Here is a 922746-nt window from a genome sequence, read left to right on the forward strand (position 1 = left end):
TTCCGGCAATATTGGAAGGGAAAGACGTCATGGCAGCAGCACAGACTGGTACAGGTAAAACAGCAGGCTTTACGCTGCCAATCCTGGAGCGTTTGTCCAATGGACCTCGCGTTCGTAGTAACCATATTCGCGCTTTAATCCTGACCCCTACCCGTGAGCTTGCGGCTCAGGTACAGGAAAACGTCTTCATGTACAGCCGTCACTTGCCGCTTACGAGCGCCGTGGTATTTGGTGGTGTAAAAATCAATCCGCAAATGCTGCGCCTGCGTAAAGGTGCGGATGTACTGGTCGCGACTCCAGGTCGTCTAATGGACCTTTACAGCCAGAACGCAATTAAGTTCGACCAACTGGAAGTACTGGTGCTGGACGAAGCGGACCGTATGTTAGATATGGGCTTCATTCGCGATATTCGTAAGATTCTCGATTTACTACCTAAGCAGCGTCAGAACCTACTGTTCTCTGCGACGTTCTCAAATGAGATACGCGACCTTGCGAAAGGTTTGGTGAACAACCCTGTCGAGATCTCAGTTAACCCAGCAAACTCTACAGCACGAACCGTTGAACAAAGTATTTACCCATCAGACGTGAAGAAAAAAGCGCCGATGCTGGTGAAGCTGATTAATGATGGTGACTGGCGACAAGTACTGGTATTCATGCGTACAAAACATGGCGCAAACCGCTTGGCTAAGTTCCTGGTAGAGCAAAATCTACCAGCGGCAGCGATTCACGGTAATAAAAGCCAAGGTGCACGTACCAAAGCACTGGCTGATTTTAAATCGGGTGAAATTCGTGTGCTGGTTGCGACTGACATCGCCGCTCGCGGTATTGATATTCCTCAGTTGCCACAAGTTGTGAACTTTGAATTGCCAAAAGTGGCAGAAGATTACGTTCACCGCATTGGTCGTACTGGTCGTGCGGGCGAAGTGGGCAAAGCGATCTCTCTGGTTTGTGCGATTGAAGCGCCAGAATTATTTGCGATCGAGCGTTTGATCCAAGAAGTTTTACCACGTAAAGAGCTTGATGGTTTCGCACCAACGAATGTCGTGCCAGAGTCAAAACTGGATACGCGTCCGATTAAGCCGAAAAAACCAAAGAAACCTAAAAAGCCAAAAGCACCTCAAGCGGAAGGCAGCAACGCGCAACCTGCCGATAAAAAAGCCTCTAACGTTGCTGGTAAACCTAAGCGCCGTTTCAATGGTAACGGCAAGGGTAATAACAGCGGCAACAAAAATGGCGCTAACCAAGCCGGAGCGGGTAAACCAAAAGGTAACCGTGAAGGCCAAGGGCGTTCAAACACCCAATCAAATGGCAACAAGCCAAATGGAAATAAAAGTGGTAATGGCGGGAAGCCAGCAGGTAGTCGCAAGCCACAAGGCGCTAAACCAGCCGGCAATAAACCATCGGGTCAGCGTCGCAAGGCTCGTCCACAACCAGCAAACTAACTCTGCCTCTGGCACATTAACCTGATTGAAAACCACAAAGCCGCTCATCACATGAGCGGCTTTGTTTTTATGCCAAGCGAGTCAATTATTTCAAAGGAGTAATACGAATATCCGCAATTTGGGCTTCATTCAGCTCACCTTCAATGCCACCCGCGTAGATGTAGGTTTCATTCGACTTGAGATAGCTCATATTGAAATGATCCTTCAGCGCAATCTGATAAGTCATACCTTGTTCAAGCGCGATTTCAACCTGAGTTGAGTAACGCATGCCCTGGTTTTCACCAATATGCCCCATCTGCAAGTAACCTTGGCCAACGACGGTGCCTGACTCATTGGTCACTTCTAGTAGCTTAACGGCGTTAGTGATCCCCGTATTAAGCTGGCCCAAATTATTGTTGTACCAAGCATCAAACTGGTAAGTACCACTTGATGGTACTGAGAACGACTCCAGCCCATTCACTGCGCCACTATCTTTGTTTACAGTGACAACGGAGACATCCTCTTTCAGAGGCTGATAATCCCCTTCCAGTTTGATACGAATCTCCTCACCAATACAAACAGGCTGACTTGGATTCGAACGGAACCCCTGATCATTGATGCTTTCCGCTATGTAGCAAGCAAAACCTTCTGGCACATCTGTGTATGTCTGTGCAGCCACGTTAGACTGAATTAAATCGCCATTGCGGTACAAGTTCACGTTGTATTTGCTCTCTACAGCAATGTTGACTGAATTGTCTGCAGATGTCGCGACCAAGGTAGGTTCTTGCGGCGAGTAAACACGGCTATCTTCGCTGGCGTATGGTGCAACGCCCGAGACCAGTTTTACTTCACTCTCAACATTGACCAATCCACCTAATGTCACGCGGTAGCTTCCATCTTCATCCAGAGTGACATTTTCTACCGGATAGTAGCCGGCTTCATCTTCGCTGACTTCAGGCAACTCAATCGTCACCGAGTAAGTTTTCCCTTTGAATGCAAAGTTTTCCAGCGTGATTTCATCAGACTGAGCGAGTAAGTGATTGCGCACCCAACTGGTAATAAACGGTTTTATCTCAAGCTGACCCGTTTCGGTATGGATGCCAAAAATAGTTTCCACCACCATATTCAGGTAACCACCCACAGACCACAGCTGACGCTGAGAGTTAATGACTGGACCATCAAGACTTGGGTCTTCACCATGATCACTGTGAATAATGAAAGATTTGCCCGATAACCACTCTAGGTTTTCCATGTTCGACAAGTTGGTTGCTGTTCCACGGACCAGAGAATGAATCGCATTGTTCGCCGCTGCAACATTTTGAGTTTGATGAGCCGCGCGCAAGCTATAGGCTGTCACAAATGGCCAGATTGCTCGGTTATGATAAACGGGAACATCTGGTTGTTGCGGGAAATAAACAGGTACACCAAACTCACTGTGTGGGTAATTCGACATGATTTGCTTAGCTTGTGTGTCTGTCGCGATGCCACTGATGATCGCAAGCGCCTCACCCAGCATGTCGTATTTATCGATAGCGATGTCTTTGCCGTTGTCAAACAGGTAACTCACATACATGCCGCGCTCTGCATTCCAGAATTGAGCATTAATGTCAGACTTCAATTGCTCTGCCCATTCACTGTATTTCACCGCATTAGTCGAGTCGTATTGCTCGGCCAATTGCGCGGCAAGTTTTAACGCGCGGTAGTGGACCACGTTAGTCGACAGCGCTTTGCTACTGCCGATGGCATTCACGTCATCAGGCGTCCATTTGGAATAAGTTTGTTCACGCCAGTCAAGGAAGGACTGTTCACCGGTATAAAGTCCTGATTTAGCATCAAAAGCAGCAAGTCGATCGGCCTCTAACGTGTTGCTGATCGCTTTATAAGCGCGTTCAGCAAACTGGCTGTATTCTTCTCCATCCAGCGCCGAAAGTAATCGTTCAGCACCGAGAGCCCAAGTGGTTCTGTCGGTACTGATGGGCCAACTTCCGCCTGTACCAGTATCCTGTACAATTTGCTCACCATCGTACTGTTGTTCTGTCGTTTCGCGGAAAGCAGACAGTTTAAAGTTCAGACCATTTTGAACGCGAGTTGGGTTCATAAGAGCAAGAGAAAGATCCGCAGCATAGGCGAGATCTCGCGTCCAGACATAGTGCCATTTCGCGCCCGTCTCAAAAACTTCGGCTTCAATTGGGTTGTTGTAGTTGTAATTGCCGTCTTGGATTTGTGAGACCGCAAGTTGATCCAGCTCTTTCATCGTCAATGCAAACAGCGCATCGAACGCCACATCACCCGACAAAACTCTTGGGCCCGCTTGCTCATTAACAACCACGCCCTGATCCAGAGCATCTCTTAGCTCGGTGGTGGTTGAAATACCAAACTCACGCATCTCTGCAGCAGGGTCTTTCACAGAGAAAGTAACGGTGTCGCTAGAGTCATCATAGTTGGCGAACAGTTTCACCTCTTTACTCTGATGCCCCTCGTGAACCATTGCGGGATCTAAGATCGCATCAGAGTAGTATTTTTCTGCTTCTTCTTGGGTTGCTTTTGTCACTGTCATGGTCGCGCGACTTTCATCAGCAAAGCTTACAGAAAACTTGTAGTAGCCTTTATCTGCAAACGTGATCTCCGAGTTACAATCATCGTTCATACACGCTTCATTGCTATCGGGTTTTGGCAAGTAATCCTGAGCTTCATCAAACGCCGCAGGCTCCTCAAAATAGGTGTATTGGATCTGCCACCCCGGATCAGCAATCTTAAACTGATTACTACCTCGAGCGACGCGCAGTACGGTTTCGTACTCATTGTTACCCAGATAGTTTAGCTTGGCATGGTCAGCCGTGCCCCAATCCCCGTTTAATCCTCGCAAATATAAATCTGCTGAAATAATAGGTTTGTCGACAGGTTCAATCACCTCTGACGAATCAGAGCCACATCCAGCCAGACCAATACAAGACGCGACAGCAAGCGCAATAAAGCTCGGTTTCATGTTCATTCCTTAGATTGTTATTTTGGGCGTTAGTCTAAAGAACGCATTCTTAGGAGAAAAATAGGTATAAAACGCTTAGCTATAGATGGCATCTATACCTCTACCCTCCAACGGTGATTTAGATCTATGAATCTCAGATTTTTCCTACAAATTTGAATGCCAAGTTTGTGATTCGTCCATGAAAGTGTGCAAAATACCCCGCGCTTAAAAAGGGGTAAGTAGAAATGGATAAATCTCTGCAGCAATTTTTACTGGTTGCTCGCTGTCAAAGCATCAGTGCCGCAGCAAAATTGGCGGGGCTTAGTCAACCGACCGTGACCAGTAATTTGAAGAAACTTGAAGAGAATCTTGGCGTAACACTGTTCGAACGTCGTCCCAATGGCATGGTTTTAACTGAATATGGCCGAATCCTTTATCGACACAGCAATGCGATGCAACACGAATACAACCAAATGATGCAGAGCATTGAAGAAAGAAGGCAATATCAAGTCGGCAAGATAAAGATGGGAACGGGCGATGCGTGGTGGCCGTTGTTTGTAAAACAAGCGCTTAATGATCACCTTTCTAAATTGCCATCCGCATCTACACATGTTGAGTTTGGTAATCACCTCGGGCTAATGGATTCTTTGATCAACGAACAAATCGAGTTTTTTATCGGTCATGAAATCGTCGGGTTGTCTTCTAAGTGTGATGTCACTTTTATTCCTTTATTTCAAACCGTGGATGCGTATTTCGTTTCTCCCGATCATCCTCTGTTAGGAAAAGTCGTCACAGACGAAATGCTGCATGAGTACCCTGCTCTCTCTGTCACTTATGATGCGAAAAAATTTAATCACGTTATCGATAATCCCATTCCAAAGCAGAATGAGCGCGAAAGACAACAATTGGACGACAGGCCAACCTACGAAGTGGATTCGTTACTTGCCAGTATTGATATGTTGAAAGAGAGTGTCGCGGTCATGTCATATACCCGTCATTTGCAACCCTATCTCGAATCCTTTGGATTGCAATGTCTAAGAATGGAAAACGAACCAAAACCGGGAACGGTAGGAATTTATCGTCATCGGCGCGAAACATCCGAGCCACACCTTGATTTAATCTCAGGTATTACTCAGCGAGCTAAATTACTTAGATAAAAAAGCCCCAACACAAGTGTATGTTGGGGCGTGAGTAAGGTAAAAACCCTTATGCAATCAACTTAAATTAAACGACTTGTAACTCGCCATTTCGCCAAGGTTCAATGACAACTTTGATGTGGTCGTTTGGTGTCATAAGTTGCTTAAATGCACCTTCAACGCCATCCATACCCACTTTCGCCGTCAGCATTTTCTGCCATGGCACTTTGCCTTCCGCAATGGCTTGAAGACATTGCTCAAACTCATGTGGCTGATAATAGTAAGAGAATCGTAGATCAAGCTCTTTTACTGTAGCGTAAGCATAGTTGACGCTCGTAGGTGTGGTATGAATACCAGTCACTACAATGCGAGCGCCTGCTGGAGCACGGCGGATAAAGTCATCAATCAAGGTGTGTTTGCCCACACACTCAAAGATAACCAGACGCGAACCTGCTGCAACTTCGGCACCGACGACAACTTCGTCTTCTTTGGTCGGATTTACCGTACGCGTTGCACCAAACTCTTTCGCAAGTTCCAGCTTCTCATCTTGAATATCGACCGCCAGAATATTGGTAACACCACGCAGTTTAAGCGCCGTGATAGCCGCAAGACCAATAGGACCACAACCCACAACCAATGCCACTTCATCGTTCTGAATGTCACTGCGGTTCACCGCATGCAAACCAACCGCCAGAGGTTCTGTTAGCGCGGCAGCTTCTGAAGGTACATTCTCAGGAACAGGCAGAAGCAGTGCTTCATCAAGCAAGAAATATTCAGAGTAAGCACCATGAATACCCGGAGTCACACCAACACCAGCGCCATTTTGGCTCATGAGGATCGGCACAGAAGTCACGCGGCTACCAACTGGCAAAGCTTGCTGTGTATCATCACCGTATTCGACGATTTCCGCACAAAACTCGTGCCCTAGCATGACTTGTGTATGGTCATCCATGCTTTCTGACATCACACCAAGCTCGCGGTAAACATCAAATACTTCGTCCGTATGACGTGCGATGTGTAAATCTGAACCACAAATACCACACGCTAAGCTACGAACAAGTACTTGGCCCGGTGCTGGTTTAGGCACATCCACCTGCTGCAGGTGAACGCCGCCATCCTGCATTACGATACTGTTCATTGTTGTCATGGAATTACTCTCCAAGCTCGTCGCTTAAAGCTGCAATTGCACCTGGCTTGATGTAACGCGGTGTGATGCCCTGAGCTTTAGCCGTTGCGATAACCACTTGCTCGATCCAACCCGCGTCCATGATGTTCATGAAGTTGCCGTCTTGGTCAAAGTTAATGTTCGCACCTTGGATGACCATAAAGCCATCTGCACCGCCTGACTCTTCTGGACAGTGGAATGTATGGATAGAACCGCCTGGCTCGTACAGGTAGCTGCCAGCCGTTTGTTTTTGATCTGGGTATTCGGTGTAGTGCCACATACCGCTTAGCGTGTAGAAATGCACCACGCCTGTGTGGAAGTGCTTAGGTAGTGTAATTCCTGGCTTAAACTTCGCTCGAATTACCCAAGTGCCGTTTTCTGGGTCAAGAAACAGCGGGTAAACATCGACACCCGGTAGTGCATCTTTGATGATTGACTCTTCATTTGTGTTTAGAGTTAACAGAAAATCCTGATGCTGAATAACTTCTGGTAATGACATAACTTGCTTCCTCGCTTTTGTTGTAATTAGACTTCCACGTCTTAGCCCAGTAGTGGGTATTTAAAATTCTCGAAACCGTCTGATGCACTGACTGTGCAACCGTTAATGCAGTTCGCTTTTTCGCTGACCAAAAATGCAACCACGTTTGCGATTTCTTCTGTCTGAGTAAAGGTATCGCGCATCTGCTCTTTGCGGATGTGGTCCCAAAGGCCAATCGCTTCATATTGGCGCAACATTGGTGTATCCACGCGACCCGGTGCGATGGCGCAAACACGAACACCCAACGGTGCCAGCTCCAAAGCTGCGCATTTTGTCATCATGTCGACCGCGGCTTTGCTCACGTTGTAAGTGAACGTCATTTCCGCCGCCATTTGCGCATAAACAGAAGAGGTATTAAGGATGACTCCAGGTGTGCCTTGTGCCTGGAACTGACGTCCTGCCGCCAAAATGCCGTAGTAAACCCCGTTTTGGTTGACCTTAGAAACGGGTTCAAAATCAGCGACCGGATCATGCTCTAGCAGCGGTTTGGCTAAACCAATGCCAGCGTTATTAATCATGATATCCAGCTTGCCAAACTCCGCGACAGCGTAGTTGACCATGGCTTCCACTTGCTGAAAATCCGTCACATCCGCCGAAAAGGTTTTTAATGATTTCGGGTCAGCGTCTTTATAAACGTCAAGCGACTGATCTGAAATATCGACAGCCAGCACGTTCGCTCCCTGCTCACGTAGCTTGCCTACGATGGCCTGACCAATTCCACCAGCGGCACCAGTGACGATCGCAGTTTTGTTCATCAATTCCATTTAGCTTCCCTTCTACGATATGTTATGAAAATGTAACTTAGATCAACTCATTGACACTCACTTGACCTTTTGCGAATAAAATTTGATATATTGCGATTTACAAACCATTAACATTTCAAAATCGAGATATGTATATCGTTAGAAGCGGTGCAGCAGACAAATTTGATAGTTTAGTTTCTGAACACGGACAGAATCCGATAGAAATAATGAAACAGGCAGGGCTTTCTGCTGCCCAGTTCCGCGATCCCGATACTTACATCGCCAATTCGAGGCTGGCCGAACTGCTGGAAGTCGCAGCGCTACGTTGTCAGGAACCGATGTTTGGTGTCTTATTGGCTCAACGGCAAAGCTTTAATGCCTTAGGTGACTTACCTATGCTGGTCGCTCGCGCTGAAACGGTCAGAGAGGCATTATTACGTGCTAATGATTACCTCTATTTGCAATCTTCCGGTGTTAAATTCTCGATGACACCACAAGATGATTGGATGAAACTTGCTTTAACTATCGATACCTACAGTGAACAGGTGACAACGCAACTGATGCAAATGAGTGTCATGCAGATGGCTAGGTTTATGGCGAACTTACTCAATATTGATATGAATAGTTTCACCCTGTACCTGACTCAATTTGGCAGCTTGGAAAACCGAAACGACAACTCAGCCCCGCTTCCCAAGATTCGATTTGGTGAGAAATTTAACGGCATTATGCTCAAGGCGAGCCTGCTTGATACTCGAAACCATCAAGATGAAGACGCGTTAGATCGACACTTTCAGGAGCATCTTAAATACCTGCAAAATCGCTATCCGGATAATCTAAGCGATCAAGCCAGAGATATGATTGGGCGATTATTGCCGACAGGAGAGTGTAGCGTTGAACAGGTTGCCAGAGCATTAGACATGCACCCGAGAATGCTACAAATCCGATTAAAAGAGCGGGGGAAAAATTATAGCCGGCTCTTGAGACAAGTGAGGCAGAGTCTGGCCGAACGTCGCCTTAATGAAAATATTCAAAGTATTACCGATATCGCCCTACAACTTGGCTATGCCGAAACGGCGGTATTCAGTCGTCACTTTCGTCAATGGACGGGTAAGTCACCGAGTCAGTGGCGAAAAGATCATAAATTAGAAAAAGTAAAAGAGCGCTAATAGCAGCACTCTTTTACTTTCAGTTGGTTGATTTACTTGAACGACTTAAGTAAACGTTAAAGCTCTGTACCATTTGAAGCGATGACTTTCTTGTACCAGTCGAAAGAGGCTTTCTTTTTACGATCTAAGGTACCTTCACCCTTGTTGTCTTTATCGACATAAATAAAGCCGTAACGTTTTTCCATCTCACCAGTGGATGCGCTCACCAAGTCGATACAACCCCAAGGTGTGTAACCCCACAATTCAACACCGTCTTTTACTGCCTCACCCATTTGCTCAATATGCGCTTTCAGGTAATCAATACGGTAGCTATCGTTGATTGAGCCATCTTCTTCGACTTTATCGAATGCACCCAAACCGTTTTCAACCACCATCAAAGGAACCTCATAACGAGCGTAGATTTCATTCAGTGTGTAACGCAGACCAATTGGGTCAATTTGCCATCCCCAGTCTGATGCTTGCAAATATGGGTTCTTAACACCGCCCATCAGGTTACCAGAAGTCGTTTCCTTACTTGAATCCGCGGAAACACAGTTCGACATATAGTAGCTTAGTGTGTAGTAGTCGACGGTTCCTTCAGAAAGAATCTCTGCATCGCCCGCTTCCATTTTCACTTCGATGTTATTTTCTTCAAAGTAGCGTTTTGCGTAGTACGGATATTGACCGCGCACCTGAATATCACCGCAGAAGTAGTTGTGCATTTTCATGTGTTCTTGAGCAAGTACAATATCTTCAGGGTTACACGTGAACGGGTAAGTGGTCAGGAAGCAGATCATACAACCAACCTTATTCTCAGGATTGATCTCATGAGCCAGTTTTACCGCTTTTGCACTGGCGACAAACTGGTGATGCAGAGCCTGAAAACGTAGCTGCGGGTAGTCAACCTGACTAATAAAGTCTTCGGTACCTTCGTTAAGGATGCCCAAGCCTAAGTAGTTTCCGATAGGCATCGTACCGATGTTGATTTCGTTGAAAGTTAACCAGTATTTCACTTTGCCATTGAAGCGCTTAAACAGTGTTTCCGCGTAACGCGTATAGCAATCGACAACTTCTCTTCCGGCCCAGCCGTTATATTCTTGAGTTAGGCCAAATGGCAGTTCGTAATGTGAAATCGTAACTAATGGCTCAATATCGTATTTTTTAAGCTCGTCAATAACGTCTTCATAGAACTTCAAACCCGCTTCATTTGGCTCCAGCTCCATACCGGTAGGGAAAATTCGGGTCCAGTTAATTGAAAAACGGAAAGTTTTAAAGCCCATTTCAGCGAACAAGGCAATGTCTTCTCTGAAGCGATGATAAAAGTCGATGGCTTCATGTGAAGGATAGTGAACACCTTCTTCAATAGTACGAGTGATTCGGCGAGCAACGGTATGAGTCCCACCACTAAACATATCACTTGTACTTGGTCCTTTACCGTCTACGTTCCATGCCCCTTCAAATTGGTTTGCTGCGGTTGCACCACCCCACATAAAATCTTCTGGAAAAACGTTATTGCTCATTTATTTCACCATTATTCAATAAGTTAATATATTTAATGCTCAACTCAAACCTAAGTTCACTTCAGTTCCGAGATGTATTTCTATACAATACAACACAAAATGAAACCGGTTACAATGATACATAAAAATATTTTTTAAGGCTGATTGATGACGAAAATGAACCCAACTCCAACGTTTGGCATCATCATTTTCGGTTGTTTTTTACCCTAAATGCCGCGCTTGAATGTGTTCTTAACGCCAGAAAAAGAGATCCGTATAGCGTTTTTAAATCGTCTGGCGATTGTTTCTGTGATCCAATTCTTTATTGCTTTTTATCCCTATTGATGTAAAAAGCGCTTTAGAACTATTCTGAAACCGGTTCCAAAAGCTTAGCTGTAAGTGAATATAATAAAGGGAAAGGTGAATATTATGGCTGCGGTAAGAGATTATGCTCAGCTTGCGAAAGACATTCTTGAGCAAGTTGGCGGACAAGAAAATATCACGAGATTTTCACGCTGTGCGACCCGTCTGCGCTTGGTGTTAAAGGAAACGCCTGATGGTGCTGCTGACAAAATTAAAGAAATGCCAGGCGTTATTACGGTTGTCATGAGTGGCGGGCAGTTTCAGGTTGTTATCGGTACTCACGTACAAGATGTTTATGCCGCAATGTCATCGTTAGTTGATACGTCATTGATGTCCGAAAGTACTGAAAAAGTGCGACTCATGGACGCTATTATTGCGTCGATGTCATCCATCTTCGCTCCTTTTGTTTATATTCTTGCTGCTGCTGGTATCTTGCAGGGCGCTTTGATTTTCGTCCACTATCTGGCTCCAAGCGTTGCCGGAACTGGCGCATTTGAAGTTCTGAACTTCATGTCCTGGACACCGTTTGTCTTTCTTCCTGTTTTTATCGCCATCACCGCATCCAAACATTTTAACTGTAACCCTCTTATTGCGATTCTTTGCTCATGTGCACTCATCAATCCATCTTGGGCAGACATGGCGTCGCGAATCGCTGATGGTGAATTAATAACCTTTTTAGGTTTACCGCTGGCGAAAACCGTTTATACCGCATCGGTGCTACCACCTATTTTCATGGTTTGGGCATTGAGCTATGTAGAAAGATACATTAAACGCGTCCTACCTGATGTCGTTCGTGAACTGTTCACGCCCCTACTTTGCATGTTAATCATGGTTCCTGCGACACTGGTATTAATAGGCCCTGCAACCAGCTTCGTGGCAAGCCTGATTGCAACTGGCTACAACACACTGTACGACGTTGCACCCGTCGTCGCAGCAGCTGTTATTGGTGGTATTTGGCAAGTATTGGTTATCTTTGGCGTACATTGGGGCACCACTCCGATCGTCTTGGCAAACTATGAAAACTTTGGCTACGACTCAATTCAGGCCTTCTGTGGTATCGCCGTTGTGGCACAAATGGCTGCCGCTTTCGCTGTCGCATTAAAGTCTCGTAATACTCGCATGAAAACGACCGCCTATTCAGCAGGCATCACAGGCTTCTTCGGCATTACCGAACCTGCAATTTACGGTGTGACATTAAGACTGAAAAAACCATTTATCTGCGGCTGTATCGGCGGCGCAATTGGTGCAGCGGTCGCGAGCCTGTTCAACACGTACTACTATGCTTATGCAGGGCTGACAGGCATTCTGACCGTAGTTAACGCGATTAACCCAGATAACCCAAGTTCATTTACTGGTGCACTGCTGGGCACAGGCATCACCATCGTTGTTACCATCGCTCTGGTTTATTTTGTCGGCTTTGAAGATCCAGTAGAAGCAGAAGACAAGCAAAAAAATGATTTAAACGTAACGCCAGAATTATCGCCTGTAATGAAAAAGACAGCGACGTTAGTTAGCCCATTAAAAGGCGAGATTATTCCTCTTGAAAGCGTTAACGATGAAAGCTTTTCACAAAAGTTATTGGGTGATGGTGTCGCTATCCGACCAGCAGAAGGAATTGTGAGAGCCCCATGTGACGCTGTGATTTCATCGGTTATTGGGACTAAGCATGCCGTCGGAATGACATCCACCAATGGTGCTGAAGTACTGATTCACGTCGGACTCGATACCGTAGAACTAAAAGGTCAATTCTTTGAATGTTTGGTCGAACTTGACCAACAAGTTAAAGCGGGTGACCCACTGATCAAATTTGATCTGCAAAGCATTGCTAACGCGGGTTATGACACAACCACACCGTTTATCGTAATGAACAGTGATGAGTACGAATTTGAACTGATCGAGCAAGATCAAGAAGACAAACAAATTGAAATTGGACAGCCTGTTATTCAAATGGCTTAAGGGTAAGTAAAGATGAGTAGTATTTTTCCGGAAAACTTTTTATGGGGCGGCGCAGTCGCAGCTCACCAGGTTGAAGGTGGATGGGACCGAGATGGTAAAGGTCCGAGTATCGTAGATGTGTTGTCCGGTGGTGATGTAAGCACTCAACGTAAAATTACCGATGGTGTGTTAGAAGGTTACCACTACCCAAACCATGAAGCGACCGCGTTCTACGATCACTACAAAGGTGATGTTGCACTGCTGGCCGAGATGGGCTTTAAATGTTTCCGTACGTCGATCTACTGGCCACGTATTTTCCCTAAAGGTGACGAGTTAGTACCAAACGAAGCGGGCTTGCAGTACTACGATGACCTGTTCGATGAGCTATTAAAACACGGTATTGAACCAGTCATTACCCTATCCCACTTTGAAATGCCGCTGCATTTATCGAAGGAGTACGGGGGCTTTAAAGATCGCCGCGTGGTCGACTTCTTTGTTCGCTACGCAGAAACGGTTATGCGTCGTTACAAGAACAAAGTGAAATACTGGATGACGTTCAACGAAATCAATAACCAACGCGATTTGCATTTACCTCTGTGGGGCTACTCAAACTCAGGCGTGGATTACACGGTTGAGGAAAAGCCTGAAGAGTGCATGTACCAGGTGGTTCACCATGAAATGGTAGCCAGTGCAAAAGTGGTCAAGTTGGGTCATGAGATCAACCCGGACTTCCAAATTGGCTGTATGGTTGCATGGGTACCTATTTATCCATATTCGTGTAATCCGGATGACGTCATGCTAGCTCAAGAAGCGATGCGTAACCGCTTCTTCTTCAGCGATGTCCATATGCGCGGCGAATATCCGGCATACACACTGAAAGATTGGGAACGCAAAGGCTACAACATCAAGATGGAACCCGGCGATCTGGAGATCTTAAAAGAAGGCGTTTGCGACTATATTGGCTTTAGTTACTACATGTCTGTCGCGGTAAAAGCTGATGCGGAACAAACTACAGAAGGATCAATGAGCGGCTTTACCGGCAGCGTTAGGAACCCATACGTTCAAGCCTCTGAATGGGGTTGGCAGATTGACCCTGTCGGTTTGCGCTACTCGCTCTGCGAACTGTATGAGCGCTACAACAAGCCATTATTCATTGTAGAAAATGGTTTTGGTGCGATTGACAAAGTGGAAGAAAACGGCGAAATCAACGATGACTACCGAATCGATTACCTGAAAGCGCATATTGAAGAAATGCAGAAAGCGGTTAACTACGACGGTGTTGATTTAATGGGCTATACCCCTTGGGGTTGCATCGACTGCGTGTCTTACGGTACGGGTGAATACCGTAAACGTTATGGCTTTATTTATGTCGATCGTCACGACGATGGCACAGGAACCATGGGCCGTAGCCGTAAGAAGAGCTTCTACTGGTACAAAGACGTCATCAACAGCAACGGTGAAAAACTGTAAAGCACCAGCGAGAAACTATAGATAGAACAATGCACCCTAAGCCCCGGCGAAGGGTGCATTTTTTTGTCCTGAAGTTCGCTCATAAACCACGACCGCAGATCACAGATTTAAGTCAAAGCAGATATTTTAGGAACAACAAAGGGCTTCTCCAGATCCTAGGGGAAGCCCTTTTATTTAACCTAAATTGCAGCGAATGCCGTCAGCCAATCCCTAATCCGTATAAGATTAAGCAATTGATTTACCAAGAAGTTTCACCACCTCTTTGGACGTAGAAAAGTCTTCAAGAGAGGTCAGCTTGATATCTGCAATGCCAAAGCGTGGATTCATTTCCTGCCCCGGTTCAGGTACACAAATGGCGGTCATACCTGCGGCTTTCGCTGCAATCAAACCGTTAACTGAGTCTTCAATAGCCAAGCAGTTATGAGGCTCTGTGTTCAACTTCACTGCCGCGTCCATGTACACCTGAGGGTGAGGTTTTCCATACGGCAGATGCTCTGCGGAGACATAGATTGAGAAATACTTACCGATTTCAAATGTTTCCAGCACCGCTTCGATTAGGCGTAAAGGTGAAGATGAAGCCAAGCCAATTTTCAAACCCGTTTTGGCCAGTATATCCAAAGATTCTTTCACGCCCGGGAGAAGTTGACCGTGCGTCTTAATTTGTCCGATCACTTCCGTCAAAATAGCATCTGCAAGATCAGGGGCACATTTCGGATCTAAATTACAGTAGCGTATCCAATAATTGGCGATTTCATCGATGCGAAGACCGGTACTCTGATAAGCAAGTTGCTCGGTGATTTGCCCCCCAAAACGTGCAACCGCGTTGACTTTCGCCTTGCGCCAGAACGGCTCAGAATCAACCAGCACGCCGTCCATATCAAAAATAATTGTTTCTATCAAAATGGTTTCCTGTTCCTTAATTATGAAAAGTGTTATCAAAATGACTTTAAGATGCAGGATTCGAACTAGGTTGTTTTGACAGGGAAATCCTGTAGGAGTCATTACCGTCAGATCACTGAATAGCAAAGCATAAATGTACTTATACTTATCAAGAGACTTCTGTTGCTCATAACTAGCATACACCAACAATTGAAACCGGTTACAGTTAGAGTAATATAATTCTCAGAAAACTGTGAGGACAAGCAAAACCAGACAATTTTTTGCTCTTATGCCTCGTGATGAATCTGTGTGTATTGGACTTACGTCTAAAATAAGACAACGGTTTACCTTCGCTCAGACAAATAGTGTAAACTGTCAAACCAAAGTATTTGGGAATAAAAAAATGGCGACAATCAAAGACGTATGTAAAGCTGCAGGTGTTTCAAAGGCAACCGTATCCAGAGTTATAAATGGAAGCGAATATGTGAAAGATCAGACTCGTGAGTCTGTGTTAGCGGCTATGAAATCTTTAGGCTATCAACCTAATGCTTTTGCGCGTGCTTTGGCAACAAACAGCTACAATACGTTCGGTTTAGTTCTCCCTCATTTTGATAGTCACTATTTTGGTTCCATGCTGACAGAAGCTGCGATGGACATGCAAAAAGCTGACAAGAAATTGTTTGTGATGAACAGCAGCGACAATGTAGAGGGCGAAGAGGAAGCAGTGCGCTCCCTTAACGCTCATAACTGCGATGCTATTCTGATTTACAGCCGTCATTTGTCTGAGCAGCAACTTTCTACTCTGCAGCAGGAAATGAAAACCCAACTTATCGTCATCAATCGCGCTCTAGACGATGAAAAGCTATTCAGCTTTTATTTCGATCAAGAGCAAGTGGCACGTGTCGCAACTCAATACCTTTTAGATCTTGGCCATAAACAGATTGCTTGTATCACTACTCCAATGTCTAGTAGCACAGGACAAAAGCGTCTTTCGGCTTATAAAGAAACCTTGATCAAACATGACATTGAAGTAAATGACGGACTGGTTTATGAAGGCCAGAGCAATCCTGAAAGTGGATACGATGCAACAATCAAACTGATTGATAGCGGCATACCTTTTAGCGCTATTTTTTCGTGTACTGACTCCATGGCCATCGGTGCAATTCGTGCACTGCATGACAAAGGACTAAAAGTTCCTGAAGATGTTTCAGTCATTGGTATCGATGGTGACCCAACAGCGAGTTTTATGGTACCGCGAATTTCAACCGTGGAACTGCCTATTTTAGAACTCACGCGCGATGCTATCACTACCGCACTGACGCTGAATAAAGAACAGCAGACCGTTCAAAAACACTTCCAATATCAGGGCTCGCTGCAAGTAAGAGAATCTACTCAAAAATTGAATTGATCGCTCTCTGACACCTAAAAATTGACTAACCCGCGCGTTGCTTTCCTTTATCGGCGCGGGCTAGATAAGGCAAAAATACTTCCTACTCGTCCCTAATCCTATCTCCAACTCGCTCAATATCTCCCGTTTACTCAGAGGTGATTAGTTCACAGTCTTCCCTCAAAAATTTACGAAAATACAGAATCTTATTAGTTCCAATTCTGATAACACTCCTTTGTCTCAAAACCTTTGACAGTGTTTTTTACATTAAAAAATGCAGCACTGAGTACAAATCTCAACCACAATTGTCTTTATTGATAAGTATCAAGAATAACGAGGAATTTATAAATGCACCGATATTTTTAACCATCGATTCCAAGCCATGGTTAAAGATTGCGACAGATCCAAGCGATCTGAATAGGAGAACAGAGACCTCATTTCCGAGGGCCAAGAGCATCGGATTTTCAACAAGGAGAGTGTATGAGAGGCATTACTATGCATTTTACGTTGGAGGAATTCCAAGAACGTTTATCCAAAGTTCGACAATCGATGCTCGAACGAGAATTGGATGTACTCATTATCCATGACCCATCCAATATGTCTTGGCTAACTGGCTATGATGGTTGGTCTTTCTATGTACCACAATGTGTGATTGTAGGGCCTGAAGGTGAACCAATATGGTTCGGGCGTTGCCAAGACGCGAATGGCGCTTACAGAACCGCGTATATGTCGGCAGAAAACATTGCCTCCTACCCCGACCATTACGTCATGAATCCACCTCTGCACCCGATGGATTATCTGGTTGAAGCTGTATTGACGCCACGTTGCTGGGATCGCGGTCGTATCGGCGTAGAAAAAGACAACTATTACTTTAGTGCAACCGCCTATGAGTCATTGATTGATCACTTGCCGAACGCACAGTTGCTCGATGCAACGGGTCTGGTTAACTGGTGCCGTGCCGTAAAGTCGGACCAAGAGTTGTCCTACATGTACCGCGCTGCGCGTATTGTCGAGAACATGCATCGTGTCGCGTTTGATATGATCGAACCAGGCTTGCCTAAACATCATCTGGTTGCAGAGATTAACCGTCAGGCGGTCCTTGGTCATGAGGATCATTTTGGTGATTACACCGCGATTGTTCCGCTATTGCCCTCGGGTGCTGATGCTTCCGCGCCTCACTTAACCTGGGACGACAGGCCGTTCAAAAAAGGGGAAGGGACCTTCTTTGAAATCGCTGGTGCACATCGGCGTTACCACTGCCCTCTATCCCGCACTATTTTCTTAGGCGAACCTGATGACAAGTTTAAACGTGCCGACGAAGCGCTCACAAGAGGTCTTGAAGCAGGTTTAGAAGTCGCTAAACCCGGCAACACGTGTGCTGATATCGCCAACGCTTTGAATAAAGTCCTCGATAAAGCAGGCTTTTCCCGTGAAGGCGCTCGTTGCGGTTATCCCATTGGCCTGAGTTATCCACCCGATTGGGGCGAACGGACCATGAGTCTTCGCGACACCGACAAAACCGTTTTGAAAGAGGGCATGACGTTCCATTTTATGCCCGGCCTATGGTTTAAAGACTGGGGCCTAGAGACCACAGAAAGCATTGTTATTACCCGCCTTGGCGCAAAAACATTATGTGATTTTCCCCGCCACTTGTTTGTTAAACACTGATTAGAAAGGGTTGAAACGAAGAACTTAGCAAAGAAAAAGGAGTTTGCATGCAAAACAGCTCGATCACAGCCACCGTAGACTTTGACCGAGAAGGTACCCAACATGGTTTTCTGACCCTGCCTTACTCCCATGACGATTCCGCATGGGGAAGCATAATGATCCCGATAACCGTGATAAAAAATGGCCCGGGTCCAACATCACTTTTAACCGGGGGAAATCATGGCGACGAATATGAAGGGATCACCAGCCTGTTAAAGCTGGCGAGTTCATTACAGCCTGAGCAGATACAAGGGCGCGTGATTATTGTCCCAATGATGAATTTGCCCGCGGTCCAGAATGCTTCCCGCACTTCCCCTATCGATAAAGGTAACTTAAACCGCAGCTTTCCCGGCAACCCGTCGGGAACAGTCACAGAGAAAATCGCCGACTACTTCACCCGCTATCTGGTGCCATTGTGCGATTTCGCTCTGGATATTCACTCAGGGGGAAAAACGTTAGACATCGTCCCTTTTGCCGCCGCACATCGCTTAGATAATCCAGAACAGGAAGAAGCCTGCATATTGGGAGCGAAAATGTTTGGTGCACCTTACACCATGATTATGCTCGAAATGGATGCCACCAGTCTGTATGACACCGCGGTTGAATCTCAGGATAAAGTCTTTGTAACCACGGAACTGCGCGGAGGCGGTACCAGCACACCACAAACTATTCAATATGCCGATCGCGGTATCCGTAATTTCCTGCGTTTTGCTGGCAACCTTTCTGGCGATTATGAAAAGCCCAATCAACCAATCCAGTTACTCGACATGCCAGATGCAGACTGTTATGTCCAAAGCCAGCACAGAGGCATAGCGGAATACCGGTTTGAACTTGGTGATGCCATCAAACAAGGTGATGTCATTGTAAGAATCTATTCAACAGAACGAACTGGCGAAGTGCCAGTAGAATATCGCGCCGAGAGAGATGGCATTTTCGCTGCACGCCGTTTTCCTGCTATGGTGAATATTGGTGACACTCTCGCCGTCATCGCGAAGGATTGCGGAGTATTAACTTAAACGGCTAGCTAAACAGCATCAGCATTTCGTCCCAACCAAGAGGAGACCAACCATGCGCCTCGATCGCTACGACGTCAAAATTCTACAGATTCTGCATGACAATGGCCGCATCACCAAATCTCATCTTGCAGAAGAAATTAACCTGTCCGTCAGCCCGTGCTGGGAACGTGTGAAAAAACTTGAAGAAGCCGGCATCATCGAAGGTTATGGTGCCAGAGTGAATACCGATGTGCTGTTTAAACGAACGTCCGTCATGGTGGAAGTCTCACTCAAAGAGCACAACGCACAGGCGTTCAGACGTTTTGAGCAATTGGTAAAGCATACTCCTGAAGTGACCGATTGCTACGCCACAGGCGGCGGCGTTGATTATATCCTCAAGGTTCAATCCGAAGATATCGACCAATACCAGAGGCTGATCGACAACTGGCTGGATTCAGAAGTCGGCATTGAACGCTACTTCACCTACATCGTCACTAAAACCATCAAACGCGATTCTGGTAACTTAGAGATCAAGCAAAACGTTCTGTTCTGAAAGGAAAAGTGAAATCTGATCTCAGCAGAAAAAAACGCTACTTTCTGTCTTTATAAAGAAAAACCTCGCGGTTCTGCCTTTCGCATCAGAAATAATTTAACCCCCTCCTCGATTACAGTTTAACTATGGATAACGATGTTCGAGAGGGACTTATGGCAGCACTTCATAACTTTCATGGCGACGAAGTTAAAGCGTCGCATGACATGATGGCAATCATGGAAGACGTACGCTTGGTGAGAGGACTCGCCTACATTAATGGCAAGTGGACAAGTGGCGATAGTTTCCATCCCGTTCATAATCCTGCCGACGGCAGCATCATCGGATATACCACCCGACTGTCCCAGCAGCAACTCTACCAAACGATTGATGATGCTGAGCGTGCCTTTCGTCAGTGGCGAAAAATGCAGGCAGAACAACGTGCTGAAGTCTTGATGCGTTGGCACGATCTGATACTGCAATCCAAACAAGATCTCGCCCGTTTAATGGTGATGGAGCAAGGCAAAACCATAGGCGATGCACTTGGTGAAATTGACTACGGCGCGTCTTTTATTCGCTGGTTTGCAGAAGAAGCACGCCGCAGCTACGGTGAAACCATTCCCAGCCATATACCTAATGCCCAGCTTTCGACAATTCGCGAGCCTATTGGGGTTGCAGCATTAATCACGCCATGGAATTTCCCTAATGCGATGGTGACGAGAAAAGCTGCGGCCGCATTAGCGATTGGTTGCCCTGTGATAATCAAGCCTGCGAGCGAAACACCATTTTCATCGTTAGCCTTGGCAGAGCTCGCCGATCGAGCTGGGTTTCCGGCGGGTGTTTTTAATGTGGTCACCGGTGACGCTGCCATGATCTCTAAGACGCTGTGTCACTCCGATAAAGTAAAAGCCCTGTCGTTCACAGGCTCAACCCGAGTAGGAAAATTGCTCCTGCGTGACGCGGCACAAACGGTAAAGAAATGCAGTATGGAATTAGGTGGGAACGCACCTTTTATCGTCCTGCCCGATATGGAAGTCGAAGCCGCAGCCAAAGCAGCCGTAGAGGCTAAATTCCAAACCGCCGGACAAGACTGTTTGGCCGCAAACCGAATTTTCGTTCCGCAGGATAAATACGAGCCGTTCTTAGAAGCCTTTGCTAAACACATGAGCATGATTGTGTTGGGTAACGGCTTAGACGACAAGACCAATATGGGACCTCTGATCAATCGTGCCGCGGTGGACAAAGCTCACGATTTAGTTCGTGACGCACTTGAAAAAGGCGCGAGATTGGTTGCGGGTTATCACGACTCAGTACCGGGTGAAAACTTCTTTGCGCCAACCCTGCTTGCCGATGTGATGCCCGAAATGGCCGTCTACCGCGAAGAAAACTTTTGTCCCGTCGCTGGCGTGCTGCCCTATCAAGATTTAGACACCGTGATAGACATGAGTAACGACACCGAATATGGCCTCGCCGCCTACGTTTATGGACATGACATCCACCAGATCTGGCGATGTATGCGTGGTTTGGAATTTGGCATGGTGAGCGTCAACTCAGTCAAGATGACTGGCCACCCTATCCCATTTGGCGGCGTAAAACAGTCAGGATTGGGACGCGAGGGAAGTCATCATGGCTTTGAAGAATTCAGCGAAATTAAATATTGCTGCTTAGGCAACCTGCCTAGCGTGAGTGGCTGTTGAGACAAGAAAGTTGGAGATAAACAGGAGAAGGACTATGAACAATAAAACACAACAACTACTGGAGATCGATCGTCAACGTGTTTTTCATGCCTCAACCCACCTCAAGCAATACTCGGCTGGTGAGCTTCCGGGCAGAATCATATCAAGCGGACAAGGCATTCGAATCACCGACTCAGAAGGCACTGAGCTTATCGACGGATTTGCTGGCTTGTATTGCGTAAACATTGGTTATGGCAGAAAAGAGATGGCGGAAGCGATATACGAGCAAGCGAAAGAGTTGGCTTATTACCATACCTATGTTGGGCACACCAATGAAGCCTTGGTTAAACTCTCAGACCGCATTATCAAAATGGCACCGGACGGAATGAGCAAAGTTTACTACGGTATGTCCGGTAGTGATGCGAATGAAACCCAGCTCAAATTAGTCTGGTACTACAATAATGTCCGTGGCCTCCCTGACAAGAAAAAGATCATCTCACGAGATCGCGCTTACCATGGTTCAAGTATCGCTTCAGGTTCGATGACTGGTTTACCACTGTTCCACGCCCACTTTGATCTACCGCTGGAACGCATCAATCACACCATGGCCCCCTACTATTACCGCCGTGAAGATGATTCACTATCAGAGCTAGAATTTTCGCAATACTGTGCGGATCAGCTTGAGTCAATGATCCTCGCCGAAGGGCCTGACACCGTCGCAGCAATGATTGCCGAACCAGTGCTTGGAACTGGTGGTATCGTCCCTCCGCCACAAGGCTATTGGCAAGCAATCCGTAAAGTTCTCGATAAATACGATGTTCTGTTGATCGCCGATGAAGTAGTGTGTGGCTTTGGTCGTTTGGGCTCTGATTTTGGCTCACTCCACTATGACATGAAGCCAGACCTTATTACAGTTGCAAAAGGCTTAACATCGGCATACCAGCCTCTTTCAGGCGTGATTGTCGGCGAACAAGTTTGGAATGTTCTGGAAAACGGTACCGACCTATGGGGCGCAATCGGCCATGGATATACCTATTCAGGGCATCCAATGGGGGCAGCGGCGGCGAACTGCAACTTAGATATCATTGAGCGAGAAGGCTTAGTTCAAAACGCAGCAGATGTGGGCGCTTATTTGCAACAACGTATGACGGAAACCTTCCAAGATCATCCTCTCGTCGGCGATTCTCGAGGTATCGGTTTACTGCATGCACTGGAGTTCTCGCCAGACAAACTGCGTCGCGCGCACTTTGATCCCAATTTAAAAGTGGGTCCGCAAGTCTCGGCCGCCTGCCTGGAAGTCGGCCTGATCGCAAGGGCTATGCCTCATGGTGATATTCTGGGCTTTGCCCCAGCGCTTATCACCAGTCGTAACGATGTCGACACTATCGTGGCTAAAGCGCACCGAGCGGTTAACAAAGTGATGGATAACCTCGTCACCTCTAAGACTTGGAACGCGAAGTAAACACCTTAAACGTGACACATACTGAGCATGACACGCCGGCTTTTACCTCAAAAGCCGGCATTTTATTAGGATATTCGCCCCACTTCCCTTCCTCACTCTTTTATTGCTGATCAGGACTGGTTAAAATAGCCAAAATTGCGTATTAACTGGATTAAACATGGCAAAACTAACCCTTCAAGAACAAATGCTAAAAGCTGGCTTGGTTAACGAGAAAAAACTCAAGAAAGCGAAAAAAGGCTCTAAAAAATCCCGCGTTCAGGCACGCGAAGTCAAAGCGGCCGTTGAAGAGAGCAAACGCCAGCAGTTAGAACGAGATAAAGCGTTGAGCGAACAACAGAATGCTGAACGTTTGAGTAAAGAGATCAAAGCGCAAATCAATCAACTGATCGAAATGAACAAAGTTGATTTGAAAGATGGCGACATCAAATACAACTTTACCGACGGCACTCTGGTGAAATCACTCTACGTTGATTCTCTGATTCGTGAACAGTTGATCAAAGGTATTCTGGCTATTGCGATTGTAGGCGAGAGCTATGTGGTTATCCCTCGTGGCGTGGCAAACAAAATTGCGCAGCGTGACGAATCTGTGATTATCGATCAAAAAGAACCTGAAGCCGACATTCCTGCAGAAGATGACCCATATGCAGAGTTCGTCGTTCCTGATGATTTGATGTGGTAATTCACCAACACCTAAAAACGAAAGGCAGCGAAATTCGCTGCCTTTTTTTGTTTCTTTCTATTGTTATCTTGCTTTCAAGTTAATTAGAAACACAAGTTTTCGATAATGTCGTCATCAACTTGGTTCGCTAACGTCACCTTAAGCTTCGGTGTTCTTTCCATTTCACGTTGAATCGCAAAATTAGCTTCTTTGTTACGTGCCCAGCTACGACGTGCGATACCGTTGTTAACATCGAACAAAAGCATAGACTTCAATCGGCGCTCAGCGCTGTCACTGCCGTCAAGCAACATACCAAAGCCACCGTTGATCACTTCACCCCAGCCTACACCGCCGCCGTTATGGATAGAAACCCAAGTCGCGCCACGGAAACCATCCCCGATTACGTTGTGAATCGCCATGTCAGCAGTAAAGCGGCTGCCATCGTAGATGTTCGACGTTTCACGAAACGGTGAGTCAGTACCACTTACATCGTGGTGGTCACGACCAAGAACCACAGGACCGATTTCGCCGCGATTGATCGCATCGTTAAACGCTTTCGCGATTTCCATACGACCTTGCGCATCCGCGTAAAGAATACGGGCTTGTGAGCCTACAACCAGTTTGTTCTGTTTCGCATCTTTGATCCAAGTAATGTTGTCTTGCATCTGTTGCTGAATTTCTTCTGGTGACTCTTCCATGATCTTGCTTAGCACTTCCGCAGCAATTTCATCGGTTCTGTCCAGATCTTCTGGTTTACCTGAAGTACAAACCCAACGGAATGGACCAAAACCGTAGTCAAAACACATAGGACCAAGAATGTCCTGCACGTATGATGGGTATTTAAAGTCGATGCCGTTTTCAGCCATCACATCGCCACCAGCGCGAGAAGCTTCAAGCAAGAAGGCATTACCGTAGTCAAAGAAGTAAGTACCACGAGCTGTGTGTTTGTTTACCGCATCAGCATGACGCTTGAGAGTCTCTTGTACTTTTACCTTGAACACTTCAGGCTCTTCACGGATTAGACGGTTAGACTCTTCGTAGCTGATATCAACCGGGTAGTAACCGCCTGACCAAGGGTTGTGTAGTGACGTCTGGTCCGAACCCAGATGTACAAAGATTTCCTTCTCGTAGAAAGCTTCCCATACATCAACCACGTTACCGATAAAGGCAATCGACACCACTTCTTCATTAGCCTGAGCTTTGCGAACACGCTCAACCAGTGCGTCCATGTTATCAACTAGCTCATCAACCCAACCTTGTTCGTGACGCTTAATCGCCGCTTTCGGGTTCACTTCTGCACACACAGTAATACAGTTTGCGATGTTACCTGCTTTAGGCTGCGCACCGCTCATACCGCCAAGACCAGCAGTCAGGAAGATCTTACCTTGTGGGCTTTGACCTTTTTCCAAAACCTTACGGAACGCGTTCATTACCGTGATTGTGGTGCCATGTACGATACCTTGTGGACCGATGTACATGAACGAGCCAGCCGTCATCTGACCGTATTGAGTCACGCCTAATGCGTTGAATTTTTCCCAGTCATCTGGCTTCGAGTAGTTCGGGATCATCATGCCGTTAGTCACAACAACGCGCGGTGCCTCTTCAGACGACGGGAACAGCCCCATAGGGTGACCAGAGTACAAGTGCAACGTCTGGTCGCTTTCCATCTCACTTAGGTATTTCATGGTCAGCAGATATTGCGCCCAGTTCTGGAATACCGCGCCGTTACCACCGTAAGTGATAAGCTCTTCTGGGTGCTGTGCTACTGCAGGATCTAAGTTGTTGTCGATCATCAGCATGATGGCCGCTGCCTGCTCACACTTGGCTGGATAATCTGAAATAGAGCGCGCTTTCATGTTGTAGCTTGGCTTGAAGCGGTACATGTAAATACGACCGAAATCTTTCAGCTCTTGAGCAAACTCCGCTGCCAGTTCCTGATGCCACTCTTTCGGGAAGTAACGCAATGCATTACGAATAGCGAGCTGCTTTTCTTCTGGGCTCAGAATGTCTTTACGCTTTGGCGCGCGGTTTACGCCTTCCGGATAAGGCTTTGCTTCCGGCAGTGTACTAGGGATACCTTGCTTAATCTGGTCTTGAAAATTTAATACTGTTTCCATTTTGTGAGTCTCCCTTAGTTCACGTTAAATGCTTGTGTTTTAACCAGTGTGATCATCGCATCGATATCAGGCTTAAGCAGGCGGTCTTCTTCTAGCTTGGCAACTTTCTCACGAATAATCTGGAAGTTTTCTTCAATCAGATCTGAACATTTGTGCGGACGTCTGAACTCTATCGCCTGTGCAGCGTACATCAGCTCAATGCCAAAAATCTTTTCCAAATTACCTAAGATTTGGTTCAGTTTTCGACCCGAAATACTACCCATAGAAACGTGATCTTCCTGACCCATTGAAGTCGGCACGCTGTCAGCAGACGGTGGGAAACAGAGTGATTTGTTTTCAGTAACCAGTGCAGCTGTCGCGTATTGCGGAATCATCATGCCCGAGTTAAGACCACCAGATGAGGTCAACAGACGCGGCAGACCGTGCAAGCCCTCAAGAAGCAGGTAACAACGACGGTCTGCAATATTGCCCAGCTCCGCAGCTGCGATTGAAGCGTAATCCAATACCATCGCCAGAGGTTGACCATGGAAGCTACCACCTGAAATTGCTTCTTCAGAACTGATAACGATCGGGTTATCAGTCACAGAGTTCATTTCGATTTCAGCCAGCTCTTTTAAGTGGTTAAAGGCGTTGCGAGAAGCACCGTGTACCTGTGGAATACAACGCAATGAATATGGGTCTTGCACGCGAACACAATCAGCATGAGAAGCCATGTTCTCAGAACCTTCGAAGAAACGGCGCATACGCGCTGCCACTTCAATGTTACCTGCGAACGCACGCGTTAGGTGAAGCTCTTCTCTGAATGGCGAGCCACTGCCTTGCATGCCCTCAATGCTCATCGCGCCAGCCAAATCAGCCAGATCCAGCAGATAACGCATTTTTGTTAGCGCGGTAATCGCATGTGACAAGATGAACTGTGTGCCGTTGATCAGTGCCAAACCTTCTTTAGCATGCAGCTCAAGAGGCTCTAGGCCGTTTTCACGAAGCGCTTCCGCTGCAGGAACAATGCGGTCTCCCTGCCAGAATTCGCCTTCACCAATCAATGGTAAAAACAGGTGAGAAAGAGGCGCTAAGTCGCCTGATGCGCCAACTGAGCCTTGCTCCGGTACAACTGGGATAAGGTCTAGTTCGATAAACGCCAACATACGCTGAACCACTTCTAGGCGAATGCCCGAGTAGCCCTGACTTAACGCATGTACCTTAGTAATCAGCATCAGTTTTGAGATTGGTTTAGCAATTGGCTCACCAACACCAACCGCATGAGTAATCAGGAGGTTTTTTTGTAGTAGATGCGTTTCTTCAGGTGAGATTTGCGTATCACATAGAGGACCGAAACCAGTATTGATGCCGTACACCGCCTTATCAGATGCAGCGATGATGTCTACATTACGACGACTTGCATTGATCTTATCCAGCGCTTCTTCACACAGTTCCGCTTTGATGCTGCCGTCAGCAATTCCATTTACGATATCTAGGTTTAGTCGGTCTACACCATATCTAAACGTCATTTTGTTCTCCTAACATACGATATTTTGCTATCACGTTACTTATGGACCTATGCTAGCTTGCTCTGGATGTTTTATAAAAGCATAATGTTCGTAGTTCATTCCGATTTTATCGAACTAACAAGCCAACATAAAAAGAGGTCACTCCATGCAGGTTCAAGATGTCGATTTACGTATGCTGAGGATATTCGTCGCTATCGTCGAATGCGGTGGTTTATCAGCTGCAGAATCCCGCCTAAACATTGGGCGTTCAACCATTAGCTCACATTTGTCTGATTTGGAGTTGCGTCTTGGACTTAAGCTGTGTAAACGTGGCCGAAGCGGTTTTGAGGTGACAGAGGCGGGGCATGTGACTTATCAGGCATCGCTGGAGTTACTTCAGCAGTGTGAAGCTTTTGCTGCGACCGTCGCAAGTTCGAAAAACGAACTCTCGGGTCGAGCAACGATTGCCATGATTGACACCTTAGTCAACGATCCGCGCTGCCGCGTGTCAGAGGTAGTGTCGTCATTAAAAAGCCGAAGCAACAACTTACAGTTCGACATTAACGTCTGTGAAGCACGCGAAGTTGAAACGTCCGTAGCCAATGGCCGCTCGCTGGTCGGGATCGGCGTCAGTCGCCACCAATTAAGGGGACTGGATTACTATCCGCTGCACAATGAAACCAACTATTTGTATTGCGGTAAAGGCCACCCGCTGTTCGACTGTAAGCCTTCTGAAATCAAGATTCTTTTACAACAAGCAGAAGTGATCACCAGTAACTATATGCGAGATAAGGAAACTCGCAACGATGCACTGAATTACCAAAACAGCGCTACCGCCTATCACGATGAGGGAATTGCTCATCTCATTTTATCCGGCGCGTTTATCGGTTACCTGCCCGAGCACTACGCCAGCAATTGGGTCGACAAGGGGTTGTTCAAGCCTATCCTGCCGGAAAAGTACACCTATCAAATTCCGGTCATGCTGATCACGTTAAAAAACAACTCGGCTTCACCATTGGCTAAAGCGCTGATTTCAGAAATAAAGCGCTGTCACGGCGCTAACTGATAATCAGGCATAGATAGGCTAAAAAGCGATTAGAGGTTACGAATATGTCCATCCTCGCGAACCATATGCTCTAAATCACATATTTATTACTATAATTGAAGCAATTTGATTAGCGAGCTCTTAGTTATCATGTCAGATAAAATTACGGTTTGGATTGGCGTATGCTCGTCAATCATCACCATTATTCTTAGCGTCATGAATTTCAATCTAAATGCTGAAATGCAAGAAATTGACGCCTATGTCAAAAAGGTGGAAGCAGACTTAAAACAAAAGACCTTTGAGCTAGAGAAATCCAAAGAAAATACATCGCGGTATGAATTTATTAATAAACTCATGCCTGATTTACTGGTTGATGATGAAAAGCATGTTGTTCTTACCACTAATCTGATTGCTTTGGTTCTCGATGAATCCGAAACCGAGCAGCTGTTTAACGGCCTCGCGAGTTCAACAGAAGAGAATGTAAGCAGTGTAGGTAAAATTGGCATCGCAACCATCACAAGCGTCCAGAAAAACAAATCGAAATATCAATCGGCAATTGAATATGAGGCAAAAGCTTTTGACGCTTTAGTGAGTGAAGACTTTGCAAATGCAATAAACTACCTCGATTTGGCCGAAGAGGTGTATCCCTCTTTTCATCAAGTCTATGAAATTAAAACACTCCTACAGGAAAACGTAGCAAATTTGCATGACGAAAATACAAAAGCAGCGGTTCTGAAAAAAATCGTGTTCGAACTCAGCTGGAAAGCCCCTCAACCACAGCTCAGTCAACTAAAGGAAATGGTAGAGTGAATAGTGGAATAAATCAGTATATTCGACTCACAAGCGACTCTGTCTCATGCCCCTTAAAATCAATTCAACCAAGAACGCCTAAGCGTTTTCAAAGCCTTCTATTGATTGATAAATAGCCCGCCTTCGTTCATCAAGCTTTTGGTATCAAAGTCGCTTTAAAACTGAAGGCTCTCCAAACCCTAAAATAACCGGTGCAGTCATTCAATGAGAGAAAGCACCCCAAGAGCTATCATGGTTTGATGATGACGATCTTATTTACTTGTAAATAAAACGTTAAAAAGTAATTGTGACTTCAAGGTGTTTTCTTATATAAACGGTTAATACAACCTAAGTGTCATTACGCTGAATCATGCAATTCTTTCGTTTTGGGCAAGGAGACCACGAATGCTTTGGATTGTTATAAAGTACCTTACCACCGCGGCTGTTGTCGTTTTGATTTCTGAAGTCGCAAAACGAAGCGATAAATTAGGTGCTTTAGTTGCGGCTTTACCGACAGTCACAATCTTAGCTTTGATCTGGATGTACATTGAGGGACAGGGAAGCCACAAACTCTCTAATCATGCGTTTTATACTTTCTGGTATGTACTACCAACGTTACCCATGTTTCTGCTCTTTCCTTACTTGTTGGCTAAATACTCTTTTTGGGTCACATTGCTAATAAGCTGCTTAGTATCCATTGTTTGCTTTGGCCTTACTCATATGTTGGTAAAGCAGTTTGGGATCAACTTGTTGTAAAGCTTGAGCAAAACAGCGTGACTCATACCATCCGAAACACTAGGCAGTAAAAAGCCCACCGAAGTGGGCTAAATATCTAATGCCAAACTGTTTACTGAGATAAAAGCTCTTCAATCAGCTGACATGTATATTGCAAGTTTCCTTGCTCAACGACATTAGCGAGCCCTTTTCTCGGCTCATCAACAGTGCCTGGACCATGACCATCACCCGAAGGATCCGCTGAATGACCTCCCTGATCAAAATTTTGCTCTTTGATCATTTCCATGGTCAAGGTTCCCCAGTTGCATTCTATGGTCATAGATTGGATCGGTGGGCCCGCATAAGTAAACGATGCAAATAGGGTTGCGAGTCCAGCAAAAAGCACAGGTATACATACTTTAGATATTTTCATAATCTCCTCCGTTATTTTTACCTGTCTAGATGGCACGTGTACCGCCTTTCACCATCGTTTTATACTGTAGCCCACATCTCTGATACGTTCCTGAATAGCCCTTTTTTGAACCAAAAACTGACAAACAAAAGATATTCGCCATGCGTTTGAACTACACTTTTCATGGAGCAAAACTAGTCGATAGATTGCGACAAAAGCACATGGTTTAACGTTGGGCATAAGGTTCGAAGAAGGAGATAAATAACATGGCACAATACAAAGTTGGCTACTTCGTCGGTAGTTTGTCTTCAAACTCAATTAACAGAATGTTAGCCAAAGCACTGGCGCGTTTGGCACCGCCGGAACTTGAATTAGTAGAGATCCCAATCAAAGATTTGCCCCTTTATAGTCCCGATTATGATGCCGACTTTCCTCAAGTAGCACGAGATTTCAAGCAAGCTATCGCCGATGTCGATGGTGTTCTGTTTGTGACTCCAGAGTATAACCGTTCAATACCAGGGGCGTTGAAAAACGCTATAGACTGGGCGAGTCGTCCATGGGGACACAACTCATTTACAGCCAAACCTTCAGGTGTAATCGGTACGTCTCCCGGTTCGATCGGGACTGCCTTAGCGCAACAAAGTCTGCGCAGCGTATTGTGTTTTTGTAACTCCCCGCTGATGAATACGGTCGAAGCTTACGTGCAATTTAAGCCGGGACTCATTACTGAAGATGGCGTGGTGACCGATGAGAGTACAGCAGAATTCCTGAGTAACTACATGGTTGAGTTACATGCCTTCATCGTCCGTGTACTCACGGTACTTCCAAGAAAATCGTAAAAGACATAGCTGCACTCAATCTTTGGGGATAGCTAACACAGAGCAGAATAAAAAATGGCGGCGCTGATACTATATATGAAATAACTCAGTACGCTGCCATTTTTACGCGAATGCGACCACGACTACCCTGTCACTCTGAGGCCCCTTAACACCATATCAACGACAAACTCCTGCGCTTTTTCAAATTCTTCTGTCGACAGGGGGCCACCTTTAATCAGCCTGATTTCGGTATCAAAGTCGGCGTAAAATTGGGTCGCTCCCCAGATCAAAAACAACAAGTGCAAAGGCTCGACCGGACGAATCAATCCCTTATCGATCCAGGATTGAATAATCGTTGCTTTGCCTGCCGCCCAGTTCACCATTGGGAACTGAATGGAATCCGCAATAATCGGCGCACCTTGAATGATCTCTTGTGCGAAGATTTTCGATTCTTTTGGGTGTGTGCGGCTGTATTGCATCTTACCGACGATGTAATTTCTTAGCACTACCTCTGGCGGTAGCATGGCGGCTTGTTCCGAAAAACCGTCATTCCATAGCGTGAGAATGTCTTTCAATAACGCCTTATAGATGCCAGTTTTTGACTTGAAGTAGTACAGCAGGTTCGCTTTTGGTAGGTTCACTCTGTCTGCAATAGCCTGAACAGAGGTGCCTTTGTAGCCATGCTTAACGAACTCATCTGCCGCAGCTTGTAAGATTAGCTCTTCATTACGCCGTCTGATCTCACCGACATTCGCTCGTTTCGTTTGCCCTGCTTCTACCGTCAAGTTGACTCCTTATCTTTCGACTTTTTGCCTTCACCAATCGTAGTAAATCGCTGTTCAGCATCGCTGGCTAAAATACTCATTGGCCTCTTTACACTCATAAACCTATCTACAAAGTTCTTTACAAAATACGCGCCAACCCAGAGAGCGCTCAGCGAACCGCTGATATCGGGGTTACGAATTACTCAGCAAACAAGACCTGCATCAAATGAGTGCAATGTATACAAGAGTTAGCACCAAAATTGTACACAATCCAGTCGCCTCATCAGTTCCCCCCAAATTATTGGGGTTTTCTGGCACGCATATTATGCTTGATATATAAGCCTTCAAGCTAAAAGTGGAAAGTTATTTTTAAAAATACGACCAATTGGTCAGGTTTTTGCTTTAGTACTCATACCAACTGGCTAATACCAACCAGTCGGCCAGTTATGCAAAGACGAAACAAATAACAGATTCATCCTTAGCTTGTGCTTTCGCCAAGACTGCGCGAGCTATTTGGGGCTCTTGAGTTGACCACATGGACAGGTTTTTAACAATAATGAATAGAGGAAGTTATGTTAGAGCTCATGATTAATAATGATGTCGTCAAAGTGGCATCAGCAAAAGCAGACACCATGCTTTTGAACTACTTGCGTGAACAAAAACACATGACAGGCTCTAAAGAAGGGTGTGCCAGTGGTGATTGTGGCGCTTGTACGGTAGTCGTTGTTGATACTGATGACGCAGATAAACTGAGTTATCGACAAATCAACGCCTGCATCACGCCGATTCATGCTCTGCACGGTAAACAGATCATTACCGTCGAGCACCTAAAACAAAACAACCAACTTCATCCTGTGCAGCAAGCGGTTGTCGATCATCACGGCTCTCAATGTGGCTTTTGTACGCCGGGAATTGTGATGTCTCTCTATGCGCTGTCAAAGCAAGAAGTCGCGCCTCACAACCCAACCCATTATCTCTCTGGCAACCTGTGCCGATGCACGGGTTACGGTCCATTGATTGAAGCCGCAAACTCGATTGCGGCATGCCATATAGATGATCCGCTTAGCGTTCATGAAGCTAACGTAAAAACATGGATGGCCTCAGTTGCAGACACAAATGAGCCGAACTATGCGCGACCAAAGAACCGTCAGCAACTCGCTCAGGCAATCAAAGAGATGCCAGAGGCAAAAATGATCGCAGGCGGCACGGATTTATCATTAGAGGTGACTCAGCAACACAAACCTCTGGCGCAACTGATCGACTTATCCCACGTCGATGACTTACTGACAATCACAGAAACTTCGGCAGGCTGGCGCATTGGTGCGGCAGTTCCGATGACGCAGGTTCATGAATTCATTAAACAGCATTTCCCAACCGCTGATGAAGTGATTGAGCGCTTGGGTAGTTTGACTATTCGCCACAGAGCAACGCTTGGAGGCAGTCTCGGCCACGCTTCACCAATTGGCGATATTGCCCCACTACTTATCAGCTTGCATGGTCTGATTGAATTAGATGATGGCGAAGACAAAGTGTTACTGGCGCCGGAAGAATACATTACGGGTTACCGTCAGACAGCGCTTCAGCCTAACCAGTGGATCAGCGCGATTCACTTACCACAGCTGGCTAAAAACGAACGCCACGCTATCTATAAGGTCAGCAAACGCTACGAAGATGACATCGCGACAGTCACATTGGGACTGAACATGGCGTTTGCCGCTAACCAATGCGTCACCAACTGTATCATCTCGGCTGGCGGAGTAGCCGCAAAATCGGTACGCCTTAGCCAGTTAGAAGCGCTATTTATTGGTAAGCCATTGTCGCTTTCTGTCGTTCAGCAAGCTCAGGAAATGGTACCTCAGGTGATTCAGCCACTGAGTGATGTGCGAGGCAGTAATACTTATCGAGTCAAGTTGGTTCAGAACCTGCTTAAACGTTTTTATTTGGAGTCTCAGAGCATTGAGACAAGGTTGGTGCAAGATGCGTAAGTTAACTCAGGTTGAATCGGGGCAAACCATACTCCCTGAATCCCAACAAGTCGTAGGGAAATCTTACAAGCACGAAAGTGCCGATAAGCAGGTCAGCGGTGAAGCGCTCTATGTTGATGATTACGCTACTCCCGCTGGATGCGTACATGCGGCTGTTGTGACCAGCACCATCGCCAAAGGTCAGATTACTCAGCTCGACTTATCGGAGGTTGAGCGCGCTGAAGGTGTCGTTAAAGTACTGACAGAGACCTCGATTCCCGGAGAAAAGGACATTGGTACCATTTTCAAAGGCGATCCCTTACTGGCGATAAATAACGAGATTAAGTACTTCGGACAGCCTATTGCCCTCATTCTGGCGACCACACATGAGCTAGCATGGAAAGCCGCAAACCTGGCGAAAGTGGAGTACACCGAAACGGGCGATCTGGCGCTGACGTATCCAAAAGCCGCATCACAAGATCCCCTCTTGCCTACTCACCAGATGGGTAAAAAAGTCGAACAACAAGTTTTTGACCAAGCGCCGGTTTATATTCACGGCGATATCCATGTCGGTGGTCAGGAACACTTCTATTTGGAAGGTCAGGTAAGTCTTGCAGAATTAACCGAAGATGGTGGCATATTCTTGCGTTCTTCTACTCAAAACCCGTCTGAAGTTCAGAAGTTGGTCGCTGAAGTATTAGACATTGATTTTAACCGAGTCACAGTTGATATGCGTCGTATGGGCGGAGGCTTTGGTGGTAAAGAAAGTCAGGCGGCTCAATGGGCGTGTCTGGCAGCGCTTGGGGCACACCATACAAAACGAGCAGTAAAAATGCGTCTTCCTCGCTCACTCGATATGACGGTCACTGGTAAGCGTCATCCTTTCTACAACCGTTACCAGCTTGCGGCAGACGCTCAAGGCCAAATCATCGCCGCAAACATCGAAGTAAACGGTTTATGTGGTCACTCGCCTGACCTCTCCGACGCAATTGTCGATCGTGCCATGTTCCATGCCGATAACGCTTACTCACTCGGCCAGGCATGTGTGGTTGGCAACAGGCTCAAAACCGATATGGTTTCCCACACTGCATTCCGTGGTTTTGGTGGACCTCAGGGCATGATCGTGATTGAAAAAGCGATGCAGGATTTAGCGCTTCAAGTCGGCCAGGATGCGCTCGACGTTCGCTACAAAAATCTATATCGCGATGGAGCACAAATCACACCGTATGGTATGGAAGTCGAACAGCATGACGCAATGTTGGATATCATGCGACAGCTTGAGAAGCAAAGTGACTACCGCGCTCGCCGCGAGGCAATTAGTCAGTGGAACCAAAGTAACCCAGTGCTGAAAAAAGGTCTGGCTTTAACTCCGCTTAAATTTGGGATTGCGTTTACGGCAACACACCTTAACCAAGCGGGTGCTCTGATCCATGTTTACACCGATGGGACACTTCAGGTATCACACGGCGGGACAGAAATGGGCCAAGGACTGCATACGAAGATTCAGCAGATTGTTGCTCAGTCTTTCGGTATTGATATTAACAAGGTGCTTGTCACATCAACCCGCACAGATAAAGTGCCAAATACCTCGCCAACAGCGGCGTCTTCTGGTGCCGATCTTAACGGTATGGCGGCGCACAATGCAGCGATGGAAATCAAACAACGCTTACTTGATTTCGCTTGTGAACATTATCAAGTCGAAGAGGCAGACATTGTCAACGGTGAGCTTGTCGGTATTGAATCATCACCGAAATACCAACAACCCGTCAGTTGGGCAGAGTTAGTTCAGTTGGCGTATATGAACCGTATTTCGCTCTCTGCAAGCGGATTCTACCAAACACCAAAAATTGGTTATGACCGAAGTACCGCAACGGGTCGTCCGTTCTTTTATTTTGCCCTTGGAGCCTCGTGTTCAGAAGTCACGATCGACACTCTAACTGGCGAAATGCGCGTTGAAAAAGTCGACATTCTTCATGATGTGGGTAACAGCCTGAATCCGGCGATTGATAAAGGACAAATTGAAGGTGCATTCATTCAGGGCATGGGCTGGCTAACCACAGAGGAATTGGTTTGGGGTGAGAATGGTCACCTGCTAAGCAACAGCCCGATGAATTACAAGATCCCGACCATCGGTGACTACCCGAAACAAATGCATGTTGATCTGTACGATCAGGCCAATCCGGAATACAGCATTTACCGTTCCAAAGCCGTTGGTGAGCCGCCATTCATGCACGCGAACAGTGTCTGGTGCGCAATTTACGATGCAGTAGCCTCAATCAGTCAACATCAATGCGCTCCAGCACTACACGCGCCAGCAACAGGTGAAGAAATCCTTAACGCTTGCGAGCATCAGCAACAGTGGCTTGAAGAGCAATCAATGCAGGAGGAATCCTATGTCGTCGAACAATGATGCCTACCTGTCGAACCCGGGCATGAACTGGTTAGCCGCCTGCCAGCAACTTGAGCAACAAGGTCAGGCTTACTGTATTGCAACGGTTCTGGCTTATGTTGGATCAGTGCCGCGATCCAGTGGCGCGAAGATGGTTATCTCTGCTCAAGGCCAATTCGACACGCTCGGCGGCGGCAACCTCGAATACCAGGTGATCGCCAAAGCGCGTGAAAACCTAGAGCTTCAACACGCTGAACCAATTATCGAACGCTTTGCCCTGTCTGCGGATCTTGGACAATGCTGTGGCGGAGCGGTGCAAGTGATGTTCGAGTTTTTCCAGACACAAACGCCACAGGTTGCAATATTTGGTGCCGGACATGTTTGTCAGGCACTCACTAGCATCCTCAGTGGATTACCTTGTCATGTAAAAGTCATCGACAGTCGCCCTGAATGGCTGTCGCCTTTATCGCAAAAAGGAATAGAGACGTCGCTACATGCCAATCCGGTCGATGCGATTGAAACACTAAAAGACAACACATTTGTGTTGATCATGACGCAAGACCACGCGCTTGATTTTGAGCTGACTCAGCAAGCGCTAGAAAGCAAGCGCTTTGCGTATGTGGGCTTAATTGGCTCACAAGGTAAAAGCCAACGTTTCAGGTTCCGCCTTAAAGAACAGCTGAGCAACGTCAACTTGCTCGATCAGCTCACCTGCCCGATTGGGAATCCAGACATCACGGGCAAATTACCAATGGAAGTGGCGGTCTCAGTATCAGCCCAATTGATGGAACGGTTTAAGCAACATCAAGCTAACAAACAACATAATGAAATGCAGCCCGATGTAAAACAACAGAACGAAGAACAATGGCAACAAGCCAATCTCGCACGCAAAAATATCAGGGAAAATCATCAATGAGTACAGTAAACCTTGCCTTGAGCTTAAGTGATGAACAGCTGGAAAGAATTTGCACCAGCCAACGTTGGCAGCAAGAAATGAAAATCCGCATGCCGTTTGACTCAATAGATTCTTTACTTCGTAGCGCAGAGATTGCCTTTACCAAGTTAAAAGAAAACGACTGGCTGGAAGCATTTGCAGGTCACCCGATGATTGGTGATCTCAATAGCCTGAAAAAGAAGTACTCACAAGGCAAAGACCTCAGCGAAAAAGAGCAAAAGAACGTTAAACAGGCTTCTACCGATGTGTTGCAAGAACTGCTTACGCTCAATCGAAAATACCACGACAAATTTGGATTCATTTTTATCGTGTGTGCCACCAACAAGACTGCAGAAGAGATGCTCAGCCTACTCAAAGGCAGAATCAATCGTTCGAGGGATGAAGAGCTACATCAAGCAGCACTAGAACAACAAAAAATCAGCAAAATCAGAATGGAAGCCTTGTTATGAAACAACTCAGTTGCCACGTGTTAGATACCGCAAACGGAAAGCCCGCAGCTGGTATTCAAGTTCAGTTATTTAGCCTCAACGACCAAATGTGTCTCGCGGAGGCCACCACCGATCAAGATGGTCGCGCCAAGTTCCCAGAGCTAATCTTGGAAAAACAGGGTTATACGCTACGCTTTCTTGTCGCACCTTATTGTGATGCGCAGTTTGGTAGCGCTTTCTTTCCTCTTATAGACGTAAATTTCAACGTCTATGACGAGGGTAACTACCACATTCCTCTTCTCCTATCCCCATTCTCTTATTCGAGCTACCGAGGAAGTTAGAGGGCAACGCCCCAAAGAGAAGAGATGATTGTTCTTCAGTGAGGCAGTTGGGCAAATCCCCCTCTCAAAGAACAATCTTTAACGAACGCATGTTCAAGGAATCAAAATTTAAAAAGGAATATTACGATGTGGCCGCAACTGTATGAATGGCTAGCGCTGTTTATCAAATGGTTTCATGTGATCTGTGGCGTCGCATGGATTGGAGCAAGCTTTTACTTCACATGGCTGGATAATAACTTAGAGACACCGCCAAAATGGAAAAAAGATAAAGGCATCAAAGGCGACCTATGGGCAGTACATGGTGGTGGATTTTACGAAGTCGCCAAGTATCAGGTAGGTCCGGAAAAAATCCCGGAAAAACTGCACTGGTTTAAATGGGAAGCCTACGCCACCTGGTTAACTGGCTCTGCGTTGATGATTTGGATGTACTACTTCAACGCCCAAGCGTATCTGATTGACCCTCGTGTCATGGAGCTAACTTCTCTGCAAGCAGTCGGGGTTGGCGTTGGTGGCATTCTACTGGGCGTGGTGGTTTATGAAGCATTAATGCGTTCACCTTTGAGCCGTAACACTGCGCTGTTCAGTACGGCACTACTCGCGTTTGGTGCGCTGTTTTTCTACGGCTTTACCCAACTGTTCAGCGGAAGAGGTGCGTTTATTCATATGGGTGCGCTCATTGGCTCGATTATGGTCAATAACGTCTTCCACAAAATCATTCCTGGCCAACGTAAAATGGTGGCGCAAGTTACCGCAGGGGAAACCGTGGACCCCGCTCCAGGCTTAGAAGGAAAGCGCCGCTCTATTCACAACAACTACTTCACTCTGCCAGTAATCTTCTTGATGATCAGCAATCACTATCCAATGATCTATCAACATCCACTCAACTGGCTGATTGGCTTTTTCGTTATGGTCATCAGCGCGTATATTCGCCATTACTTTAACCTCAAACATATCGGGCAAAATAGACCAAGCGTTCTGTTAAGCGGAGCCTGTGCCATGATGGTTCTGGCAGTGTTAGTGAGCTGGCAGTCGACTTCTCGCAACGCGACACAACCTACCGTCGCCAATGCAGACAGCCCACATGCAGCAGTAGCGACTGAGGTATCATTGACTGAAGAACAGAAGATCGCAAAACAGATCATCAGTGAGCGCTGTAGCCAGTGTCATAGCTCTACACCAACGGATGATGTATTCAAGGTCGCGCCAAGCGGTGCCGTTTTTGATAGCTGGCAAGATATCGAACGCTGGAAAGCAAGAATTCTGGTTCGCTCGGTTGAAAGTGCTGATATGCCATTTTTGAATAAAACCAAGATGACTGACGAAGAGCGACAACGCCTGAAAGAAGTGTTGAATTAACCTCTCTGCTCACTCGCTATTGAAGCCACCTGAAATCCAGGTGGTTTTTTTTATGGTAAATTTTTTAAGGTAATTTCAATCGATTAAGTGTGTGTAAAACAAAAAAGTGACGGGTTGTACATGCACTAAATTGAGCATTATTGCACCAATACGAAACAATATTCTCGGTCAACTTAACAAGGTTTTCTCCTAACCCACTGGAATAACTTGACTAACCAGTCAGGAAGTTTGTGGCACAAAGATTGCTCAGATGTATTCATAAAATAGTACACAATAATGAATACAAGGAAGTCAGTATGTCTCAACAGGAAACCCACGACCTCATATATGGGTTAGAAGACAAGCCCAAAGCCGGCGCAGCACTTTACGCAGGGCTACAACATGTACTTGCGAGTTTTGTCGGTATCATTACTCCAACTCTCATCATCGGCGGCGTGCTTGGACTCGGCGAGCACGTTCCTTATCTCATCAGTATGGCGTTAATCGTGTCAGGGATTGGCACCTTTATACAGGCGCGCCGTATCGGCCCAATTGGCGCGGGGTTAGTCTGCGTTCAGGGCACCAGTTTCGCGTTTCTGAGTTCTGTCTTGGCGGCAGGCTTCATCGTTAAATCACAAGGTGGTGGCCCAGAAGATATTCTGGCAATGATCTTCGGGGTGTGTTTTGTCGGTGCCTTCGTCGAAATCATCCTTTCTCAGTTTATCAGCAAACTTAAACGTATTATCACACCTGTCGTGGCGGGTATCGTGGTAACAACGATAGGTATATCTTTGATTAAAGTCGGAATGACCGACCTTGCGGGCGGGTTCAACGCGCCTGATTTTGGTTCGTGGAACAACCTTGTTTTGGGGACAGTGGTTTTAACCACCATCATCGTCTTAAATCGCTCTAAAAACCTAATGGTAAGATTGTCGTCCATCTTGATCGGTATGGTTATTGGCTATGTTCTGGCAGCCTTTATGGGCATGGTCAACTTAGAAGGGGCGTTTAATCAGCCTTTAGTCAGCGTCCCTGTTCCATTCAAATTCGGGTTTGATTTTGATTGGTTTGCATTTGTCCCAATCGCTGTTATTTACGCCATCACTGCCATCGAGTCAGCAGGCGATATTACGGCGAACTGCATTATCACCAAGCAACCAGTATCTGGCCCACAATACCTTAAACGAATTAAAGCTGGGATACTTGGCGATGGCGTAAACTCGCTGATTGCTGCGGTATTTAATACGTTCCCGAACACCACCTTCAGCCAGAACAACAGTGTTATTCATCTGACTGGGATTGCAAGCCGCTATGTGGGCTACTTTATCGCACTTATTTTGGTGGCTCTCGGATTGTTTCCTCTCATCGGTGCCATTCTGACTACCATCCCTAAACCGGTTATCGGCGGCGCAACTTTAGTCATGTTTGGTACCGTTGCAGCAGCAGGTATTAAGATCATTGCGAATGAAGAGTTAGATCGCCGAAACCTAATGATACTCGCCGTTTCATTTGGTATTGGTTTTGGCGTAATGCTTGTTCCTGAAATTCTGGAAGGTATGCCAAAAATCATGCAGAGCGTTTTCGGCTCTCCAGTAACTACCAGCGGTATTGCAGCGATTGTAATGACGTTAGTGTTACCCGAAGCATCAAACGAAGGTGCGCAGGAGGCAAACCCAAAAAAATCGCAAAAAACGCTTTCTAAACCAGCATTGGAAAAGTAACAAGGCTCAAGCCAACCAAAGACTAAACCACAACGGCCACTCCGATGATAACTCACGGGGTGGCCTTTTATGATCTTACTGAGCTATTTGGCTATTTGGCTATTTGAAACATAATCCATTACAACATTTCCGCATCAAAACGCGCCGTGCGAGCTTGAGCGATTGTACAATTGGTTTCTGCCATTAACTCAGCCAGAGTGACGTTAGGGTTCTCCACCACTAAACGAATCAACTTGGCTTCCAACGGCTCTAATTTATCCTGATGAGCCTCGAGTCCGACTTCCATCTTGTTGATCACAAAACACAGCGCCTCTGACTCTTCTGCTTTGAGATGATCAAGAAAGGTTTTCAAATCCAATGCCTCACCAGAAACCTGCCAGTTTCTGGAACGTCGGACACGCTTCAACTCACACCCCTTCTCCATCGCAATCATTTTGGCCCGCTTAGCGTGCTCGCCACCAATACGGTGAATCAGCGAAGGCAATGGGATGGTGAGCTTGTTTGAATGCATAGAAGGCGTCATATCATCAGAAATAGACACACATTTTAAACTTAGCTTGCTGATTTTTCATCTTTTCGCCACACAGAGAATGAAATGTCGTTAACGCATTGAGTTAATAAAAAGGCCTACCTTGCTAAACAAAGTAGGCCTTGTTGATTTGATGGAATGAATCTATCAGTAATTAAAGCTCTTCGCCGTAGATGTCGAAGGAGAAGTATTTCGCAGCAATCTTGTCGTAAGTACCATTTGCACGAATGGTTTTGATCGCTTGGTTAAACTTCTCAGCCAATTCTTTATCATTCTTACGCAGTGCTAGTGCCGTACCTTCACCAATGTAGGCTTTATCCGTTACAGCTTCGCCAACAAACTCATGACCTTTGCCAATGTCTTTGTCTAAAAACGCCAGCGCAAGTTGGTCTGAGTTACCAAAAGTCGCATCCAAACGGCCATTTGCCATATCCAGATACACTTCGTCCTGACCTGAATAACGTTTGATGGTCGCAACCGAGCCAAATTTATCCGTCACGTACATATCGTGAATCGTACCGCTTTGAACGCCAATTACTTTATCTTTTAAACCAGCTTCACTGATCTCAATGTTGTTGTCTGCTTTAGCAACAAAGCGAGCTGGCGTTTGGTAATACTTGTCGGTAAACAGTACGCGTTTTTTACGATCGTCAGTAATACGCATTGAAGCCATGATCACGTCTGATTTTCGCGCAAGCAGGCTCGGGATCAGAGAATCCCATCCTTGTGACACCCAAGTACACTCAAGCTTCGCTTCTGCACACAAGGCGTCTGCGATTTCGATATCAAAACCAACCGGCGTACCACTAGCATCCTTGTAATTGAATGGTGGGTACGTAAAGTCAGAAGCCAGACGAACTTCCTTTGCCATCAAAGGAGTCGATAGTAGTGCGGCGGTGCAAGCTAACGCGCTCAGAATTTTTTTCATGTGTAATGTCCTTATTATATTTCGATTGATGGTGTCACTAGATTGGTGTAGTTACAAATAGTTTCCGCCACTTCCTGCATGCTCTTTTCCGAACCGATCGTGATTCGAACACAGTTTTGCAGACTAGGCTCATGAGTCTGGTTACGCGTTACGATGCCTTGCTCTCGTAAGTATTCAAAAAGATTCATATCCGGCTTAGTGCGAATCAATACAAAGTTAGTCGCCGACGGGTAAATTGTTTCAATCCAGTCAAGACCTTCAATACGTGCAATAAAACGTTGACGAGATTCAATCAGGGTATGGGTATGAGCCGCTACTTTCTCTAGCCCTTCAGCACTTAACGCTTGGAGAACGATTTCTGCTGAGCTGTCTGGCATCGGGTACGGGGGAATCAGCTTGTAGACAAAATCCATAACCGACTGCTGAGCGATAATAAACCCGCATCTTACCGCGGCCAAACCGAAAGCTTTAGACAAAGTGCGAATCACAACCAGGTTTGGATAACGGTCAATTAGCTCAACGACACTTTGGTCAAGTTCAAATTCGATATAAGCCTCATCAACAACCACAATGGCGCTTTGCTGTGTCTGCTCTAACACGTCAACAATCTTTTGGGAGCTCAACAACTGACCCGTAGGGTTGTTTGGGGAGCATAAGAATACCAGATTCGCCTTCTCTGCTGCTTGAACCACACTCTCAACGTCGAGATCAAAGTTCGGCAAAAGCAGTGGAGAGTCGATAACATCAATCGCCAATGATTCAGCACAAAACTCGTACATCGCATAAGTCGGACTGCATATCGCGATGCTGTCTTTACCTGGCTGACAGAAGGTACGAATGAGCAAATCAATTGCTTCGTCCGCACCACGTACTGCCAGTGTTGGCTGTGACGTTGAGCAGTAAGCCTGGTATGCAGATGCAATATCATGAGGCAAAAAATCCGGATAGCGATGCAGTGGAGACTGGTGCTCTTTGTACAGCAGCGGCTCTTCCAACTCGTTCGCATTAAGCCACAATCTCCCAGCACCGCCAATGCGTCTTGCAGACTGATATGGTATTAACTTTTTTATGCTCTCAGGAGCTAACTTCTCAGCTAATGACATTATATTTATCACCCCAATGTGAATACTTAATCAATATTTGGCATTCAATCTGTATTTAATTTCTTTATTGGTAATAAATTAGTCAAGAATCGCTTTCGGTTAAATCGAATTAAAGGCATACTAGCCATGCAAAAAAATCATGGATAGATGACATGCAAACTAGACTCCCTTCGACAAAAAACCTGCAAGCGTTTTTAGCCACAGCGCAACATCTGAATTTCACTCACGCTGCAGAAGCGCTTAACATGACTCAAGGCGCGATCAGCCGCCAAATCCAGTCAATCGAGAGTCTGATGGGTGTTGCATTGTTTTATCGTCAGGCACGAGGACTGGCCCTGACTCCAGAAGGCGCAAAGTTTATCCCTCTCGCAGAAGAAATCATTCATCGCTTACAAATGTCGATTCGTGAAGTGGTGGATAGTGCAAACCGAATCAAGTTGAACGCACCAAGCTGTATTACCACATGGCTTTTAGGTCACATCGCCAATTTTCAGCAAGCTTATCCTGATGTGAATGTCGAACTGACCTCAACCACAAAGCATCAGGCGATACCCAACTTCGATAGTTTTGACTTAGTCATCTCGTACGGAAAACCCATCCGCAATAAGACCATTGAACAAGTACTATTGTTCGACGAGCTTCTGGCTCCAGTATGTGCGCCACAGTTGTGGGAAAAGATGGCATTGTCTGTTTCAGAAGAAACAATAGATGAGCTAAACCTGCTCAAACGTTGTACTTGGCTTCATGCGAATACGGAGCAGTCAGACTGGTCGATGTGGCTGGCGTCGCGAGGATATCGCAATGTTCAGGGCAAAGGTAACCAGACTTTTGCCACACTTGATCAGGCGGTAAATGCAGCCCAACAAGGCTTTGGCATGGCGATTGGTGACATTACTCTGGCAGAGCAAGACTTAAAATCAAAGCGCTTAATACAGCCGTTCGACAGCTATGTCGCTTCTGGAAATGGTTATCACCTGCTCAATCCAAAACACGAACGCAATTCGATGGTAGGCAAACTGGTCAGTTGGTTGGCGGAGCAAAGCGAAAGTAATCGTGACCAAAACTAGCTAGTGTCAAATTAAGACAGCCATTTTGTAGGGGAGTTTGGTTGGTAATAAACATGAATATATAAGGGATGTGATAATGATGCGGAAGCCGGTGATACTTACGCACCACAATCACCATAAGAACTCGATTTAGTTCTTTATAATATTACTGATTCTGTTTAAAGAAACGTTCAGCACTGGCAAAAAGAGATTCGCAGAGGTTTTTCTGCTTGTTGTACTCATCAGAACCTGCGTCCATTGATTCTAGGACTTCTTGGGCACTATGGTATTCTTTAACCATTTGCTCAAACTTCGCTTCATAGCCGCTTTTCTTATATTTTCTTGGCGATTTATCTTGTCTTTTTCGCATTCTTGTTCCTGTTTGAACATATTTATCAAAAGTATATTAAACATGCAGTCTATATTTTATATATCCGCTTGCATTGGCTTAAATAAACCTGGTTCAACATACTACTTTAGTACTCATTAACGATGAGAAATAAGCATTTCAAGCAATGAAAAGTTATCTAAACGATCATAACATTTGGGGCTGAAAGACCTTTCAGGTCATGTTCATTTCTGAATGCTAGTTTGTGATCTTCTGATAGATACTTAAACATTCTGACGCTATTTTTTAACCCTCGTTAATAGTTGAAAGCAAAACTGAGACTATTTAATGGAAGATAAAGAATAAGTTGCTATGGGAGTTGTATAACGATATGACTCGAAAGAAAACTGAGAAGAGACTCGAACTATATGTTTCATCAATAGCTCACGTTTCGGAGCTGTACTCACTATACACTCATTACAATAAATAGATAGATATTTTCCATTTTCCTCAGTAGAACAGAGGCTGTCTCTACGCCTCTTATGGTTTTGCAAGAAGGAAGTAACACTGAAATATCATTAAAAATCATATATTTATAAAACAAATTACGCACCTAATTTAAAATCACAGCCTATGACTACTTTACTGGTGCTCCTGCAATGAAGCCTGCACAAACTATAGCTTGACCACTGTATTGCATTTTCTATTGCAAAAAACGAAAGCTTGAAGAACAAGGAAAAATTAAAAAGCTAGCCTTTATCAATTTTATCGGTATACTGCACGTCAGCTCTTAAGAAAAGAGCTATTTAATTATTTTAAGATCAAATTTCTCTCAGTTCCTCATCGATTTCCTCGTTTACGTTCCTGCGACAAAGTATTTATCTCTAAATCATCTAATAGCACTTATTAGCTAATAAACTTAATATTAAAACTATACAAATATAGAGGTATCTATGTCTAATCAATCAACTGGTTCAGTAAAGTGGTTCAACGAAACTAAAGGCTTTGGTTTTATTTCTCCTGAAAATGGTGGTGAAGACTTGTTTGTTCATTTTCAATCAATTGTCTCAACTGGTTTCAAAACACTATCTGAAGGCCAAAAAGTCTCGTATGTTGTCGAGCAAGGCAAAAAAGGCCTACAAGCTGGCGAAGTTACTGTAATGTAATTCGTTATATGGCATCGATGTTCATCGGTGCCTCTTCTCTCCTCTTTATATCATCGCAAGTCTTTCACCCAAGTCTATATACCCAAATAACTTGAACTTAAACATTAAAATTCAGTTTGCAACGCAAACCAACCTTTCTAATAAGTCATTTCAGTATAAATCTTTGGCAAAAGGCCAAAAACAATCCCCTATAATAACTAATGTGATTCATATCTGAATCATTTCGCCTAGTGCTTTACTCATATAAATAGGTTTATATAAAAAGCGATTGGCGAATAAAAGAGAATTAAATGAAAATAAATATATCCGCTCAATCAATAAACCACACTAAATATGACGACATTATTCCTAGCCGAGATTTTATTCTTAGCTTGTTCGACAAAGTCAAAAGCTATTTAAGCCATGAACAGATCTCTCACTCTGCGGGCTTGGATGAAAAACCACAAAAAGACGCCTTGAAAAAGCGCTTACGTGCAATGGAGCGAGACGGGCAGTTGATTTTTACTCATCGTAGAGGTTACAAAAAAGTCGATCAGGCTTTTTTAGTTACAGGGAAAATAAGTACTCACGCTGACGGCTTTGGCTTTGTTACATACGACAGCAATGAAAAAGACCTTTTCTTACCTAAACATCAACTGACTCATGTTTTCGATGGCGATATCGTGCTGGTTCTGAAAGGCAATGCTCAACAGCAAGGTCGTTCAAACCACCGCTTGATTGAGATCGTTGAACGTAAAACAACTCATATTGTTGGCTTGTTAAAGAAAAAAGGCTCTAACTTCTATTTAGTGCCAGAAAGCACAAAACTAACTCAAACCATCCATGTCACCCCAAATGAACTCATCGCCAAAAATGTCGGTAAACTCGTTCATTGTAAAGTCACTGCATACCCGGATCACAGACAATCAACCACGGTTGAAGTCGCAGAAGTTTTGGGTCGTGCGGGAGAGGCTGGAATCGAAGTAAAATTGGCATTGCGTCGCCATGGCATCAATGACAAATGGGATAAGGAAGTACTCCATGCAGCTTCCGTATTTGGCTCTCAAGTCGACGAAAAAGACAAAACATCTCGCGTGGATTACCGAGATTTACCTTTCGTCACTATCGACGGTGATGATGCCAAAGACTTTGATGATGCGGTTTATGGGTATCAAATGGACAATGGTCAATGGAAGCTGTTCGTCGCAATCGCTGACGTATCTCATTATGTCCAACCAAACGACCACTTAGACCTTGAAGCACAGTCGCGTGCAACATCCGTTTACTTCCCTGGGTGTGTCGTGCCAATGCTACCAGAGTCATTATCTAACGGTTTGTGTTCACTAAATCCTAATGAAGATAGATTAGTGATGGTATGTGAGATGACCTTTGATAACGAAGGGAACATGCTAGATTCGGAGTTTTCTGAAGGGATCATTCACTCACATGCCAGGCTGACGTACAACGAAGCTAACCGCATTGTTATGCAGTCTCCCGCGAGAACAAAATACCAAAGCAACAATCCCAAAAATAATATCTCTCAGCATTTGGTGAATCTTCATCGCTTGTATCTGAACTTATCTGGTCAGCGTAAAATCCGTGGAGCCATTGATTTTGACACTCAAGAGCTCGCTTTTACGTTAAATAACAAAAAGAAGATTGCTTCAATCGTTCCAGTTGTTCGAAATGACGCCCACCGAATGATCGAAGAGTTTATGCTCTGCGCTAACGTTGCTACAGCACAGTTTTTAGAGCGACATAAAATATCGAGCCTATATCGAGTGCACTCCGGCCCTCAAATGAAAAAGCTATCTTCATTGAGAATGTTACTTGCAGACAGAGGGCTAACGTTAGCAGGCGGTGATAAGCCAACCTCTCACGATTACAACTCGTTATTGGAACAAGTTCGAGAATTGGATGAGTGCGACATAATACGCACCTTACTCTTGCGCTCTCAAAGCCAAGCTGAATATTCGCCAAAAAACATGGGCCACTTTGGTTTAGCTTATGACGCTTACGCGCACTTTACCTCGCCAATTCGTCGTTACCCTGACTTACTCGTTCACCGCGCTATTCGAGCCAAACTAAGAGAACAAAGTAATGGCAAGCTACGTAGTCTGTTATTGAAGTTCAACCCTATACGCAAACTAGCCGGCATAGAGAATAACTACCCTTACGATACGAAAACGATTGAGCAGCTCAGCGTGCATTGTTCACATCAATCTCGCCAAGCTGATGAAGTAAGTCGTGAGGTTGAGTCGGCGCTAAAATGTCATTATATGAAACCATTCATTGGACAAAGCTTCATGGGGACCGTTTCTGGTGTTACACACTTCGGTGTTTTTGTGGAGTTAGAGGAAAACCGAATTGAAGGCCTCATACCATTATCAAGTTTCCAAAACGGGGAGTTTGAATTTGATGCGATCAAACAAAAAATTGCCAGCCCAACCACTACCTTCACGTTAGGTGCTCAAGTCAAAGTGACCGTGAAAGAAATCGATTCTAAACAAAGAAAAATTATATTTAACTTCGCGGACTCTAGTGAATCGTCACTAAAACAGTAGACTCTTTGCCGTACAAGAACCACCGTTTTCATAGCTGACGACATCGCGCAAATGCGGTGACACTCGGTAAACACTTCCTTCTCACGACCTTCCATAACTTCGTTCGCACGGGTGTGCTCTTTGTTCGAGTGTTCTACGACATAATCAGGGTACATATAGTATTTCAGGTACGTGTTTGGAATATACACGCATTGTTTCCAAGCCAGAAACGATGTCTTACAAACATTACCTCAAACGCGGTAAATAACCGACCAGCCTCTTCAGTGAAATGCAACGATCCCAGCATTTTCGTTAAAAACGGCTCTAATATTGGGGTTACCCTCCCTATTTCAGACAACATCAAAGACTAAAGACGCCATACAAGAGAGGCGTCTTTGGTCAAGATGAAGTAGAAGAATGAAACCAATTAAAGCAAAGCATAGATTGCTGTTACATCCCGTAGCGAAATGCCTTTCCCAGAGCGACCATATCACGATGAACTGGAGCCAATGCCCGCGCATAACTAGCGAGTAACGTCATTGTATACTGATTACGCTGATGCATCGCTTGGTCGGTACATTGGTGGTCAGTCGTGATCAATTCCTCTACATTGCGAAAGATTAAATGATCCGGTAGAAAGCACGCGTGGTTGTTCTTGTTTCCCGTCATGCGCAGTTCACTGATCGGATACACGCCATTTACACTAGCTGACACGCTGACTAAAAGTACTGGCTTGTGTGCCAATTCTTCATCGGTAGACAACAGCAAAAAGTTCTTGAGCGCTGGCGTCGCCATTCCATGCCACTCTGGGGTAATAAGAATCACAGCATCTGAGTGTTTAAGTGTCTCGGAAATGGGTGTCCATTGCTGCCACTCTTCAGTTTGTTGCCAAACACCTTCGTTCCAAAATGGAAGGTTAAGTTGATGCAAATCCAAAATGTCCGCGGTATCGAAATGCTCTAAAGAAAGTGACTTTAAATAGCGCGCGACTGACAGACTTTGCGAGTTTGCGCGTTGGCTACCAGATACAATGGTAATCTTCATATTAGTTCCTTTTTAAAGCTTGGAGAAAGTAAGTCATTAGGTTTATTAGATGACGCAGCCACGCGAGGAGCCGCCAGAACGATAGCCATTAGGACAAACATCGCCCCTAACAGCTGAAGCCAAGTAAGGGTTTGATCGAGCACGAGATAGCCCAACACACATGCAGATACGCTGCTGAGAAAACCGAGAAAAGAAACCGTAATCGGTGGCAGCTTCTCGATTCCTCGAAACCATAGGGAGTAGCCTAAAATCGCGCCAATCACACTCAGATACAGATACCCAATGTAATTTGGCAAGCTTAAGGATTCAGGTAGCCCTTCAACACATAAAGCCACTGGCAGCAACATGAATCCACCAAAAAGCAGTTGCCAGCCCGTAAAGCCCAATAAGGTCATGCCTTGGGGTCTTTGCCACTTTTTCGTTAATACAACACCTGTCGCCATACTTAATGTGCCGACAGAAGCCACCGCCACCCCCGTCAAATTGATCTGTACAGCACTGTTGATGACTAATAAAACAATGCCCAATATTCCGACCGCACTCGCCAACATTTGACGCGATGATAGCTCTGATTCAAGCCACTTCCAGCTAAGTAGGATCACAACCATAGGCTGGATAGACATCACTATCGCCGCCATCCCCCCTGGTAAATAAGTAGCAGCGAAGAATAGACAGTAGAAAAACAAACCGATATTTAAAAAACCAAGTACCGCAAGACGCAACAGCCATTTGCGATCAGGTAACGTCTTGCTAATTAAGACTAAAAACAGACCTGCCGGCAAAGCTCGAATCGTCGATGCAAGCAATGGGCTTTCCGGTGGCAATAACTCCGTTGTCACAATATAAGTACTTCCCCACACGATCGGTGCTATTGCAGTCAAACCGATTGTCTTAATCTGATGTAATCCTTGCATACTGACGCCTCCAACATTCTTTATAAAAAGTATCTTTTGTAAAAGATACTTTTTATAAAGTAATAGATGTTTACTTTACGATCAAGTATCTTTTTGGAAAGATATTTACACAGGAGATAAAAATGTCATTGGATAGTGTCGATTCCATTCTGGCTCAATGGAAAAGCGTCAGACCAGATCTGGACTGCTCTTCTATGGGGGTTATTGGACGTTTGCGCCGAACCAGTAATGCTTGGAAAAGTAAGATGGATAAGGTGTTCAAAGAACATGGCTTAAGCAGCATCGAGTTCGACATCTTAGCAACGATGCGTCGCAGCGATCCTTCTGGTATCACACCCACAGAGTTATATAAGACACTCATGCTTTCTTCAGGTGCTGTCAGTACACGATTGGAGCAGTTGGTAAAAGAAGGGTTGGTAGAGCGTATTTCTAGTGAACAAGACCGACGAAGCTGCAAAGTCACCTTGACCTCAAAAGGTGTTGAGCTGGTTGATACTGCATTAAACGCGCATGTTGAAAACATGGATAACATGCTGAATGCATTAACAAAAAAAGAGCAAGATCAGCTAGCCGGCTTACTGCGTAAAGTATTGATTTGTGAAGAAAACGAAAAATGATAGCGAAGTAAAAAACGCTTCGATTGAGAATCAATAAATCATTTTATAGTGACAATTTGGGCTGAATAAAGTCTATAAATGCCGAGATTCGCTTAGAAACAGAAGACGACTTGTAATAAACAGCATTAACTTGCTCTCGTCCAATATCAGGAAATCGTTCAGACTCTAAAAGTGACACGAGTCGTCCTTCTTCAATATCTTTTTTCACCATAAAACCCGATAAACACGCGATACCATTACCCGCTAAGACCAGTTGCCGAACCGTTTCACCATTGCTTGAGGTAAAAGTTGGTTTTAACACGTCAAACCCTTTTAGTGGCCAGTTGTTTAGCGTCTTTGGGGTGGAAAAGCCAATAGTATCGTGTTGGGCTAAGTCAGCAGTGAGCTTTGGAATCCCGCGACGAGAAATATAGTCTGGAGAAGCAACAATATAGAGCGAACTCTTTCCCAACGGACGGGCATGTAATGTCGAATCAGTTAGTTTGCCGATACGAATAGCAAGATCAGTTCTTTTCTCGATCAGATCAACAAAACCTTCGTTTGATGTGAGCTCCAGATGGATATCGGGATAGGATTCCTTAAATGCCTGTGCAAGCGGGACCAGCTGGTGAAACACGAATGGGCTAGCTGCATCGACGCGTAAATTACCACTAGGCAATTCTCCACGTGATATGATCTCTTCCTCAGCCTTTTGGAGTTGAGCCAATCCGCCTCGAACTAAATCCACAAACTGCCGACCTTCATCGGTGAGTTCTACACGACGAGTGGTACGATTTAATATCGATACTCCGAGTTGCCTTTCTACCTTGCTTACTGCACGAGATACCCTGGCTAATTGGATATCTAAAACTTCTGCCGCTGCCGAAAAGCCACCACTATCAACAACCGCTAATAAAATTTCCAAGTCATCAGAACGTGTCAGCATCACCTTCCCCACACTAGTAAAACACCAAGTAAATTATTGCATATATAACAAATATAATTTGCTTTAAACAATGTTTTTAACAACAAACCATTTACGCATAATCCTGCTCTCTAAACAACAAGATATGACTCAACGAGTAGGGAGATAAATATGCCTTTAGCACTTCTTGCATTGACGCTCAGCGCCTTTGCTATTGGAACGACCGAATTTGTCATTGTTGGGCTTATCCCAACGATGGCCTCAGACTTACAAGTGTCACTGCCCTCTGCAGGACTCTTAGTGAGTTTATATGCCCTTGGTGTTGCCGTTGGCGCACCAGTGTTAACCGCTTTAACAGGTAAGTGGAATAGAAAACATGTTTTGCTCGCCGTCATGTCACTATTTGTCGCAGGCAATGTAATGGCATGGCAAGCGCCGGGTTATAACACTCTTATTTTAGCTCGCATCCTTACAGGGCTCGCTCATGGCGTATTCTTCTCAATCGGTTCTACGATTGCTACAGGGCTGGTTTCAAAAGAAAAAGCAGCGAGTGCTATCGCGATCATGTTTACAGGCTTAACAGTCGCGCTGGTAACAGGGGTGCCGCTAGGTACTTACATCGGACAATCTTTGGGTTGGCAGGCGACCTTCTTGATCGTCGCTGTACTAGGTTTGGTTGCGTTAATTGGAAGCGCCCTTTTAGTACCAAGTAACCTCAAACAACCACCTGCAACTAAGCTAACTTCACAACTAAAAGTATTGACACAGCCTCGCTTGCTACTGGTCTATGCAATTACTGCTTTAGGCTATGGTGGCACATTTACCGCCTTTACGTTTTTAGCCCCGATTCTTGAACAAGTATCCGGCTTTGGTTCTAGTGCGATTGGCTTAATTATGCTGGTGTACGGTGTTTCTGTCGCGGTGGGTAACATCTGGGGTGGAAAAATGGCGGATAAAATGGGGCCAATTAAAGCACTCAAAGTCATTTTTTTCGGGCTTGCAACTGTTCTAATCGTGTTTAATTTCAGTGCGGTCAACCCTATCGCGGCCGTTGCCACAATTTTAGTTTGGGGAGCATTTGCGTTCGGTAATGTCCCTGGTTTGCAGGTCTATGTGGTGCAGTTGGCAGAAAAATACACACCTGACGCTGTCGATGTCGCTTCAGGTCTGAACATTGCGGCGTTTAACGTCGGTATCGCTCTAGGCTCTTGGGGAGGTGGTTTGGTCGTTTCGAACGCTGGCCTAATGCACACGCCATGGATAGGTGCAGTTATCGTGGGCATCGCTTTGGCTCTCACTTGCCTGAGCGGGAGAATCGACAATCAGGAAAAAGAGAAGCCTGATTTCGCGAGTTTAACGTCGAATGTGTAGTGACAACGCAGATACTCTGAAATAGTTTTACGTTACACGAGCAACTGAGCCACACCGACTTTTAGGATTTATTTTCTTAGAGTACTTAGCCTCATGGTCATACCATGAGGCTAAAAATGCATGCGATACAAATAGCTACATTACGTTGCCAGTCATTTTTTATTTGCACGTAAGTCGAGAGGATCAACCACTCCCGCTACAATCGCCATACCGACTAATTCGGGTAAGTTGTTGGCTTCAAGACGTTTCATAATTCGAGAACGGTATAAATCGACCGTTTTGATGCTAATTTCCAGCTGTTCGGCTATCTCTCGGCTTGTATAGCCTTGAATTAAAGGCAAAAAAATATCCTGCTCGCGAGGGGTAAGCGAAGCAAGCTTTTCCTCTATCAATTGCTGGGCATTACTTCTGATCACACTCGGCTCGCTTTGAAGTGAATCCTGAACACTGTCTAGTAATAACTGATCGTTGTAAGGTTTTTCGATGAAATCGACCGCACCGGATTTAAATGCACGCACAACAATAGGTACATCCGCGTGACCACTAACAAAAATGACGGGCAGTTTAATGCCTCGACGACGCATTTCTTCCTGTATGTGCAGCCCCCCCATCCCGGGCATGCGGATATCCAGTAAAACGCACGCATTGGCCTCGGGATCACATGATGACAAGAAATCTTGTCCGGAAGAAAACGGCACCGCTTTTAGCCCTACCGATTCAAACAACCAAACCGTTGAATCGAGCATTCCCTGATCATCATCAACCACATATACAATCTGTTCACTCTGCATGTCATACTCCTAACAAGCGTTGCTGCGGGGACCACTGATCTCCCCTGATCTATCTTTATTGCTACGCAGTGGCAATGAGCAACAAAACGTTAATCCTCTGCGATCAGAAGGCTCAACATCAAGACTGCCGCCAAAACCTTCCACGATTGTTCGACTCATCGATAACCCAAGCCCAAGTCCATCCGGTTTGCTGGTATAAAACGGTGTAAAAAGCTTGTCACTTTCGTCCGGCTTGAGCCCTGGCCCCTGATCCTTAACACGAATAAGCAACCATTGCGCATTAGTGCTCACGTTAATATCTACCATTGAGTCTTGATTAGGATGCACACTCCAGTTGGCATCAATGGCATTTCGCAGCAGATTAATCAGTACCTGCTCCAACAAAACAGCATCGCCATATACAAGCGATCGTTTCTCATGTTCTGCATTGCAATAATTGATGGTGACTTTATATCGACTGGCTTCACTCGCACAAAGCCCCACTGCTTCCCACACCACCATATCGATGTCTAACGGTTGAATATTTCGCGGGCTCTTGCGCAAAAAATTTCGTAGACGATTAATGACGGCTGATGCATGGCTAGCCTGACCACAAATCAATTGCAGCCCTTCTGCAACGCGCGCAGCATTTTGAGGAGTTTGAGGAAGGGTTTCTAAATAACGCTGGCTGGCGCTCGCATAGTTGATCACGGCAGCCAGAGGCTGATTCAGCTCATGAGCAATACCGGATGCCAATTCACCCATCGTAACTAGGCGAGCAGTATGCGCTAACTCATCCTGATGACGCCTCTGTTCTGCCTCTCGTAACTCTCGCTCAGTCATGTCCCGTGCAACCAGCGAGGCGTAATACTGCCCTCCTGCACCTTTGTGAGCGAGTAATACTAACGATGCGACAAAACCTGTTTTGTACTTCAGCGGAGTTAATTTCACTTCTGTGGTCCACGCTCCCTGTCGTATGGCCTCCTCCCAACCTTCCTCTCGAAGCCTGTCAAAATCCTGAGGGCTCAGGAAATCAGCCAGATTCGGCAGTTCACCTTCTTCGCATATCCCCAACGCGGTGCGAGCAGAAGGGTTCATCTTGGTCAATTGCCAGTGCGAATCCGTAAACAGTACCAAGTCCGTGTTGGCTCTGACGACTTCCGCCAGTCGTCTATTTTCCTCTTCTGCCCTTACTCTGGCAGTGATATCCCTCGATATGCCGACAATTTCCACCACATCGCCGGTATACGTTTCCCGAATGCCACGAAACGCAGTTTCGAACCACAAGTAGTGTCCATCACGATGGCGAATACGATAAGTTAAAGTCAGGTAGCCATCTCGCTCCAAGGGTTCAACCATTTGCAAAAGGAGCAAATCTCGGTCGCTAGGGTGGACCATCTCTCTAACTTGCATGCCACGTAACTCTTCAGGCCAATATCCCAGTAGAGTCCAAGAGGCAGCCGAAGCATCCAAAAAACCACCATCGGGACGATGACGAGAGATCAAGTCAGTCGTGTTTTCTGTGATCAGGCGATAAAGCCTAGAGGCGGTTTCTGCCTCTCTTTTATTCAGGATTTCTTGCGTTGCGTCTCGACAGCGAACGATCACAGACCCCATTGAAGGCTCAGGGAAAAACTGCCACAGAAAGTAGCGTTCATCTAATTTAGATTCCACTTCTGCTATGACTCTTTCCTGCTTCAAACAAGAGGCAATTAATTGAACGTAGTTAACTGGCAACAGATCTTGTAGAGACAGATCATCTCGACAAGACAGGAGGTTCTGCATGGAAATATTGATCGCCTTGGGCTTGGCTTGCTTATCAAAACGTACCGTGGGTAACGGATCACTTTGCAGTAAGCCTTCAGGTGGTTGCGCAGAGATATTTGCCAGCAGTGTTTTTAGTAAGGTTCCCATGGCGGTCAGAGATGAGACATGACTAGGCTGCTCTGTTGAGATAACCAGTATCCCTTCCCCTTCAGATGTTCGCCCCTTTGGCATCAGAGAAATCATCCCGCCATGAGCTAACCCCGCACGACGTAAACGTCCTGCCAGCCAAGAGTCCCCAGGGCGAATATTCGGCAAGGGAATACAAATCTGGCTTTGCAATTGTTCGCGTATTCCATCATCACTGGCATTCAGCGGATTACCGTGTCCAGACGGAAGTGCAGGGCCATCTTCATCATTGGTATAAACCTGCTCAGAGGGTTGCCAAGGGAGCCAAAAGACCTGTTGAACACCCGGCCAAGTTGAGACATAACGACGCAAAGCGGAAGCCTGCTCCGGGGCTGAACCCTGACTCAATAAACTTAGCCATAAATTGAGGTAAAGCTGTGCACGTTCGCTTTCCATGCCGTCTTCCAAAGATATGGTTATCAAAACATTCTTCCCTTACGCCTTCCACTCTGACACCCAGCATAGAGGAATATAGGATAAATACTATAAGACTATAGGCTATTACTATAACTCATACGGGTATGCTATAAATTAGCACATGTTAATAAAACATTAAATTTAAAGAACACGCTTGTTAACAAAAAGTATCTGATAACGGAATCACCAATAGCTAAAAAAAGGATCTTAAATGTCAATCTATGATAACGATCTTACGCATTGCGCAGTGAATCACATTGCTCTCACTCCACTGAGTTTTTTGGAGCGCACTGCAACCGTCTACCCTGAGTACCCTGCTGTCATTCATGGCAGTATTCGTCGCAACTGGTCAGAAACCTATCAACGCTGCCGTCAACTTGCTTCGGCTTTATCCGGCCGTGGTATTGGTGAAGGTGATACCGTATCAGTGATGCTGCCGAATATACCAGCAATGCTAGAAGCGCATTTCGGTGTCCCTATGATAGGGGCGGTTCTCAACACTCTGAACGTTCGACTTGATGCCGAAACCATCGCTTTCATGCTGAAACATAGCGAAGCCAAAGTACTCGTCTGTGACCGCGAATTTCATGCTGTGATTACGGAAGCACTGACTTTAATTGATAATCCGCCACTGATTATTGACGTCAACGATCCAGAATACGGCGGAGAAGAAGCGACCAGCGATCTCGATTATGAAGCCTTTCTGGCTGAAGGCGATCCTAACTATGATTGGCAATGGCCAGAAGACGAATGGCAGGCGATTTCTCTCAACTACACATCAGGCACGACCGGTAACCCGAAAGGCGTGGTTTACCATCATCGTGGGGCTTACCTGAATTCACTCGGCAACCAAATGACCTGGTCAATGGGCCATCACCCTGTCTACCTCTGGACCCTGCCAATGTTCCACTGTAACGGCTGGTGTTACCCATGGACCATTACGGCTTTGGCTGGGGTACATGTGTTCCTTCGCCGAGTTGACCCGCAAAAAGTCCTCACTCTGATCCGAGAGCATAAAGTTAGCCACTTATGTGGGGCTCCAATTGTTCTAAACGCTCTGGTTAACATGCCCGAAGAAGCCAAAGCAGCAATCGATCACCCGGTTAACGCGATGGTTGCTGGCGCAGCGCCACCAGCAAAAGTGATTGGCGATGTGGAAAAAATGGGCATCAACATTACCCATGTCTATGGATTAACCGAAGTCTACGGTCCAGTCACTGTCTGCGCATGGCACGAAAGCTGGGATGAGTTCAGCCTTGAAGAACGTGCGACGCTAAAATCACGTCAGGGTGTCCGTTATCCAACCCTTGAAGGAGTAATGGTAGCCGACACGCAAACGCTCAAACCAGTCGCCAAAGACGGTAAAACGATCGGTGAGGTTTTCATGCGAGGTAACACCGTAATGAAAGGCTACCTGAAAAATCCAAGCGCTACGGCAGAAGCCTTTGAGGGTGGTTGGTTCCACACCGGCGACTTAGGTGTATGCCACCCTAACGGCTACATAGAGATCAAAGACCGCCTTAAAGACATTATCATCTCAGGTGGAGAAAACATTTCTACCATTGAGCTGGAAGACGTTCTCTACAAACATCCCGATATTCTTGAAGTTTCCGTCGTCGCCAAACCAGATGAGCGCTGGGGCGAGTCGCCATGCGCATTTATCACTCTTAAGCAAAACAGATTCACGAGTGAAAATGAAATTCTCGACTACTGCCGTGAGCACTTAGCTGGCTTTAAAATTCCAAAGACCATTGTCTTCACCAACTTACCCAAAACGTCCACAGGGAAAGTGCAAAAGTACATTCTTCGCGACTGGGCAAAAGAAATCTAAGTAAATAATAAATCTAAATAAATAAGTAAAAGATCGGGAGGCATTGCTTCCCCATCTTTTACTGCAACACAGCAAAGTAATACTCCCCCGATAACGTCAACAAGGAAGACGCCATGCAAGTTTATAAACGACAGCAGGGAACCGAACAACCATACTGGCCACTGGGGCCTTTTAAAATTCGACTGCCTTTCATTCACTACCGCTGGGAATTTGCGGAAATGCTGCAAGCGTTAATTATGTTTGTAGTGAGCTTAGCGATGATCCCCCTTTTAGAGAAATATCTCGGACTACCTTATGACATCGCTCTGGCCTACGTAGTGGTATGCGGAATTGGCTTTATGATTCCAGCGATGTTAGGTGTGCCGTTTGTGCCAGGCTGGATCACTCCGGGTATTCCGGTGGTTTTACTCTTTCTTGGCGACTTCAAGCCGGGGCCAGAAGCGATACAAGCGCTGTTCGCTCTTCAACTACTGGTATTTATCATCTTCTTAGTCCTGGGCGTGACTCGTTTGGGCTCCGCGATGGTTAAATTGGTACCGAACTCGCTCAAAGCAGGGATCATCATCGGTGCCGGGATCGCGGCAATAATGGGCGAGATCTCCAGCGGCGGACGCCTGGCTGCCACTCCAATCTCTCTGAGCATTGGTAGTTTGGTCTGCTTGTATTTGATGTTCTCAGTTTCTTTCAAAGGATTGATTGATAGAGTGCCACTGGCGAAAAAAATCGTTAATTACGGTATGGTTCCTGGCATGCTTATCGCCATTTCAGTGGGCATTTTGGTCGGTGAATACCCAATGCCTGATATCCAATGGGGAATTACTCAACCAGACTTTGTCGGAATGTGGCATTACTTACCATTCAATATTGGTTTCCCCGATTTAGATGTATTCCTGATGGCCATTCCAACCGCAGTCATTGCTTACATTATTGCCTTCGGGGACATCATTGTGGGTCAATCATTAATGCAACGAGCGGATGAACTACGTACCGATGAAGTCATTGAAAACAATATCGACCGTGTTCATTTAGTCACCGCGATTCGTAACGCCTTACACGCTTTCTTCGCACCATACCCAGGCCTAGCCGGACCATTATGGACCGCAGTTGCTGCAACAATGGCAGAGCGTTACAAGCATGGGCGCGAAGCAATGGACTCTATCTACAGCGGCGCGGGTACATTCTGGATCACCGGTTTTATTGCTCTTTTCGCGCTTCCACTGGTTAGTTTCTTCCAACCTGTGCTGCCGATAGCGCTGTCGTTAACTCTGCTATTAACGGGTTACATCTGCCTGATGGTAGGACTAGAGCAGCTAAACAATAACACTGAGCGTGGTATTGCCGGGATGATGGGCGTGGTTCTTGCTGTCTATGGCGCAAGCTGGGGGCTAGTAACTGGGGTTGTACTTTATGTTCTGATCGAGCGTACTCACATACTGCGTTTTCAGGTCAATAAGAAAGACAGCGAAACCGTCAGCGATAGCTGATAGCTGAATTAACTCAATAAACGCAACAGGCTGTTTTCACCTGTTGCGTTCTAACATCTGCGTTTCTAACATCACCTTCCAACCCAGTTCAACTTACCACTGAGACATTCTCTCCAACCCAGGTCAGCAATTGCTTAGCCGCTTTAGATAACACCTGATTCTGGCGAACGATGTAACCAAAGTCTGTGTTGGGGAAGCTTGGCAACGGTATCACCTCTCTGGTTAACTTCAGCCTTGGGTCAATTGAAAAGTCCGGAACAATCGCTGTGCCAAAACCGGCTTCCGCCCAATCGATTTGCGCTTCCACACTGCCTACTTCCATCACTCTATGCTTTGGCAGCTTCAGTTCCGGTAAAGAAGCATCGATCAGTTCTCGCGTACGAGTATCGTGCCCAAGCAGAATAAGCGTCTGGCTTTCCTTTTTGTTTTCCTGCCACTCAAAGATATTGTCGCCAAAAGCACACCAGTGAATCTGGGTCAGGGGGGTAAAGTGAAGCGGTTGACTCTCTTTCTGAGCGATAACAAAACCGATGTCTGCTCGGGCACGTTTCACTAAGTCCACCGCTTGAGATGACGTGGTGTTGAATAGCGCTAAATCGATGCCCGGATACTCGTTTTTGAATTTTTGAAATGGTTTGATAAGTAACAAGCGCGAAACAATATCGCTGGCAGCAATCGAAAGCGTTCCCTGAGTAAGATCATTAATCGCATTAAGATCCGACTGACAGATCTGCAGCTCGTTCAGCATGTGTTGCGCAGTATTCAACAAGCGCTTTCCAGCCTGAGTCAGTTGCACAGGATTTCGTTCAATCAATTTCGTCCGTGTTGCTTGCTCAAGCTGCTTAATGTGCAAGCTGACATTCGGCTGAGTCATATGCAGCTCTGTAGCCGTTTTGCCGAAATGTTTCACTTCCGCCAACGTGACAAATGTCCTCAGCCAATTCAAATCCAACATTGCCCACTCCGATATGAATTTCTTATCAAGCTGATGAGTATAATTAATTTCTCTTATTAAGGCGAACAACATAAGATTTTTCGGTCTGTTATTGGAGTACAAATTATGTCGTCTATCGTTGTTGTGGGTGCAAACTGGGGTGATGAAGGCAAAGGCCGCATCGTTGACTTTTTGGCAGAGCAAGCTTCTGCGAGTATTCGTTTCCAAGGTGGTAACAACGCAGGTCACACCGTGGTTAACGACCTGGGCACGTTTAAGCTACACCAGCTTCCAAGTGGCGTATTCAACCCAGACTGTTTGGCAGTTTTAGGTCCGGGTATGGTTATCAGCCCTGCGTTGCTGTCTCAGGAGATTGCGGAAGTCGAAGAAGCGGGCGTTAAAGTGAATATGCGCATTTCTGATCGCGCAACACTGTGTCTACCTCTACATGCACTTGAAGATACGCTAGAAGAACAGCGTTTAGGCGACAAAGCATATGGTTCAACTCGTCAAGGTATTGCACCTGCGTACGGTGACCGTGTGATGAAAAAAGGCATTCTTGTTGGTTGGTTAAAGCAACCTGAAGTGCTAGTTGAACGTCTTCAATTTATGATGGATTGGAAACTACCTCAACTACGTGCGCTTTACCCTACATTTGAGTTTGAACAGTCGGCAGAAGAGTTAGCGAACTGGTTACTAGAAGTATCTGCACCTTGGCGTGATGCTATCTGTAACGTAACGCTTCCTCTTAAAGAGCTGCAAGCAGAAGACAAGACATTGCTATTCGAAGCGCAACTTGGTGCAGGCCGTGACCTGGTTTACGGTGAATACCCATGGACAACGTCTTCAAATGTTGTCTCTATGTATGCAGGTATCGGTAGTGGCCTACCAGCTCTTCGTCCAGAGCGCGTAATTGCTGTAGCGAAAGCATTCAGTTCATCAGTAGGTACAGGCACGCTGATCACTGCAATGGAAGAGCAAGATGCATTCCGTGAACTTGCAGGTGAGTTCGGCGCAACAACAGGCCGTCCACGCGACATGGGTTACTTTGATGCAGTAGCAACCAAAAACGGGGTTGAGCTACAAGCAGCGACAGAAATCGCGCTAACCAAAGTAGACTGTCTGACGGGTCTTAACGATCTTAAAATCTGTGTTGGCTACGAAGGCGATCACAGCGAAAACCCAATCTGGCCTCAAACAGCAGCACTAGCACCAATCTACGAGAAAATGGAAAGCTGGAGCGAAGACATCACAGGATGTCGTCAGTTTGAAGAGCTACCAGTAGCGGCACAGAAATACGTACTGCGTATTGAAGAACTTATGGGCGTACCAGTAAAAATGGTTTCTGTGGGTCCTGGTCGTGAACAAATGATTATGCGTTAAGGTGTGAGGGATACCAACCATCGTTGGTAAACCACATCTTTTGGCAGCGGCTTCCATCTGTTCCGGGGTGAAGCCGCTTTTTTTTATTTTTGAAACCTGACTGAACGCCGTTTCGGTCTAGAACGGTTTCCCGTTAAAACAATCTGCGCTTCATTCCCGCCTTTTCCAAAATTCGAGTCGAAATTTCCTCAACAGAAAGCGACGAGGTATTGATATAAGGAATCGCTTCTCTTCGGAACAGCGCTTCAACCGTATTCAACTCCAATTTACATTGTTCTTCACTGGCGTAATCACTGCCCGATAAACGATTCTCGCGAATTTCATTCAATCGTTCAGGGGTAATGGTCAATCCAAACAACTTATGACGATGTATCTCAAACTCAGGCAACAAGCGCAGCATCTTTACGTCTTCCGCAATAAACGGGTAGTTCACCACGCGCAGACCAAACTGCATTGCCATATATAAGCTGGTTGGGGTTTTGCCACTGCGCGATACACCCAGAAGAATGATATCTGCCTGCTCCAAGCCTTTTAGCGTAATGCCATCATCATGGGCGAGCGTATATTCGATTGCAGCAATGCGGTCAAAGTAAGTATCGGAGTCTTTACCCACACTTCGGGAGCGCTGCAACTTTGGCGTGGGTGCCATCTGAATGTCGTCCTGAACTTTTTGCACAATGCTTTCAAGCACATCGTAGCTGAAAGCGGGAGCCGCAAGCAGCATTTCCCGCACCTCTGGCACAACTATTGAGAAAAACACCAGAGGCTTAACACCATTTCGGCGGTAAGAAGCTTCTATTTCTTTGACGACATCCAATCCTTTGTCTGGAGTTTCCACAAAAGGAAAGGTTTTTTCATTAGGAATGAATGAAAATTGACCTAGAACAACATGGGCTAATGTCTCACATGTTATCGCCGTACCGTCAGAAACATAGAATACATCACGACTTTGGGTATTTGTTTGCATTTTTGTTTAATATTTCAAAATCTTTTGAGTAGGATGGTCAACATAATATTAATAAATCAGTTTGGCTTTCAGTTAGGTTCCCCACAGCTTTGAAAATTCGTTGAGTTTTTTTTAGCTAGAACGTAATCGATTGCCTTTGATATCAACCTGAACAAGTGAATGGTCGAAAATTGTTCAGAAAAAGTCGCTCATAGTGAATTATAAATTTCAGTAGCTTATTACTCTGGTTACACAATTTATAAAAACACCCTCTGTGATTTTAACTGACAATAACGAGTAAGCATTTGTTTAGATTGACTTAAGTCCCCCTACAAAAGCTGCAATGTTTCTGGAGAAAGACATGCAAAAGAACACCCTCTGGTTCAATGGCCTATCCATGAATGATGTCGACAAAGTCGGCGGTAAGAACGCTTCGCTTGGTGAAATGGTTTCTAACCTAGCTAACGTTGGCGTTTCTGTTCCAAATGGTTTTGCGACAACCTCATATGCGTTCAATAAATTCCTTGACCATGAAGGTTTGGATGATCGTATTCACCAACTACTCGATGAACTGGATGTTGAGGATGTAGACGCTCTGCGTAAGACAGGCGCGACCATCCGTCAATGGGTTTTAGACGCCCCTTTCCCAGCAGATCTTGAACAAGATATCCGTGAAAACTATCAAGAACTGGTTGAAGGTAACCCTGAACTTTCAGTTGCAGTTCGCTCTTCTGCAACAGCGGAAGACTTACCTGATGCATCTTTTGCTGGTCAGCAAGAGACTTTCCTAAACGTCAAAGGTATTGACGCTGTAATGGAAGCAACGAAGCACGTTTACGCTTCTCTATTTAACGACCGCGCTATCTCTTACCGTGTACACCAGGGTTTTGACCACCGTGGTATCTCACTGTCAGCAGGTATCCAGCGCATGGTGCGTTCTGACAAAGCTTCTTCAGGCGTAATGTTTACTCTGGACACAGAATCAGGCTTCGACCAAGTGGTATTCATCACTTCGTCTTGGGGTCTGGGTGAAATGGTCGTTCAGGGCGCAGTTAACCCGGATGAGTTTTACGTTCACAAGCCAATGTTGGAAGCGGGTGCTCACCCAATCGTGAAGAAAACATTCGGTTCTAAACAGATCAAAATGATCTACTCAAACAGCCAAGAAATCGGCAAACAAGTAGACATCATTGATACGTCGGATGAAGAGCGCAACACTTTCTCTCTAAACGACGAAGAAATTAAAGAGCTTGCAAAACAAGCGATGATCATCGAGAAGCACTACCAGCGTCCAATGGACATTGAGTGGGCGAAAGACGGTATCGACGGTAAGCTTTACATCGTTCAGGCTCGCCCAGAGACCGTATGTTCTCAAAGCGAAAAGAACGTTATCGAGCGTTACGAGCTAAACAACAAAGCAGACGTTTTAGTTGAAGGTCGTGCAATCGGTCAACGTATCGGTAAAGGTGCGGTACGTTTAGTTGATTCACTAGACCAAATGTCACTGGTTCAAGACGGCGACGTACTGGTAACTGACATGACTGACCCAGATTGGGAACCAGTAATGAAGAAAGCGTCAGCTATCGTAACCAACCGTGGCGGCCGTACTTGTCACGCAGCGATCATCGCTCGTGAACTTGGTATCCCAGCTATCGTTGGTTGTGGTGATGCAACCAGCAAACTGTCTGACGGTATCGAAGTGACGGTATCTTGTGCAGAAGGCGAAACAGGTTACGTTTACCAAGGCGATCTTGATTTTGAAGTAAAGCGTTCTTCTGTCGATGAGCTACCATTGCTACCGACTAAAGTAATGATGAACGTGGGTAACCCAGATCGCGCATTCGACTTCGCTCAAATTCCAAACGAAGGTGTTGGTCTTGCGCGTCTTGAATTCATCATCAACAAGATGATCGGTATTCACCCGAAAGCGCTACTGAACTTTGATGCTCAAAGCGATGAGCTAAAAGCAGAAATCACGCAGCGTATCCGTGGTTACAAAGATCCTATCGACTTCTACGTAAGTAAACTGACAGAAGGCATCGCGACTATCGCTTCTGCATTCTGGCCAAAACGCGTTATCGTTCGTATGTCTGACTTTAAGTCTAACGAATACAGCAACTTGGTTGGTGGTAAATCTTACGAGCCGCATGAAGAAAACCCAATGCTGGGCTTCCGTGGTGCATCTCGTTACATTTCACCAGTGTTTGAAGACTGTTTCGAGCTAGAAACTCAAGCAATCAAACGTGTTCGTAACGAAATGGGCTTGAAGAACATCGAGATCATGATCCCGTTCGTTCGTACTCCAAGCGAAGCAGCGTCGGTTATCGACCTGTTGGCTAAGTTCGACCTACGCCGTGGTGACCAGGGTCTGAAAGTTATCATGATGTGTGAACTGCCTTCAAACGCAGTACTGGCAGATGAGTTCTTGAAGTACTTCGACGGCTTCTCTATCGGTTCAAACGACATGACTCAGCTAACACTTGGTCTGGACCGTGACTCTGGCGACGTGGCTCACCTATTTGATGAGCGTAACGCTGCGGTTAAAGTAATGCTGAAAATGGCAATCGACGCAGCAACGAAAGCTGGTAAATACGTAGGTATTTGTGGCCAAGGCCCTTCTGACCATGAAGATTTAGCGGAATGGTTGATGGAGCAAGGCATCAGCTCTGTATCACTTAACCCAGATACGGTTATCGATACTTGGTTGCAGCTAGGTAAAGTTAGCAAGTAATTCGCGTTAGAATTCTCTAATCTAAAGCCCTCAAACTTCGGTTTGGGGGCTTTTTGCATTCTGTAGCAAGACCTTATGTCAATATTGCGTGAGTTCGTGACAATATTCGCAGCCTAGCGTCATGCGTAATTTTCCCTCTGCAGATTTTCACCTAGAATGAAAGAAACCCATTTCGCAAGAGATTGAAGTCGATGAAAAAACCGATCGTTATCTTAACAACGCTAATGTTACTTGCCTCTCCGGCCCATGCAGACTGGGATAAAATCTCCGAAAAGATGTCTGAGCTGGGTGATGCGGTTGCGGAAGGTGCACAAGAGGCATGGGACAGTACGAAAACGTATTCCAAACAAGCTTGGCAAGATTTTATGAACTGGTCAGAAGAAGCGATGAACACGGCTGGTGAATGGACAGATGCGAGCATTGAAAAAAGCAAAGAGTGGATTGATATCGCGGATAAAAAGATTGATGAGCTGATGGAAGGCGATACGCCAGAAGAAGCACGACAAGCGGTCGATTTGATGGCTGACAGCACCATGTTCAAACTCTTCAATGAAAAACCGGAAGCGAAGGCACTCTACGACCAAGCATATGGCTACGCGGTATTTGACTCTCGCAAGTTATCTTTACTGTTCCACACCAACTCTGGCTCTGGCGTTGCGGTAAATAAAGAGACAGAAAAACGCACTTACATGAACATGTTCGGAATGGGCTTGGCACTCGGCGCTGGCGGCAAGTTTTATCAACAAGTGGTGCTGTTTGAAAACCAAAAAGATTTCGACACTTTCGTTAATGAAGGCTGGGAAGCGTCCAGCGAAGCAACGGCTCTTGCAGGCGATGAAGGTGAGGAACTCAGCACACACTTTAACAGTGGTGTCGCGGTGTACCAGTTGAACTCAAAAGGTCTGTTAGTCGATGTCAATGTGTCTGGTTCTAAATACTGGGTCAACGAGGAGCTAACCAACTCTCAGTAAGTGAAAGACTCAAGAACAAATAGAAGCCAAGGGGAGAACCGCCGAAGCAAAAGGTGACGCTCCCCTTTCTCGTTGAGTCGGTTTTGGTTATGCTTACATGAAACCACTTCAATTCAACTTCGCATGTCTGACACTCACTTTAATACGCTCCTCGCAGAGGCCATCTCTGCCTTAAATACGCCTAATTTCACGCCGAAATTGATGCGGGTGATCAGCGCTTTATTCGATTTTGATTGCGCGGTGATACTGGGATATCGTGAAAACAAACACCCTATTTATCTTTATGATTCGATTCAAAATGAGCGTGATTTGCTCTTTCAACGCTATCTCACCAATTCGTTTCAAAATGATCCCTTTTTCCAGCAGTTAAACGACAGCAAACAACAAGGGGTTTTTACGCTAAAAGATGTGGTTCGTAAGGGCGTAGATTACCAAGACTATTGCGACCAATTTTATCGCCAGACTGGCTGGAAAGATGAACTCAGTATGCTGATCCAAGTCGAAGCTCATTCCTGGGTAATGTTCTATTTCGGCTACCTGGAAGAAGGTAAACGCTTCTCAAAGCAGCAAATAAACCGATTACAACCTTACTTTTCGATACTTCAATCGCTGTGTCAGCAACACTGGAAACAAGCTGAGTTTTCAATGTCTGAGCCCGTTTTTAATCCCGAGACATATTCTGGCAATCTGAGAGAAGTAATAGAACACGCCCTGACAACATTTGGCACCGATACGTTAACCCGACGAGAGCAAGAAGTCGCCCAACTGCTAGTACAAGGGTTTGATACCAAAGAAATTTCGACTCGACTGGAACTGGTGCAAGGCACGGTCAAAAATCATCGCAAACGGATATACTCACAGTTGAAAGTCTCTTCACTTGGCGAGCTATTTCAGCTGTTTTTAAATCATCTGATTACCCGCGTGAGATAACAAACTGTCCCTTTAGGGATATGTCGATCAGCACTGTCGCGCTTTAGTCTGAATGAAACAATAACTCAGGCAGATAAGACAATGACATTGATTGAAGATTTACAAGCGAGAGGACTCATCGCGCAAGCCAGTGATTTAGAGCTGATTCAAACGCTTTTATCAGAGCCACAAACCGTCTACTGCGGTTTCGATCCCACCGCTGGCAGCCTGCATATCGGACACCTCGTGCCTTTAATTATGCTTAAGCGCTTTCAGGATGCAGGTCATCAAGCCATCGCTCTGATTGGCGGAGCAACAGGTATGATTGGCGACCCAAGTTTTAAAGCTACCGAGCGCAACCTTAACTCGCAAGAAACGGTGACTGGTTGGGTGAATGATCTGTCCAAACAAATCCAGCAACTGATGAACCCTCAACTGGCGACCCCAATGCAGCTGGTTAACAATGCCGACTGGATGCAGAAAATCAATGTGATCGATTTTTTCCGCGATGTCGGTAAGCACTTTTCAATCAACACTATGATCAACCGCGAATCGGTGAAACAGCGCTTGCAGCGACCTGATCAAGGGATCTCGTTTACCGAATTTAGCTACGCGCTTTTACAGTCCTACGATTTTGCCGAACTCAACCGACAACATGGTTGCCGCTTACAGATCGGCGGAAATGACCAATGGGGTAACATTGTCAGTGGGATAGACTTAACACGCCGTCAAAATAGTGAGCAAGTGTTTGGCTTAACATTGCCGCTTATTACCAAGTCTGATGGCACCAAATTTGGTAAAACGGAAGGCGGTGCAGTTTGGCTAGATCCAACCAAAACCTCACCTTACGCGTTTTACCAGTTTTGGCTGGCAGCAGAAGACGCCGATGTATACCACTTTTTGCGTTACTACACGTTCTTGAGCTGTGAAGAGATTACAGCAATCGAAACACAAGATATTTCAAGCAAAGGAAAGCCACAGGCGCAGCGTATTCTTGCTGAAGAAATGACACGCTTCGTTCACGGTGAGGCGGGCTTAGCGAGTGCCGAGCGCATCACTCAGGCGCTGTTCAGTGGTGATGTTCAACAATTGAGCTTAAGTGAATTAAAGCAGCTCGAATTGGATGGCTTGCCTTGCATTCACAGTACTCAACAAGACTTAGTGACGCTGCTTATTGAATCTGGTTTAGCAAGTTCAAAACGCATTGCCAGAGAACTGATAGATAATAATGCCATTAGTGTTAATGGCGAAAAAGTCTCCAGCGAGAAACCGAGTCTGAGCTTCCCACTTTTCGACCAATACTGGCTACTTCAGCGCGGCAAGAAGCATTTCTGTTTGGTGACGCGAGCAGTTTAGCCGATAAAAAAAGACCCCTCATCACATCAATGATGAGGGGTGTTCAGAGTATTGAACTAAGTTATTTCAAGATAGCGCTATCGCGCCTGTTATCGTTATTGAGTTCTTAAGTTCTGCCAATATTTCTCATAAATCGCTAAAGTTTCAGCGCCAACATCGTTAATGAACTCGCCTTTTTCCAAGTCGTCTTCCGCTGGGAAAATGGTCGCATTATTTTTCAGTTCATCCGGCAACAGATTACGTCCAGCATTCGTTGCAGAGGCGTAGCCTAAGCTATTAACGATTTCTGCTTGGTTTTTCGGCTGGTACATAAAATTAATGAATTTATGAGCCAACTCTTTATTTTCGCTACCTGATGGAATGGTGAAATTATCCATCCACAACACCGCGCCTTCTGCTGGCATCACGAACTTCAGCTCTGGCATTTCTACCTGACCCTGGTAAGCGTTACCATTCCATTGCATACCAACCGAGGTTTCTCCCGACACATACGGAACCTGTGGTGCATCTGAGTTATAAAGCAGCACATTGTTTTTCAACGCCACCAGCGATTCGTAAGCTTGTTTGATTTCCGCTTCATTTTTGCTGTTCACACTGTGGCCGTTCATTTTTAAAGCCATACCGAACACGTCGCGAATATCATCAATCAGCATCACTTGTTGCTCATAATGCTCATCCCATAAGTCTGCCCATTTTGTCACAGGTTGTTCTACCATCGATTCGTTGTAACTGATCCCAGTGACGCCCCAAATATACGGCAGCGAGTAGTCATTGTTAGGATCGTGCGCTTGTCCTAGCAAACCTTGCATTGTGTCTTGCATGTTTGGTACCTGCTCATGGTCGATCTTGGCTAACAGCCCTTCTCTTCCCATTTTTTCAATGAAATACGCAGATGCAAACACAACGTCATAACCGGTGCCCTTGAGTAATTTCAGCTTGGTATACATTGACTCATTATTCTCAAAGGTCGAATAGTTAACCGTCACACCTTCTTGTTTTTCAAATGCTTTTAGTGACGCTTCCGGCAAATAGCCGCCCCACGCATAAACGTTCAGTGTTTTCGTTTCTGCATGAGCAAACATACTGAGAACAAGTGCGCTCAGCCCCAATCCTTTGATAATAAGTTTCATGGTATGCAATCCAACCAGTCCAGCGACGCGCTGGGATTCGGGTGCATAATTAGTTAATAATTAACCAATTAAAAGAAAAATAAATTAATCTTTAAAAGCAAAAATATTTATTGATTATCCTCACTTTGGAAACGCCCAAACGACGGGCATCTTGAAGTCGTTTGGATATAAATGTTTAAATTGACGTTTAAAAAACTGGAGTACTCTGATGAGAGTTGATGATTTAAAACTGTTCACGAAAGTGGTTGAACTCGGTAGCTTTACAGCTGCTGCACATGCTCTCGATCTTCCACGCGCCAATGTCAGTCGACGCATTGGCGAACTTGAACGCCATCTTGGTACTCAACTGTTTCACCGCACCACGCGAAGCTTGTCACTCACTAACAAAGGAGATGTGTATTATCAGGATCTGCAAAAAGCACTGACATTACTCGACTCCGCTAATGAACAAGCCACTAGTGAAAGCGTAGAAGTACGAGGTAAGGTGAAACTAGGTCTGTTGCCAGAAACCTACGAGTTGATTCAACCCATATTGTTTGATTTTCAGGATCAATATCCGCAAGTCGAGTTGGATGTGCGCAACATTACTAATGGCTTTATCGATATGTTCCAACAGGGGCTGGACATTGCTGTTCATGGTGGCGCATTGTTTGATTCTGATATCGTCGCGCGTAAAATTTTGACCTTAGATCGCTGTGTGGTTGCGTCGCCGAAATACCTCGAGAAACATGGCACGCCAACAACTCTGGAAGAGTTAAGTGAACACCAATCGATTTGTTTTCGTTGGCCAAGCGGCGCTGTAGATAATAATTGGCACTTCCAAGAACAGAATATTATGGTTAGTCCCAAGCTTATCTCCAACAATATTGGCTTCATTAAAAGCTCGACACTTCTTGATCGAGGCATCAGCTACATCGCCAAGGTATTGGTCGAAAAAGAGCTCGAATCAGGGGATTTAGTACAAGTATTGTCTCACTACTCTGTCACTAAAGAGACCGGCTGGCTTCTTTACCCTCAACCTAAGACATTGAATCAGGCGAGCCGATTACTTATCGAGCATTTGTGCAACAAAATACCAAAACATCTGTAGCACGCTTTTATTGTCACGATTTTCGTGACATTGATTCATGCTCACACGTGATTATCTAATCACCTTTCACCGATAAGATGGCGCCGAACTTATGGAGCTATCTTATGAATCACGTAATCAAAACAGCAGCACTGAGTAGTGTTGCTCTTGCTTTGTTTGGCTGTAACCAAACTCAACAACCTCTTCAGGAATCCTTTTCATCAAGACCAATCCAGGTGATTGAGGTATCTGGCGACAATGCAACGCTGGAAAAATCATTCAGTGGGATTGTTGAAGCCAAAGAAATAGCGGCGCTCTCTTTCCGAGTTCCGGGCACGCTATCCAGCGTATTGGTAAAAAAAGGCGATCATGTCGAGAAAGGACAAGTGATCGCTCGCCTTGACCCTCATGATTACCAAGTGTCGCTGGATGAACTTGAAGCTCGTATGTTAGAAGCAAAATCGGCTCATAAGTTAGCGAAAGCAGAGTTAAAGCGTGTTCGACAAGCTACATCAGAAGATGCCATTGCAAGCGTGAACCTTGACCGTGCGGTAAGCAGTTATGAACGCAGTGTGTCATCGGTGAAAGTGGTTGAGAAGAACATTCAACGTGCCAAAGACGCGCTAGGTTACACCGAGTTGCGCGCTCCGTTCTCTGGCATCATTGGCGAAGTCAACGTGGAGCAATTTGAGCAAACCAGCCCGGGATTATCCGTTGTGACGCTACAACAAGATGGAAACTGGGAAGTCGATATCGATGTGCCAGAGAACATGATTCAGGATTTCTCCTTAGGTCAGGATGCAGAGTTAACCTGGTATGACACAGAGCAATCCTATCGCGCCGTTGTCAGTGAAATTGCCCCTAAGAAGCACATGCTGAAACAAACTTATACTGTGACGTTAGATGTCGACTCGGCATCTAACGACTTGTTTACCGGCAAAGCGGTGACGGTAAATACTCACTTCACCCAACAGGCATCCAGCCACTGCTTCCCTTACTCTGCCGTATTGGGAGAAAAAGCCAGCCTGCACGTTAATGTCGTGCGTGACCAAGTTGTACACGAAGAACCCGTAAACCTGGAATCAATCGATGCCTATCAGGCATGTGTCACTGGCAATTTTGCCCAAGGTGACTACGTCGTCATCAGCGGCAGCCACTACCTGAGCGAGGGTGACGTCACCCCAACCCTAACCATCAAGACTCTATAGGTACGAATCCATGATCAATTTAGCTGAATTCGCTATTCGTCAGCGCAAATTCGTACTCTTTTTCATCGTATTAAGTGTGATTGCGGGCATCTATTCCTATTTTGACTTAGGCAAGTTGGAAGATCCGAGCTTTACCGTAAAAACAGCCGTTGTTGTCACGCTCTATCCGGGCGCTTCAGCAGAAGAAGTTGAGCAACAAGTCACTGATACCATCGAAACCAAATTGCAGGAAATGGCTGAGCTCGATAAGTTACGTTCTCTCTCACGTCCTGGTCTTTCGATGGTATTTGTCGACCTCAACGAGAGCCTCAATTCCAAAGCACTCCCTCAGCAGTGGGATTTACTGAGACGAAAAGTCGAGGACGTGAAACTCCAACTGCCATCTTCAGCGCAAATTAGCATTGTGCAAGATGAGTTCTCGGAAGTGTATGGCATGCTTTTCTCTATCCACAGTAAAGATGCTGCTCCAGAAGAGCTACGTCGTTACGCTGAAGAGCTACAACGTCAAATCAAAGCCGTTGACGGGATCAAAAAAATCGAACTGCATGGCGTACAGCCGCGTGTAGTTAACATTGATATGCCTGACGAACGTCTGGCGCAGTACGGCCTGTCTATTGCTCAGGTTTGGAATCAGCTTAACTCGCAAAACACCACCTTTGAAGCGGGCAAATTTGATGCGGGCACTGAACGTATTCGCATCGCGCAAACCAGCGAGTTTCAGTCTCTGGAAGACATTCGCAATTTGGTGATCAATGGCGGCACCGGTGACCTTGGCTCTGGCTTAATCCGATTAGGCGATATCGCCGATGTTACCATGGGCTACCAAACTCCTGCCTTGTCAGAGAATCGCTACAACGGTGAACCAGCCGTGACACTGGCAGTTAGTCCCGTTGAGGGCATCAACGTGGTCTCTCTTGGCGATACGATTCAAAACATCATTGCGAATTACCAAGCTTCACTTCCACTGGGAGTCGATATTTCAACGGTCGCCTATCAGCCAGAAGAAGTACAAAAATCAATTGATGACTTCGTGGGTAATTTACTTGAAAGTGTACTGATTGTTTTTGTGGTACTGCTCGTCTTTATGGGCTTTAAAAGTGCAACCATTGTTGGCGCGAGCTTACTACTGACAATTTTGCTGACGTTGAGCTACATGAACATTGCAGGCATTGACTTGCACCGAGTTTCGCTGGGTACGTTTATCCTGGCTCTGGGTATGCTGGTTGATAACGCCATTGTTATCACCGATATGATGATCGTGAAACTCAACAAAGGCATTGAACGCACTCGCGCAGCCATTGATTCAGTCAAAGAAACCGCGATACCACTATTAGGCGCAACGGTAATTGCGATAATGGGCGCCAGTCCGGTTCTATTCTCAAAGACAGATTCTGCGGAATTCGCCAGCTCGGTATTTTACATTATGGCGTCTTCACTGCTGCTTTCATGGATTGTGGCGATGACCTTCACCGTGCTGATGGTTTGGATGTTCGTGAAACCAAAAGCGGTAAAAGAAGAATCCAAACCAAGCCGTTATAAGCAACTGGTCTTTTGGACAGTCGACAACCCAGTTAAAGCATTATCAGCGTTAGTTCCACTGATCGTTGCGACGGCATTAGCGGTCCCTTATGTTGCAGTAAACTTCATTCCGCAATCCGATCGCTCAATTGTGTTCTTAGATTACTGGTTGCCAAATGGTGCGAAGATCGAACAAACCTCAGCAGATATGCGCAAGGTCGAGAAGTGGCTGGTCGAACAGCCAGAAGTCGAAAGTATCTCAAGCTATATCGGAACAAGTGCTCCACGTTTCTCTGTAACGGTAGAGCCAGAACCACTTGACCCGGCATATGGCCAGGTGCTGATTAATACCAAAGACTATCCAAGCATCAGCCGCTTAGTTGCTCGCGGTGATGAATGGCTTAAAAATGAGTTTCCGGATGCAGAACCTCGTTTCCGCGCCCTTAAACTCGCAACAAAAGACAAGTTTGCTGTAGAAGCCCGCTTTTCTGGCCCTGATGAGAACGTGTTGCATCAATTAGCCGCAAAAGCGAAGACCATTTTTGCCTCTCACCCAGACGCAAAATACATCCGCGACGATTGGCGACAAGAGAGCAAAGTGCTCAAGCCAATCCTGAATCAGGACAAGATGCGTCATGCTGGCATCAATCGCACAGACGTAGCATTCGCATTGAAACGCGCTTCTGACGGTATGCCATTGGGTCAGATGAACCTGAATGACGAGCTTATCCCAATCCAATTACGTGGAACTTCGCAGACGATGGCTTCGCTAGAAACGTTGCCAGTGCGTTCTCTGATTGGGTTCAACAGCGTTCCACTTGGTCAGATCGTCGATGGTTTTGAGCTCGTTACCGAAGAGAGCATGATCTGGCGTCGTGATCGCGTGAAAACCATAACGGTTCAGGCCGGTGTTAGCCGAGAGTCAACACCAGCCAACGTTAGAAACGCGATTAAAGATCAAATTGAAGCGATTGAACTGCCTTCTGGCTACAGCATGGAATGGGGCGGCGAATATTATGACGAAAACAAATCCGTCACGGACATCATGAAACAGCAACCGAAAGCCATGCTGATCATGGTGATCATTCTGGTGGCAATGTTTAACGGCTTCAAGCAGCCAATCATCATCTTGGCGACTCTGCCATTGGCAGCGTCAGGGGCGGCTTTTGCTCTGCTCGGTTTTGATAAACCATTTGGTTTTATGGCGATCATCGGTGCGATTACGCTGACGGGGATGATCATTAAAAACGGCATTGTATTAATGGATCAAATAGAACTGGAACGAGCAAACGGTATGAACCTGTCAGACGCGATTAAAGAAGCGACCGTGAACCGAACCATGGCGATCTCGATGGGCGCACTAACAACCGCGCTAGGCATGATTCCGCTACTTTCGGATCTGCTGTTTGACCAAATGGCAGCAACCATCATCGGTGGTTTAGCAGCGGCAACAGTCTTGTCTTTGTTCGTAATGCCTGCACTTTATCGCCTTGCGTACAAGGACAAAGAGCCAATAACCCAAACCAACACTAAGCCACAGGAGGCGTCATCATGAAAAAATTCATCCTTGCGCCAATTGTTCTGGCACTGAGTTTGACCGGTTGTGCGGTGGGTCCCGATTATCAGGGGCCAACCACCAGCATTGCAGAGACTTACCTTAACAGCCAAGACTCGGGGCTAAGCACCGAGTCACAAACTAATGAGTTTTGGTGGACGGAGTTTAATGACCCAATCTTAAATCAACTGGTTCAAGATATGCAGAGTCAAAGTATTCCGCTTAAAGTTGCCGCAGAGCGTGTAAAAATGGCCAACAGCTATAAGACGATGGTGGAATCGTTTAAGGTGCCGACCATCAGTCTCAGCGCGGGCTATATGAATTATCAGTTCAGTAAGAATGACTCGTCACTGGGCCCGATTTTAAACCCGTTAAGTGATTCGGTATCCGGCTTACCGCCACAAGTTGGCAATGTCACCTTGATGGATAATCAACACGATGGTGTCTTTGCCGGAGCGAATATCTCGTGGGAGATGGATTTATTTGGACGAATTGACCGTCAAGCGAATGCAGCGCAAATTCGTCTGGAGCAAGCTGAAATTTATCAAAGTGGCTTAACCACAGTGATTACGGCGGATTTAATTCATAACTACCTTCAGTACCAAGGTGCGAGCGAACGCCTTGACCTGGCGAAGTCAAACTTGGACGATCAGAAACGCACCATGAACCTGGTCGAGAAAGTGGTGCAAAGCGGCTATGGTTCTGACCTTGATTTAGCACAAGCGAAAGCAACGCTCGCGGCTATGGAAGCGATTGTTCCTCAGCTGGAAATTGCTCAACAAACGCATAAACATCGGATTGCGGTGCTCCTTGGAGAACCTCTGACAAAGGTTGAAACCCGTTTGGCACAAAGCCACGGTGTGCCGAGCATGCAGAATATGGTGCCCGTCGGTTTACCCTCGGATTTATTGAAGCGCCGCACCGATATTCGTCTGGCTGAGCGTGAAATGGCAGCATTGAATGAAGAACTCGCGGCTAGTATTGCCGATCAATACCCTAAGTTTTTCTTAACGGGCGCTCCGGGCTTATCCGCATCGAGCTTTGATGATCTGTTCAGTAGTGACTCTTTCGGCTGGATGGGTGCTGCAGGCGTAAGTTGGAACTTGTTTGACGGCGGGCGCGGGGAGGCAATTGAAGCCATGAACCAAGCACGATTTGATTCGGCGACATTGTCTTATCAGCATACGGTGGATGCAGCATTGGCAGAAACGGAATCAACTCTATTTGCTTATGGCAGAAGCCAGGAGAACCAGCGTCGAGTTAATGATGCCCTCAAAGCGACGGATAACGCAGTGAGCAAGGCGAAGTCACTTTACCGCGCTGGTCTGATTGACCATTTATCGGTGTTAGATGCTCAGCGTCAGCAACGAATGATGCAAGACCAACGTGTCGCGGCAAAACTGCAAACAGCGCAAGCAACGATTGCACTTTACAAATCACTTGGCGGGGACTGGACACTCAATCCGCCAAACAACTCAGGAAGTTGATTATCTGCCAACCTTGATTCTTGGTATTAACTGGAATCATACTCCATTCGTTCATAAAGAGGCTGCTTCGGTGGCCTCTCTATCTATCCCTACAAATTTATGTTCTCTCAGATAACTAGCCAAATAACCACGCATCTTGAGGTCATTTGGGTATATAATACTTTCCCTGAAATATTTTGTTACGTTACTTAGGTAACACTTGAGAATAAACATGAACAACAGCAGATGGTTCGGCTTATTGGGCGGCGTGCTCTTTTTAATCAGCACAATGCTGCTTTTTGGGTCCTCGGTCCATGGTGCTTGGTATAACTTTCCTGCGGAAGCGGTCAACGGCATAGCGTTTACCTTTGCTTTTGGCATCGGACTTAACCGAGCTCTCGCCTATAGCGCAGCGTTAATTACACTCGCGGCCCTGTTCTACATCGGTTATGTCGTAGGCTATCGCGTTCATCAAAAGCTAAGAGAATCCTGTTAACTTCAGCTTCTTCCCATCCCAAAAATCAGTGTCTTGGCTGATGCTCCAACAATGAACTTAAATCTACGGTTAAATTCATAATCTTGACGTGCTAGTATTTGCGGCTTTTTGAAGTCCCTCACACTTTTCATCGACTGGATGTGAGGGGAAATACACGGCTTCCAAGCCCAAAAAAGCGAAGTACTTATGTCAAATATGACGAATACCGCCTCCCACGCTCCTGTTCAGGAAGCAGACTATGCCGCGATCCACCCTCCTTCCCTAGTTAAGCGACTCGAACTCACTAACCCTGTATTTTGGTTAAGTGGTAGCTTTCTTACTCTGTTCGTTCTGCTCGCTCTGACGAATACTGATTCTCTAACCGCAATGGTTAACAGTGGCTTTGGTTTTGCCACAAAATATTTCGGAGCTTACTGGCAAGTATTGCTTCTTCTCAATTTCTTAATTGGTTTGGCTCTCGCTTTTGGACGTACTGGTGATGTACGTTTAGGAAGTTTAGCGGAACCAGAAATCGATAATTTCAAATGGCTATCGATTGTACTCTGCACCCTACTCGCTGGTGGCGGTGTTTTTTGGGCAGCGGCAGAGCCTATCGCCCATTTCGTTACTGCTCCACCACTCTATGGTGATGCCTCTCCGAAAAGTGCCGCAATCAACGCGTTATCTCAGTCCTTTATGCATTGGGGTTTCTTAGCCTGGGCAATCCTTGGTGGCCTTTCCTCTATTGTTTTGATGCATCTCCACTACGACAAGGGTCTACCACTAAAACCTCGTACTCTGCTGTACCCTGTTTTAGGTGATAAAGCCATCAACGGCTGGATTGGTAACCTCGCGGATGCGTGCAGTATTATCGCGGTAGCCGCTGGCACGATTGGTCCTATTGGTTTTCTTGGCCTGCAAATCAGTTACGCACTGAATTCTCTGTTTGGATTGCCAGATACTTTCTTTACGCAAAGCATGGTGATCATTGCTGCCATTCTGATGTACACCCTTTCCGCGCTAAGTGGCGTCAGTAAAGGCATTCAAATTGTTAGTCGTTACAATATCATCTTATCCGTTGTTTTGATTGGGTATATTTTGTTCGTTGGTCCAACTACGTTTATTGTCGACGGCTATGTTCAAGGTATAGGCCGTTTGGTAGATAACTTCTTTCCAATGGCACTCTACCGTGGTGACGCTGACTGGTTAAGCTGGTGGACCGTTTTCTTCTGGGGCTGGTTTATTGGTTATGGCCCAATGATGGCGATCTTTATTGCGCGTATCTCTCGCGGTCGCACAATCCGTCAGTTGATCATGGCAATTAGCATTGCTGCACCGCTCATTACCTGCTTCTGGTTCAGTATTGTTGGTGGTAGTGGTCTGGCATTTGAGCTAGAGAATCCAGGTGTAATTTCATCTGCTTTCGAAGGTTTCAATCTTCCTGCTGTATTGCTGGCAATTACATCAGAACTGCCATTCCCGATGCTCATTTCGGTGCTGTTCCTAATTTTAACCACGACCTTCATTGTCACCACTGGTGACTCAATGACGTACACCATCAGCGTTGTAATGACAGGCTCCACTGAACCTAACGCGGTCATTCGTGCGTTCTGGGGCTTGATTATGGGCTTAGTCGCCATTGCTCTGATCTCAATGGGCTCCGGTGGCATCTCGGCGTTGCAGTCCTTCATCGTAATTACCGCAGTGCCAGTGTCTTTGATCATATTGCCAAGCATTTGGAAAGCACCAGGTATTGCGAAGCAGATGGCGAAAGAGCAAGGTTTAACGTAATCGCTTAAGTGATGATTCCCGGTAACGCTTTACACATTATCGGGAATCTATTACTCACTCCACACTGTCAATGCGGATTCTCACCGCATCCGGGCGCCAGTACTCCAGTTCGCAGTCCATCAACTCCCCATTCTGGTTGTAGTTCACCCGACAGATCTTAAGAACAGGCTGCCCTTCCGCCAGATTTAGTGGTTTTGCAACATGAGCAGGCGCTGACGTCGGAATCACATCAAATCGGGAGCGTTTCGTTTCGAATCCATACTTTTCTCGATAGATGCCCGTCAGTGACATGGTCAGGTTTTCCGATAAGATTCCCTCAAACAATTCCGCTTTCAGGACATTTTCTACAAACAGTACCGCGCGGCCATCAATATGGCGCAGTCGCTCGATAATATAAGTTGGCGTGATCTGCTCGACTTCTAATACCTTGGCATATTCACCAGACGCCATCTCACTCCGGACGTTGATTAATTTAGTTTCAGCAATCCGATTCTGTTCACGTACCATTTGATGAAAGTGAGAACGAGACAAGGGGTTATAACAGACTCTCGGTGGAGAAACATACCAGCCTCGTCGCTCCTCCCGATAGATGATGCCCTCCGTTTCTAACGAAACTAAAGCGTCCTTAATGGTGATTCTGGTCGTCGAAAAAAGCTCACTCAACTCACGTTCCGACGGTAACTTTTGCCCTTGTACGATAACGCCTGAATGAATTTGTTCACGAAGCGTCGCTTTGATTTTTCCCAGTTGCGTACCTGACTGTTTCCCCGAGTAAGCAGAGCCCAAAATGTTCATTCTCTGATCTAGTCCATAGATTGTTTGATGAACAAGATAGGTCAGTTGGATAACAGAAATATGACAACTAACAACTGGTTAACTTGTGTTCAGATGAAATATAACTGCCACAGAAATTCAGCATAACTGTCAAATTATCTGCGCGAAATCGTCACATTCCACCCATAGGATAACAATCGAACTTACTGACCTAGTCCAGAAGGATGGAGACAATGAAAACTTTGCTTAGCCGTTCCGCTGTAGCATCAGCCACTCTGATTGCAGCAACACTATCTACCTCTGCGTTTTCCGCAACACAAGAAAAAGACGCCAACCTAGACACATTGGTAAAAGCTGCTCAAAAAGAAGGCGCAGTTTACAGTGTGGGTATGCCTGGTAGTTGGGCAAACTGGAAAGACACATGGACGGACTTGCAATCAAACTACGGTTTGAAGCACCAGGATACGGACATGAGCTCTGCTCAGGAGATCGCTAAATTCGAAGCTGAGAAGAAAAATGCGACCGCAGACATTGGTGATGTGGGTTTTGCCTTTGCGCGAGTAGCAGTGAAAAAAGGGGTAACGCAGCCATATAAGCCAACCACTTGGAACGACATCCCTGATTGGGCAAAAGATAAAGATGGTCACTGGGCACTGGCTTACACAGGCACAATTTCTTTCATCTCAAACAATAATCTGGTGAAAAACGCGCCAAAAACTTGGGATGACCTGCTAAAAGGCGACTACAAAGTAACGGTTGGCGATGTCGGTGTGGCAGCGCAAGCTAACAATGCGATACTTGCGGCAGCCTTTGCGCATGGTGGTGACGAGTCAAACTTAACACCAGCTATCGAGTATTTTGCAAAATTAGCCAAGCAAGGTCGTTTGTCGTTTACGGATCCAAGCATCGCAAACCTTGAAAAAGGTGAAGTCGAAGTGGCTATCCTGTGGGATTTCAACGCACTGAACTACCGTGATCAGATTGACCGCGACCAGTTTAGTGTCAACATTCCTCAAGACGGCTCTGTGATTTCGGGCTACACAACCATCATCAACAAGTACGCGAAAAACCCAAATGCAGCGAAGCTAGCACGTGAATACATCTTTAGTGACCAAGGCCAGATCAACCTTGCAGAAGGTTATGCACGTCCGATTCGCAGCAACATCACTCTACCAAAGTCCATTCAGGACAAGTTGATCTCGAACGACCAGTACACGAATGCTAAACCAGTTACGGACTTCTCTGCATGGGAAAAATCGGCACGTAAACTGCCACGTCAATGGCAAGAGAACGTACTGATTCATCAGCAATAGTACTAAGCAACCCCCTCTCCTAAGAAGTAACGAGAAAATATCATGAGCAATAAGGTTATCCTTGTTGTTCTAGATGGACTGAACTATCAGGTAGCCCGTGATTGTATGGGCTACCTAAACGGTCTGTTAGAGCAACAACGTGCAACACTATACCCGGTTCAATGTGAACTGCCTTCGATGTCCCGCCCACTTTATGAATGTATCCTAACCGGTGTCCGTCCGGTTGATAGCGGCATCGTCAACAACAATATCGTTCGTTTGTCGAATCAGGATTCAATCTTCAGTTTGGCAAAGTCTCAGGGAAAAGTGACCGCAGCAGCGGCATATCACTGGGTAAGCGAACTTTATAATCGCGCCCCGTATAACGCTGTGCGCGACCGCTTCACCAATGATGAAACACTGAATATCCAACATGGCTGTTTTTATCACTGGGACCAGTACCCTGATGAAGCACTGTTTCTGGATGCCGAGCATTTACGCCGTGAACATCAGCCGGATTTCTTGCTGATTCACCCAATGAACATTGATGATATAGGCCATAAATTCGGCTTAGATTCTCGTCAATACCGCAATTGTGCGCGTGGCGCAGACATCATTCTTTCCAACTATATCGATCAGTGGCTTGCCGATGGCTACCAGATTATTGTGACCAGTGATCATGGCATGAATAACGATTTATCTCATGGCGGCATCCTGCCAGAAGAAAGAGAAGTACCACTGTTTGTGATTGGCAATATGTTCACCCACCAAGAGTGTCACGTTAAGCAAACTGAGATTTGTGGCTCGGTTTGCCAGCTTCTCAACCTTGATCACTCAAAACCTTACACTCAGGAATTGTTAGTACTATGAGCAGTTCTGCCATCGCATCAACATCAAACAACGTAAGCGCGAAACAGCGTCGAATAAGTTGTTGGTTAAAAAGGAGTAAGCCTGCATTGTGGCTTGCCCCTTTCGCTCTGTTTTTCTACCTTTTTCAGCTTGCACCAATTGTTTGGGTGCTGATTAACAGCTTTATTTACGACCAAGAGTTCGCGTTCGACAATTATCTGGAAGTGTTTGATTCAACCTTCATGATGCAAGCCTTCGGCAACAGCCTGTGGCTCTCATTTTGGTCGAGTATTGCTGGTTTACTAGTGGCAACCGTACTGGTTTCTTCGTTACGTCGTGTCGATTCAAAAATCCGCGACGGTGTGATTGCCTTCACCAACATGAGCAGCAACTTTGCAGGCGTCCCTCTGGCGTTCGCGTTCATCATCATTTTGGGCACTAATGGTGCGGTCACTTTATTGCTTAAGCAATACGGCCTGCTCGGCGATTTCGACCTTTATGGTAAATGGGGATTGATGGCGATTTACATCTACTTCCAGATCCCGTTGGCAGTACTGCTGCTCTACCCTGCATTCGATGCCTTAAGTGACGATTGGCAAGCGGCCGCCGCACTACTTGGGGCAAAGACATCACAATACTGGATACGCATCGCATTACCCGTACTTTCTCCTGCTCTGTTGGGCACGTTTATCATCCTGATCGCAAATGCCATTGGTGCTTATGCCAGTGTGTATGCGTTAACTTCCGGTAACTACAACCTCATTACTATTCGCATTGCGAGCTTAGTCTCGGGCGATCTGTTCCTTGAGCCCAATCTCGCCGCCGCAATCTCGGTTATTTTGATGACGATGCTGGCCTTTATCACTGTGATTAACCAATGGCTGATTACTAAGAGCTACGCAGGTAGAAGCTAATGCAAAACATTAATACGCGCTTCCACAAAACGGTGGTGTACTCCATTGTTGGTATTATGTTGGTACCAATCATTGCGACCTTCGTTTATTCGCTCTCATCCCGCTGGGGAGCGACCATTCTACCGGACGGATTTACTCTGGATTGGTACATCAAACTGTTGACTGACCCGCGCTTCCTGCAAGCATTTGGTCGTTCTCTGTTTATTTGTATTTCTGCTCTGGCATTGAGCGTTGTTCTGATTCTGCCTGCGATTTTTGTGGTGTTTTACTACTTCCCAAAACTCGACAAGCTGATGAACATTCTAATCTTGCTTCCGTTTGCTGTACCGCCGGTGGTGTCGTCGGTTGGCCTTCTGCAACTTTATGCCAACAGCGATATTTCCTTAATTGGCACTCCGTGGATTCTGATTGGCACTTATTTCACGATCGCTTTACCTTTCATGTATCGAGCGATTTCAAACAGCTTTGAGGCCATCAATTTGCATGACTTGATGGACGCAGCGCATTTACTTGGCGCAAGCACAACCAAAGCGTTTTTGCTGATCATTTTGCCAAACTTGAAGAAAGGCTTAATGGCGTCGCTGTTTCTCTCTTTCTCCTTTCTGCTCGGTGAGTTTGTATTTGCCAATATTCTTGTTGGCACACGCTATGAAACCCTGCAAATCTATTTGTACAACATGCGTCAGACAAGCGGACACTTTACATCTGCGCTGGTCATGACCTATTTCCTGTTTATTTTCTTACTGACTTGGCTGGCAAGTCGTTTCAGTCGAGGCACTAAATCATGAGCTACGTAACCGCAAAAAACCTGACCAAACGCTTTGGTGACAATACGGTCTTTGAAGACATCCAATTCAGCATTGAACAGGGCGAGTTTATTACTCTGCTTGGCCCTAGTGGTTGTGGCAAATCCACTCTTCTTCGCAGCCTGGCAGGGCTTAACCCTGTTGAAGGTGGCACCATTTCGGTTAACGGAGAGGACATCACCCACCAAGTACCGCAGGAGCGTGGCATTGGCATGGTGTTTCAGTCTTATGCTCTGTTTCCCAATATGACGGTGGAAGGTAACATTGCGTTTGGCCTGAAAATGAAAAGACTAGACGCTGACATCATTCAGCGTGAAGTGGCGAAAGTGATTGAGCTGGTTGACCTGAAAGGCAAAGAAAAACAGTACCCGCATCAACTTTCCGGTGGGCAACGTCAGCGTGTCGCACTAGCACGCGCCTTGGTGGTGAAGCCGCGAATTTTACTCCTCGACGAACCTTTGTCAGCTCTGGATGCCAAAATCCGTAAGCACCTTCGTCAGCAAATTCGCGACATCCAGAAAGAAATGAACCTAACCACGATTTTCGTCACCCATGACCAAGAAGAAGCCATGATCATGTCTGATCGTATCTTTCTGATGAATAAAGGGGAAATCGTTCAGGCTGGTACACCTGAAGAGATTTACACGCAACCAGCCAACGAGTTTGTTGCCGGTTTTATGGGACACTACAATCTGGTGGAATCCGACCACGCCAAACAGCTTTTTAATATCGATACGCAAAGCAAAGTGGCTATTCGCCCTGAATCTATATATGTCAGAGAGCAAGGCCGTCAGTATGGTAACCACATTTCCGCACCACAAAGCGGTATCATCAAAAATCACCAGTTGCTGGGTAATGTGATTCGCTATCAGGTGGAGGTTAACGAGTGCGAACTCACCGTTGATTTACTCAACCGTTCATCTGAGCGACTATTAGCAAATGGCAGCCAGTTAGAACTACTCTTTAATCTAAACGAAATTCAACCAGTGAGAGCTTAAGATGTCCAAACCTTTGTATGTTTTTGATATGGACGAAACCTTAATCAACGCAGACTGTGCAATGATTTGGAACGCGTTTTTGGTCGAGAAGGGCATCGCGACTGAGCCCAACTTTATCGAAGAAGATCAACGCCTCATGAAGCTCTACGCTGAGGGGAAAATGGACATGGAAGACTACCTTGAGTTTTGCATGGCACCACTTTCCGACATGCCTATTGAACAAGTGAAAATGTTAGTTGCAGAGTGCGTGGACAAACAGATTCTACCCAAGCAGTTTAAGCAGTCCAAAACGTTGATCGAACAGCTTTCCCGAGATGGCATTGATATGGTGATCATTTCCGCGAGCGTGACTTTCTTAGTCGAAGCGGTAGGCCAACGTCTTGGAATCCCAACATCATTGGGGATCGACTTGATTGAACAAAAAGGCACTTACAGCGCTGCAATTTCGGGCATACCTAGCTATCGAGAAGGCAAAGTCACCAGATTGCAACAATGGCTAGAAGCACAGCCAGAATTGTACTCAGAAATTCATTTTTATACGGATTCAATCAACGATTTGCCGCTTTGTCAGCACGCTGACTACGCTTATCTGGTCAATCCATGCCCTCGCCTGCGAGAGCATGCGAATCAGCCAAACTGGACGGTATTAAGTTGGGATTAGATAAGCATATTTGGACGATCTATCACTTCTGACCCAATCAAAAAGAGCAGCAGGAAAAGCTGCTCATTTTGTTCACGCAAAATAGCCTAAGCATCCACTGGATGAATGCGTCATGAATTAAAACATGTCGTTAACAAAAGCAAGCGATTTATGCGGCTTTGCGCAGGAGAATTACCACCCATCATCATACACAACTGTGCTCACATAGATGAAAAACACAAACAACATACCGTTTATAAATCGAAATGTTATCAGAAACTTAGTTTTGGCACACACCAAATACAGAACAACAACATATTCGCAATTATAAGTAACGATAATGAAATCATTGATTGAGGAATTAACATTTTAACAATCATTACAACAATGTTAACTTTAGCGCAGTTGGTCGCACTGGTGGTAAGCCTCTCACCAAGCTATTGTCAGTTTGATAAGGATGTTCGACCATCTCCATAATGAATAGACACCGAATTTGGTGCCCTTTTTCGCCCGCAAAGACGGTTCTTTGCGGGCTTTTTTCTGTCTGCGATTTATCAATAGACATAAAAAAGCCAGCTTTTATAAGCTGGCAAGAGAGCAACAAGATCAGCGCCTACTGCTATCTAGCGCTGAACGTGTATTAGGAGTCATTCTTTATTTTGACAAGGGCCATTCAGAAACTATGACTTACTCGCTTCTGATTTTTGGCACGCAACCTTTACCAATTGTGCTTGCTCTTCTTTAATACGTTTAACGATTCGTGCATCTCGAGCATCAATATCGTCCATATTCATTTGCTGAACCTCTGCTATCGCTTCGTGCTTCATTGCAGAGAAGTCTTGACGCAAATCAGAGCTCCACTCCTCCTTGTCTAAAGTGTTAGCAGCAGCGATTGGTGATGACATTACAGCAATAAGACCAAGAGTAGAAAAAAATACGCTTTTCATAGCGAGCTCCTTGAGGATTAGCAGTTTATTTTAGGTACGCTCTATACATTGCACGTACGATGCCAACTTTTTAACCCTTAAATTTCAGCAACTTATTTTAAATCACATTTCATCACCGAAACCATCATGGTAAATTTCGCACACTGAGTGTTAAATTAACCATGACTATATTTTCTTTTTATTCTATTCATTAAAGCTATAGCACAAATGGCGGTATCTCGTACTTTCATCACGATTGCATTTGAGACAAATAAAAAGAGCAGCCCGAAAGCTGCCCTTGAGTTACGAAGAGATAAGTACTTTAGTTAGAAGCTTTAACGTGAGCTTCTGACGTATCATCCTGCTTTTTGAAACGAGCGAACAGACGCGAGAAAAAACGCTTAATCGCTCTGAATATATTCTTGATATCTTCAAGCATCAGATACAAACAAGGCACCAATACTAACGTCAATATCGTCGCATAAAGGACTGCGAAGCCTAACGCGACCGCCATAGGAATGACGAAGCGCGCCTGTAAACTGGTCTCGAACATAATCGGCAGAACACCAGCAAACGTCGTGATTGAAGTTAGAGTAATCGCGCGAAAACGTGCACACCCAGCCTCAACAACCGCTTGTTTAATATTCATCCCTTTTTCTCGAACTTGGTTTACGTAGTCCGTCATGACGAGAGAGTCATTGATGACCACACCTGCTGCGGCAATAAGACCAAAGGTGGACATCATACTGATGTCTAACCCAAGCCAGAAATGCCCCCAAATCGCGCCCGTCAAACTGAAAGGGATCACCGACATCACAATCAGCGGCTGCGTGTAACTCTTCAGTGGCACCGCAAGTAGGATGTAAACGATGATCATCCCGGCAATAAAGAAGAGAATCTGCTCGTTACGCTGTGCAGCTTGCTCCTCGATGTCTCCACCTAGCTCAGTTTTAACGCTTGGGTACTGGTTTTTCATATCGGGCATGATGCTTTCATCGATGATTTTCACCACTTCTTCTGGCTCAACCAACTCTTCATCAATGGAGCCATAGACGTAAACCGTCTGATAACCACCCTCACGACGAATAGTACTCACGCCCGGTTGCTCATTGATCTGCACCACATCCCCCAGCATGACCTTTTTGCCTGCAGGCGTTGTGATCACGGCATAGCGTAGCGATGAGAAAGCTTCACGCGTTAATTGCGGATAACGAACCATCACTTTGATTTCTTCGCCGTCACGGATTAATCGCTGTGCTTCACCACCATAGAAACTGCCACCCACTTGCTGAGCAATCATGGTGAGATCCAAACCGAGATCGTAGGCAACAGGTGCTAGCGAAAGCAGCACTTCTTTACTGCCTGAATCAATCGAAGAAGAAATATCGTATAGACCTTCTTGCTGCTGCAAGCGGTCAATTAAGTAACGCCCCGCTTCATTTAGCTCATTGATATTCGAGCCAAACAACAGATACCCGAATTCGTCTCGATCACCACCTCCTGCGCTCTGTTCACGAATCTTGATACTCTTCATTCCCGGAATGGTTGGCATCGCTTCACGCCAACGACGCGCAAGTTCGAACGTATTGAAAGGACGCAAATCCTCGTCAACAAGCGGAACCAAAACTCGGCCTTCGGTACGGCTTCTGTTATAAGAAAGTACATCTCGAATCATTCCCTGACCGTGCTCTTCAATGGTCTGAGTTTCGACCTCCTGCATAACACGCTCAATGGTTTTAAGTGCATCAATGGTTTGCTCACTTGATACGGTATCATTCATTTCAATCGTGATCGCCGGATAATCGGTCGGTACTTTAGGGTTAGGAATGACGCGTACGTAATTTGAGTTTACTAGCGCTGCACTGATTGCCAGTAAGCCACAAAATATGGCGAAAACACTCCAACGCCAGTGAGTACAAAGGGTGACAAAACGGCGATAAGTGCCATTAACAAAACCGAAGAAGCGCGTATTAAAGCGATCTCGCCATCCGCCAACCTTTATAGGTTTGAAATTGGTGTGCGCAAGGTGGGCAGGTAAGATCAACTTAGATTCAATCAGGCTGAAGACTAAACATAAGATAACCACACCCGCGATGCCGTAGAAAAATGCACTATCGATTCCGCTAGAAAGCAAGAAAGGAGCAAATACAGCGATGGTCGTCAGAACGCCAAATGTCGCTGGCGTCGCAACGCGTTTAACACCACGGACTACGTTTTCGACACCTCCGCCCTTTTCCTCAATTTCACTGTAGGCGCTTTCCCCCATCACAATCGCATCATCGACGACGATCCCCAAAACCATGATGAAGGCAAACAGAGAGACGATATTCACTGTAATACCCAAGGCAGGCATTAACATCACCGCGCCCAGGAAACAGACAGGTAAACCGATCATCACCCACATAGCTAAGCGGAAGCGCAAGAAAATACTCAGCATAATGGCGACCAAAGCGGCACCCTGAAGCAAGTTTTTCAGCATCATGTCGAGACGCCCATTGAGGTAATAAGTCATGTCGACCAGTACCTTAAGCTGAACGTCACTTGGCAGTGTTTTGTTTTTCGCCTCGATGTATTTATGAACCGACTCAGCGACGGGAATAATATTCTGGTCGCGCGTCGCTTCTACGGACATGTAAATCGCGTTTTGTCCCGAATATTCAAAGTAACGCTCTTCTTCAGTAAAGCCATCTTTGATTGTCGCAATATCCTGCAGCAGAACTTTCGCCCCGTTAGCGCCTAACTTTACCGGAATATTTCTGAATTCATCACCGTGGTAATACTGGTTTTCAATACGTACTGCGATCATCCCAGAGTTGGTTTTGACTTCACCCGCTGAAAAGTTGGCAGAGTAACGTCGAATCGCGTCACTCACATCACTCAACGTGAGGTCGTACTTACGCAGCACAAGCGGATCGACTTCAATCGCGATCTCTTCTTCAGGCGCACTCACATACACCAACATGACGTTTTTCAGTTGCAGAAGCTCATCTTCAATTTGCTTGGCGATGGGCTTTAACTCTTCGAGTGGCCTATCACCAACGAGCCCCATCTCAATCACGTCCTGACGCCACTCAACTTGATAGACATTAATTGGCTCCATACCCGCAGGTAAATTGGACAAGGTATCAATCCGTTGATTCACATCATCAAGCACGCGTTTGATGTCAGCATTTACATCCACTTCAATAGAGACATAAGCACTGCCTCGACTCGCTCGGGATACGACTTTCTTAATGCCCGTAACGTCTTTTATCGACTCTTCTACTTTGACTAGAATGCTCTCCTCTATTTCCTGAGGAGAGGCGCCAGGATAGGTTGCGCGCACATCAATGTAGTTAACTTCGATGTTAGGGAACATCTGTCTCTGAATGAATAGATAGCTCACGATGCCCATGACAATGATAAACACCATCAGCAGGTTCGCGGCCACAGGGTTATTGGCAAAATAGGCAATTATGCCCTTTTGATTGGTCTCTTCCATGACAACTCCTACTTATTGTACGACGGTTTCGGAGTCGTCATTCTTTTTTGCGATTTGCACCGCCATGCCTTTTTGCGGGTACTCAGGCAGAGTTAACACCAGCTTATCGCTCTGTTCCAGACCGTCACCGACCAACATAAACTCGCCTTCCGCTCTCAGTACGGTAACAGTTCGAGGCTGGAGTTGGCTGTCATCATTGACAACCCAGACGGTGCGGTTTTTAACCAATTCTTGAGGTAAGCGATAAATGTGTTTGAGTTCTTTACCGGTAAAGCTGACTTCAACATAAGAACCAAATTTGATTGGTGGTTGCTTATTATCAATCCCGTATGGGTCCTCAACCTGAATCACCATATTGATCATTCGGGTTGCGCTGTCGATCATACCTAGGTCACGAACCACTTTGCCTTCACGCGTCGTCGATAAAATACCTTGCTGAGTGACGGTGGCACGAAGTTCATTGATAGATTCTGGTAAGAATGCACTGTCAAATCCAGCAATCGGCACATGTATTTCTGCTACTTCAATATTGTTGAGCGTAGCAATACGAGATCCAGATGTAACGAACTGGCCGACGCCGATATCTCGCTCAACCACTAGCGCATCGTAGGGTGCAATGACTTTGCAGTTTTCCAGATCACGCTTAGCACGTTTCAAAGACGCTTGTGCCGATTTCACCTGCGCCTCTGCGCTTAGTACATGCGGTTTACGTAAATATAAGTCCGTTACTTGTTTATCACTCAGTTGCTTAGCCTGACGCTTGGCGACTTCTGCTTTCGCCTTCTCCTCGATCAATGTTGCACGAGCACTGGCCAGAGCCGCCTCAGCTTGAAGCACTGCCGCCTCGTAGTTATCGCTTTCAATCGTGAACAAGATTTCACCGCGCTTTACGATACCGCCAGTGACAAAGTTAGGGTGCCAACTGATGACTTCACCGCTCACTTGAGCAGAGAGGTGAGTTTTCTCAAACGGCACCAATTCGCCATGGCTGGTAATCACCACTTTGTGGTCGGTAGGAAAAAGTGAAGATGCCTGAACCGTCGGCTCAGCAATGGCTTCTTTCGTCGACTCTTTTTCTGGAGCCGTTGCGGCTATTGCGGCATAACCTGCGTACGAGCCACCAGCAACAACGAAGGGTAAAAGCCAACGCAACATGGGTTTTGATAACATCCAAAAAATCCTTTTTTATTGTTTTTGTCACCGTTTAGCGCTTGATACGACCTACAGGTGTCACATACTGCCAGCCAACTCAAGTTCCTATGAGTAAACGGTGAGGTAGTTGTACCAATCTAAATAACGATTTGATCATCTCGCTATTCGGATTAGTTTTGCATCTGAAATAGACTATTCTGTTCATCTCCAAGTAAAGGTAAGCCCTGAAGAACCACCGAAACCTGGACTTCATAAGAGAACAACACTCACAAAGGCTTGAGACCGTAATCCACGGCAAATTATCCTTTAAAAGCTCATAAAATTAACAAAATTTTAACTCACTTCGCAAGTTGTGTATCCCTACTCACACATCCCATACGCAAGCTGCATGCCAGATATATAACCATTAAAAATCAATCAGTTACTAATATTCGTGCAATAATCCTAGTCATGTATAGGTGAGAAATACCAGATATTAGTGAATCCAACCAATTAGAGTAAAAACATTAATTAAATAAATGATTTTGTGCGTCTAAAAAAGCGAGCCAACACAAACTTCTGAGAGAAAAAATCAACTCAAGTCACAACCTAAGCGAGACATTTAGCGCCAGCAGCTAAAATTCTCCTGTCTAATGTGCGTGATTGTGTATTCAGCCCTGCACGTTGAAACCATTTGCGTATATACTCAGCTTAAGTAACGTTTTGTATTACAAGGATATGTTCATTGTCTCATATGTTTACTAAGCTCATTTTCACCTGCATGTTTACTTTTCTGTCGGCCTGTTCTGCAATTGAGTACAGAGACCCTAGTGAAAAGTCCACTACGTTTCAGTACGGTTACCAATCGGATTCAGCATTGGCGCACTACTTTGAGGCTTACGAAAAGGATCCGAAAACGGAGACTGGTTTTTATCCTCTTAACCAAGGTCACGATGCGCTTCTTGCACGTATCTCGCTGATTGAATCGGCTCAGAAAAGCCTGGATCTTCAGTACTATATCTATCGAGGAGATGAGACCAGTAATTTCATTACATGGCGACTGTACGAAGCAGCAAAACGAGGGGTTCGAATTCGCTTGCTGCTTGATGACATGCAAAAGCGGAACGATAAAATGATGGCCGCTATGAACGCCCATCCAAACATCGAAATCCGATTGTTTAATCCTCACCAATATCGCTCGGCAAGGCTATTCGGGTTTGCGACAGACTTCGATCGCCTGAACCGCCGAATGCACAATAAATCGCTTGTCGCTGACAGTGTTGCGGCGGTAGTAGGTGGTCGAAATATCGGCAATGAATATTTCTCGTTCGAATCTGAAGTCTCATTCGGTGACTTCGACTTGCTGCTTTACGGAGAAGCAGTTCAACAAACGGCAGACCAATTTGATCTCTACTGGAACAGTGTTTATTCCATGCCGATGGAGTGGGTTTTCCCTGGGTCTGAACAAATCACCGAGGCTGCTATCCAAACACAAGTCGAAAAGCTGCAACTGACTGATAAATTTACAAAAGGTCGTTATAACTTCAATATGCTCGACATGTATCAAGAGCTGAAGAAAGGCCAACTAACACTTTATTGGGGTGAAGGAGACATCTGGTTTGACTTACCAGATAAAGTGGCGACGCATGAAAGCCAGCTGGTTGGAAACTTATCCGAGCTACTCAAAAGTGTGGACCACTCGTTCGTGCTTATCTCCCCATATTTTGTGCCAACCGAAGCAGGAACAAAAGCGCTGACCAACGCCGCGAAACGAGGGGTGGATATTACGATCGTCACCAACAGCCTAGCTTCTAACGATGTCTTTGCAGTGCATGGCTGGTATTCAAAGTACCGAGAAGATCTGCTCGCTTCAGGTATCAAACTCTGGGAAGTAAAATCCAGTGCCAAACTTAAGAGCAAATGGAGCTTAACGGGTAGTAGCCGCGCGAGTTTGCATGCCAAAGCGATGCTAATCGATAAAGAGACGCTTTTTGTCGGCTCTATGAACTGGGATCCACGCTCGGCAAAACTCAACACCGAGATGGCTGCTGTGATTAAGCAACCAGAATATGTTCAAGACTTTCTGGCAACCTTACCTGAAATACTCAATAACAACGCTTACCGAGTGACGCTCCGCGACGGTGATATTGTCTGGACTGATAATAAAACAGGGCAGGAATATAACTCAGAACCTGAAGCAAGTATGTGGCGAAGAATGGGCTCTTGGTTCTCCGGTATTTTACCTATCGAAGATCAACTTTAACCTGCTTCGATCTTAAAACAGCGCCCTTAGTCGGCGCTGTTTTATTATTTAATCCAAAGGATAGACGACTTTAAACCGCTCTAAAACCAACAGCCTTTGCTCATGCCATTCAATACCTAACTCATCGCATTCGGCTTGGAAGAAGCGGGCATGAGCCTCTCGCCACCATTGTAGTGTTCTATCCCCTTCACCTTCTGCTCTCGCAAAGTCATCTCCTACCTCGCTGTATGGGCTGGTAGAAACTTCGGTAATTTCAATCACACAAACGGGTTCACCATCCCAATTCGTCACAACCTGAAGGTGCCCAACTTGAGGCATGGCTTCTCCGTGTTCGCTATACCAAAGCTCCATGCTGCAAGACGCTGTTTTTTGCCCTGTTCGAACCAGCTCCGCGCATAGGTTCGCGTTGTATTCATCAGCACAGTAATAATCTGCACTCATTGACGGAATGGCTTCTCGTTGCCGAGAATTAAGTAATACTAAGTACTGATCGAGGTAACTTTTAGCTTTGACGTCCATAACAAATGCCCTAACAATCAATAAGGTGGAAGAAGCTTAATGGCTCATAGAGCAAAGAACAATATTCTAGAATCTAAAAGATGATCTGTGCTCTGCTGTCAAAGAGTACAGTTGAACTGCAAAGGCAACGGAAAGTAAGGTAAATATTTCTTTTGTGAGAATTTTGCTAAACGTTTGTGCTATTTGCTATTGTTGCATGGTCTATCTGTATCCCTAACGCAAAAGGACGTTTTATGCGCTTATTCATCGGTATTTTTTTCACACTGATTCTGTCACTGCCAACCATGGCATCTGAAGAAAAATATTCAGAATCTGACTTGTTAGATAGACCGCTTATGGAGCGCTATATTTTAGACGAGCTTAAATCGCTACGTCAGGACTTCCAAAACTTGGAAAAACGCACGATTACTGAAATCACCGACCGTGAACTTAGCGTCGCTGATAAATCGTTAAACTACGCCAATGTCACCGTGACGTACTTCTTTTACATCATCGCAGGTGTTGCATCGCTGATCGCTTTCGTCGGTTGGCAGTCGCTGCGTGAATTTAAACACAACACCAAAGAGATGGCCGATAAGCGATTGGATAAGATCGCAAGCGAATATGAGAAAAAGTTTGTCGCACTGGAAAGAGACTTAAAACGCAAGACTCGCATCATCAGTGAGAACAACAAAGAAATCGAGAAAATCAACGAAATCCATAACTTATGGCTGCGCGCACAAAGCTCTCAAACACCTGAGCAGCGAATTGAAATTTATGATGAAATTCTGGTTATTCGCCCTGGTGATTTGGAAGCACTCACTTACAAGGCAGACGCCGCAATGGAAATTAATGAATACCATTGGGCACTGAGCATTTGTAATCGCGTTTTAGAAGTGGACTACACGAATGGCCCAGCACTTTATCAACGCGCTTGTGCCTATTCTCGATTAGGTGTTGAAGAACAAGCGATTGAAGATTTAGAGCGTGCCATTGAGTACAGCCCTTCGATTCGTGACCTGTTAGCTGAAGAGCGCGATCTTGAATTGCTACACGGCAACGAACGATTTGAGAAGCTGTTGCAGCTCCATCACGAGTAACGGAATAAACGACATGAGCCGTCACTTTAACCTAGAAGATGCCAGCCAGGTATTGGTTGGCGCTTTTGCTCTTGCAGTACCGATTTCTTTTTCCGAAGAAGCATGGCGCTTGGGTGAAAGCTTGCCGATGGCAAACCTGCTCATGTTGTTAAGCCTCTCAGTTATTTTTCTGAGTTTTTTCGCGTATCAGAGTGTATTCCAAAGCCGAATTCGCCATCGCGTATCCATCTTTATTTTCCGCGTTATCATCGCTTACACCATTGCGGCAGTTGTGGTTGCACTGGTATTGCTTTGTCTCGATAAACTTCCGCTCCTGACAGAGCCTTTGGTGGCGATAAAACGTATTATCGTCATCACGATGCCAGCATCTATGGGCGCGATTGTCGTCGACAGCTTCGATAAAGAGTAAGCCTAACTTCATTCATCCAACGTAAGGTTAGAGCCTGAATGATCTTTTCCTAACACATCTTCTGGGTTACGTAAGGCGCACGTTTCAAGCGATAGACAACCACATCCAATACAACCACCCAAATCATTCTGTAGTGCTTTCAACTGCTGAATTTTTTGCTCTAACTGCTCATGCCATTGGCTCGCCATTCTCTCCCATTGCGCTTTGTTCGGCGCTTGATGTTTTGGCAGGTTATCCAGCGCTTGTTTGATTTCTTCTAAAGACAAGCCTACCTGCTGCGCAGCCTTAATCACGGCAACACGGCGTAACACACTTCGATGATAGCGGCGTTGATTTCCCTGATTTCGCCAGCTCGAAATTAATCCTTTTTGTTCATAATAATGCAGTGCCGACACTTTCACTCCAGAACGTTTCGCTACTTCACCTACGCTGATTTCCATCCCTGACTCCCATTCCAATGATTTTGCAAAAAACACTTTACCTCAAGTTTACTTGAGGTTTTAGAGTGAGACCAAATCAATTATCGAGGCACAAATATGAAAAACAAAACTCAGCCTTATTTAATCGGAAGGTTCTTCGACAGCATATCGTCAGGCTTATTTATGATGGCACTTCCCTGGGTCATGCTGGCTTCGCCAGGAATGGGAACATTTGTCGCGTTAGTATCGCTTACCTGTACCGCAGTCTCTTTCTTGGTCACACCGTTCTTTTCCACTTTGACTGACCGCCATTCACGTAAAACATTGCTGATTGTGAATCAATGGGTACAAGCGGGAATGGCTCTGGTGGTATTCGCCGCATACGGGCTTGAGCTAGAGTCCCACTGGCTATTGGCTTTTGCGCAGTTGGTGTACTGGGTTTCCAGTAATGTTGCCTGGGCAACCAACAACGCATTTACTCAAGAAAACTATCAGCAACATGAGTACGCCAAGATTTCTGGTCAGCAGGAAATCGTTATGCAGTCCACGACTCTCGGCGCAGGTGCACTTGGCGTGCTGTTACTAGAAAAGTGGGGAATGATGGAGTTCGCTCTATTTGCGGCAACGGCGTCATCGTTGGCTGCCATTTTCTATATACTAACGCCTTACACTCGCCGATTGCGTGAATCACACTCAGTTTCTTTCATGAACCAACTAAAAGAGAGTAAGCACATCTTTAGCCGTGAGCCTTACTTTTTCGGGTTCATTCTACTTTCTTGCCTCTCTTATCCGGTGTTGACGTACTTAAGCAAATTAGTCCCGATTTGGTTCTCAGAGCAGGACATTACTGGTGATTGGTTTGCAGGCTTTAACATCAGCTTTGGCTTGGGATCCCTATTTACCGGGTTGATTGTTACGAAGGTACTTAACCGCCTTCCACACGCCCATATTATCTTCGTATCAATGACGATTCTTTCTCTTACCCTGATTGGCATGAGTTTCTCATTACATCCAATGGGTATATTGATGCTGATAGCCCTATTTGGTGTATTTAACGCATTAAACCGAATTGCGAGAATTAACTGGATGCATCACACGGTATCCATTCATCAGCGTGGCCGAGTGGATGGAGGAATCAGCATGTTCAGTACTACGGTGCAATCACTCAGCTATGTCGTCATTGCCATGCTGAGTCACTATGACATGACACGCTACGGCTTTATCTTCGCTGCCGTTGTCATGATGGTGGCAGTGGGAGCGATGTGGGCACTGCAAAAGAATATTGATGACAACAACGATTTAGCCCTCCAAACGGTAATGAAATGATCCGCACTAAAATTGGAAAATAAAAAAGGATGGCAGCCAACACTGTCATCCTTTTTGCTGTTAACGCTTAAACTAGCAAAACCTTAGAACCAAGTTTCCATCTGCAAAGCAAATATGGTTTCACCGCCTCGTCCCATAGTGCTTGCACTGTCATCCACGCTCACAGAGTAATTATTAAGATCATCACTCCAGTCAACATAGCTCACCGCAAAACGTAATTCTGGACGGTCGAAGAAACCGGCTGCTGTTGCCAGCTTCAACGTTGGTGCTACTGTCGCTTTGTAGAATCCGCCACTCGCTTGTACAACACTGTTGTCTAGGTCCATGTACTGGTAGGTTCCCTCGTAAACCATTTCAAAGTTTTCTGTTAACTCTTGAGCCAAACGAACGTTCAACGAAGCCCACATAAACTCATCATTGGTTTTCACACGATCCTGGCTGTACTCCGCCATCAGCGCTGGCGCCATTCTCCAGTTATCAGCAAAGCGAGTCACGCCATATGAAAACGCTCGAACCGCTTGTGCATCGTCATTCAAGTCACCATTTGAACCAATACCTTTTAGCTCTGCACCTAACCCCTGACCAATCGAAAAGCCTGTTTTAGAAAAGCCATCATTCACACCGTAAAAACTGTCGGCATGGTAAGCAAACAGAGCATGAATACCACTTTCTGCACGCTTAGTTGGTGACGTGTTGCTAGATGTTCTATCTTCGTTGTCAGACGACACCATACCACTCAACATCACCTGGATATTGCCAATGCGGTTATTGGTAGTCGCAATGTAGTTCTCGATATCAGTACTTGAGCTGTCGATTTCACCGAAGTCACGACCATAAATAGAGAAGTTCGATTTCCACTCATCCGTGATCTGAACATCGTAAACACCTGCACCAGTACCGGCTAGAAATACGATATCTGAATCGAAAAAGTGAATATCAAAGTTATCACGGTCGAATCGCTTACCCGCCCAAACTGTTGCATTATCAAATGCGCCGCTGAAAGAAGGTAAGTTTTTCAGCTCTGCATACACCTGACGAACATTCAACTTACTGTCGTCAGCCGTCCAATCATTGCTGCTTTCAACACTGTCCGCCAACATGATATGGAATCGAGCACTCGAACCATCATCCATATAACGGTTGTGGATCAAGTTTGCTTCTAAGTAGTTATCATCCTCCAAGCCTAATCGACCAACCGGAGCACCTATCGCGCCAGCCGCAGTCATGTAAGGTCCTGTTCCCGTTGCACCGTTAAGATCATCATTGATCAAAATACCTGCACGCGCATACCCATGGAACTCGAATTGCGATGCTGTGTTGTCGGCTTTGTTCGCAACTTGCTCCGTTTGCTCTAATCTGGATTCCAACTCGCTAATTCGAGCTTCCAAGGCATCCATATCTTCATTTGCATAGGCAAATGTTGTAGGTAGCAGAGCGGTTGCGATACTTAGTGCCAATACATTCGCTTTCATTATTTATTTCTCCAACATTAAATTGATTATTTCGAGACTTGGCAAACGTTCCCGACAAAATCGATTAAATGTGGAATTAAACCCAATAATAAAGACTAATATCCTGTTATCCGTTAGCCTAATTATTAGTCAACGCCATAAATAACTCGTAAATCACTATATAAAACAAATCGGGAACGATCCCGATAATTGATAGAAAACATTAACGCCATCACGATTTATTGAGTAAGCACTTGGTACTGATCACAGATTTGGCCACTGCGAGGTTCTGTTTATCTATGTCTGTCCAGCTCTGTTCGAACCAGCATGTTTACAACAACTTTCAAGTTTATGATCTCGATTAAAAAGCAATCAGTCCCAGCATGAAATAAGTCACATAAAAATCAAGGCTTTTGAGTCATGCTATATAAAGCCAAGTGAATTGTTTTTGTATGAATGGGCTGACTTCTGCCAACAAGATACTTTAAAAATGGTCAGCAACTTCTAATATCGTAATAACCTCTTAATCTGCTTCCCTCAGTAAGGCGGTTGTATGCATAAAGTCATCCGGAAAATGACATGGAAGACGAATAGGCGGTAAACCCGCCCTACTCCAATGCAGTTCGTGACCTAATAACAGGTTTATCTGGAAACTGTGGTTTCCGCACGTCAGCAAGGAGGCTTTATGCCTATCAATTACATCCGCAACATCGCTTTTGTTGGTCAGACAGGAACCGGCAAAACGACCCTCGTCGAAAAGCTGCTCTTCACCTGTGACGCGACGCATCACTTAGGAAGCGTAGAAAAAGGCGATACCGTTACCGACTTCGACCCCCAATCTATTCAATATCAACATAGTATCGAAGCAACTCCTGTCGCGTTACGCTGGAATAATCATCGCCTGAATATTATCGACACTCCGGGACAGAGTGAATTACTCGGCAGAACGCTCAGTGTTTTTCCGGCCGTTGAAACCTCTGCACTTATTGTCGACCCACAAACACCACTCAACCAAACCTCTGATCGCTTATTTACCTTTGCTCAAGAGCAACAGAAGTGTCAGATGATCATCATTAACAAGCTCGATAACCAAGGTAACCAGCTACAAATATTGATGGATAATATCGTTGAGCATTTTGGCGATAAATGTTTACCGATAAACCTGCCTTCTGCCGATGGCCAGTCCGTTATCGATTGTTACTTTGAGCCTGAACTGGAGCGAGAAACCCAGTTGGCTAAAGTGACAGAAGCGCATGAAACCTTAATTGACCAGGTTATCGAAGTTGATGAAGAGTTAATGGAACTCTATTTGGAACAAGGCTCAGAACTCACTGCAGAACAACTGCATGACCCATTTGAAGAGGCACTGAGAACTGGTCACGTGATCCCTATCTGCTTTGTTTCTGCACAGACGGGAGCGGGTGTCGAGCTACTACTTCGCACCCTGGCTGAAATTATGCCGATGCCAAACGAAGGTAATCCGCCACTGCTTGAAAAAAACGGCAAGAAAATCAAAGTTAATTGTGAGTCTCTGGAACATACCGTGGCGCATGTTTATAAGGTGAGTGTCGACCCATATATGGGCAAACTGGCTTATCTTCGCGTTTACCAAGGTGAAATTAACGCTGGCAGTCAGCTTTACATCGGTGAGAGTAATAAAGCGTTCAAGGTTGGGCACTTGTACCAACTGCAAGGCAAAGAGCGGACAGAGATTCCACGTGCGATTGCGGGTGACTTCTGTGTATTAGCTAAAGTCGATGATCTTGAATTTGACTCTATCGTTCATGACTCCCATGACGAAGACGGCGTTGAGCTAAAAACACTCAATTTCCCAGACTCCATGTACTCTCTTTGCTTAAAACCACTAAAACGCGGAGACGAACAAAAACTGGGCGACGTACTTAACAAAATCGCCAGTGAAGATCCTTCATTACGCATCGAACATCGAGCAAGAACCAACGAGACTATCATCAGTGGACAGGGCGAATTCCATCTCAAAGTTGCGCTGGAGAAAATGGCTAACGTATACAAGCTAGATGTCGAAACATGCCAACCAAGTGTCGAGTACTTCGAGACCATTACCAAACCAGCTGAAGGCCACTATAGACATAAGAAACAAAGTGGAGGCGCAGGTCAGTTTGGTGAAGTGCAGTTAAGAGTTCGTCCTCTGGAGCGTGGAGCTGGGTTCAAGTTCATCAATAAAGTGGTTGGTGGCGCGATTCCTACTGCCCTTATTCCTGCCGTAGAAAAAGGAATACTGCAAGCGCTCGAGGAAGGTGCTATCTCCGGTAACCCGATCAAAGATCTTGAAGTGACCGTCTATGATGGCAAATACCATTCTGTTGATTCTAAAGAGATAGCCTTTGTCATTGCGGGTAAAAAGGCGTTTTTGGATGCAGTTAATAATGCCGACCCGATTGTTCTTGAGCCAATCATTCAGATGGAATTACACATTCCTACCATTAACGTTGGGGATGTATCAGGTGATTTGTCTGGTAACCGAGGATTAATTGAAGGCACTGAGCCTGTGGATAATAACTTCACTCTGATCAGAGCGAAATCTCCAGTGAATGAGCTGCAAGACTACGCCCGAAGATTACGTGCGATTACCGGAGGTGAAGGCAGTTTCAGCATGACGTTGAGTCACTACGAACCCGCGCCACCAGCGGTGCAGAAACAAGTCTGTCAAAGCAGTACCCAGCAGAACTAATTGCTCAGTAAAAAGCCGTAAATAAAAGCGCCCTCATGTCGAGGGCGCATTTTTTATTTGTATTCGGAGCTATTTATCGAGCGACAATCCAATTTGACTGATTTTACTTTCGAACTCTTCGACACTTTCCGCTTTGTAAGTCGGTGAACCGTTAAAGTAACGTGGTTTCTCTGGCAGCATCGCATTTTTCAGCTCTATTTCTTGATTAAGATTGTCATGATAAACCGTCACGCGATGTGGAATATCCTGCTTCATTACAGCCATATTGGTTCTCCTTTATTAACACGAATTTTAAGCGTAGACCGAAATCCACAGACCAACAAAACCCTAGAGCAAAATTTAGACAACCACGACAACTTTTATGCAATTAAATGCATTAATATAACTCAGCATTAGAAGAGGAACAGACAAGTTTAAACTCGCTTTACCCGATTGGATTTTTGTTTTAATGCTCCGATGACGAGTGCGGCTCTGAAATTTGATACAAGCGACGTTGAGATTCAGAACACGAGGTTTCACAGTTACACACTTTATCGACACCAACATTATTCAGGCCACCACAGCTGCCTTGAATGCGCTTGTTGTGGAAAATCACACCAAGAGACATCAATAAAATAATTAGGAGAAAACCAACAAAGGTAAATACCCAGACCATGCTAACCAACCTTGTTATCTGAAGCCTTTAAACTAAGTATAGCGGGGCTGGATTTCAGTGCTAACAACTCGCGAGTCGGTTTCGGGCGGCTCAAGATTGACGGTTTGGATTGTTTACCACCACAACCACATGATCCACAACCATCTTTTTTGTTGTGATTGGCCGAAGGTCGACCTTGAGACACGTCGGTCAGCGGTGTTCTGGCAACGCCCAAAACGTCTTCTATAGAGCTACGAGTAGACAACCGAAATACCTGCTTTCCATTACGCAGTAATTTTTCCAGTGCTCGTTCACCAATATTACGAACCAGCACTGCATCGACGTTGTACTGATCCAATGACTGGATCATCTGAGATTTTGCTTTACAGCCAGACTGTGGCATCGCAGCAATATTAGCTAAATTTTGCAGCATTCCGTCTTCATCGGAATAAATAGCGATATAGGGCGCTTTGACAAAGTGGTTGGCTACGCGCTCACCATCATTAGGAACAGCATAAATCATAAGTTCGACTCCTCATTGGGAAAAACCAGTGCATGACCTTCAACTAAACTTTTTGCGACTTTAAATCGTGCTCTTTTTACCGTGTTGCCAAAAGTTTGTCTCGAAATACCCATTTGATCGGCGGCTTGCTGTTGACTTAACCCTTCTAAATCAGCGAGACGCAGTGCTTCGAGTTCTTCGGGCAGTATGTTGACTTGTTCCAATTGCTGAAACGGCACACCATTTGGCTTGAAACAGTGATGGGCAGCTCGCCCGCATATTTTCCGTTCTATTTTTGGCCTAGCCATCGCCATTCCTCTTAATTATCAACAAACCCAATAACTCCAAGAAACAGGTTATTGGCATACACGTTACGCCCGTTTATGGCATACGCCAACAACATTATTGGCATATGCCATAAAGCTAAGTTTGCAAAAATCGTAGTTAGAGAGAAAACAGGAAGCGTCTTATAAGGATAAACAGTCTAAATTAGTGACACTTTTGATACTTGTGCAAAATAAATACGCAATAAACCCGTAAGGCACAATAGCTTTACACTGCTCTGATTGTTCTGACATTTTCATGCCAGTAACTGATTCTTATTGACACAACGATATCATTCCCTTGCTTTGTTATGACGTAAATTTCATAAGTGGGGCTAACATTAACGGCATACATAATCTTTATTGAAAGAGGGATAAAATGAAAAAGACAATGTTGGCAGTAACGAGTGCGGTTATTATTCTTGCGGGCTGTCAAGACGAAAAACCAGCAGAAATGACTGCGGTAGAAACGCCTCAAGTAGAAGAAGTGCAAGTCGCTGAAGCAACTGACGCAATGCCAGCGCCAGAAGAGCAAGCAGTGGAAGAACAAGGCATTTCAGCAGAAACATTTGTCGACACTCAACACAATGCAAGCAACGCTCTTGATTGGAATGGCACTTACCAAGGTACACTTCCATGTGCAGACTGCTCTGGTATTGATATCACTATCACTCTAAATCAAGACGGTACTTACCTGCTTGAGCAAAGCTACCAAGGCAAAGAAGATGGCCAATTCAAGTCAGAAGGTCAATTCAGCTGGGATGAAAGTGGCAGCACGGTAACGTTGACCAACGAAGACGCACCGAACCAGTACTTTGTCGGCGAGAACGTATTAATGAAGCTAGACATGAACGGTGAAAAAGTAACAGGCGAACTTGCTAATAATTACAACCTAATCAAACAGCAATAAGCGCTATTATGTTGTGAAAAAGTACTCAAACCGAGCAGACTGCTGCTCGGTTTTTTCATATCAGCTCAAGCAAAATGCCCCGCGATCCGCTTAAATTGTAGGTTGGAATAAAAAGTCTCTCTGTATCTACATGCACTGCTGCTTCAACCAGTTGGTTAACTTTATGATCTCGGCTTGCTTAGCGCGGCTTTTCTTATGAACAAAGTAAAAGCTATCACCAGTATCTAAACCGTGAGATGGGATATAAACCAAGTCATGTGCGATATCTCGTTCGTTAAGCATAAAGTCGTTTGCAAATGCGATACCTTGGTCATAACGCGCAGCCTCTATCGCTAATAGCATATGGCTAAAATGCTGCATATCGACATTACCTGGCAAAGTAAATCCGCCCGCCTTACACCACTCAGACCAATCCTTTCCACGCTCGCGATAGACAGAGTCGGTAGAGAGAAGTGGATACTGCCAAAACGCTTCCGGCATCGGCATTTCTTGCATCTCTTTCCATAATTTATGGCTACAAACCGGATATAAAATGTCCTTATATAAGTGAACAGAGACATAATTTCGCTTTGGTTTTTGCACCGTGATGAAACAATCTCCAACACTCTCGGTTTGCTCTGGGTCTCCCGCCATCATGTTAAGCGTAAGTTCAATCTCGGGATGCAAGCGTTTAAAATCAGACAAACGTGGAATCAGCCATTTTACCGCTAGCGAGCTATAAATCGCCAAACGAATGCTGCCCTTCTCACCTTCACGAACCTTCTGGCTCGCCATCGCGATGGCAGTAATTGCAGGGCTGATGTCTTCCAGATATTGCGTGCCAGTATCAGACAAAGAGAGCTTCCTGCCTTGGCGAATGAACAACGACTCCCCGAGATAATCCTCGAGTAAACGGATCTGGTGACTCACAGCACTTTGCGTCACATTGAGCTCTTCGGCGGCAAGCGAAAAGCTTAAATTTCGCGCCACAGATTCGAAGCAGTGAACCGCTCTAAGCGGGGGTAATTTCATTATCTAAAAATCTCATACTTAAACTAATAAATATCACTTCACTTCATCCTATGACATCACCTACTCTTGCGCAAAGAATGAGGAGATAAAAAAGTGAAAGTTACATCTGTCGGAGCAGCAATGCTGCTATTAATTGTTGGAAACCTTATTGCGGTAATTTCAGACGCTTTGATTAAAAGTGTCGGTAATGATGTGCCCGTTTTTCAGTTTGTGCTATTCCGACAAGTTTCCGCTGTACTGTTTCTGCTGCCTTTTTGTTTACTGAGTCGACCAACTCATTTTATGGAAGGGTTTAAATGGCATGCTATTCGTGCACATGTATGGTTACTGGGCGCGATATTCATGGTCTTTGCAATTTCATCTTTGCCGCTGGCGACCGCAAACGCGATTTTCTATGCCGCTCCATTAATGATGTTGCCTATTGCCGCACTGTTTTTCAAAGAGCAGCTTTCGAAACAATCTGTCGCTGCTGCCATCATGGGCTTTTTAGGCGTGTTAGTCATCATTCGCCCGGATCAAATCGATTGGGCGGCGATTTCAGCATTTGTTGTAGCGATGAGTATTGCGGTCAATAACTTATTGATTCGAAAAATACCTAGAGAACAGTCCGTGATGCACACTTTGCTTATGACGAATTTAGCGGGTATTCCTGTTGCACTGTTGCTTGTTTTTATTGAAGGGAAACCTTGGGATTGGAGTGCTTTCCCAGTCGCCGCAGGTTCCAGCTTATTTATCATGATATATGCAGCGACATGTGTACTCGCGTATCGTTCAATAGAAAGCAATAAGATTGCCAGTGCGGAATACAGTGGCTTGATTGGCGCAGCCGTTATTGGCTTTATTTGGTTTGATGAATTGCCGGACATATTCATGGCTATTGGCACGGTCATGATAATAGTACCGTTGATTTGGCTGTCGAAGCGCGAGCGTCGTATTCGAAAACAACAAGCTCAAATTCAAGTCAATCAGGAGCAACAGGCGCAGGTTACCTGATACCAGATAGACAAAAACCCCGTTGTCCGAAAGACAAAGGGGTTTTTATTTATGTGTTGCCTAATGCCCAATTACTGTGGCAGAACGACATTACCGTCTTGGATTGGGAAACTTTTCGTCGCTGGCTTACTTGCTAGACGAACCGTTGTTGGTGCACCTGCGACTTCATAGGTGACATCATAACCAACCACTTTTTCTGACGTGGTATATTCGGTGTGACATTGCTGCTTCGTCGTCGTTACCACATCGCCCTTTTGCACATTTTCTTGGATCTTACGACCTGTTAGTGCACCAGCAATTGTCCCTGCTGCCGTAGCAATGATCTTACCAGAACCACCACCAATCTGGTTGCCAAGAGCAGCACCAGCCGCAGCGCCACCAACAGTACCAAGAATTTTATTGTCATCTGTCGGTGCAACTTGCTGTGTTACCACCACATCTTTACACACTTGATGAGGGTTCTTGACTGTTTCTGTCACTGCTTCAATCAAAGTGATGTTAGCTTGAGTCGGAGCTGGCGGCGTTTTCTCCTTACAGCCTGCTAATACAGCAACAACCACGGCCGCAATTGCAATAGATTTAGTATTCATGGTTTACATCCCAGCATAGTTTATTCTATGTCCGGTATAGTAAGTCGGAAGCACAAATACACATCAAGCGAACATGAGCGCCCTGTCATTAGAACGTTAAAAAACAGCGTTTTTTAAAAATGGCGTTAAGAAATAACTAACGGCATGTCAATTGAGCCGACATTGCATCAACGACACCTATCACTGATGCAATCTCATTAAGCGAAACTGATTGATACTGAGGCTCAGGCTAAACTGAGGAACAGTTCATCGTCTGATAAGTATTTATGCCGGTGACTCATGCTACGCACGTGCATAAACATAAAATCGGGAAATCCCGGGGCAATAATGTTGTTTGGTTCCCAACACAAACCACCAACAAAAATGTAGCGGCCTTGTTTTTCATCATCATGGAGCGGGTTATTGATAGGCGAAGACAGCTCTGCACGGCAACCTTCAACTACGCACACGATTTGCCCTTTGAACAAGCCGATTACCCGTCTCACCAAGTTGGCTTTGATCCCACATTTCCAAGCCTGACGAGTTGCCATTTCATAGCCGTATTTTCTTATTGCTTTCTTCTGCAAATGTACAACTAAATTCATTTTTTACTCCTGATTCAAGCTATTACGTTGAAGCCCAAAGTCATCAAGAAGCAGTTAGACACACAGTTAAGCGAACTCGCTGTGGGTAACGTTGGGTAAAGATACTATAACGAAATCACCCTCCACGTTAGCCTAACTAATTTTTGTCGACACGATAGAGGGCAGTTATCAAGGGAGATATAGAATGGCGATCAGGCATCAATCAAATAGTTTTGCCCTTCATTCTCTAGGCGATCAATGAGATCACGGCACTCATCTAAATCTAAAGGCTGTTCAAAGCGGCGCTTTAGATTCATCAAAAAGAAAATGTCTTCACACATCGCTTTCTCTGGTTCATCACTAATTTTCGCGACAGGCGAATCGTTGCAGGAGACCATTTTAATTACCATGGATAAAGGCTTATAAGCCGTGCCTTTATCATTAATATATTCGCCCATGTCGTTTGCCAGGAAAGTACCAATACCGAAGCTAACCTGAACTCGACCCTGAAAGTGCTCACAAATGTCTAACGCTTGTTCAAAATTCAATCCATCGGTAAATACCAGAGTCTTGGTCATAGGGTCGATATTCAACGATTCATAATGCTGAATCATTTTTTCGCCCCAAGCGAATGGGCAACCACTGTCATGACGCACACCAAAGTAGGCATTACTGAGCTCTTCATCAAAGTCTTTAAGGAAAGCATCAATACCGATAGTATCCGTCAGTGCAATGCCTAACGCACCGTTAAACATCTCCTGCCAACGTTGCAACGCTATTTTCTGCGAGTCACGGACATTCACTAACGCCTGATGCCCCATGAACCACTCATGAGCCACAGTGCCAATCGGGGTGAGATCCATTTCACGCGCTAAATGGTAGTTGCTGGTCCCCGTGAGACAATCGGGTAACTCCTGGCACAAATACTCAAGCATGATTCGCTGTGCCTGGAAGGAGAAACGACGTCGAGTCGACATATCGGAAAATTTGAAACTCGAGATATTACGACGCTTCATCTCCGACTTAAGGTAACTAACTTTATCTTGCAATACAGTCTGGAACTGCTGTAACGGAATATCAGACCAACGCAGACGACTGCGAACTTCAGAAACGATACTCATGATGATGGTTTCGTACAAAATGGTCTCTTTCCACAACCCAGTGATCGTGATGCGTAATTGGTTGGAACCATCTGGCATCGTTTTATTGTGCAGCGACACATCATTTTGTGGATTAAAGCGGAAGTGGCGTAATGCATCGACAAACTCGGGCTTGAGATACGGAGCGACACTTTTCATGTAGTTGATTTCATCGTCTGTAAAACGAAGGTCTTGAAGCTTAAGGATTTCTGCTTCTACCTCAGGCAATAAATCCGACAGATCTTCTTCACTACGAACGATAAATTTGTATGACACCATCGCATCAGGGTACAGAGCGGCAACAGCGCTCATCATGTTCACTTTGTAGACATCAAAGTCCAAAGCACTTTGGATGATGCGAGAAGAAAATAGATTGGTTGTCATTCGGTGCCCTTCCACATACCCTTCCCTGAGTATATAACTTTTTGTTACTAACTAATTTGCGTAAACAATAAACACCCATCATTAGTTTGTCAACTTTTGTTACTAACCACTCTTTTTAATAAGGTTTTTATCTTTAAAAAACGGATACCAGTTGTGAATAACTCAAAAATATCGTTAATCTCATACCCAAACTGAGCCCTCAACAAAGCAAAAATGGTTACGAACAAATCGTTACTTACCCATTGAATGAACACTTATTATGCGCTAGATTACTTACAACTTATTATTAGGACCCAACCATGATCGTAACTGTCGACATCATTCCATTCAGACTTTCTGGCTGTGCCAATAAAGGATTGGAAGTGTTGCTGATTAAACGTTCAAATCCGAACCGACCATACCATGGCGTATGGGCATTGCCGGGTGGATTTGTCTTTGATAAAGATTTGACCCATGAAGGCGGGCGTCCAGCGGATGAAAATTTCGAAGCGGCTCGTCGCCGTATTTGCCGAGAAAAAATCCATACTTACCCTCGTCATTTCAGTGAAGCGTTTATTGATGGTGATCCGAAGCGAGATCCAGACGACTGGAGTTTAAACATCACCCACTATGCCTTAGTGGATCGAAATAATGTTGAGCAAATCAACAACGCTGGCGTTCCAGAATGTCATCTAAAGTGGTTCCCGCTGCAGGCCATCCTAGATGGTGAGGAAACTCTGGCTTTTGACCATCAAAATACCATCGAAAAAGCCTGGCAAAAGTTGCGCGCTTCTATCGAATACACGTCCGTACTTCTGTTCGCGTTAGACAAAGAGTTTTTGGTTGCCGACATCATTTCTGCTTATCAGGAGTTTGGGATCGACATCAGCCGCATGACCATCAAACGCCGTTTGATCGACTCAGGCGTACTGAAACCAACCAACAAAGTCGCTTCCACCAACAAAGGTAAAGGTGGTAAACCAGCCATGGTGTACACACTAACTAGCGACGAAGTCACTTTTTTCCAAAACTGTTTGCGTGGATAAGCGCAGACAATCAGACAGACAAGGAGTCTGCCATGACTGTTCGAGTTAACTATCAAACCACTGCGGTATTCGATGTGGATCCTGAGAAAGGGTTCAGTGAGCTTTGCCCTGACGAACTACCCGTAGCAGGCGCCCTTGAAATAGTACCGGAACTACTTAAAAACCACGCAAAAGGTCGTTTAAAACTGGTGAGTCGCGACTTACACCCGCCCAAAGCAGCGTGGGACGCAGAAACGCCAACCAATATGTTAGAACCCGTTGGTTTGCCAAACGTCGACGTAAAATGGAATCGTCACTGCGTACTCGGCACGACCGGTGTTGAACTGTTAGACGGATTGCCGCCTGTTCTGGAGTATGATTTCCAAGTCAATAAAGGCATGGATCCAGACGCGCATCCATACGGCGTTTTCTTTCATGACGTTGCTGATACTAAAACGACTGGTGCGAATGAGTTCCTGAAATGTAACGACATCGATACGCTTGTTGTCGGTGGCTTAGCCCTCGATTTCTGCGTAAAAAAATCGGTGATGCAGGCATTAGATCTCGGGTTTAAAGTCGTTGTGAATCTTGCTTCGACACGCGCAGTATTGCCAGATACCCTTGATGATGTGATTGCTGAAATGAAACAAAACGGCGCGTTATTTGTTGACTGTGCTGATGACATCATTGTCGAGCAGTTTGCATAACATCATCACGATAAGGAAATCACCATGCACCAACACGAAAAATTAAACTACGTAGAATTTGGCAGTACAGATTTGAGTGCGACAAAGCAGTTCTTTGAGCAAGTTTTTGGCTGGTCATTTGTCGATTACGGTCCGGATTACAGCGCATTTTCTGGACAAGGACTAGACGGTGGATTCTTCAAGTCTGAGCTTGTCAGTCACACCTCAAATGGCGCAGCACTGTTGGTCTTTTATAGTTCGGACATTCAGGCGACATTGTCCAAGGTGGAACAACATGGTGGGCATATTTTGCGCCCAATCTTTGAGTTTCCCGGAGGTTGTCGATTCCACTTTACTGAACCAAGTGGCAATGAGTTTGCTGTTTGGTCAGAAAGTCACTAATTCGACCGCCAGAAACATGCTCTTGTGGTCTGATTAGCAAGTCGCGCCTTGCACTTGACTGTGATGCCACGACATAATGCGCCAAACTTTTAAGTGAACAGATTTATGCAAGAGATTTACTTTGCGGGCGGCTGCCTGTGGGGCGTACAGGAATTTATGCGCCACCTTCCCGGCGTGATTGCTACCGAAGCGGGTCGCGCGAACGGCACGACAAATTCCACTGCCACGGATTACGACGGTTATGCGGAATGCGTACGCACTCAATTCGACCCTTCGCAAGTATCTATCGAAGATTTGATGGGTTACTTCTTCGAAATCATCGACCCTTACAGCGTCAATAAACAAGGTGAGGACGTCGGTGAAAAATACCGAACGGGTGTGTATAGCCAAAACCCGCAACACCTCGACAGAGTAAAAAGCTACATCGCAAATAGAGAAGATGCCGCCAAGATAGTGGTCGAAGTACGTGAGTTAACCAACTACGTACCAAGTGATGACGAACACCAAGACAGGCTAACTCGCTTCCCGGATGATTACTGCCATATTCCTCTGGACTTATTACACAAGTATAAGAACCGCTAACAGCCAGTATTCGCTGAATATTTTTCAGACGGATTTAAAAACAACAAAGGGAGCACAAGGCTCCCTTTTAGTTATTTACAATCGTATCTACTGAGAAGAACTTAACGAGCGCCTTCTGCTTCCAATTCCTGTTCCGCCACTGACAGCATCGCAAACTCTTCTTCTGCTGAAGTCGCAACCAGTTTGTTGCGGCTGTAGAGTCCGTAATACGCTCCACCGATAACGAACAGTCCCATGGTCATAAAGAACGCTGAAGGATCAAATGCATAAACGCCAGTCATCGCGATTAAAGAAAGCACCAACGAGATACTTGAAGTAACAATACCACCCGGTGTTTTGTATGGGCGATGTAGCTCAGGTTGCTTGATGCGTAGCAAGATGTGGCTTAGTGACATCAAAGCGTACGATACGGTTGCGCCAACAACAGCCATTGCCAAAATCAAATCACCTTCACCTGTCAGCGAGACTAAGAAGCCAAATACACCCGGAACAAATAGTGCACGAGTCGGCACTTTCTTATCACTTGTTAGTGACAAGCTTTGTGGCAGGTAACCAGCACGAGAAAGCGCGAATACCAAACGGCTGTAGCCGTAAATGATTGAGAAGAACGACGCAATCAAGCCAGCCAGACCAAGTACGTTAACGGCAGTAGCAATAGTCAGGTTACCTGTCAGCTTCAGTGCATCAACCAATGGTACCGCACTATCACCAATAACTTGTGAACCTACTGCACCAGCTAAAAGCACAACCACAAGAGTCGCTGTTAGTAGAAGGAACAACATTGCACCGATAATGCCTTTTGGCACGTCTTTCGCCGGGTTTTTCGCTTCTTCTGCCGCTAAAGGAACCCCTTCAACCGCGAGGAATAACCACATCGCAAATGGCAGTGCAGCCCATACACCATACCAGCCAAATGGTAACGCTTCTGTTGCCTGAGCAGTTGCTGGAGCAATATCAAACAGGTTGTTGATGTCGAAGTCACCTATCAGTACACCTGCGGTCGCCAAAATGGCCAACACCGCTAATCCACTAATAACCATCATGACCTTTAGCGCTTCACCAACACCAGCCATGTGAATTCCGATAAAGACGGCATAAAAAAGTGCGTAGACAACAGGGCCATCAATACCAATCAATTCATTCACCGCTGAGCCAATGAATATTACAATCGCAGCAGGTGCAAGCGCATATTCAATAAGTACAGATAAACCGGTAAAAAAGCCGCCCGTCGGTCCCATTGCCTGACGCGCAAAGCTATAGCCGCCACCAGCAGCCGGAATCGCCGCCGACATTTCCGCCAAAGATAAAACCAACGTTAGGTACATCACCGCCATCGCAATCGCTGCGATAAGGAAACCACCCCAGCCTGCCTGAGCGATACCAAAGTTCCATCCGGCAAAGTCCCCGGAAATAACATACGATACGCCCAGCCCCGCAAGCAGAATCCAGCCTGCGGTCCCTCTTTTTAACTGTCTTTTAGCCAGATATTCCTGATGATTAGACATAGTAAATCCCTCTACATTTTAGAAATTAAGAAATTGTTGTTGTGCTTATCTTCGAGATCGCCACCACTCTCTTCGTCAATGGCAGAACGGTCCTTTAAGTTCACGCCTGAGAGTTGGAGTCTTCGAGCCTCTTTAAGCAAATAGAATGCGCGCTGACAGGCATCGTCATAATTGAGCCCTTGCGGTCGCACGTTAGAAATACAGTTTCGGTCGGAATCCTTCGAGCCGCGTTTCGCTCCCCAAGTCAGGTACATGCCCATACTGTCTGGCGATGTCAGTCCTGGTCTTTCGCCGATAAGAACCAACACGGCCTTGGCATTAAAGCACTCGCCGACATCATCACCGACCGCGACTCGCCCCTGCTTCACAATAGCGATAGGCGCTAAATTCCATTGGTGTTCTTCATCACCACTCATTAGTGAAACTAAGCGGCTGATAACGGGTAAGGCATGGTTCTGGATCGCGACAGAAGAAAGACCATCGGCGATAACGATCGCTAAATCGAGCTCGGTATTGTGTTCCTTGCCAATGGCTTCAAGCGTGTTCCAGGACGCTTCATCAAGCTGGCGGCCTAGATCTGGTCGCTGCAAATACATGAATCGATCGGTGACTTTGCTTGTCACCACGACAGGTGGCTCAAGTGTTTGTTTGAGAATCGAGTACGAGTCGGACAGCTGGGCGACCAGAGAGTCTACATTCAGAGTACAATGCACTGCGTCCATCGCCTGGGCGTGATCGAGCTGAAAAGAGAGCAATTCATCCGTCGGAACACTATTTCCACTGCGACCCAGAGCGATACGCGCAGAAGTAAACTCACGTAATTTATCCCAAGGATTACGTGTCACGACTTTTGCTGTCGCGCCGTCTGAGATTGAAACCACTTTACCCATGAGCACGCCCCTTATTCAGCTGTGAAATTGCGCCGGCAAACGAATTAGAAATGCGGTCGTTTAAACGCACCTCGTGTACGTCTTCGAAAATTTGCATGTCGGTAAGCCACTGTTCGAACTCAGGCGCAGGCTTTAATCCCAGCACTTTTCTCGCGTATAACGCGTCGTGGAATGAAGTGGTTTGATAGTTGAGCATGATGTCATCAGAACCAGGAATGCCCATGATGAAAGAACATTCGGCTACGCCCAACAGTGTAAGAAGGTTGTCCATGTCATTTTGATCAGCATAAGCATGATTGGTGTAGCAGATATCGCAGCCCATCGGCAGCCCAAGAAGCTTGCCACAGAAGTGATCTTCCAGACCGGCACGAATGATCTGTTTGCCATCAAACAAGTATTCAGGCCCGATAAAACCAACCACAGTGTTTACCAACAAAGGATCAAACTGCCTTGCTACGGCATACGCACGAGTTTCACAGGTTTGCTGATCGACACCGTGAAAAGCGTTTGCTGACAAAGCCGTGCCCTGTCCGGTCTCGAAATACATCACGTTGTTACCAACCGTTCCTCGGTTAAGTGAAAGCGCTGCTTCGTGCGCTTCTTTTAATACAGCCAGGTTGATACCAAACGTGTCGTTAGTGCCTTGTGTACCACCGATTGACTGGAAAACCAGATCGACAGGTGCACCCATCTCGATAGCCTCGATGGTGTTGGTCACGTGGGTCAGAACACAAGATTGGGTAGGAATTTGATAGTGCTGAATAACCTCGTCCATCAATTTCATCAACTTGACGGCTTGAGGTACGTTGTCAGTTGCCGGGTTGATGCCAATTACCGCATCACCGTTGCCGTACATCAGGCCATCAAAGATCGTCGCGGCTATGCCATTAAGAGAGTCGGTCGGATGATTAGGCTGCAAACGGGTGGATAAGCGGCTTGGTAAACCAATCGTATTACGGAAAGCCGTCACTACCTGGCACTTTTTCGCGACCAGAATCAGGTCTTGATTGCGCATGATCTTGCTTACCGCCGCCACCATTTCAGGCGTTAGACCGGGACGAATTTTGGCTAACGTGACACTGTCCGCTTGTTCGCTCAACAACCAGTTGCGAAAGTCACCTACCGTCAGGTGTTCGATCGGTTGAAAGGCTTCACGGTCGTGAGTATCAATAATTAAGCGCGTGATTTCATCGCTTTCATACGGGATCACGACTTCGTTTAGAAAGGTTTTTAGAGGCAGCTCGGATAAGGTCATTTGCGCCACGACGCGCTCTGCGGCTGACTCGGCACATACTCCGGCCAGCGCATCGCCAGATCGCTCCGGGGTAGCTTTTGCCATCAAGTCTGCCAATGACTCAAAGGTATACACCTTACTTCCTTGTTGCCGACGATAAGTTGCGGTCATGATTCTTCCCCTTCAACTACATGGTTCAGTTTTTGCAATTTTTCTGCTGATAGTTCTATAAGTTTCTATAGGGATTAAAGCGAAATGCATTCCCGATGATTATCAAAAATCGGCAATGTTAAAAAAGGGTTTTTAAACAGTATGTTAACTATGTTTTGCCCTACTTTGATTCACTAAACAGGCATCGGAAGTAAATATGATGAATGATGAACAGATCTCTGCCGCACCAACTTTGTGCACAAATCCCACAAAAGATGCAAACCAACAAGCAGCAAGCCTTGTCAATTGGCAGCAGGAATATGACCAAATCAGCAATGGGCGCTTCCTAGGGCAAATCAGAGAGCGACGATTCAACACTGTGCATGTATTTCGTGAAGACAGTAACCGTGCACTGAGACAGCAATGCCGTGTCGAGGAAGGTGGGGTTTGGCTGGGGATAAGCGTTGAAGATAAAGCGTTGCATATCAACCATTCACAACTTGATGCTGACAAACTTTTACTTCGCCAAGGGGGAGTAGACTTCGAGTTAATTACGCCAGAAGCCTTTTCGATTTATGGCATGGTGCTAAAGCAAGGTTTTGTTCAGCAGCTTAAAGAGCAACTCGAGCTTGACGATGTTAAAGGGCAAGAGCTCTACTTGTCTGGCTTAAGCGAGCGTCACATTCAACAACTCAAATATTACTTGGGCATATTACTTGATCCCAACCAGGCACGATGGTCGTGCGAAACGCATCAAACGGTCGTCAAAGATGTCCTGATGGAACTGTTTTCGTTAAGTTCGCAGCAAGAAGCCGCGCCAAAAGCATCCTCTCAGCGACAAGTTGTGATGAACCGCATTCGACAATATTTGGAAAATCAGGATTACAGAACCCCAATTACCGTAAGTGAACTGTGTGAGGCTGTACATGTGAGCCGTCGAACGTTGCAATATACATTTGAAGCGTGCTGCGATACTTCTCCGAAACAATTTATTCATCGAATGCGACTGAATCAGATACGCCGTATACTGCAAAATCCTCAAGAAACTCGTAACATCGCAGAGATAGCCTTTGACTTTGGCTTTTTCCATCTCGGACAGTTCGGCCAAAGTTACAAACAACTGTTTGGTGAAATGCCCTCGGAAACAAGGCAATGCATCTGATGAAATGAGATTTTTCAGAAGTAAGTAATCACTTCCTCTCAAGTGCTTTCGAACTATACACGCTTGTAAGGCTTAGATATTCTGAGCAATACGCCACAACGCGCCACTTGGGTCAAACAGACAGCATTCACGCATCCCCCAGGGCTGATCGACCAAATCAGTAAGACGGGAACCAAACTTATCATGATTCAATTGTGACAGATGCTGGTGCCAGCTTTGGACGTCCTCCACCAGCAAATGCATCATGAAGTTATGACAATGTTCCGGCTCATAAAAGTTTTGTAAAAGGAAAGCATGCTTCCCTCGGAAGAAGTACGCCACGTCACCAAAATCGGACGCCATCTCAAAACCAGCTTCCTGATAAAACTGCTTTGAAAGCTCATAATCCTTGGCTGGTATAAACGACTTTATTTCTACAATATTCAGGTTTTCCATTTCCTAGATCCAAATTCAGTAACACTGACTTATCAATCAACTTTAATCAACGCGAGAGCATCTCACCAGCTAGCTCCTTGATTTCTTATTACGATGGTACGCATTCTGCTATTTGTTCCTGCAACCAATCCACAAACTTCCGTTCTAATTGAGTTAGAGCCTTATCTTGATGAAGTAAAACATAATCATAGCCTGATAACGTGAAGCCAAAAGGTGCAATGAGATTACCACGCTCAAGATCATCCATCACCAAAGGGTAAGATCCTAACGCAGCACCTAAACCATCTATCGCGGCTTGGATACAAAAGTAGAAATGGTTAAAAGTCTGCTGCGCATTCTCACGCATTTCTGGATGCTCAGCGCTTGCCATCCATTCTTGCCAAGCGTCCGGCCTGGTTTTGCTGTGTAATAACTTAACTTTGCACACGTCTTGTTTAACTTGCTGCCAATAATTTGGAGAGAAAACAGGACCCACCCACTCTTCAACTAATAGCGTTTTTGGGTATTCGTGCAGTGGCTCAAAATCGTCTCGACGAATCGCCATAGAGAGCCCAGTTGAACCTAGTGCTACTGTCCCCCCAGCCGTGGACAAACGAACGTCAGCTCCGCATCCTTCATTAAAATCAGACAGCCGCGGCATCAACCAACGCATGGTCAAGGTTGGTTCACACGACACCTCTAAGCATTGATGCTTTTGTTGCTGTAATTTGCTCACGCCGTTTTCCAAAGCCTGAAAAGCTTGCTGCGTATAACCTTTCAATATTTCCCCTTCTTTCGTGAGAAAGACATTTCGACCTTGCTTGTAAAACAGAGGCTGTTCGAGATAGCTCTCTAGCACTTTTATCTGCTTACTCACTGCACCATGAGTAATGCTCAGCTTATCTGCCGCTTCTGTAAAACTGGATGAAGACGCCGCAACGTGAAAAACTTGAAAGGATTTTAGGTGCCTCATAGGTGAATTATTCTCACAGGTTTTGGAATTTGTTTCGATTATAGTCTTCGAGTTGTCAGCCTACAATTCGTGTGTCCATAACAACAAATAAACAGGAGTCATCATGGAGTTGTTCAGCCTTGCGTTACTAGGCATACTTATTGTTATTAGCCCTGGAGCCGATTTTGTGTTGGTATTAAAAAATAGTCTTAACCAAGGCAGACGCGCGGGCATTTGGAGCGCAGTCGGAATCAGCCTCGCTATCTCAATACATATCTCCTACTCTTTATTCGGGATCAGTTACTTAATTTCACAAAATGAATGGCTGTTTAGTATGATTCGTTACTTAGGTGCGGCCTATTTGGTTTACCTCGGATTAAAAGGCCTTTTTGCTTCACCATCACAGCAAGCTGAAGGGCAAGCCGCACACGAGTGTGCTCCTGATTGGCAGTTCTTTTTTCAGGGCTTTCTGTGTAACGTCCTCAACCCAAAAACGATGTTGTTTTTCTTAAGTATCTTTAGTCAAGTAATCAACCCTGAAGCGGACAACCAAAACAGCGCTCTGATCTATGGGGCGTACATGATTGCGTTGCATGGCATTTGGTTCTCGATGGTAGCGGTACTGTTTACCTCGCCATATCTACAAACGCTATTGCTCAAGCTGAAACATCGACTCAATCAAGCATGTGGAGCGGGCCTGATCCTGTTCGGCGCTATGCTTGGATTGAAATAATTAGAAAAAAGCGGACTCATCTGAGCCCGCTTTAACTTTGCAATGTTATGGCTGTATAACAATGACTTAATCACTAACGATTCACTTCGTTAGATATCAAGCTCTTTGTCATCTACGTGGTTAGTGATCATCGCTTCTGTGCTGATCATCAAACCAGCAACAGACGCTGCGAATTGAAGCGCAGAACGTGTTACTTTCGCTGGGTCGAGGATGCCCATTTCGATCATGTTGCCGTATTCACCCGTAGCTGCGTTGTAACCGTAATCTGCGTCACCCGCTTTTACAGCATTCGCAACCACGGATGCTTCATCACCAGCGTTGGCTGCGATTTGGCGAAGAGGTTCTTCCATTGCACGGAGTGCAACACGGATACCAACATTTTGATCATCGTTTTCACCTTTTAGAGCCGCCAATTCTTTCGCGATCTTAATTAGGGCCACACCACCACCAGCGACAATACCTTCTTCAACCGCGGCACGAGTTGCATGTAGCGCATCGTCCACGCGATCTTTCTTCTCTTTCATCTCAACTTCGGTTGCCGCACCGATTTTGATCACGGCTACGCCACCAGAAAGCTTCGCAATACGTTGCTGTAGCTTGTCTTTGTCATATTGAGATGTCGTGGTTTCCATTTGTTTTTCAATCGACGCGACGCGATCAGCAATCGCTTCGGCTTTGGCACTACCACCTACGATTGTGGTTGTATCTTTGTTGATAGTAACTTTCTTCGCACTACCCAGTTGCTCTATCGTTGCCTTTTCTAGCTCTAGACCGATTTCTTCAGAAATAACGGTACCCGCGGTTAGTACCGCAATGTCTTCCATCATCGCTTTGCGGTTGTCACCAAACCCAGGTGCTTTCACGGCCGCTGCGCGTACGATACCACGCATGTTGTTCACGACCAGTGTCGCCAGCGCTTCGCCTTCGATGTCTTCAGCAATGATCAATAGTGATCGAGAAGATTTTGCCACCGCTTCCAGCACTGGCAATAGCTCACGGATACTGCTGACTTTTTTGTCCACCAAAAGAATGTATGGATTATCTAGCTCTACGCTGCCATTTTCTTGGTTTGTGATGAAGTATGGCGACAAGTAACCGCGGTCGAATTGCATACCTTCAACCACAGACAATTCGTTGTCCAGGCCTTGACCTTCTTCAACGGTAATCACACCATTGCGACCTACTTTTTCCATCGCTTCTGCAATGATTTCGCCGATCGCACGATCGCTGTTTGCAGAAATGCTACCAACTTGAGTAATGGATTCTTTGTCACTGCATGGTTTGGACATTTCACGTAGTTTCTCAACTGCCGCTTCGGTGGCTTTGTCGATACCGCGTTTTAGGTCCATTGGGTTCATGCCCGAAGCCACCGCTTTAAGACCTTCGTTGATGAAAGATTGTGCCAACACCGTTGCGGTTGTTGTACCGTCACCCGCTTCATCGTTCGCTTTGGACGCAACTTGCTTCACCATTTGTGCGCCCATATTTTCGAATTTGTCTTTGAGCTCGATTTCTTTCGCAACAGACACCCCATCTTTCGTGATGGTTGGCGCACCGTAAGATTTATCTAAAACAACATTGCGACCTTTTGGACCGAGTGTCACTTTTACTGCATCCGCAAGTAAGTTCACACCTTTCAGCATTTTTTGACGCGCGTCATTAGCAAATAACACATCTTTTGCAGCCATGGTTATCTCCTTAAAAACTACTACAAAAACAATTACTCAACGATTGCTAACACATCAGACTCGGACAGAATCAAATATTCTGCGCCATCAATTTTTTCGGTTTTCACACCGTAGCCGTCATTGAAAATGATCTGGTCGCCCACTTTGACTTCCATCGCTGCGCGATCGCCATTTTCCAGACGCTTACCTAAACCAACTGCAATGACCTTACCTCGGTTGGACTTTTTAACCGATTGAGAAGTTAGAACGATTCCCCCTTCTGATGTATTTTCCACTTCTTGTCTTTCAACAAGCAGCTTGTCATTTAAAGGACGAATTTTCATTTGGAGTGCCTCCTACTCAATACAAAAAATAAAAGACAAAAATTGAACATAAAGATGAAGTTGCGAGTCGTATGCTCGCTTACGCTGAAAATAATAAGGTCGAAAAATTGGAGTTCAAGGGGAAAATTCATAAAAATTTTTTATTGGTTTGAACAACGCCCTTTATTGGAAATTCTCATTCACCATCACTCTTATTGGATCTATGATGGTGGGCATAGTACGCAGTGGCACACTTGGTTTGATAAGGATAACGAAAGTATGAAAAAGGTAATTTCTCTGGTTCTTGCAACGCTGAGCTTAGGTTTGCTTGCTCCGAACGTCGCGGCTTCTGAGCGCGCAGAGCAAGGTTGGCTGTTGATAGAGCAAGGCGCAATGATCGTCGATGTGCGTACTCCGCAAGAATTCTCTGAGGGGCATTTAGATAATGCGGTGAACTTCCCTTTGTCTGAACTGGATAAGCATTTTAAAGACGTTAATAAAGATCAATTGATCGTTCTGTACTGCCGCAGCGGAAACCGTTCAGCGCAAGCCTATCAGTATCTCCAATCTCAAGGTTTCACGAATCTGCATAACGCAGGTGGGTTTGAAGAGTTACAAAGCGCTAAATAGCGCCTTGATTTGCTCTTGTCGATAAAAAAGCAGAGCGCGTTGCCGATTTATCACAACGCGCTCTGTTGGTTCCCCTAGTTTAAAAAACGCTTAAGTCCTTTTAAGCGAGTGCCCCCTATTCTTCGTAAAATCACACACTAAAAATCAAGGTGATAGTTGTTATTGGTGTTGTTTAGCGCAATAGACCAATTTTGCTCAGACTCCTTGGCACTCATCGGTACCCATTGAGCGTAAAGGTGCGTCCAGTTTCCGTTCACTTCTAGCTCTACGACTTCCGTCTCCGTTGGATAAACAGTCGTCACACGAGAGATTGGGTCGGCAATCACTGTGCCATTCTCTGTGGTATACGCCGCTTTTGAGTACAGGTGCAAAGCTCCCTCAGTCGAGCCAGTATAGTTAACAGAGAGAGTAATTTTTTCACCGATATCAAATGAGAAATCGCGTTCCGCCACGATATCCGCCGTATTGTCGCTCACCTCAGCTACTGCTGGCGTAGGAGGAGTGCTTGAACCACCACCTCCACCGCCGCCTCCACAAGCCATGGTTAGTGCCGAAATCAATGAAGTGATAAGTAATTTTGTTGAATGTTTCATGTCAGGCTCCTTACTGCTGAGTCGCAGGAATTACTTTGTTCGCAGTTGAGGCTTGATACCACTTAGTGTCTGACTCGCCACTGCTGGTTACCCAAGTTGGAAAAGCTTTATACGCTTTACTGATGTCGACGTTTTCGACCGGATGATCCCACTCATCACGAATGTTGATTGCCCATGGCATGTTGTTGTCCGTCAAAAATGATTCAGAGCCACCGGAATTATCGTCGTGCTGATTGAAGAAGGTATTATTCATCTCACTCGTTCCCGCGAAGGATTTGAAGTGTGTTTGCCAACTCATACCTGGAGGGGTTGCAGTAAAATCGCCATGGTACAAATCTTTAGAAGCAAAGATGAAAGAATCATACGGCGGATACCCTACCTGCTCACGTGATACAGGGTTCGATAACTCAACCATGAGTTGATAATTAAGAACATCAGATGTTTGTTGGCCAATACACGCGTTTTGAGTGCGATAGAAAGTGCAGCTGCTGTCTAACTCACCCAATATTTCTAAGTCTTTGCGCAAATTTTCCGAGACCACAAGCACCGCCTCTCCACCGGATTGCACCACTTGATGAGTAACGAGTTCGCCATTTCGTGTCAGTTCTGTCGACGCAAGATTGGTTGGGTCTACATTTGGCAGATGAATAGCAAAACCGTTAGAGAACCCTGCTCCCATCGCCTGCAGTGTGAAATCAAAAGTGATGTTTTTGATTTCACGCTGACCATTTAGCAACTCGGTGACACGATAACGCCACACCACATCATTGAAGTCGTAATCGCCCATCAGTGGCCAGCGATCTTCAAACGCCATCGTCGCGTAGGTATCTGAGCTTGGATACACCGAGGTCACCGTGACTTCTGGGTTGTTTTCCTGCACTAGTGGCTCGTACTTCGAATCTGTGGAGCCATCGGTGTTGACGCCATCAATGGCAGTGAATGGGCTGACTTCGACAGTAAACAGCAAATCGTTGAAGTCGTTGTCGCCATCTGGACGAAAAATATCTTCAAAACCCAGCACGAGAAACTCATTTTGCGTGTCGATAAATGCCACATTGTGACGACGATTTTCTGAAGTCGACTCTGGGTTCAGATTCGAGAAGCTATAAAACGGCGTGCCCCAACTGCCAAGGCTGGCGATGTTGTTATACGAACCAGACCACCCCCAGCCATTCGGAATAATAAAGAATGCGAGAGTTTGACCTGCGGTGAGCTGCACATTTAAATCGATCGTGTCACCTTCTTGCATCTCCCCATCTGGTGCTTTAGATGTGTTAGGAAAAATGATCACGTGCGCTTCGATTTCATCTTTATTGACGGGTGGATTGTTCGTATCAAAAACGAAATAACCGAGCGTATTTCGATACCCTGCTCCCTCATTCAAAAAGGTGACTTTTGCTGTTGCGAACTCCGCACCATTCAGTTCGTCATCAATATCAATGCTGGAATAACGTTCTGGCGCAATAAAGGCACTGTTGACGAGCGTGCCTTCTGGCAGCATAGAGTAAACGTTGCTAAGCACATCTTGTGGTAAAGATTCTGCAACCGAATAGGTATTAACGGGTTTACCTTTTGCTGAATAATTTGAACTGTCACTACCAGATTCAAAAGTAAAATCACTGGTCGTGAGCGCATTCGCTGAAAGTGATAAGCAGCAGCCAGAAAGCGCAAGTAGTTTCCCTGTTCTCATAATGTTCCCCTTCTTAAACCGGACGTTGGTCATATGCAAGAAAGAGCAATTATGGTGCCTAAAAAAATCAAATACTTAACAACTAGTTATGTTGACAATTCTATTTTTTCTCATTTTGAGAATGAACATGACAAGCGAAATAGAAGCCTTGGGAGCGTAGAAAGCGTGCTCGTGCACACTTAGGTTTAATGCGCGAGGCGTTGGTATTCGCCTCACGATAGTGAAGGATTTGGCCTAAAACTTTGGTCCCGCCTCAAACTGAGTCAGATTGTCGGTTATCTCTAACCACGGCGCTTTTGAGCCAACAAAAATGTGAAAGCTTGGCTTGTGTGAAGGCGCATCATCCAAAACGCCCAGACGAATGTTTACGATCCCGTTATTCTTTTTCGAATACAAACTCGAACCACAATGACGGCAAAAGCACAGCTCGGTATTTTCACTCTTTTTATAGGCTTGAATGTTGTCTTGACCTTCCGTTATCAGCAGTTTATCCAGCGCAACGCCACCAGCCGAAGAATAGTCAGAGCCCGTAAACTTACGGCATTCAGAGCAATGGCAATTTCCCATGTATTTGAATTCATCCGCCACTTCTAATTTTACTTTGCCACACAAGCATGAGCCTTTAAGTAGTTTCATGAACGTCCCTTTCTTAGTCGTGAGTACATAAGCTTGATTTAGAGATAAACATGCCATTGGTATAAGACAAATAAAAGAAGGGAAATGCAGGTTTTCAAAAATGAAATGAAAAGGTAATAAAAGCTTGCTGATATAAGAAAGCCAAGCAGTGAGCTTGGCTTTGGGAGATAAACATTGAGCGTTTCAGCTCAATTAGAAAATACAGTGTTTAGTGTAGCTAGACGCTTCATTCGCAGTCCAGTCGCCTTTTGGCTTCTCTTTCAGGTCCTTACACCACTGTTCACTGCCCACGCCATCTTGAAGGACGCAATGCTTAGCAAAATCCATGGCACTTTCTGTTGTCCACTCAGTTTTTGGTTTGTCTCGCATGTCGTTACACCAACTCTCGGTGCCAACTTCGTCGCTACAAGCAGTTAAAGCCGCAGACGCCAACAGTAACATTACCAATTTTTTCATAAGATTTAGGTTCCAGTGTCAAAGAATGTTCTAGACAAGTAACGCCCAGATGAGGCAATCAAACATGACTGTCGAACACAACATCTTGAAGCGACTTTTGTATAAACTATAACTAAATTATCAGTCTACGTGTTAAGACATCGACAATTTATCTAAAATCATTGGACTAGCGCACACATCGTCCTGCGACTATAAACGCTTCGCTGTAGGCAAAGAAAATAGATTCGCCGATCCGGTACCGAAACACGCCAAACGTAATTCCAGTGCCATTTGTTCGAAATGTTCAACAACGTTTTGAGTACTTATTGTCGCGGCTTTCAGCACAGCCCCCGCCTGGCCAACCAAGTTGGCGCCCAAGTGGATCGCTTTGGCAGCTTCTAACCCGTTGTGAACACCGCCAGATGCGATTAAAGGTAACGCAGGGTACTGAGCGCGAATTTGTTCAAGACAGGTAGCCGTTGGTATTCCCCAGTCACGAAACAGCTCCGCTGCACGCTTCATACGGGCATTCTCCTGGCAAAAACCTTCGACCGCACTCCAGCTAGTGCCGCCAGCTCCCGCCACGTCAATGGCTTTAACACCTGCGTCGACCAGTTTTTCAGCCATAGAGCCGCTAATACCAAACCCGACTTCCTTGACGATGATCGGAACATCCACTCGTGATTCCAGTTTTTCAATCGCATGAATCACACCAATCCAGTTGTGATCACCATTTGCCTGAAAAGCTTCTTGCATCGGGTTCACATGCACGATCAGAGCATCGGCTTGAATGGCGTCTACGGCTCGTTGAGCATTGTCCAAATTTTCTTTATCACGCAGTTGAGCTGCACCTAAATTGGAATACAACGGCACACCTTTAGCCAGAGCCCGAATCGTTCGGCCTAAACCTGAGTTCAGACTCTGTTCCAGACTAATGCGTTGAGAGCCGACTCCCATCGCAATACCTAATTCACTTGCCGCTTCAGCCAAACGGCAATTGATTGCTTCCGCGTCTTTGGCTCCACCTGTCATCGAACTGATTAAAAATGGCAGAGCCAGTCTTCGACCTAAGAACTCGGTAGACAGGTCGATGGCGTTAAAGTCACATTCTGGCAGCGCACAGTGCTCAAATTCGACAGACTCGAAGCCCGCCGTTTTATGCTTCATGCTCATGTCATGATGTAAAACAGCGTCTAGGTGTAAATCTTTTCGATTAGTTTGCGGAGCCATAATGTCACCCTAAAGTAAAACAGTCGCGCAGTATTGCGATCCTTGTCAGTAACGTCAATGCGAAATTTCTGAAATATCCGCCGTACTTCCTTTAAACCTGCCAAGACCATTGATTTACTTTGCTTTTTACCTCACAAGTTTAACGCATGTGAGGCTAGCAGCTTTTATAAGCTTGGATAACAAATCGGCAAGATGCCAACTCAATAGATTCTATAACGGCTGTTGATTGCTTTCAGGCATAATCAAAGACACCACCGTGCTGGTCGTGTTTGGTGCAAACTGTTCGGGATCGTCACAGAAGTGAATTTTGCCCTTTTCTTCCACATAAAACAGTGGAGTGAGCAAATTGCTATTGTGATGCGCCAAATAATCCTGATAGGTGAAACTGTCACTGAGCTTAGTATGTTTTATTTCCGCTCCACGGCTCAATAAACTCGCCAGTTGGCTGTAACTGACATTACCGCCCATCAGCAGCCTGCCATGATATTCCTGAGCGACGGTGTGCTTTTCACTGCCATTACCGTTTGTTTTGGTTTTTTGCAGACAATGCACTTTATCTTCGCCGAACTCATCGACAAACTGCATACAAGCCATAATGTTGAAATGTTGATCCGGCGTCAGGGCGACAACCTGACCAATACCAATTAAATTGAGGTTATCGTCTGCGTGGCTGGATATCGGGTTCCCATAGTAATAATCCAGACCGAGCATGCGAACTTGACTGATGTATTCCCAGTTTGAGTCCGTCATGAGAACACGTCTGTCATAACGCGCTAATGCCTGACCTATTTCTCTGGCAACTCGGTTCGCACCAATCAATAAGAAACCTCTCGGCGCAGGCTCTGCGACCCCTAAGGCAACCGCGACAGGGCGAGCCGTCGCACTTTGTAGCACAACGGTTCCAATAATTACCATGAAGGTCATTGGTACAAGCAGGCTAGCACCACTGACACCGTATTCGATTAGCTTAATAGCAAAAAGAGACGAAATAGAGGCCGCAACAATACCACGCGGTGCAACCCATGACAGAAACAGTTTTTCCTTGAGACCTAAATTACTGCGTATCGTAGCGAGGAATATTGATAACGGACGCGAGACCAACTGCATGAAGACAAATAGCATCAAGGCGCCAGATCCCAGAGCAGTAAAGTCATCCAAGCTTATGCGAGCGGCTAAAAAGATAAACAAGCCGGTAATAAGCAAAATGGTCAAGTGCTCTTTGAAGTGCAATATCTGCTGAATGTTGATCTCTTTTGCATTGGCGAGCCACATCCCCATAACGGTGACAGTAAGCAGCCCTGCTTCAGATTCTAAATGATTGGAAACCGAGAAGACGCCAAGTACCACCATCAACACGGCAAACGGCTGTAAATATTCTGGTAACCATGCCCGACGCAACGCTGCTGACACCGCCGCGCCAGATGCAACGCCAAGAATGACACCAACGGCGATGATCTTGGCAAAGACTTCGGCGCTATTGACCGCGCTGTGTGACACGATAAACTCGTAAACCATGACCACAAATAGCGCACCAAGCGGATCAATCAGAATCCCTTCCCAACGCAGAATATTAGCCAGAGTGCTGTTTGGTCTCACAGTTCTTAGCAGCGGGACAATCACGGTAGGCCCCGTTACGACGGTCAAGCTGCCAAACAACATTGCCAGCTCCCATGAAAAACCCAAGAAATAATGTGTCGCCACACTCGTCACGGCCCAAGAGATAATCGCGCCAAAAGAGACAATACTCCACACTGAGCCACTCACTCCGCGAATCTCTTTAAAATTTAGCGTTAGGCTTCCTTCAAACAGAATAACGGCCACTGCCAGCGAGACCAACGGAAAGAGTAAGTTTCCTAATATTTCATCCGGTTTCAGCCACTGCATTAATGGCCCGACAACAAGGCCAGCCAACAGCAAAAACAGTATCGCTGGCAAACGAAGTCGCCAAGCTAACCACTGACACCCTAAACCAATCACCCCAACCGCTGATAGCACCAGCGCTTCATTACCAACTTGCATCTATGTCACCTATTCTTATCGTTGTTTTAGCGTAAACACGCAAGAGACAATCTTATTGCTTGAAATTACTAATATAGTTGAGTTCACGTTTACTCCACCGTTCAACGCACGAAAAATTACCAAAAAGAGAAACATAAGCCCCAAATCATCGCGCAAGTCTAAGAATTTACTGCATTTCCCGTTAAGGAGACTTACCGACTCACATTCGACATGTAGAATGTTCTTTTAGCGTTTCTAAAAATTTTAGGCGGAACCTAGCATCCCAACGCTCACAGGTATAGACCGTGAACTAAGCTTTAACTTGGGTGCTCAAAGTTAAGAATCCTCATGAGGCCGTTGAAAAGACCAGGATAGGGAGAAAAGCACTTGTTGACTTTATTCGCGGTGATTATGGCGTTTTTCGCCTTGCTAATTACATTGAAAGCAGTAAAACGAATTTCAAATCTGGAAGACGAGATAACGCAGCTCCGCAAAGAGCTGTCGGATTTCCGCTCACGATGGTTAGATCAACAAAGCCAACCAGAAACAAGTGAATCGTCTTCCGCTCCTGCTTCTGAACCCACTACTGCGACTTCAAGCCAAACGAATGTTCACGACGCAGGTCCTTCGCAACCTAAAGCAGAGCCTGATGATGCTCTAGAGTCACCAACCGTGCCGTTCTTCGCGCAGCAGACTGCTCAGGAAGATATTCAGATTGCGGGCTTCGCCGAGAACGACAACAGTCATTGGGAAAACAAAACCGAAAAGTTACTCTCCAGCCTCCAAGAAAACTGGCTCGTCTGGGTGGGAGCGTTGGCGATGCTTATTGGTGGCGGCTACTTGGTGCAAGTGATTGGCAGCCATATTGAGTTTTCACCCTTCGTACGTGTCGCTTTTGCCTTTACCTTATCTTTTGCCATGATCGCTGCGGGCGAGTGGTTTCACCGAAAAGAACAGCGCGATCCAGAACGAGCACAACGAGCCCAAGGGTTCACTTATGTTCCAGCCGCCATTACCGGAACTGGCCTGACCGGCGTTTACTGTACGGTTATTTTTGCGTTTGTTGTCTACCAGATGCTGACACCAAGCATCTCATTGCTGATCTTAGCTGTCGCCGCATTTTCCAGCCTCGCTTTGTCATTAAGGCAGGGGCCATTAATGGCCGTGTTGGGATTAATCGGCGGCTACACTGCGCCCTTATGGATAAGCGGCGCTGAACCTGATTATTTCCTGTTGGCGGGTTACATCAGCGCAATATCCATTGCGGCCACTTTGCTTATGCAGAAGGTACGCAGGGCTTGGATCTCACCGAGTAGTACCATACCGCATGCGCTTTGGATGCTCATTCTGATAGAAAGTATTCCGACAGAGAGTTTATTCTCCTGGTCTTATATTTACTTGTCGCTCACGTTGTATCTGGTTTATGCCTTGCCAAGATTAGGGTGGACACTCAACCCTCGTTATCGCCATTGCCAGAATAAATGGACAAACCCTCCTGTCATCACGTCTCTTGCAATCGTATTGCTGACCTTTTCTGCAATAACAAGAATGCCCGAACTTAACGTCTTTCAAATGGCGTATTGCTATATTTTACTTGTTGCAGCTATCTGGCTACCCGCGTTACGTAAGGGTTGGTCAACGCGAGTTTTCCTGCCTTCGGTTCTGGTATCAGCAACCGCTATATTGGTTGTTTCGGTCGCATTTGACACGCTCTACATGTCACAGAGTGAGAGCAGTATTCTGCTCGCATTAGCATTGAGTATCGTGTTTATTGCGCTAAGGAACTATATACAAGGGCTCAATGATCGCTCTTCCATACCCAGTGTCTTGTTGCTCGCCCTTGCACCTTCAATGACGCTAATCGTTCTGTTTTATGCACACGAGTTTATGTACAGCTATGCCTGGTATTGGACGTTCTTTACGGCTTTAGTTGCAGTCTGCTACGTTTATTTGGGCATGCGTTTAACACGACTCGCCTACGAATGTTCCGCAGTCGTTCATGCTATCGTTGCTGGCTGTTCCTTTGTTTGGCTTAGCGATACGTGGCTAACTACTGCGATTTCGGCACAAGTGGCTGTGATGGCATTACAAATACAAGCAGGTTATTTTCGCCCTGCCAGTTGGGCAGTCAAAATAATGATGGGTGCTTTGGTTGTTCGCCTGACGCTTCTGCCATTTATTCCTCAGTGGCAGCCAGTTGAAACAGGGCACTGGGCGTGGGTACTACTCAGTTATCTACCTGCACTCGTTATTCTTGCGTATGCTCGATCCGTGCTAACCAGAGCAGACGTTGATCTCGCCAATTGGTTTGAAGGTGCATTTCTGCACGTCTTTTTAATCGCATTGTTCACACAAACAAACTACTGGTTAACGGGACAATATGGCTACCTTGGACACATCGACTTTACCAGTGCCATTGTCTTCGCGAACCAGGCTTTAGTCATGGGCTTCGTATACAGTTACCGCAGCCAGTTCGCACAGCAACTCACTTACGTCTACCAAGCATACAGTTACTTGCTTTGGAGCATATTTGCTTTAATGACTTTATTACTCAATACGATTGAATCGCCATTAAACGTTGATAACGTATCCGCTCAAGCCATTCCTCTTTTCAATATGTTGAGTTTAGGCTGGCTGCTACCGGCATGTATTCTAACTGCTGCGGTATTTAGGAAGTGGAACACATTACGAATTCACCGTCATGTTATCTCAGGAATCGGGTTTACACTTGCAGCTATCTGGCTGGGTATGTCTATCCGACAGTTCTGGCAAACAAATTCTATGACTTTATATCAATCGACCAGCATGGCCGAGCTATTCAGTTATTCGGTCGCAGGATTGCTTGTTGGAGGATTACTAACATGGGCTGGTGTGATTCGAAAATCAATGAACATGCAACGTATTGGTCTCATCATCCTGGCTTGCGTTGCGTTAAAAGTGTTCCTGTGGGATGTACGTTCTCTGGATGGCTTCTGGCGTGCTATTAGCTTCCTGGGCTTGGGCGCATCTTTAATTACGCTTGGGTGGTTGTTCCAGAAATTTCACCGTTCCGTCTCGGAACCTTCCAAAACTTGATTCAAATCCGAGATTCCCGACGTGCTAAAAGCAAGCCGTCCGGAATCTCTTTTTGTATTTTTCCAAGAGACATATCAACGTTCTCAGCGATTAAACGACTTAAGCCGACTTACTTCATGGACTAACCGGAACTAAAAATTACGCCCTGAGAAATGTCAGGGAAAAGTTAAAATTATAAAACCTAGGCAGTCTAAATTAATAACTCGTGATCTTGATGCAAGCGTGTTTACCAAAGTTAAGGTATTGTATCTCAAAGATAAGAAAGAGCAGTGGTTTACTGATAGTTACCCAAATTACAACTGTAATTGGATGGATATACTTCTCATCAGTGATTAAAAAAAGCCGTTAGACTAAATAACCATTTACACATCAAATATAAAACGGCTATTGTTCTATTACCGCGGTAACAAGTTCTAACGCGATAACAGATTCGAACATCGAGATGACGCTTCGCTTGCGCGTCTGGAATAGGTCCGAGTTCCGGGGGGGAGCTCGGACTTTTTTATTGGGCTAACGTTATAAAGTCGCACCGACATTGCGCTGCGCAAGCGTATGGATAGTTAAAGCAGCTCTTTGGCGATCAGTTGCAGTAAAAAGGTTTCCCTCTCAATACTCATGCCCTTTTTCGGGCTCTCAGCCATCGTTTGCTCGTTGTGTGCAATCGCCTCATGGATGTTCATCCACACAGGACGCATACCGTTCTTGACCTCGTAATCCTCATAAGCCGTCTCGCCTAACTCACGATCAATTTTGCAGGTATAGCAGTAAGAGATCATATGCATCACATCGGCGTCATCTTTGTACCAAGGTCGAAACTCTTCAAAAAGACCAAATGGCTTAATGCTGTGTATGTTATTTGCCCCAGTTTCTTCCTCTAACTCTCGAACCAATCCGGCAATGATATCTTCACCATCATCAATTCCACCACCAGGTAACGTGTAATCATGGTAGCGCTCCGTGTAGAGCAGTAATACATTCTCACCATCAAGCACGATTGCCCGTGCAGCATTACGCTTAAAAATGATTTTATCGTCGAGATGATCAATATCTGGATGAACCGTTGATTTTAAGTGTCTCATTGAGGATTCCGTAGTGAATGCTTTTGCGCGCATACTACCTAAATTGTCTTACTTTCCCAAGTTACAATTCCGAGCGTCTATCTGACTCTAATTTAAAGTTCCTCATAACCTAGGGAAGTAGATCAAGATCTTATTTGAATCTCTCAACCTGCCTCGCCTTCATACTTTTAACATCGTTAGGACATGAACTGACGAAAGTTGCCTATAATCAATACAATACTCGTCCATCCCATGCGGAGATCAATAATGAATAAGACAAGTTTACTAATAACTATGGCAGTAGCTGCTGGGCTCTCTGGTTGTTCCACTTACGATAACGCAACACGCTCGACTGAATACACATCCGTAGCAAATCCGGCATCTGTATATTGTGTTCAACAAGGTGGAGAACTGGACACCGTTACAGAGAACGGTGAACGTGTAACCTATTGTGTCTTTTCAGATGATGAACGCGCTGAACAATGGGAATATTATCGGGAAAATCATCAAGAGGGTGAGGACTACTAACCTTCAACGAGTTTATCGTAAACGAAATTCAGTAATAAGGAGCCACATGGCTCCTTTTTTATTTGTGCTACTGAAACTAGTTTGTCCATTTTGTACGGACCCTCTGACATTCCTGACAATCTCATGACATAACTTTCCAACCGGACAATAAAATTCGAGACAAATATCACATAAATTCACGGTTTTTCCACATTTCTGGAGTGGGTGGTCAAAATGAAAGCACAAATAGTTAAAGAGACCGAAGCAGCACAAACCAACGTCATCACTGATGAATCAAAGCGCACCATTTATCGCGCATGCTTGAGTGCATTGATGATTGTTGCAATCAGCATTGTTGTTAATCTAAGTATTCGCCTCGATTACGTTGTATTAGATTCAAGTCTGGGTGAGTTATCGATTACGGAATCACTTCAGTTAGTCATGCTGGCAATTGCATCATGGTCATTTTTCAGCTTATCGAAACATACTCCTGAGTTGAAACACGCTGCAATCCTGATTTCTGGCTTTTTTGCTGTACTCATGATTCGTGAAATGGATTACTGGATGGATATGATTCATCACGGTTCTTGGGTATTTCCTGCGCTAACTGTTACTGCTTTAGCCTGTGCGAAAGCCTATCAAGGCGGCAAAGGCAGCGTGAATGAGATGGCGAGAATCCTAAAAAACCCACACATGAAGCTATTAATCGGCTCAGTTGTGCTATTGCTTGTTTTTTCACGTCTTTACGGAATGGGCAGCTTTTGGCGCCATGTGATGGATGAAAGCTACGTTCGCGACGTGAAAAATATCTCTGAAGAAGGGATTGAGCTACTGTGCTACAGCTTGATTGCCCTGAGCGCATTCCGCACCCGTGGTGAAATTAAAGCGCAGACTCAGGATCGATAGTTCGGTTCATTGCGGTTAAGAGCGGGTGTATGATATCTAAAGCTTGCTGAACCACGTCTAAATTATCATCAAAGGCTGTCATTGCGACGGCCTTTTTTATTTCCTGAATATTCTGCAAGGATTCATGGTCTAGAGGGAGCATCTCTAGTTTTTCTATCGCGGTTTGAGCAATATGCAACGGCTTCGCTCTTACAGCAGCTAAGCCTCGGCTAAACACTCCGCGAATCGCGCCTTCTAAATAAACTCGGTAGGTTGTCAGCTCATCAAGCAGTAAAAACGCTTGGGCTGATGCTCCATGATGCGGGTATGGCACGCTAATGTGCTTATCAATATCTAAAGCAATACTAAGCTCCAGCCCCATTGAAGCGCTCTGTGTTTTAAGCACCCTCAATAACCCCTGTTCATCCATTAAGGTTTGAATTTCTATAATTCGTTCCAGATGATAGTCGTTAGAAACAAGGGTCACTTTAATCGGGAATTGATGATACTCAGCAGCCTGAAATAAGCCGCTATGACACAACTCTTCCGCCGCATACCTCATGTTCTGAAAGGTATTTAAAGAACGATTTTCAATTAGAATCTGACTTTTCGGGAATGGCTGTGAGAGTGAATGATTGAGTGTCTGGAAATAACTGAACATCGCATCCGCCTCTGCGATATCTTGCCCTTGAGTTTTGCCGCCACAAAATAAGATTGCCGTATTTTCTACAGACAATGAGCCAAGGGAACTGACGAGCGCTTGCACTCTTGAAATCCCTTCCGGGCTTAGTTTGTTCTTGACGAGACGCTTACCGAGAACAATAACCACATTGTCTAATTTCATACTACGATCTCTATTAATTTCTCGGCTGCTTAGCGCCTGAGTTGGCAATAATATAAAAATCTTCTTTGCCAACTGCCTCCTAGGGATTAACATCCGATTAACAGTCATACTCTAGAGACCTATGAAAGGTCCACTGCTAAAGGAAGTCAATAATGCTGTCGATTTTCGATATTTTTAAAGTTGGTGTCGGACCTTCAAGTTCCCACACTAACGGTCCAATGCTCGCCGGGTTCAACTTTACTCAGTTACTTCAAGACTCTATGGCGAAAGTGCATAGGGTTCAAGTAGACTTGTATGGTTCGTTATCACTAACCGGCAGAGGTCACCATACTGACAGAGCCACTGTACTGGGCTTAATGGGTAATAAACCCGATAACATCAAAATGACCAGTGCGAAAAGCGCACTTCAACATACCATCGAAACCAATACTTTATTGCTAGCCGGAACTCGCGAAATTACCTTTAGCTACGATCATGACATCGTATTTCATAGCGAAAACCTCCCTTTGCATGAAAACGGCATGACAATCACTGCATTAGATGAATCTGGCGAACAACTTGCGTTCGAGATTTATTACTCCATTGGTGGTGGATTTATTGCAACCGCAGACGAGCTGGAAAATGGTGCGCAGCAAGCTGAGGTTGAAGTCCCATTCCCATTTAAATCAGCCGATGAGATGCTCGAGAAAGCGGAAGCAAACGGCTTTAGTTTAGGTGGAATGATTCTTCAGAATGAATTGGCGTTTCGTGACGAAGAAGAGGTCAACCAAAGAGCGGAACAGATCTGGAAAGTGATGTCTCTGTGTATGCAGCGTGGTTTTGATACTGAAGGTATTCTGGAAGGCGGACTCAATGTCACACGTCGAGCTCCGAACCTATTGAAGAAACTGGAAGCAAACGCAGCGGTTGAAAATGATCCAATGGAGATCATGGACTGGATTAACTTGTTTGCTTTCGCAGTGAGTGAAGAAAATGCCGCAGGTGGACAAGTCGTCACTTCTCCTACGAACGGCGCAGCGGGCGTTATTCCTGCCGTGTTAATGTATTACCACCGCTTTATCAAAGAGCTAGACATCAAACAGCTCAAGGACTTCCTCGCCGTCGCAGGTGCAATTGGCATTTTGTACAAAACCAATGCTTCTATTTCCGGTGCCGAAGTAGGTTGTCAGGGTGAAGTAGGTGTCTCTTCGTCTATGGCAGCAGCAGGCTTAACGGCTCTGCGAGGCGGTAGCAACGAACAAATTTGTATTGCTGCAGAGATTGCAATGGAACACTCTCTCGGCATGACTTGCGACCCTATTGGTGGGCTGGTTCAGGTACCTTGTATTGAACGAAATGCAATGGGTGCAATGAAAGCGATTAACGCATCCCGAATGGCATTAAAGAGAACAAGCAAGTGCCTAATTTCTCTGGATAAAGTTATCGAAACCATGTACCAAACGGGCAAGGACATGAACAAGAAATATCGCGAGACTTCTTTGGGTGGTTTAGCGGTAATCCATATGGCACCACCATGTGAATAAGCGCAGCGTCGCAGCTTAAGCAGAAACAAAAAATACCGCGTTAATCGCGGTATTTTTCTATTTAGATATCTAGCAAAAACCTGGGATAGGACAATTAATCCGTTACCGTTTCCCGAATACTGGTTAGATACTCTGACGTAACCACTGGGTAAAGGCTTGTACATGTGGTTTGTCTGTCCCTCTGACAATCATCCGATGAGCACCTTCGCTAGGCATGCTCCAGGAGCCTATCTGTATTAATGTACCTTGAGCGAGCTCATCCTCGACCAGAAAGTCTCTGACCAAAAGCACACCGAAGTGATTAATCGCCGCCTGAATCGCAAGCAGTGAGTGCTCAAACTCTGCAACGGGATTAGTGAACTTTGCTTGGTGACCTTGATATTTCATCCAAACTTGCCACGACTCATGATAACCACTGGTGGAAATTTTAGGTGCCTTCGCAAGATCAGCTAGCTCGATAATTGGGTTCAGGTGCAAGAAACCCGGGCTCGCAACAACAATCCAATGTTCTTCTGTCAGTTGAATCGAGTCCTGTGACAACCAATCCCCATAACCATTAATGATCTCAACATCAGAAACAGCACTGGCGTTAGGCACAATATTGGCTGTTGTCGATATTTTTAGAGACACTTCGGGGTGCTGACGATGAAAGTCAGCCAACCTTGGTATTAACCATTGTGAACAAAAGCTATGAGCGACATGTAAGTTAAGCTGCGCGGTGTTCTGACGAGAAAACAAATGCTGAGTAGTCACAGAAAGCGTTTGAAAAACATGACTTACCACAGGGAGATACTCTTTTGCGGCTTGTGTAAGTACCAATTGAGAGCCTTTACGCTCGAATAACGTCGCATTAAGCAGAAGCTCCAGAGATTTTACCTGTTGGCTGACCGCGGCTCGGGTAACACTCAGCTCTTGTGCAGCTTTAGTAAAACTCAGTTGCCTCGCCGTTGCTTCGAATGCTTTAAGGGAATTGAGCGGCGGCAGGTTTTGCATAGCATTCTCCAATTACGCTGAGTGAAAGATGCTATGAAACAACGATGACAATTTGATGAAAGGGTTGCTATTTTATCCAGTTGCTACTTCCAGAATCAAAAAAGCCAGCGACATGCGCTGGCTTTGAAGATACGTTGACTAAAACAGCAAATTATTCTGCTTGTTCAGTCGTTTCGTATTTGAATTCTGGAACAACGACTTCTACACGACGGTTCATTTCACGGCCAGGACGTGTATCGTTGCTAGCAACTGGGTTTGCTTCACCCATGCCTTTCACAGTCATACGTTCTGCAGTAATACCCTGAGCTTGGAACTCGTTAGCAACCGCTTGAGCACGTTTTTCTGTAAGCTGTTGGTTGTACTCAGCAGTACCTGTTGTATCACTGTAACCCGTAATCTCTACTTGAGCTTGTGGGTAAGTGTTCATTACATTAATTGTCTCAGATAATGCTGAAGTATCTTTCACTTCTGCACTTTCAAGACCAAATTGTACTGTTGTAGTTTGTGCTGGGTATACATGCTCAACAATGTTTGTTGCCGGACGAGTTTCTACCACTTCTTCCTGAACCACTGGCTCAGAACCGAATTTGTAGTTAAAACCAATACCGTAGTAGTCTGCATCCATGTCATCAATGATGTCGTCAGACATATCTTGGTAACGTTGGTATTCAGCACGTAGGCTCCAGTTGTAGTTGATTTGGTATTCAGCACCTAGAGAGCCTGTAGGAACGAAGTCTTTTTCGTCACCAGCCATCATGTATGCAGCACCTACTTTCGCAAACAGGTTCCAAGAATCCGTCAACGGAAGGTTGAATTTAGGCGCTAGAGTCAATGCCCAAAGCTCGCCATCAACGGTGTTTTTGCCTGCTTTGTTGAAGTTTGCTTTGAAATCACCTAAGTAATCAACACCGTACTCTGCATCAATGTAGTCATTGAAGCTGTAGCCAAGATGCATTGACGCTGCAAAGCTATCATCATCACATGAGGTATCCAGGTAACACGCGTCGTTAAGAGCGTTGTAACCTAGCTTACCGCCGATGTAAGTGTCTGCAAGCGCAACGTTAGAGATAACACCACCAGCAAGTACAGTAGCCACTGCAAAAGCAATTTTTTTCATTCTTTTTTCCTATTTGTTGTATACCGAGCCACACATCAAACGCGAAGGAGTGCGTTATCAATATGAGGCAGCAACTTTCTCTTTATTATTTGAGACAACCTAGCTAAATAACACCGGAATAAAGTAAATGTGGTGTTCATCACCAATGCCAAAAAACATGTCATCATTCATATTCACGCATGTGTTCTAACCACTTGCATGAGAAAAAATAATGCATCTGCATTGATATAGCCATAATCAACTCAGTGCGCAGAATATCATATCTTTTCCTTAAATGTGTGACAAAATTCACATTAATTTGTAAATTTCTTATTATTAAGATTCTATTTATAAGGCATTGATCGAATGGAAATATTTACCAATTGACAAGTAGATACAAACAAAAAAGCAGCTCATCTAGGATGAACTGCTTATGTGTTCGATTGATTTTAGGGAACTAAACCAATTAAATATTGTCAACAACCGCTAACGTTGCTGCCAACACATCTTGGCCAAATAGCACACTACGTTCAGGTGACCAACCATACAGCGGATCAGGGTGGTTATTGTTGTCTTTAAATGGCATCTCTATGGTGTAAGACAAACATTTAAATTGCTCTGCAACCCAATTTGATCCAACAGTTAAGTTTGCTTTACCAGGTTCGTCTTTATCGTAACCCACTTCATCTTGAAACTCTGGCGTAATGGTGAGCAGCGCTTGCTTAAACGAATGCTCCAGAGCCGCCAAACTTTCATCATAAGATGGAATGCCTTCAGAACCCGCGACAAAGTTGTATGGCAGTGCTTCGTCTCCATGAATATCCAGGAACATATCGACACCAGTTTCCAGCATTCGCTGGCGGACTAAAAAGACTTCTGGGCTCTTTTCCATTGAAGGAGTTTGCCACTCACGGTTTAGGTTTACACCGACCGCATTCGTACGCAGATGGCCACGAATACCGCCATCAGGGTTCATGTTTGGTACAACGTAAAGTACCGCTTTCTCAAGAAGAGCTCGCGCGACTGTATCGTTGTCATCCAGCAAACGCTGAATCATGCCTTCCATGAACCACTCTGCCATCGTTTCGCCTGGATGCTGACGTGCGATCATCCAAATTTTCTTTTTGCCCTCGTCTGGCTCGCCAAAAGTCAGCAGGCTCATGTCATTGCCATCCACCGTGTGACCTAGAGTCTCCAGCTGACAATGATGTGCGCTTTGTGCCATGTGTAATAAATCAAGATGACGGTCGTAAGTGTAAGGCGCGAAATAAGCAAAGTAGATTGAGCCACGTTCTGGAATAACCGTAAATGTGAGCGTATCGCCATCAAAGTCCGCAGGTACACGGAACCACTCTTCACGATCATAAGATGCCACGACATCGTAGCCTTGCCATCCTTCTGGGTAAGCAGATTTCGCCAAGTCTAACAACTTAATGGTATGTGACTGTTCAGCTTCAGTCTCTAAACGGAAGTGGAACCATTGGTAGAATTCCGACATGTTATCGTTGGGGATCTTAAGTTGGATGTCGTTTTTATCATCCGCTTTCACTACGTGAATGCTACCGCTATCGAAGTTGCTGAATATTTTCATTCTATTACTCACCTTTTGAATCTGAGCTTGAAAGACAGAGGCTAACACAGGGCTAAAGTGTCCCCCTATTATTTTCACTTCAAAGTTTATTGTTTGTGGCTGAAGTCATCAGTTTAGTCGAGCTTATCGGCTTTGCCTGCTGGTCCTGCGAGTTTTGCCAGCCATTTATCCCAAACTCTAACTTTCTCTTCGTTATCTTCTGCTGCTTCTTTTCGGCGAACGGCATTACGAACAGTCATGGCTCCAATCCAGCGAAGTGGCTCTGGTGGGAAGTGGCCCAACGGACCTTTAGCCAAACCACTGCGAGCCCAGTCGTTATCTAACCCAAGCACCAAAGACGAGAGAATTTTGCCTCCCATCCGGGTTTGCGCCACACCATTGCCAGAGTAACCAAATCCATAAAAAATATTAGTCTGGTTATCCAGTTGGCCAAAAAACGGAAAACCCGTTGTGGAACGGTCTGAGCCCCCCGTCCAGGAATAGTCAAAATCGCTCGCTTTCAAATCAGGAAAGAGCTTATCAAACGACTTTCTAAGCAGGTTTTGATACTGAGTTGGCTTACCAAACATGGTGTCGACTCGGTTGTTAAAGGAGAACTGGTTCCCCCCTTTTCCAAGCATCAGACGGCCATCCGGTGTATCTCGATAATAATGAACAAAAATACGAGAATCCAAAACGCTGGAACCTGCTCTCCATCCACTTTGAGATAGCTCATCACCCAACGGTTTCGTGATGACCATATCAGAGGAGACCACAACGATGCTGTTCCGGAACTGTTTAAACTGTTCAACCATCCAAGCATTAAGCGCTAACACTACCTGCTTAGCTTTGATGGTTGCTTGTGGCGTGCGAATGATCGCTGGCTGACCATATTCCAGTTGAACCATCGGTGTGTTTTCGTAAATTTCTATCCCCATGTCTATCGCCACCCGACGCAGCCCTCTGGCAAGCAATGCAGGCTGTACGCTCGCAGCAACAGGTGAGTGATACCCTTCGAGATGAGCCGAGGAGCCAGTGTTCGCTTGCAGTTCATCCTCATTGCATTTTCGCCAGCTACTTACTCCAAGACGCGTTAATTCATCTACTACTGGCTTCATTCCACCAGCTTGTGCTGAGTTAGTCGCGGTGTAATACACACCTTTTAACGACAACTGAGCATCAATCGCATAACGTCGGCAAAACTCGTCAATTTCAAGCACGACCCGCTCTGACTCTTGTACCAACCAGGTGGCGTGTTGTTCGCCAAAAAGACGCTTCAGGGTTGGGTATTTGGTTGACCAGGTCAGCATGCACCCGCCATTCGCTCCAGAAGCCCCACTCCCGCAGAGACTTTTATCGATAACAGTAATGCGTTTTTCCGGAGCTTGCTCCTTAAGCATTATCGCTGTCCACATCCCAGTGAAGCCTCCACCAACGATGAGTACATCAGTTTCAAGATCGTCAGCTAGTGCAACAGCAGGTTGAGGGTTTTCGATTTCGAGCGCTTGCTTAAACCAGTAAGAAGGGTGAGTCATACGTATCCTCATTTAAAATTCAAAGTCGAAAAGTGAAAGTCATCAGTCATGTTTAGATATGACTTCACTTTACAAACGATGCGTATTTTCAACGAGCTAGAAAATCTATCGCTCAGCGATAGAAAAAGTTGCGCGGTGTGGCAAGTAAAAATAGTGAACGCGTCATTTATGACCAAGGCATATAAGCCATCGTTTCAATAGAAAGTCAAAACCAGACCACAAAGTATCAGTACCACACCAACCCCTCGGGAGAGATACCACCGCTCAGCAAGCAGCCAAACGCCCATCAGCAAACCAAAGACGATACTGATTTGGCGCAGAGCCACAACTAAGCTCACGTTGTCAGTCATCGTCATCGCAAACAGCACTAATCCGTAAGTCGATGCCATCATAATACCAGCCATGCTCGCACTTTTTCGAATTTGCCATGCCTTGAGTAACTCTGACAGATTGCCAGTGATCAGACACCAAAGCACAACAGGTAAGCCCATAGCCCAGAACTGCGCGCCAAGATAGAAAATCGCACTATATTGATCATGAATAACAGCCGAAACTTGCTGAGTGAGTAGGTTCAAAGCTTCCTTATCCATCAAAGAGTAACCCGTCGTGCCAATTGCAGCGATCAGCGCCCAGAACACACCAACACTAAGATAAGAAGCCAAAGTGACCTGGCGAATATGCGTCAACGGTACCAAGATGCAGCCAAAGGTGATCAACACAAACCCAAGCCATTGTTGAGACGAAAGCGCATGGCCGAGTGCAACACTGAATGCACCAACCATCATGACTGGCAAAGCGCGGGCAATCGGATAAATCACACCAACATCGGCATGTTTGTAAGCAATGATCAAACCGACCAAGTAAACAATTTGCGCCAGCCCGCTAAAGGTCAACATTCCCCAGAATTCTGCGGGCAGTGAAGCCCAACCGATCGTCGTCAAATACCAAATCAAATAAGGAGTAAGAACGCCACACGCAGACAGGCTTGCGGCCATCGTAAATGCCAAGCCTGACCCAGAACTGCTTTTGCCCAGAATATTCCAGCCCGCATGCAAAACTGCTGAAAACACAACGAGCACGATTGCCAAGAAATCCATTTAAGTTTCCTGTTGAGATAAAACAAAGGCTCCGAGATGGAGCCTTTGAAAATGAGATAAGCGGAGGTTAGTGATTGAGCTCTGCAATGGACTCAATACTGATGGCGTCATGGCGCCAATACTCAATATCGCAGTCGATCAACTCGCCATGCTGGTTGTAATTAGTACGCTCAACAACCATAGCTGGAGTACCTGATGTCGCTCTTAACGCTTGCGCGACTTCACCAAGAAGTGTGCTGGTAGAAATTCGATAACGCGTTTTTTGATACACCACACCAAAGTGCTCACGATAAATATCGGTAAGTGAGTTGGTAAGGTCGAAACTCAATAAATTGGGAAAGATCTCTGGGCGAATGTAGTTAGTCACATACACCACTGGCCTGTCTTCCAAATATCGAACGCGGTCGACTCGATAGACATCAGAAAACGGCTGCAACTGTAACAATCGCGCAGATTGCTTATTGGCCAGAGTGCCTTTTGCCGCAATCAGCTCGGTTTTAGGCACGCGATTTTGCGCTTTCGCCATGTTTGGGAAATTAAGTGTTTGGGTTGGATCGTAGCGTAGTGGCTCAGGTGAAATAAACCAGCCTCTACGATCTTCGCGATAAATTCGCCCTTCGGCTTCCAATAACGACAACGCTTCTCGTAACGTAACTCGTGTTGTGTCGAACGACTCCGCCAGCTTGCGTTCCGCAGGCAGTTTTTGACGAGGCGAAAGCATGCCCGCTTCAATCTGTTCAACAATCGAATCTTTAATTTTTACGTACTGCACGAGGTGTCCTTATCTTTTACGCCAAGCCTGTGTGCGATTTTCTAACAACTTACCCAACGTCATCTGCACGATCTTCGCGATTGCGGCTGACATCATGATCATCACCGCCATCGCGGCGGCAGCGCCTGTTTGGCCCGCGTCATCCATATTCAGAATCGATACCGAAGCAGGGATCGTATCCGTTGAGTATAGGAATACTACCGCAGAAGTGGTGGTCAATGCATTAACAAACAAGTACGTAGCAATGTCCAGCACGGCAGGCATACAAACTGGCAACGTCACTTTGAAAAACAACTTGTACTGAGGCAGTTTTACCGACGCAGCCGTCGCTTCTATTTCTGAAGGCAGTTGCTTGAGAGCGGTTAAGGCTGTCATGTGACCAACCGTGTAATAATGCACCACGGTATTAATAACCAGGAATGCCATCGTGCCGTAAAGCACATTCAACGGGTTGTTCACATCGTTAAAGTAAAAGATGTAGCCCAAACCCAGAACCATTCCCGGCACCGCCATCGGCACGACGCTCAGCATCTGCATCGCCTGACGGACGGTACCAAAAGCACGTCCTTTCTCAATGCTGTAAGCACCGACAAAAATGACTGCTGTACCAATCACCGCTGTCCAACCCGCCAAAGTGAGAGAGTTAAAGAACGGGCTCCAGCCATAAGTGCTCATCTCGGCAAAGTTGTAGTTATTCAGCGTTAGCGCTTTGTTCCACGGCCAAAACGTTACTAAGGAACCGTAAACCGCCATACCAAGCACGGCGAGTACAGCAACAGAAATCAGAGAGCAATATAAAAAACACAGACCATCGCGCGTTTTGTTTGGCTCCGGTTGATAGGGCACAGAACGCGTATCAAACAAGCTTTTTTGCTTTTTCTGCACCCAGCGATCCGCGCCAAATGCCAATACCGCAGGGAACAACAGCATAATGCTGGTTACTGCCCCCATGGCGAAATTCTGCTGGCCCACCACTTGTTTGAAGATATCCGTCGCCAGAACGTTGTAACTTCCCCCTATCACTTTCGGCACACCAAAATCGGTAATAACTAAAGTAAATACAACAATCAGGGTACTGATCAAACCGTATTTCGCCGCAGGTAGCGTCACCATAAAAAAGGTTTTCATTGGTGAGGTTTTCAGAGCGCGAGCCGCTTCATACAGACGTGCATCCGAAGTGCGCAGAGATGTGGTCAGAATCATCAAAGCATGAGGGAACGTCCAGAAGATCAAGCCCATTGAGATACCAATAACACCATATATTGAGTGGCCACCAAGTAGCTCTTTCGCAATACCTTGATTACCAAAAAGAAAGATCAAGCTGATCGCTGGTAAAAGCGACGGCGCAAGAATCGGCGCGGTACCTAATATTTGAAACAAACCTTTTAACGGCATGCATGAGCGAGTCAGTGCGTAAGCATAACCAAACGCCAGTAAGCCAACCACCGCTGTCACAACCAGACCTAACGTAAAAGTGTTACCAACGGAAACCCACAGGCTTGAGGAAGAAAAGTAACTCGCAAAGTTAGCTAACCCAACGAATTCCCCATCGCTGTTTTGCACACTTTTAGTCAACATCGCCCACAGCGGCATCAAGATGAACAAGATCATCATCGTCGAGGTAGCCGCTAACAATCCAAACAACACGAGATTGTCACGGCTAATACGTCCCACCAATGATTTCGCTTTGTCTTGAGTAGTCAGGCTATTCATTGTCATTGTCTTTGCATCCATGTTGCACCTACGCCGCCAACGCTTTTTTGAAGGCTTTACCCTTGGAAGGAATGGCATAGGCGTGTAAGCCGGTTTCCGAGAACTGGATATAACGAACATCACCGATACGAATATTGAGGTTTTGCACGGTTTCCACTGGTACATCAACAACGATAGGCTTCGCCTGGCCATCGTTCTGCAGTTCGCAATCTACTCGGAAAAACGCCCCCAAAAACTCGCTTGCTGTAATGCGAACCGGAAGCGAATTACGGTAGTTTTCAACAAACTTGATATTCTCAGGACGCACAGCCAGATCAAAACGGTCACCGCGTTTAATCTCGTAATTCGTTAAATTTGGTAGTGGTAACAAAGTCTCTGCAATACGTACCTGAGACTCAGTAACGACGGATGTCTCAATGAAGTTCATGCTGCCGACAAACTCGGCCACAAAACGCGTCGCTGGCATTTGATAAATCTCTTGCGGCGTCCCTACCTGCTCAATCACACCATGATTCATCACGACAATTCGGTCTGCCATCGACAACGCTTCGTCCTGATCATGGGTCACCATAATGGTGGTAATTCCCAGTTTGCGTTGCAGCTTACAAATTTCATCACGTAAGTGAACACGCACTTTCGCATCCAACGCAGATAAAGGCTCATCAAGCAGCAGCAGACCGGGAGATAAAGCGAGTGCACGCGCTAAAGCAACACGCTGCTGCTGACCGCCCGACAATTGGTTAGGGAATTTCTGGCCCGAAGTGGGTAATCCTATTGTCTGAAGCCACTGATCAACTTTCTCCAGGGCGTCTTTGGTCGACATGCCTTGGTTCTTCAAACCCATCGCAATGTTTTCTTGAACAGTCAGATTAGGGAACAGCGCGTAAGACTGAAATACGATGCCAAAGTCACGCTTTTCTGGTGGTAGAAATGTCGTCTCTTGACCGTTTTGAAAGATCGCACCAGACGTTGGCAAATCTAAACCCGCAATTGCGCGTAACAAGGTTGTTTTACCGCAGCCTGACGGGCCTAAGAAACAGACGAACTCGCCCTTTTTGATCGCCAGCGAGATTTGCTTTAATGCAGTGAACTGTCCAAATTGTTTCACTACATTTTCAATGTTCAGATAAGGTTGGTTAGTTGACATAACACACTCTCCAAATGGTATATACCAATTTTAGATTTGGAGTGTTACGTTCCAATGACAAATTTATAGCCAGAAGATGACAAACTGATGAAAGCCCTCAATTTACACGCTTAAATCCAGACTCATCTTGAAATACGGGATGTCGGATTTATAAAAGCGTTCACCCTCTTTCTGTAATCCAAACTTCTGATAAATCCCTAGCGCAGACTCACGAGCGTCGCACCAAAATATTTCTGCGTTTAGCACTTTGGCATCCGCGATCATGGTCTCCAACATCAATGAGCCTAATCCCCTCCCTTGCAGACTTGGGGATACAGCAAATTTCCTTAACCTTGCCGAACCTTCACTAAAAAATACGGAAGCGACACCCACCAAATACCCATCAACATACCCGCCGTAATGATAGCCAGATTCATCCTCTGCCACCTTGCAAAAATCAATGCTTTGAGTTGGCCATAGAACCTGTTGCCGAAGCTGGAGTGTCTGCTCCGCATTAATTCGTTGGATTTCCATTCGCTTCCTCTTTTCTATGCGTGTATCCGGCCATTAATGTGCCTTTACTTTGCACAAGATGCAAAAAGGGAGAGCAATCGCTCTCCCCAGTAAAATCCTGTATGCGCAGAATATTACGATTTTGGCTCTGATTTCGCGTCAAATTTCTCAGACCATGCCGCTAGAATTTCTGCACGCTTACTGCCCATTTGTGCAAAGTCCATCTTCGCCATGTTTTCTTGAACATTCGGGAAATTAGATACCGTCGCTTTCACGTCTTTGTGAGCGACAACAGGGTACATTTCTACGTATAGCTCATTCGCTGCTTTCGAAATGGACCAGTCAACCACGCGCTTCGCCGCATCTGACTCTTTAACCAGACCTACCGCTTCTGATTCCCAGCCGATGCCTTTCGGAGTAATCACTGACAAAGGTGCGCCCTGAGTTTTCAGCTTCGCACCACGGCTTGCCATAGAGATACCGATAGCCACTTCGCCCATACCCGCCTGAACACATGGCTTAGAACCAGAGTGTGTGTAGTGAGCAATGTTTTTGTCTAGGTCACGCATGTAGTTCCATGCCTGATCTTCACCCATATTTTGTAGCCAAGCAGAAACCTGCATGTAACCTGTGCCAGAAGATGCAGGGTTCGGCATGGCAATGTGACCTTTATAAATTGGCTTAGTGAGGTCTTCCCAAGACGTTGGCTTAGGCAGGTTAAGTTGTTTGGCAACCGCTTCGTTGAAACAAACTGCGTTAAAGAACGCATCGTTACCGAACCACGCTTGATTGGATTGTGGGTCATTAAGGTTCGCATGAAGATCCGCCAAGCCTGCAGGCTGGTAAGCCTTTAACAGGCCTTCTTCTTTCAGTAGTGCCATTGACGATCCAGCAAGACCCCACACGACTTCTGCCTGAGGATTATTCTTTTCTGCCAGCAATTTCGCCGTCATGATACCTGTTGAGTCGCGAACCCACTTAATCTTGATATCTGGGTTGTCTTTCTCAAACGCAGACTTGTATTTAGCAAGAATGTCTGTTTCGAAAGCGGTGTAAACCGTCACTTCCTGTGCAGCCATTGCATTCGTAGCTAGCAGAGATACAAGCGCAGCCAGCGATCCTTTCATCAAACGGTTTTTCATCATTTTCTCCAGTTAATTTGGCTAAGTATTCATTTTGGTCTGTACCAGTTGACGTTCATTACCCTACTGACCCAATGTGACGAATTCATGATCGTTAAATGGCAGTTTTACGAAAACTTTCTTCAAATCGCCCTTCTTTTAACCATTAACTTTGGCATATTAAAGTTTTATGAAATTCATCGTTCAACTATTTACGTGCCTTTTTCTCACCTGCTAAAGTTAATTTCATATTTTGGTGTAGACCAGTAAGTTAATTCTGACGGAAAGAGAAATGAAAAACGAATACCTGCTACTGACCCCTGGCCCTTTATCTACCTCTGAAGGCGTGCGTGAAGCAATGTTGAAAGACTGGTGCACATGGGACGATGACTACAATAAAGATATCGTAGAAGTGATCCGCACGAAGCTCGTCAAGCTGGCAACAAAAAAAGACGGCTACACCAGCGTATTAATGCAAGGTAGTGGCACTGCATCGGTAGAAGCAACCATTGGTAGCGCGATTGGTAAAGATGGCAAACTGCTTGTCGTCGACAATGGTGCCTATGGTGCTCGCATCGCTCAAATCGCCGAATATCTGAATATTCCATGCCATGTGGTTTCCCCTGGCGAAACATCACAGCCACACTTGAACGAAGTGGAAACTGCATTGGCATCGGATCCTACTATCACGCACGTGGCGATTGTTCACTGCGAGACAACCACTGGCATGCTCAACCCTATCGCCGATTTTGCATCGGTCGCGAAAGCGCACGGTAAAGTCGTCATTCTCGATGCCATGTCGAGCTTTGGTGGCATTCCAATGGATATCGCCGATCTTGGTATCGACTTTATGATCAGCTCAGCGAACAAGTGCATTCAAGGCGTTCCGGGCTTCGGTTTTGTGATTGCAAAGCAGAGCGAGCTTGAAAAATGCAAAGGCCAGGCACGTTCACTCAGCCTCGACCTTTATGACCAATGGCACTGCATGGAAGTCAACCACGGGAAATGGCGTTTTACTTCTCCGACTCACACTGTGCGAGCTTTCTATCAAGCATTACTAGAATTAGAACAAGAAGGCGGCGTAGAAGCCCGCCATCAGCGATACCAAACCAACCAGAAAACGCTGGTAGCGGGTATGCGTTCACTTGGTTTCGAACCACTACTCAATGACGAGCTACATTCACCAGTCATCACTTCGTTCTACTCGCCAACACACAGCGATTATCAGTTCAAAACGTTCTACATGCGTTTGAAAGAGCAAGGCTTCGTAATTTATCCAGGCAAAGTATCAAACGCAGATTGCTTCCGCATTGGCAACATTGGTGAAGTGTATCCGGTAGATATTGAGCGTCTGATCGGGGCGGTAAAAAACGCGATGTACTGGCAAAACCAACCAGATCAAAAGTTGGCGAGCTGAGATAAATAACGATGAGTCAGAATGTAAAGCCAACGCATTTCCGTAGCGAAGGCGACGTCAATACAACGCCCGCTCGCCAAGTGTGGAATGAATCAATGGACGACGAACGCACGCAAACTCTATTGAAGCGGGACTCCGACGTATTTCTGCATCAAGCCATGTCGACGCCGTGTCTCGATACATTAGAGGCAGCAGAAGGCATCTACATCCAAGATGCTAACGGCAAAAAGTATATGGACTTTCATGGGAACAACGTTCACCAGCTTGGTTATGGACACCCGCATGTTATTGAACGGGTGCAGGAACAAATCGCTAAGTTGCCGTTTTCGCCTCGCCGTTTTACCAACGAAACCGCAATTAAGTGCGCAGAAAAACTGACGCAAATCTGTGGTGGAGAGTTAAACCGCGTTTTGTTTGCTCCGGGTGGAACATCAACAATAGGTATGGCACTTAAACTGGCTCGTCACATCACGGGTAACTATAAAGTGGTGTCACTGTGGGATTCTTTCCATGGTGCATCTTTAGATGCGATTTCAGTTGGTGGTGAAGCCTGTTTTCGTCACGGTATGGGGCCATTAATGGCTGGCGTGGAGCGAATTCCACCAGCGGTTTCTTACCGGGGAGCCCTTCCCTCACCAGATGGTCATGATGTGCATTACGCCGACTACCTTGAGTACGTGATCGAGAAAGAAGGTGGCGTTGGCGCGTTCATTGCTGAAGCGGTGAGAAATACCGATGTTCAAGTGCCAAGTAAAGCCTACTGGAAACGCATTCGGGAAATTTGTGACAAACACAATGTCATGCTGATCATTGATGACATTCCCAACGGCATGGGTCGCAGTGGCGAATGGTTTACTTATCAGGCTTACGATATCGAGCCAGATATTCTGTGTATCGGTAAAGGTTTAGGCGGTGGTTTAGTGCCAATCGCAGCCATGGTCACCAAAGATAAATACAACACGGCTGAGCAAATCTCGATGGGTCACTACACCCATGAGAAAAGCCCTATCGGTTGTGCCGCAGCACTGGCAACCATGGAAGTCATTGAACAAGAAAACCTGCTTGATAAAGCGAAAGCCGACGGCCAATTCATGCGCGAAAAGTTACTCGAGATGAAAGCTAAGTACCCGGTAATTGGCGACGTTCGCGGCATCGGCATGCTGTGGGGGGTAGAACTGGTTACGGACCATGAAACTAAACAGCGCGCATTTGATGAAGCAGAAGCTGTGTTGTACCAATGCCTCAACGATGGCATGAGCTTTAAGGTCTCACAAGGCAATGTGATTCAACTTAGCCCACCACTGGTCATCACTCGCGAACAATTAACGCAGGCGATGGCAATATTTGAAGAAGCCATCGCCAAAGTAAGTAAAGATTTTAACTACCTGTAAGGTCTTCTGACCTTTACGAAACCTACGTTATCCAAAGCGCCAGAGCGCACTTTGACAAGCAATAAAAGGATTGACCATGAGCAACTCACCAATTCAAGCAGTCATCTTTGACTGGGCAGGCACTATCGTCGACTTCGGTTCCTTTGCACCTACCAGCATCTTCGTCGAAGCGTTTAAGCAAGGCTTTGATTTTGATATTAACCTTGAAGAAGCGCGCGAACCAATGGGGCTGGGGAAATGGGACCACATCCAGGCGGTTGGCCGTATTCCTGCGGTTGATAAGCGCTGGAACGAGAAGTTCGGTCGCTCGATGACCAGCGAAGACATCGACGCAATTTACGCGGCATTTATGCCTCTTCAAAAAGCGAAAGTTGCGGACCACGCTGCGCCTATCCTCAACGCAATTGACGTGGTCAACAACCTAAAAGCCAAGGGCATTAAAATCGGCTCTTGCTCTGGTTACCCGCGTGAAGTGATGGACGTGCTTATTCCTGTTGCCGCAGATTACGGTTACCAGCCTGACTACGTAGTCGCAACCGATGACCTGCCACAGGGAGGACGCCCTGCACCATTTATGGCACTGAAAAACGTTATAGAGCTTGGCGTGACAGACGTAAATGCGTGCATCAAAGTGGACGACTCTGCACCGGGTATCTTTGAGGGGCATAACGCTGGCATGTGGACGGTGGGCCTTCTACTTTCGGGGAACGAGGCAGGTCTTACATTTGAAGAGTATCAAGCGGCAGACAAAGAAACGCTAGATGCTGCCCGTGAGAAAGCACGCGCAAAACTTATCAAAAGTTCACCTCATTACTTGGTTGACACTATCGCAGATCTACCAGAAGTGATTGCAGATATCGAGCGTCGTTTGGAAGCTGGTGAGCGTCCTTAATTCGTCTAATAAGCAGAAAAAACGCCCCTCTTTTTAGCGGGGCGTTTCTCTTATTGAGGCTATATTATTGAGACAATAGCTTTCGCGTTGGTTCTTGCTCAGTGTATTCAACCGATTCGTTACCAGATAGCTTATCGACGTCTGCTTGTTCGCCGCTCACTACTAGTACCTGTTGCTTCACCAAAGCATCGACCACTTCAAGGTTATGCTGACGAAGAAGTGCTCTCACTTCGCTTTCTTTCCCCTTGTGATACTTTACAAAGTAACGCGCAGGTTGTTGCTCAGCTTGTTCAAAACGTTCATCCACGAGCGGAAATCCTTGATTGTTCGCCAAGCTGGCCGAACTCAGTCCGATTGCCAATAGTGCGGTAGCACCCACCGCAGACAGAGAAAGTAAGGTCGACTTCTTCATGGCCACTCCTTATTGAAAAGTCAGAGTCCAGCTGTTGATTGTGCCTGTGTCTCTTCTGGCACTGTCTACGGCTTTTAGTTCCCACGAGCCTTGTGATTCAAAACCAGAGAAATCCGCTTGGAAAGTGGTTTTGATATCGTTAGCACTTCCGCCTGTATTGTCATGCAGCACAACTTGTCCACCCGTTGGTGAAGTCAGCGTCACTCGCAGGTCGCCGATGTAAGTATGGCTAATATCAACGTCAATACTCACCGTACCTGAATCACCAGAGCGATCGACATCGAGCGCGCTGATTGCCCCTGATGCTTTGTTATCAGGAATCGCCACAGGATCCGTGTTTGAGTAGCTTGAATCCGAAGCGCTACCTCCGCCATCAGGGCCGTTACAGCCTGCATCCAGGAACAGCTTCGCCGCTTCTGCATTGACTAAGCCGTGGCCAGTACGGTTGTCTCGACCTGCCACATCGATATCTGTCGCGGTTTGAACGAGAGCATTACGCACTTGTGCCGCAGTACACGTTGGGTGGTAGCTCCATACCAAGCCCGCCACGCCAGTCACGTGAGGTGTCGCCATCGATGTACCATTGTAGTACTCGTAGTCTTCACCTGTCGTTGTGGACACAGTGATCTCCTGCCCTACGTAGCCAAGCAGCTCTTGACCAAATGATCGATCAACAGTCACTGATACCATGCGATATGCATTATTCTGGTCAACTAAAAACGGATTTTGTAAACCAGGTAATTCCGTATTACTGTACACAATTGCAGCACTAGCACCTGCATTGTAACAAGCTTGCACAGCGTCCACTTCTGGGTAATTACCTGAAGATTGGTTACCAATACGCTCAGCCAGACAGATTTTTCCTGACATATCACCGCAATTAAAATTACCACCAGAGACATCACAACTTTCTAAGGTAGCCGTCACGGAGCCCGCCACAGGATCCGGTACATAAGACGTGCCGTTATTAATCAAACGATTGTGAGGAACGATACCGCGATCAAACTGGCTTACACCATTAAGAGTGATGTCCGACAGTTTACCCTCACCGACGGTAACGGTAGAAAGGATAGCAACACCCGGTCCGGCGACTTCAACCTGATCCGTCGCTTGAGAAAACGCAGCATGATCATTTTGATTATCAACGGCCGCAATCGACATGACCGAATCGTAAGATGCCGGGTAACTGTGTGCCGTATTGCCATCATTGCCCGCAGCTGCAATAAGAAGAACACCTTGGTCATAAATATCTTGCAGTGCATTTTGCTCGGTTCGGCTAGATTGGCTACCACCGAGGCTCATATTCACCACGTTTGCGCCATTATCTGCACACGTTTGAATCGCTTTGACTAAACCAGAAGAGTAACCCCAGCCAGATTCGTTAAACACTTTCACAATGTGTAGATTGACGTTTTGATTTGGCATGACTCCCTTAACGCCCTCAGTATTTGCAATTGCCGCGATCGTACCTGCAACGTGAGTGCCGTGAGCGTTATTATTCCCTGGGTCACTCCATGAACCCGTACCGCTGTCGTTTGTGCCTGCTACGCGGTTGCCGCTAAGATCGTTATGTGAAAGATCGTATCCAGAGTCGATGATACACACGGTACGATTGCCTGCGTTAAAGTCATCCAACTGCTGAGCATTGACTGCGTTATAGCCCCATGGTGTCGTTTCACTGAGCAAGTAACGCGGAGGATCGACTTCCACATATTCTACATCGCTGCGGTTGCGAAGTTGCGTGAGTTCATCAGCATCGATTTCCACGCTGTAGATAGCACGGTTACCCAGCTTCTCAACTTTTCGTGCTTTTACCTGTTTTAAAACAGATTCTTGTGCTATTCGCGGTCCCCAAAATGCGTTGCCTTGCATGGAAGAACCACCAGCCTCGTCCTCAGTAAACTTGACGATATATTTCTTCGGTAACTTGGATTCATCAAATCCCATCGGTGGTGCCGAATACGCCGACAAAGAAGTCGTTAGCGCAACGGCCAAGGCAGACAATGATAATAAGCCCTGTTTTTTAGTTGTTGTGTAATGCATTTGCTCTATTCCTTATATGAGCTGATTTTTTATTCACTATATCCTCATGAAAAATCACCAACTCGGTGTTCACATGAGAGACTCAGCTATAGCCCATCACCTGAAAATGCCAAATAATTCGGTTCATGAATGTAATTTTTTGTACAAAAGATCATTCAATAAACATTTTCAGTTAGCATTACAAACACAAACAAACACTTATAAAGCAAAGACTTATATAAACAAAAAGTGAATGTTAAATTAATGTTATTAAGTAATTATTCTATATTTTGGTTGCCTTTATCATTTCCATACTGAATGCGTTTTTTGACCATGGTGCCAAAAGGAAAATATTGAATATTCAGATGTTGACTATGTAGAGTTTTTACTCAAGGTTATACATTGTAGTGAGAAAAGTTCTCATTTGATTGCTTTTATAACCCGGTATTTTTCCAATTGCTTGGAACAATAACCAAAACGAGAAGAGTGAAAGATGAAACGAACAATCACACTGTTAACCGCGTTGCTCCCGTTTGCTTCTGCAATCGCTGAACAGCCAGCGTTATCTCCAGAAAAAGTTTCGGCGTCCGAAGTGATCAGTGCGCAAGAAAACCAAACTTACACTTACGTCCGCTGTTGGTATCGCACGAGTTATTCTAAAGATGACGTTGCCACTGATTGGGAATGGGCAAAAAATGAAGATGGGAGTTATTTCACTATTGACGGCTATTGGTGGAGTGCAGTTTCGTTTAAAAACATGTTTTATACCAACACGACTCAAAATGTCATCCGCCAACGATGTGAGTCTACGCTGGATTTAGCTAACGAAAACGCTGATATCACATTCTTTGCCGCTGATAATCGCTTCTCATACAACCATACCATTTGGAGCAACGATGCGGCGATGCAACCGGACCAAATCAATAAGGTGGTTGCTCTGGGGGACAGTTTATCTGACACAGGTAACATCTTTAATGCTTCACAATGGCGCTTTCCTAATCCAAATAGCTGGTTTCTGGGCCACTTTTCAAATGGCTTTGTATGGACGGAATACATCGCGAAAGCCAAAAATCTCCCCCTTTACAACTGGGCTGTCGGTGGCGCTGCGGGTGAAAATCAGTACATCGCACTCACAGGTGTTGGCGAGCAAGTCTCTTCTTATTTAACTTATGCGAAGCTGGCCAAAAACTACAATCCAGCCAATACCTTATTCACATTAGAGTTTGGGTTGAATGATTTCATGAATTACGACCGTAGCGTAGCAGAAGTGAAATCGGACTACGCTGAAGCATTGATTCGCCTGACGGATGCAGGAGCGAACAACTTTTTGTTAATGACGCTGCCAGATGCAACGAAAGCGCCTCAGTTCAAATACTCTACGCCGGAAGAAATCGAAAAGATTCGCGCAAAAGTGTTAGCGATGAATGAGTTCATCAAAGAGCAGGAGAAATATTACAAAGCGCAGGGTTACAACATCACACTGTTTGATACATATGCGCTGTTTGAGGCCCTGACTTCAGCGCCCGAAGATCATGGCTTTGTAAATGCAACAGAGCCTTGTTTGGACATCAACCGCTCCTCTTCAATGGATTACCTCTACTCACATGCGTTACGCTCCGAGTGTGCAAGCTCTGGCGCTGAGAAGTTCGTTTTCTGGGACGTCACTCACCCAACAACCGCAACACACCGCTATGTAGCGGAGAAAATGCTCGAGAGTAGCAATAACTTAGAACAACACCATTTCTAAGCTTTGATAAAAATGGCCACGCTAAAACGTGGCCATTTTATGTTTCTACTTTTACGCGGGGAGTTACAACGGCGCTATGTCCGTACCACCTAATGATTGATATAGCGTTACCTGAGTAATGAATTGATTGTATCGATTCTCAAGCAAAGACGCTTCTGCGTTTCTGGTGTTTTCCTGAGCATCTAAATAGTCCATGATCGAAGTAGAACCGTACTGGTATCGCGCAGCATAAATCTTCTCAGCGGCACTGGCCGCATCATATTGCTCTTGCAAACGATCAGATTGATACATCAACTTTTCGCGTGCTGACAGTGCGTTCTCCACATCCTGGAATGCGGTGTACAACACTTGGCGGTAATTGACGATAGCCGTTTTGTACTCGACATCCGCAATAGCCTTGTTGTTCTCCATTTCGTTCCATTGCAGAAATGGCAATGTGATGTCTGCTCCTAACGTGCCTACGGGGTTAGAAAGCAAGTCTTTTAATGCCTCTGAAGAACCACCTAGCGCTCCCGTTAACGTCAGCTCAGGTAGGTAATCCAGATCAGCGGCATCTTTGTTTGCCAGAGCAGATTTCACGTCATAAATCGCAGCTTTGACATCAGGCCGACGAATCAACAGATCGGCAGGAACACCTACATTGAGCGACGGAACGCTTTCATCCGGTAACATGCGAATAGTGTCACTCATACTCTGAGGAGGCTGATTGAACAAGATGGCAAAGGCGTTATTCGCCTCTAACAAGCTCTGTTCGAACTCACTCTGCTGCGCTTGCAAACTTGCCAGTGAACTTTTCGCTTCCAGCACATCAAGCTGATCAACCGCACCCAGCTCATACTGCCTTTGAATCAGATTCAGGGTTTGCTGTGCATCATCAATGTTATTTTGGCCAAGTTGCAATCGCTGCTTAAGATAACCAATTTGCCAGTAAAGTGAAGCGGTGGTCGCCACCAAACTTTGAGCTGTGGCTTCGCGATCTTCTTTGCTCGCCATTGCCGCCCATTTTGCGGCATCGATATCAGCAGAGACCTTACCCCACAAATCCAACTCGTAACCGACAGTTAAATTCGTGCTGTAACTGTCACCCGATTCGCCACTATCTAGCCACTTTTCGACCTGAGCAGAGGTCGATGAGCTGAATGTCGGAAACAGATCATCTTTTGCTAATCCTAACTGTAAACGTGCTTTTTTCAGTGTTAGCGTCGCGACTTCCAGATCGTTATTTTCCTGAAGTACTTTATTGATGTAACTGTTGAGGTTTGGGTCATTAAACGCCAGCCACCATGGGTCGATACTGACATCACCAGCGACATGCACCTGCTGCCAGTTTGTCGGCACCTGAACTTCAGGTGCCTGATAGTCAGAACGCATCATCGAGCCACACCCAGCAAGCAAGGCTGCGCCTAATGCGACGGCAAGAAAGCGAGTTATAAATTTTGTTGTATTCGTCATGCTAGTCTCTCGCTAGTGCTTCAATTGGATCGAGTTTTGCGGCGTTACGCGCAGGTAAGAAACCAAACGCAATACCAATCAGAGTCGAACAGATAAATGCCGCAATGATAGAGTTCATCGAATAGATCATTTGGAAACTGCTGCCTGATGAGCTAAACGCGAAGCCAATCAAAAACGCTAAACCAATCCCCGTTATACCGCCGCACAAACAGACCAGTACGGCTTCAATCAAGAATTGCCTGAGAATATCTGCCTGCCTTGCGCCAACCGCCATTCGTACACCAATCTCTTTGGTCCGTTCGGTGACTGATACCAACATGATATTCATCACTCCAATTCCCCCAACGATAAGAGAAATCACCGCAATCGCAGAAATGAGCAGCGTCATCGTGGCCGTCGTCTTCTCGATATTTTGACGAATTGTGTCTGTGTTGATGGTAAAGAAATCTTCCGTGCCATGGCGCATTTTCAGCAAGCTGATGATGCTTTGCTCGGCGGCGCTGCTAGAGGCATTTTCATCAATCCTGACAGTAATGCCATTTAGGTAGCGTTGTCCCATCATACGACCAGACATCGTGGTGTATGGCACCCAGATTTTCAGTGCTTCACTATTACCAAATGCATCATCTTTCTTTTGCGTAACGCCAACAATTCGCACTGGCAGTGAGCCAAGGAATATCACTTCACCAATAGGGCTTCGATCAGCGAACATCTCTTTTCTGGTGTTGTCATCAATTACCGCTTCTTGTGCGAGTGAACTGACACTATCTTCATCCCAAAACTGACCCTGAGCAATCTCATAGCCACGAACGCGGAAATAATCTTCACCCACACCCTCGATGGTTGCCGACGCATCTTGGTTGGCGTATCGAACGGTTAAGCTGTTCGAAATTGAAGGCGTCACACTATCCACAAATGGCAGGCTCTTTAGTGATTCAGCGTCAGCCGCGGTCAGAGTCCGAATTCTTCCTGAGCGTCTGTCACCAAAACCGGTTCCGGGCCTGATATCAATGGTGTTGGTGCCCATAGAAGCAATATTCGACAAAATCTGTTGCTGAGTACCGTTACCGAGAGCGACCACCGATACGACGGATGCAATGCCAATGATGATCCCTAGCATGGTCAAAAACGTGCGCATTCGATGACTGGACATAGCAAGCAGCGCCATTTTTAATGCATCAACGAAACTATCCCACTTCCACCATTTACTGGCATCCTGCTGCGATTGTTTCTTCACTTCTGCCTGAGCATTTTTGGCTTCACTGACGTTTTGTTTATCGGAGATGATCTCCCCATCTTTGATTTCGATAATTCGGTCAGCAAAATTCGCCACATTCATATCATGAGTGACGAGAATGATAGTGTGCCCAAGCTGGTGTAGCTCTTTGAGCAGAGCCATCATCTCTTCACCACTGTGGCTGTCCAGCGCTCCCGTCGGTTCATCCGCCAAAATAACTTCACCGCCATTCATCAGCGCACGCGCGACACTCACGCGCTGCTGTTGGCCACCACTTAATTGGCTCGGTTTGTGAGTCAGGCGCTCTCCAAGCCCCAGCCGTGTCAGCAATGATTTGGCACGCTCTTCTCGTTGACGATGAGGAACACCCGCATACACGGCAGGAACTTCCACGTTACCCACGGCCGTTAAATCGCCAAGCAAATGATATCTTTGAAAGATAAAGCCAAAATATTCACGTCTTAGCTCAGCCAGCTCATCAGACTCCAGCGTCGAAACGTCTTGACCGTTAATGAAATAGCGGCCGCTTGTGGGTTGATCCAGACAGCCCAGTACGTTCATCAGCGTGGACTTACCAGAACCAGAGGCACCAACGATAGCCACCATCTCGCCGCGCTTAATCTCTAAATTGATGTGATTAAGTACGGTAAGTGATTCATCACCGGACACAAAACTCCGGCTTAAGTCCTCTACTTTTAATAGAACTTGGCTCATCTTATAACCCCATTGGAGGTCCAGGACGTCTGCTACTTGACGAACCACCTGCCGTTGCTGTGCCCAATACCACTTGATCGCCTTCCTGCAGGCCAGAAAGAATTTCAACATTCACTTTATTATTGATACCGACTTTAACCGGCTTTTGCACCACTTGGCCGTTTTCCAGAACCGGAACCGTGTAAGCGTTTTTGCCACCCGATTTTTGCAGTACTTGTGCCGGGATAACGAGTGTATCTTGAGATTCTTCCAGAACAATCGAGACTTGAGCCGTCATACCAATGCGCAGAACACCTTGCGGATTATCAACATCAAAAACGGCGTTGTAGTAAATGGCATCACTGTCAGAGATCGTCAAATCGCTGTCATCGCCATCCATAATCGTTGGCCCGGGTTCGATGGCACGTAAGACTCCCTGATATTGCTGATTAGGTTGACCAAGAATTGTGAACACCGCCGTTTGACCGGGATGAACGAAGATAACATCAGCTTCCGAGATTTCAGCTTTTACCGTCATGGTATCCAGCTTGGCAAGTTCGATAATGGTTGGAGTGGTCTGATTGGCGTTGACGGTTTGCCCTTCTTCGACAGAGGTGTAAACCACGGTGCCATCCATCGGAGCGTTAATCGTCGTGTACCCAAGATCGACGTTGGCACTGTCGACATTGATCTTGGCTTTCTCGATTTCCGCGTCGAGCTGTGCTAATTCTGCTTTATAAATTGCCAATGACGCTTCGGCATTTTCAAAATCAGCTCTTGAGCTCGCTTTTGCCGCTAGCATGCCTTTTTGACGCACATACTCGTAGTTTGCCTGTTTGATTTCAGCCTGCTTTGCCTTGTATTGCGCGTTGAGACTGTTCAGAGATGCTTGCGCCTCTTTGAGGCTATTTTGTTGAGTCAGGCTGTCAATTTGGGCAATAAGATCGCCTTGTTTTATCTCGTCACCGAGACTGACCGCCAAACTTTGAATCTGTCCTGAGACCTGAGCACCAACATTAACCAGCTTCGATGCCTGCAACATTCCATTCGCCAAAACGGCTTTTTCAATGTTCCCTTTGCGTACCGTTTCTGTGGCATAAGAAGAGAGTTCTTCCGGAGGTTGTAAAAAGTACACTCCAGCCGCACCAGCGAGAAGAACACCACACAATGCGAGCCATTTTTTCTTGAGTTTCATAAAAGATGTGAAGTAAGTAATCGTTATTATTTTATACTGCGATTTAATCAAGACGTATAGGCAGGTAGTCGTAAAGATAAGTAAAGTATCGTCAAGATTCTTCTCCTCGAAATCTAGATAACCTAGCTAAATTAAGTCGTGAGATGTCCATTCCTGAACTACACTAAGCGATGGATTTACAATAAGAAAATCGGCTTAAGCTGCCCAAGTAAAAACTGGTCTTGTCTTTAAGACAACAGCAGTTTTTGACAGGAAAAGAGCACAGTACCCATCGAATTGAATTAAAAACGTCTAAGTTTATTGCGAGGAAAAGATATGAAACTACTGAAAACCATTTCACTCTGCCTTTTAGCGGCCTGTGCGTCATTTCAATCGGTCGCGAGTGATAGTGATTGGGACAAAATTGCGGAGAAAACCGTAAGCTTTAAATCAGAGACAGACACTGTAAACCCTCTATCTCCGTTTGCGAATGCTCGTTTTAGTCACATAAAGATCAAATGTACGCAAGGTACCGTGAATCTAAAGAGCATTAAAGTCATCATGAAGGACGGCAAAGAAAAAACATTCGACAGTTTGGGTGTTCTCACCAGTGGCATGTCATCACGCAGCCTGAGCCTTCCAACAAAAGATGACGCTAAACTAGATAAGATCGAATTGAATTACGAATCTGTTGGCAATACTGCGCTACAAGTCACTGGTGTGACTAAAAAAGCACATGTGGAAATATTAGGTAAGAAAGTCGACGAATAAACGACATCTCATGTCTGATACAGCGGCACCATGCCGCTGTAAAAATTCAAAAGCAACCAATAGTCGTGTGGAATTAAATGAATTTCTTGAGTTTCGCTAAACCATAAGCGGCAATCGTCACACTGTCTTTGATTCCCCCTTCTATCATCATCTGCTCGAATTCTTCTACAGAGAATGCCAGGGAAATAAGATCTTCTTCTTCACTATCAAGCTTATTGCCCACTTCAGTAAGATCGCTTGCAAAGTAAACGTGGCAAGTCTGATTCAGAAAACCGTAAGCAATAAACTGAGGACCCACGTACTCCATTGCTCCCGCTAACATGCCGGTTTCTTCCCGAAGTTCGCCTTTTGCGAGTTCCAGCGGATCAACATCCGGGCTGGATTCCCAGGCACCTTGCGGGATCTCCCAGCAACGCTGTCCTACGGTATACCGAAACTGTTGAACCAAGTGAATCATTCCATTATCGATAGCAAGTATCGCCGCACAGTCTGGTTTGTCGACAACACCGTAGATGCCTTCCGCGCCACTTGGACGCAAAATTTTGTCTTCACGAACCGTCATCCACTTATTTTGATAGACAATTTTACTGTCGAGCTGCTTGATATCTGACATGGTTATTCCTTGTTTATAAAAGCCTATTTATTGACTCTCTACGCAATCAAAATGTTCTTTAGTTCACTCAATGATTCTACGGTGTAGCTAGGTGCGATACGTTTGTCAACACTTGCGCCGGTGGTGTTCAACCAACAGGTTTCAATGCCAAAATTATTACCGCCCAAAATATCTGAGTGCAGATTATCACCTACCATCAATACACGCGTTTTACATGGGTGACCCATTTGCTGCATGGCGTATTCAAAAATGCCTAAGTCCGGTTTTGCGACACCAACTTGCTCGGAGATCACGATTTGCTCAAAGTAGTCGGTCATCCCGGTACGTTCAAGACGGATAGCCTGCAACTCAGTAAAGCCATTGGTGATGATGCCCATTTTAGCTTTACCTTGTAGCGCTTCCATCAGTTCTTTCGCCCCTGGCAGCAGGCTACAAATGTCAGCCATGGCTTCTAAAAACGCGCTGTTTAACTCTGCGGTAGTCGTGTTGAGCTTTTCTGCCCATTCGGTAAACCGTTTGTGTTTAAGCTCATCCGCTGACACTTTTCCATCTTGATAGTCAACCCATAGTGGCTTGTTTACCGTTTGGTAGTGAGCAAAATCTTGCTCCGTAAAATCTACGCCTTTACGAGAAAACATCAGTTGCAAACCTTTGAAAGCGTCAAAGTGAAACAAGGTCTCGTCAGCGTCAAACAGAATCCAATCGTACTTCATTTTTTCATCCCAAAATTCAAGGTCGTCGATAATCTTATGGGTACATAGTCTAGATTGTTTTCTTCTGGAAGATAATCACTATAATTGGAAATTAATTGTATCCTTTGAATCAACAATGTAAGGAGATTGATGTGAATGCGATAGCCTCCCTGCCGGTATTTGTGGCGGTGGTAGAGTGCGGCAGCTTTTCGCTTGCAGCCAAACAACTTAACCTGACAAAATCTGCCGTCAGTAAGCGCATCAATCAACTGGAAGACGATCTCGGCATTCGTTTACTTAACCGCACCACAAGAAAATTAAGCCTGACCGAAGCGGGCAGACGCTACTTTGAATATGCGTCTCAAGCGGTCAATCTTGCTCAACAAGGTGTCGATGCGGTTTCCGAGTTACAAGGCTCTCCGCAAGGACGGCTTAAAATCACTGTGCCTATGTCATTTGGGGTGCTGCATATCGCGCCTCTAATCAGTGAGTTTCTCTCTCGTTACCCTAAGATCGAAGTGGACTTGAACCTTGAAGATAAGATGGTCGACTTGATCAAAGACGGTTTTGATTTGGGTATCCGCATTGGAGAATTAGCCTCTTCTAACTTAGTTGCCAAGCGTCTCGCACCTTGTAAAAGTGTGCTTTGCGCATCACCCGATTACCTTGCTGAGTTCGGTACTCCGAAAAAGCCAAGTGATCTGGTTGCCCATAACTGTCTGCTGTATTCGTATTTTCGAGGTGGCGTAGAGTGGATGTTCATTAACAACGGCAGTGAGTACCGCGTTTTGCCAAAAGGTAACTTTGTTGTGAATAACAGCGAAGCCATTCGGCAACTTCTGCTGAGAGGTTCTGGCGTTGCGCAGCTACCCACTTTTATCGCATCAAGAGACATCGCTGCTGGTAACCTCAAAGTAGTCATGGAAGATTACGCGCTACCAGAGCACGCCATTTACGCCGTTTTTCCAGAACGTAAACATATGCCGTTAAAAGTGAGGGTATTTATCGACTATATCAGCGAAAAGCTGGGGACTGATTTACCCTACTGGGATCGCTAACTAAGGTTTACGCTAACCTATTCATCAGCACTGAAGTTTCAAATCTGGTGCGCTGTTCTGATATAGTAGGAGCAAAGCTCAGAAGTTAGAAAAAGCGTTAAGAATTAAAGATAAGGCAGAGACTAAAAACAGCTGAAGTTGAGTTTAGTATTTGAAAAATGGGGTGATAAAAATATGGTTACGTCGCGCTCTAAAGCTTCGACTCATAAACAACAAGAAGTACAACGCATTATGGGTTCCTTGTCCAAAGCTATTGCCCAACACAAGCTTAAGCCCGGCCAACGTCTTGTTGAGGCTCAAATCGTTGCAGCATTGGATGCAAACCGAAACCATGTTCAGACTGCGCTACAACGTCTGGCGCTACAGCACATCGTGACCATAGAGCCAAATCGAGGGGCTTGGGTTTCACAGCCAAGTGAAGAAGAAGCCAGGGAAGTATTCGCAGCAAGGCGAGTGATTGAAAGAGGTATTGTTGAGGGCATTTCACCTCAAATCATTGAAGATCGCTGGTCTGAGATTGAAGCGCATATGGTCGCAGAACGAGAAGCGATTAATACCAATGACCGCCGCGCCATTATCAGTGCATTAACCAAGTTCCATAGAATGCTCGCAGATATGTGTGGAAATCAAATATTGATCGAGATGTTCGACAACTTAATGGTGCGCAGTTCACTGATCGTCGCCCTGTATCAGCGTAACGATGTACCATCTTGCCAGCATGACGAACACCAATCCCTTATTGACGCACTAAAGTGCGGTGATGCGCAGCAAGCAACGTCGGTAATGATCGCTCATTTAGATCACTTAGAAGCGGAGCTGGTACTGAGTAGCAGCAAAGATCAAGAACTGGAGCTAAACGAAGCACTTCGCGGATAATCTAAACAGAAAAAGGGAAGTGAACCCTTCCCTTTTTCTGTTTAGCTCGAGATCAAGCCATTACTCGTTCACTACCGTATCTGCAACGGTAGACTGAGGGGGCTTTAACATCGTCTTCTGCCGAGTAAAAGTAACCGCTCCGCTCTTAAGCCCCATACTTGGAGGTTGAATAGTCGCCACCACTTCCGCTTGAGAATTGGCGTCAAAAAACACCACATCCGCAACCTTTCCCACACCAATGCCGTAGTCAGCTAAACGCATGATCTTTGCCGACTCACCGGAAATCCATTCAAAGCACTGACGAAGCTCATTCGGGGTGCCCAACTGCGCTATATTTGCGTACAAATTTGCTTGCCTAACCTGAGACGCATCGCCGTAAGGGGTAAATGGGTTCTCAATATTATTACTTGAAACAGAACAACAGACACCATGAGCACTCAATGGCAAAAGCGGTGCAACCCCTCTTGGCACTAAATGATCATACTCTCTTCCATTTAAAAACAAGTCGGTGCTCGGCAGAGCCGTTAACCGCACACCCGCACTAACCATTTGCTTTGCTATTTCCGCCAGATAATCCGGTTTAAGAGCAGAGAGTTTGGTTACATGCCCAACCGTTACACGGTCTTGATATTCGAACTCTCGAGTCATTTCCAATACATGGGGTAAAGACATGCTGGAACTGTCCAAATCAAAGTCAAGGTGAAAATCCAAATCCACATCGTGCTCGACAGCCAGAGCAAATAACGTTCGTATCTGCTGCTCGGGATCGCTATCGGTATACGGACATCCTCCCAGTACATCTGCACCCTGCTCTAACGCAGACACTAACAGGTCGTGGGTACCAGGGTTATTGTGTAGCCCTTCCTGAGGGAAAACACATAGCTCTAGCGTGATCGCCCAGGCATAGTCTTGTTTTAACTGCTTAATCGCATCAAAACTGGTCAATCCGATCACCGGATCAATTTCTACATGCGTTCGCATGTAGCTAGTGCCTTGAGTGATCGCTTTTTCCAGTACTCGCTTTCCTCTCTGATAAACATCATCGTAAGTGAATGCATGCTTCAGAGCCGCTGTCTGTTCAATCGCTTCCTGGAGTGTTCCTTGCTGTAGCTGACAACGTGAGACGGTACACGCTTTATCAAGATGAACATGAGTTTCTATTAAGCCCGGAAGCATCAGTTGTCCTTTCGCATCAATCACGTTATCCACTTCCAAACCAGAAACGTCGACTTCATTTTGAGACAGAAACTGAACAAAATATCCCTGCTTTATCAGTGCAACCTGGAAAGCATCTTGTCCTTCTAAACGGAAGTTAATCACTGCGGTATCGGCTTTCATTAACTTGCTCCCATGTACGCTTTTTCTAACTCAGAATCGGACAATAGCTGTTCTGCAGTGCCAGATTGCACCACTTTTCCTGTTTCGAGAACGTAGGCACGATCGGCAATCTGTAACGCCAAGTTAGCCATTTGATCAACTAATAAAATGGTTACCCCGTCGTCACGAAGCTGCGCCAGTGCATCATACAGTTCACCGATCATCGAAGGGGCCAGACCAAGTGACGGTTCATCCAACAGCAGTACTCTCGGCTTGGCCATCAAGGCACGACCGACAGCAACCATCTGTTGTTCCCCACCAGAAAGCAATCCGGCAGGACTGTCGATTCTGTCCCGTAAGCGAGGAAAGCGTTGTAAAATGGCTTCGATTTCAGACTCAGGATCGACAGTGTCCTGTCTCGAGTAAGACCCCATCAGTAAGTTGTCTTTCACGGACAATTCACCGAATAATTGACGACCTTCGGGTACCAATGCTAAGCCCCGTTTGGCGATTTGATTAGCATTAAGCTCATGGATATAGCTATCGTCCAAACCGATTGTTCCAGCCCCTGCTTTTTTCAGCCCAGCCATCGCTTGTAAGATACTGCTTTTACCTGCGCCATTCGCACCTAGAATCGCAACACACTCCCCCGGATTGACTTCAACATCGACATCTTCAACCACAGGTGATGCGCCATAATCTATGGTTAGGCCTTTAGTAAATAGTACTGACTCTCTGGTGGCTCGCCATTTTTCAGTTCGTTGTGGCGCTTCATAGTTGGTCGCGCCAAGATAGGCTGCAATGACCTTCTCATTGTTCTGAATCTGTTTTGGTTCTCCCAACGCGATCGGTTTACCAGCATCTAACACCAGAATTTGGTCACTGACTCCCATCACTAACTTCATGTCATGCTCAACCAGAATGACGGCGATACCAAATCTGGCAATGGACTTGATAAGCCCAGCCAGCTGATCCGTATCTTCACGGCTTAATCCTGCGGCAGGTTCATCCAACAGCAGAACCCAAGGACATGTTGCTAATGAACGAGCAATTTCAACCAAACGTCGGTCGACATGAGGTAAATCTTGAGCTGGAGTATTAATCGAACCTCGATAACCAACCAGAGCTAGCAGGTTTAAAGCAAGATCACGCTGCCCTGCTTGTTCCGCATAGAATGGGTGTCCGATACTACCTTGCTGCATTGCCGCGAGGAGATTTTCCAACACAGACATACTGTCAAACAGCTGGCTGGTTTGGTAAGTACGAGAAATACCACAACGAGCGATTCGATGAGCACTCATACCAGCCAACTCTTCATTGAGCTTGACGCTGCCATTATCCGGATTGTAAAAGCCGCTGATCATGTTGAGTACCGTCGTCTTACCGGCACCATTTGGACCGATAATACTGGTTACTTTGCCCAGAGGAGCTTCAAAGCTGACGCCTTGAGCGGCCGCAACACCACCAAAGCTGATACTAATGTCATCAACACGCAATCCATTGAGTCCATTGTCAGCTCGGTCATAAAACGTACCAATCAGGTGACGATTGACCGATTTGGGTGGTAGTTGTATTGAAGTACGACGAAACTTAACGCTGATTTCGCCAAGAAGTCCCCGAGGCGCCCCCCAAAGAACGGCAAGTAAAAGTGCTGCGAAAATAAGCAGACGGTACTCTGCCAACGGAGCAAGAAGTTCTGGCAACAAAACGACAATCGCCGCACCAATGACGGGCCCCCACAATGTGCCAACCCCACCAAGAATCACCACTAATACAAACAAGATCGACTGAGTAAAGGGGAAGGTACTAGGACTGATATACATCATCAGTGGGGGGATCATAGCGCCAGCCAAACCCGCGAACAGCGCTGAGATGGCAAACGCCAGTGTTTGTGTCTGCAGCGGATTAAAGCCTAGCGAACGTGCTGCGATCGGGCTAGATTTTACCGCTCGCATCGCTTTTCCCCATCCACTCGAATAGAGATGTTGGTAGACGAGTAATGACGATCCTAAAATAATCACGCCGATCAACGCCAGTAATCGCTCTGCTTCCAAATCACCGAGCTCAGGCATAGGAATGCCCATTAAGCCGTTTGCGCCCCCGGTGACATCACGCCATTCCATCAAGCCATGATGAACAACAAAAGCAAAAGCGATAGTGACCATGGCCAAATAAGGCCCGCTCACGCGCATAGCCGGTATCGCTAACAAAGCGCCGATACCACCACATACCAAAGCGGCAGACAGCACGGCTAATCCAAACGGTACATCATTTAACAGTAGAAGCGCACTGATGTAAGCACCTATTGCGTAAAAGGCAATATGTCCAAAGCTTATCTGTCCACTCATACCCATTAAAATGTTCAGTCCAACCCCCACTAAAGCAGTGATAACACATAAGGTAAACACCAATAGCGAGTAACTATCGAGTAGGAAACACAAAAGCGAACCTACCAACGTGGCGACTGCGACTAGTAACCACGATTTTGTTCCTGTCAAACTCATACTTTGATCTCCTGACCTCTGACAAACAGTCCATTAGGTTTCACTGCTAGGGCAAAAATAACGAGTGTAAAGGTGATGATCTGTGTAAATGCAGAGCCCAGATAAACGGTTACGATTGCTTCTACCAAGCCAAAAATGATGCCAGCGGTAAACACACCAGATGCACTGGTAATGCCTCCCAAAATAGCAACCGCAAATGCTTTCAGACCGAACAAGGTGCCCATATCCGAATGAACGGCAAATAATGGGGCAATCAAAATCCCAGCAATCGCGGCCAGCACGGTAGACACCGCAAAGCTCGCTGCGACCACGCGCCCAACGTTAATCCCCATCAGTTGCGCTGAATTCGGGTTTTGCACACAAGCCTGAAGTACTTTTCCAAGACGGGTATGACGCACAGCATAGGCAAGCAGCAAAGCGATAATGACGCCAACGATAGGAATGATGATTTGTAAGGCGTAAACACCACTCCCAAACAAATCAATACTGGTCGTCGCAAATGCGTTGCTGAACTGGCGAGGTTCTTTGCCAAATGTAAACAAGACGGCGTTATCAATCAGAATGCCTCCCGCCACCGTCGCCATTAGCCAGGCGTCGGATCCTTTCATAGCAAACGGACGGACGAGAAACCTCTCAATAACTAAACCGTATAGTGCACTCAGCATTAAGGTGATACAAAACGCCATCCAGTAAGGCATTCCCCAAGTAATACACAAGGTATAAGCCAGTACCGCTCCGAGCATCATAGCGCTGCCCTGAGAAAAGTTTACGGTCTTACTAACGATGTAAGTGATATGAAACCCGAGAGCAAGGAGAGCATACATGCTCCCCAGACCTAGCCCGGTAATGATTGCAGCAGTTAACATTGCTTCACGCTCTCCTAACGTTGACCTAGTGACTAACTATTCTTATTGCACAGGAACAATTTGATCGTTTACGAAGTGAGTGAATACATAATCTTTCGCGCCAATCGCATCATGTTGTGTTTCACTGAATGGGCGTTTGAAATCCTTGATTAGCCCCTTGTAGTCATCGATACGATAGTAACCAGAACGAATGTCACTGCCTTTTGTCGAACCGGCATTTTCAATCGCCAGCGCCGTTAGGTGCATCGCATCATAGGCGTTGGCGATCCCCACAGCTGGCGTCACGTCAGCAACTGTTTTTATTTCCGGGAATTTAGCCTGCAACTTGGCAAATACGTCACCACCTTTTCCAGACTGAGTATCGGTAAACGTAAAGGTTTGAATAAAGTGCACGCGATCAGCAGTTGGTCCGGCAAGTTCACCAAAGCGACCACCAGCAGGCCCCCAGTGTGAAACCACAGGAACATCCCAGCCCATACGCTCAAGTGACTTCACTACCTGAGCCGACGGTGCTACGTTAGCGACCATCAACAAAGTGTCGGTGCCTTTCTCTTTCAGTCGAGTGAGTTGCGGAACCAGATCTACGTCACCAGACTCAATTCGTTCGATGCCGGTGTAATCCATACCACGAGCTTCTAGCGCGAGTCGAAACCCTTTCTCATTGGATTCGCCCCATGGGTTATTAATCAGTAGCATACCTGGCTTTTTCATTTCGTATTTATCAATGGCGTACTGCACTAAAGCTTCGTCAACGACTTCATCAACAGCAGAAACACGGAAAACATAGTTCTCTTTGGCACCATTTTTCGTAATCGGTGTCCCAGCAGCCCACACACCCATGAAAGGCATTTTCATTTTGTTTGCCACAGGAACAATGGCCAATGAGACTGGCGTATCCAGCCCGCCAAACAGTACAGAAACATCTTCCTTCTGAATCAATTCGCGGGCGGCCAGTAAACCTTTAGACGGATTACTTTCATCGTCACGACGCACTAGCTCTAGCGGACGTCCAAGTACGCCACCAGCCGCGTTAATTTCATCAATGGCAACTTCTAAGCCTCGTGTTATCGCCTCGCCTGATTTTGCAGACTGCCCAGAAAGTGCTGCGACTAGCCCCACTTTGATCGGTTCAACGGCATAAGCAGAAATAGCGCTTAACGAAAGCACCGTACCAACCCCAACCTTCAATCCTTTATTCACCAATTTCTTCATTGTTAAACGCTTCATAAAATCCCTCTCTTATTGATTGCTAGCTATTGCACAATTATTGCTAGCAATTAAGATGCCAGACGAAAAGCCCTGATTTTCGGTGAATTAACGTAAAAATGTGCACAAAAATGATCCGATTTGGATAAGTTTGCACCAAATGTATACAACAAGGAAAAAGATATGACAGAAGTAGATAAAGCAGTAGAAATCGTGAGTAAGTTTTTAGAGGCGTCAATGATTCCAGATCCAGATACTGCCGCTACCTACATGGATAACGAAGTAAAGATCACGTTTACTGGACGCCGAGAGATGGAAAATGCCCAAGCTATCACAGCATTTAACCAGCAGCGCTATCAGTGGGTAAAAAAGAATATCGTCCAGTATGATGCGATGCAGAAAGAAGATCATTGTGTGGTTTACTCCATCGGCTACTTGTATGGGCAATGGAAAGATGGTCGTCACTTTGACGGTAACCGCTACACCGACCGTTTTGAGGTGCGTAATGGGAAAATCACCAAAATGGATGTACTTAATGACAGCGCTGAGTGGATCCTAACGCCAGAAATAAATCGCGAAAAGGCATAACTCCCCCCTTTCTCAACCACTTAACTAGCCTGCGTTCAGGTTAACTACAATAAAAAAGCCTGCAAATTAAGTAATTGCAGGCTTTTAGCGATAGTTAAAATCATATTTTATAATTAGTGCCAGTTTAAAGCTTAAGAGGTACTAACCCGAGATTAAAATCAAATCCAGTGTTCGGAAAATGCCAAGATTTATTCAAAGAAAGTTATACCGAATTGCATAGTTCAGCAAGAATGGCTTGGCAAAAACTCTCTATTCCGCTGGTTATTTTCCTTGAACTCGAGCCAGTGACAACGCTCTGAATTCAGCATCTTAAAGTCATTTGGTTATATTAAGCGAAGGCTTCACCTGCCTCTTTCGGATCTGAGCCGTACTCATTCCTGCCTCTGTTACCTTCAGTCGCAGCAAAAATAATCAGTACGATCAAACCAAGCAAAGGAATCAAGCCAATCAATACCCACCAACCTGTACGTCCTATGTCGTGTAATCGACGTACGGTAACAGCAATACTAGGAATCAACACAGCGAGCCCGTAAACAGCGCCAATCAAAGCCGTACCTAAAAGGCCATCAATAATTTCTAAAACAATCGTAATCAGAAGGTTGAACAAAAAGAACATCCAATACTCTTTTCTTCTTGCTCTTCCGTTAAACACTGCATATTTCTTTAATACTGCTAAGTACCAATCCATCTCTTTTCTCCCGACTTGGTAAGTTTGCTAACACTAACTATATAGTGCATAACTCATACTTACCTCGACAAATGCAACTTTTTGCACTTAGTCGCAATTTTCAACCATATCTTACTCGGTTGATGGAAGATCGTTTTGAAACTAGTCCTTTTCGTCCAGACGACGAATCAATTTCGCTGGCGTCCCGCCATAAAGGCAATCGGGCGGAACATCACTGTTTACAACTGAGTTTGCGGCAATGACGGATCGAGCACCAATCGTCACCCCTTGATTGATGACGGAGTTACCGCCAATCCATACATCGTCTTCGACAACGATCGGTTTACAAAAGGTTTCCCAGCGTCGGCGACTGCGATAATCCAATGAATGTGAAGCGGTATAAAACTGGGCATTTGGGCCAATCAGGACGTTATTTCCAATGGTAATTTTTGCACCGTCAAGCATAACCACATTCATGTTGATAAAGGTCTCTTCACCAATTTCAATGGTTTTACCAAACTCGCAGTGAAACGGAGCTTGAACAATACACAACCCAGCTTTACCAAACAGTTGCTTTTGCAACGCGTCACGCTGACTTTCATCGGTATTGTTGTTAAACGCGCGCAATGCATGAGTGGCGTGCGTCCTAATGGCATCGATTGATTCATCCATACCATTAAACACTTGGCCAGACATCATTTTCTCTAATTCTGTCATTGGAAAACCCTACTACTTAAAACACCACTCACCGTACGTGATTTCAGAAATAAAAAAAGAGAAAAGACGACGCTTTTCTCCTTCCTGTTTTCTGATTTTTGGCGTTATGCGGGGTTAAACAATTTCCCAGCTATGGGTCATCTCAACGCCTTCTCCAAGCATCAAACAAACTGAGCAATATTTTTCGAGGGAATCTGCCGCAACTTGAGCAACAACTTCTGGATTAAGATCTTTGCCAGACACTTCAAAGTGGATATTCACTTTGGTAAAAATACGCGGTGCCGTTTCGCGACGCTCTGTGGTTAACTTCGCGTTGACCGACTCAACCTTTTGCTCTGCAGATTTTAAGCCATCTACAACGTCGACAGAGCTACAACCGCCCGCCGCCATTAGTACCATTTCCATTGGGCTTGGAGCCGTAGCGCCACCATTCCCGTCCATCACGACAGAATGGCCAAACTGAGACTGACCTAGGAATTTAAAATCTTCGACCCATTTAACTTCTGCTTGCATGGTTTACCTCATATTGCATCGTTCGTTAACACCCTCGTATCAAAGAGCAGGTATGTTTCGTGCCGATACTCTATCTTTGTTAGAAAAAAGGACAACGTAATTTTCAAGATTCGTGCAATTTTTTCGCTCTGTTACCTTTCTATTTACGTAACAGTTGAGAAATTAATTATAGAGGATGCTATGAAGACGTTATCTAAGTTAATAATCGGATTCTCTTTCGGGCTGCCAGTCTTGTTCCTACTACTCAGTACGGTAAGCAGCGCGGATACGATGAGCAAAACGAACACATCGGAAAAAGTAGAGGTTGCGACACTTGCGGGCGGCTGCTTTTGGTGTACAGAGTCAGATTTAGAGCAACTAACCGGTGTGTTGGACGTGGTTTCTGGTTATTCGGGTGGTCACGTTAAAAACCCAACCTACAAACAAGTGTCTTCGGGTAAGAGCGGGCACATTGAAGTGGTCGAGGTGAAATACGATCCAAGCGTGGTGAGCTACGAGCAAGTTCTGGACTACTTTTTCAGACACATCGATCCGACCGACGATAAAGGTTCGTTTGTTGATCGCGGTCCTCAATATCGCCCAGCGATTTTTTATCACAATGCGCAGCAAAAGCAGATTGCTGAAGACTTCATGATGGAAATCGACAAAGCGATGATTTACCCAAAACCGCTGAAAACTGAGTTAATCAAATTTGAGAAGTTTTATCCTGCCGAGACGTACCATCAGGACTATTACAAAAAGAGCAGGTTGAAATACAAGTACTACCGTTACGCTTCGGGACGAGATCAGTACCTGGATGACGTGTTCGGCGATGATCGTAAAGAACGTCCGAAAACCCTTCGCCAACTTATCGAAGAAAAAAAGCTGTTGTCGAAGGTCAAAGCTTACAACAAACCTACCCAAGCTAAAATCAAGTCTACACTGACGGAATTACAATATTACGTCACACAAGAAGAAGGGACAGAAAAGCCGTTTGATAACGAGTATTGGGATAACAAAAAAGCGGGTATTTACGTGGATATTGTCACAGGTGAACCGCTATTTTCTTCAACCGACAAATACAAGTCCGGCACCGGTTGGCCAAGCTTTACTAAACCAATCAATCCCGGATACATCGTGGAAAAAACCGATTACAAGCTGTTGTATCCGAGAACAGAGGTGCGCAGTAAATTCGGAGACTCACACCTTGGTCATGTGTTTGAGGACGGACCAAAACCAACCGGCCTGCGTTACTGCATGAACTCTGCTGCGATGAAATTTGTTCCTGTAAATAAAATGGCGCAGCAAGGTTACGGCGATTACTTGTATCTTTTCAAATAGTGGGAAAAGTATGAAGGGGTTTAAAGCGCATTTACCGACGAAAACCTGCCCTATCTGTAAACGGCCGTTTTCCTGGCGCAAAAAATGGCAACGAAATTGGGCAGAAGTGGTTTATTGCTCAGAGCGCTGTCGCCGTAGTAAGTCCTCACTAACGGCGTCGTAGTAAAAAGATGTTACCAAGGTAAACTCTCCCCATCATACGCCCAAAACGCCCCGCTCTCTTGCGGGGCTGCTTTTTCTATCAACCGAATCAAATCAGACGCGACTCGCTGTGGAGTAAAAAGCTTATTTGAAGGCACATTCGCCTGAAAAGGTGCAGATAGAGGCGTATCCGTCGTACCGGGGTGAAGCGCTAAAACCACGCCATGCTTTACCGTGCGACGCCACTCAATCGACATGGTTTTAAGAAACATATTGAGCGCGGCCTTGGAAGCTCGGTAGCTGTACCAGCCGCCAAGTTGATTGTCACTGATGCTGCCAACCTTTGCCGATATTGAAGCAAATTTTGGCGAGTGGCTGCGTTTTAAGGCAGGAGTGAAATACCTTGCCAACAGCATAGTTGGCAAGGTATTAACCGCGACCGATTGAAGAAAAAACTCGGCGTCGAGAGAACTCAAATTCTTTTCTGGCCCTTTGTCCTTGATATGCAGCATGCCAATGCAGTTAATCACCCAATCGACCTCGCAGACAGACTCACTCAAGCTTCTTATTTGAGATTCATCGCTGACATCTACTTGATGCCAAATCACTCCACTTTGATGAACGTCTGGCTTTTGTCGACGATAGGTAGCATGAACCTCCGCAGTCGGAAATCGTCTTCCTATTTCTTGCACTATCGCCCACCCGATTCCACCATTTCCACCAGCAACCAGAATTTTCATTACAAGTTCTCCAAGTCTGATATGTATTGCTCAGCAGTATCCAGAATGGCTTGACGTTGCGACTCTTCCATATTGTCCCACGAACGGAAAATCATCCCGATTCGCGGATTGCTGGCTAAGCGCTTCTCGTGTTTGTGCATAAAGCGCCAGTACAAACTGTTAAATGGGCATGAGCCTTCTCCGCTGCGAGCTTTGTTGTTGTAATGGCAGTTTTTGCAATAGTCACTCATTTTATTAATGTAGGAGCCACTGGCGGCGTAGGGCTTAGTGCCAACAATGCCACCATCGGCGAACAAGGCCATCCCCCGGGTGTTGGGCATTTCCACCCATTCAATCGCATCGACGTATATACCAAGGTACCATTCATCCACTTGGTCTGGATCTATCTCTGTCAGCAAACAAAAATTACCCGTGATCATCAAACGCTGGATGTGGTGTGCGTAGGCGTAATCAAGTGACTGTCCAATCGCATTACGCATACAAGCCATTTTCGTTTCACCACTCCAAAAGTAGCCGGGCAGTTGGCGTGACGCCCCAAGCTCATTTTTCTGCGGATACTGTGGCATATTCGCCCAATAAATGGCGCGTATGTACTCTCGCCAGCCTAAAACTTGACGAATAAAGCCTTCGACCTGAGAAATATCGATATTGGGGTTCGCCTCAAAGGCACGAAGCGCAGCATCAATCACTTCCTTCGGATGCAGTAATTTACTGTTCATCGAAAAAGACAATCGACTGTGGTAAAGGCTCCACTTCGCATCATGCTCGCCCGTCATGGCGTCCTGAAACCGTCCAAACAAAGGGAGGCAGACCTGACAGAAATGCGCCAGAAGAGATAAGCTCTGAGTACGGTTAACTGGCCACAACAGAGTTGCGTCGAGTTTGCCTATCGTCTGGATATCGTGTCGTTTTAAGCGCGCAATAATCTCATCCACATTTAAGCTGAACATCAGCGGATTAGGCAGTTGTTCGATGTCTTTTGCTTTGAGTTTATTGCGATTGTTGGCGTCGTAATTCCACTTTCCACCCCAAGGTTTGCCGTCTTGCATCAAAATATTGAAACGCTTACGCATGCGGCGATAAAAGTGTTCCATCGTGACGTGCTTCCCTTTCGGAAACTGCGGCTCTATTTCCTCAAATGGCAGTAAAAAGTGCTCAGTATCGACAAAACGCGTAACCACGCCTTCTAGTTTTACATTCGCTAACTGTTCCAATAGCCGGTATTCATCCGGTCTTTGATACTCAAACTTAATCGCACCCACTTCTTTAACGTAGTGCTTTAACAATTGCTCTAGGTTCTCAAAAGGCTGGGTGTCATCTAAAGTCAAATACAATACATGATGGCCTTCACTCTGTTTTTCTTTCGCAAACTGCGCCATCGCAGAGAAAAATGCACATACTTTTTGTATATGATGCGTCACATAAGTATTTTCCTGCTTCAGTTCAGCTATCAGAAAAAGTACGTTGTCATCCACTTGCTGAAACCATGAATGCTCACTATTGAGCTGATCACCCAGTATCAGTCTAACTGTCTCATATCGCATCTATCATTCCTTATGCGAATAATTATTGCTTCTAGTCATTGGTTTGGGTTTTCTGCCTTTTAAATTATCAATAATTACCCTAATCACTCATTTTTGTATAAAGCATTCAAATATTTAAAGCGATACTTTCCATTTTCCGCTACTCTAAGACTAATTCCATTTTGTTACTTTCATCTCAGAAATGACTGACGAGTTTAAGAAATCAACCGCTAACTTAAAAAAAGCGGTGCCACTAATGATCAAAAACTACGTAGCAGCAACTCCAGCTAACTACGCGCTTTGGTATACCTACGTGGATAACGCCATTCCAGATCTCAATCTAGAGATGGATACGGTGTTAAAAAGCTACGATGTTTGTCCGCCAGCTGCCACGAAGAATCTCTATAAGCGTTATGTGGCAAATAAAGCGGAAACCAGTCTTGACGATCTAAGAAACAATATAGAAGTGTTGTTGAACGAAATATCAAGTTCAATGGATGATACGATTTCAGATACCTCCACATTTTCAGACATGGTAGACAAGAGCGTCAACAAGCTAGAAAAAGTTCAAGATAACAATGTGAGCATTGAGGAAGTCATGAACGCCGTCCATCAGTTCGTAGAGGATGCGCATGAGATTCGTCATTCAACTAAGTTTTTAAATAGTCAGCTCACCAACGCCAGTGAAGAGATTTCTCGCCTCAAAACCCAACTGGCAGAAGTACAGAAAGACGCCTTATTTGATGGGCTATCCAACCTCTACAACCGTCGCGCTTTTGATTCAGATCTCGCCGCGTTAGTCGATGCAAATCAGTCGATGAGTCTGATAATGCTTGATATCGACCATTTCAAAGAATTTAACGATTGTTATGGCCACCTTTTCGGTGACAGCGTTCTTAAATCGATTGCTCGACGACTGCAACAGAGCTGTCGTGATGGAAGTTGTGCTTATCGTTTTGGCGGTGAAGAGTTTGCGTTAATTGTACCGAACAAATCGCTGCGTATTGCACGTCAATATGCTGATACGCTGCGCCGTATGATTGAAAAACTACGAGTAAAAGATAAACGCACGGGCACTCAGGTTCACAGCATAACAGCGTCGTTTGGTGTGGCAGAATTTGAACCCGGAGAGACAGCGGAATCTCTGGTTTCCAAAGCAGATAAGCAACTTTATGATGCCAAGATGTTAGGTCGAAATCGAGTCATGCCTATCTAGCATCAAAGCGTGCAACAAATGTGCGACGGCTTTACCTTGCTCGCTTTAAAAACAACAAACCCTGCATATTGTGCAGGGTTTTGTTTATCTGGCTTATTCAGAAGATTAGTCTACGTTGTAGCAGTAGCTCAGAACGTAATCTTCACCATTTTTAGCCGTGTATTCTTTGTCTTCACTGCAAGCCATCGGCTTACCTTTCTTGTCACCTTTAACCAGGCTAATCCAGTGACGCATTGCCGTTGGCGCATTACCAGTCAGTTCAGGGTTAAACGTGATGCGGGTTTCTAACTGAATGTCATCAATGTCCATCAGTTCAACACATCCCGTACCTTTGTGACAACCGAACATTACTTCAACATGGTTACCTGACTCATCTTTAAGCAAAATCGATTTAGGATCTTCTTTCTCACCAGTGTACGCCACAAAATGTTTCGGACTTGCCAGACCGCTGTGAGAGCCGTCTTTGAAGTAAGCTAGTACATGACGGTAATCAATTACGTAGCTTGATACGTCTTGGTGTGACCCGTTCTCCAAAGGGAACATACGGTCTAGTAGTTGCTTAGCTTTTACTTGTTTTTCGCTCTGTTGCTCAGCACTTACCGCTTCGACGGCAAATACAGCTTCAGCGATAAATGGGCGTTGTTGTTGTTGCATTTCTTTATTATCGAAGTTCAGCATATTCATCGTCATATCCTCGCACTAAAAACTCGTCCTAGAGTACTTACTTAATTCTGTTGTTTAAGTTTCAGACAATTCTGTGAAGTTGATGGTTAATTTCCTTGTCTGCTTAGTATGTAGACTAGCGAATAATTTACTACAATTTCACAACAAAAATTTTACAGTGTGAATTTTACAAAAATGTCTGTGTCAAAAAGCTTAATTCGTCAGTCTCATTTTCTCGGAACGAAAATACGTAACCTGAGAAAAAACAACCATTTAACCATGGAAGATTTGTCTGCTCGCTGTGTAAGGATCAATCCAGAGTACGCGCCTTCGGTTTCTTACCTTTCTATGATTGAACGTGGAAAACGTGTCCCGAGCATCGATATGCTGGAAGTGATCGCGGAAGTTTTCCAAAAAGATCCCGCTTGGTTTTTAGATGATGAACCGGAACTCGAAGCTATTACCCCGAATAAAGGTAACCGTGGTGGTATTAGTGGCATGGCGCTGGAGCCAAGTTTCCTGTTTTCTAATGATATTCTTCAGATTGCGATTCCTGAAATGCTCTCCCAAACAGGAATTACAGGACGCCAGTTTGCTCACTTACTGATTCGAGCTCACCAAGAGAATCATCAGAACCACTTTCCTGATCTAGAGCGAGCGGCTGAAGAAGTCGGTCTTAAACGCTTGAACCTTTCGGTCGAAGACTTGATCGATATTGCCAAGAGCATGGGGCTCGACATCCGATGGGTAGACCGAGCACCTCAAGATGTGATCGATGAGCTTGGCGTGAGTGCTAAACAGTTGATCACCTCGTTTATGGAAGCGCCAGGGACGATTTATCTCAACAAGCGAATGCGCGATTACCCGACCAGACTGAAATATGATCTGGCGGTCTACATTGGTCACCGAGTTCTGCACAGTAGTGATGCGATGAACAACGTACTCACCATTGGGCATCAGAACAACTGGGAGCAAATGGACAGCCCAATGTCCAACTCGGAACTGAATTCACAAGATATTCTGCAGGCTTGGCGTGATTTTGAATCGAGCTTCTTTGCGGGTGCGCTGCTGTGCCCTAAAGTACCGTTTCGTCAATTGCTCGACCGCTCTGGATACGAAATCGACGTACACAAAAAAGCCGGGGTTTCTCCTTCTGTGGCCATGCGCCGAATGACGGTGGTTTCACCTTACCCGCATTGGCATTATTTTGATGCCTACGGCCCAGGAAAGCTCAAAGCGGTATATCGAGGGAATGGTATTCCTTTACCGTGGGGCAACATGCGCAAAGTAAACGATCCTTGCCAACATTGGGCGGTGTTCCGCCGTTTAGCGCAGCCACTGGATACCAGCTCGGCTCAAATCTCGATTCTTAATGTCGGTGATGAACCACGCATTTACTGCTGTGAGTCAGTCAATGTATTTGATCCGGCAGGGAACAACCGCGTGTTATGCGCTGGTATCGATTTAAATCCAGCGATCACTGCGCAAGGTGGCGATGCCGTTTCTATCGCAGAAGAGTTGAAGTCCCTGTGTGTGGCGTCAGGTGGCAGTAGTGTTATTCCGACACACATCAAAAAGGATTTAACGACCATCGCCAAAATTTTAAATATTAACTGGATAGAGCGTGGAATACAGACTCAGGCAAGACTGATCTGCTCGAGAGGTGCGGTTTGTCCAAGACAGCCAAGTTGTTACAGCAAGTGTGGTGAAGCAGATCAAACAGGAGATGAGGTGAACATTCTCAACCTCTAGAAAGAAAAAACGCCAATCACAATAATCGTGATTGGCGGTATATACTTGTGAACAAATTGCATTCACTAACAACGTCAGTTGGCTAGGTGACCCTCGGCTTAATAAGGGTCACTTATATACAAGCACGATGCGTGCCAACTTTTAAATCCCGTATTTTAAACGATCCAGATGCATATCGTTGTTTTATTAACCAGGATTTTTGCAAATTGCAATTGCAAAACGCAACGCAATGCAAATATGCTACCAACCGCATTGCTACTAATTACTTTCTCAAAAAGAACACCGCCCAACCAAGCAGCGAAACCACAGTGATCGCCAGGTCTTAAAACGAGAACGGCTTCCGATTAGCCTAATTTAGCTTTAGCCGCTTGATGCTTACCATGCTTGTGTTGATACATTCTTTCGTCGGCAATTTTCAACATTTGTTCTGGCGAGGTCATTCCAGGTTCAAACATCGCGTAACCCATACTCACATGCAGTTTAATGAATTCCTGCCCGTAAATGACCGGAGCCGTGCAAATCGCTGATTCGATTTTCTGTAGTAAAGCCAACAAGCTCTGCTCTGATTTTGGGTTATAAACGACAACTAAAAATTCATCTCCCCCCATGCGAGCAACCATATCAGAACGACGTAAACTGCCTTTAATGCGTTCCGCTGTCTCTCGTAAAACGGTATCGCCAGCATCATGACCATGCGTGTCATTGATGTGCTTGAAGTGGTCGAGGTCGATGTTCACCAAAGCAAAGTGGTATCGTTTTTTATAGCGCTTAGCGAGCTCAAACTGCTGCTTATAGGACTGCATGAAATAACGACGATTTGGCAATTTTGTCAGCTCATCATGTAAGGCACGAGTGTCGGCGATGATATACAGACGATAAATAACAATAAACGTAACGCTCAAAGCCAACAAAGCCGAATAGCCAAGAATTCTAACCACATGGAATTCGTACCACGGCAGTTGCTGTTCCAATGTATCACTTGAGAATACGGATAAACTCCAGCTTCCAAAAGGGAAGTAAACCGTCTCTGTCGCGTACCTTGTCTTTGATAAATTCGGCACCCCAAAAAAGATATCGCCAGATGCACCACTACTGTCATAGCCTCTTATCGTCAAAGGATAACGATGAGAAAACTCGAGAATGCCTGTTTCTTTCAGCAAACTATCAAAATCGATAACCGCGCTGATAACGCCCCAATAATCACTATTTGTTGGCGGATCTCGAAATACAGGAACTCGAACAATCAACCCTCGCCCACCCTGCACCAGCGTAACGGGCCCCGCGATGAATATCTCTTGAATCTCTCTGGCTTTTTTCACTTGCGCCCATTGCTCCGGAACTGTTCTATAATCCAGCCCGAGCGCACTCTCATTACCTTTGAGTGGGAACATATGATTTATAACGTCATTTTTTGCGATACCGATGGCATCAATATTCTTACTTTTATTCAGAATACGTTCTGCGGCAATACCTAACTCGCGCGCACCACTTTCAGGTAGCAATGTCACTAACGTACCTAAAGTGCTGGCTTGGTAAATGTCGGCCATAAGGCCTGCCTCCAGGTTGGATCGGAGGATAGAAAGTTGATCTTTGGCTTCAGCGAGTAATTGCTCTCGGTTATGTTCTTTTTGGTTTTGATGTAATAGTTCAACAACTCCGACAAACAAAACGAAAAAAATCAGGAAGAATAAGGCAAAGTAATACTGTTTCTTGGGAAAGTGGCGCATTGGCTCCCCACTATCTCGCATACCGCTGCGAGACGCTTTCATTTATTGTTAAAATTCTTATTTAATCAAATAATACTCAATAGCTATCATAAAGGTAACAATAATCTAAAAAATTTATACGTAGAGCGGTAAAAAATGCAACAAGATGACTTATTTAGCAGCTCATTCTGGCAAGAAGTGCAGCAAGGTAAACTCTATTATCATCCAAATTTTCTTGAAGCTGCCGAGGCCGACAACTTTTTTGCTATCCTCAGGAAAACATTACCATGGCAGCAAGAACGAATTAACATCTTTGGCAAGTCAGTCCTGCAACCTCGGCTGCAAGCTTGGCATGGCGACGCCGCTTACACCTATTCAGGGCTGACAATGACCCCTTATCCGTGGACACCCGAACTGCTTACTCTCAAAGCGCGTTGTGAAGCCATCGCTGAAGTAACTTTCAACTCGGTATTGGCCAATTTATACCGCGATGGTCAGGATTCTATGGGTTGGCATCAAGATAACGAGCCCGAGCTAGGCCGAAATCCGGTGATCGCTTCGCTAAATTTAGGTGACAGTCGACGATTTTTGCTAAGGAATTTACATTGTAAAACCCAGATTGAATACGATCTTTCTCATGGTGCTTTATTGATCATGACCGGAGAGCTTCAACACCACTGGCGCCACTGCGTTCCCAAAACCTCAAAGCCCAAAGGTGAGCGCATCAACCTGACTTTTCGACATATTTTGTAGTATTGACCAACCTTTTACACTTCATGTAAGTATTGGTGATAACTTTAGAAAAGATTTTCATGGAATGAAATTATGCGTATCAAGCCTATTAGTTTAGCGTTTTTACTATCATGCTCTCTCATTTTTCAAACTCAAGCCAACGAGGTTGAATCTCCTCCCTTAAGCTACGCTCAATCAGCGCAAGTAATTCGGGATACTTATGAACGGGAACTTTTCACTCTTCCTCCATTTAAAGAGGGGCATTTTGGTCTGCGTATGTACAGACAGACGCAGGACCCAAAATACCTACCCGCTGTTTGGACAGATATGGCGCAAGTCGCGAGCCGGTTAAATAAACTGTCCTCCGAAGTCATCCAGCCCGAAGAGATCATTTTGTATGCGTCACAACGATTGACAAGCTATCAAAATAAAGACGATGAGCGAGGCCAGCTGCGGTATACGGTGACAAAGCACCACCCAGAGTACTTATACCTTGGCATTGATTTGCTCGGCGCAATGGCAAGAGCAGACGAATACGGTTTGAAACACAAAAACGATACCACTCTCAGAGAAGTGTTGCGCAGGTATGATTTTACTCGATACGCCACTGACCAAGAGATGATCGAAGCTTGGGCGGCGCAGCTAGCCAATCAAGTGTATTGGCTAAAACAGCTCGGAGAGCAAGATGTGGTTGAAGCGTTTACACAAGCGTTTCAAGCAACCTATCCCGACGAAAAAGATAAGAAGCTATCGACTCAACAGTATGCGAACAAAATTTACGGCATGACGCACATTATTTTTGCCGATTCTCAGTACTACCAAAAACAAGTAAGTGAACAACAGCATCAGTGGATTTTCGACTACTTGCGCAAAAACATCGATACCATACTGCTTCGATGCAAAGAAGATGTCATTGCGGAAGTTGGCATTTCTTTCCTTCTAGCAGGGCTAACGCATGACCCTGTGGTAGAAAAGACACGAAATGCGATACGAGCAGCTCTGGATAAAGAGCAAGGGTTGATCCCGTCTGTCGAAGGGAGTTTTGATCTTAAATTTGGTGAGCATCGAAACGTGTTAGCCATCATGCTGCTGGACTGGAAAGGCGTGAGCCAAGGGCCGAGTTACCAATCATTTCCCAAATCGTTTCAATCGATACCCTATGGTTTGGTACCGAAAGAGCAAAAATAACAAAACCCGCCATAACGGCGGGTTTTTCGTACTAAATGAAGCGAGAGTTTTACAGAGAGATAAAGATACCCGCTAAGCACGCGCTCATCAGGTTAGCTAACGTACCCGCCGCAACCGCTCTGAGTCCCATATTCGCAACATCTTTACGACGTTCAGGAGCCATAACTCCGATGGAACCCAGCTGAATCGCTATCGAGCCAATATTTGCAAAGCCACACAAAGCGAAGGTAATGATAACTTGAGTATGCTCAGACAACGCCGCTTTGTGCTGTACAAAATCAATAAATGCAACGAACTCGTTCATCACAACTTTTTGGCCAATATACGAACCAGCCGCAAGAATTTCATGAGTTGGGACGCCAATTAACCAAGCCAAAGGCGAGAACATATAGCCAAAAATAGCTTGCAACGTCACGCCCGAGAAGCCAAACGCGCTACCTAAGTTTTCAAGGCCGGTATTCACCATAGCAATGACACTGACGAATGCAATCAGCATGGTGCCTACTGCAACCGCAACTTTCATACCGCCCATTGCGCCACTTGCTAGCGCATCAATGACATTGCTTTCGTCCGCTTTATCCAATTCGATATTGCTGTAATCGCTCGGCTGTTCGCGCTCAGGTACGATGATTTTAGCCATCATCAAGCTGCCTGGTGCAGCCATGAAGCTCGCTGCGATCAGATACTTCAGCTCGACCCCTAATCCTGCGTAACCACCTAAGACGCTGCCCGCGACAGATGCCATGCCGCCGGCCATAACCGCAAACAGCTCAGATCGTGTCATTCTGGATAAGAATGGACGAATCAAAAGCGGTGATTCACCTTGAGACAAAAAGATATTACCCGTTGCAACCAAAGACTCAGCTTTGCTAGTACCAAGAAACTTTTGGATAGCACCGCCAATAAACTGAATAACTTTTTGCATAATGCCCAAATAGTAAAGGGCGGAGATAAGCGCACTGAAGAAGATGATGATAGGCAGGACACGGATAGCGAAGATAAAGCCAGTAGAAGCTAAGTCACCAAACAGGAACTTAATGCCCTCGTCTGCAAAGCTCAACAGACCGGCAACACCGCTACTCAAACTCGCAAGTGCCGCCTGCCCCATCGGGAAGTAAAGCACTAACGCCGCAAAAGCCATTTGTAACAGTAATGCACGGCGTACCGTTTTCCAGTTAATAGATGAACGACTCTCGGAAAGAAGAACAGCACAACCAATGAGTGCAGCGATACCAAATAAACTAAATAGGATACTCATGACTCGGCCTACACTACGTGAACGAAAAGAGAAGCACCAAAGAGCTTGGTGAAAGAATGACTCAACGTATTAAGTGATGGCACACTCAGCGAATGTGAATATAGACAGAGCGAATAGTTCGACATCTTATTTTTACCTTATACAAGCAATTAAAGGGAGCTGGTCCGGTCCGTGGGGTCATTCACTGCTGGCGAGTTGATTACTCTGCCTGCTCCATGTGACGGCTTGTATGGGTAAGGGCCTTGAACAACGAAACCCTAAATCCCGTTTAAACGGGACGACAGTATAGTCAATAAAAAGAGATATTCATCACATTTATAAAAGCAAACGTTCAAGCGTTCATATTTCATGCAATCCAGACATTTTTCGTTAATGTCCATATCTAAATCAGGGCTATAAGTAAAATTCCTTTGGCTAAAAAAGCGGAAAACGGCCAATAAATGCGCAATCAAACTAGAATGGCCAAAAATGCTTAACTTTACACTCGCCAAGAGATGGAATTTGGTTATACAATTTGAATCGCTTCTTTCCGAAGCCTCTGTAACTACAGAGCATCATGATGCCGAGATGGTGAAATTGGTAGACACGCTAGCATGAGGTGCTAGTGCCTTTGGTGTGAGGGTTCGAGTCCCTCTCTCGGCACCATTATCCTTCTTCTTTTGATTTCGTTTGAGAGTAATGCAAAGTTCTAAGCAGGCAAGACCATCCACAGATGCAAACCAACTTCTGAGCGAACTTGCTGTGCATGCTTTACTGCATCTACACTTTAAAATTCATGCTTCTTCTCGCCCTATCGCTTTAAAAGAACGTAATGATCTGCTGCAAAAATGGCTTAAACCAAAGCTGAAAAGCAATCGCTACAAGCTGATTAAAAAGCCATTAAAATCGCTGACTCAGCAAGCTAAAGGGGAAAGCGGTAATCTAGAAGTATTGCTGGAACGCTGTGTGGGAGCAGACAAGCCAAGTAACCCTCAGCCACATTTAGATAGCTACCTGCTACTTATTAACGAAATCGAAAAGAAATTAGGCACTACCGTATTGCTCTCTCGTCCGGAGGATGTCGATCTGTCGCATGATCAACATGGCTGTCTGCTATGCGTCCTCTCTGAGAACTTAAATCAGCATTTCGACGACAATAACGCCCTGATCGCACCTATTTCGATGCTTTTCCGTGGCCCTATGAGTCAGCGTTCACTATTCCTTGGTAGTATTTACGCCAACAACACGTTTAATTACGCTGTTCAATATCAAGATGAGCAGTTCGTACGTATTGCTCTCGAGCTTGCGTAACCCGAGAGCCTCTTACAAACATCTCATCAATAGCGCTCTTCGCCTATATCGACTTTCGCTTTTATCTTCGCATCGATTTTATCGCAAATGTATTCTCCGATAGGTATTGCTGACGTTGCGGCTGGTGACGGCGCATTACACACATGCAGGCTACGAGCAGTCTCTGCAAACAGGAAGTCATGCACTAATGTGCCATCGGATAACACAGCCTGAGCCCGAATACCTGCTGGGTGAGGTTTAAGATCTTCAACTTGGATAATGGGGCAGTATTTGTTGACCAGCTGTAAGTAGCCAGACTTCCACCAAGAGTTTTTCAACTCTTCTAAACCCGTTTTCAGATGTTTTCGCGTAACTTTCCAAAAGCCGGAAAAGCGCAGCATTCTCCATGTATCTCGAAAACTGAAGTTCAATTTAGCGTATCCTTCCCGCTTCCAGCCTTGAACCGCATTCGGCCCCACAGTAACAGAGCCATCTATCATGCGAGTCAGATGAACGCCTAAGAACGGTAAGTCAGGATTGGGAATGGGGTAAATAAGATGATTCACAACATGATTGTGTTTGCTGTCCAGACGATAATATTCACCACGATACGGGATGATTTGAAAATCGGTCTTAATCTTCATCATTTTAGTCATGCGATCAGCCATCAGCCCGCTGCAAGTCATCAACATCTTGCAGTTCAGTTGCATCGACTGGCCGTCAGAAACACAAGTAAGCTGCACCTCTTGATCTTTTTCTTCAATCGCAACCACTTGAGTACGCAAGCTAACTTGCCCACCGAGCTTTTGGAACGCTTTCGCCATGTGTTTCGTCACTAATCGATAGTCAACAATACTTGTGTCTTTGACATAAATCGCGCCTAACCCCGTGATGTTTGGCTCCGCCAGCTTTAACTGCGCTTGATCAAGTAGCTCAACTTCGATGCCATTGATGTGGCAACGTTCATAGAGCGCATTCATTCGCTCGACTTCCTGCTCACTGGTCGCCACTAAAAGTTTGCCACAGTTCTCAACCGGAATGCCGTGCTCGGTGCAGAATGCGATGGTAGCCTCAACGCCTCGTTTACAAAATTCGGCTTTCAGGCTGCCCGGAGCATAGTAAACACCAGCGTGAATCACGCCACTATTATGTCCGGTCTGATGCATTGCGAAACCAGACTCTTTCTCCACCAGCAAAATGGAACGATCAGGATGACGCTGTTGTAATTGCCAAGCGGTAGACACGCCAACGATACCACCGCCGACGACAATGTAGTCATAAACTGATTTCATACGACCTCAAATAAAAACCCAGAGTTAAGACTGCTGCAACTTAAATTACCGCCACTGTAAACAAAATTGACAGGGAATACCGCGTAGCCTGCCACACGAAACAACATTGGTTTATCCGACATAAGAAATTGTCACGGCTCTCCAGGGTCACTATGAAAAATACACCCAAACTACACTTTCATTAAAATTGTGCAGAAAAAATGTCTTCATCGTGAAGCAGAGATTAGGACAATGGTAATCTGCTTACCTTTTGAACAATTTGTTGTAGCGAAAAAATCCAAATGAAGAGCAGAAAGCCATAAACTAAAATACCAAGCCAAAACACAGCAGTTATATATTCCATTTTATCTCTTAAAATCCAGTTTATAATGCCAACCTAAAAACAAACCTTAACCGTATCAACTTATTTTCCTCTGTAGGGTTGTGCCGAGGTCGTAATGTTCGTTAGTGTAGCGATGAGCCAAGGCAAACGTGTCCCTTGGCATTTTTCACTATATAAGGATTTCTCATGTCAGCGACCATGCAATCAACATTTGCATTAAAACGCCCTTCAGGTGTTGCTGCTGCGATCCTCCTGCTCTCTCTGAGACTGATTCAGGGCTGACAGGCAATACCACACTTTCTGTCAGCTTGATAAGAAGCTGACGGGTCACTACACACTCCCCATTCCTTTCAGTTTCTTTCAAGCGAAACACAAGAGGAATAACAATGTTAAGCGCACGCAATATCGCTGCTTTAGGCTTTATGACTTTCGCCATGTATTTAGGCGCGGGTAATCTTATCTTCCCTCCATTCTTGGGGTATCAGGCTGGCGAAAACTTTCTCAGCGGTATGGCAGGCTTTCTTTTGACCGGAGTGGGATTACCTGCAATGGCATTGGTGATCGTCGCGATTGTTAATGGCTCAGATAAATTAACCGCTGCTTTACCCAAACCATTAGCCACCAGCTTTTGGGTAATGGTTTTCATCGTCATTGGTCCGGCATTCGTAATTCCACGCGCTATTACCGTGGCTTATCAATTTAGCTTTGCGCCGATGCTTGGTGATGCAGCATTAATCCCCTTCACCGCCGTGTTCTGCGTAGTTACCATTTTGTTTGCTCTATATCCCGGTAAGTTGATAGACAATCTCGGAAAAGTTCTGACACCCGCTTTAATGGCAATCTTAATTGTCTTGTCAGTGACGGCACTGGTCTACCCTGCCGGTGATTCCACTCACGCAACGGGACCATACCTAGGAGGTGCTTTTGCAGAAGGCCTGACTCAGGGATACATGACGATGGATGCACTGGGATCAATTGGCTTTGGTTGGATCATCTTCCGCGCAATTAGAAGCATGGGAATAAACTGCCGAAAAGCAACGGCAAAATACACTTTAATCGCCGCTCTTATGTATGCCGTTGCCATGGCGTTTGTGTATATTTCTTTGGCTTACATTGGCTCGACGAGTACTTACCTGGGCAATGAATTCAGTAACGGTGGTGAGATTCTAACAGCGTTTACTTTCAGTCATTTTGGCGCTTTTGGCTCGCTTTTATTAGGCGCAGTCATGGTCTTAGCCTGTTTGACAACGGCTATTGGTGTCACCACGGCAGGAAGCGAGTTCTATGACAAGACCTTTAATAAAGTAAGCTACAAAGGCAGTGTCATCACAACAATGGTATTGGCAGGATTGATTGCCAATGTTGGACTAGAACAACTTCTGGCAATTACCTTACCGGTAGTGGTTGCCCTGCATCCAGTCGCGATTGCCTTAATGATGATGGCTCCACTGCGTAATAAAATGTCCCAACTAATGGTGGTATTCACAGCGTTCACCGCACTACTATTTGGTTGTGTCGATGCAATGCATATTCTGGGTAATATGCCTGAATCCATTGATCAATGGATGAGCGCTCACCTGCCTCTCTACAATGAATTTGCCAGTTGGATTGTACCGAGCGTCGTCATTGCTGGGCTCGGCCTGTTGTTTAAACCAAACGAAAACAAAGGGGAGACTCTGGCGTTGGTCAAAGAATAGCGGTCACACATAAGACAACTATCTATAATTACGTTAATATATTAGGGGCTTATTTGTTAAACTCAGGTAAAGGAGTTACCTGAGTGATAACTCATTACGGAGCGCCTATGGACAATCACTATTTAGATGTAAGAACACTTAACTTTATTGTTATTTTGTTTTCTTGCATCTGTTCTATTAGCCTCCTATGTTACCAATACACACAGAATAAAATAAAAGGATTGAGCACTTTTTCTGTCTCTTTGTTGTTTATTGGTCTCGGACCATTTTTGCTTGGACTCAGAGATTCCGCTCCCGACTGGGTCACCATTATCGTGGCCAATACGCTTATTTTAATAGGCTTCTTACTCACGCTTTATAGTGTGAGCATTTTCCGTTCTTTTCCACTTAAACTCGCCCACACTATGGCGTGTTTTATCCCCTTGATTAGCGCCTCATTTTATTACTTCACTTTTTACGAACCTTCGGTCAAAAGTCGCGTTATCTACCTGAGTGTTTATCTGTGTTTGGTGACATTATGCAGTGGCATTGCGATGCTCAAAGGTAAAGAAAATGATCTAAACCTTCCTGTAAAAACCATGGCCTATTCTTTCTTTTGTTATAGCGCTTTTATGGGAGCAAGAGCCCTTTGGAGTATATTCGCACCAGAGATGGCTAGCTTTATGAATGCAGGCGTTATCCATCAACTTACTTTCTTATTTAGTATCTGTCTGATCGTTGCTTTAAGTTTTAACATTTTGTGGTTAATTAATGCCCGCCTTGTTGCATCGATTAATGACTTATCTCTACGCGATGCGTTAACCGGTCTTTATAATCGTAGAGCATTGGAAGATATCGTTCCGTGCCTGCTCAAAGACGCGAGTAAACATAACCTTCCTGTTAGTGTCGTGATGGCCGATATTGATCGATTTAAAGCAATTAACGACCAATTTGGCCATAATGCCGGCGATCAGGTGATGGAAAAGATAGCCAACATACTTAAAAAACAGTTGCCTGAATCCGCATGTGTCGTTCGTGTGGGCGGTGATGAGTTCTTGATGATTATTTTAGACAAATTGGATCAAGCAAAAAATTTTTCAGAGCAGATTAGAACGGCGATAGAAAATGAAGCATCCCTTCAGTCATTTGAGTTCAAAATTACGATGAGTTTTGGGGTCAGTGAACTCGTACAAAGCAGTACGATGGACAGGGCACTGACTCAAGCCGATGTCGCGCTATACCACTCTAAGCATTCTGGCCGTAATCAAGTTACGCTTTTTGGTCAATATCATGACCTCCCAGAGGCTCCTATGCACACGATCACCAGCACACTTTCTCTTTCTAAGTAGATTTCTGCATTGATTACAAAACAAAAAGCCCTGCACAAGCAGGGCTTTTTAAAACCGTTTACTGGCGGCAGTTATACTGCGATTTCACCACCGTCTTCACGGCGAATCACAACTGTCGATGCACGAGGACGAACCGTTGTACCATCAGGTGTTTCTTCTGCTGCATCATCGCTGTATGGCCAGTTACCCGGGTGCTGGATATTTACAAACAATGATTTGTAATCTGGGCTAATGGTAAAGCCAGTCACTTCACAACCGTTTGGACCAACAAAGAAGCGTTTCAGTTCGGCTTGGTTATCCGCACCAATCGTCGCTTGGTCGCCATTTTCATCAGTCAGTTTCGATGGTACGACTGCCAACATTTGGTCGTTGGTGTAAGAGGTCACTTCGTCTGCACCGTTATCCGTTTGAATCCAAAGGATGCCACGGCCATCGAAAGACAAACCATCCGGGCTTGCGAACTGGTTTAACTCCGTTAGGCTTGAGCGGTTAGTGTCAGCATCACCATTTGCTGGTGAACCAAACACAAAGATATCCCAGCTAAACTCGGTAGCAGAATCGCCTTCATCCCAGCGAATCACGTGACCAAATTTATTGTTTAAGCGTGGGTTTGCCGCATTGGTATCTTCTGTACGACGAGTATTGTTAGTCAGTGTCAGATAAACCGTGCCAGTGAATGGGTCAACTGTACACCACTCAGGACGGTCCATCGGCGTTGCACCAACACTGTCAGCCGCACCCGCTGTGTTGAGAATGATTTCTGCTAATGAGTCGAACTCGTCAGCCAGCGTACCGCCATCAGTGGTGACGCTATCTAGCGTTAGTGGCAGCCATGTACCTGTACTGTCTTCATTGAAGCGCGCAACATAAAGCGTGCCTTCATCCATGTACTTATCACCTGTTGCCAGGCGATTCGCTGGGTTTGCATCAGCAGGGTCCCAGGCAGCAGCTGATTCAAATTTGTAAAGATATTCAAAGCGAGAGTCGTGACCAGAGTAGAATACAACCGGCTTACCTTCTTCCAGCTTACCGAATGCACAGCCTTCGTGACGGAAACGACCTAGCGCAGTACGTTTTTTCGCACGAGAGTTTTGCGTGTATGGGTCAATTTCAACAATATAGCCATGGCCATTAGCTTCGTTGCGGTAATCGTCACTTGAGCTTGCGCCTGTCGGTGCTAAGTTAAAACGAGTGAACTCATCCAATCGCTCTTCAGCGTTACCAGCTAGAGTTTCCCATAAGTAGCGAGTGCTTCCTGACTCGATGCCAATACGATCTTGCTCTTCTGTACGAGTACCCGCGTTAACGAAATAGCCTGGCCAGTTCTCTTCACAAGTTAGGTAAGTTCCCCAAGGTGTGTAGCCGTTACCACAGTTATTCAGCGTACCGCGAGCTTGGCTACCGTCAGGAGAAAAGCGTGTTACTGTCAATTCAGTGTGCGCAACTGGACCAGATAGATCCATCACTGTCGCACCCGTGTAGCGGCGGTTAAGTGGATCAGCATCAACCAGCTTCCACATGTTGTCTTCAAGTTGGATACGAACCACAGATACGCCGTGAGCATTGATTTCTTTACGAACTTCGTCAACGATGGTGCGAACATTGTTCTCAACCGTTGGGCCATTCGGATGCAGCGCTGTTGTATCGATGTATTCATGGTTGATACATAGCAAGCCATCTGTCGTGCTGTCATTCAATGGGAAGAAATGCATACCGTCGTGATGCATGCCTAATGCGTTAAGCTGGTCAGAACTGGTGTTTGAACCGTCATTTTTCCATGCGTTACCCTGAGCATTTAGAGGTGTCCCCCACGGAACCAATACCTGCGCGGTGTAACCTGATGGAATAGAAACTGCGTCCGTTAACGAACCAGGAATCGATTCAAAGTTGAGTACTGCTTTTGATACTCCAGACGCAGCACTTGTCGAAGTACCTGAGCTAGATGAATTACACCCAGCCAAGCCAAAAGCACCAAACGCAGTCATCGCACTGATGCCCAAGCCGCCTTTCAAAATGCTACGACGAGATAGACTCGCTTCTAATACTTCTTCAAAAGGTTTGTTATTGCTGTGGTTAAAGCGCGTTGCGTTGAACGTTTCCTTACTCATGATCTCACTTTCCCAATATTTGATTTAATTTTAAATTAGATTTTATAAGTAGTTGAACGAGGGGAAGTTTGGAGAAACATTGTGACAATAATAATTAAGATAAATGAAGGTTATGTTGCTGAATTATTTCTTCACCAAATCGACTCTAGCGCGGTTAAACACCCTATCAACACAGAAGAACACGAGACACCGCTTGCACAAAGAACAACCAAACATGTCGTATTAATAGAATTTTACTTGGGATATGATTCTATAGAAGGTATAACGTGTGCGTAATAAGATCATCTACGAGAGATAGTTATGAAATTAGAAAAAATCGATAACAAAAGCCGTCGTATCCGTAAAAAACTGTTCTTAGGCGAATTCGCAATCCTAGGGTTCGAAATCAGCTGTGAAACAGACATCAATGACTTCGACCGCTACGATGTATTCGTTGATGACTTTGTTGACTACATTGACAGTTTGGGTCTGTGCTTTGGCGGTGGTGGTCTGGAACTGTTTGAAGGCTTCCTGTGCTCAACTGAGCGCTACGGCAATGCAACTGAAGAGCAAAAAGCACAAGTTCTGGCTTGGCTGGAAGCACGCCCTGAAGTAAAAACTGCAAAAGCTGGCGAATTGGTAGATGCCAACTACTTGTAATTCCAGACAGGGAAACTGAGCTAGGAAATTATACAAAGGCTGATCTTCGGATCGGCTTTTTTATTTTTTGTCTGAAGGAAAGTAACACTAGGAGGGTATTTTAGAGCTGGCAATTGCTGGGAATATTGTATTCCACTGCCAGCCCATTGACGTCAAAAGTAGTTAACTATGATTTTTTAGCTGTCTCATCTTTCGTATCTTTCCAATACTGGATACGAACACGATGTAACTGAGCTCTTCTCATCTTTTTCATAGTAATCTCCCTTATTTATATAAGTAACGCTCACGTTGAGCTTATTGTCTAAGGTTTGCAATTCCGTTAAATCTATATAGGAATCAACCAATTAACCGTGACCAAATTCACAACATAATGACAATAATGGTCTTTTTACTATCGATAATATTTGAGCAAATCAAATATTATCTTCCTTACACGGTCAACCTACTCACCTGATATGACAGAAAAATGGCAATCAAGTTCCTTCTTTTTACTGTCACCAAATCTTAATAAGAATTTCCGAGGTGGAATATAATCAATTACCACACTCTTAACGCAAAAGTCTAGCACTCAGAGATAAAAACCTGCGATACAACAAAGTCTTCCATCGAACTCATTTATTACTTCTCTTAGAATAATGAAAACTTTGTTCAGCAGAGAATATTGATCTCCCAGGATATATAGACCGGTTTGTGATCGAGAGCAAATCAGCCAGTTCATCCAAAACCCTCACATTTAAGATATTAGCCCAACAACTTGTGCGAGATCTCTTACATAGCGTGTAAGCAAATGGATTAATGCACACTAAGATTAAAGCCAGAAAACAACATTAACTTATTGTTTATAAATAAAAACAATTTCATTCATGCAATCGATTTCAAAAATAATTGCAAATAGAGGATTGAGTCAAAACCACAAACCATGAATACTGAATGTGTCGACAGGATGTTGGCAGGAACAGGAAAAAGCCTAAAGGATTAGGTATCTTCAGGATGAAGATTTGATAGCTTAGGATGAGTTGTCAGCAAGGATGTAGTTAAGCTCTAGGATAGAGTTCGCCCGTCAGGATGACAGGCTAGAATGGACACCGCTAGGAAGGCGATGAACAGGGAACTCGGTTAAAGGACTTAGCCATTATCAAGGATAGATGCAGGGAGCACCTATTTAGTAGCCGGATTGCTGCGAAAAAGAATAAGCCCCGTCTGGGAAACCAGGCGGGGTTTTATCATTTTTACCACCCATCATCGTTGCTCTTTGCTAGAGATTACCCATCGTAATTCGCTTCAGTTCGATAAAAAATATTTGTCGTCACGACGAGTTTTTTTCGTTTTCATCTGCCAGCGAAAAAATCTAATGTGCACACCCTCAACGACGTGGTTGTCCAACCACCATTCTAACTCGTTGAAGTATGTAGGTTATGTCATATCAATATCATCAGCCTGCTGCATTCTATACTCTATACTTATATTTTTAACCTGGTACTGACTTACAAAGGAACAGCCATGCGTATTGCTATTCTCTCTCGTAATGAGAATTTATATTCAACCATGCGCCTAAAGCAAGCAGGCGAAGAACGTGGACATCAAATTGATGTTATCGACACTCTGCACTGCTACATGGACATTACGAGTAACAACCCTAAGATTCGTTATATGGGTGAAGAATTGCCACAATACGACGCGGTTATTCCACGTATCGGCGCTTCAATCACTTTCTACGGCACAGCTGTCGTACGCCAATTCGAAATGATGGGTACATTTTGTGTCAATGAATCGGTAGCGATCAGCCGTTCACGTGACAAGCTACGTTCTTTGCAGCTTTTATCTCGCAAAGGCATCGGCTTACCACGTACTGGTTTTGCTCACCACCCTGACAACATTCAGGACGTGATCAAAAACGTTGGCGGTGCTCCTCTTGTCATTAAGCTACTTGAAGGTACTCAAGGTATTGGTGTTGTTCTTGCTGAAACCAATAAAGCAGCAGAAAGTGTGATTGAAGCCTTTATGGGCTTAAAAGCGAACATCATGGTTCAAGAGTTCATCGAAGAAGCTAAAGGCGCTGACATTCGCTGTTTCGTTGTGGGCAATAAGGTGATTGCAGCAATGAAGCGTCAGGCAAAAGAAGGTGAGTTCCGCTCGAACCTTCACCGCGGTGGTTCTGCTCAACTTGTCAGATTGAGCAAAGAAGAACGTGCAACGGCGGTTAATGCAGCAAGAGTAATGGGCTTAAACCTATGTGGCGTAGACATCCTGCAATCGAAAAACGGTCCTGTAGTGATGGAAGTGAACTCCTCACCAGGTCTTGAAGGCATCGAGTTAGCAACAAATAAAGACATTGCAGGGATGATTTTCGACTTTATCGAAAAAAACGCAAAACCAAATTCAAACCGTACTCGCGGTAAAGGTTGATCACTATCCAAACAGTATAAAGAGGTGACTTCGCCTCTTTATGCGACCCGTCGCTAGGATGACACTATGAATCAGAAAATTGTCATTGGGAATGCCGAAGCAATCTGCTTACCAGAGTTAGGAATTCCCCATCTTGAAGCTCGTATTGATACTGGGGCGCAAACTTCTTCTCTTCACGTCGATAATATCGAGTGCTTTGAGAAAAACGGCCGTTCGTACGTAGAGTTCGATCTTCACCCGGATGTTTATCACTTAGAACAGGTCGTTCGTTGTACAGCGCCATTAAAAGCGAACCGTAAAGTGAAATCCTCAAACGGGACGTTCGAGCACCGCTGTGTGATCACCACAATGCTACGCATGAACGATCAACAGTGGCCAATAGACATTACGTTGACTAACCGCGAAAACATGACGTACATGATGCTGCTAGGCCGTCAGGCAATGGCAGATAAAGTGTTAGTTGACCCAAGCCAGTCACACTTGTTAGCGCCATAACGCTATCGTATAGATGAGTGACCCTTTTACAAAATGTCACTCATCTCTTGTTTCTCCGCAACAACACACTCAACAGCCCTTTCGCTTTTATTTTCGTCGCTCGCCAATGGGTATGCGGCTTGGTCGGCGCTGTATCCAGAATATGCCGATAGGCGTTTTCATCCAAAACCACTTCCCCTCCATGCGCAAGCAACAAACAGCTTGGTTGCAGTTCAAAAACCCGTTTAACGGAAAGACGATATTGATTGGGGTGAAAGATAGGAAACGGTGCAATTAAGTGCTTCTTCACTTTTACTATCAGATCCGCGACGTACAACACACTCTGCTCCGCATGATAGACCGATAAATCTCTGTCGGTATGCCCCAGCGTTTCCAATACCTGCCAATCTTCAAAACCAGGAATAGTTTCACCGTCCACCAGCTCAATATCTGGATTCAGTTTCCTTGAATACCACAGGTTGCGTTTGGGTTTGTGCATTCGATTTGCCATCCACCTAGCCAACGCCAAGTCCGTCAAATGCATCAACCAGCCATCAATACCGCTGTACCACTGAACATCACGTTTGGCCGCTAAGATTTTGCACCCTGTCAGAGCTCTAAGCTTATGCGCCGCTCCCGCATGATCCGGGTGCATGTGGGTTACGACCACCAGCTTGAGATCGGTAAATGGTCGCTTAAGTTGATACTCAATAAAATCTTTAAGATGAGGGATATCAGCTCGGCTTGCACCATCAAGCAACATGAGTTTATCGGCGTACTCGGCCAGGTACATGGTCTGTATGTACCCCTGAATTCTATGTAGCTGCAAAATCTATCCTTATACTGTTTTAAGACCACATCCTTGCTGGTCAGACCAACTATAACAGTAGAAACATTAAATTGTTAAATATATGTTGTCCAAGTTAATTTGACACCAGTAACAGCACTCTGAATCCCCCCTCAAGAAGTAAACTGGGTATAAATATTTACACCAATCTTCGACAACAAAGCCTAATCGATAAGATAGATTTTAATCATTAGACTCTAAACAAATTTTGTCCGTTAATGCGCGCACACGGAGTTCGTGTCAGGGTATGAGGTGATACCAATCGTAGCAAATAACTGGTCATTCTAGCTGGTTAAAATGTTCGATAACTGCGTTACAATTTTTGACTGTAGAGTAACTACTTATGAAAAAGTTGTGCCTTGTTATCATGCATTTTTCCTGCGCTATTTCTGATCACTTACTCACTGTGATTGGTATTAATGCCTCATGAATTGCTTTTTGGTACTTTCCTTCTAATAAATTAAAGGGTTAAGTACATTTTTGTGAGAATTGAGTTGGAAAAAGCAACGAAATTAGACCGCATTCGCGCGGACTACAACGTTCACTACTGGAGCCAAGGCTTCTACGGTATCGATAACCAAGGCGAGGTATACGTCTCTCCTCGAAGTGACCGTGCACATCAAATCCCTTTCAGTGCCATTGTAAAAGAGCTAGAAGCGAAGCAGCTGAACTTGCCTGTTCTCGTTCGCTTCCCACAGATCGTGCATCAACGTGTGCATGGTCTTTGTGATGCTTTCAACCAAGCGATTGAAGATTATCAGTATCCGAATAAATACTTGTTGGTATACCCAATTAAGGTAAACCAGCAACGTGAAGTGGTTGATGAAATACTCGCCAGCCAGGCAGAGCTCGAGACGAAACAACTCGGCCTCGAAGCTGGCAGTAAACCGGAACTATTAGCCGTACTGGCCCTGGCTCAACAAGCTAGCTCCGTGATTGTCTGTAATGGCTATAAAGATCGTGAATACGTGCGCCTTGCGCTGATTGGCGAAAAGCTCGGACATAAAGTGTTTATCGTCTTAGAGAAGCTATCAGAGCTTGATCTGGTACTGCAAGAAGCAGAAAGCTTGGGCGTACAGCCTCGATTGGGTCTGCGTATTCGCCTTGCTTCTCAGGGAGCCGGTAAGTGGCAATCAAGTGGTGGCGAAAAGTCCAAGTTTGGTCTGTCTGCATCACAGGTGCTGAGTGTGATTAACCGCCTGAAGAACAGTGGTAACCTCGATGCTTTGCAATTGGTGCACTTCCATCTTGGGTCACAAATGGCGAACATTCGTGATGTACGCAACGGTGTGAATGAGTCTGCACGTTTTTACTGCGAGCTGCGCGCAATGGGTGCCGGCATTGATTACTTCGATGTGGGTGGCGGCTTAGCTGTAGATTATGACGGAACACGTAGCCAATCATCCAACTCGATGAACTATGGCCTTGCTGAATACGCACGAAATATCGTCAATACGGTTGGCGATGTATGTCAGCAATATGAGCAGCCGATGCCGGTGATTATTTCTGAGTCCGGTCGCTCTTTGACGGCGCATCATGCCGTGTTGGTATCCAATGTAATTGGCACAGAAGCTTACCAACCTGAAGACGTGTTTGCTCCAGCCGATGATGCCCCTTTGTTGCTGCAAAACATGTGGCGTAATTGGGAAAACTTGCAAAACGGCACTGACGCTCGAGCACTGATTGAGATTTACAACGACACGCAAAGTGACTTGGCAGAAGCACATTCTAATTTTGCAACTGGCGTAATTAACCTTGAGCAGCGTGCCTGGGCAGAACAACTGTCACTGCGCATTTACTTCGAATTGAGTCGTAAGATGAGCACGAAGAACCGCTTCCACCGTCCTATTCTGGATGAGTTGAGCGAACGTCTCGCAGACAAGTTCTTTGTTAACTTCTCGCTCTTTCAGTCTCTGCCAGACGCATGGGGGATCGATCAGGTATTCCCTGTATTGCCGCTTTCTGGCTTAGGCGACGCCGAAGAACGTCGAGCGGTCATGTTGGACATCACTTGTGACTCTGATGGTGCGATTGATCTTTACGTTGATGGTCAAGGTATAGAAAGTACGTTACCAGTTCCTGCATGGACCAAAGATAAGCCATACCTGCTGGGCTTCTTCCTAGTCGGCGCATACCAGGAAATTCTTGGTGACATGCACAACTTATTTGGTGACACCCACAGTGTGGTTGTTAACGTAGAAGAGAACGGTGAGTTTGAAATTAGCTACATCAACGAAGGTGATAGCGTAGAAGACATGATGCGTTATGTTCATATCGACGTTGAAGCGATTCGAGATAATTACAAGCAACTGGTTTCGGAACGAGTTGAAGCCGGTGAACAAACACAAATCCTTGCTGAACTGGAACAAGGTTTGGTGGGATACACCTATTTAGAGGATTTCTGATATGAATGATTTGTTTACTAAAACTGATTATTCGCTTTACTCCAACTCAATGTCGTTTCTGCGTCTTCCGTACATTAAAAATCCGGTGACTGCAGAGGCAGACGTTGTGGTACTCGGCGTTCCTCTCGACATGGCAACATCTGGTCGTTCAGGGGCTCGCATGGGTCCGGATGCTATCCGTCGCGCTTCGGTGAATTTAGCCTGGGAAGGTAAAAAATTCCCTTGGGATTTCAACGTATTTGATAAGTTAACCGTCATTGATTCCGGAGACTTGGTCTTCGATTGCGGTGACGCAGAAGACTTCACTTACCGTTTGGAAGCGGCGACAAGCGAGATCTTAAAAAGCGAGAAAACAATGCTTGCACTGGGGGGGGATCATTTCATCACCCTTCCGATTCTGCGTGCTTATGCGAAACATTATGGCGAAATGGCGCTAGTTCATTTCGATGCTCATACAGACACATATGCGAACGGCAGCTCATACGACCACGGTACGATGTTCTACCATGCACCGAAAGAAGGGCTAATTTCTGCGAAGAACTCAGTACAAATTGGTATTCGTACTGAATACAAACAGCAAGATCACGGCTTCAACGTTATTAATGCGATGCAAGCCAATGACATGTCTGTGAATGAGATTCTAGACGAGATTCGTCGTACCGTTGCTGATAAGCCAGTATACGTTACCTTTGATATAGACTGCTTAGATCCAGCATTTGCTCCGGGAACGGGAACGCCGGTTTGCGGCGGTTTAAATACTGACAAGGTGCTTAAAATCATTCGTGGTTTGGCTGGCATGAATATCGTAGGCATGGACGTGGTAGAAGTATCACCACCTTATGACCAAAGTGATGTCACCGCATTAGCAGGCGCGACCATTGCTCTAGAACTGCTGTACGCTTACGCATCAGGTCGAGAACAAGCATAAATTTTTCAAAGGGAGCATTCGCTCCCTTTTTTGTCTTTTCGCACACCAAACTTTCGGATTATTTTTTCTAATCCAAATCATAGATTTTAATCTTGCTTGACGACAAAAGTTTAGATTGCCAAGCACAGATTCAAGCACTAATATCTCGCACGAATCATCCCCTAATATAACAAATTACATTAGCACTCTTTATGGAGAGCTAAGGCTTCTTACACCTTAAATTTATTGGAGATACACGTAAATGCCGGCTTCGTTTCCATTAGTGAAACTTACGTTTTTAATCGCAATATTGACTGCCGTAGGTCAGATGACCCAAACGATGTACGTGCCTTCAATCGGTCATATGGCGAGTGAATTTTTGGTTTCTGCGTCTTCACTTCAAGCCGTTATGGCCTGTTACTTGATCCCATATGGCTTGTCACAGTTTGTGTATGGTCCGTTGTCCGATCGCCTTGGACGTAAACCAATTATTATTGCTGGCTTGCTCATTTACATCGTGGGGACGTTAGTCGCTCTATTTACCCACCAGTTTGAATGGTTCTTAGTCGGTAGCTTTATTCAGGGCTTGGGCATTGGCTGTGGTGGCGCGATGGCACGTATCTTAACTCGTGACTGTTTTGAAGGTGCAGAATTACACCGTGCGAATAGCTTGATCAGCATGTGTATCCTCTTCTCACCTTTGATGGCACCATTACTGGGTGGCTATTTAACAGAAGCGTTCAGTTGGCGTTCTAGCTACCTATTTCTCGCGCTATTTGGTATTGCTGTGGTCATTACCATGATGACGAGCATGATGGAGACTCTTCCTGTCGAAAAGCGCAAAAATGAGCCAGTGACTAAGAGCTATCAATACGTTTTATCCGATAAACGCTTCCAAGGTTTTTTGATCTGCCTTGTGGCCACATTCGCGGGTGTGGGCGTCATTGAAGCAGCTGCAGGTGTGCTACTAGGCGGCGTGTTGGGATTACCAGCGACAACCGTCAGCTTGCTGTTTATTATTCCGATCCCGGGATACCTGATTGGTTCAGGCTTATCGAGCTACATCGCTCAGCGCCGTTCAATGCGCCGAGCCCTGAATGTTGGTCTGGTTGCCATTTTTATCGGTTCAGCCGTCGTGTTGATCCCAGGCCTGTTTGGCTTAACGACCGCGTTAACCTTGATTGGCGGCGCTACTATTTACTTTTTGGGTGCAGGTATACTCTTTCCGGCAGCCACAACGGGGGCGATTTCTCCGTTCCCATACCATGCAGGTACTGCGGGTGCGACGTTGGGCGGTATGCAAAACTTGGGCGCGGGTATCGCAACCTTACTTGCGTCACTATTCCCCGCTCAGAACCAAATGCCTCTGGGTATTTTGATGATGGCGATGTCAGTTATCGCAATGCTCGGGCTACGCTGGGTTAACCGCACGCCGGATCATTCCAACCAAGTACCACAGGTTATATAACCAAACTCAATATGCATTTTCTTAGGGACATACTATGTAGTATGTCCCTTTTTTGTACTCACATTCCAAAAGACTGTTTGCTTTGTATAACAACTGCTTACACAATGAAGTTTCATATCGATCACTGGAAGATCAAAAACATCGGTAACAAACCTGAAAGCACGCTCAAGCCATATACAATTAGATTCCATTAAAAACGATGACTTGGGTATAAAATACAAGGATAAACAGATGCGTTTTACTCTTACGACGTTGGCCGTATCAGTCGCAATTTTGGCCGGATGCAGTAATCAAGGAACTTCAACTATGAACCATTATTCTCAGTCACAGCTCATTGCCCAGCAAACACAAGCGCCTGTCGCAAAGAAAGTGCCGCATGCCATGACGATTCATGGCGACACCCGTATCGATAACTACTACTGGATGCGAGACGACGAGCGCAAAGATTCGGAGGTATTGCAGCATCTTGAAGCAGAGAATAAATATACCGAAACCGTTCTCAAGCATACCGAAACGCTTCAGCAAACACTGTTTGAAGAAATCAAGGGCAGAATAGCCAAAGACGACAACTCCGTTCCGGTTCGTAAGGGCAATTACTTTTATTCCAGTGAAGTCTCTGGAGACAACGAATATGAAGTTCATCTGCGCGCCAAAGACTTTTCCGGCACCGATAAATCAGTGATTTTAGATGTCAACGAACTGGCCAAAGGTCATGAATTCTTTAATGTTAGCGGATTACATGTCAGCCCTGATGAAACGCTTTTGGCTTATGGCGAAGACACGTTAAGTCGCCGTATTTACACCATCAAAATCAAGAATCTGGAGACGGGTAAATACCTTGAGGACAAAATCGAAGGCGCTTCTAGTGCCATTGCCTGGCAAAACGATAACCAAGCGTTCTATTACATAAAAAAGGACCCACAAACACTGTTAGGCTACCAAGTCTATCGCCATGTACTGGGAACCCCGCAAAGTACAGACAAGCTGATTTACGAAGAAACAGATAGTGAATACTACACCTACATCAGCAAGAGTAAGGATGGAGAAGAGGTCTACATTTGGCACTCCAGTACCGAAACGAGCGGTGTGTCTGTGCTCGATGCAAACAATCCAAATGCGAAAGCTGAACCCTTTTTTCCGCGCGAAACCGGTATCGAGTACAGCATCGCAAAACTTGGCGACTGGTACTACATCTACACGAACTATGAGGCAATTAACTTCCGTTTGATGAAAGTGCACAAAGACAACATGCACGACCGTTCTCATTGGCAAGATGTTATTCCGGCAGACGATGATACTCAGCTGGTCGATTTTGAGTTGTTCGATGACCATCTGGTTTATGAGCAACGCGCAAATGGCTTATCAACGGTCACTGTGCGTGAACTATCCAGCGGTAACGAATTCCCCCTCCAATTTCACGATAGCGCATTTGCAGCGTACCTAACTGGAAACTACGAGTTAGATAACAATAAAGTACGCATTTACTACAGTAGCTTAACCACGCCGGGTACTTACTATGATTTCGATCTGAAAACGGGTGAATCTGAGGTCATGAAACAAACCCCAGTCCTGGGTGACTTTAACGCTGATAATTACCAGTCTGAACGAATTATGATCAAAGCTCGTGATGGCAAGTCAGTGCCTGTTTCGCTGGTTTATCGCAAAGATCGCTTTAACAAAGATGGTACCAATCCTATTTATCAATACGGTTACGGTTCTTATGGCGCGACAATAGAGCCAACCTTCAGCTCAACGCGTTTAAGTTTGCTGGATCGTGGTTTCGTTTTCGCCATCGCCCATATTCGCGGTTCTGAAATGCTAGGCCGCCCTTGGTATGAAGATGGTAAAAAGCTGACAAAGCAAAACACCTTTAACGATTTTGTCGATGTAACGAAAGGCTTAGTCGAGAAGAACTACGGTGCAAAAGATAAAGTGTTCGCGGTGGGCGGTTCGGCAGGAGGCCTGTTAATGGGCGCTGTTATTAACCAAGCGCCTGAGTTATACCGCGGCATTGGTGCGCATGTACCTTTTGTCGATGTTGTGACGACGATGTTGGATGAATCGATTCCATTAACCACGAATGAATACGATGAGTGGGGTAACCCGAACAACAAAACCTATTACGACTACATGTTGAGTTATTCGCCTTACGACAATATTGAAGCACAGGATTACCCAAACATGCTCGTCACCACGGGTTTGCATGACTCTCAGGTTCAGTACTTTGAGCCAATGAAGTGGATAGCTAAGTTGCGCGAAATGAAGACTGATAACAACGTGCTGGTGTTTAAGACCGATATGGAGGCAGGACATGGTGGCGCTTCCGGTCGATTTAAACGCCTAAAAGAAGATGCACTGGAATATGCTTTCTTCCTGGACCTGCTAGAAACAAAGTAACAGAAAAACAATGCCCGCACTTGCGGGCATTGTTACGATCAGCGTCAGCACAATAATCGGCCGGAAATAAAAACGCCTACTCCCTTAATCCTTTTTACAAAGCAAGAAGTAGGCGCTAACACAATAACTGTGTTTAGGCAGTAGATACTGTCCTATTGATTAGAAGTAGTAACGAGCACCGATAGTCCAGTAGTCGTTCTCATCTTCATCAATGTCGTTACCTAGATCAATTTGGTAACCTGCGAATGTATAGAATGAAGGAGTAACAGCGTACTCTGCTTGTAGTGCCATTTCGCTGTAAAGAGTGTCTAGATCATCGTCTTCCACGCCTTCGTAGTTCACGCTGAAAGTCCAATCGTTAACACCGTACGCTAAAAGTGCTTCTAGCTGAGTAGTGTCTTCTAGACCTTCAAAGAAGTATTCGTTCATACCGTATACAACTGCCGCATAAAGGCCTGAACCGTAAGAGCCGTAGTATGCTGACAAAATATGTGAACTTGCGTTTTCTTTACCAGTTTGACCACCAAATTCAACATCACCACCGCTGTATGCGTAGCCAAGACCGAAGCCTGCTAACTCAGTGCTGATAGAAACTTGGCCACGGTCATCGTAATCACCGTTTTGACCTTGCCAACCTAGACCTAGATTGAACGCAAAGCCTTCACCGAATTGGAAACCTTTACGGTAGCTAACCATTTTTTCACCACGAGCAGAACCAAGCTCGTAGTAGTTTGAATATAGGAAGTCGTTCGCAAACGCGATTGGCAAATCAGCAACACCACCTACATCGTAGTATGGAGTCCACTGCGTACCTACAACCAGACGACCAAGTTGCTCATGCGTTGCGCCAATGTAGCCAAGACGAGTTGAAAAAGACTGATCGCCACCGTTTAGGTAGTTAAGTGCCCACTCACCTTTAGCATCAACAGTCACACCATTGCCGATGTCTTTTTTGCCAGCCACGTTGATACGAGGAGATACTTGGTGAACCTTTACGTCCTCGTCATAATACTCACCCACGCCCACAGATACATGACCGCCGATTGATAGAGATGTACCATCGCTGTTGTAAACTTCTGCTGCGAATGCCTGTGTACCACATGCTAGTGCCGCCACTGCTACGGCTAGAGCTTTCATTTTCATTGTTAACATCCATATAGTTGTTTGTGCCGATTCGTTCAAAAACAGAATAACCCTGCATCATTTGCAACGAACAGATAACAAGGTAGTAATGAAATTTAAATAAAACAAACAACTTATTATGCAACCAATCCACTCATTGATTAATATATGAACAATGTCACATAAAAATAGTGAACTTTTCATTCATATGCATAAAATTTGTGCTTTTTGCGTGCTACTTCTCTCAATGTACCGATATCTATTAATTTTAATTCTATCAATAGAAAAATATTGGCTGATACCTTTGCAGTATGATGTGTTATTAAGTAAAAATCAGTGAGTTTGGATTAATGATCTTTGTCTAACCAATACAGAGCTTTGTATCGAAATCAGCCTAGTTTGTTAGATAAATTCGCTGATTTTTACTGATCTGACACAGGCTCCTCAGTCTAAATCTCTTGCATAAATGCTGTAGATTATTGGAAATATGGAGGGTTAAAATGCAAAAAAGCCCGAGTGTTACCTCGAGCTTTTTGAGTGTTCTTGACAGCTATCTAAGAATTTAAACTGGATTCTGCTTTACGAAGTTGAGACAAATAAGTCACCCAACTTTTTGCCTGATCGGATGGCTTCATTTCATAAGATCGTTTCGCGTTTGCGAGCGCATCATCAATTCGCTTCAACTTGTAATAAACCCGAGCTTTGATAAGCGCGACGTCAGATGGTCTGCCAGAAACGTCATCCAAAACGGCCAATGCCTGTTGGTACTGCCCTTCCTGTACGAGTAGCTGAGAGTAGTTCCAGTTGTACTGTGAGTCGAGTTTCGCGGCTATACGCCAGCTATCTATCGACTTATCCCACTCTTTGGCCATTTGCCAGTACGTCGCTTGCTGAGCTTTCAATTTACTGTCTGAATTAATCTCATTGAGCTCATCCAAGACCAACGCAGCACGTTCTGGAATTCCTCGATTTGCATACAGCTGCGCTAACAGCTTCAAATCATCCTGGCTGAGTTCGACACCTTGAAGCTTAGCAAGAGCCAAAGAATCTAAAGCACGCTTATTATCATTAATGCGGAGATGTAAAGCGACCAGTTGACGCCACCATTCCACACGTGCAGGTTCAATCGCAATCAAACGCTTTATTGTGCCAATCGCTGGCTTCCACTTTTTGAGTTCCAGCTCAGCAGAAAGCTTGATCGAAAGCGGGCCTGTCTTGTCTGGCTGCCCAAACTGCTCATAGCGCCCCATGGCTGAAATCACTTTATTCCACTCTCTTTGTTGGTAATGCGACTGTGCTATACGCAACCAAACATCATGGGCTTTCTGGTTTTTTGGCACGGTCTTACTTAACGCATAATAGTGCGGTAACGCCTTGGAAAACTGTTGTTCGTTAAGCAGCATATCAGCCAGCATCTTACGGGTTTGCCACGCCTGTTCATCCTGCAACAAACCACTGTTCACTGCATACTCAAGTTGTTTAATTGCAGGCTTAATTTGCTGATTTTGCCAATAGAAAATACCCAACATACGAGCGACAAAAGCCTGATCATAGCCACGAGAAAGATCTAATCCTTCAAGTGTAGAAATGGCCTCTTTGAGGTTATCTTCCTGCGCCATAGCATGCGCCCGCTGGACACGGGAAGCCGTGTACTGACTTAACTCGTTAGCGGTGGTCGTAAAAGCGCTTAAGCATAAGACGGCACCAATTAGGAATTTCTTCATCATTTCGGTAACTTGAACTCCAGTCTTACGGTCTGCCCAAACTGCTCGATTGACACACCATTCTCAACTTTTGGCTGATATTTCCAATTTCTAAGCGCACGTATCGACTCACGCTCAAACATGCGGCTTGGCTCAGCTTCAACCACTTCAATATCTTTTGGACGGCCAGTCGCGTCAATAGTAAAGCGCAACACCACGTAACCTTCTACCTTACGTTTCTGAGCTTTGCTCGGATAGCGAGGTTCCACGCGATAAAGAGGTAGCGCTTGTTGGTTACCCATCGTGCCTTTTAGATTTGGCGCACTAATCGCAATACCATCCAACGCCGTATTGAGCCCCAAAGCGCTGGTCGGTGTGACTTGGCTCATCGGCTCAACTTGCGTGTTCGCTTGAGACAAATCCATCGGCTCTGGTGCTTTCGGCGGCTCAGGCGGCTCTGGAACCGAGCGTTGACGACGCTGTATGTCTGCATCGTTTTCCACCATCACCATGTCAAAGCGAACCGCTTCAGAAGCTTTGGGCGCACGCTGGTTGCCATTGTCTACCATCCACGCCATAAAGCTAAACAAGCTGACTGAAATCAACAAAGACAAAGGTAATGCAAGTAACAGCCTACCCATTAAGGTGTCTCCGCTGCCAATGCAATGTTCTTAACGCCTGCGCCTTTTGCTGCGTCCATTACTTTTACAACCGTACCATTATAAGCATGCTCATCCGCTTGGATGACAAGTGATGCATCAGGCTGATCAAGCAGCAAATGCTCGATAGACGCTTCTACACGCTCGATATCGACCAAACGCTTGTCAATATACACATCGTTTGCTGCCGTTACCGCTATGAAAATACCAGCATCTTTCTGGCTCACCACGTTTGAAGCCTGCGGGCGATTGACTTCTACCCCTGACTCACGAACAAATGAGCTAGTAACAATAAAGAAAATCAACATGATGAACACGATATCAAGCATGGATGTTAAATCGACTTGAGCTTCGTCTTGTTGATTAGGTCTGCGTCCGAGTCTCACTTCTGACTCCTTAAAGATTGTTCTAATTGGATGGCTCTGCGTTCACACACTTTGCTTAATCGTGCATGAATAAACATCCCCGCCAACGCCGCTACCATTCCAGCCATAGTCGGTAAAGTGGCAAGCGAGATACCTGAAGCCATCAATTTGGGATTGCTGCTGCCCTGTGAAGCCATCACATCAAACACGGTAATCATGCCCGTCACCGTGCCTAACAAGCCAAGCATTGGGCAAATAGCCACAAGCAATTTGATCGTTGATAAGTTCTGACGCAATTCAATCTGCGCCTTTGCAATCCATCCTTCGCGGATTTGATGCGCGTACCAAGAGTGATGTTCTGACCTTGCCAGCCACTGATCACGAAGCTCTGCTTTTACTTTAGGAAAAACCGTAGTCAGGTAAATGACCCGCTCCATGACCAATAACCAGCACACCGCAACCACGGCAGCCAGCCACCATAAGATTTGGCCACCTTGCTGCATAAAGCTCATCAAGGTTGTGGCCCAATCTTCACTGATCAAACCCAATGTGTTGAGTAAGATCTGCTCCATTACGCTGCATTCTCCGCGACAGTGTTCACTTTATTCATTCCTTTCGGCATATCGCGCTCGGCCTGTTCTGCGACTAAGCCGATGCCTTGCTTCTCAAGAATATTGCGAATATTTTCTGCTTGTGAACTCAACACATTGTGAGCCAGAAGCAGAGGCATTGCAGCAACCAGACCAAGTACTGTCGTTACCAGCGCCATTGAAATACCACCAGCCATGACTTTTGGATCACCGTTACCAAACTGAGTGATCACCTGAAAGGTTTCGATCATGCCTGTTACGGTTCCAAGCAGACCAAGCATAGGAGCCAGTGCCGCCAGTAGTTTCAGCATCGACAAGCCTTTTTCCAGATGCGTCTGTTCATCAACCACCGCTTCAAGAAGACGCAATTCTAATGCTTCCACACTGCGGTGTTTGTCTTTCTGATACACCGCAAGGACACGGCCTAACGGATTATCTTGTGGCTGAGCAGGGCTCTTCAGTTGCTGTGCGATCTTCTGACGTGCAATCATTAGTGATACACCACGAACGAGCGCAATGATCAAACCAATCGCAAGTAGACCGAGGATGATCTTACCCACGACACCACCAGCGCTGAGGCGATCTTGCAGGGTTGGCGAGTTCGCAAGTTGCTCCAAAAGGATACCGCGTGATGGATCAATAACGATGCTTTCTAGTTCGCCCGAAGTGAGTGTGCTTGCTGTCGGACCATTTTCAGGCTGACGAAGGTAGTTAACCGCATCGCCACGCTGACCATTCCAGTTCACATAACCGTTGTCATCCAGTAACGCCATCGCGCCCAGGCGAGCGCCCGAAATCGTCTGCTCACGACCTTCACCATCCAGCAATGTGAACGAAACATTCGCGAGTTCACCACTTGCCTTCACCTGCTCTTCCATGCTGCGCCACATGGCCTGAAGCTGTGACAAAGTAGGCAAAGAGGTCGCAGCAACAATCGCCTCGATGTCTTTCTGGTAAGTGTTGCGGTCAACACCCGTTACGGAATGTTTAAGCTCAGATTCAAGTTCTTTTGCATTCTGACGTACAACACCGAATAGCTCGCCAAGGCTGCCTGTCTCTAAACGAAGTTTCTCTTCAAGTTGTGCCAATTCAGCTTCATTTTCACTGAACGTCGCGCTTAAAGCGTCTGCTTCAGCTTGCAAAGCTGCACGCTCTGCAGCCAGTTGATTTTTAAGCGACTGCAACTGTTGTTCTGATTGTTTAAAACCGGCTTCACGCGTTACGTTGTGTGATTGCTGTTGACGATTTTCCTGCTGCGCTTTTTGCATCAAAGTGTCGCTGGCAAATGTGGTGTGAGGCATCAACGCAGCGCCTGAGATTAATGCAACCGATAACCATTTTTTGATCATTTATTTGCCCTCCGCAACGGTCAGCGACACTGGCAACGTTAACATGCTCGGTGCGATTTGTTTGTTTGCCATGGCAAACGCTTTGTCCAATTCTGTTTTTTGGTCAGAACCAAGTGGCTGCCAGGCTTTTTGCTGTTGCGACCAACTCCAGAACGTTTCTCCGGATAAGCTACGTGCGATCAACGATATTCGACCTAAATAAAGGACGTCAGCCTCGACTTTTTCGTTTGCAGATAAATCAATCTTGCCTTGGTAAACGCCAAGTCGAGTGCCGTAATCCATTTCGATTTGGTACGCTTCCAGGATTCGGCGAAACTTTTCTGCATCGGCAACATCCGCACGAGTCATCATCGAATCAAGCTTCGCAATACGCTCTTCGCGTTGTGCTTTACGAATCGGCTTATCGTTCGCCACGATCTCTTTTAACCCGTCAAGCATGTGATACATCAACGGCACAACACCTTGGCGAGTGTGCGCAATCTGCTCAATTTGATCATTCAAGTTGTCTACTTCTTGATTCTGACTATTCACAAGACTGGTAAGGTGATCGCGATAAATCTTTAAATTGCTGACTTCTTCTTGCAACTGTTCGATTTCTGCCTCCAAGGTCAACGCCTTTTCCGCACTGGTATCAATGCGTTTTTGACTAGCCGCGGATGCTTGATTGGTTTTACTTTGCACTGCTTGTGCACCGCTGAGATTTTCCGCGTGAACGGGAATCAAAACCGATGAAATCAACAGAGCGATACTTGATTTAATTAGATTCATACGAGTTTAAATGCTATTTCCTAAAACGACTAAAGGGGAATACGACCCTTCCCCTTTATTAATCAGATTGTTATCAGTACTTAAACTGGATTGTCGCCATGTAGTTTCGGCCTTCACCAACCACTACACCGTTCGCTCCTTCATACTCTAGAGGGTCGGTACTACCACCACCTGCTAAGTACTCAGTATCAAATAGGTTTTCTACATTGAATCGAGCAATAATATCCAAGTTTTCGTCGTACTTATGCTTGTATGACACACCCATATCAATGCGTGCATACCCATCTTTTTCGAAGGTATTCGCTGCATCTCCGTAGCGATCACCTTCATAAATCAAACCTAGGTTTAGGTTAGTGTTGTCTTGCACTTTATAGCTAGACCAAACACTCGCCGAAAACTCAGGTACATCTGCCGGACGATTACCTTTGTAACTTTTACTTTGTGTAATCTCTGCATCTAAATACATTGCAGAAGCCGTAAGCGACAACTTATCCGTCACAAAGCCCTGCGCTAGGATTTCTGCTCCACGGTGAACTTGCTCACCATCTTGCGTAATCGTCTCTTTGCCCGGATTATTTGGCGCATCAACCGTTAGCTTTACGTTCTCTAAGGTGATATCAAATAAAGCGCCTGTTAAGTAAAGACGTTGATCAAACAACTCCCACTTAGTACCAACTTCGTAAGAAATGCCGCGTTCTGCGTCTAGTTCTTCACCATCGTTAGTATAATCCTCACCATTTACCTGCCCTTGTGGCATAAAACTTTCAGAGTATTGCACATAAATAGAGCCATTCGATGTTGGGTGGAAAGTCACACCAAACTTCGGAGATATTTGACTCTCTGTTAACTCATCACTGCGTTTTTCATCATAACGAACACCCGCAAGTACCTGCCAGTAATCGTTAATGGTCATCATATTTTGCGCGTAGATTCCCCAAGTATCGTATTCATTCGTTGGCCATTTTCTAGAACTGCGATAGTCAGGCTTTGGCACCGTTTCTCCCGGAGCAATCTGAGCTTCATTATGAAACGCCATAAAGCGATCGTAACTGTAATCTAAGTAGTTAGCGCCGACTAACAGTGTGTTTTCCGTACCAAATAGATCAAAGCCCGTCGTGACGTCCAAATAAGCGGTATCGAACACCCAGTTATCTGAACGATCGTTGCCACGGTGAACAATGACGTTACCTGCATCGTATTCATTGAACTTCGGGTACGACTCTACGTCAAAACGCTCAAAGTCCTGGCGGTTGTATCCCGCTTTGACATTAACGTTCTCAACTACTTGAGCGTTAATGTCGATGCCATAGTTTTCGACGTCGTTATCGATCTTCGACCACTGCGCATCCCAAATGTATTTGTCACCACGCACAGGCTTACCATTCACAACGTAAGCACCTGAGTCTACGCTACCTTCATCTTTTGTACGGTCATAGTGCGCTGACACCATAACGTTTTCGGTAATGTCATACTCAGCAACTAAACCACCAACAAAACGGTCAGTTTGAGGCTTTGTACCATCACCGTATGTTCGCCAAGAACTGTAGTTCTCCTTCGCCAAAATCGCACGAGCACGCAGCGTCTCGGCTTCGTTTAAAGAGCCACTTACATCAAGCACTGTACGTGAATGCTCGTTTGAACCGATGTCCTGGCTCAGGCTTACTTGTGTTTTGGCTGTTGGCTTCTTGGAAACCATGTTTACTAAACCACCCGGCTCAGACTTACCGTAAAGCAGACCAGACGGACCTTTTAAAACTTCAACACGCTCTAAAAGCTCAATTGGCTGACGGTAATGTGACCAGTGTTGGCGACCATCTTTTAGAAAACCATCAGAACTACTTAGTTCAAATCCACGAAGCGAGAAACGTTCACGGTTACGACTAGTGCCGCCAGCGCTTACACTCGCGTCATTACGCAGTACTTCACCCAGCGTACTCGCTCGTTGCTCATCAATCACGGTTTCGTCAATGACGGCAACTTGTCCCGGAGTTTCTAGCTGCGTCATTTCCATACGCATCGCTGTACTGTTGGTATCCGCTTTGTAGCCGAACTCGCGTCCTTCAACAACTAGATGCTCATCCGTTTGAATTTCTGCCACTGCTGGTGCTGCTAACACCGCACCGATCACTAATGCCAAATGGCTCTTAGTAAACATATACTTTCACTCCGATTGTGTTTCGGGTCGCACATACAATGAATGTGATTCCCTCTTATTTATATCGCGAGTGAATATAAGTGATAAGTATTACCATTTGCATTAAATTTACATTCTTTGCATTTGCAGGATTTTGTAAAGAACTATTGGATGACGAATTATTCATACGAGATCTAGATCACAAAAAGCTTGGCCGCATCATGTCGTATTATTGTCTGAACATCAAACTTACGTTTAACCCACCTTGCGGACGGCTTTCTGCTTTAACGCTTCCTCCCATTATTCGCATCGATTCTTTGACAATCGCCAGCCCGAGACCATACCCACCGACGTTTTTATCTCTCGATGCATCAAGGCGTGTAAAAGGATTAAAGATTTCGGACAACTTGTTCTCTGCAATTCTGGGCCCATCATCAGATACCGACATAACGAGATAACGCTCGCCATTGACTTCTTTGTGGCTCAGAGCCACTTCTATCTGGGCACGTTCGCCTGCGTATTTGATTGCATTGCCAACAAGATTATTAAGACAACGCACCACCAATGTTTCTTCACAATATGCGCTCGGCTCAGTCGCAAGAGAAACAAATGACAAGCTTTGTTCTTGTTTAAGATCGATTTGGCAGCGCTCTACTTGTGGTGCCAAAAGCACTTCTAAATCATTACGTTTAGTCGTTTTATCGTAACGGGCATTCTCAAGACGGCTAAATTCTAAGATGCCGCTGATCAGGTGGTTTAGCTCTTTAGTCTCTTCTTCGAGCCTGGTAACCAGAGCCTGTTCATCTTCTCCCACGCGCTTGCGCAAGAGGTGTAGCACAAGATTTTGCCTGGCTAGTGGCGTTCTGAGCTCATGAGAAACATCACGAATCAAAAGACGTTGTTTTTCCGCTAGTGAGTGGATCTCTCTGGTCATGTGGTCAAAGTCCTCCGCGAGCTCATTAAACTCTCGGGTGGTAGACTTTAATTCCTGCACAACACTGACGTCGAAATCCCCGTTAGAAAGCTTCTTACTCGCCTCTCTGAGACGAGCGAGTGGCTGCTGTAATTTGCGCGCCATTAAAAGTGAGAATAAAGACAAAATTACCGCGGCAATCACGACCTTGATGATAGAAAAATAAAGGATAAAGTCATTCGCAGGGTGCAAACGATGCGGGAGTTCAATCACTAAATTGTGTTCATTAACCAGAGGAATATTGATAAGGGGTTGATTAACTTTGTCTTCCAATTGAGAGTCAAGACTGCGTTTGAACTGAAGCTTAAACTCAAAGTGTGGATGCATTAAACGATGTGTGATGGGTTGGAGCTGCTCATTCAATACAAACAGGTAAAATTGCTGTGCGTTGGCCCAATCTGCCAATTCATCCATATCACCGTATTCAATCAGTTCATTTGCTTGGTGGGCAAGTTCTAGCATCTCTGATTTGACACTATCAGGGACTTTTAGCATGGCTTTGACCAAAGCTCGTTCGGTTAAGTCCTGAACAAGCAATATGCTGATGACTATTGCCGTCATGTAGCTAAACAGCTTAAACGCAAGGCTGTCTTTACGTTTTACTATGTAAGATGGGCAGACAATCTTCATTACATGCTCACAGCTTCTAAATAGCTATAGCCTTTACCACGAAACGTTTTGATGTGCTGCTTTGAAAGACCCGCCTCAACCAGTTTCCGGCGGATGTTACTGATATGCATATCAAGATTACGATCAAACGGACTGAGCTCTTTTTGCAGAACTTCTGTTTGCAGCTCCGCTTTAGAGATCACTACTCCCTGATTTTTAACCAGATGGCTTAAAAGTTCAGCCTCAGTGCTGGTCAGCGGCAAGCTCGTTAGTTGATCACTTATATTCTGAACGGTATTACAAATGGTTTGTCGTTGGCGCTCCAAACCTACTCGACGAAGGATAGCTTTAATGCGCATCAGTAACTCTTCGACATTGAATGGCTTACCGATATATTGGTCAGCTCCGGCTTGATAGCCATCAAGCATCGAGTTCTCATCATTCAAAGCCGTGAGCATAAGAATGGGAGTAGCGAATCTCTGACAAACACGACGCGCAACTTGCATTCCGTTTAAATTCGGCAACATAACATCGAGTAAAACCAAATCGACAGGTGTTTTTTCCATGTATTGCAGAGCACTCTCACCACAATGCACAGAAGATACGGTATACCCTTCGTCTTGTAACACTGCCGCTAAGAGTTCACACAGAGGAACGTCGTCATCAACGATTAAAACTCGAGACATACCTAACCTATTATTCAAATAAAAATAGTTCTCATTATATTCCTCACCTGTAAGTTAAACAACTGAGCAATAGAGGCTTATCTGTACCAAAAATACGAAAGCCTGCTTTAAAGCAGGCTTTGTGAAATTAAGCGAGGGTTTCCGTTTTAAACTCGCTAACACTCTAAACTGGTTGACGATGCAACGTTCTTTACGATTGAACGTAAGTTCTCACTGATGGCTCTTAACGTTTTTAGCTCTTCACCACTAAATGGATGAGTAAGAACCGAGTCTGCGCCATTTTTACCCACAACCGTTGGCAAACTGAGTACGACTTTATTCACGCCATATTGCCCTTTTATCATCGTTCCGACAGGCAACACCGAGCGCTCGTTAATGATAACTGCCTGCACTATCCGAAATACACTCGCGGCAATGCCGTGTACGGTATTGTTCTTGCGACGAAATATTTCATAGCCGGCTTGTTTCACCGCCTCCAACAGCTCATCCGCATCAATTCGTTTGATATTGTGTGTATCACAGTAGTAATCCGCCGGTTGGCCTGCGATAGAAATTAAACTCTTCGGCGTAAAACAATGACTACCATGCTCGCCTAATACGTAACCAAAGATATTCTTAGGATCGAGATCCACACGGTTGGCGACAATACTCATCAATCGGGCAGTATCTATAACACAGCCACTGCTGATCACCTTATTCGCTTCAAACCCAGTATTAGCAACAATAAAATGGGTAACAATGTCACATGGGTTAGTGACAACAATAAGAATGGCATTTGGTGCCACACGCTCTATATTACGTGCGATATCCACCCCAATCTTGGCGTTGATTTCTGCGATATCCAGACGAGTCTGCCCATGTTTGATTTGTGCGCCAGCAGTGATGATGACAATGTCAGCTTCTAATAAATCCAGATAGTCATTCGAAGGAATAATACGAGTGTTTTTAGAAAACGTTAACGCCGTTGTGTGACGGAAGTCGAACACTTCTCCTTCGGCTCTTTCCAGATTTTGATCTAATAAAACTAGCTCGCTGAAACTACCCATTGTGAGTAAGTAGTTACAAACACCAACACCAACCGCTCCAGCGCCAATGACACCGATCTTCATTTTTCTCTCCCTGATAATTCTAAAAAATCACTGCAAAATACAGGATTCAAGTCCATCCAATCATCAAATTTTTCGACATGCATAAAGGCTTATGCTCAGCTCAACTCCGTGCGTTTCTGGGTATTGTTCTGCGCTTGCAAGATTAGTCGTTACTTTAAAAATGAGCTGCGATAGAGTAAAAGTCCAACATATTTGTATTCCTGTGAATACCGCTGTAAATGAAGGTGTTGCATCGACCTCGCTTGATGCCCACTAAACCAAACCACTTAAAATCGATTAGTATCGGGTTCAACCCAAACGAGAAGAACGACAACATGGATACATTGTTAATTGGTCACCGAGGTGTGGCGGGGTCTTACCCAGAAAACACAAAGATAAGCGTTCTGGCTGCAATAAACCTTGATTTGAAATGGGTAGAAGTCGATGTTCAGCCGACGAAAGACAACATTTTGGTGGTATGCCATGACCACACGGTCAACCGCTGTAGTAACGGACAAGGGCGAATAGATGAACTGACTTTGGATGAACTCAAAAGCTTAGACTTTGGTAGCTGGTTTAGTGATGAGTTTAAGGGTGAAACCATCATGACGTTGGAAGAGCTTCTTGAACTGGCCGCAGAGCACAACCTCAATTTAAACATCGAAGTTAAAGTTGATCGTCATCCCGCAGAGCCAGTTGCAAAGTTATTAGCGAAAGTGCTTTCTGGTAGCCCTCTGCCCTCAGAGAGTATTTTACTTTCTAGTTTTAGTCATGATGTGATTAGAGCGCTCTTTGAGCACTGCAGAGGCTACCGTTTAGGTGTATTGAGTGAGTTTCTCACCAGAAAAGACCAATTGCTGCTTGAAGAAGTCAACGCTTACAGCTGTAACTTAAACATCAATTGGGTGCGCTCCCGTCAGATTAAAAAACTCCAACAACATGGCTATAAAGTGATGTGCTATACCGTCAACAACCCACATAAACTCAAACATCTGCCACCTCTAGATGGCATCTTCAGTGATTACCCTACACGGTTTCTTCGGTAAAAGACTGTTTTAGATCATGAGGGGGATATACTGCTACCACTCAATGGTAATAGGTGTGCCCCTTCTAACCAATTGAATAAACTCATCCATCTCTTCGTTAGTAATCGCGATACACCCATTGGTCCAATCAAAACTTTGTATAAAGCTTGGATCTTGGGTTTCTCCATTTTTTAAGCCATGGATTTTAATGTTGCCACCAGGGTAGACACCGCGACGATGGGCCTCAAGCGTATCAATAGGATCGGGGTAGCTGATATGTACGGAACGGTAAAAAGCCGAGTCATAGATCACGTAATCCAGAGTATAATCACCTTCTGGTGTGCGATTGTCTCCTTCTTCTTGTTTATGACCTTTGGGGTTAGCACCCAGCGCAATTCGATACTCCTTTATCACAGCGCCTTCTTCCATCAAGTACATTCGACGCTTCGACTTGTCGACTTTAACAAGATCGACAGCACCCTGCGCTTCGAACACGAACGCACAACATACAAGTAAAGAACACCATTTTACTGACATCGCCAGAACGCCTAATAAATAAAGAAGCCAACAAGGAAAGAAGAGAAGGGATATGCTAGTCAGTTGATGATGACAAAGCAATCTGATTATAACGTGGGGACGTAAAAAACCTATGTTAATGGCATTTTGGTATGACAGAGCCCGTATTGCAGATTTATCTATTCATTGTACCTAAGTTGCATTACGGTATTAGAGAACACAATGATTTCGAGAGAGAACCATGATTAACATTGCTTTTTTTAGCGCCAAATCCTACGACGAAGCTTCTTTTAACAAAGTAAAAAATCAACAGGATTTAGAGTTTCATTATCACGATTTTCGGTTGACCACGAAGACGGCGAAAATGGCTCACGGCTGCGAAGTCGTCTGTGCATTTGTTAACGATGATCTGTCAGAACCCGTTTTAAAACAGCTATCTCAGGGCGGGACTAAGCTTATAGCGATGCGTTGTGCGGGATTTGATAAGGTCGACCAACAAGCGGCTAAGAAGCTAGGCTTGCAAGTAGTACGTGTGCCCGCCTATTCACCTGAAGCGGTTGCCGAACATACGGTTGGTATGATGATGTGTCTAAACCGTCGACTACACAAAGCCTATCAGCGAACCCGGGATGCGAATTTCTCTCTGGAAGGTTTAGTTGGCTTCAACTTTTTTGGTAAGACTGTCGGGGTAATAGGTACGGGGAAAATCGGCATTGCTGCGATGAGAATTTTTAAGGGATTAGGCATGGAAATTCTTTGCCATGATCCTTACGAAAACCCACTGGCAATAGAGATGGGCGCACGTTACAGCTCTCTTGAAGATATATACGCCAATGCGGATATTATTACTTTGCATTGCCCGATGAGTAAAGAAAACTACCACCTCCTCAATGCTGACTCATTTTCGAAAATGAAAGATGGGGTGATGATCATTAATACGAGTCGTGGAGAGCTATTGGATTCTGTAGCAGCAATCGAAGCGCTAAAACAAGGCAGAATCGGCTCACTAGGCTTGGATGTGTACGACAATGAAAAAGAGTTGTTCTTCCAGGATAAATCAAACGACATTATCGTAGACGATGTTTTCCGCCGACTGTCGGCATGCCATAACGTGCTGTTCACGGGTCATCAAGCTTTCTTAACTCACGAAGCGCTCAACAACATCGCGTCGGTGACACTAAATAACGTAGAAGCCTTCTTCTCTGGGCAAGTTTCAGGCAATGAACTGATCAACTAAATAAGGAATCGAGGAGGATAGTAGAGCGTAGAATTTTAGCTATGCTATACTCCTCGGCCATTGAAAATTAGAGTCTAACTACCATGAGCATTAAAACTGATATTCAAAAGCTGCATAACCGCGTAGATAACTGCCAACGTAAGCTCGATGCAGCGCGTTCTCGTGGTGATCACGAAATGATTTCTAAGTTTACCGACGAAGTTGAGCAATTAACCAAAAAGCTAAATCAGCTTAAACACAAACAGAGTTATGAGCTTAACAAAGAGCGTAAGAGCTTGCTAGATATGCCATTTTCTCGTGAAATCACCAAAGCTGAGCAAGCGGACATTGGCAAACTAAAAAAACGCGTGCGCGGACTTGTGATCGTTCACCCTATGACCAAAATCGGTAAAGAGCTACGTTTGGATGTAATGACTGGCTTTGCACCAAAAGAGTTTTAATTCGCGTTAGTGCAACGTTTATATTGAGCCTGAGTCCAAAAACTCGGGCTTTTTATTTTCTACCAATCGAATAGGTTAGTGGCCTAGTTCTTACTTAGGGAAAATGCTCGCTAATAAGAATGTAATTAGCACATGAAAGGAAAACCTCGCTATTTCTAACGAGGCTTTGCAATAGAGATTAAGTCAATTGCTGAAGCTTATGTTCAACTAAAGGATCACCAGGAACCAATTGTTGAGCAACCTCTAGAAGCTGCACCGTATCTTGTGGATTGTCATGCTCATGCTTAAGCGCAATGTCTACCAGTGGCTGAATATCAATCTGCGCCTGATGCTCTTTCACATGCTCTTTCTTCTCATCAATTAACACATTATGAGCAGTACTCAGTAAGTTCAAACGATGTTGTGAGCTTGCGTTCGCCTTGTTTAGGCAATGGTAGTAATCCTCTTTTAAGCGCAGTGTTTTGGTTTGATGGCGAAACTGGGCAATGTCTATCTGTTGATGGCGGATAAAGTCAGCGGCCACTTGTTTGTAAAAACCAAATTTATTCATATACGTAGCATGAGTTCCATGTCCCATGCCGTAAACACGAAGATGCGTCAGCTCTGGATAGCGCTTAGCATGAAGTCGGTCAATATCATTCGTCGGGTCATAAATGATATAGCCTCTTGCATCTCCCAGATCCAGATCGTGGTAATCACCATCCCAATCAAACTGTTGCGCTATTTCAGTACTGGATCTGTTATCCCAAGGCACCAGTGCTTGGTTTTTGGTACTAACCGGATGAAACAGCAGAACTTGGTCGAGCTTAAGCAAATTGGCGAATGCCCCTATCGCGAAACCTCCCCGACTCAGTCCATAACCTAAACGGCACTCGAAAGGCGCCAGCAGCGTTGACAGTTGCTCAAGGAAGAAAATCAAGTTACGGCTGCGAAACCAATTACTTTTACCTAGATGCTGGAAAGAAATAATATTTACTTTTTGTTTTTGGGCTAGACGATAGCCCCAAGGCGCGAAATCGGGATGTAAGTCCTGTACTTGCAAGTTAGTACCTGCAGGAGAAAAGGTGAACAATAGTGGTTTGTTAAGATCAACAAACTCATGCTTAACAAAGACATCATCAAGCAAGTCCTCCCCGGATATTGGTAGTCTGGTTTCCTGCTCTTTACGAGAAAGAGTCAGCCATTCCTCCAACCAGTACAGTAACTTCATTAATCCTCCATCTAAATTGCGCCTAGCAATTGTATTAAAAATTTAATTTTTAGTGCGTGATCATTCCCCCTATCGCAGGGGGCTCTGATATCAGTCCTCTTTTAAAAACAAAGTCTTGGTTTGCTCATTAAATTGGGCAATATCTATCTGTTGATGGCGGATAAATTCTTCCGCCACTGAATTAAAAAATTCTAATTTATCCAATTGGTTGGATTGGGTTCCGTGCCCCATTCCAACAACTTTTAAGTGCGTGAGTTCCGGGTAACGTTCTGCATGCAGACGATCGATGCAATTGGTAGGGTCATAAATAACGTAACCTTTGGCATCACCCAACTCTCGATCATGGTAGCCACTCTCCCAGTCAAACTGCTGCGCTAAATCAGTGCTAGGTCTGTCATCCCATGGAACAATAGTCTTATTCTTCGTACTAACAGGATAAAACAGCAGGACATGGTCCAACTTTAGCAACTCTGAAAATGCACCAACAGCAAAGCCACCTCGGCTCTGACCATAACCCAAACGACACATAAAGGGCGCTAATAGCTCGGATAACTGCTCAAGAAAGAAAATCAAATTACGACTTCGGAACCAATTACTTTTACCCAAATGCTGGAAAGCAATAATGTTCACTTCTTGCTGTTCTGCGAGCTGATAACCCCAAGGTTTAAAATTCGGGTTTAAATCCTGAACCTGAACATCAGTACCAGAAGGAGAAAAGGTAAACAGTAAAGGCTTATTCGGGTCGACTAACTCATACCTAACATACACATCGTCAAGTAAATCAAACCCGGAAATCGGTAGTTTAGACCGCTGTTCAATACGGGTATACGTTCGCCATTCATCTAACCAGTACAGTAACTTCATTCATCCTCCAAATAAGTAACACACTTTATCTCTCTGTTAAGTTTACCAAAATGCTATTAAGGACCCTATAAAGCACCGCTTCACAGAAATCTTACTAGCCAATGAAGAAACTATTGCACGGAAAAGAATCGACGCGAACTTAACTTGAAAGCAAATGTACAGAAAGAGGTTCGAGAAAGGTAAATTTTAGAAGAAGTACTTACTTGATAAGCAAGACGTTACAGAACTTTTATTTGCAAGGCTGTTTAAAAACAACAGATACAAAAAAACCGCTGTAAGAACAGCGGTTTTTTCTTAAAAGTGGCGGAGAGATAGGGATTTGAACCCTAGATACGCTATTAACGTATGCCGGTTTTCAAGACCGGTGCTTTCAACCACTCAGCCATCTCTCCACAAATTGTTACTAAAACTTAGTCTTATTTAATGATGCCAAATTTTAGTTTTGCTTTCAGATATACCTTCTATCAAAGGCTATACCTGAAAACGATATTTAAAGCCTGGCGATGTCCTACTCTCACATGGGGAAACCCCACACTACCATCGGCGCTATTTCGTTTCACTTCTGAGTTCGGAATGGAAGTCAGGTGGGTCCAAAACGCTATGGTCGCCAAGCAAATTCTTACTCTCTATTTCTAGAGAAAACTTGGAAAGCTGTTTTTTAATTCTCGTTATTACACATTCAACGTTCTTACTTTGAGTCCATCAAAACCCCTTGGGTGTTGTATGGTTAAGCCTCACGGGCAATTAGTACAGGTTAGCTCAACGCCTCACAACGCTTACACACCCTGCCTATCAACGTCGTAGTCTACGACAACCCTTTAGGATACTTAAAGTATCAGGGAGAACTCATCTCAAGGCTCGCTTCCCGCTTAGATGCTTTCAGCGGTTATCGATCCCGAACTTAGCTACCGGGCAATGCGTCTGGCGACACAACCCGAACACCAGAGGTTCGTCCACTCCGGTCCTCTCGTACTAGGAGCAGCCCCTTTCAATTCTCCAACGCCCACGGCAGATAGGGACCGAACTGTCTCACGACGTTCTAAACCCAGCTCGCGTACCACTTTAAATGGCGAACAGCCATACCCTTGGGACCGACTTCAGCCCCAGGATGTGATGAGCCGACATCGAGGTGCCAAACACCGCCGTCGATATGAACTCTTGGGCGGTATCAGCCTGTTATCCCCGGAGTACCTTTTATCCGTTGAGCGATGGCCCTTCCATTCAGAACCACCGGATCACTATGACCTGCTTTCGCACCTGCTCGAATTGTCATTCTCGCAGTCAAGCGGGCTTATGCCATTGCACTAACCTCACGATGTCCAACCGTGATTAGCCCACCTTCGTGCTCCTCCGTTACGCTTTGGGAGGAGACCGCCCCAGTCAAACTACCCACCAGGCACTGTCCGCAACCCCGATAAGGGGTCAACGTTAGAACATCAACACTACAAGGGTGGTATTTCAAGGACGGCTCCACGAATACTGGCGTACTCGTTTCAAAGCCTCCCACCTATCCTACACATGTAGGGTCAATGTTCAGTGCCAAGCTGTAGTAAAGGTTCACGGGGTCTTTCCGTCTAGCCGCGGGTACACTGCATCTTCACAGCGATTTCAATTTCACTGAGTCTCGGGTGGAGACAGCGTGGCCATCATTACGCCATTCGTGCAGGTCGGAACTTACCCGACAAGGAATTTCGCTACCTTAGGACCGTTATAGTTACGGCCGCCGTTTACCGGGGCTTCGATCAAGAGCTTCGACCGAAGTCTAACCCCATCAATTAACCTTCCGGCACCGGGCAGGCGTCACACCGTATACGTCATCTTACGATTTTGCACAGTGCTGTGTTTTTAATAAACAGTTGCAGCCACCTGGTATCTGCGACTCTCAATAGCTCCATCCGCGAGGGACTTCACCGTCGAGAGCGTACCTTCTCCCGAAGTTACGGTACCATTTTGCCTAGTTCCTTCACCCGAGTTCTCTCAAGCGCCTTGGTATTCTCTACCCGACCACCTGTGTCGGTTTGGGGTACGATTCCTTACAATCTGAAGCTTAGAGGCTTTTCCTGGAAGCATGGCATCAATGACTTCACACCCGTAGGTGCTCGACATCGTGTCTCAGCCTTAGAGAGAGCCGGATTTACCTAACTCTCAAGCCTACGCACTTGAACCTGGACAACCGTCGCCAGGCCCACCTAGCCTTCTCCGTCCCCCCATCGCAATTGTAAGAAGTACGGGAATATTAACCCGTTTCCCATCGACTACGCCTTTCGGCCTCGCCTTAGGAGTCGACTTACCCTGCCCCGATTAACGTTGGACAGGAACCCTTGGTCTTCCGGCGAGGAGGTTTTTCACCCCCTTTATCGTTACTCATGTCAGCATTCGCACTTCTGATACGTCCAGCATGCGTTACCACACACCTTCAACCGCTTACAGAACGCTCCCCTACCCAATACTCAAAGAGTATTGCCGCAGCTTCGGTTTACTACTTAGCCCCGTTACATCTTCCGCGCAGGCCGACTCGACCAGTGAGCTATTACGCTTTCTTTAAATGATGGCTGCTTCTAAGCCAACATCCTGGCTGTCTGAGCCTTCCCACATCGTTTCCCACTTAGTAGTAATTTGGGACCTTAGCTGGCGGTCTGGGTTGTTTCCCTCTCCACGACGGACGTTAGCACCCGCCGTGTGTCTCCCGGATAGTACTTACTGGTATTCGGAGTTTGCAAAGGGTTGGTAAGTCGGGATGACCCCCTAGCCTTAACAGTGCTCTACCCCCAGTAGTATTCGTCCGAGGCGCTACCTAAATAGCTTTCGGGGAGAACCAGCTATCTCCAGGTTTGATTGGCCTTTCACCCCTAGCCACAAGTCATCCGCTAATTTTTCAACATTAGTCGGTTCGGTCCTCCAGTTGATGTTACTCAACCTTCAACCTGCCCATGGCTAGATCACCTGGTTTCGGGTCTATATCCAGAGACTGAACGCCCAGTTAAGACTCGGTTTCCCTACGGCTCCCCTAGATGGTTAACCTTGCCACTGAATATAAGTCGCTGACCCATTATACAAAAGGTACGCAGTCACAGGACAAAGCCTGCTCCTACTGCTTGTACGTACACGGTTTCAGGTTCTATTTCACTCCCCTCACAGGGGTTCTTTTCGCCTTTCCCTCACGGTACTGGTTCACTATCGGTCAGTCAGTAGTATTTAGCCTTGGAGGATGGTCCCCCCATATTCAGACAGGATATCACGTGTCCCGCCCTACTCGATTTCACTGAACACACATCGTCAACTACGGGACTATCACCCTGTATCGTCGGCCTTTCCAGACCGTTCGTCTAACGTGTGTAAAGCTTAAGGGCTAGTCCAATTTCGCTCGCCGCTACTTTCGGAATCTCGGTTGATTTCTTTTCCTCGGGGTACTTAGATGTTTCAGTTCCCCCGGTTCGCCTCCTGTTGCTATGTATTCACAACAGGATACTTACTTATGTAAGTGGGTTTCCCCATTCGGAAATCCCAGACTCAAGTGGCTTTTACTGCCTAATCTGGGCTTATCGCAAGTTAATACGTCCTTCATCGCCTCTGACTGCCAAGGCATCCACCGTGTACGCTTAGTCACTTAACCATACAACCCGAAGGAGTTTCGAATTGATGTTAAACAACCAAAGTTGCTGTCTCATTATTTGAATGAGCGAGACAGCTTTCGATTTTGCCGGACTCAAATATGAATAATCCTAAGATTATTCCCAAGAACACTTGAATGTGTTTTTAGTTGTATTCAAATACATGAATACTTTGAGAACTTTACAAGTAATCTTAAAGATTACTTTGTCAGCTTTCCAAATTGTTAAAGAGCTAGATTCATTTAAGAACCATTTTTAAGAACACTTAAGACTTTCTGTTTCAAAAGAAATGCGCTTAAAGATGGTGGGCGATACCGGGCTCGAACCAGTGACCCCCTGCTTGTAAGGCAGGTGCTCTCCCAACTGAGCTAATCGCCCATAGAATCAAGAATGGTGGAGCTAAGCAGGATCGAACTGCTGACCTCCTGCGTGCAAGGCAGGCGCTCTCCCAGCTGAGCTATAGCCCCATATCTTGAGATAATGGTGGGTCGTGCAGGATTCGAACCTGCGACCAATTGATTAAAAGTCAACTGCTCTACCAACTGAGCTAACGACCCAATGGTATCCCGTAGGGGAGTCGAACCCCTGTTACCGCCGTGAAAGGGCGGTGTCCTAGGCCTCTAGACGAACGGGACACTAAGTTGAACATCTTGGGGGATGTTCTATCTCTTAAACTTCATAAACCATATCAATCTGTGTGGACACTCATCGTGAGTAATCATCGTATAAGGAGGTGATCCAGCGCCAGGTTCCCCTAGCGCTACCTTGTTACGACTTCACCCCAGTCATGAACCACAAAGTGGTAAGCGTCCCCCCGAAGGTTAAACTACCTACTTCTTTTGCAGCCCACTCCCATGGTGTGACGGGCGGTGTGTACAAGGCCCGGGAACGTATTCACCGTGGCATTCTGATCCACGATTACTAGCGATTCCGACTTCATGGAGTCGAGTTGCAGACTCCAATCCGGACTACGACGCACTTTTTGGGATTCGCTCACTTTCGCAAGTTGGCCGCCCTCTGTATGCGCCATTGTAGCACGTGTGTAGCCCTACTCGTAAGGGCCATGATGACTTGACGTCGTCCCCACCTTCCTCCGGTTTATCACCGGCAGTCTCCCTGGAGTTCCCGACATTACTCGCTGGCAAACAAGGATAAGGGTTGCGCTCGTTGCGGGACTTAACCCAACATTTCACAACACGAGCTGACGACAGCCATGCAGCACCTGTCTCAGAGTTCCCGAAGGCACCAATTCATCTCTGAAAAGTTCTCTGGATGTCAAGAGTAGGTAAGGTTCTTCGCGTTGCATCGAATTAAACCACATGCTCCACCGCTTGTGCGGGCCCCCGTCAATTCATTTGAGTTTTAATCTTGCGACCGTACTCCCCAGGCGGTCTACTTAACGCGTTAGCTCCGAAAGCCACGGCTCAAGGCCACAACCTCCAAGTAGACATCGTTTACGGCGTGGACTACCAGGGTATCTAATCCTGTTTGCTCCCCACGCTTTCGCATCTGAGTGTCAGTATCTGTCCAGGGGGCCGCCTTCGCCACCGGTATTCCTTCAGATCTCTACGCATTTCACCGCTACACCTGAAATTCTACCCCCCTCTACAGTACTCTAGTCTGCCAGTTTCAAATGCTATTCCGAGGTTGAGCCCCGGGCTTTCACATCTGACTTAACAAACCACCTGCATGCGCTTTACGCCCAGTAATTCCGATTAACGCTCGCACCCTCCGTATTACCGCGGCTGCTGGCACGGAGTTAGCCGGTGCTTCTTCTGTCGCTAACGTCAAATCTATACGCTATTAACGCATAAACCTTCCTCACGACTGAAAGTGCTTTACAACCCGAAGGCCTTCTTCACACACGCGGCATGGCTGCATCAGGCTTGCGCCCATTGTGCAATATTCCCCACTGCTGCCTCCCGTAGGAGTCTGGACCGTGTCTCAGTTCCAGTGTGGCTGATCATCCTCTCAGACCAGCTAGGGATCGTCGCCTTGGTGAGCCCTTACCTCACCAACTAGCTAATCCCACCTAGGCATATCCTGACGCGAGAGGCCCGAAGGTCCCCCTCTTTGGCCCGTAGGCATCATGCGGTATTAGCCATCGTTTCCAATGGTTATCCCCCACATCAGGGCAATTTCCTAGGCATTACTCACCCGTCCGCCGCTCGACGCCGTTAACGTCCCCCGAAGGTTCAGTTAACTCGTTTCCGCTCGACTTGCATGTGTTAGGCCTGCCGCCAGCGTTCAATCTGAGCCATGATCAAACTCTTCAATTTAAGATTTTGTTCGGCTCAATGAATACTGAACATTACATAAAGTAATGTTTGAATTGACTGTGCTCTTATTGGTTTTCACTTTTGAAAAAGTAAAACAAAACAGCTCAAGGCTGCTTCCCAATTCGAATGGTCACTTCGTATCATTGAAACCTAATTTGAAACCGAAGTTTCTAATTGGATTATCATCAACGAGTGCCCACACAGATTGATAGGTCTATATTGTTAAAGAGCTTGCTTTTCGAGAAACTTTTCTCTCAAAGCGGAGGCGTATTCTAATGAACTAATTCTTGGTGTCAAACACTTTTTAAATTAATTTTTAGAAGCTTTTAATTCGCCTTGTTGCCAACTGCTTTTGCGTTTCCGCTTTGCCCTGACAACGGAGGCGCATTATAGGGAGATGATTTTTCTTGGCAACCCTTTTTGAAGAAAAAATTCAAAAAAAAGCGCCGAGTGATGAAATCTCACTCAAACGCTTATTTTTAGCACTCATTTGTTAATGCCAGGTAGCAAATAGGCAATCAGAATGTATCCAACCAAGACTCTTCAAAGCTTGTAATATCAAGTGAAAGCGATTTGCTCACTTCGATCTCTTCTATGGTTTCTAATTCTTTAGTTACGCTACTCATGGTGAGCGTGTTGTTGTCTAACTCGAATACTTGTCTTTGCGTGGTGTAGTAGAACTTGAGAATGGTCAGCGCTTTCAAATCATCCGTACTTGCAGCAGCTTTGATATTTTTTAGCTTACGGTAAATCTTGTTGTGTATTTGCTTAAGCTTCCAAACGTACAGAACTTCTCGCATGTAAGGGTGAGTTTTAAATTGGTTTAGCAAAGAGAGGGACGTCGCGAGAGACAGAAGTACGCCAATCAAATTCCAATGAAAGTTTCCTGTAGATTGTTCCGGTTGAATGTTGGTATTGCCAAAAAGACTAATGAGTAGCGTACTGAAGGCTAACGAAGAGACAGCAAGCAATACAACAAAGCCGCCAATCACCAGGTTTACTTTCTTTTTATAGACTTCTTTATTGATTTTTTTAATTTCCATATACCACTCCTAAAGGGTTACCCCTATTGTAGCGGCGAGAATCGGCACCACAATCGTAGCTTTGTAAGTAAGTTCATAATTCTCGCATCAAAGCGTCGTCTGGGTATATACTCCGCGCATTCACTCTTCATATATAGAGGCTAAATTCATGCGCTCTTTTGTTTTACGAGCTCGTGCTGCACCAACCACCAGCAAAGCACTACTCGAAGGTGTCGGTCAGGAAGCACATACCGAGATCCTTGCTCACACTATGATGAATACTATGTTTGTTGCACAGTCACATCGTGAAGACGTAGTTGTGTACCTGGTTCTTGAGAGCACCAAAGATTACTCCCGCACGATTACGATTCGATCGAATGATATTACTAATATTGGTGGATTCCACGAGTCGACGTTGATCGCTGCCGTGGCGCGTGCTTTGGATGCATCGGTTGGTATGGGCAAAGAACAGCTGCGTGACGTTGAGCCAGGTATTACGGTTCGTACCATTAGTTTTGAGCGTTTGGTTCAAGAACTGGCTGAGGACCATCAGCTATATATGTTGGATAAGAAAGGCGATTTCGTTCGTGATGCAGAAATTGGGGCCAACCCTTGTTTCTTGCTAACTGATCACATTCCAATGCCGAAGAAGTCATTCAACAGTTTGAAACGCCTTGGGACAGAAAAGATCAGCCTTGGTCCTAAGATGTTGTTTGCTTCTCAGTGTGTAGTACTGATTCACAATGAATTGGACATTCGCGAATTCTAGTTCTTCGCTTACGAATAGTGTCACTGACAGATGGTTAAAGAACGAAAGAGGACTCCATGGAGTCCTCTTTTTGTTTCTCAATTTCTGGTGGTGGCCTTATTTACCGCCAATGCTCAAACGTGCAAAACGCACATCTGGTGCAAAGAAAGTTCGGCTGTCATTGATTAGCTGAGTATCTCCAACCGCGTCCACTTCTTGCAGCATTTTGTAGAAGTTACCCGCAACAGTAATACCACGTACAGGCTGAACTCGTTGACCATCTCGGCATAAGAACCCGCTAGCACCAAACGAGAAATCACCGCTGACAGCATCGGCACCAGAATGAACACCCTGCAGTTCTACTAGTTCAAGGTACTCACCCGCTTTAACTTCCGCAATACTGCTCTTGCCCGTAGCAATCACTTTGTGGTTAGCAGCAACATCTAGGCTTGATTTCGCTCCTCGAGCAGCACTCGCGGTTGAAACGGCACCTAAGTAGCTTGCAGTGTGACTGTTGTGCAATAACGTATTGAGCTGACCATTCTCAATTAACACGTTGTCCTGCGTTGCAAAGCCTTCACTATCGAAACCACAAATCGCCATACCATTTGCCATGTATGCGGTGTCAGTCAGGGTGATCAATTCACTTGCAACGCTTTGACCAAGCTTGTTACCCAATGGTGTAATCCCTTTCACTGCGCTTACACCAGAGAAAGCACTGCCGAATGCACCAAACAAACTGCTTAGTGCATCGATATGGAAGATAGCTGGATAGTTGCCAGTTTTAACCGGACCGCCATCAAGCAAGTCACGGGCTAAGTTGTAACCCTCTTCAATACAGAAAGCCGAGTTCAACTCGTCGAAACGACGCCCTACCGACATCTTACCCGCCATCGACTGCTTACCGTCTTTTTCAAAAAGCGTGTAGGCGTAACAGTTGAAAGAGCGCTCGAAGTGCTGACACAGAGTACCTTGCGTATTAGCAATGATCAGTTGAGTTTCACCATCGCTATAGCCGTTGTATGGCGAGCTTGAAGCATGAGGTAAGCTGACCACACCTTGCTCAAGCGCAAGAGAAAGCTCGATTTTTTCATCAACAGACGTGGTGTCTTCCTGCGCAATTTCCGCAACATCCGTCGTGATCTGGCTGTCTACACAGCTGATCGTTTGATGTTCATCTTGCTTGGAGAAGCGAGCACTCTGCAACGCATTAGTCAGCATCAAATCTAGGCTTGGCTGTTCTAATGACTCAGAATAACTGGTCGCTACTCGTGCGTCTTTTACCACTCGAACACCGAGTACCTGGCTCGAGCTTACTTTGTATTCATCCAGCTTGCCTTGGTTCGCTTTCAAAGAGAAGCTGCTGTTGCGGTTAACAATCACATCCGCTTCTGCGCCTTGGCGTTTAGCTTCTGACAGGACGTAATCAACGGCATTAAGAAGTTGTTGTTCTTGGCTCATTAGTTACCACCTCCTACCAGAATATTGTCGACTTTCAGCGAAGGCTGACCGACGGTTGTTGGTACAGCGCCACTCACAGAACCACACATACCCGGAGCAAGCGCCATGTCCTTGCCCACCATGCTGATTTCTTTCAGAACTTTAGGGCCAGTACTGATCAGCGTTGCCGCTTTGAGTGGTTTAGTGATTTTGCCGTTTTCGATCAGATAAGCTTCACGTACTGCAAAGTTGAACTCGCCCGTACCTGGCTGAACAGAGCCGCCGCCCATTTTCTTGGCGTAAATACCACGCTCAACACCTGCCAGCATATCGTCCAGTGAATGTTCACCTTCTTCAATAAAGGTGTTACGCATACGCGAAGTTGGAGCGAACTTATAGTTTTGGCGACGGCCTGAACCGGTTGGCTCATAACCCGTTTTCATGCCGCCCATTTTGTCGACCATAAAGCTAGTTAACTTACCGTCTTTGATAAGTTGAGTGCGCTGAGTAGGCAACCCTTCGTCATCGACATGAATTGAGCCCCATTCGTTGGTCATGGTGCCATCATCGACTGCGTTCACGGCCGTGTGAGCAATCATTTCGCCCATCTTGTCATGGAATACGGATGCTTTCTTCGCGACCGATGTTGTTTCAAGCAAGTGACCACAGGCTTCGTGGAAGATAACACCACCAAAACCATTGCCGATAACCACTGGCATTTCACCTGATGGACAGGCATCCGCTCCAAGCTTAACCAAAGCTTGTTGAGCGATAGTCTGACCCAGTTCCTTGGCATCTAAATGCTCACTGAACTCCCAGCCAGCCAGTGCACCAGGACCTTCCATGCCAGAAGACTGCTCATTGCCTTTTTGAGCAACGGTGTTACCTGCGACGCGAATGTAATGACGCGTATCATCAACGTGTAAACCTTCCGAGTTGAAGATAGATACCTGCTGCTCTCGCTGTAGCACACTACCAATAAACTGGCTGATGTATTCACTTTCCGCTCGTGCCGCTTGATCAACTTTTAAAAGAAACGCGATTTTAGAATCCAGATTGGCGTCTTTACTCAGAGGCAAACGGCATCCGTGCTGAACTGGGTAGCGATTCAAATTAAGAGAACCCGCAGATGCGATTTGCTCACGTTTGTCTTTCGCAGCCAGCAACGAGGTGACGCGTTTGAGTTCTGCTTCGTCTGTGCTGTTGGTGTACCCATAAAGCACTTTGTGACCGAAGAAGAGGCGAATACCGATACCAAAATCGATACCGGAATTGACCTTATCCACCTCACCAGATGCGATCTGGACGGTGTTAGTTTGATGATGTTCAACGAATAGCTCAGCGAAATCAGCTCCTAGAAAAAGAGCATGATCGATCACTGACTTCGCTGTTACAGAATTAAGCATGAAGTCTCCTTGCTTGATGATCGTCTTAGCCTTCCTAAATAACTTACTGTTAATTCAGTAAAGTTAAATTGGCAACACGTTAAATTTTAACAGTTTATTAACCTTGTTTTGTGCTAATCCTTGCTAAGTGAGACCACGATTGTTTATTAAATATTCCAGTTTCTGCACATAAACCAGAGAGTTGCACTGGTCAATTCCGCGCTACAAAACATATAAAGGCTACTCTATCACTCACAACACACAAATGAACACTTAAAAAACGTATCCCTTAAGTAAGTGTCCTGCTATCATCAAAACGAAATAGTCGGGGGGCCACGTATTACGCGTTGGCTGAGATCGAAATTCGAGACCCGTTGAACCTGATTCAGTTAGCACTGACGTAGGGAACTATGAGCACTTTGCCTTTCGCCTAACATACTAGGCACGTTGCAGCGGATACGAAAATCGATCTGCCTACCGTGGTCAAAGTCAGTTCCTATACGTCTTGTAATAGGAGCGACCATGACGCAGCAATCACAGCCTAATTCCCACAAGACGCCATCTGCAACAACCCCAATCGTTTTGACGATCGCTGGATCAGATAGCGGTGGCGGCGCTGGTATTCAGGCAGACATTAAAGCCATGTCTGCAACGGGCAGTTTTGCATGCTCTGTCATTACTGCAATTACCTCGCAAAATACTCAAGGCGTCTCAGCCATTTTTCCTATTCCACTTGAGCACGTTGAAAGCCAACTCGATGCGGTATTTACTGACCTTAATATCGTGGCCGTTAAAGTCGGCATGCTGGCCGATGCCAACATCATCAAAGTGGTGGCTAACAAAATTAAACAATACCAACCGAAACATCTGGTCATTGACCCGGTAATGGTCGCCACCAGCGGTGATTTATTGCTGGAGCACTCTGCGATAAGCACGTTAAAAGAAGAACTCATCCCTCTCGCAGACATCATCACCCCAAATCTTCCTGAGGGCGCAGCGTTAACCGGAAAAGCAGCACCGCAATCCGAAGCTGAAATGAATGAGATGATTGCGGATCTCCGTGAACTCGGCGCAAAAGCAGTCTTGTTGAAAGGCGGTCACTTGGAGAAAGGTGAAAACAGTAGCGACCTACTGATCATGCAAGACTCTTCAGAACTCATTAGCGCGAAACGCTTCCCAACCAAGAATACGCACGGTACGGGATGTACGCTTTCTTCTGCTATTGCGTCTTACCTTGGACAAGGCAATAACCTACACAAAGCCGTGCATTTAGGTAAACAGTACATCTCTCAAGCTATCGCCCATGCCGATGAGCTGGAAGTCGGTAAAGGTCACGGTCCGGTCCACCACTTCTTCGCAGGCCACACGTATGTTCGCTAACGCGATTGGTATTCAGTTTAGTCACGCTAGTCTGCAATACAACGACAGCCAGGCACCCACTCTGGCAGGAGTGAACATGACCATTCCTGCAGGTCAGTGGACGGTTTTACTGGGGCGAAGCGGCTGCGGTAAAACCACCATTTTGCGCTATCTCGCCGGCTTACTTGATGAACAGGTGAAATGGCAAGGTGAACTGACGACCACTGACGGAATAGCTTTGCACGAGCGTATCGCTTACATGGCTCAACAGGATTTGTTACTGCCGTGGCTCAACGTGCTGGACAACGTTTGTTTGAGTTCTCGCTTTTCTCACGCTAACTCAAATTCAACCGATGAGAAACAGCGAGCGATTCAATTGCTCGAACAAGTTGGATTAGCTGACTACGCCTACGCTAAGCCAACGCAACTTTCCGGAGGTATGCGCCAGCGTGTTGCCCTTGCTCGTACACTGATGCAGGACAAACCTCTGGTCTTAATGGACGAGCCTTTCTCTGCACTCGATGCCGTTACTCGTCATAAGCTGCAAACCTTATCGGCCACGCTGCTCAAAGGAAAAACAGCCGTGCTGATTACTCACGATCCGCAAGAAGCCGTTCGTCTTGCCAATCAGTTGTATGTACTGCAAGGCACACCTGCACAAGCTAAACATCTGCTGGTGCCAGATACGATGCCTCCTCGCGTGCTTGATGGCGAATGTGCCTCCTTGCAACAAGCGATCTTGGATCAGCTGGAGAAAGATTATGAGTGATATGACTCAATACAACTCCGTCTCAGAACGTATCAGCAAAAAAGAACGAGTCACCCATCCAGCTCTGCGCTTGGTGATCAGCACTGCGGTCATTTTAGGCCTGTGGCAACTGATTGTCGTGGCGTTCAATATGCCCAGCTTCATTTTGCCTGCGCCTGTTGATGTGCTGAATAGATTGATCTCCCGCTATGACGTGTTGCTCGCACACACCTGGGTCACCGCACAGGAAATCCTACTTGGTCTTGGACTCGGCTTGTCGATGGGTTTGCTGTTTGCGCTGCAAATGTTGCTGTTCGAACCACTAAAACGCTGGCTGCTACCGATTCTGATTGCTAGCCAGGCGATTCCGGTATTTGCCATTGCACCCGTTCTGATGCTTTGGCTTGGCTACGGCATCGCTTCAAAAGTCGTGATGGCAGCGATCATCATCTTTTTCCCTGTTACGACGTGTTGTTACGACGGTTTACGCAATACCCCAACCGGATACCTGGATTTGGCGAAAACGATGGGCGCTTCGAAATGGCAACTTCTGCGTCACATTCAGTTGCCCGCGGCACTGCCAACATTGGCTTCAGGCATTCGTGTCGCAGTCGTTATCGCCCCAATTGGAGCGGTCGTCGGTGAGTGGGTCGGTTCAAGTGAAGGCTTGGGTTATCTGATGCTACAAGCCAACGCACGCATGATCATCGACGAGATGTTTGCCGCACTGTTTATCCTCGCCGTGCTGTCCATCGCACTCTACTTCATCACTGACAAATTATTGAAAAAAGCCATCCCTTGGGAAAGCAAATAGATAAAACAAATAGAGATCACCAAAAGGAAGATTACCCGTGAATAAAAACAAACTTATTAGCGCTGCAGCTCTGCTTGCTTCAATTGTTTCAACTAACGCACTGGCGGCCGAAAAAGAGCTGACTTTGATGTTGGATTGGTTCGTGAATCCGAACCACGGCCCTATCGTTATTGCGAAAGAACGTGGTTACTTTAAAGAGCAAGGCTTGAAGATCAACATTCAAGAGCCTGCCGACCCAAGCACGCCACCTAAACTGGTTGCCGCTGGCAAAGTGGATATGGCGATTTCATACCAACCAAGTTTGACGATTGATGTTGCCGCAGGCCTGCCGCTTATCCGCTCTGCAACATTAATCGCAACACCACTGAATACCATGATGGTGCTGGACAACGGTAAAAACGACAGCCTTGCCGATCTAAAAGGCAAGAAGATCGGTATTGCTATCGCGGGTAATGAAGAAGCAACCATCGGCACAATGTTGGCACAAGAGAATGTAAAGTTTTCTGACGTACAAATCATCAACGTTGGCTGGGCGCTATCTTCCTCTCTGGCATCAGGCAAAGTGGATGCAATTTGGGGTGGACTACGTAACTTCGAAACTAACCAGCTTGCGTTAGAGGGTTACCAAGCTAAAGCCTTCTTCCCGGAAGAACACGGCGTGCCAGCATATGACGAACTTGTGTTTGTCGCGAATGCAAATACATACGACAAAGAGGCCATCAAAGCCTTCAACAAAGCGCTTGAGCAAGCCACTACTTACATCGTGAACCATCCAAAACAATCTTGGAAAGAGTTTGTTGCTTACTCACCAGACACGCTGAACAACGAACTGAACCAACGCGCCTGGAATGACACTTTGACTCGTTTCGCGCTTCGCCCATCCGCAGTTGATCTAAAACGCTACGACGATTACGCCGAGTTCATGTACTCACAAAAAATCATCGAAACGCTACCAAAAGCGAAAGATTACGTGCCTAGCTTTGACTAATTCTGAGGTTATCCCATTATGAAATACCAAGATTTGATCGACGCTTGCCGTCAAGACTGGCAGGAATACACCGAGCACCTTTTCGTTCAGCAACTGGCGAACGGTACGCTTGCTCAACCTTGTTTTCTGCATTATTTGAAACAGGACTTTTTATTTCTCAAGCAATACGCGCGCGCTTACGCATTAGCGATTTATAAAGCACGTACTTTGTATGACATGCGTCGCGCACTACCGAGTGTTCATGCGTTGTTGGATTCAGAAATCGCTCATCATGTGACTTACTGTGGTCAATGGGGTTTAACTGAATCCGATCTGGAAAACGAACCGGAAGATTTCGGCACCGTAGCCTACACACGCTATGTGTTAGATGCAGGTATGACGGGTGATTTGGTTGACCTGTATGCGGCATTAGCGCCTTGCTCTATCGGCTACGCGGTTATTGGCAAAATGTTGATGGAAGATGAAAACACCATCATTGAAGGTAACCCGTACGCTAGCTGGATCACCCTCTATGGCGGTGAAGAATTCCAGTCAGGTGTTGCGGAGGGCGCAGCGCACTTTAACGAGCTATTGGCTGAAATCGATATCAATAGCCAGCGCGGCCAGAACCTGATTCAGGTATTCAAAACGGCAACGCGTATGGAAGTCGCTTTCTGGCAACAAGGCTTAAATGCTCAGCAAGATTAATTGGAGACGCCCATGTTAATTGAAAATATCACTCAAGCATTAACCGCTGTACGTCAACAAAAGCCGTTGGTTGTGAACATCACTAACTACGTTGTAATGAACAACACGGCGAACGCTCTGCTGGCAATTGGTGCCTCTCCAATCATGGCGCACTCAAAACAAGAGATGGCAGAAATGATGTCATTTGCTGGCGCGCTGGTGATCAACATTGGCACGCTCGACAGCGAGTGGATACCTCGTATGATCTTTGCGGTAGAGCAAGCCAATGCCAATGGTAAAGTTGTCGTCCTCGATCCTGTAGGCTGCGGCGCAAGCACACTGCGAACAGAAACATCTCGTCAGATAGCGCGTCTTGCAGACAAACTTATCATTCGTGGTAACGCGTCAGAAATCATTGCTCTGGCTGGTGAACAAGCTCAGAGCAAAGGGGTCGATTCTCTGGATAGCAGCGATGCAGCATTAGGCGCTGCGCAGTTCCTCGTTGCAGAGTATGGCGCAAACGTGGTGATTTCTGGCGAGACGGATTACATCGTGACGAAATCGCAGACCGTAACACTCGGCAATGGCCACGAAATGATGCCATACGTAACGGGAATGGGTTGTACGTTATCTGCACTCACTGGCGCATTTGCCGCGGTGGGTGATGAAACCGGTTTGGCCGCCGCTGCCGTACTTGGCGTAGCGGGTGAAATCGCCGCCGAACAAGCGCGCGGTCCGGGTAGCTTACAATTAACCTTGCTTGACGAGTTGTATCAGCTTGATGAACAAACACTGGCAAAACGACTCAAGCTTACCGTCATTAAAGACTGACAACTTAACATCGATGCCTCCGGCTCATAACGAAGAGTTGGAGGCATAAAGGAAACAAAATGAACGCCTATCGTTTGTATTTGGTCACCGATGACCAACAAGATCTTGCCACGCTCAAGCATGTGGTCAGTAAAGCAGTGGAAGGTGGCGTGACCATGGTGCAAGTTCGTGAGAAACATGGTGACGTACGTGCTTTCATCGAACGGGCTCAAGCGGTAAAAGATATCCTCAAAAATACTAACGTACCTTTGATAATCAATGACCGAGTTGATGTTGCACTTGCAGTCGATGCTGACGGCGTGCACCTCGGTCAATCGGACATGCCTGCTCATATCGCACGCGAACTGATTGGTCCAAATAAAATCCTCGGTTTATCCATTGAGGATGAGCAACAACTCGCGGAAGTCGACATCCTACCCATCGATTACATAGGCTTAAGTGCCATCTATGCGACACCGACCAAAACCAACACCCAAAAACACTGGGGTATAGATGGTTTAAAAATGGCACTCAATACTACATCTCTGCCGATCGTCGCGATTGGCGGCATTAACGAATCGACTATCCCAGCGCTAAGCGCAACGGGTGTACACGGTTTGGCTCTGGTATCGGCTATCTGTCACGCCGACGACCCTAAACTGGCTTGCGAGTACTTACTTAGCCTAATGGCCTGATATACCAAGAACAAATGAAGTAATGAGTTTCTTCAAACCAATTTCACTCTACTTTTGCGATTTGACACATCTTTGATAAGTTTTTCACGCCCAGTGGCGTAAGATAACTGTCTATATTCCCGGTTGTAAAAGTTCTTAATGAAAACAAAAAATTACGGATTGATGATGCTCGCCTTGTTTGTTCTTGGCATCATCCCATTGTCACTCTCCTCTTCATATCAGAATCTCTCCTCTCCAGTATCGGACGGACTCGGTATCACCTTCACTTTATTGACAGACTCCGCTGGCAGTAAGGGGTTTCTTATCACTCTTATCTTGTTGATTCTGTCTCTCTATCGATTTAAACCCAGCTATAAAGAGTGGATGCAGAAGCTGTCTATGCTTGGCTTACTGTTAGTGATTGGTTTTGTCTGTAAAGCAGGCTTAAAACTGATGACAGAAAGCCCACGCCCATATACCGAACTTCTGGTTGCCGAACAGCTTATAGACACACCAGAGTCTTTTTATCAGCTAACAACAGAACAACAATCGAGCGCGATTGAACACGTCTCAAACCAAGTCAGCGATTGGAGAACCCGCCATTGGCAAGGAGAAAAAGACTACTCTTTTCCTTCTGGACACACGATTTTCGTCGCAATTTGTCTGGCATTCTTTGGTGGCTTAATGCTGCAACAGCAATGTTACTTTTCCGCTTTTGCTCTTTGGTTTTGGGGAGTCAGTGTAGCATACAGCCGTTTGTGGTTAGGCATGCATCGCCCTGAAGATTTGATAGGCTCAGTGGTATTTGTCGCCGTGATATTTACGCTTCTGCCCACATTTCAGGTCACTAAAAAGATGCCGTTTGTTGCTTTGGCGCAGCGCTAATACGAACGAATTTGAGATAAAAAAGAAGCCAGCGAATTGCTGGCTTCTTGCTGTCAAATACTACTTGTTGCTACCCATTTTTAGGTGGTTCAAACGCGGTGAGTTCTAACTCAGGGCCGGTATATTTTTCGATACGGACCAGTGCCGAGTTTGCCGCGCAGCCATTGCCGAGTCTGGAGGTCGGAATATCCAGAGTCAGCACATTGCAACCACCGTTCTTACATATCCCGGTATTTGGATCCAGATCTGGCCAGCCACCTTCGTGAATACAAACCGAACCTTGCTTGATGCGATCCGTCACTTCTGCGCCGACTAACACCTGACCTCGGCCATTAAAAGCTCGAACAAGATCACCCGTTTTTATGCCGCGGGATTTCGCATCTTCAGGGTGAATCCAAATCGGTTCACGGTTCGCAATCGCGTACTCTTCGCGGATTTTCGCGTAGTTAAACTGACTGTGAAGACGATGGGCTGCGTGTGCCGTCATGAGCTGCAACTCTCCATCTTGCGCATTACCCGTATATTCTGTTGGTTCGAACCAAGCAGGGTGCGGCAAACAATCTTCTAGCTGATAACCTTCAATCGTCTTCGAGTAGATTTCAATTTTGCCACTAGGCGTACCAAGAGGGTTCAAAACAGGATCTTCACGAAAATCAGCATAACGGACAAACTGAGCGTTTTTCTCGTTCCATTTCATCTCGATCAGCTGGTTGTCTTCCCAGAATTTACTGAAGTTCGGCATTGCTACGCGAGAGCCACGACCACCTTGTTGCGCCACTTTGTAGAACCCGTAAAGCCATTCCATTTCCGTTTTGCCTTCGGTGTACACATCTCGTCCACCCGGAGCGATCATCTCCGCCATGTCGGCAAAAACATCGAAGTCGTTACGCGCTTCTCCCTGAGGCTCTACCACCTGCTTCATTGGAACCAAGTGCTGGTTACTGTAGTCACCCGTCATGGTCATATCGTTACGTTCAAACGACGTGGTGATTGGCAGAACGATATCGGCATGCTTCGCAGCAGCTGTCCAGTAAGGTTCTGAAATCACGATCAGTTCAGGTTTTTGCCATGCTCTGATAAGACGATTGGTATCTTGGTGATGAGTAAAGTTCGCGCCACCAGCCCACCAAATCATTTTGATATCAGGGAACGTCAGCTCGTGACCATTGTGATGATAAGCTTTGCCTGGGTTTTCCAGCGCTTCCACAATTCGCGCCACAGGGAAACTTTGTACAGCCCCCGACACCGCCCAGTCATTACCCGCAGATGAACCGCCACCTAACGATGCTGAAATTGCAGGAAGTACACCCGCATCTCGGGCAGGGTTACCACCATTAGAGTAGTGGTACGAGAGACCGAAACCGCCGCCCGGCAAGCCAATCTGACCCAGCATAGATGCCAGCGTAACCAGCATCCAGTGACGTTGCTCACCGTACTGTTGACGCTGCATGCCCCAGCCAGACATTAACATGGTGCGGTTTTTACTGAAGATATCTGCCAACAGCTCTAGCTGCTTAACAGGCACACCACAGATACTTGACGCCCATTCGGCTGATTTCTCTACCCCGTCTTCTTCGCCAAATAAGTACGCTTCGAATTTATCGTAACCCGTGGAGTACTTCTCGAGGAAAGCTTTGTCATGCTTACCTTGTTTGACTAAAGTGTGCGCAATACCCATCATCATCGCTACGTCAGTCATTGGATGCGGCGCGATCCACTCGGCATTATCACCAAAGAATTCGATGGTTTCAGAACGAATCGGGTCAATCGCAATCACCGTCTTGCCCGATTTTTTCAGTTGATGGAAAAACTCAAGACCCGCGCAGTCAGTTGAGCTCCACGCAATTTTTAGGGTGTTGATTGGGTTTAACCCCCAAAGAACCACCACGTCACTGTGCTCAAGAACAACAGGGTAAGTGGTTTGTTGCTCATAGACTTCAATCGAACCGACAACGTGCGGCATGATGATCTGTGCGGCCCCCGTAGAGTAATCGCCTAGGTGACCAGAATAACCGCCCGCCATACTCATATAGCGTTGTAGCAGGGTCTGCGCTTTGTGCAGCACGCCGCTAGAACGCCAACCATACGAGCCAGCGAAAACAGAAGCTGGACCATAGGTTTTACGAATACGCATGTGTTGCTCATGGATCAGCTTGTAAGCCTCATCCCAGGACACGCGTTCAAATTCATCACTGCCTCGAATGCCTTCGGGTGAGGATGGGTTTGCCAGGTAGCCTTTTCGCACCATTGGGTATTTAACACGAGCCTTAGTATGCACTTGGTCTGGCCCAGTGCTTTGCAGGCTGTTTGGTACCGTCTGAGGCAGCGCATTCGTTGTAGAAATCAGTTTGCCATCTTTCACTTCACACAGCATCGGGCCCATGCGACCAGCCGTTAAGATGCCTTTACCACGCGCATCCGAAGAGGCAACGGACAACCGTGAAAATGAAGTGAATGCCATCGCACCGGCCGCCATACCAGTGCCTTTCAGAAATCCGCGGCGGGTCATATTAGTCATAATCGTTTCCTTCTATTTATCGTTAGTGACCAACCACATCTTTCGCGTGGTGCTGGAAGAACTTAGTCAGAATTTCTAGGTTTTCGGCGGTAATATCCGTGCGATCACCCATACTCTTCGCGACTGGTCCCCATGCGTTCACCGTGAAGTGATTTGAAGGAATCTTCGCATGACAAGTTGCACAGTAAACATTGTCCAACTCTTCTGCGTATGACCATACTGGCTCTAGCGTATCTACGACTGGAGAATCAATCGTGCCAGTTAAAGAAACAGAGCGCCATTCGTTACCGTATACATCAGCAGCAAACTCACCACCTTCAAGCGCTTGCTGACCTTGCTCTGTCAGTGTGGCGACAATTGCACGTTGACCTTCACCCATGTAGAGCACTTGTTCAGCGCCTTTCATTTGGTAAGCGTTCAGTTTAACCGTGCGAGCATCACCTTCCGTACTGACAACGTCTAACTTCGTTGTTGGATTAATAGTACCCAACTCACCCATATCGATGGCTGTGACTGGGTAAACCACTTCTGCTCCAGGAGAGGTTTGAGTGGTAAAGCTCATGAGTGTTTCAAACGCTTTACTGTCGAGTTCGGCCTCTGGTGCGAAGTGAGCCACACCTTTGTGACAATCAATACAGGTCTGATTGTTTGCAATTCCGTACTCGTGCATTTTCACAGCATCACGTGATTGCTCAAACGGTTCCATCGCATCAAAGTCGTGACACGAACGACAGGTTGCAGAATCATTTTCGCGGAACTGCTCCCAAACCATTTCAGCCAATTCTTTCCGGTGCGCTTCGTATTTTTCAGGCGTATCTATTTTGCCTGTGATGAACTCGTGGTAAATATCCTTCGATGCACGAATTTTCGTAATCAAATAGTCGACAGGTTCATGAGGGATGTGACAGTCAGAACATTCTGCGCGAATGCCTTTTGCGTTACTAAAGTGAACAGACCCTTGATACTCTTTATAAGGTGTTTCCATGGTATGGCACGAGACACAAAACTCCGTAGATGAAGTGTAATGCATCACCGCAGCCGATCCCCCGAGGGTTAACCAACCAACCCCTATCCCAACCGCTAATAACAAAATAATAGTTCGTTTTTTCATTGTAATAACTCGCAACACTTGCTCACAAATTGTAATTGTAGGTTGTAAACTAATACTTTGTGGGTAGGTGGCACATGATCCACGTCATACGCTACTGATTTCTGTATCTCAAGAATGAAATATCGCCACATTGATCCCATAAATAAAGTTTCAGCATTAATAATTTGAATAATTCGTCACTTACAAAATAAATGCCTTTTATAAATGCAACCAATTGAACAATGTATAAAAAAGGTGAGAAACTGTCTGTTGAGACTCATGCAGATAGGAAGCGTATGTCGATTCAACTATCCACTCCCAGAACAATAATGACACCTATCGGGGAAAACGACTGGGCATTATTTCATCGTCTTCATACTGAAAGGGATATCATCTCTCTCTGTTTCGATGCACCCAACGAAGAACAGTTAAGAGAAAAGTTCGCATCGCGCTTATCAACCTGGACACCGAAGAGCAAACACTGGCTTTGCTTGGTGATAAAAGATTCCTTAACCGAACAACCGATAGGTATCACCGGGTTTGTTGCTCATAACGGAGCTGCAGAAGTCGGCTATTTGCTTCTGCCAGAGTTTCATGGCAAGCAATTAGGTACCGAAACTCTCGAAACCGTAATAAGCTGGGCACATACGCAACATCAGATCAATGTATTTTCTGCCACGGTAACTGAGGGGAATATCGCCTCTGAACGTGTGTTGGAAAAATGCGGCTTTGGCTTAGTGAAAGTCATCCCAGAGGCTTATGAAATAGGTGGTATTCGTTTCGCAGACAAAATCTACGCTCTGGAAATATAAGAACGTTAAAAGAGTGAAAGAGGGAAAATTCAAACATGATTTATCTATTCGATTGGGGCAACACATTAATGGTCGACTTCCCTCACGCAAAGGGGAAAATGTGTGACTGGAACACTGTCGAAGCGATCCCTCAGGCCAAAGAGGTTTTGGCAGCGCTCTCGCAAAATCATCAGATTTACATCGCGACCAGTGCGTCAGATTCAGTAATGGAAGATGTCCAGCGGGCGTTCCAGCGAGTTGATTTAGACCAGTACATCAACGGTTATTTTTGCTTTGCCAATGTCGGCATTAAAAAGAATCGTGCCGAATTTTACCAAGCGGTGGCGAAAATCCTGGGTGCTAAAGAAAAAGAGTTGACCATGATTGGTGACATACCGACCAAAGATATCTACCCAGCGATCGAAGCGGGATTAAATGCTATATGGTTTAACGCTGCTGGTGATCCCGCTCCAGGTCAACCCATTGAGCAGCAAATCCGCTTTTTGTCAGAGCTGGTTTCAGACTAAGTACCATCGTTCACCATATCAACAAAAAACTCCACATGACGTGGAGTTTTATCTTTTTGTCTCAGACAGATCTAAATCATTTCTTTGTCCATAACCGTGCGACGTTCTCGGCCAAATTAGCCACGTTAGTTTCCGCTTCTGTCATCGCATCCGCTAAACTCATGGCTCTTGGCACACAAGGAAATACCGCATCAATACCGCATTGATAAACGGCTTGATAGTTGTCGCCCACACAGCCAGCCAACGCTATTACTGGTAGGTTAAATTGCTTCGCCACTTTCGCGACCCCCATCGGAGTTTTCCCGTGAGCCGTTTGATGGTCAATTCTTCCTTCTCCGGTAAAAACAATATCAGCATCGGCAACATGATCCGCTAGTTTGACCGTCTCTAATACAATTTCAATGCCCGGTTGTAAACGAGCAGGTGTGTAACCTAGCAGTGCAGCCCCCATGCCACCCGCAGCACCTGCACCTTCTCGGGTGAGTACATGCTTACCTGTGACTTGTTCTGTCAACTCACCAAATTTACGCAATGCATTATCCAGCACAGAGATATCAGTGGTTGTCGCTCCTTTCTGTGGCCCAAAAGTTGCCGAAGCACCTTTTTCACCACAAAGAGGGTTATCCACGTCACACGCTACGAGTATTTCACATTGTGCTAAACGGACGTCGAGGCCTGACGTATCGATGGAAGCGAGATTAATTAAGCCACCACCGTTTGTGGCAATTGCATTCCCCGATTCATCAAGAAATTTAACACCCAACGCAGACAACATACCGACACCACCGTCATTGGTTGCACTCCCGCCCAAACCAATGATTAAACGTTGCATACCACGATCTAAAGCATGTTTAATCAACTGACCAGTACCAAAACTGCTGGTCAGTTTAGGATCACGATCTTCCGCAGGAACAAGATGCAAGCCACTGGCTTCTGCCATCTCAATCACAGCAGTTTCACCATCGCCGAGAATGCCGTAAAACGCCTGAACCTCTTTATTTAAAGGGTCAAAAACAGTAGTGAATACTTGCTGACCTTGAGTTGCATCAATCAAGGACTGGACAGTACCTTCGCCACCATCGGCAACGGGGACCGTAACAAACTCGGCATCATGCCAAACACGAGCAAGACCTGCCTTTATCGATTCGCTAACTTGCTTGGCGGTTAAGCTTTCTTTAAATGAATCAGGTGCAATTACCACTTTCATATCTATTTCCAGAGACTTATAAGAGAACGAGACTCAAAATGTATACCAACGCCATCGCAGTAACACCTTGAATTAGGGTTGCCATGGTTTGCGCTCGATAAGCCAAACCCACTGACATTCGGCTAAACTGAGAAACAACCCAGAAGAAACTATCGTTTGCATGTGAAACCGTCATCGCACCCGCACCAATTGCCATTACAGTCAGCACGCGGCCCATTTCTGAATCCAAACCAAGCTGCGTAAGCATTGGCGCTACCAAAGCAGAGGTCGTCACCAAAGCAACGGTTGAAGAACCTTGCGCTGACTTTAAAGCTGCGGCAACAATAAACGGCATAAAGATACCAACACCTAACGCTGATAATGTCGTGCCAAGGTAATCACCAAGTGGCGTCGCTTTTAGCACTGCACCAAATGCACCACCAGCACCAGTAATCAATAGAATAGGCGCTGCCGCCGTGATGCCTTGGCTAATGCGCTCACCAAACTCTTCAATCTTACGGTCTGATTTTAATAGGCGAACAGAAAGGAACAAGCCAATGACCAATGCCGTCAAAGGTTGACCTAGGAAAGTCAGTACATCAAACAGTATACCCTCACCTAACGGCAAGCTTGGGAATTTTGCAATGGAGCCAAAACAGATCAGTAAGATTGGAACAAAAATTGGAGCAAATGCCTGGCTTGCGGTCGGAAGTTTTCCGTAAGAGGCTTTCAGAGCTTTCCAATCATGTTGAATTTCTTCTGCTTCAAGGCCATCAGGCTCAACATGTTTGAATCGGTTTGCCCATAACATACCTGCTAACGCTGCGACCGCCGCTACAAAGATACCCACGCCAATAACCAAACCAAGGTTAGATTCCAAACCAAGGTTACCTGCTGCTGCAATAGGGCCCGGAGTTGGCGGTACAAAGGTGTGTGTCGCGTATAAACCTGTTGCTAGTGCCACACTCATCGCCACACTTGACGTTTTGAGTCGCTTGGCCAGTGACTCTTTCAAAGAATTAAGAATAACGAAGCCAGAATCACAGAATACTGGCACAGAAACGATGTAACCGATAATACTCATCGTGAGGGTTGGAAAACGCTCACCCAGCACTTTAATCACAGTATCCGCCATGGTTATCGCTGCGCCACTTTTTTCCAGGATAACACCGATGATGGTACCTAGGACGATAACTAAACCGATGTATCCAAGGATACCGCCAAAGCCAGAAGCGATGGTTTTAGCAATGCTATCGGCAGGTAAGCCATATGCAAACGCAGCAAGAAACGCCGCGATTATTAAAGCGAGGAAGGGATGTAACTTAAATTTGGTGGTGGTAAGCACGATAAACGCGATCACCCCGAGCAGGATTAATATAAGGTTCATGATAACTCCATTTATTTTTATTGTATCGAGCTGAGTCAAACGACTCGCTCACTCAATATGTAGGGACATTAGAATTATCAATTGATTGCGATCAAATTCCTTTAGGCCGAGTGACAAATGATCGGAATAGAAAATTAGCTGTTATTGGGCCAATGCACAATATTAGGTCATTTTTGAGAGCCGGGTCGCAATATATAGCTCAGCTAAACCCACAAAATCTGTAGTGGATAAACCGGTGATTTCCGTGATCTTATCCAAACGATACCTAAGTGTATTTCTATGAATAAACATAGCATTAGCGCACTCTTTCACGTTCCCGTCGCATTCGAATAATACATCCAGTGTTTTCAGTAACTGACCAGATTTATCTTTGCCCTTCAACAGGTTCACACTATCAATAATTTGTTCACCCTGCCAAATATCCGCCAAAGGAGCCAACAACACCGGCAAGCGTAAATCATCAAATAAGTATTTACGTCGCTCTGGGTAAAACTGCTTCCCAACGGCTAATACTTGCTTAGCACTTTGATACGATAACGCCACATCTTTGGGCTCGCTAAATACCTGACCAAGAGCAATATGAAAGGTATGTGAGTCATGGTCACTTAAGCGAGACATCAATTTATCAATCCGTTCGCTTTCTATTTGGCTGTTCCACTGTTTGATACTTTGACACGGCTTAAGAACGACAATTTCGTTTACAGAGACAATGGCGACAAGGTTATTTCGTTCTGGATATTCCAACAGCTCAACAATATTTCGCACACTTTTCATGCTTTTCGAGGCTGATGAAGTCGAAACTTCAATTACCGTAGCGACTCTGGGCTGAGTAATATCAATCGACAGTCGCATTGCCCAATCTTTAAGCTCTTCGTCGGTTAAACTGCCCTTGATCCAAGACAGAATAAACTCCTCTCGATGACGCCTATCCCACTGAAACTTTTCGACCAATGCGGCTTGTTCAATGGTGAGCTCAGCCGTCATTTTAACCAAACTCGCAAAATCGCGTATGGTGTCTGGCTCTCCAGTAACACCAACCGTGCCTACCACTTCACCATGAAGTTTGAGCAGCATATTGATACCCGGTTTCACGCCCTGCAAAGTGGAACATTGCTGTTGAGTTAATTCTAAGGATTCCCCGTGACTTATCGCAAGCACCGCCCCGTCATGCACCTGCCCAATTCGCTTGGCGTCACCGCTGCCTATAATGATGCCAGATGAGTTCATCACATTAACATTGTGACCAATAATAGACATGGTTCTGTCGACGATCTCCTGTGCGAGCACATGATCCAGAATCACCATAACGTTTCCTTCCTAAACAATGAACAATCCAATAAATCACAAACTGTCCAATATCACCATGACGTTAATACAAATTAGACGAGTAGCTCTTACCAGCGCTTTATTAGACTTATTAAAAATAGGGTTTTATACGTCATTATCACGTCTGGCATATATACTTAAACCAAAGGCACTTCGATGTACTTGGAGCAGCACGTTGAAGTCACTTGGCGAAAAACGGAAGTAAGGGAGAACAACCATGGAATTACACAATAAGGCTGGCGAAGTTGCAAAAATCGCTGACAACCTAACATTGAAAGAAATTACCGAAATGGGCTATACCGTTGACTTATGTGATGAAGCGTTTGACCCAGGTGAGCATTGGAAAGCAGAAGGTAAAACTCAAGGCATGGGTGAATACCCTGAAGAGTAATCACACAACCCATTGTGGTTCTTAACTCCTGCTGAATAACAGACACAAAACCGAGCGGCCTACGCTCGGTTTATTTTGTCACTTCTTCGATAAACATCGTCATCTCTTCGAGATAGTTACCATTCGCGCATCCCCAATCGGTCACCTCAATCAACTCCGTCATTAATTGTCTGGTTTCATCCGATTGCACAGACTGGATAAACGCATTGAATCGGTTACCGTCAGCCTGATTGTGTAACGCATGTATTGCGTACTCCTGCAGCAAGTCATTGTAGACCGCCCAGCGCTGATCCTCGGACATATGGCTACTGAGAATAAGTGCACATTTCTCTTGGATACTATTCACGGAATCCTTTTGTGGCGATGTAACCGACGAGCACCCTGTCAACATCAAACCTAGTGTCAGTAACGTTGTAATTGTTTTCTTTGTCATTTTAATTTTTATCGTTGCTGAAAGAGAATGCATAAACTATATATGCAAAAACTATCTGTGTATGGCTTTGATGATAAATGCCGTGATCAACGACGAGACTGAGGCAAACAATCGCCTACGCTTTAACCAACCAGGTTTAATTTGCAGGCTCGCTTAGAAACAAATCAGCCACTAACCCATTAAAATGTAAACGAATAGTAAAACCACGTTTACGAACAGCAAAAGCAGTAAATAAGGCGCAAACTCCTTTCTTGCTCCCAAGCGTGCCATAATCAACCGTCTACATAACGCAACCATTTGAAGGATCAAAATGACCGCAACGCATTACCTCAACGACCTCAATCAGCGCTACCTCGCGATTCACCGCACCAAGGAAGATTTCTTTTGGGAAACTTACATGGGGATCAGCGATGACCATGACGGTTCGACGCAAGCACAAACAGCATGGACAAGCTTTTTGAGCAACGCGGAACAAATTACCGCAATCAAACAACAACTTGAAGCCGCTGACTCCATTTCTGACCCGCAAGAAAAGCAGCAAACCATCACGGGTTTGTCAGGCTGGCTGGCGATGTTTGAGTCACATGCTATCGAAGGCGAAAAAGCGCAAGCATTAAAAAATCAATTGATTGCCTTTGAAGCTGAGCTTTTTGAAAAAAAACAGAACCACGTCCAAACGTTTACCGATGAAAATGGCAAACAAACCGAAGGTTCGCTTCCGGTATTGAGCTCAACCATTCGAACCAATAATCATGAAGAAGTGCGCCAATCTGCGCATCAGGCGCTGCTAAACCTTGAGCAATGGTTGCTGGAAAATGGCTTTATTGAGTTGATTAAACTGCGTAATCAATTTGCTCGTTCATTGGGCTATGCAACTTTCTTTGATTACTCAGTACAAAAAACCGAGAAGATGACCTCTGAGCAGCTGTTCGAGATTCTGGAAGATTTCGAACAGCGTACTCGAGATGCGCACCTGAATAGTTTAGAAAACCTGGCGAAAGAGAAAGGTCAAAGTGCGCTGACAGGCCACAACTTTATCTATTCATTCGCAGGTGACGTCATGCGTGACCTAGACCCATACGTACCGTTCTCGAAATCTCTGCGACGCTGGGTAGAGTCGTTTGGCCGTCTGAACATTGATTACTCAGGCGCAACACTGACTCTGGATTTACTGGATCGCAAAGGTAAATACCCGAACGGATTCTGCCACGGCCCTATTCCTTCTTTTTACAACCAAGGTGAATGGGTTGCTGCGCAGGTCAACTTCACCAGTAATGCCAAACCAGACCAAGTAGGCAGCGGCTACGATGGCATTAATACGTTATTCCATGAAGGCGGCCACGCCGCGCACTTTGCCAACGTTAAAATGAATGCTCCTTGTTTTTCACAGGAGTTTGCACCGACGTCCATGGCGTATGCAGAAACGCAATCGATGTTCTGTGACAGCCTGCTGACCGATGCGGATTGGCTAAAACAGTACGCTCTGGACGAAGAAGGTAACCCCGTTCCTGATGAGATCATTCAAGCGATGATCAACAGCCGTCAGCCATTCAAAGCCTACGAAGAGCGCAGTATCTTAGTTGTGCCATATTTTGAGCGCGCGCTATATCAACTCAGCGATGAAGAGTTAACGCCAGAGCGCATCACCAAGCTTGCACGTGATTGTGAGAAGCAGATTCTTGGGTTGGAATGCAGCCCTCGCCCACTCATGGCCATTCCGCACCTGCTCTCTGACGAAGCCGCTTGTGCTTATCAAGGTTATCTGCTCGCACATATGGCGGTGTATCAGACCCGAGCTTACTTCCTGGATAAATTTGGTTACCTAACCGACAACCCAGAAATCGGTCCACTACTAGCGCAGCATTACTGGCATGCAGGCAACAATTTGTCGCACAACGAAACGATTGTTAGCCTGACAGGTGAAGGATTCAACGCCAAGTATCTTGCCGACGTATGTAATCTGTCACCAGAGCAAGCGTGGGAAGTGCAGCAGCAGAAAATCAACTCACTTACCACGCGTGAACGAGCTCCCGTAGCATCGCTGAACGCGACAATTAAAGTCGTCGACGGCAGTAAGGAACTCGCAAGCAATACCACGTCCGACGAGCAAATGTGTGACGATTTTGAACGTTACATCGTAGAAACGTACGGTCGATAGTAAAAAGAGGAGCCAGAATCTGCGTTCTGGCTCTTTGCTACTGACACATGGTTACAAAAGGAAGCGCTATGCATCAGTCAATCATCAAGTTCTGGTTTGAAGAACTGACCCCACAAAATTGGTTCGAAAGTAATCCTGAACTGGATAAACTCATTGAAATTCGGTTTTCCTCAGTGCTAGAACAAGCGGCTCGCTGCGAACTGTTTACTTGGCGCGACAGTGCACAAGGTCGATTAGCCGAAATCATTGTACTCGACCAGTTTTCGCGTAACGTGTACCGCAATACGCCAAAAGCGTTTGCACAAGATCCACTCGCGCTCTCGTTAGCACAAGAGGCCATTCGACTTGGTCTGCATAAAGCGCTGAATCGCGATCAACGTAGTTTTTTGTACATGCCGTTTATGCATAGTGAATCTCGTGTCATCCATGTGGAAGCAGAAAAATTATTTCGAGCTCCGGGGCTTGAAAACAACTACGATTTTGAGCTAAAACACAAAGCCATCATCGACCAATTTGGGCGTTATCCACATCGTAATGCGATATTAGGAAGAACGAGTACGCCAGAGGAAGTTGAGTTTTTGAAAACACCAAATTCTGGCTTTTAACGTCAGTAAACAACAAGGCAATAGAATGACGCTAAACACCGTAATGTGGCCGTGCTTATTGAAGCTAGAGGGCGATGACGAACTCATCTATCTGCAATCCCACTCAGAGTTACAAACAGAGTGTCAGGCACTCATTTGGGGACAAGAAGATTACGTGATTGATTCAAACGGTCAAACTTTCGGCTTGCAGCATGATAATGCCAATCACATAACCCTGAACCCAAATAACAAAACCCTGTCTGTCGAAGAAGTCACTACGCTGATTCAATCTCATGAATTTAGTCAGGCTCAAAGATGCATCATTAAAATCCATTTCAGTAGTGTTCAGCAGGCCGTTTCTGCGTTAGCTGATTAAGATTACAAACTCTTCTATCAGACATAAGTTCCTAATCTTGATTTAAGTGCTGCTGGCCACCCTCACAGATGACCAAGCACTCTTCAACCATATGCTATTCTCAATAGCAAACAGGAGGAGGAACACATGCCTAGTCAGAACCCCATCGAAATAAAAGCACTCGATCACATTGTTTTGCGAACAACTAATCTCAATGCCATGTTGTACTTTTATCGAGACATACTAGGTTGCCCGGTCGAAAGGGAGCTCGCTGAATTGGGGTTAACTCAGCTCAGAGCCGGTACAGCATTGATTGATATCGTCACAGTAGAGAGTGAACTGGGCAAACTGGGCGGAAAACCTCCTGTCCAAAATGGTAGGAACGTCGATCACTTTTGTTTGCAACTTACGCCGTTTGAAGAAGCTGAACTCATCCAATATCTGAACACCCACGATATTCAGACTGAGGATTTTGCCGAGCGTTATGGCGCGCAAGGTTTTGGACGCTCGCTCTATATTAATGATCCCGAGGGGAATGTTGTCGAGCTCAAACCTCAGGTGATAATCGAGTAAGTTTCAGCTATCTCAACATGATTTCGATAAGGCAAACAGAATGAACGCTATCTCACTGATTAAGGGAGACATCACCACAGCAAAAGTCGATGCTATCGTTAATGCCGCCAATCCAAGCATGCTCGGTGGAGGAGGCGTCGATGGTGCGATTCACCATGTCGCTGGCCGCGAGCTGTATGTTGCTTGCTTAGCAGTGAAAGAAATCGATGGTATTCGCTGCCCTTTTGGCTACGCGCGCATTACTTCCGCTGGAAAGTTAAACGCACGTTACGTTATTCATGCCGTTGGGCCGATCTACGATAAATTTCACGACCCTCGAGCGGTGTTAGAATCGGCCTATAAAAACGCACTCGATCTGGCGTTGGAAAGCGGCTGTAAAACTGTCGCGCTACCCGCCATCTCATGCGGGGTTTATGGTTATCCACCACATGAAGCTGCCGAAGTGGCACTCTCAGTCTGTCAGCGCCCGAAATACCACTCGCTGCAGATGCACTTTTACCTGTTTAGCGATGAGATGCTTAGAATTTGGCAACAAGCTCTCGCGGCCTATCAATAAACCCAATAGACCAGAGAACAAGAGAACCAGAGAAGAATAGGCTAAAGACTTAACCACACTGAGGCGTCAATAAGCATAAGATGTAACAACAGCTTACACCTCAACCCCTCTTACGAGTTCTTCACTGAATTCCTTCTGCCACCAAGTTCGGTTTTTGTATTCGTTCTGAACAAGAAAACTCTCTCCCGGCATAGGCGTGAGTAACGTTACGCTTTCGCTTTGGCAATGGCGAATCAAATCTTCAATTGGCTCATCCCATTTATGCGTGAACAACTCATAAGTTGCCCAGTGGACAGGCAATAGCTTTTTCGCCTGTAAGTCCTTGAATGCCTGAACCGTATGGTGTGCTTGCATGTGGCCCCAGTTTTCTACTGGATAGCCCTGATTGTTTTTTACATCCGCCGCTACTTCCAAACAGGCAATGTCGATAGGTCCGCACCGCTGTGCGATGTCGGCAAAATGCTGGTCGTAAGCACTGTCTCCACTAAAGTACAGTGTCTCACTTCGCCCTTTAATGACCCATGAAGCCCACAATGTGGTGTTTTTATCGAGATAAGTTCGCCCTGAGTTATGGTTAGCCGGCGTACAAATAAGCTCGACATTGGCATACTGTATGCTCTCCCACCAGTCGAACTCAACAATATCATCAGCACACACTCCCCATTTGATAAGGTGTTTACCAACGCCAAGCGGCACGTAAAAGGTGACTGATTTATCTGCATAAAAACGGATACTCGAAGCCTCTAGGTGATCATAATGATCGTGCGAGATCACGATAACATCTGGGATAGGCAAACTCTCTCGAGCGTGTGTATTAGGGATGTTACGCTCGAACCAAGCCTTCGCGATTAACGGTGAAGCATAGTCAAATACCGGATCGGTCAGAATACGAACCCCATTCACTTCCACCAGCATGGTTGAGTGCCCAAGCCAGGTCACTCGCATAGAATCACTGCGGTGTAAAAACTGATCTTGAACGATTGGGGAATAAGGTAAATGTCCATTGGGACACAGTGGCGCACGGCCTCCCAAATAGCTCCAGCAAACCTGCCAGAGCGACTGATGACTTGGCACGTTCGGCATGGCATTTTTGACCCGGCCATTTTCGAACTGGGGAGAGTGATGAATACGATGTGCGAGTTGCGCGGTATAAGCTTGCGGCTTAATCGGTGAGCCTAATTTACGCTTAGGGCTCAAAAAATTGCTCTTCAGGGTCGTTTCAGACATTTCTTAGCTTCGTTTGCTCGACGATAGGTTTAGTAAAGCCCGCTTTCATGTCTGTTTTATGACCAACCAGAGGCGTAAAATGAAGATTAGGTTTCAGTGGAAACGATTCCCCTCGAGTGGAATCTCAAACCAAACATTTTGTACTGGGTATACTTAAAGCAAATAGATTTGGTACAAAGGGAGAACAACGATGGTGACCTGCAATCAATACGATTTTATTGAAATAGCCTGTATGTTTCAGTTACCTGTTGAAATTACTCTGAAGAATGGTGAAAGCCATCAGGGGAGAGCGTTTGATACCGGCTTTGATATGCAGCGACAAGAATGTTTGTTTCTTGATGTTGACGGCGAACATGTGGCCTTTCCGACTGAACAACTGCTCATGATGCGAGCGCTAAAAGCCAACCCACATTTTAGTGAAGTAACGTTTGATTAGTGCATTATGGTTTAAAGATGAGAGCAAAAAAGAGGGGCAGTGCCCGAATACCGCCCCTAAAGTCATGCCAAACCTGTCATACGCTGGGCCTTTAGCCTTGCGCGTTATAAAAATTGCTAGCGGTCAAAAGACCTGAAAACTACTGGTTATTGTTTAAAACTTGTAACCACCGCTGATCATAAATACCCAAGGGTTAATTTCTACGTCAGTCTTTTGCTTCACGCCACCTGCTTTGTAGGTTGCTTCTGTTTCAATGTTAGCGTACCAAGCAGATGCGTTTAGGAACCATTGATCGTTGATCATGTAGTCCACACCAACGTTTGCCGCTAAACCAAATGAATCGTCCAGTTTCAGATCCGACAGGCCATTCACTTTACCTTTGTTATTAAAGCCTTCATCAAAGAAAATGGTGTAGTTCAGACCCGCACCAACGTATGGACGGAACTTACTTTGTGGCTCGCCAAAGTAGTACTGAACCATAAACGTTGGTGGCAGGTGTTTGGTATTCGCAATATCACTACCAACTAGATCCGTAGAAATATCGTGACTAAACGGTGTTGCCGCTAGCACTTCAAAGCTGATGTTGTCCGTAAACATGTAGCCAAATGTCAGACCAAGCTGAGTGTTAGAATCCACTTCCAATTCATCTTGGGAACCAAGAATTTTATCGCTGCTATCATTAGGGACAACAGACGCTGCACCCACGCGAAGAACGAAGTCACCTTGTTTATGAGCGAAAACACTTGGTGACACGAGCGCAGCAACCACTGCCAAACTGCAGATTGTTTTTTTCATTTTTATTTCCTTTTATAGGGCTTCGTTTTTGTACCCGTCACTGGTTCATGAAACTCTGCAATATCCAATGGAAAGTCAGAGTGTTAACGAACCCGGGTATTTATATTTGTTAACTGCGCGCAATCTAGCACATAAAAACCTTACTATTTTGACGGAAATCAATTTGTAAAAAATATAGCGAGTCTGTGTTAGAAAGCGCCAAATTGATCAACAAATTATGCAAATGATACACAACCTTGTAATGCAAAATGTGCGTGTGAGAAGCTCTTGCCCCTTTAGAGGCATTAGCTCAAGCAGGCTGAACGACGATAAATCACTTATCATCAGATGAGTGAGACACTTTTCAAGCTCAGGAAACGCGATGAACCTGTTTAAAGACTTACCTCATGATGTTAATGAAGAAATATTTGAAGATCTGCTGTGTTACGACAAGTTGCGTATTGAACGTATTGTTTCTTACGGGCAGACTTCTCCCGAAACTGGTTGGTACGATCAAGAAGAAAATGAGTGGGTGCTGGTATTAACAGGAGCGGGAGAGCTCACTTTTGAGAATGATATAGTCAAACGTCTAGAAGCAGGCGATTACATTAATATCCCGGCACATACTAAACACAAAGTCAGTTGGACCGCCCCCGATACGGAAACAATTTGGTTGGCGGTATTTTACCAATAATTCAAAATCAAGTTACCTTGATAAAAGCGAAAACAAGTAGGCATTCATAGTGAGCGATGTGAAAAAGCCGTCATTGGCACTGTTTGATTTTGATGGCACCATCACCAACCAGGATATGTACAGCCTGTTCTTGCACTATTCCGCATCAGGCAAGCGAAAGAGCGTCGGCAAGTTCGTACTCACGCCATTCTACTTGTTGTACAAAATTGGAATATTACCTGCGCACATTATGCGTCCAATTGCGAGCTTTATTGCCTTTGCGGGAAAAGAGACACAGCACGTTAACGCCATCGGTACTCAATTCGCTAACGATATTATCCCCCAATACCTCAGACCAGAAGCCGCAGATAAACTGGATTGGCATCAACAAAATGGCGATACCATTGTCGTGGTATCAGCTTCCCTAAATGCGTATTTACGGCCGTGGTGTGAAGCAAACGGATACCATCTACTGTGCAGTGAACTGCTGATCAACACGCCCACAATCAGCGGACGATATCTGCAAGGCGATTGCAGTTTGGAAAGAAAAGTAAGACGAGTACACGAATCATTTAACTTGAATGATTTTGCCTCCGTCTATGCCTACGGTGATACTCATGAAGATATCCCGATGCTCAAACTTGCCGATCACGCCATGCTGAACTGGAAAAAGTGGGAAACCACGTAGACACCGCCAAAAGCAGCAGTGGTAAGGCTATCATCGCTCATCTTTAGGCGTGTCCATCACCACCATGGTTGTAATCCCCTGAACGTGCTCACACTCCCCAAGAACGCCAGCATGAAACGCTTTGTAGGCGGCTAAGTCCCGCGTTTCTACTCGCAACAAATATTCATTCGCGCCAGTGATGTTATGACACTCAACGACTTCTTTCACAAAACGTACGTGATCCTCAAACGCGTGCTGCGCCTGTTTAGAGTGAGAAGCTAACCCTATCGAAACATACGCGACAAAACCGACACCCAGTTGCTGACTGTCGAGCACCGCACGATAGCCTTTGATCACGCCTTGACGCTCCAATTCTTGCACACGGCGCAACGTCGCAGAAGGTGACAAACCAACTCTCTCAGACAGCTCAACATTGGAGATTCTTCCGTCCAACTTAAGCTCTTGCAATATTCTTTCGTCAAATTTATCCATAGTGATTTTTTATTGCTTAATTAATCCATTCAAGGTCAATAAAAGCACAATATTGATGACGTTTCTACTTATAGTTGTTTGAAAGATGACGTCCACTCAGGACAGTTTTGATGTAAGGAAAAAACTATGGAATACCATCAATTAGGCGCTCTGGCATTGTTTGCTTTTGTATCGACTTTTACTCCGGGCCCGAACAATATCATGCTGATGACATCAGGCGCGAATGTCGGGTTTAAACGCACCATTCCACACATGTTAGGTATTACTTTTGGCTTTGGTGCAATGCTAATTCTGGTTGGTATTGGCTTAATGGGGTTATTTCACGCGTATCCGGTTACCCATACAATATTAAAAGCACTCAGCTTAAGTTACTTGCTGTATCTGACTTATAAAATCGCCACCAGTGGTAAAGCAGAAACAAAAAATGATTTTAAGCCAATGTCCTTTATCGGTGCGGCGGCATTTCAGTGGGTGAATCCAAAAGGCTGGTCAATGGCGCTCACGGCTGTCACGGTATACAGCTCGGGTGCCGCATGGTTAGAGCTGACATTTATTGCAGGTATCTTCTGCTTGGCTAACCTACCCTCAGTCACTTTTTGGACCGCTGCCGGGATACAGCTACAGCGCTGGTTAACCACATCTAAACGTGTCAAAGGGTTTAATTACGGCATGGCGGCATTACTGCTTTTATCGACGATTCCAATGATATAACTGAATCCCAATCAAAACCTCTACGGAGGTTTTTTTAATGTTTGAGGGATAATCATCGAACAAGCGAACATTCTCGCTTAGGTTTGAGTTTCAGTTTCAATTCACAGTGTAAATTTGTTTAAAGACACTACTCTCTCAAGAGAGATATTGATATTCTTAAATGAGAAAGAGAATAATTATCGAGAAAAGTAAAGATGAAAAAGAAACCTGAACCTAAAGAACTTGTCGTTACGCACACAGAAACGATTACCCCAAACATGCAGCGCCTTACTTTGCAAGGAGACGCCCTCAGCCAATTCCCGGCAGACTGTGAGGGTAGCTACATTAAGCTGCTTTTTAATCAAGATGGTGGAACCACTTTAGAAGCGATGTCTGAAGATAATCGCCCGTTGATGCGTACTTATACCATTCGCCGTTACCATCCAGAGAAATGCAGCATTGAAGTCGATTTTGTTCGACATATCACACAAGATCTGCAATGTGGATTCGCCGCTCGCTGGGCGATGTCAGCACAGAAAGGAGACACCATCAACATCGTTGGTCCGGGTAGTATTTCTAACCTCAATACCGACGCAGATTGGTTTTTCATGGCCGCCGATATGACTGCCCTCCCTGCTCTGTCCGCCAAAATCCGAACGTTGTCTGAAGAAGCAAAGGGCTATGCGGTAATTAGCGTCATCTCCGCCGCAGACATTCAACCACTGCACGCGCCGGCGGGTATGGAACTGATTTGGCTGACTGAAGGACAAAATCTGGCAGACGCCGTTCGCGAATTGGAATGGTTGGAAGGGAATGCCGCCGTTTGGTGTGCTTGTGAGTTTGATTCTATGCGCGCATTACGCCAGTACTTCCGCAATGAAAAAGAAGTCGAGCGTGAAAATATCTACATCAGCAGCTACTGGAAACAAGGCGTGGCAGAAGATGGGCACAAAGTGATTAAGCGTGAAGATGCCGAATCCAATCAATAGCAATTCACGATAAAAAATACGCCCGGTGGAGCCGGGCGTCGGCAAAATGCCTAATAGCTTTTTTGACTATCAACGATAGTTTTCAGGCTTAGCAGGGTATAAATCATTCAATAATTGTTGCAACTTCACGAATCAACAACGCCAGTTCGTCCCATTGCTCGTTGTCAATCAAATCGCCAGGCACCATCCAGGTTCCACCACACGCCAATACAGAAGAAATGGCCAAGTAATCTTTTACGTTACTAGGACTTACCCCACCTGTTGGCATGAATTTAACTGGGTATACCGCTGAAAGTGCTTTAAGCATTGCGGTGCCACCCGATGGCTCCGCAGGGAAAAACTTAAGGGTACGAAGGCCCATTTCCATCGCTTGTTCAACCAGGCTTGGATTATTTACACCAGGTACGATAGCGATGTTTCTCTGCTGACAATATTTAACGGTGGTTGGGTTAAAGCCCGGGCTAACAATAAAATCGACACCAGCTTCAATCGCTTCATCCACCTGAGCACTGGTTAGGACAGTGCCCGCGCCAATTAACATCTCTGGGTACGCGTCGCGCATATTCTTGATCGCGCGTGCCGCATCTTCAGTACGAAACGTGACTTCAGCACAAGGTAGGCCGTTTTCAACCAATACCTGAGCCAATTTTACAGCCTTGCTTGCATCTTTAATTGCAATAACAGGGACTACTTTAATTTCAGAAAGTTGTTGATTTAGGTCTTTCATTTCATCGTTCCTTAAATAGTCGGCATCGATTCGCTTGGAATGATTGCACCGCGATGTTGGATAACAGAACCAGCCACTTTGTGCCCAGCCAGCGCAGACTCAGCAACGTCTCCGCCTAGAATGCGTTTTGCAAGGTAACCTGCACTGAAAGAGTCGCCAGCTGCCGTCGTATCGACCACAGCGTCTACTTTCAATGCCGCAACGGAGTGCTGTTGGTCTTGTGTCACAACAAAACAGTCGTCCGCGCCGCGCTTAACAATGATCTCTTTCACTCCAAAGCCTTTGCTACGATTAATGGCTTCAGATTCCTCTTTGTCACCCCATAGCATGACCTCATCATCAAAAGTCAAAAATGCCATGTCAGTAACACTGAGAATTTGCGAGTAGAAACGACGAGCCAACTCTATACTTGGCCAAAGTTTTGGCCGGAAATTGTTATCAAACGCTATCGTAACGCCCTCCTTACGGCAGGCAGCCAACAGGTCGATCAGCGTTTGACGATGCTCTTCAGCGATAATAGCTAAACTGATACCGCTCAGATAAATCATTTGATGTTGGCAAAGATCTTTAACCAAAGATTCAAAGTTTTGCTCGCGTAGCCAATATTTTGCTGCAGCGTCTTCACGCCAGTAAAAGAAACTTCGTTCACCATCGTCCGCGGTTTCAATCGCATAAATGCCCGGCAATTTATCTTCAGAGAAGTAGACCATGTCGGTGTTGATGCCTTCGTCCTGCCAAGCTGTCAGCATTTCGCGGCTAAACGGATCGAGTCCCAGCCCAGTCACATAGGATGTTTCGACGCCATGTTGTTGGGTTAAACGAGACAGGTAAACAGCAGTATTGAGGGTATCACCACCAAAACCTTGCTGTAGCACGCCATGATGTTTCCTTAGCTCCACCATACATTCACCGATGATAGCGACGCGACTGATTGGGTTCATGGGAGCCTCCTTAGTGGTACAAAAAATAAGCCAGCACAATGGCTGGCTTGTACTTAATTCCCGATAAATTAAGTAATTAGTCCAGTAGAGACTTCACGTATTCTGCGATCTCAGGCACTTGGCAATGTGCGAAGAAGCACTCTTGGAATTGCGCACTACCAACAGCCGTTTTCACTAGCTCTTGATCGATGGCACGTAAGCCTTCAACCACATCTTTAGAGACTGCGGCTTTTACGTCGTTCAAGATCGCAGCGTTAGCTTGCTGAGGCGCTGCTCGCTCGATAGGGTAACCTTCACCACGATTTCCAGTGAACGCTTTTTCGAAGATGTAACGCACGTTCAGTTCACCAGCCCAACCAAAACCTTTAGCGAAGGCTAGAGAGATAGCGTTGCCGTTGTTGATTTGGTTGAACAGGAATGCATCAGATGGCTCCAGGCAGTAGCCACAAACCACACCCGGGTGTAGGTTGCTTGACATCAGCGCGCCTTGGCCAGTTCCACAACCCGTTACCACGAAATCTACTGCTTTTGAGTTCACTAGGATATTCGCCATGATACCTAAGTGGACGTACGTTAGATGATGATCATTTTCATCAGTCATACCAACGTTAAATACTTCGTGGCCAAGACCACCCGCTACAGTGTTTAATTCACCAGCCACCATTGCATTTTTCGCGGCTTGGCTGTTTTCCATCATTAGTGCAATTTTCATCTGTTACTCCTGCGGTACAAACCGCATTCAAAAAGTTTCTTAAACAAAATTCTTAGAATCTATGACCTTTCAAGCTGATTTTGATCAGTTTGTAGCGTCTTCACACAAGGCGGAAGCTTTGGCTCCAGTCGCTGGCGATATAAACGGTAAATTGTCATTGAATTCATAACGATCACGGTCATTTCCAGCAGTGTCCCCCCAATAGAACCCACCAGAATATTGTTGGTCAGCCAACAACAAGCACCAATCAAAAAGCCCACGCGCATCTGAATTCCCGACAAGCAGAATACAGAGTAGGTCCCGATAATCGTTCCCAAAATAGGCCAAATGTCACGCCACTGCTCAGCAGCCCAATAACCACTAACTAAACTGATAACAATAAATGCAGCAGCAATTCGCTTCGACGAAACAAATATTGCTGTGGTCGTTCTGATTGTCGACAGGAACGCCCCAAGCGCTGAGGTCATTGAACCAAGCAATAAAAAATGGAGAAGATGATTGAGATTAAATATCAGCATCAAGATTTTTAGGCGTTTATCATTTTTTTGGTAAAAGACGGAGAATCCCAATCCAAAACTAATAAACCCTACTACTTGCGCTAATGTTGCAGTATCCACAATCAACTTCTCACAAATCGATTAGCGAGCTAACCAGCCACCATCAACCGCGATCGTGTAACCATTGATATAGTCAGCCGCTTTTGACGCCAAAAATACACAAGGGCCAGCTAAATCTTCAGGCAAGCCCCAGCGTTCAGCAGGGATACGTTCAAGGATGGCAGCGTTACGCTCTTCGTCAGCACGTAAAGCAGCGGTGTTGTTTGTTGCCATGTAACCTGGTGCAATCGCGTTCACGTTAATGTCGTGACTTGCCCATTCGTTCGCCATTAGGCGCGTAACACCCATCACGCCGCTCTTAGAGGCAGTGTATGAAGGAACGCGGATACCGCCTTGGAAAGACAGCATAGATGCGACGTTGATGATCTTGCCACCTTCACCTTGAGCGATGAACTGCTTTGCAACGGCTTGAGACATAAAGAACACCGATTTGATGTTAATGTTCATTACGTCATCCCAATCTTGCTCAGAAAACTCGATCGCATCTTCGCGACGGATGATACCTGCATTGTTTACCAGAATATCAATGCGGCCCAGCTCTGTGACTGCGCGATCAACGATTGAAGGGATGTCATCCAGCGTCATTAGGTTAGCGCGAACATCAACAAATTTACGGCCTTCGGCTTCAATTTTCTCAATAGTTTCTGTCGGTTCAATGATGTTTACGCCCACGATATCACAACCGGCTTTTGCTAAACCAAGCGCCATACCTTGGCCAAGACCAGTGTCACAACCCGTAACAATGGCTACTTTGCCTTCAAGGTTAAATGAATCAAGAATCATGTCTTTTTCCTCAATAATTAGATAATTCGTGATTTGGCGACTGGCCATGTCACTTTCTACACACATATACTGAATAAAAAAGAAATTAGTTTCAATTATTTTTGAAAAGACGTTTCAAAAAATAGATTACGATCCAATTTTTCTGCACCGAACCCCAATTTAATTCCAAATTATTGAAAAGGTATTTTATAAATACTAGTGCTACAGATTTTATAAGATATAATGAAGCAAACAAAAAATTCACAAGGACATCAATGAAAACCTCAAATCAACCTGAAGCAGTTTCATCAGTACTGAAAGTGTTTCACATTCTTCAAGCACTAGGGGAGCAAAAATCCATCGGTGTATCCGATCTTTCCCAACGACTAATGATGTCGAAAGCAACAACATACCGTTTTCTACAAACAATGAAGTCACTAGGCTACGTATCGCAAGAAGGTGAAGACGATAAGTACTCACTAACACTCAAGCTGTTTGAGTTGGGATCAAAATCGCTCGAGTATGTTGATCTGATTGAACTGGCCGACAAAGAAATGCGTCATATTTCAGAACAAACCAATGAAGCCTTGCACCTGGGTGCTCTGGATGACAATGCCATCATTTACATCCACAAAATCGATTCTGGCTACAACCTACGCATGCAATCGCGCATTGGTCGCCGTAACCCTCTTTACAGTACTGCTATTGGTAAAGTTCTACTTTCTGAGCGCGATGAAAGCTTCGTCCGTGAGGTGTTAAGCGGTGTAGAATTTATTAAGCACACTGAAAAAACGCTAGAAAACACGGAACAAGTGCTAGAAGAATTGGCAAAAGTGCGCGCTCAACACTTTGCAGAAGATAACGAAGAGCAAGAACCTGGCCTTCGCTGTATCGCAGCGCCGGTTTATAACCGCTTTGGTCAAATCATTGCTGCTCTGTCTATCTCATTCCCTGTTATTCGCTTTGAAGAAGAACGAATGGAAGAGTATGTTGGCTTATTGCATCAAGCAGGCAAAAATATTTCCGAGCACTTGGGATATCATAACTACCCCGCATAGTCTGGAAAGCAGCTAGACGGCTGCTTTATTGCCTACTTTATAAATCTTTATTGCCTACTTTATAAATGTTGAGAGGGCGATTAAATTTCGCAATTTACCTTATGTAACGCTTCGGCAGCTGATGCGCTGATCACGCCAACTCTTTCGCTAAAAAGTCGATGAGTAATCTAACTTTAGGCGATAGTTTATGACTTGGTGGATACAGCGCCCAAATACCTTCACGATCGTCCCGGTAATCACTGAGCACTTCGACGAGTTCACCGCAATCTAACGCCTCTTGAACGTAATAATCCGGTAACTGCACTAAACCAAGCCCACGCTTTGCCGCATCCACTAAAGCGAAACCACTGTTGCATTTGATCCGTCCAGAGACGCGCAACGACTTCTCTCGGTTCTGCTCTTTGAAATGCCAGTAATCGACAGAACCCACCAAACACTGATGACGCCCTAACTCTGATAGTGTATGGGGTTCGCCAAATCGTTCCAGATAATTAGGGCTCGCACAGACATACATTTGGCGTGAAGAAAGGCGCTTAGCAATCATACTTGAGTCTTGTAATCGCCCCAGGCGTATGGCCACATCCACCCCTTTCTCTATCAAGTCGAGTCGCTGGTTGGTCAGAATCAAGTCGAGATTCACCTGAGGATGCCTCTCTAAGAACTGATGCAATAATGGCGCAAGGTTCATTTCTCCATAGGTAACCGGAGCCGTCACCCGCAGTATGCCTTTTGGCTCTGCCTGCATTTGAGTCACGGCAAGCTCGGCTAACTCTAGTCCTTCTAACAGGTGCTTACACTGCTGATAATACAGCTGACCTGCCTCAGAAAGAGAAACTTTACGCGTGGTACGATGCAGCAATTTCACCGCTAAACGTTGCTCTAGCGCGGAAACTCGACGACTGATCTGTGCAACCGATGTTTTAAGTTTATTTGCAGCGCCAGTGAAACTGTTTGTCTCTGCAACGGCTACAAACTCAGTAACACCTTCCCAATTCGCCATTTCTCTGTTCCCGTCAAATCATTTAACGACAACATTGTCACACAAACTCTGACCGGGAGAAACTTCCCTTTATCTATACCCCTCAATACAAAAAGTTAATTAAATGTAAACGATTTAACATTGAGCAAACATGAGCTGTGTTTTTATAGCGTCTGAATCCACAAGTAGGACAGAAGAATGACCAAGCACAATACCCCATTAGCTGGTTTTACTCATATGGAACATGGCACAGCACAAGACTGGAAGATCATCGCGGAACAATTTGTTGATTATGCGGGAGAATTACCAGACAGAATCATCAAACACCTTTTATTGCTTGATGGTGATTTTGGTGGCTTTCAGGTTGATCGGCTCACACACAGCCTCCAATGTGCAACACTCGCCTATCGAGATGGTAAGGATGACGAGTACGTAGTGTGTGCGCTACTGCATGATATTGGCGATACGTTGGGTTCGTACAACCACCCAGATATCGCCGCCACAATCCTCGAGCCTTTCGTCAGTGAAGAGAATCACTGGATGATCAAACATCATGGTATTTTCCAGGGATATTACTTCTTCCATCACTTGAATATGGACAGAGAGATGCACAAAGCGTACATCGATCATCCTTGTTACCAACGCACCCTGGAGTTTGTGCGTAAATATGACGCGCCAGCCTTTGATCCTGAATTAGACACCCTACCGCTAGAATTCTTTGAGCCGATGATCCGCAAGGTATTTGAGCGTCCCGTTCGTTCGATTTACAAACAAGCTCAAGACAAAATAGCAGCAGAATAGGGAGAGGCGATCATGAATTCATCAATGAGAAATCAAGTTAGCGAACAAGAATGGCAGTTACGTGTGGAATTAGCCGCATGCTACAGACTGGTCGCAGAATTCGGCTGGGACGACTTAATCTTTACCCATATAAGTGTACGAATTCCAGGCCCTGAGCATCATTTTCTGATCAATCCTTACGGGATGATGTTTGATGAAATTACCGCCTCTGACCTTATCAAAATCGATCAGGATGGTAATAAGCTGCAAGACACACCTCACTCCGTCAATCACGCTGGATTTATCATCCACAGCTGTATCCATGAGGCGCGTCATGATGTGGGTTGTATTATTCATACACATACGCGAGCTGGTGTCGCGGTCAGCGCGCAGAAAAATGGCATCTTGCCAATCAGTCAACAGTCAACTTATGTGCTGTCGTCATTGGCTTATCACGACTATGAAGGCGTCGCAGTAAGAGAAGATGAACAACCTCGTTTGCAGCAAGATCTGGGAGAGGCAACTTTCCTTGTGCTGCGCAATCATGGGCTATTAACGGTAGGCAAAACCGTAGCGGATGCATTTTTGTCTATGTATGCCTTGGAAACCACCTGCCAAATCCAATTAGCCGCACAATCGGGAGGCAGTGAGCTCATTCACATTGAATCCAAGATTGTCAGCTCGATAACTGAAGCGGTGAAAACACAAGGCGTGAATGGTTCCATCGTATGGCCAGCGTTACTGCGCAAACTGGACCGAATCGACCCACGCTACAAAGACTGATCAATAAAGAAAAAGGCGCTGAATCATAAACATGATAAGCGCTTTTTTTGTTTGCCCCAAAGCACACCTGTCGTCATCAAAAATCCTTTTGTCTTCTATCCGGTTTAACACTCTTATTATTACTTATATGTAAAAATCATTTTCATAAACGACGGATTATCATTTTTAATGAAATAGATAAAATGAGCATAAATAAAACTACAGGCGAAAAGCGAAAGCTCAGCTACGCTTAACTACTACGCCTACCTATTGATTAGATAAGGGAAATCCAATGGCACTTGAAATCAAACCAGGTCAAACATCGATCAAATCTAAAGCGGCTGTCGCATGGGCGGCAGGCGAGCCATTAAAAATGGAAGAAGTGGATGTACAACTGCCTAAAAAAGGTGAAGTTTTAGTCCGTATCGTGGCAACTGGCGTTTGTCATACGGACGCATTCACGCTATCTGGTGACGATCCAGAAGGCATCTTCCCTGCGATTCTTGGTCACGAAGGTGGCGGTATCGTTGAAATGGTAGGCGAAGGCGTGACTAGTGTTGAAGTTGGTGATCACGTTATTCCTCTTTACACAGCAGAATGTGGCGAGTGTAAGTTCTGTAAGTCAGGCAAAACGAACCTTTGTCAGGCTGTACGTGAGACGCAAGGTAAAGGCCTAATGCCAGATGGCACAAGCCGCTTCTCAATCAATGGCGAAACAATTTTCCATTACATGGGCTGTTCGACGTTTTCTGAGTACACTGTACTACCAGAAATTTCACTAGCGAAAGTAAACAAAGAAGCACCTCTGGAAGAAGTATGTCTACTTGGCTGTGGTGTGACTACCGGTATGGGCGCAGTACTGAATACAGCAAAAGTTCAGGAAGGCGACACAGTAGCCATCTTTGGCCTAGGCGGCATCGGTCTGTCTGCAATCATTGGTGCACGTATGGCTGGCGCTAGCCGCATCATCGGTATCGATATCAATGAGAGTAAATTCGATCTTGCGAAACAGCTTGGCGCAACCGATGTGATTAACCCTCAGAAATTCGACAAGCCAATTCAGGAAGTCATTGTTGAAATGACAGATGGCGGCGTTGATTTCTCGTTTGAATGTATCGGTAACGTCAACGTGATGCGTCAGGCTCTTGAATGCTGTCACAAAGGCTGGGGTGAGTCAGTCATCATCGGTGTAGCTGGTGCAGGTCAAGAGATCTCTACCCGCCCATTCCAACTGGTAACTGGCCGCGTATGGCGAGGCAGTGCGTTCGGTGGCGTAAAAGGCCGATCTGAGCTTCCAGAAATTGTAGAAAAATACATGGCAGGTGAATTCGGTCTACAAGAATTCATTACTCACACTATGGGACTTGAAGACGTCAACGAGGCGTTCGACCTGATGCATGAAGGTAAGAGTATCCGTAGCGTGATTCACATGGACAAATAATGTCTCTGCAGGCTCTCCCTAGGGAGAGCCTTATTGTATTAACGGTGTCCTGCCGTTGAATCTAATTTCTGCTTCTTAAGAGTTTATTCATGATGATAGAAAACGTAAGTCAGGCCAAAGTTTTTGGTGGCTGGCACAAACAATACACTCACGAATCTAGTTCACTGAATTGCCAAATGCGATTCGCTATTTTCCTGCCGCCAAACGCGACAAAGTCCCACCCAGTACCAGTGCTTTACTGGCTATCGGGTCTCACTTGTAGCGATGAAAACTTCATGCAGAAAGCTGGCGCATTTCGTATGGCTGCCGAACTTGGCATCGCCATTGTTGCCCCAGACACCAGCCCTCGTGGCGAAGGTGTGGCAGATGATGAAAATTACGACCTCGGTCAGGGTGCTGGTTTTTATCTTAATGCAACTCAGGCACCTTGGTCACAGCACTACTTCATGTATGACTACATCACGAAAGAACTACCAGCAATCATCGAAAACAATTTCCCGGTTTCTGATGTGAAGTCTATTTCTGGCCACAGCATGGGCGGGCATGGTGCACTGACTATCGGCTTAAAAAATGCCGATCAGTATCGCTCAATTTCAGCATTTAGCCCTATCAGTAACCCTATTCAGTGTCCTTGGGGCCAAAAAGCGTTTACCGCTTATTTAGGTACCGATATCGAAAACTGGAAACAATATGATGCGAGTGAGTTGCTGAAACAAGGTCCATCACCATTGGCTATTCTGGTTGATCAGGGCGACGCAGACGGGTTCCTGAGTGAACAACTTAAACCTGAACTTCTCGTTGCGGCGGCGAATAAGCATGGTTCAGAACTAACGCTTCGAATGCAGCCAGGTTATGATCACAGTTATTACTTCATCTCGAGCTTTATTGATGACCATTTGAACTTTCATGCCAAGTATTTGTTCGAGTAAGTTGTTAATAAGTAACATAATAATAAGCCACCCCAAAAAGGTGGCTTTATTCTTTTTTGAATATCTATTCGTTATTCAGAAATATTATTAATTTTAAAATTGAATTGAAAATGTTAATTTTCTTCTAATATTTATTAATTGATAATTATATCGATTTTTATTGAATAGTACTTAAAATACGCTAAGAGTCCTAATATTCCTCTAATCCCTGCATTTCATCGTTCATTTATTTAAGAAGTCACGTAATAGCCTTGACGTAAAGTAAGCGTAAGGTTACTTTTCAAACAAGATATATTTTTGCAACCTTATCCATTTATTCAAATCATCGAAACCTTAAATAAATCACGGCTAGCGTCGCTTTCTCTAGCTCAGTAAAAGCATAAAACTCCAAAATGAATAGAATGAAAAAGATACTCGTATTAGGCTTGCTGTGTTTTGCCCCTTTTATTTCTGCACATACCGTTTCATTTAGTAACGGTCCGCAAAAGTCCAGTGTGGCATTGGAATTAGAAGACATTCAATCGTTGCCAGAAACCACTTACACCACCGAGTTACCTTGGAGTAAAGGGGAGTCTGAGTTTACTGGAGTAAAGCTGAGTGACTTACTCACTTACGTATATGGTGATATTCCAGCGCAAATCGATATCAGTGGTTTAAACAATTACCACGCGACCGTAACGCGACCAGATATCGTTAGATATGAGCCGATTTTGGCCTATCAAAAAGATAAACATTACATAAAAATCAGGGACAAAGGCCCATATTGGGTTGTATATCCGCTGAACCTTTACCCAGAGCTAAATCGATCCGCATATCATGCCCAAATGGTCTGGCAGGTGAATGAAATTAAATTGATAAAGAAATAATGAAATTATCAGATACCTATCCACTCAAGCCCCAAAAGTGGCGATACACAACACTCAGCAAACTGCTGCTGTTCGTCTTTGCTACCTCTTTATTACTCGCGAATGTCGTGCTACTTCAACAAACGCGTGCATTAGCGCAAAACTTTACTAACGAGCAAAAACAAGCCACGTGGTTTTTGTTTCAGCTGTCTAAAGAGCTGTCGGAACTAGTTGGAGAAGCTCGTCGGCTTGATGAAGACATACAGGACATAAATGGCGCAGAGCTACAGTATGAGCTCGCCTGGAGCCGCTTTGACTTACTCATCAACAGCGATGATGCGTACACTTTCTTTTCTCGCAACAATATTCAGCAGTATTTTTTAGAACTCTTCGAACAATTCAAGGACCTTGAGCCTTTTCTTGTCGAGGCGAGCAACGGAGATCGTCAGGCGGCAGCCCAGTTTTATCGCTCAACCCAGACGCTGTACTTAGACTTAGTGGATTTTGTGAATCAAAACTTCCGACTCACCAGCAAAGTATATGAAGCACAAAAAGGTGAAACACAGCGACTGGTACAAGCGCAATATATGTTGTTTGCGACTTTTGTGTTGTCGACACTTTCTCTTATTTATTTCTTTTACCGCGAATCAAGTTTCCACCGAAAACTAGCACTCAGCGATCCGCTGACAAGACTTGGCAACAGAAGCGCGCTGTTTGTGACGCTTAGAAAAAACATGCAACAAAAAAACACGTTTTATCTCTGTATCCTGGACTTAAACGGGTTTAAAAAAATTAATGATACTCACGGACACCAAGCTGGCGACAAAGTTTTACGAGCTATCGCTAACCGGCTAAAGTCGATGGAGATCAATAATTTTACCACTTACCGAATGGGTGGTGATGAGTTTGCCATCGTCGTTCAGGACAAAGCCATCAGCGAAGAAGAAATACAGCGTCATATTAATGCCGTGTTTGATGACCCGGTACTAAAAACAGAAAACGATCATCAACTTTCGACCAGTATTGGTATCGCGCGGTATCCGATGGATAGCGATAATATCGACTTCCTTATCAATATCGCAGATAAACGCATGTACAAGATGAAATTCCAAAGATAGAACAGAGTGACATCTCAAACATACAAAAGCCCCGCTCTTCAACAAGCGGGGCTTTTCATTACAACTGAGGGTGAGTCTGCGCGACTAGTTGTTCAGAAATTTTTCTTTCAGCACAGTGAGGACACCAGATTCCTGATTGCTTGGCGCAGAAAAACGGGCGATTTTCTTAATCTCTTCATGAGCATTGGCCACCGCATAAGAGTGCTCGCTCACTTGCAGCATTTCCAAATCATTTAGGTAATCACCAAATGTCATCGTCTCTGCAGGTGTGAAATTCATGGTTTGTTGAAGATACTGAATTGCCGCCCCTTTAGAAGCTTTTGCGTTCATCACATCTAGCCAGATTTTGGCACTAACAACGACTTTATGTGAGTCACCAAACTGGCCGTTCATCGTCGGGAAGACTAACTCTTCTGAACCGTCAAAATGGCAGATCGCAACTTTAATGAACTCATCGTCAACCTGAAGCAAATCGTCGACGTTTTCACAGCGATGGTAGTACTTTTGAAACTCTTCCAACGTTTTTTGATCCTGAATTTCGATATAAGCCGAACGCTTACCACACAGAACAATGTGTGCCCCATCTATGCCGCGCGCCGCTTTGATTATCTCTGCTACTTCAGGTTTCGGAATGGTACAGCTATAGAGTTCTTTATCTTTGTGTATCACCAAAGTGCCATTTTCTGCCACGTACAGAATGCGATCCTGAATCGGAGCGAAAGTGTCACGCAAGCTATAATATTGACGACCAGAGGCAGCCGAAAACAAAATACCTTGTTCCTCTAATCGTAAAAAGACATCGAAGAATTCTGGGTCTAAACGACCGTACTGATCGAGTAGCGTGCCATCCATATCGGAGGCGATAAATTTAATGCTAGCTTGTGACATGAACTAAAACTCTAATTAGGGAAGGAAAACAGCGATAGCGTTTAAGGTACAGGATCGTGAGTGAATCTCAAGTATAGTTGTTAATATAGTAATCCTGATTCAAACAGGTACAATCCTCGCTCAAATTTTTACTCGCGCGGATACACATCATGCACTCGCCTGGACATTGCTTTACTCGTTTTACTGCTGATATTTCTGGTTATGAGTTACCAGAGCAGTTTACGTTTCCGTTCTATTACACACCGCATCCTCTATGCGTATTAGCCGCTGAACAACTGCAACTGCACTTAATCACGCAAAATGACTTTGAGCATGACTTTGGGTTAGAGGATAAGCAAGCGGGACGAGGGAAAATGTTCGGCGTGCTTTTGGTACAAAATCAACAAGGTGAGCTAGGGTATCTCAGTGCTTTCTCCGGCAAGATCGCCGATCAAAACTTGTTGCCTGGGTTTGTACCACCAGTGTATGACATGCTGACAGATGAAGGTTTTTTCCGCGCTGAAACCGACGCCATCAATGCAATCAATGCCGAATACAAGCAGTGTGCAGATAACCCCGAATTAATTGAGCTCAAAGCAGAGATTCAAGCCGATCGCGCTTCATACCAGCAAGAAGAACAGGCGCAACGCCAAATCATGATAGACGGCCGCGCGAATCGAAAACTGCAGCGTAAACAGGGTGAGCAAACACTAGGTCCCGATGAACTAAAGACGTTGTTAGACGACTTGGGTAAGCAAAGTGTGGCCGAGAAAAATGCGCTCAAATACCTCAAGATGGCGTGGGATGAAAAACTGGCAGTGAAAGAGCAGCGTTTAGCCACTTTAAAACATGAACTTTCAGAACTTAAAGAGCGCCGAAAAACACTGTCTAACGCGTTACAGCATAAACTGCACAGACAGTACCGGTTTCTTAACGACTTAGGCGAAGAACGCGATTTAGTGGATATTTTTGCCAATACCACGAATCCGGTGCCACCAGCAGGCGCAGGTGAATGTGCTGCCCCGAAACTGCTTCAGTACGCGTTTAAACATGGCTTTAAACCGCTGGCGCTTGCCGAGTTCTGGTGGGGGGAATCACCAAAGTCAGAAGTGCGCCAGCACAAGAAGTTTTACCCATCGTGCAACAGTAAGTGCCAACCGATACTAGGCCACATGCTGCAAGGTATGAACGTCGAACCCAACCCGCTGGCAGAAAACTGGGCAGAAGACAAAGAACTGGAAATTCTCTATCAGGACGAAGCCATGGTTGTAGTAAACAAGCCATCAGGTTTGCTGTCTGTTCCGGGCAAAACCATCAAAGACTCGGCGTACACAAGGCTACAGGCAATGTTCCCTGACGTTGAAGGGCCTTTTGTCATCCATCGCTTAGATATGGCGACATCAGGCATTTTGGTGTTTGCACTGACCAAACGCGCGAATAAAAGCTTACAGAAGCAGTTCATGGCTCGTGGCGTACAAAAACGCTACATGGCTCTGCTGGAAGGTGAACTTAGTGATGCCGAGGGTGATATCTCATTACCTATGCGTGGTGACCCAGAAGATCGCCCGCGCCAATTGGTTTGCTTTGAGCATGGTAAACCAGCGGAGACGCACTGGCAGTTGATTGAAGTTAAAAATGGCCGTAGCAAGGTGTATATGTACCCTAAAACTGGCCGTACCCACCAACTGCGTGTCCATAGCGCTCATCACATGGGGTTAAATATGCCAATGGTCGGCGATGGCCTGTATGGCGAAAAGGCGAATCGCTTACACCTGCATGCAGAAATGCTGGAACTGGATCATCCATACAGCAAAGAGCGCATGAGCTTCCATGCCGATTGTGAGTTTTGAACTTACCAAGCTATTGATTGATAATATGATTCATTTTTGCAACAAGTTCATTATAGTGATGAGAAATTACTCTAGTAGTGAATAACAGCTACTACCTTTTTATATACCAAAAAATAATTTTTTTGAGTTTTTTATCAGCGCCCTAAATAAATAAAAATTAACAATAAATCAACTTAAAATTACATTTTGTTACAATTTTTAATATTAAGCAACATTGAGCTCAAAAAATATGCAGCTAGGATCGAAGGTAATATCCCGTTGCCAGCTTGAAAGTGCTGTCTATTTCATTGGTAGGTTGGTAGTTCGCTAATCAACAAAAAATATGAATTAACACAAACACGTTGTGTTAATTCATATAAACCTATCGGAGAAGCAGCATGAACAGCAGCTCCCGCACCATTCTTATAGCAATCATTTTCTTGTGTTTCGTAGCCTCGGGTTGTAAGGACTCATCTTCATCAGCAGATGAAGCCTCCTCAGTAGAACCACAAACTCTTCTGAGTGCTGAAGCACTAAGCAATCATTACGTCGCACTTGCGTTTGAAGGGCCCCCTTCTGCCAATCTTGAGGATCCGAGCAATTACGAGATCGTCGATGAGTTTGGTACAACACTGCAAGTTACCGACGGTTTTATTGACGAAAGTGGTTCACAGATAATTTTAACGACCACAGCTCAGCAAGAGAATAACTATACGCTAACTCTGAAATCCGAGGATTCTAAGTTAGCTTCTCAATCTGTTTCGGCGTTTTTTGTTTCATACGCCAATGCTGCGGCTAACAACTCTGTCCAGTTCAAGGGTTCTCTTCGCCCAGAGCCTGCACTATTAACAGCTATCTCACTCTCAAACACACAAGTGCTTCTGACCTTTAGTGATGATATGTCTACTTCAGTAGAAACTATTGAATTTTACCGAATTGTCGCAGCCGATGACAGCACACCAGAAGTCGATGTCGGAGGGCTAACTGTGTTACAAGCCACTTTAGGCTCTGACACTTCAACGGTTATTCTCACAACAAGCTCTCAGGACAATATTCAATATCGGGTCAAAGTAACTAATGTTTGGTCCTCACCAGAAAAAAAGAGAATAGATCCGAACTACACAATTCAGAATTTCTTTGGCATTGACCCGATTGATACAACTCCTCCAGTAGTAAAAGGAGTTGAAACGACCGGGCCTACGACAATTGTACTCACCTTCAATGAAGCGGTTTCTGACAACGCTGGAGACCCAAGCAATTACACCGTTTACTACTGCCAAGTTGCGGAAAGCCCATGCCAGGAGCAAAATCGCGTTCAGCTCGCCATTACTGATGCCGTATTGAATCAGTACAACACGCAGGTGCTTTTGACGACGTTACCGCAAGAAGTGGGAGTTGAATATTTCGTTGTCGTAGAAGGTGTACAAGATCCTAAAGGCAATGTCGTTGATACAACTAACACCGCTAATACCGTAACAACAATCTACGCGGGTGAATCGGATCCAGCGACAGTATTGGAGTTACCTCGTTTAATCGGTGCTAATTCAACCAGCAATACAACTGTGGTTGTAAGCTTTAGCAAACCCATGTCATCAAGTGTCGAAGACCCTGGTAACTATTTTATCGTACAAGAAAATGTCAATAGTGAAGCAGGTACACTAAGCATTGTCAGCGCTAAATATCTGTCCAACGATCGAAATTCAGTTTTACTTCAAACGCGTTCTCAAAATGAACTGACGTATCGTATTACCGCAGTAAACGTAAAAGATACCTATGGTCAGGAGCTGGATAACTCATTTACTGCCGGAGGTTTTCTAAGTGCCAACACAGCGTTATTCGCAGGTACGCCCACAGACAATCAGTCTTTGTTAGATTCAGATAGTGATGGGCTTACTGATAACGACGAGCTCTCCGGTTATGAAGTGGAATATATTACGTTAACTGGAGATAAAGTACGCAAACAGGTGACAAGTAGCCCTGATCTGTTCGATACCGACGGTGATGGAATTAGCGACTTTGAAGAAAGGAGCTATGGTTCAGACCCTCGAAATAGAGACACCGATTACGATGACCTAAGTGACTATCAAGAACTCAACGAAATTTACACTGACCCATTTAATCAAGATTCAGATGGTGACGGATTAACGGATGGAGTGGAATTCAACAGCTTCAGCACTTCTCCATTATTCGCTGATACTGATGGCGATCAGTTGGATGATTTCTATGAAATCACAGTAAATAGAAACCCTCGCATTTCCGACCTCCCACAACTGGATATCGAAGTCGGTAATATAAACCTTCAGCTTGATTATCGTTTCGATGTAACCAAAGAAGGTAGTACCACTAGGGGCGAAACAGAGTCCGTCAGCACGACTCTAACCCAAACACGATCAAGTGAATACAGTAAGTCTGACAGTAGCTCACATAGCTTCGATGTTAAGCTGGGCTTCCAACAAGAGCTAGGATTTAAAGCGACATCCCTTGTACCTGAATGGAAGCTCAGTCTAAGCCAAGAATTAAGTACAAACAACAGTTGGACTTCTAGCGTTTCTCGAACCTCAAGTGAGGCATCAACGCGCGAATATGCCAAGTCATTGGAAACTAACCAAGAAGTTGTACGCGGAGAGACAGTGACACGCGTCGTAGAAAGTGCAAGCATATCCGTACCGATTTATATCAAATCAACGAATGATATTGCCTTTACAGTGACCAACATCATTGTTACGGCATTAGTACCGAACGAGGGGGATCCAGCAGTACTGATTCCAATTGCAACCCTAGTCCCAGCCGCCGATGCCTCACTTTCTTTCTCTTTAGGCCCACTGATTCCTGCAAGAGGCCCTATAGAATTTAAAGAAGACACAATATACCCAAGCGTTGTTGAAAGCCTAATGGCGAACCCACGCGGAGTGATCTTCAAAGTAGCCAACTACGAAATTCAGGATGAGAATGGCCGTCGATATGCGTTTACTTCTCAAGAAGTCGCCGAACGAACTGCACCTTTAATTTTCGACTTTGGCGGTGTCGACTTGGATGGAGATGGTCTATCAGATAACCCTGAGCGCTATCGAGTTGCAGTGAATTACGGGTTTGATGTCACGCAAGATAAACGAGTTATTTTTGATTCCGAAGGCAAAATGCTCGGAGCTAGTTTCTCTGACGTGCTAAACAATGTACTTGGTTTAGTTCAATATGACGAGGATACGAATCCATCAGAGTCACTAACAGCAGATGAACTGTTTAATAGCTATGCAACAAAACTCTGTAGCTACGGGACCATCATGTACCGCATTCGAGGCACAAAAGCCATTTCTGCATCTGGAGATAAATGTGATGTAGCAAAAGGCTGGGGGGTTATCCAGCCAGATGGTTCAGTACTACCCCGAGGCGATTTATTCCCTTCAGATCTAGTTCTGAAATCGAATCGCGGCGTACGCTTAGCCTACTATGCCGATGAAGATAAAGATGGTCTGCCAAATCGGGCTGAATATTTATATGGCTGTTCTGCAGTTGATCCTGCTACCGACCAAGATACAGACAACGACTTATTAGATGACAGGTTTGAAGTCCTTGGAGTCAGACGCAACTCTGATGGAATAGCAATTGATGCTAGTGGAGAACCTTTGCTCGGTGATGAAGTCTGGATGGTGCAACTAAAAACTGGTGATAGTTATGAAGCACGATCGCGCTGCGATGCCTTGGATTCTGACTACGACGGTTTAAGTGATTACGAAGAATATGAGCGTAAGCTGTTTAAACGTGATGAACTCACTGGTGAATTCGAGTTGGACTCGGACGGCAACCTTAAACTAGAACGCGATTTTGCCGATTTACTGGAAGTCAACCGTGATAGCGAAGGAAATGTCATCGGTGGTGGTCGAACCGATCCACTGAAACAGGATACAGATGGGGATGGTATCTCGGACTCTGAAGAGGTGCGCGGTTATTATGTTGAGTTGAGATTCCCAATCTCTCAAACTACTACAGAAGAAAAAGAGCCAAGTTCATGTACTATTCCAACCAATGGTAATGAGTACTACGTGTTATGTACTTCTAACCCACTTTCTGCTGACACCGATGGAGATACATTGAATGATGGTGACGAAATTCGTTTAGCTGGAGATCCAACGGTACGTGACAACGATGATATTGGAGACCAAGACTTTGATGGTGTTGCTAATCTCGAAGAGGCACAAGGCGTTGAAGTAAATTGGGAACTGGTTAGTACTGCACTTGGCTTTCCAGGCATTCAGCAAAGTAAGCAAGCAATTTCATCTCCAACATCACCAGATACCGATGGCGATGGATTGTCTGATGCACAAGAGTACTATAGCAATCCTTCAACTCATCCAGGGAAATCAGATACCGATGGAGACACTGTTTCTGATTATGATGAGGTAATGGGTAGCCCAGCGAACCCAATGGCGGCAGGCGGCAATGATGTTGCTTCAGAGGACAGCGAAGCGCCGGGATTATACGTTACTAATCCAAATGATGCTGATTCAGATGATGATGGCTTATCTGATGGGGATGAGCTTAAAGGTTGGTCTGTACGAATCGTAAACCAAAGCCGAACCAACATTTACACTTCTGATCCAAATGCTTTTGATTCAGATTTAGACAGCCTCCCAGATTCATTGGAAAAACAATTTGCGACTAATCCCATAGATCCAAATACCGATGGGGACATATTTGAGCTGTCTGATAACGATGAAATACTATTGGGAACAGATCCACTCGATCCTCAAGATATTTGTGTCAAGTTTACTTATGTTGAGACCGTAGTCGCTTCAGATGGATTAGATGTCGACAATAAAGGTAAATTAAAAGGTAACTTAAACTTAAGCTTAACCACCATAGTGAATGGTCAACCACAAGAAGAAAAGTGGGTAATTAGCGAACGAGTAGTCGGACACGATAGCCGTTGGTATGAGACAGGTAAGCCTGTTGCTCAAGGCTTTTCAGCAGTACGTTTAATGAAGTACGGCTCATATGCACGAGCTTGGCATAATGCTTTTAGTTACTTTGAAACAGCCTCTTACACCAACTTACCTAATGATAAAGACTTTACTATGAATACCGAGGATTTTACGGCCGAGAAGCAGATTCTGACAGGCACCGTATCCAGTAGTTATAAAGAGATAAAAGTCAATTCTAAGGTAACGGCAGCCATTCTAAATAATACAGATATCGACGAAAATAACCTCGAAGGGTTCTGTAGGCCTAAAAATGTGACAGTTCCAGACGTAACGAACTTGGATTTTACAACCGCAGTTTCAATACTTCGAGAGAGCCAATTTAGATTAGGTGAGGTGAGCCGAGAATTGAGTACTACCGTGCCATCCGGCAGTGTGATAAGCCAGTCCCCTGACGCTGGTACGAAAAAAGCGACGCAAACAAGCGTGGATCTTGTTATCTCGGATGGCGCTGTCACAGTACCGGATTTAACGGGGCTCACCTATTTTGACGCGTCGAATCTACTCGCTGATTCGGGACTAGAATTTGGTGATGTATCACCTGAGGACGCAGCTGATCAGGTCGCTGCTCGGGTATCATCTCAAACTCCAGCGGCTGGTGAGACAATAAGCGACGGTGGTTCTATTAACGTAACGTTCACTCTGGCGACCACCGATGTTCCGAACTTAGTTGGTTTGAGTTATAACGAGGCAATCACTGCAATTGAAAACGCTCAATTAGAATTGGGGACAATTAGCCCAACTAACGCAGATACCCTAGCCAATGCTACTGTTACAAACCAAAGTCCAACTGCGTCCTCTGAAGCAATTTTAGGGTCTGCCGTAAATTTGTTTTTTCAAACAAACTAGGTTGAGTATGGATAAAGGTTGGGCTATAGAAAGAATGAACGCTCTATAACGCCCTTATATTTGCTAGCCCGTTGATATTGAATACTCTTGGCAGAGAAACAGCAAAAAGGCACTGAATTCAGTGCCTTTTTTTGAATTCCAGACCAAGCATATTCCGACTCAGTCTTTGCCACTATCGGCTATGACGCATTTAACTGACTTTAAATTTCGTCCACACTTGTGAACGCCAGCGTCTTGCCATGATGATGCCTCGAACCCATTCATCCAAAGCGATTGCCATCCAGGCTCCCACTACACCGTAGCCCATGTGAATACCAAGCACGTAAGAGAACAACACGCCTAAACCCCACATACTTACGATACCCATTTGCACCGGGAATTTAATGTCGCCCGCACCTTTTAAACCAGCAATGAAGATCAGGTTAAACACACGTCCGGCTTCTAACAGGATCGACCCCAGAACCAATGAGCCAGCAAGAGCAAGAATTTCAGGCTGATCAGTGAACACGCGGAGAATGTCTTCTCGGAATAAGTAAATCACGGTCGTGGCAACGGTAGAAGCAACAAAGCCCACCAAGAAATAAATCTGAATACGCTTCAGGATGCTGGTCACCCAGCCCTTACCAATGTAATAACCGGTTTGAATCTGCGCTGCCTGACCAATCGCCAGTGCAAAAGCAAAAGAAAAACGCGCAATATTCTGCGCATAGGTAAATGCCGCCAACGAAGCCGTGCCCATCTGTACCACAAAGTACACAATACAGATTTGCGCAATGTTGTAAGACAACACCTCACCCGCATTCATGCCGCCAATCTTCAAAATCTTTTTATAGATGTCCGCCGGCACTTTTTTCATGGTCGACATGGGTAACTGGATGCTCGAACGCGCCACAACCACCAACAACATCAATGTACCTACGACTTGGCTCACGACGGTCGCAACGGCAACGCCCTCTACGCCATAAACGGGTAAACCAAACGGCTGATACAACGCGATGTAGTTACCTGCAATGTTAAGCACGCCACTGAGCAGGTTAACCACCATTGGTGAGCGCGAAAAACCGTGACTACGCAGAATCGTGGTTAGCACGATGCCAATGGTGACATTGAATGTCAGCGAGCCACTGATCAACAAGTAATTGCGCGCGTATTCTTCCACTTGGGCTTCAAGGCCGTAATATGGCAAAAAGAATATCGCACCAAGTACCGCTATCACGCTGAGGAAAATACCTACAATCACCGACAGCACAACACTCGCGACACCAACATCAACCGAGTCTTTCTCACGGTCAGCGCCATTGTATTGTGCAATTAAGATGCCCGTTCCACTACTCACAAATGTTGAAACAATGATCAGAAAAAACGTCAACTGGGTAATAACCCCAACCGCTGATACCGCTTTGTCTGAGTAACCACTCAGCATAAATACATCACTGGTTCCTAAAGCCGTCCTTAGCAAAATTTCCACGAGTATCGGCCAAGCGAGTGTCACGATGGACATGCGCTGGTTGATGTTCTGGCTTTTAGGCATAGTTGTAAACCTTCACACAATGAAAAACTGCTTCACAGGAAACTGTGAAGCAGTTTAAGAAAATAGCCATTCATACTTGAAATGGGCGAAAAGTTGATATGCGCAAATTTTATTCGCATCCCGGTCACAACAGCAACAAAATTTCGTCGAAATGAGTAATATTTTTCTTATCTCACGGTCACTCATTGACGATATGAAAGGCACTTTCTCGACGTATACAAAAAACAATAGCTGAAGAGCGTATGACCAACGTGAAACATCATCATCGCCTCGAAAATCTACTTTTAATTCAATTACTCATCGCCATATTCAAAATGATTTACTTCACAGTTAGCCGAACTTTTATTCTATCTATCGCTCAGTTAACAACTAGAATAGAGTTAAAACTATAAAGTTAGGGATACAAGATGTCGACATTGGCAGGGGCACGCTTAGAAGAGATGGCGGATATCCGCGCAACGAGAAAAAAGAAGATTGTTTTTATATGTTCAAGCATCGCCGCCACTTGTCTAGTCTATGGTGCGATTGTTCAAGCATTTGAGAAGCACTGGGGGCTGTGTTTGCTCCATGCTTTATCTGCGCTTGCCTGCTTTGCAATTTGCTACATGATAAAAGTACAAAAACATCACCAGTATGCCGATCTACTTTTAAGCGCAGTACTCATGCTAGAAGGTTTGCTGTTACTACTGTTTAATGATGCGCCTTCAGGAAAAATTTTGTGGCTGTATCCAATTGTCGCAACCCTCATTCTTATCAACGAGTTTAAAGTTGGGCTTCTCTTTAGCTGTACCTACATACTCTTTATTTTTTTCGGCATCGCATTTCTGGATAGATTGCCAACCGCCACTCCTATGATTGAACGTCGGTTTATGTTGACATTGATTGCGATTAGCTTTGTTTGTCATACATTTTCTTATTACTACGCCAAGGTTCTGAATTACATTCAAGTCCTCTATCGAGAAGGCATTGAAGAACTGGCCTATTTTGACCAATTGACCAGTTTGGCCAATCGCTGGAGCTTTGAAACTTGGGCACGACAAAAACTGAGCGAAGTCGATCGCTATCAAACCAAAGGTTTGACCGCCGTTATCTTCCTCGATCTCGACAACTTTAAACTCATCAATGACAACTATGGCCATGACGTTGGTGATCACGTTCTAAAGACATTTGCATCTCGATTGAAAGAGAGTGCTCGCTTAGCTGGCCACACTCCCCCGAAGAATGATTATTCTATCGCTCGGTTTGCCGGTGATGAATTTGTCCTGCTACTACACGATGTGCCTGACAAAGAAAGTTTGGACGAAGTGTTAAAACGCATTGTTAATGTATTCTCAAACCGCTCTCTAGATTACGACCTCATTAATGAAATCACGATGAGTGTCGGGGCGGCGATTTATAAACAAGATGCAAACGACTTATCGGAACTGATTCGATGTGCAGATAAAGCCATGTATGTAGCAAAACACACCGGTAAAAATCAGTACGCCTACTATGAAGATTGTGTGCAGTTGGAAGAATTGAGCACCCAACAGTTGCGCCAACCAGAAATCGGAGAGGTTTATTAGCTCGTCGAGCGAACGTTTACAGAATACTAATAAGCGAACCAATACGTCGCCCATAAACCAACAAGCAGGATAACCACTAACCAGATGACTTGGCTTGCGCGTCTGGTTTTTCCTTGATGTGGAGCCTCGTTAGGTTTGCAGGTTTGTTGACTCAATTTACCCACCAGCTCGTTATCTAATACTCGTTTATACAAATCTCGCCGCTTTTGCGCAGCATTCGCCACTGCAGTGAATCGTCGCCTTTGCTCTGTAGTAAAATCATTAACATCGTAACGAGGAGGGAGATCAGTGTGTTTGCGTTGTACTGACATCATTTCCTCCTTGGATTGATGAGTACTCTCTAAGTATACACACAAAAAAACCACCCGAAGGTGGCTTCTATTCACGGTTCAAGACGGTGTTTTATAGATATTCACACAAGTACGCTGTCGCATCTTTAACTTGTAGTTCAAACGATGAGTTGCCTTCAACGTCAAAAGACTCACCGCTGTTGTATGTTGTCCAGTCAGTTTCACCTACACGTTTAACAATAAGGGCACCTTTCACTACTGTCATGCGTTCTGGAGCTTGTGTACCAAACGTGTACTCTCCTGGAAGCATCACTCCGACACTCACTTCTTGCTCGTGTTGACTAAAACCTAGTGACTTCACACCGCCTGCAAAATAGCTGTTTTCCTTGATACTCATTATCAGTTCCCTCATTAAAAATCTGACCTTTTTTACCCTGTTTTTCTCCACGACTCAAGCCCATAAAGCCTTCTAATTAAACATTAGTGACAAATAGGTTCATAACTAGGTTTTCTTATCATGCATAGCACATCAAAACCGGTGATTATTTAGGCATAACAAATAGACAATGTGGCACCTGAGCCCTCACTCTCCTAGCGCCTTTAGTTGTAAGAATTCCCAAGATATTCAGACAAATAAATACGCTTCATTTTGATTTTTCTTTAAGTGCGTAAACGATAAATACTGCTTCTGCAGAATATTTTTAGATTATTGACTCAAGATTGTATTTCACGTGCAACAGCGTACGATTTTTATTTAACTTCTCTCAAGTGACTCGAAAAACGCTTTGATTTTTTTTGACGAAAAAAAACTCTCTGAAATGCTAAACGTGATGCTTTTGCAGGTGGTGCCGGACTTTGGCGTAAGAGCAGATTGTGTTTGTGATAGAACATGAATCTAAGGATAGAGAGAAGTTATGATTCGATTTAACCTATGTGCCGCAGGCGTTGCTTTGGCATTATCCGGAGCGACTGTCGCTGCTCCAACTGCACCAAGTATTGATCTGTACGGTTCCAACAACCTTCAGTTTTCTAAAATTGAATTGGCCATGGAAACCACATCCGGTTACCACAATATGGTGACCTACCATGACCAAGCAAAGATTGCGGTGACATTCAACCAGTGGAGCGGCTCGACGGGCGACACATACAACATCTACTTTGATGGTACCCAAGTAGCCACTGGCGCCATTACCAGCAGCCAAACCACCGCCAACTTCGAATATGGTCAAGGCGGTTTGTATCAAATGGAGATCGAAGCGTGTGATGAAACAGGTTGTGCGAGAAGTGCCCCGGCTGAAATTACCATCGCTGACACTGATGGCTCGCACTTAAAACCGCTTACGATGAATGTGGATCCAAACAACAAATCTTACAGCACAGACCCTAGCGTGGTGATGGGGACTTACTTTGTTGAGTGGGGCATTTATGGCCGTAACTACACCGTAGACAATATTCCGGCAGACAACCTAACCCACATCCTTTACGGCTTCATCCCAATTTGTGGCCCTAATGAATCCGTTAAATCCGTTGGCGGGAATAGCTTTAACGCGTTGCAAACCGCCTGTAACGGCGTACCTGATTATGAAGTCGTTATCCATGACCCATGGGCAGCGTACCAAAAGAGCTTCCCACAAGCCGGTCATGAATACAGCACTCCGATCAAGGGCAACTACGCAATGCTGATGGCCTTGAAACAACGTAACCCTGAGCTGAAAATCATCCCATCGATTGGTGGCTGGACTCTGTCTGATCCATTCTTTGATTTCGTCGATAAAGCCAATCGAGATACCTTTGTGGCTTCCGTTAAAAAATTCCTCAACACATGGAAGTTTTACGATGGCGTCGATATTGACTGGGAATTCCCTGGCGGCGGCGGTGCAGCGACAGACCGAGGCGACCCCGTCAACGATGGCCCCGCATATGTTGCTTTAATGCGTGAACTGCGTGCAATGTTGGATGAGTTAGAGGCAGAGACAGGCCGAACATACGAACTCACTTCAGCCATTGGTGTGGGTTACGACAAGATCGAAGACGTTGACTACGCGGACGCGGTCCAATACATGGATTACATTTTCGCGATGACCTACGACTTCTACGGTGGTTGGAACAACGTACCGGGGCATCAGACCGCCCTTTACTGCGGTTCGTTCATGCGCCCTGGTCAGTGTGATGGCAGTGGTGTTGATGAAAACGGCGAACCGTTCAAAGGGCCAGCCTATACTGCAGACAACGGTATCCAGCTTCTTCTCGCCCAAGGCGTCCCTGCCAACAAGCTCGTACTCGGTACTGCTATGTACGGTCGTGGCTGGGAAGGGGTAACACCGGACACCCTAACCGATCCAAATGATCCAATGACAGGTACTGCAACTGGCAAGCTAAAAGGCAGTACTGCACAAGGTGTCTGGGAAGCTGGCGTTATCGATTACAAAGGCATTAAGTCATTCATGCTTGGAGCGAATAGCACTGGGATCAACGGCTTTGAATACGGTTACGATGATCTGGCAGAAGCGCCGTGGGTATGGAACCGCTCAACGGGCGAGCTGATTACTTTTGATGACCACCGTTCCGTGCTAGCAAAAGGCAACTACGCTAAAACGCTTGGGCTTGCGGGTCTGTTCTCTTGGGAAATTGATGCAGATAACGGCGATATCCTCAATGCTATGCACGAAGGTATGTCAGGTGCGGTTATTGAGCTGCCAAACCGCGCTCCAACAGCAACCGCTGGCGCAGATCAATCCGTAGCTGGTCCTGCAACCGTGACGCTAGATGGCAGCCAGTCCACCGATTCTGACGGTACTATCGCCAGCTACGCTTGGGAGCAAACATCTGGTACAGCAGTAACCCTGACCGGAGCAAATAGTGCGAACGCAAGCTTCGATGTGGCTGAAGTAACCGCAGAAGAACAACTGACGTTCAAACTCACAGTAACAGATAACGAAGGTGCAACCGCTTCTGATCTTGTTGTGGTCACCGTGAAGCCAGCAGGCGTTATCGAACCACCTCAAAACACAGTGCCAGTTGCACAAATCACCGCTCCAGCAACAGCGAATGCAGGTGAGGTTGTGGTCATAGACGCGTCGGGATCTAGCGACGCAGACAACGACACACTCACGTTTATCTGGACGCTACCACAAGGTTTAAACGCGACCGTTGAAGGTGCAAAAGTGACCTTTACTGCTGCTGAGTACTCCGAGGATACCAGCCTAAACTTCGCGGTGAGTGTGAGTGACGGTGAAGCATCCGCGACAGCAAGTACAACCATAGTCGTTGCACAATACACCACAGATCCGAATACGGGCACATGTGATAACGCTTGGGATTCAGATGCGGTTTACACAGGGGGTGATCAGGTGACGCATGCTGGCAGTACTTGGGAGGCGAAGTGGTGGACTCGCGGCGAGGACCCAACAACGACAGGTGAATGGGGTGTTTGGAAACAAGTAGGCACAGCGAGCTGCAACTAAGCCGCACTAACCAAGCTACTTTCTACAAAGCTAAAGCATAACCATGATGTTTAAAGGACAAGGGCAGCACTCGCTTCCTTGTCCTTTATTTTTATAAAACCACTACGCTTTAGATTCGATTAAGCGGTCAAAACTTTGAAATACTTGCTCGCACTTCATGACTCGGCCATGGCCTTGACCTTGCGTGGTGACTAACTCAACATTGGCGATGTCCTCCGCCGCTTTTGCTGAGATACTGTGTTTAGTGAACTTGTCTTGCTCATCGTGAACAATAATCGTCACTGACTCACGCTCAGAAAGGCGTTTTAGCGGGTCAATTGACTGTAACGGGTAATCAAACTGCGCTTCCACTTCTGATACCACTGCATGAAACAGCTTCATGGAATAGCCTGAGCGCGCAATACTACCAAACAGGTTTTCTACATAGTTTAGAACAGGCGCGATGAGCAAAAATGGCTTGTTCTCCAGTTTGCTGTGACGACATTCCAGTGCAGAAGCGGTACCCATGCTGTGACCAATTACTCCCGCAATGTCATCAACCGAATCCAACACATCTTCAAGACCACGAATAAAACCGGGGATGTGACCATACTGACCTTCACTCTCACCGTGAGCAGGATGGTCGTAAGCCAGTGCGGTAAAGCCTTTCGCGGCGATATGTTCCATCAGAGGAAAAAACTGGCTCGCGGTTCCCGACCAACCGTGAGTCAGAACCCAAATAGGGCCAGCTCCAAGTGAGTAGGTTTTAATCACACCATCAAACCCTTGGATCTCCCCTTTGACCAAACCTTGAGGCTCTGCATTTTTCGGTTTAGTACGCACCGGCGTCAAAAGGAGCTTTCTTGCAGTACTTTTGGCGTGTGACGGTGCCAGAGTGTGATGTAGACGGGTACTGATATTAACCAAGCTACGTTTAACGCTAAAACGCTGCGAAGTATTAAAGTAAATTTTGTCGCTCATGATCTTTCCCTTAACTAGCAGCACAAAATAGAACGGTCGTGCTTTTTGTGCTGATAAGAAAGAGCGAACTCTGTCGCTCTATCTAATATATTGAATGCGTTTATGTTTTAACTGACTCGAAACCGGATATTTACGCCTTCCAACGAGCAAACAAGTTATCTATCCCTTGCCAGAACAGTCTCTGACTCTCTGCCTCGCCTTTAATCGAATAAAACACATGCGCGCTTAGATACTGTCCGTACAGATCAAAGGTTGCCTGCTTGGTGTCTAAATCACTTGAGAACTCACGATTATCTTTTCCTTTCGCGATTTGTATTTCTAAGTAGTTCAACCATGTATTAATCGACTTTCTCAACGCCACTTGTAATGGACAATCATCCTCTGCAGTATCGTTCCAGGCATCAAGAAACATACAACTACCCTGAAAAGAGTGGTTCCAAGTCATCCATGAATCTAACAACCCACGAATTTTTCTCTCTATGTGATCATCCCCTAGCTCCCGAACAGGCTCGATCACCCGAGAGGTAAAGACTTGATTCGCGTGCTCGAGCACCGAAAGCTGCAAGTTCAGCTTAGAGTTAAAATGAGCAAACAGGCCACTTTTCGACATCCCACACAGCTTTGCCAGTTCACCAATGGTAAGGCTTTCCAGCCCCTCTTCACTGGCAATCTCAAAGGCTCGTTGCAGAATAAACTCTTTCGTTACTTTTCCTTTTTTCATAATAGTATTTTTAGCACGGTCGTTCTTTTATGCAAGGTTTAGTGTTCTGGTCTAACCATTCATTGGCAAGAACAATTGCAACGATCGGTATATTGAGTTCCGTGATAGGTATATAAATGAGAAGCTTGAACCACGTCTGAATTTAAAACATTACCTGTCACCAAGAGAGCATGAGTTGATTTCTTCACGTACACCGTTATTCGGGAACTGTTACTTTCGCTGAATAGTTTTATGTTCAGGTAAGTAATTTATGACAACCAAAAAGAAGATCGCCAGTTTAGAATTTGCCCGAATCATCGCCATGTTAGCGATAATTGGTCTTCACTGTCAGATGGCTCTCTCGTACTGGCAATGGGGCGAGGTGCCCTGGGTCGGTTACATTATTAACCAGATGTCACGTTTTGCGGTTCCTTTGTTTTTCCTTATTTCTGGCTATTTGATTCAGCCCAAACTCAGTACCAATCCAATTAAAACACTAAAGAGCTACGCCAAACCGTTAATCAGGATCTGGGTGGTGTGGAGTGTGATTTGCCTAGTCGTACCGTTCCGATGGCAGACTGTCTATGAAGTGGGTTACTTAGCAGAGCGACAAGGTTACTGGGATTATCTGATGCAATCCCCGATTAACTCATTGCTAGAAGGGGGCTTGGTTCATTTGTGGTTCCTGCCGGCACTCCTGATAGCCGTGACACTTATCGCTTTTCTGGTCAAAGCTGGGCAGTCTCGACTCCTACTTCCTATCGCTTTATTGTTTTACGTGTATGGAGTTTTAGCAGGAAGTTACTCTACATTAACTGAACTGCCAGCTCCGTTTTTCACTCGCAATGGCCCTTTCTTTAGTACATTACTGGTTGTACTGGGTTATCTGGCCAGAGAGAAACAATGGCAATGGTCTGGCAGCAAAGCCTTGCTTCTGATGGTGATCGGTTTGGGGCTTCACTTTGCAGAAGCCAATCGACTGATGCAACACAACGTTATGTTTAACACTCATGATTTCTTATTTGGGACCGTTATTTGGTCACTTGGTATTTTCATGTGGCTACTTGCTAACCCCAATTTTGGCAATATGTCATGGGTGCACAAGTGGTCACCGAGCGTCTTAGGAATCTACGTTAGCCACCTACTGGTGGTAATTATCATGATGAATGTAGCTGGCATTCTCCTATTACAAGGTTTAGTTAATGATGTTTTCATTTACTCAACCACCATTGTCGCCACATTGCTTTTAGTCAAAAGTATTGAGGCTTCACCACTAAGAAAACTATTACTTAGATAAATCAATAAAATGCGAGTCATAGCTTGCTCTGACACGTTCGTTGGAGCAAGCCAAACAAAAATGAGAGTGAGCTCTCACTGGCTAAAATTTTAGCGCTATGAGCCTCAATAATTTTGTCGATACTCACAAAAAACATTGAGCATTTCCTTTAGATTTACCCAATAAATAAAACACTGCTCATTTAACGGAGGCTGTATGTGGGCACCTCAAGGAGTCACTCCTTTTTTAGAAATAAGCCATTGGCTGACTTACGGTTTGTATGCCGCAGCGATTTTATGTTGCGTAGCGGGTATCGTGTCACTAAGAAAATAGTGGCATAACGCCCTGTTCCTACCGTTAATTCGAGCTTTCTCACAACTAACCTCTTAATTTATGGCTACTATTTCTCCAACAAGACAAGGGAGAAATGTCTATGCCAATTTACCCAATTGTGGCTTTCTGCTGTTTGTTATTCTCAAGCTCCAGCATGGCTGCGGTCACCAGCGAGCTCAACCTAATTAATTCTACCGTTGGCTATACCGCTCTGGTTCTGTTTTCTATTGCTTACGCTCTGGTTATGCTGGAAGAGTATCTCAAGATGAGAAAATCCAAGCCTGTACTGCTTGCAGCAGGGTTAATTTGGATTCTGATCGGGTACACCTTTACTCAACACAACCAACAGGATGTTGCTAAAGCTGCGTTAGAGCACAACTTGCTTGAATACGCAGAATTGCTGCTATTTCTATTAGTGGCGATGACTTACATCAACGCCATGGAAGAGCGAAGACTCTTTGACTCTTTACAAGCGTGGATGGTGGGTAAGGGTTTCGGCTTTAAAAAGCTGTTTTGGCTGACAGGTTTCCTCGCATTCATTATTTCACCCATCGCGGATAACTTAACGACGGCACTGTTGATGTGTGCTGTAGTAATGAAAGTCTCTGGCGACAACCCAAAATTCGTCAATCTGGCTTGTATCAATATCGTCGTCGCCGCCAACGCGGGCGGTGCATTCAGCCCTTTTGGTGATATTACAACGTTAATGGTCTGGCAAGCGGGTCACGTCAGATTTTCTGAATTTCTTCCTCTGTTTATCCCTTCTTTGGTCAACTATTTAGTCCCTGCCTTTTTGATGTCGCTGTTTGTACCAAACACCAAACCCAATACCAAACATGAGCACGTGGAGCTGAAACGCGGAGCAAGACGCATTGTTCTGTTATTCATTCTGACCATCGCTACCGCCGTCTCTTTCCATGCCGTGCTGCACTTCCCTCCTGTGATAGGCATGATGATGGGCTTGGCTTACCTGCAATTTTTTGGCTATTTCCTACGTCGGACACTCAAGCAGTCTTTAGCGAAAAAAACGGCAATCGCGATTGCGAATGGCGACGAGCAGGCTCTGAAACGTATCGGTTCCGTCGTGCCGTTTGATGTGTTCCATCGTGTGTCACGTGCGGAGTGGGATACCTTACTCTTCTTCTACGGAGTCGTAATGTGCGTTGGTGGGCTTAGCTTGCTTGGTTATTTAGAGCTGGTTTCTCATGTGATGTACACCGAATGGAATCCAATGTGGGCGAACGTAATGGTTGGCATACTTTCAGCCATCGTGGATAACATTCCAGTGATGTTTGCCGTATTAACCATGCAGCCTGATATGTCTGTCGGCAACTGGCTGCTGGTCACACTCACTGCGGGTGTCGGTGGTAGTTTACTCTCGATTGGTTCGGCCGCTGGCGTCGCGTTAATGGGCGCAGCACGTGGTCAATACACTTTCTTTGGCCACTTAAAGTGGACACCGGTGATTGCTCTGGGTTACGCCACCAGCATCGCTGCACATGTCTGGATGAATGGTGGCTTGTTTCAGTAACGCTATCTGTCCGATGGATGGTTCACGCCATCCATCACTTCAATATCACCTAGATCGTATGGATTTACACCATCAAGACACCCGACATTGTAACCATATTCAGTAGGGTCTGAGCGACGCTGGTGATGGGTATAAATACCGCATTCGCTACAGAAGTAATGTTTTGCGGTAAAGGTATTGAACTGATAAAGCTTAAGCTTTTCTTCTCCTTTAACAATTCGAATGCCACTTAGGGGGACAGAAGCCACAATAGCGCCACGACGACGGCACATAGAGCAATCACATCGTCTTGGTTTTTCAATGCCATTAGGTAGTGAAAGCTCTAGCTCCACTGCTCCACAATGACAACTCAGCCTATGCAAAGCGTTAATTTCAGTTGGTCCAACTCGCTTTATCATGATTTTCCTTTCTTTTTCTAGCTCAACTTTACAACGTGTACATTATGTTAAACAGGCTAACAAAAATTCAATGTTTGTTGAAAACTCGACATTGGTCACTTTTCAAGACATTTTATGCGCAAGTAACCCAGACTTAAGCGGTTTCAGTGACAATTGGGAGGCTAACGATGGCGTGTTTTTCTGAAGTATTGCCAACCTCCCTAGCTCACGCAGCAGCATAACGTCATCAGGTTATATCAATACTATTGCAAATATTTTGGTGGCCACTTTGGCGACCGCATCCCCGACTCCAGCTGCCAATGTGGCTGGAAGGGTTTAAACCAAGGAAAAACTTTTATGGATAAAGATCATAGCTTTAGAGAGAACCTCTTGGCTCTGACGCTTGGCAGTGCGTTGGTGTCTTTGGGGGTTATTATTTTCAGCAAAGTTGGACTACTGACTGGCGGCACGGCAGGTTTAGCGATATTCCTCACCAAAGTGAGTGATTTCAGTTTTGGTCAAATCTTTTTCGCACTCAACCTCCCGTTCTACATTCTTTCTGTAACACGTATGGGCTGGCGATTTTCCATCAATACCTTTATTGCGGTGACGATTGTCTCTTTCGCGGTAGACCATCTGCATCAAGTGATTGAAATTTCGAGAATAAATATGGTGTATGCGGCACTTCTGGGTGGTGGACTGATCGGTATCGGAATGTTGGTTATCTTTCGCCATAAAATGAGCCTTGGTGGCTTTAACATTCTGGCGCTGTATCTACAGGAACGCTTCGGAATCCGGGCGGGTAAAGTACAGATGGCGTTGGATTGTGCCATTGTCATCATGTCTCTGTTTATCGTGGATGTTTACATCATCGCTCTATCTGTAATGGGGGCTGTGATTATCAACTTGATTCTTGCCATGAATCATAAACCTGGCCGTTACCAACCCAAACCTCAGGAAGCATAATCGCCTGACAATGCCTGAAGAAATAGAAAAAGCCCCGAGCCAACGTCTCGGGGCTTTTTTATACTCAATAAAAGTAAGTAAGCTTAGTTCGGTTCAGTCTGAGAACGCTCTCATCTCAATCAAAGAGGCTTGCCCTGCTCCAAAGCCAGTAACCTCTGCTTACGCTCAACGCCACCCGCATAGCCCGTCAATTTCCCACTCTTACCAATGACACGATGACAGGGAACGACGATAGAAATTGGATTTTTCCCGTTGGCCAACCCTACGGCACGCACGGCCTTAGGATTGCCTATTGCATCCGCAAGCTGTTGATAGCTCCAGGTTTCTCCGTATGGAATGGTTGTTAGTGCATGCCAGACCTGGTTTTGAAAATCCGTCCCCGAGGCCGCCAAGGGAAGATCAAACTCGTTCCTTAACCCAGAAAAGTATTCCCCTAACTGAACAACGGCCTGATGCAAGATTGGCTGGCGATCATCGCGCTCACCCAAATCATCCGGTTTTGTTGTACAGGTTTCAAACCAAATACCAAGTAAGCCGTCAGAGTTAGCTTGTATCGTCACGGTGCCTAACGGGCTGGGCATTTCGGTATAGATTGTTTTCATGATTGATTCCATAAATGAAAAGTTGCGTAACTTCCCCAAGGTGACGCGGTATGGCTATTGAGAGACGGGAAGCGCTGCATTGCCTTTTTTACGACTAAGTCGTTATGCAAAAAACAGTCAGGGTTAGACTCTCCCCGAAGCTCGGCATAACTCACCGTCCAGGGCCCAATACCTTTAAGTTTTAACCATTGCTGTGGTTCCGCTTGTGGATTATCCAACATATATTGTGCAAAGGTCACCAACGTATTCTTTCGACTCTGAGGCATGCGTAAAAAACTCACGTCCGCATTCACGATGTCAATTGGCTCAGGAAAATAACGCGCTTCTCCTTCTGCACTGAGTTTATCTACCAGCAGATTCAACTGGCCAATCGCCGCTTTAACCGAAACTTGCTGGCCTAAAATTGCCCGAACGCCCGCTTCCCATGTACTCCACACGCCAGGAATCCGAATACCACTACTCTTTACAACCCCAGGGGCAACATAACTGAGATGCCGCTCTATCGTGCAAATATCAGCGTCAAGATCAAACATTCGGCGAACACTGGTCACCAAATTCTGCAATTTAGCGACGTCTTCAATTTCAAAATCCAGTTCGAGATGGCTTTCACCTTTCGTCGCTTTAAACCACGCTTTGCTTCCTGTGATACAAACCGTACGGCTGTAACTGTTTTCCGTCAGTACTTCCACGCCTTCTATCGCCCTTAAACGATAAAAGTCCAACATATGTTGCCAATTAAATTCGCCGCGAAACGGTAACACGATCCGATTCGTTTCCATTTTTTCAAACTCATTACGCCTAACCTGAGACGGTGTCAATTTGAGAAACTTTTGAAAAGCATCATTAAACCGGCGCGTGCTGTTAAAACCTGCGGCAAAGCCCACTTCGGTAACAGACATCGAACTCGAATGCAGTAACTGTTTAGCAAACATCAATTGTTGATATTGAGCATATTGCTTGGGCGACATACCTAGGTACTGTTCGAACAACATTCTCAAATAACGATCAGATATTCCTACACGCTCTGCTAGTTCACACACCGAATGATGATGCAACTCCCCCTTATCAATCATAGAGATAGCGCGTTGAAACGTGGTTTCTACGCCTCTCCAGGCCCACGAACCAGGCGCACTATCAGGTCGGCAGCGCAAACACGGGCGATAACCTGCCTTAATAGCCTGAGTTTTGTCCGTAAAATATTCGACATTCTCTTCTTTCGGTAAGTTAGCTGGACATATTGGTCGGCAGAAAATACCGGTTGTTTTAACACCAATATAAAATCGACCATCAAAACGGCTATCACGTGACATACGCGCTTTCTGACACTGCTCAAACGTCAATGACGTGTAGGGGTGTATAAGCATGATGCTGTCCTTGCTTGCACAATCTTAACGAGCAGTTCATCTGCTCAATGGGCTATATGCTCATTGTAGAACGAGGTGTTTACTGAGGTTAGCCATTTTCGGAACTCAATATTGAGAATAGTTGGCATTAGCGTATTTCTACACTAAAGTTAAGACCAGAACATCACAACAACGTCGGCTAAAAGGGAATTGGTATGGACTTACACACATGCGTAATTGTGCTTAGAAACCAAAAGGTTATTACGAGTAAATCCGTTGATCATTCTATCGGAATAATTGAGCGAGACTCAAATAACGAGATTTCAGAAATTCAAATCAATACTACCGATGGGGGTAATATTAGGACTTATCACTACAACAATGTAGAGGAGTCGCTTGAAAGTTTGATGAATCTCTAATTCTTGTTCCCGAGGAAGCCTCCTCCCTCATTAATATCGAAAAAATAGAGCACACGCCCCCGTGCTCTATTTTTTTGGCCTAGTTTCATAGATTTATCACCAGAGTTAATCCCCCCTCTCTTTCGAAAAAAATGACATAGTGATTAAGAAACCTCGATTTTTTCAGGAAAAACAAACACCAAATAAAATCTTAATAATATGATTTAAAAGGTAAAAAACTACTAGTTCGAATTTATTGAACTAGAGCATCAAATAACCCCAATTTTTTATCGTATAAACCCGACCTAAACTGTACTCAACAGCAAGGGAGAATGGACTCCCGCTCAAAAAACATCGTATGAGGACAGAATCATGAAAGCACTTCTACAAAAAATTACCGCATCAAACGCAGGTTTCAGCACGCTGGCACTTCGCATTCCTATCGGCATCATCTTTATGGCACACGGCTCTCAGAAGCTATTTGGCTGGTTTGGTGGCTACGGACTGGAAGGCACTGGTCAGTGGATGGCATCCATTGGCTTAGGTCCTGGTGTTTTAATGGCTTTCTTAGCAGGTAGTGGTGAGTTCTTTGGTGGTTTGTTTATTCTATTAGGCTTACTGACTCGACCAGCAGCGACCGTACTTTCTTTTACCATGCTTATCGCTATTTTCTCGGTTCACTTCGAGAACGGTCTGTTCCTGGCAAACAACGGTTATGAGTTTGGATTAGCACTATTAGCAGCGAGCGTTTCTCTGATTTTCTCAGGTGCTGGTAAAGCTGGTCTGGACAACCTTTTAAACAAGAAGCTTTCTTAATTTCCCTTTTTAGAAGTACGGTTCAGAGTGCAGTTCCACTCTGAACCCCATATCTGAACACGAATACTGAGGAAACACAGATGATCACAGTGCGACACGCAAAAGATCGAGGAAGAGCTGATTTTGGCTGGCTGGACAGTAAGCATACTTTTTCTTTTGGCAGCTACTACGATCCTCAACACATGGGCTTTTCGGATCTCCGTGTGATCAACGACGACATAGTCCAACCAGACGCTGGCTTTGACACTCATGGTCATCGAGACATGGAGATCATCAGCTATGTACTTGAGGGCGTAATTGCTCACAAAGACAGTGAAGGTAATGTGCAGAAATTACCCTCGGGTGAATTTCAATTAATGTCGGCAGGTAAGGGGATCTACCACAGCGAATTTAACGCTTCGGACACCGACCCTCTGCGTTTTCTTCAAATCTGGATACAGCCAAACTCATTTGGAAACAAACCGGGTTATCAACAAAAGAATTTTGGCCAGCACAGCGGACTCACGCCCATTGCGACGCCAACAGGTGAAAATGGTACCCTACACATCAAACAGGATGCGCGTTTATACCAATTGATTTTAGACCCAAACCAAGAACTGACGTTTAGTGTTGAGCAAAACAGAAACCTTTATGTTCATCAGGTGCGAAGCACGCTTGATGTCGACAGCACAACATTGGCTGAAGGAGATGGTGCGAAGATTGAGCAGCAAAACAGCGTCACATTTCGTAATCACTCCACGGCACAGACTCTCGCACTGGTGTTTGACTTAGCGTAATCCCAGTTTTGATAAAAAAGCCCCTGATATCAAATCAGGGGCTTTTACTTTGTGTTCATTTCACAGCAAATGATGGCTTATTCGTCAGACGCACCTGATCCAATTTGCTGCAAGCTGTATGCGGTAAGGGGATCAACCTGCTTCACTATCTCTTCAACCTGCTTAATCGCCTCTACAGACGAGCTGGCTTTGCGATAGCTCAAGTAAATAGGGCGATGCCAGTCTTCCACTCCAGACACCTTGTAGAGCTGCCCATTAGCAATAAATGGCTCAACAAGAGATATCGGTAGGTAGGCAGCCCCACCCTTTTCTAGAATAAAGTCCAGTGCAATACGCGCAGTTGAGGTCCGTAAGAACGGCGCCGGGATTTTCGGGTGGCGCTCGGAATGCTCTGAAGCAAAACGGGTGCCCCAGTCAACGTATACGTATTTTTTATCAAATACCGTATCTAGCGAATCTTGTTCGGTCGATACCAGAACAAGCACAACATCAGCCACTTTTTTACAGTTCAGCTCATCCGCTTTTATCTGGTCAAAGGCAAATGCCATGTCCAGAGTACGCTCTAAAAGACTACGGCTGAGCATTTCGCGCCCCATGACTTCCGCCATAAAGCCATAGCCGCCGAAAGAATCGGTGACCACACTCAAACAGTTCTGTAGATACGCATCCCAAATATTCGGGGTGCCACCTAAGGTAAGTTGCAGCGCTTTACCATCATCGAGTGACAGTTCCAGCTTGGCTTGCTGCAATGTGGTGACCATCACCTCAGCGTAACTAATTAATCGCTCACCCGCAGACGTTAGCTTTATGTTATTGCGATCACGAATAAACAATTGAGTATCGAAATAACTTTCCAGTTGCTTGATGCGAGCGCTGACCGCTGCTTGGGTAATATACAAGTTCTCAGCAGCACGTCCAAAGTGACGAACCCTTGCCAGCTCTAAAAATGTTCGAAAGACCTTTACATCCATAAACCATCTCCTGGTTAATATCAAACCAGATTAACAACTATTTAAAATCATGACGATAAAAAAAATTTGTTTTTCTTTTGTTAGGTTTGCGCCTAATTTTCGCCTTAGTTCATTACATTCATCAATAACGGTTACAGAGGCTGTTGACATGTCTGACACTGAATTCCGTCATGGCAAAAAACGATTTTACGATAACGTAAAATTCCCACGCGGATTTGCAAAGTCTGGTGATTTTACTCTTGCAGAAGAGGAAATTCTAACAATTTATGGGGATACAATGCTTGGTCTGGAAACAGGCGAGTTAACACCGGAAAACAGCGAAGAGAAACACTTCGTTAAGGTGTTAGAGCACCCAGGCAAAGCAAAAACCAAAATTGAGCGTACGTGGTTAAAATACACGCAACTCGCTCGTGGTCGCAAGCGCTTCCATACGCTAAACGGACGCAACAAGCCGGATGCAACGGAAGACTACACGGAAGAGAGTTTGGTTGAAGACGATTAATTAACCAGTATAACTATCTAATAGATAGTTAAGTCGAAGACTTAGACAAGCGTTCATTCGCCTTAAGAGTGAACGTTTGTGATTTGTTTCTTCTCCTAAAGCCCAAGGTCGCGTTCTCCCGAGGGCTTTATTTGATCATAAAACCGTGTTGGTTTACTTGGCAAGCATGGCAATCTTTTTCAAAAAACTCTCCTTCAAGTGTTCCTGATCGTATTCAAGATTGTAGGTATTGTGGAAACCAATCTTTAACTCCACACCGTTGCCTCTCAAAAATACGTTGTAGCCATCATAGTCAGAAAACGCCTCAACCCCTTCATAGATCTTCCCAAACTCAGTTGGGGTACCATTGTTCATAACATTTTCGTATGCCGATAATACTTTGCTTGGATCTAATTCGTTTTTCATAGCGAGTTCCTCACCAATACACACGCCTTAATTATGGATAAGGAACTGACACCTTGCCATTATCGGGCTTATCTGAAATCAAAACATTCTCATATCTACCGATGCTTGTGACTTTTCTGCGTCACGACCGTATTTCCACACGATGAAAAACTTAATTTCAGCCATGAAATTTACCTCAATACACTCTAAGCTAATAAGAAGTAAAAAACGGCATACTGGTCCTTTTTAGTGTTTTTTGATGGCTCATTTGTTGATAAAAACAACAACGCTCAAAGAAAAAGCAAATTTTTGACCTAAAACAATAGCAGTTGCCGATAACTTATTTTATAATGCGAATTAATGTTTCAGAACATCTTAAATTCAATTACTAGGGGCACAAAATGAGACTTATCCCGTTAACTCAAGCAGCACAAGTAGGTAAGTGGGCAGCAGCACACATCGCAAAACGCATCAACGATTTCCAACCTACTGCTGAACGTCCATTCGTTCTGGGTCTACCTACTGGTGGCACTCCTCTAGCAACTTACAACGCATTGATTGAACTGCACAAAGCGGGTGAAGTCAGCTTTAAGCACGTTGTGACTTTCAACATGGATGAATACATCGGTATCCCAGCCGATCACCCTGAATCATACCGTTCATTCATGTACAGCAACTTCTTCAACCACATTGATATCCAAGAAGAAAATATCAACTTGCTGAACGGCAATACTGACGACCACGATGCTGAATGCAAACGCTATGAAGATAAGATCAAATCTTACGGTAAGATTAATTTGTTCATGGGCGGTGTGGGTAACGACGGTCACATTGCGTTCAATGAGCCAGCATCTTCGCTTTCTTCTCGCACTCGAATCAAAACTCTGACGGAAGACACTCGTATCGCGAACTCTCGTTTCTTTGACGGCGACATCAACCAAGTTCCAAAATACGCTCTGACTATCGGCGTTGGCACACTTCTGGATTCTGAAGAAGTAATGATTCTGGTAACAGGCCACAACAAAGCACTTGCTCTTGAAGCTGCGGTAGAAGGCTGCGTTAACCACCTATGGACAGTCTCAGCACTTCAACTGCATCCGAAAGCCGTGATCGTATGTGACGAGCCTTCTCAGCAAGAGCTAAAAGTGAAGACAGTAAAATACTTCTCTGAACTAGAAGCAGAAAACATCAAAGGCTTCTAATCGCAGCACAATTTTTAGTCCACGCTAGAAATACAAAACCCGTGATCACTCACGGGTTTTTTTGTTTATCGTTTAATACGCTTTGATACCAAACTGGCGTAACCGTTGGGGTAACACCTCATCGAGCTTTTCAAGCTCACTTGGATCGACTTCAATCAAGTTGAGCTGATGTTGCTCATAAACCTCTCGAATCGTCTCTCGGTCAGCTTTGCAGATTTCTCCACTATCACTTCCCCAAAACTGCAAATAGACTTTGCCAGTTGGCAAGTAGAAATCACTGGTGACATCCTGCTCAATCGGCAGTTGGCGTTCGTAAGCATGTACCACTCCAGCCAAATAGAGCCAGTTATCAATTAACAGCTCACCTTTCGAGCGCACATAATGTCCGTCTAAAGTGCGGTGTTTGGCTTCAAATTTTTGACGAAAACTAGAAAAAGATTTGTCCGTCGAGTGAGACTCCGCATCATGACCTAAAAACTCGACCACAGACTGTTTCAAGCGCTTGTTTTTCAGAACGACTTCGTGCCAAACAACAAAAGAATGTTGAGATTCCTTGTCAATTCTCTGCTGTCCTCCGGCTCGAACCCCCGTGGCAGTCACGTTCCAGCCTGTCTCTGATTTATTGATCCAACCCAGTTCGCTCAATAGTTGATTAATGCGCTTCGGATTTAAGTTGAGCTTATCCCCTAGTTGCGTCGCACTGAATGTTTTACCAGTCGTTGAAGAGAGTTCAATATGCAGTGTGGTTGGCCACACGATGAATTGACCAAATTTGGCATGTTCGACATATTCTCCGCCGAATTTAGCCCCCTCTTCCGTCAACAGCCATTTGTCGTCTTGACGTGTGATATAACCCGCTCGCTGAAGATCGGCGAACAATAGCTTGGCTTCTACATTACGCATTTTTGCTAATGCTGACGTCGATACTTTTTCAGACATGTTTTACCTCTGGCTGCTGGTCAATTAGTTAAATATTAACTTATTGATTTTATTACTTGAAGTGACACCTATGACAAACCTCTTCGGCAATCAATAAAACCATGACTCTCACTCATCTTCTTGCAGACCTTTCTATATAAACGCCAAGGTGTTATACCTATATATAACACTAACTTGGCCAAAGGGTTTCATCATGAAACATTGGCATGATCGCCAGCCAATTTTTCGTCAGTTGGCGGACCTGCTCACTCAGCAAATCCTGCAAGGAACTTGGAAGGAGGGCGAGGCTTTGCCTTCTGTTCGTAGTGTCGCTGCTGATATGAAAATTAACCACCTTACTGTCATGAAAGGCTACCAACTCTTGGTTGAACAAGGCGTCGTAGAAAAGAAACTCGGTCAGGGTATGTTTGTCTCATCTGGCGCAAAACAACGATTACTCGCCACAGAAAAAAAACGCTTCCTTAATGAGCAAATCCCTCAGATAGCCGACACGTTAAAGCATCTGGATATGTCTCTCGATGAACTTATCCTGCAACTCAAATTACAAATTAAAGGTGACCAATGAACGCAACCGTCAGTGTAAAGCACCTCTCCAAACACTATAGCCAACAAGGAGAAACACTACACGATATCAGTTTTGACTTGCATCCTGGTCAGGTGCTCGGCTTACTCGGTCACAATGGCGCTGGTAAATCAACGTTAATTAACGCGCTGCTCGGCGCTCATGAATATAAAGGCACGATTCGCATCAACGGCTATGAGCCCGTCATGCAACGCCACAAAATCATGCAGCACTTGTCGTATATCTCAGATGTGAATGTGTTACCAGACTGGATGACAGTCGAACAGCTGCTGGCCTATACCGAGGGGGTTCACCCAGGTTTTGATCGCCATAAAGCCGATGCCATACTTCACCAAACTGATATCAAAGCAAAGTCTCGCATTCGAGCGTTGTCAAAAGGGATGAAAGTACAGTTGCATCTGGCGATAGTCATCGCGACTAATACGCAAATTCTGATCCTTGATGAGCCAACTCTCGGTTTAGACTTAGTTTATCGAGATACATTTTATCGTCATCTACTGGAATGGTTTCACGATGGTGAACGCATATTGATCATCGCCAGCCATGAAGTGGCCGAAATCGAACACCTGTTAACGGATGTCCTGATCCTCAAGCATGGTCATTCTGTTTTGCAAACCTCGATGGATAAAATCCATGAAGACTACTTCATTCTTGATGCACAAGATCAATACCATCGACAAATTGAAGCGATGCATCCTCTCTCTTCCCAAAAAGGGCTTGGTACAACGAAGTGGTTACTCCCTTCAAGGTACGCCGCACAAGTCGATGGCTTAGGTGACATCCACGGTGTCACGCTTGCTGATCTGTTTCTCGCGTTGCAAAAAGGGGTAGCTTAATGCGTTCTATTATGACGATGTTAAATAAAGAATGGCTAGAAAACCCACTCGTGTCTCGGGTGCCATTTTTTATGTTTGTCTGTGGGACCTTGTTGTTTATCGGTTTAATGAGCAACTCGAACCTTCAGCAAAATTTCTTCTTCCAAATGAGTGTCGGCGGTGATGCCAACGGTATCCAAAAACAACTAGGGGAAGAGTTAAGTTCTCTCATTGCGGGAGGTGCAGGCTTACTTTCCATTCTACTCGGTACCCAATATTTTCCAAGAACGCTACGCAAAGAGCGTTCAGAAGGCAGTATCATGTTCTGGCGAAGTATGCCGATCAGCGATGTTCAGACGCACGTCGTCAAGCTCGTCTTTGGACTGTTAGTGATACCTTTAGTGTGTTCTGCCTTGGTGATCATTGCCGATTTTATGTTGTGGTCACTCAACGTATCCACCAATCATCAAATCGGTTTCTTGTATCGCTACTCATCAGTAGGCTATGTCTTACTGCATTGGAGTGAGTTTCTGTTAAGGATGGGGTTGGCTGGTTTTCTGCTGCTACCTTTGGCTTTAACCACCATGGTTATCTCACAGAAAGTAAACTCACCGCTGGTGATCTTATTTATCGCCATTTATGCGCTGCGCTGGATGCCGATCGCTTTGTTTGGTTATTACGGAGTGGATCAGTTCTTTTCTGAGATATTCACCCTGCCTTTCCACGCGATCATCGCGCCAAATCCACTGGATGCAGTAGCTGAAGTTGGAAAAACTAATCTCGGAATTTATGTCTTTATTGGCTTATTAGCCTGGGCAGCATGCCTGAGAGTCAGCCGAACCATTCAATAACGGTCGAAGTTCAACGCTGAACTCAAAAACAAAAAATGGTCACAACTTTCGTTGTGACCATTTTTTTCACTTCTCTTTTCTCTTAGCCAAGAAACGAGATATATCCTTGCAGGATGACTAAGTTGACGATATCGATAAAGAAAGCCCCCACAATCGGCACGACCATAAATGCCTGAGGTGACGGACCATAACGGTTAACGATAGAGCCCATATTCATGACCGCTGTTGGCGTGGCACCCAAGCCAAAACCACAGTGTCCACCAGCAATGACGGCAGCATCGTAATTACGCCCCATGACTTTAAACGTCACATAGTAGGTAAAGATTGCCAGTACCGCAGACTGCACAGCCAAAATCACCAAAAATGGAATCGCCAAATCGAAGATATTCCACAGTTTCAGACTCATTAATGCCATCGCCAGGAACAGGGATAGCGACACCGTTCCGAGCATATCGACCGTTTCTGCATCCAACTTGCGAATTTTGGTCACTTCAAGGAAGTTGGTCACAATCACGCCAATAAACAGGGCATACACAAAATCAGGAATCATCAGCCACGAGATTTCAAACGTACTTACCCATTGCTCTAAGTATTTAGCGCCAGTGACACAAATCAGTAAAAAGAACAGCTTCTCAACCACTTTTTTAGCGGTCACTTTGTCTTCTTCGTACTCGTTGTAGGTGACTAATTCTGGGAATTTTTCATGTGTTTTTGCGCTGCGACCATATTCTGACTCAATACCATGCTTATCCACCAAACGCTCAGCCATCGGACTGCCGATAATACCGCCGATGATCAAACCAAATGTGGCCGACGCCATCGCGATTTCCAAAACGTTATTTAATCCATATACGTCCTGAAAAGTTTGAGACCATGCTGCGCCGGTTCCATGTCCGCCAGAAAGCGTGATAGAGCCAGCAATCAGCCCCATTAGTGGATCTAAGCCCAGTGCTGCTGCGAGTGAGACGCCCACACCATTTTGGATGATGATGTAGAATGAAGCCACAGCCAGGAAGATGAAAACCTTAGCGCCACCTTTCATCAGTTGGGTGTAATTTGCCGCTAAGCCGACGGTTGAAAAAAACATCAGCATAAACGTATTTTGTAATGGAAGATCGAACTCTAAATCGATGCCGTAGAAATGAAGTGTCGTAAGAATGCAGGCTACGATAAGACCGCCTACAATCGGCTCCGGTATGTTGAACTTACTTAAAACTGGCAATCTGGCATTCACGAAATGCCCTAGAAATAGCACACTGATCGCAACCATGAAGGACTCCAGAGCCCCGATAGATATTATATGATTCATATCACCTCTTATTGTTGTCCTCTTCATCCTCCATAATGATTGAGTGTTAATTTAACCGTATTCCAATAGCAAATATTCTCACTGATGTGTTCAAAAATATTCTAAAGATCATGCAAATGCGCGATAGACTCTATGAGAGCGCATTAAAATGTAAGCAGAAGGGGGACTTGTTATCGAGTAGTTTACTTACTCTGACTCATGGATATTTAAATGAGCCGAATCCAGAGAAACTCTCAAGCAACAACAAAAATGTTCGCTATAACGGAGACAGATTATAGCATATCAGCAAAAACTGTCTTTATTTCAATAACATTCATGTACCCTATGATTTACAACCAAACCTATTCACCATGCACGATTGCTCTATCGAAAATATAAAATGGAATAGGCTAGAATCAACATCGCTGACACAACGTATAAAAAAGTGTAGTCAAAACGGTATTCTAAGCAGAAACGTAAGGAGCAGCTATGGCAAAACTCACCATATTTTATGATGGTACCTGTCCGCTTTGTGCCAAAGAGATGAGAGCGTTGACCAAGCGCGATACGCATCAACATATCCGTATCGTCGATATTTATAGTGAAGCATTCTCTGCTTACCCACAAATCGATGTCGCCAAAGCAAATACCATACTCCACGCTTTGGACGACTGCGGTAATTTACTGCTTGGTTTGGACGTCACCTATCGAGCCTGGCAGCTGGTAGGTAGAGGTTGGCTGTACGCACCATTACGTTGGCCCTTGATTAGACCGGTTGCCGACTGGCTGTATATAAAATTCGCCAACAACCGATACCGCATCTCTTACTGGCTCACGGGCACATCGCGCTGTGGCACCGATCAATGCTCAAGATAATACGAACATGTTATCGCTTGGGCTATAATGCCTGCCCCAAACACCACTAGAGAACCACTCATGATCATTATGACAACCAATTTCGGTGATATAGAAATTGAACTGAATACCGAAAAAGCCCCCGTAAGCTCAAGAAACTTTAAAAGATATTGTGAAGAGGGCTTTTATAACGGTACGATTTTTCATCGTGTCATTAAGGGATTTATGATCCAAGGTGGTGGCCATACTGAAGACATGACAGAGAAGCCCACCCGAGCACCTATTGCAAATGAAGCAAATCGCGGCTTAAAAAATACTATTGGTACTATTGCAATGGCTCGCACCGATGCACCACATTCCGCCACGGCACAGTTTTTCATTAACTTGGAAGATAACGACTTCCTCGACCACACCGCAACGACAAATCTCGGTTGGGGCTACGCAGTATTTGGCAAAGTTTCCGCCGGTATGGATGTAGTCAATCGCATCGCAGATGTGAAGACAACCTCTAAACTCGGTCATGATGACGTTCCTTGCGATCCGATTATTATCGAGAAAGTGACCGTCAGGGACTAAACCTCCGTGAACACTAATACGCCACAATTTCACAAAAGTTGGTATATATACTGTTAATGGATTAAGAGCGTAGTTTACAGTGTAAAGAACAAAGCGCCTTGCAAAGTCACGGTCACATACCTTTGAATAAACTTTGTGAGGCTCGACTTACCGCCAATTTCGTATCACCAATATGGACAAGCATTCGTCCTGAAAAGTCTTTGTTAACTTTATTGATTTTACAAACCTGAACGACAGTTGAACGGTGAACTTGCCAAAACTGGTCAGGATTAAGTTGTTGGATCAGTTCTTTTAACGATGTTCGAATCAGGTATTCCACAACCCTCCCCTGCCCTTGCTGTGCATAGACCGAGACGTACTTCTCTTCTGCCTTGAAATAGAGCACATCAGAGGTAGCGATCAAATGAATGTCTTCCCCCTGAGTGGCTTTAATCCATTGCAGATATTGGGGGGTTTGGGGCGCTGACATTTGCTGAAGCTGCGCTAACAAGCTATTCATCTGCATGTTGCCGTTGTCTTGCACGCGATTAGCAAGGCGCGCTTGAACACGTTCACAAGTGGTTTGCAGCCGATCATCCGAGATAGGTTTGAGTAGGTAATCTGCCGCATTTTGTTCAAACGCTTTAATCGCGTAATCGTCGTATGCGGTAACAAAAATAATCAAAGGTGGATTCACCATACGATTAATTTTTCGCGCTAAACTCACCCCGTCTAAAACGGGCATGCGAATATCAAGAAAGGCGATGTCGGGTTGGTTATTTTGAATGGAACTCCAAGCCTGCTCACCGTCCGCGACTTTTGCGACCACTTCCAGTTCTGGCCATACTTCAGCCAGGCTTTTGTCCAAATGATGCCTCAGCAACGGCTCATCGTCGGCAATAATTGCAGTGATTCCAGTCTTCATTTCCCCATATCCTTGTTTATGATTACCACTCAATTGGCCAGCTTAAACGGACACTGACACCACCCTCGGCAAGCTCACTGATTAACACCTGCCCTTCTCCGGAAAATAGAGCATCAATTCGCTGCTTTAAGTTGCTAAGCCCAATCCCCGATCCACAATGTTGACTGACGTGATTCAGCCCGACACCCGAGTCTCGGACTTCAATTTCAAGTAACCGGTTGTCACGTTTGATCCGCAGACTCACTTCTCCCCCTTCTCGCTTCGGTTCAATGCCGTGAATAATGGCGTTTTCAACCAGCGGTTGTAGCATCATTGGTGGCAGCTCGAGTTGCCCAGTTCCTTCCTCTACTTCAATGGAGTATCGCAAGCGATCACCTAAGCGAATTTGTTGGATCGCGAGATACGCCTCAATCAATGCGGTTTCATTGTCGATGGTCGTTTTTTGTTCACGTGAGCTTTTTAATGTTGCACGCAATAATGCGGTGAGCTGATCAAGCATCTTTCTGGCTTTATCCACGTCTTGTGACATTAGCGCACTGATGTTCGCCAATGTATTAAACAAAAAATGCGGCTCAATTTGGCTTTGCATCTGTTTCAATTGACTGAGTAATAAGGCGCGCTCTTTTTCCGCTTTCTCGAGCTTGATGGTTTCCAATTCACGCTGTGCGATGGCTTGCTTCTCTCGCGAGTGAAAATAGAAAAAACACATGGCACTGAACAACAATCCCATCAAACCGATGGGCAACATGCCAGAGATCCCGAAGTATTCGCCAAGCCAAAACTGCGCATTTACCACCCCAAACAGCAAACATGCGGTGAGAGAAATGGTAATTTCCATTACACGCGGGATGGTGGGAAAGAGTTTGTCGATCAACCACGAGAAAAAAATGGCCGAGTAGCCAAAGCCAAAACTGACCAGTAAATGAATATATAACGGGCCGCCCCATACAAAGAGCGTCATTACAGCAATAAATAGGCAGAATAAAGAGGTCTCCACCAAACTTCTTCGCCATCCACCTTCTTTCATTGACTTCCCTGAGAACATTTAGAATTTCCCTTTTATATTAAAGACAATCATATATTTATCATTGATCTGCGCATACGCGGATTGCTTATCTCCAGATAAAAATCGTGCAGCAGCTTCCAGTTCCACACTTTGCTCACCAGTATCAATCCATTGGTAACTCACCCATTGAGTCACAATCGCACCGCCGTCTTGTGGAGAAATCAACACATCGAGCGTTGGTGTGACGTCACTTAACCAACCCATATTCTCTGTCATAAACGTCGCGCCACTCCATGCCGCCCAGGCTTCTATGTCCCAACTCCAATGCAGCATCACGTTATGTTGCACAATATTGGCATGCTGAAAACCTTGCGCGTAACTGCTCGCAAGCAACCAAGTTGAGGGGAATGAAGAGAGTAAGTCACCACGGCTTATCGCCTTCTCCCATTCGCTCGTTGACCAGGCACGGCTGTCATACCAATATTCTGCGATTACGTTATGCCCAGCTTGGTTAGCCCAGTTAAGTCCAACCAAAGCTTGAAATGCACTGCCTTGGTTATCAACAGACACAGGCTGTTCAAGCTGATCAGAAATCTCATAACTGACACTCTGCTTTTGCCACAGAAGAGAACTGTGCATGGCAATCGACTCGTCCCAAACGGTAATCACGCTGGCGCCAAGTAAGCCGCGGCGAACATCATCGTAATAACCAATCCATTGGAATTCTGTGTCATCCACCAGCATATAACGACGTACACCAACACCTTGCTGCTCGGTCGCTTGATCCAATGCACTTTGATCTTGTTGCCCCCAACTTGAGTCTGTGGCAATCAAAGTCCATTCACCAGCTAAATCGTAATGAGAAACAGAAAAAACGCCCGCCCCTTCTTCTGCCACTAAACCAACTGGATTTTGTCGGTAGGGTTTGAACAAATCCAAGACACGGTAGCCATACCCCACGCCCCAATCGACACGTAATTTACCCACACTGATATCGAGAATAGCATCACCGATTTGCCATTCGTCCTGCCAGACAAGTTCTCGTATTAAGAGTTGGTTGTCTGATTCGCTCCCCCATCCTTTTCGGTCATGTTGATTCAGATACAAGCCTTGGCTAAAGAACGTAAATAAGCCACTGATGTTTTGGTAGTTCATTTGCACATCAAGCAGCGCATTGAGCGAGTCACAAGAGTCTCCTTGCGCTGGAATGAAATGAGTATCGCGTTGCTTAACGGTCTCGTAGCTCAACGCCCAATCCCATTCGAGACTCAGTTCGTTACCCGCCAATACAGGGGAAGCGAAAGCTCCCATCAAAAGACTTACGATATAAGCAGTACAAAATCGCATATTGGTCCCCTACCGCAGCCTACAATTGCGAGGTGTTCGCTTTTGGCAAATAGCTGGGATTGTAGAACTTGTCGTCCAGTTGCCATGGCAAGATCGCCTGATACTCGATCACCGTTTTTTTGCTTGGCTGGATGCTGTCCAACAAGGTCATCTCACTGACGTAATCTCGCGTCTCTTTCGTTGCTCGGCGGTAGTGCGCTTGCTTAGCGAGTTTGCCTGAACGTAGATAAAGATCAGCTTTGATTGGAAACGCATCCTGCTTTGCCAGCCATAGATCGATTTTCTGATAACTCGCGCCTGCAGTTTTAGCGGTCAGGACAAGATGGTAAGTGGCAATGCTCTTGCCGCTCACTGAGGTGGTTTCTGTCGCTTTCCACTCTCCCTGATAATCTTGGCTCCAGGTGAGTGTAGATATATCTCCGATCGATGCTTCGCCCAGTAACTTTTGCATTGGTGTAATGCGAATCGGTCGACGGCTTTTAGGCATTTGGAGCCAGTAGTTATCGCCCATCATCAGCATTTTTTGACCAGCCTCGACTGCCGATTTAAACACCACGAGTGACTCTCGATTGGGACGAGTATAAACATGGTACAAACGGGTCTTATCCAATTCTTGATCTTGGTACAAGCGCACCAACGATACGACTTTAGATGATTGATCCTGTAAGCGGTAGCCATCGGCTTTTTTCATCAATTGCGCCACTTGCTGTGTATCCAGCGCTTGCACATTTGCGGAGACTGCGCCGCAGATTACTAACACCGCCAGTGGCATGGTTCGTTTGAAATTAAACATAAATCAGTGCCTCCGTAATAGGCTTGTTCACCCCTTTGCGTGCCGAGAAAAACGCCGCAACCAGACAAATCAGCAGTACTGCAAATCCGGCAACCGCAACGAGCTCCCAAGAGAAGTAAATAGTGAGAGGATATCCTTCTGTGCGTCCCGGCGGTGGGGGCATCTGCACGTCTACCACCATCAACAAAACCGTTACGACGGCGGTCAGCAGCGCGCCAATCAAGCTGCCAATCACGGCAAGCAACCCCGCTTCTCTTAAGAACCCGGCTATAATTTCACGCGGATAACTTCCCAGCGCAGACAACGTACCTATCTCACGCGTTCGCTCCGTGACGGACATGGTCATGGTGTTAAACAACGCGACAAACACCACCAGCGCCATGACCGCTCCCATGATGCCGAAGATCCGGTCGTACAACCCCTTCACTTTGAGATAAAAGAACGCTCTTTCCTGCCAAGGGGTGATTTCAACCCCTTGATTACCGAAGCTTTGTTTTTGATTCGACAGAATTGTTGCCACATCTTGTCTGACCTTGTCTGTCAGATTGGTATCGAATAAGAAAACCGATAAGGTACTGACTTTGTCCGAACCGAGCAAAGACTGCGCGCTATGGATGTGTACATACAACTGACGTTTATCCAGCTCTGGAACGCCCGTTGAATAGATGCCGCGGACTTTAAAGTCGTACGCATTGAGCGCGCCGTCCGTCGTCGTAGCCAGTAGCGTGATCCAGTCGCCTACGTTTACGTTTAGATTGCTGGCGAGATCCACACCTAACATGACTTCCGGTTCAGCTGGGTCATAACGTGAAGCGTGGATATTGGACAGCGTCTGCCCTGCTCTCACATCCAAAAATGGCCCTTTCATATCGAACTCCCGATCATTCACACCTATACCGATGAAAATGGATGACTTACTGCCGTTGGAAACCAGCCCGTTGAACTCCACACGCGGCTGCACGCCTCGTACTTGATCAATACCGATAAGTTGCTTGGTAAAAGCATCAACATGGCTTAGACCATTGCTTAGAGGCATTTCCTCCTCTTTCGTGAAGTATCCAGGTGTTGTTAGGGTTAAATGCCCGGTATCGCGCGCGGTTGCCTCTTTTAAACTGTCATAGGTATATAAGCCGAAACCGCCTGCACTGGTCAGGGCAAATACAGCAATGGCGATAATCAGCATCGAAAGTAGGCTACGGCGGCGGTTACGCTGTAGGTTGAGCCACGCAAGACGAACTGAATCTGGGATTAACTTGCCCATGAAACCTCCTCAGCCCCAAGAGGCGTGTGAGTCATGTTTCCGTCCACCAGCTCAAGAGTACAATCGCAGCGTGAAGCCATTCGCATATCGTGAGTCGCAATAATGAAAGTGGTGCCCCTTTCGTGCCCCAGTTTTTTCATGATGTCGATAACCTTATTGGCACTTTGGCTGTCCAGACTGGCAGTGGGTTCATCAGCAATCACCAATGCCGGCTTATGGACCAAAGCTCGTGCAATAGCGACGCGCTGCTGCTGCCCTCCCGACAAATTATCTGGCATATGGTGAACAAACTCCCCAAGGCCCACAAGGTCGAGCATTTCGTGAGCGAGTCTGGTTTGTTCGGCTTTGGAAAAACCGTTGAGATGCAGCGGATAAGCAACGTTCTCTAAAGCCGTCATCACGGGCACTAAATTGAATTTCTGGAATACAAAACCGAGCTTTTCTCGGCGCATTTTAGCGGCTTGTATTTGCCCGGTTGGGTATGGGCTTCCTTTAAAGGTCAATTGCCCGTGATAATGCGTATCCAGCATGCCTAGAATATTGAGGAGCGTACTTTTTCCCGAACCAGAAGGACCACACAGCGCCACCATCTCTCCGGCAAACACTTCTCCCGACACGTTTCGCAGCGCATGAACCGTCTGACTTCCTAAGACATAATCACGACTGAGTTGATTGAAAGTGATCATAGTGGCTCCTTACCGCTTCGCGAGCAGTGCCTTGGCGTTTTGCGTTTCAATGTTGTCATAACCTAAGCGCTCCATCTCATCCAACCAAGCTTGGGCTTGTGTCTGATCGTCAGCGCGTAAAGCGGCCTCAATGGCGTAACGGTAAACCCATGCGGTAGCGGAAAAAGGCTGTTGCTGGAAACTTGGATCATTGATCAAGGCAAGATACAGCTCATAGCCTCGCTCAAAGTGATTGAACATATCAGGAAGGGCTGAGTATGTTGTAGCCGCCATCGCAGTCGCTAACAGATATTCTGGTAAGCCTTGCAATCGTTGCTGCTCTTGAACCGGTATCGGCTGGCTAGCCATTAAATCTAAACCCTTTTGTATCGTCGCCAGACCTGACTCGGTAAACTTCATCTTATTCCAAGGCATAAATGCTTCGCGACCTTGCAGAGTTTGAGTGCAGCCGAGGTACACCAAAGTCAAAGGCGTAGCGCCGTGCTGCTCGATAAGAACCACTAGTTCGTCATGAACGCTGTCGACCAAAGCTGAATTTCCTTGTTCAGCTTGATTAAATCGGTGAAGTAACGACTCCGTAGGATTGGCAAATGCGAAACTACTGCTCAGTACGAGAACGGGAAATAAGGCGATGAATAATTGAAATCCCGATCGGAAGTACGAATTGAAAACCATCATAGTAATTGTCCTTTATTAATATTGATTTGATGGTTTCAGATTAAGGAAAGGTGCTCTCCCCTGCTTAGGGATGCGACCAATGGTGTTTTTGCGGAGTGAATGGGGTTCAGCACGGATGAATGGTTGTATCGGCCTCCCAATCAGAAAGATTAAAGACTCGCCCAGCACGATCAAAAAAGGCTTCCCGAAGGAAGCCTTTCAATCGAATTCGCGAACGAATTACAGCTCAGCGTTATGGTAAACCTGCTGAACATCATCACAGTCATCAAGAAGGTCTAGGAACTTCTGGAATTTCTCAGCATCTTCACCTGCGATTGGCGTTTGAGTTTGAGGAACGAAAGTGATTTCTTCCACATCAATCGTTAGATCTGGGAATGCGCCGTTCAAAGCTGTTTTCGTTTTGAAGAACTCAGTATGAGGTGCAAATACTGTGATCACACCGTCTTCTAGTTCAACGTCAGTGACATCAACATCTTCCATCATTAGCGTTTCCAGAATGATTTCATCATCATCGCCTTTGAACTGGAATACCGCCTGGTGATCGAACATGTGAGATACCGAACCTTCAACACCAATTTTCGCGCCTGTTTTTACAAAACACTGGCGAACATCTTGGAAAGTACGGTTGCCGTTATCTGTTAGACAATCAACGATGACACTTGTGCCACCAGGGCCAAAGCCTTCGTAACGCGCAGGAGCGTAATCTTCACCGCCACCGCCACTCGCTTTATCAATCGCTTTGTCGATAACGTGTGCAGGAACTTGGTCTTTTTTCGCTTTCGCGATCAGGTGCTTAAGAGACAAGTTCATGTCTGGGTCTGCACCGCCATTTTTCGCACACATGTAAATTTCTTTACCGTATTTGGAATAAACTTTAATTTTTGCGCCTGCAGTTTTCGCCATAGAGGCTTTGCGCACTTCAAAACTTCTTCCCATCGGGATGTTCTCTCTAAATTCAAATTTAATGCGAAGGATTTTAGCAAAAAGCGAAACGTTTTCAATTTTCGCTCTGCTGAGGAATGGGGGAAGTTACCTCATTCGCCGCGTTGATTCCTATCAAGGCCACGATTCGCTTTACGCGACGCCCATTACTCGCTTGTACTTTTCAACCGATTGCTGGAAAAATGCTTTTTCATCAGCATCGTTAATCTTAGATAATTGCTCTTCTATTGCTTCAGGGCCAGATTTGGCCTCTCTGAGTTTCCAAACCAAAAACGAAGCTTGCTTATCCAGTTCGATTTTGTTTTTTTCATCAGGCGGCAACAGGGATAGATTAAACGACATTCACAGCCTCAAGGTACTTTAAATACTAGCCGCGCACTATAGCATACCGACTATAGGTTGGAGAATAGAAACGCACTTATCTTGATCAATTTCAAGTTACCGATGTGACTATCCCATCGAATTTCAACGCTTTTGGCGACGAATTAAAATTCTATCGACGCGCGGCACGGCTATCCCCAGCTTAAAAATCTTATTTACACTGTAAAACAGCGAGTGATAACCATAGGCCAGCGAGCATGGTATCCAGCAAAGTCTGTCATTGTGTGACTATAGTTTTACAACTAGGAAAGTTGACAAAAACATTAACCATTGAAGTTGGTGCGATGAGTCATAAAATGAAAAAGGGTAGCAATGAGCTACCCTTTGAATTGTTTGTTGATGACAAAGATGAATCAGTGGATCAAACCCAGTTCTTTGGCTTCTTCAATCGTCAAACCACTTTCACGGATTTCACGAAGTGCCTCAATGCGTCTTCTGGCTTCTGCCGATTTCACGGTTTTGTCAGGCTGCACAACGGATTCTTCTTCAGGTAATTCCCATTTGTGAGCGATGTTACTCATTTCTTCATGGTCGATAGAATTAATGGACATATTTCCTCCGAACACACCATGTTTTCGATGAGTAATCTATAGCAAACCCCATCAGGTGTGGTAAGCAAAACAGTAGGGAAATGTGAACCCTCCCGACCTTTCGCTAACTCATTAATAGTTTCATCATTTAAGTTTTGCCAAAGTAACAAATTAGGATTAAATTTGAATGATTACCCCTAAGAAAAGTGTGCTGATCCAGCTCTCATTTTCGTCCTCTCAGACATTTTTAACGTACACCGTAAACCTGTTTTTATTTCACTTAACTTTCGAGTCACTTCACCGATTCTCTATCTGTCACTTTCTAAAAACCGTCCCAACATGCTAATGATAATAATTATCTTTTAGATTGGTAAGGTGTTTATATGAGTGGTATTAACTTAAATCATGCATACCACAATGATCCGGTCATCCAGATCAGAGAGTTGTGTGTCGATTACATCACAGATAATGGTGATTTTAACGCAGTGAAATCCGTCAGTTTTGATATCGGCAAAGGGGAGATATTTGGTCTTGCTGGTGAATCAGGGTGTGGGAAAAGCACCATCGCATTCTCCGTGAATCGTCTCCATAAGCCACCTGCATTCATTTCTGGCGGCAAAATACTGTTTGAGGGAAAAGATATCCTTAGCCTCTCTGATTCTGAGCTAACGGCTTTACGATGGAGTGAAATCGCGATGGTGTTTCAAAGTGCGATGAACTCACTTAACCCTGTCTTAACGATTCAAGAGCAATTTGCCGATGTATTGCGGCACCATCAAGGCTTAACCAATGCTCAAGCTCAGGATCGAGCCGAGAAGTTGATGGACTTGGTCAACATTCCTCGACAGCGACTAAGCGAATACCCCCATCAGTTTTCTGGCGGGATGCGTCAGCGCTTGGTCATTGCCATCGCCCTGTCTCTTAATCCGAAACTGATCATTATGGACGAGCCAACGACAGCTTTAGATGTCGTTGTACAACGAGAAATTTTGCAGCAAATCTATCAGCTTAGAGATGAATTCGGGTTCTCGATACTTTTTATCACCCATGACTTGGCACTAATGAGCCAATTGTGCGACAGAATCGCCATCATGCGCCATGGAGAAATAGTTGAAGTTAACCAAGCTTACGACATTCGCAATCATCCTCAACATCCCTACACACAGAAGCTTTGGGCTTCTTTCCCCAATATCCACGATGTCCACAAACAACCTGAGACACTAGGAGCCTAATCATGAACCAGCCTATTATCCAAATGAAAGATGTGATTAAAGAGTTCAAAGTCGGCGGCGGTCTTGAGAAAGAAGAAACCTTTCGCGCTCTGCAAGGCGTTAGTTTTGATCTTTATGCCGGGAAAACACTGGCTTTGGTCGGTGAATCAGGGTGCGGTAAAAGCACCTGTGCGCGCTTGATCACGAAAGTCTATCCGGCAACTGAGGGCAAGATCCTGTTTAATGGTACCGACATCAATGAGATCACGACTCGATCTGATATCCGAGAGTATCGCAGTAAAGTACAAATGGTCTTTCAAGATCCTTTTGGCTCACTCAATCCAACGCATACTATTCGCCATCACCTCACGCGTCCTATCAAAATTCATAAGCAAGTCAAAACTGATCGTGACATATCTGCCCGCTTGCTGGAGCTGTTGAAGCTGGTGGAACTTCCAGAGGAAACGTTAAATAAGTTCCCACACGAGCTAAGTGGTGGCCAGCGCCAACGGGTTAATTTAGCGCGTGCTCTCGCCGTTGGATCACAGATAATTCTCGCGGATGAACCGACATCAATGCTTGATGTATCGATTCGCTTGGGCGTCTTGAATTTAATGCAGCGAATGAAGCAAGAGCTTGGCATTGGCTTTTTGTATATAACTCATGATCTGGCAACCGCACACTACATCGCAGAAGAAACCGCGGTGATGTACAAGGGGCAAATCGTTGAATGGGGTGATACTCACTCAATACTCAAGAACCCGCAGCACCCTTATACTAAGCTGTTGATTTCTGCCGTGCCCGATCCAGACCTCCCCTTTGGTAACTTAGTGAAAAATGAGCCAAACTATTCAGTAGACGCCGATGAGATTCGTAGTCGAAGCAGTATCATTGTCGACGAATTTGATCAAATAGGGCCAAATCACTTTGTAAAACAATGGACTGAGGCAGCGTAATGGAATTGAGTACTTGGCAAGATCAGATCTCGATGTGGTATGAACATCGGAAGCATGATCAAGTTGGTAAATTGGAAACGATCTTATACCAGGCACCAGATGAGGTCTTTGGGCCTAAGCTGTGCGAGCGACAAAGTAAAGCGATTGCTTGTTGGCTTGACGGTTGTTTACGAGTATTCCAACACGCCAGGTATCATAACCATCAAAAAGCCTACCAAACCTTGCTCTACGCAAGTGCAAAACTGGAACAAGCTGCGTGTCAGGTATCAACCGATATTGAGATTAAGGACTGGTGTTTGAAACGTTTGCAACATCTCACGGTGCTCGCTTTAGAGTTTTGTAATCAGCAGTGCGATCAAAGTGAGTGGCAACAACAAGCTCACAGCTTGATCGAGTCACATGTGGCGTTGATGCGATCTTTAAATTGGAATGAAACCGGGAAGCATGATCAAGGTCTACGTCATTAACCCGGAAAGATGATCAAGGTTTTCCCCGAATTTGAGACAAAAAAAAGCGAGTTTCCTAAGCAGAAACTCGCGAAGTCTATTCAGAATGAATGTAACAATATATGAGCCTATCTATTAATCATCAGAAAGGACAAAAGGTTGTCTATTCGAGATCAAGCTTAGTCTCGACTCCGAACCGCTATGTCATGATTTTGTTAGAGTTAGGTCTGTTTTCTATTATCGAAATATATATTTACATTTAAAATCAATCAGTCACATTAATCGGTTTCAATTCATAAAGCTGAATGATGTTAAATCGCCATTTCATCAAGAGCTCGATACACCATCTCATCCATATGGCCATCATAAATTTGTCTGCAGACCTTGCGACGAACAGCTAAACCGGCAATCAGACGCTCAATAGTAAGATGTTTGAGATCATTTTGCGTATTGAACAGCTCAACGGTCTTACTCAGAGTCTCATAAGGTAATGGGTCATCTCCAACTCTTAACCAATCAAGCTTCTCAATGTACTCAGAGCACTCTTCCTTAATCGAGGCGTATGAGTGCCCTGTCATTGCTGATAACGCCGTTATGCTGCGTTCCAGAGCCTCTGGTGAGGTATATTTGGATAGAGTAATGGTAATTTCATCTGCATTAATCTCAACCAGATGTTTTCTTTGCTTGATCCTACGCCCTAAATTACCACGAGGAGACGGTGCTTTGCGCTGAATAGGCTCAAATTCGCCGTCAATGATGCCTGAGAGCTCTTCTAGCTGTTGTTTGGATACCATCTCATTACGAAGTGGGTTTGGCAGCGTAGGAGCCATGTTACGCTTTCCTGCGTTTGTGGTACGAGCACGTGAATAACGCAAGACTTCCTCAACATCACACTTGATATCGATCTGGTAATCCATGATTTTGCCTTTCTCGATCATGGTTTCGATCGTCAGGTGGTAGCCCCATAAGTTAACAACAAAAAGATCTTCCGTCCCTTTTCCATCAGATAATCGTTTCAGTTCCCGGATAAGATCCATGGAGAATCGACGCCACTCGATGTTACGCGCTAACTTCTGATTCAGTTCACTAAGCAACATACAATCCGTATGGCGACGAACCATCCGGCTACGGAAAAAGGAATATAACTGGAACACCAAAGTATGTTGTTTCAGAATCTCTGGCGGAAACAGGAAGAAGTAATCACGAGTCAGTAATTCCTCGTAAAACGACGGCTCCCAAACCAATATGTACAAATTAGGTTTGATTCGGATCTCACCGTCGCTGCCCTCAACTGGCGCTTCTTCTGATGCGGTGATCGTTCGCGCTAGAAAGCGGAATCGATCACTTTTAAAACCTTCCGGCATGTTTTCACTTAACCAGCGGCCTGTAAGCTCATGTAACTGGAAGTCGGTGAATTCGATTCTATCGATACTGTCACGAATGGAATCACGAGCAGGTCCACTGTCCTTTTTGCCACGCAATGACAGGATGTCGGTGATATACAGCGGTGTTTTATTCGGTACATGAGCTGCATCAAGATGGTACTGATCTTTGTGATGATCATGGTATTGCACGGTCAGGGTAAACAGCGCAAACAAGGTCATCAGATCATCGACTGTCATGATATTTTTTGACGATCGAGTTTCTATTACCGCTTTCGTACCAGAGATCGACACCATCGACTTCTGATAACTCTTACGAGTACGTGGTGGCGCCAAAGCTTGGTCAATGATCCCTGCCCAATTAGTTGGAGAGACGACGAATTGATCCGCTTCATCTTTCATCGTCGGCGGCGTGTTTAAGCCATGTTCTGTCAGCAAGCGTTTGTTTACTTGCGTCTGAGCTAGTGCTTTTGAGCGTTTTTGTTTTTCATTCTGGCGGACTTTTTCAGTAACTAAGCTCGTTGCACCCAAAGCGGAAATGAGCTTATTGGGATTAACAAACGTGTGAAGCATGGTTTTACCTGCCAGTCCTTCTTCAAAGCGAACTGGAGTTTGCGTAAATAAACCAATGTTCACCGCTGCTCGTAATCGTTGTTGTAACGCAGCACGAGTCAGTTGACCATCTGTTGCTTCAACGATTTCAGTGGTTGATACAAGTCCATCTTTGCTGCTGAAACCTCTCAACGAGATCAGATTAAGCAATTCTAAGATGCTTTTGGTCACCCCTTTGAAGTGTTGGTATTGTTCTACCCAATCTGCAGAAGATTCGTGCACTTCAAAAAGATGCCCGTCTTTGTGGCTTCTTGGTGCTTTAATCAGAATTTTTTCATCAGCCATCATTTTAGATCCAGATCACACTAGCCGTAGTTGTGCTATGGTTCCGAAGAATAAAGAAAAACAGATCATAAATAAAGAAAAAATCTTGTTTTTTAAATAACTGATCTTTTTGATTATTCTGATCTTAATTGATTATATGATCTATTGATCTGGCAATTTTTATCATTTTAAGTTGTTGTTATAAAAAGGAATTATTGAAATCCCTTTCGGAACCATGATCATGAATATAACGAAACGATGATCAACAATATCTTGAAAGCATGATCATATCCTCTCGTAAGCATGATCATTAAGTTTCTGAAAAGATGATCAAAATGGTCTTGAAACGATGATCATGACATTTGTACAGGTTATCCACAGAAATGCGGGTTTGCTTGATCAACAAAGGTGTAAACACCATGGATTTTATCGCCTCCTTGGTTCCGGATCGATGATCAAGAGTAGCGTTAATGCCAAGTTAAAGTCTCATTTCGGCGGTAATTTATTCATGTGCTGAAAATATCATCAGATATCAGTACTAAGCGTGTAAATCCTATATCTGTTCTAAATTTAGGAAGCATGATCATGATAGCCGTACTTATCAAATACCATGTTTTTATTTCATCGTTCCGAGGTTTGTTTACGCTTGATTCTCTGAATGCCCCAGTATATCTGCATTCGTCCGTAAAATGGCGAGTAAAAAGCATGCTTCCGAGAAACCTATTCACTTGATCATTTTTCCGATGGTTTGATCGCATAGAATAACGTCCATCTACTCATGCACTCCCCTACTTTTGCCATGATCATGCTTTCGTAAGTAGGATATAACACGGAAAGATGATCAAGTAACTCTCTTGATCATCTTTCCGGTCCATCTATTAAAAAAACGGCCTCAAATGCTTTGGAAGCATGATCAAGAGGGTATCCGTGAATGAATCTTGTCCCCGTTTCTGCATTTTTTGTTGTAAACATGTTGATTTTACATAATCCGTAATTTAGCCGGTCAATATAATCGTTCCGTATAATTTTTAATTTACAATGTAAATGTGTGACGCTGTAACACTTTTAATTTATAGAGTTAGCAAAGCGTTTGTGCGAACTTGTTTGATTATATTTTGATATATTTTTTACCATAATTCATAAAAGAGTCGATTTTATTGTTTTTATATGTGATTGTTATTCAAAATGTTTGTGCACCTTTTTGTTGTTATTGGTGTTCACTGCTGTACAATTGCAATCAGATATCCTTTCAACGGAAATTGGCATGAAAAGAGAAAAAACGATTGAAAATCTTCATGAGTTAGCAGAACTCACACAACAAGTTCAAGCTGACCGTATTGAGATTGTTTTGGAAGAGCGAAGTGACAACTACTTCCCTCCAATGTCTAAGGCAATGATGGAAACCCGATCGGGTTTGACTCGTCGAAAACTCGATGACGCGATTGGTAAAATGGAAGCCGCTGGCCATCAATTTACAAAGAATAACGCCAATCATTATTCCATTACGTTAGAAGAAGCACATATGCTGATGGATGCGGCTGAGGTGCCTAAATTCCACGAGCGTAAAAAAAACAATGGCAATAAGCCGTGGATTATCAACGTACAAAACCAAAAGGGTGGTACGGGTAAATCGATGTCGGCGGTGCATTTAGCGGCTTGTTTAGCGCTTAACTTAGATAAACGCTACCGTATTTGTTTGATTGACTTAGATCCACAAGGCTCATTACGTCTATTCCTAAACCCACAAATCAGTGTCGCTGAACACGATAATATCTATTCTGCCGTTGATATTATGTTAGGTAACGTACCAGACGGTGTTGAGATTGATAGTGAGTTTTTGCATAAGAATGTATTGCTACCTACGCAATATCCAAACTTGAAGTCAATCTCTGCTTTCCCAGAAGACGCGATGTTTAATGCCGAAGCGTGGCAAACCTTATCTGAAGACCCATCTTTAGATATCGTGCGTTTGTTAAAAGAGCAGCTTATCGACATTATTGCAGATGATTTCGATATCATCATGATTGATACCGGCCCGCACGTGGATCCGCTAGTTTGGAATGCAATGTATGCTTCTAACGCATTGCTGATTCCATGTGCTGCCAAACGTCTTGACTGGGCTTCAACGGTAAACTTTTTCCAACACTTACCGACAGTGTATGAAATGTTCCCAGAAGATTGGAATGGCCTTGAGTTTGTGCGCTTAATGCCAACCATGTTTGAGGACGACAATAAGAAGCAAGTTTCTGTTTTAACTGAAATGAACTATCTTCTAGGTGACCAAGTTATGATGGCTACCATTCCGCGTAGTCGAGCGTTTGAAACCTGTGCTGACACCTACAGTACGGTATTTGATCTCACTGTGAGTGATTTTGAAGGTGGTAAGAAAACGCTCGCAACCGCTCAAGACGCCGTTCATAAGAGCGCACTTGAACTAGAGCGTGTATTGCACTCTAATTGGCCGTCATTGAATCAGGGGTAATAAGTAAATGGCTTTGAAAACGTCTGAATTAAACGCAAAATTATTTGGCAAAACTAATAAACGCCGCGTGGCTACGCCTCAAGAAGCGCAAACCGCTGCAAAAGAAAAAACGCAAACCATTGAGTTAGCGGTCGCTGGTGAGAATACCGTTCAATTCGAGTTGGTTCGTATTCCTGCTGACAAGGTTGAGTCTGAAACGACAGTCTTTGTTGATAACGCACGCGAACAATCTTTCTTGAATGAGCATGCTTTATCCGATGTATTGGTTACGTTAAAAGAGCGTGGTCAGCAGTATCCGGCCGTCGGCCGTCGCACTGAAGATGGCAAGATTGAGGTATTAGACGGTAGTCGTCGTCGTAAATCTTGTATTCTGGCTGAGCAAGATTTTCTGGTTTATGTTGGCGACAACATTAACTCTAATCATGCTAAGTTCCTGTCTGATGTGGCAAACGCTCACAAGCCTCTCTCTCTTTATGAAAAAGGCAAGGAGATGCAAGCCAAGTTAGACAGCGGTGAAGCAGAAGACCAGAAAGCGCTGGCGAAAATGTTCCAATGCAGTGAGGCATTGGTAAGTGGAGCGTTAAAAGCGGCTTCTTTACCACTAGAGTTGCTTCAAGCGTATCCAAATGTTGGCGACCTTGGTCGCCCAACCATTGTTAAATTGCACAAGCAGTTTACGAATCTAAGCCCTGAACATCAGCAAGGGTTGTTAGATAAATGCCGTACAACAGACGGATACTTGTGGCAGCGTAGCACAGCGCAAGGTGTTGCTCGTCTAACAAAAGAAGTCACAGAAAGCCTAGAAAGTTGGATTACTGAATTATCACCAGCCAAACCATCGCCAAAGGTAGACAAAGTCGATTTGATAAAAGGTCGCGCGAGTTACAGCCGCAAAGGCAGTAATCTGGCACTGAACCTTAAAAAAGTAGATGATAGTTTGATGGAAGAAATTCTTGCTTTTGTTCACAGCAAATTGCAATAACGTTAATCAAAACTTCAACCGCCTTCGGGCGGTTTTTTTATGCCAGTTGTTTTTGCTTGCCGATCAGTAGCCTGTTTAAGTTGTGGTAATATGGCGTTGATTAAACCTTGGGTATACAGCATGCACACACAAACTGAGTTTCTCGCTTTACTTCAACAAAAGGCATTTCAGTCTTTCCAACGCGTAGGCGTGGCTATCCAGGGTGATGGCGACTGGCAAAACGAACTTATCACTTCGTTCTATAAAGCTCATCAAGAATTACGTTGGTTTTGTGTCGGTGAATGGTCGTTAGGCGACGCCTTTTCAGTATCTAGCAAACAAGGGCATATGTTGCTAGGAAGAGAATGTGATGTGCTCGTTTATGATGCGCGTAAAAACTTTGATGCGAACAGCTTCTCTGCAGCGTTGGGCTCACTAGTTGGTGGCGGAATTCTGATTGTGGCTACCGATAATGTTGAGCCATCAAACTGCGCTCAACAGTGGATGGCGTCTCAGTGGCAGAAGTTATTTGTCTTAGAGCAACATCAACCTGTGCCTGAGTTACCAAGTTTTGAACCCTCCAGTAAAGCCCAAAGATATACGCAACAAGAGCAGGCAGTTGCTGCTATTGAAAAAGTGGTAACAGGCCATCGAAAACGCCCTTTAGTGTTAACCGCAGACCGTGGCCGTGGGAAAAGCAGTGCCCTTGGGATCGCGTGTGCGAACTTATTACAAACTAAGCCGTTGCGAGTGTTAGTGACAGCACCATCTATTAAAGCGGTAGAACCGGTTTTCTTACACGCAGAACGAATATTGCCAAGCGGCCAGCGTATCAGAAAAGACAGATTTGAAGCCGGGCAGGGGAGCATACAATTTATCGCGCCGGACGAGTTACTCGTGTCGCTACCCGAATGTGACTTACTACTTGTCGACGAAGCCGCTGCAATTCCAGTTCCTATGCTGCAGCAGATGACGGCTCATTTCCATCGCCTTGTATTTTCTAGCACCATTCACGGTTACGAGGGTTGTGGACGCGGGTTTACGCTTAAGTTTGTTGACTGGCTGAGAAAGAAAAGAGCCGGAATGAAAACCTGTCATCTTAAGCAACCAATCCGCTGGAGCGAAGGTGATATTCTTGAGTCCTGGCTATATCAAGCATTTGTATTGGATGCAGAACTGATGGCCCCTCCATCCGTGGTTGCGCAAGAATTCCTACTTAAAAAAATTGCAAAGCATGAATTGGTTTCCAATCCTAGATTATTACCTGACTGTTTTGCTCTTTTGGTGAATGCGCACTATCAAACTTCTCCGAATGATTTGCTGCACTTACTTCAAGATGAATGTAGTTCTATTTATGTAGCAACGAGTGAAAAGAAAATAGTCGGCGTTATCATGACGGTTGAAGAGGGCAGTTTAGATGAGACGATTATTTCTGATATTCAACTCGGGAGGCGTCGTCCACCAGGTCATCTAGCCCCTGTTACTATTATCAATCAACTCGGCATGCCTGATGTGGGTCGGCTATCAACGCTCCGTATTATGCGTATCGCGGTGCATCCTGAGTTACAAAACAGAGGGCTCGGGAAGCGGATGCTTACTCAACTTGAGCAGTCTCTACCTTCTCATGTCAATTATCTTTCCACCAGCTTTGGTTTGACAGATGAACTGTTGCGCTTTTGGAATAGTGTCGGTTATCAACCGATTCGACTTGGAACAATGCGCGATGCCGCAAGTGGTTGTTACTCTTTATTGATGGTCAGACAGTTGGCCAATAAACCGCAGAAATGGATTGATGAATCTGAGCTACTTTTATGTGAGTTTATGTCGATGAACGCCAATCTGGTTTACTCGAAGTTAGAGCCTAGCTTATATCGAAGTTTACTCAGTGCGCCAAGAATGGAGATCGTACTCCATCCTTGCCAACTTACGCTTATTCGCAATTACGCTCTAGGTGGTGGTAGTTACGAATCTGTGTTTGTGTGGTTAAAACAGTGGCTATTGAAAAATGGCTTAGTATCAGTTTCCGATTTAATGATCTGCAAGTTATTCCTTAACCATGATTGGGAGAGCTGTGCGAAACAGTTCAATCTAACTGGACGTAAGCAAGTTGAACAAGAAATTCGGCGTGAAGTGCAGTTGCTTCTGAAACAATTTACACTGTAAAGCAGACCTTAATTAGATTTACACTGTAAATTAAAATAACGAAGAAGAGGGGTTTACACTGTAAATCGCCTCTTTTTTTATTTGTCCTATTTGAGCTGGTTTAGATTATATTCACGATACTATTCACTGACTTGGCGGAATTGACATTTATCTCACTATTAGTGATATAAGCTTGATTATTAAGACTGCACAGTTTGTCGAGAAAATATTTTTAGTTAGACTGATGGTGTTGATGTTCAGCAAAGTGGTATCGCTATGTGGAAGCTGTGTCTTGAGTGGTCTGAGGACAGAACAAGGATAATCGCTCGTCTGTCACCAGATGTGGATTTGGAAAGTGAGTTCGATAGAAAAGAGTTACTTGCGCAACTTACGTTAATGAATGCCGATTCGTTATTTGTTGAAGATGACGCGGTCAGCCGATTTATTGAATGCGTGAGAGTTCGAGACGCACTAGCTTATAAAGGCGTAGTGGTCGCTCAGAAGAAAGACGCTGAGATTTCTGTGGAGTTGTCCAATAACGATATGCTTGCAAGTATTACCGTAACCGGCGCTTATGGCGGACGCGGATTACGTGGAGCAGAAATTGTCAGGGCACTAGCACAAGCAAAGGTTACCAAGGGAATCAACAAACTCGCCTTAAAGAAAGTAATGCTGGTCAGTAGTCAACTTAAGTCTGGAGCAACGTTCACCCAACCTGTTGCTGTTGGTAAACAGCCAATCAAAGGTAGAGACTCTATTTTTACGCCTCTGGTAAAAGACATCACAAAACGTATTCTCAAGCCAAAACAGGGACAATCGAGTAGCGACAAAATAGACTTGAGAAATCTTGGCGAAACAATCTCTGTCAATGTTGGTGATGAAGTCATGCGCCGCACTCCTGCTACTAAAGGGATCCCCGGCTTCACTGTCCAAGGCCGACTTATACCTGCGCATGTGGGCAAAGATACCGCTCTCAAACCGGGCAAAGGTAGTGAAGTTTGTCCAAGTGATCCAAATCTTCTCATTGCTTCAATTTCAGGTACGCCACTAATAAAGAACAATACGATTGAAGTCGACAACGCACTGTGCCTCAACAATGTTGGCGTTAATACTGGCCACGTTAAATTTAAAGGAAACGTGATTATTGGTGGCAACATTGAATCTGGCATGATTGTTCAGGCGACAGGCTCGATTACGGTAGGTGGATTTATTGAGTCCGCTGATGTTCAAGCGCGTGATGACATTCTGGTCGGTAAAGGAATTATTGGTCATACCGTTAGTGATGGCCAACCTAGAAGTTGTCGTGTGAAAACCAAAGGTTCTATTCGGGCTAGTTACGCGCAGTATAGCGAACTATCTGCAGGTAAAGACATTGAGCTCGCAGTCCATAGCATGAATAACGAAATCACTTGCGGTAAGACCCTGACAGTTCTGGATGCGATTGGAAAAAATGGCACACTGAGTGGTGGCCACGCTAAAGTCGCCAAAAATGTGTTGTGTTTGCAACTGGGCGTAGAAGGAGATACAGCAACCAGGGTCGAAGCGTTCTCAGGCTATTCATTGTATAAGGAGCATATTGGCAACTTAAAGGAACAGTATAAAAACGCACAAGCTGAAACGATGGATATTATCCGCAAAGAGTTAGAATTCAAAAAGCGTCCCAAAGCAGAACGTAATCAAGAAGAAGGTGTGGAAATAGAAACGTTAAAATCCCAAAATAATCGCCTAGTGGAAGAGTTAAAGCTGAAACTTGATCAGACCGAAATCGCCTTTGAACTTGCGCTAAAAGAAAATACGGTGGTAGCGAAAGAACACGTTTTTTCTCGGGTAACCGTTCAGTTTAGTAACGAGCAAGTAACAACTAAACGCACCCACGGCGGTTGCACATTCCGATTTAATCAATACGAAATCAATGTGTCGGCAAATCTCGAGCAAGAATCCATCATCGCGTAGACGGCCAATTTTTGTTTCTAAATCCTTTAGCGTATAGGAATCACAATCAGGCTTTATCGACGCTTGTACTAAACTGAGTCTTCAATCGTTGGGTAGGGTGATTCTCTATCTACAAAAATAGGCCTCTTCAAATACGATACTTGTTTGACTCGACTTACATAACGGCGTTTTACACTGTAAATCGCATACCTATGTCTTTCTTTTTCAAAGCATATATGAAATGCTTTTTTCTATCGTAAAACCTTAATTAACAGGCTCATACTGAAGCAGTGCAATAATCGCGGGTAGGTACTGCTCTATCGTTAAATCAGAGGACACGGCTGGTAATTCCAGAGTGACACACGGCAGTTCTCGTTCACTACACCAAGTGCTAAATGACCCGGGAGTTTCGTAATCCACGTCTTCGACCAATGGTAGATCGAATTGGCTACCGAGCCATTTTGCTAAGGCAGAAAATTTTGGGTCATCCACAAAGGCCAGCGGTTCATGGAATGAGACCACAAACGTTGGTCGTCTTTCTTCGATAAGATTGATCAGCGCGGCCACCTCTGGCTCAAGTTGATTTGCATTACCCGTTTTTACTTTTACATCGCGTACCGGAGTATGAGAACTCCAACGATACACAGTGCCATGCTCAGTCCAGTTTTGAGTTGGAAAGGCACGATTAAGATCAACTTGATTGGCGTTTGCTCTGGTACCGAGTTGGTTACCATCCGGGTTCATCGATAACACCACATCATGATGTAAGCCGTTTACTGGCAAACTTCTTAGCGCGCATGATAAACCTGTTATAGAAGCTGTCTCATCTCCGTGTGTTCCCGCTAATATCAAACCACGTGATGTGCTTTCTACCTGAGCAGGAAAGTAAAGCAAAGGCGCACCTAAAACGGATTTTCCGTAGGTTTTGGGCTTAATTAAAAATGCAGCTCTTTCCGTTCTTGGAATTAGATTCACCATAATCTCCAACCAGATGAAGTAATATTAATTTTAATTACTTAGATAAACCGAACTGTTAAATTTCGTCAATGGTTGTATTGTTAATTGTGGTGTTGGCTTCAAAAGACGAGTTAGGAGAACTAAAAACGATATGGATATTAAAAAATTCTCAAAGACATTGCTTATTTCCTCTCTTTTTACCCCTGTCGTAACGATTTCTGCGTTTGCAGATGTCATACCTGAAGATGTTCAACTTGCCGCTGAGCAAGTTTTAGTGCGAGCGAATGATGCTGAAGCGGCCACTCTCGATCCGGCAAAAGCCGAAGGGATGCCAGAAATGCATATATTGCGAGACTTATTTGAAGGGTTGGTGATTCAAGATCGTGATGGCAATATTGTTCCTGGCGTCGCCCAGTCGTGGGAAACGAAAGACAACCAAACGTTTGTCTTCCATTTACGCAAAGACGCAAAATGGTCCAATGGTGATCCAGTAACGGCAGACGATTTTGTGTATGCGTTAAGAAGGGCGGTTGATCCTCAATTGGCGTCACCAAATGTTTGGTATCTTGAAATGACAAGCATCAAGAACATTGTGGATGTCGCTGAAGGTAAGCTGCCAGTTGAAGAGTTAGGTGTTAAGGCTCTAGATAAATACACACTTCGTTTCGAGCTAGAAAGTAAAGTTCCGTACTTTGTGGCAATGACAGGTCACACATCAATGATGCCTGTTCATAAATCGACAGTGGAGCAGGGTGGGAAACCATGGAGCGATCCGAAACAGTTTGTCGGTAATGGCGCATTTGTCCTTGATAAATGGGTAGTCAATGAACGCATTGAACTGAAGAAAAATCCTAATTATTGGGATGCAGACAATACGCATCTCACCAACGTAACTTACATCCCGTTTGAGAATCAAAATGCCTCGATTAATCGCTATGTGGTTGGCGAAGTAGACATCACTTCTGATGTACCAACACATATGGCACAGAAGCTAGAACAAGAATATCAGGATGCGTATACAGTGGTGCCATTATTGTGTACGTATTATTACGCGTTCAATACAACCCGTCCTCCGTTTGATGATGTGAGAGTCCGTCAGGCTGTGTCTTATTCAATCATGCGCGACGTCATTACCAATGGCGTTACCCAGGTTGGTAACTTACCCGCATACACGTTTGCTCACCAATATACGGCTGGTTTTGATGCGACTCAACCGGACTACAGCAACTGGACACAGCAACAACGTGACGAAAAGGCTCGTCAGTTATTAGAAGAAGCGGGTTATGGAAAAGATAAGCCGCTCGATTTTAAACTTCTTTACAACACCAGTGAGTCGAATAAAGCCATTGCTGTGGCTATTGCCTCTATGCTCAGTGATAACTTAGACGCGAAGGTAGAGTTGGAAAACCAAGAATGGAAATCTTATTTAGTGGCGCGCAAGCAAGGTAATTTTGATGTAATGCGTGCCTCATGGTGTGGAGATTACAATGAAGCATCGACATTCCTGAGTTTGTTAAGATCGGATTCCTCAGGGAACTTTGCGCGTTACCAAAGCCCTGAATACGACCAGGCGATGGACAACGCACTCGCGACCACAGACGATAAAAAACGTCAGGCGTACTACGATGAAGCCGAAAAATTGATTGCGGCAGATGTTCCTATCGCCCCAATTTACTATTACATGCAGGCGAGATTAGTGCGTCCCAACGTTGGTGGCTTTGCTAAAAACAACGTAGAAGGCCGAATTTACTCTAAAGACCTGTACATTAAGAAGTAAAAATAAAGCCCCGTAGAGCGAACTCTCGGGGCTTTAATTTTTATCACACTATTTTTCGTCGCAGACTGACTATCTGCTTCCCACGTCTAAAACCAACTTACTCGAGCACAGGGTTACTTTCTTCGGGTGTAAATTCGGGACTTGGCTTTAGCCGCGACAGGCTTGTTTCTGGCCAGTTTTAACACCGCTTTCTGTAATATTTGGTTGTTTGGATAAGTGATAAGGTTGCCGTTTTCGTGTTTGATCAACACATGAAACATGCTGATCTCTTGAATCTCACCGCTGATGTCTTCATCTTTATCGACGACTTTGATCCGATCCCCGACGCGATATGGAAATACGAAGAAGATCAAAAAGCTTGCGGTGATATTACTCAGTATCGACCATTGGGCAATAAACGCGACCCCCAGGACTGCAAATATGGAGGATAGGAACAGCGATACATCACCGTATCCAATGCCAGTGACAATCGCAAAAGTGGATGCGGTCAGAAACAACAGTGCCACGTTAAAGCAACGCTGAATAAAGCTTAAGCGTGCCTTCTTTACCCCTTTCGATGAGGCTAGGTTTATGATGGCTCGGTTGGCAACTCTTTTCAGGATCCGATAAGTGATCAAGACAATGATGCCCATTAACACTTTATATCCAAGAGAGCCTTCGTTGAAATACTGGTTCACTTGATCTAATTGGATCCAATCATTCATTTCTTCAACTCGCCTTTCTTCAACTCGATGGTACTAACAAACGGCTGTTATAGCTGATTTTTTACTGTAAGTAATCACAATTTTTATCTTAGCTGGTCAACTTTGTCTCGTACTTGAATATGACTTGATTTATCTCGCATATCTCAAATTGATGTGCCTATTGCGCACACTGAGAACCGGAATTCGCGCTTTTCTACTGCTAATCTAATAAGGTCAACAGACCCTAGTTATGACAGCAAGTTATCTCACTTGATTAACGAAGCGAGGGTGCTTAGATCTGCGAGGTGGAATAAGATGAGGCATATGGAAGAAGATGAAAAAGCGATTATGATGTTGGCTGTTATTGTTGGCTTCGTGCTTATCTGGGTATTCTTGGAAGAGGTGAACTATTTCGGGTTCAGATAGAGCGAGCCCCGTAAACAGTCGGTGTTTAAGGGGCGATATTGGCACGTTAACTTACTGCACGCACTTTACCTTGTTTCAAATCGCTCAGTACCTGAGCTTTTGGACCATCTGCAATAATGCTGCCTTTTTCTAAAACGATAACCCTATCAACGATATCAAGCATTGCGGTCTTGTGAGTGATAAAAATCAACGTCTCATTCTCTTTCAACTGGGCTAACTGATGCTTTATGTGCATTTCAGAGCGGTTATCCATGGCGCTTGTCGGTTCATCCATCAGTAAGACCGGAGGATGCCCTAACAGAGCCCTGGCGATGGTAACGGCCTGACGTTGCCCACCTGATAGCATTGCACCACCTTCACCTACCTGACGCTCCAGACCGGCCGGATCCGACTGAGTAAATGCAGTCACTCCAGCACGATTAGCGGCATCCATAACATCACGGTCATCGGTGAGAGGGCGTCCGAGCGTAATGTTATCGCGTATTGAACCGAAGAATAGAGTTGGATCTTGTGGTACGCAGCCGATATTGCGCCTTATATCGACGTGATGAAGCTGAGCAATATCGGTGTCATCAATGCGCACATGTCCCTCTGTAGGCTGATATAGCCCCATGATAAGACGTTCTAATGTTGTTTTTCCTGAGCCTATACGCCCGATGATCGCGACTTTCTCACCAGGGTTGATGGTCAGGCTCAAATCACGAATCGATGCGACAGGCGAGTTAGGGTAGTAGAAGGTGACACGTTCAAGTTCAATTTTACCCTGAACAATAGGGCGGTGAATGTAACGCTTTCCTTCTTCTTGCTCATCCGGCATCTCCATGACCTGATTAATGATGGTCATTGAAGACTTCGCTTGATTGTAGCGTGTCGACAGCAAAGAAAGCTGAATCATCGGGCTGATGGCGCGTCCACTCAGCATCGTCGCAGCGATTAAGCCCCCCATGGTTAACTCTCCTTCTGCAATCAGGTAAACGCCGAGAATGACCATACCGACATTACTACTTTGCTGCACAAAGCTTGCTGAGTTTTGAATGCTGTCCGTGATACGGCGGCTTTTAATATTCCAGTTTGCCATGTGTGCTACGGCTTCTTCCCAACGATATTGGAATTGGCTTTGCGCACTGAGCATTTTTACGGTTTCGATACCGGAGAGGCTTTCAATTAAGTTGGCGTATTTTTGCGAAGCGAGTCGCGACCCTTCTTCTATCGAGCGTCTCAACGGCTTTTGAATTATCAGCGAGTGAATAACCAAAATAATGACACCGACCAAAGGGACGAATACGAGGTTACCTGTCATTAACCAAATGATGACTAAGAACAGAATTGCGAAAGGTAAGTCGATGAGGGCGCTAACGGTTGCTGATGTGAAGAATTCACGAATAGATTCAAATTCCTGTAGATGGCGAGCAAAAGCGCCAACCGAAGGAGGTTTGGATTCCATTCGAATTCCCATCACTTTGCTAAACAGTTTCGAGGAAATCAGAATGTCAGATTTTTTACCCGCGACATCGATGAAGTAGTTACGTAATGTCTTGAGAATAAAATCAAATAAGAAGACAACAAATACACCACTTGCCAGTACCCATAGGGTTTCAAAGGCAAGGTTAGGGATCACTTTGTCGTACACCAAGCGCGTAAACATTGGTGCAGCGATGGCAAAAATATTGATCAGTAGCGAGGCAATAAATACATCACGGTAAATGCGTTTTGATTGCCATAAAGTCGACCAAAACCAGTGTCCTTGATTGGTTTTGAGTACCTCTGGCGAGCGTTCATCAAAACGGAACTGTTTTTTGACCAGGAAGTAGCGCCCGGCGTATTGCTGAAGTAAGTCTGGTAGTGAAATGGAGATAGGCACCATTCCACTTTCTAAGGTGGTGATTTCCGCTTCTTGTGTCTCTGGGTTAAGACTATTTAAAACACAAGAATCACCACCTTTCAGAACTAATATTGCTGGCAGTATCAAGCTGGAGATATTCTCCAGCTCTCCACGGTTTTCTTTGGCGACCAACCCGGCTCTCTCTGCTGCTCTGGGAAGCAGAAACGGAGTCAGCCTGCCTTCAGAGAGCGGCAATCCGTTAACAAGTGCTTCCGGCGAGTTAGCTAATCCATAGTAACGGCTAACGTAGATCAGCGAATTCAGCAAAGGGTCTTTCATCGTAGTTGAACCTTCTATTCTTTGTCGACAATAAATCCTTGGAATACTTCAACAAAATGTTCAGCAAGGAAATCCAACTGGATTTGAGTCTCGATACGCGACGCAATGGTCGTGATACCTAAGTTGTGCGCGGTACGAGAGATCGAAGTCAGCGTAAATTTCTGTTTTTCATCGTGCAGATTATGCGTAAACAAGTAATCGAGTTTCACGTAATTTGGACGGAACTCCTGAATGTACTCCAGAGACTGGAAATTTCGACCGTAATTATCCACACCGAATATTGCCCCCGCTTGACGAATAGCATTACACAACAGGGCGGTATGGTGAGGATTCTCAATAAAGCACTCTTCTGGAATCTCAAAGTGTAGCTTAGGCGCGACTTCAGGGTGTTTTTCCAGCATGCTCGTTGTCCAGCGAATAAACGAAGGCTGAGATAAACTACTTTGCGCAATGTTGATCGCGACAGGATCGGTGATGTCTCCACGCTCTAGCATGTTGATCATTGACTCGATCACGTACTGATCGAAAATGTTGGTCGCTTCTAGCTGCTCAAGCGCGAATAAGTATTGGTTCGCACGGAACGTTTCGCCATCTTTTTCAATACTTGAAAAGACTTCACTGTGGAATACTTTACCCCATGTATTTTTAGCAGCCTGAAAACGGAATTGGATCCAGTCACTGTGAATCGCTTCTTCAACCAAAGCTTTCCACTGCTGTTTACCCATCAGGTTAGATGGGGAATCGCTGCCGATAAATCCGTAAGGCTTATCTGGCTGAGCTTTTGCCTTGGACAGGGCATTATCGACCATTGATAGAATTTCAGAGTGGGTTTTATGCTCTTTACTATGGGCAACACCAAGTGCTGCTTTCGGTTTAGCAAGACCCGTTGGGTCGGTGTTTAACCCATTCACACAGTTAACGATGCTGTCGGCCATAAGACGAAGTTCACTTTCATCCATATGAGGGAAGAGAAGACCGAATTCGTCACTCGATAGGCGAGCAATCGTCGCTCCCGAAACATCGATGGTATTTTTAAGGCGTTGAGAAAGCTCTTTTACGTGCGCATCAGCGCGTTGGTAATCTTTCGTTTCGTAAATATCGCCAATATATTCGGCATGGAGTAGCGCGATACCACCTTGTGTTTCTTCTGCTAGCCATTGATCAACCTGGTTCATATAAAACGAGCGGTTCCCCAACTTGGATATTGGATCGAGGTAAGCCTGAGCGCGCAAACGCTGTGCTTCTTTCGCCTGTTCTTTAAAAGACAGCTCAATTTGAGCCGACATGGTGTTGATACCATCAACGACAGCAATCAGGTCTTTGGTTTTAGGGCGGGTAAGCGGTTCTCCAAACTGATTATTCGCGATGTCATGCATTTTCTGTACGATTGCCGCCAACGGTCTGAGTGAACGTCGTAAAATGTAGGAGATAGCAATCAAACCTGCCAGAAAGAGAAGACTGAATGCAGATAACAGACCAATGAATCCTTTCCATAGTTGTTCATAGGCAGCGCCAGGGTGGCTGATAATCTCAACTTCGGCAAGCTGCATCCAACCGCTGGTCACCACACGTTTATCATGAATCGCTTTAAAGAGATTTAAGTTGATAAACCATTGTGGCACTGAGCTTGGTTTGATTGGGTAAGAACGTACGATCTGGTAATCTGAGTCAAGCGATGTCAGACGAACAACGGAATAGGTGCTGCCATCAAATAGCGCATTAATGACCGACTCAACGGCAACCTTATCTTTGTCTTTTAGGTAAGGAGCTAATGCCAAACCGACAGTATTGATGGTGTTGTTGACCTCTGAACGCTGCTGTTGCTCCAGACTGGTTCGAGTAGTATTGAATTCGATTACGAGTACTGATGCCATCAAGAGTACAAAGACCGTAACCATTCCCACTACTAGCTTCTTATATAGGGTCATGTTTTTCACTCGTCATATTTAATTTTAGGTTTTTTTAACTGCAACTTACGTTCGCGCGAGCGTAAGTCATTCCAAAGGCTCAAACGTGAGGCTTTCCCTGCCAGTTCTCCGTTTCCAGCAGAAGATTTTATTAACCACAGGTTTGTACCATTAAAGCTGTAAATCGGTAGCAAGTCGCGGCGCTTAGAGGCTCTGACAATTTCTGCATTTAGGTTGTCGAGAATAAGCGGCTCTGCACTGGCCGTCGGGTAATAGGCCAACACCATATGAAACTGATTTAGTTCTATGGCTTTAACGTACACCAAACGCATCTTAGAGTCAGGCACACCCAGTTCAAGTAATGAGAAATACTTCGCAATGGTAAAATCTTCACAGTCTCCAGCATTACTTCCTAAGAATTCGAGGGGCGTTGCCCAGTAATCCGACGTACCCCAAAGCTTTTTGTCATCAACGAAATACAATTGATTAAAAAAGCGGTTAACACCTGCGAGTTTCTCTCGGGTATCCACATGGCTTAGTTCAGTCAGTGTGTTTCTCCACGTACTGACACGCACTCCGGCTCGTTGGCCGTACACTGCCGTGACTCTATCGACCCATTGTTGCTCTTCTTTGTTTAACGCACCTGTTTGGAGCGAAAGACAACTTAAGCTAAATAGTAATGTGACTTTACGTGTAAAAATGGGTTGCATATTAGATTTACGTCACAAGTGTACTCTTATAATGAGTTCGTCTGTGAGAAATAATTACTTTTTATTTAACAACTTACAAACTCATCGTTGCAAATTCAGTATGAAGTCAGAGTGCCACGTGTCGTCTACTCCTTTAACGCATTGGTTTTGGCTTTCAAAATAGGCTCAAGCAAATATTCCAAAACGGTTCTCTTGCCGGTAATGATATCGACGGATGCGGTCATGCCGGGAATAATCGGTAAATCGGCACCCTGGCCAAAGTTAGTTTTGTCTGTGCGTACCCGGACAATATAAAAGCTGTTGCCTTCGTCATCCTGGGTAGTATCTGCGCTGATATGCTCGAGCTCGCCTTCCAAACCACCGTACTTGGTAAAGTCATAAGCGGTAAATTTTACAATGGCATGCAGGTCCGGGCGCAGAAATGCGATGTCTTTCGGGGCAATTTTGGCTTCAACCAAAAGGGTATCTTCAGTTGGAACAATCTCGACGATATCCATTCCTGGCTGAATAACACCGCCAACGGTATTAACGTAAAGGGTTTTTATTTTTCCTGTCACTGGCGAGTTGACCACGGTGCGATTGACTCGATCTTCCAAGCCAACGGCTGATTCAACTAACTCTGAAAGTTGGTCTTGTGCATTATTGAGTTTTTCTTGTTGCTCTGAGCGGAACTGTAATGCGACATCGATACGTTTGAGCATGGCTTCTCTCAACGCGGACTTGAGTACCGGAATTTTCAGTTCGCTAGACGTCATTTCACGGCGAGTATCATTAACCTGACGCTGTAGTTTAAGTAGTTCAATACGCGGTACCACCCCTTCGTCGGCTAAAGGTTTGGTGATATCGAGCTCTTTACGCACATATTGATAGCTTTGACGTAAGTTTCTCACGCGGGCTTCTATCTCGACGAGATCTTGCTGCTTTTGCTGGACTTGTTGATCGATAACTGACAGTTGGTTACGCAGGTTATCTAAGTTTTCACGGTATTCCGCTTTTTGACGCTGTGCCAATTGTGGTTGTTTTTCTTCTAATAGGGGGGGAAAGGTGAGTTTGCCATAATCCAGAACGACACTCTGTTTCCAGTTGTCCGTATCGAAATCTCGATTGACTTCCACACTGCTGATCGAGGCTGAAAGCTGAAGAACGGAAGCCGTTAAGTTCGCGACCTGCTGTTCTCGTTCACGAAAATCAGAGCGAAATCGGGTGTCGTCAATTAACAGGAGTTGTTGACCTTTTTCGACCAGCTGACCTTCTTTCACCAAAATTTCTTTGACCAAGCCGCCCTCTAGGTTTTGGACGACCTGAATTTGAGAAGAAGGAATGACCTTGCCCTGGCCAACGGTCACTTTATCTATTTTTGCCCAAGAGGCCCATCCAATAGCGGCAATGAAAAAAAACATCATCACCCAAAGCATCAAGCGTGCGCTACTGGGGGTATTAAGAAGCAAAGCTGCGGTTTTATCGTCGACAAAATCCAGTTCATCAGTGCTGAGTTTGCTGTAGTTGTTTTGGCCCATCACATTCCCTGATCACAATGGCTCATTATATTTTTGATCTAATTACTGTTCAGTCTTATGCGTTTGTTCTCGTTTTGCTTCGACTGAATCAATGTGTAGGGATTGTCTCCCCCTGTTAATCACCCAACGTTATACCGTTCTCCGTGTGGCACGGGCGCTGCTTCCGTCTTTACAGCGCCTTGAACTTTGTTTTGTCCAACTGATGTTTTTTTAGTTTGTCGTACAAGGTCTTGCGTGATACCTGTAATTCTAGTTGAACCTCTTTAAGTCTGCCTCTGTGCCGCTGTAAAGCATCAATTAATAGACAATATTCAAAGTGTTCTGTGCGTTGGGTCATACTCTGAATTTCGATGCTTTTGTCGCTATTCCAATCTTCGATGCGAAAGGTATCAGGCTTAAGTGCACGCAATTCTGCAAAGCGACGCAGTTGTTTGATGTTTTCAGGCCATGACAATTCCGTGATGTATTTGACTTCATCAAGGCTGATGTGTGGTGGTTGCAGTTGATAACGGCTGGCAGCATGGCGTACGAAGTGTTTGTACAGCGGGCCGATATCTTCTTTTCGCTCATCCAAGGTGGGTAAGTGAATCAGCGTTGCTATGTTTTTGATGTCTTTTTCTAGGTGTGTCGCAGCACCAAAGACACGTTCGAGTTTCGGATGGTTAAATAGGCTCTGCCACTGCTCCAAAGAAAGGTTTTCTGCATTGTATAGATATAAGCTGCAATGGCTTTTCCCTTCGGTTAAATGTTGAATGGTTTTATCTAACGAATCGACAGAAAGCTCTGGTAAGTCTTCTCCGGAGACCGCGATTAATTCACTGTCGGCGGTAGCGTGTATATCATGAGCAAACTGTGTGGCAAGCCTGCGACCTGTGCCGTCTTCACCAATGAATATCAAAGGTTGGCTCGTCGGTACGCTAATCAGTAACCGGCGAATATTTACCATGGCTTTACTGTGTCCGATCATTTTAGGACCCACATGCGTTTGCATGTCGAGCTCTTTTTTCAGCCAGATGTTTTCTTGCAGTAGATTGAGTTTATCGTCGGCATTATTGAGCGATTTCATTAACTGATCAGTTGAAAAAGGTTTTTCCAGAAAGTCGTACGCGCCACTTTTCATGGCTTCAACTGCAGTTTTGACATCTCCGTGACCGGTTAACACGATAAACTGAAAGTGTTTGTTTTTGCTCAGCAAGGTTCGCATGAACTCCAGACCATCCATCACTGGCATGTGAATGTCGGTAATGATGACGGCAGGGGAGTTTGGATCGATCACGCGTAACGCTTCGACGGCATTTGGCAGACAAGTGACGTCTATACCTTCGATAAGTAGGGCCTGAGAAACCGCATCTCGAATATGAGGTTCATCGTCTACGAAGAAAACAGGGTTATGCATGATCGTTTTCCATTAATTGAGTGGTTGTGTATGGCTTGGTCATCGGAATGTTGACCACAAAGGTCATGCCGCCGCGCTGCTCTGTTGTAGCGCTGTTATGATTAAAGGCGCTGAGCGAACCCTGATAGCTTTCTAAAATACGTTTAGAAATGGTCAAACCGAGTCCTAACCCCTCAGGTTTGGTGGTAAAAAATGGGTCGAAGACTTTCGCTAATGCCTCGTCGGACATACCAGGACCATTATCAGAAATCAGAATGTCACAGCTCGAGTCATCGCATTGAACGGCAATCGAAATTTGCGGATCGATACAATAGCCATCCATTGCCTGCGCTGCGTTGTGAAAGATATTGATCAAGACTTGCTCCAATTCAACACTGTGAATGGCTAAACGCAAACTGCTATCGATCTCGGGTACTTTCAGCGTGACGCCCTGTTTAATCAGTTTGTTACTTAAGATGCTGGTGGCGTTGTGTACAGCATCATGCAGTATCGATACTTCACTGAAAGAGTTTTGATCGGTTTTACGGGTAAAGACTTTGAGGCGAGCAATGACTTCGGAAATGGTGTCATTCAAAGTCAGCATCTTCTCCAAGTTGTCTGCGACCATCGGATAGCGTTCCATTGCCAGCAGACGTTGGGAGTTCTCAGTGTAAGTTCTCAATGCGGCTAAAGGCTGGTTTATTTCATGATTAATGCTGGCAGAAAGCTCTCCCAATAACGCCAGTTTCGCCGCTTGGGTCAACTCCTGCTGTGTTTGTTTAAGCTCTTGCTGGCTCTGTTCATATTGGCGGATGGTCTGTTGCAGTTTTTGATTCGCTTCGCTTAACACAACCGTTCGTTGAACGACTTTTTCTTCCAAACTGACATTGAGATTGGCCAGATGGGCTTTGTTGACCAGCATTTGAAACCAGGCAAGTGCAATCAAAGCGATGAGAGCGTAAAGGATCAGATAAACGGCATCCGCCTGTAGAACAGCAGCAAGAACGGTATCTTGATTTATCAGTGCGATAACTCGAAAACCTTTGTCTAACAGCTCGGTCGCATAAGCGAGATAATTTGGCGACAACAAAAGCTGGTTGCCTGAGAAGTCGTCGGCATTGCTTTGCGCAGTAAGTGCCCCGTTATACTTTGGCAGGGTATCACCATACTGTCGGGTTTGAGTCAGCGCATCAATCGCTTCTGGGGTCAAAGGGTACAGTGCTTTGTAGCGCCACTCGGGCAAGTTACTCATGAAGACAACATTATGTTTATCTGCAATCAAAACATCGGTGCCGTTTTGAGCGAGTCGCTTTTCCAACTGTTCCAGATTCACTTTAACGGTAATTACGCCAGCGACGTGGTCATCGACCCAAAGTGGTGACGAGAAAAAGTAACCGCGTTTATTCGAGCGAACGCCCAAACCGACATATTGAGCCGTTTGTCCGCGTCGCGCATTTTGAAAATAGGGGCGATAACTGAAACTGGAACCGACAAACGAATCCGATTGCTGATAGTTGCTTGATGCAATGACCAACCCTGTGCTGTCGTGCACATAAATCGTGTCTGCTAAGCTTTGTTTTAACCAGTTTTCCAGTAAGACATTAAGCTCATCAGACGCGGTGCCTTGCTGTACCGCTTTGAGCAACCTTGGATCGTGGCTTAACAGATTAGGAATTTGCTCAAATTTAGCCAGCTCGTAGTCGACTTCTTGCGATACCAGAGAGGCTTGGTTTTCGAGTTTATGCTGCCATTGATCATGTTGATACTGAGTTGCGTAATGATGAGTAAGAGCAAGCCCTGTGAGACCAACAGCAAACAGGAGTAATAAAAAGTGGCGAAGTGCTTTGGGATTGAGTAAGTTCACGTTTGGCTCACCAGTTATAACGCTATCCCTAATTGGGGCGGCGAGAGTTTTTGGGTTCAGACGCGGGATTAATGAATCAATCATAATTGATTCTGATAGTCTCGATATATTCCCTGCATCTTAAAGTTATTAAGGTAAATAAGTCACTTGAGGCCTAGTTTATCAGAAGGTATCTGATGATGCTGTGAGGCGCAGCGATTACGAGACATAACTATTGATGTCCTTGTATTTCCTTATTATCGAGAGCACAATCGACAAAAAATAGTGAAGGAGTAAAGATGGAACTTGCTGATATTCGTCGTGAATACACGAAAGGTGGTCTGCGTCGTAAAGATTTGGCGGCGGATCCTATTGATCAATTCAACCTGTGGCTGCAGCAAGCGGTTGAAGCGGGGTTAACTGATCCTACCGCAATGACGGTGGCAACGGTTGATGAGAATGGCATGCCGTTTCAGCGTATTGTGCTGCTGAAAAATGTCGATCAAAATGGCTTTGTGTTTTACACCAACCTGGGTAGCCGTAAGGCTCAACAACTTGAGCATAACAGCAACATCAGTCTGCATTTTCCTTGGCACCCTCTTGAACGACAAGTTCACATCACTGGCGTTGCCGAAAAGCTCACCGCGATGGAAAACATGAAATACTTCACTTCTCGCCCCAAAGAAAGTCAACTTGCTGCCATTGCCAGTAAGCAGAGCAGTCGTATTTCGGCTCGTGGCGTACTAGAAGGTAAGTTCCTTGAGCTAAAACAAAAGTTTGCCAAAGGCGAAATTCCAGTGCCGTCATTTTGGGGTGGCTTCCGAGTGAAACCGCAAAGCATTGAGTTTTGGCAAGGTGGGGAGCATCGACTGCATGACCGTTTCTTGTTTTCGCAGCATGACGGTAAATGGGACATCGATCGCTTAGCGCCATAGTCCACGACATCAGGCTATTTGACTGAAAGACACCGCCACCTCGGCGGTGTTTTGCTATCTGCTACTTTTATCTGTCACCATTGAGAACAACAGAAAGCTGATGCTTCAGTAAGGTCTTCGGTACCACAGAGCCGTATCCAGCTTCCATCGCTTTATCAATCAACTCATTTTTGCTGTTCGCATCAAATTTGTTGCGCAGGCGAGCGACGTGACCTTCAACCGTTTTGGTCGAAATCCCCATTACTTGGGAAATGAACTGCGGCTTCTTGCCGTAAAGTAACAAGAAAAGCGTTTCTTGCTCACGCTTGGTGAGTGTCACGGCCTTGGAGTCTAGATTCGAGAAACGGAATATGGATTGCTGATTCGGATCGGTTTCGACCGCTCGGCAAACCCAATAGCCCACTTCGATAACTGCCGTGTCGGTCAATTCTCTTCCATAAAAGATGGTACCCAAGGTATTTCCCTGTTCATCTCGCCAAGGCGTTTTAGTAAAAATGTGGGCGCGCCAGTGTCCGTCTGGGTAGGGATGAATATCAAGAATTTTCAGCGACTCACCAGTCTCCATAACGTATTTATCCTGACGTTGAAACTCTTCTGCACACTCAGTGGTTGGGCTTAGCATGTCGAAGTCAGTCTTACCAATACAATGTTCGGGGCTGGTATGGCCTATTAGCTCGGCATACTCCTGATTAACGTAACGGAACACGGAATCTTTATCTTTGCACCCCCAACAACCGGGAAGTTGTCGAAGGAGTGACTGTTCTATGCTATTGACTGGGATATTCACAACAGGACTCACTACTCTCTGACTGAGTAATTTCAGGTTAATAAGCTCGCGTCTCGGTTTTTACCGATTTACATAAAGAGTGTCCCTTGATCATGCTTTCGTCGTGTCGCTAAAACGGGTTGGCGCTGGGACGGGCGTGATTAAGATTTCTCAAAATGATAGTTAACGAGAGGATACAGTTAGATGGTCAATATGATATCAGCTTATGCTATTGTTTTCATTCATATAAAAAAAGCCAGCCTGAAGACGGGCTGGCAACACAAGATATTAATCTTATTGACTTGTAGAAGAGGTTCTAATTTACGTAGCGAGGGCCTGCTAGGTAAATTAGAGGTATCAACGAGATACCTAGATCTTAAGGGGGATGTTCCCTAAAGTTCTCGGTCTAATGTATTGAATCGGTAGAATATAAGTAAGGGGGGAATTCCCTCTATGAGCAATGATTTAAGAGAATCTTCATCATCGATTATTCGCTCAGTAGATTGAGTCTACATAAGCGTCCGATCGCAAGTGAGGATCTTTACTAATAATGGTGGTTACATTCAACAGTGCTCGCTATCTATCCGTTTTTACTATCAAAATTGGTTTGTCGTTAACCGTAGTTTGAACCAACATGATCATCGTTCCGGAACGATGATCATGTAATTCATGTTGATCATCGTGTTTTGATCTTGTCCGATTAATGTGTGGAAGATTTGCAAGCTTCCCTAGAAGGTATATCATGCGTGATTGTAAGCCTCACGCTTAAGATGACTGTGTGAAATGACTGATTCAGATAACCCGAAAGCCCCGCTATATAAAGATATTATGCTGCCTCGCCCTGCAGAACTGATCACGCTTCCATCTTATATGGAATGCCATGATCATTCTTATACTCAGATTGTCATTGGGTTGAAAGGACAAGCTGAATTTGAAGTGCGCGGGAAGGGAAATCTCGTCGGGCCGGGTCAGGGATGCGTGGTAACCGCTTGCTCTGATCATGCTTTCGGAGGGGTGATAAATCAGTCAGATATTTTGGTACTCAATATGCCAAAACCGACCAATGACGATCCGGAAATGTTGGATAAACTCAACAATTTGGAGCGTTCGCATCTGTACTTCAAGCTAGATAGTCAAATTCAGAAGCTGATACAGATGCTGGTTCAGGAGATGCGCAGTCACCCAGAAGATCTGTTATTGAGCCGTGCTTGTAACGATACGGTCATCGCACTGATGCAGCGCCATATCTCCGCTTTTGAAACCAGCCGCAAAGAGTCCCGTTTTGATCTGGAAGCGATCGACCGCTACATCGAGCAGCATTTAAGCCATAAGATCAGTGTTGCTCAACTCGCTGGTCGAGTGTTTTTAGGTGAAAGTCAGTTCCACTGCTTATTCAAAGAGCAAATGGGAATTACACCGCATCAGTATGTTTTGGGTAAACGCATTGATATGGCGCGAGAGTTAATCAATCAAGGACAGCTATCGCTGGGGCAAATTGCAGAGTTCACAGGTTTCTCTAACCAAAGTACGTTCACCCATACTTTCACTCGTCTTCAGGGATTATCGCCTTCACAATATAAGAAACAGATTGGATAAATTCCAAAGATTTTTACTCAAGACCATGCTTTTAGCATGGTTTTTTGTTTTTTATTAGTGTGATTTAGATCTCTTTTCTCTTCATTTTTCATCAAGTTGTACGTTAAAGCAGCATTCTGTCCTGAGTTATTCCGTTAGGACCGCGGGCTTACGAACAATATTATTGATATCGTTGGTTTTTTGTTGTTAATAAGCCAGAAAAATTAAAATTTCCGATACAAAATATTACCTATTTGAGCGTGATTGTGTGGATGTTTTGTTATAAAAGCGAGTTTTTAGCAAAAATACCGTAGTTTTTGACAAGTATTCTTGTCGGCCTCAAAATACACTGCCAGCCATTGATGATCCTCGAAGCGGTTTTCGAGGAGTGAGATTGAGGAACACACATGTTTACAGCTACAAACGTGTTGACACCGGAGTTTATCGAGCAGCCGCTTGATAAGTTGTGGTCACTGATCTCGCCATTGTATATGGTGGACGAGTCTCAATGGCTAGAGCAATTATTGCCGCTAGCGACGCCGACAGAGGAAGAAAAATCGGCGATCACTATCCAAACGACCCAACTTATCGAAGCCATTCGTGCCGATAAGAAGTCAATCCAGATGATTGATGCCCTGCTGCTGGAATACAGCTTAGATACACAAGAAGGTATCTTGTTGATGTGTCTTGCAGAAGCATTAATGCGTATCCCTGATTCTGCGACTGCTGATGCGTTGATCAAAGACAAGCTAAGTGTTGCGGACTGGAAATCTCACCTGAAAAATTCAGACTCTGTTTTCGTTAACGCGTCAACATGGGGTCTTATGCTGACGGGTAAAGTGGTTGGTCTTGGTGAAAAAGGCAGCCAGAGCCCAAGTCAGGCTGTAAACCGTCTGGTGAACAAATTCTCTGAACCTGTGATTCGTAAAGCCATGTATCAGGCGATGAAGATCATGGGTCATCAGTTTGTTCGTGGCCGCACAATCGAAGAAGCGCAAAAAAATGGTCGCCCGATGCGCGACAAAGGTTTCACTTACTCATTTGATATGTTGGGTGAAGCGGCGCTGACCACAGCTGACGCGAATAAATACTTCAAAGATTACCTAATGGCTATCGAAGCGGTTGGTCGAGAGACTTACGGCAGCGATACCAGCCCAGCACCTTCTATTTCTATAAAGCTTTCTGCATTGCACCCACGCTATGAAGTTGCAAATGAAGAGCGTGTCATGACCGAGTTGTACGACTCGTTAATGCAGTTGCTAAAACGTGCGATTGAAGTAGATGTAGCGATTACGATTGATGCAGAAGAAGCCGATCGTCTTGAGCTTTCTTTAAAACTATTTGAGAAAGTCTACCGCAGCGACCTAGTGAAAGGCTGGGGCAAGTTTGGCCTGGTAATTCAGGCGTACTCGAAGCGTGCTCTTCCTGTCTTAGTATGGATAAATGCGCTAGCGAAAGAGCAGGGCGATCTTATCCCACTGCGTTTGGTTAAAGGTGCTTACTGGGACAGCGAAATTAAATGGTCTCAGCAAGCTGGCTACGACAACTACCCAGTTTACACTCGTAAAGAAGCGACGGACGTTGCCTACCTAGCTTGTGCTCGATTCCTATTGAGTGACGGCGTACGTGGCAATATCTTCCCGCAGTTTGCGAGTCACAACGCGCACACTGTGACGGCAATTGCAGTCATGGCGCAGCACAAAGATTATGAGTTCCAGCGCCTGCACGGCATGGGTGACTCACTTTACAACCATGTGATGGCTAAATACGGCCAGCCAGTGCGTATCTACGCGCCAGTTGGTAGCCATGCTGACCTGCTTCCTTATCTGGTTCGCCGTCTGTTAGAAAACGGTGCAAACAGCTCGTTTGTACACCGTTTGGTCGACGCTCGTTGCCCTATCTACGAGTTAACGCATCACCCTGTGGATGTGCTGACTGGTTTTGATACGTTGAACAACGACAAGATTCCATTGCCATCGGGTATTTTCCCAGAGCGCAAGAACTCTTATGGCGTAAACGTTGATATCGAAAGTGAAGCTAAACCATTTGAGACCCAAGTTGAAAGCTTCCTGAACAACACATGGACAGCTGGTCCTGTGATCAATGGTGAGTCTTTCGCTGAAAGCATGATCAAGGATAACGCTGCAGAGATCGTTACTGCGCCATACGATCGTCGTATCGAAGCAGGTAAAGTCGCTTTTGCTACGCTCGATCATGTGTCCTCTGCAATTCAAGCGGCTCAAAGTGCTTTCCCTGCGTGGAAAGATACGGCGATTGAGCAGAAAGCACAGTGCTTAGACTCACTTGCTGATTTGATGGAAGAGAATCTTGCTGAGTTGGTGGCGATTTGTCACAAGGAAGCAGGTAAGACGATTCACGATAGCATCGACGAAGTGCGCGAAGCGGTGGATTTCTGTCGTTACTACGCGAAGCAAGCTCAAAATCTAAAACCATTCGAGCTAGAAGGCTTTGACGGCGTTAAACGTATTTCGAGCCGTGAAGGTTTGGGTGTGTTTGTTTGTATCAGCCCATGGAACTTCCCTCTGGCGATTTTCCTTGGTCAGGTCACAGCAGCACTTGTTGCTGGTAACACAGTGGTAGCGAAACCGGCTGAACAAACCAGCTTGATTGCAGCTCGTGCAATTGAACTGATGCTGGAAGCTGGCTTCCCTGCAGGTGTTATTCAATTGCTTCCTGGTCGCGGTGGTGAAATCGGTCATGCACTGACTTCTCACGATGCGATTGCTGGTGTGGCATTTACCGGTTCGACAGCAACTGCACAGCGTATCAACGTGACATTGGCAGAGCGCACAGCGAAACCTGTTCCGTTTATCGCAGAAACAGGCGGTCAGAACGCGATGATCGTAGACAGTACAGCGCTGCCAGAACAGGTTGTACGTGATGTTATTCGTTCTGCGTTTGCATCAGCTGGTCAACGTTGTTCTGCACTACGTGTACTGTTTGTGCAGGAAGACGTTGCGGATCGAATCATCACGCTCATCCAAGGTGCGATGAATGAGCTAAAAGTTGGCTTACCGTATCTGCATGAAACCGATGTTGGTCCGGTTATCGACCAAAATGCGAAGCAAAAACTTCAGGCTCACATTGAGCAAATGAGCAAAACTCAGAAGAAAGTGGCTGAGTTGAACCTTAACGAAGCGTGTCAGTACGGTGATTTTGTATCACCAAGTGCGTTTGAAATCTCAGGCATTGATGTGCTGAAAGAAGAGCAATTTGGCCCAATTCTACACATTGTTCGCTTTAAAGCGTCTGAATTACCAAACGTTGTTGAGCAAATCAACCAAACGGGTTTTGGTCTGACCATGGGTATCCATAGTCGTAACGAAACCACTTACCGTTGGATTGAAAAACACGCTCGTGTTGGTAACTGCTACATCAACCGAGATCAAGTTGGTGCCGTAGTAGGTGTTCAACCTTTTGGTGGTCAAGGCTTGTCTGGTACTGGCCCTAAAGCTGGTGGTCCTCACTACTTGTACCGCTTTACTCAACCTGTTCTTGCTCAACAAATAGTTGCTCAAGCAGAGAACGCATAAGGAGTCGCATTATGGTTCATCAGATCACATATTTTAAAGATGCATTTTCTGCGTGGGAACAGTGGAATCTGACCGATTTTGATTACAAATGCGAGCACGCGCTGGCATTTAAATCTGCACTAGAAGGGCACAATGCCACAGTAGCAAAAGTGGTTTCATACCACTTGCAACAGGCGTCAGCACTTCTTGCAGAAACTCATCAGTTAGTAGGGCCTACTGGTGAAACTAACGAGCTGTATGCTGCAGGTCGTGGCGTAGCTTTGGTGATTTGTGAAAACAACACCGAAAATACGACTAACGCGTTATACAGTGCATTTGCAATGATCACCTGTGCCTTAATTGCTGGTAACAGTGTTGTGATTTGCAGCGACAATATCGAACTAAACCAACTGGTGACAAAAGCGGTATCGTCGACGAACCTCCCATCTAACTTAGTCCAGGTAGTTGCGTATGACGCCTCAGCACCGTTGCTTGAGAGTGATGTACGTAGTGTGGGTTATGTTGGGCATTCTAAGGTTGAGCACGCGCTCAATCTTCAACTGGCTAAGCGCGATGGTGCCATCGTCGGCTTAGTTTCTGAAACGGATTTAGAGTCACCGAAATTGGCTCATGATCCTCATCTGTCGTTACGCTTTATTACTGAGCGTACTCGAACGATAAATATTACCGCGGTGGGTGGTAACGCAACTCTACTCGAGCTGGGGAACGAAACTCACTAACCTGACTTGTGACACCAATTTGGAATAGCTCCCCTGAGAACCGTTTCAGGTTGGTGTCTCTTGCTTTGTTGTATTGCTGAGATGGCAAAATATCAAAGAAGACAAGGAAGGAAATAATTATAACGAGGACTATCTAATGATAGAAAATAGCATTGCTATCACGTCCACTTTTGTGGCGTATTTATTAATCATGGTTGCCATTGGCGTTATTGCGTATAAGAGGACTGCTAACTCATCTGATTACTTCCTAGGTGGCCGTAGCCTAGGTCCGTGGCCTGCTGCGTTATCTGCAGGTGCTTCAGACATGAGTGGCTGGCTGCTACTTGGTCTACCAGGTTACGCTTATGCTGCGGGTATCGAGGCATTTTGGCTAGCAGGTGGTCTGCTGGTTGGTACATGGGCGAACTGGTTAATCAGTGCAAAACGTCTACGTACTTACAGTATCCAGACTGACGCGCTGACATTGCCAGAGTTCCTGTCACGTCGTTTCAACGACAAATCAAAACTGATCCAGACAATCTCTGCGTTTTTCATTCTTCTATTTTTCCTTTTCTACACCAGCTCTGGCTTGGTAGCAGGGGGCAAACTGTTTGAAACAGTATTTGGTCTAGATTACACCTATGCGGTTATTATTGGCACGGTGTGTGTGGTTTCTTACACACTATTCGGTGGCTTCCTAGCCGTATCTTGGACAGACTTGGTGCAAGGCCTGCTAATGGCTGCAGCACTGATGATCGTGCCTGTTGCAGTGATGGACGGTGGATTAGGCCAGCTTTCATCAGATATGCATAACATCAACCCTGAACTACTGACGCTTTGGCGTGATGTGAAAGGTGAGCCACTATCGGCTATCGCGATCATCTCTCTGGCAGCTTGGGGTCTGGGTTACTTCGGTCAGCCTCACATCCTGGCGCGTTTTAAAGCGACTCGTTCAAACAAAGATTTGACGACTGCACGCCGTATCGCAGTGGGTTGGACAGCACTTTCAATGGCGGGTGCAATGCTTGTAGGTCTTGTTGGCCTTGTATGGGTTGGTGATCACTCTGGTGTTCAACTAGAAGATGGAGAGAAAATCTTCATGCTACTGGTTAACACGGTATTCCACCCAGTTATCGCAGGTATCCTGCTTGCAGCGATTCTTGCAGCGGTAATGAGTACAGCAGACTCTCAGCTTCTTGTTTCTTCTTCAGCTCTAGCAGAAGATTTCTACAAGCAAGTATTTAAACCAGGCGCATCTTCAGAAGAAATCGTAATGGTTGGCCGTGTAGGCGTGATCGTGATTTCTCTGCTTGCTCTGTTCTTGGCAATGACACCAGACAGTTCAGTACTAGGACTTGTATCTTACGCTTGGGCAGGCTTTGGTGCCGCATTTGGCCCAGCAGTAGTACTTAGCCTTTACTGGAGCGGTATGAACCGTAACGGCGCTCTGGCAGGTATTCTGGTTGGTGGTGTGACTATCGTTCTATGGAAACAGCTATCAGGCGGTTGGTTCGATGTTTACGAAATCGTACCGGGAATCATCTTCTCTACATTGGCTATCTTTGTAGTAAGTAAAATGACTGGTGGTGCTGCGCACGACGTATTGGAGCAACACAAGTCATACAAACAGAAATTGATTGATTTGGACTAATTTCTAGTCACAGATGAAACCAATAAAGCTCGCTTCAAAGCGGGCTTTATTTTTGCCTGAATTTTGCAACTGTACACCCAGACATTCTCACCGTACTTTTACTCTTCCTTCCTTTTATGTTTTGAGAACTCCTCCTCAAACGGCAACCGTAGTTTTCCTTTTCTAGGGCATTCGCTGACATCTTGATAGTAATTTAGGACGCAGCATAAAGGCTCTATATCATTGAATAAAAAGTGAAAGTTAGTACTAAATATGTAGTTAACCGCGTGAATTTTCCACTTAAAGTAGCGTTAATTGGGGGATTTCTAACAGTTAGCTTTAGGAATGGTTTTAAAAATAGTGATATTCAACAATTGGTTATGTGTGTTTCATCAAGTTCTGACAGTAATTGGCATTAAATTTCACAAAATAACAACAAAAATTGACATCTGAGCAATGTCTCAATTTTATAAATACATTACCCTGTTTTTTGGAGGTAGGACACAAAACTCAAAAGGGTATTTTTTAATGTGGAATTATTTTGAACAAAATATGTCAATTATCAGTAGCACAGGAAAAATTGGGAGAAAAAGAAATGCCGGATATTTATTGCTCAGCTTGTAGAAAGTCGACTCAACATAAGGTCATCATGAGACGTTGTGAGTCGCAGCCAGTTGAAACCTTGACTGGCAAAGTTCTGAGCTTTACACAGTTGATGGCGAAGTTCGTTTCGGGTGAACATTATTATGAGATGGAACCTCAGTATTTTTGTCGTCGTTGTAATCACCGCGCGATTGGCGAAGTGGTGTCACATCCGACAAGACAAACGTCTGCAATTATGTAGTTGAGTCGATGGTTTTTCGTTAAAGTGCGCTGACCCTAAATGCGAGTCGAACAGTAATAGCGAGTACATTTAGGTGCTAGAGTTTTGTGACTTTGTTAAACGGTGATGTAGAGCTCTTGGCTCGCTCAAACGGTTTAAATAAGTTGTAGCCTCTATCTCTCTGTTGTTTCTTTGAATCTGGCTCAATACGTGTGTTTCAAAGCCATGTTCCTTTGTTTTATGCATCGACAAATCGTGCGCAATTCGTGTTGCTCTCCCAAGCATGAACCACAATGTCTCTCATCCATCTTCAGGCTTTTTCTTCGTTTTTTTCCCCTGCGCTATTTTTAGTTAACCTGAGCTAAAATGAGAGATTCACCGTGATTGGTATCAATGACGGTGGGCTGGTGGGCATTGGCGTCTGCTTTTTATGCGTATCCAATACAAAAACAAAGCTGGTTTCACACGTTAGTCATTTGCCAGTTTGCAAATGCCTTACTAACGATTATGGTGAGCCTCCATATGATATGACTAGGGTGTGGTTGATGAGTTATCAATTGGACAGGATTGACCTGCATATTTTGAGAGTGCTTCATTCACGAGGCCGAATTCCAGTTGTTGAACTAGCAAAGCAGATAAATCTAACGACGTCGCCTTGTTCTGATCGGGTTAAAAGACTAGAAAAAGAAGGCTATATCAATGGCTATCATGCGGAGCTGAATGCAGAAAAATTGGGTCTGGACGTGCAAGTGTTCATTCACATTCGTCTAGATCAAACCAGCTTCTCGATATTTGAGAAATTTGCCAAGGCGGTTGAGTTGATGCCTGAAATCGAGGAGTGTTATTCGCTCTCCGGGGATTTCGATACCATGATTAAAGTTCGCGTCAAAAGCATGAAAGCGTATCAGGAATTTATGTCGAGCAAGCTTGGCACCCTGCCGGGAGTAATTCAGACACGCAGTGAAGTGGTGATAGAAGAACATAAAACCGGATTTGGTGTGAACCCTGAGCTGTTGGGTTAAGCTTAATCTGATGCAATCAAAAAAGGAGCCATTTGGCTCCTTTGTCAATTGTGCTCAGAATATTAGCTGATTAGAAGCTGATGAAGGTCGTAATCACACCAATTACGCCGCCAAAAACACCACCCCAAACAACAAGCCAGCCCAAGTGCTCTTTAATCATTTTCTGCACCATCTCTTTCACTAAGGCTGGTGTTAGTTCGCTGAGGCGCTGATTGATAATGCTTTCGATGTTTTGTTTGATTTCATCCATCATAGCAGGTGATTCAAACTGTTCTTTCAGCGCCTCTTTTACTGAGTCGCTTTGGCTTAGCTCAACTAAGGATTCTTGCATCTTCTCTACAAAGGGTTGTTTCATTGGCTGAAGCGCTTCTGAACCGCCAAACATCGCCAGCATTCCACCAAACTGAGAGCCTTCGATCACCTCCACCAAAGAATCAAAAGCAGGATTGAAATCCACCTTATTAATCACAGGTTGCAGGTTGATGCTCGCACCGCCCGCCATCTCTTTATTCAAGAATCGGTCAATATTAGCTTCAGTAAAGAACTGCTCCATCATCAGGTTCTTGATGGCGAGTTTGAATTCTTCAAATCGTGCCGGAATAACACCAGAACCGTATAACCCGGGTACTTTTTCAAACAGCATATGGATGGCTAACCAGTTGGTGATAGCTCCAGAAAAGGCAAATAAACCTGCATACCAAAGATAGTTGTTTTGAAGTTGATGGCCAGCACCCATCAATATGATTGCGAGGACATTCGTTAACAAACTTTTGTTCATAGTGACCAGTTATGTAAGAAATTAGCAGTGAATTAAGTGGCGTGATTTTATACCTAAATTACCTCGAGATGCTAGATTCAGCGGGGAGGACTTGATTCTAGGATGTGGAAATGATTTGAAGATTTATTAGAGAGATAAAAAAATAAAACCCGACAATCATTGTCGGGTCACTGCTTTTTCTTAGAAAATCTAAGTGTCATTTTTGTATTTTTAGATGCGGTAGATCTTACAACAAAGTTGGCATTTCCATCTTTCTGAGTAGCCAAATAGCTTGTCAGTCCAACTCGGTTTAAGTTGTACGATCTGCATTGAACCACATTTACACATAAGCCAATTACCTTATTATCAGTTTAATCACCTGCGACCACTTATCGTGGTTTGGGTAGAACCAGCCGTCTGTTGAGTATAGCTGGTTATCAAAACGTAGCTTGATAAATGATCCAGTCAGAGACTCTGTAAGGTGTTCATCGCTGTGGATACGCAATGAGCCAAGATAGTAGCAGAATAGTACGGCCTTTATCGTGTCATGTTGTTTCATATCCGAGAATCTATACGCTCTCTATGATTATCCTTACTCTAGATAATAAGAAAACCACAGCTGCCTTTGGCTCTTTTGGCATCATTCCTGTCTCCATATCTTCAATTTGTGGTGATCGGTCTTTTCTTTGAAAATATCTTGTTTCGCCATTTTATTTGCTGAATTTATATTCACATTTTAAGGTTTTTTATTTTGCACTGTCTGTTTGTGATTTCTGATGTTTAAAGCAATTTTGATAATGAATCTTGCATATCTTTAAGCTAACTCTGTGTAATTGGCTATAATTTGAGTTCGTAACACTGATTTTTTCGATTTGTAACCCGTGTAACACAAAAAATTAAGCCTGTAAGGTGGCAATTATTTTTTCTGGTCTTTTGGGGTTTAGCAGTAAATTTTCCTTTTTGATGGAGAAAATAATCGTGAAAACAGTAAAACCTTACTTAACAATGTATTTACAATCTCCTCATTCTAGTGAGAAGGAATGTATCGGATGCTATTACACGAATCAGTACCCCAATTTGCAAATGGGAACGAAGAAAGCACACAAAGTGCTCTGCGCCATACCGCAAACTGCGTAGTGATGGTGCCACCTAAAGAATTTCGCTTTAACGAAGAAACTGCGAGAGACAACGAGTTTCAGAATCAGGTGTCACTCAGCCAGAAAGAAGTTTCTCAAAAAACCATGGCTGAATTTGCTGCGATGGTAGCAACCTTGCGCCAGGAAGGCGTTCAGGTGGTGGAGTTTGATTATCCTCTGTCAGAAGTTGCGACGCCAGATGCGGTATTCCCGAATAACTGGTTTAGTACAACGTGTGATGGGACCTTATATACGTTCCCGATGGCGTGTGAAAACCGTCAGAAAGAAGTTCGTCCAGACGCTCTTGTCGCCGCGTTAGCGAAAGCGGGACGAGAGGTATCACAGCAAGCTAGCTTAACCGAATACGTTAACGATCAGGCGTATCTGGAAAGTACTGGTGTGATGATTTTTGATCATTTTAACAAGACAGTTTATGCGGCACTTTCTCAGCGCTGTGACCGTTTAGTTCTGGAAGATTATGCAAATCGTATTGGCTACGATCGCGTGATTTCATTCCAAACACGTTTGCCTTCTGGCTCACCGATTTACCATACCAATGTAATGATGGCGGTAGGTGAACAGTTCTGTGTTATCTGTGACGAAGTAATCCCTGAGTTCGAGCGTCGCTTTGTGCTGAAATCACTGGCGAAAGACAAGCAAGTGATCTCGATTTCGATTGAGCAGATGAATCAGTTTTGCGGCAACATCCTTCAACTGGAAACCGTGAATGGTGACAAGGTGATTGCGATGTCTCAATCGGCATACGATGCGTTTTCACCAGCACAAAGAAACCAGTTAGCGACGCACGGTAAGTTACTGCCGTTTGATGTGACGACAATCGAATCTATCGGTGGTGGTTCTGTTCGCTGTATGTTGGGTGAAGTCTTCTTGCCAAGCCGTCAAGCTATGCTGTAAGTACTTACTAACTAATTTAGCTCTAAACGTTTCGCCAATCCTTTTGAAGGGTTGGCGAAACTGTTTCTGTCTGCCACATATTCTTTGGTGTACAGGTTAATTTGGTACTAAAAAAGGGCGAACAGGAAATAGTTCGCCCTTTGCATTGATATTCAGAGAATGTTATTGCTGCGAAGCGCTCATTGCATCTTCTATCACTTTAGACATATCAAAAGTCGTACCGCCTTGTGTCGGAGGATAGTCCACTAAGCTTTGGACATGTTCTGCCATCATTTCACTTACAGGTGCAAGCATCCAAGAGACTTTCTGAGCTAAGTGACCGTTTGAGTCTACTGAATCATAACTTTCGAATGGGTCGGCACGTAAGTTGTACACTTTAGGTTTAGCTAAAGGTAATAAGTTGTCATAGTAGTGTTCGGCAATGGCAAAGTGGAACTTCCAAGGACCAAGGCGAATCGCTGACAGCTGACTTTCAAAATAGTAAAAAATCGAGTTGCGGGCCGATTTGTCTGACTCACCCTTCCAGTACGCTAAGTTATCAATACCATCGATGTACTGTTTTTTCTCTTTGATCATTTTCTCTTTAACATCTTTAACCCCCGCGGCAGAGGCTAAAGTAGTAAAGAGATCCTGGTGTCCTTGAATACCATTCAGTACTTGCCCTGGAGGAATAACGCCAGGCCATTTGACCATGGTCGGTACTCTAACCCCACCTTCATAGGTGGTCATTTTTTCACCGCGGAATGGTGTCGTACCACCATGAGGCCACGATGAGTGCTCTGGGCCATTATCTGTTGAGTAGACGATGATGGTGTTCTCTGTTAAGCCTCTTTTTTTAAGTTCTTCCAGTAAAAAACCAATGTCATCATCGTGCTGCATCATGCCGCTGCCGTAGACATCATATTCACTGGTAAGATGCTCTGCTGCGTAGCGCCATTTTTCATCTAAGCGTGTGTACAAGTGCATTCGGCTGGTGTTTATCCAAGTAAAGAACGGCTTGTTGTCTTTTATGGATTTATCGATAAAGTTGACCGCCGCCGGCAGCATTTCTTCACGGTCAAAGTTCTTCATACGCTCCTGACCCAGAGGGCCTGTGTCGGTACATTTTTGTTTACCAACAGCCCCAAACCTAGGCTCAACCGTTTTGTCTTCGGTTTCTGTAGCGAAGCAATGTAACACGCCACGAGTACCAAATTTTTTCTCGTACTCTTCAACTGAGCCTGAATATTCCTTGGCGAAGTTTTGGAAATCTCTCTGTTCGTGTTCTTCTTGGGTGTTTAAGTGGTATAAGTTGCCGAAGAACTCATCAAAACCATGGACAGTTGGCAGGGAAAAGTTTTGGTCACCCAGATGGTTTTTACCAAATTGTCCGGTCGCATAGCCTGCTTCTTTTAATACCTCAGCCAGGGAAGGCGATCCTTTTTGAATCCCTAGAGTACCGCCGGGCATCTGCACAGTAGTCATCCCCGAACGAATCGGGTATTGCCCGGTAATAAATGCTGCACGGCCTGCAGTAGAGCTAGGTTGGGCATAGTGATCGGTAAACATGATGCCTTCATTGGCGATACTGTCGATGTTCGGTGTTTTGTATCCCATCGTACCCATGCCATACGCACTGACGTTTTGCCAACCAATATCATCGCCGAAAATTACCACAATATTTGGCTTTTCAGCGGCCAGAGCCGTTACTGGTAAAGCTGCTCCTATCATTGCTGCAATTGATTTGATTTTCATAGATTAATTTCCATATGCTACTGACTGTCCAAATCAGTATAGTGCAAGGATTTTATTCGGTTTGAGTTTGAATATCTTTTTGGGATTTTTGCAGGCGAGGCACGTTAGAGTCGCAAATATTTTCAACGAGTCGTGTTTTTAAGACAGAGGTAACGTGAAGGCAGCATGACGATTTTAGATATTTTGAAGAATCTGATTATTTTATGATGTAAGTACTTACTATTTCTTTAGGCACAAAAAAAGCCAGCAGATAGAGGTCTGCTGGCAAAGTCTTTGGGCTTCTTTTCTTTTTATTGTTCCAGAAGTTCTGGAGATTAACCTTGCTTACGAATCAGGTAGTCAAACGCGCCTAAGCTTGCTTTTGCACCTTCACCCATCGCAATGATGATCTGTTTGTAAGGAACCGTTGTTGCGTCACCCGCAGCAAATACACCTTCTAGGCTGGTTTCACCGTGACTGCCTACTTCAATTTCACCGCGTGGAGACAAGTTCACATCTGAATCTTTCAGCCACTCTGTGTTAGGAACAAGACCGATTTGAACGAAGATACCCGATAGCTCAAGTTCTTTGATTTCATCTGTGTTGCGGTCTTTGTATTTCAGGCCAGTCACGCGCTTGCCGTCACCTACAACTTCCGTTGTTTGTGCCATGGTAATGATGTCAACGTTTGGTAGCGAGTTCGCTTTGTTGATCAGTACTTGGTCAGCACGTAAAACATCAGCAAATTCAAGAACCGTTACATGCTCCACAATACCTGCAAGGTCGATTGCCGCTTCGATACCTGAGTTACCGCCACCGATAACAGCCGTCTTTTTACCTTTGAATAGCGGTCCATCACAGTGTGGGCAGTATGCAACGCCTTTATTACGGTACTCTTGCTCACCAGGAACATTCATTTCACGCCAGCGAGCACCTGGGCTCAAAATAACACTTTGACTCTTAAGCGTTGCGCCACTTTCTAACTGAATGTGGATAAGACCATCTTCAGTATGTGCTGCGCCCATTAGCTTTTTAGCTTGTTGCTCTGTCACAACGTCAACGTCGTACTCTTTCAAATGCTCGCCTAGATCAGCCGCCAGCTTAGGGCCTTCAGTGCGTTTCACCGAAACAAAGTTTTCGATCGCCATGGTGTCCATAACCTGACCACCAAAACGTTTAGCCACAACACCAGTGCGGATGCCTTTACGTGCTGCGTAAAGCGCTGCTGCACTACCACCAGGGCCGCCACCTACAACGAGTACGTCGTACGGTTCTTTTTCATCCAGTGCTTTGGCTGCTTTCTCGCTTGCGCTGTCGTCGACTTTGTTCAGAATTTCTGTAAGTGACATGCGGCCTTGGCCGAACAGCTCACCGTTAACGAATACACTTGGTACTGCCATGATATCGCGCTGTTTCACTTCGTCTTGGAACAAAGCACCGTCGATCATGGTTGCTTTCACTTTCGGGTTAATCGCTGCCATCATGTTAAACGCCTGAACAACATCAGGACAGTTCTGACAAGACAGAGAAATAAAGATTTCTACATCCAGTTCTCTATCTAGCGCAGCGATTTGTTCAATCACTTCTGGCTCTAGCTTGATTGGGTGACCGCCAGAGTGAAGCAGAGCAAGGACTAGTGACGTAAATTCATGGCCCATAGGCAGGCCAGCAAAGCTAAGTGCTGTTCCTTTAGTCGGGTTGGTTACCGCCATTACTGGTTTACGGTCACTGGCTGCGTCGTCACGAACAACAGAAATATGCTCGCTCATTTCTGCGATTTGATTAGCGAGAGACAAAATATCATTTGCCGCTTTGCTTTCATCTAGGCTAACCACTAGACGTACGTCTTCTTTTACATTAGCCAGATATTGTTTGAGTTGTTGTTGGATCGCTTGGTCTAACATAGTTGTTATTACCTTTTAATAAACAGAAGAGTGGTTACTCTGGATAAAAACATGAGGAGAGAGCAAACCGGGAAGAAGGTCGTCAAGGTATCTAACCCGGATTGCTCTCTTTAATTAGGTTTTGATTCTTAGATTGAACCAGCGTTGGCTAATCTAGAATTAGATTTTGCCTACTAGGTCTAGAGAAGGTGCTAGCGTTTCTTCGCCTTCTTTCCATTTAGCTGGGCAAACTTCGCCTGGGTGTGCAGCTACGTACTGAGCCGCTTTCACTTTGCGTAGTAGGTCTTCTGCGTCACGGCCGATGCCTTCTGCAGTGATTTCCATTGCCTGGATAGTACCTTCTGGGTCGATTAGGAACGTTGCACGGTCTGCAAGACCTTGACCTTCACGCATCACGCCGAAGTTGTTTGTGATGTTGCCAGTTTGGTCGCCAAGCATGTAGTAGTTGATTTTGCCGATAGTCTCAGAGCTGTCGTGCCATGCTTTGTGAGTGAAGTGAGTGTCAGTTGATACTGAGTAAACTTCAACGCCACGGCTTTGTAGCTCTGCGTAGTGGTCTGCTAAGTCACCTAGCTCGGTCGGACAAACGAACGTAAAGTCAGCTGGGTAGAAGAAGAATACCGCCCACTTACCTAGAACATCTTGTTCTGTTACTTGTACGAATTCGCCTTCTTTAAACGCTGTAGCTGTAAATGGTTTGATTTTAGTATTGATCATTACTTTACTTTCCTTTCGGTTATTTTGGATTAGCAAATCTTGCTGTCGGAAAGTATATTCGCATCTGAGTTAGGTTAAATAAAATTGCTTTTAACTATCTTATTGATAGCTGATTCCTATTTTCCTAAATAGAAAAAACCTATTACGCCTAATTTGTACTGACTATTAATAGGTTTTTGTTTTTCACTCTGCGATGACCATGTTGCGCCTGGATAGAAGCTTCACAAGCCAATAGTTTTAGGTTTATTTATTGTTATTATAGTGTTAAATAAATGTAAATTACGCAAGTGTATCCAACAGCTTGTTGCACAAATTCTTTAAAGTAATCAGTTCATCCAGTTCTAATGTTATTTTGCAGGCTATGGCATTAGGAACGGATTTAGCGCGTGTTTTTAACTGTTTTCCTTCGCTGGTCAGGTTCAAAACTCTCACACGCTCATCGCTTTCGCTTCTCGCCCTAGTAACGAACCCTTTTGCTTCTAGTCGTTTCAACAGAGGCGTCAGTGTGCCTGAGTCCAAGTGAAGACGTGAGCCTAATTCTTTGACACTTGCGCCGTCTTTTTCCCAAAGAACCATCATGACCAGATACTGAGAGTAGGTAAGTTCCAGTTCATCCAGTAGAGGACGATAAGCGCGAATGACGGCGTTAGCTGCACTATAGAGCGGGAAACACACTTGATTTTCCAGCAAAATTTTCTCATCGTCGTTCAACGGGTTTTCTGTGTAGCACTGACTCATGGGCTTGGCCTATCTGTTCACTATGGAGGTTATAAAAATAAATTGTGCACAATATAGTTGCAAGTGAAGTTTGTTTCGATATAAGATTGTAGGCAATTAAATTGTACGCAACTTAAATTGAAAGGGGATATTCGTATGACGACGTTATACAAAACTCAAGCAACTGCTCTTGCTGGTCGTAATGGCCAAGTGAAAATTGACGATGGTCTATTGTCTCTCGACTTAGCATACCCGAAAGAAATGGGTGGCACAGGTGCAGCAACAAACCCTGAGCAACTGTTTGCTGCGGGTTACTCGGCGTGTTTTTCTAATGCTATTTTACACGTAGCACGTGAAGCTAAAGTGAATCTCAAACATGCGCCAGTAACGGCAGAAGTCGGTATTGGTCAGAACGGCAACGGCGGTTTTGCTTTGACAGTGAGCCTGGCGGTTGAGCTGGATTTACCACAAGAACAGGCGCTTGAACTGACTCGTACTTCGCATCAGGTTTGCCCATACTCCACTGCGGTACGCGGTAATATCGACGTTGCAGTAACGGTGAATGGTGAAGCGATTTAATTGAGTTGGAATGCTTAATCAGATAAAAAAGCCTGCATAATCGCAGGCTTTTCGGCTATTTGATGGCAGTGCAGAAACTGACATCTGCATGGTGAGTTTGTGGGTCAAAGCTATGGTAAAGCTCGAAGCAAGGACGATCATCGCTTTCAATGCCAGACTCAATCACTTTACTCATCAAATCATCCCATGCTTTTGAGTATTGGCCGTTTTCCGTGATGCGTTGACGCATGACTGCGTATTGACCACCAGGAAAGTCTTGCAGCTCAATGCCACTTGGAACTTCGGTGTCTTCAGGCACCATCAAACAGATGTCAGTTCGACATTTCTCGTTCGGCGTGATTTCTGGGTTGTCGTGGTAAATAAAGATGCAGGTGTTGCCCGCCAGACCTTTCACGCCAGCCCATTGGTATATATGACCTGCTGGCTCTTCATAGCCTTCTCCGTAAGGGCCATTCACGCGAATGTACGCCAGTTTGGTTGCGTCAAAGTGTTGTGTTTCCATAATAATGCTCCATGTTGTGAGTTCAGAGCCAGTATATGAATCGCTGGGATTTTCTTCGTTTCCGTTCTTGCGCAATGTGTGTCCAATCTTGCTGTTTCGCGCTAATTCAGAAAACTGTTGGTAGTTTTCACAATCGCGAAAGGCCGTTGGCGTCACCCCATAATGTTGTTTGAACGCTTTGGCTAAGCTTTGTGAGCTAGAAAAACTGTACTCTAAAGCAATGTTGAGCACCGGTTGTTTGGATTTGAACAGGTCATCCGCTGCGGCTTCTAGTCTTAAACGTCGGATAAAATCGGCTAAGGTCTCGCCCTGCACGGCTTTGAAAGTACGATGAAAGTGATAGGGGGATAAGTTCGCTAACGCCGCCACTTCGAGTAGATTGAGTGGTTCGTTAAAGTGCTGTTCCAGATAGCGAATAACAGGAACGAGTCGTTTTTGATAATCGACGCGCATTATTGGTTCATCCTTGTTTGATTTGCTCAAAGCGTATCGTAACAAGGCAAGCTTTCAAGGCTGCTATTGGATAAATGCGTCGCGGTCGGTTGTTTTCAATAAAGATATTGTTGTTCAACAATAGGTTAAGCCTCACACTGGTAAGCGAAGCACACAATAAAGTGCTCAATACCCTGTCAGCTCCATATAGCCGGTGCCTGAATGAGACCCGTCGATGGTCACCGGACCCTCCCAATAGGTTACCGACAGGGGCATTTGTGCGTTAGGATTGAGTGCAGTAATCGTGATTTCAATTTGCTGATTGGGGATCGAAAGCTGCCACTCAGTTGGATAGTCACGACCTTGAATAGTCGTTTTTCGGGAAGCTTTTAAGCGGATCTCGTTTTGTTGAATCGCAGTTGCGGTACCATCTTGGTTCATCAGCTGCGCATGCGAGTAACTGGATTGTCCGGTCTTTGCATCGCGAAGCTGGAACACGACCAAACTCGTTTCATCACTCAGCCGTAGCGCAAACCAATCCCAACCTTGCTGTGACTCGTGTAAGTACTGTGAGCTCCACTCTCTGTCGATCCAACCTTTACCCGACACTTGATGAGTTTCACCATCAATGGTGACTTCTCCCTCTACATCAATAAACGGCTGACTGTAGTAATACGATGCGGCCTGACCATCGGCACTTTTTGTGCTGTAGCCTTGCTCACCTTGTTTTTGGTAAGGCGCATTACTGGTTAGTTTGAGTGAGTATCCAAATTGCCTAGCGTTGGTATTGAGCGCAGCGGGAAACAAATCATCAGTCGACGATGTCCACTGCCAGTCATCCAGATAAACACGAAATGGTGAGGTTTCCACTCCGGCAAGCTCGCTGTGATCCCGTGACCATTTTTCATCGGCGTAATGTTTGTCTTTGGTGGTGACGGCACTGTGCGCCATGTAAATTTGATGGCTTTGCCATACGGCCTTTGTTTCTTCTGGTGTGTCTTTCTGTGGTACCGCAGCGAAGCGAAATTGTGTCCATTGCACACCGAGAGGGTTGCCCTTTTCATCGGTTAAGTTTGCCGTTAAATACCACCATTCATGACGAAAATCGAGGTGCGCTTGATGATCGGCAGGGAAGGTGATCTCAACACCTTTCATCACTGGAGTGAACGACTCGGCCTCCGCTGGTACTTCACTTCCTCCTAATAGCATCCCTACATTTTGTAGCTTGGATTCTTCACAGCCGATAAGAGATAAACAACCAAGTACTAGTGCGACATGTTTTATGATTTGATTCATCACAGTACCTCACTTTGTAAGCTGGATACCACAGGTTTGCTCACCAAGCGCCACATTGGGAGCAGGGTAGCCATCACCGCGACTAAAATGGTAATGACGGAGATACTGAGTGCATCACTCCAGCTCCATAGGTAGTTCAGGCTCCAGCCGAAAGCGCGTAAGGTTACTACGTCAGTCAGTATATAGCCGACCATTGCGCCAAGTGGTATGGCAACAACCAACGTAAAGCTGACCAAAGCGACGATTTGCCCAACCACCATCGCCATCAATTTTCGACGACTCACGCCAAGCGCATACAACCTTGCAATGGCGGCTTTGCGCGCATCGAGTAACATAAAGCAAGCGCTGAACAAACCGATCACAGCCACCATTAAGGTGACGCCATTTAGTGTGCGTGTGATGGCAAAGGTTTGTGAAAAGATATCTAACGCGACTGATTTGACGTGAGCCTGATCGTAGAGCTGACTCGGATTCAGAGCCAACTGTTGTTGTAATTGGTCATACATGGATTTTTTGTCGCCAGAGATTTTTATCCCAAGGCTAATCGGCAAGTCTGTAAAACCGCGCTCTTGCCACAATTGAGGGGCAAGTAATACTTCGCCATTGGGTGCACCGTAGTCGTGAAAAATGGCTCCGACAGTCAGAGTCTCGTCTTTCAACGCATCGAGCTTCAGGTCACTACCAAGCGATAAGCCAAGTTTCACTGCGGTAGGTTCACTAATCGCAACGACCTCTCCTTGATAAAAGCGCGGCCAGAACTCATCAACACGGGACTTAAATACCATGGTTTGTTCTAAAGTATCTTTATCTTTGGTGCCAAGTCGGATAGGTAAGCCCTGCAAGTTCGCATCGACATAATACTGTTTATAGACCTTTTCTACGTTGTCGAAGTGTTCCAGAGCATGCTCAACATTCGCCATTTCACCCTGCGATGGACTGACGTAAATATCCGCATGTAGTCTTTGTTCAAGCCATTGCTTTAAGGTGGATTCAAAGCTTCCGACCAAATTGTTCATACCGATATTGGCAGTCACGGCAAGAAGCAGTGCCATCATCGCAAGAGAAAGTGGAGAAATCAGCTCACGCAGTTCAGCAAACAGATATTGCACCAAGCCAGGTGTGGTTCGCTGCTCGCTCCAATACGCTAATATGCTGAGCGTTTTCGGTAGATATAAAGGAATTGAAACCACTAACACACCAAGCCATGCCATGGTCAGGCGATGATGGTCACTCAACCATAAACCTGTCAGAGATAGCGTGGTGAGCACCAAGCCGATAAGGAACAGTTGATTCTGGTTGGATGTTTCTGGTGCTTGATAAAGACCACTATGTGAAGAAAGCGGCTGATGGACTCGCTGTTTAAAGTGCTGCCAACAAGCGAGCAAAGCCGCCGCTAACGTCAGAAACAGCGCCTGTGCCCACCATTGCCACCGCCAAGTGCCGGGAAGTAACGTAGCGCCGTACAGTTGTTCAAGCGTAAGGGCAACCGTTGGATGTAACCAATGACTTAATTGCATACCGAGGACAAAGCCAAGTGACGCGCCGAACGCCACCAAAATCATCAATTCAACTAATAGCGCAGAGAACACATTTATCGGTGCGATGCCAGCCTGCTGAATTTGTACCAACAGGCGATTACGTTTGAGTAAGCTGTACTTCACGCCGTTATAGGCGATAAACAGGCCGACTAAAAACGCCAACAAACTCATCGCAGTAAGATTAAGGTGGAAGCTGTCCGTTAGTGAGCCAAGATCGGTGCTTTGTGTGTTGGGTACCCATTGTCCTTGTTCTCCGACTAAGCTTTGCCATTTCTCGAGATTATTGCCTTCAGTATTGAAAACCGCGATATAGCTCAGTTGTCCGGGTTTATTGAGTAACTGCTGAGCGAAGCCAATATCCATCAACATCCGGCTTCCCAGTTGCCAGTCATCCGGCAGAACAACGACTTTCGTTTTGACCTCATCCAGAATCATGAAATCTGTGCCACCTAGATTGTGATGTTGGGATTGACTCATCATCACTATCGGTTCACCAGCCAATAGCTGAGTCAGGGGGAGTGCGCTGTCAAACAGGGAAATATCTTGTTCGTTACTAGAATCTGAGGCGTAGCGTGTTCCAGAGGTGATCGCCGCAATAAGGTCACTTCCCTGCACTGACCACCGACGACCTTGTTCATCCCTGACCCGACCTTCAATCACCGGCAGTGAGGCGCCCAACCCCTTTTGCCTAAGTGAAAAGTAGAGCGATTCGGGCAAATAGCGTTGACCAGCTGGTGGGATAATCAGGTTTTGTGCTTGAGCACTCAGCTGCTCTGTAGATTCTGCGTAGCTGCGTTTGGCGTTGAGATTGATGGCTTGCACGGCGACAAACAACGTAACGGCGAGTACGATACCAATTAGAATTGCTGCGGCTTGCAGCGGTGCTTGCCGATAATGAGCGGTAAACAGGTAAAGTGCGAGTTTGGTGTGCGCAAACCTGGATTTTTTCATAGCGCGGCTCGGAGGTTGTCCTGCTTACGGACAAGGTGACCGTTTTTCAAGCGCAGTTGAGTTTGCATGAATTCGGCACATTCAGTGCTATGCGTCACCAATATCACTGCGGTTTTACCTTGCGTGGTAATGTCACTCAGCAGCTTCATGACCTCTAAACCGGCTTTTTGGTCAAGGTTACCAGTAGGTTCGTCAGCGAGTAAGAGTTTGGGTTTGTGGGCTAAGGATCTGGCTATGGCGACACGTTGTTGCTGACCACCAGAAAGGGTAGAGACATGTCTGTTTAGTAAATCACTAATAGCCAGAGTCTCCACTAAATAGTCACACCATTCGTTCCAATTTAGCTGGTTCAAATTTAGTGGAAAGGCAATGTTTTGTTTAACGTTTAGTGGCGTTAACAGGTTGAATTGTTGAAAGATGACGCCAAGCTTTTGATGTCGAAAATGGCTCCATTGTGGGTCTTTCCAAGCTGTGGTGTTTTCTCCATCTAACCATAGTTCGCCACTTGATAGAGGTTCGAAACCCGCAATGATATTGAGTAGGGTACTTTTACCGCTACCACTTGCCCCTGTTAGTGCCACGCTTGCGCCGTTTGCCAGAGCGAAGTCGACATTTTCCAGCACACGGTGGTTCTCGTTGCCATCAACAAAGCTTTTGCTGGCACTTTTAAGTGTGACAAGCGGATTTCCCATTTTCTCTCCCTGTAATCCAACAACTTGAGCCGTTTCTTTCGGCGGTTGTATATCTATAAGATTTTAGACAACAAACTGAAAACGATAGCGATTAACGTCGACTTCCTGACAACTTGTACTCAAAAGAGAAGGGAATGGATGAGTGGTTCGGGGAGATGGTAGTTTGGGTTTACGATCTCAACCACCTACTTGAGTAGGCGGTTGTTATTTAGAGCGTTTCGTTTTTTCTCATTCTTCAGCAGGTTTTAATAGTAGGTGCCTTCACAATTTTGAAGTTGTCCCAAGCTTGGCTAGTTGGCATCACTTCTAAGCTGTTAATGTTGATGTGGCTTGGCTGCTCTGCTATCCACAGCATGATGTCAGCGATGTCTTCTGGCTGCAGTGGGTTAGTGCCATCGTATATTTGATTGTACTTGTCCTGATCCCCATTAAAGCGCACTAAACTGAACTCACTTTCAGACAAGCCCGGCTCTAAACTGGTGATACGGAGCCCCGTGCCTGCGAAATCCGAACGTAAATTACGTGAAAATTGAGCCACAAATGCTTTGCTGGCACCGTAGACGTGTGCGCCCGGATAACACCAGTTGGAGGCAATACTGGCTAAATTGATAATGGTCGCTTTTGGTTGCTCTAGCAGGATTGGCAACAGTGCGTGCGTGACGTTAACCAGGCCTGTGACATTGGTATCGATCATGGTGTGCCAATCATCGAGTGATGCTTCATTTGCGGGGCTTGCTCCTAATGCCAGGCCAGCGTTGTTAATCAAAATTTCGATGTTCTTGAATTGTTCTGGTAATTGTTCAATCACCGCTTTCACATCTTCAGCATCTCGTACATCTATTGTCGCAATATGGATGTCACAGTCTTGAGATAATTCATCCGCGAGCGCGTTCAAACGTTCTTTACGCCTGCCAGTTAACACTAATTGGTAGCCTTCGTGACCAAAACATCTTGCTGCCGCTTGGCCAAAGCCCGATGTTGCGCCAGTGATAAACACAGTAGGTAGATTCATAGCCAATGTCCTTTTTCCGTTAGAGCATCCAAATTGCTCGGAGCAGCGCCAGAGCTGATAGTATTAACATCAGATAGAATGCCGCTTGATGAATGATGTTTAAGTTCTTGTATTTAAAAGCCAGTTTTCCTGCCATCAATGCCGTCATTGAAATTAGTGCATAACCTAATGGGTGATCGGGCATGAAGTACCACTGTTTGGTCATCACATAGCTACTGCCGACAACAAAACAGGTAGTAAGAAAGAAGTAGCTGATTAAGCTATTGCGCTGCACGTCAATGGGCATCTTGCTATAGCGCATGTAAATCACAACGGGTGCGCCCCCTGCGGACACAGCACTGGTTGTCCAGCCTGACATAAACCCACACAACAACGGTGACCGTGATAGCTGTAATGTCAGGGCATGCTTGCTGTGACTGAGTGCAGCAAGGGCTAGTATCGCGCCCGGAACGATCACTTTAAGCAGACTATCTGGCAGGTAGAGCAAGAGTAGGTAACCAAAAGGTACACCAAGACCCGTAGCCCACAGCAGTGGGGTCAGTGTTTTGAAATCGGTTTTGTTCCACGCCGAAGCGACCAAAGGCAAGCAAACTAGCAAGTCTAATAGCAGTACCGCAGGCACCATTTCGGCAACAGGGTACATAGAAGAAAGGACTAGGATAACCAAGGCTGAGAAACCGAAGCCGGTATAGCCTCTGATGAAACCTGCAACAATCAAGGTAGAAATAATGATAAATTCTGACACGGCGACCTTCCTTTCTAATCAACCAACCGTAATGCTTAATGTTAATTTACTTGGATTAGGAAGGATTCCTTAGTACCAGTTGAGGTTATTTATGGGTACAGGTAAGGCTATGAAAAATAATAAAAAACCCATCACGAGTTAAGTTCGTAATGTATGGTTATTGGTTCGGTAAAACTCTTGCTTTCGGGCGGATTTACAATAGTGAGGCGAGTTTTTGGATCCCGGCGTCTATCTTGCCTTTGTCTATCGCGGAGAAGCCGAGTCTTATGTATCGACGGCTATCTAGATGGAAACGGGCGAAGTGAATGGTTCCAGGTTCTACCAACACTCCGGCATCCTGAGCTTTTTTGGCGAAAGCTTCACAGTCTATAGGTCGAGGCAATTTCAGCCAGAATGAGCTGCCCCCCATCGTTTCTGTTGTCACACATTGCGGCAGGTGCTTTTCTATTGAAGTGCGCATTTCAGTCCAGCGTTCTTGGTAGCAATTTTTAAGCTTACGCAGGTAGGCGTCGTAATGACCAAGCGAAATAAACAGTGCACAGGTGCGTTGGTTGTTCGCTGGTGGATGGCGGAACATCAAGCGTCGAAGTGAACGTGTTGCTTGAATCAAAGGTCTTTCAGTGACCATATAGCCTAATCTCAGCCCCGGGGATAGTGATTTGGATAAGCTACCGATGTAAATGACTCGGCCATGTGTATCCAAACTTTTGAGTGATGGGCTCGCCTGACTTAGCACATTGACTTCACTCTCATAATCATCTTCTATGATCACAAAGTCATATTTTTCAGCGGCATCCAGCAGTGCTTGTCGCCTTTGCATCGACATGGTGACATTGGTGGGCACTTGATGGCTCGGGGTGACGTAGACATAGTCACACTGCTTTAACTCGTCGCTGATTTCAATCCCTTGGCAATCTATGCCAATAGGTACGATATGCGCGCCACGAGAAGCAAAAATATTACGCACGTCTGGGTAGCCCGGCTCTTCAATACCAATGGCCGTTCCTTGATTTGCCAACAGCTCTGCCAATAGATACAACGAATTTTGTGTACCTATCGTGATAAGAATTTCTTCCTGATGGGCTTTTATACCGCGTTTGGTGAGCACGTTATTTTGTAGCTGTTTGATAAGTGCCGGGTCATCACTGTCGATTGAGTCTGATATCCAGTCTTTTACTACACCGGAACGCTGTGATAAGCGGCAGCATTCGCGCCAATGGTTTAGAGGGAATATCGAGTGGTCAGGTTGTCCGAACAAAAACGGATAAGGGTAATCTTGCCAGTTTTTGGCCTTGGATATATTGCGTTGATTACGCAGATCTTTCTTAATTCGGTTGGTCCAAAAATGGGCAGGTTTTGCACCAAGAATGACTTCATCACGCGATGTTGATGTGTCGTCGATATTTAAATCTTCGTGTAATGCTTCTGTATTTGGGTAGTAGCCACTGCGCTCCTGCGACTTCAAATACCCTTCATCAACCAGTTTGTCATAGACGAGAACAACGGTATTTCGAGAAACTCTGAGCATTGATGCCAGCTTGCGGCACGAAGGTAACGCTTTATCTTCAAAGACGCCATTACGCATTGCGTCGAGTAAGTGTTCCCTAATTTGTTCTTGCAAGCTTCTCTCTGGAGAGAATTGTATGTGCATCAAATATTCACTTTTCATAACTCGCCTATAACGGTGCTGTTTTATTCTACTAACAATCGCTAAGCATCAACCGTACCAACTTCCCTTTTACTTAATAGTTACTGCAATGTGTGTTGACCCCATAAAAAGCTACAACTGGATCTATATGCCAGACAGGGAGCTTGTCTAAGGTGAAAGAAAACCGAAGGAGAGCGTTTATGGATTACGGACAAACACATTTGGCACAGCAGCCAGCCCAGCGCGATGTTGAACAGGTCGAAGCGTGGGATAAAGCGCATGTTTGGCATCACTTAACACAACATGCCGCATTTGAAAGCCAGTCACCGCTTATCATGTCCCATGGTAAAGACGAGTATGTTTGGGATATTAAAGGCAATCGCTATTTGGACGCGAGCTCAGGTGGTGTGTGGTGTGTCAATGTCGGCTATGGACGCGAGCGAATTGCCGAGGTGATAAAAAACCAAGCGTTGCAATTGAACTACTTTGCAGGTTCCGCTGGATCTCCAGTGATGGCGGAGTTTGCCAGTAAACTCATCGAAAAAATGCCGGGTATGAGCCGTGTTTATTTTTCTAACTCGGGTTCTGAAGCGAATGAAAAAGCGTACAAAATCGTACGCCAGATTGCGCACAAAAAGTATGGTGGTAAAAAGCATAAGATCCTTTACCGAGAGCGAGACTATCACGGCACAACCATCACTTGCTTGAGTTCCACCGGGCAAGAAGAACGCAGAGCACAGTACGGCCCGTTTACCCCAGGCTTTGTTGAATTTCCACATTGCTGTGAGTATCGCTCTCAGTTTGGCAGTGTCGATGACTACGGCATCAAAGCAGCACAACAATTAGAAGAGGTGATTTTACGTGAAGGGCCAGAAACCGTAGGTGCGATTGTCGTTGAGCCGATCACTGCGGGTGGTGGCGTGATCACCCCGCCGAAAGGCTACTACGAAGAGATCCAACGTATCTGTAAAAAGTACGATATTTTAATTCACGTTGACGAAGTGGTGTGTGGTGTGGGTCGCACCGGCAAATGGTTCGGTTACCAACATTATGGTATCAAGCCAGACATCGTGACGATGGCGAAAGGGGTTGCATCGGCTTACGCTGCTATCTCTTGTACCGTGACAACAGAGGAAGTTTTCCAACAGTTCAAAGACGATCCTTCGGATAAATACAGCTACTTCCGAGACATCAGTACTTTCGGCGGCTGCACTATTGGCCCTGCCGCCGCATTAGAGAACTTAAAAATCATTGAAGAAGAAAACCTGATCAATAACGCCGCTCACGTTGGTGACTATTTGATGGCGCAGCTTCAGCGCTTGAAATCGAAATATGAAATGGTCGGTGATGTGCGAGGCAAAGGGTTATTTCTTGGTATTGAATTGGTAGAAGACAAAACAAGCAAAGAACCTGTCAAGGAAGCCGTTGCTGCCGATATTGTGGCTAAGTGTATGAAGCGAGGTGTGCTTATCGGGCGTACCAATCGATCATTTGAACGACTCAACAACACTTTGTGTCTAAGTCCACCATTGACTCTCACCCTAGAGCAAGCCGATGAAATCGTGAATGTTATTGACGTGGCCATTGCCGAAAAAGTCGCAGAACCTGTGGTTTAACGTCTATTTAAAACCAATAAAAATCAACAGCGCCTTGGTGATCCTTCGTGTATTGCCAAGGCGCTTTTTCTCGTTATTAAACCCGATAATAAATGCACTAAGATGGCGCACTGAATTGGTGCGTAACTGGACCAATAAAGAAATGCTCTGGTACTACCTAACCACAACAGCAACTCGTAATGTGAAGATGTCATACAGCACATAAGGACGTGGATATGAAGACACTGATGAATAAATCACTGAAAAACAAGTTGGCGAGCAAAACGGTACTACTGGGGACTTTGCTTTGTTCAATGAATACCTGGGCAGCGAAAGAAGTGACGATCGGCTACCAGGGAATGTTCAACCCGATGAAGTATGCCATTGATCAGAAGCTGGTTGAAAAAGAAACGGGTTACGACATCAAGTGGCGTAAGTTTGATTCTGGCGCAAAAGCAATTACAGCTATGGCGGCTGGTGCCGTCGATATGACCGTTGCTGGCTCCAGCCCAATTGCGAGCGCGGCAAGTAATGGCGTTGAGATGGAACTGGTATGGGTGATGGAAAACATCGCAGACGCAGAAGCCTTGGTAGTCAAAAACGGCAGTGGTATTAACTCGCCAGCCGATCTCAAAGGTAAACGTATCGCGGTTCCATTTGTTTCTACTACCCACTTTCACATGCTATTTGCTCTAGAACAATTTGGATTGAGCGAGAAAGACGTCAAGCTCATCAACATGCAGCCGAATGCGATCATGGCGGCTTGGCAGCGTGGTGATATTGACGGCGCATTTATCTGGGATCCTGCTTTGGGCAAGATCAAGCAAGACGGCAGCGTGCTTATTAGCTCAAAACAACTTAGCGCGTGGGGCAAGCCGACATTCGATGGAATGATTGCGAACAAGCAGTTTGCAGCTGAAAACGGTGAGTTCGTTTCGAAATTTATCACTGTAGTTGCGAGTGTTGATCAGCAATACCGTGCTGGAAAAGAAACCTTCAGCGCTAAAGACCCAATGGCGGTTTCAGTCGCGAAACTGGCTGGTGGTGAACCAGAAGGCGCAGTTGACGCGATGAGTCTATATGAATTTCTGGATGTGGATACTCAGTTGTCATGTCAATGGCTGGGTTGTGGTAAAGAGGGCGGCGCGAGCAAGGCGCTTGAAGCAACGTCTGCTTTTCTGTTGAAAGAGAAGAAGATATCGGCACTGATGCCGGATTACAGCGTATTTGTTAACCCAAGTTACGCCGAAGCAGCGAAAGCTCAGTAATCACATCTACAAATACAAGGAAGTATCGTATGTCTACAGAGAAAACACTGAAAATAGAAGACGTGTCGGTCGTGTATGAAGATCGTCAGGGAGGAGAACCCGTCCTTGCTCTATCAGGGGTTAATTTAGAGATAGAACAAGGGGATCTGGTCGTTGCACTCGGAGCTTCGGGTTGTGGCAAAACGACGCTATTGAACTTAATGGCAGGCTTTATCACTCCAACAGAAGGGTATTTAACCTTGGGCAACTCATCGGTGGAAGGCTTACCTCGTGTGGCCTTAGGGCGTGATATTGGCGACCAAATTGTGGGCCCGAGCGCTGACCGAGGCGTGGTGTTTCAAAAACATGCGTTATTTCCTTGGCTTAACGTCATCGAAAACACAGCATTTGGTTTAAAGCTTAGAGGCGTGAGCAAAGAAGAACGCCTGGAACGCGCAGCCAAATACCTGAAATTAGTTGGTTTGGAAGATTTTCATCAGCACAAGGTGTATCAACTTTCTGGCGGTATGCAGCAGCGTGTTGGGATAGCCCGAGCTCTGACGAACGACCCGAGCATTCTGTTACTGGATGAGCCGTTAGGTGCACTTGATGCGCTTACCCGCGAGACCTTACAAGAGCTGCTTCTCGATGCGTGGCAGACCACCAACAAAATGATGTTCTTTATCACTCATAGTGTCGAAGAAGCTCTGTTTATGGCATCTCGCCTCATCGTGATGTCGCCAAGACCGGGGCGTATTACCCATAGCTTTGACCTGGACTTCAACAAACGCTTTTTGGAATGTCGGGATGCACGAGCCGTTAAGTCGATGCCTGATTTTATCGAGATGCGAGAAAAGATCCTTTCTATCATTCACCAAGATGAAGTACCGGAGGTGGCGTAATGACTCAAGCAGCTATGGTTACAGGAACAGGTGCGGTTACAGAAACATCCGCAGAAACGGAAATGAAACAAGATCGCGTACAGGACAAAACCAAACAAGTGACGGTTGAAGAACGCAAGCAAGATAGTGTGATTCACAAAACGCCCCCTTTTTATGCGCTTATCAAAGCAATAAAGAAGAAGACTTTAGTGCCGGGCAACTATTATGGCGAGCCGGGGCAGGGCGACTCTCGATTAGTGTCGTTTATTGCGAGTATTTTCTTTATCGCACTATGGGCACTGGTCACCGAAATGGGCTGGGTAAAACCGCTATTTTTGCCCGCTCCGAGTGCAGTTATAGAGCGTTTTGGTGACTTGGTGGTCAATGGTTTTTCTGGCGTGTCACTCACGGAGCATCTGGCGGCAAGTTTAGGGCGCGTATTTGGGGCGTTTATCCTCGCCGTTGTTACCGCTGTGCCAATTGGTATTCTTATCGGCTCTAATGTGTGGATTCGCGGCATCTTCGACCCCTTGATTGAGTTTTACCGCCCTTTACCTCCACTTGCTTACCTGCCTTTGGTGATCATCTGGCTTGGCATCGATGAAACCAGTAAAGTGACGTTGATTTATTTGGCGATGTTCGCGCCAATCGCATTGAGTGCCCGAGCGGGTGTGAATTCAGCGCGTAGTGAACAGATTCAGGCGGCGTATTCCATGGGGGCTTCCAAAGCTCAGGTGCTTTATCACGTCATCATCAAAAGTGCGATGCCTGAAATTCTGACGGGTCTGCGTATCGGTATTGGCTTTGGCTGGACCACGCTGGTGGCGAGTGAAATGGTGGCAGCAGAAGCGGGGATTGGCTTTATGGTGCTCAATGCCGCAGAGTTCCTTGTCACAGACGTTGTGATCGCAGGCATTATTATTATCGGTGTGATTGCTTACGCATTTGATTTGTTTATGCGTTATCTGGAGAAAAAGCTGGTGCCTTGGAAGGGTTATTAAGCGCCGAGTGGATGAGTTTTGTCGAAGAGGTCAGCTATCAAAGCTGGCCTTTTTTATGTCCTAAACTTTTCTATTTCCCAAATAACATAGAAACACAGATAAGTGGTTCTAGAAACAATAAAGCCTGGATAAACCAGGCTTTATTAGCAGAAAGGAAGGCTTACACGTAGTACGCTTCAACTTCGCCTTTCAGTTTGATCAGCATTGGGTTACCGAAACGGTCTTTTGCTTTTGGAGACGCGATTTTTACCCAGCCTTCGCTCACGCAGTATTCTTCAACGTCAGTACGTTCTTTGCCGTTGAAACGAATACCGATTTGGTGGTCGAAGCACTCTTTCACGAAGAATGGGCTACGAGGGTTACCTGCAAGGCGATCTGGTAGAGCTGGTTTAGTAGTGTCGTTCATTTTATGACCTGGATTCCGTAAAGAAAGTGCGCCATTGTAGTCAGTGTCCGCGTCGTGTTCAAGATAACCTTACTCCAACCTGTGACTGATTGTCTTTTATAAGTTTGTACTGCCGTAGTTATCGTAATTTATTCGTCCTGACGTCTTGATTCGCATCCTGTCACATAAACAGATTGGCTGAAGGCATGCACAAAACCGCTATCACCATGTATCTATGAGATTCCTAACAGCCAGACCTCTGATTCCTAAGTAGTATCCCTGTCATCGTGAAAACAATGGATTCGTCCCTATGTATAAATATAAATTACCTGTCCTTGAGAAAATCGGTTTCGGAGCCGGTGACATGGCGGTCAACGTGGTGATTTCATCAATGATGTTAATCATTACCTTCTTCTATACGGATATTTTTGGTATTAAACCCGAAGACTTAGCGATGCTATTTATCGTAGTTCGATTAATCGACGCAGTGACCGACCCGGTGATGGGTATGATTACTGATAAGTTTACCTCTCGTTGGGGACGCTACCGCCAGTATCTGCTCTTTCTAGCCATTCCTTTCGGAATCTCGGTTTACCTAGCTTTCAGCACGCCAGATGGCGATTACAACACCAAGCTAGTTTACGCTTACGCGACGTACATCTTTGTCACTGTCATGTTTACCGCGGTGACCATTCCGTACATTTCCCTCATCAGTGTGATGACCGATGACCCGAAAGAGCGATTGTCTGCGAACGGTTATCGCTTATTCTTCGCTAAAATCGCGGCGTTTCTGGTCACCATTATCGTACCGCAGCTATCAGCAGCTTGGGGTCAAGACAACATTCAATTGGGTTACCAATACTCGATGGGGCTTATGGGACTGATGGGCACACTGCTGTTCTTGTTCTGTTTCGCGACCACCAAAGAACGTATTGAACACGTGGTCGACAAAAAGTCATTTAAAGACCAAGTTAAGTTGTTGATGCAAAACGACCAATGGCTGGTGCTTTGCGCGGTATGTGTCACGGGCACTATCGGCTACGTGATTCGTGGTTCGGTTGCAGCGTATTACGCTAAGTACTACCTCGGTGGTGATGCAGGCACAATTTCAGCCTTCCTTGCAACGGGTGTCGGCGCGGCGATTCTGGCGATGGTGGCATCAACTTGGATTACTAAAAAGTACTGTAAAATTAAACTGTTCCGTTACAGCCAGGTCGCGGTACTGTTACTGAGCGCGATGCTGTACGTTTTCGTTGGTCGTGATGACTTAGCACTGGCATTCGTGTTGTACTTCTTGGTTTCTTTCGTGGTGGATTTACACGCACCGGTGTTCTGGTCAGCCATTGCGGAAGCGGTCGACTACGGCGCTTACAAAACCGGTCAACGTGTGTCTGGCCTTGCGTTTGGCGGTATCTCATTTAGCCAAAAACTAGGTATGGGTATCGGCGGCGCAGTGGTTGGTTGGCTGCTGACATTCTTTAACTACGTACCAAATGAAGCGCAATCGGATTACGCACTGACTGGTATTGCACTGATGCTGACGGTGATCCCTGGTTTCTTCCACTTCTTAATGGGTTCGCTGATGTTCAAATACAAAGTGACCGATAAGTACTACCAGTCGATGACGGCAACGAACATCCTGGAAGAAGAGAAAAACCTAAGTGACGTTCAATCTTCAAAACCACAATCAAATTACGCAAATTAAGGTAAGCAGTATGACTGATTTCGTAAACCCTATTATCGAGCAGCGTGCCGATCCGCACATCTACAAACACACGGATGGCTACTATTATTTCACCGCTTCGGTACCGGAATACGATCGCATTGAGATTCGTCGAGCAAAGACCATCGCGGAGCTCGACACGACCAGCGAACTGATCAACGCATGGTACAAGCCTGATACAGGCCCATACAGTGATTTAATCTGGGCGCCAGAGCTGCACTTTATCGATAACGCTTGGTATGTCTACTTTGCTGCCGCACCGTCTAGAGAAATCATCGATGGCTTGTTCCAGCACCGTATGTACGCGATATCGAATTCGAACCCGAATCCGATCACACCGGAATGGACGTTCGAAGGGCAAATCGACACTGGTATGGATACCTTCTGCTTAGACGCGACCTCGTTCAGCCACAACGGCGTTAACTACTACGTGTGGGCGCAAAAGGACAACAACATCGGCGGTAACTCAAACTTGTACATTGCTGAGTTGGAAACGCCAACCAAGCTGCGTACCGCGCCACAGTGCCTGACAATTCCAGAGTTTGAGTGGGAGCAAATCGGCTTTTGGGTTAACGAAGGGCCATCGGTAATTCACCGCCATGGTAAATTCTGGATGACTTACTCCGCCAGTGCGACCGACGAAAACTATTGCATGGGATTGCTCTATGCAGATGAAAATAGTGACCTGCTAGACCCGAAAAGCTGGGTGAAAGCCAAACAACCAGTGTTTAAAACCAACTGGGAGAAAAAGATTTACGGGCCAGGTCACAACAGCTTTACCGTTGATGAAGAAGGCCACGACCTATTGGTTTATCATGCGCGTGATTACACCGAAATTGAAGGCGACCCACTTTGGGACCCTAACCGCCATACGCGTATCAAACGCCTCATTTGGAAAGATGGTTTCCCACTCTTCGGCGAAGCGATTTAATCCTGTTATATCAGTACCTGCGATTTGCAGGTACTGTGTTTTTGAAAGGAGCCTCTATGCCCAACAGCATTATCCCACCCGACTCGATCAAGGCTGCGATTGAGCACGATCTTTTCACCGATGGTAAGCCTGCGACGGTTCATATATTACGTAATCATCACGGCATGACAGCCACCTTTATGGACATTGGTGCCACATGGCTAAGTTGTCAGCTTCCGACTTCCTCTGGGCCAAGAGAAGTTCTGCTCGGCATGACCTCGCTGCACGATTATCAGTCTCATTCTGCTTTTTTAGGTGCGACCATTGGCCGGTTCGCCAACCGCATTGCTAAGGGGCAGTTCAACTTAAACGGACAAACCTATTCCATTACTCGCAACAATAATGGCAATAGCCTACATGGCGGTATTGAAGGTTTTGATAAACGCCGCTGGCTAGTGAAAGATAAAAGCGATTCACACATTACTTACTGTTTGATGTCTCCCGATGGTGACCAAGGCTTCCCGGGGAACCTTACTGCTGAAGTGGCTTATACGCTGACGGAAAACAATCAGCTATGCATCGAATACTCGGCGATTTGTGACCAAGACTGTCCAATAAACCTGACCAACCACGCCTACTTTAATTTAGACGGCGCGGAATCTGGCAAAACCATTCTTGATCATGATCTGCAACTACTGGCGAACGAGTATCTACCTACAGATGACCAGCTCATCCCGACTGGTGAGCTGAAAGCAGTACAAGGGAGCAGTTTTGACTTTGGTAGCTCTCAGGTAATCAGAGCGCGCTTGTTAGAGGATGAAGACCAGAAGCTAGCCAAAGGCTATGACCACGCTTTTACCTTACCCGAAGAGTTAACGGATGGCGTTAGCACTATCGCTCGCCTGACTAGCTCAGACAAGCTGGTGGAGATGTCAGTGTTTACCGATAAACCTGCGATTCAGTTTTACAGCGGTAACTTCTTGGCAGGTACGCCTTCTCGCAATGGTGAGTATCGCGATTATCAAGGCCTGGCGCTTGAGACCCAATTCTTACCGGATTGCCCAAACCATCCAGAATGGCCAGAGGCGAACAAACGCTTTATTACTCAAAAGTCGTTCTATCAGCATCAAACCAGTTACCAGTTCAACTTTCAATAATCATAAATAATTCGGGCAGGAGAGATTCCTGCCCGACATGTATACTCAGCGTCTTAAGGTTACTTACATCACTTTCTCACGATAGAGTTTCGGGCTTAGCCCGGCTTTGTTCTTAAACACGCGCGAAAAATAGAGTGGGTCCGAATAGCCAATCAAGCGAGAAATTTGGTTGATGGAATAGTTCGATGTCACCAGTAACTGTTTCGCTCGGCTAATTCGTTGGTCATCACGCCACTGGATGATAGTCATCCCAACTTCGTCGCGGAATAAATGCCCCAATCTGGAGGGCGACAAACACACAAGATCGGCTAATTTTTCGTTGCTGAAATCTTCATTGAGGTGTTTGGCCATGTAATTCAACACGTTGGTGATTCTTGGATCAACGAGTTTCTTGATCAGGTTCGGCTGGTTCATTTTACAGCGTATCAATAGCTGCTCTAGCAAATTGAGCGTCAACTCATCGCTGTAGGGCTCGTCCTTCTTACTCAGGTCTTCAATCTGCTTAAACAGCTGCTCGAGCTTTTCCTTAGCGTCAATGTGCACACCTTTAGTGATAAACACACCGTTGATGCAGCTTTCCCACTTGAGACGGTTTATCCAGTAGGCGCGAGGGCGAAAATAGATCCAGCGATGATGCCAGTCTTCTGCCTCTTCTGAGCGGTGGTAGTAGTGCGGTACACCCGTTGGAAAGAGTAGTAAATCGCCTTCATTAACCGTAAAGGATTCGTCACCGTGAAATACGGTGCCCTGACCTTTTACCGTCAAATTGATGATAAAGCCCTTCATCCCATGAGGACGGTCAATAACAAAGTCTAGATCGTTGCCTTTTGAGATTGGCGTTAAACCCGCAACTAAATGAGCATTGAAGTCATATCCAGGTTTCAAGGGATCGTTTTGCATTCTATTTTCCGTATAACAGCATTAAAACTTGCCGCAAAATCGCGCGGCAAAAAAGTAAACCAGAGTGGGAGGCGTTGTTTAAGTCGTTGTTTTAACGCTTCACCATAATTATCGGTTGCAGCCATTATGTTGTTGCGATGGCAGGCACCCAGTTCGCATATCACATCGCTACGCCACAACCTGTCATGCTAAGCATGGATTTATCAGTATAGTTGTCACAGACCGCACTGCTATCCTTGTTCGTTTGGCATACGCATAACCCACAAATTCTACTCGATTACTTTGCGCAGTAAAAAAATAGGTAACGAAAACGAGAGGTAGGGAATTGTTCAAGCTAATAGGGAGGGTGGCATGATGTGCGGGAAGTTGGAAGTTCAAAATATAGCGAAACACCTACTCGACTGACCCCCTCAGCCGAATAGGTGCATGCGTGTTTTTAGATACCGCTGCTAAAACGGTAGAACAGACTGTTGTGTTTCAGCTCTGTTTTGAAGTCACGGATGGTGGTGTTCTTGTCAATCACAACCAGCTCGATACCAGCAAACTCAGCGAAGTCTTCTAGCATATCTAAAGTGACGTTTTGCGTGTATACGCTGTGGTGCGCGCCACCCGCATGAATCCATGAAGCCGCAGATACTTCCAGGTTAGGCTGAGGTTCCCAAAGCGCGTGTGCCACTGGCAAGTTCGGTAGATCTGATGGTGGTGTTACGGTATCAATTTCATTCACCAACAAGCGGAAGCGGTTACCCAAATCAATCAGGGTTGCCACTAATGCAGGGCCAGATTTCGCGCTGAAGATCGCACGTGCGACATCGTCAGTTTTACCGATAGTATGGCGATGAATCTCAATTGATGGCTTGTCAGCGGCGATAGTCGGGCACACTTCCAACATGTGAGCGCCTAGTACCTGTCCTTCACCTGTTAGGTTGTAGGTGTAGTCTTCCATGAACGACGTGCCGCCAGGTAGACCTTGACCCATGGTTTTGATGATGCGTGTCAGCGCGGCCGTTTTCCAGTCGCCTTCGCCGCCGTAACCATAGCCTTTTTCCATTAGGCGCTGTGTTGCCAAACCAGGTAGGTTAGTCAAACCAGTCAGGTTTTCAAACGTGTTCACAAACGCCATACAGCCGCGCTCTTGCAGGAAGGTTTCCATGCCTAGTTCAAGGCGAGCTTCATTCTTAAGAATTTCCAACTGTTCTGGCGTTTCAAAAATTTCCGGAGCGATTCGGTACGTTGAGCGGTACTCTTCCAGCAGGGCATTGATTGCGCTGTCTTCGACTTTGTTCACGACTTCAGTCAGTTCACCCAAACCGTAGGCGTGTACTTCAAAGCCAAATTCGATTTGTGCGCTAACCTTGTTACCTTCAGTTACCGCTACCTGGCGCATGTTATCGCCAAAACGAGCGACACGCAGAGTGTGGCTCTCGTGCCAACCAATTGCCGCGCGACACCAGTGGTCGAGCTGCTTACGTACAGAAGGCTTCTGCCAGTGACCAACGATAACGCGGCGGTCCAAGCCAAGACGCGTACCAATGAAGCCAAATTCGCGGTCACCGTGCGCACTTTGGTTCAGGTTCATGTAGTTCATGTCGATGCTTTCCCAAGGCAGCGCTTCGCTGAACTGGGTGTGGAGATGAACAAACGGTTTATTCAGTTGCTTAAGACCTGAAATCCACATTTTTGCTGGGGAGAAAGTGTGCATCCATAGCACTACACCCAGACAGTTTTCATCGTTGTTTGCTTGCTGGCATACGTTGAGAATTTCTTCTGGCGACTTCACTGTTTCTTTACATACAACAGGCACGCACACATCGTCGCTCTGGTTGAAACCAGCCACGATCTCTTCGCTGTTCTTTGCCACTTGCTCCAATACTTTAGGACCGTATAGGTGCTGTGAACCGGTGATAAACCATACAGATTTGTTTGTTAAATCTTTCATAAGTGCCTCTGTTATTCTGTGTCGCATTGGTCGCCTCGCTACTTGCCAGGTGACAATTGTTAGTTATTTTTGTCCGTAGTACGCGTCTTTACCGTGCTTGCGTAAGTAGTGCTTATCCAGCAAGGTCTGTGGAATCGGTAACGTACTCGGGTTGATAGAGAGTGTGCGGAACGCCATTTTTGCCACTTCTTCCACCACCACGGCGTTATGTACGGCGTTATGTGGGTCGGTTCCCCAGGTAAATGGCGCGTGCTCGCGAACCAAAATTCCGGGAATCGCCATTGGATCAGTTGCGCCAATCGTTTCAACGATGACTTTGCCGGTATTCAACTCGTAGTCGCTTTCAATCTCTTGTTGAGTCAAAGCGCGGGCACAAGGAATATGACCGTAGAAGTAGTCCGCGTGCGTGGTGCCAAAGGCTGGAATCGCTGCGCCCGCTTGCGCCCATGACGTCGCATAAGACGAGTGGGTATGCACGATGCCGCCGATTGACGGGAACTGGCGGTATAGCTCTAGGTGCGTCGCGGTATCAGAAGAAGGTTTAAGATTGCCTTCAATGATTTCGCCTTGCAGATCCACAACCACCATGTTTTCCGCACTGAGTTCGCTGTATTCGACGCCACTTGGCTTAATCACCACTAAACCGGATTCGCGATCGATGCCTGAAACATTGCCCCAGGTGAAGGTCACGAGGTTATGTCGCTGAAGATCCATGTTCGCCTGCCACACCTGATGGCGAAGTGTTTTCATGCGTTCAGCGAATGAGTCGACGTCATTCCATGTTGTTTGTTCAGACATCTTCACGCTCCTGAGATTGATGGAACTCTGCCATTTGTTCCATGTGTTGACCGAGTTGACGGTAAGTTGCGTAGCGCTCTGCTCGCAGTGCTTGCACTTGCGGGTTTGGTGAGTATGTTTGACGAACAGGGCTTGCCATGACGTCTTGCGCTGCTTTGGTGTCTGGGTAAACGCCAGCCGCGACTGCCGCAAATATCGCTGCCCCTAAAGCACAGCATTGATCCGACTCAACCACGATGATTTCTCGACCAATCACATCCGCACACATCTGCATCACGAACGGGGATTTCTGCGCAATACCACCGATGGCAATCACGCGTTCAACCTTGACGTCTTGCTCGATGAAGCAATCCACAATCGCTTTGGCACCGTGAGCCGTTGATTCAACCAATGCAGAGAAGATGGCTGGTGAAGCACTGCCAAGGTTCAAATCACTGATAGCACCTTTTAGTCGTTGGTTGGCGTATGGTGTGCGTCGGCCATTGAGCCAGTCCATCGCGACAGGAGTGTATTTGTCGATACCCTGCTGCTCGGCGGCTTGCGAAAGCATTGGCAATAAATCAGACGCAATTTCGTCAGCGGTTTTTGCAAAGTCTGGATTGCGCTCAGCGTAAGCCTGCAATGGCCACATCAGAACGTTCTTAAACCAAGCGTACATATCACCAAATGCAGATTGTCCTGCTTCTAGCGCCAGTAACTCTGGCATCGCACTGCCTTCAACCTGGCCACAAATGCCGTGAATGGTGCGATCGCCAACCTGATCGGCTTCAACCATCAAAATGTCACAGGTTGAAGTACCAATCACTTTAACTAAATCATTGGCACCGGCACCGGCACCCACCGCGCCCATGTGACAGTCAAATTCGCCAATTGCAATCGCAATGCCTTCTCGCAAGCCCAGTTTTTCTGCCCATGCTTTTGACAAGTAACCAGCGGCTTGGTCCGAAGTGAATACTTCTGTGAACATACGATCGCGTATGCCATCCAGTGTTGGAGAAATCGCGCTCAAAAACGCTTGGTCAGGCAGGCCGCCCCAGCTGTCGTGCCACATGGCTTTATGTCCGGCAGCACAGATACCGCGACGCAGTTTTTGCGGATGTTGAGTGTCGGCGAGAATCGCTGGAATCCAGTCACAAAGTTCTACCCAGCTGTAGGCGCTTTTAGCAACTTGTTCGTCTTGTTCGCTGACCCAAGCGGCTTTAGCCCAGAACCATTCCGATGAATAAATACCACCGATGTAACGGGTGTAATCGGTGAAATCACCTGAGTGGGCAAGCTCGTTGATCAGATCCGCCTTGGTTACCGACGTGTGATCTTTCCAAAGGACAAACATTGCATTTGGGTTGTTCTCGAACTCTGGTAGCAATGCCAGGATGTTGCCGTTTTCATCAATTGGGGCTGGTGTTGATCCTGTGGTATCGACACCGATACCAACGATGGAAGAGGCGAGTTCAGGTGAAACCGTGGTCAATACTTCTTGGATCGCACTGGTCATTGCATCCAGATAGTCTTGAGGGTGATGTCTGAATTGAGATTGAGCAGGCTGACAATATAGCCCTTTCATCCATCGCGGGTAATAGACGACAGACGAAGATACTTCACTGCCAGTTTGTGCATTTACGATAAGGGCACGTACGGAGTCTGAACCGAAGTCCAAACCAATGACATGCTGTTGTTGTGTGTTTAATGTGTCCATGACTGCTCCAGCTTTTGGTCAGCAAACTAAATCTACTTGTTGTTATAGCTAGAGGAGGGATGTTATCCCATAAAGAGGTCTGCTAACTTTATGGACAAAAACGTCATGGACGATTTTTTGTGTTCTTTTTAACACCTTCTTCTGTCAGGTCGGAAAAGCAAGAAACCAGCGAATTCAACGTTTGCATTAGGCTGGTATTGGGTTGCTTACTGAGAATTTGGATCATTGGTCGCATAATTGAGATCTGTGTCATAGCCACACTGGCTAAATGAATGGACAAATTCGCTACATTTTTCCGCTGTGATTTTTGTCACTAACAAATGTCCCTAAATCCACAAATATGTATAGCGAACACTCACCTCTACCAGTGGATGGATAACAATGAAACTAAAAAAACTACTCACAATCGCTGCCCTATCTGGCGTAACTATGCTTAGTGCTTCGGCCAACGCATTTTTCGGTTCAAATGATGACACCCGACTAGGCTACCTAGTTAAGCAACCTGAAGAGCCATGGTTCCAAACGGAATGGTCATTTGCTGAAAAAGCCGGTAAAGATTTAGGCTTTGAAGTAGTAAAAATGGCGGTGCCAGATGGCGAAAAAACCCTGAATGCTATCGACACTCTAGCGGCGCAAGGCGCGAAAGGCTTCGTTATCTGTACTCCTGACCCTAAATTAGGTCCTGCAATCATGGCGAAAGCGAAAAGCTATGATCTAAAAGTGATCACTGTTGATGACCAGTTCCTAAACGCGAAAGGCGAGCCAATGACAGACGTACCATTGGTTATGATGGCAGCGACTGCTATCGGTGAACGTCAAGGTACAGAGCTGTACAAAGAAATGCAGAAGCGTAGCTGGGATGCTTCGACAACTGGCGTTATGGCAATCACTGCGGACGAACTTGATACGGCACGTCGCCGCGTAGACGGTGCTATCTCGGCTCTGGAGCAATCTGGATTCCCAGCTAATCAAATTTACCGCGTACCAACCAAAACCAATGATATTCCAGGAGCACTGGACGCTGCTAACTCTCTACTTGTTCAATACCCAACTGTTAAGCAATGGCTCATTGTTGGTATGAACGACAACACAGTATTAGGCGGCGTACGTGCAACGGAAGGTCAGGGCTTTGGTTCAGACAACGTAATCGGCATTGGTATCAACGGTGTGGATGCGGTTAACGAACTTGCGAAATCTCAACCAACCGGTTTCTACGGTTCACTACTACCTAGCCCGGACGTACACGGCTACAAGAGTATCGAGTCTCTATACAAGTGGGTAAAAGAAGACGTTCAACCTGAGAAGTTTGTTGAAGTTACGGACGTTGTTCTTATCACTCGTGACAACTTCAAAGACGAACTGGCGAAAAAAGGGCTGTAAGCTCACTTTCGGTGACGGCTGGCTTGGTCGTCACCAACTGATTTAACGGAGAGAATGTCATGGCGAAGTCCCCCTCTTACATAGAGTTTCGAAACATCTCGAAGCACTTCCCAGGTGTTAAGGCATTGAACAACGTGAGCTTCCGCGCCGATGCGGGCAGTGTTCATGCTTTGATGGGTGAAAATGGTGCTGGTAAATCAACGTTACTCAAAACCTTAAGTGGTTTTCATAAGCCTACGGAAGGTCACATCGCTATTGATGGTAAAGAAGTGGCGCTGAATTCAACCAATGATGCGCTTGAGCACGGTATTGCCATTATTTATCAAGAGCTCAACTTGGTCCCTGAGTTGACGGTTGCGGAAAATATTTATCTTGGTCAACTACCGACCAAGGGTGGCCGAGTGGATACAGAAACCCTCAACAAGAACGCACGAGTTCAGTTGGAGCGTTTAGGTGAAACATTCGACCCATCATGCCAGCTAAAAGAGTTGTCTATTGGCCAATGGCAGATGGTTGAAATCGCCAAAGCACTGAGCCGAAACGCACAAATTATCGCATTTGATGAGCCAACCAGTAGTTTGTCACAGCGCGAAATTCAAAACTTATTCAAGGTTATCCGAGAACTGCGTGATGCGGGCAAAATCATTATGTACGTATCGCACCGTATGGAAGAGATCTTCGACCTGTGTGATGCATTAACTATCTTCAAAGATGGCCAGCACGTGCAGTCATTTACTGACCTTTCTCAGCTGACTAACGATCGTCTAGTTGAACTGATGGTTGGCCGTGAAATTAGTGACATCTTCAACTACCGCCCGCGTGAACATGGTAAGAGTGGTTTACGCATTGAAAACTTCGAAGGCCCAGGGTTAACCGCACCGGTGTCACTGGATGTCAAACAAGGTGAAGTTCTTGGTTTGTTTGGATTGGTTGGCGCAGGTCGTACTGAGCTTACTCGCCTTATTTTCGGTGCAGACAAAAAGACAGGCGGCGATCTTTACTTACACGATGTCAAAATTGGCGTCAAAAACCCGCAAGATGCGATTCGTTACGGCATTACGCTTTGTTCGGAAGACCGCAAAGCAGACGGCATCGTTCCTATCATGTCGGTACAAGAGAACACCAACATCAGTGCTCGCCCTTGGCATTTAAAATTCAAGAGCTTGATTGATTTCGACTGGGAAAAGAAGAATGCCTCGAAGCAAAAAGAAGCGCTGAATGTCAAAGCTTCTTCTCTGGAGCAGCCAATTGGCAAGCTTTCAGGCGGTAACCAGCAGAAAGTGATTCTTGGTCGTTGGTTGTCAACGGCAATGAGCGTCATCTTACTGGATGAACCTACTCGTGGTATCGATGTGGGCGCAAAATCGGAAATTTACGAACTCATTTTTAAGCTGGCAGAAAACGGAGTAACGGTACTCGTTGTTTCCAGCGATTTACCAGAAGTGTTGGGTATCTCTGACCGTGTACTTGTTATGAAAGACGGCGCGGTAACCGGTGAACTACAACGCGACGAATTTAATGAACAAACCGCGCTTCGTCTAGCCATGCTAGATAAAGAAGAGTCGGCAGCCGCTTAAAATTAAGGAATATCATTATGTCTACTTCTAACCCTACAAAAGCGATAGAGTCAGCTCCAAAAACTGGCAGCTTTAGCTTCGGTAAAATCTGGGATAAATTCGGAATGCTAATGGTGTTTGCAGGTCTGTTTATACTCTGCTGCCTTTTCGTTCCCTACTTTGCAACCTTCATCAACATGAAAGGCTTAGGCCTGGCAATCTCAATGAGTGGTATGGTGGCATGTGCCATGCTGTTCTGTCTTGCTTGTGGTGACCTTGACCTTTCTGTTGCTTCAGTAATCGCATGTTCAGGTGTTGTCACCGCTGTGGCTATCAACGCGACCAGCAGCGTCGTTCTGGGTGTGGGTGCTGGCCTACTTTCTGGTGTGGCATTTGGCCTGTTAAACGGCTTTGTTATCGCCAAACTGCAAATCAACGCACTGATCACGACGCTCGCAACCATGCAGATCGCTCGTGGTCTAGGCTACATCATATCTGACGGTAAAGCGGTAGGTATCACAGAAGAGAGCTTCTTCGCGTTAGGTAATTCTTCTTTCATCGGTATTCCGACACCAATTTGGCTAACACTGATTACATTCGCTGTCTTCACATTCTTACTGAACCGTACCGTTTATGGCCGTAATACACTGGCGATTGGTGGCAACGAAGAAGCTGCACGTCTGGCAGGTGTAAACGTGGTTAAGACCAAGATGATGATCTACACCATCTCTGGTTTCATGGCTGCACTAGCGGGTGTTATTCTGGCTGCACGTATGACTTCTGGTCAGCCAATGACTTCGGTTGGTTTTGAACTGGTGGTTATCTCTGCTTGTGTTCTGGGTGGTGTTTCGCTTAAAGGTGGTATCGGTAAAGTCTCTTACGTTATCGCTGGTGTACTTATTCTGGGTACTGTAGAAAACGCGATGAACCTACTGAACATGTCTCCGTTTTCTCAATACGTTGTTCGTGGTTTAATTCTACTAGCAGCGGTTATCTTTGACCGCTACAAACAGACAGCAAAAGCATAAATGAATTGCTGACCTAAGAACGCTACAAATCACTAGAAAGAGTCCCTTCAGAAATGAGGGGACTTTTTTATTTTGTCTATCTTAAAACCCTTTGACCTACTGAGTATTGCGGGTTGGTTGAATCTGCAAAGCTTACGAACTCATCATAACATCCCACCCCTCAGAAACCTGGAACACAGCATTTATACGCGCAAGCACTCGAGCATCATGCTGGATATAGGGCTCTTGTCTGCTGTTTAGCCAGCGTCTCATTCATGTGAAAATCATAATCCTCAAAGATGCGAAATCAATTATCTTCAATGTTCAGAGATATATTTATATATCCAATCCCGCCCTTAGCATTTTTAAAATAATAAAGAATATATCTATAAATAGAATTGCGATTCATATCTAATTTTTATTTTTATTATTTCACAATTTTATCATCACTGTATTGTTTGTTTTTAAAACATATTTATATATCAAACCCCGCCACCTCAATAATGATTGATCTTGTGTTTGATCTTAATCAATAAAATACGCCGTAAACTAGTAATTTAAATGCATGAAACTGCATATCGTGACTTTGCAAATATGGGTTTAATTATGATCTTGATCTTGTTTATTAAAATTAAAATAATATTTCAATTTTAAATTTAATTTATTTCGATAATATTATCCCAGAAGCACATTCAGCATAAGAATGTAATCTCTTAGCCTATAAATACTTTTAATACAATTAGTTGCGATGAAATTATGCAACACATGGAGTACGATATGAACATCAAACCTTTAGCTATTGCAATTTCTGTTCTATTTACTGGTGCAGCAGCAGCTGGCGAAATTTACAAATCAGACGAAAATACAGTTGAAATGTCAGGTTGGGCAAAAGGTATCGCAATCTACGTTAATGCTGATGATAAAAAGAAAGAACCACACGTATTTACCGATGCACACCTAAAAGTTAAAGGTACGCATCAATTGAATGAAGATGCGAAACTAATCGGTTCTTTCGCAATTAATGCTGGCGACAGTGTGACAAAAGAAAACCGTAATGCAGAATTCGCTGATATTAAATTAGAATTTGACCACACTACTTACGGTAACTTCTCTTTCGGTGATACAGGTAACTCATTCGGTGCAGTTGAAAAAGCGAAACAAGGAGAAGGTTCTAACCTATACATCATCGGTCAAGGTGGTGTAGATGGCCAAGGTATCCGTTACAAGAAAACAATCAACGATCTTGAGTTTTCAGCAAACTACGAAACGGACAGTGACTCAGACAACGAAGCAAACTTTGCTACATCTCTAAACTACAAAGTAGACGATTTTTCTGCAGCGGTAGCTTATGGTTCTGACGGTGACAAAGCTAACTCTGTCGGTTTAGCAGGTGACGTAACGCTGGGTGATTTCAAATTTGGCGCGGCATTCATTTCTTTCGAAAACGCAGCGAGCTTGAAAGCAAGCGACAGTGTTGAGCTTACTCTTGAATCTCCAAACGACGGTGAAACTTACTCTGTAGCAGCAGCGTACACATTTGACTGTTTCAAAGTTTACGGTTCACTTCAATACGCAGACGGTGACCTACAAGGTACGGCTGTAGAAGCGCAAACTGCATACCTAGGTCTTGGCTACGATGTAACAGATTCATTCAAAACAGACTTTGTCGTTCAAACTGGTTCTGTAGAACAGGAAGGCGAAGAGAAGAAAGACGGTTACGGCCTTAAGTTTGTAGCGAAATACTCGTTCTAATTTCCAGTTCTATTAATAATCCACTGCTTTACCTTACTTAAAGCCACCCGCATTCCGGTTTGAATGCGGGTTTTTTGTTTTTGAAGAGAGGATGTTGCGTTAGTTTTTTGTTGTCGTCTGTGTTTTTAAGGTAAACAAAAAATGTTTTTCAAGTTAATGTTGAAAACATAATTAATATTTGTTCTCATTCGTATTTGTATGTCATATATAATGAAACGGAATGAACGAATGAACAAAATGTTGACCATGCATCCTTTGGCTATTGCGATAGTGTCCTCGCTAGCTTCAACAACGATGGTATCTCAGGCAAGTGCTTCACCTTCTGAAGTCAATACGACAGCAATGGAAACCGTTGTTGTTACGGGTAGCGTGATAGGTAATTCTGAAATTGAAGATGTTAAAGAATATCCAGGCGCACGAACCATCATCACCAGTGATCAAATCAAAAAAACGGCGGCAAGTTCGATTGATGGCGCGCTGCAAAGTGTTCCTGGTATCAAAGTTCAGGATGAAACCGGAACGGGAGTCCTACCCAACATTTCAGTGCGTGGTTTAAATGCGAGTCGCAGTGGTCATGCTCAAATGCTCATGGATGGTGTTCCCCTAACCCTCGCACCATATGGCCATACTGGTCAGTCTATTTTCCCAGCGACGTTGTCCATGGTTGAACGAATTGACATTGTTCGCGGCGGAGCGGCGGTTCAGTACGGACCAAACAACGTAGGTGGCGTGATCAACTTAGTCACCAAACCGATTCCCCACACTTGGCAGACGGAGATCAGTAATCGTCTGACAGTATTTGAAGGCGGAGATACACCGCTCAACGATTTCTACCTGAGAACTGGGGGGTGGTTAAGTGATACTTTCGCTTTGCAATTGGAAGGTAACTTTTTAAAAGGTGAGAGCTTCCGTGAACATTCAGATACGGATGTGAAAAATTTCCAAGCCAAAGTTCAGTGGTTACTTAGTGATACGCAAGAGCTTCAGGCATTTATTCAACGTTATGAAGCAGACACTCAAATGCCGGGTGCACTTTCTCCTGAAGATTATCAGCAAGACCGTGAGCAGTCGAAACGCCAATACGATGAGTATCAGGGTGAATCGACGCGTTGGAGCGTAAAATACATTCACGATTTAGCCTTTGCAGACAGTGCTGAACTTGAGTTACTCACCTTTGGTCATCAATCTGAGCGTTTTTTCCAGTGGGGCTTTAATAGTGCTGGTGGGCACTGGGCTGATCCCGCTTTGCCGTCCACTGATATTCGTACCTCACCTCGCGAATTTACTGTGTATGGTATCGAGCCGAAATTAGCAATGTATTTTGGTGAAGGTCAGTCCGTTACTCAAAACTGGATTATTGGTGCTCGTTACGTAAACGAAGATATCGACTACAAACTTACGCAAACGCCTCTCTCTGGAGGTAACACCAATGTTCCGCGTGACTGGCACTTAGATACCGACGCGTTTGCGGGTTACATCAGCAATGAAATTGGTCTATTCAACGATACACTCAAAATCACGCCTGGATTGCGTTTTGAATCGGTTGATATGAGCTTTGACGATCTTGGAAAAGAGCAAAGTGCAGATAATAAAGTGACGGAGTGGTTACCCGGTTTGACGCTGGCTTATAGTCTCAATGAACAGTGGGTCACGTACGCAAATGCGCAAAAATCTCTGCGTGCACCTCAGATTGCTTACATTCGAGGCTTGGGTGAAGAGGGCAGTGAGTTGGCGTGGAACTACGAAGTGGGCGCGCGTTTTACTCAGAACGAGACAAGTTTCAACGCTGCGATTTACCGCATTGATTTCGAGGATCAACTGCAATGGCAAAGCGCGACGCAAACTTTTGACAACATTGGTAAAACGCTGCATCAGGGTATTGAACTGTCAGCTCGATATGTTCCCGAGTCATTACCGTTACTCAGCCTGGGTGCAAGCTACAACTACTTAGATGCCACACTCGAAGAAGACGGTGAGAACAAAGGGAATCAGCTAGCGTTCTCTTCCAAGCACCAACTTGGCTGGGATGCGACTTATGTCTTCTCTGGCGTAGATACCACTTTATCTGGTTTCTATTTCAGCGATGCGTACACCGATAACGCCAACACTAGCTCTGAAGATAGTACGGGAGCGACTGGTAAAGTACCGTCTTATATGGTCTGGAACTTTAACTTAGGTACGGACTTATACAAGGATGAAAAAGGTAAGCTGCGCATGAATGTCGCCGTGAACAATCTGTTTGATGAAGATTATTACTTCCGCGGAATCGATACTAGCCCTGTTGGTCGCTACCCAGCACCTGGACGCTCATACACGCTTGATCTGAACTACCAGTTTTAGCGCCTTGAACTTGATTTACTGATCTAGAAAAAGTCGTCAGCTTAAGTTGGCGACTTTGCCGATCATAGTATTGGAGAATATTGTTATGGAAAATAAAGCTCGATTGGCGACTGACCGTTTTTTGGTGTGTTCATTGATGTTGCTTATGCTTGTCATTGCTTCATCTTCAGCCATGGCTCAGATGCGCACCGTTCAAGATGAGCAGGGCACATTCGAGATAGAAACGATTCCAGAGCGTGTCGTTGTTTTAGAGTTTTCTTTTGTGGATGCCTTAGCCGCAGTAGATGTGTCGCCAGTTGGTGTTGCCGATGATAAAGACCCAACACGCGTCATTGCCGCCGTTAGAGAGAAAGTTGAGCCTTGGCAGTCTGTTGGTGCTAGATCACAGCCTAGCCTAGAAGTGATAGCGCAACTCAAGCCGGATCTCATCATTGCTGACGCGGAACGTCATCTTACTATCTATGAAGATTTGCAGCGAATAGCGCCAACATTGTTGCTAAAAAGTCGTGGAGAGACGTACCAAGAGAACCTGGAGTCTGCATTAAAAATTGGTGTCGCGATTGGAAAGCAAGATCAAATGATGCAGCGAGTCGAGCAGCATCATCAAACGATGGCGCAGTTCAAACAGCACTTTGCTACTCAAGAGACCATACAGTTTGGCGTCGTTTCCGATAAAGGTATGTGGCTACATAGTCCGGTGTCTTACGCTGGTGGAGTGTTGACGACTCTGGGGCTAAACAGTCCTCTGGACGACAAAACGCAAACGGCTTATTTGCCGACAAGTTTTGAGTTTCTTCTCAAAACTAACCCAGATTGGTTACTGATTGGGCTGTATTCCACCCCCAATGTTGTCGATGAATGGCGCAAAAATCCATTGTTCAAATTGCTGACTTCAGTCAAAAAGCAGCAAGTTATCGAGGTTTCACCGCAACTGTGGTCACTCAACCGCGGTATGCTGGCGGCTGAAGAGATCGCCCATAATCTTAAAGCGCTTTTGGAACGCTCTTAATTCGTCACTGGTCAAAAACCTGAGATTGAGGAAAAACGAAAAAGCCAACCTCACATGGAGGTTGGCAAATCTTACCCAGATGGGGGAGGTAAGATCAGGAGGTCGCAAGTACGCTGTGCACTTCTGACTTAATTGAGTCAGACTGCGTACCAAAAATCGCTTGTAAACTGTCTCCAATCACCAGTGCATCTAAGAGACGCGATTAACGAGTGCGTGGTGCTTTAATACTCTTTTCAAGCAGAGCTGCTAACTCTTCAACTTTTTCGGGATACTGCTCGGCGAGATTAACGACTTGGCCAATATCATCCTGTAAATCAAATAGCTGAGCGCTGGAGAGGTTACCTTTTTCATTCCCCGTATATTGGCAGATAAAATCGTCATCGTGTGGCGGAATATAAGCGTAACGCTGGTCTCTGAATACCTTTTTGTATTGCATCCCTTCAAGCACCATATTGTCTCGGCCTTGAGGTTCCTTACCCAGTAACGTGTCCAGCAGCGGTTGGCTGTCTGGCGCTTCTTCCTCTTGCAGTTCAGAGCCGGTTAGCTGAGCAAAACAGTGATAAAGGTCGACTTGGTTGAACAAGGCTTCTGTTTCTCCTCGGGTAGCGCCGTTTGGCCAGCGGACAATAAATGGCACTCGCGTACCACCTTCAAACAGGCTGTACTTTCCGCCGCGCAGTGGGCCAGCCATTCGATGTTCGCCGTTGAACTCAACCGCTTGATCTTTATAGCCATCATTTAGTACAGGGCCGTTGTCGCTGGAGAAGATCAAGATCGTATTATCAGCCAGTTGCAGCTCTTCCAATTTATCGAGGACCTGCCCAATGCACCAATCCATTTCGACGATTACATCGCCGCGAACTCCGTGGGGTGTCACGCCTTTAAAGCGAGGGTTCGGAATACGCGGTACGTGCGGTTGATGCAAGGCGTAGTAAAGGAAAAACGGCTGATCTTGGTTTTGCTCGATAAACTCAATGGCTTTGTCAGCAAAGACTTCGCCCATGGTTTCATCATCCCAGATTGCGGATTGACCGCCGCGCATGTGACCGATACGGCTAACGCCATTGATGATCGTGCCGTCGTGGCCATGATCGTACATGACATCCAGAAGCTCTGGGTTGTGGCGGCCTGTAGGTACGTCATCAAAGGCTTGATCCCAATCGTAGGTCACTTCAATCGGGTCTGAAGGATCGAGGTTATCAACATGGCGATTGTCGATGTAGACACATGGAACACGGTCATTGGTCGCAGCCATAATGTAGGAATCGTCAAAACCGACATCGTTTGGTGTTCCCTGAATTTCTTGATTGAAATCGAGTTCACCATTGCCGAGCCCTAAATGCCATTTACCGACGATGCCGGTGCGATAGCCAGCCTTTTGGAACATTTTTGGCATCGTAAAATCAGAGATGGTGATGATCTGCGGGGCATCGCCAGGTAAAACAGCTGCGTTAGGGTTACGCCAAGGATAAGACCCTGTCAGTAAACTATAGCGCGAAGGCGTACACGTCGCCGCCGTGGCATAACCTTGATGGAATTTAAGCCCTTCTTCAGCCAGTTTATCCAGATTAGGCGTTGGAATGTCGTTGGCACCGTAACAGCTCAAATCGCCGAAACCGAGATCATCGGCATACATAATAATTACATTAGGGAGTGTATCGTTACTCATGAGAATTCCTTATCGGTTCCACTGTGAATGAACAAGTCATATGGAAGCAGGTGATCAAGCACTCGGCCGTCAGCCCATGGATCGTCGGTTCGAACCAATTCTTCTGCCATGGCGCGTAATAGGCGACGAAGGTCCGCTTGTTCAGGGTCGAAAGCTAGGTTATTGGTTTGGTACGGATCTTGGATGTTGTCGAAAAATTGGGTTTTTTCGACTTGGCCGAAATCATCAATATGTAGTGCTAAGGAGTAGCGCTCAGTCTTAATGCCTCGAACTGAAGCGAAATAGCCACGGATTTTACCGTCTGCACCTGGCGCGGTATTCATGTTCTTCAGATAGAGAGCGTAAGTTGGGCTGGTATCCATCGAACCTGAGCGGAAAATCTCATCGAGATTGCGACCATGAATATTGGTTGGGCAAGATGATGAAAGCCCCATCAATCCCAATACGGTTGGCATAATATCAGCACTGCTCAAAAAGGCTGGGTGTTGATTTGCCTGACTCTGATCGGCAGCTTTTACGATGAAAGGTACTGAAAATGCCTCGTTATAGATGCAGTTTTTGGCATCATTTACGCTTTGGCTGCACAAGGTTTCTCCGTGGTCGCTGGTAAATACCACGATGGTATTGTCCCATTCACCCATCGCTTTCAGTGTCTCAACCAGACGGCCGAACTCACTGTCGGTGCCTGTAACATTGGCAAAGTAATAAGGCGCGCTATTGGCTTTTTCGAGGCTCGTATCAGCGTTTTCGCGCAATAAAAGCTCATCAACAGGCGTGTCTTTGTAACGTAACCAATCTTCTATACGGCAATCGTCAAGGCTGTCGTATGGGCTGTGTGGCGGGTTCATCGACATAAACAGCGCAAAAGGTTTGTTTGCGTCGCGCTGGCCTTGTTCGTTCTTCAGATACTCAATCGCCTTGTCGGTTTCATGTTCTGCCGACCATACCTTTGGTTCGTGACGGCGGCCATCGGTGTCGTAGTAGTGGGGATTGTTGTGTTCATCAAACGTGCCGTATCCATACCAATAATCGATTCCATGGCGGCGCTGTGGTTCGGTGTACGAGTCCCAGGCAGGTACATTCGGGTCAACGTAATGACCAGGCTGCACTGGATCATTTGGTGTTGGTACATCCAAATGCCATTTGCCGATATAACCGACGTGATAGCCTGACATTGACAGGACATCAGTGAAACAAATCGCGGTTTCTGGCAACTCGGAATCAACGCGGTCTGAGTTACAGTTCAGCGGTACACCACTGCGAGACGGGAATTGCCCGGTCATCAAGCTACCGCGGTGTGGGCTACAAACTGGGCAGTTACTTACGGCGTTGTTCAGCAACGTTGATTGTTGGATAAACGCATCAAGGTTGGGTGTATGGACAGGGTCCCCCACACCGGGAATTAAGTCACGATAGTAAGGATTTTGCCAGATACCCAGCGACATCAGGCGAAATTGATCGGGGAATACATAGAGTAAATTGGGTTTTTTCATGATTCACAATAGTAGAGGGTTTGAAATATTATATTGAAACATTGTTTTATAAATGTTGTTTGCGATCACGGATTGATGATAAATTAAAATGGCGTTTTAAAATAATTCGTCAACTAATAACAAGGTGTGGTTACGGTGTCACTTATTATTCCCATCAGTAAAGCGAAAGCAAAGCGTCCGTTTCATATTTTGTCCAAACCGATTGGACCTTTGTGCAATTTAGATTGCGACTATTGCTTCTATCTCGACAAAACCGACTATTACCCGCAAACCAAGCAGTTTGATATGGGGGACACGACACTTGAGGCACACGTAAAAAGCTACATAGAGAGCCAGCCTGCTGGTTGTCCGGAAGTGACGTTTGGTTGGCAGGGTGGGGAGCCGACATTAAGAGGGTTGGCGTTTTTTCGCCAGGCAGTAGCGCTGCAAAAAAAATATGCCCGTCCGGGAATGAAGATCATCAATACGCTGCAAACCAATGGTGTGCTGATTAACGACAGTTGGGCCGAGTTTCTTAAACAGCATGAGTTTTTGGTTGGGATCAGTATTGATGGTGATGAAGAATTGCATGACTACTACCGCAAAACACGCAGTGGGAAGGGCTCTTATCGTCAGGTGATCCAAGGTTTGCAGACGCTACAAAAGTATCAGGTCGATACCAATGTGCTGACTGTGATTCAAAACCACAACGGCAATCATGGTAAACGAGTATATCGGCACCTGACACAACTTGGGGTGACATTTATTCAGTTCATTCCGATTGTCGAACCGGAAAAAGGCAAAGGTGTTTCGGAGAGAAGTGTATCTCCAGAGCAGTTTGGTCAGTTTATGGTGGATGTGTTTGAAGAGTGGCGCAAAGGTGACATTGGTAAGGTGTACGTCAGCCATTTTGATAATGCGCTCGGCATGCATTTGGGTATGCCGTCTTCTATTTGTGTACACGCCCCTCAGTGTGGGGAGAATCTTGTGATTGAGCACAATGGTGATGCCTATAGCTGTGACCATTTTGTTTATCCAGAATTCAAAGTGGGGAATATCAACCAGCGAGATTACCCTGACTTGATAGAAACACCGATCCAGCAACAATTTGCTACCCGCAAGCCGACTGGTAGCCAAATCCATTGCCAGCGATGTGACCAACGTTCGCTTTGTCATGGCGCTTGCCCTGCGCAGCGGATCGATGCAAACGGGGAGTTATCTATATCGGCAAAGCATTATCTGTGTGACGGGTATTATCAGTTTTTCTCTCATCTTCGCCCTTACCTTGATGCGATGGGGCGATGTTTGCAACGTGGCTTGCCACCTCTCTATTACGCTCGATTTATGCGCCACCCCTAGGCAGGTGTGCGCATCCATCCTTTGAGCAATTCTGCTGGCATTGTTAAAGAGCACGCTGTCATAGGCTAATTTTTCTATTTCAGCGTGCTTACAATTCCGTAGTCCTATCAGCCCAGCACATCAGAACCCGTTTAATCTATGCTAAGAAAGCAAATTATTAATAAATGAAACATCGTTTTAATTTTATTGTTTTTGGTAGTTCAATTTTGTGAGCCAGGTGGGCATTGAACTAAAAAAATAAAACGTAGTTTTGATCTTTATATCAAAAATATAAAAAAGCGTTTCAATAATTATAGGTTATGAGTTTTAATTCATTCATTGATGATTTTGTTGTTAAGCGAGTAACCCGTGGCAATAAGTTTGAATTGTTTGGCAAATACGGCGCAAGGATGCACGGGCCGTTCTGAAACGCTGAAAATGCTAAAAGCGATTGTAGAGCGCCAAATGGATGTTGTTCGTGGAACAACACAAGACGTGCCGCACTTTAATAGCGCGGCGCACTATACAGAAAGCGTAGCGGGTATCGAACATGTTTGTCGTTTGATGTGGGGCGCAGTGCCAGCTGGAGAAGCGCTGAAAGATGAGCATGCCGAGTTGCGCCAGTTGATCGCCAACGGTACCAATCCCATGCACCAAGACTTTTGGCAGTTTCCACGCAATTATGACCAACGTGTTGTGGAGATGTCATCGATTGCAGTCGCGTTGATCGATGCTAACGAATTTTACTGGCAGCCGTTAGATCGCGAGCAGCGCACTAACCTTGTGACTTGGTTAAATTCTGTCTCCGATTTAGAGTTGCCGCCTAATAACTGGCGCTGGTTTAGGGTTCTGATCTTAAAAGCACTATCGTTGTTGGGTGTGGAAATTCAGCAACAGGTGCTTGAACAAGACCTCGCTTTTATTGATGAAATGCATTTAACAAACGGGTGGTATCAAGACGGTCTCACAGGTGTCGTGGACTATTACAACCCGTTTGCTTTCCAACTTTACGCATTGGTGTACGCCCGCTGGGACAATTATCAGAGTGTTGGCAGTCAGCTTTTGCTTGACCGTGCAATAGAGTTTTCTCATCGCTATCAATATTGGTTTGGCGAAGATGGTCAGCCTCTGTGCTACGGCCGCTCGTTGAATTATCGCTTTGCTGGTGCTGCTTTTTGGGCGGAATTGGCGCGTACTGAACATCCTGATATTGATATCGCAACGGCAAAAAGCTACTGGATGCAAACCATGCGCTGGTGGGCGAATCAGCCAATCTGGGATCAACAGGCACAGTTGTTACCGGGCTTTGCTTACCCTAACTTGCTCGTGAGTGAATTCTATACCAGTTACGCGTCACCGATGTTGGCACTTAAAGCCTTTAACGCCCTCTACCTGCCTGAACAGCATCCATTTTGGACGGTAGAAGAACAACCATTATCGAGCAATATGCCCGCCACGTGGATTGGTGATCGCCACCTGATTACCCGCCGTCAGGGTAGTTATCTGTTGACCAATAGCGCACCTGCAAACGAGCTGCGTAATTGTAATGACAAATACAGCAAGTTTGCCTATAGCTCCGCGCACGGGCTGTGTGTTGAATCAACTAATTGGTTGGATCAGGGTTGGGCGGGAGACAATATTTTTGCTTTTGCTCATCCACAGACTCGTCAATGGTTTAGTCGCACCCGAAATATCAATAGCTATCGCGAAGGCGATGCACTGGTCTCTTTATGGCAGCCGTTTGAAGGTTGTGTGGTGAAAACGCGCCAAAAATTTACTGAGCAGGGTGAACTTCGCAGCCATGAAATCACCACAGACTTTGCTTTGGAATTTGTGATGACAGGGTATGCCGTAGATGGCTGGTCAGCTTGGTTTAGCCATCAGGTGATTCAGCCTGCACGAGTGGAGTCTGAGCGGCTCTTTAGTGAACTGATTTTATTGCAAGGTGAGGGGAAAACCCGAGTCTACCCATGCGCACCCAACACCAATTTACTTTATCCCCAAGCTAGTGTTCCTGCCATTACTGGTCGTATCGAACCCGGTACACACCAGTATATTGTCGCCGTGAACGCTGGCAATGTGCCTCGCTGAGTTAAATGGCTACGCGAAGTACGAAAGAATTAATCTTTACATTTGTATACAAATCAGGGAGTTACTGATGAGTTATAAGAATAGCTTACCTCTACTTGGCAAAGTCGCTATCGCGGTTGCAGCCTCTGTCTCTTTTTCTGCTTTGGCGGATACGTACAACGAAGCCCCACAGCTAAAAGAGTTGGTGGCAGCTGGGCAACTCGCCCCTGTTGCTGAGCGTTTGCCTGAAAACCCACTTGTTGTTGAGCCGATTGAATCTATCGGTCAATACGGTGGTGAATTGCGTCTGCTTGGTTTAAAAGCGGACCGTGGTCACCGTATGCGTATGCTTAAGTACGACAACTTATTTAACTTTAACCGTCACTACACGGGTATTGAGCCAAATCTAGCGACTAGCTACACAGTAAACCCAGAGCTTACAGAGTACACGATCAGCTTGCGCAAAGGCGTTAAATGGTCTGACGGAACAGAGTTTACAGCGGAAGACATCAAGTTCTACCTAGATTTAATTAACCGTGAAGACTGGTCTGGCAACAAACCACTCTATGCTCGTCAATCAGGTGATGCAGTCGGTACCGTTGTCGACAAACACACAATCAAAATCACGCTAAAAAATGCCGATGGTATGTTCATTCGTAAATTGGCGAACACTGATGGTTCTAACATCGTTCAGTTCCCGAAACATTACTGTGAGCAATTTTTGCCTGAAGTAAACGCTAAAGTGACTGAAGAAGCAAAAGCCGCTGGCTTTGATAGCTGGCAGCAATACTTCCAAACTAAGTGTCGTGCGATTTACTTCCAAGAAAGTTACCAAAACCCAGACCGCCCTACAGTAAACGCCTGGAAAGTAAAAGTCGCTCCAGGTCCGCAAACGCAATATGCAATTTGGGAACGCAATCCATACTATTGGCAAGTCGATACGGCGGGTAACCAATTACCTTACCTAGATACGGTTTACTTCTCTTACTCTGAGAATAAAGAAGAGATGGTTCTTCGCGCTGCCGCTGGTGAGACAGACTTCCAAACTCGTCATATTGGCGTAGCTAAGTACCGTCCAATGCTCATCGAAAACGAGAAGAAGGGTGACTACACTTACGCGACTCGTCCAAGTACTAGCATGAACGCGCAGATCCTTGGCTTAAACCAAACGCACAAAGATCCAGTTAAGCGTGAACTATTTTCTAACAAAGATTTCCGTGTAGCACTTTCTCACGCAATTGATCGTGAAGGTATTAGTGAGACTATTTTCTCTGGTGTCGTTGCGCCTTACCAAGCAGCGCCTTCAGAGGGTAGTGCATTCTACGATGAGGAATTTGCAACTCAATACACAGAGTTCAACCCAGAACTTGCCAACCAACTGTTAGACAAAGTCGGTCTGAATAAGAAAGACGACGATGGCTACCGCCTGGATAAAAATGGCAACCGCCTGCGTATTGAAGCGTTGGTTAACCAACAGCACGTTGGTGAAACCACAGACATTCTTGAGCTTGTGAAAAACGATTGGAAAGACGTGGGCGTATTCCTGGATATCCGTATCGTTGAAGGTTCTTACCTGCAAACTCAACGTTTGGCGAATGAATATGATTTAGCGCCAGCGAAAGGTGATGGTGGTATCGGTGTGTTGGATACTTTCCGCAGCTATGCACCTCAAAACCCAGAGTCTACCTGGGGCTTAGGCTACTACTACTGGATGACAGATACTTCACACGCTAATGCTGTTGAGCCACCTGCGCACATTAAGAAGCAAATTGAGCTTTACCAAGCTATGGGTAAAACATCTTCTCATGAAGAACAGTCTAAGCTGATGCAGCAAATTATTGATATTGCGAAAGAAAACTTCTATGTAATTGGTACGGTTCAACCACTGGATGAAGGTGTGATCATTCGTAAAGGCGTTCGCAACGCTGATACTGAGGTTCCAAACTCATACAGTATCGCTTCGCCAGGTCCAATGCGTACCGCTCAACTTTGGAAGGAATCAAAGTAATTTCGTTGAACTAGGTATGGTTAAACCAGACCTGTTAGCCGCAGTCACTAGCAGCTGCGGCTAACGAACCTTTTGTTTTAACTGTTTGCGAAGTTGCAAATGTAGGAATAATTATGAGCAGTTTTTTTCTGTATATAGGACAAAGATTAGCGGCGGTATTTACCACTTTGCTGGTCGTGTCTATTTTAGTTTTTGTCGTTATTGATTTACCACCAGGTGATTTTGCTTCTGCAAAAATCGCAGAAATGGCCGCTATGGGTCAAGATGTCGACCCAGAGCAGATACTTGTTTTGCGTGAAATGTTTGGTTTGGATAAACCGTTGCATGAGCGTTACATAAGTTGGATGGGAGGTCTACTTACAGGTGATCTCGGGCTTTCTCTGGTTAACAATAAACCAGTTTGGGATAACATTCAGCCTACACTGTTACCTACCATTCTTTTAGCCTGTGCCGTACTGGTTTTCAAATTTACGTTGGCTATTCCAATCGGTGTTTACTCTGCTCTGCGTCAATACTCATTTGGCGATTACATCGCAACCATATTTGGCTTCATTGGTATGGCAACGCCTAACTTTGTTATTGCGATTGTTGCCTTGCTAATTGGTTATCACTCTTTTGACGTGATGCTGTCTGGCCTTTACTCGCCAGAGTATATCTCTCAACCTATGAGTTTCGACAAATTCATGGACGGTGTTAGTCGTAGCTGGTTGTATATTCTCGTTGCGGGTACCGCAGGTATGGCGGGTATCATTCGTATTATGCGTGCCAACTTGCTCGATGAATTAACAAAGCCTTATGTAAAAACCGCACGAGCGAAAGGCCAAAAAGAATTTACGCTCTTAGTTAAATACCCTATTCGTGTCGCGTGTCTACCACTTGCTGCGACGATTGGTTGGCAGTTACCACTTCTTATCAGTGCAGACGTGATTGTAAGCCAGGTGTTGAACATCCCGACAATGGGACCAACCATGCTTAGCGCATTGCGTAACCAAGATATGTACCTGGCTGGCGACATTCTATTGCTGATGTCTACCTTAACCATTATCGGCACCATCATTTCTGACCTCATCATGTATTGGGTAGACCCTCGCGTACGCGCTGGTCTTTAACCGAGGAGTAATCATCATGACAGCTAATATTCAAACTGCTCCTGCCAATAGCATATTTGCTCGAGTATGGAAGCGAAAGAAAAAACAGATTGACCTAACGGAAGCAACCGCCTGGCAATTGATTGGTCTTAAATTAAGACGTCACAAACTGGCTTGGTACAGTATGTGGTTCTTAGCTCTAATCTATTTTGTCGCTGCATTCGCAGAGTTTTTTGCACCGTTTAACTCAAGTGACAACTGGCGTCGATATACTTACGCGCCGCCGCAACAGGTAAATCTGTTTGAGAAAACCAGCGAAGGTTGGGATTGGGCGCCACATTTAATCGGCTACACCGTGAAAACCGACCCTCGTTCGCTAAAACGTCATTACACCGAGAATCCAGAGAAGAAAGTTTATTTTGAATTTTTTGGTGAGGTAGAACCGTACACGCTAGCGGGCTTCATTCCGATGAAGTACAAGTTACTTGTACCTAAGAATAAACGTGATCCTTTCTTCATCCTCGGTTCTGACCGAATGGGACGCGATATGTTATCGCGACTAATTCATGGTGCGCGTATCTCACTGTCGGTTGGTCTGATTGGTGTATTTTTTACCTTTTTCATCGGTATTTTGGTGGGTGGTATCTCCGGTTACTTTGGTGGCAGAGTGGATAACTTCATCCAGCGCACCATGGAAATTGTTAAATCGGTACCAACGCTTCCACTTTGGATGGCGCTAGGTGCGTCATTACCTAATGACTGGAGCTCGTTGCAGCGTTACTTCCTGATCACCATTATCTTAGGTTTGGTTGCATGGCCTGATATGGCTCGTGTTGTCCGCAGCCGCTTCATGTCATTGAAGAGCGAAGAGTATGTTGCAGCGGCATGGTTAGATGGCAACTCGCCATTTGAAATTATCCGCCGTTACATGGTGCCAAACTTCCTGAGTCATATCATCGCAGTGGTTACGCTAGCCATTCCGAGCATGATTTTGGGCGAAACGGCGCTTAGCTTCTTAGGTCTGGGCCTTCAACCACCTATGGTGAGTTGGGGTGTATTGTTACAAGAAGCCCAAAACATCCGTGCACTAGCGGATGCAATCTGGCTGTTAATTCCAGCAGCAAGTGTGGTTATTGCCATTCTAGCGATGAACTTTGTAGGTGACGGTTTACGTGACGCCTGCGACCCTTACCATGAACAAGGTGCAAAATAAGGTATTTAAAATGGCGGATAAAATTCTTGAAGTTAAAGATCTGAACGTCAGCTTCCCGACAACGATGGAAACCTTCCACGCTGTTAAAAACGTATCGTTTCATTTAAATCGTGGGGAAACCTTGTCAGTCATCGGTGAATCGGGTTCTGGTAAGTCTGTGACAACCAGCGCGATTCTTCAACTGCTGGACAAACCAGGACGCATTGATTCAGGGGAAATTCTTTATTATACAGATGGATCCAAGGTGGATATCACCACGTTGCATCCGCGTAGTGAAGAAATGCGTAATTTGCGTCGCTTTAACTTCTCATTGGTATCGCAAGAGCCAATGGCAGCACTGAGCCCTGTTCATACGGTTGGCGATCAAATTAAAGAAGTGCTTTGTCTTGTTGACCCAGGCATCACGAAACAAGTGGCTCATGAACGTGCAATTGAACTTTTGACTCAGGTACAAATGCCTGAGCCGGAAAGTTTGATTAACAAGTACTCGTTCCAGTTATCTGGTGGTCAGCGTCAACGAGTTGTCATCGCGATGGCGATTGCCAGTCGTCCGGATGTATTAATTGCCGACGAGCCAACAACGGCGTTAGATGTGACCACTCAGGCTGAAATTTTGGAGTTGTTTGCCAAACTGCAGCAAGAGATAGGCATGGCTATTTTGTTCATTACTCATGATTTAGGGGTAGTGGCACAAATCTCGGACCGTGTCGTCGTTATGGAAAAAGGTGTGGTTGTCGAGCAAGGTGATGTGCGCCAAATCTTCGAGCGACCTGAGCACCCATATACGATTAAGCTGATGAATGCGACGCGTGCGCTTGAGCTACCTTCTGAGGTGAAAAAACCGTTTGTTTACACAGGGCAAACGCCACTTTTAGATGTACACAACGTCACTAAAGTGTTTGAAAAACCGGGCAAGATGTTCGAGAAAAAACAATTTATGACGGCGGTTAACAACGCGACGTTAACGCTGCACCCAGGTGAGTCTTTGGGAATTGTTGGTGAGTCCGGTTCTGGCAAGAGTACCTTAGGTCGAGCGATTTTAGGTATGCAGCCAGCAACGTCAGGTAACATTCGTTACGTAGACGAAAGTAGTGACGTCGAGCTTGAGCTTGCTGACTACAAGCGTGTGAAACGCGATCCTTTGTTTGCCGATCTACGTTTGATTTTCCAGGACCCATGGTCTTCTTTAAATCCACGTATGACGGTTGCGGATATCATTGAAGAGCCGCTGAAACTGCTTCGTACAGAGATGAGCGCGCAAGAACGTAAAGATCGCGTACGCAATATGATGCGTCGAGTGGGTTTGCCTGCGGAGTTCTCAAGCCGCTATCCACACGCATTCTCTGGCGGGCAGCGCCAGCGAATTGTTATTGCTCGCGCGCTGGTGACGATCCCTAAACTCATCATTGCAGATGAGGCGACGGCAGCATTGGACGTATCATTGCGTGCACAGGTTTTGGACCTATTGATTGAATTCCAAAACGAATTTGGCACATCGTTCATCTTAATCACCCATGATATTGCAACCGTGAAGTACTTCTGTGATCGAGTGATCGTACTGCAACACGGCACGATAATGGAGCAGGGTACCATCGAGCAGGTAATTCATAACCCACAAGAACCATACACTCAAAAATTGATTGCAGCGGTTCCTGTTGCCGAACTACCTAAAGAAGTGGCGTAAAGTTCACTGGTTACTCTAACTCAGGGTGACTTTAAGTTGTCTTTAAAAGGCCGCGTTATGCGGCCTTTTTTATTTTCACAATTCGTAAATTATAAAAATATTAAAAGGTTCCTATGAAGTTTTGGCAAGATCTGTCCATTGTTAGACGTATCTACATTGGCTTTACCTTGTTGTTGCTGGCGATGATTTCGATTGCGGGCGTGAGTTTGCTCCAGGGTAACTTGCAGTCTGAGCGTACCCATATCGTGACAGAAGTGATTTCTCCTTATATGGTTGAGTTGAATCGAGTGACAGTGCATCTGCTCACTAGCCAAGCCTTGGCTAACTCTTATTTCACGCCGTTGGATGCCGACATATATACAACAATCGAATCTCAGTTTTTAAAAAACCATGAGCGCTATGATGAAAAATTGTTGGAGTTGGATGCGTTGTTCACCCAACTCAACGAACATCAAATTGATTTGTTAAAAACTCCACGTGACATCGCCCTATTTTCTCAAACACACGATTTGTTCAAACGGTATCAACAAGTTGTCGACACAGAGCAATGGGTAGAGGGTCGGACTAGGCAGTTTGTTTTAGACAGCACCAAAATGAAACGTGCCGCTTATAGCTTGTCTGGCTCGGTTGATGATATGAATGCCAGCTTTATGGCAAACAATCTAGCAGCCACTATTGATTCACTTATTTTTAATACCAACCAAGGCTTAAATTCGAATTCGGCAGACGTTATCGATGGACTGATTAAAAAGAATCGCGCCGTCGCCGAGCGGATTATTAAAACCAGCCAGTCTCTCGCGGAAAAAACACGCAGTTATACAACGCGCGATCAAAAACTCCTGAAGACTGTGATCGATCATGCGACGGACGAGCAAGGCGTGTTGGTCAAACATTATCACGCCATGTTGGAACAGGCCGAAGTTTTCGAACTCCTCGCTGGGGTTCAGTCAGATACGGCACAGTTAATCGATCTGTTTGTCCATCAGTCTGAACAGCTTCGACAACTGTCTGAACAGCAAGTTACTGAAGTCAATGTGATGCAAGCGAGAGGAGAAAAACTTATCATTTTGGTTACGTTATTCTCTTTCTTAATCGTGTCAATGGTTGCTGTGACACTAAGCCGGACGATTCGTAACGCGTTATACATGCTTAAAGCGTCGTTAAATCGTATAGAAAATGGCGATCTGACGTTAACTACCGGCATTAAAAGCAAGAATGAGTTTGGCGAATTGTCTAACTCGATAGATCAAATGATCAATACACTCAAGCACTTGGTGGCATTGGTACAGTCGGTATCCCATCAGCAAAACCAGCTTGCTAATCACAATCAAGTTACAGCCTCTAAAAGTCAAAAATCGCTGGAGTCACAGCGCATCGAAACCGAAAGTGTCGCAGCGGCGATGAGCGAAATGGAAAGCTCGGTCGCGGAGGTCTCCCAAGCCACACGTACCAGCCAAACTCAGTTAAACGAAATTGAGCGTTCGGTCGTGAAAGGACAACAACAAACCACTGACAACCTCGAAGCTCAACATCAGCTTTCACAAGCTCTCAAAGAGTCCGCAGATGCCATATCGCGAGTGAGTGATGTAAGCACAGAGATAGGCCGGGTGCTCGAAGTGATTCAAGCCATAGCGGATCAAACCAATTTGCTCGCGCTTAATGCCGCCATCGAGGCCGCGAGAGCTGGAAGCATGGGGCGCGGCTTTGCTGTGGTTGCGGACGAAGTTAGGGAACTCGCTGGTCGTACAGGTCGTTCAACCCAAGAGATCCATACAATGACTCAATTGTTGCATAAATCGGTTGAGCAGGCGGTCCAGCAAGTGGAGCAATGCCATTTTTATATGCAGCACTCGCGCGAATCATCCAATCAAACCAGCATGGTAATGCAAGGTATTCAAGCTTCAATTTCTGAACTTGCTCAGTTGGGAGCACATATCGCTTCGGCGACAGAACAGCAACAAAACACCGCGATAGACATAGCAAAAAACATCAGTCGAATCTCAGACATCGCGTCATCGAATTCAAAAGGCGCTGTGGAAGTGGCAGCAAACGGACAGAAGTTGCAAGAGCTGTCGATAGAGCAACTTAAATTGATTGAGCACTATAAGCTGGGGTGAGTGATGGAGATGCGTCAAGGATTAGGTTTATCCAATAAAGCGATTCGAGTTCACAACAAGCGTTCCATCTTAACGCATTTGGCGAAAAGTGGTCCCTTGAGTAAATCAGAGTTGGCGTCCCGCACTCAGCTTTCGATACCTGCTGTGAGCAAGATACTGTCGGATTTGGATGCTGAATCAAAAATCATGCTTTTCCCCGGACCTGTTCAACGCCGTGGTAACAGAGCGGGGATCTATGCACTTAGTAATAAACTCAGCCCCATTCTTTGTTTAAATGTATCACCAAACAAAATCGCGGCACTCGTTGTTACTGCAGACCTGGAGTTGCTACTCGAAGCCTCAGAGACCGAGATCAATGTCGAAACACCAGAAGCGTTAATTGACGCGGTCTGTGACGTATATGATAACGCACGAAACGCCAGTAAACAGCGCAAACTACGTGTCGCTATCGGCTTGCACGGTCAAGTATCCAGGCACAGTGGGGCATCTTTACATATGCCTCTTGCCAAGTGGAAAGGCGGCTTTGAATGTCGATATTTGTTAGCGCAACGGCTTGATACAGAGGTCATTGTTGAAAACGATTGTGTCGGATTGGCATTGGCAGAAAAGTGGCAAAGTGAACGCCCTGAGCACTTTTGTGTAGTGAATTTAGACTATGGAATTGGCTCGGCTTTTATCATCGATGAGCAAGTCTTTTTTAGTCGTTCTCATGCGAATGGCGAAATTGGACACACTTTGGTGGATATTCATGGCAAGCAGTGTGGCTGTGGCCAGAGAGGATGCCTGGAGACGGTTGCCTCGTTATCGGCATTACAAAGTGAGTGGGATAAGGTTTTACAGAAAGGGTGTATAGGGAATGCACATTTTATTGATGCGGTATTAGCGAATCATCCAAGTGCCATACGTTTGAGTGAAAATGCAGTCAATGTGATTGGCCGAACGTTAAGTAATTGCTTAAATTTAGTCGGCATTGAGCAAATTTTACTGTATGGCCCTTTATGTGAGTTGGGTGACGCTTGGTTAAGCAGTATTCGCGAAGCAATTGCCTCACACCCATTCAATGACAACGACGAGCTGACTCAGCATCAAACTCAAGTTATTTTTGGTGAATTATCAACTTCTCAACAGCTTAAGGGGTTAGCGTATCTATTTATTGAGAAAAGCTTAAATTAGCCTGAGCATTATTGATTATCACCTAGGCATTTAGAGTCGGGGTAAGTTTAGTACCCAAGATTTTTGGCTGAGAAAAATGCGCCAACTGAGTTGGCGCGTTAGATTAGAAATGAAATTCGCCACAATCTGATTGTTGCAATTCAACACCTCGATGTTTGGCTCTTATATAGGCGTTGCGAGCGATTCTATTATCAACTTCCTCAACAAAAGAGTGTTTAATTTCGGCTAATCGCGCAATGCTATCGGATGATTGAGTTGGTGGCTCCGATTGCAGAATAGGAAGCGTATTAGGCTTGGTATCTAACTCCAAAATAGCGGGTACAAGCGTATTCATCCCTTCATTTACCGGACGGGCAATCACCAGTATCTTGCCGGCCGTTTGCGTGGTGCGAATCAACGCTGGTGCGCTCCCCCATTCCGTTGCCCTTGGGTTCGCAAAAATGTTGTCGGCTTCGATTAGGCTCGCTTCACCATAAACCTCAAACTTTATGTGATGTCGGGCCAAGCGTTTTACATTTCCATCTTCATCAGTGACTTCAGCAACGATGGTACCAATATCAGAACCATTGGCGATGAGCGATGAGTTGTCGATACTAAGGCGCAGACGTGTTGGTCGTTTTGCCGGATACTTGATTTCGGTGATCACACATTCGTCACCCACAAAGCCTTTGGCAATAATGCAGGCTTCGGTGAACCTTTCTTCGCGGTGCAGGTGCTTAAAGTCCATAAAATTAAAAGCGCCTTTGAATATAGCAGGCAAAAACGGAATGCCTTTTCTCGGATTTTTGACAACTTGTGTACCGAAATATTGACCCGCGACACTCAGTTCAACTCTATCCACATTGCTCACCACCACGATATCTGAACCAGAAATAGGCGTGGCTTCGTGGAGTATTTTCAAATGGTAACCCGATTGGCAAATAGGATGGGTTTTGTTTGGGTTACGCTGCGCCATGAATACATGGTAGCTGTATTTATCTTGGCGAAACGCATCCATAATACCACCCCAAAACTGCTCAGGATGATAACCGCGTTGGTGATCAAAACCATGCCATAAAGTGCCGCCAATATGCTGCCGTGGTGTTTGATGTAATACGTTGAGATTGGTGGCATATTCATGGCCGGAACTATCGGAGCCTGTAGCGTAGTGCAGCGCTTGAATGATTTGTGCTTGTTCACCCCAGCTACGATGAACTCGGCTGTTAGAGTTGTGAGAATTCCAGTCGTCGACGTTATCTCCCCATTCGCGCGTAAATACGGGAACGTCAAATTCCGCAGGATAAGTCAATTGCCCTTCATCCGCTTCACCTTCTTTGACTTGGTTAGGATGCGCATACATCACTTCTCTTGCTTCAGGACAATCAATATAGCTGTCGAGTGGAACCCAAGTCGCTTCATCCATTTCTTGATGAACAATTTGGTGTAACTCTTTTAAAAACCAGTGCGGCTGATGGGTTTCATTTAGAGCGGGTTCAAACATCCAAATGCATGCGTGGTTGCGATCGCGACGAATTTTTTCGCGTACGTTTTGCTTGGCTTGTTCAACAAACTGAGTCTCTTCATTCCAGAATTGCCAACCAATAGAAGGCTGAATAATTAATACTCCCAATTGATCAGCGGCATCAAGAAAGGCAGGGTCTTGCGGGTAATGAGCGGTGCGGATCACCGACAAGCCAGCATCTTTGAGTTTCTTTACATCATTCCAATGCTGGCTATTGCTCAATGCAGTGCCGATGTGTGCGTAGTACTGATGGCGGTTAACACCGATTAGCTTTTCTTCGTAGGCTTTGCCGTTAATGTAAAGGCCATCTTTGCCTTTTAGTTCAAGAGTGCGAATGCCATTTCTCAATCGCACGCTATCAATCTGTTCGCCAGAATTGTCGAAGAGTCGGCAGTCTAGCCAGTACAAATTAGGTGAGTCGGGGTGCCAAAGTTCTGGCTGCTCTACTTGCATTTTACAGCTGATATGCTGATCACTAGATTCTATCGAAACATTCAACGACTGCTTGGTAGTAACGTGTCCAGTTTGGCAAGAGCTCAGTTGGCACTCAATAGTGACTGGCTGCGTATTATTCGTTTGATTAATGATCTGCATGCCAAGATCAATGGTGGCACTTTGTTCTGAAACGTTGCGATAGCGAACTCTTAATCCAGAATGTTTGGTATTAGGGGTTGGAGTGTTAGCGATTCCTTCATGGCCAAAATGCATCATCTTTTGTGTGGAATAGAGCCACACATCGCGATAAATACCGCCAACGTAAGTAAAATCAAGCTCGTATTGATTTTTTCCTGCTGGGAAGCTTGAGTCATCGCTATTATCTGCTTTGACCGCAATAATATTGGTTGAATCAAAGTTCAGGAATGACGTTATATCAATAACAAGCGGTAGAAATTCTTCTTTACGCGAGGCAATCAGCTCTCCGTTAATCCACACTTCTGATTTACCTTGAATAGCTTCAAAATCAATGATGATTCTTTGATCTTTTAAATTCTCCGGGATAAGAAAGTGCTTCCGGTACCAAACGACGCCTTGGTAATTAATGGTGCCACTGGCATCTTCAGGTAACAATTCCACACAATGTGGGAGAGAAACTGATACCCAGTTTTTATCATCGCAAATAAGTTGATTGGCGTTTAGAGGATCACCCTTGTAGAACAGCCAGCCCCCATTGAAATCAAAAACGTGACGTGACGGATCCGGCATAGAGAAAAATCCAGAATGAGAAAAATCACGCTGACAATTAAGCGAGTGAATTGGCTTGTGGTGAATGAGTTGTGACAGGCAACGAGTCTGTTCTATCTGTGATGCCATGTGTTGTTCCTAATGCTGTTACTTAGACCGTGGTAGTATATCAACGCCTTAAAATTCAATTTGGAACAGTTTTGAATCCAAAATCACACTACAAAGTTAACCAAGTTTACTATTGTTCCATTTAATCGCGTGATTGTTGGTATTTACGATTGTGTAAACTGAATTGTCGCTTTATTTATTAATAAACAAGGTCGAAAAAATAAAGGCATATTATTTTTTCTTATATTTTCATTGGGACGGAATGGGTTGTTAATAGAAAGTGTAAGTGGTGATGAATAAGTTAATTGTTTGATTTTGTTTATTTAAAAAGAAAGAGCCCATAAGGGCTCTTTTAGTATGCAAACAATATCTTAGGAAATATAAAGCTATATCTTATTTCAACCAGTAACTACTTTCGTAGGGCCAATACCAGTTAAAACTTACTTTGAGCTATCAAAGACTTTAAGTTTCAAATGCTGCTAACTTAACCTCATTAAAACCATCGTATTTTAAATGACTCATATTCAATATCTTTGGATTAAAATATTAATCTGATAGTGAAGAAATATTTCATAAAATAAGAACAGCTAGTAGCTAACTAGCGTTCACAGCTAAATAGTATCACTATGGAGTGATAAATCAATTTTGAAACGATGTTTTATAATCTGTGTCACATAATTGAAATTGATAAAAATTAAAAATGAAATGATGTTTCATTTAATGTTGATTGCATCGGGGCGATTGTTTATAGTTTTTGTGCTCATTTTGCTTCTGTATGAATTTTTAGTTTCTGGGTGAGTACAGGAAAGCGAGGTGATCATCTTCCCGTCATAAATCGACTGTTGTTAGAGGAATCGTGATGCGCGCTGTTGAACATCGCAAGTTGTCCCTTCTGTTTCCGTTTTTAAGCTGGTCTTCCAAGGTAAACTCTCAAACTCTTAAAGCGGATATCTTAGCCGGACTTACAGGAGCAATTATCGTGCTCCCCCAAGGTATTGCTTATGCCATGATTGCAGGTTTGCCGCCTGAGTTTGGTCTGTATACGGCAATTATTCCCGCTATTTTGGCATCACTGTTTGGCTCATCGCATCATTTGATTTCGGGCCCGACAGCGGCTCTTTCGGTGATTGTCTTTACCACCATAAGTCAATTCGCTGATCCGGGAACGCCTCTTTACATCCAACTGTGTTTTACGTTGACCCTGTGTGCCGGGATTATTCAACTGCTTTTCGGACTGTTGCGTTTTGGCGTTGTGGTCAATTTTGTGTCTCACTCTGTGGTGCTTGGGTTCACTTTAGGTGCGGCGATTGTTATCGGGGTCAGCCAGCTTAAACATGTATTCGGTTTGCAATACGACTCAGGCGAAACGGCGGTTGAAAATATCATACTGCTAGTCAGTAATATCAATGCATTAAATAGTAAAGAGCTATTAGTGGGCATTGTTACCATCGCAGTTTGTGTGTTGTGTAAACGCATTTGGCCAAAACTACCCCACATGTTATTCGCGACCTTGGTGGCGATGGGGTTTGCGACTTGGATGAATCATGCCGGTAACGAAGTTTTGATGGTGAGCCAAGTAAGCAGTAACTATTTAAGCCTGTCTTCTCCTTTTGTTGGTTTTAGCCATATATCTACCATGCTTGACGGTATTTTCGCGGTTGCGATGTTGGGTCTGGTTGAAGCGATTTCAATTAGCCGCTCAGTTGCGATGAAATCTCGCCAACAGCTTGATAGTAATCAAGAGTTTATCGGCCAGGGAATTTCAAACATGGTTGGCTCGTTCTTCTCTTGTTATGTCTCCTCGGGCTCTTTCACCCGCAGCGGCGTGAATTACAGTAGCGGCGCACAAACCCCACTAGCCGCCGTGTTTGCAGGCGTGTTCTTATTAATCATCATGGTGCTGTTTGCTCCGTACGCAGCCTATATACCGATTGCAGGTATGGGTGGTTTGTTGCTGGTTGTTGCCTGGAATCTGGTGGATGTTCATCACATTAAAGTGATTGCAAAACATGATGGTAAAGAAATCTTTATTTTGGCAGTGACCAGCCTAGCCGCGATTTTTCTTCACCTTGAACTTTCTATCTATGTTGGCGTTGCAGCTTCTCTCTTTTTTTACTTGCGCAGAACGTCGCGTCCTACCATTGAATTATTAAATTGCGACGAGCTGAATATTGATGAACAGCAAGATATCGCGGTTATCCGCATCAATGGTTCGATTTTCTTTGGTTGCGTTCAATACCTCCACCAAGAGTTGCAGAAGATCAGTTCTAAGCAACTGATTATTTTGGGAAGAGGGATCAACTTCATTGACCATCTTGGTGTACAGATGCTCGATGACTACGTGTCAACCAGCGGGCGGAGCGTCTATTTCTGTCGCTTTAAAGCGAACGCCAAAGCATCACTATTAAATGGTGCAACGTCGGTACGAGAAGAACATTTTTCCGATCGATTGACGCCATTGTTAAAGCTCATTTGTAAGAGGTAATTCATGAAAGTATTAGTGACGGGTGGCTGCGGCTATATCGGTAGTCACGCCTGTGTTGCATTGGCAGCTGCAGGACATGAACCGATTGTGCTGGATAACTTCAGCAACAGTAATCCTAAGGCCGTGGGTCGTATTGAGAAGTTGATTGGGCGTTCATTGGTTGTATATCAGGGGGACATTCGCGACCGACTCGTGCTTGATTGCATTTTCGAACAGCACAGAATCGGTGCCGTGATGCATTTCGCCGGGTTAAAAGCAGTAGGCGAATCAGTGGCCAAACCCCTCGAATACTATGATAACAACCTCTCAGGCACGCTGAATTTACTGGCAGCGATGAGAGCTGCACATGTTTACCGTTTGATCTTCAGTTCATCGGCGACGGTCTATGGCGATCCTCTAACGGTTCCTATTTCTGAAACTGCCCAAACCGGCGCAACGACCAACCCATATGGTACGAGTAAACATATGGTCGAAAGTTGTTTGAGAGATTTCTCTGCTGCCAACCCGGACTGGAGCATCACGCTGTTACGTTATTTCAACCCGATCGGGGCTCATCCTAGCGGTTTAATTGGTGAAGATCCAACCGGTATCCCCAATAACCTGATGCCGTTTATTACTCAAGTGGCGATTGGACGACGCGACACGCTCTCTATTTTCGGTAACGACTACCCAACGCATGATGGCACTGGCGTACGTGACTACATTCATGTTCAAGATCTCGTCGAAGGCCATGTGGCGGCACTGGAAGAGCGAGGCAATGTCAGTGGGCTGCATGTCTACAACCTTGGGACGGGTAATGGCGTCAGCGTATTAGATATGGTTGCGGCGATGAATAAGGTACTCGGCCGAGAGTTACCAGTGCGCATCGAGCCACGAAGAGCTGGTGATATTGCGCAGTGTTTTGCCGAAGTGGATAAGGCTGAGAAAGAGCTCGGTTGGAGCGCGAATCACGATTTAATGGATATGGTTGAGCACAGTTGGAACTGGCAGCAGCGCAATCCGAATGGTTACCAATCTTAATTCTTTAAGGAAACATAATGTCTCAATCATTTGATGTAGCAGAGCATCCTCACCGTCGTTTTAATCCTCTCACGGGTGAGTGGGTGCTGGTGTCGCCTCATCGCGCGAAAAGACCGTGGCAAGGGCAACAAGAAACCCTCAATATTGAAAGCCTGCCGAATTATGATGACTCATGCTTTTTGTGCCCAACAAATACTAGAATCAGCGGTGATGTGAATCCGAATTATCAAGGTACGTTCGTGTTTAAGAACGACTTTGCCGCCCTTACAGAGCAAACCCCTGATTCACCAGTGAGCGATGATCCTCTTTTTCAACTTCATAGTGCCAAAGGGGAAAGCCGAGTGATCTGCTTCTCGCCTGATCACAGCCGCACTTTGCCAGAGTTGAGCGTGGAAGAAATTGGACATGTGATTACTACTTGGATAGAACAAACGGAAGAACTGAGCCAGCGTTATCCTTGGGTGCAGGTGTTTGAAAACAAGGGTGAAAGTATGGGCTGCTCTCAACCTCACCCGCATGGTCAAATTTGGGCAAACAGTTTTGTGCCTACCTTGGTAGCCAAAAAAGACCAACAGCAGCAGCGCTATTTTGCGCAGTACCATAGTCCTCTGTTACTGGATTATGTTCAGCGTGAAGTGGCGTCTGGCGAGCGTATTGTTGTCGAAAGTGATTATTGGGTGGCCTTGGTTCCTTACTGGGCAGCTTGGCCATTCGAAACTTTGGTATTGCCAAAAATTAAGCTAAGTCGACTGACGGAAATGACTCAAGAGATCCAGGCTGATCTCGCCAAGACGATTAAGTTGTTAACCACTAAGTACGATAACCTTTTTCAGTGCTCTTTCCCTTACTCAATGGGCTGGCATGGAGCACCGTTTATCGGCGGAAATCCCGACGCTTATTGGCAAGTACATGCGAGCTTTTTACCACCATTACTGCGCAGTGCCACAGTACGTAAGTTCATGGTTGGGTATGAAATGCTAGCAGAGAGCCAGCGTGACCTAACGCCTGAGCAAGCGGCAGAGCGTCTACGCAACGCTTCAGAGACGCACTACAAGCAGCAAGACTAGTTTTGCGACGTTCGGAGAAGAAACGCTTCTCCGAACCGCTGAATCATAAAGGTAGTTGGCGGTTGGCGAGTTTGACCATTCGCTGTAATAGAAAGCTGAAAATCAGCTTTTTTTTGAAATTAATATTTAAAATGAAATGATGTTTTAAAAATGTGAGCGAGTTATGCGTTTATAGAAAAGTATCACTGTAAACTATAGATATATCATCGAGCATAACCCTGAGTTTGCATTACAAAGGTTTTAAGAGAATTTCGGTATGAGTGAAACGATTACTTTGCGTCCGTTGCCAGGCACACTGGACGAAACAAAAGTGGTGAACCATCTAACCACGGTAGTAGAAGCGATTAAGCGTAATATTCCTAAAATTGGTGAGCGTAATCCAAAAATTGGTACTTCGGATCACCAATGGGATTACTGTGACCAGTTTGATTGGGTTTCGTCATTTTGGACAGGCGAGTTATGGCTCTGCTACCAAATGACGGCTGATCAGCAGTTTAAAAACAGTGCCAAGTTGCGCAAACAATATTTTGCCGACATGCTGCTTGACCCATTCTGGTTAGATCACGACTTAGGTTTCCAATACAGCTTAAGCTGCGTGGCCGATTACAAATTGACGGGCGATGAAGAGTCAAAAATGATGGCAATTCGCGCCGCTGATCACCTTATCCATCGTTTCAGAAAGATCGGTGGTTATATCGTTGCGTGGAATGACACGCATCCTCTTGGCCCTGAAATTACGCAAGGCAAATCGATCATCGATTCTCTGCAAAATACTGCGTTACTATTTTGGGCGTCAAAAGTGACAGGTTCTCCTGTTTATGCGCAAGCCGCAACTCGACACAGCGAGACGCTAGCGAAGCATATTGTGCGTGAGGATTACTCAACGTATCACTCATTTAACTTCCATCCGGTCACTCAGGAGCCGATCAAAGGTGAGACGTTCCAAGGTTACGCGGATGATTCCTGTTGGGCTCGCGGACAGTCATGGGCAATCCACGGTTTCGCTCAAACTTATCTGTACACTCAAGACGAGAAATTCCTAACGCTGGCGAAGAAATTAGCCCGCTACGCTGTAGAGCAAATCACAGACGATGGCGTTCCTGTTTGGGATTACTCGCTACCAAGTGACGAAATTCAGTACAAAGACAGTTCAGCAGGCGCGATTACTGCTGCGGGCTTACTGTTGATTTCGCAGTGTATTCAAGATCCAGAAGAAGCGAAGCAGTACCGAGATTGGGGTAACTTCCTGTTGCAAGGTCTGATGAACAGCTGTGATTTAACGGGCGATGAATCTGCGCTTGGCTTGCTTGCGCACGGTGCTTCGTTTGTCAAAGTTGGTCTGTGCGACAACATGTTGCCGTACGGTGATTACTACTATCTAGAAGCTTTGATGCGCGCAAACGGTTATCAGAAGTTCTTCTGGTAAGCACACTCGAATATCCATTCAGGGGGATAAAAGCCCCCTGTCTCTCCCAACTTTTTGGAGCCTATCATGACCCAATTTGCCTCTCGTAAAGGTCATATGACCCTGCCTGTCGAAGAAGGGCAGGAAGAAGTAGTACTGGATTTATATCAGCGTTGGCAAGCGGATGCACTTCGCGACAGCGATGGTACAACTATGCCAGATTCATTAGCTGAGCAAGACAGCGACATCTATTCAGTGATGTGCCTTGTTCGTGCCGATCAGGAATACGCGAACCAACATCCGGAGTACTTACATCGTAAATATTTGATGTCGTTCCCTGTGACGGCGATGAGTGATCGCGTTGAGATTTACCCACTCAATGGTTACAGCAAAGACAAATATGAACTGGATGATGACAGTGAGCCGAAGCTTTGGTGGGAAGTTAGAAACCGTACCTTGAACGAAGTGATTCCGGCTGACAAGTGGGAATTTGATGCGGAACATCAACGTATTGAAATCTTTGATGCGATCCCTTATCACGAGTACACCATTACCTTTATGGCGCGCCAGGTTTGGGATAGTGTCTCGATGTACAACGCGCTGACTAACGATTGGAAAGGCCCTCGTATTAAGAGTCTTGACCCATACCATCCGGAATGTCGTGCACATTTGTTAAACCATTTTGCACACTGGTTAGAAACGCATCCAAATACCACAGTAGTTCGATTCACCACCTTTGCGTTTTTGTTTGTTATCGATACGGGTGAAAAGAACCAAGACATTTACCGCGATTGGACAGGCTACGGCGAAACCGTGAGCCCACGAGCGCTGGAAGATTTTGAAAAGCGTTTTGGCTACAAGTTGTCTCCAGAAGATTTTGTTGATGCCGGTTACTACAACGGTACCTATAAAGTGCCTTCTAAGCAGTACCAAGATTGGATGACCTTTGTCCAGGAATTCGTTGTGGAGTTTGCCGCAGAGCTGGTCAACATGGCTCATCAAGCAGGCAAAAAGACCGCGATGTTCCAGGGTGATCACTGGATCGGGACGGAACCTTTCCTTGAGAGCTACCAAAAGATTGGCATCGATATCAATGTCGGCGCGGTAGAAGATGGCGTAGCTCTGCGTCGTTTAACGGATTCGGGCGGTGATCAGATTCGTGAAGCGCGTTTTTATCCTTACTTCTTCCCGGATGTATTCCGCGAGGGGAATGATCCTGTGGTTGAGTCTATGTCTAACTGGACCAAGATTCGCCGTGCGATGTTGCAAAAACCGTTGGACCGCATTGGCTATGGCGGCTACTTGTCACTCGCGAACCAGTTCCCGCACTTTATTGACCATGTGACGGAAATCTCAAGTCAGTTCGGTGACTACCTTGAGTTCACACAACGCAGTGAATCGAAGAAAGTAGCAGGAACAGTTGCCGTGTTAAGCGCATGGGGCGCGGCACGTAGCTGGCTGCAAAACCAGGCTCGAGACCAGCGTTTCTACGTTCCGCCTCGCCCTGATGTGATGGAACTGGTAGGTAACAACATCCTTGAGTGTCTGTCTGGTTTGCCGTTTGACGTTGAGTTCATCAGCTTTGATGACATTGCAGAAAAAGGTATCGATCCAGAGATCAAAGTTATCATCAACACGGGTGATGCGAACTCTGCATGGAGTGGTGGTGAGTGTTGGAACGATCCAAAAGTCATCGTTGCACTGCGTCAGTTTGTTGCTGAAGGCGGTGGCTTACTGGGTGTGTCTGAGCCTTCTGCATGGCAGAAAAATGGCCGTTACTTCCAGCTTGGCGATGTATTTGGTTTAGAGAAAGAAACCTCCCTGACGATGGGACGTGTAGCGATGCCACTGCAAATCGCAGAAAACCATTACTTAAGTCAGTTCATTAAGGGTGACGAAGACTTCGGTAACCCAAGCTATGTGTACCCACAAGCGGATGACTTGACGGTATTGGCAGCACAGGGACAACATTTGGCGTTAACCGCGCGTGGATACGGTGCCGGTCGAGCTGTGTATCTGGGTAACTTGCCATTCAGTATGGAAAACGCGCGTTTGCTACAACACATTCTGTTGTGGCTGACCCAGCAGGAAGCCGTTTCTCACGCATGGTTGTCTAACAACCCGTACGTCGATGTTGCTTTTTATCCTGAGACCAACAAAGCCACGGCCGTGAACTTCACGGATCAAGCTCAGCAGGTCACGGTATTCAATACACAAGGTGAACCACAACAATTGGCATTACAGCCATATGAGTGGAGTTGGTTCGATAACTAATCAAGTCAAAGAAGGTGTGAGAGCACCTTCTTTTTTTATTTTCTGACAGTGAACAAGGTTGACTGTTGCATCCCCCTTTCTGGCTGAATTAAGGAGTTACTCGCATCGTGTATTCACAACATTTGATGCAGATTCGACATAAGGTGTCACAAACAATTGTTGATCAGCAATTGTCTCTTCAAACACAACAAGTCTGGCAACGGAAAGTAGCGCAGTGGCAAGCCACTTTTTCTCCTCATTCTGGTTGGCCCGATCTCCAGTTGGCAGACGCTGTGCAGGATGGACAAATCATCCATGCTTATTTACAGCGTGTGCTGGTTCTCGCTTGCCAATTTAAACGTCAGCGCTGTATAAACGCGCATACTATTGCTGAACAGGCCATGGCGTATTGGTATCAAATAAATCCAACTAACTGGAACTGGTGGTGGAACCAAATCGGTAAGCAACGACTGATGGGGCCAATCGCTCTGTTGCTCAGTGAAGAGCTTAGTGAAGCGTTAATCAAGCAGTTGATAGAAGATCTGCCCAATAACGCGTCAATGACAGGCGCCAATCGTGTCGATCTTGCCAATGGAATAGCCTATCGTGGGTTGTTAGAAAGCGATGAATCTCTTTTTGCACAGGCGATGGAAGCGATAGCAGAAACGATTGCCATCACTCAGGAAGAGGGCATACAGGCTGATTTCTCCTATCAACAGCACGGTCCGCAATTGCAAAATGGTGGCTATGGTGAATCGTTTATCAATGTTGCGCTTCCCTGGGCTTATGTTTGCGCGCAGACTCGATTCCGTTTTTCATCACAGCAACAACGTTTGTTATTGACTTACTATCTCCAAGGCTCGGTATGGATGACTCGGACCGGGCGCTGGGACTACAACGCTTGTGGCCGGGCTATCGCCAAACCTGATTTGGAAAAACCGCATTGTCGAACCATGCTGACAACTCAAGCGAAGATGTTGTTGGCTTTGTTCCCTGATTATCGCCTTCAGTTGCAAAGATATCTCGAACACCTTCAGGGGCATGACTACCCTTTTTCTGGGTTTAAACACTTCTGGCGTTCTGATTACGCGGTTATGGCTAATAATAAATACGCTGTGTCTGTGAAAGCCAATTCTTGTCGAATCACGCCGATTGAAACTGGTAATCAGGAAAATCTGACGGGTTTTTGGTTGGGTTTTGGCAGTATGAATATTGGGGTGACGGGTAACGAGTACCACGATATTTATCCTTATTGGGATTGGGCTAAGATTCCGGGTGTGACGTGTCCACAAATTGTAATGCCAGCCCACGAATGGGGAAGAATAGAACAACAAACCGACTGGACGGGCGGCGTCAGCAATCGCCGTTGGGGCATCACCAGTTTCGAGCTGGATGTGATGCAAACCCAGGGGCTAAAATCTTGGTTCTTTTGTGAGGGGGTTATTATCGCTCTTGGTGCGGGGATAAGTTCGACGCACCCTGAACCGGTAATGACCACGATTAACCAGTGCCACTATGATTTCCCTGCGTGTGTAAATGATGCATACCATAATGGGGAGTCTACGTTGGTTAAAGCCAAAAGTTGGTTGCATCATGCAATTGTGGGTTACGTTCTAGGTAATGTGAATGCTCACTTACATAGTCACATACAACAAGGCAGTTGGCAGCGAATTAATGCCCACTTGAGTGCAGACAAAGTGAGTGGCAGGGTGTTTAAATTGTCAATTGACCATGGTGTTCAACCTAAAAATGCCTGTTATGAATACACGCTGTTACCTGGGTCTTCATTAGCAGAGACGAAACGTTATGCCGCTCAACCTTATGTTAAGGTATTGGAGAATACGCCTGCGCTTCAGGCGGTGGTTTATCAAGGCCATATTGGTTGTGTTTTTCGTCATCCGGGGCGTATTGAAATACCTGAGTCTGATACGCAAGAAGGTGTAACTTTAGAGGTCGATAAGCCGTGTTTATTGCTTTGTGAGAAAACACAGACAGGTTTTCAGTTTGCCGTATCAACGCCTGGAAGAGGGGATAGAGTCAACTTAGATCTTCACTCTAAAGGGGATAGTCATCGATTTTTTGTCGAGACTTCCGACAAGCTTGATCGACTCGGAGAGAGTGTTCGTTTTGACCTACACTTGCATTAGTTTTCTTTAACTTGAGCTGGTGGCTACGCTTTGAGTCTTGCACCTGGACTTCAATTGGATATAAGCCATCGCTAAAGCGGGGTCTGGAGTATGGATTTAAGCCGAAGACCCCATCACTTATATTAAGGCTATGCGACTAGAAAGGGTTTGAATTGCATGGTCATCATCTCGGATCATTGCTATGCGCTATAGTTTGTTAGCCTCGACCTTAATATTGTCGGGCTGTGTTGTTACCCCTAACTCGACAAAGATTCAGGCTGACACCAACTGGTATGTTAATCAGTTACCGAATGGTTTGAAATATCATATTTACCCGACACAAGACCAAGAGATCTCTGTGCGTATGGTGATGAACATTGGTTCGTTCCAAGAGCAAACAAGCCAAAAAGGTTATGCGCATTTTGTTGAGCACATGGCATTTAATGGCAGTACGCACTTTTCTGGTAATGAGGCGATAAGATTATTCGAGCAGTCCGGAGGGAGTTTTGGCGCGGACATCAATGCTTTCACGACCTATCAGCAGACGGGATATAAACTGGAGCTCGCGGACTCAAGTCAATTGCAAGACGCACTAATCTGGATGCGCGATATTGGCGACGGGCTGACGTTTTCACCAACCCAAGTGGAAAAAGAAAAAGGCGTGATATTAGGTGAGTGGCGTCGTGCGAACCCGGATGATAAGCCTTTTGCTTTAAATGCGTATCAAGCTTCGGTGGAGGGGACACTTTATGGCGAGCATGATCCTATTGGTACTCGAGTTTCGATAGAAAAGGCTACGCCAGTTACGCTGAAAAGCTTTTATCAACAGTGGTATCAGCCGCAGTACGCCGAGCTTATCGTAACCGGCAATGTTAATGTCGACGCTCTTGCGGAAGACATTAACAAGACCTTTTCCAGCTGGAAAAGCACGTCAGATGTGGTGATTAAAAAACGCCGCGATATTCGCGTTAACATCAATAATGAAATCCTGCCAAGTAATTCCATTGAGTCACCCAGCCTGCATCTTGTTGTTGAACGAGGCGCGATAGGACGCCAAACCGTCGAACAACAGCATCAAGAATGGCTGGATGAAGTCGCTGGACAATTGATCCAGCAGAGGCTGATCACGGATCTCAATGATGCTGCCGTTCCTTTCCAGTATGCGTACGCTCAACCTTACTATTCTAACTACCACCGGATGATGTCTGCCGGTATTGCGTTTGCGCCAGAGCGCCGCGAAAAAATGCACCGCCTGTTTATCAGCACGCTAACTTCGCTTCGGAGTTATGGCGTCACCCAAGCAGAATTAGACAGTGTTATGGCTAACTGGCAAGGTGAACTCACCAATCTGGATTCTGACTGGAGCAAGCGTAAACCCAATAGCTACGCAGATGCGCGTGTATTCCAGTTAGAGCAAAACAGCGTCAGCCAGTCCAAATCAAGTTATGCTCATAGTCTGGCAACGTTTCTCGACAACGCCACGTTAGCCAGTGTGAATGCTCACATTACAGAGCTGTTATCTTTGCCGCCGAGCTTTTCTATCGGGATGAGCAAAAACGAAACGCGCGCGAAGTTTCCCGATGTATTTTCATCTCTGAATACGGCTTATTTCCAACCCGGAAAAAAACCATTGTCGATGGAAGCGAGAGCGGGAGGTTTCCTTCAGCCAGTTAAGGAAGGCAGCATTATCAGTGCTCGCAAAGAGGCGGGAGGGTTTGAGGTATACACACTCTCTAATGGCGTCGATGTATGGTTCCAAAAGGACGAAAAAGCGGGTGGGCGCGCTTACATTTACTTTGCAAGCCAAGGCGGTAAAGCGGCAGTAGATAAGTCGCTTTACCCAGCTTATGAGATCGCCACCATGGCAGCGGTAAGAAGCGGGCTCGGGTACTTTTCAGGTTCGGAGTTAGACAGTTACTTGCGTAGCAACAATACATCTATTGTTCCGATGTTAGATACCACCAGTCACGGCGTAAAAGTCACCACGCAAAAAGCACAGTTAGAAAGTGCATTGAATGCAATTTACAACCTGAGCACAGAAATTAAGGTCGATGAGCGCCAACTGACAGCGGTAAAGCAAGAATTTAAACAGCAGCGTCGCGCGTTTTTTGAATCACCAATGGGAAAGCTGGTTCAGGAAGCCAATCAAAATGCTTATCTGCCGGAAAGTCGCCATCGTATTTTGGATAGCGATGGTGTAGAGAACGTTACCGCAGAACAGATACTTGCGGTACACAAGCGTTTATTTAAGTTCAATAACGGCTTCAAAATGGTGGTGGTTGCGGACATAGAACCAGAGCAACTTGAACCCCTGTTGACCAAGTTTGTTGCTTCTATCGAAATGACACCAGGTGAGCCTATTGATTACCACGTGGCATTGAATCCGCAGGCATCTGGTCGCTCTGTGATGACGGATGGTCATGAGCCGTCTTCACTTTATTTGCAGCGTTTGACCAACGCCAATGATGTTACCCAAAGCGCGAGAGACACGATGGTTGTGGATATCTTACAGCGCATCAGTGCCGGACGCGTAATGGCTCAATTACGTGAAGATCTGAGTCTGGACTACAGTCCGAGTATTTACCCGATGATACAGGATCGTGAGCAAGTCTCGGATTGGATCTTTGAATCGCAAGTCGACCCAAAAGATGTGGCGATCATGGACAGTCAGTTAAATAAAATTTTTGATGATCTGGCGAAAAACATTACCCAGAAAGAGGTCGATATCGCAGCGAAACAATTGGTGGTCGCCATGCAGGGAGTGGAGGACAGACCTAGCCAGCGAGCATGGGCATATGGCCGTTATCTGGTGCATGATTATGGGCTGGATCTGTTGCTGAATGTGGAACAAACGGCTAAAAGCATCACTTTGGAAGAGGTTAAGTTGCGTGCGCGGTCAGTATTTGGAGCGAAAGCAAAACGCACAACGATCATTCTTAATCCGATTAAGAAGTAGCACAATCGTCACTTAGCCCAAGTGAGAAGATGGACATTTTACTTGGGCTATTCAGTGGTTACTGGTGGTTTTTACTGAGCTGATATTCCTTCACCAAAGCAAGTTTGTCGCGGTAGGAGTCCATAAGTTCTAGCTTTGATTTCCCTTCATTTTGGTAGAACAGTGCACCTTGTTCGCGGAGGAAATCATAATGCTCGTTTACCATCTCAAGAACCGCATTGACGCGCTTTAGCGTTGTTGCAGTACAACTTTTCCCATCAATATCATCTTCGATATCCAAAACATGCGAGCGAAACATCTCAACAATGAATAAGTCCTCTAAGGCTTTTTCATTCTGAAGGGCGGTTTGGTATTTGGTCACTTGCGCTTCTTTGTGGTTTAAAACGGCTGAACTGGCGTGGTTAAGACGTAGCCACTTGCATTGCTCTAGTAAGACGCTAAGTGCCTCATGTTTAACGTTTTTGAACAGGGCTAATGATTCTTGGTGAGAATAATGTTGCTGCACAAGCCAGCCCGAAAGGAATCGAGTTTCAAAGCGCTCACAAAACTGAAAGATAGGCGCATTAAGGCCGTCACTGTTGAGCTCGGTTAGCGGGTCGAAGGGGTACATGTAACCGAAGTCGAACAGCCAGAGCTTATGGTCGTCATCTACGAGCAGATTGCCACTACACAAGTCCCACTCGAACAGGCCAATTTTTTCACACGCAGATAAGGTTGAGAATAGCTGGTAAAGCAATGAGGAAGATACATCGCTGATGGGTTTCCCTTCTATCCACTCAGAAAGAATGATGCCTAAGCGATAATCAGCGTAGACGGTCGGCACGATGCATTCGAAGTCCACGGAGGTGTGCGTAGAATCTTTCCGCTTTTGCAAATCAGAACGACGCTGCACTTCATTCAGGAACGACAGTTGTCCATTAAGATTTTGCACCTTGGCTTCAGGGCGCTTCTTTTTCAGAGTGTAGTCTTTTCCGCCAAACCGTACCCGAAACACTTCAGCCGTTAATCCACTTTGAAAAGCTTCCACCACATAAGGAGAAGCCTCCGTCGTCCGAGCCAATTGTTCCGGAGATATCGGACAATCGTCAATATTGCCAACGATGAGGTTTTCTCCGCTCTTTTCAAATTGCATCTGCTGCTTTTGACGTTTGTCCATGTGAATGCCCATCTTCCTATTGATTCTGATTATTTTATCAAGAGTGTCAGTTTGTAAATCCTCCTTACTTCATAAACTAAGAGGCTGAGTTTTGAGGCGCATATCGGGAACTGAAGTTTTGTGAGGATGATCTGTATGCGTGTGTCATACCTTTCTGACCAATTTGTCATACAGTTCTTAAACCATGATTAAGGAGGTAAGTGTTTGAAAATTCGCCTAGAGCTTATGCTAGCTTAGCGATAAATGAGATTCACTTACAAAAAGATATTTATCTCTTTAAGGAAAACTTTATGAGTAAAAATAGCCATTCAACAGGAAAATGCCCGGTGATGCATGGCGGTATGACATCTACGGGGTCTACTGTTATGGATTGGTGGCCGAATGCCCTAAACCTAGATATTCTTCATCAGCACGATAAAAAGACCAACCCTCTGGGTGACAGTTTTAGCTATCGTGAAGCTTTGAAAACGCTGGATGTTGAAGCGCTGAAACATGATCTAAAAGATCTGATGACAGATAGCCAAGATTGGTGGCCTGCGGATTGGGGTCATTACGGTGGTTTGATGATCCGCATGGCGTGGCACTCAGCAGGTAGTTATCGTACTGCTGATGGTCGAGGCGGTGCATCTACCGGTAACCTGCGCTTTGCGCCACTAAACTCTTGGCCAGATAACGGCAACCTGGATAAAGCTCGTCGTTTGCTGTGGCCAATCAAGAAAAAATACGGCAATAAAATCAGCTGGGCTGACCTAATGATTCTGGCGGGTAACATGGCGTACGAATCAATGGGTCTTAAAACCTTTGGCTTTGCATTCGGTCGTGAAGATATCTGGCACCCAGAAAAAGATACCTACTGGGGTTCGGAGAAAGAGTGGTTAGCGCCTTCGGGTGGTGAAGGGAGTCGTTATTCTGGCGAGCGAGACCTAGAAAACCCTCTAGCAGCTGTAATGATGGGTTTGATTTACGTGAACCCAGAAGGTGTCGATGGCAATCCGGACCCGTTAAAAACGGCAGCTGATATGCGCGTGACCTTCGCTCGCATGGCGATGAATGATGAAGAGACGGTAGCACTAACTGCTGGTGGCCATACGGTGGGTAAAGCGCACGGTAATGGTGATGCTGCGGAATTGGGGCCAGAGCCTGAAGCCGCAGATATTGAAGAGCAAGGCCTTGGCTGGAACAACCATACATCGCGTGGCATCGGCCGTGATACGGTGACCAGCGGTATTGAGGGCGCGTGGACCACTCATCCTACACAATGGGATAACGGTTTCTTCAAAATGCTGCTTGAGCACGAATGGAAGCTGACAAAAAGCCCGGCAGGTGCTTGGCAATATGAACCAGTAGAAATTGCCGAAGAAGATAAACCAGTCGATGTGGAAGACTCCTCAATCCGTTACAACCCTATGATGACGGACGCCGACATGGCGCTTAAAGTCGATCCTGACTACCGTAAGATTTCAGAGCGTTTCTACCAAGATCCAGCTTATTTCAATGAAGTCTTCGCTCGTGCTTGGTTCAAACTGACTCACCGTGATTTAGGCCCTAAAGCTCGTTACGTTGGCCCAGATGTGCCGGCTGAAGACTTAATCTGGCAAGACCCAATTCCAGCTGGTAACACTCAATACGATATAGAAGCGGTTAAAGCGAAGATTGCCGCAACTGGCCTGAGTGTTTCTGATTTGGTTGCTACAGCATGGGATAGCGCTCGCACATTCCGTCGTTCGGATCTTCGTGGTGGAGCAAATGGTGCGCGAATCCGCTTGGCCCCGCAAAATGCTTGGCAAGGTAACGAACCAGAACGTCTGGCGAGAGTGCTGGGAGAGTTAACGCAAGTGGCGGAAGAATTTGGTATCAGTGTTGCAGACGCGATTGTTCTTGCGGGTAACGTCGGTATTGAACAAGCGGTGAAAGCAGCAGGATTTGACTTTGACGTGCCATTTTCGGCTGGCCGTGGTGATGCGACAGCAGAGCAAACTGACGCAGAGTCATTCGATGTTCTGGAGCCTCTGGCAGATGCTTTCCGTAACTGGCAGAAGACGCACTACACGGTTACTCCAGAAGAGATGATGCTAGACCGCGCACAACTACTTGGTTTAACCGCGTCAGAAATGACAGTCCTGATTGGTGGTATGCGTGTACTTGGTACAAACCATGGTGGTAGCAAGCATGGGGTATTCACTGACCGCGTTGGTGTATTAACGAATGACTTCTTCGTCAACCTAACTGATATGGGATACAGCTGGAAACCAACAGGCCGCAACTCTTATGACATTTGTGATCGCAAAACGGGTGAAGTGAAATTCACTGCAACTCGCGCGGATCTTGTGTTTGGTTCAAACTCTATCTTGCGCTCTTACGCTGAGGTTTATGCGCAGGACGATAATCAAGAGAAGTTTGTCAAAGACTTCATCGCTGTCTGGACGAAAGTGATGAATGCTGACAGGTTCGATTTGGTTTAACGAACTAATTCTGTCAAATACAGACTGAGTAATCAGTGTTCGTGTTTAAAAGCCAGCAGTATCTCTGCTGGCTTTTTGCGTATCCATGCCAGACATTTTTATTTGCATAACGTTGCTTGAATGAAAATTGTAACGGCAGATATGTATCGCTTTATCTTACCCAAATACACTTTTTGAATAATTGGTAACGTTCCCTTTTTATTCTGAGTTAAACCAATGTGAGTTCGTTGTTGCGTATGAAATTTGATCGATATTTGAATTACTAAAATTATTGTCATAAAAATGACAGTTTTTAGTTAATAAATCAGTTGTTTATGAAGGGGGCGTTAATGTATCTAAACAATTTTATTGTAACCGGATCCAAGTCAGTTTCATTAAGGGTTTGTTAGGTACGCGTATTCATATATAAAGGCATTAGGATGTCTGGCTATTGTCAGAGTTTTATATCCTTAATCTTATTGATCTTGAATTGTCATTTTTCGTTGTTATGCTTTTTCGCGTGGTTAGCAAAGGCTTACCCACACTCAGTTCATCATCTCTTCTCTTGTAGGATGCATGACTGAAAAGGCAAAACCTCCGAAAGGGGGTGACGCAAAGTCTCCGATCTAACGGACATTTCCTATGATAGCGGGACCGCCAGTTTTGTATTTCGACTTATTAAATTCGTTCGATTTTTAGTATCAAACTCTTTGGTCTGATATTTACATTCACGGATGCATTCAGTCATTTGTTGATTCTGTTTGCTGTGAATGGCTAAGTTTTACCTAATTTCGGGAACGTTACCTAAATTGGTGTGATTTTTAGATGATTTCGAATGGGTTATGCCGTTGATAGTTTGTGACATTTCTGAGGGTTAACCACTTCTGGAAAATTGAATATTTTGAGAATTTTATTAACAGAGGTAAGTAAAATGCATTCGACAAAAATGAAAGCGGGAGTCCCTATTTTAGGGATTTTAATGGGAACAGCGGCAAGTCAGTTAGCTTTTGCAGCACAGCTTCAACCTGGTCCAGAGCCAACGGTACACACTCAAGAAGCTTACGCTCCTGAGAGTAATTTTACGGCTAAATGGACCCGTGCTGATGCTCGTCAGCTCAAGCGTATGTCTGATCCAATGGCTGGGTCACGTGAGAACTCTATGCCACAAGAGTACACGATGCCGAGCGTCCCTCAGGATTTTCCTGACATGTCCAATGAGCAGGTATGGGTATGGGATTCATGGCCACTGACTGATGCGGATGCCAACCAATATAGCGTGAACGGACAGGAGATTATTTTCTCACTTGTTGCGGATCGGAGCCTAGGTTTTGATGAACGACACCAGTATGCGAAGATCGGCTACTTCTATCGTCCAGCGGGTATTCCAGCAGAGGAACGCCCAGAAAACGGTGGCTGGACTTATGGTGGCCTTGTTTTTGACGAAGGTGTCACCGGACAAATCTTTGAGGATCAGTCATACAGTCATCAGACACAATGGTCTGGTTCTGCCCGAATTTTCCCGGGTGGTGAAGTGAAACTTTTCTTTACCGATGTTGCGTTCTATCGTGACTCAAACGGCAATGACATCAAGCCATATGACCCACGCATTGCACTCAGCGTCGGTAAGATACACGCGAATAAAAATGGCGTGAAATTCACCGGATTCGATAAGGTGATTAATCTTCTGGAAGCTGACGGTACCTACTACCAAACGGCTGAACAAAACCCTTACTTTAACTTCCGTGACCCGTTTACGTTCGAAGATCCTGCTCATCCAGGCGAAACCTTCATGGTCTTTGAAGGTAACTCAGCAATGGAAAGGGGCTCGGCGAAGTGTACCGAGGAAGATCTAGGTTATCAGGATGGTGACCCGTACGCTGAAACAGTCAGAGATGTGAATGCATCGGGTGCGACATTCCAGATTGGTAACGTTGGTTTAGCGCGAGCGACGAATGATGACCTTACCGAGTGGGAGTTTTTACCACCGATCCTTTCGGCGAACTGTGTTACTGACCAGACCGAACGCCCTCAGATCTATCAAAAAGATGGTAAATACTACCTATTCACTATCAGCCATAGCACGACGTTTGCAAGTGGTATCACTGGTCCGGAAGGGGTGTATGGCTTTGTAGGTGATGGTATCCGTAGTGATTACCAACCACTGAACCAAGGTTCAGGTCTTGTACTTGGTAACCCAACCAACCTGAACTTCTACCCAGGAACGCCTTACGACCCAGATTACAACCAGCCAGCAGGTCACTTCCAGTCTTACTCACACTATGTGATGCCTGATGGACTGATTCAATCCTTTATCGATACTATCGGCGTTAAAGAAAACTTCCGACGTGGTGGTACTTTGGCACCAACAGTGAAAGTCCTGATTGATGGTGACACTACTGAAGTCGATTACTCTTACGGGACGAGTGGGCTAGGTGGCTGGGCAGATATCCCTGCAAATATAAACGTTAATCCAAGCGGTGTGATTCAGAAAACGCTTAAATAGAATTCCTGAAGTTGTACATGTCATAAATCAGAGGGGCGGGCATTCCGCCCCTCTATGATAATAAGAAGGATTATGCGCTTTAAACTTAACTCACTGACGGGCATAACACTTGTCACTGTTGCCTGTGCTTCATTTGCATTGTTTACTGCCAGTCTCTCACTTTCTGGCGTTGAATTAGCGTCTGCGAGCTCGTCTCAATTTACTCGCCCTTCAGAATGGTCCCCTTATCGGCCAGCTATACATATTACTCCCAACAGACATTGGATGAATGATCCTCAGCGTCCTTTCTTTATCGATGGTGTCTGGCATTTCTACTATCTCTACAACGCTGATTACCCAAATGGGAATGGGACGGCGTGGTATCACATGACATCAAAAGACCTCGTCCATTGGCAGGAACATGGTGTAGCTATTCACAAATATAAAAATGGACTTGGCGATATTCAAACGGGGAGCGCCGTCGTTGATACCAACAATACGGCGGGCTTTGGTGCCGGAGCGATTATTGCTATTGCGACTCAGCAACATGACGGTGTACAGCGTCAGTCACTCTTTGTCTCAACCGATGGTGGCTATCACTTTAAAGAGTATGACGATAACCCAATTATGGATAATCCCGGGGCTGAACATTGGCGTGATCCCAAGGTCATTTGGGATGAGGAGAACCGACAATGGGTAATGGCGCTTGCGGAAGGGCACAAAATTGGCTTCTATACCTCTTCAGATCTTAAACACTGGACATATCAATCCGATTTCCAGCGTGACGATCTTGGTCTTCTCGAGTGTCCTGATCTGTTTCAACTCTCGCTTGATGGTGATCCTAATAATATTCGCTGGGTGCTTGCATCCGGAGCGAATGGTTTCAGAACAGGAAAAACGACGGGCACAGCTTACTGGATTGGAAGCTGGGATGGAAAGCGCTTTATACCAGAAAGTGAAGAACCACAGTGGCTGGACGCAGGAGCTGATTTTTATGCGATGGTGTCGTGGCAAGATTCCAATTTAGGTGCTGACCAGCGTCTTGAATCTCGCTACGCGATTGGCTGGCTTAACAATTGGGGTTATGCCAACGAGTTGCCCACTAAAGCATGGCATGGAGCCGCGAGTTCTATTGTTCGTCAAATAAAACTGCGTACTGTAGATGGAACCCCAGTCCTATTCTCCCAGCCGATTGAGGCAATAGCAGGGCTTGAAGGCGATGCTTATACTCGCTCGGCCGTTGAAGTATTAGAATCATCGAACACAAGTTTCCCTAAGCCGATATCTGACGCTTACCGCCTTAAAGTCGATCTTGACGCACACTCAAACGCTAGTGAGTTCCAGTTACAACTCAAAGGAAAGGACGGTCATTTTGCCATTGTAGGGTATGACTTCGAACACGAAACGGTGTTTATCAGACGCGATAGGGACGCAATAGCAAGCTCAATGCCTGATGTATATCGTGACGAACGTAAAACGGTAGTTCGTGCCCATAACGGTATCGTAAAACTAGACATCATTGTCGATACATTCACCATCGAGGTCTTTGTTAACGATGGTGAGATGTCGCTGTCTAATCTGATATTTGGAACTCAGGACGCCAATGATCTTACGGCGGTATCTGTTGGAGGCACCACCGTACTCCGTAACCTAGAACTTACGCCACTGAAGGTTACTCCGATTCAGCGTTACTCTGGTGAGGGAGCGAAGAAATAAGAGTTTAATTTGGCAAGCTAAAAGGGCGTGATGGCTTGCCATAATTTGTTCATATTTACCCCTGAGAGTCGCTAAACAGACTAACTAAAACATTCCGGCAATTAAGGCTAACGCAAAAATAACAGCCAGCATAACCAGAAAAAACTTCATCATTAATCCAAGATCATTACTACCACCACGTGGGGGTTTATTACAGCAGCTCATGGTTGGTCCTTTATTCCTGAGAAATGTCGATCTGATGATAATGGTTACCCTTGGGGGAAGGTAAAGGAGAGCTCTCATGTAAGTCTACTTTTAAGGAATTATTAGAGGGCTAGGAAAGTACTTTTCTGAGTCCGATTCTGCTGTGACCTTTGGCGCAATCCTCAGCTTTACCTAATCGTCTAGAGACTAATGAACATCGACACTGATATCGCTCAGTAGACATTCCTGATGATGTGGCCCGCCGATAAACTCTGCCTGTCCCCGAATTTGGCTGCCGACCGTTAGCTCGTCGACGTTGTCAAAAGTGAAACAGTCTAAATGGGAGCCAGGCTCTGTAAAGCAAGGGCCAAACTGACGATCGACCTGCTCGATGAGTAAACGTACCCGATGCTTACCATTTTCATTCTGGCTAATTGCCAGCACCTGGCCTGTTAGGGTGGATTGATTGGGGGCTGCCGAAACTCCGCTCATAGTTGGCTCCGTAAAAAATAACAAGATGCACACCAGCAGTGTAGAAGGTGTGCATCGGCTTGTTAAGTACCCGTTCAATTCTACTTCTTCGCTCGGGTGGATTTTTTCTTCTCAGCGACCGGTTGCTCTTTTGGTTCGGGGATGGCGTCACTGGTCAACTCCGCATCCATGAACTCGTCAGGCATGGGTACATGCTCATCGAGCGAATCGGAAAATGCCATTTCAACCATATCCGGTTGCGGAGCCACACTTAGGTCGCTTATTTCTTCGTGAAAGAAGTCTTCAGGACCTGGTGCGGGCACGTCGTCAAACGCAGCCGCTTCGTTGAACTCAGCAGAACCGTTGGGTGCCGGTGCACTCAGCTCATCGTGACTCTCTGCAACTTCTTCAACGCCTGTAGGGGGAGGACCGTCGTCTGTGACGAATGCCTGAGCCGATGTCTGAACATCAGGTTGTGACTCAGTAATATTGATATTAATAGTCTGTGCCATAGCAGCCCCCTAGAAATAAAGGATGGTGATTTGACTGGTACTGTCTTCAATGGTGCCGGATACAGTTTTACCGCTGCCTTTTGCGGCATTGAGCATCATAAACATATTAGTTGAGCTATCGGTATTGCTAGGCTTAATTTTCCGCCAGCCGATGGTATCGATATACCCCCAGACATTTTTTGAGTGTGGAGTCGAATAGGTACGAAGAATTTTTTTGTTAGAAAAGTTCATGAGTATTTCTCCTAATTCATGTATGCGGCATAAATTTTACTACCGTCGATTTGTACCGAGACGGGTCTATCGAAGGCTCGCGCGTTTACCAATAGATTGAATACATTACTGACGCCATCATTGCTGATACCATCTATTTTCCGCCAGCCGATTCCGGCGAGGTAGGCCCAGCAATTGTTCGTATGAACGGTGGCATACGTGCGTGAAACCGCGACGTTGTGCTTCCATTCTTTCGCCGCTGCACCGCCGACATTGACGTTAGCCGTGATATTGTTGCTCACGCGAGTAATATCGCTGACGGTTACCTTGGAGTCGGCACCGCTGTAGCTTTTGCTGTTGGGTGTCGAGGTATTGGAGAAGCGATTATTGCTGCCCGATGGATACGGGTCGTTACTGTCGCCTGAGTTAGCGTTGGTATTGAGATGGCGTTGCCCATCAGCTTGCTCAATATCGACCAGATAATGGCTTTCGTCGGTGTTGTTTGTTTTGTTTTCATCGACATGCTCGATGATCATCCCCTCTCCGGGTAAGTATTGATCGTAACCGCTTTTTTGACGGTTGCTGAGCAGGAAGTACTCCTTGCTGTTGACACTACCAATCGGAAGCTTGTAAACCTGTGCGTTGTCGCTGTAGGGGGTGAGATTAATAGCCTGAGCACTGTTGAAGATCACCCCAGGTGTGACCCACCCAGCTTGTACCTTACACCAAGCGGTCGGGTGCGCTGGGGTATTACCGCCATTGTTCCAGCTGCCGCCCGCCATTAAATCCCAGCTACCAGTACCGCGACTTGAATAGTCGGTGTCGTATAGATCTGGCCATCCCATTAGCAGATGCCCTAATTCGTGCGACATGACGCCGACCCGGCCATTTTCTGGTGCCATAAAATAACGATCGACCACTACACCATCTACGTTCTTGGGTGAGATGCTCCATTTATGTGACCATATGTCATCTTTATCACCAGATTGTTCGCCGCCGATGCCCGCACAAATGATCACCAGAGCTTCAACCTTCCCGTTGCCACTGTTGTCGTAGTTGGCGAAGTTGACATGAGGTGCAGCCAGATCAATCACATCCTCTGCCAGTTTTTGAGCATTGCGAGGGTAGCTACCAAAGCCAAAATCGTTGTTGGTGTAATAACTTTTTGGCTGCGGCGCTCGATACCATCCGGCTGTTGGACCGCTGCCGGATACTTGGCCCTGCACATCTAACTTGTTGTAGGACACTTCGCGATAGTATTCACGCATACTGTTGCCACCGAGTGAAAACAGCAGGTTATTAAAGTGACTCTGTGGTTGCGTGGCGGTTTTATCTGAAAAGTCGACGAGCAACACCAGCGCCCGTCGCACTCCGGTTACCGGAGCCGACTCAAGAGTGTGGTTATGAGAGCGGGTTTTTGCCGGGCGTCCGGTGATCAGCGTATAAGTACGCATATCAAGCAAGTCGACCTGATCGACCTGGTCCAGTAGGCTACCGTGTAAAAAAGCATCCTTGGACTTGTCTATCTTGTTATGCAGCTCCGGGTCCGGAGGCATAATACATAAGTCTCTACACATAATATAAATTCCTTTTGCCATTATATTACGTTCGATTTCTGGTTATCTTTTAACTGCTTGGCCAGAACGATAGCACGTGCTTACAAGGGCAAGCTCGTTACCAAATGAAGCAGCTGATTCAGTCTTAAATAAGAACATGTCTTGTAAGATTCACGTTACTACTCCACCTGCCCCTGCATTGGCAGAGATGTCTCAAACTCTTCTTATTTACACTTTACTCAACTGCGTGCATAAAACTTTAGTCAAGACAATCGGCAAGTCAAATACAGCAAGGGCTACAGCCTAGTTTGGCAAGACAGAAGAGGCGTTGAAAACAAGCTAAAATGAGCGGTTAAGAACGATAATATTGATTAAGTATGTAAATACTCACTAACAATGAGGCGGCGTAAAAATAAAAGATGTTTTTTAAGTAATTGCTAGGTGTTAAAAGGAGAGCTTTTAAATGCGCAATGTTGCATATTGGTGAATGTGTAGAGGTTTGTTTAACTTTTTGCGTGATTCCAGACTGCTCGCATCTAATATAAAAATAGTATCACTATCGTGATTAATTTTCTGTTTGCTCAGATTGTTATAATACGAAAAAATTTATCTGATTTTTTTGTTGAAAGCAGGTGATTATTCGAGTGTGTTCGGGGGAATGGATTTCTCAACTATACGCTATTTTCTAGCTAAGTAGAGGCAGTCCTGATTACACTGCCAGCGTCTAAGAATCGCGTTGTAAAAAGGTGGACCGATGCTCCACCTTATTCAAAATAGCCTGAATAGATCGAAACAAACTTAGTCTTGGGAGCTTGGTTTTGCATTGAGCTCAGCATAAGTGTGCAGGAGCTCTGTCAGCGTCTTAACCCACACAAATACATCCGTCGGGGTGTTTTCAAGCAGCTTTTCTACTTGCTCACAATGGGTTTCAAGTGTGATAGCTTCTTCCAAACGAAATGAGATCGCATAGAAATGCCAAAGGATCAGGCGTGTCATTCTCTCGCTGTTTTGCTTCGCGTTCTCGGAGTCATCAAAAGCTTGTTGGACTTCACTCAGCGCAATAGCCGTCATACGCAGCATCGCATCAAGGCGGGCAGACAACATACGGTCTTCACTATCCACTTCTTCTTGATCAAAAGTAAACAGCTCATTCATCACGTCTTCTGGCACCATTTTGCTGATCATGCGAGCACTAAACTCTTCCAACTCATGACGAGGCATGGTTACAAGGCAATCGAAGGTGTAATCACGAAGCATAAAATCACTCTAGTTTGGTAATAGGTTTCAGTCCTTGCATTCTAAGTGCTGAGATTTCGATTACCACTGTTTATTCTCGTTTGGGAGTGACTTTTATTGTGAGTAAAAGAACGCAGAAGTGTACAAATTTAGAGCAAAGCGCACCATTAAAGTGCTTTTAGTAGCAATGAATTCGCTCCAGGTAAGTCTTTTCTTTTACTCTGTTTTGATACTCGAGCGGGGTAACATTCACCAGCTTCTTAAACTCTCGCAGGAAGTGGGGTTGGTCGCTGAAACCTAAATCTGTCGCTAGATTAGAAAACGTGAGATTGCTGCTGTGATTGATATCGTAAACGGCTGATTGGCAACGAATAGCGCGGCTAAATCCTTTCGGCGTCAGTCCAATATCATTTTTAAACATACGCTGCAAAGTCCGGCAGGTATATCCTGAAAACCTCTCCAGTTCCTGAACTTGGATATTCCCTTTGTGCTGGCAAATTTTGGCGACGATTTGTCGGGTCACGTTCGTCGAATCTCGCGGGCTTTTCCTAGTGAGAAACTGACTTACTGCGTCAACTTGCTTCGAAAAATCTTTTGCTGCTAAGACGTAATCAATGAGTTCATTGGAGTGAGGCATAACATCTTGTAAGCAATATTCTTTGTTCGTGAGTTCGCCTGCTGAGGCCTGTAAAAAATCGGGCTTAACTCCTGGATTAAAGCGGACACCGAAATAGCGATGGCCCCGTTCAAATAGCACCGACGAAGCCTCTAATCTCGTACCGCAGACTAATGCGCCAGATGTGTCTGCATCGCAGTCAAAGACGATATCGATACACCCATCTGGAATGGCAGTCGTTGAGGATTCTGAACTTCCGGCTTTAAAGCTGTAGAAGTGAGACACTTCGGGGTTGCTGGTTGATAGACGCGTAAGAAACTGCTCTGAACTCAAAACAAACCAAGGCTGTTTTGAGTGAATCCCCGAAATATTGAACATCATTGATGAAGCCACCATTCACCTCTCCCCACTGCTCAGCGATAAGCCGCCAAAGTAAGCAAGTAAAGCAAGCAAGGTGCCATATTTTTCCGAGAAGCCCCGTGTTCCCCAATGTCGCAAAAATTCAATACGCCAAGAACATTGCTCAATAGTATCGAAAGCAATGGCTCAAGACGGAAACTGCCTGATTCACATATAACGGATTTCTTGAGCACATTGATGAATGCATGAAGCAGCAAACAAAAAACTATATGGATATAGGTGGCGTTATGTCAGACAGCACAAAAATTGATTTTATCTACCTTTCAGAGCAGGACATGATTAAAGCGGGTGTAACGGATATGCCTGCATGTGTCGACACAATGGAAGAGATGTTCTCACTGCTCCAAAAAGGTGACTACCGAATGGCAGGTGCGAACAACGATTCGCACGGCGCAATGGTGACATTTCCTGATGAGTCCCCATTCCCGAACATGCCTAAACCCACCGCTGACCGACGTTTGATGGCGATGCCTGCATACCTTGGCGGTGATTTCCAGACTTGCGGCGTGAAGTGGTATGGCTCGAACATCGCCAACCGAGAGAAAGGCCTGCCGCGTTCAATCCTGATGTTCATCCTCAACGATATTGAAACCAGTGCTCCACTTGCCTATATGTCTGCAAATTTGCTTTCTGCGTATCGCACAGGTGCAGTACCCGGAGTGGGCGCGCGCCACCTTGCGAGAAAAGATGCCAAAGTGATTGGTTTGCTTGGCCCTGGTGTAATGGGCAAAACCACCGTCGCCGCATTTATCGCGGCCTGCCCGCAGGTCGATACCATCAAAATTAAAGGTCGTGGCAAAAAGAGCCTGGACAGCTTTATGACTTGGCTCGCCGCTTCTTACCCTCAAATCACCAATGTACAGATTGTCGATACCGTAGAAGAGGCGGTTCGAGATTCCGATCTGGTGACTTACTGCAATTCAGGAGAGACCGGTGATCCGTCTACTTATCCGGAAGTGAAACGCGAGTGGGTAAAACCGGGGGCATTTCTTGCGATGCCAGCCAGCTGTCGTCTCGATGAAGGGATGGAACAGTCTGATGTTCGCAAAGTAATGGATAACAAAGGGCTGTATGAGGCGTGGTTTGAAGAGGTACCCAAGCCGACTCACAACATCATCCCTCTGGTTGGAATGCGCTTTATGGACATGATCGACGCTGAAAAAATGTCTGCAAGTGAACTGGAAGATCTGGGTGAGATTGTCGCAGGTGTTACTCCGGGGCGCAAAAACGACGAAGAAATCATCGTGATGTCAGTGGGTGGCATGCCAGTCGAAGATGTGGCTTGGGCAACCAAAATTTACCGCAACGCTGTTGAGAAAGGCATTGGTGTTTCGCTGAATTTATGGGATGAGCCAGTACTTAGCTAAATCGAGTGGCATAACAGAACTAAGGAAATGTAGAGATGGCAAAAATAATCAAGGTAAAAACCGGCTCCCGATTCGAAGAGATTGCGAGTTACTCACGTGTCGTGACTGTCGATAACTGGATATTTGTCTCCAACACTGCGGGAAGAAACCCGGAAACTAACGAAATGCCAGACGATGTGTTCGAGCAAACTGATCAGGTGTTTCTCAACATTGAGCGGGCTCTTGCGGCTGTAGACGCGAGCTTGGGCGATGTCGTGACGTCAAAAGTGTTCATTCAAAATCCAGACGACGTCGGCGCTGTAATGGAACACATCGGCAGCAAGTTTAAAGGGATCGATCCTACGACCACGGTCACGTGTCCTCCTTTGGGCTCAAGTATTTACAAAGTTGAGTTGGAAGTGACGGCTTACCGAGGCGCTTCTAAGAGCGATACCGAACATCGGATTATCGGCTAACAATGTAGATTCTTATCATTTTAACCTGAGCTTGGAACAAGCAAATCGCTGAGTTTTTGATGGTTCGAGTTCAGGTTACTAAAGGGATGCAGACATGATAAAAACACTCGAATTTGTAGAGACACCAAACGAGCTACCAGCATCGACCAGCGTCGTGATTATTGGTGGCGGCATTGTTGGTATTAATGCGGCACTGACATTAGCTGAGAGAAACATTCCAGTGGTTGTGATTGAAAAAGGCTTTGTTGGCGCGGAGCAATCTTCACGCAACCTGGGTTGGATACGTAAAACCAATCGTCATGCGGACGATGTTCCTTTGGCACTCGCTTCTGACCAGCTATGGGCGGGTATGTCAGAAAGAATCAACCGTGATGTGGATTACAAGCAAAGCGGCATTATGTTCCTGGCTGATAACGAAAAGCAGATGGGCGCTTATGAGTCGTGGCTTGAATCGGTTAAGTCGCTTTCTCTGGACTCCAAGCTTCTGAGTGCGGAAGAAATCAAAGCGATGGTGCCAGGCGGTGAAGGCAAATGGCTGGGTGGAATCTATACCGCCTCGGACGGCAGAGCTGAACCTTCCATCGCCACCGGTGCGATGGCGAGAGCTGCGATTGAGAAAGGTGCGGTCATTATTCAGAACTGTGCGGTGCGCAATTTGTCTTTGTCAGGAGGGAAAGTCAGCGGGGTGGTTACAGAAAAGGGTGAGATTCGTTGTGAGCAAGTACTGCTGGCTGGCGGGGCGTGGTCTAAAGCTTTCTTGAGTCACCACGGTGTATCTTTGCCTTCGTTGCCTTTGATTTGTTCCGTGATGCGTTCTAAGCCGATGAACGGCCCGACGGACATCGCCGTTGCGGGACCAGATTTTTCATTTCGTAAACACTTGGATGGCGGCTTTGTCATCATGCAGCGCGGCGCGATAGAAGCGCGCCTGACACTCGATCACTTCCTGATTGGACACCGTTATTTAGGGCAGCTGAAACAGCAACGCGATGCGCTGAGAATTTCGGTCGGGAGACATTTCATTGAAGATCTTAAAGCTTCAAAACGCTGGTCACGCAACAAATCTTCCATGTTCGAACAGATTCGCGTAATGAATCCGGATCATAACTCTGGATTAAACCAAGAAGCACTGAGAAATCTGCGCAAAGCATGGCCTGACTTTGAGCAAGCTGAAATTGCTGAAGAGTGGGGGGGGCTGATTGATATTACGCCAGATTCCAAACCCGTTATCGACACTCTGGACGCGATACCTGGGTTGACTATTGCTACCGGGTTTTCGGGTCATGGGTTTGGTACAGGGCCAGCCGCAGGGATGCTCGCGGCCGACCTGATAAGTGGCACGACACCACTTATTAATCCCGAGCCATACCGATTTGACCGATTGTAGTTGGTTATCTTGATTTAACGAATCTAAGGAATAGAAATATGAACGAAGTAGTCAACACTAACAACATTCATATAGCTGAAGGATCAGCGACTAAGAATCAAAAGTTAAAGATTGGGCTTGGAACAATGATGGCGATTTGTATCGGCCTGGTTATTGTTCAGGGTGCCATGATCTCGGCGACTCAGGGCATTGGCCTCGGTGGTATGGCGTTTGTTGCCGCTATGTTCGCCGCCTTTATCCTCGCCCAGTTTAATGCGATGAGCTTTGCGGAACTGTCTTTGATGTTTCCGCAGGAGGGGTCGCTTGCGACCTACACACAAAAAGCCATCGGCCACTTTCCTGCTATTGTCGCGGTATTTGCTGGCTATGTCGTGGTGTCCGTGCTGGCACTGCCGGTTGAGTTGTTCTTAGTCGACGCCATGCTAAGTGAGCTATTGCCCGGTATGCTACCTGAAAAAGTGGTGCCTTTAGGTATCCTTGTTTTGCTCAGTGTTACAAACATGGTTGGCGCGGATGTCTTTGCTCGAGTTCAAAACCTGCTGGCATTTATTCTGGTCGCAGCGCTTATTCTTGTCGGATTGTGTGCGATCACCGGATTAAGTGAACCGCATCCCGAGTTATCAGGCACAACGGTGGATTGGAGCTTTGGTGGTGTCATTGATGGTAGTTTTGTCGGCTTGATTGCACTTGCAATGTGGCTGATGGTCGGCGTCGAGTTTATTTGCCCGATGATCAAAGAGGTGAAAAATCCTGTTAAGAATATCCCCCGTTCTATGCACCTTTCTTTGTTGTTGATCTTCCTAATATTTCTCGCCTTTGCCTACGGAGCCAGCCTTTATCTCAACGTGGATACGTTAGTGAGCTCACCAATCCCATATCTTGATTACATCAATGCTGTCTTCGGGCAAGCTGGTTTAGTGATTGCAACAGTGATGGCGCTGGCCGCAACCTGCAGCACGGTAAATACTATTTTAGCCTCTATCCCTAGAATGCTGCACGGAATGGCGATGCAAGATCAGGCATTCCCGCAGTTTAAAGCGCTTAATCGCTTTGATGTGCCTTGGGTAGGCATCGTGGTGATGGCTGGTTGTACCTCCATTCCGTTCTTGTTCCTCGATATCGATTCACTGATTGTGTTGGTGATTGCGGCAACCACAAGCTGGTTACTGGCTTACATGGTGGCTCACATCAATGTCATCGTATTGCGTAAACGTATGCCGGAACACAAGCGTCCGTACAAAACGCCTTTCTACCCGCTGCCGCAGATCTTAGGGATTATCGGGATGGGTTATGTCGCGCTGAATAACTCACCTTCACCGGAGATGACATCGTTGGTTTACACCATTACTGGAGGCATTTTGGCTTTAGTGATAGCGATAAGTGTTGTTTGGGTGAAGTTTTACATGAAACGTAAATTGTTTGAACCAGACATGAAGTAGCGAAATCTAGCGTTTAAACGTTAAGTGTATAAAAGTGAATTAAGAATAGAAGGGCGCAAGTAATGCGTCCTTTTGGTTATTTAAAGAAACTTTTACAAATTACGTAGAAATTTCATCTTAACTATATTTTATGAGACTAAACAACAATGATGATGGCTGACTAACCGACTGAGATTAGCTTTTCATCAACATAATTAAAAACATCAATCTTATTAAAACCATTAATGGATGAATTTCTCAGGAAAAGAAAAGGGTTGTGAATTTTCATCAGATCTAACGTATAAAACTCACTGTTAAAATACATACGGATGAATAATAATCTTCGATTTATCGGTTTTGTAAGAACTATCTGAAAAACATGTAGTTACAAGTATGGAATTTATAATTCCAAAAATGAGGTGTTCTCTTTCTATAGAGAGGTAATTTGTTAATTTAGTTTGATTTTTGAGCGAAATGGTATGCTTTTATCCATCTCGTGAATTAATGATGTTGAAATTAATTAGCAAGTGTAATGTGACTGGATTCTATAAATGTCATTTATGACAGAGATAACTTTGAGTTGTTAATTAAAAACCTGCATTCATATACCATGTAATTTCATTCTTATTACTAGTTGTTCCTTGTTTTAATTAAATTACACATTATTAACTCAGTTAATTGATTATTTTATTTCGATAACTATCGATTTTAATTTTATATCGAATAATTGAATAAAGGCAGAAAAATATATGAAACTAAAAGTAGCAACGCTAGCAATTATTGTGGCTGGTGGTATTTCGGCAGCAAATGCAGCGGACTTAGATCAAAATATCGATAAATCTGGATTTTGGCTGGGTGCAGCAGCTGGTATGGGTCTATCTGATACTGACGCTGGAGAAAGCGAAGTACTGAGCCCTAAACTTGAAATGGGTTATGATTTCGGCAAGCATTTTGGTCTTTACGGTAGCTACGATTACATGCATAACCTAAGCGATGCAGAACTGCACCTTGGCACATTAGGCGTGAAAGGAAATCTGTACTTCACTGACAACTTGTCGATGTTCGGTAAGCTTGGTGCAACGTACATCTTTGCTGATGGCAGCGAATTAAAAACTGACAGCTTTAGTGGTACTGCAGGTGTGGGTCTTGAATACCAACTGACTAATGCTGTAACGACAAAAATCGGTTACGACTACTACAACAACCTTGAAGCGAAAAATGGCCATGACCTTGACCTAAGCCAAGTGTACTGGGGCATGACGTACAAATTTGGTCAGCCAGATACACCTCTCGTTGTTGAAGAGCAAGTTGAAGTGCCAGTAGAAGTCGTAAAAGAAGTGACGCAGACTTCTCGCTCTACTTACACATTGCCTTACCAGGTGGGTCAGGTTGATGTAAATGACTACGGTCGTTACAACCTTGATGAAGTGATCACGACAATGCGCAGCAACCTTGAGTTGACTGCTGAAATCGTAGGCCGTACGGATGCGACTGGTTCTGCTGCTACCAATGAACGTGTTTCAACGCAGCGTGCAGAGCATGTTGCCCAATACATGATCGATCAAGGTATTGAAGCTGAGCGCATCCACACTTCTGGTGTTGCAGATCAACAGCCTTTAACGAATGGTAGTAACGCACAACTTGAGCGTTCTGTTCAGATCACGTTGAACTAACACAAATTCCTACAGCTCTAAGAGGCGAGTCGTGTACTCGCCTCTTTGTTATACAGGAAAGAGTAATCCGTCTTTTTTTGGGACGGTTTATACGTTCTGGGACTGGGAGTTTTGTAAATTGATCCACTGTGTGGTCGGAGTCTTCCTGTAATAAAAAACTACCTTCGTCTGAAGGTAGTTTTCTAGAGACTCAAAAGCAGCCTTATTGCTTTACTTGAACTGCAATGATGTCTCGCTTTCTTTACCGTCGTTTTTGGCTGACAACAACGTTGATACAACAATCACGAGTGTGGACATCAGGAATCCTGGCACGACACCAAAGATATCAAAAATACCTCCGTCCAAAATTTCCCAAACTAATGCAATGGCTGCACCTGTTATCATTCCGAAAATAGCGGCCGCTTTGGTCATCGCTGGCCAGAACAAGCTCAGTAAGATGACAGGACCAAAGGCTGCACCAAATCCACCCCAAGCGAAGGCAACCATGCTTAATAGTGTTTGATCCGCTTTGTTGAATGCCAGCGCAAGGCCAATTAGTGCGACGGCAATGACACCAAGGCGTGCAACCAGTAACACTTCTTTGTCAGATGCATTTTTGCGCAAATAGGTTTTGTATAAGTCTTCAGAGATAGTGGTTGAACACACAAGTAGTTGCGAGTCTATGGTGCTCATAATTGCTGCCAGCACACCCGCAATAATCAGTCCGGCAACCAGTGGATGATAAAATGCCTGTGCCAATGCAATAAATACCGTTTCAGCATTATCAAGCTTTGGCTCAAAATAGTATGACCCGAGCACGCCAACAACGACTGCAGACATCATGGTTATGGTTGACCAGACCATGGCAATTCGGCGAGAAACTTTCACGTCTTCTACGCTGCGTACGCTCATAAAACGGACGAGCACGTGAGGTTGACCTAAGTAACCAATACACCAGCCACTGAGAGATAAAAGACCCAAGAACCAGCCATTAGATGGTTTTAAGCTTTCCAGTGAAATCTCACTCATGATTTGGCTGTAGCTTACGCCTTGCTCTGGTGCACTAAACAGGAAGAACAAACTTAAAGCGGTAATGAACAGCGATAGCGCCATCATTAACCCTTGGAAAAAGTCCGTCCAGCATACCGCAAGGTAACCTCCCATGAAGGTGTAAGAGACGATAACAATTGATCCAATAATTAGGGCTGATTCGTAACTTAAGCCGAACGTACTTTCAAAGAGAACCGCTCCGCCACTGAGTCCTGCTGCTACGTAAAGGGTAAAAAATAGCAAAGTGACGAGCGAGGACGTAAGTTGAAGAACATTGGTATTGTCTTTAAAGCGGTTGTGTAAATATTCTGGAATCGTCTGAGCATCGTTTAGTTTTTCCGTCTCTAAACGCAGCCTAGGTGCGATCAGCTTCCAGTTGAGATAAACACCCATCAGGGTAAATACAATAATCCATACGGATCCGAGGCCGCCGGCATAAAGCGCCCCCGGTAAACCCATCAACGCCCAACCACTCAGATCAGAAGCCCCTGAGCTTAATGCCGCAACACTTGGTGGTAGATTACGAGAACCTAATATGTAATCGGATACCGTATTCGTTTTTCTGTAGAAGTAGTACCCAATGGCCAGCATTCCCAGTAAATAGAGAATGAAGGCTGTATATAGATAACCCATAGACATTCCTCCCTGAATGTAGTTGTTTGTTATTTAAGGGGCGCTGAGATTAGTAGCTTGATGAGCCATCTCCAGAAAGGTTGTGTCTTTCTGTGCCTTTTAGTGGTGGGTTAAACACAGAGACTAGAATCATGTCGTTTTTCTCTGAAGCTCGCAGGTAGTGCTTGTCATGCTTATCCAAAACATAAATATCGCCTTGAGAGATTTTGTAGACATTGCCTTCCATGTCTTCAACTTCGCCATCGCCAGCAATGCAGTAACATGCTTCTAGATGGTTTTTGTATTCAAGGATTGACTCTGAACCTTGTGCAACAACGGTGTGGCATACGGTAAAGCCCATGCCATCTTGCTCAGTAAGCAGTCGGTGGCTCGTACCATTACCCCAATCAACAAAGTAATCACTCGTCGCTACGTCTTTTAAACTTCTTACAAACATGTGTTTTCCTTATGAAATTAATTCACCAATCCTGTTGGCTTTGGCTAGTTTTTGCTACGAAAACAATGCTATCACTTGAGTTTTTTGTAAACAAATGATGAAATCTAGATTAAATGATGAGAAAAAGTTGACTATTGATGAGTAAGAATAAAGGGTTTTTAGTACCTCCTCTTAATGCTCTAAAAGCATTTAATTGTGCAGCAAAATATGAGAATTTTTCTAAAGCCGCCGAGGAGTTACACGTCACGAGTACGGCTATCAGCCATCAGATATCAAACCTTGAAGAGTGGTTTGGAGTTGAGTTATTCAAGAAGAAGGGCAGGAGCGTGATGCTGACCCAAACCGGACATGAGCTTAAGCATAGAACCGGGCGTGTTTTTGATGAGCTCGCGGATATAGCGACGGATTTTAAAGTCAGAGGCAGGAAAAGTTCGTTAGTCGTCGGGTGTATTCCTTCGATTGCAACTCGGTGGCTGGTTCCAAACCTGAAAAGTTTTACCAAGCTCTACCCAGACGTTGAAGTGCAGGTTCTATACGTGGATATGCGGGATCAACTGGCGGGAAGTACCTATGATGTACTCATCACCTACATCGAGCAGGAATCGGATGATGTGATTGAAATTCCATTCATCTCAAGGAACACCTACGCAGTCTGTAGCCCGAAGTTTTTGGAAGAATATGGCCCGTTTGATGAACCCAAAGACTTACTCCGTTCCGAGGTGATTCACGATGAAAACAAAGATGGTTGGACAGAGTGGTTCAAATTGGCGGGAGTCGATGTGGAGGGAGGGCTTCCAGGTAACACTTATGCCGATTTTAACTTACTCGTGATTTCCGCTATCGCAGGCCATGGCGTCGCACTTTGCCCTATTGATGCCTTCCGGGAAGAAATCAAAAGAGGCGATTTAGTTACTCTTTTTGATATCGCGAGTAATACCGATAAGTTTTACAACATCTGCAAAAGGAAAGATGCATCCAAAGACGTGATGTCTTTTGTCGAGTGGTTTGTCGATGTGTGTAAGTAACATGCGCTAGGGTGATATCGGAGCATTTAGATGTTGCTTGTGGCGAAGGATTAATTTGCTGTTTTATCAAAGAAAAAAGCTCCCAGGGTTGAGAGCTTTTGTGTTCTATCTCTATTTGCTTTTAATTAACCAAACAGACGTTCGCTGCGCTCATCACGCTCGTTAATCACAATCGTTTGAGCACGTTTGAAGAAGTTAAAATCCGTTGCTGTAGCGCTGGTGTAAGCGCCCATCATACGGCCAATGATCAAGTCGCCGTTTTCTAGTTTTGGTAGCATTACGTTTTCTGCGATCACATCAATGCTGTCGCAAGTTGGGCCAGACAACACACTTGGTAAGTACTCGCCTTCGTGCTTCAATGTTACCAACGGGTATTGTGCGTCATCAAACATCAAACCGCTGAATGAGCCGTAGATACCATCATCCAGGTAGTACCACATTTGACCGTCACGCTCTGCTTGACCCATTACTGATGCCACGCTGGTTACTGACTCTGCAACAATAAAGCGACCTGGTTCTGCAATAACCTGTACTGTTTCTGGTAACTCGTTTAACGCTTCGTTAATCGGTACGCAGAATTCATCAATTGGCATCACTTTTTCTGAGTAAGAAACCGGGAAGCCACCACCAATATCCAGTGTGCTCAATGCAGGTAAACCGCGAGCCACAACTTCGTCCATCACTTGCTTACAAGTACGGATTGCATCAACGTATTTCTGTGGGTTCATCGTTTGTGAACCAACATGGAACGACAGTCCCTTAATACGAATATTCCACTCTTTCGCCGTTTCGATGATGTTGAGTGCCTGTTCTGGCGTACAACCGAATTTTTTCGATAAGTCGGCAAACACGTCTGAGTTACGGAAGCTCAAACGCACAAGTAGTTCTACTTTGTGGCTGTACGCTTTGAACTTTTCTAGCTCGTTCAAGTTATCAACAACAAACACATTGCAGCCATACGCTAATGCATCACGAATATCACGGTCACGTTTAATAGGGTGAGTATGAATCGTACGATCTGCAGGCACACCTTGCTGTTTAACCAGGTCAACTTCACCTGATGTTGCCAAATCGAAACTTGCGCCTTCTTCCAATAGGGTTTTAACCACTGTTGGATGAGGCAATGGCTTCAATGCAAAGTGCAGAGTAACATTCGGTAATGCTTGGCTTAGTGCTCTGTAATTTTTACGAATCATATCGCAGTCGAGCATTAACAATGGCGCGCCAAATTGTTCAACAGATGTTTGAATAAGATCGACCGTCTCCGCTGGTAAAGCCGGAGAAGAAAAAGATTGAAAACCTAGTACAGACGCAGAATGAGCCATAGCAAACCTCCAAAGTTAAGTAGACACTTTTCATGTGCATTGTGATGAAAAGTGGAGCGTCAATAAGAGCGGGGTTACCGCCGTCAAAGAAACTCTTGGATAGTTGCTCTATCGCCTTGCCACAAAACTGCTGTGATGTACTCGGATTGGCTATCATCAAGAAGCAGCGCGATATTAAGGTCATAAGTTTTCACGCGCAATAAAAAATACAGCAAATAAAGAACAAGTTTTTTATCGTCAGGATAACATTTATTAATTAATGTTTACTCTATGATTTCTAAGAACTTATCTAGTATTTGGTTGTGTTTTAACCCGCTTCTGGTCACCAAGGATATGTCAGAACTGAAGTGAAACGTATCGGGAAACAACGGTCGCATTTTCCCGGTATTACTCCAATAATCGGCGTAATGCTGCGGTAGAAACCCGATGTAAGTCCCTGTCAATATAAGGAAAGCGATACCTTCGTGATCGGACGCCGTCGCCGAGCATTTTAGCTTTTGATACAGATCGGTGACTTCGGGAGACATTCGGTGTCTTGTGATGACCGAATTGGTCTGTTTAAGGCGCTCTATATTCTGATCACTTTCCATAAACAATGGGTGCTCATTGCTGCAGTAGAGGAAATAATTTTCGTTGTACAAAGTGCGGTAATCAAAGTTGTTACTTTTGTTATTGGCAGGGAATGCGCCGACATGAAACCGTCCGTCGATTAAGCCTTTTTCGATATCTGCTGGGGTCGACATCGTGATGTTGATATTAATTTTTTCACTCATCTTCCGAATATGCTTTAGCGCGCGAGTTATCTTCATGTGTGGCTGAGTGACTAAATTATTGACTAGCGCGATATTAAGTTCGCCGCGCAGTTCATTATTGATTTGGTTTACGTCATTGCGAAACTGCTCAATCGAAGCCAGCAGAATATCGGCGGATTCTAACACCGCTTCGCCTTCGTCAGTCAGGGTAATACCACCTCGCCCGCGATGACAAAGCTTCATATTTAGCCGTTTTTCAAGATCACTCATTTGTAACGATATGGCTGATTTTGTAATGCCAAGAACGGGTTCTGCTGCGGTATAGCTGCCGCACTCGACAACGGTTTTAAACAGGCGGATTAGTTTGATATCAAAGTCGGTGATCTGATTAATGATGCTTCGGTTTTTATTGTTGAGCTTTTTCATAACTAACGTAAAGTAAATTTATAATCTACTTAACATACTCATGTGCTAAAAATAAATCTAGTCACTACAAGGATGATATAGCGATGAGTAACTACAAATTTGCACAAGACGGAATCGATACAGATCTTTCTGCTCATTGGATGGCATTTACTTCCAATCGCAGCTTTCACCAAAATCCCCGCATCATCACTCAAGCTCAAGGCGCCTGGCTCAAAGATGCCAATGGTCGTGATATCTATGACTCGCTGTCTGGGCTTTGGACGTGTGGCGCTGGCCATGGTCGTCAGGAGATTCAAAAAGCGGTAGCAGAGCAGTTAGGGACTCTCGATTACTCTCCTGCGTTTCAATTTGGTCACGAGCTCTCCTTTAAACTGGCAGATAAAATCGTCGAGAAGATGCCAGAAGGGCTCGATCATGTGCTGTTTACTGGCTCTGGTTCGGAATGTGCTGACACCTCACTTAAGTTGGCAAGAGCTTATTGGCGTGTCAAAGGCAAAGCGTCGAAAACCAAGCTGATTGGTCGCGCCCGTGGCTACCATGGCGTTAACGTTGGCGGCACCAGCCTGGGTGGCATTGGCGGCAATAGAAAGACGTTCGGTCAGCTGTTTGATGCCGACCATATTCCTCACACCCTGCAACCCGAATTAGCCTTTACAAAAGGTTGCGCGGAAACGGGTGGTGTGGAACTTGCGAATGAGTTTTTGAAGCTCATTGAACTTCATGACGCATCCAATATTGCCGCAATTATTGTAGAGCCAATGTCGGGCTCTGCGGGCGTGATTGTGCCGCCGAAAGGTTACCTACAGCGTCTGCGCGAAATCTGTGACCAGCATGACATCTTACTGATCTTCGATGAAGTCATTACGGCATACGGGCGCATGGGATGCTGGACTGGTGCTGAGTATTTTGGCGTGACGCCAGATATTATGAACACCGCGAAGCAGCTTACCAATGGCGCAATCCCAATGGGCGCAGTGATTACGTCTCATGAAATCTATCAGGCATTTATGGAGCAGGACTTACCTCCTCATATGATCGAGTTTGCTCACGGCTATACTTATTCCGCTCATCCCGTCGCGTGTGCCGCAGGGTTGGCAACATTAGACCTGTTGGAAAAAGACGCGTTAATCCAACAGTCGAGCGAGCTGGCACCGATTTTTGAAAATAAACTGCATGCGATAAAAGGTGCAAACCACGTTCTCGACATCAGAAACTGCGGCTTAGCCGGAGCGATTCAGATCGCACCGAGAGACAATGATCCAACGATTAGGCCGTTCGAATGTACATTAGACCTGTGGGAAAAAGGATTCTATGTACGGTCTGGTGGCGACACGATTCAATTCGGTCCAAATTTTAATGCCAAAGCTGAAGATCTAGAGCGCTTATTCGACGCGGTTTACGAGACATTGAATCAACTAAATTAAAAAAATTAAGGAAGGAAGTCAGATCATGGAAGTTATTTCTCACTTTATTGACGGAGACAAGTTCTCACACTCAGGTTCGACGATTGATGTTTACAACCCGGCGACAGGTGAGCCGATTCGCCAAGTAGAAATGGGTACGTCTGAAACCGTGAATCAGGCAATAGAATCAGCGAAACGTGCCTATCCAGCTTGGAGTAAAACGCCTCCGCTAAAACGAGCGCGTATCATGTTTGCGTTCAAGGATCTTTTGGAAGCGAATCAAGATCAGATTGCGCGTTTGATCAGTGAAGAGCATGGTAAAACGATAGAAGATTCTCTCGGCGAACTGCAGCGTGGTATCGAGAATGTGGAATACGCTTGTGGTGCACCAGAGTTATTAAAAGGCGAATACACCCGAGGAACCGGACCGGGCATTAATGCATGGAGTGATCACAAACCTGTCGGCATCGTCGCTGGTATTACACCATTTAACTTCCCTGCAATGGTGCCGCTTTGGATGTATCCACTTGCGGTTGTTTGCGGTAACTGTTTTATCCTCAAGCCGTCAGAGAAGGTACCGGCTTCTACCTTATTTATTGTTGAGTTATTGCATAAGGCAGGGTTGCCAAATGGCGTATTAAGCGTGGTAAATGGCGGCAAAGAGGTTGTTGACGCGTTGATCGAAGCTCCGGAAGTGAAAGCGATGAGCTTCGTTGGCTCGACGCCTGTTGCGGAATATATTTATTCGGAAGGCACTAAGCGCGGTAAACGAGTACAGGCACTTGGTGGCGCGAAGAACCATGCGATCATTATGCCGGATGCCGAAGTATCGAGCACCATCAACTCACTGATGGGTGCGGCATTTGGCTCTTGTGGTGAACGCTGTATGGCGATTTCAGTTGCGGTGTGTGTGGGTGATGAAGTCGCAGATAACTTGGTGAAAGAATTGACCCCGCTTATCCAAGAATTGCGAGTCGGAGCCTTTACTCAGAACTCGGTGGACATGGGACCAGTGATTGCGAAAGAGCATTTAGAGAAGATTTCCGGTTATATTGAAAGCGGTGCTGAGGCTGGTGCTGAATTAGTTGTGGATGGCCGAGGGCTTTCGGTTCCTGATTTCTCGGCTGGCTACTTTATCGGTGGCAGCTTGTTCGATAGAGTGACACCAGACATGAAGATTTACACTGATGAAATCTTTGGCCCTGTGTTGTGTGTGGTCCGTGTTAAGTCCCTTGAAGAGGGGATTGAGCTTATTAACCAGCATGAGTTTGGTAACGGGACTTGCATCTTTACACGCGATGGTGAAACGGCTGAGATATTCTGCGACGAAGTGGAAGCTGGCATGGTTGGTGTCAATGTACCGCTTCCTGTCCCGGTGGCTTACCATAGCTTTGGTGGCTGGAAACGTTCGTTGTTTGGCGATCTCCATGCGTATGGCCCTGATGGCGTGCGCTTCTACACTCGCCGTAAATCCATTACTCAGAAATGGCCAAAGCCGCAAACTAACGAAGCGGCGCAATTTGCATTTCCAAGTAACAAGTAATAAATAGCGTTAATTTTCTTGGTTATTTACCTATCCCCTGGCTTTTTATCAGGGGATAGGTGATAAGCAGGCTAGATCGGCTCACCCGCTTCATCTTCTTCGACGATGTCCGTTTCAAGGCTGGCTTCCGTTAGCCAACGCTGCATGGTGTCGCTATTCAGGACTTTCTGCTGATATTGGGTTGCCTTTTCTGACAGTTTGATGCCGTAAGTAAGCGTGCGCAGTACCACAGGTGCATACATCGCATCTGCAATTGACCACTCTCCAAATAGCCAACCATCCGGGTATTGTTCCATTTGCAGTGACCAGATTTGGTCAATACGCTCGATGTCTTTAAGCGCGTCTTTGCTCAAAGTTACCGTTCTCTTAGCGCGACAGTTCATTGGCATCTCGTTACGTAGTGCCATAAATCCTGAATGCATTTCAGCTGATATAGCTCTTGCTTTGGCTCGCTCAGTAAGAGATTGTGGCCACGCCTTACCGTCTAAGAAAGCTTCGTTTACGTACTCGAGAATCGCCAGTGAGTCCCACACGGTAACATCATTGCAAACCAAAGTAGGCACCTTGGCGGTTGGTGTAATGTCCTCCAGTGTGTTGTAAAATTCGTCCGTAAACAGTTTGATTTTCTCGATCTCAACGTCGATGTCGTATTGCATGAAGATAAGCCATGCTCTGAGAGACCAGCTCGAGTAGTTTTGATTGCCGATATAAAGTTTCATCCATGCTTCCTTATTTCTGAGTGATGGTTTGGAACATTTACGGTAATAGATTGTTTTATCGAAAACTAACGGATAGTTTTGATGGGACACATTAATAAAACCGATAGATAAGCTTAGTATGGATATTGATGCTTTAAGAAGCCTTCTGGCATTTGCAGAAACAGGCAGTTTTACGCGAGCAGCGAAGCAGATTAATCGAACCCAGTCGGCATTCAGTGCTCAGATGCGTAAATTGGAAGATGAACTGAATATTCGCCTGTTTGAAAAAGAAGGACGTAATCTGGTGCTCAGCGAAGCTGGCCTTGCGTTACGAGCTCATGCTGAGCAACTGGTCGCTTTACACAACAAAGCGGTGACCCAGGTACGCCGTTATCACGATAAGCTGCCACTGAGGTTAGGCTGTCCGGAAGACTACAACGATGCCATTTTGCCGAAAGTCATCTCGATTCTAAAAAAGGCGGAACCAACCTGTTCTATTCAAGTGTTTAGCCAACCCAGCGTCACACTGAGAGAATGGCTGGATGAAGGAAAATTAGACGCCGCTATACTCACGCGCTCCGCTAAAAGTGAAGAAGGGCATTGGCTTGCTCACGATAAAGGGGTGTGGATTGCCAGTCAGGATTACCAAACGGATAAGACTAAGCCTTTACCATTGGCACTTTTCCAGCCGGATTGTAAATACCACGCTGCTGCAATCGATGGTCTAACTAAAAGAGGTATCTCTTACCAGCTGTTAGCGTGTTGTAATACCGCGTCAGCGCAAAGGGCAATAGTTCGAGAGGGGCTGGCTATTGGTGCAATGGGACGATTAAGTGTCACCAGCGACCTACAGATTCTCGATGATATGCCACCGTTGCCTGCAGTCGACATTGTGTTAGTTTCTGGAGTAACGCCGCACCCACTGCTCAGCTCGTTCGACCTGACTATCGCTGACTTTTCTTTGATTGAGTAAAGAACTTTGTTTGAAGAAAAAACGCTATTTGATGTTTAGATAAGCATTAACGCTTGCTATATAAGGCTGCGTTAATGCTTTTTCTCATTAGTGACCAAGCTTCAACATGACCACGCCAGACAAAATCAGCATGATGCCGATGTAGCGAACCATGGAAGTCGGGTCTCCGTAGAAATAAACGCCGACAAGAAATGTTCCGGCTGCGCCAATGCCTGTCCAAACTGCGTATGCGGTACCCATCGGGATCGCTCGCTGCGCTGCAAATAGCAACGCGCCGCTTATCGCCATGAATACCACTGCCATCGTTATCCCTAACACCTTGTGCCCAGATTGAGCAACTTTCAATCCAACCGGCCATCCAATTTCCGTAAGACCAGCTAAAACTAAATATAACCAGCTCATAATTTCCACCTAATTAGATAAAGGAAAAACATTTGCAGGCTATGGTATCGATTATTATGATGGATAAAAGTTAATAACTATCGATTTTTTTCATATGTTGAGTTTGGAACAAGTTAGGATGTTGGTACTCTCTGCGGAGCTAGGGTCATTTTCTGCCTGTGCAAGGAAAATGGGCAAGGTTCAATCTGCGGTTAGCCATGGTATCAGTACCTTAGAGATTGATTTAGGCATCGAATTGTTTGACCGTTCAGCCAGAAGCCCCAAGTTAACCCCCGCGGGTGAACGTTTGATACGCAGTGCGAAAAACTTGTTGGCGCAGGCAGACGAATTCGAAAAAATTGCTCAATCCATTGAACGATCGGAAGAAAGCCAGCTGACGATAGCCATTGACGACGGCGTTTATAATCCAAAGTTCGCCGATTTGTTTAAGCGTTTGGACAATCACTTTCCTACGATTCAAATCGATGTGCTGAGTTTAGCGTCTGGCGATATTTCTGCTGAAGTTGCAAATGGTGATGTTGATATCGGAGTGATGTTCACCGAGTTTGAACAGTTAAAGCAAGTCGACTTCTGTTATGTTGGAAGCATTGATTACCTTCCTGTTTGTCATCCGAATTATCCGCTTGCAGAAATTGATGTCGAGCTGCAATCTGATCTGGCACCGTTTCGACAACTGGCGATCCGAGGAAAATCAAAAGTAGAATCGCAGGCTTTGATCAGCATTGCACCTAAAGTTTGGTGGAGTTCAAGCCATTACAGCGCTTTAGAGCTCGTTAAACAACAGGTTGGCTGGGCTTATTTGCCATCATTTTTAGTCAACGACTCAATAAAGTCCGGTGAACTACATAAAATTAAAGTGGCATTCGACCACAAGCCCTGGAATGCACCTGTCGATTTAGTCTTTAAAAAGGGAAGAATGCATGGGCCAGTATTTCAGTGGTTATTTGACGAACTCAAACAGATATTCACACCGACTACTTAAGTCCTCCTCAACGACACGTTTTCATACCCCAATGTGCTGGTGGCCTAATTGATTTATGTCAATGATGTTGTTCGGAAAAATTGATGAAGTCAGTTAATCTTTTAAGCTGATAATCGCCTTTCCAGACCTCTATAGTGTTAATTATTAGACATAAAAAGGGCAGTGGTTATGGGTGAACTATTAAATTTTATCGATAGAATATTGGCAAAACCCGATCTGGGTAAATTGGTGTTACGTGTCAGTTTTGCTTTCCTATTTTTATTGCACGGCATCCATAAAGTGATTGGCGGAACCGAGTTTATACAAGGCTTGTTGGTCGACCATGGTCTGCCTGCATTTGTAGCCTACGGGGTTTACTTAGGTGAAGTGGTTGCCCCAATCCTAATGATTATTGGCTTATACACTCGCTTGGCTTCTGTTGTTGTCGCTGGCACTTGTTTAATGGTTATCTATCTCTTAAACATGGGAGATTTGTTCGCTTTAAATAAGTTTGGCGCATGGGCGGTTGAAGGCATTGGTGTTTATTTGTTTGCTTCAATTGCAATTATGTTTCTTGGTTCAGGCAAGTACGCATTAAAGCCTGACGCACAGTAATTATTTACTCCTAATACTCTTGATAAAGCTGGGAAATACCCGGCTTTATTTTTATTAGTCTCATCTGTTTAGTCCTTGGCATTATAACAATGACGGCGTAATTTGAGTCTGTCTCTTTCTTAGCTTCATACCTTTCACCGCGTATCTTTAGCTCAAAATATTTATCCCCCGTTTTAATCAGGCTACTACACTGTATAAAAGTAAATTCTTGTACTCCCGTTTAATAGTGTTTGAGGCAATATTATGGCGACTAAACGATCGAGAAGATTAAGAAAAAAGCTGTATGTCGACGAGTTTAAAGTGTTGGGGTTTTCATTTTTTTGTCATTTGAACTTAACGAATGAAGAGGAGTGCGATCTTCTTATCAATGATTTCTTGTCGTTTTTAGAGGGGCGAGGTTTAGTCATGGGTGGTGGTGCTGATCTCTCTAGCTTTGATGGTTTTGTGGTTCCTGAGCGTAGGTATGATTCAGCTTCAGAAGATGACCGTGTCGCCGTTGAACAATGGTTAACAGCACACAATGCATGCTCTGAAGTCGAGGTTAGCCCTTTAGTTGATGCCAATCAACCCGAATAAACGAGCCGTGAGTAAAGCTTCATGAGTAATGACATCGTCTTAATTAGAGGGCTTTTTCGTGGTCAGTACCATTGGGGCGAGTTTTCACTGCTGCTGAGTGAACTCCTTCCAAACCAGAGAGTTATCGCTGTAGATATTCCCGGTACTGGTGCTCTGTCGGATGAGAAATCACCATGCTCAATAGAGGAAATGGTTGAGAGTATACGTTTTCAGCTGGCAACCAATGCTCAGGTTGATATCGTCGCGATTTCAATGGGAGGAATGATTGCGCTGAAGTGGGCAGAGCTGTATCCCAATCAGGTGAGGCGGGTTGTTTGTATTAATACCAGCAGCCGGGGATTTAGTCCTTTTTATCAGCGATTAAAGCCCGTGAACTATCTCAAAATCATGAAAGCGTTGTTTTCGCGCCCAGAGCAAAAAGAGTCGATCATTTACTCCATGGTATCGAATAAGCCGATAAGCGAAACGGTAATCGATGATTGGGTTATGTTGAATCGACTCTACCCAACCACGGCGTCGAACTTTTTTCGGCAATTACTCGCAGCCATGACGTTCAGGGCGAACAAACCGGTAAACGAAATCCTATTTATCTCGTCTCTCGAAGATAATCTCGTCAGTCATACCGCGACAGAAGCCCCTGCTAAGGCTTGGAACATGCCTATTATCTACAACCATAGTGACGGGCACGATATTCCTTTGGATAATCCTGAATGGTTGGCTTACAAAGTGATTCGGTATTTAAAACTGGATGAAGAAGGACAAACGCCACCTTAGAATAGGTGGCGTTGAAATGTCTTGCTAAGTACTAACTAAGCATTTACAGACTATTGAGCGGCCGTCACGGACATTTCTACCAGAATAACATCTCTTGCCATGCGAGCTTCAACACATGCGCGCGCAGGTTTTTCTCCGTTCGCAACCCATGCATCCCACACTTTGTTCATCTCGGCGAAGTCTTTCATATCGCGAAGGTAGATGGTAACGGATAGGAGCTTATCGCGATGGCTGCCTGCTGTTTCTAGTAAGGCATCAATCTTAGCGAGGCAGCGCTCTGTTTGCTCGGTAATATCCCAAGCCGCATCACCAGCTGTCTGGCCACAAAGATAAATAGTACCGTTGTGTTTAACAATACGGCTCATACGCTCTGTGGATTCTATTCTTTCAATTGTCATTGTTTTCCTTTTTACTGCTTTTTTAGGATTTAGTGATAGTTATGATTTACCAACCTAACATCGTGACTTAATAAGCCAATTTAATTAGGTTGGTGTAGTCGTCAGCTTCGACTCAACATGAATATTAACAAAATCAGCCTTTCGTAACAGTGATCGTTTCTTGTTGACCAATCATTTCGAACTTTTCTTATGTTTTTGCTGACGTTCCTATAAGCATACCCTGATTGTCGAGCCGTAAGTCATGACATCTAGCCAGAATACGTCGGCAGTATTCCCATCATGTTCATAAAATGGAAGGCGGCAGTCACGACACCAAAGAAGATGACGCCCATGAGCATTGGTTGCCCACCAGGAGCTCTAAACCCGTCTTTCGTGCCGGATGTTTTGCGCGCTTTTCTCACTAACAGTGCTGGAATAATACAGGTCCATACGGTTGCAGCGGCTCCGGCATAACCAATGGCGCTAACAAATCCAAATGGAAACAGCACGGATAAAACCAGAGGTGGGACAAAAGTTACGGCCCATGTTTTCGCTCGACCTGTGCGGTTGTCTTCAAATTTAAATAGGTCAGCCAGGAAATCAAACACGCCTAAACCCACACCAATAAAAGAAGAAAGAATCGCGGCCATTGAAAAGCTGTTAATCGCCTGCCTCACTTTTTCTGATTCAATCACAGAGCCAAGTGAACTTAGCAGCACATCTACGTTACCCCCTTGTTCAATGACCGGGCCAAAATCAACGCGAGGCAAATTACCAAAGATGCTTGTCAGCCATAATAAATACAGAACAGAAGCGATCACTGTACCGCCCAAAATTGCATTTTTAGCTTTGTTTTCTTCACCGTAGTAGGCACGCATAGAAGCAACGGAGTGGTGGTAACCAAATGACGTCAGAGCCACAGGTAAAATTGCCATTGCGTAGGGTGCGTACTGTGATTCCTGACTGATGGTGTCTAGCAGAATAGAGGTGTCTATATTGGCTGCCAGCCCCGAAACACCAAACACGAAGCTAAGTATCATGAACAGAATCAACAGAACTGAGATTCGGTCTACCGCTCTTGTTGAATGCCATACGAAAGCAGAAAATACGGCCACAAAAATAACAGAAGCGCTTTTGCTATCGATATTGAGCAAGTTCTGAATAATTAACCCAGAAGACGTAATATAGGCATAAAGTAAAATACCACCGACAAAATAGACGGTCAGGTTATTAATAAAGTTAACTTTTTTACCCAGTAGCTCTTTGGTTACGGTATTAAAGGAAACTTTTAAATCATATTCTTTAAACGCTTCCAACAACATCCATCCCGATATTGTCATCACGACCATGGTCAATAAAATCGCGAGAATGGACCACACTGTCCAGGCACCTGCACTGGCACTTGGCAAACCAAGCATACCTGCACCAACACAGACACTGGCAATAATGCAGGAGCCACCGACTAAAGATGGGTTTTTATTCATGATGCTATTCCTTTATCAAAATAAATAAAAAGCGCAACCTTCCACGCTGCGCTTTAATTTGTAGTTTTTATACTGTTTCTGCTGTCGTGATGGATGGAGCTTGAGTCTCTGACTCAACCTCTTTTAGACGCGCGGTGAAGTGACGTAAAACTTCCGGTTCATAAGTAAAGTCCAGACCTTTTACATTGGCTGCATTTTCTTTTACCGCCTGGAATGCTTCGACAATGAAATCCATATGCGTTTGTGTGTAGGTAGCGCGAGGAATGGTAAGGCGAAGCAGTTCAGCCGGACACGGGTGTTGTTTACCTGTCGCAGGATCTCGGCCCAATAGAAGGGAGCCTATTTCTACCGCTCGAATACCAGCGACTTTATAAAGCTCGCACGCCAGTGCATGTGCCGGGAATTGCTCTGCAGGAATGTGAGGCAGGAGTTTGCTTGCGTCAACGAAGGCAGCATGGCCACCCGCTTGCTGACAAACGATGCCAATCGCTTCCAGCTTATCAACCAGGTACTGAACCTGACCGATTCGGTATGCCAGCCAGTCCTGACGCATGCCATCATAAAGGCCTACGGCAAGACGCTCCATAGCGCCACCTTCCAGACCACCATAGGTCGGAAAGCCTTCCTGAACAACACACAGCGTGCGGCATTCCGTGTACACGTCCATTAACGAATCGTCTTTAAAGCAAAGTAAGCCGCCCATTTGAACCATGGCATCTTTCTTTGCCGACATCGCCAGACCATCCGCGTATTTGTAGCTCTCTTTGGTGATTGCTTCGATTGACCAGTCAGCGTAGCCAGCTTCACGTTGTTGAATGAAGTAAGCATTCTCGGCAAAACGAGCCGAATCCATGATCACTGGAATATCGTATTTCTGACCAATTTCATAAACCGCTTTTAGGTTAGCAAGCGATACTGGCTGGCCGCCGGCAGAGTTACATGTGATGGTGCTGACAATATAAGGTACATTTGCTGCGCCAGCTTCTAGGATTGCCTGTTCTAGTTTCTCCAGATCAAAGTTACCTTTAAAGTCTGCTTCGATTGAAGTGTCGAATGCTTCTTCGGTATAAACGTTTTTCGCAACACAGCAGTTTAACTGTGTATGGCCTTGTGTGGTGTCAAAAAAGTAATTCGACAGCGCAACCATCTTGCTTCTATCTAGTTCTTTCTCTTTCTCACGTTTTTTAATCAGAACCGGAATGTAAATTTGCTCTGCACCACGTCCTTGGTGAGTTGGAATGGTGTATTGGTAGCCAAAGATATCCTCAACGGCCTGTTGAAGTGCATGGTAGCTTCGGCTGCCGCTGTATGCTTCATCGCCGCGCAACATGGCTGCTTGCATCTCTTGCGTAATAGCGCCTGTACCACTATCGGTAAGAAGGTCGATAAACACATCTTCGCTATCCAGAAGAAAAGGGTTCATACCCGCTTTTAGAATCGCTTCTTCTCTATATTCACGTGTAGTGCGTTTTACTGGTTCAATAACGCGAATACGAAACGGCTCAGGTAAGTGTTTAAAGTTTTCCATTTTATTTTCCCTAAAAGATCATTTTTTGAATATTTTTAAGGCATACAGATGGGTTGGAATAAAACAGTGCCTTCCCAAATCTAAAATTCAGAAATAAACGCACTGCGGCAAATACCTGACTTATTGCTTGATCAACACCAGAGGTGAGTTATCGAACAAAATAAGTCTCTGATTTACCGTTCTGTATGCTTGATATTTGGTTTGGGCTAATCGAGTGGTATTGCTTGTTTAAACGAATAGCAGTACAGAGCACATTGCTGTGCGCCCAATAAGAAGTGTTATTGCGCAGGGAAAAAGAAGGCGATTTTAAAATCGAGGGTTATCCAATTAGCGATATGGTTTGTAGACAACATACTAAGTCACCTTGATAGAACTAAGTAAACAAAACAATCTAACTAAGCAACCTAAAACAACGCGAACGTTTTTAAGTTGCTGATGGTTGATGCATCTATATCGAAGCATCGATTCGATATTCGTTTAGCAAAATACAGACCAACTTATATCACATTGTTTTGTAAAGAAATAACCTTTAGTTCCTTCTGGTGATGTAGAGGTGGTGCACCATTGTGAAACGTACTTGTTCTTTTTTGAGGCATTACAAACGAGGCATTACAAACAGTTTGATTGAAAAGAGTTGAGTTGCTGACACGGCCTCCAGTGTTCAATCTGCTTAAACTGGAGCAACCACACATTAATATCTACTCCAATTATCAAACAAGCTGCGTGGCGCTCCAAATTTCCCCAGAAGATCGTTCAACTCATCTCCTTAGATCCTCACTTTTCAAAATGATCAAAAGTTACTTTACTAAAACTGTACCGTACAGTACAGTTTGTGCGAATCATTAGTTGAGGTGTTCAGTATGAAAAAGAAAGCCATCGCATTACTGCTTGTTTTTGGATCATTATTCGGCGTTGGTTACAGCTTGTATCAGCCGAACATAGTTAAGACGGACAACGCGTACGTCCATTCTGACGTGACAGCAGTGTCACCAGAAGTCGCTGGACAAGTTAGCCAGCTATTCGTCAAAGACAACCAATGGGTGAGCAAAGGTACGCCTTTGTTTTCAATTGACGACGAGGATTTCATCGCAAATCTGGAGATCGCAGAATCGGCGTTAGACGTCGCCAACGCAGCAATCACAGCGAACCAGACCAAAACGGAAATGCAATTAGTCAAAATTGAACAGGCGAAGCAAAGCATTACGAGCGCAAGAGCTAATTCCGATCATCAGGCTGCGGAGTTAGAGCGCTTGTCACGTCTGGTACAAAAGCAATCAGTCAGTAAGAACCAATTTGAAGCGCAAAGAACGCGAGCCATTGAATCGCGCAGTCATTTAGAAACGGTTAAATTGGCGTTAAGCGCAGAGAAAAAGCAATTTGAGACATTAAAAACCGAGAAAAAACAGCTGATTGCACAACAGAAACGGGCTCAGGCAAATCTGAAGCTTGCTAAAATCGCGCTAGAGAGAGCGGTGGTAAAAGCGCCATTTGATGGTTTTATTGCAGACAGACAAGTACAGGTTGGTAAGTTTGTTCAGCCTGGTATGGGGCTCATCGTGATGGTTCCGGACTATGTTTGGGTAGAAGCCAATTTTAAAGAAACTCAGTTAGAAAACGTGATTGAAGGACAGAACGTTGAAGTCGTTTTGGACATGTTCCCTGACAAGCCACTGCATGGCAGAGTTGCCTCGATTACACCTGCAACGGGTGCGCAGTTCAGTTTGCTCCCGCCACAAAATGCGACGGGTAACTTTGTCAAAGTCGTTCAGCGCGTGCCAGTGCGAATTGAGTTAGATATTCCCCAAGAGCTGAGACAGCGTATCTATCCGGGCCTGTCTGTCGAGGTAGCGATTAAAACCGAAAAACAAGGTTAAGTTGCCATGAAGTCACGTATCCGTTTATTGACTTGGGTGTTATTCGCGCTTGCGGCATTTGGTATTAACTCCGTGATGTTTAGTGAGCTTTCGTATGAAATGGCGGCGACTATAGGTTTGTCTCTTGATGAAACAGAGCTGGTTAAAATCGGATTTATGATTGCCCAAGTGTTGGGCTTTATCTGGGCACCGAAGTTGGTTCGTCACTGGTGTGCTTACCGGATTTTGATCACTGCTCTGCTCATAGAGATAACGGCAAGTATGATCTTATACTGGCAACTGCCGAGCCCATGGTTATTCAAACTGACTTGGCTGTTCGTTGGCTTTTTCATGAGTGTATTGCTGGTGGTGGTTAATCTCTTTTTGCTCGATGTGTTTGAGCAACGTTGGTTGCCCGTAATCATTGCTTTGACTTTAGTCTTCTCGACGTTGGTGCCGATGGGTTTGTATCCTTGGTTAATGGCACATGTATTGGAGCGATTTGACTGGTCGCTATTTTGTGTTCTATCGGCATGGTTGTACTTTTCAGCGCTTATTCTTGTGAGTATTTACAAACCTGAACCAGTTAACATTGTCGAAAAGCATAAATCGCATGTTGGTGTTTATACTATTGCAGCGTTAGCGACAGGTTTGGTCGTTTATCTGTTAATGCGAGGCCGTTACTATAACTGGTTAGATTCAGAGGCGTTTATTCAACTTACGCTGATCACGACCACATTAGGGCTAAGCCTGATTTACCTCTTAGTTAAAAGACGGCGTTTAAATACCGCGTCATCGCAATTGCATAATACGCTGAAAACCAATGTCTTTATGTATAACGCCTTTTTGGCGGGTTTTGCGGTAATGGCGAGTTCTGCACTGTTTGGAAATTTCCTTAAAATGGCGTTGAACTACAATCATTTGAACGCTGGTTATGCGCAGTTGCCATTCTTCTATGCGATGATTGTGGGCATGCTGCTGAGTGTGATGGTGTTTTACCTAAGACGAACGCTGGTTGATGCGGTTGTGCCATTAGGTGTTTTAATGATCTTGCTCTCTGTATATCGTTTTAGTCTTCTACCAAGTGAGGCCGGGCCAGAATCGTTGCTTTTACCTATGCTTTTGCGTGGCTTTGGGGTAGGGATGCTGAACGTGTCGGTAACCATTGCAGTGTTAACCTATTTTAAAAATCATGAGCGCCTTGAGGGGATTTGTAACTTCTACTTGTTCCGAACCATGGGCAGTGTTATCGGCGGTGGATTTTTTTCTGGCGCAATACACACTCATAGTGCGCAAGCATCGGGTGAAATAGGGCGAACGTTAGAGCAATCGAGCCATGCCTTTTCTGCTTATGAACAGGCACTTACCAGTACGATTCTCACTCATGGACATTTGCCTAATTCCTCCATGGGGGCGGGCCAAGTTGTTGCTGTCGTCAAAGAGCAAGCCACGACTTTGGCATTAAGCAATTCATTGATTATGTTTATTTTCTCGATTTTGGCGTTGGCTCCAGTGCTCCTTATCGGCAAGAAACTGGTAGCAAAGCGAGAAGCGAGTCCAAACTAGGATTCTTTTAAGTTGAGGCATAAGCCGACTTCCATGTTCGAAGGCGGCTTTTGTCTTTAATAAAGAGTTACGCTGACTGTTGCTGGTAGAGTGAGAGAAAAGCTGTGACGGCTTTACGAGCATGAGTATTCAACTCTGCATCACTGGGTAACTCAAACCCCAATAGCGCCTTGGTCTGATAATCGAGTTTGATTAGAGCGAGGAGTTGCCCGCACGCGAGATCTGGATCGTCGATGTCTAATTGTTGGCTGACGACGTCTGTCTTTAAAAACTCAATTAAGTGTTGATGAATCCGCATCGGACTCGTTTGCCAAAACTGCTTTGGTATTGAGTCGTGCTGATAAAAATCGGCAGAAATAATTCGGTAAAGTGACAGAACAGGGTTGGAACAAATTCCGCGTAGATACTTCTTGGCGAAGTCTTCTAACGTTTGTTGTAGCGACTCATTTTGTTGAGCAGAAAGCTGGAAAGCCGACTCTAAACTGGTTTGAGTGTTGTGCGCCAACACTTCTGTAAATAGCCCTTCTTTATTGGAAAAATATCGGTATAAGGTTTGCTTTGAACCACCACAAATGGCAACTATTTGGTCCAATGACGTTTCTTTGTAACCTTGCGTAATAAAAAGCTCAGTGGCTACTTCGATGATGCGAATTCTTTTTTGTTGAGTGGACGCGCGCATAACAAAACCTAGCTTAAATCAGACTGTTCAGTACAGTACCACTATTGGCAAGGAGAGACACATCTTTTTGTCTTGCGGTACAAAAATGGCGACCTGATGTCGCCATTTCGTAAAGTGCTATTTTAACGTCGATAGTACAAAGAAATACGATTTCCATCGATTTCTTGAACGACAAAACGAATCTCATAAATATCGCTTAGTACCGCTTCGTCAATGACTTCTTCTACCGTTCCAGCTTTAATAACTTCGCCCAGCTTCATTGCGACGATATGGTCGGAATAACAGGAAGCAAAGTTTATATCGTGAATTACGATCACCACGGCTTTGTTCTTCAGTTTAGCTAACTTGTGCAGTGTGCTCATGATATCGACGGAGTGCTTGATATCGAGGTTATTGAGTGGCTCATCAAGAAAAATGTAATCAGTGTCTTGTGCGACGACCATCGCAATAAACGCCATTTGTCTCTGACCACCAGACAGCTGGTCAATAAAGCGATCTTGCAAATGGTCGATTTCCAGGTGCTGCATAGACTCTTCAATGATGCGATGGTCTTGTTCTGTTAAGCGCCCCTGAGAGTATGGGAAGCGCCCGAACGCGACTAAATCACGCACAGTAAAACGCATATTGATATTGTTGGACTGACGCAGCACGGAAAGGCGCTTGGCCAAATCTTCCGTGTTCCATTGGTCGAGCGGTTTGTCACCGATCACGACGGTACCTGCATCGCTTTCTGTCAGGCGACTTGCCATGGAAAGCAGGGTACTTTTACCTGCGCCATTTGGGCCAATAATACTGGTCACTTTACCAAGTGGGAAAAGGGCATCAGCATTTTTTACCACGTATTTTTCATTATATTTTTTACTTAAACCTTGAATACGGATCATGTGATGTACCTTTAATCGAATTTATTTTTCATAAGTAGAACTAGGAAGTAACCGCCGCCAAAAAAGTTGATGATGACACTGATGGTGGTATCGAAATCGAATAGGTTTTCGACGACCCACTGGCCACCAGACAGCAATACAACAGACAGTACAGAACTGGCGACGATCAGCAGGCGATGCTGGTAACCAGTGAAAATTTGACGCGTCAGCGCGACAACAATTAATCCAAAGAACAGGATTGGACCAATCAACGCGGTGGAGATCGAAACCATCAGTGTGATGATGAACATCACCTGCATCGTCAGTTTGTGTGTGTCGATACCCAAACTCTTGGCGTTGTCCACACCCAGCCACATCACATCCAACTTATGTGAGATACGAATTAAATAAGCGCCGCAAAGCAACATCGGAGCGACACACCAGTAAACCAGTTCACCGTTGATGTTGTTAAAGCTGGCAAACATGGAACCCTGTATTAAGTTAAACTCATCTGGGTCCGTCACCATAGTGAAGAAGCCAGTGATGCTACTGAACAAGCTGCTGAGCACGATACCAATTAATAACAGCGTGAAGATGTTTCGCTGACGGCCTCTAAAGTAGAAGCTGAATAGGGTCATGGCACACACAATCATGATGCCTGTAGACAGGACGAAATTGAGTTTACTGTTGATGACCCAAACACTCAGGCCACCAAACATTACCACCAATACCACCTGAATCATCACGTACAGGGAGTCAAAACCGAGAATCGACGGGGTCAGAATTCGGTTATTAGTGATGGTCTGGAAAATCAATGACGAGGAGGCAATGGCAATTGCTGCCAATACAATCGCCAGAACTTTAGGCACACGACGAGACAAGAAAAATTGGTAGTTGTCCGGAGTTAAACCTTTGCCGATAAATACGGCGCATATCAGTACTGCGACAGCCGCGAGTACGATGACTTTAATGGAATCACGCATTCGCTTTGTCTCTCAATACCAGGTAAATGAAAACAGAACCGCCTAAGATGCTGATGATCATCGAAATAGGGATTTCATAAGGGAAGATAATCAAACGCCCTAAAATGTCACAGGTCAGTACCAGAATCACGCCTGCATAAGCAGTCCAAGGTAAGTTGCGACGCATGTTATCGCCGATAAATATCGACACAAGGTTTGGCACGATGAGACCAAGGAACGGAATCATCCCCACAATCATCACGACAGACGATGACAATACCGCGACCAAGATAACGCCAATAAGTACGATGCGCTGGTAGTTTAAGCCGATGTTTTTCGCGAAACTCTCACCAACACTGGCAGCACTAAATCGGTTGGCATAAGCGTAAGCCAGCACCGATACAGGGAGCGCCAAATATAAAAACTCGTAGTTACCCTGTAAAACAGAAGCGAAGTTCGCGACCGTCCAGGAGCCAAGTGTCTGCACTAGATCATATTTATACGCGACAAAGGTCGTCATAGAAGAGACCACATTGCCATACATGATGCCTATCAGTGGTACTAAAACTGTGTTTTTGAACTTCAAACGCTGTAGAAAGCGAACAAAAATCACCGTACCAAGCACAGAAAAAGCGAAGATGGTAATGAGGTGAACCCAGCTGCTCATATCGGCAAAGAAGATCAAAGCGATGATGTAACCGAACATTGCCCAGTCCACAGTGCCAGTTGTTGACGGCGCAGCGAAGCGGTTCTGAACAATTTGTTGCATGATCAATCCAGCAATACTCAAACCTGCGCCGGCTAAAACAATGGCAATTAATCGCGGCAGTCGACTGACCAACAAGATGTTCAAACTGTGACTGTCACCAGCCAAAATTTGCGAGAGAGATACGTTTGCTACCCCGACTAGCAAAGAGATGCCAGCGAGGATGATGAGCAAAGCAAACGCCAAAATATGATGTAATTTCATAGTGAAGATTTAGGTTTATAAATACGACAATGACCTTTCACGCCATAAGCGGAAAGGTCATCTTTTATAGGGTGATTAACGTGGGCTTATTAGTTAACAACGACTTGGTTTAGCTCTTTAATCATGGTTTGAGTTGAGTGGTAACCGCCAGCAGTCAAGTACCAGGCCGCCGGGTCAATAAACATCACGCGACCATTTTTCGCTGCTGGTGTTGATTTGACGAGGTCGTTATCAAACAATGCTTTCGCTTTACCGTTGCTCTGGCCAATTGCCTGCTCACGGTCTAAAACCAACAGAACTTCTGGTTGTGCATCGGCAATGTATTCAAATGAGATCAGGTTGCCGTGATTACCAGAGACGGATTCTACGTTTTGAGACGTTGATGGCGCGAAACCAGCTTCATCATATACAAATGAGAAACGGCTCTTTTCGCCAAACATAGCTAGGCTATTGCCGCTGTTCGAAACAGTTAAAGCGCGAGGAGGATGTTGTGCCACTTTACTGTGAAGCGTATCTATTTGACCTTGAACGTCTTTGATCAATTGATCCGCTCTATCGCTCTTTTCGAAGATTTCGCCTAGTGTACGCCAGTGTTTTTGTGTGGTTTTCCAGTAGTCTTTGGTATCAATCTCGAACATGTACGTTGGTGCGATGTCTTTTAGATCTTTATAGATGGTCGCCATGCGCGCTTCTGCAATGATCAGATCAGGTTTCAACGTAAACAAGGTTTCGAAATTCACTTCTTTCACGCTGCCTGTGTTTTCCACAGAGTCGCCTTTGTACTTTTCCAGTGTGGTTGGAAGTAGTGTCTTTGGTACGCCAATTGGTGTAACACCCAGAGCATCGACGTAATCAAGGCTGCCGTAGCCGAGAACGACTACGCGTTTCGGTACTTCATTAATTTCTACCGAGCCCATGCTGTGTTGGTAGGTTTTTGCGAATGCCCCGATAGGCGCTAATGCCAGTAGTAGCGCACTTGTTGCTACACGAAGAGAAGTTTTACCAAACATAATGATTCCCAAAAAGGTCTATAAGTCAGTCATCTAACTGGAAAGCGTTTAAAAAAGAAAACAGAGCAAAAGATGATCTGAAAGTACTGAAACTTAAGTTGATTAAAATCAAATAAGAATGATTATTGATTGCAGACACGTTATCAGATAGGTTATAACCAGCAACTGAATTGTCAGAATAGTGAGTATTCAAAAAGTGAATTTAGCCCAGGTAGAATTAAACTTACTGTTTATTCTCAAGAGCTTACTTGAAGAGAAGCACGTATCCAATACCGCAGTTTTGCTGAATATGAGCCAGCCCTCCGTCAGTCGGTCTTTACAAAAGCTGAGAAATTTGTTTAACGACGAGCTACTTGTGAGAACCGCTCATGGCTATGAGTTGACTCCCAAAGCCGAAGTCATCAAACAAGATCTAACCACTGTGCTAACGGGTTTAGAGAAGTTAATGCATGGTCAGTCTTTTGTTCCGGAGAAGAGTAAAGGTACGATACGCTTCTATGGTTTAGTCCCTCAAGTGACCATGTTGTTGCCTAGTGTAATTTCACGCATTCGCCAAGAAGCACCCAATATGATTGTCGATGTCGACTCTATTCCTAAAAGGCATTTTGATGGTTTGATCACGGGTGACGTGCATTTTGTGCTTTCTACCGCTTCGCCCCCAAGCTCTGAGCAAAACTTGTATCGCATGAAAGTTGCAAGCCGCGACTATCGATTCTTGATGAGCGAGTCTCATCCGTTAGCGGATGTTGAAGATTTGACGATAGACATGTTACTTGAATGCAACTTTGGCCAGATTTCTCTTCAGGGCGGCAAAACGCTGTCTATTTACCATCGGTTTGCCGAACTTGGTGTAGTGGATAAGAGCCGAAGTTTGTCGATACCCATACAGCTTTCCAATTTTAATGCAGCGCCAGCCATTGCTGAAGAGACGGATGTGATATTCCATTTGCCGACCCCATTTGCGGAAGGGGCATGTGTTGGACGTAAGCTGATCACGAAAACGGTACCCGAAGAAATTCGTCTTGATAGTGAATCGGTTTATCTCTATTGGCATAAGCGCTACCACAATGATCCGATGTGTAACTGGGTTAAGTCCTTGTTTAAAGAAATATACGGGTCCATCGAAGGTGAATGATTAAATTTTTAGTTATTCATTTTTTGCATAGTGGTAATTTACTGCCTGTATACGGGGAGACTTGTTTTAGCAAAATAAAACCTATTTAATGCGAACCATTATCATTATAACTTTCAATAATAATAACAGGTTTTAATATGTCTAAAACTACTCTGGTAGCACCAAAACCATTAGCAGTGGCGATCGGTGCACTATGCGCCTCAATGTCAGTTTTTGCTGATACAACCCCAACTAAAGTCGATGAACAAATGGTTGTGACGGCAACACGTACGCAGATGGAGCTGAAAAGCGCACCTGCGTCTATGTCCGTGATTACGGCAGAAGACATCGAGAATGATCCGGGTATTACGTTAGCGGATATCGTTGCGAACCAAACCAGTGTGGAAGCTGATTACGACAGTACGCGAGCTGGGCGTCAGCAGATTTCTATTCGTGGTATGGATTCAAAATACACCCTCATTATGGTGAATGGGCGTCGTATGAGTTCTGCGAGTGCGATTGTCCGTGGTAACGATTTCGATCTCTCTGCGATTCCAATGGACTCAATTGAACGTGTTGAAATCATCCGTGGTCCTATGTCTGCACTTTACGGTTCAGATGGCATGGGTGGTACGATCAACATCATCACTAAGTCGCCGGAAAATGACTGGAGTTCTCAGTTAAGTCTGGATAACGCGACACCAAATGACGGCAACGGCGGGCAGAAATATACGGTTGGTTTAACCACATCAGGTGCCTTAATTGATGACACATTGTTCGCGCGTTTTTCCGTTTCTCAAACCAGTCGTGATGCGTGGCAGCCATATTCAGGCACTAAGACTGCGCGAGGCGTTGAATATGATCGTTCGGATATCACGGCTTTAGAAGGGCGCGATACGTTAGCGATGTTTGGTACATTGTCATGGCACTTATCCGACACTCAGTTTATTGATTTAGACTTAGGTTATAGCAATGACGAGCGTGACACGGTTGCTGAAAGCGCAACGACGGTCTTGTCTTCAAACTCTCGAGTTCGACGTGATAGCCAGGCAATTTCACATACTGGCTTATGGTCTTGGGGTGACACACAAGTACGTTACTCACGCGAAAACGTAGAGAATATCGATGCGGCAAATGATGGTGTGGATTCCATCGAAGAACTGACACAAATTGTGGAAGCATCGGCAACAACGTATTTTGGCGATAGTCATACGTTCACGTTTGGTATGGACTACCAAAACAGTGAGCTGACTAACCCAGAAAACCTCGTGGGCAACAAAGCAGAAGCTTACCAAGGCGCTGTGTTTGCTCAGGATCAGTGGGAAATGACGGATACTTTAACCGCAACCATTGGTGGCCGTTTGGACAAGCATGAGCAATTCGGTGAAGAGTTCAGCCCGCGTGTTTACCTGGTACACCAAACCACAGATTCACTGGTTCTAAAAGGTGGAGTAGGCAAAGCATTTAAAGCGCCAACCATGACACAAAATAACCCAGACTTTAAGTTGATCAGCTGTAAAGGTAACTGTGACATTCAGGGTAATGAAGACCTGGAAGCAGAGACCAGCATCAACTATGAGCTTTCTGCACTGTACAGTGCTCGTAACTGGGATATTGAAACGGCGTTATTCCGTAACGAGGTTGAAAACCTGATTGAGCAAACCGATGTGTTCTGTGAAACAGGAACGTGGTCAAGCTCTGTTATGAGTTGTATCGACGAGAATGGTGACCCAATTGATCGTGAGCTTTCTAACCCATACAAGTCATTTAAAAACGTCTCAAAAGCCGTTATCCAAGGGGTTGAGCTGTCAGGCAACATTCAGCTTTCTGATCAGTGGGCAATGTCGGGTAACTACACGTACCTGGATACAGAAGACAAGTCGACCGGTGAAGAGCTGAATGAGCGCTACAAGCACTCGGCATTTGCTCGCCTGAACTGGTACCCAACCAAAGACTTGGATCTGTTTGCGAGCGCTCGTTACCGTGGTGAACGTAAGATTGACTCTGAGCTGACTCAAGACTCTTACACAACGTTAGATATGGGTACGGTATATCATGTGAACGATTCACTGCGCATTCGCGCGGGTATCACCAATCTAACTGATGAGAGTGTCTCGAAAGAGCTTGAAGACATTGGTTATGTTGAAGCGCCACGTACTTACTATGTTGGTATGACAGCAGATTTCTAACCAGAAACTCAAATGATAAAGGGGCGTCGCAGTTTGCACTGTGACGCCCCTTTTCTTTTCCTATTCAGATATTAACTAGCCTGAGTTACTTCATCGGCTATGTGCTCTGTAGGTAGGGATGAACTGAATCCTCGCAGGATATTCATCAATGTAATTGCAGTAAACAGTGCGATGACCAGTGACAGGTGCCACGCCTCACTCAAACCGAACTGGACTAACGTCAAACTCACCAGAGAAGAAGCGATCATTTGGCCACCACCGGACATTGCTGCGGCCGTTCCTGCTTGTTCCTTATAAGGTTGCATGACCAAAGCCTGAGCACACGGCAAAGCAATACCGTTACCCAATATCATCAGTAGTTGCCCCAGCATCAAATACAACGGCTCTACCGGACAGAAGAACAACCATATCGCCGCACTGATATGCAACACCGGCGTACATAGCAGCATCTTTTTGTTGCCAATGATCGGGCGGGCGCGGTTACAAATGGTTGTTCCGCCCAGCATACCCAGAGCGGGAATAAGTGCCCACATCGCGTATTCATCGGAAGTCATACCGATTTGATCCTGCATAATAAACGGCATGACAGACACGGTTGTGATCATCAAACTGAAGTTAAGCCAACTTATGCTAGCAAAGCTCATGAAGTAACGTGAGGTGAGTAGATTTCGGTACTGGCGTAACATCGTCTTAGGTGACGGAATGGAAGAACGCTTTGAAATTGTCTCGGTGAAGCGAAATGCAATGATTACCCAGGCGATCGACACATAACCTAACAACGAAATAAACACCATACTCCAGCCGAAATGGAAGTTGATAAAACCACCAATAACGGGTGCCATCAGAGGTGTGATAGAAGCTGCCATCGCAATGTAAGACATCGCGACCGGAAGTTCGCTACCGCTAAAGCGATCACGGGTAGAAGCTCGGGCTAATACAGCGCAGCAGCCAGTACCTAATCCTTGCAGAAAACGCCCCATGACCATGCCAGTAAAAGTCTGGCTCATAAATATGATCATCAGTAGCCCTGACATGGCAATCAGCAGTCCGGTTAACAAGACTTTTTTTCTGCCTAAAGCATCGGATATGGGGCCATAGATAAACTGGGACGGGCCAAAACCAAGTAAGTAAATACTTACTAATAGCTGAGCTTGGTCGAGTGAAATCGAGAAGTCTTTTGCTATCCATGGCAAAGATGGCATCACCAATCCCATACTCAGCTGACCGACACTGATAATCAGGCAGGCGAGTAAAATGGAACGAAAGTTAATGGCATTCTTCATGATGATTCACCATTTGAAAGACCAGATCTTCCACGTGTTCTCATTCCGCCCTCATCGTCAAACTCATTCAGTTTGGCTTTGACGCGTTTTACTGTCGATAAGCTGACATCACACTGCTGAGCAACACTGTGTAGCGTGTTACCTTCAAGCAGTAGTGTTGCGATTTGTTGATGCTTGGCTTTGTCTGCAGGGCGACCGCGAAATTTTTGTTTCCATCTATCGGGCTCACCTTTAATCGCACGTCGACCTTGCTCTGCGGCAAACAAGCGATGCTGGGTTTGTACTTTTCCGTAACCAGACAGCAAGGTGGTCAAGGTCTTGGTTTCAACCGATCCTGGCTCGAAACAAAGTGGCTCGCACACCGTTTTCAGTGTCACGTTTTTATTTAGTAATAGCTCGATGGTATTGAGTGACTGACTGAAATCACGTCCAAAAGTCGTTAGCCACCAAATGATGATGGTATCGCCAGGTTTGATGATTTCGAGTAATTGTTGGAATGACTCACGCTCGGTCGGTGGTATGCAGCCACGCGCTTTGTCTTCAAAATGTTGCGCGTCAGGAGCCGCCGCTTTCAAAATTGATAGGTTCTCGCTGTAAGCACGATTTCGAGGCGAATAGCGAGAATAGAGGTAGGTTGTCATGATGGTTTGCCTCGTAAAGAATTTGGTTCATATAATGTAATGGTTCATAAATATACGCTGGTTCATTAATACTTACAACACCAAATGAACCAAAGATAAGGAAACCAGCAGAAATAAAAAAAGCCAGTCAAAAAATTTTTGACTGGCTTGGTATTAAAACCTAATGGCAGGGGGGGCCGTATTTCATCTTATCTATCTCCTCATTTCTCTGGGGCGAGAAATGAGATAGGGCAGTGGTTAACTAAGAGACGAAACGTTTAAGCGGTTGCTTGCTTATTCTGTTTTGCCTTTTCACGCATGCCCAATACGACGGTCAGGGCAAATGCGGTGATGAAAGAGATAATCATGCCAATGATGTAGTAGCTTATTTTGTCTGGTGAGATAGAGATAATGCCAGGTAAGCCTGCTGCACCAAGTGCTTGCGCTTTCACGTTAAATAGGGTGATAAACGCACTCGCAACGGCTGAGCCTACGATTGCTGCTAAGAACGGGTAGCGAAGCTTCAGGTTCACACCGAACATTGCTGGCTCGGTAATACCCAATAACCCAGTGATACCAGATGGGACAGCGATGCCTTTCATTTTCGTATCGCGCGTTGTGAAACCTACCGCTAATGCAGCTGCGCCTTGAGCGACATTCGACATGGCAGCAATAGGGAAAATAAATGTACCGCCGGTGGTTGCGATGTCTGCCAATAGCTGAGTTTCAATTGCGATGAAGCTGTGGTGCATACCGGTAATAACAAATGGAGCGTAGATAAAGCCAAACAGAGCGCCACCAACAAAACCAGCCGAATCGTATAGCCAGTTCAGACCATCACCCAGCATAAAGCCAAGGTCACGAGTAAACGGACCGACCAAAGTGAACGTCACAAAGCCAGTAATAAAGATAGCCAGCATTGGGGTTAGCAAGTTATCCAATACGGACGGGATAATTTTACGCAGGCCAAGTTCGACTTTTGCCAGAATAAACGCAGACACCAAAACAGGGAGTACTGAGCCTTGGTAGCCGACTTTTTGGATCTCCAAGCCCAGAATATTCCAAGTTGGGACCGTGCCCGAAACCGATGCACTGCCGAAGCCCCAGCCATTCAGTAAGTCTGGGTGAACCATCAGCATGCCAAGTGCAGCACCCAAGAATGGGTTACCACCAAATTTCTTCGAAGCAGAAAACGCCAATAAAACAGGTAAATAAACAAAAGGCGCGTTGGCGAATGTGTTGATCATGCTCGCTAGGTCTGCCAGGCCTGGGTACGCTTCGATGATCGACTGACCTTCAATAAACAAACCTTGTGCGGTAAGCAGATTGAAAAGACCCATAAGCAGACCGCCGGCAACGATCGCGGGGATGATTGGAACAAAAATATCCGACAGTCCTTTCACTGCACGTTGAACGATATTTTGTTTCTGAGCACCTGCTGACGCGACGTCGTTGGTAGACATTTCGGCCAGGCCAGTCTGTTTCGCCATTTCGGCGTAAACCTGGTTTACAATGCCAGAGCCGAAAATAATCTGATACTGACCAGCAACTTTGAACTGACCTTTAACCCCGTCTAATTCGCCTATGGCTTCTTCATTGACTTTTTCTTCGTCTTTTAGCGCTAAGCGTAGACGCGTAGCGCAGTGAGCAAGGGCTTGTAGGTTATCTTTACCGCCTAAGTGCTCTAGTAATTGTTTTGCTATGACTGGATAGTTCATTGCACACCCCGATTGGTATTACTGAAATTTAAAATGTATCCAAGTGCTATCGCCAATATTACAGATTGATTATTGTTACTGAATCACCTGTTTTACCACTCGTTCTCGAGGGGATGTTTGACTTTATAATACTCAAGCCCACTTGTGTTTGTGGTCTGAGTACCTATCAGCACCTGATTTATCGTTTTTGTATTTTTGGGAACGTTTGCAAAATGGATTTTTGATGATTATTCACAAGTGGTCAAAACAAAAGACTGAAATGTGTGAGTGTGATCCCCATATTCGTCAACAAAATTCCGCTTAACGAGGGTAAAATCACGTTAATTGACTAGGGATACAGAGCGCTTTCTGCAAACAATCCCAATAAATAAGTGGAATAGGGGCAATATGGCAAGTTTGCACGACGTTGCGCGTTTGGCTGGTGTGTCGAAATCCACCGTATCTCGCGTGATAAACAACGAGTATGGGGTAAAAGAAGCCACCAAAGTGAAAGTACGTAAAGCGGTGGAAGAATGTGGTTACGTAGTGAATCAGGTTGCTAAGGATCTCAAATCGCAGAAGACAAACCTTATTGGTGTGATCGTACCGCGCGTGTCTTCTCACGCTATTTCTCAGGGTGTTGATGGGTTGACTGCTGTTATTGAACGGTCCGGAAAACACGTCTTGTTAGCCAATACACATCAGATTTATGAAAAAGAAGTTGAGTATATTCAGATCTTTAATCAAAAAAGGGTCGAAGGAATCATACTCTATGCAACGCACCTAGATGCGAAACTAGTGAAAGCAATTCAACAGTCTAATGTACCTGTTGTTCTGGTGGGGCAAGATGGCTCTCTGCATAATGTACCAAGTGTTGTCCATGACGATGTACGTGTTGGTTTTGAAGCGGGTAACCGCCTGATTGCAGCAGGTTGCCAGCATGTCGCTTTCATTGGTGTTCAGGGCGATGACATCGCGGTTGATGCACAGCGTTCGCAGGGACTTGAGCAGGCTTTAGCCTTTCATCAACAATCATTGCTCGTCCATGCCAGAGGCGACTTCACCATAGAGTCAGGCTATCAGCAAGCGCAAGAGTTGATCAGAACCTATCCAGAAGTCGATGGACTGTTTTGTGCGACTGACCGTATCGCCGTTGGTGCTGTTAAGGCACTGCGTGAAATGGGTATAAAGGTCGGTGAACAAGTACGTGTATTGGGTGTTGGTAATGATGAACTGTCGAGCATCAGTATTCCGAGTTTATCTACTTTCAACTATGCCTTTGATAAGGCGGGGGAAAATGCCGCGAAAATGTTGCTTGAACGTATTGAAGGCCGTGGTGAAGAGATGAGCAAAGTGGTGCTGACGTTCCAAAACATCGAACGTGAAACGTGCTAGATGGAAACACCCTTTTAGGGAACGTTCCCCTAAGCTGAAAATAAAAAAACCGATGCCATTCAATACATCGGTTTTTTTATTGTTATTTCATCCAAACAAACGCTTATTCTGCTGAAGGTTTAGCTTTCGAGTTCGGCTGGTAATGTAATATCACCATTGACGTCGGTGAAAGCAGTACTTCGCCTTCAGCGTGGCCTGGATTTAAGTTGCGTACATTGGTATCACAAATCGTTATCCAGTTTTGCTTGCGATCATTTGGCAACTTAAAGCGCGCAGTCGCATTGGTTTGGTTGATTAAGTACACCAACTCTTGCCCGTCTTTGCCGATCCCAAGGTGAAGTGCCACAGAGCTAAGACGGTTCCAGTCATCATGCTCCATTAAGTGGCCATCAGTTCTTCGCCAGAAAATACGATTGTTATTGCGGCTGTCACCACTGAACGAACGAATAAATGGCACCATGTATTTCTTACGATTGGCAACCATTTGCGACATCCAGACTTTGAAATGTTGTTTACGCTCTGTTTGGCTCCAGTTTAACCAACTGGTTTCGTTGTCCTGACAGTAGGCATTGTTATTGCCTCCCTGTGTATGAGACAGCACATCAGCGGTTAGGATGTGAGGAATGCCGAATGAAAACAACAAGCTCGCGACCAGATTACGTTTCTGCTTTTCGCGAGTCGCAATGATCATCAAGTTTTCCGTCTCACCTTCTACACCGTAGTTTTCTGAGCGGTTATCACCGTGTCCATCTCGGTTCTCTTCGCCATTGGCTTCATTGTGCTTGTGTTTGTACGACACCAGGTCTTGCAGAGTGAAGCCATCATGGTAAGTGATGTAGTTGACGGTCAGCTTGTAAGGCCAATTTGCAGCGCTATAGATATCTCGCGAACCCATCAGGCGAGTCGCGAACTCTTTCAAGTAGCCTTGATCGCCGCGCCAGAAGCTACGAGAGATGTCACGCAGCTTATCGTTACATTCATTCCAGCCAAAGGGGAAGTTACCCACTTGGTAGCCGTTAGGGCCGATATCCCAAGGCTCTGCGATTAACTTGGTTTCACGAAGAATAGGATCCTGTGCCACTGCTTTGAAAAATGCCGCTTCAGGGTTGTAATTGTCTCCCTGACGGCCAAGTGTGGCGGCCAAATCGAAGCGGAAACCATCCACTTTGAATTCACTAACCCAGTAACGAAGCGTATCCATCACTAAGTTTAGAGCCGGTTGATAAGTGAGATCGACGGTATTGCCACAGCCAGTATAGTTCGCAAAGTGGGTGCCATGCTTAATGTAAAAACGTGAATCCAAGGCTTTGAGGTTGAAAATTGTTGGGCCTTCGCCGCCTTCAGCAGTGTGGTTATAGACCACATCAAGAATGACTTCGATCCCGTTTTTATGAAGCTCACGAATGGTTGTTTTTAGCTCTGTAACCGCGTCCTTTTTCGCATAGCGGGGATCGGGGGTCATGAACAGGTAGGGATTATAGCCCCAGTAGTTCGCTTTCTTCATTTCGAGTAAATGGGGCTCGTGCATACACGCGGCGATAGGTAGCAACTGCAACGTGTTAATGTTCTGCTGCTTATAGAAAGCCAACATCTCTGGTGTAGACAAGCCGAGATAATGTCCTTTCTTGGCGGCATCAACTTTGGGGTGAAGTTGAGTGAGACCTTTTACGTGGGTCTCGAATAGCACCATTTCTTCTCTTGGGATTCGCGGGTGTTCCGTTTTCTGCCAGTCAAAATCATCTTTGATAACCACACACTTTGGCATATCAAAGCTTTTCTTTGCAGAGTAAGGAGGTTGGTAATGGAGCGCCTTATCGATTGACTTCGCGTAAGGGTCCGAGATGAGCAGCGGTTCATCATTATGGGAGACGATGTAGCCGTACTTCTGACCAGCCTTAACTTTTGGAATAAAGGTGTGCCGTATACCGGCGTATTCGCCTGGTAGGTCGTGCAGCGTGTACTTGTCGTCGTCGGAAAACAACGCCAGTTTTATGTCTTTATTCTCGGGCGAGTGAATAGAGAAGTTACAGCCTTCTTTATTCAATGTTGCACCCAAGGGGTATGGGCGAGATCGAAATTGCGTCATCTGAGATTCTTTATTTAATAATTATTGCTACCTATAGGAAACTATAAGTTAAAAACTTTGTCTTACTAAGGTCAACAGCCTTAATTACAAAACAAGATAAAATATTCATGTAATTTAATTACTTTAAATATTCACTTTTGTGTTTAAAATTTGATCCTCCTATCATTTTGTACGAGTCCATAAATAAAAATACTTACGGACTACGCCCTATATCCGTGATATAGCTAGATGAAACGACATACGGTATATTTTCTACGCCTTTCTCATCCCCCTTAATTTAGTTTAGGGCGGAGGAAGTCATCCTTGTACGCCTCGGGTAATCTCGATTCTGTTGAAACAAACGGGGACTTGTTCCCATCTTACCTCTCTTTCTCTAGGTGAAGTTAAACTGCCTTTTATTCATCTTTAGAGCGAGCAGGGAAGACAGAATTATAAATACCCTTAATGGAGTTAAGAATGAAAAAAGTAAGTGTAATTGCTGCAGCAGTGGCTGCTTCTTTAGCTGCTGGCTCTGCATTCGCAGTGGATTTTCATGGTTACATGCGTGCTGGTGTTGGCGTGAGTGGTGACGGTGGCCAACAAGTAACATTTGAAAAGAACAAAATTGGTCGTCTTGGTAACGAAGGCGATATCTACGGTGAAGTACAACTAGGCCAAGAAGTTTACAACAACAACGGTAAAACGTTCTACGTAGACTCTATGGTTGCAATGACTTCTAACGGCTCTAATGACTGGGAAAGTACTTCTACTAACTGTGGTTTAAACGACGCTGGCGACGCAGTTGAGTGTGTTGATGATGCACAGTTCGCTCTACGTCAGTTCAACGTACAAGCGAAAGGCCTGCTAAACTTCGCTCCTGAAGCAACACTTTGGGCAGGTAAGCGCTTCTACCAACGTCACGACGTTCATATCTCTGACTTCTACTACTGGAACATCTCTGGCGCTGGCGCGGGTATCGAAGGTATCGAAGCTGGCCCTGGTAAACTATCTTTCGCATGGGTTCGTAACGACCGTTCAGACATCACTGATGAAGGTAACGACGGCGATGCAGCAAACGTTAACACGCTAGACCTTCGCTACGCAGGCCTTTCTCTATGGTCAAATGCGTCTCTAGAAATGGGTCTGGATTACGCAATCGTAAACGAAACTGAAGATGCGTCTAACAGCACTAAAGATGCGAAAAACGGCGTTATGGTTACTGCTGAGTTGACTCAAGGTCTAGACTCTGGCTTTAACAAAACAGTATTCCAATACGGTACTGAAGGTTACTCTAAAGCATTCGCATTCTACGGCGATGGTAGCTGGTACGGTGCAGAAGCTAACGACGGTGCAGACGGCTACCGTATCATCAACTGGGGTGTAATTGGCCTAGGCGACAACTGGGAACTTGGTCACCAGTTAGTGTACGGTGTTGGTAACGACATGTGGGATGGTCAAGACAAGTGGGAAACATTCTCTGTAGTTGCTCGCCCAATGTTCAAATGGGATGAAAACAACAAGACTATCTTCGAAGCGGGTTACGCAATCGACGATAACGATGGTTTCGAAAGCACTTACGGTAAGATGACTGTTGCTCAAGCTTGGTCTGCTGGCTCTAGCTTCTGGGCTCGTCCAGAAATCCGTCTATACGCGACTTACCTAACAGCTGACGACGACAACGATACGCAAAAATTTGACGGCGGTCGTTCAGACGATACATTCCAATTTGGTGTACAAGCTGAAGCTTGGTGGTAATCATCTAGCCACTAAGTCCTAAATTGTCCTAGAATGATACAGCCAGAACCTATCTGGCTGTATTTATTTCAAAAACAATAAAAAAGTCGAGGTAGACAGTAATGAGAAAATGGCTTGCTCCCGTACTGCTGGGCATGTTGGCGTCTGGCTGTGCGTCTGTAGAACAAGTAGAGATGACTTCTAATGACCAGCAACAGGTGATCACCCAGTCTGGTGATATTCAATGGGTACCGCTTGATGTACCTGTGGTTACTGATTTTGCTTTGACTGATAAAAGCCAAATGCTACTGGATGGTAACAGCGCAGGCGCTATCGCCGCGTTTGCACTTCCGGGAAACCGTGGCAGTCTCGATTTACAACTAGAGACATTCGTTAGCACTGATCTTCAATTTTACGCTCCAAATGTAATCGTGGTTAATGCGGACGGAAAAACCGTTTATTCAGCAGATTTTTCAAAGTTTGAGTACGTACCTGCAAAAATGTTGGATAACGACAAATTCGTACTCGATCTCAATGTTATTCCTGACATGAGTGGTAATGACCTTCATGTGTTGATTTACACCACTTCCGAAGATTTGAAAGGAAGTACTCAGATTCTGCATCCGGCGAAAGCCTATGCTAAAGCGCGTCATACTCAGCCGCCAGATATTGCTGATCCATTTGCAAAGCACAGCCCTCTTGGTCAGTTCCGTCTATCGGTAACTGCAAATGATATCGTTACGACTAAGATTGTCGCGAAAAACGATAATATTCCAGAAGGTGCGGAATTAACCGGTTACTACCACCGTGCAATTGAAAGAGCAGTAGCCGAAGACAATATTCCTAAAGCCTTAACCTTGCTCGATGAAGCGAAAGAGTTAGGTATAGAAGGCGCGCAAGATGTATTTGTTAAAGCGGTAAATAGCAAATAATCGAATTTAAAAGGCCAGTGCAATGCTGGCCTTTTAAATAATAAATTAACGTTTAAATATTTACCCCTACATACAGTTACCTCATTCACATATTTATTTTTATCATTTTGTTTTTAATACTAATTAGAGTAATAATTAAACAATATTCCTAACCTGACTTTATGCTCGGGGGAATATACCTATCCAAGTAAATAAGCTCAGCAGGATAAAGTTTTATTACCTCATGCATGAGGGAATCTCAATATTAAACTTTCTCTGTTCTAACGAGCTTTACTAATTAAAAAGGAATGACGTGAATATGAAGATGATGAAGACTTCTCTTGCTGCTGCCTTACTTGTTGCTTTAGTTGGTTGTCAATCTACCTCTGAGTCTGAAACGGCTGCGCAGCCTGTTATGAATATGTCTGATGCGGAAGCGATTGCATTCATGCAGGCTTGTGATAACCCAGATAGTGCAGATAAAGGACCAATTAAGAAACCGTTATTTGTCGTTGGTACATTTGCAGATTCTGACTGGAAACATGTGCCTCAGCGTCAATATAATTACAAAGGAAATAATATCTACCAAGCTGTGACTCAAGAAAAATCAGGCTCATTTAAAATGCAGTATGCAACAGAGTTATGGTTCCCTCAGTTTACGGCTAAAGGCAATCGAATGAATGTTGGCGAATTAACGCCATTAACATTTGGTGGTTACGGTACAGATACTTCAGTTGATATTAAAGAAGACGGGAAATATGTCTGGAGCCTTCAGTTTGAAGGGGAAGGTAAACCTCTTCATGTCATGGTAAATAAGTGCCAGTAATATTCTATTAAGTTAGTTTAATTTTGATTTTTATTTAATTAGCCCCGGCATGTGAAAAATGCTGGGGCTAATTTTTTGGGAGATTATACGTGAATAAACGACTATATCGGTCTTTACTGGCCTTAGCCGTAACAGGCGCTCTATCGGGCTGCAATTCATCTGATGGTGATAACGGAGCACCTTTACCCGAAGTCAGTAACTATGCTTGCCAGACAAATGTATTGAAGCAAAGTAATCAGCTTCGGACTTATCAGATCATGGTTGAAAGCTTTGTTGATGGTGATACGAGTATTGGTTATTCCACGGGATATGGCACCAGTCATCACAATGGTGATCTGCAAGGTATTATTGATTCACTGGACTACATTCAAAGCTTGGGGATGAATGCAATTTGGCTAACGCCGATTTTTGAGTCTGAAGCCATTGATGGGCAAGATGACTGGGCTGATCGTCTGGATGCCACTGGGTACTATGCAACGGATTACTTTACGATAGATCCACACTTTGGTGATTTAGAAACCGCAAGAACGCTGGTGGAAGAAGCACACAGACGAGGCTTGTATGTCTTTTTTGATGGTGTGTTTGGTCACCATAAAGCGGGGTTAATTAAACCTTCTCCATCCGGCTTGCTACCATCAGGATCAAATAACCCTGTTGATTATCCACAGAGCCTTGAATTTTATAAAGAAGTGGCGACTTATTGGATCAACGAGCTCAAGATAGACGGATGGCGTTTAGATCAGGCGTATCAGGTCCCGACCGACGCCTGGACACAACTGCGTAAAGCGGTGGATCAAGCCTCGCAAAACGTGACATACACCAACAGTGACGGTGAACAGGTGAACCCTCTTGGCTACATGGTGGCGGAAATCTGGAAAGGGGAATCAGATATAGCAGATGAAGCCTATGGCACAGAAAGTGATCCTGCCTTGTGTTCTGCTTTTGATTTTCCGATGCGTTACCGTATTGTCGAAACGTTAGCCGTAAACGAAAGTGGTGTGGGCGGCAGAGGCGTCGACTGGCTGGATAATGGTTACCTTACGCATCAACAGTACCCAAGCCATGCACAACCTAACTTAATGATAGGCAACCATGATTTAGTGCGTTTTGGTGATCTATTGCAACGGGGTGGGATTGCGGATGTAAACGATGCGGAATATTGGTTACGCCATAAAGCGGCATTTGCTTTCCAGGCGGCTTACTCGGGACCAATCACTTTGTATTACGGAGACGAAATTGGCGACCAAGTCGATGGTTTTGCTGCAAAAGAAGACATCAATACTTGTGCTTTGGCGGGATTATGTGATGACCACGTTGCCAGAAGCAGCGCGAAAATTGAAGGTATTACCGCAACTTTAGATGCTAATCAGTCTGATCTTAAAAGTTATGTTCAATCTCTGATGACAATTCGTGCTGCGCACCCTGCGTTATATGAAGGTTCACGCGCTAACCTGTTGTCGAGTAACGGCAGCTATGTCGACTTAAAGACAGCTGGTACCGATCAGGTATTGTTTGCGTTGAACACGCTAGAAAGTGCAAAAAACGTAATACTGAGTGAGGAATCGGTAGGGAGTAATAGTGCTCTAGTGGATCTGTTAACCAACGAGACCATCACGTCAAGCAATGGACAGTATCTAATCCCGATGTCGCCGTTACAAGCTCGATTCTTTACCGTCTCTGAATAAAACTTCTGGACCCTTTTCTCTGAAGCCAAGTGCGATTGCCTATCTGAAAAGGCACCCTTGGCTTTTTAATTGACTGCTCACGTGGGAATCCCAGCCAAATAAACAATGGGTTATATGGGCTTATAAAAACACAAAAAAAGGGGAAGCATGGCTTCCCCTTTTTGTATCGTAAATGACTTAGTTTTGCGTCACTGTCACGATTGGTGCTGTTGTATCAGCGGCATTGAAGTGGAAGTTATAGCTTCCGTCGGCTGGTACCGTGATACTGATGTTACCGCCACCAGACTCCATCGTTAATGGTGTACCGAATTCAATTGCGCCCTGACCACCAAAGTTAGTGGCGTCAGCCCAATCTGAACTTGCGATCTTCATTTCGAACGAGCCCGCAGTCAGGTTGATGTCTAATGAGTAAACATCGTTTGCGACATAGCTGAACTTCGCGCTTTCAATCGCAGCCCAGTTAGCGTCTGTCACATCACCGCGTAGGTAAAGTGCAGTTTCGCCAAACGTTGGTGCGTCTGCTGATTTTGTTACCGAAACAACTGGTTTTTCTACGCTGTCATCTTGAACGTTAAGTGCATTAAGGATGAAGGTGTATTTACCTGTTTCAGTCACAGTCAGTGCACAGTTGTCACCTGTTCCCAAGTCAAGGGAATCACTTGCCTGATCCGCTGCGCTACAACCAATATTTGGGTTCGACCAACCAGTGTCTGCAAATTTGAACTCATGGTCACCAGCTTCCAGTACACCTGTTACAGAGTACATACCGTTACCAATGAAGGTCATTGCCCAGTCTGAGCTATCTGCCCAACCGTTCATTGTTCCTTTCACGTAAACAACCGTTTCACCGTAAGGAGGGATGCTTGATACGTCTTTGTTTGACGTATTCACAGGCAGACCCGCACCTTGCGCGCCAGCTTGAGGCTGTACAAATACTGCCGTCGTCAGCGCTGGTACAGTGAAGGTTTCTCCAGAGAAACTTGCTCCTTGAACAACAGTATCCGCAGAGTTTTGCTGCACGGTATGAAGTTCGAAACCGCTCGCGCCAGCGATGGTAAACGATTGTGCCTCAGATGATGAGTTAACTACTGCGACAATTGCGTCGTTGTTTGGATCCAGATCCTGACCTGCAGAGACACCGTCATCAATAGACATAACAATCAGACCAGCAACTTGATCTTGACCAACGTTGCGGAAGTCGACACGATTCATCACTTCTTGAGCGGTATCCAGACGGAACAGTTCACTTGAACTACGGATTTTTAGTAGCTCGAGGAATTGCTGCTTGGTTAGCTCAATGTCAGTTGTATCAGGTTTCGCTGTGCTGTCACTGATGATCGTTTTGATAAGATCCCAGTTATCGCCATCTTTGTCTTCACGAGGCAGACCGACGTTCCAGTTGTTGTCGCTACCGTCAAAGAATACACGGTTGAACCAGTCGCCAGAATCGTAAGAGTCGCGCTGCATTGATTTTGAACGAAGGAGTTCAGAGCCCATGTGAATGAACGGAATACCTTGTCCTAGCATCACGGTTGAAAGTGATACGCTTTGCATACGAGCACGATTAGCCGAGCTGATGCCTGTCGCAATCTTGTACGCGTTGTTATCCCAAAGCGTTTGGTTATCGTGCTTAGAAACGTAAGAGATGTTCTCTGAAGGCATCTTAGTATAGCCAGCAGGCGCGCCGTTGTAGTCTACGTTCTTACCAAGCTTGGTTTCGCCGGTGTAATCGACAAGGATGTAATCTGCCAAGTTACCTGCCATACCCAGACGAACGATATCTTGGTTGTGCAGACGACCATTTACTGCGTCAGTATCTGTTTTGGTTTCTTCGTTTGCGTATGCCGCGTTACCAAAACCCTGATTGTAACGAAGTGAGTGTTTACCATCTGAATCGACACCACCATCAAATGGGCCACCTCCACGAACTGCATCACGTAGGCGATCTGAGAAGGTACCGATCTCTGTACCAGCCATGTTTAGCTGAGTCGCTTGATCGAAGCGTGCGTCGTTAGCCACCTCACCAAAGTCCCAACCTTCGCCGTAGAATAGTGTGTTCGGGTCAATCTCACGGATTTGCTCTAAAGCGTAAACCATTACATCTTTTGGCTGGTGACCCATCAAGTCAAAACGGAAGCCGTCAACTTTGTAGTCTTTCGCCCAAACCTTCAGTGAGTCAACCATCAGTTTACCCATCATCAGGTTTTCAGTTGCGGTGTTGTCACAACAGGTAGAGTTTTCTACGCCACCAGTATTCACGTTTAGACGGTGGTAGTATCCCGGAACGATTTTATCCAGAACAGATTTGTCATTGATGCCAGATGCGTTGGTATGGTTGTAAACCACGTCCATCACCAACTTAAGTTCCATCTTATGCGTTGCCTGAACCATCTCACGGAATTCCAGAATACGCTGTGTTCCATTCGGGTTCGTTGCGTAGCTGCCTTCCGGTACAGTGTAATGGAATGGGTCGTAACCCCAGTTGAAGCTGTCTAGCATACGCAGATCGTTCATCAGTTTCTGTGCAGACCCAGATGCAGGATCGTAACCGTTCAGAACATCTTCAATGATTTTCGCATCATCTTCTGATTCACAGACAGAAGCGTCAGGTTTAATGCCACATAGTTTGCCAACGGTATCGTTGATGTCGACACGGTTGTCTACGTTCTCATCGACGGTAGCGATATCAAATGCAGGTAGAATGTGTAGCGTTGTTAAACCTGCATCTTTCAGCGCTTGTAGGTGAGAAACAGACTCACGTTCAGGCTCTGTTAGCGCTAAGTATTTGCCGTTATATGCTGGTGTGCCTTGGCTGTCATTGAAACTGAAATCACGCAAATGTGATTCGTACAATACGTGATCTTCGTCTTTTTCAACGGTTGGACGGTCGTAATTGTTCCAGTCTTGTGGCATTAAGCTAGCGTCGTTCAGGTCGACAACTTGTGAGTAAAGAGAGTTTAGAGACAAGCTTAATGAGTATGGGTCAGTGACCATACGCGTTTCCACAACACCTGTGGTTGGATGGTAAACCTTCACCTGATAGCGGTAGAACTTGTTTACTACGTTACTTTGTGGCTCGGAAATCCAAATACCCGTTACGCTGTCTTCCGTCATTGTAACGGTTGATTCTTCTTGCAGATTCTCATCGTAGATAATCAGAGAAACGTCTTGAGCCGTTGGAGCCCATAACTTGAAGGTTGCAGCGCCGCCTTCAACAATCGCGCCCAGTTCCTGACCGATCGCGTTACCAGCATCGGCATCTGCGAATACCGCATCCAGTACGCCTGGTTTTTGCACTTCAGTTGCAGAAATGACATCACCATCAGCGTTGTAAGCCACCATTACGATTTGTGATTTTAGAATCGTACGCAGTGTAGCGTCATCCACATCAATGCCAGCAGCTTGCAGGCTAGATAAGTGACGGAAGCGAGATTTCAGATCATCAGACAAATCACCTGTTTTGCTTAGTTCTATCGCTGTGCCACCAGTGATCTGTTTGTCTTCATCCATTTGGATGTCGTTAGTCAGGCTGTAGTAAAGCTTCATTGAGTCAGCATTTGCTGCCGCTTCCCAAGCAATAGTGTTTGCATCTAACCAATGTGCTTTCTGGCCATCAACGTCAACTGGTCGCTCTTCGATTGGTTCGTAGAACAGCTCGCTACTGCCGTGGAAGCCAAATACCCCTTTAGATTCGCCAATCTTAGTCAGCTCAACTTTCGAGTTTGCACTGCCGAAAGCTTTGTCATCACCATTGTGTAAGATGAAGTTCATACATTCGTATGGGTCAGCGGCGTCAGGATCGACTTTAAGTACGTAGTACGCACCGTAGGTTTCGCTGATACCGTCATATTCGCGAGGCGATGCCCAATCAGTACCACCGCTTGTAATGCCCATGGCATCTAAATCAGTACTGGTACAGCCTTCGCCGTTCCATAGGTGCAGACCCCAGCCCTCGTAGCCGCTTGCTGAAGATGCTGAGGCAACATCACGTTTATAGTAAACAACAACTTCATTCTCTCCCGCAGGGTACAGTCCTGCACTCGGGCTGGTGGTATTGTCGTCGGTGCTGTCACTACCACAACCGCTGATCACCGCGACGGAGATCAAAGGCAGTACGGTTTTGGCAATTATTGATAATTTAAATGTTTTTTTGTCCACGTTTACAAATCCATTTTTATTGAATTGATATAAAGAACGCGTCAGTTCTTCGGCTCAAAGAACGGAAGAACCATACGTCCTATCTGGTGCAAATGCCGAAAGGAAATGTTCAAAGAAATGCTAATACACTGACTCATCAGCAAAATGTGAGAACGGACTGTTTAGTTTTTTACAAATGAAAATTTTCTTACACAGTGGATTTGGTTCACAAATTAACTAATAAAACGGACGCATAGTGAGAGGAGTGACACACACTCAAAATGTTAATTTTGATAGGAGTAGGAAGGGGGGATGACAGGGGAGGAGAATGTCTCAGCCCCAAAAGCGTGACTACCTTCTATAAAAAACCAATCAATAATTTTCGATAAAAAATAAGTTAAGGCGTCTGAGTTTTAATCACGTCATTCTTTACTTCTCAACTTCAGATTTTCATCGGGTAGCCGATATAAAGTCCAAGTGCTGAAACTATTCAGACAAAAGCAATTTAAGGGTTTCCCTATGGGGGAACGTCAATTTATATCATGGAGAACAAGAGGCGGTTTATGAGTAGCATGGGTATTGCCATTGCGGCAACTGGCCTTTCACTTGTCCTGATATTTGTGTGGATGATCTCGCTGTCGATGCGAAAACAACGTCTGGAAGTAGAGCGGCAGGCTCGTGAGGCGGCATATCGCAAGGCAATGAAAAAAGCTCGTGAGCAAGAGCTTAAAGAGCGGGAATTTAAGGCTGAAACCGGGCACATACCGACGATTTTATTTCTGGCGAAAGAAGCGGAAAGAAACAATATCAAGCAGGCTTTGTATTGGTACGATAAAGCGGCGAAGCTAGACAACATCAGTGGCATGTACGGCATTGTTCGCATGAGTGAGCGTATGCGTGAAGATGTGGTTCTAAAAGAGCAGGCAAACTTTTGGCGCACCGCGATCGCTGGCGTAGAAGGTGATCTGGAAGCGAAATTTATCACCGGAAAAGCGCTGGTTTTTGGCCGAGGTGTGGAACAAAACGTCGCCAAAGGACATGAACTGATCGAAGAAGCGGCCGACGAGGGTTGTGTCGATGCGATGCTGTATATGGGTGAGTGGCAGTTATCCCCGGAAAATACGTCGGGTCACAATGCCGACGCACTTTATTGGTTTATGAAGGCCGCAGAGAAAGACAGTATCGCTGGGAAAATTCAGGTAGGACTGTGTTACACCAAAGGTATTGGTACTGAAAAAAGCATGCTGAAAGGCCGTTATTGGCTGGAAAGTGCTGCAGAGCTCGGCAGTGCAGAAGCCATGTATTATGCAGGGGAGGCTTGGAAAGATTCGGGCAAAACTGGCAACGCTATTGCCTACATTTGGTTGTTTCTCTCTGCAAGCATGGGGTTCGAAGCAGCTCGAATATTACGGGATAAAGTCGCGGGTAATATCGGCGTTGATGTGGTGGTGGGCTTACAGGTGATTGCCAAACCGCTGCAAAGAATGCTGGCATCCGGTGTGGTAAAAAAGCACTCTATCATTCGTGCGTTAAACAAGGTTTATAAACGTGAGGCGTACTTCCCTAATGAAGATGAGCTAAAAGATGTCATCGCTGATGAGCCTAATCCAGAGCAAGACCAGTCAATCGAAGGATACACGACCAACTCTTGTCATGCGTCAATAACAGATGAGGTGGATACAACACCAAAATCATCGTTCTCCTCTCAGCCTTCCAAAGCTGCGCTCGACTTTACCCAGAACTTCCTCCAGCCGTAATGATTGAATAAGCCTCACACTTGAGGCTTTTACTTTAACAGCCTGCAAACTCTTATTTATACAACACGGTTAAGCCTGCACAAGGTTCTGAAGGCCAAATACGGGCATCGGTAAGGGATGGTTAAGAATTGAGTTAAACAATCTTTGCTAGTCGGATACACTAGCGGCTTCGCAAAACTGGCGCTTGCCGCAGTCTTTGAACTATCGATAACAAAAATAAAAGGACAGGTACAATGCAGGGTATCCTCTCTATACAATCACACGTTTCTTTTGGTCATGCCGGTAACAGCAGCGCTGTCTTTCCGATGCAGCGTATGGGTTTTGAAGTGTGGCCTATTCATACCGTGCAGTTTTCCAATCACACCCAATATGCAGAGGGTTGGACAGGTCGAGCGTTCTCAGCCGATGACATCAGTGAGCTTGTTCGTGGTTTAGGTAACATTGGCGCTCTGGAAAAATGCCAGGCGGTATTAACTGGTTACCAAGGAAGTGCAGAACAGTGCCTCGCAGTGGAACAGACGGTCACTCAAGTTAAGAGTAAGAATCCAGACGCACTTTATGTATGTGACCCAGTGATGGGCGCGCCTGATAAAGGCTGTATCGTTGCTCCGGGGATTGCTGAAAACCTGTTAACGCGTCTGATGCCAATGGCTGATGTGATTGTGCCAAATCAGTTCGAACTCAGCCAGTTTGCAGAAATGGAAATTCATACGTTGGAAGAGGCTATTACCGCCTGTCAGCGAGCGTTAGCGAAAGGCCCGAAAGTGGTATTGGTCAAACACCTTTACTGTCTGGATAACGGCAGCTTCAACATGCTACTGGCTACGCAAGATGGTATTTATCTGGCAAAACGCCCGCATTTTGAATTTGCCAAACAACCAGTTGGTGTGGGTGATCTTATCTCAGCGATTTTTACTGCTGGGCTACTCAAGGGCTGGAGCCCGAAACAGGCTTTCCAGCACTGTCATGATGCATGTTATGGCGTACTAAGTGCAACTTTCCATGCTGGTGAGTGGGAATTACAAACTATCGCCGCTCAGCAAGAGTTTGTCGAGCCAGCTAAACATTTCTCAATTGAAGAAGTGGCCTTAGCCACTGTGTAAGCAAAGTTGATATAAAAAATGGGGAGCCAATCGGCTCCCCATTTTATTTGTCTATTGAATCGTAATTCGATTATTGCTGTTCTTTTTGGTGCTCTGAACGGCAAACTGCGGCAGTGAAGACAACGTCTGTAGAACTGTTTAGAGCAGTTTCCGCTGAGTCTTGAATAACGCCGATGATAAAGCCGACCGCTACCACCTGCATTGCTACGTCATTCGAGATACCGAATAGGCCACAAGCAAGAGGGATAAGTAGTAGAGAACCACCTGCAACACCAGAAGCGCCACATGCAGATACCGCTGCGACGATACTCAGAAGCAATGCAGTCAATAGGTCAATTTCAATACCCATAGTGTGAACTGCAGCCAACGTTAGTGTTGTGATAGTGATAGCAGCACCCGCCATGTTGATGGTTGCGCCTAGAGGGATAGAAACTGAGTAAGTGTCTTCATCCAGTTTTAGCTTCTCACACAACGCCATGTTCACAGGGATGTTTGCCGCACTTGAACGAGTGAAGAATGCTGTTACACCACTTTCACGCAGACATTGGAAAACCAATGGGTATGGGTTTTGTTTGGTTTTGAAGTAAACGATCGCTGGGTTTACTACCAATGCGATGATAAACATTGCACCTAACAGTACTGCTAGCAGGTGAGCGTAGCTCGCTAGCGCGCTGAAACCTGTTGTTGCGAACGTTGAAGCTACCAAGCCGAAGATACCAAATGGTGCTAGACGAATAATAAAGCGTACGATGTGAGACACACTATGGCTTAGATCTTCGAAAACCGCTTTAGTAGTAGCTGAAGCGTGATGCAGCGCCAGACCAAGGCCAACACCCCAAGCAAGAATACCGATGTAGTTTGCTTCTACTAGCGCGTTTACTGGGTTATCTACCACTTTAAATAGTAGTGTGTGTAGAACTTCTGCAATACCTTGTGGTGGGGTAGCACCCTCAGCGCCGGTTACAAGCGTTAAAGTGGTTGGGAAAAGGAAGCTTAGAACCACGGCAGATAGCGCTGCGAAGAAGGTGCCCAATAGGTAAAGCACAACGATCGGACGCATATAAGTGTGTTGGTTTTTCTTTTGGTTTGCGATAGACGCAGCAACCAAAATAAATACTAGGATTGGAGCAATCGCTTTAAGCGCTCCAACAAAAAGGCTACCAATCATTCCAGCGCTTTGAGCGTGACTTGGTGAAACTGTTGCAAGTAAAACACCAAAGACAATACCGACAAGGATCTGGAGAACGAGGTTACCACGAGCATATCGGGCAACGAGGCTGTTATGTTGCATACATCATTCCTGCAATGTTATGCCTAAGTGATTGAATAATAACTACACATTACACGGCGATAATGCCCTTATTAAATAAGGGGTGAGCATTGCTTCTGGTCACTAAGACACATGATTATCAATTATCCTGTTTTTATATAGTCAGTCATTCTCTGACTGAACCGCCCATATCTTAACTTGGTAATATTTTGTGTCTAGTTTTAGTTTGTTTTTGGATTAAATGTTTGCTGAATGTTATTAAATTAAGTTGTTTGTGTTGCAATAATTTGGTGGTTATGAATGATGCTTTTTAACAAAGTTATTAAAAAGGAGACAAATGTCTCCTTAAATTGAATTGACCAACGAAAGCCAAAGCGTTAGTAATCTTGATAGCGTTTACGCTTCTCACTCATCGTATTGCGAACCAGTTTTCCAAACTGTCTGTTTCTAGCTCTTTGCTCGGCTAGAGTCGCTCCGTTATTTCTTTGTTCCCTCAATAGCTTTTGGTAGTTTTTTAAGCGACGTTGTTCCAATGTCCCATTTTCGATGGCGGCTTGAACGGCGCAGCCCGGTTCTGAATCGTGGTGACAATCGCCAAAGCGACAATGTTCAGCTAGCTGGGTGATGTCAGAAAATGTTTCACTGACCCCTGCTTCGCAATCTGCCAACTGAAGTTCACGCATTCCAGGGGTATCAATTAAAATACCACCAGATGGCAAAAGGTGTATTGAGCGAGACGTTGTGGTGTGTCGGCCTTTACTGTCATCTTCACGGATATGACTGGTTGCTTGCTCCTCCTGCCCAAGCAATGCATTTACGAGCGTCGATTTGCCAACGCCAGACGATCCAATAAACGCGACTGTTTGTCCTTCATTACACCAGTTCATTAGCTTAGCAACACTGTCAGTGTCTAAACCGTTTACGGCCTCGATAGCTAAAAGGTGATCCAATTTCTGTACTTGGCTTGTTATCTCATCAAGGTTATCGCATAGGTCCTTTTTAGTCAGAACGATGACCGGTTCTACCATGGCTTCATGTGCTAGCGCCAAATACCTTTCAATACGGCTTAAGTTGAAGTCGTCATTCAGTGAACAAACAATAAATACCGTATCAACGTTCGCGGCGATAAGTTGCTCTGCCACTTTGTCACCTGCCGCTTTACGACTGAACAGGCTGCGTCGTTCAAGTAAGCGAACAAACTGTTGGTTCTGATCTAAGACGACCCAGTCACCAACCGTCATGCTGGGTAACGATGAGTGAGCATTGAGATGGATGTTACCGTCCTCGCTGGCCAATAAGTAGCCACTGCGATGATGTGCAATCACTCGCGAAAATTGCGTGTTTTCATAATCGTCTAAAGTTAGCTGCTGCTGAAAGAACGGTTTCCAACCTAAACGCTTGAGTGGGTTGCTGGTTGAAGTCAGTGTTGCAAAAAAAGTGTGTGTTTTATTCATTGTTGAATTATCCCAGACGCAACAAAGCGCCTTAATACAAATTGCATTAGGGTCTAATTCGGATAGATTTGACCCCGGAGAAAACCGGGCAGAGAAGGGAGGTTGTGGCTAAGCCACCAATTGAAATTTTGGACGTTTACCCTTGCGATGCCCAGTGTGTGTTTTGCATTACAATCATTTTGTGTCCTCTTTAGTTGGTTGATAATTGGGTTCGTTAATAAGACGGGGAGAGTATAGCCGCTCTCATTCGTTTGCGGTAGAGAAACTCATGCTGCCAGAGCTAACTTTGGCTGCTCATTCGCTCTTCCATTATCTGTGAATAGCTATTGGCCTTCAGCCCGTAGATGATTTGGATATGTTTATCATCTAAAACCACTACGCCGTGAGCGCCATGTTGTTTCAACGCTTTTTGATCAACGACTGCCGTCGATTTCAGAGTCAATCTCAAACGTGTGGCGCAAGCGCCTGTTTCAACGACATTCTCGATACCACCAATCGCGGCAATAATCGTGTCGACATCCTGATCCATGTTTGGATTTACCTGGGTCAGGAACTTTAAAATACGTTTGAAACCTTTCAGCATGTTGTTGTCTACCTCTGGAACTTGGAGACTAATGTATAGCGTAAATACACCTATACATTTGAGGGGTAAAGCACAGAATTATATTTTGAAACAAATAGCCAGTAAGAATAGAGCGAATTAAATGAGGCTCCTATTGAGGAGCCTCTATCGCTTAATCGTTGCAGTGCTGCGTCGTTACCAGGAGTTCTGTGACTTGACTAGCTTTTCGTTGACGAATCGTTTGAGGTGAGTTGTGAGATTGCCTCTACGATCGGTGCAGGCGTCAGTGTGTGAGGAACTTTGGTGATCAAGGTTCCGTCAGGTTTCAAGAAGTAGAAGTAGGAGCTGTGGTCCAGTGTGTATTTCAGCTCAGAGCCTACTAATTCTGTTTTGCGGAAAATAACGCCATAGCTGTGTGCCAGCGGAGTCGTGATGTCTAGCGGCGCAGATAACCCCTCAATCATAGGGTGGAAGTAGTGTGCGTATTTTGCCGATGCATCCGCTTCATCGCGCTCAGGATCGAGAGAGATAAACATTGGGCGTAGCTGGGCCTTTTGTGATTCGTCAATTTGGTTGAGTGCGCCTGCTAGCATGGCCAGCGAGGTTGGACAAACGTCAGGACAGCGTGTGAAACCGAAGTAAACAATACGAATACGAGGGTCATTAACGTCGAAAATGTTAACTGGCTGGTCATTTTCGCCAAATAACACCGTCTGCTCTGACTTAGCTGGCTCAGTTTGTTCGGTTGGGATCGCTTCTTGGCTGTCCAAATAGCTTTTAGCGCCAAATCCGAGTACGAAAGCGACCACGAGAAATAGGGACCAGTTGCGGCTCATAATGATTCCTTACCTTTGCATTTTGATGGCGGGATAAATGGTGTCTTGTCCGTCGGAGAGCTCTCCCACCCAAGTCATTGACTCTTGAGTACAGACCGGCAAGACCACTTCACCCATGTATTTTCCTGGAGACACTTTGTTTAATAAAAACTTAGGCTCACCCATTTCCATTTCTCGTCCTGACAAGCTCAATACGAGTTGTTCCGCTTCGCTGTCAGACCATTCTACGGTCAGCAGTGCAGGGACTAAGGGCTGAGTGTTATCTACATTGAGTGTCATGGTTACGTCTTGTTGGACGCAAGCCGCCGTAGATAGAAAACAATATTCATCAAGCGGTTTGAGTTCAGAGGAGGTCGACAAATTTTTAAGTAGCGTCGGGGCGTAAAACCCCGCGACCAGTGCCACAGCGACACCAGTGATATTCAACAGTTTCATTAAGGTTCAGCAGTTATGACTTAATAAGAACTGCATCGTAGCACACCTGGGCGATGCTCAACGAGACAAGTTCCGAGAAAATGTATTTACCTTAGTAGATTAGAAAAAAAACGGAGCCATCGGCTCCGTAATGAAATTAAGACATTTATTTACTTGAATCTGCGAACTTTTCCAAGCTAAGTACTAGCGCTATCGCGGCCAGCATCATGACAATGGCGATAACCAGTTGTGATGGCTGAGAAGTTATGTGTTCATACTCAAACGGCGTCAAGTTGTGCTGAAGTAACGGAACTTGTTCACCTTTTGAGTTTGTGCGCCAGGTTAATGTTTCTTTCCATGGCCAGATTTTAGGCAGTGTGCCAATCATCAACCCGGTTAGGAACATCAATGTTGCGTCTCTAAAGTGGCGCAATAACCAAGAAAGCAAATGTGAGAACGTCAGTAAGCCGATAACACAACCTGCTAAAAACAGCGCCAAAATGTCTACTTGGAAGCCTTTTACTGCCGCTAATACGGGAGTGTACATGCCGATGAGCAGCAAAATGAAGCTGCCTGAAATGCCCGGCAGAATCATGGCACAAATAGCGATAGAGCCAGCTATCAGCGTATTCACCATTGTCGGTTCCATATGCAGTGGCTTAAGCACCGTAATGCTGTAAGCAAATGCAACGCCAACTAATAAGGTGATGAAGCGAATAGCGTCGCGTTTTTCTACCTGACGCACGATGTGGTAAACCGAAACCAAAATCAGCCCAAAAAAGAATGACCAGATTGGAATAGGGTGCGTGTTCAAAAGCCAGGTGATCAGTTTCGCGAGGGTTGCAATGCTAACGAAAATACCTGAAAACAGCGCGATAAGGAAAAAACCATTGATATGGTTAAACGCCGCTTTCGTTCCCTCTCTTTTCCAGATGGATAAAAGCCTTGGGTTGATGCGTCGAATGCTCTCTAGCAAGGTATCGTAAATGCCTGTAATAAAAGCGATAGTGCCGCCAGAGACGCCGGGAACCACATCGGCTGCACCCATTGCCATTCCTTTAAAGAAAGTAATTAGATAGTTCATTTTCATACTGTTGATTTCTGATGATGGGGCAGAGTATACAAACATTACCGGTAAAAAAGTATGAAATAGTATTGTTATTACGAGATAAATCCCTCTCTAACCGGTTGATTATTGTTCTAAGTTTAGATGTTTTGTTTAGGTATTAAGGTATCACTCAATAATTGTGTTTGGAGTGTGTTATTTGCAAATTGCATTTGCTAAATGCAACGACGTTTTTCGTTTTGCTACAGATAATGTTTTAGAACGCTTTCATATGAGATATTGAGCCAAAAATAAAGCTTTTAATTTTGGCATGGTTTATGCATAATACGCCGCGACCCTTCTTAAGCCGAGGGTCACCTAGCCAACTGACGTTGTTAGTGAATACAGATTGTTCACATTAAATATCAGCCAATCGCGATTATTGCGATTGGCTATTTTTTTGTCTGAATAAAAGGCTATTTCTGCTCAACCGCAGCTCAGGCTACTAAGTGCAATGCTGAAAGCACAAGCTAAATAAAAAGGGCTGACGCTTTCACGCCAACCCTTCGTTTTAAGCTACTCAGTGGTTTATCTCTTCTAGTAACCCATCAATTGCAGTAAGTTTTCTGCCGTGATAATCGCTTCCTTACGGTTCGCAATGTTCAGTTTCTGATACAGGTTACGGATATGGGTTTTAATGGTTGTTCCAGCGACATCAAGCTCCTGAGCAATTTGTTCATTACTGAAGCCCGAGTAAATCAATCCAAGCACCTGCCACTCACGTTGAGTAAGCGGGCTAGTGCGCACTAACTCTGGTACGTTCGGGTGGTTCACCAAGTTCTCAATGAAGTCTTCATCGAAGTGAATTGAACGGCTGCGCTGATTTGATGAAATGTCTTTCATCAGTTGCTGTGCGCGGTGACGTTCTAAATCGCCCAACTCGTGGCGCAGGCTAAGCTTCTCTAACAAACCGCCAATGGTTGCGCCATCAATCAAGAAGTTTCCAACCATACCTGTCTGGTTGGTCATTACTAATGCTTCTTTAAGTAAGGCTTTCGCTTGTTCTTCATCTTTCTGACGCGCGGCTAATACCGCTTCAACAACTAAGTTGCGGTTCGTGTCAGTGACTAAGTTACTGCGATGCGCTTCGCTTTGTAGAAAATTCAATGCTTGGCGAGCTTCGTCATATTGACCAAGATTAATGTGCGCACGAACAATATTACGCCACTGCAATTGACAGAAGTGGTTACACGCAGATTCTGGACGAACTGCACTGTTGAGCCACTCTTGTATTGCATCCATATTGCCGCGAGCTTGCCAAAATAAGATGAGGGACAATGATGCGTTCGCCGTCCAATCAACGTGGTAAGTTGATTGCTTCATCAAATGCTGAATATGCTCTATAAACTTACCTGCTTTGTCGAGCTCTCCACGTCCAACAGCAATACGTGCAAGCATAGAATAGCTATGTAAGTGCTTGCTTGGCGAATGGCTTTCTAAGATCTGTAATCCCTTATAAGCACACTCTTCGGCTTCATCCAGACGATTCCAGCACCAAAGCACTTGCGCACGAATACGCAGTAAAAACTCATGTAGAGGCACGTGCTGAAGCTGGTGCTCTTCTATCAGACGGAAGCCCGAATCTTGCAATTCAAAGGCAGCCTGAACATAGCCTTGGGCAATCAATATTTCACTTTGTTGTAGAATCGCCCATAACGCCTGATGGTAAACTTGATACTGGCGAGCCAGTTTTTCGGTTTGCTGCATCATCGGTAATGCACGATCGAGCTTACCCAGTACGTGATTGACTTCACCAACGACTGAGGTCGCCACGATTCGGCTGCGATAGATGGTGTGATCAAGCTCACTGAGTGCGAGCTCTGCTAACTCGAGTGCTTTTTCTGGCTGGTTACTGTTAATCGCAACCTGAGCAAGTAGCGCATTGGCCTGACCTTGATAGTGGACATCCAGCTCAATATCGCGCTTTTGGTGCTCCGCTTCTGCTTCTTCAAGTAACTGACCAACCTGATTGTAACGGTGCTGACTTTGAGCCAGCCATGCGCGTAACATCGTCAGTTTTGGGTGACTAAACAGCAATTCTGAATCCAGCTGATGAATCGCATTTTCCAAGGTGCTTAGCTCGCCTTGGTTAAACATTTTCCAGCCAAATTCGTTAAGAATTTCAACCACTAAATCTTTATCGTCAGATTTCTGAGCGTGGTGAATTGCTTGGTGAGGTGATTTTTGTTGTAACCAAGCTAAGGCAGCATTGCGGTGTAGATCTTTTTCTTGCTGAGGAATGCGAGCCTGACGTTCATGAGACAAAAACTCGCCAAACAGGTTGTGGAATCGGAACCAGTTATGTTCACCCTCGAGAGGGTAAATAAACAACCCGTAGCGATTCAGGGATTCAATCATACCGAGTGCATCTTCACGCTGAGTTAACGCGAATACCAACTCGTCGTTGAAATGATCCAGAACCGAAACCTGCATCAGGAATTGGCGAGTTTCATGATCGAGCAGATCAAATACTTCCTCTACAAGGTAATCCCAAAGATGTGCGTGGTTGAACTGAGAAACAGACTCTACCGTCTGCGCCAAGGTACGGTTTTGATGCTGCGCCTGAAGAGCGATAAGTTGTAATGCAGAGGGCCAGCCTTCAACATAAGTTCTGAGGCTATTGGCCATGTCTTCATCAATACCGTCAGCGATGCGCTGGTTAAAGAAGCGGGTCGTTTCTTCTGTGTCGAAGGCCAACATGTCGTTGCCGATTTCGATCATCAAGTCACGCACACGCAGGTTTGCAGTACCTAATGGCGGTGTCGCACGGCTTGTGACGACGACGGTTAAGTTGTCTGGCATGTGCTTTAAAAAGAAGCGCATCGATTCATGAATTTCATCATTGGTGATTAAGTGATAGTCATCGAGTACCACGTAACATTCCTGATGAAAGTCAGCCATTTCGGCAAACAGCTCGCTATACAATGAGCGTAAAGAGGATATTTGGCGTTTTTCCGCCAGTTTCTGTGCATTAGAACAACTGAAGTTTGTTGCTTTGTTTAATGCCTGCAACAGGTAATTGACAAAACGGAAGCCGTCATTATCGCTGTCATCAATACTGTACCAACCAACATTAGGCTTATCCGACAGCCACTGCGCTGCCATTGTTGTTTTACCGTAACCGGCAGGTGAGCGAAACAAAACCAATTTGTAATAAGGCGCTTGTTGCAGTAAGTCCAGCACTCTTGGACGCACAATGGCGTTATGTAACCGGCCTGGGCGAGTGAGCTTAGATGGAATCCACATTATTCGTTATGTCCTTAATTTATGTAAGCTAGCGAAATCTGAAAACGGTTTTCGTCACCAAATTTTAATCTGTTTAAAAAGTAAACAAAAATATAAATCGAGTGGGATGTTACGACATCGCTATTACACCTTACTTTGATCCACTTCCTAATTCTCACGAGATGAGCTAAATGGCACCAACTACGCCCTTTATTTGTGAGTTTGATCACTTTTTTAGGCTGGTTTGTTATTCCTTGTAGGAATTATTGCACGATGAATATGTAATTTTTGTGTTTGTGAACAAGGGGAGTGTGATCGCTAAGACAAAATTTACATCATGCTTCGACAGTGTCTTAAAAACTTTATGAGTAAATTTTAGCCTTTTCTCATATTCGCCTGTGATCGAAATCACTAAGAAGCGGAGCGTAAAAAGCTTTGTTGCGATTCAGATCACTAACTGATCGGTTGTACCCCCCTCTACGCCCTCATTCCTCCTCCTTCAAAGGAGGAGAAACAGGAGGATGTTTATTCACACCGGTAAATGCACGATATATGGCAGATGAATTACTAAAAGACGTGAGAATTTCTTAATGAAACCTACACAACAGAAAAAATTTGATAAAAAGTCGTTCCAAGACAGCGTAAAGAAACACCTATCAGTGACTTACGCACATACTGTTGAAAACGCAGATAGCCGCGCATGGTACCTAGCAATGGGTCGTGCTCTAGCGGAGATCACTACTTTTGATTTGCTTGCTACTGAAGAAGATCCTCGAATCAAAGGTGCTAAGAGCGTTAACTACCTTTCTCTAGAATTCCTAATTGGCCGTTTAACGGGCAATAACTTAATCAGCATGGGTCTGTACGAGCAAGTAACAGAAGCAATGGCTGAATTGGGTCATAGCGTAACGGACCTTCTTGAAGAAGAACGCGATCCTTCATTGGGTAACGGCGGTCTTGGCCGTCTGGCAGCTTGTTTCATGGATTCATGTGCCGCGCAAGAATACCCAACAGTGGGTTACGGCCTACACTACGAATACGGTCTATTTAAGCAATCTTTCAAAGATGGCCGTCAACAAGAAGCGCCAGATGCATGGTGTGGCGTAGAAGGTTACCCTTGGGAAGTGGCTCGTCCAGAGCTTGCTCAAGAAATCGGCTTCTACGGTCATGTTGAAGTGGTCAACGAGAACGGTAAAGAAGTTCGTAAATGGGTTCCAGGCATGACAGTAAAAGCGATGCCTTGGGATCTACCAATCGTAGGCTACGAATCAGAAACAGTTTACCCACTGCGTCTTTGGGAATGTCAGGCAATTGCTCCATTCTCACTGGCTAGCTTTAACAATGGTAACTACTTCGAAGCTCAGCATGCGCTGATCGACGCAGGCAACATCACTAAAGTGCTTTACCCGAATGACAACCACGAGAAAGGTAAAACACTTCGTCTAATGCAACAGTACTTCCACTCTGCAGCGTCAGTACGCGATATTCTTCGCCGCCACGAAGCAGCAGGCTACTCACTAGAAGAACTGCCAAAGCAAGAGACTATCCAGCTTAACGATACGCACCCAACTATCGCTATTCCTGAGTTAATGCGCATCCTTGTTGATGAGAAAGGTCTGTCTTGGGAAGCGGCGTGGGAAATCTGTTCGCACACATTCGCGTACACAAACCACACATTACTTCCAGAAGCACTAGAGACATGGCCAGAGTCGCTCATTCAGCACTTGCTTCCACGTCACATGGAAATCATTTACGAAATCAACCACCGCTTCCTGCAAGAAGTTCGTGCTAAGTGGCCTGGTGATGTTGCGAAACAGCAAAAACTGTCAATCATCGAAGACGGTTTCCACCGCATGGTACGTATGGCTAACCTGAGTGTAATCGGTTCATACGCGGTTAATGGTGTAGCAGCACTTCACTCTGAATTGGTTAAGAAAGACCTATTCCCTGAGTTCCATGAGCTGTACCCGACTCGTCTACACAATGTGACGAACGGTATTACTCCGCGTCGTTGGTTGAAGTTCTGTAACCCAGGTCTGTCTCAGTTAATTACTGACAAGATCGGTGGCGAATGGCCAGCGAAACTGGAGTTGTTGGAAGGCATCGCGAAATACGCTACTGACGAGAATTTCCAAAAAGAATTCATGGCAGTGAAGAAAGAGAACAAAGAACGCCTGGCTCACTGGGTGAAAGAAAACATGGGTATCGAGCTGGATACCAATGCGATCTTCGATGTTCAAATCAAGCGTCTACACGAGTACAAGCGTCAGCACCTAGATTTGCTACATGTGTTGTCTCTGTACCATCGCATCCTTAACGAGCCTGGATTTGATTGTGTACCACGTGTTGTATTCTTCGCAGCGAAAGCAGCACCGGGTTACCACCTAGCGAAAGAAATCATCTTCGCAATCAACAAAATTGCAGAGAAGATCAACAGCGACCCTCGCATCGGTAACAAGCTTAAAGTGGTATTCATTCCTGACTACCGCGTGAGCATGGCAGAAATCATCATTCCTGCGGCGGACGTATCACAACAAATCTCTCTAGCAGGTAAAGAAGCGTCAGGTACTGGTAACATGAAGATGGCGCTAAACGGTGCTCTTACTATCGGTACAATGGATGGTGCGAACGTTGAGATTCGTGAAGAAGTGGGTGACGAGAACATCTACATCTTCGGTCTGGATGTTGAAGGTGTGAAAGCGCTGAAAGCTCAAGGCTACAACCCGTTTGATTACTACAATGCGGACCATCTACTAAAAGCGTCAATGGATCTTCTTGTCGGTGAAGAATTTACACCAGGTCAGCCGGGTCTATTGCGTGCAACGTACGACAGCCTGCTTGATGGCGGTGACCCGTACCTATGTCTTGCAGACTTCGCGTCGTACGTGAAAGCGCATGAAGATATGGGCGAGCAATACAAAGACCAGGCTGGTTGGGCTAAGAAAGCCATCCTTAATACCGCCCTCGTTGGCAAGTTCACGTCAGATCGCTCAATTCGAGACTATGTGAACAACATCTGGAAACTAGAACCGGTTCACCGTTAATAAGACAAGTAAAAACCAAGGTAGCCCTGCGCTACCTTTGGTTATTTTCAAATATAAGTTATTGATAACAATAAAACCCTACATGGAAGGTGTTTGCATTACCTTCGGAGAAAGCGATGAAAGAACTAACAGCATTAAAGAAAGTCGCGGAAATGGCGAGATTGGCTGACAGTTACGTCAGTGCATGGGGAGATGAGGCTAAAGTGTCTGATGAGACTCTGCGCCGTTTGCTCGCTTCACTTGGCTACGATACTAGCAGCGATGAAAAACTATTGGCTTCTGCTGAGAAGAAGCATAAGAAAGACGTACTAGCCCCTGTTCTTGTTTTACGCGACGGCGAGCCTGTCGAAGTGGAACTAAACCTAGGTACGAGTGCTCGTGAGAGTGAATTCAGCTGGCGTTTAGAAACAGAGCAAGGAGAGGTACTTGAAGGCTATCTTCAGTCTCAAATTGTTCGTGATGAACGTGCTGAGGGTGGCCCTCTAGTGTTTGCATTGCCAAAGAACTTGGCATGGGGTTATCACAAACTGATCATCAGTCGTAAGCGTCGTAAAACGCCTTATGAAATGTCGCTGATCATCACTCCAAAAGCTTGTTACAAACAAGATGCGCTTAACGAACACAAAAAGCTTTGGGGCCCGAGTATTCAGCTTTACACACTGCGTACTCAGCATAACTGGGGTATCGGTGATTTCGGTGATCTAAAGCAACTGGTTAGTGACATTGCTTCGCGTGGCGGGGACTTCATTGGCCTGAACCCAATTCACTCGTTGTTCCCGGCAAACCCAGAAGGTGCGAGCCCATACAGCCCGTCTTCTCGCCGCTGGTTGAACATCATGTATATTGATGTGGTATCCGTACCGGAATTTGCTCTGAGTGCAGAAGCTCAGCAACAAGTTGGCAGTGCTGAATTCCAGCAGCGCCTGCAAAAAGCTCGTGATTCTCATTGGGTTAATTACACAGAAGTTTCTGCGCTTAAGATGAGCGTGTTACCGCTTCTGTTCAGCGAGTTCAAAGCACGTCATCTGGACAAGAATACTGACCGTGCACGTGCATTCTTAGAATTCGTAGAGAAAGGCGGCGACAGCTTATTACATCAAGCGGCATTTGATGCAATCCATGCCGATCTGCACGCTGAAGACTCAAATATGTGGGGTTGGCCAGCGTTCCCTGAAAAATACCGTACATTTGAGTCGGCAGGAACGCAGAAATACATTAAAGATCAAAAAGACCGCGTTCACCTGTACATGTACTTGCAGTGGATCGCTGATGATCAAATCAAAGAAGCTCAAGTACTTGCAGAAGAAAAAGGCATGTCTGTAGGTCTGTACCGTGACCTTGCAGTAGGCGTAGCGGATTCTGGCAGTGAAACTTGGGCTGACGAAGGCAACCTTGTTCTGGACGCAAGTATTGGTGCGCCACCAGATGTACTGGGCCCACTAGGTCAAAACTGGGGGCTGCCTCCACTAAACCCACAAGTGCTTGAAGCAACGGGTTACGACGCTTACATCCAACTGCTGCGTGCCAACATGAAGCATTGTGGTTCGCTACGTATTGACCATGTACTTGGTTTGCTGCGTCTGTGGTGGATTCCAAAAGGCGAAAAGGCAACAGAAGGGGCTTACCTGTACTACCCAGTAGAAGACATGCTGGCAATCTTAGCGCTTGAGTCACATCGTCATCAATGTTCAGTGATTGGTGAAGACTTAGGTACGGTGCCAGATGAAATCGTTGATATTCTTCGCGATGCTGGTGTGCACTCATACAAAGTGTTTTTCTTTGAAACCTCAAAAGACGACGGCGGCTTCATTTCTCCTAAGCATTATGCTGAGCAATCTATGGCGGCACTGTGTACGCACGATATGCCAACGCTACGCGGTTTCTGGCACTGTGATGACTTGAAAATGGGTCGTGAGATTGGTCTGTACCCAGACGAAGAGCAATTAGAAGGTCTGTTTGCTGATCGCCTGAAGTGCAAGCAAGGCATTCTGGATAGCGTTCGCTGGCATGGTTATCTGCCTGAAGGCATTGGTCATGATGCGCAGTTTGTTCCAATGGATTCGTACTTAAGCGAAGCGCTTCAACTGCATGTTGCAGCAGGTGATTCTGCACTGCTTAGTGTTCAGCTGGAAGACTGGCTAGAGATGGATCAACCGGTCAATATCCCTGGTACTGTTGATGAGTATCCAAACTGGCGTCGTAAGCTGTCGATGAACCTTGATGAAATTTTCAGTCGTGAAGATGTGAATCGAATTGCAAAACGTTTAACGGAAGTCCGCGCTCAGGCAAGCAAGTAAGGACGAATAGAATGAGTGAGAAAGCGAACTGATTATAAATTTGTTTGCTCTTAGGTAAGAAATTTCCATCTACGTCACTCATTCTATAAAAACAATCCGTTAGGATGGAGTACTGTTATTATGCCCGCAATAATAGCGGGCATTTTCGTTTTTTGATGCTGCTTGCAAACATTGACGTTCGAAGCAGTGCTTTTTAGTAAGTTTACAATGTTGGCTGTGCAAGCCAATATTTTCTTAAACTCGGTGTGTTTAAGGTGGATATTGGTTTTAGGGAGAAAGGTTTGAAAAACACGAAAACAAATAAAATAAAGAGAACAAAGAAAAAGTATGAACGTGCCTATGAACTGCTAGCTCAGGCTTCTTACTCGGATCCGTTTGCGACGCTGGGGCCATTTATTGATGATGGTGAAGGTTCCCTAAGAGTCTGGATGCCAGGCGCAGATAAAGTTGAATTATTGGTTGAAGGGGAGCCAAGAGTTGCCCTTGAACGCGAAGGTGAAAGCGGATTTATTCTCAAAGAAAAACGCGATTTACACCTTACACATTACCGCTTAGCTGTAGATTGGAATGGCGTTGAACAAATCATTGACGACCCGTACCAATACCACAATATTTACCAAGAGTACGAACACCTGCACACACCGAAAGACATGTATCACTACATGGGTTCGCACTTTGTCACTCTAGAACGTGGAGGTAAACATATCTCTGGCGTTCGTTTCCTAGTTTATGCACCACATGCGTCAGCCGTGAGTTTGATCGGCGGATTTAACCAGTGGGATGGCCGTCGTCAGCCAATGCAACGCCTCGATTACGGTATTTGGGGCTTGTTCGTTCCTGGCTTAGAAGAAGGCGTACAATACAAATACGAACTAAAAGGTCCACATGGAGAAGGGTTGCCTCATAAGCAAGACCCATGGGGCTTTTATTCAGAGCAGTACCCGTCATTCGCATCCATCACTTACGACCACAACCGTTACCAATGGCAGGATACGCAATGGCAAAGTCGTCCAGTAACGGAAAAGCGCAGTGAAGCGTTGTCTTTCTATGAGCTACACGCTGGCTCCTGGAAACGCAATGAGCAGGGTGAGTTTCTTAACTACCGTGAACTGGCTGAACACTTAGTGCCATATTTGGTCGACATGGAGTACACCCACGTTGAACTGATGCCAGTTTCTGAACATCCATTCTACGGTTCTTGGGGTTACCAGCCAGTGGGGCTGTTTGCTCCAACCAGCCGTTATGGATCGCCAGATGACTTCAAATACTTTGTTGATGCTTGTCACCAGGCGGGTATTGGCGTGGTTCTCGATTGGGTACCAGCGCACTTCCCATCCGATGACCATGGTCTGGCAAACTTCGATGGCACACCTCTGTTCCACGATCCAGACCCACGTCGCGGCTGGCACCAAGACTGGAACTCGTATATCTATGATGTCGGCCGCGAGCACGTCCGTCGCTTCCTAGTCGCGAATGCCTTGTACTGGTTCGAACAATTCCATATCGATGGTATTCGAGTCGATGCTGTTGCGTCCATGATCTACCTTGACTACTCACGCAGTCATGATCAGTGGATTCCGAATGTCGATGGTGGCAACGAAAACTATGAAGCGATTGCGACACTAAAATGGATGAACGAGGAGGTGTACAAACACTTCCCGAATGCTATGACGATTGCTGAAGAGTCGACGGCATTCCCAGGTGTGTCTGCGCCAACATTCATGGGCGGATTGGGCTTCGGATTCAAGTGGAATATGGGTTGGATGCACGACAGTCTTTCTTACATGAAAGAAGATCCTGTTCATCGCAAATACCACCACAATACCATCACGTTCCCGCTTATTTACGCACACAGTGAGAACTATGTATTGTCACTGTCGCACGATGAAGTGGTGTATGGCAAAGCCTCTATCCACAACAAAATGCCTGGTGATGAATGGCAACAAACCGCTAACTTGCGTGCTTACTACGGCCATATGTACGGCCAGCCAGGTAAAAAGCTTAACTTTATGGGCGCAGAATTAGGTCAGACAGCGGAATGGAACCATGATGATCAACTGCAGTGGTTCTTATTGGAGTTTGAACGTCACAAAGGGGTTCAAGATCTGACTCGTGACTTAAACCATCTATACCGAACTGAACCAGCTATGCACGATCAGGATTGTATTCCTGCTGGTTTCGAATGGCGTCTTCAAGATGAAGCGGATGCGAGTATTCTGGCTCATGAGCGTATTAGTGAGGACGGTGAGCGTATTTTGGTTATCACCAACTTTACGCCAGTACCACATGAGAAGTTCCGCTTAGGCGTTCCGTATGAAGGCCGATACGATCTTCTGCTTAACACCGATGACAGCAAATACGGTGGCAGTGGCTTCAAGGTTCACAAGAGTGTTGAAACTGAAGCGATCGAAAGCGAGTCGCTCTCACAATCTCTTGGATTGCGCATCCCACCTTTATCAACGGTGTTCTACAAGCTTGATAAATAAGCGCCACTGAAAACATCAAGCCCGCTTTACAATGTAAATCGGGCTTTTTTTGACCAAACTTTAACCTCAGAAACTTGTTGTTCTTTGCAGAATACGGCAATCTTGCTCGCTTGCTTTTAAAGCGGAGCGTTGTCGGGATACTGAGAATGATCAAAAGGCTAAAGTCATTTCTAATTAAAGTCGTGTTGGTACTGTTGCTTGCCCCTATTGTTATGGTCGGGGCGGTAAAGTTTATCGATCCTCCAATTTGGGGTTGGAAACTCAGTCGCCTTGTCTCACCTCCAACAAACTATCCTGACCACAGTCAGCATGAATGGGTGCCTTTGTCGCAAATCTCCAAAAACATGCAGCTTGCTGTGATTGCAACAGAAGACCAAAAATTCCCGACGCACTATGGCGTCGATTTTGAGTCTCTGTTTAATGTGATAGCGAATGCGGACGAAAATGGCCCATCCCGCGGAGCAAGCACGATTACCCAACAAACCGCCAAGAATGTGTTTTTGTTTCCTGCCCACTCTTATGTGCGTAAGGCCTATGAGCTTTACTTTGCACTGCTGATGGAAGCGATGTGGAGCAAAGAGCGCATTCTGGAAGTCTACCTAAATGTGGTTGAGTTTGGCCCGGGTATCTATGGTACAGAAGCGGCTGCTCAGAACTACTTTGGCGTAAGCTCAGATAGATTGTCGAAGTGGCAAGCGGCGCAATTAGCCGTGGTGTTGCCTAATCCTTATCGTATAAAAGTTTACCCACAAAGCGACTATACACAGCGCCGCACCAGATGGGCGATGAATCAAATGCGAAATCTAGGCAGCGTTCATTTGTAGAAATTTCAAACTACGCCCTGATAAAGCAAAAATGTGAGTTAATCCAAGCTTTAGGGCGTAGTCTATTAGAATGATGTGCTCAAATTTTCATCCATTTACTATTAGTGTGAATAAAACTAATAAATTTGCGTAGGTTACATACGCAATCAATGGATAGAACGATGAAACTGAATCTGATCACGACGACATTATTACTCGCCTCGGCAAGTGCTATTGCTGAACCCAATATCACCATATCTACCACAACGAACAGCCGCGATTTTCCACTCAGTGCCGAGCAACCTTTAGTCGTGCCGCTTACCAAAGACGGCTACACACTAAAAATAACCGGTATTGATGGAAGTTGTACCGCGCCCGACGGACAAAACGTAAAGTTCAATACACCCATTTCACTGAACTGTGGAGAGCCGACAGAACTTGCGCTGAAAATACGTTTTACCGGGGACTACTCGTTTGCCTATGATGAGCAGGCAAAAACGCTTCTGTTTAAGCGAGAACCAAAGAAAGCGGCGAAGACTGAGTTCAAACGCCCGATCCCAAAAGTCCAGTGTGAAGTTTATCAAGGTGGCGAAGTGTCCATTGCATTGGGGGATAGTTTCCCCGATGGAACCAAATTGCGGGATGCTTACTCAGGGCAGGTAGTCGAAGTGAAAAATCAACAAGTCTCTTTGGTGCCAGACCAAGCGTCAGGTGGAATCGTACTTCTTGAGCCGATGAAGAAAACCAAGCAAGCAATACCGTTTGACTACCGAAATGCCAATATCTACTTTGTGATGGTTGATAGATTCAACAACGCAGACAGCAGCAATGACGCTAGCTATGGGCGTAAAAAGGACGGAAAAGAAGAAATCGGTACCTTCCATGGTGGCGACCTCAAAGGAGTGATTGATAAGCTGGACTACATCAAAAGCTTGGGGACAGATGCCATTTGGTTATCGCCGATTGTTGAGCAGGTGCACGGTTTTGTTGGCGGTGGCGACAGTGGCTCGTTCCCATTTTATGCTTATCACGGTTACTGGACGCGTGACTTTACTAAGATCGACGAAAACTTCGGCAGTGAAGCTGACTTAAAGACGCTGGTGGAAGAAGCGCACAAACGCGGGCTAAAAGTGCTGATGGATGCCGTCATCAACCACACCGGTTACTCCACACTTGCCGATTTACAGTTTGATGGTATCGAAGTGCTCAAACCGGGTGCTGATTTGCCAGAAAAATGGGCGAACTGGCAACCAAAGAGTGGTGAAAACTGGCACAGCTACCACCATTATATTGATTACCAAAGTCCGAACTGGGCTAACTGGTGGGGTGGTGATTGGGTAAGAGCAGGTTTACCGGGCTATCCTGAGCCGGGCAGCAGCGATATCACTATGTCGCTCGCTGGGTTGCCGGACTTTGTCACCGAATCTGATAAAGCGGTAACACCACCTAAGTGGCTGCTAGACAATCCGGGTACGCGTGTTAAGGCGCGAGACAATTTCACCGTGTCGGATTATTTAATTGAATGGCAAACGGATTGGGTGAAGCGCTTTGGCATTGATGGATATCGCGTCGACACCGTAAAACACGTCGAAGGTGACGTTTGGAAACGCCTGAAGCAAGAAGCCTCTCAAAGCTTAGAACAGTGGCGTAAAGAAAACGGTAAATCAGGTCAACCGTTTTGGATGATGGGCGAAGTATGGGGACACACCGCATATCGCAGCCCTTACTTTGACGATGGTTTCGATGCGCTGATCAACTTTGATATGCAGAAGAAACTTGATAAAGGCGCAGCCTGTTTTAGCCAAATGGCTGAAACCTACCAAAGCTATGCCGATACCATCGCTAACGAGAAAGACTTTAACCCGGTCAGCTATATGTCCTCTCACGACACCGAGCTATTCTTCTCACGCTTTAAAGACTACGCCATGCAGCGTAACGCAGCGAATGCGCTGTTGTTAAGCCCTGGCGCTGTACAGGTCTATTATGGCGATGAAGTGGGGCGTAACATTGGCCCATATGCAGACGACTTCCACCAAGGGACTCGTTCTGACATGGTCTGGAAGCTGACTGACGAGAAACAATCGTTGCTGAAACATTGGCAGACTCTAGGACAGTTCCGAAAAGCACACCCTGCGATTGGAGCGGGTAAGCATCACGTAATCGCTCAGGAAGGAGCGTATGTCTTCTCTCGAACTCTTGCTGGTGACAAGGTAGTGGTTGCGTTTGTCGGTCGAGATAGGTAATTCACAAGCGATCAATAAATAGTTAAAAGCCCTTCTTTGCAAAGAAGGGCTTTTTATTTCAAATTCTGGATCTAATTTACCAATAAGTTAATGCCAAATTAAAAACTGCAAAACTCATCGTCATGTATTTTAAAGTTTAAATTGTAATCAAATATTAAAATAAAATATGGTTAATTAATATTTAATCAGCTCGTTACTCTTATTGATATTAATCATATTTATCACTCATTGTTCAGGTAAACATATGTATCAAATTCCACATGTTTAGGTAACGTTATGAAAACCCCTGTTCAAACTGAGCGAAAGGTGACGCTTGGGTGCTATCTTGCACTCGCGTTTGCTATCGTATTTTTCTCTGGTATGTTGAAATCAAACCAATGGTATGGCGTGTTTGACTTCACCACATTAAATGGCTCTTTCGGTAAGGTGGCGTCTGGTGTCACTGAAACGGCCGACGGTGTAAAAGTTACGACAACAACGCTTCGCGGTTCAGGCGGTAGCGGTGCTCGAGATGGCTTTATTTTTGCGCTTACTCTTATCCCAACGGTGATGTTTGCTTTAGGCATGATCAATGTTCTTGAGCATTGCGGTGCACTAGATGCGGCGCGCAAACTGCTGACTCCTCTACTACGCCCAATGGTAGGCATTCCGGGCAACTCTGGTCTAGCCCTTATTGCTTCACTTCAAAGTACCGATGCTGGCGCAGCGATGACGCGTCAACTTAAAGATGAAGGTCATCTTACCAAACGTGAAACCGATGTCTTTACTATGTTCCAGTTCACTGCAGGTGCAACCATCGTTAACTTCTTCTCATCAGGTGCCGTGCTATTTACTTTGACCATGGCCGATGGCTCTTTGGCTGTAACGTCTTCTATCGGCTTGGCGGTTGTGGTCATGTTTGCGTTTAAGATTATTGGCGCAAACTTATTCCGCATCTACTTAAACATCACAGAAGGTAAAGAAGACAAACAAGAGCAAAACAAAACTGAGAACTTGAAAGAGGAGATCGCGTAATGGGTGACGTAAAAGCAAGCAAGCCTATGGTGACAGATATTTTCGTTGAAGGTGCAAAGAAAGGTTGGGTGATCGCGACGACTTCGACGGTACCAAACGTTCTTATGGCATTTGTAATTATCAAAGCACTTCAGATCACCGGCGCACTGGATCTCATGGGTACTGTCTTCTCTCCGGTGATGGCGATATTTGGTTTGCCAGGTGAAGCGGCTGCCGTACTTATTGGCGCTTGGATGTCAATGGGTGGCGCTGTGGGTGTGGTTATCACGCTGTTTGACCAAGGGATTCTTAATGGCACCCACATCGCGATTCTTGCGCCTGCAATCTACCTGATGGGCTCGCAGGTTCAATACATGGGACGGATTATGGGTCCTATTGGCACTGAAGGTCGTTACATTCCAATCATGATTGCTATCTCAGTGATGAACGCATTTGGCGCAATGTTGGTCATGAACCTGTTTGTTTAGGAGTAAAACATGCAGTTTTCTCTCAATGAATACCTTGAAGAGTTACGCCCATTAATTAACGTCGATTGCGGAACTTACACTACCGATGGTATTGAATTTGTTGCTTCTCAGTTTGAAGCAAAGTTTCATGCGATGTTGGGTTGGAGTGTTAAGCGAGTTGATTGCGGCAGAGCAGGGATAGGGTTAGAAATTCGTAACATGCCTGAGGCAGAACAGATCGATGTGATGCTGATTGGCCATTTAGATACGGTTTTTCCTGTAGGGACGGCAGAGCAGCGTCCGATGTCTGTGGATGAAGATAAAGCGTACGGTCCGGGTGTGTCGGACATGAAGTCTGGTTTGCTAAACATCGTTTATGCAATGCGAAATCTGGATACAGCGGTATTAGAAAAGCTGTCGATTTGTATTTGCATGAATCCGGATGAAGAGACGGGCTCACTTTATTCAGTCGATTGGATTCAGTCAGTAGCAAAAAGTGCCAAGAATGTGCTGGTCGCAGAAGCTGCACGTGCAGACGGTGGTTTGGTGAAAGCACGCAAAGGTATGGCGCGTTACAAAATATCCTTCAATGGTGTAGCTGCTCACGCGGGTAACGAGCCAGAGAATGGCCGTAGTGCGATTACCGAAATGGCCAATTGGATTCTTGCAGTTAACGGCATGACCAACTTTATCTCGGGCACGACGTTAAATGTGGGTATTGTGTCGGGTGGTAACGGGGCAAATATAGTACCTGCTCAGGCTGAAGCGATCGTCGATGTACGCTTCTGGAGCAACGTAGAGTACGATGATGTCGATACCAAGCTGCTCTGTTTAGCTAAAACTCCGTTTGTTGATGGGGTGAGCATTCAGTTAGATCGAGAAGCGTATAAACCGTCGATGTTACCGAATGTACAAACCGAAGGTTTAATGGCATTGGTTGAAGAGGCTGCCAGTGAGGTTGCAATTGATATCAATTGGAAAGAAGTAGGTGGTGGCTCTGATGCGAACAATACCGCTATTCTGGGCGTTCCGACATTAGATGGTCTTGGCCCCGTCGGAGCTGGCTTCCACGGAGAGCAGGAATATTTACTTCTAGAGTCTGTCGAGCCACGCATCAAGATGCTGATGCGTGTACTAGAGAAGATAGCTAAATAAAACGTTCGTTCTCGGCCAAATAGCTTTCAATCCCCAAACCAAAGTTTGGGGATTTTTTATTTTCCTTTAAACCGGTTACTTACGATGATCTCTGTTGTTAATCCTGTGTTCAGGTTCTGGCTCTTAGTATTAGCGCCAGAGTCACAACTACCGGAGGCAACGATGACTACAGCCATGTCTTTAAAGTCGGCGCCTAATGACGCCGTTGAAGAAACACTAAAAGCGCCAGATGAGAAAACGTTTTGGCGCAAGATGAAAAACTCGGTCAGAAAAGCGGGTGAAGAGCTTGCTGTGATGGGAATTAAATCCTGGCTCGCGATGACAGACGCCAATACCTCTGTTCGCCATAAAGCGATTCTAGGTGGGGCATTAGCGTATTTCGTTCTCCCAACGGATATGGTGCCCGATGTGCTGGCTGGTGTTGGATTCACTGATGATATGGCAGCGCTTACATTGGCGGCGAATACGGTTGGCAACGCTATTACGCCAGAGCATGAAGAACAAGCCAGAGCGAAACTGAATTCAATGGCTACTGACTAAAAGCCTTTAAGATTGCTTAATAAACCTTTCTCAATGAACAAAGCCCCGATGTTTCCATCGGGGCTTTGTTTTAGACAGGATAACCGTAAACGGTTTAAGCGTCAGCGCGTTTAAGATGCACTTCTTCTTCGGCTGCGCCGGCCATCGGATCGTTGAAGCGAGCTTCATCCAATGCACCTTCTGATTTAGCAACAATAACCGTTACTGCGCTATCACCAGTAATGTTTACTGCGGTACGAATCATATCCAGTAGACGGTCAACCCCCATAATCAGAGCGATACCTTCCAGAGGCAAGCCTACTTGGTTTAGTACCATCGCTAGCATGACAAGGCCAACACCAGGAACACCAGCAGTACCGATAGATGCCAGAGTAGCCGTCATGATAACCATCAGGTAGTCACCCATGGTTAAATCAATGTTGAATGCCTGTGCGATAAACGCGGTAGCGACACCTTGCATGATCGCCGTTCCGTCCATGTTCACGGTTGCACCAAGTGGTACAGTGAACGAAGACACACGGTTTTCTACGCCCATGCGGTGTTTTGCTGTTTCCATAGTAACCGGAATGGTTGCGTTTGATGATGCAGTAGAGAACGCAAACATCACAGCATCTTCCATTTTACGCAGGAAGGTAATTGGGCTAAGACCAGTAAACCCTTTTAACATTAGGCTGTACGTTACCAGACCGTGTAGCAGCAGTGTGCCAGCTAGAACGATAAAGTACTCGGCAAGGTTTAGGATTGCACCCAAGCCCAAACCAGTAAACAGCTTCGCCATCAGGAAGAACACACCAAATGGTGCCAGGTTCATCAAAATAGCAACTAGCTTCATGATCACTTCATTCAAGTCTGAGAAGAATGCAGCGATACGCTCGCCTGGTTTACCAGCAGCACTGATCGCGATACCAAATAAAACGGCAAACACGATAACTTGAAGTGTTTTACCTTCAGCCATTGCACTGATTGGATTAGTCGGGAACATATCAATGATCACCTGACCCAAAGACGGTGCTTCTGCTGACTTAAATGAGCTTACCGCAGTAAGATCAGCGCCAGCGCCTGGCTGGAACACGGTGCCCATAGTCAGAGCAAGTGTGATAGCGACAGCCGTTGTTGCAATGTATAAAGCTAGGGTTTTACCACCCATGCGACCTAAAGTAGATAGGTCTTTAAGAGAGCTAGTACCACAAACGAGTGATACAAATACCAAAGGTACTACTAGCATCTTCAAGCTGGCGACAAAGATCTGTCCACCAACTTCAAATAGTCCATTAACAATGTATGCGTCGACAAATCCGTTGTCAGCAAAAAGTGTGCGAATTGCAAATCCTGTCAAGATACCCGCCACCATACCGAAAATAACACGGCTGGTAAGCGACATCGGTTTCTTGGTATTCATGAGAACACTCCTTATAGTTATGCACTCTGAGTTCACTTCAAAGTGGCGTGCAGGTTAGCAGCGGAGTGAAAAAACACGAAAGAAAAAACCTAATCTTGGTCGGTAGATGTGACCACGGTCACCATAAAAAATATTATTTTAACAGTTATTTAACTTTAATGCTGGTTGTAATGGCTGTTTTTTAACACTTTTATCGAGTATAAAACTAATGTTCACCTATTGTTACACTTTGGTGTTCTATGTTTTGGTTGCATATTGAACTCGTGATTATTCACCCCTGGTTAATGTGGGACTAAATATGCAACTGAAACTTGCTTATATAATGCGCATTAGTAGTCGATAATTAGAGCAATACATTTATCTCACTATTCGCATCGCTCTGTTATCTTTAGCCACTAAGTTGGTAAATTCAGCGCCGTATCAACATTGAACATGGGACAGGCTAGATAGCTGCAGATGATCCCACTCCCAACGGCTTTTGTTGTTGTTTGGAATTCCACCAACCCAATATTGTTGCTCAAATTTAACATTACCGTTTAAGCACTGTATTCCATGCTCGGTTATACACACTTGTTGCTCCCACCAGTTTTTTTCTAACGAGTCTACTGTTATCAGTGGTTTCCCATTGGTTGCTAAAGGAAGGACCAGTGCGTAGAACATCACATCACCCAGGTAGGGCAAAGGTTCGCTCTGCTGATAAAGCTGAAACCACTTACTCACTGAAATCGCGTTGTTTTGTTCCTTTAGTGCATCGAGTGCGAGACGCTGAGTGAAGCTCAACCCTGATATTGAATGGGGGAGCTCGCGCAAATGCCGTATAAGAACCGCACTCATATTTGGCAAGCAATCCAACTCATGTTGTTCTAATAGAGAGACAATAGAATCTGGCGTTTCTTCTGTGAGAGCTTGCCAACACCGACTGGCCTGGCTCATTAATCTTGCGTTTATCGGCTTGCGATCATGCCAGCATGAACGAATCGCCTCTGCGGGTAATTGTCCAAAACCGATAAAACGTTCTGTACCGGGGAATTGGTTCAATTCAATGATCTCAATGACTTTAGCTTTTACGTTCTCAAGATAAGTCAGGCAACGGATCAACATAAGTTGATCATAGCTATCATGCTCCACCCAAAATACGATGCGCTCAAACTTATCGTCTAGCAGAGTCTCTACGTTACGCTGCTCTTGCTGAGCGATGTTTTGAACAGATTCTTTATGCCCCATAACGGGCAGCAGCGTATCAACAACGAACTGAGCGCGTATGGCTAAAAATGATTGCTCAGCTTTAGGAATAGGGCCCATGCATAGTGGATCAATCATTGGGAGAAACTGGCCTTCAAAGCCGCTCTCTTTAAGTTTTTCCTGAATATCATGCCCACAACGAACATGGAGCGTACTCAGGCCACTGTCTAACGCTTTTTCTCGTTTAGCGATAGCGTTCTTATGCGATTCTAAACGTTCCACGTGAGCTTTTAGTTTGTTCCAACTCGCTAAGCCGAGCTCTCTTGCTAAAGCATGTTGAACATCAGCAAGCTGAATAGATTCAAAAGATAGAGTGTCGGGTTGGGAGTGAAACTGTTTAACGAGATCAAGCGTATTGAAGTCACGTTGACGAATTGCCTTTAAACGCTTTTTAGCAATGATTTTTTGCTGATTGAGATTAATTGAGAAGCTGTTGTGAGGTTGCATTTTTCACCTTTCTTATTCTCTTCCACACTCGCCTGAACAGAAGCTTTAAGAAGGTAAAAACAGAGTGTACCTGCTGGAAATGCAGGGAAGCCAAATTGCCGTGAACCGAGTTCTTTCCGCGAGTGTTGGGTGCTTTAGGCGTGAGCTCGTTTATCATAGGCGACGGCTGAATGACTGGCAACCGAAAATCAGGGTTCAGAGAAGGAATAGTTAATAAAAACAAAGCCCCACCTCGATTGGCAGGGCTATCCTGGGCTATCGTTCAATACTATCTAGCGCTTTGCTAATCCTTTGCCATTTAAATAAGGTAGAATATGCGGGCGAGACTCTCCGGCTAATTTTGTTGTCACTTCCTCAGACCAGGTGCTTTGCTTTTGATTACTTGAACGTGTGGCGTAGTAATCGTGCATGGTTTGGTCGTAAGCTTTTATGTCTTCAATATTTAAAGCTTGGTACTGATTTTCGTGTACGATCACTTTTGCTGGTAAGCGAGGTTTAACTTCTGGGTCTTGCTCTGGATGGCCAAGACACATACCAAACAAAATGGCAGTATTGGCAGGTAAGCCGAGCAACTCATCAACACCTTGGGCATTATTTCTCAAGCCACCAATGTATACGCCACCCAATCCCATCGATTCTGCTGCCAACAGACAGTTTTGCGCCATGATGCCGGAATCAACGGCACCAATGAGTGTTAACTCGGTAAAATCTGCTTGTACTTGAGGATTGATAGCCGAGTGACGCTGATAATCAATGCAGAACACTAAAAACTCTGCCGCACTCGCAACGTAAGCTTGGTTACCTGCGTATTGCGCTAATTGAGCGCGTTTTTCTGGATCAGTGACTCGGATGATGGAAACGACTTGCAGCATACTGGAAGAAGACGCGGCTAGGCCAGCTTGAATAATCGTGTCCAGTTGAGTTTTATCTATTGGTTGCGGGCTGAATTTTCTAATCGAGCGGTGGCTCATTATAGTTTCAATCGTACTGTTCATGATGCTTTAACATCCTTTGTTATTGTTTTCATATTTCGTGGAACTCACCTTATCGGCATTTGGTGGCTGGGTAAACTTTCTCCAAAGAAAAAAGCTAAAAAGAAAAGCTCAAACGAAAAAAGTGTGCCTTAAACCATAAGTTTTACTAGAGAAAGCCAGTAATCAGGCACGCTCTAAGATATGAGTATATACTGTCTTAAAATCAATGAATTACATGCGGTAAAAAGATGAAAGAACTGATCGTTCACACAGTAACGGTATTTATGGGTTTCTTCGCCATCATGAACCCTATCGCGAATATTCCCATATTCTTGAGCTTAACTGCGGATGAAGATAAAGAGACGGTTCGCTCCATAGCACTGCGTTCGGTGTTTATTGCTTTTATCATCGTTGCGGTGTTTTCAATTGCCGGAAAACTGATTTTCGATTTATTTGGGATTACGCTTTATGCGCTGCGTATTACTGGCGGCATTCTGGTCTTTTTGATTGGTTACAACATGCTACAAGGTGATACTACTCACCAAAAGACCAAGGAAAAGGCTTACTCACCTGCCCAGCAACAAGCGGCGTTAAGTATCGCGGTTTCCCCTCTCGCGATGCCAATATTGGCTGGCCCTGGCACTATCGCAACGGCGATGAACTTTGCGACCGCTGGTGGGTTTGATCAAACAATCATTACCATCGTTTCTTTTGCTGTGCTCTGTATTATCACGTACATCTTGTTTTTATTTGGCGATAGATTAGTGAAAGCCGTTGGTCCTAGTGCGCTCAATGTTGTGACCAAAATGATGGGGCTGATATTGGCGGTCATCGGCACTCAAATGCTCATTGATGGGGCTGCTGAAGCGTATAAGAACGTTTTCTCTTAATCCTACTAGGCTTATGTAAGGTGTAGGCATGGTCACAGGTTGTACTCTGTAGCGAAATCTTACTTGAGTATAGGAATCACCTATCTAAATAATAAGAATAACCAATTGTTTCTATTGCCTTACTTTCAATACTATTTTTAAACACAGTATTGGGGAGGAAACATGGTAAAAAAAGCAATTGTGGTTGAAGGTGGTGCGATGCGAGGCGTCTTCGCTAGTGGCGTGCTAGATGCGTTCATGGAGCAAAATTATAAGCCGTTTGATTTTGCAATTGGTGTGTCAGCAGGTGCATCGAATTTGATTGGTTACTTAACTGATTACCCACATCGCAGCATTAATATCATCACCAAGCTTGCAACCTGTAAACGTTTCTTCGATCCAACCCGCTTTATAAAGGGCGGTGACCTTATTGACGTTAAATGGTTATTTGAAGAATCTAACCGTTTATATCCAGTCGATGAAAAGAAGTTGTTTGATGGTATTCCATTTTTTGCGACCACAACCAATGTTGATACAGGTAAGGCAGACTATTATCGAGTCAATCGCGATAACTTCCATCACGCGCTAGAAGCGACGACTGCTTTGCCTATCGCATACAAACATACCCCTTGCTTTTCTGGTGGCTGTTACACCGATGGAGGCGTGGCGGATTCAATTCCGGTTCGCGAAGCCTACCGAAGAGGCGCGAGAGACATTACTGTGGTGTTATCCCACCCGTTGAATTACTCGAAGAAGCCAGCCAAAACAACCTGGCTCACTAAGAAGCTGTTTGCCGAGCATCCTAAAATGGTCGAAGCAATGTTGCACCGAACAGAGAACTATAACGAATCGTTGGCGTTTATTCGTAACCCGCCGGAAGACGCGCGTATCCGCGTTATTGCTCCGCCTGATAATTTTCATGTACAGCGTTTATCAATGCGTCAGTCTGTGTTGCTTGAAGGTTATGAGATGGGGCTTGCAGAGGGCAGAGCACACCTGAAAAATCTTGCTGGTGCTCATGGTCTAGATCGAGAGAATTGTCACTTCTGTATTTAGCGCAGCGACGCTTAACCTTTCGTCACTCGTTAATATGTAAATCGGCGAACCATGGTATATGGTTCGCCAATAAGCGTTAGGCTTGTTTACGCTGTGCTTCTTTTTGAGCAATCTTAGCCGCACGTCGCTCTTCACGTTGCTTCGCGCTTTCACCGCCAACGTGCTGTTCACCACGTTGATCCGCTAAAGAAATCTGCTTTTCACGTTCGCGGAATCGAGCAATCTGCTCTTCTGAATGCGTACCGTGACATTTAGGGCAGCTTACGCCTTGCTCGTAAAGGTCTGACTGTTTGTCTTCTTCTGTGATTGGCAGGCGACAAGCATTACATAAGTCGTAGTCCGCTTTCTCTAGCTGGTGGTTTACAGCAACACGACCATCGAATACGTAGCAATCACCTTCCCACATGCTCTCTTCTTGTGGCACTTCTTCCAGATATTTTAGGATGCCGCCTTCAAGGTGATAAACTTCGTCAAAGCCTTGCTCTTTCATGTACGCTGTTGATTTCTCACAACGGATACCACCAGTACAGAACATTGCCACTTTCTTATGCTTGGCCGGATCCATATTTTCTTTCACGTAGTCTGGAAATTCACGGAAAGTTTCAGTGTTCGGGTTTACCGCACCTTTAAAAGTACCGATTTCGATTTCGTAATCATTACGCGTATCAACAACAAACACTTCTGGATCCGCAATAAGATCGTTCCAGTCTTTTGGTTTCACATAAGTGCCAACCACATGACGAGGATCGATACCTTCTACACCTAAAGTTACGATCTCTTTCTTGAGTTTTACTTTAGTGCGGTTAAAAGGCTGTGTTTCAGCAAGCGACTCTTTATAAACAGTGCCCGCAAGACGTGGCTCTGTATTTAGCCATTCAAGCAGGGTATCAATACCCGCGCGGTCCGCAGCAACGGTACCGTTGATACCTTCACTTGCCAGCAGAAGGGTGCCACGAATCTGGTGCTTTTCCATCAGTGCAAGCAATGGTTCGCGTAGCTCTTGATAGTTACCTAGTTCCACAAACTTGTACAGCGCACAGACAACATACTGACTCATGAGATTTCCTTTAAAAAAACAGGCTTTAATAAAACAAGTGGTCGACGACCATTAAATTATAACGGCCCGGAGTATACCCGACTAAAACGGTCAGGTATACAGGTAAACCCGTCGGACATGAAACATGAATGTCGATTGGTTAGTGACAAAATGAGGATGCAGAATGGATAGCTACTTCCCCGCAAACCTTGTAGGTCTTCAAACTATCAACAAAAATCTAAGTGAATTGACGAGGTTAACCTCGACAGGTTTGTGTGAAATTTGTACGTTTAATTGGTTGAGTGCTCGTTACTCGTAAATGCACTCAGCTCAGTACAGCAAGATAAAAACAAAAATTAATTCAACGGAATGGTTAGTAAGACATGCAGCAGTTTCATATCAGGCGACTCAGAGAAGAGGATATCCCGCTTCTCAAACTTCTTTTAGTTGAGCTCGATACTTCTCACTATCAAGCTGAGCCCGACTTTTATCGTTCACCACAAGAAATGGCTGAGATTAGGGATAGCCGTAATATCTTTGAAAAATACTTCGATGGCAGTATCACTGCATTTATAGCTTGTTCAAATCGAAACATTGTGGGGTTTATTTCGGGAACCACTCGTGAAGTTAACTCCATCATTTCACCAGAGAAATACGTTGGCTTTATAAACGAGCTTGTTGTTGCGGAAAGCCATCGAAACTTGGGAATAGGCTTATCGTTAATGGATAGAATTGAAAGTGCGCTTTGCAGCTTGGGCGTAGAGGAAATCGGATTGTCCGTTGGTTCTTTTAACCACGAAGGCGAAGATTTTTATCATAAGATGGGCTATCGAGTGATCACTAAGTCCATGATAAAAAGGATCAAAGATTAATCGACTGGCGTGATACTCGGTATTGGATAGCAAAACGCCTTTTCATGGTGAAAAGGCGTTGGTATGCAGAAGTGGTGTCTTATTAAACCAAAGTCGCCGCAGTCTGGTTACCCATCGCAATTAAGGTATCCAGAATGCGTTCGCCGTCAGCACGCAGACCATTGTGTTCATATTCGTTGGTGATCCACGCTTTTGAATTCGGCATAGACGCTAATGTTTCTCGGCTGATGTCCATTTCCACAAACATATCGTCGGCGTAAACCGCGCAGCTTACCGGAACTTTGTTCAACGCCAGTTGGTTTTGGTCATAAAGGGGTGACCAGTCCTCTTTGCTTGCCAGCATTTCAGCTGCTTCTTTCAGTGGCTTTAGGTTGGTGTATTGGTCAAACATCCATGGGAAAACCATTTCCCCGGTAAAGTAGAAAGGTTGGCCTTTTTCATAGTTAAACGCCGGGTTTGACTGACGTACTCGGTGTGCACTCCAATTTGAAGCAAAGCCCTGGCAGTATATAGACTCGTGCAAAATGGCGTAAATAGGGTTGGTTTGGAAGTTTTGCTGAGCCAGCATGTCACTTAAAAACTCGTAACGAAGCTGCGTTTTTCCGTTTACTTCTATGAGTGCGCTTTCCAGCCAGTAATACGTTGGCAAGAAGGTATCGCTGACCCCAAAATTAATCCCAATCTGTTGGAATTGCTCAACGGTAAAGCGTTGCCCGTTTGGCAGAAACTCTTCATTTTCTAACAGGTGATCAGCAATGGTCTGGCAAAGTTGCTGCGCTTTAGGAAATTGCTGGAAGAACGCCTGATTCTTATCCATTGTACGTTTAAACGTTGCTTTATACACATCGTCGGGATGACGTGAAACAGACGGCACGCCACCAGTAATGTAGCTTCGGGTCAGGCTTTCAGGGAACAACGACAAATACGTCAGAGAGCAAAAACCACCGAAGCTTTGGCCTAAAATCGCCCACTTTTCTACACCAAATTGCTGACGTATAAATTCAGCATCGCGAACAATATTGTCTGCTCGGAAATGGCTCAGGTATTCTGCCTGCTGAAGTGGCGTCATGTGCGTCAGCGTTTGGTGGTTGATCACCGAACTGTTTCCGGTGCCGCGCTGGTCGAGCAGTAATACTCGGTACTCTTGAAGTGCTCGTTTTATCCAGCCGTTATGGCCATTTTGACGTGGAGAAGGGAAGCCAGGACCACCTTGAAAGTACACAAGCCATGGTTTGGTTGAGTCTTCGTCTCCCACTAAACATACCGAACGGGCAAAGACTTCAATAGTGCCTTTGCTCTCTTCCTGATAATTCAAAGGGACATTAAATGTGTGGGGAGTGTAGTGCAATCCTGCGTCGATAAATGATAGAGCATTCATTGTTTTATTTATATCCTTGTTGGGTTCGGCATCTAGTAGACCTTACGCTCGCTACTTTACTTCGAAATCAGGGTTTAACCAAGAATCCGAAGTAGAGCAAGTCACATCTAAGCCGTTTAATCTCTTTTGTAAAATCAACGTAAGTTCAAGAAAATGAAACGATTAGCGACTGGTGCAACTGGTTGAATGAGCTATGCTCATTAGAGCGACGACAAAGTGAGTGTGAATTGTGGAGGATGTTGAATGAAAGTGTCACTGGCTCAATGGATTATCGTGACTTGTTTAGTTAGCGTGCCCGCTTTTGCGGTGGTCACGCCAAGCCCACCTGAGTTACAGGCGAAAGGGTACGTGTTAATGGACTTTCAGTCGGGAGCCATTATCGCAGAACAGAACGGGAGAGCCGGATTAGCCCCTGCCAGTTTAACCAAACTCATGACGGCTTATGTCGTGGGTCAGGAAATCAAAGCAGGTCGATTAAATTGGGATGATTTAGTGACTGTCAGCGAAAATGCGTGGTCAGAAAAATTCCCCGGTTCCTCCAAAATGTTCATCAAACCGAAAGATGAAATCAGCGTTGCGAACTTGATGCGCGGTGTCATTATCCAATCGGGAAATGATGCATGTGTCGCTCTGGCGGAACATGTGGCAGGCAGTGAACATGGATTTGTGGCGTTGATGAATGGCTGGGCCGAAAAGCTCGGGCTTCAAGACACTTACTTTGTGAACTCTCATGGGCTGGATAGTGAAGGCATCCAAACTTCTCCTTTGGATATGGCGACGTTGATGAAATCGATCATCAATGACGTACCTGATGTGTATGCGCTGTACAACGAAAAGGTGTTTAAGTGGAACGATATTACCCAATACAACCGTAATAAGTTGTTGTGGGATAAGTCTATTAAAGTGGACGGTGGCAAAACAGGTTACACCAGCAATGCGGGATATAGTCTCGTCAGTTCAGCGACTGAAGGTAAAATGCGTCTGATATCTGTCGTGATGGGAACACCTAGCGCGCAAGCACGCATCAGTCAGTCTAAAAACTTGCTCAGCTATGGTTTCCGTTTTTATGACACTAAGAAGGTGGCTACACAGGGACAGGTGGAATCAAAGGTTAAGGTCTGGAAAGGCAAGGTGAGTGAAATAGAAGCGAGCTTCCCGCAAGATGCCTATTTGACCCTACCTCGCAGTATGACAGCTGGCTTAGATAAGAGTGTCGAAATGAAAGAACCTTTAATGGCACCGATTGAGCAAGGGGAAGTGGTTGGTAAAGTCGTGTGGAAAAATGACGATGAAACCGTCGCCAGCTATCCTCTGGTCAGCAATCAAGCGGTTGAACCCGCGTCATGGATTGGCCAAATCTGGGACAGCATCGTTTTATGGGTGAAATCGTTTTTTTAACCCCGACTCAGGTTAACTGACTAAACGATGAATCGAATAACAGCCCGTTTACCTTCGGGCTGTTTTTATTCTGATGTAAATAACAGTTGGGAATCAGGTTTGTTTCAGTTAGATTAGCCCGCCAAATCGCCCTATAAATTGTTGGATTGAAATCATGAGCAACGAACAACCGAATAACCCTCTGCACGGGTTGAGTTTAGAAAAAATCGTCACCCGTTTGGTTGAGCACTTTGGGTGGAATGGTATGTATGAACGTGTTCGTGTTAACTGTTTTAAAAAAGACCCGTCTATTAAATCGTCGTTAAAGTTTCTTCGTAAGACGCAATGGGCACGAGATAAAGTTGAAGCGCTGTACATCGAAACTTTCTGTTAAGTTGTTGAAAAAGCAATTATTCCCGAAAGCACGACTGTGTGCCGCCGGGAATTTAAACTCGACAATTATTCTAGGTGGTGAGTGCTGCCCACAGTCGCTTCCAGTTCCAGAATCGACTTGCGGACGTTGTCTGGAATCTCAGTCTTAGTGTTATTTTTAAAATCAAACATCACACCTGTTGCCGTCGCGACGGTGACCACTTTTCCCCACTTTTTGCTAAATACCTGATATTCCATTGTCATGCGATCGCCTTGCATGTCGATCACTCGAGCGCCAATAAGAAGCGTGTCCGGGTAAGTCACCGGCAATTTATAACGACACTGAGTCTCACTCAGAACAGGGCTAATTTGCGAGGTTTGCAGGTCGACGAGCAAATTAATCGCTTCAAAATAGTCCAGACGTGCGGTTTCGAAGTAACGAAAGTAGACGACGTTGTTGACGTGTTGCAAGGCATCCATTTCTCCCCAAGCTACTCTGATCTCAGTAACGACGGGGAAGTCTTTTAGTAGTGTGTCCATTTTCTCTGTTCCTTTTTCATCAACGTTGCCACAAATTGTGAAGCCACTTATTAATCTGAGTATTTATTCTAGATGTAATTATTTAGAATGTAATAAAATTGTTCCTGAAGTGTGAAATAAACTGGTTGTTTATGTAAAGTTTAATCTTTACATAGTAACGTTGTAAGCGTAAGTTTATTTGAGAGTGGCTAAAAGGGAGATGTCTCATGGCAGAACTGAAAAATTTCAATCTCGCCAGAGTTGAGAAGCGAATAGACTGGACAGGCGAGCTGTTCAGCTTAAGAGTATCTGGCGCTCCACTTTCCTTTAAAGCTGGTCAATTTACCAAACTCGCGTTGTTAGACGAAAATGGCAATCCAATCAGCCGCGCCTATTCCGTGGTGAATGCTCCGAGCGAACAGTTTGACTGGCTGGAGTTTTTGATTGTTGCGGACCCTCAGGGACAATTGTCGCCAAAACTGCAAAAGTTAAAGACTGGTGACAGTATCTATGTTGGTGAAACGGCACACGGAGATTTGATCCATGATTCGATTCCCAAACAAGCACATGACCTTTGGTTGCTTTCAACTGGTACGGGTATCGGGCCATTTTTGTCATTGTTAGATGACATTAATCTGCTTCCTCATAACGAAAAGATTGTTTTGGTTCATGGTGTTCGCTATGAAAAAGACCTGGTATATAAATACTTAATTGAGCACTTAGAGCAGCGCTATGAAGGCCGATTAAAGTACGTGCCTATTGTTAGCCGAGAAGCAGTGGAAGGTAAGTTACAAGGCCGCATTCCCGACTTTATTGCCTCAGGAGAGCTGTCTAATCGAGCGGATGTGCAGTTCTCACCTTGCAGTAGCTTTGTGATGTTGTGTGGCAATCCAGCAATGATTAAAGACACGTTGCCAGTATTGCAAGAACGCGGTTTAGAGAAGTTTCGAGTCAATACTGGTGGTAACATCATTTACGAGCGTTACTGGTAAATCGGAACCATTAAAGCTCAGCAGTTGTTGAGGTTATTACAGTACGAAAAAAGCCACATTAAATGTGGCTTTTAAACTCAGAAAGACCAAACTTATTGTTGGTTGATGTACGCTTTAAAGCGAGCTTTGGTTTCAGCATCCGCTTTTTGGTACCAGAAGTGCAGCATTTCTTCTGCGGTTGAATCTGCTTTTACTGCCGCACGTGCTTGCTTCATATCTTCAGGGATTTCAGCGGGTAACGTCATTGGCTGAACCATCGCTCCTGCAACAGCAATTGCTGCCACGCCGCCAGTTCGATTGTAATCTTCTACTTCGCGAACATAGTCACGGCCAATCTGCATACCTTCTTTGATAAGCTTGTCTTGCTTAACGGCAATCGCGTTGCCAGATGCATCAACCAGTTTCCAGTCTAAGTCTTTGATATTGTCTTCTGCATCGTTCAAGTTACGGTACTCTGGAAGCTGAAGCGCCAGTTTAGAATCTGAAGACGTAAAGCTGGTGACAATCACGTCGCTTTCAACACTGACACGGTCATTGCCTTTGTTGAAAAACGGAGTAAATCGGAATACGACCTGGTTAACGCCATCAGGTAACGTTAGTGTTCTTTCTGAGGCAAAGAAGCCGCCATCCAGCTTCACTTTTTCACCGTTTGCTGCGAGTACCGAAACGTCGTCAGGAACACTAACCGTTACGTCAGCGAATGCCATGCTACTCATTGCCAGAGCGAGCGCGCAAGTTAAAGGCTTGATCAATTTCATTGTTTTTATCCTAAGCACTATTTATTAGTGAGCATCGAGAGTGCATCGTTATGCGTTTGATTGCAACAATCAAGTGTCATTAGTTTGAAAATTTAACATTAGTTTCATTTTTCATCGTTATTGAGATGAAAATGTGACACCAATAAAAACAAACCGCTGCAATGCAACGGTTTGAAAGATTGTGAGTATCGGATTAAGGCTTGGTGAGCTTAAATACCTGCACCGTTTTCAGATTCACTTTGGTCTTTTGCTTCCTCCAGCAAGTCGCCCAATTCCTCTTGCTGTTGGGCTTTCTCAATGCTTAGCCACCAAACGAATAGCTCATACCAAATTGAAAGAATAACCGCGCCAAGGAAGAGGCCTACGATACCGTAGACAAGCATACCGCCGATGGCACCAATCAAAATAATTGGCATCGGAGTGTCCACGCCTCGACCCATCAGCATTGGTTTGAGCAAGTTTTCAGAAAGCGCACCAACGACCGCCCATACGGTAAACAAGGTTGCAGTCGTGCTGTCTTGAGTCATGTACATGTAGCCAATCACAGGTAGCACTGCAAGAAGAGCCGGTAACTGAGCGATACACAAAATCATCAGTATTAGAGTAAGCAAGCCAGCGGCAGGCACGCCAAATACGAAGAAACCCGCACCAATCAGCAACGCTTGAATCGCAGCGACACCGACAACGCCAAGTAAAACGCTTTTAATGGTTGCTGCAATGAGCGTCGCCCAGCTTTTTGCATTGTCACCTGCGGTACGAATGGCAATGGTGGTTAGGCCAGATGCCAATGATTCTGAGTAAGTCATAAAACCAGCGGCAATCGCCAAAGACAGAATAGAAAGCAATACACTACCCAGAGCGCCACCCATCATGCCAAGCAGGGAAGTCAATGCTGACTTTATCTGAGGCATAAAGGTTTGAATTGCTTGTTCTAAATTCGTCGAGAAAAGTGTCCAGGTGTCGTAGAGCTTACCACCGACAAGTGGCCAGTCTGCAACCGATGGCTTCGGCCCAGGTATTTTGACATCACCGCTTTGGAGTACTTGCAGTGCGTGGGTTGCACCGTCGTAAATGGAACCAGAAACCATCACAAGCGGTGTCACTAACAGCGCGATACCAAGCAAAGCGATGGTGGTTGCTGCCAAACCACGCCTGCCACCATAAGCTCGCTGAAGCCTTTTAGTGACGGGTAAAAGTGCCACTGCAATGATCGCCCCCCAAATAACGGGAAGGATGAAAGGCCTGATGATGTCGTAAGTAAACATAAACAATACGAAGATCAAGCCAATTCGTATTGACGATTCCACCATATTACTGATGAAAATCTTACTTTCATTTCTTTCCGATGATTTATCCATTTTTATTTACCTGATGATCAATGTTGGAACTGACGAGGCTAGAAACCACAATAGCCATATAAAACACACCTGTAATGGCCTCTAAATAAACGATGACTTGAGCCAACGGAGTCAGAGGACTGATATCGCCATAACCAAGAGTGGTCAGGGTGACGAAACTGAAATATGCCGCATTGGAGAAGTTTTGCCCCCAGGATATCGCCTCCATACCGGTGAAAGCCTGTGGTGAAAACTCCAGTAAAATGAGGTAGGCGATGGCCCACATCAAACCCAGCAACAGGAATAAGGCAACAGACCCAATGACTTTGTTACTGTTGACGTGACCAGTAAACAGGATTTGTCTTGCAATAGATTTAAAGGTGCCAAAGAAAAACGCAAAGGTTAACGCGAGCATCACGACGTTCATTTCTTTGATATGAAAAATCGTTTTTATCACGATGACCAACACCCATACTGCGAAAAGGGTGTAAAGGAACCGAGACCAGGTTTTATCGAATCGTAGACTAGCAAAACACACGATGAACGTGATTATCGTAAACGCCTGTAAAATATGCTCGATTGCCCCTTCATCCACCACCTGAGCAGATGCTCCGCCAATCAACAAAACGATGAGTGACAGTGTGAGATAGAAGAAGTTATTTTCTTCATTAATGTTTTTGAGTTTTTTTCCAATGACCATAGTTGTTCTCTCACTTAGTAACTATTCATTGTTTTCTGATGAGTCTTTCATCACCATGATGGAAGCGGAAAGGCCAAATCGAAGCTCGATATCTTCTGGCAGTTCTTTAATGGCAATGCGCACAGGAATGCGCTGTGCCAGACGAATCCACTGGAAGACAGGGTTAACATTTGGCAGCAGGTTATAACCGACGGTACCGTCTCGTGGCGCGATACCCCAGCCGATAGAATCGACGGTTGCGTCAATAGGTGTCTCTGGATGAGACATCAGCGTCACTTGTGCTTTGCTGCCAGGCTCGATTTGCTGTAACTGGTTCTCACGGAAGAAACCAAATACCCAAAAGCTGTGTTTGTCGATAAGCGCAAGCAGAGGCTGGTTGGCAACCGCTTGAGTACCGTTGCGGATATCCAGGTTAGAAACAAAACCGTCGACGGTCGCATAAACCTTGGTATAGCTAAGATTCAATTTCGCAGACTTTAACTGCTCTTCTGCCGCCTTGATTTGTAGTAGCGATTCTTCATACGCAATCTCACGGCGAATAAGATCTTTGTGGGATACTGCGCCGCGATCTTTCGCTCGGATATCCGTTAAACGGTCGTACTCGATTTTCTTACCGCGAGAGCTGACGATGGACTTTTCCAGTCCCACTTCTGCTTGCGATAATGCAACCTCGTAGGTGGTTGGGTCGATCTCAAACAATAAATCGCCAGTTTTGACTTCTTGGTTGTCTTGTATAGCAACGTTCACAATCGGACCGGATACACGAGGCGCAACTTTGATGACATTGGCACGTACCTGACCATCTCGCGTCCAGGGATTATTGAAATACTCTTCATACTTTTGATAGCCGAGCCAAGCTGCGCCACCAAGAATGACAAGATTGAGTGCAATTACGAATAGTTTTTTCATCTTGTTTGGCACCTAAAATTGAATATAAAAGCTGTCTATCGCCACCACATAACAGACCATGATGGCGATGAAAGTCAGCGACGGAAAAGCGATAAAACGAGATAAGCGAGTCTTGTTTAACAGGATGACGGTTATCCACGTTGCGGTGACCGCAAGAAACAGCACCAGCAGTAACGGGGAAAAGTACACATCACCCCAAGAGAGTTCATAAGGCATTATGGCTCCTCCCCTTTAGGCGGTTTGTCACCAGCCCGTTCAATAGGAAGTGGCGGTAGAACTCGGTTTTCTTGGTCTAAATACCCGTCCCAGTCGGTGCGTTCGACCATCTGTTTCGCAATCTCGTCAGATAAAAACGGCTTACCGGTTTGTGCTTGCCAACCCCCACCAAGGGACTTGTAAAGAGCGACGACCTGGTTGGCAACATTGCCTTTGATAGAGGCGTAGTTATCTTCTGCTCGCGTCATTTTCTCTACTGAGTTCAGTAGACGCTCAAAGGAGATTTGGCCGTTTTCGTATTGAGTCATCGAAATGTTGAAGGCACGAATCGAAGAGTTTACCGACTGCAAACGTAGCGATTTTTGTTCTAAATACAGGTCGTAAGCTTCTAACGCGTTGGTGACTTCATTGACCGCCTGCAGTACTTTTTTGTTGTAGTTGGTTAAGGTTTCCTGAAAGCTGGCATCTTCGTAGCGAATGTTATTTTTCACACGGCCATATTGGAAAATGTTCCAACTAAACGCTGGGCCTGCGACCATCGTGAGTGAGTCACTGAAACTAAAGCTACTGCCATCTGGTACGGTACTGTCGATACCAATCGAACCAAACAGAGAAAAACTTGGATACAAGGCCGCTTCTGCCACACCAATTTGGGCGCTTTGCGCGCGAGCTTGCATCTCAGACACTTGCAAGTCTGGTCGGCGCATGACCAAGTTGGCGTCGATTTGTGTCTCTAAAAGTGGTGGACGCGGGACAATCGAGTTTTCGTCATTGCCAGATAACGCCGTTTTTCTGCCTGTTGATTTAAATTGTGCTTCGTATTCGGCGATACGCTTGGATAGACCATTTGATGCCAGAATGGTGTCGACTTCTTCTGGCAACACGCCTAACAGAAGCGCAATCGCGGAACGTGACTGCTTCATCGCAATTTCAAGGCTGGGCTGGGCGGCTCTTGTGGTGTACAACTGGTTTTGTGCTTGTTGAACGTCGAGCTCGGTCACGTTACCTGAGTCGAATTGGACTTGAGTAATATTGACCACGCGCTCTTGGATCTCGATGTTTCGTTTAGAGAGCAGAATACGTTCTTGGTAGGTTCGATAGTTGATGTAATTGCGCACCACTTCTGACGTGATGGTTACCATAATATCGTGGTAAGACGCGATCGTTGCATAGTAACCCGCTTCTACCGATTCAATCCCGCGAGCATATTTACCCCAAATATCCATCTCCCAAGCTGCATCAAATGAGAGCGCAGCATTGTTGAACCCTTGATCGTTGACGTAAGCACGTGCCAAATTACCGGATACGGTTTGTACCTGTGGATACTGCAAGCCTGATGCAACGCCAACTAAGGCACGGGCTTGGACAATACGCAACCCAGCGGCTTCTAAATCAAGGTTTTGCTGGCTCGCCAACTCAACCAGTTGATTCAGTGTTGGGTCATTAAATTGTTGCCACCACTGCTGTACCTTTTGCTCAGATTGCTCGGTATCCTGTACTGCGTTTTGCAATGACCAATCACTTGGTAAAGCAGATTGCTGGGGATGGACATAGTCTGGCCCCACAGTGGTACACGCACTGAGCCCAATCAGAGTCATTATGGCGAGGCTTGGTTTCGTTAATTTTTGAAGCATCATACCCCTACCTTTAAAACCGCTTCTGTTGTAAGTTCACCCAATCGATATCCTCGTAGGTTTGCTTGCAATGTTTAATTGCTTCGAACACGTTCCGTTTTAAATTCAGCAAGATATAAAAACCCGCTATCTCTGAATAAGCGTAGTCAGATAAATCCAATTCATTAAAAAAATCTTCCAGCTTATCTTCGAAGGATTGGTAATCCTGACTGTATTGATTAAATACGGAGTCGAGTTCTTCTGTTACCTGGTGGCTGGCTAATGCACCCGCCATCAAAGGAATGATGGAGTCACGATGTTGTTGACGGAGCTTGTTTATCAAAGGGTTAGACAACAATTTTTTCTCTGCAACCATGAGCACGTTTATGTGGCTGCATAGCACGTCACAAGCTTTGCTGAATGCACCGATCGCCTCTGGTGTCGTTTGGTCAAAATGTTTGTGATTGATTTTGGAACCCCACACTTTGAGTTTTTTCGCAGACACGTTCAATGTGACTATGTGCAAAGCGCGCTTAAGTGGCGTGAAAAAGGATTCAGACTGTTTTTGATAGGTGACAAACAAAGCTCGTGTATGCCGGAAATAGCGTTCTTTTATGGTTAAGAATAGGTGCTCGGGTCTTGAACTGAACGGAAAGTAATGAGCAAAAATAATCATGAATACGACCAAGTAAAACAGTGTCATGATCGTCATTAAGATCCCGAAGTGGTAGAACATATTGTTGTCTAGCCCAAGTACAAACAGGCCGACCATGTAGAAAATTGTTATCGGTCCGTTGAACAGGTAAAAACCAATAAATGTGTAGATAAAGATAAACAGGCCTAGCTCCAGCCCGAGATCCAGTTGCGGCAAAATGAATAGATAAGATGGCACCGCAAACAGGAAACCAAAGGTGAATAACACCAATAGTAAAATTGGATGCACAGGAACAAAAGACAACAAAGACATGAACATGGTCGAGAAAATCACAAATGAGTAGCCACCCGGAGGGTTAAAATAGATCCAGATGAGCCCTGCAACCCAGTAGGTTACGAAGGTTTTGACTGCTGTTTTGAAGTTTTCTGCATCCCACCACAAGAACTTGCCTTTCGATTCTGGCAGTTCAATGTTGAACGAGACATTGTTCGTCACCGAGTCAATACAGCTAATGCTTTCAGCCAGGCGTGAGAGGTTCTGATGCATGGATTCCAGCAGAAACCCTAAAGTGATTGCCGAGCCTTTAGTCAGGTGTGGTACCGAATCTAGCAACTCTTGATTGTATTCAACCTTAAATTCTTTAGTGCGGTAAACGTGTTCATTGTCTTCCCAAACCTGCTGACAGGTATGGAATAACTGTTCTATTTCCGCGATCGTTTCGTCAAAGTTAGTGATGCACTGACGATCTTCTTCAAGGCTAAAATGGCTATGCACGGCAACCGATAATTGCTGAGTAATTTGTTTGCTCAGGTGAACCGCCAAGCGCCACTCTTTTAAATACGCGGAGACGTCACTGCACTCAACACTCACAGTTGCAAATCGTTGCTCCAGACTATTTTGCGCAGCAAACATTTCTTCGGTGAGCTTGTCGATATTGAGTTGTGAGGCTCTGTGTTCTGATTCCTCTGGTGATTCTGAACCATCGACAGAGTCAGGGTGTGATTCATGACTTTGCTCAAAACTATGCACAATCGTAGCGAATAACGCTTGTTGAGTTTGATTTAACTGCTCAATAAGCTGACGCAAATTTTGTTCGGTTTTGACTGGAAATAGAAAAGTACCGACCAATGTATAGATCACCACGCCAAAAACAGTCATGTAGGCGCGATCAACACCGTAAAGAAAAGCGCCGTCCGCATCACCACCATTGGACATCATTAACGTCATCACCCCGGTAAGCATCAGCAGCGTAGGGTCTTTTTGGTAAGCGTTACGAAAATAAAAGATGAATGAAACGACGAGCGACACGCTCAGCATATACAGCAGGCGATCTTGTGCGAATAGTCCAACCAGCAACAAGCCGACAACTGCCCCGACTAGGGTACCGAGAACGCGCAATGTGCCTTTTGCGAGAGACTCTCGACGACTGCCTGTTGTGGCAATCAGCATCACCGTTGTCGCTGCGGTAGACGCCTGCGGCCACCCCATAGCAAAGGGGATCAGATAAGCCAGGGTGAGGCTAAGCGATACTTTTATAGCAAATTTAATTTTGTCGTTCATAGTCAAAGTTTGCTCAGGCTTATCGTTTCAAGTTGATGAATTTGTTAATAAAAAGTTGGTTTAGGGTTGCAGTTCCAACTATATTTTGGTTGGCGGAATATAGCGAGCAAAAAGGAGCAGATTGTAAATCTTGTGTCAAAACTAAATGCATATAAAGCGATCAATTTACCTGTATCCCTTGTCATTACTAGGGGCATTGGGTAAACGCTCAAAACCACTACTTTTACGTGGTCTTATTTATGAAACAGATTTACTGGTTTTTCCTAGCCAAGATTTCTTTAAATCTATAAATCGCCTGATACTAAATAGGGGGCATTTGTTTGGTGTCATCTATGCCACACCTTTAAAAAGCATAGATGATGAATGGGATTTTGAGAGGAAAAGTTTTATTTTTTATTAAGTTGTAGAGGTTTTACTATTCTTTATTTGCATTTTGGGAGCGAGATAAAAAAACCAGCGCGATGCCACCTAAAATGATGGTGCTAGTGAGGACGGAATGAATTGAAAGGGATTCACCAAGCAGAATAGACCCAAGTACTAGGGCAATTACGGGTACCGAAAGCTGGCTTACCGCAGCTTGCAGTAGAGTCAGTTTCTGGATTACGTGATACCACAGTAAATAACCAATCCCTGATGCAAGCACACCGGAGGTGATCGCGAGTGAGATGCCTTCAATGGTGAGATTGACCGAAGAGAGAAGAAAAGGGGAGACCAGTAAACTGATTACCGAGGCTGCAATAAAACCCCATGCGATTCCGCTACTTGGTGAAGGAGCATGCTTACCAAGTGCAGTAAAGAGCGCCCAGCAAACGCCAGATATCACGATAAGAAGTGTCGACCAAATATCCGGACGAGTCGCCGATGGAAGCATTAACCAAGCGAAACCCAGAATGGAGACGGCGATACCAATCACTTCTAAAGTTTTAAATCGTTCGCCTTGCCACCAATGCAAAGTCAGAAGCGTCAACTGTACTGCCCCAAATAAGAGTAGTGCACCTGTTCCTGCATCCATATTCAAATACGCGTAAGAAATAAGTACCGCATAGCCAAACAATGTCACACCTGCGAGAACTTTAAAGCGACTTGTTGGTTTTTCAGAGTGCCAAGTTCCGGTGATAAGGAGAAAAAACACCAGCGTCGCCGCCCCGGAGATCAACCGGATTATCGTGAAGCTTCCCGCATCGCTCAGTCCATCTACCAACGCTGCTCGACATAACAGTGAGTTGGCGGCAAAGGCGAGCATCACAACAACGGTCAGCAAAAAAGTAAACATCTTCAATCCTTAAATTGGGCGCATAGAATGAGTGTAGCGGCAAAGTGATTTATTCAATTAGTTGATTAAGTGATTAGTTATACCAGTTGTCTTTTGCAGCCTGGGGAGCTAGCTGATGACCATTCGACTAATGATAAAATTATCACTCAATAATTTAATTTTACAAATTGTAGGGCTTTTGTTAAATATTTGAATAGAAAGGAATAGTCCGTAATTTCTTTCACTCTGTTAGGATTTTTCCTACACCTATCTAGTGATACTTCTTGCTATCTTTTTCGAAGGCTGGAACACAATCAATATAAACACGTGTTCTTAACGTCAGGCTATAACGAAAAAGAAAGACTACAATGAATGAATTTGTTTTGCGATTGATGAAATGCGCGCGTGCTTATGAAAGTTTCATCGGTAATAAACTGCTGAGTAAACAAAGCATTAATACTGAAGAATTGAAAAATATACGAAAAGAAGCACTAATGCGATTCCCGGAGTTAAAAACGCAGCACCTCAACCAAGTCAAAGAAACGGTGGAGTTCGAGTTATTTAACAAAGTACTGCACAATACCATGTTAAAAGTGGGCTTTCGTATTCCTGAAGGCAAAGCCGCCGGTACAACCGCGATTTACATTCGTCGTTAGAAGAAAAACAGCCGTCCAATGACTTATTGAGTGTCTTGGAGGCTGTTTTCTTATCGTAAGACACAGCGGGTGAGCCGCTATAGCCTGAGCTGTTTCTAACTCAACTCACATTTGTCGTTAGAATGGCGTCTGCGTATCCAACCCAGCCATCCCGCAATCATCAACAAGCCAGTCCCAACAGCGCCACCACTACCACCACTGTCACCACTGCCTCCATCATCACTGCTGTCTTCAAAGATCCGAGAGTCACCTTCACTATGGTAATCTTCCGTTGCGGCTAACTCAGCGTCATAACTGGTTTTTACGCCAGCGCTGGTTTGCAGTTCTATCCAAGTGGTGTAGTTCAGAACTTCGGTAAACACACTCGGTATGGCGGCAGATTCACAAATGGATGAACCATAACTGACAATACCAATCTGTTGATACATGCCGTTGCTGTCTACGTAGGTGAGCGGGCCGCCGGAATCGCCACGGCATATACCCGTATAATCTCTGCCCTCAAAGCCATTTGCACATAAACTTTCTTCAGAGTTGAAGCCTGTCACTAACGAAGCACACTCTGCGTCAGTCAGTGGGTCGACTTCTGCCCAGCGCAAATAATTTGGCACTGAAGTGTCAGTGGTTGAGGTCTGCCCCAAGCCAAATATTTGATAAGCCGAGGCGTCACTGTAATCTCCGAAATCTTGTGGCAAAGTAATGGATTGCACGTTATCAGTGATTGGTCGGGCAAGTTCTAGCACTGCCAGATCATTAATCCATAAGTTGTAGGGCGCATAGCCTGGGTGAATCGTAATTCTACGAACATCTTTAAATTCGGAGGTATAAACGTCATCCATGGTCGGGTTTTTCACTAACACACGTAAATCATCAGTGTTCCATCCGTTTGTGAATACCTCTGACTCCACACAGTGTGCGGCGGTTAAAATGTAGCGATCATTCACGATAGAACCACCGCAAAGGTTAGCGAATTCACTAGACCCAGTCTTGTGTAGTATAAGACGAGCAAAAAATGGTAATTGATTCAAAGTGGTAGGCTCACCACCAATGATAGCAACAGATATATCTTGTGGTGATAGATTGGTATCTGTATCCGCTAAAGTCGTTATAGGCAAAATGAGGAAAGTCCCGAGCAAAGCATGATGTAACCTCATAACCTTATCCTTATTGTTAGATTTGTTATTACATTTACTTTAGTCAAGACTCCAACAAGTACAACATTGCTTCTATCCAGTCTCATTATTCATACTCGATGAAGGGGCTTGGTCAGGAAAAGAGGCATGCTGGCAAGTGTGGATAGGGGGAATTGAGGTTTTATGTCCTGCATCCTGACAACGTTTGGGTATACAATGGCTGAAAACCTGCAAACCAAAGAGAGTAAATGATGGAATTTAAGGTTGATACCCACACACATACGTACGCCAGCGGTCACGCTTACAGTACGTTGATTGAAAACGCTCAGTCGGCAAAAGAGAACGGGCTCGAAATGTTCTGCACCACCGATCACGCAGAATCAATGCCGGGTGCACCTCATTATTGGTTTTTCTCCAACCAAAAGATTCTGCCTCGTTACCTCAACGGTGTTGCCATCATTCGTGGCGTTGAAGCCAACATTCTTAATATCGAGGGCGATATTGATATCCCTTTGAGCGTTGACCGGAACCTTGATTGGGTCATTGCCAGTTTTCATGAGCCAGTCTTTGTTCCATCCAATAAAGAAACCCATACCGAAGCACTACTTAATGTGATCCAAAGTGGTCGTGTTGATGCACTCGGGCATCTGGGTAACCCTAATTATGACTTTGATTTCGAGACGGTTTTAAAATGTGCGCAACAACATAACGTTGCTATTGAGATAAACAATACAACCCTGAAAGGCAACAGCCGAGTGGGTAGTGTTGAACGTTGTCATGACATCGCTCAAATAGGTAAACAAGTGGGCGTTTTCTTTACCACAGGCAGTGATGCTCATTTTTGCCATGATGTCGGTAATCTCGATCTGGTGGGTGAACTGATGGACAGAGTCGGTATTAAGAGTGAGAACGTCATTACTCACTCGGCTGAGCAGTTTTTGTCGTTCCTTGAGCTTCGTGGACGAGAGCCAATTGCAGAATATGACGAAATGCTTAACGCATAAACTTGATTACATTTTGGGAATGCACCCTAAGCGCGTTTCCTTTACACTGCGAAGCTCAACTATCCGAATCATCCTTAATGAGGGGTGATCGTGATAAACAAAGCCGACAAAGAATTCGGCACTAAAAATGGAGAAGTGAAGATGTTACGTCCTTTAGTTTTAGGGTGTGCGATTGCGTTGGGCTCAAGCTACGCAATGGCAGAAGCTGTCGATCTAAAACAGAACATGAAACAAATGAAGATGGATTTCAAACAAGCGGCCGAAGCGTCGGATGTTGAAACCATGAAAACGGCCATTGATAGCTTACAAGCTATCGTGGAGCAATCTAAGCGTGGTAACTACCCACCAGAAAAGTTTGATACGTTTCTTGAAGGCTTCAACAAGTTGTCAGTGACACTAGACAGCATCGAAGCGGACTTAGATGCGGGTAATCTTACCGAAGCGAAAGCGCAACTGCGCGAAATCGATAGTCTTCGTGAAGAATACCACGACAAACGTAACCCAAGCATCTGGAGCAAGCTGTTTGGCTGATTTGGGATGGATAAGAACAACCCCCAACGATTTCAAGACCCGCAACTCTGCGGGTCTTTTGTTTCTGATGGAAAATAGAACTACGCCTGAAATCCTTTATTGAGCTTGTACTTAGAATTGGTTACGCTGTATGAAATTTGTTAAGTCACCGTTATGCGTAGATTAATTCCTTTTTATCGCTCCATGCTGCTTGTTAGTGCCCTAAGTTGGGCGCTGGTAACACTGATGCCTGTTATTAATGCTCATGGTAACAGCATGGGCGTGTGGGCAACGCTTTGTACGCTTAATGGTTTTGAACTGGTACAGGTTGAAGAGGGAGACAATGCGGTAACACATAAGGGGAAACCCTGCCCATTCAGTTACTTTTCACCCTTTCATCACGACTCACTTCCAACTACACCTTTACTTTTACGACTGAGCTCGGTTATTTCTGACAGCTACACTTTTTTGGCTCTAAGTGTGCGATTTGAAACACCAGTTCCTAGGGCGCCGCCAGCCATTGCCTAATCAAACACTTAACGTTTTCTGAATCCCTTTACCTTCCAACCGAGCACCTCAAATACCCCCACGTTTTCCATCTTCACGGTTTACTTCTGATATAACTCCAAAGGCAGCCGATCCGGATCCTGAAAGAAAGTGAACGCTTTACCAGTGAATTCATCAATTCGAATAGGTTCAACTGCGATGTTCTTCGATTCAAGGTAGGTTTTTACTTCCTCAATATCATCAACTTGAAACGCCAGGTGTCGTAAGCCCTGGGCTTCCGGAAAGCTTGGGCGCTCAGGTACATCTGGAAAACTGAATAATTCAATCTGGCTGCCATCAGGAAGCGCGAGGTCGAGCTTATAAGAATCACGCGCTGCACGGTAATTTTCTGCAATAACGGACAGGCCTAATATTTCCGTATAAAAATGCTTTGACGTTGGGTAATCACTACAAATGATGGCGACGTGATGAATCGCATTAAACATGATTAGGTTCCTTTGAGATCAAGTGTTCATTGACGAAATCGATAAACACACGCAAGCGCGCGGGCATGTACTTCGTTTGGGGATACTGCATGGCTATTGCACCATGGTAGTTGCTCTTGATCATCCAATCTGCAAGCACTTCAACGACTTCCCCTGTTTCTAGCGCTTCTTTGACGACAAAGTCGTGAAAGATTCCAATACCTAGCCCTGCTTTAACACCATTTAAGCGCATTTGTGAGTGGTTTACCGCGTAGCGACCATTTACGGCAACAGAGTGAAAGGCTTCTTCTTTAAAAAATGACCAAATGTTGTCTTTATCGTTTTCTGCCAGATAAATACAGTCATGCTGTTCAAGCTGAGTTGGGTGGTCTGGCGTGCCCTGCTTAGCGAGGTAGTCCGGTGACGCACACAACACCAGGTTGGTTTTACTTATCTCTTTTAATACCAAATTCTCGTCGGGCTTGTCAGTCAATTTGAAAGCGACGTCTATGCCTTGACGAAACAAATCGATTTCTCCATCTGCAGCGCGCAGCTTTAACTGAATCTTTGGGTAGCGCTGTAAGAAGGGTAAAACAAAAGGCTGAAGTACCGAGTTTAAAAACGCCTCTGGTGCTGCAACGGTAAGCGCACCTTTTGGCTCAGTATGATCTTCTGCTGAGAGTTCGACAGCTTGCTGCGCAGCGTTAACCATCGCAATGCTTTGGTCATATACCTTTTGACCAGCTTGAGTGATGAGCAGCTTACGAGTGGTGCGTTCGAATAATTTCACCGAAAGCGCATGCTCCAATCTCGTGATCAGTTTGCTCAAAGCTGAAGGTGTAACCCCGAGTTTTTTCGCTGCGGCAGTAAAACTCCCTTCATTTACTACCAAGATAAACGAGGCAAGATCAGGAAGGAGGGCGATAAGTTTAGTATTAACCATAGGTTTTGGTTCTGTAGCGCGTAATGACGGTATTCTCTGGCACGACATGGCTGAGTTCAAGTGTATCAGTCTCGCTTTCACGATATTTTCGTCAGAAAGCATGTGTCGCTTGTTTTGTTCAGTAATCAGAGTGCGCTCAACCGATTAGAAGAGGGCCATTTCTACGTGTCATGAACCGAACCAGAAGTTGTGAGAATTTTATGAGAATTTGATGAAGTTGCCGATAGATCTACCCGCCATGCTTAGAAGCAGAACGAAAGGCGTTCGATCGTAACTTTACCCAGGCAGCCGTAAGACGATGAGTTAACGGGCTTGGATACCACTCTCATTAAAGGATGGACTCACAATGAAAAAACGTACCCAACTTAGTCTCGCCATGGCTTCTGTCGCTCTGACGTTTGGCGGAGCATCGGTGAGCGCAGCAGAATTAGAAATTACCGTAACCAACGCTACCAAAGGCATCTATTTTACTCCGCTCATTGTGGCCGCACATGGCGCTAATTTGCATATGTTCAGAGTGGGTGAAGCCGCGACGTCGGAGTTAGAAGCGATGGCTGAACAAGGCGACATTTCCGGTTTATCCAGCGTGATTGGTAACGCCGGAGGCACTGTATTAGAAAATCCGGCAGGTGGCTTCCTTAATCCGGGGACTGCAACCACGTTTACCTTTGACAGTGGCGATCATGGTTATCTTTCTCTCAGCGCAATGCTGTTGCCGACCAATGATGGATTTGTTGGTTTAGATAGCTGGGAAATTCCTACGGCAGCAGGTACTTATAAAGCAGCATTGAACAGCTACGATGCAGGCACCGAAGCCAATGACGAGTTAGTGGCAAGCATACCCAATCCGCCTTTTATTACTTTCGGAAGTGGCGGGACGGGTGTTGAAACTGTGGTCTCAAATGACAAAGTTCATGTACATCCGGGGAATTTGGGTGACAGTGATTCGCTCGGTGGTATGAGCGACCTAGACAGCAGCAGTCACCGTTGGTTAAACCCCGTAGCTACCATCACCATCGTAGTGAAGTAAGGGGGACGTATGAAATACAGAATCTTACTAGTGGCTGCGTCAGTCGCTCTACTCGCAGGTTGTAATAATGATGACAACGACGAGGTGACATCATTCCGATATACGGTAAATGTGGTGAACCTCACTGCAAATCAGCCTATGTCTCCACTGGCGGTACTTACTCATAATAGTGACTTCCGCTTATTTGAAATTGGTCAAAGTGCTTCGGTCGCCTTAGAACACTTAGCTGAAGGTGGCAGTAATGCCGAGTTGCTTGCGATGATGAACAGCGACAGCAATGTTTATCAGGGGGTATCGGGGAATGGATTGTTACTTCCGGGGGCTTCTGACGAAGTGACGATTACCCTTAACCCACATCGCTATGGTTTTTTGTCGGTGGCATCTATGTTGGTAAACACTAACGATGCCTTTGTTGGCGAGACCGGCTTGTCACTTAAATCGCTCGCGGTTGGGGACAGCTACGAAATGAACATGAACGTGTGGGATTCCGGAACCGAGCTCAATGATGAACTCGCTGCGACGATTCCAGGCCCAGCTGGTGGCGGAGAAGGTTTCAATGCAGAGCGCAATGACAACGCTGACATGGTCGCTTTCCATGCTGGCGTTATTAGCCACGATGATGGGCTGACGAATTCTACCTTGGCTGCGAATCACCGATTTCTAAACCCTGGCGCGAAGGTGACGATCACGCGAATAGAGTAAACAGAGCTTCCGGCGGCTAAGCTTAATTCTCTTTCTTTCTGCCGCCGGAGCCTTTTATTGAAAGAAAGCGTGCTTTGATCCGGTCATGTGCAGAATGAGGCTTCTCAAATAGGGAAAGTCATTCGCAGGGAAAGGATCATGGCGCAGCAATCTATTAACCCAGCAATCAATTTGGCAGCGAACATTTTGCTGATAGAAGACGATAATGATTTAGCCGAACTGGTTCAAATGCACCTTAAGTTTCAAGGGCATCATGTCACGCGAGTCGTTAGCATCGAAAAGGGTAAAGCTGAGTATCAGCGACAGACTTTTGAACTGGTGATCCTCGACAGGGGGCTACCAGATGGTGATGGTTTAGAACTTTGCCATTACTTGCGTCAGCAGCAAGATTGGACGCCAGTTTTGGTGCTGACTGCGAGAGACAGTGAAATGGACAAAGTCGATGGCTTAGAGGCAGATGTTGACGACTACATAACGAAACCCTTTAGTGTGCTGGAGTTTCAAGCTCGAGTGAGGAATGTATTACGCCGAGCAAATCAAACGACAGATAACAAGGCCAGAGAGACAGAGACCGAAGACGCTTTGAATTTTGGCGCGTTAAAGATTGTTCCGGCGTTGCATCAGGTTTCGCTCAACAATAAAGATGTTTCGCTGACGGCGATGGAATTCTCGTTGTTACAGTTTCTCGCGACGCGCCCCGGCAGGGTCTATAGCAAAGATGAACTGCTCGATCATGTCTGGAATACCAATCACGCCGGATATCATCACACGGTTTGTAGCACCATTAATCGCTTGCGCTCTAAGTTGATGATCTCGGATTCTGAGCATCATTTTATCCAGACAGTTTGGGGTGTGGGTTACAAATTTCAGTCGCACCAATGAGCCAGTTAGGAGGCGAAAGGATGAGCTTCAAATCTCGTTTGGTCGTATTTACCACGGTATGGTTTTGTTTGGCTGCGGCTGCCATTGCGCTGACTTATAACTGGCAGAAAGAGACCATCGAACTTCGCACTCAGCAGAGCTTACACAAAGAACTCGCCAGTCATATGCGCGATGATAATCCGTTAATGATTGGGACAGATTACAACCCAAAAGCACTAAAATCGATCTTCCATACTTTAATGTTGATTGGGCCCGACTTCGAAATCTATTTTCTTGATAGTCAGGGGAATATCACCACACATGCCGCTCCGGATGGGGCAAAGCTGTTGGAGTCGGTGGATCTTGCTCCGATCAAACAGTTTTTACGCGGTGATGCTTTCCCGATTTTAGGCGATGATCCGCGAAATAGTGAGCAACATAAAGTGTTTTCCGTCGCGGCGATTGAAGAGCTTGGCTCAACGGTAGGTTATCTTTATGTTGTGATCGGCAGCTCCCGTCACACAGCGATTGCTAACGCGCAAGTTGATACGCCTTATCTCGCACTCGCTGGGCTGGTATTACTCTCCATATTAGGCTTCGCTTTCGGTGCTTATATGTTGGTGAAGCACAGTCTTCTTAATCCTATCGAGCGAGTGACCGATCAATTGCAACAGCAGGCGGAACATGATTTTCGTCTGCATCCAGAGTTTACTCGTCAGGTTCCTGAGCTAATACCCGTGGCTCATTCTTACCAATTGATGGCAAAGCACATCCAGCAGCAATTCTTACACCTCGAATATCAATCTTCTCAACGTCGTCAAAGTCTTGTGCAATTAAGTCACGATTTAAAGACGCCGCTTTCAAGTGTATTGGGGTATTTAGAAACGTGGCGATTACAACATCCTGAATCGGACCCTTTGATTGATGTGGCTTTTCGAAATGGAGAAAAACTTTCCAGACAACTGCATGCATTACTCGAAGAGGCCAAAAAAGAAGCCACGCTACCGAGCTACGAATATCTTCCCGTAGATTTGGCTGAGTTGGTGACAGAGTGTGCTGAAACGATGCAAGGTCAATTTCAGAACAAGGAAGTGACGCTGAGTGTAGAGATGGAAGAGCAAATACAGGCCATTGGCGATAAAGGGCTGCTGGAAAGGATGCTGCTTAACTTGTTGGAAAACGCGTTACGCCATAGCCCGTCAGGGTCGACCGTCGTTTGTCGAATCAATCTCAGTGATGACAAAACAAGTGCCCATTTTACGCTTTCCAACCACATTGCGTCAGAGTCTCACCAAGGTTCATTAGGTATCGGAACGAAAATTGTGCAGTCCATCTTAATGTTGCATCACAGCTACTTAGAAACTGCTATGACAGCGTCACGATTTACCCAACGATTCACACTTCCCGCGGTATGAGAGAAGTGTGAATGAGTCAAGGGTTTGACTCGTTACTCAATTACTCCACAAACAATGCGGGCCCCACCACCACCGAGTTTCGCCGGTTGATCGGAATGGTTATCTCCACCTGCATGTATCATCAGGGCTCGGCCTTTCAAATCGGACAGCTTTAGGCGTGGTGCAACGACGGGTGAAACGGCATTCCCTTCCATATCCGCATACAAGGGAGGAAGGTCGCCAAGGTGGTTATCGTCTGTCCACGGATACCCATGTTTTCCGGTATTTTGTGGATCATAATGGCCGCCAGCTGCACCGCCTAAAACGGTTTTTCCGTCTTTTTCTGCACTTTCACAAGATGGGTTTACATGCACGTGAAAGCCATGCAGCCCTGCAGGGATACTGGTCAATTGAGGCGAAAATACAACGCCGTATTGACTTTCTGATAGCTCAACCGTACCAACGCTTTTGTTGGTATTGAGATCAGTCATGGTGATCGATTGAGCAATAGCGGCAGGTGCGATCATTCCAATCAATGTTACGGGTGCAGAAATCCGCAGTAATCCTTTTAACATGGTTTGCCCTTCCATATAACTATTCGGATGGTAGTAAGTTCAATGTGCGAGTGTCGGAAAGAGACACGCGTAGCGTCATGCTCTTCAAACAACTTTTGACGTGAACTGGGGAAAGTTCTAAAGCCAGAACCGTATATTCTGACCCTAATAAAATGTAGCACATCAGACATATTTGACATAAGAATCACCGTGATAAGCGGAGAGTCAACGTCAAACTTGTTCGAAACCATGAAGAAAAACAGATGTGTAGAACTAAATGCGAATGAACGAATCGGTTTTACTCGAGCGAATAAATTAAATTTTCCCTACTAAATCGCTCTAATTTAACTACTATTTTAATATGAGTTTGGGTGAATATAAATGGTAGTTTGGGTGTCTAATATGTCATCATTTTGTTAGAAAAATGGAATAAAGATCACTTAACAACGTTGAAAAAAATTCAAGTTTGGTTTGAATAAGTAATAATGTTTTAGTAACAAATAGTTACGTGTATTTAATTAACAATAAGATGGCTAATTTCGACAAGGAATGAAAAAGATGAGCAACAAGGAATCTACTCAGACTGATCGCAGCCGCCGTAATTTTCTGAAAGGAGCAACGGGTGCCGTTGTTGCCAGTGTGAGTGCATCTGCCTTCTCAGGCCTTGCACAAGCAGGTGAGCAGAAAATTAATTGGGGCAGCCAAGGTCTAGGTAGTAAAAACGATAGACAATTTTGGCGTAAAGTTCAAAAGCAGTTTGTTCTAGACAAAAAAACGACGTACATGAACATTGGCACGACAGGTTCTATGCCTAAGCATGTACTGGAAAACTACGCAGACAATAACAAGCTAGTAGCAACATACCCATGGGATATGCAAGGCAAGTTTGGTTCTTGGCCACAAGTTACCAATATGGCCGCGGAAATTGCTGCGGGCTTTGGTGCAGATGCGGAAGAGATCATTCTTAGTCGTAACACCACTGATGGCTTATGTACAATCATCAACGGACTGGATTTCGAAGAGGGTGACGTTATCCTCACAACGCACCATGAACATGCAGCAGCTCTTTCGCCTCTTCACGTGGCAGCAGAGCGTTTTAAAGCTGAGGTGATTCAAATTCAACTTCCGGTGTTTACTGGTACCGAAGAGGTCTCTGAAGAAGCTTATGTCGACGTGTTCAGTAAGGCGATTGAAGATAATCTCAACGCTGGTAAGAATGTCCGACTGATCGTTTTCTCTCATATCACTTACAAAACAGGTACGGCACTTCCAGCCAAGGCGATTTGTAAACTTGCGAATGAGAACAGCATCCCTACGATGATCGACGGTGCTCACACCATTGGTATGTTAAATCTCGACTTCCATGACATAGACTGTGACTTTTATGCAGGTTCTGGTCATAAATGGCAGTGTGGTGCTGGCGCGACTGGTATTTTATACGTAAGGAAAGGTGATCGTTTAAGCGAGTACTGGGAGCGGGAACTTGAAAACCCGCTTTGGTTGATTAACTCATCACTTGCTCATACTGGTATGTCCCAACAGACTCAGTTTCAGTACATTGGTAACGATAACTTCCCAGCGAAACAAGCGTTAACTGACAGCTGTAAAATGTGGGATGAGATTGGCCGAGATCGAATTGAAGAGCGTGTCCTTGGCTTAGGTAGTCTGTGTAAAGAGTTGCTTGCTGAAGCTTTACCACAAGCAAAGATCTTCTCACCAAACGTAGAGGGTTTAACCAGTGGTATCACGACGTTTAACCCACTTGCAGATGAGACGGACGGTGAAGCTCTCACGCTGTTCCGGGATCGCTTGCGCGAGGAGTATGGCTATATCATCCGTACAACGGATTTCAAGTTGAAGAAAGATGATTCACACAATACGTATGCGCTGCGTATCTCTACACACTTGTTCCATGATGAGCAAGATGTAGAAGGGTTAGTTCAAGCAATTACAGACTTGTACTACTCATTCTAAGATTGTTATTGATCACGTAAGCGTCCAGTTTTGGGCGCTTTGTGAAAAAGGTTAAGCACTATGTCAGTCAAGATACTTAAACGAACCATAGCCGCGATGGGGATAATAACGGCCACCGTTATGTCTTCTTCAGTTTGGTCAAGTGATCTCCAAGAGATCCGCGAGAGTGGAGTCCTGCGCCATATCGGTGTTCCTTATGCCAATTTTGTTTCTTATATCGAACAAGGTGAAATGGAAACACTCACCGGGTTTGATGTCGACATAGTGAGAGGATTTGCTCAGTCTTTGGGCGTGCGTTATGAATACGTGCCTGCTCAGTGGAGCAATATGATCGGCAAGCTCATTGGCCAACATGTTCATTACCAAGATAAACGAGCCGTTTTGGGTGAAACAACACCTATTGAAGGCGACTTGATTGCAAATGGTGTGACCATCCTCGACTGGAGAACTGAGGTTGTTGATTTTTCGAAGGACTACTTTCCTTCTGGTGTTTGGTTAGTATCCAGAACGGATTCGTCGCTGTCTCCAATTAAGCCAACTGGCTCCATTGATGAAGACATCGGCATAGTGAAAGATCTCATAGATGGTCGAGAGGTACTAGCCTTGGAACACTCATGTCTTGACCCCAATCTTTATGACTTGTATGACACTGGAGCAAAAGTGATTCTTCCTGATGGTCACCGCCTTCTCAACGAGATGGTGCCAGCAATTATGAAGAATGATGCGGAAAGCACTTTGTTAGATGTTGCAGATACTCTCATCGCGCTTGAAAAATGGCCTGGTGAAATAAAAGTGATCGGTCCAATATCAGAAAATCAAAAGATGGCGGTAGCATTCCGAAAAAATTCACCAGAATTACGCGAAGCCTTTGATCGTTATTTGGACGCGATTAAGGAAGATGGAACGTACGAAATGCTAGTGAAGAAATATTATCCATCGATCTACTACTTTTACAATGATTACTTCATAGAAGAAAGTAAGAAAAATTAATGAAAAAGGCTGTTAAAAAAATATCCAGCAGAAAAATAATAACAATAAGCGCAATATTAGTGTCGGTTTATTTGGCGATGCTTATTGTTGTTACCAGTCTCGGCCAAAATAAATTAAAAGAATCACAACATAGAGAGCTAGACTTAAAAGTAAAAAGTTATGCAAGTACACTTGATAACTTATTTACGATTGCAAGTGAAGACATTGAAAATTTATCCAGTGATAAGACCGTCCAAACATTTTTTGCCAATTTGGCGTCTGGTATGTCTATGGAGTATGGACTGGGTGCGAGCCTGATCAATCTGAAGCATCGTTTTGACAGTAAAATCGCCAGTAAAAAAATAAATAACAGCCATATTTATGACAAGTTAACGCTGGTGGGCGGTGATGGAACGATTATCATCTCTACAAATCCTCAGAAGTTACAGTCGGTTGATGTTCATAAACTGATGATCGATCATAATCATACAGAGGAAGTCTACGCGTCTGATGAGGGTGATGGCACACTCATTCAAGTGGTCAAAAAAGTACAGTTTTCAGGAAAACAAGTCGCTTTTATTGTTGCAGACATCAACACAAGTGTCGTGATTGAGCAATTAACCAATCAAGAGCACGAAGATAGCTATAGCCGAATGGTTCTCAATGTTAAAAACGTTGAGATGGTTGTTTGGGATTCAATAACAAAGAATTCTATAGATAATCAACACGAGAGTTCCGTAGAACCTAAAGAACTGACAAGTAAAATATATTTTGAAGTGCCAGTTGAACGCTATCACTTTAAATTGAGAGCCTGGTTTGAGCCTTTAAGTGAAAGTGATGTTCTTACCTCACGATTATTTATTATTGGCCTGAGTATTCTTGCTGTAATGATTGTTAGCGGTCTTTGTTACGCTTTCATCGCGAATAATAATAGAATTGAATTAAAAATAAAGCTTGAAGAAGAAAAAAAGCGTAAGGATATTCTTTCTAAACAAAACCAAAAGCTTACTAATGAAATAGAGCGTCGTATTGCTTCAGAAAAAGAGCTCGAATTCCAAGCGAAATATGACACCTTAACCAACTTGCCAAATCGTAGTTACGGTTCAGAGCGATTGGCGTTGGAATTGATCCGCGCTGCTCGTAGTGGCTCTAAAGTGTTGGTTATGTTTATCGATTTGGATCATTTTAAACAGATCAATGATTCCATGGGCCACTTTGTTGGTGATGAAATCCTTAAGCTTAGTGCGCAACGTTTACACGGTGTCGCGAGAAAAACCGACTTACTAGCCAGAATAGGCGGTGACGAATTTTTATTAGTGGTGCCTGACTTACCTGATGCTGACACGGCTAAACGTGTCGCATCTAGTGTACTCACTGCTTTTGATGCGCCGTTGATATGGAACAACCATGAGTTTTTCCTCACCAGTAGTATTGGGATGTCAGTGTTCCCTGATGATGGTGAAACTGCGGAGCAGTTATTGGCAAGTGCTGATATGGCAATGTATCGCGTTAAGCAAGATGGCCGAGATGCTTTCTGTTTTTATGACCAGAACATGAACCAGGATCTGCAACGCTATCTTGATTTGGAAAGCCGATTGCGCCACGCAATTTCTAATCAACTATTGGAATTGTATTACCAGCCTATTGTTGAGCTGAAAACAGGCGAGATTGTCGGTGCAGAAGCATTAATGCGCTGGAAAGATGAAAAATACGGATTTGTTAATCCTGAAGAGTTTATCTCCATCGCTGAGAAAAATGGATTGATTCACCAAGTGGGTGAGTTTGCCATCCAGCAAGCCTGTCTGCGAGCTGCGCAGTGGCAATCAATTACGCCTTTATTTATGTCGGTCAACTTCTCTAGTGTTCAGTTCCGTTATTGTGAAAAATTACTTGATTTGATAACTCAAAACTTAAGTGAATCGGGGCTCCCAGCCGATAAGTTTGATGTCGAAGTGACGGAAAGTTTACTGTTCAACCATGACCAAGAGTTATTGGACATGCTGAACAACTTGCGTTCATTGGGAACCAAACTGACCATTGATGATTTTGGTACGGGCTATTCGGCACTGAGTTACTTGCAGAAATTCCCATTTGATCGTCTGAAAATCGATCGAGCTTTCATGCAAAACGTGTTTGAAAATGAGTCGGATCAAGAACTGGTCAATGTAATTGTCGCGATGGCAAAAGCACTCAATCTCAAAATTGTTGCTGAAGGAATCGAAGAGCGCCGACATGTCGATTATCTCAACAACCTAAACTGTGAGTTTGGACAAGGTTTCTACTATAGCCGCCCAGTACCCGCAGAGGAGTTCGAAGCCTTACTAAAGCAACCAAGCTGGTTGTAAATCCTTTCAATACAATGTTATAGCTAAGCATTGATGATATTTGTGCCTCAAGTTCATCAATGCTTTTCCACCTCAAGGGATAATCCCTCTTCCTGCTTTGAATTACACTACAATTAATTGATAAGTGATCGCCGGTGACGCCCGTCACACAAAGGCTAAACCAAATTCAAAACGAGTGAAAACTCGCCAACGTAATCAAGAAGGAATTGCGAATGTCTTCTGCATTTTACCAACAGATTCAACAGCAAATTGAAGAAGTGAAGGCTGAAGGTCTTTACAAAGCAGAACGTATTATTACGTCTCAACAGCAAGCTGCTGTGAAAATCTCAACCGGTGAAGAAGTACTGAACTTCTGTGCAAATAACTACTTAGGCCTTGCTAACCACCCTGCACTGATTGAAGCAGGTAAAGTGGGTATGGATGAGCATGGTTTTGGTATGGCGTCAGTACGCTTCATTTGTGGTACTCAAGACATCCACAAAGAGCTAGAGCAGAAACTGTCTAAGTTCCTGGGTAAAGAAGACACGATTCTTTACACCTCTTGCTTTGACGCAAACGCAGGCCTATTTGAAACCATTCTTGGTAAAGAAGATGCCATCATTTCTGATGCACTAAACCATGCTTCTATCATTGATGGTGTTCGCCTGTGTAAAGCAATGCGCTTCCGTTACTCAAACAACAACATGGAAGAGCTAGAGCAACAACTGATTGCGGCAAAAGAAGCGGGTGCTCGCCACATTCTTATCGTAACGGATGGTGTGTTCTCGATGGACGGCGTGGTTGCGAACCTTCCAGCTATCTGTGACCTGGCGGAAAAATACGGCGCATTGACCATGGTTGATGACTCTCACGCGGTTGGCTTTATGGGTAAAACCGGTGCAGGCACGCACGAGCACCACAACGTGGTTGACCGTATCGACATCATCACTGGTACGCTTGGTAAAGCAATGGGCGGCGCTTCAGGCGGCTATACATCAGGTAAAGCAGAAGTGATCGACTGGCTACGTCAGCGTTCTCGTCCGTACCTATTCTCAAACTCGGTTGCACCAGCAATCGTAAATGCCTCTATCCGAGTTCTAGACCTGCTAGAAGAAAGTGGCGACCTACGTGACCGCCTGTGGGAAAACGCAGCGCATTTCCGTGCACGTATGGAAGCGGCTGGCTTCACGATGGGTGGTGCTGATCACGCAATCATCCCAATCATGCTTGGTGACGCGAAAGTTGCGGCTGAGTTCGCTGAGCGTGCACTAGAAAAAGGCATCTACGTAATCGGCTTCTCATTCCCTGTTGTACCAAAAGGTCAGGCGCGTATCCGCACTCAAATGTCAGCGGCGCACTCTCGCGAGCAATTGGATCGTGCGATCGACGCGTTCATCCAGGTTGGTAAGGACATGGGCATTATTTAAGTTTTAGTATCTCTCGTGTTTCACGTGGGTTTATGACAAAGGCTTGCCCAAATCTCCGTTGGAGAAGGCTCATTGGGTTAAGCCTTTTCACCCACGCTGTTGAGTGATAATGAAAGTTATAGAGAATTTTTTGTTGCGCACTGAGCGGAGCAATATTTGGTGAATACTATGAAAATTAAAGCATTATCAAAGCTAAAGCCTGAAGAAGGCATCTGGATGACTGAGGTGGAAAAACCTGAGGTTGGCCATAACGACATTCTGATCAAAATTAAGAAAACGGCTATCTGTGGTACAGACGTACACATCTACAACTGGGATGAATGGTCACAAAAAACCATTCCAGTACCTATGGTTGTGGGCCACGAGTACGTGGGTGAAGTTGTTGCGATTGGTCAGGAAGTTCGTGGCTTTGAAATTGGTGATCGCGTATCTGGCGAAGGTCACATTACTTGTGGTCACTGTCGTAACTGTCGTGGTGGTCGTACACACCTTTGTCGCAATACCATCGGTGTAGGTGTAAACCGTGAAGGTGCATTTGCAGAATACTTGGTTATCCCAGCGTTCAACGCGTTTAAGATCCCAGATGAGATTTCTGACGATCTAGCATCGATCTTCGACCCGTTTGGTAACGCAGTACACACCGCACTTTCTTTCGACCTAGTTGGTGAAGATGTGCTGATCACGGGTGCTGGTCCAATCGGCATCATGGCAGCTGCAGTTGCAAAACACGTTGGTGCGCGTCACGTAGTCATCACAGACGTCAACGAGTACCGTCTGGAACTTGCTCGTAAGATGGGTGTCACTCGCGCAGTAAACGTAGCAGAAGAGAAGCTAGAAGATGTAATGGCAGAGTTGAACATGACAGAAGGCTTCGATGTTGGCCTTGAAATGTCTGGCAACCCTGCTGCGTTCAACTCAATGCTGACAACCATGAACCACGGCGGTCGTATTGCTCTGCTAGGTATTCCACCATCAGACATGGGTATCGACTGGAACCAAGTGATCTTCAAAGGTCTGGTTATCAAAGGTATCTACGGACGTGAGATGTTCGAAACTTGGTACAAGATGGCAAGCCTGATCCAATCGGGTCTGGATCTGTCGCCAATCATCACACACCACTACAAGATTGATGACTTCCAAGAAGGCTTCGACGTTATGCGTAGCGGTCAGTCTGGCAAAGTTATCCTTGATTGGGAATAACCATTCTAAGTAAGAAAAACGCTCCGAAAGGGGCGTTTTTTGTTTTAGGGAACATGAATAACCAGTAAACGTCTGGAATTAATCCCCCAAAGTCCTAACTAAGTAGAGTTTTGCTTAGCAGATCGAACGACAGGTTACCTCCAATGCTTTTCTTCTAGCTCTTTTTGAGCTTTGTCTAGCAAAGCCATTAGCCTGTCCGCATCTTTGTATTTCCCTGCGATGATGGCACTACGTAATTCGACCTGTAGAGCCTTTAATTTATCTAAGCCAGTTGGAGATTTCACAAGACGACGTAAACCTTCAGCTTGATCCATAGAACTGATGTTATTGTTCATTTAAGCTCCCACTTCGATGGAGAACTATATCTCCTTGAGTTTGATGAGAAAAAACCTCTGCTGAACAATTTATACACTCATATTTGAAGTATTTTTTCCGGAATACTTTTTCTATGAATGTCCGGCGTATTCGATTAAACACCGTACTCTTCTTACACGAAGGGCACATCCCATAAAGTTGCATATAAATTAGCCTACTGACGAACGGACAAAAAATTTATTCATACCCACCTGGGTATGAAACTTAGTTATATGCATGAGATTACTTCGAGTTTTTGTTTTTTGGTGTGATGTGCACCCCATAATTCAATGTTAAATAGGTGGTTAGATAAAGTTGGCAGCGGTAGGTTGATGGTGGATTTCTGCTGGATTTTTACACAGGTTAGCCTAAATATTTTCTGCAATTTCTTGTCTATTGCCTATATTGAGCTAATGGTTACTTATAGTTTTATTTGTTTTTATTAATTGGCTTACTTTTAATTCAATATAAAACTTTAAAACAAAATGGCTCTTGTAATGGTGATAACAAGTAAGTCATCCATAGTTCACCAAAGATGAAGATTGAGAATATGAGTACAGGAATAGTTAAGTGGTTCAATGGAGATAAAGGATTTGGCTTTATTACACCGGATGATGGCAGTAAAGATTTATTCGTCCACCATTCGGAAATTAAAATGAGTGGTTATAAGTCGCTGGCGGATGGCCAGAAAGTAGAATACGAAGTAGGGCAAGGGCAAAAAGGTCCGTGTGCGACTAATGTTAAGCCTCTATAACTGAGTATTGAAGAGTAAGCAGGCTCATTAAGTGTCGCTATGAGTCTGCTTTTAGTGTTTTTTAAGCATAAGTCAGGTTAAAACCCTCGGCTTTTCCAGAACTGTCCTTCGTCACGAGCAACAACGTTGAATGTTTTTTCAGCGATTGTCTTACCTTGCATTTCTAGCGTCATTCGCCATTCACCTAAGTTGCTTTCTAATCCGTTAATCGGACACAGTAGCTGAATGGTATCGCCAAGATAGAAGTGCCAATCATTACTTCGTACATACACTTCTCCATCAAAAGGCGCGAGTACTTTACCCTTTTTATTGATAATGCCCGGATGATGGATGCAAAACTGTAAAAGCTGTCCTTTCGCTTTCTTAATATTGACGGTAAAGCCAAATTCAACCCCTTCATCGGCAGTAACCGTTTGGGTGAACGCTTTAATTTGAGGCAACTCTTTGGCTTTTGCATCCCAGAGGGAATAAATACCGTAGGATGTCATTTCTATAACTGGAGTACGTTTTGCCACTCATTGGTTCTCGCTCATGAATAATGCCGCGATTCTACCAAATACCTGCAGGGCTTCAAGCAAGGGCCTGTATCCCCACAAAAACAGACCACAATATGGTGAGGTTGTGTCTGAATTACTCGACGTCATTCTAAGCCTGATGTGATGGATGAGAAGACATCGATGCTTGTCTTTTTGTGACTTTCTGTGAAACAGAAGCTGGTGGGAGAACTATCAATTACATAACAAGAGGTCTTGCTCCCAAAGTTTATTTGCAATCATAGTTTTCGGACTATTCCGACAGGATCTTCTGAGATTAGTATAGCGAGGTTAAAAATACTTCGCTTGATGGAATAAGGTAAAACTATGAATAAGTCACTTACAGCGCTAGGTTTATCTCTAGCATTAGTTGGTACAGCGCATGCTGCAAATTGGGGATATGAGGGTAATCATGGCCCGGAGCATTGGGGGGAATTTGCTTCTGAATGTGCTCAGGGTAAAAACCAGAGCCCAATTGATATTCAGTCTACGGTTCAGGCGGAATTGGCCAAGCTGGAATTAGATTACAATGGTAAAGCTATTTCACTGACAAACAATGGCCATACGCTACAAACGAGTCTAGAAGGCGACAACAACCTGCTTGTTGACGGTAAATCATTTAACCTCAAGCAATTCCACTTCCATACGCCATCAGAAAACCATGTAGACGGTAAATCCTATCCGTTAGAGGCGCATTATGTTCACGCAGATGAGCAAGGTAATCTTGCGGTAGTCGCGGTATTCTTCGAAGAAGGTGAAGCAAACCCAGCGTTGACTAAGCTATTAGATAAAGTCCCAGCAAAAGACAGTAACGTGACGATCAGTGCGCCATTTGATGCCAGTGCCCTGATCCCGAGTGAGAAAGATTACTATCGATTTAATGGCTCTTTGACCACGCCTCCATGCTCGGAAGGGGTGCGTTGGCTAGTGCTTAAAGATCCTCAGACGATTTCAGCAGAACAAATCGCGACATTTGAACAAGCCATGGGTGAAAATAATCGTCCAGTACAGCCATTGAATGCGCGTCTGATTTTAACCAAGCAATAACGGCTGCTAAACCATTATGAAAAAGCCCACTCAATTGAGTGGGCTTCGCTTTATGTAATGTTAAAAGCCATTTTCGTCTTGTTCTGTCTGATTGGCCATTTGAATCGGATCCAACTTAAGCGTTTGAGTTGGAAAGGCAATGTCTGCGTTGTGCTCTTTAATGATAGTGATCACTTGCAGTAAGACATCCTGCTTTACCTCATGGTAGCGCACCCAGTTGACCGTCTTTGTGAAGGTATAGATAAAGAAGTTCAACGACGATGGTCCGAAAGAATCGAAGTTCACGATGAGCGTTTGACGAGCGTCAATGTCTTTGTGAGCCTTCAGCATTTCCTTTATCGCATTGATGAGCTCCGGCACTTTTTCTGCGTCATCATAGCGAAGGCCAATTTTTTCATAAATGCGTCGGTTGAGCATTCGAGACGGGTTTTCCACCACAATGCTACTAAAAACCGAGTTGGGAACGTAAAGCGGGCGTTTATCAAACGTGCGAATAATCGTCATGCGCCACCCGATGCGTTCAACTGTGCCTTCGATCTCTCTGTCGGGAGAGCGAACCCAGTCGCCAACTTTGAAGGGACGGTCGAAATAGATCATCAAACCACCAAAGAAGTTAGACAACAAATCTTTCGCGGCTAAACCCACAATCAAACCACCCACACCACCAAAGGTGAGCAGACCTGACAGAGAAAGGCCAAACGCCTGCATGATCGTCAGAACGCCCAATGTGGCGAAGAACAAGCGAGCCACTTTCGCGATAGCCTGCACCGTCGTTTCGTCGCGTTTTTGGTGTTCGAGTACGTATTCTTCTACATTGGTGATTAGCCTCATCAAGGTCCAGACCAAGATGCTGATGATCAAAATGAGCTTGAGTGTGCTCAGCCAATCTATCTTATCGTTTAGCTCGCTTTCTAAAATAATGCCGAGTGATACGGTGGCGGGCCAACACCAGATGAGTGTACTCACTGGCGCTTTGAGAGCCTCAAGCAACATGTCATCCCAATGGAATGGTGTTTTCTCTACCAGGATGGCTAAACGTGAGCGAATTAATCGCCAAGCGATCCATGCAATAAAACTGGCGAGAGTGATAAATAGAACACTGCTGTTCCATTCTTCACCGTTGGTAAGAATATAGTTTTGAAGATCGATAAACCACTGTGACATAAGTAACTTTATTTCGAATGAGTCTTGGTGAGAAAGGTAGCAGATATTAAACGCTCACCCCAGAAATTTAACAAATATTGTATAGCACCGGCGTTATTGTCAGTAGAGTAAGTAACATTACCTTACAGGGCTTGAACGTTTAATTATAAGTTCTTTGACTTATCGCTAACATTAAGCGGTGGCAAGTGTGAGAGGGTATTGCCACTTAAAATTAGCGGAGGCAGATATGGAATTTAAAGAGCAGGATAGAATTGCGCTCTATAACACTTGGATGTCACAAAAGGCCAAAATGCACATCACTCAAATGGATATGGCGAAGCGCCTCGGTGTGAGCTTACATGAGTTTTCTGGCCTATTACGTGGTAGTTCACCCCTGACATTGGGTTTTGTAAAACAGCTATGCGAGCAGCTACATGTGCGCCCTAGTCAAGTGATTCCGACTCTAAATGAGCGAGAAATGTCTGCTATAGGTTCTGTACAACTGCAAAGCCGAGTAACGGTGGATGGCGATATTAGTAACGTATTTATCGAAGGCAACCAGGTGGTGATCGAATACGTGCATCAAGTGAGCTAGTTTTCGCAGCCCGGTCTCAATCACTATTTGAACGACGACTACGCTCTCCAGCCCTTAGCTAATTAGCTATAAAAAACGAGCCTTTGATGGCTCGTTTTTTATTGATGTATCGGATTAGCTCGGGATTTTCACTAATGAGTCTTGTGAAAGGTCGGCAATCGTTTTAGCACCGGTTAACGTCATCGCTACACGCATTTCTTTGTCGTAAAGGTCAAGCAGGTTCTCTACACCAGTACCACCTTGTGCAGCCAGTGCGTAGACAAAAGAACGACCCAGAAGCGTACAGTCCGCGCCAAGAGCAAGCATGCGAACCACATCCAATCCAGTACGAATACCAGAGTCAGCAAAAATCTTCAGGTCACCTTTAACCGCGTCTGCGATACTTGGCAGCGCTTTAGCGGTAGAAAGCACACCGTCCAGCTGACGACCACCGTGGTTAGATACGACGATACCATCGGCACCAAAGCGTACCGCGTCTTTTGCGTCTTCTTCATCCAGAATGCCTTTAATTACCATTGGGCCATCCCAAAAGTCACGAATCCACTCTAGATCTTTCCAAGAAATTGAAGGGTCAAAGTTTGCGCCTAGCCAACCAATGTAATCTTCTAACTTCGTTGGTTCACCACGGTAAGTGGAAATGTTACCCAGATCGTGAGGTTTACCCAGCATGCCTACATCCAGTGCCCAGCTCGGGTGACGCATCGCCTGAAATACGCGGCGCATTGCAGCATTAGGACCACTCATACCTGAGTGCATGTCGCGGTAGCGTGCGCCTGGTACTGGCATATCTACGGTAAACACAAGCGTCGTCACGCCAGCCGCTTTTGCACGCTCGAGAACGTTTTTCATAAAGCCGCGGTCTTTTAGCACGTATAGCTGGAACCACATTGGGCGTTCAATGGCCGGAGCGACTTCTTCAATCGGACAAACGGAAACCGTAGACATTGTGAAAGGAATGCCTTTTTTCTCTGCTGCTTTTGCTGCCTGCACTTCGCCACGGCGTGCGTACATGCCCGTCAAACCAACAGGAGCAAGTGCGATAGGCATGGCGAGTTTCTCACCAAAGATCTCGGTTTCCAGGCTTAAATCAGCCATATCACGTAGGACGCGTTGACGAAGAGCGACATCACCTAAATCGTCAGTATTGCGCTTCAGAGTACGTTCATCGTAAGAGCCGCCATCAATATAGTGGAATAAAAATGGAGGTAGCTTGGCTTTAGCGGCTGCGCGGTAATCGGTAGAAGCAGATATAATCATAATTGTGTCCTAGCGTTTATTCTAAGCAAAGTTGTGGAGCGTTGTTTCTCATCGCTACGGAGTAGCTGACGACATCAGAATACGGGTTAACAAAGAAGTACAACTATCAGATAGAGTAATTCTAGTAACCAATTTACATAATTGATTGAACAATCAGTCCAATTATTCAATCAGTTATATAAAGTGATTGAAGGTGACACAGCTACTGGGGGAGACTTGCAGGTCAAATAACCTATGCAGGTAGTGTTGCTAATAGCTGTGTCAAAACCGTGCAGGGCGGGAACACCCTGCGCTTTTGTTTACTTCATCAAAGCATCTGTCATGTTGAATCCGTATATCAGTACCAAGCCGATAATGCCCGTCATAACAAGGTAGTAGAACGTTGGGATAACGGTTTTACGTAGCGTTGCACCTTCACGCCCCAGCAGACCTACTGTTGCTGATGCTGCTACTACGTTGTGAATCGCAATCATGTTACCCGCTGCTGCACCTACCGCTTGAAGTGAAACGACAATCACACTTGAGATAGATAGCGTTTGAGCGACTTCAAACTGGAATTGGCTGAACATCATGTTCGATACCGTGTTCGAACCCGCGATGAACGCGCCCAGTGCACCAACCGTTGCACTCAATGCCGGGAATGCAGAGCCAACAAGGTCTGAGGCAAAGTTCGCGGTTGTTACTGGCATACTCGCAAGGTCTGCACCATTAACACCTGAGTTAATGAAGATACGTACCATTGGAATGGTGAATACCAGTACGAAGCCAGCACCAATCAGTGTTTTGCTTGATTCGCCGAATGCTTCACGAAGTGGTTTCGCGCTGCCGCTTTGCAGTAGTGCCGCAAGTAGCGCAACAAACACCAGGATGCCACCAGGCAGGTATAGCGGTTGGATTGCTGCACTAACGCCCGCTTCTCCAAGAATATTGCTGAAAGACAAGCTGATGCTTTGCAGGAAGCTCTTGAATTCCGCGCTTACACGGCTAGCAACAAGAATCACAGCTAACAATACGTAAGGAACCCAAGCCATTACCAGGCTCATTGGCTTACCAGATTTCTCTTGAATGTTGATTTTCAGAGAACCTAACCACTCTGTAGGCCATTTGTCTTCGCTTTCAAAGTCCCATTTAGTTTTTGGTACCAGGAAGCCTTTTTTCGCTGCGGTCACCACAATTGCTAGACCAACAAGGCCACCAATCAGAGACGGGAACTCAGCACCTAAGAATACGCCAGTTAATGCGTAAGGAACCGTAAATGCGATACCAGCAAACAGAGCGAATGGCAGGATATCGAGACCTTCTGTCCAGCTTCTGTTTTTACCGAAGAATCGTGTTAACATCACAGCCATTAACACTGGAATCATAGTACCAACAACCGCGTGGATAACCGCTACGTGAGCAGTAATGTCCTGTAGGTATGCTTCCCATGAAGAACCTTGTGTTACCAATGTCTCGGTAATGTTATGTGAATCCAGTCCTTTATTGACACCGACAATGATCGGCGTGCCTACAGCACCAAATGACACAGGTGTAGACTGAATCATCATGCCCATTAGCACCGCTGCCATTGCAGGGAAGCCAATCGCAACGAGTAGCGGCGCAGCAATCGCAGCAGGCGTACCGAAACCAGATGCCCCTTCGATGAACGAGCCAAAACACCATGCAATGATGATAGTTTGAACACGACGGTCGGCAGAGATATCGGTAAAGCCGTTACGGATAGTTGTGATCGCTCCAGTGTGTTTTAAAGTGTTGAGCAAGAAGATGGCGCCAAACACAATCCAGAGAACAGATACGGTAATTCCTAGGCCCTGGAATACGGATGCCAGTACGCGAGTAGCTGACATATCCCAAAACATTAGGGCGATAGCGACGGTAAGACCGAACGCAACAGGCATAGCTTTTTTAGCAGGCCAGTTGAGACCAACCAATAAAATGGCGGCCACAACAATTGGCGAAAACGCCACGAGGGCAAGTAGGGTTTCACTCATTTGTACATCCTTCGTTCGCAGACTTTTTTGAACGGTATGTTTCCGTTGTAGAGGCGACTTTTTGTTGTAATGGTTTTGTTAATTTGGCGTGAATCTACTCCTTTATTTTTTTTAGATATAGGGAAATAATGAAAATAATTAATTCCAAAAGTGACATAATCAAATGAGAGCAGACGACTTAATCCTATTTTCTCAGGTAATGGAACTGGGTAGTTTTAGTAAGGTTGCAGAAGCAAATAACCTTACAAATTCGGTAGTTAGTAAAAGAATCGCCAGATTGGAAGAAGAAATCGGCGCGCAGCTATTATATCGAACAACACGTAAATTGACCCTGACGGAAGCGGGGAAGGTGTTATTACATAGTGCTAAAAATGTGAAGCAAGCCACTCAGGAGGCTATGGATGCAGTTGCAGGGTTTGGAGAGAATGTAAGCGGACATATTAAGATGTCTGTGCCATCTATTTCTGGAGACTTGATTCTTGCTGATGCAGTAGCCGAATTTTGTAACCTTCATCCGGGCTTAACCGTCGACATGTCGCTCGATAATCGCTTCGTTGACCTTGTGGCTGATGGTTATGATCTCGTGATTCGAACGGGGTATCTTGAAGACTCCAGCTTAATTGCAAGGCATATTCTCGACTCTCAATGGGTGGTGTGTGCTTCTCCTTCTTATATAGCCAAAAATGGCAAACCAGTAGAACCGATTGATTTGACGCGTCATAACTGTTTTCAATATGCCTATCAAACCACAGGTGCTTCCGATTGGGAGTTTAAGAGTGATGAAGGCAATTACATTGTTAAAGTGTCGGGCAGTTTTTCTACTGATAACGCCACCGCGCTTCGCAAAGCGGCGCTGGGTGGCCATGGTATCGCCTACGTACCAAGGTGCTTGGTGTATCACGATATTCGTAATGGCCAGCTGGTGGATATTTTTCCTGAATTGGTTGGCAAAAAACTGGGCATTTATGCGGTGTATCCATTTACTCGCCAGCCACCGAATAAAGTAAAATTATTAATTGAGCACATCCGTGATCGCTACTTAACGATTTCACACTATTTTTAGCGGCTTGGACTTCATGCCGTCTTCGATGCAAATTGCGTGTTAAGTATCAATTTAATAAATGTTTCAATCTTTTAGTTGAAATCAAACGTTAGCGCCCTAAGGTATGTGTTGAGAATTAGTCTCAATTAAAACTAAAACAAAATTAAAGTGGAGTAACACGGACGTTATGCATTACCCAAAAACTCGCAAAGATTCTGTCGTGGACAGCTACTTCGGACACGATATCGCCGATCCTTATCGCTGGTTAGAAGATGATCGTAGTGAAGAAACGGCAAACTGGGTCTCAAGCCAAAACGCAGTGACTTTTGATTTACTGGGTCAGATCCCTTATCGCCAGAAAATTCGCGATCTGGTCGCTAGCAGCCAAAACTATGAGAAATACTCACAGCCATTTGTGCGCGGTGATTACACCTATTTTTATAAAAATGATGGTTTGCAAAACCAAAGCGTACTTTACCGTCGCAAAGGAGAGGGTGAGGCAGAAGTATTTTTAGATCCTAATACTTTTTCTGAAGAGGGGACCACTTCTCTTGGTGAAGTGAGCTTTTCAAAAGACAACCGTTTAGTCGCGTATTCTATCTCTGAAGGTGGCAGTGACTGGCGTAAGATCTTTGTTATTGATGCGGAATCCAAAGCACAGTTGGAGCCTGAAATTGTCGACGCGAAATTTACCTCCATTTCCTGGTTGGGCAGCAAAGGTTTCTACTATTCCAGCTACGATAAGCCAGAAGGCAGCGAACTATCAGCGCGTACTGAGCAGCATAAACTTTACTATCATGAGCTAGGGACTTCACAATCTGAAGATAAAGTCGTGTTTGGCGCATTGGACTCTCAGACACATCGCTATGTATTCGCTACGACGACAACGGATGATCGCTACTTAATTATCTCTGGCGCGGAATCAACCTCTGGCAACCGCTTGTTTTATATCGACCTGAACTCAGCAGCACAAGAGATTGTGACGTTACGCGAAACTACACAAGGCGATACGCACCTTATTGATAATCAAGATGCAACTCTGCTGTTTTACACCAACCTTGATGCGCCAAATGGCAAAGTCGTCAGTTACAACACGCAAACCTCACAATGGGTAGAGGTTATTGCAGAGCAAGAGCAGCCGTTAGAAGTGGGTAAAGGCGGTGGCTATCTGTTTGCTACTTACATGGTTGATGTTCTGTCGAAAGTACAGCAGTACAACTACCAAGGTGAATGGATTCGTGATGTTGAATTACCGAGCGAAGGCACGGCATATGGTTTAGCAGGGAAGAAAGAAGAAACTACGCTTTACTACACTTTCACCAATTACGTCACTCCGCCGACGATTTTCTCTTTTGATGTGGAAACTGGTGAATCACAGCTTTATCAAGAATCTAAAGCGCCATTTGATCGCAATGACTATGAGTCGAAGCAGGTTTTCTACACCTCAAAAGACGGTACACAAGTACCGATGATCATCTCCTATAAAAAAGGCACCAAGTTCGACGGTACTGCGCCGACCATGCTTTACGGTTATGGTGGTTTTAATATCAGCCTGACGCCAATGTTCTCTGGTAATGTAGCCAACTGGCTCGAGTTAGGGGGCATTTATGCCGTAGCGAATATGCGAGGCGGTGGTGAATATGGAAAGGCATGGCACAATGCCGGAACCCAGTTGCAAAAGCAGAACGTGTTTGACGACTTTATCGCTGCAGCTGAATATTTGATCGAGAACGACTACACAAGTTCAGAACGCTTGGTGATTCGTGGTGGTTCGAATGGCGGGTTGTTGGTCGGTGCGTGTATGACTCAACGTCCAGAGCTGTTCAAAGTGGCACTGCCTGCTGTGGGAGTGCTTGATATGCTTCGATACCATACATTCACTTCTGGAGAAGGCTGGAAGTACGACTTTGGTACGTCTGCACAAAGTGAAGAGATGTTCCAGTATCTGCTTGGTTACTCGCCTGTACATAATGTGAAAGAGGGCGTGCAATACCCTGCAACGCTGGTGACCACTGCCGATCATGATGATCGTGTGGTGCCTGCTCACTCCTACAAATTCATTGCCGAGCTGCAAGATAAACATCAGGGCGAAAATCCGGTATTGATTCGAATCGATGTGAATGCAGGACATGGTGCGGGCATGCCGCTCAGTAAACAAATCGATCTTACAACCGATATCTATGCGTTCACCCTATACAATATGGGCATTGAGTCTGTGTAACGACCGATGAGTTAGAAGAATAAAAAATGCCGCGACAGAATCGCGGCATTTTTCATGGTTGGGGGAACTCAAGTCATACTGTTAACAGTATATTGAATCAGATTGACTAAGTCTGACTCGTTGAACCAACCAGTCTCGGCGGCCAAACCGAAAGGCAGCTATGCCCATTTTCAGTAATTCAAAAGTTTTCTTGCCAATTTAGCATCGCTTCAGAATCAGGGGGCTGAGGCTTAATTATAGAGACGCATATTGGCTGATTCGCCAGATATCATTGCCTGCAAATGCAAAAATTGTTCGTGTGCATGAGTCACGTGTTGTAATTCAATCATCCATTCCGCGTTACGTTGCGCGGTACAAAATGCTGCCATGTGTGCAAGTAAGTCTTCACTTTGCTGCGCAAGCAGGTGACTTAAGCGCTCAATCAGATCATGGCTTTCCAATTGTAAGAACTGAAATAATGCATAAGTTTGGTTGAGTGCTGAAAAAGCTGCACGTTGCGAACCGAGTCTATTGAGAATCTCTGACTGTGCCACGCTAGCATCACGTAGTCCGCTAATAAGACAAATAAATTGGCAGGGTTTGGTTTGTTCGTTTTCTAACGCTGAGTGGATGTGATTGGGTAAATGATTGAGTACATCTTCATATAAACGATGCGCTTCAGGCCAGTGACCCTGTTGTATTAATTGCCCAGCTTTCATGTAGCGCATCCAGCATTGCTCGATATCCATGTCCAACTCCCCAAATTAGATTGAATATGATATTAAATGAAAATGGTTATCAATTGCAAGTGTGTATTGTTGTCATTTTTTGTGGTTTAGTTGCTCATAAAGTGTTCGGTTAGACCGCGATGTAATGTAAATCACTTAAAATTAAACAAATAATCTCTACACTCAATTGAACACAATAAGAAAAAGGAAGCGGATATGGCAATACTAAGGCTAGAACCTAAGCAGTTGTATTCTGTAGCTGATCTAGAGAATATGCCATGTAAGTCTACCAAGGAATTACCTCCTATTGATGAAATCGTGGGGCAGGAGCGCGCTCAAAAGGCAGTTGAGTTTGCGATGTCAATCAAGGAGAAAGGGTACAATATTTACGCAATCGGTCAGAATGGTCTGGGTAAACGTACCATGATTTTGCGTTACTTAAATCGTCATCAACACGATGTAGAAGCGTTATTTGATTGGTGTTATGTCGCGAATTTTGAAGACACTCGCACACCTAAAGTATTGAAATTGCCTTGTGGTATCGGTAATAAGTTACGAGTTGATATTGAAGCCTTAATGGGCAAGCTGCTCAATGCATTACCATTGGCATTTGATAACGAAATGTACTTTAGCCGCGCTGATCGTTTAAAAAACCAACTAGCTAACAAGCAACAAAATGAGTTGGATCGTATTAGCAAAGAAGCGAAAGATAAAGGCATTAGCCTGACGATCACAACACAAGGTGACTACCAGTTCGTCGCGATGGATGGTGATGAGCTGCATACCGAAGAGTCGTTTGATGCACTGAGCAAAAAAGAGCAAGAACAATTCAGCGATGCCATTGATGAGTTGGAAGTGGCTTTGCGCTCTATGGTACGTGAACTCACCGAGTGGGAAGAAACGTTTAGTGATAAAATCAAAAAGCTCAATGATGAAGTGACACTGGATGTGATTACTCACTTCATTAAAACGCTTAAGGTTGATTACTCTGAATATCCAGAGATCAAAACTTATCTTACAGAGCTACAAAAAGACATTGTCGAGAACGCCGATATCTTTCTTGACCAAAGTGGTGAACAAGGCGAAATAGCGACCGCGTCTTTAGATAAGAAGTTACCTCGTCGCTACAAAGTGAATGTACTGGTCAGTCGTTGTAACAGTGATTTCCCAATTGTGGTCGAAGAGAACCCTAATTATCACTCGCTATTTGGTTCAATTGAAACGGCAACGTTTAAAGGCACCGTGTTTACCGATTTCTCGCTCATCCGGGCAGGTAGTTTGCACAAAGCCAATGGCGGCGTCCTTTTGATGGATGCACAGAAAGTGCTGGAGCAGCCTTATGTATGGGATGGCCTAAAGCGTGCGATTCGATCGCGTCAGTTAAGCTTTACCTCACTAGAGAAAGAAGTAACGTTAACCGGTGCGGTTTCACTCGATCCAGAGCCGATTCCGTTAGATATCAAAATAATCCTGTTTGGTGATTACCGAACTTATCAGTTGTTACAGCACTACGATCCAGAATTTAGCGAGCTATTTCGGGTTACGGCCGATTTTGAAGATGAAATGAGCCGAACGCCTGAGTCTGAGCTGCACTATGCACGCTTTATTTCTAGTGTCGTCCACGATAACAACATGCTGCACTGCGACAAGAAAGCCATTGCCCGTATTATCGAATACAGCTCACGTTTGTCTGGGGACCAGTCCAAGCTGTCGCTGCATTCTGCCAACATTGCTAACTTGCTCCGAGAATCAAACTACGTTGCTCGTCAGGCCAACTCCAACATGATTCGAACCGGGCATGTACAAGAAGCGCTGAAGAATCAAGAAATGCGTGTGAGCCGTTTGCGTGACAGTGTGATGGAGTCCTATGTCAATGGTACCACGCTGATACGCACTGAAGGTTCAGCAGTCGGGCAAGTTAATGCATTGTCGGTGTTGAGTACCAGCGATTATATGTTTGGTGCACCAAACCGCATTACCGCGACCACTTGCTATGGTGACGGTGAGGTGATTGATATTGAACGCAGTGTTGATCTCGGTGGTAGCATTCACTCCAAAGGGGTCATGATTTTATCGGCGTATTTGTCGTCTGTGTTTGGTAAAAATGCACGTGTTCCGCTTACGACTACGATTACCTTTGAGCAGTCTTACGGCGGGGTCGATGGAGACAGTGCCAGTATGGCCGAGCTGTGTGCGGTTGCTTCTGCGTTTTCAAAACAGCCAAACCGTCAGGATATCGCCATCACAGGCTCGATGAACCAGTTTGGTGAAGCGCAACCTATTGGCGGTGTAAACGAAAAGATTGAAGGCTTTTATGACGTGTGTGTCATTAAAGGTCGTCATAGCGGTCAAGGGGTAATCATTCCGGCGTCGAATGCTCATAACCTGATGTTGCGATCCGATATCGTCACAGCGGTAGAAAAAGGCGAGTTTCATATTTGGGCGATAGACCATGTCACCGAAGCGATTGAACTGTTTACCGGAAAAGTGGCCGGAGAACCAACAGAAGAAGGCTCTTATCCGATCGATACGATTTTTGGTATCGCTCAAGCTAAGCTTAATGCATTGAGAAAGTAGACCAAATCTCGCGGAAAAGAGATTCAGTATCTGACTGAATTAAAAAACAAAAAGGCACATTCAGTGCCTTTTTCTATTCTTGTGTTGTAAGAAAAACGATGAGACAAATGCTGAACTACTTTAATTTCAGTTTGGTTCCGTCAAATTTGAGATTGCTCAGTAAGCGCTTTGCATTGGATTTGCCTACGTCATCAAATTCCACGCCGTAACGGGAGTAATGAGTCGATTTTTGCAGGTTACAAATGCGGCCATTGAGTGGGGCTAGCATGCGGCTATCCTCCGGCATATTTACATCTAACGAAATGAGGTCACCAATCTGCAGCGGACGACTGATCGGAGACGTCACGAAACGGCAGCCGCTTCGGGAAATGTCTCTTATCTCACACTCGTTGCGATGTGTTTCGAAGCGTACATGAGCTTTCAAATTGACTTCGTAACGAACTTCTTTCCTAAGCTGATACACTTGCATCGTATTTGGCAGGTTGAGAACCAATAATGGATAAGGTTCACCCAAGCGATGCTGGATTTGCGCTCTAAAAGGAATAATGGCGCCTTCACCACGCTGAGAGTACGCTTTAATGTTGATCCAGAACCCTTCTTGAAAGTAGAACTTGAGATCTTCTTCCGAAATATTTGGTAGCTCTACCAACGCAGTATGGTTGGAGTGACAGCCAATAAAGGTGCTGGTGGTTATAAACTTAGTTCCTACGGGCGTCGTCACGTTTAAAGAAACTTCGCTTCCGTGTTCCACCATTGCCATTGCATCGGTGCTGTTGAGTATTGTCGCCTGACGTTCTGGTTCCCTCTTACTTTGAGAAGGTCGTTTGCCATCTCCGGCACTAATTATCATATTTCTCATTATTATGGTCGAACCTGAAAAGGGACTGATATGAAATGACTGGGCTTCCTAGCGTGGTATTGATTTTATTCAGTGATATAGTTCGATTCAATAAGTTAACCGAAAATAAGGAAGTAAGTTATGCAAAAAGTGACGCACGACAGTGAAAGTGGCATCTTTTGGGTTGAACTTGAGCAAGGCTTTAGCGCTAAAGTTGTGTATCAACTGCAAGATGGCGCAATGCATATCACGTCGACCGTGGTTCCTGAAGAACTAAGAGGTAAGGGTTGCGGAAAGGTGATGATGGAAGCCGTACTGCCAGAAATTGAATCATTGGGCTACAAAATCGTCCCGGTTTGTCCTTATGTCGGGCACTATATTGATAAAAATAAGCAGTGGGCACATCTTTTGGCGTAGGGGGACAAATGATCAACCCTCTCTATGTGAACATTGGCAATGAGCTAGATCTGGGTAATCTTGCTTCAGTCGAAGTGATTCAGTCACTTTGGGGAGGTTACGGTGAACTGGTGCGAGTGAAGTTCTCTAAGCGCTCAATCATTGTAAAACATGTGACACTTCCTAAACCATCTGAGCACCCAAGAGGCTGGAATACCGATCGCTCCCATCAACGTAAACTGCACTCTTATCAGGTTGAGGTCAGTTGGTATGAACACTTTAGCCAATCTGTCGACGAACATTGTCGGATACCCAAAGGGTTAAAATGCTTTCAAACGGACAATGAATGGTTGATCGTTATGGAAGATCTCGCCGAAGCGGGGTTCACCAAAGTGATGGCTCAAGCGTCCAAAAAACATTTACGGGCTTGTCTTTCTTGGTTGGCGCATTTTCATGCCCGCTATATCGGGGTTTACCACCATCAGCTATGGGATATTGGAACGTATTGGCATTTGGCAACGAGGCCAGATGAACTGGACGCGTTAGAAGATAAAGCGTTAAAACAAGTTGCTTCGTTAATTGATAGCACACTTACCTGCGCAAAATATCAAACTATTGTTCATGGCGATGCTAAATTAGCCAACTTTTGTTTTGATGACACAGAGTCATTGGTCGCCGCAGTTGATTTTCAATATGTTGGCCATGGCTGTGCGATGAAGGACGTGGCGCTGTTTATGAGCAGTGCGGTCGAGCCAGATGCGTGTTCAGAAATGGAAAGGTGGGTTCTTGATATCTACTTCGCAGAACTTAGGCATGCTCTTCAAATCTACCAGCCGCAGCTTGATGCAAAAGCGGTCGAGCGAGAGTGGCGTCCGTTGTTTCCTGTCGCCTGGGCTGACTTTCAGCGTTTTGTAAAAGGCTGGAGCCCAAAGCATTGGAAAATTAATCCCTACACTGAAGCGCTGACCGCGAGAGCGATTGCTTATCTGAAAGGCCAATCTGAATGAAAAAGCCTCCATGTGGAGGCTGAATTCTAATTCTTACTGGGTCTTATGCGTGCCATGTAATAGGTATTGATGAACTCACCATCGCGGAAGGAACCATCAATTGCTTCGCCTTCGATCTCGAAGCCATGCTCTTTGTAGAGGCCGATGGCTGCGTCGTTGTCGGCGTTCACCTCTATTTGAATGCGTCTCACATTGAGCCAGTTATCGGCTAACTCTGTCACTGTCTCAATCAACTTACTGCCGACACCAAGGCCGTGAAAACGGTCATGAACACCAATACCAAAAGAAGCCGTATGTGACGTTCTTGGACGTTGTGAGTGATGAAAGCCGATATTGCCGACCACTTTGCCATCAACTTCAGCGACATAGCTGTAAACGCCAGCAGGCATGTTAGATAACCTTTCCACCCACATGGCAACAGACGGGTTAGGGAGCTGCAGGGTTTCACGTTGCGCTTTAGGCTGGGAATAGATTTCAACGAGCGCTGCTGCGTCTTCAACCATGGTTGGACGTACGATTATTTCCATGCTTCTCTCCTATGTATTTGTTTTACCTTAATCTAACCACTGTTTTGGTTTTTGAATAGCATTTTTTAGAATTTAGTGAATTTATACGTTTAAAATTAGTGGCTTATGTTAGTGGTGTTTTGAGTTTATATAGTGTTTTAGGGCAGAAAATACCGACAAGATTGAAAATGTGTTGGATTTTTATACTGAAACTTTACGCGTTTATAGGCAATTGTGGTGAATTCGTTTTTAGTGGAGAAAGAGGGTTTTCAAACTGTGAAGTGGGTAGCCGCCTAGAGTTGATTTGAATCAAGAGAGGTTGGAGTTACCTCTTATGTGGTATGGGGAAGACGTACGTTTCGGGCTATTTATGCTTAACTTGATAAAGGAGCTTCTTTGAGGAAACGTGATGAAATCTTTCCCGTCAAAAATGTCCCAAAGTCGTCGCCGATTTTTGCGTGATACTGCTCGAACAGCAATGGGCGTTGGTGCTGCAGCCTGTGTATTGGGGCTACAGTCTTTGCAAAGTCAAGCTCGCGAAACCAAAGGGGTCCCAATCCGGCCACCGGGTGCTCTGCCAGAGGGCGACTTTGAATCTGCCTGCATACGTTGTGGGTTGTGCGTACAAGCATGCCCATACGATACGTTAAAGCTTGCCACGTTACTGTCTCCAGTCGCTACTGGCTCACCGTATTTTACTGCACGCGACATACCCTGCGAAATGTGTGATGACATTCCGTGTGTGGTCGCGTGTCCGAGTGGGGCTCTCGATCCTGAATTAACCAACATTGATGATGCCCGCATGGGAACCGCCATCCTCATCGATCACGAAACGTGCCTTAATTGGCAAGGCTTACGTTGTGATGTTTGCTATCGAGTCTGTCCTCTTATTGACGAGGCGATTACTCTAGAAAAAATTCACAACGACCGCACAGGCTACCACGCTAAGCTGATCCCAACCGTTAATTCTGAGGTCTGTACAGGTTGTGGTAAATGTGAGCAGGCATGTGTACTGGATGTTTCTGCAATTAAGGTTGTGCCTACGGACTTAGCTAAAGGTAAAGTGGGCAGCCATTACAACTTCGGTTGGCAGGAAATAGATAAACCTTTAGAGAACGTGCTTCCAGAAGAGAACCCTGTACCGACAGGTGCACTTGAGTCTCTAAAAGGAGGTAAGTAATGGCTAAAAACTTAGCTCAAGATGCAGGCAAAGAGGCAATAGAAAAGTTTGGCTGGTGGCGAGCACACCGATTCCTAATCTTACGCAGGCTTTGCCAACTTACCATTATTGCGCTGTTTATGGCTGGGCCAACGCTAGGCGTTTTTTCGGGTAATCTTTCCTCTAGCATGTTGCTCGATACGGTTCCCATGAGCGATCCGCTGATCGTATTGCAGGCATTGGCTACTGGGCATGTACCGGAGTTTAAGGTCTTGTTAGGGGTAGCCATCGTTATTGTGTTTTATGCGATTCTTGCGCCACGAGCATTTTGCGCATGGGTTTGTCCTTTGAATGTGGTGACAGACTTCGCTGCTTGGCTGCGGCGAAAACTGAATATTAAAGCGAGTTATCGCTGGTCTCCATCACTGCGCTACTGGTTAATTCCAGTTTTGATGTTAGGCAGTGCATTATCAGGTACGATTCTCTGGACATGGATAGACCCGGTGGCCGCTTTGCACCGAGGGCTTGTGTTTGGCATGGGAGCGGGTTGGGTTTTAGTTGGGCTCGTTTTTGTTCTGGATCTACTGCTGGTAGAACATGGGTGGTGTGGTCACCTGTGTCCTTTAGGAGCAACCTACGGTGTCATCGGCAGAAAGAGTATTCTCAGAGTTACCGCTGTACGACGAGAAGCTTGCACCAAATGCATGGATTGTTTTTACGTCTGCCCAGAACCAGAGGTTTTGAGGTTACCGTTAAAAGAAGGAGATCGCCGGGTGATGGATCAAAACTGCATCAGCTGCGGACGTTGTTTGGATGTGTGCCCAGAACACGTCTTTGAATTTAAAAATCGCCTGAGCGTAAAGAATATCGATTAAGCGTTATTTTACTTTTGCGTCAAATTAGAATGATATTGCGAATTTGTTACATTTAGGGCTATGATGATGCCTTCATATCTAAAGGATGCATCATGAATACCTCTTCTCAAGGCTGGAGAACACCGCAAAACTTCTTATTGCTTATCTCCATTATTGTGCCTATCGCCTTTTCAACTTGGATGGCGCTGCTCAACAATTTCGTTATTGAAAAAGCAAACTTTGATGGCTCAGACATCGGTTTGTTACAAAGTGTACGTGAAGTGCCGGGCTTTTTGTCGTTTACCGCCGTATTTGTGCTGCTGTTTATTCGCGAGCAACGCTTCATGCTGGTCTCTCTGGCCATGCTGACATTAGGCACGGCAATAACAGGTTATTTTCCCACTCTGTACGGTTTACTTTTTACGACCTTGTTAATGTCCACTGGATTCCATTATTTCGAAACGTTGAAACAGTCTCTCTCGTTACAGTGGTTGTCTAAAGACGAAGCCCCAGAAATGCTTGGTAAGTTCATTTCGGTAGGTGCTCTTGCCTCTCTGGTTACCTATGGCGCGTTGTGGGTGATGCTAGAGCAACTTAAACTGGATTTTCAAACGGTTTATATGGTGATGGGTGGGATAGGCTTTGTGCTTATCTTGGTGATGGCATTTACTTTCCCTCAGTTTAAATCTACAGTACCGCAGAACAAGAAGTTGGTATTGCGTAAACGCTATTGGCTCTACTACGCGCTGACGTTTATGAGTGGGGCTCGTCGCCAGATCTTCACCGTTTTTGCAGGGTTCTTAATGGTGGAGAAGTTCGGTTATTCAGCGGCGGATATCACCTTACTGTTCTTGATTAACTACTTATTTAACTTCCTGTTTGCTAAACGAATTGGTCGGTTTATTGGTGTTGTCGGAGAGCGTAAGGCGTTGATGTTTGAATACGTCGGTTTGATCTTTGTGTTTGTTGGCTACGGATTAGTTCAAACTGCGGAATGGGCAGCAGCGCTATACGTGGTTGATCATCTGTTCTTCGCTTTGGCACTAGCGATTAAAACGTACTTCCAAAAGATAGCTGATCCGGCGGATATGGCATCGACGGCGGGCGTAGCATTCACCATCAACCATATTGCTGCGGTTGTCATTCCAGTTACGTTTGGTGTTATCTGGCTGGTTTCACCTTCAAGTGTTTTCTACATTGGTGCTGGTATGGCGGCAGTGAGTTTGTTGTTTTCGCTCAACATTCCTGCCAAGCCAGAAGAAGGCAATGAAACTCGTGTGCTGAGATGGAGTTAAGATTTATTAAGTCATCTGCTCACGATGATCTGATTTAACAATGGGATGCACTGGCATCCCATTTTTGTGTCCGAATAGAACGATATAAAGCTTAGTGCTAGTGTGATTAAGTCTCTGTTAGCTTGTCGCTGCCCTTATTGCGTTTAGCTATAGTTCGGATGATGAAGTAGCCAATAATAGAAATAAGTACCGTGTTGCCTGTGGCGATGATGAGCATCTGCGTTAGGACTTTATTAAAAGGTTCAGCATAAAAGATGGTGTCAAGATAGGCTGAGCAGCCATAGCCCAGAATATTACCAATCAGTGCGAGTACCACGAAAAGTATAACGTCTTGCCTGTCGAAGCCTCCGTCGTCTAAGCGGTGACGAGTCAGGTAGGGGAAGAGCCCCATAATCAGACCGACAACGCCAGAACCCGCCACCCAAGTTAACCATAAGCCCCAACCCGCGAACTGATCCGTGATCCAGTGGCCGATAATGCCCACCAAAAAACCGACAATGGGGCCGAATAACACCGAGTACACGGCTAATATCGCCATGGCTGGTTTTAGGGTTGTGTTAGCAAAGACAGGGACGCCAAACATAGGAAGGCCGCCGATACCGTAGAGTAAAGCGCCGCTAGCGATAACGATGAGAGTTTTGCCGAAAAGATTCATAGATAGCCTCTGCTTAATAGTCAGCGTTGAATATCGTTCACTTACATTACTTTGAATTATCGATAATTTTGCTGTTTATTACAGCTTAGCAGTAACCCAATTGATTGGGCTTTGGACGAGGTCGGTTTGAAAACAGTGTGTGATAAAACTCACGTATACGAAGGGTGCAGAAATAAAAAAGGAGCGGATATCCGCCCCTTTGTGAGTATGTAGCAAAGTCCATGTATTAATGGTCTAAGTACAGATAGTTTTGCCAGCTCTTCATGCGGATAAGTACTTTACGCATGATAGAAACGTGGTGGAAGCTGTCTGAATAAACCGCGACTTCAACAGCTGTACCCATCGGAAGATGGAACTCACTCAAGTCATCGGTAATTTTGAGTTTGACAAACACTCGTCCACTCGTACGAAGTGCGTCTGTGCCTAATAGAGACCCACGTGCCTGGAATTGGCTTTCACCGATTGCTGGGATAACTTCAACCACTTCACCACGGAATACTCGGCCTGGGATCGCACGGAACATGAATTCAGCTTCAAAGCCAGGCTCTAGTCGTTGTAGCGAGTTTTGTCGGAAGGCCGCTGTGTAAAACTGGGTGGCTTCTGTATGAACAAAGGTCATTGCCGGAGCCAGTGGTAGAGGTACCGCCATCACGCCAGGACGTAAAGCAAGTTGGGTCACGTAGCCGTCGGTCGGAGCGCGAACCACCGTTTGATCTAAATTGAACTCGGCTTTGCGTAATTCGGCAAGCAATTGAGCAACTTGGGTATTCTCTCCGCCTACTTCTGAATCTAGCGCAATTTGGGCTTGTTCTCTTTGTTGCAATGCGACTTCTAGCGTGGCTTCTGCCGCTTTATAAGCCTGACGACGAGTATCTAGGTCTTGTTCGGTAAATGCGCCGCGATCAAACCCTCGTTGGTAGCGGTCGAACTCTCGCTTCGCTTTATCTCGCTCTGCTTGCGCCTTGATAATGCCTGCCTGTGCCTCTTGAACCCCAGATTCTAAACCTAAAGCCCCTTGGCTCGCTTCTTTTACTTTTGCTTCAAGACGCGCAACTTCGGCCTCAAAAGGTGTCGGATCGATTCTAAATAGTATATCGCCCGTCTTTAATGGTTCGTTTGGTTGTACCGGCACTTCGATTACACGGCCACGAACACCAGAAACGATAGGTGTGGTTGGGTAGATCTGATTACCTATCTGTGTAAAGGGATGGTTGTAGTTCATAAGAAGCACGAGCGTGCCTATCAGTACAACGCCACCAAGGACAGCGGTTGGAACCGACCATTTGTTAAGAGGGATCTTAAAAATTTTGAAAATCGCGATACAAAAGGCTGTGTAAGTCAGGATCAACAATAAATCCATTATTTTTCCTCTTTACTTAGGTCAGCGGTAGGATTTTGCTGAGTTTGTTTCTTTAATACTGATACTTCATTTTTTAGCTCGTTTACTTCGTCAATGAGCTCTTCAAGACGATGATGAATATCGTGTGTTTCTTGTTCCAGTTGTTTAAAGCCCCAGCCTCGCTCTTTGCGCCATAATGTTGCCCAAATCCACAGGAAAGGCCACAAAGCGTGAAGTGTGAACAAACTTACCCAGCCAGCGTAATGAATCGCATCTTGATGTGGGTGTTCACGTTCTTTAGCAATTTCATAGGGAATATCGTGAATGACGATGATTCCGTAGAAAATAACCAAAGCAACGAAAATGAGTATCCCAAGTGCAAAATAGTCTAGAAACATCTTATTTACCCGTGCTTGTTGCTATATGAAAAAAGTTACGTAAATGAGTTGCTTAAGTATTTGATACAATTATAAATGAATCAAGTATTTTTGACGGTTATGCTCCGCTACTTCCAAGATGCTTTGTTCTGTCTCAAATAGTGCACATTGAGAGACAAAGTAGTTTAAAGTTTTGTCCCATTACATAGGGATTGCAATCATCAATTGTCTGGAAGAATTACAGCCTTTTGATACGGCGGCTGTTTAAAACAACTTGGCCCCTTAATAGTTAAGTAATAGACCTATATGGGAAGGAATGGAAACGAATTGCAGTACTTAGGAGAAGCCGCAGAGAAAATTACTGCTGCTATGCTGGCGATTACTTAAACGTTAACCGTTCTGTCGCTCAAAAGCTTGGGATCATTTATAACTCGGTACAAACTTGGTTGCGGCCATTGGCTTTCGCGCGGTAAAGCGCTTTATCGGCACGGTAAAAAGTACGCTGTGTATTTTCACCCTCTCGGTGAACAGTAATACCGATAGAAACCGTGAGGCCGCGCTCACCTAAAATATCACGCCAGTTGTAGTGATAAATTTGCTCCCGGTAATGGTCTGCGTGGATCTCGGCATGTTCTAGTTTGTCGTTTTCAAGTATGACGAGAAACTCTTCACCACCAAAGCGGATGCATGAAGCGCCTGAAAAGTTAAAGTAGTTGGATAAATGTGTTGAAACGCTCTGGATTGCTTTGTCACCGACTAAATGGCTCAGTTCATCATTGATGGATTTGAAGTGGTCAATATCAATCACCATGAGAGCAAAAGCTGTATCGCGAAGCAGCAAGTCTTTCAGTTTCACTTCTAACCAGCGGCGATTGTGTAACGACGTTAATGGGTCGGTAAAAACATCCTGCTGCAATTGAGCAACGGTATTCTTGTGTTGTTTTGTTGTCTCTTTGAGCTCTTTGTTTTCGATCTCTGACAAGATAAGTTTGAGCTGTAATTCAAAGCGATCCAGACGATGTAACTGAGCAGAACCTAGCTCACTTATAGGTATTTGCCTAACCAGTTCAGACTCAATATTAAATGCATGTTTTTCGCAATCAAGTGCGAGCTCAAACTGACCTTGAGAAGCACTAATGTTACTCATCATATTATAAAATGTGCGGGCAAGCATCGCGGAAGAGTGTTTCTTTATACGCTTTTCCACTGAACCCATAATTAGGTTTGCTAACGCCGTATTACCTTTTCCATTGAGACAGCAAGCTGTCTCCATTTTGACCATCGCAGACAACCAAAACGTTGTGGAGCTGCCCGAAGTATACTGGACACTAGAAAGTGCAAGTAAAGCGTTTGAATAGTCATGGTTCAATTGATGCAGTTTGGCTCGGTAAAGGTGAATTTGACCAGCGAGGTTTTTATCGCTGACCAGAATACTGAGCTCTTCACATTCAGTGAGTAGCTCCATAGCATCATCTGTGTATTTTAGACTGATGTAACACGCGAGCATGTATAGCTTGTAGCGTAAACGCAAGGAACGGCTGCTGATCGCATGGTCTATTGCCTCGATTTTTTTATAAAAACGCAGCGCACGTTCGTGATCCCCATAGGCATCACACAAGTTACCCATACCGACTATCGCTAATACATACTCGTCTATAAAACCGTAATCAACCGCGATATTGGTTGATTTAATATACTCGATCATCGCTGAATCATAATCACCGACATCAACCAGATGTTCACATAAACTCGACTTTACCGACAAAATATCTTCAGCATTCTCAGGTAGGGTGAGATGTTCCAAGGCTTGTCTGAGCTCGGCAATACTGTCGCTTAGCTGTCTTATCTCTTGGCGATACTCTGCACTGATAATATAACAATGTGCTTTTTCGAGAGGGTTTTCGGCGATGTGATCTCGAATATGTTTCCACAGTGCTATCGCATCTTCACCAGTCACCGATGAAGGGTCAATGCCAGCCTGAGTCACTTTATTAAGCAATTGTTCCATTTTTCATTACCTCTATGTGGCTTTCTTCCAATTGCTCTAATGTGAACGGGAAAGTCAGAATATCTTGTAAATATAGGGTGGGCGTTGGTCCTTTCAGACCTCGTCTCTCCCATGGGTAAATGTTCATCATGGACTGGACCGTTTTATATAGCGATTCGGCGGCCTGACCTTTGTCCGCTATTAACATGGCGAGCCTGTCAGTAGAAAGCCGGGATACTAAATCGGTTGGTGCTGTTAAAGAGTGAACGAGTTCAGTACAGGCATCCAAAAAAGCCGGATTGGCGTGATGAATCATGATAATCGCGTGATTCGACTGTGTAAGTTCACTTTTGAACAGAACGAGTTGCTCCCACCAGTAGGTTTCAGAGACAACGTTAGAAAGATTCTTTTCAGGATCGTATTCATGTTGAGAACGAATATGATTGATCAGTTTACGAGCGCGCTGTTCAAGTTTGCGCTTGGAGCTGTGCGCTTTATCCTGACTGAGTTGATGCCTTTGATCTTTTATCGTTTGAAGCGAGTGTTTCCGGTATTTTTGGAAAGCGTGGAATGCGGCTTCAAACTGACCTTGTTCTTCTGCAACGAGTGATTGCTGGTAGCAAATCTGACTAAGTAACTCACCCTTATCAAAATGCCGGGCGGACTCTTCGGCGGCAATTAACAATCTTGTCGCATTTTCGGTATTGTTATGCAGAAGTTCCAGACGAGCTCTGCTAATGGACGAATGGGCTTTCATCCAGGTCAGATCATGCTCCATAGCTATCTGATGCGCTTTTTTCGTTGCAACTTCTGCGGCGTCTAATCTCTCTAACCCAAGTAAAGCCAGCCCTTTGAAGTCCCATATTTCTGCATGCCAAGTCGAGTCTTGATGATCTTTTAGCACTTCGGCTGCGCCATCAAGCACAGTTAACATCTTGACGTAATCCTTCTGCAGGTAGTAATCCCATGCTAGTAAGATACGGGCTTTTCCTTCCAGGCTGGAGATACGGACATTGTTCGCCACTTTTACGGCTAGCTCATGCGTTGATGTGGCAAGTTTGTGTTGATTGGTGATACGCCAAACGTTACCGAGCCCAATCAGAGATTCAAGTTGGACTTCGATGTTATTGTTCAGGACGGACTGTTCGAGTGCGTTAATCCAGTATTTCTGAGCTGAGAAATATTTGGCTTGCCCCCAGTACTGAAGCGCAAAGGTGTGAAGAATCTCTGGAAGGTGGTCGTCGTTTTCAAGCCGGCTCTGCTTATCGTAAGCGGTCTTTATAAGCTTAAGCCCTTGACGATAATCCATAGCACACCAGCAACAGTGTGACATGATAAGTAAGGCTTGGATTTCGCCTTCGCTAAACAGCATTTGTTCTGCGGTAACACGAAATTGCTCAGCTTTACGCAGAGTGGATTTGGGTTGAGAACTAACTTGCTCTTTAAGCAGTGCTAGCTCACATGCTAGCTGAGTTTTGCTTCTATCCAACGTTTACATCCATGACCATCGAGCAGGAATTTACACCTTAACTTTATCGCTAGGTGCGCATTTCATTACGAGAGCAGATCAAGTACTACTTCATAAATCATCAGGAGATCTCATTGATATCGTAAGCACTCCTAATGATTTAGATGGTTAGGATAGGAGCTGTTTAATCGTCAAAGGTGCGTCAGTAACTTCGAGCCTTTGCGCCGCTGTGAGACCTTCTTTATCTTGATAGCACAAATTATGCCAAGCTCTGAAGATGTCTAAAAGAGGTAATAGACCTCCAGGTCTTAATTTGCGACGCGGCTCGTTGATGAAGCTTTCAAAAAGTAGCTGGAATCGATTTTGGTAGAATTGCACTTGTCGTGTTGTTGCAACATTGAACCATTTTTCAGGCTCATTATGATCACCTGCGAGGTAACAAATGCCCTTGCTGTTATCTCCTTGGTTAGAGATAGCCCAACGGTCTCGCCACCAACTCATATAAGCAATATCAATTTTACCGAATGGTAATCGCATGTCCCATGCCGGATCTTCGTCGACGTACATTAAATCAATATTTTTTTCTTTAATACGAGACAAACAGACGCTCAATGCCGCAGAGCGAAGCAGCGGATCCTGAGGCATGTAGATAGACACGCGTTTGCTCGGGCTGCACATATCGAGGACATGTAAATAATGCGCGTACGAAGTATAAGGTGGTCGAATAATCGCGCCTTTTGATGGGTAATGAAATACGGCCAGATTCCCCAGCGGATCTTCCACATTACCGCGAGCCAAAATGGTCTGGTATTTCTGGTCGATGCGTTCACGAAGTTTGCTTGAGGGCGCCGCTGGTGGCTCGCTGGCTTCTGCCGTGTACTCTTGTGAGACAAAACGAGATACCTGATCGTACGGGTTATGATCAACGCTACCCGTTGGCTCTTCATCAGAAGCGTAGTTAACGTGTTGGCAGAGAATATAACCGGAATGCGCTTCACCGGAGACGATCCAGTATACGCCGTTGTTACTCTTCGGCTGTAAAGCGATGTAATTTGACGCTAACTCGTAGCGATTTGCATGGTTTACCCAGCGAGCATCAATCGTCGCTAATTTACGGCGACAGCGACTCGCAATATGATCTACATGATCATAAAACGTTTTCGGGTTGATACTGAGTTTGCGGCAGATCTCGCGGACAGAGTAACCCGTGAATAGCAGCGCCATCAGGTTCTCTTGGAACTGTAGCTTCTTGTTCGCACCGGACCACTTATCGACGAAGGTACTTTGGCACGCTTTACAACGGTAACGCTGGCGATCGCCACTGTAACCGAACGCGTGGTAGAGGTGTTTATGAGTATGGACTGAGAGCCCGAAGTTATCGCAGTCATTATTGCGACAAGCAGGTAGGCCGTCACTATGAACGTGCCGCAGACGATGAAGTTCGTTCACGACATCGCGATTGTTAAGTAAGGGGGGGAAAGCTCCACATTCACGGCATACCATCGCCGGACGCTTGGGGTTAGCATGTTGCAGAACGTAACGTTTTGCATCACTCAATCCAAAGTTGTCACACGCCAATGTTTTACAAAAGTTGAGTTGTAACCCATCTGCATCTTTTGGCAGTTCGCCGTTAGACACGATCGCCCCCTCTGGGTAATTCGGGCAGCCAGTCAGGCACTGGCTGCAAATAACAAATGACTTAGATGTTGATTGCGGTTTCTAGTGCAACTTTCATCATGTCGTTGAATGACTTTTGACGCTCTTCAGAGCTTAGTTTTTCGCCACGGATGATGTGGTCAGAAACCGTTAGGATAGTCAGTGCTTTAGCACCTAAATCAGCAGCTACGCCGTAGATACCTGCCGCTTCCATATCTACACCTAGGATACCCAGTTTTTCCATCTTCTCGAAGATGTCTGCTTCTGGTGTGTAGAACAGGTCAGCAGAGAACACGTTACCCACTTTAACTGGTACTTCTTGCTGGCGAGCTTGTTTTACTGCTTCTTCTAGCAGACCGTAGTCAGCAATTGCCGCGAAGTCGTGGTTGTTAAAACGGATACGGTTAACTTTTGAGTCTGTAGAAGCACCCATACCGATAACAACGTCCATCAGGTTTACATCGTCACGGACAGCACCACAGCTACCAACACGGATAACGTTTTTCACGCCGTACTCAGCGATCAACTCGTGTACGTAGATGCAGCATGATGGGATACCCATACCGTGGCCCATAACTGATACTTTTTTGCCTTTGTAAGTGCCAGTGAAGCCGAACATGTTTCGAACGTCACAAACTTGCTTCACATCTTCCAGGAACGTTTCTGCAATGTATTTAGCTCGCAAAGGATCGCCAGGCATTAGAACTGTTTCAGCGAAATCACCTGGTTGTGCGTTGATGTGTGGGGTTGCCATAAGTGCTCTCCAAAGTTTTGTTTGATAAAACAGACCCTAGTATAGATGCCTGTTACCAATTCTGTTGAATTCGTTCGTTTTCGTTGAGGCAATAATATCGGGGAGTACACCTTACCCTTGAGAGGTTGGTCACAAAAAGCGCCCTTATGGAAGCTAGCACTAATCATTATAACTAAATCTGTTGAAAGCAAAAAGGCAATCGATTTGCTTGACGCAGGTTTGTTGACGGCGCACACAGAATTGCTGGTTTGAGCGGAAATTCTTTTTTGATTATCGGTGATCGAAATTCAAATTAGCTAAGTAAAACGATTAAATTGTACAATTTATTTTCTTGTACAATGAAAACTAACTTGCTATAAGTTATACAACAAAACCTTTTGTATAGGGATGGCGTTACTATGGAATCTTCAATCAAAGTTGGTATCAGTTCTTGTGTACTTGGTGAGCGTGTTCGTTTTGATTCTGGCCATAAGGTCAGCAACTTTGTGACTAAAGAGCTCAGCAATTACTTCGATTTCGTTTCTGTTTGTCCAGAGGTTGGCGTTGGCATGCCTGTACCTCGACCTACTATTCGTCTGATTTCTGATGCAGAGCGAGTCGCGTTGGTTGAAACAAAAAATCCTGAGAATGATCACACTGACAACATGCTGGCGTACTCGGCTAATAAAGTAGATGAGTTACAGGAGCAGCAGCTATGTGGCTACATTGTGTGTGCCAAGTCGCCTACTTGTGGTATGGAACGGGTTAAAGTTTACAGCAAGAATAATGCTTCTAAAGAAGGGGTGGGGCTGTACACGCAAACGCTAATGCAAAAGATGCCATGGTTGCCAGTTGAAGAAGATGGCCGCTTAAATGATCCTGTGCTTAAAGAGAATTTCATCACTCGCGTTTACTGCCTGAATGACTTTTATCAATCCATGGCCGGTGAGCCGACCCGTGGCAAAATTATTGATTTCCACTCTCGTTATAAGTTAACGCTAATGGCCCATCACCCAGAATCATACCGAGCGTTGGGCCGTTTAGTGGCAGAAGTTGCCAACTACGAGATTGAAGATTTTTATGCAGAGTATCGTTTGGGGCTAATGAAGGCACTTTCGAACCGTGCCAGTCGAAAAAATAACACCAATGTATTGATGCACCTTCAGGGTTACTTTAAACGTGCCTTAACTAAAGACGAAAAAGAAGAGTTAGCGACGGTTATTCACGATTATCGCACGGGCCTATTGCCTTTGCTCGCACCGCTAACACTGATTAAACACTATCTAAATACTTACCCAGACGAGTATTTACAGAAACAAAAATTTTTAGAGCCGCACCCGCAGGAGATGAGATTACGTTATGGTTTGTAGTTCAGAAGGAAAACTGTACGCAATTAGAGATGTTGCAGAGATAACCGGAGTAAAGCCCGTCACTTTGCGAGCTTGGCAAAGGCGATACAGTTTGATTCAGCCGCAGCGGACAGATAAAGGGCATCGTTTGTATCGCCAGCAGGATATTGACACGATTAAAGAGATACAAAGTTGGCTGGCGAAAGGCATCGCAATTGGCAAGGTAAAAGGCCTACTGGGAAAAGCCGATGAGTTAGACATGAGCGCTGAGCCTGCGACTTTAGAAGAAGTGGAAACGTTGCTGTCTGCATTATCTGATCTGAATCATGCCAAGACGGAGAGTGTACTGTCATCGGTAATGAAGGAGTATCCTCTCAATTTAGTCGTTGAGCAGTTTATTGAGCCGGTATTTGAAGCGCTAGATCTCGTGAAAGGATCGCTGCGCTCAATACAGATGGGGTTGTTCCAGACATGCCTGATCAAACGGTTGGCCCTTATCGTTGACTCTGAAAACAAGGCATCTTCAAAAGGAAAGTGTTTGCTGGTTTGCTTTGAACAAACCCGAGAAGCAGAGAGTTGGATTCAAGCCGCAATACGTTGTGAGCAAGGTTATCACACAACCTTAATTGCTAACGTTAATGACATTTCAGGCTTGGCAGAGCATCAGGTTGTCGATCGTTATCAACGTATATTTTTGTTTTCTAATAAAGCACTACCAGCCAAACAGGTTGAGGTGTTAAAAGCGATGCGAACGCAATTCCCCAACCAGATTCAATGTTCAGAAGTCATAGAGAAGCTTCATTTTGAACAGGCAGAGAATAGCTAAGGAGACATCATGATTCTGGTATGGTTTCGACGTGATTTAAGAACGTTAGACCACACGGCTTTGCAAGCGGCCCTGGACTCTGGGCAGCCTGTTGTCGCCTGTTTTATCGCGACGCCTCAGCAGTGGCAATCGCACGATATGGCTCCGATGCAGGCGGATTTGATTGCTCGTCGCTTAGAGCACCTGAATCAAGAGCTAGCAGAGCTTAACATTCCGTTTTTGTATGCAGAAGTCGACAATTTCTCCGGTTGCAGCGCCGTCATCGGCCGTTGGGTGAAAGCCCTAAATGCCACGAGCGTCATGGCAAATATCCATTATGAAGTGAACGAGCAGGAGCTTGATCGAGAAGTCTCTGATGCATTAAACCAATCAGGTGTGCGCTTTGAGTTGTTCCATGATAAGTGCGTTCATGCACCAACGACGGTTTTGAACAAGCAGGGCGACTACTTTAAGGTGTTTAGTCCCTTCAAACGAGCCTGGTTGCAGAAGTTTCAATTACCAAGAGTTGCAAAACCCTATCCCCAGTCACCGCTTTCACCGCAAGTATTGAAAGAGATAGAGGGTGAGTGTTTTGATGATAATTTTACGTTCAATTACCCACGTGAACCTAGCGAGCATTGGTTGGCTTCAACGAGTGACATACTGAATCAGTTAAGAACGTTTGCTCGTGAGCGAAGTGATGAATACCGCGAGCAGCGTGACTTCCCGGCCATTGATGGTACCAGTCAACTCTCTCCTTATTTGGCCATTGGCGCTTTATCTCCGAGACAATGTATTGCCAGATTGTTTGCTGAGAATGAGCAATCGGATTTAACGGAAGGCAAAGCAACATGGTTAAGTGAAATTATTTGGCGTGAGTTCTACCAACACTTGTTGGTGTTTGAACCAAAGCTTGTCAAAGGCAAAGGGTTTATTGAATGGGAAGACAAGATTCAGTGGTCTTACGACGAGAAGGCGTTTGAGCGCTGGAAGACCGGCACTACAGGTTACCCAATTGTAGACGCCGCAATGCGTCAGTTGAACCAAACTGGCTGGATGCACAATCGCTTACGCATGATAGTCGCGAGTTTCCTGACCAAAGATCTTCACATTGATTGGCGCTGGGGTGAAAAGTACTTTATGAGTCAGCTTGTCGATGGTGATTTTGCAGCCAATAATGGAGGGTGGCAATGGTCTGCGTCGACCGGTTGTGATGGTCAGCCTTATTTCCGAATTTTTAATCCTGTTAGTCAGGGAGAAAAGTTCGATGCTGATGGATGCTTTGTGCGTCATTGGGTGCCAGAAATAAAGAGCGTACCGAACAAGTTCCTCCATAAACCATGGACTTGGGAAGGCTTTTCTTTACTGGATTATCACACTCCGATGGTTGATCATAAAGCAGAAAGAGAGATAACCTTACGGCTCTTTAAAAGTGCCAAGGAATAGAGTGAAATGCTTAGCAAGAAGCGGTCGATGAGTATCGCGAAACGAACCCTGTTATCAGTCTCATTGTCATTAGTGAGTGGATTGTCATTCGCTAAGATGTACGAGTTACCTTCAGACAGCAGTCGTCTTATTGGTCGTATTGAAAACCACGTTGTGCAAAACGGGGAAACCATGGCCAATATTGCTAAGTTATATGACGTCGGTATGCTGGGTTTAATGGCCGCGAATAAAGGCGTAGACCCTTTTCTTCCTCAAGAAGGGCATGTTCTGACGGTTCCTACCCAACTCATTCTTCCGGACGTTGCTCACCAGGGCATCGTTATCAATCTGGCCGAGTTACGCCTGTACTATTTCCCGGCTAACGAGAACGTCGTGCACGTATTCCCCGTTGGGATTGGACGTATAGGGCGTGACACTCCGGTGATGTCAACCAGTGTCAGTCAGAAGCGTCCTAATCCGACGTGGACACCACCAGCTTCTATTCGTGCTGAATACAAAGCAAAAGGCATTAACTTACCCGCGGTAGTCCCTTCTGGCCCTGATAACCCGTTGGGTATGTTCGCATTGCGTTTAGCTTACGGGAACGGCGAGTACCTTATTCATGGTACCAACAAAGATTTTGGTATTGGTATGCGTGTCAGCGCAGGTTGTATCCGTATGGAGCCAAGCGACATTGAATGGCTATTTGAACAAGTACGTCGAGGCGAAAAAGTCACGGTTATTAACCAACCGGTTAAAGTGGCGTTAGAACCAGACAGAAGTGTCTTTATTGAAGCTCACGAACCATTAACTCGCAGCAACGGTAAGAAAGATGAATTGGAATTACCGAAAGAGTTAGGCTGGTGGTTAAGTGAATTTGGTATGAAGGATGTGAAGGCAAAAGCAGTGATTGCCGCGCAGAATGGAGTACCAGTAGAAATAACCGCGCCGTGAGGCGCGGCATAACACTATAACTTACTTAGTGTAAGATTGAGCGATGTTGTCGATACGCTCATTAGCACGTGCAGCTTCTTCTTGAGCAGACATTGCTGCGTCTTTAGACATTTGAACGTCAGATTGAAGAGTTTGTACGTCTTGGCTTAGCATGCTAACTTGATTGCTTAGTTCGTCTAGTTTAGCTGTAGTTGCGTCATCAGAAGAAGCACAACCTGCTAGTAGAAGTACTGAAGTTGCTGCAGCTGCGATCAACGTTTTGTTCATATAAGAACTCCTTGCTTATAGTGAAAGTCTCGCTCCATAGTTTTTGTTAGAGGCGAGGTTAAATGTGGATACATTGTATCAGTACATGATGTAGCAAAAGTCAAAAAAATCCAAGAATTTCATGGAGTACCTGACGTTAACTTTTACCTGAGCCTAACAAAAGGCAGTATTCAACCCTTCATTGACTCCAACAACAGTCTTCATGGCAGGTATTTTTGCCACGTTCCTGATATCAATAATTTAGACGATATTGACGCAAATGAAAGCTTCTCTCCGCAAATAAACGCAATATGCATGGATAAGCCTTAATAATCCGCGTATTCGCCATGACAGCCGTATATTGATGAACATAAGTTTAGGGCATAGATTGAAGCTGTGCCGCCCGAACTTGTATGAGTCTCAAAAGTAACTCTATTTTTTCTTCAATAATTAGTTTGTGTGATCTCTATCTATACTCCTATGATTTGCGGTATTATAGCGGGCTTTTATTTATTGCTACGTTAGAGCGGAATGACATTACAGAGCGCTCATATTGACTGATTTATTGGAGAATACTTTGCAATTTAAAGATCTAGGCCTAGACAACCGATTGTTGAAGAACCTAAAACACTACGATTTCAAAAAAGCGACTGAGATCCAACAGCAAGCAATTCCTGTTGCGATTGCAGGCAAGGATCTATTGGCATCTTCGAAAACGGGTTCGGGCAAGACTTTGGCGTTTGTATTGCCGATGCTTCACAAGTCACTTAAGACAAAATCATTTTCTGCTAAAGACCCTCGAGCTGTCATTCTGGCGCCAACGCGTGAATTGGCTAAACAAGTATATGGTGAGCTTCGCTCGATGCTTGCCGGCTTGTCCTACGAAGCAGCCTTAATTCTTGGTGGCGAAAACTTTAACGATCAGGTGAAAGCGCTGCGTCGTTACCCTAAATTCATCGTGGCAACACCAGGGCGTTTAGCTGACCACTTAGAGCACCGTTCTTTATACCTTGAAGGTTTAGAAACCCTGATTCTGGATGAAGCGGACCGTATGTTGGATCTGGGCTTCGCACCAGAGCTTCGCCGTATTCATAATGCCGCTAAACACCGCCGTCGTCAGACTTTGATGTTCTCGGCTACGCTCGATCACGCGGAAGTAAACAGCATTGCCTCTGAGATGCTGAATGCACCAAAACGTATTTCTATCGGTGTTTCTAACGAAGAGCACAAAGATATCACTCAGAAATTCTACTTGTGTGATCACCTAGATCACAAAGAAGCGATTCTTGAACGTGTCCTTGCAGAAGCCGAATACCGTCAGGTCATCATCTTTACCGCAACACGAGATGATACTGAGCGCCTTACAGCGAAGCTGAACGAGAAAAAACTCAAGGCAGTAGCTCTGAGCGGCAACTTAAATCAGACTCAACGTAATACCATTATGAGCCAGTTTGAGCGCGCGGTGTTTAAGATTCTTGTCACCACTGATGTAGCCTCTCGTGGTTTGGATATTGCGACAGTGACGCACGTTATTAACTTTGATATGCCGAAGCACACGGAAGAATACGTTCACCGTGTTGGCCGTACTGGGCGTGCAGGTAATAAAGGTGATGCGATTTCTCTTGTTGGTCCAAAAGACTGGGATAGCTTTAAACGTGTTGAAGCATACCTGCAGCAAGATTTGTCGTTCTCCGTTTTCGAAGACTTAAAAGGCAAGTTCAAAGGTCTGAAGCCACGCAAGCCGGATATGCGTAATAAGAAAGGCGCGACGAAAAAAGCACGTCCTCAAGCTAAGAAAGTTGCGAAGAAGCCAGTTAAGCGCGACAAGACCTTCTACAAAACTGTGTCTGTTGGTGATGATGTTTTCATCCCTAAAAAGAAGCCAGCAGAACCGAAAGCAGAAGATTAATTTCTAGATTCTTAATGCTGTTTTAAGCAAGAAAAAGCTCCGCAATCGCGGAGCTTTTTGATATTTCTGAGTCAGAAAAACCAGCTACTAAATCTGGAATTGCTTCAGTTCCTGCTGCTGTTTTTCTGCTAAGCCAGACAGCTCTTGCGCCGCTGCCGCTGACTGAGTAATGCCTGTGACGTTCTCGCTGACCAGCTGATAGATGTTTGACAGGTTATTGTTGATGTCTGTTGTGACCTGTTTCTGTTCTTCTGAGGCTGTCGCTACGTGCGTGTTAATGGTGTTCAGTTCAGAGATAGACTGACTGATGTTATTTAATGAAAGGCTGACTTCTTCAGCGATAGCTTGGTTGTCTTTTAACATAGCCAGGCTAGAGTGCATGCTTTCGTTTGCTGTCCCGGATTGTTGTTGAAGCTCCTCAATGATGACCTGGATTTCTTTGGTGGATTCTTGAGTTCTGGCCGCGAGCATGCGCACTTCATCCGCGACAACTGCAAAGCCACGTCCACTTGCCCCTGCACGAGCGGCTTCTATTGCGGCATTTAGTGCCAGTAAATTCGTTTGCTCAGAAATGCCTTCTATTACCTCTATAACGCGTCCAATTTGCTCTGACTGTTCTTTTAACGAAGTGACAACTACTGCTGCAGCATTGAGTTGTTCAGCCATTTTTGCGCTTGCACGCGTGCTCTCTTCGAACATGTTTAAGCTTTCTGTGGCAAGCTGTCGAGCTTCTGTTGACGCGGTGTCAGCCGACTGGGCATTGTTGGATACTTCAGTCGCAGCCGATTCCAATTGGTTAATCGCTGAGGCCACTTGTTCGACTTCCTGCTTTTCATGATCGGAATTGACACTGCTTTGTGTCATGACTGTGGCTAACTCGGTAGATGCGGAAGCGACATCTTCGCTGATACGCACTAGTGATCTGACCGTGTTACGCAGCTGTTCGATAGTCTGATTCACATCTTGAGCAAGCTGGGATACTTCGTTGTTGCCAATTTCCTCAGCGTTTACGAGCAGGTTGCCTTTTGCTACTTCGCGCATGGTGTTTTGCAAGTTACGAATTGGGGTCACAATATAGTTGGCCAAGATCCAGCTAATAATTGATGCAACTAACAGTATCAATGCGATGGTAATAGCACTTTGAGTTAAGGTGTCAGAATGGACCTTTCCGTTGGCTTGGACGTCGCTGATTACGGTCTGATTGAGCTTTTCTGAAAGGTTGTCGATGGCGTTGATCATCTCTTCACCCGCTACTCGATATTGCTCCATAGCTGTTTCGAACGTTCGATTGAAGTCTGTCGTGGTGTATTGGCTCGCGTGCTTTTGGGTAAGTAATGGCGTCATAGTGAGGCGTGTGAAATCCACATAATGGTTCATGGCTTCGCGCATGGCGTTCACTTCTGACTGCACTCCCGGCAGATCATTAATGGAATCTAAGAATTCACGGCTTTCAGCCTGTCGCTGCGACAACTCTTGATTAAGGGATTGCACATCTTCTGCACGAAACAGGCTGTAAATGGCTTTAATGCGCATTGCATAGGTGTTATCGACAATGGCACTCAGGTCATCTTTATGAACGACAAGAGAGTGTGTGGACGTCGAAACCTTATTAAATGCTTGATCTAGCTTATTTATCCCGACAGTGAGTCCTATAACAAGTAAAACAACAGTAAATAAAACAGGTAAAAATACCTGTAACTTAATAGATAGCGTGCTTAGAAATTGACGCATAATTACCCTCAATCTGAATGAATTATTATGTTTTTTATTATTAGATTTGGATTCTAATTGCTATCTTTTTGAAATCAATAGGTTAGTGGTTTTTATCTATGCCTTAATGCTATAAGAAAAGTTTAAGTTAGAAATAATTATTCAATTGGTAATTAAAATGTAGGTAATTGGTAAAGATGAATCAGAGGTGCATGTAAGCGCCAGATTAATCGTTCATTTCCCCTACGAAATGGATAATCTGTCATAGAGGCTTCAATTAAGTGAAACACAACTGTCACATTTGAGTTCTAAAGTGAGCACCGTTCAAGTGAAACACAACGGCAATAAAGCCACTTTAAGGAAATTGTGATGAAAAAGACAGTAATCGGTGCAATCGCACTTCTAGGCGCAATGGCAGTGACTCCTGTTTCTGCTAAAGAAACTATCTCTGCAGTGGGTTCTAGCAGCGTAACTCCACTGATGGAAGTTTTCTCTGAAACATACATGAAGACGAACCCTGAAGTATTTATCGAAGTTCAGGGCCCTGGTTCTTCTGCTGGTGTTAAAGCAGCAAAAAATGGTTCGGCTGACCTAGGTATGTCTTCTCGTAACCTAAAAGACTCAGAAAAAGAACCAACTCTTATCGAAGAAGTTGTTGCTCGTGACGGTATCGCGGTTGTTGTTAACCCACAAAACAAGCTAGCAGGTCTAACTGCTGAGCAAGTAACTGCAATCTACAAAGGCGAAGTATCAAACTGGAAAGAAGTTGGTGGCGAAGACAAGCCAATCGTTGCAATCACTCGTGATACAGCTTCTGGTACTCGTGGTGCATTCGAAGACATCATGTCTCTAAAAATGAAAGTTTCTGGTAAGAAAGTTTCTGCTATCTCTCAACGTGCTCAAGTTGCTAACGGTAACGGCGCACTAAAAACTATGGTTGCTTCTAACCCATACGCAATCGGCTACATCTCACTAGGTACTGTAGACAACACAGTTCACGCACTAGCAATCGACAGTGTAGATGCAACAGTTGCTAACGTTAAAAACGGTTCTTACAAAGTAGCTCGCCCATTCCTTGTTCTTTACAAAGAAGGCAAACCATCTGCTGAAACGCAAAAATTCCTAGATTGGATGCTAACTGAAGATGCTCAAAAGCTAGTTGACCAAAACGGTTACATCTCAGTTCACTAATCTTATCGTGACACTTAAGTTTGCTCAGCCCACTGTTTAGGGCTGAGCCTTTTCATCCATAGCGTTCATTGGCTAACAACCAGAACCGTGAGATTTTTAAATGACCATCGCAACAAATAGTGAAAAGCTTATGAATACTGACGCTAAAGCTATCAGCAAGCCAGGCCTGCGCGAGAAACGTCGTGTAGACTGGAAAGAGCGTATCTTCCACGGCTTGTTCCTCACCAGTGCCGTTATCGGCATCGTATCATTGGCAGTAATTGCTTACTTTATTGTTCGAGAGAGTATTCCTGCATTTCAAGAAGTTGGGGTCTCGGGCATTGTTTTAGGTCAAAACTGGCTACCACCTGCACTTTACGGTGTTGCAACCATGATTGTTGCTTCCGTTGTTTCGACAGCTGGCGCAGTAATGGTTGGTGTTCCGGTTGGTGTTTTGACTGCAATCTTTATCGCTGAAATCGCGCCTAAGCGTTTAGCTGACGTCATTCGTCCGGCTGTAGAGCTGTTGGCGGGTATCCCTTCGGTGGTATATGGTTTCTTTGGTTTGGTTATCATCGTACCTTTGATCCAAAACATCTTTAACGTACCAGCAGGTAACACGATTCTTGCGGGTATCATCGTTCTTGGTGTTATGATTCTACCAACGGTAATTACCGTATCTGAAACGTCTATCCGTGCTGTACCTCGTGCTTACAAAGAGGGCTCACTGGCTCTAGGCGCATCTAAAATCTACACGATTTTCAAATTGCTCGTTCCTGCGGCTCGTTCAGGGATTATGACCGGTGTGATTCTTGGTATCGGTCGTGCTTTGGGTGAGACGATGGCAATCATCATGGTTATGGGTAACGCACCGGCAATGCCAGAAGGCATTCTGGACTCTGCACGTACGCTAACCGCGAACATTGCTATTGAGATGTCTTACGCAAGTGGTGTCCACGCGAACGCACTTTACGCTACTGGTGTAGTACTGCTGGTCTTCATCATGTCGTTGAACGCTGTACTTCTTTACCTAAACCGAGAAAAAGCGAAGTAATCGCTCGTTAAAGGTGACAATTATGGATCGCGCAAAACTAAAACAAGCTCGCCAGTTCAAAGATAACGTCTTTAACGCTTTCGTTTGGATCTCGGCAGGATTAACGGTAGGTTTTTTGTTCTGGATTATCTGGTACATCCTATCAAACGGTCTGCAACACGTAGATTGGAAATTCATTACTGATAACTACACTCGTACAGGTGATGAACACGGTATCTTCCCGATGATCGTGTCAACTATCTATATGGTTATCGCATCTATCGCTGTGGCTGCGCCACTCGGTATCATGACGGCAATCTATCTGACTGAATACGCAAAAGTCGGTAGCCGTTTAGTGAAAGTGATTCGATTCTGTACTGAATCCCTGGCAGGTATCCCGTCGATCATCTTCGGTCTGTTCGGTATGACTTTCTTCGTGGCAATTCTTGGTCTTGGTTTCTCGATTCTATCGGGTGCACTGACACTAAGTATTCTGATTCTGCCAGTTATCATCCGTACCACGGAAGAAGCACTAATGGCAGTGCCACAAACGTATCGTGAAGGCTCGTACGGCCTTGGCGCTTCTAAAATTTACACTATCTGGCGTTTGATTCTTCCGAGCGCAATGCCAGGTATCTTAACCTCGGTCATTCTTAGTATTGGTCGTGTCATTGGTGAGTCTGCTCCAGTATTCCTGACAGCAGGTATGGTGGCTCGTATTCCTGATTCTTTACTCGATTCAGGTCGTACGCTAACCGTTCACCTTTACAAACTCACTACCGAACTGTTTACCGTTGAGGAATGGAATCAGGCTTACGGTACGGCAACGGTGCTTATTGTGGTTGTTCTTTTGATCAACATGGTGACTAAACTGATTGCAAGACGTTTTAACACTGCAACTTACTAACAAAACAAATTAAGAACGCACGTTAAAAGACACGAATTTAAGATTTAAGAGATTAAGAACATGAACAAGTTTGATATTGAAAACCTAGACCTTTTTTACGGTGAAAACCAAGCACTGAAATCAATCAACCTGCCTATTCCAGTTCGTCAGGTAACGGCACTAATCGGCCCGTCAGGTTGTGGTAAGTCAACACTTCTGCGTTGTTTGAACCGTATGAACGACCTGATTGAAGGCGTAACCATTACTGGTAAGCTGGCGATGGATGGTGAAGACATCTACGGCAATATTGATGTCGCGGATCTTCGTATTAAAGTCGGTATGGTATTCCAGAAGCCAAACCCATTCCCAATGAGCATTTACGAGAATGTGGCTTATGGCTTACGTGCTCAAGGTGTTAAAGACAAAAAGTACATTGATGAAGTGGTTGAGCGTTCACTACGTGGCGCAGCACTTTGGGATGAAGTGAAAGATCGTCTTAAGTCACACGCTTTTGGTCTTTCTGGTGGTCAGCAGCAGCGTCTGTGTATTGCACGCACAATCGCTATGGAACCTGATGTGATCCTTATGGACGAGCCAACGTCGGCGCTTGACCCAATTGCAACGCACAAAATCGAAGAATTGATGGAAGAGCTGAAGAAGAACTACACCATCGTTATCGTGACTCACTCAATGCAACAGGCGCGTCGTATTTCTGACCGCACTGCGTTCTTCCTGATGGGAGAACTGGTTGAGCACAACGATACGCAAGTGATCTTCAGTAGCCCACAAGATGACCGAACTCAAGGTTACGTAAACGGTGACTTCGGTTAATCAACAATATTTATTGGCATAAATACATAACTATAAGCGATGGTAACTTTGCCCCTCTATATGAGGGGCTTTTTTTATAGCTTTTCAAGCTCAGGGCTAGATTGAGTTTTTTTCGCCTTTGACAGCTTATTAATATTGTCGAGTAAAGAATCTGAATTCCAAGGTTGCTGCTCGGCACTGAAGCGGGCTTGATTCATCACTTCTAGATCGTGCTTCACCGCTTCCACGACTTCTGAATTCAACGATTCACGGTTTGCATCTAAATATTCGTTAATGGCTCTTTCGATTTTGGCGGCATCGCCTTGCTTGATAACAGCCTTGAGCCCGTCAACGTTCAGAGGAGCTTGCGAATTTATCTCTTGATTTTTACTTTCGTGAGGACGCTTTTTCCAAACCACAACCGTGATGATAGATGTTATTACCCACAGTCCTGCGAAGACAAAAGTGAGCACTCGCCATAGTTCACTGACGCCACCTTGAGCAGGAGGAGTCACTGTCGTTGCTGGCGTTTGTGGCAGAGTTGTTTCTGGCAGGGTAATCAAGCCCATATCACTTTGCTCTACATCCAGTTCAATGGCCTCTATCGTCGCCTTTTTGGCTTCGTCCTGAATGCTGTTCCACCAGTTTAGTGTATAACCGGGCAGGGAATAAGTGCCTACTTCCGTTGGTATGATCACTTGTTTCACCGTCATGACCAGAGTGCCATCTCGCGTCGTTGCAAACTGCGGTTGTTCTGGATACACACGCAGTGACGTTGGGTAATCCATATCAATTCGAGGTAAGAACTCTGCTTGGGTTCCACGCGCCTTGATTTGAATAGTGCGAGTGATGGAAGAGCCTTGCTTTACTTTATTCAGTTCATTTGGCGATAACTTGTTACCCTGGTCGTCTTGCCAACTTTGCGTCATCTCTAACGCTGAGGCTGGCAACCATTTCCCCTGAAACTCCGCAGGAATGGCTTTGACCGTAATCGGCATTTGTTCAATGTTGGTTTTGATTGGCATGACCTTGGTCGAACCCGTCAGGCTATCACCGTAAATGTACGAACCTGTCAGCTGTGGACCATTTAACGTGTAAGTGCCGGCAGTATCCGCGGTCAAACGAAAAGATTGCTCTACAACCGTCACTTCAAGCCCATCCATGACTTGCTGACCTTGTTGCATTTCTCCAACGGGTTCGAGTTTCATCCCGTCAATGCTAGGTGGAATGATCTTAGGGTTGTCCAAGCGACGAGTATCCGCTTTGATAATGAGCCGCATACGTAAGTTTGCCGATTGCTGCGGGTATAAAGTATGGTTGTCGACGCTCATTGAGAAGCTGAACAGATCGTCGAGATCAGGTTCCGTTTGACTCGCGGTTACTCGCAATTTAATTGGCTCAGTACTCATTCCGTCCACGGCAAAGCTAGGAATGGTTAACACTCCTTCTTTCATCGGAGCGATAGAGATGCTCCACTCGGTACGTAAATATTTACGACCATTAATATTATTGCTGGAGCGGCCGTAGCGAGGTTGCCCTAAGAAAAAGTCTTTATCTAATACACTGAAATCGATCGCGTCGGAACTCAACTCCGTGTCAGCCATGATTCTCAGGTTGATGACTTCGTTTTTCACGGCTTGAGTTTTGTTGACACTCGCTTCGAGACTTTGAGCCATTGCCGAAATACTCGATAACACGCTGGTCAAAAAAATAAAAACCAGCATTACGCCTTTTTTCATCACAGGCTTACCACTCCTTTTGCGATTGTTGCGGACGTTGTTTTTGCTGCGCTTGCAGCTGCATTTGTGCACGAATCAGAAAGCTTGGATCGCGCGCGCTTTCTACTGCCTCCAGGCGGCGGAATTCAGGATCATCCTGCTGTGATTGGTCTGGTTGAGCCTGAACCTTCATCGGTTGACCGTCTTGCTCAGACGTATTGTCGTCTTTTTGATGGTTGCTTTTTGACTCTTTTTGTTGGTTTTCCTTTTTATTTTCAATGTCTTGACGATTTTGTGACTGTTGTCCTTGCTCCTGAACCTGATCATTTTGAGACTGTTGCTGCTGTTGCTGCTGTTGCTGCTGTTGCTGCTGTTGCTGCTGTTGCTGCTGTTGCTGCTGTTGCTGCTGTTGCTGCTGTTGCTGCTGTTGCTGCTGTTGCTGCTGTTGCTGCTGTTGCTGCTGTTGCTGCTGTTGCTGCTGTTGCTGCTGTTGCTGCTGTTGCTGCTGTTGCTGCTGTTGCTGCTGTTGCTGCTGTTGCTGCTGTTGCTGCTGTTGCTGCTGTTGCTGCTGTTGCTGCTGTTGCTGCTGTTGCTTCAATTTCTCCTCTACTACCGAGAGGTTTTTCTTCGCTGAGTCGAAATCGGGTTTTTCTTTGATCAATTCTTTGTATAGGTCCGCAGCTTCTTCGAGCTGACCATTTTGCGCCAGAGCATTCGCGAGGTTATAACGCCCTTCAAATGATGGATTGTCAGAAAACGCTTTGATTGCCATTTCATAATCTCCGCTTTGGTAACTCGCTGCACCTTTCCAATTTGGATCGGTAAACACGCTTTTGGCCTTCTCAAATTCGCCTTTTTGATAGAGCTCGGCACCTTGCTGGTTTTCATTTAAGAATGGGTTTGCTTCAACCTTAGCAGTCCAGGTCAATGGCGTAAGTCCGGCGATAAATAGCCAAATGACACCGCGACGGAAAAGCAAAGCAGCAGGAAGTAACAGCAACGGTAATAACCAAAAACCATTATTCATTCTCGATCCAGTTTGCACTTCTTCGTTTTGTTTCGCGGCAAAGCTATTGCCCATTTGATTGGTAAAATCTGCAATAGTTTCGACATCCCGGTTGTTATATTGAATCGGAATAAATAGTCCGCCAGTTTTATTGGCGAGCGTCTGCAGGTTTTTTAAATTTGTTTTCGCGACTACCGTTGTCCCTTGGCTATTCTTGAGCAGGGAGCCATTTGGCAGCGCAATTGGTGCACCATTTGCTGTGCCTATTGCAAGGACAGATACACGGAATTTTTTACCTTTTAGCAGGTTAAGTGAGTTGGTTAGTTCAGCATCGTCAAGATCGTCGGCTAATACAATAATGTCACCTTGATTGGTTCCTGCTTGAGAAAACTGATTTAACGCCAACTGAATTGCAGATGGCAGGTTAGCCCCTTGAAAAGGCATCAAGTCAGGGGATAAGTTCTCGATAATGCCAGCTAACGTGTTTGAGTCGGTTGTGAGCGGGCTCAAGCTGTACGCATCACCAGCGTAGGCGACAAGCCCTGTTGCACCTTCTTTCCAGTTAGGCAGCAAGTCTAGAGCTTTATAGCGAGTTTGCGCTAATCGGTCTGGTTTGATATCCGTTGCATACATGGATCGCGACATATCGAGAACCAAAATGCGGTTTTGACTCAATTTAAAGCTTGGGCGTTCATTCGATTGCCAACTTGGGCCTGCCAGTGCAATACAAGCTAAGGCCCAGGTGACTCCCCAAACGGTAAAGGTGTGCTTTGATTGCACAGTGTTTCCCAACACTTTCGCTAAATGAGGAGCAATAAGCGTTGTTCTTTTGTCCGTCAATTTTTTATTTAGCGTGAGCGCGATGGGGATCGCGATCAGTCCAGTCAGCCAAAGTGGGTGGAGGAAAATAAACTCAGACATGTTTTCTCCTTAGGAAGAATAACAACACAGATACTCCCAATGCTGCGCTCAGTGGGTAGCGGAACCATTCGGATTGAGGACGCCACGTTTGTGTGTCGTTGGAGACAGGTTCTAATTGATTAATGGTTTCGTAGATGTTTTCAAGCTGCTCGGCATCTCTTGCGCGGAAGTATTGACCACCCGTGACTTCAGCAATTTGGGTCAGGGTCTTTTCATCGAGATCGGCTGCGGTATCGACTTTTCGCGTCATAAAAAACTCTTTGACCATCATTTCACCCGCACCCACGCCCACGGTATAAATCGTCGCGTTGTATTTCTTGGCGATTTCCGCTGCCTCAATAGGGTCCAATACGCCTGCGGTATTTCCGCCGTCACTGAGCAAAACCATCACTCGCTGAGGTGCGTTACTATCGACAAATGTTTTGGTCCCTAAACCAATGCCGTCACCCATTGCGGTGCTTTGCCCAACTAAGCCAATAACGGTTTGGTTGATTTGTTGTATGACTGCTTGTCGATCTGCGGTAAGGGGTGTTTGTAAATAGGCATGATCGCCAAACAATACAACACCTAAGCGATCGCCTTTACGCTTCGCGACGAAATCAGATAAGACTTTTTTTACAGCGGTAAGCCGGTCGGTAAACTCACCGTCCAAATTCATGTCTTCTTTTTGCATTGAACCTGAAAGGTCAACGACCAACATTAAGTCTCGGTATTTCGGTTGAAACTCTATTGGATCGCCAAACCAAACTGGTCGTGCACAGGCGATGATTAGTAACGTCCATATAGCAATGGACAAGGTCTTTTGCAGCTTTTGTTTCGGCTTGTTGCTGTGTGTATTGTCTGGTAAATAAGCCAGTTTAATCTCTGCTTGCTGGCTTTCTCGTGGTAACAGCTTGTAAACAAGCAAAGGTAGGGGCAGTAAAATCAGTGCCCACCACCAGACAAATTCAATATTCAACCATTGGCTAAGGCCGGTTGCTAAGGTTTGCTCAGTCACGGGTGTTGGCCTTTTTCTTCGGTGGCAAAGCGTAGCTGACCCAGAAAACACAGTCTTCAATTAAATCCTGGTGCTCTCCCTGAGGGGATTTCTGATATAAGGTGGCCTGCCACTGTTGTTGTTTATCTAAGAATCGACTCTCTTCGGTATGGTTATCAAGAAATTCATACCAAGCAGCGCCAGTGAGCGGTGCAATATCTTCGCGAGGAAAGTAACTCAACGCTGCCTGACGTAAGATCTCTAAAGCAGAAGAAGGGGTATGAGGCGTGACTGAGTTTGTCAGAAGCTTCAGTGCTGTTCGTTTAGCGAGCAGACGCTTAGTGCGCCATTTGATATAGAGATACACACCCAAAATAGTTAGGACAATACCTGCAATCAGTGCCCACCATCCCCAAGCAAGTGGAAACCAATCCGGCGCATTAGGTAAAATTAAAGGTTCTAGGTTTAAGCTTTGGTTATTTGTTGTCATTGTTATTACTGCTATTAGAAGAAGGCTGCTAGCTTAGTTGCTGGATTAATGGAGAGCCACTAGAGAGGCTGTTAAATGGAATCGCCATCGAATGGCATAGTTGTTTGATGGATTCCTGATGAGCGGTAAAGTACGATTCAAGCTCACTTCTCTCTCCTTTGGAGCCAAAGTTGAACCACTGACTACGACGACCATCAGAGGCTTTTACTTGTCCTCGGAAGTCCGTCTCTCCCTTTTCTAATGGGTCAAAAAACTGAATGGCTCGAACAGAGTTGTGTTGTTTCAGCCGACGCAATTGAGTCAGTTCTTTTTCACCCGATTGTGAGAAATCACTCAGCAAAATTAGCTCACTGCCTTTAGGTGTGAGCGTGTGGAGTGTTTCGAATACTTGTGAATAAGGCATCGAACGGCTTCCATTTTCTTCTAAGAGCGACAGCTGTTCATTATGTATGTTTAGAATGGCATGAAGGATCCGCAAACCCTGTTTTTGTAGAGAAGACGGACGAAACTCCAGGCATTGATGCCCGTCATCAATGACAGCCCCAATACGGTCTTTCTTCGCCAGCGTTAGCCAGATTAATACACTGGCAAAATGGGCCAGTTGAACGGACTTCAGTACATACTTTGAGCCAAAGTAAAGACTTGAGCTCAAGTCGATGTATAAAATCACCGCTTGCTCTTTGTCTTCGGCGAACAATTTAGTGTGCGCTTTGCCCGTGCGTGCGGTGACGCGCCAATCAATACTGCGAATGTCGTCTCCGGCCTGATATTGGCGTACTTCCATAAAGTCCATACCACGACCTTTCTGCCGACTGGTATGGCTACCGCTCATCTGTGACCAAATACTTTGCGCTGGTGGTAACCATCGGATCGATTGGGTCCGATGATGCAGCAGTTCTTCTAAGGTTAATGTCACCCCATTAGCATGAGGTGGCAATGGCTCTTTTGCTGACATATTACTCACCCAACTTTATGCGCTGCCTACAAGGTTAAGTAGCTTATCAATGACTTGATTGGCAGTTATGCCTTCGGCTTGTGCGTGGTAGCTCAGTAGCAAACGGTGACGCAGCACTGGGTATGCCATCGTTTGTACGTCTTCGGGAGAAACAAAGTCTCGTCCTTTTAACCAAGCATGAGCACGAGCACATCGGTCTAACGCAATCGTCGCTCGGGGGCTGACACCCATCGCTAACCACTTATCCAGTTCGCTGTCATACTCGCTGGCTTGACGTGTCGCCATCACCAGACGCACGATGTATTGCTCGATGGTTTCTGCCATATGAATATCGAGCACCTCTTTACGCGCGGTGAAGATATCTTGTTGGCTGATACTTGGACGTTCGAATGCGGCTTCGCCTTTTGCTTCCCCACGGTTGATACGCAATATTGCCAGTTCGTGTTCGGCATCCGGATAATTCACTTCCAGATGCAATAAGAATCGGTCTAACTGGGCTTCCGGAAGTGGGTAAGTCCCTTCTTGTTCGATCGGGTTCTGCGTTGCCATGACTAAGAATAGTTCAGGCAAAGCATAGGTGTGGCGCCCGGCGGTTACTTGTTTCTCGGCCATGGCTTCAAGCATGGCGGCCTGAACTTTTGCGGGCGCACGGTTAATCTCGTCGGCCAGAATGAGTGAGTTGAAGATAGGACCAGACTGAAACGTAAATTCTCCAGTCTCTGGTCGGAAGATATCAGTGCCGGTTAAATCGGCAGGCAACAAATCTGGGGTGAACTGAATACGGTGGAAATCACCTTCTACGCAGTCGGACAATGATTTGACTGCTCGGGTTTTTGCTAGCCCTGGAGGCCCTTCAACCAAAATGTGCCCGTCAGCGAGCAGGGCAATCAACAGCTGTTTAACCAAGTCCTGTTGGCCAATGATTTGAGACTCGAGGTATCGTTGAAGCGTTTCGAAGTTAGATTTATGCATGTTGTGGACTCTCGATATCCATTTGAGTTGATTATCAGTATTGGTCATTTACTTTGTAGAAAAAGTTCCCAGTAAGACCTTGAAACTTATCTTTTCAATATTGGGTCATTGACAAGTATTACAAGCTTTAAGCTGGGTTAGCCGTGCAGAGGAATGGCGGTAATGAGATGCTTGGTAGCGTGAAGCCGTAGACTTAGATAGAATAAAGACAGTTAATAGTTCAATGAATATATTTAGGTAAGTACTATGAATGATTTCGAACAAGAGCTAGAGCAAATGTCTCAAGAGGTCTCTCAGGAAGAAGAAGTGAAGCTACCTTCGCTGGAAGAGCAGAAGGCGATTGCAGCTGAGCTTAAAAAGCTAGAAGCGGAAGGCAAACTGACTCCTGAAATTCTAGAGCAGTATTTCGGCAAGTTTAACCAAAAGAATGCCGTGCCAATTCACTAAATTCTCTAGGAAAAGGGAGTGTTTACTCCCTTTTTCATTCTTACCCGTCAATTTGCAACTAAAACCATTCTATATCAATATGTTAGGTGGCTCGTATTAGTCATTTTCATACTTGACATTGTTGACGCTCTAACCAAATCTATTGTGTAGTTCAATCTATACGGCTAGAGGAATGTTTAGGGAATGGAGTATCACACTAAAGGGGATATCATTTTAATTACTGAGAGAAGTCTACAATCATCGCTGTTGAAGGATGTGTTGGAAACGGAACTCGGTATAAGCGTTATTTTGATAATTCCAGAAAACCTTACCAGCCGATCTCTTAAAGGTCTGCCCATTTCAGCCATTATTTTAGACTTTAGTATTCTGACAGAAGAAACGTTATCGCTATATCGAGACTTCAAAGAGTCACAACTTAAGAGTGTCCAGGAAATCCTGATTAACTGTGACAGAGCCATCTCTACAGAAGATCTCTTCATCTGGAATAGTTTAGTCGGCATTTTTTATACTTCAGATGACGTCCAAACTCTGCAAGTCGGTATAGATAAGATCTTGCAAGGTGACATGTGGTTTAGCCGCAAGTTTTCCCAGCAGTACATTACTCACCTTCGTCAGAACAGCAAGCCAGTATACAAGCATACCCCAAGCATTTTAACGAGAAGAGAGATGCAAATAATCACTTTTCTTGCAATGGGAGCGTCGAATCAAGAAATCGCAGAACAATTGTTTGTGAGCGAAAATACAGTGAAGACTCATTTACACAACATCTTTAAGAAGATTGAAGTGAAAAATAGAGTTCAGGCGCTTATCTGGGCCAAAGAAAATATTTCTGAGTATTCGATGTCTGTTTAAATAGATAAAAACACCAACGTCCTAATTTAGTGATGACTTATATTTATTGGGCGTGATTTAAATAATGAGAAAAGTGTTTCTTTTATGAGAAACACTTTTTTTGTTTATATTTTTATTTATTTTATAATTTTAAAAAAAGAAAAATAGCCGTAATCTATCATTCTTAATACTTAGGGGTGAATTATATCGCTAGTGAGTAACTACTAATTCATAAACATTAAGTCAATGAAAGTATGAGAAACATTATGGAACAGCATATGGAAAAGCCAGAAGTCCTAATGATCACGCAGCAAAGCTTACAAAGTGAAAACTTTAAGGAAATGCTTTCTACAAACACCGAAACAAAAATAACGATCTTAGACTCTAGAAACCCAAGTTATCATGAATGCATTCCAACTCGGTATTTTTTATTGGTGGATTTTTCGGTGGATATGAACTCCGAAACTTTAGATTACTTAAAGAGTAGTAATAAAGTGCTAGGTACAATAATGATCAACCAAGGACATGAGCTCAATATCGAAGAATTAGCGGCTTGGCCCGCGGTAAAAGGTATATTTGGACCCAGAGATTCGATGGAGAAGGTGTGCGATGGCCTTATTGCCATTATGAATGGAGATAACTGGTTACCTCGTAGGCTGCTAGAGCAGATGGTGAGTTACTACAAAGAAAAAGAAATCATGCCTTTTGTGGAACCTGCAATAGAGGTTGAACTCACTAGACGCGAGATACAAGTTTTGAAAATGTTAAAAGACGGTGGCTCAAACATGGAAATCGCTGATTCATTATTTATCAGCGAACATACCATTAAATCTCATTTATATAATATTTTTAGAAAGTTAGATGTAAAGAATAGAACTCAAGCGACAAGCTGGGCTAAAAGGAATCTATAGTAATATTGAATTGTAATCTGATTCAATATTAGTTTTTTCTCATACTAATTAGGTGACTGCATCTGATATTTTATTAAATTAGTATTAGATTTTAATATCACTCCTTATTCAAACTCTTAAACACATGCATGCCTACTAGACTTTCGGTGTCTGGAAATAATCTAATCAGGCCGAAAACAATAGAGATAATTAATTGATGTGCTCAATTGTTTAGCCAAAGCAAAGGGAGTGAGAAAAATGACTATTTATAATGGTACACCAGGGGCAGATGAGCTCTCCGATTTTGATGGCACTTATGATGTGTTCATTGGATACGGTGGCGATGACTTTATTGTTGGCGGTGGCGGTAGCGACTTCATAATCGGTGGTGCTGGTAATGATCGCCTAATCGGCGGCGCTGGTAATGATGTTCTTAAAGCGGGTACCGGTGATGACTATCTCGGCGGTGGCTTTGGGGATGATATCCTCCTCGGGCTGCAGGGCAATAACACGTTAAATGGCAGTATTGGTAATGACATACTAGTTGCTGGCTCTGGTGACAACTTCATGGTTGGTGGTGAAGGCAGTGACTTATTTCTATTTACCGATAAGTTTGATGGTCACGGCGAGGCAAAAATTGCCGACTTTACTATCGGTGAAGATATGATTCGTATTAATAGCTCTACAGTGACCGATTTCGCTGATTTGACCTTTAGTTACGATGCGGCAGGTAATGCTGTCTTTACCGATGGTGCTGATTTAACCGTTAAGCTTATTGGTGTTACTGAAACAGACATCACTACTTATGGTGCAGATTTATTTATTATCTAAACACTAAATAGGTAGTCAAGCCAGGTGCTAGGCGATGTCGTCTAGTGCCTGCGTTTTTGATTAAACGGAAGTTAACGTGCAGAAAACGGTTTTCAAAGAGGTGCGACAAAAGCTATTCGCGCTTATAGGCTTGTTGGTTGGGTTTAGCCTCTTCATCAACTTACTCATTCTTTCTATACCCTTGTACATGCTGCAAGTGTATAACCGTGTCCTCTCATCATACTCAATAGATACACTCGTTTTGCTCACCGTCATTGTGGTTGCTGCACTTTTTACGATGTCTATTGTTGATATTGCCCGAGCACAAGTAAGCAAATCTTTTGGTTACTGGATGGATACCAAACTGTCTGTGTTTATGCTCAAGCGCAGTATCCAATATCAGTCTCATACTGGCACAAGTTTTACTTCTCAAGTACTCAGAGATATTCAAAACATTAAAGGCTTTTTAAGCAGTCAAGCGCCTTATCCTCTGTTGGATGCCCCTTGGACGCCACTCTTTATCTTATTTGTTTATCTGTTACACCCTTTGTTGGGTCACATCGCATTAGTCGGATCGATTGTGCTTTTGGGGCTGGGTATTCTCAATGAAGTTTTAGCCAGAAAAGTAATTCAAGAAAGTGAAGTGAAAGCGCTCTCCCAAATCAATGATGCCGAACTGGCAACACAAAACTCTAACTCGATCCTTGCGATGGGCATGATGAATGCGTTTTTAGAAAAATGGCAATCACGTATGACTCAGGTCAACTCGTTAGAAGAGAACGTGGCAGGAAAAACCATTTATATAAGTAACTTGTCCAAATTCGTGCGTAGCACATTACAAGTTTCGCTACTTGGTGGTGGAGCATGGTTGGTGATTCAACATGAAATTACCGCCGGAGCAATGATCGCCAGCTCTATTCTGATGAGCCGAGCGTTAGCGCCGATGGAACAAGCGATTGGCACGTGGCGGGGCGCGATGTCTGCCAGAAACTCCTATCAACGTTTAAAGGATATCGATGCTGTCATCAAGCTCGATGAGTCTGATATGCCATTGCCTAAACCACAAGGCAACTATGAACTCATCGGGCTAACTTACCGGCACTTTGGCGCAACGGAACCAGTACTTTCGGCGGTTTCATTGTCTATTCCCGCAGGTGTTTCGGTTGGCTTGATTGGTCCTTCCGGAACGGGTAAGTCGACGTTAGCGCGGTTGATGCTCGGAAACATCAAACCTTCTGCAGGCAAGGTAACGTTAGATGGTATGGAGGTATCCACTTGGGCGGCGGAAGATCGCGGTGCTCATTTCGGATACCTGGCGCAAGAAGTTGAGTTATTCCCCGGGACCATCAGGGAGAATATCGCACGTTTTAAAGATGAAGACCCAGCCAAAGTGATTCGCGCAGCACAGCTCGCCGGATGCCATGAGTTGATCCTCAAAAAGAACAAAGGCTATGACTTTGTTATCGGAGAGCGTGGCCGTGGTTTATCTGGAGGTGAACGTCAAAGAATAGCGCTTGCACGGGCCATATATGGTGAGCCTTCTATTGTCGTATTTGATGAAGCTAATGCGAACCTAGATGGAGAAGGCGAGGCCGCATTTCAACGCCTGATAGCACATCTAAAACAGCAAGGAACGAGCATTATCGTGATCGCTCATAATGCGAGTACGCTAAGGCAGATGGATCGGCTACTTTATTTGTCGGATGGGAGAGTGAAGTTATACGGCGCTCGGGATGAAGTACTGAAACGCTTAATGGGTAAAGACAAAACGGATATACCGAGGGTGACAAATGAGCAATCTACTGCCAACAGTCAATAAACCATCCACTGACAGTGTTTATCGCTTTTCTCCCGATCTCCAACTGAGTTTCAAAAAACCTATTCTGCTGGCCGTTATTGCCACTTGCGTTTTTTTAGGCGGTGTCGGTTTTTGGGCAGCAACAGCAAAACTGGAAAGTGCAGCCATCGCCTATGGGGATTTTTCGGTGCTGAGTAATCGACAAGCCATCCAACATTTAGAGGGCGGGATCATCGAAAAGCTGTTTGTTCAGGAAGGCGATTTGGTTCAAAAGGGTCAGCCACTGATTCAACTGTCCAAACATCAGGCAATGGCGAGATTAGATTCATTGAGCGGACAGTTTATTCACACACTCGCTAAAGAGAATCGTCTGAGCGCAGAGTTGGATGAACTGCCTTCAATTGTATGGTCGGACGATCTCAACAATCTACCTCGCGTTGAAATCGTGCGAGAAGCACAGCTGGTGCAAAGTAAAATATTTGAAGCCAGACAGCGTTACTTTCAAAGTCAGCTAGGGATCATTGAACAAAGTATTTCCGGTGCAAATTTAGAACTGAAAAACCTTCAGCAAACTAAAGTGATTGAAAGAGAAAGATTAAACTTTATTGAGGAAGAGATTGAGAGTAATCAAGCCTTGGTACAGAAAGGCTTCTCCGGCAAGTCAACTTTGCTCCAGCTAAAGCGTCTCGCGGCCGAAGTGAGAAGTACGCTTAGTCAATTGGACCGACAATCTCTTACGGTGAATAAACGGCTAGAAGAAAACCAATCTCAGGTTGAAGAGTTAAAATTGGAACGGCTGAATGAAGTCGTTGAAGAGTTAAGAGACACCCAGAAAGAAATTGTCAGCATTCGAGAAGAGTACCGCTCTGCACAGGACGTGGTAACCAGAACGTCTATCAATGCACCAATCTCAGGTCGTGTGGTCAATATGCAGGTATTTACCGAAAGGGGGGTTATCGGTTCGGGAGAAACGCTGCTAGAACTGGTACCTCAAAATGACCAATTACTGGTAGAAGCGAGAGTGAATCCGCAGGATATCGATTTAGTGAACCCAGGCCAGCAAGCTCGTATCAGAGTGACTGCATTAAATGCGAGAAACTTAGCACCTCTGGACGGAACGGTTCTGACCATCTCTGCCGACAAGCTCACACAGCAAGATCGCGAAGATTTCTATCTGGCCAGAATTGCTGTTTCTCAAGATGACGTCGCAAAATACCACTTAACCTCGGGGATGAATGCAGAAGTTCTTATTCTCTCTGAGCCGCGCACACCGCTGAGTTATCTCGTTAAACCTATCACCGATAGTATGAATAGAGCTTTTCGAGAAGATTAAGTACCGCAAAAGACGTTTTGACTTCAAACTGGTTAGTATTCGGCCAGTCTGTTCCGAATCCTTGCTGTTTTTGTATCATTTAGAGAGGCTGAGTCGGACAAGTTGTAGATTTTTTTGCTATTGTTGCCTGCTCCGAGAAATATTTATCAGTAGTTCAATAGCAGGAAGTTGAGAATGGAAAAAGTGCAGTTGGTCGTCAGTTTTCTACTGGCCCATAAAATGCTGTTTACCACATTAATTCTTATTGCCGCGTGGTTAACGCGTCGGACCATTCTCTCTATGATTCGTGGTGATCACACGCTCCTTTCTGAGAAGCAGCGCAGTTGGATGTCGAGAACGAAAAATGGCACCTTTACCATCACGCTGTTGGTTCTGTTCGTTCTTTGGCAGTCCGAAATCAGTGAGTTTGCATTAAGTGTGACTGCGATTGCGGTGGCGATAGTCGTGGCTTCAAAGGAGATCATTCTTTGTTTTACGGGGTCTATTCAGCGTGCCAGCTCACGCTCCTTTCGCGTGGGGGATTGGATAGAAGTCGGTAAATTATGTGGTGAAGTGATTGACCACAATATGATGGCAACCGTGATCCAAGAGATCGACCTTCATCATGGTCAGTATCATTACACCGGGAAAACGGCGACTTTGCCAAACAGTATGTTTTTTACTTATCCGGTAAAGAACCTGAATTTTATGAAGCGGTACGTTTATCATAATTTCTCGGTTGTTGTGAGGGACTTTGTTAACTTATATCCACTTTTAACGCCATTAACAGAGAAAATTGACGAACATTGCAGTTACTTCAGCGACGTTGCACATCGTTATAACGCGATGATTGAAAAACACGCGGGTGTCGACCTGCCGGGTGCAGAGCCGCATATTCATATTTCTAGCAATGCGACTGGTGAGCAGATTGTTCACGTCATGATTTTTTGTCCAACGGATAAAGCGAATCACTTGGAACATTTGATTCGTCAGGACTTTATGGACCTTTATGAACAACGCTTCCCGGTAGAAACTCAATAGCTTTTTAAGCGCTGTTTACCAATAAAAACGAAAACAAAACCCGCTACTTTGATAGCGGGTTTTGTTTATTTAGTTGAACTTACTTTTAAGCATCAGGAATAAGAAGTAAGTACTACCTATAATTGCGACTAAAGTGCCGGCGGCGACTTGGCTAGGATAGATGGCTATCTGGCCCAGCCAATCAGCCCAAAGCATTAGTGTCGCACCAATTAAACTTCCGACCAGCAATTGCTCTTTTACCTTTCTGGCGCCCAGCATCATCGCCATGTGAGGAGCGACCAGACCAACAAAAGAAACGGGGCCGACTGTAGCCGTTGAAAATGCGCAAAGTAGGGCCACAATGGTCAGCATTATCGTATTGGCAACTGAAGGGTTAAGTCCTCTAGCATTAGAAAAGGCGCGGCCAATAGAAATGAGTGTTAACCAGCGTGAAATTGCGAATACACCGACGAAAAGGATCATGACCGCGATGGTCAACATGACCGCCGTCTGGGAGGTAACACGATAAATCGAACCTGTTAACCACAGCAGGATCTTATAGCTTTCACCAGAGCCTTGAGCCAAAGCAAATTGAACTAATGCTTCTAGCAGAGCAGAAAGCGCAATACCCGACAATACGAAGTTCGAAGGGTTAAACTGGCTTCTTTTACCAATTAGAAGCAACAACAGCAAGACCGTCAAACTACCTAAAAAAGCCACGCCCCAATTGAATGACGCAAGCAATGATCCGGACATCACGCCAGTAATTATGATCGCAAATGTCGCACCAGAAGAAACACCGAGAATATCTGGGCTGGCTAACGGGTTATAGACAATACGCTGTAAAATGATTCCCGCAACCGAGAGCGCGATGCCGACAGCGAGCGCAGTAATCATGCGAGGCCAGCGCAGTTGCCATTGAAACTCTCCTGGTAGTGCAACTTGAATACCATTCGCTCCATGAGTAATCAGTGAGTAGACCAGCATTCCAGCAAAGCTCATGATGATTAAGCTCGCGACCGTGACTTTTGATAGCTGCGCTTTGCCCTGACTCATCGAAAGGTTGAGCTGATCCGTTGCGGTGAGCTTTTTACGAGTAAACCAAATTAAAGCAGGTGCTCCGATTGCGGCAGCTGCAACGCCACTCGGAATTGTTTCTTCCAGCCATAAGCTTAATGAGATGGCGAGTGAATCGGTAACAAGTAACAGCGTTGCACCCAATAACAGGCTACTTATCAGTTCGTCACGAGGCGTTCTTGCGCCCATCGCACGAGCAATATTCGGGGTCAGTAAACCAATAAAGCTGATGATGCCGACAGCGGTAATGGACACTGATACGAGCCAGATTCCCATGACCATTAAAGCGCCAAATGCTGGGAGTACGGCTAGCCCTCGTGCGGCAGCACCTTCCTGGCCGAGTTTTAAGAGTGTTAATATTCGCGGTGCAATCAGAACAATAATGAATGCGATTGCAGAACGTGGTAGCAACCACTCAAACCATTCCCAACTGTATTGAGAGAGATCCCCTGCACCCCACATGAAGATATTCTGCGCGAACTGAGCATTTAGGATGATAATCGCGGTCGCAACGGATCCAAGCAGTATGTTAATGACCATGCCTGATACCACGAGAGGTAAGCCGGTCATATTTCGAATACCCGCGATAGAAATGATCAATCCAAACGCGATAAGTGCACCTGTCATTGCGGCTAAAGCGGAGTAATCTGCCACCCAATCTACAAACCAGATATTCACCACGACCAATGCTAGCCAGGCACCAGAGGAGGTGCCTAGTGTCAAAGGAGAGGTTAAGTGGTTCTGCGTTAGCTGTTGCATCAAACTGCCGGTTAGTCCAAGCATTGCACCGACGAGTAGGGTGATACATAGCCTCGGCAGTTGAGACTGAAGAAAGAAAACGTCACGAAACTCACTGGCGAGATCTGCTTGAATCAGTAGCCCCCACTGCGCGCCTAATGACAAGCTTGTGTCTAATTGCAGGCTAAAAATACTGAGCAACAGAATCAGTGCTAAGTAACCGATGTAATGTTTTATTCTCATTGTTCTGGTGCCAACTCAATTAAACTATCAGTGATGGCTTCAGCCATGTATTGTAAAGACATTGCCCCACCATATGCCCAAACGGCTCTGACTGAATTAACTCTGTGCTTTTTCACAAAAGGCATGGCTTGCCAAAGGGGGGAGTCCTTTAACTTGTCTTCTTGTGGAAACGGCTGCACATATAAGATGTAGCTGTCTTCAAGATTCTGCAGACGATTAATGCGATCTTGTTTCACGCCCCAAGCTTTAGGTGACTCATGTATCGGGTTGTTTAAGCCCAGGTGTTTAACCACGTAATCTGTGGTTGAGTTTTCCGTAGACAGAAACACCGTATTCGGAGTGGAAAAGCGCATGACGAGTACTTCAAGCGGATCGGGATAATGCTGGTGGAGACGTAAACGCATTTGTTCAAACGATTGATCTAAAGCGGTTAGTTTTTCTTCGACAAGATCTTGCTTATCCAACAGTTTTCCCAACGTACGAAAATGACGGATTGCCGTTTCAGCGGCCGCTTCGTTTTCTGAAAAGTTTGGTAGATAAATCACAGGCGCTATTTGAGACAATAATGGAATGAGATCCTGCTGTGGTGACGCAGCCAAAATGACATCAGGGTTCAAGCTGGCGATTTTTTCTAAATTCGGTTCAGCGCGAGTGCCAATATCTTCAATGGTTTCTGGCGCATAGGGATTGACTACCCACTGACGATAGCCCGATAAGTTCGGTGCAGCTATCGGCTCTACGTCTAACGCAAGAACCTGCTCGAGTATATCCCAGTTTAATGCGACCACCCGTTGCGGTGTTTGCGCAAAAGAGTGACAGCCATAATCGTCACTAATGGTAATGGCAGCATGAGCTTGAGAAAGCATTCCCCCGACAATAATGGCAATGGCAGCAAGGCGCTGAAGTAAACGTCTGACTAAGCGCATACAACGGCTACCTTACGGCTGGCAAGGGTGTCTGCCGGAGTCGGATGATCGATCAGTGTGATTGGTGACTCATAGAGTTCCGACAAACGTGCTTCGTCGAGAAGCATGTCTGCTTTACCTTCAAAAGCGATTTGCCCTTTTTTCAGAGCAACGATGTGAGTGGCGTAGCGAAGCGCCAGGTTCAAGTCATGCAAAATAACAATGATCCCGACATTCTCCGTCTTATTTAACTCTGACAGTAATGCCATCAACTGAAACTGATGGTGCACATCTAGCGCAGAAGTCGGTTCATCGAGAATCAAAATCGGTGATTGCTGAGCAAGCAACATGGATACCCAAGCGCGTTGACGCTCACCACCGGATAAATCATCTGCCAGAGCCTGAGCGAACGGCGTGACCCCTGTACGCTGCATCGCTTCAGAGATGATCTGTTTATCTTCCGCGTTCCAGCGACCGAGCGCCCCGCGCCATGGAAAACGTCCCAAACGAACCAATTCTTCTACCGTTAACCCTGCCGAAGCCGGAAGTTTTTGCGGTAAGTAGGCGATTTGTTTTGCCAGTTCTTTGGTTTTGAGAGAGGAGAGGTTTTGACCGTTGAGCTCAACAGAGCCTTTGTCTGGTGACATTTGCCCGGAAAGCAAGTTAACCAGGGTCGATTTTCCTGAGCCGTTATGCCCTAGCACCACGGTGAGTTCATTGGTTGGGATATTGAGTTGATCGATACCGAGGATTTGACGTCCACCTCGAACGATCTGAATATTAGATAGTTGAAACATGGATAGGTCTCAAGATGATACTCCCCTCATAAGAGGGGAGTTGGAAGAACAATTACCAGCGGTAGTTAGCGTTTAGCATCACAGAGCGAGACTGACCGAAGTAACAGTAGTAATCGCAGCCAGAGATAAACTCTTTGTCCAGAATGTTGTTCACATTAAGCTGTGCCTGCCATTGTGAAGAAATGTCATAAGTCACAGATGCGTCCCAAAGTGTCACAGATGGAACCGTTAGATCCGAGCTCGCCGGGTTGTCTTTAGATTCACCCACGTAACGAACACCTGTTCCAACGTTCAGGCCAGGAATTAGGCGGTATGCGCTGTAATCTACCCACGCAGACGCCTGATGCTTAGGAATAAGCCCCGCTTGTTGCGTGCCCTTGCCGTAAGTCTCGTCAGTTTCTGCTTTAGTGTAGGTGTAGCTAGCCAGTAATTTAACGTCGTCAGTTAACTGAGCAGTACCTTCAACTTCGACACCAGTTGATGTCACTTCACCAGTCTGAGTTGCCACCCAAGTTGATGGGTTAGTTACCAGTGCATTTTTCTGCGTGATATCGAACCATGCGATGTTAACGAAGCCATCCATAAAGCTTGGTTCATATTTCACACCCACTTCAACTTGCTCACCCTCAAGTGGTTTGTAGAGCTTACCGGTTGCTGTGTCGATGGTGCTGATCACTTCAAACGATTGAGAGTAGTTGGCGTATGGAGAAAGGCCGTTTTCCGCAAGGTACATTAGGCCTGCGCTCAGAGACAGTTCGCCATCATCGCGAGACTCACTCTGATCGACGCTTGCACCTTTACCACTGTTTTCTGTTTTCACCCAATCGTAACGGGCGCCAACATTACCAATCCATTGTTCGTGGAATTTAAGTTGGTATTGCGAGTACACACTGGCCTGATACTTGTCGATCTCGCGTTTAATGTTGTCCGCGGAGTCCAGTGGTGTGTAGTTTCCGTAGCTTGGATTAAATGGGTTTACGGTACCAAATGAATAGTTGTCTTGTTCGTCACCCTTCGTGTTGTGATATTGCAGATCAACACCGACCAACACCGTGTGCTCGGCATTGTCCGTCATCCAGTTACCAACCGCATTGTTGTCGAAGGTGAAACTTTGGTTTTTGCCGTCACGGAATACAATTCCACGATAGTAAAGCGAGTCGTCGTTTAAATCCCAGCCTGGAGATGGCATGCTGTAAACGCTACGCAGAAAGAGCTCGTTAGAACCGTAGTTTGCGTTCTGTGAGAATGTCCAAGTGTCGTTTATATCATGTTCAAGCAAGTAACCAAGTGAGATTTGAGTACGTTCATACTTGTCGTAATCTGGCTCACCTAAGTTAGTTGATGGATCAATCTTGCCGTATTCCGAGTCGACGAGCGTACCTGCAGCTGGGAAGAATGGGTTAGTTGGCACACCATCATCCTTTAGATAGGTCGCCATCAGGGTCAGCATGGTACGATCTGAAACATCGATTTCCAGGCTCGGAGCGATGTAGAAACGTTCATTTTCTGTATCGTCCAGTTCACCATCCTGACTGGTCATCAAGCCAACCAAGCGGTAACGCATCGTACCTGAATCATTAGCTTCGTCAGCGATGTCAAAGCCTATTGACTGATGGTTGTTATTGCCGACTTCAACCTTTACTTCACCTTGTGGTGTGAACGTTGGCTTTTTCTGAACGGCGTTTACTACGCCACCTGGTGCCGATTCACCGAATAGTATGGCTGATGGGCCTTTTACGACCTCAACACTTTCCAAACCGTATGGTTCAACGAGCCAGGTGTAGTAGCCGTCACGGAACAAACGGTTGCCGTTCAAATAAGTAGCGGCATCGAAGCCACGTACTTTAAACCAATCTGTGTCGTTATCAGCGCCATAAGGTTGAGATGTGACACCTGATGTGTAGCGTAACGCTTCATCTAGCTTTTGTGGTGCGCGAACGCGCAATTCATCTTCAGAGATAATGGAAACGCTGCGTGGTGTTTCTTTGGCTAGCGTTTCGACTTTAAGTGCTTGTGCGGTGACTGTGATGGTTTCCATCTCAGTTGAATCATCTTGTGCGTGTGCCATAAACGAAACCACTGCAGCGGGCGCGATAGCACAAACCAACGCTTTACGAACAGCGATGGTGAGAGAGTTATGATTTGTCATTAATACATTCCCGACAATTATTTTAAACAAAAAGCTTAATTGTAATTATTATCATTTAAACCATTGTTTGCGTATTTTACTGACTTTTGCATCAAAAGATAGTAAAACGTCTGCAAATTTGATCGATCTAACCAAAGTAGTTGTTATGTTTAATTGGTTTGAAAAACTAACCCAACCGTTTCCCCTGCATGAAACCGAAAAGCCACCCAAGACCTTGTTTGGCTTTTGTCGTTTCTATACGCGTGGATTTGAAGTGCCGCTTATTATCATGGCGGTGTTCAGTGCGCTGATTGCGATCACTGAAGTCACCCTGTTGCGCTACATGGGTGAGCTAGTCGATATATTGTCTAACCAGGATCGTGCTACTTTCTGGCAAGATCAGGGCGATCAGATGTTGATGATGCTTTTCCTGGTTGTCGTCGTCATGCCGGCATTAGGCTTTGTACATTCGATGGTGATGCACCAAACACTGCTGGGTAACTACCCAATGTCGATTCGCTGGCTGATTCACCGTTATTTACTTAAGCAAGCAGTTGGTTTCTTCCAGCGAGATTTTGCAGGCCGTGTTGCAACAAAAGTGATGCAAAGTGCGTTGGCAGTTCGAGAAACGGTGATGAAGCTGCTGGATGTACTGGTCTACATCAGCGTTTATTTTGTGTCGATGATATGGATGATGGGTGAGGCAGACGGTTTACTTATGCTACCTATCGTTATCTGGCTTGCATTGTATGTACTGATCCAGCTCTACTTCATTCCGAAAATGAAGCGCGTGGCGACTGAGCAGGCGGATGCGCGCTCTGTGATGACAGGACGTATTGTCGACTCTTACACCAACATCTCTACGGTTAAGTTGTTTGCCCATTCTCAGCGCGAACTTGAGTATGCAGAAAGCAGCATGAAGCAGTTCTTGGTTACGGTATACCGTCAGATGCGAATGGTGACTTGCTTGCTGTTTAGTGTCGATGCGATCAACTACTTACTGCTGTTGTCTATTGGCGTGATTTCCGTTTATTTATGGCTGGATGCGGCAGTTACGATTGGTGCGATTGCTATCGGTATCAGCATTGCGCTGCGTGTACAGGGTATGTCGAAATGGATCATGTGGGAAGTCAGTACACTGTTTGAAAATATTGGTACTGTTGTAGATGGTATCAGCACTATTTCGAACGACGTTGAAGTGAAAGACGTACCGAATGCAAAGCCGTTGCAAATTCGACAAGGTGAAATCTGCTTCGATCACGTTGGTTTCAACTACAGCGAAGAAAAAGCCGTATTTGACAATCTGAACCTGACGATTAAACCGGGCGAGAAAGTCGGCATTGTTGGGCGTTCTGGTGCGGGTAAGTCAACATTGGTGAACTTGCTATTGCGTTTTTACGATGTGAATTCTGGCAAAATCTGCATTGATGGACAGGACATCTCACAGGTAGAGCAAGAGTCTTTGCGTCAGCACATTGGAATGATCACTCAGGATACATCTTTGCTGCACCGCTCAATCAAAGAAAACATTCTATATGGTGATCCAGCAGCCTCTATGGAATCCGTGATAGCTGCGGCTGAGAAGGCACATGCGCACGAATTTATCCAGACTCTGAAAGATGAGCAAGGTAATGTTGGCTACGATGTTGAAGTCGGTGAGCGTGGCGTAAAACTGTCTGGCGGCCAGCGTCAACGTGTCGCTATCGCGCGTGTACTTCTTAAAAATGCGCCGATTCTCATTATGGATGAAGCAACGTCTGCACTGGATTCTGAAGTGGAGTCTGCGATTCAAGAAAACCTTGAAGTATTGATGGAAGGGAAGACGGTGATTGCTATTGCTCACCGCTTATCGACGATCGCTGCGATGGACCGTTTAATCGTGATGGATGATGGTCAGGTTATCGAACAAGGCTCGCATCAGGAGCTTCTGCAACTTAACGGAGTTTATGCTCAGTTGTGGAAACACCAGACCGGTGGCTTTCTGACAGAGTAATATTGGTTGATCTGGAATCACATCAATCTCGGGTTAAAAGGGGAAGCGCAGGCTTCCCTTTTTTATTCCAACAAACATGCAGTGGCACACTATATATCCCGCTGAGGTGGAGCAATTTATGATTCATCTCTATTTTTTATTATTTATAAATTGTCGTTTGACGATGGTTGTCCACAATGGCGGTTATCCACGTGCAACAGAAGATTGCCGGGAATAACAATAATTACAATGCTGCCATACTGGAAGAAACATGAAAATCAAACCCCTCCCACCTTTAAACAGCCTAGTGGCGTTTGAAGCGTCGGCTCGACATTTGAGCTTTACGCTCGCAGCTGAAGAGCTCAATGTGACTCAAGGCGCAATCAGCCGTCAAATTAGACAATTAGAAGAGTATTTAGGTAAAGCGATGTTTACCCGTGCCAATCGCAGCATCAACCTAACGCCGACAGGTCTGCAATATTATCAATCGATCAGTCAGTCTCTACTCGATATCGCGCAAATCACCGGAGAAGTGAAAAAGTGGCAAGGGGAGCAGAAAATTACCGTCGCTACGACCAATGCAATGGCTGCTCTGTGGCTATTGCCAAAAGTGGCGGAGTTTCAAAATGAGCATGATGATATCGATATACGAATTCTGGCGTCTGATAACGTACTGGATTTAAGACGCCTAGATTGCGATATCGCACTGTTTTACTGCAAAACACCACCCGCCGAAATGGAAGTGACGACACTTTTCTCTGAAGAAGTTTTTCCGGTTTGCAGCCCACTGTATTTAGAAAAGATTGGTCAACCGACTGAGGCTGAAGAGGTTTTTAATAAAACGCTTCTTTATCTCGAAGAGTCGCAAAGGGACTGGGTCAATTGGGAGGAGTGGTTTGCAGGCGTAAATTTACCGAATATTGTGCCTCGTAACCGAATGAACATTAATAACTACCCTATGTTGTTGCAAGCAGCCATTAATGGTCAGGGTATTGCCTTAGCTTGGGGCTCATTAGTTGATGACTATTTGCAAAGCGGCGCGTTGGTAAGGCCTGTCGAGCATGTTCTGGCAACACCATCGAATTTCTGTATGTTGGAGCCTAAAGACAGAGGCTTAATCCCAGCGAGTGTGAAACGCTTTCGCGGTTGGTTATTACAGCAATTACCGGATGAAGTCGGTGATCGCGGATTAGCAGAAACAGTCGAATCGTCCAATTCTTAGAGACAAAAAGTAGTAGATATAAAAAGTGGGAGCATAACTCCCCCTTTTTGTTTTCAGCCCTAAACCACCTACTTCAGTAGGTGGTTATCATTAAACCGACTTTGCTACGTTAACGCTGGTTTCTGATCAAGCGTTGGATTTTTAGCAGCTGTTGAATCAGTGGTTATGGTTTGCTGAATCGCCGCCTTACTTTCTACAAGTGGCTCTACTGGGCCATCAAGCTTGGTCTCTTCCGGGTGGACGTGTTCTGGCAACATCGCCCAAGGTTTCGGCTCACGTCGAATACTATGAAATAGCGTCAAACTCATTACCGCAATAAATATTGCAATTGGAAAGCCTGCAATGATTGACGCAGTTTGCATTGCTTTCAGTCCTCCTGCGTACAGCAGTACACCAGCTATCGCGGCGATCATTATTCCCCAAAGTACACGAATGGATTTAGGAGGTTCACTGTCACCTGCCGCATCTAAGGTACAAAGAACCAAAGTTCCTGAGTCAGCGGAGGTAATGAAGTAGGTACCCAGCAGCAAACACGCTAATACACTCAGTATTTTGCCAAACAGACCGGTGTCTAGGTTATCGAACAACGTAAATAATGCGCGAGTGGTATCCGCTTTCGTTGCTTCGAGAATGACTCCGCCCGTAAATGTTGCTGGTGGCATTTGGCCAGCTTCTTGAGCTGCAACCACTTGAGTTTCATACGCTACGCGAGCATCTTGCTCAACTTTCAGTGCGGCACCACCGAAAACTGAGATCCATAAGAAAGTGATTAGTGTTGGTACGATTAAAGCACCACCTATCAGTTCACGGATCGTTCTTCCTTTAGAAATTCGCGCGATGAACATGCCAACAAATGGCGCCCAAGTCATCCACCATGGCCAGTAGTATGCTGTCCACCAGTTTTGCCAACCTGAGTCATTTTGGGCGTCACTCCATAAGCTCATGCCAACAATATTTTGCACGTAAAGACCGGTGCTCTCTAAAAGTGTGTTCAGAATGTAGCGTGTTGGACCAATGTAAAGCACAACAAGTACCAACAGCAAAGAGAGCAACATATTCCATTCAGAAAGACGACGAATCCCTTTACCGACGCCAGACAGAACTGAGGCAACCGCACAGGTACATAGAGAAACGATAATGATCAGTTGTGTGCCTAACCCGATATCTAAACCAAATGTTTGATTTAGCCCTGAGTTGATTTGAATCACGCCCATACCAAGGGTTTGGGAGATACCAAAGGCCGTGACTGCGACAGTAAGAATATCGACAGTGTGGCCGATTGGACCATAAATACGGTTGCCAATAAGGGGATACAGAATAGATCGTAAGGTAAACGGCAGATCTTTACGGTAGGAAAAGTAGGCCAGAGCAAGCGCAACAATAATAAAAACTGACCAAGGGTGTAGTCCCCAATGGAAGAACGTCAGTTTCATCGATGTCGTGGCAGCCTCATTGGTTAAACCCTGCGTGAAAGGGTTGTCCGCGTAGTGCCACATTGGCTCAGCGACTGACCAGAAGATCAAACCAATCCCCATACCGCCAGAAAACAGCATGGATACCCATGACAGGTAACTGAACTCGGGCTTTTCGTCGTCCTTACCTAATCGAATATGCCCATAGCGGCTAATCATTAAATAGAGCAGAAAACCGACGACTAAAGAAACGAGTCCGATATAAAACCATTTCATATTCTGCAACAGAATACCGGAAATAGATTCGAAATATTGACCCGCTTGGTTAGCTAGAATGGCGCAGAAAAGTACAAAACCGATGACGATGATCTTAGATGCGATCGTCACAGTCGGATTGAGTCCTTTTAGTATCCCTGTTGTTGCTCTCATAGGCGTCCCTCACAGTGTTTTTTGTATGCAGCGTTATCGTTTGTTGTTTTATTGTTAATTTTTCTGGGAGATTAGAGAGAGCTATGCGTTGTTTCAACTGATTAATACTCATCAATTAATGATTTTTAGTCATGCCATTAATATTTGTGCAATTTTTAAAGGTGCATTCTTGTCCCAGATCAATGCATGAATGATAAAAACTCATCCATACCCTCCAAAAAAGTCGTTTGTTTGTTGCTGGTTTGTTAATCAAAATCAGCTCCATTGACACAACACGATGTTGTCCGCAATGGATGCAACTCGACTTTCGGAGATAAGAATATGAGCAATGTCAACCAAACCCTAATTCCTGTTGAACTCGTCGATAAGGTTCTTAACCCAATCAGTGAAGCGACTGGGATGCCAAACGATGCCTACATAAATGAAGACTACTTTACGTTTGAACGTGATCAGGTATTTGGTAACACATGGGTATGCATTGGTTTTGCCTCTGACCTTCTTAAAGACGGTTACGTGATGCCGATAGACTTCATGAACCTACCGCTGTTAATGATGAGAAATCGTCAGGGTGAAGTTCAGGTCTTTCATAATGTGTGTAGTCACCGTGGCATGAAGCTAGTACATGAAGCGGGTGAAGTGCAGGGCATGATTCGTTGTCCTTACCACTCATGGACTTACGATCTAGACGGTAACCTAAAAGGTACGCCACATATTGGCGGTATCGCACAGCACAAAGATGACCGCTTCAAGTGCGAAAAGCACGGGTTGAAGCCACTGCGTTCAGCAATTTGGATGGACATGGTGTTCGTAAACCTTTCAGGTGATGCGCCAAGTTTTGAAGAACATATCGCACCGCTAGAGGAACGTTGGAAGCCATTTTTAGGCGAAGACGGTATGGGCCTTTTGCGCCGTGTGAACATGGGCGGCAATCTAGAGATCGAAGTAAACAGTAACTGGAAGCTGGCAGTAGAAAACTACTGTGAAGCCTACCATTTGCCTTGGGTTCACCCGAGCTTGAACAGCTACTCGCGCCTGGAAGATCACTACAACATCATGTTTGAAGAGCGATTTGCAGGCCAAGGCAGCCTTGCTTACAACCTGTCGGATACCGCTGGTACGCATTTGCCTAAGTTCCCTAGCTGGCCAGAAGACAAACTTCGCCATGCAGAATACGTTGCACTATTCCCGAACGTGTTGTTAGGCATTCAGGCTGATCACGCGTTTGCGATGATGATTGAACCAATCAGCGCTGGTAGAAGCATTGAGCATCTGCGTGTTTTCTATGTCGGTGATGAAGCAACCAAAGACGAACTTGCAGCTTGCCGTACTGCCACGGTTGAATCTTGGCGTGTGGTATTCGGCGAGGACATCGGTGCTGTTGAAGGTATGCAGCAAGGTCGTCACTCCCCTGGGTTTGGTGGCGGTGTGTTTTCTCCAGAAATGGATGTCCCAACTCACTTCTTCCAAACATGGTTAGCAAAACAAGTTAAGTCGGCAATGGAGCAGTAGTATGACTCATTACCTAAATTACATTGATGGTGAGTGGTGTGACTCAGAGCAAACCCTCACGGTTATGAACCCAGGTACAGCGGAACCGTACGCGACGATAGCTGAAGCTAATATTGCTGACGCTGATCGTGCGATGGCAGCAGCTCGTCGAGTTGTGAATCAAGGGCTCCTTTCGGATGTTCGTCCAGCAGTAAGAACTGAGTGGATGCTAAAAGCGGCGGCGGCTATTCGTGAAATGGTCGATGAAGGCGGGTTAGTGGCATGTCGTGAAAATGGCAAATCACTACAAGATGCGAAAGATGAGTTCATCGAATCGGCACGTTACTTCGAATACTACGCAGGCATGGCGGACAAACTAGAAGGCACTTCAATCCCACTGGGGAAAGATTACGTCGACTTCACTCAATATGTACCGTTTGGCGTAAGTGTACAGATAGTTCCTTGGAATTTTCCGGTATCCATTTGTGCGCGTTCGCTCGCGCCCGCTTTAGCTGCCGGTAACGCAGTAGTGATTAAATCGCCAGAGATTTCACCACTGGCAATGACCTTATTGATTAAAGCCATCGAAAAAGCCGGTTTTCCGAAAGGCACCATCAACTTGCTTTGTGGTAAAGGCTCAGTGGTTGGTAGTCACTTAGTGCAGCACCAGGAGGTCGACCAAATCGTCTTTACTGGTTCGGTTCCAACTGGCCAGCGAATTCTAAAAGATTCGGCGCACAGAGCAACGCCATCGGTAATGGAACTGGGTGGTAAATCTGCGGCTATCGCGCTGAAAGATGTCAATCTGGACTTACTACTGAAAAGCGTTCAGGTCGGTATCTACTTTAATGCCGGTCAGGTTTGTTCGGCTATGTCTCGATTGCTGGTTCACAAAGACCGCTATGAAGAAGTGAAAGCCGCAGTGGTATCAATGGCTGAAGGACTTTCAATTGGTCAAGGCGAAAGCCAGCCTGATATCACACCGTTGGTTTCTGCTGATCAGCAAGCACGAGTGCTGGAAATGATCGAGCAAGCACGAGCAGATGGCGCGAACATCCTTACAGGTGGTTATGCACCGGATTTGTCTGGCTACTTTGTCGCGCCGACAGTCATTGAAGCCACACCAGACATGCGTATTGCGCAGGAAGAAGTGTTTGGTCCTGTACTGGTGGTCATGCCATTTGAAACCGAGCAAGAAGCTGTGGCAATGGCCAATGGTACAGAGTTTGGCTTAGTTGCTGGCGTATTTGGTGAGAGCATGAACCAAACCTTGCGCGTTGCTCAACAGCTACGTGGCGGACAAGTGTTTATTAACGAGTGGTTTGCTGGTGGCATAGAAACCCCATTTGGCGGTGTCGGGCTGTCCGGTTTTGGACGAGAAAAAGGGCAAGAAGCGATTTATAGCTATGTCCATACGCGCAACATCGCTATTCGTTTGCAGCAATAGAGCGACGCTTAGCCGACGTGTAACAGATTTCTTCGCCTCACACCTTCTTGGATTTCAGACCACAAGATGGTGTGAGTGCGATGAAACTTTCACTTTTCTATGAGTAAGTAGTGAACAGGCACGGGAAATTGGAACAAGGTAGTTGGAGAAAAAGTGATGAAAAAGTGGCTCTGTATTATTTGTGGCTTAATTTACGATGAAGCCCAAGGTTGGCCTGCTGATGGGATAGCACCAGGAACGGCATGGGAAGATGTGCCGGATGATTGGTTATGCCCAGATTGCTTGGTTGGAAAGGCTGATTTCGAAATGATTGAAATCACGGGTGATGTGATTGACGAAGAGGCTGTTGCGCCTGTTTTATCGGGTACGGGTTCAACGCCATTGGATCAACCACTTCCTCCTTCAGTGAGCCAGCCAGTCTTTTCGACGGATCCTATTGTCATTATTGGCAGTGGACATAGTGGTTATCAGTTGGCTTCGGCGCTTCGAGCCCAGTCTGCCAATGTTCCAATTACCGTCTTTACCTGTGATGACGGTGCTCTGTACAGTAAACCAGCGCTTTCGAATGCTCTGGCAATGGGCAAAAATGGTGATGCACTGCAAACGGAAAGTGCATTGGAGTGGGAGAATCGTTTAAATATCCGACTTTACCCACATACTCGTGTCGAGCATATTGATCGCGCTAACTCAACATTACACACATCGATTGGTCAGTACCGTTATAGCCGTCTGGTGCTAGCGACGGGAGCATCACCTATTGAAATTCCTATTGAAGGTGACCGTTCGTACGTGGTTAGCGTCAATGATCTGGTCGATTACCGTCGTTTTAGATCTCAACTTCAAGGTAAAAAGCGCATCGCTATTCTGGGTGATGGCTTAATTGGCTGTGAGTTTGCTAACGACCTGATTGAAAGTGGTTTTGAAGTCAGCGTCATTGGTTTAGGGCAGTGGCCAATGGAGCGCATGATCCCTCAGCCGTTGGGCGAATCACTACAAAATGCCCTAAGTGAACGTGGCGTACAGTGGTTACTGCAAGACAGCATTGCGAAAATTGAGCCAATGGCTGACACCAGCGCGGAACTCCACCTGACGAGCGGGAAAAAGATCACCGCGGACTTGGTCCTTAGTGCTGTGGGGCTTAAACCTAATGTTTCTCTGGCTGAGCAAGCAGGGCTGGAAATTGGCCGCGGCATTAAAGTAAACCAATTTGCCCAGACAAGTGATGAAAACATTTACTCGTTAGGGGACTGTGTTGAAACCGAACAAGGCTGGCAGCCGTATATTGCGCCTATCAACCAAATGATTCCGTCTCTGGCGAAGAGCCTATTGGGTGAAATAACGCCTATTACGTTAACGCCAACACCAGTGATTGTGAAAACACCGATTCTTCCGTTGACCATCTTCCCTGTCTCACCTAATGCACAAGGACAGTGGCACATAGAAAAGCAGGGTGAGGAATTAACAGCAGCATGGTACTCGGTGGAAGGTTCGATGATTGGATTTGCGCTACTAGGCCGAAAAGTCCAGTCTCTGCGCTCTCCATGGCTCGAACAATTATCACTAAAACAATCTGCGGCGTAACGGAGGCCGATAATGATTCATTTACCAAACGATGATGCAACATGTGGCTGGTATCATGCGCTACCAAAAACGCCAGCAAAACCTTCGTTGCAAGGGAATATAAATGCAGATTACGTGGTATTGGGCGCTGGGTTTGCGGGTCTTGCGATGGCGAGACGTTTAGCTGAGCATGAACCTGATGCACGAATTCTCTTGATTGATGCGCAGCGCATAGGTCAGGGAGCCTCAGGGAGAAATTCTGGATTTGTGATCGACTTACCGCATAAGTTTTCTTTAGAGCATCCGGACCCAGCTCATAAGCAGAAGTTACTGGCGTTAAACCGTTCTGCGATCGGTCAATTAGATTGTTTGATCAGCAAATACAATATTGATTGCCAGTGGTCCGCAAAAGGTAAATATCAGGGCGCTGTTGGAGAAAGGGGCGAGGCTTATCTCGATCACTTTGAGCACTTGATGAAAGACTTGGGCGAACCGTATTTCCACGTGGATCGAGCAGAACTTGCAAAAGTACTCGGTACAAATTACTACAGCCGAGCCATTTACACTCCAGGTGGTTATTTAATGCAGCCAGCAGCACTAGTTCACGGTTTGGGTGAGAGCTTGCCTGATAACGTAGAAGTGCTAGAAAACTCTCCTATTCGCCGCCTGAGTAAAGAGAATGACAATTGGGTGTTGCATGGCGATAAAGGTTCAGTTCGCACTCCAGAATTGTTACTAGGAACCAGCATTTTTACTCGAGAGTTTGGCTACCTGAAAAATCGACTGCTTCCGGTGATGACGTTCGCGAGTTGGACACGTCCTCTGACGGACGCCGAAATGCAGCGTTATGGTGGTGAACTAAACTGGGGGCTGACTCCGGCTGACCATGCGGGGACGACGCTTCGTATGACAGCGGATCGCCGAATACTGATTCGTAATACTTACAAACACGTACCTAAGTATGGCTCAAGTGTTAGTGACAAAATGAGGCAGAGTATTCAAGAAGATCATCGTCAAGTGTTTTTGGCCCGTTATCCAGAACTTGCCGATGTACCTTTTACTCACACGTGGGGTGGTGTTTATGCCATCTCTCGAAATTTCACCAATTTCTTTGGTCAGCTCGACAAAGGGGTGTATGCCAGTGCTTGTGACAATGGCGTTGGGGCCGCATGGGGAACAGTTTCCGGCACTTTACTTGCGGATTATGCAGTAGGGGCGACCTCCAAACTTCTGGATGACATTCAACAAGTAACCGGTATGCCTAGCCTGAATCCGCCAGAGCCGTTTTTGGGTATGGGAGTGAGGAGTCGTATTCAATTAGCTAAGTGGCAAAGCCGGAGTGAATTATGAAGCAAGTAAAACTCGTAGATAGCAAAACACTCGACTTCAACGTGCGCGGTGATACTCCTGGCATGGCTTATGTAGCAAGAGCGCTCAGCCCGGAAATTTCACCAAATATTGGTGTTGGATTTGCTAAGTGGGAAGGCGCAGAAGTTGCGTGGACAGTACTTTATGATGAAGTGGTTTTCGTCATAGAAGGGTGTTTTGAACTGACCGCAAATGGAGAAACCCATTTTGTTCGCCCCGGACAAATGCTTTGGATTCCTGAAGGTACCGAGTTAGTTTATGGCGGACACGCGTTATTTGGTTATGTTGTACACCCGGGAAACTGGAAGGAACTGCACGGAATCGAATAACACGATCAGAGGTTTGTAGGCATGACTTTTCATGTTCTTAGACTGCTAAACTGAGAACTAACATTGAGTTTCGATTAAAAAGGGAAGCCTGAGCTTCCCTTAAATCTTTACATCACGCTAGGTCACAAGATTTTATTTGAATTCAAACTTGCCTTGCATGACTGCCCAGTGGCCAGGGAATGAACAGAAGAAAGAGTAGTCACCGCCCGCGGTCATTTTTTCTGTGCTGAAAGTGATACTTGTACTTTCGCCGCCACCAACGACGTCGGTGTGAGCATAGACACGCTCGTCATCAGGCTTCACGTAGTTATTATCCGCACCTGCGTTCATACCATCGGTGCCGACGGCTTGAATGTTCGCTGTATCTGCAATAACAACGTTGTGACCCATTGACTGCGCTGGCATTTTACCAGTGTGGTTCAGAGTCAACGTTACTTCGCTACACGTTGCCGGAACACTCAGAGTTTTGGTAGAAAACTGCATCATATCGTTAGCATCCAGAGATACTTCACACTCGGCACTGGCTTGTGCGCCAAAGCTTACTCCAACAAGTGCAAAGGTTGCTGCTAATAAACGTAAAGACATATAACACTCTCCATTTTATATTTTTGGCTGACTGGTTTCATATGAACCAATAGTTCTCATTATCAACGAGTTAATATCGTAAAACTGTGCTGTGAGCGGTACGTTGACACTTTGTTGCAAACTTATACTCATTCATCTCTATGATTGATCACATGAAGCATTGCGAGTGGAAACTGCACAAAATAAGAGACAGATAAAAAATAGCAGGCGATTTGGTATTAAGCGAAAAATGAAAAAGCTCAACCATTAGGCTGAGCTTATTGTGAAGAGCAGGTGTGTTATCGAGTTTGTTTCAATTCTTTCAGAACATCGTGTAGCGAAGGGACGATAGAATGACCGAATTGGCGTACTTCGTCACATGGCTCTACCAAATCTGGGATCTGATAAGTCGACATATTAGCAGCGACAGCGGCACGCACACCATTGTTTGAATCTTCAAAAGCCAGGCACTTAGTCGGTTCAACATTCAGTCTGTTGGCAGCAAGTAAGTAGATTTCCGGGTCAGGTTTACCATTGCTTACTTCACAACCTGTCGTCAGGTTGTCGATATATTTGCTCAACCCTGCCAGTTCAAGTTTGATCTTAGCGACATCCTTAGCTGTCGATGTCGCAACGGCGATAGGTAAACTCTGCTCTTTCAGCCATTCTAGCAGTTCAACGACGCCCTCTTTTACAGGAATCGCCTGGTGCTTGACTACAGCGTTGTAACGGGTTCGCCATTCTTGATGCAGGCGGTCCAGATCATTTCCATAAGCTTTGCGGAAAATGGCTTCAATACCTGCGGCATTACGCCCAATGATTGACAGGTATACTTCCGTGTAAAAAGGAAGTTGTTGTACTTCGCAGGCTTCTTGGAACACGCGCATACAGACACGCTCAGTATCAAGAAGCAAACCGTCCATATCAAAAATAGCAGCGTGATAATTCATTACTTTGCCTGTTTGTTGAGTGATGGGGTATTCTGACATAAGTCACACTTTATTTCTCGCGAATTTAAACTGGTCGCGTGTTTACAGCATTGATTCTGTCCTTCAAGCATGCAGTTTCCTTTGTGAAAATCAGAGATAAATTACGAGTAAAAAGCAGAATTCTTTAGTAGCATGTTACAAAAGATTTAAATTCAGTTGATTAGGGAAGCAGGCAATGGAAAAACAACGTGTAGCATTTATTGGTTTGGGTGTAATGGGATACCCAATGGCAGGCTATTTAAGTAAAGCTGGCTACGAAACCAAAGTATACAACCGCACAAAAGCAAAAGCTGACCAGTGGGCAGAAGAATACAACGGTGTTGCCTGCGAAACACCTGCACAAGCGGCAGAAGGATGTGACATCGTATTTACTTGCGTAGGCAATGATGATGACGTTCGTAGTGTGGTTTATGGCGAAGAAGGGCTTCTGGTTGGCCTTAAACCGGGCGCGGTATTAGTCGATCACACCACGACTTCCGCAGATTTGGCTGTCGAACTGGCGGACGCTTGCACTAAGGTTGGTAATCATTTTATCGATGCCCCAGTTTCTGGTGGTCAGGCGGGTGCTGAAAATGGTGTCCTAACCATTATGTGTGGTGGTGACTCGAATGTCTTTGAACAGGTTGCGCCTGCGATGGACGTCTACGCAAAACAAATTACGTTGCTGGGTGAGAATGGCCAGGGGCAACGATGCAAAATGGTCAATCAAATCTGTATTGCCGGCGTACTGCAAGGCTTGAGTGAAGCACTTCTACTGGCTCAAAAATCTGGTTTAGATATTGAACAAGTTGTCGAAACACTGAAACATGGTGCCGCTGGGTCATGGCAAATGGAAAACCGTGCCAAGACCATGGCGCAAGATAAATTCGACTTTGGCTTCGCGATTGACTGGATGCGCAAAGATCTTGGGTTCTGCCTTAAAGAAGCTGAGCGTGTTGGTTTGCAGCTTCCGTTAACCCAAATGGTTGATCAACAATACGCTGACCTACAGCTTGACGGTCTTGGGCGTATGGATACCTCGGTACTTATCAAAGCCGTGGCTAAAAGTTAGGGTCTGTTGACCTTTCGAGCTGATTTTTGCAGCAGTTTGTGGGTTCTTTATGCAAGGCAGAGGCTTTGAAATGTAGTTTACCTACCTGATAAGCCGATAACGTAGTAGAAAGGAGCCACAAACGCTGCCCGAAGGGTTCGGCTAAAAGCATTTTACTCTTTGTTGAGAGGTGTTTTGCTTAGAATTACTAGGCTACAAACCTCTCGCCGCGATTAAAATGCTTTTATCTCGAACAAAATTTAACCACGAAAGGTTAACAGACCCTAGTAATAGATAAACAACTCTTGAGTATCGAAGAGCTTAAAGAAGTCGAAGCTAATCATACTTATCTCCTTACGAATTAGAGGTGCGTAATGCGCCTCTTTTTATTGGTATTAACTCAGGGCTTGTAGGGAAGATTATTATGGATAGATTCTGGTGGAAAGCGGATTGTACTTATTGAATCGATAGTCGGTGACTATGTTCCAGAACTTGATGAAATCAGAAAAGTACTACGTTGAACTGCTTGAATTTAAGAACGAAATGGATGTTGAAGCGTAAAGATTGCCAGTTGCTAAAAACGAGTGCTTGATTCAGAGAGCTGTTGCTTTTGTGAGGCAATGCGTTTCTGTTAACCAAGCATCTCGTGATGATTGATTTTGAGCCTGTTAGGTGTGTCGCTTACACCAAAAGGCCAAAGTTAAGCGTATTTGACTTCGAGCTGTTCTGCTTTTGAGAACCCCTCGTGAGTGGCAAGTTGGTTTCCATAACTTTCAATATTAGGGAAATGTTTGCTCATGCCAAACTTATGTACCAATTCCACGATGAAAGACATCATGATGTCTGCTCCGGTTAAGCGCTCCTCTACCAGATAGGTTTTCTCTTCCAAAGCTTGCTCGAAGTAATTCAAAACACTCATGGTTTCTTTATCTGCGTAGCCTGATAAGAACTCTGTTTGAGTTGGTTCTTTGCTTACAAAGACTTTCAGCAATATTGGTAAAATCGCCGAGCTTTCAGCAAAGTGCATCCACTGCAAGTACTGCGTATGAGCTTTCGTTCCGCGTTCTGGAGCAAGTTGACCATCGCCGTATTTTTCGATCAGATACTCTGTAATTGCGCCTGACTCAATGATGATTTCACCGTCATCTTCCAGAACTGGTGACTTGCCTAGTGGATGTACACTTTTAAGCTCTGGAGGAGCCAAAAAAGTCACTTTGTCACGTATATACGGTACGACTTCATAGCTCACATTGAGCTCTTCAAGTAACCAGATAATGCGTTTCGAGCGAGACTGATTGAGATGGTGAAGTTTAATCATTCTTTATCCTATATTTACAGAGGGTTGTTTACCTGAACAACAACTTTGCCGAAGTTTTTTCCTTCGAGCAGACCGATGAACGCATCAGGTGCATTTTCCAGGCCTTGTACGAGTTGTTCACGGTATTGGATCTTTCCTTCTGCCAACCATTGGTTCATGTCTTGCGCAAATTCATCGTAACGGTGTCCGTAGTCATCAAAAATGATGAATCCTTGAACTTTGATTCTCTTTGTCAGAATGTTAACCATCAGTAGTGGCAGGTGGTCTGTGCCTTGTGGAAGCTCGGTCGCATTGTATTGAGAAATCAAACCACATACAGGAATACGGGCGTTTGTATTAAGCAGCGGAAGTACCGCATCGAATACCTTGCCGCCTACGTTTTCGAAGTAGACATCGATGCCATTGTCACATGCATTTTTCAATTGTTGCGCGAAATCGTCGGCTTTATGATCAATACACTCATCGAAGCCCAACTCTTCTTTTGCATAGCGACATTTCTCTTCACCACCGGCAATACCGACTACGCGACAGCCTTTAAGTTTTGCAATTTGACCGACCGTTGAGCCAACGGGGCCGGTTGCCGAAGCAACGACGATAGTCTCCCCTGGTTTTGGCTGGCCGATATCAAGCAATCCCATGTATGCCGTAAAGCCAGGCATGCCTGCTACGCCTAGTGCATACGAAGGGTTTTGTGGATTTTTACCCAGCTTGATGACCATTTCACCGGTTGAAATCGCGTAGTCTTGCCAACCCACAGTGTAAGCGAGTACCCATTCACCCGCCTCGTAATCTGGGTGGTTTGATACTTCAACCTGACACACGGTTCCTGCAACCATTACGTCATCAATTGCAACTGGTTCTGCGTAAGATTTTGCATCACTCATGCGACCACGCATATATGGGTCTAGTGATAAGTAAACGGCTCTTAACAACATTTCACCATCTTTTGGTACTGGCTTTGCCACTTCTTCCAGTCTAAAGTTTTCAGTTGTTGGTGCGCCGTGTGGGCGTGATGCAAGTACGATTCTGCGGTTAAGTGCGTCTGTCATGTTATTTTCACCTTAGACTAGACCGGTCGTCTAGTTTTTGTTGCAAAATATCCCGCTCTGAGAGCGGGAAAGTATTTTGTGTCTGTTTAAGGCTAGCCTTAAACAGACACTTATAGGGTTGTTCTCTTACTGCGTTGAAGCCACTTACGATAAAGTGCGTGTATTCTGCAATAGATCTTGAGTATAGGTCAGACTCTGCGTCAGTGCCGTCTGATCTTGATACAGCTTGTTGAGTAAGCTTGCACCATTCCAAAGGTAGTAAAGTTGTCTTGCTAATAAAGCGCTATCACCATTTGCAATCGATCCGTCTTGAATGCCAACATCAATACAGTCCGCGATGGCTTGAATTGATTTGTCGGCTCCACGACGTAGTGCAAGTCGCATTGGTTCGGAAAGGTCAGAAACTTCCGCGCTAAGTTTGACTAACAGACATCTATTTGCATTACATACGTGATCTTCAATTTTTGCCAACTCCTCAAAGTAGCTCATCAGACGTTGGTATCCGTTGCGATCAGTATTGGTAAAGATCTCATCTAACTTGTGGAAATAGCGATCGAAGTAAGCCTCAATCAAAGCCTCACCAAACTGCTCTTTGGATTTAAAGTAATGATAAAACGAGCCCTTTGGTACTTCTGCCGTTTTTAGAAGCTCGGAAAGTCCAACGCTCGTAAAGCCTCGAGTTACGATTAACTCGTATCCGACCTCGAGAATATGTTGGCGTGTGTCGTTAGTCTTTGCGTTCATGGGACGTACTATAGTTAAAATTAGACCAGTCGTCTAGTTTGTTTTGAGCAACTCGTATTCAATAACGAAAAGTGTGTCAGTATCAGGGTAAATCTCCCTAATCAACTGCTTCAACTTTGGTAACTCCATGGCTTCTTGTTCTGCGTGGAACTCGTTGATTTCATCAAAGTTAAGCGGATTTACCGATAGGATCTTGATGTCACAGACCTTGCGGTTAGTCTCTAAAGTAAAGACTTCCACTTCGGTATTTGGGATGTAGTGACTTTCTGACTCATCTCGTATCGTGATGGTTTTTTTGCCCGATGTGATCAAAGGGGTCAGAAATTCAAAAAAGGTGATGGTTGTTGGATGAGATGACATGCAGCACTCGCTTCTCAAGGTTATGTAAATGCATTATATAGCGATACCTGAATAACCTCGAGGTGCTTATTTCAGTGCACGTCGCTTATTAATCCTCAGTTGGCTAAAACCGACAGCTTAGTGATTTCGTATGCTAAGCCATACCTTAGCGGCAAAGTAACCAAGTAACATGCCGCTCCAGTTGGTACTGAGATCCGCAACGCTAAATGTGCGGTTGGGGATAAAAAGCTGACTAAACTCCTCGAGTGAAATTATTAACAGCAGACACAGCAAAAGGCGAATTCCAAAAGTATCTGCTTTGTTTGGTCTGGCATGGCGGGGAAATGCAAATACGGCACAGAGGCCAATCAGCAGACTGAAGGTAAAGTGGAGCGTCGTTGAACCGCCGACATAGTGCTCCATATTGAGATAGGTCGCATGACTCAAATCAGAACTTTTCCATAAGGAAAGGATGACGGTGAGTAGTGATACGAAGCCAAAACTGATGCGCGCAATCATAGAAGACATAATTAGCCTACCGGAAAGAATCCCAAATATCGTTTAACAAAGTACAGTGCGGCAAGGTTCTGTATCGCCATTCCGATTGCCATAGCCCAAGCTGCGCCAATAACACCGTGAATGTGGCACAAGACGAGCAGCAGCAAAATCGAGATGGTTCCAGAGCCAATGGTGATGTATTTCATTGTTTTTTCATGTCCGCTCATTAAAAGCAGAAACCCGACCGAGCCAGTGGCAACGTTGACCAATTGACCGAGGGACAGCACCACAAGAAGAGGCGCGGCAGCGACAAACTCTTCGCCAAAAAAATTCAGTACAAATACAGGGTACAGTGTACAAATCAACACTGGAATTAATGCGGCTGCAATGTTCATTCGACAGGCCATCCGGCTCAAATTGCGTAATTTGTCCATCTCACCTTCTTTGTAAAGTGACGCAAACATTGGAGCGACGACAAAGTTAATAGTGATTAACACAAAGCCGATCAATAGTGAGGTCCGTTGGGCTGCGGCTAACAAGCCAATCTCTGAAGCTGAAATGAAGAACCCTGCGATGACGAGGCTTCCCCACTGAAGAACGTTGTTAAATATGCTCCCAATCCAGACTTGTTTGGCTGAAGCCGTCAGTTGGAGATTAGGCGTTGACGTTGGTTTGCGAAATTGCCCCGATCTCACCCAGTTTGTTGTCGATGTCGTGGCAACAATCACGCATGTTAGCAGTAGAGCGGCCATGAGATAGTTAAGACTTTGCAAGCCAAACATGGCTAAAGCAGCAATGGCAAACACCATCAGCATACTCACACCCAATTGCAAAGCGAATAGCGAAGAGACCACTTTTTTGCTCGCTTGCAAGACTCGGCTATTGGTTTGTCCAAGTACTAAGAAAGGAACACAGAGTAACGCGAGTGCAACGGCTGGTAGTGGGGCATTGGTCTGATTGACTGTCTCGGGGAATAGATAGAATCCGGCAAAAATGGCCAGTCCGGCCGGGACGCAAAATGCGAAGCTTCGGGATAACGCTGTTTTGTAATTATCGCTTTGTTGCTGAGCATTGTGACTGTTAAAGGCTATGGCGTTGTATCTCACCAAAGCCACGTCAAAGCCCAACTGAGAAATAATCGCGGTCAGTGATACCAGATTAAATAAGAAGAAAAACTGACCCGCTATCGAGGCATCTGTGGTTCGGGACACCATGACTGCAAGCAAAAATGCAAACAATGCGCTGAACACTCGGGTAAGCGCGGTTTTTAAGCCAAGTGAGAACAAGCTTTTTTGTTCGCTGGGCGCAGACAGTCTTTTTTGTTGAAAGGCGTGAAACATGTAATATCTCTAACGGTAGATGCTATTTAAAGCGAGACGCTGCTTTTCTTCACTGAATGTGTCGTTCAATTCAGTCGTGTATTGGCCAAAATCAATATCGTGATAGTGGTTGATACAGTGGGTCAGCTGTTTTGCCATTTCTTGCGGCGTTTGCGCCAAAAATGGATAGTTCAGAGCTTCTGTCGCGCCAATCTTGCGAATAACCATTGGGAGATGCAGCTTAGCGGCCTCGAGAATCGTTAGTGGCATGCCTTCCCAAGCGGCAGTGTGCAGATAAATATCCGACGCTTTTAATTTCTTCATAACTTCACTACGAGGAAGCATGCCAGTCACGTGTACGCCTTGGTCTTTTAAACGCTGTTCAAGCTCTTGGTCGCCACCACCAATCCAGGTGATCTCAAACTGACGATTGAGTGTCGCAACATCAAGGTGGGAAAGAGTATCAATCAGAAACTGAGGGTCTTTCTGAGGTGCGACCCGGCCAAGTACCACCAGTTTTAATGCGGCGGCTTTATCTCGGCTTTCGCGCTCTTCACTTTGATAAGATACGTAGTTATTAAGTAACTCAGCCTGCTTGGCGCCGATGCTGATGGCTAAGTCACATTCACGTTGGCTGCATCCCGCTACGATATCGATTCTATCTAATCGCAAGCGCTCTAACGTTTTATAGAGTTGTCGAGCAAAGCCTGAAATATCCTCCCGCTCAAATGCGTAGCAGTGGGGCGTGTAAACTAATCGTGCGTTGTTGAGTCGCAAAAAACGCCCCAAAAAGCCTGCTTTGCTCGAGTGTAGGTGGACAATATCTGGTTTGACTTCATCGATTGTTTTATTCGCATCTTTGATGAATTGCAGCAGTCCACCCTTTACCCATTGAACACGTGAAAATACATTGTGGCCGCTGTCATTGGTTAAATCATTTTCGCGAGCTCTGGCAACCAGAAAATGCTGATAAGGTTCATGGCGGGAAGAGTGCGTGTAACTGTAAAGTGCCGTTTGAACACCACCACCAAAAGATTCGGTTATATGCAGTACTCTTTTCATGATGACTTGGTTCCCGGAGTTTGCTGCCATTTGGACTTAAATGCGTCTCGCTCTTGAACTGAGTAAACATGTTGATAAAGCGGCAAGTCGTACATGTAGAACAACTTAGAAAAATCGTATTGCTGCTTAAAGTACTGATAGATGTTTGAATACCATTTGTTTTTCGCTTCGTTGCTATTCTTCAACTCAAAATCGTCGACATTCAAGAACTGGCCAATCTCTCGGTCTAGCGAGCTGAGTTTTTCGCACTTAATTAACAGTACTTCTGCCTGACTGTTGCTAAAGGTAAAGAAAGGTTGGGTGTTATCAACCTTCTGGTCCAATACGTCGATGTTGAAGTTACGTTTCAGTTCGTTGTCGAACCAGTCGGCAAAATAGTTGAGGTTAATGTAGTTGTCGAAGCAGTGCTCCAAATGCTGGTAGGTCACGTCCATGTCGTTGTGGATCGCTTCGTTTTTTTTACCTTCGATAAACTGAAAATGAAGGTCCTGGAAAAAGCGAGACAATACAGTAGCGATAGGGTCACGCACTAAAGTGACGATTTTTATCTGTTCGCGTTTTTGCAGAATTCGTTTTCTTTGGTTAAGGACCAAACGGTAAATTGCACGGTTTTTGAAATCGAAGAATTTCTTCACATCGCGTTTGTTGTGATACATGTGGAACTCCTCATGATCATCAAAGGTATGGATGTGGTAACTGGGAATATTACGCTCCCCCAACGTGTGTTCAATGGAAGATGAGCCGACTTTTCCCATCTGGTAAACCAAGACAAAGTTGTCAGCTCGAAGCTCTCGGTTCTTTTCAAATTGTCGAGCGATTGAATATTTCATTGATCAAGTCCTTGATTATTAAAATTGGTGGCTTTAATTCCCGAACATGAAGGCATGCGGCTGGATTCATCCGTGCGTTTTATGCTGAGCATTACCGGTAGTAACAGGATTAAAATAATCGTGGTATTTACCGCAACGAAGCAGACCATAATGAGCGCGTACGCTGCGAGTAGCAGGCTTTTGCGGTTCTCATTTAAGCTATAGAAGCAAAATTTGATGAAAAAAAAGTATCCACCGAACAACAGCGCAATACCCAGTAACCCATACTCGATGGCGGTATCTAGAACAAAGTTATGGGTGTAAATCGCCAGCTCTTGATAGTTAAAGTAATTGACCATGAAGCTAGGCAACATTTTGGCTCCCACACCTAAGATGGGATGCTGTTGGAGAATGTCGAAACCATTGGCGAGTAAAAGTTTTCGGTGCAAATTGGATACCCACCTCGCTTCACTCTGATTGGCAAACAAGATGTCTTCTTGGGTGAACTCTAGCTGATCGGCTAACGTGTCGAAGCCCACATATGAAGTGATGGACACCGCAGCCAACACCGCGAAACTCAGGGTTAGTAATATGGTCCAGGTATATGTTTCACTGACGGTTTTTCTCATCAAACTCTTAATGAAAAGCTGATCCAAAAGAAACAATAAACAAAAGCCAAGCAAGGCTTTGCGCTCTTGCGATAAAACCAGTAAGACCAGTGCTATCAGCATTAAAATATGGAAGGCGCGAATTTTGTCTCGATATAAATAGAGCAACGAGCAGAGCAGGCCAAAACCATACTTACTGACCCCAAGAAGCTTGAATCCACTTTGATAACCTTGGGCAAAATGCCAAGCGGCAACCAGACAGCAAATAACGAAGAGAATATAAGAAAAGTACACCATGACTCGTTCATCTTCGAAAGCTCCATAAGCGAACAGTAATCCGAGCAGACTAAGAATCGCTACCCACTGAACGGTTTCGGTAATGAGAGGCATCAAGGGCACACGATTAAGTAGGCCGTTAATAAACACATAACCGGTGAACAGCAATACAAATCCGATGCACGGATGCAGGAGCTTGCGTGTTTTGCTTTCCATAACAACAAGCGCACTTAATCCCAGAGAGAGAAGACTTGCGATATCACTCGGCGCTAGCGCAATACCTCCCGCTTGAATTTTCACTGGCACAAAAAAGAGCGCTAGGGTGAACGCAGCCAGCAGAGGAATGTGATTACTTACTGGCATAGAGTTCATCATAAGCCTTGTAATAGCTCTCTCTGAATTGTTCCAGAGTGAAAGATTTACAACGTTCGACAAAAAATTGGGTAGCCATTTCATAATGGGCTTGGCTACTGCAAATTATCTCAATCTTATCGGCTAATTCCTGTTCGTTTCCTAGTTCAAATAAGTAGGAGTCGTTACCAATCACTTCATCTAATCCCGGAACATTCGAGCCTAAAACGGGCAACCCTTCAGCCATCGCTTCCACGGCGGCCAGCCCAAATCCCTCAATAATTGAAGATTGAACATACACATCAAGATTGGATAAAAAAGTCGGCACATCTGAGATGACACCATGCCAGTGCACACGGTGAGCGCAATTTAATTGTTGCGCTAAATCTTGCAGCTGTTGTTTTTTATCACCGTCACCCGCTAAATGAAGGTGGTAGTGTTCCGGTAATTTAGCGATGGCCTTTATGAGCGTCGGGTGATCTTTATAGCCATGAAGTCTGCCTGCCATCCCGATATTGATTGGGCTGTCTGGTTGAATTCTGCTATACGATTTGGCTTTTCTGGAGAAACGGTTTAAGTCGACGCCATTGTAAATAACGTCGTAGCGATCCTTGTATCTCGGCAAGAACCTGACTAACTCTTCTCTTACTTTATTGGTGATACAAATCGTTTTCTGATGTTTTTGGTACATCAGATACTCCATAAACTTCAAGGCAGGGTAATCTCTGCGTCTGTTCGTCGTATTGTGTTCGGTTTGTACCCGTTTCTTACCAATCGCCAGTAAAGCGACGTATATCGAAGGAAATAAATGGCTGTGGATCAGGTTTGGCCAGCGCAACAGCCCCCACTTTTCTTTTATCGACAGGGAAGGCCAGTAATAGAAACTGACCCCGTTTTCATTTAGCTGGGTCTCGAAGTCATTGTCTTTATTCAGAACCAGTATCTTTACTTCGTAGTGGGGCTTATGCTTAACAACAAGGTCAACCAGAAAGCGCTGTGCTCCCCCGTTGTTAGATAAGTCATTAATTATATGCAGTATCTTCATTTATCTACCAAGCTGTTTTTGTGTGTATTTGTTCTTGATGTTGTCAATTTCTGAGCTCGTAAAGAAATGCATAGCAAGCTTTGAAGAAAGCATGTCCTCAACAAACTCTGGTTTGAGTTGGTAAGAGCTCTTGAACTCAGTGGCAAGTGGCGAGTACCACTTGTTTTCCGATTGGTTGTCATGAGTCACTTGGATGTCTTGCTGCAAAAATTCACTGATCGCCTGCTGTGACTGGTCCAGTTTGTCGGTTCTAATCACCATCAAAGAGAAATTGCCCTTTTGATAGGTTTGATAACCAAGCTCATGATCAAACGGATGAATAAAAACATCTATTCCTGTGAGTGCTTTGATTTCGTTGTCAAACCACTCAAGCGGATAGTGATGATTCACATGCTCCTCAAACGCTTCATGAAGCAGTTGAGGACGCTCTGAACGTACGGCACTGTCATCTTTGAGGTATTTATCAGCGACCCAAAAAGGGAGTGATTGAAAGAGCATGGATATGTTTCTGCCAATAGGCTCTCTGACCAGCGAGATAATACGCACATGCTGTTTACGTTTTAGCATGTTGATCATAATGGCCCGTTTCAGTAGTCGCTTGACGTAGTTGGTTTTTGGTTTGTATAACTGTGCTCGCACAGGGGAGATCTGTTTTGACGCCGAAATGGACATCAGGTCATGCAGATGGATCGATCCCTCAATCGACTTTTCGAGTGCACTCGAACCCACTTTTCCCATTTGGTATATCAATACGGGCTGTTCCTGACGCTTCAGCGTTTGGTACCAAGACACTTGTTTAGTAGGCGTATTTGTGGACATATAACGCTTCCCCTTCCTTAGATTTTGCCTGTGTAATAAGCACGCCAAGAGATGGTACGGAATGTTGTAATTGTTTGGATAACGCAACGTTAACCAGTTGTGCTTTGGTCGACTCTGCACGAATAACGGTAATCAGACCATTCGCATACTGACCCAAAATCAGAGCATCGCTCACTGACAGTAATGGTGGAGTGTCAATAATGATGCGGTCGTATTTTTCCTGAAGGTAATCCAATAGCTTTTTAAAGCGTGCCGAGGCTAACAGTTCCTGCGGATTTGGCGGAATTAATCCTGCTGGCAAAACATCCAGCTTTGCTTCTTCCACTCTCACAATGCAGTCTTTAATGGACGTATCCATCGTAAGTATGTTGGTTAATCCCGGTTGAGATTCGGCAATGTCGAACCTTTTGGCCAATGAAGGTTGGCGAAGGTCGCAGTCAATGATCAATACCTTTTCCATGGTAGAAAAAGACACGGCCATATTAATGCTGGTGGACGTTTTCCCTTCTTCCGGGATAGCAGAAGTAAAGGGCAGAACTTTCTGTTTTGCGTTGGTCAGTCTGAGTAACAGAGAGGTTCTGACGGAGCGACACGCTTCACTAAACAGTTTTTCATTCTTGTCTAAGTAAGCTGTGTAGCTGAGCCCACTTTTACGCAAGCGACGACTTTTGACGAGTGGGATAGTGCCCAAGCAGGTCACGCCTAGTTTTTCTTCAACATCCGATGCAGTTCTTATCACCTCACGCAATGTTTCTAAAATGATGACGAGCGCACAGGCAATTGCAAATCCGAATACTGTTGCAATAAAAACCAGCTTCATTCTCTGTGGCGCAACGGGAAACAGAGGAATAATGGCTTTATCTGTGAAACGAGCAGTGACATTTTTGTAGTCGCTGGTCGCACTGGTTTCCTTCTCTCGGTTTAAGAACGCTTCGTAAAGCGCTTTGTTGGATTCAACTTCTCGCTTGAGTTGTTCATAGCGCGCTTTTTGTGAACCCAATGATTGGAACTCTGTTTTCTTGCGATTCAACTCAGCACGCAGCATGTCTTCCTGAGATTTTGCTGACAGTAAGTCTTGCTGTTTACTGAACGAAATTTCGCGAATTAGCTGTTGGGTTCTGGTTTGGATCGAATCTAATTGAGCCTTCGCCTGAATCATACGATCGTGCTTAGGTCCGTAACGCTGTGCCAGTTCGGACAAGTTCTTCTCCGCCTGAGCCTCCGAGAGTTTTAGATCACGGATCTGCACTTGGTTGGCGAACTCATCTATCGACAGCAGGCTATCTAAGCTTTGCGATGATTTGCGTCTGAGAAGCTGAATCAAAGACTGCGCTTCAATACGGTTGTTAACAGCGGTGTTGAGTTTTCGGTTGAGCTCTTCCAGCTCATTGGCGTAGATTTCATCGATACCGTTGATATCAATCAGCCCCTCTTGCAATAAGAAGTCTTGCAGAGCCTGTTCTGAGTCTCTCAAACGCTCTTCTAACTTTTGTGAGTTGTTGGTCAGCCAGGTTGCGGCATTTTGTGTGACGACTAATTTCGCTTCAAAGTTTGTGTCGATGTAGGCTTGACCCACCGCATTGGCGACTTGTGTTGCTAGTTTAGGATCCACCGATCGAAAACGGATTTTAACCATTTGCGTATTGCGGACAGGTTCTATTTCTAGCTTGTCTTTAAACGTTTGCAGTGCTCGATAATAGGTATCGGAATACTGCGCTGTTTCTGTTGGGTTTGGCGTAACGTTGAGTAAGTCTTGAACCAGTGGAATTGATTTTATGTTATCAATGGTTTGTTTTAGCCCACCTGTACTCGTGAACTCGGGATACTGAGTCAAGTTAAGGCCTTGGATAACCTTATCCGCGATGTGGTTCGACTGTAAAATCGCCACTTGAGTCTGGAAGTACTCTTTCTTGGTCGTATCCACTCCATAGACTTCTTCTATGGACAAAGCGCTTTTTTGCTCTTCTTGAATCAAAAGTGTCGCTGTTGCTTGGTAAATCGATGTTTTCGAGTAGATATACCAGGTGCAGGCCAAAGAGAAAATTAAGGTAAAAGCAGCAATACTCAACCAGTTCTTTTTGAGCGTATTATAGTGATGACCAAAACGAATCAGTTCTACTTTGTTCATCGGGAAGGTGCTTGGGTGAGTTCCGTTCATTTGATTACCTGTCACTTAAAAGAAGCTTTGATCAATAAATACAATGTCACCAGGCTCAACATTCAGGTGCATATCGACATTTTCTACCGTTTTACCGGTTTTGTGTTTGGTGAGGTTGATTCCCTTGCGTGATGCTCTGTCAGTGAGCCCACCCGCGAGAGCGATCGCTTTTTCTATCGTCAGCCCCGGACGATACTCAAAACCACCGGGTTTACGTACTTCGCCATTGACGTAGAAAAGGCGGAAGTTATTGATCGTAACCATGACTTTTGGATCTATCAGGTAATCGCCTTTCAGCCCGGTTTCAATTTCATCTTTAATCTGTTTGGGCGTTTTCTGGATAGCTTTAATTCTGCCGAGATAAGGGTAATCAAAGTAGCCGTCAGACGTGATCTGTATGTTCAAAATCGACAAATCTTCTTCACCATAAACTTGTATCGAAATGGTATCCCCGGTATCAAGTAGGTAGTCTTGTTCATTCGTCGTAGCCGTGGCGAACGTGCTAAATAGCAATAAAACCAGGCTAATAAGCGTCGTTAATGGGTTCATTAAAAATCCTTTTTACAGCGAAAATTGAGTGCTTAGTGTCCAAACATTCTGTTGGAAGCTATAGCCTGTTCGGTCTGACGTTTTATCTTGGTATTGCCAGTTGGCCTGCAGTAGAATCCAACGTTTGATTTGATAGTCGATACCGGCAGACAGCGAGTAACGTTCGCTATCTCTTGAAGCCATTCCCGGAAGCTCCCCGGTGTAGTCATCTTCTTGGTATAGGAATCCTAACTCTGTGGCGAGGTAGCTATTCCAGTCATGCTTAAAATCAATTCGATAGCGAGTTTGCAGGTTGTAGTCGCCATCTTGATCTGGATTCACCGCAGCTTGAGTTGTTTTTACCGTAATCAGTGTTTGCTCTTGAGGTGACCACTCAAAGCCGATATCCCAACTGAAGCCTTTAAAAGTCTCTCGCTCATTGCTATCAAAATCTTTTATTTGGTAGCCAAGTCGAGCAATACCCTGTGTTTTTCCGGTTACTTCCCATTGTGCTCCGGTATAGTAAAAGCCCGCCGTATTGTCTCTGGATGCCATGGCTGGGTTTCTGTGCTGATAATCGGTTTGAATTTGTCGGCTACCTATCAGCCAATAGGTTCTTGGAGTTGCTCGCAAATAAAACTCAGCGTGAGCACTGGATGCTCTAAAGTCGTTGTATTTTGTTTTCGCATTTGGTGCGAACGTTAAGCCGTCGCGATAGTTTTGGTAGGTTTTGTCGCTATAGTTAATACCGAACTCGAAACGTCCTTTGGCCCCCTCGGAACCAAAAATGTAATTGGTTTTTAGATCGTTACGATGGAATCGAATCGGCGAGTCAACCGCGTCACCGTTGCCTTCTGTGATGTTTTCACCTCTCAATTCATGTTGGGCACGGAATTGATAATCGACGACCAGACGATTCCGGTGGTTAAACTCAAAGAAATTGGTGAATTGAAACGTATGATCATCGTAATCATTGCTGTCATCCGATGAGAAGCCCGATTTCAATTTGTACATAAGGTTAGCGCGATATTGATTTCGCTCTATTCGGGCCAGCAGGCTTGGCTCTACTCCCCAAGTATTAATGGACTTCGCGTTCTCTTCGTCTTTATTCACGTTGTCGTCGCCTTCATAAAAGGCTTTCACTTGCGGAATAAATTCAATACCTGAGCCAGTTGTATACGCCATTGGTTCTGCCAAAGTGAACATTGGCAAAAAGAGTAGCGAAAAGATTGGAGTTGCCGTCTTCATCGTCTCTACCTTAGTAAGCGTTAGCGCCGGTGAATCCTTTAAATACGGTCAGGAATATGATTTTTATATCCATCCATACCGACCATTGGTGGATGTATTCCAAATCAAACTCGACGCGTTTTTCCATTTTATCGAGAGTATCGGTTTCGCCTCGGTAACCGTTAATTTGAGCCCAGCCAGTAATGCCGGGTTTTACTTTATGTCGCAGCATGTAACGGTCGACAATTTGACGATACTCTTCGTTGTGGGCAACGGCGTGAGGACGCGGTCCTACGATGGACATGGTGCCTTGCAATACGTTAAAAAACTGCGGCAACTCGTCGAGTGATGTGCGGCGTAGAAACCCACCAAACGGGGTAATTCGAGGGTCGTTTTTTGTTGCCTGTTTAATGTGGCTACCTTGATCCATGGTGGTCATGGAACGGAATTTCCAAACGGCAATTTTGCGACCATCCAAACCATAGCGGTGCTGCTTAAAGATGACTGGTCCTTTGGACGTTGCTTTGATGCCGATAGCTATCGCAATGAGTATTGGCGAGATTAAGAGCAAGATCAGACTTGAGAAAATGATATCTTCAAGACGTTTTATCCAGGATGAAACACCAGCGAAAGGCGTGTCGAAAACGCTGAGAGTCTGAACCTGTCCGATTTGATCCCAGCGAGAATGCAACAAGTTATAGGTAAAGAAATCTGGTATGAGGTATGTGTTCGCGGTGGTGTCAGAGAACTGATTAAGAAGCGATGCGATACGCTCATTCGCATGCATTGGCATCGCGATATAAACATAATCAACGTCGCCCTTTTTAGCGCGTTCTAGTGCTTGGTCAACAGGGCCTTTTATTGGGTATTGGGAGTGAGGGAGTCTGTCTATGGAACGTTCGTCGTAGAAACCATCAAACAAGACACCGTGCTCGGTATGAGATTGTATTTCGTTCGCTAGGGTAATACCGTGTGGGGTTTGGCCGATAATGATGGCTGTACGAGTGTTTAAACCCATTGTTCGCAAATACGCTAAGCCCGTGCGGAAGGCCAGTCTCCACGTTAAAAGCAAAAGCGGTGTAATGATCACCCAAAATCCTAAAATGCTGCGATCAAACAATGGATACACTTCAGAAAAATAAATAACCGCAAACAGCAATGCGACGGTTATCAGCCACGACATACAGGTGATGAGTGCTTGTGCTTTAAAGGAGCTGGTACGCCACGAGCGATAAAGGTTGCCGCTCTCAGCCATCAACAAAAATGAGATACCAGCGACAAATGAGAGTATGACGTAGTCCTTGTCCATTGTGGTATGCGTTCCTCTGAATACCAGAAACAGCATAAAGAAGACAATGACGGTAAGATCGGCGATGCGATATAAAAAAGCGAACTCTGCTTCATGAGAACGAATAAGTCCTTTGTATTTCATTACCTAGATTCCCTTCTGACAAGCTACCGCCAATGGAGTTATTGTCCAGTGGTTGTGCCGTAAACGTTTTAATTAGTGAACAGATTTTTCAACGAACTTTTGTACTGCGAAAACACTTAAATTCGGTATTAAGTTTAAAAATTCGTTGCGTAAAGGTAAGTGGAATTAAGAATGAAATTTAAACTTGGTGCTCAGCTTCTTATTTAGGATAAAGCTGGTACTTAGAAGCAAGGGATGAGTAAAAGTATGATGAAAGTAGACTGAAAATTTAGACTAAGGTTTATATAGCTAGTGGCCTAATGAACTAGCTTTTGAGCAGAAAAATAATGGATTAGTTGTGGTTATTTTTAATTAGACTTATTGCTATGAGTGGCTTTGATGAATATTTTTGCTTTATTGGCCGGATATAAAAATCCCTCTCAAGTGAGGAGAGGGATTTTTAGCAATTAGAGGTGAACTAATTATTCGACGTCTACGCCATTCTCTTTAAATAGGCGACGACATGCGCGACCATCGCTGTGGAATAGGTGACAACGGTGTGCCGGGATGCCTATTTCCAATTTATCGCCAAGGTCGACAGCTAGCGTATCTGGTTGACGGAAAATAACGTCAGCATCTGCACCTTCAAGGTTCAGGTATACCTGAGTTTCGTTACCTAGTTTCTCCACAATCATCACTTCACCGTGAATGCTTGCATCTGCTTCAGAAGCGGATAGTAAGTGCTCTGGACGAATACCCAAAGACATACGGTCACCGCGGTTAACGGTTGTGCCGTCAACAGGAATCCAGAATGATACGCCGTTAGATAGCTGAACTTTTACGCGTTCTGCTTCGGCTTCTTCAATAAATACACTCATGAAGTTCATTTTTGGAGAACCGATAAAGCCTGCAACGAAGCGGTTTTGTGGGTAATGGTATAGCTCTAGTGGCTTACCAACCTGAGAAACATAACCACCATCCAAAACGACGATCTTATCTGCCATTGTCATCGCTTCTACCTGGTCGTGCGTTACGTAAATCATCGTACAACCCAACTGGCGCTGTAGTTTAGTGATTTGAGAACGCATGTTTACACGCAGTGCCGCGTCAAGGTTAGACAGAGGCTCATCCAACAGGAATACGTTTGGCTGTGAAACCAGAGTTCGACCAATCGCTACACGTTGGCGTTGACCGCCTGAAAGTGCTTTAGGTTGACGTTCAAGCAGGTGACCTAGCTGTAGGATTTCTGCTGCGTGCTCAACACGTTTGTCAATCTCAGCTTTGTCTGCTTTAGCCAGCTTAAGACCGAATGACATGTTGTCATAAAGGTTTAAGTGTGGGTATAGAGCATAAGACTGGAATACCATACCAACACCACGTTTGGATGGTTCAACGTCATTCATGCGCTCGTCACCAATATATAAATCACCTGAAGTAATGTCTTCTAGACCGGCAATACAACGTAGAAGGGTAGATTTACCACAACCTGATGGACCTACGAAAACAACGAATTCACCTTCGTTAATTTCCAGATCTACGTTTTTAGAAATCAATACGTCGCCATACGCTTTACAAACATTTTTTAACGTGACACTCGCCATGTAGCTCGTCCTCGATCAAATTTTTATTTTTCACCACTCATCATTATATGAATTATCTAGCGAGCAGTAACAGTAGGAATCGGTAAGTAAAGGTGGTTGATAAGAAAAGTAGGGTAGCACTTCAATAAATTGTCCTAAGAAGTGCTACCCGTCACAGCCAAGTACGAGTTTCTCTCCCCCACATTAATAGCGTTGTCTCCCCCGTGAAAAAATAACCACAAACAACACCAATCAATGACATTCCACTCGTATGGCAATGCAAAACCAGCCTATTTTCACCTAACTAATAGGTATAGCTGGGAAAGGGTTCTTACCATCCACTCTTGGATGGGTGCAGTTTCTAAGATTGTTCCTTTTGTCACATCCTCCTAATCGAAATAATTGTGGGGGGAGTAGACGGGGAGGAGTAAAAAAGGAGGAGTAATGAAGGAGTTGGGCGGAAATCACATTATCACACCACCTAAAGTTGAAGTGGATCACGACAAAAGCCCTTTTTGTGATTTGGGTCTCCTATGCTTGACGATATAGATCACGAAAATACGCCATAATTGATAGGGCGTAGGGATTAGGAGGATGAGACATACTGGATTATTTCAGATGATATATGTCGAAATACGGCTGAACCTCAATGGACTAGCCCTACATCAAAAATATAACAAAGGATACGAACATGAAAAAGTTAAGCGCTGTAGCACTAGGTACTCTTGTTGCTTTGGGGTCATTTGGTGCTCATGCTGCCATCGAAGAAGGACAACTAACTATCTGGATCAATGGCGACAAAGGTTACAACGGCCTTGCTGAAGTTGGTAAGAAGTTTGAAGAAGACACTGGTATTAAAGTAACAGTGGCGCACCCTGATGGCCTTCAAGATAGATTCCCACAAACAGCAGCGACTGGTGACGGTCCTGATATCGTATTCTGGGCTCACGACCGTTTTGGTGGTTACGCAGAAGCTGGTCTTTTGGCAGAAATCAAACCTTCTAAAGAAATTCAGGAAGGCATCGTTGATTTCGCATGGGATGCAGTGCGTTACGACGGCAAACTTATCGGCTACCCTGTAGCGGTTGAGTCTCTATCTCTAATCTACAACAAAGATCTTGTCCCTAACCCACCTAAGAGCTGGGAAGAAGTTGCAGAGCTTGACGCGAAACTTAAGAAAGACGGCAAATCTGCAATCATGTGGAACCTAAAAGAACCGTACTTCACTTGGCCATTAATGGCTGCTGATGGCGGTTACGCGTTCAAATACACTTCTGAAGGCTACGACGTTAAAGACGCGGGTATCGCTAAGCAAGGTGTGAAAGATTCTATGTCTTTCGTTAAAGGTCTTGTAGACAAAGGCGTAATTTCTGCAGATATGGATTACTCAGTATCTGAGTCTGCGTTTAACCAAGGTGAAACTGCGATGACTATCAACGGTCCGTGGTCTTGGGGCAACATTGAGAAGTCTGGCATCAACTACGGTGTGACTACACTACCTAAATTCCAAGGTCAGTCTTCTAAGCCATTCGTTGGTGTTCTAACAGCAGGTATCAGCACTGCGTCACCAAACAAAGACCTAGCGGTAGAATTCCTAGAAAACTACCTGCTAACTAACGACGGTCTGCGTAAAGTTAATGATGACAAGCCATTGGGCGCGGTAGCACTTAACTCATTCCAACGTGAGCTAGATTCTGATGCACGAATCGCGGCAACAATGGATAACGCAATGAACGGCGAAATCATGCCAAACATCCCTCAAATGAATGCATTCTGGGGTGCGGCTAAGAACGCAATCATCAACGTTGTTGACGGTCGTCAAACTGTAGATGCAGCGCTTGCTGATGCAGAAAAACAAATGACTAAATAATTCTGTAATACCTTTTTAAGGAGGGGGTAACTCCTCCTTACTTTTCTATACTTATTCTATATTCGCTAGCAGGTTCCCTATGCAGTCAGTTCAAGGTACAAAAGCTATGACAGCACCAGCAGCCAACCTTCCGAGCAGCAAAAAAGTGTTTATTAAATGGGCGCTTTTAGGCACAGTCGGCATTCTTAATGGTTACGCAACAATTCTTATGTATTCGCGCGGTGAGATTGCGTTTGCACTTCTTACGATTATTCTTACTGCTTTAGCACTGTACATTTTTGGTAGTAAAAAGACTTACGCTCACCGTTATATTTATCCTGGTATTGCAGGGATGATTTTGTTCATTCTTTTCCCATTGGCATATACCGTAGGTCTGGCATTTACTAACTACAGCGCGAAAAACCAGCTCTCTTTCGAGCGAGCCCAAACTGTACTTTTGGACAGGACTTATCAAAGTGGTGATAGCTATCCGTTCACGTTATACAAAACTGAACAGGGCCATCAAATTGTCATTGATAAAGATGGCGAGTTACTGGCTACGCCGACTTTCCAACTACAAGGTTTCTCTGCAACGGATTTAGATCTTGCGCCAATCCAAGAAGCGACTGGTGAGAAAGAGCAAATCAAAACCATCGTGAGTAATCGCGACGCACTAAGCAGTGTTGACCTTCATCTGCCAAGCGGTGATGACATCCGTATGAGCGGTCTGCGTAAGTTCGCAGCGGTTGTACCTTTGTACACGCTACAAGAGGATGGTGAGGCACTATTTAACAACCGTACGCAAGAAACCCTACTGCCAAACATGGAAACGGGTTACTACCAGCCGATTGATGAAAATGGTCAGTTTGTCGGCAGTACCGTATCACCGGGTTTCGTGGTTGGCATTGGTAGCCATAACTTTGAACGAGTTTGGAAAGATGACGGTATCAAAGAACCATTTATTAGCATCTTTATCTGGACGATTGTTTTCTCTGCACTAACCGTACTATTTACTCTAATCATCGGTTTGGTTCTGGCGAGTGTGGTTCAGTGGGAAGAGCTAAAAGGCCGCTCTGTTTACCGACTTCTACTTATTCTGCCTTATGCGGTTCCAGCGTTTATTTCTATCCTGATCTTTAAAGGTTTGTTTAACCAAAGCTTTGGTGAGATCAACATGCTACTTGAAGGTCTGTTTGGTATTAGCCCTGCTTGGTTCTCTGACCCATTCATGGCGAAAAGCATGATCTTGATTGTAAACACTTGGCTTGGTTTCCCTTACATGATGATTCTATGTATGGGTCTGCTTAAAGCGATTCCTGATGACCTTTATGAGGCTTCTGCTATCGATGGTGCGAACTTCGTGTCTAACTTTACGCGCATTACGTTGCCAATGATGCTTAAACCGCTGACACCGCTGTTGATTGCAAGCTTTGCGTTTAACTTCAACAACTTCGTGCTTATCCAGTTGTTAACAGGTGGTGGTCCAAACATGATTGGTACTTCAGAGCCTGCAGGTTACACAGACCTATTGGTTAGCTACACGTACCGTATCGCATTCGAAGGTGCTGGTGGTCAAGACTTCGGTCTGGCAAGTGCGGTAGCAACACTTATCTTCCTGTTGGTTGGCGCGTTGGCTCTACTAAACCTACGTGTAACTAAAGTAGCTCAAGATTAAGGAGACATTATAATGGCAATGGTACAAGGTAAGTCATTAAAGTATCGTGTTTGGGCTACTCATATTGCAATGTGGGCGTTCTTGGCACTGATCATTTTCCCTTTGCTGATGATCATCGCGATCTCATTCCGTGAAGGTAACTTTGCAACGGGTAGTCTGATTCCTGATAACCCAACATTGGATCACTGGAAACTGGCTCTAGGTTTCTCTGTGACCAACGCAGATGGTACTGTTACACCACCTCCATTCCCGGTAATGACATGGCTATGGAACTCGGTAAAAGTAGGTGGTATCTCAGCGGTTCTGATTGTAGCGCTATCGACAACGTCTGCTTACGCGTTTGCTCGTATGAAGTTTAAAGGTAAGAACACTATCCTAAAAGCGATGATGATCTTCCAAATGTTCCCTGCAGTGCTGGCTCTGGTTGCCCTTTATGCTCTGTTCGACAAGCTTGGTCAGTACATTCCGTTCCTTGGTTTGAATACTCACGGCGGTTTGATCTTCGCTTACTTGGGTGGTATCGCCCTGCACGTTTGGACGATTAAAGGTTACTTTGAAAGTATCGATTCATCTCTGGAAGAAGCGGCAGCACTGGATGGGGCGACACCATGGCAAGCATTCCGTTTGGTATTGCTTCCACTGTCAGTGCCAATTCTGGCTGTAGTATTTATCCTGTCGTTCATCATGGTAATCGGTGAAGTTCCTGTAGCGTCACTCCTACTTTCTGATGTAAACTCTTACACATTAGCAGTAGGTATGCAGCAATACCTATACCCACAAAACTACTTGTGGGGCGATTTCGCAGCTGCTGCAGTACTATCAGCAGTGCCAATCACTGCAGTATTCTTACTTGCTCAACGCTGGTTGGTTGGTGGCCTGACCGCCGGTGGTGTGAAGGGATAATCTCAACTGGTCTTTGAGATTGACAAGAATAACTAGAAAAGGGCGACCAATAGGTCGCCCTTATACTTAGCACTGATATTACACTTTTGGTTTGGCCGCCGATCAGTAATATCTTGCTTTTATTGGCGTTACGCATAGCTGGCTGTTAGCTTAGTTCCTTACGACACAATCACTAACAGTTTTTGTAACCATAACCTGAGTTCAGACTCGGGTTTTTTTATGCCTGTAAAATCAGAACTTAATGTATTTAAACAATCGTAGAATAGGGTGATTATGTTTATTGCCAATAATGAGTAAATAGATGTTGATGATGCAGGCCAAGACTATCGGCTTTGTAATGGATTACATAGAGTCTTGGAAATGGCCTGCGTAGCACTTCACATAAAAAAATATCGCGCAAAAGCGCAGGGGGAGAGGGGGAGCTAGACGGGTTAGCCGTCAAAACTCACGGCTGGAAGGCGCACATCCTACATACTGGAGCAAGGTATATAAGCTCTCTTGCTGCAGTGCGACACGACGAAAAAGGTTGGCAAAGGTTACGTCTCCACCAAAGCACGTTTGAATATAATGGTTAATTTCAGTCTCGTTGTAACCTTCGACATACATGGTTCTTACCCATTGATATTCGACCGCCTTTAAATTGGTCAGCGTTTCTTCACTTAAGGTGGTTTTTACAGTTCCCAAGATCCACACTCATTGATTTCCAAATTAGTGCAGGGATTTAAGCAAATCAAGGTGAAAGATTTATGACAAGGCAGGAGAGTGTGTGAAACAAAAGGCAGAAGCATGACATTGCTTCACACAACAATTGGGGCTGAGGTTTTAAATGCTCGTTATAGGTGGTTACTTGAGGTATTTAACGTGAGCTTCCATCTCTTCGCCGATTTCTTTACGCATGTTCATCAGCGCAATGGCGGAGCGCTCTAATGCTTTGTCCTCATCGGATTCAGGAACCCACTTAGGAATATCTGTTGGCTTGCCGTCTTCGTCTACCGCAACCATGATCACAATACAGTGAGTGGTTAGGCGGTTTTTCATTTCTTTGGGATCGCTCGCCTGTACATCAATGGCGATGTGCATCGAGGTGCGACCGGTGTAAATCACCTTTGCGCTGACTTCAACTAGGTTACCCACATGAATCGGAGCAACAAATCGAATCCCACCCGCGTAAGCGGTAATACAGTATTTGCCACTCCAGGCGGCAGAGCAGGCATAAGCAGCTAAGTCTATCCATTTCATTACTGCGCCGCCGTGGACTTTACCACCAAAATTTACGTCGCCAGGTTCTGCTAAAAAGCGAAGGGTAATATCTCTTTGACCACTGCTCATCTGTTATTCCTTTGTGAATTTGTTGTTACAACCATACCTTGAAAAAATGATCGACACCACTAGTTTTAGACGCCAAGTCAAGAGCCTACCATTTCACATAAAAAGCAGGCCCCGAGTTTGATCGCAGTGCCCGCTTTTAGTGTTTGGTAAACATCTTTATTCGCTTGGAACCATGGTCTCTTTGAATTGACTTAACTCGACTTTGATTTGAACCATTAGCTCCAGAGCATCGTCAAAATGATAACTTGATACTGCTTCAGACAGAGCGTAGTTCAGTTCTGGGTTAAGCTTTTCAAAACAGGACTGATGCTTGGAATAATAAAATTCAGACTCCAAATCGCACTCTTCTAGCAACGCTGTCAGGTGGTTCACTTTAGACTCAAACTCCTCGACGGACTTGATATCACACTCTAGCTCAGGTTCACTGGTATCAACGATAACTGATTCGGGGATTTCTTTGTGCTTAGGCATTATCGAGATACCAGAATGATCGATAGCGAGTTTAATGGTAAACCAGAAATTGCTCCCTTTATCTAGCTCACTGTCAACACCAACATGTCCGCCCATTAACTCTGCCATGTGCTTAGAGATAGTAAGTCCGAGGCCGGTACCTCCGTATTTTCTGGTCGTAGAGGCGTCTGCCTGCTGGTAGCTGTCAAACACCGAGGCCTGGTCGTGTTCAGATAAACCAATCCCCGTGTCCATGACACTAAATAGCAAGTGAATATGGTTTTCACTTCTTTGCACGACACTGACTGCGATGGTTACATCTCCGCCTTTAGTGAACTTGATGGCGTTACTCACATAGTTCAGGAGGATTTGCTTAATACGAAGTTGATCGCCAACGACCTGAGGAATGGACTGATCAACTTTAGTCATAAGATGAACATCGTTTTTTCTGGATTTGTGTTCAAAAAGGTCGTGCACATCCTGAATTGTCGCTCGGATATCGAATGGGATCTTTTCAATATCAACTTTATTTGCTTCAAGTTTAGAAAGGTCCAGAATGTCGTTAATGAGTGTCAGCAAATGCTTGCCTGACTTATCGATTTTCAACAGGTTATTTTTCTGCTCAGACGTGAGGTCTGAATTTAACAATATGTGAGATAACCCGAGAATTGAATTCATCGGCGTGCGGATTTCATGGCTGACATTTGAAATAAACTGGCTCTTGGCTAGGTTAGCTTGTTCAGCCGATAATTTTGCCTCAGTCAGTTCGGAGGTGAGCCTATCCAACTTGCCACCCATGTTGATGATCGCGTTTGCTGTTTCGTTGAGCTCTTTTAAACGGAAGCCTTCATGAGCTAAGTTAAAATCACCCTGCCCGACTCGATTGACCATACTCTGGATCTGAGTTAATGGCTTAGCAATAAATTCACTCATCTTCTTGGACGAACGCCAGATGAGGATAAAGAACAAGGTGTAGAATGCCACTAAACCGAAGATCAGAATGTAACCAATGTTTTGGTATTTTTGTTCTAGCGCACGAGAAGTCGCGTACATTTCTTTTTCACCAACAATCATCAGTAAGCGCCACTGAGTTTCTGGTATGGTCGACCACGATAGCAGTTTATTTTCACCATTCAGTTTGAGCTGCATAAGCCCATTGGTGTTCTTGAGTAAACGCATGCTCAAGTCAGCGGTGTCATCACGTTTATACAGATTAAACGCGTCAGGCTTAAAAATCTCTTTGGTGATTGCTTGCTGGTAGCTGTGCTCAGTGAGTTCTTTCAAGCCAAAATCGTGTTCGCCTTGTGGTGGCAAAGCCATAATTGTACCGTTACTACTCGCTAAAACAGCGTAGCCGCCCCAAGGAATGGCAAGATTTTGAATGCTCTCTATAATGTCACTGACTTTGATATCAAGCCCGACAACACCCTCGAGAAAACCTTGGTTGTAGACCGGCGCGATAGCCGATGCCATCCAGCCGTGGCCCGCAGGATCAATGTAAACATCTGTCCAAATTGTCTTCTGGTCAGGGTTGTTTTCAGCGTTTGCCAGGTAGTAAAAATTGTACTGAGGGATATCCATTTTAGCAGGATACTGCTCGACGGTATAAAACCACGGGTAGATTCGGTTGTAAGAATCCCAGGAATTAAAATAAATCGACGCAACTAAATCGCTGTTATTTTCGATTTGTTTCATAAGAGGATCAAGGTGAGCAAGTTTATACACCTTCTCCCAATCTTTCTCCGCGGTAAGGCCAGAGTAGAAAGAGGCGGAGCCCCCTAAATCTTGTTTAGAATACAAGACGCCATCTTTGCTAACGGCAAGATTATCTTTTTCAGAGCGGTCAATGGTGTGTTCTTCTGATAAAACACGTTCTGTCTCGTTTCGGTATACGGCTGTTAAACTTTCTATTGAGAGCAGTTTTTCTCGAATGATTGCCGCTTCTCTGTCCGATGAAATCTTCAACTCTTCATTTACTTGTGTGTAAATGTATTCCATGTTGTCGGTACTGATAAAATGGTTACTTATCAAGTAAACTGCAATAAGAACCGATTCCACCAGAATAAGTGGAATGATCCCTGTTTTGACCATTGAACGCCACACCCACGATTGCGTGGTGATTTTCTTTTCTTTCATGCTTGTCCCAGAAACGGCTATAAGTACTTGTCTTATCTAGTTAGTATATTCTTGAGCAATAGCATCGAGTTCATCTGTAATTTCAGCGAAGGCATCGATGATAGTAGGGTCAAATTGAGTGCCTTTGCCTGACAAAATGATGTTTACTGCATCTGAATGAGTAAAAGCTGGCTTATAAACTCGCTTGCTGATCAGCGCATCATAGACGTCGGCTATCGCCATGAGTCTGGCTGACAACGGAATTTGCTCTCCAACAAGACCTAATGGGTATCCTTTACCATCCCAGCGCTCATGATGGGAGTAGGCGATCTCTTTTGCGACAGTCAAAAATTTCATTGGCTGATCGCTTACTTTCTCTGCGTTTTTAATCGCTTCATAACCGATGGTGGTGTGAGTTTTCATCACCTGAAACTCATCGTGTGTTAGCGGCCCTTCTTTCAACAAGATAGTGTCTGGAATACCTATTTTTCCGATGTCGTGAAGTGGGGCTGATTTATATAATAAATCAATAAACTCATCGTTTAGTTCTGATACATAACGCGTGCTTTTTCGCAATTGTTCGGCTAACCGTTTTATGTAGGCTTGGGTCCGTTTGATGTGGTTACCCGTTTCGTTATCGCGGGTTTCAGCCAACGATACCATGGCATAAAAGGCAACATCTTGAATTGCGTGAAGCTGTTCTTTTTGGCGCAAAGCTTCGTTGGTTCGTCTTTCAACCTCTTGCTCAAGTATTTGATTCTTACCTTTTAAGGTATCAGAAGCCATTTTGAGCGTCACATGAGTGCTAACGCGTGCTTTCACGATCTCTGGGTTAATTGGTTTGGTTATGTAGTCAACGGCACCCAATTTTAGCCCTTTTTGTTCATCGACTCTTTCAGCTTTCGCTGTGAGGAATATGATGGGGATATCACTGGTTGTTGGGTTTGATTTTAGTTTCTCACATACCTGATAACCGTCTATTTCCGGCATCATGATGTCGAGCAAGATCAAATCGGGGTTAGCGGTTTCTGCAAGCATGAGTCCACGCTCTCCGCTATTCGCCCCCTTTACTTTGTAATCATCTTTAAGTAATTGGTACATCAGCGTAAGGTTCTCGGGGATATCGTCGATAACCAATACAGTCGGCTTGGATGAAGAAAAATCGAACATCCTTTCTCCTTTTGGCAGCAATACGGAAAATTGCGATTTAGTGCTTAATATTTGTGTCAATAATCACTTAATGATTTTGCACTATTATTATTTATATTAGTTGAATCTAAAGTATCACAAGTCGTTGTTACATATAGTGATGGCCTTCAACTTATAGTGATCTCCATTCCAAATTTTATTGATTTTTCTGATATGAATTCGGCGTCCAATGCTGCGGCTGAAGACCATTTGCGTATAGGTTATCGACTTCATAAATAGTCATATTTGAAATGTATAAAAGATAACTTTTATACTCTCGTTTAGACACGTTACTTAAAGCACTTTGTCACTGAAATACGTCACATTTTTGTTTTGCGTGCTTGCATTTAGGTGTCTAACAAATGCCGTTTATTTTCGACTTTTTCAGTTGGTTTTGAACGCATTCGAGATGTTTTCATTTATTAAGACTTATACTTATGGCTAATAAGTAGTTGTTAATTGATCCATACCTTTCACCTATTTAGGTTGTGTAAAGATAAAGGAACATTCAATGAGTAAAGATAATGGTGGTATTCCTAAACACAGCGGAAAAGCCAACCCTATAGATACCGATTATCAAGTCGGTCAGGACAACGTTGTGTTATCCGTTGGACCTTTTGGTTTAGATATTCATAACCGAGTGTTTGCGGTCTCTGGGTTAGCAATTGTGATATTCGTATTCGCTACGTTAATTTTCAGGGAACAAGTAGAGCCGATTTTTGTCCATATGCGATCCTGGCTAACCTCCAGCCTTGATTGGTTTTTCATCCTTTCCGGTAACATATTTGTTTTAGTTTGTATTGGATTGGCCATCTCTCCACTGGGTAAAGTTAGGATAGGGGGGACGGAGGCTTTGCCTGACTATAGTTACGCTGGCTGGCTGGCAATGCTGTTTGCCGCTGGTATGGGTATCGGGCTGGTATTTTTTGGCGTATCGGAGCCAATGTCTCACTTCAGTTCTTCGCTCGCAGGACCTGTGCTAGAAAATGGAGTTCGGACAGATTGGGCACCTCTCGGCGGCGCTTTAGGTGATATCGAAGCGGCTCAGTCATTGGGTATGGCCGCAACGATTTATCACTGGGCTTTGCATCCATGGGCCATTTACGCTTTGCTGGCATTGGGTCTCGCCATATTCTCGTATAACAAAGGTCTACCACTGACGATGCGTTCGGTTTTTTACCCGGTTTTCGGTGAACGTATTTGGGGGTGGCCAGGGCACATTATTGATATTCTGGCGGTAGTAGCGACAGTATTTGGTCTTGCAACTTCGTTGGGTTATGGTGCTTCTCAAGCAGCAACTGGTTTGAATTTTCTGTTTGGTGTACCGCTAACAGACACGACACAAATTGTCCTGATTATTGTCATCACCGCATTTGCGTTGATATCCGTACTTGCGGGATTGGACGGTGGTGTTAAACGCCTTTCCGAGATTAACATGGTATTGGCTGCATTATTGCTGTTCTTTATTGTTATTGTCGGGCCAACCTTGTTTATTTTGACTGGCTTTTTCGACAACATTTTGTCGTATATGGAAAACTTCCCAGCATTGTCGATGCCATTCAATCGCGAAGACGTTAACTACTCTCAAGGTTGGACTTCATTCTACTGGGCTTGGTGGATTTCATGGTCGCCATTTGTTGGTATGTTTATCGCACGTGTATCGCGCGGACGTACCGTTCGTGAATTTATTTTCTGCGTACTCATTGTCCCTTCAACAGTCTGTGTTTTCTGGATGACGGCCTTTGGTGGAACAGCAATTAGCCAGTTTGTAAATGATGGTTATGAAGCCGTTAAAGATGCCGAACTTCCGTTGAAGTTGTTTGAGATGTTGGAAGTTATGCCTTTATCAAGCATTACTTCTTTTGTTGGTATCATTCTGGTTGTGGTGTTCTTCATTACATCATCGGACTCGGGTTCGTTGGTTATCGACACTATTGCAGCTGGTGGTAAAGTCGATGCACCGACACCACAGCGCGTATTTTGGTGTACGTTTGAAGGCTTAGTGGCGATTGCATTATTGTTGGGAGGAGGACTAGCCGCTGCGCAAGCGATGGCTGTGACGACAGGTTTTCCATTTACAATCGTGTTATTAATCGCCACATTCTCTCTGATATTAGGATTAATGAATGAGCCAAGAGCCCAAAAGTAAGGGCACATTCATCCATTAAGCAAGGGGCGTATCCGTTAGGGTACGCCCCTTTTCGTTACTAAGAGGCCATTTAATCAGGCCATCATCAAATTACTTCTGTCTGTTTTTCAATCACTTAATGTTGATCTAAGTCACACATATTGAATTTTTGCATTATTAATAAATGTGTTACTAATTCATTGTTATGAATATTAGTAACTTAGAGGAAGTCTCATCATTGAGTCATGAGTTAAAATAATCACCTTTCTGTGTAAGGTTTCTGTCATATATGGAATTAATGGAACTGATGTCACATTTATTGTTTATTTGAATAATAATTCAAAAATAGTGACTTATTGTTTGAATGTTGTTCACTTGAATAAAAAGGAGCGGTTTCATATCTTGCTGAGCTCATTATCAAGTTAACGAATTAGGCTTAGAGTTTGTTCCGCTGTTTTCTTATTGTTTTTAGCCTCTTAGTTGGGGTTGGCTGTGCTAACGCACAGTCTTCAGATCGTTTTATCTATGTTTTTGGAACAGGAGAAACGATAGATAAGGCTGTAATTGATGCAAAAAAACAATTAGCACTGAATATTTATAGCAAAATAGAAGTTCGTGAAAAGAGTCTGTTCACCAAAATCGACAACCAAGTTTCGAGTTCATTTGAGCAAGAATCTTCACTTCGTTCACTTCCAATAGAAATTTCAAACCTCGAACTGGTTACCTCTGAGTGCCAGAACAACCTGTGTGAATACCGTTTTAAAATTGATCGCCTGGCCTGGTCGGAAAAACTCACCCGCGAGTTAAACAATAGCTTTGAACTAGCTGAACTAAAGCTAGAGAATTTGGGTAATCGTTGGGTTGATTTCAAAAGATATTCACAGGCAAACGATATCGTTGCGAAAAGTAACATAGATATGAAGCTTTTGAGCTCTCTTAGTTCGAAAGATGCGAAGGACTTAAGCTCACGGCATTACCGTGTTCAGCAACAATTAGAACGCTCTGCGCACCAATTTTCGATCTCATTCCGCTCTTCATCAGACGCATTTGCTGGCCAATTACTGAGTTTACTTTCGAACAACGCCATTTCTAGTCCTCACGGCGCAATTTCAATTTTCATAAAGACTTCCGCTCGAAATGGCAGAGTTGGTAGCAATTTTGTTGTACGACAAAACGTACAGCTAAAAATCTTTGATGCAGCAGCACCCGGAGTGATGGTTGCTCAAAAATTGGTGACTGAATTAGGTGAGTCACCAAAAAGCTTGGCAGCAGCAACGAATGACGCTAGGCAAAAACTAATTAAAAAACTAACAAGTGAGTCTATCTATTCAATTTTTGATTGAATGAATTAACACGATTAAAGGATAAAAAATGTTTAAGAAAACAGCAGTGGCTACTCTATTCGTTTCTGTACTTGCAGGATGTTCTTCAATTCCAGGTATGGAATCAGCAACCGTAGACCGTAACGAAATGAGCACTCAACTAACAAAAACGTGTGCTGAGTTAGGTTCTGACTATACCCCAGTCTCTGTTGCAGTGGATCAAGTGTCAAAAATCATGGTGTCAATTCAAGAGCGCCAATGTTCTGTTTTCCAAGACTACCGTACGCTTGCAGATAAACACGCTGATGTTGCAGGTTTCCTAGCAATTAATGCAGACAAATCTGATGAAGACTTGCTAGTTGCAATGAATGCGTTTGATGAAGGCAAACCTGCGAACAAAAAGATCCGTCCGCAGGTTGAAGCTTACAAATCAGCATCAGACTCAATCTTTGATAAAAACGTTGAACTAGCTAAAGATATTGCGATTGAGACAGGTAAGATCGCTTACATTGCATCTCAAAATGCTACCGTTCTTGGTCAAGAAACAGCTCTAGCAAGCCTAAAGAACGCATTGTCTTTTGCGTCAAGCTCATCTGAAGATGAAAACGCTGAGAAAGAAGTTGTACCAGTGGTGGAAGCATACAACGAACTAAAAGCGCGTTCAGTACTGGCTTACGACGCTAACGAAATGATTTCTCTGGATCAAAATACAATCGATCAACTAGAGAACTTGGACAACGTTGTCGCGGAGCAAGTGAAGTCATAATGAAATATTCAAAGATCGCAACGTTGGTCGCTGCTGGTCTTGTGCTTGCTGGGTGTAATAGTACACCCAGTCAGCAGACTTACGCAGTAGAAAGCAACGCTGGCAACTCGTCACTCATTATTGGTAAATCCGCTTTTGATTTTGAAGACAGCGATATTGAAGTGCCAGCGTACTTTAATACCCAAGGGCTTCAGTTTTGTTCTTATGAAGCCAACGAAAAGGATACTCGTTGTCCTCTAGCCAAAAAGACCATTCGCCTTTACTTCGGTGATGTGAAAACGGATGTGAGTGAAAGCTTGCAAGGAAAGTCTGCGGATGTATTTAACTCTATGCACAGCAGCATTGGCCAGTTTGAAACCAAAGCACTTGAAAATACCCTCGAAACTCAGTTTGCAGGTGTAAACCGTTTTCGCATCCTTACCCGTGATACCAAGTCAGTAAACGCGGCGTTAGAAGAAATTCTAGCGGATGAGGGGGCGGCCAATGTTGCGCAAAAGATGAGTAGTCGTGAAAAGCTTTCTACCGATTACATCATGAAAGTGGATGTACTTAAAACCGGTGACATGCTGTTTGGCTCGACGCAATCTCTGTTCCAAACCTCAATGGAAATGACGACAGGCGTTATCGACCCGTATACGCGTGAAAAACTGAGCTACCCAAACATCGGTAAAATTCGTGTTTCGAACTTTGATGTGCGTGACAAGAAGAGTTTTACCACCGTTATTGCCAACGGGGACTACTACCGCGGCTTTAACTACACCAGCAGTAAAGATGTTGACTCTGTCATGAATGAAATGGCATCTCGTGGATTCGATATCATGCTGACCCGTCTATTGAAAGAAATGCCAGCAACCGCTCAGGTTCAGGGTATCAAAGGCGATCGAATCTCACTTGACCGTGGCCAAAATGCGGGTGTTTTACCGAATGAAACCATGGTGGTCTTTGAGTACAGCGCAGGGTTCGTAGAGCCGATTGGTGTTGCGACAGTCAACCCAAGCCAACAAAGCGCACAGGGAAAAATTGTGCGTTGGAAAGACAGCGACCTCGCTGATCAAGTACGTGATGAGGCTGAAAATGGTATCTATCGTCCGGATCGTCAGCGTCGAATTTTTGCGGTTAGTGTCGGCGTCCCAATGGAATTCATGAAGGAACGCAGTACATGGGCACAAGAAGGCTAAGAACTGCTCTAGTCTTAGGTGGTTTGTTTTCCGCTACTCAAGTTAACGCTCTAGAACTTGATAAGAGCCAGTCGGCACTGGCTCTGATTGAGCAAGGTTGCGCCTATGGTCGTGGCTCGCTGGCTATTGAAGCGGCCAAAGCGGATGCACTTAACAATCTGCGTTTTTTCCTGAACGGTCAAGTTAGCATGTCGTTGTCAACAGATGATACCGAATTGCTAAACGATCAATTTAATCAGGCTACGCGCGACATGTTGGTTGAGGGTATTGATCAAGGTTTGATTAGTGCTGATTTCAGCCAGCCAGAGCTATTGGGGGACGATACTTGTGTTACCGCACGTGTAACCCCTCCGAAGAAAGATCCATCTTTGAACGAAGATGACATCTCTTGGGATTCTGAGCCAACGGTTTCTGTGGTGGTTGTCGGAGAAGGCATTGCAAGCAAAGCTCGCGGTTTAAGCGCACGTGAAGTAGCGGAGCAAGATGCGTTTCGCAGGGCTATTAGTCAGGTACTTGGAGTCATGGTTAAGTCCGGCTATTTGCAGCAGTCTTACTCCCGCATGTCGGCGAACTCAACAAGTGATGACTTCGACCTCCACGATGTAGCGGTGCAGTCGCTTTCGATGCAGTCACAAGGCATGATTACTGGATGGAGTGAAATCTCCAGTCAGACGAAGCCTAATGGTGTATTCACTATCACTTTAGATGTCTCTGTTGAGCGTCAGAAAGTGCAAGCGAAAATTGCTCAACTGATTAAGAGCTTAGGCCAGCCAGCTGTTTACGTAGATGCTAACCTTCCCGTAGTACGCTCTACTTTTTCTACCTCATTGGCAAATATGGGATTTGACCTTTCATCTGCGCCCGAGTTGGCAACGGTCATCCTCAAAGTGAATGAGACCAAGAAAGTGACACCTTCTGGTTTACAGTTGGCGTTGTCAGCGCAAATGCAGGATCGGAGTGGGAATTTATACGGGGAGTGGCATAACGACCCAACCTTGATGACCCTGCCAAACAAAGAAGGCATGCTCAATGAGCTCGCTTCTGTTCACCTGGCTGTTGAGAAAAACAAAACTGCTTTAACACAGGCTTTGCACGGTGCTGTTCAAAAAATGGCGATGCGTGGTGGTCCGGTTCGAGAACTTATCTTCACGCCAGCGGCGGCAGGAAAACAAGGGCAACTTTTCACGCTTATCAGCGCCATTAACGGCGTGTCGGATATCAAGATTGAAAGCCGCTCTGGCAGAGTTGTCGTCAAGCTTCGCTCTCTCAATAACGCCAATGATCTCGCGCAGTATATCGAACCAACCTTGCGCATCCATCAGCCCAATTACCCGTCAAAATTACGTGTCTTAAACGATTATCAAATTAACGTACTTTAGGACATTTAAAGGATTATTATGTTTAAAAAATCACTCCTTTCATTGGTACTTGCGAGTGCCTTTAGTACTGCACACGCAAGTGCAGATTTTGATCTTAATGATCTCGTCCCTGCAACGAATACTGCTGAAACACAGGCTGTGAATACTGATAGTGTCAAAGAGGTTGGAGACGTAGTCGTTGCGGCTGACCCTAAAGCAGCAGTGCTTGTTGCTCACCAAAGCTTGATTGAAGAAGAAGGCGATGGCGTCAAAATGATCGCTGTTGGCTCTGGCATTGGTATTCTGTCTACAGGCTCTGGCAGCTACGAAACGTACGAAAACCGTAATGCAACGCTACTTTCTAAACGCGCGGCGTACATGAAAGCGTTCCAAATTGCTAAAAAGCAACTGGTTGAAAACATGGAAGGCATGAGCAATATGTGTGCGACTGCCATCAACGAAACCATGGATATTATTGATACCGCAACAGAAAGCGCTGCGAATACAACAAGTATGATGAGTGATAACTGTGCTGAGTCAGTAAAGGGTGCGCTGGCTGGTTACGTAACTTTTGATGTCTTTGATGACCCAAGTGAGAACCTGGTTCGCGTTAGCTTAATTTCTACACCAAAAACTCGTGAACAAACCAAACGTAAAGTTGGTGCTATCACGCAAACTACTGAGCCAAACATCATCTTCAAACAGATTATTGCAGAGCTCCAATCCGGTGTTTTACCTCCAGTTGGCGCGAAAGTCATTACCAATGCAGAAACGGGAGAGTCTTTTGTTCTGGGTTTTGGCTCTTCAATTATTCGCGATAACAAGAACAATGCCGTAAAACGCAAGTTGCTTAATATGTCTAAATCTCAGGCACAGGCTAAAGCACGTAATGGTTTGATCGCCGTAATGCAAGGTGAACAAGTTTTCTGGGAAGGTGGCTTCACAGAGAATCAGCTAGAGAAAAATGAACAGTTCGAATACGAACCAGATAGCATCAATCCAGCAGATGCGAAAGTGTTGGCAGAAAACAAGCACACTTTCCTAAACAACATGAAGAGTGCGGATTCATACAAGTCGTTTGCTTCGGGTAAAGTGCCTGCAGGCGTTTCTGTGAAAACCTTTAAGAGCCATGATGGCGACTGGATGCTAGCGGTAGCGGTTTACGCACCTTCTTTGGAAGCGGCAGCAAAACAAGCGGCAGCAGAAAACAAACAGCGTGTGCGAGAAGGCCAGACAGTAGGCACAAACCATAAGATCTCTACGACAGGTGGTTTGACTGATGGTGGCAACAATACTCAAGGCCCATCAGGCCAAGTGAGTAATGCGAATGATCTGTAACCACAGATACGCGTTAATGCTGGCGGGCTGTATATGCCTGCCAGCCTTTGCTTCAGAACCACAAACCTGGTCATTTAATGGCACAGATTATCTCGTAAGTGATCGTGATGCTGAAATTTCGGTTGTGGTGTCACGAGAGCACGCACTGACAACCAAGCAAATGAAATCGCTCTGTCGTAAAGGCTTAGGGCTGAGTTTGAGAAAGCAATATGAAGACAAGCTGGTTCAAGGAGAATGGATTAGCGAACGGCTTGATACTTGGCCGTTTGCGAACCTGACCTATGAGTTAACCAGTATACAGTTCTCATCGCTGGAGAAAGATCAGGCTTCATGCTCTGCGGTTATTAATGATACTGGGTATAAAACCAACCTTCAAACGACTGCGCTGAACTACGCCATTGCGTATTACCAGACCGAGCAATTTGCGAAAATAAAGCCCATTCTGCCGTTGTTAATGAAGGACTCCAGCGTCGCTATGGACGCGGCAGGGATCGTTAGCTTGCTGCTGGCTCAGTCAGACACCGATAAGGCGGATAGCTACTATCAACAGTATGTAGATAAGCATCTTATTACGCGAAATGAAGTAAAAATCTGGCTTGCTCAATGGAAGTATGACCAAGGTAATCTTGAAGAGAGCCAGTTGCTGGCGAGGTCTTGCAGCAGTAAGCAATGTGAGCGTTTAGTGCTGGATATCGAAGAAACTCTATTTGAGCAACAAGCGGAAAGCGCAGGGGATCTCTCCTCTTACTTTTGATGAGAAAGATGACGGTAGCAAGAATGATGAAACTAAAATATTGCGCACTGACAATACTATTGAACCTAACTGTCACGATGCCAAGTCACGCCAACGACCCGTTCGCGGAACTCGACCAAGAGATAGAGCAGCTTACTGTTGACGACACGGCCGAGTTTGAGCAATGGTACGCAGCGCACATCAAAGAATTCAACCAGTGGCAACAAGCGTATTTAGCAGACTGGGACAGCAAACAAAAAGCATCCATTGAAAAATGGAGTGACAATAAAATCTCCTCACCAGAAGTTATTGTCGTTTACGACAAGAAACACGATGCGCGGACGGTTGTCGATTTGGAGAAAGGCGAAGTCACAGTAAGTTACCTGCCAAAGGATGAAACTGAAGACAAAACAGGGAAGACTCAAGACAAAACAGGGAAGACTCAAGACGCCGACGTTGTTAATGCTGTGATCAAGAACAATGCCCAACTATGGGGAGAGGTTGGTGTACCGCAGCCTGCTGAAGCAAAGCCGACAACGGTTATTGTTGAAGAGGTGAAAGTTCAGGAAAAAACATTCGACCAAGTGAAGCAAGAAATTGAAGAACAGACAGAGCGCCAAATGAGTCAGTTAGACATGTTTGTCGCTCAAGGTTCTTCAGTTTTAAGTGAACAAAAGGCTGAACAACTTGTGTCTGAGCAAAAAAATGAGATGAATAAGCAAAAAGAAAAACGCATCGTAAAGATGAAACAAGTGCTTATTCAGCAGGAGCAAAAACTGAAAAAGGCACCGCGCAAAGTGGTGGCTTATACAGTGAAAATCCCGAAGTCATCTCTCTCTGACCGAGCAAACAAATATTTACCTGCAATAAAGGAAGAGGCGGAAAAACGTCAGTTAGCACCGGCTTTAGTGCTTGCGATCATGCATGAAGAATCTCACTTTAATCCAAAGGCGAAATCTCACGTACCAGCGTATGGGTTGATGCAAATTGTCCCAACTACAGCTGGGCATGATGTAAACAAGCTTTATCGTGGTAAAGACAAGCCAATGCGTGAAAATGATCTCTATGATCCAGCGGTCAATATTGAAACGGGCAGTGCCTATCTGAAGATTTTACAAAGCCGATACTTGAAAGGGATCAAAGACCCTAAAAGCGCAACGTACAGCATTATTGCAGCTTACAACACAGGTTCTGGCAACGTTGCTAAAGCGTTTGGAGAGCGACGTGTATCCCGAGCAATAAAAAAGATTAATAGCATGAGTTCTGATGAAGTATATCAGCAACTAATCAAAAACTTACCTTACCAAGAGACGCGCAATTACCTTAAGAAGGTGAACGATAGAATGCAAACTTATCAAGCGCAGTCAAACTCAGTCATTTAAAAGGAATGGGGATGAAACATCATATTCTTACCGCGGCAATCGGTGCTTTGGTTTTATCGGGGTGTGCAAGTCAAAGTGCGCAAGTAGAAACAGCAAAAATTGAAACGAGCACAGCAAACAATGTACCTAGCTGGGTTCTAAATCCGGCTTCGGCAAATGGTTTTGCGGCGTCAAACTGTGTGCAGTCATCAGGTAATTTTTCTATCGACCGTAATCACGCGGTTTCTTTAGCACGTAATACACTCGCACAAAACTTAGATATCAAAGTGAGTGTGCTGGAGAAAAGCTATCAAAAGATCAGCAGCTCTGTAGACGGACAATCTGCGGGCACTTCTTTTGAACAGATCGCGAAACAGGTCTCGAATACTTCAATCCATCATAGTGAAGTAGAGCAGATCTCACTGGTTGAAATTGACGGTGCGAAGCAGGTATGTGCTTTGGTTGTCATGCCAGAAGTGGAATCAGAAAAACTGTTTAATAGTGCGTTAACAGTGTCATCTATCGATCCAACCGATAAGGCGTCTCTTTATAAAGAGTTTGTTAGCCAAAAGACCACGAAACAATTAGAAGAGCAGGCAGAAGCGCTGTAAGTTGTTTGTGGCCTATTAAGAAAGCGAGCGTGGGGCTCGCTTTGAATTTATATACGCGATTGCTTTTAAACACTTACTGGGCTTTGGAAGGGGATATTTACTAAATAAAAAGGGTACATAAATTGTTCTAAACTTTGAGTACATCATGTCAGAGGTGCTCAAAATGGAGCGATATAAAAAAGCAACTGTTGGTCTCCTTGCTCTTTTTTTTCTTTTCGGCTGTGAAAGTCTATTTTTTTGGCCGACCAAAAATCTTGTTGGGTCACCGGAACACTTTAACTTCAGCAAACAAGATGTTTACTTCACGACAGAAGACGGTCTCAAACTGCATGGATGGCGGCTTCCTGATGGTGGTAAAAGCAAGGTTGGAACCATATTTTTTCTACACGGTAATGCTCAAAACCTAAGTTATCATATCGCTAACTCCTACTGGCTTATTAATGAAGGGTGGGAAGTCGTAATTATTGATTACCGAGGATATGGATTGTCTGAAGGCGAGCCAGATATATCTTCGATACAAAAAGATGCTTTGGCTGGCTATCAATCAATTTTATCTGAGCGTGAAGATAATTTACCAATTATTGTCTGGGGGCAGAGTCTTGGAGCTACAGTTGCAATTAATATGGTAGCAGAGCTTTCTACAACAGATAAACCTCAAGGACTAATCGTGGATAGTGCGTTTAGCTCGCACCGAAAGATAATGCAAGAAACGCTAGGTAAGTCTTGGATTACCTGGCTGTTCCAATACCCTCTTAGTTGGTTTGTACGTACTGACTATTCGCCATCATTATTCGTTGGTCAGATAGAAGATGTCCCACTACTAATCGTTCATAGTGAACGAGATCCGCTCATTAATATTGAACACGCGAAGGAATTATATGAACTAGCTAACTGGCCTAAGGAACTGTGGATATCGGAACAGCCAGGACATATTAATATATGGGATGATCTAGTTTGGCGTGAAAAACTAGTTTGTCAGCTTGGGGATTGGCCCGATCTCAAACCAATGGAAAATGTATGTGAACATCACAATTGAAGTGATATTACTCACTAATGTATTAAGAAATCGATATTTTTTTCATAAATGCATTGAGTTGATTATGGAACGAAGTTAACATACTGCCATAATTATCTTGACGTATACAATTGGTTGAATTTTAAACATATTATTCTCTGTCTCGTTGTAAGTACTTGTGTTTCTTTATTAGGAATGAGCAGTAGTATGGCGAGCGATAGAGAGTTATTAGAAAAAGCAATACATGAATCGATAACTCGTGAATTAGCAGTGTCGAAAAAATGGCTAGGTCTTATCCATTTTGAAGATGGTGTAGTGTCTTCGAGAAGCTCAATAAACAATTCGGATTTCTTTTTATCCCCTTTAGGGTATAAAAGTCCACAAGCAGAATTAAAGGCAACATTAGATAAGTTTATTCATTCCCCTATAACTCAGTGTCGCTTTCCGGCAAGAGTGCTCTGGTTAAAGTCGGTTATGCCAAACTTGATATTGCCGCAAGTTCACTGTGCTGAATATGATTCATATATGAAGGCCTTTCGTACCGAAAGTGTAAGCGTTCTGTATGCCAGTGGCTACCTCGGAAACCCGGCCTCGATGTATGGCCATGTTCTTTTAAAGTTTAATGGTTCTGAGAATAACGATTTACTTGATAACACGTTCAGCTATGGCGCTATTGTATCTGAATCTGATAATAAGCTTACTTATATCTATAAAGGCATTATGGGGGGTTATCAGGGACATTTTGCTAACCAGAAATATCACCATCAAAGTTTAACTTACAATGAGTCTGAGTTGCGTGATTTATGGGAGTACCGGCTTAATCTAACTCAGGACGAAATAGATCTGTTATTGGCTCATCTATGGGAGATTGAAAACTCGAGCATGACATACTATTTCTTCAAGCAAAATTGTAGTTATCAACTTGCAAAGTTGCTAGAAATTGTTGTCGATAGACCGCTGTTGGCACCAAATAAGTTATGGGTGATGCCTTACGATCTGATTATGATGCTTAATCAACCGGGTGTTGCCGATTATATTGACGATTTTATCTATCATGGTTCGCGCCAAGAAAATTTATACAATAGATATAAACAACTTAATGATAAAGAGAAAGACTGGGTTCAACGCATCATAAACCAGTCGTCTGAAAACACTCGGAGTTTGCTACTTTCAATTGATGAAGTCTCTGCAAAGAGAATAATTGATACACTATATGACTACTATTCATTTTTAGATATAAAAAATGAAGGATTGTCTAAAGAGCAAGCTAATAAACGGAAGCAGTTACTATTAGTACGGTTTGAACTGCCTCCTGAGAAAATTGAGTGGGAAGTATCGAAGAAGAAACCACCGCATGCAGCACAAAATACGGCAAAGCTACAAGTTTCTCAGCTTTACAATGAGTCATTTGGACAGGGTAATATATTACGATTCCGAGCCAATTATTATGACATGTTGAATTTGAATGCAGCTCGTATTCCATATTCAGAGCTAAGTACTTTGGACATTAGTTTTTTATACACAATGGAAACCGACGCATTAAGGTTGCGTGAGTTTTCACTTTTTAATGTGGTAAATCTAAATGTTTCTCAGACAGGGTTGCCAGGTGATGAATCCAACGCGTGGGCACTGAAAGCAGGATATAAACCAACGAGTTTGGACTGCATTAAATGTTCAGATATATATCTATCAGGATTTTATGGTAAAAGCTGGCTAATCAGGGACAATTTTGTCGGTTATTCGGCACTAGCTGGAGAATTTCAGTTTTCGGACTTCACAAATAGTAACTTGCTTGGTGGGCCGGAATTTGGATTGGTGTTGGATATAACACCTTCATGGGCGACGTCTTTAATTTTTGGTCGCTCTTATAACTTAATAAGTTTAGCGGAAAGCAAAAACTATTTATCTTGGGAGCAGCGCTTTTTAGAGAGTCGTGATTTCGACTTCAGAACCACTGTTCGTTATGACGAAGTTTTTGAATATGCTATCAACGTTTCAATGTATTGGTAAATAAATGAAAAAATTATTAGTAAGCGCAGTGGCGCTATCAACTCTATTGGCTGGCAACGCTGTGGCTGCAGATAAGGTTAACCCTTGGAAACACTGTGGTATTGGAGCTATGATTTTTGATAACAACGGTGCGGCGGCAGCGATATCAAACATTATTTGGGATTTAGGTACAACCGCTGTTTCATCTAAGGTGTCTTCTGAAGACTCTTGTGAAGGTGCAAACGTCAAAGCTGCTCAATTTATTCAAGACAATTACAATCAAGTTCTTGAAGAGACTTCTCAAGGCAATGGCGAACATGTGACAGCAATGTTAGACATGCTAAGTGTAGAAGAAGCTAAACAGCCTCAAGTTTTAGCGGCTATCCGTACTGAAATGGCTGGTAAAGTAGCGAATGAGCAAGCAACACCTGAAGCTTATTACAATGTGGTAATGGCTAGCCTCTAAGCATACACAGGACTTAAAAGTTTCTTTACGAGACTTAGTCAAATCAACTTAGCCCTGAGGTATCATTTTCTTTCAGGGCTAGGTTAAAAAGCTTTTGAGCTGATAAGGATTGTTTAAACTAAGGCTGATAACTTAGAAACCTCATTCTCATTGAGGAGACCAGTAGACTTCGCCATTCCCTCATCTTTTAACTCAAGCCAATCACCTTTCAACCACTTCCATTCTCCATTATCAAATCCGTTACGATTAACTATGCGTTAAATGAACGGTATCTCATTTGTAGCTAATTAGTGTTTTATGCAATCTGTTGAGTTTTCATGTCAGATAGGTTTAGAGTGAATAAGGCCTAAGAATCAAACGGAGGAGTATTCTATGCGCATTGGATTAGTTGGTTACGGTGTTGGTGGTCAGTATTTTCATGCACCATTTATCGAGGCGTCAGAAAAGTTAGAACTGACAGGTATTGTTGCTCGCTCTGAATCTAAACGAGCACAGATAGAAAAAGATTTCCCAGGCATGCCGGTGTATGAGAGCTTAACAAGCATGATTCAATCAGGCACTGTGGATGCCGTTACCATCACGACTCCTCCTGAAACTCGTCGCGACTTAGTATTAGAAGCTATTGAATCAGGACTCCATGTTGTCGCAGATAAACCATTTGCACCGAATGCCCAAATTGCAAAAGGGTTGATCGACGCGGCAATCGCAAAAGGAGTGGTATTGTGCGCTTTTCATAATCGCCGCTTTGATACTGATGTACGCACTCTACGTAAAGTGATGGATGATGGGCGCTTAGGTCGGATTTGGCGTATGCATTCTCGTTTAGATTGCGATGATCCAGTCACTCTTGAAGCTGGCCCAAACGGTGGGTTATTGCGCGACTTGGGAAGCCATGTTGTCGACCAGGCAATTTATCTCCTTGGCCCAGTGACTTCGGTCCATGCTCATCTGGATGAAGTTGAGCTTCCTGAAGGGCCAACTAACGCGAGTTTTGCGTTAACCTTACATCATAAAAACGGTGCCACGTCGTATTTGTCTGCCAGTAAACTGAATCGTATTCAGATGAAAGAGTTCCTTGTGTATGCTGAGAAGGGGAGTTTCCAATCGCAAATGTCTGATGTTCAGGCTCAGGCTATATTCAGTGGTCAACGCCCAGTCAATGATCCTCAACATTGGGGATATGAAGTGGAACAGCGTTGGCCGTTACTGCGAGACGAGAGTGGTGAACACGCGATTCCTTCCGAGCAAGGTGCTTACTTTGATTACTACAATCAATTTGCTAAAGCGGTGATGGAAGAAGCAGAGCCTCCAGTATTACCAGAGCAAGTCCTACAGGTGCTGAAAATTCTTGATGCTGCTGTAGTGAGTGCTCAGGAAAACAGAGTGGTGACGATTGATTGAGAGTGTTCGCGCACCGATCAACAGTGACAACATTTTAAATCCTTTATCCCGAAATCATCTGGATATATAAAATCCAGCAATTACGAACCCAAAAGTAGTCGAGGTTGCGAGGAGTTGTTACACTCACGAGCTGCTAAAAAGGAGTAAGCTTACATGGCCAATGACCTGGATGACTACGACGTAAAAATTCTGCAGTTATTGCAAGATAATGGACGCCTGACAAATCAAGAGCTTAGTGAGTTGGTTGGGTTGTCAGCCTCGCAATGTTCCCGCCGTCGTATCACATTAGAAAACAATAGCCTCATACTTGGCTATCATGCTCGCTTGTCACCAAAAGCGCTAAAGCAGGAAGTGATAGCGATGATAGAGGTGAAACTGCTTAATCACGAAGCTGAGAAAACTCATAACTTCTTGAACTTTATCGATAATGAATCGCGTATTGTTGAAGTCTTTAAAACCACGGGAGATGCGGATTATCTGATAAAGTGCTTGGTCGCTGACCTGAACACGTTAAACGATTTGATCAACCGCATCTTCACTACTCAACTCATTTCCCATATTAAGACTTCCGTCGTGCTTGAGCGTGTAAAAGAGTACGGCACTACCCTCCAATCTTGATAAATGGTTGCACCAAAATAGCTCGCCCCCTGCGGGTTTGGTGCAATTAATTTTCAAACTATGCATGAAATCGTCATTTTTGTGTTTTTACTTGCACGATATATTTGTTGTGTTATTAATAATGCACAAATTACGCATGTTGTTGTGCGAGGGCAGTGATCAAGGAATAGATTGATTGCTGGGGTGTAAGTGTTAGTTAAGGGATTAATAAAGTGTCAGAGGCGACAATGACGAACACAGGCCATAAGTGGTTTGAAGACGTGTTCGCTCTTTTTATGGGAACAAGCTTAGTATCGTTTGGCGTGTTGTTTTTAAAACAAGTGGGAATGGTGACAGGCGGCACTGCTGGACTATCTCTGTTCCTCAGCTACAACTTTCAATTAGAGTTTGGCACCATCTTCTTTTTGGTAAACCTACCGTTTTACTATTTGGCTATCCGTCGTATGGGTTGGTTGTTCTGCCTGAAAACCTTTACTGCAGTCGGTTTGGTCTCATTTATCACCAATACACAATCCAACTTTGTTGAAATCAGCAATGTGCACCCACTATATGGGGCGATTTTTGGCGGGTTTTTATTTGGTACTGGGTTTATCATCTTATTTCGTCACAAAGCCAGCTTGGGTGGCTTTAATATTCTAGCGTTATACCTTCAGGACAAAATTGGTTTACGCGCAGGCTGGTTCTTAATGGGCGTAGATGTGACAATTATGTTAGTGTCTCTATCCGTTGTCGGTTATGTCGAACTGGCTCTATCAATACTCTGTGGTGTCATATTGAACTTTATCATTGGTTTAAATCACCGTGCAGACCGTTATCAAGTTAATAATTAACAAGGAGAATTTCAGTGCTTAATCATGTAACAGCCTATGCCGGAGACCCAATATTGTCTCTGATGGAACAATTTATGGCGGATGAACGTTCTGAAAAAGTGAATTTAAGTATCGGCCTGTACTACGATGAAAATGGCAAAATTCCAACGCTACCATCTGTTGCAACTTCGCAGCAGCAGTTAGCCGCAGAAGAAAGTCAGCCTTGTATTTACTTGCCAATGGAAGGCTTAGCAGCATATCGTGCAGCGGTTCAAGCTCTTGTTTTTGGTGAAAGTCACCCTGCGCTGGAAGAAAAGCGAGTAGCGACGATTCAATCACTCGGTGGTTCTGGTGCGCTGATGATCGGTGCGGATTTCCTTAATCATTATTTTCCAAATTCGAAAGTGTGGGTGAGCAATCCAACATGGGAAAACCACAATGCCATTTTTGCGGGTGCTGGATTCGAAGTAGGTACTTACCCGTACTTTAACCCAGAAACGAAAATGCTCGATTTCGATGGCATGGTTTCTCAGTTAGAAGCGCTACCTGCAGAGAGTATTGTTCTGCTTCATCCTTGTTGTCATAACCCTACGGGCGTTGATCTTACTAATCAACAATGGGACAAAGTGATCGAAGTGGTTAAAGCACAAAAGCTGATACCATTTTTCGATATGGCTTATCAAGGATATGGTGAAGGGATTGCTGAAGACGCTTACGTTATTCGTCAGATTTCTCTGGAAAAAGACGTAGTGAGCTTTGTAAGCAACTCATTTTCTAAAACTTTCTCACTTTACGGTGAGCGAGTTGGTGGTCTGTCTGTCGTATGTGGTAACGATGAAGAAGCATCCCGCGTGCTTGGGCGGTTAAAAGCGACGGTTCGCCGTAATTACTCAAGCCCGGCAAAACACGGCGCGGTTGTGGTTTCTAACGTGCTCAATACGGAAGAACTAAAAACTCAGTGGTTTGGCGAAGTAGAAGGCATGCGTAGCCGTATTCTGACGATGCGTGAAACCTTGCACGAACAGCTAAAAGCGTTACGTCCTGAAAAAGACTTCAGCTTTCTAATCAAACAAAAAGGCATGTTCAGCTACACGGGTTTCTCGCAAGCGACCGTTGAAAAGCTTCGTGAAGAGCACGGTATCTATCTGATTAACAGTGGCCGTATGTGTCTAGCAGGTCTGAACGAACAAAATGTTGCACGAGTTGCTGAAGCATTTGCTGCTGTTTAATAAGACATTAGATTAAGAATATACACCCAAGTGCTCTTAAGTTGCTTGGGTGTTTTTTTATGCTGTTAGCGAAGTGCATATTAGCCCCTGATACCTTTGTCTGAGAACTATTCAGATAGTTATCTTGGCCTTATGAATTGGTATTAATAAATTTATCATTATCTATATAGCCAAAAAGAATAACTGCTATTAGATTAAAAAGTCTAAAATTTTAGAGTTCAAAACCCTTCTCATATCGTTAAAAATCCATCTCTTTTAGGTCCGGTTTTATCGCTGTCTATTCGGGGCATACTTTAATGAATATCTCACTAACCTTTTGCAGCTAAAGGTGAATCTGACCAATTAGCCACCCTCGTTTGCTCCAACGGCTACTTTGGCTTGAAACTTTTGCATGCCATCCTATCGTGTTCTTTGCTTTATGAGAATTGAAGCGCTTCTCCTGCCTAGCACATCGTATGTTTACATTTAACCGTTTACGAGACGGTAAGTTTCATATTGTTATTACTATTTGATCTGATGCATATGCATATAGGTCACTACACTTTTACAAATGCTTAACAAATTAAATGGTTCAATGTCGAGCCATTTTAGTCACCACAAAACAAGGAAGAGCAGCTATGAACAAGACTATGCTTTTTGTTTTAATAAGTTCACTGTTGAGCACTGGCGCATGGGCTGGTCCGCCGGGAGAAAATACGCATGGTAGTACAACGATTTCGGTATCTGAGAGTATTCTAGGAGCGGATACATGCATAAATCTAGCCTCTGCCATGGCAAATGATTCAGATAGCGATGTATCAGCTGATGCTTTAGCTTACGCGATGTCCGAGGCTTCTTCATATATCGACATCAGTTATTCTGGGGGCGTGACTCTAGACTTAACAAGGCACGGAAACAATGGCGCTGTACATCAGGTCGAGTTAAACGCGAGTATGGGAAGTGGTACTCTTTTTGCCCAAGTGGCTGAGTCCGACACAGAAGGGGATTCAGAGGCTTCTGCTTATACTAGTGCAGAAGCGGAAGCCGCAGCTACGATGATTGCACAAGCCTACATGAGTGTATTCCAAGGTATTAATGAGGATATTGACCTCGTAGTAACAGAGATCACCATTAAGATTGGTACCGAAGCGACAGCATCAGCTGTTGCCGGAGTTGAAGGCTCAGCAGAGAGCGAAGCAGTCGCAGAGTCTGAAGCTAGTGCAGGTGGCGATAGTTCTGCTTCTGCAAGTGCAACTGGCGGAGGTATATCGTCGAGTGGATCTTCATTCTACGTACAAGGAGCCAATATCGAAGAGTTTACAACACAACTGGGTGTTGCAAGCGGTACTGTATTCAATGTTCAGACTTCAGCTCTTGCGCAAGTATACGCTGACGCGATGGCAACATCATTCGTTTACGCCATGGCAGAAGCATCAGCTCAAGCGCAGGCCGCTGGCAAGCTTACGTTTGAATGGGACTTACCTGTTTTAGGGACAGGTTCGTTACCCATTGTGACCGCTTTTGACTCTGCGGCTGATGTCGCGCAACAAATAGCCGATGCCACTCAAGAGATCATTTCGTATGCGCAAGCTGCCGCTACCTCTTCTGCAAGCGCTTTAGGTGGTTCTTCCGTTAACATGAATATGATGGTTCATTATGAGAATCTACCTGGTACCGAAGATTTATTGGAAGTCGTGGGAGGTGGTAGCCTTGCTTTAGACTGTTCTCAAGCTTCGGCCAGTGCGACTGCAAGTGCAGAGGCTGAGACTGAAACCAATTAGTAGTTTGATTCATCATCCTCAAATCGCTTTTATAAAGTAACCGCATAAAGTAACTGGTTAGGTTTTCTTTTGAGGTATGACGAAAAGCAAAAAGCCACCCAATGGTTGCGTGGGTGGCTTTATAATTACCAGATATCTCTATTCGCAACGTAAGTCCGATGTAATGCTTTATTGATCTGAGGGTTGCTTACAAAGAACGAACTGCCCGCGAAGCCTGATCATAAAAACCTGATAAGGTGCGCATCATAGTGGCGATATCACTGAGCTGTTCATCCATGCCCACGCGTTTTATCACATCAACTAGAACCTGCTCCCTTACTTCTTTGTACTCGTTGCAGAATTTCTCACCGATTTCCGTAACGTTGTAAAAAGTGTCCTTACCCTGACGTGTACCGTCCACTAGTTTTAGTTTTACCAACTTGCGAACTGAATAGGAAACCGTGTGTAAGTCATCGATGTTAAGTGTAAAAGCGACATCAGAAATACGTTTTGGACGATTACGATGATAAATATTATGCACAACCATAATGTCTAAAGGGCTGAGTTCAGGCATGCCTGAAGTTGTACTGCATGATTGCATCCAGCGATGAAAAGCATTGTTCATCATCGTGAGTGCATATTCAAATTCACTAAGGCTGGTTCCTTCTTTACTCGCTAGATGTGAAGAGGAAACGATCGGCATTCTATGTTTATTCTCGTTGTTATCGCTCATCGATAATGTTCCTCATTTAGTTTTGCGTCATGCTCATTGGAAGCCATGTTACCAGCTGAGGAAATAAGGTCACGATGATAACAGCCGCTAACAGGACAAAAAAGAACGGTAGTGCTGCTTTGGCAATGTATAAGATGTTTTTACCGGTTAAGCTTTGAATCACAAATAAGTTAAAGCCAACTGGTGGTGTGATTTGCGACATCTCAACAACCAATACGATATAAATACCAAACCAAAGTGGATCGATACCAGCCTGAACAACCATTGGTAGCACTACAGAGGTGGTTAGAACGACTACCGAAATACCATCTAGGAAACAGCCTAATATTACAAACAGTATGGTTAAGCAAATAATTAGCATGTACGGAGAAAGCTGCAGTAGCGCGATTTCTTCTGCCAACATACGAGGTAGCCCAATAAAGCCCATTGCTACAGTTAAGAACGCTGCACCGGCAAGAATGAATATAATCATGCACGACGTTTTTACTGCGCCCATTAAGCTTTGCTTAAATGTATCCCAATTCAGGGTACGGCTGGTAAGAGCGAGAATGAGTGAACCCAACACACCAAATGACGCAGCCTCAGTAGGAGTGGTGATACCAGCGTAAATAGAGCCTAATACAAAAATGACCAGAACAATTATTGGAACCAGTTTAAGTAACCCGGCAAGTTTGTCTTTTAAACTGTAAACTATTTCGTTTTTTGGTGACTCTTGTGGATTGCGCAATGACCAAATTGCAGTATAACCAACAAACATCAGAAGCAGCATAATGCCTGGAATCGCGCCTGCGATGAATAATCGAGCAATGGAAACTTCGGCAGAAACGCCATAAACGATCAGAATGATCGAAGGCGGGATCAATAATCCCAGGGTCCCAGAACCAGCTAAAGTACCTATCGACATTTTGTCAGAGTAACCTTGTCGCTTTAACTCTGGTAGCGTCATTTTTCCAATCGTTGCGGCCGTTGCAGCTGAAGAGCCCGATACCGCAGCAAACATACCACAGCTCAAAATGTTTACATGCAATAGTGCGCCCGGTACTCGGTTAAGCCATGGGGTTAAACCTTCAAATAAGTCTTTTGAAAGACGAGTACGGAACAGTATTTCCCCCATCCAAATGAACAGAGGTAAAGCGGCTAATGACCAATCTGATACTGCTCCCCAAGTAGAGGTGGCGTAGATAAGGCCAAAAGAGTCATTGCCCAGCATCAACATGCCAACAATGCCAACGGATATTAATGATAACGCGACCCATGTACCACTTGCTAACAGGGTAAAAAGAACAATAATCGAAATTATACCGATATAAATCTCGCTCATCGCGAAGCTCCTTCTTCAACCTTGTCCATTCTACCTTCATCCAGAACAATAGGTTCTGCTTCGGCAAGTTGTTCCTCTTCTGATTTAGGAATCATTTCTAGGCCTAAGAAATGACGAACGGTTGTATCAATGACAGAAATGGCAAAGATGGCACTACCTATGGCTACCGGAAGTTGAACGGCCCATAAAGGCATGGGGATATAGCCGTGAGTGACCTCTTCGAATAACCATGACTCCCAAACCATGTAACCTAGTTGATAGCTAAGGAAAACAACCAATACGGATGCCAATAAAAGAATAGAGCGTTCGACAATGATAAGCGCAGCTGGACTTAGCCTTTGTAGAAATAGGCTAACCCGAATGTGCGAACCACTACGAAAAGAGTAAGCTAGGGCTAAAAAGCTGGATGCGGCCAAGAGGTAACCAGCAATGTCACCGCTGGATGGAATGACTACGCCAAACCAGCGTCCTGTCACTCTAACGAGTATGGTAATACAGATAATGACAATACAGATGCCAGAAATTGCACCAGCAACACGATAGATGTTGTCGAGTATCCCTCTCATAGTCGAACTCCCTGTTCTGAACAAGGTCTGTTGCCTTCAAATATTCAACAGACCTTAATGATTATTGTTGGTAGGCTTTCAGTACGGCTTTACCAGTCTCACCAGTTTCCTCAATCCATTCCTGAGTCATGGTTTCACCAACTTTTTTCAGAGCTTCCATTAGTTCTGGAGTCGGCTGTGCTACGTTAATGCCTTTTTCAGCCAATTCTTTGGTTTTCTCTACGGTTTCTGTCTCCGCCATTTTCCAACCACGTTCTTCTGCGGTCTTCGCTACAGTTAAAAGCTCTGATTGAACCTCTTTTGGTAGTCGCTTAAATGCGCGTTTGTTGACTATCACCATGTTTTTAGGGATCCATGCCTGAACGTCGGTGTAGTTGCTCAAATAATCCCACGATTGGCTGTTTACGCCTGTAGAAGGGGAGGTGATCATCATATCAACGATACCAGTAGAGAAAGCTTGCGGAATTTCCACGTTCTCAACTGTTGTCGGAGTCGCATCCAGCAGAACGGCTAGGCGAGACTGAGTAGGGCTGTATGCACGCATTTTTGCCCCTTTAATATCGTCAACAGAGCTGATTTGCTTCTTACCGTAGATACCTTGAGGAGGCCAAGGCACAGAATAAAGTAGCATCATGCCTTCTTTATCCAGTTTCTTTTCGATAGTCGATTTTGATGCAGCGTACAGCGCTTTAGCTTGTTCGAAGTTTGTTGCCAAAAACGGAATATTATCCAGCTTATAAATTGGGTCGCTGTTGCCCAGAATACCGATAAATACTTCACCGATAGGAACTTGCTGGGTACGAACTGCGCGAGCAATTTCAGGGTGTTTAATCAGCGAGGAACCCGAATGGACAACTATTTCTAGTTCACCGTCAGTGGCTGATTTTACGTCATTAGCAAATTGAACGATGTTCTGCGTATGATAGGTTGCGTCCGGATAAGGTGTCGCCATATCCCAGCGTGTTGCTGCGTAACTAGAGCCAGTGGCCACAAGAGCAAGAGTGATGAGTGATTTCTTTAATAGTGGTTTAAGCATTGCCTACTCCTTAAAAGTATTTCCTTGGCGATGTGTATCACCTCAACTTGGTAGCCGCTCACTTCTGCGTCTTTAACGCTCAATTGGTTTCCAGGTTGAAGTTAACTAAATTCCGATTTTCCACACAAAACTTCGTGTTACATCAAAAATCCATGAGTAATCGTTTTTCACAATAACGATAAATAAACAAATTGACAACATTTAAAAAGTAATTACGATTTAAATTGCATGCAAATTGTATTCAACGGTTGAAGTTTATCCGTTAATACTAAATAGAGTCTTAGGGAGAATACTCATGAAATTGAATTGCGATTTAGGTGAAAGCTACGGAAATTGGGTCACTGGCATGGACGATGAAGTGATGCCTTTTGTTGATATGGCAAACATCGCTTGTGGATTTCACGCCTCTGATCCGGATGTGATGGCAAAAACCATTCAGAGTGCTGTTAAGCACGGAGTTAGTATTGGTGCTCATCCAGGGTACGATGATAAAAAAGGATTCGGTCGTCGTTCAATCCCACATACTCATGACGAACTAAAAAATATTGTCGCCTATCAGGTCGGTGCGATGATAGGTATGTGTAAGCTGTATGGTGCAAAGGTTGAATACATTAAACCTCACGGTGCACTTTACAACGACATGATGAGCAATGAGGCGGTTTATCAGGCGATTGTAGAGAGTATCGCCCAGGCTGATTTTGGTGTTCCGTTAATGATTCTAGCCAAAGTGGATAACGAGAAATACCAAGCCATCGCGGATGCTGCGGGCGTTTCTTTGCTATTCGAAGCGTTTGCTGACCGTGCTTATACCAATGAAGGCACACTTTCATCTCGTAGTTTACCGGGTTCGGTTCACCATGACCCTCAGCTAATCATTAATCAGGTGGAACAACTGGTGACAAACGGAACAGTAACCACGATTGATGGTAATGAGCTGGCTTTGAAAGCAGATACCATCTGTGTTCATGGTGATAACCCAGAATCTATTAATACGGTTCAGCAATTACGTAAAGTGATTGACCGATGAAAGTAGAGGTTTCGCGTGTATCTGAGACCAGTCTCATTATCTATTTTGGGAACTCGATTGATTTAAAATTGATCGAGAAAATCGCGGCATTCAGTCATGCTGTGCAGGATAAATATCAGGGGAAGATAGTTGAAGTGATTCCCTCGTATACCTCTCTGTTAATTGAGTATCACCCTCTTCACGTGGATATTGAGGAACTGACCCAGTGGTGCCAAAAACAGGCTGACAAAATGTTAAAAAGTAATGTTTTATCATCGTCGCCTAAAGTGGTGACTTTTCCTGTCTATTACCATCCTGAAGTCGCTCCTGATCTTGAACACCTAGCTCAGGCGCGTAATTTATCGGTTGAGCAAGTTATAGAGATTCACAGCCAGACAGAATATACCGTTTGTGCCATAGGTTTTGCTCCGGGTTTTGCGTTTCTCGGTTCAGTTGATTCCAGAATCGCTACCCCGCGCCATATTGAACCGAGGCTGAAGGTAGCAAAAGGTAGTGTCGGCATTGCCGATGAACAAACTGCTATTTATCCCTTAGAAACGCCGGGTGGGTGGCAGGTTATCGGTAACTGCCCCAGTGATCTCTTTAATTTTAATCATGATCCTATGATGCCGTTTGAGGTCGGTGACAAAATTCGTTTTGAGTCGATTACAAGAGATGAGTTTTTGCAGCTAGGGGGCGTGATATGAGCGGATTACAAGTTATATCCCCGGGAATGTTAAGCCTTATTCAGGACAGGGGACGCTTTGGTGTCGCGCGTGACGGATTAAGTGCGGGTGGGCCTGCAGACCTTCATGCGTATTGCTGGGCGAATAAACTACTGGAGAATGCCAGTACTGCACCAGTATTAGAAATAACCATGGGTAATGCTTCATTTTTGGCGCTTGATGATGTGCTTATGTCTCTTACAGGAGCTGAAACCCATCCATCTATCGATGGCCAGCCTGTTGCAAACTGGCGTAGTTTTCTGCTCCGTAAAGGAGAGACCCTTAAACTTGGCTATGCTAAATCAGGATTTCGTGCTTATTTGGCTGTGGCAGGTGGTTTTGATACACCAAAAGTTTTCGGCAGCAGTGCTACTGTCGTGCGTAATAAGCTTGGTGGTTTGAGTGAAAGTCAGGGCAGTGCTATTCAGAAAGGTGATGTTCTACCAGTACCTAAATTAACCTACACTGATGTAAAAAATGAACTGGAATTCAACTGGGTACCAAGATTTTTTATTCCTAAATATACTGATGAAATCAGTTTGTCAGTGATTGAATCGTATCAGGGAACACTATTTCCCAAAGAGGCAAAACACGCATTTTACGCTAAACCATATTTGATCACTGACAAGTCTGACAGAATGGGTATTCGACTTTCCGGAGAGGCGGTTGACGCTGGAATGAGTGGGGTTATTTCTGAAGGCATCGCTTATGGTTCTATCCAGTTTCCGGCGAATGGCCAACCCATTATATTACTAAATGATCGGCAGACATTAGGTGGTTACCCGAAAATTGGTTGTGTATCTAAATTGAGCTTGATGAAATTGGCGCAGGCAAGGCCGGGCAGTTTGGTTCATTTTTATCGTGGCGATATTGACTACGAAACTAAAGCGTACAGCAAGTTCATTCACCACTTTTCTCTTTGAACAAGTCGTATTGAGTAGTTCGATTTTGCAATAACAATTATGCGGAACAAACAACAAACGGGAGGCTTATTGCTTCCCTTTTTATTGCTTATTAATCAACGCGTTTGAATACTGCATGCTGCTTCTTATCTATTGCCGACCAACACTGCGTCGTGGAAATGCGGTCTGTGGCAACTTTGGTTTTGAGTTTCTAAAAGGACTTTGTTTTAGCAATTTCTATTTACCCTTAAGATGATTTATCCACTGGTTACCTCTTCTAGAAGCTGGGCTCGGTAGGCTCGCGGAGTGACTCCAAACCAAACCCGACAGGCGCGGTTAAATGTGGCTTGTTCTGAGTAGCCTAGTAGTCCACTGATCTGACTTAACTTTAGGTTTGGATCTTTCAAATACTTGGTCACGATAACTTGCCGCTCACTCACTAATATTTGCTCGTAGGTAGTACTCTCTTGGGCGAGTTTTCGTTGCAGTGTTCGCTTGTGCATAGAAAGGTGAGAAGCGATGTTTTCACTGCTACATTGGCCTGTGGGAAGGAGACCTCTAATGAGTCTTCTTACATCATCAGAAACGGAACTGGCAAAGGGAATGGGTTGTGATTCCAGGTAGTGCCTTGCCAGTTTACAGGTTTGCTCATCTTCGCTGGATAGCGGAGTCGCGAACGCCGACTCTGGGAGAATAAATCCGCACCAGTTCTGATTAAACTCGACTGGACAGCCAAATACGTTTTGATACGACGCCTCATCTCCCAGCCGAGAGTGCATAAAGTGCGCAGAGATGGGTTTAAAGTCGTTTCCGCATAATAACTTAATCACCTGCATCGCATTCGCCAATCCCAGCTCATAGCACTGTACAGAGTAGTCAATGCCACGACCCTGCACGCAGTATTCCAACTTTATTGTTCGGGCTTGTCCCTTTGTTTGAACGATGTGTTTTGTCGTTAATGCTGAACAATGCAGGTGTAAATAATTGGAAATATTTTCCAGTGCATCACCAACCGTCGCCGAACTGCGTGCAATCACCGAAATCGGGCCAAGAATGCCCATACCTTGATATTCAGCGAGTCTCAGGCCGAAGTCCGGGCAATTGAGAGTGGTTACCGTGTCTTCCAGCAAAGCAATCATATTACGAAAGATGAGGAAGGAATCCTCATCCCGTTTATCTGCACTAGGGATGTGATATTTCGACAGCAGATAGAGAGGATCTCCACCCAAAGATTGCGTGAGATTGTCGTATCCGCGAAGGTTTGTCGCTCTAATTAGAATATGCACCATGACTCCCTTGTCTCTATTTTTCCATTCTATCGCTGATACAGTTCAGTCAAAAATGTGGAATCAACATTTTAGTAACATTGTCGTATTTTATCAAAAAATAGTCGTCATTCATCAATATTGTTTGCCGTCCTTTCTGAAATATTGAGCAATGTTTAGTCAATAATAACGACAAAAGGAAAACGTTATGACCGCTGCACACTACGACACTATCATCATCGGAGCCGGACTTTCAGGGATTGGAACCGCTTGCCACCTAGCCTCTGAGCACCCAGATAAAACACTGGCGATTTTAGAAAGAAGGGAACGAATGGGAGGTACCTGGGATTTATTTCGCTACCCAGGAATTCGTTCTGATTCAGATATGGCGAGTTTCGGGTTTGACTTTAAACCTTGGTATTCCGATAAAGTTCTGGCAGAAGGAACAAGCATCCGGGAGTACGTTGCGGAAACGGCTGAAGAGTTTGGCTTTGACGACAAGGTGCAATACGGTTTGGCAATCACTTGTGCAGACTGGTCTGACGCTAAACAGCGATGGACTGTGACCGCTACGCACGAGTCGTCAGGTGAGGAAAGAACATTTACTTGCTCGTTTTTGATCAACTGCGCTGGCTACTACAATTTTGATAAAGGGCATCGACCACATTTCGAAGGAGAGGAGTCGTTTAAGGGCGATATTGTTCATCCTCAGTTTTGGCCTGAGGATTTTGATTATTCGAACAAGAAAGTGGTCGTCATTGGTAGTGGTGCAACAGCCATAACACTTTTGCCAAGTATGGCGGAAAAAGCTGCGGGTGTGACTATGCTCCAGCGCTCGCCAAGCTACATTATGGCGGTTCCGAATACGGATAAAATTTCTGTTTTCCTTAATCGTTTTTTACCGAAAAAGTGGGTGTTCAATCTGATCAGAAAACGCAACATTCTCATGCAACGAGGTATGTATCTGGCGTGTAGAAAATGGCCAGAAAGAATGCGTAAAGTGTTGCTATCGCATGTTCGTAAGCAAGTTGGTCCAGAATTTGATATGAGTCACTTCACGCCGAATTACAACCCATGGGAGCAGCGCTTGTGTGCGGCGCCAGACGGTGATTTTTTCAAAACCTTGCGTTCAGGTAAGGCGAATATCGTCACTGATCATATCGAACACTTTACGGAAAAAGGCATTAAGCTGAAATCTGGACAGTACCTAGAGGCGGATGTGATTGTGACCGCAACAGGTTTGGATATCCAGTTAATGGGGGGCATGGAGTTTTTGCTCAATGGCGAGCCAATCAACGTTCCGAATCGCATGATATATAAAGGGATCATGATTGAAGGGGTGCCAAATTATGGTTGGATATTTGGCTATACTAATGCGCCATGGACGTTAAAAGCGGATATCGGCGGACGTTATTTGTGTCACTTGTTTAGTCATATGGAACAACATGGTTTTGCCGCTGTTCGACCTGTGGACAACGATAATGCCAACACGGGTGTCAGCATGCTAGATGGCTTTGCGCCGGGTTATATGGAGCGGGCCAAAGAAAGAATGCCGAGACAAGGAAAAGAAGGACCTTGGGTTGTCACTATGCACTATGGAAAAGACAAAAAAGCGTTGACTGAGGATCCTATCGAAGATGGCGTTTTACAGTTTTCTCCTGCTGTAAATCAAGATAAAGCAATGGTTCAGGAAGTTGAAGCGACAGCATAAGACGACTTACCTTAAGTGAAGGACTTGAATATGAAAATACCTGATAGCACTAAGCCGCCGGTGGTACTTATTCCCGGAATGTGGAGTACGGGAGAAACCTTATCAGAAGTACAGCAGGCTTTTGAAGCGCAAGGTTATGAGGTGGATTCTCTTTGTCTTCCTGAGCACAAGAACAAGCTCGAATACAGTCAAGCGGATAAAAGCCGACTTGCTACGACTACATTACAAGACTACGTGGATTTCATCGTTGCCAGAGTTAAGTCGCACGATCTTGCCCCTATTTTGGTTGGGCATTCAATGGGAGGATTGTTAGCACAATTAGTGGCGGCTAGGGTGCCAGTCAGTAAATTAGTGCTGCTCTCATCTGCCGCTCCTGGTGGCATTAATGGTTGGAGTTGGTCGGTTATTCGTACATTTGGGCTCAACTTATTGGTATTTCCACTTTGGCGTAAAGTCACGGAAGTTGGCGAGAGTAATGTCCGCTATGGCATTGCTAACTCTCAAAGTGACTCTGTTCAAGAGCAAATCCTAGACAATATGACCTTTGAGTCGGGCATGGCAACGTTTCAGATTGGCGTTGGTGGCTTTTTCAAAAGTGGTTTTTCACGGGTTGATGCAAAGCAGGTGACGTGTCCAATACTGGTATTGGGCGGAACCGCAGATCGTATTACGCCTATCAAGGTGCAACGCGAGATCGCGAAAAAGTATGGGAAACAGGCTACTCTGGTCGAATTACCAGAGGTATGTCACTGGACAATAGGGGGAAGCAATTTACCCCACGTTACATCGGTGATCTTTGACTGGCTTGATGAACAAATACATATCGCCGCGTAAATACAGCGTTTGTACATTGAACCGCATGTTTGAAAAATGCCCTCCTGTTAGAGGAGGGCATTTTGTTTACTCTTAGCTAGCGAATTGGAATCTTGTGTTCTTCTTCGCTGTGTCCGGCTAGTTTAGGTACCACGACAGTCAAAACACCGTCGGAAAAATCAGCGCTAATTTCTTCGACATTAATGTTGTTACCGAGCGTAAAACTTCGAGACATTTTGCCACTGTAGCGTTCACTGTGGACTACTTTACCTTCTTTTTCTGTCTCTTTTTTAGTTTCGATACTGGCTTCGATGGATAACACACCTTGCTGGCAGCTAAGTTTGATATCTTCTTTTTTCACTCCCGGCAAATCGGCAGTGACTTCGAAAGCTTGGTCTTTCTCGACGATATCAACTCGTGGTGAAAAAGACCCTTCTTCGAATCGTGTCCTCAATGCAGGAAATGAATTGTCAATAAACCGGGAGAAATCTGCCCAGCTATCACGAGGAACCAAGCTCATAAGTACCTCCTAATTCACTCTTTCCTAACATCACTATAAGTGTAATTCGGGTGTGCGAATTTTCAGGAAAAATTACTGCTCTGTTTGATAAATATCAAATATTCAGCGGGAGGTTTTTAGCTCTCAAAAAAACGTCCTACTACTTAATCTCAGACCATTTTGTTGTTTGATTTCGCCCCTGCCTTTTAGATGTATAAAGCGCTTCATCTGCTCTGTCTACAATGCTATCTATGTTCTTATCACTTGAATGCAATTCGGCCACACCCAGACTGATTGTAAGTGGTTGACCCGGACTGAATAGGAATGACTCTGTTTCTTTTCGTATCGACTCAGCCACTTTCACCCCGTTATCTTCCGATGTGTTGGGCAGTAGAATAATGAACTCTTCGCCTCCCCATCTTGCCAAAATATCACTATGCCTTATTCGATTTGATACAAGCTCACTCAATTCTTTGAGGTAGACATCACCGACATTATGCCCAAACTGATCATTAATGGATTTGAAATGGTCAACATCAAACAGGATGATGCTAAAAGTAGAGGTGAGGTTTTTACCCTGTACAAATTCATATTGTAAGTGCTCGGTGAACTTGTTGCGGTTGAATACTTGAGTAAGAAAGTCGGTATTCGAAGCAGTAGTGAGTCTTTGATTATGTCTGTGGCTAGCGAATATGCTCCAAGCGGTCACGGCAGAAACCAACAAGATAAGTAATAAGTATATCAGATAGTTATTGCAAAGCTCTTTCAGCCTCGCGTCTTGCGTACTGGAGATTAAGTACGCAACATGTTCACCCTTGATATTTTTAATGGATAAAAAGCTCAGTATGTATGTATTGTCACCGATAGTAATATCGTGGGAGAAGCTATGTTCGTTTAGGGTTAGTGAGCTTAAAGACTTTTTAAGCGTGTCCGCGTTGTCTAACAAGTCTCTGTATTTTATTTTCGGTAAATGTTGTTCGAATACGGCTTTATCAAAATAGTAGTTATCGGATAAAAAGCTGTTTAGATAATTGTATGCCATGTCGTCGAAGAGCTTAGACTCTACGGTCGATTTGTTGATGATAAAATGGAAATCATCATCGGGGTACAACTCAAACAGTAAGTCTACGATGCTACCCATGGAAAGAGACACTTCTAATGTGCCAACTTGTTTATCGTGATCGACAACTGGGTACACGAATCGGTAACCATTAAATATCCGGCCTTCTTCGAAGCCTTCGACAAAGCGTTCTTCGACATTCGCTAATCTGACGGATTCTCTTATGGAGAATAGGTTATCGCCAAACTTTTCTGGTTTATGAACTCTTAGGAAACTGTCGCCATTTTTGAAGTGAAAATGCAGTTGCCTGAAATTGTACTCCTTTAACAAGGCGTAGTCTTTTTTCAACAACTGGTAGATCCTCTGTCTGTTTTTGTCCCGAACTTCTTCGCCAGAATACACAGCAGCCGCGAATAAAGGGACGATTTCCTTATCTCTCTCGATTTGTTTAAAGACATAGTGAGAAAACTTGCGATATACACCAATACTCGACTGAACTTTGGATTCAAACGTTGTGGAATAGTTGTTAAGGATAGTTGATTTCTGCTCGTGATAGCTGTCGAAGAGCAAAATGAATAAGGAGACCAAAAAGAGGCCAAGTGCAGCATAGCGGGTGGTTAATTTATGGGGTGTTAACCGAGAAAATTTAGGCGTATTTCGTGGCGACAAACGCTAGCCTCTAAAACTTTAAAAAATAGATTATGACAGTAGGGGCATAGTACAAAGATGTTAGTAAATTTAATAGGTTTTTTAGTATATTGTTAGATTGCGATCAGGTTTATGTTTTCCGAAAAGCACATCTTTTTGTGCCCAAACATAGCGCCCACCAGAACCGTGGTTGAGCGCTATCTAATCTCGTTCTTATTAGTCTGTGTATAATGGTCCAATTCATTCAAGTTTGTGCTGCAATGTTAGCGATAGGATGAATCAAAAAGCCCTTTTAGGCGCTTCTGTTATTACGCGTCGAAGGTTAAATGCTACTCCCTCAGTTCAGCACGAACTTCTCTACAATCTAATTCGTTTATGAAATGGTCGCTGAAGACAACTCTTGGGTGTGTTTGCTGCTTTTACGGCGCACTTTGATCTGCGAGAGAATAACACCGGAAATAACAAATAAGCCGCCAACAATATGGTAGAGATGAACTTCTTCGCCTAGTAATGTCGATGCTAACGCCACTGCGACCACAGGCATTAAATTCATGAACATGGCGCTGGAGTCAGCACCGATTAAATCTATTGCTTTCACCCACATTAGTGGAGCGAAAATTGAGGCTGCAATGCCTGCGTAAGCAATCATCGGGAGTGCTTCTTGGCTAGGGAGAAGATGATCACTTGTCAACCACAGTGGTGCCAGCATGATCACTGAGAAAAATCCTTGCATGTAAACCAAAGTCAGGCTGTTAAATGGCATCTTCCAGCGTTTAAGTAGGACGCAGTAAGTAGCGTAAACGAAGGCGGCAAGTAACATTAAACTGTCACCTTGAGTCATGTCCTGATGGAAGAAATAGGTGATGTCTCCGTGTCCAAGCATAAAGGCTAACCCTAACAACGAAATTAAGCCGCCAACGATACTCAATTTAGAAATCGACTTACCTAACAGAGGCACACTCAGAAAGACGCTAATAAGCGGAACCAATGACGTAATCAGTGCCATGTTAGAAGCCGTGGTCGTTAAACCAGCGTAATAACCCAGTGATTGGTTTAAAACCATACCGAGCAGAGCGAGACAAGCCAATTTACTTAGATAAGGGCGAATAACGTGACGCTGCTTAATCACAGCTGGCAGACAAAACGGTGTCAGTATCAGCAATGCGATAAACCAGCGGTAGAAACTCATTGCACTCGGTTCAATCGCACTGGCTGCCATTTTGTTGACGATAGCATTTCCACCCCAAATCATGACGGTAAAAAACGGAAGTAAATAAACCATAAAAATCCTATCGCACAATAATTGATGACGATAGTCTGGCAGGTCTTTATAATGAAAAGTATCTCCTAAAAGACATAGTGAGCGATAGGAAGACAATTTTGAAAAAGAGTTCGCGAAACCTCCACCCTTCATTATCAATTGATAGGGCACCATCCGATGTATTTATGAATTTCGAAGCGTTTTTGTCGAATACAGAGACTCGAATTCACAGCCATCCCTGGGGGCAGGTACAGTTGATCAGTGGTGGCATCTTGGAAATTGATGCAGAAGACACACGCTTTTTAGCACCACCTCATTTGGCTATCTGGGTGCCTGCGGGAATTCGTCATACCAGTTATAACAGAAAACCGATCGAGTATTGCTCGCTAAATATTTCGCCGGAATTGACGGCACATTTCCCGACCAAAACCAGTTTGATTAAGGTTACGCCAGTCATAGCTGCGATTATTGAGGATTTTCGCCAACGAGATATCAATGTCGCGCATAGTGATGAAGACAAACGTCTAGTGCAGGTACTTCTCGATCAACTGGCAAAACAAGAAGTAGAGCACCATTTCTTACCGACTACCGATAACAAGTATCTGGAACCTATCCTTAAAGCGGTAGAAGAATCTCCCACGGATGAAATCAGTTTGGCAGAGTGGGCCGTAAAGGTGCACACCACCGAGAGAACACTAGCGCGTCATTGCCAGAGTGAACTAGGGATGAGTTTTACAGAATGGCGATTACGTGTCCGCTACCTGCATTCTATGGAGCTGCTACGCAAGGGACAAACGGTAAAAGAAGTCGCATTGACCCTAGGTTACAATCAGGCGAGCCCTTTTATTGCAATGTTTAAGAAATACTCCGGCATGACACCGGAGCAATATAAGAATCGTTTGTTATAGCAGGTATACCAATTAATTGAGGGTTGGCCTACCTTCGATCTATCATCGGAAAGCCTTATCCAAAGTTTAGAACGTCTCACCAAGTTTGGAGTCACTATCGTAGAATGATTTATATAACAATTATTTAAGCTTCAAGGTGCTTTTTCTAATCAGTTAGAAACGATTTACCCCAACTGACCACAAATTATGATTTGGTGAAAAATCACCAAAGTTGTGTCAGGCTGATCTGTTCTGGCACGTTCGTGCCCCAAATGCTTTAGTCTAACTGTCACTCGGATTGGTAGATGCTCCCGTTAGTCATACTTTTTGTAATTTGAGTCGCACTTCTCTACTGTTGATGCATACATCTCAAACTGAAGTCATACATACTAATGTCAAATAACCTTGTTTCTTGATTTCACTGTAGTAAGTAAAAGGGACTGTGATGATAAAAATAGATATTAAGTTTTTCGCATTATTAATTTTATTATTAAATACAAGTGCGTGCTCATACAATAAAAATAGCTATATTTATGACAATTTTATTGACGAGATTATAAACGCAGGTAGCACTGAAAAATTAGTAAGTGCTCTTACAGAGAAGTTGAGTGTTGGTGATGACGCTAATTATTCTGAAATATTGAACGAGTACGCTTCAAAGTATGTCTTTAACGATAAATATAAAGCTCGTTTGAGTCAGGGGTATAGAGAAATTTTTACGCCAGATGAAATGAAGGTATATGTATCAGCGCATAATTCAGAAGCTTGCCGCGCAATGTTGAATTTGGAAACTGTAATCCAAGCAAAATTAGTAAATCAAAATGTCGAAGCATTAGACAACACTATTTCTAAAGAGAAAATAGTAGCCTGCTATTCTTTATTAGAACACTCAACGACGGTAAAACAAAGAGAAGAAATTAAAGCCTTATTATCAATCACAGACGAGTTTGTAAGAAGTACCCATCCTCAACTTGTCGAAATGATTAAGAAGTATAAGCTCATTAAAGGTATTGTAAATCGTACAAAAAAAGAGATGGAATTCCCGGTTGCTGTAGATGAATTTCAAATTTATTTAGATGTTATAGCTGGCCATAATTACCTAGAAAATGTCTATGTTTATAAAGACACATTTTCAGAAAACGAAATACTAGATATTGATAAAAATGATTTAAGGGCTCGCGCTTGCGAAACCTCTGACGTACTGAAAATGGGGATTAATGAGCATTACACATGGCTGGATATAAACCACCAACATCTTATGACGTATGTTATTACAGAAGAAGATTGCTAAAGTGACACGGTATGAGTAGGCTACGCTATAAAGTGTATTTTCCATACTTCAGGTAGTGGATGGCAGTGACAATTGCTAACTCACTTTTGTCCAGAACCTTCACAGTGGGCACTTTCTAACGCAAAAGTGCCCCAAAGTTAGCTAAGTTAATGGCACTTTGTTCAATGTGCCTTCGCGCTTTCCCTATTTAAAGTAATCTGATAACTACTCTTTGGGTTTCAGAAGTTCACGCTTTTCGATTAAAAAATCCATTAACACGCGGATTTTTTTAGGCATGTTCTCTCGTGAAGGTATGTATAAATAAAACCCTGGAAACTCTTTACACCAAGGTGCTAGAACTCGAGCTAGCCTTCCTTCACTTATGTGCTTTTCTACCCACAAATCAATATGCTTCACTAAACCCACACCCTGTATTGCGGCCTGTAACATACTATAGTCATCATTAAAAATAGCATTGCCTTTAGGCTCGAAAACGACGGTGTGTTTTTCAACATCAGGAGAGGTTAGCGACCAATGGTCGATTGTTCCGCTCGAGGTAAAACGATAAGCAAGGCAATTGTGATCTTCTAAATCATCAGGAGTCTGAGGTAGTCCATTTCGCTCAAAGTATTCAGGAGAGCCCACTATTGCCGTTGTTAACGGTGGGGTAATAGGAACCGCGACCATATGTTCATCCAAGCTTATTCCTAAGCGAATGCCCGCATCAACGCCTTCTGCAACGATGTTAGAGAATCCATCATTCATGATTAACTCTAAGCGTATTTTGGGATAGAGGGTGAGGAACTCGCCAAGGTGAGGTTCAATAAGCAGCCGAGCTGCGGTTCTCGAAACGCTTATACGAATTAATCCTGAAGGTTCTAGATGGGATTCGTTCAGTTCACTCACAACTTGTTCAATGCTAGTCAAAGACGGTTGCAAAATATCAAGCAGACGCTGGCCTTCTTCCGTTAACGACATGCTTCTGGTTGTTCGATTAATTAATCGAACTTGTAGCTGTTGTTCTAACGCTTTTAGGTGCTGTGATAAGGCGGCACGGGTTATCCCCATTTCTGAGGCCGCTTTAGTGAAACTGCGATGGCGAGCAATATGTGCAAACCATGTCAGTGATGAAAGTAAAGAAGGTTCAATTCGCATTTGTTAAGTATAACTAAACAGTCATGTAGATAAAACGATATTTATCCGAAACAGTCTGTTGGCTAATATTACATCGAAGCTTAGGTCATCAGCCTGAAATGAACAGTTAACCTCTAACGGAGAATGTCGCTATGTCTAAAGTCACTTTCAAAAATCTAAATGGTCAAGGTATTGAGATTTCTGCGGTTATCAACTTCCCTAAAGATTTTGATGCAAGTAAAAAATATGCAGCTGTTGTTGTTTCACACCCTGGTGGCGGCGTGAAAGAGCAAACAGCAGGTTTATACGCGAGTAAACTTGCGGAAAACGGCTTAATTGCTATTGCTTTTGACCGTTCATACCAAGGAGAAAGCACGGGTCAACCTCGTCAAATGGAAAACCCATACATTAGTACTGAAGATGTGAGTGCTGTAGTCGACTATCTAACAACATTGGACTATGTCGATAACGACAAAATTGGTGCGATGGGTATTTGTGCCGGTGCGGGTTACAGCGCAAACGCGGCGATTAATGACCGTCGTATTAAAGCTTTAGGCATGGTTAGCGCAGTTAATATCGGTCAAATGTTCCGTAATGGTTGGGATAATTCGGTTAACGATGCTGATGCCCTTGGTTACTTAGAGTTTGGGTCGAATGCACGTACAACTGACGCTAATGGCTCTGAATACGCAATCATTCCTCTAGCTCCGATGCGTGAAGAAGATGCACCAAACGCAGAACTGCGAGAAGCATGGGAATATTACCACACACCACGTTGTGAACATCCAAATGCTCCGGGTTTTGCTCTAACCCGTAACTTAAACCAGATCATTACTTACGATGCGTACCACAAAGCGGAAGCATTTTTGACTCAACCAATCCTTGCTGTCGTTGGTAGTGACGCAGGCAGCAAGTGGATGAGTGATGACCTGATGGATCGAGCTGCGAGTTCAGATAAAACCTTGTATGTCATTGATGGTGCAAACCATATGTCGCTTTATGATGTTGCCGAATACGTCGATGACGCAGTATCCCAACTCGCTTCTTTCTTCCAACGCACTCTTTAATATTCCCCGATGAAAGGCTCGATTTCTTTGAGCCTTTCTACTCTCAAGGTATTGATTATGAACATGCAAAAAATCACTTTCAGAAATGCTGATATGGCTTGGGATATGTCTGCATTAGTTTTATTCCCAGAAGGCTTTAATGAATCAAAACGCTACCCAACAATGATAAGCGTTCACCCTTTTGGTAGTTGTAAAGAACAAACATCCAGCGCTGTCTATGGTAAGGCTCTTGCTGAGTTAGGTTACGTCGTGATCGCATTTGATGCGAGCTTTCAGGGAGAATCGGGGGGATTGCCTCGTTACGTAGAAGATCCAAGTCAACGTGTTGAAGATATCAGTCGCGTTATCGACTATGCAGTGACTTTACCTTATGTCGATGAGAATAGAATTGGTGGACTCGGTATCTGCGGCGGCGGTGGTTACATCATCAATTCAGCCCTAACCGAAAAGCGCTTGAAAGCTGTCGTAGGTATTACGCCTGTCAACTTAGGCCGCTTGTTCCGTGAAGGTTTTAGTATGTACGACCCTATCGCTAACCTTGAAGCTATGGCTACACAGCGAACAGCCGAAGCGCGTGGCTCAGAATTGCAAATCAATGAACTTCTTCCTCCAAGTGTTGAATTTGCAAAAGAAAATGGATTAACAGAACGAGACGTGTCCGAAGCTACCGAATACTATAAAACGCCACGTGGACAAACCGAAGGTGGAGCAACACGTATGTTGTTTTCACATGCACAAAAAACTCTGAGTTGGGATGCTTTTGCATTCGCAGAAACGTTATTGACTCAGCCTGTTATGGCCGTAGTCGGCCAAAAAGTAGGGGCGTTTGGTGCTTATCGTGATGGACAGGAAATTTATGGTCGCTCTGTTCAATCAAAAGACCGACAACTGGTTAATTTGGAAAACTGGTCTCACTATGAACTGTATGACCATCCCGAAGCAGTATGTATGGCAATGGACAAGGTTTCTGCATTCCTTGGAACACACCTAAAGTAATCCAACAAGTTAGAAGCGTTTTGTATGGTTACAAAGCGCTTCTTTTTTAATTCCGTAAGATTTAGTTTGAAGTGGGTTGGTCAGTAAATATGACACGATGGATAATTATAATTGCAGTACTCGCTATTGTAGCGGTCTTCACCGTTGCTTTTGTGGTGACTCGAGTAGAAAACTCGCAGTTTTCAAAGAACAAGTTATTAACGCAAGTTGGCTCTCTTCCCGTAGCGACTGAATCAAAAGTTGCTGTAGTTGTGTTCTCTCGCTCTGGGAGCACTGGTGTGCTAGCAAACCATATAGCAGATAAAAGGAGTGGACACCTCTACGAGATTACAGCGGAAGACTATGCACTAGGCATTCCTGGGTGGATAAGTGCGCTAAAGGATGCTCGCAGCAATATTGCTGATATCAGTCCTGAAACGATTGACCTATCAACTTATAAAACGGTTTATTTAGGCTCGCCTATCTGGTTATACAGCCCAGCGCCACCAATATGGCAGTTTGCTAAAAATAGCGATTTCACAGGTAAAAATGTTGTCCTATTCAATACCTTTAACAGCAAGTTTGAAGACAGTTTCACCAGAGATTTTGAATTATTAGTTCGTTCCAAAGGTGCGGTTAGCTTTAAACATCAATATGTTAATCGTGGACGTATGGGTGATCAAATTTCAACTCAGCAAATGCTAAACAACTTTGATAAATTGGAGTGAGGTTACTAGCGTCAAGACAGTCAAATAGCATAAAAATGATTTAGCATGATAGACATGCAAAGCTGTAAGAATGTTTCTCATATTCAAACTGCTAAGGCGTTGCCGGTTTTTAGTCAATGACACCTTATGGCTTCAGCTAAAGAAATACATAAATTATCTAAATAACTTCATGTCTTGTCAGTCGTCAGAGCATTCTCCTGTGAACAACACTTACGTGATGCACTTTAATCCCACGACTGATAGCGAGTTTAACTACGTGTTCATTCCAAGTGTTTAAACTGCAACGCCACCAGTCGCTGATAGAGCTCACAGCTTTGCATCAATGATTGGTGGTTACCAATATCAACCAGTGCGCCATTGTCTAAAACCGCTATCTTATCTGCATGTTGGATGGTCGATAAACGATGAGCAATGATCAGTGTGGTACGGCCTTTCATTAGCGCCTCAAGCGCTTGCTGAACATGATGTTCACTTTCGCTATCGAGGGCGCTGGTGGCCTCATCAAGCAGTAGGATTTTGGGATCTTTAAGAATGGCACGCGCAATCGCAATTCGCTGTTTTTGCCCTCCTGATAGCCTTACGCCGCGCTCGCCTAAAAAGCTGCGATAGCCTTCCGGCAGCTTTTCAATAAACTCATGTGCATGGGCTTTTTTCGCCGCTTCGATAACTTGTTCGTCCGTTGCCTCTGGGTTGCCGTAGCGAATATTGTGGAATACGTCGTGGCTAAATAAAGCGGGTTGCTGAGGAACGAGTGCCATTTGCTGACGAAGCTCTTTCGGGTCAAACTGGCGAATGTCCACGCCTCCAAACAGAACCTGACCTTGTTGTGGGTCGTAAAAACGTTGTAGTAGTTCGAAGAGTGTCGTTTTACCAGCACCTGACGGACCAACCAACGCCAATACTTTACCTTGCTCAGCGGTGAGATTTAATTCCTTAATGGCCGGTTGGTCGGGACGAGAAGGATAGTTGAAATTAACTGAGCTAAATGCCACCTCTGCTGAGATGGTTGTGCTTATTGGTAAAGCACGGTCTGGCGCACTAATATCGCTTTCAACTTGGAGAATCTCAATCAACCTTTCAGTGGCACCAGCAGCCCTCTGTAGCTCGCCAAGCACTTCAGAAATGGTTGCTGTGGAGGACGCGACCATAATGGCATAAAACACAAATGCTGCTAGGTCACCGGCGGACATTTTACCGTGGATGACATCGCTGCCACCTACCCAAAGCATGCCGGCAATCGCGCTAAACACGATCACAATGACACCAGATATTAAAATCGCGCGTTGCTTTACTCGCTGTCTACCGACCTCAAATGCTTTTTCTACCTCCACGGCAAAGGCGGCTTTCTCATGTTGTTCAGAGCTAAAGCTTTGTACCGTTTTAATATGCTCTATCGCTTCACCTGCATAGCTGCCCACATCTGCCATGGAGTCTTGGCTTTGGCGGGATAATGCACGCACTCGTCGACCATAGACCAAAATAGGCACCAAAACGAATGGCACAGAAGCCAGTACAATCAGCGTGAGTTTAAAGTTGGTCGCAAACAACATAATGATCGCGCCAATACACATTAACGCACTGCGCATGGCCATCGAAAATGAGGAGCCGATAATGCTCTGCAGCAAAGTAGTGTCAGTGGTGAGGCGCGACATAATATCGCCACTGCTGTTGGTCTCAAAATAACTAGGGTGCAGTGAAATAACATGGTTAAACACCGCGAGGCGAATATCAGCGCTAACGCGTTCACCTACTGATGAAACAAGATAGAAACGAAAGAAAGTACCGATAGCAATACACAGAGTGACACCGACAATAAATTGAATCGCACTCGTTAGTTCTTGCAATGACTGCTGAGCAAATCCTTGGTCGATCAGCATGCGCACTCCGTAGCCCACCGATAGCGTCAGGCTTGCGGTCGCGACTAGTGCGATCAAGGCTGCAGTAACTCGCCACTTATAAGGAGAAACAAAGGTGTTTAGCTTAAGAAGAATGCTGAGATTTTTGTTATTTTTACTGCTCATGAGTGGTCCACAAACCTTTAATAGTATTTGGAATAGTAAGTCACTTAGTCTGGTGAAACCAGTAGCGTTTACCTTTGAGGAACGATGAACGGTATTTACTATAACAATGAAAAGATAAACTGGTTATACAAAAAGTGGGTGGTAAATGTGTATAAGAGCTTTTTTCTTCTTGAAAGAGCCTGAGCTACTTTCACCGCTAAAACGACCATTTTTCCGAACGGACTAATCTGATGAGATTGTACAGACAGCGCTAATTTCTGGCTTTTCAAAACAGTTGAAACTAATACTTAAGTTAACCTTATGTTCTTTGCCAAATGATGTTTACTCTAATAGCTGAGTAGAATTAATAAGCATCTGCTGTAGGTAAATGTACTTAGATAAATGTTCAACTCTATAAAACGAGAAAGCGGATGTTACTAAGACAATTCATGTCCTTAAAACTGTTATTAAGTTCATCCATTCTATTCCTATTAACAAGCTGTGCGATTATCCCTGAAGACTTAGTTATGTCGAGCCCAGGAATGCATCTCACAAAGGCTGAAGCTACAAATCAACTGGCAATGGATGAATTAGCACTGCAATCGTTAATCATGTCGATGGCCGATGATTACATCGCTTCTGTTTCTGAAGTTGCCTTCCTGCACTTACGACCAAAAACTGAAAATAGTCACGAACGAGTGTTAGTTCAGTCCTTTATGCGTAACAGTTTAGGGGCTGCAACAGAAATAGCTGCAGGACGAAGCCCCGATATCGCATTACTCGATCTCCTTGTGTTATCAACATTACAACGCTCAACTTTCGAGAATTATTGGATACCCAAAATATGGGGAGCCGAAAGAGCTCAGGATGCTTTAAATCAATTAAAGAAAACAGAAGATCGCCTTTGGCAGCGCTCCTCTCGGCTGTTGACACCTTCGCAGCAACAGGTACTTCGTGACTTGATAGATGTTTGGCTCGAAGAAAATCCGGATAGGCTAGTCGTTGAGCTAACCCGATTTGACTCCTTCACAGATGCTCGTTGGATACCTCAGCATCGGCACCGACAAGAAGCCAAAGGTTTACTCGAAGAGATCGATTCTGCTGTGAGCACCGTTGATAGAGCATTGCTGTTTGGCGAACGTGCAATGTGGTATTCCAGTCGCTTGACTTATATTGCAGGCGAGCAGGTAGAACTATCGGCTTACCGTATACTTGCTTCTCCCGAGATTCAGGAGATGCTAGCTCGATACGATGAAGCGAAAGAGAGGTTTGAAGAACTCCAATCGACATTGGCTTCGTATCCGACCTCACTCGCTGAACTAGAAAAAAAGCTTGTTGAAGACATCCAGAAAGAGCGTGAGCTCGCGCTCAACCAACTTTTTGAATACATTGCCTATGAACGGGAACAGATCTTTGAGTCAGTTTCAAACAGTAGCAATAAAGCAGAACAGATGCTGCCTGCGACACTAGAGTTAGTAAAGGCATCTTCGGACCTGGCTGACAAAACCAACCAAGCGAGTATCAATATTGACCGTTTATTAGCGCGCTTTGATGAGAGTTCAACTGATTTAGCAGGAGGACCTCCAGTCAACCCACTGGAGCTAATTCAGGCGTCCAGCGATCTTGCCAATCAGTTACAGCAGCTAATCTCGCATCTACAACGCGATATCAATGAATTGGAAAGGCTATCTACCAACGTGCTGGACCATATCTTCTGGCGTATTGCCATTCTGATCCTGCTTGTTTTCATTGGCTTAGTCATCCTGCGGTTTATTCCAAGAAGGCTGAAATAAAATACACTGAATAGCCTCCGCGTCAGTAGACACTAGATAGCTTCTCTTGGAGCGTTCCCCCTTGGCTTTCTGTTTAAAAATTACTCACGAAAGATCAGCACGCCCTTATAAGATGTTAAATCTTTGTGCAATAAGTGAGATTTTTGTTGTTCTTTTACTAATGTCTAATATTCCTACCGATAGCAATACATGCTTAATAAGCTCAGTTCAAAAATTGGCTCCAAACCTCTTTCTTAGTGTGGCGTCGATGTTTGATGTGAATGTTTGGCAAGATACTTTTCAGTTTTCTTGCTTTCACTAGCGAAGTAAATCCATGTTTTCTTCGTTTATGAAATCAATAAAGGTGCTCGGTAGCACTTAGGGTGTTGTCTCGTATTGGTCGAAGGTCTGTATACCAAGCGAAACTCTGGTTGACATAGTTCAACTTCGAAACATAACAAAGGATAACTAAATGTCTGACACAAGTAAGACTTTTTACAGGGATGTGCGCAAAAAACCGCATGAATTTGAAAACCGAGAAGACTTTCTAAACCATGATTTAACCATCATGAGCTTTCGCCGCTGGGGTATTCATTTACCATCTCGTGATTACAGTATTGAAATCGAAGACTGGGTACCTGCATTAGCCGCAACCATTGGTAAAGTGGTTATGGTAACCGCTATGGTTGCCGCCTTTGCTGCTCAGTTCGGTTTATCTCCTGAGTTTGTCGCAGAAAACGTGCGTTACGAACTGCTTATCGCGGGCGCTCTGTTCGTTATCCTGTTTTCTGCCATCCTAAACCCGAACGCAAACTTAGCCGGTACTCACGGCCCCATGATACCGCTGATTCCAATGATTGCAGCAGCAGGGGGCCATCCACTGGCTCTCGGCTTGATGGTATGTGCTTTTGGTTTAATTCTCGCTTTTACCAAGGGTGGTTCTAAACTCATGACCCTCACTGGCATTGGGGTTCGAGGTGGGTTGCTGATTTACCTCGGCGCAGTTGGGTTGATCGGACAGATTAATAAGACTGAAGTGTGGGCTGCGAGTACGGACCAAAGTTACATTTCGTTTGTGGTCATTGGTCTAACGGTGTTGGTTTATGCCTACTTAGCCAAGATCAACAAACGTTGGCTGGCCATCCCGTTGTGTTCTGCACTAGCGGGCATTGTCGCTTATGCAATGGGCGCCGAGTTTGCTTTTACCACGGAGCCGGGCCTGCCTAATTTCAGTCCATTCTACTGGTGGGGTGAAGATACCGGCTGGCAACTAGGCTGGCCAACCCTGGAGCACTTTATTGCCGTTACGCCATTTGCACTACTAGCCGTCGCTATGTGGTCTCCTGACTATCTCGGTCATCGTGTTTTTCAAGAACTTAACTATCCAAAAGAAGCAAAAGGCGTACTAATGGATGTCGACGACACTATGGTCGGAGCGTCTGTTCGTCAGGGCGTTGGCTCACTATTAGGTGGCGGTAATCTAGCGTCTTCTTGGGGTACGTACATGATTCCTGCGGCAATTGCCAAACGTCCTATTCCAGGCGGCGCGCTGTTAACGGGTTTAATGTGTATTGCCGCAGCAGTAATTGGTTACCCGATGGATCTAGCAATGTGGGAGCCTGTTCTGCGCGTAGCGCTGATTGTCGGTGTATTCTTACCACTTCTTGAAGCGGGTATGCAGATGATACATAAGCATAAAGATTCACTCAGTGCTGGTATCTGTATTTTTGCCTGTGCATTCGTTAACCCAGTCTTTGGTTGGGCAATAACTATGCTGCTGGATAACCTCGGACTTATCGGCGACCATGAGCGCGCCAACGAGCTATCGGGCAAAGATAAATACCTGATTCCTGGTGTTGCCTTTGTCGTTTGTGCTGGCTCCCTTGCTGTAGTTGGTCAGCTTCCGGGTATTCCCGCTCTGATCGGTTAATTGAATCTCGCTCTAAAGGCATAGGTGGTCGCCGCCTATGCCTTTTTTCATTTGACAAGCAATGGCTACTTACAACGAATGTCATTCTTTTCTGTTGTCCAAAAATGCATTTAATCAGACGTGTTAAATACGACTTTTAGCGAGTAGCAGGTCCACTTTGCCTTTTGCTGTTTTACTAACGGTTTGCATAAACTGAAAGCTTGGCTTGGTGATTCCTGATTGCTCTAACTCCTCGACCATTTGAAGCCAAAGTTTGGCTGTCATTTGTGCATCTGCTAACGCACGGTGAAAAACACCGTCGTTTTCGATGTTTTTGTAGCGAACCAGCTCACCAAGTTTGTGTGACGGCGCATCTTGAATCAGTCGTCTTGCCACCAGTAACGAACAAGCGAACTCACCTGAATAGCCTTTGTTTACTCTCTCAAGCTCTGCGTCGAGAAATCGTTTATCGAATGAGGCGTTGTGAGCGATGAGGTTTTCATTGGCAATAAACTCACTAAACGATGCCATCACCTCATCGCAGCTTGGTGCGGTGCGTAACATGTTATTGGTGATGCCAGTATAACTTTCAATGAATGAGCTTACTCTGAAGCCCGGATTCATGAGCTGCTGAAAACTATCGACAACCTCACCATCAACTAATTTTACTGCTCCAATTTCAATTGCGCGGTCACCAAGGTTAGGAGAGAGGCCAGTGGTTTCAAAGTCGAGCACAACCACGGAATTTGCTTGAGGCATGAAGTTTTCCAACTAAAAAATAATGTGCAGAGTATCCTAGAAAGCGCCAGAAAAATAAAGGCGATACGCTGCCATGAATTTACGTTGGGTGTCTGAATGGCATTGAATAATGCGTTGTAGTGTTAGCCTGATAAAAAGAAAGCTTCCACTTTCATAGTAGGGCACTGTATTAAAGTGGAAGCGGTAACTTATTGGAATGAAATTAAGATATGAGCAGCTTACACTGTGGGCTTGAGCTGTGACAGAACGTAATCCAGTCCGCCTACAACCGCTGCAACCTGAGCGTCATTACATTCTTCGCCAGTGACTTTTGGGCTGTCTGGGTAGACTTCAGTTGTCGTACCATATTGGCAGTTAGTCACACCGCCACATAATCCCAGTTTCACCATCGGGTAGTTGATCACACCAAACTGAACAACAGGGGAGCCAATGATTTCGCCTTGATCGTCCGCAGGGGCAATGTGCGTCACTTTTGCTACCGATTCAATCACTGCTTTTTGGAACTCTGGTTGCGGATTCTCAGTGTCTCCGACGGTGTAAAAGCCGTCTGGAATCAAACCTTCGATGTATTCAATACCATCGCGAGCGGCTAAAGCTGGGCGGAACTCTGTTTCATCCGAGTCAGTTGTCTCGTGAAGATCAATGTGCATCAATACATCACCCAGTGTCGCAACCAGCTGGATAAGGTTCGCGGATTCTTCCGCAGGGCTGTTTGCGTAGAAAGAGCGGTTCGGGTCAATCGCGTTTGGGTTCCAACGGTTAATCACCTCATAACCCCAAGGGCTCACGCATGGTGCAACAACGATATTGAAGTGCTCTGCGTAACGCTCCGCTTCTGTGTCCACGAATTTTAATGCTCCATGTACACCACTGGTTTCGTAGCCGTGCACGCCACCGGTGACAAGAACAACAGGTTTTACTGAATCCCAGTTGCGTGTTTTGATGCAAAATAGTGGGAAACGATCTTCGTCATATGAGAGCGCGCCGTATTGCTCGACATCAAAACGGTCGCGAAGTGCGTCGATTTTACTGACGACTTCTTCCTGATAGCTGCGTTTTACATCGCGTTCGGCTAACCAGGCTTTACGTTCAGCTGCGCCCCAAGGTTGATCTGGGGTACCAATTGGGTAAGTGTATCCGCTTTTCATCTATACTTTTTCTTTTGTTTACTCAAAGGTAAGACAAGACTAGACGTGTCTTATCTCGACAGCAATATAAAATACCGTCCGTTATCATAATCTTTGCCAGATAATCACTTTGCTGAGCATATTTGTGGTGATACATTTTAATTTTTACTAGGTTTAATGTAACTAATTGCATTTAAAGAGATAAAAAATGGCTGGAGCAAGTTTACTCACACTGTTAGATGACATTGCCACGGTACTCGATGACATCGCGGTGATGTCAAAAGTGGCGGCAAAAAAGACAGCAGGTGTGTTAGGAGATGATTTAGCATTGAACGCCCAGCAGGTACAAGGTGTTGCCTCTGAACGTGAAATACCTGTGGTTTGGGCAGTTGCCAAGGGATCGTTTAAGAACAAATTGATTTTGGTGCCCTCTGCACTACTTATTAGCGCCATTATTCCGTGGTTGATCATGCCATTGCTTCTGCTTGGTGGTCTCTTCCTCTGCTTTGAAGGCACAGAGAAAGTACTAGAGAAACTCTTCCCCCATGCTCACTCACATGAAGACAAAGAAGAGATGTTGGATAAAGGAGAGTCAGTAGAAGAGTTCGAGAAACGGAAAGTCAATGGGGCGATTCGTACCGACTTTATTCTCTCTGCTGAAATCATTGTGATTGCTTTAGGTACGGTTTCAGAAGCCAGTTTTGTCACTCAGGTTATTGTGGTGAGCCTGATTGCGATAGTGATGACCATTGGTGTTTATGGCTTAGTCGCAGGGATAGTTAAGTTAGATGACTTGGGTTTGTACCTTGAGGTGCGCGCGAAAGGAAAAGGCTTCATGGCAAAAGTCGGTAACGCACTGGTAACTTTTGCGCCGAAGTTGATGAGATTGCTAACCATAGTGGGTACGGCAGCGATGTTTTTGGTTGGTGGAGGCATCATTGTGCACAATGTGCCAGCTATTCATCACTTTGTAGAGCCAATTCTGATGGACTTTAGTGGTCACTCTTTTGCCACCGCAGTGTTACCGATTTTACTCAATGGTCTTATCGGGTTTGTTGCTGGTTTGCTTGTCGTTGGTGCCTGGACAGTGATAGAAAAGGTGCGTGGGAATTAAGATCACCAAAAAACAAAAAGGGTCATGACTTCTTTTATTGATAGAAAGTCATGACCCTTTTTATTTGAGCTAGTTAAGCGAAGCGCTTATTTAACTTGCCATTCAATCTGTTCGTTCGCGCGGATAGGCACAACGATGTCATTGCCAAACGGCATTGTTTCTGGCACATCCCAAGCGGCTTTTTCTAGGGTAATTGTGTCGGTGTTACGAGCAATACCGTAGAAGTCTGGGCCATTGAAGCTTGCAAATGCTTCCAGGTTTTCCAGTTTACCTTCTTTGTCGAATACCTCAGCATAAAGCTCAACGGCTGCGTGTGCGGTGTATGAACCCGCACAGCCACACGCTGATTCTTTTGCACCTTTTGCATGTGGCGCTGAATCTGTACCTAAGAAGAACTTCTTACTGCCGCTTGTTGCCGCTTCAATCAGCGCTTGCTGGTGGGTATTACGCTTTAGGATTGGCAGACAGTAGAAATGTGGCTTAATGCCACCGACAAGCATGTGGTTGCGGTTGAAAAGTAGGTGGTGAGCAGTGATTGTCGCCGCAACGTTATCAGACGCGTTTTTAACGAAGTTAGCTGCGTCAGCCGTGGTGATGTGTTCCAGAACAATTTTTAGATTTGGGAAATCATTAACGATAGGAGCAAGAACCGTATCAAGGAACTCTTTTTCACGGTCGAAGATGTCAACGTCGTGATGTGTGACTTCGCCATGAACCAACAGTAGCATGCCGACTTCTTCCATTGCTTCCAGAACGTGGTAGATGTTCTTGGCATTGGTCACGCCAGAGTCTGAGTTGGTGGTTGCGCCTGCTGGGTAAAGTTTTGCAGCAACAATTTTGCCAGTTGCTTTTGCAGCGCGAATTTCGTCTGGAGTGGTGTTATCGGTTAGGTACAGCGACATCAAAGGTTCAAATTGCTCGCCGTGCTGTTCTTTAAGGATTCTATCGCGGTAGGCTAACGCCATTTCAGTGTTGGTAACAGGTGGGACGGTGTTTGGCATGATCAGTGCGCGACCGTTGTAGCGGCTGATATCGCGAACGGTGTCTTTAAGAACATCCCCATCGCGTAAGTGAACGTGCCAGTCGTCAGGACGAGTAATAGTCAGTGTTGTCATTAATTGCTCCCACCATTGAAAAAGTTGTCTGATTGGAGCCTAAACGAAGCACTGGCATTGTTAGCAAACGCTTGCGCTTAGGCGACAGGATGATAGAGGAATTGACTTCACATTTCATCCCATTTTTCACTTTTCTACGATTGTGGAAGCGCGATAAGTTATTTCATCGTCAACCAAAGTGCATGAATCGTACCTGGCAGGAAGAAGAAAAAGGTCAGAATTAAGTTGATGAAGAAATCTTTATTGAAACCTCTTTCCATGAACACCGCGACAGGTGGAAGAAAGATACACAGTAAAATGAGAACGAGTTTTCTAGTATCCATGATAAGCCTCTAGTCAATTTGTCGTTGTTGTCAAAAGAGTGGCGAATTATGTGTCTTGTATCACACTTTATCAATCAGCGTTTGGTCAGCGTGTTGTAAAAAACGCAACGGTTAGATTTAGTTAAGTCAATGCCTTACATTAGTTAAGACTTCTCCTTACAATAGTGCAACAAATAAAAGCACTGCAGGAAGAAAGCCATGTCACAACCCATCTTATCCCAAATAAATGTCTTTCCGGTTAAATCAGTCGGAGGGGTTGCTCTCTCGTCTGCGTGGGTAGAAAAGCAAGGCTTGAGCTTTGACCGCCGTTTTATGATTGCCAAAGCAGATGGCTCGATGATCACCGCAAGGAAGTACCCACAAATGGTCACCGTGAAATCAGCGATACTCGCTGATGGTGTTGTGTTTAGCTCCTTAGGTATGGAGCCGCTTAAAATCCGTTATCAAGATTTCAAAATGCAGGAAACGTCGGCAACGGTTTGGAGTGACACGTTTACCGCTTATACCACAACGGACGAAGCCGACGACTGGTTTACCCGTGTTTTAGGGCAACGAGTCGAGCTGCTTTTCTGTGGTGAACAATCGAATCGAGTACGAGATAAGTTTGGTCATAATGTGAGCTTTGCTGACGGTTATCCGGTATTGGTCATCAGTCAGGCTTCTCTCGATGAGTTGAACAAGCGAAGCTCTGAGCAGCACTCAATGGATCAGTTTCGCACTAATCTGGTAGTGGCAGACACGACGCCGTTTGAAGAGGATTCTTGGAAACGAATTCGCATCGGCGAGGTGGAATTCGAGTCACTTAAGCCCTGTGAGCGTTGCATTCTTACGACGGTCAATACGCAAAGAGGCACGTTCCGCGAGAGTAAAGAGCCGCTGAAAACACTACAACAGTTCCGCGCGAATGAGCGAGGCGGGGTCTTTTTCGGGCAAAACCTTGTAGCGCGTAACGAAGGCATTATCCGCCAAGGTGACAAAGTTGAAGTGCTTGAATATAAGGAACCGGAGTTTTATGAGGATAACTCTCCTGCGCGTTTAACGTTAACTTGCGTCGAACGTGAAGAAATAGCACAAGATTTTGTGACATTTTGGCTAGAGCCTAGTAAAGGCAAGTTACCTAATTATCTGCCGGGACAACATTTACCAATCGATGTTGAAGTAGAAGGTAAAAAAATAGGCAGACGTTATACACTTTCATCGAGTCCTTCTCGTCCGGGGCGATATGCTGTTTCAGTTAAGCGAATTTCTGGTGGCCGTGTGTCGAATTCGCTATTGGATAATCTGCAGGTTGGCGACGTATTAGAAGCGGAAAACCCAGATGGGGAGTTTCATCTTAAGCCGCATCACACTCAGCGTCTGTTGTTGCTTTCAGCGGGCAGTGGCGTTACTCCAATGCTGTCGATGGTGCGTTACCTAGCTGATCACAATCAATTAGATGACGTCGTGTTCTACCATCAGTGCCGCACTGAAAATGACATTCCTTGTAGATCTGAGCTGGAACAACTGAAGCGAGAGCATCCGGGACTAGAGGTAAAATTCTGCCTCACTCAGCCTGCGATCGATTGGTTTGGATTGAAAGGTCGACTCAGCCTTTCGCACATCAAACAAATTAAAGATGCGGAGCAGCGTCAGGTGTTTGTTTGTGGTCCTGATGGCTTTATGCAAAAAGCGAAAAACTTGCTAATGAAAAAGGGGCTGCCTGAAGAGAACTACCATCAGGAAGCGTTTGGTGTCTCTGCGGTAACAGCACAGCCAGAGAAAAGTATCGAAATCGAGTTCAACGGCGCTAAGATTACGGGTACTAATCAGAAAACACTTCTAGACCAACTTGAAGATGCCGGAAAGGACATCAGCAACAGCTGCCGCGCAGGGTTATGTGGCGCTTGTAAAGTACAGTTGAAATCGGGGCAAGTTCACCATCCAGACGTACCCGCTTTGAGTGTTGAAGAGCGTGCTATGGGGACGGTATTAGCGTGTTGTGCCGTTCCGGAAACCGATGTCACAGTGACTGACTAGTCAGTTTACAATACGTAAGAAAAACGCTGCCCTTGAGCAGCGTTTTTTATAGCAAACATTGCGTTTAAATGTTGCTTAGTCGTAAATATTCGGGATTGGCTGACGTTTGTGCTGCGTAGCTTTGTAAATAGCAACCAGACGGTCACTCACTTGTTGAGACACTGGTTTGCCTTCCAGGAAGTCATCAATTTGCTCGTAACTTAGGTTCAACGCATCTTCGTCCGCTTTTTGTGGAGCGAGTTCTTCCAAATCTGCCGTTGGTGTCTTTTTCACGAGTAGTTCTGGTGCGCCTAATGTTGCCGCTACCTCACGTACTTGACGCTTGCTCAAACCAAATAAAGGCGCAAGGTCACAAGCACCATCACCAAACTTCGTGTAGAAGCCAGTAATGTTTTCTGCCGAGTGATCGGTTCCCAGCACTAAACCGCCAACGTAGCCGGCAATTTCGTATTGTGCGACCATTCGGGCACGCGCTTTTACATTGCCTTTCACAAAGTCGACTTTTGCCGCGTCGGTCGGCAGAAGGCCAGTTCCCTCTAGTGCAAAGCTAGAAGCAGCATGCATACCGTCTACACCTTGTTTGATGTTTACTGACACAGAGTGTGTCGGTTCAATGAAAGATAAGGCAAGTTGTGCTTCGTCTTCATCTTTTTGCTCACCGTAAGGCAGACGAACCGCGATGAACTGGTAGTCGTTACTACCACTCGCTTCATTGAGTTCATTAACCGCAAGTTGGGCAAGGCGACCACACGTGGTTGAGTCAACACCGCCACTGATGCCAAGCACGAGTGACTTACAACCTGCTTCTTGTAGCTTACGCTTTATGAAAGCAACACGGCGTTCAATTTCGAAATGCGGATCAATAGAAGGTAGAACGCGCATTTCATCACGGATGGATTGTTCCATTTAGGGTTCCTTTTCCTGCAAATATGTCAGACACCAACAGCGTTGGTAGTTACCAAAATCAGTAAGAGTGATGAGGTGAATATTCAATAAATGGTGACAAACCATCCAATTGAGGCTCACAAACATCACTTTGGTGTCAAAAAACTATAAAGATTAGTAGTATCATACCGAAATCATCAAATTAGAAAACTCTCTTAAACCAGGTAATCGCCGGATATGAAAAAAATTGCCATTTTTGGTAGCGCATTTAATCCACCTAGCTTAGGCCACAAAAGTGTTATCGAGTCTTTGGGGCACTTTGATCTTGTGCTTCTTGAACCCAGCATCGCACACGCATGGGGCAAGGAAATGTTGGATTACCCAACCCGGTGCAAGTTGGTCGATGCGTTTATCAAAGATCTCGGGCTTTCTAATGTTCAGCGCTCGAACGTAGAGCAAGCTTTATACCAGCCTGGACAAAGTGTGACGACCTATGCGTTATTAAACAAAATTCAAGAAATTCATTCGACGGACGATCTAACTTTTGTCATTGGGCCTGACAATTTCTTTAAATTTGCTAAATTTTATAAAGCACAGGAAATTACTGAGCGCTGGACCGTTATGGCGTGTCCTGAAAAAATAAAAATTAGAAGCACAGATATTCGAAAAGCGCTGATGGAAGGAAAAGACATCAGCGCCTTTACTACGTTAACAGTCAGTGAACTATTGCTCAACGAAGGTTTATATAGAGAAACTTTATCTGGTAACTGAGAGGTTAAATGTTCATGGTCAGATTAGCCGTATTTAGTACGTGCGCGCTGCTTGTATATTCGCAAGCAAGCGTAGCATGTAACTATTTTTCTGATCGATCGGTCGTTTTTGCTGACAATACCATGCCTATTTGTGAAGAATTTTTTGACAGCGTAGGTGTGTTAAGTACTGACTCGTTGAATTGGTATGCACCAGAAATCGAACTGGATGGACCCACGAAAAATTATTGGGAAGAGTGGGCGTTTACGCCGAATGAGACACCTATCCTTACTCAAAATCTAGAGAAGAACTATTTTGGTCTTGGTATCTGGATGCCTGAAGATCTTCTAGACGATGAAAGTGACATGACGACGGAAGAGTGGATTCGCAATCACGGTCTGATGTTTAGTATCGGTTTTGGTGATAAGGGTGATGGTGAGCCCAGAATGCGTTTGGATTATCGTTGGCACGAATACTACGACGCTGACTGGATGATGCAGATTGAACTACCATTTTGAACAATGAAAAAAGCGTACCTTCGATGAGGTACGCTTTTTTGGTTTTTCAGCACAGGGTTGATTAGTGTGGGGTTGTTTTAGTTATTCGCTACTTTCGTTAGCAGTTATAAAGGCTCGCCAAAGACCAAGAAACAAAGTTGCTCATACTCTTCGCTATTTCCTGCAAAAAGTGCTTCAACAATATCAGCATCTTTTTTCCCTGATAATTTCATCTTTCTTGCTTCTCTCAGCGTGAGCACCAGACATAGCTCTCTTGAGATACGTACGTCACCTCCGGGCTTCCACTGATTGATGACTTTGCTTAAAGCTGAGCTAGAAAGGGCGGGAGAAATCGTAACCACTTCGTGTTTTACTACTGCAAGTAAATCTAGCTCGATATCCGAACGGGACTCTACAGTCGACAGTCTGTCGAGTAATGCTTTGAGTAGAACTGATGGTGTAATGAAGCCCGCCTGCTGAGGAAAATCATCACTCAACCGCACAGAAAAATCACAACGATGCACACGAGTGTTAGGTAAAAAGGTGAGGGAGCTCAAACATCCCTGAGGAATCCAAAAAATCTGACCCGGTTCAATGGCATACTCCTGCTTACCCAATTTAATGATCACTAATCCTTCAATCACAGATAATAAACTGTGCTTTAGCGCTTTTTTGCGTGCAGTAACATTAAGAAAAGGGTAATTAGCGTCGTGAAATTCAATTGCGTAGTTCATTATTATTACCAGTGATTTTTGGGCGCTAAGCGTAACGCTAAACCTATAGGATTCCAACCGGTTAAAAAAATTTTTTAGCCATACTTTTGTTAGGTGAACTGGTATGACCATGAGAAAAGTATGAGCTGAAATGCTGCTATACAGTAAAACTATGCGTAAAATGTGCCAGCTTTTTTAGATATGTAATGAATAATGACTGCCAATACCGACCCTTATATTGAAATTCGTCCTTATAATGACGAAGAAATTCCAGCAGCGCTGGATCGTCTAATCCAAGATGATGAATTTATCACCGCGATTCTTGATCACCGTTTTGCCAATAAAGCAGGATGGTTTAAAACTCTTATGAGTCCGATTGTTCGCCTTTACCTAAAAGCAAAGTGGAGTAAGCTTGACTCCGTAGAAGGGATCCAGATCGAAGTGAAAAAGTATCTTGAAGATATGCTTGATAAGACAACGGATGGCGTCACTTTCTCTGGTTTAGATAAACTGGACAAAAATACCTCTTATCTATTCGTTTCTAACCACCGTGATATCGCGATGGACCCTGCGTTAGTCAACTACGGCTTACACCAAACTGACCACCGCACTGTCCGCATTGCTATTGGTGATAACCTCCTCAAGAAGCCGTGTACGACGGAACTGATGCGCTTGAACAAGAGCTTTATTGTTAAGCGTTCAGCAAAAGCACCGCGCGAAATGATGAAAGCGTTAGGACAGCTGTCGAGCTACATCAAGCATTCTCTCGACACGGGCAACTCTATTTGGATCGCGCAGAAGGAAGGCCGAGCAAAAGACGGCAACGACTTCACTGATCCAGCTATTCTTAAAATGTTTCATGTTGAAGGTCGTAAGCAAAAGATCAGCTTTGGAGAGTACACTCGCTCTTTGAAGATCGTGCCTGTTTCTATCTCTTACGAGAACGACCCTTGTGACCTTGCGAAGGCGAAAGAGTTATTTGCTAAAGCAGAAAGTGGCCGCTACGAGAAAGGTGAATTTGAAGATATTGAAAGTATCATTCAAGGTATTATCGGTTACAAAGGTCGCATTCATGTGGCTTTCGGCGATGTGATTGAGCAAGAATTTGAAACACCAGAGTCTCTTGCTGCTGAAATCGACCGTCAAATTCACAACAACTACCGACTCTATCCAATGAATTTGCTCGCTGCTGGTCGTGATGATTCAGAGGTGCCTGAAAAGGTAAAACGTCAGTTGGCGGAAAAGCTTGAAGAGTTGCCAGAAGGCGCGCGTCCTTTCCTTGTTGCGAGTTATGCCAACCCGGTAAACAATCAAGAGTAGATTGGTTGGTTTATTTCTGAATCAAAATACCTCGGGCTCTGCCCCGGGGTTTTTTATATCTGTTGCTAAGGTGCGACAGCGCCGCCTAAGGTCAGGTTACTTGGCCATTTAGTGATTTGATTCCCACCCAGAAAGATATTTCCTTTTACAGTCATAGTGTCAGGAAACGCTTTGAGTGCCGAGCCACCAATGTAAAGATTTCCATCGATGATTAAGCCATCAGGCAAAGCCGTTAATGGTGTGCGGATTACACTTAAATCACCATAGACACGAAGTCTTGCAGGAAGCTTTTTTAGTGGAGTGTCAGTCAGGTTTAAATATCCGCCGAGTTTTACGCCTTTTGGCCAGTTTTCAACTTGGCTACCTAATAAATTGGCATAGCCTTTTATGCTGGTACCAGGCCTGACGGTTTTAAGTGCACTGTTTGTTGCTTCTAAACTGCCACCGACATTGAGACCATTCGGTAGCCGCATGATAGACGTTTGGGAAATGTTCAGGTTGCCTTTAATCGACAAATCAGATGGTAATTGAGTAAAGGGTTTGTTGCGTAGATCTAGGTTGCCATAGTTGTCTAGGTAAGCGAGCTTGGTGTAGTAATCCAGTTCGTACGCCATTGAAGGTGTGTTGAATGTTACCAGTGCAATAATAAGTAGGATGAAACGCATGGCTGATGACTTTGCTGGATATAAAACCCACCAAGCATATCTCAAAGCGCTAAATACGGCTATTCCAAGTGTTAACACTTGAAGGAAAGTAACACTTAAATGGAAGTAAGTAGAAAGCGAGCAGAGTGCTCGCTTTGGAATAGGATTAACGCGCTAATGAACGAGTTTTTAATTCAAAGATCAGCTTTTCTGCACTGACTTCGAACTTGAAGCGGGCTGATGCTTCTTTAGACTCTTCTGTGATTTCACTGACATTATATTCAACGTTAGCACATACTGATTTAGCTAGTTCAATGTAGGCAGCTATTTCAGACTCTAATGCCGCTTTAGACTCTGCGAAAATCGTTACGTCGGCAACTTCGTCGCCTTCTTTAATGACAAAGCCAATTTCACCCGCACAGCCACATGCTTCGCAGACTTGGTTTCCTTCTAATTCGATGCTCATAACGAATCCTCTTGTAAAAACTAAGGGTATTCTAGCAGGTATTTGATCTCTATCTACAAAAATGAATGAATCTGCATAAAAAAGCATACAGATTAAAGGGAATAACGCTCGATAAGGCGGAGGAAGGGTATGCCTAATGTGATATATATCAATATTTAAGAGTAATTACACTAGCTACGAACGAGTTTTATGTTTGGTCAGTTGAACTGAAGAACAATTTATAAGAGTATTTATTGAGTGAATAATTCTACATGATTATCATTCTTAACTCCTGAGTGGCTTTGATGGATAGTCTCGTGCAACACCTTGATGTCGTTATCTTTTCATCTGGGGTGCGTATGGTAAACATTGATGAGCATGCCCTGGCATGTTGATGATTGCGCAGTACTTTATCGCTATGACAGAGGTCCGCATTTAGATTAGGAAGCACAGTAATAAAACTGAGGATGATTTCACTCTGGCCTCGTTGAGTTGTGAGTTAGATGGATTTAATAAAGAAGAGCTTAAAATATGCCAAAGCGTAGTAAAGAAGATACTGAAATAACTATCCAGAAGATCATGGATGCCGTCGTTGACCAATTGCTTAGACTTGGTTACGACAGAATGTCGTACACAACGCTGAGTCAGCAGACGGGTGTATCACGTACAGGTATTAGCCATCACTTCCCTAAAAAAACGGATTTTACTGCCGCACTTGATGCTCGCATCTTTAAAATGTTTGTCGAGCACTTAAGGTTTGATAAAGGGTTGACTACGTTTTCGGATAGCTGGATGACCGCACTGGAAAATGCTGAATTTGTGGCTATTTTAAAACTCCTGTTCCATCACATCGTAGCCACAGAAAACGCCCATGAGTTTGCAACAAATGGTATTGATCGCTTGTATAAAATGGTCGGTAGCCAATTTGGGGATGGCAGTGACAAAGAACTTGAATGGTTGATTGGTCGTTCTCTGATTCAAATGAGCAAATAACCGATACAGAATGAACAAAGCCCTGCTAGTAACTAGTGGGGCTTTATGTTTTGTTTTGGCCCAAACGCCTTTGTATTACGAGCCCCTAGCCACAGAGCCAGCAATGCGAGGCTATAATACCAACCACAGTGGTAGAGAACCTCAGGAATTAAAATGAATCAACAAGTGAAACAAGAGCGCCTGCAAGGCCGTCTGGGGCCGGAGATCAAAGCGTTTCGTCAGGAGCGCCAAACACTACAGTTAGCTACGGTTGATGCTGAAGGCCGACCTAACGTCAGTTACGCCCCGTTTGTACAAAACCAGCAAGGTTACTTTGTTCTTATTTCACAGCTTGCTCGCCATGCACGCAACTTACTAGAAAATCCTAACGTCTCCCTAATGATGATCGAAGATGAAGGCTCTGCTGGTCAAATTTTTGCCCGTAAGCGCCTGACGTTTGATGCGGTAGCAATCGTTGTGGAACGTGACACCGAGCTTTGGCAACAAATTGTTGCTCAGATGAAAGCACGTTTCGGAGAGATTATTGATGGTTTGAGCAACCTGGAAGATTTCGTTTTGTTCAACCTAAAAGCAGAAAAAGGCTTGTTTGTGAAAGGCTTCGGTCAGGCGTATGAGGTTTCTGGCGATGATCTTGTGGACTTTATCCACTTAGAGAAAGGGCATCAAAAAATTTAGAGATTTATTGGGCTGAGTCAAACCATTTGGGGGAGGCGTTTCTCGATCTCCCCCTCTCTGTCAGCGACGTTATGAAGCCATAGCTGTAGCTTCAATCTCCTTCGCCCCTCTCAGCATAGCTTCAATTAACTCACCAGCGTTAAACTTTACCAGAGCCTCGTGTGCACCAACTTGATGGGCGCGATCAACGCAGATCTCACTTGAAAGAGAAGTATGCAAAATACGGTACGAGTGGTTCAGTGCCGAGTCATTTTGTACTTCGAACGCCAGCTCGTAACCATCCAGTCCCGGCATTTCAATGTCGCTGACTAACAAATCAATTGGGCTATGTAGTGCCGCTTGATCTCTCATGAATTGCAACGCTTCCGCGCCATTTTTACTGATTTGGTACGGGATGTTAATGCTGTCTAATGCATCACTAAGTTGCTTACGTGCAATCGAAGAATCGTCGACGAGTAAGATATTAAGAGCTTTTAAACGCTCACGTTCTACGTCAGTTAGCATTGGAATTTTTGAATGCTCATATTGCGGATAGATCTTGGACAATAGCAATTCGACATCCAGCATTTGAACCATTTTATTTTCATACTGAGTAATGCCCGTGACAAAAATATTTTGACCAGCGCTCTCGGGTGGTGACTCTATGGTTTTCCAGTCACAATCAATGATTTTTTCAATACTTCGAACCATAAAGGCAACAACGGTTCTCAGGCAGTCGGTCACAATCAAGTAACAGCTTTGGTACTCTTCTTCCTGAATCGGCCGGAACCCGACGGCTGCGGACATATCAATCACAGGCACGGTTAGGTTGCGAATCGTCACAGTGCCGATTACGTGCTGGTGGGAGTACGGGATCTTCGTGGTCGGCATGTACGGAACAATTTCACGGACTTTAAGAGTGCCTATAGCGAAATATTGTTGCAGGGTAAGCTTGAATACTAACATCCCCTGAGATTGATTCGCTTTGCTAACGACTTTTGCCATGAAATAACCTTATAAATACCAAATGATTACCTCTAATCTAATCGGATAAACCGGCGGCATCAACAGCCCTACACCGAAAAGTTAAGTTTTCATTCATTCTATTAGCTTTGCAGATGTGAGAATGCTCAAATTCCGCTCAGGTCGTGTTAACAAAACACAAATAGAGCTTCCCTGTAGGCGTGGTGAGAGAAATGTTTGGCGTGCTTGGGTGTATTCGGTAAACTTGCGCTAACAGAACAGCGAGAGATAAACAGATGGCAAATACAGCAGCCGCATTGCATATTCTTGTGAAACACAAAGAACAAGCAGAAGACATCATCAAGCAACTTAAAAAAGGGGCTAAGTTTCAGACACTGGCAAAGAAATACTCGACTTGCCCGTCTGGAAAACGCGGTGGTGATCTTGGTGAGTTTCGTCGTGGACAAATGGTGCCTCAGTTCGACAAAGTTTGTTTTTCAGGTGAGGTGCTAACACCGCATTTAGTAAAAACTAAATTTGGCTGGCATGTGGTAAAGGTATTATATAGAACATGATATTTAGCGCGAGTACAGGAACTTTGTGCTCGGGCTAGCATCTTATTTTAAATCACACGTGAGGTTATACGTATGGCATCAGATTATTACGGAACCAGTGCCAGTTATGCACGTAAAGAAGCCGGTTATCGCGAGAAAGCACTGAAGCTCTATCCTTGGGTATGCGGAAGGTGTGCTCGAGAGTTTGTGTATTCAAATCTGCGTGAATTAACGGTTCATCACAAGGATCATGACCACACGAATAACCCGGAAGATGGTAGCAACTGGGAGTTGTTGTGTCTCTATTGCCACGATCATGAACATAGTAAGTATTTAGAGCATGAACGTTACGGCAGCGAAATAAAACCTGGTGAAGATGAACACCAAGGCGCAACATACAATCCATTTGCTGATTTAGCGAAGATGATGAAGAAGTGATGCTTAAGGGCTAAAGTGGCGTTAGTCATCGATAACGCCACTAGATTGAGTTTAGCCATTGAGCACAGCAGTATACCTCGTTACTTGTAACGTTTCTAATGCTCGACGTTTGCCCCAAACTTCCAACTGTTACGATAGCTACATGATTTTTTAAAATTGATTTAAGGGATCTGGTTATAGTGATTACAGTAGCTAACTAACGTAACTAACGTAAAACGTTTTATAGCCTCATTATTGATAAAATTCATTGTTACTTTGTTGCATATTGGTACAGAAGGCACCATTATTTTTGAACAGGCGTTATATGCAAAGGAGATTGCAATGAATATAGACGCGACATTACTGCTTCAAGGTGCTTCTGTCTATTTGGTGATCAGCTTACTTTTGAGCTACTACTTGGGTCGGCGTAAAACCAGTACTCCAATGATTTCTGCGTTAGTCGGTGTTCTTTTAGCCTTGATCCCCCCGTTAGGACTGATTTATTTAGCTTTTTTAACACTCAAAAGTGATTATGCAGAGAGAACCTAAATTTTTCTCACCTAACTTGCGCTAGGAACATAAAGGAATTTATGCAGCAAAATGTAGAAACGGATAGGTTGATACTCAGACCCTTTACTTTATCGGATGCCAAGCGTGTCGCGCTTCTGGCTGGTGACAAGGTTATTGCGGACATGACAGCGAACATCCCTCATCCTTATTCGCTTGCCGATGCGGAGTTGTGGATTAATACTCATGAGCCACTCTTTGATAGTGGTAAAGGTATCGTCTATGCCATTACGTTAAAAGAGAGCGGTGAGCTGATTGGCGCGGTGAGTTTTCTAGGAATAGATAATGGTGTAGGCACCTTAGGTTATTGGCTGGGCGTACCTTATTGGGGGCGCGGTTATGCGACTGAAGCATCGAAAGCAATAATCACCTTTGGTAAATCGAACCTTGGGTTGGGCAAGTTACACGTCATGCACCTTTTGGGTAATGAACGTTCTAAGTCAGTGATCAAAAAACTCGGCGTTACCTATATTGAAAATCGCATTAATCGTATGCAGGGAAAGGCGCGAGAAGTTTGTGTTTATACTTCAGATCTTTAATTTATGTATTCGAATAAACAATGGAAATGACAACTGGGCGGTTATCGCAGTTTAGCTAGGGCTCGTTTGCGAACACTCATCGACGAGCCCGGTTTTTGATGTCTGTTTGAATTTAGATGACGCTGCTACTTTTCTGCTGCTTCACCAGTGCCACTTGGTGCAAGAAGGTTCGCCAGTACTTGATTGTCGACAATAAACAGCCACCTGCCACGGTAGGGGGTCATGTAAATGGCATTGGTTTCCAAAGGCTGTGTTTTCTTACGTTGAACCCAAATGGTATAGCCCGGCTGCGTGGTTAAAAATGCGTTTCTCTCTGGTTGTGATGACGGAATTAAATTTAGCGGTTTTTCCAATTTTCCGGCGAAACCAAAGGTATTGTGATACTTGCCAACGTACGAAACGCTGTGTCCTTGAGATTGCAACTGATGGATTTGACGACCTGTCTCTGTTACATCATAAACGTTGTTGAGTACTGGTGACAGACTGGCCATTAAGGCGGATAAGCTCAGCAGTAGTGCCCCGATATTAAGCGCAAGACGATCAATAGGCAGCTTTCTTTTCCATAATAGCAACACGATCAACATTGCCGGCAACAGGCTCCAACTTAAGTGAACATCCGTGACTTCCGTGCTGCGAAATGCTTTTTCTACCCATAGTGGAGCACTGAAGATGGCTAGCGTAATAAGCACGATGGCTCCTACTATCGCTGGCTCGGTTTTTACCTTTGCGAGATCCAATCGCTTGGCGATCCAAATGGCGATAAAAGGGAAAATCGGAAGTAAATAGTGAAGCTGTTTTCCGCTGAAGCAACTGAATATTCCCACCACAAACACAAACAAAGAGAAACAGAAGGTATCTCGTCGTCCGACCCAAATCCATGGACGATTTCGCCAGAAACTAATGAGGAAAAGCCAAGGAAAAAGTAAGGCTGGCAAGAGTGACACATACCAGTAAAAAGGTCGGGCATGGGCAAAAGAGTCTTGTACCCTCCCGGCAGATTGCACCCATAAAATGGCCTTCGTGTATTCTTCTCCTCCGGATATTGCCGCTGGTGCTGCCCAGAGTAAGACTACACCAACTGCAATCCCCACAGTTTTGATAACGGCTTTGAAAAACGCTTTGTTAATGGATGCGGGTGAAGGGTGCCAAAGATGGGCTAACAGCAGAAAAGGAATAAAATAAACGAAGATGACCGGTCCCTTAGTCAGCATTCCGAGCCCAAGGCACACACCACTTAAATATGACCATGAATCACGTTCTGTTTCGGTGTATCGCCAAAAACTCAATACCGCAAGTTGGAGGAATACGGCGAGTATTAAATCGAACATGATCATACTGGAATACAAAAACCAGCCAAGAAAACTGATAAGAATGAGGGGAGATAACCACTTCGCTTGTGCTGAGTCGGGGTAAATTTTCTCCGCCAGTTTTCCTACAAGATAAAGGTTTACCAAAGCGAAGCCTGGTACTACTAAACGCGTCACGGTATCGGATGTGCCAAATAAGGACCAAACGGCGCTGAATAACCAGAACATTAACGGTGGTTTATGATCGTATGGTAGCCCATTGAGTTGTGGTACCAGCCAGTCATTGTTGAGCCACATTTCCCACGCGACAGAGACATAACGGGTTTCGTCGATGGGAAAAATAGGTCGGAACCAGAGATTCACGGCTATGAAGAATAACGCGGCAAAAAGTGCCAGTGCAGTGTACTGAACATGCGGAGATAAAGGTGAGGTTGCCTTCTTAGATGTCATTGTTGTTCCTGCTATCTAACGTTACTCGTAGTTAATGAGTTCAATCCATCATTCTTATGAGTGAATAGTTGACCTGTCTCATTCTCTACTTAGTACTTTATTTGCATTTTGTTACATTTAGTTAGCATAGCAATCTTCTCTGATAGAACAACATGTCAATGTTTAACCAGGCAGGATCCCCAGTAGCATCAATTTATTTCTCAATTAGTGTTAACTTTCCACAGCAAGGTACATGACTCAGCATGTTGTTAGGTTATGAAACGTGAAACTCGACCTAAGGGTAAGTGCTTGTCTTTTGATCCCTATCATAATGCCAGGTCAGATTTCGGGTGTAATCTAGTGCTTCAGCAGCGCTAGTCACCAAGGCTATTAGTGCCATTTCGCCCATAGTGAAATTCTGAAACCTCTCTTTATCTTCCTAGTTCAAATATGAATAATAAACCCAACAAAACGAGATAGGTTCCTATCAATATTAATAAATTAAAGGGTTTTATTATGAAAAAATTATTCGTACTAACTTCTGGTCTACTTATGGCTTCATCAGTATTTGCTTCAAATATTACAATTACAGAACATACAAATATGGATGCAGGTACTTATCAGAGCAGAGAACAAGCACTCAACGCAGGCTTTGATTTGTCAGATTCATTAAAATCAATGTCTAAATCAGAGTTACGACGTGAATTTGGCTTATTTGGCTACACTAATGTAAATAATATCAACATCGATGACAGTAAAGTGATTATTAAAGAAGTGGCTTACGCTCGTGATGACATTCAATATCGAGCAGTTCTAAATGTGGATTACCACTTCAACGCAATGAGACTACATGACTAAGTTATGGCTTATTTAGTCAAACATCCACATATAAAATATTATCTTAATTATATTGGGGGACATAATACTCCCCCAATAATAAATGCCAATAAATCTGATACTGACGTAAATTGAATATTTATCAAAATATAAATATTGTTTAGTTTACGTCATGTAACTCTCCCATATCGGTGGGCTTCCAATCGTATTTTGTACCGTTTCAATAAACAGTTTGACCAGCGGAGGCTGATTGCGGTGTGGATACAAGGCGTACAAACCACCGGTATAAGAGATTTCATAATCAGGTAATAATCTAACCAGCTGCATCTCGTCGATACTCTGCGTGAGCATCAATTGGCCCACGATGGCATAGCCTAGCCCCGATTGCACACCATCCATTAATAACTCCACCTCATTGACATGGTAGCGACCTTGAGCCGTAACTGTGACGGGATGTGCTTCTTCATCTTTCATTGACGATAATTGCACTTTATTCATTTGGTATGAGCCGTTGGAATAAATGACAGCGGGTAACGCTGCGAGTTCTTGAGGTGTTTCAGGGTAGCCGTATTCAGCGATAAAGTCTTTTGATGCAAGTAATAGCAGCTGATGATTGGCGAGTTTCTTCGCCACTAAGTTTGAGTCTACGGGAGAACCGACGCGAAATACAACATCATAACGTTCTCCAATAAGATCGACTCTCCTATCATTGAGGATGACTTCGACACTGACTTGCGGGTACCTTTTGAGGAAAGCGACCACACTTTCCTTTACGTACTTCCGGCCAAAGAGTGATGGGCAAGATATTCTAAGATGGCCCTTAGGCGTATCACTGAACGTATCCGCAAGTTGACGAGTCTTTTCTAAAGCGTCGCTAACTTGCTGGGCTTGCTTTACTATTTCTTCGCCTGCGGGAGTAAGCGACAGTGAGCGTGTAGAGCGATTAAGTAGTCTGAGACCAAGCGACTCTTCTAGTTTTCTTATCTGTTTGGATAATACCGAGCGATCGATGCCACGCGCGTCCGCAGCATTTGCGAAAGAGCCCTGTTTAGAAACTTCGAGTAGTAGTTCCAGTCTACTTGCAAGATCCATGAATACACCTAAGTAATGACTTTCTTGTTTAGTATGGTTGATATTATCAATATTTAATTAGGCGATACAATAAAATGTATGCTCAAAAAATGGGACAGATAGTTGGTTTTTTTGGCCGTCTAGCTCTAACGATAAAAGTTATTAAACATTGGTTAATTAATAAATAAGATGAATACAGTTCTGGTTATTACTTTATTCGATAAGCTAATAATAATTTAGTTCTATGTGTGGATAGTATCTGCATTTTAAAACTAAAAAGCACAAAAATAACGATAATAATAAATTTCTATATATAAAAAAGCGGGCTGGAATTCAGCCCGCGGCAGGGGAGTCAAGCCCACATTAACGATCGCAGTTATTATCGTTGATTTTGGTTAATTTAATAACCAATCCCCTAAAAATTAGGTATTTTCTGAAATAGTATTACTTGCTAAATTCACCATGTGGGTCAATAACAAATTTCTTAGCTGCGCCGCCATCAAAGTCGGCATAACCTTGAGGTGCTTGATCGAGTGAAATCATTTGTACGTTTACGGCGTCAGCAATTTTCACTTTGTCGAACAAAATTGATTGCATCAGACCACGGTGATATTTCATTACCGGGCATTGGCCAGTATGGAAAGAATGCGATTTCGCCCAGCCAAGACCAAAGCGCATGCTCAGTGCACCTTCTTTCGCTGCTTCGTCTTTCGCACCCGGATCGTCCGTCACGTAAAGACCAGGAATACCAATCGAACCACCGGCACGCGTTACTTGCATCGCAGAGTTAAGTACTGTTGCTGGTGCTTCTTGAGTGTGACCACCACAGCCACATCCGTGCGCTTCGAAACCAACACAGTCAACAAAGCAATCAACTTCACGCTCATTCAGAATGGCTTCAATTTTGTCTTCCATGCTGCCGTCTTCGCGTAGGTCAATGGTTTCGCAACCAAAACTACGTGCTTGCTCTAGACGATCTGGGATCATGTCTCCAACGATGACGCAAGCTGCGCCAAGTAGTTGAGCCGATACTGCTGCTGCCAGACCCACAGGACCTGCACCAGCGATATAAACGGTAGAACCAGGACCAACGCCTGCGGTTACACAGCCATGGAAACCCGTTGGGAAGATGTCAGAAAGAAGTGTTAAATCCTTAATTTTCTCTCTTGCCTGATCCGGATCTGGGAACTTAAGCAAGTTAAAGTCAGCGTACGGTATCATTACGTACTCCGATTGGCCGCCAACCCAGCCGCCCATATCAACATAACCGTATGCCGCACCAGGACGAGCAGGGTTTACGTTGAGGCAGATACCAGTCATGCCTGATTTACAGTTGCGGCATCGGCCACAAGCAATGTTAAACGGCACTGAAACGATATCGCCAACATCAACGAACTCGACATCGCGGCCTTTTTCTAAAATGATGCCCGTGATTTCGTGACCAAGTACTAAGCCTTCTTCAGCGGTCGTACGTCCACGTACCATATGTTGGTCGCTGCCACAGATATTAGTCGTCAGCACTTTAAGGATTACGCCGTGCTCACACTTACGATTGCCTAATGCGAGTTCTGGGTATGGAATTGACTCGACAGCAACTTTGCCCGGGCCTTTGTAAACAACGGCGCGGTTTGATTTTTCGTAGGACATAAGGTCTCCTTGTTGAGGCTTATTATAGTTCTAGTGGTTCCTTTACCAGTGAAATCCGTTAACGATGACAACAGCTTTAAAACTCAGATTTATCAAACCATTAGGGCGATTTTAGTCCTTGGTGACAACAGCATTTCGGCTCATGTTAGCTAAGATTTATTGGTGCTTTTCTTTAACTTTCGTGTCGGAGAATAGCGCTCACCTAATGCACATATATGTCGCATTACGCCGCATATTGGTGCGTTTACGACGTGATTGAGATAAGAAAATTGATGCTGAGATCAAGGTCACAACTGTGTCATTGAGTGAGGGTGAGTGCTCAAAAGTGCAAAATTAGGCACGTTACTTGTCCATTCAGAAAAACCTAAGTCGAGCTGTTGACCTGCCATCAGGCATTTTCCTTCATTAAAGGATATGACGAGTCTGTACTTTTCATATTCATTAGTTTCGCTATGATAGTGGAACGAATTTTGTCATTTTTGCAATAAAACGGAATTGAAATGCTTACACGATCGGATGATCTCGAAATACTAGTTAATGTCATCGACAGCGGCAGCTTCTCGCTTGCCGCCGAAGTGTTAGGTATTCAAGTCGCCAAAGTTTCTCGCTCGGTTAGTAGAGTAGAAAAACAACTTGGTATTACCATCCTCAATCGAACGACGCGACGTTTGGAACTCACGGAAGAAGGAAAGCGCTTTGTTGAATCGATTCGATTTGGCTTGCAACACCTTCGTCAGGCGGAAGAGGATTTGCTCGTCAGCCGGGTGCTCCCTAAAGGCAAGCTTCGTGTGGATGCAGCAAGTCCGTTTATGCTTAATCAATTGGTCCCGCTCACTCAGGAATTTCACGAGTGTTTTCCTGATATTGAGTTGGAATTGTCCTCAAACGAAGGTTACGTAGATTTACTTGAGAAGCGCACAGATGTCGCGATTCGAATCGGTAAACTCGCCGACTCTTCGCTGCATTCATCATTCTTGGGTAAGAGTGCGTTGTTCGTGGTGGCATCTCCCGATTATCTCGCCCGAAAAGGTTTTCCTTTTACGCCCGAAGACCTTTTACAGCACGATATTATCGGCTTCACTTCGCCTAGGGCGTTAAATGTCTGGCCAGTGCAAGGTGTTGATTATATTGAACCTACTATTGCGTGTAGCAGTGGTGAAACGGTTCGACAACTTGTTCTCAGTGGAAATGGGGTCAGTTGTCTGTCTGGATATATGGTAAAGAAGGATATTGCCGCAGGGCGATTAGTGGTGCTTTTGGACTCGTTTATGACTCGATCTTCAGAGCGTGAGTTGATCAATGCCGTGTATTACAAATCTTCACACGTCGCTCGCCGGATATCGGCGTTCATCGACTTTATCAAGCCACGTCTGACGCTTTAGTTCCATCTGTCATTTCTCCTGTTACTTTTGCAATTATTGCAAAAATGTTTTGTCCTTTTGCTGCTTAATTGATGTGAGCTGCGTTGTTAAACTCCGCTAAAACGTATTCAGATATCAATAGAGGCTCTTATGACTGACGCATTATTTCAACCGCTCAAAGTAGGTCGATTCCAGTTAGCTAACCGTATCGTTATGCCGCCAATGACTCGTTCAAGAGCGACTCAACCACATGATGCGGCAAATGAATTGATGGCCAAGTATTATGCTCAGCGAGCGAGTGCGGGCCTGATCGTCAGCGAAGGGACTCAAATTGCGCCTAACGGTAAAGGGTATGCGTGGACGCCTGGTATATACAGTGAAGAGCAAATCGCGGGTTGGAAAAAAGTGACAGATGCCGTGCATGCTGAAGGCGGTGTCATTTTTGCGCAGCTCTGGCATGTGGGGCGCGTTACCCATCCAGATAACATTCTTGGCGAACAACCTATTTCAGCATCAGCCATTCGTGCTGAAGGGGTTAAAGTTTTTATTGATAATGGTACGGATGCACCCGGTTTTGTTGATACTGCTGAGCCAAGAGCAATGACAGAAGAGGATATTCAGCAGGTCATTGGTCAATTTCATCAAGCAGCAAAGAATGCGTTGCTAGCCGGATTTGATGGTATCGAACTTCATGCTGCGAATGGTTATCTGATCAATCAGTTTATCGACTCTGAATCGAATCACCGTACGGACATGTATGGCGGCAGTTTACCGAATCGACTCCGTTTTCTTGACGAAGTGGTAACCGCACTGTGTGATGCGATTGGTTCTGACCGCGTTGGTGTGCGTCTGGCACCACTGACAACATTAAATGGAACGGTGGATGCGAATCCTGCTGAAACTTATGTTGCGGCAGCAAAATTGCTCAATCAACATGACATTGCGTATTTGCACATCGCAGAAGCAGACTGGGAAGATGCCCCTCTGATGCCCGTTACCTTCAAGCGGGAATTACGTGACGTTTTCTCTGGGACCATCATCTATGCGGGTAAATACAACGTGGAAAAAGCAGTTCAAGCTTTGGATTTAGGTTTGGCAGATATGATTGGGTTTGGACGACCATTTGTGTCAAACCCAGATTTACCAGCCCGAATTAAACATGGTCACCCTTGGGCATCTCATCACCCTGACACTCTGTTTGGTGGCGGCGAAAAAGGGTTGATTGATTACCCAACTTATTCTGAGAGCTAATCTCCATTTAAGCTACGTTCATGTTAAGCCTCTTCAGTGAGGCTTTTCTAGCCTTTGGGGGCGGGAAATAGTTTGGAGTGTCTCTACAGATCATTGATAGTTAGCTACTTAATGGTGTCATATAACCTGATCATTTCATTCTCCTCGCTGGTATAAGTCGTTTGAACGAGTCGCAAAGTTTCATCTTCAAATAACCGTTCCTTTTTGAGGATGTACTAAGCTACTTAGACAGCCATCAACATAATACAAAAAGGAATTGTTATGAAAATCAGGCTCATTGGGTTGGCACTTCTTGCTGCGGCTGGCAGCTGCTCTGTTTCTGCTGGTGAGAACGTGGTTTACCAAGTTGGCGATGTTTCTTACGAAGGGTATTGGGCTAAAGTTGACGATAATGCTCCGCTCGTGTTGTTGGTCCATGACTGGGACGGGCTGACCGAGTACGAAGAAAAGAGAGCACAAATGCTTAACGACATGGGTTACAACGTATTTGCTGCTGATCTGTTTGGTCAAGGAGTACGCCCAACTAAAGTGGAAGATAAAAGGCAGCATACCGGGGAGCTTTATAAGGACAGGGAAAAGCTGAGAAAGCTAATGAACGCTAGCTTGGCAGAAGCGGGTAAGCTGGGTGGCAATTTAGATAACACGGTTGTGATGGGGTACTGCTTTGGCGGTGCGGCAGTACTGGAGTCTGCACGATCTGGCATGAATGTGAAAGGCTTCGTTACTTTCCATGGTGGCCTTAAAACACCAGAAGGTCAAAGCTATGCAGAGACTAAAGCTCCGGTTCTTATTCTTCATGGCACGGCTGATACTGCAATACCAATGAGCGAATTTGCTCAGTTGGCTGACGAACTCGAGCAAAACAAAGTTCCACATGAAATGGTGGCTTACGGCGGTGCACCTCATGCCTTCACCGTGTGGGACTCCGATCGTTATCGTAAAGATGCGGATGAAAAGTCTTGGCAAGCATTCTCTAGCTTCTTGACCGCGAATACGACTAAGTAAAGTTAAAGCATCACTTAGCATCTCATCAAAACTAAAAGGCTACCAAGATTCACGGTAGCCTTCTTACTGTCTGTACTTCTTTCCTTTACAATTCAACCCTGATTTACTGAAGCACAATTATAAAAGGACTTTTTCATGCTTCTTGATGCCACCGTCTGGGTATGGCTACCCCTTTTGTTTGCGACAGCTACAGCTTTCACTCGACATAAATTGACGGCGATATTGCTGTTACTCGTGGCTCTGGTATGTGCTCTTATCGTTGACCGCATCGAGTTAATCGCGTTTATTACGGCATTGTTTGTGCTCGCTACTGCCTACCAATTACCCAGTCTTGCTAACAACCTGCAGAGTAGGTGGGTTTACTATAGTGGCTGGGCACTTGTTCTGATTTGGTGTGCGGTGCTGTTTACCCACGCTATGCCGGGATTTAATAACCTCCAAGTGCTTGATGATGTTAAATCGGGCCCGCAAAGTATTCCCTTCTCAATGTATTTGAATTTGGATAAACCACTCGCCTTTTTTGCTCTTCTACTCGCTTACCCGAAGTTATTGGGGGAAACAAAGCGAATCGAATTTAAGCATATTTTATTGATACTGGTTCCGTTGCTCAGCTTACTGCCAATTGCGAGTTTTTTGGGGGCGCTGAAGGTGGAACTGAGCCTACCTGGCTGGTGGTGGTTATTTGCTGTTAATAACTTGATGATTACCTGCGTTGCGGAAGAAGCATTGTTTCGTGGGTTGATTCAACAATCTCTGGGCCGTCGTTTTAACTGGAAAGTTGGCTTGGTAGTTGCGGGTGTGTTGTTTGGTGTCGCGCATATCGCTGGTGGCGGATTACTTGTCTTATTCGCGACGCTTGCAGGGTTAGGCTATGGGTTGATTTTCTACGTGACTGGCCGATTATGGTGTGCGGTATTGGCGCATTTTCTGTTCAACTTTGCTCATCTAGTTTTCTTTACCTATCCGGCAGCCGCGCAATGATTGTTATCGTGTAACTCTTCGGTGTGAAAAGAGATTCAACCGTGGCCAAGGTTGTTTGGCCACAATAGTTGAATAGTATGTTGGAGTTAAACCGCCAGTTCTTTTGACGTCTTAATGTAAATATCACGCAGCCTTAATGCGATTTCACCAGGTTTGCCACTGCCAATTGGCTTATCATCGATTGCTACGACAGGCCACACGAAGGTTGTTGCAGAGCTGATAAACGCTTCTTTCGCCTGATAAGCTTCTTCGATGGTGAAGAAACGCTCTTCAATGGTTAAATTCAGCTCTTTAGCGAGTGTCATTAATGATGCACGGGTGATTCCGTGCAGAATATCATTGCTTAGCGGGCGAGTGACCAGCACATCATCTTGGGTAACAATATAGGCGTTACTTGAACCACCTTCGGTAACATAACCGTTTTCAATTAGCCAAACGTCTTCCGCGCCAGCTTCGTGTGCGATTTGTTTCGCTAAGCACGCGGGTAACAAGCTGGTGGTTTTAATATCACGTCGACGCCAGCGAATATCATTAAACGAAATGACTTTAATCCCTGTCTGAGCTTTAGGACTATCAATCAGATTGCGTGATTGAGTAAACAGCACCAGCGTGGGTTCAATCTTGTCACTGTATGAAAAGTCGCGGTCACCTTCATTCCCGCGAGTTAGCTGAAGATAGATTCCCCCTTCCACTAAACTGTTTTTTTCAATTAGCTGTCGCTGAATATCCATCAACTGTTCACCAGTGACTGGCATCTTAATGCCTAGCTCTTTAGCCGAACGTTCTAAGCGGGCAAGGTGACCTTCGTGGTCAATCAATTTACCATCTAATACTGCCGTTACTTCATAGACCGCATCTGCAAAGAGGAATCCTCTGTCAAATACGGAAACTTTTGCTTCACTTTCAGCGAGAAACTTTCCATTGAGGTATACAATTCGTTCCATTACTTTCCCCTTATCCCCACAATTTTCTGTCGAAAGGCAGCATAGAGTTGTTTTCGAACTCAAAGCCATGTTCGATATCTTCACTGAGCAGCAGTGGACCATCTAAATCGACGACTTCCGCTCCTTGGGCGACGACAAATGCTGGCGCCATACTTAATGAAGAAGCCACCATGCACCCGACCATAATACGTAGACCTGCCGCTTGAGCCTGTTCTTTCAGTGCCAGAGCTTCAGTTAAGCCACCCGTTTTATCGAGCTTTATATTGATCATGTCATATCGACCAATGATCTTTGGTAGACTCATTCGATCATGACAAGATTCGTCGGCACAAATTGCTATCGGTCGTTCAAGGTCATCCAATATATGATCGTCTTCGGCATGAAACGGCTGCTCAATCATTGAAACATCCAGCTTTAATAGTTCAGGTATGAGCTGATTATAGGTCTCTAACGTCCATGCTTCGTTGGCATCCAGAATGATCGCAGAGTTGGGCGCACCGCGGCGCACTGCCTGAACACGCTCAAGATCTTCTGCACCACCTAATTTCAGTTTAAGCAGTGGTCGATGAGAATGCTCAATTGCCTTTTTCTCCATATTTTCTGGGGTATCCAAAGAGAGGGTGTACGCTGTGGTTAGTTCACCTGCTGCCAAACCAATTTTTTCCCAGATAGACTGGTTTGCGGTTTTACATTCCAAATCCCACAGAGCGCAGTCGACGGCATTACGCGCTGCGCCCGATGGTAATAACGGTTGCAACTCTTCTCGGCTTATCCCAGCTTCAATATCAGGGATGATGCTTTCTATCTCTGCCAACACATTTTGAATAGATTCACCGTATCGGCCATATGGGACACATTCGCCACGTCCTTTCAAGCCTTGGTGTTCTATTTCAACAATGATGGTTTCTGCGTGGGTTTTACTACCCCTAGAGATAGTAAAACTACCGAGAATCGGCCAACTTTTCGTTTCAAGACTAACCTTCATTACAGCTCCGCTAATTTATCTACGATACGCGCTACGCCTTGACGGAATGGATCGACAACTGGCAAGCCTACTTCAGACTCAACGCTATCCATGTATTCCATCGCTTCACTTTCTGACAGGCCTGAAGTGTTGATTGAGATACCGACAAATTGGACATTTGGATTGGTGAGTTTTGCGGTGGCAATATTGGCTTCCATACAAGCTTTGATATCCGGCAATGGATAATCAGGCAGGCCACGCATATGGGTGCGAGTCGGCTCATGACACAACACTAAAGCGTCTGCTTGAGAGCCATGGATAAGACCTGTGGTAACACCTGCAAATGAAGCGTGGAATAACGATCCTTGGCCTTCTATGACATCCCAATGTTGTGGATCATTTTCTGGCGCGATGGTTTCAATAGCACCGGCAATGAAATCGGCGACCACACAGTCTGCACTCACACCATCACCAGTGATCAGAATACCCGTCTGACCGGTGGCGCGAAAATCAGCATCGATGCCTCGCTCTTTCATTTCTTTCTCGATCGCCAGCGAGGTATACATTTTGCCTACCGAGCAGTCTGTACCTACCGTTAGTAGGCGTTTGCCTGAACGTTTCTTACCGTTTGCGACAGGGTAGGTTTGTGTTGGATAGCGAACATCGAAAAGGCTGCAGCCATTTTTCTTTGCACTCTCTACCAGTTCTGGAATGTCGCTTAATTTATTATGTAAACCTGCAGCGATATCCATACCTGATTCAAGTGCTTCGATCAGGACCGAAATCCACTCCTCAGAAATCACGCCACCTCGGTTAGCAACGCCAATAACCAATGTTTTGGCGCCCGCCTCAACAGCTTGTGCCACACTTAGATCGTCAAGACCAACATCAGCGTTACAACCCTCAAGGCGTAATTGTCCAACACAATGTTCTGGTCGCCACGTTTTGATTCCCTGTGCTACTTTCGCTGCTAAAGCATCTGCAGCATCGCCTAAAAATAATAGATAAGGTTGTTTAAGTTCCATCTTGTGTTAACTCCATGTCGTGAATTGGATTTCTTACTAGCTTTTAATCTTGCTTCTCAATACAAACTACAGTGCAAAATTCGTGACATCAACATCAGTCGATACGTGAAAATATTTAAAGTATAAGCAATGAAACTCAAAAACATGCAATATATATTCAAATAAAATTAAATTAATGCATATATATTCATTTTGTTTGGCTTTCATAATATTCTGATTTTAACCTTGGCGTCGCGCGTTAAATGTCGTTTATGTGTATGTCAGTAACAGATTGTGTTAGTACTTAGTGAATTACGCGTCTTATCTATAAAATAAGCTATGACTTATTCGTTGGTCATTTATACTGAGTTTAAATTAATATATAGATGATTCTATTTTGTGATGTAATTCAAATTTTCCTGGTTGGTTTTATAATTAGAGCCCAATGATATTTTTTAATATTCATCGAAATGCACCAAAATAATACATATTGACCCTAAATGGTGCGTAGTTTGCCATTTTTGTCTTATTTTTATCGCAATAATCCCATATTTATTTTATGGTTTTATTGGTGCTTGCTTTTATATATTAATCTGATATTTTGATTTATATCGAAATAATATACAGGTTTTAGAATTCCAGTTCGGAACTTATACTATGAGAGTTTATTTAGGGTATTTCACTGTAAAAAGCTTAATGGCTGAGTGTATGTGCTGATTGGAACGATGGTCTGTATATTGCCTAATTGATATTGAGCATATTTGCGTTGAGTTTATTTGGTGGCTTAGGCAACTCGTGTAGAAAGACCGTAAATTATTGCAAAACAAGAGCTAAAACCGTTATTAATCGGCTCATCAGATACAATCCAATGAATTGTGTTTGTAGAGCTGACATGGAAGAAATTCAATACCAATTTGAATGAGGAAATAGTCATTTCATTGCGTTGGATAAATCGCGTAGAGCAAGGTATCGATAGCATTAACTTGTTATTTTAATTACCGATCTCTTACCCAACCATCAGCGAATTTAACCTGTAAGAATGATGAAAAACTTACTCCGATTGGTATATCACTGGGAAAGAGTTAATGATCACTGCTGAAGCTGTTATCAATCTAAAAGCACTTAGCGATAACTACGATGTACTTAAAAATAAATGCGCTGATAAATCTGTTGTCGCTGTGATAAAAGGTGACGCTTACGGGCATAACGCAGTAAAAACTGCACAAACACTGACGCAAGCCGACATGTTTGCTGTGTCTCGTATCGAAGAAGCGCTAGAGCTAAGAAGCGAAGGTATTAAACAGCCAATACTGCTGCTGGAAGGCTGTTTTTGTAAAGCCGATCTGGAAACGGCTGCACGTGAAGGTTTCCATACGGCGATTCATTGCAAAGAGCAGTTGGAAGATCTTAAACAGGCTGATATCACTACCCCTGTTACGGTCTGGCTAAAACTGGATACTGGGATGCATAGGTTGGGGATCCACCCCTATGAACTCAGCGACTACGTTCGACAAATCGAAGCGACGAATAAACTCGCGGGACCGGTTGGTTTCATGAGTCATTTTAGCTGTGCTGACGATTTATCCTCTCCTGCGACACAAAAGCAGATCGATCTGTTTCTGTCGCAAACCGCCGACTTCCCAGGACCTAAAACACTAGCTAACTCAGCGGGCATTCTGTATTGGTCTGACTCTCACCTCGATTACATGAGAGCGGGCATTTCTCTTTATGGTATCTGCCCAAATGAAAATGAAACGGGTAAGGAGCATGGGTTACGTTGTGTAATGACGCTGAACTCAAAGCTCATTGCGATACGTGAGCATAAGGCGAATCAACCTGTCGGTTATGGTGAAAGCTGGACTTCAGAACGTGATACCAACATTGGTGTTATCGCGATGGGGTATGGTGACGGCTATCCACGAAATGCACCGGTAGGTACACCTGTCTATATCAACGGACGAATCGTTCCTATCTCTGGTCGCGTTTCTATGGATATGGTTACTGTGGATCTTGGGCCTGATGCACGTGATGCTGTCGGAGATACCGTCGAGTTTTGGGGCGACAATCTACCGATTGAAAAAGTCGCGAAACACATAGGTACCATTCCCTATGAACTCGTAATCAAACTGACTAAGCGAGTTCGCAAAACGTACGTAGAGGTTTAGTTACAAACAGCCCTGCGTAATCAAATGATTAATAAGGTTCAAGCCATAGAAATATTCGGGTAGATGTCGTTATTTGGAGTCGTCATTAGAGTGGGTCGAGTCACGGCCAGTTCGAATGTTATCAACTGAATCCTTATAAAAGGATGAGGTGGTATGCATCAGCTGTTTTACGATCTGCTCTTTGTCCGACTCACTAATCAGACGCTGCCTGACAAACTTCTCAAGGTGCGCTTTTTGAACCGTATTCAGCATATGATGTAGCCATTTTCTATGGGCTGTCGCCGTAATCACGGGGTAGGTTTTGTCCAGCTGACTGACGGTATCTGCGCTTTGCTGGCGCCAGGACGCCCAAACCTGAAGCACTTGTTTTTTCAAAGCGGGTTCAACTGGGTAGTCGTTTAGCAGAGCTTTAAGTTCGATAAGCGTTAAATCGGTAGTAAGTAATCGCGACCAAGCGAGTTCGTATTGAATGGACACATCTGACGTAGGCTTGTGTGACCATTTATCAAGCGCGCGTCTCAGCCATCGCTTATGAGTAGTTTGAGTGGCTGGATGTTGATATTTATGTCGAGCCGCATCCATTTGTTGATCAAAAAACTCTCTGTGCTTTTGATAACTTTCCATTGATATCAAGCCTTGATCATAAAGCAGATAGAGATATTCACTTTCGATACTCAGGCCTTCCATGATGAGTTTCTTATACAAACTTTGAGTGTCCACTTCTGTGGTGTAGAGATGGCGTAAATCGCGCTTTTCTTCATCCACATGCGATTTAAGTGATTGCATGATTTCATCAGGAGCACCGCTGTCGGCTAACGGTGTTTTAGCCAGATGTGCCAACACTTTCTCACTGGCTTTCATCGCCGATAACATAAGTTCTTTCTTTGTAATCTTCTCTTCAATGCTGGTTTCATCCAGTTTTAAGCGGCTCGCAAGAGGAGATAACGTCAGCCCTTGAATTAAAATGGTAAAGAACACCGCACCCATGGCGACGGCTAACATGGTTTCTCGTTCTTCGATAGCAAATAATGAGGTATCGGTAATCACCAATATCGAAAGTGCAAGAGTGACCGCACCTCTTAGCCCACCCCATAAGCAGATGTGCTGGTATGATCGAGGCAGCGAGTAAGACAGGCGGCTAAGTCGCCCGAAAAATGGCAAAATCCAGTACACAAAACCCGCCCTTGCGGCAAGCATGCTGATGATCACCAGCAGAGTGTTTAACCAGTGCGACGCGATCAACTCCAAGTTTAACCACAACCCCACCAGTATAAAAATCATGGCTTTAGCGAGATCGGATAAGTAGGTCCAGAAGCTATTTAGATACTGATTGGACTCATTACTTATCGGCAATGGTGTGTTTTTTGCCAAGACCAAACCGCAAATAGTCAAAGCGACAATACTGCTGGCATGGACAAACTGCTCAACAGCGACAAAGCATCCAATCGCAGTGACAAGGCTGATGCTTATTTCGATATAAGGATCGTCGGGCAGCGCCTTCATCAGCCAAAGAAGCAGGTGACCCGTGACATAGCCACAAAGTGCACCGACTAAAAAGACCCAAGTGAATTGCCACAGCCCGGTGACTACCATTTCGGTCGGGGTTAGGTGCATGGCAAAAATTAGCACTGCGATTTTGTATGCTGCAATGACGGTTGCATCATTGAATAAACTTTCTCCCTCTACAATCGTAATGAGATCTTTAGGCGCGCCGGACTCCTTAAAAATAGCGATCGTGGCGCTTGGGTCGGTAGCACTTAAAATAATCCCAAGGATTAGGGCGGTCTGAGGCGTTAAAATACCAATAAAAACAAGTGTCGCCGTAATGACTAACGTTGAGAACATGACGCCGGGAATGGCCATGATCATAATCGCGGACCAGTTAGCGGTGAACTTAGCGAAATCGAATTTATAGGCGGCCTCAAACACCAATAACGGTAGGAAGACGAATAAGATGGTCTTCTCTGCAATATCGGGTTCGTAGAATATGCTGATGCCTGCTGGCAGTTCGGGTAGAAGTGTAAGGCAAACCCCAGACATCACCAGAATAATTGGGAAGGGGACTCGCAGCGCTCTTGCTATCAGGGACGAAGCCACGGATACCGTGATTAACAGTACGATACCTAAGATCGATGATATGAAAATATCAGGAACATTCATACTTACTGGACGTCTTATTGGCTGCGCTAAACCTATGAATTAATAATGGTTCATCTTTGGATAAGATTCCTGATTAATTTGAAAAGTACCTAATGTTCCTTATCTGTTTATCATTCAAGCGATCGAATTTACTTTTTGTAGCTAATGACGGCCGCAATGATTAACCCCATCCCGATGCCAGCAATCAGACAGCCGACAAAGGCGAGCGCAGAATGCTGAATAAAGATCATTCCTACCCCTAAGCCGAGTAGTGTTCCACCGCCAATTGCCCAGTTGCTTTTATCTTTCGGGTTTGTCTCATCGTTCATTTTACAAATCCTTGATCGTTGTATCTGTGACTAACTATAGCTAAGGATTCGGCAATGATGATGTCGAAGGTTTCAACTTGGTGTTTTCTAGCCAATAAGACTATTAAATGCTTGTCGTGAAAGATTAAAAAACAAAGGTGAAATAGTGCTGTTAAATGAAATTAGCCTGAAGATATAGACTAGAATTAGAGTAAAAGAACTTATTTCTCAAGGTATCAGAGTGCCTTGTCTCACGCTGTTGACTTACTTGCAACATCGATGAGCAGACAGGTCATCGTAGTAAGTATAAGGATTCGATATGTTTGAGGTTTTTACACGTCTCGCTGATTGGGTGACTTACCAGCTTTTTTCTTTTCAGCCCAATACCAAGCTCGCGGATGCTATTCACTTTTTTATTGAAGACGTCAGTAAAATCCTGGTGCTACTGGTCGTCATGATTTATGTGATTGCGCTGTTTAGAGCCTCGTTAAATGTCGAAAAAGTGCGGCACTATTTAGCGGGAAAACGTAGATGGTTTGGTTATCTTGCGGGCAGCTTCTTTGGCGCAATCACACCATTTTGCTCTTGTTCTAGCATTCCAATCTTTTTAGGGTTTACCTCTGCAGGTATTCCTATTGGTATCACTATGGCTTTCTTGATCACCTCGCCATTGATTAACGAAATCGCCGTGTTGTTGCTATTCAGTTTACTTGGCTGGAAGTTCACCGTTATGTACGTGGTGATAGGGATGCTTATCGGCATCGTGAGTGGCTGGATCCTTGATGTGATCGGCGCACAGCGCTGGTTACAGCCACTGGCATCAAAGGCGATGCGAAACGCCAAAACTCCGCAACAGAGTCATGAAACTCCAAGTGACAATGGGAGCGCGGGAATAACGTTGTCAGAGCGACACACGTTTGCCAAGCAAGAGATGGTCGAGATTGTAGGTCGTGTCTGGAAGTGGGTGTTTATTGGGGTCGGCATTGGCGCTGGTTTACATGGCTTTGTTCCTGATGGTTGGATAGAAACACATTTGGGATCCGGTCAATGGTGGTCGGTTCCGGCGTCGGTACTTATTGGTATTCCGCTCTATTCGAATGCGACTGGTGTGATCCCGGTGATGGAAAGCTTACTTCAAAATGGTTTGCCAATCGGTACAACATTAGCATTTTGTATGAGTACTGTTGCGGCGAGTGTTCCTGAGTTTGTAATGCTGAAACAAGTTATGCAGTGGCGGCTTCTTGGTATGCTTTTCGGTATGTTGCTGCTCGCGTTTACGATGATGGGATGGATATTTAATTTACCACTGTGGCGATTTTAGGAGCTGGAGATGAAAATTTTTAAAGTGTTGGGGTCAGGTTGTGCGAACTGCGTTAATACCGCTAACTTGATTGAAAAAATTGCCGCGGAGCAAGGTGTTGAGGTTGAAGTGACGAAAATTACGGATATGGAAACCATCATGAACTACGGAGTGATGTCTACACCAGCCGTGGTGATGGACGAAGAGTTGGTGCATTCTGGCGGAGTCCCTCAAGCGGATAAAATTCAGTCGTGGCTAACATCTTGAACGCAATAAAAAAGGCTGTTTTGCAACAGCCTTTCCTTTCTCTAATATCTAGCCCATGACTTGGTTTGGTAGCCAAGTGACCAAATCTGGGAAAACCATAACGATACACAAAACCAGTAATTGCACCAGGATAAATGGGGTGACTGATTTATAGATATCCAGCATGGTAATGCCTTTTGGCGCGATGCCTTTTAAGTAGAACAGAGCGAAACCATAAGGTGGAGTTTGTACTGCGATAACAATGTTTAGGATCATCAGAACACCAAACCAGATAGGGTCGTAACCCAGTGCGACAGCGACTGGTGTAAAGATCGGCGCACACATCAACACAATAATGAACTCATCAATGATGAAGCCCAGAAGTAGCATGATGATCTGGAACATGATGATGATCATGATCGGTGGCAGATCGAGACTGGTTGTGATGTCTGAAACCATGCCTTGTACTCCCATCAGAAGGTGGAAGTTACTGAATACTGACGCACCAAGGATTATCCACATCGCGACGCTGACTAAGGTTGCCGTTTGTAGTCCGGCTTTCTGAACCATTGCTGGCTTAAAGCGTTTAAACAAAATAGACAGGATAATCGCACCTACAACACCGATTGCACCGGATTCGGTCGGTGTCGCGATACCGGCGATAATACTGCCCAACACAGCAACAATGAGTAACAGAGAAGACGCGCCGTCACGAATAGTTCTGAACAACTCATAACCTTTCGGGATCTCGATGTCATTGTCGCTATCAGTGTCTAGCGGAGCGCGATCCGGATTGAGTTTACAGGAAATCACTACGTAGCTAATAAGAAGCACAATGGTAATCAATGCGGGAACCATAGCGCCAAGAAACATCTTTCCGACCGAGTTTTGGGTCGCGGATGCAAACATGATCATAGGGATGCTTGGCGGAATGAGGATACCTAGAGAGCCGCCAGCCATGATTACACCCAATGCCAGGCGTTTATCGTAGCCACGTTCTAGCATCGGTTTTAATGCGATGCTGCTCGACGTCATGATACCTGCGCCGATAATACCAACCATAGCGCCAATCATTGAACACACGCCTATAACGCTGATCGCCAATGAGCCGCGAATTCGCCCGATAGCTAACTGACTGGCGTTAAACATGGCATCCCCGATGCCTGAGCGAGTCAGAATCTGGCCCATGTAAATGTATAGTGGTATCGCCAAAAGGATAAAGTTGAAAAAGGTGCTCTCAACGGTAGTAGGAATAATATTGAATAAACCTTCACCCCACGTTATGTAGCCAACGCCCATGGCGATTGCCGCTAATGCGAGTCCGACTTGTGCACCTAAAGCAAAAGCGGTAAGGATACAGGCCAATAACACCCCTGTAAGTACTTCAATCTCCATATGCCACTTCCTCTGTGTTTTGCTCTTTATTAAATTTTGTTGAATCTACTTTGAACGGCTGCTCTTCAAGCGAAGAAGGTACGTCGTGCTTTGATGGTTTCAGAAGTTCTCTGGATGTCAGCAGATAGAACAGGTTGCAAATGATTTGCACTGAGTACTGGGCAATAAATACCCCTGAAGATACCGTAATCATCAGCCAGAAATGATGTAACGGTGGAGCCCATTCACTCTGAGTTCGGTAGTTAAGCTCCAGGCTTTCGAAAAACATGCCACCGCACACTTTGGCCATTACGGCTAAGAAGCCAATCGCCAATACGGCGGTTAGCAAATCGAAACAGCGTCTAACTTTTTCGGAAACCTTAGCGTGGATAATATCTACATTGATATGAGCGCCTTTCTGCTGTGCATAAGCGCCACCCAGAGCTGAAATATAACCAAATAGAAACAACGATGTGTCGTATCCCCAAATGGTCGGGCGGTCCAGAACATATCTTGCGAACACTTCGTAAGCGACGACACCAGCGAGTATTGGCAGGAGGTAGGAAACAGAACGCCCAATACCTCTAACTACACTCTGAACGACTCGACAGTATCCTATGAGAATTTTTTCAATCATGTGGCCTCCTTGCAAAACAGACAAACAGAGGCGGAGCGAACTCCACCTCTCAATTCTTTGTTACTGTTTTTCCAATATGTCGATAAGCTGTTTAGAGTACTTATCTGCTGCTGCGTATTCTGCTGCGAGAGATTTACCCGCTTCTTCCCATGCTTTTTTGTCTGCTTCAGATGGTTCTGGGCTCCATTTCAAACCTTTCGCTTCCATGTCGGCGATTGCCTGAGATTCCCACAGGATAGATTTGGTCATCTGCTCTTGTGCGTGAACGGTGGTAGCAGCGCTGACGATAGCTTGTAGATCGGGAGATAGCTTTGCCCATGCTTTCTTGTTGACCACAATCGGCAGTACCTGTGCGCCAGCCAGAGGTAGCGGGTACATGTATTTCGCAACTTCAACGTGGTTACCGTCGCGGTGGTCAATCATGTTCGAGCCAATTGAACCGTCGATTACGCCTGTAGCCAGAGAGGTGTAGATTTCACTCCAAGCGAGTGAAACAGGTGAAGCTCCAAGGTTTTTCAGGAACTTGCCGTAAGCACCTGGCGCGCGAATTTTCATGCCTTTGAAGTCTTCAACAGACTTAATTTCTTCTTTAGTAATGATGTATACCGGAGGCTGAATGTAAGGATCCAACCACACCAGATTTTGAGAACCATAGGCATCTTTCAATACTTCAGACCAACCCTTTTCGTGGAACAAGGTCGAAAGTTCGCCCACATCGTCAGTACCACCCGGTAAGCCAATCTCGACAACGCCAGCTGGGAGTTCACCCGCGTGCATAGATTGAAATGGTGCACCCATCTGGATCAGGCCAGATTTAACAGCACCCAGAATGCCCTTAGTACCAACGCCTTCGCCTGAATATAAAACCTGTACAGCGATGCGACCGTCAGACATGGTTTCAATATTCTTTGCCAGGTTTTCGTAAACTTGTCCATAAGCCGTTCCACGGCCATAAAGGTTGGCAAAGCGCCAGTTCTGCTCTGCAGCAAAACTTGCCGCTGAAGTAGCCATAGCGCCCAATCCCAGTGTCGCTGCAAGCATACTGCTCAGTAGCTTTTTACCTTTTCCCTTTAGCATAGAAAGTCCTCTTCTAAATGTTTGTCGATTCCGTTTTCGATACTCATATTAAGAGTCGAGTGCTAAAGGAATAGAACCAGTCGGTGACATACGATGGTACCAGTTTAAATTTTTATGCTGGTACCATGAATATTTTCAAACTGGTACTTAGGCGCCGTTTTTTTTGTCGATAGCATTCTTCTCATAGACGAAAGTAAGAGAGTGAATTATGGACAAGGTTTCGAACCAATCCCTGTTAAAGGGAACGTGTGATGCAAGCGATGACGCTATTGCTGTTGTGAACCCAGCAACAAATGAAGTGATTGGCTATGTTCCATCACTACAGCCAGCGCAAATTGAAGGGCTAATTGAGCAGTCCAAACAAGCTCAGAAATTATGGCATGATCGAACCGCGTCAGAGCGCTCCGCCATTTTAAAGCGTTGGTACGATCTGGTTATCGAAAACAGTGATGATCTCGCCCGCATTATGACCTTGGAGCAAGGCAAACCAGTAGCTGAAGCGAAAGGTGAAATTATTTACGGCGCATCATTTATTCAGTGGTTTGCCGAAGAAGCGAAGCGCACATATGGCGATACCATTCCGACACCAGCGGGTAGCAAAAGACTCATGACAATCAAGCAGCCAATTGGTATTGCTGCAGCGATTACACCATGGAATTTTCCGACTGCGATGATCACGCGTAAAGCCGCGCCAGCATTGGCAGCAGGCTGTAGCTTTATTGTCAAACCAGCAAATCAAACTCCGCTTTCTGCCTACGCTATCGCTGAATTAGCTTATCAGGCTGGACTGCCGAAAGAGTTGCTGGTTGTTGTGAACAATCACTCTTCTGTCGCGATTGGCGATCTTTTCTGCCAACACCCAGATATTCAAAAATTGTCTTTCACGGGCTCGACTGGGGTGGGTAGCCAACTGATAAAACAGTGTGCTGACACCATCAAGCGTACATCCATGGAACTCGGCGGAAACGCGCCATTTATTGTGTTTGATGATGCCGATATTGATGAAGCGGTTAAAGGTGCGATCGCCTCTAAATTCCGTAACGCGGGTCAAACCTGTGTCTGCGCAAACCGCTTCTATGTGCAGGATGCCGTATACGACCAATTTGTTGAAAAATTCAAAGCCGCTGTGGCTGAGCTCAAAGTCGGAAACGGTATTGAGCCTGGCGTGACAATTGGGCCACTTATCGACAGCAAAGCGAAAGCACAGGTGATGGGTTATATCGAAACAGCTGTCGCACAAGGCGCGAACGTAGCCTTTGGTGGCGATGACTTGGGTGGATTATACGTACAGCCAACGATTCTGACGGATGTGACTCAGGATATGGATATTGTGCAGACGGAACTATTTGGCCCAGTCGCCCCAATTATCCGTTTTAGCAATGACGAAGAGCTGGTTACGCTCGCCAACGATACGATTTACGGCTTAGCCAGTTACTTCTACACCAATACGCTGACTCGCGCGTTCTCTATCGCCGAAAAGCTGGAATACGGAATGGTGGGAGTGAACGAAGGGATCATCTCAAATGAAGTCGCTCCGTTTGGTGGCGTTAAACAATCTGGTTTTGGCCGCGAAGGTGCAAAACAAGGTATCGATGAATACTTGAACATTAAATACATCTGCCTCGGCGGAATGTAATAAACAACAGACTGACGATAGTTTTAAAGGAACAAGGCTATGACAAATTCACAATGGCAAGAGCGTAAAGAAAAAGTAGTTGCTAAGGGCATGGCAAACCTTAGCGCGGTATACATCGAGAGTGCGAAAAATGCACTTTTGACGGATATCGAAGGCAAAGAATACATCGATTTTGCCGCTGGTATCGCAGTAACGAACACGGGGCATTCTCACCCTCAAATTATTGCAGCAGTAAAAGAGCAACTAGAAAAGTTCAGTCACACTTGTTCAATGGTGACCCCTTACAGCAGCTTTATTGAATTGGCAGAAAAAATCGTCGATGTTGCGCCGGGTGAAGGTGAGAAAAAAGTTGCCTTTTTAACCACGGGCGCGGAAGCGGTGGAAAACGCAGTGAAAGTGGCACGCGCGCATACTGGCCGTAGTGGCGTGATTGCCTTCAAAGGTGGTTTTCATGGTCGTACCAATATGTGTATGGGCCTAACGGGTAAAGTAGCCCCGTACAAAGCAGGCTTTGGTCCTTTTCCTAACGAAATCTATCACTTGCCGTTCCCAAATGAATATCATGGTATCTCTGAGCAACAGAGCTTAGATGCATTGGATGATTTGTTCGCGTGTGATATTGAACCAACTCGCGTTGCGGCGATGATCTTTGAGCCAATTCAGGGCGAAGGTGGTTTTTACCAGGCACCTGCTTCGTGGGCACAAAAGCTGAGAGAAGTTTGTGATAAGCACGGTATCGTTCTTATCTGTGACGAAATTCAGACAGGCTTTGCTCGAACTGGCAAGATGTTTGCTTCAGAATACCTTGGAATCGTTCCCGATATCACTACAATGGCAAAAGGTATCGCTGGTGGATTCCCGCTATCGGGTATTGTTGGTAAAGCTGAGATCATGGATTCAGCAAATCCAGGTGGTTTAGGTGGTACTTATGCTGGTTCACCTTTGGCTTGTGTCGCTGGTATTGAAGTTCTTAACATTATTGAGTCAGAATCTTTGTGTGAAAGAGCGGAGCAGATTGGCCAAACCTTCGCCGAGTTGTTATCTGAGATGCAGAAAGAAGTGCCCCAAATTGGTGATATTCGCCAAGTTGGTGCAATGATCGCAATCGAATTTAACGACCCTGGTACTAAAGCGCCATTACCTGAACTGACGAAAAAGCTGGTTGCAAGTGCAAATAAAGCAGGCGTGGTATTGCTTTCATGTGGCGTAAAAGGAAACGTTATCCGCTTCCTGCCACCGCTAACGATTGAAGATGAACTGATCTGTAAAGGGTTAGATATCATCAAATCTGAGTTGCAGGCTTTAACTCGATAGCTGATAAAACCTTCAAAAGCGGCATTTAACGTGCTGCTTTTGAGTGGTATGGTTTAGTGACCTGAATTCAGGTTAAGTAGTTGAAGCCGGGCATGTGTAAATGGCCGGCGCAGTAAAGGCTAGGTCATTTATGCTCCAGGGTTACATTCACATCGATCCTCTCGATTCTCGTACGTTACAAGAACAAATCAAAAGCAGCATCTCTCAGGCGATATTTGATGGCTTTGTTTCCAAACACCGCAGCCTTGAATCATCACGAAAGCTCGCTCAGTCCCTTTCTGTATCTCGGAACACTGTACTCAGAGTCTATGACCAACTCACCGATGAAGGTTTACTCATTTCGGTAGAGCGAAAAGGCTACTTCGTTAATCCTGAGTTAGAAGTCTCCGAAAAAAAAGCCCCTGAACGCGTACTTGAATCTGAAAGGCAACTGGATTGGGAAAAATACCTGATAGAAGGCGATGAAGCGCATGGCTCAGCCGCGAATAATCTCAAGAATTATCCTTACCTCTTTGTTCATGGTCAGGTCGATGAGGATCTCTTCCCGGTATCCGAGTGGCGAAAATGCAGTATTCAATCACTGAATAAGATCAATCACAAAAGTTGGACTTCCGACGATAATGACTACCACGATCTTATTGAGCAGATTCGAACCCGGGTACTGCCGAATCGCGGAATTTTTGTCGATGCGGATCAGATAGCGTTAACTCATGGTTGTCAGAACAGCTTGTATTTAATCTCCAAACTGTTGGTTTCACGTTATACAAAAGTCGGCTTTGAAAACCCCGGATACCCTGAAGCCCTTCAGCAGTTCAGAGCAAGGCGAGCCAACGTTCAACCGTTAGAAGTCGATAGAGAAGGCATGGTTGTCGACGACAGACTGAACTCCTGTCAGCTTGTTTACACGACACCGAGTAATCAGTTTCCTACGACGGTTAGAATGTCTTCGCAACGAAGAAAACAATTGATGAAAAAGGCTGAACAGGAAGATTTGCTCGTTATTGAGGACGACTTTGAGCATGACATCAACTTTATCAGCGACAAGTGCCCGGCGCTTCGTAGCGAGTACCCGAGTGAGCGTATTATTTATATCTCTAGCTTTTCCTCGATTATCGCACCGGGCTTAAGGTTAGGGTTTATTGTGGCTTCGCCACCGCTTATTAAGCAGATAAGGCAAGTTCAGCAGCGGATGCATAGTTTACCGCCAAAGAACAACTGCCAGACGTTGGCACTTTTCATCAGCCTTGGTTATTACGATTCGTTAATCCAGAAGATGTTGAAGAAATATCGTGAGAAGTGGTTAACCATGGAAAAAGCGTTAAACACTTATTTTCCTCAGTCCGGTGTTATTCCCTCGCTCGCGGGAACCGCATTTTGGATAGATTACCGTGAAGACTTTGATGCCGGTTTACTTGAGGAATTGGCGAAGGCTCATGGCATATTGATAAACAACGGTGCCAAGTATTATACGTGTGAAAAGCGTAATAACAGTTTCCGCCTCAGCTTTCAGTCGATAAAGAATTCTGATATTCGCAGCGGTATCGAGAAGCTCGCTCAATTGGCAAAGAAAATACTACCTATTCCGCGAGTAGAAGATGCAGAAGGCGTTCGCTTAAACGGCAAGCGTATACGAGAGTTACTTTCTGACAGGGTCGTTCTGACAAGAGATTGCTTCAATATCCCATACCGAATCACCTTTCAGGCGGATGGCAAGATGACAGGGGTGTCGGATAGACCGAATGACGCGGATGAAGGTTACTGGTGGATTGAAAATAATCACTTTATGTACCAGTGGCGTAACTGGCAATTTGCGGATGTACGCAGAGTAACGGTTATTTTGGATGGCGATTCTATCAAGCGGTTTGGCGAAGATGGCTACTTTATTGGCGATGCCACGCTGATTGGTGAAACAACTCAAGCCTAGAAACCAGTCAAAAGAACATGGTTGTATATAATCAACCATGTTCAAATTCGACCTGGCTATTTTCTTAATAGCGCTGGGTTTAATTAAACCGGTCCACAGAGAACAGCGACAAGTTAAACTTAGCCGGTTTATCAATCGCCATATCAGCGACCACTTCGCCAATCACACTGGCGAATTTGAATCCATGCCCTGAAAAGCCGGACACTAGCACGACATTGTCGTTATCAGGGTGCTTATCGATAATGAAGTTTTCATCTGGCGTTCGGGTGTACATACAAGTTTTACCAAACTTCAGCGATTCAACGTGGGGCATGTGTTTATCTAGTAGTTGTTGAAGGTCTGCTGAATCTGCTTGGTTGTCGAAAGGCGTGATCTCTGCGTTGGGATCTTGGTCTTCACCTAGATCATGACGGCCTATTTTTAATCCTGCGCCATCAATACTTGGGAATCCGTAATAGATACCCTCTGGCGTCACAAAGGAAAAGGCTGGGAAAGTTCCTTCACCGTAAAGTGCCTCTGGTGCGTTATACCAGGCAAAGGTTTTACGGATAGGGCTGATAGGGAGCTTTATGTCTAGCATATCCAGCAGGTCGTTTGACCATGCACCAACGGAGACGACCAATTTCTTACCCTGAAATGTATTGCCGTTTGCTGTAACCCTGACGCCATCTTCAAGGCGTTCAATGCCAGAGACCTTATGGTGTGTAAGCAGTGTTGCGCCGTGAGCAAGGGCGAGATCACGGTATGCCTGAATGCAATCTTCCACCCTAAGCACGCCTGACGTCGACTCAAAACAACCAATATATTCTGGTGGCAGGTTGAGGCCTTCGAAGCGTTGGTTCGCCTCATCCGCACTTAAAATTTCAAGCGGAAGCTGATGTTTTTTTGCACTGGCAATCAGCATCGAGATAAAAGGTGAGTGCTCATCACCAATGTTAAGAACACCTGTTTTGAGGAACAAAGATTTGCCTGATAACTGTTCTAACTCGCCCCACAATTCTTGCGCTCGTAACGCCAATGGTACGTATTCTTCACCTTCTCCGTATGCATGGCGGATAATGCGGGTTTCACCATGATGACTGGCGTGTGAATGGGGTGGATCAAAAGCATCAAGAAGTAGTACTTTTTTCCCTTGTTTAGCTAAAAAGTAGCCTGTGGACATGCCCATCGATCCTGCACCGACAACAATCACATCGTACTGCATTATTACTCCGTTAACGTTATGTAAAGCTGTCGAAACTCTATCATATTTCAATTGATTGAAAAGTCAGTATTCATATTGATATCAATGTCGATTGCCCTTGACTTGTAGTGCTTTAATCGTTGAGGATTTATCGATAGCCAAAACAATACATCGATTCCCAGGACGCAATATGAACAACTTTACCTACTTCAACCCTACCAAAGTGCACTTCGGTAAAGGTCAAATTTCGACGCTTACAGAAGAAGTGCCACTCGGTAGCAAAATTCTGATCACCTACGGTGGTGGCAGCATCAAAAGTAACGGCGTATACGAGCACGTGATGGCTGCTCTCGATGGTTACACCGTGTTTGAGTTTGGTGGAATCGAACCTAATCCACATTACGAGACATTAGTGAAAGCGGTGGAAATCGCCAAGGAACAAGACATTGATGTCATTCTTGCTGTAGGCGGTGGCTCCGTTATTGATGGCAGTAAGTTCATTAGTGCTGCTGCGTGTTATGAAGGCGATTACTGGGACATCATCGCGACGGGGGGAAGCTGTGTAGAAAGCGCCTTAACGTTAGGCTGTGTGCTGACGTTGCCTGCGACAGGATCAGAAATGAACCGAAACGGCGTGATTACCCGCGCAGAAACACAAGATAAGCTGTCGTTTGGCTCAGAGTATGTTCGCCCGTCCTTCTCTATCCTAGACCCTGAAACCACGTACTCTCTGCCGGCACGACAAATTGCCAATGGTGCTGTCGATACCTTTGTACACATTTTGGAGCAATACCTGACTTACCCAGTGAATGCTAAAGTGTCTGATCGCTTCGCAGAAAGTCTGATGCTTAATGTCTTGGAAGATGGCCCACTGGCTCTTGAAACACCTAACGATTACGAAGTACGTGCAAATCTGATGTGGACCGCGACAATAGCACTCAATGGCACACTGAAGTGTGGTGTCCCTACGGATTGGGCAACGCATGCCATTGGCCATGAGCTGACCGCACTGTATGGATTGGATCATGCGCAGACTTTAGCGATCGTTCTTCCTGCCATGTGGAAATATAAAAAAGCACAAAAACGAGGCAAATTGCTGCAATATGCTCAGCGCGTATTCAACATCACGTCTGGCACAGAAGATGAGCAAATTGATGCTGCCATTCAAAAAACAGAAGCGTTCTTTACCGCAATGGGGAATCCCACCACGCTATCTGCATACGGTTTAGGTGAGAACGACATTCCTGCCGTTAAAGACAAGTTGATTCAACACGGTATGCTGGCAATGGGTGAGCATAAAGACGTCACGCCTGAGGATGCAGTGGAGATATTAAAGCTCGCTTTATAAATACTATCTGTCGCAGTAAATTGTAGGTTACCTTAGCCTGTTTACATACTCGACAGCTTTGTTGGCAATTTATGTTGTCGACTAACAACTTAACCCGTGTTTAGGTTATTCGTACTTCCTTAGACTGTCTGGGGAAGTACGCTCCGACTACAACCGTCTCACCTTAAATTTGATTCTCTATTTAACACCTCTTTCAGCGGCTATATCTACGCATTGCTCACCAACGCGATAGGAAAAACGGCTGTTTATCGGGGTCCTTGGCTTGAATTGTGCTTGTTTTACTCTAATTGAGAACGGTTTTATTTCTCCCCGAATGTGATCCAGTGTCCAGAATCATTTTGTTTAATTTTTGTTATCTAGAGGATTGGAAGTGCTTGTTTTATCAAGATTAGTGAAACGAGGGAGTATGTGAGCTTTGTATTTATATGATTAAAATTGGATTATAAAACAAAGGATTACATATTTTAGGGGAGCGTTATTATAAGAGCTGTCACACGGTAAAGAGCAAAGTAAGCCTTTATGTGTGGGAAAGGAGTAGGGTGTACGCCTTTATTTTCATCCTTGAGTAAAACCTCAAAGGGTGAGGGGCTCCTAGCGATAGCACTTATAATTTTTACTATTGAATCCGCTTACTGTGAATCGAAAACCAAACAAGCAGCAACGAGTAAGTGGAAGCTAGTAGGAGAAAAAACATGAGTGGCTTACAGGAAATACAATCATCTGGTGCGAATGTGATTCTGCATGCTTTTGATTGGAAGTATGCTGACATTGCCCGACGTGCAAAAGAGATCCATGAGCTAGGCTATGGTTCTGTTCTGGTCTCTCCACCAATGAAAAGCGCTAACGATGAACGCTGGTGGCAGCGCTATCAACCTCAAGATTATCGTGTTATCGACAATGCCCTTGGTAACACTCAAGATTTTATCCATATGGTTAATGAACTGGGTCGTTTTGGTGTGCTTGTGTACGCAGACGTTGTGTTCAACCATATGGCGAATGAAGCGCACATGCGCTCAGATCTGCAATACCCAAGCAAAGAGATTTTACAGGAATACCAAAAGAACCCAGAGAAATACCAAGCGCTCAAGCTGTTTGGTGACTTATCTGAGCCACTATTCACTGAAGAAGATTTCGTGAAAGCGTTCGGTATTAAGAACTGGAAAGACAAATGGCAAGTACAAAATGGCCGAATTACTGGAGGACCAGCGGATCCCGGTTTACCGACTTTGCGTGTTTGTGATCATGTTGTTGAGCAGCAACGCGCCTATTTAAAAGCACTGAAAAAGATCGGGGTAAAAGGGTTCCGTATTGATGCGGCTAAACATATGACCCTTGAGCATCTTAAGCTAGTCTGGACCGATGATATTACCCAAGATGTGCACATTTTTGGCGAGATCATTACAGATGGCGGGGCGACCGTCGAAGAGTATCAGCTGTTTCTAGAGCCATATTTACAAGAAACTCGCTTAGGTGCTTATGACTTCCCGTTGTTTACCACCATTTTTAAAGCGTTTTCTAAAAACGGCAGTTTTAAGACGTTAATTGATCCGTATTGTTTCGGTGAGGCACTGTCTCCGGGGCGAGCCATTACTTTTGCAGTGACGCATGACATCCCGAATAACGATGTGTTCCTCGACTTAGTTATGGATGAAGAAGACGAATGGCTGGCGTATGCATATATATTGGGTCGAGATGGCGGTGTTCCTCTGGTTTACACCGATTTAGACACCAGTGGCATTAAAGGTAAAAGTGGCAAACCAAGATGGAAAGATGCATGGAGTGATCCTCGGATGGCCACCATGATTAAGTTCCACAACGCCGTTCATGGTCAACCTATGAAGGTTCTCGAAGGTAACGACGACATGCTGGTGTTAGAGCGGGGGGAGCAAGGTATTGTGGTCCTCAACAAATCATCTCGTCCGCAGTCTTTGTCGCTTGCAACAGAAGGAAATTGGTTAGATATGATGACTGGAAACTCAGTTTCGTCCCAAGATGAGATCAAGGTACCGGCCAAGTCGTCGATGCTACTATTGGCCCAGCTGTAGTGCTCTAAGCTTGTTTAACGTCGATTAATCAAGGCGTTAAACAAGCTATCTATGTGTTGTGATTGTTTCGAACAACAGTATCGTGCCTTAGCTCAGGCGTGACGAGCTTGTTTTCGGTACTGGTTAGGCGACATATTGGTGTGCGAACGGAAAAATCTGGAAAATACTGATTGAGAAGAGAATCGAGTCAGTTCACTGATCTCGTTCATGCTCTTATTGGTTTCGGTGAGAAGTTTGACGGCTCTATCTAACCGGACTTTATTAAAAATATCGGTAAAACACGTATTTTCTATCGTTAACTTTTTATTAAGTGTCCAGCGACTCATTTTTAATTTGTCGCAAACATTATCCAAAATTTTTTGATCGCAAAAAACCAGTTGTTCAGATACTAAAGAACTCACAATATCTTCAACAATAAATGAAAACTTACTTTGATTAATTTCATGATTGACTTTATCTAAATTTATTTTTTGTAGCCTGTAGAGGTTCTCGTTAAAAAAGGCATTTCTTTTGTTTATTTGCGGAGATTTTACAATTAAGTAGTTTTCGTTTTGGCCAAATAAGCATTTAGTATCGAGTTTTTCGTTTGCTGTATGATGCGGAATCAAGTTCGTATGAGTTAACCCTACAGAGTATTTTCCATCTGAAATATACTGGCTAATAATTTCACGAATAAAGACAAAGTTTGATAATGCACTGGAAATCATTTTATTCGGCCCAGTATCAGTATATTTTATCTTCATCGTATCTTGATCTACTTGTACTTCGCACTGGTCGCAACTGCCAATGACGGCGCGGTACTGAATATAGCTACTCATAGCCGACTCTGCAGAAGACTCATTAATGCATAAACTAAATAAATCAGGGAATAATGAATACATGCCCTCTAACCCAGAATCTTTAAAGAATCGCTTTTGGTGAGGCATAAACGTTTCAAGAAGAGCATAATGCGCAGCCGAAGAGATTCGTCCATTCTTTTTATTGAGTTCATATTTGTTAATACCGCAACTTTGTATAATTTTATCTGTATCATGTCCTAATACAGATAGTTGTTGAAGCATTGTAGATGTTAATACATTAGAGACACTGCCATTCATTATTCGTCCTTTATTAAGATTATAAATGAACAAAACCCAACCATTAACATGGTATATCTCTTTTGATATTTTTCCGTTACGGAAAAATGAATTAGTGATCTACTGCTAAAAATATATTTTACTTCGTGAAAAAATAGGAATCGAGATCAGATTCTTACTTCTGATGATCGATTGATGTGGATAGCTAACGTATGGACAACATAAGAACTAAAAAAAGCCCGAAATAAAATTTCGGGCTTTGATCGGTAAACGTGAATTACTCTTTAATAGTCAGAAGATCTTCTTTTGTGACGCCTTCTTCTAATGCAAGCGCGTTCGGAGTTGTTTGACTTACAACAATCTCACTGCTCACAGTAAATTGTACTGATGGTGCTTCGGTGCCAGTCACATCTGAAGACGGCGCGACATAGACGGTGTAAGCGCCTGGTTCAACGATCCATTGATTGTTTTCCGCATCAAAGCTCGCGAGGGTCTGAGCTGGGATCTTGAAAGTCAATGTCTCAGACTGACCAGCGTTCAACAGATCTGTCTTATTGAAGGCTTTGAGCTCGATGGTTGGTTTTTTCAGCTTCACTTCTGGTGCATTTACGTAAACCTGAGCCGCTTCTTTACCAGCCACACTACCGGTATTAGTAATTGTGGTGCTGATGGTAATAGAGCCTGATGCACCACCTTTGGACAACGTATTGGAGACAATCGATGGGTTGCTGTACTCAAAGTTCGTGTATGACAGGCCGTAACCAAATGGGTATGCCGGAGCCTTATCAAACGAAGAGTAATAGCGGTAGCCGACGTAGATACCTTCGTTATATAGAGACTCATCTTCTAGACCGTCCCCATCGGTATCAGCGCCTGGGAACGTATCTGCTGATGGAACATCTGCATAGTTTACTGGCATAGTTTGCGCAAGTTTACCGCTTGGGTTAACTGCACCAGATAGTATATCAGCGACTGCATTACCGGTTTCTTGACCACCCATGTAGGCAAGAACAATAGAGTCTACTTTCTCTGACCAACCAGTCGTTTCAACAAGGCCGTTTACATTGAGGACCACTGTGACCGTTTTGCCTTGTTCGTGGAATGCTGTGGATACGGCATTAATGATCGCCAACTCTTCATTTGTCAGGCGGTAATCACCTTGTTCTGCACTTCGGTCACCACCTTCACCAGCCTGACGGCCGATGGTAATGACTGCCGCATCATCATTTTCAGCCGCGGCGTCGACACGTGCTTGCAAGCTAGCATCAACTTCTGGCTCTAAACAGAATTCAAAAGCACCGATTAGCGCTCCTGTCGATTGTTTGTTGGCTTCGAAGTAGTCGCTGTAGTAGCTTGTAAGTCCTTGGTTAAGCTCAAACTTGTTCTCTAGCGCCGAGGCAATATCTACGATGTAAGCAGCATTCACATCACCACTCCCCGTACCACCTTTGAGGGTATTCACTTGAGTGGTACCAAATGAAGCCACTTTACTACCTGATGCAAGTGGAAGGGCAGAATCTGTATTTTTAAGTAGAATCATACCTTCTGCAGCGGCTTGTCTGGCTAGTGCCGCATGTGCATCAAGATCCGGTGCATCGGAGTAGTTGTAGTTATTGTAAGAAGGGGTTTTCTGCATTTGAGCAAGAATTGCCACAACGCTGTTATCGATCTCTTCTAGTGTCAGCGTACCGTTATTATAAGAGTTAAGAAGATCCGTTTTTACACCGCCTGGTTCAATCAAATCGTTGCCAGCTTTCACTTGCTTGGCCGCTGACTCTACATCTCGTCCGCCTTCGACTTGGCCGGTGAAGTCACTTCTCAATCCAGATACATTACCTGCAAACCAGTCTGACATTGCCAGTCCTTTGAAGCCCCATTCATCTCTCAGGATATCAGTCATCAGATCTTTACGTTGGTTAGCGTATGTACCATTAACCAGGTTGTATGAGCTCATGATTGCCCACGGCTGCGCTTCTTCCACGGCAATCTGGAAACCTCTCAGATAGATTTCACGCAGGGTTCGTGGATCGGCGACCGTGTTATTGAAAAATCGGTTGGTCTCGGCATTGTTTGCGACAAAGTGTTTAATGGTCGCACCAATATTGTTGGACTGGAGCCCGTTCACCATCGCCGCTGCGATTTTGCCTGATAAGACTGGGTCTTCTGAATAGTACTCAAAGTTACGACCAAGAAGTGGGTTACGCTGAATATTCATGCCTGGTGCTAACAAAAAGTCGACGCCATATTCTTTGACTTCGTTACCTTCAGCTTGACCTACTTTTTGAACCAGTTCGGTATCCCATGTCGAAGCCAGCAAGGAGCCAATTGGCCACGCGGTTGCGTAATACGTGTTGCTGTCACCATCACGTAATGGTTGAATTCTTAAACCAGCAGGACCATCAGCCAGTTTCACTGCTGGAATATCCAATTTCTTGTTTTTAACACCGTTGATGTAGCCAGCTACACCTGTCACATCTTTTTCAGGATCGAGATTAATCGCGTCCTGACCTTGATAGGTTGTTAAGTCCATACCCGGGCCAGACAAGATATCCAGTTTTTCGCTGAGGCTAAGTTTTTTCAGCATGGATTCTGCTTTTTTAGTGTACTTAACGCCACTGTCCTGAATTTGTAGATTGTCTTTATCGTTAGCAGCGGTCGCAGTACCTGCTAACCCAAGTGCGACAGCAACGGTGATTAGCTTTGGTAGAGTTTTAAAGTCAGACATAGGGTTTCCTTGTTGTTATTTGAGGTTTCTTACCTAATGAACCTAAGAACGCAGTTGTAAGATGGTTCTGACAAATGACTTTAAAGATTTCAGTGCGTCGACACTTTGCATTTCGGAGAAATATTGTGCATTTTGGGGAAGCATTGAGAAATGTGATATTTATACCAGTTCAGCGAGTAGCGTTTTCACCCTTATCGGTTTAATCACAAGCGCAGCCAGAATTTCGCTTTCATCGCCCGTGCATTCGGAGAGTTTCATGCCGATATTTTGGTTTGGGAGAAAACTTGTTTGATCTGATGAGACAGATCAATCTTAACCATTTTTTCACCTGTCGGTCACATTAGTTCATCTACACTTATTGTTGAATCGGCAGGCACAAGGAGACGGCTATGATTGCAGTTCATCGAGACTATTGTTTATCCAGACGCCCGGATTTACACGCGCATATAGAAGTAAACCCAGTCGGTAAATTAAAAGTCGAAATCGTCGAACTTCAAGAGTGTCACTCGACCGCGTTTGACGATTTGTCTTTTGAAAGCCGCGGCAACGAGACGCGAATTTGCGGTAAAGACAACGCGACTCCTTGGCAATTCAAGCTTGCGGTTTCTGACGCTAGAGAGCTTTCTCATTTAGTCGAGGAAGCGAGTGAAGAATATGAGATTTTAATGAATGATCTTATGTGATTTCGACTTCTAGTGGCGTGTAGTGGTGTTCTAAATATTAAAAACCTCCCTAAATCAGGGAGGTTTTTTTGTTTAGCAAACTACTAGGTTTCTTCCTTGGGAAGGTGCAGTTCGTGAACGTTTTCCCCCTCAAAGGTCTCAGCATATTCTTTTGGTGGCGGAGTCCAACCACGCTCAGAACGAGAAAGATTGTCGTGGCGGTCTTTGCCCATTTCCTCTGCCATCTTTTCCTCTAACTGAATAAACAGCAGGCGATAGTTGTTATCAAAGCGTTTCCCTTCCGAGTCGTCTTCCCACGCTTTGTACAGCATTTCTGATTTACGCTCCTCGACGCGTTTGTAGGTCGCTTTTTGCTGTTCGACATAGAAAGGGTGAATGCCAAGAACATTCATTGTTTGCCCTCCCAATTCTAACGCTGAGTGATAAGTTTCTGACTCAATAATATCTGCTCCCGCCTGCCTCAGAAGGTAGCCATGGCCTCGGTCGAAAGCGCGCGCGAGAATTTTTACCTTCGGGTAGGTGTGTTTTACGTATTTGACTAACTCAACACTGGCTTCTCGGTTGTCGATAGCGACGACAAATGCTGCTGCTTCTTCGATGCCAGCGGTATGAAGCATGTCTGGACGAGTTGCATCACCAAAATAGGCACGAGTACCGATTTGGCGTAAGTTATCAACTTGATCGGCTTGGTGGTCCAGCACCACGGTATTGACCCCATTGGACACCAATAAGCGATTCACTATTTGCCCGAAGCGCCCGATTCCCGCAATGATTACCGTTCCTTTTTCTTCAATCGTGTCACTTTCTCGTTGATTAGACTGACTTTCGAATCGAGGCAGAATGACCTTATCAAACAAAATAAACAGTCCTGGCGTCAGGAACATGGATATCGCGACAACAAGAGACAGGGTTTGTGATAACTCATAAGGGATCACGTGGTTTTGTACTGAGAAGCTGAGTAGTACAAAACCGAACTCACCGGCTTGAGCCAAGCTCAGCGTGAACAACCAGCGGTTACTGCCTTTAACTCGGAAGATGATCCCGAGGCTAAACAGCACTAAGGCTTTTAACACCATGACGCTGAGAGTCAGCGCCAAGATTAACCAGAATTCACCAAACAAAACGGAAAAGTTAATCCCCGCGCCAACGGTGATAAAAAACAAGCCTAGTAATAGCCCTTTAAATGGTTCGATGTTGGATTCAAGCTCATGGCGGAACTCGCTGTTGGCTAACACTACTCCGGCCAAGAAGGTTCCCAGCGCAGGTGATAGGCCAACCAGGCTCATCAGTGCAGCGATACCGATCACTAACATCAGGGCGGTGGCGGTAAAGATTTCGCGCAGCCCTGAGCTGGCAACGTAACTGAGTAGAGGACGGCTCAAATAGTGTCCGCCAACAACGACGATAGCAATCGAAGCGGTTATCACCAGCCCGTACGCCCAGCCTGGTAAATCGGCGACGAGATTTAAATCGTCGTGGTGCTGCGCTGCAGTTTGAGCAGTTTGTTGAGCGAGCTCCACGAGTTCAGGTAATGCGAGAAGTGGAATGAAAGCCAGCATTGGGATAACGGCAATATCTTGAAAAAGAAGCACGGAAAATGCGTTTTTCCCACCATCACTTTTCGTTAAACCTTTTTCGCTGAAAGTTTGCAGTACGATCGCCGTGGAAGAAAGGGCAAAAATCAAACCTATCGCCAGCGAAATGGTCCATGGCTGGTCAAAGTACAAGGCAATCGCCATGATAGCGCCAGTGGTTCCCACAACCTGAAGACCACCTAAACCCATTAAGCGATTACGCATTGCCCAGAGCATTTTAGGTTCGAGTTCCAGGCCGACTAGGAACAACATCATCACAACACCAAACTCAGCAAAGTGCTGAATTGTCGTTGTCTCTTCTCCAACTAAGCCAATAATTGGGCCGATGACAACGCCCGCGATTAAATAGCCTAAGACGGAACCAAGACCAAACCGCTTAGCGAGCGGTACAGCGATGACTGCGGCAAAAAGGTAGACAAAAGCCTGTAAAAATATTCCTGTCATGAGGCTTCCTTAATCAGTTCAGGCAGAGCGCTGTTGAGTTTAATCAGTGAAGCGGCTGCATCAATATCAAGCCTGTCTTCAACCAATGCGGTTAATAGCTTTATGTAGCGTTCCACATGCCGAGGTATCCGGCCTTCTTCTGCTGCGGTGCGAGATCCGAACATCGCCAGAGGGGCGACGTAGTTCATGCCTGTCAGAGCGGACATTTGTTCAATAGGAGCCAGCAGTTCGCGAATCGTGAAATGGTTATAGCCTTCCGCTTTGTAGGCTTCTTCTTTGCCGCCAGCAGAAAGCACACAAAGCATGGTTTTGCCTTGTAACTCAGTACCATCGGTCCCATAAGCAAACCCATATTCTAAAACCAGATCTTGCCACTCTTTTAGAATCGATGGGGTAGAGTACCAATATAGAGGAAATTGAAAAATCACTACGTCATGGTCGCGCAAGCGCTGTTGTTCACGATCGATATTGATATTAAATCGTGGATATTCACCATAAAGATCGACACATGTTACGCCATGTATTTTCTGAGCTTCTTTAAATAGCTTTATATTCACTTCTGAACGATGTTGAGAAGGGTGAGCAAAGAGAATTAATACTTTTTTATTGGTCATGGGGATCCTTGCCAGCTGCTTACCGTTTGAGGAGTAACAACCTGTTTTATATTGGGAACAGGTACGCTGCGTATAGTTACCAAATCTAACTCATAAACTTTAGCCTAGCTAGTTTCTACGTTGGTACTACTTAATCGCATTGGCCTATCAGGATGGTACCTACTCTAATAGTAATTAGTGAACGAGTGGGCTGAGTCTTAATTTTAATTAACGTCGATACAAAAAAGCCGATAGTGATTCACTATCGGCTTTTGCTTTATATTGGATATCGTATCTGATTGACAGAACCCTAGTCGTGAATAGGCACAACCAGAATATCGACTGGTGACTTATTTATTAGATGACGAGAGTAGGAGATAAGTTTGCTCCACAAATCCTGATGGTGACCACAGATCAGTAAGTCGACTTCTTGCTCTTTTATGGTTGTTTCTAGTTTGTCAGCTAAATCGCCAGTACCCACAAAGAAGTGTTTTAGTGGGTAGTCCATATAATCGCTGAATGTTTTTAGACATTCCATCGAATGCTCATTTAGCGGTACATGATCTGGGTTTGCTTTGATATCCACGAGCTCGCGATAAATTTCACCATGAGTACCATCCACATGGATGAATGAAATGTCGGAGTCGAGGTAGTTTGCCATTTCTACTGCTCTATCAATCAGCACTGTGCTTTCATCAGCAAGTTCTAGTGCGACAAGAATATGTTTGTATTTCATAACCACGCCCTTAAGTGGATTATATTCACCCTAAGCATAGTATGGCTTGACAAAAAATTGTGTCGACAAGATCGCGAAACCAGTTAAATGTGTAAATAAAGATCAATAAAAGTAATGAGTTGGAGTGATTTGTTAGTATTGACTGTTCGCTCACTAATTTTGGTTTCGGCGATGCACTGAGTCTCATGATAGCTGCTTATTCACTGTTTAGTCGGAAAGAGCGTGAGGCGGAGGCACAGAGTGCTTTCATGTGTATAAATATTGAGACAGAAATTGATTTTTGTCGCTGTGTTTACTCTTCACTAGTAAATCGAAATTGAAAATAGACTGGTTTAAACGGCCAGAGTAGGACCGTTTTTTACACTGACAATCTCATAGGGCATGCAGTTTCATCGCGTGTCCTTATACCAATATGAGTAAGGTTTGGGAGAGTAAAAGTAAATCTGGACTATCGATTCAATACTTTCTTCGCGCTCTACTTCATTGAGACCTATGCTTTGTAACAACGGCAGTGTTTTTCAATAACCTACATCGGTTCACTGTGGCATAGGTTCTATCTAAAAATAATAGGCTTTGTTATGAAAAATCTATCAAAAATCATCGTCGCAGGCTCGCTATTAAGCTGCGCGACGGTTCAAGCAGCTGGTTTATACTTATACGAAACGAATACAACGGACATCGGTCTCGCATCTGCAGGGATGGCTGCAAGAGCACAGGATGCGTCAGTTATGGCAGCAAACCCTGCTGGTCTGGCAAATGTTTCAGGTCAATCTTTCTCTGGTCACTTAATCAGTCTTTATGGTGATGCACAGCTGGATACATTAGCGGGAGATGCGGGTAACGTAATTGGTTTTGTTCCTATGGGCTCTGCATTTTATAGCCAGAAAGTGAACGAAAAATGGACATTGGGTATCGGTCTATATGGAAACTATGGTCTTGGACTGGGCTACGAAGGGTTGGTGGACAGAACCGTTGCTAAACTAGATATTCCTACCGCGATTACGCAAGCGGTAACTGTCCAGCCGAGTGCTGCTTATCGAATTAATGACCAGTGGTCGGTGGGGGCTGCGCTCGGTATTCAGTATGGTAAATATCAAGTGGAAGCGAACGCCAGCTCGGCAAATAATAATTTCTCATTCGAAGATGATGATACCGATGTTCAGGTCAATGGTCGCTTTGGGGTTCTGTACGAGTTGGTTCCAGGGACGCGTTTCGGCCTATCTTACTCGAGCGAGACTAAGTTTGAGTTTGAAAACTCAGAATCTGTTGCACCTCAACAAGTGATCTTCAGTATTTATCAGCAGATAAATGATAAGTTTGCGTGGATGGGTAACGTGAACTGGCAAGACTGGAGCGAGTACCAAACCACATTGAATGTCGATACTCAGGATACTTATCAGGTCGCTTTTGGTACTCAGTATGAGGTGAATAGCAAAGTGATGTGGAATGCTGGTGTGGCGTTTGATAGCAGCATGTATGAGGATCAGTCGAAGGGGGACATTACTGTTCCTACTGGTGATGCATACCGACTAGGCACAGGCGTTGATTACAACTGGGATGAGAAAAATACAGTAAGCGTCGCATTTGAAGCTGTCATCATTGACTCGTCGGAATCGACGTTGGCGAATGGTACGAAGCTAGCAGGATACAAAGACCCTACGTTGTACTTCCTAAGCTTCGGCTATAGCTGGAAAAATCAATAATAAGAATTAATCGGTACCCCGAGTTTAGATGAAATAAAAACGCAGTGATTGAACTGCGTTTTTATTTATAGCTGATTGGGTAGGCTGAAGCTGCGACGAATTAATTGCTCTCTTTCTTCTCTTCCATCGACTTTTGATATTGATGCTTCAGAATATACATGCGCTTAACGTCTCGATAACCACCATTAATGAAATACTCTTCAATTAAGTGCCCTTCTTCTATAAACCCACACTTTTTATATAAGTGGATTGCAATTTCATTTTCTACTGCGACCAACAGATAAATTTTACGCAGATTGAGGATAGAAAATGAATAATCTAACGCTCTGTGTATCATCTCCATGGCGTAGCCACGGCCTTGGTGCTCCGGCGCAATGATGATCTGAAACTCAGCGCTTCGGTGGATGTAGTTTATCTCGATAAGCTCAACTAAGCCGATAACAATACCGTCAATATCCTCTACAACGAAGCGCCTTTCTGCATCGTCATGAATGTGCTTCCGGTACAGTTCCTCTAGCTCATCGTAAGACTCGTAAGGCTCTTCAAACCAGTAAGCCATAATATTACGGTTGTTATTTAGCTCGTGGATAAAACGAAGGTCCGATCGTTCTAACGCACGCATTTTAAGCCCTTTCGTCATGATACTTCTCCAATGGGAGCAGGTGTTGCTCCTATTCTTATGTGTGAAAATATTAACTTACTATACGGAATTTTATTACTTGTTTTTTTATGATTTGGTGAAGTTTATCCGTGTTGAAAAATAGCAAGGAGAGGGGGTGGAAATAGTAAAAAACTTAATCCTAACGACAAAAAAGCTGATTAGGTAAACGATGCTATTTCATATTAAATACCTCGCATTGACTCATTGTCTAAATCTGAATAAAAGGTATTTTATATGTTTTCAATCGGCGAAGAAGTAGTTGCAACTAAGGGTGTTGACCTAGGTAAAATGGTAGTTAGAGGTGTGAGCAGCGGCGGTTATTACACACACGTAAAAGCGGGCGAAGCGACGTTAACATACCCAACTAAAGACCTTAAGAAAGCATAATTGAATCTGCTCATCTCGCTGGTGCCTGAGTAAGTCTGGAGTCAGCGAGAGTAGGGATAAAGGTAGCGTTTTAGGTCGCTACCTTTTTTTATTTTGGGCTTCATGGTTTATTTCAACGCGGTTTCTACCCGTTTCTTTTGCTTTATATAACGCTAAGTCAGCTCTTTTAATCAGTGGCTCAAACGAATTATCAACACTGCACACTTGAGTAACCCCAATACTGGCAGTTATCGGCATTTCAAGGCCAGAGTGTTTCATGACGGTGCTTTCTAGTGCGTTGCGGATGGTCTCTAATGTATCAAGTGCTTCCTGAGATGATCGTCGTCGAAGGACAATCGCAAATTCTTCGCCTCCAACTCGCGCAAGTAAATCGTAGTCACGCAAATGACCCTTTATGGTATTAACTACGTGAATCAGCGATTTATCGCCAGCATCGTGCCCATACTTGTCATTTAACTTCTTGAAGTGATCTAAATCCAGAATAGCTACGTGGAACTTGATTCCCTGAGTACGGTAGTCTGAAAGGCGGTTTTCAATCTCACGCATGAACTCTCTGCGGTTTGGTATTCCCGTCAGATCATCCGTTTTCGCAAGATGTTCCATTTTCATGACCTGAATATGTAAAGCGATATTCAATGCAATCCAGTTCGCGATACATTGCAGCTGCGAGGCTTGTTCTTTAGTGTAAAAGTGGGTTTGATTGTGGGCGACGTTCAGCGTACCCAAACAAGCTTTGCCGTGCATCAAGGGCGCATCCATACACGTCCCCATTCCGCTTGAAGACAGCATGACACAATCGATTTCATCGGATTGGCTTAAGTCGTCACAAATGATCAATTGCTGAGTATCAAAAGCTCGGCCAACGAAAGACTGAGCGATTGGCACGAGAAAATCTGTCGGGATCGCTTTGTTTCCAGAAAAAGAGTAGACCTTCAAGAAGTCACTATTTTCATACAAAGTAATACTTGCGCGATCAGATTCAAAGATTCGGTGAATCCACTCTGCGACGGTATCAAGTACCTGCTGTAAGGTTTGTGACTGAGCCAAAAAGTGAACAAAGCCGATCGGCAAACATATCGGACTTTCCATGTTTTGCGTCGATAGGTCAGTGGGGGCAAATGTTCTTTCAAGTCTCAATAGCCATCTCCTCGGGCATTCCCTTAATATAAACAATAAGTAACGCTTAGATATTTTCAAGAAAAATATTAACGCTGAATAACATGCGATTAATTTGTCGCCTATTTCACCCTAGTGTTAACGCAAAGTGAGAACTAAATCACTTTATCTGGTGATAGGAATTAATAACCCGAAAGATGTATACAGTAGGAGTAGAGTGACTGTAAATACTACTAAGAAGGTAGACGTAGGAGAATTCTTGGATAGCTTAGCGTAAAAAGTGCCCTTGTTAATGGAGGGAAGAGCACTGCGTTTTCGTTGCTAGATGTTTCGGTACTTATACAAAATAAGTTGGCTAATTTGGGCGATGAGTTGCTCTCTTGCCTGAAGCGACAGCTCGGTTTCTGCCAGATAGATACTGATGTATACCGGTTTATGGTTTTCTTTCCAGATGATGGCGTTAAAGCCAAGTGAACCGTTGCCACCTGCTCCTGAGCGATCGGCAATAGACCAACCCGACGGTAAAACGGAACGCATGAGTGGATCAGACACTTTATTGTCTTGCATCCATATCTTTAATTGAATGCGAGATTCATAAGAGAGCGCATCACCATCGATCAGTGTTTCAAGAGTGTTTACCATAGCGTTAGGCGTTGTCGTGTCATGCTTATCGCCCGGCATAGCTTCGTTGACGCTCGGTTCCGCGCTGTCGAGTCTGGTGGCTTTGTCTCCAATGGTACGCAGGAAAAGCATGACCGACTTAGGCCCGCCGATTTCACTCAGTACGAGATTCGTCGCTGTGTTATCGTTCATCAACATCGCGGCTTCGCAGGCATGCTCGATACGGACATTCTGCCCAGCCAGTTTATCCATGATGGGAGACCACATCACCATATCTCGTTTTTCTACAATCGCGGTGGCATTTTTTTTGAGGATACCGGTATCCATCTCACTCAGCATGGTTGCGCAAGCTAACGTCTTAAAGGTTCCGACTAAAGGAAATCGTTCGTCACCACGATAAGCCCAGTGTTTATCGGTCTGAGTATCCCAGACGGCGATCCCAATACGTCCGGAGATCTGTTGCTCAAGAAGAGAAACGTCTTCATGTAGTTTCGATGCGTGACTTAAAGGTGAGGCGACCATCAGCGCAAGCAAAAAAAATAACTTTTTCATGAGTGATTATCTTTATTAATTTTTCTGGTTCGCATTGATGCGAAATCAACCGTGACTATAGCGATGGAGTGCGCTAACGACTGTTAAATCCCTGTAGATTTTTTGTAGAATTCCTCTCAAGTGATGCGTTTTTCTCTGCTTTACCTTTGTTTACGATGCTTTACGTATGGTGCACTAAACTAGAATTGTCGTCAGTGGTGGAGTAGTGAACATGAAAACAGTACGGAATTCTATATGTCTAGTGATTGCAGTCGTTTCGGTCATATGGTGTTTGAGTGAACCACAGCTGCTTTCATCGACGCAGTTTTTCTATTGGCGCTCAGCGCTGATTCAATATTCTGGAGTTGTATCACTTGCCTTAATGTCTATTGCTATGGTGCTAGCACTGCGCTTACCTGTTATAGAACAATGGGTGAATGGTATGGATAAAGCCTACCGGGTTCATAAGTGGTTGGGTATTTCGGGGGTGAGTTTAGGCATTGTGCATTGGCTGCTTTATCAAGTGCCCAAATGGTTAGTCCAGTCTGGAATGCTGGAAAAACCGCTTAAACATACCGGGGAAGGGCCTGGTGGGAATAACTTAACCGCGTTGGAATCCTGGATTGTTGACTTGCGTGATGTTGGCCTTAGTCTTGGCGAATGGGGCTTCTATTTATTAGTTGTGCTGTTTGTTATTTCCCTCTGGACTGTCGTGAAGTACAAGCCCTTTAAAGTCTCGCATCGCATGATGGCGGCGGTCTATTTGATGATTGCGGTTCACTCTGTGTTGTTGATCAAGCGAGCCTATTGGGGGGAGCCGATTTTCTATATTTCTATCGCATTCGCCTTAATTGGCTGCGCTGCGGCTATCTATAGCTTGTCGGGTTTAGTTGGCCGAGTTAACCGTCACAATATGAAAGTGAAATCGACGCGCTTTTTCCCACAGGCTCGAGTCATGGAATTAGTACTCACCCCAACAGATTCTTGGCAGGGGCATAAAGCAGGACAATTCGCCTATATACGATTTGGCGATGAAGACCCGCATCCGTTTACCATCGCCTCCGCTAATGGTGAACCAGAGTTACGTTTCTTGATCAAAGAGTTAGGTGACTTTACGACAGGTTTATGTGAAAGGGTAAAAGCAGGCGATGAAGTCACTCTGGAAGGGCCTTATGGTCGATTAGAGTTTGATGTATCCAAACCTCAGATCTGGATAGCGGGTGGTGTTGGTATTGCGGTCTTTTTTGCAATACTCGCTTCATTAAAAGAGCGTAAATCGCATCAGCCAGTACATTTATTCTATTGCACGCGAGGATTGGATAGTCAATTAGTGGATGAGTTGTGGCGTTGTGCTCATCACGCGGACGTTGAATTGAGTGTTATTGATACTCAGGTTTCGCCAAGACTTAACGCACAACACATCGTTAAGCAGTGTGGTAATTTGGCAGACTATGAGCTTTATTTCTGCGGGCCTGAAGCATTTTCTTCAGCATTGAAGCAACAGTTGATGGAGTATCGATTCGACACCGAGCATCACTATCATGAAGAGCTATTTGTGATGAGGTAAGAATCCGTTTGAAAGAATAAAAGGAGCGGCAATCCGCTCCTTTTGTTTTATGGATGGTCACGTCACTGAAGGTTATAACTTCAGTTTTTTCACCATGCCAGCTTCTGCATGGCCCGGGATGTTACACGCAAACTCGACATTGTTGTCGCCGTGGAAGTGCCACAAGAGTTGCTTAGCTTTGCCTGGTTCAACCGTTACGGCATTATCAGAATCATGCATATGATTGCCAGACATGTTTTTCATCATTTCACGGTGCTCTAGCTGCTCTTTGGCTGAGCCAATTGTGAACTCATGATTTATTTTACCCGTGTTCATCACCACAAATTGGACAACGTCATTGGGTTCGATCTTCACTTCTTTTTTAAAGGTGATTTTCATGTCATCACTTAAAAGAACGTGCACGACTTTATCCGGTTTCGCTCCATTTGCAGGCATGCCGACGGCAGACGTTGCTACCATGCCTCCCATACTAGAATGATCCATGTTGGAATGGTCCATAGGCATGCTGTCGTTCTGCGCATGTTCCATAGGCATAGAGCCGTGATCCATGTTGTCATGGTTCATGGTTGAATTATCCATCTGAGCAAATACACTGCCAGAGGCTAAGGTCAGAGCAAGAGTGATCAGTGTCTTTTTCATATCGGTTTCCTTTATCGTCAATGAGGTAGTGCGCTATGGTCATTGGAACCATAGCGCTTTATGTTTATTTCTCTGTGTTTTTGTTAGGTTTTACTTCGCGCTGTTTCCAGAGCATAAAAATCGCTGGCAGTACCAGTAGAGTTAGCAGTAAGGCAGATGCCATACCACCGATCATTGGGGCAGCGATACGTTGCATTACCTGTGAGCCTGTCCCGTCGCCATACATGATTGGGATCAGACCAATAATGACGGTGAGTACGGTCATCATCACTGGACGCACACGTAGACCAGCTCCTTCGCGTATCGCATTAGTCAAATCATCTAAGCGCAGTGGCTGGCGTTTTTCTTCTGCATCCAGTTTTTTGTGGTGCCATGCTTGGTTGAGGTAAACCAGCATAATGACCCCAATCTCAACAGCGACACCCGCAAGGGCAATAAAGCCAACCCCTACCGCAATCGAGAAGTTGTAACTGAGGCTGTACATTAACCACAAGCCACCCACCATCGCCAATGGCAGCGTCGCCATGATGATCAAGACTTCTCCGATGCGACGGAAACTGAAGTAGAGCAACATCATGATGATCACCAAAGTAATCGGCACGACCACACTGAGTCGGTCTTTTGCGCGTTCCATGTACTCATACTGACCCGACCAAGCGATAGAATAGCCAGTAGGTAAAACCAGCTGATCCGCAACGGCTTGCTGTGCTTCAATCACGTACGAACCAAGATCTCGTCCGTCGATATCAACAAACACCCAGCCATTTGGACGCGCGTTTTCTGTTTTGATCATCGGTGGACCATCTTCGTAGCGGATATCGGCCACATCAGCGAGTGCGATACGTGCACCGTTTGGTGTTACCAGCGGTAGGTTCTGCAGTTTCACCACCGAATCACGGTAGTCTTGCGGGTAACGAACGTTGATCGGGTAGCGCTCCAGACCTTCGATAGTTTCACCGACATTCATGCCTCCCACCGCAGTGGAAATTACCTGTTGAACATCTTTGATATTCAGACCGTAACGCGCAGCGACACGGCGTTTGATATCGATAGTGACGTAGCGACCGCCAGCAACACGCTCAGCGTAAACCGATGAGGTGCCAGAAACGTTGTTAAGAATTGGCTCTATTTGCGCACCAATTTTCTCGATCTCTTTCAGGTCAGGGCCGGCGATTTTTATCCCGATAGGGGTTTTGATACCAGTTGCGAGCATGTCTATACGAGTCTTAATCGGCATAACCCAGGCGTTGGTTAATCCAGGGAATTGCACCAGCTGGTCAAACTCTTTACGCAAAGACTCTGTTGTCACGCCTTCACGCCATTCTTCACGTGGTTTAAATTGAATAACCGTTTCGATCATCGTCAGCGGGGCAGGGTCGGTTGCCGTATCCGCACGACCAATTTTCCCCCAAACCGTTTTTACTTCCGGTACGGTCTTGATCAACTTATTGGTTTGTTGGAGCAATTCACGTGCTTTACCGATAGATATACCCGGATAGGTGGTCGGCATGTACATCAAATCGCCTTCATCCAGAGGCGGAATGAATTCACTGCCCAGTTTACTGGTCGGGTAATAAGCCGATGCCATTAGCCCAAGAGCCAGCACGATCATCGCTTTTGGATACTTCAAACTCAGGTTCAGCAGTGGACGGTAAAGTGCCACCAAGCTGCGGTTAACCGGGTTTTTGTGTTCAGGAAGTACCTTACCGCGAATAAAGTAACCCATTAATACTGGCACTAGCGTGATAGCCAAAGCCGCCGCCGAGGCCATCGCGTACGTTTTAGTAAAGGCGAGAGGCGAGAACATTTTGCCTTCTTGCCCTTCCAGCGCGAACACCGGCACAAAGCTCAATGTAATGATGAGGAGCGAGAAGAATAGGGGAGCACCCACTTCTTCGGCTGCTTTACCAATTACCTGCCAACGGTTTTTGTCTGTAAGTGGCGTCCGTTCGATGTGTTTATGGACGTTTTCTATCATCACAATCGCACCGTCCACCATCGCCCCGATGGCAATAGCTATCCCACCGAGTGACATGATATTGGCATTAATGCCTTGATAGTGCATCACAATAAAGGCAGCCAAAATACCCACTGGCAAGCTAAGAGCAATAACTAAAGAAGAGCGGATATGGAACAAGAACAAGGCACAAACAATCGCTACCACGATGAACTCTTCGGCGAGTTTTTTCCAAAGATTGTCTACCGCTGCATTGATCAACGTTGAGCGATCGTAAGTTGATACGATCTCTACGCCATCAGGCAGGCTTCGCTGCAAATCATCCAGCTTCTCTTTGACCTTACTGATGACTTCGCTGGCATTTTCACCGTAGCGCATCACAATCACACCGCCGACGGCTTCCCCTTCACCATTTAGCTCAGAGATACCGCGACGCATTTGCGGGCCGAGATTGATGTCTGCGATGTCTCCAAGTAGGAGCGGCGTACCTTTGTCGGTCACTTTGATTGGCAGAGATTCAATATCTTCGATGCTGGTTAAGTAGCCAGTTGTGCGAACCATGTGTTCCGCTTCTGCCACTTCCACAACGGACGCCCCCGTTTCCTGGTTGCCGTTCTGGATAGCCATGTTGACTTGCTGCAGAGTGAGGTTGTAGGCGCGAAGTTTGGCCGGGTCGATCTGGACTTGGTATTGTTTGACCATCCCGCCAACAGTGGCGACCTCAGAAACCCCATCAACCGTTTGAAGTTCGTATTTTAAGAACCAGTCCTGAAAACTACGAAGCTCAGCAAGGTCGTGTTGCCCCGTTTTGTCTTGCAGTACATAGCTGTAAACCCAGCCCACACCTGTCGCGTCCGGACCTAGCGTCGGTTTTGCACTTGGCGGCAATTTCGGTGCTACCTGGCTTAGGTATTCTAAAACACGGGATCTCGCCCAGTACATGTCGGTATCATCATTGAAAATGATGTAAACATACGAATCCCCGAAGAAAGAATAGCCGCGCACTGTTTCTGCGCCCGGAACGGCCAACATCGCTGTGGTAAGCGGGTAAGTGACCTGATCTTCAACGACTTGCGGTGCTTGGCCTGGGTAGCTGGTTTTTATGATCACCTGAACATCAGAAAGATCGGGAATAGCATCAACAGGTGTATTCTTTACGCTGTAAAGCCCCGATAGCACAACCACTAAGGTGGCGATTAACACCATAAAGCGATTGTTGATAGACCAACGGATTATTGCTCCAATCATAGTTAGCCCTCAATCGCTTCGAGTTGTTTTAATACGTAGTCAGTGCCTTGCTTCTCGATTAGAAACCGAACTTTTTGGCCTTCCTTGAAACCAGATAAGCTGACTTCGTCACCTACTGTGAAGTTCATTTCACCTGCGTCCCAGTTCCATTCTGCAACAGGCATGTGATTTAGCGTGATCATGCCAAAGTCAGCCATGAGCATACTGATGTCACCCGTTAGCCATACATCGGTAGCAACGACACTACCATCAGCTTTGTAATCGATAATTTCGTATTGGCCTGAATCGGTTTTCTGCATTTCAAATTCAATGTTTTGACCTTTTTGCAGATCACCCATTTCCACGCCGTCGGCAAAGGTAAAGTTCATCACCATGCCTGGCCAATCCCATTCCGGTACTGGTTGATGATTGATGGTGAGCATGCGATGGTCTTTCATTACATCGGTAATTTCTCCTTTCGCCCAAGCCGTTTCCGCAGCGGATGCTTGAGGAGCTGAGATACGAGAAAGATCGGCCGTTTGGCTTGATTCTGAGTCCAGCATAAAGTGCGAGGAGGTAACAATACGATCTTCTTGGCTTAGGCCTTCTAATACCTCGGCTTTGTCATCGGCTTCGCGACCGACTTTGATTCGGGTCGAACGGTACTTTCCGTTGCCTTCAGCAAGGACAACTCGGGTCATACCGCCAGAGCGAATAACGGAAGACTTAGGAATAGTCAGCACGGCATCGTCACTGACAGGCTGGAGCGCAATGTTGGCAAACATGTTCGGCTTCAGTTCACCATTAGGGTTCGGGAACTTGAGACGCACACGCAGGGTTCGGGTTTTTGGATCAAGAATTGGGTAGACGTAATCAACCGTACCTTGCCAGTTTTTACCCGGAATCGCGTCTAACGTCATAGTTGCATTGCTGCCGGCTTTCATCCAGTGAGCCTGACGCTCAAACACTTCTGCATCTACCCAAACATTTTCTAGTGGACCTGCACTAATCACGGCTTGAGCAGGTGATAAGTAACCGCCTTCGCGCACATTTAAGCTGGCGATAACACCGTCGTCTGGCGCTTTAATTGCGATGGTTTGGGAAGCTTTGCCGCGCTGAGTTATGGCTTTGATTTGCGAGCGATCGACACCAAGTGTGACCAAACGTTCAGTCGCGCCTTTGACTAAGCCACTGCGGCCAGTACGGTACGCGTTAAGCAGCTCTTCCTGCGCTTTAACCAGTTCAGGCGAGTAGAGTGTAAATAGGACATCGCCTTTTTGGACTTTTTCGCCAACGGCGTTGATGTGGAGTTTCTCCACCCAACCAGCAACACGAACGTTAGTTTGCCATAACTTACTCTCGTCAAAGGCAATGTAACCAACGGTTTCAATACGCGGTGATAACTTCTCTACTGAAACTTGAGCGGTTTTAACCCCAAGATTGTTTTCGACCGAAGGGTCAATGGTGACCGTGCCAGGCTTATCTTGTGCTCCGGCGAGATCTTCAGCATAAACAGGAATCAAATCCATCCCCATTGGTGACTTGCCCGGTTTATCTCGTTTGTAGTTAGGATCCATCGGGGCGACCCAGTAGAGCGGATCGTTTGAGCTATTTGACGCACTATCCTCAGCCGCCATTAGTTCATGATTGGCACTCGGATTAAAATGGCTGAAACCAAAGCCTAAAGCCCCACCTACTATTAAAGCGATGGTGGCGATTTTGATAGAATTCGAACTCATTGTTACTTCCTTAATTCCGGTGCTGATACTTGATATTCAAAACCACCCAGTAACGTTGCCAAGTTGCTATTGACGATATTTAAATCAGTGATCAAACGTTGTTGCTCGAGCTGCAGAGCAAGCTCATCGGTACTGGCCAAAATCACATCGTTGAATTGCGCGGTGTTATTTTGGTATCCCCGTTCTACTGCCCGAATCCGAGCTTTGACCTGAGGAAGTAAAGTGGTTTGATAACGCTCCAGGCGTTGGCTTAAGTTGCTGCGGTCGACCAAAAGCGTGTTCACTTTGGCGTTCATTTGCGTCAGTAATGTGTCTTTCTGTGAGCGTGCAGCTCCTAACTGATACTGCGCCGCTGCGAGGTTTTTATCTTGGCGATTGCCAGTGAATAGCGGAATATCCATCGTTAAATACGCACTGACTAAATCTGAAGCCGGCTCACCTTTCATGTTGTTTGACTGGCGATAGGCATAGGCAACTTCGACACCAAACTGCGGACTATAAGCCTGCTCGGCAATTTCAACCTGGGTTTCATTAGTTGAAATGCTGACATCGGCCATTTTCACCATTGGGTGCTGGCTAAGTAGTTGATAGTGCTGCGTAGAATCAGCCCCAGAGGAGAGGGCCTGATTCAGATTATTCCAGTTAAGTTGGTTGCTGGCTTGTAGCGATGGAGTACCTTGTTGAGAATGATTAATCAACCAGTCAGAGCCTAGCCATTCAGAAAGCTGGGCTACCAAACGTCGCTGCATTTGAGCATTAGCCTGTAACTTTTCATCCAGCTTGCTTACTTGCAGCTGTGCGTTAAGAAGGTCCTGAGCTTCGCTTTTGCCAATTGAGTAATTGGTTTGTATGAAGTTCTCCATTTCCTTCATCAAGCGGCGGTTTTCTAACATGATCTGTTCTGCTTGTTGTTGATAGCCAAGCTCAAGCCAGAGTTGAGTCATGTTATTCGCTATATCCAGCTCTCTTGCATGCACTTGCAGAGATAAACCATCCGCTTGTTGGTTAGCTTTCTTCTGTTGAAGGTCGAGGGTAGAACCGCGCTCAAACTGTTGCATTAGACCAACTGAGATATTAGTCATTGGGTCTTCGTCGAACTTAAAACTGTCGACAGGTAGTCCGCCAACACCCACTTTTAGTTTCGGATCCATTAGCGTCGCGCTTGCAATGCCGGTCTCACGCATGGCTTCCGATTGAGCAAAGAACTGTTTGCGATTGCCATCGTTTTCAAGGGCAATATTAATCAGCTTTGCCAGTTCTTGGGTCGATTGTGCTTGAGATACATTGACTGCTTTTTCGTGTGATGGCGCTTGTGCCATCACATTAAATGCAGGCAAAGCAATCAGGGCTAGTGAGCCTATTGATGTCACTAAGTGATTTGGGGTGAATTCCATCGTTTTCATCCAAATTAATACCAGACTTGCTCGTAAACGCACAAATAGTGTGAATCGATGCGAAAGCTGGTGATTGCCGGACGTTTGGACGTTGTGATTACTTCAGCTCTTTGACGATACAAATAATCTGAGATCGTAAGGCGTTATTTGAGCAAATAGACCAATCGTCGGGCGCAATTAAACAACCTGCAAGGTTAAGCAGGGTCGAATGCTTTTATTGAATTAAACGATAGGAGGTCGGTAGAGATCGTGGCTGACCTGTACCACAGGGTCATGGCTCTCGATATTGAAGGAGGCTCTTTGTGCCAGTGGAGAAAGTCGGTTTTCGGGAACGGGTAGTGAAACAAAAACAAACGAACAGGACGTTGTACAGCAGTTATGAACCATACCCGAGTTGTCCGCACAGCTCATTGGTATGTCGGAAGGGGCTGAGCTATGAGACATCGCCATACTCATATCCATACTGTGTGACCCACAGTGCTCATCTTGCTGAGTTATTGTCTGATCTGACATCATTTTTAGGTTCATTAGTGGTGCACTGTTTACCACGCTCGATACCAAAAGGATCAGCGTTGTCAGCAGAGTCAACCAAATTGTATGCCAGGATTTAAGGTGCATACTCGTTCCAGTAAAATGAATGTATCTCGTTAATAACCCTTGAATAGTAAAGGTTACCCTAGGGGGAAAGTCAATAGTTAATATTTGACAATAAAAATGTAGTTAGTGAGCATTTTGTCACATGAACTTCCCGCGGTAGGATTTATCCTTAAATTAAGTAAGGGTTAAGTGGCTAACTCAGGGTAGCGTATGATCGAAATTATCATCGACGGGAAGTATCGAATTGTAGAAGAAGGGCAAACTCTTCTTGAAGCGGCAAAAGTATGTGGGGTCGAAATCCCGTCGCTTTGCGGCATGAACAAAAGTAACGAGAAAGTGCCATGTGACTTATGTGTCGTTGAGATAGAAAGTGGTGGTACCAAACGAGCGTGTGAGCTCGAAGTCTATCGAGGACTTAACGCCGTTACCCAGTCAGAACAACTCAGTGAACACCGAAGAAAAGCCCTTAACCGAATTATGACGGACCATTACGCTGACTGCGAAGCTCCGTGTAAAACGGCTTGTCCCGCTGGTGTCGATATTCAGTCTTACCTCTACCATATCTCACAGAATGATCACCAAAAAGCGATTGAAGTGATCAAAAAAACGCTGCCAATGCCGCTATCAATCGGACGTGTTTGTCCGGCCTTTTGTGAAAGTGAATGCCGCCGTTCTTTAGTCGATGAGCCTATTGCCATTCGTCAACTTAAGCGTCATGCGGCAGACACCGATTTGGCTTCTTATGACGCTTACGTGCCGGAGAAAAAGCCGACCAAGAACCTTAGAATCGCGGTGGTAGGCAGTGGCCCGGGGGGATTAACCACCGGCTATTATCTTTCTAACGAAGGTTATGACGTTACAGTCTTTGAGTCGATGCCGAAAGCGGGCGGGTGGCTACGCTATGGCATTCCGGAATATCGCCTTCCAAAGGACATTCTGGATAAAGAAATCGAACTGATGTGTCGCAATGGCATGCAGATCAACACCAATAAAAAGCTTGGCGTTGACTTTACGCTCTCCCAATTAACTGAAGATTACGACGCAGTGTGTTTGGCTGTCGGCGCATCTCAAGCGGTGGAGATGACCTATCCGGGGAGTGATCTAGACGGTTGCTACTTGGGGGTAGATTACCTCAAAGACTACGTGACCGAACAACGCTATGTGACAGGCAAAAAAGTGGCGGTTATTGGTGGTGGCAACACCGCGATCGATTGTGCCCGAACGGCGCGACGAGCAGGGGCTGATACAACGCTGATTTACCGTCGAACTCGAGACGAAATGCCTGCGGAAGACTACGAAATTGTTGAAGCTGAACACGAAGGCGTGAAGTTCCACTTTCTGACCAATCCTGCGGAAAATTTAGCGGATGAAAACGGGCGCGTTCATGCCGTTCGTTTAGAACGAATGGCTCTGGGGCAGCCAGATTCATCAGGCCGTCGCAGCCCAAAACCGACAGGTGAGTTCTTCATCGAAGCATTTGATACGGTGATCGCTGCCGTGTCTCAAAAGCCAGATTTAAGTTTTTTAGACAACGATGCGTTGTCGATTCCCGTAACTCGTTGGAACACTTCGGAATCTGACGCGCAAACCATGCATACCGGTACAGGCAATATTTTCAGTATTGGCGATTTCCGCCGCGGGCCTGCGACTGCCGTAGAAGCGGTTGGAGATGGACGAGTTGCCGCAAAAGCCATTGATCTATTCCTGAATGGCGACATGGCAGATATGCCAACACCGGTTTTTAACTCTCGTAAAGAGCAAAAATTGTCGCAAGTTGATCCGCTTCACTTTGAAAATATCCAAAAAGTCGCGCGTACGATCATGCCGGAATTAACCCCAGAACAGCGTGAGCAGAGCTTTGCCGAAGTTGAACTCGGATTTGACAATGAAGAGGCAATGAAAGAAGCGGCACGTTGTCTTGAATGTGGCTGTCAGGCGAACACAGACTGTGCTTTACGAGATTATTCAACGGAATATCAAGCTGAACAGAAATTCGGTGATTCGTTACAAGCTAAAGCCACTAATGTCGTCGATCATCAAGGATGGCTTGACCTGCGAGCAAAAGATCTTCGTCATAAATACGAAGTTGACCGCAGTTCGGAGTTTATTGAATTCGATGCCAACCGCTGCATCAGTTGTGGTCAGTGTATTCAGGCGTGTCGAGAGCAAGCCGTTCATGGCGTGCTCAGTTTTGTAAGCGATGCTAATGGCCGTCCGGCACTGAGACCGGATGATCGACCTCGATTCCGTTCAGAACAAAAAGGGAATAAGCCTAGTGGTTTAACGCTAATGGGCGATTCCAAGTGCGTGCAGTGTGGTGCGTGTGTACAAGCGTGCCCAACGGGTGCAATGGTAGACAGCCGTGATCGATCACAAGGCCGAACTGAGGATTTGAAAGCCGTTGACACTATCTGTACCTACTGCGGTGTCGGCTGTAAGTTAACCATGTTTGTTGACGAGGCAGAGAATAAAATTCGCTATGTCAAAGGTGCTGACTCACCGGTTAACCAAGGTATGTTGTGCGTAAAAGGGCGTTTTGGTTTTGATTTTATTGGAAGCGAAGAGCGATTAACCACGCCGCTTATTCGTAAAGATGGATGGCTGCAACCTGCAAGTTGGGAAGAAGCTATTCAATTAGTCGCGTCTAAGTTTACGTCTATAAAACAAGATTTTGGCAGCAATGCGCTGGCGGGTTTCTCTTCAGCAAAAACCACCAATGAAGACAATTACGCGTTTCAGAAATTCATTCGCCGCGAACTGGGTACCAATAACGTTGACCATTGCGCGAGACTTTGTCATGCATCAAGCGTCACTGGGCTGGAAGCCTCACTGGGCAGTGGGGCAATGACCAATGATATTCCGAGTATCAAACACTCGGATGTGATTTTTATTATCGGTTCAGACACCACTTCTGCGCATCCAATCATCGCATCTCATATCAAGCAAGCTATTCGTCATCACGGTGCACGTCTGGTGGTGGCTGATCCAAAACGTGTCGATATTGTTGAGCATGCAGAGCTTTATTTAGCACATCGTCCAGGTACGGATGTCATGCTACTAAATGGCGTAATGCAGCTGATTATTAAGAATGGCTGGTTTGATCAGGAGTACATCGAAGAGCGCGTTGATGGCTTTGATACCTTACTGCAAGAAGTGATGTCACCCGCTTACAACCTGGACAAAGTAGAACTGGTCACGGGTGTGAAAGCCGACGATATTTTCGCCATGGCACGTATGATCGGGACTGCCAAGCGCACGGCTGTGTATTATTCGATGGGGATTACGCAGCATACCACCGGGCATGATAACGTTCGTTCGATTGCTAACCTGCAATTGTTGTGTGGAAACATTGGTATCGAAGGTGGAGGCATCAACCCATTGCGCGGTCAGTCAAACGTGCAAGGGGCGTGCGACATGGGGGCATTGCCAAACTGCTATCCGGGCTATCAAAAAGTCTATAACCCAATGGTACGACAGAAGTTTGCCATAGAATGGAATGCGCCCGATTTGTCGGCAGAGCAAGGGTTAACTCTGACTGAAATTATTGATGCCGCATGCAAACGAGAAGTTCGTGGCATGTACATCATGGGTGAAAACCCAGTATTGAGTGACCCAAACCAAGCGCATGTCATTGAAGGCTTAGAGGCACTGGATTTCTTGGTTGTGCAGGATATCTTCCTTACTGAAACGGCGCAGTATGCCGATGTGGTTCTGCCTTCTTGCTCATTTGCTGAAAAATCAGGGCATTTCACTAACACTGAGCGTCGGGTACAGCGTGTGAATGCTGTTGTTACCGCTCCGGGAGAGGCCAAAGAGGATTGGTGGATCATTCAAGAGCTGGCTAACGCGATGGGCAGTGACTGGAATTATCACTGCGTGTCTGAAATTACCAGCGAGATTGCTCGTGTGACGCCTCAGTATGCGGGTTTACGTTGGGACGCTATCACGCCAAATGGTGTGCAATGGCCGAGCAACAAGAATAACCCGAACGGCACGCGAATCATGCACCAAACCCAGTTTACCCGTGGTAAAGGGCAAATGGTCGGCATTCCGTTCCGTTATGCTGCTGAACTTCCAGATGAAGAGTATCCTTTGGTACTGACAACTGGCCGAGTGCTGGAGCAGTTCCATACCGGGACCATGACGAGAAAAACGAAAGGGTTGGATAATCTTGCGGGACCGAGAGCTATGATCAGCGTCGAAGATGCCGAAGCTTTGGGGATCAGCAATGGTCAGCGCCTGAAAATATCGACACGTCGTGGTCATATCGAAATTGATGCGTTTGTAACCAAGAGAATGCAAAAAGGGGTGGTGTTTATTCCTTTTCACTTTGTGGAATCACCAGTTAACCGCTTAACAACTACGGCAACGGATCCGCATGCGAAAATCCCAGAATTTAAGGTTGCGGCGGTAAAAGTTGAAATAGTAGAACCCGTTAAGACTGAGAGCATAACTACCGAACACGTACATACGGATTAGGCAGACAGGATAAAAAGGGCTTCGCATTGAACCTCGAAAAGAAATGGGCAGGAATCATAATATGATCCCTGCCTTTTTTATGTGAATTGGACGCGAGATTGTCAGAGAATTGACTGTTTCTGACGACCCTCTGTTATTCAGGCAAGTTCTATAACCTAAAATTTGCTGAGCTCCTATACTCAGACTACAACGTTGAGTTTTTATAACAACAAGAGGCACTTGCATGACAAGAACAACCTCATTAGCAGTCGTTTTTTTATTGATGTGCGCATATTTTGGATATAACCGATTTTATGTGTACCCAAAGCAGTTGGAATCTCAAGCCGAATCAATGCTACTTAAGATGGCAAATCGAGAAGAATGGCTGGATGCGTTCGAAGTGATGAATCGAGTTGATGCACACAAAGGTTACTTAGAGCTTGCAGCACAAATCAAATCTTCCGATGGCAATCGAGCCTATAGTGAAGGCTTTATCACCTACAGCGACCGCCAAGGCATGGTCTGTAAAGAAGTTGTGTTTGATTTTAAGATAGACTCTTTAAATAACTACACGATTTCTCAAATACGTGACTGCTCTATGGGCGAGTACTATTAAACGATATACAGTGCTTAGTACGCTGTTAATCGAGCGATTTCTTAAACCTGAGAGAAGCAACTACGAGACCGAGTATGGTAAATCCAACTAGCCATAACGTATCTCGCCATAAATCGAATAAGTCCGCACCTCGTAGCACAATCCCTCTAATCATCCTCATGAAGTGGGTGGCGGGAAGCACTTCCGATATCCATTGTGCCGCCACTGGCATTCCTTCATAGGGGAACATAAAACCAGACAACAGAATGGATGGCAGCAGAATAAACACGGTCATCTGCATGGCTTGAAGCTGTGTTTTTGCGATGGTGGATATCATCAGGCCCAGGGTCAGACTCGCCGCGATAAAGAGCAATGTTCCAAACAGCATTTGACTGATGGCACCGTTGATGGGAACGCCAAAAATCCAATGGCCTAGACCTAAAATGATAAAGACTTGAATCAAGCCGACGAAGATATAAGGCACGATCTTCGCAATCATCAACTCAATTGAGTGGATTGGTGTCGTGATGAGAAGTTCTAAGTTACCTCGTTCTCGCTCCCGAACAATAGCCGCACTGGTAAATAAGATCATCGTCATGGTGAGAATGACGCCGAGTAACCCCGGAACAATGTTTACCGCAGAACGGCGGCTAGGGTTGTAGTAAAGCGCAACCTCAAACGTTTTGGTCGGTCTAGATCGAATCTCGAAGTCAAAGTCTGTGAGAGGCATGGTTTGCAGCGACAATATCGCTGAGCTGATCATGGTATCTGAACCATCGACGATCCATTGGCCCAGTTCGCGCCCTTGCATCATGCGTTGCGTAAGGTCGCTCGGTAAAATCAGCACTGCTCGCACAAGCCCGTCCTGGATGGCTTGCTCTGCTTCTTGAGCAGTGGCATAGGTCTCTTTGATATCAACAACCTGAGTGACTTCCACAGACTGAGCAATGATACGCCCGGCCGTACTGCCACTTTGATCGACGACACCAACCGGAATATTGCGAATATCCGTATTGATTGCGAACCCGAACAACAGTAACTGAATAAGCGGGATCATCACGACCATGCCAAAGGTGATCCTATCTCGGGAAAGTTGACGAATTTCCTTGATCATCACGGCTTTCATTCGGGCTATTGGCTTGATCATTGGCGGCCTCTCCCTGTTACAGTGACGAAGACATCTTCCAGACTTGGTCGTGCATGATTCATTTCGGCATGTTCTAATTCCGGAAAAGTCTGTTTGAGCCAATTTATTGGATGCTCAACATGCTGGTGGATCAGAATGCGCAAACGAACCCCCAATTGAGCGGCAGAACGAACCTCATCACGTTGAAGGAGTTTTTCTTTTAATTCACGCAGTTTGTCTGATTTGACTTCAATAATGTTCACGCCCATATTTTCCATCAACTGTTCCGGCTCGCCATCGGCACGAATTTCACCTGACTCCATAATAGCGAGGCGATGACAACGTTCGGCTTCGTCCATGTAATGCGTGGTTACTAAAATGGTGGTGCCTTGGTCGCATAAATCAAACAACTGCTCCCAAAACTCACGTCGGTTTTCAGGGTCGACGGCGGAGGTAGGCTCATCAAGAAACAGAAGTTCGGGGTTATGCATTGTTGCAGCAGCAAGAGAAAGACGCTGTTTTTGCCCGCCACTCATGCCGCTGACTCGTTGCTTTCGTAGCTGATCTAACCCATAGGTTCTCAATTGTTCTTCAATCCGGGTTTTAAGCGCTTTGCTACCCAGACCAAAAATTTGGCCAATAAATTCGAGGTTTTCTTGAACCGAGAGATCGTCATAAAGCGAAAATTTCTGAGTCATGTAGCCGATCTTGAGCCGCAGCATTTCGGACTGCCTAGGAATCTCCAGCCCAAGAACATCGACGTTGCCTTCCGTAGGGCTGAGCAAACCTGTCAGTACACGAATAGTCGTCGACTTACCGCAGCCATTCGGACCTAAAAAGCCGTAGATAGAGCCTTTGGGAACATTCAGTGTGATGTCGTTGATCGCCGTGAAATTACCGAATTTCTTGACGACATTCTTAGCCTGAATGGCGTATTCCGTCATCGCGTTACTCCACTAGGTCAACTTGAGCTGGTACACCAGATGGCAGCGATTTTGCCGACTCAGGTAAATCGACTTCAGCCAGGTACATCAAACGCGAACGTTCTTCTTCTGTGAGCGCGAAATAAGGTGTAAATGACGGTTCAGTGGCTACCCAGCGTACGGTTCCCTGTAAAGGACTAGCCAGCCCATCCACGTTAACCGTAACGGTTTTCCCAGGGACAAAGTTAAGACGGAATTTAGCAGGAACGTAAACTCGGGCGTAGGGGACCCTGCTCGCTTGTATTACCGCAACGATACCATTCACAGGCACTCGCTCCCCAAGATTGTAGGGTAAGTTATCCAACGTTCCATCACGCGTGGCGGTAATAGTCAGTTCTGCCAGTTTCTGTTCTTGCAGCGCAACATCTGCTTTCGCTGCCATCAATTCCGCTTTAGCCTGATCAATATCTTCAGGTCGAGAACCGGCAGTGAGTTTGCTGAACTCTTCTTTGGCGGAGTTCAACTCAGCACGAGCAGAATCTCTTGCCGCCAGTGCAGAGTCTTTCTCTGATTGGCTAATAAGCTTCTTGCGTACCAGTTCGACTGTGCGCTGGTAGCTTTTCTGAGCTTCTGTGAGTTGCGCTTCGGCTCTTGCGACTTTTGCCGAGGCTGCAGCGATGTCTTCAGGACGCTCACCGTTAGTTAACTTCAAGAGATAAGCTTCGGCTTTGGCTTGCTCGGCTACTGTATGAGCGAGCACCGCTTGTTGGTTCTTGGTATCCAGTTGCACGAGGACTTCACCTTCACTGACTTGGCTGCCTTCCTTAACAGGTAGGGCGCGAATTATCTCATTTGAGGTTGCGGTGAAGGTTACGCGGTCACGTTCTAGTGTTCCAAGTGCCTGATGTGTGTTGTCTTTTGAACATGCAGTCAGTAGAGCAATAATTAAGGTGCCAAAGATAATTCGCTTCATGGTGCGGTGCTTCCCTGAAAGATGTTTAGACAACTACTCTTGATAGCCTGAAATTACTGGATACATTTCAGCAGTGAACGAGCTTTACTACAGCTTAGCATGGAATGGAGAAACTATTCTTTTAAAATTTAGAGGCTTAGGTTCGCAACTGAAATGCCAAGAGGTCAGTGTGCAGAATCGAGAGCATGATCGAGTTTTGTACTTCTTTATGATGTATCCGCAGGTGCGGTTAGTGAGTAAGCCAGCAATTAATCGGCTGTCGATATAACGTCTTTTGAGAACAAAGCCCAACCGCGGCTGGGCTGTAATTAGATTGTTTATTGTCGTTACGTTAAACGAAAATTTTTCCTTTCAGGTAAAGCACACCATCACCGGAAACTTCAACGCTGTTATCGTTTACTTGGCAGTGCAATACGCCACCTCGAGCCGAGGCTTGATAGGCAACAAGTGAGGTCTTGCCAAGCTCCTCTGCCCAAAATGGCGCGAGTCCTGCGTGTATAGAACCCGTTACCGGATCTTCGTCACCACCGTTAGCAGGCCAAAAGTAGCGCGAAACAAAGTCATAATCAGTGCCTTTGGCGGTAACGACGACGTCATAAGGAGCAAGTTGTTTAAGCTGCTCAGATTGATATTGAACGTCCAGCACTTCTTGTTGGTTTTCCAATATGACAAAGTACGCTTGCGGGCTTAATAGCACTCGGTCTACTTTGCAATTCAGTCCTTCTATCAGTTGTGTAGGAATAGTGCTGACTGGTTCAGGTGGTCGGGCAGGGAAGGTCATTTCGATCTTGCCCAAAGCATTTTTCACGACACTGAGTTTACCAACTTTTAGCGTGTGAAATTCGATAGTACCGTCGACATTGAGTTGGTCGAATAAAACCATGGCTGAAGCAAGTGTTGCGTGGCCACAAAAGTCAATTTCTGTCAGTGGCGAGAACCAGCGGATTTCATATTGATTCTCGTTAATCTGTTTGAGAAATGCGGTCTCAGAGAGGTTATTCTCTGCTGCGATACTTTGCATGAGCTCAGGTGCTAACCATTCAGTAACAGGGACGACAGCGGCAGAGTTGCCTTTAAATTGTGCATCTGTAAATGCGTCTACAACATAAATATCTAATTCCATTTATTTTCCCTTTTTCCACGAGCTCAAACGAAGTTTCATACTCACTATACTGAAACGCCTTCCGAAAAGGGAAGGCGTTTTGAAGGATATCAGTTTAAATTTTCTAATTAGCTTGTGTATTTGGCTTTCATTCGGAGTGCGACGTTAACTAACGCGATTAACACCGGCACCTCAATCAGTGGGCCAATCACACCAGCGAACGCTTGGTCGGAATTTAAACCAAATACCGCAATAGAAACCGCGATAGCGAGTTCGAAGTTGTTACCAGTCGCTGTATAAGCAATAGAAGCATTTTTGTCGTATGGAAGACCGATTTTTTTACCGATAAAGAAGCTAACAAAAAACATCAATACGAAGTAAATAGCCAGTGGAATTGCGACTCGGAATACATCCATAGGAAGCTCTAAAATCATTTCACCTTTTAAGCTGAACATCAAAACAATGGTTGCAAGCAGAGCGACTAACGTGATCGGTGAAATTCGCGGGATGAACTTGTCTTTGTACCATTGCTCCCCCTTAGCTGCGACCAGCCACTTACGGCTGAGAAAGCCAGCGAGAAAAGGGATGCCAAGGTAAATCAGAACGCTTTCAGCAATATCTCCCATAGAGATATCAACGATGAAACCTTCATAGCCAAAATAGGGCGGCAGTACCGTAATAAACAGCCATGCCATCACGCTGTAAGTCAGAATTTGAAAAGCACTGTTCAAAGCGACCAACGCGGCCCCATACTCTTTGTTACCGCCGCCGATGTCGTTCCACACCAGAACCATCGCGATGCAACGAGCAAGACCGATCAGGATTATCCCAACCATATAGCCTGGATGATCGCCAAGGAATGTCAGCGCAAGAATGAACATCAGAATCGGACCAACAATCCAGTTCATTATTAATGAAAGTGTGATGGCTTTTTTGTCTCTCGTCACCGTTCCCAGCAAGCCGTAGTCAACTTTCGCCAGTGGCGGGTACATCATCAGGATCAAGCCAATAGCCAGTGGTATGTTGGTACTGCCGACTGACATGGCTTCGTTCCATTGTGCTACTTGAGGGAAAACGGCACCGATAGCGACACCAATTGCCATTGCGACGAAGATCCATACTGTGAGGTATCGATCCAGAAAACTCATTTTATTACTGGCACTACTTAAAACTTCAGTGGTCATCGTGTCTTCCTCGTATATCGTCGAAAGACGATTATTGAGTTTGCGCTTACTCGTCTTAACGTGTAAGGCGGAATCAGTTAGTTGAAAAGGTTTGAGAATTCAGTGCTGAAACTATTCAGTGTTTCTCGCTGAATACGGTAGCAAACTTTTGGTGGATTAGGCTCGGCAGTAATAAAGCCTGCCTGTTTTAGAATTCGTAAGTGCTCAGAAACGGTGGATTGCGCCAGGCCCAGTTCAGAGACTAAATCACTATTCAAGCAGTTGTCCATTGTGTCTAACTTATGGAGGATATGCAGGATACGTATACGTGCAGGGTGTGACAAAGCTTTTGCCTGTGCAGCCAAGGTTTTTTCTTTGTTCAGTTGTTGCTCAGTCGTTTCAAAAGAAACCTGGCAGGTATTATCGCATTTATCACTCATCTGTCGGTCTTTATAGTTAATCGTCGAATTGCGATTAAGTGTACGTGCTACGAGTGGGTTGTGCAAGTTGATCCTGAGGATAGCAAGTATGGAGAGAAAGAAAGCAGAACCTAAAGACATTGGGGGTATCAGGAGCTAAGGTTCTGCTTTGCAAAGGGGGAATTATGACCAGTGGAACATCTCATTGAGGTGGACCAGAGCCATCACTTCTAGTTTGCTGTGCGACTGAATGAGGCGTTTTTGGAAAAAGTTCGCCATCGGTGCTTTATCTGGTTTTGACATCATATTTATTTCTCCTTCTCGTGCTGACAAATTCAGTATGTTGAGAAAAGGGGATTAATAAAACAGAGTGAATTTATTATTTTTGTTCCTGTTAAGGCTAAAATTAAGCGGATGTTGGGCTTTTTGGCACGAGAAAAGGCGGAAAAGAGGAACTCATTTGTTCGAGATTTTCTTATTTTGTTTCTCCTAACTTCAGTAAAATACTCCATTCCCAAAAGCCTCATCAAAAGATAAGGAAAAGCTCCGTGTCTGATCTGAATTTGTTTCGTTACTATCAACGTTTAATGCCGTTTGAAGTTGGTAAGGAAACGAAAACCACGCTCCATGAGATTGCTGAGTTATTGTTTGTGTCGCCTCGTCATGCGCGAAGCCTGTTGGCTCAAATGCAGCAGCATGAATGGTTGAGCTGGCAGCCTAAAGCAGGCCGAAATCATCGTTCTACCTTATTAATGAATGTTGAGCTGAGTGCATTGAAGGAAACGCTCGCACGAGAGCGAATTAAGTCAGGAAAATACGAAAAAGCGCTCTCCATATTAGATGAAGACGAAGCGGCTTTTGGGCGATTACTGAAAACGACTTCTGGTGCCTCACTTCAAGAAGGCCAACTCAATATACAGCTAACCTATAAGCGGACGTTTGAACGTGTGGTGCCGCATCAACTTCAGAGAAGCAGTGAACGATTTTTGCTGCGACAAATATACTGTTGCTTAGTTGCTAGCGACAATGATGGCCAGGTTAAAGCGGAACTGGCACATCATTGGCGATATGACGAGGCCAAGTACGAGTGGACGTTCTATCTTCGTCCCGGACTGACTTTCCATAATGGTAGCCCCATTGATGCAGATACGGTTGTAAGCCTGTTTAATAAGTTAAAGCTTCTCGATTACTACGAAAAAGATTTAGCCCATGTCGAAACGATAACTGCCCCGAATCCGCTCAAGGTGATTTTTACTTTGAACACGCCTGATTTGGGTTTTGCGGGACTGATTTCCGGGGTGAAATATGGCATCCAGCCTGCGAGTCAGGTCAATGAGGCAAATAATCGACTCGTTGTTGGGAGTGGTCCTTTTTCGGTGATCGAACATAATGAAAACCGTTTAAAGCTACAGGCGTTTGAAGGCTACTATTCTTGTCGAGTGCTGACCGACCAAGTGACCATATGGATTGTCGATGACGAAAAGATGGAAAATCCCTCTTTATCTTCAAACTCGGAACTGGTTGAGGCTAATACGGATGATGGCGCGTGTCTTCACTATATGTCGATGAGTGATGCACAGACATACGCCGCAAATAAAAGAAGCCGAATTGAAGACGGCTGTTTGTTTGCTTTGTTTAACCACCGGGCGAAGCATGCGTTGTCTTTGGCACAACGTCGTTATATCGCCGAATTGATTCAACCCAAGTATTTGGTTGAAATCATGAAAAGTGAAAATATCGTGTTCGGTAGCATTCCGGCTTTCAATTTATTGCCAACCTGGAGACCGGTTCTCCGTCCGTTTGGTGAAGAAACCAAGCTACCCAAACACATCAGTATTGCTGGTTATAACTATACGGCTTTGCGGCGGTGCGCTCGTGCTATCTCACGCCAATTAGAAAGTACGGGTTGTAAAGTAGAGACCGTGATGTACTCATATCGAGAGTTGAGTGAGCGAGCACGCAATGGCACGCTGAATGAAACACTCGTGGTGACTAATATCAATTTGGATGACAATCGGCATGCATCGGCTTTCAGCAATTTTTATACACACACCGTTTTGCATAATACCTTGAATCAGGAAAATGCAGTGTGGCTGGATGAGCAACTTGAACGACTTCGGGCAAATACTCAGCTCGAAGACTATTTGGAAGCGCTAGAACCGATTGCTTCAACGCTGGTCAGTGAATACTGGATTGCACCCATGTTTCATCACACCCAAACGCTACGTTTTCAGGGGGTACTCGAAGACGTAGCACTGACTAACTGGGGCTGGCCAGACATACGTTCAGTGTGGTCAGCGGATTAGCATTAGCTCGAGATCGTATATGCGCTACAACGGTGATTCGACAACCACATATTTACGCTGATCTCGTAAAGGGAGAAACCAAGCGTTTTGATATTGAAAGTAAGTTTGTCCATTCACCACTACCGTTTTCTTAGTGCTAGGCAAAGAGTCAACAATCTCTCCTTTTTTGAATGGACTGTTCGAGGACACATTAGTTGAAGTCGAGCTGGAGCTTTGCGTGACGGTCGCACTATTTGAGCCGGAATAGCTTACCACTTCGCTTCCATCGATGACTGTGTAGTTTCCCGCCGGTGGACTTTCTACGTACACGTAGCGATCGCCACTTTTCTTATAATAAGCATCCTGAATGATAGCGTAAGTAATACCAGCAAAAATCGCAAACGTCGCGATATCGACTAAGTCTCGGTGATAGTAGTAATAATGGCCGCGGTATGGTGGGTAACGATGCCCACTGCGTACATAAATATAAGTCGAATGATGTTTAGGCGGTCTAATCACCACGGGAGGTCGGTGGTAACTCGGCGGGCGATGATAACTCGGTGGTCTGCTGACATTCGGAGGACGATGATAGCTTGGTGGTCTATGCTGAGAAGGTGGATGAGTTGGCTTTACTGTTGGACGTTGCACCGGACGGGTCTGGTGCTTATTCCCTGGTTGAGTAATTGGGCGCACGGAAGGTTCGTTGTGTGGCTTAGCCGACACCAATGTGCTGCCTATAAGGAAAAACGTCAAGGCTGTAACAACCCATCTGCTAATTAAACCGCGTTTCATAAAACGTCTCCGTTACATATTGGAGAGCAAATATACTCATACCTAATTATAACAGAGCATCAGGCTTAGGAAGTGTTCTTCCGTTGCTCGAGTACGAGAGACAAAAGACGTACTAATAAGGATTGAGCTTCAGGGGATAGTAAGCGTGCGATAGAAGCAAGGTCCTGTTCTGTCACATGTTCTACGCCCCTGACGTCGAGAGAGAGATCAAGATCAGTGAGCTGCATTGATCTTAAGATTGAACGGTATTGTGAAAGCTTGAGATCAGATTCACCGCGCTCAATTCTTTGATAGGTTTTTACGCTCATCCCTGCCATTTTGGCAATTTGTTCGCGGGAAAAACCCATCTCTTTTCGTCTTTTGATCAGTGCTTCAATAATAGGGTCGACATGCATAGCTTCTCCAGACAGGACTGTTTTGACCTAATTAAAGCAATTTGTGGACCAGTTTAACCAGCTGCTCTTTATCTTATTGATAATTAGGTATATGAATGGCGACCTAAAAAATACATATATTTCAGTTGGCTATAAAAAATGGAAAATTATCAGTCCTATCATTTAACCACGAATGAAACAGATATTCGCAAAATGCAACGCATTTTAGATACGTTACGTAGTGAAATTGCAGACAAACAGCAGGCTTTCGGGAGAGGAGTGTTGGCGTTGACGCGTGAATCTCAGTTGCGACTAATGAACTACAAGGAACTTTACTTACATCGTGAATCGATTGGTGAAGAAGAATTGCAAACCCTTTATAAGAACATGAGCAAAACCGAAAAAGTGATTGCAGATGAGGGGATTCATGCTTTGACGTATATGATCCAGGCTTTAGACGAAAGCTGACTAATAAACCCAAAGCGTTATGTGTCGTATAGATTTGGTTTAATACCAAGGGAAATGTAAATGCTGGGGAACCGAACCCAGCATTTCGTCACTTAAGTTACCAAATTTTCGAACCGTAACTCAGTGTTTTAGAGGTATGTGAACCGAACGATGTCGGTACGCAGCGAATAATAGCGATATTGTCTGATCTAGGCTACGGCATTGGAATTTAACGTCTTCTCACAAGCTGTAAATAAAAGTGTACACTCGATATATTCCCGTGGGAGTGCCAGACATTCCTCTCTTTACTGGTTATTTTAACCGCACATGTTAGGTGTTTAGTTGCAACCACTAAAATATATGGCTGAAACTTTGACCTTTTACTTTTCAATTCTCCTGGTTATGCCGTACAATCTCGCCGAACCAATCTCATTCTATTTCGAGTGAGAGATTGATGAATTTGATGACCTATTTTGCTTCGAACCCAAAATGTGGGCATCCCATCAATCAGAATATCGCCCAAAAATGCTCGCCTACATGCCGATGAAATCAGAGTGCTTTCTCTTTTTTCAGTGCATGTTATTGCTAATTGACGCCGGTTTTCGGCCAATTTTGGCAAATAGGGGACGTTTTGTTGTTTGTACTTTGGATTAAGTACGGCAGGCGAAACAAAAACGGATTGAATTTAGAGGTATTAACCGTGAATCTAAAACTTGTCGGCAGCTCCCTGATTGTTGCAGGTACTGCTCTTGGCGCCGGTATGCTTGCTATACCTATGGTGCTTGCTCAATTTGGCCTCCTGTGGGGCACACTTCTTATGCTGTTCATCTGGGCCGGAACTACTTACGCGGCGCTGCTTCTTCTTGAAGCGAGCTGTAAAGTCGGTGGTGGCGTTAGCATGAATGCAATTGCTCGCGAAACGCTTGGTAAAGGTGGTCAGTTGGTTACTAACGGCCTGCTTTATGCGCTGCTTGTTTGTCTACTCATGGCTTACATTATCGGCGCTGGCGATTTGCTACAAAAAGTTACTGCGTCGATGGGACTACCAATCTCGACAATTTCAAGCCAAGTTGGCTTCACTCTTTTGGTTGGCATCGTTGTTTCTGCAGGCACAGGCGTTGTTGATAAGCTTAACCGCGCTTTGTTCATTGGTATGATCGCCGCACTTATCCTTACTCTTTTCGCTCTTATGCCAAGCGTGACGTTTGAAGGGCTAGATGAAGTCGTGAGCGAAGACAAAGTAGCGCTGATTAAAACCAGCTCAGTTCTATTTACGAGCTTTGGTTTTATGGTCGTGATTCCGTCTCTGGTTAGTTACAACAAAGAAGCGAGCAAAACGCAGTTGCGAAACATGATCATTGTTGGCTCAACCATTCCTCTTATTTGTTACCTGCTTTGGCTACTTGCAGTTGTGGGTAATTTACCCCCTCAGGAGCTGGCTCAATACTCAAATGTGACGGAATTGATTGCGGTGCTTGGTCAGCAGTACTCTGGTCTGGAGTTTATTCTGTCTATGTTTACTGGTTTGGCGCTATTGACCTCGTTCTTAGGGGTGGCGATGGCCCTTTACGATCAAAATGCAGACTTGTTACAAGCGGGTAAGCCAGTGGTATTTGTTACCACGTTTATTTTACCGTTACTGGGAGCCGTGTTTGCACCAGAGCACTTCTTAGCCATCCTTAGCTATGCAGGTATTATTCTGGTATTCCTTGCGGTATTCGTTCCTCTGTCTATGACAATGAAAGTTCGTCGTGTACCAGTAGAAGATAACAGTATTTATGAAGCTGGTGGCGGCGTAATGGGAATGAGCATGATGTTCCTGTTTGGTTGCTTCTTGCTGGTTGCTCAAGCTGTGTAAGCTTTTACAGTCAAATTTAATAGAGCCGCGCTGATAAAACAGCGCGGCTTTTTTATTGGTTATGAAATGTGTGGCTAAAGTGGGGGATGCATAAGGAGAGTAATTGTTCTGACGTAAACCTGATATATGGCAAAAACTCTGACGGTTTGGTGAAAAACCTTAGCGGTGGTCTGACATGAGTAGGATAGCTGCTGCCTAAGATTAGAGTGGTAATTTCGATGAGAGGAACTGTTGTGTCAAAACAATTATCTGTTGCCATGGCTGGCGTTATGCTGACTTTAGGCATATTTAGTGCCGACGCGATGGCGGATCCGAAGCATAAGCATCGCTATGAACGTGAGCATCATCACTACCACGATGATCATGACCATGATCGTCACCACCATAAGCACAAGCGTAAACATAAGCATAAACATCGAGATGTAATAGTGGTTGAGCATAGACCACCAAGACACCACTACTATTACCGCGATCGCGTTCCTAGTAATAGTGTCTTTATCCAAATTGGTAATTTGACCTATTTAAAAGTCGATGATCACTATTATCGTCGTTCAAATGATCGTTATGTTCACGTTGATTTAAGACTCTAGTCTGAATTTACAAGTGGATGAAACAAAAACAGCGAGCCTAGCTCGCTGTTTTTGTTTCAGATGACGTTATACCGTAAATCGGTTGAGGATATCATCTTGCTTATGAACATCCTCCTGCTGAGTTCGCATCGCCTCGTTAGTTCGATTCGCTGATTCAGCGACCTGAGTCGACAGGTCTTTAATATTAACTGTATTGTTGTTGATCTCTTCAGCAACTAAGCTTTGCTCTTCAGCCGCAGAGGCGATCTGTAAGTTCATATCCGAAATTCTCTGAATAGCATCTCGAATACGTTGCAATGAGTTATTAGCTAACTCAGCTTTTTCCACGGCTTCAACTGCGCTGCCTTTACTTTGGTGCATTGCGCTGGCAACAGATGAAGCGCCAGACTGAAGCTGTTCAATCATACTGCGAATCTCCGTTGTAGACTCTTGTGTGCGCTGAGCCAACGTACGCACTTCATCAGCAACGACCGCAAAACCTCGGCCAGACTCACCCGCTCGAGCGGCTTCTATTGCTGCGTTTAGAGCCAGTAGGTTGGTTTGATCCGCGATATCGTTAATCACTTTAAGGATCGTTTCAATGTTCGCTGTTGCCGATTCAAGAACATGAACTTCTTCGACGGCCAAATCGATGCTGTCTGAAAGCAAGTTGATGGTTTGTGTCGACTCGCTTACGACGGATGAACCCTCTACCGTCGCTTGATCGGCTTCTTTCGCTGCACTTGCGGCACCTTGAGCATTGTTCGCCACTTCGGTTGCCGTAACCGACATTTCGTGCATGGCCGTTGCTAACTGTTCAAGCTCCTGTAGCTGAGTTTGAATAGCGCCTGCGGAGTCTTCAGCACCTTTGGCGGTAATTTGCGTACCACTTAGGATCTGGTCAGAAATACTCTTCGATTCAATGATTTGGTGCTGTAAGTTTTCTATAAAGGTGTTGAAGTTTTTTGCAAGCTCAGAAAACTCTGGATCGGTATTGGTTTCCAGACGTTGAGTGAGATCGCCTTTTCCTGATGCCACATCTTTAATCGCGTTGTTGAGAGTATCAAGCGGGCGCATTAATGTGCGAATCAACAGAGTTAACGCGATAATTGACGCGATAATCGCAATGATTGAATAAATGATTGCACTGTTACGTAACTCGGCCACATCCGTATAAGCGATGGTTTCGTCGATCACTGCACCCAGATACCAGTCTTCACTTGGGATGTGTTCCAGGCTGACCATGTATGGGCTGCCATCAATTTCAATCTTCTGAGTTGTGCCCTCCAGTTTTACTTGCGGCAAGTAGCTGCTGATTTTCTCGCCATGGAGCTTGCTGTTAGGGTGTGCAATGGTTGTGCCGTCTGATGACACAAGAAATAGATAGCCCGCATCAAACAAGTTTACTTGATTGACCAAATCGGAAAGTGTCGTGAGTGCTAAGTCATAAAACATAGCACCTGTAAACTGGCCGTTGTTTTTAACTGGCGTCCCAACGGAGATGATTACGCTTTTTGTAGAGACATCAACGTACGGTGCGGTCACTACCAAGTCGCCTTTGCTTTTAGCTGCGGTAAACCAAGGACGTTTACGCGGATCGTAAGTCGCATCTGGCTCCCAGCCATCGTCGTTTTCGACAACCACTCCGTTACGGTCGTAGCCTAAACCAATGGCGATGAAGCTGGATTTTAGGGTTGGTTTCTCGACAATGCTCTTAACATAGTCCTGTGAGTTTGGGTCGAGCTCTATGATCTCGGTTGTGGCGCGAGCGAGATTCTTCTTGGCTGACATTTCTGATTCTACCGTGTTCCCTACGCTCGTTAAGATTTCTTGTACGCTAGAATCGATATGTTCGCTGGTTTGAGCTCGGATCGTTATGACTTGCTCTATCGACAGTAGCGACACAGTAATGAGCAACAAAATTGAAGAGGCGGTGACAACCTTGTGTCTGAATTTCATAGTTTTCCTCTGAGTATCCCTATGGCTTATCCCTGCTTTCACCTCTGCTTACTCGGGTGAATTGACAGCAAAAGAAACCGGTGTGTTTGGTTCTTCATTACTTATCGACAATATTGTGAAAAACTTGAAACCAAACATGCGCGATTTGGATGAAAAAACGCGTAATTTGGCACTCTGGTTATGGATAAAAAACAAAGTGGTTATTTATTGCTTGTATATGAATGAGTTAGAGGGAAGTGCTCGTTGAGGGGAAAATATCCAGACTGGTCTGATGAGAAAATACGTCTCTCGGCAACAAGAGAAATTACTCTTTTCTAAGGTTGATGTTGTTGGCCAAGATTGGAATTAAGGAGGGCGAGGGGCGTTCGTTGTGTTCAAACAAAAAAGGCCCCGCCGAAGCAGAGCCTTTATGAGAGCAATTGACGTTAGAATATCAAGTGCGCCATACCAGCAATCACAGGTAGTGTGATTAGGGTACGTAGAATAAAGATAACGAACAATTCTACGATGTTGACCGGGATCTTACTGCCTAGTAGCAGCGCGCCCACTTCAGACATGTAGATAAGCTGAGTTACAGACATAGCAGCAATAACAAAGCGCGTCATTTCATTATCAATTGAAGCAGCCAGAATCGCAGGGATAAACATATCAGCAAAGCCGACGACGATAGTTTGCGATGCAGCAACCGCTTCTGGGATTTGCAGCAATTCAAGGTAAGGGATGAATGGCTGGCCCAAGATCTCAAATACTGGCGTGTATTCTGCGATGACCAAAGCAACTGTACCAAGACCCATTACTACAGGTAGTACGCCAAACACCATGTCTATTGCGTTGTGAACACCTTCTTTAAATACAGATTGGAACGATGTCACTTCTGACGCGCGTTTCAGAGCCAGATCCATACCCCAAGAGAACGTTGTATGGCCTTCAGGAACTGCATCTGCATCTTTGTCTGGCTTGCTGTCATCAATGTAGCGATCTTTTTTCAGGCTTAGTGGCGGTAAGCGTGGAATGATCACTGCAGCAACAATACCTGCAAGACAGATGGTGCCGTAAAATGGCAAGAACAAGTGCTCAAGTTGAACCTGAGCGATAACGACTAAGCTGAACGTAATCGAAACTGCTGAGAAAGTGGTACCCACTACCGCAGCTTCACGTTGCGTGTAAAACTTGTTTTCGTACTGTTTACTGGTCAGCAAGATACCAACACTGCCATCACCCAACCAAGATGCCATACAGTCTATAGCACTGCGGCCTGGTAGGTTAAACACTGGACGCATTATTTTACTTAGCAGTGCGCCAAACAGCTCCAACAGACCAAAGTTAAGCAGCAAAGGCAGTAATAGGCCAGCAAAGATGAATACCGCAAACAGTGTCGGTAACAGGCCTGTCAGAACCAATCCACCTGTGTTTTCTTCCCAGACGGCTTTAGGGCCGATCTCAAAGAAAGTCATCAACACGGCAGCTGCGCCAATTAAGCGAACAAGCAACCAAAGTGGGGATGGGTTAAACAAACCGTTAAGGAAACCATTACGAAGGATCGCAGCAGGCTGGAAAATTTTGCAAAGAACAGAAGCGACAGCCATAAAAGAGATGATAACGGTAATAATGGCAATCAATGTATCGCCAAGTACAGCAGGAATGACTTTAGCCATGACCGCAACTGGGATAGTAAGATCACCATCGTAAGAGATTGGTGCCATAAAAAGCAGAAGACCGATTAAGGATGGAATCAGGAACATCCAAAAGTTGCCTTTAGGTGCTTCAGTAGCATTAGTATTATTGTGCATAATTGTCTCGTGTTACTACTAGTCAATACTTGCCATAATCCATGACATAAATATTCACTAAACATCCGTATTTAATCGCAGGTTGCGGAGGGTACCCGCAAACTACATCCATTGCAATACTATTCATTAAATACATTTACTTATTCAGTCGATTTGTCGGAAAATTGATTGAATAATGCGTTTCTGTATACGAATATGTTGCTCGTGTTAGAAAATTGTATCATTAATTGGCTTGTGTGAAGGTAATTCTGAGAAGCAGTGTGATTGGAATAGTAAAAACGCGGCTAAGTGTGATTTAAATCACGCAACAATTGCGGGATTTTTCACCATTACACTTTCTTAACATAAGGACTTTCTCCTGACTCTCGGCAAGTTTGAGTGTTGAACACGGGAAAGGCAAAGTGAGGGATTGTCGTCAGATTTGGGATTGGAGTTTAGCGGCGTGTTTGTGGCGGTATTCAGTTGAGTTCCTGCTTGCAGCCTAAGCGTTATGAAGCCATTTGCACTTAGGCTGCTGTGCCATTGTTACTTGACGGTTTGTCTGAATTATCAAGACGTTGGGCTATGGTTTAGCCTGTACAAATACATCCAGTAAATGATGGCGGTTCCGAACGCTAAGAGCGCTGGAAATATCAATGTATGCAGACCATACACAGTAAAAAGCGCGGCACCTGCAACGCCACCGAGTAAAAATCCGGAAAAGATGAATAAGAACAATAGGGCCTTTCGACGGTCAAATTGACGTCCGCGCAAGCTTTCTCCAATCATAATGCCCAAATCAGTAATAATACCGGTCATGTGAGTGGTTCTGACTACAGCGCCACTAAACGTCGTAATCATCGCGTTTTGCAAGCCGCAGGCAGCGGAAGCTAAATATTGGCCATAAACGTTGCCCTGTACCAAGAAGCCTAAACTAAGAAGAAGTAAGCTGCCTTCTATACACAGTGCGACCCCGTAACGACGTCCAAGTTTTAATGCACTGCTTTCGATAAAGAAACCACTGAACGCAGCACCAATCAAAAAGCTAAATACGATGAAGAGCAGGTGAATGGAGCTGTCCACACCTGTTAGTAAGCTATTCCCTAGCTGAGTTACGGTTCCGGAGATGTGTGTTATCGCTTGATGTTGAAAGCCGAGTAGACCGACGGCATTGACGCAGCCTGCAAGAAGGGCAAGTAGAAACGCGCCATATTCCACCCAACGAGGAAGTCTGGAAATCACAATAAAACCCCACTAAATGTTAGGAGCCGATTATAGCGCTCACACTGAGATACGAAACCCCTTACAGTACAACTCGGTTGATCATTCTCAAAAAAAATTCAAAAAAGCAGGGATAGGCCAATCACAACAAATGATTGATAAGAAAACGTGTCGGAAAAACGCTTGAGAACAAGCTACTTTTTGGAAAGCGTGTACCGTCCTAAATAAGGTTGCCGCTCATTCGATGTGCTCCATCGTGCATTCGAAACTGACCCAGCCATGCTTTCGTTCTTCATAGATAGAAACGGTCGGTTCTTGAAATTCTTTGTCACTAAAGAGCCCGACAGGCACAACAATGATGTCTGGTGCAGCGGAGAGTAACAGGCGCATGGTGGTGCCACAGGCAGGACAAAATTCGTATCGGACTTCGCTCCCGTCATCGCTGATTCTGGTATAGCTAATTACGTCACCATCTAAAATGACGTTCTCTTTGGCGAAGCGAGCCTGGACGCCAAATACACTGCCAGTTCGCTTTTGACACTCAAAGCAATGGCAAATCGATGTACGCATGGGTTCACCTAAGCAGCGAAGCTGAATCAAGCCACACGCACACTCACATGAGTGGGTTCTGTTTGGTTTTGGCATCGTTAAAATTAAATAACCTCAAACTGTCTTCATGTCCCGTGGAGCACCTGTACTGGCAATCGAATGGTTAGTGTCACGCGGGGCTAAATCTTCTCAAGTTCTCAGAGAACAGTTTAGGACATTTAAGGCCGAATACCTCATGGCAGCGATCACCTTTCAAACGAAAACTCAACGAACTTAGGCAGGCCAAGTCAGTTTTATTTTGAAACATTTGATGTATTGATTCGAAGGTTGTTTTACGGTTATGGCTCTTTATTTGGTATATACTCCGAGCGCGATTTATAAAATATAAAAACAAGGAAGTCTTCATGGCCCGCAATAGAATTCTGCCTATTCCACTTATCCTTCTTATTCCCGTTGTATTATTAATCATCGTGATTGTTGCTGGTGTTTACCGATTTAGCCTCTCTGATGACGAAATATTAGCCAAGTTTCCGCAAAGCGAAGTTCAGACTAATACGATTATTTCGGACGTGCTAAATATCAAATCTTCAAATCCGTGGACAATTCAGGTTCCCGAACAAAATGCAGTGAGTTTCATTGATGAGTGGGATAAAGAACATGGTTATTTGATTGGTCAATACGATGCTGGGGCGACGAAAGGTAAGGTTTTGTTACCGACAGAATTTATTGTTCAACGCCAGATAGAAGACGTGCCTTGGATTGTTGCCCCTATGATTGTTACCTCACAGGGAACAGGATCGTTTTATTATATTGGTCTGTTTAAATTTGATGCTGTTCCAAGCCGAGTTATATTACTTGATAGTGTATTCATTGGCGATCGTATTAAATTTAATCAACTGGAATGGCGAGACGATACAATTATCGATGCCTCCTATCTGACGCACGATGAAAATCAAGCGATGTCTGAAGTGCCTAAACAATTAAATTCTGTATCGCTGAAGCGTGTAGGCAATTTCCTACATATGCAACAAAGATGAATTTATTTTACTTATGTAAAAAATAGGTGTTTTCTGAGCTAGATCTCGAAATTTCCTAGTGATTTCTTATGCGGGAATGAATAAGCTATTAGGCCTGTTTATAAGGAGATAGTAATTCCCGTGTCTACAAATGAAATTACAAGACGGTTGCCGAATCTGACAGGTCGTAGAGCGCTGCTGTTGTACTCCTTACCTGTTTTGTTCGCGATTGGTGTTTCCCACTCTCTCAAAGAGTCACCATTAACGAAAACCATCGCTTTAAACCTGCCGGAATCGCAGGTTGTTGAAAGAATTCTTGATGCGACGACTGCAGAAGTTGTCACCCCACCGAACTTTGAGTATCAAATCCAAGCAGGCGACAATCTTAGTACCATTTTTAGTCAGCTTGGTTTCGGCTACAGCTCGCTAATGAAAGTCATGGAAACGGACTTAAACTACCTTGCGCTTGATACGCTAAAACCAGGCAATACATTGCGATTTTGGCGTGACGATATCGAAGGTGAACTGCTTAAAATGGAACTGCAATTTTCTATTGCAGACAAAGTGGTTTATGAGCTGAACCGTGACGGCAATTATGACTTTACCGACATTTCAATTCCTGGCGTATGGAATCAAGAACCACTGGTTGGTGTGATCCAAGGCAGCTTCTCTTCATCAGCGAGTCGTCTTGGTTTAACTTCGGCTGAAATCAGTCAGGTTGTGACCTTGCTGAAAGAGCAATTAAACTTTGGCAAAGATCTTCGTGCCGGCGATCGCTTTGAAGTGGTTCGACGTTCACAGAGCATCAATGGTGTCTCTACTGGTAAGAACGAAATTGAAGCGATAAAGATTTATAATCGCGGTCGTGAAATTACCGCTTACCTGCATACCGATGGTCAATTTTATAACGCGAAAGGTGAGAGCCTGCAGCGTGCTTTCCAGCGTTATCCTGTGAGTCGTGGTTGGCGAATCAGTTCTGGGTTCAATCCTAATCGTCATCACCCCGTGACAGGACGTGTCGCGCCACATAATGGTACCGACTTCGCAACACCAATCGGAACGCCTGTGGTTTCGACAGGTGACGGAACGGTTATCATGACACGTAAACACCCATACGCGGGTAATTACGTGGTGGTTGAACACGGTAGTAAGTTCAAAACCCGCTATCTACACCTAAGTAAGATCCTGGTGAAGAAAGGGCAAAAAGTGTCACGTGGTCAACGCATTGGTCTATCTGGTAAAACAGGCCGTGTAACTGGCCCTCATCTGCACTATGAATTGATCCAGTATGGCCGACCAGTCAACGCCATGAGAGCGAACATTCCAATGGCGAGTTCGGTGCCTAAGAAGGAAATGGCAACGTTTGTTGCTAATCGTGATGCGATGGATAAGCTTCTGAAGAATAAAGAGAAAGCGGTTTTATAACAGTCCGGTTTTCCCTTTGTGCAAAATTTAACCTTGAAAGGCCAGGCATTGCTTGGCCTTTGTTTATTCACTTTTTTATGCGCTTTTAACTTGTCGTTTATTAATCAGCGTGATCATCTCGCTTACACGGCTTGGTTTGGCGTAGAAATAGCCTTGTATGTAATTGCATCCCATCTCAATGAGCTTGTCTGAGGCATTCTTATCTTCCACACCCTCTGCGATTAAGTTCACGTTGAGCAATTGGGAAAGTTGCACGATCAATAAAACCACTTGTTCAGACGTTTTGTTCGAAAGCATATTTCTCACAAACGTCGCATCAATTTTTATGATGTCGATAGGGTAGTTGTGAATATAGTTCAGGCTTGAGTAGCCAGTACCAAAGTCATCCAAGGCGACTTGAAACCCGAGATAACGTAATGAATTCAGAACCATCTGTTCTTGTCCACTTAGGGACAGTAAAACGGTTTCGGTGAGTTCGATAACAAAGTCGCAGGTCGAGTGTTGGTACTTGTCTATCATGGACGTTAAATGGTTGATGTAGCGCTTAGAATCCACCAACTCATAAGCAGAACAATTTATCGATAACTTTACGCTGTGACCTAATTGAGATTCCAACTCTTGTTTGGCAATACAAGCGAGTTCAATAATGCGCTCACCGAGCTCTACGATTAAGCCAGATTGTTCGGCTGCTTCTATAAACTCAGAAGGGGCGATGTTGCCCAATGTGTCACTTTCCCAACGGGAGAGAATTTCAAAGTAATCCCACTGGTCAGCGTTGATGTCCACGATCGGTTGAACAACGACATACAGTTCATGATTGTCTGTGATGCTCGTTTTCAGCTGCTGACGTATCACCTCAATAAGTTGCGTTTGTCGATGATAAAGGGCACTAAGCTGCGTGTCATAGTGCTGTATACGCGTCTCTCGGTGTTTCTTGCAATCTTTCAAGGCCAGGCTGGCATTCAGGATAAGCCCATCTGTTTTTGGGCTGTGATTGGCGGCTCGTGCAATACCAATACTCACTGTGAACGAGATGTGGTTCGATTTATCAATGTAACCCGCTTCTATGATGTCGAGAATCTGCTGGCACACCGCAACAGGGTCTTCGTCATAGGTGATAAATGCAAACTCGTCGCCAGCAACCCGAAACGCATTTTCTGGGGAGGACAGGCTTTCTTGGATCGCGTTTGCCGTGAATTTTATTATCTGGTCGCCAATGTAGTTCCCATTGATGTCGTTAATCGACTTGAAGTTATCGATATCCAGATAAGCAAGGTTAAAAGGGCGCGACGACTGTTGTGTTAAAGTTTCCAGGGTATCAGCCAGGCAACTGCGGTTAAGTAGTCCTGTCAGATTGTCGTGCGAAACTTCGTAACTCAGCTGGTTTAGAAGTTTATCCGAACGCTCACTGACCCATTTTTCTCGTAAACTGTGGATGATGACATTGGCGTAGAAGCGATGCAGTTCGAGCAATGCTTGCGCTTCCAGTGCGGAAAAGAGATGGGTAAAAGTAGATATCAAAATACCGAGTACATCGCCATTTTGTGTTTTCAGTGGCAATCCTAAATACGCTTCTATGCCAATTTCGCGAAACATTTTATCTTCGGATACATCACGATATACATGATCTTGAAAGAAGATATTCTCACCGATATCGTTAACCACTTCCTCGCATGGTGAGCCAGAAAGTGGGTACTCAAGGTGATCTTCGATTTTATCGTTTCTAGCAACCGATATTGTATGAGCTGAGTGCTGGAGATGAGCCACCTCGACAATACAGGTACAGTGCGTGTTCACCTGTTGATGAATATCTAAAATCACCCTGTTTAGTAGAGCACTACCACTCAGCTTCAAGATCTCATCAAGCTTTTGAAAACTGATTTGTACATGATCCATTGTACACGTCACCTAGCGTTGTTTGTTCTATATCGTGTGGCGTTGATTCTGACTAATTTGAAACGTATCAGACAAACTATCGTTTACTTAGGTGGATTTTTCAAACTTTGCCAGCGACTAAGTTACAGTATGGTTTACCTGTAAGTGTAACCAGTGGCACGATTTTTACCTCGCCAGGCCAGTGTTTGATTACTTTTCATCAAGCAAGGGACTGCTATTGGAGCGTTGTTAGTTATCTGAAATTATTCTCGTTTTTCTTCTTCTAATCGAGATTTTAGATAGTCGAGAAACAATTGAGTTCGGGTATGTTGATAGTCTAATTTAGGGTAGTAAGCGTAGACGATCGCTTCATCAGCCGTAATGTCTGGCAAAATAGGCACTAATGCTCCAGATTTTAGGTCATCTTTGATCATGACGTTGTTGGTCATGAGTATACCCATCCCTCGCTTAGCGCCATGAAATAAAGCTTCTGGATTTGTCGTTGCAAAGTTGCCGGATAAGCTTATCCGTTGGTTCTTATTGGTCTTAATTTCTCTTGAGGGTTTTTCACCCCATATAAGCACGTTGTGTCGGCTTAAATCTTCGACGCGTTCTGGTGTGCCGTACTTTTCTAAATAACTCGGGGCAGCATAAAACTGAGCTTTGTGTTTGAACAGAGGGCTAGCCTTAAAACTGAGTGAGTTGAGCTGATCTAACTCGCGGCTGATAAAGAGGTCCAAACTTAACTCAGGAAGTTGACCGGGCAATGTGGTCGTCAGTTGTAGTGTGATGTCCGGGTATTTTTCGAGAAAGTCATCCAGATAGTGGACAAGAAACTTCGAACCTACCGCGAGTGTAGCGCCAATTTTTAAAAGCCCTGCCGGCGATTGGTTCACCGAGCGAGTTTCGTCTAAAACGGACTGCCAGGAATCGAGCTGACTTTTGGCTCGCTCATAGAATAGAGCGCCAGCTTCCGTTTGGCTGATTGAACGAGTCGTGCGTTTGAGCAGCTGCACGCCGACTTTGTCTTCAAGCCATTGAATCCGCTTGCTGATGGCTGAGCTGGTGGTATTGAGTTTTCGTGCTGCACCGTTAAAGCTGCCTTCTTCAACGACACGAATATAACTTTGTACACTTTGAATCCAATCCACTGCTTCCTCCTAAGAACTAATTCTTCACGATATGAACCAATTATCAACTATGCGTGTCGAAATATACACTGTAAGGGGCAAGGCTGTCATCGTATGAGAGCGTGTATAAATCACTATCTTGCGGGGAACTTTGTTACCTTTGGCGGGAAGAATGGCTGCTCCCTAATTAGAACCAGCCAGACGCAACGGTTTGAATCTTCTTGCAAGGGAGACACCACCTTTCTAAAATGCGCAGCAAACCGTCTTTAATCGTTAGGTGAAAGAATGCAACAAAACGAATTTGAAACGCTGGTAAAAGAAATTATCCAGCAAGAAAACATGCCTAAAGCACTTGAGATACTAAAAGCTTGTGAAGAAGAAGAGGTCGCGCAAGCGGCTCAGTCTCTTACAGGTCAGTTTGGTCTTGCGGAAGTCGATGGTGAAAAGCGTATTTACCATATGACAACTCAAGAAGATGAGTCTGGTGAAGAGCAAGAGTATGTGGAACATGTCATGAATGAAGGCGATCATTTAATCAAGTTTGCCGCTTGGTTCTTTGAAACCTTCTTTGAAATCAAACAGAAAGATACTTATGTTGCTGCTGGTAAAACCTACCAACAGCCGAAACGCTGAGTTAAATGTGTGTCCAGGTTAGTTAGGGTTGAAATTTAATTACAAAAACATGTGATTTAGATCTTGTTTTTGTCCTTTTGTGGTGTAATATTACCACACAAACAAGAAGGATAACTTCAGGAGAAGGTCATGACAAACGAACTTGGTGGCGCTTACATTGGCCAAATGATTGCTAAAGATGCAATGCACAAAGCACTTCACGGTAAAGCGAAGAAGAAAAAAGCTTCTGCTCTTTCTCGTTTAGTGAAAAAGCTAGCGAATTAATACAAAAAGCCCTGATTACTTAATCAGGGCTTTTTGTTTCCATAATTACTTCAGCGCTTCTACAAACAATATCAATCACAGTCAGTGACCGAAATAGCATAGGTAAAGGTTTCAGACCAATGTCAGACTATGCAGACTGACTCGGTATCTCTACAACATTATTCGGGACTTTATCTAGCCCCTTTGCTACTAACCACTTTTCCAGACTATCAGCACCTCCAATATACTTACTTTCTAGCCAGATCTGAGGCACAGTGACGGGTGTTTTTTCACCTATGATGGCTTTGACTTCCGGGATCATTCTGTAAAGTGCGGCACTGTCTTTCACCACATCGTAATATTGGTATGTGATACCTGCATCATCAAGCAGTTGCTTGGCCTTCTTACAATGTGGACACGTAGCTTTTCCGTAAACAATATTCCCTTTGAGGCTATCTCGTTTAACCCACTCAGCAATAACCGATTGTATTAATACACCTCGGTTTAATGCTTCACCTTGGCTGATCACCTTACCTTCTACTATCAGAATAGGAGCGTGCCAGGCGCCTTTCTTTAAGGGTTCCCACCAGTGGGATAACCAATCTTTGACTTCCAGCTCTACAGGCACATCTGACAGCTCATTTTCAAAAGTATCGGTTAAAATATCGTGGGTTAGCGTGCATTCTCCGCAAGGGATGTTCACTTTGAAAGGTCCCCAGCTTCCTGCCCATCGATAGAGTGTGATTTTGATTGGTTGTGTCATGCGACGCTCCTCATTTCCTTCTCTGAAAATATAGAACTCAAAAACGGGGTTTTTCTTTCAATTCAATGGGTATTTTTACTGTTTGAACCTGTGGTTTAGGCCAAAGGTGCGGCGATTGTTTGTGAAGTCACTGGATTATAATGGATTTTTCTGCTGATTGAACTGTGGAGCATACGCGCTATTGGTCTTTACGCCAACAAAAAGCGCCAATAAAAAAAATGCCTCCCATAGGGAGGCCACATTACCAATTCAAAGGACGTGCCTGTTAAAACAGGTACAAAGAACGAGAAGCACAAACGCTGCCATGCATTTGCAATATCTATATTGCAGTTCGCGTGCCAACTTTTATCTTGTTGAAATATAAGCATATTTATTTTTGGGCTCTATACCTCTTAGGAGGTGTGCACTAAGTCTGTGAAAAATTGCATTAAAACAGGGCAGGGAGAGGAAGAATATGTGGGAATAAATCGCGTAAGTGAATGAAAGTAGTTAAGGAAGGATTGGGAAAACTACTTTTATGAAGAAAAAAATGGCCGACAAAGGTGCCGGCCAAGGACTCGCTCTAGGACAAGAGAGAATTAGAAATCGTAACGTACGCCTAGACGTAGCGTGTCTTCACCTTCAGTAACCAAACCTGTATCTTGAGCTTTCTCTTCATCAAGTTGGTTGAAGTAGTAAGCAAGGTAAGTACGGAAGTTGCTGTTTAGCTTGTAGTAACCAACCAGTTCGAAACCATCAACTTCATCGTTTTTACCGTTAACGTCATCATCATTTTCCTGGTAAGTGTAAAGACCTGCTATTGTCACTTGGCTAGCCACTTTGTAACTTGCTACCAATTCGTAAGCCGTGAAGTCTTTAGAATCATTAATCTGACCTTGTGAGTAGGTACCTGCAAGGTAAAGGTTATCCAGAGAGTAAGCGATACCAGCAAGGATTTGGTCTTCAGAGTTGTCTGCGTCAACATCGCCACCCGAGTATGCAAGACCTAGGTCTAGACCCATTGGCAGAGAGTACATACCAGAGATACCATATTTGTCTTGGTTATCATCAGAGTTTGCTTGGTAAGTCGCTTGCAGTTGTAGAGCGTCGAACTCACCACGGTATGCGAATACACTGTCTTCCTTGTCTGAAGATGAATCGATAACTTGTTGTACGCCAGAGAATTCAGTGATATCCGTCATGTCAGAGATGATTACCGCAGCCATATCTTGACGACCTACTGAGAAAGCGCCTGCATTTGAATCTACACCAGCGTACATGTAACGGTTTTGAAATTTACTCTCACCAGTGTCTTGCTCAGCTTCGTATACACCAAATGCTGAAAGACCGTTACCGATGTCTGTTTTACCTTTAAGGTTTACACGAGCACGGCTTTTATCTTCCATTGAACCATCAACTTCTGCACCGCTTGAACCGATGAAGTCACCGCGAAATTCAACACGACCACCAACTTTTAGCTCAGTGCCATCGTTTGAGTAAACGGTTGCTGCGAAAGATGGTGCTGTTACCAATGCCGACAGAATTGCAGTAGTGAGTGCTGCTTTTTTCATTATCTTAATACCTTATTTGTTATAAATGGGCTTTCTTGCCTGATGTGTTGATGACGCTAAGGTAAACGGTGAAAATGAAAGATAGATTTCTGTTGTGTGATGATTCGATTTCAGTTTTATTGCTAATAAATTGCTGACTTTTCTATATTTTAATCAATATCAGCACATCACTTTACTCAATATCCAAACATCGCCCTTCAAACTCAACAACCTGAATCAAAAACGCTCTGCTTCAGATTGGTGACACAAAACTCAAAATAAGCCGAATTGCTTGATTTTAAAAAGCGGGTATGCGATCAAGTGTCGTTAACTCTTAGAATTTGTGTATGTTTTGTTTTGCAGGGACGAGCAATGGGTGAAATTCAGGTCGAAGAAAAGAAAGTTAAAGTGGGTAAAGTGCTGTGCGTAGGTCGAAACTATGTCGAGCACATACATGAGCTTGATAATGCGATACCAGAACAGATGGTGGTGTTTAATAAACCTTCCTCATCCATTTCCGCAACCTTGCATTCATTTCATCAAGAAACACTGCATTACGAAGCTGAAATCTGTTTTTTAATTCAAAATGGTCAATACGCTGCGGTCGGTTTAGGGTTAGATCTAACTAAGCGCGGCTTACAATCGACTCTGAAAAAGCAGGGTCTACCTTGGGAACGAGCAAAGGCATTTGATGGCTCTGTTGTGTTCAGCCGTTTTGTTCCTCTTGAAGGGATAGATATTAACGATCTGAATCTCGAACTTTTGATCAATTGTGTTCATGTACAAAAAGGGCACGTAAAGCAGATGCTATATCCTCCTTTTACTATTCTGGATGAACTGAGCAGCTACACCCGTTTAGAAGATGGTGATGTGGTCATGACGGGCACACCTAAAGGTGTTGGAGAAGTTCATCAAGGTGACGTTTTTCTCGGACGCTTAAAATGTGGCGACGTCACCTTGTTTGAAACTGAGTGGGTTGCTGATTAAAGCAGAACTCTCAGAAGGAGAAATGCGACCATACTTACAATCGTCGTCATTAACACGTTTTTGGTCAGATAAGCGATTAAAACGGCGATAATGGCGGCGAGCAAAAATGGATTTTGTAAGCTTAGTCCGAGTTCACCTTCCGGAATAAAAACAATAGGAGCCCAAATTGCTGTCAGCACTGCTGGGCTCGCGTAACTCAAAATCTTTTGCGTGCGTACGCCGAGTCGAATTGGCAGTTTTGGCTCAAGAAACAAGTATCGGCTGGTGAATACAAGCGCCGTCATCAGTAAGATCGATAACATAATCATGAGTTTTTCTCCGTAAACTGTTCCACAAAGTATCCGGTTAGCATTGCCAAAATGCTTGAAATCATCAGACTGCCTTCGACTTGGTAATAGGCAAGAGCGACGGAACTTACCAACGCAATGACGACGCTGGCCAGTACTGCTGCATTTTTTATGGTTGGTACGACGATCGCAATAAACGTTGCAGCCACTGCAAATTCAAGCCCCATTTCATTGAGCTCGGGGATCATACTTCCCGCCACGATGCCTGTTAACGTGGCCGCATTCCAAAAAAGGTAAAAACTTAAACCACCACCAAGTGCATACCATCGGTTAAACTGCTTGTCCGAGTGATGGCCAACAATGGCAAACAGCTCATCGGTGAGCAAAAATCCGAGTGAAAGACGCCACTTTAAGGGAAGTGGTGAGATCTTACTGCGCATAGACACGCTATACAGAAAGTGTCTGGAAGTAATAAAGAAAGTCGTTAACAACATGGTTGTTAATCCAGCCCCTGCTTTTATCATCCCCATCGCGACCAGTTGTGCGGAGCCTGCAAATAGGATCGCCGACAACGCTTGTCCTTCAAGCGGAGTGAGGCCGGTATCTATTGCAAATGAGCCTGCGAGCAGTCCCCAAGGAAGGACAGCAATGCTGAGTGGCATCATGGCTATCGTGCCTTGCCAAAACAGTGCGGCTTTTGATTGTGCTTCTAAAGGCAAAGTATTTTCCATTTTATTTTCTTATTTTTCAGAGTTCAGGTTTAATCTGAAAGTAGCGTGAATATGAATCCACGCCTTGTACAAATTTGCTGAGATTAACAATAGCGAGCGTATTGGCCTGGTGTCACACCCATTGCTTTTTTAAAGTGACGATGTAAGTGGCTTTGGTCATGAAAACCACATTCTTGAGCGACATCAGAAATCTTCCCGCCTAGCTTTAGCAGTCTCTTCGCCATTCGTAAACGTTGCTGAATTTGAAAAGCATGGGGTGGGAAGCCAAACTGCTTTTGAAACTCTCTGAGCAAATGAAATGGACTTAGCGCGGCAAGTTTGGCTAATTCTTCCAGCGAGACATCAGCTTGAGGGAAATCCTCTAAAAACTCTTTCACTAATGATACTTGTTTTTGTGCTTTGGTCGACTGCTGCAGTGGCGAGCGGTGGGTACTGTGTTTACTCGCTAACTTGATGAGCGTGCCATACACCAGCGTTTCTCTCAGCAGTCTATTGTCCGACTTTTCTAATGTCTCAAATACCAGCCGTAGCTGACCGGCGAGTTCCGGATCGTACACTACTGGTTGAGGAAAGTAGGGAAGGGCAATGTTAGGAGACGCAAGCTCTTGCCCTAGAGTCTGAAACTGGTCCGGGACTGGGTACATGGCTTTGTACTCCCATCCTCCTTCTGAAGCCGAGTGGCCGCTATGCACTTCATCAGCGTTGATTAAAATGATGCTGTCTTGCGGCGCGATGTGGTTCCCCCCAGTACGGAAGAATTTTTGCGCGCCCTTTTCAATCACGCCGATGGTATAACCTTCGTGACTATGGCGAGAAAAATGCTGCTTTTCGTACTTCGCATCGAGCAATTCTAAGCCTCCGAGTTCTTGAGCAATCTTGAATGTCGCGATTTCCTTATTCTTTTTTTTCATGATGCCTCATTTACTCAGGAGTTCAGGCTGGAGAGTGTAACGGATCTATGGTGCTTATTTTTGTACAAAATTGCTATGTGTTTTAAAAACTGCTGGTTAGGTGCTAAAAGGTTAATAGGTTGCTACGTTATAACTTTGTGAATTAATGTATTGGTGAACGCCTTTATCGCGGAATATATCTATTGTTTTTTGTTATCTCATTGATATATGATCCGCCTCCTTTTTATTGCACTCATTTTCTTTCATGATTGATTTAGTTGTACTCCCTGTTTATCTGACTGCCGTTCTGGCGTTATTGATGTTGCCTGGTCCTGATATGTTACTGATTGCCAGTTCAAGTATGAGCTATGGCAAAAAAGTTGGGCTGTTTGCCAGTCTTGGCAATGCGACCTCAGGTGTCATTTTAACCCTGTTGGCTGCGATGGGCGTCTCCACGCTTGTCGCGATGAGTCCGGTTGCGCTAAAGGTGCTGCACTTGCTGGGCGGTGCTTACCTGCTAAAAATGGGGTGGGACTGTATGAGAGCGCAAGCTTCGTCGGCTCCAGAGCTTGATCAAATGAGTAAAATGGCGACGACCTACTATCAGCGCGCTTTGATGAGCAACTTACTTAACCCCAAAGCGTTGGTGTTTTTCGTTATGTTCTTGCCGCAGTTTGTTTCAAACAATATTACGGCATCATCGGGTGAGCAAATGCTAGCGCTTGGCTTGTTACTTAACGTTATGGGCCTTCTGTTTAATCTGTTACTTGTCGCGTTGGCTGGCAGTGTGGGTAAGGGGCTGATTGAAAATGATAAATTCCGCATGGTCCAACATAAATTGATGGGATTGGTGTTTGTGATATTAGCATTGTGGATGTTGAGCAGTTTCGTTCTGTAACCTTTCAAATGCGAAGAAAATAGCCAGCAATTATTGCTGGCTGTTTCTATTTTGGGAGCTTTATACTCTTACTTACAAGCTTTTTTGGTGGGCGTCGATAAGTTCATTCATCTTCGCTTCTGCAGCTTGCTGGGCTTGTTCATAGCTCATGTTGTCCGGAAAATCAGAGATGACTTCGTAGTAACATTTCAATTTAGGCTCAGTGCCTGAAGGACGAACGATCACGCGAGATTGGTCTTCGAGATGGTAGATCAATACATCACTGGAAGGTAAATCGATCGCTTCTTCAGAGCCGTCGTCATACGTTTTCACGGATGTTTTTAAATCTTCTGTTATTGCTACTTTTTTCCCTGCGATATTTTTTGGTGGCGTTGCACGTAGCTTGTCACCGATAGGTGGCGATTTTGGATCCAAAGCAATACTGCGTTGTGCGTTGAAGTAGAATCCGTGCTGACGGTAAAGCGCTTCCAGTTTGTCCCATAGCGTTTGGCCTTGAGCTTTCAGTTTTCCTGTCAGCTGAGAGAAGGCAACGATCGCAGAGAGCCCATCTTTGTCCCAGACTTTATTACCAACTGTGTAACCCAGAGCCTCTTCGTAAGCGAATAAGAATGGGTGTTGCTCTGTTTCTTTCTCCATGGCGATGTTGGTCAGCCATTTAAAGCCCGTTAAGGTTTGGTAGTATTGTGCACCATGTGCTTTGGCGATGCTGCTTAATAGGCGAGAAGAGACGATGGTATTTCCCACCAGCGAGTTTGGTTGTTGTTCCAGCAAGTAATCACCAAATAGCGAGCCGACTTGGTCACCAGTGAGCATTTGATACTCACCATCAGGACGTTTAACCGCGACTGCAAAACGGTCTGCATCTGGGTCGTTAGCACAGGCTATATCGGCGTCTACTGATTTACCCAGCGCCATCACCATGTCCATTGCACCTGCTTCTTCTGGGTTAGGGAAATTAACCGTTGGGAAGGTACCATCAGGCTCACGCTGCTCTGTTACACTCGCCACTTTCTTAAATCCGGCATCTGCCAAAAGCGTCTCTGCCATATCGGCACCGACACCATGCATGGCTGTGTAAGCGATAGAAATATCGGTGTTGGAATCTGGTGTGAGCAACGCATTTTCGTTCATGGTTTGGCGATAACTCTGGTAGTAGTCATCTTCCAGCCAAACCAGTAATCCCTGTTGTTTCGCATCGTCTAACGACATCAGCGGTAGAGGTTTGGTCGTTGCCAGGTCGATCTCAGCGGCAATCCCCGAGTCATGCGGTGGAATAATTTGCGCGCCATTCTCCCAGTAGACTTTAAAGCCATTATATTCCGGCGGGTTGTGACTTGCTGTTACGACAACGGCTGCGGCAGCGTTCAGTGTACGTACACCAAAGGCAACGATTGGCGTTGCAGCCACTTTATGAGTCAAATAAACCTTGATGCCAAGTGCGGTCAGTACAGAGGCAGTATCGTGCGCAAACTGCTTTGAGTCTGGTCGACCATCGTATCCAATAACAACGCCGCGTGATGTTGCGTCTTGAACCTGATCAATTAAGTAGTGGCCAAGTCCGGTTGCGGTTTCCTGAATAACGAGGCGGTTCATACGGTTTGGACCCGCGCCGATTTTTCCTCGTAATCCTGCGGTACCAAAAGCAAGGCGTGAACCAAATCGGTCGTTGATCTCTTGCTGATCATTTGTGTCGACGAGGTGTTGCAGCTCTTCACGAGTTTTAGGATCGGGATCTCGTGCTAGCCATTGATCAATTATTGCGGTCATGTCTGTCTTTCCTTAGGTGTGGGGGCCTACCTGTTTCGACTTTACGTCATTAATTGCAATTAATGTAAATGGTTATCAATTCCAATTCAAAGAGGGCAATCGATAAACCGAATTTATTTTTTAATTATCGAACAAAATTTATTCGCATTTTATTTCTTGAAGAACTTTAGAACTATAACTAGCCTTTTAACATAAATATAACAAACCATGTTGAAATCGCAGTTTTTGCGATTTTTCGTAAATTTGTTCGATATTTGCATCGGGACGCAAGGAAGCTCGCGTAAGCGTAGCGGCTGAGCAGAGGAGAGATCTTTTGAAAAGATTAGCGACTACTCTTGCCTTAACACTGAATGTGATTTTAATCACATTCTCCTCTTATGGATGGTCAAAAGACAACGACTACAACATGACCAAAGGGGTCACAGCGATCAGTGAGCAAGTGTATGAATTGCATATGCTGATCTTCTATATCTGCTGTGCGATTGCCCTTGTGGTCTTTGGTGTCATGTTCTATTCCATCATTCGTCATCGCAAGTCAAAAGGAGCAGTTGCCGCTCATTTCCATGAAAGCACCAAAGTGGAAATTATTTGGACTGTTATTCCTATCATCATTCTTGTCGCAATGGCGATTCCCGCAACAAAAACTTTAGTTGCAATGGAAGATACCAGCCAATCGGATCTCACCATAAAAATCACTGGCTCTCAGTGGAAGTGGCATTACAACTATTTTGGTCAAGACGTCGAGTTCTTTAGTCTGCTCGCAACCAGTCAGAAGCAGATTGACGGAATCGAAGCCAAAGGCGCTCATTACTTACTTGAAGTGGATCAACCTCTGGTTCTTCCGGTCAATCGCAAAGTCCGTTTTCTCCTCACCTCAGACGATGTGATTCACTCGTGGTGGGTACCTGATTTTGCAGTGAAGAAAGACACCGTACCTGGATTCATCAATGAAGCGTGGACAAGAATTGATGAGCCTGGCGTGTATCGCGGCCAATGTGCCGAGCTCTGTGGTCGTGCTCACGGGTTTATGCCGATTGTGGTACATGCGATGGAAGAACAAGAGTTCGACCAATGGTTATCGGGTAAAAAAGAAGAATTAGCCCTTCAAAAAGCCGCCGCCCAAGAAGCATTAACCCAAGACTTGTCCATGGATGAGTTGATGGCAGAAGGTGAAGCGATTTATACCTCGCGTTGTGCAGTGTGTCATCAGGCGAATGGTGAAGGTATTCCAGGCGCATTTCCTGCAATTAAAGGCAGCCCTGTGGCCACAGGTAATGTAACTGAGCATATTGGAGTGGTTGTGAATGGTCGCGCGGGAACCGCGATGCAGTCTTTTGCCAACCAGTTAAGCGATAAAGAGATCGCAGCTGTCATAACCTACCAGAGAAATGCGTGGGGTAATGATACGGGCGATACCGTTCAAGCATCTGACGTCAATGCCTTTAAGGCACAAAAGAGTGCTAAGGAGGAAATATGAGTAAGCCAGCAGAAAAAGCGATAAAGTCTGCGCCGATTGAAGCGCAAACTTCGGCAAATTCAACCATTGCTCTTGATGATGATCATGATGTTCATCACGCGCCAAAAGGACTTACTCGCTGGTTGTATTCGACCAACCACAAAGACATCGGCACACTTTATCTCTGGTTTAGTTTCACCATGTTCCTGACCGGTGGTGCGATGGCGATGGTCATTCGCGCAGAGCTGTTTCAACCAGGCTTACAATTGGTAGAACCTGAGTTTTTCAACCAGATGACGACAGTTCATGGCTTAGTTATGGTCTTTGGTGCGGTGATGCCTGCCTTTACGGGCTTAGCGAACTGGATGATACCGATGATGATTGGTGCGCCAGATATGGCTTTACCACGCATGAACAACCTGAGCTTTTGGATTCTACCTTTTGCGTTTCTCATATTATTAAGCTCTTTGTTCTTGCCAGGAGGCGCGCCTAACTTTGGCTGGACATTCTACGCACCGTTGTCGACCACCTATGGCCCGGACAGTACGGCGTTGTTTGTGTTCTCTGTCCATATCATGGGTATTAGCTCGATCATGGGGGCGATCAATGTCATCGTCACTATCGTGAATATGCGTGCGCCGGGCATGACGTGGTTCAAAATGCCAATGTTTGTTTGGACTTGGCTCATCACTGCATTTCTGCTGATTGCGGTAATGCCGGTATTGGCTGGTGCGGTAACCATGGTACTGACAGATAAGTATTTTGGCACCAGCTTCTTTGATGCGGCGGGCGGCGGGGACCCGGTGATGTTCCAGCACATTTTCTGGTTCTTTGGTCACCCAGAAGTGTACATCATGATCCTACCTTCCTTTGGCATTATCTCTGCAATTGTTCCTGCGTTCAGTGGTAAGAAGTTATTTGGTTACCATTCTATGGTGTACGCGACGTGCAGTATCGCTCTGCTGTCATTCCTTGTATGGGCTCACCATATGTTTACCACAGGGATGCCGGTGTTTGCCGAAATATTCTTTATGTATTGCACCATGCTGATCGCCGTGCCAACCGGGGTGAAAGTGTTCAACTGGGTTGCAACCATGTGGCGTGGTGCGTTGACGTTCGAAACGCCGATGTTATTTGCCATCGCATTTATTGTGTTGTTTACCATTGGCGGTTTCTCCGGCCTGATGCTCGCGATTGTGCCAGCCGATTTCCAATATCACGATACCTATTTTGTGGTTGCGCACTTCCATTACGTTCTGGTTTCCGGGGCAGTCTTCTCCATTATGGCGGCGGCTTATTACTGGCTTCCGAAATGGACGGGTAACATGTATGACCACAAGCTAAGTTTGTGGCATTTCTGGTGCTCGCTCATTTCCGTTAATGTGTTGTTCTTCCCAATGCACTTCTTAGGGTTAGCCGGCATGCCGCGACGAATCCCTGATTACTCAATCCAGTTTGCTGATGTAAACCAAATCGTCTCTATTGGTGGCTTCGCCTTCGGCCTTTCTCAACTGATTTTCTTATGGGTGGTCATCAAGTGTATTCGTGGTGGTGAGAAAGCAACCGCGAAACCTTGGGAGCGAGCAGAAGGTCTCGAATGGACAGTGCCAAGTCCTGCGCCGCACCATACTTTCACGACACCTCCTAAAGTCGATTAAATGTAGGAGGCAAGCGTGACTCAATCTAATCCATCGAATAAGAAACTGACCATCAAGCTACTGATAGCCACAGTGCTGATGTTTGGCTTTGGGTTTGCTTTGGTCCCGTTGTACGACGTGATGTGCGATGCGTTGGGCATCAACGGCAAAACTAATGATGTGGCCGCCATTCAGCCCACAGGCATGGAACCGGACATGAGCCGCACGATTCGAGTGGAGTTTATGGCGCACGTTAATCCGGATATGCCATGGGAATTTAGACCCAAAGTCATTTCTATGGATGTTCATCCCGGTCAGGTCATACAAACTGAATACCTTGCGTTTAACGAGAGCGGACGCAAATTGGTTGGACAGGCTGTTCCGTCTGTGTCGCCAGGCAATGGCGCGGCTTACTTTAATAAGATTGAGTGCTTCTGCTTCAACCAGCAGCCGTTGGAAGGCAATCAACACGCACAAATGCCACTGATTTTTTACATTGAGCCTGATATTCCCGACTCAATAAATACGTTAACGCTGTCTTACACACTCTACAAACTGCCTCCACAGGAAGGGAGTTAGCCTCTCATAGAGAGCGCAGACCAATTAACGTCTGTAAGGAGAGAACTTATGAGTAATAAACCTGGGACTTATTACGTTCCTGCTCAAAGCAGCTGGCCAATTCTTGGCGCGTTTGCTCTGTTCTTAGTCGCTGTCGGTGCAGGTATGACCGTACAGGGGACTCAAAGTGAAGGTCCGGTCGGCTCGATTGGTCGTGTTGTTTTGGCTGTGGGATTTCTGTTTCTGCTGTACATGTTAGCGGGCTGGTTTAGTAACGTGATTACCGAGTCCCTGACCGGTAAGTACAGCTCCCAAATTACTCGCTCTTTTCGTCAGGGGATGAGTTGGTTCATTTTCTCCGAGGTGATGTTCTTTGGCGCATTTTTTGGTGCGCTGTTCTATGCAAGAATGGTCGCCGTCCCATGGTTGGGAGGGGCGGACAATAACTTCATGACTAATGAAGTTCTCTGGCCCAATTTTGAAGCGATGTGGCCACTGACGACCACGCCTAGTGGCGAAACCACTCAAGCGATGCCGTGGCAAGGCATTCCGCTCACCAATACCATCATTCTTCTGCTCTCTTCCATCACATTGCATATGGCTCACATCAGTTTGGAACAAAACAAACGTACTGCGCTGATTGTCTGGCTGGAAATCACCATTGTGCTGGCGGGTTTCTTCCTATTTTACCAGGCGGAAGAGTACATCCACGCTTATCAGGAAATGGGGCTGACTTTGCAGTCCGGGGTTTACGGAAATACGTTCTTTATGCTGACCGGTTTCCACGGTATGCACGTATGTCTGGGAACGATTTTCTTAATCGTATTGCTATTTCGAATTGCGAAGGATCACTTTTCTCCAAACAACCATTTTGCCTTTCAGGCGGGCAGTTGGTATTGGCACTTTGTTGATGTGGTTTGGTTGTGCCTGTTTGTTTTCGTTTACGTGCTTTAACGCCCCACCTGAAGCTAGTAGGGGCGAGGGTTAGGGTCTATCCATCCAGACGTCAGTGCGATAAGGAGCAGGATAACAACTAGCGCAGAAAACATGACTCGTCGGCCCAAATAGTGACTCATCGGTTTATGGTCACGGTCGGGATTATCAGGATCTTCACGAACCATTTCGATAAGGGCTTTGGCGAGGTTGAATATGATGAATAGCAGCAAAAGGATGAGCGTCAATTTGAACAAGAATACGGTGGACATGGAACCTCCGGTTTCAACACTACTTTTATCGAAGCGGTTTTGGGGTGCGGTTTGTTTAACTGTGGCTGTGTTTTCTCTGTTGGTCAAACTGGGCTTTTGGCAATTAGAGAGAGGCGAAGAGAAACAAGCCCTTGAGCAGACCATTCTCTCGCGTTCTGACCAGCCTTATCAGGCAATGCATGTCGTACTCGATAACAATGATTGGCGTGAAGAAAGTGTCATTGGCGTTAAGGTGGAAGCGCAAGTGACCCCTGAACCTTTGCCTGTGATTTTGTTGGACAACCAGACCTACAACGGAAAAGTGGGTTATCTGGCGTATCAGGTGGTGTCTGTTAGCCAGCAACAGAACATATTGGCACTTATGGAACTTGGTTTTGTGGGGGGAGAGCGCTCTCGCTCTGAACTGCCAGTTGTCAAAGAGTTAGAGACACCAGCTATGGTGACAGGGCGTTTGTACCGCAAATCAATGAACCCTTTGAGTTCCGAGTTGATGCCCGAGCTGGGCGATGCCATTCGTGTGCAAAATCTTAATATCTCTCAATTGAACGAGATGATGAATGTCGAGTTAATGCCAGCGGTTTTGCAGCCAGATAATTTAGAAAACTGGCCATATGAATTCCCGTGGAACCCGTTACCACTAACAAGCGCTAAACACTTTGGCTATTCCGTACAGTGGTTTGTTATGGCAGGTGTCTTTCTCCTACTGACTGTCGTGGTCTTTATTCGTTGGTTAAGAGCGGTCTCATCACATGGAGGTGAAAAATGACTTCGAAAGTAACAAGAGGGCGTTTAGTTCTGATCTCGTTAGTGTGTTTGTTCGCTCTACCTGCGTTAATTGCAAAGTTGATCTTGAGTCAGGGTTGGTATCAGAGTGGCGTGACTAATCGAGGTAAACTCATTGAACCTTACACTACGCTCCAACAGTTAGGTCAAACAGCCCCGCAAACGCTACATGGTTGGCAATTGGCGTATGTGGTGCCCAATCATTGTGAGCAGCAGTGCCAACAACAGTTGCATCTGCTTAAACAAAGTCATATTGCCTTAGGAAAATATCAAGAACGTGTTGTGCCTGTGCTTTGGACATTGGAATCGTCAGACTCGGTAGATACATCGATGGAGAGGATGGTAATAAATGCGTCTGTGGCAGAAAAAGTTGAACAAGGGCAAGTGGTCATCGTTGACCCGTTGGGGCAGTTAGTTATGTCCTACACACCAAGGCAAAACGAAGATTTGGTTAAGCTTAGCAAGGATATGCTGGCTGATTTGCGCAAACTGCTTAAGTTGTCCCGAGTGGGATAGGGGGAAACCATGACACTAATTCGACTAGTGAGAATCAGCTTGTGTCTTACACTGGTGGTGATCATGCTCGGGGCGTATACCCGTTTGTCCGATGCTGGCCTAGGCTGCCCTGACTGGCCGGGTTGCTATGGTCATTTGTCGGTTCCTCATCACGAAGATGATGTGGCAAGAGCCAACTTGAATTTTCCTGAGCGTGCGGTTGAACATGAAAAAGCGTGGCTGGAGATGATCCATCGTTATTTCGCCGGAGCGCTTGGGATTGTGATTTTTGTTATGGCGGTTCTCGCATCACGTTCAGATCGCGTTAATGCTTCGATACCTTTTATGCTCTGTCTGCTGGTGGTAGGGCAGGCAATGTTGGGGATGTGGACCGTCACACTCAAATTGATGCCGGTAGTCGTAATGCTTCATTTACTCGGTGGTTTTACGTTGTTGGCGCTGCAAGCGGTATTTCATTGTCAGCTTAAGGCGCAAGGCAATCTCTATTTTTCACCCTCCACCAATACGGTGCGTTTATTCTCTATGGTCGCATTTGCAGTGGTGCTCTTGCAGGTGCTGCTGGGCGGTTGGACTTCTTCAAACTATGCCGCTTTGATGTGTACCACATTGCCCATTTGTGAAGGCGATTGGATGAGTTACCTATCTTGGAAAGAAGCATTTTCAGTGTGGCAAGCCGGATTCGAAAATTACGAATTTGGTGTTTTGGAATATCCGGCAAGAATGACCATACACGTGAGCCATCGAATTGGAGCCATTGTGACGGCGCTGGTGGTTACATCGTATTGCGTACTTTTGTTCAAACAAGACTCTCATTACTCCCGGGCGTCAGGCATGTGGATTGGCATTGTGCTTATCTGCCAGATCATGCTCGGCGTAAGCAACGTCGTGTTTCAGTTGCCTATCTACGTCGCAGTGGCCCACACATTGGGCGCTGCAATTATGTTGAGCTTGATTTGTGTGAGTCAATTTTACTTGTGGCAAGGAAAAACACAGTGGAGTCATCAAGCGAAAGGAGTTCGCTATGAATAAAGAAATTGCGTTGTCTTTAGAGGGACAAAAGCGAATTGGTTCTACTTACCTAAAACTCACCAAGCCAAAAGTTGTCGCACTCATGCTGGTGACCGCTGTTGTTGGTATGAGCCTGGCGCCTGTGGCTGTTTTCCCTTGGCTACAAGCTGCGATAGGGCTAATAGGGATCGGTTTGATGGCAGGTTCTGCTGCGGCATTTAATCATTTGATCGACCGTCATATAGACGCGCGAATGGCTCGTACTCATAAGCGCCCGTTGCCCTCTGGGGACACCAACCCGAAGTCTGTGGTGACATTTGCCATTTGTTTAGGCGGAGTAGGGTTTGTTCTGCTGTACGCTTGGGTAAATCCGTTGACCGCATGGATGACATTATTGAGTTTGCTTGGCTATGCGGTTGTCTACACCATGTATCTCAAGCGGGCTACGCCACAAAATATTGTGATAGCCGGCATAGCTGGTGCGATGCCACCACTATTAGGATGGACAGCGGTAACTGGCGAATTGCACGGTAATGCATGGCTTTTGGTGATGATTATATTCATCTGGACGCCGCCCCATTTTTGGGCTCTGGCGATTCACCGAGTGGAAGAATATCGTAAAGTGGATATCCCTATGCTTCCTGTCACGCATGGGATCGAATACACCAAAACCTCAATTCTGTTGTATTCCGTACTGCTTACTTTGGTATGTGTGATGCCAGTGCTGGTTGGTATGGTCGGCTTTATTTATCTATTTACGTCACTTCTGCTTAACGCCGGGTTTATTTACCACGCGTGGAAGCTGAAGTTTGCACCGGAAGAACGGAGCGCGATAGAAACCTTTAAGTTTTCTATCTATCATCTTTTTGTGTTGTTTATCGCTTTACTTGCAGATCACAACCTCAATTTATCAATGATGTGAACCTTTGTGACATTCTGAATAGAAAAACGCCGGATTGTAGTCATCCGGCGTTTTTAATTTTTTTATTGAATTTCTAGCAACTCAATATCAAAGATCAGCACACTGGCTGGTGGAATTGGACCCGAACCACCTTTGCCGTAACCGAGAGTGCTTGGTACGAACAGGCGAATCTTCTCACCTTCTACCATGTACTGAACACCCTCTTGCCAGCCTTTAATCACTTGGTTCAGACCGAATGAGATAGGCTCGCCGCGGTTTACTGAACTATCGAAAACCGTACCATCAATGAGTGTGCCATGGTAATGCACTTTTACTTTGCTTGTTGCTGTTGGGTGAACGTCACCCGTGCCTTTCTCTAGCACCATATATTGCAGGCCACTTTCTGTTGTGATGACCCCGTCTTTCTTGGCGTTCTCTAGTAGGAATGCTTGTCCCTTGGCAAAGTTTTCATCGGCCACTTTATGGTTTGTCCAAGTGCGATAAATGAAAAATGCCGCAAGAACAAAAATAATAATAGGAAACAAAAATTTAGACACGTTGGCTCCTTGTCTATTTAGGTTGCTTTAGTAAGTAGTTAATTGTTTCAGCCATAGCTTCAATACTGTCATGACCGCCGCTAATCACCTGATATTTACCGTTGACGATAAAGGTTGGCACTGAGTTGATTTGCCCTTTAGTCGTAATTGCATCAGCATTGTTTATGTACTCGAAAAGCTGTTTTTGCTGTGCTTCGTCAAGTTGATAAGGGCTGATCAGGTTACGAGCTTCAAACGCTTTTTCTACCGCAGCTTGGCGTTCATCAGCGGTGGCTTCAGGTGCCATTTGAACCGCAGCGAACAGGTCATCCATAAATGCCTTATCTGGAGTCGCCTCTAGCTGCATTACCGCCGTATAGAAAATGATAGCGCTGATCTGAGCACTTTCGTTAAACGTAACATGCACTTTTTCAACGTCTTGCTCAGTCAGAGACTCCAGTTGAGGGACAAACTCTTCCATCGAGCGACAGTGACCGCAGGTCAGAGAAAAAGCTTCGGTAACAGGAGCGAGTTGGTACTCCTGAAGTGAGGCTGGCAGCACTTCATACTGTTTGCCTTGTAGCGGCTGTGAATTGCCGTTGTCACATGCTGAGAGTGCTGTCACTGCGGCAAAAAAAGCAAATCCTTTCAAAATGTTTTTGAACATATTAACGCTCGATTGAGAAATTTTCGCTAGTTTATCGGTTAACGATGACGACTAAAACCATTAAAACCGATTGTTACACTAAAGTGAGATGATAATGCCCAAATAGAAATCAAACTCGCTGCTAAAAGCATCATATGGCTGGCACGAACAGTGCATTTGTTTCGATGTTTTAATGTCATTTGACGTTATGCCTGATATTGAACTGACGAAAGCGCTAAAGACAATGCGTATTGAGTCGACATAATGAATAAGAGTTTTTCTACGTTGGGAACGGTATGAAGCAGTGGTTTTTAATTGTTTGTGGCATTCTTGGAGGGTGCGGCAGTATCAGTCAAGACATAGTGCCTGGTGGGAACATGTTAGATACAGCCCCGAAGACGAACACAGAGCTAAGACACCCTGAGTGGGGGTATGGTAATTCATCGAGTGTCATGAACATCGCTGCTCAGCCGACTACGAACGCTGCTGTGGACGAATCCTATTCCATAACTTCACTGGAGATGTTTTTAGATCGGCACAATATTGCCCATGAAACCATCAGTGGGGGACACTTGATGGTACGCTTGAAAGATCAAGTTCACTTTCAGACTGGTTCTGCTCAATTATCTGCACAATCTCAAGGCTGGCTGAGCAGTCTAGGGCACTATCTGGCAGGACGTACTGATGTTGACGTGGTGATCGATGGGCATGCAGACAGCACCGGGGCGGCAAGTTTTAATGACACATTGTCCGAACGACGAGCTCGCGAAGTTGAAAAGCAGTTGCTGGCAACCAGTATTCCACGTCAAAGAGTTTTCTCGCGTGGGTTTGGTGAGCATGCTCCCCAATGCAGCAATGCGACCGCCAGCGGAAAAGCATGTAATCGCCGTGTGGAACTGATGCTGATCGTCAGCGACTAATCGCCGTTATTTGTTCTGATAAATAGAAAAGAGGCACCAATGATTGGTGCCTCTTTTACATCCGCCAATGTTCTTAGGGGGAACTAGGCAAATTCTTTTTCAATATGTGCGACGATGTCTGAAGACTCGTAAAGCCACTGTGTCTCACCATTTTTTTCGATTCGAAGACAAGGAACTTTAATTCTACCGCCACCTTGCTCGAGATCTTGACGATGAGCAGGGTCGTTCTTCGCGTCACGTAGTTCGATTTTTACCGACTGTCGTTTCATTGCACGGCGAACTTTCACGCAGAAAGGACAAGCTTCAAACTGATAAAGCGCATATTGCTTCGCTTTGTCGTCAACGCTCATTTGTTCATTAGCATCACGCTTGATTCCACGAGGTGAAAAAACAGCGTTAAGCAATAATATGATTTTTCCTAAAAACCAACGAATAAACTTCATAATGAGTCCCTGATGTTCAAAGGATGATGTCCTTTACGAATACAATTACGACAAGTGCCGCGCCGGAGACGCAGTCTATCAGTTGTTTACTGTAGATAAAACCATGCTTTTTATATGGAAAATAGTCGTTTGAACCAACCTAAAAAGCCGCCACTTTTGGCTGGATTTGCTTCTCGTCCCAAATAAAAGCTACGCATCAACTCGGTTCTAAACGCGTCGACATCAATACGTTGAATCACCAGTTCATGTTGGAGCGTGTTCTGAGTTTGCTCTGCATGATCGTGAGCCAGGCTGAAATCCATATTCAGATACCCTTGCGTAAAGAGCCACAGGTGGGTAATCAGAATAAGGTCTTCAGCAGATTGATTGGTGAACTTGCTCGCGTGTTCGTCACCCACTGACTCACTGATCGCTATCTGCATTTGTTGGCTAGCGTGCGCGTTTTGCTCGTAGCTAGCACTAGCTTCAATGTGAGATTTAGTCAGCAATCCCAGCAGATGAAGTGCCGGGGCTGTTGATGGCTTATTCTCACACACTCTAGTGAATAGCGCGTTCTGTTCGTCCAGCCAACGTTTCTTTGCCGTCTTATGCTCGGTTACAAAGGGAATCGTTTTGAATCCCATCTCTTGAAACAGTGTATTAAGTGGCGTCATGACTTTGCAGTTCCCTCACCGTTACTTCGATATGTTGATCGTTAATATCAACAAATATAGACGTACCAGTGATCATAACAGAAAGGCTTGCGCCACGGTCAAGGTGCTGACAAATTGTGTCAATGGAGTCGTAGTCAAAACTTTCTACGCTTACCGGAAGCATGGAAAACTTGCCTGATACTTTCTCCCACCATACCGAAGCCTTAGTGTTATAGCTGTAGACTTTGACTTGCTTTGAAAGGCGAGTGGCTTTTTTGATTCGATCTGCGTCTGGTTCACCGATTTCAATCCAGTGAGTGATGCTTTGATCGTCTTCGATGTGCCACAGGTCAGGCTCTTCAATGGTTGATAACCCTTTTGTAAACTCTAAATCGCTTGTCGCATTGAGGCAATAAGCCAATACGCGGGCGATCATACGTTGTGGTTTTTCTGAAGGGTGTAGAGCGATGGTCAGTTTGTGCGAATTATAATAGTCGTTGTTCATATCGGAAATATCGATACGAAACTTATAAATGGTTGGTTTTAGCGCCATATTGTTATCGGTGACCGGAGAGAAAATTTCGTTATAGATAAAAAAATAGCCAGCTTAAAAGCTGGCTACAGTATCAAATTCTTTAAGAATTAAAGTACTTTGATTTGCTCTGCTTGAGGGCCTTTTTGACCTTGAGAGATAACAAATTCTACTTTCTGGCCTTCAACTAGAGTACGGAAGCCGTCACCAGTGATTGCAGAGAAGTGAGCAAATACGTCAGGACCGTTTTCTTGTTGGATGAAACCGAAGCCTTTAGTTTCGTTGAACCACTTAACTGTGCCAGTAGCTGTGTTAGACATGTCTATTTTCCTAAATATCTAAATTTGTGTAATCTTTCGCCTCAACGGCGCTTATAGCGTGGAAAAATAAATTGCTATTGCGTACCACAGGACGACGGAGTTACAAGTAATCCAACGAAATGTGAAAACAAAGAACTTTCTTTCTAGCCGTGTTTGAGTCTAGGTTAAATACGATAAGAGTCAACAGATATTAGTACTTTAAGGGGAAATATTTGTATGCAGTCACTATTTAATCTGCTTGTTTTAGAGTAATTTTCAATTAAATGACGTCGCTGTGAATTTTTCACGCATAAAATTTAATTTACTCAATTAAATTGACTTATTTTTCTAATTATTGTCCAATCTGGCCCGACCATTAAGGAGGATTTATGGCAAAGTTAAAAGCTAGTCCTCAGTCGAATGAGTTTCAGTATGATACCGAATTCGGCAGAGGTAAAATAAAAGATAATGCACTTAAAGCAGTTGTTACGAGTCAGTTATTTAAAACGAGAATCGTTAACGCCAAAAAAGGTAAAGGCAGCTTCAGTCGGAAAATGAAGCATAAAGGCAAAGAGCCCTATTCAAAGTACTCACATTGTGGATTTTGAATAGGGCTTTTTCTTTATCCTAATAACCCGCACTCAAGTTGTTTTGTTTGATTCTGCATGATTATTGATGCTTGTTGATTCTCGTTCTTATTATCTATTTCGTCCTAACCTCACTACATATCACACACCTGAGTTTTTCTACTTCACATCACCTAAGCGCAATGAGTTCCTTGCTATACTCAATTGAATTTCATGTTTTTATTGTTATTTGTGTTGTCGACGTAAAGCCAATATGAGTGAGAGGAGCATTATGTTTAAAGCGTTTGTGATCCTGCTATCTATTATCACTTCACCGCTGGCTTTGGCGGCAACGGCGTTTGAGATAGTTCAGAAGTCGGATCAAACCATGCGAGGTGAGTCGAGCTACAGTGAAGCGACGATGGAGATTATCCGGCCAGATTGGCGGCGCTCAATGACGATGAAGAGCTGGACTAAAGGGACAGAACTTTCGTTAGTGCTGGTGACTGCTCCAGCAAAAGATAAAGGCAGTGCGTCACTCAAACGTTATCGAGAGATGTGGAACTGGGTACCAAGTATTGAACGAATTATAAAGATTGCGCCATCGATGTTGAGCCAGTCGTGGATGGGTTCTGACTTCACGAATGACGATCTCATTAACCAATCCTCTATCGTCGTAGATTACCAACATACTCTACTCGGAGAGGATACCTTTGACGGAGATAAGGTTTGGCGGATTGATGCCTTAGCTAAGCCTGACGCGCCAGTCGTCTGGAATAAAGTCACCTTGTGGATTTCTCAGGCGACTTACTTACAGCGAAAAATCGAGTTTTATGATGAGTTTGATGATCTAGTCAATGTCATGACCACTTTTGATATCAAAACCTTAGGAGGAAGAAAGGTTGCTACCCGCCTGGAAATGCGTCCAGTTGATAAGCCGGGTAACCGAACCGTGTTGACTACGCATCAAGCCCAGTTCGACTTTAAGATTGATGATGACTTTTTCTCTCAACAGCAAATGAAGTTACTCCGAGATTAGGTCGTGTGCATGAGTAGGGAAGGCAATAGCTTATGCTGATGAAACTTGCTTGGCGAAATTTATGGCGGCAAAAACGGCGGACGTTACTAACGGCCACAGCATTGGCATTAGTACTTTTCCTTTCCCTGATAACACGCGCTTTTCAAGAAGGCAGTTATACGTCGAACATAAAAAATGCGGCAAAGTTCTATACGGGGTTGATCCAATTACAAAATCCTGAGTTCAGCGATACCTTGAGTATTGATGATGTTTTGCCACAAACCGAGTCCTTTATCTCATCTGCGAAAGATAACCCAAACATTGATGTTGTTCTGCCAAGAGTTGAGTCGTTTGCTCTCGCTGCTAAAGATGAACATTCAAAAGGGGCTTTGGTGTTGGGAGTAGACCCCGAGGCCGAAGACGACTATTCCCGTATCAGTGACAAAATAGTCAAAGGAACTTATATCGCTGCGGGAGAAAATTCAGTGCTGGTGGGGGGACGTCTGGCCCAATACCTCCATTTAGACGTTGGCGATGAATTGGTTTTGTATGGCATGGGCTATCATGGGCAAACCGCAGCGGGCTTGTATCGCGTCGCAGGTATTTTGCATTTCCCGCTGCAGCAACTCGACTCTCAATTGGTATACATGCCGCTCGATACCGCTCAGGCTCTGTATTCCCTGGATAAGCAAGTGACAGCTTGGGTTCTCAATACCGAAAACTTACGTGGTTTATCGAGTGTTGTTGATCAACTGCGCCGGGATTATGGTCGAGATGTCGCGGTGAAAGACTGGAAGGCCTTATCACCTGAACTCTCGCAACAGATTGCGCTCGATAAAGCTGGGGGAATATTTTTAATTTATATCCTTTACGGCATTGTTGGGTTTGGCCTGTTTGCCACAATCCTGATGACCACGTTAGAAAGGCAGCGTGAGTTTGCGGTTATGTTGGCGACCGGGATGCTCAGAGGCAAACTAGTTTCTCTACTGGTTATTGAGTCTCTGTTTATATCGGTCATTGGCGTATTGCTTGGCTTGATGATCAGTGCCCCGGTTTTGGCTTACTTTCACTTTAACCCGATTGAAATTACCGGAGAGGCCGCTGAGGTGATGCTAGAAACGGGGTTTGAGCCAATCGTGCCTGTTTCGCTCGACCCGCATTTGGCAATGACTCAAATTATGGTTGTGCTTTTTATCCTCTTCTTATGTCTTTTATACCCTATGGCGCGCTTATTACGCCTTCCTATCGCAAGTGGTCTCAAAGGAGGCTCGCATGTTGATTAAGTTGGCGTGGCGGAACTTGTGGAGAAACAAGCTCAGAACATCAATCATGATTGGGGCAATGGTGTTTGGTCTGATGGGTGTGATTGCCATGATCGGATTTATGAATGGTTTGGTTGATAGCATGATCAAAAATGCGATTTCCTGGCAAACCAGCCACTTGCAGATCCATCAAAACCAGTACTTGGATAACCCTGAACTGGAGCAGACCATTCCAGACGCTCATGTGATCGCGGCGACCTTAGCCAATCAGCAACAAGTGAAAGCGGTGGCTGAACGTTTTCTTGTGGACGGAATGATCGCCTCTGCTCGGAGTACACGCGGTATTCGCATCAATGGTATCGACATTGTGCAAGAGCCATTAATCACGCCTTTGGCGCAACACATAGAGCAAGGGCAATGGCTGGATGAAGATGGTAGAAATCCTATTTTAGTTTCCCAGAAAACTGCCAAGAGATTAAATCTGCGTGTCGGTTCCAAAGTGATTGTGACGCTTTCCGATGTTAATGGGGATGTCTCGGGAGCGGCGTTTCGCGTCAGAGGGATATTCAAAACACCGTCGAGTACGTTTGATGATGGTAATGCTTATGTGCGCAAAGCCGATTTAGAGAAAGTCGCCGGGTTAAAAGGCGCCCACGAAATTTCTATCCTTCTTAATTCAAACGACGAGAAAGTGTTAGAGAAAACAAAAAGGTTTACACAGACGCTGCTGTCTAACACAACGAAAGATCATTTAGTGGTGAGGAAGTGGGAAGAAATACAGCCTTTACTCTCTACGATGATGAGTTCCATGGACATTTCGAATCAGGTCATGCTGGTGGTGTTTGTGTTGGCGATGATGTTGGGCATCATCAATATCATGCTGATGTCAGTATTCGAGCGTACCAGAGAATTTGGCGTGCTGATGGCTGTGGGTATGCAGCAACACAAAATCCGCTTACTTATCATTTTAGAGACTCTGTTTCTCGGGCTGTCGGGCTGCATGTTTGGATTGATAGGAAGCGCCATCATGCTGAAAATTTTGAGTATCACAGGGTTGTCGCTTAGTGGCCTTGCCGACGGGTTAGGTGCTTATGGTGTGGATACCTTGCTGTTCCCAAGAGTGTCTTTTTATGAGTACCAGATGATCATTGTGGCGATTTTTGTCGCGAGTCTGTTTGCTGCTTGGTACCCGTCGCGACAAATACTCAAACATAGACCTGTGGATGCCATGGCGGAGAAAACTTGATGACGATTAAACTCGAACATTTAACCAAAACCTACAATCCCGACAGTGATTTTCCGGTGCATGCTGTTAAGAGTGTCGATTTGGAAATCAAACAGGGGGAGTTTGTCGCTATTATGGGGCCGTCTGGTTCGGGAAAAACCACACTGCTCAATATGCTTGGGGGCATTGATGCACCGACCGCAGGTCGAGTGGAAATTGATGGTTGCCTTATTTCCGAAATGTCGGAGAAAGAGCTGATTGCATATCGCAGGGATAACATTGGCTTTATCTTTCAGGACTACAGCCTATTGCCTGTGTTAACGGCATTAGAAAATGTCGAGTTCGTAATGCAACTTCAGGGGAAAAGCGAAAGAGAGTGCCGCGAGCGTGCTTCTTCATTACTTGAGCAGGTTGGATTGGCTGAGCAAATGCATAAACGCCCGAGTAAAATGTCGGGCGGGCAACAACAGCGTGTGGCCGTCGCACGAGCACTCGCACCTAAACCTCGCTTTGTTATGGCGGATGAACCAACGGCTAATTTAGATGCGAAAAGTACCGCAGAACTTCTCGATATCATGGAGCAGTTAAGTGAACAAGAGGGCACGACGTTTATCTTCTCCACACATGATCCCAGAGTGATCAAGCGGGCGCATCGAATTATCGTATTTGAAGATGGGCGTTTAGCGAGAGATTTCAGCAATATTGGTAATCATGCGGAGAGATCTCATGCTTAGGTGGAGGTCAAACGGTTCAAAGCCGAATATCAAAGTGAGCCGCTATCTTGCGTTGAGTTTACTGTTTCTAAACTCGCAAACTTCCGCCTCGATTCCGGGTGTCGAGCCTGAAAAAGCATGGGACTTCGATGGTTATATTAAGTACATGGCCACTTATAACATTCCGGATAGTCACAGTAATACGCTCGATCACTTGATTCATAATCGCTTCAATCTGGAATATCGATTTTCACCAAACTGGCGTATTAATGTCGGGATGAGAAACCGTGCTTTGTGGGGTGATTCACTCGATTTCGACCAATATGCAGATCTGGTCGCATTGGATAACGGATACTTTGATCTGAGCAAAAACTGGCGAGATGACAGCGTAATTCTCAATACTCAGTTTGATCGACTGTATATCACCTGGCGTGAGGAAGACTGGAGCGCAACGGCGGGTCGTTTTCGTGTCAATTGGTCGATGAACACGATCTGGAACCCAAACGATATCTATAATGCTTACTCTATTTATGACTTTGATTATGAAGAGCGAGCGGGTACCGATGCGCTAATGGTGAGCAAGAAGCTAGGGTTTGCTGATGGCATCGATTTAATTTTCGCGCCTGTGGAGTCGCCAGATAAGAATAGTATTTCGCTACGCTATTTTGCCAATCAATCAGGCTGGGATTATCAGGTGATTGCTGGGCGGACAAACCGGGACTTTGTACTTGGAGCCGGGTTTGCAACCGACATCCACGAAGCGGGTTTACGTGGTGAGTTATCCTGGTTTGATCCGATAGAAAAGCAATACCAAGGCGAATTGACTCAATCATCCATGGCAGGAAGCCTTGAATCGGACTACAGTTTTGGAGGAAAACGCAGCTGGCTTGGGCGTGTGGCGTGGTTATTCATTTCAAAGCCAGTTGATGCTTCTAGCGCCATCGCTTATCTAAACTTACCTCTCGATGCGAAAACCCTCAGTTTTACCCAGCACACACTTTATGCTGATGTAAGCTTTGATCTGACTTCCCTTAATCGCCTGACGGCATCAGTAAGTTATTACGATGATGGCTCTTATTTTGCGGGTTTTTCGAGTAATTACTCACTTGCTAATGACTGGCAGTTACTCACGGTTGTTCAATGCTTTACCGGTGAAAGTGACAGTTTGTTTGGTGAGACGCCTGCGACGCTATTGTTTGCGAACATTCGCTACAGCTTCTAGCAAGCGCATTCATCTAGTCATTGTCTCTAAATACTTTTGTTAATAGCAAATAAAACCTTGTTTTTATGGCGTTTTCGTCCCTTAGGGTTAATCTTTTTGTAAAAGTCGTTATATTTGTGGTTCATCGTTAAAAGGAGTTTATGGATGAACCTTACGATTTCAGGAAAGTTACAGTTGAGTTTTATGTTGTTGGCTGTTCTTTTTATTGCGTCTGCGATCTTTACTTATCGAAATATCACTACCGTCGAGCAGCATGTCTCTTCGCTTCTTACTTCCGATCTGCCGACAGTGGATACCAGTAGAGGTATTCAGCAATCTGTTCAGGCTTCATTATCTTCTATTCGTGCTTATATGCTACTCGGGGCCAATGAGACGACCGGAGCACAATTAAGTCAAGATGTACAAAATATCATGGCTTCCACCGATGAATCTTTGCCAACTTTGCAAGCGTTGATCCCTGAGCAAGACTTTCTCACAATCCAAAATCAATGGGAGGCAATGAAAGCCTCTCTGAATACATTGCTTGAGTTAAGTCACAGCGAAGAAAACCTGCCAGCACACAGTTTATTTATTAACGAAGCCGCCCCGATTGCAGAAGTGGCGCTTGATCAGATCCAAAGCTTGATAAATGAAGAGTCAGGAAATCAGTTTGGTGGCGAACGTAAGCGACTTTTCAAAGTCTACGCCGATAGTTACACGTCACTTGCGAACGCATTATCGGCATTGCGTGACTTCCTGTTGTACGGCCAGCAATATCACCTTGAAAAATATCAGGACCTTCTCAAGTTCCACAATCAATCCGTCGCTGAAATTGATGGCAAGCTCGACATGCTCTCAGACAACGACAAGTCGTTATGGGCATTGTTCAAAGAGATGCAAGCACTTTACTTTCCGCTCGCCGAGAAGGTGATTTCATTGCGACGTTCTCCAGAATGGAACGAAGCTAATCTTCTGATGGCGAACGAGTTATTACCAGCAGCCAACGCACTCGACGCAAGTTTAGAGTCCATCGTATCTGTTCAACAACGTCGGGCAAGTCAAAGTGGTGATGGTATCAGTCAGTCGATTCAAAATGTACTGACTTCAGTACTGATAGCGGCAGTATTTGTAATTATTGCTGCCGTCGTGATCTCAAAATATATGGGCAACACGATTGGTCGCAGAGTGAAAAATTTATCACAGCGTGCGCAGACCATCGCCTCCGGTGATATTTCACAACCTCCGCTTAACGTTGTCGGAAATGATGAACTCGCCGTCCTTACCGAGTCTATTAACCGCATGAATGAATCTCTGGCCAATATCGTTGCAGGTGTAAGCAGTAAAGCATCGCAAGTTGATAGCAACATGGTAACGTTACTGGAGTCCGCTCAGGTTACATCAACCAATGTTGAGACGCAGCAAAGCAACATCGTTGAAATGGGACGTCAACTTGAAGAGATCGCTATTGCCGCTAGAAATACTCTTGAACAAGCACACCAGTCTGTACAAAAACTGTCTGACTCGAAAGGCGAGATTGAGCAAGGTCGTGACGCGTTAGAGCAGAATAAAGGGACGATGGAAAACCTGCATGGCAGCATTGAAAACGCAAGCTCTCGAGTAATGCAGCTAAGTAAAGAAAGTGATGCAATTGGTCGGGTGACCGAAGTGATCGAAGGTCTCGCAGAGCAAACCAATTTATTGGCGCTGAATGCAGCGATAGAAGCAGCAAGAGCAGGAGATCAAGGTCGAGGCTTTGCAGTTGTCGCGGACGAGGTGCGAATGCTGGCAACCAGAACCACGCAATCTACTACGGAAATAAACGATATCATCCATGCTATTCAACGCTCAACACAGTCGGTTGTTCAGGAAATTGAGCATAGTCAGTCACTGGCAGAAACTGGTGCAGAACATATCGAGAATGCAGTGACCAAGTTAATCTCGACTACAGAGCAAATCAACTCGTTAAACGGACAGATGGCAGAACTGGCTGCAGCAGCCGAACAACAATCTCACGCCACCCACTCAATTACTGGATTGATGGATGAGATAACGCATTCCGTTAATGAGGTGTCCAGCAACAGTCATCATGCTTCTAAAACTTCGCTTCAAGTTAAAGAGCAGGTAACAGAGCTTAATCAACAAATGGCAGCGTTCAAAACCGTATAACGATTCAAGCCATCTGCACATTCTTAAATATCAGCCCAATCATTGACTCTTTGTCGTTAAGTGGTTGGGCTTTTTTATGTGGCTGCGGTAACTATAGAATTTACTTATCAAAGCTATAGCCAGAACCGAATTTCGTTACTCAACGCTTCGATCTAATATAACTCCATCAGCAGAAACCACTGCAAATAGATTTTTAATTACATACAGGAGCAAGATATGAGCACACAAGTAAGCCTAATTGGTCTAGATCGCGAACACTCTGAGCAACTAGCACAACAGCTGAACCAGCTACTTGCCCATTACCAAGTGTTGTACATGAACACACGCGGTTATCACTGGAATATCAAAGGCCATCAGTTCTTTGAGCTACACGTGAAATTTGAAGAAATTTATACTGACCTGCAAGTAAAAATAGATGAACTGGCAGAACGTATTTTGACATTAGGTCACACGCCAGCACATGCATTCAGCCACTATCTGGAATCAAGTGAAATAAAAGAGCACCAAAACGCAACATCGGGTGACGAATGCGTCAAAGGTTTGGTTGATGGCTTCGGCATCCTTCTGCTTAATCAGCGTGAAATTCTATTCAACGCTGGCGAGGCGGGAGATGAAGGTACGGCTGCATTGATGGGCGACTACATTCGCGAGCAAGAAAAACTGATGTGGATGCTGAACGCTTACCTTCAATAAGGCGTGAATAAGAATCGGGAAATAAGACAAAAGAGCACTGAGGTGCTCTTTTTTATTTTTGTAAAGTGGGCTAACTGCTTTGTCTTAAAAGGGATGATTCTAAGTAAATCAACAGATCAGTGAGCTCTTTTACCGCAAGAGACGCGCAAGAGTGGAACTCAGTTAAGTTTCCATGATGGACAAGACAAGAGGGCATTTGTGCGTTATAAGCCGCTTGTAAATCATATAAGTAGTCGCCGACGTAAAGTACTTCATCGGGCATCAACCGCCACTCTTTTGCTAAAACTTGCAAAGACAAAGGGTCGGGTTTTGGTGGGTAGCATTCGCGCGTGATCACTCGCTCAACTTCGATTTGGTTATGCTCAAGTTTACGTTGGGTGGCAATCAGGCAATTACGTGTCACGATGGCTGTTTTCATCGCTTTTTGATTCAGGAAAGCCAAAAGTTCGTGACAGCCTGTCATGGGTGCAGATTGCTCGGCATCGGAGATTTCGTGATCAAAAATCACATTGTGTGCATGCTCTTTGTGGTGAGGATGTTCCAGTTTTTCTACAAAGTCTAATAAGTCTTCCGATTGCGGACACCCTAGTTGTTGGCGCAGAACTTGAAAGTTCATATCGGAGCTCACAAGGGTGTTATCTAAATCAAAAATAACGGCTTTAATTTTATCGACGACTAATGGGAAAGGAACCATTTTTACCTCATGCATACTGTATAAAGTATCTTTAAAACAACAGTTTAATTATAAGCTAAATTTGATTTACTTCTGCTCCAGACGAAATATTTTCCCGGTGTCGGTCGAAAAATAGAGATAACCATCGGGACTGATCGTGACGTCTCTGATTCGCTCGCCAAGATCGTCCATTAGGCGCTGATATTCGGTCAGTTTTCCATTCTCGATAGAAACCACATTGAGGTGCGTAAGTTTAAGAGCTCCTGCAACGATTTTCCCGTTTAGGTCAGGGTATTTGTCTCCGCGGTATACCACTAGGTTACTTGGGGCGATAGAAGGGATGTAAACCAGTTTGGGATCTTCCATACCCGGCAGGGATTTCGCTTCGCCAACATCAAGCGGGCCCCAATATTCTTTTCCTTGGGAGACTCTTGCCCAGCCGTAGTTCGAGCCTTTCTTTATCAGATTAATCTCATCGCCACCCCTTGGACCGTGTTCGATTGACCAAAGCTGATTCGTCGCTTGGTCGAAGTACAAACCTTGAGGATTACGATGACCATAACTCCAAATCTCAGGCTTTACGTCAGACTCAGTGAAAGGGTTGTCTGCTGGGACAGTGCCGTCCAGATTTAAACGTAGAATTGACCCTGCATGAGTTTGTCTGTTTTGCCCGTTATCACGATCCCCTCGATCCCCAATCGAGAAGTAAACTTTATTGTCAACAAACGCTATACGGCTACCAAAATGTCGTCCGGTATCAGTAATCGCATCAGCGACAAAAAGGTCTTTCCATTGTGTCAGTTGATTGTTGTGTAAAGTCGCGGTCGCGAGAGCCACCGTGTTTCCTTTGCTGGTTCGCTTACTGTAGGTAAAGTAAAGCGTTGGCTGGGTTTTATCTGTATTGGGTGCGAGGGCGACGTCAAGTAAGCCCGCTTGACCAGTCGTGCTGACGCCTGAGACTGAAAACAGTTTTTCACGTTGACCCGATTCGACATTCAGCAAAGAAATGGTACCGTTTTTCTCGTTAACGACGGCCTGCTTCTCATCGATAAATTCTATTCCCCAAGGAACATTGAATCCATTCGCCACTTCCTTTGCCTCATAGTCGGCAGCATGGCTGGAAAAGGTAAAACAAACGAGCAGGGTGGTGATAACGGTTCTCATGGCGGTGTCCAATTTAAAGCGTGTCTGTATTTAAAGCTAACACTGAATTCCTATGTTTGTTAGGCGTTAAACTGTATACAGATGTAAAAATCCCCGACACGAGATCGGGGATTGTATGACGTTGCGAGAGTGAACTCTGATTCGATTACATTGCCGCTTCGAATATTGCAGAGATCTCTTCGTGAGTCGCTTGTTTAGGGTTAGTGAAACCACACGCGTCTTTAAGTGCGTTATCAGCCAGCGTTGGAATATCTTCTAGTTTCGCGCCAAGCTCCTTGATGCCAGCAGGAATACCAACATCTTTCGCTAGTGTAACTATCGCGTCGATCGCGGCTGCTGCACCTTGCTCTGCTGACATGCCTTCCACGTTGACGCCCATTGCTTTCGCCACATCAGTCAGACGTTCAGGGCAGACTTGCGCGTTGTAGCGTTGTACGTGAGGAAGCAGGATGGCATTACACACACCGTGTGGTAAATCGTAGAAACCACCTAACTGGTGAGCCATTGCGTGGACGTAACCCAGTGAAGCGTTGTTAAACGCCATACCCGCCATAAACTGCGCGTACGCCATTTGTTCACGAGCTTCCAGATTTTCACCGTTTTTCACTGCTGTGCGCAGGTGCGCTTGAATTAACTCAATCGCTTTAATCGCAACTGCATCCGTAATTGGTGTTGCCGCAATAGAAACGTACGCTTCAATCGCGTGAGTCAGCGCGTCCATACCCGTTGCCGCGGTCAGAGACGCTGGTTTTGCAAGCATTAACTCAGCGTCGTTTACTGAGATCAATGGCGTGGTGTGCTTATCTACGATTGCCATCTTAATGTGACGTTCTTCATCGGTGATGATACAGAAACGAGTCATTTCCGATGCAGTACCCGCAGTCGTATTGATGGCGATTAGTGGCAGCATTGGTTTTGCAGATTGATCAACACCCTCGTAGTCAGAAATGTGTCCACCGTTTGCAGCAACAAGTGCGATACCTTTCGCACAGTCGTGTGGTGAGCCACCGCCAAGTGAGATTACAAAGTCACACTCGTTTTCTTTTAATAGTGCTAAGCCGTCGTTAACGTTGTTAATCGTTGGGTTTGGCTGAGTGCCATCGAACACTACGGTTGCGACGCTTCTTTCGTTAAGAAGGCCTTGAACCTGCTCAACCACACCGATTTGGTTAAGGATTTTATCGGTAACGATCAACCCTTTTTTAAAGCCTTGTGATTGAATACTGTCCGCGGCGTCTTTAAGACAGCCTGCGCCCATGAGGTTTACCGTAGGGATAAAAAATGCACTAGTCATATTGGATTGCTCCGTCGTTCTTTATAAGTTGTTATTAATTGGGAATTACTGTCGCACACCTTTTTCGGGTTCCAACTTGATCCAGAACAAATTAAGCCAGTTGGGACTCGTTTCACTACAGGAACTGTGACAGCGATCTTGTTGCACAGCATGTAGGTGCAACATAAATATAACGTAGCTTAAATATGAAACTAGTAACGTAAAAAATTGTTAATAATGAAGATCTATTGATGATTTATATCTAAATTAGACTAAAGTATAAGAAATCCCCATTGATATTAGATTTATCAATGGGGATGAATGAAGTGTTTTTAACTTATCTATCAATAATTATGCTATTTCGACAAGTTTAGATACGAGTTTTTCGATGCCTGAAGCAGCTTGAGAGATATTCTCGGCTAACATATAAGCGGGTGTAGAAAGGACCTTATGTTGCTCATCAAAAACAAACTCATCAACGGTACATTCGATGTGCTCACCACCCATTTGATTAAAGGCGGCAGAAGTCGCTTCATCATTGCCTATTGTTCCTTTTACACCCTGCTCATAAATCATCGGGATAATGATAGGTGCGATGCAAAGATAAGCTGCGGGTTTGTTGGCATGAGCAAATGCACGGCAGGCTTGAGCAACGTGTGTGTTGATTGAGCATTCCGCCCCAGATACCGCAAAGTCAGTTAGGTTTTTTGCTGCGCCAAAACCACCAGGTAGAAGTAAAGCGTCGAAATCTTCGACATGCAATCGCGCCACATCTTCAATATTTCCTCGCGCAATGCGTGCTGATTCCACCATTACGTTCCTGGTCTCATCCATTTCCTCGCCAGTCAGGTGATTGATTACATGCAACTGGTCGATATTAGGAGCGAAACAATGCCAGCTAGCGCCTTCTTTCTCAATAGCGTGGAGTGCCAATACAGCTTCGTGCAACTCTGTTCCATCATAAACACCAGAGCCGCTGAAGATAACCGCAATTTTTTTCATTTGAGAGTCCCTTTAGTCTGAGTATTCTGTCTGATGCTCTTGCATTTACAGACTGATTATCCTCCACAATTTCACTTGTGAGTTCTTTTCATCATAGTCGCTGACTAAAAAGGGGTTAAGCAGAATTTGTAAAAAGTGTTTTATATTTGTTCCAAACTCGTAACGGAATAATTTCTATACTGATTTTTTATAAGATTGTCTGTTGTAGCCGCTCCTTTTTGCGTTAATCTGATGGTTACTTTCGCATTCATAAGCTGTAGGTCACATGAAATCTGCGCAATTTCAATTCACTCTTTATGGTTGTATCGCCATTATTTCCTGGAGCTGTTTACTGGGTATCGCCAGATTGGTGACGGAAAGCCTGGGAACAGTTGGAGGAGCGGCCATGTTGTATTCTGTCAGCTCTATTTTTCTAATTATTGTGGTAGGTATTCCAAAGCTATCTTACTTTTCTCCTAAATATCTTATTTTAGGCGGAGCGATGTTTGTCTGTTATGAGATCTTTCTTGCTCTGGCGTTAGGGTATTCAAACTCACGAGCGCAGGCGATAGAAGTCTCCATCGTAAATTACCTCTGGCCTGCATTGACCGTGTTATTTGCGGTGTTAAGCAGTAATAAGAAGCCAAGCTGGTTACTTTATCCAGCCGTAACCCTCGCGTTCTTAGGCGTTGCGTGGACGGTGAGTGGGGATAACGGTTTATCAGTGCAGCAAATAATAGACAACGTTAACAGTAATCCATTGGTTTACTTTATGGCTCTGACTGGCGCAGTGATCTGGGCGGTATACTGTAACCTGACTCAAAAGCAACAGTCCAAACACAATGCGATTACGCTGTTCTTTATTGCCACGGCTGTGTCTTTGTGGGTGAAATTTTTAGTAACGGATCAACCAGCAATGACTTTCTCTTGGTCTGCAATGGGCTACTTGCTAGCTTCTGCGGCTTTGATGGCGGGAGGCTATGGGTTGTGGAACATTGCGATTGTAGGCGGAAATATGGTGTTTCTTGCGACACTCTCTTACTTCACACCAATCTTTTCGGCTCTGTTTTCTTCCGTCATTCTCGGAGTGACCTTGAGTCAGAGCTTTTGGTATGGTGTGATGATGGTAACGGTTGGCTCATTATTGTGTTGGCTAGTTACAAAAGAGAAGCGAGCCTCTGCAGTGGAAGAAAATATCGACCTCGTAAATACAAAAAAGCTCCCAAATTAGGGAGCTTTTTTTATCTGTTCTAAGCGACGTTTAGCTGGAGCTGCAGCTTGAATCTGTGCTTCGACAAGCGTGTTGTTAGCTGTTTACGCGTCTTCTCCAACGTATCCAACTCTAGCGTGTCATCGTCGACATGCAGATCGATGTTCACTCGTAGCTCTTGTCCAACTTTGGTGATGCCAGCAACTTTTAGCTGGTGGTCTGATACTTTCTCGATCTCTAGTACATCGTTACCAACCACCTGACAAAGCTCTTTGCTCGGTGTCATCATCAGCAGCTCGCGTAGTGCGCCACATAACATATCAAACGGTACTTTTAAAAAGTAGAAGCCCATCAACAGCATCATCAGTGGATCAGCATAAGCGGCATATTGAGCGAATGGAGACAGCGACACCAACCACGCGGCCACAAAACCTACCGTGACAGCAACACTTAACAAGGTGTCCATTTGCCACTGTTTTGTCTCTGCTTCGATTAGACCTGATGAGTAGTTTCGGCTTCTTTTCGCCATAAACCACCATGCGTAACCACAACCCAAAACGTTTACAACACCAAAGATTGTCGCAATAGACGCATCGACTTCTCTACCGCCTGTCATCAGTGCGGAAATCGCAGAGTAAAGAGAAAATAGCACAACAATCAAAATAACTGTTGCCTTGATCGCAATAACGATTGGCTCTAGTACGGCTTTACCAAATGGAAACACTGACTTCGATGGCTTGCTAATGTAATAAGAGGCTGCCAGTGACAATAATGTTAACAGTAAGCTGACTAAAGAGTAGACACCATCAAAAACGATCACAATTGAGCCAACAAGCAAGCCTAGTACCATACCACCAGCAGCGAAGCCTGAAGCTAAAAGGGCTGAAATGGTTAAAATATGGTTTTCGTTTTTGCTTGTCCTGACACACATGAGATATACCTTGTAGTTTTTGTTCCGCTATATTCTTTGCTTACAAGGCTATTTAGGCAACCAGAATTTGACCAGTAACTTGTTGAGAGAGAGAGGTTTAAAATATTTTACAATAAAAACAATATGATACAGCATAATCTTGCTGTCATAAAAATTGACACTCAGTGCAAAGTGTTTAGAAGTCAAATAAATAATCGCTGAGTTTGTCCGCTAACCACGTCATTGCAGGGTGCTCAATTTGACCATTTGTAGAAAACATACAGTAGTCTTCTTGTGTTAAACCGTAGGTGTGTTTAATTACCGCCAACTTTTGTTGACGTAGATAGTGACGAATTAGGGGCTCAGGTAACACGCCCCATGCATCTTCTTCTAGGATGGTGTTTAACATGTAATCAAAACTTGAGAAGCCGATGTAGCGTGTTGAGAAGGGCTGGAGTTCTGGGTTGTCTTTCTCATTTAAGTAAACCATCAACGCTTGCATTTGGCTGCGTAGCTCTTCATCCGATACGCGACGCATTTTGCTTAACCGGTGATCGGCGCTGCACACAGACATCATGCGTATTTTACCTAATGGGTTATAGACGATATGGGGATCGTCGACGCGCTCGTAATCAACGCCAAAAGCAAAATCCACTTGATGCGTGCTCACCAGATTGGCTAAGTCACCACTTGATGCGAGGATGATGTTAAATGTGGTGGAAGGGTAACGGTTGTTCAGCTTGTGTGATAAGTCTTGCCACAGGTCGTCGGGTAGGGAGTCGTCTCGTGCAACCCATACCTCGGCGTTGAAACCCTCTGAAATTTGGCCACACGTTTTGCGAATTCGTTGTGCTATCACCAAAAGGTATTCACAGTCTTTGTAAATCGCTTTTCCGGCCTCTGACAACGTGAGTTGATTGCCGGTTCGGGTAAACAATTCGACATCGAGATCCTTTTCCAACGCTTTTATCGACATGCTGAGTTTGGTTCGGTTACAGTCCAACTGCCTTGCAGCTTCGGACACCGATCCACAATCAGCGATAGTACAGAAGGCTTCTACTTGCGTTAAGTTCATGATTTGACACAACCGAAAAGTAATTTGAAATCAAAAGGGATACGGTACAGATCTATTCCCAAAGCTGTGAAAGGTTAACGAAAAAAACACGATTTCGCCAGATAAGTCTATGGTCTTTTTGTGGTTTTGGGGTACCCTATACCAAGTATGCGTTGATATAGGTCTGACGCTCAAAAGAAGTCAATCATTGTTAGACTTCTTGTGTCACGCTAAAAGTGTTTTGCGCTTTGTAATAGAGAATAGAACCGTTCTCTTTGTAACTAAAGCACTTTCGGCGTCACACGGTGAGATGTGAGATATCAGAAGTGAACATGGAGGCCACGATGGCACAAGATTGGGACGGCTTAGCAAAGAGTTGGGAATCAAATCCCGCAACCACGCAATTTGCTCAGTCAGTGTTTGAACAGTTACAACAGTTAACTCAGCTTGATGGCATTAAAGTACTAGATTTCGGATGCGGAACCGGGCAGTTAAGCCAGTTATTGTCTCCATTGGTTAAAGATATCGTGGCACTAGATGCATCTGAAGAGATGATCGAAGAGTTAGATAAAAAAGAGCTGGCGAATGTAGAGCCAGTTGTTGATACCTTATCTCGAGGTCTTGTTGCGCAGCATCCTGCGTTCCGTGGGCAATTTGATGTGGTCGTTGCATCATCAGTTTTATCCTTCTTGGATGATGCCGATTCAGCATTAAGCATTGCGCATTCATTGCTTAACCACGGTGGTCATTTCGTTCATTTTGATTTTGTATCAGAATCCGGACAAGATGGCTTTACAGAGGCGAGTTCAGAAGCTGCCCTAATTAAAGCGGGCTTTACTGACGTAGAAACAAAGCAAGCCTTTGACATCAAGTCAGATGGTAAATCGATGTCAGTAATAATGGGTGTTGGGCGCCGTTAATCCCTAATAAGAACATCAAAAAGCGAGCTTCAAGGCTCGCTTTTTATTTGCTTGCAACCTTTCCATTAAGACCTAATCAGGCTGATACCAGCTTTTTTATCTCATCCAAAACATGTGCGTTTGCGATGGCACCAATGTTTTCCACCTCTCTGCCATTGATAACTTGTTTGACAGCAAGCTCGACTAATTTACCCGATCTTGTTTTAGGAATGTCACTGATGGAAAAAATTTCACTTGGAACGTGTCTCGCTGAGCAGGCAGATTTCAACTGAGCTTTAATTTTCGCGATCATATCATCGTTCAATTTTTCGGTAGTGGCTAGCTGAACAAACAGCCAGATTTGCTCGTTTCTATCTACCTCTTTTCCGACCGCGATTGAGTCAACAATCCCTTCAATCGAATTAACCTGCTGGTAAATTTCTGCTGTGCCAATCCTAACTCCACCAGGGTTTAACGTTGTGTCACTTCGCCCGTAAAAGAGATATCCGCCCGTTGAAGCATTTCTTTCAACATCATCGCCGTGGTGCCAAACGTTCTCGAACTTGTCCCAATAAGCGTTATGGTAACGCACACCACTGTCATCCCAGAATTTAGCCGGGAAATTAGGGATCGAATTGGCACACACTAGCTCGCCTCGGTTACCAATAATATCTTCGCCTTGTGGACTGAAGACTCTTGTATCGACACCTAAACCTGCACACTGACATTCGCCACGGTAAACCGGGGAGATAGGGTTACCTAATACGAAGCAACCACAAATATCTGTGCCACCAGAAATAGAAGCTAAATGAACGTCCTCTTTCAAATGTTGATAAACGTAATCAAATTGCTCCGGGTAAAGTACAGAGCCCGTGGAACATATGGTTTTTAGTGATGGAAGCGGGTCGCTTCCTTGATTGGAATAGCCCGCTTTTTCCATGGCTTCCAAGTATTTTGCCGAGGTGCCAAAAAGTGATACATCAGCGCGTTTAGCCAAATCCCACAACACTTTGTAATTTGGGTACATTGGGCTGCCATCAAAAATGACCAAACACGCGCCACTGGCTAGGGTGGAAACATGCCAGTTCCACATCATCCACCCACAAGTGGTGTAATAGAATACGCGATCTTCTGGCTGAATATCGCAATGAAGCTGATGCTCTTTAACATGGTTAAGCAGGGTACCGCCTACAGAATGCACAATACACTTTGGTTTCCCAGTTGTGCCGGATGAGTAGAGTATGAACAAGGGATCATTAAAGTTGATACGCGTGTAAGTGACGGGCTGCGGTGGGTATTGATTTAATATGTATTGCCAGTCTTGGGTGCAAACATCACATTCGTAGCTGCGAGGATTGAGATAGTTGATCTGGCAAACGTGCTTTAGACCATCTAAGTGATCGGAGATATGATGGTTTTTATCTGTCATATCGAACACTTTGCCGTTAAATGTGTAGCCATCGCAAGTGAACAGAACTTTAGGTTTTACTTGGCCAAATCGTTCCAAAACGCTTTCTATGCCGAAGTCTGGCGATGTCGCAGTCCAAGTCGCACCAAGGCTGGTCGTGGCTAGCATTGCAATCACGGTTTGAGGCAGGTAAGGAAGGTATCCAGCAACCACATCTCCTTTTCTTACACCGCAATCTTGCAGCCATCGCTGTATGCTAGAGACTTCATCACACAGCTCTTGCCAAGTATAAGTTTGTCTCTCTCCACGCTCGTTCTCAAACCAAATCGCAATATCATTAGGGTTGTGATAGGCAAAGCTAAGAAGGTTTTCCGCATAATTAATTTGGGCGTCAGGAAACCAGCTTGTGTCGCGGTTAGGAACCGGCTGCTGCCATCTACTCTCAGCTTGGCATGTTACCGTGTCACCCGAGTTTCCGATTACATCACAAAACAGCCACACTTCTTGCCAAAACTGTTCGGAATGATCCAGTGACCATTGATGGAGTTCGGCATAGTTTTTTATGTCATTTCCTTGCCTGTTTATGTGTTCAATAAACTGGGTGATATTGGCTTCTTCGATGCGGCTTTCGCTCGGTTGCCATAATTTGTTGTACTCGCGCATAGGTTCCTTCTATAACAAGCTGATAACACATTAAGTCTGAAAGCAATCACTAACAATGTCAAACTTGCGTTAAAGTATTTGATGTTAGCAATATCATAGTCTTACGTGTAAATGTAAATAATTTGTTACACTCAAATGCGCGGGCGAAAATGGTTTAGGGATTGGAAGCAGTCAGGAGTACAGATAGGCTTAATGTAAAGGATTTGTTAATGGAGAAAGGTCATGACGCAATATCATTCTAAACCCGTTGACCAGGATGGAAGGGTAGAATGGAGCCTCGAAGAAGATGCAATTTGGCGAGATTTAGTCACCAGACAGATGAGTGTTATTCATAACCGCGCTTGTCAGGCTTATCTACATGGTTTGACATTACTCGATTTGCCCGAGGATCATGTGCCACAACTTCCTGATATCAACCGTGTATTGATGGAAACGACAGGATGGCAGGTAGAGCCTGTTCCAGCGCTTATCGATTTCGATCGTTTTTTTAATCTGTTAGGTAATAAACGCTTCCCCGTTGCGACATTCCTGCGTAGTCGTGAAGAGTTTGACTATCTGCAAGAACCCGATTTCTTCCATGAAATATTTGGCCACTGTGCCATGTTGACCAACCCTGATTTTGCCGCGTTTACTGAGCATTATGGGCAGTTGGGCGAAGCCGCGACGCCTAAACAGAGAGCGTATCTTGCACGACTATACTGGTTTACCGTCGAGTTCGGTCTGGTTAAAGAAGGCGATCAGACCAAGATTTATGGCGGAGGCATTCTCTCTTCTCCGGGAGAAACTATCTATTCGCTAGAAAGTGATGATGCGATTCGTGAAGGTTTCGATTTACAAACCGTCCTAAGAACACCTTATCGCATCGATATCATGCAACCGAAATACTATGTAATCGACGATTTTTCACAGCTTTATCAAATCAGTCAATTAAACCTATTAAAGCAAGCCGATATGGCTATTGGGGCCGGATTGTTGCCACCACTATTTGAACCAAAGGAACCTGCTCATGTTGAATGAACAAAAATGCGAAGCTTGTAGTCTTGATGCCATTGCGCTGAGTAAAGAGGAGCAACAGTCACTGCTGCTGCAACTTACTGATTGGCAGATTTTTGAAAGAGAGGGGATTCCTCAGTTAGAAAAAGTGTATAAGTTTAAAAACTTCAAACAGGCTTGGGCGTTTAGTAATAAAATTGCTGAACTGGCAGAAGATGAATTTCATCACCCTTCGATTTTACTAGAGTGGGGTAAAGTCACGGTGACATGGTGGAGCCATTCAATAAAAGGGCTGCATAAGAACGACTTTATCTGCGCATCGAAATGTGACGGTTTAGCTCTTACCGAATAAGAGATATTTAGCTTTATACTAGGCGCCCGAACATAAGTTCGGGCGTCTTTTTTAGAGCTATTGGGCCTTAGAGCTCGATACGATAGACAGAAGTCGTGCCAGAAACTTCATTCCCAACTGCGATAAAGTGACCACCGTTACGGGTGAAGTAATTAATCGATTCTGGTCCGAGATCGCCAGCTTTTGGATTGTAGGTATCATTCGCGCACTCGCTCTCTTTCACTTGTGTGCAAACCGCCTGCTCGTAGTTACGGTTATTCACATAGTGAAGGAAGACCGCTTGGCTTGGCTCACTAATATCGTAAACCATGATCCCGCCTTGGCGTTCAAGGCCAATAAATGCGTAGTGACGTCCGTTTATTTCTGCGGTTTCGATTGCTTCTGGTTCAATACCTTTGTCATCACTGCGATCATCACCGCTACTATTGCTGTCGTTGGTGCTGCTAAAGTGTTTGCCTTCATTCATTAAAGCGATGGTTGCAAAGTCATCACCACTGTCGAAAACCAGTTCACCATTTTCATCCCATATTGAAAAAGAACGGGAACCAAACGCTTGCACATTATCTGAAGCAGATAATGTCTGTTCCGGTTTGATGACTTTTAGTCGCGCTAGAAGTGAGTTGTCTTTTAATGCTCCTGCCAGGGGATGATCGCTCGCGACTTTAAGCTTTTTACCACGAACCTCATCGACGTGACTGAGACAAGTGCCTTCTTTGCTGGTGTAGTCGCTGGTACCTTGATAATCATCTTCATCCCACTTAAAGTTGACCTGCTCACAACGCTCTTGTGTGGTTTTGATGCCATACTCACGACCGTCTCCTTCGTTGGCAGAGACAATGTAGCTTTTACCATTCACTGAATAGCTGTCGAGGGTGTCTGGCATATATAAGCCAACCAATTGCGGGTAGCTCTTAAAGTTGCCGACTATTTTGTCTTTGTTAGATGCATCCAATTTAGCGTCAGACCATGATTTCTCGCCTAACCCGACAATTTTCTCAACCGATTTGCTTTCAGGATTAATGATTGCCATGGCGTTGTTTTCTTGTAGCGCTACGTAAATTTTACCGTTGTCAGCAAAGGTCAAGTATTCTGGTTCTAAGTCTTGAGCCACGCTTGCGTTCGGTCCAGAAATACGCACGCTATCAGATAATTCACTGGCACGAGGACCATCAAATTGCTCGAAACCAATTTGCGTGACTTCGGCGTTGGTGAGCCCTTGGCCTAAATCCACTAATGTAATACTGCCTTTTGGGTCAATACGGTAATCACCGCTTGGCTCTCCTTCATTGGCGGTCGCGATGTAACGGCCATCCTTTGAAAACCCGACCATATCTGGCAGCGCACCAGCAGGATAGGTCGTTACAAGAGACAAGTTATCCGATCGATAAATCGCGATAATGCCGTTTTCTTGTTTGTTGCTGTTCTCAATAGCAACCGCAACGAGGCCATTGGAGACAGCTACGCTGTTGGCGGCGCTGATATCAATCGATGCGGCCTCACCGGCGCCATTTAAATCTATAAACGCGGTTTGTGATGGGCGGCTGTTTTCGTCCATGGATAGGACATCGATGCGTTTTGCCTGAGCATTGACCACATAAAGTTTATCTGTACACCCATCATAGCTAACAATCTCTGCTGCTGATGTATCAAAAGGTGCATCCGCGATAGACGTTCCTACTAGCGTCATCCCTTGAATAGAGGTTTCGCCAGCAATCGGTGCAGTGGTCGCTTTACACTGAGCACGGAAGGATGCCAATGTATCCTCTGGCTGCGAAGAACATGCGATGGCAAGTGACGAAAGTGCTAAAACACCTATTGCTTTAAATGGGGTGGACATGATATCTCCTTATCAATCCGATACAATGTGGCTCAATGCATAATTTTTTAATAAATATTCACTAATCTTCGTGAATGCTTTTGAAGCATTGATTGACGTATGTTTTGGTAAGGCTATGAATATATGTATGATTAATGACTCTTATATTGGCTTTTTATTAAACAAATATGTCATCGGTATGATGGCATAACAAATTGGAATGAAAATGGAACTACAACAATTTTTAGATGCAGTAGCGTCGACACCAGAAAAGATTGAATTTGAAACGACCATCGCGGTGATAGAGGCGAACTACGAGTTCACACCAACTGCATTTACTAATGGTGCGACCGAAAATAGAGCCGGTGAAAACAATGGCTCGTGCAAAATCTTTGCATTTGGTTTGCTTAATAACTTAGACAAGGAAGCCACACTGGCCTGTTTTGGACGTTTTTACCGTGAAGATGTTTTACAACATCCAGAAAACGATGATCATCAGAACATTCGTAATTTTATGGTGAGCGGCTGGGATGGTGTTAAGTTTGAATCGCTAGCACTAAAAGCTAAGTAATCAAATAGAGCCAGTCGATTAAGCGACTGGCTTTTTTTCCAAACATTTTCTACACAAACACAATTGGCCTTCGTCAGGCTTGGGTAAATCTCTGGTCTCGACACCGAAACACCAACAAGTATCTTTTCCTGCTGAGATGTCGCAGTGCGCTTGAGTTCCGCATTCTGGGCATGAATGGGTAGACTCACCACCCGCAATTTGATTGATCAGACTATCTCGTTGTTCATCCGTTTTGTCTTTCCACTGGATGATCTCTTCTATCGTTCTGTGACAACCAGAACAGATGCCGCCATTGTTTTTACAGGCAGCACGACAAGGTGACTTCATTACTTTCTCGTTCTATTTTCGAATGCGGCCTACTTTAGCATAAAGCACAGTGAAACTGGTCGGGAGATCGCACCAGTGATACCCTAAGGATAATTACGTTAACCACAGTCCGACTTATGTTAGAAAAAGAAAACCTGATAAAACTGGCAAGAATGCAAATGCCTTTTGGGAAATACGCGGGAAGAGTGTTGATTGATCTTCCAGAGGAATATTTGCTGTGGTTCGATAAAAAAGGGTGGCCAAGCGGTGAGCTTGGGGACTTGCTCAAGTTGTGTTTAGCGCTAAAAATCGAAGGCTTAGATAGCGTCGTTAAGCCGCTAAAGCGAATGTGAGCCCAAAAAGTCTATACCCAGATGCTAAATACAACAAAGCCACCTAATTTAGGTGGCTTTACGTTAATACAATAAGGTTTAGATTAGCGATTCGATACCGTATTTTGCGCCGTAGTTTTCGACCACAAAATCAATATCTTTGTCACCTCGGCCAGACAAGTTGATGAGAATCGACCCTTTTTCTCCTTGTTTCGCCAGTTTTATCGCGTAAGCCACTGCGTGAGACGACTCTATCGCAGGGATAATGCCTTCCTCTCGTGATAGTTCAAAGAAAGCGTCTATTGCTTCGTCATCAGTGATCGAACCGTAATTCACGCGGCCGATATCTTTTAGGTAACTGTGTTGCGGGCCAACAGATGGGTAGTCTAGTCCACTTGCCACAGAATAAACTTCTTGAGGTTCACCTTGTTCGTCTTTCAGCATGTAAGATTTAAAACCATGCATGATGCCAGGTTCGCCCAAGCTAAGCGTTGCCGCGTGTTCCCCCACTTTCTCTAAAGAACGACCCGCTGGCTCAACACCGTGAATCGCGACCTGTTCGTCTTCTAAAAAGGCACTGAATAAGCCCATAGCATTGGAACCACCGCCCACGCATGCCACGAGGTTGTTCGGTAGTTTGCCCGTCATTTCTTTAAACTGAACTCGTGCTTCGTTACCAATAATCGATTGGAAATCACGAACCATTTTAGGGAATGGGTGAGGGCCTACTACAGAGCCAATGGCGTAAAGCTGAGTCTCTGGATCTTTTAAATAAGCTTCAAATGCTGCGTCTACCGCTTCTTTCAGCGTTTTGCGTCCGTGCGTCGCAGGAATCACGTTGGCACCTAGAATTCTCATTCGAACCACGTTTGGGTGCTCTTTAGCGATGTCCACTTCGCCCATGTAAATATCGCACTCTAATCCGACAAGAGCCGCTGCTGTCGCTAACGCAACGCCATGTTGACCTGCGCCTGTCTCTGCGATCAATTTCTTTTTACCCATCTTTTTAGCGAGAATTGCTTCCCCTAAACAGTGGTTAATTTTGTGCGCGCCAGTGTGGTTAAGATCTTCGCGTTTCAGGTAGATATCAGCGCCATATTTTTTGGACAAATTCTCAGCATGGAAAATCGGACTCGGTCGACCCACAAAGTGTTTGTAAAGGCGTGCCAGCTCAGTTTTAAATTCTGGGTCTTTACAGCATTCTTCGTAGGCAGTATTGATGTCTCGCATGATTTGCTCAAGCTCTGGTGGTACAAAACTGCCGCCATATTCGCCAAAGAATCCTTCATTGTTGGGCATTGTGTAGTCGAAAGAGTTATTCATTTTTCACGTCCTAATTTTTATGATTAGTACGTTATACCCAAAATCTTATGCGTATTGTGTGATCAGTTGCCTAAATCTTGATGTTGTTATCGTGAACTAGTTGATTAGTACATAGTTAATACAAAAAAGCTTGCTTATCAAAAGCAAGCTAGTGGTTAGCCATATTCACATTAATGTGTACGACGTGGGCCGTTTTGAACGATATCTTTACCGTTCTCGTAAACGTGTGCTGAAACCCAACGACCCAGAATAAGCTGGTGGTTGTCTCCTAGAACCGCGACAAATGGGCGGCCATCGCTATTGGTTTTAGCAAGTGCAATACCTGCCACACCTTCAAGGCCAAGAGCACCGCTTTCAACCATGTGCAAAAAGGCTTCCAGCTCTTCAATAGTTTCGATCACTTGATCATCAATGTTCATTGTATTCAATCTCTTCGAATCGCAGATATTTTGTGGCGCGTACTCTACCTAAGTTAAGACGAGAAACCAAGTTTCTGGTACTTTCGGTAAAACTTTCTACGGTCTTCACATAATGTTTAAGAGTGAATAGGGCAATCAAATTAGTATTTGGACTAGCGAAGCAGGAGTGCAATAATTTTGCTATTCCCAATCAATTGAAAACGCACATGAAAAAAGTATTGATTACTGGCTTTGAACCTTTTGGCGGTGATGCCATCAACCCTGCTTTGGAAGCGGTCAAGAGGTTAGAAGGAGAGGCCATTGATGGAGGTATTATTGTCACTTGTCACGTGCCTGTCACGCGATATGACTCAATTAATACAGTGATAGAAGCGATAGAACAGCATCAGCCAGATTGTGTGATAACCGTTGGGCAAGCGGCTGGCCGTGCCGCCATTGCCCCTGAGCGTGTTGCTATCAACGTGGATGACTTTCGAATTCCTGACAATCTAGGTCATCAGCCGATTGATGAGCCCATCATTGCCGATGGTCCTGACGCCTATTTCACAACTTTACCGATCAAGCGTATCGTTCAGACTTTGCAACAACAAGGGATTCCTTGCCAAGTTTCTAACAGTGCGGGAACGTTCGTTTGCAATCACCTTTTTTATGGTTTGCAACACTACCTTAGAGATAAGCCAGTACGACATGGTTTTGTGCATATTCCACTGTTACCCGAACAAAACACACTCGGTAACCAGCCTACAATGTCATTAGATACCATAGTGGAAGCGCTGCGGTTGATGGCGCAAGTGGTTGTTCACCATGACACTAATATTACTGTTACTGGAGGAAAGATTTGCTAACCACAGCTTAACGTTTACCGCTTGAAGATTTTTCGAAGAGATATTTATCTTTAATATTATCAACGTGAGAGATTCGCTGTTGTATCGGCTCTACAGCGACAAAATTATTGAAGCACATCACGTTGTCCGTATACTTTGCCAGAGTATGAATGCACTAACGTCGGAGAAAAGCATGTCAAATCGAGTACCTACCAATATACTGACTGGTTTTTTGGGATCAGGTAAAACGACGACGATCTTAAACCTGCTAAAGAAAAAACCAGCAGACGAAAATTGGGCAGTCTTAGTTAATGAATTCGGTGAGATCGGTATTGATGGCGCTTTGATGACTGACCAAGGTGCGTTGATAAAAGAAGTCCCTGGCGGTTGCATGTGCTGTACCGCAGGCGTTCCTATGTCGGTGGGCATTACTGCGCTGTTGCGTCAAAAGCCCGATCGTTTGCTTATCGAACCGACAGGGCTTGGTCATCCAAAACAAGTGATTGCGACATTAACGTCTGAGCAGTATCAGCCTTATGTTGATCTTAAAGCGACCATCGCATTGGTTGACCCGCGCAATCTGAGTGATGAGAAGCACCTTTCCAATCAAAACTTCATTGATCAGCTAGATTGCGCGGATGTGGTTATTGGTAGCAAAGTTGACCTTTGTTCTAGCCATGACATCGATGTATTTAGCGACTGGATCACCGATCAGTCTCCATCAAAAGTGTTTAGCAAGTTGATTCATGACGGCGATCTACCTATTGAAGTTTTAGATATTGAACGAGTTCATGGCAGTGCTTCTTCACATATTGAGTCTCACCATCATGAACACGCGCATCAAGAACCGCAATTTCAACTGCCTCCGGGCGAAGCTTTCATTCGTAAAGAGAATAAGGGGCAGGGTTATTTCAGCTGTGGTTGGCTATTTGGCACAGAGCATACGTTCGATTTCGATCAGCTTTTCTCTATGCTATCGGCCTTAACGGCAGAGCGAGTAAAAGCCGTAGTGAATACAGACCGGGGATGTTACGCATTTAATGTCGCGAATGCGGTGGTTACGGTGAATGAAATCAGCCTTGAAGGGTTTGAATCGAGATTAGAAGTGATCGACTCTCAGTTGCTTCCTTGGGATGAGTTAGAAAGTGTTTTACTTAAACTTTCTGGGATAAAGAAATAACGAGTTAACTGGTTATCTCCCTTAAGCGGTCAAGCAATATGGCGTTAGTGTTTGCCGCTTAATCTGTTTGCACAGACTTAAAACTGAAAAAAGAGAGAAAAGTGAGATAAATCACTTAAATTCGGGTATAGTGCACGGCTGAATTTTTAACGCTATTTTTAGTGGTTTGTTTAAGGAATACGCTCAATGTCATTTTCATCTCAAGGTTTTGCACCAGAAGTGGTAAAAGCGCTGGCAGAATGCGGTTATGAAAAGTTAACGCCAATTCAACAGAAGGCGATTCCAATGGCTCGTAAAGGCCATGATATTTTCGCTACAGCCCAGACTGGTACTGGTAAAACTGCAGCGTTCTCATTGCCTATGATTCAGCGACTGCTAGACAGTGATCACAGTGCCTCACGTAAGACGGCGCGTGCGCTTATTCTTGCCCCAACGCGTGAACTGGCAGAGCAGATTGCTGACAACATCAAAGCGTACACCAAATATACCGACCTATCAGTGGTGGCAGTTTTTGGTGGCCGTAAAATGTCTTCACAAGTATCAGCGCTCGAAAACGGCGTCGATATTCTGGTCGCAACACCGGGTCGTCTGGAAGAGCACATTGAGCAAGGTAATGTCTCAGTTGCCAATCTAGAGTTCCTCGTTTTTGATGAAGCTGACCGTATTTTGGATATGGGCTTTATTCACGCGGTGCGTAAAATCATGCTTGATGTGGACACGGATCCGCAGATCATGATGTTCTCTGCAACGACGTCCAGCCAGCTTAACCTATTAGCAAAAGACATTTTGCGTAAACCAAAACGCATTGAAGTTGAACGCGCAAATACAACCGCACAAACCGTTGCTCACGTACTTTATCCGGTTGATCAAGAACGTAAAACAGAGCTGCTTTCTGAACTGATTGGTCGCAAAAACTGGCAACAAGTGTTGGTGTTTGTGAACTACAAAGAAACCGCGAACGAAGTGGTTAAAGAATTGAAGCTTGATGGTATCAAAGCGGCAGTTTGTCACGGTGACCGAGCGCAAAGTGCTCGACGTCGTGCGCTTGAAGAATTCAAATCAGGCAAAGTCCGTGTGATGGTAGCAACCGATGTTGCCGCTCGTGGATTGGATATCGCGGATCTGCCACATGTCGTGAACTACGATATGCCGTTCCTTGCTGAAGACTACGTTCACCGTATTGGCCGTACTGGTCGTGCTGGTAAGCAAGGGCACGCGGTTTCCTTCGTAAACCGAGATGAAGAGTTAACTGTTGTACAAGTTGAAAACTTGATTCAACAACGAATTCGCCGTATTGAGCTAGCAGGTTATGAACCAAAGCAGCGTGAGTCGTACATCGAAAAGCTGAACTCCAAACCGGCATTTAAAAACCGTCAAGGACGTCGTAATAACCCTAACCAATCTGCAACCGACCAAGGGTCAGCAGAACGCCGTTTGGCAATGGTGAAGCGTTTGAAAGCACGTCGAGCGAAATAACCAATATTGACGAAATGAGTTGAACAAAAGCGCCCTTCAGTTGGAGGGCGCTTTTATTTTATCGGTTCCATCTTGCTATCAGGCAGCGTGATCGAGAAGTGGCGCTATTTGATACAGCTCCTCAATGATCGTTTTCGTTTGTCTTGAATAGACGAGACGGTCACGATCACCAACCAACTGTATGGCTTTTACTTTGCCCGATACTAAACATAGCCTGATGGTTCTCAGTACCATTTGAATATCTAAAGACATATCACCATCAAGGTCGTTTTTGGCGATAAGTGAACCTAAATCAACCGAAATAATCACTTGGTCGCAATGGTCGAGATAATTGCCTACTTGTTGTTTGACATGATTACGGTGTCGAAAAGTAAACTCTTTATCGGTGATCCAGTCACAGCCTTGGTCCTCAGCATATTCCCATGTCTCTTGCTTGGTATCATGTTGGTTAACACCCGCAAAAAGCAGCCTAACGTTTGGGTAGCGGGAAAGCGCAAAATGAAATGCTGACCCTACCTTTGGCTCTAATGTCGGCTTCAAATGCATTTTTTGACCAATATGCAAAATACCCACATCATCCTGACAGGCAGCGACCACTGGCAGCATAGACAAGATGGCTTCCGTGCAATTGGTTACCAATACTGGAATAGAGTGACGGGAAAGTGCCAAGCTAAGTGCTTCCTGAAAATCCCCGTTCTCTAATTGAGCATGAGTAAAATGACCACAATGCGCAGCTGTAGTTTGATCATGTTGCTGATAGAGCCATTCGCTCGCACTTTCTAAGCTTTGATTCGCTAATTCAAACGCGCCTTTTGACATCGGAGCAACGTGCTCACAAACCGTCATAAATGAAAATGGGTAGTGCTGAACTGGTGTATGTGTTGTTTGATGAAATTTATATCGTTTGAAAAAGCCCAACATGATGAATTACCTTTCTGGTGGTAGTGCCCTTGCCGCCTGCAACACGTGTAAAACGATACGTTGCTTGTCCTTCTCGACCCTGTGAGCTGGAGCCATAACCGAAACTGCGCCAACGAGTTTACTTCCTTTCATGACTGGTGCGCTGATACCAGAGACACCTGGGTCAATTTCGGAAGTACTGACGGCGTATCCGTGTTTTCTGATCGTGGCAAACTCTTGCTCCCATTCATCAAGACAATGGTCCTGTTTGAAGTAACGTAAGATCTTCTCGCCACGACTCTTAGGCATATAAGCCAGCATCACTTTGGATGAGGCGCCACGAAGCAGGGGTTGACTTTGACCCTGGACGAAGCTGCACCGTAGCGCCTGCATACTTTCTTTTTGTCTGACACACAATGCCCGATAACCAGAAGGAACCATATAGGCCGCCATTTCTCCGGTCTGCTGAACTAGGCGAGCCAAGATGGTTTCAACCATATCAAGACCGTGTTGTGAGCTTTCATAACTGTGCATCAAAAGTAGCGCAGCTGGCCCTACTACAAATGTCTTGTCGTGAACGCTTTCTTCAATCAAATTCCATTCTTTTAGCAGTTTCAAATGCCGATAGAGACTGCTCAATGGTACGTTTAATTGCTCACTTAGTGTTTTCGCAGATACTGGGAATTGGCTTACCGCTACTTTCATTAATAATTGCAGCGCCTTTTCGTTTACCTGATTAGCGTTTGCTTTGCTTGTTGTCATGTATAGGTTGTAACTTGTTGGATGATATAGGACAACTATAATTCTTAATCACTGAGAAAATAAAAATAATTTTTGTGGGCAATTCTTATTGAGTGAGAAAAGCTTGGGCTGGGGTGAAACTCATGGTTTTGTCTCAAAGGTGAGTCGGATGAGCATTCGTCGCGCATCAAATGGTAATTACACGCAAATCACCTCAAGATATGAGGTGATTTACGAATAAACAATCAACTCATTGTTTTGTTTGCGGTCCTACCAGGTGAGTTGCATACTCACAGTATCTTATGAAAAACCTGTATTTCGTTAATCTTCCAAGGAAGGTTTTTCTGGCACCAGATAGGGTCGGTTGATAAAGGTTGTCTTACATGCTTAATAAAGCGCTTTTAAACAAACTCATTATTATTTCAATCCCTATACCTCTGGTGATTTTTAGCGCGATTTACTTCGCGCGAGAGAGTGTGCAAAGCGAACTTGAACATCTTTTAGATCGAAACATCTCTATTGCCGATGAAATTCTGTATCAGGTTGAAACTGAAAATAGAAAGGCATTACTTCACCCGGAAAATTGCGAACAACTCCAGCAGAACTTGATGTTTGAGCGAGATATTGATGAGATGCTTATCGTCAAAGGAAATGACATTATTTGTTCTTCAAAGCTTGGTAAGGTAAACAAGCCTTTGGCTGATTATTTAACTTTTCCTCAAGGCCAGAAACTGGCCCTTGGCAGAGTAGAAAATTTACCTGAGCCATTCCTGTTTATGGTTACTCTTGGCGCTCATAACGATCAGGTTGTGACAGTTATTGACCGAGATTATTTTGGAGTGACGATAGGTTTTAACAACGACCTGCGTTTTAAACGCTCAGCGCTATTTATTCATGGTCAGGTTACCCCTCCTGATGCCACAAGAAACGGCACTAATCCTATAGCGACTAAGTCTTCAACCATGTTCGACTATGAAGCCTTGAGTGAAGCAAGCGACCTGTTTGTAAACCAAAGAACGCTGTCTTATCTGGTGTACACAGGGCCTATCATCTTAATGATTTATCTGTTGTTTTATATGGTTCGCATGCTTTTTGATCCTCGTCGTAGCTTGGTTTCGCAGTTAAAAAAGGCGTTAAGAAGAGAGGATTTGACGCTGTATTACCAACCTCAGATAGATGCAGAGAGTGGGGATGTGTTTGGATATGAAGCGCTGGTACGTTGGGAACACCAACAAAAAGGTTTTATTGCACCGGACAAATTTGTTCCCGCTGCGGAGCAGAGTGGGTTGGTATCGATCCTGACAGACTTTGTGTTAGAAAAAGCAGCAGAAGATTTCACGAAACTGAAATTTACTCACCCTGTGCACTTAAGTGTAAATGTTCCTCCGGGGTATCTCGTCGAGCCAAAGGTCATAAGGAAGATCCAACTTATTCATAGAAAACTAAACAATAATAACGTTTCTCTGGGAATAGAAATTACAGAACGTCAGTTGATTGATGATGAGGCGCGCAAATGCATTGCCGCACTGAGGGTATATGGTATCGATGTACTGATTGATGATTTTGGAACGGGGCAGACCTCGTTAGCTTTTCTGCAACACATGCGTATTGATTATCTGAAAATCGATAAATGCTTTGTTGACACAATCGGCATCCAAAGCGTGAGTTCGTCAGTTTTGAATGCCATTGTTTACTTTGCCGATGAGTTAAAGGTTAAGCTCATTGCCGAAGGTGTCGAAACGCCTGAGCAAGCGGAGCACCTGAAGAAATTGGGCGTTCAATATCATCAGGGCTACCTCTATTCCAAGCCGTTACCATACCGTCAACTCGCGCGACAGCCAGTCACCTGAACGGATTCTGTATCCAGGAGCCAAAGTTCAGGAGCCATGGTTGTGCTCGTTATGACTGAAGAATTTGAGTTCGATAGCATTGCACATCATGATCGAAAACAAACTCCAGATCGTTTTTAATGCTGTCTAAACGGTCTTCCTGATAATGCGAGACATAAAGTAACTGGCTTAAGTTTTCGCGCGCAATGAGCTCTAAGGTATTCTTGACCAGACGTCGGCCTAAAAAGTCTAACCCTTGATATGGCTCATCCAGAATCAGCAAGGTTGGCTGTTTTACAATCGCTCGTGCAATCAGTAACAAGCGTTGCTGTCCGTACTCTAATTGTCGGAACGACGTTTTCTGGTATTGGCTCATATGCAGGATTTCAAGCCACTCTTTCGCGACTTCTACCTCTTTACGGGTTGGTTGATGGTACAAACCAATCGAGTCATAGAACCCAGACAAAATCACTTCTAATGCGCTGCAGTTAACACGGTACTGCAGGTGCAATGCGGAGGAGACCATACCGATGTGTTGCTTGATCTCCCAGATGGTTTCACCCGAGCCGCGCTTTTTACCGAAAATATGGATGTCGTTGCTGTAACATTGCGGGTGATCGCCGAAGATCATCCCTAGTAACGTACTTTTACCACATCCATTTGGTCCTTTTACCTGCCAGTGTTGGCCTTTGTCGATGCGCCAATTCAAGTCTGTAAAAATCTTTTTATCGGTATATTCGACGTGACCATTTTTCAGCTCAAAGATCGGGTTTTCAAAATGGGTAGCGTGTTGATGCTGGCGTATAAGTGCCATCATTTCTTCACTTTGTTTCTCCGACTGAGATTTTATTTGCTCAATGATTGGGTGTTGATCCCAGCTTTGTTTATCCATGGTACTGTCGAGTTTGCCAGCGTTAAACAGAGCAACGCGGTCAATCCACTCTGGCATATCAGATTCACGAGAAAAGGTGATCAGCATTTGTAGCGACTGAGATAATGTGTACAAATAGTCGGCCAGTGCTGCTCGATGACTGACATCCAATCCGGTAAAAGGGTTGTCCAATAAGACTAAATCAGGCTGTGTGGCCAAAGCGCGTGCCAGCATCACTCTTCTGGTTTCGCCAGTAGACAACACACGGAAACCACTTTGCTGAAGGTGCGAGAGATCGAGCTCTTCGATAAGTTTTAGAGTCAGCGCTTCATCCTGACAGCGTTCAAATATTAACGCATAGACGGTGCTGCCTTGGTCAATTCGGTCGAGAAAGTCGGTGTCATCTTTTTTGAGTTCAGAATCGAGCAGTCGCTGTTGTTCAGACAAAGAGACTTGGGCTACTTTTAATCCGCCAAGATCTAACGTGCCATCGATTGGCAAAAGCTCCCCACAAAGTAAGTCCCCAAGCAAAGAACCGATATCTCCTTCGGCACTGAAAATGCCCCAGCAATGTCCGCTTTCTATTTTCCAATGCTCAATGGTTAAGTTGGAGGTGTTCCCTTTTGCAATTACGTTGTCTAAACAAATCTTCACTGTGCTTCCTTTCTTGTATGAACTTTATTTCTTTTTCTTTCTGTTGTTATACCAAGCCTGGGTGACTGGCGTAAATAGATGGATCTCAGAGAAGCGGCTTTAAACATGATGCAAATGGCTTTCTCGACAACTTGGTTTAATTGCCCAACAGGAGGCTAAGAACTATTCTTTTCTTTGTTTATGGGAGCGCGCTCATCGGTCATTAGCGTGGATTAGGTAACAAATTGTAGGAGCTATTATGAGAGCTGGTCTTATGTTATTCACCCTTGTAGCTGGCTTAGCCACGAGTTCGATCTCGTATGCTGATTCAGCCGAGAGCCGTTGTGATATCTACAAAGCAGGCGATGACAATGCGGAGAAGATGATCGCTTGTACTTTTAGTCAGCGCAGTGGTTACATAACAATTAATCGTAGTGATGGCGTTGTGCATGAACTTTCACCAAAAGGCGACACCCCCGGGGAGTTTACCGATCAGAATAGCAACATGGTTTATCGCCAGAGTGATTTGGGCGATCAGGGCTTAATTTTTCGTTTCCCTGAAGAAAGTGTTTACGTTTACTGGAATACAGATGCGTTAAATCCGGACGCGAATAATGCGACGTCTCCTTTCTCGACTGATGACTATGATGCAACAACATTATTGCGTTGCCGTGCAGAAGGGCAGGAAGATTTCGGTACGTGTCCTGCGGGTATCTTACGCATGGAAGACAATCAAGCCAGTATCGTGGTGCAAAGCCCGGCAGGAGAGCAGTTCACGATTAACTTTATGAGCGATTACGTAAACGCAACCAACCGAGAAGTGAAAGCGGATTTGGAAGGCGACACCTGGACGGTGGTCATTAATGGTAAAGAAGTTTATCAAGTTCCACTGGCGGCTATCGAGGGTGGTTAATTTTTTATCGAGTGTTTTTCTCTGAACACTAAAGTGCCGAAGGCTGACTCCAATAATGAGCAATGCATTTAGAGTGCATTGCTCATTTTTAACTGCCTTTAGTCCTGATTGATAGCGGGCAATACGAACTCACCCATTTCCTCTAAGACCTCGTTCGCAGGTCGACGTGAAGGTTTGAGGTTCAGGGCAATATGATGAAGAATCCCCCCCAGTTATCCGAACTTAATTTATTGAGACGTGGATTACTGCTTCCACCATTGAGAGAACGTCTGGTTGTTATCTTCTAAACCGACGATTTCTCCAATCATTGGTGTCATTAAGCGGTAATCTTGTCGCTGACTTGCCTGAGCGATCCGATCTAGTGGCTCATACCAGGCATGTTTAGCCAACTTGAATTTACTATTGTGCGAAGGTAATAGTGCTTTTGCGTTGAGATCGTTGGCAGCTTGAGCGACTTCTTCTGGCGTCATATGAATGAATGGCCAGTTTTTGTTGTATTGGCCAGTTTCAAGCACCGCGATATCGAAGCCGCCGAATTCATTGGCTATTGATTTGAAATGGTCACCATAGCCACTGTCACCACCAAGATAGACCTTATGTTGATTCGATACGATGGCAAATGATCCCCAGAGTGTACGATTACGTTTTAGCAATCGGCCTGAAAAGTGCTGTGCTGGAAGGATATGAATTCGGCCCGCTTTCGTTGTTAGTGAATCATACCAGTCGCCTTCCGTGATCTGCTCAGGGCTGAATCCCCATTGAGTGAAATAAGAGCCGACACCAATAGGCGTCACAATATGGTCAATTTTCGCTTTCAGCGCGTTAATTGTTGGGTAATCGAGGTGATCCCAGTGATCGTGGGTAATTAACAGATATTCTATTTCTGGGATGTCATCTGCGCTGTAAACATTGCTACCGGGAAATGCCACGTTGGTGTAGGGAACCGGAGAAGCGTTGTCACTGAATACAGGGTCAATTAAGTAGCGAATGCCATCTAGCTGGATAAAGTAGCTGGAATGGCCCATCCAGACCATAACATTGTCACGTGGATTCAGACCTAGTAAGTCTGACTTGACTGAAGGCAAATTGGTTACCGGAACGGCGTCGACAACAGGTTCCGTTAAAAAACGGTAGAACCCCACCAAAGCGCCATCGCTTGACGTGGATACCGGAACCTCCTCAATATTGTGAAACTTTCCGTCTACGTATTTTCCCTGGTAACTATCCACTTTCACCTGAGGGGAGGCAAACTGAGGTTGTAGCATATAGGTGTAGACACCAGCAGCAATAATGGCGAGTAGGGCGATCGCGACTTTGAGTATCTTTCTTAGTTTTAGCCCCAGTCTTTTCGTTTTTGTATGACTTAACTCGACTGTTTGAGCTTCTGGTTGAGACATCGGTTCTCCGAATAGTAATGGTGTTTAAGATGACGTTATATTCAAGTTCATACGCTAATCTTCAACAAAGGATGCCGTTATTTTCCACAGCTTTACTCTGAGTTTGTCCGCATAATTCCTGAACCGAGTATTTTCATCAATTTACTGTAGAGAATAAAGACCCATTCCTGTGTTATTTTTGCTCATTCGTACTATTTTTCGCGCTATATGGAATTTACCGGTGAAATCAGTAAATCGTTAACCTGTAATCCATTTCGCATAGATAGGCTCCAACCCTCTGCTATATTTAAGTGCAAATATTATGTCGTAAAGCTAACGATTTCTGATTATTGAGCATTAACTAGTTTGTTTTGTGTCACTTTTCATGGTGTTGCATTTTGTGTTCTGCGTGCGTTTTATCGCCAATAAATACACGTGATCGTTTTGAGTATTATTAGGGAGAAGCAATGTCGGAACAGTATGCCTTGGTAGGGGATATCGGGGGAACCAACGCGCGTTTAGCTCTTTGTGAGTTATCGACAGGAACGATCAGCGATATCGTGACTTACCCTGCTGCCGAATATGAATCGCTGGAAGTCGTCATGCGTCAATACCTTGATCGTCACGACACTCCGATCTCATCGGCCTGTATTGCGATTGCTTGTCCGGTAACGGGGGATTGGGTTTCCATGACTAACCACCACTGGGAGTTCTCTATCCAGGAACTAAAATCCCAACTTAACCTTCAGGTTTTGGAAGTCATTAACGATTTCACTGCGGTTTCCTTTGCTATTCCAAGTTTAAAACCTGAGGACAGAGTTCAGATCGGTGGCGGTGAAGCGATAGCCAATAAGCCGATAGCCGTATACGGAGCGGGAACCGGGCTTGGTGTCGCTCAGCTGATTCATGGCGGAAACCTATGGCATAGCGTACCAGGAGAAGGTGGGCATGTTGACCTGGCGGCTTGTACCCCTGAAGAAGACGACTTGATTGTTTACCTACGTAACAAGTTCGGTCGTGTGTCTGCGGAACGCTGTTTGTCTGGCCAAGGTATCCGAAATATATACGACTTTGTTGTGTCACACCATGGTGCCGCACCTGAAGACTACACCCCGGCAATGATCACTGAGAAAGCACTCAAAGCGGAATGCAAGGATTGTGAGCGCGCACTCTATCTGTTTTGCATTTTGATGGGGCGTTTTGGCGGTAACCTGGCACTGACTAATGGATCATTTGGTGGTGTGTATATTGCTGGCGGTATTGTTCCTAAAGTTCAAGAACTATTCATCAAGTCCGGCTTTCGAGTGGCTTTTGAAGATAAAGGCCGATTTAAAGAGTACCTTCAATCCATCCCTGTGTTCTTAATCACTCATTCCGAACCTGGCTTGCTGGGCGCGGGCACCTACATCAGACAGTCATTAAATATCTCTATAAATTAATATTTAACTCTAACCCGAATTCATAAATTGGATTCGGGATTCTGCTTGCCATCTTCATTTTTGTAATCAATTCTCCAGTTATAACCTGTACTTTCAAAGTGCAATTTGCCTGTTTTTCAATTTGTGAACTTCGGCTCTCTAACCTTAAAAAAATCCCCTTCTTCGTGCGCTGACAGGCAAAAAAGCAAAGTTATTCGGAGCAAAAAATCGCTTTAATAACCTTATAAATAAAAAGGGTAAATCGATAACAAAAAAAGATCGGCACCCTCAACAAGATCTTAACTTATAAGGATAAACACGATGAGCGTATTTAAACTGGCGTTTCCTAAAATCAATTACTCTGGTGTAGGCGCGATTGAAGCCTTAGTCGAGCGTTTAGCGAATGAACATGGCTTGGAAAAAGGTTTACTTATCTGTGACCCAATGCTTGTTGAGTTGGGGTTTGCCGAAAAACTACTTTCGAGCTCGTTAGAGCTTACTTTGTTTAAAGATGTAAGACCTAACCCTGATACCGACACGGTGAAAAATGCGTATGACATGTATGTGACTTCTGGTGCACAATACATTATCGGTTTTGGTGGTGGTAGTTCGATTGATACGGCAAAAGCGATCAAGATCCTATCTGCAAACCCAGGACCAATCGCCGCTTATAACGGTGTCGAGAAAGTCGAACGCTTAGGGGCGCCGCTTTATGCGATTAATACCACTGCGGGTACGGCTGCAGAAGTCACCAGTAACGCGGTTATTACGGACACAGCAACGCATGTGAAACACGTCATTATCTCAGATAAAATTATTCCAGAAATTTCAGTCAATGACGCAAGCGTTATGTTGGGTATTCCTAAAGCAACGACAGCCGCAACAGGTATTGATGCATTAACTCATGCTCTTGAATCATACGTCTCTGTTGGTGCACATAAACTCACCGATTACATTTCTCTGGAAGCGATACAAACCATTGCAGAAAACCTTCCAGCAGCGGTAGATGATGGCACCGATATTAACGCGCGCGAAATGATGGCTTATGGTCAGTTTATTGCTGGTCTTTCTTTCAACAGTGCCGGTTTAGGTATGGTTCACGCAATGGCTCACCCTGCAGGTGCACATAAAGACTTACCTCACGGCGTATGTAACGCAATCTTGTTACCTATCGTGAGTGAATTTAACCGCCCGCACCGTGTAGAAAAATTTGCCAAGGTCGCTGAAGTATTGGGCGTAGATACCTCTGACATGACAGCAGAACAGGCAAGTTTGGCTGCAATTGACGCGCTTCATGCACTGAACCGTCGAGTTGGCATTCCAGCAGGTTTTGGTGAGCTGGGTGTGACTGAGCAGGATATCTTGAGTTGGGTCGATGACGCATTAGCCGATCCATGCGCTGGTGGTAACCCATGTCCAATGACAAAAGATCAAGTGATTGAGTTGTATAAGAAAGCGTTATAGTACCGATTCGAATCAGTGAGTTAAGAACAAGCCTAGTCACATGTTGACTAGGCTTTGTCGTTTTTGTCGCCCAAGGCAAGTTAAAGTAGAAAATTAGGCATTAAATAGCGTTTACGTAAGCAATAGGTAATGGAATGCTCATTGGTTGAGATTTAGGTTTATTATTGTTTTATATCAAGTGTTTATTGTTTGTTTTTAGGTGTTTTTGCTTGCTGGCCTAGGTGGATTTTCCTACATCTCAAGGTTTGACTTGGAAGATTGTGCAAGGAATTCGTAGTATCCGGATAACGGTAAATTGGTGACTTGTCGCATTATAAATATCAGAAACGTCGTTAGGAGAGACACTCTCCTAAACGGTGCACGCTCTTAAGCTAGTCATGTTGTCTCAAGTTGGGGATGACTAATTTGAGCAAATTCCGAAACTGAGATGACAAGCTTATCAGGCTTACTAGGAGAAACTAGATGAACAAACACAACGATACCAACAACACAAACGCTAGCCACGACTTGCCAGACGCTAGTCGCCGAAATGCATTGAAAATGGCAGGAGCAAGCGCGGTTGCTTTAGGTGTTGGTGCGCTTTCAGGAGGCCAGGCCATGGCAAGCACGACATTAGAATTAAGTAATAGCTGGGATAAAACTTTCGCTAAAAGCGACAAGGTTGAGCACAAAAAAGTTACGTTCAAAAACCGTTACGGTATTACGCTTGCCGCTGATCTGTATCAGCCAAAAGAAAGCACTGGCAAGTTAGCTGCTATCGTTCTGAGTGGCCCATTTGGTGCAGTGAAAGAACAGTCATCTGGTTTGTATGCGCAAACAATGGCAGAACGTGGATTTGTTACGCTAGCATTTGATCCATCTTACACTGGTGAAAGTGGTGGTGAGCCACGTAATGTTGCTTCCCCAGATATCAATACTGAAGATTTCAGTGCTGCAGTCGACTTTATCGGTTTGCTAGAAAATGTTGACCGCGAGCGAATCGGCGTTATCGGTATCTGTGGTTGGGGCGGCATGGCATTAAATGCAGTCGCAATTGACAAGCGCGTTAAAGCGGTTGTGGCTAGCACTATGTACGATATGACTCGAGTTATGTCCAAAGGCTACAACGACAGTGTTACTCTTGAACAACGTACTCAAGGACTAGAGCAATTGGGTCAGCAGCGCTGGAAAGACGCTGAAAACGGTGAGCCAGCTTATGGTCCTGTGTCTCTTGAACTGCAGGGCGGCGAACCACAGTTTGTTGTCGAATACGCGGCTTACTATAAGGATCCGCAGCGCGGTTTCCACCCAAGAGCCATTAACTCAAATGCTTCTTGGACAATCACAACGCCACTGTCGTTTATGAACATGCCGATCTTGACGTACATTGCAGAAATCTCACCACGTCCGGTTCTGCTTATCCACGGTGAGAAGGCACACTCGCGCTATTTCAGTGAAACGGCGTATGAAGCAGCTGCTGAGCCAAAAGAACTGATGATCATTCCTAATGCAACCCATACCGATCTTTATGATCAGATGGATGTGATTCCATTCGACAAAATGGAAGGTTTCTTTAAGGAGCATTTAGCTTAAGAAAGAAGCCAGCCCACTAAGTAAGCCAAGGTATAAAGGTCAAAATAGAAATATCTGACCTTAAAGTATTGAGGCTGAAAACCAGTGAACCCCCCCTAAAAAAAGCCAGCATCGTATGACCACAGATGTTGGCTTCTTGGTTTATGTGCCGCATAGATATATCCCGTGATGCAATAAATTTTTTTCGTCATGATGATTATTTATGTGTGCGAATTCACTGAAATCTTGATTTGTTAACTATATCGTAACTATTGGTTAACGTTTAAAACAATAAGTTTACCGTTCTGTTGTGCCAATAGATAGACGGATTTTTCTAGCTACATCATTGTTTTAAATGGAACCGAATAATTGCTCTAAGCCTCTAAGTTGTAAGGTTTTTATTTGGTCAATTATTTTGAATGTTTGTTTAACTTTGCATCGTTTTGGTGCGTGAGATTGCAGTCGGTTGGTGAGAGACATCTTTAGGATGCTGCGGAGAAAAAATTTGTTTTCGGCTTACCAAAAAATAAGCAAGCTATTCAAGCAGATATATTGACCCTTGTAGTTTTAAACTTGATGTTGCAAAAGTATGCACTGTATTTAGATATACAGGCATGGTTGTTGCTTAGACAAAAGTGCTCGATTCGGTGCGCTAAGCAAAAACAAAAAATAGCTAGTGCTACCGGTTAATAATAAATCTCCTTTACATTGGAGTGCGCTATGTCAGTCTCAATAAATCAGTTCGATGGCTCGTCGAACAAGGAAGTAAACCGTATTGGTTTTTTGTTGTTAGATAATTTTACTATGCTCGCGTTTTCATCAGCGGTGGAACCGATGCGCATGGCAAACCAGCTGACAGGGAAAGAACTGTATGATTGGTATGTGATATCAGAAGATGGTGATTACGTTGAAGCTAGTGACGGTATTACTATCAAGCCAGATTGTTCAATGGCAGATGCCCCCCAATTAGATACATTGATTGTAGTGGGTGGTGTAAATATCACACGCAGTTTTACGCGTAAACAAGTAACGTGGTTACAGTCTTTAGCCCGTAAACATGTTGGCCTTGGTGGGGTATGTACGGGGGCTTACGTGTTAGCGGAAGCGGGGTTGCTGGACGGCTATCAGTGCAGTGTGCACTGGGAATGTCTTGCTACGTTGCAGGAGCGTCATCCTCGCGTTAATTGTCTCAACCACTTATTTGTGATTGACCGAGATCGAATGACATGCAGTGGTGGTTCTGTGCCATTAGACATGATGATTACCATGATCCAGAAAGATTATGGTCGTGAACTTGGTTCAAGCATTTCAGAAATGTTCATTTGCGACAATATTCGCGGTGAAAGTGATACACAGCGCATTCCGCTTAAGCATACGATCGGTACGGCTCAGCCTAAACTAGTCGAAGCTATTATTTTAATGGAAGCGAATATAGAAGAGACTATCGAATTGGATGAATTGGCAGTGTATGTCGGCTTATCCCGTCGCCAATTAGAGCGTCTGTTCCAGAAATATTTGCAATGCTCACCATCAAAATACTACCTCAAGCTAAGACTGAACCGCGCAAGACAGTTACTAAGACAAACATCGATGTCAATTATCGAGATCGCAACTGCATGTGGCTTTGTCTCTTCACCACACTTTAGTAAGTGTTACCGCGTGCACATTGGTATTTCACCGAAAGCGGAAAGGTTGGGGACACATTCAGCAGCGGTGGCTAATGTGAGTGTCGCTCCTCCGGCTTTAGAGTCGAATACCATCGTAGATTTAATGCAATTTGATGCTCCATTACGCTCATCGAAAGCGCTATTTGAAGCGCAGCATGAGCCTACCTACGGCTCAATCTCCATCTAATCCGTTTGTTCTAAAAAAGACCGCCATCCAGCAGGATGGCGGTCTTTTTTTGTTTTCATTTTGTCGCTTAGCGTTACGCAAAAGGGATTCAGAATGCCGTTTTTAGAACACTTTTAATCGACCGTAATACCTATTCTGGAGACTAACGAGGAAAGGGAAGAATAGGGTTTAAAAATGAACGCAACGGACTTGCATGATGATTCAATAGTGATTGATGGCCTGGTTATCGCGAAGTGGGACCGAGCACTGTTTGAAGACATGCGCAAAGGCGGCATCACTGCTGCAAACTGTACAGTTTCAGTTTGGGAAGGCTTTCAGAATACGGTAAACAATATCGTTGAAATGAATAACCTTCTTGAGGAAAACAATGATTTGGTGCTTAAAGTTCGCACCACCGATGACATCCGTAAAGCGAAGCAACAGGGTAAAACTGGCGTCATAATGGGCTTTCAAAATGCTCATGCTTTTGAAGACCAGCTTGGCTATGTGCAAGTCTTTAAAGACCTTGGCGTCGGCGTCGTTCAGATGTGTTACAACACACAAAACCTGGTTGGTACCGGTTGTTATGAGCGCGACGGTGGCTTGTCTGGTTTCGGCCACGAGATTGTCGCGGAAATGAATAAAGTGGGCATCATGTGTGACCTGTCGCACGTGGGCGCTAAGACTTCCAAAGAAGTGATCCTAGCTTCTGAAAAACCAGTTTGTTACTCGCACTGTCTGCCTAGTGGTTTAAAAGATCACCCGCGTAATAAGTCAGATGAAGAACTGAGATTTATCGCAGACCATGGCGGCTTTGTCGGTGTAACGATGTTCGCACCTTTTCTTAAAAATGGCATTCATTCAACGGTTGATGACTACGTTGAAGCGATCGCTTACATCTTTGACCTGGTTGGTGAAGACCAAATCGGTATCGGTACTGATTTCACACAAGGTCACGGTCAGCCGTTCTTTGAGTGGTTAACGCATGATAAAGGCTATGCACGCCGACTAACCAATTTTGGCGAAATCATTAACCCTGAAGGCATTCGTACTTTAGGTGAGTTCCCTAATTTAACAGAAGCACTGTTGCGTCACGGTTTCTCTGAAACTCAAGTTCGCAAGATCATGGGCGAAAACTGGCTTCGCGTACTAGGCGAAGTCTGGGGTGAATAACCACAGTGTTTCACCATAAAAATATAAATAAATAACGAGTTAGTTAATTGTATAAAAGGAAGAATACGATATGAGTACACACGCACCTGAAATGCCAATCTTGGTCGATGACGAAACAGGGGTTTGGACAACGGATGCCTTACCAATGTTGTATGTACCGCGTCACTTTTTTGTAAATAACCATATGGGTATTGAAGAAGAGATCGGTGCGGAGCGTTACGCAGACATTCTATACAAAGCTGGCTACAAGTCCGCTTACTACTGGTGTGAGAAAGAAGCCGAAGAACACGGCCTTTCTGGCGATGTTGTATTTGAACACTACATGAAACGCCTATCTCAACGCGGCTGGGGTTTCTTTGTCATTGAGCACCTTGATATTGCGAAAGGCGAAGCTCGAGTTCGTTTGGAAAATTCATGTTTCGTATACCAGTACGGAAAAGTTAACCGCAAAGTGGATTATATGTTTACAGGCTGGTTCGCTGGCGCAATCGACCAAATCGCTGAGAGCCTGGGTCTGTCAGTGAAAACCAAAGCAGTACAAACACAAAGTGGTGCTGAGGAAGGGTGTGATTACGGCGTCTTTGAAGTAACACCAATCGGCTAAACACCAACATCAATCCATTTGTAAGTCAGTCAAGGAAGACAGCCTTGCTTGTTCGCAAGCGAGGCTGGTACAGGGGTAAATCATGTCTCAGTTCGATATTCTATTCCAACCATTAAAAATTAACAAAACGACCATCCGTAACCGCGTTGTTAGTACAGCGCACGCAGAAGTTTATGCCACAGACGGTGGTATGACGACCGACCGCTACGTAAAATACTACGAAGAAAAAGCCAAAGGTGGCTGTGGTCTGTGTATCTGTGGTGGTTCAAGTGTGGTTTCAATTGATAGCCCGCAAAGCTGGTGGAGCTCAGTTAACCTTTCAACCGATCGCATCATTCCTCATTTCCAGAATCTAGCCGATGCTGTGCATAAGCATGGCGGCAAAATCATGATCCAGATTACTCACATGGGACGTCGTTCTCGTTGGGATGGTGAGCATTGGCCAAACCTAATGTCTCCGTCTGGCGTACGTGAGCCAGTGCACCGCGCAACATGTAAGACCATTGAAGAAGAAGAAATCTGGCGTATCATCGACGACTTCGCGAAAGCAGCCGTTCGTGCGAAAGAAGGTGGCTTAGACGGCGTTGAACTGTCTGCTGTTCACCAGCACATGATCGACCAATTCTGGTCTCCACGTGTTAACAAACGTACTGACCAGTGGGGCGGAACGTTTGAAAACCGCATGCGCTTTGGTATGGAAGTACTGAAAGCGGTACGTGAAGCGGTTGGTCCTGACTTTGTTGTTGGTATGCGTATTACGGGTGATGAGTTCCATCCTGATGGCTTGAACCATGACGACATGAAAGAAATCGCAGCGTACTACGATGCAACTAAGATGGTTGATTACTTCGGCGTTGTTGGTTCTGGTTGTGATACGCACAACACACTAGCAAACGTTATTCCTAACATGAGCTACCCGCCAGAGCCATTCCTGCACTTGGCGGCTGGTATTAAAGAAGTGGTTTCTGTACCTGTTATCCACGCGCAAAACATCAAAGATCCAAACCAGGCTAAGCGTATCCTTGAAGCGGGTTACGTTGATTTTGTTGGTATGACTCGTGCGCACATTGCGGATCCACACTTGATCACCAAAATCAAACTGGGTCAAACCGACCAAATTCGTCAATGTGTTGGCGCAAACTACTGTATCGACCGTCAGTACATGGGTCTGGATGTATTGTGTATCCAAAACGCGGCGACATCCCGTGAGCACATGGGTATGCCTCATATCATTGAAAAAACAACCGGACCTATCCGTAAAGTTGTTGTAATTGGTGGTGGCCCTGGTGGTATGGAAGCGGCTCGCGTTGCAGCAGAACGTGGTCACAAAGTAACGTTGGTTGAAAAAGCGAGTGAGCTTGGCGGCCAGATCACCATCGCAGCGAAAGCCCCTCAACGTGACCAGATGGCGGGTATCACACGCTGGTTGGCAATGGAATTAGACCGTCTTGGCGTTGAAGTTATTCTAGAGACAGCTGCAAACGCAGACATGATTCGTGAACTTAAACCTGACGTTTGTATCCTTGCAACTGGTGGTACGCCATTTATCGAGCAGAACCCTGACTGGGGCGCAGAAGAAGGGTTGGTTGTGTCTTCTTGGGATATCCTCAACGGCACAGTTGAACCAGGTAAGAATGTTCTGGTTTACGACACTATCTGTGAATTCTCTGGTATGTCGGCGGCAGATTACCTGACTTCTAAAGGCTCACAAGTTGAACTTGTTACCGATGATATCAAACCAGGTGTTGGTATCGGCGGTACGACTTTCCCAACTTACTACCGTAGTCTGTATGAGAAAGAAGTCATCATGACTTCGGATCTGGCACTGCTGAAAGTATACCGTGAAGGTGACAACCTGATCGCTCTGCTAGAGAACGAATACACGGGTGCGAAAGAAGAGCGCGTTGTTGACCAAGTGGTAGTAGAAAACGGCATTCGTCCAAATGAAGCGCTGTACTACGAGTTGAAAGCAGAGTCTGTGAACAAAGGCCAAATTGACGTTGAAACCTTGTTTGCATCACAGGCGCAGCCAGTCCTATCTCAAGACAACGACGGCATGATCCTGTGGCGTTTGGGTGACTGTGTTTCACAACGTAATACTCACGCTGCACTCTACGACGCACTACGTCTGTGTAAAGATCTGTAAGGGGGGCTTATGTTCCTAGAGTCACTACTTCCTATCTTACTTATAACAGCCGGAGCCCTGGCTGTTATAGGGATGCTCCGCCGCATTATGATGTGGCGGAGAGGGCAAGCCGAAAGTGTTGCCTTTTTTGCAGGGTTAGCAGCCATGCCGCGTCGTTACCTCGTGGACTTGCACCACGTGGTAGCGCGCGACAAAGTGATGTCTAACACTCACGTTGCAACGGCAGGTGGTTTTGTCCTTTCCGTTGTACTTATTTTCGCGGTTCACGTGTTTAACCTGGAGCCGCAAATCTTATCTTGGGTACTGCTTGGCTCACTTGGCTTAATGTTTTGCGGCGCATTGTTTGTTGCAAAACGTCGACTAAACCCGCCATCGCGCCTGTCTAAAGGCCCTTGGATGAGGTTGCCGAAAAGCTTGATCATGTTCTCGGTGAGCTTCTTCATCGTGACACTGCCAGCTACTCAGTTAGTTGGCGAAGTGTTTAACGTGGTTGCTGCGGTTGTTCTCCTTGCTGCTATCGTATGGGGCGTCGGTGAGATGTTCCTTGGTATGGGCTGGGGCGGACCAATGAAGCACGCGTTTGCTGGTGCGCTACATTTGGCATTTCACCGTCGTCCAGAGCGTTTTGGTGGTGGTCGTTCAACCGGTTTAAAACCAGTAGATCTTGATGCTAAAAAGCTGGGCGTTGAAAACCCAAGTGATTTTAAATGGAATCAGTTACTGGGCTTTGATGCGTGTGTTCAGTGTGGTCGTTGTGAAGCGGTATGTCCGGCATTTGCGGCAGGGCAGCCACTAAACCCGAAAAAGCTGATTCAAGATATGGTTGTTGGACTAGCTGGCGGTACGGATGAAAAGTACGCTGGTAGCCCATATCCAGGCAAAGAAACCGGCTGTGCCAAAGGTGACCCGCACAAACCAATCGTGGGCGGTGTGCTAAACGCAGAAACACTGTGGTCATGTACGACGTGCCGCGCTTGTGTAGAAGAGTGTCCGATGATGATCGAACACGTGGATGCGATTGTTGATATGCGCCGCTTCTTAACGCTTGAAAAAGGCGAAACACCGAACAAAGGTGCGGAAGTACTGGAAAACATCATCTTCACTGATAACCCGAATGGTCATAACCCGAACAAACGTTCTAACTGGGCAGCAGACCAAGATCTTAAACTGATGTCTGAAGTCAAACGTGCAGACGTTCTGTTCTGGGTGTCTGACGGTGCGTTTGATATGCGTAGCCAGCGTATTCTTAAGTCGATGGTGCAAATTCTCAAAGCAGCCAAGATTGATGTAGCTATCCTGGGCGATGAAGAACTGGATTGTGGTGACGTTGCTCGTCGATTAGGTGACGACGTAACGTATCAGCGTTTAGCAAAACGTAACATCCAAACGCTGATGAAGTACGACTTTGACTGCATCGTGACAACAGACCCTCACGCATTCCACTGTTTGAAGAACGAATACCCGGACTTCTATCCAGAGAATGAAAAACCAAACTACCAGGTTTGGCACCATACAACCTTCATTAACCAATTGGTTGAAAAGGGGTTAATCGGTCTTAAACCATTGTCAGTCGGTAAAGTTACCTACCATGACCCTTGTTACTTAGGTCGTTACAACGGCGAATATGAAGCGCCTCGTTCGGTGCTAAAACACCTCGGTGTTGAAATTGCTGAAATGGAACGTTCTGGTTTCCGCTCACGTTGTTGTGGCGGTGGTGGTGCGGCTCCGATTACCGATATCCCTGGCGAACGTCGTATTGCGGATATGCGTATGGACGACATCCGTGAAACAGGTGCCGATCTTGTGGCGGTAGGTTGTCAGCAATGTACTGCGATGCTTGAAGGTGTTGTTGAGCCAAGACCTGAAGTGAAAGACATTGCTGAACTTGTTGCTGAGATGCTGGTTGAGATTAGCGATGATCAGGTGGACGTATGGACACCAGAATCTGAAACCGTCGGTGTGTAGGAGAAGATCATGGGAGAATTTATTTTACGCCGTGACCCTCGTGTCGAGTGGATTAGACGAAACAGGCTGCACCCACAGCATGATAGCTTGATGGTACAGCCAGTTGAAGAGATTGGACTAAGCGGCTTAACTAGGCGTTATCCACATCGAGTTGGTTTTATTGGACCGAACGGCATTAAGCGCATCGATCGTCTGAACAATAATGCCGCAACCTCGATGATGGGTGCTCGCCAAAGCAGCCAAGCAAGTGTCGAGCTGCCGTTGCACAAGGTTGAGTCTCCAGACTTTTACATTGTGGTTGTGCCAGATATGCCAGGTGGTCGCTTGAGCAGCCATGATAAAGACGTTCTTGGCCAAGCCCATCAGCTGATTAAACAGTCTGACGGTGAGGGCGCAGTGATGGCTGTGGTATTCGGCACCCACAAAGAAGAGCAGTTTGATCTTGCAGGCGTCGACCGATTGCTAACGATTCCGGATGAAGTGTTTGATCACTACAGCCCAGAACAGCGAGCTGAGGTTCTGGCGAGTATCGAAGACCAATATTCGCCTAAGCACTGGCTATTCCCGGATAGCATTCAAGGTGGATTTGAACTTGGTGCGCGCTTGTCTGCGGCGATTAATGAACGTCCTGCAACACAAGCGTGGCAAGTCGATAGTGAGCATGCGGTATGTCGAGCAGCAGGGCTTCGTCACGACATCAAACGTGTGACACCTCGAGTGCTTCTGCTGGCTCAAGAATGTGCGCTACCAATTGATGAAACCCGACACGAAGTGCTGCCGGTTGAATTTGAAGGCACATTCAGCATTGAATCTCGCATCGAAGATCTTGGTCCAGTCGCGGTGGATCCTCAGGCGATTCCACTTACCGAGGCTGAATTCATTCTGTCTGCAGGTAACGGCATCCATGATTGGGAGAAATTCCACGAAGCAGCGAACGTTCTGGGTGCAACCGAAGGCGCGAGCCGCGTAGCCGTCGATGATGGCTTTATGCCTCGTGACCGTCAGGTTGGTGCTACCGGTAGCTGGGTGACCGCTCGAGTCTATGTGGCTGTTGGTATCTCAGGGGCAATTCAACACCTGCAAGGTATTGGTGCTTGTGAAAAAGTCATCGCCGTAAACACAGATGCGGGTTGTGACATGGTCAAGCGCGCGGATCTGAGTGTGATTGCTGATAGTAATGAGTTTTTAAGAGAGTTGATTTCTCTTATTCAACAACATCAATCAAAGGAGCTGAAGGATGCCGCATAATCAAACCGATACACTGCGTGTCAGTACGTTAGTCTCCATTGGTGCCCACCCTGATACGGGACGTGCGCGACGTTCAGCGACCGATGCACGTGCTGTTGAACTGGCGATGAACTTAGAAGGTTGTGAGTTAGAGGTGCTTCACGCAGGCAACCCTCAGGATCCAGCATTGTCGTACTACAGCGGGATGGGCCTCTCTCAAATTCGCGTTTTGGCTCAGGACGAACAGGACGATGCGGTTAACACATTGACTTCGTACTTTCGAGATGACATGCCCGACATCGTTCTGACAGGAATGCGCGCGGAAAATGGCGAATCTTCAGGCACGCTACCTTTCTTTCTTGCTCAAGAGTTGGATTGTCCGATTGTTATGGGCGTCGCGGAAATTCTATCCGTCGAAAATGGTACAGCGCGAGTATTACAAGCGCTACCAAGGGGTCAACGTCGAGCGCTAAACGTATCTCTGCCATTTATCGCTAGTGTGGACTTTGCTGCGCAAGAACCACGACAAAGTGCATTTGGTCGAGCTCGCCGATGTGACATTGTCACGGAAGAGGTGGAAGGCAAGCAACTGGATAAAGAGCGACTAACTTGGGAAACAAGTATCGCGAAGCCAAAAGCGAAGCGTTTGAAAGTCGTGAAAGCTAAAAGTGCGGCTGACCGTTTTAAAGCGGCGACAGCAAAAGCAGAATCGACAGGCGGTAAAGTCCTTAAAGACCAGCCTGTTAGTGAAATGGCTCAGGTAGTCTATGACTTACTGCTTGAAGAAGGAGTGGTAAATAAATAACTAAAAAATTGACTTGTTAGGAATTCAACTTATTGAACCTAATTAGGTTCATCTAAGGAATATATCCACGTTAACGGTACCGACAATTAGAAGAAAAGTTCGGTACCTACGTGGTTAATACCAACGTTAATAAGTACTTGAACAATTACTTATCCAACTAGGTATGACTTACGACGAAGAACGATTCAGGGAAAGGAATTACTGAATACTGTTCAATATATGTTAATCACTAAAGAGGGATCGCATGAAAAGCATAGTGAGTAGTCGAAGAAGATATAAATCCGTTCATACCGTTAAATACGAAACGGATTATTGTGCTGGGCAAGACAATGTCAAAATCTTTGGCATGGATATCCATAACCCCGTGTTTGGTATCAGCGCTAGCTTAATTTTATTGTTCATCATTTTGACGTTAATTTTTCCTGAAGGAGCAAAAGACGCGCTTATTGCCGCTCGGAGCTGGTCTATAAACAATTTTGACTGGTTTTTCATGGTCGGGTGTAACTTGTTTGTAGTGTTTTGCTTATTTTTGCTTGTTTCTCCAATGGGCAAAATTCGTTTGGGAGGAGCAAACGCCACACCGGAATTCTCTACGGTATCTTGGTTTAGCATGTTATTTGCTGCGGGTATGGGGATAGGGCTGATGTTCTGGAGCGTTGCTGAACCTGTCGCGTATTACACCGACTGGTACGGAACGCCACTTAACGTGGCAGCCAATACCGAAGAAGCAAAACAAATGGCGCTAAGTGCTACGATTTATCACTGGGGTTTACACCCTTGGGCGATCTATGCCGTAGTTGGCCTGGCTTTGGCTTTTTTTGCACATAATAAAGGCTTGCCACTTACTATCCGTTCTGCATTTTTCCCAATTTTAGGTGAGCGTTGCTGGGGTCCAATTGGTAACTTCATCGATATTCTCGCCGTACTGGCAACCATCTTTGGTCTTGCAACTTCTCTTGGCTTCGGCGCTCAACAAGCCGCTGGTGGTCTTAGCCATCTGTTTGGTGTCTCAAGCGGTATTTCAACTCAAATAGCATTTGTGGTTGTGGTTACCGGCATTGCTGTCATCTCAGTGGCACGAGGACTGGATGGCGGTGTGAAGATATTGAGTAACATCAATATGCTAATCGCGGCAGGTTTAGTTGCGCTACTGGTTGTTATTGGACCGACGCTATCTATTTTGCATACATTTGGTGATATCACGCTGGGCTATGTTGATAACTTTGTGCCGCTTTCTAATTGGATCGGACGTGAAGATTCAGACTGGTTCCATGGTTGGACTGTGTTCTACTGGGCGTGGTGGGTATCTTGGTCACCATTCGTAGGTATGTTTATTGCTCGAGTTTCTAAAGGACGTACGGTTCGCGAGTTCGTCACTGCAGTACTACTTATCCCAACGTTAGTCACTATGGTTTGGTTGAGTGTCATGGGCGGAACGGCAATAGAACAGGCTACGACAGGTGTCGGTGAGCTAGCAAATGGTATCAGCGATGTGTCTCTGGCGATGTTCCAAATGTTTGAGAATTTGCCATTTTCTACGTTGCTATCCGTTGTTGGTATCTTACTTGTACTGGTCTTCTTTGTAACGTCTTCTGACTCGGGTTCACTTGTAATCGACAGTATCACCGCGGGTGGTAAAGAAGATGTGCCAGTAGGTCAGCGTGTGTTCTGGGCTATTGTAGAAGGTTTCATCGCGATAGCACTGCTACTTGGTGGTGGTTCGGAAGCACTGACAGCATTGCAAGCTGGCGCGATAACGACTGGTCTGCCTTTCACACTTGTTTTGGTACTGATGTGCTGGAGCTTGTACAAAGGGTTAAAAACTGAGATTCACCTTTACCGTAAAGCATAAATGCTACGCAACTAACATTTTTGGCTGTGTGACATAAAAATAGATCACAGCCTATTTTTTAATCGTCTATTGTAGGCTTGTTGGGGGGAAGGAATCCCCTCTTATTTGGTAGGAGTAAGTAGTTATGATGCACGTAGATCTTGTAGATATGGATGACTTTATTACTGATCTTAGCCAGCTTGGCATTGACTGCCCAAGTGCAGATGTGGATAGCGTAAAAAGCAGTATTGATGAGTGGTTACAAACGGTCGACAGCTCTCAGCGTGACCGATTCTCGAAGCTGTTATTCTGTATTGAGGAAAAAGGTATTTTGTTGCCTGATATCGAAAATGTCGTTCGATGGGGCGCTCAACAACTACCTCGATGAGTCAAATCTTCGCTTCTTGTGCAAATCTTGAAAGCATGAGGACAAGTTCAGTATTCTGAACAAAGCAGTATAGCGCTGAGCGGTTTTGCTCACGTTAATCGCTGAAGGGGAGTCGATATTATCTACTATAAGTCGTAGTGGGTAATACCTACTCCTATACCGACGTAAAGCTAATCTTAAGCATGAGTTGAAACGTCAAAACTTCCATCTGAACCAGTAAATAAAAACCTTGCCGACTATTTCGTATTTAGTGTTGCTGCAAGCGAAAGAACTCACAGCATCATCCTAAAACAAAAAATCCCTCTTATGTTCAGAGGGATTTTTTATTGGGGTACGGCACCGACGAAAATCTTCTGATACACACTAACCAACGGTGTTTCTGTTTTCTTCTCGCCGGAACCGTGTTTTTAGTCGTGGATTTTCACGCCGAGACAGCCACGTACAAAATCAGGGTTGAAGTGCTTAACTGCATCGCCAACGTAACCTAAATCAAGGCTGCTGATTTTCTCCATCTCTTCATCTGAAAGCGTAAAATCCCAAATATCGAAGTTTTCTTCAATACGTGCTTGTTTTACTGACTTTGGAATAACGGTGACGCCACGTTGTAAATTCCAGCGCAGAATAACCTGAGCCACTGTCTTTCCATGTGTTTCTGCAATGCCTTTTAGCATCTCGTCTTCAAACGGTTTATGACGACCACCACCTAATGGTGCCCATGCTTCAGGCTGAACGCCGTAATGCTTCATTGTTTCTAGCGCGGCCGGCTGAGCATGATATGGGTGCAGCTCAATCTGGTTTACCATTGGCTTAATTTTCACTGTTTCACAGAAATTCGCCAATACATGTGCGTAGAAGTTAGACACGCCAATCGCTTTGAGCTTGCCTTCTTCGTAAGCATCTTCCATCGCACGCCAAGCGCTAAAGTAGTCACGCATTGCCTGGTGTAGTAGATACAAATCGAAATACTCTAGACCAGATTTTTCCAGTGACGCTTCGATACCTGCTTTAGCGGTATCGTAATTTGCCATGTCCTGAACCCATAACTTTGACGTGATAAATAGATCTTCGCGCGTACAAATGCCTTCTTCAATGGCTTCACGGACAGCTTCACCAACGGCATCTTCATTACCGTAGACTGCGGCAGTATCAATGAGGCGATAGCCAGCACGGATAGCACTGAGTACTGACTGTTTGCATTCTTCTTTATCGGTAACCTGAAAAACACCAAAGCCTGCCATTGGCATCTCTAGGTTGTTACTTAATGTTGTATATTCCATTGTAGAATATCTCCATTGCGCTGATTGGACGTAAGACAATGAACTCTATTGGTGCTTAATCCTTTAAAATCAGTGGAGCTCATGCATTTCCCTTATCACAGGGTGGGGTAATTATGGCACGCAATAGCCAACATCGAATTGTTCAATATTCGCTATTGTTTGCCTAAAACTTCAATTCACGCTCACTCAACGTAACTACTTATAAGCTACACTAAAAAACAGAAGTTGGTGCTCTTCCGTTAATAAAATTGCTAAAAAGCAGATATGCCTTTGCAGGGGTGTAAATAATGGAGCTAGGAAGGAAACAAGTCCCGGTTGGTGTCATTACTGAAATACATGGCCCGGTAACCGTAATTGCCTGTGATTCCTTGCCTCCCTTGCATCAGGCTTTATGTGCTAATGTCGATAATGAAACCTATCTGTTTGAGGTTCATCAACATCTTGATAAGCGGCATATCCGCGCAATTATTCTCCACAAAACCTCCTCGTTGCATCGTGGGCTCACCGTTTATGATACCGGGGCTTCTCTTCATGTTCCGGTCACGCCGGATTGTCTCGGTCGTTTGCTCAATATCTTTGGTGAGCCATTGGATGGCGGGAGCAACCTGAATACGTCAATGTTTCGCAATGTTCACAGTGCGCCAGTCCCGATTCATGAATCTGTCGGTGCCGGAAACGTATTAGAAACGGGTATTAAAGTTATCGATCTTCTCTGTCCTTTCATTGAAGGAGCAAAAACAGGATTACTCGGTGGTGCAGGGGTTGGTAAAACTGTGTTAATTATGGAGTTCATGCACGCGATGGCTTCATTACATCAGGGGGTGTCGGTTTTTTCCGGAATTGGTGAACGCATACGCGAAGGTCATGAACTTTGGCACGCTATCCGAGATGCAGGTGTACTGCCACAGACATTAATGGTGTTCGGGCAAATGGACGAGTCGCCGGGCGTTCGTTTTCGGATAGGACTATCAGCTCTGACCTATGCGGAATACCTGCGCGAAACCCTGAAAAAAGATGTTCTGTTCGTCATGGATAATATTTTTCGTTTTGTGCAAGCGGGCAGTGAAGTATCCAGTTTGCTCGGGCGGATGCCCGCTACGGTAGGCTATCAACCGACACTGTCGACAGATATCGCAGAGATTCAGGATCGTATTCTTTCAACCAAAAATGGCACCATCACTTCAGTACAGGCGGTTTATGTTCCTGCTGACGATATGACTGATCCTGCGGTCAGTACCATTCTTAGTCATCTGGATAGCACGGTAATGTTATCCCGGGCACAAGCTGGTAAAGGGATTTACCCTGCGGTCGATGTGTTGCAGTCCAGCAATAAGCTTATGGACAGGCATACTTTAGGTGAACGTCACTACAGTATTGCTGAAGGTGTACGGGAACATTTAGCCCGTTACCACGAGCTGGAAGATATTATCACCATGTTAGGAGTCGGTGAGTTGTCTCAGGCTGACCGCACCATCATCATGCGTGCCCGCAAACTTCAACGCTATCTGACCCAGCCATTTTGTACAACAGCGGCACATACCGGCATGCCGGGAGTGTCCGTGCCGCTGGAAACTACGCTAAATGACTGTGAACATTTTCTGCTTGGTCATTTCGACGAAATTCCGGAAGAGCGCTGCTATATGCAGGGAAGTATGGAGAGCCAGCTACGATGAAAAATTTTGTGATCAGCCTGTTGGATGCCACGCACTCTACAGAGATTGAGGGCGTTACTTCGTTTATTGGCGAGGACCAAACGGGTAGCTTCGGATTGTTGGCGAATCACAGTCGTTTTATGACGGTTCTGTCTACGGGAATTGCGAAGTACCGCACGGGGGAGAGTGATTGGAAGTATCTGGCAGCGGCTGGTGGGGTGCTCTATTTTAAAAATAATCACCTGACATTATGTACTTACCGCTTTTTGCTCGATGATGACTATAGCCGTATTAGCCAGGCACTGGAGCAACAATTAGTGATAGAAGAAGAAAAATCACAGACGTTTAAACAGAGCCTACGCCACATGGAAGAAGAGGTATTTATGCGGCTGTGGAAAATAGGCAAAAGAGAGACACTTTAGTGCCATGCGTAAACTTGATGATTTGAAAAAGAAAACTGAGCGTCAGGTTGACCGTATGAAGAAAGCTGAGCGCGAACGACATACCCTTATCGGCCAAACTATTTATCTTGGAACCCTAGGGCTATTGCTTGCGTTACCCATTGTGGGAGGCGCTTACCTTGGTCATTGGATAGACAGCATGATAGAGGGATATTCGGTTCGCTGGACAATAAGTTTTATCTTGCTTGGCGTGATCGTTGGGATGATCAATGTCTACCTTTTAATTCGGCAATAGTGCTATGGGTTTTAACTGGGATTAAGTAAACCGACTCAGTGGGACGGTCATTATGATAGATAATACGGTAGTCACAACATGGGGAATCATTGGTGCACTCGGGCTATTTGCCTGGATTTTGTCTCAGAAGTTATCTATCAAACCCGGGCTGGTACAGACTGCGGTAGAAGGCATGATTGCCAGTATTGAAAATGTGATTAGCGAAGTCGCTCCTCAGCATGTTAAAAGCCTGATGCCATTTATTGGCAGCCTATGGATATTTCTTGTTATCGCCAACCTGTGCGGGCTTATTCCGGGCGTTCATTCTCCAACACGCGACTTATCTGCTACCTCTGCGCTGGCAATTATTGTTTTCCTTTCGACACACTGGTTTGGCATTCGCCTGCAAGGAATAAAGCTTTACTTAAGCCATTATTTAAAACCCAGCCCGATTCTATTACCGTTCCACATTATCGGGGAAATAACCCGTACGGTTGCTTTAGCGGTGAGATTATTTGGCAACATGATGAGCCTGGAAATGGCAGCCTTGCTATTTTTGTTAGTCGCAGGATTTCTGGCGCCGGTGCCAATTTTAATGCTCCATGTCATTGAAGCCTTAGTTCAGGCTTATATCTTCGGCATGTTGGCCCTCATTTACATCGCAGGTAGCCTACAATATCAACAACAGCAACAAGAAGGAGCCACTCATGAATGAGTTATCAACCTTTGTTCTGACTTCAACCGCTGTTGCCATTATCGGTATTTCTATTGGTGTGCTTGCTCCAGCGATAGCCATGGGGTGGGCTGTGAGCCGGGCAATGGATGCTCTTGCACGTCAGCCTGAGGCTGAAAAGTCAATTATGCGGACGCTTTTTATCGGGTTGGCAATGATAGAGTCACTGGCCATTTATGTGCTCGTTATTGTGCTGATTGTGCTTTTCCGTAACCCATTGCTTGAATACCTTATCAAATAGCGTCTGCTAGCCACTCTATGATGGTTTATCACCCACGTTGAGGAGCAATTACTGTGGAGTTTAGCTGGACTACTTTTGTACTGGAAATCATCAATTTTTTGGTGTTGATCTGGATTCTCAAACGCTTTCTGTTTAAGCCGGTAAAGGCGGTGGTTAGTCAGCGCCAGGCGGATATTGATAAACAGTTGCTTGAATCCCAGCGACTCAATGATGAATCGGCAGCACTGAAAGATGAATATGAAAATCGCCTGGTTAATTGGGAGCATCAGTGTCAGCAGGCAAGAGAGGCACTGCGCCGGGAAATTGATGCAGAGCGGGCATCCCAGTTAGATTTATTGAAGCAGTCTCTAGAGCAGGAAAAGAAAAAAGCGCAGGTGGTTGAATCTCGCCAGCGTATGGAAGCGATTCGTGATAGTGAACAACAGGCGTTACACCAGAGCGCTCAATTTGCTACTTCTCTGCTTAGCAGGGCTTCTGGACCTGAGCTGGAGGCTAGGTTGCTGGATATTCTGTTGGAGGATTTATCTTCCCTTTCTGAGGAGCAAGCGGCCAGTTTGTTACATCAATGGGGAGTCATGCCTGAAGTTATTGAGGTAAGCAGCGCTTATCCAATACCGGAACAAAAACGGCAAGAGCTGGAAAGCGCCCTGAAGACCGTCAGCCAATTATCCATCCCTGTGCAATATGATGAAAACCCTGAGCTGATCGCTGGTGTGTTTATCACCATAGGTGCCTGGTGTTTGCGTGCCAATATAAGAGATGATTTAAAAGGGTTTATGGAGTTCGCCTATGTTACCCGATGAAGACGAACTCAAAAGCCCGTTGACCCAGCAGGCTATGTGGCTCAAGGACTATAAACCGGGGTTACGCCTTGAAGAGCGGGGCGTCGTGTTGTCCATCGGGGATGGCATTGCCAGGATCTCAGGGCTTCCTTCGGCGGCGATGAACGATATCTTAACCATGGAGGATGGCAGTCAGGCAATGGTGTTTGACCTGACGGAAGAGCTGGTCAGTGCGGTACTCTTGCATGAAACCAGCTTATTGACAGCCGGAACCTCCGTACATCATTCCAGTCATTCTTTAAGTGTCCCGGTGGGTGACAATTTGCTTGGCCGGGTTATTGATCCGCTGGGCAGTCCACATGATGGGGAAGCTGCCCCAATCCCATCTGCATGGATGCGTCTGGATACGTTGTCACCGCCGATAATCAGCCGTGATTTTGTGAATGCGCCTTTGTATACGGGCATCAAGATCATAGATACCCTAATCCCGATAGGTAAAGGGCAGAGACAGTTGCTTATTGGTGACGAAGGCCTAGGGCGTAGTGCCCTGGCACTTGATACCGTGATTAACCAACGAGGCAGAAATGTGCGGTGTGTTTATGTGCTCATTGGGCAAAGGCGTTCAACGGTCATTAAGACGATTGAGATATTACGAGAGTTTGGTGCGCTTGAATACACCACTGTCGTTGTCGCGGAAGCGAGTAGCTTGCCGGGATTACAGCATATAGCGCCTTTTGCCGGCTGTGCTATTGCTGAGTATTGGATGCAACAGGGGCACGATATTCTAGTTGTCTATGATGATCTCAGTACGCATGCCAAAATCTACCGAGAACTGTCATTGCTTCTGCGTCGTCCTCCCGGGCGGGAAGCTTATCCTGGTGATATTTTTTCAGTCCATGCTGGGTTATTGGAAAGGACTACCTGCCTGAGTCCGTCTCATGGTGGTGGTAGCATGACGGCTTTACCAATCGTTGAAACCAAACAGGGAGAAATAGCCGATTATATCCCGACTAACTTAATATCCATCACTGACGGGCAAATCTATTTGGAACGCGGATTGTTTTCAGCCGGTTTTCGTCCGGCCATTGATATTGCGCGTTCTGTTTCTCGTATTGGGGGACAAGCGCAACATCCCAGAATCAAGGAAGAAGCCGGAAGTATGAAATTACACTATCTTCAGTTTCTGGAACTGGAGAGTTTCACCCGCTTTGGTGCCCGGCTTGAGGCCTCAATGGATCAAGCGATTCAACGTGGTCTGGTATTGAGGGAGATTCTCAAACAAGAGCAATTTTCTCCGCTTCACGAGACGTTTCAACTGGCATGGCTTGTCGCTTTTAATGATGGGCATTTCAAGGATTGCGAACGAAAAGAAGTGTCGTCGCGTCTCAAACTTCTAGAGCAGGAGGTGAAATCTTCCAGCCTAACCCTTGATAGCCCTAAAGATGAATGGAGTGTAGCGGTCGCTAAATGGTTATCACCTAACAACATACAGGGCAGTAAGTGATGAGCCGACGTCTCGATCTGGACAATCACCATCATAGTCTGAACGAAATTATAAAAATCTTAGATGCGATGAAAATGTTAGCTTACATGGAAACGCATAAGTTGGGAGCATTCCTTGACACTCAACACCAAGCGCTGGATGCCATCAGTTCAGCAGCTAACGATTTTCTTAGTTTTTATCCCGGAGCCCAACTAAAAGAGTCCGAAGTCTTCCCTGTTTATCTTTTAATTGGATCTGAACGCGGGTTCTGTGGTGACTTCAATCAGGAACTGGTGAACTATATTGAGCAGGTCTTAACGATTCCTTCCAATGTAAAGCCTACTTTAATTACGGTTGGCCGCAAGCTCTATAACTTAATGCAATACGATGGTCATGTATATGCGCAGATTGAAGGGCCAAATGTTGTCGAAGAGGTGCCTAACGTTCTCGAACAAACCGTTCAGTTACTGACAAAGATCCAGAGGGAACAGCCGTTAATGAGCTTATACAGCGTTTACCACAGTGGCGAACAGGGGATTATCACAAAAAAACTATTGCCGCCGTTTCAGCAAAAGGATCAACAACCCGCCAATTTTCCGTATCCTCCGGAGCTAAACTTACCGCCAGCAGACTTTTTGCTCAAAGTAGCCGAGCAGTTTCTTTTTACTGCTCTGCATGAAATTGTTTATACCTCTCTGTTAGAGGAAAATCACAATCGAATCATGCATCTTGAAGGCGCGGTTAAACATCTTGAAACTAAAGCGGATGAATTGACCCAGCAATGTCATATTTTACGCCGGGAAGAGATTACTGAAGAAATTGAAGTAATTTTACTTAATGCCAGTAGTTTTGACGATTTTCCCATTGGTTAAATGCACATGTGGCATCCACGCTTGAGCCTGATATTTGTGTGTCTATAAATAAAAATGCTGTCGAAACGGATAGTGACTGTCATTTCACTTAAGAGGGACGTAAATGATTTCTACAAAACATAAGGTGACACTACTTACGGTAACACCTGCGGTCATGCTGCTCTTTGTCCACCTGGGAGCCTTCGCACAAACCAAGCAAGAGCAGGTGCATCATATGTCGCATCAGGTAATGCCCTTCGACATGTCTAAAACTCTTCATGTGTTCAAAATGACGGATTCAGGTGGCGTCCAAAAGGTTTTGGCGAGGAACACAGAAGAAACTGAACAAATCTTACTTATTCGGCAACATTTAGAGCACGAAGCGCAAATGTTTAAACACGGAAATTATTCAGACCCAACAAAATTACATGGCGCAGACATGCCTGGAATTGCGAAACTTAGCGCTAATTCCTCAAAAGTTAACGTGTCATATTCAGAACTTCCTGAAGGTGCACAGATCACCTTTGAAACTAAAGAGATAAGTATGGTAACCGCAATACATAGATGGTTTGGTGCTCAGCTTTCCGAGCATGGAGCTGATGCAAAATCGGAATGATGGATACAGATAAGGCATAATGCGAGTTTGTTTTCGAATGTGTTTAAGTACGCACTAAATTGATTTTAGATACTCGGTCTCTGTTCTCATTGACCAATTCTTGCCTGTGTTTATTATTATCCTAAAGGCTTTTAGCGGGGGGAAGTATATTGAAAATCTGTCACCTTTCGGATCTCCACTTGGAATTCGGTTCAATGGAAGTACCTCAATCTGACGCTGATGTGATAGTACTGAGCGGAGATATTCACATAGGGACTCAGGGTATCGATTGGGCTTCGCAATTTGATGTGCCCGTTATTTATGTTCTGGGCAACCACGAAGCCTATGGAGCCTCTCTAGATTCACTGATAGGTCAATGTCGCGTTAAAGCGAACCAATATGAGAATGTCCATTTATTAGAAAATGACAGTATTGTTATCGAAGGCGTTCGTTTTCATGGATGCACGTTATGGACAGATTTTTGTCTCGATGGCAGCACTGATGTTTCAATGAAGATAGCAGAAGGTCGAATGAATGACTTTAAGCAAATTCTTTATCATGGAAATGTTTTTACTCCGCAAGACAGCCAAAGCCTCCACCGCGCATCGAGACGATGGCTCTATCATTCTGTAAAGCAGTCGCCAGAGCCAAAAAACGTCATTGTTACCCACCATCTTCCATCAAGAAATCTAATTCAGGTTGAATACCTTGGAAGCCCGCTTGCCCCTGCTTTTGCGTCACACTGTGATGAGTTTGAAACTATTGCGAATAAAATTGCAGTTTGGTGTTACGGGCACAATCATGATTGCAATGAACAAATAGACTTCGGCATAAACTTCCATACAAATCAACGTGGATATGTTGAACATGAGTTAGTTTCTGGTTTTGACCCTCAAAAAATAATTACTATCGATACAAAATGAATCGGGAGCAAGCCAGTGATTATCAAGTATTGTGATCACACTAAATGACGATCTTCGCTAACGCGTTTTTGTCCAGAAACGTGTTTCAGCGGATGTTCAAGACAGCGTGGATGGTCAAGGTAAGCGAATTACGATTACTGGTCACTCCTCTGCAGTCGCGATCGGCAGAGTATTCGCCGACTATATTGAGTGAAAGTATCCAAAAGAAATTAAACGCGTAGTGACATTCGGGCAACCAGCCATTGGGGATTGGAGGTTTAAACAGCATTATTGTTTGGGGCACAAAACCTACCGTGTCTGCTGCGATATCGACATTGTCACCTTCATGCCGCCAGTACCGTTTGTTTCTTGGCATGTAGGGAAAACATTTTGGACAATCAACAAACACTAGCCACAAGCTTAATTCTCATTTTTAATACTTCCTCATCAAATACGTGTTGATCTAACACCTCTGCGCTCTTGCCTTAAAAAATGGCACGCAAAACTGTAAACCAAGTGTTCACCTGTACACGTAGTACATCTACAAAATGCAATGCTTTAACTCTATCCCAACCTATTGAAGTTAAATGTATATTTTCAACTCCGACGAATATCGCATAACACCAGGCTAACAAACTGTTCACCATGGCAATATGAAACAAACCGCTTAAAAAATATTTTATTTACATATCAGACAGATAGGTTTTGGTTTATTTATTGCTTTCGTGTATGCAACTGACAGCGAGTTCCAGTCTTAAACGATGTTCTAACAACTCTGGATGAAGCTGTCTTGGGACGGGGGCAAAAAAGTTTAGTGTGTTCAATAATGCCGAATCCAGTGTTGGCACCAGTGAATACTCACATAGCCCTTTTATCAACTTTCAATGAAAAAGAAGGTAGATGATGGAACATTTAATCAATAGCCGACATAAAAGTTTGCTCAAAGATGAAATTCAAGGAGTAACTTTATGAAATCGTACACTAAACTTTCGGACGCAGCAGCAAGTCCGAGAACATTGGTGAGTGGAACGCTAGTAGCCGCTGCGTTGACCGCTTTTTCTCTCTCTTTTCCCGCATTCGGTTTTATCGAACCACCTAATACCGTCAATCTAACTCATGAGGCCTGTCGTAACAATGGTGATATTGTCTTGCCTAATGGCGACGATAACTTCATTTGTCCTGATGACGCCTATACCACAGGTAACTTAGGTAAAGGCTGGAATGAACTCGATCTTGTGCCTCACAGAATCACGCTCAGCAATGGTAAGAGTGATGGTGATATTACTTATAACCTTCGAGCTGCAGCGAACAATATAGATCAAGATAAGTTAGGATATGATGCTATTTCTCCTGCTGCTGATATTGTTGTCATCGGGGATTGTACGGTAGCTACAGCCTTCAATGATCCACTGCAACCGTGGGGCATCACTAATGAAAACCTTAATGGGGCAGATCAAAGCCTGTTCCAGGAGTTTGAAATCACCCAAGGCCCAAATACCTCTTGTGAAATTAACTTTTATTATCGCCTTGCGGTGGGTGCCAACGAATATCCAGGCTCATCATTGCAATCCTACCTTGCAGATCAGAGCGTATTTCAAGGTGGCCTTCGCACTATTTCACTTCCTGTAAGAGAAATACTGCCGCAAGACATCAGTAAAGACATGGATGCTAGGCAAGATACCGACTTTACTTGGAACCTTACCAAGGAATCAGACAAGGCCAGTATCAACCTCGGCGATACTTGTGATGTCGAAAATCCTGCATCTAAGGATGTGGCCATCAAGCTAAAATGGCAACTTCTTGAGGGGGTCCCTGGCAAGGTAACGGTGAAAACCAACATCACCTTAACGAACCCAGCCAGTCGCCCTATCGATGTTGATGTCACCGATGTTATTCGCGGTAACCTTGGCGGTGGATTAATCGATCTAGATATCAAAAACTTTAATACCGTCACTGTGCCTGCCAATACCACGCTGCCACTAACAGTGCATATGTATATAGCTGAGTCCAATGTCACAGAGTTAATGGATATCGCCACTGCCACCTATACAGACCAAGCAACAGGTATTCCTGTGCCTGGAGAAACAGTCGCGGAGTTTGATCTTACTACCGATGGTTTGGGCATTCAGCCAGGGGCTTCGACCAATACTACGGCCGTCGTCACCGATGAAGAATACATCACAGGTAATTATTTGCAGTACAGTGCTGGCAGTACGGCAAGTGGCAGTGCAACAGGTAATTTCACCGTTGACGGACTCGAGTACACCTTTAATACTCTGCTAAACAAAATGTCACCTAACCTACTGTGGACATCTGGTACTCAGCCAGAGGAGCAAGCAACCTGTACTACAGCGGGTGAATGTTTTGTCACTATTAACAAAACGGTTTCTGTTACCCAAAGACCTATCGTGACCAGCGGTACTTTGTCGGATCAAGCACTCTTAGTTGCAAGTGATGGCTTTAGCGTAAGTTCGCCTACTTCAGGTCCACTTAACATTGAAATTACATCTGGTGCTTTAGTGGATTACAGCATTAAAGGCACCTTCCAAGATGATATTTTACAAGGCAACGAGGAGGTCACCTGTCAGGTTGTGGTGAAAAACAGCAGCAATGAGGTGGTGTTAGACACAGATTACACTTTTAAAGAGGGTCAATTAGAGATAGATAAAACCTTTGAAAATATCCTTCCCGACAAATACGCTGTCACTGTCGGTCCCTGTGATCCTAATATCTTCCAAGCAGACTTTGATCCAACTACTCCTGAGCTTGATGCAACGACCACGATAGATCTTACTCTAGGTCCTGACTCAACTTTGGATGATTGTAGTAAAGGCGTAGTCTTCATTGCACGTACGTCTGTACCTCTTGGGGCTGTTGCAGAGGTTAATAAGGTAACGGAGCCTGCTGGTTTGGAAGATGACTGGACGATGACTTTACAAGGTCCTGGCCTACCTGATGAAGGCCTATCTCTCGTAACCAGCGATAACGATGCTGTTGCGTTTGAACGATTCCAGAAAGATCTAGCAGACTTCTTGTTGCAAGAGGGCACATATACCATCACGGAAACCCTGAAAGAGGGCTGGACACAAGTGAGTGCCGTCGGTGATTGTGAGTTTACTATCAACTATCCTGCCGATTACGGCTTAGTGAAAAAATGTGAATTTACTAATCGAAAACTAGGAACAGTGATCATCAATAAAGAAACCCTACCTGATGGAGATACAGCCACAGCCTTTGCCTTTACTGATGATATCTCTGAACCTAATACCTTCGAACTCATGGATGATGGCACCAAAACCTTCTTGAATATTGCTCCTGGTGAATACACTGTCGCTGAAACCGATCCTAATCCCGATTATGATCTCAGTGCGCTGGTATGTACCGACGATGCAACCCAAGAAGGCTACAACGTGCTTGACTCTGGTGTCGATGTCGCCAACCTCACAGCAACCATTAACTTAGATGCAGGTGAAACGGTTGAATGTACCTTTACCAATACCAAACGCGGTATGGCGATGGTCAACAAATTAACCGACGGTGTTGCCAATACCAGTATAAATTGGGTATTCACGTTAAGCGGCCCAGAGGTCAATGCTAGCGACCAAACGATCCCTCAATCTGGCCCAGCCGATACCTTGCTTGACTTTAATAATGCCAAGTTGATTCCTGGTGAAACTTATCGTCTCTGTGAAGTCGATATCCCTGTTTCTTGGACAACGGTTTGGACTGTGGGTGGTGTAACCATTCCTGAGGTACTAGACAATGCCGATCCTGATCTCCTCTCAGGTGAAAACTACAGCCCTGTGTTTAACCCTAACTATGTTGCAACGGGAGAAGCTGATAACTCCACCTTGTGTGTGAAATTTGTTGTTGAGCCAGGTCAGACTCTATCGTTTGAAGTCAATAACATCTCACCACCAGGAGGTGATCAACGTACTATCGGTTATTGGAAAAACTGGAACACCTGTAGTGGCGGTAGACAGCAGTTCAAGGCTGCAGATAATGGCTTCTTCTTGTTAGAAGATGCACTACCACTCACTATTGGTAACCTAGTGGTGAGTACTTGTGACGTTGGCCGTAGCTTATTGGATAAACGAGATATCCACAGTGGGAAAAAACGTGCGGGTGATCCTGCATATGGTTTAGCTGCACAGCTTCTCGCTGCTAAAGCGAATGTAGCTGTTGGTGCTGGTACTTGTGCTGCCGCTACCAATGCAATAACAGAAGCTGATGGATTACTCACAGACATTGAGTTTGACGGTAAAGGCGATGTGCTTAAGAAAGGTAATCGTCAGCTTAAGATCCAAGCCAATGACTTAGCTAGTAAGCTGGATGATTACAACAATGGATTGCTATGTCCGTAATCTGAGTTAAAGGCTCATATGAGTAATGCCAGTCAGTTATGCTGACTGGCATTTTTCTTATTGAACGGCTGAATAAAACACACCTAACCTAGCTTTGATAAATAAGGAAGATTGAACTCTTGATTAGTGGTTTTGTCATACCCTTGATAATTAATCAAAAGCTAAATTAGCAAAACCACTGACTAATAAATGTCCAGAAACGAGTTTAGTGAAGCAGGGGCAGCTTGTACGATTAGGTAAAGAACACAACCAAGTGCAAATTGTTTAGGCTCATTCCTACCAAGTAGTGGTATAGACTATGGCATGTGAAATCGACGGTTAGTAAGTCGCGGGTTGCTGTAGCGTAACTAGCAGACAAAGCCTAGTGCCATTTTAAACACCAGTCGGGAGTACAGACTGGTGTCAATGTAACAAACCATTTTGGTACCGAGCTGTAGTTCGAATTTAAGGCACAATATTTACGTTATCTGAGCCTTCGATAGCGCTTCCATCTAGCAGGTTACCTGATAACGTAGCAGAAGTATTTCCCTCTTCAGGCACAACTGAGATAGTCACAAAATGACACACGAGATCATTGTAACCGTCTGGAAGGCCTGCTGGTTCAATACTAAAATCACCACTTACGTCTGCTAAGCTACATAGTGATTTATCTTTTTTACCTACAGTCTTAACACCTGCAGAACCAAGTGACAAAGAGTTAGTGTCTATGTCGTTAACATCAAATGTATCGGAACCTAGGATGGCTACTGGTGTTGCTCCAGCAGAATCCAAGTTAATATTATTTGGGTGACTTCCCGGCTTGATGTCAATATTGACTTGAATTGTTGAAGATGGATTGATGAAAGTTAAGTTGTCGATTAGTACACATTTAGTTGCGTTATTAGTATCTAGATCTGGGATTATTTCTATTTTAAGTTCATCGAATCCATCGCTATTTTCAAACCCTAAAAAATAAGCGTCATTGAAACTCGTATCGACAACTTGAGTATCAACCACGTTACCGTCAAGCAATGCTGTAAGCCGAGTACTCTCCAAATCGGCGGTGGAAACATTAAATCCAGCCATTGTTGTTGGCTCGTTAAACAGTATAGAACCGAATGTTGAGCAACTTTCACTGCTGGAGATGTATTGGTTCACCATACAACGGTCACTCATGCCAGTATTTAATTCGTCGCATTTGCTTACCAGGTAAACTTGAGTGCCGTTAAATGTCACTCCTAAAGATGAAAATTGATCAGTGATAAAAGTCCCGTTTGGAATAGAAAGTTTATCAAATGTGATAGTTGTTGCGCTGGACGGAAAACCACTGATGTCGCTAATTGGACCATCAGCTGCAATAGCAGAATTCATAGTAAATATACTGAGTAGTCCGATGGCCAAAGCATGTGCAGGAATGTGAGTTGTCATGTTCGCTTTCTCCTCACGTGTAAACTGAATAGTTTCCAAGAAGATACAGCTCCATTTCTTCCAATTTGAGCAGGCTTTACCACTGACATTGTTAGCGTACGCTAGATTACCTGCTTACTTTTAAACCGTAATATTATAGGCGGGTTTGATTGTGCAAGTTAACTTATATATGAGACGAACAGGTCTTTTATTGAGTTGTTTGTTAGTAATGGGTCTTGTCGTGATTTACCAATCCACACCTCGATGTGAAAGATACTTCCGATAGGTCGCTGGTGGTCGGCACGGTGGGATCTAAATATCATTATTTAGATTGAAATTTACAGGTAAGACCAGTTGATTTGATTTTATAAAGTTCTTTTTTATCATTGCGATAAGTTTGCTATCGCGGCGTATTACTTAAAATTCTCTGAAACTATCTCAATAGTGAGAGGTGTCGTGTGTTTCATATTTCTATGCTGGCTTAGTGGCACACGGAGCAGGTGCATATGTGCCTATAGCGGCAAAACAACACGATCAGGGGAATAGAGTATGAATAGTAAATTAGGCATCGGTGCGTTAAGTCTCTTAACACTGAGCATCATTGCTACACCAACCTTTGCAAAAGGTAATGAAAAAACCAATGGAGGAACAACGCCACAAGGCAAGCCTTTTGTATATTGGTGAACAAATTGAAGTGATTGAAGCCGTTCAACTTTCTCTACAAGAACAAATCGATGATTTAGTCGGTGACGTTTCAAGCATAGAAGAGCATTTGGACGCAACGGAAGATGCCATTGAAGCTTTACAAGCTAAAGATGCGGCTTTACAAGCATTAATCGATGCAAATGCAGGGAACATTACTGATTTACAGGGTGAGATAACGCGCCTTCAGGATGAGTTAGATAAACTCCGCACTGATATGACGACCGGTGACGATATTCTGCAATCGAAAATCGATACTAACCTTGCTCTGATTGGAGTCCTTCAGCTTGCGGTTGCAGAATTCAATACTCTCCAAGGGCAGATTGACGCATTGAAAGCCGAAAATACTAGCCTACGACTAGCGATGGAAGCAGGGGACTTATCACTTCAATCACAAATTGATTCAATCGGTCTCCTAGAATCACAAATTGAAGCCAATAAAGCTCTAATTTCTGGATTACTTTCACAGGTCAATTCGCTATCTATTAGCATAGATCGATACGCAAGCTACATGAATAGAGAGTGTCAACCTGGAGAGTTCTTACACTCTACGAACGTTGATGGTTCATATGTATGTGAAGTTAGCGGTGGTGGGATTGGGGGATTCCTTCAACTTCGGGCTGTTAGTTATACTTCTATCCAAAAAAACCAAACTGGGAGTGCGACAGCTGAGTGTCCAAGTGGAAGTATTTTGACCGGTGGGGGATTCGCAAAGTCTGAAGAATTAGAAGTACTCGAATCGAGACCTATAGTGATGGCTGGAGATGTTTCAAACACCAGCACCAACCGCGCCTGGTTTGTTCGAGGTTTAAACCCAAATAGACCATACCCCCTAAATATTTATTCTTCGGTGATTTGCTTACAACCACTTTAAGTTATTCCTTTCATTTCGATAAGCGGGCTTAAACTGGTAGTGCTTAAGCCCGCCACAGTCTAACTAAAAGGTGTCTATCAAGTCGGTGGCTATTCAACCCAACGAATGGGCGGCGTGTTTAGCAAACGTAAAGAGCAGGTATTCAAGCTCAAGCCACATTATGAGTTTTCAGTGGATAAAGATACGGGGGTTATCAAAACCAGCTTGTACTGCGCTAGCGAGCTAATGCGAGCATTAAAAGGCGTAGCCTTAGCAGGTCAACAGTTCATCACAAGAGTCTTTCAGTGGCAGGTATCTTCAAGCGTTCGCTTTGCTCTTTACCTTGGAGTTCTGTGAATAACTGTATTTTTAACTAAAAACCCAATGAATTAACCAAAAATGATTTACTTTGCAATTTAGGAAACCATCAGTTGCGAGCGATGATATTGCGGATATATAGTGGTTTCGAGCGGGTTGACGCTGAGGAGGCTAAAGCATGTCCAAAGTAACAAAAATGCGTAACGAAGATAAGCTCGTCAAGAAAGCATTAGAAGTGGGTTCTAAGCTAGCAAAAATGCAAGGTTTTGAACTACCTCAACACTCCCAACCGACTCTAGCGAAAGCTGTGTACCTGTTCTTGGTTGAAGCTAAGCAAATCACACCATTACCAGCAGACAAGTTGGACGGTGCGAACATTAAGAAACGCTTAGCCATATGGATTCACAATGCATTGCCAGATGGTGATCCCCTAAAATAATGATTTCAAATCATTTATACCTCAAAGTTTGCTAGAGCTGTCAGTTTCAATAGTACCTTCCGTTGCTCTTTGGCTTAACTTATCTAATACTGCCATATGAGACAAAATACTTATAAAGTGGTTTTCTATTAGAGTATTAATTGAGGATTATGATGAAAGGTCAAATAGTAAAGTGGGACGATTCAAAAGGTTATGGGTTTATATCTGCTTTGGATTGTGAACATAGAGTTTTTTTCCATGTGTCCTCGGTAGAGAGTATAAATCGTCGCCCAAAACTTAATGACCATGTGACTTTTGATTTGAGTAAAGATAATCAAGGTCGCATAAACGCTAAGAATGTGTACATTGAAGGTGTACATGGCGTACCTATAACCATTCTATTCAGTTCTATTTTTCTGGTTGTCCTTGCCGCATCTATATTTGCTTTTGACGGTGAGATGTTTCTGTTACCGTTGTATTTAGTCGCGAGCCTATTCACTTATCTTATGTTTGCATGGGACAAACAAGCGGCTCTGAGTGGGAATTGGAGAACATCTGAAAATACTCTTCATCTCCTTTCTCTAATCGGTGGGTGGCCTGGAGCGTTGTGGGCACAATACCTATTGCGACACAAATCAAGAAAGCAACCATTTAAATCGATACTATGGGTAACAATAGTTTTTAATATCTGTGTACTCATTGGCTTGTTCACGACTTCTGGAAGAGAGTTTATTCAAACTTCTTTGGCTAGTATATAAAGTCGCTTGAAATCGAAAATGCCCCATTCCAATTTAGCTCGTTTGGTCGTCACTCTTCACAGTTGATAACTTGACCTGTTTTTTCTAATCAGTGTAGTTTTGTATGGTGAAATAGAGCCTGACAACGGCTTTGTTGCGTAATTCGATGGAACTAAATCAGGAAGTTACGATCTGATCGGCTACATCAGTTAATCATCGTAGCCTTATGCCGAAACCTCATTACAAAACAATTAACAGGACTCATTCAAAAGTACCTTGTAGTATTTCGGTAAGAACAACTCACCTTTTTGCCATTCTAATTGAACGTGTTGGCATCGGCCTTGGTAAAGATAGTTACCGTCGGCGTAGATTGACTTGCCTTTATCTATCACCTGATTAAGGAACACAGCTTCTTCGATTTTATCGTCCATTCTGATTTTTGTTTGCAAGTCTCTATCATCATCTATTGCTATCGTCAGAATCCTATTTTTGGCGCTGAACTCTACAGATCTAAGATTATTAATTTTGACTTCATCGCCACTGGTGTAAAAGTAGAACGCTACTGCAATTAAACCCAGAATAACAAATATTTTCATTTCATCCTTATAAGTAATAAGTTGCATAATAGGCTATTTTAACACGATGTTTTAGAGAGAAAAATTGATTGAAACGGCAGTCTTGTTGGAGTATTCAATAAAGAAAGATGTTTCAAAGGTCTTAGTAGAGCAAGAGAAGTTTCTTCATGTTAGGGCGTTTGACTCTAACGATCGTAAAGAGATTGAGGACGGGGCTGCTGAAGAGTACATGAGGGCAAACCAAATGGAGCCAGTAGAAGTTGTTGCGGTATACGATGTGATTTTTCCTCTACCTACAGACAGCACAACGCCACCAACAATGCTACGAATTAGTTCAAGTTATAAGGTACTAAATAACAAGTGGGCTGTATTAAATTAGCACATAACAAAGCATTTATAGTGATTCGCAACGCTTGGCATTTTCACTATGCATTGGTTTTAGTGGTTGAGATGTTATACGGCAGCATCAGTATTGCGTTGATCACCTCAACAGGGTGTTAATTTCACATATGTCAGCTAATCCGTTATATCCTAATTTAGTAATATAACTGACAAAGTTTTGCCCAATAACGGCTTAGCTCAAGTCGCGACATCAACGTCCATGACCAACTGTTCTTGTTTGTATTATAAGTGTCCCTATATATTGGTCAGCGACTATCCATTGACCCGCTCAACTTAATATTTCATTATGCTGTGAATGACTGATGTCTTTTTCTTGGACGAAACTATGAAAAAATTAATGAAAACTTATTCTTGTATATTTGGTTTATTGATGGGCGTTTTGGCTATACAAGGCTGCTCGCCTGAAGTTGGAAGCAAAGAATGGTGTGCAGAAATGAAAGAAAAGCCTAAGGGAGACTGGACAGCAACTGAAGCCGGTGATTTTACGAAACACTGCATATTTTAAATTAAATATAAAGCTTGAGTCATATGCGGGTGTTAATTGCCCGCTTTTATCCCGGTTACAATTGCGTGCTCTCGGACAGAACAGGTCCGTCTTTAAATGTTAAGTTATTGTTTATATTGGTGTTGTTGGTCTTGGCATGAAAAAGCCTCCTCATTCGATGAGGCTTTGGTTAGTGAACAAAGCTAATTATAACTTTTCTTAAGCGTTCTGCTTACGGTAAAAGTCGCGCATGGTTTTTATAAACAATGAGCGCACCTTATTGATTGAATGGGTCTTTTTGGTGATCGCCATTATTTCTACATAATAGTGTCTTGTATCTGGGGCGATCGGTACAAGTTCTCCATTATCGACATAGGGCTTGGCGTAGTTTTCTGGCAAGTAACCAATAAATCTGGACGAGAGTATCAACGCCATTCGAGATTCATAGTTATACGCCGTGGCTTTTAAGTTCATTTTAGATAAAGGAGAGTGGAGGAGCTCCTGTGGCTTTAATCCTGCGTAAACGACAGGGAATCCGTTGATGATGTCCTCAGAAAGCTCTTTCTCAGATAGTTTGGCAAGCGGGTTATCTTTGCTGGCATAAAGGTAACAAATATCGGTATAGATGTGTTCGTATTCCAAGCCATCAAGCTCACGGTGAAAAGGGATAAAACCGATATCGGCTTCTTCTTGCAGCACTTTGCGTTCTATTTCCGTCATACGAGCCACTTCGGCCGTTAGGTAAACTTCTTTGGCGATGCTGGAGAAGTTACGGATCACTTCAGGCATCTTCGCCCTATTATCCAAACTTATGTTATCGCTAAATAGCACTTCTAAGCTGCCAGACGGTTGAATGTCGAGATGGTTAATGGTGTTACGAAAGTCCTCAAGCTCCCCCAGTAACTTTACTGTTGCCTCGTAGACTACGGCGCCTTCTTCCGTTAGAGCAAACCCGGATCGTCCACGACGACATAAGACGAGATTTAATCGAGATTCGAGATTAGATATGTGAATACTGATTGTAGAGCGGCTCACGTTGAGCTCAGTTTCTGCAGCGGAAAAACCACCGCAATCAGCGACGACTTTAAAAATTTTCAGTTGTTTTATTTCGTAGTCACCAATGTGACCAATAGGTACGGCGTTTCTGGTCATTGTTTTATGCTCGTAAAACTTTATGTTTATCGAGGAATATTTATATGCCTCAATAGATTGTTATCATTAGGTTAAGTTCCATCGCTATTTTGCGCGATTTGGCTTTTTATATCTTTGACATTGTTAATGTTTATAACAGTAGGAATAGAACTAATGACAGATTTGATCTTATCCCGTGGTTTTATCAATGGGGAGTGGGTTGAAGCGCACGATGGCAAGCAAGTCGATGTAATAAACCCATCCACAGGTGCGTTAATTACTTCTGTCCCTGATATGGGGAAGGAAGAATCGGAAGCCGCTATCATGGCCGCTCATTCAGCATTTAAAGAATGGCGCACTACCACCGCGAAACACCGCGCTGGATTACTTAAAAAGTGGTTCGATTTAATTATCGAAAACGCAGAGCAACTCGCTAAGATACTTACGACAGAGCAAGGTAAGCCATATAAAGAGGCTTATGGTGAAGTGCTTTATGGCGCGTCGTTTATTGAATGGTTTGCCGAAGAAGCGAAGAGAATGTACGGCGATGTGATTCCGTCAGGCAATCCAAACAACCGTTACATGACTATCAAGCAACCTATTGGTGTCGTTACTGCGATTACACCATGGAACTTTCCCGTCGCAATGATCACTCGTAAAGTTGGCCCAGCCCTGGCTGCGGGTTGTACTGTCGTGATTAAGCCGGGTGAAGACACACCGCTATGTGCGTTAGCAATGGTAAAACTTGCCGAGCAAGCGGGTATACCAAAAGGTGTGGTTAACGTTGTGACAACTTCTCGTCCTGCTGAAGTCGGCGATGTACTGTGTTGCCACCCTCTAGTAAGCAAAATCTCTTTCACAGGATCAACGGCTGTTGGAAAGCTCATTCTTCGCCAAGCCGCTGATACGGTCAAAAAAGTGTCTTTAGAACTCGGTGGCAACGCGCCATTTATTGTCTTTGATGATGCAGATATTGATAAAGCGGTTTTGGGTGCCGTGATTTCTAAATACCGTAATGCAGGGCAAACCTGTGTCTGCACCAACCGATTCTACATCCATGATGCTGTGTACGATGAGTTTATGGATAAATTCACTTCAGCAGTGAAAGCACTCAAGATAGGTGATGGTTTAGTCGAAGGTACTGAGATCGGTCCGCTAATCAATCAAAAAGCGTTTGAAAAAGTATCGAGTTTGGTAGAAACAGCAATAGAGCAAGGCGCGACGTTAGCGTTAGGTGGCCAGGGGCTGGAGAACGGTCAGCAGTTTTATCAGCCAACCATTCTAACCGAAGTGACTGAAGCGATGGATATTGCTCATCAGGAGCTGTTTGGTCCGATTTCAACCATCTTCCGATTTAATGACGAACAGGATGTGATTCGTCGTGCCAACGACACGCCATATGGCTTAGCGGCTTATTTCTATACACGAGATCACAGCCGCGTATGGCGCATGAGTGAAGCGCTTGAGTATGGGATTCTTGGTATCAACGAAGGCATTATTTCGACGGAAGTTGCGCCATTTGGTGGTGTGAAGGAGTCGGGATGTGGGCGTGAAGGTTCTAAATATGGCATTGAAGACTATTTGGAAATCAAATACCTATGTCACGGAATTTAACGAGTCCTCCGCTCAGTGTGAGAAACGCTCAGTCTTTATTTTAAATGATTTACCCTAAGCAGTTCTTTTCCATATATTTGATAAAAATATTTTGCAGCACTTCGAGTGCTGCTTTTTTTTGTTTTAAAAACAGGTAATTCGCCGTGAGGTCGTTATCCCATCTCATTGGTTTGATGGCTGTAAAACTTTAGGTGAAAAAATATGAATTTAACGAATGTGATTAAAACGTAACAATGCTTAACGTGACTGTAACAAGGAGTGACGAGTCACTTCTCATTGTTTCTGGCTGAGTCAGAGCAAAAAATAATCCAAGGAGAAAGTTTATGTTTAAAAACTTAGGAAAGCTGAACAAAGGAAGCCTGGCAAAGATTGTTGCTGCTTGTTCTCTTGCAATTTCAAGCACTTTATTCACGGTTCCTCAAGCGTTTGCAGCTGAACATAATTGGCGTTTTGTAAACCTATACCCGCGTGGTACGGCATACGGTGAAGTGTACAAAGACTTTGCTGATAACATTGAAGCGATGTCAAACGGTCGTATTTCTGTTCAGGTCATGTACTCAGGTGAAGGCGTAGGGCAAACGGGTGTTCTTGGCTCAGTAAAATCAGGCTTGATAACAATGGGTGCTCCTTTCCAACCAATGCATGCTGGTGAATTCCCAGCGGGTGTTGTGGAAGTTGGTTTGCCAGGTATGACCGATGATGTTGGTGAACTTAGCGCGCTGTTTCATGAAAAAGGCTGGGGAGAAGTCCTGGAAGAAGCATATGACAAGCAAAACCTAGTTTGGCTTGAACCTTACATCCAGCTACCCGTTTATGTCCTAACGAAAGAACCAATCAATTCTATTGAAGATTTCCAAGGTCTGAAGATTCGTGCTCCTGGTGCATACGGCAAATTCTTACGCAATTTGGGCGCATCGCCTGCGTCACTCTCTTACAGCGAAATTTACACCAGTTTAGCCACGGGCGTTATTGATGGCTCGATCGGCAGTAATATTATTGACCACCGTGACGGTAACCACGTTGAAGTAGCGAAATACATGTACCGCCTACCAATTGCTGGCGCGCAAACTTTACCGATTGTGGTTAACAAGGGTGCATGGAACAAACTATCGGATGATTTGAAAGCGATTGTTCGAGCGGCAAGTGCGGTTCATGCCCGTGAGCAGATGACTAAATCTCGTCTTTGGGAATCACAAGCTATCGCTGAAATGGAAGCGAAAGGTATGAAGTGGAGCCCTGAGCCGAGCGACCAAGACAAAGCGAAATGGAACGAAAGTGCAGGCTCACTTTGGAAAGAATATGCAGATTCTGACAAGTACAGCCAGCGCCTAATTAAGATCGTTCAAGACACCCAATAACGCACTTTAGATGATTTCGCTGGGGGAAGCCTCTCCGGTTGAATCAGCACTTAAGGGGGAAATGCCTTCCCCCTATCTCTTTCACATTGTTATAGGTGATGTCTATGTTGATTAGAGTATTAAAAATCTACTGTCGCGGTATTAATCAGATAATTTATTGGATTGGCCTTTCTGCCTCCATCTTAATGCCTGTTCTCGCTGCTACCGTTGCCTTTGAAGTCTTTTCTCGTTATATGCTCGGCAGTCCAACTATTTGGGCGTATGACGTTTCACTTTTCTTATTCGGGTATATAGCGGCGTTGGGTGGGGCACTGGCTCAACAAAATAAAGCTCATATTAATGTGGATGTGCTGTACCTGTCGGTATCTAAGCGTGTCCGTTCGTTATTTAACCTTGTGTCTTATTCATTGGCCATATTCTTTCTCTGTGTGGTTTTAATGATGGCACTGGGCAAATTTGAAGAAGCTATCGAGTTTAATTATCGTCGCCAGTCTGAGTGGGCGCCTTCTATGGCACATTTCTGGGTGATGATGATCGTCGCGTGTGGGGCGTTTATCGTGCAGTTTACCAGCGACATTATTCAAGACGTTTACTATCTGGTAAAAGGCAAAGCGCTTATCGAACAAGTTCCTGAAGAACGTGAACAAAAAGAGACACTAGTAGACTCAGCGGAGGGCATATGAGTATTGAAGTTCTTACGCTGTTATTGGTTGGTTGTATTCTATTTACTTTTGCTCTAGGTGCCCCAGTTGGCCTTGCTTTGGGCGGAATTGCGATGGGGATAGGTTACCTTACTTGGGGTGAAGGCATCTTCAATCTGGTTCCAACAACCATTGAGAGCAACTTTTTTAGTTTTATTCTGCTGGCCATTCCTCTGTATATCTATATGGGACAATTGCTGACCCGTTCCGGAATTGGCGACGCCATGTTTAACGCCAGTCAAATGGTTATTGGGCGTATTCGCGGCTCACTTGCGGTCAGTGTGATCGGGGTGTGTTCCATGATTGGCGCTATGGTCGGCATTATCGGGGCAGGGATCATGACGTCGGGTAGCATTGCGTTAAAACCAATGCTCGAGCGTGGCTATGATAAAAGGCTGGCTCTTGGTGTCATCATGGCTGGTGGTGGATTAGGAATTTTGATCCCACCAAGCATACCGATGATTATGTACGCAGCGACGACCCAAAACTCGGTCGGTCGTATGTTCTTAGCTGCAATCATTCCAGCTCTTATCTCTATCGTTTTGCTGATGTCTTACGTGATCATTAGCTGCAAGCTTAATCCGAAAAAAGCACCGCTAGGCACGGGCAGTGAAAGCAAAATGACGGGTAAAGAGAAATTCACGACGGCACGTGATGGTCTTTTTTCTCTTCTACTGATCGTGGCGGTATTGGGCAGCATTATTACCGGTATTGCTACGCCAACAGAGTCGGGTGCGATCGGGGTTGTTGGCGCGATCATACTTGCGATTGTTTTTAAACGATTCCGTTTCGAGATGTTCAAATCATCAGGGTTTGAAACTGCAATGCTGGTCAGCGTGTCGATGTGGATCATCCTAGGTGCGTCACTATTTAGTAACTTCCACATGTTAAGTGGCGTGCAAAATATGGTAGCGCAAATCACTGAGGATCTGGGCTTACCGCCTTGGGGCGTGATTATCTTAATGCAGGTGATCATGTTACTGCTTGGCTTCATTATTGATGAATTGATCATCGTTTTGATGTGCGCGCCGTTATTTACGCCTATCGTCGTGTCTCTGGGTTATGACCCGATCTGGTTCGGTATTTTGATGATCCTAAACATCGAAATCGCAGTGCAAACGCCGCCTTATGGTTTCGCGCTGTTTTATCTGAAAGGAATTTCACCTCCTGGCGTCAGTATGATGGACATCTATCGCTCGATTCTTCCGTTTATCGCTCTAAAGCTGTGCGTATTGATTCTGTGCATGATGTTCCCTGAAGTGGTGATGTGGTTACCAAACACAGTGATGGGAGTAAATTAATATGAGCCTCAAGCGAATTCTAATGCCAGTTGACCTTTCGTATCCTGATGTAGTGAAAAAAGAGGTCGATATGGCGCTTAAGCTGATAGACGAACAAGGTGTCATCGACATGTTGTATGTCGATGAGGCACGGGTGCATCACAGTATGGTACCGACTGCATCTGGAAGTGCTTTTTCAGCTCAACATCAAAGTGCCTTTGATTGTGTGCAGACGATGTTAGAAACCTACGTGCCAAAACAACATCGTGGCAAAGCGATTGTTCGTAATGGTGTGGTGTTTGATGAAGTGTTACTGCAAGCCAAATATTCTCAAGTGGATGCCATTGTTATGGCATCTGCAAATCCGAATTTTCGCTCATATTGCTTAGGTTCTAATGCCGCAAAGATAGTTCGCCATTCTCACTGTTCGGTGTTTGTGGTGAAAGGCGATCCTACTTAACGATTCTTCGCGTTTAGCTAACGCATACAACAATAAATAGAAACTAAAGTCGCCAAAGGGAATCATTCCTGGCGGAGGTATATGTACAACTCAAGGAATACAAAAATGACTAACCAACAACTACACGAGAGAAGAAATCAGGTATTTTCTAACGGTATGGGTGCACTTTACCCTCTGTATGTTGCCAAAGCTGAAAACGCCCTAATCTGGGATGTGGAAGGCAATAGATATATCGATTTTGCGGCGGGTATTGCGGTAAACAATACGGGTCACGCCAACAAGCGTATTACTGAGGCAGTAAAAGCACAGTTAGATAACTTTTCTCATACCTGCGCTTTGGTGACACCTTATGAATCGTTTGTTGAGTTGGCAGAGAAGTTAACTCAAATCGCACCGGGCGACTCAGAAAAGAAAGCGATTTTCCTGACTACAGGCGCAGAAGCCGTGGAAAACGCGGTAAAAGTGGCTCGTGCACACACTGGTCGTAGCGGCGTGATTGCATTTAAAGGTGCTTTCCATGGTCGTACTAACCTGACGATGGCACTAACGGGTAAAGTTGCGCCGTACAAAGCGAGTTTTGGTCCGTTCCCTGGTGAAGTCTTCCATGCACCGTACCCGAACGAGTTCCACGGTGTATCTGTAGAACAGAGCTTACAAGCACTTGAGGACCTATTTGCTTGTGATATCGAAGCAGCACGTGTTGCGGCGATCATCTTCGAACCAGTACAAGGTGAAGGCGGATTCTACCAAGCGCCAGTTGCCTTCGCACAAGGCTTACGTGATATCTGTGATAAATATGGAATCATGTTGATTGCAGATGAAATCCAAGCGGGCTTTGCTCGTACGGGTAAAATGTTTGCAACTGAGTACTTAGGTATCGAACCAGACATGGTGACTATGGCTAAAGGCATTGCTGGTGGCTTCCCAATTTCAGCCGTGGTTGGTAAAGCTGACGTTATGGACTCAGCACCAGCAGGTGGCCTTGGTGGTACTTATGCTGGCTCTCCGATGGGCTGTGTTGCTGGTCTGGAAGTGTTAAAGATCATTGAAGAAGAGCAGTTGTGTGCAAAAGCGATCGGTATTGGTGAAGTTGTTAATGCACGTATGACCAAGCTACAAGAGACGGTTCCACAAATCGGTCAGGTACGTACGATTGGCGCGATGATGGCAATCGAGTTCACTGATCCAGAATCTGGCAAGCCACTACAAGATCTTACTAAGGCAATCATTAGCAAGGCGCAAGAGAATGGTGTGATATTGCTTTCTTGTGGCGTAAAAGCGAACGTAATTCGTCTACTCCCAGCACTGACCATCGAATCTGAAATACTAAGCGAAGGCTTGGATAAACTAGAGAAAATCATCAAAGAACTGGTTTAAGTCGCTCAAATTCCTGAGCTCTTTTTATTCAGTTCAGGAGAGGTAATAGTATATAAAAGCCCCATCGTGAGATGGGGCTTGGGTTATGGAGCACGGTATAGACAAGTATTGTAGATTACAACTTTTCCTGGATTCGTTCTGCGTACCAGTTGATGAAATCAATAACACCAAACTCAAAGGTTTCCGAGTAAGGTCCTGGCTCGTAACTTAGCGAGTTGATACCACGTTGGTTCTCTTCGCCAAGTCGACGGTCTTGTTCGTTTGTTGCGTCCCAAACACGACGTAGGTTTTCTGGATCGTAATCCACACCTTCAATCGCATCTTTGTGAACAAACCACTTAGTCGTTACCATCGATTCTTGCGCTGAGATTGGCAGAACGCGGAATACGATAAAGTGATCACTTTGCATGTGGTTCCACGAGTTAGGCAGGTGCAAAATACGCAAAGATCCTAACTTATCATTCTTGATGCGACCCAGCATTTTCTTCGAACCAGCCGAACCATCGATGGTCATTACAGACGTCCCTTCTTTCAAAGGCATACGTACCAGGCGGTTTCTGCGACCATATTTTTTATGCTCGTGCGGGATAGATTCTGCATCCCACTCTGCAGCCATACGCTCGTAGTAGTCTAAGAATTCTTTTGGCGCACGTGGATCGTTCGTGTCATCCCACTCCAGAAGTGTGTTTAGCAGTTCTGGGTGGCTACCTGAACAGTGGTAACATTCACGGTTGTTTTCTAGAACAAGTTTCCAGTTCGCTTTTTCATACATGTTTGATTCAACGGCAAGCTTGGTGTTCTCAACGTCGTACGGTTCCATGTATTCTTCAAGTGTCGCCAGGAACTCATCAAAATCTGATTCTGGTGGCTGTTCACCAAGACAGATAAAGATAAAGCCACCCGCCGTTTTGCAGTGAACAGGTTTAAGTTTGTGCTTCTGCATATCAAACTCATCGCCCATCTCAGTGCCAGCGAATAGCAAGTTACCTTTCGTATCGTATGTCCACTGGTGATAAGGACAAACTAAGTTGGCCACTTTCCCTCTGTGTTCCAAGCAAATACGAGAGCCGCGGTGACGACACGTATTGTGGAACGCGTTGACTTGTCCATCAGCGTCGCGGACGATAAGGACAGGGCTTTGCGCGATCTCTACCGTAAAGTAGTCACCTTTTGACGGTATTTCACTCGTCATGCCAACGAATAACCATTCCTTCTGAAAGATCTCTTCGACATCAATTTTGAATAGAAGTGGATCGTTATATAACGGACGTGGTAGTGAATAATTAATACGACGCTCTTCGAGCATTTTTTTCATTTCTGCTCGTGCTACTTCTAAGCTCGAGTAACTGATGTTGAGAATATCGTTTTGTGTCATTGTCTATCTTCTTCTAGAAAATGTGGACGATACGCCCTACTAGGGGGCTTCCATGCGTTTTTGGCCAACAGCCTTACTAAAAGTGGGTAAATGTTTGGCTCGCAGATATCCTGCCATTATTGGCATGTCAAGAAGTGGTCTAAATGCGACATTGAGTGAGCCTATTTAAGACACGCAATAAACTATTTTCCCTTACGTGACCGTTTTGGATAACTCCGTGTCGTTAATGGATAACTCGAATAGTCAATAATACCCAAAATAAGCACAACCCATGGAGGGAATCCACCAAATACACCGTTGCGGAGAAGCCGGATATGAATACCCCAATGAACTCTCTAGCCACCAGTGGCTCTTTTATACCTGTTGAAACTCAAATTTGGGATAACGGTCGTCACGCAGTTCGTTGCGTAAAAACCATTCAAGAAACTTGGGACACCAAAACATTTTGTTTTATGGCTGAGCAGCCAACCATGTTTTTCTTTAAGCCTGGCCAATTTGTCACGCTTGAGCTTGAAATCGAAGGTGAGCAAGTTTTCCGCTCTTATACCATTTCGAGTTCGCCTTCAGTCCCTTACAGTTTTTCGATCACGGTAAAACGTGTTCCGGGTGGATTTGTGTCTAACTGGATCCACGACAACCTGGAAGAAGGTTCTGAACTGGCAGTTCATGGACCAGTTGGGGCATTCAATAGCATTGACTTCCCGGCAGAGAAAGTACTTCTGCTATCTGGTGGGGTAGGTGTAACGCCACTCATGTCTATGGCTCGCTGGATTTATGATACCAATAGCGACGTTGATGTGACTTTCGTTCACAGCGCTCGAACGCCACGCGACATCATCTTCCACCGTGAGCTTGAATTTATGTCATCTCGCATCTCCAACTTTCACTTGCATCTGATTTGTGAGCGTTTGGAGTCAGGACAAAACTGGTCGGGATACCGTGGGTATTTAGATGACATCAAACTATTAATGATCACACCTGATCTGCATGAACGCGAGATTTTCTGTTGTGGTCCAACGCCATACATGCGCGCGGTAAAATCTATCCTTGTCAAACTAGGTTTCAACATGGAGCACTACCATGAAGAAGCATTTGGTGAGGCTCCAGCTGGCGTAGAAGAACAAGCGGTTCAAGATGCTGAAATTGCAGCAGAAGAAGCGGAACTATTGACTGAAAGCGATTTAATCGAAGTCATGTTTACCGAAAGCGACAAGCAAGTTCAGGTTGCGCCGGGTGAAACCGTCCATGCTGCCGCAGCTAAAGCAGGGCTTACTATTCCAAAAGCTTGTGGTATGGGTATTTGCGGTACATGTAAAGTTAAGAAAGTCAGTGGTGATGTTGAAATGAGCCACAACGGTGGTATCACTGATGAAGATGTCGCAGACGGCTACATTCTTTCTTGCTGTAGTGTTCCTAATGGAAACGTTGTTATCGAATGCTAATCAATTAGCAGAAAATTATTACCTTAATTTCAGTGCTTAATTCAAACAATAAGTGGTTATAAATTTAATTTATAAAATTTATTGCGCTCATTTATTTGAATTAAGGACTGAAGCCCTGCGTTCTAAATATCATTGTTAATAAATGTATTAATAATGATATTTTGGAATATGGACAAGGAGGTGTATATACAAATAGTCATTGATTTTTATCGGGATTTTGGCAGAGCGCAAGCTCTGCTTTTTTTATTTAAAAATAAATTAAATGATGTCGCAAATCCGCAGATTTTGTCGTATTTACGCAAGCGCAATATTACGAATTAATTACTATTGAGTTGTCGATTAGGTTTTCATTGTAACGATTTTGAATTCAATGTCGTGCGGCAAACCTGATGCCTAAACAGGGAAGCGAGATTCCAGTATCAAGGAGAAGATATGTTTAACACTACTCAAAACATCGAAGCGTACGACAGTGAACTATGGTCGGCGATTGTAAAAGAAGAACAGAGACAAGAAGACCACATTGAGCTGATTGCTTCTGAAAACTACACCAGCCCACGAGTGATGCAAGCTCAAGGTAGTAAACTAACCAATAAATACGCTGAGGGTTACCCGGCAAAAAGATACTACGGTGGCTGTAAATTCGTTGATGAAGTAGAAGTATTGGCGATTGAACGTGCAAAACAACTGTTCGGTGCGGAATACGCGAACGTACAACCACACTCAGGGTCACAAGCAAACGCTGCCGTGTACATGGCTCTTTGTGAACCAGGTGACACAGTACTAGGCATGAGCCTTGCTCACGGTGGTCACTTGACTCACGGTTCGCACGTTAACTTTTCAGGCAAAATTTACAACGCTGTTCAATACGGTCTAAACGCTGAAACGGGCGAGATTGACTACGAACAAGTTGAACAACTAGCTCTTGAGCACAAGCCTAAAATGATCGTTGCTGGTTTCTCAGCATACTCACGTGTCGTTGACTGGCAACGCTTCCGCGATATCGCGGACAAAGTTGGCGCTTACCTTTTCGTTGATATGGCGCACGTAGCGGGATTAGTGGCAGCTGGTGTTTATCCAAACCCAGTACCTTTCGCGGATGTTGTAGCAACCACAACACACAAAACGCTACGCGGTCCACGCGGTGGTTTGATTGTTTCTCGCGACGCTGAACTAGAGAAAAAGATCAACTCTGCTGTTTTCCCTGGTGGTCAGGGTGGTCCTCTAATGCACGTGATTGCGGCAAAAGCAGTAGCGTTTAAAGAGGCGTTAGAGCCAGAATTCGCTGAATACCAGAAACAAGTTGTGGCGAATGCTCAGGTAATGGCGAAAGTATTTATCGAGCGTGGTTTCGACGTTGTATCGGGTGGTACAGACAACCACTTATTCCTGTTGAGCCTAATCCGTCAGAAGCTGACAGGTAAAGCGGCAGACGCAGCACTTGGCATGGCGGGTATCACCGTAAACAAAAATGCTGTACCGGACGATCCACAATCTCCATTCGTTACTTCAGGCCTGCGCATTGGTACGCCAGTGATTACAACGCGTGGTTTCGGTGAAGCGGAATGTGAAATGCTAGCAGGTTGGATCTCAGACATTCTTGATGTCCTTGATGACCCGCAAGCGCTGGCAAGCACGATTGAAGTCGTAGGAAGCAAAGTGCAGTCACTATGCCGTGATTTCCCTGCATACCAATAGAAAACGGTATTTGACTTTAGCTGAAATGAAGGAATAGACAAATGCAGCATTATTCAGGTTTTGGTCTACTTAAACACTCTCTTTCCCATCACGAAAATTGGCAAAGTGTCTGGCGCAATCCTACGCCTAAGAAAAAGTATGACGTCATTATTATTGGTGGCGGTGGTCATGGATTAGCGACCGCTTACTACTTGGCAAAAGAACATGGCATTACTAACGTTGCTGTCATTGAAAAAGGTTATTTAGGTGGTGGTAATACCGCGCGTAATACAACCATCGTTCGTTCTAACTACTTGTGGGATGAAGCTGCATTTCTATATGAACACTCGCTGAAATTATGGGATGGCTTATCACAAGACCTGAACTACAACGTGATGTTCTCTCGTCGTGGCTGTCTCAACCTGGGACACACGCTGCAAGACATGCGCGATATCGAACGTCGTGTTGCAGCAAACCGTCTGAACGGTATCCAAGGTGAAGTACTTGATACTCAACAGGTTAAAGAACTCGTTCCGCATATGGATTGTTCTGAGAACACTCGTTACCCAATCCTTGGTGCGTCATGGCAGGCAAACGCTGGTGTTGCGCGTCACGATGCCGTTGCATGGGGCTTTGCTCGCGGTGCAGACAGCATGGGTGTTGATCTGATTCAGCAAACTGAAGTGGTCGACATGATCATCGAAGATGGCGCGATTGTTGGTGTGAAAACGAACCGTTACGGCAACATCATGGCTGATAAAGTAGGTTGTGTGGTTGCAGGTAACTCAGGCGTGCTAGCGAAAATGGCTGGCTTCGAAATGCCATTAGAATCGCACCCATTGCAGGCACTTGTATCAGAGCCGATTAAACCAATTTTAGACACCGTTGTGATGTCGAACCACGTACACGGTTACGTCAGCCAATCCGATAAGGGTGACTTAGTTATCGGTGCTGGTATCGATGGCTACAACGGTTACGGTCAGCGCGGTTCTTACTCGACAATTGAGCATACCGTACAAGCGATTGTTGAAATGTTCCCTATCTTCTCCCGTGTACGCATGAACCGTCAGTGGGGTGGCATTGTTGATACAACAGCGGACGCTTGTCCAATCATGACCAAAACACCGGTTGAAAACTTATTCTTCAACTGTGGTTGGGGTACGGGTGGATTTAAAGCGACTCCAGGGTCAGGCAACGTATTCGCAGCCAGCTTGGCTAAAGGCGAAATGCATGAACTGGCTAAACCTTTCTCAATGTTCCGCTTCAACAATGGTGCATTGATCGACGAACACGGTGCTGCGGGCGTAGCGCACTAACAGGAGAAGAATTATGTTTCTGATTTATTGCCCTCACTGCTGTGAGTATCGCGAAGAAGAAGAGTTCCACCCAAAAGGTCAAGCTCACATTACACGTCCAGTCGATGCGGACAGCTGCACAGATGAAGAATGGGGCCAATACCTATTCTTCCGTAAGAACCCAAGAGGCCTTCACCACGAAATGTGGGTGCACTCAGCGGGGTGTCGCAAGTTTTTCAATATGACGCGTGATACACAGACTTACGAAATTAAAGAAGTCTACAAGATTGGAGAGCAACCTTCACTGGCTGCAGAGTAAGGAGTGTTAAGGATGACACAAGTAAATCGTATTTCATCACAAAGTCGAGTTGACCAGTCGAAGTCAATCAATTTTGAATTCAATGGTAAGTCGTACCCAGGCTACGCGGGTGACACACTGGCTTCAGCGCTATTGGCAAATGGTGTTGATGTTGTTGGCCGTAGTTTTAAATACAGTCGTCCTCGCGGCATCATCGCAGCAGGTGCAGAAGAGCCAAATGCAATCTTCCAGCTTGGTGCGACAGAAGCGACGCAGGTTCCTAACATTCGTGCGACTCAGCAAGAGCTTTACGATGGTCTTGTTTGTCAGTCAACCAATGGCTGGCCGAATGTTGATAAAGATGTAATGGGCGTTTTAGGTAAAGTCGGCGGCGGCATGATGCCTCCAGGCTTTTACTACAAAACCTTCATGTACCCAAAATCAATGTGGGAAACCTACGAAAAATACATTCGTAGCGCTGCGGGATTAGGTCGCTCACCACTAGAGAACGACCCTGACCGTTACGAAAACATCAACCAACACTGCGACGTTTTAGTCGTTGGTGCTGGCCCTGCAGGTCTAATGGCTGCATTAACAGCAGCACGCAGCGGTGCTCGCGTAATTCTTGCAGACGAACAAAGTGAGATGGGCGGCAACCTACTTAACACGAAAGAACAAGTAGATAACCGACCAGCGACTCAGTGGGTGCAAGAGGTTCTGGCTGAGCTGGAAGCATGTCCGGAAGTGAAGTTACTACCTCGCTCAACTGTGAACGGCTACCATGACCATAACTTCTTAACTATCCACGAGCGCTGTACTGATCACCTTACTGATTTAGCGCCTAAGCATACCGCTCGTCAGCGTTTGCATCGTGTTCGCGCGAAATGGGTGGTATTGGCATCAGGCTCTCACGAGCGTCCACTTGTATTTGGTAACAACGATTTACCAGGCAGCATGCTTTGTAGCGCAGTATCTACATACATCAACCGCTACTCAGTGGTACCAGGTCAAAGCCTTGTGGTTATGACGACGAGCGACAGTGGCTACCAGACAGCATTGGATTGGCATAGCGCAGGTCGTAAAGTTAAAGCGGTTGTTGATACCCGAGCAAATGCGGACAGTGCAATCATCCAGAGCGTGATTAAAGCGGGAATCCGTGTCATCAAAGGCTCTGCGGTTGTTGAAGCACTGGGAAGCAAACGTGTGACTGGGGTACGTATTAATAAACTCGATGCGAGCGGTAAGAAAGTTGAAGGCTCAAGCGAGACAATACAAGTAGATACGGTTGCAACATCTGGAGGCTACAGCCCTGCAGTGCACCTATCTTGTCACACAGGCAGCCGTCCAGTATGGAACGAAGAAGTTATCGGTTTTGTTCCAGGTGAAACAAAACAGAAGCAATTGATTGCAGGTGCGATTAACGGCAATTTCACCACTAAAGGTGCGATGCAAGAGGGTATTGAAGCGGGTAATAAAGCGATTCAAGAACTAGGTCTGAGTGCAGTGGATGTTACGCTTCCAAAGACTAATGAGTTACCAGTCGCGAAACCAATGGCATTGTTCCATATTCCGCACCCTAAAAAGACGTCGAAAGCACCGAAACAGTTTGTGGATTTCCAAAACGATGTAACAGCCGCTGGTATTGAACTGGCATGTCGTGAAGGTTTTGAGTCAATCGAACACGTTAAACGTTACACAGCGATGGGCTTTGGTACTGACCAAGGTAAGCTAGGTAACATTAACGGTATGGCTATCGCCGCTAACGCGCTGAACAAGTCAATTCCAGAAACAGGTACGACGATTTTCCGTCCAAACTACACGCCGGTTACCTTTGGCGCGATTGCGGGACGTAACTGTAAAGAGTTGTTTGACCCTAAACGTTACACCGCAATGCATCAGTGGCACTTAGACAATGGCGCATTGTTTGAAGATGTTGGTCAATGGAAACGTCCATGGTACTTCCCTAAAGCGGCAGAGACCATGCAACAAGCTCTCGACCGTGAGTGTCTCGCAGTACGTAACTCTGTCGGCATTCTGGACGCATCAACACTTGGTAAGATCGATATTCAAGGTAAAGACGCGCGTGAATTCTTAGGCCGTATTTACAGCAACGCTTGGGCAAAACTGCCAGTTGGTAAATGTCGCTACGGTTTGATGTGTGGTGAAGACGGTATGGTGTTCGACGATGGTGTTACGTCATGTCTTGGCGAAAACCACTTCTTAATGACTACCACAACTGGCGGTGCTGCACGCGTACTTGAGTGGCTTGAGCTTTACCATCAAACAGAATGGCCGGAACTGGAAGTGTACTTTACTTCGGTTACCGATCACTGGGCGACAGCAACAATTTCAGGTCCAAACAGCCGCAAGCTGCTTCAAGAGCTGACAGATTGCGACCTAAGCAAAGATAACTTCGCGTTTATGGACTGGAAACAAGCTACGGTTGCTGGTGTACCAGCGCGTATCTTCCGTATCTCTTTCACTGGCGAACTGTCATTCGAAATCAACGTTCAGGCAAACTACGGCCTACACGTTTGGAAGAAGTTGATGGAACACGGTGCGAAATACGACATCACGCCTTACGGTACTGAAACTATGCACATCTTGCGTGCAGAAAAAGGTTTCATTATCGCAGGTCAGGATACAGACGGAAGTGTTCACCCTTACGATTTAGGTATGGGATGGTGTGTCGCGAACAGCAAACCATTCAGCTTTATCGGTAAACGAGGCATGGCACGTGAAGACTGTGTAAGAGAAAACCGTAAACAACTGGTTGGCTTGAAAACCATCGACCCGAATGTCGTTATTCCTGAAGGTTCACAAGGTGTTCTCGATCCAAATGCGCCGATTCCTGTGCCAATGGTTGGACATATTACGTCTAGCTACTGGAGTGCAAACCTGAATCGCAGTATCGCGATGGGCTTTGTAAAAGGTGGTCTGGACCGCATGGGCGAAAAGGTTTACTACCCACAAGTAGACGGTACCGTGATTGAAGCTGAAATCTGCAGCACTGTATTTTTGGATCCAAAGGGAGAGCGCCAAAATGTCTGATACAACATTGATTGAACAAGAAAACAAACAACCATTGGTTGACCTAATGAACCAGGTTCCTGGTGGAGAAATTTTCGGTGAATCTCCTTTGCATCATGCAGAGTTCGATAAATTGGCAAGTATGCCGCCAGATCGTCAAGGTGTGGTTCTTAAAGAAGTGAAGTTGATGGGACATCTAACGTTACGATGCAACCCAGAAAATGAAGAAATGCTCAAAACAGTGTTTTCAATTCTTGGCTTCTCACTACCACTTGAACCGTTGACATCAACGTCGAAAGGCGATTTTGCCGCTCGTTGGTTAGCGCCGGATGAATGGTTGATTACGGTTCCAGGACTAGCAGCATTTGACGTGGAATCAGCGTTTCGTGAGCAAATGAAGGGTCATTACTCTCTGGTTAACGGTAGCGGCGGTTCAACGATTCTAGAGCTCTCTGGTACTCATGCTGTTGATGTTCTGAAAAAGTCGACGCCGATTGATGTTCACTTGAAGGAATTCCCAGTTGGCAAAGTTGTGTCAACCGTATTTGCGAAAAGTGGCGCGATCATTCGTCGCCTTGAAGAAGATAAGTTCGAGTTGGTTGTTCGCCGTAGCTTCTCTGACTACCTATGGTTGTGGATTCAAGATGCAAGCCTAGAGTTTGGTCTGTCAATCGCTAAGTAAAGAGCTAGCTAAGTTGTAATCGAGCCGGTACGGGATGTACCGGCTATACCATGAGTAGAGGGAACTATGGAAAATTCAACACAAACTTGGATTCTTACCGCACATTGTCCGAGTGTAAGCGGCACTGTTGACGTCGTTACGCGTTATTTGGCGAGCGTTGGTCATTACATCAATGAAATCCAGTCTTTTGATGACAGAGCAACAGGGCAGTTTTTTATTCGTATTGAGTTTATTCCTGCTGAACCAGATTTTGATCCGCAGCAATTTGACTCAGAGTTTGGTGTAAGAGCGAAAGATTTCTCAATGGAGTGGAGTCTGACTGCCTCTGGTCAACGCATGCGTATGGCTATACTTGTTTCAAAATATGATCACTGTCTGAACGATTTGCTTTATCGCTATCGTACTGGTCAGTTAAATGTTGAAGTGCCGGTTATCATCTCAAACCATCCAGATTTGGAAGACTTGGCGAAGTGGCACGGTATTCCTTACCACCATCTGCCGATTACTCCTGAGACCAAGCCAGAGCAGGAAGCGGAAATTGTTCGCTTGTTAGATGAATACGACATCGAATTGGTCGTACTGGCGCGCTACATGCAAATTCTTTCTCCTTGGCTTTGTGAACGCTTAAGTGGACGCGCAATCAATATCCATCACTCCCTGTTACCAGGCTTTAAAGGCGCACGTCCGTACCATCAGGCATGGGAAAAAGGCGTGAAGATGGTAGGTGCAACGGCTCACTACGTAAACAACGATTTGGACGAAGGTCCGATCATCTCTCAAGGGCTTCAGGAAGTAGGGCATGCTCACTATCCAGAAGATTTGATTGCTAAAGGTCAGGATGTTGAACGAATTACGTTGTTTAATGCTGTAAAACATCATGTTGAGAGACGGGTATTTTTATCCGGTACTCGCACAATTATTCTAAGCCATTGATAGGAGTAGCAAGGGATGTCTATCAGTGTTTTCGATTTGTTTAAAATTGGCGTTGGGCCATCAAGTTCCCATACTGTTGGACCTATGGTTGCCGCCAATCGATTTGCCAATGAGTTAGATGAGTTAAATTTCTTAGAATCGACTCAGCGAATCGTGGTTAAGTTAATGGGCTCCTTGAGTGCGACTGGCGTTGGCCATGGCACGGATTCTGCCATTGTCGTTGGCCTAATGGGAGAGCTACCGGATACCGTTGATACGGCAACGATCCCTGTCATCACACAGGAATTAAAGCAAGGTGGTGACTTATGGCTGAAGAGTAAAAAGCTGGTCCCTTTTGACTGGTCAAACGACATGAAGTTCTTGCGTGAAGTCCATCCTTATCACCCGAACGCAATGGAACTCATCGCCATCGACGAATCCGGTCATACGTTATACCGAAACGTTTATTTTTCTGTGGGCGGTGGCTTCATTTTAGATAAGAAAGAAGCGCTGTCTGAGACCTCTGCAGCGGATTCTGTCGCGCTACCGTATGATTTCAATAGCGGTGAAGAACTTCTCCAGCTATGCCAGAAAAACCAAATGAGTATCAGTGAACTGATGCTGGAAAATGAAAAGGTTTGGCGTTCAGAACAGGAGATCAGAGACGGATTGCTGAATATCTGGTACGCGATGAAGTCTTGTATCTCTAACGGCCTCAGTGCTGAGGGTGTGTTACCAGGCGGGCTAAACGTTAAACGCCGTGCAAAGAAACTATTCGACTCGCTTGTCTATTGTGCCAACCCGAATGTCATTAGCTCCACACTTAGCGGCATGGATTGGGTCAATTTATACGCGTTAGCCGTTAACGAAGAAAATGCAGCTGGTGGTCGAATGGTAACGGCACCGACAAACGGCGCGGCGGGCATCATTCCAGCCGTATTAATGTACTTCAAAGAATTCACGCCGAATTGTTCTGATGAGCAGGTGGTTGATTTTCTTCTAACGGCCGCTGCGATAGGTATTCTTTGTAAGAAGAATGCGTCTATCTCTGGTGCGGAAGTGGGTTGCCAGGGTGAAGTGGGCTCTGCTTGTGCCATGGCTGCTGCGGGTGTTTGTGCCGTTCTAGGGGGAACGCCACTACAAATTGAAAACGCAGCAGAAATCGGCTTAGAGCATAATCTTGGATTGACCTGTGATCCGGTCGGCGGACTTGTTCAGGTGCCTTGCATCGAACGTAATGCGATCGCTGCAATGAAGGCTATCAATGCAGCTCAAATGGCATTGCGTGGAGACGGAGAGCACTTTGTGTCTCTGGATAAAGTTATCAAAACAATGCGCGATACTGGCCTGGATATGCAGGATAAATACAAAGAAACATCAACAGGTGGCTTAGCTGTTAATGTGATTGAGTGTTGATATTTTCTATCTCTCGTCCTTGGTGTTGACACTCACTTACTAAGCCAAAGAAGACACAGCGGGCTCTGTGTCTTCTTTTTTTATTGCTAGCTTCCATTTTTTATTGGAACTTGACTGGTTAGCGTGTCGAATGCGTTGAGTTTTTGTTCTTCATATTTTGACGCAGTTGAGTCGGGGTGTAACCAAAGAAGTCTTTAAAACAGTTACTGAAGTGGCTGCTACTCACAAAGCCACAGCTCAAGCCAATCTGAATAATAGGTTCTTTATTCTTTTCCAACTCTTTATGAGCAGCTAACAAACGTAGCTTCAGATAATACCTCGATGGCGAGATATCGAGATGGGTTTGAAATAGCCGTTCTAGCTGTCTGCGAGACATCGATAAAAATCGCGCGAGTTCGTCGGGCGTTAAAGGCTCTTCAATGTTTGATTCCATCAGGACAATGGCATCTTGCAGTGCCTCGGGGCGGGCCAGAGTATCGACTGACGGCTTATTCGGCTGGCTGTGTAAAATTGTTTGTCTTCCTTCTGACGCTTGATCACAGCTTAAGATCTCGCGTACTGCCCGCACTAACTTCTGATCAAATTTTGCCTCAATAATACTCAGCATCATCTCCATGGCACTATTTGGTCCCGCACAGCTAGCACGATTGGCCGACACTTCATACGTGTGGGAGGATAATTCCAGAGCAGGGAAAGTGGTATGAATAAACTGATGACTGTTAGGGTGCACAGCGGAAGCGGTATTTTCTTCAATGGCGTTCGCATGAGCTAATGCAACGGTCCCATTCCAAATGCTGCCTAGATTGATCTTTTGATTGTTGGCAGAGGTCAGGCATTCCGTTAGTGGCTGGGATGCTTGCGTACTGCAACGATAACCGCCACACACAAACAGCCAATCCAGTGAGCCTCTTTTGTGTAGATTTAGCGACTCAACCGTTGCATCTGTTGCGATATCGATGCCTATATCACTCAATACTTTACGCGAATCGATACCAAAGGTTTGAATCTGAAATAAGCTGGTTTCATGGACTAGGTTTGCCGTAATAAGCGCATCCATGGCAGCAGTAAATGCCATAAGAGAAAAATGTGGTTGGAGAATAAAACCGATTCTGATTGGTTCAGGACAAGGGTTACGCTCAATAGATTGCGGCTTTTTTTCCTGCATTTACTTCTCACTTTCTCTTAGGTTGGGGCATACGTTTGGATATGGATATTATTCCTATATTTAGGCATAAATATCTTCCGACGGCTAATCACTTTGACTGAGATTGTGAAGGTGTGTGAATGGGAGAGGAACTGGTGGCTTCTTTTCTGATTTACCTCGTGACTTTAGGTTTTATTCCACGGCTAAGTGAATAGATAGCAACCCTATGCTTTTTGTGCGCAGACGACACTATATGAATGATTACCGTTGAGCCTCGCTTAATCTGAAGCCCCGTGATTACTATCGAGCAAGGATAAAAGATTATCGGGCAAGAACTGTGATCTCTAAGTGTATAAGGTGATAGTGATGACTTGTGACTGATAGTCATCCTAAATTAGCAATAGAGAATAAAAGGATATTGTGACATGAAAACAATTGGGTACGCGGCACAATCAGAAAATACGGATCTTGTACCATATCATTTCGAACACAGAGAGTTACGTCCAAATGATGTCGCGATTGAAATAACCTATTGTGGTGTATGCCACTCAGATTTACATACCGTTAATGGTGATTGGGGACCTCAACCATATCCACTGGTTCCTGGTCACGAAATTGTTGGTATCGTTACCTCGGTAGGTGCGGAAGCATCTCGATACAAAGTAGGTGACCGAGTTGCCGTCGGTTGTATGGTGGACAGTTGTCAGGAATGCGACCACTGCCATGACAGCGAAGAACAGTACTGCCGCAATGGCATGACGCCGACTTACGGTGCACCAGATCGTCATACCGGTGAAATCACTCAAGGTGGTTACTCTAAACACATCGTGGTTCGTGAAGAGTTTGTATTAAGCGTTCCAGACTCGTTGGATATGTCTCGTACCGCGCCAATTCTTTGTGCAGGTATTACAACATACTCACCACTACGTACTTGGAACGTAACTGAAGGTTCGCGAGTCGGTGTGATCGGTCTAGGCGGTTTAGGTCACATGGCGGTGAAGCTTGCTGTGGCAATGGGTGCTGAAGTGACGGTAATTAGCCGTACAACCAATAAAGAAGAGCAAGCAAAAGCATTGGGTGCTAAAGCTATCCTGGCGTCAACAGACGAGCAGGCAATGCAAGCTGCGGCTTCTTCGTTCGATCTCATCATCGATACAGTACCAACCAAGCATGATGTCAATCTATACACGCCATTGTTGGATCTAGACGGATCACTTGTCATTGTTGGTCAGGTTGGTCCATTAGACGAGCTAATGAGCGTGCCTCTAGTATTTGGTCGTCGTCGCGTTGCTGGTTCGTTGATCGGCGGTATCGCTGAAACGCAAGAACTTCTGGATTTTTGTGCTGATCATGACATCTACCCAGAATGCGAAATGATCAAAATGAATGAAATTAACGATGCATTTAAGCAGCTCGCTTCTGGTGATTTAGCGCATAGATTTGTTATCGATATGTCTTCTCTGGCGTAGTCATACGATTAGCAGAAAGTGAATAAAAATGAGGGATCTGAGTTTGACTCAGGTCCCTTTTTAATGGAGAAAATTCAATTCGCTTCTCCATACCCATCTTTTTCCTGTTTCTTAGTACTCATGAGTTATTACTCATTCAGAGCTAACTGTCACTAAGTGGTATCGTTTACAATTTTGGCGTATTTACAATTTACTATGTAAGTTGACGCTTCTTGATTGTCTTAGAGCTGTGACCAATTAAGGTTTTAATAATCGTTCTATTTTTCGATTATGCGTGATTTTTTCTTTCTAAGACTAAACAGTGCTTTTATCTGTGGAAACGTTTACACTAATTTGAGTTTGATCACGGATCTAAATCGGTTTTGGTTGATAGAATTTTAATCAGCGAAGAATTGGGCGTATCGACTTGGTGTGAATAACGCTGGCTCAGTGAGCATCAGGTCCGGTAACGAGCAGGAAGCAGCAACAGCGGAGAAGTAAAAGTGAGAGTACTTGTCACAGGTGGTATGGGTTACATCGGCAGTCACACATGCGTTCAGATGATTGAGGCGGGCATGGAGCCCATCATTGTCGATAACTTGTGTAACGCCAAAACAGAAGTATTGAGCCGTATTGAAGCGCTAACTGGCAAACAGCCAACTTTTTATCAAGGCGATATTCGTGATGAAGCGTTTTTGGATTCGGTATTCGCTGAGCATGATATCCAAGCGGTCATTCACTTTGCAGGTCTGAAAGCGGTAGGTGAGTCAGTCGTCAAGCCATTGGAATATTACGATAACAATGTCAATGGCTCATTGGTGTTGGCGCGTAGTATGCGTAAAGCGGGTGTGAAGAGCATCGTATTCAGTTCCTCAGCAACCGTCTACGGCGATCCAGAAATCGTTCCGATCACAGAAGACTCACCAACAGGTGCAACCACTAACCCATACGGTAGTAGTAAACACATGGTGGAAGCGTGTTTGAGTGATTTGTTCAATGCTGAAAGCGATTGGAGCATAACTTTGCTGCGCTACTTTAATCCTGTTGGCGCGCATCCATCAGGCAGCATGGGCGAAGACCCGCAAGGCATTCCAAACAACTTGATGCCGTTTATTGCACAAGTCGCGGTTGGTCGTCGTGAAAAGCTCGCCGTATTTGGTAACGACTACCTAACGCCGGATGGTACAGGTGTGCGTGATTACGTCCATGTAATGGACCTGGCTGATGGCCACATTGCGGCACTGGAAGCTGTGGGGCAGAAAGCGGGCTTGCACACATACAACCTAGGGACAGGTAAAGGTTCTAGCGTACTTGAAATGGTGGAAGCTTTCGGTGCTGCCTGCGGTAAACCTGTGCCTTACGAATTGTGCCCGCGTCGTCCGGGTGATATCGCCGAATGTTGGGCGAGCACAGACAAGGCAGAGCGCGAGCTTGGTTGGAAAGCAACACGCAGCGTTGCTGAAATGACTGCCGATACTTGGAATTGGCAATCTAACAACCCACAAGGTTACTAATTTTCATCCGGTGCAGTGCGTCGGACTAGTAAGAAGAATAAGTTGAGTAAGTAAAATGTCGAACGTTGAATTTAACCCAGTGGATCACCCACACCGCCGTTACAACCCACTAACGGGTCAATGGATTTTAGTTTCACCACACCGTGCAAAACGTCCTTGGAGTGGGGCGGATGAGAAAGCGGCGATTGATGAGTTACCAAGCTACGATGAGAAGTGTTTCCTGTGTCCGACAAATGAGCGTATCTCTGGCGATGCTAACCCAGATTATCAGGGCACGTACGTGTTTAATAACGACTTCGCTGCTCTGATGGTGGATTCACCAGATGCGCCAGAATCAGACAACCCACTATTCAAAACCCAAGGTGTACGCGGTTTGAGCCGAGTGATTTGTTTCTCTCCTGACCACAGCGAAACCTTACCTGAACTACCAGTAGACAAAATCCGTGGCGTGATTGATACGTGGAACGAGCAAATTGAAGAGCTAGGTAAAGAGTATATTTGGGTCCAAGCGTTTGAGAATAAGGGTGAAACTATGGGCTGTTCTCAGCCTCACCCACATGGTCAAATCTGGGCGAACAGTTTTTTACCAAATGAGATTGAACGTAAAGAGCAAAACCTAAAGGCTTACTACCAGGAACACGGTAGCAACCTGCTGGTGGATTACGTACAAGCTGAGCTAAAAGATGGCTCCCGTATCGTCGTTGAAACCGAGCATTGGTTGGCGGTTGTCCCTTACTGGGCGGCGTGGCCATTCGAAACCATGCTGCTACCCAAAACACACATTCGCCGTATGAGCGAGTTAAGTAATGAGCAGCGTGACGACTTGGCGGTAGCTATCAAAAAGCTGACCAGCCGTTATGACAATCTATTCCAATGTTCTTTCCCTTACTCAATGGGTTGGCACTACGCCCCTTTCTTTGAACAAGGCACAGATGTAGACCATTGGCAGCTTCACGCATTGTTCTACCCGCCACTTTTACGTAGCGCGACAGTTCGTAAGTTTATGGTGGGTTACGAAATGCTGGCTGAAAGCCAACGCGACTTAACCGCAGAGCAGGCGGCACAGCGTCTGCGTGATCTAAGTGATTTGCACTACAAAGAACAGTAACCCCGTCATATTTGAAACCGCAGCGTTGTTGCCTGCATAAATCCACCGGATCGCCGGCCGCCCTAATCACATAGGAAATCTATGCACATAGGGCTGAATTTACTTGTCGCCTAGCTGCAATTCCAAATATTTAGGGCTTAACAAAATTTTCTCGGACTATCTGCCAGTTAAAGAGAAATTGAAAAGAATTTATGAGATTAGGAATTCAATATGTCTGATTTAATCCAAAATGTGAAAGCGTCTTTTGAGAGCGTGTTGGGCTATGCGCCAAGCCATATTATCCAAGCGCCTGGTCGTGTAAACCTGATTGGTGAACATACCGACTACAACGATGGTTTTGTACTGCCATGTGCAATTAACTATCAAACGGTTGTTGCGGCAGCAAAGCGTGAAGACAACCTGGTACGCGTGGTATCGGTTGATTACGATAACGCGGTTGATGAATTCGATATCACTCAAGAAATCACATTCCAAGAAGACAAAATGTGGGCAAACTACATTCGCGGTGTCGTGAAGTGTCTTCTGGCTCGTGGCTACCAGTTTACCGGTGCTGATATCTCTGTCAGCGGCAATGTTCCTCAAGGTGCGGGGTTGAGCTCATCAGCGGCACTGGAAGTCGTGATTGGTCAGACGTTCAAAGTGCTCTTCAACCTGGAAATAAGCCAGGCGGAAATCGCATTAAATGGTCAGCAAGCCGAGAACGAATTTGTTGGTTGTAACTGTGGCATCATGGATCAAATGATTTCGGCAGAAGGCCGTGAAAACCACGCCATGTTATTGGACTGCCGTAGTCTGGAAACAGAAGCTGTTTCTATGCCTGAGGACATGGCAGTCGTGATCATTAACTCGAATAAAAAACGTGGCTTGGTAGACAGCGAATACAACACTCGTCGTGAACAGTGTGAAGAAGCGGCACGAATCTTTGGTGTTAAAGCTCTGCGTGATGTCACCATTGAGCAGTTCAACGAGAAAGTCTCTGAGTTGGATGAATTGGTGGCAAAACGTGCGCGTCACGTGATCACTGAAAACGATCGCACAGTCGAAGCGGCAAAAGCGCTCCGTTCGCATGATATTAAACGAATGAGTGAACTGATGGCTCAGTCTCATGCATCAATGCGTGATGATTTCGAAATTACCGTCAAAGAAATCGACCTCCTAGTTGAGATGGTGAAAGAGGTGATTGGCGAAGAAGGAGGTGTGCGCATGACCGGTGGTGGATTCGGTGGCTGTATCGTATCTCTCGTTCCACCTGCATTGGTGGACAAGGTGAAATCGGCGGTAGAAGCTAAATATGAAGCTGCGACAGGTTTAAAAGCATCGATTTATGTGTGCAAAGCTAAAGATGGCGCAGGTCTGGTTGAAGCGTTGTAAGTATGTTTTAAGCAGCTAGAGCAAGTGATTCTGCAAACACCGCGATTAACGAGTGTTTTCTAGCCGTTTGCGTTTTAGAGAGCATCTGGGGTGGGCGATATGCCCACTTTTTCATTATTTTATAACGGGTTGAGTAGAAGCAAATTTAAGAGATGTTGGCTTCTTTGAGCGCTTTAATGTCTTTCGAAGGTGGCAAACCAAACAAGCGACTGTATTCGCGGCTAAATTGGGAAGGGCTTTCATATCCAACTTTAAATGTTGTTGCCATTGCATCTAAGTTTTCTGTCAGCATCAATCGACGCGCTTCACTGAGTCGCAATTTCTTCTGGAACTGTAATGGCGTCATCGATGTCATTGAACGGAAATGCGTGTAAAAAGCAGATTTACTCATACCACTGTACGCTGCAAGGTCGCCTACGCTTAATGGTTTGACAAAGTTGTTCTTTAGCCAGTCAATGGCTTTGGCGATTTGGTGACTATGGCTACCTGTCGTCACGATTTGGTTTAATCGTGCGCCTTGCTCAGTCATTAATAATCGGTAAAAAATCTCTCGTTTGATTACCGGAGCCAAGATCTTAATGTTATCAGGCTCGTCTAGTAGAGTCATAAGGCGAATAAACGCATCTTGTAGCGAGCCTGACAGTTCTCCTACAGCAATACCTTTCTGTGCTTCCTTGTTGGTCTTAAAAGAAAACTCACTATCTACAATGAGTTGGGAAATCTCTTGTAAATCCAGTTCCATTATCAGTCCAAGGTAGGGTTCATCTTCGCTTGCTTTCATTATGTTGGCAGTGATAGGGAGATCAACTGACGAGATCAGGAAATGATTGGCATCATACGTGAAGCTATCATCACCCAGAAAAACACGCTTTTTTCCTTGAGCAATCAGACAGATGCTTGGGTTGTGAGTGTAGCTGGTTGGTGGTGTAGGCGTTGTCCAGCGACTTAATCTAAGTCCTGGGATTTCGGTATCAAATTGTGTGGCATCACCGGTCCATTTTTGGATTTTTTCAGCAAGGATTGATGCTGCTACGTTTGTGTTTTGTGAATCGTTCATTGCTACTCCACGGGCAACCAAAGGGTTGGACTACTTCTGTCTTCGACTATTTAGTTATAACAGCCATTTTCCTTATGTAAAGATTATTAGGCAATTTGCTATTGATAGTTCAATCACGATTTTTTCGATTGCTCTCTCGGCTTATCATGCACTTATTGTTCGTTGAGTTAGTATAAATATTTTATATAACAATCCATTACAGTTTATTTTCTTAGGGTTAAGTATTGGCTAAACTTCCTCTCTAGTTCTCTTGTCAATATTGGTGTTTGGATAATTAGGCAAGTATTGGCAATCATTAGGCTAACGGGTTTTTAAATATAGGCGTAGATTTAGACATGTTGTTACCGTCAACACAACCTGCTGTCTTGTTATCCAAAGGGTATCAGGACATTGATTCGCCTTTTGATTCAAACTTCGGAGGAACCATGCAAGAACACTTTTCTGGTAAAGAACAAGCCATCATTCCAATAGCAGCATTCACTGCAAGTGGTGAGCTTGAAAAGCTGAAGATGAGTTTGGTCGAAGGGTTGAATGCTGGCCTCACCATCAGCGAAACCAAAGAAATACTGGTACAGATGTACGCATACACTGGTTTTCCCAGAAGCCTCAACGCGCTTGGGGCATTTATGTCTGTTATAGAAGAGCGTAAGCAGCAAGGAATCTTTGATACAGAAGGCGAGCCTGCAAGCCCTCTACCAACAGACGTAAGCAGTTTAAGTTTTGGTACTAAAAACCAAACCCAGTTAGTTGGGCAAGTTGTCTCTGGCCCTTTGTTTGATTTTGCCCCCGAAATTGACCAGTACCTAAAAGCACATCTGTTTGGTGACATTTTCCAGCGTGATGTACTGACATGGAAAGAACGAGAGCTTGCGACGATAGCAGCCTTGGCAAATATGCAGGGTGTTAATGGCCAGCTTCAGGCACATTTTGGTATCAGTTTAAATAATGGTATCACGCCAGCCTTGTTGAAAACGTTTATTGGCGAACTAAAACAGCACTGTGGTGAGGATGTTGCATTAAATGCCGATCAAGTTCTGGATAATATTTTAGGCTAAAGGAAACGAGTAATATTTGCGACGTTTATATTTGGTAGCAAATATTATAATCCAGCATTGAAACACTCCCATTTTACAAATTGATGGGAGATTATCTTAGGAAAGATTGTCAGTGACGTAGTCATCACTTTTTAAAGTTTCGCGTAAGGTGTACTGATCCACTGCCTTTTTGTATTCTTTACCTTTTTATTCAGTTATTAGAGTGGCTGAGAGTATATATTTATTTTCTTTCGCTCTACATTAAATAATTTGACGAGTTTTATTAATGTGCCCGCTTGGTTTCCAAGCTATTTACTGTTCATTTATAAGTAAGCACTGGCAATGTTTGCCAACGTTAATTCCTTAATTTCTAAGTTCAGGTGTACCATGACACTATCGAAAACAATCCAAGACCAACTCTGTCAGCAAGAAAAATTATGCGACACCTTCTTTGAAGGTGAGAGACCATTATACGCTGAAGAAAATAAATATCTGCATAAAGTGCGATTTTACCCGGGCGAGTCAGCGTTAAAACATTCGCAAAATATCATGGTTAAACACTGTGAGTTTATGGGTAAATATCCCTTCTGGCATAGCAATGACATCTTGATTGAGCAGAGCCTGTTTACGGTATACGCACGAGCTGCTATCTGGTACTCAGAGAACCTGACGATGAATAACTGCGTGATCGAAGCGCCTAAAATGTTTCGCCGTGTCTCGAATCTTACTATCGAAAATACGAGATTCCCGAATGCGGGTGAAACCTTGTGGATGTGTGATAACGTCAATTTAAACAATGTTGAAATGCGCGGCGCCGACTATGTTTTTTTGAACTGTGAAAATGTAGAAATTGATGGCTTCAAGCTACAAGGAAACTACTCGTTCCAAGACGCTAAAAACGTCACTATTCGCAACGCGTATTTGGACTCTAAAGACGCATTTTGGGGCACAGAAAATGTTACGGTATACGACAGCGTCTTAGATGGTGAATATTTAGGTTGGCACTCAAAAAATTTACGTTTGGTTAATTGCACCATTCGAGGTGAGCAGCCGTTGTGTTACGCGCAAGATCTAATCATGGAAAATTGCGTTATGGAAGAGACGGATCTGTGTTTTGAATACGCGACATTGAACGCTGAAATTGTTTCCGACATCATCAGTATCAAGAATCCTTTATCTGGCTCTATTAAAGCACGCTCAATCGGAGAAATTATCTTTGATAAGAACTGCAAGAACCCGGGAGGATGCACAATTGAAACGGAATTTGAGGTGAGAACATAATGTCATCTTTCAACTTTGATCAAATTGTTGAACGGAAGGGATCTGGCAGTGTTAAGTGGGATAGCATGGGGAACAGCTCTATTCTTCCGATGTGGGTCGCGGATATGGATTTCCGCACTGCCGAACCTATTGTAAGTGCATTGAAACAACGTGTTGAGCATGGCGTATTTGGTTACACCAAAGTCCCTGACGCTTATTACGCCGCGGTTATAAACTGGTTCGGTAAAAGACATAACTTTCACGTCCAACGTGAGTGGATTCAGTACACGTCAGGCGTAGTTCCTGCGTTATCAGCTATCCTGAAAGCACTGACCAATCCGGGTGATGGCGCTATTGTTCAAACTCCCGCGTATAACTGTTTTTTCAGTTCGATTCGCAATATGGACTGCCACCTTGTTGAAAATCCGCTGGTGAATCGTGATGGTTATTACGAGATGGATTTTGACGATCTTGAACGAAAAGCTTCTCGATCTGATGTGAAGGTTCTGATTCTATGCAACCCCCACAATCCGGTTGGCCGTGCGTGGACACAAGAAGAGCTGACCAGATTGGGTGAGATCTGCTTTAGACATGGTGTCAAAGTGATTAGCGACGAAATCCATTGTGATCTTACGTTTCCGGGAGTTCAACATCAGCCTTTTGCTGCCTTGGGGGATGAGTTTCTTGCTAACACAGTGACGACAAATTCTCCGAGTAAGTCGTTCAATATCGCAGGGCTACAAATCGCCAATATCATCACTGCTGATAAACAGCTACGTGACAAAATCGATCGCGTATTAAATATTCATGAAGTTTGTGATGTGAATCCTTTTGGCGTATCAGCATTAATGGCGGCATACAACGAAAGTGAAGCTTGGCTATATGCTCTGAGAGAGTATCTACATCAGAACTATTTGGTTGTCGTTGAATTTATTAACCAGCACTTACCACGTTTGAGTGTCGTTCAGCAGGAAGCCACGTATTTGGCATGGATTGATTGTCGTCAGCTAGATTTGCCTTCCGCAGAAATCGGCGAAAAACTGATAACTGAAGGCGCTCTTATGCTCAATCAGGGCGCGGTTTACGGCACCCAAGGCGAGGGTTACATTCGTCTCAATATGGCTTGCCCGAGAGCGCAACTACTCGATGGGCTTCAGAGAATGGCACGCGTTTTAGGTAACCTCTAAAACTGTCACTTAACTAAAAGGGAATCACTACTATGTTGTTAAAGAAGTGGCACAAAACCATTTTATCCACGCTTACAGTGTTGCCCGCATTACTTATTAGCCAAATTTGTTTCGCTTCCGGCAACGTGACCGAGAGCGGAGTTATTACCGGGGAGAGTACAATGAAGATTCGTTTTGTATTTGATGATCGCACCGTCACTGCGACGTTAAATGATAGTCCGAGCACACAAGATTTTATCGCCCAACTACCATTAACTTTAGAGTTGGAAGATTACGCCAGTACTGAAAAAATAGCCTACCTACCATCGAAGTTAACCAAGGAAGGGGCGCCAGCTGGCGTGAGTTCCAAAGCGGGAGACATTTCTTACTACGCACCTTGGGGGAACTTAGTCGTGTTTTATAATAACTTTGGCTATGCATCTGGATTGATTAACCTCGGGAAAGTTGACGGCGATTTATCGCGCTTTACTTCTGGTGGTTCAATGAAAGTCACTATAGAGGTTATTGAATAATACATTGGATTTTGTAAATAAATGCCTGTTAATCAAAAAGATTAACAGGCATTTCTACGTTAATAAGCGGGCCGAGATAAAAATGAAATTACGCCTGATTATTACTATTTAATTAAATAGACGATGTTTACTTCTACATTTAAATGACTAGCTAGTACGAATAACGATTAATTGTTTATTGAGTAGTTTTTACATTTTAATAGTCAAGTAAATGGTCGCGTTATTATTGTTTCCAAATGTAACATCATGTTTTTATTTATATCTCAATTCTAGTGGAGTTTGCTTAATAGAAGATTAGGCAATAATTAAACTCTTCTAGGCAAAGTAGTATGCAAATTTTGCGATAACTTTATATTTAGAGAGTGCGATTGAAGACTCAAAAATGCAAAGGGAATAGGGAGACACAAATGTTTCATATAGGCAGATATTTCAGTAAATGGTCCATTTTTGTGGCGAGTTTGCTAGCGGTATTGACTATGAATACCGCAACGGCGGCAGAAGGTTTTGATACTAAAGAGAAGGCGATTATTCCGATCGCAGCGTTTGCCGCCAGTGGTGAAATCGAGAAGCTAAAAGTAAGCTTGAACGAAGGCTTGGACGCAGGTTTAACCATTAATGAAACCAAGGAAGTGCTGGGTCAGCTATACGCATATGCTGGTTTCCCTCGTAGCCTGAATGCATTGGCTGCATTTATGCAGGTTCTTGAAGAAAGAAAGAGCAATGGAATCGAAGACGTCGTTGGTCCAGAGTCATCGCCACTACCGACAGATAAAACCAGCCTTGAATTTGGTGCTGAAAACCAAACTAAACTCATCGGTGTTGAAGTAAAAGGGCCGTTATTTGATTTCTCTCCTCAAATTGATGAATACCTGAAATCTCATTTGTTTGGTGACATTTTTGCTCGTGATGTGCTGACTTGGAAACAACGTGAAGTCGCTACGATTGCGACTCTATCCAATATACCAGGTGTAAACAGCCAATTGGCAGCTCATTACAGCATTAGTATGAATAACGATGTAACCGTTGATGAGCTAAAAGAATTCATCACCATCATTGAAAAGCAAGTTGGTGAAGACGTGGCTAACAACGCACAACAAGTTCTGGACTCGGTCCTAAATAAATAACAGGGAATTCGATTATGAAAAATAAACTCATATTAACGTTACTGGCAGGGATGGTTTCATCGACGGCAATGGTTTCAACTACCAATGCTGCTGACGATGCGGCAGGCAGCCAGCAAGCGTATCGCGCACAAGATCTTAAATCCTTTAACGGACCGGAAGATTTGTTCACAGGAAATGTAAAAGTGGACATGCTATTCCCTGAAAATGACGTCGCGAATTACAGCGCTGCTTATGTGACATTCGAAAAAGGCGCTCGTACCGCGTGGCACATGCATCCTGCAGGCCAGCATATGATTGTCACTTCTGGTGTGGCACTTACTGGTACCCGAGATGGTAAAGTGATTCGCTTTAGCGAAAACGAGAGCGTTTGGTGCCCACCGGGTATTGATCACTGGCACGGCGCGACCCCAGATGCACCAATGACACACCTTGTTGTTACAGCATCGAAAGATGGCAAAAATGTTATCTGGAAAGAGAAAGTGACTGACGAGCAATACGTTGCTGGTCAATAAAATCTTGGCATCAATAAAATTAAGCTCAGCTCGCTGGGCTTAATTTTTTTTACAACAACTGTGGAAAGATAGAATTTTAGGAACAGCGCAAATGAAATGGAATAGCGTCATTAAGCAGGCTGGATTTTTTCTCGCCTTGCAAGTTCTGTGGCTTACATGCATCAATGTTGTGTCCGCTGCAGAGCAGGTTCATAAAACGGATATAAAAACGCTGGTTATTGTCTCACATCCCTATCCAGAAAGGTCAGTGATGACCAAGGGGATGCAGCAAGCGGCTGAAAGTGTTGAAGGAGTCACAGTCCGAAACCTAGAGACTATTTATGGTTTTGATACTCGCGCCATCGATGCACAAAAGGAGCGTGAGCTAACGAGAGAACAAGATCGCATTGTATTTATGTTTCCAACCCATTGGTTCAATATTACTCCGATGATGAAAGCTTACATGAATGATGTTTGGGGGAGTGTAGGACCTGGATTATGGCAGGGAAAAGAAATGCTGTTGGTGACGACTGCGGCTGGTGGAGCAAGTACCTACGGGGAATCGGGCAGAATAGGCGTTAAACTAGAAGATGTGTTCTTACCAATGAAAGCGAGTGCGCTACATGCAGGCATGACTTACCTAACGCCATCAGCATTTCAATCCGTCTCTCGTTCGAAATTACCTGAATATCAACAAGCGTTGATAGAAAGGCTAACACACTAATTTGGCTAAACGTTTCTACCGTATTAATTAAACACATTAACTTCTCGTGTTTCTAATGAGAAAACGTTGTTGTCTTGATGCAGACTTTCAATTGAGCCGCAAATTGATAGCGTTATGCGGACAATTGAAAGTCTGGTTTAACGGGGCGCGGGCGACACCTGAAGAGATCTACGGCTTAAACTGAAAATTCGCTTATTGCGTTAATAACCATCTCGCTGTTGCTTCGTCGGTAACTAAACCATTCACCCAGTGTCCTCTCAGTGCGGCGAGAATCGCCGGACGTTTATCTTCCCCACAAGCCGCGCCAATTCGAGGGCAATCATTGTTACGTATATCGTAACTGGTGATGAAAGTGTTGATGGCGCAGTCGATCACCTCACCCTCAGCATTGATAAAACGACCAAGTATTTCGCCTACCGCTCCTTGCTGATTGAGCTCATCTGCCTTATCTGCAGAGATGAAACCGTCTTTGATAATTGGGCTGGCTTTACTCAATGAACCGATACCGAGGAAAATCACATTCGCACTGTCGGCAACGCTGGATACTTCTTTGAATACACGCATACTTGCCCAAGTTTTGAATTCGTCGGTAGAGGTCGCGTAACGTGGGGCGGGCAATTGGAAGTAATTTGCCTGAATTTTTCGCGCCAGAATCAGTGGCACATCATCATAGTAATTACACTGGCCATCTATGCCCATAGCACTTATTAATGCGACACATTTACTGTTTGGTGCTTCAAAATCAATTCGGTTAATGGCTTTTTTAAGTGTCAGACCAGAGCCAATACCAATGATCTGATTCTGCTGGTCTTTCATGTATTTCGACATGAGCTGGAAGCAGCCAAAAGATACGTTATCAAGCGTCTCATCATCGCTGATGGTTGGCACGATATTACACTCTACCAATTGATACTTCTCTTTAAGCAGTTCTGCGTAGTCCAAACAAGTGGAGATCGGATGGTGAAGTCCGACAGACACAATCCCTTCTTCTTTCGCTGCTGCTATCAGGCGCTGGACAACTGGACGTGATAAGCCAAGTTCAGATGCTATATCGCGCTGGTTTCGACCAGAGATGTAGTACATCCAGGCTGCGCGAACCATCTGATCGGTTTTAAAACTATC

The 922746-nt window shown here is 45.1% G+C and carries 794 protein-coding genes, 6 tRNA genes, 3 rRNA genes, 4 pseudogenes and 2 riboswitches (2 of these 809 only partly in view); of the genes and pseudogenes, 429 read left to right on the top strand and 378 right to left on the bottom strand.

Annotation, left to right across the window (positions count from 1 at the left end; translation table 11 throughout):
* Nucleotides 1-1442, top strand: the 3' portion of a protein-coding gene (locus VER99_RS17115) for a DEAD/DEAH box helicase (protein ID WP_020334107.1). It extends 94 nt beyond the left edge of the window; only the last 1442 of its 1536 coding nucleotides appear in the window; its start codon lies off the left edge, out of view; it ends in the stop codon at nucleotides 1440-1442.
* Between the two features lie 85 nt (nucleotides 1443-1527).
* On the opposite strand, the gene VER99_RS17120 is transcribed toward VER99_RS17115, so the two are convergent.
* Entirely contained in the window at nucleotides 1528-4407 is a 2880-nt protein-coding gene (locus tag VER99_RS17120; protein WP_020334106.1) for an amylo-alpha-1,6-glucosidase, read from the bottom strand.
* Nucleotides 4408-4631: 224 nt separating this feature from the next.
* Between VER99_RS17120 and VER99_RS17125 the strand changes: the two genes are divergently transcribed.
* The gene (locus VER99_RS17125) at nucleotides 4632-5543 is read left to right on the top strand and encodes a LysR family transcriptional regulator (RefSeq protein WP_020334105.1); all 912 of its coding nucleotides are present in this window, start codon (nucleotides 4632-4634) and stop codon (nucleotides 5541-5543) included.
* A 67-nt stretch (nucleotides 5544-5610) separates the two neighbouring features.
* Here VER99_RS17125 and VER99_RS17130 read toward each other — a convergent pair whose 3' ends face one another.
* Genes VER99_RS17130 through VER99_RS17140 form a run of 3 tightly spaced genes read right to left on the bottom strand, consistent with a single transcriptional unit; the run spans nucleotide 5611 to nucleotide 7989 of the window.
* Complete coding sequence (locus VER99_RS17130) at nucleotides 5611-6669, bottom strand: zinc-binding dehydrogenase (RefSeq protein ID WP_020334104.1); 1059 nt, start codon at nucleotides 6667-6669, stop codon at nucleotides 5611-5613.
* Between the two features lie 4 nt (nucleotides 6670-6673).
* Nucleotides 6674-7186: a 2,4'-dihydroxyacetophenone dioxygenase family protein gene (locus VER99_RS17135; RefSeq protein WP_014233718.1), complete on the bottom strand. Its 513-nt coding sequence runs from the start codon at nucleotides 7184-7186 to the stop codon at nucleotides 6674-6676.
* Between the two features lie 41 nt (nucleotides 7187-7227).
* Nucleotides 7228-7989 carry an SDR family NAD(P)-dependent oxidoreductase gene (locus tag VER99_RS17140; RefSeq protein ID WP_020334103.1) on the bottom strand — a complete coding sequence of 254 codons (762 nt, stop codon included), beginning with the start codon at nucleotides 7987-7989 and terminating at the stop codon, nucleotides 7228-7230.
* A 128-nt stretch (nucleotides 7990-8117) separates the two neighbouring features.
* On the opposite strand from VER99_RS17140, the gene VER99_RS17145 reads away from it, so the two are divergent.
* Nucleotides 8118-9134, top strand: a complete 1017-nt coding sequence (locus tag VER99_RS17145; protein WP_020334102.1) for an AraC family transcriptional regulator — start codon at nucleotides 8118-8120, stop codon at nucleotides 9132-9134.
* A 56-nt stretch (nucleotides 9135-9190) separates the two neighbouring features.
* On the opposite strand, the gene VER99_RS17150 is transcribed toward VER99_RS17145, so the two are convergent.
* Entirely contained in the window at nucleotides 9191-10633 is a 1443-nt protein-coding gene (locus VER99_RS17150; protein ID WP_020334101.1) for a glycoside hydrolase family 1 protein, read from the bottom strand.
* A gap of 408 nt (nucleotides 10634-11041) precedes the next feature.
* On the opposite strand from VER99_RS17150, the gene VER99_RS17155 reads away from it, so the two are divergent.
* Nucleotides 11042-12931 carry a beta-glucoside-specific PTS transporter subunit IIABC gene (locus VER99_RS17155; RefSeq protein WP_020334100.1) on the top strand — a complete coding sequence of 630 codons (1890 nt, stop codon included), beginning with the start codon at nucleotides 11042-11044 and terminating at the stop codon, nucleotides 12929-12931.
* A gap of 12 nt (nucleotides 12932-12943) precedes the next feature.
* Nucleotides 12944-14380 carry a 6-phospho-beta-glucosidase gene (locus VER99_RS17160; protein WP_020334099.1) on the top strand — a complete coding sequence of 479 codons (1437 nt, stop codon included), beginning with the start codon at nucleotides 12944-12946 and terminating at the stop codon, nucleotides 14378-14380.
* A gap of 225 nt (nucleotides 14381-14605) precedes the next feature.
* On the opposite strand, the gene hxpB is transcribed toward VER99_RS17160, so the two are convergent.
* Entirely contained in the window at nucleotides 14606-15280 is a 675-nt protein-coding gene (gene hxpB, locus VER99_RS17165) for a hexitol phosphatase HxpB (protein ID WP_024373006.1), read from the bottom strand.
* Nucleotides 15281-15662: 382 nt separating this feature from the next.
* Between hxpB and VER99_RS17170 the strand changes: the two genes are divergently transcribed.
* From VER99_RS17170 to VER99_RS17200, 7 genes are all read left to right on the top strand, one after another.
* Nucleotides 15663-16667 carry a LacI family DNA-binding transcriptional regulator gene (locus VER99_RS17170; RefSeq protein WP_020334095.1) on the top strand — a complete coding sequence of 335 codons (1005 nt, stop codon included), beginning with the start codon at nucleotides 15663-15665 and terminating at the stop codon, nucleotides 16665-16667.
* A 459-nt stretch (nucleotides 16668-17126) separates the two neighbouring features.
* Complete coding sequence (gene doeA, locus VER99_RS17175) at nucleotides 17127-18314, top strand: ectoine hydrolase DoeA (RefSeq protein WP_014233710.1); 1188 nt, start codon at nucleotides 17127-17129, stop codon at nucleotides 18312-18314.
* A gap of 47 nt (nucleotides 18315-18361) precedes the next feature.
* A complete protein-coding gene (gene doeB, locus VER99_RS17180) occupies nucleotides 18362-19369 on the top strand; it encodes a N(2)-acetyl-L-2,4-diaminobutanoate deacetylase DoeB (RefSeq protein WP_020334094.1) in 1008 nt (335 codons plus the stop codon).
* A gap of 52 nt (nucleotides 19370-19421) precedes the next feature.
* Nucleotides 19422-19901 carry an Lrp/AsnC family transcriptional regulator gene (locus tag VER99_RS17185; RefSeq protein WP_014233708.1) on the top strand — a complete coding sequence of 160 codons (480 nt, stop codon included), beginning with the start codon at nucleotides 19422-19424 and terminating at the stop codon, nucleotides 19899-19901.
* Between the two features lie 152 nt (nucleotides 19902-20053).
* Nucleotides 20054-21574: an NAD-dependent succinate-semialdehyde dehydrogenase gene (locus VER99_RS17190; protein WP_020334092.1), complete on the top strand. Its 1521-nt coding sequence runs from the start codon at nucleotides 20054-20056 to the stop codon at nucleotides 21572-21574.
* A gap of 34 nt (nucleotides 21575-21608) precedes the next feature.
* Entirely contained in the window at nucleotides 21609-23015 is a 1407-nt protein-coding gene (locus VER99_RS17195; protein ID WP_020334091.1) for an aspartate aminotransferase family protein, read from the top strand.
* 157 nt (nucleotides 23016-23172) lie between these two features.
* The gene (locus VER99_RS17200; RefSeq protein WP_014233705.1) at nucleotides 23173-23694 is read left to right on the top strand and encodes a DUF2058 domain-containing protein; all 522 of its coding nucleotides are present in this window, start codon (nucleotides 23173-23175) and stop codon (nucleotides 23692-23694) included.
* An 83-nt stretch (nucleotides 23695-23777) separates the two neighbouring features.
* Here VER99_RS17200 and VER99_RS17205 read toward each other — a convergent pair whose 3' ends face one another.
* Together VER99_RS17205 and hutH are read right to left on the bottom strand one after the other, a co-directional pair.
* Nucleotides 23778-25790 carry a urocanate hydratase gene (locus VER99_RS17205; protein WP_020334090.1) on the bottom strand — a complete coding sequence of 671 codons (2013 nt, stop codon included), beginning with the start codon at nucleotides 25788-25790 and terminating at the stop codon, nucleotides 23778-23780.
* A gap of 14 nt (nucleotides 25791-25804) precedes the next feature.
* Entirely contained in the window at nucleotides 25805-27298 is a 1494-nt protein-coding gene (hutH, locus tag VER99_RS17210) for a histidine ammonia-lyase (protein WP_020334089.1), read from the bottom strand.
* Nucleotides 27299-27470: 172 nt separating this feature from the next.
* Between hutH and VER99_RS17215 the strand changes: the two genes are divergently transcribed.
* From VER99_RS17215 to VER99_RS17225, 3 genes are all read left to right on the top strand, one after another.
* The gene (locus tag VER99_RS17215) at nucleotides 27471-28343 is read left to right on the top strand and encodes a LysR family transcriptional regulator (protein ID WP_236614655.1); all 873 of its coding nucleotides are present in this window, start codon (nucleotides 27471-27473) and stop codon (nucleotides 28341-28343) included.
* A 129-nt stretch (nucleotides 28344-28472) separates the two neighbouring features.
* Complete coding sequence (locus VER99_RS17220; protein ID WP_020334087.1) at nucleotides 28473-29132, top strand: hypothetical protein; 660 nt, start codon at nucleotides 28473-28475, stop codon at nucleotides 29130-29132.
* Nucleotides 29133-29516: 384 nt separating this feature from the next.
* Complete coding sequence (locus tag VER99_RS17225; protein WP_014233686.1) at nucleotides 29517-29867, top strand: DUF3147 family protein; 351 nt, start codon at nucleotides 29517-29519, stop codon at nucleotides 29865-29867.
* A 91-nt stretch (nucleotides 29868-29958) separates the two neighbouring features.
* Here the strand turns inward: VER99_RS17225 and VER99_RS17230 are convergent, their stop codons facing one another.
* The gene (locus VER99_RS17230) at nucleotides 29959-30258 is read right to left on the bottom strand and encodes a hypothetical protein (RefSeq protein WP_020334086.1); all 300 of its coding nucleotides are present in this window, start codon (nucleotides 30256-30258) and stop codon (nucleotides 29959-29961) included.
* Between the two features lie 245 nt (nucleotides 30259-30503).
* Between VER99_RS17230 and VER99_RS17235 the strand changes: the two genes are divergently transcribed.
* Nucleotides 30504-31076, top strand: a complete 573-nt coding sequence (locus VER99_RS17235; RefSeq protein ID WP_014233684.1) for an NADPH-dependent FMN reductase — start codon at nucleotides 30504-30506, stop codon at nucleotides 31074-31076.
* A gap of 122 nt (nucleotides 31077-31198) precedes the next feature.
* On the opposite strand, the gene VER99_RS17240 is transcribed toward VER99_RS17235, so the two are convergent.
* Nucleotides 31199-31840 (bottom strand): TetR/AcrR family transcriptional regulator, encoded by a 642-nt coding sequence (locus VER99_RS17240; protein WP_014233683.1) that lies wholly within the window; start codon nucleotides 31838-31840, stop codon nucleotides 31199-31201.
* 551 nt (nucleotides 31841-32391) lie between these two features.
* Between VER99_RS17240 and xdhA the strand changes: the two genes are divergently transcribed.
* The 7 genes from xdhA to VER99_RS17275 all read left to right on the top strand — a co-directional run bounded on the left by xdhA (nucleotide 32392) and on the right by VER99_RS17275 (nucleotide 40952).
* The gene (gene xdhA / locus VER99_RS17245) at nucleotides 32392-33804 is read left to right on the top strand and encodes a xanthine dehydrogenase small subunit (RefSeq protein WP_020334085.1); all 1413 of its coding nucleotides are present in this window, start codon (nucleotides 32392-32394) and stop codon (nucleotides 33802-33804) included.
* The gene (gene xdhB, locus VER99_RS17250) at nucleotides 33797-36193 is read left to right on the top strand and encodes a xanthine dehydrogenase molybdopterin binding subunit (protein ID WP_020334084.1); all 2397 of its coding nucleotides are present in this window, start codon (nucleotides 33797-33799) and stop codon (nucleotides 36191-36193) included. The genes xdhA and xdhB overlap by 8 nt, the downstream gene beginning before the upstream one ends.
* On the top strand, nucleotides 36177-37088 hold the full coding sequence (gene xdhC, locus VER99_RS17255) for a xanthine dehydrogenase accessory protein XdhC (RefSeq protein WP_020334083.1): 912 nt from the start codon (nucleotides 36177-36179) through the stop codon (nucleotides 37086-37088). Before xdhB ends, xdhC begins: the two co-directional genes overlap by 17 nt.
* A complete protein-coding gene (locus VER99_RS17260; RefSeq protein WP_020334080.1) occupies nucleotides 37085-37576 on the top strand; it encodes a 2-oxo-4-hydroxy-4-carboxy-5-ureidoimidazoline decarboxylase in 492 nt (163 codons plus the stop codon). The genes xdhC and VER99_RS17260 overlap by 4 nt, the downstream gene beginning before the upstream one ends.
* Entirely contained in the window at nucleotides 37573-37896 is a 324-nt protein-coding gene (uraH, locus tag VER99_RS17265) for a hydroxyisourate hydrolase (RefSeq protein WP_020334079.1), read from the top strand. Before VER99_RS17260 ends, uraH begins: the two co-directional genes overlap by 4 nt.
* Nucleotides 37897-38022: 126 nt before the next feature.
* Nucleotides 38023-39252, top strand: coding sequence for a urate hydroxylase PuuD (locus tag VER99_RS17270; RefSeq protein ID WP_020334078.1), 1230 nt, complete (start codon nucleotides 38023-38025; stop codon nucleotides 39250-39252).
* Between the two features lie 296 nt (nucleotides 39253-39548).
* Nucleotides 39549-40952: a uracil-xanthine permease family protein gene (locus VER99_RS17275; protein WP_020334077.1), complete on the top strand. Its 1404-nt coding sequence runs from the start codon at nucleotides 39549-39551 to the stop codon at nucleotides 40950-40952.
* 118 nt (nucleotides 40953-41070) lie between these two features.
* Here VER99_RS17275 and VER99_RS17280 read toward each other — a convergent pair whose 3' ends face one another.
* The 3 genes from VER99_RS17280 to hisC form a co-directional block, all read right to left on the bottom strand.
* Nucleotides 41071-41463, bottom strand: a complete 393-nt coding sequence (locus VER99_RS17280; RefSeq protein ID WP_024373007.1) for a ribosome recycling factor family protein — start codon at nucleotides 41461-41463, stop codon at nucleotides 41071-41073.
* 172 nt (nucleotides 41464-41635) lie between these two features.
* Entirely contained in the window at nucleotides 41636-42409 is a 774-nt protein-coding gene (locus VER99_RS17285) for an ABC transporter substrate-binding protein (RefSeq protein WP_014233674.1), read from the bottom strand.
* A 14-nt stretch (nucleotides 42410-42423) separates the two neighbouring features.
* A complete protein-coding gene (gene hisC / locus VER99_RS17290; protein WP_024373008.1) occupies nucleotides 42424-43515 on the bottom strand; it encodes a histidinol-phosphate transaminase in 1092 nt (363 codons plus the stop codon).
* Nucleotides 43516-43664: 149 nt separating this feature from the next.
* Between hisC and VER99_RS17295 the strand changes: the two genes are divergently transcribed.
* Entirely contained in the window at nucleotides 43665-44579 is a 915-nt protein-coding gene (locus VER99_RS17295) for a LysR family transcriptional regulator (protein WP_014233672.1), read from the top strand.
* 145 nt (nucleotides 44580-44724) lie between these two features.
* Here VER99_RS17295 and VER99_RS17300 read toward each other — a convergent pair whose 3' ends face one another.
* Nucleotides 44725-44928: a hypothetical protein gene (locus VER99_RS17300; RefSeq protein WP_020334074.1), complete on the bottom strand. Its 204-nt coding sequence runs from the start codon at nucleotides 44926-44928 to the stop codon at nucleotides 44725-44727.
* Between the two features lie 911 nt (nucleotides 44929-45839).
* Here VER99_RS17300 and VER99_RS17305 point away from each other — a divergent pair.
* Nucleotides 45840-46052: a cold-shock protein gene (locus VER99_RS17305; protein WP_020334073.1), complete on the top strand. Its 213-nt coding sequence runs from the start codon at nucleotides 45840-45842 to the stop codon at nucleotides 46050-46052.
* Between the two features lie 290 nt (nucleotides 46053-46342).
* On the top strand, nucleotides 46343-48595 hold the full coding sequence (gene rnr, locus VER99_RS17310) for a ribonuclease R (protein ID WP_020334072.1): 2253 nt from the start codon (nucleotides 46343-46345) through the stop codon (nucleotides 48593-48595).
* Here rnr and VER99_RS23045 read toward each other — a convergent pair.
* The 3 genes from VER99_RS23045 to VER99_RS17325 form a co-directional block, all read right to left on the bottom strand.
* Nucleotides 48502-48750, bottom strand: coding sequence for a hypothetical protein (locus tag VER99_RS23045; RefSeq protein ID WP_418380434.1), 249 nt, complete (start codon nucleotides 48748-48750; stop codon nucleotides 48502-48504). The genes rnr and VER99_RS23045 overlap by 94 nt on opposite strands.
* A gap of 274 nt (nucleotides 48751-49024) precedes the next feature.
* A complete protein-coding gene (locus tag VER99_RS17320) occupies nucleotides 49025-49618 on the bottom strand; it encodes an NADPH-dependent FMN reductase (RefSeq protein WP_020334071.1) in 594 nt (197 codons plus the stop codon).
* Nucleotides 49615-50532: a DMT family transporter gene (locus VER99_RS17325; protein ID WP_024373009.1), complete on the bottom strand. Its 918-nt coding sequence runs from the start codon at nucleotides 50530-50532 to the stop codon at nucleotides 49615-49617. Before VER99_RS17325 ends, VER99_RS17320 begins: the two co-directional genes overlap by 4 nt.
* Before the next feature lie 122 nt (nucleotides 50533-50654).
* Here VER99_RS17325 and VER99_RS17330 point away from each other — a divergent pair, with 122 nt between their 5' ends.
* A complete protein-coding gene (locus tag VER99_RS17330; protein ID WP_014233664.1) occupies nucleotides 50655-51149 on the top strand; it encodes a MarR family winged helix-turn-helix transcriptional regulator in 495 nt (164 codons plus the stop codon).
* A 43-nt stretch (nucleotides 51150-51192) separates the two neighbouring features.
* Here the strand turns inward: VER99_RS17330 and VER99_RS17335 are convergent, their stop codons facing one another.
* Entirely contained in the window at nucleotides 51193-52074 is an 882-nt protein-coding gene (locus VER99_RS17335) for a LysR family transcriptional regulator (RefSeq protein WP_020334446.1), read from the bottom strand.
* 150 nt (nucleotides 52075-52224) lie between these two features.
* Here VER99_RS17335 and VER99_RS17340 point away from each other — a divergent pair, with 150 nt between their 5' ends.
* On the top strand, nucleotides 52225-53424 hold the full coding sequence (locus tag VER99_RS17340; RefSeq protein WP_020334445.1) for an MFS transporter: 1200 nt from the start codon (nucleotides 52225-52227) through the stop codon (nucleotides 53422-53424).
* 152 nt (nucleotides 53425-53576) lie between these two features.
* Here the strand turns inward: VER99_RS17340 and VER99_RS17345 are convergent, their stop codons facing one another.
* Nucleotides 53577-54215 carry a response regulator transcription factor gene (locus VER99_RS17345; protein WP_020334444.1) on the bottom strand — a complete coding sequence of 213 codons (639 nt, stop codon included), beginning with the start codon at nucleotides 54213-54215 and terminating at the stop codon, nucleotides 53577-53579.
* 9 nt (nucleotides 54216-54224) lie between these two features.
* Entirely contained in the window at nucleotides 54225-56570 is a 2346-nt protein-coding gene (locus VER99_RS17350; protein WP_236614657.1) for a PAS domain-containing sensor histidine kinase, read from the bottom strand.
* Between the two features lie 205 nt (nucleotides 56571-56775).
* Here VER99_RS17350 and VER99_RS17355 point away from each other — a divergent pair, with 205 nt between their 5' ends.
* A complete protein-coding gene (locus tag VER99_RS17355; protein ID WP_020334442.1) occupies nucleotides 56776-58395 on the top strand; it encodes an acyl-CoA synthetase in 1620 nt (539 codons plus the stop codon).
* A gap of 113 nt (nucleotides 58396-58508) precedes the next feature.
* Nucleotides 58509-59879, top strand: coding sequence for a hypothetical protein (locus tag VER99_RS17360; RefSeq protein WP_020334441.1), 1371 nt, complete (start codon nucleotides 58509-58511; stop codon nucleotides 59877-59879).
* Nucleotides 59880-59967: 88 nt separating this feature from the next.
* Here the strand turns inward: VER99_RS17360 and VER99_RS17365 are convergent, their stop codons facing one another.
* Nucleotides 59968-60834, bottom strand: coding sequence for a LysR family transcriptional regulator (locus tag VER99_RS17365; protein WP_020334440.1), 867 nt, complete (start codon nucleotides 60832-60834; stop codon nucleotides 59968-59970).
* Nucleotides 60835-60939: 105 nt separating this feature from the next.
* On the opposite strand from VER99_RS17365, the gene VER99_RS17370 reads away from it, so the two are divergent.
* Complete coding sequence (locus tag VER99_RS17370) at nucleotides 60940-62196, top strand: adenylosuccinate synthase (protein ID WP_020334438.1); 1257 nt, start codon at nucleotides 60940-60942, stop codon at nucleotides 62194-62196.
* Nucleotides 62197-62329: 133 nt separating this feature from the next.
* Here the strand turns inward: VER99_RS17370 and ppsR are convergent, their stop codons facing one another.
* The gene (gene ppsR / locus VER99_RS17375) at nucleotides 62330-63163 is read right to left on the bottom strand and encodes a posphoenolpyruvate synthetase regulatory kinase/phosphorylase PpsR (RefSeq protein WP_014233655.1); all 834 of its coding nucleotides are present in this window, start codon (nucleotides 63161-63163) and stop codon (nucleotides 62330-62332) included.
* A 340-nt stretch (nucleotides 63164-63503) separates the two neighbouring features.
* On the opposite strand from ppsR, the gene ppsA reads away from it, so the two are divergent.
* The 4 genes from ppsA (at nucleotide 63504) to tyrS (ending at nucleotide 69109) form a co-directional block, all read left to right on the top strand.
* Nucleotides 63504-65873 (top strand): phosphoenolpyruvate synthase, encoded by a 2370-nt coding sequence (gene ppsA / locus VER99_RS17380; RefSeq protein ID WP_020334436.1) that lies wholly within the window; start codon nucleotides 63504-63506, stop codon nucleotides 65871-65873.
* Nucleotides 65874-66064: 191 nt separating this feature from the next.
* Nucleotides 66065-66844 (top strand): YSC84-related protein, encoded by a 780-nt coding sequence (locus VER99_RS17385; protein ID WP_014233653.1) that lies wholly within the window; start codon nucleotides 66065-66067, stop codon nucleotides 66842-66844.
* Between the two features lie 123 nt (nucleotides 66845-66967).
* Nucleotides 66968-67774 (top strand): helix-turn-helix domain-containing protein, encoded by an 807-nt coding sequence (locus VER99_RS17390; protein WP_020334435.1) that lies wholly within the window; start codon nucleotides 66968-66970, stop codon nucleotides 67772-67774.
* A gap of 81 nt (nucleotides 67775-67855) precedes the next feature.
* Complete coding sequence (gene tyrS / locus VER99_RS17395) at nucleotides 67856-69109, top strand: tyrosine--tRNA ligase (RefSeq protein WP_020334434.1); 1254 nt, start codon at nucleotides 67856-67858, stop codon at nucleotides 69107-69109.
* A 95-nt stretch (nucleotides 69110-69204) separates the two neighbouring features.
* Here the strand turns inward: tyrS and VER99_RS17400 are convergent, their stop codons facing one another.
* Nucleotides 69205-70239 (bottom strand): ABC transporter substrate-binding protein, encoded by a 1035-nt coding sequence (locus VER99_RS17400; protein WP_020334433.1) that lies wholly within the window; start codon nucleotides 70237-70239, stop codon nucleotides 69205-69207.
* Nucleotides 70240-70447: 208 nt separating this feature from the next.
* On the opposite strand from VER99_RS17400, the gene VER99_RS17405 reads away from it, so the two are divergent.
* The 6 genes from VER99_RS17405 to VER99_RS17430 all read left to right on the top strand — a co-directional run bounded on the left by VER99_RS17405 (nucleotide 70448) and on the right by VER99_RS17430 (nucleotide 79321).
* Nucleotides 70448-71329, top strand: coding sequence for a LysR family transcriptional regulator (locus VER99_RS17405; RefSeq protein WP_014233649.1), 882 nt, complete (start codon nucleotides 70448-70450; stop codon nucleotides 71327-71329).
* Nucleotides 71330-71433: 104 nt separating this feature from the next.
* Nucleotides 71434-72516 carry an efflux RND transporter periplasmic adaptor subunit gene (locus VER99_RS17410; RefSeq protein WP_020334432.1) on the top strand — a complete coding sequence of 361 codons (1083 nt, stop codon included), beginning with the start codon at nucleotides 71434-71436 and terminating at the stop codon, nucleotides 72514-72516.
* Between the two features lie 10 nt (nucleotides 72517-72526).
* The gene (locus VER99_RS17415; RefSeq protein ID WP_020334431.1) at nucleotides 72527-75589 is read left to right on the top strand and encodes an efflux RND transporter permease subunit; all 3063 of its coding nucleotides are present in this window, start codon (nucleotides 72527-72529) and stop codon (nucleotides 75587-75589) included.
* Nucleotides 75586-77076 carry an efflux transporter outer membrane subunit gene (locus VER99_RS17420; protein ID WP_020334430.1) on the top strand — a complete coding sequence of 497 codons (1491 nt, stop codon included), beginning with the start codon at nucleotides 75586-75588 and terminating at the stop codon, nucleotides 77074-77076. Before VER99_RS17415 ends, VER99_RS17420 begins: the two co-directional genes overlap by 4 nt.
* Nucleotides 77077-77287: 211 nt before the next feature.
* Complete coding sequence (locus VER99_RS17425) at nucleotides 77288-77551, top strand: hypothetical protein (RefSeq protein ID WP_076633450.1); 264 nt, start codon at nucleotides 77288-77290, stop codon at nucleotides 77549-77551.
* A gap of 186 nt (nucleotides 77552-77737) precedes the next feature.
* Nucleotides 77738-79321 (top strand): BCCT family transporter, encoded by a 1584-nt coding sequence (locus tag VER99_RS17430; protein WP_020334427.1) that lies wholly within the window; start codon nucleotides 77738-77740, stop codon nucleotides 79319-79321.
* A 54-nt stretch (nucleotides 79322-79375) separates the two neighbouring features.
* Here the strand turns inward: VER99_RS17430 and VER99_RS17435 are convergent, their stop codons facing one another.
* On the bottom strand, nucleotides 79376-80116 hold the full coding sequence (locus tag VER99_RS17435) for a UTRA domain-containing protein (RefSeq protein ID WP_020334426.1): 741 nt from the start codon (nucleotides 80114-80116) through the stop codon (nucleotides 79376-79378).
* A gap of 212 nt (nucleotides 80117-80328) precedes the next feature.
* Here VER99_RS17435 and VER99_RS17440 point away from each other — a divergent pair, with 212 nt between their 5' ends.
* From VER99_RS17440 to VER99_RS17465, 6 genes are read left to right on the top strand one after another with little or no spacing between them, the layout of a single operon-like run.
* Nucleotides 80329-81408 (top strand): ABC transporter substrate-binding protein, encoded by a 1080-nt coding sequence (locus VER99_RS17440; RefSeq protein WP_020334425.1) that lies wholly within the window; start codon nucleotides 80329-80331, stop codon nucleotides 81406-81408.
* Between the two features lie 42 nt (nucleotides 81409-81450).
* Nucleotides 81451-82257, top strand: coding sequence for an alkaline phosphatase family protein (locus VER99_RS17445; RefSeq protein ID WP_324707823.1), 807 nt, complete (start codon nucleotides 81451-81453; stop codon nucleotides 82255-82257).
* Complete coding sequence (locus VER99_RS17450; RefSeq protein WP_020334423.1) at nucleotides 82254-83150, top strand: ABC transporter permease; 897 nt, start codon at nucleotides 82254-82256, stop codon at nucleotides 83148-83150. The genes VER99_RS17445 and VER99_RS17450 overlap by 4 nt, the downstream gene beginning before the upstream one ends.
* Entirely contained in the window at nucleotides 83150-83938 is a 789-nt protein-coding gene (locus VER99_RS17455; protein WP_020334421.1) for an ABC transporter permease, read from the top strand. Before VER99_RS17450 ends, VER99_RS17455 begins: the two co-directional genes overlap by 1 nt.
* Nucleotides 83935-84954 (top strand): ABC transporter ATP-binding protein, encoded by a 1020-nt coding sequence (locus VER99_RS17460; RefSeq protein WP_020334419.1) that lies wholly within the window; start codon nucleotides 83935-83937, stop codon nucleotides 84952-84954. Before VER99_RS17455 ends, VER99_RS17460 begins: the two co-directional genes overlap by 4 nt.
* 1 nt (nucleotide 84955) lies before the next feature.
* The gene (locus VER99_RS17465; protein WP_020334418.1) at nucleotides 84956-85615 is read left to right on the top strand and encodes an HAD family hydrolase; all 660 of its coding nucleotides are present in this window, start codon (nucleotides 84956-84958) and stop codon (nucleotides 85613-85615) included.
* Nucleotides 85616-86274: 659 nt separating this feature from the next.
* On the opposite strand, the gene VER99_RS17470 is transcribed toward VER99_RS17465, so the two are convergent.
* From VER99_RS17470 to VER99_RS17480, 3 genes are all read right to left on the bottom strand, one after another.
* A complete protein-coding gene (locus tag VER99_RS17470) occupies nucleotides 86275-86541 on the bottom strand; it encodes a hypothetical protein (protein ID WP_014233635.1) in 267 nt (88 codons plus the stop codon).
* Between the two features lie 301 nt (nucleotides 86542-86842).
* Nucleotides 86843-90001: an efflux RND transporter permease subunit gene (locus tag VER99_RS17475; protein ID WP_020334417.1), complete on the bottom strand. Its 3159-nt coding sequence runs from the start codon at nucleotides 89999-90001 to the stop codon at nucleotides 86843-86845.
* Nucleotides 90002-90013: 12 nt separating this feature from the next.
* Nucleotides 90014-91171 carry an efflux RND transporter periplasmic adaptor subunit gene (locus VER99_RS17480; RefSeq protein WP_020334416.1) on the bottom strand — a complete coding sequence of 386 codons (1158 nt, stop codon included), beginning with the start codon at nucleotides 91169-91171 and terminating at the stop codon, nucleotides 90014-90016.
* Nucleotides 91172-91886: 715 nt separating this feature from the next.
* Here VER99_RS17480 and VER99_RS17485 point away from each other — a divergent pair.
* Entirely contained in the window at nucleotides 91887-93395 is a 1509-nt protein-coding gene (locus tag VER99_RS17485; protein ID WP_014233632.1) for a phospholipase D family protein, read from the top strand.
* 48 nt (nucleotides 93396-93443) lie between these two features.
* Here VER99_RS17485 and VER99_RS17490 read toward each other — a convergent pair whose 3' ends face one another.
* Entirely contained in the window at nucleotides 93444-93914 is a 471-nt protein-coding gene (locus VER99_RS17490; protein ID WP_020334415.1) for an ASCH domain-containing protein, read from the bottom strand.
* Between the two features lie 233 nt (nucleotides 93915-94147).
* On the opposite strand from VER99_RS17490, the gene VER99_RS17495 reads away from it, so the two are divergent.
* Both VER99_RS17495 and VER99_RS17500 read left to right on the top strand, forming a co-directional pair.
* A complete protein-coding gene (locus VER99_RS17495) occupies nucleotides 94148-94993 on the top strand; it encodes a tetratricopeptide repeat protein (RefSeq protein ID WP_020334414.1) in 846 nt (281 codons plus the stop codon).
* Between the two features lie 13 nt (nucleotides 94994-95006).
* Nucleotides 95007-95402 (top strand): DUF2391 family protein, encoded by a 396-nt coding sequence (locus tag VER99_RS17500; protein ID WP_014233629.1) that lies wholly within the window; start codon nucleotides 95007-95009, stop codon nucleotides 95400-95402.
* An 8-nt stretch (nucleotides 95403-95410) separates the two neighbouring features.
* On the opposite strand, the gene soxR is transcribed toward VER99_RS17500, so the two are convergent.
* The gene (gene soxR, locus VER99_RS17505) at nucleotides 95411-95842 is read right to left on the bottom strand and encodes a redox-sensitive transcriptional activator SoxR (protein WP_020334413.1); all 432 of its coding nucleotides are present in this window, start codon (nucleotides 95840-95842) and stop codon (nucleotides 95411-95413) included.
* Between the two features lie 96 nt (nucleotides 95843-95938).
* Here soxR and VER99_RS17510 point away from each other — a divergent pair, with 96 nt between their 5' ends.
* Nucleotides 95939-97147: an MFS transporter gene (locus VER99_RS17510; RefSeq protein WP_020334412.1), complete on the top strand. Its 1209-nt coding sequence runs from the start codon at nucleotides 95939-95941 to the stop codon at nucleotides 97145-97147.
* Between the two features lie 83 nt (nucleotides 97148-97230).
* On the opposite strand, the gene VER99_RS17515 is transcribed toward VER99_RS17510, so the two are convergent.
* Complete coding sequence (locus VER99_RS17515; RefSeq protein WP_020334411.1) at nucleotides 97231-98619, bottom strand: carbohydrate porin; 1389 nt, start codon at nucleotides 98617-98619, stop codon at nucleotides 97231-97233.
* Between the two features lie 664 nt (nucleotides 98620-99283).
* Here VER99_RS17515 and fusA point away from each other — a divergent pair.
* Nucleotides 99284-101308, top strand: coding sequence for an elongation factor G (gene fusA, locus VER99_RS17520; protein WP_020334410.1), 2025 nt, complete (start codon nucleotides 99284-99286; stop codon nucleotides 101306-101308).
* Between the two features lie 69 nt (nucleotides 101309-101377).
* On the opposite strand, the gene VER99_RS17525 is transcribed toward fusA, so the two are convergent.
* From VER99_RS17525 to VER99_RS17540, 4 genes are all read right to left on the bottom strand, one after another.
* Nucleotides 101378-101572 carry a hypothetical protein gene (locus VER99_RS17525; protein WP_020334409.1) on the bottom strand — a complete coding sequence of 65 codons (195 nt, stop codon included), beginning with the start codon at nucleotides 101570-101572 and terminating at the stop codon, nucleotides 101378-101380.
* A 181-nt stretch (nucleotides 101573-101753) separates the two neighbouring features.
* Complete coding sequence (gene nqrM / locus VER99_RS17530; RefSeq protein WP_020334408.1) at nucleotides 101754-101963, bottom strand: (Na+)-NQR maturation NqrM; 210 nt, start codon at nucleotides 101961-101963, stop codon at nucleotides 101754-101756.
* A 1-nt stretch (nucleotide 101964) separates the two neighbouring features.
* On the bottom strand, nucleotides 101965-102465 hold the full coding sequence (locus VER99_RS17535; protein WP_020334407.1) for a NifB/NifX family molybdenum-iron cluster-binding protein: 501 nt from the start codon (nucleotides 102463-102465) through the stop codon (nucleotides 101965-101967).
* Nucleotides 102462-102752: a DUF134 domain-containing protein gene (locus VER99_RS17540; protein WP_014233621.1), complete on the bottom strand. Its 291-nt coding sequence runs from the start codon at nucleotides 102750-102752 to the stop codon at nucleotides 102462-102464. The genes VER99_RS17535 and VER99_RS17540 overlap by 4 nt, the downstream gene beginning before the upstream one ends.
* A gap of 394 nt (nucleotides 102753-103146) precedes the next feature.
* Here VER99_RS17540 and VER99_RS17545 point away from each other — a divergent pair, with 394 nt between their 5' ends.
* Nucleotides 103147-103677, top strand: coding sequence for a copper resistance protein NlpE (locus VER99_RS17545; protein WP_014233620.1), 531 nt, complete (start codon nucleotides 103147-103149; stop codon nucleotides 103675-103677).
* Nucleotides 103678-103803: 126 nt separating this feature from the next.
* Here VER99_RS17545 and VER99_RS17550 read toward each other — a convergent pair whose 3' ends face one another.
* On the bottom strand, nucleotides 103804-104688 hold the full coding sequence (locus VER99_RS17550) for a LysR family transcriptional regulator (RefSeq protein WP_020334405.1): 885 nt from the start codon (nucleotides 104686-104688) through the stop codon (nucleotides 103804-103806).
* A gap of 93 nt (nucleotides 104689-104781) precedes the next feature.
* Between VER99_RS17550 and VER99_RS17555 the strand changes: the two genes are divergently transcribed.
* A complete protein-coding gene (locus VER99_RS17555) occupies nucleotides 104782-105681 on the top strand; it encodes a DMT family transporter (RefSeq protein ID WP_024373013.1) in 900 nt (299 codons plus the stop codon).
* Nucleotides 105682-105752: 71 nt separating this feature from the next.
* Here VER99_RS17555 and VER99_RS17560 read toward each other — a convergent pair whose 3' ends face one another.
* The 3 genes from VER99_RS17560 to pncB all read right to left on the bottom strand — a co-directional run bounded on the left by VER99_RS17560 (nucleotide 105753) and on the right by pncB (nucleotide 108357).
* Nucleotides 105753-106271, bottom strand: coding sequence for a glycine zipper 2TM domain-containing protein (locus tag VER99_RS17560; protein WP_014233617.1), 519 nt, complete (start codon nucleotides 106269-106271; stop codon nucleotides 105753-105755).
* Nucleotides 106272-106495: 224 nt separating this feature from the next.
* Complete coding sequence (locus VER99_RS17565; protein ID WP_014233616.1) at nucleotides 106496-106855, bottom strand: hypothetical protein; 360 nt, start codon at nucleotides 106853-106855, stop codon at nucleotides 106496-106498.
* Between the two features lie 191 nt (nucleotides 106856-107046).
* Nucleotides 107047-108357: a nicotinate phosphoribosyltransferase gene (gene pncB, locus VER99_RS17570; protein WP_024373014.1), complete on the bottom strand. Its 1311-nt coding sequence runs from the start codon at nucleotides 108355-108357 to the stop codon at nucleotides 107047-107049.
* A gap of 299 nt (nucleotides 108358-108656) precedes the next feature.
* Between pncB and VER99_RS17575 the strand changes: the two genes are divergently transcribed.
* The 4 genes from VER99_RS17575 to VER99_RS17590 all read left to right on the top strand — a co-directional run bounded on the left by VER99_RS17575 (nucleotide 108657) and on the right by VER99_RS17590 (nucleotide 111031).
* A complete protein-coding gene (locus VER99_RS17575) occupies nucleotides 108657-109382 on the top strand; it encodes an NUDIX domain-containing protein (RefSeq protein ID WP_014233614.1) in 726 nt (241 codons plus the stop codon).
* 32 nt (nucleotides 109383-109414) lie between these two features.
* The gene (locus VER99_RS17580) at nucleotides 109415-110068 is read left to right on the top strand and encodes a nicotinamidase (protein WP_020334401.1); all 654 of its coding nucleotides are present in this window, start codon (nucleotides 109415-109417) and stop codon (nucleotides 110066-110068) included.
* A gap of 24 nt (nucleotides 110069-110092) precedes the next feature.
* The gene (locus tag VER99_RS17585; protein WP_014233612.1) at nucleotides 110093-110449 is read left to right on the top strand and encodes a VOC family protein; all 357 of its coding nucleotides are present in this window, start codon (nucleotides 110093-110095) and stop codon (nucleotides 110447-110449) included.
* A gap of 105 nt (nucleotides 110450-110554) precedes the next feature.
* Nucleotides 110555-111031: a peptide-methionine (S)-S-oxide reductase gene (locus tag VER99_RS17590; RefSeq protein WP_020334400.1), complete on the top strand. Its 477-nt coding sequence runs from the start codon at nucleotides 110555-110557 to the stop codon at nucleotides 111029-111031.
* A 101-nt stretch (nucleotides 111032-111132) separates the two neighbouring features.
* Here the strand turns inward: VER99_RS17590 and eat are convergent, their stop codons facing one another.
* From eat to VER99_RS17605, 3 genes are read right to left on the bottom strand one after another with little or no spacing between them, the layout of a single operon-like run.
* Nucleotides 111133-112536, bottom strand: coding sequence for an ethanolamine permease (gene eat, locus VER99_RS17595; RefSeq protein WP_020334399.1), 1404 nt, complete (start codon nucleotides 112534-112536; stop codon nucleotides 111133-111135).
* 11 nt (nucleotides 112537-112547) lie between these two features.
* On the bottom strand, nucleotides 112548-113426 hold the full coding sequence (gene eutC / locus VER99_RS17600) for an ethanolamine ammonia-lyase subunit EutC (RefSeq protein ID WP_020334398.1): 879 nt from the start codon (nucleotides 113424-113426) through the stop codon (nucleotides 112548-112550).
* The gene (locus tag VER99_RS17605; protein WP_014233608.1) at nucleotides 113419-114831 is read right to left on the bottom strand and encodes an ethanolamine ammonia-lyase subunit EutB; all 1413 of its coding nucleotides are present in this window, start codon (nucleotides 114829-114831) and stop codon (nucleotides 113419-113421) included. The genes eutC and VER99_RS17605 overlap by 8 nt, the downstream gene beginning before the upstream one ends.
* Before the next feature lie 196 nt (nucleotides 114832-115027).
* On the opposite strand from VER99_RS17605, the gene VER99_RS17610 reads away from it, so the two are divergent.
* A complete protein-coding gene (locus tag VER99_RS17610) occupies nucleotides 115028-115972 on the top strand; it encodes a helix-turn-helix domain-containing protein (RefSeq protein ID WP_020334396.1) in 945 nt (314 codons plus the stop codon).
* Between the two features lie 72 nt (nucleotides 115973-116044).
* On the opposite strand, the gene VER99_RS17615 is transcribed toward VER99_RS17610, so the two are convergent.
* Both VER99_RS17615 and VER99_RS17620 read right to left on the bottom strand, forming a co-directional pair.
* Entirely contained in the window at nucleotides 116045-116407 is a 363-nt protein-coding gene (locus tag VER99_RS17615) for a VOC family protein (RefSeq protein ID WP_020334395.1), read from the bottom strand.
* An 88-nt stretch (nucleotides 116408-116495) separates the two neighbouring features.
* Nucleotides 116496-117359 carry a LysR family transcriptional regulator gene (locus VER99_RS17620; protein ID WP_020334394.1) on the bottom strand — a complete coding sequence of 288 codons (864 nt, stop codon included), beginning with the start codon at nucleotides 117357-117359 and terminating at the stop codon, nucleotides 116496-116498.
* 103 nt (nucleotides 117360-117462) lie between these two features.
* Between VER99_RS17620 and VER99_RS17625 the strand changes: the two genes are divergently transcribed.
* Complete coding sequence (locus tag VER99_RS17625; protein ID WP_020334392.1) at nucleotides 117463-118071, top strand: LysE family translocator; 609 nt, start codon at nucleotides 117463-117465, stop codon at nucleotides 118069-118071.
* A gap of 89 nt (nucleotides 118072-118160) precedes the next feature.
* Here VER99_RS17625 and groL read toward each other — a convergent pair whose 3' ends face one another.
* Nucleotides 118161-119759 (bottom strand): chaperonin GroEL, encoded by a 1599-nt coding sequence (gene groL / locus VER99_RS17630; protein WP_020334390.1) that lies wholly within the window; start codon nucleotides 119757-119759, stop codon nucleotides 118161-118163.
* A 32-nt stretch (nucleotides 119760-119791) separates the two neighbouring features.
* A complete protein-coding gene (locus VER99_RS17635) occupies nucleotides 119792-120082 on the bottom strand; it encodes a co-chaperone GroES (protein WP_014233602.1) in 291 nt (96 codons plus the stop codon).
* Between the two features lie 258 nt (nucleotides 120083-120340).
* Between VER99_RS17635 and VER99_RS17640 the strand changes: the two genes are divergently transcribed.
* Nucleotides 120341-120691 (top strand): rhodanese-like domain-containing protein, encoded by a 351-nt coding sequence (locus tag VER99_RS17640; RefSeq protein WP_020334389.1) that lies wholly within the window; start codon nucleotides 120341-120343, stop codon nucleotides 120689-120691.
* 137 nt (nucleotides 120692-120828) lie between these two features.
* Here VER99_RS17640 and VER99_RS17645 read toward each other — a convergent pair whose 3' ends face one another.
* From VER99_RS17645 to VER99_RS17670, 6 genes are all read right to left on the bottom strand, one after another.
* Complete coding sequence (locus VER99_RS17645) at nucleotides 120829-121284, bottom strand: hypothetical protein (protein ID WP_020334388.1); 456 nt, start codon at nucleotides 121282-121284, stop codon at nucleotides 120829-120831.
* Between the two features lie 10 nt (nucleotides 121285-121294).
* Nucleotides 121295-122974, bottom strand: a complete 1680-nt coding sequence (locus VER99_RS17650) for an LruC domain-containing protein (RefSeq protein WP_020334387.1) — start codon at nucleotides 122972-122974, stop codon at nucleotides 121295-121297.
* Nucleotides 122975-123208: 234 nt separating this feature from the next.
* On the bottom strand, nucleotides 123209-123610 hold the full coding sequence (locus tag VER99_RS17655; RefSeq protein WP_020334386.1) for a GFA family protein: 402 nt from the start codon (nucleotides 123608-123610) through the stop codon (nucleotides 123209-123211).
* 192 nt (nucleotides 123611-123802) lie between these two features.
* Complete coding sequence (locus VER99_RS17660; RefSeq protein ID WP_014233597.1) at nucleotides 123803-124066, bottom strand: DUF3012 domain-containing protein; 264 nt, start codon at nucleotides 124064-124066, stop codon at nucleotides 123803-123805.
* A gap of 189 nt (nucleotides 124067-124255) precedes the next feature.
* Nucleotides 124256-125275 carry a type 2 isopentenyl-diphosphate Delta-isomerase gene (fni, locus tag VER99_RS17665; protein WP_020334385.1) on the bottom strand — a complete coding sequence of 340 codons (1020 nt, stop codon included), beginning with the start codon at nucleotides 125273-125275 and terminating at the stop codon, nucleotides 124256-124258.
* Between the two features lie 210 nt (nucleotides 125276-125485).
* A complete protein-coding gene (locus VER99_RS17670) occupies nucleotides 125486-127294 on the bottom strand; it encodes a cation:proton antiporter (protein WP_020334384.1) in 1809 nt (602 codons plus the stop codon).
* A gap of 366 nt (nucleotides 127295-127660) precedes the next feature.
* Between VER99_RS17670 and VER99_RS17675 the strand changes: the two genes are divergently transcribed.
* Nucleotides 127661-130348, top strand: coding sequence for a DUF2339 domain-containing protein (locus VER99_RS17675; protein WP_081041983.1), 2688 nt, complete (start codon nucleotides 127661-127663; stop codon nucleotides 130346-130348).
* Nucleotides 130349-130908: 560 nt separating this feature from the next.
* Here the strand turns inward: VER99_RS17675 and VER99_RS17680 are convergent.
* Nucleotides 130909-131427, bottom strand: a complete 519-nt coding sequence (locus VER99_RS17680) for an NUDIX domain-containing protein (protein ID WP_014233593.1) — start codon at nucleotides 131425-131427, stop codon at nucleotides 130909-130911.
* 246 nt (nucleotides 131428-131673) lie between these two features.
* Here VER99_RS17680 and VER99_RS17685 point away from each other — a divergent pair, with 246 nt between their 5' ends.
* Together VER99_RS17685 and VER99_RS17690 are read left to right on the top strand one after the other, a co-directional pair.
* Entirely contained in the window at nucleotides 131674-131934 is a 261-nt protein-coding gene (locus VER99_RS17685) for a putative hemolysin (protein ID WP_024373018.1), read from the top strand.
* Between the two features lie 213 nt (nucleotides 131935-132147).
* Entirely contained in the window at nucleotides 132148-132819 is a 672-nt protein-coding gene (locus tag VER99_RS17690) for a hypothetical protein (protein WP_014233591.1), read from the top strand.
* On the opposite strand, the gene VER99_RS17695 is transcribed toward VER99_RS17690, so the two are convergent.
* Nucleotides 132794-133642, bottom strand: a complete 849-nt coding sequence (locus tag VER99_RS17695; RefSeq protein ID WP_024373019.1) for a YdcF family protein — start codon at nucleotides 133640-133642, stop codon at nucleotides 132794-132796. The genes VER99_RS17690 and VER99_RS17695 overlap by 26 nt on opposite strands.
* A 152-nt stretch (nucleotides 133643-133794) precedes the next feature.
* Here VER99_RS17695 and VER99_RS17700 point away from each other — a divergent pair, with 152 nt between their 5' ends.
* Nucleotides 133795-135165, top strand: a complete 1371-nt coding sequence (locus tag VER99_RS17700) for an L-serine ammonia-lyase (protein WP_014233589.1) — start codon at nucleotides 133795-133797, stop codon at nucleotides 135163-135165.
* Nucleotides 135166-135288: 123 nt separating this feature from the next.
* Here VER99_RS17700 and VER99_RS17705 read toward each other — a convergent pair whose 3' ends face one another.
* From VER99_RS17705 to VER99_RS17750, 10 genes are all read right to left on the bottom strand, one after another.
* The gene (locus tag VER99_RS17705) at nucleotides 135289-136158 is read right to left on the bottom strand and encodes a LysR substrate-binding domain-containing protein (protein ID WP_020334378.1); all 870 of its coding nucleotides are present in this window, start codon (nucleotides 136156-136158) and stop codon (nucleotides 135289-135291) included.
* Nucleotides 136159-136309: 151 nt separating this feature from the next.
* Nucleotides 136310-137275 (bottom strand): OmpA family protein, encoded by a 966-nt coding sequence (locus VER99_RS17710; RefSeq protein ID WP_014233587.1) that lies wholly within the window; start codon nucleotides 137273-137275, stop codon nucleotides 136310-136312.
* A 445-nt stretch (nucleotides 137276-137720) separates the two neighbouring features.
* On the bottom strand, nucleotides 137721-138845 hold the full coding sequence (locus tag VER99_RS17715) for a M14 family metallopeptidase (protein ID WP_020334376.1): 1125 nt from the start codon (nucleotides 138843-138845) through the stop codon (nucleotides 137721-137723).
* Nucleotides 138846-138958: 113 nt separating this feature from the next.
* Nucleotides 138959-140359 carry an FAD-dependent oxidoreductase gene (locus tag VER99_RS17720; RefSeq protein ID WP_020334375.1) on the bottom strand — a complete coding sequence of 467 codons (1401 nt, stop codon included), beginning with the start codon at nucleotides 140357-140359 and terminating at the stop codon, nucleotides 138959-138961.
* A 194-nt stretch (nucleotides 140360-140553) separates the two neighbouring features.
* Entirely contained in the window at nucleotides 140554-141456 is a 903-nt protein-coding gene (locus VER99_RS17725) for an EamA family transporter (protein ID WP_020334374.1), read from the bottom strand.
* Nucleotides 141457-141523: 67 nt separating this feature from the next.
* On the bottom strand, nucleotides 141524-142228 hold the full coding sequence (gene phnR / locus VER99_RS17730) for a phosphonate utilization transcriptional regulator PhnR (protein ID WP_014233583.1): 705 nt from the start codon (nucleotides 142226-142228) through the stop codon (nucleotides 141524-141526).
* 9 nt (nucleotides 142229-142237) lie between these two features.
* Entirely contained in the window at nucleotides 142238-143962 is a 1725-nt protein-coding gene (locus VER99_RS17735; RefSeq protein WP_020334373.1) for a putative 2-aminoethylphosphonate ABC transporter permease subunit, read from the bottom strand.
* Between the two features lie 7 nt (nucleotides 143963-143969).
* Nucleotides 143970-145088, bottom strand: coding sequence for a putative 2-aminoethylphosphonate ABC transporter ATP-binding protein (locus tag VER99_RS17740; protein ID WP_020334372.1), 1119 nt, complete (start codon nucleotides 145086-145088; stop codon nucleotides 143970-143972).
* 102 nt (nucleotides 145089-145190) lie between these two features.
* Nucleotides 145191-145601 carry a GNAT family N-acetyltransferase gene (locus VER99_RS17745; RefSeq protein ID WP_020334371.1) on the bottom strand — a complete coding sequence of 137 codons (411 nt, stop codon included), beginning with the start codon at nucleotides 145599-145601 and terminating at the stop codon, nucleotides 145191-145193.
* A gap of 113 nt (nucleotides 145602-145714) precedes the next feature.
* Nucleotides 145715-146725 (bottom strand): putative 2-aminoethylphosphonate ABC transporter substrate-binding protein, encoded by a 1011-nt coding sequence (locus VER99_RS17750; RefSeq protein ID WP_024373020.1) that lies wholly within the window; start codon nucleotides 146723-146725, stop codon nucleotides 145715-145717.
* Nucleotides 146726-146993: 268 nt separating this feature from the next.
* On the opposite strand from VER99_RS17750, the gene phnW reads away from it, so the two are divergent.
* The 3 genes from phnW to phnX all read left to right on the top strand — a co-directional run bounded on the left by phnW (nucleotide 146994) and on the right by phnX (nucleotide 150401).
* Nucleotides 146994-148118: a 2-aminoethylphosphonate--pyruvate transaminase gene (gene phnW, locus VER99_RS17755; RefSeq protein WP_020334368.1), complete on the top strand. Its 1125-nt coding sequence runs from the start codon at nucleotides 146994-146996 to the stop codon at nucleotides 148116-148118.
* 11 nt (nucleotides 148119-148129) lie between these two features.
* A complete protein-coding gene (locus VER99_RS17760; RefSeq protein ID WP_024373021.1) occupies nucleotides 148130-149509 on the top strand; it encodes an aspartate aminotransferase family protein in 1380 nt (459 codons plus the stop codon).
* 76 nt (nucleotides 149510-149585) lie between these two features.
* A complete protein-coding gene (gene phnX, locus VER99_RS17765; protein WP_020334366.1) occupies nucleotides 149586-150401 on the top strand; it encodes a phosphonoacetaldehyde hydrolase in 816 nt (271 codons plus the stop codon).
* 64 nt (nucleotides 150402-150465) lie between these two features.
* Here phnX and VER99_RS17770 read toward each other — a convergent pair whose 3' ends face one another.
* Nucleotides 150466-150813 (bottom strand): hypothetical protein, encoded by a 348-nt coding sequence (locus tag VER99_RS17770; protein WP_020334365.1) that lies wholly within the window; start codon nucleotides 150811-150813, stop codon nucleotides 150466-150468.
* A 9-nt stretch (nucleotides 150814-150822) separates the two neighbouring features.
* Nucleotides 150823-152856 carry a S8 family serine peptidase gene (locus VER99_RS17775; protein ID WP_020334363.1) on the bottom strand — a complete coding sequence of 678 codons (2034 nt, stop codon included), beginning with the start codon at nucleotides 152854-152856 and terminating at the stop codon, nucleotides 150823-150825.
* A 472-nt stretch (nucleotides 152857-153328) separates the two neighbouring features.
* On the opposite strand from VER99_RS17775, the gene VER99_RS17780 reads away from it, so the two are divergent.
* Complete coding sequence (locus VER99_RS17780) at nucleotides 153329-154582, top strand: SGNH/GDSL hydrolase family protein (protein WP_020334362.1); 1254 nt, start codon at nucleotides 153329-153331, stop codon at nucleotides 154580-154582.
* A 63-nt stretch (nucleotides 154583-154645) separates the two neighbouring features.
* On the opposite strand, the gene VER99_RS17785 is transcribed toward VER99_RS17780, so the two are convergent.
* Genes VER99_RS17785 through macA form a run of 3 tightly spaced genes read right to left on the bottom strand, consistent with a single transcriptional unit; the run spans nucleotide 154646 to nucleotide 159159 of the window.
* A complete protein-coding gene (locus tag VER99_RS17785) occupies nucleotides 154646-156034 on the bottom strand; it encodes an efflux transporter outer membrane subunit (RefSeq protein ID WP_020334361.1) in 1389 nt (462 codons plus the stop codon).
* A 1-nt stretch (nucleotide 156035) separates the two neighbouring features.
* Nucleotides 156036-157985 (bottom strand): MacB family efflux pump subunit, encoded by a 1950-nt coding sequence (locus VER99_RS17790; RefSeq protein WP_020334360.1) that lies wholly within the window; start codon nucleotides 157983-157985, stop codon nucleotides 156036-156038.
* Nucleotide 157986: 1 nt separating this feature from the next.
* Complete coding sequence (macA, locus tag VER99_RS17795; RefSeq protein WP_020334359.1) at nucleotides 157987-159159, bottom strand: macrolide transporter subunit MacA; 1173 nt, start codon at nucleotides 159157-159159, stop codon at nucleotides 157987-157989.
* Between the two features lie 315 nt (nucleotides 159160-159474).
* On the opposite strand from macA, the gene VER99_RS17800 reads away from it, so the two are divergent.
* Nucleotides 159475-159909, top strand: coding sequence for a hypothetical protein (locus VER99_RS17800; protein ID WP_014233569.1), 435 nt, complete (start codon nucleotides 159475-159477; stop codon nucleotides 159907-159909).
* Between the two features lie 73 nt (nucleotides 159910-159982).
* Here the strand turns inward: VER99_RS17800 and VER99_RS17805 are convergent, their stop codons facing one another.
* Nucleotides 159983-160522, bottom strand: a complete 540-nt coding sequence (locus VER99_RS17805) for an NUDIX domain-containing protein (RefSeq protein WP_020334358.1) — start codon at nucleotides 160520-160522, stop codon at nucleotides 159983-159985.
* Between the two features lie 38 nt (nucleotides 160523-160560).
* Nucleotides 160561-161235: a pyrimidine 5'-nucleotidase gene (gene yjjG, locus VER99_RS17810; protein WP_020334357.1), complete on the bottom strand. Its 675-nt coding sequence runs from the start codon at nucleotides 161233-161235 to the stop codon at nucleotides 160561-160563.
* Between the two features lie 131 nt (nucleotides 161236-161366).
* On the opposite strand from yjjG, the gene VER99_RS17815 reads away from it, so the two are divergent.
* A complete protein-coding gene (locus VER99_RS17815) occupies nucleotides 161367-162272 on the top strand; it encodes a LysR family transcriptional regulator (protein WP_020334356.1) in 906 nt (301 codons plus the stop codon).
* A gap of 174 nt (nucleotides 162273-162446) precedes the next feature.
* Nucleotides 162447-163148, top strand: coding sequence for a GntR family transcriptional regulator (locus VER99_RS17820; RefSeq protein WP_014233565.1), 702 nt, complete (start codon nucleotides 162447-162449; stop codon nucleotides 163146-163148).
* A 60-nt stretch (nucleotides 163149-163208) separates the two neighbouring features.
* On the opposite strand, the gene VER99_RS17825 is transcribed toward VER99_RS17820, so the two are convergent.
* Genes VER99_RS17825 through VER99_RS17845 form a run of 4 tightly spaced genes read right to left on the bottom strand, consistent with a single transcriptional unit; the run spans nucleotide 163209 to nucleotide 169062 of the window.
* A complete protein-coding gene (locus VER99_RS17825; RefSeq protein WP_020334355.1) occupies nucleotides 163209-164486 on the bottom strand; it encodes an amidohydrolase family protein in 1278 nt (425 codons plus the stop codon).
* Entirely contained in the window at nucleotides 164486-166969 is a 2484-nt protein-coding gene (locus tag VER99_RS23020) for a branched-chain amino acid ABC transporter ATP-binding protein/permease (RefSeq protein WP_020334354.1), read from the bottom strand. The genes VER99_RS17825 and VER99_RS23020 overlap by 1 nt, the downstream gene beginning before the upstream one ends.
* Nucleotides 166966-167835 (bottom strand): branched-chain amino acid ABC transporter permease, encoded by an 870-nt coding sequence (locus tag VER99_RS17840; protein ID WP_020334353.1) that lies wholly within the window; start codon nucleotides 167833-167835, stop codon nucleotides 166966-166968. Before VER99_RS17840 ends, VER99_RS23020 begins: the two co-directional genes overlap by 4 nt.
* 42 nt (nucleotides 167836-167877) lie before the next feature.
* On the bottom strand, nucleotides 167878-169062 hold the full coding sequence (locus VER99_RS17845) for an ABC transporter substrate-binding protein (RefSeq protein WP_020334352.1): 1185 nt from the start codon (nucleotides 169060-169062) through the stop codon (nucleotides 167878-167880).
* A gap of 162 nt (nucleotides 169063-169224) precedes the next feature.
* Between VER99_RS17845 and VER99_RS17850 the strand changes: the two genes are divergently transcribed.
* Complete coding sequence (locus tag VER99_RS17850; protein ID WP_014233560.1) at nucleotides 169225-169629, top strand: nuclear transport factor 2-like protein; 405 nt, start codon at nucleotides 169225-169227, stop codon at nucleotides 169627-169629.
* 328 nt (nucleotides 169630-169957) lie between these two features.
* On the opposite strand, the gene VER99_RS17855 is transcribed toward VER99_RS17850, so the two are convergent.
* From VER99_RS17855 to VER99_RS17865, 3 genes are all read right to left on the bottom strand, one after another.
* The gene (locus VER99_RS17855; RefSeq protein WP_014233559.1) at nucleotides 169958-170317 is read right to left on the bottom strand and encodes a DUF805 domain-containing protein; all 360 of its coding nucleotides are present in this window, start codon (nucleotides 170315-170317) and stop codon (nucleotides 169958-169960) included.
* 141 nt (nucleotides 170318-170458) lie between these two features.
* Entirely contained in the window at nucleotides 170459-171013 is a 555-nt protein-coding gene (locus VER99_RS17860) for a sugar O-acetyltransferase (protein ID WP_020334349.1), read from the bottom strand.
* A gap of 114 nt (nucleotides 171014-171127) precedes the next feature.
* Nucleotides 171128-171526: an OsmC family protein gene (locus tag VER99_RS17865; RefSeq protein ID WP_020334348.1), complete on the bottom strand. Its 399-nt coding sequence runs from the start codon at nucleotides 171524-171526 to the stop codon at nucleotides 171128-171130.
* 180 nt (nucleotides 171527-171706) lie between these two features.
* Between VER99_RS17865 and msrB the strand changes: the two genes are divergently transcribed.
* Nucleotides 171707-172846 (top strand): peptide-methionine (R)-S-oxide reductase MsrB, encoded by a 1140-nt coding sequence (gene msrB / locus VER99_RS17870; protein ID WP_020334347.1) that lies wholly within the window; start codon nucleotides 171707-171709, stop codon nucleotides 172844-172846.
* Nucleotides 172847-172856: 10 nt separating this feature from the next.
* Nucleotides 172857-173009, top strand: coding sequence for a DUF2256 domain-containing protein (locus tag VER99_RS17875; RefSeq protein ID WP_014233555.1), 153 nt, complete (start codon nucleotides 172857-172859; stop codon nucleotides 173007-173009).
* 10 nt (nucleotides 173010-173019) lie between these two features.
* Here VER99_RS17875 and VER99_RS17880 read toward each other — a convergent pair whose 3' ends face one another.
* Nucleotides 173020-173727 (bottom strand): SDR family oxidoreductase, encoded by a 708-nt coding sequence (locus VER99_RS17880; protein WP_020334346.1) that lies wholly within the window; start codon nucleotides 173725-173727, stop codon nucleotides 173020-173022.
* Nucleotides 173727-175271: a cryptochrome/photolyase family protein gene (locus VER99_RS17885; RefSeq protein WP_020334345.1), complete on the bottom strand. Its 1545-nt coding sequence runs from the start codon at nucleotides 175269-175271 to the stop codon at nucleotides 173727-173729. Before VER99_RS17885 ends, VER99_RS17880 begins: the two co-directional genes overlap by 1 nt.
* 181 nt (nucleotides 175272-175452) lie before the next feature.
* Here VER99_RS17885 and gefA point away from each other — a divergent pair, with 181 nt between their 5' ends.
* Nucleotides 175453-176466, top strand: a complete 1014-nt coding sequence (gefA, locus tag VER99_RS17890) for a diguanylate cyclase GefA (protein WP_020334344.1) — start codon at nucleotides 175453-175455, stop codon at nucleotides 176464-176466.
* A gap of 105 nt (nucleotides 176467-176571) precedes the next feature.
* Here gefA and VER99_RS17895 read toward each other — a convergent pair whose 3' ends face one another.
* The gene (locus VER99_RS17895; protein WP_014233551.1) at nucleotides 176572-177150 is read right to left on the bottom strand and encodes an aldolase/citrate lyase/malate synthase family protein; all 579 of its coding nucleotides are present in this window, start codon (nucleotides 177148-177150) and stop codon (nucleotides 176572-176574) included.
* A 174-nt stretch (nucleotides 177151-177324) separates the two neighbouring features.
* Here VER99_RS17895 and VER99_RS17900 point away from each other — a divergent pair, with 174 nt between their 5' ends.
* Nucleotides 177325-178881: a DUF3612 domain-containing protein gene (locus VER99_RS17900; RefSeq protein WP_014233550.1), complete on the top strand. Its 1557-nt coding sequence runs from the start codon at nucleotides 177325-177327 to the stop codon at nucleotides 178879-178881.
* A 344-nt stretch (nucleotides 178882-179225) separates the two neighbouring features.
* On the opposite strand, the gene VER99_RS17905 is transcribed toward VER99_RS17900, so the two are convergent.
* The gene (locus tag VER99_RS17905; RefSeq protein WP_024373024.1) at nucleotides 179226-180608 is read right to left on the bottom strand and encodes a diguanylate cyclase; all 1383 of its coding nucleotides are present in this window, start codon (nucleotides 180606-180608) and stop codon (nucleotides 179226-179228) included.
* Between the two features lie 135 nt (nucleotides 180609-180743).
* On the opposite strand from VER99_RS17905, the gene VER99_RS17910 reads away from it, so the two are divergent.
* Complete coding sequence (locus VER99_RS17910; RefSeq protein ID WP_020334341.1) at nucleotides 180744-181340, top strand: alpha-ketoglutarate-dependent dioxygenase AlkB family protein; 597 nt, start codon at nucleotides 180744-180746, stop codon at nucleotides 181338-181340.
* Nucleotides 181341-181412: 72 nt separating this feature from the next.
* Nucleotides 181413-182507, top strand: a complete 1095-nt coding sequence (locus tag VER99_RS17915) for a DUF3541 domain-containing protein (RefSeq protein WP_020334339.1) — start codon at nucleotides 181413-181415, stop codon at nucleotides 182505-182507.
* A 49-nt stretch (nucleotides 182508-182556) separates the two neighbouring features.
* Here VER99_RS17915 and VER99_RS17920 read toward each other — a convergent pair whose 3' ends face one another.
* Complete coding sequence (locus tag VER99_RS17920; RefSeq protein ID WP_020334653.1) at nucleotides 182557-183765, bottom strand: NupC/NupG family nucleoside CNT transporter; 1209 nt, start codon at nucleotides 183763-183765, stop codon at nucleotides 182557-182559.
* 561 nt (nucleotides 183766-184326) lie between these two features.
* On the opposite strand from VER99_RS17920, the gene VER99_RS17925 reads away from it, so the two are divergent.
* Nucleotides 184327-184410: transfer RNA gene (locus tag VER99_RS17925), tRNA-Leu, on the top strand.
* A 33-nt stretch (nucleotides 184411-184443) separates the two neighbouring features.
* The gene (locus VER99_RS17930) at nucleotides 184444-185055 is read left to right on the top strand and encodes a DUF2913 family protein (RefSeq protein WP_020334651.1); all 612 of its coding nucleotides are present in this window, start codon (nucleotides 184444-184446) and stop codon (nucleotides 185053-185055) included.
* A gap of 26 nt (nucleotides 185056-185081) precedes the next feature.
* On the opposite strand, the gene lhgO is transcribed toward VER99_RS17930, so the two are convergent.
* Nucleotides 185082-186326 (bottom strand): L-2-hydroxyglutarate oxidase, encoded by a 1245-nt coding sequence (gene lhgO / locus VER99_RS17935; protein WP_020334650.1) that lies wholly within the window; start codon nucleotides 186324-186326, stop codon nucleotides 185082-185084.
* Nucleotides 186327-186832: 506 nt separating this feature from the next.
* Entirely contained in the window at nucleotides 186833-186979 is a 147-nt protein-coding gene (locus tag VER99_RS17940) for a hypothetical protein (RefSeq protein WP_155521828.1), read from the bottom strand.
* A 55-nt stretch (nucleotides 186980-187034) separates the two neighbouring features.
* Between VER99_RS17940 and brnQ the strand changes: the two genes are divergently transcribed.
* A complete protein-coding gene (gene brnQ, locus VER99_RS17945) occupies nucleotides 187035-188345 on the top strand; it encodes a branched-chain amino acid transport system II carrier protein (protein WP_024373025.1) in 1311 nt (436 codons plus the stop codon).
* A gap of 107 nt (nucleotides 188346-188452) precedes the next feature.
* Nucleotides 188453-189673: a GGDEF domain-containing protein gene (locus VER99_RS17950; protein ID WP_020334647.1), complete on the top strand. Its 1221-nt coding sequence runs from the start codon at nucleotides 188453-188455 to the stop codon at nucleotides 189671-189673.
* A gap of 71 nt (nucleotides 189674-189744) precedes the next feature.
* On the opposite strand, the gene VER99_RS17955 is transcribed toward VER99_RS17950, so the two are convergent.
* Entirely contained in the window at nucleotides 189745-191781 is a 2037-nt protein-coding gene (locus VER99_RS17955) for a PhoX family protein (protein ID WP_020334646.1), read from the bottom strand.
* A 300-nt stretch (nucleotides 191782-192081) separates the two neighbouring features.
* Here VER99_RS17955 and VER99_RS17960 point away from each other — a divergent pair, with 300 nt between their 5' ends.
* The 3 genes from VER99_RS17960 to VER99_RS17970 all read left to right on the top strand — a co-directional run bounded on the left by VER99_RS17960 (nucleotide 192082) and on the right by VER99_RS17970 (nucleotide 195321).
* Entirely contained in the window at nucleotides 192082-192420 is a 339-nt protein-coding gene (locus VER99_RS17960; RefSeq protein ID WP_020334643.1) for a YggL 50S ribosome-binding family protein, read from the top strand.
* A 1500-nt stretch (nucleotides 192421-193920) separates the two neighbouring features.
* The gene (gene rimK / locus VER99_RS17965; protein ID WP_014233536.1) at nucleotides 193921-194826 is read left to right on the top strand and encodes a 30S ribosomal protein S6--L-glutamate ligase; all 906 of its coding nucleotides are present in this window, start codon (nucleotides 193921-193923) and stop codon (nucleotides 194824-194826) included.
* A gap of 66 nt (nucleotides 194827-194892) precedes the next feature.
* Complete coding sequence (locus VER99_RS17970; protein WP_014233535.1) at nucleotides 194893-195321, top strand: ATP-dependent zinc protease family protein; 429 nt, start codon at nucleotides 194893-194895, stop codon at nucleotides 195319-195321.
* A gap of 40 nt (nucleotides 195322-195361) precedes the next feature.
* Here the strand turns inward: VER99_RS17970 and VER99_RS17975 are convergent, their stop codons facing one another.
* On the bottom strand, nucleotides 195362-196093 hold the full coding sequence (locus tag VER99_RS17975) for an MBL fold metallo-hydrolase (protein ID WP_031779227.1): 732 nt from the start codon (nucleotides 196091-196093) through the stop codon (nucleotides 195362-195364).
* A gap of 548 nt (nucleotides 196094-196641) precedes the next feature.
* On the opposite strand from VER99_RS17975, the gene speA reads away from it, so the two are divergent.
* From speA to VER99_RS17995, 4 genes are all read left to right on the top strand, one after another.
* Entirely contained in the window at nucleotides 196642-198552 is a 1911-nt protein-coding gene (speA, locus tag VER99_RS17980) for an arginine decarboxylase (RefSeq protein ID WP_024373026.1), read from the top strand.
* Nucleotide 198553: 1 nt separating this feature from the next.
* A complete protein-coding gene (gene speB / locus VER99_RS17985) occupies nucleotides 198554-199480 on the top strand; it encodes an agmatinase (protein ID WP_014233532.1) in 927 nt (308 codons plus the stop codon).
* Nucleotides 199481-199721: 241 nt separating this feature from the next.
* Nucleotides 199722-200927: a multidrug efflux MFS transporter EmrD gene (gene emrD / locus VER99_RS17990; protein ID WP_020334640.1), complete on the top strand. Its 1206-nt coding sequence runs from the start codon at nucleotides 199722-199724 to the stop codon at nucleotides 200925-200927.
* Between the two features lie 231 nt (nucleotides 200928-201158).
* Nucleotides 201159-203324, top strand: a complete 2166-nt coding sequence (locus tag VER99_RS17995; RefSeq protein WP_024373028.1) for a S9 family peptidase — start codon at nucleotides 201159-201161, stop codon at nucleotides 203322-203324.
* A 159-nt stretch (nucleotides 203325-203483) separates the two neighbouring features.
* Here the strand turns inward: VER99_RS17995 and VER99_RS18000 are convergent, their stop codons facing one another.
* The 11 genes from VER99_RS18000 to VER99_RS18050 all read right to left on the bottom strand — a co-directional run bounded on the left by VER99_RS18000 (nucleotide 203484) and on the right by VER99_RS18050 (nucleotide 215391).
* Complete coding sequence (locus VER99_RS18000) at nucleotides 203484-204467, bottom strand: porin (protein WP_014233529.1); 984 nt, start codon at nucleotides 204465-204467, stop codon at nucleotides 203484-203486.
* A gap of 533 nt (nucleotides 204468-205000) precedes the next feature.
* On the bottom strand, nucleotides 205001-206173 hold the full coding sequence (locus tag VER99_RS18005; protein ID WP_020334636.1) for a tetratricopeptide repeat protein: 1173 nt from the start codon (nucleotides 206171-206173) through the stop codon (nucleotides 205001-205003).
* A complete protein-coding gene (locus tag VER99_RS18010; protein WP_020334635.1) occupies nucleotides 206170-206790 on the bottom strand; it encodes an energy transducer TonB in 621 nt (206 codons plus the stop codon). Before VER99_RS18010 ends, VER99_RS18005 begins: the two co-directional genes overlap by 4 nt.
* On the bottom strand, nucleotides 206790-207194 hold the full coding sequence (locus tag VER99_RS18015; protein WP_014233526.1) for an ExbD/TolR family protein: 405 nt from the start codon (nucleotides 207192-207194) through the stop codon (nucleotides 206790-206792). Before VER99_RS18015 ends, VER99_RS18010 begins: the two co-directional genes overlap by 1 nt.
* Nucleotides 207191-207745: a MotA/TolQ/ExbB proton channel family protein gene (locus VER99_RS18020; RefSeq protein ID WP_014233525.1), complete on the bottom strand. Its 555-nt coding sequence runs from the start codon at nucleotides 207743-207745 to the stop codon at nucleotides 207191-207193. The genes VER99_RS18015 and VER99_RS18020 overlap by 4 nt, the downstream gene beginning before the upstream one ends.
* Nucleotides 207745-209112 carry a MotA/TolQ/ExbB proton channel family protein gene (locus VER99_RS18025; protein ID WP_020334634.1) on the bottom strand — a complete coding sequence of 456 codons (1368 nt, stop codon included), beginning with the start codon at nucleotides 209110-209112 and terminating at the stop codon, nucleotides 207745-207747. The genes VER99_RS18020 and VER99_RS18025 overlap by 1 nt, the downstream gene beginning before the upstream one ends.
* Nucleotides 209113-209880 carry a DUF3450 domain-containing protein gene (locus VER99_RS18030; protein ID WP_020334633.1) on the bottom strand — a complete coding sequence of 256 codons (768 nt, stop codon included), beginning with the start codon at nucleotides 209878-209880 and terminating at the stop codon, nucleotides 209113-209115.
* 73 nt (nucleotides 209881-209953) lie between these two features.
* The gene (locus VER99_RS18035) at nucleotides 209954-212035 is read right to left on the bottom strand and encodes a TonB-dependent siderophore receptor (protein WP_020334632.1); all 2082 of its coding nucleotides are present in this window, start codon (nucleotides 212033-212035) and stop codon (nucleotides 209954-209956) included.
* A gap of 208 nt (nucleotides 212036-212243) precedes the next feature.
* Nucleotides 212244-213617, bottom strand: coding sequence for a sensor histidine kinase (locus tag VER99_RS18040; protein WP_020334631.1), 1374 nt, complete (start codon nucleotides 213615-213617; stop codon nucleotides 212244-212246).
* Entirely contained in the window at nucleotides 213617-214282 is a 666-nt protein-coding gene (locus VER99_RS18045; RefSeq protein WP_020334630.1) for a response regulator transcription factor, read from the bottom strand. Before VER99_RS18045 ends, VER99_RS18040 begins: the two co-directional genes overlap by 1 nt.
* A 155-nt stretch (nucleotides 214283-214437) precedes the next feature.
* Nucleotides 214438-215391, bottom strand: a complete 954-nt coding sequence (locus tag VER99_RS18050; RefSeq protein ID WP_014233519.1) for a lactate/malate family dehydrogenase — start codon at nucleotides 215389-215391, stop codon at nucleotides 214438-214440.
* A 314-nt stretch (nucleotides 215392-215705) separates the two neighbouring features.
* Here VER99_RS18050 and VER99_RS18055 point away from each other — a divergent pair, with 314 nt between their 5' ends.
* Nucleotides 215706-216416 (top strand): glycerophosphodiester phosphodiesterase family protein, encoded by a 711-nt coding sequence (locus tag VER99_RS18055; protein WP_024373029.1) that lies wholly within the window; start codon nucleotides 215706-215708, stop codon nucleotides 216414-216416.
* A 33-nt stretch (nucleotides 216417-216449) separates the two neighbouring features.
* On the opposite strand, the gene VER99_RS18060 is transcribed toward VER99_RS18055, so the two are convergent.
* Nucleotides 216450-216932 carry a L,D-transpeptidase family protein gene (locus VER99_RS18060; protein ID WP_020334628.1) on the bottom strand — a complete coding sequence of 161 codons (483 nt, stop codon included), beginning with the start codon at nucleotides 216930-216932 and terminating at the stop codon, nucleotides 216450-216452.
* 220 nt (nucleotides 216933-217152) lie between these two features.
* On the opposite strand from VER99_RS18060, the gene VER99_RS18065 reads away from it, so the two are divergent.
* On the top strand, nucleotides 217153-218148 hold the full coding sequence (locus VER99_RS18065; RefSeq protein WP_020334627.1) for a 2-hydroxyacid dehydrogenase: 996 nt from the start codon (nucleotides 217153-217155) through the stop codon (nucleotides 218146-218148).
* Between the two features lie 83 nt (nucleotides 218149-218231).
* Nucleotides 218232-218588 (top strand): YibL family ribosome-associated protein, encoded by a 357-nt coding sequence (locus tag VER99_RS18070; RefSeq protein ID WP_014233515.1) that lies wholly within the window; start codon nucleotides 218232-218234, stop codon nucleotides 218586-218588.
* A 178-nt stretch (nucleotides 218589-218766) separates the two neighbouring features.
* On the opposite strand, the gene VER99_RS18075 is transcribed toward VER99_RS18070, so the two are convergent.
* The 11 genes from VER99_RS18075 to VER99_RS18125 all read right to left on the bottom strand — a co-directional run bounded on the left by VER99_RS18075 (nucleotide 218767) and on the right by VER99_RS18125 (nucleotide 227595).
* Nucleotides 218767-219798, bottom strand: coding sequence for a hypothetical protein (locus VER99_RS18075; RefSeq protein WP_020334625.1), 1032 nt, complete (start codon nucleotides 219796-219798; stop codon nucleotides 218767-218769).
* Nucleotides 219799-219888: 90 nt separating this feature from the next.
* Nucleotides 219889-220662, bottom strand: a complete 774-nt coding sequence (locus VER99_RS18080; RefSeq protein ID WP_020334624.1) for a hypothetical protein — start codon at nucleotides 220660-220662, stop codon at nucleotides 219889-219891.
* Between the two features lie 301 nt (nucleotides 220663-220963).
* A tRNA-Ser gene (locus VER99_RS18085) sits at nucleotides 220964-221054 on the bottom strand.
* A gap of 103 nt (nucleotides 221055-221157) precedes the next feature.
* Nucleotides 221158-221274, bottom strand: a 5S ribosomal RNA gene (gene rrf, locus VER99_RS18090).
* A gap of 111 nt (nucleotides 221275-221385) precedes the next feature.
* Nucleotides 221386-224275, bottom strand: a 23S ribosomal RNA gene (locus VER99_RS18095).
* 300 nt (nucleotides 224276-224575) lie between these two features.
* Nucleotides 224576-224651: transfer RNA gene (locus VER99_RS18100), tRNA-Val, on the bottom strand.
* Between the two features lie 13 nt (nucleotides 224652-224664).
* Nucleotides 224665-224740 (bottom strand) — tRNA-Ala (locus VER99_RS18105).
* Between the two features lie 14 nt (nucleotides 224741-224754).
* Nucleotides 224755-224830 (bottom strand) — tRNA-Lys (locus VER99_RS18110).
* Nucleotides 224831-224832: 2 nt separating this feature from the next.
* Nucleotides 224833-224908, bottom strand: a tRNA-Glu gene (locus VER99_RS18115).
* 91 nt (nucleotides 224909-224999) lie between these two features.
* A 16S ribosomal RNA gene (locus VER99_RS18120) occupies nucleotides 225000-226552 on the bottom strand.
* Together the 16S, 23S and 5S rRNA genes with 5 tRNA genes alongside form the textbook arrangement of a ribosomal RNA operon.
* 518 nt (nucleotides 226553-227070) lie before the next feature.
* Nucleotides 227071-227595 (bottom strand): DUF3087 domain-containing protein, encoded by a 525-nt coding sequence (locus tag VER99_RS18125; RefSeq protein WP_020335119.1) that lies wholly within the window; start codon nucleotides 227593-227595, stop codon nucleotides 227071-227073.
* Nucleotides 227596-227743: 148 nt separating this feature from the next.
* Between VER99_RS18125 and trmY the strand changes: the two genes are divergently transcribed.
* On the top strand, nucleotides 227744-228343 hold the full coding sequence (trmY, locus tag VER99_RS18130; protein ID WP_020335118.1) for a tRNA (pseudouridine(54)-N(1))-methyltransferase TrmY: 600 nt from the start codon (nucleotides 227744-227746) through the stop codon (nucleotides 228341-228343).
* Nucleotides 228344-228439: 96 nt separating this feature from the next.
* On the opposite strand, the gene VER99_RS18135 is transcribed toward trmY, so the two are convergent.
* On the bottom strand, nucleotides 228440-229783 hold the full coding sequence (locus VER99_RS18135) for a TldD/PmbA family protein (RefSeq protein WP_020335117.1): 1344 nt from the start codon (nucleotides 229781-229783) through the stop codon (nucleotides 228440-228442).
* Nucleotides 229783-231168: a TldD/PmbA family protein gene (locus VER99_RS18140; protein ID WP_020335116.1), complete on the bottom strand. Its 1386-nt coding sequence runs from the start codon at nucleotides 231166-231168 to the stop codon at nucleotides 229783-229785. The genes VER99_RS18135 and VER99_RS18140 overlap by 1 nt, the downstream gene beginning before the upstream one ends.
* Before the next feature lie 295 nt (nucleotides 231169-231463).
* A riboswitch (TPP riboswitch) is annotated at nucleotides 231464-231571 on the top strand.
* Nucleotides 231572-231669: 98 nt separating this feature from the next.
* On the opposite strand from VER99_RS18140, the gene thiD reads away from it, so the two are divergent.
* The 8 genes and pseudogenes from thiD to VER99_RS18180 all read left to right on the top strand — a co-directional run bounded on the left by thiD (nucleotide 231670) and on the right by VER99_RS18180 (nucleotide 238091).
* Nucleotides 231670-232527: a bifunctional hydroxymethylpyrimidine kinase/phosphomethylpyrimidine kinase gene (gene thiD, locus VER99_RS18145; protein WP_020335114.1), complete on the top strand. Its 858-nt coding sequence runs from the start codon at nucleotides 231670-231672 to the stop codon at nucleotides 232525-232527.
* Complete coding sequence (locus VER99_RS18150; RefSeq protein ID WP_020335113.1) at nucleotides 232517-233275, top strand: ABC transporter ATP-binding protein; 759 nt, start codon at nucleotides 232517-232519, stop codon at nucleotides 233273-233275. The genes thiD and VER99_RS18150 overlap by 11 nt, the downstream gene beginning before the upstream one ends.
* A gap of 58 nt (nucleotides 233276-233333) precedes the next feature.
* A pseudogene (locus tag VER99_RS18155) lies at nucleotides 233334-234068 on the top strand (ABC transporter permease); the annotation flags it as partial.
* Between the two features lie 37 nt (nucleotides 234069-234105).
* Nucleotides 234106-235056, top strand: coding sequence for an ABC transporter substrate-binding protein (locus VER99_RS18160; RefSeq protein ID WP_020335111.1), 951 nt, complete (start codon nucleotides 234106-234108; stop codon nucleotides 235054-235056).
* Nucleotides 235057-235074: 18 nt separating this feature from the next.
* Nucleotides 235075-235743, top strand: a complete 669-nt coding sequence (gene tenA, locus VER99_RS18165; RefSeq protein ID WP_014233504.1) for a thiaminase II — start codon at nucleotides 235075-235077, stop codon at nucleotides 235741-235743.
* Nucleotides 235744-235755: 12 nt separating this feature from the next.
* A complete protein-coding gene (gene thiM, locus VER99_RS18170) occupies nucleotides 235756-236553 on the top strand; it encodes a hydroxyethylthiazole kinase (protein WP_020335110.1) in 798 nt (265 codons plus the stop codon).
* Nucleotides 236554-236612: 59 nt separating this feature from the next.
* The gene (gene thiE, locus VER99_RS18175) at nucleotides 236613-237227 is read left to right on the top strand and encodes a thiamine phosphate synthase (RefSeq protein ID WP_020335109.1); all 615 of its coding nucleotides are present in this window, start codon (nucleotides 236613-236615) and stop codon (nucleotides 237225-237227) included.
* Nucleotides 237228-237365: 138 nt separating this feature from the next.
* Nucleotides 237366-238091 carry a phosphatase PAP2 family protein gene (locus VER99_RS18180; protein ID WP_024372613.1) on the top strand — a complete coding sequence of 242 codons (726 nt, stop codon included), beginning with the start codon at nucleotides 237366-237368 and terminating at the stop codon, nucleotides 238089-238091.
* A 70-nt stretch (nucleotides 238092-238161) separates the two neighbouring features.
* Here the strand turns inward: VER99_RS18180 and VER99_RS18185 are convergent, their stop codons facing one another.
* Both VER99_RS18185 and VER99_RS18190 read right to left on the bottom strand, forming a co-directional pair.
* The gene (locus tag VER99_RS18185) at nucleotides 238162-240609 is read right to left on the bottom strand and encodes a molybdopterin guanine dinucleotide-containing S/N-oxide reductase (protein WP_020335107.1); all 2448 of its coding nucleotides are present in this window, start codon (nucleotides 240607-240609) and stop codon (nucleotides 238162-238164) included.
* A 22-nt stretch (nucleotides 240610-240631) separates the two neighbouring features.
* On the bottom strand, nucleotides 240632-241726 hold the full coding sequence (locus VER99_RS18190; RefSeq protein ID WP_024372614.1) for a NapC/NirT family cytochrome c: 1095 nt from the start codon (nucleotides 241724-241726) through the stop codon (nucleotides 240632-240634).
* 269 nt (nucleotides 241727-241995) lie between these two features.
* Between VER99_RS18190 and VER99_RS18195 the strand changes: the two genes are divergently transcribed.
* A complete protein-coding gene (locus VER99_RS18195) occupies nucleotides 241996-242511 on the top strand; it encodes a GNAT family N-acetyltransferase (protein WP_024372615.1) in 516 nt (171 codons plus the stop codon).
* 35 nt (nucleotides 242512-242546) lie between these two features.
* The gene (locus VER99_RS18200; protein ID WP_020335105.1) at nucleotides 242547-243017 is read left to right on the top strand and encodes an HAD family hydrolase; all 471 of its coding nucleotides are present in this window, start codon (nucleotides 242547-242549) and stop codon (nucleotides 243015-243017) included.
* A gap of 76 nt (nucleotides 243018-243093) precedes the next feature.
* Here VER99_RS18200 and VER99_RS18205 read toward each other — a convergent pair whose 3' ends face one another.
* The 3 genes from VER99_RS18205 to VER99_RS18215 form a co-directional block, all read right to left on the bottom strand.
* Nucleotides 243094-244224 (bottom strand): glycerate kinase, encoded by a 1131-nt coding sequence (locus VER99_RS18205; protein WP_020335104.1) that lies wholly within the window; start codon nucleotides 244222-244224, stop codon nucleotides 243094-243096.
* A 16-nt stretch (nucleotides 244225-244240) separates the two neighbouring features.
* Entirely contained in the window at nucleotides 244241-245590 is a 1350-nt protein-coding gene (locus tag VER99_RS18210) for a GntP family permease (RefSeq protein WP_014233495.1), read from the bottom strand.
* A 162-nt stretch (nucleotides 245591-245752) separates the two neighbouring features.
* On the bottom strand, nucleotides 245753-246895 hold the full coding sequence (locus VER99_RS18215; protein WP_020335103.1) for a sugar diacid recognition domain-containing protein: 1143 nt from the start codon (nucleotides 246893-246895) through the stop codon (nucleotides 245753-245755).
* A 238-nt stretch (nucleotides 246896-247133) separates the two neighbouring features.
* On the opposite strand from VER99_RS18215, the gene VER99_RS18220 reads away from it, so the two are divergent.
* Nucleotides 247134-247307, top strand: a complete 174-nt coding sequence (locus VER99_RS18220) for a hypothetical protein (protein WP_014233493.1) — start codon at nucleotides 247134-247136, stop codon at nucleotides 247305-247307.
* Between the two features lie 70 nt (nucleotides 247308-247377).
* Here the strand turns inward: VER99_RS18220 and VER99_RS18225 are convergent, their stop codons facing one another.
* Complete coding sequence (locus VER99_RS18225; RefSeq protein ID WP_020335102.1) at nucleotides 247378-247740, bottom strand: hypothetical protein; 363 nt, start codon at nucleotides 247738-247740, stop codon at nucleotides 247378-247380.
* A 310-nt stretch (nucleotides 247741-248050) separates the two neighbouring features.
* Between VER99_RS18225 and VER99_RS18230 the strand changes: the two genes are divergently transcribed.
* From VER99_RS18230 to VER99_RS18250, 5 genes are all read left to right on the top strand, one after another.
* On the top strand, nucleotides 248051-249898 hold the full coding sequence (locus tag VER99_RS18230) for a M3 family metallopeptidase (protein ID WP_020335101.1): 1848 nt from the start codon (nucleotides 248051-248053) through the stop codon (nucleotides 249896-249898).
* 68 nt (nucleotides 249899-249966) lie between these two features.
* Nucleotides 249967-250503 (top strand): DUF924 family protein, encoded by a 537-nt coding sequence (locus VER99_RS18235; protein ID WP_020335100.1) that lies wholly within the window; start codon nucleotides 249967-249969, stop codon nucleotides 250501-250503.
* 25 nt (nucleotides 250504-250528) lie between these two features.
* Nucleotides 250529-250858, top strand: coding sequence for a DUF4144 family protein (locus VER99_RS18240; protein ID WP_020335099.1), 330 nt, complete (start codon nucleotides 250529-250531; stop codon nucleotides 250856-250858).
* 126 nt (nucleotides 250859-250984) lie between these two features.
* Entirely contained in the window at nucleotides 250985-251410 is a 426-nt protein-coding gene (locus VER99_RS18245; protein ID WP_014233488.1) for a VOC family protein, read from the top strand.
* Between the two features lie 40 nt (nucleotides 251411-251450).
* Entirely contained in the window at nucleotides 251451-251966 is a 516-nt protein-coding gene (locus VER99_RS18250; protein ID WP_020335098.1) for a macro domain-containing protein, read from the top strand.
* Between the two features lie 93 nt (nucleotides 251967-252059).
* Here VER99_RS18250 and VER99_RS18255 read toward each other — a convergent pair whose 3' ends face one another.
* On the bottom strand, nucleotides 252060-253193 hold the full coding sequence (locus VER99_RS18255; RefSeq protein ID WP_020335097.1) for an MBL fold metallo-hydrolase: 1134 nt from the start codon (nucleotides 253191-253193) through the stop codon (nucleotides 252060-252062).
* Nucleotides 253194-253383: 190 nt separating this feature from the next.
* On the opposite strand from VER99_RS18255, the gene VER99_RS18260 reads away from it, so the two are divergent.
* A complete protein-coding gene (locus tag VER99_RS18260) occupies nucleotides 253384-253629 on the top strand; it encodes a Rho-binding antiterminator (RefSeq protein ID WP_020335096.1) in 246 nt (81 codons plus the stop codon).
* Between the two features lie 153 nt (nucleotides 253630-253782).
* Here the strand turns inward: VER99_RS18260 and ompW are convergent, their stop codons facing one another.
* Nucleotides 253783-254424 (bottom strand): outer membrane protein OmpW, encoded by a 642-nt coding sequence (gene ompW, locus VER99_RS18265; protein WP_020335095.1) that lies wholly within the window; start codon nucleotides 254422-254424, stop codon nucleotides 253783-253785.
* Nucleotides 254425-254785: 361 nt separating this feature from the next.
* Between ompW and VER99_RS18270 the strand changes: the two genes are divergently transcribed.
* Complete coding sequence (locus VER99_RS18270; protein WP_020335094.1) at nucleotides 254786-255097, top strand: cupin domain-containing protein; 312 nt, start codon at nucleotides 254786-254788, stop codon at nucleotides 255095-255097.
* A gap of 49 nt (nucleotides 255098-255146) precedes the next feature.
* Nucleotides 255147-255764, top strand: coding sequence for an HAD family hydrolase (locus tag VER99_RS18275; protein ID WP_020335093.1), 618 nt, complete (start codon nucleotides 255147-255149; stop codon nucleotides 255762-255764).
* Between the two features lie 30 nt (nucleotides 255765-255794).
* Here the strand turns inward: VER99_RS18275 and VER99_RS18280 are convergent, their stop codons facing one another.
* Nucleotides 255795-256235, bottom strand: coding sequence for an Lrp/AsnC family transcriptional regulator (locus VER99_RS18280; RefSeq protein ID WP_014233481.1), 441 nt, complete (start codon nucleotides 256233-256235; stop codon nucleotides 255795-255797).
* 126 nt (nucleotides 256236-256361) lie between these two features.
* Between VER99_RS18280 and VER99_RS18285 the strand changes: the two genes are divergently transcribed.
* Nucleotides 256362-256946, top strand: coding sequence for a LysE family translocator (locus VER99_RS18285; protein ID WP_014233480.1), 585 nt, complete (start codon nucleotides 256362-256364; stop codon nucleotides 256944-256946).
* Nucleotides 256947-257140: 194 nt separating this feature from the next.
* Nucleotides 257141-257914 (top strand): siderophore-interacting protein, encoded by a 774-nt coding sequence (locus VER99_RS18290; protein ID WP_014233479.1) that lies wholly within the window; start codon nucleotides 257141-257143, stop codon nucleotides 257912-257914.
* Between the two features lie 103 nt (nucleotides 257915-258017).
* Here VER99_RS18290 and VER99_RS18295 read toward each other — a convergent pair whose 3' ends face one another.
* From VER99_RS18295 to kduD, 5 genes are all read right to left on the bottom strand, one after another.
* A complete protein-coding gene (locus tag VER99_RS18295) occupies nucleotides 258018-258641 on the bottom strand; it encodes a bifunctional 4-hydroxy-2-oxoglutarate aldolase/2-dehydro-3-deoxy-phosphogluconate aldolase (RefSeq protein WP_020335092.1) in 624 nt (207 codons plus the stop codon).
* 11 nt (nucleotides 258642-258652) lie between these two features.
* Nucleotides 258653-259582: a 2-dehydro-3-deoxygluconokinase gene (gene kdgK / locus VER99_RS18300; protein ID WP_020335091.1), complete on the bottom strand. Its 930-nt coding sequence runs from the start codon at nucleotides 259580-259582 to the stop codon at nucleotides 258653-258655.
* Between the two features lie 76 nt (nucleotides 259583-259658).
* Entirely contained in the window at nucleotides 259659-260294 is a 636-nt protein-coding gene (locus VER99_RS18305) for an RpiB/LacA/LacB family sugar-phosphate isomerase (RefSeq protein WP_020335090.1), read from the bottom strand.
* A 59-nt stretch (nucleotides 260295-260353) separates the two neighbouring features.
* Complete coding sequence (locus VER99_RS18310) at nucleotides 260354-260914, bottom strand: YgjV family protein (protein ID WP_049794699.1); 561 nt, start codon at nucleotides 260912-260914, stop codon at nucleotides 260354-260356.
* 18 nt (nucleotides 260915-260932) lie between these two features.
* Nucleotides 260933-261694: a 2-dehydro-3-deoxy-D-gluconate 5-dehydrogenase KduD gene (gene kduD, locus VER99_RS18315; protein ID WP_014233474.1), complete on the bottom strand. Its 762-nt coding sequence runs from the start codon at nucleotides 261692-261694 to the stop codon at nucleotides 260933-260935.
* Between the two features lie 254 nt (nucleotides 261695-261948).
* Between kduD and kdgR the strand changes: the two genes are divergently transcribed.
* Entirely contained in the window at nucleotides 261949-262731 is a 783-nt protein-coding gene (kdgR, locus tag VER99_RS18320) for a DNA-binding transcriptional regulator KdgR (RefSeq protein ID WP_014233473.1), read from the top strand.
* Nucleotides 262732-262861: 130 nt separating this feature from the next.
* Here kdgR and VER99_RS18325 read toward each other — a convergent pair whose 3' ends face one another.
* Nucleotides 262862-263731 (bottom strand): LysR family transcriptional regulator, encoded by an 870-nt coding sequence (locus VER99_RS18325; RefSeq protein WP_014233472.1) that lies wholly within the window; start codon nucleotides 263729-263731, stop codon nucleotides 262862-262864.
* A gap of 177 nt (nucleotides 263732-263908) precedes the next feature.
* On the opposite strand from VER99_RS18325, the gene VER99_RS18330 reads away from it, so the two are divergent.
* The 6 genes from VER99_RS18330 (at nucleotide 263909) to VER99_RS18355 (ending at nucleotide 269585) form a co-directional block, all read left to right on the top strand.
* A complete protein-coding gene (locus tag VER99_RS18330; RefSeq protein WP_020335088.1) occupies nucleotides 263909-264511 on the top strand; it encodes an HD domain-containing protein in 603 nt (200 codons plus the stop codon).
* A 12-nt stretch (nucleotides 264512-264523) separates the two neighbouring features.
* Nucleotides 264524-265273: a class II aldolase/adducin family protein gene (locus VER99_RS18335; protein ID WP_020335087.1), complete on the top strand. Its 750-nt coding sequence runs from the start codon at nucleotides 264524-264526 to the stop codon at nucleotides 265271-265273.
* A gap of 271 nt (nucleotides 265274-265544) precedes the next feature.
* A complete protein-coding gene (locus VER99_RS18340) occupies nucleotides 265545-266693 on the top strand; it encodes an S-(hydroxymethyl)glutathione dehydrogenase/class III alcohol dehydrogenase (protein ID WP_020335086.1) in 1149 nt (382 codons plus the stop codon).
* A gap of 89 nt (nucleotides 266694-266782) precedes the next feature.
* Complete coding sequence (gene fghA / locus VER99_RS18345; RefSeq protein ID WP_020335085.1) at nucleotides 266783-267622, top strand: S-formylglutathione hydrolase; 840 nt, start codon at nucleotides 266783-266785, stop codon at nucleotides 267620-267622.
* 401 nt (nucleotides 267623-268023) lie between these two features.
* Nucleotides 268024-268488 carry a putative pterin-binding protein gene (locus VER99_RS18350; RefSeq protein WP_014233467.1) on the top strand — a complete coding sequence of 155 codons (465 nt, stop codon included), beginning with the start codon at nucleotides 268024-268026 and terminating at the stop codon, nucleotides 268486-268488.
* Complete coding sequence (locus tag VER99_RS18355; RefSeq protein ID WP_020335082.1) at nucleotides 268488-269585, top strand: GGDEF domain-containing protein; 1098 nt, start codon at nucleotides 268488-268490, stop codon at nucleotides 269583-269585. The genes VER99_RS18350 and VER99_RS18355 overlap by 1 nt, the downstream gene beginning before the upstream one ends.
* 84 nt (nucleotides 269586-269669) lie before the next feature.
* On the opposite strand, the gene VER99_RS18360 is transcribed toward VER99_RS18355, so the two are convergent.
* On the bottom strand, nucleotides 269670-270473 hold the full coding sequence (locus VER99_RS18360) for a Cof-type HAD-IIB family hydrolase (protein WP_020335081.1): 804 nt from the start codon (nucleotides 270471-270473) through the stop codon (nucleotides 269670-269672).
* Nucleotides 270474-270622: 149 nt separating this feature from the next.
* On the opposite strand from VER99_RS18360, the gene VER99_RS18365 reads away from it, so the two are divergent.
* Both VER99_RS18365 and VER99_RS18370 read left to right on the top strand, forming a co-directional pair.
* Entirely contained in the window at nucleotides 270623-272302 is a 1680-nt protein-coding gene (locus tag VER99_RS18365) for an RluA family pseudouridine synthase (protein ID WP_020335080.1), read from the top strand.
* A 377-nt stretch (nucleotides 272303-272679) separates the two neighbouring features.
* On the top strand, nucleotides 272680-278106 hold the full coding sequence (locus VER99_RS18370; RefSeq protein WP_020335079.1) for a PASTA domain-containing protein: 5427 nt from the start codon (nucleotides 272680-272682) through the stop codon (nucleotides 278104-278106).
* Between the two features lie 190 nt (nucleotides 278107-278296).
* Here VER99_RS18370 and VER99_RS18375 read toward each other — a convergent pair whose 3' ends face one another.
* Complete coding sequence (locus tag VER99_RS18375) at nucleotides 278297-279637, bottom strand: MATE family efflux transporter (protein WP_020335078.1); 1341 nt, start codon at nucleotides 279635-279637, stop codon at nucleotides 278297-278299.
* Nucleotides 279638-280044: 407 nt separating this feature from the next.
* On the opposite strand from VER99_RS18375, the gene VER99_RS18380 reads away from it, so the two are divergent.
* Nucleotides 280045-281202 (top strand): GGDEF domain-containing protein, encoded by a 1158-nt coding sequence (locus VER99_RS18380; RefSeq protein ID WP_020335077.1) that lies wholly within the window; start codon nucleotides 280045-280047, stop codon nucleotides 281200-281202.
* Between the two features lie 26 nt (nucleotides 281203-281228).
* Here VER99_RS18380 and VER99_RS18385 read toward each other — a convergent pair whose 3' ends face one another.
* Both VER99_RS18385 and ppnP read right to left on the bottom strand, forming a co-directional pair.
* Nucleotides 281229-281513 (bottom strand): hypothetical protein, encoded by a 285-nt coding sequence (locus tag VER99_RS18385; RefSeq protein ID WP_020335076.1) that lies wholly within the window; start codon nucleotides 281511-281513, stop codon nucleotides 281229-281231.
* A gap of 91 nt (nucleotides 281514-281604) precedes the next feature.
* Nucleotides 281605-281889, bottom strand: a complete 285-nt coding sequence (gene ppnP / locus VER99_RS18390; RefSeq protein ID WP_014233458.1) for a pyrimidine/purine nucleoside phosphorylase — start codon at nucleotides 281887-281889, stop codon at nucleotides 281605-281607.
* 517 nt (nucleotides 281890-282406) lie between these two features.
* Between ppnP and VER99_RS18395 the strand changes: the two genes are divergently transcribed.
* Nucleotides 282407-284956, top strand: a complete 2550-nt coding sequence (locus VER99_RS18395; protein WP_020335075.1) for a glycosyl hydrolase family 18 protein — start codon at nucleotides 282407-282409, stop codon at nucleotides 284954-284956.
* A 102-nt stretch (nucleotides 284957-285058) separates the two neighbouring features.
* Here the strand turns inward: VER99_RS18395 and VER99_RS18400 are convergent, their stop codons facing one another.
* Both VER99_RS18400 and VER99_RS18405 read right to left on the bottom strand, forming a co-directional pair.
* Nucleotides 285059-285916 (bottom strand): alpha/beta hydrolase, encoded by an 858-nt coding sequence (locus VER99_RS18400; protein WP_020335074.1) that lies wholly within the window; start codon nucleotides 285914-285916, stop codon nucleotides 285059-285061.
* Between the two features lie 130 nt (nucleotides 285917-286046).
* On the bottom strand, nucleotides 286047-286637 hold the full coding sequence (locus tag VER99_RS18405; RefSeq protein ID WP_020335073.1) for a TetR/AcrR family transcriptional regulator: 591 nt from the start codon (nucleotides 286635-286637) through the stop codon (nucleotides 286047-286049).
* Nucleotides 286638-286887: 250 nt separating this feature from the next.
* On the opposite strand from VER99_RS18405, the gene VER99_RS18410 reads away from it, so the two are divergent.
* Together VER99_RS18410 and nhaD are read left to right on the top strand one after the other, a co-directional pair.
* A complete protein-coding gene (locus tag VER99_RS18410; RefSeq protein ID WP_020335072.1) occupies nucleotides 286888-287913 on the top strand; it encodes an acyltransferase in 1026 nt (341 codons plus the stop codon).
* Between the two features lie 412 nt (nucleotides 287914-288325).
* Nucleotides 288326-289756 (top strand): sodium:proton antiporter NhaD, encoded by a 1431-nt coding sequence (gene nhaD / locus VER99_RS18415; RefSeq protein WP_020335070.1) that lies wholly within the window; start codon nucleotides 288326-288328, stop codon nucleotides 289754-289756.
* A gap of 2 nt (nucleotides 289757-289758) precedes the next feature.
* Here the strand turns inward: nhaD and VER99_RS18420 are convergent, their stop codons facing one another.
* A complete protein-coding gene (locus VER99_RS18420) occupies nucleotides 289759-290154 on the bottom strand; it encodes a GFA family protein (RefSeq protein WP_020335069.1) in 396 nt (131 codons plus the stop codon).
* A gap of 336 nt (nucleotides 290155-290490) precedes the next feature.
* Here VER99_RS18420 and VER99_RS18425 point away from each other — a divergent pair, with 336 nt between their 5' ends.
* The gene (locus VER99_RS18425; RefSeq protein ID WP_014233451.1) at nucleotides 290491-291099 is read left to right on the top strand and encodes a YitT family protein; all 609 of its coding nucleotides are present in this window, start codon (nucleotides 290491-290493) and stop codon (nucleotides 291097-291099) included.
* 119 nt (nucleotides 291100-291218) lie between these two features.
* On the opposite strand, the gene VER99_RS18430 is transcribed toward VER99_RS18425, so the two are convergent.
* On the bottom strand, nucleotides 291219-291701 hold the full coding sequence (locus VER99_RS18430; RefSeq protein WP_020335066.1) for a methylated-DNA--[protein]-cysteine S-methyltransferase: 483 nt from the start codon (nucleotides 291699-291701) through the stop codon (nucleotides 291219-291221).
* Nucleotides 291698-293065 (bottom strand): DNA-3-methyladenine glycosylase 2 family protein, encoded by a 1368-nt coding sequence (locus VER99_RS18435; protein ID WP_020335064.1) that lies wholly within the window; start codon nucleotides 293063-293065, stop codon nucleotides 291698-291700. Before VER99_RS18435 ends, VER99_RS18430 begins: the two co-directional genes overlap by 4 nt.
* Nucleotides 293066-293259: 194 nt before the next feature.
* Between VER99_RS18435 and VER99_RS18440 the strand changes: the two genes are divergently transcribed.
* From VER99_RS18440 to VER99_RS18450, 3 genes are all read left to right on the top strand, one after another.
* Nucleotides 293260-293463, top strand: a complete 204-nt coding sequence (locus VER99_RS18440; protein WP_014233448.1) for a hypothetical protein — start codon at nucleotides 293260-293262, stop codon at nucleotides 293461-293463.
* A 351-nt stretch (nucleotides 293464-293814) separates the two neighbouring features.
* Nucleotides 293815-294258 (top strand): DoxX family protein, encoded by a 444-nt coding sequence (locus tag VER99_RS18445; RefSeq protein WP_014233447.1) that lies wholly within the window; start codon nucleotides 293815-293817, stop codon nucleotides 294256-294258.
* An 80-nt stretch (nucleotides 294259-294338) separates the two neighbouring features.
* Nucleotides 294339-295034, top strand: a complete 696-nt coding sequence (locus VER99_RS18450; RefSeq protein ID WP_020335062.1) for a pirin family protein — start codon at nucleotides 294339-294341, stop codon at nucleotides 295032-295034.
* Nucleotides 295035-295111: 77 nt separating this feature from the next.
* On the opposite strand, the gene VER99_RS18455 is transcribed toward VER99_RS18450, so the two are convergent.
* On the bottom strand, nucleotides 295112-296005 hold the full coding sequence (locus VER99_RS18455; protein ID WP_014233445.1) for a LysR family transcriptional regulator: 894 nt from the start codon (nucleotides 296003-296005) through the stop codon (nucleotides 295112-295114).
* A 148-nt stretch (nucleotides 296006-296153) separates the two neighbouring features.
* Here VER99_RS18455 and VER99_RS18460 point away from each other — a divergent pair, with 148 nt between their 5' ends.
* Nucleotides 296154-296507: a MaoP family protein gene (locus VER99_RS18460; RefSeq protein ID WP_014233444.1), complete on the top strand. Its 354-nt coding sequence runs from the start codon at nucleotides 296154-296156 to the stop codon at nucleotides 296505-296507.
* A 153-nt stretch (nucleotides 296508-296660) separates the two neighbouring features.
* On the opposite strand, the gene VER99_RS18465 is transcribed toward VER99_RS18460, so the two are convergent.
* A complete protein-coding gene (locus VER99_RS18465; RefSeq protein WP_014233443.1) occupies nucleotides 296661-296912 on the bottom strand; it encodes a DUF3081 domain-containing protein in 252 nt (83 codons plus the stop codon).
* Between the two features lie 380 nt (nucleotides 296913-297292).
* Between VER99_RS18465 and nagB the strand changes: the two genes are divergently transcribed.
* Nucleotides 297293-298093, top strand: coding sequence for a glucosamine-6-phosphate deaminase (gene nagB / locus VER99_RS18470; RefSeq protein WP_014233442.1), 801 nt, complete (start codon nucleotides 297293-297295; stop codon nucleotides 298091-298093).
* Between the two features lie 72 nt (nucleotides 298094-298165).
* Here the strand turns inward: nagB and VER99_RS18475 are convergent, their stop codons facing one another.
* Nucleotides 298166-299032, bottom strand: a complete 867-nt coding sequence (locus VER99_RS18475; RefSeq protein ID WP_020335061.1) for a hypothetical protein — start codon at nucleotides 299030-299032, stop codon at nucleotides 298166-298168.
* Nucleotides 299033-299225: 193 nt separating this feature from the next.
* On the opposite strand from VER99_RS18475, the gene VER99_RS18480 reads away from it, so the two are divergent.
* From VER99_RS18480 to VER99_RS18490, 3 genes are read left to right on the top strand one after another with little or no spacing between them, the layout of a single operon-like run.
* Nucleotides 299226-299597: a GntR family transcriptional regulator gene (locus VER99_RS18480; RefSeq protein WP_014233440.1), complete on the top strand. Its 372-nt coding sequence runs from the start codon at nucleotides 299226-299228 to the stop codon at nucleotides 299595-299597.
* A complete protein-coding gene (locus VER99_RS18485; protein ID WP_020335060.1) occupies nucleotides 299594-300451 on the top strand; it encodes an ABC transporter ATP-binding protein in 858 nt (285 codons plus the stop codon). Before VER99_RS18480 ends, VER99_RS18485 begins: the two co-directional genes overlap by 4 nt.
* A complete protein-coding gene (locus tag VER99_RS18490) occupies nucleotides 300451-301281 on the top strand; it encodes a hypothetical protein (RefSeq protein WP_014233438.1) in 831 nt (276 codons plus the stop codon). The genes VER99_RS18485 and VER99_RS18490 overlap by 1 nt, the downstream gene beginning before the upstream one ends.
* Before the next feature lie 82 nt (nucleotides 301282-301363).
* Here VER99_RS18490 and gltS read toward each other — a convergent pair whose 3' ends face one another.
* Entirely contained in the window at nucleotides 301364-302590 is a 1227-nt protein-coding gene (gltS, locus tag VER99_RS18495; RefSeq protein WP_024372619.1) for a sodium/glutamate symporter, read from the bottom strand.
* Nucleotides 302591-303058: 468 nt separating this feature from the next.
* Here gltS and VER99_RS18500 point away from each other — a divergent pair, with 468 nt between their 5' ends.
* Together VER99_RS18500 and VER99_RS18505 are read left to right on the top strand one after the other, a co-directional pair.
* Nucleotides 303059-303445, top strand: coding sequence for a thiol-disulfide oxidoreductase DCC family protein (locus VER99_RS18500; RefSeq protein WP_020335058.1), 387 nt, complete (start codon nucleotides 303059-303061; stop codon nucleotides 303443-303445).
* 60 nt (nucleotides 303446-303505) lie between these two features.
* Entirely contained in the window at nucleotides 303506-304000 is a 495-nt protein-coding gene (locus VER99_RS18505) for a peptidylprolyl isomerase (RefSeq protein ID WP_020335057.1), read from the top strand.
* A 112-nt stretch (nucleotides 304001-304112) separates the two neighbouring features.
* On the opposite strand, the gene VER99_RS18510 is transcribed toward VER99_RS18505, so the two are convergent.
* From VER99_RS18510 to VER99_RS18555, 10 genes are all read right to left on the bottom strand, one after another.
* The gene (locus tag VER99_RS18510) at nucleotides 304113-304904 is read right to left on the bottom strand and encodes a LytR/AlgR family response regulator transcription factor (protein ID WP_020335056.1); all 792 of its coding nucleotides are present in this window, start codon (nucleotides 304902-304904) and stop codon (nucleotides 304113-304115) included.
* A 22-nt stretch (nucleotides 304905-304926) separates the two neighbouring features.
* Nucleotides 304927-305949 carry a sensor histidine kinase gene (locus VER99_RS18515; RefSeq protein ID WP_020335055.1) on the bottom strand — a complete coding sequence of 341 codons (1023 nt, stop codon included), beginning with the start codon at nucleotides 305947-305949 and terminating at the stop codon, nucleotides 304927-304929.
* Nucleotides 305950-307257, bottom strand: coding sequence for a hypothetical protein (locus tag VER99_RS18520; RefSeq protein ID WP_020335054.1), 1308 nt, complete (start codon nucleotides 307255-307257; stop codon nucleotides 305950-305952). It abuts the gene before it with no gap.
* A gap of 19 nt (nucleotides 307258-307276) precedes the next feature.
* The gene (locus tag VER99_RS18525; RefSeq protein WP_020335053.1) at nucleotides 307277-308050 is read right to left on the bottom strand and encodes an outer membrane lipoprotein-sorting protein; all 774 of its coding nucleotides are present in this window, start codon (nucleotides 308048-308050) and stop codon (nucleotides 307277-307279) included.
* A complete protein-coding gene (locus VER99_RS18530) occupies nucleotides 308043-309311 on the bottom strand; it encodes an ABC transporter permease (RefSeq protein ID WP_020335052.1) in 1269 nt (422 codons plus the stop codon). Before VER99_RS18530 ends, VER99_RS18525 begins: the two co-directional genes overlap by 8 nt.
* Complete coding sequence (locus VER99_RS18535) at nucleotides 309299-309997, bottom strand: ABC transporter ATP-binding protein (protein ID WP_020335051.1); 699 nt, start codon at nucleotides 309995-309997, stop codon at nucleotides 309299-309301. The genes VER99_RS18530 and VER99_RS18535 overlap by 13 nt, the downstream gene beginning before the upstream one ends.
* Nucleotides 309998-310006: 9 nt before the next feature.
* Nucleotides 310007-310675 carry a hypothetical protein gene (locus VER99_RS18540; RefSeq protein ID WP_020335050.1) on the bottom strand — a complete coding sequence of 223 codons (669 nt, stop codon included), beginning with the start codon at nucleotides 310673-310675 and terminating at the stop codon, nucleotides 310007-310009.
* Between the two features lie 219 nt (nucleotides 310676-310894).
* Nucleotides 310895-311611, bottom strand: coding sequence for a YebC/PmpR family DNA-binding transcriptional regulator (locus VER99_RS18545; protein WP_014233427.1), 717 nt, complete (start codon nucleotides 311609-311611; stop codon nucleotides 310895-310897).
* A gap of 138 nt (nucleotides 311612-311749) precedes the next feature.
* Complete coding sequence (locus tag VER99_RS18550; protein WP_005374484.1) at nucleotides 311750-311959, bottom strand: DUF3283 family protein; 210 nt, start codon at nucleotides 311957-311959, stop codon at nucleotides 311750-311752.
* A gap of 392 nt (nucleotides 311960-312351) precedes the next feature.
* Nucleotides 312352-312549 carry a PA3496 family putative envelope integrity protein gene (locus VER99_RS18555; RefSeq protein WP_014233426.1) on the bottom strand — a complete coding sequence of 66 codons (198 nt, stop codon included), beginning with the start codon at nucleotides 312547-312549 and terminating at the stop codon, nucleotides 312352-312354.
* Between the two features lie 362 nt (nucleotides 312550-312911).
* Here VER99_RS18555 and VER99_RS18560 point away from each other — a divergent pair, with 362 nt between their 5' ends.
* From VER99_RS18560 to VER99_RS18570, 3 genes are read left to right on the top strand one after another with little or no spacing between them, the layout of a single operon-like run.
* Nucleotides 312912-313760, top strand: coding sequence for an ABC transporter ATP-binding protein (locus VER99_RS18560; protein WP_020335048.1), 849 nt, complete (start codon nucleotides 312912-312914; stop codon nucleotides 313758-313760).
* 2 nt (nucleotides 313761-313762) lie between these two features.
* Nucleotides 313763-314695, top strand: coding sequence for an ATP-binding cassette domain-containing protein (locus tag VER99_RS18565; protein WP_020335047.1), 933 nt, complete (start codon nucleotides 313763-313765; stop codon nucleotides 314693-314695).
* Nucleotides 314695-315162, top strand: coding sequence for a hypothetical protein (locus tag VER99_RS18570; RefSeq protein ID WP_020335046.1), 468 nt, complete (start codon nucleotides 314695-314697; stop codon nucleotides 315160-315162). The genes VER99_RS18565 and VER99_RS18570 overlap by 1 nt, the downstream gene beginning before the upstream one ends.
* 290 nt (nucleotides 315163-315452) lie before the next feature.
* Here VER99_RS18570 and VER99_RS18575 read toward each other — a convergent pair whose 3' ends face one another.
* Nucleotides 315453-317423: a replication initiator protein RctB domain-containing protein gene (locus tag VER99_RS18575; protein ID WP_020335045.1), complete on the bottom strand. Its 1971-nt coding sequence runs from the start codon at nucleotides 317421-317423 to the stop codon at nucleotides 315453-315455.
* 1240 nt (nucleotides 317424-318663) lie between these two features.
* Between VER99_RS18575 and VER99_RS18580 the strand changes: the two genes are divergently transcribed.
* The 4 genes from VER99_RS18580 to VER99_RS18595 all read left to right on the top strand — a co-directional run bounded on the left by VER99_RS18580 (nucleotide 318664) and on the right by VER99_RS18595 (nucleotide 324937).
* Nucleotides 318664-319881, top strand: coding sequence for an AAA family ATPase (locus VER99_RS18580; protein WP_014235120.1), 1218 nt, complete (start codon nucleotides 318664-318666; stop codon nucleotides 319879-319881).
* Between the two features lie 7 nt (nucleotides 319882-319888).
* A complete protein-coding gene (locus tag VER99_RS18585; protein ID WP_020335043.1) occupies nucleotides 319889-320863 on the top strand; it encodes a ParB/RepB/Spo0J family partition protein in 975 nt (324 codons plus the stop codon).
* Between the two features lie 120 nt (nucleotides 320864-320983).
* Nucleotides 320984-323005, top strand: a complete 2022-nt coding sequence (locus VER99_RS18590; RefSeq protein WP_024372621.1) for a tRNA(Met) cytidine acetyltransferase TmcA — start codon at nucleotides 320984-320986, stop codon at nucleotides 323003-323005.
* A gap of 255 nt (nucleotides 323006-323260) precedes the next feature.
* Nucleotides 323261-324937, top strand: a complete 1677-nt coding sequence (locus VER99_RS18595) for a DUF342 domain-containing protein (RefSeq protein WP_020335041.1) — start codon at nucleotides 323261-323263, stop codon at nucleotides 324935-324937.
* Between the two features lie 243 nt (nucleotides 324938-325180).
* Here the strand turns inward: VER99_RS18595 and mpaA are convergent, their stop codons facing one another.
* On the bottom strand, nucleotides 325181-325891 hold the full coding sequence (gene mpaA, locus VER99_RS18600; protein ID WP_024372622.1) for a murein tripeptide amidase MpaA: 711 nt from the start codon (nucleotides 325889-325891) through the stop codon (nucleotides 325181-325183).
* A 133-nt stretch (nucleotides 325892-326024) separates the two neighbouring features.
* On the opposite strand from mpaA, the gene VER99_RS18605 reads away from it, so the two are divergent.
* Nucleotides 326025-327650 carry an ABC transporter substrate-binding protein gene (locus VER99_RS18605; RefSeq protein ID WP_020335039.1) on the top strand — a complete coding sequence of 542 codons (1626 nt, stop codon included), beginning with the start codon at nucleotides 326025-326027 and terminating at the stop codon, nucleotides 327648-327650.
* Between the two features lie 113 nt (nucleotides 327651-327763).
* Here VER99_RS18605 and VER99_RS18610 read toward each other — a convergent pair whose 3' ends face one another.
* From VER99_RS18610 to VER99_RS18640, 7 genes are all read right to left on the bottom strand, one after another.
* On the bottom strand, nucleotides 327764-328354 hold the full coding sequence (locus VER99_RS18610) for a mechanosensitive ion channel family protein (protein ID WP_020335037.1): 591 nt from the start codon (nucleotides 328352-328354) through the stop codon (nucleotides 327764-327766).
* Nucleotides 328355-328805: 451 nt separating this feature from the next.
* Nucleotides 328806-330920 carry a type I secretion system permease/ATPase gene (locus VER99_RS18615; protein WP_020335034.1) on the bottom strand — a complete coding sequence of 705 codons (2115 nt, stop codon included), beginning with the start codon at nucleotides 330918-330920 and terminating at the stop codon, nucleotides 328806-328808.
* Between the two features lie 14 nt (nucleotides 330921-330934).
* A complete protein-coding gene (locus VER99_RS18620) occupies nucleotides 330935-332848 on the bottom strand; it encodes a bifunctional diguanylate cyclase/phosphodiesterase (RefSeq protein ID WP_014235111.1) in 1914 nt (637 codons plus the stop codon).
* 5 nt (nucleotides 332849-332853) lie between these two features.
* Nucleotides 332854-333537: a transglutaminase-like cysteine peptidase gene (locus tag VER99_RS18625; protein ID WP_020335032.1), complete on the bottom strand. Its 684-nt coding sequence runs from the start codon at nucleotides 333535-333537 to the stop codon at nucleotides 332854-332856.
* Nucleotides 333538-333662: 125 nt separating this feature from the next.
* Nucleotides 333663-335054: an HlyD family type I secretion periplasmic adaptor subunit gene (locus VER99_RS18630; protein ID WP_014235109.1), complete on the bottom strand. Its 1392-nt coding sequence runs from the start codon at nucleotides 335052-335054 to the stop codon at nucleotides 333663-333665.
* A 169-nt stretch (nucleotides 335055-335223) separates the two neighbouring features.
* Nucleotides 335224-336450: a sigma-54-dependent transcriptional regulator gene (locus tag VER99_RS18635; RefSeq protein ID WP_020335031.1), complete on the bottom strand. Its 1227-nt coding sequence runs from the start codon at nucleotides 336448-336450 to the stop codon at nucleotides 335224-335226.
* A complete protein-coding gene (locus tag VER99_RS18640) occupies nucleotides 336443-338293 on the bottom strand; it encodes a sensor histidine kinase (protein WP_024372624.1) in 1851 nt (616 codons plus the stop codon). Before VER99_RS18640 ends, VER99_RS18635 begins: the two co-directional genes overlap by 8 nt.
* 278 nt (nucleotides 338294-338571) lie before the next feature.
* On the opposite strand from VER99_RS18640, the gene pdxH reads away from it, so the two are divergent.
* On the top strand, nucleotides 338572-339207 hold the full coding sequence (pdxH, locus tag VER99_RS18645) for a pyridoxamine 5'-phosphate oxidase (protein ID WP_014235106.1): 636 nt from the start codon (nucleotides 338572-338574) through the stop codon (nucleotides 339205-339207).
* Nucleotides 339208-339274: 67 nt separating this feature from the next.
* Here pdxH and VER99_RS18650 read toward each other — a convergent pair whose 3' ends face one another.
* Complete coding sequence (locus VER99_RS18650; RefSeq protein ID WP_024372625.1) at nucleotides 339275-339994, bottom strand: helix-turn-helix transcriptional regulator; 720 nt, start codon at nucleotides 339992-339994, stop codon at nucleotides 339275-339277.
* A gap of 762 nt (nucleotides 339995-340756) precedes the next feature.
* On the opposite strand from VER99_RS18650, the gene VER99_RS18655 reads away from it, so the two are divergent.
* From VER99_RS18655 to VER99_RS18680, 6 genes are all read left to right on the top strand, one after another.
* Nucleotides 340757-341569: a helix-turn-helix domain-containing protein gene (locus tag VER99_RS18655; RefSeq protein WP_020335028.1), complete on the top strand. Its 813-nt coding sequence runs from the start codon at nucleotides 340757-340759 to the stop codon at nucleotides 341567-341569.
* Nucleotides 341570-341955: 386 nt separating this feature from the next.
* Nucleotides 341956-345102 (top strand): bifunctional proline dehydrogenase/L-glutamate gamma-semialdehyde dehydrogenase PutA, encoded by a 3147-nt coding sequence (gene putA, locus VER99_RS18660; protein WP_020335027.1) that lies wholly within the window; start codon nucleotides 341956-341958, stop codon nucleotides 345100-345102.
* Between the two features lie 11 nt (nucleotides 345103-345113).
* The gene (locus tag VER99_RS18665) at nucleotides 345114-345821 is read left to right on the top strand and encodes a 1-pyrroline-5-carboxylate dehydrogenase (RefSeq protein ID WP_020335026.1); all 708 of its coding nucleotides are present in this window, start codon (nucleotides 345114-345116) and stop codon (nucleotides 345819-345821) included.
* A 136-nt stretch (nucleotides 345822-345957) separates the two neighbouring features.
* The gene (gene putP / locus VER99_RS18670; RefSeq protein ID WP_020335025.1) at nucleotides 345958-347451 is read left to right on the top strand and encodes a sodium/proline symporter PutP; all 1494 of its coding nucleotides are present in this window, start codon (nucleotides 345958-345960) and stop codon (nucleotides 347449-347451) included.
* Nucleotides 347452-348025: 574 nt separating this feature from the next.
* Nucleotides 348026-348274, top strand: coding sequence for a hypothetical protein (locus VER99_RS18675; protein ID WP_014235099.1), 249 nt, complete (start codon nucleotides 348026-348028; stop codon nucleotides 348272-348274).
* Nucleotides 348275-348798: 524 nt separating this feature from the next.
* A complete protein-coding gene (locus tag VER99_RS18680) occupies nucleotides 348799-349275 on the top strand; it encodes an Lrp/AsnC family transcriptional regulator (RefSeq protein ID WP_006740877.1) in 477 nt (158 codons plus the stop codon).
* Nucleotides 349276-349345: 70 nt separating this feature from the next.
* Here the strand turns inward: VER99_RS18680 and VER99_RS18685 are convergent, their stop codons facing one another.
* Together VER99_RS18685 and VER99_RS18690 are read right to left on the bottom strand one after the other, a co-directional pair.
* Entirely contained in the window at nucleotides 349346-350053 is a 708-nt protein-coding gene (locus VER99_RS18685) for a hypothetical protein (protein ID WP_024372628.1), read from the bottom strand.
* Between the two features lie 334 nt (nucleotides 350054-350387).
* Nucleotides 350388-350591 carry a hypothetical protein gene (locus VER99_RS18690; RefSeq protein WP_014235097.1) on the bottom strand — a complete coding sequence of 68 codons (204 nt, stop codon included), beginning with the start codon at nucleotides 350589-350591 and terminating at the stop codon, nucleotides 350388-350390.
* Nucleotides 350592-351081: 490 nt separating this feature from the next.
* On the opposite strand from VER99_RS18690, the gene VER99_RS18695 reads away from it, so the two are divergent.
* Nucleotides 351082-352083, top strand: a complete 1002-nt coding sequence (locus VER99_RS18695) for an arginine deiminase-related protein (protein ID WP_020335020.1) — start codon at nucleotides 351082-351084, stop codon at nucleotides 352081-352083.
* Between the two features lie 162 nt (nucleotides 352084-352245).
* Here the strand turns inward: VER99_RS18695 and VER99_RS18700 are convergent, their stop codons facing one another.
* The 4 genes from VER99_RS18700 to ohrR form a co-directional block, all read right to left on the bottom strand.
* The gene (locus tag VER99_RS18700; RefSeq protein ID WP_014235095.1) at nucleotides 352246-353817 is read right to left on the bottom strand and encodes an arylsulfatase; all 1572 of its coding nucleotides are present in this window, start codon (nucleotides 353815-353817) and stop codon (nucleotides 352246-352248) included.
* A gap of 314 nt (nucleotides 353818-354131) precedes the next feature.
* On the bottom strand, nucleotides 354132-355700 hold the full coding sequence (ahpF, locus tag VER99_RS18705) for an alkyl hydroperoxide reductase subunit F (RefSeq protein ID WP_020335019.1): 1569 nt from the start codon (nucleotides 355698-355700) through the stop codon (nucleotides 354132-354134).
* A 159-nt stretch (nucleotides 355701-355859) separates the two neighbouring features.
* Nucleotides 355860-356417 carry an alkyl hydroperoxide reductase subunit C gene (gene ahpC / locus VER99_RS18710; protein WP_014235093.1) on the bottom strand — a complete coding sequence of 186 codons (558 nt, stop codon included), beginning with the start codon at nucleotides 356415-356417 and terminating at the stop codon, nucleotides 355860-355862.
* Between the two features lie 279 nt (nucleotides 356418-356696).
* On the bottom strand, nucleotides 356697-357155 hold the full coding sequence (gene ohrR / locus VER99_RS18715) for a transcriptional regulator OhrR (protein WP_020335018.1): 459 nt from the start codon (nucleotides 357153-357155) through the stop codon (nucleotides 356697-356699).
* Nucleotides 357156-357290: 135 nt separating this feature from the next.
* Here ohrR and ohr point away from each other — a divergent pair, with 135 nt between their 5' ends.
* A complete protein-coding gene (gene ohr / locus VER99_RS18720) occupies nucleotides 357291-357713 on the top strand; it encodes an organic hydroperoxide reductase Ohr (protein WP_020335017.1) in 423 nt (140 codons plus the stop codon).
* 55 nt (nucleotides 357714-357768) lie between these two features.
* On the opposite strand, the gene VER99_RS18725 is transcribed toward ohr, so the two are convergent.
* From VER99_RS18725 to pdxR (VER99_RS18755), 7 genes are all read right to left on the bottom strand, one after another.
* On the bottom strand, nucleotides 357769-358668 hold the full coding sequence (locus VER99_RS18725) for an AraC family transcriptional regulator (protein WP_020335016.1): 900 nt from the start codon (nucleotides 358666-358668) through the stop codon (nucleotides 357769-357771).
* Nucleotides 358669-358833: 165 nt separating this feature from the next.
* Entirely contained in the window at nucleotides 358834-359943 is a 1110-nt protein-coding gene (locus tag VER99_RS18730) for a lipocalin-like domain-containing protein (RefSeq protein WP_020335015.1), read from the bottom strand.
* The gene (locus tag VER99_RS18735) at nucleotides 359943-362432 is read right to left on the bottom strand and encodes an ABC transporter permease (protein WP_020335013.1); all 2490 of its coding nucleotides are present in this window, start codon (nucleotides 362430-362432) and stop codon (nucleotides 359943-359945) included. The genes VER99_RS18730 and VER99_RS18735 overlap by 1 nt, the downstream gene beginning before the upstream one ends.
* Complete coding sequence (locus tag VER99_RS18740; protein WP_020335011.1) at nucleotides 362429-363124, bottom strand: ABC transporter ATP-binding protein; 696 nt, start codon at nucleotides 363122-363124, stop codon at nucleotides 362429-362431. Before VER99_RS18740 ends, VER99_RS18735 begins: the two co-directional genes overlap by 4 nt.
* Before the next feature lie 235 nt (nucleotides 363125-363359).
* Entirely contained in the window at nucleotides 363360-364136 is a 777-nt protein-coding gene (locus tag VER99_RS18745) for an SDR family NAD(P)-dependent oxidoreductase (protein ID WP_020335010.1), read from the bottom strand.
* Between the two features lie 19 nt (nucleotides 364137-364155).
* The gene (locus tag VER99_RS18750) at nucleotides 364156-364881 is read right to left on the bottom strand and encodes a TSUP family transporter (RefSeq protein WP_020335009.1); all 726 of its coding nucleotides are present in this window, start codon (nucleotides 364879-364881) and stop codon (nucleotides 364156-364158) included.
* Nucleotides 364882-365074: 193 nt separating this feature from the next.
* Nucleotides 365075-366550 carry a MocR-like pyridoxine biosynthesis transcription factor PdxR gene (pdxR, locus tag VER99_RS18755; RefSeq protein WP_024372629.1) on the bottom strand — a complete coding sequence of 492 codons (1476 nt, stop codon included), beginning with the start codon at nucleotides 366548-366550 and terminating at the stop codon, nucleotides 365075-365077.
* A 179-nt stretch (nucleotides 366551-366729) separates the two neighbouring features.
* Between pdxR (VER99_RS18755) and VER99_RS18760 the strand changes: the two genes are divergently transcribed.
* The 4 genes from VER99_RS18760 to VER99_RS18775 all read left to right on the top strand — a co-directional run bounded on the left by VER99_RS18760 (nucleotide 366730) and on the right by VER99_RS18775 (nucleotide 371253).
* Nucleotides 366730-368145, top strand: a complete 1416-nt coding sequence (locus VER99_RS18760; protein WP_020335007.1) for an aminotransferase family protein — start codon at nucleotides 366730-366732, stop codon at nucleotides 368143-368145.
* 215 nt (nucleotides 368146-368360) lie between these two features.
* On the top strand, nucleotides 368361-369392 hold the full coding sequence (gene tauA / locus VER99_RS18765; RefSeq protein ID WP_020335006.1) for a taurine ABC transporter substrate-binding protein: 1032 nt from the start codon (nucleotides 368361-368363) through the stop codon (nucleotides 369390-369392).
* Nucleotides 369393-369421: 29 nt separating this feature from the next.
* Nucleotides 369422-370273: a taurine ABC transporter ATP-binding protein gene (locus tag VER99_RS18770; RefSeq protein WP_014235081.1), complete on the top strand. Its 852-nt coding sequence runs from the start codon at nucleotides 369422-369424 to the stop codon at nucleotides 370271-370273.
* On the top strand, nucleotides 370273-371253 hold the full coding sequence (locus VER99_RS18775) for an ABC transporter permease subunit (RefSeq protein WP_020335005.1): 981 nt from the start codon (nucleotides 370273-370275) through the stop codon (nucleotides 371251-371253). The genes VER99_RS18770 and VER99_RS18775 overlap by 1 nt, the downstream gene beginning before the upstream one ends.
* A gap of 160 nt (nucleotides 371254-371413) precedes the next feature.
* Here the strand turns inward: VER99_RS18775 and VER99_RS18780 are convergent, their stop codons facing one another.
* Nucleotides 371414-371659: a DUF3297 family protein gene (locus VER99_RS18780; RefSeq protein WP_014235079.1), complete on the bottom strand. Its 246-nt coding sequence runs from the start codon at nucleotides 371657-371659 to the stop codon at nucleotides 371414-371416.
* A 289-nt stretch (nucleotides 371660-371948) separates the two neighbouring features.
* Here VER99_RS18780 and VER99_RS18785 point away from each other — a divergent pair, with 289 nt between their 5' ends.
* From VER99_RS18785 to galM, 3 genes are read left to right on the top strand one after another with little or no spacing between them, the layout of a single operon-like run.
* Nucleotides 371949-373343 (top strand): MFS transporter, encoded by a 1395-nt coding sequence (locus VER99_RS18785; protein WP_020335004.1) that lies wholly within the window; start codon nucleotides 371949-371951, stop codon nucleotides 373341-373343.
* A 10-nt stretch (nucleotides 373344-373353) separates the two neighbouring features.
* Entirely contained in the window at nucleotides 373354-374292 is a 939-nt protein-coding gene (locus VER99_RS18790) for a glycoside hydrolase family 43 protein (protein ID WP_014235077.1), read from the top strand.
* Between the two features lie 56 nt (nucleotides 374293-374348).
* On the top strand, nucleotides 374349-375428 hold the full coding sequence (gene galM / locus VER99_RS18795; RefSeq protein ID WP_020335003.1) for a galactose-1-epimerase: 1080 nt from the start codon (nucleotides 374349-374351) through the stop codon (nucleotides 375426-375428).
* Nucleotides 375429-375491: 63 nt separating this feature from the next.
* Here galM and araC read toward each other — a convergent pair whose 3' ends face one another.
* The 4 genes from araC to VER99_RS18815 form a co-directional block, all read right to left on the bottom strand.
* Nucleotides 375492-376328 (bottom strand): arabinose operon transcriptional regulator AraC, encoded by an 837-nt coding sequence (gene araC / locus VER99_RS18800; RefSeq protein ID WP_020335002.1) that lies wholly within the window; start codon nucleotides 376326-376328, stop codon nucleotides 375492-375494.
* A gap of 436 nt (nucleotides 376329-376764) precedes the next feature.
* Complete coding sequence (gene araA / locus VER99_RS18805; protein WP_020335001.1) at nucleotides 376765-378267, bottom strand: L-arabinose isomerase; 1503 nt, start codon at nucleotides 378265-378267, stop codon at nucleotides 376765-376767.
* Between the two features lie 63 nt (nucleotides 378268-378330).
* Nucleotides 378331-379065, bottom strand: coding sequence for an L-ribulose-5-phosphate 4-epimerase (locus tag VER99_RS18810; protein WP_020335000.1), 735 nt, complete (start codon nucleotides 379063-379065; stop codon nucleotides 378331-378333).
* Nucleotides 379058-380761, bottom strand: a complete 1704-nt coding sequence (locus VER99_RS18815; RefSeq protein ID WP_020334999.1) for a ribulokinase — start codon at nucleotides 380759-380761, stop codon at nucleotides 379058-379060. The genes VER99_RS18810 and VER99_RS18815 overlap by 8 nt, the downstream gene beginning before the upstream one ends.
* A gap of 381 nt (nucleotides 380762-381142) precedes the next feature.
* Between VER99_RS18815 and VER99_RS18820 the strand changes: the two genes are divergently transcribed.
* The 6 genes from VER99_RS18820 (at nucleotide 381143) to VER99_RS18845 (ending at nucleotide 389805) form a co-directional block, all read left to right on the top strand.
* Nucleotides 381143-382141: an arabinose ABC transporter substrate-binding protein gene (locus VER99_RS18820; protein WP_020334998.1), complete on the top strand. Its 999-nt coding sequence runs from the start codon at nucleotides 381143-381145 to the stop codon at nucleotides 382139-382141.
* 59 nt (nucleotides 382142-382200) lie between these two features.
* Nucleotides 382201-383718 carry an L-arabinose ABC transporter ATP-binding protein AraG gene (araG, locus tag VER99_RS18825; protein ID WP_014235070.1) on the top strand — a complete coding sequence of 506 codons (1518 nt, stop codon included), beginning with the start codon at nucleotides 382201-382203 and terminating at the stop codon, nucleotides 383716-383718.
* Between the two features lie 17 nt (nucleotides 383719-383735).
* Entirely contained in the window at nucleotides 383736-384725 is a 990-nt protein-coding gene (araH, locus tag VER99_RS18830; RefSeq protein WP_014235069.1) for an L-arabinose ABC transporter permease AraH, read from the top strand.
* Between the two features lie 756 nt (nucleotides 384726-385481).
* Nucleotides 385482-386456, top strand: a complete 975-nt coding sequence (locus VER99_RS18835; RefSeq protein ID WP_020334996.1) for a porin — start codon at nucleotides 385482-385484, stop codon at nucleotides 386454-386456.
* Nucleotides 386457-386654: 198 nt separating this feature from the next.
* Nucleotides 386655-388796, top strand: a complete 2142-nt coding sequence (locus VER99_RS18840) for a TonB-dependent receptor family protein (RefSeq protein WP_024372632.1) — start codon at nucleotides 386655-386657, stop codon at nucleotides 388794-388796.
* Between the two features lie 85 nt (nucleotides 388797-388881).
* Complete coding sequence (locus tag VER99_RS18845; RefSeq protein WP_020334994.1) at nucleotides 388882-389805, top strand: Fe(3+) dicitrate ABC transporter substrate-binding protein; 924 nt, start codon at nucleotides 388882-388884, stop codon at nucleotides 389803-389805.
* Nucleotides 389806-389899: 94 nt separating this feature from the next.
* Here the strand turns inward: VER99_RS18845 and VER99_RS23050 are convergent.
* The 3 genes and pseudogenes from VER99_RS23050 to VER99_RS18855 all read right to left on the bottom strand — a co-directional run.
* Nucleotides 389900-389995, bottom strand: a pseudogene (locus VER99_RS23050) (glucose PTS transporter subunit EIIB); the annotation flags it as partial.
* A 12-nt stretch (nucleotides 389996-390007) separates the two neighbouring features.
* Entirely contained in the window at nucleotides 390008-391474 is a 1467-nt protein-coding gene (locus VER99_RS18850; RefSeq protein ID WP_020334993.1) for a sulfatase family protein, read from the bottom strand.
* The gene (locus tag VER99_RS18855; RefSeq protein ID WP_020334992.1) at nucleotides 391471-392967 is read right to left on the bottom strand and encodes a sulfatase family protein; all 1497 of its coding nucleotides are present in this window, start codon (nucleotides 392965-392967) and stop codon (nucleotides 391471-391473) included. Before VER99_RS18855 ends, VER99_RS18850 begins: the two co-directional genes overlap by 4 nt.
* Before the next feature lie 135 nt (nucleotides 392968-393102).
* On the opposite strand from VER99_RS18855, the gene VER99_RS18860 reads away from it, so the two are divergent.
* The 8 genes from VER99_RS18860 (at nucleotide 393103) to VER99_RS18895 (ending at nucleotide 405637) form a co-directional block, all read left to right on the top strand.
* Entirely contained in the window at nucleotides 393103-394305 is a 1203-nt protein-coding gene (locus VER99_RS18860) for an anaerobic sulfatase maturase (protein WP_020334991.1), read from the top strand.
* A 348-nt stretch (nucleotides 394306-394653) separates the two neighbouring features.
* The gene (locus tag VER99_RS18865; RefSeq protein WP_024372633.1) at nucleotides 394654-396375 is read left to right on the top strand and encodes a DUF2264 domain-containing protein; all 1722 of its coding nucleotides are present in this window, start codon (nucleotides 394654-394656) and stop codon (nucleotides 396373-396375) included.
* A gap of 67 nt (nucleotides 396376-396442) precedes the next feature.
* Nucleotides 396443-398362 carry an ABC transporter substrate-binding protein gene (locus VER99_RS18870; RefSeq protein ID WP_020334989.1) on the top strand — a complete coding sequence of 640 codons (1920 nt, stop codon included), beginning with the start codon at nucleotides 396443-396445 and terminating at the stop codon, nucleotides 398360-398362.
* Between the two features lie 113 nt (nucleotides 398363-398475).
* The gene (locus VER99_RS18875) at nucleotides 398476-399471 is read left to right on the top strand and encodes an ABC transporter permease (protein WP_014235060.1); all 996 of its coding nucleotides are present in this window, start codon (nucleotides 398476-398478) and stop codon (nucleotides 399469-399471) included.
* 16 nt (nucleotides 399472-399487) lie between these two features.
* Nucleotides 399488-400663 (top strand): ABC transporter permease, encoded by a 1176-nt coding sequence (locus VER99_RS18880; RefSeq protein ID WP_020334988.1) that lies wholly within the window; start codon nucleotides 399488-399490, stop codon nucleotides 400661-400663.
* A gap of 10 nt (nucleotides 400664-400673) precedes the next feature.
* A complete protein-coding gene (locus VER99_RS18885) occupies nucleotides 400674-402347 on the top strand; it encodes a dipeptide ABC transporter ATP-binding protein (RefSeq protein ID WP_020334987.1) in 1674 nt (557 codons plus the stop codon).
* A gap of 113 nt (nucleotides 402348-402460) precedes the next feature.
* Nucleotides 402461-404464, top strand: coding sequence for a methyl-accepting chemotaxis protein (locus VER99_RS18890; protein ID WP_020334986.1), 2004 nt, complete (start codon nucleotides 402461-402463; stop codon nucleotides 404462-404464).
* Between the two features lie 9 nt (nucleotides 404465-404473).
* Nucleotides 404474-405637: an ROK family transcriptional regulator gene (locus tag VER99_RS18895; RefSeq protein WP_020334985.1), complete on the top strand. Its 1164-nt coding sequence runs from the start codon at nucleotides 404474-404476 to the stop codon at nucleotides 405635-405637.
* Between the two features lie 103 nt (nucleotides 405638-405740).
* Here VER99_RS18895 and VER99_RS18900 read toward each other — a convergent pair whose 3' ends face one another.
* A complete protein-coding gene (locus VER99_RS18900; RefSeq protein ID WP_024372634.1) occupies nucleotides 405741-408449 on the bottom strand; it encodes a glycoside hydrolase family 2 protein in 2709 nt (902 codons plus the stop codon).
* Between the two features lie 838 nt (nucleotides 408450-409287).
* Between VER99_RS18900 and VER99_RS18905 the strand changes: the two genes are divergently transcribed.
* The 7 genes from VER99_RS18905 to VER99_RS18935 all read left to right on the top strand — a co-directional run bounded on the left by VER99_RS18905 (nucleotide 409288) and on the right by VER99_RS18935 (nucleotide 421740).
* Nucleotides 409288-410913, top strand: a complete 1626-nt coding sequence (locus tag VER99_RS18905) for a SulP family inorganic anion transporter (RefSeq protein ID WP_020333533.1) — start codon at nucleotides 409288-409290, stop codon at nucleotides 410911-410913.
* Nucleotides 410914-410916: 3 nt separating this feature from the next.
* Nucleotides 410917-411933, top strand: a complete 1017-nt coding sequence (galE, locus tag VER99_RS18910) for a UDP-glucose 4-epimerase GalE (RefSeq protein ID WP_020333532.1) — start codon at nucleotides 410917-410919, stop codon at nucleotides 411931-411933.
* A 14-nt stretch (nucleotides 411934-411947) separates the two neighbouring features.
* Entirely contained in the window at nucleotides 411948-413000 is a 1053-nt protein-coding gene (locus VER99_RS18915) for a UDP-glucose--hexose-1-phosphate uridylyltransferase (protein WP_201765964.1), read from the top strand.
* Between the two features lie 256 nt (nucleotides 413001-413256).
* Complete coding sequence (locus VER99_RS18920; protein ID WP_014235051.1) at nucleotides 413257-414426, top strand: glycoside hydrolase family 88 protein; 1170 nt, start codon at nucleotides 413257-413259, stop codon at nucleotides 414424-414426.
* 66 nt (nucleotides 414427-414492) lie between these two features.
* Complete coding sequence (gene gnpA, locus VER99_RS18925) at nucleotides 414493-416679, top strand: 1,3-beta-galactosyl-N-acetylhexosamine phosphorylase (protein ID WP_020333530.1); 2187 nt, start codon at nucleotides 414493-414495, stop codon at nucleotides 416677-416679.
* 107 nt (nucleotides 416680-416786) lie between these two features.
* Entirely contained in the window at nucleotides 416787-418805 is a 2019-nt protein-coding gene (locus VER99_RS18930; RefSeq protein ID WP_024372635.1) for a polysaccharide lyase 8 family protein, read from the top strand.
* A 181-nt stretch (nucleotides 418806-418986) separates the two neighbouring features.
* Nucleotides 418987-421740: a M16 family metallopeptidase gene (locus tag VER99_RS18935; protein ID WP_020333527.1), complete on the top strand. Its 2754-nt coding sequence runs from the start codon at nucleotides 418987-418989 to the stop codon at nucleotides 421738-421740.
* 58 nt (nucleotides 421741-421798) lie between these two features.
* On the opposite strand, the gene VER99_RS18940 is transcribed toward VER99_RS18935, so the two are convergent.
* Nucleotides 421799-422896, bottom strand: a complete 1098-nt coding sequence (locus tag VER99_RS18940) for an AarF/UbiB family protein (protein ID WP_024372636.1) — start codon at nucleotides 422894-422896, stop codon at nucleotides 421799-421801.
* Nucleotides 422897-423186: 290 nt separating this feature from the next.
* Here VER99_RS18940 and katG point away from each other — a divergent pair, with 290 nt between their 5' ends.
* The 3 genes from katG to VER99_RS18955 all read left to right on the top strand — a co-directional run bounded on the left by katG (nucleotide 423187) and on the right by VER99_RS18955 (nucleotide 429535).
* Complete coding sequence (katG, locus tag VER99_RS18945; protein ID WP_020333524.1) at nucleotides 423187-425358, top strand: catalase/peroxidase HPI; 2172 nt, start codon at nucleotides 423187-423189, stop codon at nucleotides 425356-425358.
* 556 nt (nucleotides 425359-425914) lie between these two features.
* A riboswitch (cyclic di-GMP riboswitch) is annotated at nucleotides 425915-425999 on the top strand.
* Nucleotides 426000-426268: 269 nt separating this feature from the next.
* Nucleotides 426269-427840 (top strand): glycoside hydrolase family 68 protein, encoded by a 1572-nt coding sequence (locus VER99_RS18950; RefSeq protein WP_024372637.1) that lies wholly within the window; start codon nucleotides 426269-426271, stop codon nucleotides 427838-427840.
* Between the two features lie 72 nt (nucleotides 427841-427912).
* Nucleotides 427913-429535 (top strand): glycoside hydrolase family 32 protein, encoded by a 1623-nt coding sequence (locus VER99_RS18955; RefSeq protein WP_020333522.1) that lies wholly within the window; start codon nucleotides 427913-427915, stop codon nucleotides 429533-429535.
* A gap of 390 nt (nucleotides 429536-429925) precedes the next feature.
* Here VER99_RS18955 and VER99_RS18960 read toward each other — a convergent pair whose 3' ends face one another.
* From VER99_RS18960 to VER99_RS18985, 6 genes are all read right to left on the bottom strand, one after another.
* Nucleotides 429926-430210, bottom strand: a complete 285-nt coding sequence (locus tag VER99_RS18960; protein ID WP_020333520.1) for a hypothetical protein — start codon at nucleotides 430208-430210, stop codon at nucleotides 429926-429928.
* Between the two features lie 80 nt (nucleotides 430211-430290).
* Nucleotides 430291-430701: a hypothetical protein gene (locus VER99_RS18965; RefSeq protein WP_020333519.1), complete on the bottom strand. Its 411-nt coding sequence runs from the start codon at nucleotides 430699-430701 to the stop codon at nucleotides 430291-430293.
* A 9-nt stretch (nucleotides 430702-430710) separates the two neighbouring features.
* Nucleotides 430711-430932: a hypothetical protein gene (locus VER99_RS18970; protein WP_014235041.1), complete on the bottom strand. Its 222-nt coding sequence runs from the start codon at nucleotides 430930-430932 to the stop codon at nucleotides 430711-430713.
* An 11-nt stretch (nucleotides 430933-430943) separates the two neighbouring features.
* On the bottom strand, nucleotides 430944-432509 hold the full coding sequence (locus VER99_RS18975) for a M6 family metalloprotease domain-containing protein (protein ID WP_236614646.1): 1566 nt from the start codon (nucleotides 432507-432509) through the stop codon (nucleotides 430944-430946).
* Nucleotides 432510-433265: 756 nt separating this feature from the next.
* Nucleotides 433266-433724: a hypothetical protein gene (locus tag VER99_RS18980; protein WP_020333517.1), complete on the bottom strand. Its 459-nt coding sequence runs from the start codon at nucleotides 433722-433724 to the stop codon at nucleotides 433266-433268.
* A 157-nt stretch (nucleotides 433725-433881) separates the two neighbouring features.
* The gene (locus tag VER99_RS18985) at nucleotides 433882-434715 is read right to left on the bottom strand and encodes a helix-turn-helix domain-containing protein (protein ID WP_020333516.1); all 834 of its coding nucleotides are present in this window, start codon (nucleotides 434713-434715) and stop codon (nucleotides 433882-433884) included.
* A 251-nt stretch (nucleotides 434716-434966) separates the two neighbouring features.
* Here VER99_RS18985 and VER99_RS18990 point away from each other — a divergent pair, with 251 nt between their 5' ends.
* The 5 genes from VER99_RS18990 (at nucleotide 434967) to VER99_RS19010 (ending at nucleotide 441039) form a co-directional block, all read left to right on the top strand.
* Nucleotides 434967-436106: a tyramine oxidase subunit B gene (locus VER99_RS18990; protein ID WP_014235037.1), complete on the top strand. Its 1140-nt coding sequence runs from the start codon at nucleotides 434967-434969 to the stop codon at nucleotides 436104-436106.
* 35 nt (nucleotides 436107-436141) lie between these two features.
* Nucleotides 436142-436561 carry a RidA family protein gene (locus VER99_RS18995; protein WP_014235036.1) on the top strand — a complete coding sequence of 140 codons (420 nt, stop codon included), beginning with the start codon at nucleotides 436142-436144 and terminating at the stop codon, nucleotides 436559-436561.
* 94 nt (nucleotides 436562-436655) lie between these two features.
* On the top strand, nucleotides 436656-437948 hold the full coding sequence (locus VER99_RS19000; RefSeq protein WP_020333514.1) for an NAD(P)/FAD-dependent oxidoreductase: 1293 nt from the start codon (nucleotides 436656-436658) through the stop codon (nucleotides 437946-437948).
* Nucleotides 437949-437986: 38 nt separating this feature from the next.
* On the top strand, nucleotides 437987-439387 hold the full coding sequence (locus VER99_RS19005) for an APC family permease (protein ID WP_020333513.1): 1401 nt from the start codon (nucleotides 437987-437989) through the stop codon (nucleotides 439385-439387).
* A gap of 728 nt (nucleotides 439388-440115) precedes the next feature.
* Nucleotides 440116-441039 carry an OmpA family protein gene (locus VER99_RS19010; RefSeq protein WP_020333512.1) on the top strand — a complete coding sequence of 308 codons (924 nt, stop codon included), beginning with the start codon at nucleotides 440116-440118 and terminating at the stop codon, nucleotides 441037-441039.
* 210 nt (nucleotides 441040-441249) lie between these two features.
* Here the strand turns inward: VER99_RS19010 and putP (VER99_RS19015) are convergent, their stop codons facing one another.
* Together putP (VER99_RS19015) and VER99_RS19020 are read right to left on the bottom strand one after the other, a co-directional pair.
* Entirely contained in the window at nucleotides 441250-442701 is a 1452-nt protein-coding gene (gene putP / locus VER99_RS19015) for a sodium/proline symporter PutP (RefSeq protein ID WP_020333510.1), read from the bottom strand.
* 49 nt (nucleotides 442702-442750) lie between these two features.
* Nucleotides 442751-443137, bottom strand: a complete 387-nt coding sequence (locus VER99_RS19020; protein ID WP_014235031.1) for an ectoine synthase — start codon at nucleotides 443135-443137, stop codon at nucleotides 442751-442753.
* A 137-nt stretch (nucleotides 443138-443274) separates the two neighbouring features.
* Between VER99_RS19020 and VER99_RS19025 the strand changes: the two genes are divergently transcribed.
* On the top strand, nucleotides 443275-444162 hold the full coding sequence (locus VER99_RS19025) for a LysR substrate-binding domain-containing protein (protein ID WP_020333509.1): 888 nt from the start codon (nucleotides 443275-443277) through the stop codon (nucleotides 444160-444162).
* A gap of 125 nt (nucleotides 444163-444287) precedes the next feature.
* Here VER99_RS19025 and VER99_RS19030 read toward each other — a convergent pair whose 3' ends face one another.
* The gene (locus VER99_RS19030) at nucleotides 444288-445487 is read right to left on the bottom strand and encodes a type III PLP-dependent enzyme (protein ID WP_020333507.1); all 1200 of its coding nucleotides are present in this window, start codon (nucleotides 445485-445487) and stop codon (nucleotides 444288-444290) included.
* A 263-nt stretch (nucleotides 445488-445750) separates the two neighbouring features.
* Complete coding sequence (locus VER99_RS19035) at nucleotides 445751-446665, bottom strand: LysR family transcriptional regulator (protein WP_020333506.1); 915 nt, start codon at nucleotides 446663-446665, stop codon at nucleotides 445751-445753.
* A gap of 83 nt (nucleotides 446666-446748) precedes the next feature.
* Between VER99_RS19035 and aptA the strand changes: the two genes are divergently transcribed.
* Nucleotides 446749-448089 (top strand): omega-aminotransferase AptA, encoded by a 1341-nt coding sequence (gene aptA / locus VER99_RS19040; protein ID WP_020333505.1) that lies wholly within the window; start codon nucleotides 446749-446751, stop codon nucleotides 448087-448089.
* Nucleotides 448090-448114: 25 nt separating this feature from the next.
* On the top strand, nucleotides 448115-449611 hold the full coding sequence (locus tag VER99_RS19045) for a CoA-acylating methylmalonate-semialdehyde dehydrogenase (protein ID WP_020333504.1): 1497 nt from the start codon (nucleotides 448115-448117) through the stop codon (nucleotides 449609-449611).
* 71 nt (nucleotides 449612-449682) lie between these two features.
* Here VER99_RS19045 and VER99_RS19050 read toward each other — a convergent pair whose 3' ends face one another.
* Nucleotides 449683-450330 carry a glutathione S-transferase family protein gene (locus VER99_RS19050; protein ID WP_020333503.1) on the bottom strand — a complete coding sequence of 216 codons (648 nt, stop codon included), beginning with the start codon at nucleotides 450328-450330 and terminating at the stop codon, nucleotides 449683-449685.
* A 118-nt stretch (nucleotides 450331-450448) separates the two neighbouring features.
* Between VER99_RS19050 and VER99_RS19055 the strand changes: the two genes are divergently transcribed.
* The gene (locus tag VER99_RS19055) at nucleotides 450449-451282 is read left to right on the top strand and encodes a LysR family transcriptional regulator (protein ID WP_020333502.1); all 834 of its coding nucleotides are present in this window, start codon (nucleotides 450449-450451) and stop codon (nucleotides 451280-451282) included.
* A gap of 87 nt (nucleotides 451283-451369) precedes the next feature.
* Here VER99_RS19055 and VER99_RS19060 read toward each other — a convergent pair whose 3' ends face one another.
* Nucleotides 451370-451684, bottom strand: coding sequence for a DMT family transporter (locus VER99_RS19060; protein WP_014235023.1), 315 nt, complete (start codon nucleotides 451682-451684; stop codon nucleotides 451370-451372).
* Between the two features lie 94 nt (nucleotides 451685-451778).
* Here VER99_RS19060 and VER99_RS19065 point away from each other — a divergent pair, with 94 nt between their 5' ends.
* The 4 genes from VER99_RS19065 (at nucleotide 451779) to VER99_RS19080 (ending at nucleotide 454610) form a co-directional block, all read left to right on the top strand.
* Entirely contained in the window at nucleotides 451779-452666 is an 888-nt protein-coding gene (locus VER99_RS19065; protein ID WP_024372639.1) for a LysR family transcriptional regulator, read from the top strand.
* Nucleotides 452667-452834: 168 nt separating this feature from the next.
* A complete protein-coding gene (locus VER99_RS19070) occupies nucleotides 452835-453260 on the top strand; it encodes a DoxX family protein (protein ID WP_014235021.1) in 426 nt (141 codons plus the stop codon).
* Nucleotides 453261-453503: 243 nt separating this feature from the next.
* Nucleotides 453504-453836, top strand: a complete 333-nt coding sequence (locus VER99_RS19075) for a YggL 50S ribosome-binding family protein (protein WP_014235020.1) — start codon at nucleotides 453504-453506, stop codon at nucleotides 453834-453836.
* Nucleotides 453837-453857: 21 nt separating this feature from the next.
* Entirely contained in the window at nucleotides 453858-454610 is a 753-nt protein-coding gene (locus VER99_RS19080) for an alpha/beta fold hydrolase (RefSeq protein ID WP_020333499.1), read from the top strand.
* Nucleotides 454611-454660: 50 nt separating this feature from the next.
* Here the strand turns inward: VER99_RS19080 and VER99_RS19085 are convergent, their stop codons facing one another.
* From VER99_RS19085 to tnaC, 4 genes are all read right to left on the bottom strand, one after another.
* Nucleotides 454661-455008, bottom strand: a complete 348-nt coding sequence (locus tag VER99_RS19085) for a RidA family protein (RefSeq protein WP_014235018.1) — start codon at nucleotides 455006-455008, stop codon at nucleotides 454661-454663.
* A 248-nt stretch (nucleotides 455009-455256) separates the two neighbouring features.
* Entirely contained in the window at nucleotides 455257-456471 is a 1215-nt protein-coding gene (locus tag VER99_RS19090) for an aromatic amino acid transporter (protein WP_020333498.1), read from the bottom strand.
* Between the two features lie 67 nt (nucleotides 456472-456538).
* Complete coding sequence (gene tnaA, locus VER99_RS19095; protein ID WP_020333497.1) at nucleotides 456539-457999, bottom strand: tryptophanase; 1461 nt, start codon at nucleotides 457997-457999, stop codon at nucleotides 456539-456541.
* Nucleotides 458000-458277: 278 nt separating this feature from the next.
* Nucleotides 458278-458352, bottom strand: coding sequence for a tryptophanase leader peptide (tnaC, locus tag VER99_RS23025; protein ID WP_076633468.1), 75 nt, complete (start codon nucleotides 458350-458352; stop codon nucleotides 458278-458280).
* Between the two features lie 507 nt (nucleotides 458353-458859).
* On the opposite strand from tnaC, the gene VER99_RS19100 reads away from it, so the two are divergent.
* Nucleotides 458860-459873, top strand: coding sequence for an HlyD family secretion protein (locus VER99_RS19100; protein ID WP_020333496.1), 1014 nt, complete (start codon nucleotides 458860-458862; stop codon nucleotides 459871-459873).
* 6 nt (nucleotides 459874-459879) lie between these two features.
* Nucleotides 459880-461418: an MFS transporter gene (locus VER99_RS19105; protein WP_020333495.1), complete on the top strand. Its 1539-nt coding sequence runs from the start codon at nucleotides 459880-459882 to the stop codon at nucleotides 461416-461418.
* A 67-nt stretch (nucleotides 461419-461485) separates the two neighbouring features.
* Here VER99_RS19105 and VER99_RS19110 read toward each other — a convergent pair whose 3' ends face one another.
* The 5 genes from VER99_RS19110 to VER99_RS19130 form a co-directional block, all read right to left on the bottom strand.
* Entirely contained in the window at nucleotides 461486-462097 is a 612-nt protein-coding gene (locus VER99_RS19110) for a TetR/AcrR family transcriptional regulator (protein ID WP_020333494.1), read from the bottom strand.
* 122 nt (nucleotides 462098-462219) lie between these two features.
* On the bottom strand, nucleotides 462220-462981 hold the full coding sequence (locus VER99_RS19115) for an iron ABC transporter ATP-binding protein (RefSeq protein WP_020333493.1): 762 nt from the start codon (nucleotides 462979-462981) through the stop codon (nucleotides 462220-462222).
* An 11-nt stretch (nucleotides 462982-462992) separates the two neighbouring features.
* Entirely contained in the window at nucleotides 462993-463943 is a 951-nt protein-coding gene (locus VER99_RS19120; RefSeq protein ID WP_020333492.1) for an iron chelate uptake ABC transporter family permease subunit, read from the bottom strand.
* Complete coding sequence (locus tag VER99_RS19125) at nucleotides 463936-464892, bottom strand: ABC transporter permease (RefSeq protein ID WP_020333491.1); 957 nt, start codon at nucleotides 464890-464892, stop codon at nucleotides 463936-463938. Before VER99_RS19125 ends, VER99_RS19120 begins: the two co-directional genes overlap by 8 nt.
* Before the next feature lie 89 nt (nucleotides 464893-464981).
* The gene (locus VER99_RS19130) at nucleotides 464982-465902 is read right to left on the bottom strand and encodes a siderophore ABC transporter substrate-binding protein (protein ID WP_014235009.1); all 921 of its coding nucleotides are present in this window, start codon (nucleotides 465900-465902) and stop codon (nucleotides 464982-464984) included.
* Between the two features lie 196 nt (nucleotides 465903-466098).
* On the opposite strand from VER99_RS19130, the gene VER99_RS19135 reads away from it, so the two are divergent.
* The gene (locus tag VER99_RS19135) at nucleotides 466099-467037 is read left to right on the top strand and encodes a LysR family transcriptional regulator (protein ID WP_024372640.1); all 939 of its coding nucleotides are present in this window, start codon (nucleotides 466099-466101) and stop codon (nucleotides 467035-467037) included.
* Between the two features lie 137 nt (nucleotides 467038-467174).
* Nucleotides 467175-469205, top strand: coding sequence for a TonB-dependent receptor domain-containing protein (locus tag VER99_RS19140; RefSeq protein WP_020333489.1), 2031 nt, complete (start codon nucleotides 467175-467177; stop codon nucleotides 469203-469205).
* Between the two features lie 71 nt (nucleotides 469206-469276).
* Here the strand turns inward: VER99_RS19140 and VER99_RS19145 are convergent, their stop codons facing one another.
* The 3 genes from VER99_RS19145 to VER99_RS19155 form a co-directional block, all read right to left on the bottom strand.
* Nucleotides 469277-470488: a multidrug effflux MFS transporter gene (locus VER99_RS19145; RefSeq protein ID WP_020333488.1), complete on the bottom strand. Its 1212-nt coding sequence runs from the start codon at nucleotides 470486-470488 to the stop codon at nucleotides 469277-469279.
* Nucleotides 470485-471129 carry a recombinase family protein gene (locus VER99_RS19150; RefSeq protein WP_014235005.1) on the bottom strand — a complete coding sequence of 215 codons (645 nt, stop codon included), beginning with the start codon at nucleotides 471127-471129 and terminating at the stop codon, nucleotides 470485-470487. Before VER99_RS19150 ends, VER99_RS19145 begins: the two co-directional genes overlap by 4 nt.
* Before the next feature lie 257 nt (nucleotides 471130-471386).
* A complete protein-coding gene (locus VER99_RS19155) occupies nucleotides 471387-472826 on the bottom strand; it encodes a sucrose-specific PTS transporter subunit IIBC (protein WP_014235004.1) in 1440 nt (479 codons plus the stop codon).
* A gap of 387 nt (nucleotides 472827-473213) precedes the next feature.
* Here VER99_RS19155 and VER99_RS19160 point away from each other — a divergent pair, with 387 nt between their 5' ends.
* Entirely contained in the window at nucleotides 473214-474200 is a 987-nt protein-coding gene (locus VER99_RS19160) for a LacI family DNA-binding transcriptional regulator (RefSeq protein ID WP_020333486.1), read from the top strand.
* Between the two features lie 103 nt (nucleotides 474201-474303).
* Here VER99_RS19160 and glgX read toward each other — a convergent pair whose 3' ends face one another.
* Nucleotides 474304-476286 (bottom strand): glycogen debranching protein GlgX, encoded by a 1983-nt coding sequence (glgX, locus tag VER99_RS19165; RefSeq protein ID WP_020333485.1) that lies wholly within the window; start codon nucleotides 476284-476286, stop codon nucleotides 474304-474306.
* 456 nt (nucleotides 476287-476742) lie between these two features.
* On the opposite strand from glgX, the gene VER99_RS19170 reads away from it, so the two are divergent.
* The 4 genes from VER99_RS19170 to VER99_RS19185 all read left to right on the top strand — a co-directional run bounded on the left by VER99_RS19170 (nucleotide 476743) and on the right by VER99_RS19185 (nucleotide 481421).
* Nucleotides 476743-478020, top strand: a complete 1278-nt coding sequence (locus VER99_RS19170) for a maltoporin (protein WP_014235001.1) — start codon at nucleotides 476743-476745, stop codon at nucleotides 478018-478020.
* Nucleotides 478021-478121: 101 nt separating this feature from the next.
* Nucleotides 478122-478931, top strand: coding sequence for a MalM family protein (locus VER99_RS19175; protein ID WP_014235000.1), 810 nt, complete (start codon nucleotides 478122-478124; stop codon nucleotides 478929-478931).
* Nucleotides 478932-479229: 298 nt separating this feature from the next.
* Complete coding sequence (locus VER99_RS19180; protein WP_014234999.1) at nucleotides 479230-479736, top strand: hypothetical protein; 507 nt, start codon at nucleotides 479230-479232, stop codon at nucleotides 479734-479736.
* Nucleotides 479737-479825: 89 nt separating this feature from the next.
* On the top strand, nucleotides 479826-481421 hold the full coding sequence (locus tag VER99_RS19185) for an alpha-amylase family glycosyl hydrolase (RefSeq protein WP_020333484.1): 1596 nt from the start codon (nucleotides 479826-479828) through the stop codon (nucleotides 481419-481421).
* Between the two features lie 177 nt (nucleotides 481422-481598).
* Here the strand turns inward: VER99_RS19185 and pulA are convergent, their stop codons facing one another.
* Complete coding sequence (gene pulA, locus VER99_RS19190; RefSeq protein WP_020333483.1) at nucleotides 481599-485579, bottom strand: pullulanase-type alpha-1,6-glucosidase; 3981 nt, start codon at nucleotides 485577-485579, stop codon at nucleotides 481599-481601.
* A 542-nt stretch (nucleotides 485580-486121) separates the two neighbouring features.
* On the opposite strand from pulA, the gene VER99_RS19195 reads away from it, so the two are divergent.
* Nucleotides 486122-487315, top strand: coding sequence for a tetratricopeptide repeat protein (locus tag VER99_RS19195; protein ID WP_024372641.1), 1194 nt, complete (start codon nucleotides 486122-486124; stop codon nucleotides 487313-487315).
* 233 nt (nucleotides 487316-487548) lie between these two features.
* Complete coding sequence (gene pdxY, locus VER99_RS19200; protein ID WP_020333481.1) at nucleotides 487549-488418, top strand: pyridoxal kinase PdxY; 870 nt, start codon at nucleotides 487549-487551, stop codon at nucleotides 488416-488418.
* A 70-nt stretch (nucleotides 488419-488488) separates the two neighbouring features.
* On the opposite strand, the gene sstT is transcribed toward pdxY, so the two are convergent.
* The 7 genes from sstT to malT all read right to left on the bottom strand — a co-directional run bounded on the left by sstT (nucleotide 488489) and on the right by malT (nucleotide 497305).
* On the bottom strand, nucleotides 488489-489709 hold the full coding sequence (gene sstT / locus VER99_RS19205) for a serine/threonine transporter SstT (protein WP_014234994.1): 1221 nt from the start codon (nucleotides 489707-489709) through the stop codon (nucleotides 488489-488491).
* Between the two features lie 356 nt (nucleotides 489710-490065).
* The gene (gene rsgA / locus VER99_RS19210; protein WP_020333480.1) at nucleotides 490066-491142 is read right to left on the bottom strand and encodes a ribosome small subunit-dependent GTPase A; all 1077 of its coding nucleotides are present in this window, start codon (nucleotides 491140-491142) and stop codon (nucleotides 490066-490068) included.
* Between the two features lie 280 nt (nucleotides 491143-491422).
* Nucleotides 491423-491725 carry a glucose PTS transporter subunit EIIB gene (locus tag VER99_RS19215; RefSeq protein WP_020333479.1) on the bottom strand — a complete coding sequence of 101 codons (303 nt, stop codon included), beginning with the start codon at nucleotides 491723-491725 and terminating at the stop codon, nucleotides 491423-491425.
* 197 nt (nucleotides 491726-491922) lie between these two features.
* Entirely contained in the window at nucleotides 491923-492540 is a 618-nt protein-coding gene (locus VER99_RS19220; protein WP_020333478.1) for an SCO family protein, read from the bottom strand.
* Nucleotides 492541-492549: 9 nt separating this feature from the next.
* The gene (locus tag VER99_RS19225; RefSeq protein ID WP_020333477.1) at nucleotides 492550-492975 is read right to left on the bottom strand and encodes a hypothetical protein; all 426 of its coding nucleotides are present in this window, start codon (nucleotides 492973-492975) and stop codon (nucleotides 492550-492552) included.
* 145 nt (nucleotides 492976-493120) lie between these two features.
* On the bottom strand, nucleotides 493121-494038 hold the full coding sequence (locus VER99_RS19230) for a polyprenyl-phosphate transporter (RefSeq protein ID WP_014234989.1): 918 nt from the start codon (nucleotides 494036-494038) through the stop codon (nucleotides 493121-493123).
* 558 nt (nucleotides 494039-494596) lie between these two features.
* Nucleotides 494597-497305, bottom strand: a complete 2709-nt coding sequence (gene malT / locus VER99_RS19235; RefSeq protein WP_014234988.1) for an HTH-type transcriptional regulator MalT — start codon at nucleotides 497303-497305, stop codon at nucleotides 494597-494599.
* Nucleotides 497306-497874: 569 nt separating this feature from the next.
* Here malT and VER99_RS19240 point away from each other — a divergent pair.
* From VER99_RS19240 to VER99_RS19280, 9 genes are all read left to right on the top strand, one after another.
* On the top strand, nucleotides 497875-500328 hold the full coding sequence (locus VER99_RS19240; protein WP_020333475.1) for a glycogen/starch/alpha-glucan phosphorylase: 2454 nt from the start codon (nucleotides 497875-497877) through the stop codon (nucleotides 500326-500328).
* A gap of 116 nt (nucleotides 500329-500444) precedes the next feature.
* Nucleotides 500445-502625, top strand: a complete 2181-nt coding sequence (gene malQ, locus VER99_RS19245; RefSeq protein ID WP_020333474.1) for a 4-alpha-glucanotransferase — start codon at nucleotides 500445-500447, stop codon at nucleotides 502623-502625.
* A 281-nt stretch (nucleotides 502626-502906) separates the two neighbouring features.
* Nucleotides 502907-505111 (top strand): 1,4-alpha-glucan branching protein GlgB, encoded by a 2205-nt coding sequence (glgB, locus tag VER99_RS19250; protein WP_020333473.1) that lies wholly within the window; start codon nucleotides 502907-502909, stop codon nucleotides 505109-505111.
* Nucleotides 505112-505257: 146 nt separating this feature from the next.
* Entirely contained in the window at nucleotides 505258-505935 is a 678-nt protein-coding gene (gene mtgA, locus VER99_RS19255) for a monofunctional biosynthetic peptidoglycan transglycosylase (protein ID WP_014234984.1), read from the top strand.
* A gap of 161 nt (nucleotides 505936-506096) precedes the next feature.
* Nucleotides 506097-508157 (top strand): alpha-amylase, encoded by a 2061-nt coding sequence (locus VER99_RS19260; RefSeq protein ID WP_020333472.1) that lies wholly within the window; start codon nucleotides 506097-506099, stop codon nucleotides 508155-508157.
* A gap of 276 nt (nucleotides 508158-508433) precedes the next feature.
* Complete coding sequence (locus VER99_RS19265) at nucleotides 508434-509171, top strand: nucleoside recognition domain-containing protein (protein ID WP_020333471.1); 738 nt, start codon at nucleotides 508434-508436, stop codon at nucleotides 509169-509171.
* On the top strand, nucleotides 509171-509638 hold the full coding sequence (locus VER99_RS19270) for a YjiG family protein (RefSeq protein WP_020333469.1): 468 nt from the start codon (nucleotides 509171-509173) through the stop codon (nucleotides 509636-509638). The genes VER99_RS19265 and VER99_RS19270 overlap by 1 nt, the downstream gene beginning before the upstream one ends.
* A 9-nt stretch (nucleotides 509639-509647) precedes the next feature.
* Nucleotides 509648-510772 (top strand): M20 family metallopeptidase, encoded by a 1125-nt coding sequence (locus VER99_RS19275; RefSeq protein ID WP_020333467.1) that lies wholly within the window; start codon nucleotides 509648-509650, stop codon nucleotides 510770-510772.
* A gap of 162 nt (nucleotides 510773-510934) precedes the next feature.
* The gene (locus VER99_RS19280; protein ID WP_020333466.1) at nucleotides 510935-511312 is read left to right on the top strand and encodes a YkvA family protein; all 378 of its coding nucleotides are present in this window, start codon (nucleotides 510935-510937) and stop codon (nucleotides 511310-511312) included.
* A gap of 94 nt (nucleotides 511313-511406) precedes the next feature.
* Here the strand turns inward: VER99_RS19280 and VER99_RS19285 are convergent, their stop codons facing one another.
* The 3 genes from VER99_RS19285 to nfsA form a co-directional block, all read right to left on the bottom strand.
* Nucleotides 511407-512711, bottom strand: coding sequence for a dicarboxylate/amino acid:cation symporter (locus VER99_RS19285; RefSeq protein WP_014234981.1), 1305 nt, complete (start codon nucleotides 512709-512711; stop codon nucleotides 511407-511409).
* Between the two features lie 420 nt (nucleotides 512712-513131).
* Nucleotides 513132-514400 (bottom strand): DUF1835 domain-containing protein, encoded by a 1269-nt coding sequence (locus VER99_RS19290; protein WP_020333465.1) that lies wholly within the window; start codon nucleotides 514398-514400, stop codon nucleotides 513132-513134.
* Between the two features lie 272 nt (nucleotides 514401-514672).
* Complete coding sequence (gene nfsA / locus VER99_RS19295; protein WP_020333464.1) at nucleotides 514673-515395, bottom strand: oxygen-insensitive NADPH nitroreductase; 723 nt, start codon at nucleotides 515393-515395, stop codon at nucleotides 514673-514675.
* Nucleotides 515396-515622: 227 nt separating this feature from the next.
* On the opposite strand from nfsA, the gene VER99_RS19300 reads away from it, so the two are divergent.
* Entirely contained in the window at nucleotides 515623-516264 is a 642-nt protein-coding gene (locus VER99_RS19300) for a MarC family protein (RefSeq protein WP_014234978.1), read from the top strand.
* Between the two features lie 162 nt (nucleotides 516265-516426).
* Nucleotides 516427-517299: a patatin-like phospholipase family protein gene (locus tag VER99_RS19305; protein ID WP_014234977.1), complete on the top strand. Its 873-nt coding sequence runs from the start codon at nucleotides 516427-516429 to the stop codon at nucleotides 517297-517299.
* Nucleotides 517300-517375: 76 nt separating this feature from the next.
* Here VER99_RS19305 and trhO read toward each other — a convergent pair whose 3' ends face one another.
* Complete coding sequence (gene trhO, locus VER99_RS19310) at nucleotides 517376-518356, bottom strand: oxygen-dependent tRNA uridine(34) hydroxylase TrhO (protein WP_020333463.1); 981 nt, start codon at nucleotides 518354-518356, stop codon at nucleotides 517376-517378.
* Between the two features lie 362 nt (nucleotides 518357-518718).
* Here trhO and VER99_RS19315 point away from each other — a divergent pair, with 362 nt between their 5' ends.
* Nucleotides 518719-519207 (top strand): GNAT family N-acetyltransferase, encoded by a 489-nt coding sequence (locus VER99_RS19315; RefSeq protein WP_020333462.1) that lies wholly within the window; start codon nucleotides 518719-518721, stop codon nucleotides 519205-519207.
* Nucleotides 519208-519289: 82 nt separating this feature from the next.
* On the opposite strand, the gene VER99_RS19320 is transcribed toward VER99_RS19315, so the two are convergent.
* Nucleotides 519290-520585 carry an alpha/beta fold hydrolase gene (locus VER99_RS19320; protein ID WP_020333461.1) on the bottom strand — a complete coding sequence of 432 codons (1296 nt, stop codon included), beginning with the start codon at nucleotides 520583-520585 and terminating at the stop codon, nucleotides 519290-519292.
* 243 nt (nucleotides 520586-520828) lie between these two features.
* Between VER99_RS19320 and VER99_RS19325 the strand changes: the two genes are divergently transcribed.
* Nucleotides 520829-521983 carry a D-alanyl-D-alanine carboxypeptidase family protein gene (locus VER99_RS19325; RefSeq protein WP_020333460.1) on the top strand — a complete coding sequence of 385 codons (1155 nt, stop codon included), beginning with the start codon at nucleotides 520829-520831 and terminating at the stop codon, nucleotides 521981-521983.
* 154 nt (nucleotides 521984-522137) lie between these two features.
* The gene (locus tag VER99_RS19330; RefSeq protein WP_014234972.1) at nucleotides 522138-522356 is read left to right on the top strand and encodes a VF530 family protein; all 219 of its coding nucleotides are present in this window, start codon (nucleotides 522138-522140) and stop codon (nucleotides 522354-522356) included.
* A gap of 65 nt (nucleotides 522357-522421) precedes the next feature.
* Here the strand turns inward: VER99_RS19330 and VER99_RS19335 are convergent, their stop codons facing one another.
* Nucleotides 522422-522874, bottom strand: coding sequence for an acyl-CoA thioesterase (locus VER99_RS19335; protein ID WP_020333459.1), 453 nt, complete (start codon nucleotides 522872-522874; stop codon nucleotides 522422-522424).
* Nucleotides 522875-523080: 206 nt separating this feature from the next.
* Here VER99_RS19335 and VER99_RS19340 point away from each other — a divergent pair, with 206 nt between their 5' ends.
* The gene (locus tag VER99_RS19340) at nucleotides 523081-523845 is read left to right on the top strand and encodes a ferredoxin--NADP reductase (RefSeq protein ID WP_014234970.1); all 765 of its coding nucleotides are present in this window, start codon (nucleotides 523081-523083) and stop codon (nucleotides 523843-523845) included.
* 92 nt (nucleotides 523846-523937) lie between these two features.
* On the opposite strand, the gene VER99_RS19345 is transcribed toward VER99_RS19340, so the two are convergent.
* The 8 genes from VER99_RS19345 to VER99_RS19380 form a co-directional block, all read right to left on the bottom strand.
* Nucleotides 523938-524603, bottom strand: coding sequence for a DUF2057 domain-containing protein (locus tag VER99_RS19345; RefSeq protein WP_014234969.1), 666 nt, complete (start codon nucleotides 524601-524603; stop codon nucleotides 523938-523940).
* Between the two features lie 209 nt (nucleotides 524604-524812).
* Entirely contained in the window at nucleotides 524813-525961 is a 1149-nt protein-coding gene (locus tag VER99_RS19350) for an AI-2E family transporter (RefSeq protein WP_020333458.1), read from the bottom strand.
* Nucleotides 525954-526640, bottom strand: coding sequence for a potassium channel family protein (locus tag VER99_RS19355; protein ID WP_014234967.1), 687 nt, complete (start codon nucleotides 526638-526640; stop codon nucleotides 525954-525956). The genes VER99_RS19350 and VER99_RS19355 overlap by 8 nt, the downstream gene beginning before the upstream one ends.
* Before the next feature lie 21 nt (nucleotides 526641-526661).
* Entirely contained in the window at nucleotides 526662-527549 is an 888-nt protein-coding gene (locus VER99_RS19360) for an HlyD family secretion protein (protein ID WP_014234966.1), read from the bottom strand.
* A gap of 12 nt (nucleotides 527550-527561) precedes the next feature.
* Entirely contained in the window at nucleotides 527562-527765 is a 204-nt protein-coding gene (locus tag VER99_RS19365) for a DUF1656 domain-containing protein (protein WP_014234965.1), read from the bottom strand.
* The gene (locus VER99_RS19370; RefSeq protein ID WP_020333457.1) at nucleotides 527765-529402 is read right to left on the bottom strand and encodes a TolC family protein; all 1638 of its coding nucleotides are present in this window, start codon (nucleotides 529400-529402) and stop codon (nucleotides 527765-527767) included. The genes VER99_RS19365 and VER99_RS19370 overlap by 1 nt, the downstream gene beginning before the upstream one ends.
* Before the next feature lie 10 nt (nucleotides 529403-529412).
* Nucleotides 529413-531593, bottom strand: coding sequence for an FUSC family protein (locus VER99_RS19375; RefSeq protein WP_020333456.1), 2181 nt, complete (start codon nucleotides 531591-531593; stop codon nucleotides 529413-529415).
* Between the two features lie 415 nt (nucleotides 531594-532008).
* Nucleotides 532009-532866, bottom strand: a complete 858-nt coding sequence (locus VER99_RS19380) for a DMT family transporter (RefSeq protein WP_020333454.1) — start codon at nucleotides 532864-532866, stop codon at nucleotides 532009-532011.
* Between the two features lie 347 nt (nucleotides 532867-533213).
* Between VER99_RS19380 and VER99_RS19385 the strand changes: the two genes are divergently transcribed.
* Nucleotides 533214-533501, top strand: a complete 288-nt coding sequence (locus tag VER99_RS19385; RefSeq protein WP_014234961.1) for a hypothetical protein — start codon at nucleotides 533214-533216, stop codon at nucleotides 533499-533501.
* Between the two features lie 95 nt (nucleotides 533502-533596).
* On the opposite strand, the gene VER99_RS19390 is transcribed toward VER99_RS19385, so the two are convergent.
* The gene (locus VER99_RS19390; RefSeq protein WP_020333453.1) at nucleotides 533597-534652 is read right to left on the bottom strand and encodes a S1 family peptidase; all 1056 of its coding nucleotides are present in this window, start codon (nucleotides 534650-534652) and stop codon (nucleotides 533597-533599) included.
* Nucleotides 534653-534882: 230 nt separating this feature from the next.
* On the opposite strand from VER99_RS19390, the gene VER99_RS19395 reads away from it, so the two are divergent.
* From VER99_RS19395 to VER99_RS19405, 3 genes are all read left to right on the top strand, one after another.
* Nucleotides 534883-535635, top strand: a complete 753-nt coding sequence (locus VER99_RS19395; protein WP_031779192.1) for a phosphatase — start codon at nucleotides 534883-534885, stop codon at nucleotides 535633-535635.
* Nucleotides 535636-535776: 141 nt separating this feature from the next.
* On the top strand, nucleotides 535777-536166 hold the full coding sequence (locus VER99_RS19400; RefSeq protein WP_024372646.1) for a cytochrome b562: 390 nt from the start codon (nucleotides 535777-535779) through the stop codon (nucleotides 536164-536166).
* A gap of 153 nt (nucleotides 536167-536319) precedes the next feature.
* Nucleotides 536320-536673 (top strand): hypothetical protein, encoded by a 354-nt coding sequence (locus VER99_RS19405; protein ID WP_076633446.1) that lies wholly within the window; start codon nucleotides 536320-536322, stop codon nucleotides 536671-536673.
* Between the two features lie 80 nt (nucleotides 536674-536753).
* Here the strand turns inward: VER99_RS19405 and gloA2 are convergent, their stop codons facing one another.
* A complete protein-coding gene (gene gloA2 / locus VER99_RS19410; protein WP_020333450.1) occupies nucleotides 536754-537137 on the bottom strand; it encodes an SMU1112c/YaeR family gloxylase I-like metalloprotein in 384 nt (127 codons plus the stop codon).
* Entirely contained in the window at nucleotides 537130-538059 is a 930-nt protein-coding gene (locus VER99_RS19415) for a LysR family transcriptional regulator (protein ID WP_014234956.1), read from the bottom strand. The genes gloA2 and VER99_RS19415 overlap by 8 nt, the downstream gene beginning before the upstream one ends.
* A 346-nt stretch (nucleotides 538060-538405) precedes the next feature.
* Between VER99_RS19415 and VER99_RS19420 the strand changes: the two genes are divergently transcribed.
* The 4 genes from VER99_RS19420 (at nucleotide 538406) to VER99_RS19435 (ending at nucleotide 542067) form a co-directional block, all read left to right on the top strand.
* Entirely contained in the window at nucleotides 538406-539089 is a 684-nt protein-coding gene (locus VER99_RS19420; protein ID WP_014234955.1) for a spondin domain-containing protein, read from the top strand.
* Between the two features lie 9 nt (nucleotides 539090-539098).
* A complete protein-coding gene (locus VER99_RS19425; RefSeq protein ID WP_020333449.1) occupies nucleotides 539099-539791 on the top strand; it encodes a spondin domain-containing protein in 693 nt (230 codons plus the stop codon).
* A gap of 138 nt (nucleotides 539792-539929) precedes the next feature.
* Nucleotides 539930-540673 carry a response regulator transcription factor gene (locus VER99_RS19430; protein ID WP_020333447.1) on the top strand — a complete coding sequence of 248 codons (744 nt, stop codon included), beginning with the start codon at nucleotides 539930-539932 and terminating at the stop codon, nucleotides 540671-540673.
* Nucleotides 540674-540693: 20 nt separating this feature from the next.
* A complete protein-coding gene (locus VER99_RS19435; protein ID WP_020333446.1) occupies nucleotides 540694-542067 on the top strand; it encodes a sensor histidine kinase in 1374 nt (457 codons plus the stop codon).
* Nucleotides 542068-542099: 32 nt separating this feature from the next.
* On the opposite strand, the gene sodC is transcribed toward VER99_RS19435, so the two are convergent.
* Nucleotides 542100-542573, bottom strand: a complete 474-nt coding sequence (sodC, locus tag VER99_RS19440; RefSeq protein ID WP_029791299.1) for a superoxide dismutase family protein — start codon at nucleotides 542571-542573, stop codon at nucleotides 542100-542102.
* 585 nt (nucleotides 542574-543158) lie between these two features.
* Between sodC and VER99_RS19445 the strand changes: the two genes are divergently transcribed.
* From VER99_RS19445 to tdh, 5 genes are all read left to right on the top strand, one after another.
* Nucleotides 543159-544574 carry an aminotransferase class V-fold PLP-dependent enzyme gene (locus VER99_RS19445; RefSeq protein ID WP_020333444.1) on the top strand — a complete coding sequence of 472 codons (1416 nt, stop codon included), beginning with the start codon at nucleotides 543159-543161 and terminating at the stop codon, nucleotides 544572-544574.
* A gap of 60 nt (nucleotides 544575-544634) precedes the next feature.
* Nucleotides 544635-545564, top strand: coding sequence for a transporter substrate-binding domain-containing protein (locus tag VER99_RS19450; protein WP_020333443.1), 930 nt, complete (start codon nucleotides 544635-544637; stop codon nucleotides 545562-545564).
* The gene (locus VER99_RS19455; protein WP_020333442.1) at nucleotides 545564-547888 is read left to right on the top strand and encodes a putative bifunctional diguanylate cyclase/phosphodiesterase; all 2325 of its coding nucleotides are present in this window, start codon (nucleotides 545564-545566) and stop codon (nucleotides 547886-547888) included. The genes VER99_RS19450 and VER99_RS19455 overlap by 1 nt, the downstream gene beginning before the upstream one ends.
* Nucleotides 547889-548100: 212 nt before the next feature.
* Nucleotides 548101-549294 (top strand): glycine C-acetyltransferase, encoded by a 1194-nt coding sequence (locus tag VER99_RS19460; RefSeq protein ID WP_020333441.1) that lies wholly within the window; start codon nucleotides 548101-548103, stop codon nucleotides 549292-549294.
* Between the two features lie 168 nt (nucleotides 549295-549462).
* Entirely contained in the window at nucleotides 549463-550494 is a 1032-nt protein-coding gene (gene tdh, locus VER99_RS19465; protein WP_014234946.1) for an L-threonine 3-dehydrogenase, read from the top strand.
* A gap of 134 nt (nucleotides 550495-550628) precedes the next feature.
* On the opposite strand, the gene VER99_RS19470 is transcribed toward tdh, so the two are convergent.
* Complete coding sequence (locus VER99_RS19470) at nucleotides 550629-550829, bottom strand: hypothetical protein (RefSeq protein WP_020333440.1); 201 nt, start codon at nucleotides 550827-550829, stop codon at nucleotides 550629-550631.
* Nucleotides 550830-551389: 560 nt separating this feature from the next.
* Between VER99_RS19470 and VER99_RS19475 the strand changes: the two genes are divergently transcribed.
* Complete coding sequence (locus VER99_RS19475) at nucleotides 551390-551602, top strand: cold-shock protein (protein ID WP_425315146.1); 213 nt, start codon at nucleotides 551390-551392, stop codon at nucleotides 551600-551602.
* Between the two features lie 77 nt (nucleotides 551603-551679).
* Here VER99_RS19475 and VER99_RS19480 read toward each other — a convergent pair whose 3' ends face one another.
* Complete coding sequence (locus VER99_RS19480) at nucleotides 551680-552117, bottom strand: DUF3859 domain-containing protein (protein WP_024372648.1); 438 nt, start codon at nucleotides 552115-552117, stop codon at nucleotides 551680-551682.
* A gap of 345 nt (nucleotides 552118-552462) precedes the next feature.
* Between VER99_RS19480 and VER99_RS19485 the strand changes: the two genes are divergently transcribed.
* Entirely contained in the window at nucleotides 552463-553182 is a 720-nt protein-coding gene (locus VER99_RS19485; RefSeq protein ID WP_020333437.1) for a carbonic anhydrase, read from the top strand.
* Nucleotides 553183-553242: 60 nt separating this feature from the next.
* On the opposite strand, the gene VER99_RS19490 is transcribed toward VER99_RS19485, so the two are convergent.
* Nucleotides 553243-554346: a mechanosensitive ion channel family protein gene (locus tag VER99_RS19490; RefSeq protein ID WP_020333436.1), complete on the bottom strand. Its 1104-nt coding sequence runs from the start codon at nucleotides 554344-554346 to the stop codon at nucleotides 553243-553245.
* A gap of 226 nt (nucleotides 554347-554572) precedes the next feature.
* Here VER99_RS19490 and VER99_RS19495 point away from each other — a divergent pair, with 226 nt between their 5' ends.
* Nucleotides 554573-554920, top strand: a complete 348-nt coding sequence (locus VER99_RS19495) for a helix-turn-helix domain-containing protein (protein ID WP_014234940.1) — start codon at nucleotides 554573-554575, stop codon at nucleotides 554918-554920.
* A gap of 114 nt (nucleotides 554921-555034) precedes the next feature.
* On the opposite strand, the gene lldD is transcribed toward VER99_RS19495, so the two are convergent.
* Nucleotides 555035-556177 carry an FMN-dependent L-lactate dehydrogenase LldD gene (lldD, locus tag VER99_RS19500; RefSeq protein WP_014234939.1) on the bottom strand — a complete coding sequence of 381 codons (1143 nt, stop codon included), beginning with the start codon at nucleotides 556175-556177 and terminating at the stop codon, nucleotides 555035-555037.
* Nucleotides 556178-556476: 299 nt separating this feature from the next.
* A complete protein-coding gene (locus VER99_RS19505; RefSeq protein WP_020333435.1) occupies nucleotides 556477-558168 on the bottom strand; it encodes an L-lactate permease in 1692 nt (563 codons plus the stop codon).
* A gap of 163 nt (nucleotides 558169-558331) precedes the next feature.
* Here VER99_RS19505 and VER99_RS19510 point away from each other — a divergent pair, with 163 nt between their 5' ends.
* Together VER99_RS19510 and VER99_RS19515 are read left to right on the top strand one after the other, a co-directional pair.
* Nucleotides 558332-559231 (top strand): LysR family transcriptional regulator, encoded by a 900-nt coding sequence (locus VER99_RS19510; RefSeq protein ID WP_014234937.1) that lies wholly within the window; start codon nucleotides 558332-558334, stop codon nucleotides 559229-559231.
* 166 nt (nucleotides 559232-559397) lie between these two features.
* The gene (locus tag VER99_RS19515) at nucleotides 559398-561431 is read left to right on the top strand and encodes a prolyl oligopeptidase family serine peptidase (protein ID WP_020333434.1); all 2034 of its coding nucleotides are present in this window, start codon (nucleotides 559398-559400) and stop codon (nucleotides 561429-561431) included.
* Nucleotides 561432-561661: 230 nt separating this feature from the next.
* Here VER99_RS19515 and VER99_RS19520 read toward each other — a convergent pair whose 3' ends face one another.
* Complete coding sequence (locus VER99_RS19520) at nucleotides 561662-562159, bottom strand: hypothetical protein (protein ID WP_020333433.1); 498 nt, start codon at nucleotides 562157-562159, stop codon at nucleotides 561662-561664.
* Nucleotides 562160-562354: 195 nt separating this feature from the next.
* Between VER99_RS19520 and VER99_RS19525 the strand changes: the two genes are divergently transcribed.
* Nucleotides 562355-564715, top strand: coding sequence for a Lon protease family protein (locus tag VER99_RS19525; RefSeq protein WP_020333431.1), 2361 nt, complete (start codon nucleotides 562355-562357; stop codon nucleotides 564713-564715).
* Between the two features lie 115 nt (nucleotides 564716-564830).
* Here the strand turns inward: VER99_RS19525 and VER99_RS19530 are convergent, their stop codons facing one another.
* Complete coding sequence (locus VER99_RS19530) at nucleotides 564831-565565, bottom strand: flagellar brake protein (protein ID WP_020333430.1); 735 nt, start codon at nucleotides 565563-565565, stop codon at nucleotides 564831-564833.
* Between the two features lie 129 nt (nucleotides 565566-565694).
* Here VER99_RS19530 and VER99_RS19535 point away from each other — a divergent pair, with 129 nt between their 5' ends.
* Together VER99_RS19535 and VER99_RS19540 are read left to right on the top strand one after the other, a co-directional pair.
* Nucleotides 565695-565970 (top strand): GNAT family N-acetyltransferase, encoded by a 276-nt coding sequence (locus tag VER99_RS19535; RefSeq protein ID WP_020333428.1) that lies wholly within the window; start codon nucleotides 565695-565697, stop codon nucleotides 565968-565970.
* Nucleotides 565971-565978: 8 nt separating this feature from the next.
* The gene (locus tag VER99_RS19540) at nucleotides 565979-566956 is read left to right on the top strand and encodes a phosphotransferase (RefSeq protein WP_020333427.1); all 978 of its coding nucleotides are present in this window, start codon (nucleotides 565979-565981) and stop codon (nucleotides 566954-566956) included.
* Nucleotides 566957-566982: 26 nt separating this feature from the next.
* On the opposite strand, the gene VER99_RS19545 is transcribed toward VER99_RS19540, so the two are convergent.
* Nucleotides 566983-567483 carry a GNAT family N-acetyltransferase gene (locus VER99_RS19545; protein WP_020333426.1) on the bottom strand — a complete coding sequence of 167 codons (501 nt, stop codon included), beginning with the start codon at nucleotides 567481-567483 and terminating at the stop codon, nucleotides 566983-566985.
* A gap of 388 nt (nucleotides 567484-567871) precedes the next feature.
* Between VER99_RS19545 and napG the strand changes: the two genes are divergently transcribed.
* From napG to VER99_RS19560, 3 genes are all read left to right on the top strand, one after another.
* On the top strand, nucleotides 567872-568642 hold the full coding sequence (napG, locus tag VER99_RS19550; protein ID WP_020333425.1) for a ferredoxin-type protein NapG: 771 nt from the start codon (nucleotides 567872-567874) through the stop codon (nucleotides 568640-568642).
* The gene (gene napH / locus VER99_RS19555; protein WP_020333424.1) at nucleotides 568642-569496 is read left to right on the top strand and encodes a quinol dehydrogenase ferredoxin subunit NapH; all 855 of its coding nucleotides are present in this window, start codon (nucleotides 568642-568644) and stop codon (nucleotides 569494-569496) included. The genes napG and napH overlap by 1 nt, the downstream gene beginning before the upstream one ends.
* A 92-nt stretch (nucleotides 569497-569588) precedes the next feature.
* The gene (locus tag VER99_RS19560) at nucleotides 569589-570770 is read left to right on the top strand and encodes an MFS transporter (RefSeq protein ID WP_020333423.1); all 1182 of its coding nucleotides are present in this window, start codon (nucleotides 569589-569591) and stop codon (nucleotides 570768-570770) included.
* Nucleotides 570771-570876: 106 nt separating this feature from the next.
* On the opposite strand, the gene VER99_RS19565 is transcribed toward VER99_RS19560, so the two are convergent.
* From VER99_RS19565 to deoD, 7 genes are all read right to left on the bottom strand, one after another.
* The gene (locus VER99_RS19565; RefSeq protein WP_014234926.1) at nucleotides 570877-571425 is read right to left on the bottom strand and encodes an ECF-type riboflavin transporter substrate-binding protein; all 549 of its coding nucleotides are present in this window, start codon (nucleotides 571423-571425) and stop codon (nucleotides 570877-570879) included.
* A 226-nt stretch (nucleotides 571426-571651) separates the two neighbouring features.
* The gene (locus VER99_RS19570; RefSeq protein WP_020333422.1) at nucleotides 571652-572785 is read right to left on the bottom strand and encodes an HlyD family secretion protein; all 1134 of its coding nucleotides are present in this window, start codon (nucleotides 572783-572785) and stop codon (nucleotides 571652-571654) included.
* Entirely contained in the window at nucleotides 572785-573162 is a 378-nt protein-coding gene (locus VER99_RS19575; protein ID WP_014234924.1) for a DUF3302 domain-containing protein, read from the bottom strand. Before VER99_RS19575 ends, VER99_RS19570 begins: the two co-directional genes overlap by 1 nt.
* Before the next feature lie 403 nt (nucleotides 573163-573565).
* On the bottom strand, nucleotides 573566-575149 hold the full coding sequence (locus VER99_RS19580; protein ID WP_020333421.1) for a GGDEF domain-containing protein: 1584 nt from the start codon (nucleotides 575147-575149) through the stop codon (nucleotides 573566-573568).
* Complete coding sequence (locus tag VER99_RS19585; RefSeq protein ID WP_020333420.1) at nucleotides 575133-576617, bottom strand: hypothetical protein; 1485 nt, start codon at nucleotides 576615-576617, stop codon at nucleotides 575133-575135. Before VER99_RS19585 ends, VER99_RS19580 begins: the two co-directional genes overlap by 17 nt.
* A gap of 147 nt (nucleotides 576618-576764) precedes the next feature.
* The gene (locus tag VER99_RS19590) at nucleotides 576765-578234 is read right to left on the bottom strand and encodes a hypothetical protein (protein ID WP_014234921.1); all 1470 of its coding nucleotides are present in this window, start codon (nucleotides 578232-578234) and stop codon (nucleotides 576765-576767) included.
* Between the two features lie 61 nt (nucleotides 578235-578295).
* Entirely contained in the window at nucleotides 578296-579006 is a 711-nt protein-coding gene (gene deoD / locus VER99_RS19595) for a purine-nucleoside phosphorylase (protein ID WP_014234920.1), read from the bottom strand.
* A gap of 398 nt (nucleotides 579007-579404) precedes the next feature.
* On the opposite strand from deoD, the gene VER99_RS19600 reads away from it, so the two are divergent.
* Genes VER99_RS19600 through VER99_RS19615 form a run of 4 tightly spaced genes read left to right on the top strand, consistent with a single transcriptional unit; the run spans nucleotide 579405 to nucleotide 583518 of the window.
* On the top strand, nucleotides 579405-580355 hold the full coding sequence (locus tag VER99_RS19600) for a YbgA family protein (RefSeq protein ID WP_020333419.1): 951 nt from the start codon (nucleotides 579405-579407) through the stop codon (nucleotides 580353-580355).
* Complete coding sequence (locus VER99_RS19605; protein ID WP_020333418.1) at nucleotides 580345-581160, top strand: MerR family transcriptional regulator; 816 nt, start codon at nucleotides 580345-580347, stop codon at nucleotides 581158-581160. The genes VER99_RS19600 and VER99_RS19605 overlap by 11 nt, the downstream gene beginning before the upstream one ends.
* Before the next feature lie 9 nt (nucleotides 581161-581169).
* A complete protein-coding gene (phrB, locus tag VER99_RS19610; RefSeq protein ID WP_020333417.1) occupies nucleotides 581170-582585 on the top strand; it encodes a deoxyribodipyrimidine photo-lyase in 1416 nt (471 codons plus the stop codon).
* 6 nt (nucleotides 582586-582591) lie between these two features.
* The gene (locus VER99_RS19615) at nucleotides 582592-583518 is read left to right on the top strand and encodes a L,D-transpeptidase family protein (RefSeq protein ID WP_024372651.1); all 927 of its coding nucleotides are present in this window, start codon (nucleotides 582592-582594) and stop codon (nucleotides 583516-583518) included.
* A 21-nt stretch (nucleotides 583519-583539) separates the two neighbouring features.
* Here VER99_RS19615 and VER99_RS19620 read toward each other — a convergent pair whose 3' ends face one another.
* The gene (locus tag VER99_RS19620) at nucleotides 583540-583785 is read right to left on the bottom strand and encodes an Lpp/OprI family alanine-zipper lipoprotein (protein WP_014234915.1); all 246 of its coding nucleotides are present in this window, start codon (nucleotides 583783-583785) and stop codon (nucleotides 583540-583542) included.
* Nucleotides 583786-584329: 544 nt separating this feature from the next.
* Between VER99_RS19620 and VER99_RS19625 the strand changes: the two genes are divergently transcribed.
* The gene (locus VER99_RS19625) at nucleotides 584330-585673 is read left to right on the top strand and encodes a DEAD/DEAH box helicase (protein ID WP_014234914.1); all 1344 of its coding nucleotides are present in this window, start codon (nucleotides 584330-584332) and stop codon (nucleotides 585671-585673) included.
* An 87-nt stretch (nucleotides 585674-585760) separates the two neighbouring features.
* Here the strand turns inward: VER99_RS19625 and VER99_RS19630 are convergent, their stop codons facing one another.
* Nucleotides 585761-587404 (bottom strand): methyl-accepting chemotaxis protein, encoded by a 1644-nt coding sequence (locus tag VER99_RS19630; RefSeq protein WP_020333415.1) that lies wholly within the window; start codon nucleotides 587402-587404, stop codon nucleotides 585761-585763.
* Nucleotides 587405-587752: 348 nt separating this feature from the next.
* Here VER99_RS19630 and VER99_RS19635 point away from each other — a divergent pair, with 348 nt between their 5' ends.
* The 4 genes from VER99_RS19635 to pstB all read left to right on the top strand — a co-directional run bounded on the left by VER99_RS19635 (nucleotide 587753) and on the right by pstB (nucleotide 591303).
* A complete protein-coding gene (locus VER99_RS19635; RefSeq protein WP_014234912.1) occupies nucleotides 587753-588574 on the top strand; it encodes a phosphate ABC transporter substrate-binding protein in 822 nt (273 codons plus the stop codon).
* Nucleotides 588575-588674: 100 nt separating this feature from the next.
* Nucleotides 588675-589607, top strand: coding sequence for a phosphate ABC transporter permease subunit PstC (pstC, locus tag VER99_RS19640; RefSeq protein WP_014234911.1), 933 nt, complete (start codon nucleotides 588675-588677; stop codon nucleotides 589605-589607).
* 22 nt (nucleotides 589608-589629) lie between these two features.
* The gene (gene pstA / locus VER99_RS19645) at nucleotides 589630-590493 is read left to right on the top strand and encodes a phosphate ABC transporter permease PstA (RefSeq protein ID WP_014234910.1); all 864 of its coding nucleotides are present in this window, start codon (nucleotides 589630-589632) and stop codon (nucleotides 590491-590493) included.
* A gap of 60 nt (nucleotides 590494-590553) precedes the next feature.
* Nucleotides 590554-591303: a phosphate ABC transporter ATP-binding protein PstB gene (pstB, locus tag VER99_RS19650; protein WP_014234909.1), complete on the top strand. Its 750-nt coding sequence runs from the start codon at nucleotides 590554-590556 to the stop codon at nucleotides 591301-591303.
* A gap of 74 nt (nucleotides 591304-591377) precedes the next feature.
* On the opposite strand, the gene VER99_RS19655 is transcribed toward pstB, so the two are convergent.
* The 6 genes from VER99_RS19655 to VER99_RS19680 are packed head-to-tail and all read right to left on the bottom strand — an operon-like array spanning nucleotide 591378 to nucleotide 598320.
* Nucleotides 591378-593021 (bottom strand): BatD family protein, encoded by a 1644-nt coding sequence (locus VER99_RS19655; protein ID WP_020333412.1) that lies wholly within the window; start codon nucleotides 593019-593021, stop codon nucleotides 591378-591380.
* Between the two features lie 7 nt (nucleotides 593022-593028).
* Complete coding sequence (locus VER99_RS19660; RefSeq protein WP_324707813.1) at nucleotides 593029-594927, bottom strand: vWA domain-containing protein; 1899 nt, start codon at nucleotides 594925-594927, stop codon at nucleotides 593029-593031.
* Nucleotides 594920-595924: a vWA domain-containing protein gene (locus tag VER99_RS19665; protein WP_020335460.1), complete on the bottom strand. Its 1005-nt coding sequence runs from the start codon at nucleotides 595922-595924 to the stop codon at nucleotides 594920-594922. Before VER99_RS19665 ends, VER99_RS19660 begins: the two co-directional genes overlap by 8 nt.
* On the bottom strand, nucleotides 595917-596393 hold the full coding sequence (locus VER99_RS19670) for a DUF4381 domain-containing protein (protein WP_020335459.1): 477 nt from the start codon (nucleotides 596391-596393) through the stop codon (nucleotides 595917-595919). Before VER99_RS19670 ends, VER99_RS19665 begins: the two co-directional genes overlap by 8 nt.
* A 28-nt stretch (nucleotides 596394-596421) precedes the next feature.
* Nucleotides 596422-597348, bottom strand: coding sequence for a DUF58 domain-containing protein (locus VER99_RS19675; RefSeq protein ID WP_020335458.1), 927 nt, complete (start codon nucleotides 597346-597348; stop codon nucleotides 596422-596424).
* 15 nt (nucleotides 597349-597363) lie between these two features.
* Nucleotides 597364-598320 (bottom strand): AAA family ATPase, encoded by a 957-nt coding sequence (locus tag VER99_RS19680; protein ID WP_020335457.1) that lies wholly within the window; start codon nucleotides 598318-598320, stop codon nucleotides 597364-597366.
* 246 nt (nucleotides 598321-598566) lie between these two features.
* On the opposite strand from VER99_RS19680, the gene VER99_RS19685 reads away from it, so the two are divergent.
* The 7 genes from VER99_RS19685 (at nucleotide 598567) to VER99_RS19715 (ending at nucleotide 605449) form a co-directional block, all read left to right on the top strand.
* Nucleotides 598567-598767 carry a restriction endonuclease subunit S domain-containing protein gene (locus VER99_RS19685; protein ID WP_014234902.1) on the top strand — a complete coding sequence of 67 codons (201 nt, stop codon included), beginning with the start codon at nucleotides 598567-598569 and terminating at the stop codon, nucleotides 598765-598767.
* Between the two features lie 183 nt (nucleotides 598768-598950).
* The gene (locus VER99_RS19690) at nucleotides 598951-599619 is read left to right on the top strand and encodes a LuxR C-terminal-related transcriptional regulator (protein ID WP_020335456.1); all 669 of its coding nucleotides are present in this window, start codon (nucleotides 598951-598953) and stop codon (nucleotides 599617-599619) included.
* Between the two features lie 233 nt (nucleotides 599620-599852).
* On the top strand, nucleotides 599853-600509 hold the full coding sequence (locus tag VER99_RS19695; RefSeq protein WP_029791437.1) for a LuxR C-terminal-related transcriptional regulator: 657 nt from the start codon (nucleotides 599853-599855) through the stop codon (nucleotides 600507-600509).
* 237 nt (nucleotides 600510-600746) lie between these two features.
* Nucleotides 600747-601319 carry a calcium-binding protein gene (locus tag VER99_RS19700; protein ID WP_020335454.1) on the top strand — a complete coding sequence of 191 codons (573 nt, stop codon included), beginning with the start codon at nucleotides 600747-600749 and terminating at the stop codon, nucleotides 601317-601319.
* Nucleotides 601320-601395: 76 nt separating this feature from the next.
* A complete protein-coding gene (locus VER99_RS19705) occupies nucleotides 601396-603117 on the top strand; it encodes a type I secretion system permease/ATPase (RefSeq protein WP_020335453.1) in 1722 nt (573 codons plus the stop codon).
* Nucleotides 603089-604429: an HlyD family type I secretion periplasmic adaptor subunit gene (locus VER99_RS19710; protein ID WP_020335452.1), complete on the top strand. Its 1341-nt coding sequence runs from the start codon at nucleotides 603089-603091 to the stop codon at nucleotides 604427-604429. The genes VER99_RS19705 and VER99_RS19710 overlap by 29 nt, the downstream gene beginning before the upstream one ends.
* 174 nt (nucleotides 604430-604603) lie before the next feature.
* A complete protein-coding gene (locus VER99_RS19715; protein WP_020335451.1) occupies nucleotides 604604-605449 on the top strand; it encodes a mechanosensitive ion channel family protein in 846 nt (281 codons plus the stop codon).
* 69 nt (nucleotides 605450-605518) lie between these two features.
* On the opposite strand, the gene fhuB is transcribed toward VER99_RS19715, so the two are convergent.
* From fhuB to VER99_RS19735, 4 genes are read right to left on the bottom strand one after another with little or no spacing between them, the layout of a single operon-like run.
* Nucleotides 605519-607486, bottom strand: coding sequence for a Fe(3+)-hydroxamate ABC transporter permease FhuB (fhuB, locus tag VER99_RS19720; RefSeq protein WP_020335450.1), 1968 nt, complete (start codon nucleotides 607484-607486; stop codon nucleotides 605519-605521).
* Nucleotides 607483-608412 carry an iron-siderophore ABC transporter substrate-binding protein gene (locus tag VER99_RS19725; protein WP_020335449.1) on the bottom strand — a complete coding sequence of 310 codons (930 nt, stop codon included), beginning with the start codon at nucleotides 608410-608412 and terminating at the stop codon, nucleotides 607483-607485. Before VER99_RS19725 ends, fhuB begins: the two co-directional genes overlap by 4 nt.
* Nucleotides 608403-609188 (bottom strand): ABC transporter ATP-binding protein, encoded by a 786-nt coding sequence (locus tag VER99_RS19730; RefSeq protein ID WP_020335447.1) that lies wholly within the window; start codon nucleotides 609186-609188, stop codon nucleotides 608403-608405. Before VER99_RS19730 ends, VER99_RS19725 begins: the two co-directional genes overlap by 10 nt.
* Nucleotides 609189-609240: 52 nt before the next feature.
* Complete coding sequence (locus VER99_RS19735) at nucleotides 609241-611337, bottom strand: TonB-dependent siderophore receptor (RefSeq protein ID WP_020335445.1); 2097 nt, start codon at nucleotides 611335-611337, stop codon at nucleotides 609241-609243.
* A gap of 145 nt (nucleotides 611338-611482) precedes the next feature.
* Between VER99_RS19735 and VER99_RS19740 the strand changes: the two genes are divergently transcribed.
* Nucleotides 611483-613309 carry an ABC transporter ATP-binding protein gene (locus VER99_RS19740; RefSeq protein ID WP_020335444.1) on the top strand — a complete coding sequence of 609 codons (1827 nt, stop codon included), beginning with the start codon at nucleotides 611483-611485 and terminating at the stop codon, nucleotides 613307-613309.
* Nucleotides 613310-613559: 250 nt separating this feature from the next.
* Complete coding sequence (locus VER99_RS19745; protein WP_014234890.1) at nucleotides 613560-614510, top strand: LysR substrate-binding domain-containing protein; 951 nt, start codon at nucleotides 613560-613562, stop codon at nucleotides 614508-614510.
* Nucleotides 614511-614614: 104 nt separating this feature from the next.
* Here VER99_RS19745 and VER99_RS19750 read toward each other — a convergent pair whose 3' ends face one another.
* Complete coding sequence (locus VER99_RS19750) at nucleotides 614615-616351, bottom strand: BCCT family transporter (protein ID WP_031779249.1); 1737 nt, start codon at nucleotides 616349-616351, stop codon at nucleotides 614615-614617.
* A 321-nt stretch (nucleotides 616352-616672) separates the two neighbouring features.
* Between VER99_RS19750 and VER99_RS19755 the strand changes: the two genes are divergently transcribed.
* The 5 genes from VER99_RS19755 (at nucleotide 616673) to VER99_RS19780 (ending at nucleotide 622543) form a co-directional block, all read left to right on the top strand.
* Nucleotides 616673-617860, top strand: a complete 1188-nt coding sequence (locus VER99_RS19755) for an aromatic ring-hydroxylating oxygenase subunit alpha (RefSeq protein WP_020335442.1) — start codon at nucleotides 616673-616675, stop codon at nucleotides 617858-617860.
* A gap of 1 nt (nucleotide 617861) precedes the next feature.
* Entirely contained in the window at nucleotides 617862-619286 is a 1425-nt protein-coding gene (locus VER99_RS19760; protein ID WP_020335441.1) for an aldehyde dehydrogenase family protein, read from the top strand.
* 156 nt (nucleotides 619287-619442) lie between these two features.
* The gene (locus tag VER99_RS19770) at nucleotides 619443-620867 is read left to right on the top strand and encodes an FAD-dependent oxidoreductase (protein ID WP_020335440.1); all 1425 of its coding nucleotides are present in this window, start codon (nucleotides 619443-619445) and stop codon (nucleotides 620865-620867) included.
* Between the two features lie 12 nt (nucleotides 620868-620879).
* Entirely contained in the window at nucleotides 620880-622196 is a 1317-nt protein-coding gene (locus VER99_RS19775; RefSeq protein WP_014234885.1) for an NAD(P)/FAD-dependent oxidoreductase, read from the top strand.
* Complete coding sequence (locus VER99_RS19780; RefSeq protein WP_014234884.1) at nucleotides 622193-622543, top strand: cupin domain-containing protein; 351 nt, start codon at nucleotides 622193-622195, stop codon at nucleotides 622541-622543. Before VER99_RS19775 ends, VER99_RS19780 begins: the two co-directional genes overlap by 4 nt.
* Before the next feature lie 132 nt (nucleotides 622544-622675).
* Here the strand turns inward: VER99_RS19780 and azu are convergent, their stop codons facing one another.
* Nucleotides 622676-623128: an azurin gene (azu, locus tag VER99_RS19785; protein ID WP_020335439.1), complete on the bottom strand. Its 453-nt coding sequence runs from the start codon at nucleotides 623126-623128 to the stop codon at nucleotides 622676-622678.
* 278 nt (nucleotides 623129-623406) lie between these two features.
* The gene (locus VER99_RS19790) at nucleotides 623407-624057 is read right to left on the bottom strand and encodes an HAD family hydrolase (protein ID WP_024372859.1); all 651 of its coding nucleotides are present in this window, start codon (nucleotides 624055-624057) and stop codon (nucleotides 623407-623409) included.
* A 214-nt stretch (nucleotides 624058-624271) separates the two neighbouring features.
* On the opposite strand from VER99_RS19790, the gene VER99_RS19795 reads away from it, so the two are divergent.
* Nucleotides 624272-625147 (top strand): NAD(P)-dependent oxidoreductase, encoded by an 876-nt coding sequence (locus VER99_RS19795; RefSeq protein ID WP_020335437.1) that lies wholly within the window; start codon nucleotides 624272-624274, stop codon nucleotides 625145-625147.
* Nucleotides 625148-625826: 679 nt separating this feature from the next.
* Here VER99_RS19795 and VER99_RS19800 read toward each other — a convergent pair.
* From VER99_RS19800 to malK, 16 genes are all read right to left on the bottom strand, one after another.
* Complete coding sequence (locus tag VER99_RS19800; RefSeq protein WP_020335436.1) at nucleotides 625827-626444, bottom strand: glutathione S-transferase family protein; 618 nt, start codon at nucleotides 626442-626444, stop codon at nucleotides 625827-625829.
* Between the two features lie 14 nt (nucleotides 626445-626458).
* The gene (locus tag VER99_RS19805) at nucleotides 626459-627493 is read right to left on the bottom strand and encodes an NADP-dependent oxidoreductase (protein WP_020335435.1); all 1035 of its coding nucleotides are present in this window, start codon (nucleotides 627491-627493) and stop codon (nucleotides 626459-626461) included.
* 144 nt (nucleotides 627494-627637) lie between these two features.
* Nucleotides 627638-628237, bottom strand: a complete 600-nt coding sequence (locus VER99_RS19810; RefSeq protein WP_020335434.1) for a TetR/AcrR family transcriptional regulator — start codon at nucleotides 628235-628237, stop codon at nucleotides 627638-627640.
* Nucleotides 628238-628270: 33 nt separating this feature from the next.
* Entirely contained in the window at nucleotides 628271-628597 is a 327-nt protein-coding gene (yqfB, locus tag VER99_RS19815; RefSeq protein ID WP_020335433.1) for a N(4)-acetylcytidine aminohydrolase, read from the bottom strand.
* 117 nt (nucleotides 628598-628714) lie between these two features.
* Complete coding sequence (locus VER99_RS19820) at nucleotides 628715-629104, bottom strand: VanZ family protein (RefSeq protein ID WP_020335431.1); 390 nt, start codon at nucleotides 629102-629104, stop codon at nucleotides 628715-628717.
* Between the two features lie 2 nt (nucleotides 629105-629106).
* Nucleotides 629107-630414, bottom strand: coding sequence for an oligosaccharide flippase family protein (locus VER99_RS19825; protein WP_020335430.1), 1308 nt, complete (start codon nucleotides 630412-630414; stop codon nucleotides 629107-629109).
* Nucleotides 630415-630423: 9 nt separating this feature from the next.
* Nucleotides 630424-631455 carry a glycosyltransferase gene (locus VER99_RS19830; protein WP_020335429.1) on the bottom strand — a complete coding sequence of 344 codons (1032 nt, stop codon included), beginning with the start codon at nucleotides 631453-631455 and terminating at the stop codon, nucleotides 630424-630426.
* On the bottom strand, nucleotides 631452-632285 hold the full coding sequence (locus tag VER99_RS19835) for a putative capsular polysaccharide synthesis family protein (RefSeq protein WP_020335428.1): 834 nt from the start codon (nucleotides 632283-632285) through the stop codon (nucleotides 631452-631454). Before VER99_RS19835 ends, VER99_RS19830 begins: the two co-directional genes overlap by 4 nt.
* Entirely contained in the window at nucleotides 632282-633520 is a 1239-nt protein-coding gene (locus VER99_RS19840; RefSeq protein ID WP_020335427.1) for an O-antigen ligase family protein, read from the bottom strand. The genes VER99_RS19835 and VER99_RS19840 overlap by 4 nt, the downstream gene beginning before the upstream one ends.
* Nucleotides 633498-634544 (bottom strand): glycosyltransferase, encoded by a 1047-nt coding sequence (locus VER99_RS19845; protein WP_020335426.1) that lies wholly within the window; start codon nucleotides 634542-634544, stop codon nucleotides 633498-633500. The genes VER99_RS19840 and VER99_RS19845 overlap by 23 nt, the downstream gene beginning before the upstream one ends.
* Complete coding sequence (locus tag VER99_RS19850) at nucleotides 634545-635363, bottom strand: putative capsular polysaccharide synthesis family protein (RefSeq protein WP_020335425.1); 819 nt, start codon at nucleotides 635361-635363, stop codon at nucleotides 634545-634547.
* Complete coding sequence (locus VER99_RS19855; RefSeq protein WP_020335424.1) at nucleotides 635341-637521, bottom strand: GumC family protein; 2181 nt, start codon at nucleotides 637519-637521, stop codon at nucleotides 635341-635343. The genes VER99_RS19850 and VER99_RS19855 overlap by 23 nt, the downstream gene beginning before the upstream one ends.
* A gap of 15 nt (nucleotides 637522-637536) precedes the next feature.
* Nucleotides 637537-638070 carry a polysaccharide biosynthesis/export family protein gene (locus VER99_RS19860; protein WP_014234868.1) on the bottom strand — a complete coding sequence of 178 codons (534 nt, stop codon included), beginning with the start codon at nucleotides 638068-638070 and terminating at the stop codon, nucleotides 637537-637539.
* A gap of 12 nt (nucleotides 638071-638082) precedes the next feature.
* Nucleotides 638083-639297, bottom strand: coding sequence for an outer membrane beta-barrel protein (locus VER99_RS19865; protein WP_020335423.1), 1215 nt, complete (start codon nucleotides 639295-639297; stop codon nucleotides 638083-638085).
* A 10-nt stretch (nucleotides 639298-639307) separates the two neighbouring features.
* Nucleotides 639308-640708, bottom strand: a complete 1401-nt coding sequence (locus VER99_RS19870; RefSeq protein WP_020335422.1) for an undecaprenyl-phosphate glucose phosphotransferase — start codon at nucleotides 640706-640708, stop codon at nucleotides 639308-639310.
* A 461-nt stretch (nucleotides 640709-641169) separates the two neighbouring features.
* The gene (malK, locus tag VER99_RS19875) at nucleotides 641170-642288 is read right to left on the bottom strand and encodes a maltose/maltodextrin ABC transporter ATP-binding protein MalK (RefSeq protein ID WP_014234865.1); all 1119 of its coding nucleotides are present in this window, start codon (nucleotides 642286-642288) and stop codon (nucleotides 641170-641172) included.
* A gap of 670 nt (nucleotides 642289-642958) precedes the next feature.
* Here malK and malE point away from each other — a divergent pair.
* From malE to malG, 3 genes are all read left to right on the top strand, one after another.
* Entirely contained in the window at nucleotides 642959-644137 is a 1179-nt protein-coding gene (gene malE, locus VER99_RS19880; protein ID WP_014234864.1) for a maltose/maltodextrin ABC transporter substrate-binding protein MalE, read from the top strand.
* A 79-nt stretch (nucleotides 644138-644216) separates the two neighbouring features.
* Nucleotides 644217-645791, top strand: a complete 1575-nt coding sequence (malF, locus tag VER99_RS19885) for a maltose ABC transporter permease MalF (RefSeq protein WP_020335420.1) — start codon at nucleotides 644217-644219, stop codon at nucleotides 645789-645791.
* 12 nt (nucleotides 645792-645803) lie between these two features.
* Nucleotides 645804-646694 carry a maltose ABC transporter permease MalG gene (gene malG / locus VER99_RS19890; RefSeq protein ID WP_014234862.1) on the top strand — a complete coding sequence of 297 codons (891 nt, stop codon included), beginning with the start codon at nucleotides 645804-645806 and terminating at the stop codon, nucleotides 646692-646694.
* Between the two features lie 438 nt (nucleotides 646695-647132).
* Here the strand turns inward: malG and VER99_RS19895 are convergent, their stop codons facing one another.
* The 4 genes from VER99_RS19895 to VER99_RS19910 form a co-directional block, all read right to left on the bottom strand.
* The gene (locus tag VER99_RS19895; RefSeq protein WP_031779247.1) at nucleotides 647133-647378 is read right to left on the bottom strand and encodes a hypothetical protein; all 246 of its coding nucleotides are present in this window, start codon (nucleotides 647376-647378) and stop codon (nucleotides 647133-647135) included.
* A 159-nt stretch (nucleotides 647379-647537) separates the two neighbouring features.
* Nucleotides 647538-648023: an acyl-CoA thioesterase gene (locus tag VER99_RS19900; RefSeq protein WP_014234860.1), complete on the bottom strand. Its 486-nt coding sequence runs from the start codon at nucleotides 648021-648023 to the stop codon at nucleotides 647538-647540.
* Nucleotides 648024-648179: 156 nt separating this feature from the next.
* The gene (locus tag VER99_RS19905) at nucleotides 648180-650609 is read right to left on the bottom strand and encodes an ATP-binding protein (protein WP_020335419.1); all 2430 of its coding nucleotides are present in this window, start codon (nucleotides 650607-650609) and stop codon (nucleotides 648180-648182) included.
* A 36-nt stretch (nucleotides 650610-650645) separates the two neighbouring features.
* Complete coding sequence (locus VER99_RS19910) at nucleotides 650646-651758, bottom strand: response regulator (protein ID WP_020335418.1); 1113 nt, start codon at nucleotides 651756-651758, stop codon at nucleotides 650646-650648.
* Between the two features lie 529 nt (nucleotides 651759-652287).
* Between VER99_RS19910 and VER99_RS19915 the strand changes: the two genes are divergently transcribed.
* From VER99_RS19915 to VER99_RS19995, 17 genes are all read left to right on the top strand, one after another.
* Nucleotides 652288-653925 carry a BCCT family transporter gene (locus VER99_RS19915; RefSeq protein WP_014234857.1) on the top strand — a complete coding sequence of 546 codons (1638 nt, stop codon included), beginning with the start codon at nucleotides 652288-652290 and terminating at the stop codon, nucleotides 653923-653925.
* Nucleotides 653926-654347: 422 nt separating this feature from the next.
* A complete protein-coding gene (locus VER99_RS19920) occupies nucleotides 654348-655247 on the top strand; it encodes a hypothetical protein (RefSeq protein WP_020335417.1) in 900 nt (299 codons plus the stop codon).
* Nucleotides 655248-655275: 28 nt separating this feature from the next.
* On the top strand, nucleotides 655276-655992 hold the full coding sequence (locus VER99_RS19925) for a hypothetical protein (RefSeq protein ID WP_020335416.1): 717 nt from the start codon (nucleotides 655276-655278) through the stop codon (nucleotides 655990-655992).
* Nucleotides 655992-657170, top strand: a complete 1179-nt coding sequence (locus VER99_RS19930; protein ID WP_020335415.1) for a hypothetical protein — start codon at nucleotides 655992-655994, stop codon at nucleotides 657168-657170. The genes VER99_RS19925 and VER99_RS19930 overlap by 1 nt, the downstream gene beginning before the upstream one ends.
* Nucleotides 657152-658549, top strand: coding sequence for a hypothetical protein (locus tag VER99_RS19935; RefSeq protein WP_020335413.1), 1398 nt, complete (start codon nucleotides 657152-657154; stop codon nucleotides 658547-658549). Before VER99_RS19930 ends, VER99_RS19935 begins: the two co-directional genes overlap by 19 nt.
* Nucleotides 658550-658567: 18 nt before the next feature.
* Complete coding sequence (locus VER99_RS19940) at nucleotides 658568-659866, top strand: hypothetical protein (RefSeq protein ID WP_020335411.1); 1299 nt, start codon at nucleotides 658568-658570, stop codon at nucleotides 659864-659866.
* Nucleotides 659856-660620 carry a hypothetical protein gene (locus tag VER99_RS19945; RefSeq protein ID WP_020335410.1) on the top strand — a complete coding sequence of 255 codons (765 nt, stop codon included), beginning with the start codon at nucleotides 659856-659858 and terminating at the stop codon, nucleotides 660618-660620. Before VER99_RS19940 ends, VER99_RS19945 begins: the two co-directional genes overlap by 11 nt.
* A gap of 23 nt (nucleotides 660621-660643) precedes the next feature.
* Complete coding sequence (locus tag VER99_RS19950) at nucleotides 660644-661981, top strand: transglycosylase SLT domain-containing protein (RefSeq protein WP_020335409.1); 1338 nt, start codon at nucleotides 660644-660646, stop codon at nucleotides 661979-661981.
* 11 nt (nucleotides 661982-661992) lie between these two features.
* Nucleotides 661993-662571, top strand: coding sequence for a hypothetical protein (locus VER99_RS19955; protein WP_020335408.1), 579 nt, complete (start codon nucleotides 661993-661995; stop codon nucleotides 662569-662571).
* A gap of 163 nt (nucleotides 662572-662734) precedes the next feature.
* Complete coding sequence (locus VER99_RS19960) at nucleotides 662735-663607, top strand: alpha/beta hydrolase (protein ID WP_031779246.1); 873 nt, start codon at nucleotides 662735-662737, stop codon at nucleotides 663605-663607.
* A 186-nt stretch (nucleotides 663608-663793) separates the two neighbouring features.
* The gene (locus VER99_RS19965; RefSeq protein WP_020335406.1) at nucleotides 663794-665596 is read left to right on the top strand and encodes a lipoprotein N-acyltransferase Lnb domain-containing protein; all 1803 of its coding nucleotides are present in this window, start codon (nucleotides 663794-663796) and stop codon (nucleotides 665594-665596) included.
* Between the two features lie 4 nt (nucleotides 665597-665600).
* Complete coding sequence (locus VER99_RS19970; RefSeq protein ID WP_020335405.1) at nucleotides 665601-666041, top strand: DUF3015 family protein; 441 nt, start codon at nucleotides 665601-665603, stop codon at nucleotides 666039-666041.
* 372 nt (nucleotides 666042-666413) lie between these two features.
* On the top strand, nucleotides 666414-667442 hold the full coding sequence (locus VER99_RS19975; protein WP_020335404.1) for a Gfo/Idh/MocA family protein: 1029 nt from the start codon (nucleotides 666414-666416) through the stop codon (nucleotides 667440-667442).
* 153 nt (nucleotides 667443-667595) lie between these two features.
* Complete coding sequence (locus VER99_RS19980) at nucleotides 667596-668060, top strand: Lrp/AsnC family transcriptional regulator (RefSeq protein WP_020335403.1); 465 nt, start codon at nucleotides 667596-667598, stop codon at nucleotides 668058-668060.
* A 227-nt stretch (nucleotides 668061-668287) separates the two neighbouring features.
* Nucleotides 668288-668890 (top strand): YitT family protein, encoded by a 603-nt coding sequence (locus VER99_RS19985; protein ID WP_014234850.1) that lies wholly within the window; start codon nucleotides 668288-668290, stop codon nucleotides 668888-668890.
* A gap of 14 nt (nucleotides 668891-668904) precedes the next feature.
* Nucleotides 668905-670098 carry an amino acid aminotransferase gene (locus VER99_RS19990; RefSeq protein WP_024372863.1) on the top strand — a complete coding sequence of 398 codons (1194 nt, stop codon included), beginning with the start codon at nucleotides 668905-668907 and terminating at the stop codon, nucleotides 670096-670098.
* 617 nt (nucleotides 670099-670715) lie between these two features.
* Nucleotides 670716-671858, top strand: coding sequence for a hypothetical protein (locus VER99_RS19995; RefSeq protein WP_020335401.1), 1143 nt, complete (start codon nucleotides 670716-670718; stop codon nucleotides 671856-671858).
* A gap of 187 nt (nucleotides 671859-672045) precedes the next feature.
* On the opposite strand, the gene VER99_RS20000 is transcribed toward VER99_RS19995, so the two are convergent.
* The 4 genes from VER99_RS20000 to VER99_RS20015 all read right to left on the bottom strand — a co-directional run bounded on the left by VER99_RS20000 (nucleotide 672046) and on the right by VER99_RS20015 (nucleotide 675493).
* Complete coding sequence (locus tag VER99_RS20000) at nucleotides 672046-672570, bottom strand: winged helix DNA-binding protein (RefSeq protein ID WP_020335400.1); 525 nt, start codon at nucleotides 672568-672570, stop codon at nucleotides 672046-672048.
* Between the two features lie 16 nt (nucleotides 672571-672586).
* On the bottom strand, nucleotides 672587-673891 hold the full coding sequence (locus VER99_RS20005) for a TRAP transporter large permease (RefSeq protein ID WP_020335399.1): 1305 nt from the start codon (nucleotides 673889-673891) through the stop codon (nucleotides 672587-672589).
* Entirely contained in the window at nucleotides 673888-674457 is a 570-nt protein-coding gene (locus VER99_RS20010; RefSeq protein WP_020335398.1) for a TRAP transporter small permease, read from the bottom strand. Before VER99_RS20010 ends, VER99_RS20005 begins: the two co-directional genes overlap by 4 nt.
* 61 nt (nucleotides 674458-674518) lie before the next feature.
* Nucleotides 674519-675493, bottom strand: a complete 975-nt coding sequence (locus tag VER99_RS20015) for a TRAP transporter substrate-binding protein (protein ID WP_020335397.1) — start codon at nucleotides 675491-675493, stop codon at nucleotides 674519-674521.
* A 295-nt stretch (nucleotides 675494-675788) separates the two neighbouring features.
* Between VER99_RS20015 and VER99_RS20020 the strand changes: the two genes are divergently transcribed.
* From VER99_RS20020 to VER99_RS20030, 3 genes are read left to right on the top strand one after another with little or no spacing between them, the layout of a single operon-like run.
* Nucleotides 675789-676520 (top strand): 5-oxoprolinase subunit PxpA, encoded by a 732-nt coding sequence (locus tag VER99_RS20020; RefSeq protein ID WP_020335396.1) that lies wholly within the window; start codon nucleotides 675789-675791, stop codon nucleotides 676518-676520.
* The gene (gene pxpB / locus VER99_RS20025) at nucleotides 676517-677206 is read left to right on the top strand and encodes a 5-oxoprolinase subunit PxpB (RefSeq protein ID WP_020335395.1); all 690 of its coding nucleotides are present in this window, start codon (nucleotides 676517-676519) and stop codon (nucleotides 677204-677206) included. The genes VER99_RS20020 and pxpB overlap by 4 nt, the downstream gene beginning before the upstream one ends.
* Nucleotides 677203-678147, top strand: coding sequence for a 5-oxoprolinase subunit C family protein (locus VER99_RS20030; protein WP_020335393.1), 945 nt, complete (start codon nucleotides 677203-677205; stop codon nucleotides 678145-678147). The genes pxpB and VER99_RS20030 overlap by 4 nt, the downstream gene beginning before the upstream one ends.
* A 236-nt stretch (nucleotides 678148-678383) precedes the next feature.
* Here the strand turns inward: VER99_RS20030 and VER99_RS20035 are convergent, their stop codons facing one another.
* Nucleotides 678384-679415, bottom strand: a complete 1032-nt coding sequence (locus VER99_RS20035) for an AraC family transcriptional regulator (RefSeq protein WP_020335392.1) — start codon at nucleotides 679413-679415, stop codon at nucleotides 678384-678386.
* Nucleotides 679416-679599: 184 nt separating this feature from the next.
* Between VER99_RS20035 and VER99_RS20040 the strand changes: the two genes are divergently transcribed.
* A complete protein-coding gene (locus tag VER99_RS20040) occupies nucleotides 679600-681102 on the top strand; it encodes a flavin-containing monooxygenase (protein ID WP_020335391.1) in 1503 nt (500 codons plus the stop codon).
* Between the two features lie 30 nt (nucleotides 681103-681132).
* A complete protein-coding gene (locus VER99_RS20045) occupies nucleotides 681133-681936 on the top strand; it encodes an alpha/beta hydrolase (RefSeq protein WP_020335390.1) in 804 nt (267 codons plus the stop codon).
* A gap of 76 nt (nucleotides 681937-682012) precedes the next feature.
* On the opposite strand, the gene VER99_RS20050 is transcribed toward VER99_RS20045, so the two are convergent.
* The 3 genes from VER99_RS20050 to VER99_RS20060 all read right to left on the bottom strand — a co-directional run bounded on the left by VER99_RS20050 (nucleotide 682013) and on the right by VER99_RS20060 (nucleotide 685404).
* Entirely contained in the window at nucleotides 682013-682435 is a 423-nt protein-coding gene (locus tag VER99_RS20050) for an Hsp20/alpha crystallin family protein (RefSeq protein WP_014234844.1), read from the bottom strand.
* Nucleotides 682436-682574: 139 nt separating this feature from the next.
* Nucleotides 682575-684062 (bottom strand): sensor domain-containing diguanylate cyclase, encoded by a 1488-nt coding sequence (locus VER99_RS20055; protein WP_020335389.1) that lies wholly within the window; start codon nucleotides 684060-684062, stop codon nucleotides 682575-682577.
* Between the two features lie 433 nt (nucleotides 684063-684495).
* Nucleotides 684496-685404, bottom strand: coding sequence for a DMT family transporter (locus VER99_RS20060; protein WP_020335388.1), 909 nt, complete (start codon nucleotides 685402-685404; stop codon nucleotides 684496-684498).
* A gap of 98 nt (nucleotides 685405-685502) precedes the next feature.
* On the opposite strand from VER99_RS20060, the gene VER99_RS20065 reads away from it, so the two are divergent.
* Nucleotides 685503-686291, top strand: a complete 789-nt coding sequence (locus tag VER99_RS20065; RefSeq protein ID WP_014234841.1) for an AraC family transcriptional regulator — start codon at nucleotides 685503-685505, stop codon at nucleotides 686289-686291.
* Nucleotides 686292-686715: 424 nt separating this feature from the next.
* Entirely contained in the window at nucleotides 686716-687561 is an 846-nt protein-coding gene (locus VER99_RS20070; RefSeq protein WP_020335386.1) for a hypothetical protein, read from the top strand.
* A 204-nt stretch (nucleotides 687562-687765) separates the two neighbouring features.
* Here VER99_RS20070 and VER99_RS20075 read toward each other — a convergent pair whose 3' ends face one another.
* Complete coding sequence (locus VER99_RS20075; RefSeq protein WP_020335385.1) at nucleotides 687766-688695, bottom strand: LysR family transcriptional regulator; 930 nt, start codon at nucleotides 688693-688695, stop codon at nucleotides 687766-687768.
* A gap of 131 nt (nucleotides 688696-688826) precedes the next feature.
* Here VER99_RS20075 and VER99_RS20080 point away from each other — a divergent pair, with 131 nt between their 5' ends.
* From VER99_RS20080 to VER99_RS20090, 3 genes are all read left to right on the top strand, one after another.
* Nucleotides 688827-689741 (top strand): alpha/beta hydrolase, encoded by a 915-nt coding sequence (locus VER99_RS20080; protein WP_020335384.1) that lies wholly within the window; start codon nucleotides 688827-688829, stop codon nucleotides 689739-689741.
* Nucleotides 689742-689798: 57 nt separating this feature from the next.
* A complete protein-coding gene (locus tag VER99_RS20085; RefSeq protein WP_020335383.1) occupies nucleotides 689799-690737 on the top strand; it encodes an alpha/beta hydrolase in 939 nt (312 codons plus the stop codon).
* A gap of 89 nt (nucleotides 690738-690826) precedes the next feature.
* Complete coding sequence (locus tag VER99_RS20090) at nucleotides 690827-691444, top strand: flavodoxin family protein (RefSeq protein ID WP_020335382.1); 618 nt, start codon at nucleotides 690827-690829, stop codon at nucleotides 691442-691444.
* A 260-nt stretch (nucleotides 691445-691704) separates the two neighbouring features.
* On the opposite strand, the gene VER99_RS20095 is transcribed toward VER99_RS20090, so the two are convergent.
* On the bottom strand, nucleotides 691705-693465 hold the full coding sequence (locus VER99_RS20095) for an ABC transporter ATP-binding protein/permease (RefSeq protein WP_020335381.1): 1761 nt from the start codon (nucleotides 693463-693465) through the stop codon (nucleotides 691705-691707).
* A 428-nt stretch (nucleotides 693466-693893) separates the two neighbouring features.
* On the opposite strand from VER99_RS20095, the gene VER99_RS20100 reads away from it, so the two are divergent.
* Together VER99_RS20100 and VER99_RS20105 are read left to right on the top strand one after the other, a co-directional pair.
* Nucleotides 693894-695237 (top strand): hypothetical protein, encoded by a 1344-nt coding sequence (locus tag VER99_RS20100; protein WP_236614668.1) that lies wholly within the window; start codon nucleotides 693894-693896, stop codon nucleotides 695235-695237.
* A gap of 451 nt (nucleotides 695238-695688) precedes the next feature.
* Nucleotides 695689-697146: a DUF3360 domain-containing protein gene (locus VER99_RS20105; protein ID WP_020335378.1), complete on the top strand. Its 1458-nt coding sequence runs from the start codon at nucleotides 695689-695691 to the stop codon at nucleotides 697144-697146.
* Nucleotides 697147-697269: 123 nt separating this feature from the next.
* On the opposite strand, the gene VER99_RS20110 is transcribed toward VER99_RS20105, so the two are convergent.
* Nucleotides 697270-697884 carry a 3'-5' exonuclease gene (locus VER99_RS20110; protein ID WP_020335377.1) on the bottom strand — a complete coding sequence of 205 codons (615 nt, stop codon included), beginning with the start codon at nucleotides 697882-697884 and terminating at the stop codon, nucleotides 697270-697272.
* Nucleotides 697885-698102: 218 nt separating this feature from the next.
* Entirely contained in the window at nucleotides 698103-699032 is a 930-nt protein-coding gene (locus VER99_RS20115) for a M14 family metallopeptidase (RefSeq protein WP_020335376.1), read from the bottom strand.
* A 187-nt stretch (nucleotides 699033-699219) separates the two neighbouring features.
* Between VER99_RS20115 and VER99_RS20120 the strand changes: the two genes are divergently transcribed.
* Nucleotides 699220-700125: a DUF808 domain-containing protein gene (locus tag VER99_RS20120; RefSeq protein ID WP_014234746.1), complete on the top strand. Its 906-nt coding sequence runs from the start codon at nucleotides 699220-699222 to the stop codon at nucleotides 700123-700125.
* 86 nt (nucleotides 700126-700211) lie between these two features.
* Here VER99_RS20120 and pyrC read toward each other — a convergent pair whose 3' ends face one another.
* Together pyrC and VER99_RS20130 are read right to left on the bottom strand one after the other, a co-directional pair.
* Nucleotides 700212-701240, bottom strand: a complete 1029-nt coding sequence (gene pyrC, locus VER99_RS20125; protein ID WP_014234745.1) for a dihydroorotase — start codon at nucleotides 701238-701240, stop codon at nucleotides 700212-700214.
* Nucleotides 701241-701398: 158 nt separating this feature from the next.
* On the bottom strand, nucleotides 701399-701563 hold the full coding sequence (locus tag VER99_RS20130; protein ID WP_014234744.1) for a YqaE/Pmp3 family membrane protein: 165 nt from the start codon (nucleotides 701561-701563) through the stop codon (nucleotides 701399-701401).
* A gap of 198 nt (nucleotides 701564-701761) precedes the next feature.
* On the opposite strand from VER99_RS20130, the gene VER99_RS20135 reads away from it, so the two are divergent.
* On the top strand, nucleotides 701762-703579 hold the full coding sequence (locus VER99_RS20135) for a hybrid-cluster NAD(P)-dependent oxidoreductase (protein ID WP_020335375.1): 1818 nt from the start codon (nucleotides 701762-701764) through the stop codon (nucleotides 703577-703579).
* Between the two features lie 75 nt (nucleotides 703580-703654).
* On the opposite strand, the gene nadE is transcribed toward VER99_RS20135, so the two are convergent.
* A complete protein-coding gene (gene nadE, locus VER99_RS20140; RefSeq protein ID WP_020335374.1) occupies nucleotides 703655-704485 on the bottom strand; it encodes an ammonia-dependent NAD(+) synthetase in 831 nt (276 codons plus the stop codon).
* Between the two features lie 216 nt (nucleotides 704486-704701).
* On the opposite strand from nadE, the gene VER99_RS20145 reads away from it, so the two are divergent.
* On the top strand, nucleotides 704702-705235 hold the full coding sequence (locus tag VER99_RS20145) for a nicotinate-nicotinamide nucleotide adenylyltransferase (protein ID WP_014234741.1): 534 nt from the start codon (nucleotides 704702-704704) through the stop codon (nucleotides 705233-705235).
* 14 nt (nucleotides 705236-705249) lie between these two features.
* On the top strand, nucleotides 705250-705732 hold the full coding sequence (locus tag VER99_RS20150; protein WP_024372865.1) for a hypothetical protein: 483 nt from the start codon (nucleotides 705250-705252) through the stop codon (nucleotides 705730-705732).
* Between the two features lie 104 nt (nucleotides 705733-705836).
* On the opposite strand, the gene VER99_RS20155 is transcribed toward VER99_RS20150, so the two are convergent.
* Nucleotides 705837-706445, bottom strand: a complete 609-nt coding sequence (locus VER99_RS20155; RefSeq protein WP_020335372.1) for an AraC family ligand binding domain-containing protein — start codon at nucleotides 706443-706445, stop codon at nucleotides 705837-705839.
* 192 nt (nucleotides 706446-706637) lie between these two features.
* Between VER99_RS20155 and VER99_RS20160 the strand changes: the two genes are divergently transcribed.
* A complete protein-coding gene (locus VER99_RS20160; protein ID WP_020335371.1) occupies nucleotides 706638-707744 on the top strand; it encodes a 1-acyl-sn-glycerol-3-phosphate acyltransferase in 1107 nt (368 codons plus the stop codon).
* Nucleotides 707745-707809: 65 nt separating this feature from the next.
* Here VER99_RS20160 and VER99_RS20165 read toward each other — a convergent pair whose 3' ends face one another.
* Together VER99_RS20165 and VER99_RS20170 are read right to left on the bottom strand one after the other, a co-directional pair.
* Nucleotides 707810-708409, bottom strand: coding sequence for a hypothetical protein (locus tag VER99_RS20165; RefSeq protein WP_020335370.1), 600 nt, complete (start codon nucleotides 708407-708409; stop codon nucleotides 707810-707812).
* Nucleotides 708410-708554: 145 nt separating this feature from the next.
* Nucleotides 708555-708854: a DUF406 family protein gene (locus tag VER99_RS20170; RefSeq protein WP_014234736.1), complete on the bottom strand. Its 300-nt coding sequence runs from the start codon at nucleotides 708852-708854 to the stop codon at nucleotides 708555-708557.
* A 510-nt stretch (nucleotides 708855-709364) separates the two neighbouring features.
* Here VER99_RS20170 and VER99_RS20175 point away from each other — a divergent pair.
* Both VER99_RS20175 and hutZ read left to right on the top strand, forming a co-directional pair.
* Nucleotides 709365-709826 carry a TetR family transcriptional regulator gene (locus VER99_RS20175; protein ID WP_020335369.1) on the top strand — a complete coding sequence of 154 codons (462 nt, stop codon included), beginning with the start codon at nucleotides 709365-709367 and terminating at the stop codon, nucleotides 709824-709826.
* 153 nt (nucleotides 709827-709979) lie between these two features.
* The gene (gene hutZ / locus VER99_RS20180; protein WP_020335368.1) at nucleotides 709980-710501 is read left to right on the top strand and encodes a heme utilization protein HutZ; all 522 of its coding nucleotides are present in this window, start codon (nucleotides 709980-709982) and stop codon (nucleotides 710499-710501) included.
* A 69-nt stretch (nucleotides 710502-710570) separates the two neighbouring features.
* On the opposite strand, the gene VER99_RS20185 is transcribed toward hutZ, so the two are convergent.
* On the bottom strand, nucleotides 710571-711485 hold the full coding sequence (locus VER99_RS20185; protein ID WP_020335367.1) for a chemotaxis protein: 915 nt from the start codon (nucleotides 711483-711485) through the stop codon (nucleotides 710571-710573).
* 254 nt (nucleotides 711486-711739) lie between these two features.
* Here VER99_RS20185 and ppiC point away from each other — a divergent pair, with 254 nt between their 5' ends.
* From ppiC to VER99_RS20205, 4 genes are all read left to right on the top strand, one after another.
* Nucleotides 711740-712018: a peptidylprolyl isomerase PpiC gene (gene ppiC, locus VER99_RS20190; protein ID WP_005375342.1), complete on the top strand. Its 279-nt coding sequence runs from the start codon at nucleotides 711740-711742 to the stop codon at nucleotides 712016-712018.
* Between the two features lie 72 nt (nucleotides 712019-712090).
* Nucleotides 712091-712435 carry a YajD family HNH nuclease gene (locus VER99_RS20195; protein WP_014234732.1) on the top strand — a complete coding sequence of 115 codons (345 nt, stop codon included), beginning with the start codon at nucleotides 712091-712093 and terminating at the stop codon, nucleotides 712433-712435.
* A gap of 321 nt (nucleotides 712436-712756) precedes the next feature.
* Nucleotides 712757-712963, top strand: a complete 207-nt coding sequence (locus tag VER99_RS20200; RefSeq protein WP_014234731.1) for a hypothetical protein — start codon at nucleotides 712757-712759, stop codon at nucleotides 712961-712963.
* A gap of 41 nt (nucleotides 712964-713004) precedes the next feature.
* A complete protein-coding gene (locus tag VER99_RS20205) occupies nucleotides 713005-713520 on the top strand; it encodes a GNAT family N-acetyltransferase (protein WP_020335366.1) in 516 nt (171 codons plus the stop codon).
* A 125-nt stretch (nucleotides 713521-713645) separates the two neighbouring features.
* On the opposite strand, the gene VER99_RS20210 is transcribed toward VER99_RS20205, so the two are convergent.
* Nucleotides 713646-715277: an ArnT family glycosyltransferase gene (locus VER99_RS20210; RefSeq protein WP_020335364.1), complete on the bottom strand. Its 1632-nt coding sequence runs from the start codon at nucleotides 715275-715277 to the stop codon at nucleotides 713646-713648.
* 495 nt (nucleotides 715278-715772) lie between these two features.
* Between VER99_RS20210 and VER99_RS20215 the strand changes: the two genes are divergently transcribed.
* Nucleotides 715773-716114, top strand: coding sequence for a DUF3316 domain-containing protein (locus VER99_RS20215; protein ID WP_014234728.1), 342 nt, complete (start codon nucleotides 715773-715775; stop codon nucleotides 716112-716114).
* 144 nt (nucleotides 716115-716258) lie between these two features.
* Here VER99_RS20215 and VER99_RS20220 read toward each other — a convergent pair whose 3' ends face one another.
* Both VER99_RS20220 and fdhA read right to left on the bottom strand, forming a co-directional pair.
* On the bottom strand, nucleotides 716259-717185 hold the full coding sequence (locus VER99_RS20220; protein WP_020335363.1) for a LysR family transcriptional regulator: 927 nt from the start codon (nucleotides 717183-717185) through the stop codon (nucleotides 716259-716261).
* 423 nt (nucleotides 717186-717608) lie between these two features.
* Nucleotides 717609-718811 (bottom strand): formaldehyde dehydrogenase, glutathione-independent, encoded by a 1203-nt coding sequence (gene fdhA, locus VER99_RS20225; RefSeq protein WP_014234726.1) that lies wholly within the window; start codon nucleotides 718809-718811, stop codon nucleotides 717609-717611.
* A gap of 500 nt (nucleotides 718812-719311) precedes the next feature.
* On the opposite strand from fdhA, the gene VER99_RS20230 reads away from it, so the two are divergent.
* The 4 genes from VER99_RS20230 (at nucleotide 719312) to VER99_RS20245 (ending at nucleotide 723409) form a co-directional block, all read left to right on the top strand.
* Entirely contained in the window at nucleotides 719312-720193 is an 882-nt protein-coding gene (locus tag VER99_RS20230) for a LysR family transcriptional regulator (protein ID WP_020335361.1), read from the top strand.
* A gap of 129 nt (nucleotides 720194-720322) precedes the next feature.
* Nucleotides 720323-721423, top strand: a complete 1101-nt coding sequence (locus VER99_RS20235; protein ID WP_020335360.1) for an alkene reductase — start codon at nucleotides 720323-720325, stop codon at nucleotides 721421-721423.
* Nucleotides 721424-721684: 261 nt separating this feature from the next.
* Complete coding sequence (locus VER99_RS20240) at nucleotides 721685-722428, top strand: dienelactone hydrolase family protein (protein WP_020335359.1); 744 nt, start codon at nucleotides 721685-721687, stop codon at nucleotides 722426-722428.
* Nucleotides 722429-722563: 135 nt separating this feature from the next.
* Complete coding sequence (locus tag VER99_RS20245) at nucleotides 722564-723409, top strand: CPBP family intramembrane glutamic endopeptidase (protein WP_020335358.1); 846 nt, start codon at nucleotides 722564-722566, stop codon at nucleotides 723407-723409.
* Nucleotides 723410-723495: 86 nt separating this feature from the next.
* Here the strand turns inward: VER99_RS20245 and VER99_RS20250 are convergent, their stop codons facing one another.
* From VER99_RS20250 to dgcN, 3 genes are read right to left on the bottom strand one after another with little or no spacing between them, the layout of a single operon-like run.
* Nucleotides 723496-724353 (bottom strand): D-amino-acid transaminase, encoded by an 858-nt coding sequence (locus tag VER99_RS20250; RefSeq protein ID WP_020335357.1) that lies wholly within the window; start codon nucleotides 724351-724353, stop codon nucleotides 723496-723498.
* 10 nt (nucleotides 724354-724363) lie between these two features.
* On the bottom strand, nucleotides 724364-725338 hold the full coding sequence (gene dgcA, locus VER99_RS20255) for an N-acetyl-D-Glu racemase DgcA (protein ID WP_020335356.1): 975 nt from the start codon (nucleotides 725336-725338) through the stop codon (nucleotides 724364-724366).
* Nucleotides 725338-726342, bottom strand: coding sequence for an N-acetyltransferase DgcN (gene dgcN, locus VER99_RS20260; protein WP_020335355.1), 1005 nt, complete (start codon nucleotides 726340-726342; stop codon nucleotides 725338-725340). Before dgcN ends, dgcA (VER99_RS20255) begins: the two co-directional genes overlap by 1 nt.
* 1064 nt (nucleotides 726343-727406) lie before the next feature.
* Here dgcN and alr point away from each other — a divergent pair.
* Complete coding sequence (alr, locus tag VER99_RS20265; RefSeq protein WP_020335354.1) at nucleotides 727407-728486, top strand: alanine racemase; 1080 nt, start codon at nucleotides 727407-727409, stop codon at nucleotides 728484-728486.
* 69 nt (nucleotides 728487-728555) lie between these two features.
* Here the strand turns inward: alr and VER99_RS20270 are convergent, their stop codons facing one another.
* Together VER99_RS20270 and VER99_RS20275 are read right to left on the bottom strand one after the other, a co-directional pair.
* Nucleotides 728556-730646, bottom strand: a complete 2091-nt coding sequence (locus tag VER99_RS20270) for a cation:proton antiporter (RefSeq protein WP_076633467.1) — start codon at nucleotides 730644-730646, stop codon at nucleotides 728556-728558.
* Nucleotides 730647-730774: 128 nt separating this feature from the next.
* On the bottom strand, nucleotides 730775-730954 hold the full coding sequence (locus VER99_RS20275; protein WP_020335353.1) for a hypothetical protein: 180 nt from the start codon (nucleotides 730952-730954) through the stop codon (nucleotides 730775-730777).
* Between the two features lie 298 nt (nucleotides 730955-731252).
* Here VER99_RS20275 and VER99_RS20280 point away from each other — a divergent pair, with 298 nt between their 5' ends.
* Complete coding sequence (locus VER99_RS20280) at nucleotides 731253-732254, top strand: permease (RefSeq protein WP_020335352.1); 1002 nt, start codon at nucleotides 731253-731255, stop codon at nucleotides 732252-732254.
* Between the two features lie 9 nt (nucleotides 732255-732263).
* Nucleotides 732264-732500 (top strand): thioredoxin family protein, encoded by a 237-nt coding sequence (locus VER99_RS20285; RefSeq protein WP_020335351.1) that lies wholly within the window; start codon nucleotides 732264-732266, stop codon nucleotides 732498-732500.
* A 48-nt stretch (nucleotides 732501-732548) separates the two neighbouring features.
* On the opposite strand, the gene VER99_RS20290 is transcribed toward VER99_RS20285, so the two are convergent.
* Genes VER99_RS20290 through VER99_RS20300 form a run of 3 tightly spaced genes read right to left on the bottom strand, consistent with a single transcriptional unit; the run spans nucleotide 732549 to nucleotide 735567 of the window.
* Nucleotides 732549-733874, bottom strand: coding sequence for a TRAP transporter large permease (locus VER99_RS20290; RefSeq protein ID WP_014234713.1), 1326 nt, complete (start codon nucleotides 733872-733874; stop codon nucleotides 732549-732551).
* Nucleotides 733864-734490 (bottom strand): TRAP transporter small permease subunit, encoded by a 627-nt coding sequence (locus VER99_RS20295; RefSeq protein WP_014234712.1) that lies wholly within the window; start codon nucleotides 734488-734490, stop codon nucleotides 733864-733866. The genes VER99_RS20290 and VER99_RS20295 overlap by 11 nt, the downstream gene beginning before the upstream one ends.
* 60 nt (nucleotides 734491-734550) lie before the next feature.
* Complete coding sequence (locus VER99_RS20300; protein WP_020335350.1) at nucleotides 734551-735567, bottom strand: TRAP transporter substrate-binding protein; 1017 nt, start codon at nucleotides 735565-735567, stop codon at nucleotides 734551-734553.
* A gap of 208 nt (nucleotides 735568-735775) precedes the next feature.
* Between VER99_RS20300 and VER99_RS20305 the strand changes: the two genes are divergently transcribed.
* The 3 genes from VER99_RS20305 to pdxR (VER99_RS20315) all read left to right on the top strand — a co-directional run bounded on the left by VER99_RS20305 (nucleotide 735776) and on the right by pdxR (VER99_RS20315) (nucleotide 740441).
* Nucleotides 735776-737203: an NAD-dependent succinate-semialdehyde dehydrogenase gene (locus VER99_RS20305; protein ID WP_020335349.1), complete on the top strand. Its 1428-nt coding sequence runs from the start codon at nucleotides 735776-735778 to the stop codon at nucleotides 737201-737203.
* Nucleotides 737204-737242: 39 nt separating this feature from the next.
* Nucleotides 737243-738517: a 4-aminobutyrate--2-oxoglutarate transaminase gene (gene gabT / locus VER99_RS20310; protein ID WP_020335347.1), complete on the top strand. Its 1275-nt coding sequence runs from the start codon at nucleotides 737243-737245 to the stop codon at nucleotides 738515-738517.
* A 130-nt stretch (nucleotides 738518-738647) separates the two neighbouring features.
* Entirely contained in the window at nucleotides 738648-740441 is a 1794-nt protein-coding gene (pdxR, locus tag VER99_RS20315; RefSeq protein WP_020335346.1) for a MocR-like pyridoxine biosynthesis transcription factor PdxR, read from the top strand.
* Between the two features lie 79 nt (nucleotides 740442-740520).
* Here pdxR (VER99_RS20315) and solA read toward each other — a convergent pair whose 3' ends face one another.
* On the bottom strand, nucleotides 740521-741645 hold the full coding sequence (solA, locus tag VER99_RS20320) for an N-methyl-L-tryptophan oxidase (protein ID WP_020335344.1): 1125 nt from the start codon (nucleotides 741643-741645) through the stop codon (nucleotides 740521-740523).
* 169 nt (nucleotides 741646-741814) lie between these two features.
* On the opposite strand from solA, the gene VER99_RS20325 reads away from it, so the two are divergent.
* The gene (locus tag VER99_RS20325; RefSeq protein ID WP_020335343.1) at nucleotides 741815-742972 is read left to right on the top strand and encodes an iron-containing alcohol dehydrogenase; all 1158 of its coding nucleotides are present in this window, start codon (nucleotides 741815-741817) and stop codon (nucleotides 742970-742972) included.
* 692 nt (nucleotides 742973-743664) lie between these two features.
* A complete protein-coding gene (locus tag VER99_RS20330; protein ID WP_020335341.1) occupies nucleotides 743665-745017 on the top strand; it encodes an alpha-amylase family protein in 1353 nt (450 codons plus the stop codon).
* Between the two features lie 92 nt (nucleotides 745018-745109).
* Here the strand turns inward: VER99_RS20330 and VER99_RS20335 are convergent, their stop codons facing one another.
* Nucleotides 745110-746114, bottom strand: a complete 1005-nt coding sequence (locus tag VER99_RS20335; protein WP_020335340.1) for a helix-turn-helix domain-containing protein — start codon at nucleotides 746112-746114, stop codon at nucleotides 745110-745112.
* Between the two features lie 256 nt (nucleotides 746115-746370).
* On the bottom strand, nucleotides 746371-748818 hold the full coding sequence (locus tag VER99_RS20340; RefSeq protein ID WP_020335339.1) for a glycoside hydrolase family 3 protein: 2448 nt from the start codon (nucleotides 748816-748818) through the stop codon (nucleotides 746371-746373).
* 389 nt (nucleotides 748819-749207) lie between these two features.
* Here VER99_RS20340 and VER99_RS20345 point away from each other — a divergent pair, with 389 nt between their 5' ends.
* A complete protein-coding gene (locus VER99_RS20345) occupies nucleotides 749208-749501 on the top strand; it encodes a hypothetical protein (RefSeq protein ID WP_014234702.1) in 294 nt (97 codons plus the stop codon).
* A gap of 83 nt (nucleotides 749502-749584) precedes the next feature.
* On the opposite strand, the gene VER99_RS20350 is transcribed toward VER99_RS20345, so the two are convergent.
* The 3 genes from VER99_RS20350 to VER99_RS20360 all read right to left on the bottom strand — a co-directional run bounded on the left by VER99_RS20350 (nucleotide 749585) and on the right by VER99_RS20360 (nucleotide 752869).
* Nucleotides 749585-751540 carry a monovalent cation:proton antiporter-2 (CPA2) family protein gene (locus tag VER99_RS20350; protein ID WP_020335338.1) on the bottom strand — a complete coding sequence of 652 codons (1956 nt, stop codon included), beginning with the start codon at nucleotides 751538-751540 and terminating at the stop codon, nucleotides 749585-749587.
* Nucleotides 751537-752154: an NAD(P)H-dependent oxidoreductase gene (locus VER99_RS20355; protein ID WP_020335337.1), complete on the bottom strand. Its 618-nt coding sequence runs from the start codon at nucleotides 752152-752154 to the stop codon at nucleotides 751537-751539. Before VER99_RS20355 ends, VER99_RS20350 begins: the two co-directional genes overlap by 4 nt.
* Before the next feature lie 289 nt (nucleotides 752155-752443).
* A complete protein-coding gene (locus VER99_RS20360) occupies nucleotides 752444-752869 on the bottom strand; it encodes a universal stress protein (RefSeq protein WP_014234689.1) in 426 nt (141 codons plus the stop codon).
* Between the two features lie 578 nt (nucleotides 752870-753447).
* On the opposite strand from VER99_RS20360, the gene VER99_RS20365 reads away from it, so the two are divergent.
* Nucleotides 753448-754572, top strand: coding sequence for an OmpP1/FadL family transporter (locus tag VER99_RS20365; protein ID WP_020335336.1), 1125 nt, complete (start codon nucleotides 753448-753450; stop codon nucleotides 754570-754572).
* Nucleotides 754573-754672: 100 nt separating this feature from the next.
* On the opposite strand, the gene speG is transcribed toward VER99_RS20365, so the two are convergent.
* The gene (gene speG / locus VER99_RS20370; protein WP_014234687.1) at nucleotides 754673-755212 is read right to left on the bottom strand and encodes a spermidine N1-acetyltransferase; all 540 of its coding nucleotides are present in this window, start codon (nucleotides 755210-755212) and stop codon (nucleotides 754673-754675) included.
* Nucleotides 755213-755467: 255 nt separating this feature from the next.
* Here speG and VER99_RS20375 point away from each other — a divergent pair, with 255 nt between their 5' ends.
* Nucleotides 755468-755620 carry a hypothetical protein gene (locus VER99_RS20375; RefSeq protein ID WP_014234686.1) on the top strand — a complete coding sequence of 51 codons (153 nt, stop codon included), beginning with the start codon at nucleotides 755468-755470 and terminating at the stop codon, nucleotides 755618-755620.
* Nucleotides 755621-755698: 78 nt separating this feature from the next.
* On the opposite strand, the gene VER99_RS20380 is transcribed toward VER99_RS20375, so the two are convergent.
* Nucleotides 755699-756709, bottom strand: coding sequence for a sensor domain-containing diguanylate cyclase (locus VER99_RS20380; RefSeq protein ID WP_020335335.1), 1011 nt, complete (start codon nucleotides 756707-756709; stop codon nucleotides 755699-755701).
* A gap of 348 nt (nucleotides 756710-757057) precedes the next feature.
* Nucleotides 757058-757909 carry a CARB/PSE/RTG family carbenicillin-hydrolyzing class A beta-lactamase gene (gene blaCARB, locus VER99_RS20385; protein ID WP_020335334.1) on the bottom strand — a complete coding sequence of 284 codons (852 nt, stop codon included), beginning with the start codon at nucleotides 757907-757909 and terminating at the stop codon, nucleotides 757058-757060.
* Nucleotides 757910-758120: 211 nt separating this feature from the next.
* On the opposite strand from blaCARB, the gene VER99_RS20390 reads away from it, so the two are divergent.
* Nucleotides 758121-759455 (top strand): ferredoxin reductase family protein, encoded by a 1335-nt coding sequence (locus tag VER99_RS20390; RefSeq protein ID WP_024372868.1) that lies wholly within the window; start codon nucleotides 758121-758123, stop codon nucleotides 759453-759455.
* Between the two features lie 72 nt (nucleotides 759456-759527).
* Here VER99_RS20390 and copI read toward each other — a convergent pair whose 3' ends face one another.
* The 5 genes from copI to VER99_RS20415 form a co-directional block, all read right to left on the bottom strand.
* Entirely contained in the window at nucleotides 759528-760094 is a 567-nt protein-coding gene (copI, locus tag VER99_RS20395) for a copper-resistant cuproprotein CopI (protein WP_014234682.1), read from the bottom strand.
* Between the two features lie 64 nt (nucleotides 760095-760158).
* The gene (locus VER99_RS20400; RefSeq protein WP_020335332.1) at nucleotides 760159-763299 is read right to left on the bottom strand and encodes an efflux RND transporter permease subunit; all 3141 of its coding nucleotides are present in this window, start codon (nucleotides 763297-763299) and stop codon (nucleotides 760159-760161) included.
* A gap of 2 nt (nucleotides 763300-763301) precedes the next feature.
* Nucleotides 763302-765017: an efflux RND transporter periplasmic adaptor subunit gene (locus VER99_RS20405; RefSeq protein ID WP_020335331.1), complete on the bottom strand. Its 1716-nt coding sequence runs from the start codon at nucleotides 765015-765017 to the stop codon at nucleotides 763302-763304.
* Nucleotides 765018-765019: 2 nt separating this feature from the next.
* Nucleotides 765020-766336: a TolC family protein gene (locus VER99_RS20410; protein WP_236614670.1), complete on the bottom strand. Its 1317-nt coding sequence runs from the start codon at nucleotides 766334-766336 to the stop codon at nucleotides 765020-765022.
* 297 nt (nucleotides 766337-766633) lie between these two features.
* Entirely contained in the window at nucleotides 766634-767029 is a 396-nt protein-coding gene (locus VER99_RS20415; protein WP_076633466.1) for a hypothetical protein, read from the bottom strand.
* Nucleotides 767030-767218: 189 nt separating this feature from the next.
* Here VER99_RS20415 and fdhF point away from each other — a divergent pair, with 189 nt between their 5' ends.
* Complete coding sequence (gene fdhF / locus VER99_RS20420; protein ID WP_020335329.1) at nucleotides 767219-771487, top strand: formate dehydrogenase subunit alpha; 4269 nt, start codon at nucleotides 767219-767221, stop codon at nucleotides 771485-771487.
* Nucleotides 771488-771710: 223 nt separating this feature from the next.
* The gene (locus tag VER99_RS20425; protein ID WP_014234677.1) at nucleotides 771711-772082 is read left to right on the top strand and encodes a hypothetical protein; all 372 of its coding nucleotides are present in this window, start codon (nucleotides 771711-771713) and stop codon (nucleotides 772080-772082) included.
* Between the two features lie 25 nt (nucleotides 772083-772107).
* Here VER99_RS20425 and VER99_RS20430 read toward each other — a convergent pair whose 3' ends face one another.
* The 7 genes from VER99_RS20430 to VER99_RS20460 all read right to left on the bottom strand — a co-directional run bounded on the left by VER99_RS20430 (nucleotide 772108) and on the right by VER99_RS20460 (nucleotide 778073).
* Entirely contained in the window at nucleotides 772108-773208 is a 1101-nt protein-coding gene (locus VER99_RS20430; protein ID WP_020335328.1) for an ABC transporter permease, read from the bottom strand.
* Entirely contained in the window at nucleotides 773205-774131 is a 927-nt protein-coding gene (locus VER99_RS20435) for an ABC transporter ATP-binding protein (protein WP_020335327.1), read from the bottom strand. The genes VER99_RS20430 and VER99_RS20435 overlap by 4 nt, the downstream gene beginning before the upstream one ends.
* A 4-nt stretch (nucleotides 774132-774135) precedes the next feature.
* The gene (locus VER99_RS20440; RefSeq protein ID WP_020335326.1) at nucleotides 774136-775083 is read right to left on the bottom strand and encodes an HlyD family secretion protein; all 948 of its coding nucleotides are present in this window, start codon (nucleotides 775081-775083) and stop codon (nucleotides 774136-774138) included.
* Nucleotides 775084-775414: 331 nt separating this feature from the next.
* Nucleotides 775415-776206 (bottom strand): PhzF family phenazine biosynthesis protein, encoded by a 792-nt coding sequence (locus VER99_RS20445; RefSeq protein WP_020335325.1) that lies wholly within the window; start codon nucleotides 776204-776206, stop codon nucleotides 775415-775417.
* 107 nt (nucleotides 776207-776313) lie between these two features.
* Nucleotides 776314-777369, bottom strand: coding sequence for an ACR3 family arsenite efflux transporter (gene arsB / locus VER99_RS20450; RefSeq protein WP_020335324.1), 1056 nt, complete (start codon nucleotides 777367-777369; stop codon nucleotides 776314-776316).
* Nucleotides 777370-777446: 77 nt separating this feature from the next.
* Entirely contained in the window at nucleotides 777447-777788 is a 342-nt protein-coding gene (locus VER99_RS20455) for an ArsR/SmtB family transcription factor (protein ID WP_014234671.1), read from the bottom strand.
* A 162-nt stretch (nucleotides 777789-777950) separates the two neighbouring features.
* Complete coding sequence (locus tag VER99_RS20460; RefSeq protein ID WP_020335323.1) at nucleotides 777951-778073, bottom strand: hypothetical protein; 123 nt, start codon at nucleotides 778071-778073, stop codon at nucleotides 777951-777953.
* 242 nt (nucleotides 778074-778315) lie between these two features.
* Between VER99_RS20460 and VER99_RS20465 the strand changes: the two genes are divergently transcribed.
* Nucleotides 778316-780073 carry an SgrR family transcriptional regulator gene (locus VER99_RS20465; protein WP_020335322.1) on the top strand — a complete coding sequence of 586 codons (1758 nt, stop codon included), beginning with the start codon at nucleotides 778316-778318 and terminating at the stop codon, nucleotides 780071-780073.
* Between the two features lie 24 nt (nucleotides 780074-780097).
* Here the strand turns inward: VER99_RS20465 and VER99_RS20470 are convergent, their stop codons facing one another.
* Both VER99_RS20470 and VER99_RS20475 read right to left on the bottom strand, forming a co-directional pair.
* Entirely contained in the window at nucleotides 780098-780844 is a 747-nt protein-coding gene (locus VER99_RS20470; RefSeq protein WP_020335320.1) for a DUF6515 family protein, read from the bottom strand.
* Nucleotides 780845-780909: 65 nt separating this feature from the next.
* Nucleotides 780910-781239 carry a helix-turn-helix domain-containing protein gene (locus VER99_RS20475; RefSeq protein ID WP_014234668.1) on the bottom strand — a complete coding sequence of 110 codons (330 nt, stop codon included), beginning with the start codon at nucleotides 781237-781239 and terminating at the stop codon, nucleotides 780910-780912.
* 138 nt (nucleotides 781240-781377) lie between these two features.
* Here VER99_RS20475 and VER99_RS20480 point away from each other — a divergent pair, with 138 nt between their 5' ends.
* From VER99_RS20480 to VER99_RS20490, 3 genes are all read left to right on the top strand, one after another.
* Nucleotides 781378-781686 (top strand): hypothetical protein, encoded by a 309-nt coding sequence (locus tag VER99_RS20480; protein WP_020335319.1) that lies wholly within the window; start codon nucleotides 781378-781380, stop codon nucleotides 781684-781686.
* 679 nt (nucleotides 781687-782365) lie between these two features.
* Nucleotides 782366-783523 (top strand): amino acid permease, encoded by a 1158-nt coding sequence (locus tag VER99_RS20485; protein WP_014234666.1) that lies wholly within the window; start codon nucleotides 782366-782368, stop codon nucleotides 783521-783523.
* 233 nt (nucleotides 783524-783756) lie between these two features.
* Nucleotides 783757-784113: a hypothetical protein gene (locus VER99_RS20490; protein WP_020335318.1), complete on the top strand. Its 357-nt coding sequence runs from the start codon at nucleotides 783757-783759 to the stop codon at nucleotides 784111-784113.
* A 66-nt stretch (nucleotides 784114-784179) separates the two neighbouring features.
* Here VER99_RS20490 and VER99_RS20495 read toward each other — a convergent pair whose 3' ends face one another.
* The 4 genes from VER99_RS20495 to VER99_RS20510 all read right to left on the bottom strand — a co-directional run bounded on the left by VER99_RS20495 (nucleotide 784180) and on the right by VER99_RS20510 (nucleotide 789686).
* Complete coding sequence (locus tag VER99_RS20495) at nucleotides 784180-786051, bottom strand: methyl-accepting chemotaxis protein (protein ID WP_020335317.1); 1872 nt, start codon at nucleotides 786049-786051, stop codon at nucleotides 784180-784182.
* Nucleotides 786052-786476: 425 nt separating this feature from the next.
* Nucleotides 786477-787841, bottom strand: a complete 1365-nt coding sequence (locus VER99_RS20500) for a YjiH family protein (protein WP_014234663.1) — start codon at nucleotides 787839-787841, stop codon at nucleotides 786477-786479.
* Nucleotides 787842-788390: 549 nt separating this feature from the next.
* A complete protein-coding gene (locus tag VER99_RS20505; RefSeq protein WP_014234662.1) occupies nucleotides 788391-789062 on the bottom strand; it encodes a YoaK family protein in 672 nt (223 codons plus the stop codon).
* Between the two features lie 216 nt (nucleotides 789063-789278).
* Nucleotides 789279-789686: a GFA family protein gene (locus VER99_RS20510; RefSeq protein WP_024372871.1), complete on the bottom strand. Its 408-nt coding sequence runs from the start codon at nucleotides 789684-789686 to the stop codon at nucleotides 789279-789281.
* Between the two features lie 308 nt (nucleotides 789687-789994).
* On the opposite strand from VER99_RS20510, the gene VER99_RS20515 reads away from it, so the two are divergent.
* Both VER99_RS20515 and VER99_RS20520 read left to right on the top strand, forming a co-directional pair.
* Nucleotides 789995-790627, top strand: a complete 633-nt coding sequence (locus tag VER99_RS20515) for a hypothetical protein (protein ID WP_020335313.1) — start codon at nucleotides 789995-789997, stop codon at nucleotides 790625-790627.
* A gap of 120 nt (nucleotides 790628-790747) precedes the next feature.
* Nucleotides 790748-792031: a peptidoglycan DD-metalloendopeptidase family protein gene (locus VER99_RS20520; RefSeq protein WP_014234659.1), complete on the top strand. Its 1284-nt coding sequence runs from the start codon at nucleotides 790748-790750 to the stop codon at nucleotides 792029-792031.
* A gap of 75 nt (nucleotides 792032-792106) precedes the next feature.
* Here VER99_RS20520 and VER99_RS20525 read toward each other — a convergent pair whose 3' ends face one another.
* Together VER99_RS20525 and VER99_RS20530 are read right to left on the bottom strand one after the other, a co-directional pair.
* The gene (locus VER99_RS20525; RefSeq protein ID WP_020335312.1) at nucleotides 792107-793927 is read right to left on the bottom strand and encodes a putative bifunctional diguanylate cyclase/phosphodiesterase; all 1821 of its coding nucleotides are present in this window, start codon (nucleotides 793925-793927) and stop codon (nucleotides 792107-792109) included.
* 242 nt (nucleotides 793928-794169) lie between these two features.
* Nucleotides 794170-795057, bottom strand: coding sequence for a LysR family transcriptional regulator (locus VER99_RS20530; RefSeq protein ID WP_014234657.1), 888 nt, complete (start codon nucleotides 795055-795057; stop codon nucleotides 794170-794172).
* A 264-nt stretch (nucleotides 795058-795321) separates the two neighbouring features.
* Here VER99_RS20530 and VER99_RS20535 point away from each other — a divergent pair, with 264 nt between their 5' ends.
* Nucleotides 795322-795669 carry a hypothetical protein gene (locus VER99_RS20535; RefSeq protein ID WP_014234656.1) on the top strand — a complete coding sequence of 116 codons (348 nt, stop codon included), beginning with the start codon at nucleotides 795322-795324 and terminating at the stop codon, nucleotides 795667-795669.
* Between the two features lie 129 nt (nucleotides 795670-795798).
* Nucleotides 795799-795933 carry a hypothetical protein gene (locus VER99_RS20540; protein WP_014234655.1) on the top strand — a complete coding sequence of 45 codons (135 nt, stop codon included), beginning with the start codon at nucleotides 795799-795801 and terminating at the stop codon, nucleotides 795931-795933.
* Between the two features lie 127 nt (nucleotides 795934-796060).
* On the opposite strand, the gene VER99_RS20545 is transcribed toward VER99_RS20540, so the two are convergent.
* Both VER99_RS20545 and VER99_RS20550 read right to left on the bottom strand, forming a co-directional pair.
* Nucleotides 796061-796675 (bottom strand): glutaredoxin family protein, encoded by a 615-nt coding sequence (locus tag VER99_RS20545; RefSeq protein ID WP_020335311.1) that lies wholly within the window; start codon nucleotides 796673-796675, stop codon nucleotides 796061-796063.
* A 578-nt stretch (nucleotides 796676-797253) separates the two neighbouring features.
* Nucleotides 797254-798225 (bottom strand): porin, encoded by a 972-nt coding sequence (locus VER99_RS20550; RefSeq protein WP_020335310.1) that lies wholly within the window; start codon nucleotides 798223-798225, stop codon nucleotides 797254-797256.
* Nucleotides 798226-798576: 351 nt separating this feature from the next.
* On the opposite strand from VER99_RS20550, the gene VER99_RS20555 reads away from it, so the two are divergent.
* Nucleotides 798577-799191: a fumarylacetoacetate hydrolase family protein gene (locus VER99_RS20555; RefSeq protein ID WP_020335309.1), complete on the top strand. Its 615-nt coding sequence runs from the start codon at nucleotides 798577-798579 to the stop codon at nucleotides 799189-799191.
* Here VER99_RS20555 and VER99_RS20560 read toward each other — a convergent pair.
* The 3 genes from VER99_RS20560 to VER99_RS20570 all read right to left on the bottom strand — a co-directional run bounded on the left by VER99_RS20560 (nucleotide 799188) and on the right by VER99_RS20570 (nucleotide 801120).
* A complete protein-coding gene (locus VER99_RS20560; protein WP_014234651.1) occupies nucleotides 799188-799499 on the bottom strand; it encodes an AzlD domain-containing protein in 312 nt (103 codons plus the stop codon). The genes VER99_RS20555 and VER99_RS20560 overlap by 4 nt on opposite strands.
* Nucleotides 799496-800209, bottom strand: coding sequence for an AzlC family ABC transporter permease (locus VER99_RS20565; RefSeq protein ID WP_020335308.1), 714 nt, complete (start codon nucleotides 800207-800209; stop codon nucleotides 799496-799498). Before VER99_RS20565 ends, VER99_RS20560 begins: the two co-directional genes overlap by 4 nt.
* A gap of 83 nt (nucleotides 800210-800292) precedes the next feature.
* On the bottom strand, nucleotides 800293-801120 hold the full coding sequence (locus VER99_RS20570) for an AraC family transcriptional regulator (protein ID WP_020335307.1): 828 nt from the start codon (nucleotides 801118-801120) through the stop codon (nucleotides 800293-800295).
* A 244-nt stretch (nucleotides 801121-801364) separates the two neighbouring features.
* On the opposite strand from VER99_RS20570, the gene VER99_RS20575 reads away from it, so the two are divergent.
* Nucleotides 801365-801997 (top strand): LysE family translocator, encoded by a 633-nt coding sequence (locus tag VER99_RS20575; RefSeq protein WP_020335305.1) that lies wholly within the window; start codon nucleotides 801365-801367, stop codon nucleotides 801995-801997.
* 72 nt (nucleotides 801998-802069) lie between these two features.
* On the opposite strand, the gene VER99_RS20580 is transcribed toward VER99_RS20575, so the two are convergent.
* A complete protein-coding gene (locus VER99_RS20580; protein WP_020335303.1) occupies nucleotides 802070-803764 on the bottom strand; it encodes a phospho-sugar mutase in 1695 nt (564 codons plus the stop codon).
* A gap of 313 nt (nucleotides 803765-804077) precedes the next feature.
* Here VER99_RS20580 and coxB point away from each other — a divergent pair, with 313 nt between their 5' ends.
* From coxB to VER99_RS20600, 4 genes are read left to right on the top strand one after another with little or no spacing between them, the layout of a single operon-like run.
* Complete coding sequence (gene coxB, locus VER99_RS20585) at nucleotides 804078-805241, top strand: cytochrome c oxidase subunit II (RefSeq protein ID WP_020335302.1); 1164 nt, start codon at nucleotides 804078-804080, stop codon at nucleotides 805239-805241.
* On the top strand, nucleotides 805238-806878 hold the full coding sequence (gene ctaD, locus VER99_RS20590) for a cytochrome c oxidase subunit I (RefSeq protein ID WP_020335301.1): 1641 nt from the start codon (nucleotides 805238-805240) through the stop codon (nucleotides 806876-806878). Before coxB ends, ctaD begins: the two co-directional genes overlap by 4 nt.
* Before the next feature lie 15 nt (nucleotides 806879-806893).
* Entirely contained in the window at nucleotides 806894-807436 is a 543-nt protein-coding gene (locus tag VER99_RS20595) for a cytochrome c oxidase assembly protein (RefSeq protein WP_014234644.1), read from the top strand.
* 48 nt (nucleotides 807437-807484) lie between these two features.
* Entirely contained in the window at nucleotides 807485-808369 is an 885-nt protein-coding gene (locus tag VER99_RS20600) for a cytochrome c oxidase subunit 3 (protein WP_020335300.1), read from the top strand.
* A gap of 14 nt (nucleotides 808370-808383) precedes the next feature.
* Here the strand turns inward: VER99_RS20600 and VER99_RS20605 are convergent, their stop codons facing one another.
* Nucleotides 808384-808620: a DUF2909 family protein gene (locus VER99_RS20605; protein ID WP_014234642.1), complete on the bottom strand. Its 237-nt coding sequence runs from the start codon at nucleotides 808618-808620 to the stop codon at nucleotides 808384-808386.
* Between VER99_RS20605 and VER99_RS20610 the strand changes: the two genes are divergently transcribed.
* The 4 genes from VER99_RS20610 to cyoE are packed head-to-tail and all read left to right on the top strand — an operon-like array spanning nucleotide 808619 to nucleotide 811849.
* Nucleotides 808619-809386, top strand: a complete 768-nt coding sequence (locus VER99_RS20610; RefSeq protein ID WP_020335299.1) for an SURF1 family protein — start codon at nucleotides 808619-808621, stop codon at nucleotides 809384-809386. The two genes, VER99_RS20605 and VER99_RS20610, sit on opposite strands and share 2 nt — an antisense overlap.
* On the top strand, nucleotides 809383-809919 hold the full coding sequence (locus VER99_RS20615) for a hypothetical protein (protein WP_020335298.1): 537 nt from the start codon (nucleotides 809383-809385) through the stop codon (nucleotides 809917-809919). Before VER99_RS20610 ends, VER99_RS20615 begins: the two co-directional genes overlap by 4 nt.
* 9 nt (nucleotides 809920-809928) lie before the next feature.
* Complete coding sequence (locus VER99_RS20620) at nucleotides 809929-810948, top strand: COX15/CtaA family protein (RefSeq protein ID WP_020335297.1); 1020 nt, start codon at nucleotides 809929-809931, stop codon at nucleotides 810946-810948.
* A complete protein-coding gene (cyoE, locus tag VER99_RS20625; RefSeq protein WP_014234638.1) occupies nucleotides 810941-811849 on the top strand; it encodes a heme o synthase in 909 nt (302 codons plus the stop codon). Before VER99_RS20620 ends, cyoE begins: the two co-directional genes overlap by 8 nt.
* A 62-nt stretch (nucleotides 811850-811911) precedes the next feature.
* On the opposite strand, the gene VER99_RS20630 is transcribed toward cyoE, so the two are convergent.
* Together VER99_RS20630 and VER99_RS20635 are read right to left on the bottom strand one after the other, a co-directional pair.
* The gene (locus VER99_RS20630; RefSeq protein WP_020335296.1) at nucleotides 811912-812385 is read right to left on the bottom strand and encodes an FKBP-type peptidyl-prolyl cis-trans isomerase; all 474 of its coding nucleotides are present in this window, start codon (nucleotides 812383-812385) and stop codon (nucleotides 811912-811914) included.
* Between the two features lie 13 nt (nucleotides 812386-812398).
* Nucleotides 812399-813031, bottom strand: coding sequence for a thiol:disulfide interchange protein DsbA/DsbL (locus tag VER99_RS20635; protein WP_020335295.1), 633 nt, complete (start codon nucleotides 813029-813031; stop codon nucleotides 812399-812401).
* A 275-nt stretch (nucleotides 813032-813306) separates the two neighbouring features.
* Here VER99_RS20635 and VER99_RS20640 point away from each other — a divergent pair, with 275 nt between their 5' ends.
* Complete coding sequence (locus VER99_RS20640) at nucleotides 813307-813930, top strand: OmpA family protein (RefSeq protein WP_020335294.1); 624 nt, start codon at nucleotides 813307-813309, stop codon at nucleotides 813928-813930.
* A gap of 83 nt (nucleotides 813931-814013) precedes the next feature.
* Here VER99_RS20640 and VER99_RS20645 read toward each other — a convergent pair whose 3' ends face one another.
* The 4 genes from VER99_RS20645 to VER99_RS20660 form a co-directional block, all read right to left on the bottom strand.
* Nucleotides 814014-814373, bottom strand: coding sequence for a glutaredoxin family protein (locus VER99_RS20645; RefSeq protein WP_020335293.1), 360 nt, complete (start codon nucleotides 814371-814373; stop codon nucleotides 814014-814016).
* 110 nt (nucleotides 814374-814483) lie between these two features.
* On the bottom strand, nucleotides 814484-815026 hold the full coding sequence (locus VER99_RS20650) for a hypothetical protein (protein ID WP_020335292.1): 543 nt from the start codon (nucleotides 815024-815026) through the stop codon (nucleotides 814484-814486).
* Complete coding sequence (locus tag VER99_RS20655) at nucleotides 815013-815558, bottom strand: YaeQ family protein (RefSeq protein WP_014234632.1); 546 nt, start codon at nucleotides 815556-815558, stop codon at nucleotides 815013-815015. The genes VER99_RS20650 and VER99_RS20655 overlap by 14 nt, the downstream gene beginning before the upstream one ends.
* Before the next feature lie 89 nt (nucleotides 815559-815647).
* Nucleotides 815648-815857: a cold-shock protein gene (locus VER99_RS20660; RefSeq protein WP_005375625.1), complete on the bottom strand. Its 210-nt coding sequence runs from the start codon at nucleotides 815855-815857 to the stop codon at nucleotides 815648-815650.
* Nucleotides 815858-816225: 368 nt separating this feature from the next.
* Here VER99_RS20660 and VER99_RS20665 point away from each other — a divergent pair.
* The 8 genes and pseudogenes from VER99_RS20665 (at nucleotide 816226) to VER99_RS20700 (ending at nucleotide 824680) form a co-directional block, all read left to right on the top strand.
* A pseudogene (locus VER99_RS20665) lies at nucleotides 816226-816467 on the top strand (alternative ribosome-rescue factor A).
* A gap of 227 nt (nucleotides 816468-816694) precedes the next feature.
* On the top strand, nucleotides 816695-817441 hold the full coding sequence (locus VER99_RS20670; protein ID WP_020335290.1) for an outer membrane lipoprotein-sorting protein: 747 nt from the start codon (nucleotides 816695-816697) through the stop codon (nucleotides 817439-817441).
* A 32-nt stretch (nucleotides 817442-817473) separates the two neighbouring features.
* Nucleotides 817474-818703, top strand: a complete 1230-nt coding sequence (locus tag VER99_RS20675) for an ABC transporter permease (RefSeq protein ID WP_020335289.1) — start codon at nucleotides 817474-817476, stop codon at nucleotides 818701-818703.
* Nucleotides 818693-819928, top strand: coding sequence for an ABC transporter permease (locus VER99_RS20680; protein ID WP_020335288.1), 1236 nt, complete (start codon nucleotides 818693-818695; stop codon nucleotides 819926-819928). Before VER99_RS20675 ends, VER99_RS20680 begins: the two co-directional genes overlap by 11 nt.
* The gene (locus tag VER99_RS20685) at nucleotides 819928-820641 is read left to right on the top strand and encodes an ABC transporter ATP-binding protein (protein ID WP_014234627.1); all 714 of its coding nucleotides are present in this window, start codon (nucleotides 819928-819930) and stop codon (nucleotides 820639-820641) included. Before VER99_RS20680 ends, VER99_RS20685 begins: the two co-directional genes overlap by 1 nt.
* Entirely contained in the window at nucleotides 820634-821842 is a 1209-nt protein-coding gene (locus VER99_RS20690) for a hypothetical protein (protein WP_020335287.1), read from the top strand. The genes VER99_RS20685 and VER99_RS20690 overlap by 8 nt, the downstream gene beginning before the upstream one ends.
* A gap of 144 nt (nucleotides 821843-821986) precedes the next feature.
* Entirely contained in the window at nucleotides 821987-823987 is a 2001-nt protein-coding gene (locus VER99_RS20695) for a HAMP domain-containing methyl-accepting chemotaxis protein (protein ID WP_020335286.1), read from the top strand.
* Nucleotides 823988-824203: 216 nt separating this feature from the next.
* Complete coding sequence (locus VER99_RS20700) at nucleotides 824204-824680, top strand: Dps family protein (protein ID WP_020335285.1); 477 nt, start codon at nucleotides 824204-824206, stop codon at nucleotides 824678-824680.
* A gap of 70 nt (nucleotides 824681-824750) precedes the next feature.
* Here VER99_RS20700 and VER99_RS20705 read toward each other — a convergent pair whose 3' ends face one another.
* The 4 genes from VER99_RS20705 to elbB all read right to left on the bottom strand — a co-directional run bounded on the left by VER99_RS20705 (nucleotide 824751) and on the right by elbB (nucleotide 828792).
* Entirely contained in the window at nucleotides 824751-825374 is a 624-nt protein-coding gene (locus VER99_RS20705) for an HAD family hydrolase (RefSeq protein ID WP_020335284.1), read from the bottom strand.
* A gap of 66 nt (nucleotides 825375-825440) precedes the next feature.
* Nucleotides 825441-826517, bottom strand: coding sequence for a PQQ-dependent sugar dehydrogenase (locus tag VER99_RS20710; protein WP_020335282.1), 1077 nt, complete (start codon nucleotides 826515-826517; stop codon nucleotides 825441-825443).
* Between the two features lie 145 nt (nucleotides 826518-826662).
* Nucleotides 826663-827811, bottom strand: coding sequence for an L-threonine dehydrogenase (gene yiaY, locus VER99_RS20715; protein WP_014234621.1), 1149 nt, complete (start codon nucleotides 827809-827811; stop codon nucleotides 826663-826665).
* Nucleotides 827812-828141: 330 nt separating this feature from the next.
* Complete coding sequence (elbB, locus tag VER99_RS20720) at nucleotides 828142-828792, bottom strand: isoprenoid biosynthesis glyoxalase ElbB (RefSeq protein ID WP_014234620.1); 651 nt, start codon at nucleotides 828790-828792, stop codon at nucleotides 828142-828144.
* A 265-nt stretch (nucleotides 828793-829057) separates the two neighbouring features.
* Here elbB and yddG point away from each other — a divergent pair, with 265 nt between their 5' ends.
* Nucleotides 829058-830002 carry an aromatic amino acid DMT transporter YddG gene (gene yddG / locus VER99_RS20725; RefSeq protein WP_020335280.1) on the top strand — a complete coding sequence of 315 codons (945 nt, stop codon included), beginning with the start codon at nucleotides 829058-829060 and terminating at the stop codon, nucleotides 830000-830002.
* 19 nt (nucleotides 830003-830021) lie between these two features.
* Here yddG and VER99_RS20730 read toward each other — a convergent pair whose 3' ends face one another.
* Together VER99_RS20730 and VER99_RS20735 are read right to left on the bottom strand one after the other, a co-directional pair.
* On the bottom strand, nucleotides 830022-830912 hold the full coding sequence (locus VER99_RS20730; protein ID WP_020335278.1) for a cation diffusion facilitator family transporter: 891 nt from the start codon (nucleotides 830910-830912) through the stop codon (nucleotides 830022-830024).
* Nucleotides 830913-831087: 175 nt separating this feature from the next.
* Nucleotides 831088-831966 carry a LysR family transcriptional regulator gene (locus VER99_RS20735; RefSeq protein WP_014234617.1) on the bottom strand — a complete coding sequence of 293 codons (879 nt, stop codon included), beginning with the start codon at nucleotides 831964-831966 and terminating at the stop codon, nucleotides 831088-831090.
* Nucleotides 831967-832250: 284 nt separating this feature from the next.
* On the opposite strand from VER99_RS20735, the gene VER99_RS20740 reads away from it, so the two are divergent.
* On the top strand, nucleotides 832251-832865 hold the full coding sequence (locus VER99_RS20740) for a class I SAM-dependent DNA methyltransferase (protein WP_308518187.1): 615 nt from the start codon (nucleotides 832251-832253) through the stop codon (nucleotides 832863-832865).
* 76 nt (nucleotides 832866-832941) lie between these two features.
* Here the strand turns inward: VER99_RS20740 and VER99_RS20745 are convergent, their stop codons facing one another.
* Complete coding sequence (locus VER99_RS20745) at nucleotides 832942-834915, bottom strand: acetoacetate--CoA ligase (RefSeq protein WP_020335274.1); 1974 nt, start codon at nucleotides 834913-834915, stop codon at nucleotides 832942-832944.
* A 222-nt stretch (nucleotides 834916-835137) separates the two neighbouring features.
* Here VER99_RS20745 and phhA point away from each other — a divergent pair, with 222 nt between their 5' ends.
* Nucleotides 835138-835932, top strand: a complete 795-nt coding sequence (gene phhA / locus VER99_RS20750; RefSeq protein ID WP_020335273.1) for a phenylalanine 4-monooxygenase — start codon at nucleotides 835138-835140, stop codon at nucleotides 835930-835932.
* Entirely contained in the window at nucleotides 835922-836260 is a 339-nt protein-coding gene (locus VER99_RS20755) for a 4a-hydroxytetrahydrobiopterin dehydratase (RefSeq protein ID WP_014234613.1), read from the top strand. The genes phhA and VER99_RS20755 overlap by 11 nt, the downstream gene beginning before the upstream one ends.
* A 67-nt stretch (nucleotides 836261-836327) precedes the next feature.
* Here the strand turns inward: VER99_RS20755 and VER99_RS20760 are convergent, their stop codons facing one another.
* A complete protein-coding gene (locus VER99_RS20760) occupies nucleotides 836328-838097 on the bottom strand; it encodes a choice-of-anchor I family protein (protein ID WP_020335272.1) in 1770 nt (589 codons plus the stop codon).
* Nucleotides 838098-838302: 205 nt separating this feature from the next.
* On the opposite strand from VER99_RS20760, the gene VER99_RS20765 reads away from it, so the two are divergent.
* Nucleotides 838303-838647 (top strand): HopJ type III effector protein, encoded by a 345-nt coding sequence (locus tag VER99_RS20765; RefSeq protein WP_020335271.1) that lies wholly within the window; start codon nucleotides 838303-838305, stop codon nucleotides 838645-838647.
* An 18-nt stretch (nucleotides 838648-838665) separates the two neighbouring features.
* Here the strand turns inward: VER99_RS20765 and VER99_RS20770 are convergent, their stop codons facing one another.
* Nucleotides 838666-838974: a cysteine-rich CWC family protein gene (locus VER99_RS20770; RefSeq protein WP_020335270.1), complete on the bottom strand. Its 309-nt coding sequence runs from the start codon at nucleotides 838972-838974 to the stop codon at nucleotides 838666-838668.
* Between the two features lie 116 nt (nucleotides 838975-839090).
* Here VER99_RS20770 and VER99_RS20775 point away from each other — a divergent pair, with 116 nt between their 5' ends.
* Nucleotides 839091-839306: a DUF3820 family protein gene (locus tag VER99_RS20775; protein ID WP_005375557.1), complete on the top strand. Its 216-nt coding sequence runs from the start codon at nucleotides 839091-839093 to the stop codon at nucleotides 839304-839306.
* Between the two features lie 78 nt (nucleotides 839307-839384).
* Here the strand turns inward: VER99_RS20775 and trpB are convergent, their stop codons facing one another.
* Together trpB and VER99_RS20785 are read right to left on the bottom strand one after the other, a co-directional pair.
* Complete coding sequence (gene trpB / locus VER99_RS20780) at nucleotides 839385-840584, bottom strand: tryptophan synthase subunit beta (RefSeq protein WP_217999032.1); 1200 nt, start codon at nucleotides 840582-840584, stop codon at nucleotides 839385-839387.
* 194 nt (nucleotides 840585-840778) lie between these two features.
* Nucleotides 840779-841027: a hypothetical protein gene (locus VER99_RS20785; protein WP_020335268.1), complete on the bottom strand. Its 249-nt coding sequence runs from the start codon at nucleotides 841025-841027 to the stop codon at nucleotides 840779-840781.
* 206 nt (nucleotides 841028-841233) lie between these two features.
* Between VER99_RS20785 and pcp the strand changes: the two genes are divergently transcribed.
* The 3 genes from pcp (at nucleotide 841234) to VER99_RS20800 (ending at nucleotide 844507) form a co-directional block, all read left to right on the top strand.
* Nucleotides 841234-841872: a pyroglutamyl-peptidase I gene (gene pcp / locus VER99_RS20790; protein WP_020335266.1), complete on the top strand. Its 639-nt coding sequence runs from the start codon at nucleotides 841234-841236 to the stop codon at nucleotides 841870-841872.
* A gap of 172 nt (nucleotides 841873-842044) precedes the next feature.
* Nucleotides 842045-843031: a CobW family GTP-binding protein gene (locus VER99_RS20795; RefSeq protein ID WP_020335265.1), complete on the top strand. Its 987-nt coding sequence runs from the start codon at nucleotides 842045-842047 to the stop codon at nucleotides 843029-843031.
* 186 nt (nucleotides 843032-843217) lie between these two features.
* Nucleotides 843218-844507 (top strand): DEAD/DEAH box helicase, encoded by a 1290-nt coding sequence (locus VER99_RS20800; RefSeq protein WP_020335264.1) that lies wholly within the window; start codon nucleotides 843218-843220, stop codon nucleotides 844505-844507.
* 78 nt (nucleotides 844508-844585) lie between these two features.
* On the opposite strand, the gene VER99_RS20805 is transcribed toward VER99_RS20800, so the two are convergent.
* Entirely contained in the window at nucleotides 844586-845428 is an 843-nt protein-coding gene (locus tag VER99_RS20805) for an arginase family protein (protein ID WP_014234604.1), read from the bottom strand.
* A gap of 6 nt (nucleotides 845429-845434) precedes the next feature.
* Nucleotides 845435-846169, bottom strand: coding sequence for an IclR family transcriptional regulator (locus VER99_RS20810; protein ID WP_014234603.1), 735 nt, complete (start codon nucleotides 846167-846169; stop codon nucleotides 845435-845437).
* Nucleotides 846170-846531: 362 nt separating this feature from the next.
* Between VER99_RS20810 and VER99_RS20815 the strand changes: the two genes are divergently transcribed.
* Nucleotides 846532-847998: an EAL domain-containing protein gene (locus VER99_RS20815; protein WP_020335263.1), complete on the top strand. Its 1467-nt coding sequence runs from the start codon at nucleotides 846532-846534 to the stop codon at nucleotides 847996-847998.
* Nucleotides 847999-848047: 49 nt separating this feature from the next.
* Here the strand turns inward: VER99_RS20815 and modF are convergent, their stop codons facing one another.
* Nucleotides 848048-849502 carry a molybdate ABC transporter ATP-binding protein ModF gene (modF, locus tag VER99_RS20820; protein WP_020335262.1) on the bottom strand — a complete coding sequence of 485 codons (1455 nt, stop codon included), beginning with the start codon at nucleotides 849500-849502 and terminating at the stop codon, nucleotides 848048-848050.
* 238 nt (nucleotides 849503-849740) lie between these two features.
* Here modF and VER99_RS20825 point away from each other — a divergent pair, with 238 nt between their 5' ends.
* Entirely contained in the window at nucleotides 849741-850394 is a 654-nt protein-coding gene (locus tag VER99_RS20825; protein WP_020335261.1) for a hypothetical protein, read from the top strand.
* Between the two features lie 242 nt (nucleotides 850395-850636).
* On the opposite strand, the gene VER99_RS20830 is transcribed toward VER99_RS20825, so the two are convergent.
* The gene (locus VER99_RS20830) at nucleotides 850637-851791 is read right to left on the bottom strand and encodes an MBL fold metallo-hydrolase (protein ID WP_020335260.1); all 1155 of its coding nucleotides are present in this window, start codon (nucleotides 851789-851791) and stop codon (nucleotides 850637-850639) included.
* Nucleotides 851792-852237: 446 nt separating this feature from the next.
* Here VER99_RS20830 and VER99_RS20835 point away from each other — a divergent pair, with 446 nt between their 5' ends.
* From VER99_RS20835 to VER99_RS20890, 12 genes are all read left to right on the top strand, one after another.
* Nucleotides 852238-853209, top strand: coding sequence for a glucokinase (locus tag VER99_RS20835; protein WP_020335259.1), 972 nt, complete (start codon nucleotides 852238-852240; stop codon nucleotides 853207-853209).
* A 300-nt stretch (nucleotides 853210-853509) separates the two neighbouring features.
* Nucleotides 853510-854652 (top strand): iron-containing alcohol dehydrogenase, encoded by a 1143-nt coding sequence (locus VER99_RS20840; RefSeq protein ID WP_020335258.1) that lies wholly within the window; start codon nucleotides 853510-853512, stop codon nucleotides 854650-854652.
* A gap of 462 nt (nucleotides 854653-855114) precedes the next feature.
* Nucleotides 855115-856224 carry an alpha/beta fold hydrolase gene (locus VER99_RS20845; protein WP_020335257.1) on the top strand — a complete coding sequence of 370 codons (1110 nt, stop codon included), beginning with the start codon at nucleotides 855115-855117 and terminating at the stop codon, nucleotides 856222-856224.
* A 699-nt stretch (nucleotides 856225-856923) separates the two neighbouring features.
* The gene (gene gbdR, locus VER99_RS20850) at nucleotides 856924-858057 is read left to right on the top strand and encodes a choline metabolism transcriptional regulator GbdR (RefSeq protein WP_014234595.1); all 1134 of its coding nucleotides are present in this window, start codon (nucleotides 856924-856926) and stop codon (nucleotides 858055-858057) included.
* Between the two features lie 174 nt (nucleotides 858058-858231).
* Nucleotides 858232-859209 carry a dipeptidase gene (locus VER99_RS20855; RefSeq protein ID WP_020335256.1) on the top strand — a complete coding sequence of 326 codons (978 nt, stop codon included), beginning with the start codon at nucleotides 858232-858234 and terminating at the stop codon, nucleotides 859207-859209.
* Between the two features lie 70 nt (nucleotides 859210-859279).
* Complete coding sequence (locus VER99_RS20860; protein ID WP_020335255.1) at nucleotides 859280-859813, top strand: DUF5943 domain-containing protein; 534 nt, start codon at nucleotides 859280-859282, stop codon at nucleotides 859811-859813.
* A gap of 82 nt (nucleotides 859814-859895) precedes the next feature.
* A complete protein-coding gene (gene dgcA / locus VER99_RS20865; RefSeq protein WP_014234592.1) occupies nucleotides 859896-861959 on the top strand; it encodes a dimethylglycine demethylation protein DgcA in 2064 nt (687 codons plus the stop codon).
* A gap of 9 nt (nucleotides 861960-861968) precedes the next feature.
* Nucleotides 861969-863924: a (Fe-S)-binding protein gene (locus VER99_RS20870; protein WP_050571931.1), complete on the top strand. Its 1956-nt coding sequence runs from the start codon at nucleotides 861969-861971 to the stop codon at nucleotides 863922-863924.
* A 9-nt stretch (nucleotides 863925-863933) separates the two neighbouring features.
* A complete protein-coding gene (gene etfA, locus VER99_RS20875) occupies nucleotides 863934-865172 on the top strand; it encodes an electron transfer flavoprotein subunit alpha (protein WP_020335253.1) in 1239 nt (412 codons plus the stop codon).
* The gene (etfB, locus tag VER99_RS20880; protein ID WP_020335252.1) at nucleotides 865162-865956 is read left to right on the top strand and encodes an electron transfer flavoprotein subunit beta; all 795 of its coding nucleotides are present in this window, start codon (nucleotides 865162-865164) and stop codon (nucleotides 865954-865956) included. Before etfA ends, etfB begins: the two co-directional genes overlap by 11 nt.
* Nucleotides 865957-866200: 244 nt before the next feature.
* A complete protein-coding gene (locus VER99_RS20885; protein WP_014234588.1) occupies nucleotides 866201-867808 on the top strand; it encodes a BCCT family transporter in 1608 nt (535 codons plus the stop codon).
* A gap of 124 nt (nucleotides 867809-867932) precedes the next feature.
* The gene (locus VER99_RS20890; RefSeq protein ID WP_020335251.1) at nucleotides 867933-868175 is read left to right on the top strand and encodes a hypothetical protein; all 243 of its coding nucleotides are present in this window, start codon (nucleotides 867933-867935) and stop codon (nucleotides 868173-868175) included.
* A gap of 407 nt (nucleotides 868176-868582) precedes the next feature.
* Here VER99_RS20890 and VER99_RS20895 read toward each other — a convergent pair whose 3' ends face one another.
* A complete protein-coding gene (locus VER99_RS20895; RefSeq protein ID WP_020335250.1) occupies nucleotides 868583-869452 on the bottom strand; it encodes an aldo/keto reductase in 870 nt (289 codons plus the stop codon).
* 287 nt (nucleotides 869453-869739) lie between these two features.
* Between VER99_RS20895 and atpD the strand changes: the two genes are divergently transcribed.
* From atpD to VER99_RS20955, 12 genes and pseudogenes are all read left to right on the top strand, one after another.
* On the top strand, nucleotides 869740-871125 hold the full coding sequence (gene atpD, locus VER99_RS20900; RefSeq protein WP_020335249.1) for a F0F1 ATP synthase subunit beta: 1386 nt from the start codon (nucleotides 869740-869742) through the stop codon (nucleotides 871123-871125).
* Nucleotides 871122-871526, top strand: coding sequence for a F0F1 ATP synthase subunit epsilon (locus VER99_RS20905; RefSeq protein ID WP_020335248.1), 405 nt, complete (start codon nucleotides 871122-871124; stop codon nucleotides 871524-871526). The genes atpD and VER99_RS20905 overlap by 4 nt, the downstream gene beginning before the upstream one ends.
* A gap of 4 nt (nucleotides 871527-871530) precedes the next feature.
* The gene (locus VER99_RS20910; protein ID WP_020335247.1) at nucleotides 871531-871800 is read left to right on the top strand and encodes an AtpZ/AtpI family protein; all 270 of its coding nucleotides are present in this window, start codon (nucleotides 871531-871533) and stop codon (nucleotides 871798-871800) included.
* Nucleotides 871801-871852: 52 nt separating this feature from the next.
* Complete coding sequence (locus tag VER99_RS20915; protein WP_020335246.1) at nucleotides 871853-872494, top strand: F0F1 ATP synthase subunit A; 642 nt, start codon at nucleotides 871853-871855, stop codon at nucleotides 872492-872494.
* Nucleotides 872487-872753, top strand: coding sequence for an ATP synthase F0 subunit C (gene atpE / locus VER99_RS20920; protein ID WP_014234581.1), 267 nt, complete (start codon nucleotides 872487-872489; stop codon nucleotides 872751-872753). Before VER99_RS20915 ends, atpE begins: the two co-directional genes overlap by 8 nt.
* A 53-nt stretch (nucleotides 872754-872806) precedes the next feature.
* Nucleotides 872807-873556: a F0F1 ATP synthase subunit delta gene (locus VER99_RS20925; RefSeq protein ID WP_020335244.1), complete on the top strand. Its 750-nt coding sequence runs from the start codon at nucleotides 872807-872809 to the stop codon at nucleotides 873554-873556.
* Nucleotides 873543-875039, top strand: coding sequence for a F0F1 ATP synthase subunit alpha (locus VER99_RS20930; protein ID WP_020335243.1), 1497 nt, complete (start codon nucleotides 873543-873545; stop codon nucleotides 875037-875039). The genes VER99_RS20925 and VER99_RS20930 overlap by 14 nt, the downstream gene beginning before the upstream one ends.
* Nucleotides 875039-875890, top strand: a complete 852-nt coding sequence (locus VER99_RS20935; protein WP_020335242.1) for a F0F1 ATP synthase subunit gamma — start codon at nucleotides 875039-875041, stop codon at nucleotides 875888-875890. The genes VER99_RS20930 and VER99_RS20935 overlap by 1 nt, the downstream gene beginning before the upstream one ends.
* Nucleotides 875891-875993: 103 nt before the next feature.
* Nucleotides 875994-876485, top strand: a complete 492-nt coding sequence (locus tag VER99_RS20940) for a hypothetical protein (RefSeq protein ID WP_020335241.1) — start codon at nucleotides 875994-875996, stop codon at nucleotides 876483-876485.
* A gap of 149 nt (nucleotides 876486-876634) precedes the next feature.
* The gene (locus tag VER99_RS20945; RefSeq protein WP_024372879.1) at nucleotides 876635-877387 is read left to right on the top strand and encodes a metallophosphoesterase; all 753 of its coding nucleotides are present in this window, start codon (nucleotides 876635-876637) and stop codon (nucleotides 877385-877387) included.
* A 115-nt stretch (nucleotides 877388-877502) separates the two neighbouring features.
* A pseudogene (locus tag VER99_RS20950) lies at nucleotides 877503-877769 on the top strand (lipase family protein); the annotation flags it as partial.
* 565 nt (nucleotides 877770-878334) lie between these two features.
* Nucleotides 878335-881730, top strand: a complete 3396-nt coding sequence (locus VER99_RS20955) for a prealbumin-like fold domain-containing protein (RefSeq protein WP_020335239.1) — start codon at nucleotides 878335-878337, stop codon at nucleotides 881728-881730.
* A 444-nt stretch (nucleotides 881731-882174) separates the two neighbouring features.
* On the opposite strand, the gene VER99_RS20960 is transcribed toward VER99_RS20955, so the two are convergent.
* The gene (locus VER99_RS20960; protein WP_152490593.1) at nucleotides 882175-883137 is read right to left on the bottom strand and encodes a hypothetical protein; all 963 of its coding nucleotides are present in this window, start codon (nucleotides 883135-883137) and stop codon (nucleotides 882175-882177) included.
* A 607-nt stretch (nucleotides 883138-883744) separates the two neighbouring features.
* On the opposite strand from VER99_RS20960, the gene VER99_RS20965 reads away from it, so the two are divergent.
* From VER99_RS20965 to VER99_RS20980, 4 genes are all read left to right on the top strand, one after another.
* Nucleotides 883745-884692, top strand: a complete 948-nt coding sequence (locus VER99_RS20965) for a hypothetical protein (protein WP_152490592.1) — start codon at nucleotides 883745-883747, stop codon at nucleotides 884690-884692.
* A gap of 114 nt (nucleotides 884693-884806) precedes the next feature.
* Complete coding sequence (locus VER99_RS20970) at nucleotides 884807-885028, top strand: hypothetical protein (RefSeq protein WP_236614666.1); 222 nt, start codon at nucleotides 884807-884809, stop codon at nucleotides 885026-885028.
* Nucleotides 885029-885167: 139 nt separating this feature from the next.
* Nucleotides 885168-885428, top strand: coding sequence for a DUF5062 family protein (locus VER99_RS20975; protein WP_020335235.1), 261 nt, complete (start codon nucleotides 885168-885170; stop codon nucleotides 885426-885428).
* A gap of 152 nt (nucleotides 885429-885580) precedes the next feature.
* On the top strand, nucleotides 885581-886165 hold the full coding sequence (locus tag VER99_RS20980) for a DUF1294 domain-containing protein (RefSeq protein WP_020335234.1): 585 nt from the start codon (nucleotides 885581-885583) through the stop codon (nucleotides 886163-886165).
* Nucleotides 886166-886395: 230 nt separating this feature from the next.
* Here the strand turns inward: VER99_RS20980 and VER99_RS20985 are convergent, their stop codons facing one another.
* Nucleotides 886396-886767: a hypothetical protein gene (locus VER99_RS20985; RefSeq protein ID WP_236614665.1), complete on the bottom strand. Its 372-nt coding sequence runs from the start codon at nucleotides 886765-886767 to the stop codon at nucleotides 886396-886398.
* A gap of 37 nt (nucleotides 886768-886804) precedes the next feature.
* On the opposite strand from VER99_RS20985, the gene VER99_RS20990 reads away from it, so the two are divergent.
* A complete protein-coding gene (locus VER99_RS20990) occupies nucleotides 886805-887098 on the top strand; it encodes a hypothetical protein (protein WP_020335232.1) in 294 nt (97 codons plus the stop codon).
* 360 nt (nucleotides 887099-887458) lie between these two features.
* A complete protein-coding gene (locus VER99_RS20995) occupies nucleotides 887459-887626 on the top strand; it encodes a DUF3012 domain-containing protein (RefSeq protein ID WP_014234573.1) in 168 nt (55 codons plus the stop codon).
* A 198-nt stretch (nucleotides 887627-887824) separates the two neighbouring features.
* Here the strand turns inward: VER99_RS20995 and VER99_RS21000 are convergent, their stop codons facing one another.
* Nucleotides 887825-888757: a LysR family transcriptional regulator gene (locus tag VER99_RS21000; protein WP_020335230.1), complete on the bottom strand. Its 933-nt coding sequence runs from the start codon at nucleotides 888755-888757 to the stop codon at nucleotides 887825-887827.
* A 153-nt stretch (nucleotides 888758-888910) separates the two neighbouring features.
* Between VER99_RS21000 and VER99_RS21005 the strand changes: the two genes are divergently transcribed.
* The 6 genes from VER99_RS21005 to gabT (VER99_RS21030) all read left to right on the top strand — a co-directional run bounded on the left by VER99_RS21005 (nucleotide 888911) and on the right by gabT (VER99_RS21030) (nucleotide 895526).
* On the top strand, nucleotides 888911-890350 hold the full coding sequence (locus VER99_RS21005) for an NAD-dependent succinate-semialdehyde dehydrogenase (RefSeq protein WP_020335229.1): 1440 nt from the start codon (nucleotides 888911-888913) through the stop codon (nucleotides 890348-890350).
* 323 nt (nucleotides 890351-890673) lie between these two features.
* A complete protein-coding gene (locus tag VER99_RS21010) occupies nucleotides 890674-891708 on the top strand; it encodes a TRAP transporter substrate-binding protein (RefSeq protein ID WP_020335228.1) in 1035 nt (344 codons plus the stop codon).
* 104 nt (nucleotides 891709-891812) lie between these two features.
* Nucleotides 891813-892391, top strand: a complete 579-nt coding sequence (locus VER99_RS21015; RefSeq protein WP_020335227.1) for a TRAP transporter small permease subunit — start codon at nucleotides 891813-891815, stop codon at nucleotides 892389-892391.
* On the top strand, nucleotides 892388-893710 hold the full coding sequence (locus VER99_RS21020) for a TRAP transporter large permease (protein WP_020335226.1): 1323 nt from the start codon (nucleotides 892388-892390) through the stop codon (nucleotides 893708-893710). The genes VER99_RS21015 and VER99_RS21020 overlap by 4 nt, the downstream gene beginning before the upstream one ends.
* 1 nt (nucleotide 893711) lies before the next feature.
* On the top strand, nucleotides 893712-894149 hold the full coding sequence (locus VER99_RS21025) for a universal stress protein (protein ID WP_014234567.1): 438 nt from the start codon (nucleotides 893712-893714) through the stop codon (nucleotides 894147-894149).
* Nucleotides 894150-894254: 105 nt separating this feature from the next.
* Nucleotides 894255-895526: a 4-aminobutyrate--2-oxoglutarate transaminase gene (gene gabT / locus VER99_RS21030; RefSeq protein WP_014234566.1), complete on the top strand. Its 1272-nt coding sequence runs from the start codon at nucleotides 894255-894257 to the stop codon at nucleotides 895524-895526.
* Between the two features lie 115 nt (nucleotides 895527-895641).
* On the opposite strand, the gene VER99_RS21035 is transcribed toward gabT (VER99_RS21030), so the two are convergent.
* Entirely contained in the window at nucleotides 895642-896901 is a 1260-nt protein-coding gene (locus VER99_RS21035) for an aromatic ring-hydroxylating oxygenase subunit alpha (RefSeq protein ID WP_014234565.1), read from the bottom strand.
* Between the two features lie 326 nt (nucleotides 896902-897227).
* Here VER99_RS21035 and VER99_RS21040 point away from each other — a divergent pair, with 326 nt between their 5' ends.
* From VER99_RS21040 to VER99_RS21075, 8 genes are all read left to right on the top strand, one after another.
* Complete coding sequence (locus VER99_RS21040) at nucleotides 897228-898343, top strand: FAD-binding oxidoreductase (RefSeq protein ID WP_020335225.1); 1116 nt, start codon at nucleotides 897228-897230, stop codon at nucleotides 898341-898343.
* Between the two features lie 432 nt (nucleotides 898344-898775).
* Nucleotides 898776-900038, top strand: coding sequence for a serine hydroxymethyltransferase (glyA, locus tag VER99_RS21045; RefSeq protein ID WP_014234563.1), 1263 nt, complete (start codon nucleotides 898776-898778; stop codon nucleotides 900036-900038).
* A 41-nt stretch (nucleotides 900039-900079) separates the two neighbouring features.
* Nucleotides 900080-901333, top strand: a complete 1254-nt coding sequence (locus VER99_RS21050) for a sarcosine oxidase subunit beta family protein (protein WP_014234562.1) — start codon at nucleotides 900080-900082, stop codon at nucleotides 901331-901333.
* A gap of 13 nt (nucleotides 901334-901346) precedes the next feature.
* The gene (locus tag VER99_RS21055; protein ID WP_014234561.1) at nucleotides 901347-901631 is read left to right on the top strand and encodes a sarcosine oxidase subunit delta; all 285 of its coding nucleotides are present in this window, start codon (nucleotides 901347-901349) and stop codon (nucleotides 901629-901631) included.
* A 12-nt stretch (nucleotides 901632-901643) separates the two neighbouring features.
* Nucleotides 901644-904661: a sarcosine oxidase subunit alpha gene (locus tag VER99_RS21060; protein ID WP_020335223.1), complete on the top strand. Its 3018-nt coding sequence runs from the start codon at nucleotides 901644-901646 to the stop codon at nucleotides 904659-904661.
* On the top strand, nucleotides 904654-905322 hold the full coding sequence (locus VER99_RS21065) for a sarcosine oxidase subunit gamma (RefSeq protein ID WP_020335222.1): 669 nt from the start codon (nucleotides 904654-904656) through the stop codon (nucleotides 905320-905322). The genes VER99_RS21060 and VER99_RS21065 overlap by 8 nt, the downstream gene beginning before the upstream one ends.
* 66 nt (nucleotides 905323-905388) lie before the next feature.
* Nucleotides 905389-906255: a formyltetrahydrofolate deformylase gene (gene purU, locus VER99_RS21070; RefSeq protein WP_020335221.1), complete on the top strand. Its 867-nt coding sequence runs from the start codon at nucleotides 905389-905391 to the stop codon at nucleotides 906253-906255.
* A gap of 15 nt (nucleotides 906256-906270) precedes the next feature.
* Nucleotides 906271-907650 (top strand): L-serine ammonia-lyase, encoded by a 1380-nt coding sequence (locus VER99_RS21075; protein WP_020335220.1) that lies wholly within the window; start codon nucleotides 906271-906273, stop codon nucleotides 907648-907650.
* Nucleotides 907651-907768: 118 nt separating this feature from the next.
* Here VER99_RS21075 and VER99_RS21080 read toward each other — a convergent pair whose 3' ends face one another.
* On the bottom strand, nucleotides 907769-908815 hold the full coding sequence (locus VER99_RS21080) for a GlxA family transcriptional regulator (protein WP_014234556.1): 1047 nt from the start codon (nucleotides 908813-908815) through the stop codon (nucleotides 907769-907771).
* A 404-nt stretch (nucleotides 908816-909219) separates the two neighbouring features.
* Between VER99_RS21080 and VER99_RS21085 the strand changes: the two genes are divergently transcribed.
* The 4 genes from VER99_RS21085 (at nucleotide 909220) to galK (ending at nucleotide 914235) form a co-directional block, all read left to right on the top strand.
* Nucleotides 909220-910263 (top strand): NAD(P)-dependent alcohol dehydrogenase, encoded by a 1044-nt coding sequence (locus VER99_RS21085; protein ID WP_020335219.1) that lies wholly within the window; start codon nucleotides 909220-909222, stop codon nucleotides 910261-910263.
* A gap of 482 nt (nucleotides 910264-910745) precedes the next feature.
* The gene (gene galE / locus VER99_RS21090) at nucleotides 910746-911756 is read left to right on the top strand and encodes a UDP-glucose 4-epimerase GalE (protein WP_024372884.1); all 1011 of its coding nucleotides are present in this window, start codon (nucleotides 910746-910748) and stop codon (nucleotides 911754-911756) included.
* A gap of 55 nt (nucleotides 911757-911811) precedes the next feature.
* Nucleotides 911812-912864, top strand: coding sequence for a UDP-glucose--hexose-1-phosphate uridylyltransferase (locus tag VER99_RS21095; protein WP_020335215.1), 1053 nt, complete (start codon nucleotides 911812-911814; stop codon nucleotides 912862-912864).
* Between the two features lie 210 nt (nucleotides 912865-913074).
* Nucleotides 913075-914235 carry a galactokinase gene (gene galK / locus VER99_RS21100; protein WP_020335214.1) on the top strand — a complete coding sequence of 387 codons (1161 nt, stop codon included), beginning with the start codon at nucleotides 913075-913077 and terminating at the stop codon, nucleotides 914233-914235.
* 145 nt (nucleotides 914236-914380) lie between these two features.
* Here galK and VER99_RS21105 read toward each other — a convergent pair whose 3' ends face one another.
* Entirely contained in the window at nucleotides 914381-915292 is a 912-nt protein-coding gene (locus tag VER99_RS21105) for an AraC family transcriptional regulator (RefSeq protein ID WP_020335213.1), read from the bottom strand.
* 425 nt (nucleotides 915293-915717) lie between these two features.
* Between VER99_RS21105 and VER99_RS21110 the strand changes: the two genes are divergently transcribed.
* From VER99_RS21110 to VER99_RS21140, 7 genes are all read left to right on the top strand, one after another.
* On the top strand, nucleotides 915718-916347 hold the full coding sequence (locus tag VER99_RS21110; protein ID WP_020335212.1) for a carboxymuconolactone decarboxylase family protein: 630 nt from the start codon (nucleotides 915718-915720) through the stop codon (nucleotides 916345-916347).
* Between the two features lie 366 nt (nucleotides 916348-916713).
* Nucleotides 916714-917607 carry a DUF3737 family protein gene (locus tag VER99_RS21115; protein WP_020335211.1) on the top strand — a complete coding sequence of 298 codons (894 nt, stop codon included), beginning with the start codon at nucleotides 916714-916716 and terminating at the stop codon, nucleotides 917605-917607.
* Nucleotides 917607-918773 carry a MalY/PatB family protein gene (locus tag VER99_RS21120; RefSeq protein WP_020335210.1) on the top strand — a complete coding sequence of 389 codons (1167 nt, stop codon included), beginning with the start codon at nucleotides 917607-917609 and terminating at the stop codon, nucleotides 918771-918773. Before VER99_RS21115 ends, VER99_RS21120 begins: the two co-directional genes overlap by 1 nt.
* Before the next feature lie 161 nt (nucleotides 918774-918934).
* Complete coding sequence (locus VER99_RS21125) at nucleotides 918935-919285, top strand: cyclophilin-like fold protein (protein WP_024372887.1); 351 nt, start codon at nucleotides 918935-918937, stop codon at nucleotides 919283-919285.
* A gap of 407 nt (nucleotides 919286-919692) precedes the next feature.
* On the top strand, nucleotides 919693-920409 hold the full coding sequence (locus tag VER99_RS21130; protein WP_020335208.1) for a carboxymuconolactone decarboxylase family protein: 717 nt from the start codon (nucleotides 919693-919695) through the stop codon (nucleotides 920407-920409).
* A 14-nt stretch (nucleotides 920410-920423) separates the two neighbouring features.
* A complete protein-coding gene (locus VER99_RS21135) occupies nucleotides 920424-920921 on the top strand; it encodes a (R)-mandelonitrile lyase (RefSeq protein WP_020335207.1) in 498 nt (165 codons plus the stop codon).
* Nucleotides 920922-921012: 91 nt separating this feature from the next.
* Complete coding sequence (locus VER99_RS21140) at nucleotides 921013-921624, top strand: NAD(P)H-dependent oxidoreductase (protein WP_020335206.1); 612 nt, start codon at nucleotides 921013-921015, stop codon at nucleotides 921622-921624.
* Nucleotides 921625-921816: 192 nt separating this feature from the next.
* On the opposite strand, the gene VER99_RS21145 is transcribed toward VER99_RS21140, so the two are convergent.
* Nucleotides 921817-922746 carry the 3' portion of a sugar-binding transcriptional regulator gene (locus VER99_RS21145; RefSeq protein ID WP_020335205.1) on the bottom strand. It continues 12 nt past the right edge of the window, so 930 of the gene's 942 nt are visible here — the last part of the coding sequence; its start codon lies beyond the right edge, outside the window; the stop codon is at nucleotides 921817-921819.

The organism is Vibrio natriegens NBRC 15636 = ATCC 14048 = DSM 759 (genome assembly GCF_035621455.1).
Lineage (GTDB): Bacteria > Pseudomonadota > Gammaproteobacteria > Enterobacterales > Vibrionaceae > Vibrio > Vibrio natriegens.

What these genes read in the sequence shown, in the direction of transcription:
- VER99_RS17120 (WP_020334106.1), bottom strand. Translation starts at nt 4,407, where the DNA reads ATGAAACCGAGCTTTATTGCGCTTGCTGTCGCGTCTTGTATTGGTCTG.
- VER99_RS17125 (WP_020334105.1), top strand. Translation starts at nt 4,632, where the DNA reads ATGGATAAATCTCTGCAGCAATTTTTACTGGTTGCTCGCTGTCAAAGC.
- VER99_RS17130 (WP_020334104.1), bottom strand. Translation starts at nt 6,669, where the DNA reads ATGACAACAATGAACAGTATCGTAATGCAGGATGGCGGCGTTCACCTG.
- VER99_RS17135 (WP_014233718.1), bottom strand. Translation starts at nt 7,186, where the DNA reads ATGTCATTACCAGAAGTTATTCAGCATCAGGATTTTCTGTTAACTCTA.
- VER99_RS17140 (WP_020334103.1), bottom strand. Translation starts at nt 7,989, where the DNA reads ATGGAATTGATGAACAAAACTGCGATCGTCACTGGTGCCGCTGGTGGA.
- VER99_RS17145 (WP_020334102.1), top strand. Translation starts at nt 8,118, where the DNA reads ATGTATATCGTTAGAAGCGGTGCAGCAGACAAATTTGATAGTTTAGTT.
- VER99_RS17150 (WP_020334101.1), bottom strand. Translation starts at nt 10,633, where the DNA reads ATGAGCAATAACGTTTTTCCAGAAGATTTTATGTGGGGTGGTGCAACC.
- VER99_RS17155 (WP_020334100.1), top strand. Translation starts at nt 11,042, where the DNA reads ATGGCTGCGGTAAGAGATTATGCTCAGCTTGCGAAAGACATTCTTGAG.
- VER99_RS17160 (WP_020334099.1), top strand. Translation starts at nt 12,944, where the DNA reads ATGAGTAGTATTTTTCCGGAAAACTTTTTATGGGGCGGCGCAGTCGCA.
- VER99_RS17170 (WP_020334095.1), top strand. Translation starts at nt 15,663, where the DNA reads ATGGCGACAATCAAAGACGTATGTAAAGCTGCAGGTGTTTCAAAGGCA.
- doeA (WP_014233710.1), top strand. Translation starts at nt 17,127, where the DNA reads ATGAGAGGCATTACTATGCATTTTACGTTGGAGGAATTCCAAGAACGT.
- doeB (WP_020334094.1), top strand. Translation starts at nt 18,362, where the DNA reads ATGCAAAACAGCTCGATCACAGCCACCGTAGACTTTGACCGAGAAGGT.
- VER99_RS17185 (WP_014233708.1), top strand. Translation starts at nt 19,422, where the DNA reads ATGCGCCTCGATCGCTACGACGTCAAAATTCTACAGATTCTGCATGAC.
- VER99_RS17190 (WP_020334092.1), top strand. Translation starts at nt 20,054, where the DNA reads ATGGCAGCACTTCATAACTTTCATGGCGACGAAGTTAAAGCGTCGCAT.
- VER99_RS17195 (WP_020334091.1), top strand. Translation starts at nt 21,609, where the DNA reads ATGAACAATAAAACACAACAACTACTGGAGATCGATCGTCAACGTGTT.
- VER99_RS17200 (WP_014233705.1), top strand. Translation starts at nt 23,173, where the DNA reads ATGGCAAAACTAACCCTTCAAGAACAAATGCTAAAAGCTGGCTTGGTT.
- VER99_RS17205 (WP_020334090.1), bottom strand. Translation starts at nt 25,790, where the DNA reads ATGGAAACAGTATTAAATTTTCAAGACCAGATTAAGCAAGGTATCCCT.
- hutH (WP_020334089.1), bottom strand. Translation starts at nt 27,298, where the DNA reads ATGACGTTTAGATATGGTGTAGACCGACTAAACCTAGATATCGTAAAT.
- VER99_RS17215 (WP_236614655.1), top strand. Translation starts at nt 27,471, where the DNA reads ATGCTGAGGATATTCGTCGCTATCGTCGAATGCGGTGGTTTATCAGCT.
- VER99_RS17220 (WP_020334087.1), top strand. Translation starts at nt 28,473, where the DNA reads ATGTCAGATAAAATTACGGTTTGGATTGGCGTATGCTCGTCAATCATC.
- VER99_RS17225 (WP_014233686.1), top strand. Translation starts at nt 29,517, where the DNA reads ATGCTTTGGATTGTTATAAAGTACCTTACCACCGCGGCTGTTGTCGTT.
- VER99_RS17230 (WP_020334086.1), bottom strand. Translation starts at nt 30,258, where the DNA reads ATGAAAATATCTAAAGTATGTATACCTGTGCTTTTTGCTGGACTCGCA.
- VER99_RS17235 (WP_014233684.1), top strand. Translation starts at nt 30,504, where the DNA reads ATGGCACAATACAAAGTTGGCTACTTCGTCGGTAGTTTGTCTTCAAAC.
- xdhA (WP_020334085.1), top strand. Translation starts at nt 32,392, where the DNA reads ATGTTAGAGCTCATGATTAATAATGATGTCGTCAAAGTGGCATCAGCA.
- xdhB (WP_020334084.1), top strand. Translation starts at nt 33,797, where the DNA reads ATGCGTAAGTTAACTCAGGTTGAATCGGGGCAAACCATACTCCCTGAA.
- xdhC (WP_020334083.1), top strand. Translation starts at nt 36,177, where the DNA reads ATGTCGTCGAACAATGATGCCTACCTGTCGAACCCGGGCATGAACTGG.
- VER99_RS17260 (WP_020334080.1), top strand. Translation starts at nt 37,085, where the DNA reads ATGAGTACAGTAAACCTTGCCTTGAGCTTAAGTGATGAACAGCTGGAA.
- uraH (WP_020334079.1), top strand. Translation starts at nt 37,573, where the DNA reads ATGAAACAACTCAGTTGCCACGTGTTAGATACCGCAAACGGAAAGCCC.
- VER99_RS17270 (WP_020334078.1), top strand. Translation starts at nt 38,023, where the DNA reads ATGTGGCCGCAACTGTATGAATGGCTAGCGCTGTTTATCAAATGGTTT.
- VER99_RS17275 (WP_020334077.1), top strand. Translation starts at nt 39,549, where the DNA reads ATGTCTCAACAGGAAACCCACGACCTCATATATGGGTTAGAAGACAAG.
- VER99_RS17280 (WP_024373007.1), bottom strand. Translation starts at nt 41,463, where the DNA reads ATGCATTCAAACAAGCTCACCATCCCATTGCCTTCGCTGATTCACCGT.
- VER99_RS17285 (WP_014233674.1), bottom strand. Translation starts at nt 42,409, where the DNA reads ATGAAAAAAATTCTGAGCGCGTTAGCTTGCACCGCCGCACTACTATCG.
- VER99_RS17295 (WP_014233672.1), top strand. Translation starts at nt 43,665, where the DNA reads ATGCAAACTAGACTCCCTTCGACAAAAAACCTGCAAGCGTTTTTAGCC.
- VER99_RS17300 (WP_020334074.1), bottom strand. Translation starts at nt 44,928, where the DNA reads ATGCGAAAAAGACAAGATAAATCGCCAAGAAAATATAAGAAAAGCGGC.
- VER99_RS17305 (WP_020334073.1), top strand. Translation starts at nt 45,840, where the DNA reads ATGTCTAATCAATCAACTGGTTCAGTAAAGTGGTTCAACGAAACTAAA.
- rnr (WP_020334072.1), top strand. Translation starts at nt 46,343, where the DNA reads ATGAAAATAAATATATCCGCTCAATCAATAAACCACACTAAATATGAC.
- VER99_RS23045 (WP_418380434.1), bottom strand. Translation starts at nt 48,750, where the DNA reads ATGTACCCTGATTATGTCGTAGAACACTCGAACAAAGAGCACACCCGT.
- VER99_RS17320 (WP_020334071.1), bottom strand. Translation starts at nt 49,618, where the DNA reads ATGAAGATTACCATTGTATCTGGTAGCCAACGCGCAAACTCGCAAAGT.
- VER99_RS17325 (WP_024373009.1), bottom strand. Translation starts at nt 50,532, where the DNA reads ATGCAAGGATTACATCAGATTAAGACAATCGGTTTGACTGCAATAGCA.
- VER99_RS17330 (WP_014233664.1), top strand. Translation starts at nt 50,655, where the DNA reads ATGTCATTGGATAGTGTCGATTCCATTCTGGCTCAATGGAAAAGCGTC.
- VER99_RS17335 (WP_020334446.1), bottom strand. Translation starts at nt 52,074, where the DNA reads ATGCTGACACGTTCTGATGACTTGGAAATTTTATTAGCGGTTGTTGAT.
- VER99_RS17340 (WP_020334445.1), top strand. Translation starts at nt 52,225, where the DNA reads ATGCCTTTAGCACTTCTTGCATTGACGCTCAGCGCCTTTGCTATTGGA.
- VER99_RS17345 (WP_020334444.1), bottom strand. Translation starts at nt 54,215, where the DNA reads ATGCAGAGTGAACAGATTGTATATGTGGTTGATGATGATCAGGGAATG.
- VER99_RS17355 (WP_020334442.1), top strand. Translation starts at nt 56,776, where the DNA reads ATGTCAATCTATGATAACGATCTTACGCATTGCGCAGTGAATCACATT.
- VER99_RS17360 (WP_020334441.1), top strand. Translation starts at nt 58,509, where the DNA reads ATGCAAGTTTATAAACGACAGCAGGGAACCGAACAACCATACTGGCCA.
- VER99_RS17365 (WP_020334440.1), bottom strand. Translation starts at nt 60,834, where the DNA reads ATGTTGGATTTGAATTGGCTGAGGACATTTGTCACGTTGGCGGAAGTG.
- VER99_RS17370 (WP_020334438.1), top strand. Translation starts at nt 60,940, where the DNA reads ATGTCGTCTATCGTTGTTGTGGGTGCAAACTGGGGTGATGAAGGCAAA.
- ppsR (WP_014233655.1), bottom strand. Translation starts at nt 63,163, where the DNA reads ATGCAAACAAATACCCAAAGTCGTGATGTATTCTATGTTTCTGACGGT.
- ppsA (WP_020334436.1), top strand. Translation starts at nt 63,504, where the DNA reads ATGCAAAAGAACACCCTCTGGTTCAATGGCCTATCCATGAATGATGTC.
- VER99_RS17385 (WP_014233653.1), top strand. Translation starts at nt 66,065, where the DNA reads ATGAAAAAACCGATCGTTATCTTAACAACGCTAATGTTACTTGCCTCT.
- VER99_RS17390 (WP_020334435.1), top strand. Translation starts at nt 66,968, where the DNA reads ATGTCTGACACTCACTTTAATACGCTCCTCGCAGAGGCCATCTCTGCC.
- tyrS (WP_020334434.1), top strand. Translation starts at nt 67,856, where the DNA reads ATGACATTGATTGAAGATTTACAAGCGAGAGGACTCATCGCGCAAGCC.
- VER99_RS17400 (WP_020334433.1), bottom strand. Translation starts at nt 70,239, where the DNA reads ATGAAACTTATTATCAAAGGATTGGGGCTGAGCGCACTTGTTCTCAGT.
- VER99_RS17405 (WP_014233649.1), top strand. Translation starts at nt 70,448, where the DNA reads ATGAGAGTTGATGATTTAAAACTGTTCACGAAAGTGGTTGAACTCGGT.
- VER99_RS17410 (WP_020334432.1), top strand. Translation starts at nt 71,434, where the DNA reads ATGAATCACGTAATCAAAACAGCAGCACTGAGTAGTGTTGCTCTTGCT.
- VER99_RS17415 (WP_020334431.1), top strand. Translation starts at nt 72,527, where the DNA reads ATGATCAATTTAGCTGAATTCGCTATTCGTCAGCGCAAATTCGTACTC.
- VER99_RS17420 (WP_020334430.1), top strand. Translation starts at nt 75,586, where the DNA reads ATGAAAAAATTCATCCTTGCGCCAATTGTTCTGGCACTGAGTTTGACC.
- VER99_RS17425 (WP_076633450.1), top strand. Translation starts at nt 77,288, where the DNA reads ATGAACAACAGCAGATGGTTCGGCTTATTGGGCGGCGTGCTCTTTTTA.
- VER99_RS17430 (WP_020334427.1), top strand. Translation starts at nt 77,738, where the DNA reads ATGTCAAATATGACGAATACCGCCTCCCACGCTCCTGTTCAGGAAGCA.
- VER99_RS17435 (WP_020334426.1), bottom strand. Translation starts at nt 80,116, where the DNA reads ATGAACATTTTGGGCTCTGCTTACTCGGGGAAACAGTCAGGTACGCAA.
- VER99_RS17440 (WP_020334425.1), top strand. Translation starts at nt 80,329, where the DNA reads ATGAAAACTTTGCTTAGCCGTTCCGCTGTAGCATCAGCCACTCTGATT.
- VER99_RS17445 (WP_324707823.1), top strand. Translation starts at nt 81,451, where the DNA reads ATGAGCAATAAGGTTATCCTTGTTGTTCTAGATGGACTGAACTATCAG.
- VER99_RS17450 (WP_020334423.1), top strand. Translation starts at nt 82,254, where the DNA reads ATGAGCAGTTCTGCCATCGCATCAACATCAAACAACGTAAGCGCGAAA.
- VER99_RS17455 (WP_020334421.1), top strand. Translation starts at nt 83,150, where the DNA reads ATGCAAAACATTAATACGCGCTTCCACAAAACGGTGGTGTACTCCATT.
- VER99_RS17460 (WP_020334419.1), top strand. Translation starts at nt 83,935, where the DNA reads ATGAGCTACGTAACCGCAAAAAACCTGACCAAACGCTTTGGTGACAAT.
- VER99_RS17465 (WP_020334418.1), top strand. Translation starts at nt 84,956, where the DNA reads ATGTCCAAACCTTTGTATGTTTTTGATATGGACGAAACCTTAATCAAC.
- VER99_RS17470 (WP_014233635.1), bottom strand. Translation starts at nt 86,541, where the DNA reads ATGAAAAGCGTATTTTTTTCTACTCTTGGTCTTATTGCTGTAATGTCA.
- VER99_RS17475 (WP_020334417.1), bottom strand. Translation starts at nt 90,001, where the DNA reads ATGGAAGAGACCAATCAAAAGGGCATAATTGCCTATTTTGCCAATAAC.
- VER99_RS17480 (WP_020334416.1), bottom strand. Translation starts at nt 91,171, where the DNA reads ATGTTATCAAAACCCATGTTGCGTTGGCTTTTACCCTTCGTTGTTGCT.
- VER99_RS17485 (WP_014233632.1), top strand. Translation starts at nt 91,887, where the DNA reads ATGTTTACTAAGCTCATTTTCACCTGCATGTTTACTTTTCTGTCGGCC.
- VER99_RS17490 (WP_020334415.1), bottom strand. Translation starts at nt 93,914, where the DNA reads ATGGACGTCAAAGCTAAAAGTTACCTCGATCAGTACTTAGTATTACTT.
- VER99_RS17495 (WP_020334414.1), top strand. Translation starts at nt 94,148, where the DNA reads ATGCGCTTATTCATCGGTATTTTTTTCACACTGATTCTGTCACTGCCA.
- VER99_RS17500 (WP_014233629.1), top strand. Translation starts at nt 95,007, where the DNA reads ATGAGCCGTCACTTTAACCTAGAAGATGCCAGCCAGGTATTGGTTGGC.
- soxR (WP_020334413.1), bottom strand. Translation starts at nt 95,842, where the DNA reads ATGGAAATCAGCGTAGGTGAAGTAGCGAAACGTTCTGGAGTGAAAGTG.
- VER99_RS17510 (WP_020334412.1), top strand. Translation starts at nt 95,939, where the DNA reads ATGAAAAACAAAACTCAGCCTTATTTAATCGGAAGGTTCTTCGACAGC.
- VER99_RS17515 (WP_020334411.1), bottom strand. Translation starts at nt 98,619, where the DNA reads ATGAAAGCGAATGTATTGGCACTAAGTATCGCAACCGCTCTGCTACCT.
- fusA (WP_020334410.1), top strand. Translation starts at nt 99,284, where the DNA reads ATGCCTATCAATTACATCCGCAACATCGCTTTTGTTGGTCAGACAGGA.
- VER99_RS17525 (WP_020334409.1), bottom strand. Translation starts at nt 101,572, where the DNA reads ATGGCTGTAATGAAGCAGGATATTCCACATCGCGTGACGGTTTATCAT.
- nqrM (WP_020334408.1), bottom strand. Translation starts at nt 101,963, where the DNA reads ATGGTCTGGGTATTTACCTTTGTTGGTTTTCTCCTAATTATTTTATTG.
- VER99_RS17535 (WP_020334407.1), bottom strand. Translation starts at nt 102,465, where the DNA reads ATGATTTATGCTGTTCCTAATGATGGTGAGCGCGTAGCCAACCACTTT.
- VER99_RS17540 (WP_014233621.1), bottom strand. Translation starts at nt 102,752, where the DNA reads ATGGCTAGGCCAAAAATAGAACGGAAAATATGCGGGCGAGCTGCCCAT.
- VER99_RS17545 (WP_014233620.1), top strand. Translation starts at nt 103,147, where the DNA reads ATGAAAAAGACAATGTTGGCAGTAACGAGTGCGGTTATTATTCTTGCG.
- VER99_RS17550 (WP_020334405.1), bottom strand. Translation starts at nt 104,688, where the DNA reads ATGAAATTACCCCCGCTTAGAGCGGTTCACTGCTTCGAATCTGTGGCG.
- VER99_RS17560 (WP_014233617.1), bottom strand. Translation starts at nt 106,271, where the DNA reads ATGAATACTAAATCTATTGCAATTGCGGCCGTGGTTGTTGCTGTATTA.
- VER99_RS17565 (WP_014233616.1), bottom strand. Translation starts at nt 106,855, where the DNA reads ATGAATTTAGTTGTACATTTGCAGAAGAAAGCAATAAGAAAATACGGC.
- pncB (WP_024373014.1), bottom strand. Translation starts at nt 108,357, where the DNA reads ATGACAACCAATCTATTTTCTTCTCGCATCATCCAAAGTGCTTTGGAC.
- VER99_RS17575 (WP_014233614.1), top strand. Translation starts at nt 108,657, where the DNA reads ATGATCGTAACTGTCGACATCATTCCATTCAGACTTTCTGGCTGTGCC.
- VER99_RS17580 (WP_020334401.1), top strand. Translation starts at nt 109,415, where the DNA reads ATGACTGTTCGAGTTAACTATCAAACCACTGCGGTATTCGATGTGGAT.
- VER99_RS17585 (WP_014233612.1), top strand. Translation starts at nt 110,093, where the DNA reads ATGCACCAACACGAAAAATTAAACTACGTAGAATTTGGCAGTACAGAT.
- VER99_RS17590 (WP_020334400.1), top strand. Translation starts at nt 110,555, where the DNA reads ATGCAAGAGATTTACTTTGCGGGCGGCTGCCTGTGGGGCGTACAGGAA.
- eat (WP_020334399.1), bottom strand. Translation starts at nt 112,536, where the DNA reads ATGTCTAATCATCAGGAATATCTGGCTAAAAGACAGTTAAAAAGAGGG.
- eutC (WP_020334398.1), bottom strand. Translation starts at nt 113,426, where the DNA reads ATGGGTAAAGTGGTTTCAATCTCAGACGGCGCGACAGCAAAAGTCGTG.
- VER99_RS17605 (WP_014233608.1), bottom strand. Translation starts at nt 114,831, where the DNA reads ATGACCGCAACTTATCGTCGGCAACAAGGAAGTAAGGTGTATACCTTT.
- VER99_RS17610 (WP_020334396.1), top strand. Translation starts at nt 115,028, where the DNA reads ATGATGAATGATGAACAGATCTCTGCCGCACCAACTTTGTGCACAAAT.
- VER99_RS17615 (WP_020334395.1), bottom strand. Translation starts at nt 116,407, where the DNA reads ATGGAAAACCTGAATATTGTAGAAATAAAGTCGTTTATACCAGCCAAG.
- VER99_RS17620 (WP_020334394.1), bottom strand. Translation starts at nt 117,359, where the DNA reads ATGAGGCACCTAAAATCCTTTCAAGTTTTTCACGTTGCGGCGTCTTCA.
- VER99_RS17625 (WP_020334392.1), top strand. Translation starts at nt 117,463, where the DNA reads ATGGAGTTGTTCAGCCTTGCGTTACTAGGCATACTTATTGTTATTAGC.
- groL (WP_020334390.1), bottom strand. Translation starts at nt 119,759, where the DNA reads ATGGCTGCAAAAGATGTGTTATTTGCTAATGACGCGCGTCAAAAAATG.
- VER99_RS17635 (WP_014233602.1), bottom strand. Translation starts at nt 120,082, where the DNA reads ATGAAAATTCGTCCTTTAAATGACAAGCTGCTTGTTGAAAGACAAGAA.
- VER99_RS17640 (WP_020334389.1), top strand. Translation starts at nt 120,341, where the DNA reads ATGAAAAAGGTAATTTCTCTGGTTCTTGCAACGCTGAGCTTAGGTTTG.
- VER99_RS17645 (WP_020334388.1), bottom strand. Translation starts at nt 121,284, where the DNA reads ATGAAACATTCAACAAAATTACTTATCACTTCATTGATTTCGGCACTA.
- VER99_RS17650 (WP_020334387.1), bottom strand. Translation starts at nt 122,974, where the DNA reads ATGAGAACAGGGAAACTACTTGCGCTTTCTGGCTGCTGCTTATCACTT.
- VER99_RS17655 (WP_020334386.1), bottom strand. Translation starts at nt 123,610, where the DNA reads ATGAAACTACTTAAAGGCTCATGCTTGTGTGGCAAAGTAAAATTAGAA.
- VER99_RS17660 (WP_014233597.1), bottom strand. Translation starts at nt 124,066, where the DNA reads ATGAAAAAATTGGTAATGTTACTGTTGGCGTCTGCGGCTTTAACTGCT.
- fni (WP_020334385.1), bottom strand. Translation starts at nt 125,275, where the DNA reads ATGGCTCCGCAAACTAATCGAAAAGATTTACACCTAGACGCTGTTTTA.
- VER99_RS17670 (WP_020334384.1), bottom strand. Translation starts at nt 127,294, where the DNA reads ATGCAAGTTGGTAATGAAGCGCTGGTGCTATCAGCGGTTGGGGTGATT.
- VER99_RS17680 (WP_014233593.1), bottom strand. Translation starts at nt 131,427, where the DNA reads ATGAGACACTTAAAATCAACGGTTCATCCAGATATTGATCATCTCGAC.
- VER99_RS17685 (WP_024373018.1), top strand. Translation starts at nt 131,674, where the DNA reads ATGAATAAGACAAGTTTACTAATAACTATGGCAGTAGCTGCTGGGCTC.
- VER99_RS17690 (WP_014233591.1), top strand. Translation starts at nt 132,148, where the DNA reads ATGAAAGCACAAATAGTTAAAGAGACCGAAGCAGCACAAACCAACGTC.
- VER99_RS17695 (WP_024373019.1), bottom strand. Translation starts at nt 133,642, where the DNA reads ATGAAATTAGACAATGTGGTTATTGTTCTCGGTAAGCGTCTCGTCAAG.
- VER99_RS17700 (WP_014233589.1), top strand. Translation starts at nt 133,795, where the DNA reads ATGCTGTCGATTTTCGATATTTTTAAAGTTGGTGTCGGACCTTCAAGT.
- VER99_RS17705 (WP_020334378.1), bottom strand. Translation starts at nt 136,158, where the DNA reads ATGCAAAACCTGCCGCCGCTCAATTCCCTTAAAGCATTCGAAGCAACG.
- VER99_RS17710 (WP_014233587.1), bottom strand. Translation starts at nt 137,275, where the DNA reads ATGAAAAAAATTGCTTTTGCAGTGGCTACTGTACTTGCTGGTGGTGTT.
- VER99_RS17715 (WP_020334376.1), bottom strand. Translation starts at nt 138,845, where the DNA reads ATGAAAATATTCAGCAACTTCGATAGCGGTAGCATTCACGTAGTGAAA.
- VER99_RS17720 (WP_020334375.1), bottom strand. Translation starts at nt 140,359, where the DNA reads ATGACTCACCCTTCTTACTGGTTTAAGCAAGCGCTCGAAATCGAAAAC.
- VER99_RS17725 (WP_020334374.1), bottom strand. Translation starts at nt 141,456, where the DNA reads ATGGATTTCTTGGCAATCGTGCTCGTTGTGTTTTCAGCAGTTTTGCAT.
- VER99_RS17735 (WP_020334373.1), bottom strand. Translation starts at nt 143,962, where the DNA reads ATGGATGCAAAGACAATGACAATGAATAGCCTGACTACTCAAGACAAA.
- VER99_RS17740 (WP_020334372.1), bottom strand. Translation starts at nt 145,088, where the DNA reads ATGTCAACTAACCAACCTTATCTGAACATTGAAAATGTAGTGAAACAA.
- VER99_RS17745 (WP_020334371.1), bottom strand. Translation starts at nt 145,601, where the DNA reads ATGGAAATCCAACGAATTAATGCGGAGCAGACACTCCAGCTTCGGCAA.
- VER99_RS17750 (WP_024373020.1), bottom strand. Translation starts at nt 146,725, where the DNA reads ATGATGAAAAACCGTTTGATGAAAGGATCGCTGGCTGCGCTTGTATCT.
- phnW (WP_020334368.1), top strand. Translation starts at nt 146,994, where the DNA reads ATGAAAAACGAATACCTGCTACTGACCCCTGGCCCTTTATCTACCTCT.
- VER99_RS17760 (WP_024373021.1), top strand. Translation starts at nt 148,130, where the DNA reads ATGAGTCAGAATGTAAAGCCAACGCATTTCCGTAGCGAAGGCGACGTC.
- phnX (WP_020334366.1), top strand. Translation starts at nt 149,586, where the DNA reads ATGAGCAACTCACCAATTCAAGCAGTCATCTTTGACTGGGCAGGCACT.
- VER99_RS17770 (WP_020334365.1), bottom strand. Translation starts at nt 150,813, where the DNA reads ATGAAGAAGTCGACCTTACTTTCTCTGTCTGCGGTGGGTGCTACCGCA.
- VER99_RS17775 (WP_020334363.1), bottom strand. Translation starts at nt 152,856, where the DNA reads ATGCATTACACAACAACTAAAAAACAGGGCTTATTATCATTGTCTGCC.
- VER99_RS17780 (WP_020334362.1), top strand. Translation starts at nt 153,329, where the DNA reads ATGAAACGAACAATCACACTGTTAACCGCGTTGCTCCCGTTTGCTTCT.
- VER99_RS17785 (WP_020334361.1), bottom strand. Translation starts at nt 156,034, where the DNA reads ATGACGAATACAACAAAATTTATAACTCGCTTTCTTGCCGTCGCATTA.
- VER99_RS17790 (WP_020334360.1), bottom strand. Translation starts at nt 157,985, where the DNA reads ATGAGCCAAGTTCTATTAAAAGTAGAGGACTTAAGCCGGAGTTTTGTG.
- macA (WP_020334359.1), bottom strand. Translation starts at nt 159,159, where the DNA reads ATGAAACTCAAGAAAAAATGGCTCGCATTGTGTGGTGTTCTTCTCGCT.
- VER99_RS17800 (WP_014233569.1), top strand. Translation starts at nt 159,475, where the DNA reads ATGAAACTACTGAAAACCATTTCACTCTGCCTTTTAGCGGCCTGTGCG.
- VER99_RS17805 (WP_020334358.1), bottom strand. Translation starts at nt 160,522, where the DNA reads ATGTCAGATATCAAGCAGCTCGACAGTAAAATTGTCTATCAAAATAAG.
- yjjG (WP_020334357.1), bottom strand. Translation starts at nt 161,235, where the DNA reads ATGAAGTACGATTGGATTCTGTTTGACGCTGACGAGACCTTGTTTCAC.
- VER99_RS17820 (WP_014233565.1), top strand. Translation starts at nt 162,447, where the DNA reads ATGGTTACGTCGCGCTCTAAAGCTTCGACTCATAAACAACAAGAAGTA.
- VER99_RS17825 (WP_020334355.1), bottom strand. Translation starts at nt 164,486, where the DNA reads ATGAAAGCCGATACCGCAGTGATTAACTTCCGTTTAGAAGGACAAGAT.
- VER99_RS23020 (WP_020334354.1), bottom strand. Translation starts at nt 166,969, where the DNA reads ATGAGTTTGACAGGAACAAAATCGTGGTTACTAGTCGCAGTCGCCACG.
- VER99_RS17840 (WP_020334353.1), bottom strand. Translation starts at nt 167,835, where the DNA reads ATGTTAACTGCTGCAATCATTACCGGGCTAGGTCTGGGGAGCATGTAT.
- VER99_RS17845 (WP_020334352.1), bottom strand. Translation starts at nt 169,062, where the DNA reads ATGAAGCGTTTAACAATGAAGAAATTGGTGAATAAAGGATTGAAGGTT.
- VER99_RS17850 (WP_014233560.1), top strand. Translation starts at nt 169,225, where the DNA reads ATGACAGAAGTAGATAAAGCAGTAGAAATCGTGAGTAAGTTTTTAGAG.
- VER99_RS17855 (WP_014233559.1), bottom strand. Translation starts at nt 170,317, where the DNA reads ATGGATTGGTACTTAGCAGTATTAAAGAAATATGCAGTGTTTAACGGA.
- VER99_RS17860 (WP_020334349.1), bottom strand. Translation starts at nt 171,013, where the DNA reads ATGACAGAATTAGAGAAAATGATGTCTGGCCAAGTGTTTAATGGTATG.
- VER99_RS17865 (WP_020334348.1), bottom strand. Translation starts at nt 171,526, where the DNA reads ATGCAAGCAGAAGTTAAATGGGTCGAAGATTTTAAATTCCTAGGTCAG.
- msrB (WP_020334347.1), top strand. Translation starts at nt 171,707, where the DNA reads ATGAAGACGTTATCTAAGTTAATAATCGGATTCTCTTTCGGGCTGCCA.
- VER99_RS17875 (WP_014233555.1), top strand. Translation starts at nt 172,857, where the DNA reads ATGAAGGGGTTTAAAGCGCATTTACCGACGAAAACCTGCCCTATCTGT.
- VER99_RS17880 (WP_020334346.1), bottom strand. Translation starts at nt 173,727, where the DNA reads ATGAAAATTCTGGTTGCTGGTGGAAATGGTGGAATCGGGTGGGCGATA.
- VER99_RS17885 (WP_020334345.1), bottom strand. Translation starts at nt 175,271, where the DNA reads ATGCGATATGAGACAGTTAGACTGATACTGGGTGATCAGCTCAATAGT.
- gefA (WP_020334344.1), top strand. Translation starts at nt 175,453, where the DNA reads ATGACTGACGAGTTTAAGAAATCAACCGCTAACTTAAAAAAAGCGGTG.
- VER99_RS17895 (WP_014233551.1), bottom strand. Translation starts at nt 177,150, where the DNA reads ATGAATATGCTGAACTTCGATAATAAAGAAATGCAACAACAACAACGC.
- VER99_RS17900 (WP_014233550.1), top strand. Translation starts at nt 177,325, where the DNA reads ATGTCTGTGTCAAAAAGCTTAATTCGTCAGTCTCATTTTCTCGGAACG.
- VER99_RS17905 (WP_024373024.1), bottom strand. Translation starts at nt 180,608, where the DNA reads ATGCGCCACTTTCCCAAGAAACAGTATTACTTTGCCTTATTCTTCCTG.
- VER99_RS17910 (WP_020334341.1), top strand. Translation starts at nt 180,744, where the DNA reads ATGCAACAAGATGACTTATTTAGCAGCTCATTCTGGCAAGAAGTGCAG.
- VER99_RS17915 (WP_020334339.1), top strand. Translation starts at nt 181,413, where the DNA reads ATGCGTATCAAGCCTATTAGTTTAGCGTTTTTACTATCATGCTCTCTC.
- VER99_RS17920 (WP_020334653.1), bottom strand. Translation starts at nt 183,765, where the DNA reads ATGAGTATCCTATTTAGTTTATTTGGTATCGCTGCACTCATTGGTTGT.
- VER99_RS17930 (WP_020334651.1), top strand. Translation starts at nt 184,444, where the DNA reads ATGCAAAGTTCTAAGCAGGCAAGACCATCCACAGATGCAAACCAACTT.
- lhgO (WP_020334650.1), bottom strand. Translation starts at nt 186,326, where the DNA reads ATGAAATCAGTTTATGACTACATTGTCGTCGGCGGTGGTATCGTTGGC.
- brnQ (WP_024373025.1), top strand. Translation starts at nt 187,035, where the DNA reads ATGTTAAGCGCACGCAATATCGCTGCTTTAGGCTTTATGACTTTCGCC.
- VER99_RS17950 (WP_020334647.1), top strand. Translation starts at nt 188,453, where the DNA reads ATGGACAATCACTATTTAGATGTAAGAACACTTAACTTTATTGTTATT.
- VER99_RS17955 (WP_020334646.1), bottom strand. Translation starts at nt 191,781, where the DNA reads ATGAGTAAGGAAACGTTCAACGCAACGCGCTTTAACCACAGCAATAAC.
- VER99_RS17960 (WP_020334643.1), top strand. Translation starts at nt 192,082, where the DNA reads ATGAAATTAGAAAAAATCGATAACAAAAGCCGTCGTATCCGTAAAAAA.
- rimK (WP_014233536.1), top strand. Translation starts at nt 193,921, where the DNA reads ATGCGTATTGCTATTCTCTCTCGTAATGAGAATTTATATTCAACCATG.
- VER99_RS17970 (WP_014233535.1), top strand. Translation starts at nt 194,893, where the DNA reads ATGAATCAGAAAATTGTCATTGGGAATGCCGAAGCAATCTGCTTACCA.
- VER99_RS17975 (WP_031779227.1), bottom strand. Translation starts at nt 196,093, where the DNA reads ATGTACCTGGCCGAGTACGCCGATAAACTCATGTTGCTTGATGGTGCA.
- speB (WP_014233532.1), top strand. Translation starts at nt 198,554, where the DNA reads ATGAATGATTTGTTTACTAAAACTGATTATTCGCTTTACTCCAACTCA.
- emrD (WP_020334640.1), top strand. Translation starts at nt 199,722, where the DNA reads ATGCCGGCTTCGTTTCCATTAGTGAAACTTACGTTTTTAATCGCAATA.
- VER99_RS17995 (WP_024373028.1), top strand. Translation starts at nt 201,159, where the DNA reads ATGCGTTTTACTCTTACGACGTTGGCCGTATCAGTCGCAATTTTGGCC.
- VER99_RS18000 (WP_014233529.1), bottom strand. Translation starts at nt 204,467, where the DNA reads ATGAAAATGAAAGCTCTAGCCGTAGCAGTGGCGGCACTAGCATGTGGT.
- VER99_RS18005 (WP_020334636.1), bottom strand. Translation starts at nt 206,173, where the DNA reads ATGATGAAGAAATTCCTAATTGGTGCCGTCTTATGCTTAAGCGCTTTT.
- VER99_RS18010 (WP_020334635.1), bottom strand. Translation starts at nt 206,790, where the DNA reads ATGGGTAGGCTGTTACTTGCATTACCTTTGTCTTTGTTGATTTCAGTC.
- VER99_RS18020 (WP_014233525.1), bottom strand. Translation starts at nt 207,745, where the DNA reads ATGGAGCAGATCTTACTCAACACATTGGGTTTGATCAGTGAAGATTGG.
- VER99_RS18025 (WP_020334634.1), bottom strand. Translation starts at nt 209,112, where the DNA reads ATGATCAAAAAATGGTTATCGGTTGCATTAATCTCAGGCGCTGCGTTG.
- VER99_RS18030 (WP_020334633.1), bottom strand. Translation starts at nt 209,880, where the DNA reads ATGAATCTAATTAAATCAAGTATCGCTCTGTTGATTTCATCGGTTTTG.
- VER99_RS18035 (WP_020334632.1), bottom strand. Translation starts at nt 212,035, where the DNA reads ATGTTTACTAAGAGCCATTTGGCATTAGTGATCGGTGCGGTGTTAGCA.
- VER99_RS18040 (WP_020334631.1), bottom strand. Translation starts at nt 213,617, where the DNA reads ATGAAGATTGTCTGCCCATCTTACATAGTAAAACGTAAAGACAGCCTT.
- VER99_RS18045 (WP_020334630.1), bottom strand. Translation starts at nt 214,282, where the DNA reads ATGTCTCGAGTTTTAATCGTTGATGACGACGTTCCTCTGTGTGAACTC.
- VER99_RS18050 (WP_014233519.1), bottom strand. Translation starts at nt 215,391, where the DNA reads ATGAAGATCGGTGTCATTGGCGCTGGAGCGGTTGGTGTTGGTGTTTGT.
- VER99_RS18055 (WP_024373029.1), top strand. Translation starts at nt 215,706, where the DNA reads ATGGATACATTGTTAATTGGTCACCGAGGTGTGGCGGGGTCTTACCCA.
- VER99_RS18060 (WP_020334628.1), bottom strand. Translation starts at nt 216,932, where the DNA reads ATGTCAGTAAAATGGTGTTCTTTACTTGTATGTTGTGCGTTCGTGTTC.
- VER99_RS18065 (WP_020334627.1), top strand. Translation starts at nt 217,153, where the DNA reads ATGATTAACATTGCTTTTTTTAGCGCCAAATCCTACGACGAAGCTTCT.
- VER99_RS18070 (WP_014233515.1), top strand. Translation starts at nt 218,232, where the DNA reads ATGAGCATTAAAACTGATATTCAAAAGCTGCATAACCGCGTAGATAAC.
- VER99_RS18075 (WP_020334625.1), bottom strand. Translation starts at nt 219,798, where the DNA reads ATGAAGTTACTGTACTGGTTGGAGGAATGGCTGACTCTTTCTCGTAAA.
- VER99_RS18080 (WP_020334624.1), bottom strand. Translation starts at nt 220,662, where the DNA reads ATGAAGTTACTGTACTGGTTAGATGAATGGCGAACGTATACCCGTATT.
- VER99_RS18125 (WP_020335119.1), bottom strand. Translation starts at nt 227,595, where the DNA reads ATGGAAATTAAAAAAATCAATAAAGAAGTCTATAAAAAGAAAGTAAAC.
- trmY (WP_020335118.1), top strand. Translation starts at nt 227,744, where the DNA reads ATGCGCTCTTTTGTTTTACGAGCTCGTGCTGCACCAACCACCAGCAAA.
- VER99_RS18135 (WP_020335117.1), bottom strand. Translation starts at nt 229,783, where the DNA reads ATGAGCCAAGAACAACAACTTCTTAATGCCGTTGATTACGTCCTGTCA.
- VER99_RS18140 (WP_020335116.1), bottom strand. Translation starts at nt 231,168, where the DNA reads ATGCTTAATTCTGTAACAGCGAAGTCAGTGATCGATCATGCTCTTTTT.
- thiD (WP_020335114.1), top strand. Translation starts at nt 231,670, where the DNA reads ATGACGCAGCAATCACAGCCTAATTCCCACAAGACGCCATCTGCAACA.
- VER99_RS18150 (WP_020335113.1), top strand. Translation starts at nt 232,517, where the DNA reads ATGTTCGCTAACGCGATTGGTATTCAGTTTAGTCACGCTAGTCTGCAA.
- tenA (WP_014233504.1), top strand. Translation starts at nt 235,075, where the DNA reads ATGAAATACCAAGATTTGATCGACGCTTGCCGTCAAGACTGGCAGGAA.
- thiM (WP_020335110.1), top strand. Translation starts at nt 235,756, where the DNA reads ATGTTAATTGAAAATATCACTCAAGCATTAACCGCTGTACGTCAACAA.
- thiE (WP_020335109.1), top strand. Translation starts at nt 236,613, where the DNA reads ATGAACGCCTATCGTTTGTATTTGGTCACCGATGACCAACAAGATCTT.
- VER99_RS18180 (WP_024372613.1), top strand. Translation starts at nt 237,366, where the DNA reads ATGAAAACAAAAAATTACGGATTGATGATGCTCGCCTTGTTTGTTCTT.
- VER99_RS18185 (WP_020335107.1), bottom strand. Translation starts at nt 240,609, where the DNA reads ATGACTAATATGACCCGCCGCGGATTTCTGAAAGGCACTGGTATGGCG.
- VER99_RS18195 (WP_024372615.1), top strand. Translation starts at nt 241,996, where the DNA reads ATGTCGATTCAACTATCCACTCCCAGAACAATAATGACACCTATCGGG.
- VER99_RS18200 (WP_020335105.1), top strand. Translation starts at nt 242,547, where the DNA reads ATGATTTATCTATTCGATTGGGGCAACACATTAATGGTCGACTTCCCT.
- VER99_RS18205 (WP_020335104.1), bottom strand. Translation starts at nt 244,224, where the DNA reads ATGAAAGTGGTAATTGCACCTGATTCATTTAAAGAAAGCTTAACCGCC.
- VER99_RS18210 (WP_014233495.1), bottom strand. Translation starts at nt 245,590, where the DNA reads ATGAACCTTATATTAATCCTGCTCGGGGTGATCGCGTTTATCGTGCTT.
- VER99_RS18215 (WP_020335103.1), bottom strand. Translation starts at nt 246,895, where the DNA reads ATGGTGATTCTGGATCATGTGCTCGCACAGGAGATCGTCGACAGAACC.
- VER99_RS18220 (WP_014233493.1), top strand. Translation starts at nt 247,134, where the DNA reads ATGGAATTACACAATAAGGCTGGCGAAGTTGCAAAAATCGCTGACAAC.
- VER99_RS18225 (WP_020335102.1), bottom strand. Translation starts at nt 247,740, where the DNA reads ATGACAAAGAAAACAATTACAACGTTACTGACACTAGGTTTGATGTTG.
- VER99_RS18230 (WP_020335101.1), top strand. Translation starts at nt 248,051, where the DNA reads ATGACCGCAACGCATTACCTCAACGACCTCAATCAGCGCTACCTCGCG.
- VER99_RS18235 (WP_020335100.1), top strand. Translation starts at nt 249,967, where the DNA reads ATGCATCAGTCAATCATCAAGTTCTGGTTTGAAGAACTGACCCCACAA.
- VER99_RS18240 (WP_020335099.1), top strand. Translation starts at nt 250,529, where the DNA reads ATGACGCTAAACACCGTAATGTGGCCGTGCTTATTGAAGCTAGAGGGC.
- VER99_RS18245 (WP_014233488.1), top strand. Translation starts at nt 250,985, where the DNA reads ATGCCTAGTCAGAACCCCATCGAAATAAAAGCACTCGATCACATTGTT.
- VER99_RS18250 (WP_020335098.1), top strand. Translation starts at nt 251,451, where the DNA reads ATGAACGCTATCTCACTGATTAAGGGAGACATCACCACAGCAAAAGTC.
- VER99_RS18255 (WP_020335097.1), bottom strand. Translation starts at nt 253,193, where the DNA reads ATGTCTGAAACGACCCTGAAGAGCAATTTTTTGAGCCCTAAGCGTAAA.
- VER99_RS18260 (WP_020335096.1), top strand. Translation starts at nt 253,384, where the DNA reads ATGGTGACCTGCAATCAATACGATTTTATTGAAATAGCCTGTATGTTT.
- ompW (WP_020335095.1), bottom strand. Translation starts at nt 254,424, where the DNA reads ATGAAAAAAACAATCTGCAGTTTGGCAGTGGTTGCTGCGCTCGTGTCA.
- VER99_RS18270 (WP_020335094.1), top strand. Translation starts at nt 254,786, where the DNA reads ATGAACCTGTTTAAAGACTTACCTCATGATGTTAATGAAGAAATATTT.
- VER99_RS18280 (WP_014233481.1), bottom strand. Translation starts at nt 256,235, where the DNA reads ATGGATAAATTTGACGAAAGAATATTGCAAGAGCTTAAGTTGGACGGA.
- VER99_RS18285 (WP_014233480.1), top strand. Translation starts at nt 256,362, where the DNA reads ATGGAATACCATCAATTAGGCGCTCTGGCATTGTTTGCTTTTGTATCG.
- VER99_RS18290 (WP_014233479.1), top strand. Translation starts at nt 257,141, where the DNA reads ATGAAAAAGAAACCTGAACCTAAAGAACTTGTCGTTACGCACACAGAA.
- VER99_RS18295 (WP_020335092.1), bottom strand. Translation starts at nt 258,641, where the DNA reads ATGAAAGACCTAAATCAACAACTTTCTGAAATTAAAGTAGTCCCTGTT.
- kdgK (WP_020335091.1), bottom strand. Translation starts at nt 259,582, where the DNA reads ATGAACCCAATCAGTCGCGTCGCTATCATCGGTGAATGTATGGTGGAG.
- VER99_RS18305 (WP_020335090.1), bottom strand. Translation starts at nt 260,294, where the DNA reads ATGAAAATTGCACTAATGATGGAAAACAGCCAAGCCGCGAAAAATGCA.
- kduD (WP_014233474.1), bottom strand. Translation starts at nt 261,694, where the DNA reads ATGATTCTTGATTCATTTAACCTTGAAGGCAAAGTAGCCATTGTTACG.
- kdgR (WP_014233473.1), top strand. Translation starts at nt 261,949, where the DNA reads ATGAAAACCTCAAATCAACCTGAAGCAGTTTCATCAGTACTGAAAGTG.
- VER99_RS18325 (WP_014233472.1), bottom strand. Translation starts at nt 263,731, where the DNA reads ATGGCGAATTGGGAAGGTGTTACTGAGTTTGTAGCCGTTGCAGAGACA.
- VER99_RS18330 (WP_020335088.1), top strand. Translation starts at nt 263,909, where the DNA reads ATGACCAAGCACAATACCCCATTAGCTGGTTTTACTCATATGGAACAT.
- VER99_RS18335 (WP_020335087.1), top strand. Translation starts at nt 264,524, where the DNA reads ATGAATTCATCAATGAGAAATCAAGTTAGCGAACAAGAATGGCAGTTA.
- VER99_RS18340 (WP_020335086.1), top strand. Translation starts at nt 265,545, where the DNA reads ATGGCACTTGAAATCAAACCAGGTCAAACATCGATCAAATCTAAAGCG.
- fghA (WP_020335085.1), top strand. Translation starts at nt 266,783, where the DNA reads ATGATGATAGAAAACGTAAGTCAGGCCAAAGTTTTTGGTGGCTGGCAC.
- VER99_RS18350 (WP_014233467.1), top strand. Translation starts at nt 268,024, where the DNA reads ATGAAAAAGATACTCGTATTAGGCTTGCTGTGTTTTGCCCCTTTTATT.
- VER99_RS18355 (WP_020335082.1), top strand. Translation starts at nt 268,488, where the DNA reads ATGAAATTATCAGATACCTATCCACTCAAGCCCCAAAAGTGGCGATAC.
- VER99_RS18360 (WP_020335081.1), bottom strand. Translation starts at nt 270,473, where the DNA reads ATGTCACAAGCTAGCATTAAATTTATCGCCTCCGATATGGATGGCACG.
- VER99_RS18365 (WP_020335080.1), top strand. Translation starts at nt 270,623, where the DNA reads ATGCACTCGCCTGGACATTGCTTTACTCGTTTTACTGCTGATATTTCT.
- VER99_RS18370 (WP_020335079.1), top strand. Translation starts at nt 272,680, where the DNA reads ATGAACAGCAGCTCCCGCACCATTCTTATAGCAATCATTTTCTTGTGT.
- VER99_RS18375 (WP_020335078.1), bottom strand. Translation starts at nt 279,637, where the DNA reads ATGCCTAAAAGCCAGAACATCAACCAGCGCATGTCCATCGTGACACTC.
- VER99_RS18380 (WP_020335077.1), top strand. Translation starts at nt 280,045, where the DNA reads ATGTCGACATTGGCAGGGGCACGCTTAGAAGAGATGGCGGATATCCGC.
- VER99_RS18385 (WP_020335076.1), bottom strand. Translation starts at nt 281,513, where the DNA reads ATGTCAGTACAACGCAAACACACTGATCTCCCTCCTCGTTACGATGTT.
- ppnP (WP_014233458.1), bottom strand. Translation starts at nt 281,889, where the DNA reads ATGAGTATCAAGGAAAACAGCTATTTTGCAGGCGGTGTGAAGTCACTA.
- VER99_RS18395 (WP_020335075.1), top strand. Translation starts at nt 282,407, where the DNA reads ATGATTCGATTTAACCTATGTGCCGCAGGCGTTGCTTTGGCATTATCC.
- VER99_RS18400 (WP_020335074.1), bottom strand. Translation starts at nt 285,916, where the DNA reads ATGAGCGACAAAATTTACTTTAATACTTCGCAGCGTTTTAGCGTTAAA.
- VER99_RS18405 (WP_020335073.1), bottom strand. Translation starts at nt 286,637, where the DNA reads ATGAAAAAAGGAAAAGTAACGAAAGAGTTTATTCTGCAACGAGCCTTT.
- VER99_RS18410 (WP_020335072.1), top strand. Translation starts at nt 286,888, where the DNA reads ATGACAACCAAAAAGAAGATCGCCAGTTTAGAATTTGCCCGAATCATC.
- nhaD (WP_020335070.1), top strand. Translation starts at nt 288,326, where the DNA reads ATGCCAATTTACCCAATTGTGGCTTTCTGCTGTTTGTTATTCTCAAGC.
- VER99_RS18420 (WP_020335069.1), bottom strand. Translation starts at nt 290,154, where the DNA reads ATGATAAAGCGAGTTGGACCAACTGAAATTAACGCTTTGCATAGGCTG.
- VER99_RS18425 (WP_014233451.1), top strand. Translation starts at nt 290,491, where the DNA reads ATGGATAAAGATCATAGCTTTAGAGAGAACCTCTTGGCTCTGACGCTT.
- VER99_RS18430 (WP_020335066.1), bottom strand. Translation starts at nt 291,701, where the DNA reads ATGAAAACAATCTATACCGAAATGCCCAGCCCGTTAGGCACCGTGACG.
- VER99_RS18435 (WP_020335064.1), bottom strand. Translation starts at nt 293,065, where the DNA reads ATGCTTATACACCCCTACACGTCATTGACGTTTGAGCAGTGTCAGAAA.
- VER99_RS18440 (WP_014233448.1), top strand. Translation starts at nt 293,260, where the DNA reads ATGGACTTACACACATGCGTAATTGTGCTTAGAAACCAAAAGGTTATT.
- VER99_RS18445 (WP_014233447.1), top strand. Translation starts at nt 293,815, where the DNA reads ATGAAAGCACTTCTACAAAAAATTACCGCATCAAACGCAGGTTTCAGC.
- VER99_RS18450 (WP_020335062.1), top strand. Translation starts at nt 294,339, where the DNA reads ATGATCACAGTGCGACACGCAAAAGATCGAGGAAGAGCTGATTTTGGC.
- VER99_RS18455 (WP_014233445.1), bottom strand. Translation starts at nt 296,005, where the DNA reads ATGGATGTAAAGGTCTTTCGAACATTTTTAGAGCTGGCAAGGGTTCGT.
- VER99_RS18460 (WP_014233444.1), top strand. Translation starts at nt 296,154, where the DNA reads ATGTCTGACACTGAATTCCGTCATGGCAAAAAACGATTTTACGATAAC.
- VER99_RS18465 (WP_014233443.1), bottom strand. Translation starts at nt 296,912, where the DNA reads ATGAAAAACGAATTAGATCCAAGCAAAGTATTATCGGCATACGAAAAT.
- nagB (WP_014233442.1), top strand. Translation starts at nt 297,293, where the DNA reads ATGAGACTTATCCCGTTAACTCAAGCAGCACAAGTAGGTAAGTGGGCA.
- VER99_RS18475 (WP_020335061.1), bottom strand. Translation starts at nt 299,032, where the DNA reads ATGTCTGAAAAAGTATCGACGTCAGCATTAGCAAAAATGCGTAATGTA.
- VER99_RS18480 (WP_014233440.1), top strand. Translation starts at nt 299,226, where the DNA reads ATGAAACATTGGCATGATCGCCAGCCAATTTTTCGTCAGTTGGCGGAC.
- VER99_RS18485 (WP_020335060.1), top strand. Translation starts at nt 299,594, where the DNA reads ATGAACGCAACCGTCAGTGTAAAGCACCTCTCCAAACACTATAGCCAA.
- VER99_RS18490 (WP_014233438.1), top strand. Translation starts at nt 300,451, where the DNA reads ATGCGTTCTATTATGACGATGTTAAATAAAGAATGGCTAGAAAACCCA.
- gltS (WP_024372619.1), bottom strand. Translation starts at nt 302,590, where the DNA reads ATGAATCATATAATATCTATCGGGGCTCTGGAGTCCTTCATGGTTGCG.
- VER99_RS18500 (WP_020335058.1), top strand. Translation starts at nt 303,059, where the DNA reads ATGGCAAAACTCACCATATTTTATGATGGTACCTGTCCGCTTTGTGCC.
- VER99_RS18505 (WP_020335057.1), top strand. Translation starts at nt 303,506, where the DNA reads ATGATCATTATGACAACCAATTTCGGTGATATAGAAATTGAACTGAAT.
- VER99_RS18510 (WP_020335056.1), bottom strand. Translation starts at nt 304,904, where the DNA reads ATGAAGACTGGAATCACTGCAATTATTGCCGACGATGAGCCGTTGCTG.
- VER99_RS18515 (WP_020335055.1), bottom strand. Translation starts at nt 305,949, where the DNA reads ATGTTCTCAGGGAAGTCAATGAAAGAAGGTGGATGGCGAAGAAGTTTG.
- VER99_RS18520 (WP_020335054.1), bottom strand. Translation starts at nt 307,257, where the DNA reads ATGCGATTTTGTACTGCTTATATCGTAAGTCTTTTGATGGGAGCTTTC.
- VER99_RS18525 (WP_020335053.1), bottom strand. Translation starts at nt 308,050, where the DNA reads ATGTTTAATTTCAAACGAACCATGCCACTGGCGGTGTTAGTAATCTGC.
- VER99_RS18530 (WP_020335052.1), bottom strand. Translation starts at nt 309,311, where the DNA reads ATGGGCAAGTTAATCCCAGATTCAGTTCGTCTTGCGTGGCTCAACCTA.
- VER99_RS18535 (WP_020335051.1), bottom strand. Translation starts at nt 309,997, where the DNA reads ATGATCACTTTCAATCAACTCAGTCGTGATTATGTCTTAGGAAGTCAG.
- VER99_RS18540 (WP_020335050.1), bottom strand. Translation starts at nt 310,675, where the DNA reads ATGATGGTTTTCAATTCGTACTTCCGATCGGGATTTCAATTATTCATC.
- VER99_RS18545 (WP_014233427.1), bottom strand. Translation starts at nt 311,611, where the DNA reads ATGGGAAGAAGTTTTGAAGTGCGCAAAGCCTCTATGGCGAAAACTGCA.
- VER99_RS18550 (WP_005374484.1), bottom strand. Translation starts at nt 311,959, where the DNA reads ATGTCGTTTAATCTATCCCTGTTGCCGCCTGATGAAAAAAACAAAATC.
- VER99_RS18555 (WP_014233426.1), bottom strand. Translation starts at nt 312,549, where the DNA reads ATGTCCATTAATTCTATCGACCATGAAGAAATGAGTAACATCGCTCAC.
- VER99_RS18560 (WP_020335048.1), top strand. Translation starts at nt 312,912, where the DNA reads ATGAGTGGTATTAACTTAAATCATGCATACCACAATGATCCGGTCATC.
- VER99_RS18565 (WP_020335047.1), top strand. Translation starts at nt 313,763, where the DNA reads ATGAACCAGCCTATTATCCAAATGAAAGATGTGATTAAAGAGTTCAAA.
- VER99_RS18570 (WP_020335046.1), top strand. Translation starts at nt 314,695, where the DNA reads ATGGAATTGAGTACTTGGCAAGATCAGATCTCGATGTGGTATGAACAT.
- VER99_RS18575 (WP_020335045.1), bottom strand. Translation starts at nt 317,423, where the DNA reads ATGATGGCTGATGAAAAAATTCTGATTAAAGCACCAAGAAGCCACAAA.
- VER99_RS18580 (WP_014235120.1), top strand. Translation starts at nt 318,664, where the DNA reads ATGAAAAGAGAAAAAACGATTGAAAATCTTCATGAGTTAGCAGAACTC.
- VER99_RS18585 (WP_020335043.1), top strand. Translation starts at nt 319,889, where the DNA reads ATGGCTTTGAAAACGTCTGAATTAAACGCAAAATTATTTGGCAAAACT.
- VER99_RS18590 (WP_024372621.1), top strand. Translation starts at nt 320,984, where the DNA reads ATGCACACACAAACTGAGTTTCTCGCTTTACTTCAACAAAAGGCATTT.
- VER99_RS18595 (WP_020335041.1), top strand. Translation starts at nt 323,261, where the DNA reads ATGTGGAAGCTGTGTCTTGAGTGGTCTGAGGACAGAACAAGGATAATC.
- VER99_RS18605 (WP_020335039.1), top strand. Translation starts at nt 326,025, where the DNA reads ATGGATATTAAAAAATTCTCAAAGACATTGCTTATTTCCTCTCTTTTT.
- VER99_RS18610 (WP_020335037.1), bottom strand. Translation starts at nt 328,354, where the DNA reads ATGAATGATTGGATCCAATTAGATCAAGTGAACCAGTATTTCAACGAA.
- VER99_RS18615 (WP_020335034.1), bottom strand. Translation starts at nt 330,920, where the DNA reads ATGAAAGACCCTTTGCTGAATTCGCTGATCTACGTTAGCCGTTACTAT.
- VER99_RS18620 (WP_014235111.1), bottom strand. Translation starts at nt 332,848, where the DNA reads ATGACCCTATATAAGAAGCTAGTAGTGGGAATGGTTACGGTCTTTGTA.
- VER99_RS18625 (WP_020335032.1), bottom strand. Translation starts at nt 333,537, where the DNA reads ATGCAACCCATTTTTACACGTAAAGTCACATTACTATTTAGCTTAAGT.
- VER99_RS18630 (WP_014235109.1), bottom strand. Translation starts at nt 335,054, where the DNA reads ATGGGCCAAAACAACTACAGCAAACTCAGCACTGATGAACTGGATTTT.
- VER99_RS18635 (WP_020335031.1), bottom strand. Translation starts at nt 336,450, where the DNA reads ATGCATAACCCTGTTTTCTTCGTAGACGATGAACCTCATATTCGAGAT.
- pdxH (WP_014235106.1), top strand. Translation starts at nt 338,572, where the DNA reads ATGGAACTTGCTGATATTCGTCGTGAATACACGAAAGGTGGTCTGCGT.
- VER99_RS18655 (WP_020335028.1), top strand. Translation starts at nt 340,757, where the DNA reads ATGACTGATTCAGATAACCCGAAAGCCCCGCTATATAAAGATATTATG.
- putA (WP_020335027.1), top strand. Translation starts at nt 341,956, where the DNA reads ATGTTTACAGCTACAAACGTGTTGACACCGGAGTTTATCGAGCAGCCG.
- VER99_RS18665 (WP_020335026.1), top strand. Translation starts at nt 345,114, where the DNA reads ATGGTTCATCAGATCACATATTTTAAAGATGCATTTTCTGCGTGGGAA.
- putP (WP_020335025.1), top strand. Translation starts at nt 345,958, where the DNA reads ATGATAGAAAATAGCATTGCTATCACGTCCACTTTTGTGGCGTATTTA.
- VER99_RS18675 (WP_014235099.1), top strand. Translation starts at nt 348,026, where the DNA reads ATGCCGGATATTTATTGCTCAGCTTGTAGAAAGTCGACTCAACATAAG.
- VER99_RS18680 (WP_006740877.1), top strand. Translation starts at nt 348,799, where the DNA reads ATGAGTTATCAATTGGACAGGATTGACCTGCATATTTTGAGAGTGCTT.
- VER99_RS18685 (WP_024372628.1), bottom strand. Translation starts at nt 350,053, where the DNA reads ATGAACAAAAGTTTGTTAACGAATGTCCTCGCAATCATATTGATGGGT.
- VER99_RS18690 (WP_014235097.1), bottom strand. Translation starts at nt 350,591, where the DNA reads ATGAAACAACATGACACGATAAAGGCCGTACTATTCTGCTACTATCTT.
- VER99_RS18695 (WP_020335020.1), top strand. Translation starts at nt 351,082, where the DNA reads ATGCTATTACACGAATCAGTACCCCAATTTGCAAATGGGAACGAAGAA.
- VER99_RS18700 (WP_014235095.1), bottom strand. Translation starts at nt 353,817, where the DNA reads ATGAAAATCAAATCAATTGCAGCAATGATAGGAGCAGCTTTACCAGTA.
- ahpF (WP_020335019.1), bottom strand. Translation starts at nt 355,700, where the DNA reads ATGTTAGACCAAGCGATCCAACAACAACTCAAACAATATCTGGCTAAT.
- ahpC (WP_014235093.1), bottom strand. Translation starts at nt 356,417, where the DNA reads ATGATCAATACTAAAATCAAACCATTTACAGCTACAGCGTTTAAAGAA.
- ohrR (WP_020335018.1), bottom strand. Translation starts at nt 357,155, where the DNA reads ATGAGTCAGTGCTACACAGAAAACCCGTTGAACGACGATGAGAAAATT.
- ohr (WP_020335017.1), top strand. Translation starts at nt 357,291, where the DNA reads ATGACGACGTTATACAAAACTCAAGCAACTGCTCTTGCTGGTCGTAAT.
- VER99_RS18725 (WP_020335016.1), bottom strand. Translation starts at nt 358,668, where the DNA reads ATGCGCGTCGATTATCAAAAACGACTCGTTCCTGTTATTCGCTATCTG.
- VER99_RS18730 (WP_020335015.1), bottom strand. Translation starts at nt 359,943, where the DNA reads ATGAATCAAATCATAAAACATGTCGCACTAGTACTTGGTTGTTTATCT.
- VER99_RS18735 (WP_020335013.1), bottom strand. Translation starts at nt 362,432, where the DNA reads ATGAAAAAATCCAGGTTTGCGCACACCAAACTCGCACTTTACCTGTTT.
- VER99_RS18740 (WP_020335011.1), bottom strand. Translation starts at nt 363,124, where the DNA reads ATGGGAAATCCGCTTGTCACACTTAAAAGTGCCAGCAAAAGCTTTGTT.
- VER99_RS18745 (WP_020335010.1), bottom strand. Translation starts at nt 364,136, where the DNA reads ATGAATCTACCTACTGTGTTTATCACTGGCGCAACATCGGGCTTTGGC.
- pdxR (WP_024372629.1), bottom strand. Translation starts at nt 366,550, where the DNA reads ATGAAAAGTGAATATTTGATGCACATACAATTCTCTCCAGAGAGAAGC.
- VER99_RS18760 (WP_020335007.1), top strand. Translation starts at nt 366,730, where the DNA reads ATGGATTACGGACAAACACATTTGGCACAGCAGCCAGCCCAGCGCGAT.
- tauA (WP_020335006.1), top strand. Translation starts at nt 368,361, where the DNA reads ATGAAGACACTGATGAATAAATCACTGAAAAACAAGTTGGCGAGCAAA.
- VER99_RS18770 (WP_014235081.1), top strand. Translation starts at nt 369,422, where the DNA reads ATGTCTACAGAGAAAACACTGAAAATAGAAGACGTGTCGGTCGTGTAT.
- VER99_RS18775 (WP_020335005.1), top strand. Translation starts at nt 370,273, where the DNA reads ATGACTCAAGCAGCTATGGTTACAGGAACAGGTGCGGTTACAGAAACA.
- VER99_RS18780 (WP_014235079.1), bottom strand. Translation starts at nt 371,659, where the DNA reads ATGAACGACACTACTAAACCAGCTCTACCAGATCGCCTTGCAGGTAAC.
- VER99_RS18785 (WP_020335004.1), top strand. Translation starts at nt 371,949, where the DNA reads ATGTATAAATATAAATTACCTGTCCTTGAGAAAATCGGTTTCGGAGCC.
- VER99_RS18790 (WP_014235077.1), top strand. Translation starts at nt 373,354, where the DNA reads ATGACTGATTTCGTAAACCCTATTATCGAGCAGCGTGCCGATCCGCAC.
- galM (WP_020335003.1), top strand. Translation starts at nt 374,349, where the DNA reads ATGCCCAACAGCATTATCCCACCCGACTCGATCAAGGCTGCGATTGAG.
- araC (WP_020335002.1), bottom strand. Translation starts at nt 376,328, where the DNA reads ATGCAAAACGATCCCTTGAAACCTGGATATGACTTCAATGCTCATTTA.
- araA (WP_020335001.1), bottom strand. Translation starts at nt 378,267, where the DNA reads ATGAAAGATTTAACAAACAAATCTGTATGGTTTATCACCGGTTCACAG.
- VER99_RS18810 (WP_020335000.1), bottom strand. Translation starts at nt 379,065, where the DNA reads ATGTCTGAACAAACAACATGGAATGACGTCGACTCATTCGCTGAACGC.
- VER99_RS18815 (WP_020334999.1), bottom strand. Translation starts at nt 380,761, where the DNA reads ATGGACACATTAAACACACAACAACAGCATGTCATTGGTTTGGACTTC.
- VER99_RS18820 (WP_020334998.1), top strand. Translation starts at nt 381,143, where the DNA reads ATGAAACTAAAAAAACTACTCACAATCGCTGCCCTATCTGGCGTAACT.
- araG (WP_014235070.1), top strand. Translation starts at nt 382,201, where the DNA reads ATGGCGAAGTCCCCCTCTTACATAGAGTTTCGAAACATCTCGAAGCAC.
- araH (WP_014235069.1), top strand. Translation starts at nt 383,736, where the DNA reads ATGTCTACTTCTAACCCTACAAAAGCGATAGAGTCAGCTCCAAAAACT.
- VER99_RS18835 (WP_020334996.1), top strand. Translation starts at nt 385,482, where the DNA reads ATGAACATCAAACCTTTAGCTATTGCAATTTCTGTTCTATTTACTGGT.
- VER99_RS18840 (WP_024372632.1), top strand. Translation starts at nt 386,655, where the DNA reads ATGTCATATATAATGAAACGGAATGAACGAATGAACAAAATGTTGACC.
- VER99_RS18845 (WP_020334994.1), top strand. Translation starts at nt 388,882, where the DNA reads ATGGAAAATAAAGCTCGATTGGCGACTGACCGTTTTTTGGTGTGTTCA.
- VER99_RS18850 (WP_020334993.1), bottom strand. Translation starts at nt 391,474, where the DNA reads ATGAGTAACGATACACTCCCTAATGTAATTATTATGTATGCCGATGAT.
- VER99_RS18855 (WP_020334992.1), bottom strand. Translation starts at nt 392,967, where the DNA reads ATGAAAAAACCCAATTTACTCTATGTATTCCCCGATCAATTTCGCCTG.
- VER99_RS18870 (WP_020334989.1), top strand. Translation starts at nt 396,443, where the DNA reads ATGAGTTATAAGAATAGCTTACCTCTACTTGGCAAAGTCGCTATCGCG.
- VER99_RS18875 (WP_014235060.1), top strand. Translation starts at nt 398,476, where the DNA reads ATGAGCAGTTTTTTTCTGTATATAGGACAAAGATTAGCGGCGGTATTT.
- VER99_RS18880 (WP_020334988.1), top strand. Translation starts at nt 399,488, where the DNA reads ATGACAGCTAATATTCAAACTGCTCCTGCCAATAGCATATTTGCTCGA.
- VER99_RS18885 (WP_020334987.1), top strand. Translation starts at nt 400,674, where the DNA reads ATGGCGGATAAAATTCTTGAAGTTAAAGATCTGAACGTCAGCTTCCCG.
- VER99_RS18890 (WP_020334986.1), top strand. Translation starts at nt 402,461, where the DNA reads ATGAAGTTTTGGCAAGATCTGTCCATTGTTAGACGTATCTACATTGGC.
- VER99_RS18895 (WP_020334985.1), top strand. Translation starts at nt 404,474, where the DNA reads ATGCGTCAAGGATTAGGTTTATCCAATAAAGCGATTCGAGTTCACAAC.
- VER99_RS18900 (WP_024372634.1), bottom strand. Translation starts at nt 408,449, where the DNA reads ATGGCATCACAGATAGAACAGACTCGTTGCCTGTCACAACTCATTCAC.
- VER99_RS18905 (WP_020333533.1), top strand. Translation starts at nt 409,288, where the DNA reads ATGCGCGCTGTTGAACATCGCAAGTTGTCCCTTCTGTTTCCGTTTTTA.
- galE (WP_020333532.1), top strand. Translation starts at nt 410,917, where the DNA reads ATGAAAGTATTAGTGACGGGTGGCTGCGGCTATATCGGTAGTCACGCC.
- VER99_RS18920 (WP_014235051.1), top strand. Translation starts at nt 413,257, where the DNA reads ATGAGTGAAACGATTACTTTGCGTCCGTTGCCAGGCACACTGGACGAA.
- gnpA (WP_020333530.1), top strand. Translation starts at nt 414,493, where the DNA reads ATGACCCAATTTGCCTCTCGTAAAGGTCATATGACCCTGCCTGTCGAA.
- VER99_RS18935 (WP_020333527.1), top strand. Translation starts at nt 418,987, where the DNA reads ATGCGCTATAGTTTGTTAGCCTCGACCTTAATATTGTCGGGCTGTGTT.
- VER99_RS18940 (WP_024372636.1), bottom strand. Translation starts at nt 422,896, where the DNA reads ATGGACAAACGTCAAAAGCAGCAGATGCAATTTGAAAAGAGCGGAGAA.
- katG (WP_020333524.1), top strand. Translation starts at nt 423,187, where the DNA reads ATGAGTAAAAATAGCCATTCAACAGGAAAATGCCCGGTGATGCATGGC.
- VER99_RS18950 (WP_024372637.1), top strand. Translation starts at nt 426,269, where the DNA reads ATGCATTCGACAAAAATGAAAGCGGGAGTCCCTATTTTAGGGATTTTA.
- VER99_RS18955 (WP_020333522.1), top strand. Translation starts at nt 427,913, where the DNA reads ATGCGCTTTAAACTTAACTCACTGACGGGCATAACACTTGTCACTGTT.
- VER99_RS18960 (WP_020333520.1), bottom strand. Translation starts at nt 430,210, where the DNA reads ATGAGCGGAGTTTCGGCAGCCCCCAATCAATCCACCCTAACAGGCCAG.
- VER99_RS18965 (WP_020333519.1), bottom strand. Translation starts at nt 430,701, where the DNA reads ATGGCACAGACTATTAATATCAATATTACTGAGTCACAACCTGATGTT.
- VER99_RS18970 (WP_014235041.1), bottom strand. Translation starts at nt 430,932, where the DNA reads ATGAACTTTTCTAACAAAAAAATTCTTCGTACCTATTCGACTCCACAC.
- VER99_RS18975 (WP_236614646.1), bottom strand. Translation starts at nt 432,509, where the DNA reads ATGGCAAAAGGAATTTATATTATGTGTAGAGACTTATGTATTATGCCT.
- VER99_RS18980 (WP_020333517.1), bottom strand. Translation starts at nt 433,724, where the DNA reads ATGCTTCGTGATTACACCTTCGATTGCCTTGTAACCATGCCTCGTCAT.
- VER99_RS18985 (WP_020333516.1), bottom strand. Translation starts at nt 434,715, where the DNA reads ATGGTGGCTTCATCAATGATGTTCAATATTTCGGGGATTCACTCAAAA.
- VER99_RS18990 (WP_014235037.1), top strand. Translation starts at nt 434,967, where the DNA reads ATGTCAGACAGCACAAAAATTGATTTTATCTACCTTTCAGAGCAGGAC.
- VER99_RS18995 (WP_014235036.1), top strand. Translation starts at nt 436,142, where the DNA reads ATGGCAAAAATAATCAAGGTAAAAACCGGCTCCCGATTCGAAGAGATT.
- VER99_RS19000 (WP_020333514.1), top strand. Translation starts at nt 436,656, where the DNA reads ATGATAAAAACACTCGAATTTGTAGAGACACCAAACGAGCTACCAGCA.
- VER99_RS19005 (WP_020333513.1), top strand. Translation starts at nt 437,987, where the DNA reads ATGAACGAAGTAGTCAACACTAACAACATTCATATAGCTGAAGGATCA.
- VER99_RS19010 (WP_020333512.1), top strand. Translation starts at nt 440,116, where the DNA reads ATGAAACTAAAAGTAGCAACGCTAGCAATTATTGTGGCTGGTGGTATT.
- putP (WP_020333510.1), bottom strand. Translation starts at nt 442,701, where the DNA reads ATGGGTTATCTATATACAGCCTTCATTCTCTATTTACTGGGAATGCTG.
- VER99_RS19020 (WP_014235031.1), bottom strand. Translation starts at nt 443,137, where the DNA reads ATGTTTGTAAGAAGTTTAAAAGACGTAGCGACGAGTGATTACTTTGTT.
- VER99_RS19025 (WP_020333509.1), top strand. Translation starts at nt 443,275, where the DNA reads ATGAGTAAGAATAAAGGGTTTTTAGTACCTCCTCTTAATGCTCTAAAA.
- VER99_RS19030 (WP_020333507.1), bottom strand. Translation starts at nt 445,487, where the DNA reads ATGGCTCATTCTGCGTCTGTACTAGGTTTTCAATCTTTTTCTTCTCCG.
- VER99_RS19035 (WP_020333506.1), bottom strand. Translation starts at nt 446,665, where the DNA reads ATGAAAAAGCTCAACAATAAAAACCGAAGCATCATTAATCAGATCACC.
- aptA (WP_020333505.1), top strand. Translation starts at nt 446,749, where the DNA reads ATGAGTAACTACAAATTTGCACAAGACGGAATCGATACAGATCTTTCT.
- VER99_RS19045 (WP_020333504.1), top strand. Translation starts at nt 448,115, where the DNA reads ATGGAAGTTATTTCTCACTTTATTGACGGAGACAAGTTCTCACACTCA.
- VER99_RS19050 (WP_020333503.1), bottom strand. Translation starts at nt 450,330, where the DNA reads ATGAAACTTTATATCGGCAATCAAAACTACTCGAGCTGGTCTCTCAGA.
- VER99_RS19055 (WP_020333502.1), top strand. Translation starts at nt 450,449, where the DNA reads ATGGATATTGATGCTTTAAGAAGCCTTCTGGCATTTGCAGAAACAGGC.
- VER99_RS19060 (WP_014235023.1), bottom strand. Translation starts at nt 451,684, where the DNA reads ATGAGCTGGTTATATTTAGTTTTAGCTGGTCTTACGGAAATTGGATGG.
- VER99_RS19065 (WP_024372639.1), top strand. Translation starts at nt 451,779, where the DNA reads ATGTTGAGTTTGGAACAAGTTAGGATGTTGGTACTCTCTGCGGAGCTA.
- VER99_RS19070 (WP_014235021.1), top strand. Translation starts at nt 452,835, where the DNA reads ATGGGTGAACTATTAAATTTTATCGATAGAATATTGGCAAAACCCGAT.
- VER99_RS19075 (WP_014235020.1), top strand. Translation starts at nt 453,504, where the DNA reads ATGGCGACTAAACGATCGAGAAGATTAAGAAAAAAGCTGTATGTCGAC.
- VER99_RS19080 (WP_020333499.1), top strand. Translation starts at nt 453,858, where the DNA reads ATGAGTAATGACATCGTCTTAATTAGAGGGCTTTTTCGTGGTCAGTAC.
- VER99_RS19085 (WP_014235018.1), bottom strand. Translation starts at nt 455,008, where the DNA reads ATGACAATTGAAAGAATAGAATCCACAGAGCGTATGAGCCGTATTGTT.
- VER99_RS19090 (WP_020333498.1), bottom strand. Translation starts at nt 456,471, where the DNA reads ATGAATAAAAACCCATCTTTAGTCGGTGGCTCCTGCATTATTGCCAGT.
- tnaA (WP_020333497.1), bottom strand. Translation starts at nt 457,999, where the DNA reads ATGGAAAACTTTAAACACTTACCTGAGCCGTTTCGTATTCGCGTTATT.
- VER99_RS19100 (WP_020333496.1), top strand. Translation starts at nt 458,860, where the DNA reads ATGAAAAAGAAAGCCATCGCATTACTGCTTGTTTTTGGATCATTATTC.
- VER99_RS19105 (WP_020333495.1), top strand. Translation starts at nt 459,880, where the DNA reads ATGAAGTCACGTATCCGTTTATTGACTTGGGTGTTATTCGCGCTTGCG.
- VER99_RS19110 (WP_020333494.1), bottom strand. Translation starts at nt 462,097, where the DNA reads ATGCGCGCGTCCACTCAACAAAAAAGAATTCGCATCATCGAAGTAGCC.
- VER99_RS19115 (WP_020333493.1), bottom strand. Translation starts at nt 462,981, where the DNA reads ATGATCCGTATTCAAGGTTTAAGTAAAAAATATAATGAAAAATACGTG.
- VER99_RS19120 (WP_020333492.1), bottom strand. Translation starts at nt 463,943, where the DNA reads ATGCGTGATTCCATTAAAGTCATCGTACTCGCGGCTGTCGCAGTACTG.
- VER99_RS19125 (WP_020333491.1), bottom strand. Translation starts at nt 464,892, where the DNA reads ATGAAATTACATCATATTTTGGCGTTTGCTTTGCTCATCATCCTCGCT.
- VER99_RS19130 (WP_014235009.1), bottom strand. Translation starts at nt 465,902, where the DNA reads ATGTTTGGTAAAACTTCTCTTCGTGTAGCAACAAGTGCGCTACTACTG.
- VER99_RS19140 (WP_020333489.1), top strand. Translation starts at nt 467,175, where the DNA reads ATGTCTAAAACTACTCTGGTAGCACCAAAACCATTAGCAGTGGCGATC.
- VER99_RS19145 (WP_020333488.1), bottom strand. Translation starts at nt 470,488, where the DNA reads ATGAAGAATGCCATTAACTTTCGTTCCATTTTACTCGCCTGCCTGATT.
- VER99_RS19150 (WP_014235005.1), bottom strand. Translation starts at nt 471,129, where the DNA reads ATGACAACCTACCTCTATTCTCGCTATTCGCCTCGAAATCGTGCTTAC.
- VER99_RS19155 (WP_014235004.1), bottom strand. Translation starts at nt 472,826, where the DNA reads ATGAACTATCCAGTCATAGCAAAACAATTACTAGAGCACTTAGGCGGT.
- VER99_RS19160 (WP_020333486.1), top strand. Translation starts at nt 473,214, where the DNA reads ATGGCAAGTTTGCACGACGTTGCGCGTTTGGCTGGTGTGTCGAAATCC.
- glgX (WP_020333485.1), bottom strand. Translation starts at nt 476,286, where the DNA reads ATGACGCAATTTCGATCTCGCCCATACCCCTTGGGTGCAACATTGAAT.
- VER99_RS19170 (WP_014235001.1), top strand. Translation starts at nt 476,743, where the DNA reads ATGAAAAAAGTAAGTGTAATTGCTGCAGCAGTGGCTGCTTCTTTAGCT.
- VER99_RS19175 (WP_014235000.1), top strand. Translation starts at nt 478,122, where the DNA reads ATGAGAAAATGGCTTGCTCCCGTACTGCTGGGCATGTTGGCGTCTGGC.
- VER99_RS19180 (WP_014234999.1), top strand. Translation starts at nt 479,230, where the DNA reads ATGAAGATGATGAAGACTTCTCTTGCTGCTGCCTTACTTGTTGCTTTA.
- VER99_RS19195 (WP_024372641.1), top strand. Translation starts at nt 486,122, where the DNA reads ATGAGTAGCATGGGTATTGCCATTGCGGCAACTGGCCTTTCACTTGTC.
- pdxY (WP_020333481.1), top strand. Translation starts at nt 487,549, where the DNA reads ATGCAGGGTATCCTCTCTATACAATCACACGTTTCTTTTGGTCATGCC.
- sstT (WP_014234994.1), bottom strand. Translation starts at nt 489,709, where the DNA reads ATGCAACATAACAGCCTCGTTGCCCGATATGCTCGTGGTAACCTCGTT.
- rsgA (WP_020333480.1), bottom strand. Translation starts at nt 491,142, where the DNA reads ATGAATAAAACACACACTTTTTTTGCAACACTGACTTCAACCAGCAAC.
- VER99_RS19215 (WP_020333479.1), bottom strand. Translation starts at nt 491,725, where the DNA reads ATGCTGAAAGGTTTCAAACGTATTTTAAAGTTCCTGACCCAGGTAAAT.
- VER99_RS19220 (WP_020333478.1), bottom strand. Translation starts at nt 492,540, where the DNA reads ATGAGCCGCAACTGGTCCCTATTTCTCGTGGTCGCTTTCGTACTCGGA.
- VER99_RS19225 (WP_020333477.1), bottom strand. Translation starts at nt 492,975, where the DNA reads ATGAAACTGTTGAATATCACTGGTGTCGCTGTGGCACTGGTCGCGGGG.
- VER99_RS19230 (WP_014234989.1), bottom strand. Translation starts at nt 494,038, where the DNA reads ATGAACTATCTAATTACTTTCTTTAAAGGAATGGCAATGGGTGCAGCC.
- malT (WP_014234988.1), bottom strand. Translation starts at nt 497,305, where the DNA reads ATGTGGATTCCATCTAAGCTCACTCGCCCAGGCCGGTTACATAACGCC.
- VER99_RS19240 (WP_020333475.1), top strand. Translation starts at nt 497,875, where the DNA reads ATGAAACCTACACAACAGAAAAAATTTGATAAAAAGTCGTTCCAAGAC.
- malQ (WP_020333474.1), top strand. Translation starts at nt 500,445, where the DNA reads ATGAAAGAACTAACAGCATTAAAGAAAGTCGCGGAAATGGCGAGATTG.
- mtgA (WP_014234984.1), top strand. Translation starts at nt 505,258, where the DNA reads ATGATCAAAAGGCTAAAGTCATTTCTAATTAAAGTCGTGTTGGTACTG.
- VER99_RS19260 (WP_020333472.1), top strand. Translation starts at nt 506,097, where the DNA reads ATGAAACTGAATCTGATCACGACGACATTATTACTCGCCTCGGCAAGT.
- VER99_RS19265 (WP_020333471.1), top strand. Translation starts at nt 508,434, where the DNA reads ATGAAAACCCCTGTTCAAACTGAGCGAAAGGTGACGCTTGGGTGCTAT.
- VER99_RS19270 (WP_020333469.1), top strand. Translation starts at nt 509,171, where the DNA reads ATGGGTGACGTAAAAGCAAGCAAGCCTATGGTGACAGATATTTTCGTT.
- VER99_RS19275 (WP_020333467.1), top strand. Translation starts at nt 509,648, where the DNA reads ATGCAGTTTTCTCTCAATGAATACCTTGAAGAGTTACGCCCATTAATT.
- VER99_RS19280 (WP_020333466.1), top strand. Translation starts at nt 510,935, where the DNA reads ATGACTACAGCCATGTCTTTAAAGTCGGCGCCTAATGACGCCGTTGAA.
- VER99_RS19285 (WP_014234981.1), bottom strand. Translation starts at nt 512,711, where the DNA reads ATGAATACCAAGAAACCGATGTCGCTTACCAGCCGTGTTATTTTCGGT.
- VER99_RS19290 (WP_020333465.1), bottom strand. Translation starts at nt 514,400, where the DNA reads ATGCAACCTCACAACAGCTTCTCAATTAATCTCAATCAGCAAAAAATC.
- nfsA (WP_020333464.1), bottom strand. Translation starts at nt 515,395, where the DNA reads ATGAACAGTACGATTGAAACTATAATGAGCCACCGCTCGATTAGAAAA.
- VER99_RS19300 (WP_014234978.1), top strand. Translation starts at nt 515,623, where the DNA reads ATGAAAGAACTGATCGTTCACACAGTAACGGTATTTATGGGTTTCTTC.
- VER99_RS19305 (WP_014234977.1), top strand. Translation starts at nt 516,427, where the DNA reads ATGGTAAAAAAAGCAATTGTGGTTGAAGGTGGTGCGATGCGAGGCGTC.
- trhO (WP_020333463.1), bottom strand. Translation starts at nt 518,356, where the DNA reads ATGAGTCAGTATGTTGTCTGTGCGCTGTACAAGTTTGTGGAACTAGGT.
- VER99_RS19315 (WP_020333462.1), top strand. Translation starts at nt 518,719, where the DNA reads ATGCAGCAGTTTCATATCAGGCGACTCAGAGAAGAGGATATCCCGCTT.
- VER99_RS19320 (WP_020333461.1), bottom strand. Translation starts at nt 520,585, where the DNA reads ATGAATGCTCTATCATTTATCGACGCAGGATTGCACTACACTCCCCAC.
- VER99_RS19325 (WP_020333460.1), top strand. Translation starts at nt 520,829, where the DNA reads ATGAAAGTGTCACTGGCTCAATGGATTATCGTGACTTGTTTAGTTAGC.
- VER99_RS19330 (WP_014234972.1), top strand. Translation starts at nt 522,138, where the DNA reads ATGAGCAACGAACAACCGAATAACCCTCTGCACGGGTTGAGTTTAGAA.
- VER99_RS19335 (WP_020333459.1), bottom strand. Translation starts at nt 522,874, where the DNA reads ATGGACACACTACTAAAAGACTTCCCCGTCGTTACTGAGATCAGAGTA.
- VER99_RS19340 (WP_014234970.1), top strand. Translation starts at nt 523,081, where the DNA reads ATGGCAGAACTGAAAAATTTCAATCTCGCCAGAGTTGAGAAGCGAATA.
- VER99_RS19345 (WP_014234969.1), bottom strand. Translation starts at nt 524,603, where the DNA reads ATGAAATTGATCAAGCCTTTAACTTGCGCGCTCGCTCTGGCAATGAGT.
- VER99_RS19350 (WP_020333458.1), bottom strand. Translation starts at nt 525,961, where the DNA reads ATGGATAAATCATCGGAAAGAAATGAAAGTAAGATTTTCATCAGTAAT.
- VER99_RS19355 (WP_014234967.1), bottom strand. Translation starts at nt 526,640, where the DNA reads ATGGTCATTGGAAAAAAACTCAAAAACATTAATGAAGAAAATAACTTC.
- VER99_RS19360 (WP_014234966.1), bottom strand. Translation starts at nt 527,549, where the DNA reads ATGAAAAAACTATTCGTAATTGCACTCAATCTTGTCATTCTTGGTGGC.
- VER99_RS19365 (WP_014234965.1), bottom strand. Translation starts at nt 527,765, where the DNA reads ATGCCTTATGAACTCTCTTGGGGTGATGTGTACTTTTCCCCGTTACTG.
- VER99_RS19370 (WP_020333457.1), bottom strand. Translation starts at nt 529,402, where the DNA reads ATGATGCTTCAAAAATTAACGAAACCAAGCCTCGCCATAATGACTCTG.
- VER99_RS19375 (WP_020333456.1), bottom strand. Translation starts at nt 531,593, where the DNA reads ATGAACGACAAAATTAAATTTGCTATAAAAGTATCGCTTAGCCTCACC.
- VER99_RS19380 (WP_020333454.1), bottom strand. Translation starts at nt 532,866, where the DNA reads ATGTTTACTTTTTTGCTGACCGTTGTTGTGATGCTCGCCTTTGCCGCC.
- VER99_RS19385 (WP_014234961.1), top strand. Translation starts at nt 533,214, where the DNA reads ATGAATGAATTTGTTTTGCGATTGATGAAATGCGCGCGTGCTTATGAA.
- VER99_RS19390 (WP_020333453.1), bottom strand. Translation starts at nt 534,652, where the DNA reads ATGAGGTTACATCATGCTTTGCTCGGGACTTTCCTCATTTTGCCTATA.
- VER99_RS19395 (WP_031779192.1), top strand. Translation starts at nt 534,883, where the DNA reads ATGGAATTTAAGGTTGATACCCACACACATACGTACGCCAGCGGTCAC.
- VER99_RS19400 (WP_024372646.1), top strand. Translation starts at nt 535,777, where the DNA reads ATGTTACGTCCTTTAGTTTTAGGGTGTGCGATTGCGTTGGGCTCAAGC.
- VER99_RS19405 (WP_076633446.1), top strand. Translation starts at nt 536,320, where the DNA reads ATGCGTAGATTAATTCCTTTTTATCGCTCCATGCTGCTTGTTAGTGCC.
- gloA2 (WP_020333450.1), bottom strand. Translation starts at nt 537,137, where the DNA reads ATGTTTAATGCGATTCATCACGTCGCCATCATTTGTAGTGATTACCCA.
- VER99_RS19415 (WP_014234956.1), bottom strand. Translation starts at nt 538,059, where the DNA reads ATGGTTAATACTAAACTTATCGCCCTCCTTCCTGATCTTGCCTCGTTT.
- VER99_RS19420 (WP_014234955.1), top strand. Translation starts at nt 538,406, where the DNA reads ATGAAAAAACGTACCCAACTTAGTCTCGCCATGGCTTCTGTCGCTCTG.
- VER99_RS19425 (WP_020333449.1), top strand. Translation starts at nt 539,099, where the DNA reads ATGAAATACAGAATCTTACTAGTGGCTGCGTCAGTCGCTCTACTCGCA.
- VER99_RS19430 (WP_020333447.1), top strand. Translation starts at nt 539,930, where the DNA reads ATGGCGCAGCAATCTATTAACCCAGCAATCAATTTGGCAGCGAACATT.
- VER99_RS19435 (WP_020333446.1), top strand. Translation starts at nt 540,694, where the DNA reads ATGAGCTTCAAATCTCGTTTGGTCGTATTTACCACGGTATGGTTTTGT.
- sodC (WP_029791299.1), bottom strand. Translation starts at nt 542,573, where the DNA reads ATGATCGCACCTGCCGCTATTGCTCAATCGATCACCATGACTGATCTC.
- VER99_RS19445 (WP_020333444.1), top strand. Translation starts at nt 543,159, where the DNA reads ATGAGCAACAAGGAATCTACTCAGACTGATCGCAGCCGCCGTAATTTT.
- VER99_RS19450 (WP_020333443.1), top strand. Translation starts at nt 544,635, where the DNA reads ATGTCAGTCAAGATACTTAAACGAACCATAGCCGCGATGGGGATAATA.
- VER99_RS19455 (WP_020333442.1), top strand. Translation starts at nt 545,564, where the DNA reads ATGAAAAAGGCTGTTAAAAAAATATCCAGCAGAAAAATAATAACAATA.
- VER99_RS19460 (WP_020333441.1), top strand. Translation starts at nt 548,101, where the DNA reads ATGTCTTCTGCATTTTACCAACAGATTCAACAGCAAATTGAAGAAGTG.
- tdh (WP_014234946.1), top strand. Translation starts at nt 549,463, where the DNA reads ATGAAAATTAAAGCATTATCAAAGCTAAAGCCTGAAGAAGGCATCTGG.
- VER99_RS19470 (WP_020333440.1), bottom strand. Translation starts at nt 550,829, where the DNA reads ATGAACAATAACATCAGTTCTATGGATCAAGCTGAAGGTTTACGTCGT.
- VER99_RS19485 (WP_020333437.1), top strand. Translation starts at nt 552,463, where the DNA reads ATGAATAAGTCACTTACAGCGCTAGGTTTATCTCTAGCATTAGTTGGT.
- VER99_RS19490 (WP_020333436.1), bottom strand. Translation starts at nt 554,346, where the DNA reads ATGTCACAGTGGTTTATCGATCTTCAAAACTATATTCTTACCAACGGT.
- VER99_RS19495 (WP_014234940.1), top strand. Translation starts at nt 554,573, where the DNA reads ATGGAATTTAAAGAGCAGGATAGAATTGCGCTCTATAACACTTGGATG.
- lldD (WP_014234939.1), bottom strand. Translation starts at nt 556,177, where the DNA reads ATGATTATATCTGCTTCTACCGATTACCGCGCAGCCGCTAAAGCCAAG.
- VER99_RS19505 (WP_020333435.1), bottom strand. Translation starts at nt 558,168, where the DNA reads ATGAGTGAAACCCTACTTGCCCTCGTGGCGTTTTCGCCAATTGTTGTG.
- VER99_RS19510 (WP_014234937.1), top strand. Translation starts at nt 558,332, where the DNA reads ATGAGAGCAGACGACTTAATCCTATTTTCTCAGGTAATGGAACTGGGT.
- VER99_RS19515 (WP_020333434.1), top strand. Translation starts at nt 559,398, where the DNA reads ATGCATTACCCAAAAACTCGCAAAGATTCTGTCGTGGACAGCTACTTC.
- VER99_RS19520 (WP_020333433.1), bottom strand. Translation starts at nt 562,159, where the DNA reads ATGGATATCGAGCAATGCTGGATGCGCTACATGAAAGCTGGGCAATTA.
- VER99_RS19525 (WP_020333431.1), top strand. Translation starts at nt 562,355, where the DNA reads ATGGCAATACTAAGGCTAGAACCTAAGCAGTTGTATTCTGTAGCTGAT.
- VER99_RS19530 (WP_020333430.1), bottom strand. Translation starts at nt 565,565, where the DNA reads ATGATAATTAGTGCCGGAGATGGCAAACGACCTTCTCAAAGTAAGAGG.
- VER99_RS19535 (WP_020333428.1), top strand. Translation starts at nt 565,695, where the DNA reads ATGCAAAAAGTGACGCACGACAGTGAAAGTGGCATCTTTTGGGTTGAA.
- VER99_RS19540 (WP_020333427.1), top strand. Translation starts at nt 565,979, where the DNA reads ATGATCAACCCTCTCTATGTGAACATTGGCAATGAGCTAGATCTGGGT.
- VER99_RS19545 (WP_020333426.1), bottom strand. Translation starts at nt 567,483, where the DNA reads ATGGAAATAATCGTACGTCCAACCATGGTTGAAGACGCAGCAGCGCTC.
- napG (WP_020333425.1), top strand. Translation starts at nt 567,872, where the DNA reads ATGAAATCTTTCCCGTCAAAAATGTCCCAAAGTCGTCGCCGATTTTTG.
- napH (WP_020333424.1), top strand. Translation starts at nt 568,642, where the DNA reads ATGGCTAAAAACTTAGCTCAAGATGCAGGCAAAGAGGCAATAGAAAAG.
- VER99_RS19560 (WP_020333423.1), top strand. Translation starts at nt 569,589, where the DNA reads ATGAATACCTCTTCTCAAGGCTGGAGAACACCGCAAAACTTCTTATTG.
- VER99_RS19565 (WP_014234926.1), bottom strand. Translation starts at nt 571,425, where the DNA reads ATGAATCTTTTCGGCAAAACTCTCATCGTTATCGCTAGCGGCGCTTTA.
- VER99_RS19570 (WP_020333422.1), bottom strand. Translation starts at nt 572,785, where the DNA reads ATGGATTTATTGTTGATCCTGACTTACACAGCCTTTTGTATCGCGATT.
- VER99_RS19575 (WP_014234924.1), bottom strand. Translation starts at nt 573,162, where the DNA reads ATGTTTCTAGACTATTTTGCACTTGGGATACTCATTTTCGTTGCTTTG.
- VER99_RS19580 (WP_020333421.1), bottom strand. Translation starts at nt 575,149, where the DNA reads ATGGAACAATTGCTTAATAAAGTGACTCAGGCTGGCATTGACCCTTCA.
- deoD (WP_014234920.1), bottom strand. Translation starts at nt 579,006, where the DNA reads ATGGCAACCCCACACATCAACGCACAACCAGGTGATTTCGCTGAAACA.
- VER99_RS19600 (WP_020333419.1), top strand. Translation starts at nt 579,405, where the DNA reads ATGGAATCTTCAATCAAAGTTGGTATCAGTTCTTGTGTACTTGGTGAG.
- VER99_RS19605 (WP_020333418.1), top strand. Translation starts at nt 580,345, where the DNA reads ATGGTTTGTAGTTCAGAAGGAAAACTGTACGCAATTAGAGATGTTGCA.
- phrB (WP_020333417.1), top strand. Translation starts at nt 581,170, where the DNA reads ATGATTCTGGTATGGTTTCGACGTGATTTAAGAACGTTAGACCACACG.
- VER99_RS19615 (WP_024372651.1), top strand. Translation starts at nt 582,592, where the DNA reads ATGCTTAGCAAGAAGCGGTCGATGAGTATCGCGAAACGAACCCTGTTA.
- VER99_RS19620 (WP_014234915.1), bottom strand. Translation starts at nt 583,785, where the DNA reads ATGAACAAAACGTTGATCGCAGCTGCAGCAACTTCAGTACTTCTACTA.
- VER99_RS19630 (WP_020333415.1), bottom strand. Translation starts at nt 587,404, where the DNA reads ATGCGTCAATTTCTAAGCACGCTATCTATTAAGTTACAGGTATTTTTA.
- VER99_RS19635 (WP_014234912.1), top strand. Translation starts at nt 587,753, where the DNA reads ATGAAAAAGACAGTAATCGGTGCAATCGCACTTCTAGGCGCAATGGCA.
- pstC (WP_014234911.1), top strand. Translation starts at nt 588,675, where the DNA reads ATGACCATCGCAACAAATAGTGAAAAGCTTATGAATACTGACGCTAAA.
- pstA (WP_014234910.1), top strand. Translation starts at nt 589,630, where the DNA reads ATGGATCGCGCAAAACTAAAACAAGCTCGCCAGTTCAAAGATAACGTC.
- pstB (WP_014234909.1), top strand. Translation starts at nt 590,554, where the DNA reads ATGAACAAGTTTGATATTGAAAACCTAGACCTTTTTTACGGTGAAAAC.
- VER99_RS19655 (WP_020333412.1), bottom strand. Translation starts at nt 593,021, where the DNA reads ATGAAAAAAGGCGTAATGCTGGTTTTTATTTTTTTGACCAGCGTGTTA.
- VER99_RS19660 (WP_324707813.1), bottom strand. Translation starts at nt 594,927, where the DNA reads ATGTCTGAGTTTATTTTCCTCCACCCACTTTGGCTGACTGGACTGATC.
- VER99_RS19670 (WP_020335459.1), bottom strand. Translation starts at nt 596,393, where the DNA reads ATGACAACAAATAACCAAAGCTTAAACCTAGAACCTTTAATTTTACCT.
- VER99_RS19675 (WP_020335458.1), bottom strand. Translation starts at nt 597,348, where the DNA reads ATGTCAGCAAAAGAGCCATTGCCACCTCATGCTAATGGGGTGACATTA.
- VER99_RS19680 (WP_020335457.1), bottom strand. Translation starts at nt 598,320, where the DNA reads ATGCATAAATCTAACTTCGAAACGCTTCAACGATACCTCGAGTCTCAA.
- VER99_RS19685 (WP_014234902.1), top strand. Translation starts at nt 598,567, where the DNA reads ATGAATGATTTCGAACAAGAGCTAGAGCAAATGTCTCAAGAGGTCTCT.
- VER99_RS19690 (WP_020335456.1), top strand. Translation starts at nt 598,951, where the DNA reads ATGGAGTATCACACTAAAGGGGATATCATTTTAATTACTGAGAGAAGT.
- VER99_RS19695 (WP_029791437.1), top strand. Translation starts at nt 599,853, where the DNA reads ATGAGAAACATTATGGAACAGCATATGGAAAAGCCAGAAGTCCTAATG.
- VER99_RS19700 (WP_020335454.1), top strand. Translation starts at nt 600,747, where the DNA reads ATGACTATTTATAATGGTACACCAGGGGCAGATGAGCTCTCCGATTTT.
- VER99_RS19710 (WP_020335452.1), top strand. Translation starts at nt 603,089, where the DNA reads ATGAGCAATCTACTGCCAACAGTCAATAAACCATCCACTGACAGTGTT.
- VER99_RS19715 (WP_020335451.1), top strand. Translation starts at nt 604,604, where the DNA reads ATGGAAAAAGTGCAGTTGGTCGTCAGTTTTCTACTGGCCCATAAAATG.
- fhuB (WP_020335450.1), bottom strand. Translation starts at nt 607,486, where the DNA reads ATGAGAATAAAACATTACATCGGTTACTTAGCACTGATTCTGTTGCTC.
- VER99_RS19725 (WP_020335449.1), bottom strand. Translation starts at nt 608,412, where the DNA reads ATGCGCTTAGTCAGACGTTTACTTCAGCGCCTTGCTGCCATTGCCATT.
- VER99_RS19730 (WP_020335447.1), bottom strand. Translation starts at nt 609,188, where the DNA reads ATGTTTCAACTATCTAATATTCAGATCGTTCGAGGTGGACGTCAAATC.
- VER99_RS19735 (WP_020335445.1), bottom strand. Translation starts at nt 611,337, where the DNA reads ATGACAAATCATAACTCTCTCACCATCGCTGTTCGTAAAGCGTTGGTT.
- VER99_RS19740 (WP_020335444.1), top strand. Translation starts at nt 611,483, where the DNA reads ATGTTTAATTGGTTTGAAAAACTAACCCAACCGTTTCCCCTGCATGAA.
- VER99_RS19745 (WP_014234890.1), top strand. Translation starts at nt 613,560, where the DNA reads ATGAAAATCAAACCCCTCCCACCTTTAAACAGCCTAGTGGCGTTTGAA.
- VER99_RS19750 (WP_031779249.1), bottom strand. Translation starts at nt 616,351, where the DNA reads ATGAGAGCAACAACAGGGATACTAAAAGGACTCAATCCGACTGTGACG.
- VER99_RS19755 (WP_020335442.1), top strand. Translation starts at nt 616,673, where the DNA reads ATGAGCAATGTCAACCAAACCCTAATTCCTGTTGAACTCGTCGATAAG.
- VER99_RS19760 (WP_020335441.1), top strand. Translation starts at nt 617,862, where the DNA reads ATGACTCATTACCTAAATTACATTGATGGTGAGTGGTGTGACTCAGAG.
- VER99_RS19770 (WP_020335440.1), top strand. Translation starts at nt 619,443, where the DNA reads ATGAAAAAGTGGCTCTGTATTATTTGTGGCTTAATTTACGATGAAGCC.
- VER99_RS19775 (WP_014234885.1), top strand. Translation starts at nt 620,880, where the DNA reads ATGATTCATTTACCAAACGATGATGCAACATGTGGCTGGTATCATGCG.
- VER99_RS19780 (WP_014234884.1), top strand. Translation starts at nt 622,193, where the DNA reads ATGAAGCAAGTAAAACTCGTAGATAGCAAAACACTCGACTTCAACGTG.
- azu (WP_020335439.1), bottom strand. Translation starts at nt 623,128, where the DNA reads ATGTCTTTACGTTTATTAGCAGCAACCTTTGCACTTGTTGGAGTAAGC.
- VER99_RS19790 (WP_024372859.1), bottom strand. Translation starts at nt 624,057, where the DNA reads ATGAATTATCACGCTGCTATTTTTGATATGGACGGTTTGCTTCTTGAT.
- VER99_RS19795 (WP_020335437.1), top strand. Translation starts at nt 624,272, where the DNA reads ATGGAAAAACAACGTGTAGCATTTATTGGTTTGGGTGTAATGGGATAC.
- VER99_RS19800 (WP_020335436.1), bottom strand. Translation starts at nt 626,444, where the DNA reads ATGATTAAACTTCACCATCTCAATCAGTCTCGCTCGAAACGCATTATC.
- VER99_RS19805 (WP_020335435.1), bottom strand. Translation starts at nt 627,493, where the DNA reads ATGACAGACGCACTTAACCGCAGAATCGTACTTGCATCACGCCCACAC.
- VER99_RS19810 (WP_020335434.1), bottom strand. Translation starts at nt 628,237, where the DNA reads ATGAACGCAAAGACTAACGACACACGCCAACATATTCTCGAGGTCGGA.
- yqfB (WP_020335433.1), bottom strand. Translation starts at nt 628,597, where the DNA reads ATGTCATCTCATCCAACAACCATCACCTTTTTTGAATTTCTGACCCCT.
- VER99_RS19820 (WP_020335431.1), bottom strand. Translation starts at nt 629,104, where the DNA reads ATGTCTTCTATGATTGCGCGCATCAGTTTTGGCTTCGTATCACTACTC.
- VER99_RS19825 (WP_020335430.1), bottom strand. Translation starts at nt 630,414, where the DNA reads ATGTTTCACGCCTTTCAACAAAAAAGACTGTCTGCGCCCAGCGAACAA.
- VER99_RS19830 (WP_020335429.1), bottom strand. Translation starts at nt 631,455, where the DNA reads ATGAAAAGAGTACTGCATATAACCGAATCTTTTGGTGGTGGTGTTCAA.
- VER99_RS19835 (WP_020335428.1), bottom strand. Translation starts at nt 632,285, where the DNA reads ATGAAATATTCAATCGCTCGACAATTTGAAAAGAACCGAGAGCTTCGA.
- VER99_RS19840 (WP_020335427.1), bottom strand. Translation starts at nt 633,520, where the DNA reads ATGAACTCTATGCCAGTAAGTAATCACATTCCTCTGCTGGCTGCGTTC.
- VER99_RS19845 (WP_020335426.1), bottom strand. Translation starts at nt 634,544, where the DNA reads ATGAAGATACTGCATATAATTAATGACTTATCTAACAACGGGGGAGCA.
- VER99_RS19850 (WP_020335425.1), bottom strand. Translation starts at nt 635,363, where the DNA reads ATGTCCACAAATACGCCTACTAAACAAGTGTCTTGGTACCAAACGCTG.
- VER99_RS19855 (WP_020335424.1), bottom strand. Translation starts at nt 637,521, where the DNA reads ATGAACGGAACTCACCCAAGCACCTTCCCGATGAACAAAGTAGAACTG.
- VER99_RS19860 (WP_014234868.1), bottom strand. Translation starts at nt 638,070, where the DNA reads ATGAACCCATTAACGACGCTTATTAGCCTGGTTTTATTGCTATTTAGC.
- VER99_RS19865 (WP_020335423.1), bottom strand. Translation starts at nt 639,297, where the DNA reads ATGAAGACGGCAACTCCAATCTTTTCGCTACTCTTTTTGCCAATGTTC.
- VER99_RS19870 (WP_020335422.1), bottom strand. Translation starts at nt 640,708, where the DNA reads ATGAAATACAAAGGACTTATTCGTTCTCATGAAGCAGAGTTCGCTTTT.
- malK (WP_014234865.1), bottom strand. Translation starts at nt 642,288, where the DNA reads ATGGCGAGTGTCACGTTAAAAAATGTTTGTAAAGCGTATGGCGACGTA.
- malE (WP_014234864.1), top strand. Translation starts at nt 642,959, where the DNA reads ATGAAAAAGTTAAGCGCTGTAGCACTAGGTACTCTTGTTGCTTTGGGG.
- malF (WP_020335420.1), top strand. Translation starts at nt 644,217, where the DNA reads ATGCAGTCAGTTCAAGGTACAAAAGCTATGACAGCACCAGCAGCCAAC.
- malG (WP_014234862.1), top strand. Translation starts at nt 645,804, where the DNA reads ATGGCAATGGTACAAGGTAAGTCATTAAAGTATCGTGTTTGGGCTACT.
- VER99_RS19900 (WP_014234860.1), bottom strand. Translation starts at nt 648,023, where the DNA reads ATGAGCAGTGGTCAAAGAGATATTACCCTTCGCTTTTTAGCAGAACCT.
- VER99_RS19905 (WP_020335419.1), bottom strand. Translation starts at nt 650,609, where the DNA reads ATGAAAGAAAAGAAAATCACCACGCAATCGTGGGTGTGGCGTTCAATG.
- VER99_RS19910 (WP_020335418.1), bottom strand. Translation starts at nt 651,758, where the DNA reads ATGTTCGATTTTTCTTCATCCAAGCCGACTGTATTGGTTATCGACGAT.
- VER99_RS19915 (WP_014234857.1), top strand. Translation starts at nt 652,288, where the DNA reads ATGAGTAAAGATAATGGTGGTATTCCTAAACACAGCGGAAAAGCCAAC.
- VER99_RS19925 (WP_020335416.1), top strand. Translation starts at nt 655,276, where the DNA reads ATGTTTAAGAAAACAGCAGTGGCTACTCTATTCGTTTCTGTACTTGCA.
- VER99_RS19930 (WP_020335415.1), top strand. Translation starts at nt 655,992, where the DNA reads ATGAAATATTCAAAGATCGCAACGTTGGTCGCTGCTGGTCTTGTGCTT.
- VER99_RS19935 (WP_020335413.1), top strand. Translation starts at nt 657,152, where the DNA reads ATGGGCACAAGAAGGCTAAGAACTGCTCTAGTCTTAGGTGGTTTGTTT.
- VER99_RS19940 (WP_020335411.1), top strand. Translation starts at nt 658,568, where the DNA reads ATGTTTAAAAAATCACTCCTTTCATTGGTACTTGCGAGTGCCTTTAGT.
- VER99_RS19945 (WP_020335410.1), top strand. Translation starts at nt 659,856, where the DNA reads ATGATCTGTAACCACAGATACGCGTTAATGCTGGCGGGCTGTATATGC.
- VER99_RS19950 (WP_020335409.1), top strand. Translation starts at nt 660,644, where the DNA reads ATGATGAAACTAAAATATTGCGCACTGACAATACTATTGAACCTAACT.
- VER99_RS19955 (WP_020335408.1), top strand. Translation starts at nt 661,993, where the DNA reads ATGAAACATCATATTCTTACCGCGGCAATCGGTGCTTTGGTTTTATCG.
- VER99_RS19960 (WP_031779246.1), top strand. Translation starts at nt 662,735, where the DNA reads ATGGAGCGATATAAAAAAGCAACTGTTGGTCTCCTTGCTCTTTTTTTT.
- VER99_RS19965 (WP_020335406.1), top strand. Translation starts at nt 663,794, where the DNA reads ATGGCGAGCGATAGAGAGTTATTAGAAAAAGCAATACATGAATCGATA.
- VER99_RS19970 (WP_020335405.1), top strand. Translation starts at nt 665,601, where the DNA reads ATGAAAAAATTATTAGTAAGCGCAGTGGCGCTATCAACTCTATTGGCT.
- VER99_RS19975 (WP_020335404.1), top strand. Translation starts at nt 666,414, where the DNA reads ATGCGCATTGGATTAGTTGGTTACGGTGTTGGTGGTCAGTATTTTCAT.
- VER99_RS19980 (WP_020335403.1), top strand. Translation starts at nt 667,596, where the DNA reads ATGGCCAATGACCTGGATGACTACGACGTAAAAATTCTGCAGTTATTG.
- VER99_RS19985 (WP_014234850.1), top strand. Translation starts at nt 668,288, where the DNA reads ATGACGAACACAGGCCATAAGTGGTTTGAAGACGTGTTCGCTCTTTTT.
- VER99_RS19995 (WP_020335401.1), top strand. Translation starts at nt 670,716, where the DNA reads ATGAACAAGACTATGCTTTTTGTTTTAATAAGTTCACTGTTGAGCACT.
- VER99_RS20000 (WP_020335400.1), bottom strand. Translation starts at nt 672,570, where the DNA reads ATGAGCGATAACAACGAGAATAAACATAGAATGCCGATCGTTTCCTCT.
- VER99_RS20005 (WP_020335399.1), bottom strand. Translation starts at nt 673,891, where the DNA reads ATGAGCGAGATTTATATCGGTATAATTTCGATTATTGTTCTTTTTACC.
- VER99_RS20010 (WP_020335398.1), bottom strand. Translation starts at nt 674,457, where the DNA reads ATGAGAGGGATACTCGACAACATCTATCGTGTTGCTGGTGCAATTTCT.
- VER99_RS20015 (WP_020335397.1), bottom strand. Translation starts at nt 675,493, where the DNA reads ATGCTTAAACCACTATTAAAGAAATCACTCATCACTCTTGCTCTTGTG.
- VER99_RS20020 (WP_020335396.1), top strand. Translation starts at nt 675,789, where the DNA reads ATGAAATTGAATTGCGATTTAGGTGAAAGCTACGGAAATTGGGTCACT.
- pxpB (WP_020335395.1), top strand. Translation starts at nt 676,517, where the DNA reads ATGAAAGTAGAGGTTTCGCGTGTATCTGAGACCAGTCTCATTATCTAT.
- VER99_RS20030 (WP_020335393.1), top strand. Translation starts at nt 677,203, where the DNA reads ATGAGCGGATTACAAGTTATATCCCCGGGAATGTTAAGCCTTATTCAG.
- VER99_RS20035 (WP_020335392.1), bottom strand. Translation starts at nt 679,415, where the DNA reads ATGGTGCATATTCTAATTAGAGCGACAAACCTTCGCGGATACGACAAT.
- VER99_RS20040 (WP_020335391.1), top strand. Translation starts at nt 679,600, where the DNA reads ATGACCGCTGCACACTACGACACTATCATCATCGGAGCCGGACTTTCA.
- VER99_RS20045 (WP_020335390.1), top strand. Translation starts at nt 681,133, where the DNA reads ATGAAAATACCTGATAGCACTAAGCCGCCGGTGGTACTTATTCCCGGA.
- VER99_RS20050 (WP_014234844.1), bottom strand. Translation starts at nt 682,435, where the DNA reads ATGAGCTTGGTTCCTCGTGATAGCTGGGCAGATTTCTCCCGGTTTATT.
- VER99_RS20060 (WP_020335388.1), bottom strand. Translation starts at nt 685,404, where the DNA reads ATGGTTTATTTACTTCCGTTTTTTACCGTCATGATTTGGGGTGGAAAT.
- VER99_RS20070 (WP_020335386.1), top strand. Translation starts at nt 686,716, where the DNA reads ATGATAAAAATAGATATTAAGTTTTTCGCATTATTAATTTTATTATTA.
- VER99_RS20075 (WP_020335385.1), bottom strand. Translation starts at nt 688,695, where the DNA reads ATGCGAATTGAACCTTCTTTACTTTCATCACTGACATGGTTTGCACAT.
- VER99_RS20080 (WP_020335384.1), top strand. Translation starts at nt 688,827, where the DNA reads ATGTCTAAAGTCACTTTCAAAAATCTAAATGGTCAAGGTATTGAGATT.
- VER99_RS20085 (WP_020335383.1), top strand. Translation starts at nt 689,799, where the DNA reads ATGAACATGCAAAAAATCACTTTCAGAAATGCTGATATGGCTTGGGAT.
- VER99_RS20090 (WP_020335382.1), top strand. Translation starts at nt 690,827, where the DNA reads ATGACACGATGGATAATTATAATTGCAGTACTCGCTATTGTAGCGGTC.
- VER99_RS20095 (WP_020335381.1), bottom strand. Translation starts at nt 693,465, where the DNA reads ATGAGCAGTAAAAATAACAAAAATCTCAGCATTCTTCTTAAGCTAAAC.
- VER99_RS20100 (WP_236614668.1), top strand. Translation starts at nt 693,894, where the DNA reads ATGTCCTTAAAACTGTTATTAAGTTCATCCATTCTATTCCTATTAACA.
- VER99_RS20105 (WP_020335378.1), top strand. Translation starts at nt 695,689, where the DNA reads ATGTCTGACACAAGTAAGACTTTTTACAGGGATGTGCGCAAAAAACCG.
- VER99_RS20110 (WP_020335377.1), bottom strand. Translation starts at nt 697,884, where the DNA reads ATGCCTCAAGCAAATTCCGTGGTTGTGCTCGACTTTGAAACCACTGGC.
- VER99_RS20115 (WP_020335376.1), bottom strand. Translation starts at nt 699,032, where the DNA reads ATGAAAAGCGGATACACTTACCCAATTGGTACCCCAGATCAACCTTGG.
- VER99_RS20120 (WP_014234746.1), top strand. Translation starts at nt 699,220, where the DNA reads ATGGCTGGAGCAAGTTTACTCACACTGTTAGATGACATTGCCACGGTA.
- pyrC (WP_014234745.1), bottom strand. Translation starts at nt 701,240, where the DNA reads ATGACAACACTGACTATTACTCGTCCTGACGACTGGCACGTTCACTTA.
- VER99_RS20130 (WP_014234744.1), bottom strand. Translation starts at nt 701,563, where the DNA reads ATGGATACTAGAAAACTCGTTCTCATTTTACTGTGTATCTTTCTTCCA.
- VER99_RS20135 (WP_020335375.1), top strand. Translation starts at nt 701,762, where the DNA reads ATGTCACAACCCATCTTATCCCAAATAAATGTCTTTCCGGTTAAATCA.
- nadE (WP_020335374.1), bottom strand. Translation starts at nt 704,485, where the DNA reads ATGGAACAATCCATCCGTGATGAAATGCGCGTTCTACCTTCTATTGAT.
- VER99_RS20145 (WP_014234741.1), top strand. Translation starts at nt 704,702, where the DNA reads ATGAAAAAAATTGCCATTTTTGGTAGCGCATTTAATCCACCTAGCTTA.
- VER99_RS20150 (WP_024372865.1), top strand. Translation starts at nt 705,250, where the DNA reads ATGGTCAGATTAGCCGTATTTAGTACGTGCGCGCTGCTTGTATATTCG.
- VER99_RS20155 (WP_020335372.1), bottom strand. Translation starts at nt 706,445, where the DNA reads ATGAACTACGCAATTGAATTTCACGACGCTAATTACCCTTTTCTTAAT.
- VER99_RS20160 (WP_020335371.1), top strand. Translation starts at nt 706,638, where the DNA reads ATGACTGCCAATACCGACCCTTATATTGAAATTCGTCCTTATAATGAC.
- VER99_RS20165 (WP_020335370.1), bottom strand. Translation starts at nt 708,409, where the DNA reads ATGCGTTTCATCCTACTTATTATTGCACTGGTAACATTCAACACACCT.
- VER99_RS20170 (WP_014234736.1), bottom strand. Translation starts at nt 708,854, where the DNA reads ATGAGCATCGAATTAGAAGGAAACCAAGTCTGCGAAGCATGTGGCTGT.
- VER99_RS20175 (WP_020335369.1), top strand. Translation starts at nt 709,365, where the DNA reads ATGCCAAAGCGTAGTAAAGAAGATACTGAAATAACTATCCAGAAGATC.
- hutZ (WP_020335368.1), top strand. Translation starts at nt 709,980, where the DNA reads ATGAATCAACAAGTGAAACAAGAGCGCCTGCAAGGCCGTCTGGGGCCG.
- VER99_RS20185 (WP_020335367.1), bottom strand. Translation starts at nt 711,485, where the DNA reads ATGGCAAAAGTCGTTAGCAAAGCGAATCAATCTCAGGGGATGTTAGTA.
- ppiC (WP_005375342.1), top strand. Translation starts at nt 711,740, where the DNA reads ATGGCAAATACAGCAGCCGCATTGCATATTCTTGTGAAACACAAAGAA.
- VER99_RS20195 (WP_014234732.1), top strand. Translation starts at nt 712,091, where the DNA reads ATGGCATCAGATTATTACGGAACCAGTGCCAGTTATGCACGTAAAGAA.
- VER99_RS20200 (WP_014234731.1), top strand. Translation starts at nt 712,757, where the DNA reads ATGAATATAGACGCGACATTACTGCTTCAAGGTGCTTCTGTCTATTTG.
- VER99_RS20205 (WP_020335366.1), top strand. Translation starts at nt 713,005, where the DNA reads ATGCAGCAAAATGTAGAAACGGATAGGTTGATACTCAGACCCTTTACT.
- VER99_RS20210 (WP_020335364.1), bottom strand. Translation starts at nt 715,277, where the DNA reads ATGACATCTAAGAAGGCAACCTCACCTTTATCTCCGCATGTTCAGTAC.
- VER99_RS20215 (WP_014234728.1), top strand. Translation starts at nt 715,773, where the DNA reads ATGAAAAAATTATTCGTACTAACTTCTGGTCTACTTATGGCTTCATCA.
- VER99_RS20220 (WP_020335363.1), bottom strand. Translation starts at nt 717,185, where the DNA reads ATGGATCTTGCAAGTAGACTGGAACTACTACTCGAAGTTTCTAAACAG.
- fdhA (WP_014234726.1), bottom strand. Translation starts at nt 718,811, where the DNA reads ATGTCCTACGAAAAATCAAACCGCGCCGTTGTTTACAAAGGCCCGGGC.
- VER99_RS20230 (WP_020335361.1), top strand. Translation starts at nt 719,312, where the DNA reads ATGCTTACACGATCGGATGATCTCGAAATACTAGTTAATGTCATCGAC.
- VER99_RS20235 (WP_020335360.1), top strand. Translation starts at nt 720,323, where the DNA reads ATGACTGACGCATTATTTCAACCGCTCAAAGTAGGTCGATTCCAGTTA.
- VER99_RS20240 (WP_020335359.1), top strand. Translation starts at nt 721,685, where the DNA reads ATGAAAATCAGGCTCATTGGGTTGGCACTTCTTGCTGCGGCTGGCAGC.
- VER99_RS20245 (WP_020335358.1), top strand. Translation starts at nt 722,564, where the DNA reads ATGCTTCTTGATGCCACCGTCTGGGTATGGCTACCCCTTTTGTTTGCG.
- VER99_RS20250 (WP_020335357.1), bottom strand. Translation starts at nt 724,353, where the DNA reads ATGGAACGAATTGTATACCTCAATGGAAAGTTTCTCGCTGAAAGTGAA.
- dgcA (WP_020335356.1), bottom strand. Translation starts at nt 725,338, where the DNA reads ATGAAGGTTAGTCTTGAAACGAAAAGTTGGCCGATTCTCGGTAGTTTT.
- dgcN (WP_020335355.1), bottom strand. Translation starts at nt 726,342, where the DNA reads ATGGAACTTAAACAACCTTATCTATTATTTTTAGGCGATGCTGCAGAT.
- alr (WP_020335354.1), top strand. Translation starts at nt 727,407, where the DNA reads ATGATCACTGCTGAAGCTGTTATCAATCTAAAAGCACTTAGCGATAAC.
- VER99_RS20270 (WP_076633467.1), bottom strand. Translation starts at nt 730,646, where the DNA reads ATGAATGTTCCTGATATTTTCATATCATCGATCTTAGGTATCGTACTG.
- VER99_RS20275 (WP_020335353.1), bottom strand. Translation starts at nt 730,954, where the DNA reads ATGAACGATGAGACAAACCCGAAAGATAAAAGCAACTGGGCAATTGGC.
- VER99_RS20280 (WP_020335352.1), top strand. Translation starts at nt 731,253, where the DNA reads ATGTTTGAGGTTTTTACACGTCTCGCTGATTGGGTGACTTACCAGCTT.
- VER99_RS20285 (WP_020335351.1), top strand. Translation starts at nt 732,264, where the DNA reads ATGAAAATTTTTAAAGTGTTGGGGTCAGGTTGTGCGAACTGCGTTAAT.
- VER99_RS20290 (WP_014234713.1), bottom strand. Translation starts at nt 733,874, where the DNA reads ATGGAGATTGAAGTACTTACAGGGGTGTTATTGGCCTGTATCCTTACC.
- VER99_RS20295 (WP_014234712.1), bottom strand. Translation starts at nt 734,490, where the DNA reads ATGATTGAAAAAATTCTCATAGGATACTGTCGAGTCGTTCAGAGTGTA.
- VER99_RS20300 (WP_020335350.1), bottom strand. Translation starts at nt 735,567, where the DNA reads ATGCTAAAGGGAAAAGGTAAAAAGCTACTGAGCAGTATGCTTGCAGCG.
- VER99_RS20305 (WP_020335349.1), top strand. Translation starts at nt 735,776, where the DNA reads ATGGACAAGGTTTCGAACCAATCCCTGTTAAAGGGAACGTGTGATGCA.
- gabT (WP_020335347.1), top strand. Translation starts at nt 737,243, where the DNA reads ATGACAAATTCACAATGGCAAGAGCGTAAAGAAAAAGTAGTTGCTAAG.
- pdxR (WP_020335346.1), top strand. Translation starts at nt 738,648, where the DNA reads ATGCTCCAGGGTTACATTCACATCGATCCTCTCGATTCTCGTACGTTA.
- solA (WP_020335344.1), bottom strand. Translation starts at nt 741,645, where the DNA reads ATGCAGTACGATGTGATTGTTGTCGGTGCAGGATCGATGGGCATGTCC.
- VER99_RS20325 (WP_020335343.1), top strand. Translation starts at nt 741,815, where the DNA reads ATGAACAACTTTACCTACTTCAACCCTACCAAAGTGCACTTCGGTAAA.
- VER99_RS20330 (WP_020335341.1), top strand. Translation starts at nt 743,665, where the DNA reads ATGAGTGGCTTACAGGAAATACAATCATCTGGTGCGAATGTGATTCTG.
- VER99_RS20335 (WP_020335340.1), bottom strand. Translation starts at nt 746,114, where the DNA reads ATGAATGGCAGTGTCTCTAATGTATTAACATCTACAATGCTTCAACAA.
- VER99_RS20340 (WP_020335339.1), bottom strand. Translation starts at nt 748,818, where the DNA reads ATGTCTGACTTTAAAACTCTACCAAAGCTAATCACCGTTGCTGTCGCA.
- VER99_RS20345 (WP_014234702.1), top strand. Translation starts at nt 749,208, where the DNA reads ATGATTGCAGTTCATCGAGACTATTGTTTATCCAGACGCCCGGATTTA.
- VER99_RS20350 (WP_020335338.1), bottom strand. Translation starts at nt 751,540, where the DNA reads ATGACAGGAATATTTTTACAGGCTTTTGTCTACCTTTTTGCCGCAGTC.
- VER99_RS20355 (WP_020335337.1), bottom strand. Translation starts at nt 752,154, where the DNA reads ATGACCAATAAAAAAGTATTAATTCTCTTTGCTCACCCTTCTCAACAT.
- VER99_RS20360 (WP_014234689.1), bottom strand. Translation starts at nt 752,869, where the DNA reads ATGAAATACAAACATATTCTTGTCGCACTAGAACTTGCTGATGAAAGC.
- VER99_RS20365 (WP_020335336.1), top strand. Translation starts at nt 753,448, where the DNA reads ATGAAAAATCTATCAAAAATCATCGTCGCAGGCTCGCTATTAAGCTGC.
- speG (WP_014234687.1), bottom strand. Translation starts at nt 755,212, where the DNA reads ATGACGAAAGGGCTTAAAATGCGTGCGTTAGAACGATCGGACCTTCGT.
- VER99_RS20375 (WP_014234686.1), top strand. Translation starts at nt 755,468, where the DNA reads ATGTTTTCAATCGGCGAAGAAGTAGTTGCAACTAAGGGTGTTGACCTA.
- VER99_RS20380 (WP_020335335.1), bottom strand. Translation starts at nt 756,709, where the DNA reads ATGGAAAGTCCGATATGTTTGCCGATCGGCTTTGTTCACTTTTTGGCT.
- blaCARB (WP_020335334.1), bottom strand. Translation starts at nt 757,909, where the DNA reads ATGAAAAAGTTATTTTTTTTGCTTGCGCTGATGGTCGCCTCACCTTTA.
- VER99_RS20390 (WP_024372868.1), top strand. Translation starts at nt 758,121, where the DNA reads ATGAAAACAGTACGGAATTCTATATGTCTAGTGATTGCAGTCGTTTCG.
- copI (WP_014234682.1), bottom strand. Translation starts at nt 760,094, where the DNA reads ATGAAAAAGACACTGATCACTCTTGCTCTGACCTTAGCCTCTGGCAGT.
- VER99_RS20400 (WP_020335332.1), bottom strand. Translation starts at nt 763,299, where the DNA reads ATGATTGGAGCAATAATCCGTTGGTCTATCAACAATCGCTTTATGGTG.
- VER99_RS20405 (WP_020335331.1), bottom strand. Translation starts at nt 765,017, where the DNA reads ATGAGTTCGAATTCTATCAAAATCGCCACCATCGCTTTAATAGTAGGT.
- VER99_RS20410 (WP_236614670.1), bottom strand. Translation starts at nt 766,336, where the DNA reads ATGGCACAAGCGCCATCACACGAAAAAGCAGTCAATGTATCTCAAGCA.
- VER99_RS20415 (WP_076633466.1), bottom strand. Translation starts at nt 767,029, where the DNA reads ATGCACCTTAAATCCTGGCATACAATTTGGTTGACTCTGCTGACAACG.
- fdhF (WP_020335329.1), top strand. Translation starts at nt 767,219, where the DNA reads ATGATCGAAATTATCATCGACGGGAAGTATCGAATTGTAGAAGAAGGG.
- VER99_RS20425 (WP_014234677.1), top strand. Translation starts at nt 771,711, where the DNA reads ATGACAAGAACAACCTCATTAGCAGTCGTTTTTTTATTGATGTGCGCA.
- VER99_RS20430 (WP_020335328.1), bottom strand. Translation starts at nt 773,208, where the DNA reads ATGATCAAGCCAATAGCCCGAATGAAAGCCGTGATGATCAAGGAAATT.
- VER99_RS20435 (WP_020335327.1), bottom strand. Translation starts at nt 774,131, where the DNA reads ATGACGGAATACGCCATTCAGGCTAAGAATGTCGTCAAGAAATTCGGT.
- VER99_RS20440 (WP_020335326.1), bottom strand. Translation starts at nt 775,083, where the DNA reads ATGAAGCGAATTATCTTTGGCACCTTAATTATTGCTCTACTGACTGCA.
- VER99_RS20445 (WP_020335325.1), bottom strand. Translation starts at nt 776,206, where the DNA reads ATGGAATTAGATATTTATGTTGTAGACGCATTTACAGATGCACAATTT.
- arsB (WP_020335324.1), bottom strand. Translation starts at nt 777,369, where the DNA reads ATGACCACTGAAGTTTTAAGTAGTGCCAGTAATAAAATGAGTTTTCTG.
- VER99_RS20455 (WP_014234671.1), bottom strand. Translation starts at nt 777,788, where the DNA reads ATGAGTGATAAATGCGATAATACCTGCCAGGTTTCTTTTGAAACGACT.
- VER99_RS20460 (WP_020335323.1), bottom strand. Translation starts at nt 778,073, where the DNA reads ATGATGTCAAAACCAGATAAAGCACCGATGGCGAACTTTTTCCAAAAA.
- VER99_RS20470 (WP_020335320.1), bottom strand. Translation starts at nt 780,844, where the DNA reads ATGAAACGCGGTTTAATTAGCAGATGGGTTGTTACAGCCTTGACGTTT.
- VER99_RS20475 (WP_014234668.1), bottom strand. Translation starts at nt 781,239, where the DNA reads ATGCATGTCGACCCTATTATTGAAGCACTGATCAAAAGACGAAAAGAG.
- VER99_RS20480 (WP_020335319.1), top strand. Translation starts at nt 781,378, where the DNA reads ATGGAAAATTATCAGTCCTATCATTTAACCACGAATGAAACAGATATT.
- VER99_RS20495 (WP_020335317.1), bottom strand. Translation starts at nt 786,051, where the DNA reads ATGAAATTCAGACACAAGGTTGTCACCGCCTCTTCAATTTTGTTGCTC.
- VER99_RS20500 (WP_014234663.1), bottom strand. Translation starts at nt 787,841, where the DNA reads ATGCACAATAATACTAATGCTACTGAAGCACCTAAAGGCAACTTTTGG.
- VER99_RS20510 (WP_024372871.1), bottom strand. Translation starts at nt 789,686, where the DNA reads ATGCCAAAACCAAACAGAACCCACTCATGTGAGTGTGCGTGTGGCTTG.
- VER99_RS20515 (WP_020335313.1), top strand. Translation starts at nt 789,995, where the DNA reads ATGGCCCGCAATAGAATTCTGCCTATTCCACTTATCCTTCTTATTCCC.
- VER99_RS20525 (WP_020335312.1), bottom strand. Translation starts at nt 793,927, where the DNA reads ATGGATCATGTACAAATCAGTTTTCAAAAGCTTGATGAGATCTTGAAG.
- VER99_RS20535 (WP_014234656.1), top strand. Translation starts at nt 795,322, where the DNA reads ATGCAACAAAACGAATTTGAAACGCTGGTAAAAGAAATTATCCAGCAA.
- VER99_RS20540 (WP_014234655.1), top strand. Translation starts at nt 795,799, where the DNA reads ATGACAAACGAACTTGGTGGCGCTTACATTGGCCAAATGATTGCTAAA.
- VER99_RS20545 (WP_020335311.1), bottom strand. Translation starts at nt 796,675, where the DNA reads ATGACACAACCAATCAAAATCACACTCTATCGATGGGCAGGAAGCTGG.
- VER99_RS20550 (WP_020335310.1), bottom strand. Translation starts at nt 798,225, where the DNA reads ATGAAAAAAGCAGCACTCACTACTGCAATTCTGTCGGCATTGGTAACA.
- VER99_RS20555 (WP_020335309.1), top strand. Translation starts at nt 798,577, where the DNA reads ATGGGTGAAATTCAGGTCGAAGAAAAGAAAGTTAAAGTGGGTAAAGTG.
- VER99_RS20560 (WP_014234651.1), bottom strand. Translation starts at nt 799,499, where the DNA reads ATGATTATGTTATCGATCTTACTGATGACGGCGCTTGTATTCACCAGC.
- VER99_RS20565 (WP_020335308.1), bottom strand. Translation starts at nt 800,209, where the DNA reads ATGGAAAATACTTTGCCTTTAGAAGCACAATCAAAAGCCGCACTGTTT.
- VER99_RS20570 (WP_020335307.1), bottom strand. Translation starts at nt 801,120, where the DNA reads ATGAAAAAAAAGAATAAGGAAATCGCGACATTCAAGATTGCTCAAGAA.
- VER99_RS20575 (WP_020335305.1), top strand. Translation starts at nt 801,365, where the DNA reads ATGATTGATTTAGTTGTACTCCCTGTTTATCTGACTGCCGTTCTGGCG.
- VER99_RS20580 (WP_020335303.1), bottom strand. Translation starts at nt 803,764, where the DNA reads ATGACCGCAATAATTGATCAATGGCTAGCACGAGATCCCGATCCTAAA.
- ctaD (WP_020335301.1), top strand. Translation starts at nt 805,238, where the DNA reads ATGAGTAAGCCAGCAGAAAAAGCGATAAAGTCTGCGCCGATTGAAGCG.
- VER99_RS20600 (WP_020335300.1), top strand. Translation starts at nt 807,485, where the DNA reads ATGAGTAATAAACCTGGGACTTATTACGTTCCTGCTCAAAGCAGCTGG.
- VER99_RS20610 (WP_020335299.1), top strand. Translation starts at nt 808,619, where the DNA reads ATGGAACCTCCGGTTTCAACACTACTTTTATCGAAGCGGTTTTGGGGT.
- VER99_RS20605 (WP_014234642.1), bottom strand. Translation starts at nt 808,620, where the DNA reads ATGTCCACCGTATTCTTGTTCAAATTGACGCTCATCCTTTTGCTGCTA.
- VER99_RS20615 (WP_020335298.1), top strand. Translation starts at nt 809,383, where the DNA reads ATGACTTCGAAAGTAACAAGAGGGCGTTTAGTTCTGATCTCGTTAGTG.
- VER99_RS20620 (WP_020335297.1), top strand. Translation starts at nt 809,929, where the DNA reads ATGACACTAATTCGACTAGTGAGAATCAGCTTGTGTCTTACACTGGTG.
- cyoE (WP_014234638.1), top strand. Translation starts at nt 810,941, where the DNA reads ATGAATAAAGAAATTGCGTTGTCTTTAGAGGGACAAAAGCGAATTGGT.
- VER99_RS20635 (WP_020335295.1), bottom strand. Translation starts at nt 813,031, where the DNA reads ATGTTCAAAAACATTTTGAAAGGATTTGCTTTTTTTGCCGCAGTGACA.
- VER99_RS20640 (WP_020335294.1), top strand. Translation starts at nt 813,307, where the DNA reads ATGAAGCAGTGGTTTTTAATTGTTTGTGGCATTCTTGGAGGGTGCGGC.
- VER99_RS20645 (WP_020335293.1), bottom strand. Translation starts at nt 814,373, where the DNA reads ATGAAGTTTATTCGTTGGTTTTTAGGAAAAATCATATTATTGCTTAAC.
- VER99_RS20650 (WP_020335292.1), bottom strand. Translation starts at nt 815,026, where the DNA reads ATGACGCCACTTAATACACTGTTTCAAGAGATGGGATTCAAAACGATT.
- VER99_RS20655 (WP_014234632.1), bottom strand. Translation starts at nt 815,558, where the DNA reads ATGGCGCTAAAACCAACCATTTATAAGTTTCGTATCGATATTTCCGAT.
- VER99_RS20660 (WP_005375625.1), bottom strand. Translation starts at nt 815,857, where the DNA reads ATGTCTAACACAGCTACTGGCACAGTTAAGTGGTTCAACGAAACTAAA.
- VER99_RS20670 (WP_020335290.1), top strand. Translation starts at nt 816,695, where the DNA reads ATGTTTAAAGCGTTTGTGATCCTGCTATCTATTATCACTTCACCGCTG.
- VER99_RS20675 (WP_020335289.1), top strand. Translation starts at nt 817,474, where the DNA reads ATGCTGATGAAACTTGCTTGGCGAAATTTATGGCGGCAAAAACGGCGG.
- VER99_RS20680 (WP_020335288.1), top strand. Translation starts at nt 818,693, where the DNA reads ATGTTGATTAAGTTGGCGTGGCGGAACTTGTGGAGAAACAAGCTCAGA.
- VER99_RS20685 (WP_014234627.1), top strand. Translation starts at nt 819,928, where the DNA reads ATGACGATTAAACTCGAACATTTAACCAAAACCTACAATCCCGACAGT.
- VER99_RS20690 (WP_020335287.1), top strand. Translation starts at nt 820,634, where the DNA reads ATGCTTAGGTGGAGGTCAAACGGTTCAAAGCCGAATATCAAAGTGAGC.
- VER99_RS20695 (WP_020335286.1), top strand. Translation starts at nt 821,987, where the DNA reads ATGAACCTTACGATTTCAGGAAAGTTACAGTTGAGTTTTATGTTGTTG.
- VER99_RS20700 (WP_020335285.1), top strand. Translation starts at nt 824,204, where the DNA reads ATGAGCACACAAGTAAGCCTAATTGGTCTAGATCGCGAACACTCTGAG.
- VER99_RS20705 (WP_020335284.1), bottom strand. Translation starts at nt 825,374, where the DNA reads ATGGTTCCTTTCCCATTAGTCGTCGATAAAATTAAAGCCGTTATTTTT.
- VER99_RS20710 (WP_020335282.1), bottom strand. Translation starts at nt 826,517, where the DNA reads ATGAGAACCGTTATCACCACCCTGCTCGTTTGTTTTACCTTTTCCAGC.
- yiaY (WP_014234621.1), bottom strand. Translation starts at nt 827,811, where the DNA reads ATGACTAGTGCATTTTTTATCCCTACGGTAAACCTCATGGGCGCAGGC.
- elbB (WP_014234620.1), bottom strand. Translation starts at nt 828,792, where the DNA reads ATGAAAAAAATTGCGGTTATCTTCAGCGGCTCTGGTGTTTATGATGGA.
- yddG (WP_020335280.1), top strand. Translation starts at nt 829,058, where the DNA reads ATGAAATCTGCGCAATTTCAATTCACTCTTTATGGTTGTATCGCCATT.
- VER99_RS20730 (WP_020335278.1), bottom strand. Translation starts at nt 830,912, where the DNA reads ATGTGTGTCAGGACAAGCAAAAACGAAAACCATATTTTAACCATTTCA.
- VER99_RS20735 (WP_014234617.1), bottom strand. Translation starts at nt 831,966, where the DNA reads ATGAACTTAACGCAAGTAGAAGCCTTCTGTACTATCGCTGATTGTGGA.
- VER99_RS20745 (WP_020335274.1), bottom strand. Translation starts at nt 834,915, where the DNA reads ATGCGCGAGTACAACAAATTATGGCAACCGAGCGAAAGCCGCATCGAA.
- phhA (WP_020335273.1), top strand. Translation starts at nt 835,138, where the DNA reads ATGACGCAATATCATTCTAAACCCGTTGACCAGGATGGAAGGGTAGAA.
- VER99_RS20755 (WP_014234613.1), top strand. Translation starts at nt 835,922, where the DNA reads ATGTTGAATGAACAAAAATGCGAAGCTTGTAGTCTTGATGCCATTGCG.
- VER99_RS20760 (WP_020335272.1), bottom strand. Translation starts at nt 838,097, where the DNA reads ATGTCCACCCCATTTAAAGCAATAGGTGTTTTAGCACTTTCGTCACTT.
- VER99_RS20765 (WP_020335271.1), top strand. Translation starts at nt 838,303, where the DNA reads ATGGAACTACAACAATTTTTAGATGCAGTAGCGTCGACACCAGAAAAG.
- VER99_RS20770 (WP_020335270.1), bottom strand. Translation starts at nt 838,974, where the DNA reads ATGAAGTCACCTTGTCGTGCTGCCTGTAAAAACAATGGCGGCATCTGT.
- VER99_RS20775 (WP_005375557.1), top strand. Translation starts at nt 839,091, where the DNA reads ATGTTAGAAAAAGAAAACCTGATAAAACTGGCAAGAATGCAAATGCCT.
- trpB (WP_217999032.1), bottom strand. Translation starts at nt 840,584, where the DNA reads ATGCCCAACAATGAAGGATTCTTTGGCGAATATGGCGGCAGTTTTGTA.
- VER99_RS20785 (WP_020335268.1), bottom strand. Translation starts at nt 841,027, where the DNA reads ATGAACATTGATGATCAAGTGATCGAAACTATTGAAGAGCTGGAAGCC.
- pcp (WP_020335266.1), top strand. Translation starts at nt 841,234, where the DNA reads ATGAAAAAAGTATTGATTACTGGCTTTGAACCTTTTGGCGGTGATGCC.
- VER99_RS20795 (WP_020335265.1), top strand. Translation starts at nt 842,045, where the DNA reads ATGTCAAATCGAGTACCTACCAATATACTGACTGGTTTTTTGGGATCA.
- VER99_RS20800 (WP_020335264.1), top strand. Translation starts at nt 843,218, where the DNA reads ATGTCATTTTCATCTCAAGGTTTTGCACCAGAAGTGGTAAAAGCGCTG.
- VER99_RS20805 (WP_014234604.1), bottom strand. Translation starts at nt 845,428, where the DNA reads ATGTTGGGCTTTTTCAAACGATATAAATTTCATCAAACAACACATACA.
- VER99_RS20810 (WP_014234603.1), bottom strand. Translation starts at nt 846,169, where the DNA reads ATGACAACAAGCAAAGCAAACGCTAATCAGGTAAACGAAAAGGCGCTG.
- VER99_RS20815 (WP_020335263.1), top strand. Translation starts at nt 846,532, where the DNA reads ATGCTTAATAAAGCGCTTTTAAACAAACTCATTATTATTTCAATCCCT.
- VER99_RS20825 (WP_020335261.1), top strand. Translation starts at nt 849,741, where the DNA reads ATGAGAGCTGGTCTTATGTTATTCACCCTTGTAGCTGGCTTAGCCACG.
- VER99_RS20830 (WP_020335260.1), bottom strand. Translation starts at nt 851,791, where the DNA reads ATGTCTCAACCAGAAGCTCAAACAGTCGAGTTAAGTCATACAAAAACG.
- VER99_RS20835 (WP_020335259.1), top strand. Translation starts at nt 852,238, where the DNA reads ATGTCGGAACAGTATGCCTTGGTAGGGGATATCGGGGGAACCAACGCG.
- VER99_RS20840 (WP_020335258.1), top strand. Translation starts at nt 853,510, where the DNA reads ATGAGCGTATTTAAACTGGCGTTTCCTAAAATCAATTACTCTGGTGTA.
- VER99_RS20845 (WP_020335257.1), top strand. Translation starts at nt 855,115, where the DNA reads ATGAACAAACACAACGATACCAACAACACAAACGCTAGCCACGACTTG.
- gbdR (WP_014234595.1), top strand. Translation starts at nt 856,924, where the DNA reads ATGTCAGTCTCAATAAATCAGTTCGATGGCTCGTCGAACAAGGAAGTA.
- VER99_RS20855 (WP_020335256.1), top strand. Translation starts at nt 858,232, where the DNA reads ATGAACGCAACGGACTTGCATGATGATTCAATAGTGATTGATGGCCTG.
- VER99_RS20860 (WP_020335255.1), top strand. Translation starts at nt 859,280, where the DNA reads ATGAGTACACACGCACCTGAAATGCCAATCTTGGTCGATGACGAAACA.
- dgcA (WP_014234592.1), top strand. Translation starts at nt 859,896, where the DNA reads ATGTCTCAGTTCGATATTCTATTCCAACCATTAAAAATTAACAAAACG.
- VER99_RS20870 (WP_050571931.1), top strand. Translation starts at nt 861,969, where the DNA reads ATGTTCCTAGAGTCACTACTTCCTATCTTACTTATAACAGCCGGAGCC.
- etfA (WP_020335253.1), top strand. Translation starts at nt 863,934, where the DNA reads ATGGGAGAATTTATTTTACGCCGTGACCCTCGTGTCGAGTGGATTAGA.
- etfB (WP_020335252.1), top strand. Translation starts at nt 865,162, where the DNA reads ATGCCGCATAATCAAACCGATACACTGCGTGTCAGTACGTTAGTCTCC.
- VER99_RS20885 (WP_014234588.1), top strand. Translation starts at nt 866,201, where the DNA reads ATGAAAAGCATAGTGAGTAGTCGAAGAAGATATAAATCCGTTCATACC.
- VER99_RS20890 (WP_020335251.1), top strand. Translation starts at nt 867,933, where the DNA reads ATGATGCACGTAGATCTTGTAGATATGGATGACTTTATTACTGATCTT.
- VER99_RS20895 (WP_020335250.1), bottom strand. Translation starts at nt 869,452, where the DNA reads ATGGAATATACAACATTAAGTAACAACCTAGAGATGCCAATGGCAGGC.
- atpD (WP_020335249.1), top strand. Translation starts at nt 869,740, where the DNA reads ATGGAGCTAGGAAGGAAACAAGTCCCGGTTGGTGTCATTACTGAAATA.
- VER99_RS20905 (WP_020335248.1), top strand. Translation starts at nt 871,122, where the DNA reads ATGAAAAATTTTGTGATCAGCCTGTTGGATGCCACGCACTCTACAGAG.
- VER99_RS20910 (WP_020335247.1), top strand. Translation starts at nt 871,531, where the DNA reads ATGCGTAAACTTGATGATTTGAAAAAGAAAACTGAGCGTCAGGTTGAC.
- VER99_RS20915 (WP_020335246.1), top strand. Translation starts at nt 871,853, where the DNA reads ATGATAGATAATACGGTAGTCACAACATGGGGAATCATTGGTGCACTC.
- atpE (WP_014234581.1), top strand. Translation starts at nt 872,487, where the DNA reads ATGAATGAGTTATCAACCTTTGTTCTGACTTCAACCGCTGTTGCCATT.
- VER99_RS20930 (WP_020335243.1), top strand. Translation starts at nt 873,543, where the DNA reads ATGTTACCCGATGAAGACGAACTCAAAAGCCCGTTGACCCAGCAGGCT.
- VER99_RS20935 (WP_020335242.1), top strand. Translation starts at nt 875,039, where the DNA reads ATGAGCCGACGTCTCGATCTGGACAATCACCATCATAGTCTGAACGAA.
- VER99_RS20940 (WP_020335241.1), top strand. Translation starts at nt 875,994, where the DNA reads ATGATTTCTACAAAACATAAGGTGACACTACTTACGGTAACACCTGCG.
- VER99_RS20955 (WP_020335239.1), top strand. Translation starts at nt 878,335, where the DNA reads ATGAAATCGTACACTAAACTTTCGGACGCAGCAGCAAGTCCGAGAACA.
- VER99_RS20960 (WP_152490593.1), bottom strand. Translation starts at nt 883,137, where the DNA reads ATGACAACTCACATTCCTGCACATGCTTTGGCCATCGGACTACTCAGT.
- VER99_RS20965 (WP_152490592.1), top strand. Translation starts at nt 883,745, where the DNA reads ATGAAAAAACCAATGGAGGAACAACGCCACAAGGCAAGCCTTTTGTAT.
- VER99_RS20975 (WP_020335235.1), top strand. Translation starts at nt 885,168, where the DNA reads ATGTCCAAAGTAACAAAAATGCGTAACGAAGATAAGCTCGTCAAGAAA.
- VER99_RS20980 (WP_020335234.1), top strand. Translation starts at nt 885,581, where the DNA reads ATGAAAGGTCAAATAGTAAAGTGGGACGATTCAAAAGGTTATGGGTTT.
- VER99_RS20985 (WP_236614665.1), bottom strand. Translation starts at nt 886,767, where the DNA reads ATGCAACTTATTACTTATAAGGATGAAATGAAAATATTTGTTATTCTG.
- VER99_RS20995 (WP_014234573.1), top strand. Translation starts at nt 887,459, where the DNA reads ATGAAAACTTATTCTTGTATATTTGGTTTATTGATGGGCGTTTTGGCT.
- VER99_RS21000 (WP_020335230.1), bottom strand. Translation starts at nt 888,757, where the DNA reads ATGACCAGAAACGCCGTACCTATTGGTCACATTGGTGACTACGAAATA.
- VER99_RS21005 (WP_020335229.1), top strand. Translation starts at nt 888,911, where the DNA reads ATGACAGATTTGATCTTATCCCGTGGTTTTATCAATGGGGAGTGGGTT.
- VER99_RS21010 (WP_020335228.1), top strand. Translation starts at nt 890,674, where the DNA reads ATGTTTAAAAACTTAGGAAAGCTGAACAAAGGAAGCCTGGCAAAGATT.
- VER99_RS21015 (WP_020335227.1), top strand. Translation starts at nt 891,813, where the DNA reads ATGTTGATTAGAGTATTAAAAATCTACTGTCGCGGTATTAATCAGATA.
- VER99_RS21020 (WP_020335226.1), top strand. Translation starts at nt 892,388, where the DNA reads ATGAGTATTGAAGTTCTTACGCTGTTATTGGTTGGTTGTATTCTATTT.
- VER99_RS21025 (WP_014234567.1), top strand. Translation starts at nt 893,712, where the DNA reads ATGAGCCTCAAGCGAATTCTAATGCCAGTTGACCTTTCGTATCCTGAT.
- gabT (WP_014234566.1), top strand. Translation starts at nt 894,255, where the DNA reads ATGACTAACCAACAACTACACGAGAGAAGAAATCAGGTATTTTCTAAC.
- VER99_RS21035 (WP_014234565.1), bottom strand. Translation starts at nt 896,901, where the DNA reads ATGACACAAAACGATATTCTCAACATCAGTTACTCGAGCTTAGAAGTA.
- VER99_RS21040 (WP_020335225.1), top strand. Translation starts at nt 897,228, where the DNA reads ATGAACTCTCTAGCCACCAGTGGCTCTTTTATACCTGTTGAAACTCAA.
- glyA (WP_014234563.1), top strand. Translation starts at nt 898,776, where the DNA reads ATGTTTAACACTACTCAAAACATCGAAGCGTACGACAGTGAACTATGG.
- VER99_RS21050 (WP_014234562.1), top strand. Translation starts at nt 900,080, where the DNA reads ATGCAGCATTATTCAGGTTTTGGTCTACTTAAACACTCTCTTTCCCAT.
- VER99_RS21055 (WP_014234561.1), top strand. Translation starts at nt 901,347, where the DNA reads ATGTTTCTGATTTATTGCCCTCACTGCTGTGAGTATCGCGAAGAAGAA.
- VER99_RS21060 (WP_020335223.1), top strand. Translation starts at nt 901,644, where the DNA reads ATGACACAAGTAAATCGTATTTCATCACAAAGTCGAGTTGACCAGTCG.
- VER99_RS21065 (WP_020335222.1), top strand. Translation starts at nt 904,654, where the DNA reads ATGTCTGATACAACATTGATTGAACAAGAAAACAAACAACCATTGGTT.
- purU (WP_020335221.1), top strand. Translation starts at nt 905,389, where the DNA reads ATGGAAAATTCAACACAAACTTGGATTCTTACCGCACATTGTCCGAGT.
- VER99_RS21075 (WP_020335220.1), top strand. Translation starts at nt 906,271, where the DNA reads ATGTCTATCAGTGTTTTCGATTTGTTTAAAATTGGCGTTGGGCCATCA.
- VER99_RS21080 (WP_014234556.1), bottom strand. Translation starts at nt 908,815, where the DNA reads ATGCAGGAAAAAAAGCCGCAATCTATTGAGCGTAACCCTTGTCCTGAA.
- VER99_RS21085 (WP_020335219.1), top strand. Translation starts at nt 909,220, where the DNA reads ATGAAAACAATTGGGTACGCGGCACAATCAGAAAATACGGATCTTGTA.
- VER99_RS21095 (WP_020335215.1), top strand. Translation starts at nt 911,812, where the DNA reads ATGTCGAACGTTGAATTTAACCCAGTGGATCACCCACACCGCCGTTAC.
- galK (WP_020335214.1), top strand. Translation starts at nt 913,075, where the DNA reads ATGTCTGATTTAATCCAAAATGTGAAAGCGTCTTTTGAGAGCGTGTTG.
- VER99_RS21105 (WP_020335213.1), bottom strand. Translation starts at nt 915,292, where the DNA reads ATGAACGATTCACAAAACACAAACGTAGCAGCATCAATCCTTGCTGAA.
- VER99_RS21110 (WP_020335212.1), top strand. Translation starts at nt 915,718, where the DNA reads ATGCAAGAACACTTTTCTGGTAAAGAACAAGCCATCATTCCAATAGCA.
- VER99_RS21115 (WP_020335211.1), top strand. Translation starts at nt 916,714, where the DNA reads ATGACACTATCGAAAACAATCCAAGACCAACTCTGTCAGCAAGAAAAA.
- VER99_RS21120 (WP_020335210.1), top strand. Translation starts at nt 917,607, where the DNA reads ATGTCATCTTTCAACTTTGATCAAATTGTTGAACGGAAGGGATCTGGC.
- VER99_RS21125 (WP_024372887.1), top strand. Translation starts at nt 918,935, where the DNA reads ATGAAGATTCGTTTTGTATTTGATGATCGCACCGTCACTGCGACGTTA.
- VER99_RS21130 (WP_020335208.1), top strand. Translation starts at nt 919,693, where the DNA reads ATGTTTCATATAGGCAGATATTTCAGTAAATGGTCCATTTTTGTGGCG.
- VER99_RS21135 (WP_020335207.1), top strand. Translation starts at nt 920,424, where the DNA reads ATGAAAAATAAACTCATATTAACGTTACTGGCAGGGATGGTTTCATCG.
- VER99_RS21140 (WP_020335206.1), top strand. Translation starts at nt 921,013, where the DNA reads ATGAAATGGAATAGCGTCATTAAGCAGGCTGGATTTTTTCTCGCCTTG.